Below are 922,746 nucleotides of genomic sequence, written 5' to 3' on the forward strand. Positions count from 1 at the left end.
CTAGTAATAGACTGTCTTTCTATATCAGATTGTTTCTTAGCTTGCTCTTTGTATTCGCCAACTAAAGCCTTATATTCATCTGTAGTGATTTTATCTACAAGATCGTTCTCAGGAGCAATAACTACATAAGTAACTCCCAATAAAGTATCAACTCTTGTAGTAAATACGTTAAATTCTAGATCAGAGTCTGCAACTTTAAAAGTTACCTCGGAACCAATAGATTTACCAATCCAGTGTTTTTGCATTGCCTTTGTCTTTTCAGGCCAATCTAAATCATCTAATTTTTCAAGCAGTTGTTCTGCATAGTCTGTAATCTTAAAGAACCATTGAGTTAAGTCCTTTTTAGTTACTTCAGTGCTGCATCTTTCACAAGCGCCATCTAGAACCTGTTCATTTGCAAGAACTGTATTACAGCTAGGGCACCAATTAACAGGTGCATTCTTTCTATAGGCCAAGCCATTTTCAAATAGTTTGACAAATATCCATTGTGTCCATTTGTAATACTCTGGTCTGCAAGTAACTACCTCGTTTTCCCAGTTAAACATTGTGCCCATGGCCTTAAGCTGTTGTTCCATAGTTTCAATATTTTTTTCTGTTGAATCTTTAGGATGAATTCCTGTCTTAATAGCAAAGTTTTCTGCAGGAAGACCAAAAGCGTCGAATCCCATTGGTTGAAATACATTATATCCCTGCATTCTTTTCATTCTTGCCCAAGAGTCAACTGGCCCATAGTTAAACCAATGACCTGCATGAAGCTTACTTCCTGATGGATAAGGGAACATTTCAAGCACATATAGCTTGTTATCTGAATTATTCTCATCAAATTTGTAAAGATTAGAATTTTCCCATTTTTTTTGCCACTTTTCATCAACCTTAGTATTGTAAAAGCTCATATTATCGCTCCTTTACTGTGTTTTATTATTATATAGTTGTTATTATTGCAAAAACTACATTAAATAATCAATTGCAGATACTATGCAATAATATTACAATAGTTTTAACTAATAAAAAAAGCCTTTTCATCTCCCTATAAAGAGACGAAAAGGCTGTATTCCGCGGTACCACTCTTATTAAACTAAAGACATTCTTTAGTTTCACTCAATAAAATAACGGCTTTACCCGTACCTGCTTTTCTGCAGATAAGCTCCAAGGCGAGTTCATAGATTATCAACACTGTTTTTCACCTGCCAACAGCTCTCTTATGAAGATAAGATATTACTATTCCTTTTCAAAGCGTATTATTAACTTTATTGTAAATTTTATAATATCAATAATTTTTTGTCAAGAGTTATATTAAAAGTAAGATAATAAAAGACTCTATAAAAGCTATAGAGTCTTTGAATTCAATGGCTGCCCATGAAGGATTCGAACCTCCGAATACCTGAGTCAGAGTCAGGTGCCTTACCGCTTGGCGAATGGGCAATATTGTAACACGAACAACATAAAATCTACACCAATTATTATATCATAATAAAATTTTACTTCAACCCTCTTGCTTAAAGAAGAGTTTTTGTTTTAAAATAGATACGATCTTATTAATTAGATTTTCTTATGAAGGTATCTATTTGTGTAACTTATGAATAGAGATAATGCATAATCATATATCAAAAATACTATTTCAGAGCCAGCTACCAATATATATAAAGGCATATTTACATTAATGATGTCTGGGAAAAAAGCTTTATAAGAACAAAATAGTATAAGTACAACAGAATTAAAGAAAGCTAATTTCAATATAAACTCAATATATATTTTTCTTATTCTTTCAATATAGTATTTTATTATTCCATATAACCCGAAGAATATTATATAAGAAATAACTGCAAATTTTGAACCAGAAACGAACAAAGAAATTACAGATGTAGCAAAGTAAACTATTATAGTGTTTTTCATATTAGTAGTAACAACGGATAAAGGAATAATGCTTGATGCTATACCTAATAAAAAGAGCTTATTCACGGGAATAATACTGCTTAGATATACAAAAATAACACCGAGTGCAGTAAAGATGCCACCTTTAGATAAGTTTGAAGTTTTATTAGTTCCTCTATCCAATATTAACACCTCCATTTTTAGCAGCAGCTAATGAAGTCTCCGCCACCACATTCACAACAACAGTCTAAGCAATACAAAGTAGCACAAATATTGCATAAATCAGGATCTCTTCTTCTATTATTATAGTAAGGTTCCCTATAAGATTGATTCATATTATTTAGCCTATTAAAAGCGTCTCTATATTTTCCATTGTGTGGTTCTATGTTACATGCTACGCTTAAATTATTGTAAGCTTCATTATACCAGCCTTTTCTTAGATTAAGCAGCCCCATAAGATAATTCCACTCAGCATCTCTAGTTGTAATTCTACTTAGATTTTCTTCTGCGTATCTGAGATTACCATTCTGGATAGCCATTTCAATAGAGCGATACATATCAGAGTTATTTTGATTATTATATGTATTATTTCCATAGCTAGAAGTAGAATAGGAATCATTAGAAGAATTTTTCATTAGATAATCATAAGCTTCATTAAGTTCTTTCATCTTATCTTCAGCCAATTCTCTTAATGGGTTGTTGCCATATTGATCTGGATGATATTTTTTAGCTAATTCTCTATAGGCTCTTTTTATTTCATCTTTTGAAGCATTTTTACTTACTTCAAGTACTTCATACGGATTTCTCATTATCGCAAACACTCCTTTTAAATACTTTATCCATTTTTTCCAAAAGGCCATACTGTAGAATATTATATAATAGCTCTTTATTTTTTTTCAAAGGCAACTTACTTAAAAAATATGCACATTGTGAAGCACAAGTACCTAGTATAAAGTCTATTCTGTTTTCTGCTTTCTTTGAAAACTCTTCAAAAGAAAGGTTATCTTCATTGAAGCAAGAATTTATGACATTAAATTTATTGTTTAACATATCTTTCTCTAAATCATCCCAAGCATCAATTATATATATCCATTTTCCAAGATTGTAGCCAAGCCAATATAAGGAATCTTTATTTTCACCATTTTTATAGGAAGATATAATAAAACCAGTAAGCTCAGCAAAGGGATGTGAGATGCTATCAATTGATTTACCTTTAGGATTTTTTTCTATGCTATATAGTGTATTTAACATGTTTTCTATATATAAAAGGTGTCGTTTTAAGTTAACAGGAATTTTTTTTAAATATCCTTTAAAGAATAAAGAAAAAAGTCTACTTTTAACAGAGTTATCATCATTTACATTATCTAAAAGCTTATAATAACTTAAAATTACATTGCAAAATGCAGCATAGCTTAAATAATCATTATCTTTAAGAATAATTTTTTTCTTAAGTGGATGTATGGCACATCTTTGTTTTGTATAAGTTGATTTGCTATTATCTAGAGAATCTAGTAGTATAGCCAGGAAAGTCATATCGTAATTAAGAGCTGCTCTAGGAATGTTTCCTATATTTGTTTTTATAGATTTACACAAACCGCAGTAGTAAGATTTAAATTTTTCATAGTCTTTAATTTTCAGCTCCATTTTACAGGGAGTAACGTAACCAAACATATAAATTCTCCATTTCTAATAAAGAAGCATTAGCTAAAGTCCAGGCTCGCAATTAATTGAATAATTGCCTTCTTTTAATATTTCAAATATGGTTTTAGAGGTAGTATCCTTAATTGTATATCCTAGCAAGTTAACTATCTCTTCAAGTTCAGTATCGTCACTAGTTTCAAATTCTATGTAAGGAAAAGGACAAAATGATTTCTCGTTTATATCAATTTCAATTAATGTATTTTTATATTTATAGCTTTCTCTATATTTTTTTACAGATTGCACAAGATTTAAGCCCAATGATCTAAATATATTTTCTCCAGCTTTAGAATCCAGTATTTCTGTTTCATTTTCCTCCATAATTTTGTATTTGTCTTGGCTTAGTAATTTTTTTGTAGTCATATAATAATGATTTCGACTATTAATTAAATCCTCTACCATTCTTATTCTGGCATATCCCTTATTGTTTAATAACCTTTTATCTTCAAAATCATATATATTGTTAATCTGATTTTCTTGTTTCACTTTAATCGCATTTATTTGCATAAGCTTAGCTCTTATTTGATCTACATTGATGTTAATTATTCTTGTTTCAAATTCTTTCAAGGTAACACCTCTTTTGTTGTAATATATCATTAATTTGAATTATATCATAAGTTATTTGGTATATGTATAAATTTCTCAATGGACATTGTACATTTAACTACTGTTTTACAAAGAAATCATATAAAGTAAATATAATCCTTCCTTTCTTGTAGAACCTTTGTTGAAATTTAAGGAATATTAAGGTAATATACATATATTATGGTATAATAGGGAGGATTTCTTGTGGTTAATATATTAGTAGTTGAGGATGATAGTAAGCAGCGAGAAAATATTGTAAAAATGATACAGGGAGTAGATGGAGATTTAAATGTATACGAAGCAGAATCTAAAGAGCAAGCTATAAAAACTTTACAGGAAACTTATATAAATTTCTTTTATATTGATATTTCATTAAAAAACTCTTCTGGTTTGGAGTTAGCCTTTGAAATTAGAAAAATGGGAAAATATAAGTTTAACTGGATAGTTTTTATAACTACCCATATTCAATATATGCTTCAAGCCTTTAAAGAAATTCACTGCTATGATTATATAATAAAGCCTTATGACAAAGACGAAGTAATAAAAATGACTAAAGAGCTTATTGAAGGAAGTCACATACATAGGGAACAAGAAAAAAAAGACAAGCATGTAATTTTTGATTTGAAAAATGGTATTAACATTAAGTTAAATGTGGATGAAATCATTTTTATTGAGATAAATCTTAGAATAATGACTGTTCATACCCAAAATGGTAATTATGAAGTGAAAAAGCTTTCACTAAACAAAGCCCTAAAAATTATTAATTGTGATAACATAGTTCAAAGTCATAAATCTTTTGTAATAAATACGAATCATATTAAGAAAATTGAAAGTATTTCTAGTAAGCTATGGAAAATTAATTTTAGTAATTGTAAAGAAAAGGCTTTTTTAAGTTATAAGTTTAAAGATGTTATAATGGAAAGATTTAAATAGAAGCTTAGGCTAATATGCTTTTAGCAAACTATAGGGGGAGATATGGTGGATATGCTAAAGAGCTTTAGTGTTACATTCATTGAGCTAAGTTCTTTTATGATTTTGTGGTCTAAATTCAGTTTGAAAAAAGAAAAAGTTATTATAAAAAATTTTGTTATAGTATTTATTACATCAGCTGTAGTAGCTGCTGCTTATTCTATAAATAATTATTACAGTATGATTTGTAATTATATAGTTATATTGTGTTTAATTTCATTTTTTCATGACAATAATTTTATTAAATCACTAATAGAAGTTTGCATAAATACATTATTACTAATGATTTCACAATTAATAACAATGTATCTAATAAAAATTTTTTTTCCTAACTGGGATATGGAATCCTTCACATTTAGCTTAAGTATAGCAGTTACGATATTTATTTTAGCTGTAATTATATATTACTTTGCACCAGACAAAAATATATATAGGACAATAGAATTGAATTCAAAAATACTATATTACATTGTAATAAACTTTATTGGATATATATTAATTTGCAAAATAATTTGGGAGTATAACGAAAAACTGATTTTAAATAATATAATTGTATTTATTGTAATGTTAATAGCAATATTTATTTTAAATTTATTTTTGTGTTATCACATTGTAAAAATAAATGAAGAGAAAAAACTTATAGAGTTACATAATAGATATAATCCTATTATTGAAAATATCATAGAAGAAATTAGAAGAAAGCAGCATGAATTCAAAAATCATCTAAATACTATAAATGGAATAGTACAGGTATCAAAAGAAGAAGAATTAAAAAATAGTTTAATAACTTATATAAGATCATTAAATAATTCTGTTAAAAGTATTGAGGATATTATATATATAGATAGCTTAGTATTAAGGGCTATAATATTTAGTAAATGTTATGAGGCAGAAATGAAAAATATAAAACTTTCATGGTCTATAAGTAATGATTTAGAAAAATGGAATGTAAAGGATTATGAACTCTCTGAAATATTAACTAACCTTTTAAATAATGCTTTTGAAGCAGCAAATAACAGCACAGATAGAATTGTAACATTAAACATATTTAAAGATGAAAATAAAAACATTATAGAAGTAAAAAATAGTGGGCAACTAATAAAGATAGAAAATATAAAAAAAATATTTAATAGAGGTTTTTCAACTAAAGAAGGGAAAAATAGAGGATATGGACTATATAATGTAAAAAAAATAGCTGAATCTAATGGTGGTAAAATTCAACTATTTTTTGATAATTCTTATATATGTTTTAAAGTATTAATCTAAAAAACTTTTTGGAGGTATTGGTTCGCCTATAAATACAAATGAATTAGTTTTAAGTAATAAGCTTGAAAAACTAATCAAGTATAATCCTAAGGTGTTTAAAAATAATTTTGAAGGCCTTTTAAGTCTCATACTGATACTCCTTTCCTAATATGTATTAATTGAAGTATTTGTAGCAAAATTGTTAGGAAACCACAGTTTAAGTATCCTGTATCGTTTGTAATAAATAATAAAATAGTTATCCAAAGTGTAATAAAGAAGGTGGAGATAAGTTTTAAATGCCATCTTCTTTTCTTATTTTTAATTGGTCGTTTTCTATTGGGGCAAGGTGTTCTAACGTAGATTATTATAATGCTTACAAAAGATGTAGCATAATAAATTAAAATATTTAGCCTAGGTAGTATAGGCGCTATCAGTGAAGTAATTAAAAAAAACAAGGTTGTCCACAACAAACACTTTATTGTAGTATCTGCATGATAACCACCTGAAAAAATTCTTATAGAAAATAAAATTATCATTGAAAACAAGAAGTAATTTATTTTACCAAGTAATAAAAATAGTATTGTTAACACTATTATCTTAAAGGTTTCATTTAAGATAGTCTGAAGAGAATAGTTTATTTTTTCTAAATCATTATTATTTTTAATATCACTATTATTTTCTATATAAGAGGTTAGTTTGTATGATAGGCTTTTTAACATGTTTAATCCACCTTACTTTGTAGTTTTCTAGTACGAAAAATATCACATAAAAGTAGAAATGTAAATATAAATGACATAAGAGGGAAAAAAATGAGCATGAAAAGAATCTATACACGAAAACATTCTTTTTATGCTCGAATTTTTTCCTCTTGTGCGTTTTGTGTTGAGTTTACTTTTTTAGGATATAAAATGTATATTGTAAGGATTATTCAAACTTAGATTTAGCTAGGTAATATTTAAGTTTAAAAAAGAACTAATGAGAGGTGGAATTTATTATGACAAGTAAAAAACTAATTCAGAACATTGCCCTCGCAATAACAATTACAACTGCAGGAAGTATTTTCTTGCCCAATTTAGTAAGTGCAAAGTCTTTGGACAACCCTAAGCAAGTAAAGATTGAAACTACATCAATAACAGATGTTATTAAAAACAATCAAAGTCTTGATAGTAAAATAAGTCAAGATTTAATAAATAAGGCGACACCATTTATTAAAACAACACAAAGCCAATTTTATCTTTCAGAAGAAGGTTATTCTTATCTTAATTTAACTGAAAGAAAAATTGTTTTAGATTACATTAATAACAGTAATATGGCTTTAAAAGATGCTTCTAAGACAGGAAATTTGAATAAAAAAGGAAATACTTTTGAGCAATCAATAAATGAACCTAATAGTTCTTCAAATACGAGAGCTATAGCTGTTAGAAGTATGTCAGCACAATATGCTAATGTGACTTATACTTGGTGGGGAGCTCAAATATATTTTTCACATCAGGCTGTAAGTGATTTAAATGATTTTTTTACAATTAGTGGAATTACAACTGGAGCTGCTGCTGCTTCTGGGATTGGAGAATTTTTAGCTAAACAAGGAATAAAAATATCTGGTAAGTTTTTAGGACCAATTTCTTTATATGGAACTGGAGTTGCTTGGGCAATGAGTAAAGTTGACAATGGTAATGGTGTTTATTTAGATTGTATTCTTTATGTACCATGTAAAATAACTGCAGCTTAAAAATAAACATGATTGTTGGTTTTGAGTGGAGTTAAATGCCTAAATAATTTGTGCAGTGATTATGGACAAACCTCATTTTAAACTTAGAAGCTATTATTCAGGGCCCTAGTGCCACTTATCTCAAACTTTAAGGAAAGCAGAGAGCCAAACTTTGTTTGGTGCGAATCGCTTTTACAGAGTGCGTTATGGTGTTAGTTATGGTAAATATTGAATAAAACATTATAAATAATGGGAGTAGAATTACTTGATTTTACTCCCATTATTGAAGAACAAAATTTGATTTCTAATTTATTAAATTATAATATAGTATTATCATGATTTATTAAATTAATTTGAAAAGGAGTTAAGTACTATGGCTTTTTATATAGCAGTTATTATTTTATCATTATTTATACCATGCAATTTAATAGGTCTTTATTATTTCTCAAAACAAGAATACAATAATTATTTTGTAAGTTTATTATTAAATAAAGATAAACTAGAATTACTTAAATCAGGAGAAATAAATCAAAAAAATTACAGAAAAATTAAGTTTATATTAAATGTTCAAACTATATTATTAATATTATTATCAATGATATTTATTTATATTTTTAAATCATACAATATAACTATTAGATATATTATAATTATTCTAGCATTTATGGACAGATTTATTTCAAATAAGCTTATTGAAAAAATACTATAAGCAAAGAGAAATTATAAAAATTTATAATGGCACCTATAGTTATCATAATAATCTCTCGTATTTTATAAAATTTGACTATGATATTTTTAGGGTTTTGATTCATATTTAAATCCTAGACAAAAAGCATAAGCTGTATTCAATACGACTTATGCTTTTTTTTCTTGCAGAAAGGCAATAATTTAGAATAGCAGTCCATATAAATAAGGTTGTTTGATAAATAGAATACAGGTTATAATTATAGCTAAGGTTTACTATGGATAAAGGAGAGAACAGAACTTGGAATATATAAAAGAAATATATATAAACGAAGCTATAATTCATATATTAGATAATAATGCTGATGAGCCTGTTCTAAATGAATATACTCTACAACTTAATGAGGAGATATATGGATTTTTATTAAAACATATAGAAAAATGTTTAAAAGATGAAGAGTTAAAATATGCAATCTTTAATGAAGAAAGAAATATAGTAAAAGAGGTATCGCAAGAATACTTAAATGGAGCGAATAGCATTGTAGAAGTGTCAAAGGAACTAGCAAGGCAGCTGTTTATCCTAATGAAAGCCGATGGCAATATACCTTGCTGCGATTTGGTCATAATATCTATATCTACAGAATATGGACCTATGCTAGCAATATTAAAGATGGATTACATAAAAAACTATACTCATTCCGTAGACTTTGTAGACAATAAAATAGGTATAAATATTGTACCAGAGTTGACGGGCCTTCCTATAAGTGCTCAAAAGATACAAAAATGTGCATTTATAAAATCTATAAGAGAAGATCAAGGATTTAATTTAATGGTAATAGATAAACAAAGCAAGAGCAAGGACAATGAAGAGTATGGATCAAACTACTTTATAGGAAAATATCTCGGATGCACAGTTATAGATAACGAAAGAGATATTACTAAAACCTTCGTTAAGGCTGCTGAAGAATGGACCAGAACTAGCTTTGAGGAAAATGCGGATACTGCAGAAATGATCAGAAGTTCTATAAAAAGAAAACTAAAAGAAGAAGATAGCATAGATATACAATCACTGTCAGAAGATATGTTTGGAGATAACGCTGAAATACAGCAGAGCTTTAAGGAATACATATCTTCAAAAGGGGTAGGGGATCAGATAGATATAGATAAACAATGGGTAGAAAAAAAGCTTAAGAGAGTCAGGCTTAAAATAGATAAAGATATTGATGTTTATATAAATGAAGAAGCATATCATGATAATAGTAAGTTTGAAATACAAAGAGTTGGAGATGGAAGCATTAACATTGTTATAAAGCATGTTAAAAATTATATTGAAAAGTAAAAAAATGTGGCATTAAAAGCCACATTTTTTCTATTGCATAGAGTTAGCTGAACCAAGAACGTTATCTATTTTACCTTCAACAACCTTTTGAACAGCATCTCTTCCTGCTCCACAGTATTTTCTTGGATCGAATTCCTTTGGATTGTCTCCAAAAGTTTTTCTTACAGCAGCAGTCATAGCTAATCTTAAGTCGGTATCCATGTTTATTTTACATACAGCCATTGATGAAGCTTTTCTTAACATTTCTAATGGAATACCTTTAGCACCAGCTATGTTTCCGCCGTACTTGTTACAAGTTTCAATTGCTTCTGGATCAACAGCAGAAGCTCCATGAAGAACTATTGGGAATCCAGGTAATTTATTTTGAATTTCTTCTAATATATCAAATCTTAATTGTGGTTTGAAATCTAATGGGAACTTAAATGCTCCGTGTGAAGTTCCTATAGCTATAGCTAATGAATCAATACCAGTTCTGTTAACAAAATCTACAGCTTGATCTGGATTAGTGTATATGTGCTCAGCAGCAACAACGTCATCTTCAACTCCAGCTAAAACTCCAAGTTCAGCTTCAACAACTACTCCACGAGCATGTGCATATTCAACAACTTCTTTTGTTTTTGCTACGTTTTCTTCGTAGTCAAAGTGTGAACCATCGAACATAACTGAAGTAAAGCCAGCATCGATAGCTTCTTTAACTGCTTCGAAACTTGGACCGTGGTCTAAGTGAAGAGCTACATCAACTCCTGTTTCTTCTATAGCAGCATCAACCATAGCTTTTAAGTATTTTGCACCAGCATACTTTAATGCTCCTGTTGAACATTGAAGAATAACAGCTGAATTTTTAGCCTTTGCTCCTCTGATAACACCTTGAATTATTTCCATATTGTTGATATTAAAAGCTCCTATAGCGTATTTGCCTTCATAAGCTTTTTTAAACATTTCCTTAGTAGTAACTAATGCCATTGTGTATTCCACCTTCCACATTAAAATATTTTAAATTATAACCAGTAATACTGATTATAGCAAGACAATCATTTAAATTTGTATAGGGACTTTTTTGAGCCCGCTGGGACAAAAATAATTACAACTATATTATAATTGATTAAGTTTATATTTTCTATAGTTTAATTATAAAATATTTTTGGAGTTTTTTAAAATATATTTTGGGGATTGACTTTCTCCATTTCAACTATATGCTTTAGAAGGAACTTTATTACATGAGCAGAGGCTAAAGATTCATCTTTATTTTTTTCCTTCGTATATTGAGTAAGCTTCCAAAGTTCATTATTAATATTATCTATTTCTGCATGATGTGTAAATACAGAAACTTTTTTCGAATACTTATCCCATTCATTTAAGAACTTTAATGAGTTATCATATGCCTTATTCCACTCATCGCTTTGTACATTATTCTCTATCTGCATGCTTAAACCCTCTAATTTTATGCAAACACTATTTAAATATCTTATTGAAAATAGTGCGCTTAACATTACCACAACAAAAATAGCAAAAGAAATTATAATATTCTTCATTCCACCACACTCCATCTATTTTTCTTCATTGTTTTCATAACATTGATAATAAAATTTACCTTTAGAATCCATAAGTGCTAGGAATACATCTTTTATGGATGAAATTTTATTTTTCTTTAATTGCTCCTTAACCCAGTTTTCATCTTTATTTATTATTTTTAAATTTTCCTTATTTATTCTCCCGTTTAAGATTAGGGTTGTAGGAAGAGAGTCTTGAGTAACTGTAAGTTTTAAATCAGACTTAGTAACATTGGAAAGTTCTGTTTTAGGTATGACAGAAAGCTGCCCGCTAGTTTCTAGTATAGCGTATTCAATGTCTTCTAAATTATAATAGCCTTGGAGTCTCAGCTCTTCCATTAAATCGTTTATATTAAATTTTTCTTTTTTTAATTCAATGATATCTATCTTACCTGATTTAACTAAAATACTTGGCTTTCCACTTAGAATAGCCCTCATTTTTTCACTTTTTAGCTGAATTAATGCTAATATTGTTTGAAGAACTAATAAGGTTACTATGGGAATAACACCATGCATTATAGGTATTCGAGTATCCTGCATAGGAAGTGATGCAAGCTCAGAAATCATTATGGCTATTGCAAGCTCAAAAGGCTCTAATTGACCTATTTGTTTTTTACCCATTAAGCGCATTGATAAGATTACTAACAAATATAAAATAACTGTTCTAATCAGTACAATAAACATAAGTCACCTCATAAAAAATTAATATTATATATCCTCTTAATATATTTTTACATTAATAAAAAAAAATATAAGTAAAATTTGAACATTTTTAGTAAATTTGACGTATAATAATAGTACACAAAAAATTCGGGGAGTGTTTAGAGTGAATAAACTAAAACTTAAAATAGGAAATAAAGAACTAGATATAGAAAAAGGCACAACTCTGTATAAGATAATTAAGGATAACAGGCTGGAAGGAAATATTCCGGTAGTACTCGCTAATATAAATGGAGTTTATTACGAACTTACACATGAATTGCAGGAAGAGGGAAAACTAGAGGTTGTTGATATAACAAATAACTTAGGAAGTAGGACTTATGTAAGAACTCTCCAATTTGTACTTATAAAATCTGTTTTGGATTTATTTCCAAGTGCTAAAATAACTATAGAGCACTCTTTGGGGAAAGGCCTATTCGGAGAAATCCATAAAGATGCGCCTTTAAGTGAAGATGACATATTAAAAATTAAGGCTAGAATGACGGAATTAATAAATAAAGATATCCATATTAAAAAAGTATGTATGAAAAGAGAAGATGCAATAAAAATTTTCTCAGATTACAATATGGATGATAAAGTCCGATTATTAAAACATGTAAGTAGTGATATTGTTAAGTTGTATGAATTAGATGGTAGGTATGATTACTTTTACGGTTCCATGGCATACTCAACAGGTATACTAAAAATTTTTGATCTTTGCTATAGAGAACCTGGATTTGTACTTAGATACCCTCTAGAATCAGATCCATCTAAATTACCTAACTTTGTAGAACATAAAAAACTTAGAAAAATATTTTATGAAACAGAGCAATGGGGAAACATACTAGATGTAGGTGATGTTGGGTCTCTAAATGATAAGGTGGAAAATGGTGAAATTGTAGATATAATCAGAGTAGCGGAGGCATTACATGAGAAAAAGATAGCCTATATAGCTGATATGATAAGTGAGAGAAAAGATACAAAGATAATTCTTATAGCTGGACCGTCTTCCTCTGGAAAAACAACTTTTGCAAGGAGGCTTGGAATTCAGCTAAGGGTAAACGGGTTAATTCCAATACCAATATCGCTAGACGATTATTTTGTAAATAGAGAACACACGCCTAAAGATGAGAATGGAAATTATGATTTTGAATCTATATATGCATTGGACTTAGAACTATTTAACCAAAATTTAGAGTCCATACTAAAAGGTGAGGATGTAGAAATTCCAACTTTTAATTTTAAAACTGGAAGTAGAGAATGGTTAGGACAAAAAATCAAGCTTCCTAAAAATGGGATACTTATAATTGAAGGAATTCATGGCTTAAATGAGATGTTAACATCAGCAATACCAATAGAAAACAAATTTAAAATATATATTAGTGCTCTTACACAACTAAATGTAGATGATCATAATAGAATAGCTACTACGGATGTTAGAATAATAAGAAGAGCAGTTAGAGACTATCTTTCAAGAGGATATGGAAGTGAAGATACGTTAAAAATGTGGCCGTCTATAAAAAGAGGGGAAGAGAAAAATATATTTGTATTTCAAGAAAATGCAGATGTTATGTTTAACTCTACCTTAGTATATGAACTCTGTGTACTGAAAAAATATGCGTTGAAAGAATTAGAAAAGATAAACGAGCAAAGCCCAGTATATTATGAAGCTTTAAGACTTAAAAGCTTTCTACATTTTTTTAAAGATGTAGATGTAAGCTTAGTGCCAGATAACTCAATATTAAGAGAATTTATAGGGGGAAGCTGCTTCTATAAATACTAAGAAAACAGTAAGGTACTACCAACCGGTGGTACCTTAATTTTATTTTAAACATTATATAGGGAAAACAACTAGAAAGTTAATTTATACAAAGGGATATGTTTCCGAAGCTGAAGGTAGATTTAAAAACTTTGTGTCAGTCTTAGTGAAGTGTTTTAAGACAACCTTAGAACCTTAGATGTGTTTGAGCATAGCGAGTTTATCGAAGGTTCTTAGGTCGTCTAAAACATAAGCTTTAGATTGACTAAAAGTTTTTAACGGACTGAAGCTTGAAAACATAGCCCGGGGTATAAGTTAACTTTCGGCCTTTGAGGCTCTAAATAATGTAAAAATAAAGAATTAAGCATGATTTTATTCAATATAAAAAAAAATGCAAGATTACAAGAAATTATTGAAAGCAATAGTTATAATTTTCAACAAAAAACTTTCAAAAAAAAAGTGACAATTTCTTTAAATTTATTGTATAATAAAATCGATATTAAGAGTCTTACAATACAATATGTAATGAATTGTATTAATATAAAAAAAGGAAGGTTGGTGCGTCAATATGAGAGAATACAGTGCATTTGATATTCTCGGCCCTATAATGATAGGACCATCAAGTTCACACACAGCAGGAGCGGCAAGATTAGGTAAAATTGCAAGAACTATAGCAGGTGACGGAATTAGAAAAGTGAAGTTTTTCCTTCATGGTTCTTTTGCAACAACTTATAAGGGACATGGTACAGATAAGGCATTAGTTGCAGGAATATTAGGAATGAACCCATGGGATGAAAACTTAAAGAATTCTATGGAATTAGCTAGAGAAAAAGATATAGAAATAGAATTCATTCCAACTGATCTTGGAGATGTACATCCTAATACAGTTAAAACAGTAATAACTAAGCCTGATGGAAAAGTTGTAGAAGTAACTGGGGCTTCAATAGGCGGAGGAAATATAGTTGTTACAGAAGTAGACGGAGATAAAATAGAGTTTACTGGAGCATATCCAACTATATTAATAAATCATATTGATGTACCAGGAATGGTTGCAAAAGTATGTGCGATACTATATGAGTATGAAATAAACATTGCATTTATGAGGGTGTATAGAACAAGTGGTAAGGGATCGGCTGCAGCAATGGTATTTGAGGTAGATGATATTATTTCAGAAGAAATAATAAATGCAATAGGCGAAATACCTAATATACACAAAGCTAGAGCAATAAACCCTGTAAGAGAGGAGGCATAAAAAATGATTAATCACGGATATGAACTTTTAGAAGTGTGTAAAGAAAGAAATATAAGTATATGGGAATATACTTTAGAAGAAGAAGCAAAAGCAACAGGACTTACTACTGAACAAGTTTTTGAAAAGATGAGAAGAAACTTGCAAGTAATGCAAGCTGCTGCAGAACGTGGATTAAACAATAAAATCTCATCAGTAAGTGGTTTAATAGGTGGAGATGCTTACAGATTAAATGAATATGCTAAGAATGGGAAAACGTTAACAGGCAGCTTTATGGTTATGGCTATGGCAAGAGCTCTTTCTTCTTCAGAAGTAAATGCTGCTATGGGTAAAATAGTGGCAGCTCCTACAGCAGGTTCTTGTGGTATAATGCCAGCAGTAATAATAAGTGCTGGAGAAAAGTTAAATTCAACAGAAGATGAAATGATAAAAGGATTATTCACAGCGACTGGTGTTGGTATAATAATAGCTAAGAATGCTACAATGGCAGGTGCAGAAGGCGGATGCCAAGCTGAATGTGGTTCAGCGGCAGCTATGGCCTCTGCTGGTGTAGTAGAAATGATGGGGGGAACACCAGAACAGGCTTTAAATGCAGCTGCTATAGTATTTAAAAATATATTAGGATTAGTATGCGATCCGATAGCAGGACTTGTTGAAGTTCCTTGTGCTAAGAGAAATGCAGCTGGTGCAGTTAGTGCATTAACTACAGCAGATATGGTTATGGCAGGTGTAATGAGTAAAATTCCTTTTGATGATACAGTTGAAGCAATGTACAAAATAGGAAAGCAAATGCCAGCGGAACTTAGAGAAACAGCGCTTGGTGGATTAGCTGTTACAGAAACAGGACTTAAACTACAAAGACAAGTTTTTGGAGAATAATTAGATTAATGAGTTATACGTAAATCCGTATAGCTCATTTTTTATATAAGATTAATACATAAGATAAAAAATATGCGACTATAAAGATTTTGCGAATCGCGGTTTAAACAATAAAATCCCTTTGTAACAAATAAATCTAAACATGAATAAACTAACTAAAGGAGAATAACTTTTGGAGGTTTATAAATGGAGCTAAAAGGAAGTAAGACTGAAAAAAATCTTTTAAGAACTTTTGCTGGTGAATCAAGAGCTAGAAATAAATATGATTTTTACGCAGAAAAAGCTAGAAGAGAAGGATATGAGTATATAGCGAGCATATTTGAAGAAACCGCACATAATGAAAAAGCTCATGCTAGAGAGGCTTTCGGTAGATACTTAGAGATGATAAAGAATACTGAACACAATTTAAAAGATGCAGCTGAGGGTGAGGCTTTAGAAAGTTCAAAGATTTATAAGGAATTTGAGAGAACAGCAAGAGAAGAGGGATTTATACAAATTGCAGATTTTTATAAGGAACTTGCAGAGGTTGAAGAAAATCATATGAAGAGGTTTATAGCTATACTCAAAAATTTAGAAAATGGCATGGAGTTTAGAAGAAATGAAGAAGTAAGATGGCAGTGTATGAATTGTGGATATATTCATATAGGAGAAGAAGCTCCTAACGTATGTCCTCTGTGCAAATATCCAAGAGCCTATTTTAAAATTGCCTGTGAAGATTATAAATAGGAGGGAGTAATTATGTTTGTAGTATATTCAAATCGTCAAATGCTCCCTATAGTAAGAGAAGTTGAATATGATAGTAGTTTCCCATATAGAGGATTCCAAGAAGATATTGATATAAGAAAGGCTAAAAATAATGAAGATTACTATACTAAAATTTTTGAAGAAATAGATGAAGAATATATAAAAGAGCGCACATCAGACTAATATTTTAAAATAAGTTATAAGGAATGATGGTGTTGCAATGAATAAGAAATATATTTACTTAGTTGTATCTATAGCACTAATATTTTTTCAGACCACCTATCCATTAGTAAATACCGTCCTTTACTCCATTGTTATAGTCCCTTTAGCTATTACACTAGGAGAACTTACATCCATAATGTCAGAGTATATAGGAGAAAAAAAAGGGGGACTGTTAACTGCGGCAATAGGAAATATACCAGAGCTTACAATGGGAATTTGGTTAATACAATTTGGAATGATTCCTATGGTCAAGGCATCTTTGATAGGTTCTATAATTAGTAATATGTTATTGGTACTTGGGGTATCAATTTTTGTAGGTGGTATTAAATATAAAGAACAAAAATTTAATAGAATAGTTGCGAGAACAAACTTTAGTATGCTTCTTTTGGCCATGTCCACCATTATAATAGTTGCATCTCTAAAACAGTATAATGAATCACTATCAAAAGTTGTACTTACATCTATAAGCATAAAGATTGCTGTTGTGTTAGTAATTGTATATGTGCTGGGGCTTATATTTTCACTTTATACTCACAGTAATTTATTTATTGTAAGTGAGCAAAGCTTTGAAAATAGATATATTAAAAACAGAAAATATGTAAGAATAGTCCTTGAACTAATTGTAATTTCCATTATATTGTATTTTATAAGTGAAAGACTAATATATAATATAAAAGAAACAGTAGAAAACTATGGGATTTCACAAGAATTTTTAGGTATAATATTGATACCTATACTAGGAAATGCTGGTGAAAACTTTTCAGCTATTGTATGTGCATCTAAGAATAAAGTCAACTTAAGCCTAGAGATAGCTATAGGCTCAAGTATTCAAATCGCTCTTTTTGTTACACCTATTTTAATGGTGCTTGCTTATTTTATAGGTGTAGAAATGACTTTGCTTTTTACTGGTTTTCAAATAATAATGGCTTTAATCGCAATAGTTATGGCTTTTATAGTTTTTCAAGATGGTAAAACTTATTGGTTTGAAGGCGCAATTTTGATAGCCATTTATATAATAGTTACCTTGGCTTATTACTATGTGGTATGAATTTATAAGAATAATAATATAAATAAATATGATATCAAGATTAACAAGGGGATAAACATGCCGCATAGAAATTTAGTAGAACAATATTATTCTGATATAAATAATTTAGCAGATCTATTAAATAAGCTTGTCAACTCTTATAGACTTTTAATAGGTGGTGTTGGAGAATTAAATACTATTGCACTAGCTCATAAGAAAGATGTAAAAGAAGCTTTACACAGGGTAAATGAATTAGGAGATGTAATAGATGATGTAATAGACGTTTTAGATAAATCTAAATATATATATTTAGACTATTGTAAGCTAAGAGCACAGGCTATAGAGTGTAAGATTCAAGCTCAATATATACAAACAGAAATAGATAGAGAATTAGAATTAGATAATGATAAAAAAAGTCATAGTTAATTATAAAAAAATAGGTGTGAATAACCACACCTATTTTTTAAACTTTCTTAAATCTATGTTTACAAACCATAAGATAAGATAAAGCAATTAGTATAATTACGGTAACTCCTTGAGGAGCAAGGTAATTCATAGTAATAAAACAATATAGGGCCATAAACATACCTGCAAAAGTTATAGGAATTCCGAAAAATGCTCCATCAAATTGAGTAACATTAAATCTAGCTAACCTATAAGCTCCTGCTATAGGGAATAATATAACTAACAGATATCCTAAAAGTCCTAAATTTGAGAATCCATAAACATTGAATGCAAGGATAGATGGAGCTACTCCAAAGGAGACTAAATCTGCAAGAGAATCTAGTTCCTTCCCCAAGTCACTAGATACATTTAAAAATCTAGCTACTCTTCCATCGTACCTGTCAGCTAGACATGCAAGTAAAATAAAAATAGCTGCCCACTTATAATTTTCTTGAAAAGTCATCATTAAAGACATAACACCGCACCCTAAATTAGCAAATGTAAAAACGTTAGGTACAGCGCTTTTAGCTATCTTAGCCATTAAAATCACTCCTAGTAATAATATTATTATATAAATATACCATTATATAGAAAAATATAGTATATAGAAAAATATAGAATATCATAAGTTTATTATAACTCATTTTAGAAAATTATTTAAGTAGTTATTATGCTTTTTTTATGGAAAAATTATAAATTTTTTGTTAAAATAGACTTGCTGTGTTATAAGAAAAAGTATAGAAAGTTGAGTGAGATATGAAGAAAGATAAAATAAAGTGGTTAAAGTGGTTAGTTGCTATAATTTTTGGTGCAGTATTTTTATATATTATGATTAGATATGGTAAAAGACTTTCACATTTAAGATTAGGTAAAATTAAAAGATTTATTTTAAGTTACGGTAATTTTTCATCAGTTATTTTTTTAATATTATATGCATTAAAACCTATAGTTCTATTTATACCAGTTTGGCCTTTATCGGTTATTGCCGGTAACATTTTTGGACCTTATAAAGCACTTATGCTAAGTATGACAGGTTGCTTTCTTTCTGGAACACTAGCTTTCTTCTTAGCTAAGTTCTTAGGTAGGTCTTTTGTTGACAAGATATTAAAGGGCAAAGCGATGACCTTAGATTCTAACATTGAAAAGCACGGATTGAAAATTATGGCTATAATGAGGCTAACCTTCATTTTTCCATATGATCCACTGAGTTATGCAGCAGGCCTTACTAAGATGAAATACAGAGATTTTATATTAGGAACTATGATTGGAGTATTTCCAGAGATGGTCTCCTATTCATTTATGGGAAAAAATTTAGAGGATCCACTTTCTATTAAGTTTGCTGCTCCTATTATATTAATAATAGCTGTAGCGGGAGTTGCTATTTATGCACATAAAGCGTTAAAAGGTAAAAAAATTAACGAATAATAACCATTCTATTAAGGGAATAATACTCCTAGTAGTCAAGTTTAAAGGAGGAGTATTGGTAATGAAGGTAAAGGATATAATGACAGGAGAAGTAGTTAGTTTGAATTCAACGGACTCGGTAGAAAGAGCAGCTGAACTTATGAAAGAACATAATATAGGTGCAGCACCTGTGTGTGAAGGAGATAAAGTTATAGGAATAATTACTGATAGGGACATAGCTTTAAGATCTGTAGCAGCAGGAAAGGATTCAAAGAGTCAAAGCGTAAGAGAAATAATGTCATCAAATCCTGTAACAGGAGCACCAGATATGGATATTCAAGATGCTTCTAGGATAATGAGTGAAAGACAAATAAGAAGACTTCCTATAGTAGATAGTGAAAACTTAGTAGGAATGGTGTCCTTAGGTGATATAGCTGTCAGACCTAAATTAAATGAAGAAGCAGAGCAGGCCTTAAGTAGTATATCAGAACCAAGTACACCTGAGTTTTAGAACTTAATAGTTATAAATAAATCCACAAGAGTTTTTATGAATCTTGTGGATTTGCTATATAAGGTGTTATAATATAGTAGTGAAATTTACATATGGAGGTAAATTTTATTTTAAATTAGGAGAGTTATATATGGATAAGGTAAGATTTATTTATAATCCATACTCTGGTGAAAATACTATAATAACTGATATTGATAAGGTTATTATGATACATCAGAAGTATGGCTACGAAGTGGTACCTTATAGGATTAGCTTTGAATTTGATATGAGTAAGGCCTTTGAAGGATTAGATGAAACCTACAAATACATACTAGTTGCAGGCGGAGATGGCACTATAGATACCGCCGTAAACCATATGAAAACACTAGGAATAAATCTTCCTATAGCGATACTTCCAGTAGGTACAGCCAATGATTTCGCTAAATTCATAGGTATCCCTGAGGATGTAGAAGCTGCCTGTGAGCAAATACTAAATAGTGTTCCGAAAAAAGTTGATATAGGCAAAATAAATGATAAGTATTTTATAAATGTTGCTAGCACAGGTCTTTTTACAGATGTGTCCCAGAAAACGGATGTAAACTTAAAAAATACCATGGGGAAACTAGCTTACTATGTAAAAGGGTTAGAGCAACTTCCAAGCTTTAGAAAATTAAAGATAAAAGTAAAATCTGAGAATGCCTATTTTGATGGACATATGTACTTAATGTTAGTATTTAATGGACAGACTGCAGGTAATTTAAAGTTTGCATATAAAGCTGAAGTTGACGATGGAATGCTAGATGTAATTATAATTAAGGCCGGAATGATAAAAGATATGATAGCTCTATTTATAAAAATGCTAAGAGGTGACCACTTGGAAGATGCAGCAGGGCTTGTATATTTTAAAGCTAATAGAATAGAAGTAGAGTGCTATGAAGATATTGTCACTGATATTGATGGTGAAAGAGGTCCAGATTTCCCACTTGTTATAGAGTGTATAAAGGAAGGTATCGAGGTTCTTGGAGTAATCGCTAAAAAATAAGATGCTAGTAAGCATCTTTTTTTATTATCCATGCAAAATAGTAATATTAGATAAATTTCAGTAATAAATATAAGTAGTATCAATATAAGGTGAGGGGAGTATGTTAGTTTTTTACGGTTATATTCTTATAGTATTTATTATATTTGTCCTTATGATAGAAGCACTATACATAAGTAAATTTTCGCCTAATAAAGTTAAAGCTGCTGCTATTATTGTAATTATGACAATGCTTTTAAGGGATATTTCATTGATTATTTTATCCTTGGCTCATAATATAAAACATCTTTATTTACTTAAGCCAATTTTCTTTTTGAATTTTATAAGTATACCACTATTAGCGCTAATTGCACTTTATATTTTTATAAGAAGGGACAATATAAATTTTTCGTATATATTTATAATAGCTGCTATATTGGTTGGATTATATGGAATAATGATATTTAAGTGTCCAACACTAGTGCAAGCGAATGAAATTTATGGATATACTATGATTTTAACAAAAGATTTATATTTATATTGGAGTTACGTGACTTTAAATACTATAATATTATTTCTAACTATAGCTTTATCAAAAAATAGAAATATAAATAAGTTAGGAATTAGCATGATAATCTTTGCAGCTCTTATAACGATAATTGAAATTATATTATGGATAATAGGTATAAAAATCTTACCTGAAAATGTGATAGGGGACATGCTGTGGTCTGCAACTATAGTATATGCATTAAGTAAAGTGAGGAAAAAATAAGTATAGGGTTGTAAACTAAAAAATTGACTTACACAAAGGACCATGTTTCCAAAGCTAAAAGTTTTATATGAAACTCCTCTTCCTTACGTAAGATGAGTACTCACTGAGTAAGCGACCATATCAAAATCGAAGATTTTGTATGCCTGCTTAACCGATTCGCACAAAATCACAGATTTTGGCTCTCTGTTTAACGGACTGAAGCTTGGAAACATAGCCCGGGGTGTAAGTCGATTTTTGCCTTTCAATTAATAAACTATCTTTTTACTTTCTTTTGATTGGCTCCTTTATTCCTAGGGGCTGCCTTGTGAGGCTTACCCTGTTTAGGTCTTTGTTTATATGGTGCTGAAGCGATTAAGCACCTTTTGTCTGTTCCAATTAAGTCCTCACGGCCAGCCTTAATTAATGCTTCTTTTACAAGCTTATGATTTTCAGGTACAGTGAATTGCATTAGAGCTCTCTGCATATTTTTTTCTTTCTGTTCTCTTGGCACATACACCTTCTCACCAGTTAGAGGATGTATACCTGTATAATATATGGTGGTAGACAAACTTCCAGGTGTAGGATAAAAATCCTGAACTTGCTCTGGAGTATATCCCATGCTCTTAATATATTGAGCAAGTTCTACAGATGCAGTCAAATCACTGCCAGGATGACTTGACATGAGATAAGGAACAAGAAATTGATTCTTTTTAATTTTTTTGTTTATTTCAAAATATTTCTTGGAAAATTTATCATAAACTTCTTTTTTAGGCTTACCCATCTGTTTAAGGACCTTATCACTTATATGTTCTGGAGCAACCTTAAGTTGGCCGCTTATATGATGTTTACAAAGCTCTTCGAAAAAATCAGCATTTTTATCATAGACAAGATAATCATATCTTATCCCAGAACGAATAAACACTTTTTTAATTCCAGGTATTTGTCTTATTTGTCTTAGCAAACTTAAGTATTCCCTGTGGTCTACTATAAGATTTTTGCAAGGTGTTGGTGATAGGCACTGTCTGTTTTTACATACACCAGCAGTTTCTTGGATTTTGCATGCCTTATGTCTAAAGTTTGCAGTAGGGCCTCCTACATCATGTATATATCCTTTAAAATCATCTATTGATGTTAAAAGAGTAGCTTCATCTATAATGGACTTTTGGCTTCTATTTTGAATTGTCCTTCCCTGATGAAAAGTAAGAGCACAGAATGAACAACCGCCAAAGCAGCCTCTATGACTCGTTATGGAGAATTTAACTTCTTTTATAGCAGGAATTCCACCTTTAGCCTCGTACATAGGGTGATAATTTCTGGTATAAGGTAAATTATAAACTACGTCCATTTCTTCTTCTGTTAGTGAAAACTGAGGAGGATTTTGAACGATATATTTATCAGAATGCTTTTGAACTACAGTTTTACCTCTAATAGCATCTTGTTCAAAATATTCTAGTTTATAGCTTTCTGCATAAGCCTCTTTATTTGTAGAAACTTCTTCAAATGAAGGGACTTCTACAAAGTCTCTTAACTGAGATAGATCATTAGAAAGATATACAGTTCCTCTTACATCAGTAACTTTTTGAATAGACATTCCATATTTTAAAAGGTTAGCTATCTGTACTACAGTTTTTTCGCCCATACCATATATTAAAAGATCTGCCTTAGAATCCAAAAGAATACTTCTCCTTACTTTATTATCCCAATAATCATAATGTGCAAATCTTCTTAAACTAGCTTCTATTCCACCAATTATAATAGGAACATCCTTATAAGCTTCTCTAACTCTATTAGAGTATACAATAACAGCCCTATCTGGTCTATGGCCTGATTCACCACCAGGCGAATATAAATCATCATGTCGCTTTTTTCTAGCTACAGTATAGTGATTCACCATGGAGTCAATATTGCCTGAATTAACTAAAAAACCTAGTTTAGGTTTTCCGAGCCTTCTAAAGTCATCTGCATTATTCCAGTTAGGTTGAGCAATTATACCTACGGTGAAACCTTCATTTTCAAGTACTCTAGATATTATGGCAGTACCAAAGGAAGGGTGATCCACGTAGGCATCGCCTGTAATTATGATAAAATCCAACTGATCTATGCCTTCTGCTTTTAAATCATTTTTACTTACAGGTAAAAATTTATTATTTAGTATCATTGATATTCTCCGTTCTTTAAAAATTTTGCGACATAAGTTCCTATATAGCGTATTAGGCTGAAGTTAGCTTATACGCCTAGATATGGCTCCAAACTTCAGCACGTTAAAATCATTAATATATTAACACAATGATAAAAAAATATGAATAAATAATTTGGTGTAATAGATAAATAAATAAAATTGCCTTAAAAATATTTACAAAAATTACAATAGAAGGTTTAATGAAAATTAAGAAAATGGACAAAATATTGCATGAATGCTAGCAATACTGAAAAAAATAAAAATAATATAATATAACAAGCAAATTTAAATAAATTTTATATTTATAGGTTGCATTTTAAGGAATTTGTACTATAATAAATAATGAAAGAAAGTTAATAATAAAAAAAGATATGTTTTACTTATGTTAGGTGAGGCTCCTATATAGATATACGCTACTGCCCGGAAACATCGAGAGATGCCAATGGGTCAACAGGTATTACCGAATCAAGGTTTTACTTAATGTAGCTGAACGATTTAAGTTCAAAGCTATATAGTGCTAAAACTCGGACTATAAAGTTTTAGTTTGCATGGAGCCTATAATTTTTATAGGCTCCTTTATTTTATTTTTTAGGTGGTGTTTTTAAATGGAGGTTGGCCCTTATAGTGGTCGATTTAGGTCAAAACAAAATTTAATATTGAATGTACAGAGGAACATTTACATTAACCGATAAAGAAATTTACTTCTAACGCTTAAGCATTTCTATAAATTCCTTATCAGTTTTGTAAATATTCCTCTGTGTATGAAGGAGGAATATTTATGAAAAAGCTATCTAATTTCTTCTTAAGTAAGGTTCTTTACAAAAAAATCTATGATGAGTTTAATGAACCCGTAGGTAAATTATGCGATATTTATGTAACTACTGAGGATGGGCTCCCAAGAGCTATTGGCTATATGGTAAAGAAAGACGGCGAAATTTTTAATTGCGAATTTAAGCGTATTTCCTTTTATGTAGAAGATGACAGGATACGTATTAAAGGTGAAGGAATGAGAGAGATTATTCTTCAAAGGTACTCTTATCTTTTATCGAAACATTTATTAGACAGACAAATTGTTGATATAGATGGAAAAAAGCTTGTAAGAGTTAATGATCTAAGAATTGCAGAAATAGCAGGAGAGTATAGGGTAGTGGCTGTTGACTCAGGTGTACTTGCTCTTGGAAGAAGACTTGGATTAGAGGGCTTAGTTAAAAGCTGTTACAAGATGCTTGATAAAAAACCATCCGATAGCCTAATCGTATGGGATAACGTTGAATCACTTGAGATGGTAAATAATAATTTGAAGCTATCTGTAACCTATAAAAAGCTTTCCAAATTGCATCCTGCAGATTTAGCGGATATTTTAGAGGATATGGATATAAACTATAGGAAAAGAGTATTTGAAAGTCTTGAACGGGATCTTGCTGCGGATACTTTAGAGGAAATTGAGCCAGACATGCAAGCTGATATATTGGAAAACTTAAGTCAGTCTAAAAGGGATGAGGTTTTAGACAATATGCCTAACGATGAAATTGCTGATATTTTAGAGGATATAGATGAAGAAACAGCAGAAGATATTCTTCTCAGCATGGAAAAAGAGGATGCTGATGAAGTAAGATCTTTAATGAGGTACAGTGAAGAAGCGGTTGGAAGCATAATGAATAAGGATTTCATATCCTTTAATATAAATATAACTGTTGAAGAAACCATTGAGCTTTTAAGGGAAATTAATCCAGATGATGAAGTTTCTCATTATATATATATTACTGATGAACAGGAAAGACTTCAAGGTGTAGTTTCATTGAAGAGTCTAATATTATCTAAACCACAAGAAAAATTAAAGGAAATAATGCTAAACGATATAACTAAAATAGAAGATCATGAGAATATAGATGAAGCTATAGAGCTTTGTGTTAAATACGACCTTCTTTCTCTTCCGGTAATAAATAGTCATCAGAAACTATGTGGTGTAGTAATTATGAGTGACATAGTGGAAGATATATTAGTTCCAACATGGAGAAGAAGACTTAAAAAGGTAGGTTAGAAAGAGGTAGATAAACATGAAGAGTAAAAATAGATTTCTAATGATATTAAGTATAATTGGGCCAGGAATTATAACAGCTAATGCGGGAAATGATGCTGGTGGAGTTACTACCTACTCCGTTGTTGGCGCCCATTATGGATATTCAATGCTATGGGGAATGTTTGCTATAGCTATAGGTCTTGCAGTAGTTCAAGAGATGAATGCAAGAATGGCAGTTGTCACAGGTAAAGGTCTTTCGGACCTTATTAGAGAAAGATTTGGTGTTAAATGGGCTTTTTTTGCTATGCTTGTACTTCTTGTGGCAAATCTCGGTGTATGCATAGGTGATTTTGCCGGTATAGCTGCAAGCTTAGAGTTATTTCATATAAGCAAATATATTTCTATACCAATACTTACAGCACTCATTTGGTTTATATTAACAAGAGGAAATTATTCAAAGGCAGAAAAAATATTTTTGTTTTTAACAATCACATTCTTTGGCTATTTTATAACAGCTTTTCTTGTAAAACCAAATTGGAGTCATGTTTTTGTAAGTATAGTAAAACCACAAGCTAAGTTTGACAAAAATTATTTTTTAGTACTCATAGGAATGGTAGGTACAACAATAACTCCTTATATGCAATTTTATTTGCAATCCTCAGTTGTAGATAAAGGTATATCTATTAAAGAATATAAATATGAAAAGGCTGATGTATATCTTGGAACGATCTGGGCTATATTAACTGCTTTAGTTATAACAGTTTGTACCGCTGAAACATTATATAAGGCTGGTATAAATATAGATACAGCGCAAGATGCAGCCTCAGCACTAAGACCACTCGCAGGAAATTATTCGTTTTTATTATTTGCAGTAGGGCTATTTGGAGCATCATTTTTAGCATGTTGTGTTATACCTTTATGTACTGCTTATGCTGTATGTGAAGCCTTTGGTTTTGAAAGTGGATTAGATAATAAAATAAAAGAGGCACCTGTATTCTTTGGATTATTTTTATTTATGATTTTAGTAAGTGCCATAATTATACTTATACCAAATATATCATTAATTAATATAATTCTGGTCACTCAGCAGCTGGCGGGTGTGTTATGTCCTGTAGTACTAATATTTATGATAATACTTGTAAATGATGTTGAAGTTATGGGAAGCTATGTTAATACAACACTTCAAAATTTTATAGCTAAAGGTACAGTTTTATTAATAATTGTGCTTACGATTTTAGCTTTCGGTGCAAATTTTATATAATTATAAACTCAGGCATCTTGAAAAAAATAACTAGTCCATCTCCTAGTCTATTTTGTGTCATACTGCGTCGAAAGAACCCTTAGATAGGGTCGGCTATCTGCGGAGCCTTTCTCCTTGTCTGACACAAAATATCCTTAGCATCTTTGGACTTGTTATTTTCTTTCAGATGCCTTAAGCCTTAGTTTTTACTAGGGCTTTTTTATTTTGGATAATCTTTACAACTCCTCTTTTAGCTATAAAATGTATTTTTTATGCCTTTATGTATAAACTAAATTATATCCTAAGACCTAAAATATACCGATATTACTAGCTTTATTGAATATTTAAGTTTATAGCAAGGAGTGAGCCTATGTATGTCTAAAAAAATTATGAAATTTAAAAAGGAAATAGCTTGTGCCCTTATCGTTATATTTACATACATTACTACTTCTATTTGTATGATTCCTTATACAAGTGCAGTTAAAGCAATAGCCTATTATTATGGGTCAACAGGAGATGTAGTTTCACAAATACAAAGAAGGCTTAAAGATTGGGGATATTATACTGGAGGTGTAGATGGAACATACGGCTATCTAACTTTTACTGCAGTGAAAAATTTCCAAGCTAAAAATGGTTTATCTGTAGATGGAATTGCGGGCAATAATACGTTGAATGCTATTGGAATTAATGTTGCAGGACTCGAAGCTAGTGCTTCTGGCAACAATAATAGTACAATTACAAGCAATCAGGACTTAATGCTTCTAGCAAGGCTTATTAATGGAGAGGCAAGAGGAGAACCATATGAAGGCCAGGTAGCAGTTGGCGCGGTAGTATTAAATAGAACAAGAGATCCAAGGTTCCCGTCATCCATAGCTGGAGTTATATATCAACCAGGGGCATTTACTGCTATAGACGATGGTCAGATAAATGCAAGCTTAGTCCAAAGTTCTATAAATGCTGCGCAAGACGCTTTAAATGGCTGGGATCCATCAGGCGGGTCTATTTACTACTTTAATCCGGCAACAGCTACAAGTGCATGGATATGGTCAAGACCATTAATCAAAATAATAGGTAAGCATAGATTCTGTAGTTAATGTAAATTTTCTATACTAATTCGGTAGAACTTAATTTCTTATTTCACATAGAATATACTATAATCTTTGGTTTATTATTTATTTTTATGTGTATAAAAAAGATATTGACAAAGAGAAAAATAGTTGTATAATAAGAAATATAGAATTCGTATCAAAATACTCGGAAATACTTTGAAAAAGGAAAGTAGCTTAAATTGAATTTTACAGAGAAGGAACTGTATGCTGAGAAGTTTCTGAATAAGGTTTAAGTGAAGTGCCCTTTGGAGTTATACACCGAATTAAGTAGGCTGTATCGGATCCACCCGTTATAGTGGTAGAGCATAGCGCTGTGCTTGAACTAAAGCTGAGGTCTTTAATTAAAGACCTAAGTAGAGTGGAACCGCGGATTTAACTCCGTCTCTATTATATATAGAGACGGAGTTTTTTGATATTTAAAATAAAAATACACTCAGATTAGGAAAATTTTTTAATTAATTAATGTAATTTTTAATCAAAAAGGGAGGAATTTAAAATGATATTTAATAACGTTATTGACATGATAGGCAATACACCTTTATTTAAGTTAAGCAATATAATAGGAGAAGACATGGCTGATATTTATGTGAAGCTTGAAAAATTTAATCCTGGTGGAAGCATTAAAGATAGAGCTGCGCTAGGAATGATAGAAAAGGCTGAAAGAGAAGGAATTATAAAGCCAGGATATACAATAGTTGAACCAACAAGCGGAAACACAGGAATAGCACTTGCTATGATAGGAAAGTTAAAGGGATATAAAGTAATAATTATAATGCCAGATACAATGAGTATAGAGAGAAGAAATATGATGAAGGCTTATGGAGCAGAACTTATATTAACTGAGGGTGCAAAAGGAATGAAGGGCGCTATAGAAAAGGCAGTAGAAATAGCAGAAGGTAAGGAAGGATATTATATACCACAACAATTTATAAATGAAGCAAATCCTGAAAAACACTATGAAACTACAGCAGATGAAATTATTAAGGATTTAAATGAATTTGATGTGTTTGTAGCTGGTGTTGGTACAGGAGGAACTATAGCAGGCGTTGGTAAAAAACTTAAACAGCATAATGGCAATATAAAGGTTGTAGCGGTAGAACCTGCAAAATCTCCAGTTATATCAGGCGGGCAGGCTGGAGCTCATAAGATACAAGGAATAGGAGCTGGTTTTGTACCAGATATATATAATAAAGAAATAGTAGATGAGGTTATGACAATAACTGATGAAGAAGCTTTTGAATATGCAAGACTTATGGGAAAAGAAGAAGGTGTACTAGTAGGAATATCTTCTGGTGCCAATTTAGCTGCAGCAGTGAAGATAGCAGAACAGCTAGGAAAAGGAAAAAAGGTTGTAACTGTAGCACCAGACGGTGGAGAAAAATATTTATCTATGGGGTTGTATGATTAATATTAATTAGAGAGGTATAGAGAGATGAGAAATCCATTTAAATCACTAATTTATGATATAAAAAGTGCTATGCAGAATGATCCAGCAGCAAGAAATCCATTAGAAGTGTTCCTTCTATATCCATGTATCCATGCACAAATTCATCATAGAATATCTAACCTTTTTTATAAAAAGAAATTTTTCTTTACAGCAAGATTAATATCACAATTATCAAGATTTTTTACCGGTATAGAAATACACCCAGGAGCTACAATAGGTAAGGGACTTTTTATTGATCACGGTATGGGAGTAGTTATAGGAGAAACAGCAGAAATCGGAGATAATGTAACACTGTATCACGGAGTAACTTTAGGTGGTACAGGAAAAGATAAAGGGAAAAGACACCCTACTGTAGGAAGCAATGTTATAATAGGATGTGGAACAAAGGTTTTAGGCCCTATAATAATTGGAGATAATGTAAAAATAGGAGCTAACTCTGTTGTTTTAGAAGATATGCCATCGGATTGTACAGCTGTAGGAATACCGGCAAAAATTGTTCGCAGAAAGCAAGCTGCAACACTAGCACCAATAATAGAAATAGAGGACTTTAAGGGAAGAAGAAGAAATATATACAACGAAATGGTTATTTAAAGTAGAGCACTAAAGAAGGTGATTAATTGGATTACAAAAGCAGTATATTAGAGTATTGTAACAAGCTTGGTCTAGATACAGTTGGCTTTTCAGAATGTAGGGTTTTTGATGAATTGAGGCAATGCTTTGAAAGCAGAAAAGATAAAGGATTAGAAAATGAATTTGAAGAGGAATGTATAGAGAAGAGGATAAATCCTTTTCTCTATATGGAAGACGGGAAAACAATAATATCTATTGCTTTCCCTTATTTATTTAGCTTAAATTGTAAAAATTCTATAGGATTTTCAAATTATACTTATGGGAGAGACTATCATGTTGTAGTAGCAAACTATTTAAAAAGCATATGTGATTATATAGAGCGTTTGGGAGGCAAGGCTATATATTTTGTAGATAGTAATTCTCTTCCTGAAAGATATATTGCACTGCAGAGCGGAATAGGATTTATAGGAAAAAATAATACTCTGATTACAGAAAGATATGGTTCTTATGTATTTTTAGGAGAAATAATAACTAACCTGTCTGTAGAAAAAGATAAGCCTTTAGGAGATAAATGTGGAAACTGTAATATATGCCAAAACGCATGCCCAACAGGTGCAATAAAAAATGAGAATAATCCTAACATATGTCTTTCGTATATAACTCAAAAAAAGGAAATAAATGATGAATGGTTTGGCAAATTAAATGGTAGAATATTTGGATGTGACACATGTCAAAAGGTCTGCCCATATAACAAAGGTGCTGAAATATCAAAAATAGAAGAATTTAGGCCTTATGACTTTATGGAAATGGTAAATTTAGATGAATTAGTGAGTTTAGATAAAGCAATATTTAAAGAGAAATATAGTCAAACATCTTGTGGATGGAGAGGTAAAAATGTACTTCAAAGAAATGCTCTAATTAATGTTATGTGTCTAGAGAAAAGTAGAAAACCTGTAAAGATTAGTTCACCATATGTACAAAATTATTATAATAGACTTTTAAAATATTTGAAACTATAATTTAATTATGTGATATAATATTTAGGAAGTAATTTTTATTTGTATAGCTTATATAATTTTTATTTTTAAACCATGTAAATGAAAGGTGGACTATGTTATGATTTCTCCTGGAGCAGCTAGGATAATAGGCTATCTTCCTGAAGATGTAGTTCGATTTTTTTCTGGAAAACTGATTAAGAAGTATCTAAAAACCTATGCAGATATAGAAGTTAAGGGAATGGAGAACTTAAAAGATGTAAAAAAGCCTATACTTTTTGTATGCAACCATTTAAGTAATTCTGATGGATTAGTAATAAATAATGTGCTAAGAGATCAGGATATAACCTTTGTAGCAGGAGCAAAACTATCCGACAATCCGTTGACTAGTTTGGGTGTATACATTACTAAAACTATAACTATTAAGCCCAATACTCCTGATAAGGAAGCTATATCAGGAATAGTGAAGACATTAAAAGAAGGAAAAAATATTCTTATATTCCCAGAAGGTACAAGAAGTAGAACTGGAAGTATGATTAAGGCTAAAAAAGGAATTATATTAATTCAAAGATTGACAAAAGCCTCAGTTATACCACTTGGGATCTATGGGAGTGAGAAACTTCTTCCTATTAATGAAAAAGATATGGGACAAGAAAAATTTCATCATGCAAAGGTAACACTCTCTATAGGAAAAGAGATAGAAATACCTGTTAAAGAGCGTGAAGAAGACAAACATGAATATGAAGAAAGAGCCATGAATTTCCTAATGGGAAAAATTGCAGTGCTCTTACCTGAAAAGTATAGAGGAGAATATAAGTAATACCCATTATTTTGAATGGGTATTTTTTTCTATTGAATATATAATATTAATATAGAGGTAAAAGACCGAAAGAAAACATATCCCTTTGTATAAGTTTACTTTCTAGTTTGAAACCCTATATATGTAAAGTAGGTGAACATTTTGAAAAAAGAAAATATAGAAAAAACATTAAAGACATTAAGTGAGACCTACCCTAATGCTAAATGTGCATTAGAGTTTAAATCACCTTATGAACTATTGATTTCAACAATACTATCTGCACAATGTACAGATGTAAGAGTTAACCAGGTTACTGAGGAATTATACAAAGAATATAATACACCGGAAAAGATGGTAAGCTTAACAGAAGAAGAGCTAGGAGAAAAGATCAGAAGCTGTGGATTTTATAAAAACAAAAGTAAAAATATATTAGGAGCTACAAGAGATATAATACAAAAATACGGTGGTGAAGTTCCAAAAACAATGGAAGAACTAATAGAACTTCCAGGGGTAGGAAGAAAAACAGCTAATGTAGTTTTATCTAATGCTTTTGGAGTGCCGGCCATTGCGGTAGATACTCATGTATTTAGAGTATCAAACAGATTGGGAATAGCTAAAGGTGATACTCCTGACCAAGTAGAAAAAGGTCTTATGGAAAATGTACCGAGAGAAATGTGGAGCGATACTCACCATTATCTTATATGGCATGGAAGGCAAATATGTAAAGCTAGAAAACCACAATGTGAAATATGCCCACTAGCACCTTACTGTGAGTATTTTAGTGAAGAAGTAAAGACCGAAAGTTAACTTTCGGTCTTTAAAAGCTCTCTTCTTACCCAGTCTAGTGCAGTTATAGTAGTTCTTCTTCTTATCATTTCTCTACTACCCGTAAATTCACATTTCTTAACCTTAGTTATTCCGTTAATATAAAGACCAATATAGACTAAGCCTACAGGCTTTTCCGAAGTACCGCCACCTGGTCCAGCAATACCAGTAGTTGATAGTCCTATGTTTGTTTCGGATGTTTTAGCAATGCCTTCTGCCATTTCTTTTGCAGTTTCTTCACTTACAGCACCAAACAGCTCTAAAGTTTCTTCCTTTACACCTAGACGTTTGATTTTCGCATCATTACTGTAAGTAACAGCGCCCTCCATAAACACTGAAGAGACACCTGGATAATCTACAAGTTTTGAAGCGATAAGTCCTCCTGTACAGGATTCAGCAGTAGATATAGTTAAGTTGTTTTTTATTAGCAATTCAGCTAAGACTGCCTCGAGGGAAGTTTCGCCTTCACCATATATATGTGTACCAAGTCTACTACGGATTTCATCTTCTACAGGAATGATAAGCCTCTTTGCATTCTCTTCTGTATCTGATTTTGAAGTAATTCTTAGAGTTACTTCCCAGTCTTTGGCATAAGGCGCTACAGTGGGATTTGTGCTGTTATTTATGATATCAGATATTTGTTCTGCCATAACACCTTCACCTATGCCGCAAATTCTTAAAACCTTCGATTGCAATATTTCATTACTATATTTTTTCAATAAAGGAACTACAGAGTTTTCAAACATAGGCTTCAATTCTCTAGGTGGTCCAGGTAAAACAATAAGTAATTTACCATTTTCCTCTATAGCACAACCTGGTGCAGTACCATGGTCATTTGGTAGAACTAATGAGTCCTTTGGAAAGTATGCTTGTTTTATATTGTTTCCTTTTAATTCGCCTTTTGGCGTGTTAATAAAATGTGCTTTCAGTTTATTTAATGTATCTTCATGTAGAATCATTTCTTTGTTAAAATATTCTGCACCGGTTTCCTTTGTTAAATCATCTGGCGTAGGTCCAAGTCCACCAGTAGTTATTACTATGTCAGCTCTATTAAAAGATTCTTCAAATTCTTTTTTCAATCTTTCGCTGTTATCCCCAACTACAGATTGATGATATACAGAGATACCTAGACCTGCTAATCTTTTTGATAAATATTGAGCATTTGTATTTACTATATCACCAAGTAAAAGTTCTGTTCCTACACAGAGTATCTCAGCTTTCATTCTGACAACCTCCTCGGCCTATATTATTTTAATACTGGCAGTATTTTAAAAGTAAATTTAGAGTAGCTATTACTCCATCCATATGGGTTCTCTCATATGCATGAGAAGCGAAAACGCCGGTTCCAATTAGAGCCGTTTTTACATCCCAACCCGCTTTTTGAGCTGCAGAAGCATCAGATCCATAATTAGGGTATATATCAATTTTATAAGAAATGTTATTTTCTTTACACATATTAATAAGGTTTTTTCGAAGTTCTAAGTCATAAGGACCAGAGGAATCTTTGGCACATATGCATACACTGTATTCGGATGAATTTTGTCCAGGGCCAGGGGCTCCCATATCTATAGATAAAAACTCTTTTGTTTTTTCTGGGATAAAAGAGGCACCATGACCTACTTCTTCGTAATTGCTTATTAAAAAGTTTATAGTATAAGGAAGAGAAATTTTATTTTCTACTATATATTTGATTGCATATAAAATTATACCAGCACTTGCTTTGTCATCTAGATGTCTGCTTTTTATAAAGCCGTTGTCTGTGAAAATAGTCCTAGTATCAAAGCATATAAAATCTCCAACATTTATTCCTAAATTCTCAACATCCTCTTTTGAAAATACTTTTTCATCTATAATAACTTCCATATTTTCTGGAACTCTTTTTAGTTCACGGGCCTCATTCCCGTGTATATGTACGGAAGGTTTTATAGTTTGAATAGTTCCTGTGTAAACTTTGTCATCTAAAGTGTGTATTGTACAGTTTTCACCATCTATAGAATTCATCATGAAGCCACCCACAGGAGCCAATACTAAAGCCCCATTAGATTTAATCTCTTTTACCATAGCACCTAATGTGTCTATGTGGGCTGAAATGGTCTTTTGATATTCAGAATTTTCACCATCTAAAGTTACTATAAGGCATCCTTTATTAGTAGTTGTATAGGACACTTTTAGCAGGTCTAGCTCATATTTCATATAATTCATAACTTTATTTGTGAATCCACTAGGACTTGGAGTTGTTAATAGATTCCTAATATAATGTTTTACTTTTTCTATGTCATATGGCATGTAAATGCACCTCGCTTTAAATTATTTTGAAATAAGTTACAGAATTGTATACTTAAATTTTATATCTTATAATTTATTAGTTCAATAAATATTTTACTGCAGCAAGAAAATAATTTAAATAAAATCACTTTTATAGTATAATGATTAGGTAAAATAAAGAGGTGATGCCTGTGACAAGAAAAAAGAGAATTACTAAAAAAAAGGTTTCAATTGGAGTACTTATTGCAGTAGGCTTTCTGGCAGTAGCTATTATAGGGGGTGGAATATACCAGTATAATACTGTTAAAGCTTGGTCAAACTTAATATATCCAGGTATAAAGGTATCAGAAGAAGATTTATCTGGAAAAACAAAAGATCAAGCAAAGAAAATTTTAGAGCAAAAATATACTAATTCAATAGGAAAGAAAAAAATAAATATAGTAACTCCTGATAGGACTTATACATTAGATTATTCAAAGTTAAATCCTAAATACAATTTAGACGAAGCTGTGAATCAAGCATTTTTATATGGTAAAGATTCTAATATCTTTAAAAAATATAAAATAGTAAAGGGTTTTGAGAAAAAACAATTTTCTTTAGGGTTTACTTATGATCAAAAGCCAGTAAATGAACTTATAAACAGTATTGAACAAGATGTAAATAAAGATCCTGTAGATGCAAAGCTAAAGGTAAGCGGAGGAGATTTTACAGTAATACCGGAACAGGGTGGAAGAAAACTTCAAAAAGATAAATTACAAAAAGAAATTTCATCAAAAATTGATGGAACAGTAGGTGCTGATATTAATATTAAGGCACCTATGGAAACAGTTGCAGCTAAGATTACTGCAGATAAGATATCCTCCATTAACTCAAGAATTGCAACTTTTAGCACAGAATATGGTTCTATATCTTCATCAGAGAGGGCTAATAATATAAGATTAGCTACAAGAAGCATAAATGGTAAAGTGCTTATGCCTGGAGATACCTTTGGTTTTAATGACGTGGTTGGAGAAAGAACTGCTGAAAAAGGATACCAAGCAGCTCCAGTTATAATAGGAAATCAAATAGATTCAGGACTTGGTGGAGGAATATGTCAGGTATCTACAACACTATACAATGCAATACTTAGAGCCAATATAAAATCTGTTGAAAGATCTCATCATACATTACCATCACATTATGTACCCCTTGGAATGGACGCTACAGTTGATTATGGTAATTTGGACTATAAATTTAAGAATACTTTAGACTATCCAATATATATTGAAGGAGATGCTTCTGGTGGAACTGTTACATTCAATATATATACGAACTCTTCTTTAGCTGATATAGTCACTGAGGTAAAATCACAAGTTTATGAAACTATACAACCGGGAGTAAAGTATGAAGATGACCCAACATTACCAGTTGGACAAACACAACAAGTACAAGCTCCTTATACAGGTTTTAAAGTAAAGGTTACAAAGAGAACTACAAAAAACGGAAATCTGGTAAGTGAAGATGTTATAGCTGATGATTTTTATAAACCAGTTGATGCAGTTATAAAAAGAGGCACTAAAAAGCCGGTTGAGCCGCCAAAAACGACTGAACCGCCAAAAACAAGTGAACCACCCAAAACAAGTGAACAGCCCAAAACAAGTGGAACAACTCCAAAAAGTTAGATAAAGTCTAATTAGGTATCTGAAAGAAAATAGACTAGCATACTGATTGGTTATTTTTTGAAGATGCCTTAAGCAACACTCAAGGACTAAATTCTGTATTACACAGGACTTAGTTCTTTTAAATTTCTATTCGTAATTGCTTTTTTACATAAAAACATTGTTATAATGGAACATTATGATATAATATAATTGTAAATTTATTCAAGTTTGCGGATATGGCGGAATTGGCAGACGCGCTAGATTCAGGTTCTAGTGAAGGAAACTTTGTGCAGGTTCAAATCCTGTTATCCGCACCAGGTTATTGTAGAGTAAAAACAAACGAGGACTTCATATATTTAGAATGAAGCCCTTGTTTGCTTTTCTATATAATTCGAGATTTAAGTTTGTAACCCAATACTATGTTTACAAATATGTAACTTATAAATATATTTAGTTATATTGAAAATATTCCATAATTTGTATATAATGTAATTATGTTTTACAATTAATTGAGTTTAGTTATTCTAAAATTTATTAAAAAGGGTAGTGAGAATATGAGAATCGGCAACAGGAAAAGGTTTTTATTTTCTTGTATTTTTTTTACTATGACAATGTTATTATTTGGAAAAGCAATAAATCCGGTCTATGAAAAGGTGTTAGGTGAGCCATATTCACCTATGGTTAAAGCTATAGATAAAAATAATAAATTTAAAAAGCCTATTAAAGAATATACCATAGTGTTAGATGCTGGACACGGTGGAATTGATAATGGTACGAGCTATAAAGATATGTATGAGAAGGATTTAACCCTTAAGATAGTAAAGTATGTAGAAGCCTGTTTAAAAGATAGAGGATGTAAAGTAGTTTTAACAAGAAATGAGGACAAGCTTATACCTCTAAAAAAAATAGGAGACAAAGTCAATGAGGCCAATGCAGATGCATTTATTTCAATTCATATAAATTCTATAAATGATATTACTTTTAAAGGAATAACTACATATTACTATGATGCAAATGGTTATCAAAAAGATGAACGAATGAAGTTTGCACAAATTATAGAAAAAGAGACTATAAAAGATGATGGATGGGAAAATAAGGGTATAAGAAGGGAAAACTTTGCAGTACTTAGGTATAGTAAAATACCTTGTGTCTTATTAGAGTGTGGATTTATAACTAATGAGGAGGATAGAGAAAGATTGTCAAAAGACGAGGTGCTAAAAAGATTAGCTGAAAATATATCAGATGGAGCTGTAGAATATCTTGAATCGGTAAAATAAAAAAATGCGTTGCAGTTTTTTTACACTATGAATTGCAGATGCGGTATATTGAAGTACTTTACTGTTATAATATTATAGAGTAATATATTCTTTATAATAACATACTGATTGGAGGAAAATAAATTGAATTTAAATATAGTATTATTTGAACCAGAAATACCACAAAATACAGGGAATATAGCAAGAACTTGTGTGCTTACAGGTTGTAAATTGCATTTAATAAAGCCATTAGGATTTAGTTTAGATGAAAAGCATCTTAAGAGAGCTGGGTTGGATTATTGGAAAGATTTAGACTTAACCATATATGATTCCTATGATGAGCTTAGAGAGAAGTATAAGGATTCAACTTTTTATTTCTCAACTACCCATGCTAAAAACTCATACCATGAAGTAAGCTTTAAGTCTGGTGATTTTGTCGTGTTTGGAAAAGAATCTGCAGGGTTACCTGATAGAATAAGAGAAAGTGATCCTGAAAGGGGCATAAGGGTTCCTATGATAAACACTACTACCCGTTCTTTAAATCTGTCAAATACTGTTGCTATAATTGCATATGAGGCATTAAGGCAGATGGATTTTCCAAATATGAAATAGGGTGGTATAAGCTTGATGGAAAAAATAAAGATAATAACGGATAGTACATCTGATTTACCTGAAGAAATAGTAAAAGAATATGATATAGAAGTGCTTCCGCTATTAATTAATTTTGGAGAAACAGCCTATAAGGATAGAGTAGATATAAATTTACAGGAACTTCTATTAAAAATGGAGCAAAGCGATGAATTTCCTGGAACAGCACAGGTTAATCCTCAAAGATTCCTAGAATGCTATAGGAGTTATAGCGAGAAAGGATACAAGATAGTTTCTATACATATTTCTTCTAAAATGAGTGGAACGTATCAGTCTGCATGTATTGCTAAGGAAATGCTGGGAACAGATGATATTGTGGTAATAGATAGTTTAAATGTTACATCAGGTCTTGGACTTCTGGTGCTTAAGGCGGCTAGGTTAAAAGAAGTGGGATTAGGAATTAAGGAGATAGAAAGCGAAATAAAAACTTTAATTCCACATGTAAAGAGTGTACTTGCTTTTGAGGCCTTAGATAATCTAGTTAAGGGTGGAAGGCTATCTAAAACCGCAGGGGTTATAGGTAATATATTAGGTATTAGACCAATTTTAGCAGTAGAAAATGGTGAGATGGTAGTTATTGATAAAGTAAGGGGCAACAAGAAATCTATAAAATATATCTTAGATTATATAGATAAGAAAGGAATAAAAGAGGGGGAAGCCTCTATACTTTTACATGTCGAAAATAAGGAGATATTAGATGCTTTAAGGGAAGCCTTAAAGTCAACAGATAAGGAATTTATAGAATGTGAAGTAGGATGTGTTGTAGGCATACATTCAGGCCCCAGAGCTGGTGGTGTATTCTTTATAGAGAATCATTAATAAATTAGATATATTGTTAAAAAAATATCTATAATTTATTAACAATATGGAATTAAAAAGACTTTGTTTGACAAATGTAATCTTGCAAACAAAGTTTTTTGTCGTATATTTAATTTTATTAAATGAAAATTAAGAAAAATATCAACGATTAGTGAACATTTCAATGAACAAATTGTAAATATATTGAAACACACCCAATATATATGGGAAAAGTGGTATTGAAAAAGCGGATAGATCTTATAATAAAATTGAATAATTAATATGTTCTAAATGTATAGAATTTTTCGTTTGACTATTATATAATTAAGTTGTCAATGAAAACGTTAAAAAATTAATAAAGTTGGATGAAATTTTCGGGAGATTAAGTAGAAAACTTAACAAATTTTACGTTGATAATCTACTTACTATATATTTAGAGTGTATAAGGTTCTAATATATGGTATCCTTAAATGGATAGCCGAAGGAATAAGTATTATTTTGCTTAAATAATATGAAGCTCTCAGGCAAAAGGACCGAAGATGGACAAGTCTCTGGAAAGCGATAAGCACCGAAGGAGTAAAACTCTCAGGTTAATAGACAGAGGTAGAAAAGCGAACGCTTTTTACCTCTGTTTTTTGTTAACTGAAAATGTCGCAATATATTTTGAACAGAAAATGTTTGAAATATTAATTGATTGCAATCTAATATACGATATAATTGGTGTTAAAGTTTCGTTTTAAAAAGGAGAATAAAAATGATAGAGCCAGTAATTATTGTAACTAATAATCCAATGAGCAGAGAAAAATTAAGCAATAGTCATGAAATCGATTACGTAGATGGAAATACAATGGATGTATTTAAAAAGGTAAGAGATTGCATACATAAAGGACATAAATTGCTCACACATCCTTTAATGAGTAGTATAAAGCCTAATGAAACTCCTTACAGAACAGTTGTTATATCAAAAGGCAAAAGTGAATCCGTAGATATACAATCTTTAAATTATATAGAGGAAGGTATATATTCTACTGAGAAATTCACTCAAAAGTTTGGTATCCCAAAATGGAGTAAGCAAGTGCTAGAAGACTTTCAGCTTATAGATTATGATTTAATCTATCATGCCTTTAATTAAGCAGAGAACTCAAATCTCTGATTTGGAGTGAGTCGCTTACTCATTCGACAGTATGGAGAAGGAGTTTCACAAGCAGGCATCCAAAATCTTTGATTTTGAGATGATCGCTTACTCATTCGACAGTATGGAGAAGGAGTTTCATAATAATGAATAATAGCATAAATGTATGCTTAAAATAGTACCATTGCAATTATATTTAGTAGTGAGTACTTAACATATAGATATTGAATCTAAAAGGTAATTAATATATTAAAAAGCGGGAGGGAACAAAAATGTCACAGATTTATGACACTATAATAATCGGTGGTGGTCCAGCAGGACTGTCAGCAGGCCTTTATGCTGCAAGATCAAGAATGAAAACTTTACTTATCGAGAGAGCGAAATACGGTGGTCAGGCAACAACTACAGATGAGCTTGAAAACTATCCTGGATCTATTGAAGATTGCACAGGTACAACATTAAGTGAAAGAATGAGAAAACAAGCAGAAGAATTCGGAACTGAGTTTGCTAAAGATGAAATAGTAGAAGTTGAATTGTCAGGAGATATAAAGGTAGTTAAAGGAAGAAAAGAAACATATCAAGCAAAAACAATAATAGTAGCTACTGGTGCGACTCCAAGACTTTCAGGATTCAAGAATGAATTAGAATTAAGAGGAAAAGGAGTTTCCTACTGTGCAACTTGTGATGCTGACTTCTTTACAGATCTAGATGTAGCTGTTATAGGGGGAGGAGACTCAGCTATAACTGAGGCTATATACCTTACAAAGTTTGCTGAGCATGTAACTGTAATACATAGAAGAGATGCATTAAGAGCAGCAAAATCACTACAAGAAAAAGCATTTGCAAATCCTAAAATAGACTTCATATGGAACTCAACCATTGAAGAAGCATTGGGAGATGAAATATTAGAAGGCCTTGTTTTGAAAAATAGAGAAACTGGAGAAACTAGCGAATTAAAGGTTGATGGATGCTTTGTGTTCGTTGGATATGATCCAATATCTAAGCTATTTGAAGGACAAATAGAAATGGAAAATCAATATATTGTAACTGATGATGACATGAAAACAAATATTCCAGGAGTATTTGCTGCTGGAGATATAAGAAAGAAACTATTAAGACAGGTTATAACAGCTGCGGCAGATGGAGCTATAGCTGCAACAGCTGCTGAACACTATATAGAAAATCATAAATAAAAGGAGGTTTTATCAATGATAGAATTAACTAAGGAAAATTTTGATGCTGAAATAGTAAATTATACTGAAAAACCAGTATTAGTAGATTTCTGGGGAGATAAGTGTGAAATATGTAAGCAACTTATGCCAGGAGTTCATGAGCTTGAACATAAGTATGGTGATAAGATTAAATTCACTAGCTTAAATACAAGTTCAGCAAGAAGACTTGCTATATCACAAAAAGTTTTAGGCTTACCAACAATGAAAATCTATAAAGATGGTGAAAACGTAAGCACAATTACAGCTGATAAAATAGCAACACTAGATGATATAGAAAACTTTATAAAAGCTTATTATGAAACACTATAATCATTTGAAATAAAAAGCTCAAAACTTTTTATTAAATAAATAATTAAGCACTCAAATCCCATTTTAGTATTAATTAATAATCGAATGAGAGTTGAATGTAAGTTCAACTCTCATCGAAATAAATTTGGAGGTGACTACTTTGCGTTTAGAAATTGGAAAAATTTATATTAAGGACGTTCAATTTGGAGCTGCAACAAAGGTGGAAAATGGAGTTCTTTATGTAAACAAAGAAGAGTTATTACAAGCAGTTGGTGGCGATGAAAGAGTTAAAAGTATAGAATTCGATATCGCAAAGCCAGGTGAAGAGACAAGAATAATTCCAGTAAAAGACGTTATTGAACCAAGAGTAAAAGTTGAGGGAAAAGGTGGAATATTTCCAGGCTTTATAAGCAAGGTTGACACAGTTGGTTCAGGAAGAACTCACGTGTTAAAAGGAGCTGCAGTAGTTACTACTGGTAAAATAGTTGGATTCCAAGAAGGAATTATAGACATGAGCGGAGAGGGAGCTAGATATACTCCATTCTCAAAGACAAATAACCTTGTAATTATTTGTGAACCAAAAGAAGGCGTTAAACAACATGAGCATGAAGAAGCTGTAAGAACAATTGGATTCAAAGCAGCAACATACCTTGGAGAAGCAGCTAGAAATGTTGAGCCAGATGAAGTAAAAACTTTTGAAACTCTACCATTACTAGAGCAAGTTAATCAATATCCAGACCTACCAAAGGTTGTATATGTATACATGCTTCAAACACAAGGATTATTACATGATACATACGTATACGGCGTAGATGCTAAGAAAATTATACCAACATTTATATATCCAACAGAAGTATTTGATGGAGCTATCGTTAGCGGAAACTGCGTATCAGCTTGCGATAAGAACCCAAGCTATGTTCATATGAATCATCCAGTAATTGAAGATTTATATGAAAGACACGGAAAAGATATCAACTTCTTAGGTTGTGTAATCACAAATGAAAACGTATATCTTGCAGATAAAGAAAGATCATCAAACTATACTGCTAAATTAGTTCACTTCTTAGGAGCAGATGCAGTTATAATTTCAGAAGAAGGCTTTGGTAACCCAGATGCTGACCTAGTTATGAACTGCAACAAGATAACTGATTTAGGAATAAAAACTGTATTAATTACAGACGAGTATGCAGGTCAAGACGGAAGTTCTCAATCACTTGCTGACTCAACACCAAAAGGTGATGCAGTAGTAACTGGTGGAAATGCTAACGAAGTTGTAATATTACCAGCAATGAAGAAGATAATAGGACATCCAGAAGCTGCTGATATAATAGCAGGTGGACACGTAGGAAGCTTAAGAGCAGATGGATCAATAGAAGCTGAGATTCAGGTTATAACTGGAGCTACAAGCGAAGTTGGATTCAACACTTTAACAGCAAAAGGATATTAATAGTTTAAATAAAATAGACTGAATCCTTAAATAATATTAGCGGGTTTTATGAAATAGCTGATATTAAAAAACAAAAGTTATAAATGTAATATTAAATTTGAAAGAGAGGATGATATAGATGTTACAAGGAAAAAAGGTAATAGCTGTAGGAGATAGAGATGGAATACCAGGACCAGCGATAGAAGCTTGCGTTAAGTCAGCTGGAGCAGAAATAATTTTTGCATCAACAGAATGCTTTGTTTGAACAGCCGCAGGAGCTATGGATCTGGAGATCCAACAAAGAGTAAAAGATTTAACTGAAAAACATGGTGCAGAAAATATAGTTGTAGTAATCGGAGGCGCAGAAGCAGAAGCTTCAGGACTTTCCGCAGAAACAGTAGCAGCTGGAGACCCAACTTTTGCAGGTCCACTTGCTGGAATAGCATTAGGTCTTGCAGTTTATCACGTTGTTGAGCCAGAAATAAAGGATGAATGTGATGCAGCTGTTTACGATGAACAGTGCGGAATGATGGAAATGGTTCTAGACGTAGATGCTATTATTGAAGAAGTTAAGAATGTTAGAACTCAATACTCAAAATATTAATCTTAAAATGAGTTTAAATTCCTAGGAAAAGGGGGAATTCTGAAATGATTAAAGTTGTTCATTATATAAACCAATTCTACGCTGGTATAGGCGGAGAAGAAAAAGCTGATATAAAACCAGAAGTTAGAGAAGGATTTGTTGGTCCTGGTATGGGATTAAACGGATTATTAAAAAATGGTGGTGCTGAAATAGTTGCTACAGTTATTTGTGGAGATTCCTACTTCAATGAGAATCTTGAAGAAGCAAAAGCTGAAGTTATTGAAATGGTGAAAAAATATAGCCCAGACTTATTTATAGCAGGACCTGCTTTCAACGCTGGAAGATATGGTGTAGCTTGCGGAACTATAGCAAAAGAAGTTGAAGAAAAGTTAGGAATACCTGTACTTTCAGCTATGTATATTGAAAACCCAGGTGCAGACCTATTCAAAAAACATATCTATGTTGTAGAAACTAAAAACAGTGCAGTAGGTATGAAAGATGCTCTTCCAAAGATTGCATCCTTAGCATTAAAGCTTGCTAAAAAAGAAGAAATAGGATCACCTGCAGAAGAGTCATACATCGAAAGAGGTATAAGAAAGAACTACTTTGCAACTGAAAGAGGTTCAAAAAGAGCTGTTGATATGCTTGTTAAAAAGATTAAGGGTGAAGAATTCGTTACAGAGTTTAAAATGCCTGTATTCGATAGAGTAGATCCAAATCCAGCAGTAAAAAATATATCAAAAGCTAAGATAGCATTAGTTACATCAGGTGGTATAGTTCCAAAAGGGAACCCAGACCACATTGAATCATCCAATGCTTCTAAGTTCGGAAAATATGATATAGAAGGCGTAATGGATTTAACAGCAGAAACTTATGAAACAGCACACGGTGGATATGACCCAACATATGCTAACACAGATTCAGATAGAGTACTTCCAGTTGATGTATTAAGACAAATGGAGAAGGAAGGAAAAATTGGATCACTTCATAGATATTTCTATACAACAGTTGGTAACGGAACAGCAGTTGCTTCCTCAAAGAAATTTGGTGAGCAAATTGTTAAAGAGTTAATTGCAGATGGAGTAGATGCAGTTATACTAACTTCCACCTGAGGAACTTGTACACGTTGCGGTGCAACACTTGTAAAAGAAATTGAACGTGGAGGTCTTCCAGTAGTTCATATGTGTACAGTAGTTCCAATATCATTAACAGTTGGTGCTAACAGAATAGTACCTACAATAGCAATACCTCATCCACTTGGAAATCCATCATTAGAAGCTAAGGATGAGTACGAATTAAGATATCACTTAGTAGAAAAAGCATTAGGCGCTCTTTCAACTGAAGTAGAGGGACAAAAAGTATTTGAAGAATAATTAATAGTAAGGGAATTGAAAATTGAAAATTATTTAATTTTCAATTCCCTGTTTTTGTAAATTTTTCGCTAAATATAGTAAGAGATACATATAAATTGAGAACTGAGAATTGAGATATTGAAGGTTCTCAATTCCTAATTCTCAATTCTCAATTAGATTAAGGGAGGTTTTACAATGAGTTTTCCAGTAATAAAAAAGGCTTCTTATATTTTAGTTAATGCACCTGATATGGTAATACATAATGGTACTACTCAAACTTTAGAAAGAGAAACAAATCCAGATTCAGCTTACTTAAAGGAATTAAAAAATCACTTAAGACCTTTTGATGAAGTTGTAGCTTACGCACCAAATCAAACTTATATAGGTAATATGACTCCAGATGAATTAGGAGAATTACCAAGGCCATGGTTTAATTCAAAGGTTGAAGGTGCTAATAGATTTGGTAATTTCGGAGAAATAATGCCACAAGATGAGTTTTATGGCTTATTAAAGATTTCAGATGTATTTGATTTAGTTATTCTTGAAAAGGATTTTACTGCATTAGTAAAAGAAAAGCTTAGCAGCCATCCTCTTTTAAAAGAAAAAGTAGAGGCGTTAAAAGAAGGAGAAGAGTTATCTGTAATCCAAAATTTAGTAGAAAATGGAGTAGCAGAAGGACTATATGAAGATGGAAAATTAGTTGGATGTATTAAAAGAGCACATGAATTTGACTTAAACTTATCATCACACATAATGGTAGAAAATCTTGTTGTTAAGGCATCAGGAGTTTTAGCACTAATGCACTTAATAAAGAGCTCAGGAATAGATGTAAATGAAGTTGACTATTTAATAGAGTGTTCAGAAGAAGCTATAGGCGATATGAATCAAAGAGGCGGCGGAAATACTGCTAAAGCTTGTGGAGAGGTAGCAGGTATTAAAGGTGCTACTGGAATGGACGTAAGGGGCTTCTGCGCAGGTCCAACTCACGCACTAGTTACAGCATCTGCTCTTGTTAAATCAGGAATACATAGAAATGTAATAGTATTTGCAGGTGGAAGTACTGCGAAGCTAGGCATGAATGGAAGAGACCATGTTAAGAAGGGATTGCCAGCTTTAGAAGACTGTGTAGGAGGTTTTGCTATACTAGTATCAGAAAATGATGGAGTAAGTCCAGTACTAAGAACTGATATAATAGGAAGACACACAATAGGACATGGAGCAGCACCACAAGCAGTTATAGAAGCTTTAGTACTAGAGCCTCTAACTAAAAATGGAATGAAAATTACTGATGTAGACAAATATGCACCAGAAATGCAGACACCAGACATTACTGAACCAGCAGGAGCTGGAGATGTTCCAACTCAAAACTACAAAATGATAGGTGCATTAGCTGTTAAGAGCGGACAATTAGATAGAAAAGAATTACCTAACTTTGTAAAAGATCATGGATATCCAGGATTTGCACCAACACAAGGACATATACCATCAGGAGTTCCAATAGTAGGCCATGGAATAGAGAATATAATGAATGGAAAATTAAATAACTTCATGGTAGTTGGTAAAGGAAGTCTTTTCCTAGGAAGAATGACAAATTTATTTGATGGTATCTCTATACTAGTTGAGAAAAACACTGGTGCAGGTGAAGAATCACTAGGTGTTTCAAAGGACGAAATAAAGAATATGATAGCTGAAGGAATGAAGAAATTCGCTGAAGAGCTTTTAAAATAATAAAGATTGAAGAATCTCTATTAAGTAAAAAAGGAGGGTGATTTTACGTGGATGCAACTAAAAAAATAGTAGCGGAAGTTTTTAATGAAATATCAGAAGGCATAAAAAGCGGAAGCTTCGGAAAAAAAGTTAGAATAGGTCTCACTACCTTTGGCTCTGAGCACGGCGTTGAAGAAATGGTAAAAGCAGCTGAAATGGCTAAAGGTAAATATGGTGATTTTGATATAGTTTTAATAGGGCCAAAAGTTGAAGGTGACTTTGAAATTGTGGAAGTGAAAGATGCAGAAGAAGGACACAAGAAAATGGTAGAGCTTTTGGAGAAAAAAGAGCTTGATGGATGTGTAACTCAGCATTTTGATTTCCCAATCGGTGTATCAACTGTTGGAAGGATAGTAACACCAGGTAAGGGAAAAGAATTAATTATTGCTACTACAACAGGAACTACATCTACTAACAGAGTAGAAGGTATGATTAAAAATGCTATATCTGGTATCTCTGTAGCTAAAGCAGTAGGAATAAAAAATCCAACAGTAGGTATCCTAAATCTTGATGGAGCTAGAGGAGTAGAGCGTGCACTAAAAGATTTACAAGCTAATGGATATGACTTTAGATTTGCTGATTCATTAAGAGCTGATGGCGGCGCTGTAATGAGAGGAAATGACATTCTAGCAGGTACTCCAGATGTAATGGTGTGTGATTCATTAACTGGAAATCTATTAATTAAAATATTTGCATCCTTCACAACTGGTGGAGACTACGAAACAGTTGGTTATGGATATGGGCCAGGTGTTGGAGAAGACTATGATAAGCTAGTTAACATAGTATCCCGTGCTTCAGGAGCTCCATTAATATGTGAGGCTTTAAGATATTGTTCACTATGTGCTAAAAATGATGTATTATCAAAAGCTAAGAGTGAATTCGGAAAAGCAAGAGAAGCTGGCTTAAATGATATAATAGGAAAATTGTTAGCTAAAGAAAAGCCAGTAGCAGAGGAAGAAGTAAAAATGCCTCCAAAGAAAGTAGTTACCTTCTCAATACCAGGAATTGATATATTAGAGCTTGAAAATGCTTGCAAAGCATTATGGAAAGAAGGCATTTATTCAGAAAGCGGTATGGGTTGTACTGGACCTATTGTACTTGTACCAGATGATGAAGGAGAAAAAGCAATAGAGGTGCTTGTAAAAGCAGGATACAAATAATAAAGGGGGATATATTCTCCCTTTTATTTTCAATTTGTAAAATAAAAAAATTAGTTTTCTGATGTAAGAAAGAAAACTCACCTTCACTGACAATTAATTAATGGAATAAATATCCTGTTTAATATATGAAATTAATCATAAAATAATAAAAGCATCATAATATAAACCATATGACTAAACATTTTTACTAAAATAATTGAGAATTAGATGTAGTAGAAAAAATTGTTTACATCAATTCTCAATTGTCGGACTTTTATATTTTATAATAAGACTTTTAACATACTTAAAAGTTCAAATCAATAAGTATTTGCAAAATTTTATTGAACTTCCAGGAGGAAAATTAATCCTGTTGTAGAATATTTTATTACAATATAAAAAATTCTAGCAATAAAATTAACTTTTTTAGGAGGGAATTATTAATGAATAAGAAGAGAGTGGTAGCTATCCTTGCTACTGCGATAATGACAGTATCATTATTTGCTGGCTGCGGACAAAAACAACAAAACCAACCAGCAGGGGAAGGCACTAAGCAGGGAGCTAAGGTTAAAATAGGCCTTTCAACAGATGAAGGTGGATTAAATGATAAGTCATTTAATCAATCAGCAGACACTGGGATAAAGAGAGCTGTAAAAGAGTTTGGAGTTGATTATAAGCCAGTAGAATCAGCTAAAAAAGAAGATTATGAATCAAATCTGGACGCATTAGTTAATGCTGGATCAAACTTAACCTTTGGAATTGGATTCCAAATGGAGCAGGCTATGAAAAATATAGCTGGAAAATACAAAGATAAGAATTTTGCTATAATAGATACAGTTGTTGATGCACCAAATGTTGAATCAATAACTTTCAAAGAGCAAGAAGGTTCATTCTTAATGGGAGTTATAGCTGGTAAAATGACTAAAACTAACAAAGTTGGTTTCATAGGCGGTAAGGACTTTGCAACAATAAATAAATTTGAAGTAGGTTTTGCTGCAGGTGTAAAAGCTGTAAATCCAGAAGCAGCTAAAGGATTAATAAGCTCAGATGGTAAGAGCCCAGGAACAATGGTTAAATATGCTGATAGCTTTGGTGACACAAACAAGGGCTATGAATTAGCTAAATCATTATATGGTGCTGGCTGTGATGTTATTTATCATGCAGCAGGCGGAGTTGGTATAGGAATGTTCAAAGCTACTAAGGAAATTAAAGATTCAGGAAAGCAAGTTTGGGCTATAGGTGTTGATATGGACCAGGCGGTTACAGTTCCTGAATATGCAAGCATAATTCTTTCAAGTATGGTTAAAAAGGTTGACGTAGCTACATATAGTGCAGTAAAAGATGTAGTTAACGGAAAGTTCCAAGGTGGAAAACATATAGAGTATGGATTAAAAGAGGATGGCGTAGGTATAGCTGGAACATCAGATAAGAATACTCCAAAAGATGTTTTAGATTTAGTTAACAAATATACAGAAGCTATAAAAGCTGGTAAATTTGTTGTACCTGCCACAAGAGAAGAAGCAGTTAAGTTTGCTGCTCCATCTATATAAATAATATAGCATTTAAAGCTAGGTGCATAATGCCTAGCTTTTTTGATGTTAATTTGCAAAATTATTATTAGTTAAAAGTTAAGTAAGTTTTTCTGACGATAGGAAGAAAATTATCCCAAACTCTTAATCTTTAACTCTTAACTTAAGAAAAATGCTCTGCATTTTTTTCTATTTTGTGAATTTTAAATTTATATAAAATACCTTTTCATGGTATAATAAAATAAGTAAATTTAAATGGTACAAAAGCGGGGTGAAAAAATGAATATGGATTTTGGCCTGAGTTTAACTCAAGAACAGAAATTAGTAATGACTCAAGAGATGCAGTTATCGGTTAAAATTCTTCAGATGTCAAGCTTTGAATTGCAAGAGCATGTAGAAAAGGAATTACAAGAAAATCCCGTACTTGATGCTAAAAGTATTGATGCAAACAATGAAGAAAAAAATAAAGTAGACTATAAAGAATTAATTAAGTACTTTGAATTTGATAACTACAGCCATCATAGCTATGAAAAAAATGAAGAAGATGATGTTTCTCCTTTTAACTTTATTTCTGAAAAAAAATCATTAAAAGAGTATTTAAAAGAACAAATAAGAGACCTAAATGAAAAAGGATATATAAAAGCTATATGCTTATATATCATTGAAAATTTGGATGAAAGAGGATACCTAGCAGTAAAAGATAAAGATATAAGTGATGAGTTAAAAATATCACTAGAGCTTACTGAACATTGTATACAAATAATACAATCTCTTGAGCCAGACGGAATAGGAGCAAGAGATTTAAAGGAATGTCTAAAAATACAGATATACAAGAAAGCTTTGGAAGATGATAATATATTTACTATAATAGATAAATATTTAGAAGCACTAGCTGATAATAAATACACTTTCATTGCAAAGGAATTAAATATAGATGTTAAACAAGCACAGGAATACGGGGATATGATAAAATCTCTTTATCCTAAACCATCAAGAGGTTTTTATACTGGAGAAGAGGTCAAATATATAACTCCAGATGCATATATAAAGAAAATAGATGATGAGTATTATATAATAATGAATGATGATATCCTTCCTAAACTAAGCATTAATGAAATTTATAAGGAAATAATAAGAAATGAAGATGATAAAAATGCTGTAGATTATGTTAAAGAAAAACTAAATAGTGCTTTATTTTTAATCAAAAGCATACAGCATAGAAAAAGCACTATATATAGAGTTCTGGAGAATATTTTAGAATTACAAAGGGATTACTTTGACTACGGTGAAGAATATTTAAAACCTATGACACTTAGGGAAGTAGCAGAAAGCTTGGAGATGCATGAGTCAACTATAAGTAGAGCTATTAGAGATAAATACATATATACAAGCAGAGGCACAGTAAAGATAAAAGACCTATTTACTACTGCTATATCATCTGCGGGAGCTGGAGAAGATGTTTCTGTAAGAATAATTAAAAAGGCTATAAAAGATTTAATAGATAAAGAAGACAAACAGAAACCTCTTTCAGATCAGGTTATATGTGATTTACTTAATAAAGAAGGCATGAATATTTCAAGAAGAACTGTAGCAAAATATAGAGAGGAACTGGGGATAAAGTCATCTAAGGGAAGAAAACGATTTTAGTCTCCTTCCCTTATTGTTCACAATTTATTCATATTTTTTTTGAAAATACTATTTAAAAAAATATATATTTGTCTTATAATATAAGTGGGACATAAAAGTTAGTAGTGGGACTATAAACGTCCAAAGAGGTGTTTTGTTTGGAAGAAGTTTTAAAATTACAACAGAAAATAGTTCCTGAAATAGTGGAATTATTTGAGAAAAGGTATAATATATTAAGAACTATATACTATAATCAACCAATAGGAAGAAGAGTACTTGCTAATAATTTAGGAATTGGTGAGAGAATAGTAAGAACAGAAATAAACTTTTTAAAGAGTCAAAACTTTATAGAGATAAGTACTCCAGGTATGACAATAACAGATGAGGGAGAAGAGATAATCGATAAGCTTAAAGATTTTATCCATCATCTAAGAGGTTTATCAGAAATAGAAAAATTCTTAAAAGAGAGTTTAAAACTGAGAAATGTAATAATTGTTCCTGGAGATTTAAATGAAGACAGCACAGTTATTAACGAGTTAGGTAGAGCTGCATCAAATTATTTAAAAAGTGTAGTGAAAGACAACAGTATTATTGCTATAACAGGAGGTTCCACCGTAAAAGAAGTTATTGACAATATGCCAAAAGTAGCAGGATTAAAAAATATACTAGTAGTACCTGCCAGAGGTGGAATGGGGAAAAATGTAGAAACTCAAGCAAATACCCTAGCTGCTAAACTTGCAAATAAGGTAGAAGGAAACTACAAATTACTGCATGTTCCAGATAACTTAAGTGACAAGGCTATGAGCACCATAATAAAAGAAACAGATATCCAAGATATATTAAGCAACATATATAATGCAAATATATTAATTTATGGCGTAGGAAGAGCTGAGTTAATGGCTGAGCGAAGAGGACTTTCAGAAGAAGAAATAGATGAGCTAAAGGATAAAGGTGCTGTTGGAGAAGCCTTCGGGTATTATTTCAACAAAGAAGGAAAAATAGTTCATTCTACACCAAGTATAGGAATAAGAAATGAAGAGATTGGAAAAATAGAAACATTGATAGCTGTAGCAGGAGGAAAAAGTAAAGCAAAGGCAATTATTGCTACACAATTAAACAATCCTAATGGAGTGTTAATTACAGATGAAGGCGCAGCTAGAGAACTAATAAATCTTTTCAAGTAGACAGTAAATTTAAAATCTATATATATAAATATATTTTTAGGAGGAATTACAATGGTTAAAGTAGCTATTAATGGTTTTGGAAGAATAGGAAGATTGGCATTAAGACTAATGATCAACAACCCAGAATTTGAAGTTGTTGCAATAAATGACTTAACAGATGCTAAAACATTAGCACATTTATTCAAATATGATTCAGCTCAAGGAAGATTTGATGGAGAAATCAAAGTTGAAGAAGGAGCTTTCGTAGTTAACGGAAAAGAAATAAAAGTAACTGCTGAAAGAAATCCAGCAAACTTACCATGGGGACAATTAGGAGTAGATGTAGTATTAGAATGTACTGGTTTCTTCACCTCAAAGGAAAAAGCAGAAGCTCATATACAAGCTGGTGCAAAGAAGGTTGTTATATCAGCACCTGCAACAGGAGATTTAAAGACAGTTGTATTTAACGTAAACCAAAATGTATTAGATGGAACAGAAACAGTTATATCTGGCGCATCATGTACAACAAACTGTTTAGCTCCAATGGCTAAAGTATTACAAGATAAATTTGGTTTAACAAAAGGATTTATGACTACAATCCATGCTTACACTAATGATCAAAACACTTTAGACGCTCCACACGGAAAAGGTGACTTAAGAAGAGCAAGAGCAGCTGCTGCAAACATCGTTCCAAACTCAACTGGTGCTGCTAAGGCTATTGGTTTAGTTATACCTGAATTAAAAGGCAAATTAGACGGAGGAGCTCAAAGAGTTCCAGTTATAACTGGTTCATTAACTGAATTAGTTTGTACTTTAGAAAAGAAAGTAACAGCTGATGAAATAAACGAAGCAATGAAAGCTGCTGCTAATGAGTCATTCGGATACACTGAAGAACCATTAGTATCTTCAGATATAATCGGAATCAGCTTTGGTTCATTATTCGATGGTACTCAAACTAAGGTTATGGAAGTAAATGGTGAGCAATTAGTTAAAGTTGCTTCATGGTATGACAATGAAATGTCATATACTTCACAATTAATCAGAACTTTAAAATATTTTGTTACTAAATAGTTAAAGTCTTAAAACGTAAATGTATCATATAGGTCTGGTTTTGTAGTTTTGGCTATAAGGCCAGACCTTTTCAAATAACTTGATTCCTGTTAATAATATTGTGATAAAAATATGGAAAATACTAAGTAATGGTATATAATATAGAATTGAGAGATGTGGGTTGTTTTTGTTCCAGTGTTAAAAAAGCAAGCTGCACTCCAAGTTTTCTAATTTAAAAAAGAGGGGTGTTTTTAATGGCTTTTAATAAAAAGACAATAGAAGATGTAGAAGTAAGAGGAAAAAGAGTTTTAGTAAGATGTGATTTTAACGTTCCACTAGCAGAAGGAAGAATAACTGATGAAAATAGATTAGTTGGAGCTATGCCAACTATAAAATACTTAATAGAAAATGGAGCAAAAGTTATACTTTGCTCACACCTTGGAAAAGCTAAAGGACCAGATGCAACAAAGACTTTAGCTCCAGTTGCTAAAAGACTATCAGAAATGTTAGGAAAAGAAGTAGTTTTTGCTGCTGATGACATTGTTGTTGGGGAAAATGCTAAAGCTGCTGTAGCTAATATGAAAGACGGAGATGTAGTTCTTCTTGAAAACACAAGATTCAGACCAGAAGAAGGAAAGAACGAAGAGTCATTCTCAAAAGACCTAGCTTCACTTGCTGATGTATTTGTAAATGATGCATTCGGAACAGCTCACAGAGCTCACTGCTCAACTGTTGGAGTTACTCAGTTCGTACCAGTGTCAGTATGTGGATACTTAATCCAAAAAGAATTAAAGTTCTTAGGAGAAGCTGTTGAAAGTCCAGTAAGACCATTCGTTGCAATACTTGGAGGAGCTAAAGTATCAGACAAAATCAATGTTATAAACAACTTACTAGAAAAAGTGGATACTTTAATAATCGGTGGAGGAATGGCTTATACATTCTTAAAAGCACAAGGATTCTCAATAGGAACATCACTTCTTGAAGCTGATAAAGTTGACTACGCAAAAGAAATGATGGATAAAGCAGAAGCTAAGGGAGTTAAATTATTACTTCCAGTAGATAACGTAGTTGGAGATAAATTCTCAGCAGATGCAACTCCAATTGTAACTGAAGATCAAAACATTCCAGAAGGACACATGGGTCTTGATATCGGACCAAAGACTGCTGAACTTTATGCTAATGCTGTTAAAGAAGCCAAAACAGTTATTTGGAACGGACCAATGGGAGTATTCGAATTCGAAAACTTTGCAAAAGGTACTATTGCAGTAGCAAAAGCTATGGCTGATTCAGATGCTACAACTGTTATCGGCGGAGGAGATAGCGCGGCTGCTGTTAACATATTAGGATTCGGAGATAAGATGACTCACATATCAACTGGTGGTGGAGCATCACTTGAGTTCTTAGAAGGAAAAGCATTACCAGGTATAGAAGCATTAAACAATAAGTAATAAGATTATTAAGTGTTTAAAATAAAATAAGAGAATCGAGGTAGTGAAAAGTGAGAAAAGCAATAATAGCTGGAAACTGGAAAATGAATAATACTATAGAAGAGGGATTAAAGTTAGTAGAAGAATTAAAGGCTCTTGCAAAGGATGCAGCATGTGATGTTGTTGTTTGTCCTCCATTTGTAGCTTTAGATGCGGTGTTAAAAGTTGTTAAAGGAACAAATATAAAAGTTGGAGCTCAAAATATGCACTTTGAAGAAAAAGGAGCATATACTGGAGAGGTTGCACCAGCGATGCTTGCAGCTATGGGCGTTGAATATGTAATAATTGGACATAGTGAAAGAAGACAATACTTTAACGAAACTGACGAAACTGTAAATAATAAGACTAAAAAGGCTTTTGAGCACAACTTAACTCCAATAGTTTGCTGTGGAGAAAGTTTAGAAGAAAGAGAAGCAAATATAACTGAAGAAGTTTTAGGAAGACAAATAAAATTAGATTTAGCAGGATTAACAAATGAGCAAGTTGAAAAGTTAGTTGTAGCTTATGAGCCAATTTGGGCCATAGGAACTGGCAAAACAGCCACTGATGAGCAAGCTAATGAAACAATAGCTTATATTAGAAACGTAATAGCTGGAATGTATGGAAAAGAAACTGCTGAAAAAACAAGAATTCAATATGGTGGTTCTGTAAAACCAAGCACAATAAAGGCTCAAATGGCACAATCAGATATAGATGGTGCATTAGTTGGAGGAGCTAGTCTAAAAGCAGAAGATTTTGCTGCAATAGTAAACTATTAATTTAGGTATGGGAGCTAGGCTGAAAGTTGACTTATGCTTCGGTCTATGTTTCCAAGCTTCAGTACGTTAAAAACTTTTAGTCAGTCTAAAGCTTGTGTTTTAGACGACCTAAGACTTAGATAAACTCGCTATGCTCAAACAGTATCTAAGTTCTAAGGTTGTCTTAAAACCCTTCGCTAAGACTGACAAAAAGTTTTTAAATCTACCTTCAGCTTTGGAAACATAGCCCTTCGCATAAGTTAACTTTCTAGTTAGTTTTCCTATATAGATAAATAAGAATATCTATAGAACCTAAAAACTTTTGGAGGGTAAAAATGAGTAAAAAACCAGTAATGCTAATGGTACTTGATGGATTCGGACTTTCAGATAGAGAAGATGGAAATGCAATTAGAGCAGCGCACAAGCCTAATTATGATAGATATTGGAATAACTATCCTCATACTCAAATAAAAGCAAGTGGATTAAGTGTTGGACTTCCAGAAGGGCAAATGGGAAACTCAGAAGTTGGACATCTAAATATTGGTGCTGGAAGAATAGTGTATCAAGCCCTTACAAGAATAACAAAATCCATTACTGACGGCGACTTTTTTGAAAATGAGGCACTAAATAATGCTGTAAACAATGCACTACAGAATAGCTCAGCTCTTCACTTAATGGGACTTCTATCAGATGGAGGGGTTCATTCACATATAGACCATTTAAAAGGACTTCTAAGATTAGCTAAACAAAAAGGCTTAAGTAAAGTATATCTTCATGCCTTTACAGATGGAAGAGATGTTCCGCCTTCATCAGCAATACAGTTTATTGAAGAGATTGAAAACTTCATGAGAGAGCTAGGGGTCGGAGAAATAGCAACTGTATCAGGAAGATACTATGCTATGGATAGAGATAAGAGATGGGAAAGAGTAAACTTGGCTTATAATGCTATGGTACTTGGAAAAGGTGAGGAATCACTAAGTGCAGTAGAAGCCATAAAAAAATCATACAATGACAATAAAACAGATGAGTTTGTAATTCCGACAGTAATAGTTAAGGAAGAAAGACCAACAGCTACGATAAGTAATAAAGACTCAGTAATATTCTTTAATTTCAGACCGGACAGAGCAAGAGAAATAACAAGGGCGATAAATGACAAAGTATTCGATGGATTTTCAAGAGAACCATTAAACCTTGTATTTGTAACAATGACAGAGTATGATGCTACACTTGAAAATGTGCAAATAGCATTTGGAGCTGAAAGTTACACAAATACTCTTGGCGAATATGTAAGCAAACTAGGTAAAAATCAACTAAGAATAGCTGAAACTGAAAAATATGCTCATGTAACCTTTTTCTTTAATGGAGGAGTAGAGGAGCCTAATGCAAATGAAGACAGAGCTTTAATACCTTCACCAAAGGTTGCAACCTATGACCTTCAACCAGAAATGAGTGCATATAAGGTTACAGAAGAGCTTATAAATAGAATAGACGAAGAGAAATATGATTTAATCATATTAAACTATGCAAATCCAGATATGGTTGGACATACAGGCGTATTTGAAGCTGCCAAAAAAGCAATAGAAGTTGTGGATGAATGTTTAGGCAGAGTTGTTGATAAAGTATTAGGGAAGAATGGAGCAGTATTTATAACCGCAGACCACGGAAATGCAGAGCAGATGATAGATTACTCAACAGGAGCGCCAATGACAGCGCATACAACAGACGATGTTCCATTTATATATGTAGCTGAAAATGCTAGTGAGTTAAGAGAAGGTGGAGTACTAGCAGATATAGCACCAACTATGCTTCAAGTTATGGGACTTGAAAAACCTCAAGAAATGACTGGAAGCAGCCTTATAAAATAAAACGTAGGGGTATTCAACCTAGGTGTTTGACTCATCAGCGGTATTCATAGGGGTACCTCTTCTGTACTGTTAATAATTTTAGTTATCTCTAAGGCTCACCGCTAAGAACCTTAACAATCTTAAATAAACTCGCTAAGCTCAAACAGTATTTAAGATTGTAAATGTTCTAAAGCAGTTTCGCCAAGAGCTAACATAAAACCATTAAATGTACTGCCAGATGTACTCCTATGAATACCTATGATCAAGTCAATTATTAAGGTTGTTTATCTATATAGAGAAACTAACCAGAAAGTTAATTTATATAAAGGGATATGTTTCTAAAGCTGAAGGTAGATTTAAAAACTTTGTGTCAGTCTTAGCGAAGGGTTTTAAGACAACCTTAGAAATTAGATAGTGTTTGAGCATGGCGAGTTTATCTAAGTCTTAGGTCGTCTAAAACACGAGCCTTAGACTGGCTAAAAGTTTTTAACGGACTGAAGATTTGGAAACATAGCCCGGGGTATAAATAACTTTCGGTCTAGTGCCCCTATATAATTTACTATCTATTTAATCCCGTTTCCTTTAAGTAGGAATCAAATCTCATTTGAATGGAATCATAAACTTTTTTATCTTTAAACATTTTGTCACTATAAGGTAAAGATAAAACAGCTTTTCTAGATTCCTTATTAAATCCATCTGTACAAAGAACCTGTGAACCATAGGTATTTGTTCTGCTGTTTGGTACGTAGATATCATCAGTTGTTGCATCTGATTCATATAATCCGCTGTATGCTTCTATCTCAGAGGATAACATTTCTACTACCTGCTGTAAGTTTATAATGTTTATATCTAAGTGTTGAGCAATCTTTGACAAGTTATTAAATAATGTATTAACATTTGCAACACGTACTGCTGGAGTAATTTTTTGTACTTTTCTATCTGATCTAGTCAACGTACCTTCAGATTCAGCAAAGCTTCCAATTGGAACAACAACATTTGAAATTAATGCTGTGTCAGTCATAAAGGTATCAAGAGTAGCTAAGAACTCAAGATTATTTAAAATTTCAGCTGTATCTTTATCATCACCTACAGGGTCTTCTCCAATGATAACAGCTGCTTTAACTTTTCCTTCTTTTATTTGTTCAAGTATCTCCATACCCTTCGCTTTTATACCAATGTCTATAAAGCCTTGAGCATTACTGCTGGAGCGTACAATTATAATTCCACTATGTGGTTTTCCTATTTTGCCTGTTACTATTGCAGCGTCTGAAAGTAATTTGCAAGTATCTTCAGTTGCTATATCGTCGTCAATGACGATTATTGATTTTTTAGCTTCTCCATACATCTTAGCAAGATTAGAGGCATCAGTACAATCCTTAGCATCTTTTACATAGTTCTTTAGGCTATCCAGATTTTCAGCTTTGTTTGAAACTTCACCTTCATTTACATATCCACCATCAAATAATGCTTTAATAAAGGACTTTAGGAATTCTATATTGTTATAAGGGTTAAATGAAATATTTGCATAATCCTCCATTCTTGTTTTGCTGCTGCTTACAGATACTAGTTTAGCTTTTTCTCTAGCAGCATACTTCATTTTTACTGCCATAACAGGGTGATTCTCATCTACATTTCCTATTGAAACTATTAAATCGGTGCTGTATAACTCACCATAACTATTTGTAGAAGCATTATACCCAAGAACACTTTCCATTCCTGAAGCCTCGCTGGCAGTTATTGAGCCTATAAGACTTGTATTTAGTCTATCTGCAATCTTTTTAATAATAAATGCCTCTTCATTAGTAAATCTTGGCGAAGCAAGAATAGCCACACTGTTATCACCATATTGACCTTTTACTAGCTGAAGATTTTTAGAGATAAGAGTTAGAGCTTCTTCTAAATCAACCTCAATACTTTCTCCCTTTCTTCTTACAACAGATGTTTTAATTCTATTTTCATCATTGATGAAGTTTATGCCAAATCTACCTTTAATACATAGTAGGCCTTCATCCTTGCTTCTATTTGGAATAGATTTGTACACAAGGTTTCCTTTGGATTGAAGTACTAAATTGCATCCTACACCGCAGTAGTTACATACGGAATTTATGTTGTCAAAATCTACAGGAACCTGTTTTTTAACAGCTTCTTTTTCTATGCATGCTCCAGTTGGGCAGACGTCTACACACTGACCGCAGGATATACATGAGCTCTCTTGAAGAGGCAAGTTAAACTCAGGAATTACCTTGGAGTCAAATCCTCTTTTTTCAAGTCCTATAGCTGTAATTCCTATAAATTCCTCGCAAGCTCTAACACACTGACCGCACAGTATACACTTATCCGCATTTCTTGTTATGAAAGGATGATTTTGTTCTTCTTGTCTCTTATGTTTTTCTCCACATATTTTTTCAGTGTCTATATTATACCTTCCAATATATTTTATAAGCCTACATTCAAAATAATCATGACATCCACACTCAAGACATCTTGAAGCCTCTCTTAAAGCTGCTTCCCTAGTAAAGGTTTCAGAGATTGGGCTAAAGCTGAGTTTTCTTTTTTCTGCAGGGACTACTACTTGAGGCTCTCTATTTTGTTTTTCTACATGTTCAAAGTCCTTTTTACATAAATCATTTTGAACTATATAGTTTGGATTAGCAACTGGAATTATAATACCATTTAAATAGCTATGGATAACTTTTGCAGCATTTTTCCCTTGAGCTATTGCCTCTATAGCTATCTTAGGTCCAGTTGAAGCTTCGCCTCCTGCAAATACGCCCTCAATGTTTGTTTCAAAGGTATTTTCATTAACTGCAATAGTGCCTTTTCTTGTTGTTGTAAGTTCTTTGACACAATCTGCATTTACTCTCTGCCCAATTGCTGATACGATAAGATCTGCTTCAAAGGTAATTTCTTCACCATCTATAGGTTCTGGTTTTCTTCTCCCAGATGCATCTGCTTCTCCAAGCTTCATTTTTTGACACCTTATAGTAGTAGCTCTTGTGCCATCACCTGTGATTTCTACAGGTGCTACAAGGAAATTAAATTCTACGCCTTCTTCTTCTGCTTCCTCTATTTCAATTCTTTCTGCAGGCATTTCGTCTCTGGTCCTTCTATATAGAAGTTTAACGCTTTCTGCTCCAAGTCTTACAGCAGTTCTGGCAACGTCCATAGCAGTGTTTCCACCGCCAATAACTATAACCTTGTTACCCATATATATTGGCTCTGATTGTGTAGCCATTCTTAAGAAGTCTATACCTCCAAGAACACCTTCCATATCTTGGCCTTTACATCCAATGTCTGAACTTGCCCAAGCGCCTATTGCTACGAAGACAGCATCATATGTTTTTTGAAGATATGGTAGACTTATATCTGCACCAAGTTTAACGTTACATTTAATCTCTACGTCCATTTTTCTTAAGGTATCTATTTCAGCATCTAATATTTCCTTAGGAAGACGATATTGTGGTATACCGTACCTGAGCATTCCGCCAGGTTTAGGCATACTTTCATAGATTACAACTTCATGACCTTCCATTGCAAGGAAGTATGCACAAGATATACCTGCTGGACCAGCACCAATTACTGCAATCTTTTTATTAGTTTCATCTTTAACATCTGGCACAAATGTACCATTACTTATATCTACATCTCCAAGGAATCTTTTAAGTTCAGCAATTGCTATCGGATCATCAGAATTTTGACGTCTGCAAGCTGTTTCACATGGATGAGGGCAAACTCTTCCTATACTTGCTGGTAGTGCTACAACATCTTTAACAAGCTTTATTGCTTCTTCATATTGTCCGTTAGCAATTAAACCAACATATCCTTGACAATCTGTATGTGCAGGACATGCATTTACGCATGGAGGTCTACAATCTCCTCTATGATCTGATGCTAAAAGCTCAAAAGCAGCTTTTCTTGCAGATATAGTTCTTGCTGTATCTGTTTTTACTACCATACCATCTGATGCTATTGTTGAACATGCTCTTTGAAGCTTTGGATTTCCTTCTATTTCAACAACACATACGCCGCATGCACCATAGGGTTTCATTCTGCTGTCATAACAAAGATTCGGAATGTCTATTCCATTATCAAGCGCTATTTTTAATATTGTAGTTCCTTCTTGTGCAGCCAACTCTCTATTATTTATATTCACTCTAATTGTTCCCATATATACCACCTCTCCTTCTACTCTACATTAATAGCATTAAATCTACATACTGTTATACAATTGCCGCATCTTATACACTTTTGTTGGTCTATTTCATGGACCTCTTTTAACTGACCCTTAATAGCCTCAGCTGGACATTCTTTGCACATAGGGTGCAGCTCTTACAAGCGTCAGCAGAAATTGTATAGGTTAAAAGACTCTTACACTGTTTAGCTGGACACTTTTTAGTTTCTATATGGGATAAATATTCATCTCTAAAATATCTTATCGTTGTAAGTACAGGGTTAGGTGCAGTTTGGCCAAGCCCGCATAAAGATCCATCTTTAATACTTACACATAATTCTTCTAATGTTTTAATGTCCTCATCTTTGCCATTCCCTGAGCATATCCTTTCAAGCATTTCAAGCATTCTTTTTGTTCCTATTCTACAATATATACATTTTCCGCAGGACTCTTTGCATGTAAAGTCAAGAAAGAATCTTGCCATATCTACCATGCATGTATTTTCATCCATTACGATCATGCCACCAGATCCCATGATGGCGCCGGTTTTGCTAATTGATTCATAGTCAACAGGAGTATCTAGTAATTCTTTTGGTATGCATCCACCAGAAGGGCCTCCCATTTGAACTGCTTTAAATTCTTTATCTTGTTTTATTCCTCCGCCTATTCCGTAGATAACGTCTCTGAGTTTCATTCCCATAGGAACTTCTACTAGCCCGCCATTTTTAATCTTACCTGCAAGAGCGAATACTTTTGTACCTTTGCTTTTTTCGGTACCAAAAGTAGCGAAGGATTGTCCGCCATTTACTAATATCCATGGAACGTTAGCATAGGTTTCTACATTATTTATATTTGTTGGTTTAGCAAAATATCCAGATTGCGCAGGGAATGGAGGTTTCAATCTTGGCATACCTCTTTCGCCCTCAAGAGATGCGATTAATGCAGTTTCTTCACCACATACAAATGCTCCAGCGCCTGTCTTAATTAATATATCAAATTCGAAGTTAGAGCCCAGTATATTTTTACCTAAATAACTTCTCTCTCTTGCTTGATTAATTGCTATTTTAAGTCTTTCTATTGCAAGTGGGTATTCGGCACGACAGTATATGAAACCTTTCTTTGCTCCCATTGCATAACCTGCTATTGCCATACCCTCAAGAACTGCATGAGGATCTCCTTCAAGTACACTTCTATCCATAAATGCACCTGGATCTCCTTCATCAGCGTTACATACTACATATTTATCCTGACCCTTAGATTTTTTAGCAGCATCCCATTTAAACCAAGTTGGAAAACCTGCGCCACCTCTACCCCTTAGTCCAGATATTTTTATTTCCTCAATAACCTCTTCAGGAGTCATTTCATTAATAACTCTACTGAGTGCCTTATATCCATTGTTTTCAATATATTCATCTATTTTTTCAGGATTGATTATTCCACAATTTTTAAGTACAATTCTAACTTGATTCTTTAACTGAGGATATGGTTCCTTATCAGTAGATACTATATACTGACCAAGTAGTTCTCCATTAATAATATGACTATCAACTATCTCTTCAATTAGGCTTGGTGTAACATTGGCATATGTAGACACAGTATCGCCATCAATAATATCAACTATCGGTTCATAAAAACACATACCTATGCAGCCAGTGATTGAAACGTCAATATTTAAGTTCTTTTCGTTAATTAATTCGTTCAATCTATCTTTAACTTTTTTAGCTCCTGCAGCTATACCACAGCTGCCAAATCCTATTCTAATTTTCATTTAAACAGCTTCCTCCTTTTCTTTAGCGTATATATCCTTAATAATCTTTCTTGCGCGATCAGGTGTCAAATTTCCATAGGCCTCTCCATTAATCATAATTACAGGTGCAAGACTGCAGCAACCAAGACATGCTACATCTTCAAGTGAAAACATTCCATCACTGCTTGTCTCTCCTGGCTCAATTCCAAGTTCGTCACAAATAGCATTCCCTATTGCTTCCGAACCGTTTACATGACAAGCTGTTCCTTGACATTGGAGTATCATATACTTACCGATAGGATTTAATCTAAATTGAGAATAGAATGTAGCAACTCCATATACCTTTGCTCTTTTATTACCTGTCTTATCAGCGATTAATTTTAGGACATCAAGAGGGAGGTAGCCATATACACCTTGCGCATCTTGCAATATGCTAATCAGGTTTCCATTTTCGTTGTAATATCTATCAAATACCTTATTCATTAGGGATAGATCAACCTGATTAGTGCTAAATTTTGACTCTAATTTCTTTTCACAGTCACAAGCCATCCTTTATCACTCCTTTAATATATTAAATAAATTGGCAAACTATAGATCTTCCACCAGTAACTTTAATTCGTAGTATAAAAAATATGTGACGTAATTTTATAGAGGACAATTGTCCTCTGTCCTCTATAAAAATTAACTATAAGCCTAATCCCATACGGCACTTATGAGCTTCTTCTTTTTTATACATAGCTTGTCTTCTTATAGCTTCTTCAAAATCAACTAAATGACCATCGAATTCTGGCCCGTCTATACAAGTAAATTTAGTCTCTCCACCTACAGTAACTCTGCAACCTCCGCATAAGCCTATTCCATCTATCATTATTTGTTTTAAGCTTACTATAGTTTTAATACCGAAACCTTTCGTAAATTCACATATGGATTTCATCATAGTCATTGGAGTCACAGCAATAATGTGGTCGTAACTTTTTCTTTCCTTTTCAATAAGCTCTCTTAATAGGTCCTCAGCAGAACCTTTATAACCATAGCTTCCATCATTAGTTGCTATATATGAATTAGCTGATATGGTTATCATTTCTTTCTCAAGCAACAAGTGCTCTTTTGATTCACAGCCAACTATTACATCAGCATCAATTCCGTTCTCGTGAAGCCATTTAACTTGAGGATATACATGCGCTGCACCGATGCCATCAGCTACAAATACTATGCTTTTATTTCTTAAAATCTCTAAGTCTTCATTTACTAAATCAGAAGGGTGTCCTAGTGGACCTACAAAATCTAAAAATGATTCGGCAACTTCGTAGGTAGATATCTTACGAGTAGAGATACCAAGTGTTTGGAACACAACAGTTACAGTTCCTCTATTAGTATCATAATCACAGATAGCCAAAGGGATTCTTTCGCTTTTTTCGTCACTTCTTACTATAACGAATTGTCCTGGTAAGCAAGATTTAGCAATTCTTGGAGCCTCAATATCCATTAAAAAAGTATTAGGAGCTAACATTTTCTTGTTTGTAATTTTATACATTTCATCCCCTCCATAATATATAATTTATGCTGTTACCATCTTTTTAAGCGCTGATGTATTTTTGTGCAATATTAAAATTAATATTGCTTTATAAAATTTATATTAATAAGAACAGAAAAATATATCATTTTAAATAAAAAAAATATCTATAAAATTTAAAAAGTTTTTCGCAATATTAATAAACTGTTGTTAGAACTACAACAATTTAAGACAAAAAATAACTATAAATAACCTTATACATATGGAGATAAATAGCAATTAAGTATGATGGTTTATTTTACATCATATTAACTTGTTATTTATTCGAATTTGCCTTATTCTAAAATTAGAAATATAAATTCATAATTTTCATTTTTTTAGGTATAATTAAAATGTTGAAAGAAAATTCATTTTTGAACTATGGTATTAAAATATGGAGGTGTTTTTATGAAAAATTACATTGAAATTGTAGATGTAGTTGCAAGACAAATACTTGATTCAAGGGCTTTCCCGAACAGTAGAAGTAGAGGTTGTGCTGGAGGATGGAACTGTTGGAAGGGCCGCTGTACCATCAGGAGCTTCCACAGGTATGTTTGAGGCAGTAGAGTTAAGAGATGATGATAAATCAAAATATAATGGAAAAGGCGTTTTAAAAGCTGTAGACAACGTAAATAATTACATAGCTGAAGAGCTTATCGGAATGAATGTATTTGATCAGGTTTTAATAGATAAAACTATGATAAAACTTGATGGTACAGAAAACAAAGGAAAGTTTGGTGCTAATGCAATACTTGGAGTATCACTTGCTTGTGCTAAAGCAGCTGCTGAATATTTAGGATTAAGTCTTTATCAATATATAGGAGGAGTAAATGCGAAAGTTCTTCCTGTGCCAATGATGAATATAATAAATGGAGGAAAGCATGCTGACAACAATGTAGATTTACAAGAATTTATGATTATGCCTGCAGGAGCATCAAGCTTCAGTGAAGCTTTGAGAATGAGTGCAGAAGTTTATCATACATTAAAATCATTATTGAAATCAAAAGGATATGATACTGGAGTTGGTGATGAAGGAGGCTTTGCTCCAAACTTAAAATCCAATGAGGAAGCTATACAGGTTATAGTTGAAGCCATAGAAAAAGCAGGATATACACCAGGCAAAGAAATATTTATAGCCCTAGACCCTGCTTCATCTGAAATATATGAAAATGGTAAATATAATTTAAAAGGCGAAGGAAAAGTATTAAGTTCAGAAGAAATGGCTGACTACTATGTGAGCCTCGCTAATAAGTATCCAATAATATCAATAGAGGATGGCATGGCAGAAGAAGATTGGGAAGGCTGGAGAATGCTTACTGAAAAGTTAGGTAATAAAATTCAGCTTGTAGGAGATGACTTATTTGTAACCAACACAAGTAGATTAAAAACTGGCATAGAAAAAGGTGTTGCAAATTCAATATTAATAAAACTAAACCAAATTGGAACTCTTACAGAAACCTTAAATGCTATAGAAATGGCAGAAAGAGCAGGATATACAGCTGTTGTTTCCCATAGATCAGGCGAAACAGAAGATACAACTATAGCAGATTTAGTTGTGGCAGTAAACTCAGGTCAAATAAAAACTGGTGCACCAGCAAGATCTGAAAGAGTAGCAAAATATAATCAGCTTCTTAGAATAGAAGAAGAATTAGGGGAAATGGCGGAATACAGAGGCTTAAATGCTTTCTATAATGTAAAAAAATAAGCTATTATCGATATAAGTGTAGCTAAAAATTAAAAAGAATGACTTAATTTCCTGAATATATAGGGAATTAAGTCATTCTTTGTTTTTTTTTATATTTAAATGGTATATAATGTTATTAAATTTGTCTATATTAAAGAAATAAGAGAGATGTATAACTATTAATAATATATATAGTCCTCTCTATATTATCAATAGAAACAATCTAATTTACAGAAAGGAGAGAATAAAAATTATTAAGAATAAAACTAAAGTTATAAAAGTAATTTATATTATTATTTTTTCTGTAACGTTACTAATTTCAAATATCCTACCTATAAAAAAATATATAGAAGAAAAGCCAAGTCAAAATGCGAAGGGCTATATAGATCTATCTAATTGGGACTTTAATAAAAAAGGTGTTGTCAGGCTTGATGGCAACTGGGAATTTTACTGGAATCAACTTCTATATCCTAAGGATTTCGAGGCAAATAGCAGCTCACCAATAAAACCTAAACTTTCAGGATATTATCCAGTTCCATCAAATTGGAATATATACAAGGTAAATGGAAGTTTGCTTCCTAGTCAAGGTTACGCTACTTATAGAGTTAGAGTTAAAATAAAAGAAATAGATAAAGCTTTATATGGCATTAAAACCACAAGAATAAGGGAATCAAACAGGATATTCATAAATGGAAAAGAGGTAGGACATAGTGGAATTCCAGGGAAAAGTTATGAAGAAACAATTCCTAAAATTCTTCCACAGACAGACCTTACAGAAATAAGTGGGAATACTGTTGAAATTATTATTCAAGTGTCAAATTTTAGGTATTCTAATGGAGGTATTTTTCATTCTATATATTTTGGAAATTATAGAGGAATTACTGCTTTTAGAGAATATAGCATTGCTATGGATGTTTTGATTTGTACAGGATATTTATTTATGGGAATTTATTTTATAGGATTTTACATACAAAGAAAGAAACAATCAGAATTTTTATCCTTTGCATTATATTGTATTTTTTCAGCTCTTTATTTATTATTTAATGGTGAAAAGCTAATTTTTGCTATTATACCTAATCTTCCCTATGAAATGTATCATAAGTTAATTACTTTATCAGGTAGCTTGAGTACATATTTTACTTATCTATATATATATAATCTTTATGAGGAACTATATTCTAAGAAAGTATTAAAGTTTTTTCAAATGTGTATTACTTTTGACATGATTTTAGTATTAACTACACCACTATATTTTTTTTCTAGCTTATATCCTATATTTGGTTTAGTTACTGCAATTGGAATAATCTATAATATTTTTGTTATGATAAGAGGAGTATTGAGAGCAGAAAAGGAGTATGTTTATGCAATAACAAGTACAATATGTTTTATAGAAATGCAACTTGTAGTGTTACTAGCAACCTTTTGGAAATTAGACATTAGTTTTATACCACCAGTAACAATTCCTCTTTTTATTCTTTCACAAGGTCTTTTGATGTCTCAAAGATTTACAATAACTTATGAAAAAGTAGAAGAACTTTCAGAAAAACTAACAATTATTGATAAGATGAAAGATGAGTTCATGGCTACTGTATCTCACGAACTAAGGACTCCTTTAAATGGAATTATAAATATATCTCAATCTTTAGTAAATGGAGGAGCTGGAAAAATAAATACAGAGCAGCAAGAGAATCTTACAATCATAGCACATATGGGAAGAAGACTCTCAAATTTGGTAAATGATATTTTAGATTATTCAAAAATGAAGAATGGCAATATAATACTGTATAAAAGCAGTGTTGATTTAGAAGCAGTGGTTTCTTTGGTGTTTAAAATATTAGGTTATACTATAAAAAATAAAAAATTAAGATTTGAAAGTAATATTGAATCTGGGAGTTTTTTAGTTTGGGCAGATGAAAATAGATTAAAGCAAATTATGTACAACCTTATTGAAAATGCGGTTAAGTTTACAAAAGAAGGTACAATAACTGTGTCAGCGTCAAAAGTTAAGGGGAATATACATATATCTGTAAGAGATACAGGTATAGGAATGCCTAAAGAGATGCATGAAGATATTTTTAAGTCTTTTGAACAGGTTAACCCAAAAGACACAAGTGAATATAGAGGTACAGGACTTGGCTTATCCATAACAAGACAGCTTGTAGAAATACATGGAGGAAAAATTTGGGTTGTATCTGAAGAAGGAGTAGGTTCTGAGTTTATCTTTACATTAAAAGAAAGTAAGAAAAAAAATGTTGATTTAAAAGAGGATAATCTTTATAAAGAACCTATTATCTTGGACAAGCTTATAATAGAGGAACAAACAATTTTTAAGCATAATATAGGAGGAGAATTTTCAATACTTGCAGTAGACGATGAGAAAGCAAATCTCAAAGTGCTTTTAAATGTATTGCTCATGGAAAAGTTTAATGTAACAGCTGTAACCAGTGGACAAGAAGCATTAAAAGAACTTGAAGGTGGACTAAAATATGACTTGTGCATTCTTGACCTTATGATGCCGAGGATTTCAGGTATAGAGGTGTGTAAAAAGATAAGACAAAAGTATTCAGCATTAGATTTGCCAGTATTGATGTTAACTGCAAAATCAGAGCCAAATGATTTACTTTTAGGATTTGAAGCTGGAGCTAATGATTTTTTGGTAAAGCCATATAATCTTGAAGAAATGAAGGCACGAGTAAATACATTGCTTCAATTAAGAAAATCTGTAGGGTCCGTCATTGCTTCAGAAACAGCCTTTTTACAGGCACAAATAAAACCTCATTTTCTTTACAACGCTCTTAGTGCTATCGCATCTCTTACAACTAGAGAACCACTTAAAGCAAAAGAGCTTATATTAGATTTAAGCGATTATTTAAGAGGAAGCTTTAATTTTGACAGAAAGGATGACTTTGTCTTGATATCTAAAGAACTTGCAACAGTAAATGCTTATCTTTCTATAGAAAAAGCAAGATTTAAAGATAGGCTTAAGATAGAAATTTATGCTGGAGAGGATACAAATATAAAGATACCACAGCTTATCATACAACCATTGGTTGAGAATGCAGTAAGACATGGTATTTTAGAAAAAACAGAGGGGGGAACAGTTAAACTTTCTATACAGCGAGATCAGAGTTATGTATATATAAAAATTGAGGATGACGGAATTGGGATTCCTCAAGATAGAATTTCTCAGATAATAAATGGCAAGGATAAAAAAGCTGGAGTAGGCCTTGCAAATATAAATAGGCGACTTATAAATTATTATGGATATGGGCTTGAAATAGAAAGTGCCATTGGAATAGGAACTAAAGCTTTTATGAAAATTCCGATAGAAAGAGTTTAGTGGGGGAGATATTATGATTAAAATTATGATTGTGGATGATGAAGAATTTAATCTTTTAGAAATAGAAGAGCTAATAAAAGATAAACATGACTTGAAAATCGTAGGCTCATTTTTAAATCCCTACAAAGCACTAGAAGCTTCAAAGTTGTTAAAGCCAGATATAGCTTTTCTTGATATTGACATGCCAGGAATAAATGGGCTAGAACTTTCAGAAAAGCTTCTTGGAATAAACCCTGTAATTAAAATTATTTTTATAACAGCATATAGTCAATATGCTGTGGAAGCTTTTGAAATGAATGCAGTAGATTATGTACTAAAACCAATTAGAAAAGAAAGATTTAATAAAGCACTAAAGAGAATTATAGATAGAAAGATCATAGAAGAAAGCACTGAAATAAAAGGAAGGTGGAAAATATTATGTTTTAATACTTTGGAAGTTTATTATGAAGAGAATAAATTAAAATGGAAAACGGAAAAAGAAAAAACTTTATTCGCTTATTTATTTGAAAATTTAGGGAAAAGTGTACATAAAGATAAAATCATTGAAAATTTATGGTTTGGATCTGACTATAAAAATAACCTTATTTATTTGCAAACAACTATAAGCAGACTTAGAAAGTCATTAAGGAATTTAGGTGGAAACTTTAAAATAGAGTATTCAAATAACAGTTATCAAATGAATATGGAAAATGTAGATTGTGATGTATTTGAATTTGAAAAACTTGTGGATGAATGTAAAATAGTTGATGAAAGTAAAATAGATGTCGTAGATAAAATTATAAATATATACACTGGAGATTATCTTGCTGAAAATTGCTATGTATGGTCAGTACTAAATGAAGAAAGGCTAAGAGAAAAATATTTAGATTTATTAATAAATTTCTCTAAGTATCTAATGAAAACTGAAAGATATAAAATTGCCTTAAAGTATTTAAATATTTTAGCAGAAAAAAAACCATATGATGATAAAATAAATGCTATGATCCTTTTAGCATATGATAAGCTGGAGGATATTTATTTAATTATAAAGCATTATCAAAACATTGAAGCAATTCTAAGGATGGAGTATGACATGGAAGTTCCCTTAGAAACAAAAAGATTATTCTTGAAAATTTGCAAAAATAAACATAAATAAAAATTTTTAATTGGTATCTTAGGGAATTGCTGTGTGGATAATAAATATACAAAAAACTAAAAAATGTGAATTTATACAAAAATAGCTGTATGTAATGAATTTTTATTTATTACATACAGCTGTTTTTGCCTTTTTATGAGTTTTTTGTAAGAGTTTTGTAAGAGATGGGTGATAAAATTAGAGATATTAATTATTTAATAAGAAACTTATAAAATTTTTTGAAAAATGTAAATACGACCAATATGTTGACTTGTCATAATTGACAAATTCTGAAACATCTTTTATTAAGACAAAACATGTTTGTTCTTCTCTTCTATGATTTATTAATATTTATTATTTCGTAGTGGAAGAAAAAATAAAAGTCTAACGGTTAAAAAGTTAGGCGAATCAATGCTTGTAGAATTCACAAGCGACTAAAAATTTATTTAATTAAGGAAGGGAGTATAGACTAATGAAAAACATTGTAACAAAAAAGTATGTGCAATTCTGCTAACATCTTGTATGCTGCTTAGCGGGCTATCAGTTGGGACAATTAATGTTAAGGCTGATGGAGTTGCACCAGCACCACCTGATCCTAATAATATAACAGTAAAGAACTATGTAGCAGGATTAGATGACAAAGTGATAGTAAAAGGTATTCAACCAGGAGATGTAGTAACAGTATATGATCAGACAACAGGCGCTGCTATCACTATGGGACAAGCAACTGCCGGTAGTGATGGAGTTACAGAGATAATTATACCTCAACTACAGACTGCACAGACAATAGCAAATAATGATGAAATATATGTAACAGTTACTAGAGGAGGCGCTGAAAGTGACAAGGTTGCAAAACAATTTACAGAAGAACCTATTCCGTGGCATGTGTATGACCATACTGGTAACTGGGGTGAAATGAACTATCCCAATGGAGATAATAATCCTTTAGGAAGTGCATATAACAAACATATTATTGTAGCAAATGGTGGAGGCAGAATAACTTTTTATGGTTATGGACAACCAGCATATAATGATTTTATATATTTGTCAAGTGACGACACAAATGAGAAGACATTTACTTTTGATATGGATATATCAACACTTAATTTCCATAGTATGCAAGGTGCAGGGGTTTTGTTTAATGCACAAATTACAAATGGCAAAATCTCAGGATATGCGTTACTTTATACAGAGGATAGTAAGTTTACATTATATGAGTTAAATAATGCAGATGTTAATTTGTTGCATGATGGAAATGTAAATATTGAAAATGTTTCTGGGGTAACACAAAAATCAAAATTTGCTCCTGATACAAAAAATCCCCATTCTTTAATAATAAAGACATTACCTGAAAAACTCAATGTATCGGATAATGGAAAGCAAATTGTAACAGATTTTGCGTTACCTAATGCATATGGAAATGGATTAGGATTAATTGCAGCTTACAAAGCACATGGATGTCCAATATTATCTTATTTTACAATTACTAATGTTAAAATTAAAGGAGTGACATATTCCTGGCCGATTTTAAATTTGACAGCTAAGAGAGGAAATCCTGGTGAGGGTATTTTGAACTTCTCAGCACCAGAAGGAGCTGAGAGTATATTGTTACAACAATCTACGGATGGGATTAACTTTGTTAACGCAACTACAACTAGTGCTATTACAGCGACCTCTACAACTGCAACTGTAACAGGTTTAGATGACCATCAAAGGTATTTCTTTAGACTATTAGTTGGAGGTGGAACTAGTGAAGGAGTTTCTAACGTAGCATATCTTTCAGCTCCAATAATAGACTTAGCAGCTACACCTGGAGATACTACGGCAAACTTAACCTTTACAGCACCTGAAGGAGCTAAGAGTGTAATTGTTCAACAATCTACAGATGGGGTGAACTATACCACATCACGAACAAACTTACCTGTAACACAGGGTTCGACAAGCACTACTGTTACTGGATTAACTAATGGAAAGCAATATAGTTTTAGACTGATAGTTACAGGAGGTGCTTATGATGGAACATCAAATGTAGCAACTGCAACACTTGGAGCAGCATACACAATAACATTTGATCCACAAGGTGGTAATGCTGTTACTACGAGCCAAAGCATAAGTGATGGCGGAAAAGTAGTAAAACCAGCAGATCCGACAAAAGAAGGAAAGATTTTTGGAGGATGGTACAAGGAAAATACTTGCACAAATCCATGGAATTTTGGAAATGACACAGTAACAGCAGACACAACTCTTTATGCAAAATGGAATATTAACAGCTACATTGTTAGTGGTATAGTTAATGATGATGTCACTCCTGCAAACCCTGTCTCAGGAGCTAAGGTACATATTGAGTTTGGTGGAAAGAACGTTTCAGGACCTGTTGATACAGATGCAGACGGTAACTTCACACTATATGATGTACCTGCTGGTATATACAATTTAGTAATTGAAACCACTGATGTTAACGGTAAACCTATTATTGTTACTCAAATAATTCAGGTTACTGGAAATACTCAATTAGGTGCTATAAAACTTCCAGTAGGTCGTAAAAGCAGTAAGTTTCTTCCTACAAATGGAGTTCCGGTAAATGCAGTAGGCAAGCTTGACGAAGTGTTTAACAATGTGAACAGTAACAGTGATGATAATTTAGGTGTAACCTTAAATGACCTTGATACTGTTAGAAATGGCGGAGAAGTCCTTGTACGACTTGAAGCAAAACCTGTTGACACAGTTAATCAAGCAAATCAAATATCCAATGTGAATTCTGCTATGTATGGTGACAGAAAACACTCTGGTTACTTAGTAGATATTTCAGCTTATAAGGATGTTACGCCGCTTAGTGGCTCTACAAATACCACACAGCTTAAACAATTGAACAACCTTGTAGATGTTTATATTACTTTACCGAGTGAAATACAGGGCAAAACAGGCTATGTAGTATACCGTCATCACGAGGGAGCTGTTAATAAAATTACAGAGACTCCTAATGGAGCAGGAGAGAAGTTTAGAATAATAAATGGTGATACGCTTATTCTTTCTGTACAGAAATTCTCAGTTTATGCAATTGCCTATGATGAACAGACTAGCGGAGGAAGCGGAGGCAGCCATGGCGGTTCAGGCGGCGGTTCGGCAGGATCAAGCACAGAAGGCAGTCCTGTAAATGGTACAGTACAAGATGGAAAAACAGAAGCAGCACAAATAAAAGCAACTGTAAAAACTGAAGGTGATGGTACAAAAACTGTCTCTATGAAGGAAGCAGAAAGCATACTTGTTAAACAAGCGGATGGTTCAACATTACCTCTTGGAAATATGCCTAAAGTTTCTGTCGTAGGCAGTAATGGAACATCAGTACCAGTAACGGGAGATGGAACCCTTACATTTAAGGGTCTGCAAAATGGAAGTGACAACAATTACAAGGTTTATTTTGATCTAGGAAATGGACAAAAGATTATTATTGGTAAAGTTAAGATTACTGTTTCATCAAATGGAACTGTAGGTGTAGCAAGCAACCTAATAGATCCATATGGATTAATTACAGACTCAGTGACAGGGCGTCCAGTTGCTGGTGCAGAGGTTAAGTTATATTATGCAAACACAGCTAGAAATATAGCAAATGGAAAGACACCGGATACATTAGTTAGTCTTCCTGCTATAGATGAACTTAAACTAAATAAGAACCAAAATCCACAAGGAAGCAATGCATTAGGAGCTTATGGCTGGATGGTATTCCCTAAATCAGACTACTATATAGCAGCAACAAAAGATGGATACTATAAATATATGAGTCAAACTTTATCAGTAGATGAAGAACTAGTTAAATGGGACTTTAAAATGAATCCACAAAATGCAAGCACTCAAATAAATGGGCTAAATAGATTTTGGGGACAAGATAGAATTGATACAGCTATAGCTATTGCAAAAGCAAACTTTACTGGAAAAGTTTCAAATGTAGTTTTAGCAGCATCATCAAATTTCCCAGATGCATTATCAGGAAGCCCGCTTGCATATAAATTGAATGCACCAATAATACTTGTAGGTGATACAGAGGCAGACCAAGCAAAAGTTATTAATTATATTAAAGAAAATGTGGATAGTACAGGTAAGATTTATATACTTGGAGGGTATGGTGTAGTAACTAAGGCATTCGAAGATAAAGTAACAGCTAGCGGCTACAGCAGCGTTAAGAGACTTGGCGGAGCAGACAGATATGAAACCTCAGCCAAAATAGCTAAAGAGCTTAGTGTAGCTGAAAATACACCAGTAATCATAGCTTCAGGAGAAAATTATCCAGATGCACTATCAATAAGCAGCATAGCAGCAGTAAATGGATATCCAATATTGTTAGTAAGTAAAGATTCAATTTCTGATTTAATAATAGAACAATTAAAAATTATAAAACCAGGAAAAGTATTCATAGTAGGATTACAAGGAGCAGTTGGAAGCGCAGTAGAAAGTCAAATTCCACAGTTACTTGGGAAAAATGCTGATATTATAACAAGAATAGGTGGGCAAAACAGATATGAAACATCAATTGAAATAGCTAAATATTTCAATCTAGCTGGAAACAATGTATGTATAGCAACAGGGAACAGTTTCCCAGATGCTGTAGCAGGAAGTATCTATGCAGCTAAACATAATTCACCAGTGATTCTTGTAGATAGAGCATTAACAGAAGCACAAAAACAATATATAATAGACAGAAAAACAACAGGAATAGCTATATTTGGTGGTGAAGGAGTAGTAAATAAGAATATTGAAAGTCAATTATCGCAAATAATAGCTAAATAATTTAAAATACAAAAAACGTTCAAAGCAAATTTGTTTTGAGCGTTTTTGTTGTAATAACTAGGAGCATATGTTAAAATGTAAGATGTGTTATAATACCAGGAGGTGGAGAAACATGCATATTGCTTTAACTGTTATACAGGCTATAGTAGCAGTAATACTAATAACAGTCGTGTTAATGCAGCCAAGTAAGACTAATGGCTTAAGTGGATTAGTAAGTGGCGGAACTACAGAGTCATTCTACTCCAGAAACAAATCGAGAACATCTGAAGCAAGACTATCAAGAATTACAGTTGTATGTTCAATAATATTTGCAATATTATGTGTATTACAAAATATAATAAAGTAGTATTTTAGATTTACATATGTAGAGCGGAATTTTAAGACCGCTCTATTTATTTTTCCCTAAATCAATTGACTGTTGGATAAATTTACTATAATATAAGAATAAAAATTCAGTAGTATTTCTAAAATTTAATATTAATGTATATATTGTTGAATATTTTTCTTTGATTATTATAAAGATAATAATAATTAATTCTAGGTAATATAGACCTACCTTTATTAAAATCTAAAATGTACGGGGTGAGAAAGATGAATATAAGAGAAGTGCTTTTGAGCTTTATGAGAGAACAAGCGTATAAGCCTATGGATATAATTGAGTTAGAAAGGGTCTTTGACATAAAGAAATCAGAAAGAAAAGATTTTGAAAAAATATTAAGTGATATGGAAAAGGACGGGCAAATAGTAAAAACTCGTACTGAGAACTATGGAGTGCCAGATAGAATGGGATTAGTAGTTGGACGTCTTCAAGGTCATCAAAAAGGCTTTGGTTTTGTAATAGCGGAAGAAGAAAGACCAGATGTATTTGTACCATCATCATATATGAATGGTGCTATGCATGGAGATAAAGTTGTTGTAAAGATAACCAGAGAAGAGAATAAAGGGAAAAAATGCGAAGGGGAAATAATAAGAATTCTTGAACGGGCACATAAGACTGCAATAGGAATTTTTGAAGATAGCAAAAACTTTGGATTTGTTGTCCCTGAGGAAAAAAGAATATACCAAGATATATTTATACCTAAGGAATGTAAAAATGGAGCAAAAACTGGAGATGTAGTAATTGTAGAAATAACTACATGGCCAGATAAGAGGAGAAATCCAGAAGGAAAAGTTAAGGAGATACTAGGTAAAAAAGGTGATAAAGGAATTGATATATTAACCATAATTAAAAAATATGGTTTGCCAGAGGAATTCCCTCCAAAGGTAGAGGCATATGCAGATGGAATACCAGATGAAATATCAGAAGAAGAATACAAAAAAGAAAAGATTTAAGGGACTTAACGATTGTAACTATAGATGGTGAGGATGCAAAAGATCTAGATGATGCAATATCAATTGAAAAATTGCCTAATGGTAATTACTCCCTTGGAGTTCATATAGCTGACGTATCTAACTATGTAAAGGAAAAGAATCCTTTAGATAAAGAGGCTTTAAATAGAGGAACTTCAGTTTATTTAATAGATAGAGTAATACCTATGCTCCCTAGAAAACTATCAAATGGTATATGCAGTCTTAATCCTAGAGTTGATAGACTCACTTTAAGTTGTTTTATGGAAATAGACAAAACTGGTAAGGTTGTTGACCATGAGATTGTAGAAAGCGTAATAAAAACTTGTGAAAGAATGACATATACAAATGTAACAAACATACTTACAGAGCAAGATCCTGAGCTTATGCAAAGATATGATTATTTAGTAGATACTTTTAAGCTTATGGAAGAACTATGTGGTGTTTTAAATAAAAAGAGGCTAGGCCGTGGAGCTATAGATTTTGATTTTGAAGAATGTAAAATAATTTTAGATGAAATGGGCAAGCCAGTAGATATTAAGCCATATGAAAGAGCTATAGCAAATAGAATAATTGAAGAATTTATGCTTGTATGTAATGAAACTATAGCAGAGCATATGTTTTGGGTTAATATGCCTTTTGTATACAGAATTCACGAGGATCCAGATGAAGAAAAGCTTGCTCATTTTAGTGAGTTTATACACAATTTAGGATATGCTGTTAGATTTGGTGAAGAAGTACGTCCTAAAATGCTACAGAGTATAATAGAAAAAGTAAAAGGTAAAAAGGAAGAAACAGTAGTAAGTACTTTATTGCTTCGTTCTATGAAGCAAGCAAGATATTCACCAGATTGTGTAGGTCACTTTGGTCTTGCGGCTAAATATTATTGTCATTTTACATCACCTATAAGAAGATATCCTGACCTTATAATTCATAGAATAATAAAGGAATTTATAAACGGCCAAATAGATGAAAAGAGATCTAAGAGATTACTTGCAGAAGTAGAGTATGCGTCAAAGCAATCTTCAGAAACAGAAAGAACAGCTCAAGATGCGGAAAGAGAAGTAGATGATCTGAAGAAGGCTGAATATATGAGTGAAAGAATAGGTGAGGAATACGAAGGTATAGTATCTTCGGTAACTAACTTTGGAATGTTTATTGAACTTCCAAATACCATAGAAGGTCTTGTGCATCTTAGCACTTTAGATGACGACTACTATATATATGATGAGAGACACTTAAGCTTAATTGGAGAAAGAACTAAGAAAATATATAAGCTTGGTGATGAAGTGAAAATAAAAGTAGCAAGAGTAGATATGTTTGCCCATGAAATATACTTTGAAATCGTTAAAGGAGAGGAAGAAGATATGGAAAAAGGTGAATATACAACAGATGGAATAGGAAATAGCGACTTAAACAGTGAAAATGCTAAAATGAATAGCCATTATGTTGATCAAACAGCAACTGGTAAAGACAAAGAAGAAAATACATTAAAGCAGGCATCAATGTCACCTATAGGTGAAGATGAATATACGACAGATGGGATAGGAAACAAGGATCTAAATGACGAAGAATCAGCAGTAGTATTGACAGAAGAATTTCAAAGAAAATTAAGATAAGAACTATAGGATGAATTGAAATAGTTTTTACGAAGTATTTTTTTAGTCAAGTATAATAATAAAAGGTTTAATACTGAAAAAATTAAACTCAGTATTAAACCTTTTTTATTTAAGTCTCTCAAAATTTTAGTGTAAATCTTTTATGAATTACAATTGTTGAGACAAGCATTTTTAACTGCTATATATTTGTTAGTTGTTATTGTTCTTCAATTTTTTGATAAGAGCATAAGTTCTTATATTAGATTTAAGCTTTGCTATAAATATATCAGTATCAATAGGTTTGTTAATATAATCATTTGCACCTGCATTAAGCATATTAGATAGAATCTTATTATTAGTAAGTGAAGAAAGAACTATTATGGAAGAATCGATATTATCTCTTCTTATTTTTAAGATAACATTTTTACCAAATTCTCTTTCAAGGACTATATCTATAAGATATAAATCATATTTTTTATTACTTTCCATTAAGCTTTTTCCAGAAGAATAAAAATCTATATTCGTTATAGCATACTCAGATAAAATGTTCTTTACTACAGCAAGATCAAATTTATTATCATCTACTATGGCTATACTGGCTTCCCTTAAGCTTTGCATTAACTTATCTTCTGCAAGCATAAACTGAACATGTTTTAACAGTTCATCTGATAAACAATCCTTAGTTATGTAATCTGAAACACCTAGATTTAAAACTCTTTTTTTACTTTCTTCTACATCACTACCAGTTACGACAAATACAGGTATATGGCTTTTAGCACTAGTGTTAATGGTTATCATAAAGTTTTCAATAGTATCGTCAGGTATGAGTAAAGATGTTATTATCAAATCTATCTTTTGATTAGACTCATGAAGTGTTTTATAAACTTCCCCAGCTGTACATACGGAAATGCAGTTAAACCCATTTTCCAGTAGTGTATTTCGAACTATTTTCTTAATAAAATCACTTTGTTCCATATGTAGTATAGTATACATAATTGTCTCCCACCCCTATTTTATTTGTTTGCTAAGATTATATCATAGATTTACTAAGTAATGGAAACAAGTTTTTAATGGACTAAAGCTTCAAATAACATAAGCTTGACATAAACTTACTTATATTATATAATTTAGTACTACGAATAAAATCTAAAGTAGGTGTTTTTATGGCTAAAAGTACATCAAATAATAAAACGCTAGCTGAAAACAGAAAAGCAAGGCATGATTATTTTATTGAAGAAAGTATGGAAACAGGTATTGAACTTGTTGGAACAGAAGTAAAATCTATAAGATTAGGCAAAGCAAATTTAAAAGATAGCTATGCAGAGATAAAAAATGGAGAAGTTTATGTTTGCAATATGCACATAAGCCCATATGAGAAGGGAAACATATATAATAGGGACCCCCTTAGGGACAGAAAACTACTTCTTCATAAAAGCGAGATTGCCAGGCTTTTAGGATTCACTACTCAAAAAGGTTATACATTAATTCCACTATCCTTATATCTTAAGAATGGAAGAGTAAAAGTTAATTTAGCAGTAGCTAGAGGTAAGAAGAATTATGACAAAAGAGATGCTATGCTTGAAAAGGCGGCTAAACGAGATATAGATAGGCAGATGAAGGAAAAATTAAAATATTAATACTGATTAGAACCATTAATGTTCTAAGACTTACAATTAGGTATTAATTATGTAACATTTACTATTGATTAATAATTAAATTTGATGTAATATAGTAATCGTCAGGTGATTATATCAATATGAATCATTGAAAATTTAATATAAGTTTGCGTAGCAACACACTGTTGCCATATATAACAGTTGAAAGTGTTATTTATAAGATGATACTTAGTTACTTTGACTAATAATCTATAGTATCAGCTGTCAACTTTTAATATGGGGGCGTACTTGGTTTCGACGGGGGTGCGTTGTATTTAGGAAGCGAGTCGAGGGAGCCTGTGGGCCCGCGTTAAAAAACTACGGGAATAAAGATAAACGCAAACGATAATTTTGCATTAGCAGCTTAGTCTGCTACGTCCTACCTTTGAGTCCCGCGGCTTAGGATAGGGCGTCGACAGCGGGGTACCGAGCTCTACAAAGCTTTGAGTAGAGAACGGAAATTATGAAGCTACTGAAGCCAGCAGCCTGTCCTTAGGCGTCTGGTGAAGGGAAGTTTAAACTAAGGACTGCACTCGGAGATGCCTAGGTATTACTGCTTTCGGACGTGGGTTCGACACCCACCGCCTCCACCATACATATCAAAAACCGTACTATTAGTTTAGTACGGTTTTTATTATATATTAAAATAAATCAAAATATCCACCTATACAATCATACTTTAGGTGGATTGCAAATCTTATAAATATCTGTACAGGGCATTGGTTATAGGATAAAATTAAAAATTTATTGAAGACTAGGCTTTTATTTTTTAAAATTATAATATAGATTAGTATTATAGAAGATAATTTATCCTATAAAAAGATTAAATATTGAAGGAGAGACATCAATGTCTAAAGTTATAGAAAGATTTATTAATTATGTAAAATATGACACTACATCTGATGAAAATTCCGCAACGATCCCTACTACACCGGGACAATTAGAACTAGCCAAAGATTTAGTAAAAGAGTTAGAAGAAATTGGAATGAGAGATGTTTGTTTAGACAAGAATAGCTATATAATGGCAACATTACCAGCCAATGTTGACAAAGACATTCCTATAGTAGGATTTATCGCACATATGGATACTAGTCCAGAAGTTTCAGGAGCAAATGTAAATCCTAAGTTTGTAGAAAACTATGGTGGCGAAGATATAATATTAAATGAGGAGCAAAATATAATTCTCTCTCCTAAAGATTTCCCGGAATTAAAAAACTACATTGGTAAGACATTAATTACAACAGATGGCACAACACTTCTTGGTGCAGACAACAAAGCAGGAATTGCTGAGATTATGACTGCTATGGAATTTTTGATACAGAACCCTCAGGTTAAGCATGGGACTATCAAAGTTGCCTTTACCGTTGATGAAGAGGTTGGAAAAATAGCAGAGTACTTTGATGTTGAAAAATTTAATGCTGATTTGGCTTATACCCTTGATGGAGAATCTATTGGCGGATTAGAATATGAGAATTTTAATGCAGCTAGCATAAAAATAACTATAAACGGGATAAGTTATCACACAGGAAAAGCCAAAGGAAGAATGATAAATTCTATAAGTATCGCATCGGAGTTAATGAGTATGTTTCCAAAAGAAGAAACTCCAGAAAATACAGATGAATATGATGGATTTTACCATATAGGCTCAATTAGCGGTAGAGTAGAAGAAACAAAGATTCAGTACTTTATAAGAGACTTTGATTCAAAAAATTTCGAGAAAAGAAAGCAGTTCATTATTGATTTAGTGCAAAATGTAAACAAAAAGTATGGTGAAGGAACGGCTGTAATTGAGATTACCGAACAGTATAAAAACATGAAAGAAAAAATAGAAGCTGTAAAGTATATTGTTGATATAGCTATTGAAGCTATGAAAGAAGTAAATGTTTTTCCAGATGTTCGACCAATAAGAGGGGGAACGGATGGTGGTAAGTTATCTCATATGGGACTTCCTACGCCAAATATATTTTCAGGTGGACATAATATACATAGCAAATATGAGTATATCCCGACATATGCCATGGAAAAGGCCGTAGAGGTAATACTTAAGATAGTTGAACTATTTGCGGAAATATAAAAATGTTTGGGAGATGTGAAAAATGAGATTAAACTATAAGCATATTAAAGCTAAATTTATGATCCCAAAAAAGAAATGTAAAGTCATTTACAGAGATGAATTGTTGAATAAGTTAGATAAAGCTTTAAACACAAAACTTACTATTATATCAGCTCCAGCAGGAAGTGGGAAAACTACTTCTGTTATTTCCTGGATAAGTTTGAGAAACTTATCTGATAATACAATATGGATTTCATTAGATGAAAGAGACGACAATCCAGAGGTATTTTGGAGCTGTTTTGTTGCAGTAATTGAGGAATTAAGGAATAACGGTTTTAAATGTGATGCAATAAACTTTTATGATCAAGATGTTTCTATTGAATCAATAATAGAAGCACTTTTAAATAGCATTTCATCGATAAACAAGGATTTAGTATTTGTAATGGATGATTTTCATTGTATAAAAAACAAAGATATACTTTTAGGGATCAAGAATTTTATCGATAGTATTCCCGATAATATTCATCTTATAATAACCAGCAGAACAAAGCCGAATATAAATATCTCAAAATTAAGATTAGATGGAGAAGTAACTGAAATAGACAGAAACGAATTGAGTTTTTCTTTAGATGAAACTTCGGAGTTTTTAAGTAATATGGGAGTACAAATACCAGAAGAAGGCGTAAAGATATTAAATGAACGCACAGAAGGCTGGATAGCAGGGCTACAGATTGCTGTATTATCTATGCAAGAAAAAAAGGACATTATGGAACTGGTTGAAGGCTTTTGTGGAAGCAATAAATATGTACAGGATTATTTTGATGAAGAAGTTTTTTGTAATCAATCAGAGGAAACGATAGAATTTTTATTAAATACATGTATTTTAGATGAGTTAACAGCAGATTTATGTAATGCAGTTAACTGTCAAAAAAATAGTCAACAAATTCTTGAGAAAATATATGAGGAAAATTTATTTATTGAAAAATTGGATTGTGACGGGAAATCCTTTAGGTATTATAGACTTTTTAAAGAGTTTTTGATTAATAAGGTAAGTGGATTAAATAAAGATAAAATTTATGAAGCTAGTAGCAAAGCTGCTGAATGGTATGAGGGAAATGGACTCATAAATAATGCTATCAATCAATATGTAAGAGTAGAAAATTTTCATCAGGTAGAAAAGCTATTAGAAGAAGAATGTATAAAAAAGATTTTAAGCAATGATTATTTCTATGTAATGTATTGGTTAGAAAATATGCCGCAGGATATTATCATAAAAAATCCAAGACTTTGTATAACTTATATGTATATACATATATACGATGATAGCAATTATAATAAATACTTAGAGCTTACTGAAAAGATAATCGAAAGCTATGGGGATGAAGAGTATAGGAATGAGTGTTTAGGAACATTATCTATTGTTAAGGGAGACAAAGGCCTCATAAGGTCAGAATATAAAAAAAGTATAAAATATTATGAAGACGCACTAGGTTATTTGAAAAATGACGTGTTTTGGAGTGCAATAATAAACTTAAAGCTAGGAATAGCATACTTTTATTCAAAGGATTTTGTTTCTGAGAGAAAAAGCTTTGATCAAGCAGCGCTTTTAAGCCAATCTTATCAAGATAATAGCCTAAGCTTAGTAATAAATAGAGCAATGATTTTTACAAAATTCTTAAGAGGTCAATTGATTGAGTGTGAAAATATATGTAATGAGTGTTTAAGTAACAATGTAAGTGACGAGTTGAAAAAGCCTTCGTTGATGGCAATTTTTTATATAATATTAGCATTGGTGTACTATGAGAAAAATGAAATTAGTAAGGCAGAAGAATATGTACTAAAAGGTATAAAATTTGCGGAGAAACAAGGAGATTTTTATACTCACTATTACACGTTATGCTTAGGATACTATGTTTATCAAGGAATACTTATGGAAAAAGGCAGTAAAGGTGAAATAGATAAAATTAATGAAAAAATAGAAGAATTGTCACAAAAATATGGTGATAATAAACTATTAGATAGGTATCACTTTCATAAGTTAAAGGATTATTTTGAGATATTTAAAATGGAAAGGTTTATGGAATACGATAAGATCAATCTTGTAGAAAAACGTGTTACAATAATGGACTTTAGACTTACAGAGGAAATCGTTGTCTTTGCAAAGATGCTTATATTTAAGGGTAAATTTGATGATGCATTAATGTTATTAAATAAGGTTTTAAATTTCGACAAAGAACAAGATAACAAATATTTAAGTATAAGAGCCCATATTTATAGAACAGAAATCTTTTGTCAGAAAGATCAATATGAAAATGCCACAAAGGATTTAAGAGAAGCTTTAAACATTGGATATGAGAATGGATTTGTTAGAGTATTTCTATTCAAGCATTTAAAAATGAGTAAAATATTATTAAAAACTATAAAAGCTATGAAATTTAACAAAGACTATCATAAGATGGGAGAATACCTAAATAGAATATTGGCTCTGTATTCAACTAAAGAAAATAACGAACTAATAAGCAAGAGAGAAAAAGAAGTTCTAATGCTTATAGAAAACGGTGCAAAAAACTCAGAAATAGCACAAAAACTATTTATCTCAGAAAGTACAGCTAAAAGTCATATACTGAATATATTCAGTAAACTAGGTGTTCGTAACAGAATACAAGCCGTAGCAAAAGCTAAAGAAATAGGAATCATTTAGAATATACTTTTAATTAAACACACTATAGGGAACTAAATAGAAAGTTAACTTTCGGTCAATTAGCCCCTATGGTGTGTTTTGTTAATTCAGCATTTTTCGATATTGATATTTATAATCAGCTAAAAGTATGAGTTAGCACAATGTGTATTTCAACCTATTAATTCATACTTTGAGATGATTTAGACAATTTAAAAAAATGTTATAGTTATAATACATTGACAATAAATTAACATGAGTAACGAGCCAAAATCTTAAGTAGATATCGCAAATCTATGATTTGGTGATAGTCACTTACACAGCGTGCTGATTTTGATATGGTCGCTTACTCAGCGAGTACTCCTCAGAGTTTACGAAGAGGAGCTTCATAATTAAAAAGTTCTGCAGAGCTTTGTGAACCAATATTTGACAATGAACAACAGGCATAATAAAATCTTACTAAAAATTAAAAAGAAATTGCAATAACCAAGGAGGATAAAATATGGCTTCAAATGCGAGTTCAACTAAAAAGTTAACGCTGATATCATTAGTATTAATGATCTTCACATCAGTTTATGGATTTAACAATATTCCAAGATCCTTTTATAAAATGGGATATGCTGCAATTCCATGGTACATTTTATCAGGAATAGCATTCTTTATTCCTTTTGCATTAATGATGGCTGAGTTTGGTGCGGCATTCAAAGATGAAAAAGGTGGAATTTACTCATGGATGGAGAAGTCTATAGGACCTAAATTCGCATTCATGGGAACATTCATGTGGTATGCTTCCTATGTAATTTGGATGGTAAACGTTGCATCAGGTTTATGGGTTCCAGTTTCAAATGCTATATTTGGACAAGACACAACAAAGAACTGGTCTTTACTTGGATTATCTGGACCAAAGACTCTGGGAGTATTAGGAATATTATGGATATTATTTGTAACATTCGTATCAAGTAAAGGTTTAGATAAAATTAAGAAGGTTACTTCATTAGGTGGTACTGCAGTTGCAGCACTAAATATAATTGTTTGGATTGGTGCTATAGCAGTACTTATAGGAAACCATGGACAATTAGCGCAACCAATCGAAGGATTAAAATCCTTTACACAATCACCAAATCCTAAATTTGTTGGAAATACAATAGTTTCATTAGCATTCGTAGTTTATGCAATATTTGCATATGGTGGTATAGAGGTTGTTGGTGGTCTTGTTGACCAAACTGAAAATGCAGAAAAAACATTCCCTAAGGGAGTTCTTATATCAGCAGCAATAATATCAATAGGATATTCAGCAGGTATATTCTTAGTTGGTATATTCACTAACTGGTCAAGCGTTATGAACACAGAAGGCGTTCACTTAGGAAACGCAAGTTATGTTGTTATGGCTAACCTAGGATACGCACTTGGGACTGCTTTCGGAGCAAGCCAAGCTACTGCAACTATGATGGCTCATGGTGTTGCTAGATTCGTTGGACTTTCAATGTTCTTAGCATTATCTGGTGCATTCTTTACACTAATGTTCTCTCCATTAAAACAATTAATTGAAGGAACTCCAGCTAAATTATGGCCTGGAAAAATGGGAGAAATCAAAGATGGAATGCCAATAAACGCTATGTGGATTCAAGCAATCATAGTTTGTGCAATGATATTCCTAGTAGCTTTCGGTGGAGACTCAATGTCTAAATTCTTTGACATACTTGTTGCTATGACTAACGTAGCTATGACTCTTCCATATATGTTCCTAGCTGGTGCTTTCCCAGCATTTAAGAAAAAGACAGAAATCAAAAAGCCATTTGAAGTATTTAAAACTCAAGGAAGTGCTAATTTATGGACTTTGGTAGTTATATTAACAGTAGGCTTTGCTAACATATTCTCAATAATGGAACCAGCTATAAATGGTGATATAAAAATTACGATTTGGAGTATAGCTGGACCAGTATTCTTCTCATTAGTTGCATGGATAATGTATAGCAGTTATCAAAAGAAAAATATTGGACAAAATAAAGATATAGATAGTGCAATATAATCATAATTTAAAGCATAAAGGGAGTTTTTACTCCCTTTATTTTTAAAAACTATTATTTTAGGGGGTAATTTGTATGAGCAAAGAGCTAACAAAAAAATATGAATATGCTTGGGATAAGTATTCTGATGATGAGTTAAAAAGTTTATTTGACCTATCTGAAGGATACAAAGAATTTATGTCAAAATGCAAAACTGAAAGAGAGTGTGTGCATGAATTTATAGCTAGAGCAGAAAAGGCTGGGTTTAAGAATTTAGAGGATATCATAAAGCAAAAGGGCTCATTGAAAGCTGGTGATAAAGTTTATGCTAACAACATGGATAAATCCTTAGCTATGTTTACTATTGGAACAAATGTTTTTAGCCAAGGAATGAGAATATTAGGAGCGCATGTGGACTCACCAAGGATGGATTTAAAACAAAATCCGTTGTATGAAGATACTGATTTAGCTTTATTTGAAACCCATTATTATGGCGGTATAAAAAAATACCAATGGGTAACTCTTCCTCTTGCTATACATGGAGTTGTTATTAGGAAAGATGGCACAAAAGTAAATATTGTTATTGGAGAAGATGAAAAAGATCCTGTTGTGGGAGTATCTGATTTATTAATACATTTAGCAGCAGATCAGATGGATAAAAAGGCCAACAAGGTAATTGAAGGCGAAGACTTAAATGTATTAGTTGGAAGTATGCCAATTAGCGATAAGAATGCAAAGGATAGAGTTAAGCAAAACATATTAAGATTGCTAAATGAAAAATATGACATAACAGAAGAAGATTTTGTATCTGCTGAACTTGAAATAGTTCCAGCAGGAAAAGCAAGGGACTTTGGACTAGATAAGAGCATGGTTATGGCATATGGACACGATGATAGAATATGTTCTTATACTTCTTTTGAAGCTATGTTAAAAATAGAAAATCCAGAAAAAACCTGTGTAACTTTGTTAGTTGACAAAGAAGAAATAGGTAGTGTTGGAGCTACAGGTATGCATTCAAGATTCTTTGAAAATACAGTAGCTGAAATTATGGAGTTATGTGGAGAATATAGCGACATAAAGCTAAGAAGAACATTAAGAGATTCTAAAATGCTTTCATCAGATGTAACTGCTGCTTATGATCCGAATTTCCCATCTGTTATGGAGAAAAAGAATACTGCATATTTGGGAAAAGGTATAGTATTTAATAAGTACACAGGATCAAGAGGTAAGTCGGGTTCAAATGATGCTAACCCAGAGTATATAGCAGAAATAAGAGCTATCTTAGATAAGCATAATGTAACATGGCAGACTTCAGAACTTGGAAAAGTTGATCAAGGAGGCGGTGGTACTATAGCTTATATATTAGCTGAGTACGGAATGAATGTTATAGACTGTGGTGTTGCTCTTCATAATATGCATGCTCCTTGGGAAATTGCAAGTAAAGCAGATATATATGAGGCTGCAAAAGGATATGAGGCTTTCCTAAAAGAAGCATAATAGATAGTTTAATAATGCATTTGTATAAGTGTATTTAAAATAGAAACGTGGTGTATCAAGTTTAAAAAATGAAGCACCACGTTTTTTATTTTTTTTCTATATTTAACATACGGCATATCTTCTCTAAAGTTCATTTAAAAGCATTTAGTATTACTTTCAGATTTTAAGCTCTACATGAATATTGCTGACATAGCAGAAGAATGTTAAACTAATATGGAGGTAGTATTAAGAAATGTTACAGAAAATTTGTTATAATAGATTAAATCATAGGTATTATATTTAGCTATAGATTGGAGATGCTTTTATGTACTTTGCAAATTATGACTCTATATCTTTTCCCAGCAATAAAAATAACGAAGATATAGTTTTTGCTTCTAGCTTTTATGGATGGGTAATTGATGGAGCAACTGGACTTGCTAAAAAGAATATTACAGGTTGTACTAGTGATGCAGCTTGGTTTGTTAAAGCCTGGGATGAGTACCTCAAGAAGAATATAGATAATATGTCTTTGACTTTAAAACAGATAATAAATAATGGAATGGAATTTGTTGAAAGGGAGTTTTATAAACTAGATAAGACAAATTCAATAGACAAACTTAGCATACCTTCTGCATCTATTGCTCTTATACGCATTAATAATAATAAAATTGAATATTTTTTACTCGGAGATTGTACACTAATAGCTGAAAATGTTGATGGTAAGCACATTAAAATAAAGGATAAAAGTGTAGAAAAGCTGGATGGTATTGCAATAGAAGAGTTAAAGGGATATATGAAAGAGGACGGGTTAAACTTTAATGAAGCTAGAAATAGAGTAAGTGATTTATTAATTAAACATAGACTATTAAAAAATACTCCTAAAGGTTATTGGGTTTTAGAGTTTAATAGGGAAGCCATTGATAATGCTATCGTGGGAGAGTTGGAATTTGAACAATATAAAAAAGTTCTATTAATGTCTGATGGCTTTGCAGCGATTGCGGATGTTTATAAACATATTGAACACTCAAGCATTATCGGAGCAGTAGAAAAATTAGGTTTAAACAGAGTGTATGAAATTATACGAGAGATTGAAAATGAAGATATTGATATGAAGAAATACCCTAGATTAAAAGTAGGGGACGATGCCTCGGCAATTATTTTTTGCTAATAATAAGGATGATTTCTATTTTTGTAGAAATCATCCTTATTTTGTATTATAGTTGTTTTCCTTGTGAGAAAATAGTGGTATAATTATAATAAAATTGAGTTTTAGGAAGGTATAATAATTTTATGCTTCAATTAACTTTTATGGAAATTTTTTTTAGGGTTATTCCTGAGTCATTTTTACTTATTCTATTAGTATATTTAATTTGTAATAAAAATATTCGCAACAAAGCCTATTTTATATCAGGTATCATTTTAGCAGTAAGTACATATTTAGTAAGAGCGCTGCCTATTCAATTTGGTATACATACCATTATCATTATTATGATTTTTATTGTAATAAATAATTCTATAAATAAAATACCTGTGAAAAAGTCTATAGCTTCTTCTATGGTAGCAATGATAACTTTATCTATATGTGAGTCAGCTAACTTTTTTATACTATCTTTTGCAAAAGTTAATATGGAAAAAATATATAGCAACGCTATGCTAAAGACAATTTACTTTACACCTTCTTTAATATTTTTTGCAATAATAGCCTATATGTTATACTTATTGAAAAATAAAGTAAAAAGAGGATTTAATGATGTATCTAATTGAAAAGATATCTAACAAGTTAGCCTATAATATATCTAATGCATTAAAATTAGATAAGGACCAAGAAGAGATTGTTGCCTATGGAGCATTTAATTTATTGCAAGTTTTATGGGCTATTTTATGGGTTGTAATATTTGGACTAGTTTTCAATACATTAATAGAAGCTATGATCGTCACTTTTACTATAGCGCTACTAAGAAAATATTCTGGTGGAGCTCATTTTAGTTCTCCTAATATATGTGCTGTAGTAGGAGGAATAATAAGTTCAGTTTTAGCACTTATGATAGTTAAAACCTTTCCTTCAGTTAATGCTAAATTAATAACTTTTATAGAGCTAATATTATTAATAATTTGCTATTATAATATTAGCAAGCTTGCTCCAGTAGATAGTCCTGCTAAGCCTATAACAAAGATTGAAAAAAGAAAACTTTTAAGAAGATACTCTATATTAATGTTTAATATAATGTCAACAATAATATTGTTGTTAACGTTCCTATATTTTAGATATAACAGTACTTTGTTTCTACAGTGGGGTGGATTGGTGTTTATAGGAATAGTATGGCAAACATTAACTCTCACATCTACAGGTCATCAATTTTTTAATAAAATAGATGAAACTTTTAAAATAAAAAAAGGGGGAATTTAAAGATGAAAAAGAGAATTATGAATGTTATCATGGGATTAGGAGCTAGCATTTTGACGCTTATTGCTTTTTCAACATCAGCATCAGCATGTGTACTAGCTGCATACCAGCCTAAAGAGCCAAAATGTCTTAGAGAAGAATAGCAAGATAATGGGATAATATAAGGATCATATTTTGATCCTTATATTATTATTTTAATATATAAAAATATATGGATGTGAAAGAGATGGATAACATTGAACATAGAAGGCAGAAAAATATAAATGATATAATAACTATCGTAAAATTAACATCGTTATTTTTTTGTGCAATAATATTCTGCAGCAACTTTTTAGCAAAAGATGAGGGGATAACTATTGGAAGAAATGGTTATTTTAATTCTCTAGCGTTTTTAATGATATCAGCTGTAACTGTAGGGGTATATTGGTTGTGGAGTTTGTTTTCAATAAATAGAATGGTATACGAATGCAATAAGAAGATTGCAATAGTTGAGAATTTCATTTTTATTTCGATATTTTCAATTCTTATAGTAAAATCTGATGCTCATTTAAGTCAATATAAGTTTTTATTTCTATTTATAATTATTACATCAACCCTACAACTAGGAATGAAGTACGGAATGCTTATGGCTGTAGTTTCCTCTGTAATAATATTAGCCATTGATTTAATATATGCTAATAATAGACCGGTAAATATGTATTTTCAAAATGATTTAATTCTGGTTGGCGTGTTTATTTTGACAGCTTGGCCTTTAGGATACTATGTAAAAATTGAAAATGAAAATATAAAGAGGAAAAATCAACAGCTTAAAGAACTAAATAAGGAGCTAAATAAAAAGGATAGACAACGTAAGTATATGGAAGGAGTACTTCTAAAAAACGAAGCTTGTTACAATTTGCTTATTCAGAATTCCAGAGATGCTATTTTTGTTCATCGTGATTATAAATTAATATTTTCAAATGAGGGTGCGGCAAGACTCATTGGTTTTATAAATGCAGAAGAGTTAATTGGAAAATCAATTTTAGATTTTATCCCTAATGATGAAAAAGATAGCATGAAACAAAAGCTTCTAAAGGTATATGATGAAAAAGCCACCATGTTAACTTTTGAAGATAAAATAGAAAAAAATAATGGGGAGATAGCTGTTGTACAAAACACATCTACCTATTTTATATATGAAGGTAAGCCAACAACACTAAGCATATTTCGTGACATTACACCAGAAAAGCAAGTAGAAAAACTACAAAAGGATGTAGAAAAAAATATAGAGTTATTAAAAGAAACTCGCGAATTTAATAAGTTTATTACAGAATTCTTCTCTAACATCTCTCATGAGTTGAAAACACCTTTGAATGTTATATTCGCTGCCGTACAGGTACTAAGCTTATACAATAATACTGGTGAAGAATTCAAAGATAAACAAGATAAGTATTTAGATGTTATGAGGCAAAACTGCTATAGGCTTATGAGATTAATTAATAATTTATTGGATATAACTAGAGCAGACTCGGGATTTCTTAAACTTAATGCTCAAAATTATAATATTGTAAGTGTTATAGAAGATATAACATTATCTGTTGCTTCATATGTAGAAGATAAAGGAATAAGTCTTATATTTGATACTAATGTAGAAGAAAAGGTAATGGCCTTCGATCCATATAAAATCGAACGAATCATTCTTAATCTACTTTCAAATGCAATTAAGTTTACTAACCCTGGAGGTGAAATATATGTAAACATAATTGATAGGGAGAGCATTGTTACTATTTCCGTAAAGGATACCGGTGTAGGAATACCAGAAGACAAGCTTCAAGAAATATTTGAAAGATTTGGGCAAGTAGACAAAACATTAAGTAGAAACCGTGAAGGAAGTGGTATTGGGTTGTCGCTTGTTAAGTCCTTTGTTGAAATGCACGGTGGAAAGATTCATGCTAAAAGTAAATTAGGCGAAGGAAGTGAGTTTATTATTGAGCTTCCTGCAGTAGTTTTAGAAGAAAATGAGGACGAAAGTTTCACACACGAAACAAATACTGAAAGAATTAATATCGAGTTTTCTGATATATATAAATAGTTGATAATTGACAGTGGACAGCTGTGGATGATTTTTTTACTTAAAACCTCACAATTATGTTTGACATCCTCGACAAATTCTGATAATTTCTTATAGGAATATATTATTAGAGGAGGTACTCATGAGTACGAGTCAAACACAAAACGTTAAAATTTTGAACTGTGACCCTTCGGCACTAGGTTTATTTGGACTAGCTATGGTAACCCTTGTAGCATCATCACAAAAGTTAGGATTAACACAAGGAACTTCTTTTGTATTACCTTGGGCAATCTTTCTTGGTGGTTTTGCACAACTATTTGCTTGCTTAAACGATTCAAAGAGACAAAATGTTTTTGGAACAACTGCCTTTGGAGCATATGCATTTTTTTGGTTTGCAGTAGGAGCTTCTTGGATGATTAAAGGTGGAGCTTTTGGACAAACTTTAGCATCTGCAGTAGATGCTAAACAACTAGGATTTGCTTATATAGGGTATTTAATATTTACTATATTTATGACTATAGGGGCAGCCGAAACAAATAAGGTATTATTTATAATATTTTTCCTTATAAACTTTTTATTCTTAGGTTTATCACTTAATGCATTTGGAATTATGCCTGAGTTTTCACACGAATTAGCTGCGTACTCAGAGTTATTTATATCAATTTTTTCTTTCTATGGTTCTGCAGCATCAGTTTTAAATCCACACTTTGGAAGAACGTTCTTACCAATAGGAAAACCTTTTGGAATATTTAAAAAGTAAAATAAATCACCACATTGAGTATTTTTCTTAATGTGGTGATTATTTTAACTATTTTAGTTTTGTTCCTTTTTCATCTTGAACTATTAAGTTTCTTTTCATAAGTCCACCTAAAGAGTTTTTAAAGTTATTTTTACTTACATGAAAAGTATCAGATATTTCTTCTGGTGAGCTTTTGTCATTAAAAGGCATAAAACCACCGTGCTCTTTTAGATATTCTAAAATAGTATCTTGAAGTTCAGTTCTTTGAATTTTTCCAGCTTTTCTTGGAGTAAGGCCTAGTTTTCCATCTTCATAAATTTTAATTATAGTTAGGTCAAGTACATCTCCATGTTTTATATCCCTATAATATTCATTTTTTAGAATAACACCCTTATACATATTATCAACAGCTACCATAACACTTTGATTAGTTTGGAAACCATAAACTGTTCCAGTAACAGAATCGCCTATGCTGTATTTATCTGTGTCCTCTAAATATCTATCTATATCGGTAGTAGCAGCTATTCTTCCAGTCTTATCTAAATAGATATAAAATAAATAAGATTTATTATCTAGTAATCCATAAAGCTTTTCTTTAAATGGTACTAATATATCTCTTTCTAGACCAAAGGCTACAAAGCTTCCTATTTTTGTAGTAGAAACTACTTTAAGATAAGCTAACTCCCCAACTGTAGCTAAAGGCTTCTTTAAAGTAGCAATTAATCTATCCTTTGAATCCCTGTATACGAAAGCTTCCACTTCATCATCTATATTAAGTTCGTTGCCTAGCGCACTCTTGTTTGGAAGCAAGATATCATCACTAGTACGTCCTGTACCTGCATCTAAGTAGTATCCAAAGTCTGCTTTTCTCACAACCTTTAATTTATTAAAATCACCTATGTTTATCAATAGTTATTACCTCACTTTGTTTATATTAATATTTTTCTCAGTACTTCTTATTTTAACACAATTTATCAAATTTATATTAATAATTTAAGATATTAGTAGGTAAAAATCAAGTTAATTGTTAAATTTTTGTATAGGCTTATAACCAGAGAATGTGTCTAAAGTATGACAATCTATTATTGAAATGTTGAAAAGATTAAAAATATATTAACAAATTGTAGTCTGGGATACAAAATTAATCTTAATATTATGGTATTTTATTATTAAATATTTAGTATTAAGAGGAGGAATAAAATGATAAAACTAATCGGTATCTTAATTATCATAGTAGGCTTTATTATAAAGTTAGATACTATTGCAGTAGTTGTTGTTGCTGGAGTAGTAACTGGACTTGTATCAGGTATGTCCTTTAATCAAATAATGGAGGTTTTAGGTAAGTCATTCGTAGTAAATAGATATATGTCATTATTTATTATATCCTTACCTGTAATAGGACTGTTGGAGAGATATGGTCTTCGTGAAAGAGCAGCTTATCTCGTTAGTAAGATAAAGTCAGCTACAGTTGGAAGACTAACAGCAAGCTATCTAGTAATAAGAACTCTTGCTTCAATGTTCGGTTTAAGACTTGGTGGACATGTTCAGTTTATAAGACCACTTATACTTCCAATGGCACAGGGAGCTGCAACTAATAGATATGGAGATATAGAGGAAGAGGATGAAGAAACTATAAAAGGACTTGAAGGTGCTGTTGAAAACTATGGAAACTTCTTTGGTCAAAATTTCTTTGTAGCATCAGGAGGAGTACTTTTAATAGTTGGTGTTATGAAGGAACAGGGATTTAATGTTGAAGCTATTGATATTGCTAAAGCGTCATTGCCAATCGCTCTTATCATAATGGTAATAGGCATAATACAGTTTTTATATTATGATAAAAAATTCGATAAGAAATATAAGTCATCAAATTCTAATAATTATAGTGAAAAGGTTTAGATTTAGGGAGGTGAAGCTATGTTAAAAGATATATTAACTGAATTATTATATGTTTTATGTGGACTTGTTTGTTTCTTTTCAGTATATGTAACTTTAAAGGATAAAAAGCATCCATCAAGAATTCCAACCGCACTTTTCTGGGGAATTTTAGGGTTTATTTTTACTTTTAGCCAAATAGGACTTCTATGGGGGAATAAGAACGTTTTTGTGAGCTATACTTTTATAGGATATCTTATATTAGTAATGGCAGTTCTTTCTGCTTGTAAGCTTGTTAAATTTAACAGCTTCAGTGAGTCATCAAAAGAATTTAAAGAGAAAATGTCTATGAAAATAGGAAATAAAATATTTATACCGGCTATATTGCTCGGAACAGTTGCATTTCTTGTTGCTCAGTTTTGGACAAAACAGCTTGGTTCTCTTGTGTCACTAGGTGTTGGAACTATTGTAGCTGCCGCATTTGCTTTTGGTATTACAAGAGGAAAATGTAGTGAGATGGCTGAAGATGGTAGAAGGCTTCTTGAACTTGTAGGACCTATGAATATTCTTCCCCAACTCTTAGCTGCACTAGGATCACTTTTTGCAGTGGCTGGAGTTGGAAACGTAATTGCTGGAGGAATTAAGACATTTATTCCTCAAGGTAATATACTTCTTGGAGTTATAGCTTACTGTGTTGGTATGGCATTATTTACAATGATTATGGGAAATGCTTTTGCAGCATTTGCAGTTATAACTGCAGGAATTGGTGTTCCTTTTGTTTTTGCACAAGGGGCTAACCCAGCTATAGCATCGGCTATAGCACTAACGGCAGGCTTCTGTGGAACCTTGTTGACACCTATGGCTGCAAATTTTAATATAGTTCCACTTGCTATCCTAGAGGTAAAGGATAAAAAATATGGAATTATTAAATATCAAGCTCCTGTAGCTATAGTAATGCTTGTTATTCATATAGCGTTAATGTATTTTTGGGCATTTTAAAATTATAAGAATATAAAATTAAAATATATTAGAGGTGTTTAGACATGAAGGTATTAATAACAGGATTTGAACCTTTTGGAGGAGAAAAAATAAACCCTTCCTTTGAAGCGGTAAAAAAACTTGAAAATAAAATTTGTGGTGCAGATATAGTTAAAGCTGAAATACCAACAGTATTTCATAGATCAATTAAAGAATTAGAAAAGTGCATAGATGGTGAGCAGCCAGATGTAGTTATCTGTGTTGGTCAAGCGGGTGGAAGATTTGACATAAGTATTGAAAGAGTTGCAATCAATGTTGATGATGCACGTATTGAAGACAACGATGGTAATAAACCTGTAGATGAACCAGTATTTAAAGATGGGAAAAATGGATATTTTGCAAATATCCCTATAAAAGCAATGGTGGAAGAAATAAAGAAGGCTAGTATCCCAGCATCCGTATCCAATACTGCAGGAACTTATGTATGTAACCACTTAATGTATGGATTGCTTTACTTAATTGATAAAAAATATCCTAATATGAGAGGTGGATTTATACATGTTCCTTTTATAGCTGAACAAATTATAAATAAACCTAATGTTCCATATATGGAAACAAGTAAAATTACAGAAGGATTAACTTTAGCAATTAAGGCTGCAGTTGAAAATGAAGAGGATCTAAAGATAAATAATGGTAAGATATGTTAGAAGGTGACTAATTTGAGCAATAAAATTTTTGTATATGGTAGTTTACTAGAGGATTTCTTTAATTATAATAAATATTTAAAAGGAAAAGTATTAAAAAGAAGTTATGCTAGAACCAAAGGGAAGCTTTTTCATCAAATTCATAAAGGATATCCAGCTATGATAGAGGGCGATGACTTTGTGTATGGTGAACTACTAGAAATAGATGACTGGGATAACACCGTTATCGAGTTAGATAAGCTTGAAAATTTTTATGATGAAGATAATGCAAATAATGAGTATAATAGGGTATTGCTGCAAATTGAACAACTAGAGGATAGCTCAGTAATATCAGCTTTTGTTTACATGTATAATTGTAAAGATAAACAAGCGTTAGAAAAAGAGAAATACATACCTTATGGTAATTGGAGAACATTTATGAAACGGTAATTAAAGATGAACCAAGCTGTATATAACAGAATTGGTTCATTTTTTATTTCCGCTAAAATCAAGCTGCTATTTTGAGATTTGGAAATGTGTCCCTTTGTATAAGTTAATTTCTCTATACTAGAATTTACAGCGCTAATTTGCTAAAATAGTCTAAGAATTTTACAAATTTCACTTCAATTTCACATATTTTTATGTTACAAGTATATGATATAATAACTTTTTGGGGATAAGCAGTAATACATATGTGATATTGAATTAATAAAGAGGGGATAACATGTATCAGAAGTTCTTTGATTCTAATAGGCAATCAGTAATGAGAAAATATTTTTTAAACGAAGCGAGTAAGCTTGGACAAGTTAGAAAATATAAAAAACATGAGTTGATAAATATTAACTTAGAAAGTTATGTGGCTATAGTAGTAAAAGGAGTAGTGACACAAAGTGTCATTAGTTTGAAGGGACATGAAAAAGCTCTCTATTTGATAAGGCCGGGTGAGATATTTGGGGAAATGGTATGTTTTTGTGGCGGATCAGATTCCATAATTGCAAGAGCAAAAGTAGATTCAGAGGTATCAATTATAAATAGAGATGTTTTAGAACAAGAGCTAGGCAAACATCCAGAGATCTATAGACATTTTATTCACAGTATAACAAGAAAGTTCAGAATTGTTATGCTCCAGCTTACAAATACTACTTTTAATGATTCTATTGGAAGAATTGCAGATACCTTATTGAGATTATCTTCTTGTGAGAATGATGATTCTAAAAAAGGTAAAATTTTAAATATGGTATTTACACATCAAGAGTTAGCCTACAATATTGGTTGTTCAAGAATAACAGTTACTAAGTGTTTAAATGAATTTGAGAAAAGAAATATTATAGGATATGAAAATAAAAAAATTATAATCAATAAACCTGAAGAACTAGAAAAATATATTGATATTATTGAGGAATAATTATAAATTTTACAAGAGGATACATATTATAAAGACAAAGCTAGTTAAAGGTGCTATAATATTTCCGTAAACAGAGAGGTGGGAATTTAAAATGAGTGATATAGCAGGAAAAGGTTGCGAAGTACTAGTTCCATACGAAGAGCGAAAACCACTTCAGGAAATAGAACGAAGTATTACTAAAAGATACAGAAAACATATATGGTCAAAATTTGTAAAAGCAGTTAAGGACTTTAAACTAGTAGAAGATGGTGATAAAGTTGCAGTAGCTGTCTCCGGTGGCAAGGATAGTATACTCATGGCTAAACTATTTCAAGAATTAAAACGCCATGGTCAGATGAACTTTGAGTTGGAGTTTATTGCCATGGATCCAGGCTACCATCCAGACATAAAAAAGCTATTAATTGATAATTGTGAGTATTTAAATATACCAATTCATATTTTTGAATCAGGAATTTTTGATGTAGTAGATAAAATTGCACAGGATTATCCATGTTACATGTGTGCAAGAATGCGTAGAGGATCCTTATACAATAAAGCTAAAGAACTAGGTTGTAACAAACTTGCGCTAGGTCATCATTTTAATGATGTTATTGAAACTACATTACTAAATGTGCTATATTCAGGAAACTTTAAAACTATGATGCCTAAGTTAAAGGCTACAAACTTTGAAGGAATAGAGCTTATTAGACCACTATACTATGTTCATGAGGATTATATTAAACGCTTTATTCAAAACAGCGGTATATGGCCATTAAACTGCGCATGTATGGTTGCTGCTGAAAAGATAGGAAACAAGAGATACGAAATTAAGGATCTAATTGAATCCTTAAAGAAGAACTTTAAAGATGTTGAAAAGTCTATATTTAGATCAGCTCAAAATGTAAACATGGACTCCATCTTAGGATGGGAAAAGGGTGGAAAAGACTATTCATTTCTAGACTTTTATGATGAGGAGTAGTATTGGAGGAACAGTATGCTAAGAATATGGGGAAAATTGATTAAAGACAGTAAGACTCTAAAAGATGATGTTGTTACAGCTGATATAGAAGGAAGCTATCAGGATAACTTAAAGTTCTGTATAACTGAGCTTTGCAACAAATTTGACATACCTAAGCCATACTGGCTGCCTAGCAACTTAGATGAATACAACAGAAGAAGCAAAACTAGTTTTAATCATCATAATTTTGTTGAAGAGCTGGATTTTGATAGATTCATAATAGAAGAATTAGATAATGAAGAGTAATAAGCCGCACCTATAGAAAGGGTGCGGTATATTTGATAGAAAATTATAAATTATCTATTGAATTATTGTAAAATAGTTGCTATACTAATTGTTAGTAGGATAATTAAAATAAATTATTAGGGGGAATTTAATATGTCAAAAAATCCAAGAGAAATACTAAATAAATTTGTTGGAGGATTAGAAGCTGTTGGAGCAACTAATAAGGAAAACGTAGATGCTTTCATGAATTTACTTGGTACAGCTTATAAGCCAGGGAAATTAGATACAAAAGCAAAAGAGTTAATAAGTGTTGCTATTGGAGTGTACAATCGTTGTGAATACTGCATAGTATTCCATGCATACAAAGCTTTAGAAGCAGGAGCAACTCGTGAAGAAATAATGGAAGCTGCTATGGTTTCAGTTGCATTTGGAGGCGGCCCTACTATGGCTTACAGTGTTACATTATTAAAAGACAGCATAGATGAATTTGAAGGAGACTTCAAATAATATAGTGGCAAAAAGACGAAAGTTAACTTATACTCCGAGCTATGTTTCCAAGCTTCAGTCCGTTAAAAACTTTTAGTCAGTCTAAAGCTTGTGTTTTAGACGACCTAAGAACTTAGATAAACTCGCTTCGCTCAAACAGTATCTAAGTTCTAGGGTTGTCTTAAAACCCTTTACTAAGACTGACACAAAGTTTTTAAATCTACCTTCAGCTTTGGAAACATAGCTCTTCGCATAAGTTAACTTTCTAGTTTTTATCCCTATAGATATTTAACTCTGATGCATGACTAAGGCATTTATAGGGAAGTATCTGATAGTACAGAAGAGGTACCCTTATGAATACCGTTACTTGTTAAGCAGCCATGTTGAATATCTATAATAATTATTTCAAAATAATCCACATAACCGGAGGTGTATTATGTTAGATATAGTATTAGATAAGTTAAATGGACACGCTAAGGATGGTAAAGTATGTAGAATATATATAAGTGTTGGAGACACAGTTAACGCTGACGATAATATTTGCGATGTAGAAAGTAAAAAGGGAAGTTCAACTTTTAAATCTAACTTTTCAGGTGTTATAAAAAGCATAGAGATTTCAGAGGGAGACACCATAAGCTTAGGAGCTGTAATAGCTAAAATAGAAGGAGAAGCTGTTGGGGCTATAGAGGATAACAAAAAGATAGATAATGCCTCTAGTGCTAAAGGTGCCTCATCCTTTAATTATTTCGCTGGACTAATGAAGCCTAAAAAAGAAGAAATAAGCTGTGATATAGCTGTAGTTGGGGGAGGACCTGGTGGATATGTAGCTGCTATTGAAGGTGCTATGCTAGGTGCAAATGTAGTATTAATCGAAAAAGAAAATCTAGGTGGAACTTGTCTTAATCGTGGATGTATTCCGACTAAAACCTTAGTAAGGTCAGCACAGGTATATGACAGCTTATGCAGAGCAGATGAATTTGGACTAATAGCAGAAAATGTATCTGTAAATATGAAAAAGATAATTCAGCGTAAAAACAACATAGTGGAAGAATTAAGAAATGGAATTCAATTTATACTTGAAAAACGTAATGTAAGAATTATAAAAGGCGAGGGTAAACTAGTAAAAGAAGACAGCCTATTTGTAAAAGAAAATAACACAGAAATAACTATTAACGCTAAAAATATAATATTGGCAACAGGTTCAAAAGCTATTAAACTTCCAATACCAGGTGCAGACCTTGAAAACGTTATAACAAGTAATGAAGCTTTAGATTTAGATAAGCTTCCTAAAAAATTAATAATAATAGGCGGCGGTATAATAGGTATGGAATTTGCCTTCATGTACTCCAAGCTAGGTGTAGATGTATATGTGGTAGAATACTTTGATTCAATACTTGCAACCTTAGATAAAGATATATGTGATGAAATGACTGCAATAGCAAAGGATAACAATATAAAACTATATACTGGTTGTAAGGTTGAGGAAATATTAGAAGGAGAAGACAAACAATCAATAGTAACCTTCACAAAAGATGATATTAAAAAATATCTATCAGCAGATAAAGTTTTAATGGCAGTAGGTAGAGCTCCTTCAATAGATGTTGAAGAATTAGAAAAGTTTAATATTGAGTTAACTGCTAACAAAAGAGCCATATTAGTAAATGATAAAATGCAAACTAGTTTAAATAATATATATGCTATAGGTGATTCAACTAATATAATTCAATTAGCCCATGTGGCATCCCATCAAGGAGTAGTAGCAGCAAGAAATATAATGGGAAAAGAATGCAGCATGAATTATGATGTAGTTCCAAGTGCTATATTCACTCATCCTGAAATTGCTGTTGTAGGAGTATCAGAAAAAGATGCAGAGAAAAAAGGACTTGAAATAGAGATAGGTAAATTCCCTTTTGCAGCTAATGGAAAAGCAATGACTTATGGAGAAAAGGAAGGATTTGTAAAAATCATAAAGAACAAGGCTACTGGAGTTGTTATAGGTGGTGCTGTAGTAGGACCTCATGCAACAGATTTAATAGCTGAATTAGCTCTAGCTGTAAAAAATAAGCTAACAGCGGAACAAATTACAGAAACTATACATGCACATCCTACTACAGCAGAAGCTATACACGAAGGAGCTCTTGCCTTAGAAGGAGGATCTCTACATTTTGTCAACTAAAGATATAAAAACAAAAATTGTTGTATCTACATCAGTTGATCCTTATTACAATTTATCCTTAGAAGAATACCTTTTAAACAATGTAGAAGAAGATGAGGTAATTCTTTATTTATGGCAAAATGCAAACACTGTAGTTATAGGTAGAAATCAAAATCCATGGAAAGAATGTAAATGTAAGGACCTAGAACTGAATGATGGGAAAATAGCTAGAAGACTTTCTGGCGGTGGCGCAGTGTACCATGACTTAGGAAACTTAAATTTTACATTTGTGGCTAGTGAAGCTTTGTATAATCTAGAAAAACAGTTGAAGGTTATATTAAAGGCAGCTCAAAAAGAAGGGATAAATGCAGAGTTTTCTGGAAGAAATGATATTGAGGTAAATGAGAAGAAGTTTTCTGGCAATGCTTTTTATTTTACGAAAACCTCAGCATATCATCATGGTGCTATACTTATTGATACCGATATAAGTAAATTAGGCAGCTATCTTCAGGTTTCAAAAGAGAAAATACAGTCTAAAGGTATAGATTCAGTGCAAGCTAGAGTTGTAAATTTAAGGAGCTTAAATAAAGATATAACTGTAGAGTCATTTAAAATGAGACTTAAAGAAAGTTTTAAAGATATATATGGAGAAAATTCTGAAGAATATATATTAAATGAAGAGATATTTAAACTACATGAACTATATAATAAATATTCTTCATGGGAATGGATTTATGGAGAATCACCCTCATTTGATATAAGCTTTAAAAATAGATTTACTTGGGGAGATATGGAAATTAGATTAACTTTAAAGAAGGCATATATACAAAAAGCAGTTATATATTCTGATGCCTTAAATAGCAGTCTTATTTTAAGACTAGGTGATGTACTGGAAGGAATAAATTTTAATATATCGACAATATGCGAAAAAATAAAATCCTTAAGTAATGAATTTGATGAAGATGAAATAATAAATGATATATATAATTGGATGGAAAGTAAAGTATTACAGTTTTAATAATTTGGATATTCATTGGATTTGAAGTACTAAATTTTTAATTTAATCTGGTATTTATATAAGTAGAATGTATATAAATATCCAAGTTGAGTTAAAATATAGTTAATAATTCTATGAATATCCAATTTTTTCATAGGTATAGTTATGGATTTTTATTAAAAAAATTCATAAAAAGTATTGTATAAACATGAAAGTGGATGTATAATAATACGAGAATTGATTTTGAATCATTAAGTCATAGAAATTTGGGGGGAATCAAAATGTTAAAAGGAAGTTTAAAGAAGATCATAGCAGTGTCTTTAGTCGTAGGTTCAATGTTTACTTTTGCTGCCTGTGGAAGCAATCAAAATACATCTAATAGTGGAACACAATCACAAACTATGGAAAGAATAAAGAAGAACGGAAAACTTGTTCTTGGTACAAGTGCGGACTATCCACCATATGAATTTCATAAAGCAGCAAATGGAAAAGATGAAATCGTAGGTTTTGACGTTGAGGTTGCAAAACAAATAGCAAAAGATATGGGAGTACAGCTTGAAATAAAAGACATGAAGTTTGATGGACTTCTTGCAGCTTTAGATCAAGGAAATGTTGACATTGTTGTTGCTGGAATGACTCCAACTGAAGAAAGAAAGAAAAATGTAGATTTTTCAAAAGTTTATTATACAGCAGTTCAAACTGTAATAGTAAAAGCTTCTGATAAAGATAAAATAAAATCAATAGATGATTTAAAAGGCAAAAAAGTAGGAGTTCAAAAAGGAGCAATACAAGAAGAAATAGCTAAGAAGCAAATGCCAAACTCTGAAGCTGTAGCTCTTGGAAAAATATCAGATTTAGTTTTAGCTCTTAAGAACAACAGAGTTGATGCAGTTATAGTAGAATTACCAGTTGCAACTTCAAATGTGAATGCTAATAAGGACCTAGTTATATCAAATATAAAGCTTCAAACTGAAGAATCAGGTTCTGCAGTTGCAATTAAAAAGGGAAGTGCAGATGTAGTTAGCGCTATAGATAAGACATTAGACAAACTAGTTCAAGACAAGAGTATTGACAAATACGTTACTGATGCAACTAACTCAGTAGAAGCAAAATAAAGTAAGACCTTTAAGTTCAGCAATAATTGTTAGGTAACTGCAGTTACCTAACAATTTATTTCTGTGTACGATATTTTTATCGCTTTAATTTGAGGCAGAAAAATATTTAGTTTAATATTTAATTTAATATAAGACGGGGAGGACGTAGTATTGGATTTCAGTTTTTTATCTAATTATTACATGTTTTTTATTAACGGAGCTAAGTTTACAATTTTCATAGCATTCTTTACAGTCCTAATTGGTGTAATGCTTGGAGTTATTTTAGCTCTTATGAAATTATCGAAGAAAAAGATTTTAAATTTAATAGCAACTGCTTATGTAGAATTTATAAGAGGAACCCCATTACTTGTACAGTTATATATTGTATTTTATGGTCTTCCGCATATAGGAATTAACTTACCAGAATTTGTTGCTGGTATTATAGCATTGTCAGTTAACAGCGCTGCTTATGTAGCAGAAATAATACGTGCAGGTATACAGGCCGTAGATAAAGGACAAATGGAAGCTGCAAGATCATTAGGTATGCCTCCAGGAATGGCTATGAGATATATAATAATACCTCAAGCTATTAAAAATATCTTACCTGCATTAGGCAATGAATTTATAGTCGTTATAAAAGAGTCTTCTATAGCATCTATAATAGGTATACATGAGCTAATGTATAACGCAGATACTGTAAGAGGCAATACATTCCAGCCTTTTGCCCCTTTAATTGTAGCGGCAATAATATACTTCTTAATGACATTTACACTTTCAAAAATTGTAGGTACCTTTGAGAGGAGAATGAAGACAAGTGATTAAAGTAAATGGTTTGCATAAAAAATTTGATAAATTACATGTTCTTAAAGGAATAAATATAGAAATAAATCAAGGTGAAGTTGTTGTTGTTATAGGCCCAAGTGGCTCTGGTAAAAGTACTTTTTTAAGATGTCTTAATTTACTAGAGGAGCCTACTGAAGGCGAAATCATTTTTGAAGGAATATCTATAACAGAAAAAGGTACAGATATAAATAAACTAAGACAAAAGATGGGAATGGTGTTTCAGCAATTCAACTTATTCCCGCATCTAACTGTTTTAGAAAACATAACTATATCACCTAAAAAGTTGAAGGGTATGTCAAATGAGGAAGCCAAGAAAATAGCCTTTGATTTGTTAAAGAGAATAGGTCTTGACGATAAAGCGAATAGCTATCCAGGACAGTTATCCGGTGGACAAAAGCAGAGAATAGCTATAGCAAGAGCACTCGCTATGTCACCAGATGTTATGTTATTTGATGAGCCAACTTCAGCTCTTGACCCAGAAATGGTAGGAGAAGTTTTAGATGTTATGAAAGAGCTTGCAGCAGAGGGTATGACAATGGTTGTTGTTACTCATGAAATGGGCTTTGCAAAAGAAGTTGGAGATAGAGTTATATTTATGGATCAAGGGAATATAATCGAAGAAAATGTACCAGAAGAATTATTTGGAAATCCACAGCATTCAAGAACTAAGGATTTCTTAGGAAAAGTACTATAGGGTTATAAGTCCGAAAGTTAACTTATACCCCGAGCTATGTTTCCAAGCTTCAGTCCGTTAAAAACTTTTAGTCAGTCTAAAGCTTGTGTTTTAGACGACCTAACCACCTTCGAGAAACTCGCTATGCTCAGACAACTCGAAGGTGCTAAGGTTGTCTTAAAACCCTTCACTAATACTGACACAAAGTTTTTAAATCTACCTTCAGCTTTGGAAACATATCCCTTTGTATAAGTTAACTTTCTGGCTAGTTTCCCTATGTAATAGTAAAAAGTAAAAATTTAATTTTATGGTTAGTTTTCCTGTATATAAAAAAGCACAGTTTTGTATGAAGCTGTGCTTTTTTTGTATATATTACAGATTTATTCAAATACTATTACTAGGAGGGATGATTATGGAAGAAAAATCAAAAGTAATAAAAGTTAGAAAAAATAATGACGGAGACATAACAGATGTGATGCTGGAAAACGGTAATGTATATTCTATAGATGAAGCGATAATGATGACAAAAGATAACTTGATTCAAGGAGTAAACGTTGGTACAGCTAGAAATGGAAGACATTATTTAAGAAGCAATCCTAATGATAAAGACAATGATAATTTAGACAATATGCCAAGCTTTTAGATTATAATACGAACACCTCCCTCTCTGATAATTTGACAAAACAAGTTATTTAGAATATAAATTAGGTATGATAAATCGCTAAAAAGCATTAGATGGACATATGTGGATATTTATAGACGTTAAAATCTAGATTTAACTTTAGGATAAAAAGAGAGGGAGTAAAAATGCAAGATGTAGTGCAATCAGTAGAAAGATCACTTTCTATATTAGAAGCCTTATCTGACTATGAAGATGGTCTTGGTATTACTGAAATTAGTGAAAAGGTAGGGCTACATAAAAGTACTGTACATAGATTATTATCAACACTAATACAAAAGGGTTATGTAGAGCAAAGTGAAGAGACTAATAAATATAAACTGACTTTAAAGTTATTTGAGCTTGGAAGCAAAAAGATAGGGAAAATAGATGTTGTTAACGTTGCAAAGCCTTATTTAAGAGACTTAATGAAAATGACTAATGAAGTGGTACATCTAGTAATAAGAGATGGAAACGAAATAGTTTATGTGGACAAGGTTGAATCAGAAAGTACTATAAGAATGTACTCAAGAATAGGTAAGAGAAGCCCAATATATTGCACAGCTGTAGGAAAAGCAATGCTTTCTTATATGACAGATGAGCAAGTAGAACAAATATGGAATCAAAGTGATATTAAAAAATTTACGGAAAAGACTATTACAAATTTAGAAGAATTCAAAGAGCACTTAAAGATAGTAAGGGAAAAGGGATACGCTATAGATGAACAAGAAAATGAAATAGGAATAAGATGTGTAGGTGCTGCTATATTAAATTATAAAGGTGAAGTATGCGGCGCCATAAGTATATCTGGTTCTACTATTAGCTTCACAGAAGATAAAATAGATAATTTTGCAAAGGTACTAATTGAATATGTAAGTAAAATTTCTAAAGAACTTGGTTACAGAGCGTAATCAGGTTTTTTTTATTCAACTCGAATATAGAGATCAAAGATCGACAGTTAACTTATACCCCGGGATATGTTTCCAAGCTTTAGATAGAGTAATATAATGAGAAACTTGGAGGATGGGCTAATTAATCGAGGCTAGTTTATGCTGAATATAAAATATAATAAATATTTGTTTTGTAATACGAAACTTAATTTTGTATAATGAAATATAATGAGATTAAAACTAATTGAGCTATAAATAGATAATCATAGGAGGATGTAGTTATGATTGGAAAGATAGAAACTCTAAGAAGAATTTCTGAGGTTGGAGTAGTTGCTGTAGTAAGGGCCGAAAATGCTGATACAGCAGAAAAAATATCAAAAGCCTGTATAGAAGGTGGAATACCAGCTATTGAAGTTACTTTCACAGTACCGGGAGCTGATAAGGTAATTAGTGCATTAAAGGAAAAATTCTCAAAAGATGAGCTTATAGTAGGGGCAGGAACAGTACTTGATAGTGAAACTGCTAGAATAGCTATACTTGCTGGTGCTCAGTATATTGTAAGCCCAGGATTTGACCTAGAAACTGCAAAGCTTTGTAATAGATATCAAATTCCATATATGGCAGGTTGTATGACTGTTACAGAAATGATAAGAGCATTAGAAGCTGGCACAGATGTTATAAAGTTATTCCCAGGAAGTGCATATGGTCCTGGAATAGTAAAAGATATAAAAGCGCCATTACCTCAAATGCCTATTATGCCAACTGGTGGAGTAAGTTTAGATAACGTTCATGAATGGATAAAAAATGGATGTATTGCAGTAGGAGTAGGCGGCAAGTTAACTGAAGGAGCAAAAACTGGAGACTATCAGTCAATAACAAATACAGCTAGAGCTTTTGTAGAGAAAGTAAGAGAAGCTAGAAGCAATTAGAATAGGAAGGATATTATTATGAGAAAAAAAGTAGTAACTATGGGAGAACTATTAATGAGGCTATCCACACCAGGATATCAAAGATTTACACAAGCTCAGTCTTTTGATATAGTATACGGTGGCGCAGAGGCGAATGTGGCAGTATCTTTAGCAAACTATGGATTAGATTCTCATTTCGTTACTCAATTGCCGGACAATCCTATAGGACAAAGTGCAGAAAACCATTTGAAAAAATATGGAGTGAATACAGACTATATTGTTAAAGGCGGAGACAGAGTAGGAATAGATTTTTTGAAAAAGGAACTTCTGTTAGACCTTCTAAAGTAGTATATGATAGAGCTAATTCTTCAATTACAAAAGCGGATATAGAAAAGTTTGATTTCGATGAGATATTCAAAGATGCTGATTGGTTTCATTTTTCAGGAATCACTCCAGCTCTAGGAGAAAACTGTATAAGATTAGTGGAAAAAGCTGTAGAATCTGCTAAAAAGCATTCTGTGCCTATTAGTGTAGATTTAAATTATAGAAAACAACTTTGGAGCATAGAGCAGTTTGAAACTGTAATGTCTAAGTTAATTGAGAATGCAGATGTATGTATAGGTTGGTTAAGCAGCGTAGAAGAAAAACAACATGAATACAAACTAGCAGACTTTGCAAAGGATAGTTTTGATGAGAATAGATTTAAAGAAATCTTTAGAAGGATGAAAGAAAAGTTTAATTTAAAATATGTTGTAACTACATTAAGGGAAAATTACTCTGCTTCACATAATGGTCTATCAGCTATTATATATGATGGACAAGAACTTTATAAATCAGAGAAGTATGATTTTAATATACAAGACAGGGTAGGAGCAGGAGATGCTTTTGCTGCGAGCTTAATATATCAACTGGTTTCAGAAAAAAGCCATAGAGAGGCTTTAGAATTTGCTGTTGCAGCAGCGGTACTAAAACATACTATTGATGGAGATCTCAATATTGTTACAGAAGATGAAGTAATGCAGTTAGTGGATGGGAATACTTCGGGAAGTGTACAAAGATAAATCGATAGCTATAAAGAAATATATAAAAATAGAGCAAGGATCAAAGCCTTGCTCTGTTTTTATGTAAGCAATATATTTTTTTTATTAATAGTGTTAATATATAAGATAAATGTTTGCTATATATCAAAACGGAGGATAAAAGATGTCAAATATAAGAACAAGTGATAAGGTTTTTAAAATAATTGAAGAAAAGATTTTTAGTGGCGAGTGGAAACCTGGTACAAAGATAATGTCTGAGCCTCAACTGGCTAAAGAATTAAATGTAAGCAGAGTATCAGTAAGAGAAGCTATAGAGAAAATGTCGGCCTTAAATCTTATCATTAAAAGGCAGGGAGAGGGAACTTTTGTAAATGACTTAACTCCATCAGTTTATTTGAATAGCCTAATACCTATGATTACTTTAGATAAAGATAACTATATAGATATTCTGGAATTTAGATTAATCACTGAAGTAGAAACTGCAAAGCTTTGCGCACAGAAGTGTACACCAGAATTAATAGAGGAACTAGAGCAGTGTTATGAAAGAATGGTTGAGCATCAAAAGGATATGAATAAATTTACTGAAGAAGATTTGAATTTTCATATGAGCATTGCTAAGGGGAGTAATAACCCTCTTATTATAAAGATAAATGAAATACTGAGAAACCTTATGGAGTACCACCAGGTGTCGTTGTATAAAACACTTGGACCCTCTGGAGGAATAAAGGAGCATAGGCTAATACTAGATGCAATAAAAAATAGAGATTCAGAGCTGGTAGCTATATTTATTAGAAGACATATACAAAGAACCATAAATGATTTGAAAAATAAATAGATGTAATACAACCTCCTATAAAATGACCTAACATCCTTTGATGTAAGTTTTTTATAGGAGGTTGTTTCGTTTTGTGAAACTAATTTTTATATTGTGAAAAAACTATTGACTTAGTAACGTTTACAAGGTAGTATATAAATATAGTTGTCCTACAAGTAAAAAGGTTAAATATATATAAATTGCTATTTTACGCATTCGAATAGACATAAAGCAATGAAAAGATAAAAATGTGTCATACAAGTATAAAATGAGGTGAATTAAAATGTTAAAAAGCCAAGAGATTAGATCAAAAGCGCCAGAACTTGATTCTTTAAGATTAGGTTCCGGTTGGAAGGTAGAGGACCTATCAAAACCTCAAATTATAATAGAAAGTAGTTTTGGACACAGTCATCCAGGAAGCGCCCATTTAGATACTTTAGTAGAAGAAGCCTATAAAGGTGTATTTGAAAAGGGTGGAAGACCTGCTAAGTTTTTTGTAACGGATATCTGTGATGGAGAAGCACAAGGTCATGATGGAATGAACTATTCACTTCCTTCAAGAGAAATGATGGCTAACATGATTGAAATACATGTACAAGCTACTCCTTATGATGCAGGGGTTTTCATTACAAGTTGCGATAAATCAGTGCCAGCACATCTTATGGCTATAGCAAGACTAGACATGCCAGCAGTACTTGTACCTGGAGGAATTATGAATGCTGGGCCAGATATGCTTACGCTAGAGCAAATAGGAAAATATAATGCACAGTTTGAAAGAGGAGAAATAACAGAAGAACAATATACCTACTATAAACACAATGCATGTCCAAGCTGTGGAGCATGTTCGTTTATGGGGACAGCCTCAACAATGCAGGTAATGGCAGAAGCTTTAGGATTAGCATTACCAGGGACTGCGTTAATTCCTGCAACCTTAGAAGAACTAAGAGCTACAGCAAAGCGTGCAGGAGAGCATGCCTTAAAGCTTGTAGAAATGAACATAAAACCATCTGATATTATGACAAAAAAAGCCTTTGAAAATGCTATTATGGTACATGCAGCTATAGCAGGTTCAAGTAACACATTACTCCATATTCCGGCTATTGCTCATGAATTAGAGATGGAAATAGAACCAGAATTATTTGATATTATACACAGGAAAATTCCGTATATCTTAAATATTAGACCAAGCGGATTCTACCCTGGTTCATATTTTTGGTATGCTGGAGGCGTTCCGGCAATAATGGAGGAAATTAAAGAATACTTACATTTAGATGTACTTACTGTTACAGGTAAGACATTGGGTGAAAACTTAGAAGAATTAAAAAGCACTGGATATTATGAAAGATGCAATAAAAATCTTCAGATGTTAGGTGTAAATAAAGAGGACATAATAAGGCCGAAGAGTAATCCAATTCAAGAGCAAGGTGCTATAGCAATACTTAAAGGAAATCTAGCGCCAGAAGGAGCAGTTGTAAAACACTCAGCAGTATCTAAAAAGCTAATGCAGGTAGTTCTAAAAGCTAGAGTTTTCAACTGTGAAGAAGATGCTCTTAAAGCAGTGCTTACAAAAGAAGTTAAGCCAGGAGATGCGGTGTTTATAAGATATGAAGGTCCTAAGGGCTCAGGTATGCCAGAAATGTTCTATACTACAGAGGCAATAGCATCTGATGCAGAACTGGTTGAATCTATAGCATTAATAACTGATGGAAGATTCTCTGGTGCAACTAGAGGACCAGCTATCGGACACGTTTCACCAGAAGCAAGCGAGGGAGGACCTATAGCTCTAGTTGAAGAGGGAGACCTTATAAAAGTAGATATACCAGCAAGAAGGCTTGATATCATAGGAATCAATAGTGAAGAAAAGTCGGAAAAAGAAATAGAAGAAATTCTAAAATCAAGAAAAGAAAAGTGGGTAAAACCAGCTCCAAGATATACAAAAGGTGTATTAGGAGTTTATACAAGACTTGCAGCATCGCCAATGAAGGGCGGATATATTAAATAAAATACTAAGAAATTTAGAAGAGTTATTGGAGGGGAAAATATGCCTTTATTAATTGTAGCTATTGGAGTTATATTACTTCTAGGACTTATGATAGGACTAAAAGTAAATGGTTTTATATCACTAATTCTTGTTTCACTTGTTGTAGGTATAGCAGAAGGTATGCCAGCTATAAAGGTAGTAAAATCCATTCAAAATGGAGTTGGAGGTACACTTGGTTATCTAGCATTAGTACTTGGCTTTGGAGCGATGCTTGGAAAACTTATTGCAGACACAGGAGCTGCTCAAAGAATTGCAACCACACTAATTAACAAGTTTGGAAAGAAGAGAATTCAATGGGCAGTTGTAATTACAGGGTTTGTCGTGGGGATTGCAATGTTCTATGAAGTTGGATTTGTTCTATTGATTCCTCTAGTATTCACAATATCAGCATCTGCTGAATTGCCACTCTTATATATAGGGGTACCTATGGCAGCGGCATTATCTGTTACCCACGGATTTTTGCCACCACATCCAGGCCCAACGGCAATAGCAGTAGTATATGGCGCAAACATAAGTATGACTTTAATTTACGGAATCATCATAGCAATACCTACAGTAATTGTAGCAGGACCGGTTTTGTCAAAGTTTTTAAAAAGATTTGAAAAAGAACCACCAAAGGGATTATTCAACCCTAAAATATTTACTGAAGAAGAGATGCCAAGCTTCGGAATAAGTGTTTTCACTGCAGTTGTGCCCGTTATATTAATGGCCCTTGCAGCTATTGCAGAAATGACCTTTCCAAAGACATCATCACTTAGACAACTACTTGAATTTGTTGGAGATCCTGTTATGGCAATGCTTATATCTGTTATAATTGCAGTTTATACATTAGGAATAAGCAAAGGACAAAAAATGCAGGATGTTATGAAGATATTAGCTGAATCAATAAGTGGAATTGCCATGATTCTTTTAATCATCGGTGGTGGTGGAGCATTAAAGCAGGTGCTTATTGACAGCGGAGTAGGCAAGTATATATCAACTATAATGTCAGGAACCCATATTTCACCCTTAGTTTTAGCATGGCTTATAGCAGCAATATTAAGACTATCATTAGGTTCAGCAACGGTTGCAGCTATGACGACATCCGGAATTATACTTCCTCTTATAGCTTCAACTCATGTGAATCCAGCATTAATGGTACTTGCAACAGGAGCAGGAAGTCTTATATTCTCACATGTAAATGATCCAGGATTCTGGATATTCAAAGAGTACTTCAATTTAAGTATTGGAGAGACTTTATGTTCATGGTCAGTTTTAGAAACCATAATTTCAGTTATGGGCTTAATAGGGGTATTGGTATTAAATGCAATTGTGTAGAAAGGTCAGCCTTGAAGGCTGGCCTTTAAATCATTAAAATAGACAAAGTAAGATTAGCAAAAGCTAACCTTACTTTATATTATTAATCTGATAAGCATATTTTTAAGCTGTCCCTGGGGTTGTAACAGGAGCTGATGGGAATATATCTACAAATTTAATAGAATATATGTCTCCCAGTACATTAGTGCCAGTATCAGGTTCTTTTATAATTACATAGCTTATACCTACATCTTGTAAAATTCCCACACGGTCTTGTAATGTATTTGTTCCAAGCAAGAAGGTTATTCTTACCCTTTTACCTATCTGAGTTCTTAAGTAACCTTGAGTATAGTTAGTGTCTAATACCACAGGTGCACCGGGTGCTGTTACAAAAGGAGAAGATGGAGTTGTTACTCCTACAGACCCAGGTCCAGCTATTCCTGTAGGTGCATTACCAGGTGTGCCTCCTGGTGTAGGTGCACCAGCACTAGTGTTCCCAGGAATTACTTTCACACCCTCCATATCATGATCTTGCATAGTACCTCCAAAGCTAGTATCTTCTGGACTCATTCCGCCTGGGAACATAGATGGACTAGGCATTGGCGGCATGGTTCTATATCCTGAGTTCATGTGATTTAAGTAACAGTTTGGAAACATAAGTATACCTCCAAAAAATATTTATGAATTATTAGGTTTCAAAATAAAGTGCCGTAGGATTATAGAAGCAGTGCTTTACTACTGCTACCTGGAAACTGCCACTACCATTATATGGGAAGGTATAAGGACATGGTCCGAAAGGGTTAAAGTACCATAACGAAGCACCAACAGTAAATAGCTTGTGGCCAGAAAGGGCCCAATCAGCTATATCATAATGTATCTGCTCTGGTGGGTTAGCCCAAATAGTTTGAGGATTAGCTACGCCTCCAAGCACTGGGCGAACACAGTCAAACTGTCCTTCTTGATAGATTATCTTTCTTAAGTCACCTTGGCCTATCCTTTGATATTCACCAGATGAGACATTTACTCTATTCATAACAACAGTGGCAACTGCTTTCATGCCGTTATCGCCTTCACCACCAGCCTCACACTTGATAATTCTAGCCAGAAGTTCTCTGTCATCCATATAATTCACCTCAATAATTAGTTACAATATTATTTTATTTATTAAAAGTATAAAAGGTTCTAGTTATTTAAGCTTTTGTATTAAAAATAAATCTTTTTAACAGAGTACATAATAGCCTTCAATGGACACCTAAATGGTATAATAACCATATTCGTCACCTGCTAAAGTAACAGTACTTTATCCTTAAGATTAATCCATCCCATTAACTATAATATGATAGATATATATATAAGGTTACACATTAATTCTATGTTTTGTAGGATTATATCCAGGAAATTTTACCTTCAAAAAAATTCTACATTATATAGTATTCAACTATTATAAAATCGTTACAAAAAAATAAGCTTTTGCATACAAAAATATAAATATGCAAAAGCTCTGTTCTTAAATATTTATTTTAATTCATTCATCATCTGAGCTGCTTGATTTTTTAACAGCATAACTTCATTATCTTGAGCGTCCTTAGTTGTATACCATCCCTTTTGTTTCATAGCATCAAATACCTTAAATTGAACGTCTTGAACACCTTTAAAGTTGTTAACTAATACATTTCTAAGATTTTCGCAGGAAGTTTCAGTAATTCCTGTACTATAGGCTGATATAACTTGTTTTTCGCTAGCAAGTAAATCGTTCATTAATTCTTTTTCATTCATAATAAATACCTCCGTACATACTCAATTATTGATGAGAATCAAGATATGTTTTTAGTGAGTTAAAATTTTGCTTGTGAACCTGACTAGCCTGATTACATAAGTTTTTTAATTGAGTATCGCTGCACATAGACGAATACTCATTAAATTTCTTATTCATAAGTGATTCATAATTTAGTTGATCTTCGATTACCTTTAAATTATTAGCTTCTATTTGTTTGTTTTGAGCGGCCATAAAATGTAGCCTCCTTCTTTTTGAATTTGTTACAAGGTTATTATTCTCATTGAAACCCATAAATATTAGTTTGATTATTATATAGAGCTCAAAGGCCGAAAATTGACTTACACAAAGTTTTTAAATCTACCTTCAGCTTTGGAAACACACCCCTTTATGTAAGTCAATTTTCTAGTTTGAAGCTTTATATAGAGATAAAGATGCAAATTCCGTAACATACTTCAACATGTCCATATTTTTAGAATGCTAAGGTCGCAAATAAGATAGGCATACATATTATAAGGTGAAACTCCTTCTCCTATCGTCGAATGAGTAAGCGATCATATCAAAATCATAGATTTTGTATGCCTGCTTAAGTGAAACTTGGACCAAATGGGGGAAAGTCAATCTGATTCTTAGATGAGGAGATAAGGCACATAAAAATAAATAACAAACCAGTATGATAGTATATTTTGCATCATACTGCGTCAGCAGAACCCACCGATAGGGGGCACACTATCGGCGGAACCTACTTCCTTGTCTGACACAAAATATACTATAATCTTTGACTTGCTGTTTATTTTCATGTGCCTAAGCAGAAATTCTAATGAAAAGGTGGTTAGGGAAGAGATGACATTAATGATTTTGATTGCATTTACCATAATATTTATATGTATTTTAAGAAATAAAGTGCTTCTTCCAAGTATTCAGAAAAAGCAGATGGAAGGAAAATTTTATCAAATGGCTTATTATGATCAGCTTACAAATTTGCCTAACAGAGCACTATTTTTTAAAAGCATGGAAGAGTTCATAATAGATGCAAAGACTGCTGATTATATCATAGTCCTTCTATATCTAGATTTTGATAGGTTTAAACTCATAAATGATATAGTAGGTCATGATGCTGGAGATCAGTTTCTAAAAGAAATATCTGAAAAGATAAAATTAAGTTTTAATGAGGATACAATTATTGCAAGATTAGGTGGGGATGAGTTTGGAATAATTCTGACAGATGTAAAAGACGATAATGAGATAAAAGATAATTGTAGAAAGATATTAAAAATCATAAGCAGTAGATGGACATATGCCAATAATGTATTTAAAATCACCGCAAGTATAGGTATTGCTGCATATCCAAGAGATGGAAGAGATGCAGCTACACTACTAAAAAATGCTGATATTGCCATGTACCGAGCAAAGGAACTTGGACAAAACAGGTATGAATTTTATAGCCCTAATTTAAGTGAAAAGGCTCGTGAGCAAATATCTATGGAAAACCTATTGATGAAGGCAATAGATAATGATGAATTTATACTATACTATCAGCCTCAATTTAATATAATCACAAGGGAATGTACAGGTATAGAGGCTCTTATAAGGTGGAACAGTCCTCAGCGGGGAATGATACCGCCAGGAAAATTTATTCCTTTTGCAGAGCAGAATAGCTTAATTATGGAGATCGATAAATGGGTATTAAAAGCCGTATGTAAGCAGTGCAGAATATGGGAAGATTTAGATATAAGGCCTAAAAGAGTTGCTATAAATATATCTTCCAAGCAGTTTGAAAATACAAAATTTTTAAGTTTTGTAAAGAAAACATTAGAAGAAACAAAGGCAGATGCAAGCTGGTTAGAATTTGAAATTACCGAAGGATCAATTATGCAAAATCCAGATAAGACAATTGAAACTCTAACTAGACTTAGAGAGCTTGGAATAAGAATAGCACTAGATGACTTTGGAACAGGCTATTCTTCACTAGGGTATTTAAGTAAATTTCCAATCGATAAAATAAAAATAGACAAAACCTTTGTAAAGGACATTCCAGAAAACAAAGAAGACATTGCTATAGTAAAAACTATTATTGATCTGTGCAAAAATATAGGATCATTGGCTATGGCAGAAGGTGTAGAGAAAGAAGAACAGTTGAAAGTATTGAGTAACTATGGATGCGATGAAGTACAGGGATATTTGTTTGGCAGACCTGTGCCACTTGAAGAGATAGAAAAAATGCTTAAATATAGTTCAAAGGCCGAAAGTTAGCTTTCGGTCTTTAAACCCTGTAGAATTAGTTTTAAATAAAAATGGAAATGTGTGTAAAAGTATAATAAAATGTACATATGGACAAATATATATAATATGGATATAATGGTAACTCATATTAGAAGTTGTTTTACTAAAAGTAATTTTGCTGGGAGGGACTTAAAAATGGGTACAGTAATATTGATCGATTCCTGTAGTGATCTACCACTTAAATATATAGAGGAGAATAATATTCCTTACCTGCCATTTACTTATGAACTTAAAGGCGTTGAGCGTAGGGATGACTTTTGGAAAACTGCAAGTTATAAAGAATTTTATGATGCATTAAGAGCTGGAGAGATGTCTACTACATCACAAGTAAACTTTAAATTATATTATGATGCATTTAAAAAGTATGTGGAACAAGGAAAAACAGTGATATATATAGGGTTTTCTTCGGCATTAAGTGGCTCCACAAGCAGTGCTGAGTTAGCAAGAGAACAAATAATAGAAGAATATAAAAATGCTGATATAACAGTAATAGATAGCAAAAGTGCATCTTTAGGATTAGGACTTTTAGTGTATTATGCTTATGAGATGCTTAAAAAAGGAGCTTCAAAAGATGAAATTATAAATTGGATAGAGAAAAACAAGCTAAAGGTAAATCACTGGTTTACGCCGGAAGATTTAAATCATTTAAAAAGGGGAGGAAGAATATCTGGTACTGCAGCCATGGTTGGAACCTTACTTCATATAAAACCAATATTATTCGTAGATAACCAGGGAAGACTTATTCCTGTTGAAAAGGTAAAGGGGAGAAAGAAAGCCTTAAAGACTCTTGTAGAAAAACTAAGTAAGAAAATAGTTAATCCAGAAGAACAGGTAATAGCCATAAGCCACGGAGATTGTATTGAGGATGCTGAGTATGTAAGAGATTTAATTCTTGAAGAATATAAAGTTAAAGATGTAATTATAAATAACATTGGCCCTGTAATAGGCTCTCATACCGGAGCAGGCTTAGTTGCGCTATTTTTTATGGGAGACTGTAGAGAATAAAGTTTAGTTGAGAGCGAAGAAAGATTTTATAAATCTTCTCATTCTAGAAATAGAAAAAATAACTGAATAAAACTTAGTATAAAAAAATTTTTTAATTTTTGAAGCGAAAAAGAATGTTTAATCGTCTATATTTATGAAGACTTGAAAGTTAAATCTAGGACACCTAAACATGAATATGAAAAATATATTAATATTGGGGTTAATGACTTTTGTTTACACGATGGAACAATTTGCATTTTAAGGATGCATTATCATTATGAGTATATATAAACTTTTTTGTTAAAACTACGAAAAACTAAATAGAAGCATATAAATTTTGGACTAGTTTTATAGCAAAATGCCGATATATGGTGTATAATATGAAGAAAATACTACAAAGTGAAAAATTTTCTTTAAATTGTAAGTATATTTAAGAATGGGAGGTAAACTTAATGGTTAAAGGAAGAAGATTTTTAAGCACTATGCTTACAGCATTAGTTCTTTCTATATCATTATGCGCAGTGAATGTACAAGCTGCTACAGTTACAAGAACTGATGGGGGATCAGGTGGAAGAATAGGTACAGCAAATAAAGTTGCTACAGATTTATTTGGAAAAGCATCAAATGTAATATTAGTAAATGGATATGGGTATGCAGATGCTGTAAGTGCTACACCTCTTGCAAAACAACTTAATGCACCAATACTTTTAACAGCAGGTGGAAGTACTCTAGAGTCAGAAGTGGAATCTACAATTCAAAATCTTGGAGCATCAAAAGTTTACATAGTAGGGGGAACTGGTGTAGTATCTCCATCAATAGAAACTAAGCTAAAAGCAAGCTATCAAGTTGAGCGTATAGCTGGAATAACAGATACTTCAAGAATGGGAACAAATGCAGAAGTTGCTAAGAGAGTATTAAGTCTTAGCGGCAAAAAGGGTGCTGTACTAGTTAATGGACAAGATGGATATGCAGATGCATTATCTGTAGCATCAATTGCATCACAAAAAGGATATCCAGTATTATTTGGAACTTCAAAAGCAATAGCATCTGGAGTAAAAGATGTTGTAACTTCAAATGGTTTAAGTGTACTAGCTGTTGGAGGAGAAGGGGTTTTACCACAAGCAGTAGTAAGTTCTGTTGGTGGAACAAAAATAACTCAAAATACTCCCGATAGATTTGCTACAAATTTAGCTGTATTAGACTACTTTAAAGGTACTGACGGTTTAGATTTCAGCAATGTTTATGTAGCAGCAGGTGGTGCTACAAATGATCAGTTCGCTGATGCTCTTGTTGCTTCTGCAGCAGCAGCAAAAACAGGTTCACCACTTATACTAAGCGGAGTTGGAGCAAATGCAAGTCAAATAGCTTTAGCTCAACAGTATATTTTATCTAATGTAACAGATACTTCTAAAGTTGTAATAGTAGGTGGTACTGCATCTATTTCAGACAGTATTAAAGATAGCTTACAAACAGGAGATAGTCTTGAAGTTATATCTATAGAGTAGCTTGAAAATAAAAAATGCACAATAAAGTATTGGTAAGGATAGTATTATAATAAAAATTTCACTATCCTGCCGAATTTTTTTCCTTACAAGGAGGAAATTTTCAATTATGTGTAGAATATATTAGACAACAAAATTATACATAAGCAGACATTTGAATTTTGCTGCATCCTGGTAATAAGTAAATGGATATTGTGGTTAAAATTACTAGAGGCCAGGGTATAGAAAAACTAGAAATGATGTTGTATAATAGAACCATAGTAAAGATATCCTATAACATGAATAAATTAATAAATTGTGAATATAGTAGAAATGACATTTAAGTTATGATATAATTAAGAGTGAGTTTTGGAAATCTTATCTATGAAAGGTTTTTTTGATAAAAATTAAATAAATTTATACATAATTACTGGAATGTGTAATATAAATGTGTTATAATTAATCCTGTTTTAAAAATATAACTGAGCCACAATGCTTTACATAAGGCTTGGGAGTATTTTAATAAAGTATATATTTAAAAATATATATATATATTAAGAATTTTAATTAAAATTCACTTAATCGAGGAGGGTATTACAGTATGAGTAAAAAAGGTACAAAAGCACTTGCAAGTGCTACACTTATGTCCTTAGTTTTAACAACAGCTTTATCAGCTGGCCCAGTTAAAGCAGCAGCAGGACAAGTAACAAGAACAAGTGGTGCAGACAGATATGCAACAGCAGCACAAGTTGCTACAACAAACTGGACAACTAGCGACAATGTAGTATTAGTATCAGGTGAAGGATATGCAGACGCAGTAAGTGCATCAGCATTAGCTAAAAAATTAAATGCACCAATACTTTTAACTACAGCAGGATCATTAAGCTCAGATACTAAAGCAGCATTAAGCACATTAAAAGCTAAGAAATTATATGTTGTTGGTGGAAATGCTTCAGTATCAGCTTCAGTAAGAGCTGAATTAAAAGCTAACTATAGCTTAGTAGAATTAGGTGGAGCTAACAGATACGAAACTAACGCAGCTGTAGCTCAACAATTAGTTGACTTAGGAGTAGATCCAAGCAACGCAATCATGGTTGGAGGAGAAGGATTCTCAGATGCTCTATCAGTAGCTCCAATCGCAGCAGCAAAAGGACAAATTCTTTTATTAGGAATGAACGATGCTAACTACATGCAACCTGTAATTAACTTTGTTAAGAAGAACAAGACACAAGTTACTGTAGTTGGAACTAAAAATGTTATAAATGAAACTATATACAGCGCTGTTAACGCAGTAAAAAGAGTTGACGGTGGACAAGATAGATTCGATACAAACTTAAAAGTTTTAGCTGCATTCAAAGATACAGTTAAAATGGATCACGTATTTGTTGCTAATGCATCAGGAAACGGATATGCAGATGCTCTAGTAGCTTCAGCTATAGCTGGAAAAACTGCTGCTCCATTAGTGTTAGTTGACAAAGATGGAACAACTGCTACAAGCAATGCTGTAAATTACATCCAAAATAATGCTACAAAAACTACTGATTTAAATGTTGTAGGTGGAACAGGTGTTGTTTCAGAATCTACTGTTACTAATATAAACAATGCTGTTAACGGAACAACTCCAATTGGAGATGGATCTGTTAGTTCAATAACTGCTTCAAGTGCTACTACATTCCAAGTTAAATTCAACGGAGCAGTAGATACTTCAAAAATCACAGCTGATGTAACAAGAGGTGGTACTGCAGTTGCATTAACTTCATCTTGGGATTCAAGCAACTCAGTTCTTACTTTAACTTATTCATCAAACTTACCAGAAGATACTTATACAGTAACTGTTAAGAAGGGTGACACTGAGTTATCTAAGAAAGATGTAGCAATAACTTCACAAAAAATAGGTAAAATGGAAATAACTTCAACTACATTAGGTGTTACAACACCAACTACTAATGCAACTGGAACTGCTATAGGCGGTAACGGATATGCTGTTTACAAAGTATATGACCAATATGGAAATGATATAACAACTTCAGGTATAGCTCAAGGTATTACTTGGACTTGTGGATTAGGAACTGTTACTGGACAAAATGGATTATTAGAAGTTGTACCATTCACTGGAGCTACTAACTTCTTAACTCAATACAGCACATGCACAATAAACGGAGTTGACCAAACAACAGGTATAACTGTAACTTCTAACTTAACAGTAACTCCAACAACAGGAACACTAAGCGATATAAAATTAAATAAATTATATTGCTCAAATGATGAAAAAGCTATATTTGCAAATGGAGATACTACAGATTCATTCTACATTGATTACACAGCTAAAGATTTAAGTGGAAATGATACTAAGAATAAGAAGTTAATCGAAGCTGGTTTAATGCGTGATGGAAATGGAAAAATCACTGGATTAGTTTCATCAAATGAAAGCTTAGTTAAGGTTTCATTAGTTGCAGATCCAACAAACAGCGATAATGGATTAATAAAGGTTGAGCCACAATCAGGAAAAACTGTTGTTGCAGACCAACCAGTTGTTATAACTATGTTCACAAGCAACGGAAAATCATCTACTATAACTTTAACATTAAAGAAAGATTCACAAGTAGATAAATTTACATTAATGGCACCAAGTGAAACAGTGTGCGCTGGAGATAAGGCTGTATTAATACCATTTACAGCATATGATCAAAATGGAAAACAATTAACTAAATACTCTGACATAGCTGATGCTGTTACTATCACAAGTGGATTTAATACTGGATTAAGCTTAATATCTAACCCAGACGGTACTGCTTCACTTCAACTTAATGTAGATGACAACGCAGTTTCAGGTGGATTAAGCTCACAATCATATACAATCCAAGCTGTTACAAACAACACTGGTAAATTCAGCAGCTTAAATATAGTAGTACAAGCAAAAGCTAAGCCAAATACACTAAGTGTTACAACTAAAGTAGCTGTTCCAAGCATGGAAAGCGGAGCTGTACAAAACTTAGACTTTGGTGCTAACTTCAGCGACTTAACAATGAAAGATCAATATGGCAGAGTATTTGATATGTCAAACCAAGATACAAACAAAGATTACTATTATGTAAAAGCTGTATCAAGCAATACTGGAGCTGTAAGAGTAAATCAAGACATAGCTTACAATGCACGAAATATTCAAATACAAGCTGTAGGTGGTCCAAAATCAGGAAGTTCTACTGTAACTTATACAGTTTATAAAGCAACAGGAGGACAACTGCCATCAAGCACAGATCCAGTATTAAATACTGTAACTTCAATTGCACAAACTTATGCAGTTGTAGATACAAAAGATATTAAAGATTACACAATCGATAAGATTGCAACATTATATAACGTAGCTCCTGTAACGGCTAGTGGTGTAATAGTACCTACTGTAACTACTTCAAGTGCTATTGGTACTACATTTGCTACAGGTGCAACTGATACTATTCCAGCAAAACAAAACTGGATTAAAACAAGCAACGTAAGTAAGTTCAGAACTGAAGCTTTTGTATATGGATTAACTTCTGGTGGTGGAAAGGTTGCTTTAGCTAATACTGACATATTATCAGTAGCTGTAGACAATAGTGAAGACTTTACACCAGACTTAGTAGATAACTACTTTACAACAGCTACAGTTGGAGTATATGCTAAGGCAACATTAAGCTCAACTAAACCAACTGCAACAGGTACTTTAACAGTTACAATTAAGAGTGCTGATGATTTAGTTCATACTGCATACACTACAGTAACTTCAAAGGATGAAATACCAGTTGCTAAATCAGTTGGAATAAATGTAACTAAAGGCGATGCTGATGAAGATGGTACAAATAAATATAATAAAAATATAGTTTACAACGACTTCACAGTTGCTGGAAACAATATAACAATGTCAAAAACCTTATTTAACAAAGTTAACAATCAAATAATGTCAAAATACAGCCCAACAGGAGCTAAATCAGCTTCACCAGTATACATGTTTGCTGTAGATCAATATGGTACAAAAACTGCTCCATTCTTAACTTATAATGCAAAAGTAACTAGTTCTAGAAAGGATGCAACAGCACCATCAGTAAGTATAGATGGTCAAGGTAAATTAACAGCATCAAACATTGACGCTGGTGATACAATTACAATTACTGGAACAACTGCTACAGGTTTAGTACAGTCAATGAACCTTAAAATTACTAACTAATTAAATTACTTAATTGCATAAAATAACTTAATTAAGAGAGGGAAGGAGCATACAGCCTTCCTTCTCATATTTAAAAAGGTATCGGACAAAACTGTGCAGCATATCTATATATCAAAAAGTAGTCAGGTCCTACTCTGACATAATAAAAAATTAATCTAATCAATACAAAGAGTATCACCTTAGATACTCTTTTATTCTTTTTGACAATGTAATAAAAGTGAGTTTTTAAGAATAATATATTCAAGTCAGTTTAAATATCTTACATTTTGTGCTAATATTAGATATCATAGAGAAATTTATACATAGGGGTGAATTTTATGAGAAAAAAATATTACATTCTAAATATCATTTTTATAATGATGTTTTTATTAATGTCTATGAATGCAAATGTATTGGCGGATCCAACTGTAAAAGTAGTGTCGATAAGCTTAAATAAAACATCAGATACCCTTTCTGTAGGAGGGACAGACAATTTAACTGTTACTATAAATCCGTCAAATGCAACAGAGCAATCTGTAAGATGGGCATCATCCAATACTAATGTGGCAACTGTATTTAATGGAGTTGTAATGGCTATAGCACCAGGAACTGCTGTTATTACAGCAACTTCTGAGGATGGTTTTAAAAGTGCAGCATGTATGGTTACTGTTACTAATCCTATAATTACAGTTAGCTTAGATAAAACTAGTGAAATATTTACAGTAGGTGAAACGGGTATGCTTAAAGCTACTGTAACAAAGACTAATATGGATCGAAGTACGGTTGTCAATCAAATGGTCACCTTCAAATCCTCAAATAATGATGTAATGCAAGTTGGAGGTAATGGTTTTGTATATGCAGCAGGTCCAGGAACAGCAACTATTACAGCCTCTACTGAAGGTGGAAGCAACGTTGCTGCTTGTTTTGTAACTGTTAATGCTAAAAATAATACAAGCTCCTTAGTTTTAAGTAAAAAAGCTGCTTTTATAGTAGTTGGGGGAACAGATAAATTAACGGCAAGTGTAGTATCAACAGGTACAGTAAATCCAGTAGTAAATTGGACTTCCTCTGATCCTAATGTAGTAAAAGTATTGGAAGGTATATTGCTAGGTATGAACCCAGGAACTGCAGTTATTACCGCAACTACAGCTGATGGTACTTCTACTGCAACCTGTAGTGTAACAGTATACACTGCAGGAACAGTGCCTATTTCATTACAATCAATAAGCTTAAACAAAACCAGTACTAAATTAACAGTAGGAGCATCTGAAACTCTTACGGCTGCGTTAAATCCAGCAAATGCAACAAATTACTCATTAGTTTGGAAGTCTTCAAATCCAAATGTAGCATCGGTGAATGGCAACGGAGTAGTAAGTGCACTTAGTGCTGGAAGTACACTGATAACAGTAAGCACTTCGGATGGAACCATAAGCTCCTCTTGCACCGTTACAGTTGCTGATAAAAGTATTCCAGCAAGTACTATAAATACAACAAGACTTGGTGGAAGCGATAGATATGAAACTTCAGTTGCTATTTCAAAATCGAATTGGAAGGGAACTTCAACCTATGCCGTTCTTGCATCTGGTAACGGTTTCGCTGACGGTTTAAGTTCAGCGGCTTTAGCAAAAAAATATAATGCACCAATTTTACTTACAGAAAAGGACTCTATACCTGATAGTGTGTTAGCGGAAATCACAAGGCTTCATGTAACTAATGTTCTTATAACAGGTGGAGTTGGAGTTGTATCACAGTCTGTTGAAAAGAAGCTAAATTCACTTGGAATAACTACAGAAAGAATTGGCGGAAAAGATAGGTATGAAACCTCAATAAAAGTTGCTGAAAAGGTAGGCAGCACAAATGGAGAAGTAATCATTGCTAATGGCTATCAGTGGACAGATGCGTTGTCCATATCTTCAATAGCTGCAAAAAGGGAACTCCTATAATATTGGCAGATAAAAACACCTTACCAGATTCAGTAAAGACATATATCAATAACAACAAAATTACTAAAGCCTATGTTTTAGGTGATACTGATATAATAAGCGATAAGGTTGCAAATAAGCTTCCTAATATCACAAGAATAACAGGAAACAATGAGTACGAAAGAAACATCAATATTATTAAAAACTTTCAAAATGATATAGATTTCAGCAATATATGTATAGCCTCAGGAAAGGACTTCCCAGATTCATTATCAGGTTCTGCATTAGCAGCAATGAATTCTTCAGCAATAGTACTTGTAGATGATAAAAATTCACAAGGGGTAACTACAGAGTTCATAAAAGGAAAGTTATCCAAAGTCAGCAATGTGTATATATTTGGATTACAGGGAGCAGTAAATGATAGTGTAATTCAAAGTCTATTTAATAAGTAAAATAGTAAATGAGACTATTCAAATATTATTATAGTATTTGAATAGTCTCATTTAACGTAATGAAGCTTGGAAACATATCCGGTTGTATAAGTTAACTGACCGTCTAGTAACCCTACATATTGTATGTAAATTCTTTGATGTTATTTAGAGATAATAACTAAAATTAGATCCTTTCCTGCCTTTTGAAATAAAAAGTTTGCCATATGCTTGTCTTTTTTAGCTGAAATTGCAAAGTACTGTTGACCTTGTGCGATGGTCCATCCATCCTTTTTAAGCATTTTTTCGTAATCTTTATAAACCTTCTCATCAGTAGTATCTTTAATTGTATATCTTGCAGTAGTAAAAGGAGACTTATCAGTAGGAGTGGTAACCTGAGTTGCCTTTGTCTGATTGTATGAAGGAACATATTTTATTTCCTCAGTATAAGTTATTTTAGGAGTAAAACCTAAGCTAATGTTATTATTTGATTTCAGCAAACTATATGAAACCAAACCAACAGCAAGAATAGCTATAACTAAAATTACAATATTACGGGTATTTTTTTTCATAAGAATCACCTCAAATTATTTTAATTAATCTTTATTATTTTATCCAACAGAAAATATTCTAATATATTTTAGAAAGTATATCAAGTACATTGATGCAAAGTATACAAACTGTTAAAAATATAATTAGGCAGAAAAAATTATAATAAGCCTAGCATTTTTTTACTCTTCAATGCTAAGAAGATATATGATATAATATAGTTTGAATTCAATTTTTAAACAATTTATACATTTTAGAAAGGAAAAGTATTTTATGAGTTATAATGATCAAGAGAAATTCGATGGTACCATTATTATAGATGACAGTTTAGGCGAGTCGATAACGATTAGCGCAAGAGGACAATATTTAGATGATAATCATATACATAAGCTTTCACCGAATGGTAAAGTAATTATTAGTATACCAAAAGATATAAATGATGAAACTTCAAGGGAAGTATTAATTAGCGAATTATTAAAGCTTGGATTTGAAAATATACCAGAAGAATTAAATGAAGAGGAACTTAAAGATATTATAGGCTTTGCAATAAGTAAAATGGATAAAGAAGCATCATATGGACAGATATATCCTTTTATAGTAAAAAAATGTGAAAATGATGATTTATCAATTATACTATTGATGAACAATAAAAATACTTTTCCATTTGAATTAGCACAGCTTCCAATTACATTGAAAGATGCAGAAGAAAAAGTTGTTTTTGCTGATTTTGTAAAGTTAAATAAAGCAATTTGTGCTGAAAAAACAGGGATATACTATATAAAAGTCAATAAGGAAGATGTAAAAGAAAAAGACATGGACTTATCAACCTGGTCAATAATATTTCAAGTGTAGAATGTAAAATTTACAGTATTATTTTTGAAAAAATTATTTAATGAGCTTATAATAAAAATATAGTACATTAGAAAAATAGAGGTGTAAAATGGCAAAGGAAATAAAAAATATGGAAAATAACGAAATCCAAAATAAAGAAGACAATAGAGAATATGTACCAACCATCCTTTCACTTTTGGAGTTTGATGAGAATGTAATGTCTGATGTTCAAAAAGAAATTTTAGAAGAAGAATTATCAGAGTTTCAGCAAATAAAAGAAGGAGAAGTTAACATAGCTGGTGTTTATGTTTACGATTCAGGAAATAAAGAAGATAAGATAGAAGTTAAGGCTTATATTAGAAATGGCTTGACAAAAAGTATAGATCTTGAGAGTATACCACTTTTTATATCAAACTCAAAAAACAAATACTAGCATATCAAGTATTTAATTTGAAAAGTTTAGGAACTATTCCTGCTCATTCAGCAAGACCTGTAAAGCTTTATTTTGAGAGAAAAAATGTAAATGCGGACAGCATTGATACAAATGACTGGAATATAGCTTTTGATGCTAAGCTTAATGTTGCTAGAAGAGTTAAAGTACAATATGAAGATTTACCAGAAGGAATTAGTTTAGAAGATAAACTTGTTTATGATAATTTCTTAAAGGAACTGCCAGAGCTGCAAGAGGGTCAATTTACGATATCTACTTTTAGTATAGGTATGCAAAAAGAAGGCAATATAATAGTTTCATTAGTTATGAGAAATGCTGCTGATAAACCATTTGGAATAGGTAGATTACCTGTGACTTTAAGAGATGGAAATGGAGTAGTAATATTCTCAGAAGAATTTGAGCTAACTAATTTTAAAGTTAATCCTATTAGAGCAAAGATATGTAATATCATGTTCCCAACTTCAGTAAAAATAGAAGAAGATATGGAATTAAAGAATTGGTCAGTATCTTTTAACTTAGAGCAAGTAGGAACAAAAAGATAGTTAATTAAAAGTAAATAATTTAGTAAAGCTATAACTTTTGTAATAATTAAGGTTATAGCTTTTATCTTAAGAGACGTAAATGCTGGAAAGTTATGAGTTATGGGAATATATATCTAACAATGAAAATAATGTATGTGTAAATTAATTAAAAACTTAATATTTCAATATTGAACCAATATTGTATATATGCTATCATAATTATCATAGAATACAATTATTGAAACATATAGCTTTATAGCTAAATTAAGTAAATGATAGTACATATGGTTAGATAAAGGGAAACAAGTTTAAAGGTCTAAGAAGGGAGAAATTAAATGAATAGGAAGAAGATACTGTCTATTTTCATTATTGGATTAACACTTATTTGCAGCAGTACAGCTATAGCGGCTCAAACCACTGCAGACAATTCATTAGACATCGAGAAGGTTGCCATAAAGGCTATAGACAATTCTATACCAGTTAAAACCTATGAAAGGAATACTGATAATGCCAATAAGCTATACAACTATACAGTAGCTGGTGCGCAGAAAGCAATATATTATGGTAAAGCAAGTGTACAAGCAATTATAATTGCTCCTTGGGAGGCAAAGAACAACTTTAATCAATTTGTAATTAATAAAGGGGTTGTAAAAAATGCTGTAAGAATAAATGCTTATTCAAGTTACATAAATCTTTTAAAAGCAAATTATGCAGTAAATATTCAGCAGCAATTAGCTGATAGTATGTATAAAGAGAATCAAAAAGCTCAATCACAGTTAGCAAATGGTCAAATATCAAGAAGCGATGCAAGATTAGCACAAATAAATTATGAAAAAGCTGTCCTTGATCTAAACAAATATAAAAATAGTTTTGATTCAGCATCTATGGCTGTAAATTTAGCGATGGGTGAAGATATAAATAAGAGATATACCACTTTAGTTGATAAAAATATAGTGCCTTCAAATAAGCTTAGAACATTAGATAACTATGTAAAAGGTGCACTGCAAAATAGAGCAGAAATTGTAAATGACCAGAACACAGTAGATACAAAGAAGAAGGAACTTGAGTATACGCAGTATGAGAGGTATTCAGATTATGAGTTTTATTTACAACAAATTCAAACTGATATAGATAATTCTCAAAATACCTTAGATGAAGATAAAATAAAGGTTCAATTGGATATTAACAATGGTTATAAGCTTCTTGAAACCAATAAAAAGACAATGGAAAGTAAACAAGCTGCTTGTGACCTTGCACAATCAAATTATGAAGCAGGAAAGGTTCAATATGATAATGGAATGATTACATTAAAACAATATCAGGACATTCAAATTGCTTTAGCTAAAGCACAGATGGACCTTAAAAATGCACAGTTAGATACATGGCTGCAGCAGACAATGATGAGCTATGCAAGTGACGTTGGATATGTAGCAAAAAAATAGAAGAGGTGATATTATGAAAAAGAAATTTATAATTCCAATGGTATTGACAATGACAGTGGCAATTTCGATGCCAATATATGTATCTGCAGACACTGCTGCAACAAGTGCAGCTTCAAATACTAATGTAACAGTTAGTGATACTTCAACAAATGCTCCAGCAGCACCTACCAAGTTAAGCCTTTCATTAGAAGATGCATTGAATCGTGTAGAAAAAGGCTATAATCAAATAGTACTTGATGATAAATATATTGAAATTTTAGACAGGCAGCACCAAAATGAAATAGGTCGTAAAGATTCTTTGAAGAAAACTTCTGGTAGTGCCCCATCTGAGGACGAAGCGAAAATATTAAACTATAATGTACCTGTCGCACTATATAACTTAAATGATAAAAAGCATCAGAGGGAAGTTGATTTAAAAAGTGCAAAGGTTACAATAACAACAGAATATCAAAATATACTTGCTGCCCAATTGAAAGTAGAGTTGATAAATAAACAAATTGCAAACCTGCAAAAACAAATTGATTTAACAAAGGAGAAGATTAAGGTAGGAATGGCTAAAGACTCTGACCTTGATACATATAAAGCTTCAATGGCAACCTTACAAGCAAATCTTAGCTCAGTAAAGATTGCAATAGATTCATCTATGATTACTTTAAAAAATGATTTAGGACTTGACCTAGATACTGAATTGACTCTTACTTCAAAACCAATGGAGTATGTAAAGTATGATGGATCAAAGGTTGATGCCCAAATACAAGGGGCTATAGACAATAGCTATAGTTTGAAAGCATTACAACAGCAAATTGATAATGAAAACATACTAATTGATCTTTACAATAGATATGGAGATACTAAGAAAAGTACTGAAGATATAACACTTCAAGGCTTAAAGGATCAGCTAGATTTAAAACCAAATGCTATAAAGGTTCAATTAAAGGTTCAGTATAACAGTTTGAAATCCTTAGAAGATGGTGTAGAAGCTGATAAATTTGCTATAGAAGCTGCGCAAATAAGCTTAGACCTTATACAGCAAAAATATAACTTAGGACAAGCGATTTATTTAGAAGTATTTAACGCACAGCTACAACTTGACAGTGCAAAGAATACTTTACAACAGGATATAATTTCATATATGACTGCAGTAACAAGCTTCCAAAATAGTTTAGAATTACAATAACAATTAAAGATCCCCTTATATTATATGCATGTTAATATAAGGGGATTATATTTTAATGTTTTATAGATAAACCAACTAAAAAACAGCCTTATGGAGAGAGATATTTTTTTTAAAACGAACTTAAGTTTTAAAATATATCTCGACACATAAGGCTATTTTTAACTATGATTATTTATATTAATTAGTAACAGAAGCTTCAATACCGGAACTTATTGAATTAGTATCTCCTAAGATTATTACATTCTTATAATTGTTATTTTTGATGTAACTTTTAACATTAGAAGCATCATTGCCTACAAGAATAATTGGAGCACCATATTTTGCAGCTACTGAGCTTCCAGTAAGAGCATTTTTAAAGTCAGTTCCAGTAGCTAGTACTATTGTTGAATTGTTACTAGAACTAAAGGCTTTACATATATTCATTGAAGTTTCATATCTGTCTGCACCAAAAATTCTAGATACATCATTAGAATAACCCTTTAATGAACTATAGACATTTTCAGAAACCACTCCAGAACCACCTATAACATAAATTTTTGAAGGCTTAATCTTTGTAAGTTGATCAATTGTCTCCTGTGGAATACTATTTTGCTCAGTCAATAATATTGGATAACCTTTAGCTGCTGCTATACTGCTGATACTTAAAGCATCAGGATAGTTCTCGCCGTTCACAATAACAACAGGAGTATTTTCTGCTATATTTAATTTGTCATTGATTTGACTACAGGTACCATATCTGTTATCCCCACCAAGTCTAATTACAATGAAGCCGTTTTTCTTGAAAGTATTTTCAATATCAGAATTTATTGCTCCTTCTTTTCCTAATATGTATACGGAGCCGCCTTTCTTAAGGTTAGTATTTACATAGTCATACACTTTGGAATCTTCACTTGTATTCATAAAAAATACTGGAGCTTTAAGCTTTGAAGCTAGTACTGTGCCTGATAATGCATCAGCAAAGCTTGTACCAGAAGTTATTATTACATTATCAAGTGGTGAGTTATTTAATTCAGCAGCCATATCAAACATAGAGTTCAATCTTTTATGTGCTAATGTATTTACTGATGGTTTATTATTTACCTCTGAAGTATTGCCTGCATCAGGTATTATACTTCCTGATGGAATATATGGAAGTCCGCCAGTTAATTGTTTATATAGAGCCTCATCTATTACATTTTCTGAAGTTACACCACTATATTGTAAATCACCATCTTTAAATTCCCAACAATATGAGTTGTATTTAACTAAAGGATATCTACTTGGCTCTACATTTAAAAATTTATAAAAGGTTGTATTTAATTTAGTTATAGGATCCTCGTAGGTTACAGTATTGGGGTCTATAATATTATTAGTTATATAGTATATATTTTCATCCTGTGGAATGAATTGCTGGCCTTTTAATGTGGAAGTAGAGGTATCAAGGATCTTTCTTACTATAACTGAATCCTCAGGCATTGATTTGGCAGCTTTAATAAGCTCATCATAGCCCATTTTACTAAGTGAAGAAACATCAGAAGCAGCTGAAGTAGTAACTGTTGTATCTTCTGAAGCAGCCTTTATAGGTTGAATTGACCATGCTGTAGTTATACAAAGTGATAAAGTAAGGGTAGAAATAAGTTTCAAATATTTACGTGAATTCATCAAAATAACATCTCCTGACATAATTTCTATTGTTAATAATTTTATATGTAGGTTAATTATATCAAATAGTATTAGACAGTTAAATAGTTTAACAAAAAATTGACAATTATAGCGGCATACAGATATTATTAAGGCATAAGGGGCTTAAATGAAGAAATCAGAATGATATTATTTATTTGCACATAAAGTAATTTGTTAAATTTTTTGCAAAAATTTCATGAGAAAAAGTTGTATATACTGGCAAAATACATTAATATTAAATATGTGTAGTATTTTGTAATTTATAAGCTGTATATTGGAGGTAAAAAAATGCGTGACGATTTGTATAGAGATATGTATGGAGAAACTGGCAGTGACAAGTGGTACTATGCAGTACCATTAGCATTTTTGGTGTCTGTAGTACCATTAATAGTTTATGCTAAGGTAATGAATCTACAAGGAGATTATTTTAAATATTGGGGTGGTGCTAGTCAAAGTCTGGATTTTTTCTCATATTATAAAGCGGTATGGATTATAATATCACTCGCTTTTGTGCTTATAGCATTTTTAATAAGCTTATTTTCTAAAAATATAAAAATCAATAAAATGGCAATTTATATACCGATAGCTGTATATAGTATTATGGTTATTCTCTCAACAGTTTTTTCAGATTATAAGCAAATAGCTTTATTTGGATTTGTTGAAAGATATGAAGGTATGTTAGTTATTTTAAGCTATATAATCATTTTGTTCATAACTATTAATTTAGTTAAAGATGAAGAAAGTATTAAGGTTATACTGATTTCACTTATATGTTCAGCAATTGTTATAGGAACAATTGGTATTCTTCAATATTTTGGACATGACTTTTACAAAACACTTGAGGGTAGAAAGTTAATTCTTCCTAGATCACTTCAAGATATGGTACAAACCTTAAAGTTTCAATTTGGTGATAAAATAATCTATTCTACGTTGTACCATTATAATTACGTAGGAAGCTATATGGCGATGCTATTTCCATTGACTTTTACAATGTTCTTATTGATTAAAAATAAATTTTATAAGATACTTGTTGGAATAGTTTCTGTACTTATGTTTTTAAATTTAATACTATGTCATTCTCGTGCTGGCATAGTTGGCGGCGCTGTTTCAATGATAGTTTTAATTATAGTAATGAGAAATTTCTTTATTAAAAATTGGAAGGTTACAGTAGGTGCTGTATTAGTGGCAATTGTTGCCCTTGTTGGATTTAATGCATATTCTAAAGGAGAGCTGGCTAATAGAATAGGCTCTTTATTTAAGGATGCTGAAACTTTAAGAAAAGATAATCAAGCTGCAGTTGTCTTAAAGGATATAAAAATACAAAATGATATAGTAGAAATAGTATATTCTAATCAAACTTTAAAAATAAAAAACACAGCTGACAGTTTAGTTTTTGAAGATGCTTCAAATAATATAATAAATTCAAATGTGGATAAAGTTAGTGGAAAAGTAATCCTTTTAAATGATAAATATAAGGATTGCAATATAATTTTTAAAGATTATTCTAATGGTAATAAAAAATATGTTGTTCAGGTTACTAGAAATGGGGTTGCCCTATCATTTTGGTTTGAAAATGACAAATTTAGCTACTTAAATTATAAAGGTGATCCAGTTGCTATTAAAAATGTAGAGAAGTGGGGTTTTGAAGGTAAAGAAAAATTAGGATCTGCTAGAGGATACATTTGGTCTAGAAGCATTCCATTATTGAAGCATACTTTTATATTAGGATACGGCCCAGATACATTTGCTGCAGTTTTTCCACAGGATGATTATGTAGGAAAGCTTATTGCCTATGATACTGATAATATGTTGGTAGACAAGGCTCATAATATATATCTTGAAAATGCAATTAATATAGGAATTATTGGAACAATAGCTTTCTTGGCGATTTTTGTGATGTATTTTATATCAAGTATTAAGATGTATATAAAGAGAGACTATGATGATTTTTATTCTATAGCTGGACTAGCTATATTCGTATCTGTTATGGGATATTTGGGAGCAGGATTCTTCAATGACAGCGTTGTTTCTGTAGCTCCAGTGTTCTGGGTGTTACTTGGAATAGGTATTAGTATAAACTATAAATTAAAAAATGATATGATTACCGATAAGAGTAAAGCATAAGAATATAAAGGTGAGAATGTAGAGATAATGCTATGCTCTCTTTGTAATGGGTAGTTGAAATAAAAATGTCCGTTATAAAGAGAGTGTAGCATTTTTCATTTATTGGGAATTTAAAAGTAGAAGGTCATAGACATATTTTATCGAAATCCCTATATAATAGCATCTATTACGAGCCTGTGAAAAAAAGTCTGTAAAAACAGCTTTCTATGATAAAATATAAAATCATAGGAGGCTGTTTTTGTTATGGTAAAAAGAAGAAAACCAATGAATGAAGGAAAGAAAAACATTATAGCTGCACTTCTGCAAGAGTATGACATTCAAACTGCTGAAGACATACAAGATACATTAAAAGATCTTTTAGGTGGAAACATTCAATCAATGCTGGAATCAGAAATGGATGAGCATTTAGGCTATGCGCCATATGAGCGCACATACAGCTCAAATGCGAGGAATGGAAAGAAGAGCAAAACAATTCGAAGCAAGTATGGTGAGATGGAAATTGACGTCCCACAAGATAGAGAAAGCTCTTTTGAACCGAAGGTTGTACAAAAACGGCAGAAGAATATTTCAGCTATAGAAGATAAAATTATAACCATGTATGCTAAAGGACTTACTACAAGACAAATTTCTGAGCAGATTGAAGATATTTATGGATTTGAAGTGAGCGCAGGCCTGGTATCTGATATCACAAATAAACTTCTTCCTGAAATTGAGATATGGCAGCACAGACCGCTATCTAGTGTGTATCCAATTGTTCTTATAGATGCAGTTCATTTTTCCGTCAGGGATAATAACGTTATACGCAAGCTGGCTGCTTACACCATTCTTGGCATAAATGAAGAAGGAAGAAAAGATGTTCTTTCCATCCAAATTGGGGAGAATGAAAGTAGCAAATATTGGCTAAGTGTTCTGAATGAGTTAAAAAATAGAGGAGTAAATGATATTATCATAGTTTGCGCAGATGGTTTAACAGGCATAAAAGAATCTATAGCAGTAGCATTCCCTAATACTGAATATCAGCGTTGCTTAGTTCATCAGGTAAGAAGTACCTTGAAGTATGTAGCTGATAAGCATAAGAAGGAGTTTGCAGCTGACCTTAAAACTATATACCACGACCTTCGGAAGAAGTTGGGCATCAACATATGGAGAAAATAACTGAGAAATGGCAAGATCAATATCCAAATGCTATGAAGAGCTGGAAAACAAACTGGGATGTCATTAGCCCAATCTTTAAGTTTTCTGCTGAGGTAAGAAAGGTTATATATACTACTAATGCAATTGAAAGCCTAAATAGTACCTATCGACGCCTTAACAGGCAAAGAAGCGTATTCCCAAGCGATACAGCTCTTCTCAAGGCTCTGTATCTCGCTACCTTTGAGGCGACTAAGAAATGGTCTCTACCTCTAAGAAACTGGGGAAGAGTGTATGGAGAGTTGTCTATAATGTATGAAGGAAGGCTTAAATAGCTAAGAAAAATACCTTTAAAAAAACATCCTACGAAGGATGTCCTTGACATGCAATTAATTTATAACTATATTGTAATAAAGGCATGAAAGCCTCTCGAAGACCTTCATGCCTAAAAAATACTTATCATAGAAAGCTATTTACAGAGAAAATTTCACACTCTCTATTACCAACACCTCTGTGTCTCCGGCTTCCACCTAGGCCTTACCGTACCCACTCCGCCGTTTCTATTTCTAGATACAATACATTCAATAATTCTCTTACTCTCACTTCCCTTATTATAATATTCATCTCTATACAAAAACATGACTATATCAGCCTCTTGTTCTATACTGCTTGAATCTCTCAAATCCGAAAGCATATGCCTGTGCTCGCATCTACTCTCTGGTGCCCTAGAAAGCCGAGAAACCAAAAGTACAGCTACCTCCAATTCCTTAGCCATAAGCTTTAAATCCCTTGTTATTTTGGCAATCTCCATGTTTCTATTCTCCGCAAACTTTACACCTTCAATAAGCTGAAGGTGATCTATAACAACAAAATCTAGTCCCTCTTCTATTTTAAGTTTTCTGCATTCGCTTTTTATTAGACTGAGCTTAAAGATTTTGTTGTATATCTTTAAATTGCTTTCTGAAAAGGTTGATGCAGCATTGGCCCCATCTCAAGATTGAAAAAAGCTGTTTTCACATTTTCTTTTAAAACGGAATGTATAATCAAGTTAAGTGCTACAGCAGTTTTTCTCATAGAAGGTCTTGCAGCAAGAATAATTAAATCTTCCTTTTGAAGTCCTCCAATAAGCTTGTCAAGTGACTTATGTCCAGTTTTTAACCCCTGTATCTCTCCGCCTTTTTCATATCTAGTCTGCAGTGTATCCATGTATTTGTCCATAAGACATAACATTTCTCCGCTTTCCTTAGCATCGGTGGAGTCAAGCTGCATTAGAGAATTTTGAGCATATTCAATAACCTCTGCTGTGGAGGCTTCTTCCTTTTCAAGTTTGCTCTTTGAGGTTTCTAGTATTTTCAAAAGCTCTCTGTAGCTGGATTTTTCTTTTACTATCTGAGCATAGCTTTTGATATTTTGAACTGTAACAGCTGCAGCTATAATGTTACTTATGTAGGACATTCCTCCAATGTCCTTAAGTCCTTCTCCTGTGCTGCTGCAGAAGGTAATAATGTCTATTGGAGCTCTATTTTTCATACATTTGCAGTAAGTTTTTATATATGGCTTTATTCCGTGAGCTGTAAAAATTATTGGGAGTAACAATTCCCATAACTTCACATATACTGTCATTGTTCATGAATATTGATGACAGCACATTTTTCTCTGCGTCAAGATTGTACATTTTTTCTGTATTCACAATAAACTACCCCTTTCTAATCTACATACCTGTAAGCATCTTCGTTAATTCTGCTTCTAGTTTTATTTAGTTTTTTATTAAGAGTTTCCAGGGTTGTTATACCTTCTGTCTTGTAATTCCTTAAAATGCTGTCAATTATACCCAATATGCTTGACATTATATTTAGCTGCTTGTTCTATAGTTTTTATTATGACTTTTTCTTCAAAGCCTTTTGTCCAAAACCTAAACTTTTCTATTTCAAGAATTGACGGCTGTTTTCTAGCTGTTGTTTCTTTTCACATGAAGCTTTCTCTTTTCCATTTAAAAGTGCACTTTCATCATCGTCATTCTTTAATGGCATTTTAACTTCTTTAAAATCAGTATTAACTTTCCTTGATTCTATGCCGCTGAAAATAATTTTTAAATCATAGTTTCTCTCAATGCATATTTGATGAAATTTCTTTACAAATTCTTTATTTTTAATCTGTTTAAGCTCTTTATTTATACAAAGCAATGTATTTTTGCTATTTATATAGTTATACTTTATCTAGTTTATTATCATAGGTTCGTTGGTTTTAGAACAGAGTAAAATTTTGCCGTAATCAATAAACTTTTTAATAGGCTTATTTACTGTTTCTACATCATAGCCTAATTCTAAAGAAATTAGCTTTTTTACCACTTTAAATATGCCACATTGCTTGGTTTTTGAATTTGTCATAATATAAACGTAAAAATATCTTTCCTCTGGAGTAAGCTCCATTACAAAATCATCCTGCCAGAATTCTGTTTGTAATTGTCTATATGATGCCATAATAACTCATCTCCCCTAAATATTTTTTAAGTTTTAAAAATGCATTCTTTTTTCTCATAACTGCAGTTTTATAGCAGACTTCTTTGGCTCTTGCATAAGCCCTCAGGCTTTTATTTTCATAGAAAAACCAGTATATGATTTCTTTTTCCTCAACACTTAGCTTCCTTAAAGCTTTAGCCCTAATAATTAAACATAAAATATCCTCATTATTAATAATAAAACCCCCTTTTACTCAACATCAATAAAGCAGATAGCTGTCTTTTAAAGTTGCAATACCTAAAGAATTTGCAATTTCTTTAATTTTATATAGTGTTCTATTTAAAGTTTTCATGGCACTTTTGTATTTAATACCCTTATTGCAGGCAAATACTCGTAAGTCTCCAACTTCAATAAATTCCTTCAGTATTTCGATATCATATTCTGTTATTTTTTTATAACCGTATGTGCTGTAATATGCTTCTAAGGTAAGCATACTTAAAATATTCTGCACATTGCATTTAGCTTTAGTGTTTTCAGCATTTAATAAATTATCATTTAAATCTACTGCTGCATTTATATAGGAATATTTGCTGTACTTTTTCAATAAAGATATTGATTGATAATTTATTGATTTTTTAATGTATCTAAACAAAAAGTATGCACTATCACCTTCAAAGCCTAAAAAACATTTCATGATAATTAAATTGCATTCTGATTTAAAATCATTTAAGGATAATGAGTATTCTTTTTTGTAACTATAATAATAGATAAATGACAGTTTATGATAATATAATGCTTCATAACACAAAATTTTCTTTTTAAACCTGTCGATAAGTTTTTAGAGATTTCTTAAATAAATATGATTTTTTTATTGCAAATATCTTATAGCAATTAATTTTGAAATGATAAAAAAATAGCAGGTACAAGAATATTTTAATTCTTGTACCTGCTATTTTAAGCAGAGGTGGACTTGTTAATAACATTGGATAGATTATTTATACTCTGTGTCAGCACTTCCAGTTTAGCTTCCAATCTTACCAGCAGATATACTGAAACTACAATTGGAAAGCCGACGTTTCCAATCATGTTTAACAGCTCATTACTCATAATAATTTACCCTATGTGCTTATTTCACTGATAAATCAGTGCTGCTCTTATCAATTAACTCTGCTGAGTCTATGGCTTTTAGATCTCCGCCAGAGGTTGCAAATATGTTTTTAGCCAATATTACCTCCATTGCAGCTTTTGCTTCTGAATCTGTAATATCTTCCTTAACATTGTTAATTCTTACCGCTGTCTTTTTGCCAGCTTCATTTAAAAAGTTCATTACTAAAGGTGTACTCATCTACCTTTCCCCCTTACGCATTCATTATTCCACTTTGGTCTTCTCTGACGATTTCGTTTAAAGGTTTACCGATCAGCTTTCCTAGTTCTACAGAGACATCATATATATCCTGATCTGAAGCAGTGGTTTTTACCTTTGAAAACCTCTGTGTTTTTATTATTTCTTTCCCTTTGGCATCTACACCATCCTTGTATTTTAGTAGTAGTGTAGTCTGAAGTTTTGTTGCTGTTGCAGCCATTTTATCATCCCCTTGTTTTGCTTAATATTTGATTAAAGTAACTGTTACAGGCAATATAGAATTATATAAAATATTAGAAGTGATATGATAATTGACTTGTATTTTGCCAATTAATCTTAACTCTGTGTAAAGGGGATTGATGTAATTTAATTTATCAAAGTAAAATTTTAGATACAATTATATGTAAAGTCATGTAGTAATATTTTAGATATTGAATTTAAAATGCTTAAATGTTATAATTTTGGAGAATAAAGTAGTTTTAAGGAGGTGTTTATGCAGCACTTAGTTTCTATTATTATGCCTTGTTATAACTCCGAAAATTATATTGAAGAAGCTATTAAATCGGTTATAGGACAAACATATGAAAATTGGGAACTTATTATAATTGACGATTGTTCTAATGATAATAGTATAAGTATAGTTAAAAAATACTGTATGCAGGATAAACGAATTTTGTTTTATCAAAACGAGAAAAATATTGGAACCGCAAAAACAAGGAACAAAGGAGTTGAATTTGCTAAGGGACAGTATATAGCATTTCTAGACTCTGATGATATATGGTATAAGGAAAAACTCAATAAACAGGTGTTTTTTTGAACCAAAATCCAAACTATGATTTGTCTTCCTCCTCGTATGAGATTATTGATGAAAATTCGAATAAGATAAAAGATTATACAGTGAAGGAAAGAGAATTAAAATATACTGATTTGTTAAAAGAGAATGTTATTGGGTGTTCCACAGTAATTGGAAAGAGCGAATTATTGAAACACAATCAGTTTAAAAGTGATTTTAGTCATGAGGACTTTGTTTTGTGGCTTAGCTTGCTCGGTAAAGGCAAAAAAATTTATACCATGAACAAGATTCTTGTAAGATATAGATATAATAAAGGTTCAAGGTCATTTAATAAAGTAAAGGCTGCACATGATAGATGGAAAGTCTTAAGAGAAAGTGAGAAATTTAATGTTTTTAAAGCATTTTACTATATGTGCTTTTATTTTTTTAACGGATTAAAAAAATATAAATAAAAATATAAGATAGGTTAAGGTGTAATATGAAATACATTAATAATTTTATTAGATACAGGTATTTACTATCATATCTTGTATTTAGAGATATAACGGTAAAATATAAGCGTTCGATCTTGGGGATTGCTTGGAGTATATTAAATCCTTTGTTGATGATGTCAGTTATAGTAACTGTTTTCCAAGGCTTTTTTAAGATGAATATTGATAATTATCCAGTATACTTTCTTACTGGTTCACTGATTTACAACTTTTTTTCAGAGGCAACGACCTCTTCTTTAACGGCCATCTTGGGAAATGCTAGTTTAGTAAAAAAAGTTTATATACCAAAATATATATTTGTGCTTGAAAAATGCTTGTTTGCATTTGTTAATGCTCTTTTTTATTTTGTAGCACTTATTATTGTAATGATTGTATTAAAGACCCCAATAAAACCACCACTATTTTTGTCCTTTATACCATTAACATATTGTCTTGTTTTTAGCATAGGATTTGGCATGATAATTACAACATTAAACACATTTTTTAGAGATACAGGTCATTTATATAGTGTTTTTATAATGGCTATGATGTATTTAACGCCAATTATTTATCCTATTGATGCTATTCCAAAAGAAATAGCTGATATGCTAAAATTTAATCCACTATTTTATTATGTACAATATTTTAGAGATTTGATTTTGTATAACAAGGTACCTGATTTACAGTTAAATTTAATCTGTATATCAATTTCTTTAAGTTTTTTAATAGTAGGAATGATTGTTTTTAAAAAATATCAAGATAAATTTATATTATATATGTAAAATAAATTTATACTAATTAGATAATTGGAGATGCTTTATGAGTGTTATTATAGATGTTAAAAATGTTTCTATGAGTTTTAATATGTCTAAAGAGCGTATAGAAAGCTTAAAAGAATACTTTATAAAAATGGCAAAAGGACAGCTTCATTTTACAGAGTTTGTAGCTTTGAATGATGTAAGTTTTAGTGTGAATAAGGGAGAAACTGTAGGTATAGTAGGACTTAACGGTAGTGGAAAAAGTACAATATTAAAAATAATATCTGGAATAATGAAACCAACAAAAGGTAGTGTTTCAGTTAGTGGTACAATTGCTCCACTAATAGAGCTTGGAGCAGGATTTGACATGGAACTTACTGCAAGAGAGAATGTATTTTTAAATGGATATGTTCTTGGTTATTCTAAAAAACAGATAGAAGATAAATTTGATGAGATTATTGAGTTTTCAGAACTTGGGGAGTTTACTGATGTAGCTGTTAAAAACTTTTCTTCCGGTATGTATGCTAGATTAGGATTTTCTATAGCTACTGCAATAAATCCTGAAATTTTAATTGTAGATGAAATATTGGGCGTTGGTGACTTTTTATTTCAGGAAAAATGTGAGAAACGTATAAAGGAAATGATGTCAAAAAACACTACAGTTTTGTTGGTGTCCCATAACATTGATAAAGTTAAAAAAATGTGTAGCAAAGTAGTTTGGCTTGAAAAAGGTAAATTAAGAATGTTTGGTGATACCGATGAAGTTTGTGCTGCATATCAAAGTGCAGAGAGACATTAAAAATGAACGGAAAATAAGTTGTTTATATGTTTTGGAAATACTTAGGGCTCAGCTTTGGCAAGAGAAAAGATTAAATTTACCTTAATAAAAGGTAACTCAGAAAACAAACTTTCTATGTAAAGTTTGTTTTCCTTCTATTTGGAAGAAATCAGAATGAAAGAGAAAGATAAAATAGTTTTTGATGGAGATGCAGAACAAAGGTAAGACTACACAACAAAAAATCAAAAACTGATTAATTATAAAGAGGTTAAATATGTCTAAAATAAAAATATTTTCAACTCAAAGAAGAGATATGAATGACGTCGCAGTAAAAAATGATATTTTTGTGCCAATTGCTAGTGGGGCTTGTTTGGGTAATAATACACAGCATGATGGTGATAATACTGCCGATAATATTTCTCATAAAAATCCTACATTTTGCGAGCTAACAACGCAATATTATGCTTGGAAAAATGTTCAAGCAGATTATTATGGTTTTTCTCATTATAGAAGATATTTTTCATTTTCTGATGAGCTATTTAAAACTAAAGATTGGAATATAGTTGAAAAAGATAAATTAGATGAAAGTTCGATAAATGATTTGAAATTAAACGATATAGATAAGATAAAATCGATAGTTGAAAGTCATGACATTATTGTTCCATATCCTGAAATTCTTTCAAATAATGGATTCAAAAATGTATATGAACAATACAAATCTAATAAATTTTTAAATTGTTTAGACTTAGATTTAATGTTACAAATTATAAAAGATATATATCCAGATGATTTTGATGTAGCTAAAGAATATATTTATGGGGATAAGGCTTTTTTTTGTAATATGTTTATTATGAAAAAGGAATTGTTTTTCGAATATAGTAAATGGCTCTTTGATATTTTGTTTGAATTTGAAAAAAGATGTGATATGAGTAATTATTCGCAGCAAGGACTACGTACACCAGGGCACATTTCAGAAAGACTATTTGGTATTTACTTATTAAAGTTAACTAAATTAAATAAATATAAAATTAAAAATGTTCAATACGTTATTTTTAAAGATGTAAGTAAGCATGAAGATTTATTACCCGCTTTTAATGAGAATGCTGTGACAATTGCTTTAGCTTGCAGTGATTATTATATGCCATACTGTGGCACAACTATATATTCATTTTTGAAAAATGCAAATAAAAAATATAATTATGATATTGTGTTGCTTGAACATGATTTGAAGCCATTTAGTAAAAATCTATTAATTAATATGGTTAAACAATTTTCAGATATTAAAGTGTCATTGCGATTCGAAAATGTGAAATATTATCTAGATTACAATAATATTAATGACTATCAAATATTTGGTTATTATTGTCTATTGATACCGAATATTTTTAAAAACTTTAAACGGGTACTATATTTGGATTCTGATATGATTGTAAATGATGATATTTCTGAATTGTGGTTTGAAGATTTTGAGAATAAAAGCATTGTGGCAGCTTATGATTTGTTCAAAATTGCCGACGCTAATGGATTGAATAAAGAAAATAAATTTTATCATACTAAGATGGCTTGGATGAAAGAAGCTAATCTTTTAAATCAAATAGATTCAGGTGTTTTGTTATTTAATATAGAAAAAATTAATGAATCAAAAAACAAAGATATGATAAACTATGCAAATATAAATAAATTTGAGGTTCCTGCAAAAACTGTGATGAATCTCTTATTTCAAGAGGATATAAAACATATTTCTTTCCAATGGAATTATGTGCCGACAAAGTTTACTAATTTTGAAGAAGAGGTAAAATGCTTGCCTTATAATTTGTTTCAAGACTATAATGAGGCGTCGAAAAAACCTAAGATTATACATTTTTCAAGTTGTGATAAACCTTGGAATAACGTATATCTGGAATATGCTGATAAATATTTTCAAATTTTAAAGGAAACATATTTTTATGAAATAGTAACAGAGAGAAGAATGAATGATATGCTTAATGGTTCTATAAAGCATAAGTTTAGAGTTGAGCGCGATGATGATAATTTTAACAATTTAAGAGAGATGCTTTTACCGTATGGTAGCAGGCGAAGAAATTTCGTAAAAAAAGTGTATTATATAATTAAGAAGAGATAATTGGATAATGTTTTATTGCAAAGTAAGTTTATTATGCCATTTTAAAGAAAAAAGGTGAGATAATGTCAAACATAGTTCCTGTGATATTAAATTGTACTAATGAATACTTTCCTTTCACGTCAGTAGCATTATATTCCTTAATACAAAATAGTTCAAATGACTATCAATATGAAATAACTATAATGAATACGAATATATCACTTGAATATCAAAAGAAGTTTTTAGAATTTGTTAAAAATAGAGAAAATGTAAAAATTAATTTCTTTGATGTTGAAGACTTAATAAAAGGCTATAAACTACCGACACGTTATTTCTACACTATTGAAACTTACTTCAGATTTCTAGTTCCTGATATTTTAAAAAATCATTCAAAAGCTTTATATTTAGATTGTGATATAGTTGTTAATGGTGATGTTTCGGATTTATATAACATTGATATTGAAAATTACTATTTAGCTGCTTGTAAGGATGCTGATGCTATTGGGGGATATGAATCTACCTTGTTTTTAAAAAATTATATTGATAATGAACTAAAATTAAAAGATCCACATGATTATTTTCAAGCTGGTGTGTTATTGCTAAATTTAGATAAAATAAGGAAAGATTTTAGTACACAAAGCTTATTAAATGCTGTTTCAAAGAAACTTTATCATTATCTAGATCAAGATTATTTGAATATAATTTTTGAAGACAATGTTCTGTTTTTAAACCAAAAATGGAATGTACTTATAAATTGGAGGGTTGATGAAAAAAATCAACGTTTAAATATTATAAAAAAAGCTCCAAAAGAGTTGGCTGATGAATATTTTAATGCTAGAAAAAATCCATGTATAATACATTATGCCGGGCATCATAAGCCTTGGAATACAAAAGATTGTGATTATTATGAGGAGTTTTGGAAATACGCTGTTGATACTCCTTTTTATGATATTATAAAAAGTATAGAGAATAAAAGTAATAGAAAAAATATAAAAAATATAATAAAGAGAGTTGTAATGACTTTATTACCTTATGGAAGTAAACGTCGTGAAATAATTAAAAGTATTCATTACAATTTGAAGTATAGAGGTAAGTATGAGAAAGAAAATTAAAACTTGTATTTTGCATATAGGTACTTGTAAAACAGGCACTTCATATATTCAATCAAATTTATATAATAATCATAATTACTTACTAACACGTAAAATTTATTATCCAAAGATTGTATCAATAGGGCATTTTCTAAGTTTTACACCAATATTTGTTGATAAGCCACGAAATTACTATGCTTTTATAGATGGTGGTATTGTTGATGATGAATTAATAGCAAGTGAAATAAATAAATTGAAAGATATATGGATAAACGAATTTAAGGCATGTTCAGAACGAGAATGTGATACATTTATTGTTAGTGCAGAAAATTTAGCAGAATTAAACGAAAACGAGATAAATAATATTAGAATGTTTTTAAAGCCTTACTTTGAAGAAATTAAAATAATAATTTATGTAAGACCATATAAAAAGTTTATCCAAAGTTTTTATCAGCAGATTATAAAATCATGTGTAGGTAGCTTAGATATAACTGCTAGAAAATGTAGCAACCCCAATATTATAGAGACCTTTATGCAAACTAATGATTTATACTATTCAAATAACATTAAACACTGGATTAAAAAATTTGATATTGAAAATGTAACAATTAAACCTTTTGATAAAAATAACTTTTTAAATAATAACTTGTTAGATGATTTTTTATCAATTTTAAATATGGATTCATCGGAATTCGAAATAACGAAAGATGATGAAAATGCATCGTTAAATAATATGTCTGTATGTTTTTTATTAAATTATAATAAATACTATCCAAGATATCACGACAACAATAAAAATACTGATAGGTTTTTTTTCGATCTTCCACTTGATATTTTCAATACTACACTTGTAGATGACTTTAGTATTAAACTACATTTTACTAAAGAACAAGCTGATATTTTAAATAATGAAATAGAGTTTATTAACCAATACTTCAAAGATGGATATAAATTTGAATATATAACACCTAGCGATGAGTCAAGTGTTTACCCTAAGTCAGAAAAAATACCTAGTGAATTTTATGTTGAACTGTTTAATAATTTTTGTAAGCATTATGCGAAAAATTCTTCTGTTTTATATAAAGAAATAGATAGAATAAATACAGAATGGGGTAAGCAAAGGGATTATATAATAGAACAACAAAAAGAAATAGATAGAGTAAATATGGAATGGGGTAAACAAAGAGATTATATTGAACAATTGAAAAAAGAGTTGAATGACAAAGATATAAAAGTCAAAAACTATGAAACAAATGTAAGTAATTTAAATACTATAATTAACCAAAATAAAGAAGAAATAGTTAAACAACATAATTATATTAAGTTAATACATAATAAATTTATTTTTAAAATGTATTTTAAACTAAAAAGGCTTTTAAAAAAAATAATAAGGTCACTTAATTAGGGATTGCTCAGCAATCCCTATAATTTTTCAAAAATCATTACAAAAATTAAACATTCAACATAATTTTAAGCAAATAAATATAAAATGTTCCTTGATTTTACATTGAAATTTATCACTAATAAGAGAATAGATACATCAGTGACAAAAAGAGTATATTTATGTTATAATTCATCTTGTAATTTATGAAATAAGTTATTGAAAGGTAATTTTTATGTTGAAAAATAAGAAAAACAATCATTCTCATTATAAGTGTCTTGACGGATTACGTGGGGTTGCAGCACTTCTTGTAGTATTGGCACATATGGAACCGTTTTTTGGAACATTGACTTCGACCTCTAATGGGTATAGTCAAACATCATTTCTATGGAAGTGCTATAACATTCTATGTAATGGACATTTTGCTGTATCTATTTTTTTCGTATTAAGTGGGTTTGTACTATTAATAGCGTATTCTGAAAGGCTTGAGCAAGACTATTTAGCTATTAGTGTAGTTAAGAGATATTTTCGTCTGACACCTGTAATTCTATGTTCTTTAATATTGACATACTTATTTTATATTATTTTTGGATATTGGAGTAAATCAGCAGGTATTGCAATCGGTGGCTATGAGTGGTTAATGAATGAAGGAGGTATTCCCAATCTAAAGGGAGTAATTGCTGAGGGACTTTGGAGAGCATATCTTGGTAAAATAAATTATAATGGTGTATTGTGGACTATATCTATTGAATTATGGGGATCAATATTTGCATTTGCTTTTGCAGCTCTTTTTTTTAAGTATAAAAGGTACCCAACTATTGTAATTTTAGCTTCTGGTATACTAGTGTTTACATTGGGACAAAAGGGTTTTTATTTTTCGCTATTCTTGTTTGGATCACTGCTTTTATATAAACAAACATGGCGGTTAAGCTGGCATTGGTTCTTTATAGGGATTTTTTTAGGAACTCAAAGTCCATGGACTCCTTTTGTTGTATTTTTCAATAAATTGAACATACCGTTTAATGTGCCGATATATGTCATATTTAATGGTATGGGTGCAATAATTTTAGTATCCACTATTTTAAGAAATGGTTTTTTAAAACGCATATTCGAATCTCCATTTACAACATGGCTTGGCCGAATTTCATTTAGTTTATATACTTGTCACCTTATTATCCTTAAGACTATTGGAAGTAAAGCCTTAGTGGTTTTTTTTCAAAAAGGTCACCTAAGATTAGGTGCTGGTATGGCAATGATTTTGACACTTTTAATTTCTTTCGTTGTTGCTGAGCTTATGACAAGATTTATTGATGCTCCTAGTCAAAGGTTTGCTAGTATTGTTTCAAATAAAATTCTTTTAAAAAATAATAAACTTACCGCAACTAAGATCGAAGGAAGCGCACAATAGGAACAACTTTTTAATTAATCACCCCTATATATAGTTTTAAAATAACTCCATGTTAGAGTATAAAATTAAAGATGTAGTACTAAAATGAACTCCAGTAATAAAGCTATATTGGCTATTACTGGAGTTGCTTTAATATGGCAGCCTATTATATTAAAGATTAAATTTGATATAGTATTACATATTTATGTTGTTTTTTACAACATACTATTATTTTCTTACTTTTTATGCTAAAATTTAATGGGAACTCTGTTAATATGACTCCTTTCTTTTTAGATTTAGATCATTTATAGAATAGATTATTTTTCATCAGAGGAGTACCATTGTTAAAAAACTTTCAACTATTAAGTAAGGAGTATGATGAATTTTACAAAAAATCTTATTTATAAAACAGAGGAGAAATGATTTATGAGTTTTGTCAAAATACTTGTTTGTTGTCATAAAGAAACAGCATATTTGGAAAATGATATTTTTAAACCTATATTACTTGGAACTAATAATGCAGATGAAAAGTTATTAGGTTTTTTTGATAACAATTTTAAGGATAATCAAGGCATAAACATATCAGATAAACATCCATATTATGCTGAGTTAACCTCTATTTATTGGGCATGGAAAAACTATGAGCAATTAGGAAATCCAGAATATATTGGACTTTTTCATTATAGACGTTTCTTCAATTTTAAGGGAAAAATTAATGGAAATGATCCTTGGCAATATGCTTTTTTAAACTTTAATAAAAGTTCTCAAAAAGATTTGGCTGGGATGAAGGAACTATCAAAGAAGTTTGTGAAGGTACTGATATTGTAGTAACAGAAGCCGAGAAAATTCTGCATCCACGTGATTGGGTTTCTCCTGCTACTTTAGAAGAGCACTATAAATTTGCACATTATCCAGAGGATTTTGATATATTAAAAGAAGCTATGGAGAAATTATATCCGAGCTATAAAGATGTTGTTAAAGACGTATCTAATGGGAATTATGGACATTTTTGCAATATGTTTGTTATGAGTCGTAAAACATTTTTCGAATATGCAGAATGGCTTTTTAACATTTTATTTTATGTAGAAGATAAGCTTGATTTTTCAACAGGAAAATATAAAAATGAACAAAAAAGAGTTTTAGGTTTTCTTGGAGAAAGACTTTTAAGTTATTTTGTAGAGTATCAGAGAAGAAACGGTGCAAAAATCAAGGAATACCAAAGACTTATAGGGTATCTTACAATACAAGACAAACAGCTTTTCTTAAAGAGATTTGGTGTTAAAGCTATTAAAAATATACTATTCAAACAAGACTCTAGTGACTATACTGAAAAAAAGTTTTCAACAGAAGTAAGTGAAAATAAAGATAGTGATATAGAAAAGACCGAAGTAGTGTTAAATGAAAATGAAAATTTACATATCAAGATACCGAGTGTGTCTATTGTTGTAGCTATGTATAAGGTTGAACAATATTTACGAGAATGTATTGATAGTTTAGTAAATCAAACACTGGAAGATATTGAAATTATTTTTGTTGACAATGGTTCACCAGACAATTCTGCTGACATTGTTAAAGAATATATGCTTATAGATTCTCGTATACGCCTTATTAGGCTTAGCGAAAATTGCCTGCTTCCTGGTGCTAGAAACGCAGGTCAGCAAGTCGCAAGAGGTAAGTATGTTGCACATGTAGATGGAGATGATGTTTGTAAACAGGATATGTATGAAAAGTTATATTTAAAAGCAGAAGAACTTGGTGCTGATATTGTTGCTTGCAGTGCTTACTGCTTTAGTGAAAATGTTGACAATTATTATTTGCATAGACCATTAGAATGGTTTAGAAATAGTGATGTTATATTACCAGTTACACAGCGTCCTGAAATGTTTTTGGAACCTGCTGCATGGAATAAGTTGTTTCGAAGAACATACATTGAATCAATAGGTATGAAATTTACAGAAGGTAGTTCATTTGGTGATGAAATACCTGGTATGACAAAAGCATTTATAGAAACAGATAAAATAGCTGTTGTTCAAGAAGCTTTATATTTCTATAGAATTAAACGAGAGGGTAGTATAACCTCTAAAATGCGTAAGGAATATATTGATTCTATAATTTACGCATTGTCGGAACAGAAACGCATATTAATGGAACACAATTTTTCTGACGTAAATACAATGACTTTTATAGTTGAATTTAAAATACTTGTTATGTGTTATGTATTAAGCGGATTATCTTCAAAAGATAAAAAATACTTTTTGAAAATGCATGCCATGTATTTGATAGTGATGATAAAAAATATCTTGACAGATTTTTTTCTACCTTTCCTCGAAAAAAATATCTATATGATTTAATTGTAGAAAGAAGCTACTATACATACTATATTTTAAAGCTTTTAATGAATGCTTGCTGTAATACAAAAAATATTACGAAAAGAATTGGGAAAAAGGTTTTAAAACCTAGTTATTCTAATTTTCATCGTATGTATAATGTTCTAGGAATTTTTAAGCTAAGTTTTTTTGATAAAAAACATTTGGTAGATGCTATTAATATGGAAATCTACGAATTAAAAAGATCGATGAATGATATAAACCATAAGAATGATAATTTAACTCAATTATTAACTGAAGCTATTAAAAATAATGAAAAGTTAATAATTGAATCAAATGAACAGATAAAAGAAAAATTAGAACATATATCTTTAATTGATAAACTTTTTGCTGAAAATAGAGAGCTAAGTAAATTATCAGATAGACTTACAAAAGAGAACAATACTCTATCAGAATCTATAACTGAGCTTCATAAATCTTGTGATTACTTAGGAAGTATAGTAGAAAGTAAGAAAAATTATTATAATTCAGTATGGTATACAGGTTGGATTGATTATTGGAAAAAATACTATATGGATAATTATGAAAATATAAATAATTTGACAAAACGTTTAAAAAGAAATCTTGATTTTGAAAGCTGCAAATTAATTGATCTAATTACTGAAAGAAACTTTTTAATATTACCAGAACAAAAATATACTAATTTATTTTTGTATGATCACATGGAATTATATACAGAAGAGGAAAAGGCTTTTGCAAAAAAAGAAATAGATTTTGAGATTGATAAGAATATATTTAAAAGCCCAGAAGATGTTATTATAGAGCCGTCAGTTTTCTACTATCATTGTGGATTAAAACTGATGCCACCATCTATAACAGAATATATTAAAGGTAAAGATATTATTGATGGTGGAGCGTACTGGGGAGACTCTGCAGTAATATTTAATTTATATGGACCAAAGTCAATACATTGTTTTGAGCCATATGACAAAAACTTTAATAAGCTTAAAGAAACTATTGAGCTAAATAACTTAAAAAATGTTATACCTTGCTTTATGGGATTAGGAGAAACAAGTAAAAGCAGCGTATTGTATCACTATGGTTTAGATAGTGGCGCTAATATGTTTAAAACGACTTTGGATATGGAAGAAAGTGAAAATGAAGAGAAATCAGATATCAAAATTATTGATATTGACAGCTATGTTGAAGAAAATAAATTAAATGTTGGTTATATAAAATTGGATATAGAAGGCAATGAATATGCTGCTATTCAAGGAGCAAAACAAACCATCGAAAGATACAAGCCTATTTTATCTATATCAATATATCATCAACCTACTGATTTTTTTGAAATTAAGCCATTGATAGAAAGCTGGAATTTAGATTATGAATTTACAATTCGTAAACTTGTAGGACACGATTTACTTACAGAAGTTATGCTTTTAGGATTCCCTAAGTCATTATCTTAGAAGCTTAATTTAAAAACTATAAAACTTACAAAAAGGAGATAAAATTATGAAAGTTGTAATATTAGCAGGTGGCTTTGGTACAAGAATTAATGAAGAATCTCATTTAAGACCAAAACCAATGATAGAAATTGATAATATGCCTATACTATGGCATATTATGAAATCATATTCGTATTATGGATTCAATGATTTTATTATTTGTTGTGGTTACAAAGCTTATGTGATTAAAGAATATTTTGCTCAATACTATTTACATCGTTCTGACATCACATACGATTTTGCAAATAATAATCAAACTGAAATACACAGCAATGTTGCTGAGCCTTGGAAAGTAACATTAGTCGATACAGGACTAAATACAATGACTGGTGGCCGTATTAAACGTATTAAAGATTATATTGGAGACGAGCCTTTTATGTTAACTTATGGTGATGGTGTATGTGACATTAATATAAAAGAGTTAGTAGAATATCATAAGCAACACGGAAGTCTTGCAACTATAACTGCAATTCAACCAGGTGGAAGATTTGGAGCATTGGAAATAGATGAAAAGAACAATATACGTGCTTTTGCTGAGAAAAGAAAAGAAGATGGTGGTTGGATAAATGGTGGCTTTATGGTTTTACAACCTGAGGTTATTGATTTAATTAAAGATGATACTACTGTATTTGAAAAAGAACCACTAGAAACCTTGGCAAAAACTAATCAATTAAAAGCATATTACCATAATGGTTTTTGGCAATGTATGGATACATTGAGAGATAAAATGTATCTAGAGGAGCTAATAGCAAATGATAAAGCCCCTTGGAAAGTTTGGGAAAAATAATTAATATAAGAAAGTTGGAATACTAATGGATTTATCTTTTTATAAAGGAAAAACTGTTTTTATTACAGGTCATACTGGGTTTAAAGGTTCTTGGATGTGTAAAGTATTAAATCAGCTTGGTGCAAAGGTTGTTGGATATTCATTAGAACCAAATACAACTCCAAGTTTATTTGATCTAATTAATTTGGATAAAGAGATTACATCTATAATAGGTGACATACGTGATTTAGAAAAGCTAAAAGAGAGTATGATTAAGTGCAAACCTGATATTGCAATACATATGGCAGCACAACCTCTTGTAAGAGAATCATATATAGATCCCGTATACACTTATGAAGTAAATGTAATGGGAACCGTTAATTTTTTAGAAGCAGTTAGACATTGTAATAGTATAAAATCGGTGGTTAATGTAACTACAGATAAGGTATACAAAAACAATGAGTGGGAATGGGGTTATAGAGAAAATGAAGTGTTAGATGGACACGATCCATACTCAAACTCTAAATCTTGTTCAGAACTTGTAACGAACTCTTATGTAAAATCATTTTTCTTACCGAATAATAATATCGCGATATCAACATGTAGAGCAGGTAATGTAATTGGTGGTGGAGATTTTTCAAAAGATAGAATTATACCAGATGCTGTTAGAGCAATGGAAAATAATACAGAAATCATAGTGAGAAATCCGTATTCAACTAGACCATATCAACATGTTTTAGAACCAGTTTTTGCTTACTTAATGATTGCACAAAGACAATATGAGGATAAATCATTAGGTAGTGCATATAACGTAGGTCCTGACTACTGTGATTGTGTAACAACAGGTGAGCTAATGACACTGTTTTGTGAAAAGTGGGGCGGAACAGCAAATTGGAAAAACATCAGTGATTCTAACGCGCCACATGAGGCAGGCTTGTTAAAATTAGATTGCTCAAAAATAAAGCATGTGTTTAAGTGGGAGCCGCGTTGGAACATTGAGGATGCCATTGAAAAAACAGTTGTTTGGAGTAAAGCGTATATAAATGGTGAAGATCTAAATAATGTAATGAAACAACAAATAAATGAGTTTTTATCATAATAAGAGGTGCATAATGAAACAAGCAATAGTTACAGGGGCTAATGGTTTCATAGGAAGCGAAGTAGTAAAAGAACTGATAAATAATAATATTTCTGTTATAGCATTACATAGACCTAATTCATTTGATAAAATACCAAAATCTGATTTAGTTCAATTGGTGGAATTAGATATAAATAATATTTTAAAATTGAAGGATATTATAAAGGAACATAAACCAGATGTATTTTATCACTTTGCTTGGGAAGGTGTAACTGAGCCAGGCCGCAGTAATGCAGAAGTGCAATTAAGAAACATACAAAACACTGTAAACTGTGTTAAAGTAGCAAAAGAATTAGGATGTAAAAGGTTTATATGTTCTGGAAGCATAATGGAGAGAGAAACAATTGCCAGTACTTATGCGCAAGAAAGTAGACCAGGGATGGGATATATATATGGAGCAGGTAAATTTGCAGCACATTCAATAAGCAAATCTATTGCAGCTAACATTGGTATAGAGCATGTGTGGGGAGTAGTAACAAATACATATGGTGTAGGAGAGTTATCTTCACGATTTATTAATACAACTCTTCGTAAAATAATAAAAAACGAACCTCTAAAATTTACAGCTGCAACACAAAACTATGATTTTATATATATTACAGACGTTGCCAAAGCTTTTTATTTGATTGGAGAAAAGGGATTGCCGTTTTGTGAGTATATTATAGGTAGTGGTGATGCAAAACCACTAAGGAAATTTATTGAAGAGCTTCAAGAAGAGTTATGTCCAAATGAAGATTTATATTTTGGTGATATACCTTTTACTGGCGAAAATATACCTCTCTCAAGTTTTGATACTAGTGAATTAATTAAAGATACTGGTTTTATTCCTAATATTAGTTTTTCAGAAGGCGTGAGAAAGACTATGGATTGGTTAAAGTCTATTGACGATAACAAACTTTAAAATATATTTTATTGTATATATAATAGTATAGAAAATAGAAGATGCTATAATATGTAGAAAGGTGAGTTATGGAAGTTTTAGTTGTTGGTTGTGGTTTTGCAGGTAGTGTAATAGCTAGATTTTTAGCAGAAGAATGTAACAAGAAAGTCTTAATAGTAGATAAACGTGATCATATAGCAGGAAATATGTATGATTTTGTAGATGAAAATGGAATACTTGTTCAAAAATATGGACCTCATATTTTTCATACTAATCAAAAGCACCTATATGATTATGTTATAAAATATGGTGAATGGAATGAGTACTATTTAAATTGCATGGCATATATGGAGGAACAATTCACCCCTTCGCCATTCAATTTTGCAACAATTGATCAGTATTATACTGAAGACAATGCTGCTGAACTAAAGGAAAGAATTCTGAAATACTATAACAATGCCGAGAAGGCTACTATATTAGAGCTTTTAGAGTGTAAAGATGAGATGATTAAGGAATATGCACAATTTTTATACGATAAAGATTATAGCCTATATACAGCAAAACAGTGGGGTATTTCACCAGATGAAATTGATAAAGAAGTATTAAGAAGAGTTCCGGTAGTATTCTCATATAAAACTGGATATTTTGATGATAAATATCAGTGTATGCCTAAAAATGGTTTCACGTCATTTTTTAGCAAAATTCTTGAACATAAGAATATAGAAGTTAGGTTAAATACAAATGCTAAATCAATTATAGATATCAAAAATGATAAAATATATATAGATGGTAAAGAGACTACAGTGCCTGTTATATACAGTGGAGCTTTAGACGAACTTTTGGATTACGAATTTGGATTGCTACCATATCGTTCATTACGTTTTGAATATATAACAAAGGACGTGGATAGCCATCAGCCAGCCCCAGTAGTTGCATACCCACAAGTATCTGACTTCACTCGAATAACAGAGTATAAAAAATTAAATGTACAAAATCAACCAAAGGATAAGACTACAATTGCAGTAGAATATCCATTGAAATATACATTAGATTCTGAGTCAGAACCATATTATCCAATTCTTACAGAAGAAAATGTAAGACAATATAATTTATACTGGGAACAATTAAGCAAGATTGAAAACCTGTTTATATGTGGTAGATTAGCAGATTTTAAATACTATAATATGGATCAAATTCTAGATAGATCATTACAGGTATGTGAAGAGATTAAATCATATTTACAAAGAGTATAATGAAAAAGTTATTTTTATAGTTTAGTATGCTAACGGTGGTGGAGACGCATATGTAGCAAGAAAAATAATTATGGTAAAAAGGACTAAAATAAAAATCCAGTAGGAAAGCTATCTTATTGCTTCCTACTGGATTTGTTTTATCAAAAAGTTTTATTTAGTTGAAATAATAATTAAAATAAATTAAAATTAAATGTGAATATGAAATGTGTAAAAAATAATCTTACTTTGTAGGAATATGTAGCATAATGAATTGTAATTAGATAAATTTGTATTTTTAAAACCACCAAGAAATTGTTAATGGAATGTTAATATTTGTGACACTAAACTGTAACAATGAGAAATTAAAGTTATATTGTGAATGTTATATAGAGTAAAAGATGACATATATGGAGTCTACAATAAAAATTTTTTGAATATTAGAAATAAAACAATTAAGAAGAATCTTGACGAAAACCACTGTAGAATGGAGGTTTTTTATGACGCTGAATATTTTTTGGCATAATAATAAAGTTACTTTCGAAGATAGGTGCAAAACTTATAAACAAAAAGGGATTGTACTATGGTTTACTGGTTTATCGGGAGCAGGGAAATCAACTATAGCAGCAGAACTTGAAAATAAGCTTGTGAGCTTGGGGAAAATAACATATATGATTGATGGAGACAATCTTCGCATGGGTCTTAATAAAGATCTTGGATTCTCTGAAGAAAGTAGATATGAGAATATAAGGCGTACTGCTGAAGTTGCGTCTTTGTTTAAGAATGCAGCAGTTATTACTTTAGTATCAGTTATATCTCCATATAGAAAAATGCGTGAAATGGCAAAGGAGATTATAGGAGATGCTGCTTTTGTTGATATATATGTAAAAGCTGATATCGAAACCTGCATAAATCGGGATCCGAAAGGATTATATAAGAAGGCTATAAATGGAGAGATAGTTTCATTTACAGGAATTTCAGATAGATATGAAGAGCCAGAAAATCCTAAAGTTATAATTGATACAAATGAATTAGATTTGGGAAACTCAGTAAATGTTATAATGGAATACTTAGCAAATAATAAATATATATAATTTGTAGTTTGAAAGGCGGATAACATGGATTACCTTGACAAGTTAGAAAATAAAAGTATCTATATTTTACGAGAAGCATATAGCGAATTTAAGAGCTTAAGTATGTTATGGTCTATTGGAAAGGATAGTACAGTCTTATTATGGCTTGCAAGAAAAGCTTTTTTGGACATGTTCCTTTTCCGCTTGTACATATAGATACTCATTATAAAATTTCAGAGATGATAGAATATAGAGATAGATTAGCTAAAGAATGGAAGCTTAATATGATTGTTGGATGTAACGAAGAAGCTTTAAAAAAGAAACTTACGTATCCTGATGGAAACGCTAATCGTATTGAGTGCTGCAGGGAATTAAAAACTGATGCATTGAAAAATACTTTAAACGGAACATGGCCTAGATATAGACTTAATCATGATACGGGTAAATATGAGATTGATAAAAATAATGAGGCTTATACAGGAGTAATTGTAGGAGTTCGTGCTGATGAGGAAGGAAGCCGTTCAAAGGAGAGATATTTTTCACCAAGAGATAGAAATAATGACTGGGATGTAGGGGATCAACCTCCTGAGTTTTGGAATCAATATAAAACAGAAGTTGCACCAGGAACTCATGTGCGTATTCATCCTCTCCTTGATTGGACAGAGCTGAATATATGGGAATACATATATAGGGAAAATATACCTACAGTTTCCTTATACTATAATCAAGGCGATGGAATTAGATATCGTTCACTAGGATGTGCCCCTTGTACAGCACCAATAAAATCTGATTCAAGAAATGTAAAGGAAATAATTGAAGAACTTAGAGTAGGAAAGCTTGCCAATATAGCAGAAAGATCAGGGAGAGCACAGGATAAAGAAGATGGCGGTGGTCTAGAATCTTTAAGACGAGATGGCTACATGTAGATTGGAAGGTGATATAGAATGAGTAACAGCAATAACATTCAGCGAATGCCTGTTGTAATAGTTGGTCACGTTGACCATGGGAAAAGCACGATAATTGGCAGATTGATGGCAGATACTAATTCACTTCCTGAAGGGAAGCTAGATCAAGTAAAGGAAACCTGCAAGAGAAATTCTAAACCTTTCGAATATGCATTTCTCCTTGATGCTTTAAAGGATGAACAGGCACAGGGAATCACTATAGATACAGCAAGATGCTTTTTTAAGTCGGAAAAAAGGCAGTATATAATTATTGATGCTCCTGGACATGTTGAGTTCTTAAAGAATATGGTTACTGGTGCATCAAATGCAGAGGCTGCACTATTAGTTGTTGATGCAAACGAAGGAATTCAGGAGAATACAAGAAGACATGGATTTTTATTATCTATGCTAGGTATCAAGCAGATAGCTATTGTAATTAATAAGATGGATCTTGTAAATTATGATAAAACTGTATATGACACTTTAGTTGAACAGTATAAAGCTTTTTTATCAAAAATTAATCTTGAGGCTGAGAGCTTTATTCCTGTAAGTGGTTTTAATGGGGATAATGTAGCTTTTAAAAGCAGCAATATGCCTTGGTACGATGGAAAAACGGTTTTAGAGACACTTGATGAATTTGATACAATAGGGCAGCTAGAGGATAAACCTTTTCGTATGTATGTTCAAGATGTGTATAAATTTACGGCTAATGGTGATGATAGAAGAATTGTTGCAGGTACAGTGGAGACAGGTGAATTACATATAGATGATGAAATAGAATTTTATCCTTCAGGTAAAAGGAGCAGGGTAAAGTCTTTTGAAAATCTTAATCTAGATTATATGGAGGAGGTTAAAGCTGGATATGCTATAGGATTTACCCTTGAAGAACAAATTTATATAAAGCGTGGGGAAATTGTGACTAAAGCAGATGAACTAAAACCTTTTGTTTCAACTCATTTTAGAGCGAATATATTCTGGTTAGGTAAATCACCACTGGAAAAAAATAAAAAATATTTATTGAAAATTGGCACTACTAAAGTTGGTGTATATTTAGAAGAAATTTTAAAAGTAATGGATGCATCAGAATTATCAGTTTCAAAGAAAGATATAGTAGAAAGACATGAAGTATCTGAATGTATATTTAGAGCTGATAAGGCTATTTCTTTTGACTTAGTTCACGATATTCCAGAAACCTCAAGATTTATTATTGTAGACAATTATGATATTTCAGGTGGAGGAATAATATTAGAGTCATTGAACGACGAGCAAGAGTGGATTAGAAGTACTGTAAGAATAAGAAACAGAAAATGGATTGCAAGCAGTATTACCTCAGAAGAAAGAACTGAGCGATATAATCAAAAGCCCTGTGTTGTATTTATAACAGGAGAAAGTAGTGCTCCAAGAAAGGAATATGCAAAGGCTTTGGAGAGAAAGCTCTTTGAAGAAGGTAAGTTTGTTTACTATTTAGGTATGGGAAATATACGATATGGAATGGATGCTGATGTTGTTGAAAATTCACATAATCCTCATGAACATATAAGAAGACTAGCGGAAACCTGTAATCTTTTAATGGATGCTGGACTTGTTGTTATTGTAAGTGCTAAAGAATTATGCAAAACTGAGTTGGAAGTAATAAATGCATCTATAGACAGCGAAAGAATAATATCAGTCTGGATTGGTGAGCAGCTAGCAAAAGATGTTAGATATGACTTAGTGTTTAAGGAGGATGTGACTAAAAGTGAATTTTTATCAAGCATAAAAAATGTATTGCAGCAGCGCAATATAATTTACAAAACTTATTAGAATTTTATGTTATTTAAAAATACTATTATTAGTTTTTGGAGGATAAATATTTATGAAGTTATCGAGAAAAACTGAATATGCATGCCTAGCACTAATAGACCTTGCTAGAAATTATAAGCAAGATCCTGTTAAAATTATGGACATATCTGTAAGAAATAATATTCCGAAAAAATATCTTGAGCAAATACTTTTAATATTAAAAGGAAGCGGCTATGTTAAAAGTTTAAGAGGGGCAGATGGAGGGTATAAATTAGCAAAACATCCATCTCAGATAACTATGGCAGAAATAATAAGGCTGATAGATGGACTATTGGCTCCTGTTGAATCTGTCAGCACATATTTTTATGAACATACCCCAATTGAACAAAACGAAAAGCTTATAGAGGTTTTTAAAGATATAAGAGATTACATATCAAGAAAGCTTGAAAGCATAAACTTTGATGAACTAAAATAAGTGGTTAACATTGGTCAATGTATACTAAGTTTATAGGCAATATATAGATTGATATGGAGGAATGGTAAAATTGAAGAGAAGAATAGGTGTCTTATTTTTATGTTTAATGATGTTTTCTATGATAGGCTGCTCAAAAAGAGAGCACTAAGTTAGATGTGAAGGTTGGATTTTTTCCAAATATGACACATACTCAGGTATTAATGGGTAAAGAAAACAAATTTCAGAATGCTCTTGGAGATGATTGTAATATTCAATGGAAGCAATTTAATGCAGGTTCCTCTGAGATAGAGGCATTGTTAGCTGGCGAAATTGATATGGGATACATAGGACCAGGTCCAGCAATAAACGGTTATATAAAGTCAAATGGAGGACTACAAATAATTGCTGGAGCATGTGAAGGCGGAGCTATTCTCATTTCAAGAAGTGATGTAAATATAAAGGATGTTAAAGAGTTAAGTGGAAAAAAAGTCGCAATTCCTCAGTTTGGAAATACTCAGCATGTAGTTTTAAAGGAATTACTAGAATTAAATGGCCTTAAAGAAACCACTAAAGGTGGTACTGTAGAGATAGTACAAGCAGATACCCCAGATATAAAAACATTATTTGATAAAAAGGCTATAGATGCAGCTTTAGTTCCAGAACCATGGGGAGCTAGATTAATAGAAGAAAGCAAGGCAAATATGGTTTTAGATTATAATAAAGTCTGGAGAGAAGGAAAATATCCAGTTACTGTAGTAATAGCAAGAACAGATTTTATAAAACAGCATCCTGAGGTTGTAGAGAAGTTTTTAAAAACTCATGTTGAATTAACTGAACAAGCAAATAGAAATACAGAAGAAGCAAAGAAAACGATAAACGGGCAGATTAAAGCTTTGACTGGAAAAGAACTTACACCAAATATAGTGAATTCTTCATTTAATAGATTGTTAATAACTAATAATCCTGATAAGGATGCAGTGAAGGATATGGCTGATATCATGAAAAGCTTAGGAATCACTAAAGGTAATCAGAATATAGATGGGATTTTTAACTTAAGTATTTTAAATAAAATACTACAGGAAAAAGGAGAACAGCCAATAAAATAGATAGGTTAGTGAGATATATTTAATAGTATCTATAGTAAGCTAAGGAGAATTTAGCTATAAGGAAGGAAGTATAGCTATGACATTAGAGCTAAAAAACATAAATAAAACCTATAAGTCAAAATCAAGGGTTATAAAAGTTTTAGATAACATAAACCTAAAAGTTGAAAATGGTAAATTCATATGTTTTATTGGAACTTCTGGCTGTGGAAAAACCACCTTATTGAATGTAGTAGCAGGGTTTGAAAAGAAAACCTCTGGTGAAATAATTCTAAATGGCAAGGAAATTAAAAGCATAGGAACAGATAGAGTTATGATGTTTCAAGAATCAGCTCTATTTCCTTGGTTAAAGGTTAGTGACAATGTGGAGTTTGGAATGAAGATGCTAGGCATAAATAAAGAAGAAAAAAAGAAAGAGCGTTAAGATATTTAGAAATGGTTCACTTAGCTCAATTTAAAGATTCATATATTCATGAGCTATCTGGAGGTATGAGACAACGGGTTGCACTTGCCAGGGCTTTAGCACTTGATTCTGAACTATTGCTAATGGACGAACCCTTTGCTGCATTGGATGCTTATACAAAAACTGTAATGCGCTCTGAGTTATTAAAGATATGGGAGGAATCGAAAAAAACTATACTATTTGTAACCCATGATGTTGAGGAAGCTGTACTACTTGCTGATACTATAGTAGTTATGTCGTCAAACCCAGGAAGTATAAAAAAAATAGTCGATATACCTTATGAAAGAGATAAGAGATTAGGCGAAGAAAGCTTAAATATACTTATAGATGAAATCAAGGAAGACTTAAAGCTGGAGGTTCAAAAAAATGCAGAAGACAAAGCTATTTAAAAATGTACTAGTATATTCGGCATTAATTATTTTATGGCAGCTAATTTATGTTATTAATGTAGATGTCTTAAGCATATGGAAACCATATAACTTTCCATCACCGATTGAAGTAATTAAGAGTTTTTATAGTCTTGTTATAGACAATACCATGGTAACGGCCTTTGCAGTCAGCATGAAAAGATTATTAATAGGTTATTCAATTTCCTTAGTTATAGGAACAATTATTGGCTTCTTATTAGCACATTTTAAAATCATTGGAGAATCCTTAAATGGTATTATATTAGGATTTCAAACCTTGCCAAGCATATGTTGGATTCCATTTTCAATATTGTGGTTTGGATTGGATGAAAGTTCAATATTATTTGTAATAGCTGTTGGTTCAGTTTTTGCTATAGCTATGGCAATAGAAGCAGGGATTAAAAGTGTTAACCCACTGTATTTAAAAGCGGGAAAGAATATGGGGGCCGATGGTATAAAGCTATATAGGAATGTAATAATCCCTGCAGCGCTGCCTTCAATTATTCAAGGTATGAAGCAAGGTTGGTCTTTTTCATGGAGAGGACTAATGGCGGGAGAAATGATATCTGCTAGCAAGGGACTTGGACAGGTTCTAATGGCAGGTAGGGAGCTCGCAGATGTTAATCAAGTTACAGTTATTATGCTTATAATAGTCATAATTGGATTATGTATTGATAAGCTTATATTTGGTAGAATTGAAGAAAAAGTAAGGTATATATGGGGATTAAAGTAAGTATAGGGTTCCTAGCTAACAAATTAACTTATACGTTGGTCAAAACCTAGTAATTTCAAGGTTTTGGTTCTATGTATAAGTTATTTTTAGAGTTAGAAACTCTATATAAATTTTCGAGGTAATATGTTATATTATACTAAAAGGTGTCTTTAGGCATAGCAGGTTTAATAAAAAATGATAAAGATAATATAGACGATATAGTTAAAAAATGATTTTGGTTTTATAAAAAAGAATTATTCTTGAAGTAGAAATGTATCAATAATTGAGAACATATGGATTTATAAAGTGGTGAAAGAACGTTAAAGTATTAATTGACATAAGAGATATATCTAATAGACTAAAAAGAATAGTTACATAGATATTTTAAATTTTATTAAGTAAGCAAAGAAGCAAATAATATTATTATGTATTTAAATTTATTTAGGAGAATAGTAAATGAATATACTATTATATTTTATTGATAACTTTATATTGTTATTAATTGCATTTATCGTTGACTCTTTTTATAATGAGAATTCCATGCTGAGAATAGTAAACATTTTAATAATATACATTATTGAAATGTTTACTATAATAATCACCTTGGGAATTGTTATTAATAAACTGAATTTAATAAGTATAACAGCATTTTGTGTTTTTTTGTTAGCTTTAATTTTTGCTATAATAAATCTTAATAAAGTAAAGATAAAGTGTTTTGCTAAAAGAGTGAAAAAGACAAACTTTGAGTTTTGTAATTTGGACAAGTACACAAAAATTATATACTTTTTAATATGTATAACATTAATATTTAAATTAGTTAATATATTTTTATTGATTCCTTACACTTGTGACAGTACACTTTATCATTTGCCTAATATAGTAGATTATATACAAAATCAAAAAATATATTTAACGGATAAATCTATATGGAGCAACTGTTATCCTAAAAATATTGAAATTTTAAATCTTTGGCAGTTAATTTTTTTTAGAAGTGGTTTAACTTTAAGTATAGTTCAATATGTTATTACTATTATAGGCGGTATAGGGGTTTATTCAATCTTAGAAGAACAAAATATTAAAGAGAAATATTGTGTTTTAGGTATAGCTTTATATATATGTACACCTGTCATATTAGCACAAATGGCTACTACATATGTAGATACAAGTTTATGTACTTTTTTTATAATTTCAATATTATATTTAGATAAGTTTATTGAAAGCGATAAAAGATATTACTTAATATTGTTATCTTTAACATTAGGATTCCTATTAGGTATAAAGTATTCAAGTATAGGATACTATGGAGTATTTATTATATTTAGTTTTGCATATATGTTTAATAAATTAAAAAAAACATCAGATATAATAAAGAATCAAATTTGTTTAATATCTATAAGTTTAGCAATAGGATCAGTATGGTATATATTTAATTATATAAATTATAGTAATCCTATATATCCGTTTGAAGCTAAAATTCTTGGTGTAATATTTTTTAATGGAGCCGATGTTCATCAAACAATAATGGAGAATAATACACCATTAATGATTAGAGGGAAAAGCTTGTTATATCAGCTAACTATATCATGGACTGGAATTGGTACAAAAGAAGACAACATAACACTACTAAATATAATTAAAAATAATCTGGTGGTAATGTACGATCAAAGAATAGGTGGCTTAGGGATTCAGTGGATACTAATATTTTTACCGGCTGCTTTTGTATTATTATACAAAAGAATAAAAACTAAAGTTTTAATAAAATTTGAGTTAATAAGTTTTTTAATAGTTATGATATCTTTTATAATTACTCCAAGTAATTGGTGGAGCAGATATACATGTTTTATAATCTTAATTGGGATATATTCGTTTATAACAATATTAAACAACTATGAACAACTGTGGAGTAGGGTGAAGTTTTTATTAATCTTGTGTGTAACCATTAGTTGTATTCAATCAAGCATGCTTGACTTAAGGTATGATTTAATAAGTATTAAGAATTATATTTCAAATAATAGGAATTACCAGCTAAGAAGTGCTTATATACAAGTACAATATTCAAGTAAAGAAGAAAATTTAAATGAAATATTAGGGTACATAAATGGTAGTAACAATAGTAAAAAAGTATTATGTATGAATGGCAGAAATGTGTATTATTATCAAGGTTATTATACTCAAAATATAGTAAGAACCTTTGATGATATAAACTTATATTCTAAGTTTGATGAATTGATAAATAACTTTAGTCCTGATTTTATCATAATAGACAAAAGAAATAATTTGAAAATATATGATTATTTTGTTAGACATAATCATGATTCAAGTGTGAAATATTTAATAAAATCTATAGGAAATGATCTTATGCTATATGAAAAACAACTATAATGTTTGCCACTAAAAATATAGGAATATTAACAAGCAAGTGATATAGTAATAAAGAATTAACATGTCAACGTCTTGAAAATATATGTATAGATAAATTAGTGAAAAGAGCATTTAAGTTATTAATTGATATAATTAATATACAATGCAATAAATGAATTTACAGATAATTATTTATAATAAAAATACATGAAAGGAAAGTTATAATGAATTTTGATGTGCCTTTATTATACAGGGTGAAATAATGGATACACGTAAGAAAAATGAAAAAGAGTTTCATAATTAAACATTTGGGAAAAATAAAAGAGAAAAAATTAGTAGTTATTACTCAGTTCAGGAAAAAAGCAATTCAGCTTACGTTAATACATTAATCGATAATTGCAGAAATAAAAAGGTACTTGAATATGGCTGTGGAACTGGAAGTATGGCATTTTTAATTTCTCAAAATGGTGGACATGTAACTGGTATAGATATATCGGATGTAGGAATAGAGGTAGCTAAAAAAATAGCAGTGGATTCGAAGCTTGATATAGATTTTCATGTCATGGATGCTGAGGAGTTGAATTTTGATAATAATACCTTTCATTTAATATGTGGTTCAGCTATACTCCATCATCTTCATTTAGAGAAGGCATACTCCCAATTAAATAGAGTTGTTAATAAAGATGGACTTATAGTTTTTGTTGAACCTCTTGGGCATAATCCGCTTTTAAACTTGTATAGGCAACTAACTCCTTCAATAAGAACCAGTGATGAACATCCATTTAAAGTAAAAGATATTAAACTTTTAAACAAACATTTTAAAAAAGTAAATGTAATAAAATTTTGTTAGAGTACAAAGGAATAGGTAAATGGAGGCGTAGAATGTATGATAAGACAGAATCAAAAATACTTTAATGTAATATTAGTAATTATAGATGCCTTAACTTTACTTATTGCTATAAAAATTGCTTGGTATATTAGATTTAATTTAAATATTTTATCAAAAGCTGAAGGAAACTATCCTTTAGAGAGATATTTTGTTCCTTTAGCTTGTATGATACCAGTTTATTTAGGTTTATATAGTCTTTTTAAGCTATACACACCTCATCGATATAAAGGAATCATAAAAGAAGTAATAAATTTAATAAAAGCTAATATATTAGGAATATTATTATTTATTATGATGTTATATCTTTTTAAGGAAATAAATTATTCTAGATATATGATTGCAACTTTTTTAGTAGTAGGTACAATGCTTTCGTGTTTAGAGAGATGTTTTTTGAGAGGCTTTTTAAGACTACTAAGGAAAAAAGGATACAATTTAAAACACGTAATATTTGTAGGGGTAAATGACTGTACCTTTGATTTCATGAATAAAATTAAATCAAATAAGCATTGGGGATACAATGTAGTTGGAGTATTCAGTGATATACTTGAAGAAAAAAAATTCCTTGAACAGCAAGAGGTATATTCTGAAGTGGCAGCTGTATTAGAAAGTAATATGAATATTTTAGGGAGTATAAAAAGTATAGAAGAGTACTTAGGCAGTTATCCTATAGATGAAGTATTCATAACTCTTCCCTTCAGTCACTATAAAAAGCTGAATTGGGTTATTGCAATATGTGAAAAGAATGGAATTAAAGCACAGATAATACCAGAGTTTTCAAAGTTTCTTTCCTCAAGACCATACATAGAAGATATAGATGGCACAGCCATTATAAGTATGAGATACATACCACTAGACAGTGTACTTAACAAAGCTATCAAAAGAGCCTTTGACATAATATGTTCTTCCTTGAGCATTATAATATTTTCTCCAGTAATGCTTTTATGTACAGTAATCATAAAAATAACTTCGCCAGGACCAATAATATTTAAACAAGAAAGAGTTGGATTAAATAAGAAAAATTTTAATATGTACAAATTTAGATCAATGCATATACAAAGAGATGAAGAAGAGAAAGTTCAATGGACCACAGTTGATGATCCGAGAAAAACAAAATTCGGTTCCTTTATTAGAAAGACAAGCATTGATGAGTTACCGCAGCTTTTTAATGTGTTAAAAGGAGATATGAGTTTGGTTGGCCCAAGACCAGAAAGACCGTATTTTGTGGACAAGTTTAAAGAAGAAATTCCAAAGTATATGGTAAAGCACCAGGTTCGCCCAGGAATAACAGGTTGGGCTCAAGTTAATGGCTGGAGAGGGGACACCTCAATAGAAAAAAGAATTGAATGCGATATTTATTATATAGAAAATTGGAATTTGTGGCTGGATATTAAGATACTGTTTTTAACTGTGTTTAAAGGTTTTGTAAATAGAAATGCATACTAAATAATAGAATCCAAGACTATAAAAAGTCCTGGATTTTTTTTCTTTAGATTTTATTGACAATTATAGATAAGTTTTATATAATCAACATATAAATAGTAAATATATTAACTATTTATATGTTGATAGTAAATTAGGAGGCGATTTGGTGACAGTGAACAATAATTCTCCGGAAACTGATCAGATGAGATTAATTGAGATAATTATTAGACTAGGAAGCTTAATACAGCAATTATTTGACGAATTTTATAAAACCTTTAAGCTTACTAAAACTCAATTTACTGCACTTTATAAAATATCTTTAGCTGGAGAAGAAGGAATAGCTCTATCCGTACTAGGTGAGCAGATGTCTGTAACAAGAGCGAATATAACCTCTTTAGTGGATAGAATGGTTGCAAGAGGAATTATAGTTAGAAGCATGAACGAAAATGATAGAAGAAGTATAAAAGCAGTAATAACAAAAGAGGGAAAAGAAATCTTAGAGAGAGTAATGCCTAATAGTGAAGTATTTAGTTCAGAAGTATTAAGCTTTTTAACTGAAAATGAGAAAGAAAACTTTTATGAGCTGCTTAATAAAGTTGAAAAGTATGTAATTGCCAATTATTTTGAAAAGTAAAATGCATTTCTCTATGTTTAAAATTTTTATTAATATATAGTATCAATATATTACAGGAGGGTTTCTTATGAAACGCAAAAATATTATTCTAGGAACATCAATACTCGCGATGGTAAGTCTTTTTACAGGATGCAGTAATGCTGCTGCATTAACAGGAGATAAGCTAATAAAGCAAAATAATGGACACTTGACTGTTCAAGGGAATATAGAAACTAAAGAGATAAACATAAATTCCAAAACATCAGGCAAGATAAAAGAAATAAAAATTGTTGAAGGTGACAGTATCAAAGGTGGACAAGTTTTAATAACAATCGACAATAGTACATTACAGGCAAAAGGTGCTCAAACTCAAGCTAAAATTGAAGCAGCTACAGGACAAAAGAAAGTTGCAGAGGCAGATAGACAGGCTGCTCAAGCAGTACTTCAAAAGGCTCAGAATGGAGCTAGACCAGAAGAGATTGCGCAGACTAAAGCAAACTATGATTTAGCACAAACAAGTTATGATAGGGTAAAGGCATTATATGATCAAGGCTATGCACCGAAAGCGACTTTAGATGAAGCACAAAATAAGCTAGACTTAACAAAAAATCAATATGAAATTGTAAAACAGGGCGCAAGAGCAGAGGATGTAGCTGCAGCTCAAGCTCAAGTGGCTAAGGCAGAATCTGCTATTCAGGCATATGATGCGCAGATTAAGGAAGCTCAAGGTGGACTAAGCGAAGTACAGACATATATTGATGATACTACAATAACTGCGCCGGCAGATGGAATAATAACTCAATTGAATGTTGAAGTAGGTGAATTGGTAACTCCAGGAATGCCACTTCTTGTAATAACAAATACAGAGAAACCATGGATTGAATGTAATGTAAAAGAAACAGACCTTGGGAAAGTAAAATTAAACGGAGAAGTATCAGTAAAGCTTTCAGCATATCCTAAGGAACAATTTAAGGGTAAAATAGTCAGAATAAACGAAAAGCCTGATTTTGCAGTTAAAAGAGCGACAAACGATAATGGTGAGTTTGATGTATTATCTTATGGAGTAAAGGTTGAGTTAACTAATATAGATAAGCCACTTCATCCTGGAATGACAGCTATTGTTGACTTTGGAAAGTGATGTGAGATGCAATAATGAATGAAAAAGTATTAAAGTTCATACGTTTAGGTAAAAAAGCTAAAAATTTATTTTTTTCATTTTTATTTGTACTTGGAATTCCTATTATTTGTAGTTTTGTACTGGGTTATCAAATGAAACAGCATCAAGTTCAACATATTCCAACTATTGTTGTAGATCATGACAACTCACAGTTTAGCAAAATGTTAATTAATGAAATAAAGACAAATGAAATATTTAATGTAACTAATTATAGCGATAGGGATGAAGATGTTAAAGATCTAATGGGGCAAGAAAAAGTAAGAGTAGGTGTAATTATTCCTAAAGATTTTTCAAAAGATCTAGTTAATGGAAATGCACCTAAAGTTCTTATATTTTATGATGGCTCACAAATGGCTGTTTCTAGTGCAGCAAAAGCAAGAATGAGTGAAATTCTTCTTAGTATTAAAACTGGATACTTAGAAAAGTTAGTTCAAGGTAAATTAGGTAAAATGCCTGAGGTCTCTAGAGATTATGTTCTTCCAATGTATTTTAACTATAGAGTTTTAAATAATCCTACTAGAAACTATATAAATTTTCTAATACCTGGGATGATTATTTCTCTTATTCAAGTTAGTCTTGTTATGATGGGTGTAGATATAGTTAAAGAAGATGAGAAAAACTACCTGTGGCTATGGATAAAGGGTATTTTAGGTGGACTTCTAGGGGTAATTTCCATTGGAATAAGTCTAGCAATTCAATTTAAATATTTTGCTGTGCCTTTTAGAGGAACTTTTAATGGAGCTGCTATATTGACAGTTTTATATTCCATAGGGCTAGTGAATTACGGGGTACTTATAAGACTTATTTTGCCAGAAAAAGTACTTGCATTACAGGTGGCTTCTATACCTATTCTTCTTACAACTATTTTGGCTGGCTTTACCTTCCCCTTACTAGCAATGCCTAGTTATTTTCACAAACTTGCCGAGTTTCTACCTTTCCTTCATTATGGTGAGGTTATAAGGGATTTATGTCTTAAGGATATAGGAATATCATATATTTTGCCTCAAATAAATTGGATGATTAAGTTTGTATTATATATGTGGATAGCTTCCTTTGGAGTTTTCATGTTAAAGAAAATTGTTAAAAAGAAATATACGAGTATAAAAAGTAAAAAAGATCACCAGCAGAAAACTGAAGAGGTGGTTCAAGTATGATTATTAAAAAGAAATTTAAGATTAGGCCAGTAACTATAAAGAACATTTTGTTACTTGTTTTAGGACCTATGATTATTGCTATTATTTTCGGATTGGTATTTAGTAAGGTTTTTGTAGAGAACATTCCTATGGGTATTTTAGATATGGATAATTCATCTATATCAAGAGACATTACAAAGCAATTTAAGGAAACTTCAAAATTTAATGTTTGTTATTTTCCTCAATCTGAAGAGGAGCTTAATGAGGCAATAAAGACAAAAAAAATTAATGTAGGTCTTATTATTCCAAAGAATTTTAGTAATGATGCTGTAATGACTAAGGCGCCTAAAACTTTGCTTTTAGTAGATGAAACGAACTTAGTAATAGGAAATACAGCCATAGGATATGGCAGTCAAATATTAAATACTATTAATGCAGGAGTTCAACTTAAGGTTTTAGAGGCAAATAATGTAGCGCCTTATTCTGCGCAAAAGTCTATTGCTTCTTTGTCCTTTACAGAACGTATGCTATATGAGCCCCAATTGAGTTATATGAGATATCTTTTATATGCACTTATTGGGTTAGCTATTCAGCAAATATATATTGGAGCTTTAGCGCCAGCTTTAATTGAAGAGAAATTGAACATGGTAAAGATTAAACTTCGTTCAAAAGAAGGAGTCAAAAAGTTAATTAAAATTTGTTCAAAAATCTTAGTTTTTTCTTTGATGGCTTATGCAGGATTTTTGGAGGCTTTTATATATCAGGAAAATATTTTGATCTTCCTTTAAAAGGTACTATATTGAATTCCTCCATACTTCTTGCTCTTTTCCTTATTAATCTTACAGCAGTATCCTTTATTTTAGCTTTCATTTTTGATGCTATAGATCAGTGTGTACGTTTTAGTATGTTTTTATCCGTTCCTACAATGCTTACAGCAGGATATATATGGCCAGAATATATGATGCCGCCAGGTTTTTTCAATGTTGTAAAAAAAGCATGGCCTCTAGTATATTTTATTAATCCTTTAAAAACTATAAACATAAAAGGTGTGGATTTAAATGCTATAGCACCTTATGTACATGGTGGAATATATTACGCCTTGTTCTGGTTACCTGTAGGAATCGGATTATATTTATTTAAAATCTTTGGATTTAAGATTATACAGAGAAAATTTTTAAAACCAAAGGAACACGCAGCTTAAAAAATTATGAGACCAATAGTGAATGAACTGTCTACCTTAATGGGAGCATATCGGAGCTATTGGTCTTTTTATATTTGCGTTGAGCAAATAATCCTGCTGTGGTATATTAAATTTATGGTAATAAGCTAAAAGGTAGGTGAAAAGTAAATATGAACAAGAAAAACGGTATTAAAAAATTCGGAATAGTTAAAATTCAATTTTTAGCTATTTTAATGTTATTATTATTTTATTCTACTACTGGACATGCTCAGGAGGCTTATAAAGTTTTCCCAGCAGTGCAGAATGTGACTACAGATAAAGTATGGAATGTTAAGTTTTCACAAGAACTGGACCCAGCTACAATAACTGATAAGAATGTAAGGGTCTTAGATGAAAGTGGCAATGCAGTAAAGGTGAATTTAAGTTGTGCTGGAAGCACTGTAACAATCAAGCCTCCCAATAATTATGGAGAAGGCAAAAAATATACTGTACTTATAGATAATGTAAAATCTAAAAAAGGTAGTTTGATAAAATCACCTTTGAAAATGGATTTTACAACTAAAGAAAATGTACAAACTAATAATGAAGTTGGAGTAGGTTCTTATTCACTTACAGATACACATAAATATAAGATTACTGATACTTTTACTGTGACTGCTAAGGCAAATACAAAATTAGAGTTGAATTATAATATAGGAACTGACAGTAATTCACCTTATCAAAAGGAATTAAATCTACAAGTTTTAGGACCAGATGCCAAAATAACCTCAAAAGACTCCATTCACAAACAACTTACTGTGAACACCAATATAAAGGCTGGAGACAAAATTCAATACCAGGTTATTAGAACAGTAGAGAACAGTGGAATAAAGTACATAAAGGATTTATCAAAAACTTTAGGGAATTATAAAAACTATAGTGATTATAATAAATATACTTCTCCTAGTGATAAAATAGAAAGTGATAACAAAGAGATAATAAGTAAGGCTGAGGAGTTATTTAAGAACACCCCGAATCCATATTATAAATCTAAGACTGCATATGAATTTGTTAATACGTATATGGCATATGATGTAAACAGCGGCAATAAGGGAGCGTTAAATGCTTTAAATACAGCTAAGGGAGTTTGTGAGGATTATGCTGAATTGTATGTTGCATTATTGAGAGCCTCAAAGGTTCCTGCTAGAGTGACTACAGGTTTTTGGGTTGATACAAATGCATTTAACAGTAGTAAAGTAGTTGATGGTAATGCGTCCAGTCATGCTTGGGTAGAATACTACCTTCCAGAATACGGATGGATTCCAGCAGAGCCTACAAATATATATTATAGAAATGGTCAACAAACTATAGACTTTGACTTTTTTTCAAATTTGAGTTCTTCGGGACACATTGTTACTGGGTACGATCCAACGGGAGATTTTAGGGATAGCAATCTTTCATATTCATTTTCTCAAGGCAGTGGAGTATATGTTGATAAGAAGACAACTATTGAAAAATTAAATTAAATATGAAATATAGTATAGAGATTTGAACAGTTAGTAGTTTCTCATAAAGGTTGAGTAATAAAGAGAAGCTGCTAACTGTTCTTTTTTTATTTACAAGATTTTTATTAGAAATGTACTTCAATATATGGTAAAATTATTTCATAATTGAAATATTTAGTTGTGAGAGGAAATATTATGAGTAAGGAAAAAGCATATGATATTGCCCATGAATTGATAAAAGTGATAAAGCTGCTTAGACGTAAGACCTTTGACAGTTCTAATAACAATAATAATAACATAAATCTATCTTCGCATATGATATTACATTTATTAAAGGATGAATCAAAAAAACATTAACTAAAATTAGTGAGAAATTAGGATTACCTAATAGTACTGCATCGGTTTTAGTAGAAAAACTTGTGAAGGAGGGTCTTGTAAGCAGGGTAAGAGATAGTGAAGATAGAAGACGAGTAATTATATGTTTAACAGACAAGGCTGAAAAATTTGTTGAAGAGATGAGAGAATCGCATATAGTAGCTTTTGGGAAGCTTATGAAAAATGCTACTGAAAAAGAGATAGAGGATATTTTAAATGGATTTAGAACTTTGTCAAATATTATAGAAAGAGATAATGAAGCACCACAAACATAGAAGTAAGAGACTTTATTAAATATAGCAAATTTAAAAGCACTCTTGAGAATAAATTTATTGTAGGTAGTAGGGACAGTTCACAATTTTTCATCAAAAACTTATTAATGATTGATGAAAAATTGTGAACTGTCCCCATTTCTTTACGAAATCTTAAGATTTAGTTTATAAAAAATTTAGAAATATGACGTATAATTGTAAATGTAGAAATATATTTAAACTTGTGACAAAAAATAGGTGACAAGCCAATATGAACATGTATTTGACTTGTTGTTTATTTTCGTGTGTCTAAGCGAAAGCTAATGGTAATTAGATACATTGCAAGAAATATAAGTTATGTAAGAGGGGAAAGAGTATGGGAGAAAAGGCGAAGTTAAGGAAAATTAAGCTTAATAAAAAAATAATTATTATAAGTATTGTTGTACTAGCTATTGTTGGTATAGGTGTATCATCGTATACTAAGGCACAGAAATCTAAAGTTAAGCAGGTAACTATGGCTAAGATTACAAAGAAGAAAGTACTACAATCTGTATCTGCAACTGGAAATGTAGAAGCAAAGAATAGGAATGAGATAGTTTTAAATCCAGCACAGAAGGTTGTGAAGGTCTTAGTTAGTGAAGGACAGCAGGTAAAAAAGGGTGATGTATTAGCAGAGTTAGATGTTTCTGAGTATGAAAATCAGCTTGAAAAAGCAAAACTAAATGTGGATAATGCACAATCTACTTTAAATCAACTTCTTGGTTCAGGTTTAGAAACAGATAGAAGTAACGCTCAAAATGGCTTATCACAAGCACAAATAACTCTTGAAAATGCACAAAGAAATTATGATGATTTAAATAAAAAACATCAACAAAATCAAGGATTGCTTAGTCAAGGATACATATCACAAAGTGATTTTGATGCTTCTAAAAAAGCCTTAGACGATGCAGCTAGTGCTATTAAAGGAGCACAATCTGCTTTAACAAATTCAAAGAATGTACTTAACAATGTTAATTCTTCTAATAGTGACAAGGTAACAGCGCAAAGAACTCAAGTTGCATTGGCGCAGGCAGATATAAAGAATTTTACTAAAAAAATAGAGGATAGCAAAATAAAGGCAAATATTGATGGGATAGTTATAAAAATGGATGCTAAGGAAGATTTATTTCCAAAAACAGGAGATATGATTATAGTAGATGATAATTCAGCACTTAAAGTATCTATTGACATGACTCAGTATGATGCCATAAAGCTTACTAAGGGACAAAAAGTAAATGTAAAAGTAAAAGGATTAGATAATAAATATACTGGAGAAGTGACTGAGATAGGTGAAATGGCACAAATCAAAGCTAATTCTACAGATAAAGATTATAAGATTAATGTTAAGATAACTATAAATAACTCAGATGGCAAAATAAAGGCTGGATACGAGGCAGATGCAGAAATCATAATAAATCAAAAAGATGGTGCGCTTGCAGTTGGATTTGATGGTATTAAGGAAGAGAAATCTACAGGTAAAAAGTATGTTTATATAGTAAATAATAAAAATAAAGTTGAGAAAAAATATATAAAAACTGGTACTGAAACAGATTATGATGTAGAAATTATAGATGGGCTTAAAGATGGAGATAGATATATTGTAAGCCCTCCTGATACTATTCATGAAGGTGATGAAGTGGCAGAAGCAGCAAACAAAAATGGGGGGACTAAAAAGTGATAATTAAGCTTGAAAATCTTGTAAAAGTGTACGACACTGGTGCAATTCAGCTAAAGGCATTAAAGGAAGTCAACCTTGAGATAGAAGAAAAGGAATATGTAGCTATAATGGGAGCATCAGGTTCAGGTAAATCTACTCTAATGAATGTACTAGGATGTTTGGACAAGCTTACAGATGGTAAGTATTATTTAGATGGAGTGGATATTTCTTCTCTTGATGATAACAGCCTTGCTGCGATAAGAAACAAAAAAATAGGTTTTGTATTTCAAGCTTTTAATCTTCTTCCAAAGCTTACTGCTTTGGCTAATGTTGAGCTACCAATGATGTATGCAGGAGTGCCAAAGTCTGAGAGAGAAAGAAGAGCTAAAATTGCCTTAGATAGGGTAGGCCTCGGGGATAGAGTACACCATAAACCAAATGAATTGTCAGGGGGACAAAAGCAAAGGGTAGCTATAGCAAGAGCGCTCGTAAATGATCCCGCAATAATACTTGCGGATGAGCCTACAGGAAATTTGGATAGTCAATCTAGTGAAGAAATAATGGGTATATTTCAAGAATTAAATGATGAAGGAGTAACTATAGTTATGGTTACCCACGAGCCAGATATAGCTCAGCATACTAAAAGGAATATTGTGTTTAGAGATGGGAATATAATCTCAGATGGTTTAGTTACTGAAAGAACTATAATAAGGGAGGAATAACTGATGAATATAGGAGAAAGCTTTCAATCTGCAATGCAGAGTGTAAGAACAAACAAGTTAAGATCCTTCCTGACAATGCTTGGAATAATCATAGGAATATCCTCAGTAATAACTATAGTATCTATAGGAGATGGAGCAAAACTTTATGTGAAAAATCAATTCCAAGACATCGGTACTAATGTAATTAATTTTAAAATGAATTCTAATACAGATGAAGGTATAAAGGAAAGAGACTATTATACTTTAGAGGATATTAAGCTTTTAAAGGAAAAGGTATCTGAAATTACATCCATTGAAGCATCCATTGGAGATATTGGTTCTGTAAAGAATGGAAACAATAAATCAAAGCGTATGTATGTTTCAGGGACAAATGCTGGCTCTACGAGGCTTAATGGTATTGAAGTAGTAGCAGGGCGATATATTAGTGAAGCGGATGTCGAAGCAATAAGAAACGTTGCAGTAATAGATAATAAGACTGCAGAAAAGTTTTTTGGAGGTGCTGATGCAGTAGGAAAATCTGCAAAGTTAAATGTTCAAGATAAGACTATTAGTGTAACTATTATAGGAGTATTTAAGGAAAAAGGCTCTGAGATTGGAGAAGCATTGAATGAAAATATGCCTGGATCTGCAATAATTCCTATAACTATAGGAGATAGAATATTTAAAGACACTTATATATCATTTTTAACTGTAAATGTTTCAGACATGAAGAATGCAGACCAAATAACTGCTAAAATATTAAAAATTCTTGAAAACAAGCATCAGAATAAAAATAAATATATTGCTGAACAGGGCTTTAAGGAATTGGCTACTGTAGATAAAATGTTAAGCATGTTGACCTTAGGACTTGGAGCTATAGCAGCTATATCACTTGTTGTTGGTGGTATAGGGGTTATGAATATAATGCTTGTATCTGTTACAGAAAGAACTAGAGAGATAGGTATAAGGAAAGCCATAGGAGCAAAGACCAAGGACATTAAATTACAATTTTTAATGGAATCTGTAATACTTTGCTTAATTGGAGGGGCTATTGGAACTGTATTTGGTATATCCTTAGGTAAGGTTGCCAGCATATTCATACATATAGAGATCCCAGTATCTATTAAGGTAATATTACTTGCCTTTGGTTTCTCATCTGCAGTTGGTATTTTCTTTGGATTATATCCTGCAGGTAAGGCGGCGAAACTTGACCCTATTGAAGCCTTAAGATATGAGTAATATTATAGCAAAAAATTGGTTTTAAAAAGATAATATATGCCTACATGGTAGCTGCGGATCACTTTAAAACAGGTATCTCAGAAATTTTAGACAGCTAATAGCTTGGTAAAACCAGTTATTAGCTGTTATTATTTGAATTTGCAAGTTTATAAATTCGATAATATTAACTAAAAATAATTTAAGAAGTTGGTTTTTTATTAGCCATTTGCATGATACTATATTTATAAAGATTTTAGATATCTGCTTAAGGAGGATGTAATGAGAAAGACAGGAAATAAAAAGGCAAAGAAGCTATTACTGATTGTAATTGTAGGAATAATCATTGCTTGTGGTGTATTCTTTAAGCTATTAACATGGAATTCAGAATATACTGCTCCAAGTGCAAAGTTATCTCACGAATTTATATCTAATGTGGTAAAATCTCAGAGTACTGGAATATTAGAATTAAATAATGAAGACTTAAATTCCATAATAAAGATTTATATTGATAAGAAAAACTACGGGAATTTAAATATAAAAGCTGTTCATGGAGAAATAGCAGACAAGGAATTAAATTTTTACATTCCCTCTAGTTATAAGGGAGTAGAATTTCTTTTTTCATCTAAAGGTACTATGACCTTTGAGGGCAACAAGGTGAAATATAACCCAGAAAAATTTTATGTCGGCAAGGTACCTTTACCAAGAGGTTATGTTCTAAGTAGGATCAGCGGTTTATTTCATGGAGGCATTTCTATAGAAAATAATAGTGTATGTCTAGATGCAAGTTTGATACCTCTAAAAGTAAATAACGTATATTTAAAAGATAGCAAAATTGTTCTTGAGGTTAAAAAATTCAATGATACCTATAATAGCAAGTTGAAATTTCTAGAGGAGTTGCTTAAGTATATTCATTAATATATTGATTGGTTAAATTCAAATAACATACAGCCTAAAGGCTGTTTTTGTTTTAGCTTTAATATGCTAAAATATAAATAGTAAATTTTAGCATATATTCAATTTTAAACTTATGGGGGAACTATGGGAAAGATTATAGAATTAGAGAATATAAATAAGATATACGGTAAATCTATTAAAACTCAAGTGCTTTATGATATAAATTTATCCTTTGAAGAAGGGTCATTTAATTCTATAATAGGAGCCTCAGGTAGTGGAAAAACTACTTTGTTAAATATAATGGGTACTTTAGATAAGCCTACTAATGGACAAGTGTATATTGATAATGAAAGGATAAATGGTATGAGTAGAGCCGCATTAGCTTCTCTTAGAAATAGAAAAATAGGATTCATATTTCAATTTCACTATCTACTGCCAGAGTTTAATGCGATAGAAAATGTGCTTATGCCTCATACAATAAAGAGATTCTTTTGTGGTAAAAAAATTCGTAAAAAAGGTGAAGAACTTTTGGATTTGGTAGGATTATCTGAATTTAAGCATAAAAAAGTTTACGATCTATCAGGAGGACAACAGCAAAGAGTTGCAATTGCAAGAGCCCTTATGAACGAACCTAAAATTATATTGGCAGATGAACCAACAGGGAATTTAGATTCCAAATCGGCTAAGGCAGTATACGATGTGTTTAGAGAGATAAACAAAAGATTTAGAACTACTTTTATAATTATAACTCATGATGATAGGATAGCTAAAGAAGCAGATAGAATAATAAAAATAAGAGATGGTATGGTTTCTGACATAAATTATGCTAATGAAAGGAAATGGATAATGTTTGCATCACTAAGGATAGCATGGAGGTTCTTAAAAGATAGTAAGGCGCAAACCCTGATTATAATACTAGGAATAGCTATAGGAGTATCTGTTCAAATATTTATTGGACTTCTAAGCAAAGGGCTTGAAATTACATTATTGAATAAGTTTATAGGTAATTCCCCGCATATAACAGTATATTTTTCTAAGGGGGGAATGGAAGACTGGCAAAATAGAAAGACCAAAATAAACGCTGTGAGTAAAGATATAGATGTAGTGGCTCCCGTAGCTGAACAACAAGCTTTTATAAAGCTCACAGACATAAAAGAACCTACTAGAATAAGAGGATTTATACCTGAGGATCTTAATAAGTTATACGATATTAAAAGCAAAGTCTATGAAGGCAAAATGATAGAAAATAACGGACAAGCATTAATTGGTAGAGAACTTAAAGAAAGACTTGATTTAAGACTAGGAGATAAACTTAATATAGTAACAATAGATAAAAGAAATATTGAGCTTACAATAGTGGGTTTTTATGATCTGGAATCTGCAGGGCTAAATAGATTCTGGATTTTTACAGATTTAAAAACTGCTCAAGATTTAATAGGCTTTGGCGATAAAGTTACCTCTATAGAGATTGGCGTTGTAAACCCATATTTAGCGGATAGTCTATCGAAAAAGGTTAGTAGCTCTCTTAATGATAAGGATTTAAAAGTACAAAATTGGAAAGATGAGAATAAGCTTTTACTTAGCGGAATAATAGGGCAAAAGATATGTACTGTAATAATTCAGTTTTTTGTTCTTCTGGCGGCTGTACTGAGTATAGTAAGTGTACTTGGCATAACTGTAACTCAAAAGTATAAGCAAATAGGTATATTAAAGGCTATGGGAATAAGAGATAGTTCTGCTGCATTTATATTTTTAATGCAGGCCTTTATTTTAGGGATTGTAGGAACTGCACTAGGAGCAGAACTTGCAATGATGTACATAAAAGGTTTCAATACATATATAGTAACAACAGAAGGAAAGCCAGTAGTAGACATTGTTATAAATAATAAGTTTATAATTGTTTCTGCTTTAATTGATATAGCAGCTTCAACTTTGGCTGCATTCTTACCTGCTGTAAAAACTTATAGATTAAGCCCTGTTGAGATAATAAAAAATGGGAATTAGAATTGATTAAAGAAATAAGAAAATAAAACCTAAAAGGTAGAACAGCAAAGGTGATGAAGTATGATAGATTTACATAGTCATATATTACCGGGTATAGATGACGGAGCAAAAGAAATGGCCGTGACCATGGAAATGCTGGAAATTGCAGTTAAAGATGGTACAAAGAAGATTGTAGCTACTCCTCATTTTTATACAGGTTGCTACGAAAATATCTATGAAGATGTGTACAAACTTGTAAAGGAAATTAATGTTAAAGCTAAAGAAAAAGGAATAGATATTGATGTGGTTTCAGGACAAGAAGTATTCTTAGACAAACATACATTGGAGTTTTACAAACGTGGAGTTATAAAGGGTATAGGTGAAACAAGATATATACTAATAGAACTTTCAATGGAGAGAATGCCTAAAGATGCCTTAGATATTATATATGAGCTTAGAATAGAAGGAGTAGTTCCTATAATTGCTCATCCAGAAAGATATAATTATATAATAGAAAAACCTTCTAGGATAAATGAGTTCATAGAAGAAGGGTGTCTTTTTCAAATAAATTCGGGAAGTATTAGCGGCATGTTTGGTAAGAGAATACAAAAATCTCTCAAATGTTTATTCAGCATGGAGTATGTGATTTTATAGCCTCAGATGCTCATTCTACTGGCATGAGATCACCAAAAATGAAAGAAGCTTTGAAACAGGTGGAGAGCTTAAATCATGTTTTATATGAAAATGTCATAAATAATGCTGAGAAGCTTTTGAATAACTCTAAAATATATTCAAGAGCGGAAAAAATTAAAGAAAAAAAAGGATTATTTAGCTTTTTCAAGAGATAGAGAATTGAAGCAAGATCTTAATTCAGAGGGGGATTCTTTTACCCCATCTGAATTTTAGAGCTGCGAATGCATGACTTACTTGGCGTTGAACTCCCACTTGAAGAAGTGGGAGACTTACGGCAAGTTGGTTAGGTTAAAAACAGTTGAAATAATTAGTGAAGGAAGTAGAAGTACATTTGAAAGTTAAAGAACTTTCAAATGTACTTTTTTGTAAAATTTATATTAATTATAAAGAATTTTTTGAAAACAATAATATAATATTGTAAAAGAAATTTACAATATTATTAGAAAAAATTATAATGTTATTAAGAGTTAAACGTTATCAGATTTACTAATTAAGAGATGAAAGCTAAAAGGACGATATGAGATATTTGCTGACAACATAAGGGGTGTGACAATAGAATTAAAGAAATGTCATTATATACCTTAATTTGCAAAGGCTACATAGCGAATACATATTAAGTAGCTTTAAAGTGAGGTGGTAATGATGTTTTTATTTAAGAGATCTCTTGAAGAACGAGTAGAAAAAGCTAAAAAAAATAAAGAAGAGTTAAATAAATTAATTGAAACATATAAGCCTTTTATAGCGAGTACTATGCAGAAAAAAACAGGAAGGTTTCTGCAATACGGATATGATGATGAACTCACTATTGGTATGATGGCATTTAAAGAAGCTGTAGATTCATATGATAAAAGTAAAGGGAAATTTTTAAACTTTGCAAAAATGGTTATTAATCTTAGATGTATAGATTATTATAGGAAAAATGGAAAACATAAAGAAATGATATGTTTGCAAGGGCTTTATGAATCGGAAAATGAAGTAGCATGTAGCCAGATAGAAAATAAGGCAATTGAAGAGTATCAAAATCAAGAAGAAAACAAAATGAGAAAATTGGAAATTCAAGAATACGAGAAAGAATTAAAAAAATGGGGAATCGAATTTTGCGAGTTGGTACAAGCTTCTCCAAAACAACAAAAGCTTAAAAATCTTTATAAAGAAGTTGCTCAATTTATTGTACGTGAATCAGATATATTAGATAACTTAGTAAGTACAAAACGATTACCGATAAAAGAAATACAGAAAAATATTCCTATTCATCGTAAAAAAATAGAGAGAGGACGAATTTATATTATAGCACTGGTAGTTGTGTTAATCGGGGATTATAAATTTATACGAGAGTACATAGAGTGAAGGTGAAAGTATGAAAGGAATAGTATTACAACGGTTAGATGATAAAATTATTGTATTGACAAAAGATGGAGATTTTGTAGAAGTAGATAAGCCTAATGATTTTGTAGATATTGGAGAAGAAATTGTAATTAATAGGCCAGAAAAAGATAAAAAACTAATTTTTAGACATTTCATCTATGCTGCAGCTGTATTTTTAATGTTTTTTGTAGGAGGTTATAGCGCATATGCTTACTATACACCTAAAGGATATGTAAATGTAGATATAAATCCAAGTATTGAAATTGCTTATAATTTATATGGAAAACCTATAAAACTGCGGGCCTTGAATGAGGATGGAAATAAGGTTATTAAAAAGATAGATAAGTCTCATCTTAAATCCGTAGATATTGTAATTAATGAAATTATTAAAATATCTGAAGAAGAGAGGTTTATTTCAAAGGAAAAGGAAAATACAATTATAATAACTGTAACGGAATTGGATAAGAAAATTGATGATCAAAGTTTAGAAAAAGCAGTAGATAATTATATTAAAGAAAGTAAAATAGCGGCGAAAACAATTTTTTTAAAAGGAAACAAAACAATATATGAAAAGGCTAAGGAACAGAACATATCTCCTTGTAAACTTATTTTAATAGATCAGGCAATAGAAAAAAGTTCAGGACATGAATTAAATGACATTGATAAAAAATCTGTAAAAGAGATTATAAATATAATCAATGAAGAAGAAGGATATAAATCTAATGAATTGCAAAAGAAAAAACAGATAAAATAAAATCAAATGCAGATCAAAAAATAAGTATAGAAGAAGATAAGTCTAAGAATACACAATATGCAAATAAAGAAAATGATACATCAAAAGAGAAAACAAAAGAATATAAAAATCAGCAAAAAGAAATAAAATTCAATAAACATAAAGAAGATAAAGAAAATGAAGAAAAAGACAAAGAAAATAAAGAAAAATCAAAAGAACAAGAAAAAGAAAATAAAGAAAAAGCAAAAGAACAAGAAAAAGAAAATAAGGAAAAAGCAAAAGAACGAGACAAAGAAAATAAAGAAAAAGATAAAGAAAAGAATAAAGAAAAGAATAAAGATAAAGAAAAGGATAAAGAACAAAAAAGAACAACATAAAAAATAAAAAAGATTTCACATAGAATTTTGTGAAACTGAATTAACGCTAAACTACTCTAAGTCTTATGTCTGATATAAATTATTTATCATACATAAGGCTTGGAGTTTTTTTTATATTACCCCCACTAATTTAACATTAATATACGAATTTATATAATAAATGGTAATGTAATTTAGTTCAATGACAAAAATCACCTATAATCTTGCACTTTTTAAGTTCACCCATAACAGAAAAAACAAAGAAATATTAGCTGCTTTGTGCGTAAAAATAGCCATGATAAGGGGCTTTGTACCTTATACGTTAATATAAATTGGAGGAAAAAAGATGAAAAGAAACACATTAAAGGTTTTATTAGCATGTACTGTAGCTTCAGTATTGATAATAAGCTCAGTAGCAGCAACAACTGTAAAAGCAGCAGGGGTGGCACCACCAGAAAATACTAATGAACATGAAACAGCAGCTAAAGTTTCTCAGGGGAAGGAGACAAGCAACTCCTATTATACAGTAAAATTAAATGGAAAAGAATTGAAGATGAGCAAAAACTTAAGTAGTAAAAAGGCCGATAAAAAGGATGATAAAAAGGAGAACAAAAAGAACGATAAAAATGAGGATAAAAAGGACAATAAAAAGGATGACAAAAATGAGGATAAAAAGAATGGTAACAAGGGTGAACAAAATTTAAGATTACTTGACACTCAAGTTAGCAATTGGGTGAAGTATGTTGAACAAAAGCACCCACAAGGGTTACATGCAATTGCTGATGTTTCTCAGTCAAATCATAAGCTAACTATAAAATTAGCTAATCCTAATGATACATTATATGGAGCTTATAGTAAATTTGTTAATAAGTACAATTTACAACATGCTTTAGGCCAGGCTCAAAATATTCTGTTTGATGAAAAGAATGGATATGCTGTGACTAAGGTAGTTAAAGTAGGTCACGGCAATAAAACTGTTTATGATGCTAATTCTCAAGATAAAACAGTTAGTACCTTATTAGAGAGTGCATTATCATTAAATGATTTACAAGATGCAGAAGCATTTAAGTCCATAAAATATAAAGACCTAAAAGGTAATTATAAAGTTTATCTAAAGTATAAGGGTGAAAACATAAGTACGCCTTATATGGTACAAGTTGATTAAAAAGCACATAATTAATTTCTGTAATACCCACATATAAATATGAAAGCCAACAGCATCAGGTCCTGTTGGCTTTTAAAGATAATAAACTTAAAAGATTATATAAAACTTACTGAAAGGAAGAGTATTTATGTTAAAAAGAAATAAAAAATTTATCTCATATGTTCTTAGTGTATTTGTTATTACAAATTTTATAGCATTTAATACATCAAAAGTTTCAGCGGCTTCAAATAGATTATGGGGACAAGATAGATATCAAACATCAGCAGCAATATCCAAAGCAGGTTGGACAAATTCTGAATATGTAGTGATAGCAAGTGGTGAAGATTATGCTGATGCACTATGTGCTGCTCCACTAGCAAAAAAATATAATGCACCAATACTTCTAACTGAAAGTGCTACTTTAAATGACAATGTAAAACAAGAAATAAAAAGATTAAATGCTAAACATGTTTTTATAATAGGGAAATATGCTTCAGTTTCACAAAACACTGAAAATGAAATAAAATCCTTAGTAGGTGATATAAAGCGTCTTGGTGGGAATGATAGATACGAAACTTCAGTTATAGTTGCAAAGGAACTTGAAAATATAAATGGAATTACAGTTGCATCAGGATATGGATTTGCTGATGCACTTTCTATAGCCTCTATAGCTGCACAAAAAGGTATGCCTATACTTTTAACTGATAAAGATCAGTTGCCAGAAGTAGTAAAAAATTATATACAAGAAAATAGTGTAAATATAAAAAATTCATATATAATAGGTGGACAGGGAGTTATAAGCGATAACACCGCACAACAAGTATCTAAAACATCAGTAAGACTTTATGGTCAAGATAGATTTGAAACAAATTTAAATATAATGAAATATTTTAAACAAGATCTTCAATTCGATAATTTATATGTTGTTCAGGCAGATGGACCAACCGGAAAGGAATTTGCAGATGCTCTATCAGGCTCAGCTTTATCAGCAAAAAATTCCTCGCCAATAATATTAACTTATGAAACGATTCCGCCTGCAGCAGAAAGCTTTATAAAAGAAAATATAGAAACAAAATCTAATATAATTGCATTAGGCGGAGCTGCAGCAGTACCAGAAAGCATTGTAAAAACCCTTGAAAATTATATTGATTCAAGCAACTTATCTCAGACTTCTGATGGTTCTGATGGAGATATACAATTTGTTTTTGCAGATGCTTCCGAATCTTCATTTAATGTTTATCAACAAGATGGACAGACTATTGACATAGTAGATAAAATATCAAAAAGTAATTTAACCCAAATAAGAATTTACTCAGCAACCGCAAAAACTTTAACACTTTCAATAAATGGATACAAGGCTGATGAAAATGTATCAAGTGGATGGACAGATTTTGAAGTTCCAACAGCATTTATAGGATTCGATAACGGAGCCCCTGGTGTATCTCAAGTAGGTCTTGACGGGTTAGAGGCTGAAAATAACAAGGATGGAAGGCTTGATTTGATAGTAGGAGATAATACGGATGCTAAAAGTTTAGTTATAAAGTATAGATAACTAAATTACAATATAAGGAGGATGCACATTCTATGGGTGGCGAAATGGCATTAGATTTAAAGGATCTTTTCTACATAATTAAAAATAGGACAAAGCTAATACTTATAATAACTATTGCATGTACACTTATATCAGGGATTTTAAACTTTTTCATTATTAAACCTACATATGAAGCAAGTGCAAGTATTGTTGTAGGAAAATCTGATAATGATCCAAATAATAAGTCTTCTCAGTATAATTATAATGATATTATGATGTTCCAAAAACTTGTAAAGACTTATGCTGAAATAGGAAGGTCTAGAGCTGTTGCTGAAAATGCTTCGGCAAAATTGAAAAATATATCAGCAGATAAACTTGAAAGTATAATTAATGTAACACCACAAAACGATACTCAAATAGTTGAATTTAAAGTAAAAAATAACAGTCCACAAGAAGCATATCTTATAATGAATGCTGTTACTGATGCTTTTATACAAGAATCAAAAAGAATATATCCAACTGGAAGTATACAAGTAATGGATGGAGCTAAGATTCCACAAAAACCTATTAAACCAAATAAGACTTTAAACGTAGCTATAGCATTTTTCATTGGGCTTGTGGCATCTGTAGGGCTTACATTTGTACTTGAATATATGGACAGTACTATAAAAACAGAAGAGAATATAAATAGATATTTAGGTATTCCTGTTATAGGCATAATACCAAGGGACAACAATTAATTAACTAATAAACGGAGTGAATGATATGGAAAACAAAAGCATTGTAACAGTAAAAGATCCCCAATCCTCCATTGCAGAGGCATATAGGACCTTGAGAACAAATATTCAGTTTTCATCCTTTGATAATAAGGTTCAAATAATAGTTGTAACAAGTTCAGAGCCAGGAGAAGGAAAGTCTACCACTGCTGCAAATCTTGCGGTGGTTATGGCTGAAAGTGGAGCTAAAACTATATTGATAGATTGTGACCAAAGAAAGCCATCATTACATAAGATATTTTCATTATCTAATCAAACTGGTATATCAGATTTACTTGTAGGCAATGTAGAATTTCAAGAAGCAGTTAAAAGTACTGAGATTCAGAATCTTGATGTTCTGACTTCTGGTACAAGACCTCCAAATCCAGCTGAACTTCTAGCTTCATCAAAAATGAAGCAATTTTTAGAAGGATTAAGACAAAACTATGAATATATTATAATAGACACGCCTCCAATAATAGCTGTAACAGATGCTCAGCTTCTTTCAAGCTATGCTGATGGCTGCCTTTTAGTAGTTGCTTCATCACAAGTAGACAGGAAGGCGGCAGAAAAAGCTAAAGAGCTTTTACAAAAGGTTAATGCTAAGATATTAGGAGCGGTGCTTAATAAGTTAGAAATGAACGAAAAGAGATATTACTATAATTATTATTATGGAAATGACGGTTATAAATTTAGAAAGAAAAAAGAAAAGCGGAAAAGTAATACATAATTCGTTTTTTATATTTGAATATGGCATTCTAAAATAACAATCTATATGTGATTAGAGAAAACACATATAGATTGTTATTTTTTTGATTTTTTTTAATTATACCCCATTAATAGAAAAAAGTTTACGTATGTATATAATAAAGGGAGGAGAGGTATAAAATGGTAGAGATCAGAGGGGAAAGTTTTAAGTACATTGTTGGACATTTGAAAGCTTATGAAAAAAGTACAAGCTATTACATTACAAAAAGGGTTGTGGATTTTTTAGGAGCATTATTTGGAATTATTGCATTAAGTCCTTTAATAATTATAACGGCTATAGCTGTAAAGTTGGACTCCAAGGGACCTATATTCTTTGCGCAGAAAAGAGTAGGGCAAAACGGAAGAATATTTTATATGTATAAGTTTAGATCTATGGTAACTAATGCAGAAGAACTTTTACACAAGCTTAAAGATAAGAATGAAATGACAGGTCCTATGTTTAAGATGAAGAATGACCCAAGAATAACTAGAGTAGGAAAATTTATAAGAAAGACAAGTATAGATGAGCTTCCTCAATTATTTAATGTGCTAAAGGGTGAAATGTCATTAGTGGGGCCAAGACCTAATCTATCAAGGGAAGTAGAAAAATTTACAGAACGTCAGAAAATTAAACTTTTAGCTAAGCCAGGGTTAACTTGTTATTGGCAGGTTATGGGTAGGAATGATATAGATTTTGAAGAATGGATGGAACTAGATGTAAAGTATGTAAAAGAAAGAAACATTTGGATTGACATAGCTCTTATATTGAAAACGGTGAGGGTGTTGTTTGGAGATGAAGGAGCAAGGTAGCATTTTAAGTTGCATGATAAATTAATTAGGAGTGATTAATATTGAAAATTGTAGTGGCAGGAACAGGATATGTTGGATTAGTTACAGGTGCATGTTTAGCACATTTAGGACATAGTGTAACTTGCGTGGATACTAACGAAGAAAAAATAGAACTAATGAAACAAGGTATATCGCCAATATATGAACCTGGATTAGATGAAATACTTAAAAAAAATTATGAAGAAGGTAGATTAGATTTTACAATTGATTATAAATCAGCATATAAAGATGCAGATGTAATTTTTATAGGTGTAGGTACTCCAGAAAGAGAAGATGGTTCCGCTAACCTGGATTATGTATATAAAGCTTCCGAGCAAATAGCTGAAAATGTAGAAAAAGATTGTTTGGTTGTTGTTAAATCAACAGTTCCAATAGGAACTAATGATAAAGTAGAAGAATTTCTAAAGGAACATTTAAAAAATGATGTTCAAATAGAAGTGGCTTCAAATCCAGAATTCTTATCTCAAGGAACAGCAGTTAAAGACACTTTGTATTCTAGTAGAATAGTAATAGGTATTAAATCGGATAGAGCTAGAGATACTTTGAGAGAAGTGTATGAAAGATTTAATCAACCAATAGTTGTAACTAATAGAAGAAGTGCTGAGATGATAAAATATGCATCTAATGATTTTTTGGCATTAAAGATATCATTTATTAATGAAATTGCTAACTTTTGCGAAATTGTTGGAGCGGATGTTGAAGATGTGGCAAATGGAATGTCTTATGATCCAAGAATAGGAGACAAGTTCTTAAAAGCAGGCATAGGATATGGAGGATCTTGTTTCCCTAAAGATACTAAGGCACTTCATTGGCTTGCTAATGATAATGGATATGAGTTAAAAACTATAAAAGCAACAATAGAGGTAAATGAAAATCAAAAATATAAATTATTTAGAAAAGCTAAACAGAGATTTAAAAGTTTAAAAGGAATGAAAGTGGCAATTTTAGGATTAACATTTAAACCAGGAACAGATGATTTGAGAGATGCACCTTCAATACCAAATGTTAGAAGACTGTTAGATGAAGGAGCAGAAATCGTGGCATATGATCCAGTAGGAGAAGAAAACTTTAAAAAACTATTTCCAACTGAAATCACATATGTAAAAACTCCAGAAGAAACTTTAAAAGGTGCAGATGCAGCATTTATATTTACAGAATGGAATGAAATTAAATCTTTACACTTAAATATATACGAAGAATTAATGAATACTCCTGTTATATTTGATGGAAGAAATTGTTATGAAATTAACGATGTAGAAGAAAAAGCAATAGAATATTATTCTGTCGGAAGAAAGGCTATTTTAAACTTAAAAGAAGATGCTAAAAGTGAAGCAGCTATGGCAATAGCATAGGATAATGCATAAGGGGATTGGAAAATGAAGCATGTATTTATTATAGGCTCTAAAGGAATACCCGCAAAATATGGCGGATTTGAAACCTTTGTTGAAAAACTAACAGAAGGACAGAAAAGTAAACAAATAAAATATCATGTTTCTTGCTTAGCAGAGGATTATAAGAACTTTAAACATAATGGAGCTAGATGCTTCAACATAAAAGTACCGAATATTGGACCTGCAAAAGCAGTTTATTATGATATAGCAGCACTAAAAGAAAGTATTAAATGTATAGAAGATAATAAAATAAAAAATTCAATTGTATATATTTTAGCATGTAGAATAGGACCATTTGTCGGATATTATAAAAATAAATTAAAAAAGTTAGGTGGGACTTTAATTGTTAATCCAGATGGTCATGAATGGAAGAGAGCTAAATGGAATAAAGCTATAAGACAATATTGGAAAGTTTCAGAAAAATACATGGTTAAACATGCAGATTTATTAATATGTGATTCAAAAAATATAGAGAAATATATAAAAGAAGATTATAAACAATATGATCCAAAGACGACTTTTATAGCTTATGGAGCTGATGCTGAAAAATCAAAATTAACAGATGAGGATAGTACTTTACTTCAATGGTATAAAGAAAAAAATGTTAAGAAGAAAGAATACTATTTAGTAGTTGGTAGATTTGTTCCAGAAAATAACTATGAAACTATGATAACTGAATTTATGAAATCAAAGACCAAAAAGAATTTTATATTAATAACTAATGTAGAGAAAAATAAATTCTATGAGCAATTAAGAGAAAAGACAAACTTTGATAAAGATAACAGAATAAAGTTTGTTGGAACAGTTTATAACCAAGAATTATTAAAAAAGATTAGAGAAAATGCATATGGATATTTTCATGGACATGAAGTAGGTGGTACTAATCCCTCTTTATTAGAAGCACTAGCTACAACCGATTTAAATATATTATTAGATGTTGGATTTAATAGAGAAGTAGGAATGGATGGTGCTTTATATTTTAATAAGAAAAATAGAAATTTAGCTAATCTTATAGATAAACTAGATAATATTGATGAAGAATATATAAAAACTTTGGGCTCTAAAGCTAAAAGTAGAATAAAAAAGGAATATACATGGAGTTATATTATAGACAAATATGAAGATCTATTAGTTAATAAAATATTCCATGGTTTTGTAAATGAAGAAAAGAGGAAATATGTTTAAAAGAATAGATAAGAATAATATAAGTACACTGGATTTAATTTCAATATTAAGTTCTACTTTATTAAAAATAATAAGGGATTTCTTGCTAAGGCTTTTTTTGCTAAGTCTGATGGATTAATATTTATAGGGAAAAGAACTAAAATATCTAATAAGAATAAGATAATAATAGGTAAAAATATGAAATTCGAAATGCACTGCGAAGTACAAGGGCTAAGTAAACGAGGACTAGTATTTGGAGATAATGTGACCATAGGAAATTCAGCTATGATAAGACCATCTAGTTACTATGGAGTGGAGGTAGGAGAAGGACTGAAAATGGGTAATAACTCTTCAATTGGTCCTATGAGTTATATTGGATGCGCTGGATATATAAACATTGGATCGAATGTTATGATTGGTCCTAGAGTAAGCTTTTTGCAGAGAATCATAATTTTAATGATACCTCAAGCACAATTAAATCACAGGGAGTTATTAGAAAAGGAATAATCGTTGAAGATGATTGTTGGATAGGAAGTGGAGTTATAGTACTTGATGGGGTGACTATTGGTAGAGGGAGTATTATAGGTGCAGGAACAATTGTTACAAAAGATATTCCGCCCTATAGTATTGTTGTTGATAAAAGAGAAAAAATAGTGAAATCAAGGATGGAAAATTAGTATGAAAAATATATTATATTTACATGCAGGAGCTGAATTGTATGGGGCAGATATTGTTTTATTACAATTATTGAAGAATATTGATAAGAAAAGTTTTAAACCGTATATTGTACTTCCATGTGATGGACCACTAGTTAAAAAGTTTAAAGAAAATAATATAGAAGTTGAGATTGTAGAATACCCAATATTAAGAAGGAAATTTTTTACTCCAATTGGAATGTTGAGATATTTCAAAGATTATATAAAGTATTCTCGAGAAATAAAGAGAATAGCATCTGAGAAAAATATAGATATAATTCATACAAATACAGCAGCTGTATTGGAAGGAATATATATAAAGAAAAAACTTAAAATACCTCAGGTTTGGCATATACATGAAATTATAGTAAAACCTAAAGTTGTACATAAATTTATAAGTTTTCTTTTATCTAAATATGCTGATGAAGTAGTAACAGTGTCTCAGGCTGTAAAAGAACATTTAAAGAGCACAGGATATTTTAGGAAAGATATTAAAGTAATCTATAACGGTGTAGATAACAATATATTTAACCCTAATAATGAAAAGGAATATATAAAAAAAGAGTTTAATATACCAGATGATGCAGTTATTGTTGGCATGATAGGAAGAGTAAATGCATGGAAAGGACAAGCTGATTTTCTTAAAGCAATAGATATAGTATTAAAGAAAAATAGTCATGTCTATGCAATGATGGTTGGTGGAGTATTTGAAGGCGAAGAATGGCGGAAAGATGAATTAGAAAAACAAATTAAGACTATGGGAAATAAAGATAGAGTAATCTTTTCTGATTATAGAAGTGATAGTAAAAATATTCATTCTCTATATGATATCTTTGTTCTTCCAAGTACTAATCCTGACCCTTTACCTACAGTTGTTTTAGAAGCAATGGCAAGTGGAACACCTATTGTTGGATATAGACATGGTGGAGTGTGCGAAATGGTAAAAGAAAATTATAATGGATTTCTTTCAAAAGTTGGAGATATTAATGATCTGGCAGCGAAAATAGAGTATCTAGTAAAAGATGAAAGTAAAAGAAAGGAATTTCAGAATAATTCACTTAATAGACAAAAATTAAGTTTTTCATTGGAAAATTATATATCTAAGTTTGATGAATTATACCAAAAATTATAGGAGGAGAAAAAATGAAATCGGCAAATAGTAATGAGTTAGTTAGCGTAGTAATACCAACTTTTAATAGAGCAAATAGAATTATAAAAACTATAGAAAGTGTACTAAGCCAAACTTATGATAATTTGGAAATAATTATAATTGATGATAATTCAAAAGATAATACTTATGAAGTTATTCAACCTTATTTATCAGAAGATATAAGATATTATAAAAATGAGATCAATGTAGGAGGAGCTAAATCAAGAAATATAGGAGTCACACACTGTAGAGGTGATTTGGTTGCATTTTTAGATAGTGATGATGAATGGTTACCAGAAAAGATAGAATTACAAGTAAATAAATTTAACACCAATAATAATATTGACATGGTTTATACAGAGTATTATTTAGTTAATGAAAATAATAATAAAAAGCATATTTTTAAAGAAAATGAAGAATTGGATAATGAATTGCTATCAATATTATGTAAAAATTTTATTGGAACAACATCTACTATATGCATAAAGAAAGATGTTTTTAATAAAATAAAAGGATTTGATGAACAACTTCCAAGTTGCCAAGATTGGGACTTATATATGAGAGTATTAAGTAATGGATATAATATAGCGAGGATAGATACACCTTGTTTGAATTATTATTATCATAATAACAGTATAACTGGAAATGTTAATAATGTTATTAAAGGTCATGAGATAGTATTAGAAAAAATAAAAAAATTAATTAAGAGTAAAAATATTGATAATAGAAGCTATAAAATAATAATGTCATCTAATTATGAACGATTAGCCCATATATATATGAAAAATAAAAAAATAAGGGAAGGAAGAAAATATTTCATAAAGGCCATAAATAGTAATTTTAAGAATGTGAAAGCTGTAAATCACTTGATATTAAGCGTAGCTAACGAAAGTATTTATTATAAATTGAAAAAGATCTAATAAAGGTAAAAAGTAGAGGTGAAGCTAATGAAAGGTATAGTATTAGCAGGAGGTTCAGGAACAAGACTCTATCCTGTGACAAAAGCGATGTCAAAGCAAATGGTGTCAATATATGATAAACCAATGATTTATTATCCAATGTCAGTTTTAATGCTTACAGGGATTAAAGATATATTAATTATTTCAACACCAAGAGATATAGTTAATTTTAAAGAACTTTTTAAAGATGGACAAGAGCTAGGCTTGAATATTCAATATGCAGTTCAAGAAAAGCCTAATGGACTTGCAGAAGCCTTCATCATTGGAGAGGAATTTATAGGTGATGATAATGTAGCTATGATTTTAGGTGACAATATATTCTATGGACAAAGTTTTTCAAATCATCTAAAAGAAGCAGCAACCTTGGAAGATGGAGCATATGTATTTGGGTATTACGTACAAAATCCAAAAGCTTTTGGGGTGGTTGAATTTGACGATAATGGTAAAGTCATTTCTTTAGAAGAAAAACCTGAAAAACCAAAGTCAAAATATGCAGTTCCGGGGCTTTATTTTTATGATAATTCAGTAGTTAAAAAAGCTAAAGAATTAAAGCCATCTGAAAGAGGAGAACTTGAAATAACTGATTTAAATAAAGCTTACATGGAAGAAGGAACCTTAAAGGTTCAACTATTAGGTAGAGGTATGGCTTGGCTTGATACAGGAACTCATGCATCTATGCTTCAAGCATCTAATTTCGTTGAAGCAGTTCAAAATACTCAAGGAACATATATAGCATGCCTTGAAGAAATTGCTTATAGACAAGGCTGGATAAGCTCACAAGAAGTTATTGAACTTGCAAAATCATTAATTAAAACTGGATATGGTAAATATTTAGTAAGCATAGTAGAAGAAATTGAAACAAAAAAGGCGAGAGGAGAAGTTGCAGCGACAGCGAAATAGGTGAATAAAAAATGAAGATTTGCTTTGTTATGACTAACATATTTAGTTTGGGTGGAGTACAAAGAGTTGTATCAGTCTTATCTAATGAATTAATTAAAGAACATGAAATAGATATATTATGCATTTCAGAAAAACTAAAAGGCAATAATGATTTATATAATTTAAACCATAAAATAAATGTAGAATTTAATAATAGCTTAAACAAAACAAATATATTAAGCAAAATTTTTAGAAAAATAATTAAAGATGTTAATAGAAAAACTGGCATACTAAATAAGGAAACTCATTATAAAAAATTAATCAATACATATTTTCCTAATAAAGCTAGAAAAAAGTTTGCGGAATACTTAAATAAAAAGCAATATGATGTAATTATAGGTGTTGAAGGATTATATAGTATCTTGTTGGGGTCTATCAAAGAAAATTTAAATTCAAAAGTTTTAGGTTGGCAACATAACTCTTATAATGCATATTTAAAAAATCCAAATAGATACTATTGGAATTTAGATATCTTATTTAATAAATATATATACAAATTAGATAAATATGTTGTTCTAACCAATCATGATAAAATTATCTATAAAAATGAAAAAAATATAGATTGTGATGTAATATATAATCCACTTAGTTTTGAGTCTAATGAAAAATCTACTTGTAGTAAAAAAAATATTCTATTTGTTGGAAGATTAGAAGGACAGCAAAAAGGATTAGATTTGCTTGTACAAGCATTTAGCAAAGTTTGTTCAAAAAATAAAGATTGGATATTGAAGATAGTTGGAGATGGATCTGATAAAGAAAAATTAGAACAATTAATTGAAGGTTTAAAGTTAACTGAAAGAGTTAAGATTGAACCATCTACAAATAATATAAAAGAATATTATTTAGATTCCTCAATATTTGTTTCCTCATCAAGATGGGAAGGGTTTGGACTTGTAATAACTGAAGCTATGGAATGTGGATTGCCAGTAGTGGCATTTGCTAATTCGGGTCCAAGAGAAATAATAAGTAAGAATTATGAAAATGGAATATTAGTACCCTGTGAAGATGTTGATTCATTAGCCAATGCAATGCTTGATTTAATAAATAATGAAGAAAAAAGAAAAGAGATATCTGAAGAATCTATAAAGAGGGCCGAAGATTTCAATATAGAAAATATTGTAAAAAAATGGAATGAAGTTTTATATTAAAGATAAAAATATTTGAGAAAATAAGGAATTAAAAAGATGTATATAAACAAAAATGAGATACAGATTAATAATAAAAAATCCATTGTATTTTTACTAATATCACTCTTTGTTTTTTCGCAGGAATTAAGGGTGGGAATTATAGGAAATAAATTTTCTAATATTAATATTTTAGCTCTAGTTAGTTTAGGGGTATTAGTAATAAAGAATTTTAGAAAAATTAATAAAAAAAAATTAATGCTTCTACAATTAACTATACTAATTTACATATCTACATCGATGATTTATGAAAATAAGATTATTACTATAATAAATTTTATTGTAGCATTTATTATTCCACTGATATTAGTAATTGTAGAAGTAGATAATAATACAATAGAATATGCATTCAAAATAACTATAATTATTTTAAATTTGATAATACTTATTATAACTATTATAGGAATATTAGAAATGATATTTCATATTAACATAAATCCTATTATTAGCAATTTTATGAGTGAGAGGACCAGAGAACAAATAATAGAAAGTAGTATGTCAACACAAGATAAAAGATTATATTCATTTATGGGACATCCTTTATTTAATACAGAATTGTATTTAATGTTTTTTATATTAAATAACCTGTATAGTAAGTATATAAAAAAACAACAATGTCCATTATGGATACTAGCTGTAGCTGTTGTTGGAATAGCCTTTACTGGAAGTAAGACTGGGATTATTCTTCTATGTGTAAGTACTATTACTTTATTTAAATGTAGTAATAAATTAAAAAAGCTTCTTACAATTATCTGTGGATCATTTATTGCATTAGAAAGTGGACTTCTTGATACATTAATGTCTAGATTTACATCAGGAAGTTTGACTACTGGAAGAAGTGAAATGTGGGATGAAATACAATCACTAAATTTATATCCAATAAAATTTTTTACTGGATATGGATTGGGATTTACCTTTACATTTAATTCTTATTTAACGTACGCATCAGCAGCATATGAATATCCTATACGAATGTTTTCTTTAGAGATTGGGATGTTAACGGCTATTATGATTTATATATTTCTTTTTGCCATACCGACTATAGTTTTGATAAGAAGAAAACATATATATATATATATATGTTATTTAGTAATTTTTTTAGACGTTAATACTTTTAATGGTTTATCTACAAGTGGAGATAAAATGCTTATATTTAGTTTCTTTATATTTTTAATATTAAATTTATCCAAACTACTAAAAGAAGAGCAACTAGCAAAGAAAAGCAATTAGATTCTAAAGTAAATCTTTATAAAGAAATTAAGATAAATTATTTCTTTATTATGAACTAGTCATAATCATAATAATAAAAAATATAAAAGAAAATATAATAAATTTAGGAGAATATTATGATTGAAGTTAGTATAATAATTCCAATATATAATTCTGAAAAATATTTAAGAACATGCCTAGATTCTCTAATAAATCAAACGTTTGAAAAGATAGAAATAATATTAGTAAACGATGGATCTAAAGATGAATCACTTAAAATAATGAATGAATACAAAGCCAAAGATAAAAGGATAAAAATTATCAGTCAAGAGAACCAAGGCCAAGGTGAAGCGAGAAATAATGGTATTAAAATTGCATGTGGAAAGTATATAACATTTGTCGATAGTGATGATTGGATAGCTGAAGATCATATAGAAAATCTTTATGAAATGGCAGTTAATAACAATGCGGATATTTCAGTCTGTAATATGGTTATGGTTAGAGAAAAAGATTTGAAGAATATAAAATTAGAAATGTTTACAATTAAAGAAATGATTGGGGAGGATGCAGTAAAAGAACTACTCCTGGACAAGCAATTAAAAAGTTATCCTTGCGGGAAATTATATAAAAAAATTATTTTTATTGAAAACAATATATTCTTTCCTCAAAAAATGTTTTATGAGGATTTAGCAATTATATTACAAGCTTTCTTTTTTTCAAACAAAGTAGTTTTTTCAAATAACTATAGTTATTTCTATTTACAAAATAGTAACAGTAGCACAAGAAACCCAAATATCAACAATTTATGGGATAGATTAAAGGCCTTAAATATGATTAAAACATTTTTTATTGAAAAAAATGTTTTTGATAAATATAAATATAATTATAAACATTTATGCTTATTCCATTTGTACTTACTAGTAAATCAAATAGATAATTGGAATTTAAATATAAAATTTAATGAAGTAATACGACCTATTTTAATATTAATAGAGGAAGAAACTTTAAGCGCTAAAATAATTAACAATACTCAACTAGATAATAAGATTAAGAAAGATTTAATTTTATTATGTAAAAATCAATGCTTATATAAATGTTACTGGCTAGTAAGGAAATTTATGAGAAATATAAAAAATAATATTAAATAAAAATTAAGAAATGAGGGTATTATGGTTTCGCTTAGTATAATAGTTCCTATTTATAACGTAGAAAAATATCTTGAAAAGTGTATTAAATCAATATTATCTCAAACATATAAGGATTTTGAATTAATTTTAGTAGATGATGGTTCTCCAGATAAATGTGGAGTAATATGTGATGAGTATTTGAAAATGGATAATAGAATACGAGTAGTTCACAAAAAAAATGGAGGATTAAGCTCTGCAAGAAACGCAGGATTAAAAATTGCTATAGGCGAATATGTAGCTTTTGTAGATAGTGATGATTGGATAGAAAAAAATATGTATGAAAAACTGTATGGAGAAGCTAAGAAGAATAATGGGGATATAGTACAATGTAAATTTTTGAAAGTAAATGAAGAATATACACAAATTAACAATAGTAAAATTGGCAATATAAATATTATAAACAATTTAGAGGCATTAAATAACCTATATAATGAAAGATATATTGAAACAGTAGTAACTTGGAACAAAATATATAGACGCTGTTTATTTGATAATATAATTTTCCCAGAAGGTAAAATACATGAAGATGAATTTACTACGCATAAATTATTATATAAGGCAAACAAAGTAGTATTAATAGATGAAGAATTATATTATTATAGGCAAACTCCTAATAGTATAATGAATAGTGGATTTAATATAAAAAGATTAGATGGTTTAGAAGCAATAAGTCAAAGAATGGAATTTTTTAAACAAATAAGAAATAAGGATCTGTTTGAGAAGACATTAAGAAAATATGAGTATATTTTAAAAAAGAATTATTTTATGTGTGAGTCTTCATTACATAATAAAAATATTTTGAAAAAAATAAGAACTATGTATAAAGATGTATTTAGCAAATATATTCTTAGTAATAAAACGAAAATTAAAGAAAAGATAATGTCTATAATCTTTTTTATAAGTCCACGTGCTTATAAAAATATACAAACCTTAAGAGGAAAAGAAATATATTAATAATTATATTTTGAAAATTTAGGAGTAAACAAGATGAAAAATAAACAATTAACAATAAACATGGCAGCCAATATGTTTGCGTTTATTGTAAATATAGGCATTAATTTCTTTTTCACACCATATTTGATTAGAACTATAGGAAAAGAAGCATATAGCTTTTTCCCGCTAGCAAATAACTTTATAGGTTATGTGAACATAATTGCAGTTGCATTAAATTCGATGGCAAGTAGATTTATAACAATTAAAATTCATGAAAGTGATAATAAAGGAGCAAATACATATTTTAATTCTGTATTAATGAGCAATACAATACTTGCATTACTTTTGATTTTTCCATCGCTAATATTTGTACTGTTTATTAATAATATTTTGCAAGTGCCAAGTGAGATATTACGTGATGTACAATATTTATTTGGTTTAGTATTTGCTGGAATGATTTTAAATATACTAACGTCTGTTTTTGGAGTTGCAACATTCGCAAAAAACAGATTAGATTTAGCTTCAAAAAGAAATATAGAATCAAATATTATTAGAGTATTTGTTTTAATTTTAATGTTTGGCCTATTAAAACCCAATGTATCTTATATTGGAGTAGCAAATTTAGCAGTCATTATATTTATATTAGGTACGAACATCTATTATACAAAAAAGTTACTACCTGAAGTTATTGTAAATAAAAAATATTTTGATTTTAAGGCAGTTAAAGAATTACTTTCATCTGGAGTATGGAATTCAGTAAATCAGTTAAGTATTGTGCTATTAACAGGATTAGATTTACTAATAGCAAATATGTTTATAGGGGTAACAGCAGCAGGAGAATATTCTATAGTTAAAACTGTTCCTAATTTTATTCAACAATTAGTGGGAATGTTAGTAGGAGTTTTTATCCCACAGTTTACGATATTATATGCACAAAAAAAACACGAAGAGCTTTTAGATAGTATAAATAAGTCAATTAAATTTATGGGGTTAATTATAACAATACCTATAGCTTTCTTAATTGTATTTGGAGATACTTTTTTTAGTTTATGGATTCCAGGAGAAAATTCTAGTAAATTATATTTATTATCAAATTTAACTATTATTCCAATGCTAGTTACTGGTAGTATTAATACCATATTTAATGTCTATACAGTAACAAATAAATTGAAAATTCCAGCTTTAGTTTTACTTATTACAGGTATTATAAATACATTAGTGGTTTTTATATTAATTAAAACAACTAGTTTAGGGATTTTAGCAATTCCAATAACTTCATTTATCATAGGATTATTGAGAAACTTGATTTTTACGCCAATATATGCTGCAAGATGTTTAGGCGTAAAATGGAATACATTCTATAAAGCAATAACTAGAGGATGTATTTGTGCATTAACAATGATGGTATGTTGCTATATTTTTAAGCTTAGTTTTACCATAAATTCATGGATTACACTTATAGTAATAGGTGGTATATGTTTAATAATTTCTTTAATTATTAATATGTTTATTGTATTTAAAAAAGAAGATAGAAATGAAATTATGAAAAATATTTTTACATTACTGCATATAAAAAAGATAAAATTAAAAAGTGATAAGAGTGCATAAGTTATTATTATACACTAGAGTAGAATTAATTTAAAATGCTTAAATTAATAAAAATGGAGGGAATAAGTTTGGGATTAAAAGAAAAGGTAAAAAATATAGTTAAAATTATATCTAGCATAAGAACAATAAATAAATATAAAAAATATAAACACCAAAAAAGATTATATATTTGCTATCACCTTTATATGGTAATATGGGAGATCAAGCTATTGCTTATGCAAGTTTAAAATTTTATAAGGAAAATTTTAAAGACTATAAAATTTTAGAATTAGATAGGTTTCAAATATATCGGGAATATTTTTCAATAAAAGGTTGCTTGAATAAAGATGATATTATAGTTCTACAGGGTGGAGGAAATATGGGAAATCTTTACATGCACGAAGAAGAACCAAGACGTTTTGTTATAAAACACTTTAAAGATAATATGATAATATCTATGACTCAAACAATAAGTTTTACGAATGACGAATTTGGTAGAAAAGAGAAAGAAAAAACTCAAAAAATTTATAACAAGAATAAGAAATTAATTTTATTAGCTAGAGAAGATACTTCATATAATGAAATGACTAAATTATTTAGTGCAAATGTAATTAAGGTTCCTGATATAGTATTTTACCTTGCAGATACAATGGATAGTGATAAAAAGAGAACTCTTATTACTACATGTTTAAGAAACGATAAAGAGTCTATTTGGAAAAATAAAAAGGATAAATTTATAGGTATGTTGAAAGAAGAATATAATGATGTATTTATCTATGATACTGTAATAAATAGACAAGTTACTTTTAAATCTAGGATGCTTGAGTTAAATACTATGTGGGATAATTTTAAAAAGTCAAAAGTAGTAGTAACAGATAGATTACATGGGATGATATTTTGTGTAATTACTAAAACGCCATGTATAGCGTTAAAATCTCTTGATCATAAAGTAGTAGAAAGTTATAAGTGGATTAAAGACTTAGACTATATAGAATTAGTTGATGATTTAGATTATGACAAAATAAAACCTATTATTGAGAAATTTAAATCGAAACAAGTTACTGAGAAATTAGGATTTAATAATAAATATTATAATAAATTGGTTAGAACATTAAAATAGTATAAAGGGAGAACAATTTTATGAGTATTTTAGTTTGTGGAGGAGCAGGCTACATAGGAAGCCACATGATAGCTGAACTCTTAGAAAAAGGTGAAGATGTTGTAATAATAGATAATTTTCAAAAAGGCCACAGAGATGCCATACTTGGTGGTAAAGTTTATAAAGGAGATTTAAGAGATAAAAAAATATTAGATAAAGTTTTTACTGAAAATAACATAGAAGCAGTTATTGATTTTGCTGCAGATTCTTTAGTAGGTGAAAGTGTAATTGAACCATTAAAATATTTTAATAATAATGTTGGTGGTACTATAAATTTATTAGAAGCAATGAGAGATTATAATGTTAAAAATATAGTTTTTTCATCCACAGCCGCTACTTATGGAGAACCGGATAGAGTACCTATAGAAGAGGAGGATAAAACTTTTCCAACTAACCCTTATGGTGAATCAAAACTAACAGTAGAGAAAATATTAAAATGGTGCGATAAAGCATATGGAATTAAATATACTGCTTTAAGATATTTCAATGCTGCTGGAGCGCACGTAAGTGGTAAAATTGGAGAAGATCATAAACCAGAATCTCACCTAATTCCAATCATACTTCAAGTTGCTTTAGGACAAAGGGATAAAATAATGATTTATGGTAATGATTATAGTACAGAAGATGGAACTTGCATAAGAGATTATATACATGTAACTGATTTAGCTAATGCTCATTTGCTTGCAGTAAATAGATTAAAAAACGGTGGACAAAGTATTATTTGTAATCTAGGTAATGGAACTGGATTCTCAGTAAAACAGGTCATAGAAGTATGTAGGAAAGTTACAGAATGTAATATTGAGGCTGAGGTTGCACCAAGAAGAGAAGGTGACCCAGCTATTCTTATTGCTTCAAGTGATAAAGCTAAGAAACAATTAGGTTGGAATCCTAAGTATAATTCAATTGAGACTATTGTAGAAACAGCGTGGAATTGGCATAAGAATCATCCTTATGGATATGAAAAATAATCATTCATTAAACTTATTTTACAAATAATTATATTTATTAATAAATTATAAGCTTACTTTTAACTAAAAATTGGATGTTAGGCATATATATATGAATTAGGTAAGTAATTATATATATTTAAGATTTAGAATAACTCTAATAAACCTAAATTTACACTATATTAATGTAAATTTAGGTTTTATTTCATAATGCCAATTCACCATTTTTAAATGATATTCTTTACTCATTATATACAACTCATATGTTGTATTTGAAACTTTGGAGGTATAGTAATTATAATTATGAAGAAAAATCGCTTTAAACTAATTAGTTTACAACTCATCTGTACAGTTCTTTTAATGATATCTTCTGATTCAATTGGAAGCGTTAATAGTTTTAATTATATCCAAAGCAGTAATACTAATGTAGTTATTAAAAGTATTAAAGAACATCCAAGAATTATTGCCAGTAAAAATGATTTTAATAATCTAAGGAGAATCATAAATACTGATGATCATGAAAAACTATGGGATAAAAAATTGAAAGTTTCTGCAGACAAAATACTTAGTGATTCAACAGTTAAGTATGAGTTAGAAGATGACATAAGACTTTTGCCTATAAGTAGACAGGTACTAGAAAGAGTGTATACTTTGGCAATTATGTATAAATTGCATGGAGATAGTAAATATAAAGATAGATTGTGGAAAGAAATTGAAGCGGTAAGTAAATTTAAAGATTTTAATCCTAAACATTTTCTTGATACAGCAGAAATGATTAATGCACTAGCTATTGCATATGATTGGCTTTACTATGATTGGAGCTATAAACAAAAAGAAATTATAAGAAATATGATAATACAAAAAGGTTTAAATCCTGCTCTAAAGTTATATATGAGTAACTCTAATGATAGTTGGTGGAAAAATAGTAATGCCAATTGGAATCTTGTTTGTAATGCTGGTGTTGGTATAGCAGCCTTGGCCATAGCAGAGGAAGAGCCAGTAATATGTAATGCCATTTTAGAATATGTGATAAAATCTATTCCAAATGGTATTAAGGGTTATGCGCCAGATGGAGCATGGAATGAGGGTACAGATTATTGGCAATATGGGACCGTATACTTAAGCTCGCTAATTTCATCAATGGAAATTGCATTAGGAACAGATTTTAATTTATTAAGTAGTTCAGGACTAGAAAAAACGGGAGACTTTATAATTCATGCATCTGGACAAGAAAAATATAGTTTTGGATATGGAGATAGTAGTGGAAGGAAAGTTTTAGGGCCGGAATTGATGTGGTTAGGTAAAGTATATAATAAGCCTTATTATATATGGCAGAGAATCATAGATGCAGATAGAAATCCAACAGCATTAGATATGTTGTGGTATGCTAGCAAAAGTTATAGTAATGCTAAAAAAACTGAAATGCCTTTAGATGATTATTTTAGGAGATCAGAAATAACAACTTTTAGAAGCTCATGGAATGATCCAATGGGAATATTTGCAGCAATTAAAGGGTTTAACTCTGAAGACAGAAGTCATACTGATCTTGATAGTGGAGATTTTGTACTAGAGTCTGATGGGGTACAGTGGGCTGAGGAACTAGGAGGCGATAACTATAATTTACCAGGATATTTCAATATGAGTAAAAATAATTTAAATCGTTGGAGTTATTATAGAAAAAGAGCAGAGGGGCAAAATACAATAGTTATAAATCCAAATAAAGGAGCAGATCAAAATCCTAATGGAATAACTAAAGTAGTTTCTTTTAAGAGCATGATTGATAAAGCATTTTCTATAATTAATACAACTTCAGCATATAATGATGCTGTTAAGACTTTAAGAGGATTAATGATATTTGATAATAGAAAGAAAGTTTTATTGCAGGATGAAATAGAGCTTAAAGATTTTGGAGATGTTTGGTGGTTTATGCATACCAGTAAGAATATATCCATAGAAGATAATGGACAGACAGCCGTATTAAGTGATGGAAATAAGAAGCTTTGGATTCATATTATATCTCCAGATAAAAATTTAAGATTTACTGAAATGGATGCAAAACCTCTTAGTTCCTCACCAAATCCAATGGGCCAGAATAAAAATGAGGGAATAAGAAAGCTTACTATTCATGTAAATCATGTAAAGAAATTAAATATTGCTATAGTATTTGTTCCTGAAGACAACAATACCATTATTGGTAATATTCCTAAATTTACACCTTTAAACTTATGGGGGGATTGGCAAGCCTTCTCGAGCTAAGGTGATATTTGTCAGAGAAATATTGGAATTTTGACTACGTGTTGACAAGTATGGATAAATGAAAATAATACTATTTCAATGTTATGATATTATGGATCTAGTCTTTTTATTAATTTAGCAGGAACTCCACCGTATATACAATTTGGTTCACAATCTTTGTTTACCAAAGAATTGGCTGCAATAATAGTGCCTTTACCGATAGTTACATTTCCCAAAATGGTAACTCTAGCACCAATCCAGCAACCATCCTCTATATGAATAGGTGGGAATATAGACCTTCCAGCTCTTTTGTTGCTATCGCCTATTTCATGAGTATCTGATATTAACAAAACTTCTGGAGCAATATCAACATTATTGCCTATTGTTACATTAGGACGAATTATACATTTTTGATTTATAAAAGTATTGTTACCTATTATTATTGGTAAGTTTGAGTTTCCGCATAATTCTGTGTGTCTTAAAATAATAACATTATGCCCTATTTTAAGACCTTTTTTATCTGCATAAATTTTTATATTTTGGAAAGAACAACTTTTACCTATATTATATTTAAATGAATATAATTTTGTTCTAGTACGTTTAATAACAGCATTAATAATTTTTTTTAACATTACAGAACCCCCTATATCGTGGCTATTGTAGTATTTATATTATACTATAATTATTTATAAGATGGACAATAAGAATATAAAATCTAAAATATTAATTTACAATAGAAAAATATTCTAATGCAATATATAAATTTGAACATACCCAGATTGATACAAAGCCCCATATTTTTAAATATGGGGCTTTGCAGTTTTTACTACTATAATCCTTATATGTATTAAAGAAAATACCTATGAGGATTGTTATTTTTTGATTTTTTTATCCTACCGCAGTAATTGAAATTAATATACGTATATATATAATATAGGAATAGGTGGCTATATTTGGTACAAGTTAGAGGTGAAGATTTATTTAGTTACAGGTGGAGCAGGTTTGATTTTATAGGTTCAAATTTTGTTATATATGTTGAGTAAATATAGTGAAAGTAAAAAATGATATAACGTGAAAACAATGTAAAATATATAAACATTTTAATTATTATATATAACTTACTAGGGGGATTATAATGAATCTAAAAGAATTAAAGTATTATATATATGCGGATTTGTATAGGATTGGTGTAGTAAGTAAGAAAAGAATCATAAGAACTTTGGTTTTTGCTGAATCAACAGGAACAAAATATATTATGTTAATGAGATTATGTAGATATTTATATGAAAATAAAAGAAAATTTTTATTTAAGATTTTATCATTTAAGTTAAATAAATATAAAATTAGATATGGTATTCAAATTAATCCTACTTGTGATATAGGTGAAGGTTTAACAATACCTCATTGTGGGACAATCGTATTAGCAGGAAAAGTTACAATAGGGAAAAACTGTACTTTGCTACAAGGAGTTACGATTGGTTCAAATTTATTTAAAAGTAGATTTGATGTAGCTACTATAGGCGATAATGTTTTAATTGGAGCTGGTTCTAAAATAGTAGGGCCTATCAAAATAGGTGATAATGTAACTATAGGAGCAAATTCAGTTGTTACGAAGGATATTCCATCGGGAACAGTTGTTGCTGGAAACCCAGCGAAAATCATTTCACATAAAGATTCAATTGTAATATATGGAGATTATTGCAGCAAAGAGGAATTTATGAAAAGGTAGTAAAAATCATCATGTTTATCCCAAATTTCTTCTAATGGTGGCATTTTACTATTACAATCCTTATATGTATTAGAGAAAATACCTATAAGGATTTTTATTTTTTAATTTTTTTATCCTACCGCAGTAATTAGAATTAATATACGTATATATATAATATAGGAATAGGTGGTGATATTTGGTATAAACTAAAAAATCAGTTCTTGAAGCAAATAATTAATTGTCCGGAGGATTAAAGATGAAGACTTATTTGGTTACAGGTGGAGCAGGTTTTATAGGTTCAAATTTTGTTATATACATGTTAAATAAATATGATGATATAAAAATAATCAATTTGGACAAGCTTACCTATGCAGGAAATTTGGAAAATTTTAAAAATATAGAAAATAGTCCCAATTACATATTTGTTCAAGGAGATATATGTGATAAAGAACTAATAGAGGCATTATTTGAAAGATATGATATAGATTACGTAGTAAATTTTGCAGCTGAATCACATGTAGATAGAAGTATAAGAGAGCCGGAAGTATTTGTAAAGACTAATGTATTAGGAACAGTTACATTACTAAATGCAGCAAAAAAGGCATGGGAACTACAGGATGGTTTTAAAGAAGGTAAGAAATATCTTCAGGTTTCTACAGATGAAGTATATGGCTCACTTGAAGAAACAGGCTTTTTTATGGAAACAACACCATTAGATCCACATAGTCCGTATTCATCAAGTAAAGCAGGTGCAGATTTAATGGTAAAGGCTTATGCTGATACATATAAGATGCCAATAAATATAACAAGATGTTCAAATAATTATGGTCCATATCAATTTCCTGAAAAGCTAATACCATTAATAATAAATAATTGTTTAAATCACAAGTCTTTACCTATATATGGTGATGGATCCAATATAAGAGACTGGTTATATGTAAAAGATCATTGTAAGGCAATAGATATGGTTATAAATAAAGGAAGATTAGGAGAGGTTTATAACGTAGGTGGACATAATGAAAGAACCAATATTCAATTAGTTAAGACAGTTATAAAGTACTTAAGTGAAAATGTAGATAAGAAAATAACAGAGAGTCTAATTAAATATGTAGAGGACAGAAAAGGTCATGACAGGAGATATGGAATAGATCCAACTAAGATAAAAGAAGAACTAGGATGGTATCCTGAAACTACTTTTGAAATCGGAATCAACAAAGCTATAATGTGGTATTTAGATAACAAGGATTGGATGAATAATATAACCTCAGGAGAATATCAAAAGTATTATGAAAAAATGTATGAAGAAAAGTAGGAGGTATATTCATGGGACAATTTAAATTTACAGTAACTCCTATTCAGGGATTGTATATTATTGAGCCTAAGGTATTTGGAGATAGTAGAGGTTACTTTATGGAAACATATAATTACGAGGATTTTAAAGCTCAAGGCTTAGATATGGTTTTTGTTCAAGATAACCAATCAAAGTCGAGAAAAGGAGTACTTAGAGGAATGCATTTTCAAACTAAATATCCTCAAGGAAAGCTTGTTAGGGTAATAAAAGGTGAGGTTTTTGACGTAGCAATAGATTTAAGAAAAAAATCTAAAACCTATGGACAGTGGTATGGAGTGCTTTTAACTGAAGAAAATAAAAAACGGTTTTATGTCCCAGAAGGCTTTGCACATGGCTTTCTAGTAACTTCTAATGAAGCAGAATTTGTGTATAAGTGTACAAACCTATATCATCCTGAGTATGAAGGCGGTATTGCTTGGAATGATCCAGATATAAATATACAATGGCCTTTAGAGGGAATAGAAGAAGTTTTATTGTCTGAAAAAGATAAAAATGCTCCAACTTTAGAGAAAAGCAAAATAGAATTTTAGTTTCTAGGAGAGTAGTAAAATGAAAATATTAATTACAGGCTGTAGAGGACAATTAGGTAGTCAAATTATTAATATATTAAAAGAAGGAGCATCGGAATTAGGTACTATACCACAGGATTATAGAAACGCTGAGATTATAGGAGTAGATATAGAAGAATTAGATATATCAAATTTAGAAGTAGTAAAAAGTTTCATAAATAAAGTTAAACCTAATATTGTTATAAATTCGGCAGCTTATACTAACGTAGATGGCTGTGAGAATAATCGGGATTTAGCTTTAAAAGTGAATTCGCTAGGACCGAGAAACTTAGCTATTGCTTGTGAACAAGTAGATGCAAAACTTATACACATATCAACAGATTATGTGTTTCGAGGTAATGGAACTATTCCATATAGAGAATATGATGTAACCAATCCAGTAAGTGTGTATGGGGAAACAAAGCTGCTTGGAGAGAACTACGTTAGAGAGTGCTGCCTAAGATATTTTATAGTAAGAACTGCATGGCTTTATGGATATAATGGGAATAACTTTGTAAAGACAATTTTGAAAGCTGCAAAGGAAAAAGGACATTTGGAGGTAGTGAATGATCAGAGGGGGAATCCGACTAATGCAGAGGATTTAGCACATCATATTTTAAAAATTGCTTTGACTGATGAGTATGGAATATATCATTGCACAGGTACTGGTGAGTGTACATGGTATGATTTTGCAAAGGATATAGTTGAGCTTGAGGGAATAGAGTGTACTGTTAGTCCAACTACGTCTAATAAGATCAATAGGGCTGCTAAGAGGCCGGCTTTTCGTCGTTAGATAATATGATGTTGAGATGTAGCGTTGGAGATGAGATGAGAGATTGGAGAGAGGCGTTAAAAGTATTTCTTGAAAAAGTAAAAATATAATATATGACAATTTTTTAGAACGATACTAAAGTTGAAAGGGTGTAATATTAATGAAAGTAAGAAAGGCAATAATTCCTGCGGCGGGATTAGGTACAAGATTTCTACCAGTAACAAAAGCTCAACCAAAAGAAATGCTGCCAATAGTAGATAAGCCAACAATTCAATATATAATTGAAGAAGCTGTAGCTTCAGGTATTGAAGAAATACTAATTATAACAGGAAGAAACAAAAGGGCTATAGAAGATCACTTTGATAAATCTGTTGAACTAGAAGACGAGCTTCAAAATAATAATAAAGAAAAGTTACTTGAATTAGTACAAAATATATCTAATATGGTTGATATCCATTATATAAGACAAAAGGAACCTAAAGGCTTAGGACATGCTATATGTCGTGCTAAAGCCTTCGTAGGGGATGAACCCTTTGCTGTTATGTTAGGTGATGATATAGTTGATAGTGAAGTACCATGCTTAAAACAATTAATAAATTCTTATAATGAATACAAAACTTCTATATTAGGAGTACAGCCAGTTGATAAAACACAAGTATCTAAGTATGGTATTGTAAAAGGCGTAAAAATTGAAGACAAAGTTTATAAGGTGAAAGATTTAGTAGAGAAACCAAAAATAGAAGAATCACCATCAAACATCGCTATTTTGGGAAGATATATAATAACTCCTAAAATATTTGAAATACTTGAAAAAACTAAGCCTGGAAAAGGTGGAGAAATACAGCTAACTGATGCATTAAAGGAGTTAGCAAAACAAGAAGCTATGTACTCCTATTGTTTTGAAGGAATAAGATATGATGTAGGGGATAAGCTTGGATTTTTACAGGCTAATATAGAATATGCTTTAAAACGCAATGATTTAAGAGAAGAAGCTTATGGCCTATCTTTCAAATGTTAAGATGAGTGCCAATTTTAAAAGGAAAGAGATTTATAACAAAAAAAATTTAACAAAAGAAGAAGTGGCAGCATCTATAATTAAGGAATAAAAATTTAGGAGAGCTCATTAACAAATTGTAAATAAAAACAGGAGTATGAATGACTTCTGTTTTCATTCTTTTAGTATAAAACTAAATACTATAAGATTTAATTGAAATACTATATAAAATAGAGGTTGTTTTGCAATTTAAAAGGCTGGGAAAATTAATGCCAGCCTTTTAAATTAGGAGGAAAAAATCTATAACCTAGATTTAAAAATTAATATTATATTTGGAGAATTTAAAGCAATAGACGGAACCAAACAAGCACAATACTGCATTAGAGAATATTTAGTTAAATTCAGACTATATACTTATGCTTAAAAAAGATAACGCTATAAGGAATCATCTCAATTCCTCTGTTAGAAGTCTTCTATTTATTTTTCCATTTATGGTCATAGGAAGATGTTTTTTTATAATAATTTTTCTAGGTATCATATAATTAGGTAATAAATTCTTTAAATTTTCTTTGATCATAAGCCCTACTTCAAAATTTTTTTGGGAAGAACTTTATTTAATGTAACTACTGCAGCTAAGTATTGAAGTTTATTTTCTTTTTTTACGGGCAATACTACAGCATTTTTTATAAATTCAATTTCTCTTAGGCTATTCGCTATATTCTCAAGCCCAATTCTCAAGCCATTAAGCTTTATCTGAAAATCTATTCTACCGCAATAGTATAACAGATTATTTTTTATATACCCTTCGTCTTCTGTTTTGTAATATCTATTTTCTATACCATCTATTATTCTTTTAGAAAATACATTTTTAGAAGTTTCATCATTATTAAAGTAACCAGGACTAACGCTTTTCCCAGATATAATAATTTCCCCTTTTTCTCCCTCAGGAAGTATACGATAACTTACTCCGTTGAATTCTAAGCAATCCTCATCATTATTTAGAACGTTATTATTTTTTTCAACAATAAAAAGCTTACAATCATTTTTTATATAACCTACGGGTAGAGGATTAACATTATTAGAAAGCTCTGTATCTATTTTTATCGCTGTAACTGCTACAGTTGCCTCTGTGGGACCATAAAGATTTATAATACTTATGTCTTTGAGCCTACTTTTTAGTTTTTGTACACAATTATTTGTTAATACTTCTCCGCAAAATAACATCACTTTTAATCTAGGTAAAAGATTATTGTTAAAATTGCTATTAGCGAGGCACATTTCTGCAAAAGAAGGAGTTGACACCCATATATTAATATCTGATGATTTTAAATAACTAAATAACTCTTTCATATTACTTATCATTTGATTGTCAATACTGAATAATGTGGAGCCTGTATATAATGAGAGATATAAATCCATTACAGATAAGTCAAAAGAAAAAGGTGCCTGATTCATAAATACGTAGTGTGTTCCTTCTGAATAATCCCATAACGTTAATGCCCAATTAACAAAACTTTTAAGGCAGTTGGAGGTTATTTTTACACCCTTAGGCTTTCCTGTACTTCCTGATGTACATATGATGTAGTGAATGTCTTCATCCTGAACTCTATATATTTTGTCAGGAATCATTGTTGCATGACTATTTATTATTGTCTCTATTTCCTCACAATTTTTAATATCTATGTTATCTAAATGTAGCTTATTATCTGATATATTAAAAATTAATTGTGAATTTGATTTTTCAACTATATACTTAATTCTTTCCTTAGGCATAGAACTGTCTATTGGTATATAAGCATGTCCGGATTTAGTACAGGAAAGAAAACAAACGAGCATTAAATGTTCCTTATGTCCACAAACAACAATAGGCATCTTATTATTATCAAATCGTTTAATTATATATGATGCTAGTGCATCAGATTTTTTATTTAATTCTTCATAACTTAGAAAGCTATTTTTATACTTATGAGCAATTAAATTTGTTTTTGAATATTTGTCTACTAAATCACATACGTCCATTTTAATCTCCTCCAGAGACCTTACTTTGCTAATTATACTGGTTTGATTTATAAGTTATATATAGTAAGTAGCAAAGAAGTAAAGAAGTTTTAAGCTTCTTTATTTATATCAAATTTAACTCTATATCTTCTATTAGAAATTATTTTTATATTACTATTTATTATTATTTTTATGTCTTCACAGTTTTTGACGTCTACGTTATCTAAATGTAGATTATTTTTTGATACATTGAAAATCATTTGAGCATTTGAATTCTTGGCTATATCCTTAATCCTTTCCTTAGGCGTAGAACTGTCTATTGGTAGATAGATATGTCCGGATTTATTACAAGCACGAAAGCAAACAAGCATTAAGTGCTCCTTATGTCCGCAAATAATAATAGGTAACTTATTGCCGATAGAATGATTAATTATATATGATGCTAGTGCATCAGATTTTCTAATTAATTCTTCATACTTCATAGAGCTATCTCTATATTTATGAAGAATTAAATTTGTTTTTGAATATTTGTCCACTAAATTACATACATTCATATTAATTTCCCCCGAAAACCTTATTTTACAAAATGATACTTCTCAAAAATATATAACTCTTTTTGTCGTATAATAGCTTGTACTTTTGTATATACCCAAATATTTAATAGCATGCTTCAAGTTGTTATATTTAGATTTCTACCAAATTAAGACATATATTCCTTTATAATATATATACGTGCGCTAATTTCAATAAATAGGGTGGTATGGAAAAATTAAGACCCATTGAAAATGTTTTAATGTCGTTTTTGGAATTATTTTGACTTTCAAACAAGAAAAATTTTAAATTTGAAATTACTGGAGATATTATAGAACATTTACGTAATAGTATCTATTTAGGTGAACTCCATACGATTAGATTTCAACTTGTTATAGAATATAGACTTTATTACCTTTTGTTCGATCAAGGTTTTTTAGACTTATTGTAAAACTAACCCATTAATTGAAATTAATATACGTATGTATATAGTATTAGATATAAAATCCTAATTCAAAATAATTAATTTCTCAAGCATTTATTTTATATATGATAAGAAGAAGTCATGAATAAGATTTTAAAAAGTTAGGTGTGAAATACCTACTGCAAAATTTGGAGGGATGAATGTGTTTACACCGTTTAAAATAGCAGGACGATTTCTAAGACACAATAAAATACAAACACTTGTAATAATATTAGGGATAGCTATAGGAGTATCTGTTCAGATATTTATAGGACTATTAAGTAAAGGTCTTGAATCTACGTTGTTAAATAAGGTTATAGGGAGTTCTGCTCATATAACTGTATATTCAACGAAGGGAGGCATAGCGGATTGGCAGGACAAAAAGAATAAGATTATAAAAGCAGATAAAGGCATAAAAGCAACAGCCCCTGTGGTGGATTATCAAGCCTTTATAAAATTAAGTGATATGACAGAGCCCGTGCAAATAAGAGGATTTATTTATAGTGACGTTAATTTACTTTACAACATGAAGGATAGAATTTATGAAGGAAAGATGCTAGAAGATAGTGGTCAAGCTTTAATCGGTAGAGATTTAAAGGAAAGGTTAGGAGTTAATGTTGGAGACAAGATAACCATAATAACTATAGACAAGAAAAAAATTGAACTTACTTTGGTAGGTTTTTACGATTTAGGTGCGGTTAAGGTAAATAGAACTTGGCTTATTACAGATCTAAAAACGGCACAAGACTTATTGGGCTTTGGTGATAAGGTTACATCCATAGAAATAGGTGTAAATGATGTATACAATGCTGATATTACGGGGAAACACATAGAAAAAAGTTTAAATGATAAAAAGTTAAAGGTAGAAAACTGGAAGGATCAAAATAAGCTTTTATTTAGTGGACTAGTTGGACAGAAAATATGCACTATCATAATTGAATTTTTTGTGTTGCTTGCAGCTGTTTTGAGTATTATAAGTATACTCGGTATAAGTGTGGTTCAAAAATATAAGCAAATTGGCATTTTAAAGGCTATGGGAATTAAGGACCTTTCCGCTGCTTATATATTCTTTATACAAGCTTTTATACTTGGTGTATTAGGTACTGCTTTAGGCATTTGGCTTACATATACATATATAAAGTGTTTTAATACATACATAATCACTCCAGAAGGAACGCCAGTAATAAACATTATTGTTAGCCATAGGTTTATAGGTAAATCTGCTTTAATAGATATAGCCGCAGCAACTTTAGCAGCTTTTTTCCCAGCTGTAAATTCCTTTAGATTAAGTCCTGTGGAGGTAATAAAAAATGGGTAATGTTATAGAGTTAAAGGGTGTAGATAAGATTTATGGAGGTAGAGTTAAAACTCAAGTTCTTCGTAATGTGAACATGACTATAGAGAGAGGTTCCTTTACGTCTATTATCGGTGCTTCTGGAAGTGGAAAAACTACACTTTTAAATATAATTGGCACATTAGATAAACCGACTAATGGAGAAGTTTATATAGATGGTAGTAGAATAGATGAAATGAGCAGAGTAGCTCTAGCGGCTCTTAGAAACAGGAAAATAGGCTTTGTGTTTCAGTTTCATTATCTTCTACCCGAATTTAATGCGTTAGAAAATGTACTTTTGCCTCATAGAATTAAGAGATTTTTCTATGGAAGGAAAACACGTGAAAGAGCAGAACTATTGCTTGAATTAGTTGGTTTATCTAGCGTAATGAAAAATAAGATATATAATTTATCTGGAGGGCAGCAGCAGAGAGTAGCTATCGCTAGAGCTCTTATGAATAAACCTGAGATTATATTAGCTGATGAACCAACAGGTAACTTAGATTCTAATTCTGCTGAAGATATATATAGAATATTCAGAGATATAAACAAGAATTTCGGTACAACTTTTGTAGTTATTACTCATGATGATAGAATAGCCAAGAAGGCGGATAGGATAATAGAGATAAAAGATGGCATAATAATTTAAGATATTAAATTTCTTATTAAGCTTTTTAATTAAGGAGTGGCGCATTTGAAGAAAGTATTATTGGTTATATTATGCATCCTTTGGATGGGATTTATATTTTATAACTCCTCAAATATTGGTGAGGTTTCAGAAGAGAGAAGTCACCGTGTACTGAATGATATAAAAAATAAGTATCATCAGATTAAGAAAGAAGAAAAAATTGTAGTAAATAATTCTAATGAAAAGCCTGTAGGAAACAATATAGTAGATAATGAATATTTGAATAAAAGAGAGGGAAATTTAAATATAATTTTAAGAAAGAATGCACATGCCTTTGAATATCTAGTTCTTGCTATGATAGTAACTGCTGTGCTATTTTCATTTAATATAAAAGGAAAATCAGCATTAAATTATATAATGTTTGTATGTTTATTTTATGCAGTTACAGATGAGTTTCATCAAGTGTTTGTACCTGGGAGAACATCTTTAGTAAGTGATGTATTAATAGATTTTGCTGGAAGTCTAATAGGTATGTCTATTTACTATTTATTTTACTATAAGTTTTTTAGACGAAATCAAGTTTACTAAAAGATATAGTTAAGTGTAGTAACTTTTATTTTTGATCGAGTTATAAGCTTATTTTTGCTACTATTTCCTGTTATCTTTGCCTGCAGCTTTACATAGTGCTAATGTTATTATAGTTGTAAGAATTATAAACAGTGCTATTAAAGAAGTCACTAACATATTATCACCTTTTCATTATATCAATTCATTTTTGCATCACTTTACAAGTAATTTAGATTAAGTTAGTTAATTTTCTTGTAAAGTGGTCATATTTTAATATTATCGTCATTGTTAAAATAAACTTTAAAATGTTTTAGGGTAAGACTTGTAGAAGTAGTAAAAAGACAGTAAATGCAATACAGCACTTACTGCTTTAAACTTTACCTTATTTTAACTTGATTTAAGAATTTTATTGTTCTTGGATTTTCTGGATTATTAAATAATTTTTCAGGAGTGCCTTCTTCTATGATATTTCCTCCATCCATAAATATTACTCTATCCGCAGCATCTTTAGCAAATCTCATTTCGTGAGTTACTATAATCATTGTTTTATGCTGCTTTGCCAAATTCCTTATAACATCTAATACCTCGCCAACTAATTCTGGATCTAATGCAGAAGTTGGTTCATCAAACAGCATAATCTTAGGATTTACTGCTAATGCTCGTCCTATTCCTACTCTTTGTTGCTGTCCTCCAGAGAGTTTAGAAGGATAGAAGTCTTTTTTATCTTCTAAGCCGACTTGTTTTAGTATACCCATGCCAATTTTATTTGCCTCAGCTTTGCTTATATTTTTAACTACAATTAGAGGTTCAGTAATGTTTTCTAGAGCTGTTTTGTTTTTATACAGATTATAACTTTGAAACACCATAGACGTATTCATTCTCAATTGATGTATTTCAGTTTTACTAGCTTTTTCAGCGTCTATCTTAAGCTTATCTAGCTCGAATATTCCTTTATCTGGCCGTTCAAGATAGTTAATACATCTGAGAAGAGTAGATTTTCCCGTACCAGAAGGACCTATTATAACAATAACCTCTCCCTGTTTTATATCTAGGTTAATTCCATTTAAAACCTTTAAATTATTAAAGCTTTTGTGTAGATTCTTTATTCTAATCATATTGCTACTCCTAATATGCTTCATTCATTTTCTTTTCAAGTATCTTTTGTAGGTATCCGAAAGCAGTGATTATAATCCAGTATAAAAGAACTACAGCTGTAAAGGATTCTAAAAATTTATAACTTGAAGCTCCTTCACTTTGAGCAACTGCCATTATTTCTGTAACTCCTAAAGTAAATGCCAACGCAGACCCCTTCACAATATCAACAAAACTGTTGGAAAGCGCAGGAATTGCCACTCTTGCAGCCTGTGGTAATATTATTCTTCTCATAGCCTGTATATATGTCATTCCAACAGATAGACAGGCTTCGATTTGCCCTTTATCAACAGAAGATATAGCACCTCTTAAGGTTTCAGACATATAGGCAGAGGAGTTGAGACCTATACCTAGCACTGCAGCTGTAAAGGCATTCATACCTTTTAGAGAAGGTATTAGCTGAACAATTCCGAAGTATAAGAAGAACAATTGAGCAATTAATGGAGTACCTCTAAAAAAGGATATATATATCTTTGTTAAAGGATACAATACTTTTACTTTTGCCTGCACAATTAATGCTATTATTAGTGCTATAACCAAGCCTAGAAGTAAAGCAAGTATGGATATTCCAAAAGTTATCTGTAGCGATTTTACCATTAAGGGAATTAAGTTAGTAAAGTAATGAAAATCAAACTTAGGCATTATACATCACACCTTATTGTTTTTTAGTTGTATCTAATCCAAACCATTTTTGTGATAGCCTACTTAAAGTTCCGTCTTCATGCATTGATTTAATTGCTTTGTTTATAGCTTCAATTTTTTCCTTGCTGCTATCTCCTTTTTTAAATGGATATTGATTTATCTCATAAACATAATTACTGTCAATTAATTTTAAGTTCATTTTTTCTTTGTCTATAGTGCTTTTAGCCTTTACTGTTCCTAGAAAGCTGGCATCTACTCTTCCTATTTCTACGTCTTTTTCAACAGCAACAGTATCATAAGTGACTATATTTAAGTTAAGTGCAAATTTTTCATTCATTTCCTTTAAGGATTTTTCACCATTTCCTCCCAAAGAAACTCCTACCTTTTTTCCTTTTAAGTCCTCTATTTTATTAAAATTGCTATCTTTTTTTACTGCAAAGCTATATCCGCTGTAGGCATAGGTTTCTGAGAAATCGTATTTTTCTCTTCTTTGGGGAGTAGTTGAAATTTGATGGGCTATTGTATCTATTTGTCCAGCATCAAGCATACCAAAAAGTCCGCTGAATTTAGAGGTTTTAAATTCAACTTTATAACCAGCTCTCTTACCTATTTCATTCCAAGCATCAATTTCAAAGCCTTTTAAATCTCCATTTTCCTTAAAAGTCCATGGATAGTACTCGCCTGAGGTTCCTACCTTTATAACTTTTTCTGGCTTTGGACTTTCAGCAGTTGTTGTAGCTGCTTTGTTACCACAGCCTGAAAATATTAATGTTCCCATAACTATAGATAGAGCTAAAGTAACTAATTTTTTTCCTTTTAACATATTTTTATCCCCCTACAAACTTAATTATAATTCTTATAAGTTATTTATAGCCTTTTCGATTCTTTCTAAAGCTTCTTTTAGAATAACTCTTGGACATGCTATATTAATCCTTTCAAAGCCATCTCCACCTTGTCCGAAGATATATCCCTCATCAAAGACTACTCCAGCTTTTTCAAGTATAAACTTTTGAAGCTCTTCATTGCTCATATTTAACTCTTTACAATCCATCCAAACAAGGTAAGTTCCTTCTGATTCCAAAACTTTAATTTTAGGAATTCTTTCTTTAATAAAAGTCTTAAAATATTTTTTATTTTCCTCTAAATAATCTATAAGCTCTTCTAGCCACTGCTCACCATATCTATAAGCGGCTTCGCAAGCTACAATTGCAAAAAGATTGAGACGTTTTATTCCGTGGCTCATCATAGTTTCTTTGAATTTTTTTCTTAGGTTTACATTTGAAATTATTACATTTGATGCTTGAAGGCCTGCAAGATTAAAGGTTTTACTAGGAGCTGTACAAGTTATTGAGTTATCTCTAAATTTATCAGAGATAGATGCAAAAGCTGTATGTTTGTAGTTTTTGTATATTAAATCAGAATGAATTTCGTCTGAAATTACTATAACGTTATTTTCAATACATATATCTCCTAGCTTAGTTAAGTCATCTTTTGACCAAACCTTACCTATAGGATTATGAGGATTACAAAGTATTAGCATTTTTACATCTTTATCTTTAACCTTTTCTTTTAAATCATCAAAATCCATATAATATTTTTTGCCATCGAATTTTAATGGATTATTTAAGATCTCACAGTCATTATGTAAAATAGAATCATAAAAAGGATAGTATACAGGTGGTTGTACAATTATCTTATCACCAGGTTTAGTAAAAGACTTAATGATAAAATGTAGAGCAGGGACTATTCCAGGGCATGTACAAATCCAGTCGCTTTTTATTTTAAAGTTGTGCCTTTTTTTCATCCAGTTTATAACTGAATCATAGTAGGAATTCATTCCTTCGGAATAGCCATATATCCCATGCTTAGCTCTTTCAATTATTGCTTCAGTAACTTCTGGAACAGTTTTAAAATCCATATCTGCAATCCACATTGGTATTACATCTTCGTATCCCAGCAGTTCTTTATTAAAGTTCCATTTCACGGAATTTGTATTTGTTCTGTTGATTATTTCGTCAAAATTATATTTCATAGTTACTTCTCCTCTCTAATGAAATATATAAATTTTACTTGATTTAAACGATTACAAAAGCGATTAAATAATGATATTATTTACAAATTGATAGATTCTTACAAAATATTATAGCATTTGGGTCATAATGTGTTAAATAATGTTTTATTATGGAAGTAACGGGTAAGATTACAGATTTGAATAGAATTATTTGATTAAAGCGAAATGCTATGAAATTTCCAATTTTTATAAAGCCTTATTAGAAAACATTTAACTTGGAGATTAGCATATGTTTGAATTATATCAATATAGATAATTTAATAGAGTATTTTAACGATATAATAGATTTATACATACAAGAACCAAATTGCTCTTAAACATGTTGAAGTATAATTTTGCCAGTGTTATAATAGCATTAGCAATGTAAAGGGGGATATTTACTATGAACATGAAAAAGATAGCTTGTTTGTTATCAATAAGCTTGTGTTTAGGTATAGGTGTTACTACTAGGGCTAAGGCCGCAGTTAACCCAGAGCGAATAGGAGGAGCAAATAGATATGATACATCTATTGCTGTTTCAAAAAATGGATGGAATACTACATCTGATTATGTTGTAATTACTAGTGGTGAGGATTTCGGTGATGCTCTTAGCGCAGCACCTTTAGCTAAAAAATATAATGCTCCAATTTTATTAGTTTCAAAAGATAATTTGGACAATCAGTCTGATTCAGCTTCCAATTTAACTAATGAACTATCTAGATTGAAAGCAAAAAAAGCCTTTATAATTGGTGGAACAGGAGCTGTTTCTTCAAAGGTTGAAGAGGCAATTAAAAATAAAGGGATAGAAATAGAAAGAATTTCTGGAAATGACAGATATGATACATCTATTGAGATAGCTAAAAAAGTGGGAGCAACCAATGGTGTGGTTATAGCTGCAGGAGATGATTTTGCAGATGCTCTTAGTGCAGCACCTATTGCAGCTTCAAAGGAAATGCCTATAATACTTTTGCAAAAAGATAAAGTTACTGATACATTACAAAATTATTTAAAGGACAACAATATATCAAAAGCATATGTTATAGGTGATAAAGACGTTATCAATGATGATGTAGTAAAACAGTTTTCAAATGTAGAAAGAATCACGGGAAACAATGAATATGAAAGAAACATAAATATTATAAATAAATTCTCTAAGGACTTTAAATATGATACAGTTTATTTTGCAAGCAGAAAAGGCTTTGCTGATTCCTTATCAGGCTCTGCATTAGCTGCATTAACCTCTTCGCCGATAATTTTAGTTGATGAAAATTCTGAAGCAAAGGTTAAGGAATACATTGATAACAAAATAAAAGATGTTGGACAAGTTAATGTATTAGGCGGGGAAGGTGTAATAAATACATCATTACTAGAAAAGATACTTCCAATGAACAAAAATCAAGGTATAAACAGTGGATTATTAAAGGCAACTTTAAATCAAAATAACATTAACTCCATGGAGAGTGACAGTACTATAGGAATAAATGCTAGTGTTAAAGACTTACCAAAAGAAGAACAAAATCAGGCAGATAAAATAATTCCTATAATAAATAATTCTAAAATGACTTTTGATATAAAGATGAATGGAAATAGTGATAAAACATTATCAAATGTTCAAGAAGATATAAATATTCAAGTAGCAGGAATGAACATACAAACAACAGCTTGGGTAAGCTTAGATATGACAGGAAGTCAGCCTAAGATTAAGGAGATTGTAAAGATTCCTGAGGCTGCAGCGCCATATCTTCCACCAAAGTTTGCAGGAAAACAATATATGGTTATGGATCCTATTGCAGTAAATTCTAAAGTCATGCCTGGAACAAACAATATTACAGGTTTAATGGATTTTAGCAAGAACTTTCAACCACAATTTCAAAGCTTTATGGAAAAATATTTAGAGAACTGGAATCCAGGGGTTAAATTTATTGATTATAAAGGGTTAATGAGAATTAATAATAAAGACGGAATTAAGTATGCACAAACATATGAGTTAAAGCTTAATGATACGACATTTAAATCTTTATTAAATTATACGGCAACTGATGCAGTGCAAAATAAAGAGTTCATTAGCTTTATGAAGCAATTTATGTTGTCCTGTGTTGATCTTTCAGGAGTACCAAATAAAGAACAGCAAAAGCAGGATATAGAAAAGGTATTTGCTAATATGGCTTCAAATCCTCAAGAATCTATAAAGCAGATAAATATATTTATGGATGCAATAAAAGATTTAAAGGTAATTGGCGATAAAGGAATAGACATAACTTATAATATCTGCGATGGGTATATCATTGGAGAAAATGGTATTGTTGATTTACAATTAGACATTCATAAGTTTGTTGAGGTTATGAATAAATTGAGTAATACTCAGGGTGCGACAGCTGAAGATGTAAAAGGTATTCTTGGACTTGGATTTAATTATAATACTCAAAACTATAACATTAATAAAGACGTGAAAATAACTATTCCTCAACTCACGAAGGAAAATTCGTTTGATTATATGGATCTTGTTAATTTAGAAGGCAATAAGTAAAGTGATGGGGACAGTTCACAATTTTTCATCATATTATTGATGAAAAATTGTGAACTGTCCCTTAGCTTTGGAATAAAGTGTCGTAAGGTTTTTGCAAATAATTAGATTTTATTAATAGGAAAAATGATGTATAATTTTTATAATATACAAATTAAGAGTATTGGAGGATTAGAAAAAACATGAAGAATAAACTTTCTACAGTAAAGAATGAGATTAGAAGCAAGTCATTATATGGTAAAATACAAAGTACAATTTCACTCCTAGCGTTAACAATATTTCTAATTGCTAGTTCTTCCTTTAAGGTACAAGCATCCAGCCAAACATTGGATGAAGCTAGAGCCATTATTAAAGGTAATTATGTGACTCCAGTATCTGATAGTGTGCTAAATGCACCAACTATAGAGGAGATTATAGAGGGATTAAAGGATCCTTACTCTCAATATTTTTCGAAGCAACAGGAGCAGGATTTTATAAATAGTATAGATAATAAAACGTATGGTATAGGCATATCAGTAGAAATGGTTACTGAGGGAGTTAAAGTAAAAACAGTTATAGATAATTCACCAGCGATGGAATCAGGAATTCATGAAGGAGATATAATAATTTCTGCTAACGACAAATCATTAGCAGGGTTGAAATTAGAGGAAGCAACATCCTGTATAAAAGGAGAAGCAGGTACAACTGTAAATCTTCATGTAAAAAGAGCAGATACTATGTTGAACTTCAGCATAATGAGAAGAGAGATAAGTCTTCCAACGGTAACAGGAAAAATATTAAATGATCATACTGCCTATATCAACATTGTATCTTTTGGTGAGGACACTTCACAATTATTCAGCAAAGAATTGCAGGAATTAAATATGAAAAATCCCGATAGTTACATAATAGACTTAAGAAATAATGGCGGCGGATATATGAGGACAGCGCTTGAGATAGCTGGAAACTTTATCGGATCTAATCCTTCAATTACAGTAGAAGATAGACAAGGAAATAAGGTAAGATATTTAGCAGGAGGTAAGGGAATCACCATAGATAAACCTATAATTTTTCTTATAAATGAATATACAGCAAGTGCTTCGGAAATTTTATCTGCTGCAGTAAAGGATTATAAGAAGGCATTTTTCGTTGGTATGACTACTTATGGAAAAGGAGTTGCTCAGAAGATGTTTCCTTTATCAGATGGAAGCGCTCTTAAGATAACTACAGAAAAGTTTTACTCACCTCTAGGTAATGCAATTCAGAAAGTTGGAGTAACACCTGATTTTGAAGCAAAAGATGTTAATTCTTTGGCAGTTGCTGAATTATTTTCCGGGAAATGTATGAATGATGTAGATAAAAGAGGTTATGTAAAAGTAAATTATGCAGGAAAAGATTTTGAGATCAACTTAAACTTAGCTAAAGACGAAAAACACTGGGCTGCATTTAAGTATATATTGAATAAAGCTTCTAAAGATAGCGTATATGTAGGGACTGATAATGGCTGGATTAAAGCACCTACAGACTATTTAGATAATGCTTATAAATTTTTGTATGGTAATTATAAATATTTAGATACTCTAAAGGACATTGCACAGAATAAAGTATTTACTATAAGTTTTAATAAAGAGATAAATGCTGATACAGTTAAAGATTATACTAACATGGAATTTATTGATGGAGAGACTGGACAACGTGTGGCTTTTGATGTGAAAAAGGTTGATGATAAAAAAATAAGCCTAGCGCCTAAAGAAAATTTAAAAAGTGGAAAGACTTATTATATAAAGATTAAAGACGTAATAAAACCTGTTACAGTGAAATAGGAGAATGTAATGGGGACACAATACAATTTTTCAACAATTAACTATAAAATTATCAGAAAACGTAGAAAAACTATTGGAATTAAGATTACAGATAAGGGAGAAGTCATAATTACTTCTCCTTTTGGTGTGAGCGAAGAAACTATTAAAAATATTATAAAGAAGAAGCAAAAATGGATAACTGATAAGGTTAAAATCATTGAAGAAGCCAATTTTGCCTATAACAGAGCTTTTAAGGATGGAAAAAGATTTCTATTTTTGGGGAAAGAGTTGGAATTAGAGATTATTAAAGTTAATAAGCCTATATGTCATGTTAAAATAGAGGATGAGAAAGTTAGGGTTTTTATGGATTCAAGTAGTATGGCGAGTGATGATATAATATCTAGTGCTGTTATAAACTTATATAGAAAAGAGGCTGCTAGATTATTCAAAGAGAGAACAGATATATATAGCAGGATTCTTGGTGTAGGACCTAAAAGAATATTTATCAAGGACCAAAAAACTTTATGGGGAAGCTGCTCGTCGAAGGGAAACATAAATTATAATTATAGGATTATAATGGCGCCAATTAGCATTATTGATTATATAGTTGTACACGAATTATGTCATTTAGTACACATGAATCATTCTAAGGAATATTGGAATACAGTGAAGTCTGTTTTATCTGATTATGAAAAAAGAAGAAAGTGGTTAAAAGATAATGGGCATGTATTGAGAATTTGGTGATACATAGTTTTAGTTCAGCATCTGGGACGGGTTACAATTATTATTTACTAAAAGTTGTAACCCGTCCCCAAGTAACAAGTAAGATAAAATTAGCGCATATAGTACATAATTACTATAGTTTTATCAATAAGTTAACTTATTTTAAATGCTTGTACAATTGTTTGTAAGCAAAAATTTAATTTAGATTCACAAATTTTTAAATTATGCGGACCTACTATAATTTATAAAGTCATTTACTATATTTCTATATTTTTCAGAGGTATTAATCAACGAGATCCCTTTTTCACACAGCCTTCCAATGTTAGAATAGGTTAAATTCCCTATAGTTTTTGAAATGTCACTAAATTTAAAGTCACACAAAGATCTCATTAGAACTACACAAATTGATTTGGATTCTATGTTTCTATGATTATATTTTGCATGAATGCAAAGAGACTCTTTATTGTAATGAGAAACAAAAGCTATTATATCTGCAGGATTAAAATTCCTCACAAGTATATGTTTCATAGGAGTATAAAAACTTTCAGAGCTGTTAAATTCTAGTTCATCTTTAATTTTTAAGCCATCAAATTTGCACACAAATTCTAAATAAGATTTACGTGCCAATCTTTTATTAGTATTAAAATATTTTAATATAAAATCTATATCTAAAATATCAGAATATTTTGAGGGCATACCAGCATAAACTTTAAGGCTTGAGTATTTATATTTGTGAACACAACTTTTGTAGTTTTGAATATCCTTAGGATTATTATGTATATAGGCAGAAGCTGCAACAACATAACTATCCTTTTCTATAGGCTTACTTTTAAATCTATCAGAAAATAAGTGGCCGTGTCTTGAATACTTTCTATTATAGTATTGGGCGTAGCTTTGATTTATGGACTTCATAAATTTAGATATATCAGCACCATTGTCATTAACTTGTAAATGATAGTGAGTATCCATAAGAACGTATGAATATATAGTAAACATATAAATTTTCTGATATTTTCTAACTATATTTAGAAATTTATCTTTATCTTTAAAATCTACAAATAGTTGAAGTTCACTAATGCTTCTGCTCATAATGTGATGAATATTACTTAAGCCTTTTTTGCGCGGAGTTCTACTCAACGATTACCACTCCTTTCATGTTTTATTAAAATTATTGACAAATGATAACAATTTAATCCTTTATAGATTAATAAATAGAATTAGATTTAATAGTTATTTAAACAGAATATCGGTACAAAAATTGTAAACTGTCCCTTAACTTAAATCTGACTGAATAAAAATTGCGAACCGTCCCTAAGCAAAATATTTTATAAAAACTTCTTTATATAGACAATATAATAGATATAAAGTAAAATATTATTGTTAAAATAAAGTAAAAATAAGGAGAAATAGTATGGACTTTTATTCATTATTACTGATAGCCATAGCCTTATCGTTAGATGCATTTGGTGTGGCACTATGCATAGGATTAAATAGTGGAGTAAGAATAAAAGGCAAAGTTTTATTTTCAGCCTGCAGTGGATTTTTTCAATTTCTATTCGCTTTTATTGGTGCATATGCAGGAGTGTTATTTAATACATACATAGCATCCGTTCCTAAAGTTATAGGAGGAGCTCTTATATCAATTGTAGGGATTTTAATGTTAAAAGAAGGATTTCAAAATAAAGGAGAGTGTCCTGTTATAAAGCCAGGCACATATTTTATTCTTGGTATATCAGTGAGTATAGATGCCATGGTTATAGGGTTCACTATACTTAATAACATAAATAACAATCTCATTATACTTAAAGATACATTATTTATAGGAGTGGTGACATTAATAATATCATCGCTTGCATTTGCAATAGCAAAGTACCTAAAAAAAATAGAGCTTTTAGGCAAATATGCAGATTATATAGGCGGAGTAATACTTGTTATCTTCGGAATAAAGATGATATTTTTCTAAAGAAAGCTTGGGGTGAAAGCATTGGAAATAGAAAAATACTTAAGACAGCATGGAATAAAAGTTACAAAAGGAAGAATAAATGTACTGGATATTTTAAATAAATCAGACCATGCCGTAAATGCTGAGTATATTTTTAAGGAATGTAAGAAAAGAAATTTAAATATTGATTTATCCACTGTATACAGATCATTAGACTTATTTGAAAGTAAGGAATTAATAAAAAAGTTTGATCTAGGGCAGGGTAAAAATAATTATAGGCTTAGAAAAGAAGATCATAAACATATACTTCAATGTAAATTATGTCATAAAGAGGTTGAAATAGATTGTCCAATGCAACAGGTTAAAGAGTTAATAAAGGATAAAACAGGATTTACGTTTATGGATAAGGAATTAGATTTAAAGCTTGAAGGAATCTGTGAAGAATGTACAGACAATGTAAAAAAATAAGAATAGATTGTATATCTATTCATAAAAGCTTTATTGGCTTTTTAAAGTGACTTGAGCAGAGTAGATTTTTTTTACTTTCCATATTCCTTGGCTATTTCTTTCTAGGAAAACGCTGTAAGCTACCTGACGGTGCGGGGATTTTTTCTCCATTCCATCAATTTTTACTACAGCTATATTGCCATTAGAGAAAGAAAGATCTAGAGTGCCTATGTTATACATTTTATAACGATTTAATATTCCTGACGTAAAGTAATGTTGAACAGCATAGTCAATATTTTTACATTTATTAGATGTATAAGTAAACTTTATAAATCCACCAACGATAACCACAATTAAACAAATTGCTAAAAACTTTTTCATAAGTTTCCCTCACTTTTGGAAATTAATTACAATAATATAATAACTAAAATTTGTAAATAAGTAAATACTAATATTATAAAAATTATTAAAGTTGTATGTAAGGCGGTGTTAATGTATGGATTTTTCTTCATTAGTTTTAATGGAAAGAGATAAAGATACAGGTTTTATGACTAAGGAGTTAGGAAGCTATGAAGTAGGTGAAGGCGCAGAGTACATAAAGAAGATGTTTTATGATGGTGACAAAATAAATGTATATTTTGATACCAATAGAGATGTTGAGGATTGGGAATACTCTGCTGTATTTGATTTGTTTAATGAAGATAAGTTTATAGAACAAGAATATAATATAGAGCAGATTGACGATGAGTATAATCCAACATGGATAGTAAAGTTTGATTATAATGAGGAACATTCCATTGTGTTAGCAAGATTAAATAACTTATGCTCTCTAATTAAGACACATATAGGTGAAGCCTTTGAAAATGTTAAAGGAAAAGAAGAGGAGTACAAATAACTGTAAGCAGTTGTTTAAAAATATAGGATTTTAAACTAGAAAGTTAGTTTCACGTCAGTGAATCCTATGCTTAAACAGCTGCTTACAATTATCTGAAAATACAGTAATTTTTTTATAATTAATATTTAAACAGTATTATTAATAATTATTAAAAATTGGTATAATAACTGTATATAGCTATTTTATTTTCTTAAATAATATGATATGATTTCATAAGTGGTAGTATTTTGACTTATTTTAGAATAATGTGTAAATCAAGGTATGAAATATATATGTATGATAGCAAGATTTATTTGAGGTGGAGAAATGAGGCTAGAGTTCATTAATAGAGTTAGTGAAAATGATGTATTAGGTAAAAGCATATTAACAAATGAGGGACAAGTTTTGCTAAGATCTGGAGTAAAGTTAAATAGTGTTTACATAGAAAAACTAAAAGAATTAGGCGTCTTCTATATATATGTGGAAGATGATAGATTAGATGACGTGGATGTAGAAGATGAAAAGCTTTCAGAGCTAAAGCAGGTTACAATGAGAAGCATGTGCAATGTTATGAAAAATGTACATGATTGTAATGGAAAAAAGCTTAAGGAATCACTTGGTGCTGTTGAAGATATGATTAATTATATTGTAGATCTTGGAGATGTTAATAAAAGTCTCTATGACATACAAACCTATGATAACTATACATATGTACACTCTTTAGATACTTGCATTATGACGACTTTTCTAGGTATGTCCTCAAAATTTAATGAATGGGACCTAAAAGATCTTGGGATTGGAGCGATACTTCACGATGTAGGAAAGACGCAAGTTCCAATTACTATACTAAATAAGCAGGGACGTTTAACAGATGAAGAGTTTAATGAAATTAAAAAGCATACATTGTACGGAGCTAAAATGCTAAAAAAGAACATTTCAATGCCTGACTCCATAATTAAAATAGTCGAACAGCATCATGAAAGAGTTGATGGTAGGGGATATCCTTATGGACTAAATGGGAAACAAATCTCTAAATTTGCAAAGATTGTATGCATTTGTGATGTATATGATGCTATAAGCAATGATAGATGTTACAGAAAGAAGTTTAGCCCTAATGATGCATATGAACTCATTCTTTCAGGAAGTGGGACTAGTTTTGATGAAGAATTAGTTAGAAATTTTAAAAATACATTTGCTATCTACCCTTTAGGATGTTGTGTTAAACTATCAAATGGAAATGAGGGATTTGTTATAAGGCAAAACAAAGGATTTCCAGACAGACCAGTAGTCAGAGTGTTATATGATAGTGGAACTAAAAATCCAATACCTTTTTATGAAATAGACTTATTAAATAATCCTAGCATTGTAATAGAAAGTATTGCACAATAAGTGATGGTTAGTTGCGGGATAAAATTGAATGCACAGCACACAATAAACTAGTAAGAAGGGTTTATTTGTTGCGGTGCTTTTATTTTTAAAGTTTTATATGATTTGAAGGAGAATTTTATGGAAGCATATATTAAGAAATTAATACAAAATTTATATGAACATTACGGTTATAGTATTGTGGAGCTTGGAGAAATAAGTGGGCTTTACACTAATTGGGGAGTTTATAAAAAGACAGAAAGCAGAATTGATGTGATGTTTTTTTGTAATTTAGAGGATAGCTATCAACTCAATATTCATGAAATAGAAACATTAACAAGAAAACACTTACAAACTGATAACATAAGATTAATTCAGGCTATAATTGATGATAGATTAAAAATCGAATCTAATGAGAATGGAGAATTGCGTATAAGTCAGGAAATTTATCCACAATGTGAATTAATTTTAATCAACGATGTGGATAATAAAGTGTTATATTTTAGCGAGGGTATAAAAGATAAGGCTGAAGAATTAGCGACCATCATGAATTATATGAGCGCATCACAGAACAGGTCCACAAAAGCAGAAAGACCAATTATAACATATGTTTTAATTGGTGTAAATGTATTGGCTTATATACTCACTGCTTATTTATCAGGAAACATTGTTGATAGCAATATAAATGTACTAATATTCTTAGGCGCAAAGGTTAATCAGCTTATAAACCAAGGAGAATACTACAGATTTATTACATGTATGTTTTTACACGGTGGAATTATACATCTTGCTCTTAATATGTATGCATTAAATTCTTTAGGGCCGCTAATTGAGGATATATACGGAAGAGCTAAGTATGTTTTTATATACTTTTTAGCAGGTATAATTTCATCTATCTTTAGCTATATATTTTCAACTGGGGTATCTATCGGGGCATCAGGAGCTATATTTGGTCTTTTAGGAGCGGCATTAATCTTTGCAGTTAAAATGAAAAATAGTGTTGGTAAAGGATTTATGATGAACATAGTATCCGTTATTGCTATAAATTTAGTTATAGGATTTTCTATACCTAATGTAGACAACTTTGGACATATGGGTGGACTTCTTGGCGGCGTTATAGCTTCATTATTTTTGTTTCGAAGATAGGGACACATTACAATTTTTACTCATTGCTTTACTTTATAGGGGACAGTCTACAATTTTTCTTCATGTATCGAAAAGTTGTAGACTATCCTCAAATAAAAAGAAAGACGGTACACAATTTTTCAAGATGAAAAGTTGTGTACCGTTCCTTATGACTACCACTATAGATTTAAGTCCTCTGAATACAACGTTTCTTTTTCTAAAAGTAAATTAGTTAGCTTTTCTAGATTATGTCTTTCCTTTAAAAGCAGCGTCTTAACATCTTCATACATAGAATCAATCATGTCTTTACACTCTTTAATAACTTCATCTTGATTTAGATTTAGCTCTAGCAACTCTTGCATGTTTAATAATCCAAAAGTGTCACCCATACCATATTGAGTTATCATATTAAATGATATTTTTGTACTTTGTTTTAAGTCATTATGTGCTCCAGTTGTAATGTAATCAGCTCCAAATATGATTTCTTCTGCAGCTCTTCCACCAAGTAGAACCATAATTCTCTTCTTCAAATAGTTTTTATTTTGATATAAGTTGTCTTTAGGTATACTTAAAGTGTATCCACCAGCACCTTTAGTACTTGGTATAATTGTAACCTTTGATACCTTTTCTTCCGGTAGAACCTTTAAAGATACAAGGGCATGTCCAATTTCGTGATAAGCCGTAATCTTTTTATCTATATCCTTTATATGATCTCTATTTTTCTTTTCGTATCCAGCAAGAACAATTGAAAATGCTTGATCAAGATGTATATCTTCTATATTTTCACTATTATCTTTACAAGCCAGTATAGCAGCTTCATTTACTAAACTTTCAAGTTTTGCTCCTGAGAAGTAAGAAGTCTTATGAGCCCATTCTTTTACGTTTATACTTCCTACAGGCTTGTTCTTTAGATGAAGATTTAAAATTTTCTCTCTAGCGCTCACGTCTGGAAGATTGACTTCAATGTGTCTATCAAATCTACCAGGTCTTAAAAGAGCAGGATCTAGCATGTCTAATCTGTTTGTAGCGGCCATAACTATAATGCCTTCTTTTTCGTTAAAGCCTGACATTTCGGTAAGCAATGCATTTAGAGTTTGATCTCTTTCATCAGAACCACCAGTATTTTTTCCGCCATCTCTTTTCTTACCGATAGCATCTATTTCGTCGATAAATATAACAGCTTTGCCGTTACTTCTTGCTTTTTTAAATAATTGTCTTATACGGCTGGCACCAACCCCTACGTATACCTGAATAAAATCTGAACCAGATACAGCGTAGAATGGAACTCCAGCTTCTCCTGCTACAGCCTTTGCTAGAAGTGTCTTACCTGTTCCAGGTTCACCATAAAGTATTACTCCTTTTGGCATTCTTGCGCCATATTGAGTATATTTTTCAGGATTTTTTAAAAAGTCAACTAAGTCATTCATACTTTCCTTAGCTTCCTCATTTCCAGCTACGTTCTTAAAGTTATATTTTATATCTGCCACAGCACTTGCATCCAAGGCATCCACTGAACGCATTCTTTTTGAAGCAATAGATGATGATTTTATACCCATAAATGCAATAGTTGCAATGGAAAGAATCAAAGTTGTCATAGGAAGTACTTGTCCGATATCCAGTGGTAGATCTTCAGACACTGTAACTCCATCCTTTAACATTACTTCTTTAAAATCATTTGTTCTAGGATTATCTGTTTCATATATTTTTCCGTCACTTAACTTAACTCTTATCTTAGAAGTATTAGTTAAGTATACAGTTGAAACCTTTTTACTAGAGACATCATTTAAAAAAATAACATAAGATTTGTAATCAGTAGATCTATGTGAGTAATTAAGAAATATCAACGCTACTAGAGAAAGTACGGCAGTTAAAACAGGTATCAGCATAAATTTGTTTTTAATTTTATTCTTCATTAAATACCTCACCTTCCTAAAATGATTATATATTTGAATTTTTAGTTGAAATCTTGATGAAAAACTGTGAACTATCAATGATAAAAAGTTACTAAAAGTTGTGAACTGTCCCTGATGATATATCTATGAACTACTTAAGAAAATCATATGTTGATTAGGTCACATCTGAATATGATATTATAATATTTTTGATATTAAGTCTAATGAAAATCATAAATTTTACTAAAGTAATTTATGGAACAGCTGGTGATGAAATTACGAACTACATTGAAAATGTTATTGCAGAAATTTTAGTTTACTGTATACTTTACTTATAAAGAAAAACTTGGGTTTTATAGTTACTAAACTTATATGCTAGCTATTTATTGCTTATAGAAACAATAGTTTTAGTGATGGTTAGTTGTTATTAGATAAACGAAAGAGGGGAGAATTTTACATGAAGATTTCAGCTGCAAAAGCTATTTTAACAGAGCAGGATATATTAAGCATAATTGAAGATTATGTTCATATTGAAGGGCTTGAAATAAACTCTATAGAAATTAAAGAGTTAATAACAGTTAGAGGTAGCTATAAAAAAAGAATAAAGATTCCCTTTGAAGTTAAATTAGGACTAGGAAATATAAAAGGTAATATAATAAATGTTAAGATATTGAAAATTAATGTATCCAAAATAGGAATAATAAAGAGCATTAGAAATATTGCATTAAAAAAGTTACTAAGTGATTTTGCTGATTTAGGTGTGGATGTGGACAAGGATAATGTGGCTGTTAACCTAGAAGAAGTGTCCAAGCTAGTGCCATATTTCTACTTTACATTAAATCGAATAAATATTATTGAAGGTGGAATAGAAGTAGAAGCAGAAAATGTTATCTATGCTGAAACTAAAAAAATGATACCAATGAAGAAAAGTTGCGAACTGTCCCCAATAAGAACCCAGGGGGAATACTCAAGAGTTAGGAATAGAATAGTGGAAAAGGTTCCCGAAAAATATGAAAAGGCTGTTCAGTATGCAATGCTTATACCAGATATAACAGTGCTTTTATGTAGATTATTTAAAGATAAAAGGGTTAAAATAAAGGTAAAGATGATGGTTGGTGGAGTGATAATGTATTTAGCTAGCCCAATAGACATACTTCCGGATTTCATACCTCTTATAGGTAGAATTGATGATGTAGCTATAGCTTTCTTTGGACTAAATGCTATTATAAATGAGGTTCCAGAAGAAATCATCCTTGAAAATTGGCAGGGAGAGGAAAATGTAATTTTATTGACTAAAGAAGCCGTTAATTATATATCTAACCTAGTTGGCACTTACAATGTAAGCAAATTTATTGAAGTTATAAAAAGCATTTTTAAAAAAGGACATGAAAATTATAAGTTAGCTGCAAAGAAACAGCAGTTAGAATCTAATATGTATAATCTTGAACTTGAGGAGGCAATAACTTTAAATGAAGATAATCACCATATACACTGATGGAGCATGTAGAGGAAATGGAAAAGAGAATACAATTGGAGGATTTGGAATAGTCCTTATGTATAACGGTATGAAAAAGGAAATAAAAAAAGGATATAGAAATACCACAAATAATATAATGGAGCTTTCAGCGGTAATTGAAGCATTGTCTATGCTAAAAGAACCCTGTGAAGTTAAGCTTCATAGTGATTCAGCTTATGTAATAAATGCAATAAATCAAAATTGGATTAAAAACTGGCAAAAAAATGGTTGGAAGACAGCTTCTAAAGAACCAGTGAAAAATAGAGAACTTTGGGAGAAGCTTATAGAGTTAGTTAATATTCACAAAGTTGAGTTTATAAAAGTAAAAGGACACAGTGATAACGAATTTAACAATAGATGTGATAAACTTGCAAATGAAGCAATGGATGAATTAATTTAAGTTTTCTGTTTAATAAATAAAAAAATGCATATTCTATATATATACCTATTTAAAATAAAAGGAGAGTGTAGATTATGCGTGGTAAATTTCTTGCAGGAGCTTTGATCGGAGCAGCAGTTGGCATGATGATGATGCCTGAACTTGATAGAAATACAAGAAGAAGAATAAAGAGAACAGCTAAGGTTGTTAGACATACAGCAGGAGATATGTACGAAAATGTATTAGATAGAGTTAAATAATTAAACATATATAAGGCATATTCAAAATTGCGTACTTTGAAATTAATTTTTGCAGTACGCAATTTTTTTGAATGCAAGAAATTGGTAAAAAATAGTATATAGTTGAATTTAAGGTCAATAAAAGTGAAAAGTATTACTATTTTATTAAAAATTTTTATATTAGGATTAAAAATATGTTATAATAAGGTGAGACTTTGCAGAATTTTTAATAAAATAATTTATATATATTAATATCGTAGGTAGTAAAGGAAGAGTGATTTATGGAAATACTGTCTTTAGGAGAAAAAATTAAGAGAAGAAGAAAAGAGCTCAACATGACATTAAAGGATTTGGCAGGAGACAGAATTACTCCAGGACAAATAAGTCTTGTAGAATCCGGGAAATCTAATCCAAGTATGGACCTGCTCGAATACTTAGCAGAGGCACTAAACACTTCAATCGAATATCTCATGGAATCAGAAGAGACCCAGGCAGAAAAAATTTGTACTTATTTTGAAAACATAGCAGAATCATATATAATTAATGAAGACTTAACTCAGGGAGAGCAGTATATTGAGAAGTCTTTATACTATGCAGAAAAATACAACTTGGAGTATAGAAAAGCTAAAAACTTATATCTAAGAGGCATAATTTACATGACAAAAAATGAAAATGCTGTAGCACAGCAATTTTTTCTTTCAGCTAATGTTATTTTTATAAAAAATAATAACTATGAAGAAACAATAAAAGCATTTGTCAACTTAGGGAAAATTACAATGGAGTTAAAAGCTTATCATTCTTCATGCAGTTATTTTCAACAGGCAGAAAATGTTTACACTGAAAATGAAATAGGAAATGACTTCTTGCTTGGACAAATATATTATTATTTGGCTTGTGTGTATTTTAAGTTAGAGAGTACAGAAAAAGCCATAAATTATTCTTATCTTGCTAAGGAAAAATTTAAACAATTGGATAATAAAAGGGAGTATGCAAGAACTCTTTTGCTTCTATCAGAAGAATATAATAAGAAAGGCGACGTAGACAATGCAATAAAATATTCCAAGAAGACATTAGAGGTATACAAAGAAATAAATGATCTTATGCATATTGCTAAGATAGAAAATAATTTAGGAAAATTATTCTGTGATTTTGATAATTTAGAGGAATCTTTCATACACTTAAGTAAAGCTAAAGAACTTAGAGTTAGAATTAATGATTCAGATTTAGTTGAAACCTTAGTAAATATTTGTGAAAATTATATAAAATTAAAGAATGTAGAAAAGGCTAAAAAAACACTTGAAGAAATAATGGACACCATTAGCGATGGTAGTGATAAAGCTCTTATACAGTATTATCTGCTTAAGTTCAGAGTGGACATGTTAGAATCGGATATAAAAGAGGCAGAAAATACATTAATTATGGCCTTGAATTTTGTTAGAAATATGGATTACACTAAAGAAATTGCAGAAATAGCTATCATGCTTGGAAAGTTTTATATAGATTATGGTAGAGATAAAGATGCAGCCCAATATTTAAATGAGGGTGTTGAAACCTTTAAGAAACTTGGAATATTGAAAGAGTCTTAATGAGAATAGGTGAGGATTATGGAGATACTTTCTACAGGAGAAAAGATAAAAAGAGCTAGAATATATAAAGGTTATACATTAAAGGATTTATGTGGGGACAAAATATCTGTTTCTAAAATGAGCTGCATCGAAAATGATAAAATAAAGCCAGAAGAATGGATATTGGACTTCATTGCAGCAAAGTTAGAAATAGATCCAATGTACTTAAAACAAGATATAAAGTCACAGGTGATTGAAAATATTCAGGACATAGAGAGAACAGGATATTCTGAGTGGTATGAGAAGGAGTTAGAATATAATTTAAAGTTTGCTGAAGAGTTATCATATTTTGATATTGCATTTAGGATAATGCATTTGCTATTCAATTATTATCTAGATGAGAATAAGATAGAAAAAGTACAGCTTATAGTTTCGAAATACTATGATTACTGGCAAAAATACTTTTCGGAAGAAAGTGGAGCTGTATACTATATGGATATAGCAAGATACTTCTACAATACCAAGGAATTTTCACAAGCTGCTAATTATTACAGTAATGTTAGACAGATTTCTAAGGAAAAAAGAAATCCTATATTGCTGGCGAGAGCTACCTATAATGAAGCTGCTTGCTATGTAATGCTGGAAAACTATGAAAAGGCTTACGAAATAGCAATAGAACTTATTGATTTGATGGATTATATTGAGAAGGATACAAAAAAAGCAGAAGCATATCATATGTTGGCGATACTTTCACTTAGGAGAAATATGGATAAGTTCCATGAGTATGAGCAAAAATCCTACGAATTGTATAAAAATAATCTAGCGCATATGGCACAGGCTATATATAACTATGCCGTAGTTATGTTTGGACAGGGACTCGTGGATATTGCTATAGCCTATACAAATAAAGCTTTAGAGTGTTTCCCAAAGGACAATAAGGAAACTCTAGTAAATTTTATGTTAATGTGTACTAGCAAGTTAATTGAAAGTAATGTTTTAGATAAAGCTAAAAGTGTATGCGATGAGGCATTAAACTACTCAATAGATCTCAATAATATAGTTTTTATTGAAAAATCCTATTATTATAAGGCTCTGATTCTGGAAAAGGAAGGCAATATGATTTCTGCGGAGATGTATATGAATTTAGCATTGGATGCACTGCTTAAATTTGCAACTAAAAATGAAATATACAAAAGATACATGGAGATGGGAAACATGTACCACAGAATGGAAAGCGTTAATGAATCTATAAAATATTTTAATTTTGCTATTCAACTAGAAAAGAAAATGTAAGCATATAAATATAGAACTATTTGTTAATTTAACAAATAGTTCTGTTTTTTGTAAAATTAAAGATATTTAATTAAATAATGCTTTAAAAATTTTCTGTAATACCCCCTTTAAAAGTAAATATTATCCGTAAATATTTGTGAAAAGAATATAAAGGGAGGAACAAATATGAAAAAGATAGCATTATTTATAACAGCTTTAACAGTGTCATTAAGTTTAGGAGGAAAGGCATTAGCCGATACTAATACGGCAACATTTGCAGATAAGGCTGGGATAACACCGGATAACGTAATATTATATCCTATTGACAAAGCGTTAGATAATTTAAAGATTAATACGGCAAGCAGCGATGATAAAAAAGCAGAGGCTCTAGCAGAAGTAGCAGAGGAAAGGCTTGGAGAAAGCGAAGTAATGGCTGACAAAGAAAAGACAGATCTTTCAAATCAGACATTAAAGGAATATAGTGATAAAATGACTGAAGCTCAAGAAAAGGTAGAAGATGCTATCGACAAAGCAACTGATAGCACAACTACTGATAGTGCTATAAAATTAGATGAATTAAAAAAGGAAGAAACGTCAATATCTGATAGGCAAATGAAGTCCATTGAGGTTTTAAAGAATATAGAAAGTAAGGTTTCTGGCAATGCTAAGGAAACTATAGCAAAGGTTATAGAAATGCAAACTGCTAAAAAAGAGGCAATAATTGCAGTAAATAAAGAAAGAGAAGCATTGATAAAAGACAAACAGGCAGTAAAAGATGCTGAAAAGAAAATAGAGCAAGCTAAAAAATCAGGAAATGAACAAGATATAAAAACAGCAGAAGATAAATTAAAGCAAAGTCAAGAAGCTTTAAATATTCAAAAAGAGAAATTTAATCAGGTAGTAGCTGCGAAGAAGGAAGTAATGAAGATTGGAGTAGGCCAATTAAAGAAACAGCTAAAGAATGAATTAAAAGAGGAAGTTAAGAACGGCAACATAACAAAAGAAGAGGCTAAAGATGCTTTAAAAGCAGTAAATAATAAAAAGGAAGAAACAAATAGCAATGTTTCTAATAGCACTGCTAATGTAGTTGAGACAAAAACTAGTAATGATGCAGATGATAACAGTTCAAGTATTTCTAAACATGGAAAGTCAGAAAAAGAGAATAAAGGCGAAGAGATGAAGGCCAATAAAGAAAAGAAAGCAGAAAAAGAGAATAAGTCTAGACATGAAAATTAATTATTATATTAAGTCTTAGAGTAGTGTAGAAGGTAATCATTAAGGTAAAATACTAAAATGATTACCTTTTATTATTTAGTTTATTTTATAATAGGGTATTTACAATAATAGAATATGGTGGTAATATATCATTGTAAATGATAATGAGAATCAATTTCAAATAAAATAATATGTTTTTTAAATATCAAAGGACAATGAATATCAGTATTATTATGGAGGAATGAATTATGTCAAAATTATTAGGACTGCATGAATTAGAAATTAAATCTAGGGCTAGAGTTGTACAAATTGCTTCAGAAAGTAGAATGCGAAGAAGGATAATGGATATGGGAATAGTTAAGGGAACAGAAATATTAGTTGAAGGAAAAGCACCTATGGGAGACCCTATAGAAATTCAAGTGAGGGGATATAATTTAAGCCTTAGAAAAAGTGAAGCGAAGGATATTATTGTGGAGATTGTGTAGATTATACACTTAATAATATTTATTAGAAAGGAGGACTATAGAGTGATCAATATATGTATTCCTTTGAATTCTATTGGAATTGGCAGTTACGCAGAAGTAAACAACATAGAAGGCGGTGAACTTATGTGTAAAAAGCTTATGGAAATGGGAGTTAACAAAGGAGCAATAATTGAAGTTATGAGAAATGATGCAGGTCCTTTGATAATAAAAATTGGAGAGACACGATTGGTACTGGGAAGAGGAATGGCACAAAAGGTTATGGTAAGAGAGGTATAGAATTGTCTTGTACAGTATAAAGAATACAAGAGGCGCAACAATTAAGATGACTGTTGTGAGCATAATAAGGAATACATGAGACGAAACGATTAACAATTATTTTGCACAGGATGAGGAATACAGGAGGGTAAGATGGATAAAGAATTAGTAATAGCTTTGGCTGGTAATCCTAATTGTGGTAAAACCAGTTTATTTAATGCTTTAACAGGGTCAAGACAACATGTAGGTAATTGGCCTGGTGTCACAGTTGAGAAAAAGGAAGGTAAACTTAAGTTCGAAGATAAAAACATAACGGTAGTGGATCTACCAGGGACATACAGCCTTGGAGCTTATTCGGAGGATGAGGTTGTAGCTCGTAATTTTATATTAAGAGACAAGCCAGATGTAGTTGTCAATGTAATTGATGCTAGTAATATTGAAAGAAATTTATATTTAACAATTCAGCTTTTAGAAACAGGTGCTAAAGTAGTCTTAGCGCTTAATATGATGGATGAAGCTAAGAATAAAAATATAGAAATAAATATAGATAAATTATCAAAGCTTTTAAATGTGCCAGTGGTTTCTACAGTAGCTACTAAAGGTGAAGGTATAAAAGAGCTTATAAAGGAAGCTGTAAAGCGAGGCAACTCAGAAGAAATCAATGTATTTGGGATTGACTACGGCAGTGATATACAAAAGGAAGTCGACTTATTAGAAGATTCTTTTCTAGAATGTGCTGCAGCTTTAGAATATCCTGCTAAGTGGACAGCAATAAAGCTTTTAGAAAACGATGAGTATATAAAAAGATACATAGAGGAGAAAAAAGATTTTGAGAACATAAATGACAAAGTACAGAAAAGCGTAGAAAATTTAATAGCAATAATAGGATATGAGCCAGATACTTTCATAATAGATAAAAGATATGAAATAATAAGTGATGTGATACAACATACAGTAAAAAAAGAGGCCATCAGAGTAGAAAGTATGTCTGATAAAATTGATAAGTGGATTACACATAAATGGTTAGGAATACCAGTATTTGCAGTAATAATGTTTACTATGTATCAAGTAAGTATGACCTTTGGTAACGAATTTTTAGGTGGAAAAGTGGATGATGCTTTCAGTACACTCGGTGAGTGGGTAGGTAATATTTTAACGAATGTGGGCGCTCCAGAGCTACTAAAATCTTTTATAACAGATGGGCTTATAGGAGGACTTGGAGCAGTACTTGTATTTATACCTATGATTTTTACTATGTATTTCTTTATATCCATACTTGAAGATAGTGGCTATATGGCTAGGGCTGCTTATGTAATGGATAGACTTATGAATTCTATAGGTCTTCACGGAAAAACAGCAGTGTCACTCATAATATCTGGCGGGTGTAACGTAGCAGGTATAATGTCTACAAGAACATTAGATAGTAAAAAGGATAGAATGGTAGCTATACTTATAAATCCATTCGTGTCTTGTTCGGCAAGATTGCCAGTTTATGCATTATTTGCAGGGGCATTCTTCTCTGGAAAAAAGATGGGAATTTTTGATCAAGGTGGAATTGTGATATTTTCTCTTTATGCACTTGGGATTATAGTTGCAATACTAGTAGGTAAATTTTTCAGTGAAAAAGTATTTAAAGGAGAAGAATCTTATTTTATATTGGAACTTCCTCCTTATCGTATACCAACGGCTAAAAGTATATTTATTCATATGTGGGAAAAGTCTTCTCATTTTATAAAAAAGATGAGTACAGTTATATTAGGATTAGTTGTAATTGTTTGGGTTCTTTCAAACTTGCCAGGAGGGGTAGAGCCTGGAAGTAAAGATAGTTTAATTGGAATAATAGGATCAGTTCTAGCTCCAATATTTAAACCAGCGGGTTTTGGAACATGGCAAGCATCAGTATCACTTATAACCGGCATTGGAGCCAAGGAAGCAGTGGTAAGTACTTTAGGAACAGTATATGGAGTAGGAGATGAAAATCTTACAGCAGTTATTCAACAAGTGTTTACACCTCTTTCAGCTTTAGCCTTTATGGTAATGTCTCTTTTATATTGCCCTTGTGCAGCTACTATAGGAGCAATAAAGAGAGAGACAAATTCAAGCAAATGGGCTCTAGGAGCAGTAGTATATACCTGTGTAATTGGCTGGGTAGCAGGAGTTTTAGTGTATCAAATAGGAAAGTTTTTAGGATTTAGTTAATAAAAAAGATTAAAAAGAATAAGTCTGCTCTTTAAATGATAATGATTATCAATATTAATATTAATATTAATAAAAGAGCGGACTTCTATAAGAATCAAGAAGAACATACAGGATGCATTAAGGAGATATCAGATGTTAGGAAGGGTTTTATTTAGACTTAGAGAAAAGGAAATTTATCATGATATAATTGAAAGTTTGGTAACAGCTCTTGAAGCTAAGGATTACTATACAAGAGGTCATTCTGAAAGAGTTGCCTCTATGACTTATGAGCTGTCTAAAAATCTTGGGATAAAAGGAATAGAATTGGAAAATATTCATATAGCAGCTCACCTTCATGATATAGGGAAAATAGGAGTGCCTGATAAGATTCTAAATAAAAAAGGAAAACTCCTAACACATGAATGGGAATATATAAAAACCCACCCTAAAATAGGATTTGATATTTTAAGTAAGTCTAATAGATTAAAACATATAAGTAAAATAGTTCTTTATCACCATGAAAAATGGGATGGAAAAGGCTACCCTATGGGATTGTCTCAAATGGATATACCATTAGGTTCTAGAATAATTGCAGTATGTGATTCTATTGATGCAATGACATCAAATAGACCCTATAGAGAAGCTATGAGTTTTGAAGAGTGCATAAATGAGATATTAATTAACAAGGGGTTAATGTTTGATCCTGTGATTGTTGAACATATTGAAGGTAACTTAGAGTTTATGAGAAATATAATTACAAAAGGGTGTTGATAAATAGTGATTAGTGAAGTCAACGACATCAGTAGTATGCAAAGATTGTGAAATGAAGTTGAAAATGGGCCAATATATTCTTAAATAGAGGTGAGTTTATTGAAAGATCTTATAAATCACATCAGTAAGAAGATAAATAAGATTATATTTAAAAGTAATAGAGAAAAAATTGATGAAAATTTTATTAAAACTAAAAATAAATTTGACAATAATCCTATATTAAATACTGTGGATGAAGTCAAGAAAGTTTCAGTTAATATTACCAATAACACTTTGTTTATAAAGGATTTAATTGATGAAATACAAAATTCAGGAAATAATAATTTAACTATATCAGAAAAATTGACAGAGGAAATGTCTACAGTATCTGCAAAAGGAGAAGAGATATACTCTTCTATTAAGGAAATTGAAAAATCCACATCTTTGATAGCTGAAAAAGCTTTAGAGACCTCAGAGCATACTGAGTTAGTCAGTAAGAAATCAAATGAATTTAAAAGTGAGGTTTTACAGTCTATAAACAACTCAAAACTTATGTTAGATCAGATCAAGTTAGAATTAAATACTGCTATAGAAGATTCTAAAGAAGTAGAAAAAATATATGGATTCTCGGAAGATATAATAAAAATAACAAAGCAGACTAACCTTTTAGCACTTAATGCATCTATTGAAGCAGCAAGAGCAGGAGAGGCTGGCAGAGGTTTTACTGTTGTAGCAGGAGAAGTTAGAAAATTAGCAGAGGAATCTGAAAAAATAGTAAAAAATATGAATGTTATCATAAACAGTGTAAGTTCTTCTGTTAAGAAACTAAATCAATGTTCATATGAAACACTTAATCATTTAGCTGAAATTATTAATAAAGATTATGATAAATTTATAAAGGTATGTGAAGAATACAATAAAGATGCTGTAAGCTTTAATAATATTATGAATAAAGTAAGTACTTCTACAGAGGAAATAAGCGAATCTGTAGAGGAATTGACAAAGGTAACAGATGATGTTTCAAAAACTATAAATAAATCCTCTAATAACATTACAGAAATGTCCTTTGATATTTTATCTACTGTAGACAAGGTTTATGAGATTAAGGAAAAAATTGAACAAAACACAAAAGATGTTGAAAGATTACACTGTTTAATTGAAGAATTTTAATAATAGAAAGGGTGTTTAAATTGTTAATGAAAATATTAAGAAGATTAGCTCAAGGTGGAATATATTCAAATAAATTAGTTGCAAAAGAGTTAGGAGTAGATGAAGGTTTGATAGAACAAATGATAACTCAACTTCAACGTCTAGGATATATAGAAAAAGATGATATGAAAAATCTTTCATCATCATGTAACTGTGGCCATGGTAGTTGTTCCGAAAAAGGCAATTGCTGTTGTAATAACCATAATATTGACATAAGTATATGGAAGATCACTCCAAAAGGAAGACAGGCTTTATAGAAGAAAATAACATAGGATCTCTCTTATGCTTGTTAGAAGCAAAAATACCTCCAAGTTGATATTCATTTGAACATCAATTTGGAGGTTAACGAGCTATAAAATAGATTTCTTCGTTGAAATTCTACAGACTTTTAATATCAAGCGTTCATTAATCATGAAAGGCTTCCCATACGATAATGTAGTTACTCTATTGCTTTTTTGCGCCCAAAAGCTTTCCAAAAATAAGTCCGTCATAATACTTGCCTTCAATATAGTAATGGTCACTCAATCTACCTTCTAAGTCAAAGCCATTTTTCTCCAGAACACGTGCTGAACCCATATTGCCGCCCACAACCCTGGCATGAAGCCTATGAAGTTTCAGGTTGTTTATAGCAAAGTTATTAATCATTGCCACAGCTTCCGTACAATACCCTTTACCCCAGAAATCCTGATGTAGAACATACCCTACTTCTGCTTGTTTTGCTTCATGATCGAATCCAAACAACATAACAGTCCCAATCACTTCATTTGAATCCTTTTTCACAACAGTGGCATATAAATGCGTTCCAGCAACCTCTCTTCTAAGCATTTCTTCTATATATGAATGAGTATCTTTCAAATCATTTTTTAGCTGCCACCCAATAAATCGAGAAACGTCTGGATTAGAGGCATAACTATGAATTGCTACGACATCCTCCAAACTTAATGGAGTGAAATAGATTTTTTCTCCCTGCAATGTATGAAATATATTTTTATCCATAAAATCCTCCTAGTTATTTAATATTTATTTAATCACAAATGGAAAATTAATTTTTTAGTTTTGAACATGCTGATTAATCAGAATCTTTAAAATTATTATAATGCAGTAAAAAATACAAGTCAATAGAAAAATTATAGTAATACTGAAAAAATTACTGTATTAGTGAAATTAAAAAGAATATGTTTAATAAATAAAAATTTATTTCCATAAGTGCTTTTATTTACTATAATTATTTGCGGAATAAAGGTTAACCTATATTATAGAAGTAAATTTACTTTGGCTATAATAAGGCATCTTCAAAAAAATAATTAGTCAGTATGCTAGTTTATTTTGCGCCATACTGCGTCTGCAGAACCCTTAGATAGTACTGACTATCTGCGGAATCTGCCTCCTTGTCTGGCACAAAATATCCGTCGCATCTTTGACTTGTTATTTTCCTTCAGATGCCTAGTTTAACAAAAGAGGGTGTTGCTATGAAAAAGTTCAGTTCTATTATATGTGTTACATTTATTGCCGCAATATTTACTTTAATTCAATTTTTTCTGCCCTTGAATGTAGAAAAGAAATTAAGTACTCAGCTAGATAATAGTATTAACAATGTTAAAGCTAATGAGTACAATCTAAATACTACTTTTAGTAATGTGCAAAACCCTAAAGAGGTATTTTTAACCTTTGATGATGGACCTTGTATAAATAATACTAGAAAAACACTGAAAATATTAAAGGATAACAATGTTAAGGCTACTTTTTTTGTAGTTGGAATGAAGGGAGAAGAAAATCCTCAAATATTAAAAGAAATAAGCAATAGCGGTATGAGTATAGGAGTCCATACATATTCTCATGATTATAGACAAATGTACAAGAATACAGATGCATATTTTAAAGATTATAATGATTGCCAAAGTGTTATAAAAAAAATAACAGGAAGAAACCCTATAGTATATGTAAGAATGCCTGGAGGATCTGACAACCTAGTTACAAGTAAGAGCAATTTAGAAAGCATAAAAAAGAGATTAAATGAAAAAGGCATAAAATATGTAGATTGGAATGTAAGTGCTGGGGATGCAGAAAGTCGCGAGGTATCTGCAGATAAGATAAAACAAAACATTATTACTCAGTGCAAAGATAAAAGCATTGCTGTTATTTTAATGCATGACACTTACTATAATAGCTCTACAGTGGAAGCACTGCCGGATGTTATAAAATATCTAAAGAAAGAAGGTTTTGTATTTAAGACCTTGGATGGGTTAACAACAAATGAAGAAAATCGAATGGTTAACACAAGAGTAATGAATAGATTATAAACAATTTTATAAGTTGATTTGCAATATGATAATATTTGATTTATTATAATACTATTATGCAAATTATTTGTTGAAATCTATGTGTTTATTAGGGGAAGGTTGAAGAATGAAAGCTGATTTAAGTAAAATAGTTAATAATAAAAAAATTACAGCTTTAGAAGAACAAGTACTTGAGTATATAATTAACAATATTGATAGTGTGATGGATATTGGTGTCAGAGGAGTTGCAGCTGAAAATTATACATCTACATCTACAATTATGAGGCTTTCAAAAAAGTTAGGTTTTATGGGATTTATTGATATGATCTATAATATAATTCCTCTAGTAAATAGTAAAAACACAGGAGTTACAGAAAAATCAGAAGCCTTAATAGGTACAGATATTAATTTTTTATGTAAGTATATAGATGAAGAGTATGTAAGAAAATTTATAGAATTATTATCAAATGGAACGAGAAAGTATATTTTTATTTATGCAAGAGGTTATTCTAAGATAGCTGGAGAATATTTTAATAAAAAGATGTTAGGTATAGGAATAAAAAGTATATTGATAGATTCTATAGGTAGTTTTGAAAATAATATAGAAGATATGGAAATGCTAATAGTAATATCAAAGTCTGGTGAGACTAAAGAAGTATTAGATAAGGTTCAAGTAGCAAAAAGAAAAATAAACTAGTTGTTTCTTTTACTAAAGAAGTTGAAAACAGTATTTCAGCTCTTTCAGATATTTCTTTTAAGATATTTGATATGTACAAATTAGATGATAGCAATGTATTGCCTAATTCATTTTTTGCTAATATGCTTATGTTTATGGAGTACTTAATTTATAGATATTATCAAGAAACAAAAGAGGAATAATAACAAATAAATAGTCTAATCAAGAAACCTGTTATCTTTTATGCTAACAGGTTTCTTACTGTTTAGAATCCATTTAAAAAAAATGAAAACGTATATATAATAGTCACTATAAAATACAAAAAATAATTTAGGGGGTAGAAACTATGAAGGATAAGATTATGAATTCCATGCAAAGATTTTCGAAAGCTATGTTCATTCCAGTATTGATACTTCCAATTGTAGGTATATTGATAGCAGTTGGTAATGTATTAACAAATGCCAAATTAGCTGCATATGCACCATTTCTAAAAAATAATTTAATATTTGGATTTGGCAAACTACTTTCTGGATCTTTGGTACCTATATTATCAAACCTTGGAATAATATTTTGTGTGGGTTTAGCAGTAGGGTTAGCAAAAGAGAAAAAAGCAGAATCAGGTTTTACATCAGTTTTGGTTTATTTAATATTTAATAATGCTATGAATATATTCCTTAGTTTATCAGGTAAATTGGTAGCGGCTGATAAATTAAGAGGTTCTGGTCAAGCTGTTGTACTTGGAACTCAAGTTTTGGACATGGGAGTTTTCTTAGGAATAATTTTAGGTATAGTTGTAGCTTATGTTCATAACAAGTATTGCAAAAAAGAATTTAATGGAGCTTTTCAAATATATGGTGGTTCAAGATTAGTATTTTTAATATTAATTCCAGTAGTAGTTATATTAGCAGTTATACTTTCTTATGTTTGGCCATCAGTACAATGGGGAATATCAAGTTTAGGATATTATATACAGAAAAGTGGTAACTTCGGAGTATTTATGTATGGAATGTTAGAAAGACTTTTAATTCCAACAGGGCTACACCATTTAATTTATACACCATTTTTATATAGTCAGCTTGGTGGAGTAGAAACAGTAGGAGGCAAAGTAATAGAAGGAGCAAGAAATATTTACTTTGCACAAATAGCAGATCCTTCAGTTAAGGTGTTATCTAGCACAGTTATATGGGATGCTAGGGGATTATCAAAAATGTTTGGTCTAGTTGGAGCGTGTTTAGCACTTTATCATACAGCTGATGCCGATAAGAAAATGAAAGCTAAGGCAATACTAATACCAGCAGCAGTAACATCAATACTAGCAGGTGTAACAGAACCTATTGAGTTCTCATTTCTGTTTACAGCACCAATATTGTTTGGAGTGCATGCAGTATTAAGCGGACTTGGAATGGTAGCTTTAAATATGTTAAATGTAAGAGCAATAGGACCTAATGGACTTATAGATTTCTTGCTATACAATCTACCACTAGGTATAGAAAAAACGGGATGGCCTATGTTCGTTTTAGTAGGTATTGTGCAATTTGCAATTTACTACCTAGTATTTAGATTTTTAATAGTTAAACTTAACCTAAAAACTACTGGAAGAGAGGACAGTACTGGAGAAGTTAAACTTTACAGCAAAAATGATTATAAAAATAAAACAGTAGCAGAAAAAGGAACAGAAACAAAAGATTCAAGTAATGAAGCCCTTGTAATAATAGAAGCACTAGGTGGAAAAGAAAATATTAAAAAAGTGGATAACTGTTATACAAGATTAAGATTGATTCTTGAAGATACATCAAAGGTTGATGAAGGTACATTAAAAGGTACAGGAGCAGCAGGAGTAATTAAAAAAGGCGAAAATGTTCAAGTAATTTATGGGTTACAGGTAACTAGAATTAGATCTATGGTGGATGAGGCCTTAGGAATCGTAGGAGAGTAATATTAATTTAGATAAAGTATTGGGGTAATTGGGGAATAAAACAAATTAGAGGAAAGAGGTAATATATATGAAAAAACATTCTATTGTTATTGCAGGAGGAGGAAGTACTTTTACTCCAGGAATAGTTATGATGCTATTAGATAATGTACACCGTTTTCCAATTAGAAAATTAAAATTATATGATAATGATGAAGAACGCCAAAGCGTTATTGGTGAGGCTTTAGATATAGTGTTAAGAGAAAATGCACCGGATATTGAATTTTCTTATACTACAGATCCAGAAGAAGCATTTACAGATGTAGATTTTTGCATGGCTCATATCCGTGTGGGAAAATATGAAATGCGTGAAAAGGATGAAAAGATTCCTCTAAAATACGGAGTAGTTGGTCAAGAAACCTGTGGACCAGGAGGAATTGCTTATGGAATGAGAAGCATAGGAGGTATGCTAGAGTTAATAGATCTAATGGAAAAGTACTCACCAGACTGTTGGATGCTTAATTATTCTAACCCAGCCTCTATTGTCGCAGAGGCTTGCCGTAGATTAAAGCCAAATTCAAAGGTTTTAAATATTTGTGATATGCCAGTAGGAACTCTTCGTCGTATGGCTGGTATTGTGGATATGGAACCAAGTGATTTAGAAGTTAAATACTTTGGATTAAATCATTTTGGGTGGTGGACTAGCGTTAAGGATAAACAAGGAAACGATTTGACAGATAGAATTAAAGAGTATGTTGCAGAAAATGGATACTTAACAGTAAAGGAAGTAGAAACTCAGCATACGGATCCAAGCTGGCAGGAGACTCACAAAAAGGCAAAGGATTTATTAGCAGTAGATCCACAATTTTTACCTAACACTTATTTAAAGTATTATCTATACCCAGATTATGTTGTAGAGCATTCTAACGCAGAATATTCTAGAGCAAATGAGGTAATGGACGGAAGAGAGAAAGACGTATTTAGTGCAGCACGAGCTATTGTAAAAGCTAAAACAGCCAAAGGTGGAGAATTTCATATTGATTCACATGCAACCTTCATCGTGGATCTAGCTAGAGCAATCGCTTATAATACACATGAAAGAATGTTATGTATAGTGGAGAATAAGGGAGCAATTGCTAATTTTGATCCAACTGCTATGGTTGAAGTACCATGTATTGTTGGAAGTGATGGACCAGAACCTTTAGCACAAGGAGAAATTCCACAATTTCAAAAGGGGTTAATGGAGCAACAGGTATCAGTAGAAAAGTTAGTTGTTGAAGCATGGATAGAAAAAAGCTACCAAAAATTGTGGCAAGCATTTACTTTGTCTAAAACTGTACCAAGTGCTAGAGTTGCTAAATTATTATTAGATGATCTTATAGAAGCTAATAAGGGCTATTGGCCGGAATTGAAGTAGAGGTTTATTATGTTTAAGAATTTATTTAAGAAAAACAAGAATAAGATATTTTATGCTTTTTCAGAGGGTGTAAGTGTTGATTTAGGCGATGTTAATGATGAAGTATTCTCACAAAAGATGATGGGAGAAGGAATTGCTATTAAGCCAAGTGATAATAAAATATATTCTCCTTGTGACGGAACTATTGTCGCAGTTATGAAAGAAAGTAAACACGCAGTTGGCATTAGAACAGAAGATGGAGTAGAATTTCTTATACATGTAGGGATTGACACTGTAACTTTAAAGGGTGAAGGCTTTGAACTACACTGTGAGGAAGGAAAAACTGTGAAAAAGGGGGATCTTCTTTTAACTTTTGATAGAGAGTTCCTTAAACAAAAAGAATTAGATGATACTACTATGCTAGTAATTTCAGAACCTAATAATCATAAAATTGTAAGTCTCCATACTAAAAATAGTATGAAAGCTAAAGAAAGTATTTTAATAGAGTATATATAGGGGTTCTAGTTAGGAACCCCTATATAACTATGTTGGTAATAGTACAATTATTAATAAAACAAGCTTTACTTTTGTGTGAAGCTTGTTTTTTATATTATAGTAGATACTAGGTTCTAATATTTACAGGTGTTTTGACATAAAGAATTAGTAAAAAATACCGAAAATTAAATAAGTTAGGTTAATTATGTTTTGAGGAGGTTAAAGTCCTAAATGGACTTTAACGGGTAATTTTGCTAGGTAAAAGTTCTAAATGAACTTTTACGGGTAACTTGTGAGCGGAAGCGAAAATCTTAAGTTACCCAGTGCCCGAAGGGAAACAAGCAAAATTACCCAGTGTTCCGAGTAAAAGGAGGAATAATTGCTAATGAAAAAACAAATAAGAAAGACTGAGGGATTAGCAATCAGAACAAAGCTCATTTTGATAGCAGGTTTATTACTTATTATACCTGTGTTGACACTTGGACTGATTAGTTATGAGGTTGCAAAGCAAGAACTAGAAAATAGCGGTAAAACCTTGCTGAAAAACAGCGTAGAAATGACCTTGCAGGTAATTGACCAAAATCAAAAGCTTGTAGATCAGGGAAAGATAACTCTTGGTGAAGCACAGGAAAATGTTAGGCAATACATGTTAGGTAGAAAGAATCCAGATGGTACGAGAAGTATTAATAAAAATTTGAGCTTAGGACAAAACGGCTACTTATTGGCTTACACCAAAGATGGAACTGAAGCAGCTCATCCTACACTAGAAGGTAAAAATGTGCTAGAGACAACGGATAAGAAGGATGGGTCATACCTTGTCAAAGAGCAAATAAAAGTAGGAAATAGTGGTGGGGGATATCTAACTTATTGGTGGACACTTCCTAATTCAGATAAAATAGCACAAAAGATAACTTATCAAAAGGCGGACCCACATTGGGGTTGGATTGTAAGTGCAGGGACATACATGCAGGATTTTAATAATGGATCCAATAAAATTCTTTCAACTTTGAGTATTGTACTTTTAGTTCTGCTTATTTTGGGTTCGACTGTGATTATATTACTAGCTAAACATATATCTGTTCCAATAAAAAATATTGCTGAAGCTGTAGATGTTGTTGCATCGGGGAATTTAAGTATTCCAGAATTGCACATAAAAAATAGAGATGAAATTGGTAGGCTGAATCAATCTTTTAGTACTATGATCAAAAATATCAGTGAATTAATAAGTTCAGTTAAGGATTCAGCAAATGTTGTATTTAACTCTTCACAGTCTTTAGAAAATATTGTAGATGAAAACAACTCTACTATTAATGAAGTTGCAGTGTCAATAGAAGAGATTGCACGGGGGTCTAGTGAACAAGCCAAAGAAACTGAAAATGGAGTACTGCGAATAAGAAATCTTGCTGAAAAAATTGAATCGGTTTTAGAGCTTACTGTGAAAACTAACGAAGCTGCAGTTAAAACCGCTGAAATCAGTGACAAAGGCTTAGATTCAATTAAATTACTAGCTCAAAAATCAGAGGAGAACAGTAAATCAGTTGAAAAGGCTAGTGATGTAATACAAGAAGTGGACAGAAGTTCTGTAGAGATTGGTTCTATAACTGAAGCAATCGGACAAATTTCGGAGCAAACAAATCTATTAGCACTTAATGCTGCTATAGAAGCGGCTAGAGCAGGGGAGCAAGGAAGAGGTTTTGCTGTAGTTGCTGAGGAGGTTAGAAAACTAGCTTCACAATCAGCGGGCGCTGCGGCTCAGGTAAGAGAGCTAATAAATGGAATACAGGATAAGTCAAAATTAGCTGTAAGGGCTATGGAGGAAGGAAAAACAATAGCTAGAGATCAAAGCAAAGCTGTAATTGAAACTAAGAATATCTTCGATGAGATTCTAAAAGCTGTAGAAAATATTACTGAGGATATAAAAGGTATTAAAGCTTACAGTCTTGAAATGGAAAATGAAAAGAATGAACTAATTGGAAGCTTAGAAACTCTTTCAGCTTCTACTGAAGAAAATTCTGCAGCAACTGAACAGGTTTCAGCTACTACAGAGGAGCAATTAGCAAGTATTCAACGGATTTCCGCGCATACTCAAGACTTGAACAACCTTGCTAAAAAGCTCAGAGAAGCTGTTGATAGGTTTCAAGTTTAAACAATAAATATCTCAAAACTAAAGAACTGGAGCAGTATTTTGCTCCAGTTCTCTATTTATTTCTACTTTCTCTTCTTACAATAAACTCCTTAGCCTTAAGCTCTATGGTATCATCTAAAGGAGCCAGTTCTATTTCTCCGTATTTATTTGATAAAGCAGTAGATATAAGTCTATCTGCAAACTCTGGATTCTTGGAAAGTAGTGATCCATGGAAGTATGTACAGAAGCAATTTTTATATATGCATCCTTCATATCCATCTTCACCATTATTTCCGTATCCAGCAATTACCTTACCAAAAGGTTTCAAGTTTCCAATATAAGTTCTTCCTGAATGATTTTCAAAACCAACGTAGGTTTCATTAAATTCCTCGTTGTGTATAACTGTATTTCCTATAAACCTTACATCGCCACCATCTGTGTAGATATCCAAAAGTCCAAGACCATCAAGTTTTTCTCCATCAGGAGTAGTATAGCGTTTACCAAGAAGTTGGAATCCTCCGCATATACATAAAAATACTTTTCCGCTTTCTATATATTCTATTAGACCAGACTTCTTAGCTTGATTTAAATCTTCAGAAACTATAGATTGCTCATAATCCTGACCGCCACCAAAAAAGCTATATCATATATGGAAGGATCAAAGGGATCTCCTAAGGATATGTTGTGAATATTAACTTGTATTCCTCTTTGTTCAGCTCTATATTTTAAAATTAAGATATTACCTAAATCTCCATATACATTTAATAAATCAGGATATAAGTGACATATATTAAGTTCCAAATTATTCACACCCTTTCAGATTTTTACCAAAGCTTTTTAATGTAGCCTTTACTGTTTAAGAATTTTCTAAAATTAATCATAGCAGTATAAGTAGCAAGTATATATACAGTATCATGCTTACAGTTCTTTATTTCATCAAGAAGCTTTATATAATTTTCACACATAACAAACTTTTCAGTAGGTAGTCCGGCGATCTTAAGTCGTACTGCCATATCATAAAGCCTTATCCCTGATATCATTATTTTATCTATGTCTAATGAAGATAATTTTTCAAAGTTAACGTCCCATATCCACGATACGTCTCTGCCATCTGCATAGTTATCATTTAGCAGTACTGCTAAATTAAATACTCTTTTATCTAAGCTAATAGTGTTTATTGCTTGATCGTAGCCCGCAGGATTTTTAACTAGAACTATTTTTACATCCTTACCTTCAATATCAAGTACTTCCTGCCTACCAAAGCTGCTCTGTATATTCTTAAGGGAATTAATTATTGTTTCAGTATCAACTCCGCAAACCCTTGCCACTGAATAGGCGCAAAGAGCATTGTATATATTATATGTTCCAGGTTGGTTTATGTAACACTCATGACCATTTATAACAACGTGGGAGCCTTCAGGTGTCTGTTCTTTAATTTCATCTACAGTATAATCGAGTTCAGGTCTTTTATAACCACAGTTTTCACAATAAAAGTCTCCCAAATGATTATATGTAAGGTAGTTATACTTATATGGACTCTTACACTTTTTGCAGAATTTAGCATCGGCATTTATATCAACTATCTTGTTGTTGTCTAATGAACAATTAAAGCCATAGTAAATAGTCCTATTTGGAAGTTCTAAATCTCCTAGCAAAGACTCATCACCATTTAAAACTAGATTAGCTAAAGGAACCTTCTCGATTCCATCAAGAACTTTTTTCAGAGTAGTATATACTTCACCGTATCTATCAAGCTGATCTCTAAATAGATTTGTAACAGTGATAACTTCTGGAGTTACATACTGTGTAAAAAGCGGAACATTTGCTTCATCACACTCAATAACAGCATATTTTGTAGAAGAACATTTCGCAAAAGAAAAATTTTCAACAAAGCATGAAATTATGCCTGGAAGCATATTTGCGCCTGTATTATTAGTAATTACGCATTTTCCTGATTCTTTTAGCATATTATAAATCATGCTTGTAGTTGTAGTTTTTCCATTAGTACCTGTTATAAGTACAACCTTATAGTCTTTACAAATGGTTTTAAGTATATTCTTATCTAATTTTAAAGCAACCCTTCCCGGGAAATTACTTCCTCCTTTAAATAGAGTCTTGGACAATTTTATTACTATTTTAGAAACTACAATACTAACAAAAGACTTTATATTAATTTTTCACACCACCCTTGTTTTAATAGAAATCATTGTACAAAGTTAAACTGACTCTTAAATATTATAATACAATATTAGTTTTTTTACATCAACAAATATAAAAAAGGAGACCTGTGTATAGAAATAAATGCTCCGGTAATATATACTAATTAATGTAAGAATTTATAGGGGTACTAGGATGAGAGTTAACTTATAATGGAGCTACATCAAAATGGAGGTGGTACTTTGAAGAGAACTCTAAATATAGCCCATAGGGGATTTAGTGGCATTTATCCTGAAAATACAATGTTAGCCTTCAAAAAAGCTGTAGAAGTACAATGTAATGGTATTGAGACAGATGTTCAACTTACTAAAGATGGAGTTGCGGTCATATGCCATAATGAAAAATTAGATAGAACTACTGATGGAAGTGGATTTATAAAAAACTACACCTATTTAGAACTATCCAAATTAGATGCAGGTGTGAAAAAAGATCATAAATTTTCAGGATGCAAAATACCCACATTAGATGAGTTTTTAGATTATATAAAAGATAAAAATATAGATATAAATGTATATACTGTTAATGAAGAGGAAGATATGATGAATATGATTAATTTAGGAGTAGATGGGATAATAACTAATTATCCTGACAGATTGAAAGATATACTTTTAAAGACTAATATCTGAAATTTTTACCAATACAATTTAGTAAGGACGTGATTAGACTGAAAAAAGGACATATCTATGCTGCGACATCAGCAATACTATTTGGTACTGCTGGAATATTTGTAAAGCTTGCCTACAGAACAGGATTAGATTCTGTAAGTTTGCTTATTGTCCAATATATAATTGCAGTATCCCTAATGTTTTTAATAGCTCTTTTACAAGATATAAAAAAGCTTTATGTTAGTAAAAGAGAGCTATTTAGTATGGCTGTTCTTGGTGTAGTGGGAAACACCTTGATGACAGTATTTTATTATAAGGCATTTGAACACCTTCAGGTAGCAATGGTTACTATGCTTTTATTTACATATCCTATAATAGTGTTCATTTATTCTTCTATATTTCAAAAGCAAAAAATTGAGCCAAAAAAAATAATGGCTATATTTATGGCTTTTGTAGGGTGTACTCTTACCTTAAATATTTTCTCAGCAGGAGGAGGATACTCAATCAAAGGATTAATTTTTGGACTTTTAAGTGCAGTATTCTATGCTTTTATGAATTTATATACAGAAAAGAGGTTGGATAATGCGGATGCATTATCAATAAATGCCTATTCTACACTATTTTCATTAATAACCTTATTTTTCATGAGAAAGCCTGGGTTTTTACTTGAAAGCAATATAAAATTTGAAAGTCTTGCATACATAATAATTCTTGCAGTTTTGTGTGAGATAATACCACTTACGTTATTATATACATCCATACAGCATATTGGAGCGTTAAAGGTTTCAGTAATAGGTAACCTAGAGATACCAACCGCTATGATAGTATCCTTTGTATTCTTAAGGGAGACTATTTCAATTACACAAGTTATAGGAGCAAGTTTAATAGTATATGCTGTATATCTTATTAAAGAACAAAAATAGGGTATGGCGCTAAGGACGCCATACCCTATTGTACTGTAAGAGCTCTATTTTTAAAGTTTCCTAAGATGTTATTCACTGGTGATATAGTTACAAATGAGGTAGGATCTATCTCACTTACAATTTCTTTTAGTGTACTTAATTGATTTCTTTGTATAACTAGATATATAAACTTCTTATTAATGCTTGAGTACCCTCCAACAGCGTCAAGCACAGTTACCCCTCTTGCCAATCTAGTTTGTATTTCATTAATTATAGAATCTGATTCTTCACAGATTATTACGCATTGTCTTGAAGAAGCAAGACTTTCTTGTATAGTATCCATAGTTTTTGATCTAACAAAGCTCATAATAATAGCATACATTACTGAGCGAGGACCCATTACAACTCCAACTAGTATATATACAACAATATCTTGAAGTAAAAGCAGTGTTGAGAGCTGAATTGACTTAAAATTATTATTTATAATTTTTGCAGATATATCTAGTCCACCAGTAGAGCCATAGGCTATAAATATAAAGGACATTCCAACGCCAAAAAGTGCGCCACAAAATATAGATGCAAGTAATGTGTCATTAAATTGATTGATTGTAATGAATTTATTCATATTGTCTATTAAGACAGAGGTAATAACTACCACAAAGATGCTTCTTATTGTGAATTTTTTGCCTAATAGCTTGTATCCAAAAATAAATAAAGGTGCATTTATTAACATAGTTGTTAATCCAACCTTAGCTCCAAATATTTTATTTAAGGAAAGTGCTATACCAGTGACCCCGCCGCTTCCGATATTACAAGGTATCATAAAGACAGCAGTTGTAAAAGCTAATATTATACTTCCTATTATTAACAATAAGTATTCCATTATTATGCTATTCTTATCAAAAAAGTTCTTTAAGTTGTTCATTATGTAACCCTCCTTTAAGTAAAAAAATATTAAATTTGCAATTTATAATTCACGCATAGATGATATTAGCATAAAATGCTTTATTAGACAACATATATTATATTAATAATTTGTTACCTTTTAGTTTTGTATAAAATTTGCAAGTACAGGTTGTGAAAAACTTCATATATAGTATAGCACATTTTAATTAGTATAGCATTTTAGAGGGTTTATATATTTAGTAGAATATAGTATTGCAATTTATTTATCAAAAACAAAGCAAAAAGGCAAAAATATAATTTTTTTCTTGCATTTTTCTGTTCTTGGTGTAATATAATAATATATAGTATTTTGGAGGTTACGAAATGAGCATGAATATAAATTTAGATTGTTTAAATATTAATGGATGTAAAAATATATATAGTAATTTATCTGTATCTGAGTTAGTAGAATTTGCAGTTAAAAGAGGAGAGGGCGTTTTATCAGATAAAGGAGCTCTTGTTGTAAATACGGGAAAATATACAGGAAGATCACCTAAAGACAGATTTATAGTTAAACAAAGTAGTATCACAGATAAAATCAATTGGGGTGAAGTTAATCAGCCTATAGATGAAAATGTATTCGATAGAATGTATGATAAGGTTGTTGAGTATTTAAAAGGAAAAGACATTTTTGTATTTGACGGATTTGTAGGTGCTGATAAAGAATATACCCTTCCTATAAGAACAGTTTGTGAATGTGCTTATGAGGCTATGTTTGCAAATCAATTATTTAGAAGACCAACAGTATCCGAGTTAGTAGACTTTGAAGCTAAGTTTAATATAATTGCTGCTCCAGGATTTAAGGCTAATGGAAAAGAAGATGGATTGAATTCCGAAGCCTTTATATTGGTAAACTTTGATAAGAAGATTATATTGATAGGCGGAACTCAATATTCAGGAGAGATAAAGAAATCAGTATTTTCTGTTATGAACTTCTTATTACCTGAAAAAAGAGTAATGCCAATGCATTGCTCAGCAAATATAGGAAATGACGGAAGAACGGCTATATTCTTTGGATTATCTGGTACTGGAAAAACTACATTATCAACTGATCCAGAAAGAAGATTAATTGGTGATGATGAGCATGGTTGGTCCGATAAAGGTGTGTTTAACTTTGAAGGAGGATGCTATGCAAAAGCTATAAAGCTGGACAAGGATAAGGAAAAAGAGATATACAATGCTATAAAATTTGGTACAGTACTTGAAAACGTAGTTCTTTACTCAAATGGTAAGCCAGATTATGATAGCAACAAGTATACTGAAAATACAAGAGCTGCTTATCCAATTGAATATATTGATAATATAGAAAAGAGTGGAATGGGTGGAAATCCAGATACTATAATATTCCTAACTGCAGATGCTTTTGGTGTAATGCCTCCAATAGCTAAATTATCTAAGGAAGCAGCTATGTATCACTTTATGTCTGGTTATACAAGTAAGGTTGCAGGAACTGAGAGAGGAATAACTGAGCCAAAAGCTACTTTCTCATCATGCTTTGGAGAACCATTTATGCTTATGAATCCAGCTGTATATGCTGAACTTCTTGGTGAAAAAATAGATAAATATGGTACAGATGTTTATCTTGTAAACACTGGATGGTTAAGTGGCGGATATGGTAAGGGAGATAGAATAAAGCTTTCTTATACAAGAACGATGGTAAAGGCAGCATTAGAAGGAAAACTAAAAGATGTGCAATTTATCGAACATCCTATATTTAAGATTTCTATGCCTGTGGAGTGTCCGGGGGTTCCATCAGAAATATTAAATCCTAAGAATACTTGGGAAGATAAGGGAGCATATGGCACTAAAGCACTAGAACTTGCTGAAAAGTTTGAAGAAAACTTTAAGAAGTTTAAAAATGTACCTGAAAGTATAGTTGCGGCAGGCCCTGTAACAAAAGAAGCCTCATGTGTATAATTAAAAAACAGTAGATAATAGTTATACTTTTAATATATAATAGATAATAAAACTTCGTTTCTATAGAGATAATTTAGAAACGAAGTTTTTGACTTAAGGCAAGTGAATTATAGTATTTGATGTAAGGGAGGTTGAAGCATGAAGACTAAGAGAATAGGGATGAGAAATATAAAAACAGCATTATCTGTAGCTTTATGTATAGCATTATCGCAGATATTAAATAGACAGGATATATTCTATGCAGCAATTGCGGCGGTTATGGCTATGCAAAGTTCGGTTTCAGATTCATTTAAAGCAGGGAAAAATAGAATGCTTGGGACTATGGTTGGCGCCTTCATAGGGCTTATATTTGCTTTAATTCACCCAGAGAATGTATTGCTTTGTGGTATTGGAGTTGTTCTTGTAATATATATATGTGATTTACTTGATTGGAATAAGTCAATAACTATATCTTGTACGGTTTTTTTAGTTATAATGTTAAATTTAAAGGGAAGAAGTCCTATTTCCTATAGTATAAGTAGAATAATAGATACATTCATAGGTATATCTATAGCTGTACTTGTCAATTATTTTATATCACCTCCCAAACACTTAGATAAGATATATACAGAATGTATATCAGCAATAGACAAAGTATTTGATATTGTTAGAGACAAGTTCTGCAATAATAATGAATTAGATTTAAAGATATTGGAAAAAGAAATCTCAACCCTTGAAGAGGCATTAAACATATATTTATCGGAATTTAGGATAAAACAGATAGATGAACAAATAAACAAGTTAAATGAAATACTGGATATTTGCAAGAACATACATATGCACTTAAAGATAATCCAGTCCTTAGAGAATGACTATAGCTTAAATTATGAGAACTACCTAAGCGTTAAAGATTTGTTTAGATGTGATTTTGGTCATGAAGAAAAAAGTAGTGAAGCTGGAATGGTATATAATTATCATGTTAACAAAACCTTAAAAGGCCTTTATATGCTAAAGGATTTAAATAAGGATATACTGTATTAGTAGCTTCCAATATTAATTACGATGTATTTCTATTTCAAGTGTTTAACCTATTTGTAACTATATTGTAATAATTTATTTTTAAAGTTTTGGTGTACGGATATTAGCAATGATAGTATAATTATAATGTTGTATAAAACTAAATGAGAGAGTGAGTGTGAGAAATGGATTTTTTGCTTATATTTAAGGCTGTTATTATTGGTATTGTAGAAGGTATTACGGAGTTCTTACCTATATCATCTACAGGACACATGATTATTGTTGGAAATTTAATTAACTTTCAAGCACCAGCATATCAAAAAGCTTATATAGATATGTTTGAAGTAGTAATTCAGCTTGGTGCTATATTGGCTATTGTGGTATTGTATTGGAAGAAGATAAGAAACTCATTAGAAAATCTTGCTCCAGGAAAGTCAGGATTTAAGCTATGGTTTAATATAATAGTAGCATTTATACCATCTGCAGTTATCGGACTTCTTCTACATAAAACCATAGAAGAAAAGTTATTTAATGCTGTTACTGTTTCACTTGCACTAGTAATAGGTGGATTGCTAATGATATTTATGGAGAATAAATATAGAAGAGGAAATGCTACAAGAAGTATAGATGATGTAAATGTGGTACAAGCATTTAAAATAGGGTGTTTTCAGTGTCTTGCATTATGGCCAGGTATGTCAAGATCAGCTTCTACTATAATGGGAGCATGGGTAAGTGGGTTGAATACATTCGCTGCAGCTGAATTCTCATTTTTCTTAGCTATACCTACAATGGTGGCTGCTAGTGGACTTTCTTTAATTAAGCTTAAAATATCAATGAATAGCACCGAGATTGTAGCTCTTATAGTAGGCTTTGTAGTGTCATTTGTTGTTGCATTGGTAGTAGTAGAGAAGTTTATTAAATTCCTACAAAGAAAGCCTATGAGAATCTTTGCGCTGTATAGAATATTGGTTGGAATTATAATACTTGTATTAGCATTTACAAAGGTTATAACTGTTTAGATAAAATAAAAAACCTAGGATTAATTTCCTGGGTTTTTACTTTTTATGAAACTCTAGTTCTAACTGTAGTCTATTAAAATATTCATCCATAAATTATTGAAATAAATTGCCATGTGATGTATAATAAATTGACTTTATAAGAATATTTTACCATTAGGCTGACATATAGTGGTTATCTATACTTACTCTACAAAAAATGAAACAAGTTAATGAGCTGTTCTATAAATATAAATTCTTGTACAATGAAAATATGTTTGGTTCATTGATAATTTGTTTAAAGAAGGTGTAATATGAAATTATTGTTTAGGAGACTCCTAGTACTATTACTAGGAATAATGATAATGTTAAGTACTGGAGTAGTAAGTGCTAAAACATTAGAAACTACAGATATGCAAACGACAACTATAGGTGAAAAAACTTATTATATAGTTAAGACAGAGGAACAACTTCGTGCAATTGGAAAAGGTAAATATGCAATGTCATATAACTATATCTTGGATGCAAATATTTCGCTAACACAAGAATGGGTGGCTATTGGCGATGAAGACAACCCTTTCACTGGTTCCTTTAATGGTAATGGATTTACAATTAGTAATTTGAAGATTACTGATAAAACAGCAAAATATATCGGTTTATTTGGATATGTTGAAGAGGGGACTATTTACAATGTAACTCTCAAGAATGCTGATATTACTTCTGCTGGTGGTAAAGGGAAACACGTTGGTGCTGTCGTAGCTTTATGCTTAGATGGAAAAGTATACGATAATGCTGTAATTAAATAAATTTATTATATTTCAAGGGTAAGTGGCTAATGGGGAATAGATGACATACATGTAAAAATAGATCATGTGCTGGAGGCAATATCCAGTACGTTTTTTAATTGGATATAATTATTTAGTTTAAGAGAGGCAAATAAAAAAAGACGAGTTTTAAAACTCGTCTTGGTGCTGAAGACCGGAATCGAACCGGTACGGGTTTTAAAGCCCGCAGGATTTTAAGTCCTGTGCGTCTGCCAGTTCCGCCACTCCAGCATGCTGCTGTTGACAAGGTTTATTATATGATAAATAAGGTGCTTTGTCAACGTTATTGTAAAAATATTTTTTACCTGTTTTAAAATTGTATCGTTGTAAGTTTAAATCTAGGACCAAAAATGCCATCCTTATGGGTAATCAATGCACTAGTAAAGAAAAAAGAAAAGCTTTTATCAGCGGCAATTTTTATACCGTTATCTACTGCAACGTCATCATTAGGTTTTTGTTCATCCAGAACAATTTCAAGTTGAAGACCACCTCAGCCAACTCCTCGTTTTGCTATTCTAACAGCCTCCTTATTTTGTTCTTTTAACATCTCTTTTATTAAGCCAACTGATTTTTTATCAATAGATACTCTCATATTCATACACCATCCTTTTTAATTAAGTTATTTAATAAACTATAGAGCTGAGGAGTTCCTCAGCTCTATAGTTTATTAATTTTTCTTTATTTCTTTAGTTACAGCAGCTTCTTTAACTGTTTCAACTTTATCGAAAACATTTATATACATTTGTTTAATTTCGCCTATTAATGGATATCTTGGGTTAGCTCCTGTACATTGATCGTCAAAAGCTTGTTCTGACATATCATCTAAGCTAGCAAAGAATTTCTCTTTTGTAACCCCAGCTTCATGTATAGTCATTGGTATATTTATTTTAGATTTTAGTTCGTCTATGGCTTTTATTAATAATTCAACCTTTTCATCTTCGCTGTTTCCACCTAATTGTAGGTAGTCAGCAATTTTAGCATATCTCCACTTAGCATTTGGATACTTATATTGTGGGAATGCAGCTTGCTTTCTTGGGCTATCTACTGCGTTGAATTTAATAACTTCATTGATTAACAATCCGTTAGCAACTCCGTGTGGTATGTGGTGAGCAGCTCCTAGTTTGTGTGCCATTGAGTGACATACTCCTAAGAATGCATTAGCAAATGCCATACCAGCCATAGTTGAAGCATGAGCCATTTTTTCTCTTGCTTTTACGCTAGTTGTACCTTCAGTATAAGCTTGTGGTAAGTATTTGAATATTAATCTCATTGCTTCTAGCGCTAGCCCATTTGTAAATTCTGAAGCAAGAACTGAAACATAAGCTTCTATAGCATGAGTTAAAGCATCTATACCTGATGCAGCAGTTAATCCTCTTGGCATACCCATCATTAATTCAGCATCAACGATAGCCATATCTGGAGTTAATTCGTAGTCGGCAAGTGGGTATTTAACACCTGTTTTTTCGTCAGTTATAACTGCAAATGGAGTAACTTCTGAACCAGTACCAGCTGATGTTGCCACTGATATCATCATAGCTTTATCACCTAAGTGAGGGAAAGCGTATACTCTCTTTCTTATATCCATAAATCTCATAGCTAGATCTTCAAATCTTACTTCTGGGTGTTCATACATTACCCACATAATCTTAGCAGCGTCCATAGCTGAACCACCACCAAGAGCTATAATGGTATCTGGACTGTAGCTCATCATTTCAGTAGCACCTTTTTTAGCTGTAGCTAGAGTTGGATCTGGTTCTACATCCATAAATATCTTGAAGTCAACTCCGATTTCCTCAAGAACTTTTGTAACCTTATCGCAGTATCCTAACTCATAAAGAACCTTATCAGTTACTATAAATGCTTTCTTTTTATTCATATCCTTTAATTCTCTCAATGCAACTCCAAGTGAACCATATTTAAAGTAAACTTTTTCTGGAACTCTAAACCAAAGCATATTTTCTCTCCTCTCAGCTACACTCTTAATGTTTAATAGGTGTTTAGGACCAACGTTTTCTGATATAGAGTTTCCACCCCATGATCCACAACCTAATGTTAGAGAAGGAGCTAATTTAAAGTTATACAAATCTCCTATAGCACCTTGCGCTGAAGGCATATTTATTATCGTTCTTCCAGTCTTCATAGTAGCGCCGAATTTTTCTACTTTATCTTTTGCAGTCATAGTATTAGCATATAATACTGATGTATGACCAAACCCACCTAACTCAACAAGTCTTTCTGCTTTAGCAAGTGCTTCATCAAAGCTCTTTGCTCTATATAAAGCAAGAACAGGGGATAGTTTTTCGTGTGAGAATGGTTCTTCAAGCTCAACTGATTCTACTTCTCCAATAAGAACTTTTGCAGTCTCAGGAACTTTTACTCCAGCCATTTCAGCTATCTTGTAAGCTGACTGGCCTACTATTTTAGCATTTAAAGAACCATTTATTAATATTGTATTACTAACCTTACTTATCTCATCTTTTTTGAGGATGTAAGCACCTCTTTCTGCAAACTCTTTTCTCACTTCATCATATACTGAGTCTAGAGCTATTACTGATTGCTCAGAAGCACAGATAACACCATTGTCGAAAGTCTTTGAAAGAAGTATTGAGTTTACAGCCATTTTTATATGAGCAGTTTCGTCGATTATAGCTGGTGTATTACCTGCACCAACACCGATTGCTGGTTTACCTGATGAGTAAGCAGCCTTAACCATTCCTGGACCACCTGTTGCAAGAGTTATATCTGCTTGGCTCATAACAACCTGAGAAAGTTCAACTGACGGCTCATCTATCCATGCAACTATTCCTTCTGGAGCACCAGCTGCAACTGCTGCATCTAGAATTATTTTAGCTGCAGCTATAGTTGATTTTTTTGCTCTTGGGTGAGGGGAGAAGATTATAGCGTTTCTAGTTTTTAAAGCTATTAGTGCTTTAAAAATAGCAGTCGATGTCGGATTAGTTGTTGGAACAACAGCAGCAATTACTCCTATTGGTTCTGCAACTTTCTTTATACCAAAGGATGCATCCTCTTCTATAATTCCGCAAGTTCTATCATCTTTATATTTATTGTATATATATTCTGAAGCAAAGTGGTTTTTAATAACCTTGTCTTCCACAATTCCCATTCCAGATTCTTCTACAGCCATTTTAGCAAGCTTTATTCTTGCATTATTTGCTGCCATTGCTGCTTGTCTAAAAATTTCATCAACCTGTTCTTGTGTGTAGGTAGAAAACTTTTTCTGAGCAGCCCTTACCTCTTCTAATTTTTTCATTAATTCGTCAATATTTGTTACTTTCATTGATTAGCACCTCTTTCTCAGTTTTTATTAATGAACACACTAAAGAGTTTTTAATACCCTAAATTATCGTTAAGTAAGTTAGTATTTACCGTTTTTGTTTACCACTCTTGTGATTTATAATACTATTATGTATCATTGTTTGTTAAATGTCAATCATACTTTGAGAAATTTTTATCAATATTTTTGTTAAAAATTAGTGTAAACGTTATCTAATATTAACAATATGCATAAAAATCTAATAAAATTATATGAAACAGCAAAGATAACATTGTTAAATACTTAACTTTCGTAGAGTGAAACAGTTGAATAAAAAGTATGTAACAGATTTTAACAAAAATAAATTGTTAATAAATATATTTTTGTTTAGTAAACAAATTACTTCTATATAGATAAATAAATTCGAAGCTTAACTTATATGTAGTAGTTTCAGTAGAATATCATGAGATTAAATTTTATTACTTTCTAAATTAGGGGAGACTACTATGGATAAGCTAATCAGGAAATTTGTCTACTTATATAGATATCTAATTTAAATGCTTAACTTATTATCTGTATTTATAGTTGTATCTCTTTTGTACATTTAAGCAGGCATACAAAATCTTAAGTAGATATCCCAAATCTATGATTTGGTGATAGTCACTTACACAGAGTGCTGATTTGAGGTGAATCGCTTATTCAGCGAGTACTCATTCGACAATAGGAGAAGGAGTTTCATATAAGCAGACATACAAAATCTGTGATTTTAATATGGTCGCTTACTCATTCGACGATAGGAGAAGGAGTTTCATATAATAATATTACTTATCTATAGAGCTTGCTGATCAAGCAGAGAGCTAAAATCTTGAATAGAAATCTCTAATTAATGATTTAGATAAAGTTATTTGCCTACAAGTTAATAAAATATTGTGTTCCTATAGATCACAAGTGAAGATAAATACATATAAAGTAGTGAATAGATGAATTTTAAGGTACTATATAGATGTAGGAAAAAATGAAGTAATCTAAAATTTACAATATAGATAAAAAAGCTCGTTGGCAGAATAATAAAAGTGTCTAAAATGAGATTTTACAAAATTTAATAGCAAACTTATCCTAGTGTATCAGTATATGAAAAATCAAAAAAATAGTAGATATTATTAGAATAAAAAAGATAAAGTCGAATAAATAAGAACATATTAGATTTATGATTAGTGTTTTGTGATAAAATAACACATGTCGTCGAGAGATGATAAAAACTTAATGAAAAATCAACAAAAGAAAGATGTTGACAAGAATTAAGTTGTATGATATTCTAATAAAACCAAAATGTTTGGTCTTTGAAAATTAAACAGAGGTTAAAAATCAAGATGATTTTTATTAAGTAAACTAAACCAGCAATTCTTTTGAACTACTTGTTAGTAGTCAAAAACAACAGTAATGAGCATTCAAACTTTTAAATTGAGAGTTTGATCCTGGCTCAGGACGAACGCTGGCGGCGTGCCTAACACATGCAAGTCGAGCGATGAAACCCTTCGGGGTGGATTAGCGGCGGACGGGTGAGTAACACGTGGGTAACCTGCCTCAAAGAGGGGGATAGCCTCCCGAAAGGGAGATTAATACCGCATGACATTAGTTTTTCGCATGGAGAACTAATTAAAGGAGTAATCCGCTTTGAGATGGACCCGCGGCGCATTAGCTAGTTGGTGAGGTAAAGGCTCACCAAGGCGACGATGCGTAGCCGACCTGAGAGGGTGATCGGCCACATTGGAACTGAGACACGGTCCAGACTCCTACGGGAGGCAGCAGTGGGGAATATTGCACAATGGGCGAAAGCCTGATGCAGCAACGCCGCGTGAGTGATGAAGGCCTTCGGGTTGTAAAGCTCTGTCTTTTGGGACGATAATGACGGTACCAAAGGAGGAAGCCACGGCTAACTACGTGCCAGCAGCCGCGGTAATACGTAGGTGGCGAGCGTTGTCCGGATTTACTGGGCGTAAAGGATGCGTAGGCGGATTTTTAAGTGAGATGTGAAATACCCGGGCTTAACTTGGGTGCTGCATTTCAAACTGGAAGTCTAGAGTGCGGGAGAGGAGAGTGGAATTCCTAGTGTAGCGGTGAAATGCGTAGAGATTAGGAAGAACACCAGTGGCGAAGGCGACTCTCTGGACCGTAACTGACGCTGAGGCATGAAAGCGTGGGTAGCAAACAGGATTAGATACCCTGGTAGTCCACGCCGTAAACGATGAGTACTAGGTGTAGGAGGTATCGACTCCTTCTGTGCCGCAGTTAACACAATAAGTACTCCGCCTGGGAAGTACGATCGCAAGATTAAAACTCAAAGGAATTGACGGGGGCCCGCACAAGCAGCGGAGCATGTGGTTTAATTCGAAGCAACGCGAAGAACCTTACCTAGACTTGACATCTCCTGAATTACTCGTAATGGAGGAAGCCCTTCGGGGCAGGAAGACAGGTGGTGCATGGTTGTCGTCAGCTCGTGTCGTGAGATGTTAGGTTAAGTCCTGCAACGAGCGCAACCCTTATCATTAGTTGCTACCATTAAGTTGAGCACTCTAGTGAGACTGCCCGGGTTAACCGGGAGGAAGGTGGGGATGACGTCAAATCATCATGCCCCTTATGTCTAGGGCTACACACGTGCTACAATGGGTAATACAAAGAGAAGCAATACAGTGATGTGGAGCAAAACTATAAAATTACCCTCAGTTCGGATTGTAGGCTGAAACTCGCCTACATGAAGCTGGAGTTGCTAGTAATCGCGAATCAGCATGTCGCGGTGAATACGTTCCCGGGCCTTGTACACACCGCCCGTCACACCATGAGAGCTGGCAACACCCGAAGTCCGTAGTCTAACCGTAAGGAAGACGCGGCCGAAGGTGGGGTTAGTGATTGGGGTGAAGTCGTAACAAGGTAGCCGTAGGAGAACCTGCGGCTGGATCACCTCCTTTCTAAGGAGTCGACAAGATAGGTAATTCTATCTTGAAGGTTTGTTTACACTCTGTTTAATTTTGAGAGACTAAATGTTTCTTAAGTATGGGGGTATAGCTCAGCTGGGAGAGCACCTGCCTTGCACGCAGGGGGTCAAGGGTTCGAATCCCTTTATCTCCACCATACGGGCTTATAGCTCAGCTGGTTAGAGCGCACGCCTGATAAGCGTGAGGTCGATGGTTCGAGTCCATTTAAGCCCACCAATTGTTCTTTGAAAATTGCACAGTGATATTAAATAAAAGTAAAGCTGAAGGTAAAACTACTTATTATATAAGTAAGTAACCTTTGTAGATTTAAGAATTAATATAAATTAATAGTAGCGAGCAGAACAAGGAAGCAACCGAATGAGGAGCGGGGTTTACTTTAAGGTAAATGAGCACCGCAGTGAGGGAAGCTGACGCAGTAATGCGAAGGTAATATTAATTTAGATGGTCAAGCTACAAAGGGCGCATGGTGAATGCCTTGGCACCAGTAGTCGAAGAAGGACGTGATAAGCTGCGATAAGCTTCGGGTAGGCGCAAATAGCCTGTGATCCGAAGATTTCCGAATGGGGCAACCCACACTACTAACGTAGTGTACTGTAAACTGAATTCATAGGTTTATAGAGATATACCCGGGGAACTGAAACATCTAAGTACCCGGAGGAAGAGAAAGAAAAATCGATTTCCTAAGTAGCGGCGAGCGAAAGGGAAAGAGCCCAAACCAGGAACTTGTTCCTGGGGTTGCGGACAGATCATAAACGGAGAGGTATCTTAATTGAAGAGAGCTGGAAGGCTCCGCCGTAGAAGGTAACAGCCCTGTAAGTGAAAAGAGAAGACTCTAGATCTGCTCCAGAGTACCACGAGACACGTGAAACCTTGTGGGAAGCAGGGAGGACCACCTCCCAAGGCTAAATACTAACTGGTGACCGATAGTGAAGCAGTACCGTGAGGGAAAGGTGAAAAGAACCCCGGGAGGGGAGTGAAATAGAACCTGAAACCGTGTGTCCACAACCGGTCAAAGCACTTTTACGTGCGATGACGTGCTTTTTGTAGAACGAGCCAGCGAGTTACGATATGTAGCAAGGTTAAGCACTTAAGGTGCGCAGCCGAAGGGAAACCGAGTCTGAATAGGGCAATAAGTTGCATGTCGTAGACCCGAAACCGGGTGACCTATCCATGGACAGGTTGAAGCGGAAGTAAAATTCCGTGGAGGACCGAACCACGTTGGTGTTGAAAAACCATGGGATGAGCTGTGGATAGCGGAGAAATTCCAATCGAACTCGGAGATAGCTGGTTCTCCTCGAAATAGCTTTAGGGCTAGCGTTGAGAATGAGTAATGGAGGTAGAGCACTGAATGGGCTAGGGGCTGACAACAGTTACTGAACCCTATCAAACTCCGAATGCCATATACTTGAATCTCAGCAGTCAGACTACGAATGATAAGATCCGTGGTCAAAAGGGAAACAGCCCAGATCATCAGCTAAGGTCCCAAAGTGTAAGTTAAGTGGAAAAGGATGTGGGATTTCTAAGACAACTAGGATGTTGGCTTAGAAGCAGCCACTCATTCAAAGAGTGCGTAATAGCTCACTAGTCGAGAGATCCTGCGCCGAAGATGTCCGGGGCTAAAACTTACCACCGAAGCTATGGGCTCGAAAGAGCGGTAGAGGAGCTTCCTGTATGGATTGAAGTCGTACCGAAAGGAGCGGTGGACTGTACAGGAGTGAGTATGCTGGCATAAGTAGCGAGAAATAAGTGAGAATCTTATTGGTCGAAAACCTAAGGTTTCCTGAGGAAGGCTCGTCCGCTCAGGGTTAGTCGGGACCTAAGCCGAGGCCGAAAGGCGTAGGTGATGGACAATCGGTTGATATTCCGATACCGCCAACTGACGTTATTACAAATGGGATGACGCAGGAGGATAAGATGTGCGCACTATTGGATGTGCGTCTAAGCGTTTAGGTATACAGGATAGGCAAATCCGCCTGTATTAGCTGAGGCGTGATGGGGAGCCCTTTCGGGCGAAGTATCTGATTCCACGCTGTCAAGAAAAGTCTCTATGGAGGAAGTTGGTGCCCGTACCGCAAACCGACACAGGTAGGTGAGGAGAGAATCCTAAGACCAGCGGAAGAATTGTTGTCAAGGAACTCGGCAAATTGACCCCGTAAGTTAGCGATAAGGGGTGCCTACGCAAGTAGGTCGCAGAGAATAGGCCCAAGCAACTGTTTAGCAAAAACACAGGTCTCTGCTAAAGCGAAAGCTGATGTATAGGGGCTGACGCCTGCCCGGTGCTGGAAGGTTAAGGGGAACACTTAGCGCAAGCGAAGGTGTGAACTTAAGCCCCAGTAAACGGCGGCCGTAACTATAACGGTCCTAAGGTAGCGAAATTCCTTGTCGGGTAAGTTCCGACCCGCACGAATGGCGTAATGACTTGGGCACTGTCTCGACAACAAATCCGGCGAAATTGTAGTGCAAGTGAAGATGCTTGCTACCCGCGATTGGACGGAAAGACCCCGTAGAGCTTTACTGTAGCTTAGCATTGAGTTTCGGTATTGTCTGTACAGGATAGGTGGGAGACTGAGAAGTAAGGGCGTCAGCTCTTATGGAGTCATCCTTGGGATACCACCCTGACAGTACTGGGATTCTAACCGGCGGCCATGAATCTGGTCACGGGACATTGTTAGGTGGGCAGTTTGACTGGGGCGGTCGCCTCCTAAAAAGTAACGGAGGCGCCCAAAGGTTCCCTCAGAACGGTTGGAAATCGTTCGTAGAGTGCAAAGGCAGAAGGGAGCCTGACTGCGACACATACAAGTGGAGCAGGGACGAAAGTCGGGCTTAGTGATCCGGTGGTTCCTCGTGGGAGGGCCATCGCTCAACGGATAAAAGCTACCTCGGGGATAACAGGCTGATCTCCCCCAAGAGTCCACATCGACGGGGAGGTTTGGCACCTCGATGTCGGCTCGTCGCATCCTGGGGCTGAAGTAGGTCCCAAGGGTTGGGCTGTTCGCCCATTAAAGCGGCACGCGAGCTGGGTTCAGAACGTCGTGAGACAGTTCGGTCCCTATCCGTCGCGGGCGTAGGAAATTTGAGAGGAGCTGTCCTTAGTACGAGAGGACCGGGATGGACTGACCTCTGGTGCACCAGTTGTTCCGCCAGGAGCACAGCTGGGTAGCTATGTCGGGACGGGATAAACGCTGAAAGCATCTAAGCGTGAAGCCCACCTCAAGATTAGATTTCCCATAGCGTAAGCTAGTAAGACCCCTTGAAGAACACAAGGTTGATAGGTCAGAGGTGTAAGCATGGTAACATGTTCAGCTGACTGATACTAATAGGTCGAGGGCTTGACCAAATATAATTCACTGTGCAATTTTCAGAGAATAAATAATCTGGTGATTATGACGTGAAGGTAACACCCGTTCCCATTCCGAACACGACGGTTAAGCTTCATAGTGCCGATGGTACTGCAGGGGAGACCCTGTGGAAGAGTAGGTCGTCGCCAGGTAAATAATTTGGCTAGATAGCTCAGTCGGTAGAGCAGAGGACTGAAAATCCTCGTGTCCCTGGTTCGATTCCTGGTCTGGCCACCAATTAAGCACTTCAATATATTTTGAAGTGTTTTTTTATTATTATCTAGAAATAATTTCAAATTTTATGAATTTTAATGAATCTCTTAAAAAGTTAAAAATATAACGTCCAGATTGTTATATTTTGTATTCTGGGCTTCTTGTAAACTTATGATTTAAATGTTATAATTTATGATAATATTGTGAAATATTTGTTTAATTCACAAAAGATAAAATTTTGCTTAATGTACTGCAAAGAATCTTTCGATATGAGAGGAGGATTATTGAACATTTATTATATAATAAGTTCAATAAAGAATTATGATAGACGAAAATAAAATTAAAGCTGCCGTTAAAATGATTATAGAAGCTATAGGTGAAGATCCAAAAAGCGAGGGATTAGCAGAAACTCCTGATAGAATTGCTAGAATGTACAAAGAAATCTTTTCTGGAATGAATGAAAACCCATCTGAGCATTTAAAGAAAACTTTTACCGTAGAAAGTGATGGTATAATTTTAGAAAAGGATATACAATTCTATTCTATGTGTGAACATCATTTCGTTCCTTTTTACGGAAAAGCGCATATAGCGTATATACCTAATGGCAAAGTTGCTGGATTAAGCAAATTGGCAAGAACTGTAGAAGTTTTTGCTAAAAGACCTCAACTACAAGAAAGAATGAATCTGCAGATTGCTGAAGCTATAATGGAACATTTAGATGCCTTAGGTGTTATGGTTGTAATAGAGGCTGAGCATATGTGCATGACAATGAGGGGAGTAAAAAAGCCTGGAAGTAAAACTGTAACTTCAATTACAAGAGGGAAGTTTGCTGAGGATCAGAAACTTAGAGATGAAGTATATAGAATGATTAAAATTTAACAAGGGGATGTAATTTATTGGATAAAGTGAATTCTATATTAAGTAATAATAGATTTAACGAATATTTAATGAAGAATCAAGAACGGGAAATTGACAGAAGATTTTGCTGTCACGACTTGCAGCATTTTATAGATGTTGCTAGAATAGCATATATAATGGTATTAGAAAACAAAATTAACATAGATAAGGAAATAGTATATGGCGCAGCATTGCTTCATGACATAGGTAGATGGATGCAGTATCAAGATGGGACCCCCCATGAAATTGCCAGTTATAAACTAGCAGATGACATATTAAATGAGTGTAATTATAAGCAAGAGGAAAAAACAATAATTTTAAATGCTATTTTAAATCATAGAAATGAAAAAAATGAAAAAGGTACTTTTAATTATATTTTCTATCTAAGTGACAAGCTATCTAGAAGGTGTTTTAGTTGTACAGCTTTAGATGAATGTAAATGGCCAAAAGAAAAGAAAAATCTTAAAATACTCTATTAGAACGCTTTAGCTTAAATTACTTAGGGTACAATTATAGACTCCTGCTTGTATAAGTAAGAGTCTTTTTATTATTATTAGATTATAAGGTTACTATATATTTAACCTTTTTTTTATAAGACAAAAAGATTAATTGAGGAGAACAAAAATATGGATAAAATTTATGTAAAAGATTTAGAGGTTTATGCTTTTCATGGTGTTAATCAGCAAGAAAAGGATATGGGGCAAAGATTTTTGATATCACTTGAGCTTTTTACAGATTTAAGTGAAGCTGGAGAAAGTGATGACTTAACCAAAACGGTCAATTATGCGCAGCTCTGTCTTAATATTGAGGAAAAATTTAAACAAGAAAAGTTTGATTTAATTGAGAAAGCTGCGGAAGAATTAGCAAAATTTATATTAGTAAACTATCAAATAATTAGTAGAGTAAAGGTTAAGATAAAAAAGCCATGGGCTCCTATAGGAAAACCTTTAGACTATGCCGCAGTGGAGATTGATAGACAGTGGCATACAGCATATATTGCTATTGGATCCAATATGGGAAATAAAGAGGATAACTTAAACTCTGCCATAGAGCTTATAAATAGTTCAGAGGCAGTAATGGTAACAAAGACCTCTAAATTTTATGAAACAAAGCCAGTGGGATACTTAGAGCAAGATACTTTTCTAAATGGTGCATTAGAAGTAAAAACGCTTTTAACGCCTAAAAAGTTGATAAACTTTTTATTAGATAAAGAAAAAAACTTAAAACGCGAAAGAATAATAAAATGGGGACCAAGAACTATAGACTTAGATGTATTACTCTATGATAACTTAATAACATCGGATGAAAATATTATTGTCCCACATCCAAGAATGCATGAAAGGTTATTTGTCTTAAAACCTTTATCTGATATAGCGCCATATATCATACATCCTGTGTTAAATGAAAGAATTATTGATTTAATGAATAAAATTTCTAAAGAACAGGAATTATAGTATTGTAATATAGCAAAGTAAGTAAACTTATCCTAGAGTGTCTATAATAAAAAAAGCGAGAAATAACGAATAATAAATAAGTAAAGTAAAGATAAACTTAAATTAAGGCATTTTGTTATAGACACTAAGTTTTATTAAGTGATATGATAATACATGTCGCTTGAAGAAACGACGAAGCTTAACAAAAATAACTTTAAAAAAAGTTGTTGACAAGGTTAAGCAGCTGTGATAGACTACAATAGTCGCTGCGAGAGAGCGACATGATCCTTGAAAATTAAACAGAGGTTAAAAATCAAGATGATTTTTATTAAGTAAACTAAACCAGCAATTCTTTTGAACTACTTGTTAGTAGTCAAAAACAACAGTAATGAGCATTCAAACTTTTAAATTGAGAGTTTGATCCTGGCTCAGGACGAACGCTGGCGGCGTGCCTAACACATGCAAGTCGAGCGATGAAACCCTTCGGGGTGGATTAGCGGCGGACGGGTGAGTAACACGTGGGTAACCTGCCTCAAAGAGGGGGATAGCCTCCCGAAAGGGAGATTAATACCGCATAACACTAGTTTTTCGCATGGAGAACTAATTAAAGGAGTAATCCGCTTTGAGATGGACCCGCGGCGCATTAGCTAGTTGGTGAGGTAAAGGCTCACCAAGGCGACGATGCGTAGCCGACCTGAGAGGGTGATCGGCCACATTGGAACTGAGACACGGTCCAGACTCCTACGGGAGGCAGCAGTGGGGAATATTGCACAATGGGCGAAAGCCTGATGCAGCAACGCCGCGTGAGTGATGAAGGCCTTCGGGTTGTAAAGCTCTGTCTTTTGGGACGATAATGACGGTACCAAAGGAGGAAGCCACGGCTAACTACGTGCCAGCAGCCGCGGTAATACGTAGGTGGCGAGCGTTGTCCGGATTTACTGGGCGTAAAGGATGCGTAGGCGGATTTTTAAGTGAGATGTGAAATACCCGGGCTTAACTTGGGTGCTGCATTTCAAACTGGAAGTCTAGAGTGCGGGAGAGGAGAGTGGAATTCCTAGTGTAGCGGTGAAATGCGTAGAGATTAGGAAGAACACCAGTGGCGAAGGCGACTCTCTGGACCGTAACTGACGCTGAGGCATGAAAGCGTGGGTAGCAAACAGGATTAGATACCCTGGTAGTCCACGCCGTAAACGATGAGTACTAGGTGTAGGAGGTATCGACTCCTTCTGTGCCGCAGTTAACACAATAAGTACTCCGCCTGGGAAGTACGATCGCAAGATTAAAACTCAAAGGAATTGACGGGGGCCCGCACAAGCAGCGGAGCATGTGGTTTAATTCGAAGCAACGCGAAGAACCTTACCTAGACTTGACATCTCCTGAATTACTCGTAATGGAGGAAGCCCTTCGGGGCAGGAAGACAGGTGGTGCATGGTTGTCGTCAGCTCGTGTCGTGAGATGTTAGGTTAAGTCCTGCAACGAGCGCAACCCTTATCATTAGTTGCTACCATTAAGTTGAGCACTCTAGTGAGACTGCCCGGGTTAACCGGGAGGAAGGTGGGGATGACGTCAAATCATCATGCCCCTTATGTCTAGGGCTACACACGTGCTACAATGGGTAATACAAAGAGAAGCAATACAGTGATGTGGAGCAAAACTATAAAATTACCCTCAGTTCGGATTGTAGGCTGAAACTCGCCTACATGAAGCTGGAGTTGCTAGTAATCGCGAATCAGCATGTCGCGGTGAATACGTTCCCGGGCCTTGTACACACCGCCCGTCACACCATGAGAGCTGGCAACACCCGAAGTCCGTAGTCTAACCGTAAGGAAGACGCGGCCGAAGGTGGGGTTAGTGATTGGGGTGAAGTCGTAACAAGGTAGCCGTAGGAGAACCTGCGGCTGGATCACCTCCTTTCTAAGGAGTCGACAAGATAGGTAATTCTATCTTGAAGGTTTGTTTACACTCTGTTTAATTTTGAAGGATCATAGTATTCTTCAATTGTTCTTTGAAAATTGCACAGTGATATATAAATAAAAGTAAAGCTGAAGGTAAAACTACTTATTATATAAGTAAGTAACCTTTGTAGATTTAAGAATTAATATAAATTAATAGTAGCGAGCAGAACAAGGAAGCAACCGAATGAGGAGCGGAGTTTACTTTAAGGTAAATGAGCACCGCAGTGAGGGAAGCTGACGCAGTAATGCGAAGGTAATATTAATTTAGATGGTCAAGCTACAAAGGGCGCATGGTGAATGCCTTGGCACCAGTAGTCGAAGAAGGACGTGATAAGCTGCGATAAGCTTCGGGTAGGCGCAAATAGCCTGTGATCCGAAGATTTCCGAATGGGGCAACCCACACTACTAACGTAGTGTACTATAAACTGAATTCATAGGTTTATAGGGATATACCCGGGGAACTGAAACATCTAAGTACCCGGAGGAAGAGAAAGAAAAATCGATTTCCTGAGTAGCGGCGAGCGAAAGGGAAAGAGCCCAAACCAGGAACTTGTTCCTGGGGTTGCGGACAGATCATAAACGGAGAGGTATCTTAATTGAAGAGAGCTGGAAGGCTCCGCCGTAGAAGGTAACAGCCCTGTAAGTGAAAAGAGAAGACTCTAGATCTGCTCCAGAGTACCACGAGACACGTGAAACCTTGTGGGAAGCAGGGAGGACCACCTCCCAAGGCTAAATACTAACTGGTGACCGATAGTGAAGCAGTACCGTGAGGGAAAGGTGAAAAGAACCCCGGGAGGGGAGTGAAATAGAACCTGAAACCGTGTGTCCACAACCGGTCAAAGCACTTTTACGTGCGATGACGTGCTTTTTGTAGAACGAGCCAGCGAGTTACGATATGTAGCAAGGTTAAGCACTTAAGGTGCGCAGCCGAAGGGAAACCGAGTCTGAATAGGGCAATAAGTTGCATGTCGTAGACCCGAAACCGGGTGACCTATCCATGGACAGGTTGAAGCGGAAGTAAAATTCCGTGGAGGACCGAACCACGTTGGTGTTGAAAAACCATGGGATGAGCTGTGGATAGCGGAGAAATTCCAATCGAACTCGGAGATAGCTGGTTCTCCTCGAAATAGCTTTAGGGCTAGCGTTGAGAATGAGTAATGGAGGTAGAGCACTGAATGGGCTAGGGGCTGACAACAGTTACTGAACCCTATCAAACTCCGAATGCCATATACTTGAATCTCAGCAGTCAGACTACGAATGATAAGATCCGTGGTCAAAAGGGAAACAGCCCAGATCATCAGCTAAGGTCCCAAAGTGTAAGTTAAGTGGAAAAGGATGTGGGATTTCTAAGACAACTAGGATGTTGGCTTAGAAGCAGCCACTCATTCAAAGAGTGCGTAATAGCTCACTAGTCGAGAGATCCTGCGCCGAAGATGTCCGGGGCTAAAACTTACCACCGAAGCTATGGGCTCGAAAGAGCGGTAGAGGAGCTTCCTGTATGGATTGAAGTCGTACCGAAAGGAGCGGTGGACTGTACAGGAGTGAGTATGCTGGCATAAGTAGCGAGAAATAAGTGAGAATCTTATTGGTCGAAAACCTAAGGTTTCCTGAGGAAGGCTCGTCCGCTCAGGGTTAGTCGGGACCTAAGCCGAGGCCGAAAGGCGTAGGTGATGGACAATCGGTTGATATTCCGATACCGCCAACTGACGTTATTACAAATGGGATGACGCAGGAGGATAAGATGTGCGCACTATTGGATGTGCGTCTAAGCGTTTAGGTATACAGGATAGGCAAATCCGCCTGTATTAGCTGAGGCGTGATGGGGAGCCCTTTCGGGCGAAGTATCTGATTCCACGCTGTCAAGAAAAGTCTCTATGGAGGAAGTTGGTGCCCGTACCGCAAACCGACACAGGTAGGTGAGGAGAGAATCCTAAGACCAGCGGAAGAATTGTTGTCAAGGAACTCGGCAAATTGACCCCGTAAGTTAGCGATAAGGGGTGCCTACGCAAGTAGGTCGCAGAGAATAGGCCCAAGCAACTGTTTAGCAAAAACACAGGTCTCTGCTAAAGCGAAAGCTGATGTATAGGGGCTGACGCCTGCCCGGTGCTGGAAGGTTAAGGGGAACACTTAGCGCAAGCGAAGGTGTGAACTTAAGCCCCAGTAAACGGCGGCCGTAACTATAACGGTCCTAAGGTAGCGAAATTCCTTGTCGGGTAAGTTCCGACCCGCACGAATGGCGTAATGACTTGGGCACTGTCTCGACAACAAATCCGGCGAAATTGTAGTGCAAGTGAAGATGCTTGCTACCCGCGATTGGACGGAAAGACCCCGTAGAGCTTTACTGTAGCTTAGCATTGAGTTTCGGTATTGTCTGTACAGGATAGGTGGGAGACTGAGAAGTAAGGGCGTCAGCTCTTATGGAGTCATCCTTGGGATACCACCCTGACAGTACTGGGATTCTAACCGGCGGCCATGAATCTGGTCACGGGACATTGTTAGGTGGGCAGTTTGACTGGGGCGGTCGCCTCCTAAAAAGTAACGGAGGCGCCCAAAGGTTCCCTCAGAACGGTTGGAAATCGTTCGTAGAGTGCAAAGGCAGAAGGGAGCCTGACTGCGACACATACAAGTGGAGCAGGGACGAAAGTCGGGCTTAGTGATCCGGTGGTTCCTCGTGGGAGGGCCATCGCTCAACGGATAAAAGCTACCTCGGGGATAACAGGCTGATCTCCCCCAAGAGTCCACATCGACGGGGAGGTTTGGCACCTCGATGTCGGCTCGTCGCATCCTGGGGCTGAAGTAGGTCCCAAGGGTTGGGCTGTTCGCCCATTAAAGCGGCACGCGAGCTGGGTTCAGAACGTCGTGAGACAGTTCGGTCCCTATCCGTCGCGGGCGTAGGAAATTTGAGAGGAGCTGTCCTTAGTACGAGAGGACCGGGATGGACTGACCTCTGGTGCACCAGTTGTTCCGCCAGGAGCACAGCTGGGTAGCTATGTCGGGACGGGATAAACGCTGAAAGCATCTAAGCGTGAAGCCCACCTCAAGATTAGATTTCCCATAGCGTAAGCTAGTAAGACCCCTTGAAGAACACAAGGTTGATAGGTCAGAGGTGTAAGCATGGCAACATGTTCAGCTGACTGATACTAATAGGTCGAGGGCTTGACCAAATATAATTCACTGTGCAATTTTCAGAGAACAAATAATCTGGTGATTATGACGTGAAGGTAACACCCGTTCCCATTCCGAACACGAAGGTTAAGCTTCATAGTGCCGATGGTACTGCAGGGGAGACCCTGTGGAAGAGTAGGTCGTCGCCAGGTAAAGCGTTCCGTGGTAGCTCAATGGTGGAGCATTCGGCTGTTAACCGAAGGGTTGGAGGTTCGAATCCTCTCCACGGAGCCATTTTTATTTTTTGATGTTTTATAAGTCTAAAATGGTAGACTGTTTAAAGACAGTTTTTTATAAGTTAAAAACATATATATAATAAAGTTATAATAAAAGGAAAGTCACAATTGACCTTCCTTTTATTTTTTATTGTTTTATTGTTTTATTATTTTATTTCCATCACTTCTTAATACAATAGTTCCATCTACATCCGTTCTATATATTTGAATTTTTCTTTTGGTTAGTTCATTCATTGTTTCACGATGAGGATGTCCATAATCATTATTTTTACCACAGCTTATTATAGCTATTTTAGGTGCAACCTTATCTAAAAATGGTTTTGATGAGGATGAGGAACTTCCATGATGGCCTACCTTAAGAACATCAGCGGAGATATCATAATTTTTGTTTAATATTTCTTTTTCACTTAACTTTTCAGCATCTCCTGTAAATAGAAATTTTGAATTACCATAGGTTATTTTAATGACAGCAGAATAATTGTTAAGATTTTCATAGTCATTGCTATTAGGGGCTACCATTTCACATCTAACATTTTTACCTAAATCCAAATTAATTCCGGCCTTGGCCACATTTATTTTTAAGTTTTTGGACTTTAGTGCACTCATCATACTCTCGAAGGTTTTAGTATTTGTTAGCTTCTTTGGGGCATAAAATTCTCCAATATCATATTTTTTTATTACAGTATCCATTCCACCTATATGATCTTCATGAGGATGAGTAGCAACCACATAGTCGAGCTTCTTTATGTTTTGCTTATCTAGGTAAGAGATCAGCTTATTAGTGCTTTCGTTTGTTCCAGCATCAATAAGCAAATTCTTGCCATTAACTTGTATTAAAGCACTATCTCCTTGTCCAACATCTATGTAACTTATTTTTATAGAATTTTTAGTATCTGCATTTGAAGTACCCCCAGTTGGATTAGAACTACTACATGCAGCGAATATAAATACTGATAATAAAAGCGCAATCATGATTTTTAAATGGGATTTAAAACGCTTCAAACTAATACATCTCCTTTCATAAATTTGTAGTACAAACATAAGTTTATCATTTTGTATCAATAAGTAAAGAGAAAGTCTTGATTATAAGCTTACCTATTGAGTAATTGGCTATCGTGCCAACAATGTGTTATAATATAACACTAGATAGATATGGAAAGATTTTAACTGAAGAGGAGAAATTTTATTAATGGAAACATTTTTATTTTATTTAGATTTTTCAATTCATATGGGCAAGACACTAATACAAAAGTTTAAATTAGAAAAGTTAAAAAAACATGGTACTGAAGATGAGGTCAAGCAGTTTATAAATGAAACTGTTGAAGAGTGGAGCAATCATGTATTAAATAAAGTACATGCTAATATTGAAGTAGTAGGAAAAGAAAACATTACTAAAGAAACATGTCTTTATGTATCAAACCATCAAGGGAATTTTGATATACCAATTTTTTTAAATATACTTGACAGACCAGTAGGTTTTATTGCTAAAAAGGAACTCCTTAAATTTAAAACTTTTAGTTACTGGATGAAACAGATAAACTGTATATTCATAGATAGAAACAACATAAGGGAATCAATGAAGTCCATGAATGAAGGAGTAGAAATACTTAAAAGAGGACATAGTATGGTTATCTTTCCAGAGGGCACTAGAAGTAAAGGACCAACAGTAGGTGAATTTAAAAAGGGAAGCATGAAACTAGCCTTAAAGGCGGGGATTCCTGTAGTACCGGTAACTATTGATGGAAGCTATAAGCTACTAGAAAGAAATAGTGAATATGATAAGAGTAAAAGAAAAGTTAGAATTACTATAGGAAAACCTATATATCCAAAAGAAATGTCAAAAGAACAGCAAAATAGCCTTGCTGAAGATGTAAGAAAAATTATTGTAAATAATATTAAATCATCTACTTAGATTAGTAGATGATTTAAACTCAAAAATTTCTTTAAAGTTTTCTATGAAAACTCATGAATGTTAAGTACAATAACTTTTTTTCTACTCATGGCTTCAATACTATATCTTATTCCCTGAGTACCCATACCAGAAGCTTTAACACCTAAGAATGGAAAGTGGTCAGGTCCTCTTTCAGTCTTATCATTAATTTGGACAGTACCAACTTCTAACTTACTTGCAACGTGAAAAGCATAATCTATGTTTTTAGTGAAAACAGAAGATTGTAGACCATACTGAGACTTATTAGCAATTTCTATGGCCTCTTCAACGCTCTGTACCCGTAATATCGGCAAAACCGGACCAAAAGGTTCTTCCCAAGCAATACGCATATCTGTAGTAACATTGTCAAGTAGAGTAGGATACATTAAATTTTTTTCTCGTTTATTGCCGATAACTAATTTTGCGCCTTTATCTAAAGCGTCATCTATTAATTCTTGAACAAAATCTGCAGCAGAATTATTAATAAGAGGAGTTACTTCACAGTCGTCTTCTGGCATTCCAACTTTAAGCTTTTTTATTTCTTCTAGCATAAGCGCCGCAAGCTCATCAGATATATTATTTATAGCGAGAACTCGCTTAATAGCTGTACATCTTTGACCAGAATATATATAAGCACCTGCAACTATATCCTTTGCGGAATCTCTTAGGTCTGAATCCTCAAGTACAATGGCAGCATCTTTCCCACCAAGTTCCATGAGCATAGGTACCATACCTGCAATTACTGCTATATGCTTACCTACATCTGTACTTCCTGTAAAATTTATAAAGTCAATTTCAGGATGGGTAACAATATAGTCTCCTATTTCAGAGCCCTTACCTGTTACTGTGTTTAGTACACCTTTTGGTATTCCAGCTTTATTAAATATTTCAGCAACGTACAAAGCACTTATAGAACCCTGACTAGGAGGTTTTAGTATTACACTGTTTCCTGCTGCCAAGGCAGGGGCAATTTTTGATACAGAAAGATTTATTGGGTAGTTAAATGGGGAAATAGCCAATACTGTTCCCAAAGGCACCCTATGAACAACGGATATTTTATTTTTTTTAAACCCAGGAAAATTATCTCCTGTTATAGTTTCGCCTTCCATGTGTTTTGCCTCGTCTGCAGTAAATCTTATAAAGCTTGAAGTTCTTTTCACTTCAGATATTGCAGAACTTTTATTCTTTGCAATCTCTTTCTGAAGAAAATCAGATAATACAGATATGTTCTCTTCTAAAAGGTTTGCACACTTATGCAATATAGCAGCCCTTTCATTTATAGGTTTTTCTGCCCAGTTTTTTTGTGATCTTTTAGAGTTTTCTATGGTTTTATCAATTTCATCTTTTGTCATAGACTGCACTTTCCCAATAACATCACCGTTAACCGGAGAGTACACATCTATTGTTGATTCACTTATAGATTTAATCCATTCCCCATTGAAAAGATTTTTATAGACTATACCTTCTTTTATATTTTCAAACATAAATCTCATCTCCATATATTAAATAAATGATAAATATATCTTTTAGTTTAAACTTAAATTGAAAAAATATTACAATTTATATCCTTTTACGATTGAAGATTTTTTGATTTTCAAGACTTATTTTTAATAATAATGATAAAAAATTAAAAAATATGAAAGTTTTTTGAAGTATATTGTAGGAAAAGCTTAATAGTAATGATATATGAAAATAAGTCAACAACAATACATAGTGCCAATTTCAAAGTAAAAAGGTCCTATTCTTAACTAAAAAAGCTAAATGTGAAAAAATGACGAATTAAAATTACAAAAATATAAAAATTTTTATTTGCCAATATAAAATGGAAATGTTACAATATAGGCATAAATATGCTAATAGTTATTGATGTTACTAGATAAAATTAATAAATATACAAATATACAGAATAATTAATAACAAAAACTAAAATATTCACAGATAGCATTAATGCAATTTTTGAATAAAAATCATTCAAAATAGGATTTTTCGATATTAGGCCAATGTGTTTAAGATTAAGGAGGATAAAAATGAGTATTATAAAAAAATCTTCATATGAGCATTATTTACAGGATGTAGATGTTCCAAATCTTTATAAGGATATATTCCCTTATTCTAATGTTCCTAAAGTAACGTTCAATCAAATACAGGTTCCTATGGATTTACCTAAGAATATATGGATCACAGACACTACCTTTAGAGATGGACAACAATCTATGCCGCCATATGCTGCTGAACAGATTATAAGAATATTTGATTATCTTCATGAGTTAGATAATAATTCAGGAATAATTAAACAAACTGAGTTTTTCTTATATACAGAAAAAGATAGAAGAGCAGCACAAGTTTGTATGGAAAGAGGATATAAATTCCCAGAAGTAACGTCATGGATAAGAGCTAATAAGGAAGATTTTAAACTAGTAAAAGAAATGGGCATAAAGGAAACGGGAATGCTTATGTCTTGCTCAGATTATCATATATTTAAAAAGCTAAATGTATCAAGACAAAAGGCTATGGATATGTATTTGTCTATAGTTGAAGAAGCATTAAAAAATGGTATACGTCCAAGATGTCATTTAGAAGATATAACTAGGGCTGATTTTTATGGATTTGTAGTGCCTTTTGTAAATAGGCTTATGGAACTTTCAAAAGAAGCAAATGTTCCTATAAAAGTAAGAGTTTGTGATACTTTAGGGCTTGGTGTTCCATATGGCGGAACAGCACTTCCAAGAAGTGTACAAGGACTTATTCATGGACTTAGAACAAACTGTGCTGTTCCTTCAGAGTGTATAGAATGGCATGGTCATAACGATTTTAATGCAGTAGTAAGTAATTCAACTACGGCATGGCTTTATGGCGCATCCTCAATAAATACATCACTTTTAGGAATAGGGGAAAGAACAGGAAATTGTCCACTAGAATCTATGATATTTGAATATGCACAGTTAAAAGGTACAACTGGAAATATGAAGCTTCATGTTATAACAGAATTAGCAGAGTACTTTGCAAAAGAAATGAAATATGATATACCACCAAGAACTCCTTTTATTGGAAGTCAGTTTAATGTAACAAGAGCTGGTATACATGCAGATGGAATACTCAAAGATGAAGAAATATATAACATTTTTGATACAGATAAGATACTTGGAAGACCAGTAGTAGTTGCAGTTAATCAATATTCAGGACTTGCGGGAATTGCTGCTTGGATTAATACTTATTATAGATTAAAAGATGGAGATAAGATTGATAAGAAAGATCCAAGAGTAGCTGAGATGAAGGAATGGGTAGATGAGCAATATGCAGAGGGTAGAACAACTATTATTGGTAACAATGAATTAGAGTTATTAGTTGATAGAATAATGCCTGAAATAAATGAAAAGAATAGAGCAAGCTAATACTATATGGTTACTCAGGATGTAAAAATTGAAGATGTAGTAACAAACTTTGGATGGAGGTGTAGTAATGGGATTAAATGTTGCTCAAAAAATAATTAAAAATCACCTAGTAAAGGGTGAAATGGTTGTTGGTAAAGAAATCGCCATAAAAATAGATCAAACCTTAACTCAAGATTCAACTGGAACAATGGCATACCTACAATTTGAGGCTTTGGGAATAGACAAGGTAAAAACGAAGAGATCAGTTGCTTATATTGATCATAATGTACTTCAATCAGGTCCAGAAAATGCAGATGACCACTTATATATTCAAACTGTAGCTAAAAAGCACGGAATATATTTTTCAAAGCCTGGCAATGGAATATGTCATCAAGTAAATTTAGAGAGATTTGGTGTTCCAGGGTATACTCTTTTAGGTTCAGATAGCCACACACCTACAGGTGGTGGAATAGGAATGCTTGCCATGGGAGCAGGCGGACTTGATGTTGCCGTTGCTATGGGCGGCGGAGAATATTACATTAGTATGCCTAAAGTAGTTAAGGTAAATCTAATAGGAGAGTTAAGAGATTGGGTATCCGCTAAGGATATTATATTAGAGCTTTTAAGAGGACTTACTGTTAAAGGTGGAGTAGGAAAAGTATTCGAATACTGTGGAGATGGAGTTAAAACTCTATCTGTACCACAAAGAGCTACTATAACCAATATGGGTGCTGAGCTTGGAGCAACAACATCACTATTCCCAAGTGATGTTGTAACATATGAGTTTTTAAAAGCACAGGGCAGAGAGAAAGATTTCATAGAATTAAATGCTGATGAAGATGCAGTATATGATGAAGAAGTAACAATAGATTTATCAGAATTAGCTCCCCTGATAGCATGTCCTCATAGCCCTGATAATATTGCAACAGCAGCTTCATTAAAAGATATAAAAGTAGATCAGGTATGTATAGGAAGTTGTACAAACTCATCCTATGCGGATATGATGAGGGTAGCTAAAATATTAGAAGGAAAGACTGTAAGTGAAAAGGTGTCATTAGTCATTGCACCAGGATCAAAGCAAGTTTTAAATATGCTTGCTAAAAATGGGGCTTTGGCTACAATGATTGATGCAGGAGCAAGAATTTTAGAGTCAGCTTGTGGCTTCTGTATAGGTATGGGACAATCACCTGCTACAAATGGAGTATCTCTTAGAACTTCTAATAGAAATTTTGAAGGAAGATCTGGTACAACATCTGCTAATGTTTATCTAGTTAGCCCTGAAATTGCAGCTGTTTCTGCGTTAAAAGGTTATATAGCAGATCCAAGAGAACTGGGAGAAGCTTTTGATATAGAAATGCCAAAGGAATTCATTATAAATGATAATTTAATAGTTCCTCCAGCAGTAGAAGGTGAAGACGTAGAAGTAGTTAGAGGACCTAATATAAAGCCATTCCCTAAAGCAAAAGCGTTAGAAAGTATAGTAGAAGGAAAGGTATTAACTAAGGTTGGAGATAATATAACTACAGATCATATTATGCCTTCAAATGCTAAGCTTTTACCTTATAGATCAAATGTTCCTTATCTTTCAGAGTATTGTTTAACACCATGTGATAAAGAGTTTCCAAGTAAAGCTAAACAATATGGTGGTGGCTTTATAGTTGGTGGAGATAACTATGGTCAGGGGTCAAGTAGAGAGCACGCGGCCTTGGCGCCATTATATCTTGGAGTAAAGTCCGTACTTGCTAAGTCTTTTGCTAGAATACACATGGCTAACCTTATAAACAATGGTATTATGCCGCTTATATTTGAAAATGAGGAAGACTACAATAAAATAGATACTTTGGATGAACTTTTGATCGAAGATACTATTGACCAAGTAGATAAAGGAATAATTATTGTTAAGAATAATAGTAAAAATGAAGAGTATAGAATGCTATTAAATGTTACAGATAAACAAAAGAAAATGATAAAGGCAGGTGGATTGCTTAACTTAGTTAAGGCCAGTCATTAAATTTTTGGAGGCGATTTTATGGATCATAAAGTTACACTTATACCAGGAGATGGAATAGGTCCAGAGGTAATAGGGGCGGCAAGAAAAATTATTGATGCTTCTGGAGTAAATATAGAGTGGGATGTGGTAAAAGCTGGAGAAGAAGTTATAGAAGAGTTTGGAACACCTCTTCCTGAATATGTTTTAGAAAGTATAAAAAGAAATAAGGTGGCACTAAAAGGTCCGGTAACTACTCCTGTTGGAAAAGGTTTTAAAAGCGTAAATGTTACATTAAGACAAACATTAAATCTTTATTCCAATATAAGACCTATAAAGACTTATGATGGAATAAAATCAAGATATGAGAATGTAGACTTAGTTATTTTTAGAGAAAATACAGAGGATTTATATGCAGGAATAGAGCATATGGTAAATGATGAAATAGCGGAAAGTATAAAAATTATTTCTAAGAAAGCAAGTGATAGAATAGTAAGAGCGGCATTTCAATATGCTAGAAAGAACAATAGAAAAAAGGTTTCAGCTGTTCATAAGGCTAATATAATGAAGTTGTCCGATGGTCTTTTTCTAAAGTGCGCAAGAAACATAGCTAAGGAATATAGTGACATAGAATTTGAAGATGTTATTGTAGATGCAATGAGTATGAAGCTTGTTTTAGATCCGGAAAAATATGATGTACTTGTGATGCCTAATCTATACGGCGATATACTTTCTGACATGGCGGCAGGGCTTGTTGGAGGGTTAGGAATGGTTCCAGGAGCAAATATAGGGGAAAATGGTGCAGTGTTTGAACCGGCACACGGCTCTGCTCCAGACATTGCAGGGATGAACAAATCCAACCCAATAGCTGCAGTTTTATCAGGCATAATGATGCTTAAGCATATAGGAGAATTTGATGCAGCGGCGAAAATAGAAAAAGCTATTAAGAAAGTTGTAAGAGACGGTATGCATGTAACCCCAGACCTTGGAGGAAATGCAGGGACATCAGAATTTACTGAGGCAATTATAAAAGAAATGAAATAAGAAAAGAGTCTTATCTTAGAATTCGTTATCCATCGGATAAAATTAAGATAAGGCTCTTTTGTAGCTTTTTATAAAGCAACTTATGAGCAAGCTCACAGAGTAAATTGGAATTTATAATTTTATGGATTAGGTTCCATAAAGTTATAAATTAATATATAATATTGAATATAATCGATAGTGGTAACTTTAATTATAGAAGGTGGAGTGTCTGTATTGAAAATTAATAATAAAGTACGTGTAATTTTACTGATACTTTTGGTGTTATTGATATCTGGAGCTTGTGCAGCATCTTACCATTATATTTTGGGTAATATAAGACATCAAGAAAAAGAAAGCGTTCTGCAGGATATAAAACGTGTACGATATCTAATTAGTGATAGTAGAGATAGTCTAAATGTTGTATCTGCAGACTTTTCCGCATGGGACGATACATTAAAGTTTGTAAAAAATCCATCTAGAAAATATGTATTAGAAAACCTTAATTATAATTCACTAGAAAACTCAAGAATTAATATGTTTGCAGTTTTAGATAGCTCTGATAAATTAAAATATATAAAGGTTTACGATTCAAAACAGAGAAAGGATATAGAAACTCCAAAAGAAGTAGTAGATTTTATTAATAAGAATAGTAGAGAATTAAGTCAGCATATAAACGTGTATAGTGTGGGCTCAGGAATAATTTCTGTAAATGGACAACCTATGATTATATCCTTTAGACCTATAACTGATTCAAAGTATGAAGCTCCTATAGGAGGTACCTTAATTATTGGAAGATTCATGGTAGATAGCTTCATAGACAAGGGAGAACATATAATTGATGCAAATTTATCAGTAGAAGAAGCAAGAAGCAGTAGTGATCATTATGGTGTATTCATAGGTAATGATTCAAGGGTAAGAATATTAGATCAAGATGATACTTTAATAGAGATTAATGATAAAAATAATATAACTGGATACTCTATAATAAGAGGAACTAATAATGATCCTATATTTGTAATAAAGATACATGAAAATAGAACACTTTATAATGAGGGAATAAAGTCATTATATTTTTATATTTTATTAGTTGTAATCTTCGCGATTCTAGTTTTTGTTATATGTTTAACTCTTTTAAGAGTACATATTATTAAGCCTATTGAAAGCATGAGCAGAGAAGTAAGTAATATTGAGCTTAATGATGATAAAATATCTAAAATTAGAGTTAAAGGAAATGATGAGCTAACTCAGCTATCTATAGAAATAAATAATATGATTAAAAGAATTGAATATAGTAATAAAAAGATACAGGATAGCGAAAAGCAACTAAAGCTAGTTTTAGAAGGAGCAAATGCAGGCTTTTGGGATTGGGATATAGAAAATAATTATATATACTTTGATGAAAGATTTCTAACTATTCTTGGATATTCTCAGGGTGAACTACCTAACTCAAGTGAGGTATGGAGCAAGATAGTTCATGAGGATGATTTAGATTATTCTTTAAAGTGTTTTCAAAATAGCATGGGAAAGGGTGTTAATATACAAATTATAGAACAAAGGGTGAGAACTAAATCAGATGACTATAAGTGGATTCTAAGCCAGTGTAAAGTTGTAAGATATGATAAAGATAACAATCCTAAGAGAATGACAGGAATAATAACTGACATTACTGATAAAAAGAAGCAAGAAGAGGAATTAAGATATCTAAATTATTATGATAAATTGACTGGTTTATTCAATAGGGGATATTATGAATACATTATTGAAAAAGTAAGTAAAAGCAGCAGCTTACCTGTTTCTATAATAATGGGTGATTTAAATGGACTAAAAATAGCAAATGATACTTTTGGACATGCTCAAGGAGACAAATTATTAGCGGAAGCTGCAAATATTCTCAAGGATATTTCAGGTCCTAACGCTTTAATCTCACGTTATGGTGGAGATGAATTTGTAGTAATTTTAGAAAATGTAGATAGTATAAAGGCTAATGAAATATGTTTAGCTATAAAAAATGAATGTTCAAATAGAAAGATAGGTTCCATGTATGTTAATATTGCCTTGGGATGTTTTACTAAATATGATGCAAACCAAGACATAAATGAAATAATTAAAGAAGCTGAAGAGAGAATGTATAGAAATAAACTATTAGAAGATGGAAGTGCTAGAAACAGTATAATAGCTTCTTTAACTAGAACTTTAGAAGAAAAAAGCCATGAAACAGAGGAACATGCTTACCGTATATATAATTTGTGTGTAAAAATAGGTGGAATTTTAGGCTTAAGTGCTGATAAGTTAGATGAACTCTATTTACTGGCTAGATTACATGATATAGGGAAAATAGGGATAGATAGCAAAATATTAAATAAGCCAGGAAAACTAAATGATGAAGAGTGGGAAATTATGAGAAACCATTCTGAAATAGGATATAGAATAGCAGCATCAACGCCAGATCTAATGCATATAGCATATGGAATATTGACACACCATGAAAGGTATGATGGTACGGGGTATCCAAAAGAACTTAAGGGAGAACAAATACCATTACTTTCAAGGTTATTAGCTATAGTTGATGCTTTTGACGTAATGACTCATGATAGGCCGTATAAGGTAAGAATGACAGTTGCTGAAGCTATTGAGGAGCTAAAAAGATGTTCAGGAAAACAGTTCGATCCTAATTTAGTTGAAATATGTATAATGGCTTTTAAAAGCTAACACAAAAACACAACTGTTCATATAGCAGTTGTGTTTTGTTATTTTGATCTATGGCCTATATCTGAGTTTCGTAATCTATAGGCTTTTTCTAATAAATCTTTTTCAATATTTCTTTCAATAGTAGAAAATAAATCTTGTTGAATATGTGTAGGAAAATATAATTGAAGCAACCTTTTTTCTAATTCTTGTTGAGTCTCTAGAGTGCCATCTGGGAGTATATGATTTACCATAAATTCATTTTTTACTAGCTCTGGAGCGATCATTATGCTTCTGTGGCAATCTAAAGGATCTTTTTCTGTACACATTAGACAAATTACAAATTGTTTATCTATTCCGGCATTGAGCCTTACTATGCCATCTTTAAAGCTCTTTGTATGTTTTATTATTTCAAAATCTAAGTATCCTTTTTGATTGAATAGATTTTTATCCTCACGAATTGCTCCGAATTCATCCGCCATATATACATAATTAATATTATTAGAATTTAAGAATTTTTTTATTACATTTTTGTTAAAATGAGGAACATATTTTGAGAAAGGAACACTTCTAATATCAACTATACAATTTATATTATATTTTTTAAGAAGCCCAAGAAAATATATATTATCCTGTGATGAGTGTCCTATAGTATAAATTAGTTTCATTTTTATAACTCACTTCCTCTTTAAGAAAATAAAAAATAGTTAAGTTTCTTAATGCTTTAAAGCAGTTTAGCCAAGAGTTAACGTAAAATCATTAAATGTACTTTTAATACTTAAATTTGAAGTAAATATTTTTAGTTAATAGTTGAGAATTGACAATTGACAGTGAAGAAGGATTTTTCTACAAAAAATCTTTAAATTATAGATTTTCTGAAGGGTAGAGTAAAAAATCATTCATAGCTGTCCGCTTTCTACTGTCAATTCTTAACTATTTATTTGTGTTATTTTCTATAAAATTATCAACTTAGATTATAGTATAAGTTAATTGATCGCCTAGTAACCTTATATAAGATTTATATGAAGATTAAAACTTTGTTTATAATATCATAAATTTTTTGATTTTAGTGATATAAGATTCTTTAAAAAGTTTTTCGAATGTTGAATCTAAGGTAAACTCGGGTTCAGCATGAATTATTGCTGTCACTTCATCGGATTGAGTAACACTTGAGGTATATATGTGACAATTTCTGAAGTTCTCAGATAGATTACATATAGTATTTAACCTATCATTAGTTTTCATTCGTACAAGCCAATCAGATTTCTCACTCCAATATTTCTCGATATAAGCTTCTTTGTCATTAAATTTTATATTTTTCTTATTTCTATTCTGAATTATATCTGCTATATCACCAAATACTGAGCTAGCTGTTGGAAGCATTCCAGCACCTTTGCCAGAGAAAAATACGTTTCCTACTGCATCACCTTCAATAACTATTCCGTTAAGTTCATTATCTATCTTGCTTAAATAAGAATCGGACTTTATCATAACTGGTTTTACAAAACCATAAATTTTATCATCTTTATTTTTGCTGATAGCTAATAGTTTTATAGTATACCCATTTAATTTTGCGTACTCAAAGTCTATTTCATCGATATCTGTAATACCTTCTATATTTATATCCACCCAGTTGACTTTCACACCATATGCAATGGTTGAAAGAATAGATAGTTTTCTTGCAGCATCATATCCTAATACATCAGAATCTGGATTAGCTTCAGCAAATCCTAGATCTTGTGCTAATTTAAGAGCATCTTTATAACTCATGTTTTCTGCGTACATTTTCGAAAGAATAAAATTTGTAGTTCCATTTAAAATAGCTTTAATCTCGAAAATTTTATTACCAGATAAGGATTCCATGAGGGGTTTTAATATAGGAATACCTCCGCCAACACTTGCTTCAAAATTTAAAGTTACGCCATTATCTGAAGCTAGGTCTAATAACTCTTCACCATATTCTGCAATTAAATCTTTATTTGCAGTTACTACATGTTTTTTTAGTTTGAGAGCTCTTTTTACATATTCGTAAGCGGGATGAAGTCCACCCATAACTTCTACCACTATATCTACAGGATTATTGAATATTTTTTCTATACTATCTGTTACAAGGTGATAATTTTGTTTTCGTTCATGTTTGTTCTTATCTTTTACAAGTATACTAGATATATTCAATTCTTCACCGGTAATAGATTTAAATCTCTCTCTATTCTTATTTATAAGATCAGCTATACCAGTCCCTACAACTCCATAGCCAAGCACTGCTATTGATGCCATTAGAAATACCTCCTTATTTTATAAATTGTAATAGAATATCGTATAAATTAAATATTACCGGTAGAATACTCAAATTCTTTCCGGGTTTCTCTATAGTTTATTTCGTCATGCAGTGTGTCAAGAAAATTTAGTATACAATCTTTATATTTATCTACTTCTACTAAAAAAGAATCATGACCATAATCGGATTGAATTTCATTGTATTCAAGGTCTACACTGCTTAATTTTAGTATATCTTTTGCTTTTCTAAGTTCACTTATATTAAAAAGAGTATCGGAATTTATAGCTACAAGTAAAAACTTAGCTTTAATGCGGCTTAGTGCTTTGGCATAAGATCCATATTCGTATCTAAGATCAAATAAATCCATTGCACGGGTAAAATATAAGTAGGTATTTGCGTCAAATCTTTGTACAAGTTTTTCTCCTTGATAACTCAAATAACTATCTATTTCAAATTCAGCATCAAAGTTTTTAAAAAAATCATCTATATTATTTTTGATTTTTCTTCCAAACTTTTTATCTATCAAGTCTCTAGTCTGATAAGTTAACATAGCAATCATTCTTGCTATAGATAAACCATTGGCAGGGAAATCTGAATCATAGTAATTTCCATTATTCCAGTTAGGGTCCCACATAATGGACTTTCTCATAATATGATTAATTCCTACTGCTTCTGTACTTAAATTAAGTGGGGCAGCTAAATTTATAATTCCATCCATAAAATCAGGATAAGAAACTGACCACTGAAGAGACTGCATGCCTCCCATTGAACCGCCAACTACTGCTAGAATATGATCAATGTTCAAAAAATCAAAGATTTTTCTTTGAGCATTAACTATATCTTTAACCGTAATTATGGGGAAATTTATACCATAAGGTTCATCAGTTTCAGGATTTATAGATGAAGGTCCAGTGGAGCCGCAGCACCCACCAAGTACATTTGAACATACTATAAAGTATTTAGTAGTATCAAATATTTTGCCAGGTCCAACAAAATCCTCCCACCAACCAGAACTGTCCAATTCATCATGACTGGATACATGAGAATCTCCAGTTAAAGCATGAGTTATAAGTATACAGTTATTCTTATCTCTATTTAATTTACCATGAGTTTCAAAGCATATAGTTATAGGACCAAGGCTCTTCCCGCTTTCCAGAAGGAAGCTTTTGTCTTGACTAAAAGTTAAATATTCCTTAAAACCATCCTTCTTATAAGTAAACTTACTCAAGGTATATACCTCCAATTTAAACAATCTAAGTGCATAAAAATAGAATGTTTAAATTAAATAATTGTATGCAGCGACGGAGCTGTGATGATAAGTCTTACAAGATTTTGATTTTATCACTGCATACATAGATATTTAATTAAAACATCTTTGGTTTTAGAACTATAGATGAACTATAAGTCTATTAAATTTGATTTAGTGCATTTTCAAGATCAGCAATTAAATCATCTGCATCTTCAATACCTATGGAAATTCTTATAAGTTCAGGCTTAACTCCTGCTTGTAGTAGTTGATCTTCATCGAGCTGAGAGTGGGTAGTAGAAGCAGGGTGAATTATTAGTGATTTAGCATCTCCAACATTAGCTAGATGTGAGAATATTTCTACTAGGCTTATTACTTTTTTGCCTGCCTCGGCTCCACCTTTTACTCCAAAGGTGAATATAGAACCAGGTCCTTTTGGAAGATATTTTTTAGCTAAATCATAATATTTATTTCCTTCTAATCCAGGATAGTTTACCCATTCTACCTTAGGGTGATTGTTTAAAAATTCTGCAATTTTTTTAGCGTTATCTACGTGTCTTTGAACTCTTAATGATAAAGTTTCAAGGCCAAGTGTTAATAAGAATGAGTTAAATGGAGAGATAGCTGCTCCTAAGTCTCTTAAAAGAGCTGTTCTAACTTTTAGGATATATGCTAGATTGCCAAAGGTTTCTACATATTTAAGTCCGTGATAGCTTTCATCTGGTTCTACAAGACCAGGGAATTTTCCATTATCCCAGTTAAATTTTCCTGAATCTACAACTACCCCACCTATTGATGTACCATGACCACCGATGAACTTGGTAGCAGAATGTACAACAATGTCAGCACCAAATTCGATTGGTTTTAAAAGATATGGTGATGCAAAAGTATTATCAACAATTAGAGGAATACCATTCTTATGAGCAATATCAGCAACAGCTTCAATGTCAATTATGTTGATTCCTGGATTTCCAATACTTTCTATATAAACAGTTTTTGTTTTTTCATTTATAGCTTTTTCAAGTTCTTCTAGGTTATCTGGATCTACAAGATTAACCTTAATTCCAAAATTCTTAAAAGTATGAACGAATAGAGAATAAGTGCCACCATAAAGAGTTGCAGCAGCAACTATTTCATCTCCTGAACCAGCGATATTTAATATTGAATAAGTGATTGCTGCCATTCCTGAAGCAGTAGCTACGGCACCAACTCCACCCTCGAGTAAGGCAACTCTTTGTTCAAAAACATCATTCGTCGGGTTACCTAAACGTGTATATATATTTCCGAACTTTTTTAAACCAAATAAGTCTGCAGCATCTTGTGCATCATCGAAAACATAAGAAGTTGTTTGATATATTGGTAATGCTCTTGATTTGGTAGCGCTATCTACCTGTTGGCCTCCATGTATTTGAAGAGTGTCAAATGATAGTTTCTTTGTCATTATTAATTCCTCCTAAAAAATAATTTGTTTTAAAATTAATTTTGGACGGAACTTCTATATTAAAGTTTTGTAATTTATAAAGGGATGAAGCTAGATTTAGCTTAATTGTAAATTTAAAATAAAAAAATCTTCTCGCAGATGAGACTGCAAGAAGATACACTTTCTCCCCAGCTCCTCATCTTTCAGGTATTTAACCTGCTGGAATTAGCACCGTTGAATAATAAATATTCAGGTTGCCGGGCGTCATAGGGCCAGTCCCTCAGCCTCTCTTGATAAGAAGTTCCGTATTCAATTGATGAAATCATAACAGGAATTACTACACTTTGTCAATACTATTTTTGAAAAATAATTGAAACGAGGAAATTCAAAACTTGCATAAGGCTTTGATTTAATTGGAATTTTTATACTAAAAAAATATTTAGTTACTTAAAAATTTATGCATACGCTATTTAGTCAATTGTATAATTTAGTGGGAAAGTGCAAAACTTCAATTAGCATTTTATTAAGAATCCGTAGCTTATTAAGAACAACTAATACCTTATTTAGCACTTGTTTAATAATTTAAAATAAGTTATAGAAAAAATATATTGACAACCAAACTAATAAGTATTATTATTAGCGTTAAATGGAATTAAATAAAGAGTTCTTATCAAGAGCGGTGGAGGGACTGGCCCTGTGAAACCCGACAACCGGCATTAGTTTTGAATGTATCGGTGTCAATTCCTGCAGAATATTTTTTATTCTGATAGATAAGAAAATGGCTTGAATTTTTGAAAAAGATATTTAGGGCTACTTTTCTTATAGGAAAGTAGCCTTTTTATTATAAGCAGGCATCCAAAATCTTAAGTAGATATCCCAAATCTATGATTTGGTGATAGTCACTTACACAGCGTGTTGATTTTGTGATGATCGCTTACTCATTCGACGAAAGGAGAAGGAGTTTCATTTTATTTAATCATTATAAGTAAAGGAGAATTACGTATGTTTATTAAAGATATATTTTTGAATAAAAGATTGACCATTTCTTTTGAACTATTTCCACCTAAGGATGATAAAAATTTTGAGGTTATTAATAGCACTATTGAAGAATTAAAAAAGTTAAACCCTGATTTCATTAGTGTAACCTATGGTGCAGGAGGAAGCAGCAGAAGTAGAACAATCGAGCTAGCTTCGATTATAAAAAATAAATACGATATAGAAACTTTAGCGCATCTAACATGCATAACTTCCTCAAAAGAAGAGATTAATAATATTTTAGCTGAGTTAAAATCAAATAATATCAATAATGTACTTGCTTTAAGAGGAGATATTCCCAAGGACTTTAAAATTAAAGAAAGTTTTAAGTATGCGAAGGATTTAATTTATGAGATATCGCGAAGAAAAGACTTCAGCATATCTGCAGCAGCTTATCCAGAGGGACATGTGGAATGTGCTGATATAGGAAAGAATATAGAATATCTTAATGAAAAAGTAGAAAAAGGCGCAGATTTTTTAATTACTCAGCTTTTCTTTGATAATGATAACTTTTATAATTTTAGAGAAGAATTATATAAAAACAATATAAATGTTCCAATTGTTACAGGCATTATACCTGTATTAGATAAAAAACAAATAGAGCGTATAGCAACTCTATCTGGTGCAGCTATTCCTAAAAAAATTAAAAGAATTATGGATAAATATGAGCATAGCCCTGAGGCGTTAAAGGAGGCAGGAATAGCATATACTTCCGAGCAAATTGTTGATTTAATAAGTAATGATGTTCAAGGAATTCATTTGTATACCATGAATAAACATAATGCTGCAAAAGAAATTATGAAAAACATACAGGAGCTTCGCAAGATAGTTAATTCTTGAAGATGCCTAATATAGAAAAAGTAAAAGAGGGAGAGGTTTTTTATGACATTTAAAACTTTATTAAGAGATAGATTTGACAATAAATTTGTGTTTTTTGATGGAGCTATGGGAACTATGCTTCAGAAAGAGGGGCTTAAGGTTGGGGAGCTGCCAGAGACTCTTAATATAACAAATCCAGAAATTATAAAGAAAATACACAAGCTGTATATTGATGTAGGCTCAGATATAGTTATCACAAATACTTTTGGAGCAAATGAATTAAAGTACAGTTCCTCTGAATATTCTATTGAACAGGTAATTACTGCAGCAGTGAATATTGCAAGGGAAGCAGCTGGTGACAAACTAGTAGCGCTAGATATAGGACCAACTGGATTAATTATGGAACCTACAGGTACCTTAAGTTTTGAAGCAGCTTATGAGTTATTTAAAAAGCAGGTGGTAATCGGAGAACAAGCAGGGGCGGATTTAATTTTAATAGAAACTATGTCTGATTTATATGAGGTTAAGGCTGCTGTACTTGCAGCAAAAGAGAACAGTTCACTTCCTGTATTTTGTACAATGACTTTTCAACAGGATGGTAGAACTTTAATGGGTACAGACCCAAAGACTATGGTATTTGTACTAGAGGGGTTAGGGGTTGATGTACTAGGATTAAACTGTTCCTTAGGACCTAGAGAGCTTATGCCTATTATAGATGAAATTTTACTATATGCGTCTATCCCAGTGATGGTTCAGCCAAACGCTGGCCTTCCAAGATATGATGGAGAAAAAACTGTTTATGATATAGAACCTAGTGAATTTGCTAGATATATAAGAATTATGGCACAGAAGGGTGTACAAATTTTTGGTGGATGCTGCGGTACAAATCCTGAGTTTATAAAGGAATCATTAAAGGCTGTAGAAGGACTACTACCTTTAGAAAGGGAGATTAAGAACTTTACTGCAATTTGTTCTGGTACTGAAACTATAATCTTAGATGGCAAGATAAATATTATTGGTGAAAGAATAAACCCTACAGGAAAGAAACGCTATAAACAAGAGCTTAAAGAGGAAAGTGTCAGCTATATACAAGCTGAGGCTGTAAAACAGAAAGAAGAAGGAGCGGCTATTATAGATTTAAACGTAGGTTTGCCAGAAATTGATGAAAGAAAAATGATGATTAAAGCTATAAAAGCTATTCAAAAGGTGGTGCAGCTTCCTATTGATATTGATAGCCCCAATTCAGAAGTTTTAGAGGCCGGTGCTAGAGTTTATAATGGTAGACCGATTATAAATTCTGTAAATGGAAAAGAAGAGATCATGAAAAAAGTATTTCCTATAGTTAAAAAATATGGTGGATGCGTCATAGCTCTTACTATAGACGAGAATGGTATTCCAGATACCGCTGAAGGAAGAGTAGCGATAGCAGAAAAAATAGTTAACGAGGCCAGAAATTATGGAATAGATAAAAAAGACATAATTATCGACTGTCTTGCGCTAACTGTTTCAGCACAACAGAAAGAAGTTTTGGAAACTATAAAAGCCATAAAGTTGGTCAAAGAAAAACTCGGAGTTAAAACTGTCCTTGGAGTAAGCAATATATCCTATGGTATGCCAAGAAGAGATATATTGAATAGAACATTTCTAGCACTGGCACTTCAAGCAGGACTTGACCTGCCAATTATAAATAGTGCTGATGAGGAAATTAAGGGAACAATATATGCCTTTGAAGCACTTGCAAACATAGATAAGGAAGGTAAGAATTATATTAATAAATATTCAGCCAAAGAACTTGAGACAAAAAGTGAAAAACAAATAAAAACTATTTCCGGGGGAAGTACTAAGGATTTAAAACAGATAATAGTGGATGGAATGGAAGAGGAAGCGGTATTAAGTACTGAAGAGCTTTTAAAAACGAAAGATCCTATGGAGATAGTAAATGGATATATTATACCTGCTCTAGACTATGTAGGTGAACAGTATGATGAAAAGGAAATATTCTTGCCACAGCTTATTCAGTCCGCGGAAACTGTTAAAAAATCCTTTGAAGTCATCAAAGAAAACGTGATTAAAAGCGGGAAAAACAATATAGAAAAAGGCAAGATAGTTTTAGCAACAGTTAAAGGGGATATACATGATATTGGGAAAAATATTGTTAAGGTCCTTTTAGAAAACTACGGATTTAAAGTCATAGATTTGGGAAAAGATGTACCAATAGAGAAAGTAGTTGAAGCTGTAAAAGAACATAATATAAAGCTTGTAGGATTAAGTGCGCTTATGACTACTACAGTTATAAATATGAAAAAAACCATAGAGGCACTAAGAGAAAATAATCTTGATTGCAAAGTCTTTGTAGGAGGAGCAGTATTAAATGAGGAATATGCTCAGATGATTGGAGCAGATTTTTATGCAAGGGATGCAAGAGAAAGTGTAAAAATTGCAGAGAAAATTTTTATAGAATAATTTCTCCACTTAGGATAAAATTATATAATAATAAGGTTTTGTGGAGGATGAAGATGAACCAAAAAATAAGCAAGTTTGTGCCAGAGATAAAGGGAACCCTTAGAAGTAAAATGATAGACGTTCCTCAATTAATAAGATCTGCTAGCGGTATAAAGGTATTTGGTAAAAGGTTAAAATCATTTATATTTACAACAGACATAGCTGTCATAAAAAATAATAATGCTGATGCAATAATGGCAGTTTACCCATTTACTCCTCAGCCTGTAATAACAGAAGTACTAGTATCAGCATCTGATGTACCAGTATTTTGTGGTGTTGGTGGTGGACTTACTATGGGAAAAAGGGTAGTCAATCTAGCACTTGATGCGGAATTTAAAGGTGCTATGGGTGTAGTTGTAAATAGCCCTACATCTAATGAAGTAATACAAGCAATGAGAGACTCGGTAGATATTCCTATTATAGTTACTGTAGTGTCAGAAAATGATGATATAAAAGGCAGAATAGAATCTGGAACAACTATATTTAATGTAGCTGCAGGTAGTAGAACGGCGGAGGTAGTTAGAAAGATAAGAGAAAGCTATGCTGACTTTCCTATAATAGCTACAGGCGGGAAAAATGAAGAAAGCATGAGAGAAACGATAGAAGCTGGTGCTAATGCAATTTCCTACACTCCACCAAGCACAGGTGAATTATTCAAAGATACAATGACCAAATATAGAGATATGGCTAGATAAACAGGATTCTTAGTGTCTTTAGCACTTAGAAGGCGTTATCCAGGGGCGTAGCCGCTCTTTACTCCCTAGGGAGTATTAGAGCGGGTAGTCATCGGATAAAAAAATGTCCTTAGAGAAATTCTAAGGACATTTTTATTTTTTGTGTGTAGTTTTTGTAGTGGCAAAAAGTCGAAAGTTAACTTATATCCCTTTATATAAGTTAACTTTCTAGTTAATAACCCTATAAGTAAATTTACCCTAATTTTACCTGTAATTTAATTGTAGCTATCAACATGTCGACAGCTTTTAAAAATAAAATCTATCAATGGGGAATATATCATCATATTTATGCAATTAATATATAACTTATTTATAGAAAAAACATACAGATAAAAGCTTAAATATACATACAATTCGTATCGATATATTAGAAATTGCAGAGTTTAACTCATAAATCATAGAAAATAAGCAGTTGATGTAAAATTATGCTTAAATTATATTTGCATAAAAAATAAATAAAATATAAAAAAGGTATTGCATAATTATTATATTATATGTATAATTATAATATAAATAAGGAGTTAAAAAATTAAGTTAGAGTGGAGTGAGGGCAGTGGACATATTGGCAATTAAAAATACATTACCGATTTTGCTGAAGGGGAGCATAATGACGGTAGAGCTTACAGTTATTACTTTAATATTTGGAACGATACTAGGGGTGTTGTTAGCGCTTTTAAAACTATCAAAGAATGTTGCACTTAGGACAATCTCTGGCTTTTATACATGGATATTTAGAGGAACTCCATTACTTTTGCAATTATTTTTCTTTTACTATGGACTACCTTTTATAGGTATTACACTAACGCCTTTTTCAGCAGCTGTACTTGGTCTTGGACTAAATTGTGCTGCGTATATGGCAGAGATAATAAGAGGTGGAATACAATCAATAGATAAAGGACAGTTTGAAGCTGCAAAAGCATTAGGGTTTACTTATGCAGATACAATGAGAAGAATAATATTACCACAAACTTTTAAAGTAATAATACCACCTGTGGGTAATCAATTTATTGCGATGCTAAAGGATACATCGTTGGTATCAACAATAGCAATGGTAGAGCTTATGAGATCAGCTCAGCAAATGTATGCTACTACTTTTAAACCAATAGAAGTGTTTTTAACAGCAGGTATCTTATATCTTTTAATGACAACTATATTTACAGGAGCATTTTCACTAATGGAGAAAAAGTTAGAAGTTTATGGATAGATAACCCGTGAATTAGATATCTTTAGGAGATTAGAGGGGGAAAATAATATGGAAAGTGCAGTATTAAATAATTATATAGAGTTTAGCCCAAAGGAGTATATGATAGAGGCTACAAACTTGACTAAAAAGTTTAATGACCTTGTAGTATTTAAAGACTTAAATGTGAAAGTTAAAAAAGGAGAAGTTTTAGTTGTTATAGGACCATCGGGTTCAGGGAAAAGTACTTTTTTAAGATGCCTTAACCACCTTGAAGAAATTGATGGTGGAAAGGTAGTTATTGAAGGTGAGGAGTTAAATCCCAAAAATAAAAAGCTGCTTCGAATGATAACTACAAAGATGGGAATGGTTTTTCAAAACTTTAATTTGTTTCCTCATATGACAGCGTTACAAAATGTTATGGAAGCACCAGTTGCAGTAAAAAAAGAAGAGAAAAATGAAGTGTTAGAGAGAGCAAAAAAGCTTTTGAAAAGGTTGGCTTAGCTGATAAAATGAACTATTATCCATCAAAGCTTTCTGGTGGACAAAAGCAAAGGGTTGCAATTGCAAGAGCCTTGGCTATGAATCCGGATATAATGTTATTTGATGAACCAACTTCAGCACTAGATCCTGAGCTCGTAGGAGAAGTTTTAAATGTTATGAAGGACTTGGCAAAAGAAGGAATGACAATGGTTGTTGTAACTCATGAAATGGGCTTCGCAAAAGAAGTTGCTGATAGAGTAATATTTATGGATGGAGGAAAAATTGTAGAACAAGGGACACCTGAACAGATATTTTCACATCCAAGAGAACTAAGAACCAAATCTTTCTTAGAAAAAGTATTGTAAATTAAAAATAAATAAGATATTAAATCGGATTGGGGATGAAAATAAATTCTCATTCTCAATTCCTTGTTAAAAAAGGGGAGGAATTATCATGAAAGATAAAGTTGTTTTAGCATATTCAGGAGGATTGGACACATCAATAATAATTCCATGGCTTAAGGAGAACTATGATTTAGAAGTCATAGCAGCCTGCGTAAATGTAGGTCAAGAAGATAACATGGAAGAGGTTAGAGCAAAAGCTTTAAGAACTGGAGCTTCAAAAATATATATAGAAGATGTGGTAGAAGAATTTGTAACAGATTATATATTTAAAGGTATAAAAGCAGGAGCTGTATACGAAGAAAAATACTTACTTGGAACTTCTTTTGCAAGACCATTAATTGCGAAAAAATTAGTTGAAATAGCACATGCTGAAGGAGCAAAATATATAGCTCACGGAGCTACAGGAAAAGGAAATGACCAGGTGCGTTTTGAGCTTGGTATAGCAGCTTTTGATCCTACAATAAAGGTAATTGCGCCTTGGAGAATATGGGATATAGAGTCAAGAGAAGATGCTATAGATTATGCTAAATCTAAGGGAGTAGAGATACCTGTAACTAAGGCAAAGATATACTCAAGAGACCAAAATTTATGGCACTTAAGCCATGAAGGCGGAGAACTTGAAAAGCCACAAAATGAGCACAATCAAGGTATGTATCTTATGACAACTCCTCCTGAAAAGGCAAAGGATGAAGTAACTTATGTAGAAGTATACTTTGAGCAAGGAATACCTACAAAATTAAATGGAGAGGACATAGCACCAGTAGCGTTAATAGAAATATTAAATAAAATAGGCGGAGAAAACGGAATAGGAATAATTGATATAATTGAAAATAGACTAGTCGGAATGAAATCAAGAGGAGTTTATGAAACTCCAGGTGGAACAATTCTTTATGCAGCACATAAGGAACTTGAAAGATTAACTCTTGATAAACAAACTTTCCACTATAAACAAATGGTATCACAAAAATATGGAGAATTAGTTTATGATGGATTGTGGTTTACACCATTAAAAGATGCATTAGATGCTTTTGTAGATTCTACTCAGAAAAATGTAACAGGTTCAGTAAAATTAAAGTTATATAAAGGTAATGTAATGGTAGCAGGTATAGATACACCATATGCTCTTTATGATGAAAGTATATCTTCCTTCGGTGCAAGTTCATATAGCCACAAAGATGCAGAAGGTTTTATAAATCTATTTGGTCTTCCGCTAAAGATTAAAGCTATGATGGAAAAAAATAAGGAAGTATAATCATGAAGCTTTGGGGTGGAAGATTTAAGAAGGCTGAAAATAAGCTTATGGAGGACTTTAACAGTTCTCTAAGCTTTGACAGAACACTTTATTATGAAGATATACAAGGAAGTACTGCACATGTTAAGATGCTTACTAAATGTGGAATTTTAACAGAGGAAGAATGTAAAAGCATATTAGAAGGATTAAATTCAATACTTTTAGACATAGAAAATGGAAATCTTGAAATAGAGGGTGACTACGAAGATATTCACAGTTTTGTTGAAATGAATCTTATACAAAGAATAGGTCAGGTTGGTAAAAAACTGCATACATCTAGAAGCAGAAATGATCAGGTAGCAGTAGACTTAAGGCTGTATGCAAAAGGAAAAGCTTTTGAAGTGATCGAAAATATAGAAGCGCTTCAAGATACAATAGTAAAGCTAGGCCAAGAAAATAACTGTATAATGCCAGGATATACTCATCTTCAAAGGGCGCAGGTAGTAACTTTTAAGCATCACATTATGGCTTATTACAATATGCTTATGAGAGATAAAAAGAGAGTACTAAATGCCATTGAGATATTAGATGAAAGTCCATTAGGATGCTGTGCATTAGCTGGAACAACTTATAATATAGATAGAAGTTTTACTGCTAAAGAATTAGGTTTCAAAAAGCCAGTAGATAATTTTTTAGATGGGGTAAGTGATAGAGATTATGTTATAGAGTTGTTGTCATGTTTTTCTATAATGATGATGCATTTAAGTCGCTTAAGTGAAGAATTAATATTGTGGAGTAGTAAAGAGTTTGACTTTATTGAAATAGATGATGAATTCTCAACTGGAAGCAGCATTATGCCTCAGAAAAAGAACCCAGATGCTGCAGAACTCATAAGAGGTAAAACCGGGAGAGTATACGGATCACTCATAGCACTGCTTACCACTATGAAAGGCATTCCCCTTGCCTATAACAAGGATATGCAGGAAGATAAAGAACAGTTTTTTAACTCCTTAGATACGATATTAAGCTGTTTAAAAATTATGAGAGGTATGCTCTCCTCATTAAAAGTAAAAAAAGAAAATACTTTTAATGCAGTTAAAAAAGGGTTCCTTAATGCTACAGAAGCAGCAGACTATCTTGTAAATAAAGGAATGCCTTTCAGAGATGCACATAAAGTAATAGGGGAAATAGTACTTTATTGTGAAGGAAAAAACAAAGCTATAGAGGACATATCCTTGGATGAGCTGAATAAATTTAGCGAATTATTTGGTGAGGATGTATATGGATTTATAGACTACAGCAATACTTTAAATAGAGGCATTAAAGTGGAGCTTAAATAATATTGCCCCAAATTTTTATTAAATTAAATATAGAAAGAGGAAAGGCTTTTATGAGACTTTCCTCTTTCGCTTTTAGAGATATTTTAAATTTAAATGATTATTTAACTTCTCCTGGATCTCTAGTTCTGTCTCTATCTCTCCCGAAAAATGAAAGAGCATATAATCCTGCTATGCCAACAAGTGCGTATACTATTCTGCTAAATGAAGACATTGTGCCGAATAATGAATCTACTAAGTTAAACTGGAAGAATCCTATTAATCCCCAGTTTATAGCACCTATAACAACTAATATTAGTGCAATAACATCTAGTGCTCTCATATTCACATCTCCTTTATAATTTTGTACAACAATAGTATTCGCAAATTTTTAAAAAATATAAGTAAAGAATAAAAAAAGGGAAAAAATTTCCCTAAAATTATAATTTATTTATCTAATATATTAAGTTCCATATTTCTATCAATTGGTTGAACTAAAGATATGAATGTATCTGTGCTTTGAATACCTTCTACTGACTGAATTTTATTCATTAACAAGTTTTGAAGATCAGTAATGTTTTTACAGATAACCTTTACAAAGATTGAATATTGTCCGGTAGTATAATGAAGCTCAACAATTTCTTTTACTAATTTCAATTGATCTAGCACAAAATTGAAGGATCTAGCCTTGTCGAGATAAATTCCAATGAAGCAGCAGACATCGTAACCTAGTTTTGAGTTATCCACTATAAGTTTTGTGCCTTTTATAATACCCATATCCTCCATTTTTTTCATTCTAACATGAATAGTTCCTCCACTTACATGGCATTGTCTTGCTATTTCTAAAAATGGTGTTCTTGAGTCTTTAATAAGTATATCCAAAATTTGAAGATCTAAATCGTCTAATCCGTTAACCTTTAAATTCATTTATTACCACTCCTCATTTATTATATTACATGATTTCCATAATTGGCATAATATTAACAAAGTAAGCAATTTTATTATAGCAGAAATCCTTGTTAATTTTATGAACTAAATATTATTGTATTAATAAAAAATATTTTTTGTTAATATTTATTTTAAAGACAAATATAATATTTAGTATAGTCGTTTAATAATATTTTAATATACTATAAAAATATTTCAATATTATTATAACGTAATTATGAAAAAATTACAGTAATACTTAACAAGCTATTAATAAAGGTATTGCTATAAATTTAAAAGTGTATAATAATAGAAGTAATATATACTAACTCAAAGGGGGAAGAATAAAATGCCATTATGGTTAAAAGTGACCTTTCAAATTTTATTTTTTGTAATTATATTTTTAGTAGTTTATAATCAATTAAAAATTCATGTGTTATCAAAATTACATCCAAATAAGTGGCTGATTTTGGGATTAGCTATAGCGGCATTCTTTGTACCAACTATGATTGCTGCATATTTTAAATATAATATAAATGGCACTGTATGGCAGTATGTTCAATCAGCGATATTCATAGTACTGTTTTTATGGTTTGTAGATTTGAGAAGTGGAGCTATATATAATACAGCTAATAGAGGAGCAAGAAATACAAAAAATAATAAAAGCAATGTTGTTATAAAGCCTAAAGCTAAACCAAATAGAGTAAAAAATAATCAACAGAAGTAATTGTAAGAGGTTTCTAGTATTTACTAGGAACTTTTTATTTTTATACAGGGCTAAAAGGCGGTCAGTTAACTTATACCCCGAGCTATGTTTCCAAGCTTCAGTCCGTTAAGCAGAGAGCCAAAATCTATGATTTTGTGCGAATCGGTTAAGCAGACATACAAAATCTTCGATTTTGATATGGTCGCTTACTCAGTGAGTACTCCTCTGACGTAAGGAAGAGGAGTTTCATATAACACTAAAGCGCTCCGCTCAGTCGGACCAACTTATCAATTAGCATTGATAAGTCGCTCGTGAAAAGCCATTTAGGCTTTTCACCAGTATCTAAGATTCTAAGGTTGTCTTAAGACCCTTCGCTAAGACTGACACAAAGTTTTTAAATCTACCTTCAGCTTTGGAAACATATCCCTTTGTATAAGTTAACTTTCTAGTTAGTCTCCCTATATAAAAATGTTGACTTGCATAGGAGTATATAGTGCATCTAGTTACTTAGTTAAATGCTTTTAAATGAATATAAGCATTAAATTTTATAGGAGATAAGAATTCTAGATAATTTCAAGATGAGATATGTCGAATAATGCTTGATATAATGTCGAAAAAAATGTTTTTTAAAAATATATTGACTGATTATGCAATTAATGTTATTATAATATTGTAAATGAAGTCGAAAAACATCAATAGGACACCGGGTTTTATTGATGTTAATAAGCTTTTCATTAAACAATATCCCCTATTTAGCCGCATGCTCCCCCATGTAGGCTTTTTTTTATTTAAATATAGTGATTTTGTATTTTAAATACAAAATCACTATATTTTTTTCTAGGCTAGCTAGCTTCGATTCATATTCTATTCATGAATAATAAGTTCAAATACATCTGGCCTTGAGTAATGACCAACTACATCAAAATCTATTCTGCTTTGTACAACTTCATCTAATTCCAAGTCAGCAATTAAAATTTCTTCTCTATTATAAACAGGCTCGACTACATATTTTCCAAAAGGATTAACTATACAGCTGCCGCCAGGACACATAACTTCTGGCTGAGATTCTAATTCATGATAGTAGTTTAAATCTGTTGGATACATGTTTTTTTCAACATATTGATTACATCCAATTACAAAACATCTACCCTCTAAGGCTATATGTCTCATAGTACACTGCCATTCTTCTCTTGAATCTGCTGTAGGAGCAATATAAATGGTTACGCCTTTAGAGTATAAGGCCATGCGAGCTAATGGCATATAGTTTTCCCAACATATTAAGGAACCCATTTTACCATAAGGCGTGTCTAATACTGTAAGAGTACTTCCATCCCCCTCTCCCCAAATGCAACGTTCTGTGCCTGTAGGTTTTAGTTTTCTATGCTTCCCTAAAAGTTTCCCATCAGGTCCAAAGAACAGGTTTGTGCAGTAAAGAGTATTATTTAGTCCTTCACCATCTTTTTCTATAACTCCTATAGATAAGTATACACCAGCTTCTTGAGCTGCTTTTCCGAGAATGTCTGTAACATCACTAGGTACTGTTACAGAATTTTCGTAGTAACGCTGCCAATCTTTACGTCCCTCCATTGTTCTGCTCCCGACAACAAATCCAAAGGAAAGTCCTCTTGGATAAGCGGAAATGAATGCTTCAGGAAAAACAACTATATTTGCACCTTTTTTTCCTGCTTCTTTAATTAAATTCAAAGTCTTTTCAACAGTAGCGTCAAGATCCATAATAACTGGTGCTGCTTGAACTGCTGCAACTCTTACAGTTTTAATAGTATTTTTCATATTAACATCCCCTTTAAATTTAATAAACATTTATTATAAGCTCATATTATTATAGTATAATTGAAGTATCAACAAACAAAATTCATAACTGTTATAGTACAGAATTAAGGGAGCTGTTTAAATTGCTAAAATATCAGCTAATTGTTCAATATATTAAAAATGAGATCTTAAATGGAAATCTTACAGCAAAGAAAAAATTACCTTCTCTAAGAAGTATATCTCAGTTATTTGAATGTAGTATCGGTACTGTTTTAAAAGCATATAATGAGCTCGAAAAGGAACATATCATTTATTCATTATCTAAAAGCGGATATTATGTATTAGAAAGTGATTTCTCTAGCGATAATTCTTTTGAAAATCCTCTAATTGACTTTTCGTCAGGAGCTCCTGATATTGATACTCTGCCTTATAAAAAATTTCAACACTGTTTAAATAATGCTATAGAACTTTATAAAGAAACGCTATTTACTTATTGTGATCCTCGGGGGTTAAATTCATTAATTCTAGTTTTGGCTGATCATCTTAAAGAGTATCAAATATTCACCAAGCCAGATAATATTGTTATAACTACAGGATCTCAACAAGCTTTAAATATTTTAGCAACCATGCCATTTCCAAATGGGAGTTCTAATGTTCTTGTTGAACAACCAACTTATTACGGAATAATTAAATCTCTAGAATTAAACAATGTTTCTGCTTTAGGAATTGAGAGAGGATTTAATGGTATTAATCTTCATGAATTAGAAAAGTTATTTAAATACGGTAATATTAAGTTTTTTTATACTATTCCTAGGTTTCATAACCCAACAGGAAATTCATACACTAGAGAAGAAAAGGAAGCAATAGTTAAAATGGCGGAAAAATATAATGTATATATTGTTGAGGATGATATCATGGCAGATTTAGAAATAGATAAAAAATCAGACCCCATGTTTGCCTATGACACTTCTTCAAAGGTTATTTATCTAAAAAGCTATTCAAAAATTCTTGTGCCTGGTTTAAGGATTGCAGCAGTTATACTACCTAGGTTACTAATGAATACTTTCTTAGAATATAAAAAATGGGTAGATATGAATAGCCCAATCTTATCTCAAGGTGCTTTAGAAATCTATTTAAAAAGCGGTATGTTTACTAAACATAGAAAAAAAATTAGTAAATTATATTCCGATAGAATGAGCTGTTTAAGAGATACGATTTTACAATTTCAACATCCTAAAATAAAATGGAATATACCTAAATCAGGATATTTTGCATGTATATACGTAGATAATGAGCTTAGGTATGACAAGATAATAAGTACATTATCTAATAAGAATATACAGTTATTAGATACAAGTACATGCTTTTTAAGAGAATATAAAACTAATAATTATTTTAGGATTAGTATAAGTAAAGTTAATGAGGATAAAATTAAAATAGGTATTCCTATAGTGTTAGATACTATACAGAAATATTTAACGGATAAACAGGATTCCTAAAATATAGCTTTATATGTAAATTAAACTTAACACAGAAAAGCTGCATATTTTATTGACAAACTAAATAAAAAAATCTATACTTACAAAGTACAAGAAATTTAGACAAAAATTAAATAATATATTGTTAGGTGAGGCTCCTATATTAGATATACGCTACTGCCCAAAAATATCGAAAGATGCCAATGGGTCAACAGGTACTGCCGGATTAAGGTTTTACTTAATGTAGCTGAGTTTAACTCAAAGCTATATAGTGCTAAAGCTCAACGAAGGATATTTGTAAGAATGTTTATTTATTCGTATTTAGAGTTTTAGAGCCTTTTTTAGGGCTCTTTTATTTTTACTATTAAGGCATATGAAAGAAAATAACTAGTAAGTAAGCTAGTGTATTTTCCGTCATAAGTCTAAATCAATGAAAGGTGGCGGTGGTTACGGATACTGAGGATGGTGATAATTATTGATTAAATAAGAAGGAGAGTGAGTAAAATGAAAGTAGAAAAGACAATAGTTAACAGAAAATTTGGAGTGCTTGATATAATTATATTTTTAGCAATTGCAGCAGTACTATATTTAGCGATTTCTCCAGGAATAAGAGGAAACGTAAGTACTAGTGGAATACAGGTTTCAACGGATATAAGAAATCTTCCAATGTATGTTCTAAAGTCAGTTGGTAGAATGACAGGAGCATATATTTTATCCTTGATATTTACGCTTGTATATGGATATGTTGCTGCACATAACGAAAGAGCTGAAAAGATAATGGTACCAGTATTAGATATACTTCAATCTATACCAGTACTATCATTTCTGCCAGCAGTAGTTTTAGGCCTGATAGCATTATTTCCTAATAATAATATAGGTTTGGAATTATCTTGTATCATATTGATATTTACAGGTCAGGCTTGGAATATGACTTTTAGTTTTTATCATTCTATAAAAATATTACCTAAGGATTTAAAAGAAGCTTCTAGCGTATTTGGGTTAAATAAGTGGCAGAATTTTAAAAAGCTAGAGGTTCCATTTTCAATTATTGGATTGGTCTGGAATAGTATGATGTCCTGGGCAGGTGGATGGTTCTTTCTTATGGCTTGTGAGATGTTTACATTAAAGGGTAAGGACTTTAGACTGCCAGGTATCGGTTCTTTTTTACAAACTGCAGCAAGCCAAGGAAATACTAGAGCATTAACATGGGGAATCGCTGCATTAATACTTGTTATTGTCCTTTTAGATCAATTGTTCTGGAAACCAGTAACTGTTTGGGCGGATAAGTTTAAAATAGAACTTACTGAATCAAGTGAAGCACCTCGATCCTTTGTTCTCACTCTTTTAAGAAGATCTGTAATTGTTGAGTTTTTTATTGAAAAAATATTTGAACCTTTTGCAGAAAAATTAAATAATTTTATAGATAAATTTGTAGTAAAACTTTCAAATAGAGAGGAAACTAAAGGAAAAGGTATAGGTTTTACAGTTAAATGGATTTTTAGAATATTAATTTGCGGATTACTTTTATATTCAGGATTCAATGCTTTTAAGCTATTAATGCAGCTTTCAAAAGATGAGTGGGGAAGGATACTACCTGCTGTAGGTTACTCCTTTCTAAGAGTTATTGCAGCTCAAATTATAGCATTAATATGGACAGTACCAGCAGGAGTGGCTATAGGTATGAATAAAAAAGTTGCCAATATTCTGCAACCAATTATTCAGGTTGTAGCGTCAATTCCCGCAACAGCACTTTTCCCTGTTATATTAGTATTTTTTATGAATGAACTTGGCGGCTTGAATGTTGCTTCTGTACTTTTGATGCTTATGGGAACTCAGTGGTATATATTATTTAATGTAATTGCTGGAGCAATGGCTATTCCTGAAGATTTAAAAGCGGCGGCAAAGACTTTTGGAGTAACTGGATGGAAAAAATGGAAGATACTTATTCTTCCTTCAATATTCCCTTATCTTTTAACTGGTATGGTAACGGCTACAGGTGGATGTTGGAATGCAAGTATTGTGTCGGAGTATGTTAACTTCGGAGGAAAAACTGTATCAACAATAGGTCTTGGAGCTCTTATATCAGAGGCGACAGAAAAAGGGAATTATTCCTTGCTTCTAATAGGAACTTTAGTTATGTGTATTGTGGTAGTTGGGGTTAATAAAACTCTATGGAAAAGATTATATACCTTATCAGAAGAAAAATTTAAAATAGAACTATAAAGGGGTGGGAAATATGAAGAATGCAAAAGAGTTTATAAAGGTTAAAGAAATTACAAAATATTTTGGTGGCTCAGATAAGCCTACTTTAGAAGATATAAATTTAACTATAAATGAAGGTGAATTTATAGCTATACTAGGTCCTTCTGGATCAGGTAAATCAACACTTTTAAGAACTATAACTGGTTTGGTAAAACCCGATAGTGGTGAAGTAATTTTTGATGGACAAAAAGTAACTGGAGTAAATCCATATGCTTCTATCGTTTTTCAGACCTTTGCACTTTACCCATGGCTTACTGTTCGTGAAAATGTCGAGCTAGGGCTTAAGGCTAAAGGATTCCCAAAGGATTATATGAGAAGAAAGGCTGAAGAGCTTATAAGTCTTATAGGTCTTGATGGATTTGAGGAAGCTTATCCTAAAGAGCTTTCTGGTGGAATGAGGCAAAGAGTAGGTTTTGCTAGAGCATTAGCAGTAGAGCCAAAGCTTTTATGTTTAGATGAACCTTTTTCAGCATTAGATTTTTTAACTGCAGAGAACTTAAGAACGGAACTGGTTGAATTATGGCAGGAAAAAAGAATGCCTATAAAAAGTATAATAATGATTACTCATGGTATTGAAGAAGCAGTGCTTATGGCAGATAAGATTGTAATGCTTAGTAGAAATCCTGCACATATAGTTGCAGAGATAAAGATAGATCTTCCACATCCGAGAAATAGAAAATCACCAGAGTTTGAAAAGCTAGTAGATAGTGTGTATAAGTTATTAATTAAGGGCAAAATTGAGGATAACGAAGATGAAAAATTAAGCAAAAGTATAAACTCAAATAAGGAAAAAGAAGCTGGGGAAAAGCCAGTTCAGATTCCAAATGCTCATGTAGGTGTGATGTCAGGTCTTCTTGAACTTATAGATGATAATGGGGGTAAGATGGACATATATCAATTAGGAGGAGATTTAATGATGGAAATAGATGACCTTCTTCCTAATATAGAAGGTATTTCTATGCTTAACTTTGCAGAGGTAAGAGAGGGAGATATTTTTATAACAGAACTTGGAAGAGAATTTGTAGAATTAGAAAAAGATGAAAGTAAAGAACTGTTCAAAGAACAGCTAGAAAATATATCTACGTTCCGACTTATAATGAATGTTTTAAATAATAAGAGAAATCATACCATGAAGGAAGAGTTTTTTAAGGAGTTATTTAAGAAGCACTTTCCACAGCATGAAATGGAAGGAATAATGGACATTATAATAGACTGGGGTAGATATGCTGAACTTTTTAATTATGATCGTGATTCTGAAGAGCTTTATTTAGACAATGAAGAAAGTGAAGAAATTTAAGTAAAAAAATATAAAATAGATTAATTGATACATTAGCATTATTTAAAACTGTATGAATAGGCCTTGAACTTTTAAATGTTCAAGGCCTATTTATATTCTATGAATTTACTATTTAAGATATTGGTAAAACCTCTTTAGGAAAATTTAAGAATTAGTTAATGTGAATTTAATGATAGAATACTATGATTGATTCATAGAAGGTTATATATACTTTCTAAATTTTATTATGACTTGGAGGATAAAGTATGAATAAAAAACTTGTTGCAATGGTAACTAGTTTGGTTATAGGTGGAACTGTACTTTTTGGAACTGCCTATGCAAATGCTTCACAATTATCTGGTTATGAAGCTTATAAAGCAGCTATAAAGGATACTAAAAACTTAAAGAATGAAACTGCAAATTTAAAGGTATCTGTATCTGATAATGGTAGCAATATAATTGACATGAATACTGATGCTAAAATTAATTTAGCTTCTAATGCCATGAGTCAAGTAACTACAGTAAAATCAGGTAATGGAAGTCAAACTTTTAGCACATACAGACAGGATGGGAAAAATATATCTAAATCAAGTACTAGTGATGTGTATAACGTAAGAGAAAACAAACAAAAAAATATCAATAAAAAAGACAAGGCTGAAAATCCTGAAATAGCTAAAAGTGTAGAAACTGTAGTTGATACTTTAGTAGGTAACATGAAAAATAATGTATCAATAGCTGATAGCAATGACGGTAGTAAAAAAGTATCTATAAATTTAAATGAAAATGATGTAACACCATTAGTAAATGCTTTAGCATCAATGGCTATGGTTAAAAACAGTGATGAACCAATTCATAATAATAAAGCTGGAGATGCTAATTTAAGAAACATACTTCCACAACTTCAAAGCAATATAAAAATCAAGTCTGTAGAAGTAACTGGAGACATTAATAAGAACGATATACTTGATAATCAAATTGCTAAGGTAGTTTTAACTGGCACAGATGCTCAGGGAAAAACACATGAAATTACTATAGATGCTACTTTAGATTTATCAAATATAAACAGTACAACTCCAGATACCGTTGATTTAACTGGAAAACAAGTAAAAACTATAACTCAACAATTTAGAGGAAGAGATTAATAATTAGATTTCTGCAAAACCTAATAAGAGAAAAATTAATGCTGTAAAGATTGAGCAGATTTATATCTTGCTCAATTTTTACTATATATATTGTAGAGAGGAAATAGTATGGAAAAGGTTTTAGAAGTAAAAAATTTAACTAAGCTCTATAAGAATGGTAGAGGTGTAAAGGATGTAAGCTTCGATGTTTATAAAGGTGATGTTTTTGGTTTTCTTGGACCAAATGGTGCAGGTAAAACTACGGTAATGAAGTCAATTATGGGATTAAATATGTTTGAGAGTGGAGAAGTTAAAATCTTAGGCTTTAATATAAAGACTCAATTTGAAAAAGCTCTAGAGAAAGTAGGAGCAATTATTGAAACAGCGGATGCCTATGAATATATGAGTGCATATAACAATTTAAAAATAGCTTCTAGGTTCTATAGTAACATTAAGGAATCTGATATAGATGAAATACTTGAAATGGTTGAACTTAAGGAATTTAAAAATGAGAAAGTATCTAAATTTTCTTTAGGGATGAAACAAAGGTTAGCCTTAGCTTCAGCGCTTTTGTCTAAACCCGAATTGGTAATTTTAGACGAACCTACTAATGGATTAGATATAGAAGGTACAGTTCAAATGAGAAACTTAATAATCCAATTAGCTAGTGAGAAAAAAATAACATTTTTTATATCAAGTCACCTTGTACACGAAATAGAACTTATGTGCAGTAAAGTGGCTATAATTCATAAAGGTAAATTAATAAATTCAGGAGAAGAAATAAATAATATAAAAGAAAAGTATGCCTCCTTAGAGGATTTCTATATGAATGAGATAAATAAAAGGAGGAGTCAAGCTAATGAATAGCCTTAAAGCAAATATAATAAATGAAATTCAAAAACTTTTCCTAAAGAAAAAGATAACAGCATTCTTAGCAATTACAGCTATTATATGTTTTCTATCAGCTTTTTTTATTTCCAGTATTCAAGCAAAGATTGTATTTATTGCTTTAGATTCATTGAGTTTTCCATTGATGATATTAAGCATATTTACTAATATATTTTTACCTTTGTTTATATTTATGGTAGTATCAGAATTATTTTCAGGCGAGATTGGAGATAGATCCTTGAAATTAGTCCTTATAAGGCCTATAAATAGATTAAAAATTTTTACTTCTAAGAATGCGGCAGTAGCTATATATATTATTATAAACTTACTAGTTGTTCTTATTGTGTCTATGATTTCTACAATGTTTTTACATCAAGGTCTTATGATACAAAGTATTTCTCAGATTATTTTTGCATATTTTATTGATATAATTCCAGCAGTAGTTTTGTCCATATTTGCAGCTTTTATAGCACAGTTTTTTAAAAGTAGTAGTGGAGCATTAATTACATGTATTTTATCTTTTATTAGTATTAAAGCATTATCATTATTTATAAAAGGACTTAATAATATTATTTTTACATCCTATTTAAACTGGTATTCAATTTGGTCAGTAGGGAATACTAGTTTCTTAAGAAACATTAACACTCTATTTATGATGTTATCCTATGCAGCAATCTTTTTTACAATGGGTTATTATGTGTTTGACAAAAAAGAGGTATAATTTTTAAAATTTAAAGGGGATATATATGAAAATAGGGAAATTAGCAAGAAAAGTGATAATAATCCTGGCAATTGTTATCACTACTTGTGCTATTATATTTTTTTCTAGAGAATTCATTTCTAATTATTTTGTAAGACTTAATATGAATAATATACAATTACCTGAGAAAGGGTCAAGAGTATTAATATTTTCTCCACATAATGATGATGAAGTATTAGGAACTGGAGAATTTATAAAGAAATCTATTGAAAATGGTGCTAAAGTAAAGGTTGTATTAATTACTAATGGCGATGGTTTTAAGAGTGCCATACAGCTAGATTATCTTAATCCATTTCCTAAGCAAAGCGATTTTGTGAAGTTTGGTTATACAAGACAACAAGAAAGTATAGATGCATTAAAAAAACTTGGCTTATCTAAAGAAGATATAATATTCTTAGGATATCCAGATGGTGGAATAGCATATCTTTGGAATTATAATTGGGATAAAAGTAATCCTTATACTAGTAGCTTTACTCAATCGAATAAGTCTCCTTATTCTAATAGTTATACAAAGGGTGCTGCTTATGCTGGTGAAAGTGTAGTTAATGACATGACAAAAATAATTAGAGATTATAAACCAAACTATATAGCTATGCCACATCCAAATGATAGACATCCAGATCATTGGGCAGTTAACGCTTTTGTTGAATATACTCTAACAGCTATGAATTATACACCTGAAAAATTATGGTTGTACCTTGTGCATAGAGGTGATTGGCCAACACCACTTGAGAGAAATACATCTCTTTATTTAGTGCCACCCAAAAAACTAATAAATATAGGTACTAATTGGTATGCTTTAGATATGGATAGCAATGATATAGAAGAAAAAGCTCAAGCTATTCAAAATTACAAAACTCAATTTAGGGCATTAAAGCCGCTTATAACTGCTTTTGAGAGAAAAAATGAGCTTTTAGGCGAATACCCAGATCTCAAGAGTATAAAAAATATGAGAAATGATAATGAGATAAAGCCTGAAGGGAGAAATAAAGTAATTACTGATCCATTGCAAGATACATTAACTTTGCAGATTAGTAGAAATGCAGATATTACAGGAGTGTACGCAGAAGTTTCTAAAGAAAATAATTTACACATTTTTTTAGAAGCAGATTCAGAAATCGAAGAGCTAACTACCTATAATGTAAATGCGGTACTATTTAATAAAGACAAAACATCTAGACTTAGTCTTAAGATAAAAGATAATAATATGATAGCAGAAAATAATTCGAGTATTTCAATAACAAATATAGAGGGAGCAAATCATTCGATATCAGGAAAGTTTATACACATCATTATTCCAAGTAAAAGTTTAGGAGAATTTAATCATATGTTTATAAACGCTACAACATCTGTAGGAGAGCATATGCTGGATAAAACTGCATGGAGGATGGTAGACGTAAAATAGTATATTAAATAAAAAAGAGAGTTTGTTTATTTTCATATCGGAATTTTTAGGGCCTTTTTTAAGGCTCTTTTATTTTTTCTGCATAATTTAGATAAGCAAAATTAAGTATTATTAAAAAATCATTAAATGTATACTGCACATGAGTATACCTAAATATCGCAACACTTAATGTACAAATCTAAGTAATAATTCATATGACAGAAAAACAGTAGAAAATTAGATACTTCCATACAAGCTGTCGATATAATGGCAAGTTTGCCCTTTGATTTAAGAACAATATTCTATAATAGCTTAATTTAAGAATTTTACTATGAAAATAATTATATTTTAAGCTATGAAATAAAAAATGTGTTTGGACTGGGATTTATTAATTTATAATTTAATAAGTAGACATGATTTTAAATATGGAAAAGTAATATTATAAATGCTCTAAACTCTAGACTGAGATTAGAGCGTTTAATTTTATAGAAATTTTATTTATTAGTATTTAAATTCCTATGTTTTGGAGGATATTAAAGATTTTTGTAGAATAATAAATTATGGTAGTATAGGTCTAATATTGTAAATGTGACTATAATAGGATTATGGAATATAGGTTTTTTAGAAAATTTAAAATGCTATTTAAATTAAATAATATTATGTAATAAAAATAATATTATACAACAATAAGTTTAATTAATTAAATATACAAAATGATTAAGGTTAATGTATGTTAAAGAATTATTTATAATGTAGTGATTATTTAGGCATGTTTAGAAGATAATAGGTTAGCATTTTCGTATCAAATTACATCGAAATTTGCACTTAATAGATAAAAATATACATCTTATTTTTAACTTGTTATTTTCTTTCATATGCTTTGTTAGTGAGGAATAAAAATGAAATATTTTAATTATTTTAATCAAGAAGAAAAAAAGTTATTTTATAAATTGCCAGAGTATTTTGATAAAACCTATGATATAAATATATTGAAATATGCAATAGGTGCACTTTTATATATTCCAGCAATAAATAAAGAGATGCTTTACAAAGCTATTGACAGAAAAAATTATGGAATAGCTTCTATGGCAATATGTTTAGAAGATTCAATTGGTGTACATGGAGAACTTGAAAGTATAGATAACATAAAAAACCTATTTAATTATTTAAAGAATAGACAAAAAACCAAAGAAGAACTTCCATTAGTCTTCATTAGATTCAGAAATGCTGAGCAAATGGTAAGGTTTAGTGAAGTGTTAGAAGAAAACCTAGATTTATTAACTGGAGTTATAATACCTAAAGCTAATAATGAAGTGATAAGTGAATTCTTAGACAGAATTGATGATTTAAAATGTAACAGTTTGTACATAATGCCAATAATAGAGACTACAGAGTTTGTAAATATTAAAACAAAAGATAGAGCCTTTCAAGAGTTATACAAGGTAGTTAAAGAAAATAAACATAGAATACTAAATATAAGAATTGGTGTTACGGATATGTTAGGGGCTTATGGACTTCGTAGAAATAAAAAATTAACCATTTATGATAATATAATTTTTAATGAATTTTGCACAAATTTAATAAGTACTATAGGTGGGAACGATGATATAGATATACCTATTAGTGGAGGGGTATCTGAATTTTACGATTTAAAGAATAAAGATATTTTAGATTCATATATGAAAGAGATTTATTTAGATAAGCTAAATACCTTTATAGGAAAGACTGTAATACATCCTCTTCAACTTAAAGTTGTACAAGCTATGCATATAATAAGCTATGAAGATTATGTAGATGCAAAAGACATAATTAAAAAGGTTGATTATAAATGTGGTGTTAGTTCTAGTTTTTCATCTGAACGAATGAACGAAGTAAATACTCATTTAAAATGGGCAAAAAAGATTATGATTCTAGCAGAAATTTACGGAGTATTCAATGAAGGGAAGTCAGCTAATGAGTTGTTTGAATTTTAATTGTAACATTAATATAGAAGATAATCCTTTAAATTTAAAAATAGAAGATTATTTAGAATTAGCAATTAGAGATAATAATAAGAGAAAGTTTTTATTTGTTTCAAAAAATTGGGCAAGCATTTACCAGTAGAACCAAATCAAGTTGATGAACTTGGATATTTATTGTCACAAGCTTATAAACTTAAATATAAAGATTATAAAAAACAAAATCAAATGGTTATTGGTTTTGCAGAAACGGCAACAGCATTAGCACATTCATTTTTTTCATATTTAGAAAGTGCAAATTTTTTTATTCATACAACTAGAGAGAAAATAAATAATATGAAAAAGATAGAGTTTAAAGAAGAACATTCACATGCAATAGAGCAAAACTTATATAGTGAAAATTTAAATGTAATAGATAATATAGATACTATTATTCTAGTTGATGATGAGATTACAACTGCAAAAACTTGTATTAATATAATAGAACAATTTCAAAAGGCATGTAATTGTAATAAATATATAATTGTTTCTATATTAAATTGGATTAGTAAAAAGAAAAAGGAAGAGATAGATAAAAAGGCAAAAGAACTAAATTGTGAAATAGAATTTATTTATCTTTTTAATGGAAATTTTAAGTTTGAACTTGATGAAGAAAATCAATTAGAGGATAAAATTGAAAGTGATTTCAAAAATGATGGAAATATAGAAATAAATAAGATTAACCTAGATTTTGAAGAATACCAAGGGGATAAAAACTACTTAAAATACACAGGAAGATTTGGAATTAGTAGAAGTGATCAGAAAAAATTAGAAAAAATTATATCAAGAGAAAGATTAAAGCTCAAACCTAAATATGATAAGGAAAAAATTTTGGCTCTAGGTATAGAGGAATTTATGTATATTCCAATGATGTTAAGTAAGGGAATAAAAGGTCAGGTGTATTATCAATCAATAACTAGGAGCCCAATAATACCTAATGAAAAGGATGGATATCCAATAAGAAAAAAGTATAAATTAGAAAGCTTTTATAATGAAAACATTAATTATATATATAATCTAAGTACTAATAATTATAAAGAATGTTTTTTATTTATGGAAATAGAGAAATGTGAAGAAAAAGTAGATGATTTTATCAATATATTAAAAAGCATAGGAATTAAAAGAATTAATATAGTTAGATGTTAGCTATCAAGCACATGAAGAAAAGTGACAAGCTAAATATCTAAAATATTGCTTTGTTATTGTATGAAATAGATAAAATATGAGAGGAGTCGTCATTATATGGGATTAAATAATAGGGAATTTAGTACATATTCTAAAGACGATGTAATATTTTTACTAAAGGATATCACAGATACTTCTTTAGAACAAAATAATGAGGAACGAGAAAAGGCTATACAAAGTGGTAAGCATTATTCAGAAATGTTACCAATTGAGTATCAGGTAAGTGATAGATATTTAAATTTATATAGAGAAAAATTAGATTTGTATAAAGAAAAATTAGCATATTGTGTTGGGGTAATGGCTGAGAAGATTTTGGAGCAAAAGGGCAAAAATGTAGTTATAGTTTCTTTAGCTAGAGCAGGAACACCTATAGGAATATTGACAAAAAGATACATCAAGAAAAGATACAATTTAAGCTTACCGCATTATACTATTTCTATAATTAGAGATAAAGGAATAGATGAAAATGCTATAAAATATATACTCAAAAATCACAAAGGTATGAAAATACAATTTATAGATGGATGGACAGGAAAAGGAACAATTTGTGATGTTTTAAAAACTGCATGTGATACTTTCTTTGAAAAATATAATATAAAGCTAGATAGAAACCTAGCTGTTTTAGCAGATCCAGCTGGATATTCTAATGCTTTTGGTGTAAGAGAGGACTTTTTGATTCCAAGTGCTTGTTTAAACTCTACAGTATCTGGTCTAGTAAGTAGAACTGTACTCAGAAGTGATTTAATTCAAGAAAATGACTTTCATGGAGCAAAGTATTATAAAGAATTAAAGATGTTTGACGAATCGAATGATTATTTAGATAAAATCTCTCAAAAATTTGAAAATGTTTATGAAGGAATAGATAAGTATATGGAAGCTTGGACTAAAGATGAGATAACTAAATTAGGATATAAAGATGTTGAAAATATAATAAAAGAATTAAAGATTAAAGACGTCAATTATGTTAAACCTGGAATAGGAGAAACAACAAGAGTTTTACTTAGAAGAATACCTTATAAAATATTAGTTAAGGATTTGAACGATACAGAATTAAATCATATTTTTGTACTAGCCAATGAAAAAAATATACCAATTGAAGAATATCCTTTAAAAGCATATAGATGCTGCGGAATAATAAAAAATATTAAGGACATATAAATATGATTTATTTTAGTGATTTAGATAGAACATTAATATATTCTAATAAGTTTATAGGAAAAGAAAAAAACGAAATTTGTATTGAAACTTTAAATGGAGAAGAAATTTCATATATGTCGCCTAAATCTATAGAATATTTAAAGGAGATTTTAAAATATAAAAAATTCATTCCAACAACTACTCGAAGTGTTGAACAGTTTAAAAGAATTAACTTCAAAAAGCAAGGCATAGATTTTGAATGGAGTATTGTGTCAAATGGTGCGAATATTTTTTATAAAGGACAAGTAGTAAAACAATGGAACCAAATACTTAATGTAAAATTGAAAACTTGTGGAAGTTTAAAATGTGTTATGGAGAGTTTTAAGAAGGAATATAATTACATAAACGGCATAAGTAAGATAAGAGATGTTGATGATGTATTCTTTTATATAGTGATGAATAAAGAGAGTTTTGATGAAAGCAATATTGAAAGATTTAGAAAATTTTTGTTAATATTCAAATGGAATTTGTATGTAAATGGTCACAAAATATATTTTTTGCCAAAGGTAGTTAGTAAAGAGTCTGCAGTTGAATTTGTATCAAGTCATTTAAATGAAAAAAGATTTGGAGTAATAGGAGATTCTATAATGGATTTAAATATGCTCAAACTTGCACATAAAGCATATATACCTAAAGGATCTTATATAGAGAATTATGAATTTAATTGGAATAGATTTATTAGTCTAAAAAGTGGTTTTTCTGGCACTGAAGAGATATTAAAGGAGATATTGGTGGAAAAATATTAAAATATATCGAAATTACATTTAATATAGATATTTTTGAAATATATGTTAAAATAAATATATACATATAAATACTGGTAAAAGGATGTTTAAAATAATATTAAAAAAGCTATGAGGAGGAATAAATATGGGAATTGTACTTAAAAAAGGTCAAAAAATTGATTTAACAAAAGGAAATGCATCATTAAAAAAAATGCTAATAGGACTGGGTTGGGATACCAATAAATATGATGGAAATAATGATTTTGACTTGGATGCAGCTGCTTTCTGTTGTGGAGATGATGGAAAGGTTCATAATGATTTAGATTTTGTATTCTATAATAATTTAAAGCATAGTTCAGGAGCTATAGAACATTTAGGAGATAATTTAACAGGCGATGGAGATGGTGATGATGAACAAATATCAATTGATTTATCATTAATACCCCAAAATATAAGTAAAATTAATTTTACTGTTACAATTCATGAAGCAGAAGAAAGAAAGCAAAATTTTGGACAAGTTTCTAATGCCTTTGTTAGAGTAGTTAATTCAGATAATGATCAGGAACTTATAAGATATGATTTAGGGGAAGATTTTTCAGTAGAAACTGCTATAGTTGTTGCTGAAATTTACAGACATAATGGTGAGTGGAAATTTAATGCAATAGGTAGTGGATTCCAAGGTGGATTAGCAGCATTATGCAGAAATTTTGGTTTAAATGTTTAGAATTCTATAATTATATGAAATAAGTATATAAAGCAGGAGGCATATGATGGCTATAAATTTAGTAAAAGGTCAAAAAATAGATTTAACTAAAAATAATAGCGGTTTAAAAAAGCTATTAGTGGGCCTCGGATGGGACCCTATAAAGCAAGAGAAAAAAGGATTTTTGGGCTTTGGCTCTTCACAAGCGGATATGGATATTGATGCATCAGTAATCATGTTGAGAAATGATAAGCTAGTAGATAAAGGTGACATTATATATTTCGGAAATTTAAGAAGTAGATGTGGAGGAGTTGCTCATATGGGTGATAACTTAACAGGTGGTGGAGATGGAGATGATGAACAAATATTAATTGATTTGTCTAAGATTCCACAGGATGTAAATAAGTTAATGTTTGTAACTAATATATATAATTGCATAAAAAGAAAGCAACATTTTGGAATGGTTAAAAACGCATTTATAAGAATAGCTGATAGTAGTAATAATCAAAATATTGCAATGTTTAATCTAACAGAAGATTATACTGATAAAACAGCTTTAGTAGTTGGATCAGTTTACAGACATAGCGGTGAATGGAAATTTGCTGCATTAGGAGAAGGTACACAGGATCCAAGCTTAAGTGACATGGCAAGTAAATATTTATAAAATAATTTTATATTTTTTAGGAGGTAATTTTATGGGAATTGTACTATCAAAAGGACAAAAAGTAGATTTAACAAAAGGTAATGCTTCACTAAAAAAACTATTAGTAGGTCTTGGATGGGATATTAATAAATATGATGGAGGAACTGATTTTGATTTAGATGCAACTGTTTTTTGTTGTGGAGAAGATGGAAAAGTTCATAATGATGGAGATATGATATTCTATAATAATTTAAAACATAGTTCAGGAGCTATAGAACATTTAGGAGATAATCTAACAGGTGCTGGAGATGGAGATGATGAACAAATACTAATCGATTTATCATTAGTACCAGAAAACATAAGCAAAATTAATTTTACCGTAACAATTCACCAAGCAGAAGAGAGAAAGCAAAATTTTGGACAAGTTTCTAATGCATTTGTCAGAGTAGCTAATTCAGAAACTAAGGAAGAACTTGTGAAATACGATTTAGGGGAAGATTTTTCAATAGAAACTGCAATAGTTACAGCTGAAATTTATAGACACGGTTCAGAGTGGAAGTTTAATGCAATAGGTAGTGGTTTCCAAGGCGGATTAGAAGCTTTATGTAAAAACTTTGGTTTAAATGTTTAATAAAGTGCTAATAAAAGTTATATATTTTAGGCTATAAAGGAAAATAACAAGTCAAAATAGATTTAAATGCTGACTTGTTATTTTTTTCGATACTCTTAAGCATTTAACTAATCTTAACCAAAGTATTATATGATAATATCTTAAATTTGTAATATGAGGTAAAACAAATGAAATATTTTAATGAAAGTGTCCAATCTTTATTAGATGAATTAAATGTTAATAAAGAAACAGGACTAGAAGAGTTGAGTATAAAAGAACGTTCTGAAAAATATGGTAAAAATGAATTTACTCATAAAGATGAAGATAGCGTATTTGATGATATTAAAGATGCTATATTAGAACCAATGATGCTTATTCTTTTAGTAGCAGCGTTAATTAGCGGAGTTATTGGAGAATATTATGATGCCATTGGTATTGTATGTGCAGTGGCAATAGGAATAGCAATTGGAATTATTACTGAAGGGAAATCTAAAAAAGCTGCTGAAGCTTTGGCTGAAATTACGGAAAATATAGCTGTAAAGGTGCTTAGAAATGGTAATGTAACAGAAGTTAATAAAAGCGAATTAGTACCAGGTGACATAGTTTACCTTGAAACAGGAGATATGATACCAGCAGATGGAAGATTCATTGAAACAATAGACCTAAGGGTTAGAGAAGACATGTTAACTGGAGAGTCAGAAGATGTAGAGAAGAATGCTAATTGTATAGTTAACATGGAGGAGATAGAAGTAAATGGTATTAAGAAAGTTCAGGATCCAATTCCAGCCAAACAAATTAATATGGGATTTGGAGGAACTTTAATTGCTTATGGTAAAGCTATTATGGTTGTAACTGGTATTGGTGATACTACTGAAATGGGCAAAATAGCTGAAACACTTCAAATGGAGGAAGAAGAAACTCCTCTTCAAATAAAGCTGGGCAATTTAGGAGGAGCAATTGCAAAAGTATCTAGTGCCATAGCTGCATTACTATTTATATTTATGACAGTAAAAATGATTCTATCCAATACACTAAAGGTAGATACATCAGGGATATTACCATTCTTAGATTCAATAGATCCTGTAAAGACAGCCTTTGTTGTATGCATTGCTTTAATAGTTGCAGCTGTACCTGAGGGATTACCAACTATGATCAATATGACACTTGCAATTACAATGCAAAAAATGGCTAAAATTAATGCTTTAGTAACTAAAAAAGAGGCTTGTGAAACTATAGGTTCTGTTAGTGTAATTTGTTCAGATAAAACTGGAACTCTAACACAAAACAGAATGAATGTAGAGAGTCTTTATTTGAATGGAAAATTTTTGACAGATAAAGAGTCTATTGATGATTACTTTATAAAAAACTGTCTTATAAATTCAACAGCTCATATTAGCTTGGAAGATGGTATTTGGAATTATTTAGGTAATTCAACAGAGTGTGCATTACTTTCATATTTGAAGGACTATGATTACAAAAAAGAAAGAACAGAAAGCGATATTATCCATCAGATTCCTTTTAATTCTAAAAACAAGTTTATGGCAACAATTATGAAAATTAAAGGCAGTAATGTGATGCTTATAAAGGGTGCTCCAGAAATAGTATTATCAAGTTCAGTTAATGAAATTGTAGATGGAAAAATTATTAAATTAACAGAAGAGAGAAAAAAAGAAATAAAACAGGAAATGCAAAGATTACAGAGCAAATCTATGAGAATATTAGGCTTTGGATTTAGAATTTTAGAAGAGGCAGAAGCAGAGGTTGCTGTTACAAGTGAATTAAGTGTTCTAACACCAGAATTATCAAATGACAATAATGAATTGATGTTTAGCGGCTTTGTTGCTATAAGAGATCCGTTAAGATCAGATGTAATTGAAGCTATTATAACAGCTGAAAATGCTGGTGTCGAAACTAAGATGTTAACTGGTGATAATATAAACACAGCAATTGCAATAGGAGAAGAGCTAGGGTTGCTTAAGGACGGTAAAAAAGCTGTAGAAGCAACATATATTGATACATTAAGTGATGAAGAATTAAAAAATGAAATTAAAAACATAGCAATAGTGGCTAGAAGTAAACCAGAAACAAAGATGAGAATTGTAGGAGCTCTTCAAGATAACGGAGAAGTGGTTGGAGTAACAGGAGATGGAATAAATGATGCACCAGCTTTAACAAAAGCAGATGTTGGAATAGCAATGGGAATCTCAGGTTCAGAGGTTTCTAAAAATGCTGCTGACATTATTTTAACAGATGACAATTTTGCTACAATTATTAATGGTATAAAGTGGGGAAGAGGAGTATATCAAAACTTTCAAAGATTTATACAATTCCAAATAACAGTGAATATAATTGCATTTTTAATAGCAATTATATCACAGGTTTTAAATATGGATATGCCATTTACTACAATTCAGTTATTGTGGGTTAATATAATAATGGATGGGCCACCAGCATTAGCTTTAGGATTAGAGCCTATTAGAAATAATGTGTTTAATAAAAAACCTGTAAATAGAAATTCAAGTATAATCACAAAATCTATGATTACTTCAATAGTTTTAAATGCTTTATATGTGACAGCGATTCTACTTATACAAATGAAATTTAATATTTTAGGTGCTTCAGTAGATAAAAATGGAAATGTTAGTGAGATGGGAACTGTTTTATTTGGATTGTTTGCATTTAGTGCATTATTCAATGCATTTAACTGCAGGGAATTTGGAACAGATAGTATAATCTCTAACTTCATTAAAAATACAATAGCATTAAAAATAATAACAGCTACAGCAGTAGCTCAAGTAATATTTACTCAAGTATTTACTGGCTTCTTTAATTCAGTAGCACTATCAGCATCAATGTGGTTCAAGATGATAGGATTAGCCTTTATGATAATAGTAGTAAATGAAGTTGTAAAATTTGCTTTACGAGCAATAAGAAAATAAATAAAAAATTATTTAAAAAATACATTAGGGAAACCTCTCAGGTTTTCCTAGGATATTTTTTATGAGGAGGAGTATTGTATGTCAATAGTATTAGAAAAAGGTTCAAAAATAAACTTATCAAAGGGAAATAAGAATCTAGGAAAAATTAATGTAAATTTAAATTGGAATACAGGTTCAAAAAAGGAGTATTGTCATCATTATTTGGTGCTAAATCTAAATCTATTGATTTAGATTTAGGATGTCTTTTTGAACTAAAAGATGGGAGAATTGGAGCTGTGCAAGCCTTAGGAGATTCTTTTGGCAGTTATAATAATGCACCTTATGTGTACTTAGATGGTGATGACAGAACAGGAACAAATCTTAGTGGAGAAAATTTGTTTATAAACGGAGATAAAATTAAAGAAATAGAGAGAATACTAGTTTATACATTTATATATGAAGGTGCTACAAATTGGAGAGAAGCAGATGGAAAGATTCGTATTAATGTACCGGAACAAGAAGAAGTTTTAATTAATATGGATGATTACAATAATAACTATGGGATGTGTGCATTAGCAATGATTGAAAACATAAATGATAGCAATTTTTCTGTAGAAAAATTAGTAAGATTTTTTGATGGGCATCAATCGATGGATGAAGCTTATAGTTGGGGATTAAACTGGGTTGCAGGTAGAAAGTAGATATATATGGTTTAGGATTTAGAAAAAATGTAAATATAACATATGTAATAGAGGATTATAGGGGCTGTCATATTAAGAATAATTCTCACAATATATTGTGTTTACAATTGATTTTTAAACCAATATATTGTATGTAAATTTCCTAGTGTGACAGTCCCTAATCATGCCTGATAAAAGAGGTTTGTATTTATGTTTAGTAGAATATTATTAAAAAATTGAAGGTTTAAGAGAAGAAAAAGATTTTTTAAGAAGTGAGGACAAGGGAATATGGAGTTTATAAAGGGACAAAAAATAAAGTTAGAACAATTAGTGCCAAACTTCAAATTAACTTTAAAATCAGATATTAATTTTATTAAAAGTAATATAGATATAGATATGTGTTGCTTTGGGGTAGATAAAGAAGACAAGCTATCAGATGATAGATATTTTATTTTTTATAATCAACTAAATTCGCCAGAAAAATCAATAAAAAAGGTTCAAGATAGAAATATATTTGATATAGATTTTAAATCACTTCCACATACAATAAAGAAAATTGTTTTATGCTTAACTATAGATGGTGAGTGTACTATGAAAGATGTGCAAAATGGAAGTTTAAAATTTATAGATGGAACAAAAGAGGTAGGAGAATTTAAAATTAAAGGTATAGATTATGCTAATGAAAAGTCCATTATTCTTTCTGAGATTTATGAAAAAGATGGAATTTGGAGAGTAAGTATAGTTGCGAGTGGATTTAATGGCGATTTAGGAGACATATTAAGAAACTATGGTGGAAAAGAAAGTGATGAATCGGAGTCAAAAGAAACAATTGATTCAGAGCAATCAACAAAAATCAGCAAATCTACAGAGATAATTGGAACAAATAAAGAAGAAAATTTAGGTGAAAAGATTTATTTAAAAAAGAAAGATAGGATTCAAAACTTAGTATTACAAAAGGCACCTCATTTAATTGATTTAACTAAGAAAGTTACTATAACATTGGAAAAGAAAAAATTAGAAAATATTACTGCTAGAGTGGTTGTGGTTTTGGACAAGTCTGGGTCCATGAATCATCAATATCGTAATGGAGATGTTCAGAGAGCTATGGATAAACTATTACCTATAGCACTGATGTTTGATGATGATTCAGAATTAGATACGTGGGCATTTGCAGAAAGACCAAAACATTTAACACCAATATCATTAGATAATATAAATGATTATTTAGTTAAAGAGGCCGGTGGATGGAAGAAATGGAATATAGGTGGTACAAACAATGAACCATGTATTATTCAAGAAATAATTGATATGTATAATGATAGTAATTTACCAACTTATATTATTTTTATAAGTGATGGTGGTATTTATAAGCAAGGGCCAATTAAAAAATTGATGATAGAAAGCTCTAGGTATCCTATTTTTTGGCAGTTTGTTGGCCTTGGGGGAAGCAATTATGGAGTACTTGAAAAATTAGATAATTTAAGTGGAAGAGTTGTAGATAATGCTAATTTCTTTTCTATTGATAATATTAATTCTTTATCAGATGAAGCATTATATGAAAAACTATTGAATGAGTTTCCAATGTGGTTAAAAGAAGCTTCTTCGAAAGGGATAATTTAAAAATTGCTATTCAAGTATACTTTATTTGTAAATTTAATTTAATGAAGTGAAAAGAGGGATATATAATATGGCAGCTATAGTAGGAATTGATTTGGGAACTACAAATTCGGCCGTTGCATGTTTAAGAAGGGGAAAGGTTCAAATTGTTCCTATTGATGGAAAGAATACAATACCATCAGTAGTTTCAGTTAGAGATGACGAAATAATTGTAGGACATCAAGCAAAGTCTAGGCTTTTAATTGATCCAAAAAATTCGATGGCCTCAACTAAGAGAGAAATTGGAAAAGACGTACACTATAATTTAGGTGGAAATATTTTTACACCTGAAGATATAGCGTTTAATATATTAAAAACAATTAAAATGAAGGCAAGTGAAGCCTTAGGAGAAGAAATAGAAGAGGCAGTAGTAACAGTTCCTGCTTATTTTACTTCAGAACAAAGAAAAATTACTAAATCTGCAGCAGAAAGGGCGGGGCTAAAGGTTTTAAGATTAATGCCAGAACCAACAGCAGCGGCGTTAGATTATGGTATTGATCAAAATAAAAATCAAACATTAATGGTATATGATTTAGGTGGAGGAACCTTCGATATATCAATAATGAAAGTAAAAGGAAATGATTTTGAAATATTGGCTGTTGACGGTGATGCTAGACTTGGTGGAGATGATTTTGATAAAATAATTTGTAATTTATTGCTTAAACAAATAAATAGGGATTTGAACCTTGTTATTACTTTAGAAAAAGAAAGAAAATATATAGCAGCTACAACCAAAATAAAAGAAGCAGCTGAAAAAGCGAAAATAGATTTATCAGATATGGAGGAAGTAGAAATAATAATACCTAATTTAATTGATGACTATTGTTTAGAGAGAACAATAACAAGAAGTGAATTCAATGAATCATCAAAGCCTTTGATAGACAGAACTATAGATAAGATGAATAATGCTATGAAGAGTATAAATTATACTGAAGATGATATTGATAGGGTAATTTTAGTGGGTGGTTCAACTAAGATGCCAATAGTTAGGGAAAGTGTTAAAAGAAGAATAAAAGAACCTTATATGGCACCTAATGTAGATGAAGTAGTTGCAAGAGGAGCAGCACTTATGGCAACTTCACTTGCTACCCCTGATTATAAGAGAAAAGTTGAGGTAGATTTATCTAAAAAAATTGTTGTAAAAGAAAGAACAGTTTTTACATATGGCGTTGATATGCTAGATAGCCATAACAATTTGATATTTAAGCCAATAGTTAGAAAAGGAACTCTTCTCCCAGCATCAGATGGTATTATTGGAGCTACATCAAGATCATATCAAACAAGCGTTTTAATAAATGTATATAGAGGAGATAATCCAATCCCTAACAATAATGAATATCTAGGAGAATTGTCTCTTGATATAATCAATCCAGTAAAGGAGCCCATACCAATATTAGCTTTATTTGAAATTGATGAAAATATGATAATTAGATTTAGAAGTGTTCAAATTCCTATGCGTCAAGAATTTATGGAGCTTGTAGAAACCAACAATATAAAAAAATTAAAGTTCTATTTAGATATGGGGAGACTTTATGCAAAAGAAGTTGTTATTGATACTCAGGATAAGGGGAGATAAAAATGAGTGAGGTATTATCAAAAAGTTCATATGTTATAGGGATAGATTTAGGCACATCAACAAGCATAGCATCAATTTTCACAAAGGGTAAGAGTAGACTAATTAAGATAGAAGGCAATGATTATATACCATCAGTAGTTTCGTTTTTAGATAAGGATACTAAGCTAGTAGGCGTGGAAGCAAAGGGAAGAATGATGATAGATCCTGCCAATACAGTTGCTTCCATTAAAAGGCATATGGGTGAAGATGGATATAAAGTTAAGATAAATGATATAGAGTATACGCCAGAAGAAATATCTGCAGAAATATTACGTAAAATAGTTCAAGCTGCTAAGGAACAGGAAAATTTTGAAACGTTAGGTGAGATTACTAATGCGGTAATTTGTATACCTGCGAATTTTACTGATAATGCAAAGCAAGCAACCTTAAAGGCAGCTGAAATGGCAAATTTGAATGTACTTTACTTGTTAGAAGAACCAGTTGCAGCAGCTATCATGTATGGATTTAATATAACTAGAAGTCAAAAAATACTAGTCTATGATTTAGGCGGAGGAACTTTTGATGTTTGTATATTAGATGCTAATACAAATGAAAGTGGAAATGCAAATTATGATATTTTAGCTAAAGAGGGAATAAATCAACTTGGAGGAGATGATTTTGACCAAAAGCTAATGGGAATAATTAATGATAAATTTTTAAAAGAAAATAATATTGATATTTTAGATACGACGAAAGATCAAGGTATAAGCAAAAAGAAAATAAAACAAGCTACTCAAAAGCTAAAAGAAGCGGCTGAAAAGGCTAAAATAGAACTAAGTGAAAATGATACTACTAACGTATTAATCCCTAATATTATTCAAGATGAAAAGGGTGAATTATTAAGTGTTGATGTAGAGATTACAAAAGAAGAATTTAACACTGCAATAGATCAATTAATTAATAAAACAGAAGAAGCTGTAAGTCGTGCTTTAGAAAATTCTAAGTTAACAGTTGAAGATATTGATAAGATTATTTTAGTTGGAGGGTCAACTCTAGTTCCTAGAATTAAAGAAAAGGTAAAAGATATTTTTGGTATTGAACCTTACAGTAACTTTAATCCAAGAACCATAGTATCAGAAGGGGCTGCTATATTTGGAGCTACTTTATCAGTTCCATCAGATTGTGTGAAAAATGATGAAGTTAAACCAGAAGGAGATATAAATATATCTCAAATAGTAACTCATAATTTAGGTATTATGATTTCTGGGATGAGATTTTCAAAACTGATAGAAAAAAGCACAGAAATACCTAAAGGAAAAGTAATAAGTGAGGAAAAGGAATATTCAACTCAATCTGATAATCAAACAGAATTAAATCTGCTAATTTATCAATGTGATGAGGATGTAGAATTTATTAATGAAAAGAATATGGATGGTGATGATAAGGCTGTTTGTATAGGAGAGTTTAAATTAACTAATATTCCATCTAAACCAAAAGGCGAAGAAAAAATAATTGTAAAATTTGAAGTTAATGAAGAAAACATAGTTAATGTAATAGCAACGTGTATTAGTAACGGAAGTGAGAATAATGTTACATTAGATGTAAAAAGACTTTAAAGTGAGGTGAATTTAGTGAGTGATAATAAAGAGAATGATATTAATAAAAATAAATCAAACGAGAACAATATAGAAAATAGTAATGATTTAGAGAATAATGTTAATTGGGATAGTGATGCCAATTTAGAAAATGACATTAAGGAACAATTTGAAGAAAATGATGAAATATTAATAAATGATAAAGAAGATTTGTATAAAGATAAAGTAGAACAAGAGGATTTAAATTGTGAAATATCAAAAAGTGAAGATAATATAATAGATAAATATCAAATTCAAAAAGATAATTTGATTTATGAAAGAAACCTATTAGAGTATAAGGATTGGTTTCTAAAAGGAAAAGAAATGTTATTAAAGTCAATGAAAACTTTTGATAATATAAATTTTATAGTTGAGAAGTTTAATCAAGAAATATCAAAAAAATTAGAGATATTAAGTGATGAAGAAAAAAGGCTCATTGAAAATAGAACAAAAGGGATTAATATGATTAATAAAATGAGCAAGAATTCTATAAACAATAGTTTAAGCAAATTATTAGACGAGGGAGAACTGGATTTTAGTAATATAAAGATTGTCAACGAATTGGATAATAAAAATGAAGAAGAAATAAGGATGATTTTAAATCAAAACTACAGTAATATATCACGGGTAGAATCAGAAAAATTAAATTTAATAAACAAATACTTTAATTTTATAGAAGGTAATTTGTTATCCATCATAGATGGAATTGAGTCTGGAATTAGTTTTGTTAAAAGTTCAACTAATGAAATTATAGAAAATGTAATATTACCAACATATATGGAACTGAAAAAATGCTTTGATGAATTATTAACTAGTATAAATGTAAATAAAATAGAAATTGCGATTAAAACAAAAATAAATTTTTCTTATACTGAAGTGTTAGATATTCAAGAAACGGAAGATGGTAATTTAGATGAAACAATTGAAAGCGTAGTTAGAGATGGTTACGAATATTCAAAAGATATTTATGAGATAGGTCATAATCATATTATACGTCAGGCTCAAATTGTAGCATATAAATCATATTCAAAGAACTAAAAATTTAATAGTATATTCTTAGAGAGTAAATATGAAAACAGGTGGGGATAAAATGAAATATGATGCTCAAAATTCACCAGTAATAGGTATCGATTTAGGTACAACTTATAGTTCAGTTGCAAGATGGACAGGCAAAGATGCCGATGTTTATAGTCCCAAAGGTGAAAGATGTTTAAGATCAGTAGTTTATTATGATGAAAAAAATGATAAATATATATATGGGAATGCTGCTTTTATGAGTGGAATTTTAAATCCAGACAATGTAATTGTTGGTGTTAAGAGATTAATGGATGATAATAGTATTAGGATAAAGTTAGGCCCAAAGGAACATTCTCCAGTAGAAATATCATCAATGATATTGAAGAATATTTATGATAGTATACAGGATATGTTTCCAAGCGGAGTATATAATGCATCAGGAATCGTAGTAACTGTACCATATTATTTTAAGGCACATCAATTTCAAAATACAGAAGAAGCTGCTAAAATGGCAGGACTAAATCTAACAGGAATTATACAAGAGCCAATAGCAGCAGCTTTAGCATATGGTCTTCATCATTCTGAAGCGGACAAGGTTAGGAATGAGAATATCTTAGTTTTTGATTTAGGTGGAGGAACTTTCGATTTAACAATTATTAATATAAAGGAAACAAAAACTGACCTTTTATTTAATGTGATTGGAATTGGCGGAGATGATAGATTAGGCGGATTAGATTTTGACAAGGCATTTATGGATTATATAATTGAAAAAGAAGGAATTGATTTTGAAAGTGTAAAATTAGAAAAGCTTAGAAAAGTAGGAAAACGAAAATTATTAGATACGGTAATAAAGAGTAAAGAAATGCTAAGTGCTACAGATAGTGTATACATAGCTGTTCCTGATGTTATCCCAGGGGTTCATATAGATACAGAATATACAAGAGAAGATTTTGAAAAGTCAATTAAAGATTACTTGAAAAAAATAAGAAAGATAACAAAAGATACTATGGTCAATGCGGGAGTTAAAGCTAGTGATATTAATAAGGTAATAAAGGTTGGTGGCTCAAGCAAAATTTCTATTATGAATGATATAATAAAAGAAGAATGTGGGGAAGGAAAAACTTATTCAGATATAGATCCAAGTCTTTGTGTTGCACAAGGTGCAGCTATATATGCAGCTTATTTAGCTAAGCAATTAGATTTTAATAAAAATATTAAGATAGACACAGTTGTAGCTCATTCATTAGGTGTTGAAGATGGAGACGGAAAATTTATTGTATTAATTGAACAAAATCAGAAAACACCAGCTAAAGAAACTTTGACATTTACAACTGATAAAGATAATCAAACAGAAATTGACGTAGAAGTTTATCAAGGAACTGAAGTTAATGCAAGGGATAATGCGCATGTTGGAACTGTTAGAGTATCAGGATTAAAGCCATTTCCTAAGTACCAGCTAGAAATTATGATAACATTTGAAGTTGGCAGTTCCCAAGAAGTCAAAGTTACAATTCAAGAAGAGCTTAGTAGAATAAATAAAACAGAAGTGTTAAAATTATTCTAATATTAATGTTTATAATGATAGTTCAAGAGGAAAGTAAGAGAGTGTAAAATTCCAGAAAAAGTTTTTTTCAAGAAAGTGATTTGATAGAAACAGATTTTAAAATTGTTATCTACAACAAGAGTTATTTTTATTTGAATATTAATGAATAAACGATCTCTTTTTAGTAAACCTCATAATTGTATTTCTACTTATAGAGTAGAAGTACAATTATGTTGTATACTGCATTTCTTTATAAACGTCGTTTTTGCGTAGCCTAATAAATGTAAAAAATACAACTTTCAGTGTACTAAGTATACTGGGAGTTTTTTATTAGATACAACTTTGATGTGTACTGAAAATATATAATATACATAAAAATGCATATATACTTGCATATATGCATATTTTTATCAACTAACTTATTTTAAAAATGAGTCACCAAAAAGAGATTTCTCCATATAATATTAATGTAGTTAAAAATTTTTTATGAGGTGTATGAATGGAAAAATATTCAATGTCTCAACCAACTGAAATGGCTCCTATGAGTGCAATGCAACCTATGCATGCAATGTGTCCTATGCACGGAATGCAACCTATGCATGCAATGTGCCCTATGCACGGAATGCATCCTATGCATGCAATGCAACCTATGCATGGAATGTATGCTATGCAGCCAATGAGTGCGATGAATGCTATGAACGCGATGAATGCCATGAACGCAATGAACGCGATGAATGCCATGAACGCAATGAACGCAATGAATGGCATGAACGCAATGAATGCTATGAATGCAATGTCTGGAATGTCTGGAATGTATGCTATGACTCCTATGACTCCTATGAGACCAATGTCAGATTAATAAAATTTAAGAAGATAATATTCAAACAAATATTAACAAATGTTATAGAGCTAAATACTGTTGTTCTAAACTTAGTAGTTAGCTCTAATTTTTTATTTTCAATTTTAAAAATTATAAATCTAATAAATTTTTCATATGATATTGATTTATTTTAGTTAAAGAATAATTATATTTTAAAATTTTATATACATTTTCTACTTTATCATAAGAGCAACTAGCTTTAACATCACATTTATTACAATTCCAGCATTTTAGCTGTCCAAATATAGTAAACATATTTTCTTCATTTTTAAAATAAGACATTATCTGTTTAATCATATTTAATGGATAAAAGGCACCTAAAATATTTATACATTCTTCTTCACTTAAGTTATCTGCACGAGTTCCAATATAATCTCTAACACATTTATAGAATTTATATAAATCTTTATTAAGAGGATTAATTTGAATATTTTTCAAAAACTTATCAAAAGATTTATAAGCATTTGCAAAATCACCTGTTTTATAATAGGCAGCAGTAATAAATAGATCAATAGTTACATAGTACCAAGGAAATGTATTTTTTGTTTGTATATTTAAAAATTGTGGTATAGAAGCTGCGCCACTGATATTGCGTTTCTTCATAAGCTGGAGGAGTTCTTCTATTTCTACATTTGATACATGCTCTAAATTTCTTATAGTCTTCTTTATTCTAACAAAATCAGCATACTCTTCTAAGGAATCTATATCATCAATTTTTTCAATTTCACTGAAGCCTGGAATAACTATATGATAACTTGGAAACCCTAAGTAAGATGCATCTCTTACAAAAATATCATGTCCTTCATTTTTTAATAAGTTTATTAAATAGGTAAGCATTGATCTATTGCTCCAGCCTTTAATATCTTTAAATTCCTTAAATTCATAGCTGAACTTTTCTCCAAAAAGTTCAGTAGGGTAGAAGCCTGAGCCATTTACAAGAATTCCTATTAAGTTATTAACTTCATTATCAATTGGATTTTTATAAGAAAATTCCTTTACGCCCTTCATATTTCTAATATCTTGCCCTTGTAGAAGTTCAGTTAATGTTCTTTCAAGTGCCAATTCAAATATTGGATGTGATCCAAATTTAATGAAATATGTTTGATCACTTTGATTAATAAAAATTACACCAACTACAGGATAGTTTTTACCTAATGAACAATCTTTAACGATTACCTTGTAATTTCCACTAGATTCTATTTCTCTAATCATAGCTTCTATTCTAGGGAATTTTGTTATATAATTATGAGGAATAGTTGGAGGTATGATTTTATTAAGGACAATCGCTCTGTTTACAACTCTTTCAAATACTTCTGATAATCCTTGCACTAATGCCTCTTCTATAGTATTTCCAGCGCACATTCCATTAGACATATACATTTTTGAAATCATTTTGATAGGTATATAAGACAAGTTATTATTTGTTAGATTAAGATATGGCAAAGCTACAAAATCACAGTGAGTATCTTCATAAGCAATAGCCATCCATTTTCTTAACAGTTCAACCCTATCGATGTTAGGTCTTACTCTAGACATTTGTATTTGTATCCAATCATCGTTACTATTTAGAACATCATTAATGCTCATGTGCTTTTCATCAGGGGCATAGTAAAATCTTCTATATTGCAGTACCTGTGGACTTAAATCAATAGAAAGCTTAAAAAAAGACTGATTTTGTAATCTTTCCATCAGCTCTCCATAAGCACTTGCCAATGCATATAAAGGTGTAGTGCCTTTACCGTTAGTAGATAAATTGGTATCTTTAATTACTACACTAACTGAGTAAAAGTTTTTTGCTGAATTCTTCCAATTTACTTCTGTGGGGTAAATTCCTATCTTGTAAAGGATATTTTTAATTTTAGTTATTGTATTTATAGGCAATTCGTCTTTACATTTTGTCGTATCTAATGAATTCATTTTATCACCTCATATCAAATATTTATGTTTTTTAGACAATTAGTGAAATTATAAAACACAATTAAATTATATTTATTAAATATACTACTTATGAAATAAATATAATTTTATATGACATGTCTTAGCGTTATTAAGTATAACTATTTATATTCAATTTAAGGCTTAACGTTGCAAATCATTTCTTGATTAGCTGGACATAGGAAAAACCCCCTTTGATAGATTAAGTTTAATTCTACCATAGGGGGTTTTTAAGTTTATTATCTGTTTTTGGGGATTAAGATTAGCTTTTAGCTGCAGCCTGTAGTTGAACCACAGTCAAGACAAACCATGCAGGTGCCGTTTCGTACCATTCTAGTGCTTGCGCAAGTTGGACAGCTAAAACCATAAAGTCTTTCTCCATCTACTTTTTTTGTTTTAAAGTTATTTTCACATGTTTCAGATGAAGCTACAGCTGTTTCAAAATTAGTAGATAAACTATCTTCACCATAATTTTCAGGCTTAACCTGACATCTTGAGAAATCCCCAAGTTCAATATCAATTACCTTACTAATTAAATCAGATATAGAAGTAACATATTTTATGTAAGGATGCTTTTGTACAAAACCATATGGTTCATACTTTTGAGCTCTAAGCATTCTTGCTATATCTTGAGGAGGTACATGATATTGAAGCATTACAGAGATTGATTTAGATAATGAGTTTAATAATCCTGTAATTATAGTTCCTTCTCTATCTGTAGTTATATATATTTCAGAGATTTCACCATTTTCACGTCTATTAACTGTAGTATATACTTTAACATCATCTATTTGAGCTGGATGCGTAGTGCCACGACGTATGCCTACAGGTTTATCACGTCTTGAATATCTAACCCCTTTTTGAAGTTCTTTAGCACGCGCGAGAAGCTGATTATAAGTTAAGTTTTCAAGCTTTGAATCGGAGACATCAGTTAAACTCGTATTTAATGGCTGTGATGCCTTTGAGGAATCTCTGTATAACGTAATTCCTTTAACTCCTAACTTCCAGGAGGATAAAATAACATTTTTAAAATCATCTACTGTTGCTGTTTTAGGTAAATTAACAGTTTTTGATATTGCCCCGGATATAAGCGGGGTTATACAGGATACCATAAGTACATGGCCCGTTGGAGCTATATATCTTTCACCACTTCCGCAGCGATTAGATGTATCAAATATAGCTAGGTGTTCATCTTTTAGATGAGGTGCTCCTTCAATTTTACCATCTAATATTTTTTCATAAGTAAATCCATTCTCTGTTACAGTTTCTTTTTGTACTACGTAATCTAAAATATCGCTAATTTGATCCTTAGTATAACCAAGCTTTTTTAATGCAGCGGTTATAACTGGGTTTATTATTGTCAAGAATCCTCCGCCAGAAAGCTTTTTATAAACGATATGGCTAAAGAATGGTTCTATTGATGTAGCACTGCAATCCATAGCAAAAGATATAGTACCAGTAGGTGCTATAACTGAAACCTGTGCATTTCTATAGCCGAATTTTGACCCAAAGTCTAGTGCTTTAACCCAAGCATTTTTAAGGCTGTAGCTAATATATTTTAGACCTTCTTTTTCTAAAATTTCATGATTTACTTTTAGTGGATCATAGTTTAATCCTTCAAATTCATCTGAAAAATCTATGTTTATACCTTGATTAACTAAAAACTTAGAATTTACTCCAGCAGCTCTAGAGTGATTCCTAATAACTCTCATCATATAAGGCTTATTGATTTCAAATTTTTCAAAAGGACCTACTTCCTTTGCCATAATTGAGGATACATAATAAGAATATCCTGTTAAAGTACCAATTAAGGATGAAGTTAAGGCTCTAGCTTCTTTGGAATCATAAGGGTATCCCATCACCATAAAAAGCGATGCAATGTTAGATATACCCAAGCCTGTTGGTCTGAACATGTATGTTTTTCTTGCTATATCTTCTGTAGGATATTGGCCCCATTGTATTGAAGCTTCAAGTATTAGTTGTGTAAGTCCTATTATATGTAAATATCCGTCTATATCAAATTTACCTGTATTTATATTATAAAATTTATATATATTTATTGAAGCTAAATTACAGGAGGAGTCATCTAAAAATGCATATTCTCCACAAGGATTTGTAGAATTAATTTTGTTATAAGGAGCATTTAGAATTCCGTCCTCTCCGGCAGGACATGTATGCCAAGCGTTAAAGGTATCGCTGAACTGAGGTGCAGGATCTGCACATTGCCAAGCGGAAAAATTAAATGATTCCCATAGCTCTGAAACCTTTGTCACTTTATTAAATTTTGAATCCACTCTGCCCTTAAGTTCGATAGTTGCATCAGGTTCTTTATCCAGACTATCAACTTTTTTCATAAAGAAATCAGAAAGTCTTATAGAATTATTGCTGTTTTGACCTGAAACTGTTTCATATGCTTCGCCATCAATATCTATGTCATAATCCATCTTTCCAAGAGCTCTAACTTTATTCTCTTCTTTTGCTTTCCATGTAATGAAATCCATGATTTCTGGATGGTCTATATCAAGGCATACCATTTTTGCAGCTCTTCTAGTAGTTCCGCCAGATTTTATAGCCCCAGCGTTTCTATCTAAACCCTTTAAAAAGCTCATAAGCCCTGAGGATACTCCGCCACCTGATAGCTTTTCACCTTTTGCCCTTATACATGAAAAGTTTGTGCCTGTTCCTGAGCCACCCTTAAAAAGCTTAGTTTCTGTAACATATTGTTCAGAAATTGAATGATGTCCTAAAAGTTTATCTTCAATGGACAATATAAAGCAAGCAGATGCCTGTGTTCTTGAATAGTTGTCTGGACTTTCAACGACTTTGCCTTCTTTTTCATCAAAGTAATAATTCGACTGTTTATTGCCCTTTATTCCGTAAGACTGAGCCAGACCTGTGTTAAACCACTGAGGAGAATTAGGTGCATACATCTGATTTAATAGACCATAGACACATTCATCATAAAAGATAGAAGCCTCTTCATCCGTTTTTATGATACCTTCATCTTTTAGTGCTTCACACCAGAAGTTAACCATTCTATGTGCTACAGCTCTCATGCTGTTTTCATAGCCAATTTCATTAGGTATTCCTGCTTTTCTAAAGTACTTTGAAGCTATAATATCGCAGGCTGTTTGAGAATAATGCTCAGGAAACTCTAAGTCTTTCATATCAACTAATACTTTGCCAGTTTTATGATCTTTTAAAAATACGTCAACTTTTTTCCATTTAAATAAATCAAAAACTGTTTTACTGTTATCCTTTGACAAATCCTTTGTGTAATATCTTTTTAGTAAATCCTTTATGTAACTCAACAAAAGCTACCTCCTTGTAAATGTTAATATAACTAGTTTATCCGATGACTACCCGCTCTAATACTCCCTCGCACTCTGTGAAAGTGATTCACACAAAATCATAGACTTTGGCTCTCTGCTTTTCTTAAAGATGGAGTAAAGGGCGGCTACGTCCCTGGATTCGTTCAACTAAGAATCAGGTGAGGTTTGAGACCCCATCTGATTCAAGTTTCCACTTCATAGATAGATTGCATATAGTAAAAACTTAATATACAGGTATATATATGTAAAGTTACTATATGTAGTGTTATTATAAAAAAATAACCACTATATGTAGTGATGATATTATTATAGACTACATGGATATTAAATTCAACAATAACAATTTTACATAATCGAGCAAATTTCACGGTTAATAGTTATTAATCGCAAGTATTTATTAATTTGTAGAATATATTAAATATAATTTTACCCATGGATATTTTGTTTAATCATTTAACTAATTTGAAAAATTAGGTATAATTTATATAATAGAATAAGTATTTCAGACAAGATTTTACTTTATCTGAATTTTATAGATTAGGAGATGAGTATATGATTAGAAATTTTAAGGAGTATACTCCTAAAGTACACGAAAGTTGTTTTGTGGCTGATACTGCTGAAGTCATTGGAAAAGTAACTTTAGATGAAAAGGCAAGCGTATGGTTTGGAGCAGTAATTAGGGGTGATAGTAATACTATTCATATTGGGAAAGGCTCAAATATCCAAGACAATTGCACTGTTCACGCTAATATTAGTGGTACACCTACTGAAGTGGGAGACTACGTAACTGTTGGACATAACGTAGTTTTACATGGATGTAAAATTGGAAGCTATTCATTAATTGGTATGGGATCAATTATACTAGATGGTGTGGAAATAGGAGAAGGAACAATGATTGGTGCAGGAAGCCTTGTACCTCCTAATAAAAAAATACCTTCTGGAGTTTTATGCATGGGGTCACCAGCAAAGGTTGTTAGAGAGCTTACAGAAGAAGAAAAGGAATATGTTAGAGGAGCAGCAGAGCATTATTTAGAAGAAGCTGAAGCATATAAATAGGATTCTGAAAATACCAAGGGGGATAAAATATTTATTCCTTGGTATTTTAATTTTTTGTTCACCTAATTAAAAGTATAATTATAAAATAATATTAGTAATCAATATTAGGTGAATAAGTATGGAGATATTAAAATTAGGTTCTAGAGGAACTGAGGTAATGAAAATACAGGCAGTCCTAAAGAAAATAGGGTATAATCCTGGTCCGGTAGATGGTGTATACGGAAGAATGACAGAAGAAGCTGTAAGAGCCTTTCAAAGGGATAATGGCTTGACTTCAGATGGAATCATAGGACCAGCTACTTATAATGCACTGGAAAAGTTTATAGTTGGTTATGATACTTACACTATAAAAAGTGGTGATACACTTTATAGTATTGCATCAAAATATTATACACAGCCCTATAAAATAATAGTGGCTAATCCAGGAATTGACCCTTATAATTTAAAACCTGGAGCAAAGATTATAGTACCCTATGGAATTGATGTTGTTGATACTAATGTTAATTATACTTACGATATATTAAAGCGTGATCTACAGGGATTAAAGGCTAGGTATCCATTTATAGAATTAGGTTCTGCAGGAAATAGTGTACTTGGAAGAGAGCTATACTATGTTAGACTTGGTGAGGGGCCTAATCAGGTCTTTTATAACGGGGCTCATCATGCATTAGAGTGGATTACTGCACCGCTTCTAATGAAATTCATAGAAAATATGGCGAAAGCTTATACAGAAGCTAAAACTATAAAAGGCTATGATATAAGTGAAATATGGAGTAGAAGCACTATATTTATAATGCCTATGGTAAATCCAGATGGAGTTGATTTAGTAATTAACGGTCTTAGTAGAAATAACCCATATTATAATGATTTGATAAAATGGAACAATGGAAGCACTGATTTTTCGAAAAATTGGGAAGCTAATATAAGAGGTGTAGATTTAAATCATAATTATAATGCATCATGGGAGTTATCAAAAGAAGCAGAGGCAGCCTATGGTGTATATGGGCCTGGTCCAACAAGATACTCAGGACCTTATCCAGAATCAGAGCCAGAAACTAAGGCTGTTGCTAACTTTACAAGAGCACATAATTTTAGATTAGTTTTAGCTTATCATTCTCAAGGAGAGGTTATCTATTGGCAATATGATGGAATGACTCCTCCTGAATCTAGAAAAATAGGAACACTATTTTCACAAGTAAGTGGTTATTCCTTAGAGAGCACCACTGGAATAACTTCTTACGCAGGGTATAAGGATTGGTTTATTCAAGAATATAGAAGGCCTGGGTTTACTATAGAAGTAGGCAAAGGAAAAAATCCTCTGCCATTAACTCAGTTTGATAAGATATATAGAGATAATGAAGAGTTACTAATATTAGCATCAGTAGTTTAAATATATGAAAAAATTATATAATTGAAAAATAATAAAAAAGAATTATAGTATGTTTAAAGAATGGTTGAAATATTTTGCAAGAAAACACCTTATATAGCTAAAGCTTGGCTATGTAGGGCGTTTTTATTTTATAAAGTTTTGGGATAAATTTTTATAAACATAAAAAACTATATAATAAAATATTCTCCACGAGGGTGATTAGATGAAAAAAAGAATAGTTATATTTATTCTAACGATTATAGTCCTGATTAGCGGCACTGTGTATGCTAAGCAGGATAAATATGAGGTTCACTTTTTAGATGTAGGGCAGAGTGATTGTATTTTAATTAAAGCGTGGAACAAAAATTATATAATAGATACAGGAGCAGCATACTATTTTAATAGAATTTTAAAATACCTAGAATCGAACTCTATAGATAAAGTAGATATGATTATACTTACTCACTATCATGATGATCATTATGGTGGACTTTTAAGATTAGTTCAAAGTAAAAAAGTAAAAAATGTGCTAATACCTAATCATTATAATGAAGTAAAAGTTGATTTATATAAAGACTTAGCACAAAGTGGAGTAAAAGTAAAAAATATAGGTCAGGGTTGGAAACTAAAAAAAGGGAAGGTAGAACTAGAAGCAGTAGCTCCTTTGAAAGAAGATGACATCATAGAAAATAATAATTCAATAGTAATAAAGGGAGAAATAGATGGAATAAAGTATTTATTTGCTGCTGATTGTGAAAAAAATGAGGAAGAAGATATGTTAAAAAAAGGTGTTATTGAAAAATGTGATATTCTAAAGGTACCACATCACTCACTAGATACTAGTAGTACAGAAAACTTCATGAACGTTGTAAAACCTAAGGTTGCTATTGTGACCTCCGATGGTATAGGAACACCAGATGATAAGATAATAGAAAGAATACATAACAAGGGAGCGCTAGTATTAAGAAGTGACTTACATGGAAATATAGTAATTAAAAATGATTTTATAAGGTGCGATAAAAATGGAATCAGTATTAGGATAAATAAAAATTAGAAGTATGCTGATATATACAGCAACTTCTTTTATATTTTATTTATAAACTAATATACCTGCAATACCTGAAATAGCTATTATTAGGATTGGATGAAGCTTTTTGGATAATAGTAAAGCCATAATAAAAATTCCTATAAAAACACTTTTTAGATCATGATAAGATTCTTTTGCTAGAGATAAAAAAGCAGATATTATAAGGCCTATAAGAGCAGGGCGCATTCCAAGAAGTACGGCTTTCATTGCTTTGGATTCTTTAAATTTCATTATATAATGGGTTGCTATGGAAACAAGAAGAAAAGAAAAGGTTACAACACCTATAGTTCCAGCAACACTTCCGTAAAAACCATAAACTTTATATCCCACAAAGGTAGCAGAGTTTATGGCAATAGGACCGGGAGTCATCTGAGAGATACCTATTATATCTATAAAATCTTTATAATTGATCCAATGATCATTGGAAACAATTTCCCTTTCAATTAAAGGCAGCATTGCATATCCTCCGCCAAAGCTAAAGGCTCCTATTTTCAAAAATGCCCAAAATAATTGTAGTGTTACATGCATATTTATTCAACTCTCTTTCTGAGAAATAGATAACCATATATACCAGCTATAATTATAGTAAGTACTGGATGGATTTTAAAAACATTGATGCAAATAACTGTGGCTATTATTATAAATAAATTTATATAGTCTTTTTTCAATGATTTGGAAAGACTAACTACGGCAATTAGTACCAACATTGGTACTGCAGCTCCTATGCCTTTAAATATTAAGTCTACATAATAGTAATTTCTAAATTGCATAAAAAAAGCAGCTATAAAAAGTATAATTAAGAAAGATGGAAGAATAGTCCCAAGAAGCGCAAGTATTGCTCCAAGTATGCCACTAATTTTATAACCTATAAATATAGAGGTATTAACAGCAAGAGCTCCAGGGAAGGATTGCGATATTATTAGTATATCTAAAAATTCATTTTTATTGACCCATTCTTTGTTTTTAACAACTTCAGTTTCTATCAATGGAATCATTGCATAACCACCACCAAAAGTAAATGCTCCTATTTTAAAGAAACTCCAAAATATTATAAAGTATTTTTTCATGAAATTCACTCCTAAAGTGTATTAGAATATTGTTAAAGATTTAAAATAATTTTTAAGCAATCCATTTAATACCACTTTATATTAAAGTTTATAAAAAGTAAAGAAGGCTGAAAATAATCAGCCTTCCCTATCTGAAGGTAAAAACTAAATAATTTTAATAACTATTTATGATCACCAAGACTATTTTCATATTTATCTGTTGGGTATAGATCCTTTGTAAAGTGTAAATTTAGCATCATATTCTTCTTTTTGTCTATATAGTTCTTCCGCAGACATTCCGCTTATAGGAGAGCCTAATTGAGAGACATTTTGCTCAGTAACAGGATTTTGATTGTTTGCGTTATGATTTTTTTCCATAAATATTCACCTCAGTTTTTAGGATATGCAGGTTAGAGAAAAAGTATAAGAGTAATTTTTAGGATATAAAAATAAACAATTACATTTTTACATGCAATTAAATAGAGTATAAATTTAAAAACTGTACAAACTTTTAATATAAAGTTAAAACTTAACTTTATATTAAAAATCTAATTAATTTAATGAGGAGGAAATAACTATGGCACGTAGAGGAAATAGAGCATTAATACCAGAAGCTAGACAGGGATTAGATAAATTTAAAATGGAAGCAGCAAGAGAAGTTGGAGTAAACTTAACACAAGGATATAATGGTGATCTTACTTCAAGAGAAAATGGTTCTGTTGGAGGACAAATGGTTAAGAAAATGGTAGAGGCTTATGAAAAAGGGCTATAATATAAACTAATTACGGTGAGGATGATTCAAAGTTAAAATGAGTCGTCCTCATTTTTTTCTAGTTAGTTTCCCTGTAAAAAAATATTCATGAAATTTATATAAATATCAGATATAATATTTATATAATTAAGGTATCTGTCGATATACATATTAGTATAAAAACATGGAGGTAAGAATATGGAAATATCAAGAGTAGGAAGAACGACCAGCGTTCCTGCTGAGAAGAAATCCATAACTGTTAAAAAAGATTTTTCTCAAAGCTTTAACTCACAAATGGAAAAAAGATCAGAACAACAACTTAAGGAAATGTTTGATAATATAAAGAAAAAAGGAAACAGGCTTGCGATAACTAAATGTTATTCAGATGTTAAGTCCTATAAAAAAATGATAAAAGATTATCTTGAATCTGTATTAAATTACATGTACAAAGTAAAAAAGGATATAAGCTTTTGGCAAACACAATATTTCATAACAGTAGATACTATCGATCAAAAGCTTGAAGAGCTTACACAAAAGCTTGTCGATGACCAAAAAGAAAACTTAAGTGTAGCAGCGACTATTGATGACATAGCAGGTCTTTTAGTTGATATTTATAAATAAAGATGTAGAGATTCATGTAATACTTAATGATTTTTAGAAAGTGGTAACAAAAGCAGGGTACCACTTTCTATCTAAAATTAGTTGTATCTGTGGAACCTTCTACAAATACATGTGGTTCAACTATTAATTCTGTTTTATACATTATATTACCTTCAAGTTTTTCGCGAGGATATGCTTTATGAAAAGTATCTGCTACATCAAATATGTCCAGACCTTTCTTTTTATATTCATCAAATAGCTGTAAAGAAAACTTTTTTATATTTGATTCTGCATTCTTTTGAATATCATCAATTGTACCCTGATCAAATGTTAAACTCTTCTGAGCTTCAGTCACAATTGCTCGTGTATTTATTATTTTTCTTAAGGTAACTGCTTTACCATCATAATATATTTTTGTATCTGTTTTATTTTTCAAAATTTCTAAAGTTACAAAATCATTAGAAGAATTAGGGTTAGATACCTCTAAAGTGCCTCCTTTTATATTATCTATTAGGAAGTTATAACTTTCAGTTTCAGCTTCTGGAAGTTTTCCTATCATTTTGAAATCCTTTATTATAGCACCATCAGTTATTGTAACCTTATCTTCCAACTGGTTTTTTTTCAGTTCTACCATTGGTACAACACAAACATTATTTTCGGAGTAACTTTTATTTAAAAAGTCATTTAAACTTAATATGGTTCCTCGGGATGATGAAGGCGTATTATAAATAAGATCATGTATGAATAAACCTATATAATCTTGCTCTTTAAGTTTGGCATTAATCAATGCCTGAGGATCCCCTTTATAAATTACAATATCAGATCGTATGACGAACTGTTGGCCTCTATCAAATACATCTATAAAGCGGTCTAGTCCTTTTTCAGCAGCTTTTTCTGTAAATATAATACCTCTGCATTGAGTATAATTAAGCTTATAGCTTGAAGATAAATTTAGATTTCTAAATGTTTCGAAGAGAGTTTTTCCAGTACCTTGGAATAATACCCTCGAACCCTTTCCAGAGGAAGCCTTTCCACCTCTTGAGGGCTTAAAAGCTTCTTCATATACTACTGGCATACCTTCTTCGTCTACATCAACTATTACAGAAGTTGTAAATATTACTTTATCTATATCTGTATAGTTAAAACAACCATTAAAAAGAAATGTACTTAAAATAAGAAAATATAAAAGAATTTTTTTCATTTTCTTTCATCCTCATCTGCTTGTAACATATTTTTAGAAATAACTTTAAGATTATCTCTTGCTGCTAAATCTCTATAATCAAATTGTTCTGATGTAGTAAATGGCATAAAATAAGGATAACCGCAGCTATTTAGTGAGCCGACATGTGCACAGAATATAAAAATTGCCATAAAAAATCCCATAAGCCCAAGTAATGATGATAAAATTATGACGATAAATTCCCAGAATACCATTGCAGTGTTGAGCTTAGGAGTTAAAAAGGAGGTTATAGCTGATAGTGCAACAATTATTACTGTACTTTGTGAAGCTAAACCAGCACCAACTGCTGCATCACCTAATATTAATGCTCCTACTATACTAATTGCCTGCCCTATGGGTTGAGGCAATCTTATACCAGCTTCTCTTAAAAATATGAAGAAAAAAGTCATTATTACTACTTCAACTGCAAGAGGAAGAGGAACATCAGCTCTAGATGCAGCAAGTCTAAATATAAACTCTAAAGGAACTAGCGAAAAATGATGTGTAGTTAATGCTATGTATATACCAGGTAAAAACAAGGATATCATAAAGGCCAATATTCTTAATACTCTTGTAAAATTTGAGTAATATTTATTTAAATAATAATCATCAGCGGTTTGAAAGTTTTCTATAAAAAAATATGGTGCAATTAATGCAAAAGGAGTTCCGTCCACTAAGACTACAACTTTTCCCTCTAATATTTTAGATGAAGCTATATCTGGCTTTTCGGTATATCCTATAGTATCAAAAAAGGTATATTTGCATTGTAACTGCTCTTGTATATAATTTATATCTAATAAAAAATCTAGATTAATATTTGATAGCTTTTTCTTTATATAATCTACTAAGTTATTAGGAGCAGAGCCTCTGAGATATACTAAAGCTATAATAGTGTTAGATTTTTCACCTAAAAGCTGAGTTTCAACGGTTAAGTTCGCATTTTTAATTTTTCTTCTTATTAATGAAATATTATCTACTATAACTTCATTAAAACCCTCTCTAGGACCCTTTAATACCGCTTCTGCTATTGGTATTGAAATGCTTCTTTTACTAAATCCTTTAGCCTCACAATATATTGCTGAAGTTATAAAATCAAAAACTATAACTACATCACCAGATAAAATATGAATGACTGCATCTTCTTTTGTTTTAATATCTCCCACAGAATTACTATAGAGAACATTCTTTTTTATGTCCTCTACATTTGCCTGTATATTATCATCTTTAATAAATGGAGCAATAATATATTCACTTATGAATTTGGAGTCACAAAGATTATCTATAAAAAATAAATTAATAGTGCCAAGGTTGCATTTCAATTCCCTATGCTTAAAGTCTGAGTTAGGTTTTAGTTTTAAATATATGTATTGTAAGTATTCATTCATAAACATCACCATTTTTATTATTTGTTTTTTTTAGGATAACATTCATTGTTTAGTAAATAATATTTTTGTAGCAATATTTACAATAAAGAACGGAGAATGGTAATGGATAAGTTAAACTTTAAACATTTATTTTTTATAATATGTGCTACAACAATACCAGCCCTTAAAACCTATCCACAAATATTTATGAGGTATGCTAAAAAAGAGAGTTGGATTTCTGTTATAATTGCGGGAATAATTATAATACTTTACTTTAACTACATAATAAAGATATGTGTAAAAAATAACTGTTTTAGCTTACATGAGATATATACCAATGCCTTAGGAAAATTATTGGGAAACCTATTTCTAATTTTATTTTTATTTACATTATTTCTATCTTTATTGGGAAGTGCTTCACTTGAAACAAGTGTTGTACATTTTAATTTATTTGTTGAAAGTCCTAATTGGTACATTGCACTTTTTATTATTCTTCCAGGATTATATACAGTTTTAAAAGGAAAAAACGCCGTAATTATAGTAATAATGGTTAGTATAATTATTTCAGTAATAAATGGAATAAATCTGTATATGCTCACTTATCATTTTAAAGAATACAAAAGATTATTTCCGGTTTTTGAAAAAGGAATAAATTTAGATTTTTTTATAGGTACAGCCAAGGCTCTAGGGCTCTATGCATCTGCATCAATTGCATTACCATACATAGCTCAAATCAAAGATAAAGAAAGAGTACGTAGATGTGCAGTATTCACTCTTATATTTGTTGTACAAATGATAATTGTTTCAATAGATGGTATTTTAGTTACTTTTTCCGTTGAAAGAGCAAATGTTATAATTTTCCCTAAGCTTATACAAACACAATTAATATCTTATTTTGGTTTTATTGCTAGCGGAGAATTTTATGTAATATTTCAAGTTATATCAGGCTGGTTTGCAAAGTATGTAGCAACCTTTTTTGTATACTGCTTATTCTAAAGGAGCTTAAAATAGAAAAGGTATGCAATGTAAGAGTTTTACCCTACACAATATCTGCACTTATATATATAGGTGCTTTATGTACTACTAATAGCTTATTAGGATTATTTAAGTTTTTAAACTTTTATGATTTTATGGCTCTTATAAATTTTTTCATTATGCCTACTATTATTTTTATGATATATAGTTTTAGAGTTAAGGCATCTGAAAGAAAAACTAAGCAAACACAAAATTAACCTAGGACTAAAGTTATAAAAATTGTTATAAAGTAATAACCTCAATACTATTGTGTTGAGGTTATTACTTTAGCTATAACTATATAAAATTTATCCTAGAAGTTGACCTTCTACTTTTTCTATCTATAAAAACTATTTTTCCAAAGACTATAGCTTGCATCTGATGGCATTCGGAAGTCACCTCTAGGAGAAAGACTAACTGTACCAACCTTTGGTCCATCAGGCATTGCTGAACGTTTAAATTGTTGAGTAAAAAATCTTCTTATAAACGTATCTAGCCATTTTTTTATAATTGCTTCATCATAATCTCCTTTAAAGGCATGTTTAGCTAAGAATAATATCCTTTCAGGAGTAGAACCATGCCTTATAAAGTTATATAAGAAGAAATCATGTAATTCATAAGGACCAACAATATCTTCTGTCTTTTGAGCTATATTTCCTTCGCTATCTTTAGGTAAAAGCTCGGGACTTACAGGAGTATCAAGTATATCCATTAGTATATTTGATACTTCTTCTCGTACTTCCTTTTGAGCTACGTATTTAACTAAATATCTAACTAGCGTTTTAGGAATAGAAGCGTTTACCCCATACATAGACATGTGATCACCATTATAGGTGCACCAGCCTAGTGCTAACTCGGATAGATCGCCGGTTCCGATTAAAAGACCACCTTCTTTATTAGCTATATCCATAAGTATTTGAGTTCTTTCTCTTGCCTGAACATTTTCATAGGTAACATCATGTTTTTGAGCAGGGTGGTTTATATCATTAAAATGCTGAAGACAAGCAGGAACTATATTTACCTCTCTAAGTTCTGTACCAAGATTTTTACACAGATTAATAGCATTATTATATGTTCTATCCGTAGTTCCAAAACCAGGCATAGTCACTGTTATTATATTCTCACTTGGAATATTTAGCATTTTAAAGGTCTTTACTATAACTAAAAGAGCTAATGTAGAGTCTAATCCGCCAGATATACCAACTACTGCATTTCTTAGTCCTGTGTGTGTCATTCGTTTTGCTAGAGCTGAGGTTTGTATATTAAATATTTCCTTGCAACGCAGTTCCCTTTCGGCTTCATTTGAAGGCACAAATGGATGCTTATCAATATATCTATTGAATATGCCATAATTAGTGCTTTTAAATTTGAACTCTATATTTAGGGGTTCAAAAGGGAGTAATTTAACACTGTCTCTAAAGCTTACGTTTTTGAGTCTTTCACTATTTAATTTATTAATATCTATAATAGATGTTATAACTTGATTTTCTCTTTGAAATCTATCATTATAGCTTGATAGAACTCCATTTTCACCTATGAGTAAATCTCCACTAAAAACTAAGTCTGTAGAAGATTCAAAGACTCCACTGGAAGCATAAATGTATGAGCTTATACATCTTCCACTTTGAGACTTAACTAGTTCTTTTCTATACTCTGATTTACTAACCACTTCATTTGATGCTGATAAGTTACCTATAATATTAGCACCCATTAAAGTAAGATAGCTGCTAGGAGGAATAACAGTCCATAAATCCTCGCATATTTCAAAACCAAATCTAAAATCTCCACAAGTAAAAATTAGATTAGTACCAAAGGGAATATTTTTTTGAAAGAATAAATCTATCTCTTCGTCTACAAGTCCTACCCCTTCAGTAAACCATCTTTTCTCATAAAACTCTGTATAATTTGGTATAAAACTTTTAGGTACTATTCCAAGAATTTTACCTTCAAAAATTACATATGCACAATTATATAAGCAATAATTATATGTAAGAGGCGCTCCTACTGTTATAAGTATATCTTTTCCCTTAGAGTAGTTACATAAATACTGCAATCCCTCTATGGCTTTAGTAAGCAATAGTTTTTGTTCAAATAGATCGCCACAGGTATAGGATGTTATGCACAGTTCAGGAAAAACTATAAGTTTAGAATTTTGTTCTACAGCTGTATCTATGCATTTTTTAATATTTTCTAAATTAAACTCTATATCAGCTACATTTGTTATTGGACATGCAGCTGCTACTCTTATAAAGTCAGCCATTGGCATTATATCATCTCCTTATTAAATGATGTATGCTATATTAAGTAATATCTTTGACTTAATATTTTAGATTCCTTACTTAAATAATGTTATCAGATTATTTCAATACAATTATCAAATACAAAAGATAAATTGTCAAATTATATTAATTCACTTAAATAAGAGTATTGACATAATATGATAAGTGATATATAAAATGCAATTACATCTAAATTGTAAATATTTCAAGAGAATGTAAGAGAGCTTGTCCAGAACTGCGATTTATAGGATAAAACAGTATTTAATATCATATTTTAATATTAAACAAAACTTTATTTAATTTATAATATACTGTATTATGAAAACATAAGTTATATAAGATGAGGCATATATATTATAAAGATTATGTAATAAGAAAGGGGGAGTTTGATATGACAGGTACTATTATTTTGTGGGTAGTCATTGGTTCGATAGCTCTGCTTATAGATATTATAACTAGCGCTTTTATATTTGTTTGGTTTACAATTGGAGCTATTGCAGCAATTATAGCGCAAATACTAGGTTGTTCTTTGGCAGTTCAGTCTATTATATTTGTAGCAATAAGTGCTATATTAATGGCAGTTGGGTATCCAATGGCTAAAAAGAGTATTAAAATGTCTGTAAAGCCTACACCAACTAGAGAACAGACCTATTTAGGAAAAGAAATTGTTGTGGATGAAGACATAGTAAGTAATGGATCTGTAAAAATAGATGGGGTATATTGGGCTGCTAAAAATGAAGGTGAGATGGTTAAAAAGGGAGACAAGGCAAAAATTATAGGCGTTGAAGGAAATAAGATAATTATTGAAAAGATTTAGGAGGATGAGAGATGTTTGGAAAAATTTTGTTTTTAATTATTCTGGTTTTCATAATTGTTACTATTATATCTTCTATTAAAATTGTTAACACTGGATATGTGTATGTAGTTGAAAGATTTGGTCAATTTCATAGGATATTAGAACCAGGTTGGCATTTAGTAATTCCATTTGCAGATTTTGTTAGACAGAAGGTTTCAACAAAGCAACAAATACTTGATATTGAACCTCAAAATGTTATTACAAAGGATAATGTAAAGATATCAGTAGACAATGTTATATTTTATAAAGTGATGAATCCTAAAGATGCAATTTATAACATAGAGAGTTACAAATCAGGTATAATTTATTCAACTATAACAAACATGAGAAATATAGTGGGAAATATGGCACTTGATGAAGTTTTATCAGGAAGAGATATTATAAATTCTGAGCTTTTAAAAGTTGTTGACGATATTACAGATGCTTATGGAATAAAAATTCTATCTGTTGAAATTAAAAACATAATACCACCAGGAGAAATTCAACAGGCTATGGAAAAGCAGATGAAAGCAGAAAGAGATAAGAGAGCTGTAATTCTTGAAGCAGAAGGTGCTAGACAAAGTGCTATAGCAAGAGCAGAAGGTGAGAAACAATCAAAAATACTACAGGCAGAAGCAGAGAAAGAAGCAAACATTAGACGTGCAGAAGGATTAAGAGAATCTCAGCTACTTGAAGCAGAAGGTAAGGCAAAAGCAATCGAAGCAGTTGCAGAAGCACAAGCAAAGGCTATTGAAATGGTAAACAAGTCTATAATAGATTCCGGTACAAATGAAACAGTTATTGCTCTTAAGCAGGTAGAAGCTCTCCAAGAAATGGCTAAAAATCCTGCGAATAAGCTTATACTTCCAAATGAAACTCTATCTTCTTTTGGAAACATTGCGGCTGTAGCAGAAATAATTAAAGGCACTAAATAGAATAAGGTTTCAATTTAGAAAGTTAACTTAAACTACTGGAGATATTAAAATAGTAAATAATTTTTAATAGGTAGAGCTTTTGTATAAACAAAGGCTCTACCTATTTGTGCATCTATAAAAAGAAAATTAAATATAAATAGAGTGTGGCTATAGCTACTGTTAAAATAGTCATTGGAAAAGCAACTTTAAAATATTTCTTAAAAGTAATTTTATGGCCTCTCTCTCCTGCCATGCTAATGGCAAGAACATTTGCACTAGATCCGATTATTGTACCGTTTCCTCCAAAACATGCACCAAGAGAAAGTGCCCACCATAAAGGTGTAAGATTAATTCCAGAGAGCTCTCCCATATCTTTAATCATTGGTATCATTGTTGCAACGAAAGGAATGTTATCAACAAAGGCTGATGCAATGGCTGAGACCCATAATATTGACATAGTTGTTAGAACTAAATTTCCATGAGTTATATTTAATACCCACTCCGCTAGAAGCTTTATTGCACCAACTTCCTGAAGACCACCTACAAGCATAAATAGTCCGCTAAAGAAAATAATAGTGCTCCACTCAACCTCATGTAGTATTTTTTCAGGATTTAGTTTTGATATAGATAGAAGGATAACTGCACCTGTAATTGCGATGGTTGCAGATTCATAATGAAGCACTCCATGAAGTATAAAGCCAATAAAGGTTAATGCGAGTACTACTATACTTTTAATGAGAAGTTTCTTATCTTTTATTGCTGATTTTTCATCCATTCTTAAAACTTTTTCTTTTGCCTCTTCTGTTGTAGTTAACATATTTTTATATATTAAAGCAAAAATGAAAGTTGTTAAAAATAATAGTGGCATAGCAATAGTAGCATCAACTTTTATAAAATCAATAAATTTTAGACCTACTGAACTTCCTATCATAATATTTGGCGGATCGCCTACCATAGTTGCCGTTCCACCTACGTTAGATGCAAAAATTTCAGTTATTATAAAAGGAATAGGAGATATATGCAAATCTTTTGCTATATCAAATGTTATTGGGATTATCAACAATATAGTTGTGACATTATCAAGTACAGCTGAAAGAACACCTGTTACTATAGATAAGAATATAAGCAATATTTTTGGATCACCCTTTGCTATTTTTGCAGCTTTAATTGCCATATATTCAAATAATCCAGTTCTTTTAACAACCATAACTATAATCATCATACCAATTAAAAGTCCAATAGTATTATAATCAATATGACCGAAGGCATGCTCCTGGCTTATTATTCCTGTAAGTATCATTAAAGAAGCTCCAATAAAAGCAATCAATGTTCTATCAAGTTTCTCAAATATGATAAATACATAAGCTATAAGAAATATAGAGCAGGCTAAAATAATTTTAATTGAGTTATTATCCATAATTAGATCCTCCTAGTTAAATTATTATTTGAGTTTTATCTTAAAATATTTACGCACGCAAAAAAGGCGGAAAAGTCCATAAAATGGACTTCCCACCCTAGAAGTCAGATGCTTGAAAACGAATATAATTCGATCAACCGTACTTAAATATTAAGTTAATTTAATAGTAACATAATATTTAAGGATAATCAACTATGTGTTATATGGTTAAGTATATCACATAGGGCATTGATCGTTGTGCAATGATCAATGCCCTATATTGTAGTTTTATTAAGTTTTGAAAATAGTGGATAACTTTTCTCGACAATTATAATTTTAATATTTTTATGTATTTATTTGGTAACAAAAGTATTAAAATTAGTTACAAATAAGTTACAGTTATATGATATCGATAATTTTCAAAAGATAAGTATGATATAATTACAACACAATCATATTAAATATGAGGAGGATTTTATGGAAAGAAAGGTTCTATTAGTAGAGGACGAAAGCTCTATAAGAGGCTTTTTAAAGATAAACTTTAAAAGAAATAATTTTATTGTAATAGAAGCGGAGAGTGGAGAGGAAGCAATTGAAAAAGCAAGGCGGGAGAAACCTATTATAACGATATTAGATATAATGCTTCCTGGAATGGATGGATTTAAAGTTTGTGAGCTTTTAAGAAAGGAATTCCCCAATATGGGGATTATAATGCTTACGGCTCGAAGTCAAGATATGGACAAGATAATGGGCTTAGAGTTTGGAGCAGATGATTATATGATAAAACCTTTCAATCCACAAGAGTTGATTGCCAGAGTAAATGCGCTTTTAAGACGTATAGGAAATAGTGTAGATACCTCAATTAAGGTACTAACGTCCGGCTATTTTAATATAGATGAAACTGCAATGAAAGCTTATAAAGGAGGCAAAGAGTTAGATTTGACTCCAAAGGAGTATTCACTTATTAAGATATTCATAGAAAATGAAAATAAGGCTTTAAGTCGTGATGAATTATTAGATTTGGTCTGGGGGTACAGTTATTTAGGAGACACAAAAATAGTAGATGTAAATATAAGAAGATTGAGAGAAAAAATAGAAGATAACTCCTCAGAGCCCAAGTATATAGAAACAGTTTGGGGTGTAGGGTATAGGTGGAGAAAGGATTGATATATTGAAGGGAATAAAAGGGAGATTAATAGGGAGCTATATATTTATAGTTGCTATAACTGTTGCTATACTTGAGATCTTTCTTGTGGCAGCAATAAGAGGATATTACTATAAAAATATAGAAAATATGTTATCAAATCAAATTAAAGTTTCTGTAGATTTTTACAATAGCTACCTATCGTCTTCAAATTTGAAAAAGAATATACAAGATAACACAGATATATTTTGGAAAAATACCTCAGCTGAAGTGCAGATTATTGATACTTCTGGAGATATGCTTATGGATTCTATAGGAAATTTTATTCCGGGAAAGGTGCCAGGAAATGATATAGAAGATGCATTAAGGGGAGAAATGAGCACATATACTGGGAAAGATGTGAATACAAAGGAAAAAATTATGTGTGTATCTTATCCATTAAAGTCATCAGGTAAAATTGAGGGAGTACTCAGGTTTGTTACTTCTCTTTCAGAAGTAGATAAAGTAATAACAAAGATAACACTTATTTTAATATTGATAGGAATAACAGTTACTATAATAAGCAGTGCTGTAGGTATATTCTTATCAAATACTATTGTAAAGCCTTTAGATGGATTAACAGATATGGCGAGAAAGATTGCATCAGGAAGATTTAATGAAAGAATAGTTAATAAAAGAAATGATGAGATTGGGCAACTGTCTGATACGTTAAACTTTATGGCTGATGAAATAGGAAAAAATGATAAGCTAAAAAATGAATTTGTAGCGTCTATATCTCATGAACTTAGAACACCTCTTACATCCATAAAAGGTTGGGCATCAACTATTCGTACTGGAAGTTTAGAGGATAAGCAGGAAATAATAGATGGACTGGAAATAATAGAAAAAGAAAGTGATAGGTTATCTAAATTAGTTGAGGAACTTTTGGACTTCTCAAAGTTTGTATCAGGTAAGATTGTGATGCAGAAAGATTTTGTCGATATGAAGAACACTATATCACATATACAAAAACAGATGATGCCTAGAGCTCAAAGGCAAAAGATTACTTTTGATATTAATTTGGAAGAGTTACCGTTAATGTTAATAGATGAGAATAGAATAAAGCAAGTCCTTATAAATATACTTGATAATGCTTTCAATTTTACTCCTGAAGGTGGATACATAAGTCTCAACCTAAGAAAGAGTAACCAAGCGTTGTTTATTACTGTGAAGGATTCAGGAATTGGAATAAGACAAGAAGATTTACCTAAAGTAACTGAAAAGTTTTTTAAAGGAAAGAACAGTAAAACAGGAAACGGAATTGGATTGTCAATTTGCAGCGAAATAGTTAGTATGCATAATGGACAAATTGCAATTAATAGCGAAGAGGGGAAAGGAACTATAGTACAGATAATATTACCAATAGAAGATAAATTTTAATTATAGGGTTATAAGTCCGAAAGTTAACTTATACTCTAGGATATTTTTCGAGATTCAGTCTGTTAAAATCTTTTAGTCAATCTAAAAGATGTATTTCAGAGAAATTAAGAACTTAGATAAATTATAAAAAGAAAAGGTGATCTTTCTTGAAAAAAATTGTTGTAATGACAGTTACTTTGCTAGTTATTTTAATAGTTATATTTCATAAATATATTAATATGTCTTTTAGTACACAGGTATTGCCAGTGGCGGTAAAGAACTTTCCTATCGAAGGGAGATGGGTTGTTACTAGGTGTGTTTTGACAGATAATTCAGCAGCATCGGAGAGTAATACTAAAGAGTTTTGGAATAAAGAAGCTATCTTCAGCGGGGAAGAGGTATATTTTAACAATGAATCCTGTAAGAACCCTAATTTTAAAATTAAGATTGTAGATACAAAAAGTTATTTTTGGGACAGTTTTAAAGTAAGACCTGTTGATCTTGGTATATCAGAGAAAAAGGTTAAGGTAGTTACAATATCTTCTGGCAATACCTTCTTTGATGAGTATGTACAGACAAATAATAATCAAATAATAAAAAATAGTAATGGTATGCTTTTATTTTTTACTAGACAGGGAACTGAAGTTAGCAAGCTTCCAGGTGTGTATGAGCCCAAAAGTAGCAAAGTACTTATGACTAAATTTCAAAAGGATATAGTTTCTAAGAGCGGGATTCTTCTTGGTATAAAGCACAAAGAAGAAAATGGATATAGTTATAAAACATTATGGATAAGTTCAAAATACAAAAATTTAGATGAAATAAAGGAAGTTAAAAATCTTTTAGTGCCAAGAAAGAATGGATTTTGGGAAATAGGTATGGATGATAATATTCTTTGGGGAAAATCCTTAAATAGCAACAATTCCAAATACAAAAGTAGAACATTAATTAATAGCGAGATTACTTTTGTGGGAAATGAGTATATATCTTTGGATAACAAAGATTCGGGATTAGAGGTTGCTGCTATAGACAATTTAAATGGAGATAACATAGCATTTTCAAAAGCCTTTGGAAGTGATGCAGGAGAAGCATTAAAAAAGAGTGCGGAGTTATTTCTAAAGAGGTTAAATAAAAAAACTTTTAATCAAGAAGATATGAAATATATGGAGAAAAATTGGGCTGTTATCAGGCGTAGTGGGAGGTGGATTTTAAGAGGAAGAACTGAAAGTGGAGACTTTGATATTGCTTATGCTACACCAAGTATCTTAACGACATATGATGATTTATATATACCATTTAATTCGATAAAAAGGGTAGTGCCAGATGCAGTAGATGCATACGCTTCCCCTAATAGAGACATTTTAGTTGTAGTTACAAATACAAATATAAAAGTATTCTCTATAAACAATAAGGATATAGGTAAAATTAAAGCAGATATAAAACTAAAAGATAATGAAAGTGTGGTTATGGGACAGTGGGCAACTGGAGAGTATGTAGAAGAATGGGGAAAAGTAGTTAGTAAAGTATCCTCCCTTAGTGCTAGTTCACAATCTCCTGCAAAGCAGTTACCTGAAAAATAGTGTATGTGTATTTAAAATAATAAAATAGACTGGATATGAATATGTTTTTCGTATCCAGTCTATTTGTTATATCTATAAAAAAGATTATAATTTAATATTCCGATAATTGAAGGCTTTGTATAAATAAGTGTTAGCGAGCACTTAGGTTATGCAACGTTTACAGGATGAAATTCATCATTTTGTGTCATTATAGAACACTAAATAGTACAGAAAAAGGTCATGTTTTGTAAATATAAATCAATGAAAGTTAGAGCAATTTAGAGAAATATGAAGTAAATAAAATAAAACAAAGCATATTTTTATTTTAATGTAAATTTTGATTAAAATTATCGTTAAAAAGGTTGATTTTATAAAAAAACTGTTTATAATAGTTTATATGACTAGAATTAATTGGTAAAAATGATGAGTTGTGGAAATAGAAGGGGATGTTTGAATGATGCAAAATGGCAATCCTAATGTTGCATATTTTAGTATGGAATTTGGTCTAGACTCAAGTTTTAAAATTTATGCTGGAGGACTTGGAATACTGGCCGGTGATTTTTTGAAGTCAGCTAAAGATAATAAGTTTCCTGTTGTTGGCATAGGTATAAAGTGGAAACAAGGATATGTGGAACAGCATATAGATAGCCAAGGTAGAATAGTTGACTCATTTTATAATAATGAATATGATTTTTTAAAAGATACTAACGTCAAAGTTAACGTAAAAATTAGAGGTAGAGATGTTTTTTGTAAGGTATGGAAAGTGGAGTGCTTTGGAAACTCAGAATTATATTTACTTGATACTGACATTCCAGAAAACAATGATAGATGGATTACGGGTCAATTATATGGATGGTTTGAAGAGGAAAGAATAGCTCAAGAGATGGTTCTTGGTATTGGAGGAGTAAGAGCACTTAGAGCCTTAAATAAAAATATTGATGTATATCATTTCAATGAAGGTCATGCAGTATTTGCTGGCTTTGAGCTTATAAAAGAAAAGAGAGACAGAGGATATAATCCTTATGATGCATGGAATGAGTCTAGAAAGGAAATCGTATTTACAACCCATACACCAATCTTCGAAGGTAACGAATTTCATGGACTAGATATTTTAGAATATATGGGAGCTTTTAATGGCTTAGATAGATATCTAGTTAAGGAAATAGGTGGGGAGCCTTTTAACATGACAGCAGCAGGTCTTAGATTATCAAGAAAATCTAATGCGGTTTCTGCTTTGCATGGCAGAATTGCCAATGATATGTGGAAGTCTATTGATAAAAGAAGTGAAATAATAAGTATAACAAATGGAGTACATGTTCCTACTTGGGGAGATATGGACTTAATTGGTGCTTGCAAAAGAAAAGAAGATATATATGGTTATCATAGGAAGAACAAACAAAAACTTATAGATTTCATTTATCAGGAAACAGATATTAAATTAAATGAAGATAAGCTATTAATTGGCTTTGCCAGAAGGGCAGCGCCTTATAAAAGAGGAGATTTGATATTTACAGATGAAAGCAAAATAGGTACACTTCTCAAAAATAGAGATGTTCAAATAATAATATCTACTAAAGCTCATCCACTAGATTTTAGTGGGAAAGAAATAATTAAGCATATTTTAAGCATACAGAAGCAATACCCTCAATCTGTTGTATTTTTAGATAACTATAATATGGAGAAAGCTATGCTCCTTACAAAAGGTGTAGATGTATGGTTAAATAATCCAAGGGTAACCAAAGAAGCTTGTGGTACTTCTGGCATGAAGGCAGCTATCAATGGAGTATTAAATTTAAGTACTTTAGACGGGTGGTGGCCTGAAGCTTGCTGGGATGAAGTAACGGGGTGGCAGATAGGCGGAGGATTTGTTTCAGAAGATACAAATATACAGGATAAACATGATGCAGATAGTTTATATGACGTTCTCATAAATAAAGTAGTTAAAATTTATTATAATGATCCTAAAAGGTGGCAAGAAATGATGAGTGCCAGTATAAATGGAATGATAGATAGATATTCAGCAGATAGAATGATAAAAGAGTATTATGATAGACTATATAGATAAATATTAGGGGGAGAGAAATAAATGAAAATATTAATGCTTTCATGGGAGTACCCACCCAAAAATATAGGTGGGTTGTCAAATCATGTTTTTTATTTGTCACAGTCCTTAAATAAGATGGGCCACGAAATACATGTGATAACCTGTGAAGAAGGTACGGCTCCTATTGAGGAAAATAATAACGGAGTTTTTGTACACAGGGTATCACCATGCAAAATAGACACTAATGATTTTGCAAAATGGGTTATGCAACTTAATTTTTCTATGGTAGAAGAAGCGATAAGAATTATAACAACAAAAGGAAAGTTTGATCTGATACATGCTCATGACTGGCTTTCAGCATTTAGTGCTAAAACATTAAAATGTTCTTTTAAAATACCTACTGTAGCTACTATTCATGCAACAGAGTATGGTAGAAATGGTGGAATAAGAACGGACATGCAAAGATATATATCCTCTACGGAATGGTTTTTAGCTTACGAATCATGGAAGGTTGTTGCATGTAGTAATTATATGAGACAGCAAATAAGTGATGTATTTTCCGTGCCTTGGGATAAAATTTGGGTAATACCTAATGGAGTATGTCTAGAGACATTTAACTTTGAATTCGATTGGTTAAATTTTAGAAGAAAGTATGCTAGAGACGATGAAAAAGTTGTATTTTATGTTGGAAGACATGTGTTTGAAAAAGGAATTCATCTTCTTGTAGAGGCAGCTCATAGAATAGTTGAAAATTATAATAGCACAAAGATTATTATAGCTGGTACAGGTCCAATGACAGAAGAACTAAAATCTAGAGTAAGACAGATGGGACTAGAATCAAAAGTGCAATTCACAGGTTATATGAGTGACCAGGATAGAAACAAAATGTACAGAGTTGCCAATGCTGCTGTATTTCCTTCACTATATGAACCTTTTGGAATTGTTGCTCTTGAGGCGATGGCAGCAGGATGTCCGGTAATAGTTTCTGATACAGGTGGACTTGGAGAGATAGTTGAGCATAAGATTAATGGGTTAAAAGCTATAAATGGATGTGTAGATAGTTTAGTAGACAATATTAGTGAAATTTTATATGATGAAAACTTGGCAAATTTTTTAAAGAAAAATGCTTTAAGTTCAGTATATGAGAGATATACCTGGGATAAAGTTGCTGAAATTACAATGGATATGTATAAAATGGTGAAAGAAGAATCAAAGGGAACTGAATGGGAAATTAGAGGAAAAGATGAATCAGAAATAAGAGAAAAGCTAAATAGAGATGAGGAAAAGGGATTAGGTATTGAGAAATTAAATATAAAAGAACCTGAGTTTATAGAGAAAGAACCAGGCAAAAAGAAAAGGGTCAACAAATAAAGAATATATAAATTTCAAAAGAGGGGATGAGGTTTATGAAAGCTATAATTATGGCAGGTGGAGAAGGAACAAGATTAAGGCCTTTAACTTGTAATATACCTAAGCCTATGATGCCAATAATGGATAAGCCAGTAATGGAGTATACAGTGGAACTTTTAAAGAAGAATGGAATAACTGATATAGGAGTTACATTACAATATTTGCCTGATGAGATCACTAACTATTTTGGAGATGGCAGGGAATTTGGAGTTAATATGAGATATTTCATAGAAGAGACTCCTTTAGGTACTGCTGGTAGTGTTAAGAATGCAGAAGGTTTTTTAGATGATAGTTTTATTGTTATAAGTGGGGATGCATTAACAGATATAAATTTATCAACAGCTATTGCTTATCATAAAAAGAAAAAATCTATAGCAACTTTAGTATTGAAAGAAGTTCCTGTCCCGCTGGAATTTGGAGTTGTTGTGACAGACAATGACGGACGGGTTACAGGATTCTTAGAAAAGCCAAGTTGGAGCGAGGTTTTTAGTGACAAGGTAAACACAGGAATATATATACTTGAACCGGAAATATTCTCATATTACGAGAAAAATCAAAAGTTTGATTTTAGTAATGATCTATTCCCTATACTTTTAAATGATCAGAGACCTATGTATGGGTATGTAGCAGAAGGATACTGGTGTGATATCGGAAATATAGAGCAGTATATTAGATGCCATTTTGATATATTGAAGAGCCTAGTAGATGTCAATATAAAAGGTGAAAAATATAAGGATGGTATATGGGTTGGTGAAAGTTGCGAAATAAGCACTGGGGCCAAGATATCTAGCCCTGTTTATATTGGAAGTGGTACAAAAGTTTATGAAAAATCAGAAATTGGACCCTATACTATATTAGGGAAAAACAATATAATTTCCAATGGAGCTACAATAAAAAGAAGCGTTCTTTTTGATAACTGCTATATAGGAGATAACACAGAAGTTAGAGGAGCGGTTTTGTGTAAAAAGGTTCAACTTGAGTCAAAAGTTTCTGTATTTGAAGAGGCAGCAATTGGTGATGATACTCTTATAAGAGAAAAGGCCATCGTAAAGCCTGGAGTTAAGATATGGCCAAATAAAATTATAGATTCCAGTACTGTAGTAAAGTCTAATGTAATATGGAGAGGAAAATTTTCTAAATCCTTATTTGGAAAAAAAGGTATAACTGGAGAAGTTAATGTTGATATTACTCCAGAATTCGTTTCAAAGTTAGGCTCAGCATATGGTTCACAATTAAAGTCAGATTCAAAGGTTGCTATTGCCTGTTGCGATAGTGGAGCAGCTCAGATGTTTAAATATTCATTAGCGACAGGGCTTCTTTCTATGGGAATCGAAGTTTTAGATTTGGGAAGATTACCGAGATCAATAACAAGGCAATCAACATTATTCTTTGGAGTACAAGGAAGTGTCCATGTTTCAGTAGATATTGATGACCCTCAAAAGGTGAACATAGTATTTATGGATAAGAACGGACTTGATATAGATAAAGGATTAGAAAGAAAAATAGAAAATAGCTTTATAAGAGAAGAATTTAGAAGAGTTAAAACAGATACTTTTAAAAAGATTGATCACATGCGCGATTGTATCGATTATTATGTAAGACAAATTGTAAATCAGCTTGGTGTTAACAATATAAGAAGCCAAAATTATAAAGTAATTTTAAGCGTAAAAAATCCTATGGTTCTAAATATAGTTAGAGCTATATTCCAAGAACTTAAAGTAAATGTTAAGATCTATGAAGAATTCAATGATATTTTAGGCTTAAGAAAAGAAGTAGTAGAAAATAATGCTAGCTTAGGCGTTAGAATTGATGATGAGTGTGAAGGGGCTTTAATTATTGATGAAAAAGGAAATATAATAAGAGATGATTTATATGATGCATTAAATGCACTTGTTATGTTGAAATCCACTAACATTAGAACACTAGTGGTTCCTGTAACAGCTTCATCTACCATGGAGCAAATAGCGGACATGTGCGGATGTAAGTTTATAAGAACTAAAACATCACAAAAATTTATATTGGATGCTTACTTAAAAAATGAAAATAGAATAGGTAAAAGGGAAATGATTAATGCTTATTTAATGACACTCGATTCAATAAGTGTATGTATGCTAGCAATTAATCTTATGGCTGTGTGCAACTTGCCTCTTTCCAGGATACTTACTCAAGTTCCTAAATATTATATAACAAAAAGGAAGTAAAGTGCCCTTGGAATATGAAAGGTAAGGTAATGAGGAATCTTATTGAGGAGAACGATTCAAATTCTGTAGACTTAATTGAAGGAGTTAAATTAAACTTTGATGACTCATGGGCTTTAGTTTTGCCAGATGCAGAAGAACCTCTATGCAGGGTTTATGCAGAATCGAAGGATTCAGACGAATTGAAGAAACTTACAGATAATCTTTTAAAAAGAATTGAAACAATAACATTAGAAGAGTAAGTTAACTCTAGCAGAGCACTTAGGTGTGTTCTGCTTTTTTTCTACTTTAATGTTATAATAGACTTATTAAATATTGCTTATGTGAGGTAATAATATGAGTTTAAGGTTTATATTTGGGAGAGCAGGTAGCGGTAAAAGTTATTACTGTTTAAATGATATAAAGAAAAAAATAGAAGAAGGATGTTCTCATCCCCTTGTACTTTTAGTACCAGAGCAATTTTCATTCCAGGCAGAAAAAAATCTCATAAAAGCTGTAGGGGAAGAAGGAATGCTAAAAGCTCAGGTATTGAGTTTTAAAAGAATGGCCTATACAGTTTGTAGTGAAGTAGGCGGATTAAGTAGACAACATATTAATAGCTCAGGAAGAAGTATGCTCGTTTATAAAATAATGTCTGAGAATAAAGATAAGTTAAAGGTTTTCGGAAAAACCGCAAAAAACAGGGTTTTGTTACAACTGTATGTGATATTATTACTGAGTTTAAGAGATATAATATTACTATTGAGCTTTTAAATAGTGCCTTAGATAGAGTAGAAAGCGAAAACTTAAAAAATAAAATTCAAGACTTAATTTTGATTTTTTCAAAATTTGAAGAAAGATTACATAAGAATTACATAGACACAGACGATGATCTTACTATACTTGCAGAAAAAATCGACAAGTGTCATTTATTTGATGGAGCAGAAATTTGGATAGATGAATTTTCAAGTTTTACTCCACAGCAATATATCGTTATTGAAAAGTTAATGAGTAAGGCAAAAAGAGTAAATATGACCTTGTGTACTGATTGTCTTAATGGAGATTGTAAGGTTGAAAATACAGATATATTTTCAACAACAAAGAATACAGAACAAAAGCTTTTAGAAATTATACAAAGAAATAATATAAAATATGATAAGCCTATAGCCTTAAAGTGCAGTCCGTGTTATAGATTTAAAGATAGTGAAGAGCTTCAGCATCTTCAGCATTACTTATTTTCTTACCCTTATAAGACATATAGAGGAAAAGTTTCTGACTTACATATTATTAAAACCCTGAACAAATATGTAGAAATAGAGGAAACAGCTAGGGATATTATAAGAATATGTAGGGATAAAGGGTTTAGGTTTAGAGATATAGCAGTGGTAAGTGGAGACTTAGACGGGTACGAAAACTTAGTTAGAGCAATTTTTTCAGAGTATAATATACCATATTTTGTAGACAAAAAAGAGAAATAGTAAACAATCCAATAATCGTGTTAATAGTTTCAGCAGCTGAAATTCTTGCTAGGAATTGGTCTTACGAATGTGTATTTAGATATTTAAAAACAGGACTGCTGGATCTGAGCAATGAAGAAATAGATATATTGGAGAATTATGTATTAGCAAATGGCATAAGGGGTAAGAGGTGGATAGATGAGAATCCATGGGATTATAGAATAAACTATGATTTTGAGAATGAAGAAATATCGGATGAGGAAAAAGAGCTTCTAAATAAAATAAATGATATTCGGTATAAAGTAATAAAACCATTGCTAATTCTTTCAGAAAATATAAAAGGAAGAAAAAAAGGAATAGAAATGTGTGAGGGATTATATCAATTCCTTTGCGAAATTCAAGTTCCAGAAAAATTAGAGCATTGGATAAATGCTTTCAAAGAACTAGGAGAGCTAGATAAATCAAATGAATATGCACAAATATGGGATATTGTAGTAGAGGTGTTAGACCAAATAGTAGAAGTTGTAGGTGATAATATCTTAAATATGGATGAGTTTGCAAGGATTTTAACTACTGGATTTGGAGAGTATGAGATAGGTGTAATTCCACCAGCGCTAGATCAAGTACTTATAGGTAGTGTTACTAGATTAAAAAGTCATGATGTAAGTGCATTGTACATAGTTGGAGTTAATGATGGTGTTTTCCCTGCAGCAGTTCCTAGCGAAGGCATACTAACGGATGTTGATAGGGAAGGACTTAGGGAAGGAGGTCTGGAACTTGCAAAGGATACAAGAAGCAGGGCTTTTGAAGAACAATTCTTAGTATATACTACATTAACTATTGTTAGTAAATATTTAAGATTAAGTTATGCTATGTCAGATGAAGGAGGAAAAGCTAAAAGACCATCTATAATTATATCCAGAATAAAGAAGGTTTTTCCAGGTATTTTAGAACAAAGTTGTTTAGCAGAAGAAAGATACGACGATGAAAGTCTTAAAGCTATAACAGGGCCTAATGCTACTTTTAATGAGCTTGTAGGCAACATAAAAAAAGATTCTCAAGGAAAATATATTAGTCCCCTATGGCTAGATGTATATAGATGGTATAAAAATAATAGTGAATGGAGCGAAAAGCTCAGCTCAGTATTGAATGGTTTTAGTTATACAAATAAAGCTCAAATTTTAGATACATCAAAGGTAAGAAAGCTTTATGGAAGGCATATGAGCATAAGTGTATCGCGTTTGGAAAAGTATGTAGAATGCCCTTTTGCATACTTCATGCAATATGGACTTAAAGCTAAAAGTAGAAAAATCTATAATTTTAGTTCACCAGACTTGGGAAGTTTTATGCATAATATATTACAAAGCTTTTCTGTTATGCTGAAAGAAAACAACCTGAGCTGGAAGGATATAGATAGACAGTGGTGTGAGAATAGTATAAATGATATTGTAAATTCAACAATATCCAAAATTCCAGGATCTATACTTAGCAGTTCAAAAAGATATGGTCATGTGACCAAAGGATTAAAACGGGTATTAACTAGAGCTGTATGGCTTATTGCAGAGCACATGAAAAGAGGTGGATTTGCACCTAAAGGATATGAACTTAGCTTTAGTAATTCTGGAGATTATCCTCCGATAACCGTAGAACTTCATTCAGGTGAAACTGTTAGTCTTATAGGAAGAGTAGATAGAATTGATAGTATAGATGAGGAAGAAGCAACATACTTAAGAATAGTAGACTATAAATCTGGAACTAGAGAGTTTAAGTTGTCAGATGTTTATTATGGTCTTCAAATGCAGCTTTTAATATATTTAGATGCAATGCTTACAGAATTAGAGGAGAGAATAAACAAAGATGCTCTTCCAGGGGGAATTCTCTATTTTAAGCTTGATGATCCTATAATAAAAGGGAAAGGTGAGCTGTCTGATAGTGAAATAGAAAAAAGAATAATGAAGAGCTTAAAAATGAATGGACTCTTACTTGATAATCTCGATGTTATAAAAGGGATGGATAGTGAGATAGAAAAAAGTTCTGATATTATCCCTATAACTATTAAAAAAGATGGAGAAATATCGAAATCTCAATCATCTGTTGCAACTTTAGAGCAATTTCAGCTTCTAAGAAAGTATGTAAAGGATACTATATCTCAATTATGTGAACATATATTAGAAGGAGATATTGATATAAATCCATGTAAGAAGAAAAATAAGAATTCTTGTGAATATTGCATTTATCCAGCAATATGTCAATTCGATACAACAATAAAGGATAACAAGTATAGGATTTTAGAAGATAAATCTGATGAAGAGATTTGGCTAGCTATTGAAGAAAAATTAAAGAATTAATGAGAAAGTGCTTTAAGAGTAATGTATTGCTCTTGAGGCACTTTTATGTAAAATAACCTAACCTGTATTTGCAGTGAAGTACAGGTTAGGCGGCTAAATAGGGTTTTAAGTACTTGTAGTACTTAAAATTTGGAGGTGATAGGGAAAAATTGTAAAAATTAAGTGGGGGTAATATATCTAAATAATTGAAAATTTCATAAAAAATAAAGCAACAATGTAATTATCTATATATTTATTATATGTAAAAAGGTATTTTGTGTGCTAAAAATAATAATAAAACCATTAAAAGTATTTTAATTAATACCTTTAATGGTTTTATTGTTTCATCCACGTAAGCCCTATAAGCATAGAAGGGACTTATAAAATTATTTTTTACTTACATAATTTTTTGAATTCATCCGATACAAATTGTACTTTTGTACCTACAATAACTTGTAAACTTGTTTTACCTGGTCTAATTACACCTGAAACACCTGCAGATTTAATAATTTTCTCATCAACTACTGACTGATCCTTGATTTCTAAACGTAATCTAGTTACACAGTTATCAACAGATACCACGTTTTCTTTTCCGCCAACACCTCTTAAGATTGTAGATGCAATTTGTGTAAAATCATTATTTGCAAGTTTTACATTAAGTTCGCCCTCTTCATTGTCATCTTCTCTACCAGGTGTTTTTAAATTGAATTTTGTAATTACAAAACGGAATACTACATAATAAATAATTGCAAATGCTATACCAATTGGAATCAACATAATTGGATTTTTAGCCATAGGAGCCTTAAAACTTAAGAACCAATCTACGAAACCAGCACTGAAGTTAAATCCAGCTCTTACTGGTAACATTGCACATACAGTAGCAGAAATACCTGTTAAAACTGCATGAACAAAATATAAAGTTGGAGCTAAGAACATAAATGAGAATTCTAATGGCTCTGTAACACCAGTAAAGAAAGAAGATATTGCTGCTGCTAATAATAAACCATAAACAACTTTTTTCTTTTTATCTTTAGCTGTATGATACATAGCCAAAGCACCAGCTGGCAAACCAAACATCATTACTGGGAAGAATCCAGTCATATACATACCAGTTACGCCTAGTGTTCCTTTACCTGACCAGAAGTTGCCAAGGTCGTTGATTCCAGCTACATCAAACCAGAATACAGAGTTAAGTGCATGATGAAGACCAAATGGTATTAACAATCTATTTAAGAACGCATATATACCAGCACCAATAGCACCTGTAGATATAATTGATTTACCGAAAGCTACTAATCCCCCATAAACAAAAGGCCATGCAAAGAATAAGATTAAAGATGCAACAATTGAAGCTGCAGCTGTTACAATAGCAACACTTCTTTTTCCACTAAAAAAGCCTAAAGCATCTGGCAATTTAGTACCCTTAAATCTGTTATAGCAAGCGGCACCAATTAAACCTGCTAAAATACCAATAAATTGAGTTTCAGTCTTACCAAAGGCTGCTGGTACTGCTTCAACTTTAACTCCACTAAACATTGCTACAGCCTTTGGAGCCAATAAAGTTGTAATCATAAGCCATGAGACAAGACCTGCTAATCCAGCTGTACCATCATTATCATCTGACATTCCAACAGCGACACCAATTGCAAATAAAATTCCCATATGATCGATTAATGCCCCACCTGCTTTTAGCAAGAAAGCTGCAATTACACTGTTTGCTCCCCAGCCAGTAGGATCGATCCAATAACCAGCACCCATTAAAATACTTGCAACAGGCAAACAAGCTACTGGAAGCATTAGAGATTTGCCTAATCTTTGTAGATACTTCATCATAATTAAAGTTCCCCCCTAAGTGTTTTTTAAATTTATTTTAAGAATTTTTACATTCTTAAAAACGTTATGAGTTTGTTAAGATATTTATAGTTAATTATTAAAAATAAAAAAAGCCGAAAAGGAATTAACCTTCTCAGCTTTTGCCCACAATGGTTACACGCTCAGAAAACGTTTGTAAATATTAATTTAATTTAATTATACTAGGTTTAGCATATATGTCAATATATTATTTTTAAAATTATTAAAGTTTAAAACATTGACAAATGTAATTTAACAATATATACTTAATAGCAAAACGTGTAACTGTTTAATCAGGCATAAGTTTTACAACTTATGTCTTTTCTTTTTGTAAATATTATCTCTAGGAGGCGTAAAGTTATGTTTGATTTTTTTAAAAAAAGTTTAGAGTTAATTGCTCCAGTTTCTGGGAAAGTTATAGATTTATCTGAGGTTCCAGACCAGGTTTTTGCACAAAAAATGGCTGGAGATGGTGTGGCAATTGATACAACCGGGAATATTGTAGTATCACCAGTAGATGGTGTAGTGTCATTTATATTTAAGACTAATCATGCCTTTGGTATGATATTAGATAATGAAATAGAGTTGCTTGTGCATGTAGGAATTGATACTGTGGAGCTTAATGGAGCAGGCTTTGAAAGATTAATTGAAGAAGGAACTAAGGTAAAAGTAGGAACACCCATATTAAAGATAGATAGAGAATTTATAAAAGAAAAAGGATATTCCCTAATAACACCAGTGTTGATTGCAAATCCAGATAAATTAAAAGAAATAAAATATAACACTGGAATAGAAGTTGAAGCCGGAAAAGAAGCTGTTATTAGCTATAAAGTAAAATAAAGAATAAAAATATAGAATTTAAATGACTAAAGGTGACTTGTGCAAAGGGGTATTCCTCTGTGCAAGTCACCTTTATAATTTGAAACTCTATAAAAATTTAAGATAAAGAAGATTTAAATCTCTGTATATGAACTGCTAAATAAGCTATCTCATCCTCTATAACTTTTAAGCCAAGTGCATTCTCTATAATTTTCGCTGACTTCTTAGCAAGCTTATAGGAAGTAGAATAACGTTTTTTTATCACATCTAATAACTCGTTTTTTATAGGGGTGTTATTCAAAATTCTCTCTATGGCAAAACGAATGTGTGTAAGAAAACGAGCATAATCTAAAGACTGCCTATCTATTTCGATATTCAAAGTATCCTCTAAAAATTCTACTATGGTGCTAGATAAGAAGGCATATTTTAATGTATTAGACAGTTTGCCTTGATTTCTTGCTGAATGTATATGAAGTGTTATAAATCCTATTTCACCATCAGGTATTGATATCTTTAATCTGTCTTCTAACATACTGACAGCTTTACGAGCAACTTCAAACTCGTTTCTGTAAAGGGTCTCTGTTTCTACCAAAAATGGATTCTCGATTTCATCATTTTCTTTAAGTCTTTTCAAGGTAAAGGTAATGTGATCTATTAAAGATATATGGATTTTTTCGTTAAGCACTTCATTTAATTCATTAGATATCATACAAATAACTTCTTCGCACAAGCCCATGAGATCACTATCTATGTTATCAACTAATTCATTAAATGCTTTTGTATTAGATTTATCTTCAATAGTAAAGATCTTATCTACAGCAATAGTACTAGGAACGACGTCCCCAGTATGTTTTCCAAAGCCGATACCTTTTCCAAAAAGTATTTTTTCATTATTATCCTGCGAAGCTAAGATAACATTGTTGTTAAATATCTTTATAACCCTATAGTCAGAAGGCGATGAGTTTTTCATAAGATATACCTCCAAAGGTAAAGTTAGTAGTAAAGTATATAAATCATTAATTTAGTTTATTCTAAAAAATAAGCTTAGTAAATATAAAAATAAAATTGGTATATACAACATATCAACATAATGTTATAATAACATATATACCATATATTTGTACAGAGCTAATTAATCAAATTGATTATTAAAACTAAAAGAAGCAATATTCTTTTAGTATTTGCTAATAAAATATTTTTAATTACTTGCAAAGCAGAAACAAAGGGAGGAAAAGAATTTGAGAATAGTTTCGAAAGATAATCCGCTACCATTACATTATCAAATAAAGCAAGTTATACAAGAAATGATAGAGAATGAGGAATTAAAACCAGGCGATGTCATTCCCACTGAAAGAGAGTTATGTGAAATTCAAGGGGTAAGCAGGATGACTGTTAATAAGGCTATTATGTCTTTAGTAAATGAAGGCATCTTATATAGAGAACAAGGAAAAGGTACTTTTGTTTCAGAACCAAAGGAAAAGCGTCAGTTATCACAATTGAGAGGGTTTACAGAAGAAATGGAGGAAAAAGGGCTAAAAACAAGTACAAAAATTTTATCCTTCGATATAAAAGATGCAACTAAACAAAGCAAAGCTATATTGAATATGCCTGAAAATGAAAATAAAGTTATAGAAATAAATAGATTAAGAATGCGAGAAAATGAGCCTATAGCTCTTGAAACTGTATGGCTACCTCACAATCTTTTCTCAGACATGACAAGGGACACTATAGAAGGAAAGTCCTTGTATAAGGTATTTAAGGAAAAATATAAGTATGATCTGAAAAAAGCTAAGCAAACAATTGAACCTATATTATTAAATGAATATGAAAGCGATTTGTTAGGATTGGAAGAAGATGCTTTAGCTCTTATGTTTAGAAGAACTACCTATATGGAAAATGACATTCCGATAGAATATACAAAAGCTATCTACAGGAGTGATAGGTATAAGTATGAAATAATACTTACTTAAGCAGAGAGCCAAAACCTGTGATTTTGTGCGAATCGGTTAAGCAGACATACAAAATCTTTGATTTTGACATGGTCGCTTACTCAGTGAGTACTCCTCAGACATAAGGAAGAGGAGTTTCATATCTTAGATTTAGGAGGAATAGAAGTGAGTGGACGAAACCCAAATACAAAGGATATAGATAATCTAAGTGCTCTAGAAATACTTAGAAAGATAAATGAAGAAGATAAAAAGGTGGCAACTGCTGTAGAAGAGCAGCTAGATAACATAGCTGGTGCTGTAGATATAATAGTAAATTCTTTTCAAAAGGGTGGAAGATTATTTTATATAGGCAGTGGAACAAGTGGAAAGTTAGGTGTTATAGATGCTTCGGAATGTCCACCAACCTTTGGAGTAGACGATGAAATGGTTCAAGGAGTTATTTCCGGAGGGAAGGAAGCTATAAGTGGATGGTTGGAACATACTGAAGATGATGAAGAACTAGCGATAAAAGATCTTCAAAAGAAAAATATTACTAATAAGGATGTTCTGGTTGGAGTTACTGCTAGTGGAAACACTCCTTATGTTAAAAGCGCCATGGAATATGGTAAAAGAATTGGCTGTAAAACCATTGGAATTATATGTAGGGCTCACGGAAAGTTAAGTGAAATATGCGATTTAACTATAGCAGTAGATGTGGGAGCAGAAGTTATAATGGGATCCACAAGAATGAAAGCCGGAACAGCACAAAAAATGGTTTTAAATATGCTAAGCACTACAGCCATGATAAGGATGGGGAAAACTTATTCAAATTTGATGGTAAGTGTAAAGCCAATAAATAAAAAGTTAAAGGAAAGAGTAAAAGAGATAGTTAATTTAGCTACTGGGGCTGATATTAATACAGTTGAGGTAGTGTTAGAAAAATGTAATTTTGATGCTAAGGTTGCTATAGTCGCTATTAAATCCGGAATAAGTATTGAAGAAGCTATAAAGGCGCTTGAAGCGGCTAATGGCAAAGTAGCAGAGGCTTTAAGTAATAAAAAATGATTACGTTAAGAGAGGGTGAAAAAAGTGAGAGCAATTATTAATGGAAGAGTTGTACTAGAGAATTGCATATTAGAAGATAAAGTAGTTCTATTTGACACTCAAATAAAAGGACTAATTAATAGGATTGAGTTTGAAAAGAATGTTAATGGAGGCAGTTATGATGAAATTGATATAATTGATGCCAAAGGTTCATATGTTTCTCCAGGATTTATAGATTTGCATATACATGGTTCAGGTGGAAGAGATGCTATGGACGGTGAGCTTGAAGATTTAAAAATAATAAGTCAAAGTATAGCTCAAAATGGTGTTACAGGCTTTCTCCCAACCACTATGACAATGAGTAAGGAGAAAATATATAAAGCGCTTGACAATATTAGAGAAGGAATGAAGCTGGATTTAGGAGGAGCAAAGGTTTTAGGTGCCCATATGGAAGGTCCTTTTATAAATCCAAAATATAAAGGAGCTCAGAAGGAAGATTATATAATAGAGCCTAATTATAATTTTATAAATGGCTATGAGGATGTAATAAAAATTATAACTTTAGCGCCAGAAAAGGATAATAATTCTCAATTTATAAGATCTGTAAAGGAAAATACAAACATAGTACTATCCATAGGCCATTCTGATGCTACTTATGAAGAGGCGATGGAATCTATAGAAAAAGGTGTAAGTCATGCTACTCATCTTTTTAACGCTATGAGTCCACTTAATCATAGAAAGCCGGGAGTTATTGGTGCGGTTTTTAATAGTAATATAAATTGTGAGCTTATAGCCGATAAAATACATGTTCACCCTGGCGTTTTTCAAACTGTGGTTAATATAAAAGGAGTGGATAAGGTTCTCCTTATAACTGATTCAATGAGGGCAGGGTGTATGAAGGATGGAGTTTCGGAACTTGGAGGCCAAAAGGTTATAGTTAAGGATAACTCTGCAAGACTAGAGGATGGAACTTTAGCTGGCAGTATTTTAACTTTAAATAAGGCTGTAAAAAATATGGTTGAAAATACAAACCTGAATATTTATCAAGCTATATCAATGGTATCATTAAATTCTGCAAAAGATATAGGGATTAGTGATAGGAAGGGAAGTATAGAAGAAGGAAAAGATGCTGATATAGTTATATTTGATGAGGAATATAATGTAAGCCATACAATCGTTGAAGGTAAGACTGTCTTTACTAAAATATAAAATAGGAAGGTGCTAAGTATGAGAATAATTGTTGTAGAAAACTATGAAGAAATGAGTAAAAAAGCGGCGGCTATGATGGCAAGCCAGATAATTCTAAAACCAGAGAGTGTACTTGGTCTAGCAACAGGAGATACACCCTTAGGAATGTATAGAGAGTTAATAAGAATGTATAATGAAAATATGATAGATTTTTCAAAAGTTAAAACTTTTAATTTAGATGAATACTACGGCTTAGGTAAGGATAGTAATCAAAGCTATAACTACTATATGACAAATAATCTATTTAAGCACATAAATATTGATAAAGAAAACATAAATATACCTAATGGTATGGCAAAAAATATAGAAGAAGAATGTATAAGCTATGAAAAAAGAATAAAAGAAGCGGGAGGAATAGATATACAAGTACTTGGAATAGGAGTAAATGGACATATAGGATTCAATGAACCAGATGTCAATTTTGAAGCAGAAACACATCTTGTAAATTTGGATGAAAAAACTATTGAATCCAACTCAAGATTTTTCAAGTGTATAGAAGAAGTTCCTACTAAGGCTATCAGTATGGGGATAAAAACAATAATGCATTCTAAAAAAATAGTTCTTTTAGCAAATGGAGCATCAAAAGCGGATGCAATCGCTAAAACAGTAAATGGAAAAATATCTCCTGAAGTGCCAGCATCAATATTACAACTGCATCAAGATGTTGCTATAATCGTAGACAAGGAAGCAGCAAGTAAGCTATAGGGTTACTAGGCCAAAAGTTGACTTATACGCCGGGATATGTTTCCAAGCTTCAGCACGTTAAAAATTTTTAGCCAGTCTAAAGCTTGTGTTTTAAGCAGAGAACCAAAATCTATGATTTTGTGTGAATCGCTTACTCCTCTGACGTAAGGAAGAGGAGCGTCATATAGAATTCTCTTAAAGCCCTTCACTAAGACTGGCACAAAGTTTTTAAATCTACTTCAGCTTTGGAAACATATCCATCTGTATAAGTCAACTTTCTAGTTAGTTTCTCTATATTTTTAAATTATTTATGTGATAATTGAGTGTCAATAATATTAAAAACCAAATTTGTAAGAATGAGTTTAGCAGTTGTTGGTTAGCATAATATATGTAATTTTATAAAATCTTAAATTAGTATTGAGATGGTAACTTATGTTACAGAAAAATACCAAATATTACATTATACTTATGTTATAGAAAATAAATTTGGGAGGTTGGTATTATGGCACAACATTTTATAAAGAATATAGATTTTTCCAAGGTTTTAGACATGGAAGGACTTGTTGAATATCAAGAAGGTCAAGTTGTTAGTAGAACTCTATCTCAGGGAAAAAACTTAAGTGTTACTTTATTCGCATTTGATAAGGGAGAAGAAATAAGTTCACATTCCTCAGGTGGAGATGCTATGGTTTATTTACTGGATGGTAGTGCTGAGATAACAATTGCAGAAGAGAAGTTTAATCTTAAAAAAGGTGAAACAATAGTAATGCCTGCTGGAATTCCACATGCGTTATATGCTTCTGAAAAATTTAAAATGTTATTAGTTGTTGTTTTTAACGCATAAAAATATTAGTTGCTAAAAATGCCTGTGTCTACTACAAGTAGTTGTAGTAGACACAGGCATTTTGCATAGGACTTAAATATGTTAATTGTATTTACAAATATAATTAAGTGATATATAATTTAGTTAAGTAATTGCTTAATCAGATGGAGGGTTAAATGGATCAAATAGTAAAAGTATTTAAGGCATTAGGAGATGAGACCAGATTAAAGATACTAATTATAATTTCAAAAAGAAATATTTGTGCTAAAGGACTTTCAAAACATTTAAATATTTCAGAGGCTGCAGTATCTCAACATTTAAGAATTCTTAAGGATGCAGGAGTAATTATCGGTGAGAAAATGAGCTATTACGTAAATTATAAACTTCAAAGTCCTATACTTTTAGATACAATTAATTTCATCAACGAACTTAACGAAGACCTTCCTTTGAGTTGTTGTAACTTTGATTTACATACATCCGACATTTGTAATAAGGCATGTGAAGGCAGGAAAAATAGATGTTGCCAAAAAAATAAAGTTTGAGAGGAGAATAAATTATGAAAGTATGTGTTCCAGTAAAAGAAAACCAAGGATTAGAAAGTATACCATATAATCATTTTGGTTCAGCTCCAATATTTCTAATTTATAATTTAGAGAATGGAGAATTAAAAGCAATTAACAACAATGATTTACATCATCAACATGGGATGTGTCAACCTCTAAAAGCGTTATCTGGGGAACAAGTTGATGTAATATTAGTAGCTGGAATTGGAGCTGGCGCGTTAATGAAATTACAAAGCCAAGGAATAAAGGTATATAAGGTTGGAGATGGATCTATTTCAGATAACATTCAGTTATTAAAAGAAAATCAGCTAGTGGAGTTTTCTTCACAAAATAGCTGTAATCATCACGGCTGCGGACATTAATATGATCAAGCAGCATTATCTAAAAATAATTTTGTAATATAATTTATATTAATAAAACAAGCATATAGAGTATGTATCGTATATGCTTGTTTTTATTTATCCTTTATTTTCAGTATTATTGGTTGGTTCTTTTTGATCTAATTTTCCTTCTTCCTCTTTTCCGATAGCAGATAACTTTTGAATTAATGCTTCTGCTTGTTCATAAGTTAAGTGAGAAAGTGGGACATCAAATTCTTTCATAGTATATTGCTTTAGATTATCGATAGACATATCCTTTAATCTTGCTAATTCCCATATTGCTGTTTTTTGATCTTTTTCCATCATACGGACTTTGGAATTCAAGCTGCCAGAATCCTGCTGGGACGATAGGTCGCCTATCTCTTCTTTAGTTATTAATCCATTAATTCCAAAGGCTCTTTTTAAAACAAATACCTCTGCTACCTTTTGAATCATAGCACTAGGATATTTTCTCCATATAGAATTATTTTGATTATATTCCTCAAAAGATACATAACTTATAAAAGGTTTTTTACCTTTTCTGTCACATCTAGCCCATGCTCCTATAATTTTTCCTCTTTTAGTGCCAAATCTATGAGATATCTTATACTCTCCAGCATCTATTTCGAAAGCATCTCCTTCGTGGACTACGAAACTTATTAATCCTCCAAATTCATGGCTAGCTTGTGCAAATTTTAAATATCCGTCTCTGCTTGTCATAATATTAGTTTGATTCCCATACTTGGTAAACCAAATTTCCCGTTTAAAGGGATCTAAGTTATATTGATTAGCTAAGTATAAAAATATTCTTAACTCATCTTCTGTAGCACCCTTAGCAACATTATTCTTTATCAAGTTAATTTGATCTTCGTTAAAGTTTAATGTTGGTTGCTGAGGGTTTTGAATTGTACTTTCTACCATTTAACACACCTCCTTATTGGTGCGTATAAATTATTTATTTGTTTCTTCAACTAGATTCTTTTCATATTGTTCTATTGCTGACTTCACCATATTGCCACCGATAGCGCCTCCAACTGTACCACATAATCTTGATGGTATATCGCCCCAGTATCCATCCTTTGGGATATTAATGCCTAATTCCTTTGCCAATTCTGTTTTTGTTTTAGATGTCTCCATTTTTTCAATATAATTCTGATGTTTTTTCATATTATTCATATTAATGTCCTCCGCCTTTCGAAACAAGATTTTTCTCGAAGCTTTCTATCATCTTCTTTACCATAGATCCACCTACTGCACCACAGGTAGCTGCAGGAATATATCCCCAGTGTCCATCTTCGAAAGCGTGAGGAACTTCTTTTATGCCAAGTTCATTAGATACCTCTTCTTTAAGAGAATCAAGTGTATCTTGAGATTTTGGAATTAAAGTTCCACGTTTATTACTCATAAAAATTCCCTCCTAGATATCGTATCATGAATAGTTTTTGTACAATTTGTTTTCGTATTCTATAATGATTTTTACAAATACTAAGTAATAATGAATTAAAGTAATGTTTTTCAAAGTTAGGAATTTTATATTTATATGAGTTGATTTTAGTTTTCTATTTTTTCTATATGGCTAAATTGTTAATTTTTGAATTAAAATTTGTAAAAGATAGAAAATTAGCATAAATTAACGATATAATAAAACCATATTTATTTTATTAGACTATGGAGGATTAATTTATGAGATTATTGCTGACAAATGACGATGGAGTTAATGCAAAAGGTTTAATAACATTGGCAAAAGAACTTGAAAAATATCATGATATTGTTATTGCAGCGCCAAGCAGTCAAAGAAGTGCATGCGGCCATTCAATAACCATAACAGAGCCACTTATTGTTAAAGAAGTGGAACTTGATGGGATAAAATCAAAGATATATAGTGTTAGCGGTACGCCAGCAGACTGCGTAAGAATAGCATTAGATAAACTTATTGATGAAAAAGTAGACATGGTTTTATCTGGAATCAATAATGGCGCTAATGTAGGCACAGATGTACTATATTCTGGAACGGTATCAGCAGCAATTGAAGCCGCTATGTATAAAATACCTTCAATAGCATTATCGTCATACATTAAAGATGGCGATGATAACTATGAAGTTGCTGCAAAGTATGCATTAAAAATACTATCTCAAATCGAAAATTTAGGCATGAAAAATGATGTTGTATTAAATATTAATGTTCCATTGGAATCAGAAGAGAATATAAAAGGAATAAAAGTCTGCAAGATAGGAAATAGATTGTATGATAATTACTTTATAGAAGGAATTTCGGAAGACAATCATAAAACTTACAGCTTAGGCGGCAAAATAAATGATTATGATTATGAAGATACTGATATATACTATTTAAAAAGAGGATATGTTACTTTAACACCTCTTCATTATGATTTAACAAATTTTAAAATTTTAAGTGATGTAAGAAGTATATTCAGTACTGAACATTAATAATCATAGGAAGTGATGAATAGTGAATGAAAAAATAGTTATTGTAGGAGATGGGATAACCGCTATAAGTGCTATAAAAGCAGTAAGAGAAAATGACAGAGAAAGTGAAATAAAGTTATATGGAGAGGAAAAGTTTTATCCATATAATCGTGTAAGGTTAACAAAGGGAGCATTAGATTTACTAGATGAAGGTAAAATACTTCTTCAAAAAAAGAATGGTATGAAGAAAACAAAGTTACGCTATACAAAGATTTAAAGGCTACTTCAATCAATACTGAAAAAAGAGAAGTAGAACTTTCAAATGGTACTAAAGAGGTCTACTCAAAGTTACTATTAGCAAATGGAGCAAAAAGTTTTACTCCTGATATAAATGGAATAAACAAAGAAGGTGTTTTAACTTTAAGGACACTTGAAGATGCAAGAAATATAGTTGATAAAGCCAAGAAAAGCAGTACAGTACTAATAATAGGCGGAGGAATATTAGGATTAGAATTAGCCTGGATACTAAATCAAATGGGAAAAAAGGTCATTATTTCTGAAATTGCTCCAAGGCTTATGTCAAAGCAATTAGATGAAAAAGCATCTTTAATGCTTTATAATTTCATTATTAGTAATGGAATAGATGTGATGCTTAATAACAATATAAGTGAAATATCTGCTAATGATAATGGTGTAGAAGGCATTATAATAGGTGAAGGAAAGTTTATTAATTGTGACTTAGTTATTTATTCAGTAGGTATAAAACCTAACATTGATATTTTAACGGGAACAAATATCAAAGTTAATAAAGGAATAGTAGTGAATGAGAAGATGGAAACCAGTATACCAGATATATATGCAGCTGGAGATGTTGCAGAACTTGATAATAAAATATATGGATTATGGAATATAGCCATTGCTCAAGGAAGCGCTGCAGGATATAACATGTTAGGAAAGGATGTTATTTATAAACCAGCAGCACCAGTAACTACATTAAGTGCATTTAATATTTCTCTATTTTCTATGGGAGATATATATGAAGGTAATGCTAGTAATATAGTAATAAATGAAGACGAGGGATCTTATAGCAAAATTTTAATAAGTAATAATAAAATTATAGGAGCTATAGTAGTTGGAAGTATTAAAAATTCACCTATATTAAAAAAAGCTATAGAGGAAAAAATAGACCTAGGGGATATTAATTTTAGTGATGTATATGTAAATGATTTAATTGAAATAATAAAAAATAAGAAGTAGGTAAATATACATTACAGGAGGTAATAGCATATGGCTCAAATAAAATTTTGTGAAAATAATTTTAACCATGGAACTGATATGTTAGTTGATAGAATAAAAAATGAAATTCAACATGCTACTGTAGAGGTAGAACCATGTTTAGGTTATTGTGGAGATTGTGCAGTAGGCCCTTTTGCGCTATTTGATGATGAACTCATCCAAGCAGATACACCAGATGAGTTATTTGAAAAGATAAAGGAAAAAACATTATAATAAAAATCAAGCTTTGAAATCTTATATAAAATAAATATATAAGGTTTCTTCTTTTTGATATACCTCCTTAATTTATAAATTTAATACGTATATTAATATACGACTAAGAATTTTTTGGATTAGAATTAAATTCTTATATACTATATATAGTGTTTAAGACAGGAGGTGAGGCTATGCTAAACAGTGGATATATTCTAGATAAAAAATATGAAGTTATAAAAACTCTTGGTCAAGGGGGTATGAGCACTGTTTACCTATGTAAAAATATAAGGTTAGGAAATTTGTGGGCAATTAAAGAAGTTAGTAAAGAACTAAAAGGTCAAATGGACTTTTTAGCAGAACCTAATATTTTAAAGAACTTAAGTCACCCTGGGATTCCAAGGGTAGTAGATATATTTTATGAGCAAGATAACTTATATATGGTTGAAGACTATATTGAGGGTGAAACTTTAGAAAGCTATATTGATAGAAATCGACCTATAGATGACCAGAAAATATGTAGAATAGTAATTAGTATAGGCGACATAGTAGCCTATTTACACAGTTTTGATCCACCTATTATATACAGAGACTTGAAACCATCCAATATTATGATTACCTCAAGTGGTAAAATTGTTTTAATAGACTTTGGTATTTCAAGAGTATATAAGCAAGATGGAAATAAAGATACTATCTATATGGGATCTAGGGGTTATGCAGCTCCTGAACAGTATGGCAGTGAACAAACATGCAAGCAAACGGACATATATGGTCTCGGAGCAGTAATGTATTTTATTATTAAAGGAAAAGCTCCATCCACTTTATTTGAAGCATTAAAAGATGAAAGCTATGATGAAAAAGTTGATGATAGACTAAAAGCAGTGATACAGAAGGCAATGCAAATTGACAAAGATACAAGATATATTTCAATAGAAGAACTTCAGAGTGATATTAGTAATTTTTTATCAGGGAATGATGCTAAAACAGTACTAATAAATAATAGAGATATAAGTAATTATACTAAAACATTATTAATTGACGGCGAAAATATAAAAAATAATATTGATGATTCTTTTGGAACTAAAGTTGTAGGAAAGAAAGCAACCATAAGCTCTAGTGAAACAAAAGTAACAGGGATCAAAAACACTTTTAATAATGAATTTAAAAATAAACCAGATATAGATAAATCTCAAGAAACTAAAAATGTAGATAAATTAAAAGGTGATAAAATAAGAGAAAATAAGCTCTTTAAAGGTAAGTCTCTGCAAAGCTTAAGGTTTAAAGGTATGCTCAAAACTAAGGGACTTTTAAAATTCATCCTAAAAAAACGTAAAAATAAGCAGAAGAAAAATGAAAAGACTCCTGATGAAGGTAATAATAAAGCTAGTAAAAAGCTGGTAAAGAGAATAATGTTACCTATTATAGGAATTTTTATTGTAGCAGCAGCAATTTATTTAGTGACTGATCATGGGAAAAAATATGATTATGTAGCTAATGTTGATAAAGATAATAATCAAGAAAATATTTCAAATAGCAACACTCAACCTAGTAAAAGCGATGCTTCACAAAATAAGAATATTAATGTTCAAAAATCAGTACCTAAAGATACTATTGTTGAAGGTATTATAAATAAAAATTCACCTATAACTTTAGGAAATAGTTCTAATGGGAAAGATGATGAAAAGTCTAAAGGAAATGGAAAGGCTAAGGGAAAGTACAAGCAGGACAATAAGGGCAATAATAAAGACAAGGAAGCCAAGGATATAGCATATCAGGTTGACCCTGCAGCTTTATGTGGAAAGAATAGTAATAGGCTTATTATGAAACTACAATATGTAGAGTTTAGGGGAAATGAGACTATAGTATATTGCTACTTGGAGAATAATACAGATAAAAAGATATCAATCAAACATGATGGAAATACTTACTTAGTAAATGATAAAAATCAGTACGTACAGGCAACGACAGCATCATCTACAGACTTATCTAACATTGCCCCGGGAGCGAAGGTAGATAATATAAAAATCAGTTTTACTAACTTTAATTCTGATACAAAAAAAATTACATTAAAAACAAATATTAATTCGGACAGTACTCTAGAGTTTTCCAAGGAAATAAATCTTATTATCAATGTGAAATAAAACCTTTAATAAATTGGTTATGAAGAATTAATTGTTATTTTTAGAAAAACAAGAGCCTGGTTTGAGACTAAGGTATAATGCCTTATCTAAAACTAGGCTCTTACTATAATGAGGGAATACTTTATGGGAATTAATGAACTTTCTATATACTTAAGGCATCTTCAAAGAAATAACCAGTCAGTATGCTAGTCTATTTTGTGTCATACTGCGTCTGCAGAACCCTTAGATAGTGCTGATTATCTGCGGAACCTGCCTCCTTGTCTGACACAGAATATCCGTCGCATCTTTGACTTGTTATTCTCTTTCAGATCCCTAAAAGCTTTTACTTTAATTGATTATATATTATTTTAAGAAATCTGGTTTTGGCATTACAAATAAATGTGGTTCTTGTAAGTGGTCTTGAACTATTCTAAGAGCTTCAACGTTTCGGTAAAATGAAAGTGAGTCGTAAGCCTTGAAAATAAAGGGTTCAAAAAGACCCGTAGAAGGTTTTATTAGCCTTCTACAAGTCTTTATTATTTAGCCATTCTTCAAAAGCTTGTACTGCACTAGCGACGCTGTATACATTACACCTTAGATAGCATATGTTGTCTAAGTGATACAACGCCCAACTATCGGGTAAATCGTCGAATATATTCTTAGATACATCCTCAGCAAGAACTATGGTTACTTTAGTTTTGTGAGTAGTACAATATTTTAAATCTGTATCTGACACCTTTATACCCATTTTAATAAGCATTTCAACAGCTTTTAGCAAGGGTTCATATACAAAAATAGGTTCACAAGTAGTACCACATCCACTGCAACAGTCCTCGTTTTTATCGGCTGGTGTAGTACATATAGGGCACAACATTTCGTAGTCCATAGATTAGTACCTCCAAATTATAATAGGCCTCCCAAATTACATATAGCGAACCATCCATCATTAGTAGCCTCATCGACCCAAGCGTCTAAATCTTTGAGTTTTTGTCTTAATACAGCCCTTGCCTCAGTACGGTCAAGGTATGGTATTTCATATCTAATCATACCATACGTGCGAACAGGGTATAGCAAGTTTCCTTTTGGTATATGGTCCATGTACTCGTAGTTGTGAGGTAAAACATAGCCAACGCCGTCAGGTAGACGACGAAAGACTACAGGTTGGTAATACTTAGCAAGGCCGATACTGATATTTGTAGTGTGTATAGCGTAGTTATTATAGCTGTAAACCTCAGCTGTTGCGTAACTAACACTTAGGCCTGTCTTGTGCAGTTTAATTACTGTACTCTTAGCTGGTGCTTCTACATATTTTAAGTACGAGCCACAGTTGGGACAGGTGTCAGATTTGAAGCGATTAGGCCGTTGTTCACCACAGGCTAAACAAAGCATCATAAGGCAGCACCTCGGTTCTCGTTATATTTTTTACTACTATTATATATGTTAATATATTTATACACGGTGCTACGGCTAAGACCAAGCATTTTAGCAAAGCCTACAATGCTTAACTTACCGTAAGCACCCGATAAGAAAGCTTCATACTTCTTAATGAAGTCAGCTGGTAAATCCTGTTTTATCGGCCGTCCGAGTTTAATCCCGTTTGCACGACAAACAGCTAGTCCTTGATTAATTCTGGAGACTGTCTTCTCACGCTCCTGTTGTGCTATATGTGCTTTTATAGTGACTACGATGTCAATAATCATTCTGGACATACTGTCATCACGCATACTGTTCCAGTCTGACATATAAGGTATATCTAGTGATACTATGCGTATACCACGCTGTTGCAGGTCTTTTATCTCTAAAATAGTGTCTGTTGCATCACGCCCGAGGCGGTCTAGGTCTGAGAGAAGTAAAATATCGTTTTCGGATAGCATAGACTTTAAGTATTGATAGTTAGGCCTGCTTTCCGCACTGGTTTTACCTGTAATGGTATCCTTACACCACATACTTATTTCAAAGCCGTGTTTTCGGGCATAGTCAGCTAATGCCTTCTCTTGTCGGTCGTGTTTTTGCGTTTCCTTATTTGTAGAAATTCTTGTATAGGCTGCTATCATCATAATACCTCCAGTTCATTGAATAGAATTGTTCACGAAATCTATTACTTGTAAACGGACAGGTTTAGGTGTGGTTTTTAATTGTTTTATTAGGGGTAAACTAGCTGTTTAAACTGTCCGTGAAATCAACTGATTATTTGTACACATCCTACAGTGCACTATCTATCAGCTATAGTCAATAGACTTTAACAAACTTTGGTTTAAAAAACCAAAAATAAGTCTAAACAAACTACTTTTGGATTTATTTTATAGAGTTTGCGTAGTTGGTTTACAGTATGCCCTATTAGGACGTTTGCCTTAGCTGATTATAAATGGCACGGGAACTGGATGCTAAGTCTCCTTTTGGAAACTTTTATAGTGCCTGAGGGAGTATATCTGCACCAAACATAATAAAACAATAAAAAATGCGACCAGAAAGTTATTAACCACTCAGATATACGAAAGAACATTCTTGTTATTGTAAAGATTTTATATGCAATAAGTAGATTAAAGTGGTATAATGTTCTTATTTAAGCAGAGGTGAGAAAAATGGCTGAGATTAGCTATAAGAAACTATGGAAGTTACTTATAGACCGAGATATGAAAAAGCAAGACTTACAGAGGCTATCAAAAATAAGCTCGGCATCTATAACTAAACTTGGTAAGAATCAACACGTTAGCACAGAAACCCTACAAAAGATATGTGTAGCTTTAGAGTGCGACATTAGTGATATTATGGAAATGATACAATAGTTGTGCTGTCAATAAGTATTAGAACTGCAATAGAGCAAGTTTATTATTAGGTAAATCCCAAGGAGGTATTAAGTAATGTTTAACTTTGGTAATGCCAACGAGAATCAACGGTTAGCTATTGAAACTTCAGATGGGCCTGTGCTTATAACCGCTGGTCCGGGAACAGGTAAAACCTATACCCTAGTTCAACGTGCTATTTATTTGATTCAGGAACGAGGAGTTATGCCTGAACGTATTATGATGGCTACTTTTACGGAAAAAGCGGCAAAGGAACTCATAACAAGAATTACAAATGAGCTTGATGCTAGAGGAATCCAAGTAAACATAAATGAAATGTATATAGGAACGTTCCATTCACTTTGCTTGCGGATTATAAAAGAAAACCTTGAATATACTCGACTTAAAAAGAATTATCGTACTCTGGACGCTTTTGACCAGAGCTATACTGTATTCCAGAACATTAAACGGTTCAACAGCATTGACGGTATAGACTTGGTACTATCAAATGGAGGCGCTTGGCGCAACGCAGGCGAGATATGTGGCTTAGTCAACAACCTATCTGAGGAGATGATAGAGCCTTCTGATTTAAAAGCAGACCCAGACAAACAAATTTCAGCTCTCGGGAGTATTTTAGAAACATATAAATCGGTATTAGCTGAAAACAATCTTATGGATTTCTCGGCTATTCAGGTTGAAGCTTATTGGTTGCTAATAAACAATCCGTCCGTTTTATCAGAGATACAAAGTAAAATCAGATACATAATGGTTGATGAGTACCAGGATACAAACTTTATTCAAGAACAAATAGTATTTCTTCTTGGTAATAATCATCAGAACATCTGCGTTGTTGGTGACGATGACCAAGGGCTGTATCGCTTTAGAGGTGCAACCATCCGTAATATACTTGAGTTCCCTTCGAAGTTTGACAAAGGTGTCTGCAAAGTTATACCTCTTGATGTGAATTACCGTTCAAATAGCAACATAGTTGACTTCTACAACACTTGGATGTCAACCACTGATGGTGCTCGTTTCCGCTTTCGCTGGAGAGGGTTTCGCTTTGACAAAACAATTAAACCTCACGTCAAGTCTAATTTAAAAAGTCCTGCAGTAGTTAAGTTATCGAGCGTAGAAGATGTTGAAGAGTGGTATGAAAAGATTTTAGGTTTTATAACCGAACTAAAACACTCAGGGAAGCTGACTGATTACAACCAACTCGCATTTCTATTTAACTCAGTAAAGCACGAACGTGTTGTAGGGCTTGCTAACTTCTTAGAGAAGAATGGAATACAGGTTTACTCTCCACGTTCTGATATGTTCTTTCAGCGTGAAGAGATTAAACTCTTAATAGGCTGTCTTATGCTAATGTTTCCTACCTATGTACTGGGGTTGGAACAAGGGAAGTATGATTTTATCCGCCCAGAACACTATAATTACTTCCGAAGCTGTATTGTAAGGGCGAATGAATACCTAGTTAAGCCTGAGTCTGCGGATTTTCGTAATTGGATACGGCACCGAGGGAAGATACACACTAACCTTAAAGGAACAACTGATTACGCTTACTCAGGGTTGATTTATCAGATGTTTGAGTTTGCACCGTTTTCAGGGATTATTGATACTGATATGACGGCCGGTGTTGTTGATGTGCGGCCAGCACGCAATATCGCATTATTTACTCAGGTTGTAGGCAAGTTTGAGTACCTGCACCGCATAGACGTTTTAAGTGAGAAGCACATAAACAATAACACAGAGTGGTTTTTTAACCTTTATTTGAAGCTATTATTCGATGGTGGTATATCAGAGTATGAGGATGATGCTGAGTACGCTCCAAGCGGTTGTGTTTCGTTTATGACAATACACCAGTCAAAGGGGATGGAGTTTCCTATTGTATTCGTTGACTCTCTAAGCAATATACCTAGGAAATCTTACAAAGATTTATTAAGAACTGTTGAGGAAAAGTATTTTAAGCGGCCTGCATTTGAACCTCACGACGATACAAAGTTCTTTGACTTTTGGAGACTGTACTATACAGCATTTTCACGTGCGCAAGATTTGTTAATTCTTACCTGTAATGAGGATAAGCGTACTCCGAGTATGTACTTTAGCGAGATATATGGCGACTTACCTAGCATAGATAGCGAAGAGTTTGATTTATCCGAGTTTAATTTTAAAGTAGTTAAAGATGTTAATCTCAAGGACGCATTTTCATTTACATCACATATTTCTGTATATGAAACGTGTTCAATACAATACAAGCTATTCAAAGAGTTAGGGTTCGCACCTGTGCGTGTAAGTGCTATGTTATTCGGTATGCTTGTACACCAGACGATTGAGGATGTACATCGTGCGGCTCTTCGTAGTGAAGAACATCTAATAACACCTGATAATATAACTGTATGGTTCGATTCAAACTATACTTCGCTAACTAAGAGTGAACGCACATATCTTGCTGAGCCTCAGAGAAATGCGGCACTCAAGCAAGTCTTACGTTATGCTGAACGACAAGCTACACATTGGAATACGATAAAAGAGGCCGAGGTCAATGTTAGTCTTGTAAAGCCAGACTACATAATTGAAGGCACTATCGACCTTATTAAAGGTGAAGGGGATACTGTTGAACTTGTAGACTTTAAGTCTGAAAAGAAGCCAGATATGATTAAAGATGTAGAGAGGTTGGAACACTATCGAGGCCAATTACAGGTATACGCACACCTTGTAGAGAAGCGCACGGGGCAAAAGGTAAGTAAAATGCATCTTTACTATACAGGTGAAGAAACAGGGGTTCCGACTATTACATATCCTTATCAGAAATCATCTGTCGATGCAACTATTGCAGCGTTTGATGATACAGTTCATAAGATTTTACGTAAAGAATATAAACAGAAAGCGGCTTCCTTAAAGACCTGTAATGAATGTGACTTTAGGTTTTATTGTGGAAAATAAAATAAGTTTGGAGGAAAGACAACAATGAATGAACAAATCACTTTTGAATTTAACGAGCGTCCGACAATTAAAGGATTCCCTGAGTTACGTTGGACAGGAAAGCGCCCTTATCGTTCGACACAGTATTTCCCTGCTCAACTTAGGGAACGCTATGGCGAGGAGCAAGACGGTTGGATAAATAAGATATTTTGGGGCGATAACCTACAAGTAATGAGCCATCTATTAAGGGAGTTCAGGGGTAAAGTTGACCTCATCTATATTGACCCACCTTTTGATTCTAAAGCTAACTACAAGAAGAAGATTGCACTGAGAGGACAGACGGTAACAAATGATAGCACCTCTTTTGAAGAGAAACAGTATGGAGATATTTGGACAAACGACGAGTACCTGCAGTTTATGTATGAAAGACTTATTCTTATGAGGGAATTGTTATCAGATACCGGTTGTATATATTTACATTGTGATTATCACAAAGCACATTACCTAAGAGCTATAATGGATGAAGTATTTGGTGCCGATAACCATTTAAACTCGCTTGTTTGGATGTATAATACAAGAAGTGCAATTAAAAGCAGTTGGAAAAGAACCCACGATGATATTCTGTTTTATAAAAAACTAGGTATGCCTGTGTTCAACTGGAATGACGAAATGGTTATTGAACCGCTTTCTGAGAACACTATAAAGAAATATAAATATGAAGATGAAATAGGACGCTATCGTTTGAGCGGCAGAAATATCAAAGGAAGTCCAATAAAAAGTGCAAAAGATGTCAGCCCTGAATACGAGATTACAAACCCTGAATGGGTAGTTAGAGATTACCTTCGTGAAGGCAAGTCTGCAAGTGACTATTTCTTTATAGATATTGAAAATCAAGCATCATCTGTTCGTACAAACTATCCTACCCAAAAACCTGAGGAGTTGCTATATAAATTGATTAGTGCATCAACTAATAAAGGTGACATTGTTTTCGACTGTTTTATGGGCAGCGGCACGGCCCAAGCCGTGGCAATGAAATTAGGGCGCCGCTTTATTGGTGCGGACATAAACCTCGGAGCTATTCAAACGACTACAAAGCGTTTGCTTTCGGTTGCCTCAGAAGCTGAGTCAAGTGATGAAACAAGATACACAAGTTTTGAAGTTTACAATGTAAATAACTATGATTTCTTCCGAAACCCACTAGAAGCACGCGAACTCCTAATTGAAGCACTCGAGGTTCAGCCATTCTCACAGAGTGATATATGGGACGGTGAACTTGACGGCAGAATGGTAAAGATTATGCCAGTTAACCGTATAGCTACAAAGGCTGATTTAGAAGAACTAAAAGCTAATTTACCTTATAAGGTTTACGAAAAGAGGAAAGAGGAGAACCCGAGTCAACCCGTAGAGAGGATTACGATTATCTGTATGGGACACGAAGCTGATTTAAAAGCCTCACTTGAACAAGAACTCCCTGAGTATAAACTTGATATTCAAATCGTTGACATACTTCGTGACAAGGCCGAGTTACAGTTGAAGCGTGAAGCCGAAGCGGACATTGCTATCGAAGGTAACAAACTTGTAGTTCGAGCTTTTTATCCGTTAAACTTGATGCAGAAGCTTTCTTTACAGAAGGAATATGTAGAGGACTGGAAGCAACTTGTTGAGTCGATAATGATTGATTGGAATTACGACGGGGCCGTTATGCAGCCGACTGTAACGGACGTTCCGGGTAAAAAAGAAGTAGTGACAGGAGTTTATGACATTCCTGACGGAGTTGGAACAATTAAAGTCAAGATAACTGACCTGCTATCTGAGTCTCTGGAAGTGGAGGTGCGATAATGGCAACTGAAACTACTGAAAACTTTGCCTTCTATGAACAATTATTATTATTTTATCAGAACAACCGTAAGAAGATTCGTTCTCGATATAATGATTTAACAAAAAAGTTTCTAGCTTATAACGATAGAGAAGAGAATCCTGATGCGTTCCTGCGTCTGCCACAGTTTGAAGCTCTTGAAATGTATGTGTTTATTAAAGAGTTTATGGGCAATGCACAGGTTTACGAAATGTTTGATGACTGGCGCAATCACAGAGATAGGTTTTCAGATGCGTCGTACTATTCAATAAATAAAAATGGTCAAGTTTCTTTATTTGATTATAGAGCGAGTGCTGAAGGTAAAAGTATATACCTACCTAAAGCAGTTGAAAAGCAGACTGATATACTATTTAAGCAAATGAAGAAATATAAAGAAGATTATCCCAACTATATTTATGCTCTAACTATGGGACTTGGTAAAACCATCCTAATGGCTACCTGTATATTTTATGAGTTCTTGCTTGCTAACAAATACCCCAAAGACAAGCGGTTCTGCCACAATGCTCTTGTCTTTGCACCAGATAAAACAGTTCTGCAGTCTTTAAGAGAGATAATTACTTTTGATAAAACAAAGGTAGTTCCTCCAGAGTATGCAAAGGTGCTTGACGCTAACATAAAGTTTCACTTCTTAGAAGAGAGTGGTACAACATTACATACTTTAGACGACTCAGACTTTAACATAGTTATCTCAAATACACAGAAGATTATTGTAAAGAAGAAACGCAAGGAGGAGAAACCAGCTAATGTTCTATTCCAAAGTGGTTCGCTTCTATCGTCTGTCTATGGTGATGAGGACGATGATGATGTAAATGATGATTCCTCTTTAATGGATAATCAGCGATTCAAAAAACTTTGTCGTCTTAAACAACTTGGAGTATATGTGGACGAAGCTCATCACCTTTTTGGTGCCGACCTTGAAAAACAGATACGTGCTACTAGCGAGAAGAAAACAAGTCTAAGAGATACAATAAATATGCTTGCAAACAGCACTTCTATTGTTGCTTGTTATAACTATACTGGAACACCATATGTAAATAAGCAACTTCTTCCAGAGGTTGTATATGCTTATGGGCTAAAAGAGTCCATTGTGAATGGATTTCTTAAAGATGCTGATTTAAAAGCGTTTGAGAACGTAAAGAGCGAGGAGTTCCTACGAGCAGCTATCACTATGTTTTGGAAGACCTACGGTGAGAAATCCTATGAGGGTTTATTGGCAAAGCTCGCAATATTTGCTACTACCATTGATGAGGCTAATAACGAAGTTAGACCTGTAGTTGAAAAAATCCTTGCCGACTTGGGTATCTCTTCATCAAAGATATTAGTTAATGTAGGTGATGCGAAGGTAACTAAAGATGATGACATTAGAGATTTTAACAATCTTGATATAGTCGGTACTGAAGGTAGTAAGAAACAAATCATTATCCTCGTAGGTAAAGGCCGAGAAGGTTGGAATTGTCGTTCTTTATTTGGTGTTGCTATGTTTCGTAGTCCACAGTCTAAAATCTTTGTTCTACAAGCAACAATGCGTTGCTTAAGGAAAATTACAACTGAACAACTTACCGCTACCGTGTTCTTATCCAAAGACAACTACGATATTCTTGACGCAGAACTTAACAAGAACTTCAATATGGAGATAAAAGACTTATCTAAGGCTCCTTCTGAGAAGTCTGAACGCTATAAGGTAAGAGTTGTACCTCCAGAACGTGTTATTAAGCTAAAACGTATATGGCGTGAGTATGGACTTCTAGAGAAGAATTATACTTCCCCTATTAACTTCGAGTTAAATAATGTTGATTTCCCTAAGTACGCCTCCACAATGTATGAAAAGGATAGCATTTCACACGAAATGAGTGTCAAGGAAACCAATATCGACCAGTTAAAAGAGCAGATAAAGTATAGTTCCTTTACTCTTGTGGGCGAGATTGCACGCTACCTTAACATATCTTGCTTACTCGCAGCTAGAATATTAAGAGACTCAATAGACGGCGAGGAATACATCCTAGAATGTCTAAACAAGTATAATGAACTTCTGGACGACATTATCGTACCCAAGATATTCCACGCTCTATTTGAAGTTACAAGTGAAATTAGAACTGAGGACAGAGACATTGTCTTACTCAGAGAACCTAAAACGGCTGGTTACTATGAGTTTTCAGCAAAACCAGAACTGGTAACAACTAAACAAGACACTCAGTTCCGACCTGCTGAAGTTGAAAAGAGCTTTCACGCAGATACGTATTGCTTCGATTCAAAACCAGAGAAAGAATGTTTCTTGCAATATATAACCAATAGCAAGGTTAAAAAAATATACTTTACTGGTATGTTTACAAGTAACCAAGGTGACCTTTCTATACAGTATTATGACCCGGAATCTCGAAGAATAAGGCATTACTACCCTGATTTCTTTGCAGAGATGTCAGATGGTTCATACCAACTCATTGAGGTAAAAGGCGATGACAAGATTGATGATGAGGTAGTAAAGGCAAAAGCAGAGGCTGCTACTCTGATAGCAACTCATAGCGGAGTCACATATAAGATGTACGCTGGAAGTGCAATAATGAAGACTAGGATTTTAGAAGTACCTACTGAAGATAGTTACCAAAGAACTCTTGTAGATATATGATTTAACTTGAGTATATTTACTGTTGGACTAAGGTCACAATTAGGCCTTTGTAGTTTCCTTTTAGAGTTCAGTTTTGTGTGGGTTAGGTATGTTAGTACAAGTAAGGGCAAAAGAGTTTGAGAATGTGGCTGGAATGGCTGTGTTGCAAGTACTTTATTTGGTAGCATAAGGCCGATGTGTCTTTGGTAGGTCATTCTTCAATAAGCTTCAAACCCAGTATTTACAGGCTTAGTAAGTAAAATCACTTCCTGCAATAAGCGAATGATGGATAGACTACACTAAGTAAGTATGACTGAAACCCGCTCAGAAACAGCTCTATTATGATACACCATAATACAGTCGGGAGCATAACATTTTGACCATATACAGCCACCTGCTACACAGCAGGTGGTTTTTATTTTGGGGCCTTTGCTCCTATCTCCTATCCCACTAACTCCGACAGGCTTGTGGTTCGTGGCGTGTAATCCAGCAGTAACCTTTGAAATTGATAAAATTTTTACTCAAGTCTTCTAAAATACAACAAGCCTATCTAATTATAGTATATAAAATGACAATAGGTGTAACTACGCACTTATAGTGGTAAGTACAGACAGCTCAGGAATTGGCGTGTTTTATCGGACTAATTTTAGGAGGTTATATCTTATGAGTATACAGTTCACTAAAAATAGTAATAAAAGTGTAAACAATGTACTTAAAGACAAGATAGTATCTACTGCAAAGGATTATTGTGAGAATGGTCTTCTGAATATCGGATACACTCTACACTCCAGTGACAGACGATATAGCTATTATACACCTGACAACGAACTTCCTGCACTTGTGATATGCTCCGTGAATAACGATATTGTAGATACATACGACATATATCAAGATGCTGAACATACTAAATAGGCTGGTCTTTATTCGCACCATATTTTAAAGGCTCTAAAACGACCCACAGCGTATTTCAAGTTTAAGGACATATAAATACTCAAGGATTATCACTGAAATTCAATGAAGGCTATTCTGGGGGGTTTAGAATATGATGCAGGACAAGTTGAACACCAAAGAAGAAATCCAATCAGGTAAGAATGTAGGTTTTCGGCTATTAGGCGGGTTACAGGATACCTTACAGACGATGTTAAGATGATGAACAACGCCAAGCAGTCAGAAGTTGCTGAGCGTGTTAAGCACTCATCAGTAACCAAGTAAGGTTTTATTTATTGACTCCTCCATTTTTTATATACATCCTTTTTCAAAGAACGCTCTCTTACACATTGAGGGCGTTCTTTATTTGCCCTAAAAATTAGCATTAGGCCGACCTATTATATAAAATATCACAATAATCACATTTAGCACATTTATAACAGTTGTGTGCTAAATGTGATTATTGTGATATTTGTTAAAAAGGAGTGATTACTTATGAATTTACAAGAGTATAATCTTCGTGTAGGCGATGTAGCCTATCAGCTAAAAGTGACACCAATGACTGTCATTCGATGGGCCGATAAAGGTGACTTGTACTGCGTAAAGGTAGGTGCATCTAGGCGATTTAGACAAGAAGATATTGACGACTTCTTGAAGTCTAAGCAGAACCCGCAGAAGCCTAAAGAACCTGAACCTGTTTACAATGGTCCGCCAGCTGAGGAGTGCGGGTTTGGTGATGATATAGACGCATGGAAAACTGAGATGCGAGAGCTTCGTGCAAAAGCAACGGCTGAAATCGAGGCCGATAGAGCTATGAAAGCAAGTTTAGTAAAAGTTCCTGAACCTGTATCAAATATAACCAATAAGTATTATAGAGGTCCATTTCCAAGCGAGCTTGCCGAACTACTTGATGTCTACGATGATGATTATGATGGAGAAAAAGAAGAATAACAAAAACAACGCAGTAGCAAGGTTTTGACTACTGCGTTGTTTCTATTTTAACTGTCTCCGGGGCCGACATATAACATTTCTCCACTAACACCCGTAGTAGGTGGGATTACAAGCTCATTTACAGTATAGAACCCTAACTCAACTACTAATCAGGCCTTGGCACAATACTTAATAATTACACAACTGGGTGCAGGTAACTATAAGTATGCAAGTAAAGGGGTCAGCTGAGCTGTTCCCTCCGTTCCAACAGGTGTTTCAGCTTCACTTTTGTAACATAATTGAAGGCCTTTGAAGAACTATGTTTATGTTAGGTTTTCCTTATAACAGTAAGGTTTTATTGGCAATCATATAGTTATTATGTGGGACCTTTGTAAGTATTAATCATACATTAACAGCATAGCAGTTCTGATTCCTTCTGCATTTCTTGCTTTCAGATATTTTTCTAGTTCGATTATAGCTTGATTGCTTAATTGCTGTGTAAGCTTAGAACCTATTTCATTACGCTTAATTTCAACTGTATAAACGAGTGAAGAAGGTGCAATTGTATTAACTTCCCAGCACCATCCTTCGGGTAGCTCTGCCAAAAGTGAATCAGAATAAGCTAGCTTAAAGTTTACTTCGATGCGGGTTCTGTAAAAGTCTGAATTATTACTATTAAAGTCCATATCGGGTATTATATTTGTACTTAATACCTTAAAACCTAAATATTGCAATCTGTCTACTATACGCCTTGTAGTTCTCCTAATGTATATAAACACAGGTGTATCACATTTATGTTTATATGTATAATACCTATTGCAATTAGTACAATAGCGACGATATTTGTCCATAGTTTTATATCTCCTTTTTATTTGGTGTATCCAAAGAGCTGTCTAACACGCTTAATAGTAGTGTTGACAGCTTTTTCATTAATGTCTGAACCGTAATACTTACGCCCTAGCTTGACTGCACATACAGCGGAACAACCTCCCCCTGTGGTGAAATCGGCTACATAGTCACCCGGATTGCTATAGCGTGTAATCAACTCCGAAATCAGTTCCTCAGGAGCTCCCCAAATATGGTGGGTTTTACTGGCATCATTTCCGAGTGTAGGCCGGTTTATCCAGTCCGAGTATATTTCTCCATTGTACTTTCCTTTGGTGTACCATAGCACCAACCTTACTTTACTCTGCACCTTTAACCAGCTTGTAGAGGCAGGAGCACCTTGTGGGAGTGGACATACAAGCAACCAGTGGTACTTGATGGTTTTATTGGAGCTAAGGGACGTTATAACCTCGTCTAAATGTGAACTCCCCGTTAATACTAGCAAACTCGCTCCATCTTTGAGTTTAGCTGAGGCGGCATTTGCAATCCCTGCACAGACCTCAGCGGAGGTGCTATCCCAAGGCGGGTCACATATGCACAAATCAACGCCACAATCAGGCACAAAGGACAGTTCTTCGATGTTGCATACATTTGCCTTCCTAATAACTATATCAGCCTCTGTAAGCGTTACAGGGGCTGTTTTACGCCTTATAATAGCCTCTTTAGCGAGTTTAGCCTGTGCAACGCAAGGTGATTTTATTTGCGGGTTAGCCATCATGTAATCCAAAACGTCTATTCTTTTTATAGCTCTAAGATTACGAGGGTTTAAAGTTTCAATTAGGCCTTTGTTCTCATCTAACTGCAAATATGGGTGATTTTTCCAACTATCACCCTTATCTGTGGTGTACAGGTGGCTAAATCGTCCAGATTGAATCATTTCATCACGTACACTTTTGACTGTGGTGTGATGTATACCTAAGGCACGCCCAACGCTACGATTACTGGCTTGCCAGTTTATTTTAAGATGTAGTTTTATTTGTTGGCGCTTCTCGTTTTGTGTTAAGTGTTTTTTCATAAGTAGCTGTACTCCTTGCCTTTACTGGTTTTAATTATAACACAGTAGGCCGAAGGCTTATAGAACGTTTTAGTAAAAGTATAGTATAAGTGGTTAAAAATATATTTTTTAGCTACTCCATGCAAATTCAGACCCTGTTCAAAGTAGGGTATAAATCGCAACAGAAGCGATTAGTAAAATATTTGGAGGAATGAAATTATGAAAAAGGTAAAAACAATGAAAAACTGTTTAGGTACAGGAAAGGTATGTTGTAAGATACGCAGTAAATACAATATGTTGGCAGAACTACTTTCAAAAATTGAACAACTTGAGACTGAAGAACATGATGGTGATAGAGTTGCTGAAGTACTGCTTGATGTTTTTGCAACTGAGCAAGCTAAGCTTGCTCAGAGCATACGAAAAACTTGTTTAAAGTGTGAAAGAGCAGAAAAAGTTAAAATAGCAAAGGCAAAGGCTGAGAGTGATGTAAAAGTAGCAAAACAACTACTTTCGGTAGCTGAAGAAAATCTTAAAAATAAAATGGAAGTGCTTGAAGGGTTTTATTTGTAATATCATGACTTGCTAAATGTATAGTAAAATCAATCAAAAATAATAAATATTTGGAGGTAAACAAATTATGAAAAAGTCAGTAAAGAGATGCAAAGAAGAAGGGGTTGTTTGTAAAAAACTGCATAGCTCCATAGCAGAGCTTGAGTTGGTTTTGGATAAAATGCGGGAGCACCACAAGATAGCTCAAAAATCTATATATGGTTATATGGCAGAGTTTGCGGGGCTTGATGTTGAGGGATGTGCGTGTGAACTTAAAAATAAATTGAAGCAACTCCGCATCGAGCTTGCGAATACCTGCTATAAGTGTAAGGGTTACAATGATTATATACATGAGCTACTGATTGAAGCTGAGATGTTTGTAGCTAGGCAAGCCTTTGCAGAAGCAGAGGCGAGATTTGAAGAATCTGTCGGAGTAGACAAGTACATGGAAATGTTCTATGAGTAAGAGGATTAAATAAATCACTACCTATTATATAGGACGATAATACTGCATCGCAGTATTATCACTTATACTATAAAATTTTATAAAAAAAATGGAGGAACATGAATATGCAAAAGAAAGAAATTGACTTAGTGAAATTTTTTAAGGAGCAGAACGAGTACCTACACAAAACTTATGGTGACTGGGTTAGTGTGATGAAAACACCTGACGGATTTGCGATGAAAGTAACTCTTAAGGGTGTTGATGTTGTAGCAACCCTCGAAAAGATGGACAATGACCATAGTGCACCAACAAATGATAAGCCAATTGTTGATATATTGCTTAAGCTTAGATACAGTCTCGAAACTGGTACTTTCGTCCCTAAGGTTGCTGCTGTGTCAGAAGAAGAATAAGTATATGTAAAACTTAATATAAGCAAATGAGACCACCTACTGTTACACAATAGATGGTCTTTTATTTGCTCATAACCTATTAGGCCGATGATGTAGCAGTAAAAATTATTATGTTTTATTCGCTGCATTTCTAGGCCTCGCTAAATATAGCCCATAAAAATCATTTTATGGGGGAATTAATTATGAAAAGAGTAACAAGACAAGGAACACAATCATACATTACAACTATGGGGGGTGTATGTATGGATTCAAGAGGTCAACAAGTACAAGTTATACATACAACACCAAAGATGACAGCGACAGAAAGAAAAACAGCTGAGAAGCGAGTTTCTAACGATTTATTTAATATACTATCTAGCATACACAAAAAACTTAAAACTGAAAGTGAATAAAACGAAGCGTTGAAAATGAGTGCCTACGTTGGTATAATGCCAATATAGGCACTTTTTATCTGCCTTAATAAGGGGGTTACATAAATGATAGCAATATATGCACGTCAATCAGTAGACAAAAAGGACTCAATTAGTATAGAAACACAAATAGATGAGTGTATGTTAGAAGCTAGGATACTGAAGAAGAAAGTAGAAGTATATAAGGACAAAGGGTTTTCAGGTAAGAACCTTGACAGAGACGACTTTAAGAGAATGATGAAAGATATAAAAGCCGGTAAAATAAGTACCGTAATCGTATATAAGATGGACCGTATAAGCCGTTCAGTTGTTGATTTTGTAAACACCTACGATGTATTTAAGGCTAAAGATGTGAAATTTATATCCTGCACAGAGAAATTTGATACAACGACAGACGCAGGCGAAGCTATGTTAAAAATAGTGATGGTATTTGCGGAGCTTGAGCGTAAAACTATTCAGCAACGTGTAGTTGATGCTTACACCAACCGTAGTCGTAAGGGGTTTTATATGGGAGGTCGTGTTCCATACGGGTTTAAGCGTGTACCTTTTACAATAGACGGAAAAAAGTCATCGCAGTATGCACCAGAACCCGAAGAAGTTAGGCAGTTAAAGATTTTATTTGATTTATACTCGAGGCCGGGCACTTCAATTGGTGAAGTTGTAAAATATTTGCGTGAAAATAATATAAAAAAAGCTCGTGGTATTGAGTGGTCAACTCCGAGAATAACAGAGATACTGCGTAATCCAATATATGTACGAGCTGACGCTGACGTATATGCGTTTTATTCGTCACGAGGTACTGAGATAGTTGACCCACCAGAGCGTTTTATCGGCACGAATGGATGTTATTTATACACAAAACCTAAGCCTAAACTTAAACCTAATGATAGTAAAGATAGTAAAGATGTAGAGAATATAAAGGAAACAAAGGACACTAAAAGCAGTAAGAATATGGCTCATTACAAAGATATGCTGCTTGTATTAGCTCCACACGAGGGCATAATAGATTCAGGTACATGGATTAAATGTCGACTAAAGGCCGAACAGAATATTCAAATTCCAAGGTCAAAACGTGTTGAGGCCACTTGGCTCTCAGGAAAGCTGAAATGTGCTAAGTGTGGGTATGCACTACGCTATAACAAATGGCAAGGAAAAACAACATTTAATGAGTATTTTCTATGTTCAGAGGTATGTGGTAACCGTAGGTGTACAGGTTTTGGAGTAGTTAAAAAGGACTTTTTAGAAGGAGTTATACTCGAACAACTGAAAGCAAAGGTTCTAAGCCTAAAAGTAGAGCAAGACCAGCCAAACCCTAACACTTCGGAGATAAACCGAATTAAGGCAGAGATAGCAACTAAAAACAAAGAAATAGACGAAATTGTAGATACATTTGTCGCTGCAAGTTCTACTATTAAAGAGCGTTTAAACAAAACAGTAGATAAGCTTAATGATGAGATTGAGAAACTTAATGACAAGATTGTAAGACTTGAAAGTAGTTCTATTAGTAGGGATAGCCTCGACCCTGAACAAATAGAAGAAATCTTTGACGAGTGGGACGAAGTATCACGAGAGGATAAGCAAACCGTGGTCGATATACTTATTCAGAAGGTGCTAGTTTGTAAGGAAAGCGTTGAGATTGTGTGGCGTGTATAATTCAATAAAAAAACTGCTGAGAACCTAGTGTTTCAGCAGTTTTTTATTCACTTTCATTCTTACGAAATACTTCACCAAATCTCTGATAATGTACAACTTCTCTTTCTCTTAAGAATTTTAAAGGTTCTATTACATCTGGGTCGTCAGCTAGATTTATGAGATACTCATAGGTTGCTCTTGCTTTTTGTTCAGCAGCTAAATTTTCAGTTAAGTCCACTATAGGATCACCTTTTGATTGGAGAACTGAAGCAGTAAATGGAACGCCTGAAGCACTTACTGGGTACACTCCTCTACCATGGTCTGCATAATAAGACTCAGCACCTGCTGCTTTGATTTCTTCAATGCTTGCACCTTTTAATAATTGATGAACCATTGAACCAACCATTTCTAAGTGAGCTAATTCTTCAGTACCTACATCATTTAATGTTGCTATGGCTTGAGGTGTAATCATAGAGAATCTTTGACTTAAATATCTTAATGATGCACCCAGCTCTCCATCAGGACCGCCATATTGTGTAATGATTATAGTTGCCATTTTGGGATTAGGGTTTTTTATTTTTACAGGGTACTCAAGAAACTTTTCGTATGTCCACATATACTACCTCTCCTCTCCACTAAGTCTAAAGTTAGCCTCACATTCCCATGGCCAAGGCTCATTTATCCATTGCCATGGACAATGACTATAGGATCCATAAGACAATGGTCCGTAGCATTTCTCATACTCCTGTCTTAACATACGAGACTGTGTTACAAGTGAATTATGTGCTGCAAGGGCATTCTGATCAGTTGGATGGGTATTAAGATATAAATGGAGGTCTATTAGTGAAAAAGTCACAGCGGTAATTTGTTTTAAAAGTTCTTTTTTATTCATATCATGCTTCATAATAGTACCTCCTTCTAACAGTCAGAGACTGGCCTGCATTTTTTATCTTTTCCTTCATAAGGACTATAAAGCTCTGGGAAAACAGTTCCATGTTTAAGAGCTTCTATAGGAGAGAGAAGAGTACAAAGTCTTTGATAAGGTACATATGCAGCTGCTAATCTTACATTTCTTATTACTAGTTCTTGCGGAATACATTGTTGCTTTGGTGGACAGTTTGTAGTATACATATTAACTCTTGAATTTGTGTCTTTTGCCATAGTTGTGTTTATCCTCCTTGTTTATGTTGCTTACACAATAACATCATATGATGCTAAATATAAACTTGTTACAATTAATATAGATTTCTTATCATAAATTACATTTATTCTTAATATACTTATAGATTAGGACATAATAAGAAGGAACAAAGCGCTAATTCAATATAATGACGCATGATATATAGATATGTTTAATACACTAATTCAGTGAATAAGATATTTAAAAGCGTTAAAAATTTACAAGTGCAGTATTAGAAGGTAAAATTATTATAAACAGGTTTAAACTATATACGTTTTTTTTATTTATATCTTTGAAATATGCGAATGAGGTGATTTTAGTATAATGGAGAACAATTTAATAAGCTCATGCCACTGTGAAAAATGCACTGGAAAGTATTGCGCTAAAAAAGTATATATTTTTTCAACGTTACATGAAAATCAACTAGCGGAAATTGCTAATACTGTTATAAATAGAAGATATAAAAAGGGTCAAATGATATTCTTTGAAGGAGACGTATCAGATAAGCTATATATTGTTAATAAGGGAAAGATTAAGATATTTAAATACACAAAAGAAGGAAAGGAACAGATATTATACATACTTACTGATGGAGACTTTATCGGAGAATTGAGTTTGTTAAAGAGAAGTAAGGTTGAATTTAATGCGGAAGCTTTGGAAGATACAGCTATATGTGCATTAACTAAGGAAAACTTTGATAGAATAATAGAAAAAAATCCTGAAATAACTTTTAAGATATTAGAAGTAGTACATGATAGATTAATGAACCTTGAGAGTCTAGTACAGAGATTAAGCACAAAGGATGTAGAATCTAGAATAGTAGGAGTTCTATTAAGCCTTGCAAAAGATTTTGGAAGAGAAGAAGGAAATACAGTAATATTAGATTTGCCTTTAAACAGAGAAGAAATAGGAAGTTATGCTGGCCTTACGAGAGAAACAGTAAGTAGAACCTTAACAAGTATGCAAGAAGAGGGAATAATTGAGCTTCAGGGTAATAAAAAAATAATTATAAAGGATATAGAATATCTTAAAAGCATTGATTAGAATCTCTTTATAGGGAAACAAACTAGAAAATTGACTTACACAAAGGGATATGTTTCCAAAGCTGAAGGTAGATTTAAAAACTTTGTGACAGTCTTAGTAAAGGGTTCTAAGGTTATCTTGGAACACAAGCTTTATACCGGCTAAAAGTTATTAACGGACTGAAGCTTGGAAACATAGCCCGGGGTGTAAGTCAATTTTCTAGTTTTATATTTATATAGGGAGTATCTATTAGTTGCTTTGTTTTAGGATTAATTCTCCAATTTCTTTTCCAGCATCAACACATAATTTTGCTGATGTGTCTTCGTCAAAATAGTTAATTTTTAAAGGTAGTTTTATGTGGTTAGCACCAGTGCTTTTAACAATATAAGAAGTATCCACTAAAGTCATATTGCTTTGTTTGATATAATCATTTATTATTTCTATCGCTTCACCACTCCAACCGAAGGATCCAAATGCTACGCCAAGTTTGTTAGATAAATCTAAAGTTATTAAGTCTTTAATTGTATCTTCTAGGTTGCCTATCATATCGCCATATTTTGTAGAACTTCCTATAAGTATAGCATCTGATTTCAAGGCTGATTCTTTTAAATCATCTATATTGGCGCTTTTAATATTAAATATTTCAGTCCTAATGTGTGTGGAGTTTAAGCCTTCAGCTAGAGACTTAGCTATTTTTCCTGTATTTCCTGTCACGCTACTAAATAATATAAGAGCTTTTTTATCCGTTTTATTAAGATCAACGGTGCTCATTTCATCGTAAAGGTCGATATATTTTTTGGCATCGCTTCTTAATATATATCCATGAGAAGGAGCTATTATATTAATATCAAGTTCTTTAACTTTATCAATCATGTTTCTGATATAAGTTCTGTGTGGGCTCATTATTAAGCTATAATATACTTTAAAATCTTCAATTATATCTTCTTTAGCTAAATCATTAAATAATTCATTGTTAGCAATATGAGTACTAAAAATATCGCATGGGTAAAGTATTTTATCCTCAATGCAATAAGTAATCATAGTTTCTTCAGTGTGCAGATATGGTGTTTCAAAGAATTTTAATGTTTTTTCACCGATATTAAGAGTATTTCCATCCTTAACTATTAAGTACTCTTGATTATTAAGTTTAAACATTCCATTTAATAACTCTCTTGCTTTTTCTGTAGTTACTATAACTGCATTTTTAGCTTTATTTAATAATATAGGTAATGCACCAGCATGATCTGGCTCAACGTGGTTAATTACAACATACTGAATTTTGTTTAAATCTATTATTTCTTCAAGATTTTTAACAAATTCTCTTCCGTACATAATATCAACTGTGTCTATAATAGTGGGCTTTTCTGTATTTAATAAATATGAATTATAAGTTGTTCCCTTTTCTAATATTAATCTGTGAAAAGGTACTTTCCTATCATCTACTTTTCCAATCCAGTAAGTTTTTTCAACTAATTTATTATTTATCATATAAAACATCTCCTTTTGAATTTTTAATTGATGACTTCATTATAGGTTTAGTAAGAATTGAGTGCAGTGATTAAAATCAACTAAAAATTTGATTACAGTCACAGATTAATAGATAAACTTTTTATATAATTGACTCATAAACACGAGATACTGCTGATAAGTAAGCAGAGTAAAGTAGGATTTATAAATTGAGTTTATACTCTACTTACAAACCAGTATAAATTATATGTACAAAAAAATATTTGGAGGGATAAATGATGAATAAATTTATATTTAAAAGTTCAGATAGTATAGGCTATATTGCAGCAAATTTTCCCAAAGCTATGGACATATTTAAAGACTACAATATTGATTTTTGCTGCGGAGGAAATAGACCATTAATAGATGCAATAAAAGAAGGAGGGATAAAGGAAGAAGAGATAATGAGCAAGCTTGAAGAAGCATATAACAACTTACTAATAATAAAAGATAAAAATATAGATTTTAATGTAATGTCTTACAGCGATTTGGTTGATTATATAGTAAATACTCACCATGCATATTTACAAATTGAACTTCCTAAAATCTATGAACTTACAACAAAGATACTAAGAGTACATGGTGCTAATCATAAGGAGCTAACAAGAGTGCATAGATTATTTGCAAGTCTTAAAACAGAGTTAGAGGAACATCTTATTAAAGAGGAAGAAATTGAATTTCCGTTAATAAAGAAGTATGAGTCAGATCCATCGAATGAGTCATTAGAGAAGGTAGTTTCAATAATGGAGGAGTTAGAAAATGAACATGAGGGGGCAGGAGATATACTTAAGGAGCTAAGAAAAATTACAAATGGATATGAAATACCTGCAGATGTGTGTAACACTTTTAAATTGACTTATCAAAAGCTTCAAGAGTTAGAAGCAGATACTTTTCAACACATACATTTAGAAAACAATATTTTGTTTCCAAAGCTTAAAGAAAAAAATAATAGTAAATAAGCAAAAAATCTTTTATATTCGTAACAATTGTTACGGAATAAGTTTATAGATGAAGTTATAATTAAATCATCAAGTGAACAACAACAATCTAGCACATATCAGCTGCAGAGCCGTTGATTAATGAGACTCTGCAGTGGTAATGTGTACTTTAATGGTAAAGTTTTAGAAAGTATATAATCAAAATGAAATAAATTAATATTATGGAGGTTAGAATTAAATGAGTATGTTTTGTTATCAATGTCAAGAGGCAGCAAATTGCAAAGGATGTACAATAAAAGGTGTATGTGGAAAGACAGAAGACCTAGCAAAAGCACAAGACTTATTAATATATATAACAAAAGGAATTTCTATATTTAGCACAAAGGCCAGAGAATTAGGAGTAGAAAATAAGGAAGCAAATAAATTTGTAGTAGAGAGTTTATTTGCAACTATAACTAATGCAAACTTTGACAGAAACGTATTTATAGAAAGAATAAAAAGAGGATTACAATTAAGAGAAGAAGTTAAACAACAGTATATAAAAGCTGGTGGAAAACTTACTGAATCAAAAGAAAATACTTCATGGCTTAAAAAAATCTTTGGATTTGGTGGAGCACAAAAAGAAGAAGAACTTAGCCTGCCAGAAGCAGCAATATGGTTTGCTGATAACGTAAATGATTTTGATTTAAAAGCAGAGTCAGTAGGCGTACTAGCTACTAAAGATGAAGATATAAGATCATTAAGAGAGCTTTTAATTTATGGATTAAAAGGTATGGCAGCATACATTAAGCATGCTAATAACTTAGGATATGATGATAAAAATCTTCATGGATTTATGCAAAAGGCATTAGCTGCAACTTTGGATGACAGTATAGCAGTAGATGGATTAATAGATCTAGTACTTGAAGCAGGTAAATATGGGGTAGATGCTATGGCTTTACTTGATAAGGCTAATACTGAATCTTATGGAAATCCTGAGATAACAAAAGTTAATATAGGTGTTGGAAATAGACCTGGTATCTTAATAAGCGGACATGACTTAAAAGACATGGAAGAATTGTTAAAACAAACAGAAGGAACAGGAATAGATGTATACACTCACAGTGAAATGCTTCCAGCAAACTACTATCCAGCATTTAAGAAATATAAGCACTTTGTAGGAAACTACGGAAATGCATGGTGGAAGCAAACAGAAGAATTTGAAAGCTTCAATGGACCAATTTTAATGACTACAAATTGCGTAGTTCCTCCTAAGAATTCATATAAAGATAGAATGTATACTACTGGCGCAACAGGTGTTCCAGGGGTTAAGCATATAGCAGATGGAAAAAATGGTCAACCAAAAGACTTTTCAGCTATAATTGCACATGCTAAAAAGTGTCAGGCACCAAAGGAAATCGAAAAAGGAGAAATAGTTGGTGGATTTGCACACAACCAAGTTTTAGCTTTAGCTGATAAAGTTGTAGAAGCAGTTAAAACAGGAGCTATAAAGAGATTCTTCGTTATGGCTGGTTGTGATGGAAGAGCTAAGAGCAGAAATTACTATACAGACTTTGCTAAGAAACTTCCAAAGGATACAGTTATCCTTACAGCTGGATGTGCTAAATATAAATACAATAAGCTTGACTTAGGTGATATTGGAGGAATTCCAAGAGTGTTAGATGCTGGACAATGTAACGACTCATATTCACTAGCAGTAATAGCACTTAAATTAAAAGAAGTATTTGGATTAGAGGATATTAATGAACTTCCTATATCATATAATATAGCTTGGTATGAGCAAAAAGCAGTTATAGTTTTACTTGCATTACTTCACTTAGGAGTTAAAAATATTCACCTAGGACCAACTTTACCAGCATTCCTTTCACCAAATGTAGCTAAGGTTCTAGTAGAGAACTTTGGAATAGGTGGAATAACAAATGTTGATGATGATATGAAGATGTTCTTAGGATAATATAAAGTTAAATACTATCATTAAATATCCCCATCCGTGAAGTTGATGGTAGTTTACTTAAATTTAAATAAACTTACACTAATAAAAGAGCTTGTGACTTATTTTGGCACAAGCTCTTTTTCATATTATTTTGTATAAATATTTCCTAATCTATGCAAAATATATTTGGAGGTGTTTTTATGAAAGTAAATTTATCACAAAAAGAAAGAATGTTACTTGAAGATCAAAAAAGTCATGAGGAAGCTTGCATAGTAAAGTATACTAATTATGCAAATCAGGCTACGGACAGTCAATTAAAAGCAATATTTAATGCTAGTTTGCAGTCCGAGAGAACACATTTAGACAGTATAAACCAATTATTAAGCGGAAATATTCCTCAGATGAATCAACAAGGTAATCAGCAAAATAATAATCAAAGTACAAACCAGAATATGACTTCAGGAGTACATAATTTATCTGACTATGACATGTGTACAGATATTTTAATGACAGAAAAATATGTTTCTGGAGCTTACGATACTGCAATCTTTGAATTTAGAGATACAAATGTTCGCGATGTTTTAAACCATATACAAAAAGAAGAACAAAAGCATGGAGAATCTGTATTTCAGTATATGGAAAGCAAAGGTATGTATAAAGTTCAATAGTTTTACATTAGGCTGTTGATAACTACTTAGTTATCAACAGCCTTTAAAGTTTAGATGTTTATAATATTTACAAATCAGTTAAATTAAAAGTAGATATTTCATCTATTGGTTTTCTATTTTTATTTCTTACATTAGCTGATTTAGGATAACCTACAGCAATTAATAGTGCAACCATTTGATCTTTGCTTATATTTAGGTGCTTTTTTATTTTCTTTTCATTAAACCATCCTATCATACAAGTACCTAAACCTTCTTCAGCAGCTTGAAGACAAAAGTGTTCTGCTGCAATTCCAATATCAATTAAATAATAAGGAATACTAGTAATCATTTGTCCAACTTTTGTTTTTAGGTTTCCTTTTGTTGCAGTGATTACTACTAGGACAGGTGCATTTAATGAAAACTTATTAAAAGACACAAGCTCATTAAAAGTTGATCTTGCGATTTTATCTTTTAGCTCTGGAGTATCTATAATGATAAAACTCCATGGCTGAGAATTGCAAGCAGATGGAGAGAGACGAGCTGCCTCGAGACATCTATCTATCTTTTCCTTTTCGATGGAGATATTAGAATATTCACGAACACTTTGACGGACTTTAACTAATTCTAAAAAATTCATAGGTACACCTCGTTATATATTAAATCTTCATATAAATAATATTATAGCCTATTTAATTGAGAAGAAAATCTATAAGTTGTTATCATTCGGAGATTAATTCGAATTTAAGCAGTAAACTAAATCTGGCGTGTCAATATGCTTAATATCTAGTATTATATTGAGATATGCAGAATTAATGAGCTAATTTAACCTCAGACAAACTATAAAATATAATCTATTAATAAAAAGGTGGTAAGATAACATTCGTCGCTTGAGTGAGCGGCAAACAAGTTAAAAAAGTTAGTCAAAAATATGTTGACAACAAGTTAGCTTGTGTGATACTATAATGAAGCTGTCAAGGGCAGCTAAGCTTAACAAAAAGAATTCAAAAAAGGTTCTTGACAAAGTTAAGTAAGTATGAGAAACTTTATAAGCTGTCTTGAACGACAGATGATCCTTGAAAATTAAACAGAGGTTAAAAATCAAGATGATTTTTATTAAGTAAACTAAACCAGCAATTCTTTTGAACTACTTGTTAGTAGTCAAAAACAACAGTAATGAGCATTCAAACTTTTAAATTGAGAGTTTGATCCTGGCTCAGGACGAACGCTGGCGGCGTGCCTAACACATGCAAGTCGAGCGATGAAACCCTTCGGGGTGGATTAGCGGCGGACGGGTGAGTAACACGTGGGTAACCTGCCTCAAAGAGGGGGATAGCCTCCCGAAAGGGAGATTAATACCGCATAACACTAGTTTTTCGCATGGAGAACTAATTAAAGGAGTAATCCGCTTTGAGATGGACCCGCGGCGCATTAGCTAGTTGGTGAGGTAAAGGCTCACCAAGGCGACGATGCGTAGCCGACCTGAGAGGGTGATCGGCCACATTGGAACTGAGACACGGTCCAGACTCCTACGGGAGGCAGCAGTGGGGAATATTGCACAATGGGCGAAAGCCTGATGCAGCAACGCCGCGTGAGTGATGAAGGCCTTCGGGTTGTAAAGCTCTGTCTTTTGGGACGATAATGACGGTACCAAAGGAGGAAGCCACGGCTAACTACGTGCCAGCAGCCGCGGTAATACGTAGGTGGCGAGCGTTGTCCGGATTTACTGGGCGTAAAGGATGCGTAGGCGGATTTTTAAGTGAGATGTGAAATACCCGGGCTTAACTTGGGTGCTGCATTTCAAACTGGAAGTCTAGAGTGCGGGAGAGGAGAGTGGAATTCCTAGTGTAGCGGTGAAATGCGTAGAGATTAGGAAGAACACCAGTGGCGAAGGCGACTCTCTGGACCGTAACTGACGCTGAGGCATGAAAGCGTGGGTAGCAAACAGGATTAGATACCCTGGTAGTCCACGCCGTAAACGATGAGTACTAGGTGTAGGAGGTATCGACCCCTTCTGTGCCGCAGTTAACACAATAAGTACTCCGCCTGGGAAGTACGATCGCAAGATTAAAACTCAAAGGAATTGACGGGGGCCCGCACAAGCAGCGGAGCATGTGGTTTAATTCGAAGCAACGCGAAGAACCTTACCTAGACTTGACATCTCCTGAATTACTCGTAATGGAGGAAGCCCTTCGGGGCAGGAAGACAGGTGGTGCATGGTTGTCGTCAGCTCGTGTCGTGAGATGTTAGGTTAAGTCCTGCAACGAGCGCAACCCTTATCATTAGTTGCTACCATTAAGTTGAGCACTCTAGTGAGACTGCCCGGGTTAACCGGGAGGAAGGTGGGGATGACGTCAAATCATCATGCCCCTTATGTCTAGGGCTACACACGTGCTACAATGGGTAATACAAAGAGAAGCAATACAGTGATGTGGAGCAAAACTATAAAATTACCCTCAGTTCGGATTGTAGGCTGAAACTCGCCTACATGAAGCTGGAGTTGCTAGTAATCGCGAATCAGCATGTCGCGGTGAATACGTTCCCGGGCCTTGTACACACCGCCCGTCACACCATGAGAGCTGGCAACACCCGAAGTCCGTAGTCTAACCGTAAGGAAGACGCGGCCGAAGGTGGGGTTAGTGATTGGGGTGAAGTCGTAACAAGGTAGCCGTAGGAGAACCTGCGGCTGGATCACCTCCTTTCTAAGGAGTCGACAAGATAGGTAATTCTATCTTGAAGGTTTGTTTACACTCTGTTTAATTTTGAAGGATCATAGTATTCTTCAATTGTTCTTTGAAAATTGCACAGTGATATATAAATAAAAGTAAAGCTGAAGGTAAAACTACTTATTATATAAGTAAGTAACCTTTGTAGATTTAAGAATTAATATAAATTAATAGTAGCGAGCAGAACAAGGAAGCAACCGAATGAGGAGCGGAGTTTACTTTAAGGTAAATGAGCACCGCAGTGAGGGAAGCTGACGCAGTAATGCGAAGGTAATATTAATTTAGATGGTCAAGCTACAAAGGGCGCATGGTGAATGCCTTGGCACCAGTAGTCGAAGAAGGACGTGATAAGCTGCGATAAGCTTCGGGTAGGCGCAAATAGCCTGTGATCCGAAGATTTCCGAATGGGGCAACCCACACTACTAACGTAGTGTACTATAAACTGAATTCATAGGTTTATAGAGATATACCCGGGGAACTGAAACATCTAAGTACCCGGAGGAAGAGAAAGAAAAATCGATTTCCTAAGTAGCGGCGAGCGAAAGGGAAAGAGCCCAAACCAGGAACTTGTTCCTGGGGTTGCGGACAGATCATAAACGGAGAGGTATCTTAATTGAAGAGAGCTGGAAGGCTCCGCCGTAGAAGGTAACAGCCCTGTAAGTGAAAAGAGAAGACTCTAGATCTGCTCCAGAGTACCACGAGACACGTGAAACCTTGTGGGAAGCAGGGAGGACCACCTCCCAAGGCTAAATACTAACTGGTGACCGATAGTGAAGCAGTACCGTGAGGGAAAGGTGAAAAGAACCCCGGGAGGGGAGTGAAATAGAACCTGAAACCGTGTGTCCACAACCGGTCAAAGCACTTTTACGTGCGATGACGTGCTTTTTGTAGAACGAGCCAGCGAGTTACGATATGTAGCAAGGTTAAGCACTTAAGGTGCGCAGCCGAAGGGAAACCGAGTCTGAATAGGGCAATAAGTTGCATGTCGTAGACCCGAAACCGGGTGACCTATCCATGGACAGGTTGAAGCGGAAGTAAAATTCCGTGGAGGACCGAACCACGTTGGTGTTGAAAAACCATGGGATGAGCTGTGGATAGCGGAGAAATTCCAATCGAACTCGGAGATAGCTGGTTCTCCTCGAAATAGCTTTAGGGCTAGCGTTGAGAATGAGTAATGGAGGTAGAGCACTGAATGGGCTAGGGGCTGACAACAGTTACTGAACCCTATCAAACTCCGAATGCCATATACTTGAATCTCAGCAGTCAGACTACGAATGATAAGATCCGTGGTCAAAAGGGAAACAGCCCAGATCATCAGCTAAGGTCCCAAAGTGTAAGTTAAGTGGAAAAGGATGTGGGATTTCTAAGACAACTAGGATGTTGGCTTAGAAGCAGCCACTCATTCAAAGAGTGCGTAATAGCTCACTAGTCGAGAGATCCTGCGCCGAAGATGTCCGGGGCTAAAACTTACCACCGAAGCTATGGGCTCGAAAGAGCGGTAGAGGAGCTTCCTGTATGGATTGAAGTCGTACCGAAAGGAGCGGTGGACTGTACAGGAGTGAGTATGCTGGCATAAGTAGCGAGAAATAAGTGAGAATCTTATTGGTCGAAAACCTAAGGTTTCCTGAGGAAGGCTCGTCCGCTCAGGGTTAGTCGGGACCTAAGCCGAGGCCGAAAGGCGTAGGTGATGGACAATCGGTTGATATTCCGATACCGCCAACTGACGTTATTACAAATGGGATGACGCAGGAGGATAAGATGTGCGCACTATTGGATGTGCGTCTAAGCGTTTAGGTATACAGGATAGGCAAATCCGCCTGTATTAGCTGAGGCGTGATGGGGAGCCCTTTCGGGCGAAGTATCTGATTCCACGCTGTCAAGAAAAGTCTCTATGGAGGAAGTTGGTGCCCGTACCGCAAACCGACACAGGTAGGTGAGGAGAGAATCCTAAGACCAGCGGAAGAATTGTTGTCAAGGAACTCGGCAAATTGACCCCGTAAGTTAGCGATAAGGGGTGCCTACGCAAGTAGGTCGCAGAGAATAGGCCCAAGCAACTGTTTAGCAAAAACACAGGTCTCTGCTAAAGCGAAAGCTGATGTATAGGGGCTGACGCCTGCCCGGTGCTGGAAGGTTAAGGGGAACACTTAGCGCAAGCGAAGGTGTGAACTTAAGCCCCAGTAAACGGCGGCCGTAACTATAACGGTCCTAAGGTAGCGAAATTCCTTGTCGGGTAAGTTCCGACCCGCACGAATGGCGTAATGACTTGGGCACTGTCTCGACAACAAATCCGGCGAAATTGTAGTGCAAGTGAAGATGCTTGCTACCCGCGATTGGACGGAAAGACCCCGTAGAGCTTTACTGTAGCTTAGCATTGAGTTTCGGTATTGTCTGTACAGGATAGGTGGGAGACTGAGAAGTAAGGGCGTCAGCTCTTATGGAGTCATCCTTGGGATACCACCCTGACAGTACTGGGATTCTAACCGGCGGCCATGAATCTGGTCACGGGACATTGTTAGGTGGGCAGTTTGACTGGGGCGGTCGCCTCCTAAAAAGTAACGGAGGCGCCCAAAGGTTCCCTCAGAACGGTTGGAAATCGTTCGTAGAGTGCAAAGGCAGAAGGGAGCCTGACTGCGACACATACAAGTGGAGCAGGGACGAAAGTCGGGCTTAGTGATCCGGTGGTTCCTCGTGGGAGGGCCATCGCTCAACGGATAAAAGCTACCTCGGGGATAACAGGCTGATCTCCCCCAAGAGTCCACATCGACGGGGAGGTTTGGCACCTCGATGTCGGCTCGTCGCATCCTGGGGCTGAAGTAGGTCCCAAGGGTTGGGCTGTTCGCCCATTAAAGCGGCACGCGAGCTGGGTTCAGAACGTCGTGAGACAGTTCGGTCCCTATCCGTCGCGGGCGTAGGAAATTTGAGAGGAGCTGTCCTTAGTACGAGAGGACCGGGATGGACTGACCTCTGGTGCACCAGTTGTTCCGCCAGGAGCACAGCTGGGTAGCTATGTCGGGACGGGATAAACGCTGAAAGCATCTAAGCGTGAAGCCCACCTCAAGATTAGATTTCCCATAGCGTAAGCTAGTAAGACCCCTTGAAGAACACAAGGTTGATAGGTCAGAGGTGTAAGCATGGTAACATGTTCAGCTGACTGATACTAATAGGTCGAGGGCTTGACCAAATATTATATAACACTGTGCAATTTTCAGAGAACAAGTATTTCTGAAAGCAAAAAGTAATAACTAAAAATTGATAGAAGCGAGTAGTACAAGGAAGCGACTGAACGAGGAACAGAGTTTACTGATCTGTAAATGAGTACCGCAGGGAGGGAGCTGACGCAGTAATACGAAGCTTACAGCAATTTTTGCAGATCTGGTGGTAATGACGTGAAGGTAACACCCGTTCCCATTCCGAACACGACGGTTAAGCTTCATAGTGCCGATGGTACTGCACGGGAGACTGTGTGGAAGAGTAGGTCGTCGCCAGGTAATAATAGAAACACTGAGCATATGCTTGGTGTTTTTTATTTATGTAAAAAAGTAAGTAACATACCCATTCCTAACAGGTTGGTTAAGCTTGATAGTGCCGATGGTACTGCAGGGGAGACCCTGTGGAAGAGTAGGTCGTCGCCAGGTAATATGAAAGACACTAAGCAAATGCTTGGTGTTTTTTTATTTATGCAAATAATTGAGTAACATACTCATCCCTAACAGGTCGGTTAAGCTTTACAGTATCGATGCAATGCAGAAGAGACTTGTAAAAGAGGAGTCCATCGCTAGATAATAGAAAAGACACCAAGCAAATGCTTGGTGTTACTTATTTATATAAAGAAATAAGTGACATATCCAGAGGAATTATAAAGGATACTAAAAATAATCTTAGTGTTTTTTATAATTATAAGATATTTGATAATATGAACAATCAGGCCGTTATTAGCGAATGCATTAGGCTTACTTAATATAACTATTTATTTTTATCATAAATTATGAAAACGTATTGACTAGCATGTACGTACAAGTTATAATTTATTTATAACATAACTTGTACGTATAGGTTTCGAGAGACGGTAATAATATGTTCATGAGTAATAAAATAAAAATATAGTGGGGGTTTTGGTATGGGTAAGTTCTCAAGTGAAGCAAAACAGTTGCTAGAGTATATTGGTGGAAAAGAAAACATTGCTGCAGTAACTCATTGCGCAACACGTATGCGTTTTGTATTAAACGATGCTAAAAAGGCAGATGTTAAAAAAATCGAAGGTATCAAGGCTGTAAAAGGTACCTTTACGCAGGCGGGGCAATTCCAAGTTATTATAGGTAATGAAGTGTCCATATTTTATAATGACTTTGTAGAAATTACTGGTGTAGATGGTGTTAGTAAGGAGCAGGCCAAGATTGCTGCCAAAAGCAATATGAGCTTTATTCAGAAATTACTTGCTAATTTAGCAGAAATATTTACACCACTTATTCCTGCTCTTGTAGTTGGAGGTTTAATACTAGGTTTTCGTAATATAATTGGAGATATTAAGTTACTTGAAGGTGGAACTAAAACAATAGTACAGCAGTATCAGTTTTGGGCTGGTGTTCACTCATTCTTATGGTTAATTGGAGAAGCAATTTTCTTCTTCTTGCCAGTAGGAATAACGTGGTCTATTTCTAAAAAAATGGGTACAACTCAGATATTAGGGATTATATTAGGTATAACGCTAGTATCACCACAGCTACTGAATGCTTATGCCGTTGCAGGCACTCCTGTTGATAAAATACCTTTCTGGGACTTTGGCTTTGCAAAAATTCAAATGATAGGGTATCAAGCTCAAGTTATTCCAGCAATGCTTGCAGGATTTCTTTTGGCAATGTTGGAAAAAAGCGTGCGTAAAATTGTTCCTGAATATATATCTATGATAGTAGTGCCGTTTTTAGCATTAGTTCCTACTGTATTAATAGCACATACCATTTTAGGACCAATAGGTTGGGCGATAGGGAAATTTATTTCAGGCGTTGTATATTCAAGTTTGACTTCATCATTTGGATGGCTATTTGCAGCTATATTTGGATTTACTTATGCACCATTAGTTATTACTGGATTGCACCATATGACGAATGCTATAGATTTGCAATTAATGGCTCAATTTGGAGGAACAAATTTATGGCCGATGATTGCATTATCAAATATTGCCCAGGGTTCAGCAGTTTTAGCAATAATATATTTAAATAGAGGTGATAAAGAAGAGGAACAGGTATCTATTCCTGCTGCAATATCATGCTATTTAGGTGTAACTGAGCCAGCTATGTTTGGTATTAATTTGAAATATGCATTCCCATTCTTAGCTGCTATGATAGGTTCAGCAATTGCAGCTGTTATCTCAGTAGGTTCAGGAGTTATGGCGAATTCAATTGGAGTTGGAGGTTTACCAGGTATTTTATCAATAAAGCCTCAGTACATGTTAATTTTCGCGTTAGCAATGCTTGTAGCCATTGTCATACCATTTATATTGACAATTATATTTGCTAAAAAGAAAATTGCACAGAAGAAATAAAAGTAAACAAAAGATATTAATATTGTAGTGCGTATAAGAGAAGAATTATTAAATCCTTCGTTTATACGCATTGTATATTTAGGATAAAGGAGTGAATTTCATGAAAGATTTTAAAAAGAGTGTAGTCTATCAGATATATCCTAAATCATTCAATGATTCCAATGGAGATGGAATTGGTGATTTGAAAGGCATAACCAAAAAGTTAGATTATCTAAAAATATTAGGTGTAGACTATATATGGGTAACTCCTTTTTATCTTTCTCCTCAAAAAGATAATGGATATGATATAGAGGATTATTGTAATATTGACCCAAGGTTTGGAACTATGGATGATTTTGAGGAAATGGTTTCAGAGGCTAAGAAGTTAGGTATCAGTGTTATGTTAGATATGGTATTTAATCATACATCTACAGAACATCAGTGGTTTAAAAATGCTATAAAAGGTGATAAAAAATACAAGAATTATTATATTTTTAAGGAAGCAAAGGGTGACAGAGAGCCAACGAATTGGGTATCGAAATTTGGTGGTTCATCCTGGGAATATGTAAAAGAATTTGAAGAATACTATTTGCATTTATTTGATATAACTCAAGCTGACCTCAACTGGGAAAACGAAGATGTGAAGAAAGAAGTTTTTGATATTGTGAATTTTTGGATTGAAAAAGGAGTTAAAGGATTTCGTTTTGATGTTATTAATTTAATTTCAAAACCAGATGACTATGAGGATGACTATGAAGGCGATGGTCGACGATTTTATACAGACGGACCACATATTCATCAATATTTAAAGGAGCTGAATAAAGAAACCTATGGTAAACATGAAGATATCGTAACTGTTGGCGAAATGTCATCTACAACAATAGATAATTGTGTTAAATATTCAAATCCGAAAGAAAAAGAGTTGTCAATGGTATTCAACTTTCACCATCTTAAGGTTGATTATAAAGATGGAGATAAGTGGACGCTGATGGATTTTGATTTTATAAAGCTTAAATCAATTTTTAATTCATGGCAACTTGGAATTCAAAACGGAAATGGATGGAGTGCAGTATTTTGGTGTAATCATGATCAACCTCGTATTGTATCTCGTTTTGGAGATGATCAAAAGTACCATAGAGAGTCAGCAAAGATGCTAGCAACGTCAATACACATGATGCGTGGAACCCCATATATTTATCAGGGCGAAGAGATTGGAATGACAAATTCGTATTATGATAATATTAATTTATATAAGGATATAGAATCCATCAATTACTATGATATATTAAAACAACAAGGTAAAGATGAGAGAGAAATAATTAAGGTACTACAGTCAAAGTCACGAGATAATTCACGTACTCCGATGCATTGGAATAAATGTAGTCAAGCTGGTTTTACCACTGGAGCTCCGTGGTTATCGGTAAGTAAGAATTATAAGGAAATTAATGTTGAAAATTCATTAGAAGATAGTAATTCAATTTTTTATCATTACCAAAAGTTAATCAAACTAAGGAAAGAATATGATATTGTTGCATATGGAGATTTTGAATTAATATTAGAAGACCATAAAGATATATTGGCTTATATAAGAAATTATAATAACGAAAAGTTACTGGTAGTAAACAACTTTTATGGAAGAGAAACTGTATTTCAATTGCCCTCTCAATTTAATTTTGATCATCATAAAAGTAATATTCTAATATCGAATTATAAAGACTCAAGTGAGGATTTTAAGAAAGTCAATTTAAGATCATATGAATCAATAGTTTATCATCTTGAGAAATAATAAAAGAGGTGTTAAAATATCATTGGTGATAGAAAATGGATAGTAAATACTTAATTATATATAACGAATTAGTAAATAAAATAGAAAATGGCAAAGTTGATGCTAACTCAAAGCTTCCATCAGAAAATGAGTTAATGCAAATGTATACTGTATCTAGAGATACAGTGAGAAAGGCCTTAAACTTACTAGAAGGAAACGGATATATTCAAAAAGTAAAAGGAAAAGGATCTTTTGTAATTGATATTAATAGATTTGATTTTCCTGTATCAGGTTTAACAAGTTTTAAAGAGTTATCTGAGAAAATGGGCATAAAATCAAGCACAATTTTACAAGAACTGGAGCTAGTTAAACCAGATAAATTCCTAAAAAAGCAATTAAATGTTTCAGAAGAGGATGACATTTGGAAAGTTATAAGGGTAAGAGAAATAGGTAATAAAAAGATTATCTTAGATAAAGATTTTTTAAACAAAAAGTATGTACCATTGTTGACTAAGGAAATTTGCGAGAATTCAATATATGAATATCTTGAAAAGGAATTAAGTCTGAAAATCAGTTTTGCTAAAAAGGAAATTACAGTACAACAAGTTACAGAGGAAGATAAAAAATACTTAGATTTTGAAAATTATAATATGATAGTAGTGGTAAAAAACTATATATATTTAGATGATATGAGTCTGTTTCAATATACCGAATCTAGACATAGACCAGATAAGTTTAGATTTGTGGACTTTGCTAGGAGAAAATAAAAAACAAGTAATAAAATAAGAAGAGAATGCGAAATTCCCTTCTTATTTTATTATTTATATATGGAGAGATATTTTATGCATCAATTTTAGTAGACTGATCTTTATTCTTGCTTTTGCAATAGTAATACACTGGTAATCCTAATAAAGTAAGACCTATTCCAAATAGAGCACTAGTAGGTGAATCTTTAAGTGTAGAAACCATTAAATAAACTCCTCCTGCTATGCCTATGATAGGAACTATAGGATATAGTGGGACATGATAAAGCTTTGGATTACGAGGCATTCTTTTTCTAAGTATAAATATACTTATAACACCCAAAGTATAGAAAATCCACAAAGCGAATACAATTAAATCTGTTATTGAGTTAAATGTGCCTGATAATATGTATAATATTGCAACTACACCTTGGAATATTAATGCGTTAATAGGAGTACCTAATTTAGGGTGTATAGCAGAAAATGTTTTAGCTGCTGGAAGATGGTTACGTTGTCCCATTGCAAAAGTGTATCTTGAACCACAAGTTAACATTCCATTTAAAGCTCCAAATACAGAAAGCATCATTCCAATTGTTATAAAAGTTGCACCGCTAGGACCAAAAAGCTTCTGACATGTATCTACACCTATTCTTTCAGAAATAGCTGCAGTAGACCCTGGTAATACATTAAAGATAGCTATATTAAATGCAACATATACTAGCATAACAAATGATATTCCTATTATTATAGCTCTAGGTATATTTTTTTCAGGATCTTTCATATCAGCGGCTAGTGTACAACAGCTAAGCCATCCATCATATGCCCATAATACACCAAGCAATGCAACACCAGCACCAGCGCTTTTTATATGCCCTACTGATGCAAAACTTATATCATGGGCAGTTCCATTAATTAAACCAAAAATAGCTATGACTGCGATTGGAACAAGTTTACCTATTGTTGCTATCGTTTGCAACCAAACACCATATTTAGTTGAAATTATTTGTGCTACAACTAGTAATATTACTAGAGATATAGCAAAGCATTTTTGTTGTATAGTGCTCATTGGCACAAAGAATGTTGCAAAGGTCGCACAAGCTATTGCAAGTGCAGCAGAAGATCCAGGGCAATTTATTAAATTTCCTACCCAACCAAATAAATAACCAATAGTATCATTATATAATTCCGATAGATAGGTATACATTCCACCAACCTTAGGTATGTATCCAGCAATTTCCGCAACAGTAAGCGCAGCTGCTATTGTAATTACACCTCCAAAAACCCACATGAAAATTGCTCCACCAGTAGAATCCATGTTTCTTAATACCACTGCTGGCTTTAAGAAAACTCCAGAACCAATTACCAAACCGATTACATACATTATACCTTGAAATGCATTCATACTTTTTGCCAGTTGCTGTTTCTGAGTTTCACTCATGTAAACTTCCTCCTATAATTAAATGATTTTTATTTTATACTGTTTAAACTATTATTTCATAATTTCAATTAAGTCCCCAATGAATATAATACTTTTATAATTTGTCTATAGCTGTTTTTAGCCTTTCTAAAGCTTGTTCAACTATTGATCTTGGACATGCAATATTCATTCTTACATATCCTTCGCCCATGGAGCCAAACCAGAAGCCATCATCCATGGCAACTCCTACTTCCTCAATCATAAATTTGCTTAATTCTTCACTATTCATTCCAAGTTCTCTACAATCAAACCAGACAAGGTATGTTCCTTGCGGTTTATTAGGTTTTATTTTAGGTATATTTAACTTACAGTAATCATGTATATAATCAATATTTGCCTCTAAATATTCTAAAAGCTGCTCAAGCCACTCCTCTCCATGTCTATATGCTGCTTCAGTTGCTACAACACTAAAAGGACTATTTCTTTTTATATCAAGTGCACCTAATATATTATCAAACTTCTCTCTTTCCTCTTTTCTAGGGAAAATTACAAGTGAAGCTTGTAGACCTGCGAGATTGAATGTCTTACTTGGAGCTACACATGTTATAGTATTTTTACAAAATTCTTCTGAAATCATTGCAAAAGGAATATGTTTGTTGTTTTTATATATAAGATCTGAATGTATTTCATCAGAAATAACTCTGATACCGTATCTTAAACAAATATCTCCAAGCTTTACTAATTCCTCTCTAGTCCATACACGTCCTACAGGGTTATGAGGATTACATAAAATAAGCATCTTTGCTCCTGCTTTAGCTGCTTCTTCAAGTCCCTCATAATCCATTACATAATTTCCATCTACTAGTTTCAATGTATTAAGTACTAATTCTCTGCCATTGTTTCTCACCACATCAAAGAACGGATAATATACAGGATCTTGAATTATTACTTTATCTCCAGGCTCTGTAAATTCTTTAACTAATATGCTTAATGTTGGAACTACTCCTGGGCTGTGAATCATCCACGTACTATCAGCATTCCAACCATGTTTTTTGTTCAACCATTCACTAACTGATTCATAATAAGAATTTGGTCTTGATGTATATCCATATATTCCTTGTTCTACTCTGTCTTTAATTGCATCAATAATAGGTTGTGCTGTTTTAAAATCCATATCAGCAACCCACATAGGTATTAAGTCATCTTTTCCAAATTTAAGTTTTAATTCATCATACTTTGCAGAATAGTTATTTTTTCTGTCAATGATCTCATCAAAGTTATACTTCATTTTTGTTCCTCCCTAAATGTTCTTTTTATTTTTAATAATATAATTTGATGTATTTGCAAATACATTAATAGTATAAGCAATTAATATGCCAAAGTATTTTGTACGGAAAATGTAATCATTTACGTGAAAAAGTAATATAATTATTAAAATAAATGGGTCAAGTGGAGAAATTAATACTCCACTTGACCCAATTTAATTTTATCTAAAAAGCTAAGGCCTAATTCTGTTATTTTACTTCCACATCTACCTTTTAAAACTCTAGCTAGCTTAAATTTTTCGAGATTTGTGAGGATATTTCTAACTTCCTGTTCAGTTAAAAAAATGTTTGCATTTTCAGAAGCTTTTGAAATAGCTTTTCTACCTATTGTAGTTCTATTTGCATGATTTATAGATAATTGATTAAGTACAAATAAATATTCATCAGATCTATTTTTAGTAAATCTCTTAAAGCTCTCAAAATGAGTATCTTCACTTTCAATAGTTTTATAACTATTATTTTTGCTAGTTTGCAATTTAAAAGGTAAATCATTTACACAAATTTTATCATCGCCTAAATATGTTAGGTACTCAACATAGTTATTTAGCTCTCTTATGTTTCCGTCCCAAGAGTAGTTTAAAAAAGCGTCAACCGCTTCAGGTGTTAATGTAAAGTGACTATTTAAATCCTTTTTGAATTTTTCAATAAGAAGCAAAATATCTTCACCTCTATGACTTAGAGGTGGGATAGTTAAAGGAAGAACATTAAGTCTATAATAAAGGTCTTTTCTAAAGGTACCTTCTTGCACCAGTTGCTTTAAGTCTCTGTTAGTAGCAGCAATCACTCTAACATCAACTTTTATAACACTATTTCCGCTAATACGTACAAGTTCTTTTTCTTGTAAGATTCTTAGTAATTTTGCTTGGAGGCTTAAACTCATTTCACCTATTTCATCTAAAAATAGAGTTCCCATGTGTGCAAATTCAAATAGACCTAGTTTTCCCCCTTTTTTAGCTCCAGTAAAAGCGCCATCTTCATATCCAAAAAGTTCGCTCTCAAGAAGAGTTTCAGGTATGGCAGCGCAGTTAACTGCAACAAATGGATATTCCTTTCTATTTGAATTGTTGTGTATTGCCTGGGCAAAAAGTTCTTTTCCCGTACCGCTCTCACCCGTAATTAAAACAGAGGAATCAGCTTTGGACATTTTTTTAGCAATTTCTTTTGCTTTAACTATTGTAGAACTTTTCCCTATTATATTGTCGAAAGTATATTTTGCTATATGGCCTTTATTTAAAAGCTGCAGTCTGAGTTTATGTTGTTGATGTTCTGTTTCTTTAAATTTTTGAAGAATGACAAAAGCACCAATATATTTATTAGAACATATCACTGGCTGAATATTAAGATTTATATATGTATCATTTATTTTTATTAGCTTTGATTTTATCGATTCAAAAGTATTTGATATATAATCAAAAGGGACTTCAGGAATTATAGTCTTGAGCATTTTGCCTATTACAGCATCTTTTCTCATATTAATAATTTTTTCAGCGCTGTTATTGCATGCAAAAATTAATCCTTGAGCGTTTATTCCTATTATTCCTCTATCTAATACTTCAAGAAGTATATCAAATTGACTTTCAAGCCTATTTGTTTTACCTGTTAATTCTTCTAAGCTATAACAATTTGTTGATATACTATTGAAATAGTTTTTAAAATTATTATTTTGAAGCAAATGTTCAAGTTTAAGCTTTAAAGCAATTTCAATTATCGTGGATGTATCCAACAACCTATGGCCTATATCTAGTATTGTGCTTACATTACTAGGGACGTATCTTGCTTCACCAGGAGTTATTGCCAAATTAAGATTTGGTGTATCCTTCATGCCTGGATAGAATGGGACTAATTCAATATGATTAGCGCCTAACTGATAGATTAGTGATATTGTTTCAATACACATTTCTACATTTAAATTAACTAACATAGCCTTAGTTTTATGGGGAATGTTCATTATTTGACTGAGCCCTTCTTTTGACAAGGTTATATTTGTTATCACAACTTCACTTTCGCTAGAAATATTTTTTTTATTGCTTGATAAATAGAATAGGTAGATATTAGAAACATATCGGCATGTACAATTTTATCTATATTGTTATCCTCAAAGGAATAAGTTTTGACCTTAATAAGTTCACCGAATAATTCATTTAATTGTTTGCAATAAAATTTTACAACTTCGGATGCAAATGCGACTATTGCAATTACCTTTGGCATAAGTTTTTCCTCCTAATCACAATTTAATAATATTTTACTTAGATAGTCTTGTTCTGTCTACTGGTTTATACTACTATAATAAGCTTTATGCTGGAATTTATAAAATAGATAATAGTACATTCTATATTTTTGGTATGGGTTTAGCGGAGGGGATTGGGTATTATGTATACTAAGAAACTTTTAATGGGTTATTTAATTTATAAAGTGGATATAATCCAGATATGATACAATATATAATAAAGCAAAGAATAAATAGCTTTAGGCAATTATCTAAAACTATTTATTCTTGATTATGTATCTTTAACTAAGTAACAAGGGAGTATATATAAAATGTTGCAAAAATCAAGAGAGATTTTAAAAAAATATTATGGATACTCTGAATTTAGAGTTGCTCAAGAACAAATAGTAGAAAGTATATTAAAAGGCAAGGATACTTTAGCTATTATGCCTACAGGAGCAGGAAAATCTATATGTTTTCAGATACCAGCATTGTTAATGGAAGGCATAACTATAGTAATATCACCTTTAATATCTCTTATGAAGGATCAAGTTGATTATCTAAGGCAAATAGGAATAGAGGCAGCTTATATAAATAGTTCATTAGATAATCTAGAACTTCAAGAAACTCTATTTTATGCTAGAAGCGGAAAGTATAAGCTTATTTATATTGCACCAGAAAGATTAGAATCAGAAAGTTTTTGTAATCTTTTAAAGGAGTTGAACATTCCACTTGTAGCGGTAGATGAAGCACATTGTGTATCTCAGTGGGGTCATGATTTTAGACCAAGCTATAAAAGAATTAGTTCATTTATAAACAAACTTTCCAAGAGACCAGTAATAGCAGCCTTCACGGCTACAGCTACCGAGGTGGTAAGGAAGGATATGTTAGAACTTTTAGATTTATCAAATCCCAAGGTATTTGTAACTGGCTTTGATAGAAAAAATTTGAGTTTTACAGTTATAAAGGGTGAAGATAAAGATAACTTTTTAAAGGAATATATAGCAAACAATAAAAGTAAAATTGGAATCATATATACCTCTACAAGAAAAGAGGCAGAAAGTCTATATAGTAAGCTGCATCAAAAAGGATATAAAGTAGGAGTATATCATGCTGGTTTAAGTGAAAATCAAAGGAATCAAGTTCAAGAGGACTTTTCCTTTGATGATATAGATATTATTGTTGCAACTAATGCATTTGGTATGGGAATAGACAAGTCAAATGTCAGATACGTTATACATTACAATATTCCTAAAAATATGGAGGCATATTATCAAGAAGCAGGACGTGCAGGAAGAGATGGCGAGGACAGTGAATGTATTATTCTATTTTCGCCAAAAGATATCCAAGTCCAGAAATATTTTATAGATGAGAGCAATATGTCTGAGGAAAGAAAAAACTATGAATATAATAAACTCAGAGTTATGGTAGATTATTGTTATACTTCAAAGTGCCTTAGAGCTTATATTCTTCAGTATTTTGGTGAAATAGAAGTGATGGAAAACTGCGGAAACTGCAGTAACTGCAATGATACTAGAGAAGAAAAAGACATTACTTTAGAGGCTCAGAAAATTTTTTCTTGTGTTTATAGAATGAAAGAACGATTTGGAGTAAATATGATAGCGGATGTGCTTAAGGGCTCAGAGAATAAAAAGGTTTTATCAGCTTCTTTAGATAGGCTTTCTACTTATGGAATAATGAAGGAATTTACTCAAAAACAAATATCATCATTAATAAATAAACTAATAGCTGATGAATATTTATCCATTACAGATGAGGCATATCCAGTAGTAAAATTAAAGCCTAACTCCTATGCAGTATTAAAGAACCAAGAAAAAGTATTTATGAAGATAAGTAAGGTTCAAAAATCTGCAAAGATAGATAACGAATTATTCGCTGTCTTATCAGTATTAAGAAAAGAAATTTCATTAAAAGAAAGTATTCCACCTTTTATGATTTTTCATGATTCGACCCTTAAGGAAATGAGTGAATATTTGCCATCAGATTTAGATTCTTTACTTTTAATTAAGGGAGTAGGAGAGAGAAAAGCAGAGGTATATGGAAAATATTTTTTAGAAGCTATATGTAAATATATGAAGGAAAATAATTTAAAATCGAATATTAAAGAAGAAAAAGAGCTTCCAGAAAAAATAGAAAAGATAAAAACTCATATGGTAACATACAATTTGTATAAAGAGGGAAAAAGTTTAAAGGATATATCAAAGGAAAGAGGGCTAGGTATTACTACTATACAAGAACACATATTTAAATGTTTAATGGACGGTATGGAAATAAATATAGATGATTTTATACAAAAACCTTATGAGAATTTGATATTAGAGGCTATAAAAAATATAGGAGGAAACAAGCTAAAGCCAATAAAGGATGCCCTTCCACAGGAAGTAGATTATATGTCTATAAAAGCAGTTTGGTATAAAGCAAATTTGTGATGATTCTAATATAATATAGGCATTCTCCTAAGGTTCTAGAAGAGGTGAAAGAAAAATCAAGAGACATAATAAAGCTTGGTGGAATGAAAACTTCAGATGGTAGAGATAGAATAAATAGATTATGTGAGGAATTTATAAAAAGAAATATAAGTCCGGGGGGAAGTGCAGATCTACTAGGAGTGCCAGTATTTTTTATATCTTGTAGAAGAATACATAAATAAATACAGATAATTAATTAGGATTAGCATATGATAAGTATTAAGTATTTTAGTAAATTTGTATATTTCAATATTCACGAATGCAGGGTTTAATGGTATAATTATCTAAAGTGTAAAATATTTAGTACATTTTATAATATGAGGTAAGCTATGTTGAAATTATCTATAATAGAAGTTTTTTGAGAACTTTACCAGAGTCATTTATGATCACTTTAGCAGCATATGCATTTTGTAAAAAAAATATAAATATAAAACCTTTTTTTATATCTACTGTTTTATTCTCAATAGTTACTCATTTAGTAAGAATATTGCCGATACACTTTGGTGTACACACTATAATACTTCTTATAGTTTATATTCTATTAATGTATTTTATTAATGATCTCGATATGATTAAATCTGCATCATCAGGGCTAATTTCAATGATTATGCTTTTTGCAGCTGAATGGCTGAATGTATACATATTAACCAATATACTAAATTTGGATATTAATATTATATTTAAAAATCCATTGAAAAAATTATTATACGGTATTCCTTCTTTGTTATTGTTTTCTATTATTATAGTTACAATAGCCTATAAAAATTTGTATTTAGGAAGAACAACTAAAAATATTTCTAGTAGAAAATATATTAAATAATATAAAAAATCGGTATATGAAAAATATTATTTTCAATTGGAGGGGGAAAAATGAAAAACGTTCAAAATAAAATACTTAAAGGGGTTCTAATGTTAGCAACTTCTTTCTTTACGTTCTTTGCACTTTCAACATCAGCTTCAGCTTGTATATGGAGCTTATATCAGCCAAAAGAGCCAAAATGTTTAAGAGACGAATAATATAAAGGTCGATTTTTCGACCTTTACGCTATTCTTAACTCAAAATATAATAGGTGAAAAATATGAATAAAATCATAAATAATAGGCAAAAAAAGTACATGAAATTATATCTATTGTAAAGCTAATCTCTTTACTTTTTTGTGGTATTATAATTTTTAAAAATTTTTTTGATAAAGAAAGTACAATAGCTAAAGTAGGTTGGGGATTTTTAGAAGATGGAATTTCAATAGGATTAACAATTTCTGTATTAATAATGATATATGTCATATGGCTAACTTTTTCTATAAACAAAATAGATGTAAAATATATTAGAATTATACAGATGTTTGAAAATTTTATGTTTATTTTAATATTTACAGCTTTGGTAATTTCATCTGGTGCCCATATAAGTCAATATAAGTTTTTATTTTTATTTATTATAATAACATCAACGATACAATCTGGAATAAAACATGGAATTATAATAGCTTGTATAGCATCAACTATAGTTTTAGACATAGACTTAATTTATGTACCCAATGTAGATATTAATCAATATTTTGAGAATGATTTAATTCTATGTGGAATTTTTATTTTAACCGCTTGGTTACTAGGGTATTATGTGAAAATTGAAAATGAATACGTTGAAGGCTTGTCTAATTTAGCTAATATAGATGGATTAACTGAAATTTATAATCATCGATTTTTTCATGATGCTTTAAAGGAAATAATTGTACAAGCAGAACAGTCAAAACTACCAGTCTCATTAATTATAGCTGATATTGACTATTTTAAGCATTACAATGATATTCATGGACACCAAAAAGGTGATGAAGTTTTAAAAAAGATAGGTTATATATTAAAGAATAATGTAAGAGAAAGTGATATTGTTGCTAGATATGGGGGAGAAGAATTTTCTATTATATTACCAGGCACAGATGAAAATGCTGCATTGGTAGTTGCTGAACGAATTAGAGCAGCAGTAGAAATGTGGGAATTCGAAGGTGAAAAAGATCAGCCTAAAGGAAAAATTACAATATCAGTAGGTGTGTCTACTTTTCCAATTAAAGCAAAAAATGAAATGGAACTAATAAACAGTGCAGATGATGCACTTTATAGGGCGAAGTTTTTTAATAAAAATAGAGTTGAAACCTATTATTCTGTAATTGAAGAGTTGAAAGAGGATATTGAAGCAGAACATATAGATTTAATTACATCCATAAAGACATTAATAAGTGTAATAAATGCAAAAGATAGATATACGTATGGTCATATTGAAAGAGTTGTTATGTTTGCTAAGTTACTAGCAAATAGACTAGAACTTACTGACGAAGAGAAAAAAACCTTAAAATATGGAGCATATTTACATGATATAGGAAAGATAAATATTTCTAAAGAGATCCTTAATAAAAAAATGACGTTGAATAAAGATGAATGGGAGATACTAAAACAGCATCCTGCAAACGGAGTAGAACTTATTGAGTCTGTTGAATCTTTAAAAGATGTAGTACCTTTAATTTTACACCATCATGAACGCTATGATGGAACAGGATATCCAATGCAGTTAAAGAAAAAAGCAATACCATATCTTGCAAGAGTACTAACAGTAGTAGACAGCTTTGATGCAATGACTTCAAATAGACCATATGGTATAAGAAAAACTTATGATGATGCTATTTTAGAACTTAAAAAATGCAGTGGAAGCCAATTTGATCCTGATATTTCAGAGATATTTATTAAAGTGGTTGAAGAGAATAAAGATAAATTTGACAATTTAACTTTATTTAGCGAAAAGTAAAGTTAAAATTGATAAACTTCATCTAATTAATAATGAAATGTTAATATATACAAAAAATTATTATATAAAACTATTGCTTATTGTTTGTATGTATGTTAAACTAAAATAGTTGTGAGTTTAGTAATTACAACATAAAGGATTTAATATTGTTGACAACATCTCCTCTTTTTTAGGAAGTTATGTGAATCAGCTTTAAATCTTAATCTTAAATTATAAGGAGGAATGTTGAAATGGCAGATAAGACTTTAGTTTGTAAAGATTGCGAAAAAGAGTTTGTTTTCACTGAAGGCGAGCAAGCTTTCTACAAAGAAAAAGGTTTCGAAAATGAACCACAAAGATGTCCAGATTGTAGAAGAGCTAGAAAACAACAAAACAACAACAGAGGATTTAGAAGATAATTGAATTTGTTGGTAAACCCTATAAGAGATATCTCTTATAGGGTTTTTGTCCTGTAAATATATAGTTCATTAATAATATAAATAGAATTGCAAGGTATTGTAAAAAATTATTATATAAAAAATATAAAACTAAAGACTTTAGATAAAATTAATGAACAATACATAATGAATTTTTACTAATATGCAAATACTATTAGTACAGTAATGGTAGATTGAAGGAGTGAAATTAATGGGAGATAAAAAGTTTTCTGATTTAGGACTTAGAGAAGATGTACTTAAATCAATAGACGATATGGGCTTTGAGGAACCATCTAAGATTCAAGCAGAAGTAATACCTGTTCTCTTAGAAGGATTTGATGTTATTGGCCAGGCGCAGACTGGAACTGGCAAAACACTTGCCTTTGGAGCTCCAATACTAAGCAATATAGTTAAATCAGAAGGTAAGATAAATACAATTATATTAACACCTACGAGAGAATTGGCGATTCAGGTAAATGATGAATTGAATCGTATAGCTAAATATGTAAAAGTAAAATTATTGCCGGTTTACGGTGGTCAGCCGATTGAAAGACAAATTAAGGCTTTGAGAAGAGGAATAGATATAGTAGTTGGTACTCCTGGAAGGGTATTAGACCTAATGAGAAGGAGAGTCATAGACCTTAGCAATATTGAATTTTTTGTACTTGATGAGGCTGACGAAATGCTCAACATGGGTTTTATTGATGATATAGAAGAAGTAATCAAGAATTGCAGTAAAGAGAGGCAGACGATGTTATTTTCTGCTACAATGCCGAGTGAAATTAAAAAGCTGGCTCAAAGGTATATGAAAAAGGATACTAAGCATATATCCATTGTAAAGAATGAAATGACTGTGTCTACTGTTCATCAGTATTATTATGAAATTAAACAAAAGGATAGATTTGAGTCTCTTTGTAGAATACTAGATGTTGAAGAACCTTCTACTGCAATAATTTTTTGTAAAACTAAAAGAGGTGTAGATGAATTGGTAGAATCTATGCAGGCAAGAGGTTATAACGTAGAAGGTATGCATGGAGATATGAATCAAAATCAAAGATTGAATACTTTAAAGAAGTTTAAGGAAGGTAATCTTGATTTCTTGGTAGCTACAGATGTTGCTGCTAGGGGAATAGACGTTGAAAATGTAACACATGTCATTAACTATGACCTTCCACAGGATACAGAGTCCTATGTTCATAGAATCGGCAGAACTGGAAGAGCTAAAAGGGAGGGAGTAGCATATACTCTTGTTACCGCTAGAGAATATATGGCTCTTAAGCAAATTGAAAAAGCTACAAAAGGCAAGATAAAAAGAAAGGATATTCCAACAGTTGATGAAATATTTGAATCAAAGTATAAAAGCATGTTGGTAAAGGTGAAAGAAACACTAGAAGAAGAAGAGTATAAAAGGTTTGTTCCGTTAGCTACTGAACTCGATGATGACTTTAATCTTGTTGATGTAGCAGCAGCCTTGCTGAATATTATTTATGATAGAGAAGTAAGTTACGATTATACAAAAAATGATATAGGTTCAGCCTCTAACTACACTAGATTGTTTCTAACAGTAGGACGTATGGATAGGCTTAATCCTAAACAATTAGTCCAATTTCTTAGCGAGACTGCTAAAGTAAATAAAGAAGACATTGGCGATATAGACATTCTTGAAAAGTTTTCATTTGTTAATGTAAATGAAGGAGCAGTAGATTCTATAATTAAATACTGTACTGGCAAAAATCTATCTGGGAGAAGAGTTAAAATTGAGGTTTCTAAGAAGAGATAACATATTTTAAAAATTAATCAAGAAAATATTGTTAAGTACCAATAAATAGAGAGAAATTCATAGCATTATACGGAAATTTGCAGAAATATAATTAGAAAATATAAATATTCAATAATATATATATTTGACCAAGAATAAAGACCGAGTTAAAATATAGGGTATGATATTAACAAGTTTCATGGCATAATAATATTTAAGATGCAAGGAAATGTTATGAACAAACTGTAGTTAAGATATATATTGGTTTTATGATTACAGATGAATTACTATATAATACATTTTGAAATAGGATAACTAATTAAATTGAGGTTTTATTATGTCCGATGAAAAGTTCCAATTGCAAGAAAATATACGAAAATTAGCAACTAAAATCATAAAGCATTATAGAGGAAAAGGGCCAGAATGTGTTAAAGTTAAAATAGAGAATAATACGATAACTATACATATAAATGGTATTCTTTCAAATTTATCAGAAATCCTAGTTAAGGAAGGTGCTGTTGATATAGTAAAAGATTATTGGAAGATAATGAAGCCTCATCTTGAGAAGCAGTTTCTAGAGGAAGCTTATGAAGTAGTTGGAAAAAGATTTGAGTATAGTTGGCAAATACGTGATTTAGAAAATAACAATAGAACAATAATTATATTTTTAAAGTTAATAAATGATGGTTCGATTGAAAAGAAGAATGTTTAGTTTTAAATATTTTAGCTTTTAATAAGCCAGTACATGTGTGACGACGCACTTTGTACCGGCTTTTTTATTTTGTATAAATTCTGTAAATTTAATTGTTAAGGAGTGCAATAGAAATGGAAGAAAAAGTGTTAACGGTTTGTCCTTATTGCGGTACTGGATGCAAAATGTATCTAGTTGTTGAAGATGGACAGATAATAAGAGCTGAAGCAGCAGATGGAAGAACTAATGAAGGAAACTTATGCTTAAAGGGATATTATGGCTGGGATTTCTTAAATGACCCTCAGATTTTAACTGCTAGACTAAAAAAACCTATGATAAGAAAGAATGGAGAATTAGAAGAGGTTTCATGGGATGAAGCTATTAGATTTGTCGCAGATAGATTAATTGCTATAAAAGAAAAATATGGTCCAGATGCTATTATGGGAACTGGTTCTGCAAGAGGACCAGGAAATGAAGCAAATTATGTGATGCAAAAATTTATGAGAGCAGTAATCGGAACTAATAATATAGACCACTGTGCTAGAGTTTGACATGCTCCTTCAGTAGCCGGTCTGGCTTACTCATTAGGAAATGGTGCAATGTCTAATTCTATCCCTGAAATAGAAAATACAGATTTATTATTTATATTTGGATATAATGGTGCCGATTCTCACCCAATTGTTGCAAGAAGAATAATTAAGGCTAAAGAAAAAGGTGCTAAAATTATTGTAACTGACCCTAGAATAACTGAATCAGTGAGAATTGCTGATTTATGGTTGCCTTTAAAAGGTGGTACAAATATGGCATTAGTAAATGCTTTTGGTAACGTCTTAATAAATGAAGGCCTTTATGATAAAGAATATGTTGAAAAGTATGTTGAAGGCTTTGAAAATTATAAGGCTTCTGTGGAAAAATATACACCTGAATATGCTGAAAAAATAACTGGAGTTAGTGCAGACGATATTAAAAAGGCTATGAGAGAATATGCAAGTGCTGAGAATGCTATGATTTTATATGGAATGGGTGTTTGTCAATTTTCTCAAGCAGTTGATGTAGTAAAAGGATTGGCTTCCTTAGCATTGTTAACAGGTAATTTTGGAAGACCTAACGTAGGTATTGGACCAGTGCGTGGCCAAAATAATGTACAAGGTACTTGTGATATGGGGACACTTCCTAATGTATTCCCAGGATATCAAGATGTTACAGATGATAAAGCAAGAGAAAAATTTGAGAAAGCATGGGGAGTTAAGCTTCCAAGTAAACTAGGATATAAGCTAACGGAGGTACCTCATTTAGCGTTACATGAAGATAAAATTAAGGCTTACTACATTTTTGGAGAAGATCCTGTTCAGAGTGATCCTAATGCTGGTGAAGTAAGAGAAGTTCTAGATCATTTAGAATTAGTAATAGTTCAGGATATCTTCATGAACAAGACAGCACTTCATGCTGATGTAATATTACCTGCTACTGCATGGGGAGAACATGAGGGAGTATATTCATCTGCTGACCGTGGATTCCAAAGATTTAGAAAAGCAATAGAGGCAAAAGGAGATGTAAAACCTGACTGGCAGATTATATGTGAAGTGGCTACTGCCATGGGTTATCCGATGAGTTATAAAAATACAGAGGAAATTTGGGACGAAATGAGAAGCCTGTGTCCAAGTTTTGCTGGGGCAAGTTATAAGAAAATCGATGAATTAGGAAGTATTCAATGGCCTTGTCCTACTGAAGAACATAAAGGTACTCCATACTTATATGAAGGTAACGACTTTACTACGCCTAGTGGTAAAGGACAATTATTTGCCTCTGAGTGGAGACCGCCTATGGAATTACCTGATGAGGAGTATCCATTAAGTTTATCAACTGTAAGAGAAGTAGGACACTACTCTGTAAGGACTATGACCGGAAACTGCCGTGCACTGCAACAGCTAGCAGATGAACCTGGATATATTCAAGTGAGCCTAGAAGATGGAAAAGAACTCGGAATCGGAGATCAAGAGCTGGTAAGAATAAGCTCACGTAGAGGAAGCATAATAGCAAGGGCGCTAATTACTGACAGAGTAAAAAAAGGTGCTACCTACATGACATATCAATGGTGGATTGGAGCTTGTAATGAGTTAACAAGTGATCATATGGACCCTATTTCCAAAACCCCTGAGTATAAGTATTGTGCGATAAAAGTGGAAAAAATCCAAGATCAAGCATGGGCTGAACAATATGTAAGAGATGAATATGATAAGCTTAGAAAACAAATGCATGTAAAAAGATAAATAAATTTATGTAATATATCATATTGAAATGTTATACTAATATAAGTGGATAATAATTGTAAAAATTAAATATTTTAGATATGTAGACTAAAAATAGAAGAGTAATAATAAAGCACAATATTAAAACTTACATATAAAATTAAGAAAGGTGGAGTGAAGATGAAAACAACTTCTAATTCATTTGTTGTAGCTAATTCAAACAAATGTATAGGGTGTAAAGCTTGTGAAGTAGCATGCTTTACGGTTCATAATGGAAATAACAATGTTGTTGCTACCGTTGGAACTGTTACAACTCCTATTATTCCAAGATTAAATGTTATTAGAGGCGAAGGATATGCTATGCCAGTTCAATGCAGACAGTGCGAGGATGCACCTTGTGCTAATGTATGTCCTGTAGGAGCAATTAAGCAAGAAAACAACATAATTGTAGTTGATGAAAAAGCTTGCATAGGTTGCAAGACATGCCTAATGGCTTGTCCTGTTGGAGCGATAGATTTACTGCCTCAATACAATAAAGGAGAAGAAGTAATTCAGATCAACTTAATGGAAGATGGAGAAGATGGTCTAAAGGAGAAAGTAAAAAGCGTTGCTTATAAATGCGATTTGTGTAGGGAAAACGGAAAGCCAGCTTGTGTAAATGCTTGTCCTCAGAAAGTTCTAACTCTAGTAACACCTGAAAAAGAGAAAAAAGCTCGTAATAAAGCGGCTGCATTGAGTTTATTGGAAACAGTAAAAAACTACAAATAGAATATTACTTCAATTGTAAGGAGAGGAAAGTTAAATATGTCAATAAATATAATTAATATTGATAAGGGGCTATGTACAGGATGCAGACGTTGTGCGGAAGTTTGCCCTGTTAATGCTATAGAAGGTGAAGATGGAAAACCTCAAATTATAAATTCAGATCGTTGTGTTGTTTGTGGACAATGTGTGCAAATCTGCAATGTATATGCTTCAAGTTTTGAAGAGGATATAGAGTCTAGAAATAAAAAACTTGAACAAAGAGGAGCACTAGAAAGCGTTAGAGAGCCACTTTTTGCTGCATACAATGTAGGACATGCTAAGTTAGTTAAGGAAGCACTATCTAATCCTAGATTGTATAAACTTGTACAATGTGCTCCTGCTGTAAGAGTTGCTTTAGCAGAAGAATTTGGAATGCCACTTGGAACTTTAACTCCTGGAAAGATGGCAGCAGCACTTCGTCGTTTGAATTTTGATAAAGTATATGATACTAACTTTGCGGCAGATCTGACTATAATGGAAGAAGGCAGTGAATTAATACAAAGAGTAACTAATGGTAAAAATTTACCGATGTTTACTTCCTGCTGTCCTGCTTGGGTAAAATTTGCTGAGCAAGAGTATCCAGAGCTCTTAAATCATCTTTCAAGCTGCAAATCGCCACAGCAGATGGGTGGAGTACTTTTTAAAACTTATGGAGCTAAAATAGATGATATAGATCCAGCTAAAATTTTTAGTGTAGCTATTATGCCGTGCACATGCAAGCAATTTGAATGCGATAGACCAGAAATGAATGATAGTGGATATAAAGATGTGGATGTAGTTTTAACTACAAGAGAGTTAGCTCAGTTAATTAAAGATATGGAAATTGATTTTAATAATTTACCGAATGAAGAATTTGATTCAGCATTAGGAAACTATTCTGGTGCTGGCACTATTTTTGGTGTTACAGGCGGCGTTATGGAAGCTGCATTAAGAACGGGGTACGAGCTAATTACTAAAGAAACCATTCCTAACATAGACTTAGAGTTTGTCAGGGGAGGTAATGGAGTAAGAAAGGCTACTGTCGAAGTAGGAAGTTTGGAGTTAAAGGTTGCCGTAGTTTCAGGATTAAAAAATGTAGTGCCATTATTGGAAGATGTGAAAAAAGGAAAATGTGACTTCCATTTCATAGAAGTAATGACTTGTCCAGAAGGCTGTATCAGTGGTGGAGGACAACCAAAGCTTCTTTTAGAAGAATATAGAGAAGTTGCATATGAGCAAAGAAAAGCTGCTACTTATAACCATGACTCTAAATTAGAAATAAGAAAATCTCATGAAAATCCTGATATTATAAAATTATATGATGAGTTCTTAGGTGAGCCATTAGGTCACCAATCTCACCATCTTTTACACACTAAGTATACGTCAAGAAAGGAGTAAGGGTAATGAATACTTTTGTAGTTGCAGATCCTAATAAATGTATAGGGTGCAGAACCTGTGAAATTGCTTGTGTTGTAGCTCACTCCGATACAAATATATTTACATCACAAAGCTCTGAGATTGAATTTTATCCACGTTTAAGTGTTGTAAAAACCGCCCAGGTAAGTGCGCCAATTCAGTGTAGACAATGTGAGGATGCACCTTGTGCCAATGCATGCCCAAATGGCTCTATTACAAATAAGAATGGAGTTGTTTATATTAATAGAACAACTTGCGTAGGTTGCAAGACCTGTCTTGTAGCATGCCCTCTAGGAGCTATTGAGTTGGTCTCAGAGTATAATAAGGGAGAAAAAGTATTGCAGCAAGGACTAAAGGTTATTGATTCTGGAAAGCTATGCTTTAAAGAAAAAATAGTAGCTAATAAATGTGATTTATGTATAGGAAGAGAAAAAGGGCCAGCTTGTGTAGAAGTTTGTCCTACTAATGCATTTAATATAATTAAATCTGATAAGCTTACTCAATCAGTTAAGGATAAGAGAAAAAAGAGCGCATTAGAATTATCTCATATTACAGCAAAATAATAATCGAGATTAAGAATTATAATATGAAAACTCCGGCGTGCCAGCTGGAGTTTTTAAAATACAATCGATTCTGAGCAGTAAACTGAATCAGGTGTATCAACAACTTAAATATTGAGTATATGTGAGTATAATAAAGAATTACTATATTAATCTTACAAAATGATAGCTATAATAAATGTTCTATATAGTAAATCATGATAAGATAACATTCGTCGCTTGAGTGAGCGGCAAACAAGTTAAAAAAGTTAGTCAAAAATATGTTGACAACAAGTTAGCTTGTGTGATACTATAATGAAGCTGTCAAGAGTAGCTAAGCTTAACAAAAAGAATTCAAAAAAAGTTCTTGACAAAGTTAAGTAAGTATGAGAAAATGTATAAGCTGTCTTGAACGACAGATGATCCTTGAAAATTAAACAGAGGTTAAAAATCAAGATGATTTTTATTAAGTAAACTAAACCAGCAATTCTTTTGAACTACTTGTTAGTAGTCAAAAACAACAGTAATGAGCATTCAAACTTTTAAATTGAGAGTTTGATCCTGGCTCAGGACGAACGCTGGCGGCGTGCCTAACACATGCAAGTCGAGCGATGAAACCCTTCGGGGTGGATTAGCGGCGGACGGGTGAGTAACACGTGGGTAACCTGCCTCAAAGAGGGGGATAGCCTCCCGAAAGGGAGATTAATACCGCATAACATTAGTTTTTCGCATGGAGAACTAATTAAAGGAGTAATCCGCTTTGAGATGGACCCGCGGCGCATTAGCTAGTTGGTGAGGTAAAGGCTCACCAAGGCGACGATGCGTAGCCGACCTGAGAGGGTGATCGGCCACATTGGAACTGAGACACGGTCCAGACTCCTACGGGAGGCAGCAGTGGGGAATATTGCACAATGGGCGAAAGCCTGATGCAGCAACGCCGCGTGAGTGATGAAGGCCTTCGGGTTGTAAAGCTCTGTCTTTTGGGACGATAATGACGGTACCAAAGGAGGAAGCCACGGCTAACTACGTGCCAGCAGCCGCGGTAATACGTAGGTGGCGAGCGTTGTCCGGATTTACTGGGCGTAAAGGATGCGTAGGCGGATTTTTAAGTGAGATGTGAAATACCCGGGCTTAACTTGGGTGCTGCATTTCAAACTGGAAGTCTAGAGTGCGGGAGAGGAGAGTGGAATTCCTAGTGTAGCGGTGAAATGCGTAGAGATTAGGAAGAACACCAGTGGCGAAGGCGACTCTCTGGACCGTAACTGACGCTGAGGCATGAAAGCGTGGGTAGCAAACAGGATTAGATACCCTGGTAGTCCACGCCGTAAACGATGAGTACTAGGTGTAGGAGGTATCGACTCCTTCTGTGCCGCAGTTAACACAATAAGTACTCCGCCTGGGAAGTACGATCGCAAGATTAAAACTCAAAGGAATTGACGGGGGCCCGCACAAGCAGCGGAGCATGTGGTTTAATTCGAAGCAACGCGAAGAACCTTACCTAGACTTGACATCTCCTGAATTACTCGTAATGGAGGAAGCCCTTCGGGGCAGGAAGACAGGTGGTGCATGGTTGTCGTCAGCTCGTGTCGTGAGATGTTAGGTTAAGTCCTGCAACGAGCGCAACCCTTATCATTAGTTGCTACCATTAAGTTGAGCACTCTAGTGAGACTGCCCGGGTTAACCGGGAGGAAGGTGGGGATGACGTCAAATCATCATGCCCCTTATGTCTAGGGCTACACACGTGCTACAATGGGTAATACAAAGAGAAGCAATACAGTGATGTGGAGCAAAACTATAAAATTACCCTCAGTTCGGATTGTAGGCTGAAACTCGCCTACATGAAGCTGGAGTTGCTAGTAATCGCGAATCAGCATGTCGCGGTGAATACGTTCCCGGGCCTTGTACACACCGCCCGTCACACCATGAGAGCTGGCAACACCCGAAGTCCGTAGTCTAACCGTAAGGAAGACGCGGCCGAAGGTGGGGTTAGTGATTGGGGTGAAGTCGTAACAAGGTAGCCGTAGGAGAACCTGCGGCTGGATCACCTCCTTTCTAAGGAGTCGACAAGATAGGTAATTCTATCTTGAAGGTTTGTTTACACTCTGTTTAATTTTGAAGGATCATAGTATTCTTCAATTGTTCTTTGAAAATTGCACAGTGATATATAAATAAAAGTAAAGCTGAAGGTAAAACTACTTATTATATAAGTAAGTAACCTTTGTAGATTTAAGAATTAATATAAATTAATAGTAGCGAGCAGAACAAGGAAGCAACCGAATGAGGAGCGGAGTTTACTTTAAGGTAAATGAGCACCGCAGTGAGGGAAGCTGACGCAGTAATGCGAAGGTAATATTAATTTAGATGGTCAAGCTACAAAGGGCGCATGGTGAATGCCTTGGCACCAGTAGTCGAAGAAGGACGTGATAAGCTGCGATAAGCTTCGGGTAGGCGCAAATAGCCTGTGATCCGAAGATTTCCGAATGGGGCAACCCACACTACTAACGTAGTGTACTGTAAACTGAATTCATAGGTTTATAGGGATATACCCGGGGAACTGAAACATCTAAGTACCCGGAGGAAGAGAAAGAAAAATCGATTTCCTGAGTAGCGGCGAGCGAAAGGGAAAGAGCCCAAACCAGGAACTTGTTCCTGGGGTTGCGGACAGATCATAAACGGAGAGGTATCTTAATTGAAGAGAGCTGGAAGGCTCCGCCGTAGAAGGTAACAGCCCTGTAAGTGAAAAGAGAAGACTCTAGATCTGCTCCAGAGTACCACGAGACACGTGAAACCTTGTGGGAAGCAGGGAGGACCACCTCCCAAGGCTAAATACTAACTGGTGACCGATAGTGAAGCAGTACCGTGAGGGAAAGGTGAAAAGAACCCCGGGAGGGGAGTGAAATAGAACCTGAAACCGTGTGTCCACAACCGGTCAAAGCACTTTTACGTGCGATGACGTGCTTTTTGTAGAACGAGCCAGCGAGTTACGATATGTAGCAAGGTTAAGCACTTAAGGTGCGCAGCCGAAGGGAAACCGAGTCTGAATAGGGCAATAAGTTGCATGTCGTAGACCCGAAACCGGGTGACCTATCCATGGACAGGTTGAAGCGGAAGTAAAATTCCGTGGAGGACCGAACCACGTTGGTGTTGAAAAACCATGGGATGAGCTGTGGATAGCGGAGAAATTCCAATCGAACTCGGAGATAGCTGGTTCTCCTCGAAATAGCTTTAGGGCTAGCGTTGAGAATGAGTAATGGAGGTAGAGCACTGAATGGGCTAGGGGCTGACAACAGTTACTGAACCCTATCAAACTCCGAATGCCATATACTTGAATCTCAGCAGTCAGACTACGAATGATAAGATCCGTGGTCAAAAGGGAAACAGCCCAGATCATCAGCTAAGGTCCCAAAGTGTAAGTTAAGTGGAAAAGGATGTGGGATTTCTAAGACAACTAGGATGTTGGCTTAGAAGCAGCCACTCATTCAAAGAGTGCGTAATAGCTCACTAGTCGAGAGATCCTGCGCCGAAGATGTCCGGGGCTAAAACTTACCACCGAAGCTATGGGCTCGAAAGAGCGGTAGAGGAGCTTCCTGTATGGATTGAAGTCGTACCGAAAGGAGCGGTGGACTGTACAGGAGTGAGTATGCTGGCATAAGTAGCGAGAAATAAGTGAGAATCTTATTGGTCGAAAACCTAAGGTTTCCTGAGGAAGGCTCGTCCGCTCAGGGTTAGTCGGGACCTAAGCCGAGGCCGAAAGGCGTAGGTGATGGACAATCGGTTGATATTCCGATACCGCCAACTGACGTTATTACAAATGGGATGACGCAGGAGGATAAGATGTGCGCACTATTGGATGTGCGTCTAAGCGTTTAGGTATACAGGATAGGCAAATCCGCCTGTATTAGCTGAGGCGTGATGGGGAGCCCTTTCGGGCGAAGTATCTGATTCCACGCTGTCAAGAAAAGTCTCTATGGAGGAAGTTGGTGCCCGTACCGCAAACCGACACAGGTAGGTGAGGAGAGAATCCTAAGACCAGCGGAAGAATTGTTGTCAAGGAACTCGGCAAATTGACCCCGTAAGTTAGCGATAAGGGGTGCCTACGCAAGTAGGTCGCAGAGAATAGGCCCAAGCAACTGTTTAGCAAAAACACAGGTCTCTGCTAAAGCGAAAGCTGATGTATAGGGGCTGACGCCTGCCCGGTGCTGGAAGGTTAAGGGGAACACTTAGCGCAAGCGAAGGTGTGAACTTAAGCCCCAGTAAACGGCGGCCGTAACTATAACGGTCCTAAGGTAGCGAAATTCCTTGTCGGGTAAGTTCCGACCCGCACGAATGGCGTAATGACTTGGGCACTGTCTCGACAACAAATCCGGCGAAATTGTAGTGCAAGTGAAGATGCTTGCTACCCGCGATTGGACGGAAAGACCCCGTAGAGCTTTACTGTAGCTTAGCATTGAGTTTCGGTATTGTCTGTACAGGATAGGTGGGAGACTGAGAAGTAAGGGCGTCAGCTCTTATGGAGTCATCCTTGGGATACCACCCTGACAGTACTGGGATTCTAACCGGCGGCCATGAATCTGGTCACGGGACATTGTTAGGTGGGCAGTTTGACTGGGGCGGTCGCCTCCTAAAAAGTAACGGAGGCGCCCAAAGGTTCCCTCAGAACGGTTGGAAATCGTTCGTAGAGTGCAAAGGCAGAAGGGAGCCTGACTGCGACACATACAAGTGGAGCAGGGACGAAAGTCGGGCTTAGTGATCCGGTGGTTCCTCGTGGGAGGGCCATCGCTCAACGGATAAAAGCTACCTCGGGGATAACAGGCTGATCTCCCCCAAGAGTCCACATCGACGGGGAGGTTTGGCACCTCGATGTCGGCTCGTCGCATCCTGGGGCTGAAGTAGGTCCCAAGGGTTGGGCTGTTCGCCCATTAAAGCGGCACGCGAGCTGGGTTCAGAACGTCGTGAGACAGTTCGGTCCCTATCCGTCGCGGGCGTAGGAAATTTGAGAGGAGCTGTCCTTAGTACGAGAGGACCGGGATGGACTGACCTCTGGTGCACCAGTTGTTCCGCCAGGAGCACAGCTGGGTAGCTATGTCGGGACGGGATAAACGCTGAAAGCATCTAAGCGTGAAGCCCACCTCAAGATTAGATTTCCCATAGCGTAAGCTAGTAAGACCCCTTGAAGAACACAAGGTTGATAGGTCAGAGGTGTAAGCATGGTAACATGTTCAGCTGACTGATACTAATAGGTCGAGGGCTTGACCAAATATAATTCACTGTGCAATTTTCAGAGAACAAATATTTGAAAATTTGTTGTTGCAAAAAGTAGCAACAAAATTGATAGAAGCGAGTAGATCGAGGAAAAGTATGAGTGAGGAGCGGAGTTTACTGGTAAGTAAATGAGCACCGCAGTGAATGCTTTGACGAAGAGATGCGAAGCTTATAGCAATTTTCCTAAATCTGGTGGTAATGACGTGAAGGATACACCCGTTCCCATTCCGAACACGAAGGTTAAGCTTCATAGTGCCGATGGTACTGCAGGGGAGACCCTGTGGAAGAGTAGGTCGTCGCCAGGTAATATGAAAGACACTAAGCAAATGCTTGGTGTTTTTTTATTTGCATGGAAATAAATATAGGCATAATCTATAATAGAACTTTATAATTTGCAAAATTAATATAGAAGTATATCTAACAAATTATATTTACATATATCACTATATACTTAGGAGCACAATTTAATATATCAGTAAGAATTAATTGTATCAAACCAATTCTAACTTAGTTTTAAATTGAATTTATGAAATTTTATAGATTTAGCCTTATTAAAAGATTAATGCATAAATTAGAATTGGTATATGTTGGTTAAAATTATATCCGATATAATGAATATAAAAAATAATTAACTTTAAGTTCATATATTATAAGCAAGGAATTTAATAACTAAGTTCAGATAACTTAAAACATGTAAAGGTAGGTGAAAATGTGGATAAAAGAAAAAAGATTAAATTAAAAAAGAAAAAAACATAATCTTTGTAGCTACAGTGGGCTTATTCTCAGCTATCATACTAGCTTTTAGTACAGTTAAGTTTATGAACTTCATAAGTGATAAAGCAAACTCAGCCTCTTTTTTAATACTCTTTCGGAGCATGGGACCAATTTGTTGTATATCATCTCGAATATCATATAAAAGTTCTAAAGCTGCAGTTGCCTCTAATTTTTCGCTTGGTATTTCTACCATATTTGCAAAAATAGAGGTTTCAGTTCTGGATGCGACCAAAGGTGATTCTACGTTATCAACGTATACAAGAGTTCTTCTTCCAGGACCGCACTCGTCTTCAATGCGCTCTAAACTGATAATTTTGTTATTCTACATCTTAATTTTAGTTATAAAGAGAGAGGCATAGAGGGGGAGATCTACTGATCTTAGCTTGGATATTATTGTCTATAATCAAATATTTTCATATAAACTGAGTCAGGCGTATCACTATATTAAATAATGAGCATACTAAAGAATGAATGAGAATTGTGATGATCATTTGAAATGAAGATATGTATCACTGGTTTTTTATATCTACATACATGATAAAATATCACTTGTCGCTTGAAGGAGCGGCAACACAAACAAGAAATAGTCACAATACAATATCGCGGGGTGGAGCAGCTGGTAGCTCGTTGGGCTCATAACCCAAAGGTCGTAGGTTCAAGTCCTGCCCCCGCAACCAAAAAGTATTGACAACAAATTAGGTTGTATGATACTATCTAAAAGCTGTCTAATGCATAGCTTAAAATTAAGCTCAGTAATTGTTAATTTGGGAATAAATTGCTAATTGACAGATAGAGACAAGCATGATAAGATGTAAATCCAATCGCAAATCAGCGATAACTTGGTGAAGTTGAATTGGTAATAAATTACTAGTTGACGAACTGAGGTAAACATGATAAGATATAAATCCAGTCGCAAATGAGCGACATGATCCTTGAAAATTAAACAGAGTTTAGAAGTCAAAATGACTTTTATTAAGTAAACTAAACCAGCAATTCTTTTGAACTACTTGTTAGTAGTCAAAAACAACAGTAATGAGCATTCAAACTTTTAAATTGAGAGTTTGATCCTGGCTCAGGACGAACGCTGGCGGCGTGCCTAACACATGCAAGTCGAGCGATGAAGCCCTTCGGGGTGGATTAGCGGCGGACGGGTGAGTAACACGTGGGTAACCTGCCTCAAAGAGGGGGATAGCCTCCCGAAAGGGAGATTAATACCGCATAACATTAGTTTTTCGCATGGAGAACTAATTAAAGGAGTAATCCGCTTTGAGATGGACCCGCGGCGCATTAGCTAGTTGGTGAGGTAAAGGCTCACCAAGGCGACGATGCGTAGCCGACCTGAGAGGGTGATCGGCCACATTGGAACTGAGACACGGTCCAGACTCCTACGGGAGGCAGCAGTGGGGAATATTGCACAATGGGCGAAAGCCTGATGCAGCAACGCCGCGTGAGTGATGAAGGCCTTCGGGTTGTAAAGCTCTGTCTTTTGGGACGATAATGACGGTACCAAAGGAGGAAGCCACGGCTAACTACGTGCCAGCAGCCGCGGTAATACGTAGGTGGCGAGCGTTGTCCGGATTTACTGGGCGTAAAGGATGCGTAGGCGGATTTTTAAGTGAGATGTGAAATACCCGGGCTTAACTTGGGTGCTGCATTTCAAACTGGAAGTCTAGAGTGCGGGAGAGGAGAGTGGAATTCCTAGTGTAGCGGTGAAATGCGTAGAGATTAGGAAGAACACCAGTGGCGAAGGCGACTCTCTGGACCGTAACTGACGCTGAGGCATGAAAGCGTGGGTAGCAAACAGGATTAGATACCCTGGTAGTCCACGCCGTAAACGATGAGTACTAGGTGTAGGAGGTATCGACCCCTTCTGTGCCGCAGTTAACACAATAAGTACTCCGCCTGGGAAGTACGATCGCAAGATTAAAACTCAAAGGAATTGACGGGGGCCCGCACAAGCAGCGGAGCATGTGGTTTAATTCGAAGCAACGCGAAGAACCTTACCTAGACTTGACATCTCCTGAATTACTCGTAATGGAGGAAGCCCTTCGGGGCAGGAAGACAGGTGGTGCATGGTTGTCGTCAGCTCGTGTCGTGAGATGTTAGGTTAAGTCCTGCAACGAGCGCAACCCTTATCATTAGTTGCTACCATTAAGTTGAGCACTCTAGTGAGACTGCCCGGGTTAACCGGGAGGAAGGTGGGGATGACGTCAAATCATCATGCCCCTTATGTCTAGGGCTACACACGTGCTACAATGGGTAATACAAAGAGAAGCAATACAGTGATGTGGAGCAAAACTATAAAATTACCCTCAGTTCGGATTGTAGGCTGAAACTCGCCTACATGAAGCTGGAGTTGCTAGTAATCGCGAATCAGCATGTCGCGGTGAATACGTTCCCGGGCCTTGTACACACCGCCCGTCACACCATGAGAGCTGGCAACACCCGAAGTCCGTAGTCTAACCGTAAGGAAGACGCGGCCGAAGGTGGGGTTAGTGATTGGGGTGAAGTCGTAACAAGGTAGCCGTAGGAGAACCTGCGGCTGGATCACCTCCTTTCTAAGGAGTCGACAAGATAGGTAATTCTATCTTGAAGGTTTGTTTACACTCTGTTTAATTTTGAAGGATCATAGTATTCTTCAATTGTTCTTTGAAAATTGCACAGTGATATATAAATAAAAGTAAAGCTAAAGGTAAAACTACTTATTATATAAGTAATGAACTTTTGTAGATTTTTAAGTTTCATGAGTAGAACTAGATTTTATGAATGAAACCAAGAAAATTGATAGAAGCGAGCAAATCGAGGAAAGACCCGAGCGAGGAGCGGAGTTTACTGACTGGTAAATGAGCACCACAGGGAGGGACTTGACGAAGGGCTGCGAAGCTTATAGCAATTTTCGATTAAATGGTCAAGCTACAAAGGGCGCATGGTGAATGCCTTGGCACCAGTAGTCGAAGAAGGACGTGATAAGCTGCGATAAGCTTCGGGTAGGCGCAAATAGCCTGTGATCCGAAGATTTCCGAATGGGGCAACCCACACTACTAACGTAGTGTACTGTAAACTGAATTCATAGGTTTATAGGGATATACCCGGGGAACTGAAACATCTAAGTACCCGGAGGAAGAGAAAGAAAAATCGATTTCCTGAGTAGCGGCGAGCGAAAGGGAAAGAGCCCAAACCAGGAACTTGTTCCTGGGGTTGCGGACAGATCATAAACGGAGAGGTATCTTAATTGAAGAGAGCTGGAAGGCTCCGCCGTAGAAGGTAACAGCCCTGTAAGTGAAAAGAGAAGACTCTAGATCTGCTCCAGAGTACCACGAGACACGTGAAACCTTGTGGGAAGCAGGGAGGACCACCTCCCAAGGCTAAATACTAACTGGTGACCGATAGTGAAGCAGTACCGTGAGGGAAAGGTGAAAAGAACCCCGGGAGGGGAGTGAAATAGAACCTGAAACCGTGTGTCCACAACCGGTCAAAGCACTTTTACGTGCGATGACGTGCTTTTTGTAGAACGAGCCAGCGAGTTACGATATGTAGCAAGGTTAAGCACTTAAGGTGCGCAGCCGAAGGGAAACCGAGTCTGAATAGGGCAATAAGTTGCATGTCGTAGACCCGAAACCGGGTGACCTATCCATGGACAGGTTGAAGCGGAAGTAAAATTCCGTGGAGGACCGAACCACGTTGGTGTTGAAAAACCATGGGATGAGCTGTGGATAGCGGAGAAATTCCAATCGAACTCGGAGATAGCTGGTTCTCCTCGAAATAGCTTTAGGGCTAGCGTTGAGAATGAGTAATGGAGGTAGAGCACTGAATGGGCTAGGGGCTGACAACAGTTACTGAACCCTATCAAACTCCGAATGCCATATACTTGAATCTCAGCAGTCAGACTACGAATGATAAGATCCGTGGTCAAAAGGGAAACAGCCCAGATCATCAGCTAAGGTCCCAAAGTGTAAGTTAAGTGGAAAAGGATGTGGGATTTCTAAGACAACTAGGATGTTGGCTTAGAAGCAGCCACTCATTCAAAGAGTGCGTAATAGCTCACTAGTCGAGAGATCCTGCGCCGAAGATGTCCGGGGCTAAAACTTACCACCGAAGCTATGGGCTCGAAAGAGCGGTAGAGGAGCTTCCTGTATGGATTGAAGTCGTACCGAAAGGAGCGGTGGACTGTACAGGAGTGAGTATGCTGGCATAAGTAGCGAGAAATAAGTGAGAATCTTATTGGTCGAAAACCTAAGGTTTCCTGAGGAAGGCTCGTCCGCTCAGGGTTAGTCGGGACCTAAGCCGAGGCCGAAAGGCGTAGGTGATGGACAATCGGTTGATATTCCGATACCGCCAACTGACGTTATTACAAATGGGATGACGCAGGAGGATAAGATGTGCGCACTATTGGATGTGCGTCTAAGCACTTAGACAGACTAGACAGGCAAATCCGTTTAGTCAATGTTGAGGTGTGATGGGGAGCCCTTTCGGGCGAAGTATCTGATTCCACGCTGCCAAGAAAAGTCTCTATGGAGGAAGTTGGTGCCCGTACCGCAAACCGACACAGGTAGGTGAGGAGAGAATCCTAAGACCAGCGGAAGAATTGTTGTCAAGGAACTCGGCAAATTGACCCCGTAAGTTAGCGATAAGGGGTGCCTACGCAAGTAGGTCGCAGAGAATAGGCCCAAGCAACTGTTTAGCAAAAACACAGGTCTCTGCTAAAGCGAAAGCTGATGTATAGGGGCTGACGCCTGCCCGGTGCTGGAAGGTTAAGGGGAACACTTAGCGCAAGCGAAGGTGTGAACTTAAGCCCCAGTAAACGGCGGCCGTAACTATAACGGTCCTAAGGTAGCGAAATTCCTTGTCGGGTAAGTTCCGACCCGCACGAATGGCGTAATGACTTGGGCACTGTCTCGACAACAAATCCGGCGAAATTGTAGTGCAAGTGAAGATGCTTGCTACCCGCGATTGGACGGAAAGACCCCGTAGAGCTTTACTGTAGCTTAGCATTGAGTTTCGGTATTGTCTGTACAGGATAGGTGGGAGACTGAGAAGTAAGGGCGTCAGCTCTTATGGAGTCATCCTTGGGATACCACCCTGACAGTACTGGGATTCTAACCGGCGGCCATGAATCTGGTCACGGGACATTGTTAGGTGGGCAGTTTGACTGGGGCGGTCGCCTCCTAAAAAGTAACGGAGGCGCCCAAAGGTTCCCTCAGAACGGTTGGAAATCGTTCGTAGAGTGCAAAGGCAGAAGGGAGCCTGACTGCGACACATACAAGTGGAGCAGGGACGAAAGTCGGGCTTAGTGATCCGGTGGTTCCTCGTGGGAGGGCCATCGCTCAACGGATAAAAGCTACCTCGGGGATAACAGGCTGATCTCCCCCAAGAGTCCACATCGACGGGGAGGTTTGGCACCTCGATGTCGGCTCGTCGCATCCTGGGGCTGAAGTAGGTCCCAAGGGTTGGGCTGTTCGCCCATTAAAGCGGCACGCGAGCTGGGTTCAGAACGTCGTGAGACAGTTCGGTCCCTATCCGTCGCGGGCGTAGGAAATTTGAGAGGAGCTGTCCTTAGTACGAGAGGACCGGGATGGACTGACCTCTGGTGCACCAGTTGTTCCGCCAGGAGCACAGCTGGGTAGCTATGTCGGGACGGGATAAACGCTGAAAGCATCTAAGCGTGAAGCCCACCTCAAGATTAGATTTCCCATAGCGTAAGCTAGTAAGACCCCTTGAAGAACACAAGGTTGATAGGTCAGAGGTGTAAGCATGGTAACATGTTCAGCTGACTGATACTAATAGGTCGAGGGCTTGACCAAATATAATTCACTGTGCAATTTTCAGAGAACAAGTATTTCTGAAAGCAAAAAGTAATAACTAAAAATTGATAGAAGCGAGTAGTACAAGGAAGCGACTGAACGAGGAACAGAGTTTACTGATCTGTAAATGAGTACCGCAGGGAGGGAGCTGACGCAGTAATACGAAGCTTACAGCAATTTTTGAAGATCTGGTGGTAATGACGTGAAGGTAACACCCGTTCCCATTCCGAACACGACGGTTAAGCTTCATAGTGCCAATGGTACTGCAGGGGAGACCCTGTGGAAGAGTAGGTCGTCGCCAGGTAATATGAAAGACACTAAGCAAATGCTTGGTGTTTTTTTATTTTTGTATAAAGCCCAGAGCTGTGGTTCTCACACTTATTCTTAAGCTTTCTTCAATATAGTTGAGGAATTTAAAATGAATTTAGAAGCTTTATGTAGTGATCCTTTAGAGGTAGATGAAAAATACCCTGCAACATTAGAATGTTTTACTTTTAGTAGTAACGAATATAACGTAAATAGTATGTTGTATATTGCACAAGGTGAAGGGCCTCATGCGACAATAATACTGCTTCATGGATTTCCTGGACATGAAAAAAACATTGATCTTGCTCAAATTTTCAGAAGAGCTGGGTATAATGTAATGATTTTTCATTATAGAGGAAGTTGGGGGAGTGAAGGTACATATTCTATAAGCAATGTTCTTGAGGATGCAGAAGCTGCTATTGATTTCTTGAGATCTGAAAAATGTAAAAAATCATATAGGGTTGATTCAGAAGAAATAATTTTGATCGGCCACAGTGTTGGTGGATTTACAGCATTAATGACCGCCGCAAATCATCCTGAAATAAGAGTAGTAGCTTCTCTTGCAGGTTTTAATATTGGAGTTTATGGCGATATGATTTTCGGAAGCAATAAGTTAATAAAAGATGCTGCTGCGCAGTGGGAGGATTCAATTCCACCACTTAAAGGGATCACAGCAGAAGAATTTTTAGTAGATGTAGTAGAGAATAGAAAAAGGTGGAATCTAAGAAATATAGCAGAAAAATTAAAATCCCATTCAATTTTAATGGTTGCTGGAAGCAGAGATGATGTGTCAACTATAAATGAACATCATGGATCATTAGTAGATACTCTTCAAAAACATGAGATCAATGATTTAAAAAACATAGTTTTGAACGCGGATCATTCTTTTTCAGATAAGAGAATAGGTCTTGGGAAAATAGTATTAAGCTGGCTTTTAGAGCAAAGGGGAAAAAAGTGCTAATCTAAGATATATGCGACATATTCACCTGACCTAGTTTTTTACATATTAGTAAAGTTAAATATTTTTAGTGTTTATTAACGAGTTATTGTAGATGTTTGGTAAAGCCATATCTGATATAATGAATACAAGAAATAATTAACTTTAAATTTATATTTTGTAAACAAGAAGTTTAATAACTAAGTTCAAATGACTTAAAGCATGTAAAAGGCGGTGAAAGTATGGATAAAAGGAAAAAGATTAGATTAAAAGAGAGAAAAGGCATAACTTTTATAGCTATAGTATGCTTATTTTCAACCATCATAGTAGCTTTTAGTACAGTTAAGTTCATGAACTTTATGAAGGATAAAGAAAAAGCAGAGTATTCTAATACTAAAGCACAAGAAGCTAAAAACGTAAGTACTGAGGGTAATAAGGAAAGCAAGAATCTTAAAGAATCTAATTCTAGTATAGAGATTTTATTAAGTAGTGCTGGAGATTGCACCATTGGAACTGATCCGAGATTTGATGAGGATACATCTCTTCCAACCATGGTTAGAAGACATAATAATGATTACTCATATTTATTTAAAAACGCTGTTCCAATCTTCGAAAAAGATGACATAACTATAGTAAATTTAGAAACTACTTTTACTAATGCCAAAACTAGAGCTGACAAAACATTTACCTTTAAAGCTCAGCCAGAGTTTGCAAAAGCTTTAAATTTGGGATCTATTGAAGGCGTAAATATATCCAATAATCATATATATGATTTTTTAGACAAAGGTTTTGACGATACCATAGAAACTCTTAAGCAATACAATATTAACTATTTTGGTGAGGGTAATAAGTGGATAAAAGAAGTAAAAGGAGTTAAGTTTGGATTTTTAGGCTACCAAGGCTGGAATAATAGTAATAAGTTTATGAATAAATTAAAACAAGATATAGAAGAACTGAAAAGTCAGGGGTGCATTGTAGTGATTAATTTCCATTGGGGGGAAGAAGGCAGATACTATCCTAATTCTATTCAAAAAAGTATTGCTTATTACGCTGTTGATCAAGGAGCAGATTTAATAATTGGTCATCACCCACATGTTGTTCAGGGATTAGAGAAGTATAAAGATAAAATTATATGTTATAGTCTAGGTAATTTTTGTTTTGGAGGAAATTCTAATCCTTCAGATAAAGATACCTTTGTGCTTCAAGCTAAATTTTCTTTTAATAATAATAAATTTATAAAATATGATGTAAGAGCTATTCCATTTAGTGTTTCCTCAGTAAAATATACCAATGATTATTGCCCAACGCCTCTAAGTGGGGATGATAAAGAAAGAGTATTAAAGAAAATTAATAATATATCCACAGATTTAGGATTTAAGATAACGGATTCATTTAACTAAAGGTACACGGTATAATATTTATAGGCAATAAGATAAGAGTGGAGTTCAAAACGACAAATGTAAGTTCCAGAAATTAAAATACGTAAGAATCAAAAGAATGAGAATCCTGATATGGTGGGGATTCTCATTTTATTGCTTAAATTACACCTTAAACCCAGAAGTTATTTTACTTAATGTTTTTGCCATTTCTGATAGGCTCTCTGTAGTTTTTTCTATTTCGATCATAGTACCTGTAAGTGGTGCTGTACATGAGAAAAAAGCATGAGGACCTTAAAAAATGTGCCTCATGCTTCTTTTTTATTATAAATTTATGTTTACTTACTATTCTTAAAGTAATTCATTTCACACTGAAAATCTAAAAGTTGAAGATTCTGTTCCTGAATAATATCAATTACTAGCTCTGAATAAATTTGTTGTCCATCGCTATTTTCTACAGTGCTGTATCCGGCTTTTTCTATAGCATTTGCCTGATCTATATAATGTGTGGCTTGAAAAACTCCACTTTGTTTATATCTTTTATTATTTTTTAGGAACTCTCCGTAATCCTTTATGGAATCCTGTTTGCTATTATATACGCGAAATTCATCTACAATCTTTTGATTATAATACTCTGAGGTATTCATTTTGATTTTTTTTCCCTTCCAACTAGTATCTGCCTTTATTCCAAACAAATTGTTTGCTTTTGTGCTTAATTCTGACTTTCCCCATCCACTTTCTAAAATAGCTTGGGCAATTGTCACAGAAGGAAGAACCCCATACTTATTGTATATTTCAGCAGCCTCAGGATATAGCTCCTGGATAAATTGCTGCATGGAAGCATTCTTTAAATTGTTCTTTAGAGTTCCCGTATATTTTAAATCTTCTATATAGGTATATACTCTTTCTTTTTGCTTTTTATCAAAAGATAATTTCTCCAGTACGACATCTAGATCAACTAATCTGTAGTTACTATTTCTAACCTTATTGCTTGTACTATTTTTTTCTAAAAACATAGCAGCTAATTCATTTGTATTGCTGTTAGTTATCTTGGAAAAATCATTCTTATATCTAATTCCATCAATAGCTGCTAGGTACTTCCAATTAACTTGAAGTTTCCCTTTGCTTGTGCTATCAGCAACTTGTATATAAAATTTTGTATTTAATCCGCTTAAATTAATATGCTTGTTTTTTGATGTGAGATGTATAAAAGTTCCTAGGATAATAGGTAAACTAAGTAATAAAACTATCATAATTGTAATTTTTTTCTTTAAATTAATCATTTTTTCTTCTGTTCATCTCCTAATCTAGAAGACACTCCATTCATATTATTTTTAGTAATCATCTTTTATTTTTCAATCTTAATTATACATCAAATAATTTTTTCTTTCAGCTTTAATTTTTTAGAAATTAATAAAAAATATTTTGTATTATTTGCTAAAAACGCTATTGATTTCTATAGAAGATGATACTATAATTTAATACATGTTAATATTTAATATATATTAAATATTAACATGTATTAATATTAAATTTGTACGAAATATTTAATTATGAATAAACACTATTGTGAGGAGGATAAAGATGAAAATAACTGAAATATCAGTAAGAAGGCCAGCAGCAATGTGGATGGTAGTAATCTTACTAATTGCACTTGGTGTTTTTGGTTATACAAAAATGGGTGCAAACTTACTACCTTCTATGAATAATCCCATTATAACAGTAAGCACAGTATATAGTGGTGCTAGTGCTGAAGACATTAAAAAGGATATAGTAAAACCCATTGAAGATGCAGTATCAGGAATAAGTGGTCTTGACACTATTAATTCTTCAGCAAAAGAAGGTTATGGTACTGTTACAATAACCTTTAAATCCACAGCCAATTTGGACACTGCATATCTGGATGTTCAAAAAGCAATTGAAAATGCTTCAGCAAAACTTCCTAAAGATGCTAATAAGCCTACTATATTTAAGATGGATACCAATGCTATACCAGTTTTGGCAGTTTCTCTAAATGGAAATGTCAGCTATGATGAACTCTATAATGAATCTGACATTTTAAAACAGAAACTAGAGAAACTACCTGGCGTTGGAAAAATAGACTTAATGGGTGCTGATAAAAAGGAACTAACAATAAAGCTTGATAAAACTGCTATGGAGTATTATGGCATAAGTATTAATACTGTAATGGGCAAATTAAACTCAGTTAACCTAAATGTACCTGCTGGTGAAATTAAGCAGGACAATCTAGATCAATCCGTCAGGGTTATTGGGCAATTTCACAGCATAGATGATGCTAAAAATATGTTAGTACCTACATCAAACGGTGGTGCCGTACGTTTAGATGAAATCTCCAAAATAAGTTTAGAGGCTCCTACAGCAACTACACAGATAAGATTTAATGGTAATAAAACTATGGCAGTTATTGTTGGAAAACAAAGTGATGCAAATGTAGTAGAAGTAGCAAATAGTGTAAAAAAGGAATTAGAATCAATTAAAAAGAATATTCCAAGTGAAATTAAAGTTGATATCGCTTTTGATACTACTACCTTTATTACTTCTTCATTAAAACAAGTACAACATAATCTTATAGAAGGAATTATAACTACTGCAGTTGTGCTTTACTTATTTTTCCGTAGTTTCCGTTCTTCTTTAGTTGTTTTAGTTGCTATACCTACATCCCTTATAGCTACTTTCTTTATGATGTATAAACTTAACTTTACGCTTAATATGTTGTCTCTTATGGGACTATCTTTAGTTGTAGGTACACTGGTAGACGATTCTATCGTTGTAATAGAAAGTATTCAAAGGCACTTAGGTTTGGGTAAGAATCCTATAACTGCAGCAATTGATGGCCGTGATGAAGTTGGAATGGCTGCTGTAGCTATAAGTCTTTGTGACATAGTTGTATTTGCTCCTATTTCTCTTATGTCTGGTATGATAGGACAGTTATTTAAAGAATTTGGACTTACAATAGTTGTAGCTACAGTATTTTCGCTTTTAGTATCATTTACAATTACACCAATGCTTTCATCACGTATACTAAAGAGAGAAAATAAAGAAAAGGAAGTTAAAAAAGATGGCTTTTTTAGCAAAGTTCTAGAAAAATATAAAAGCGTTCTCCTATGGTCTTTAGAACATAGAAAAAAAGTTTTATCCGCTGTTATTATCTGTATTATACTTAGTGTCGCTCTTATTCCAATGGGAATATTAAAATCTGAGTTTATACCTACAGCTGACCAGAACAGTTTTACCATTGACCTTTCACTTACTCCAGGTTCGACGCTAAAGCAAACAGATGAAAAAATTACTCAAGTTGAAAAATATTTAAAGGATATGAAAGAAGTAAAAAGTTACTTTTCAATGGTTGGATCAAACGGTCAAGGAAGTGCGGATAAGGCTACAGGCGAAATTATGGTTAATTTAGTTCCTAAAAATGAACGTAAAAAAAGTCAATCTCAGCTTGCAGCACAAGTTCGTGACTTTGGTAAAAAGATGACTGGAGTGGATTTTACTGTAACAGAATCTCAATCTGGCGGTGGAAGCAGTAAACCTGTTTCTATTAGTATTAAAGGAGATAACTATGAGACCTTAGAAGCTTTATCAAAAGAAGTTGAGAAGGTAGTAAGAACAGTTCCAGGGGTCATTGATGTAAGCAACTCTTCTAATATAAAAAGCAGTGAACTAAGAGTAAACATAGATAGTCTAGCAGCTGCGCAATATGGTATTGCTACATCTGATATAGGAAGCTCCGTCAGAACTGCTTTAGCAGGCACTAAAACGGGAGTGTATAGGGCAAATAATGAAGAAAATGATATAACACTTAAGTTTATGGATGGTCAGATAAGAAGTGCTGAAGATATTAAAGCTATGAAAATTTCAAATCAATCCGGGCAACAGATACCGTTAAGCCAAGTTGCCACAGTTGTAAAAGCAGACAGTCAACCATCACTATCTAGAGAAGATAAACAGGATGTTGTCACTATAGGAGCAAATCTACAAGGTAGAGTTCTTGGAGAAGTAACTAATGATATAAAATCTAAATTAAAATCTCTATCTTTACCTACAGGCTATAGCATAAGCTATGGTGGGACTCAAAAGAATATGGCAGAATCCTTTAATTCTCTTGGATTAGCCTTAGGAGCTTCATTATGTCTTGTTTATATGATCCTAGTAATACTTTATGAATCCTTCTTAACTCCAGCTATAAGAATGGTATCTCTGCCTTGTGCTTTAATAGGTGCCTTTGGTTTACTAGCATTAACAGGACAAACTTTAAACCTAATGTCAATGATTGGCTTAATAATGCTTGAAGGATTATCATCTAAAAATGGTACTTTATTAATAGACTATACAAATACATTAATGAAAAGAGGAATGAATTTAAAAGATGCCCTTATTGAGTCTGGTGTCACTAGATTAAGGCCTATAATTATGACAAGTGCAACGATGATAGTTTCAATGCTTCCTGTTGCATTATCTATGGGTGAAGGAAGTGAAATGAAACAAAGTATGGCTATAGTAATAATTGGTGGTATGGTAGCATCAACTATACTTTCGCCAATAGTAATACCTGTAGTTTATACGTTGATGGATGACCTAACTAGATTTGTATTTAAGAAAAAAAGAAATGCCAAGGGGGTTACGCAGTATGAAGGTTAACGTTTTAAATAAAAAGAACTTAATAATCGGTGTAGTCTTAATACTTATTGTCATTGGCTGTGCTTCTATTTTTGGCAAAAACAAAAAAGTAGAGGGAAAGCAAGAAGTTAAAAATGTAAAAGTGGAAAAAGTAGCTGTTGGTTCAATATCTACTGAAGTAGAATATGCTAGTAAATTAAGTCCTGTACAGGAGATACAAATTTTTCCTAAGTTAGGTGGAAAAGTCGCTGGCGTAAATGTAGATATAGGAGATAAGGTTACAGCAGGACAAACATTATTTACACTGGACACAGCGGAGTTACAAGCGCAGCTGCAGGCTCAACAAGCAGCTTTAGATGCATCAAACGCTAACCTAGAGAGAACAAGTGATTCGGGGCTAGCACAACAAATATCTCAAGCTGAGCAAGCAGTAAGTAAAATAAGAATTCAATATAATAACATAAAAGATAATTATGAAAAACTTCAGAAGCTATATGCAGCAGGAGCTATATCTAAAAAAGAGTTAGATGATATGAAAGCACAATATGATTCAGCTTCCGTAGATTTAAATACGGCTGAGGAAAATTTAAATCTTTTACAAGGGAAAATAGGGCCACAATCTACAAAAGCTGCAGCAGCTCAGGTATCTCAAGCACAGGCAGGAGTAAATGCTGCACAAGTTCAATTAAATAATGCTACTGTTACCTCACCTATTTCTGGAGTAGTGTCTGCTAAGGATGTTAAAGTAGGCCAACTTGCTAGTGGTCAATCTGGGTCAGTTACCATAATTGATTCAAGTAGCTTTGTAGCAGACATAAATGTGCCAGATAAAATTATTGGAAAGATTCAAATTGGGCAATCAGTACAAGTAAGTATAAATGCATTAGGGGATAAAAAAGTATCTGGAGTAATAGATAAAATTAGCCCAAATTCTAATTCCAAAGACAATTCTTATCTTGTAAAAGTAAAAATTGATAACTCAAATGATGAGTTAAAAGCTGGTATGTTTGCTAAAGTATCTTTACCAGCTGAAAGTAAGGATAATATTTTAACGGTTCCAAATGAGGCAATTAAGATGGAGAATAACGTGAACTATCTTTATGTAGCTGATAACGGGAAGGTTAAAAAAGTATCTATTAACATTGGTATTTCTAATAACAAGGTTACAGAGGTAGCTGGGAACATAAAAGAAGGCATAGATGTAATTATCGAGGGACAGAATCTATTAAGTAATGGAGATAAGATTAACGTAATTAAATAACCTTTCAATTATTAAAATAAAGATATGATGTTTTTTAATAAAATGCGTTGGTCCTACTTTTGAAGAATCAGCGCATTTTAAACTAAAACTTTAGGAGGAAAGCATATGTGCAAGAACCCTGTGGATATGTTAGCCGAAAAACTACTTACTTTTATTCCAATAATGACTAAAAAAATTATAAGACTTGATATGCAAGCTAATAAAATACTACCTGTAAATCAATTAGTTGTGCTAGGAATCCTCGATGATGAAGGAATACTATCTATTTCGGAAATATGTAAGAAGGTTTATGTTTCTAAACCTCAAATGACAATTATTATAGATAATTTAGTAAAGAAAGGTCTTGTTTATAGGGTTTATGGCAAAGAGGATAGACGGATAATAAATATTGATCTTACTGAAGAAGGTAAGGAGTATCTTAGAAGCTTATTAGAAATGTTTAAGGAAAATTTGAGTCATAAGCTAATAGCGCTATCAAGGGGAGATCTTGTAAAATTGTTAAATTCGATAGAGATTATGGAAAGCATATTAAGGCAACTTGAATAAGAGTATACATTTTTTAATAACTGTAAAATAATAAATTGGTATAACAGTTATCTTACAACTATGTATCTATAATCTTATATATCAATGTTGCCTAGTTTTTCATAAATGGAAGCTAAAGATTCTAACTCATTAGGTTCTAAATGAGTTAGATATTTTCTTAATGTTTCACGACATTTTTTATCAAATCTATCTATTAATTCTTGCCCTTCATTAGTTATATCTACCAGTACAGCTCTTCGATCATTATCATCATGGCGGCGATATACTAATCCGTTGTTAGCTAATCTATCAATCATTGTAGTGATAGCACTTGGTTTAACTCCCATTATTTCAGCTAAATATGTAACCTTGCATGATCCTTTTCTATAAAGTAACTCTAATACATGAAATTGAGCTTCAGTTACACCGAACTCTGATAGATCCCTAAGGCTATCAGCAATTTTTATAGTAGTATTCCATAATGCATTTTGTGCACGAGAAACGTAATCATCTTTACTTGTCATAGGTATTTCCCCCTTTTGGGTACATAGTATCATTTACTTTGAATAATATAATGAAGTGGATAAAAAGTCAAATTATTTTCTAATATATTTATCTGATTCTTGAAGTTATGCTATTAAAATAGTACAGAAAAGCATGCAGCTTATAATTAGAATATTATTAAAGCCGCATGCTTTTAAAATTTATATCTATTTTTCAAGTATATCCTTAAGCTCCATCAAATTAGAAATCTCATAAGTAGGTTTTATTTCAGTCTTATTTACAATTTTATTAGGATTAAACCAGCAGGTATCTATGCCAGAATTTATTCCGCCTTGTATATCAGAGGTTAAACTATCTCCTACTATCAGCACCTTGCTTTTGTCAGTATGCTTTATATTGTTTAAGGCATGTTCAAATATTTTAGGATCTGGCTTTGCCACATCAACCTCCTCAGATACTACTACATCCTCAAAATATTTTGCTATAATAGATTTTCTTATTCTCTTATCCTGAACTTCCTTAAGGCCATTAGTAACTATAAGTAAGCCTATAATCTTTATGAAGGCTTTCTACAAGGTCTATACTATCATCATATAAAAAGGAAGCATTAGCTAAATGCTTCATATATGATTTTGCAAATTCTACCTCATCAAAGCCAGCATTTAAGCTATCTGATAATCTTTTAAATCTTTCAACCTTTAATTTTTCTTGAGTAATAAGTCCTTCCTCAAATTCTTTCCATATAGCTGTATTTATACCTTGATATATTTTTAAATGATGATTTTCATCATATTCGATATCGAATTCAAGTATAGCATTTTTAAACGCATCTCTTTCAGATTTCTTAAAATCAAATAAAGTCTCATCTGCATCAAATATTATAATCTCGTATTTCATAATAATTCCTCCCAATATAGTTAACTTTCCTAATTATAACATACATACTTTTTAGGAAAAAATCTTAGACTGTTGAATAATTCAACGCTCTTAAACATTCTCACTTAATTTAAGCTTTTCTTGTGAATACCTAGCATCAACTTTTGCATTTATTATAAGTCCTATAAGAAATAGTACCCCTCCAATCATCTTACCTTTAGAAAAAATACCTAAGTATATATAATCTATAATTGCACTTGTAAGCATTTGACCTATAAAGCGGAGTATAACTACATATACTGCTGGTACTTTAGGAACTATAATGTTAAACAAATAAGTTGTTAAAACTCCTATAATACCTCCTAAAAAATACGGTAGGGGAACAGCCACCATAGATGAATAAGACGGTATAGATCTCATCATAAAAGCACACAGCATAATAGAAGATATGGTAGCCATTAAATAGTTTATAAAAACCCCATTTATCATACCTTCATTTTGAGCAAGCTTTCCATTTAACATCATATTTATAACTATTGTTATTCCAGTTAGAAATGATAAGAATATATACAACATTTTTTCTCCTTTCATTCGGGAAACTGGGTAGGCTAGGCGATTCCCATGGGCTAGTTTACCCGTTAAAGTCCATTTAAGACTTTAATCTCCTTACATAGCAATCATAAATATTATTCCAAGTGAAATTATTGAAAGCCCTAACATTTTTTCTTTCTTTATCTTATTGGCCGGCATCCCAAACAATCCCCAATGTTCTACAAAACTAGACATTACTAGTTGTCCAAACAACCCTACTCCTACAGCAAGTGTTACACCTATTTTAGGTATAGATATATTGTTTAAAAGTATAGTTATAACACTTAGTATGCCTGGCATTAAAAATATAAGTGGTATTTCTTTTAAATTTGAAAGCCTATTTTTCTTCATTATTGATATAAATGTGATCAATAATAATCCTAGTACGTGATATATTAACGTGCTCATATAAGGCCCAGTTATACTGGCTAACATTCCGTTAAAAAAAACCATTATGGCAAGTATAACACCATTTATGAGAGCTAAATTTTTATACATATATTAATTCCTCCTAAGATTTACAATGCTATATAAATAAAATATAATATTTATATAAGTTTGCACATGACATATGTCATGTGAAGGAGGATTTATGAAGAAAATTTCAGACAATAATCTTTTAAACCATTATATTGTTAAGCATAATATAGGAAATATACTTGATAAAGATATATTAAGGCATGCACAACTTCATTTTTATGAAAAAGAGGAATATATATTAGAAGCAGAGTCTAATCTTGAGTACTACTATTTGCTTGTAGATGGGAAAATCAAAATTTCATACCTTTTTGAAAACGGTAAATCAATGCTTTTAAAGTTCTATAAAGATTTTAATACTATAGGAGACTTGGAGCTTTTAAAGAACATTCCTATACTCTGCAACATTGATGCTGTAGAAGATAGTTATTTAATAGCATTACCTTCAGATATACTTAGAAAAAAATATTTAGATAATATAAAGTTTTTACACCATTTAATAGACTCTTTAAGCGAAAAACTTTATGCAACTATTAATAATAGTTCATACAACTTCGTATATCCGCTTATAAATAGATTATCTAGCTATTTAGTTGAGCATATAACAGATAAAAACTACATAGTTTTAAATTCATCATTCCTAGAAATAGCTCAATTCTTAGGAACAACCTATAGGCACTTAAATAGAACTTTTAAAGAGCTTGAATCAAAGTCAATTATAAAATGCAAGGATAAAATAATATACATATTAGACGAGGGTCGACTTCGAGAACTATCTAAAAACGTATATATAAAATCCCTGTAGTAGAAATATAGCAAAGCATGTGGTTTATAACAAAATGTTATATAAGTATCACATGCTTTTTTATATTACAAGTTTATATTAACTTATTTGAGTTAAGTATATAGTAAAGGATGTGCCTTTTCCCAATTCACTATTTACTTCAATTCTCCCGTTATGGGCATCTATTATAGATTTAACTATGGAAAGGCCTAATCCATAACCTCCATACTTACGAGACCTGTGAGCTTCGCTTCTGAAAAATCTATCAAATATTTCATTTAGATGTTCCTTAGGGATACCCGTTCCGTTATCCTCTATCTTTAGAACTGTAAAGTTATCTGAATTAATTTTTATAGAATTTGTACTAATGATAATGACTCCACTTTTTTCATCAGTATGATGTACAGCATTTTGCACCAAGTTAAGAATCACTTGTTTTATCTGATTTCTATTAGCATTGACTAATAAATTGTTTTCTAACTGTAAATCAATCTTTCTATCAGAGGCAAGTATTTGAAGTTGAGGATAAACTTCTTCAATAATATTTTCAATATCTTCTACATCCATTTCAATAGGAACTTTTTTTTCTAATTTAACTAAAAATAATAAATCATTAACTAACTTAGTGAGACGCTCACTCTCAATCAAAATACTATTTAGTGCTAAGTTTAGCTGCTTTTCGTTTTTGGCAGCACCACGTAGCAAGACTTCTACAAAGCCATGAATTGAAGTAAGAGGTGTTCTTAATTCATGAGAAGCATCAGAAATAAATTGCCTCATTTTTTCTTTAATATATTGTTCTTTTTCAAAAGAAGTTTCTATTCGTCCAAGCATGGTATTAAAGGCTGTTGATAATCTATCAATTTCTAGCTGGCCAGTTTCTAACGGTAACCGCATATTTAATTGTTCCACATCAATCTTAGCAACCGTATTAGTGACATTATGCAGCGGCTTTAGGGTATACTTAAAAACAGTTCCGCCAACAATAATACCTACAATTAATACTAAAATTGAAGCTCCAATAAATATATATATTTGACGGAAAAGTATGTCTTGTACAGGTTTTGCTGAAATACTAATTTGAATTAAGCCTGAGGGTGAATTAAGGTCTCCAATTTTACGCCAAGCAACTATTTGCAAATTTTTATTTTCATCTCTAACCAATCTATATCCCTCTAATGTTCCATGCTGATGAAGTAGTTTCATATAATCATTTTGAGATAACTGAGGGATAGGCAGAGGGAGAGGAATAGGAAGAGGAGCAGGAACTCCAATTTCCCCTGTATTTTCATGAGCTCCGACACCACCATGTTTCTTCAAATTTTCCACTTTAGTAGTGCCTGCTATACGATTTCCATGCCTATCTATAATTGCTACACTCATATTGACATCAATCATCTTTTCTATGATGTCAGGCGCATTTTTCACAACAGCTTCTGGTGTTTGTATTTGTTGTAAGTTAGGTATTTCAACATTATGAAAGCGAGCGTCTAATACCTGCTCCTTACTATTATATAAATACTGTTTTAAAGTCATATATTGATATGTTTCCATTATTACTAATAAAAGCATTAATATTAAAAAAAATCGAGATAATAGCTTCCATTGCAGACTCCTAGTGTTCGGGAAGATTTGTTTTTTCATTATACTACCACCTTATAGCCAACTCCACGTACAGTGCGGATAATATTATGGTCTTTATCTCTAATTTTATCCCGTAAATATCTTATATATACCTCAACGATATTAACATCACCATTAAAATCGAAGCCCCAAACCTTTTCAAGAATTGTAGACTTGCTTAAAACTAATCCATTATTAATCAGCAAATATTTGAGTAGGTTATACTCGGTAGGGGTAAGCTCTAAATGTTTTCCTTGAAAAGAGATCTCATGAGCACCATCATCTATATTAAAGCCTCCAACATTAATAATGGTAGTTAGGTCAGGAAAACTATTACGTAATCTAGCATTGATTCGAGCTAATAATTCCTTGAAACTAAAAGGTTTTACCATATAATCATCTGCACCTAAGTTTAAGCCCTTTACACGATCATCTATGTCATCTCGGGCTGTAAGCATAATAATTGATGTCTTTATAGATCTTTTTATCTCGGAGCACACCTCATAGCCGTTAATTCCTGGCAGCATAATATCTAGTATAACTATGTGTGGGTTTAATTCTCTTGCAAGAGAAATAGCTTCATTTCCATCAAATGCAGTATGCACAGTAAATCCTTCTGCTTCTAATCCCATTTTAATAAATTCAACTATACTTTCTTCATCATCAACAATAAGAATATTAATTTGTTTCTCAATTAATGAGGCCATAAAACTATCTCCTTTTTATATCTATTATATACTTCGATATACTTATTTATTTTAATTGTTTTAATTACAAACAATTAAAACATAAAGAGATGTTGAAAATCAACAAGAATTTTTATATTCAAAGCTTTTAAAAGAGGATTCATTTAAACTTCCAAAGGCGCAAATTTATTTTAAATTGACACTAGTTATATAAGACAAATAAAAAAACTATTTGACAAAATGATACGATTAAGGTTATTATGGATACATTAAGTCCTTAATTGAAGATGATTCAAACATTATGAAATTTTCAAGAGCTACAAATTATGCTCTTCACACGATGCTTTTTCTTGCAATGGACACGCCAAATAAGCTTGTTGGTGTACAAGAGTTAGCAGAAAAACAAAAAATATCTGCAACGTACTTGTCCAAAATATTGACTAAGTTGGTTAAGGAAGGAATGATTAACTCTTCTTCAGGTGCCAACGGAGGTTATTCGCTTAGTCAAAATTGCGAAGATATTTCATTCTTGGACATCATACATGCTATTGAAGGTAAATCATCTTTATTTGATTGCTGTTTAGATTCTCCTTCAGAATGTGTTATAAAAAAAATAATGCTTTCGGCAGAGAAAAAAATGGAGGAAGAGTTAAAGAATCAGAGAATATCAGATCTTGTTAAGAAAATACCTGTGGATTTATAATCCACTCTTATTTTTAAATAAATTAGAGATATAAAGAGTCTTTTAAGTCTTTCAATCATAGTTTTAAATTGATATGGATAATTATCAAATTTAATTGGGCTAAATATTTTCCATCAATTCTAAATATAAAACAGTATTATAGAAAAAGTCTATTCATCTGTCTCTATTGTGATAGGTGGAATTGAAAGACTGATTCTTGATTGTTATTTTAGAAAATAATTTTAATCCTAATCATTACAATTAAAAAGTAAACGGAGGTAAATTTATGCAAATTACACTTTATTTAATTATGGGAATAATTATAGGAATGTTTTTCCCTATTCAGGCATCTATAAGTGCTCGTTTAAGCTCTTATTCAAAAACACCTTTAACAGCTTCATTCATCGCATTTTCTTTAGGAACGGTGATACTACTCATTATAAATTTAATAGTAGATCCTAGAGGAATCAGTGTTGGGATTGATTTTTCATATCCATTGTATGTTTTTATCGGTGGAGCAATAGCTGGTATTGGCTTTCATGTGACTAATATCATTCTTTTTTCAAAACTTGGTGCTTCAGTTACAACGATAGTAACTGTAACTGGGCAAATGATTCTAGGAATTCTAATCGATAACTTTGGATGGTTTGGTGTACCAGCTAATCCTATTAGTATTACTAGAACAATAGGGACTATCATTATGATTTTAGCTATTTCATTGGTTCAACCTAAAAAGAAAAAAGATTTAGCTATGCCGTCAGAAGAAGTGAAAAAGGATAGTAAAATTAGTTGGATAATTTTGGGTGTTTTAGCTGGTTTTTTACCACCATTGCAAACCGCTATTAATGGAAAACTTCGCGTTGCAACGGGCTCTCTTTTAGGAGCTACTTTTATTTCTTTTTTGTTGGCGCGATTATCTTGCTTATTTTGATATTGATTACTCAACGTCGCTTAGAGTTTCCTTTGTATGACACTCAAAAAAATCGTATTCCTGTTTGGGTATATATGGCAGGTATATTTGGCATATTTATTGTAACAGGTAACATTGTCTTGTTACCTGTACTTGGATCGGTTCTAACTACTATGATTTTTCTATTGGGACAAATGGTTATGGCATTAACAATTGATCAGTTTGGAATGTTTAATTTACCAAAAAGAAAAATTGATCGTAGAAGAATTGCTGCTATAGTATTGACGATTATTGGAATAACATTTGTTAAGTTCTTGTAATCTTCTATGTCAGATTAGGCGCGTATTCAATATATTTCAAAAAACTACAAAAGCATAAGTTTTATCGTATGAATAAAACTTCCTTTTCACCTCTAGCTCCTACCATTATTAGCCTTTGTAGAAAGTCAGGATAGATTTTTTGCTAAAAGTAGACAAGTGAAAGAAATAAGTGGTGTTGTTGATATAAAATATAATTTAATTATAAATTAACGCTTGAGGTATTCAGCAAGCGATTAATAATACTAAATTTTAAAGGAGTGTAAATCATAATGGGTGATTTCGAAAAAATGAGTGTTCCTGAATTGGAAAAAAAACTTGCAAAACTTAAAGAATATCTTGAGGATATAGAAGAAGAAAGAAGACTTGTACTAGGTCAGAAAGGTATTCATTTATCTAGTTGTACAGTAAGAAAATATGAAGCAGAGATAGAAGAAATAAATCAACGCATTAATGAGTTAGAAGAATTATTACAGAAAAAACACTAATTACTATTTTATATCAAATACTAACATTCTAGTTATAAAAACATCGTATTATTTAAAATTAAATTTTACGGTGTTTTTGCGTCGCATTTCAAATAAGAAGTTCATTTTAATCCTATAATCAAACTTTGTGCAGCCATAATAAGCTTGTCCAAAGCAAAATATAATGGGTGCCATCCCAAACCCCTGGAGTATTCCGCTAGTTCCGCTCCTGCACAAGAGTGGACATGATTCCAACTATTGGCTTTAAGTATAAGTCATAAAGTGACTTGTCCTTATAGCCAAGGTTACAAGGCAAGTCCACCCTGGTTTGTGTATGTGTTATTTTATAGGAATATAAATTTGTTTGTAAATAAAAATACTAATATGGTTTAATATGGTATAATTAAATGAGAAAAATTTTGTCGCTTTTAATATAATTTAAGAGAAGTAGATTATGTCTAAAATAGGAAGTTCAATACCTTATTTATTGTGATTCAAAAAGTGTCGTAATAGTAAGATAAAACGTGAAAACTGTATAATTTATAGTGACACATTTTTACTATAAAAAATTAGGAGGGTTAAATATGCAAAATTTGATATTAACATCTACTGGATTTGCTAATAAAAACATTAAAGAAAAGTTTTTAGAATTAGTAAATATGCCTAATGATAAAATTAGAGTTATTTTTATTCCAACTGCTGCAATAACAGAGGATGCAAAGGTGTGGATTCCAGTGTGTAAAAATGACCTTTTAGATACTGGTATTTTAGAAGATAACATAGTTACATATGATTTAGATAGAATTATGAGTTGTGATGAAATTTGTAATTTTAATGTGATATACGTTTGCGGTGGAACTACACAACATTTATTGAACAAAATGAACGAAACTAATTTTAATATTCCATTGAAAAAATTTTTACACAACGGTGGGGTATATGTAGGAGTAAGTGCAGGTAGTGTTGTTTTATCACAAAATTTACCTAACAATTTAGGTTATATCAATTGTACGCTCAATGTTCACGCAGAAGAAGGTATAGAATGTGGATATTTAAATACAAGTGATTGTCCTAATATTAAATTAACGGACAATCAAGCCATAATAATTACAGATAATGATATTGCTATAATTGAGTAAAAAATCAAAAATTCGTAATTTCCCTATTTTCTGTTAAAAGGGCAATTAATTAAGATATAGCTTGTTGTAGGTAGTGAAATTAAGAAGGCTTGGTGTAACTTATAATTGTACGTAAAATTGGACATATGTGATGTATGCTAATTAGACTAATAATCAGAAGTTAATACTTTAATGGTAGAGTGGTCAAATTGTAAATTAATTTAGGATGTTAATTCATAGGAGGGATTCATGGCTTGGAGCAAAATGAAGCAAAGTCTAGAGAGTTTTCTTTGCCCTGCATTATATGGCAGGGTAGAATATAGTGCTACTAGCTACCGATATTTATCTGATAAAGCGGGGCAATGCTATATTAAAGTAGATAAAAAGAACATATTCAATATGAGTGATACAAGCACCTTAATCAGATGGTATCAGACAGAGCAGGAAATAAAGAATGATTCGGATATTCAAATTCCTATCAATAGTGAGGAAATTGAAACGGTCAGAAGAGATACAAATGGGGCAGTCCCAGAGGATCGGTTAAAAGTAATTGCAAGAAATAGAAAAATATCAGAATATGCAAAGGAAATGCTATCCGCACAGTCAGCATTAAGCAAATCAAATTTTAATGTTGTAGCAAATAGATTTTTAACTATTTCTATAGAGGAAAGTCTAGAGAGTAATGATATATTATTGAATATTCTGGCCTTGGTGGACAGACGAGTGGGAAAAAAGCGACTTTTAAACATGGCCGAGAAAATGAAGTTGAAGCACCCAATTGTACAGTATTTTTATGAATTGCGGATTAGTACTCTTGATAGGGGGAACTGATTAGAGCATGGATACTGATTCCTGATCTATGTTCAGTAAAAGGTAGTATAAATTTAATTTATCAGCTTCCTATTATCTATATAATTGGACGTGCCGTGGTGGTACCAATTAAGCTAATAATGCGAAGGTAAGATGGAGATAGAAAAATAGCTAAATGTGAAAAAATTTTAGCATATGATATGGTGAAGCGTATCTATGGAGAGCCAAAATTAAAAGAAGTACTTGAAATATTAAGCATTGACATAGATACAAGCTATGATATACTCATATTTATTAATTCAGAAATTTTGGAGGTGGTAGGTATGTTTATAAATCTGAAATTTGGAAATAATTTTGATAGTGTTTATACCCATGCAGAATAGTAGAAATGCAACAAACTGCGTGGGATAAAAAGTTGCATTAGCTGCTGATTCTGCACTTTATTTAATTAATTAAGTAAAGGAGTATGAATATGAAATATATTAATGCAGCAGATGTGCTTCCAAAGGAATTATTGAAGGAAATTTTGAATTATGTAGATGGAGAACTATTATATATTCCTGCATTAGGTGAGAGGCAAAAATGGGGACAACTTAGTGGTTCAAGAGAATACTATAGAAAACGTAATAGCGAAATAATCAATCAATATAAAAGTGGAGCAACAATAAGCAATATTGCTAAGGTTTATTGTTTATCATATGATTCAGTAAGAAAAATAGTAAATAAATAAATTTAGAGATATTTTACCATTTTGGTAGGATATCTTTTTTAGATAGGAAAAAACAATTATAGCTATTCTTAAGGGCATGATTATAGCATTTTAAATTGTAAAATAAAAGCATAATCTTAAATAACTTTAAAACACTATTAAATGCTAAGATCAATATGTTTGTGATTGGAATGTAAAAATATATTCTGCTACCTTGAAGTATTGTGTAGTGGAGATTTGGAAAATAAGAAAAAGTTTTTAGAATAGTTAAAATTACATGAATTGAGGTGTGTTGATGTCGGTTATTAGATAAAATAATGCTTAGCTATTATATTGAAATTTATCTCTTACTGTACTTATGTACTGCATAGATAGATGAAACAGGAAAATAAGAATTTTTAGGAGGATTGAAATGAAAATTAAAATGGAATTAGAAACAGAACGTCTCCTATTGAGACCATGGAGAATTGAAGATGCACCTGCCCTATATAAGTATGCCAGCGATCCTAAAGTTGGTCCAATAGCTGGGTGGCCGGTTCATACCAGCATTGAGAATAGCAGAGAAACCATCAGGGAGGTGTTTTCTAACGAAGGGATCTACGCAATTGTTCCAAAAGGGCAGGAAGAACCTGTTGGATGTATCGGACTTTTAATAGGAGGAGCAAGCGATTTCGGCATCGGACCGGACGAAGGAGAAATCGCATATTGGATTGGTGTTCCTTACTGGGGGAAAGGGCTTATACCAGAGGCGATTAGAGAATTGATGCACTATTGTTTTGAAGACCTTGGGCTTAAGACACTTTGGTGCGGGTACTTTGAGGGAAATGAGAAATCGATTCGTGCTCAAGAGAAATGTGGATTTAAGTACCACCGTACCAATCATGAGAAGCCTTGGCCTTTGATGGGTGATGTAAGAACGGAAATTATTACCTGTATCACCAAGGCGCAATGGTTGAATAATATATCTCCTTGCGAATAGTTGCACAAATTCCAATTTATATAAAGAATATTATTTAACATAGTGTTATAGAAAGATTAATAGAAGCTTGAATTTAAAATAGTCTTAATTATATTGTATTAGGGAATTCTAAGCTCTCTTACTTAGGGGAAGGGTATCTATCTATCCTTAAAGGTTTCCTTGATAAAGTTATGTTGAAAAATTTTGCATATACAGAATCAAGTACAGGTTTAAAGGGGCAATTAACCAATATTAAATCTGCAAAAGTTAACGAATTCAGTATAAGAATAGTTTGATGCTTTATATAAATAAAGTATAAAAATATATTAAATATTCCAATTTACTTTTTTACTTTTGTATAAGCTAATACATATAATATGCACCTTTATATTCAAAATATAGATATATATAGCTTGAAAGAAAGTGGTGAAATTTTGAATAACAAAAATAAATATTATAGAAACGTAACAGCTGCTGCGGCATTGCTTCATGATTTGGGAAAATTTATTAGAAGAACAGTGTGGTGATTTTAAATTAACAACACTTTCTGTATAATAAATCTTGATTATACAGAAGGGGGAAACTAACTTGAAATACAACGAGGTTTGGATGATGTACATAGATATAAAACACATGAAATATTCAAGATGGATTAACACGGAGGAAATGTCCTTTTATGTTTTACGATATTGTGATGTAAGGTGAAATCATGGAATACTATACCAGATAATATAAAAGAGCTGGCAATATTGAACTATTGAAAAAAATAGGAGTTGTATGTCCCGAATTAAGTAAAATGCATAAGGTGGTAGCTGATAATATAATTTGCAAAGGCTATAACAAAAGGGAATGTAATAACTCTTATGAAGAGATTATTTATATAATATGTATTGCAGGAGGTGAGGAATATAAATGACATTTTTATGTGGGGACGAAATTTTGGTGCTGTAACTAATATGGTTAAAGCAGATGTGCATAAGCATTGGATGATGCAATTGTTTGTTGGTAATGGTGAGAATTTGGAGATTGATGTAAATGATCAAAAAATACATTGTCGCGCCATTGTTGTTAATATGAATGCAAAGCATATGTTTTATTCTGGAAACCTAATTCACTTTACGATGCTAATCAATCCAACTACTCAATTAGGAAGAACAATGCGAGAACATTATTTAAATGAAAAACCCTATTATATTTTATGCGAAGACATAGCAGTCGAATTGCAAAAGCAGCTTACAAGCGCTGTTAGTATGGGTGAAAACACCCACTATTCAGAGATTATAAGAAATGTTGTCTATTGTTTTAAAAATGATAACCTCAAAGGATATGATGAAAGAACTGAGATAATATTAAGAAAGATAGACACCTGCGCTTGCGAAGAGGAAAAGCATCAGGTGAAACAAATAGCAAAAGAAATGGCTATATCTGAAAGTAGACTATCTCATCTTTTCAAAGAAGAAACCGGCATTCCACTGAAAAGTTATATTGTTCTTCACAAGTTGCTAAGAGCGTATGAAGAGATACTTGGCGGAGAAAGTATTACAGCTGCAGCAATAGCGGCAGGATTTGATTCCGCTGCACATTTGGCATTTACTAGTAAAAAAGTGACTGGAATGTCAGCAAGGGGAATTATGAAGGAAAGCAGATTTTTGAAAGTAATTCTATAAATGAATTGCTATAATATGACTATACTAAAAAGCAGGAGGTCATATTATGAAAAAGTATTTACAGACAACACATATGTTGGATTATAATTGCAATGAGATACAGCAGTTGGTGGAGAACAGAAAGTGGAAAGAAAAAGATGAATTTCAAAAAGTTCTTGAAATATATAACTTTGTCAGAGATGAAATAAAATTCGGCTATAATATTGATGATACATTACCTGCGAGCAGGGTTCTAAAAGACGGCTATGGACAATGTAATACTAAAGGCACTTTGTTTATGGCTTTACTTCGAGCCGTTGATATACCATGTCGAATTCACGGCTTCACAATCAACAAAGAACTGCAGGAGGGAGCTATGACAGGCTTAATGTATAAGATTGCTCCACAAAATGTTGTGCATAGCTGGGTGGAAATTTTATTTGATGGAAATTGGTTCAATTTAGAGGGGTTCATTCTTGATGCTTCATATCTGAGTAAACTTCAAGATAAGTTTTCTGAATGTAAAGGAAGCTTTTGCGGATATGGTGTAGCAACTGATAATTTCAAAAATCCTCAAATTGATTGGAATAAAAATGATACATATATACAAAAAGAAGGCATCAATCTAGATTTTGGCGTATTTGATTCGCCGGATGAATTCTTTAGCAAGCACAGTCAGGAACTATCGTCGCTGAAAAAATGGTTTTATCAGCATATTGGGCGTAAACTTATGAATCAAAATGTATCAAAGATTAGAGAGGCAGCAAGATAATGAGAAAGCAGGAGACAGAAAACGTTTGTTTTGCTGTAAGGTTTTATATATATCAAGGAAATTAAGCAATGACAAAAGGGCAAAAGAAAACGGCAAATTAGTCCAATCATTACTAAAGGATAATCTGATTCAATCTTCAAAACGGCATTTAGGAGCTTTTTTAGAAAGATACCCTGCCGCCAAGGAACAACTTGTCTTGACGATATCTTTTTTGAACATTCAAGGCACGTTGGTAGTAAAAAAAGAGAAATTATTGAGCATTGCTTCAAAACTGTTTATTTAAAAATGCTATGAAATACTGAATCATAGAAAAATTTACATTTAATGGAGGTTAATACATATGGCGTTAGAAGTTAAGCTATATCCGTTGAAATATAACATGGTCGATAAGTGTGTTGATTTATTTATTAACACTTTCTCAAAAGAACCATGGAATGATGTATATGAGTCAAGAGAACAAGTTGTAAAGTTCTTTGAGAATTACATAAATAGCAATTATTTTATCGGTTACATTATAAAGATAGGAGATGAACTTGCTGGATTAAGCATAGGCGCAAAAACGCCGTGTTTAAGAGGAATGGAATATTTCATTGATCAATTTTGCATAAGTGAAAAATTCCAAGGACAAGGGGTAGGTAGTAAGTTTCTACAACTTATCGAATCAGACATTAAAAAGCAGAACATAAATACTATAATATTAACAACTACTAAGGGTTTTCCATCAGAAAAATTTTATATTAAAAATGGATTCAAAAAGTTTGATAGAACGATTTTTCTTGCCAAATAAGCCTCAACAAAGCAATTAAAAGTATATGCTATATTGACAAGGGATTGGTATGCACATGCTAAATATTTAAAAGATGAGCGTAAAATATTATTTAAAAATAAAGATATAGAAGCTAAAATGGATAAATTAGGAGAAGAAAACTTACAAAGTACATTTTATAATGTCATAGATTAGAATTTCAATTATTAATATACAGAAAAGTTAAATTAGTAATCTGGAAAGGTGATAAAGATGAAAGTATTGGTTAGTGCATGCATTACAGGATGTAACTGTAAATATAATGGTGGGAACAATTTAAATCCCAAAGTTGTAGAATTTCTAAAGGATAAAGAAATAATTGAAATTTGTCCTGAAATGTTAGTAGGAATGAGTATTCCAAGGGCCTCTGCTGAAATAGTAGATGGATGTGTTACTGAATGTAATGGTAGAAATGTTCATAGAGAATATGAAAAAGGTGTTGAATTAGCATTGGAGAAGATAAAAGATGAAAATATTGATTTAGCAATTCTACAGTCAAGAAGTCCTACTTGTGGAGTTAATAAAATATATGATGGAAGTTTTAATGGAAAATTAATTAAAGGCAATGGAATATTTGCTAAAGCATTGATTGAGAAGGGCTATAAAGTAATTGATTCAGAAGATGTTTGATAAATTCCAATTTGTAGAGTTGATATAACATAATTTTAGATTAAGTTATGTCGTATCTTTCTTAAAATCCGACATAACTTAATTATTTAGAATGCTGAATGACCTTGCTTATTAATTTCGACACTAATTAAACAGAGCCAAATAAAAAAAGACCTCACATATTCAAGGATTTAAAATCATGAATTGTGAGGTTTTTATAATACCATTCTAAATATGTATTTATATCATGTCTTGGATATATATTAGTGTTTCTTATTATGTTATTAACATTTTGTTTGCTATTTTCTAAGCAACATCTCAGCTAATTCTCAGCAAGTTATCATTTTTGTACTTTACAATATAAAGTACAAAAATGATAACTTTAAGGAGAATAATATGAGTGGAAAAATCGGAAATAAAGACTTGATAGTAAGTAACGAGTTTTATATATTAGGAACTACAAACATACTTAAAGCGTATGGAGAAAAAGCTGATATAGCGATAATTGAAGCTATGAAAAAGCTTTTGGATATTGATAATAAAATGTCTGTGTTTAAAGGTACAAGTGAGTTTTCTTTAATAAATAATCATGCTGGTGAATCGGCGGTGGCTGTAAGTGATGACACCTATTATGTAATAAAAAAATCTATGCAATATGCACAAATGTCAAATGGGGCTTTTAATCCTACAATTAGACCTGTTGTTGAGTTGTGGAATATAGGAAGAAATAACTCGCAAGTTCCAAAAGAAGAGAGCATTAAAGAAAAACTTCAACTTGTTAATTATAGAGATATCATTTTAAATGATGAAAAAAACTCAATAAAATTAGCACATAAACAACAACGCATTGATGGTGGAGCTATAGTTAAAGGCTTTGCAGCAGATAAGGTTAAAGAAATATTAATTAAAAATGGGGTTGAAAGCGCAATGATTGACCTCGGTGGGAACATATACGCAATGGGGGTTAACGCTGGTGCTGATATGCCTTGGAGGATTGGTATACAGAATCCACTAGGTATAAGAGATGAATTTGTTGGAGTTTTAAGTATTGTAGATAAGTCTATTGTTACTTCGGGGGATTATGAAAGATATTTTATTAAGGATAATAAAAAGTATCATCACATTATCGACCCTAGAACAGGCTACCCTTGTAACAATGGAGTAATAAGTGCAACTATTGTTTCAGACTCGTCTCTTGATGCAGATGCATTATGTACTTGTATTTATGTCATGGGAGTTGAAGAGGGAATGAAATTAGTGGATTCTATGGAAGGTGTAGATGCTATTATCATAACAGATGATAAAAAAATACACGTTAGTTCAGGTATTAAAGAAAACTTTATTCTAACAAACTTGGATTTTAAAATAGAAGATTAATAGTAGCAATTTAAAATGTTACTAAAGTAATTCCTGGAAGTGACTAAGGATTTTACTTATATTAACTAATAATTTGATAAAAAAGTATAACAAGAATTAACAATTTTTGTAGTAATCTAAGAAATACAGGAGGATAAGGATGGCTAATTTAAACAGAAAGATATCTAAAATTCAAATAATAAGAAGCGTTGTACAACTTTTAGGATTAATACTATTCCCAGGAACATTTATATTAGCATTTAGTGAAATAAGAGATATATATTTAGCAATATTATCAGGAAAACTTAACTTTTATCAAGTTATTCCTAAATCAGTAGAGTTAATTACCATAATCCCCATTACTATTATACTTGGAAGATTTTTTTGTGGGTGGTTATGTGCTTTTGGAACTTTTAATGATTTTATTTATATAATTTCAACTAAGGTATTTAAAATAAAGTTTAAAGTGAATGAAAAGTTGGATTCAATTTTAAAATCCTTGAAATATATTTTACTATTATTTATAATCTATTTTATTTGGACTAAAGGCAGTACCTTGTTTGAAACTTCTAGTCCATGGGATGCCTTTGCACAAATACCTAATTTTAGTGATGCAGTATCTCAATATACCATAGGCTTAATTTTTCTAGTATTTATACTAATAGGAGCAACTTTTATAGAGAGATTTTTCTGTAGATACCTATGTCCATTAGGAGCAGTTTTTGCAGTAACATCTAAAATTAGAATTTTTGATATTTTAAAGAAAAAGGATAAGTGCGGAAATTGCAGATTATGTACTAATAATTGTTCTATGGGTATACAAATGTATAAGCATGACAAGATAAAGAGTGGAGAATGTATAAATTGTTTTAAATGTATAGATGCATGTCCAAGAAAAAATACTAAAGCAGAAATATGTGGAGAACATGTTAGTCCAATGCTAGCAACCTGTGTTGCTATTGGAGGATTTACTGTATTGTATTCCGGAACTAATTTTGCAAGTAAGGACATACCTACTGCATCAATATCTAAGAATATACAACGTCAAACTGTGGATAATTTACAGACAAATAATAATGTAAGTAACTCAAGTGGCAATAGTGTAGCAGCTAAAAATAGTTCATCTACAAATAATCAACAGCAAAAATATAAGGACGGAGTTTATACCGGCATTGGTAGAGGATATAGACCTAATCTTGAAGTAGAAGTTACAATAAAAGATGGTAAAATAGCAGATATTCAAATAGCTTCAAATAATGAAACACCAAGATTTGCAGAGGAACCATTTTCTATAGTACCAAATGAAATAATTCAAGCTCAATCTACAAAGGTAGATGGGGTTTCTGGAGCTACTAGAAGTAGTAATGGAATTAAACAGGCAGTAGAGGATGCACTTAGCAAAGCTAGGATGTAGTAAATAGAGAAAGCATGTGATACAAGGATGTTAAAGTCCTTGTATCACATGCTTTTTATTTTTCAATAAAGAGTACCACTGTTATGAAAATATTTATAAATTGTTTGGTAAAATTTTAGTAAAAATTAGTTGAATGTTTAGTAAAAAGATGATAAACTGAAGTTGAATATGGAAAAATTTTGATTTTTAATATTTAATTTTAGAATTATAAAGTTATGCATATTAAATCAGCGTGTATAGGGCAAGTTTTCAGTTATATATTTCTATGAAAATTGGGGGATGTGTATAATGAAGGACAAATTAATAATTGATTTTGGAAAAATTTTTGGCAATAGGTCAGGAACGGCAGTATATTTTGCACCGGGAAGAGTAAATCTTATAGGAGAACATACTGATTACAATGGTGGGCATGTTTTCCCATGTGCATTAACTATTGGCACTTATGCTGTTGCAAGGAAGAGGGAAGATAAACTAATTCGTGTATATTCAAAAAACTTTGATGATATAGGCATAATAGAGTTTAACGTAGATGAACTAACAAACATAGGAGAACATAATTGGGCGAACTATTCTAAAGGAGTAGTTTGGGCATTTAGTCAAAAAGGTTTTTGTATAGACAAAGGTTTTGAAATATTATTTTATGGCAATATTCCAAATGGGGCTGGATTATCATCTTCAGCTTCTATAGAATTAGTTACTTCAGTAATAATTAAGGATTTATACAAGTTTGATTTAGATATGATTGAAATGGTTAAATTAAGTAAGCTTGCTGAGAATAAATTTATTGGAGTAAACTGTGGAATAATGGATCAATTTGCTATAGGCATGGGTAAAGAAGATTGTGCAATTTTACTAGATACTAACAATTTAAATTATACTTATGCTGGAATTCATTTAAAGGATGCATCTATAGTTATAGCTAATACCAATAAAATTCGAGGTCTTGCTGATTCAAAATACAATGAAAGAAGAAGTCAGTGTGAAGAGGCTTTAAAGGACTTGCAGCAGAAATTGGAAATAAATTCATTAGGAGAGTTAACAGAAGAAGAATTTGATAAACATAAGCATTTAATAAAGAATAGTATAAATATAAAACGTGCAAAACATGCAGTATGTGAGAACCAAAGGACTATAAAAGCTGTTAAGGCTTTGCAGGAAGAGGACATAGAAACCTTCGGTGTATTAATGAATGACTCGCATGTTTCCTTAAGAGATGATTATGAGGTTACAGGTGTAGAGTTAGATACATTAGTAGAGATTGCTTGGAATCAAAGGGGAGTTGTAGGTTCACGTATGACAGGTGCTGGTTTTGGAGGATGTACAGTTAGCATAGTTAAAAATGACTATATAGATGATTTTATTAAAAATGTTGGAGAAGCTTATGCTGAAAAAATAGGTTATGAAGCAAGCTTCTATGTTGTAAACATTGGAGATGGAGCAAGAAAATTAAATTAAAGAAGAGAGGTTGAATTAAAATGAGTGTTTTAGTTTGTGGAGGAGCAGGTTATATAGGATCACATTGTGTTTATGAATTAATTTCTAGGGGCGAAGAGGTTGTTTTAGTTGATAACTTACAAACGGGCCACAAGAAGGCAATTCATCCAGAAGCAAAGTTTTATGAAGGAGATATAAGAGATTTTGATTTTTTAAATAATGTATTTAAGGAGAACCAAATAGATGCAGTAATACACTTTGCTGCTAATTCACTAGTGGGTGAGAGTATGCAACTGCCACTTAAATATTACAGCAATAATGTTCATGGTACTCAAATACTTTTGGAAGCTATGGTGGCAAATGACGTTAAGAAAATAGTTTTTTCATCAACAGCAGCTGTATATGGAGAACCAGAAAGTATTCCAATATTAGAAACAGATAGAACTAACCCTACAAATACCTACGGAGAAACAAAGCTTGCTATGGAGAAAATGATGAAATGGACAGATATTGCCCATGGAATAAAATATATATCTCTTCGTTATTTTAATGTAGCAGGTGCCCATGAAAATGGACTAATTGGAGAAGATCATAATCCTGAGACACATATAATGCCGCTTATTTTACAAGTTCCATTAGGAAAACGTGAAAAAATAATGGTATATGGTGATAACTATCCAACAAAGGATGGCACATGCATAAGGGATTATATACATGTAATGGACTTAATAGATGCGCACGTATTGGCACTTGAAAAGCTAAGAGAGGGATATAACAGCGATGTATTTAACTTAGGAAGTGGCAGCGGTTTTACTGTTAAAGAAATGATTGATGCAGCAAGAAAGGTAACTGGACATGAAATCCCAGCTGAGATTGCAGAAAGACGTGCAGGTGACCCGGCAGTATTAATAGCATCCAGCGAAAAGGCTAGAAAGATTCTTGGGTGGGTGCCTAGATTTACAGATGTTGAGGAAATAATCAAATCAGCATGGAATTTCCATAGTACTCATAAGAATGGCTTTGAAGAATAAAGGAGAGCAAGAACAGGGAAGAGGGGATTGTTCATGGATATAAACATTTCTTATGAAATAGAGAGATTACTCCAATATGGTTTATATAAAAATTTAATTAATGAAGAAGATATGATTTATACAAGAAATAGAATATTAGAAGTTTTGGGGATTGATGATGTAGAGAAGGTACAAGTAAAAGAACAAATCCACGAATCCCCTGCCCCAATACTTAATAATATATTGAGCTGGTGCTTTGAAAAAGGTATTCTAGAGAGTGATGGAGTAGTTTATGAAGATTTGCTAGATACAAAGATTATGGGGTGCTTAATTCCGAGACCCTCTGAGGTCATAGATATCTTTAACAGACTATATTGCGAAGACAAAAAGAAAGCCACAGATTACTACTATAATTTAAGTAAAAACTCTAATTATATTAGGACTGACAGGGTAAAAAAAGATTTAAAATGGAAAACAACAACTGAATATGGAGATTTAGATATAACTATTAATTTATCAAAACCTGAGAATGACCCTAAAGCTATTGCAGCTGCAAGAAATATGGTTTCCAGTTCATACCCCAAATGTTTATTGTGCAAGGAAAATGAGGGGTATGCAGGAAGAGTAAATCATCCTGCAAGACAAAATCATAGGATAATTCCTATAACTTTAAATAATGAAAAATGGTTCCTCCAGTACTCTCCTTATCTATACTATAATGAACACTGTATAATACTTAAAGACAACCATCATCCTATGAAAATTTCAAAAGAAACCTTTATAAGACTATTGGACTTTGTAGAAAGATTTCCTCACTACTTTATTGGGTCAAATGCGGACTTGCCAATAGTAGGAGGATCAATCTTATCTCATGATCATTTTCAGGGAGGTAACTATGAATTTGCTATGGCAAAAGCACAAGTTGATAAAGAATTTAGTATAGAAAAATTTAAAGACATAAAGGTTGGAAAGGTTAAATGGCCTATGTCAGTTATTAGACTGGAGGCACAAGATAAAGAACAGGTAATCGAAGCGGCATATCATATATATAAAAAGTGGACAGATTATTCAGATGAGACAGTTGAAATATTGTCTAATACAGAGGGAATACCACATAACACAGTGACTCCTATTGCAAGAATAAAGGATGGAAGTTTTCAATTAGATTTAGTATTAAGGAACAATAGAGTATCAGAAGAGTATCCTGAAGGAATTTTCCATCCTCATAAGGAATTACATCACATAAAGAAAGAAAACATAGGTCTTATAGAGGTTATGGGATTGGCAATCTTACCAGCTAGGTTAAAGTCTGAGCTTAAAGAGTTATCAAATTATCTAGTAAAGAAAAATGAGCTTGAACAAATCAGTGGCAAAGAAGAATTGTTAAAGCATAAAGAATGGTGTAAGGAGCTAATTAGTAAATACGGTAGTATAAATGATGAACAGGCTGAGAAAATACTTCAAAGAGAAGTAGGTCTTAAATTTTTAAAGGTACTTGAACATGCTGGGGTTTTTAAAAGAACAGAACAAGGGCAAAAGGCATTTGATAAATTTATTAACCTGTTATAATTAATTTGTCTAATTTTTAAACTTGATAAGAAAGTAGGTCATGTAAATGGCAACCATAAGGGATATTGCAGCAAAAGCAGGAGTTTCTATAGCTACTGTCTCAAGAGTTTTAAATTTCGATGAAACTATAAATGTTTCAGATAGTACAAAAAAGAAAATTTTTGAGATTGCTGAGCAATTAGACTATGTAACACTTCGTGAAAGAAAAAGTAAAAAACAAGATTTTTTAAATATTGGAATTGTATATTGGTACTCAGATAAAGAGGAATTAGAAGACCCTTATTATCTATCTATAAGAATGGGAATAGAAAAGCGTTGCATAGATGAACATATCTATTTTACAAGAGTTAACAAAGGTGATAAATATGATAAGCTGGAGAACTTAGATGGCATAATTGCTATAGGAAAATTTGCAAGCTGCGATATAGAAGAATTTAATGTATCAACTAAAAATATAGTTTTTGTAGATTCATCTCCTAATGAGGATTTATACGATTCTGTAGTTATAGACTTTCGAAAAGCTGTAACAAGTGCGTTAGATTATTTGGCTTCTCTCGGACATAAAGAGATTTTCTATATAGGTGGAGAAGAATATATAAATGATGGCAGGGATAAGGTAAAAGATTACAGGGAAGAAACTTATATAGATTATATGAAAAATATCGGTAACTATAACAGCAGCAATATGTTATTAGGAAACTATACTCCTGCTGATGGGTATAGACTAATGAAAGAGGCACTATCAAAAAGGAATCCATCAAAGGCCTTTTTCATAGCAAGTGATTCTATGGCTATAGGTGCATATAAGGCAGTAATTGAGTCTGGGCTTAGCATTCCTAATGATATAAGTATTATTGGATTTAATGATATATCTACAGCTAAGTATATGATACCTGCATTAAGTACTGTTAAGGTTTATACAGACTTCATGGGGGAAACAGCAGTTGATTTGATATTGGAAAGATTAAAAAGTGAAAGAGTAATTAGTAAAAAGGTAGTAATACCTACAAAGCTTATAATACGAGAAAGTTGCTAGTGTGTGGTATAACAATTAATATAAAATGAAATTTTTTATTAAGAATATATACATATGGACTGGGGGAATTATATTATGGCAATTACAAGGAGGCTTTTCGGTAATTTAGCAGATGGAACTGAAATACACATTTTTACTTTATCTAACAGTAAGGGAACAGAAGTCAAAATAATAAATTATGGTGGAATAGTGGTTTCCATTGTTGTTCCTGATAGAAATGGTAGGTTTGATGATGTTGTGCTAGGCTATGATAAGTTAGAGGGCTATTTAAGGAATAGAGCATATTTCGGTGCAATTATAGGACGTCATGCCAACAGAATCGAAAATGCAGGTTTTGAAATTAATGGTGTAGCTTATAGTGTAACAAAAAATGAAGGAGAAAACCAGCTGCATGGTGGACTTATAGGCTTTGATAAAGTTTTATGGCAGACAGAGATAATAACAAAAGAACAGAATGAATCTCTTGAACTTTCTTATACTAGCAAGGATGGCGAGGAAGGCTATCCAGGAAATCTTGATGTTAAGGTTACATATACATTAACTAATGATAATGCCCTTAAAATTGATTATTATGGAATTTCGGATAAGGATACGATAGCAAATCTGACAAACCATTCATATTTCAATCTGTCCGGTCACAAAGCTGGAAATATTCTAAAACATGAAGTAATGATTAATTCAGATAAATTTACAGCTAATGATAGGCATAGTATTCCTACAGGAGAAATAAGAGATGTTAAGGACACTCCTATGGACTTTACAAAGCTAACTACAGTAGAAGCAGGGATATTTGTTGATTATGAACAGTTAGTATTTGGTAATGGTTATGATCATAACTGGGTATTAAACTCAACTGGAGAAAAGGCAGCAGAAGTGTTTGATCCAGCTAGTGGAAGAGTGATGGAGGTTTACACAACTAAGCCAGGTGTACAGTTTTATACTGGAAACTATATTGATGAATCTGAATATTGCAAAGAGGGTGCTAAATACGCTAAAAATAGCGCACTATGTCTTGAGACGCAATATTTTCCTAATGCTTTAAAACACAAACATTTTCCTTCACCAATACTAAAAGCTGGAGAACAATATAATCATAGAACTATTTATAAATTTTCTATAAGATAGTGTAAAATAATAAAGCTAACATAGGAGGCATTTGAAGATCTTCATGCCACCTATGTTATAATTAAAGGCAAATATATATTTATAATAGTTCCAATATCTATTTTACTATCAGTGAATATCAACTTTTATAATTTTCTTCTTCTAATCCATACGACAACTCCTGTTATCAAAATTACTGCAGGAATAACAAGTACTACAAAAGCTGAAGTTGTTAGTCTACTTAATCCGCTTACTTGTAGTGTATAGTTATCTAAATTTTTTGGTCTAACGGATATACTATCTTTTTTACCTTGAGCCCAGCTAACTGAATTCATAAAGAAGTCTAAATTAGCATTATTACTTAAAGATATTACTTGAGAACTGGTGAAAGTTGAATTAGAAACTACAACTATTCTTGTATCGCTAACTTTAGGATCATTGGATTTATCCGTTACTGCTACAGCTATATTAAAGGGTCCATTCAAATCACCAGTTTGTTTTTCTAGAGTGTCAGTTTTTAAATTAGTTTTTCCCCAAGAATCATTAGAAGTTGTTAACAATGGTTCAATTGTTAAGGAACTTCTTTTATTTTGTGATATTCTTATGCTTTGAGCACCAGGGATAAGTACACGTAAATTATTATTAATTAATGAATTTAAAATATCATGATTCTTTTGATTAGGTAACAGAGATATAGGGTTTTGAGAAACATAAGCACTATTACCCTCAACTGTAATGGCTCTTTGTAAAGATAAACCATAGTTGTTTAACACTGATTGAAAGTTTGGTAAATCATTTTCTGTCAAATCCATTAAAAATAGTGCTTTACCACCTTTTGAAAGATAGTTTTTTATAGTATCTGCCTCTGGTTGAGATAAATCTCTTTGTGGAGAGCTTACAAGTAAAATGGAATCCTCTTTCAAACTAGCATCTTTTAGTGATAAGTTAATAGGTGCTACAGTGTAATTTTCTAAAGACAACTGATTTGCTACTTGTGGAGAAATTTCACTTTCTCCTTGTCCTTGTAAAGTATATATAGTAGTGCTCTTATCAGAAGTTACATATACTATACCAGAGGTTATATTTTGTTCTACTGCAAGAGATTGAGCAGATGGAGCAGAAGGATTACTGTAGTCGGCATTTATAAAAGAATTTTGATCTAGAACTTTGAATTTAGAACCATTTTCTACTACTATAGAACCAACATCTACTTTACTGTTATCCTTGTTAAATTTCTGAGCTAGTTGAGGATATTTTGCTGGATCCTTATATTCAACCTTAATATGCTTTGAACGTGCTGCATATTGGTCCAAAACGGTCTTTATGGTATAGTTTTCTTGTCCAGACTGATAAAATCCATATATTGTTACATCTTGTTTTAAGTTATCTAAAACTTTATAGGTTTGATCGGATAAGGTGAATATTTTATTTTTAGTTAGGTCCTTATTCCAATTCAATTTTCCGATACCTAAATTTAGTGCTATCAAAATGGCTAAAGATAATGCTATTGTTATTGTAGCTAATCCACCTTTTTTTAATTTCTTTTCATTAAAAAAGCTTTTTATATCTATATTTTTCATTCAGTATTTCACCTCCCTAGTTCCATCTTCTTCTATTAATAATGTTTATAGTTAAAAGTATAAAAAATACGGAAAATGATATATAGTAAGCTATTGAACTAGCACTAAGCATACCCATATTAAAAGGTTCATAACGTTTCATTAATGAGAACCAACCAACAAATTTTGCTATAAATCCGTCATATAAATTTTTGTTTTTTAGATAAATTATAAGAACTATCAAAGAACCTAGAATTCCTGTGGAAATACTAACAACTACATTTTGAGTATTATAATACAAAAATAAGCTTATCAGAACTACTAAAACTCCTGCAAAAATTACTCCAGATGTAATAGTTGTAGGTAGCCCACTGCCAATCCAATCAAGTATCCATATGATAAACAAGGCACCAAAGGTACCCATTGCAGCAGTAACCTGATTCTCTGTTAAGGCTGAAACGAAAATACCTATGGAAATAAAACATAGTCCTATTAGAATAAAACCTATATATGCACCAATAGTTTCACCTAATGGTATAGCTCCAAAGCTTTTTAATATTATTGGGTAAATAAAAGTTACTACCACAGCAAGCAAGAAAACAGCAGCCGCAGCTAAAAACTTACCTAAAACTATTTCCCATATTTTCAAAGGTGTCGTTAATAATAATTGATCTGTTTTTTCATGAGTTTCACTGGCAATTGTTTTCATAGTTAAAATAGGTACAAGAAATAAGAAAACAAAAATCATAGCGTAAAGTAGGTTAGGGTAAAGTCCACTGCCAGGTATTAAGTTTGATAAAGTAAAAAATATTCCTGATATTAATAGAAAAACAAATAGAAAAATATAAGATGCAGAAGAGTGAAAATATGATTTCAATTCTTTATTTAGTATTTCCAGCATCTAAAGACACCTCCTTGGTTTGTTCAGTTACTTCTAAGAATATCTCTTCCAGAGTTAGATTTAATGGTTTTATCATAAGTAGAGGTATATTTGCTTTACTGAAAGCATTAAATAAATCCTCACGTATATCTCGATCATTTTTGGATTCTACTATTAAATCTATACTATTAGGTTCTTTAACACCATCATTTTCTATGGAATTTATATTAGGTATTTCGTTTATGACTTCTTTCGCCTGATCTATTGATCCTTTTACTCTTAGACTTATTTTGGTTCCATAACTTAAGTTTTTGGATAAATCCTCCGGAGTACCTTCTGCAACAATTGAACCTTTATTTATAATTACAACTCTATCGCATATAGCACTAATTTCTGAGAGTATGTGTGAACTTAAAATAATCGTATGCTCTTTACCAAGCTCAGTAATTAAATTTCTAATTTCAATAATTTGTTTAGGATCTAATCCTACCGTTGGCTCATCTAATATAAGGACCTCAGGGTTTCCCACAATAGCTTGTGCTAATCCAACTCTTTGTTTATAGCCTTTAGAGAGATTTTTTATAAGTCTTTTTCTCACATCATTTAGCTTGATAGAATTCATAATTGTATCTATGTGTTCTTTTCTTTTACTTTTTTCAACTTTTTTCAATTTACTTACAAAATTTAGATACTCTTCAACTGTCATATCTGTGTATAAAGGAGGAATCTCTGGTAAATAGCCTATTTTCTTCTTAGCTTGAATTGGATTTTTAAATATATCAAATCCATCTATCATTACGGAGCCGTCTGTAGCGGAGAGGTAGCCAGTTACTATATTCATTGTGGTAGATTTTCCAGCTCCATTTGGTCCTAAAAGACCTAGAATTTCGCCTTTTTTTATTTCTAAGTTAATATTTTTTATGGCTACATGATTTCCATAGGATTTTGTTAAGTTTTCAATTTTAATCAACCTTATCACCTCTAGTCTATTTTTATCTTACTTGAAATTTATAACAAATGAATATGACAGTTGTGTGACATATTTATGACTAGTGTGTAAAATTATTGTTATAAATTTTAAATGTCTTTTAAGTATGTTGAAAAATTAGGAAGGACAATTTACACTACTATTAATGAAATATTAATAAAGCCGCCATAAAACTGTCACAAATAGCTTTTAAACTAAATACACATGGTGGAAGTTTATAACAGGAATCATAAATATACTGTATTAAAATTTATCATAAAGGCGGGTAAAATAAATGGATTGGTTTAAAAATATGAAAATTGGAACTAAATTAATTTCAGGTTTTATTATTGTAGCTCTATTTATAGGACTAGTAGGATCAATTGGAATATTAAGTATGAAAAAAATAAATACAGGAGCTGAAGAGCTTTATGGGAATAATATGGTATCTTTAAATAACTTACATTCTATTCATGAAAATACATTAAAAGCTCAAGTTAGTCTTATGTCACTTATATATACGCGAGATATAAGTAAGAAGCAATCGCTAGAAGACAAAATCACTCAAATTGGCAATGAAAATGACAAACTGATAGCTGAATATGAAAAGATTGGCGTTTCAGAAGGAGAAGAAAGGAATATCTATAATCAGTATAAAACTGATTTAGAAGACTATAAAAATCACCGTACTGATATTATAAATCTAATAAATGATGGTAAGTATGATGAAGCTCAATTAGCGATGAATGATTTGACAAATCGTGAGAATAAATTATTTAATGATATTAATAATTTAATAACTTTAAATGATAAGCAAGCAAAAGATACTAGTATTCAAAATAGTGCCATTTATAATAAATCTGCTATTACCATGACATCAATAATGATTTTTACATTAGCAGTTGCACTTGCATTTGGCATTATTATAACCAAAATCATAACTGGAAATATTAAAAAGATTTTATCTTTCGCAGAAAGAATGAAAAGTGGAGATTTGACTACAAATATAAATATAGTAGATAAAGATGAAATAGGAATTTTGGCACAAGATATGAATATTGCTTCAGAAAATACAAAAAAACTTATAGGAGATATTTTAAGTGATTCATGTGAGGTTAATGCATCTAGTGAAGAACTTTCTGCAACAGTAGAAGAAATAACATCCCAACTGGAGAATATAAATGAGGCAACGAAGCAAATTACTAAATTAATAGAAGAAAATAGTGCTTCTGCAGAAGAAATAAATTCATCCGAACAAGGAATAATGTCAATTATACTTATGTTAAAGAACAATGCCTATCAAGCAAGTAGTTCTTCTAAAGAGATTAAGCAAAGAGCTTTAGAAATAAAAGAAAGAGCCGAAAAATCAAGTGAAGAAGCTGAACTGCTTTACAAAGAAAAACAAAAACAAATAATAGATGCAATTGAACATGGAAAAGTTGTTCAAGATGTAAAGCAAATGGCAGAAGTTATTCAGGGAATTTCTAAGCAAACAAATTTATTAGCATTAAATGCGGCGATAGAAGCAGCGCGTGCTGGAGAACAAGGAAAAGGGTTCTCAGTAGTAGCGGAAGAAATAAGAAAACTTGCAGAGCAGTCATCTAGCACTGTATCCAGCATTGAAAATATTATAGACCAAGTTCAAGTAGCTTTTAAGAACCTTTCCATAGGTTCAGAAGATATTTTAAAATTTGTAGATGAAAAAGTTTCACCTGATTACCAAATGCTTGTTAATGTAGGAGTTCAATATGAAAAAGATGCTCTATTTGTAAATACTCTTGCAGATAATTTAGCTGAGGGTACTAAACAGATTGCCGAATCTATAGAACAAACTAATAAAGCAATAGAATATATGTCTACTTCCTCAGAAGAAACATCATCAAGTTCTCAAGATATATTAAATAATATAAATGGTATTACAAAAGCTATGGAAGAAGTTGCAAATACAGCTGAAAGTCAGGCAAAATTAGCCGAAAGACTTAATGTTAAAGTTCAAAGGTTTAAAATATAGGAGAAAGAATTTTATGGAGAGATATTATGAAAAATAAAAAAAACTTTACATTAAATGAAATTTCATTAAGAATTAGTAGCTTTGCGATACAAGCGATGCTTTATGAAGTTGCTTGTTATCCGTCACCGGGATTAGTATCTCCAGTATCCAACGGAGCACATAGGGATATGAATTATTTTACTTTTATTGATAGTACATCCACATTAAGTAATTACTTAGCTCTATTCGTACAAGAGGGCTATACAGATAGATGCTGTAAAGATATATTTAATAGTGTAAGATTCATTGGAGTGGAAGCTGAAAAAGACATGTTTAAAAAAACAAAAGGAATAAATACGCACAAAGGTATGTTATTTTTAATTGGTGTAGCTTGTGCAGCAGTTGGTAAAACCATTTATGAGGAAAAGGCTTTTAAGGAAGTACAAAATATTATAAAAGAAATGACATCAGGTATAGTAGAGAAGGAGCTTTCTAATTTGAAGGATTACTGCAATTTATCTCATGGCGAAAGGTTGTATTTAAAATATAAAAATGAGGGTGTACGAGGTGAAATTGAGAGAGGAATTCCTACAGTTTTTAATTTTTCCTTGGATTTCTATAAGCAAAGTGAAGATTTAAATATCAATGATAGATTAGTTCATACTTTAATTGGAATAATGCAAATTTGTAACGATTCTACTATAATTCATAGACATAATCCTCAAGTACTAGAGGAGGTAAAAGAAAAGGCTAAGGAGATAGTTAAGCTTGGAGGAATGAAAACTGCTTATGGTAGGGGAAAAATAAATAGCTTATGTGAAGAGTTTATAGAAAAAAACATAAGTCCTGGTGGAAGTGCTGATTTGCTTGGAGTAACAGTATTTTTGTATTTAGTAGAGCAATATATGAACAATACTAAGGTATATGTTTAGTTACCTAAATTTAGATAATTAAATACTTTTAATGTAAATTCTAAAATAAATATTAAAGTAAGAAATGCAATCTTTTAGTGATATAGAATATCTATATGTATTAAAAGGTTGCATTTTTAATGAAGAAATATAATTTATTACAAGCTATCTTAATCCTATCCATGTAGCAAGATTAAATATTGAATGAACTGTTATAGGTACCCATAAAGAATCATATTCTTTAAATAAATATCCCAAAACAAAGCTAACCAATGAAATAGATATAATAGATCCCATCAGATCAGTTTGAGATGACAACCATATTGGCATATGAATTGCTATAAATAACGTAGTAGTTAATAAATTTGCTATCCAAAAGTGAAAATGTTTTAATAACTTTTGTAGAATAAAGCCTCTAAATGGTATTTCCTCAAGTATTCCTACCAATAGTCCGCTTATCCATAGTATGCCGATATTTAAATTTATGGACCTTCCTTGTATTACAATATTCTTAATTATAAGCAATATTATAAATATAATACTTATGAAAAAACCAGATAATATACTTTTTAGTAAATTATCTTTAAGTTTTAAGTATTCAAAAGGATTAACTTTATCTCTTAATTTAAGATACAAGATAATTGGAATTATAAATATAAATAAATATAATGATAAATCAGTTATAAATAAACCTATATTAGCTGATATTTTACACCACCATCCCGTTAACTCATATATAAATTCTATATTTCAATGCTAAATATAGAATTCTGTTGTTTGAATACATTACAACAATCTAAATTAAAATAAAAGATAAATATAATTGTTATAAACAAGATTTATTTGCTAAAGCGTGATTTTAATTGTAAGCCGTATAATTGTAATTATACCAAAAAATAGTTAAAATACAAATTATGTTATTTGAATAAGAGTAAAATAGTGTAATAAATGTGTTTTAGTATAAATGTTAGTTTAGTATAAATGTTAGTTTATTATAAATATAACATATTTAAACATAAAAATATAACAAATTTTAATTATATTTAAACACTAGAATAATTAAATGTTTAGTGGTATAATATTTGGAGAAATTTATCAAATTGAGGAAAAAATGTTATAGTATTAAATGGGGAGGGAATATTATGGATATTGCTGAAAAACTTAGCGAAAAGTGTACTAGTTTTATTAAAGACAACACAAATAAAACTGAAACAGAATTAGAAAAAATTCAATATGGCATACATGTAATTTTAATCAATATATTCAAGTTACTGCTGCTTTTTATTACTGCATATTTTTTAGGTATATTAAATTACACTATTGTAGCATATTTAAGTTTTGCTACTCTTAGATCTTTTGCAAATGGAATTCATGCGAATTCTAGTATAAAATGTACTATTACTAATTATATAATTTTTTTTGGAAATGTGTATTTAAGCTTAAATTTTTCTTTAAATAAAATATATGTAGCAAGTATATTTTTAATAAGTCTTATATTGATTATATTATATGCGCCAGCAGACACAGAAGAACGCCCACTTATAAGTAAGAACCTAAGAGGTAAATTAAAGATTAAATCTATTTTAATCGTTTTGGGATTTGGTATTATAACCCTATTATTGCCAGGTAGTGTATATACGAATTTAATTGTCTATTCTACCTTACAAGAGGCTATACTAATTACTCCGATGATTTATATTATATTTGGGAAAAAATATAAAAATTATGAAAGAATTAAAATTTAGATAACCTATTTTTGTAAAACTTATAGTGTTATTACTACGAGATTATTATTTTATTAATTTGTAGCAATTGACATAATACCTATAGCAGAAGTAGATTGAAATAGAAAAGATATTATTAGTGAGAGGAGATGTAAAGATGCTTAATGTTATACTTTGTGAAGATAATAGTTATCAAAGAGAACAGATTGAAACTATTATTAGAGATGAACTGAAAAAATTAAATTTAAATATGAGTATTGTCTTATCTACTAATACCCCAGAGAATGTAATTACATACTTAGAGAAATATAAAACGAATACATTTTTATACTTCTTAGATGTTGATTTAAGATCTAAAGTAAATGGAATAGAACTTGCGAAAATAATTAGAAAAAGTGATCCTATGGGTTATATCGTATTTGTAACATCTCATGCAGAACTCACATTACTTACGTTTCAATACAAGGTACAAGCCATGGATTATATAGTTAAAAATAATTTGAGTAGTATAAAAGATAAAATTAGTGAATGCATTAACGAAGCCTATAATGATTATAAAAATTCCAATACTATTAAAACAAATTCCATACAAATAAATGCTGGAAATAAAGTTATTTATTTTAATCTTGATGATATTTTATTCTTTGAGACAACCAGTAAGGATCACAAGATAAGAATACATACTTGTGATGAACAGCTGGAGTTTTACGGAACATTAAAAGAAATTGAAAAAATGGTATCTTCCAATTATTACAAACCTCATAGATCCTATTTAGTAAACACCAAGAAAATAAAAGCAATTGATAAAGACAATTCTATTATATATATGATAAATGGTGAATCTTGTTATGTAGCTGCAAGATATTTGAAAGGATTGTTGAATAAATGTTCAATTTGATTTTCAAAATATTGTACCCATTAATTTTAGTGCTTAGCATTACAAGCATTATGGTCAATATTTCACCGGATAAACTAGAAAAAAGAAGCATAGGTATATTTATTGTAATAAACTATTTTATCACTATACTTATACACGCTTATATGAAAGATACTATATTAGCAATAGTAGTAATTTTTAGTATGTTTTTGTATTTATATATAGTTTCTGGACATATATGGAGATCTATAGTTATAGCTCTATGTGTAAACATTATTTTTGCTGCAAGTGATGCTATAGTAGGATTTATTGATATTAATATTTTAAATTTTACCTATTCCCAAGTAATTAGTAATTTAAAAATATATTTTGCTACAGGATTGCTTATCCTTTTAATTTCTCATTTTCTCAGCAAAATAATGAGAATAATTTACAATAGAATATATACTGAAGGTAGCAATATCAAGGAATATTTAAAGGAGAACTTAATAGCGATTTTGTATATAGTGTCAGGGTTAGTTATTGTAAATGTTCACTTGGTAATGTATAAAAATTTAGTTAAATCTATAGGCAGGATTAACACTTTTTTAAACATGATATTCTTAATAGAGTTTATTGGTATGTCAGTTTTACTGATACACTCAAGTATTAAAAATATTAAAAATAAGCTTCTACAAGAATATAAAGAAAAGGAGTACCAGCAACTTAAAGAGTATACAGATAAAATTGAGTATATGGATAGTGATTTGAGAAGATTTAAGCATGACTATATAAATATACTTCAAACATTAGGTGGATACATAGAAACAGGAGATATTGAAGGATTAAAGGAATTTTATCATAACGATTTACTGAAAGAAAGTAACAAAATAATAGATAAAGATAGACATCTATCTTTACTAAAACACATCAAAATAGATGCACTAAAGGCATTGATATCTTCAAAAATTATTAATGCATACTCATGTAGCATAGAAATACAAATAGAAATTATTGATGATATACATGAGTTATCTATGAACACCATAGATATATGTAGGATTACTGGAATATTTATTGATAACGCTATAGAGGCAGCAATTCTATGTGACAAAAAAGATGTTAAAATTGCTATAGTAAGAAATGATGATTCTACAGTATTTATTATAAGTAATTCATGCTTAGAAGACACTCCACCAATTTATAAAATATACGAAGAAAATTTTTCTACGAAAGGTGATAACAGAGGAATTGGACTGAAAACAGTTAGATTCATTGTCAATGAAAAATATGATAATGTAATTCTAAATACTAAAATTAAAGATTGTGTATTCAAACAAGAATTAATAATATATGATTTAAAGGCATGATAACTTAAAAAGTTTCATGCCTTTTGTTATGCAGTTAGTCCATTTTGTATAAAGACTTTGGCATCTTAGGCTCTCCAAATGTGTGTACCCAGCACATTGAGGAGGAGGTTGTTGCAACAAGCATTGCAATTGTACTTGCAAACAATGCTATAAGTCTTTTTGTAGTTCTTTTTTCCATATTCTCTACAATCCCTTCTAAATTTAAATTGATATAATAGTTAGATTATAACATTTAATTTACAAGTTGTTCCATAAAATATCGTGAAATACATGTATTTATATCGTAAAATATACCTATTATATTCTGCAGCGTAAAAAGCTACAGAAGTTACCTTTTCAATGTAACAAATTGAATATTATAACAGCTATCAGAATAAAGGTAAATATAAATGTCGTAAATTTATATTATTATGCCGCAAGTGTGCTTTTATGTAAATTAAGTCATTTTATGACGTTATAAGTTGATCTCATGGTATTTGTATTTAAGTATTTTCCATATGTAGATATAATTAGATTAAACTAATTATTGACTATAAATTTTATAGTTTTTAGTTAGTAAATAAATGAATATAGGGGGAATATTCTTATGAAAAAAATCAAATATCTTGTTGCTACTATTATGATAAGCACCTTCATGATTACAGGTCCAGCTGTAAAAGCTGCACCAAACGATGGGCATAATTTTACTAAAGGCAAGTTATCAGAAAAATTAACAAAAGATATGAGCGGTGTTCAAAAGTTCTTTAATGATAACAAAGGTAAATTTGAAGTAGAAAATGTAGAAAATGATCTTACAAAAATTGATGAGAAAAACGATAGCCTAAATTTTAAACATATAAAGCTCCAACAAATCGTACAAGGTATTCCTGTCTACGGAAATCAATATATTGTTCACTTTAATAAAAATGGCGAAATATACGCAGTAAATGGAAAATTCGACTCATCAGCAAAAAATATTAAAATTAATAAAGAAAAATTTATTAGTGAAAATAAAGCAATAGAAACAGCAAAATCTCAAGTCAAATTTGATACTCTTGAAATAACTCCTAAGGCAAAGTCTTATATATATAAAGTAAACAATGAATACATTCCAGTTTATGAAGTAAGAATTAATTTTATAAGTCCTGAACCAGGAGATTGGCATTTCTTTATAAATGCTTACAATGGACAAGTTGTTGATAAATATAATTCCATTACTAAAGTAGCAACTACTGGTACTGGAGCCGGAGTGCTAGGGGACACAAAAACATTGAATTTGGACAAAGTCACAGTTGGATCAAAAACTCAATATCAAATGAAAGATACAACCCGTGGCGCTCAAATTACTACTTATAATTCTAAAAATACCTCTGCAGAGCCTGGAACTTTAATTTATTCAACTACAAATGTAATTAGTGACAAGGCTGCAGTAGATGCACATTATTACGCAGGAGTTGTATATGATTACTTCAAAAATAAATTTAACAGAAGCGGAATAGATGGGAATAATATGGCTATGAAATCAAGTGTTCACTATTTAAGAAATTGGGTTAACGCACAATGGACTGGTACTCAAATGATGTATGGTGATGGTGATGGAGTTAAAGCTACAGCATTATCAGGAAGTCTTGATGTAGTTGGCCATGAAATGACTCATGGTGTTGATCAATATGAAGCTAATCTTACCTACAGGGATCAATCTGGTGCATTAAATGAATCTCTTTCGGATTCCTTTGGAACATTTATTGAGTTCTATGCTCAACCATCAAAAGCAGATTGGCTTTTAGGAGAAGATGTATGGACTCCTAATACACCAGGAGATGCACTTAGAAGTATGGCAAATCCTACTCTTTATGGTCAGCCAGATAATATGAAAAATTATGTATATACCTCTGATGATAATGGAGGCGTTCATACTAATAGTGGAATACCTAATAAGGCATGTTATCTAACTGCTACAAATCCAAGTGTCGGAGTTCAAAAGGCAGAACAAATTTATTACAGAGCATTATGTAACTATTTAACATCAAGTTCTACATTCCATGATGCTAGATCAGCACTTGCACAATCTGCAGAAGATCTTTATGGAGCAAATAGTCCAGAATATAACGCTGTAATCAGTGCGTGGGATAGTGTAGGAGTTAACTAATAACTTCAGTTATTTAAAATAAAAATCTAAGTTGGTAATACTACCCGAAAGTGAATATAGCATACCTTATTATAAAAAGCATGTGGCTTATAATTGAAATATTATAAGTACCACATGCTTTATTTATATTATAATTTTATCTTAACAGTATACTTCTAATATTATAGTTACCATAAGTAATATATCACAACAGACTAATTTGCTTTCACTTAATGCTTCTATTGAAGCTGCCAGAGCTGGTGAATATGGTAGAGGGTTTACAGTAGTTGCTGATGAAATTAGGGCATTATCTGATGAAACAAAATCAGCTACTGATAATATTCAAAATATAATTAAGGATATTACTACTGTGGCTAATCTTACAAATGAATCCTTAGATCAAACCAGTAAAATAACAGAGAATCAAATGTTTGCATTTAAAGAGGTGCAAGAAGCCTTTAATGGGATGAACAGCTTTCTGCAAAAGATGATAGCTATAACCCATGATATAACAAAAGAAGTTAATAAGTGTTTTCAAGATTAAGTAAGAGAATTTTCTTTTCAGAACCCATTATGATTATATAAAGTTTCTATTCTTGCCGTACATAGGAGCAACCGCCTGAAGCAGCTTAAATAGCTGTTTACAGGCGGCTATGTTTTAGGTAGATATTATATTATGCTTTGATTGCAAAGCGTAGTTTAGCACAAATTGCACGACTATTGGCATGGCATTCTTCTGCTGATGGGCGAATAGGCTCTGTTGCTATTTCTGAATAAATGCCTTCACGGAAAAAGTGTTGGAAAGATTTTTTTACGCGGCGATCTTCTCCTGAGTGAAAGGTAAGTATGGCAACACGACCGCCCTTAGCTAAGACATTGGGAAGTTTTTCTAAAAACTCATCTAACACTTCAAACTCTTTATTCACATTAATTCTGAGAGCTTGAAAGGTTCGCTGACAGGACTTTTTAATATCAGAGTCTTTAATCTTTGGAACATATTTTAGAGCATCTTTTATTATATTTCTAAGTTGTGTTGTTGATGTTATGTCAATTCCCTTTTTTATGCTAGAAAGAATGGCGCGAGAGATTACTGCAGCATGAGGCTCGTCAGCATTTTCTATTAACATATCTTCTATTTCAAATAATGTCATTTCTTTTAAAAGTTCTGCTGCAGAGATACCCGCATTTGGATTAAGTCTTAAGTCCAATGGCCCTTCAGCCTTAAAGGTAAACCCTCTATCAGGGTTGTCTATTTGCATAGAAGAAACCCCTAAGTCTGCTAGTATAAAATCAAAGGACTCTAGTTCGGAGGTAACTTGATCTATTTGAGAAAAATTCATTTGCTTAATTTCTAAAATTTCAGAACCATAACCCAAATGTTCTAAACGTTCTTTGGTTTTTGGCAATTCAATAGGATCTACATCAAGTGCATACATGCGGCCCTTTGAATCTAAACATTTAAGCATTTCTAAAGTATGGCCACCATAACCTAGTGTTGCATCTAAACCAGTTTGACCTGGTTTAATTTGCAGTATTTCCAATATCTCTTTAACGCAAATTGAAATATGCATACCAGCAGGTGTGTTACCCTTCTGAATAATCTTTGCAATATCCTCAGCATATTTCTCAGGATTCAATTCCTTGTATTTTTCTTTAAAATTCTTAGGGTGAGTGCCTTTATATCGAGGCCGTCTCTTATGTTTTACTGGATCTTTTTCATCCAATGTGTTATCTAGGCTCATTTTCTTACCTCATTTTTATAATATATTTTTGTTTTTTTGTTACAAATTTTATGATAGCAGATGCAGTTTGTTAAAGCAACACCAATAGCTTAGCTTTTAATTTGACTGTTCAATATAGCACATACATCGTGAAGTTTTAAGAAAGTATTTACAATATTTCTTAAATTGTGAAGTAATGGAGGAAATAGTTCTAAACAACAAGGAACGCTAAGAGTTGAGAAATATATTAATATGTGATAATTATTATTACCACGGAGAAAATAAAACCATCTTAAATTTGAAGATGGGGTAGAGGATATGAGCAAAAATAAAAATAATCTTAGTATGTGCAATTTGTTTAATTGGTGTATTTGTACTAGCAACAGCGTCTGGATATAAATACTACAATTACACTAAACAATTGGATAAAGGAATAAAATGTAAGTGGATTTATGATAAAATTTATATAAAAACTATATAGAGTGATGAGAAAATGGTAGGAATTATAAAAAATATATTTGTAGATAATTGGGGTGTGTTTGAAGAATTGAATAGAGGTAACATAAGAAGCGTTGTTTATAAGCATGTGGTTTAAATAAAATATTAAGAACCACATGCTTATTTATATTATAATTCTATCTTAACATTATACTCCTTAAGCCAAGTATTAACCTGTATCAAGTAAGCTAGTAGCTGAGGCCCCCTCATAAGCTGACCAAACCAAGGCTCTTTAAAAGAGGAACCACCTGTCTCAATCAAAGTTTTTACTGAATTCTTATCTATCAAATCAAGAATAGGTGATGATTTATCACTTATTATATCTGTCATCCAGTTTTGAACTATCTTTGTATATTCAGGATTATGAGTTTTAGGATATGGGCTCTTCTTTCTATCTATAACATCGCTAGGAAGAATTCCTCTTAAGGCTTTTCTGAGTATGCCCTTTTCTCTATTATTGCAGAACTTAATTTCGGAAGGAATATTAAATGCATACTCAACTAACCTGTGGTCTGCAAAAGGTACTCTTACTTCTAGACTGTTCGACATACTCATCCTATCTTTTCTATTTAATAGTGTAATCATAAACCATTTCATATTTAGATAGAACAATTCTCTCATTCTATGCTCAAGCTTGGACTCACCATCTAAGTGGGGAACCTGTTTTATAGATTTTTGATATTCTTCGTTTAGATAACCTTCTAAATCCAAAGATTTAAGTTGATCAGACAAGAGCTGTTTTCTGGCACTTACTGATTTAGACCAAGGGAATGTATCTGCATAAACATCTTCAGGTCTTCTAAACCAAGGATATCCTCCAAAGATTTCATCTGCACACTCACCTGATAATGCAACAGTAGCATGTTTTCTTATTTCTTTACAGAAAAGATACAGGGATGAATCTATATCAGCCATACCGGGCAAATCACTGGCCTTTACTGAGTCTACAAGAGCTTGAGCTAAATCTTTACTGCTGTTAACTATATTGTAGTGATTACTGCCAATATATTTTGACATTTTTAAAGCCCACTCTTTATCAGAGGTAGGTTCAAATTCATTAGATTCAAAGAATGCATCGTTGTTTTCATAATCTATAGAATAGGTATCTAAAGTTAAACCTTTCTTTTTAAATTCAAAAGCTGCCACTGCTGAAATAATACTGGAATCTAAGCCACCAGATAAGAAAGTACAAACAGGAACATCGGCAACCAGCTGTCTTTTCACTGCATCAATTAAAAGACTTTTTACATGGTCAGCAGTAGTATTCTCATCTTCGGTGTGAATATTACATTTTAACTTCCAGTATTCTTTCAGTTTTAGACCATCCTTATCATAAATCATATAGTAAGCAGGAGGCAGTTCATGAATATCCTTGAATATTCCGCTTCCTAAGCCGCGGGCAGGTCCCAAAGCAAAAATTTCAGTTAGGCCTTCTTTAGTTACTATAGGTTCAACATAAGGATGGGCAAGTAGGGTCTTGATTTCCGATCCGAATATAAGAGAATTACCCTTAATAGTATAGAAGAGAGGCTTAACTCCTAAAGGGTCTCTTGCCATAAACACTTTGTTATCAGAATCATTCCACACTGCAAAAGCATATATACCATTGATATATTTTACACAATTTAATCCCCAGTGAATGTAAGATACCAAAAGTACTTCAGTATCAGAATAAGATTCAAAAGAATAACCTTCGCCTATGAGAATTCTTCTCAAGTCTTCTGTGTTATAAAGTTCGCCATTATATACAATAACGTATTTGTTTCCGGCAATTGTTTTAATCATTGGTTGAGCGCCACCTTTTGGATCTACAACCACAAGTCTTCTATGTCCTAAAGATGCATGCCTTGAAAAAAAGTAGCCTTCATCATCTGGTCCCCTTTTGCTTAAGGTTTTTGTCATGTTTTGAACTATTATTTTCTCTTTGGAAATATCTCTGTTAAAATTAATCCAGCCAGCAATTCCGCACATTTTCGTTCCTCCAATTTTTATTTCTAATGTACTATATTTGTTATAATTTATAGTTTATGCTTCAAAAATTTATATGTTACTTTTGCAAGTGTACTAATAGGAGAATTGAATTTTTATAAGTTTTCTTAAGAAAGTATATTTGATGATATATATAAATGCGCCAATATGGAACAATTTACGTTTGTGTTCATATTTATCGCAACAAAATGGAACAAATTATATTGAATATTCCATTTTTTTGGAGTATTATAATAATTGAAGATAGCTATTAATTATTTTAAGGGGGACATTAAGTTATGAAAAGATTTTCCTTACTATTCGCGGGGTTAGCTGTTGTGTTATCTCTAGCAGGATGTGGAAGTAAACAAGCTCAATCAACACAGGCAGAACAAAAACAAGAAAGGACAATGATTCTAGCAACTACAACAAGTACTCAAGATTCAGGATTATTAGATAATATACTTCCTGTTTTTGAGAAAGAAAGTGGTATAAAAGTTAAAGTTGTAGCAAAGGGAACTGGAGAAGCAATGAAGATGGGGGAAAGAGGAGATGCTGATTGCTTACTTGTTCACGCAAAAGCACAAGAAGAAAAGTTTGTAAAAGATGGGTTTGGGGTAAAAAGATATGACGTCATGTATAATGATTTTATAATAGTAGGACCTAAAAATGACCCTGCTAAGATTAAAGAGCAAGCAGCAAGTGATCCTATAAAGGCGTTAAAACTTATAAGTGAAAGTAAATCACCTTTTATATCAAGAGGAGATGAATCTGGAACACACTCAAAAGAAAAAGAACTTTGGAAGGCTGCGGGAATAACCCCAAGCGGAAGTTTTTATATTTCAGCAGGAAAGGGAATGGGAGCAGTACTTCAAATGGCAAAAGAAAAGAATGCATATACTCTAACAGATAGAGCTACATATCTATCAATGAAGGACAAGCTTGATTTAATAATTGTGACAGAGAAAAATGACAAGTTATACAATCAGTATGGTGTAATAAAATTAAACCCTGAGAAACATAAAATAAAGGAAAAAGAAGCAGATGAATTTATAACATGGATACTATCAGATAAAACTCAAAAGCTTATTAGCGAGTTCGGAAAAGATAAATTTAATCAATCATTATTTATTCCAAACGCTAAAAAGTAGTTATAGTTGAACCTGTGGCATTATCAAAGGTATGCCCAGGTTCAATTTAAGTAGATATACAAAATCTTAGGTAGATATCCCAAATCTATGATTTGGTGATAGTCACTTACATAGAGTGCTGATTTTGATATGATCACTTACACAGAGTGCTGATTTGAAGTGAATCGCTTACTCAGCGAGTACTCATTCGACAATAGGAGAAGGAGTTTGATTTTAAAATATAGATAAATAATATAAAAGTTAGGAGTGATGAAGGTGGATTTATTTAATGTGGTTTCTGTTAACGAGGCGCAGGATATTTTGAATAAGAAATTTTATTATAAATTAGAAAAAGAAGAAATTGATTTAGAAAAGGCTATTGGAAGAATACTTTATGAGGACATTATATCAAAAGTAAATGTTCCTGAATTTAGAAGATCAACAGTGGATGGTTATGCAGTAAATTGCAAGGATGTAGCTGGAGCTAGCGAATCCATACCGGCTATGCTTAATTTAAAGGGAGAAGTTTTAATGGGTGAATTAGCTGGCTACAGCATAGATTTGCCAGGGGAGTGTGTTTATGTTCCAACGGGAGGTATGATTCCTGACGGGGCAGATGCGGTAGTTATGATAGAATATACAGAAAAATTAGATGAGGAAACAATACTCATAAATTCAACTTGTGCTAATGGTGATAATGTGGTACAAATCGGTGATGACGTATCTATTAATGAAGTTGTCATAAAAAAAGGGACAAAGTTAAGACCCTATGAAATAGGGGTTTTATCCAGCTTAGGATTTACAGAAATCCCTGTATTTAAAAAACCAAAGGTAGGTATAATTTCAACTGGAGATGAAATTGTTGGTATAAGCGAAAGACCAAAGCTAGGACAAGTAAGAGACATAAATACCTATTTACTTTACTCATCTATATTGAAAGATGAAGCAGAGCCAATAAATTATGGTGTAGTTAAAGATGAATATGAATTGTTAAAAAATACGGTGGATAAGGCTTTAAAGCAATGTGATTTAGTTTTGATCTCAGGGGGAAGTTCTGTAGGAGTAAAAGATCAAACTATAAAGGTAATAGGTTCATTTGAAGAATCTGAAGTGTTAGTTCATGGAATTGCCATTAAGCCAGGTAAACCAACAATAATTTCAAAGGTATGCGGAAAGGCTGTTTTTGGTCTTCCAGGACATCCGCTTTCTTGTGCTATTATATATCAGATTATCGTAAAAAACTTTATTAACAAATTGCAAAACAATAGAGATGAAGAATATCCAGTTCAGTGCAGATTTTCAATAAACTATCATAAAGCCAAAGGAAGAGAAGAATATCTACCGGTAGTGTTAAAAAATGTGGATAATGAATTTATAGCTGAGCCTATATTTTCAAAGTCAGGTCTTATTACAGGATTTTCAAAAGCCTACGGGTATATAAAAATAGATAAAAATATAGAGGGATTAAGAGAAGGAGAAGAGGTTTTAGTTTATAGATTTAGCTAAGACATCTGAAAGAAAATAGCAGGTCAAAGATGCTGTGGATATTTTAAATCAGATGTCTCAATAAGAATGGGGGATTACAGTGGGTCAAAATTTATATTTATCAAATTATGAGCTTAATGAAGCGATAAAAATATTATTTGAAAAAATCGAAGAAAAAGGTTATTACGAAGAAATAGATACGGAGAAAGCTTGTGAAAGAATCACATGGGAACCAATATACTCTGTAATATCATCACCTTTTTATAATTGCTCAGCTATGGATGGTATTGCCTTAAAGTCAGAAAGCACATATGGAGCCTCTGAAAAAAATCAAATTGAATTCAAAGAGGGAAAAGACTATATTGTTGTCGATACGGGAGATCCAATACCTAAAGAGTATGATTGTGTGATTATGGTAGAAGACTTAATTGGAAATAAGGAGGATAGCGTAAAAATATATAAAAGTTCAGTAGCATGGCAAAATATAAGGCCTTTAGGAGAAGATATAGTTGAAAATCAACTTATAGTTCCTTCCAATCACAAAATTCGTCCCGTAGATATAGGTGCAATGCTTGCAGGCGGAGTAAATAAGGTTAAGGTGTACAAAAGTCCAGTTGTAGGTATTATTCCTACCGGTACGGAACTAGTAGAACCAGGTAGTGACCTGAAAGTGGGAGATATTATAGATTTCAATTCAAGGGTATTTTCTGCACAAGTTTTAGAGTTTGGAGGAGTTCCAAAAGGTATGGAATATTAAAAGATGATTATGAGCTTATAAAGAATACTTTAATAAAAGCAGTAGAGGAATGCGATATAGTGCTTATAAATGCTGGTTCTTCAGCTGGAAGGGAGGACTATACAGCAGATGTAATTAGAGAATTAGGTGAAGTTTTTATACATGGTGTGGCAATTAAACCAGGTAAGCCTGTAATAATGGGAAAAGTTGGAGGTAAGCCTGTAATTGGAATACCTGGATATCCTGTGTCAGCTTATTTTGTTATGGAGTCTGTAGTAAAAAAACTCATTGAACAGTATATTGGTTTTGAAGGGAAAGAGTTAAAAAAGGTAAATGCAACAATATCAAGGAGAGTGATGTCTTCTTTAAAATATCATGAATTTGTAAGAATAAAATTAGGATATGTAGGAAATAAGCTTATAGCAACCCCATTAACTAGAGGAGCAGGTGCTACCATGTCATTGGTTAGAGCTGATGGAATCCTTGAAATTCCGCAAAGTGTAGAAGGTATTGAAGCTGGTAAACAAGTAGAAGTTAAGCTATTAAAAGAGGAACAAGACATTAGAAACACTATCGTATGTATAGGAAGTCATGACCCAATAATAGATATATTGGCTGATTTAATACATGTTAAGAAAAAAGATTATTATTTATCGTCAGCACATGTTGGAAGTATGGGCGGAATAATGGCATTAAGAAGTGGGGAAACACACATAGCACCTATTCATTTGTTAGATATGGAAAATGGAGAGTATAATACATCCTATATAAGAAAATATTTATCAGACAAAAATATAAAATTAATAAAGTGTGTAAAGAGAATTCAAGGATTGATGGTTCAAAAGGGAAATCCTTTGAATATAAATTCAATTAGGGATATATCAGAAAAAAGTTATAGATTTGTAAATAGACAAAGAGGAGCTGGTACAAGATTATTATTTGATTACAACTTAAAAAAGTTAAATATAAGTCCTAAGGAGATTACAGGATATGAGAGAGAGGAATATACTCACTTAGCAGTAGCTGCGGCGGTTGGAAGTGGTGATGCAGACTGCGGACTTGGAGTTTACTCAGCAGCTAAGATGATGAATTTAGATTTTATACCTATTTGTAATGAGGAGTATGATTTAGCTATCCCAAACGAATATTTAGAACTAGGTATAATTAAAGGGTTATTAGAGGTTATGAAAAGCAGAGAGTTTTTAAAGGAACTAGAAAAATTAGGGGGATATGAATATTCGGATATTGGTACTATAATATAATTAAATAACAGAAGGGAGTTTGAAAATGAATGATAGATACGGGAGAAGCATAGATTATCTTAGGGTTTCTCTTACAGATAGGTGCAATTTAAGGTGTATATACTGCATGCCTGAAGAAGGGGTATATAAAAAATCACATGAAGAAATATTGCGATTTGAGGAAATTTTAAAGATTGTAAATGCTGCTGCTCTTCTTGACGTAAAAAAGATAAGATATACAGGGGGAGAGCCCTTAATATTAAAGGGAATAGAAGAGCTCATTGAAAAAACTTCAAAAATATCTGGAGTTAAAGATATAGCTATAACTACTAATGGAATCTTACTTGAGGATTTAGCGGATAAGTTAAAAGCGTCAGGTTTAAATAGAGTGAATATAAGTCTTGATACTTTAAAGGAAGATAAATTTAAGGAGATCACTAGAGGTGGAGATATAAATAAAGTTTTAAGAGCTATACAAAAATGTATAAACATTGGACTCACACCTGTAAAAATAAATACAGTACTTATAAAAGGAATTAATGACGATGAAATTTCTGACTTTATTAATCTTACAAGAGAGCTTCCAGTAGAAATTAGATTTATAGAGCTTATGCCAATTGGACAAGGTGAAAAGCTTTATGAAAAAGGATTTATGTCATCAGATGAAGTTATAGCTAGATTTTCAGAGCTAAAGCCTCTAGAAACAAATAAAAATAGTACAGCCTCTTTATATGAAATGAAAAACTCGAAAGGAAAGGTTGGGTTTATAAGCCCTTTAAGTTGTAAGTTCTGCGCAAGTTGTAATAGAATACGACTTACATCTACGGGTACTATAAAGCCTTGTCTTCATTCAGCCAATGAGTTGAATATAAAAGATTATTTGAATAATGAAGTTTTACTCACATCATCATTGAAAGATGCTATATACAATAAGCCTTCACAGCATAACTTAGAATGTGATAAAAAAAGCAGTAGCAGTAAAATGATGTATCAAATAGGAGGATAACTGTATCTTAAGGGGAGGATTATATTGGAAGTAAGAGAAGAAAGTCAAAAACCCTATGTTTATGAATCTCACAAAAGATGTACTAGCAAGGGAATAGATTCTAATATTATATTTAGCAGAAAAATACTGCATGGAAAAGATTTTGAGGATAAGTTAAATCATAATAAGGAACTAATACTAAATGCTACTCCTTTTATAGATGAGTTATATAATTTTGTTAAGGGATCAAATTTTTTTGCTATATTAACTGACGGAGAAGGATGTATATTAAATGTTATTGGTGATGAAGGAATATTATCTGATGCCTTTAAATTTAAAATGATACCCGGTGCATATATGAATGAGGAGAATATTGGTACCAACGCTATGAGTCTGGTTTTAACTGAAAAAATGCCAGTACAGGTATCATCAAATGAGCATTATATAAAGGCTTACCACAAGTGGACTTGCTCTGCTGCTCCTATAAAAGATGATATTGGAAATATTATGGGAGTATTGAACTTAACTGGCTACAGTGAATTTGTTCATTCTCATACATTGGGTATGGTAGTTGCAGCTGCAAAAGCTATTGAGAGAATGATTGAAAATAACAAGAAAGCAGCACATAAAAAATCCAGAAGACTTGCAGATAGAATACTTTCCTGTAAGGCTATATATACTTTCAATAAGATTATTGGTCAGAATGAGAAATTTATTCAAATAATTGAATATGCTAAGAAGATTTCAGATAGTAAATCTACTATTTTAATAACTGGAGAAAGCGGAACTGGGAAGGAAGTTTTTGCTCAATCTATTCACAATCACAGCGATAGGCATGATGAAACCTTTGTGGCAGTAAATTGCGGAGCGATTCCTAGAAATTTAATAGAATCTGAACTCTTTGGTTATGAAGAAGGAGCTTTTACTGGAGCTAAAAGAGGTGGGTACGCAGGTAAGTTTGAAATTGCTGACGGGGGAACTATCTTTTTAGATGAAATTGGCGAGATGCCTCTTGATATGCAAATTAAGCTTTTGAGAGTAATTGAAGAAGGTATAATAAATAAAATTGGAAGTTCAAAACAGATTCCTGTGAATGTTAGAATTATTGCAGCTACAAATAAGGATTTAAGAAGTGAAGCGGAAAAAGGAAGCTTTAGAAAAGATTTATATTATAGACTAAATGTTCTTCCAGTACATCTTCCGCCTTTGAGGGAAAGAAGAGATGATATACCACTATTAATTAATTATTTTATGAAAAAGGCATCAAGACACTTAGATAAGAATATAGTTGAAATAACTGATAGTCAATTAGAGTATTTTATTAATTATAATTGGCCGGGAAATATAAGAGAGTTGGAAAATATAGTTGAATTAATTATCAACACAGAAGCTGTGCCAATAGAACTTTTAGCAAAGGATACTTCAGCAGAAATATTTGAGAGCAATATACCGGATGAGTACTTAAGATTAGAATATATGGAAAGACAGCATATTATAAAAGTATTAAAAAGATATAATGGAAATATAGCCGCTGCCGCCAAATCACTAGGCATTGGAAGAAATACCTTATATAGAAAAATGAATAATTATTCTATAGATTGTTCTGTTTTAGGACGTAATTCCAAAATGGAACAATAAAAATCGCTTTATATGCTCTGTTTTGGAACAAAGCCTCTGGATTTTATAGAGGCTTTGTTTTTTTATTTAGATTATTATTTAAATAATTCAAGCATAGGCTTAAATATAGGCTAAATATAAGGAAAAGCTTGTTGCAATTTAATCTTGGCATAGTAATTGCTTATATATAAATATGAAATATCTATATATGAGGGGGATGTATAATATGTTCGGTTATAACGGAAAAGTTTTAAGAATTAATTTAAATGACAAAACTTTTAAATTTGAGGTTTTAGACATTGATAAAGCAAAAAAATACTTAGGTTCCAGAGGGTTAGGTGTAAAAACATTATTTGATGAAGTAGATCCTAAAATAGATCCACTTTCACCAGATAACAAATTTATTATTGCTACAGGTCCACTTACAGGAACACCAGTACCAACAAGTGGAAGATTTATGGTAGTAACTAAATCACCTTTAACAGGAACTATAGCCATAGCTAACTCGGGAGGAAAATGGGGAGCAGAACTTAAGGCAGCTGGTTATGACATGCTTATAGTAGAAGGAAAGTCAGACACTCCAGTATATGTAAATATAGTGGATGATAAAGTTGAGTTTAAGGATGCTTCAAAGGCTTGGGGAAAACTTGTTTTAGAAACTACCACTATGCTTCAGAACGAAACTGATGCTAAGGCCAAAGTTTTATGCATAGGACCTGCTGGAGAAAAATTATCACCTATGGCAGCAGTTATGAATGACGTTGATAGAGCCGCTGGTCGTGGTGGAGTTGGAGCAGTTATGGGTTCTAAGAACCTAAAGGCTATAGTTGTAAAAGGAAGTGGAAAAGTTAAATTATTTGATGAGGAAGTGGTTAAGAAAGTTGCTTCTGAAAAAATAGCAATCTTAAGAAAAGACCCTGTAGCAGGTACCGGTCTTCCAACATACGGAAGTGCAGTATTGGTTAATATTATTAATGAGAATGGAATACACCCAGTTAGAAACTTCCAAGAAGCATATACAGAAAATGCAGATATGATTAGTGGAGAAACTCTAACTAAAGATTGTTTAGTTAGAAAAAATCCTTGTTATAGATGCCCAATAGCATGCGGAAGATGGGTAAAACTTGATGATGGAACTGAATGTGGAGGACCTGAGTATGAAACACTATGGTCATTTGGATCAGATTGTGATGTATATGATATAAATGCTGTTAACAGAGCAAATATGTTATGTAATGAATATGGATTAGATACAATTTCAGCAGGAGCAACTATTGCAGCAGCAATGGAACTTTATCAAAGAGGATATATCAAAGATGATGAACTATCTGCAGATGGTGTATCACTAAAATGGGGAGATGCTAATGCTATAGTAGAATGGACTAAAAAGATGGGAGAAAGAGAAGGTTTTGGCGATAAGTTAGCTGAAGGTTCATATAGATTATGTTTAAGCTACGGAGCTCCTGAGCTTTCAATGACAGTTAAGAAGCAAGAGCTTCCAGCTTATGACCCTAGAGGTTGTCAAGGACACGGAATAACTTATGCTGTCAATAATAGAGGTGGCTGTCATATTAAAGGTTACATGATAAGCCCTGAAATACTAGGATACCCAGAAAAACTTGATAGATTCTCATTAGAAGGAAAAGCAGCTTACGCTAGAGTATTCCATGACTTGACAGCAGTTATAGATGCGCTTGGATTATGTATATTTACAACTTTTGGACTTGGTGCTCAAGACTTCGTAGATATGTATAATGCTGTAGTGGGAGGAGAGCTTCATGATGTTAACTCATTAATGATGGCAGGAGATAGAATTTGGACACTAGAAAAATTATATAATCTAGCTGCCGGAATAGATAGTAAGCAGGATACTTTGCCTAAGAGATTATTAGAAGAGGAAGTTCCAGACGGACCTTCAAAGGGACATGTTCACAAACTAGATGTTCTTCTTCCTGAATACTACTCAGTAAGAGGATGGGACGAAAATGGTATTCCTACAGCAGAAACTCTTAAAAAGCTTGGGCTTGATGAATATATAGGAAAATAGTAAATACCAATTTAATGAATACTCTCACGCTTAGGAGTGGGAGTATTCAAAAGCATAAGTTGAGCTAGTCTATAAAAATAGCTCTTTATAATGAATGGAGTGGGAGCCTTACATTTGGTTGTTATTGAACAAAATAAAAGTGATTTAGGAGGTGATAAGATGAAAATTGAAGTAAGATTATTTGCAACATTTAGAGAAGGAAGAGAGAAAAAATACTTTTTAGAACTTCAAGAAAATATAACTCCAAAAGATATTTTAGATATACTTAAAATAAATTCAGAAGAGGTTGCTATATTATTAATTAATGGAATTGATGGACAATTAAATAAACCTCTTAAAGATAATGATGTCTTATCATTATTTCCGCCAGTAGGAGGGGGCTAATTTGGAGAGATATAGTAGAAATATGCAAACTCTATCTTTAGAGGAAAACGACAAGCTAAAAAATCATAAAGTATGTGTGATAGGGTGTGGAGGACTAGGTGGATATATAATTGAAATGTTAGGTAGAATTGGAGTAGGTCTTATTACTGCGGTAGATGGTGATGTATTTCAAGAATCCAACCTGAATAGGCAAATCTTATCGGATGTTCATTCATTATGCAAAAGTAAATCTATTGCTGCTAAGGAGAGGATGATGAATGTTAATCCACTAATAGAAGTTAACTGCGTAAATGAACTTCTTACCAAAGAGAACTCTACTGAAATTCTAAAAGGACATGATGTTATAGTTGATGCATTAGATAGTATAGATGCAAGACTTATACTGCAAGATGCCTGTGAAGAATTGAGTATTCCATTAGTATCTGGAGCCATAGCTGGTTGGTATGGCCATGTAACCACAGTATATCCAGGAGACAAAACCTTAGATATTATATATGGAAATAAAATAGGGAAAGGTGTTGAAGCAAAATTAGGCAATCCATCTTTTACACCAGCTCTCGTAGCTTCGATTGAAGTCAGTGAAGTTATAAAAGTTTTAATAGGAAGAGGGGAATTACTTAGAAAAAGAATACTATTTATAGACACATTGAATCAAGATTATGAAGTAATTGAATATCAAAGGTAAGGCATCTGAAAGAAAATAACAAGTCCAAAGATGCTAAGGATATTTTGTGTCAGACAAGGAGAAAGGTTCCACAGATAGCCAACCCTATCTAAGGGTTCTGACAACGCAGTATGACACAAAATAGACTAGCAGATGGACTAGTTATTTTTTGAAGATGCCTTAATGCATAGATGAGCAATTCATCTATGCATTTATTAAATTTCCGTAAAATAACAAATGAAAAAATATCACACTTTCTTGTAAATGTCAGTATAGTAATAAATGAGTACGCTTTAGTATCAAATTTTTAGATCATATACTAAAAAGGTTACAAGTAATGGTAGATATAAAAAAGGGGGACATTCATGAGCAAACCTAATATATATGGAAAGATAGATCTTAATGAATGTAAATACTTAGGAAGAGGCAGAAATGGAAAGGTGTATTTACTGACTGATGGGAAAACAGTGATTAAAATATGTAGGATAGAGAAAAGTTGTATTGATGAATACAAGGTTTTAAAAGCAGCGGAAGGGAATAGATATTTCCCTAAAGTCTACGGAAGACTTGGGAAAATTATGTTTAGAGAATATGTTGGAGGGGAAAAACTTCCTGTATATTTGAGAAAAAATAAGCTAAGCAGAGAACTAGCAATAAGTTTAATTGGGCTTATTGAGGAATTTAAAAGGCTTGGCTTTAGAAGATTAGACATAAGAGGAGAACATATCTATGTACAAAAGGATGAGAGTGTAATAGTAATAGATCCATCTGGGCAAATAATAAGATCAGCTCGCTATCCCAAATCTATGATTAAAGAGCTTAAAAGACAAAAATGTGAAAAGAGCTTTTTTGAAATATTAAAAGAAGTAAGGCCAGATTTGTATAAACAGTGGAAAAGATAGAAGTAAAGTTAGCAGCACAAATAACTAGTTATTTGTGCTGCTAAAAATAGCTTTAGATTTATTGTAAACTAAGGCCTAAGGACATAAATTCCCTTATAACTTGTATTTGGTCTTTAGGTACATTAGCAACCTGAAAAGATTTGCTGTCATCAGTTTTGCACCAAACTACAAAATCCTCGCAGTTATTTTGGAGAAGATCGTAACTTTTTTCTCCTAACCTTTCCTTTGATCTTTTAACGGTTTCTTCAGTGCTAAACTTAGAATATCCTTTTAGGTCCAGTACAAAATATTTACCGTCAGCAAAATACTTGTCCATATCTGTTTCCATGATTTCAGTATCTTCTGCCTTACCAGTATTGCTCCAATAGTGGATTACTTTGTTGTTGCCTAAATATAAACCGTAGTGATCATATTTATACCCCATAAATTCTCCAGAAACGCCTACAATATCTCCAATTTGGGCCTTCCTTTTTGCTTTTGCAGGCGTCTGTTTAACATCTTTTGTAGATTTAAATTTTATAACTTTTTTATTTTTAAGTTCAAAGTTTTCAAAATGAATCTTAGGAGAAACGGTGATGGAATAATTCTCATTAGGAGAATATCCATCAATAGGCGGATTTATAATAATACTCTTTTTATCGGCACTTAAAAATATATAGGAGTCAACAGAATTACCATCCTTATCTTTTATAATAATATTTTCTTTTGTAGTATTATCAAAGACTATAGGGTAATCAAATGTTATTTTAAATTGTTTATATTGAGATACCTCCAATGGTTTTATATCAGCAGGATAAAATTTATAAATACAATAAAAAGTTATTATTAGCATTAATAAAAATAGAATTACTTTAAAAGGTTTCTTTACCATTCTAACCTCCCCGCATAGTTATAAGTTATAAAATAGTTTAACATAGTAATTATAATAAAGACAATAAACAGCTATTTGTAATTTTTCAAATAGCTGTTTTAAAATCTATTAATTTAAATATTTGTCAAGTATATCATAGAGATATTGAAAATCAATTGGTTTAGCTAAATAGTCATCCATCCCTGCAGATATAAACTTTTCTTTATCCCCAAACATAGCATAAGCAGTCATGGCGATAATCGGAGTATGTTTTTCTGATGAATCTTCGTTATCACGGATTATTCTTGTAGCATTTAGTCCATTTAACTTTGGCATTTGAATATCCATAAGTATTAAATCAACCTTATTTTCATTAAATAATTTTATAGCTTCATTTCCATCAGAAGCGATTAGATAATTATAACCTTTTTTATATAATAAAGTTGAAATAAATCGCTGGTTTACTTCATTGTCATCTGCTATTAAAATAGTTTTACCATATAGGTTTTTTAATCCAAAACCTGAGGTGTTTTCTGATTGGTTAAAAGTGTTAGCAGATGTATCAGCATTTTTAGAGCAACTAGCTTGTTTAGAATCATCAACAGGCAAAAACTCTGCGGTAAAGTAAAAGCAGCTTCCATGGTCCTCTTTACTAGTGACCCATATATCTCCATTCATCATCCCTGCTAGGTGTTTGCATATAGCTAGTCCAAGACCCGTTCCTCCATATTTTTTTGTATATGAATCATCCACTTGGCTAAAGGTTTTAAAGAGTCTATCCATTTTATCATCAGGTATTCCTATGCCTGTATCAGATACGGAAAATTGTACCTTTACTTTTCCAGTAGGACTAGGAATATGCTTAGCACAAACAATAATGCTTCCTCTTTCAGTAAACTTAAGAGCATTGGTCAGAAGATTCATTAAAATCTGATTTAGCCTCAATGGATCACCGATTAGAGAGCCTTTTGTTAAAGTTGGCTCTACAAAATATATAAATTCTAGATATTTTTTATTTGCAAGAATTGAGAAGTTTTTAACTAATTTATTTATAGTTTCTTCAAGATTAAAAGGAACCAAATCTAATTTAAATTTTCCAGACTCTATTTTAGAAATATCCAGTACATCATTAATTATGTCTAACAAATGCTGAGATGAAGTTTTAACTACATTTAAATATTCTGTTTGCTCTTCTGTAAGATCAGTCATTAAAGATAACTCTGTCATTCCCATGATACCATTTATAGGAGTTCTTATTTCATGGCTCATATTTGCAAGAAATCTACTTTTTGCAATACTAGCTTCTTCAGCTGCAATTTTTGCTTTTCTTAGCTCCTCTTCATTTTCCATTCGCTTGGTAATATCTCTTCCGATAGAGTAAACCACTTTATCTTCCTTTACTATAAAAGAGCTCCACTCTATCCATTTATAGTTACCATCTTTACAGGTATATCTATTTCTATATGTGATTCTGCCAGTTTCTAACAGTGAATTAATAGCGTTAAAGGTGGAATCAAAATCATCTATATGTAGAAAGTTAGCAAAGTTCTTGTGTGAAAACTCCTCTACACTCCAACCTAAAATCTTTTCTACAGCTGCACTAACTTCTAAAAAATTACCTTTAAAATCTAAAATACAGAAAACATCGTCAGATAAACTAGTGAAATTTCCAACCATTTTTTCTATAGTTTTGACTTTTGTAATGTCCTGAACCTGAGCTAGTATAGATGTTATATCTCCATACTCGTTTAGAATAGGAGTAATCAGCATATCAAAATAACATATTTCATTCTCAGAATCTAAATAAGTTTTATTTGACTTAAGATTATATCTACAGGCTATTCTTGATATTTTCTTACTTCTTACCTTATCTTTTATCCTATTTGGAATATATGGTGATTCAAAAAAATTATCGTATTTAAAGTCGGAAATAGTGTTTATTTTAAACATGTTGCAAAAAGACTTATTTGCAGAAAGTGTATTCCCACTAGAGTCGAATATTTCTATACCTATAGGAGATTGCTCATATATATTTCTAAACCTTTTTTCACTATCGTACAACTTTTCCGTAAGCATCTTATTTTCCGTTATATCTCTGGATATAGTACAGGAACCTATTACTTCTCCTTTATAATTTTTTAATGGAGATACATTTACAGACAAAAATATTTCTTCACCGTTTTTACATAACCTTTTTACTTCATAATTTTTAATTTCTTTACCGGACTTAAGTGTATCTAACATTTCTCTGATATTTTTTCCACTTCTATCGTTATCGAGTATTGATAAATTTTTACCTATTATTTCACTTTGGGTATATCCATAAATTTTTTCAGCAGCTCTATTCCAACTTATCACAACACCATCTACATCTTGGCCAATTATGGCGTTTTCAGAAGAATCCTCAATAGCTGTTAATAATAGAGCCTTTTTAATATATTCATCTTTTTCAAGGTGATAATTTAACAATAAAATTACATCATCTTTTGTTCTTATAAACTCACCATTAAACTTCCATTTTATATTTTTAATTTTTATTTCATTTTGAAATGCATAATTAGATATATTGTGTTTTTGGAAATGATTAAAATTATCCTCGATAAACCACAAGATATCATTAAATTTGCGACCAACAATCGATAAACTTTCATCCATGTATATGCTAGTAAACATTTCAACTGCTGGAGGAGTAACGGCCTTAATCTGATTGTTAGTATCAATTAGAATAAATGGTACTCCAACATTAGAAAGAAAATGTAAGCATTTGTATATATTTTCACTACTCTTAAATAAGTTTTCCATAGCTTAATATAAAATAGCTTTTGCTATTTTAATAACTCACCTCTTTTCCGAAAAGGATTATTAGTTAAAATAATAACTATAATTACCCATCTTAAGTATATTACTTTAAAAATCTTTATTCAATAATAAGTTACTTATAACAAAAAAAGCAGTATATGTAATAAGCTTACATATGCTGCTTTTTGTTATTTTAAATCTTCTAATAGCTGCTCAATTTTGGGAGTACAACGTCTTCCACAGCAAGAACCAGAGCCAGCTCCAGTAGCTTTTCTAACTTCCTCTATAGTTTTGGCTCCATTTAATATAGATTTTTTTATTGATGCTCTTGATATACCTTTACAAAGACAAACTTTTGTAAGCTTATCAAGAATTTCAGCATTTATATTTTGTTCCATTAATATCACTCCAATTATAAATTTTTATATAATAACTAATTATATTAATATCCTATTATACATTATCTTATTAAAAAAATGGGGGGGGCTCAGATTTAATTTATATATAAATTAAATCTGAGTGGGATTCATCAGATTATAATAAATAAGGGAATAAGTGAATCAATATTTATATAATAACAAATGTTTTATAATATTTATTATTATATAAATATTATAAAATTATTTTTCAAAAAAGTAAAGAAAAATTTAATTTACAAAAATGATATTATATTTTATTATTGTAGAATCAATTATTTTAGAAGTAGAAGTTATCGGTGAGTACTAATTGATTTCTTGTTTTGGAGGGAGCATATTACGATGAAAAATATTGTAAATAAAATTCTTATAATAATTTGTTTATTTTTATTAAGTTCCTGTAATAACAAATTAAGTACAGAGAGCAAAAATTCCAGCACTATTCAGAATACAAATCAAAGCACTAAAAGTACTTTGCAAAATGAGAAACAAAATAGTGAAAAAATTATATATGAGATACTTGGGAAATCAAATAAGCTTACAGAAAAAGAAAAAGCTAGTGCTAAGAAGTGGATGGAAGATATTATTAGAGTAGCAAGAGAAAATCCTAATTATGTATTTGTGAATGGAGATACCGCTAAGAAACAAGTTGCATTGACTTTTGATGATGGGCCTGATGGAAGAATTACCCCAAAGGTTTTGGAAATATTAAAGCAAAACAATGTGAAAGGAAACTTTTTCTTTATAGGAGAAAATGTTGCTAAATATCCTAGTGTAGTAAAAAAAGCATATCAACAAGGAAATTTAGTATTAAATCATAGTTATAACCATCCAGATTTTAATAAAGAAAATAATGATACAGTTAAAAATCAAATTCTTAGAACTGAGAATGAAATATTTAAGATAATTGGGAAAAGGCCTGCAATTATACGTCCACCTTATGGAGATATAGATGAGCGTATAGTAAAAGATATGTTGCAAACAGATAATAAAGCAGTTATATGGTCTATAGATACTTTAGATTGGTCACAAAAGGAGAGAGATAATATAATAAAAAATGTACTTGATAATTTGCGTCCTGGAGATATAATCCTTATGCACAGCAATGGTGATAAATCAGAAACAGCAGCTGCATTACCTAAAATAATATCAGGTATAAAAGAAAAAGGATATGAAATAGTGACTTTAGATAAATTATTGGATATAAAGGCATATAAATAATTGAGAATTGTACTTAAGTATAGAGTTTCAAACTAGAAAATTGACTTACACATCTCGGGGTGTAAGTCAATTTTTTATCTTTTCCCATTATCTCTAAGAAAGGAGTTAAAGCTATTCCTATTCTTGATTGAACAATAGGTGTTATAAACTTAATAAGAGTCAGATATATAGAGGGTAAAGTAATTACTATAAAAATAGAGGCAACTCTTAATAATCTAAATAGTGAACCAGACACAGTTTTAAAATTATAATCCTCAACAGTTTGAAAAAATTCTATAAAAACTTCAGGAACTGTAATGACAAAAGGAGTACCAGATACAATGATTGCAATTTTGACTTCAAGTATATTTGATGTCGCCACATCTGGTCTTTCTGGTGCATAGGATTGAGGAAAATGATAGATTTTCTATAAAGCCTTCTCTTGGACCTTTAATAGTTGTTTCATTTTCAGGATCTCCTATAGAACGATATTGGCCTCCTTTAGTATCTAAAATTATTGCTTCACTCATTTGGTTTATTAAAATAGCAGAGTTGCCTCTCTTTATCTCGTAAACAACATCACTTAGGTTATTTTTAATATATGTATTACTCATAGAGATATATTTTTTAGAAATATAATCTGCCAGGTTTTCTTTTCCAGGCAAATTTTCTTCAATTTTAAACATTAATGGATTTAAAATATCTCTGTCTATAATTGTTTTATCAGCAAGTCCGTTAACATATACTACGGCAGCATCTAGAGGTTGAGTATTTCCAATATAGAATTTCTTTATTATTAAAAGATTTTTTTGTCCGACTTCTTCACTTATCATGTCTATATTTTGCTGAAGATCCAAAGATATCATTATATCAACCTCCTTTTAAGTTTGATTTTATGAGCCATACTATTAGTATTTAAAAGAATACAGTTCATAGCTAAAGGTAATATAAGATTTGTAATTTATAATACTATAGTATTTGAAGGAAACTATGGTTATATACGTACAAGCAATATAATTTTTTATTAAATAGAATATTATTGGGAAACATACTAAGGAGTATATTAAGTATTAAAAAGTAATGTTGCATAATTTGTTCATATTTTATTCAAAATATTGTCACTTAATTGTCATTTTATAAAATTAGAATTAACGATGCAGTAAAAATTTCAAAAGAAAGGAAGATATACTATGTTAAATTTAAAAAAGCTAGTATTACCAACTATGCTAGCTGCATCAATATTAATCCCTGGTGCAGCTTTTGCAAGTCCTGCACAGAATACTGCAAAAAATGTGACAACAAATACAGTATCACAAAAAATGGAACATAAAAAATATAAAAATTTAATGGTTGATTTAAATACTCTAGAAAATTATGTTCCAGGCTCTAAAACTCAGCTTCAGCAAGTCTTTGCAGAGAGAAGAGAGCTTATGAAACAGTTTAGAGAATTGTATTACGGCAAACTTGGAGTAGATACTTCTTTTATGAATGATTTTAAGAAGATAGTTGAAGATACCTACAAAAAAGTTGAAAGTGGAAATATGACAAAAGAAGATGCCCAAAAATATATTAAAGAACAGAAAAAAGAATTCAATAAAGAGCATGCAGAGGAAATTAAAAAGTTAAAGGCAGCTAAGAAAGATTATGAAGAAAAGCACAAAGATGAAATTGTTGCTATCAAACAAATGAAAAAGCAAAGTGTAGATGTAACAAATACTCTAAACGATGCTCTTAAATCAGGAGATGAAACAAAGATAAAAGAAGCATATAATAATTATTTAAGCAATATGAAAGCTTCAAATGAATTCTTGAAAAATCAAATAAACTCATTAAAATCAGGAAAATAGTATAAAGTTAATAAAAGGTGTTAGATACAATAAGGTTTATAGTATCTAATACCTTATTTATGATTAATAGAATATTTTTTGTATTAAACACAAACTATATATAGTGAAAAATTTAAAGAGTAATTATTTTGAATATTTATACATGTCAATTGTCTAAATGCAAAATTAAGAGTTAGAAAATTAAGTATCTTGAATAATTATTCATCATTTTCTAAATTTAATATCTATTAAACCTTTAAAAATATCCCGATAATTAAATTATACAGAAAAAATTAGAGTGAGGGTAAAATTTAAGGTAGTTGAATTGATACACTAAAAAATCCGACTTTGCAAGTCTTGATTTTTGTCTAACTTTATGGTGAAATATAATCAGTCAAATATAATAATTTTTATTTCGGTACTAATGTAAACGACTGCTATTAAAAGAAAGGATGATAATAATGACAAAGGAAGTATTAAAAAATTTGCAACCAGTTGAAGTATTTAGATATTTTGAAGAACTTTCACAAATTCCAAGAGGATCAGGAAATGAAAAAGAGGTTAGTGATTATTTAGTAGCTTTTGCTAAAGAGCATAATTTAGAGGTAATTCAAGACGAAGCTTTAAATGTTATCATAAAGAAAAAAGCAACATCAGGATACGAAAATAGTCCTGCGATTGTTATACAAGGTCATATGGACATGGTATGCGAAAAAAATGTAGCTACAAAACATGACTTCACAAAGGATCCACTACAATTAAGAATTGTTGATGATATGGTTTATGCAACTGGAACAACACTTGGAGCAGATAATGGAATAGCTATTGCTATGGGATTAGCTGTTTTAGCTTCAAATGAAATAGCTCACCCTGATATGGAGTTAGTTTGCACAACTGAAGAAGAAACTGGAATGGATGGAGCAACTAAATTAGATCCTAAAAATATAGATGGAAGAATACTTATCAACATAGACTCAGAAGAAGAAGGAACATTCCTTGTAAGTTGTGCTGGCGGACTTACAGCAAAAACAATTATACCTGTAACATTAGAAGATGCAGATAAAAGCCTTAGTACATATACAGTAAAAATCAGAGGATTAAAAGGCGGTCACTCTGGAATGGAAATTGACAAAGGAAGAGCAAACTCAAATAAATTGATGGGACGTATCCTTATGGAACTTAGCTCATTAGTAGACTTTAGAGTGGCTTCAATAAATGGAGGATCAAAACATAATGCTATTCCACGTGAAATGGATACTATTATATTAATAAAAGCTGAAGATAAAGCTAAAGTACAAGAAAAACTTGCTGAATTAGAGAGAACATTTAAAAATGAATTTAGAACACCAGATCCAGATGTAAAAATAGAATTTGAAGAAATGACTCCAGGAGTCGCTAGAGTATTCTCAGTACAAAGTCAAAGTAACGTGATCAACTACCTATACCTTGTTCAAAATGCAATCAATTCCATGAGCATGGATATTAAAGGATTAGTAGAAAGCTCATTAAATTTAGGTGTAGTAACAACTAAAGAAAATGAAGTAGAGTTTATTAGTGCTGTTAGAAGTTCTGTAAGAAGCTTGAAAATGGAAGTGTTTAACAGAATAGTTGCGTTAGCTAAGATTGTAGGAGGAGAAGTTTCTGCAGAGTCAAATTATCCTGAATGGGCTTATAATCCAGATTCAAAAATTAGAACAGTTTTTGAGGAGACTTATAGAAAAATAAATGGAAAAGATGCTAAAATAGATGCAATCCATGCAGGACTTGAATGTGGATTATTTGGAGAAAAGTTCAATGGAGAAATGGATATGATATCCTTTGGACCGAATTTATATGATGTGCACACTCCAGATGAACACATGAGCATTTCATCTGTTCAAAGATCATGGGAATTTTTACTTGAAGCATTAAAAGCTATAAAGTAATATAATAAAGACCTGTTGTCAAATGCGGTTTGACAACAGGTCTTCTTTTTAAGCAGATATCCAAAATCTTCAGTAGGCATCCAAAATCTATGATTTTGAGATGATCACTTACACAGAGTGCTGATTTGGTGATAGTCGCTTACTCAGCGAGTACTCATTCGACGATAGGAGAAGGAGTTTCATATTAATTATTAAGCAACTTATATTTATTAATTTTGTGTTAATTGTTTAGGCACATTTAATGGGATGTGTTAAAATAGAAATAGTATATAAAACCTGAGGGGTCATTCGTAGTAATATATATAAAATAAAATGAGGAATGATAACTATGGAAACATCAACAAACAAAAGAACAAAAAGAGAGTAAAGAAACCTAAGAAAAAGAAACCAATTTCTAAGGCTTTATTAATTTTAACGTGGATAATTTTACTTATAACAGTTTTTAGTTTTAGCAAAATAAAAGGTGTATTTTCCTTATATATGGATGCAAGTACTAAAGTTAAATCAATTTCAGCAGCTACTTTTAATAGTAGAGGTACTGTGTATATCTATGACAATAAGAAAGAAGTTATTGACAAGCTTTATGATTCAAAAGATGTAGAGTATGTAAACTATGGACAGATTCCACAAGCAGTAATGCAATCCTTTGTAGCTATAGAGGATAAGGATTTCTTTAACCATCATGGAGTTAGTCTTAAGGCTATTACAAGAGCAGCATACTCTATGGTTAAAAACAAGGGAGAAATTACCCAAGGCGGAAGTACTATAACTCAACAACTAGCTAAAAATGTTTTTTTGACACAGCAACAATCTATGAAGAGAAAAGTTGAAGAGATGTTTATAGCACTAAAGTTAGAGAGAATGTATACTAAAGAACAAATACTTGAGTTTTATGTAAATAATATTTATTTTGCAAATGGAGCATACGGTATACAAGCTGCATCTAAAAAATATTTTAGCAAGGAAGTTAAAGAATTAGATTTATCTCAAATAGCTTTTCTTGCAGCTATACCAAATAATCCAGAATATTATGATCCCCTAAAGAATGAAGGCAATACAATACAAAGAAGAAATTTAATATTATCTAAAATGCAGGAATGTAATTTTATTACTCAAGGTCAGTATGATGAGGCTGTAAATGAAAAAATAGCTTTAAATCCAGAAAAAACATATACAAAACAGAGCTATATTAGCTCATATGCAGTAGACTGTGCTGCAAAAGCATTAATGGAACAAAAGGGCTTTGAGTTTAGAAATAATTTTAAAAATGATAATGATAGGGAAACTTATAATAAGAGCTACTCAGATTTATATACGGAATGTGTAAATGAAATATACAGAAATGGGTATAAAATCTATACATCAATAGATATGGAGAAACAAAAGTTGCTTCAGCAATCTATTGATAATAAACTATCTGATTTTACAAAACAGCAGAATGGCATATATTTACTGCAGGGTTCAGCTGTAACTATTGACAACAAAACAGGCACAGTAGTTGCTATAGTTGGAGGTAGAACTTCAGATAAGAAGGATTACTTAAACAGAGCATTTCAATCTTTTAGACAACCAGGCTCAACTTTAAAGCCTCTTGTTGTCTATACTCCTTCTTTTGAGAAGGGGTTCTCACCTTCTAGTGTAATAGATGATAAGTACACTGAGGGAGGACCGCATAACAGTGGAGATGCTTACTATGGTAATGTGACTTTAAGTTACGCTGTACAGCTATCTTTAAATACAGTTGCAAACCAAATTTTTAAACAAATAACTCCTGAGTATGGTATTTCGTTTTTAAAGTCAATGAATTTTAGTAAAATAGTTAAAAAGGATTACACTTTATCAACAGCATTAGGAGGACTAACAAATGGGGCTAGTACATTAGAAATGGCATCCGGTTACTCTACTCTTGCGAGGACAGGGCAATATATTAATCCTACATGTATACAAGAAATAGTTGATTCTTCAGGCAATAAAATATACAAAAACAGTTATAAAACAAAAGAAGTTTATACAAAGCAAGCAAGTACGTGGATGACAGATATACTAAAAGGAAGTATAGAGAATCCATGGGGAACGGCACACAAATTAAAACTATCTAATATGACAGCTGCAGGAAAGACTGGAACAACAGACAACTCAAAGGATGGATGGTTTTGTGGGTATACTCCATACTACACTACTGCAGTATGGGTAGGTTATGATAATCCAAAAGAGTTGGACAATCTATATGGTGCTACATACCCTGGAGGTATATGGAAAGACTATATGGATAAAATACATCAAGGTTTAGATAATATAGACTTTGAAAGACCAAATGGTGTTCAAGAGTACAACGACGATGCTTTAAACAATGTACCTGTTGATAGTGAAACTCAAACAAATGAACAAGGTTCTGCACAAGATGCAGTAAAGAAGTATGAAAGTTGTAAACTGGATACGTTAGAAGATATTAAATTAGCGGAGCAGCTTGAAAATGGAGCGACTACTAGTGTTCAACAGCTAAAAGACTTAAATGCTAGAGAGCAGCTCTTAAGAAAAATATTAAACAGGAAAGCGGTAGTAACGCAAAGAAAAATTGAATTGCAGCAGGGTGGCAAGCAGACTGATGATAGTACAAATAATGGTACAAATAATGGTGTAAATAATAGTGCAACGCCTCCATCCAACACAGATACGCCTAATGGAGATACAAATAATAATAACAATGATGGCAGCGCTAATGGTGGGCAAAAAACAAGTACCAATAAGAATTCTAAGCAAAATTAAATAATTTTTATTAATTAAAAATAAAGAGCATTTCTAATCAGAAAAATTCTGAGGAGGATGCTCTTTGTTTATTGTAAATAATGTAAAAATTTATAATTTATAATTTATAATCAAAATGCATAAAATAAGAAAAATCGGAGGTGGTATATATGAAAAAGAAGATTATAAAGGTTTTTTTGTTATTTTTTTGTGTTACTAGTATATTCAATAGTATGACATTCACAGTACATGCATACGACAATAAAAGTATATGTTATTTAAATACTGAAGAGAGTAAAGAGAAATTATATGAAGACTTATTATCCGCATTACTATTTCAGCATATAGACTATGCAATAGAAAATTATTATGGGAAGCCAAAACAATTTTCAAATCCTAAAATTTTAGAAATAAAAAGATTGGAAAAAGATTCATATTATTTTGAAGCAACAATTCAAGTGGAAACTTTTGATGGATCAAAGAAATCAAATCCTTCTACTGATGTAATTACAATAAGAAATGATGATGGAGATATAGAAGTTACTAAATTTGAGCATAAAGATGCAGTTATTAAAAGTTGATAACAGAGTTACAATTAATAATCCCCCGATGAATTAGTTGGGGGATTATTTTTGAATTACTTTACATTATCTTATAATATTTAGGTTGCCTTACTATGCTTTGACCTGTCTTTACAAAATAACCTCCTATAATTAGTGTTGTTAAAATTATCAATCCATTAATTATATATCTTCTAGCATCAAGAATATATATGTTTTGACTCCTGTTAACACTAATAATTAATAAAATAATAAATATAAACCCAACTAGGATGAACATTTTCCCAACTGTACGTTTCCAAACTTTTAAGTTATTTTTAGCTAGACTAGTCATACCAATAAAACTTATGAATGATAGAATTATATATTTTATGAATAAATTTGATTTATTTAAGGAAAATGTGGTTAGTAGTAAAAATGAAACACCAGCAACAAAGAAAAGGCACATAAATATAACTGCTAGAATAACTTGTGAACGTCTCAATAATATCACTCCTTTTATTAGACTAACATATTATTTTATTCTGTATATATAAAATATAATACTACATTTACAATTATTTGTTAATATATGGAAATAAAAATATGCTATTTATATAATAGATATTTAAATTAGTATAATAAGTTTTTATAATATGAAAATTGTAAAAATTATCATAATAGTGTATTATGATTATGAGTGTTTTACTATTAATAAATATAAAGGTTAAATGCTTTGGGAGGCATTAATATGATTTTTATTAAAAATGAAAATACCAATCCGTATATAAACCATGCTATTGAAGAATATGTATTAAAAAATTTTAATGAGGATTGTTTCATGCTTTGGAGAAATGACCCATGTATACTAATTGGAAAGCATCAAAACACTCTTTCGGAAATAAACATTGACTATGTAAATAATCATAAACTTCCTGTAGTTAGAAGGGTCACTGGAGGAGGCGCTATTTTCAATGATTTGGGTAATCTAAATTTTACTTTTATATCCAACAACGGTAAGAATCAATTTGCGGACTTTAAAAAGTTTACATATCCTATAATACAAGCTTTAAAAAAGCTATCTATAAATGCAGAGTTATCTGGCAGAAATGACCTAACTATTGATGGGAAAAAGTTTTCAGGAAATGCTCAGTACAGTTATAAAAATAAAATACTTCATCACGGAAGCATTTTATTTTCAGCAGATATGAGTAATTTAGTACAAGCATTGAAAGTAAAAGATATAAAATTTCAAGATAAAGCAGTAAAATCAGTTGGAAGCAGAGTTGCCAATATAAAAGAACACCTTAAGAAAGATATGAGTGTCATAGAGTTTAAAAATTTTATAATAGAATCTGTTATGAATGACCAGAAAAATGCAAGGCTTCATGAATTCACAGAAGAAGAATGGAATGAAATCCAAAAGATATCAGATGAAAAATATGCTACCTGGCAATGGAATTATGGAAATTCGCCCCAATTTAATTATTCTAATGAAAAGAAATTCAAAGGTGGAATTGTTCAAGTAAATATAAATGTACATAAAGGATTAATAAAAGATATAAAAATATATGGAGATTTTTTCAGTGAAAAGGAAATAAATGAACTTGAAGAACTTTTAAAAGATGTAAAATATTTGAGAGGTGAAGTGATTAATGTTTTAGACATAGTTGATATAGAAAAGTATATGATCAACGTCTCTAAAGAAAATTTATTGGAAATTATATTTGGTTAAATATAACTAAAGGATTTGAGGTGTATATTATGTATGAGAGAAAACCTGAATGGCTAAGAGTTAGAATTAGAGGGGGAGAAATGTCTGAAGATGTACATGAGGTATTAAAAAAATATTCTCTTAATACTGTTTGTACAGAAGCAAATTGTCCTAATAGAATGGAATGTTATAATAAAAGAACTGCTACATTTATGATTTTAGGGAAAAATTGTACACGTAATTGTACTTTTTGTAATGTTACAAAAAAAGAGCCAGAGGCAGTTGATGTAAATGAACCAGTTCACGTAGCTAAAGCTGTAGAAAAGTTGAATTTAAAGCATGCGGTAATAACATCTGTTACTAGAGATGACCTTGAAGATGGTGGATCAGCTCATTTTGCAGAAGTGATAAAAGAGATAAGAAAACTAAATAAGGGTGTAACTATAGAAGTTTTAATACCAGATTTTAATGGTGATGAACAGGCCTTGAAAAATGTAGTAGTTGCAAAGCCAGACGTTATAAACCATAATGTAGAGACAGCGCCGTCTTTATATAAAAAGGTCAGACCTATGGCTATTTATAAGCGATCCTTAGAGTTATTAGCTAATGTAAAAAACATAGATAATTCCATTTTAACTAAATCAGGATTTATGTTAGGGTTAGGTGAAACAGAGGAAGACGTAATAGGTATATTGAAGGATTTAAGAGATGTTAAGTGTGATATTGTAACAATTGGGCAGTACTTAGCACCTTCATCAAAGCATCATCCTATTATAGAATATGTTCATCCAGATATATTTAAAAAATATGAAACTATAGGCTTGGAAATGGGTTTTAAACATGTAGCTTCAGCACCATTAGTTAGAAGCTCATATCACGCTGAAGAGGTTTTTAAATAGTTTCATAATGAAATAAAAAGATGAATTTTCTCAAAATGATACTGATTTTGTATCGTTTTGAGAAAATTTTTATTCTAAAGCACTGAAAAACTCATTAATGCACTTGGTATAAAACTTGCTTCATATAGATAATAAAGAAAATTAGAAGAGGGTTTTAGGGGGTTTTTATTATGCACATTCCAGATAATTATTTGAGTCCATCAACTTGCGCAGTTATAGGAACAGTAATGCTGCCAGTATGGGCTAGAGCAGTAAAGAAAGTAAAGGCAGAAGTAAGTAAGAGAAAAATGCCTATATTAGGTGTTTGTGCAGCAGTATCTTTTTTAGCTATGATGTTTAATATTCCAGTACCAGGAGGAACTACTGCCCACGCAGTTGGTGCAGTTTTAATAGCTATATTAGTAGGACCTTATGCAGCATGCATATCTGTTACAATAGCACTGCTAATCCAAGCCTTATTCTTTGGCGATGGAGGTATACTAGCACTTGGTGCTAACTGTTTTAACATGGCTTTTGTTATGCCATTCTTAGGATATTATATATATAATTTTATAAAAACTAGAGTAAAAAGTGATAAGGGAGATTATATAGCAGCCTTTGTTGCAGGTTATGTTGGAATATTGGCAGCAGCGTTTTTTACAGCTATTGAATTTGGTATACAACCACTTTTATTCAAGGATGCAGCAGGTGCAGCTATTTACTGTCCTTATGGACTAAATATATCTATACCGGCTATGGTGCTGCCTCATTTACTTGTTGGAGTTTTAGAAGGAGCAGTTACTGCAGGCGTTTACTCATACGTTAAGAAGATGTCACCAGGAGTTATATATGAAGGCAAAGCTACAAATAAAAAATCTCTATATGGGTTACTTGCTGCAATGATAATTCTCTCTCCTATAGGTTTATTAGCTACAGGAACTGCTTGGGGAGAATGGGGCGCAGATGAGATAAAAGGGCTGGTAGGATATGTACCAAAGGCGTTTGAAAATGGATTTAGTTTTAATGCTATAGCACCGGATTATGCTATAGGTGGCATAAATGAAGTAATAGGTTATATTATATCTGCAGCCGCTGGTGTTGCTATTCTTCTAATAATATTTAAGATACTAAGCTCAACTAAGAAAGAGCAAATTGCTAGCAGCAATAAAGCAGAAAATATTTCATAGATTAAAATAAAAAATAGTATGATGCTATATAGTTATAGCACCATACTATTTTTTAATATTTGCTTTAATTAAGCCTTAAAGCCGGAGACCTTATCGTATAGTTGCTGAGCGAGTTCCGATAATTGTGATACACTAGCTGCAACCTGTTGTACAGAGGCTGTTTGTTCCTCTACTGCTGCTGCCATGCTTTGAGTATCTTCTGAATTCTTACCAGCTATATTAGAAATACTTGAGGCTGTTGATTTTATATTATTAAATTCGTCAGTGATTTCCTTATTTATTTTGGTTACATTTTGAACACCTGAATAAGTATCATTGGCTTTTTGAACAATAGAGTTCAAGGAATCACTACATTTTTTCATAAGTTCTACTTCTTTTTGAACCTCCTCAACACTACTTTTCATGTTATTTTTAGTTGTATAGGTTTCGCTTTGTATATTTTTAATAATAGGTATTATCTGCTTTGTAGCATTAGCAGTTTGGTCTGCTAGTTTTCTCACCTCATCAGCAACAACAGCAAATCCTTTTCCAAGTTCACCAGCTCTTGCAGCTTCAATTGATGCATTGAGAGCTAATAAGTTTGTTTGATCTGATATGTCCGTAATGAGCTCTATTATTCTGCCTATTTCCTTGGAACTCTCTTCTAAAGAGCTTAATCTTTCAGAAACTTCATTTGAGGTACTTGATATTATATTTAGTTGAACAACAGAAGCTTCTAAATCCTTGTTTCCAGATAAAGCTTCCTTTTCTGTTTGTAAAGAATGTTTAAGAACATCATCAATTATTAAGGCAATATTATCTATTTTGCCTGAGAGAATATTTACTTTATCAAGTAAATTGTTAACTTGATTTGTTTGGTGCATACTACCTTCTGAGACCTCTTGTGCAGATACCGCTATAGTCTCAGTAGCTTGGCTGTTCTGGTAACTAATGTCGGATATTTGTTCTGACGTATCCTTAACGCTTCTTGATGCAGAACTGACAGATAATATAATTTGATGTATATTTTCTATAAATATATTAAACCATTTTGCTAATTGACCGATTTCATCTGCTGAATTTATACTTATTCTTTTAGTTAAATCGCCGTTGCCACCAGCTATGTCTTTCATTCTGTCTGTTAAATTCTGAAGTGGATTTATTATAGTTTTTCTTACAGTAAAAATAGAGGATATAATAATAATTAATGCTATTACGAGAAATGCACTGCTTAATTCCTTTGACAACATAACTTTCATGTTAGAATTATTATCTAACATGAAAACAGCTTCATTAATATTATTTACAATATTATTTATATTTTCATTTATATAGGTTAAAGAGCTTTGCTGTGAAGATAAGTCAGGGGAGTTAATTATGTTTGCATATTCTTTTTTGAAATTTTGCCAGTCGCCATTAATTTTTTTTATTTTTTCTAGAATAGCGGCATCATTACAGGCTGTAAGTTTAAGATCCTTGTCCCCTTTTTCAAGTCCTACTAATATTTTTTCGAATTGCGCAATTTCCTTCTGCATATCTGACTTTATCTTATCTTTTTTAGTGATATCCTTCTCGCTTATAAATTGATTAGCCATATAAGCTAGCTTATAGCTTCTCATCCTTTCACTTCCAGAAAGGTTTATAGCTGAAGCATCACCTTTTAAATTATTAAAGGTAACAAAATTAGTGGTAACAATAGAAATTATAAGCAATGAAAGAAAAAATAATATTAAATTTAATTTCGTGTTTATTTTCAAGTAATATACCTCCTAATATATCTTATTACTGTATAATCATTATTATAAAATTACTCTTACAGTATATAAATATTATATTATTAATTGTTAAATATAAAAAGCATTTTGTAATAATAAAAATATAAAATAATATTTTTATTAGAAAATGTAATAATGGATTATTAAGGTTTATGTTATTATATTAATTGTAGAATAATATTAAGTTTATATAATGGTGAAGCTAAAGGAGGAAAAGATATGAATAACTATAAATCAGTGCTACAAGCAATAACGGCGGCGTTACTATTTGGAGCCAGTGCGCCCATATCAAAACTGCTTTTAGGATCAATAGATCCTGTGCCTTTAGCTGCATTTTTATATATTGGCAGTGGAATAGGATTAATAATTTTTAAAATTATAGAGAGATGTATAAATAAGAGTGAGAATAGAGAAGCACCACTTAGTAAAAAGGATATACCTTGGCTAATAACAGCAGTATTTTTGGGAGGCGTGGTTGCACCAATAATTCTCATGAACAGTCTTAAGGTAACGCCAGCATCTACAGCATCATTACTTTTAAATTTTGAAGGTGTTGCTACTACACTAATAGCAGCTTGTTTTTTTAAGGAAAGTGTAGGGAAAAGAATTTGGATTGCAATTATAATGATTACATTATCTACTGTAATATTGTCATGGGATTTTAGCAATCAGTGGGGATTTTCCTTAGGAGCAATAGGAGTAGTAATTGCGTGCCTTTGTTGGGGAATAGATAATAATTTTACAGGAAAGATATCATTAAAGGATCCTTTTTCAATTGTTATCATAAAAGGCATTGGAGCAGGTTCTTTTTCGTTAATCTTATCATTATTGTTGAAAAGCAATTTTCCAAGTATAAAAATAATAGCAGGATCTATGATTCTCGGGTGTTTTAGCTATGGCTTTAGCATTGTACTTTTTGTATTAGCTTTGAGAGGATTAGGAAGTGCTAGAACTAGTGCTTTATTTGGGACGGCACCATTCATTGGTGCGATATTATCATTTATATTATTTAATGAAAGGATAAGTATAACCTTCATTGCAGCTTTACCTCTAATGATTATTGGTGCAATTTTGCTTCTGAGAGAAAAGCATGATCATGAGCACTTGCATAGAGCTGTTATGCATGAGCACAGACACTGTCATGGTGATGGACATCATGAGCATCTACATAAAGAAGAAATTGCTGATGACTTTTATCATTCCCACATCCATACTCACGAATCAATAATGCATAATCATTCTCATACCCCAGATATTCATCATAAACACGACCATGATAATTGTAACTAAAAATACTTAAAAGTGTAGATAATTTATTATATAATTTAATTACAGTGTTAAATTCATAAAAAGAAAGTTAACTATGAATAAGATTCATAATATAAATTAAGTATAGTAAAATTATTTGATAATATTAATACCAAAAACAGATAAAAGTAAACTTTATATTAATGCTTATATTGAGAAATGGGGACATTATTATGAGATTTATACTTGTAAGAAATTTAAAGGGGAATGAAATATTAGCTCAGACATTATTTGATGGTTACGGTAAGATATTGCTTCCAGCAGGGACCAAACTGAATGTATCTTATGTAAATAGGATAAGACAAAGTGGTTTTTATTATATCTACATAAAGGATGAAGCATTGGATGATATTAAATATGATAGGACTATAAGTAAATTTAAAACAGAGAACTGTGGAAAGGCTTCCGTCGCTTTTTAAAAATATACTTAACAAGGATCAAAAGAATATAAAGGAATCTCTATACATGGTAAATGAGCTTGTTAGTTATATAATTAAAGAAGGCGATATTAATACTAATTTGTATGAAATAAATAAGTATGATAACTATACCTATGTACATTGTGTTGATACTGGAATAATGTCAATATTTTTAGGCCGTTTTTTAGGATTAGGTGTAGATGATTTGAGCAATTTAGGTACAGCTGCTATATTACATGATATAGGGAAAATACAAGTTCCTGAGAAAATTATAAATAAGATTGGAGTCTTAGGAGAAAGTGAATTTGATGAAATAAAAAGACATACTATATATGGGTATAATGCTTTAAAGAACGCAGGAATAACAGAAATCAATACTTTAGCTGGTGTACTTGAGCATCATGAAAAAGTTAATGGAACAGGTTATCCTTTAGGGTTAACTGGCGATAAAATAAATATTTTTGCTAAAATTATAAGTGTATGTGATGTATTTACTGCGTTAAGCGCTAATCGATCTTACAGAGAACGATTTAATCCAAATGAAGCTTATGAATTTATATTGTCAAATATAAATAGTTCTTTTGATAAGGAGGTAGTAGAGAAGTTTAAGCAAAATTTCTCCATTTATCCGTTAGGAGCTTGTGTAAAACTTTCTAATGGTATAGAAGGATTTGTTATAAAGCAAAATAAGTTTTTCCCAGATAGACCTATAATACGGGTAAGCTATGATCATATTACAAGAAAAAAAATATGTCCATATGAACTAGATTTGTTAGCAGCCTTGGATATAACGATAAACTCTATTGTAGGGTAATTCAACGATTCTTTTGATAAAGCATATTATAGAAGTAGACTAAGATATTTCTATACTTATGCTCTTTTTATTATAAACAGGATTCTTGGCTTCAGATGGAGGTTAAATGCCTAAATGGCATTTAACGGGCAGACGCCCAGTGATCGTAGACAAACTCCGTCTGAAGCTTATTAGAGATCCCAAATGTTAAGCAGATATCCCAAATCTCTGATTTGGCGATAGTCGCTTACACAGAGTGCTGATTTGGTTCGAATCGCTTTCACAGAATACGTTGAGGTGTTAGTGGCGGTAGACATCGGATAAAAAACTTTTTGGCGTAATATTTTATAGTAATATTATGGAAATTAAATGGTTAATTATGGTATTCTATAATTATGATTATAAATAATTTACAAAAAAGTAAGTTGTTTAACCATTCGAAATGAATAGAGGAGAGGAATATGTTGTGGTTGCTAGAAAAATATGATCAGCTAAAAAACGACTATGAAAGTTATCAAAAAATGGCAGAAGAAATAATACAAAAGCAAAACTTTAAAATCATAGAATTAGATAAAAAACTGGACATGTTATCCCTAATAGTAGAAATTAGCGAATATATTAATAAATGCTTAGGAAGTGATGACATAATTTTCATGATTAATGACATAATGATAGGCATTCTAGGAGTAACTTATTCAAGCATATATCTAGCTGAAAATAACATATTAAGATTAAAGTCCACAAACTTAAAAAGTACAGATCACCATCATAAAATACATGATTTTAATAGTAATAATTGTAGATTAAGTACAGATTTAATAAATTCACAGACTAATATATCAAAAGATGAAGCTACTGAAATTCATTCCTCTATATATATGCCTATATATTTAAAAGATAACCTATTAGGAGTAATTATTGTCGAACATAATATTTATGAATACTTAAATGATAACCACATAAAACTTTTAACTGCTCTTAGTAATCAGTTAGCAATATGTATAGAAAATAATAGACTCTATAACAGGATAAAAGAAAGCTCTCAAATAGATGATCTTACGGGATTATATAATAGAAATTATTTCTTTTCAATTGTCGAAAGAAATAGTAGAAATACTGAAAAGCCTTATGCAATAATTATGATAGATTTAGACAATTTTAAAAGGTGTAATGATACTTACGGGCATCAATGTGGAGATATTGTACTTAAGAAAATTAGCGATATAATAAAATGTAATCTTAGAAAAGAGGATATTGTGGCTAGGTATGGAGGAGAAGAAATAATAGTATTTATGTATGATGTTGATAAGCCTAGTTATGTTTATTATAGAATGGAGAATATAAGAAGAATAATTGAAAAGACAATAATTTATTATAAAAATAGTCATCCAAGTATAACAGTTTCAATGGGTATAAGTATCTTAAAGGATAATTCTGAGAATATGGAACAAGTTATAAGAAGAGCAGATATTAACCTATATAAAGCAAAAAATTCAGGAAAAAATAAGATTGTTTGTTAACATTATTTTAAATCATCCATATCTAGTAGCTTGATAAACTAAAATACTAGATATGGATGATTTTTATGTATAGAATTATGATAAAATAAAAGTGGGTGATATTATGAGTACAAAGTGGACAAAAGAACAAAAGGACGCTATTTTTACAAGAAACTGCAATTTATTGGTAGCTGCAGGTGCTGGCGCTGGAAAAACTGCAGTTCTGGTAGAAAGAATAATAAAAAGAATAACTGATGAAAAAGAAGATATAGATATTGATAGACTATTAGTTGTTACATTTACTAATGCTGCAGCAGCTGAAATGAGAGAGAGAATTGGAGATGCTATAGCAAAAGAACTGGAAATAAATCCAGATTCTAAAAAGCTGCAAAAACAACTTACGCTGTTAAATCAAGCAAATATAATGACTATACATTCATTTTGTTTAAAGGTTATAAAGAATAATTTTCATCTCATAGATTTGGATCCGAGTTTTAGAGTTTGTGATAATACAGAGTCTATACTTTTAAAACAAGAAAGCTTAGAGGAATTGTTTGAAGAAAACTATGAAGATAGTAATAATGAAATTTTCCTAGAACTAGTAGATGCATATGGTGGGAAAAATGATTTTCAAGTTCAAAATATGGTGATTAGTCTATATGAATTTGCTAAAAGTTCGCCATGGCCCGAAAAGTGGCTAATGGAAATGGCCGAAAGATTTAACCTAGAAGATGAATATAACTTTGGAGAGTCAGATTGGGCAAGTATATTACTAGACTATTTAAAAGTAGAGACTTATGGATGTAAAAGTAAAATGGAAAAAGCTATAGAAATAGTAGAAAATGCTGAAGGAATAGACTATTACTTAGAACCATTTAAAAATGATTTGAATAATATTAATGAAATATGTAATTGCAATTCATGGGATGAATTTAAAGAAAGGTTCTTGCTGCTGAGTTTTGAAAAACTTCCTATAAAAAAGAACAAGGATGCAGATAAGATAGCAAAAGAAAGAACAAAAAAAATTAGAGATGAAGTTAAAAAGAAACTTAATGATATAAAAGAGGATATTTTTGATGGCAATGATAACATTGAAAGAAATTTGAAAGAATTATATCCGATGATGAAATGCTTAGTAAATTTAGCAATAAATTTCGATAAAAAGTATGGTAACAAAAAAGAGAAAGAGGTATGGTAGATTTTAATGATATTGAACATTTCTGTTTAAATATTCTTACTACAGAAGATGATAATGGTAATATAGTACCTTCAGAAATTGCATTAGAGTATAAACAGCAATTTGAGGAAATCCTTATTGATGAATATCAAGATAGTAATGAAGTTCAAGAGGTAATAATGAACATGATAGGAAACAAGAATGATATTCCTAATATGTTCATGGTAGGTGACGTTAAACAAAGTATTTATAGATTTAGACAGGCGAAACCTGAATTGTTCTTAAGCAAATATAATACTTATTCAGAGAAAGCTGAAGAAAGGAACAGAAAAATAAAATTATTTAAAAATTTTAGAAGTAGATTAGAGATAATATATGGTGTTAACTATTTGTTCAAACAAATAATGTCCGTAAATGTTGGGGAGTTAGATTATAACGAAGAAGAGGCGCTTAAAAGTGGGGCAACTTATCCGGAAACAGACCAGATTTGTGGAGGGAATATAGAACTACATCTTATAGACAAAAGCAGTGATAGTTTAAGTGAAGAATATGAATCTGAAGCTATAGATATTAATAATGATTCAGAGGAAGTGTTAGACAATATACAAATAGAAGCTAGACTAGTAGCTAGAAGAATTAATGAACTTGTTAACTCTGTTGATGAACAGAAATTTCATGTATACGACAAAAATATTAATGGATATAGACCTGTAAGGTACCAAGATATAGTAATACTTATGCGAGCCACTGCTAATTGGGCACCAACATTTGTAGAAGAGCTTACCAATATGGGGATACCTGTTTTTGCAGATACAGCTACAGGGTATTTTGAAACGATTGAAATTAGAACAATAATGTCATTACTGCAAATAATAGATAATCCAATGCAAGATATACCATTAATTGCGGTTTTACGTTCGCCTTTGGAGTATTTTACCTCGGAAGATTTAATGGATATTAGAATGATAAATAAGAATGTGTCATTTTATGAAGTCTTAAAATTCATATGTAAGTGTAATAAAGAATCTGAAAGTGATAATGATGAATTAGCTAACTTAAGTCATATAACAGAGGAACTTAGAAGGAAAGTATGTAACTTTGTAGAAAAAGTTAATATATGGAGAGATAAAGTAATTCATATGCCTATCGATGAATTCATATGGTATCTTTACAAATCAACAGGATACTATGGGTTTGTGGGTGCTATGCCAGGGGGAAAGCAAAGACAGGCAAATTTGAGAGTTCTATTTGAAAGAGCAAGACAATATGAAAGAACAAGCTATAAAGGACTTTTTAATTTTATTAATTTTATAAATAAGCTTAAAAATAGCAGTGGCGATATGGGAAGTGCAAAGATTCTTGGTGAAAATGAAGATGTAGTAAGAATAATGAGTATACATAAAAGTAAGGGGTTAGAGTTTCCGGTAGTAATACTTGCAGGGTGCGGTAAAAACTTTAATTTAATGGATATGAATAGAAGTGTATTATTTCATGGAGAATTAGGACTTGGACCAGATTATGTTAATATCAGCAGGAGGATATCATATCCAACTATTGTAAAACAAGTACTAAAGAAAAAATTAAAGTTAGAAACATTATCTGAGGAGATGAGGATTCTTTATGTTGCTTTTACAAGAGCCAAAGAAAAGCTTATACTAACAGGTATGGTAAATGGTATTGAAAAGGTTGCTGATAAGTGGTGCAGTGCATTAGATTTTAATAATATTAAAATACCCGAATATGCTGTCATGAATGCTAAAAGCTATTTGGACTGGATAGGACCTTCAGTAGCAAAGCACATAAATGGAAGACGGATTAGAGAATGTGCAGGTAGTAATTATAATTTACAAAATCAAATAGATGATGCATCTAAATGGAGTGTTGAGGTTTGGAGTAAAGAGGAGTTTAGAGGAGATTCTAGTGAAAATTTAGAAGAAATAGATATAATAAAGGAAATAGAAAGTATTAACTTAGATAACCAAATAAGTGAATATAATTCAGAAATAAATAGAAGGCTTAGCTGGGAATATAAATATAAAGAAGCATGCAGTATACCAGCCAAGTATTCTGTATCTGAGTTAAAAAGAAAATTTTCTATGATAGAAGAAGAAGACAGCAGAATATTAATAACTTCATCTACTTTAAAAAAGCCGTTCTTCCTTCAGAAAAATAAATCTATGTCTTCGACGGAAAAGGGAACTCTAATACACCTTATTATGCAACATATAAATCTAGATAAAACATCTTGCATTGAAGATATAAAAGAGCAAATACGCAGCTTAGTAATAAGAGAATTTATTACAGAAGAAGAAGCAAAAGTTATACCTATAGAAAAAATATTAGCATTTTTTAAGTCTAGTATAGGGGAGAGAATGAAAAAGGCTTTGAATGTCTATAGGGAGGTTCCATTTTTTATAGAATTATCCTGCACTGATATCTACAATGAACTGCAGAAGGATATATATGAAAAGGAAAAAATAATACTTCAAGGAATAATAGATTGTTATTTTGAAGAAGATGAGGAATTAGTAATTTTAGACTATAAAACAGATTATATAAAGGATATAAACGAAACAAAAGATAAATATAAGATGCAGATATATTATTATACAAGAGCTTTGGAGAGGATGACAGGTAAACCTGTTAAAAATAAATATCTATATTTATTTTCTACAAACCAACTATTAGAACTGTAATGACTAGGGGGGATATTATGAAAAGCAAAGTAGTAGCTTTAACTACGATATTATTCTTAGGAGTATTTTTAATAGCAGGCATAGGGATATCATACATAGGTAAGATAATCCTTCAAAATGTTCTTATGGAAACTTTAAGTAAGCAGGATGAAATAAGCAATATTGTATCAAGGTTTAACCAGCAAAATATTAAAGTAATATTAATAACAGTATTTATTTGTGGAATATTATCATTTGTTACATTTATTGTATACTTTAATAGAGTATTTAAAGGTTTGGAAGATTTTAAAGGTGACCTCACAAAGATATCAGAAGGTCAGTTAGCTGTAAGGGTTAAAAGCAATGGCTTTTTAGGTGAATTAGCTCAAAGTGCAAATACAATAGTTAATAATACTAAGAAAATTCTAAGTGAAATAGCAGAAGTATCACAAAAAAATAGAGATTTAACATTAATATTGCAAAAAAATACGAAGCAGACAGAAGTAGCTGCTGGTGAAATAGCTAACTCTGTTTTAGCCATAGCGGAATCTGTATCAAAACAGTCACAGGATGCATCCTCTACCGGTGAAAGTACTAAATTAATGGCTGAAAATGCAGGAGAAATAGCAAAACACGCAAGTGATACACAAAGTATTGCTGAAGAAATGATAAAAGTAATTAAAGAAAATGGTGAAGTTTTTAATAATATAATATCAAAAATGAAAGGCACAGGCGCTATTAGCAATAAATTAGCTAATAGCGTTAAAGAACTTCAGAATGAAGCAGATCAAATAAACAATATAGCAAAAGTCGTAACAGAAATAAGTGATAGAACTAATTTATTGGCATTGAATGCAGCTATTGAGGCTGCTCGTGCTGGAGAACATGGCAAAGGTTTTTCAGTAGTAGCTGAAGAGGTTAGAAAGTTAGCGGAGCAGTCTTCTAGTTCAGCAGGAGAAATAAGAAAGCTTATTGAAGATATAACTAATAAAATTACAACAATAACACAAGAAGCTGATGCGCAGGTTAAAGGTATAAATGAAGACATATTATTTGCTGATAAATCCAAAGATTCTTTTGGTAAAATAATAGAGTCTACTCAGTCAACCTATAAAGCTGTAAATGCTATACAACAACTGGCAAAAGATACATATACTATGTCAGATAATGTCAATGATTTGGTATATGATATGATTTCTAGTACTCAAGAATCCTTAGCATTTACACAAGAGGTCTCTGCTTCAGCAGAAGAACAAACAGTTTCTATGCAGGAGCTTACTGAGTTAATTGATAAGATAAATGAATCTGCGGATGGTATTGACCTAAAGCTTAAAGAATTCATTAATAACATAAAGATAGGAGAAAAAGAAGAGAAAATTATCAAAGGAGGGTTTGTTAAATTAAAAGATATTTTAAAAGAATTAGATAACAGGTCCTTAGAATTAGATAATTCCTCAAAATATCTAAAAGAACTATTAGATATCAATAAGGAATTTGAATATATAGGTATAATTGATAGCAAGGGAATAATGAAGTCTGCAAGCCATCAAATATCGGAAGATAACAATGATTTTTCATTTCGTCCATATTTTAGAGAATCAATAAGTGGTAATGAATATAGCACTGAACCATATATATCTAATGTGAGCTTTAACTACTGTATAGCTATATCAATGCCTATAAAGGATTCAAGTGGAAATATAAATGGAGTAATTATGGCAGATATTTGCATTGAACAATAGGGTATATATAAACAAAATAGCAACAATTGCACTATTGACTTATAAAACTGATATTAATTTATTGCGCTAAATGATTTTATTCAATGTTCTTAATATGGAAAATATCAGATTCACATTTAAAGGTAAATTGCCATTTCACATGAATAGTGATATAATTTTTAAGCGAGGATAACAAAAAGAATAAGCATAGGAGGCATAAAAATGTCAAAAGTTGTTGAGAGATTTTTAAATTATGTTAAATTTGATACTAGATCAGACGAAGAATCCACTACTGTTCCAAGTACTTCAAAACAATTAGCTTTAGCGGAAGAATTAGTAAAAGAGCTAAAGGAAATGGGAATGAAGGATGTATCATTAGATAGTAATGGATATATAATGGCTACTTTGCCAGGAAATATAGATAAAAACGTTCCTGTAATCGGTTTTATAGCTCATATGGATACAAGTCCAGAGATGCCAGGTCATGGCATAAAGACTAAAATTGTTGAAAATTATGATGGTAATGATATCGTTTTAAATGAAGAGCAAAACCTGGTTCTTCGTGTAGAGGAATCTCCAGAAGTAAAAGACTATATAGGAAATACATTAATTACTACAGATGGAACAACTTTACTTGGAGCTGATGATAAAGCTGGTATAGCTGAGATAATAGCAGCTATGGAATACTTAATCCAACATCCAGAAATTAAGCATGGAGATATTCGTGTTGGGTTTACTCCAGATGAAGAAGTTGGACGCGGAGCTGACCACTTCGATGTTGAAAAGTTTAATGCAGATTTTGCTTATACTATGGATGGTGGAGCAATCGGAGAATTAGAGTATGAAAATTTCAACGCAGCATCTGCTAAAATAGTTATATCAGGAAGAAATGTTCACCCAGGATATGCTAAGAATAAAATGATAAATTCTATGCTTATAGCTAAAGAAATTATGAGCATGATGCCTGAAAATGAAACTCCAGGTACAACAGAAGGATATGAAGGATTCTATCATCTTGTTTCAATGAGTGGTGGAGTAGAGGAAACACAATTAAGTTACATAATAAGAGATTTTGATGCAGAGAAATTTGAAGCAAGAAAGACTTTTGTGCAAGACGTAGTTAACAAAGTTAATGAAAAATATAGCTCAGGCACTGTAGCTGTAGAGATAAAAGAGCAATATAGAAATATGAAAGAAAAAGTAGAGCCTGTGAAATACATAGTTGATATTGCATTTGAGGCTATGGAATCAGTAGGTGTAAAACCATTAGTTAGACCTATAAGAGGTGGTACAGATGGGGCAAGACTTTCTTTCATGGGACTTCCTACACCAAACATATTTACTGGTGGACACAACTTCCACGGTAGATTTGAATATATTCCAGTTCAATCAATGGAGAAAGCAGTTGAAGTTATATTAAAGATAGTTGAATTATCTTCAAAAATAGAAAAATAATAAGATTAAAAAAGACCGAAGGTTAACTTTCGGTCTTTTAATTCTATATTCTGCTACTTAGCTTAGGAATTATCAGTATTAGCATTAATACATCTATAGCTCCTAACATAGTCTTCAAAACACCATTTAGAGTGAAATTTTGCTGCACTTCTGTAACCAGACTTAAAAAGTCTCAGTGCTTTATTTGCATATATGTTAAATTCAGTAGGACTTACCCCTTCAGTTGGAATAAGTACAGTTCTAACTAAATTCTCGTCTTTTAACCATTCTCTATTTTTTTCAACTGAAAGAGTATTTGCTATATCTAAAAGAAAAGATAATGGGTCTGTTTTTCCAAGACGGGTATTGCTAATTTCGGGAGTATCAAATTTAAAGCCGATAGTTGGCCATCTTGGAGTTCCATGAATATCAAAGATGCTTATAGGAAAGTTACAGCATACAGCACCGTCTACTATATAGCTTTTTCCATGGGCATGAATAAATTTTACAGGCTTAAAGTAAAAGGGGATACTTATACTCATTCTTATCGCTTTTGCAATGGGAAAATTCATGGGATCAATGCCGTATTCCACTAAACTATCTGGCAAAATTAATGTTTTTCTCAAAGTTATATCCGATGCTATTATTTTAAGTCTGCTTTCTCCATTTAAACTCACATCTTTAAATTTTCTTACACCTTTAGCTTTTAATAATTTACTAATCCAATCTTCAAAATAATCACCAGAATAAATTCCTTTTTGAAGCACAAAACCCAAGGCTTTTCCGAGTAAAGGTAGTTTTTGAATTCCGTCTTTATCTAAAAAGTCCTTAAAGTTCATTTCTATTAGAATTTTTTTTAATTCTTTGGCATTATATCCTGCTGCCAATAGTGAGGCTATAACGGCCCCAGCTGAAGTTCCGGCTAATCTCTGCCATTCATATTCTTGTGTCTCAAAGTATGTTAAAGCGCCGACAATACCAATGGCTCTCATACCTCCACCTTCAAAAACAGCATCAGCTTTCATAGTATAATACACCTCTTTAAATTTTTTTATTTAATAGCACTATTTTTATAAATTATGAATATATATATATATTATTAAAACATATAGTGAAAGGTTATCCAAATATTTGAAAATATTAAATAAACTTTTTAAATTTATAGTCCAAAAACAATAAAAAGTGTGATATTATATAGTTATATTTTTACATATATGTATTTATATTAAAAATAAAATTATATATAAATATTAAATTTTGGACAAAATAAAGGAGGTAAAAGTTCTAAATGAACTTTTACGGGTAACTTGTGAGCGGAAGCGAACATCTTAAGTTACCCAGTTCCCGGAGGGAAACAAGCAAAATCACCCGGTGTGACCACTGAAAGGAGGAAAGACTTATGAAGGATGGTAATATTTTTAAAATACCAATGGATGTAATTGAGGAGTGCTTAAAGGAATGTTTAGATGATCCTAATAATAAGGAAAATAAGAAAGAAAAAACAAGCTTTGCTAGCAATAAGTAACAATAACTTGTTTTTCTAATAAGTTTGAAGATTGATTATTAATAAGAGTCTACTATTAATAATAAGAATATTTCTTTTCAAGTGTTCTAAACATTATAACTAAAACTGAAGTGATTAATAAGTATATGGCAGCAGCTATCATAAATGGTGTTATGGTGAAGTCTCTGGTTACAATCTCTTTTGCAGCCCTTAGAAGATCACCTATACCAATAGCTGCAACCAATGCCGTATCCTTAATAAGGTTTATACTTTCACTACAAATAGGAGGAATAACATTTTTAACTGCTTGCGGAATTATTATATATATCATAGTTTGTCTATAATTCATACCTAAGGCTTTTGATGCCTCAAATTGACCTTTATCTACGGATTCAATACCAGCCCTGAATATTTCAGCTAAATATGCTCCATAGTTTATGCTAAAGGCAATACTAGCAGCAGTTAACGGCTCTAATCTTATACCTATTACAGGAAGACCAAAGTAAGTAAAAAACAGCTGTAGTAGCAAAGGAGTTCCTCTAAAGACCCATGTATATAAGCTTAATATGGTTTTTAAGGGTTTTATCTTTGAGGCTTTTCCTATAGCAACTAGGATTCCTAAAGGCACTGAGAATATAGATACTATTATGAAAAGTTTTAAAGATATTAAGCTTCCCTTTAGAATAAACCCTGTAATATCCGTAAGATTAGCCATTCAAACCACATCCTATCTTTCTATTTTGCAATAATATTCTTGCCAAACCACTTTTGGGATATCTTATCAGCAGTTCCATCAGCTTTCATAGCCTCTAAAGTTTTATCTAATTCTTCTTTAAAGCTTGCATCTGATTTTCTTATACCTACACCATAATCTTCTTTTCCAAAGTCCTCATCAAGAGTTTTGTACATTCCAGGCTTTTTAGCTAAATAATATCTTCCAACAACTTCGTCCACAACAACTGCGTCTAAACGTCCTTGGTTTAGATCCATTAAAGCTTCAGTGTTGTCTGAGTACTTCTTAACTTCTTTTAAAGACTTGGATATATTTATATCTGCAGCTAATGCAGTTTCACTGCTGCTTCCAAGTTGTAAACCAACCACCTTGCCTGCTAAATCTTTTTTAGAACTAATTTTTGAATCATTTCTTACTACAATAATTTGTTTGTTTTGAAGATAAACTTTTGAAAATGCTATCTGCTCTTTTCTTTTATCTGTAATAGTTAATCCATTCCAAATTGCATCTATATCTTTATTATTTAAGCTAAGTATAATTCCATCCCATTGAACTGGCTTAAACACTACTTTAACACCCATTCTTTTTGCTGCTTCTTTAGCTAAATCAATGTCAAAACCAACAATTTCCCCTTTGTCATCTTTAAATCCCATAGGAGGAAAGCTATCATCTAATCCAACTACAAATTGTCCTTTTTGCTTAATATCATTCCAAGAGTTATCACTAGACTGCTTGGCTTGTCCACAACCTGATAAGAATATTCCTAATGTAAATATAACTATAGTCAATAATATTAATCTTTTTTTCATTTTTATTAACCCCCAAACAATTTTAGATTAATTACAGTACTTATTATACTTTAGCATACTAAATTTGTAAAGTAGTAAAATAAAAAATATTATTAATATGTCTATAAAAATATATACAAAAGCATAAAATTATTGTATGATTCAGAAAATAAACATTTTAGGGGGAATTAAAATGAGTAAGTCAGGCAAAAAATTCGGATTTATAGGTGGAGGCCAGATGGGTGAGGCCATAATTAAAGGGATGATTAATGCTGGGTTATGTAGTGCTGAAGATATCTATGTAATGGATATCTTAAATTCAAGATTGGAATATCTAAAAGAAAATCTTTATATAGCCAATTCTAGCAGTGATAGAAGTACAGGATATGATTACTTAATAAATAATTGTGATATTATAATATTAGCTGTAAAGCCTCAATCCCTAAAGGAGGTTTTAAAGAGTATAAACAATTGTAAATGGGATGAAAGACATATGATAATATCAATAGTAGGAGGCGCTAAGACTTCTACTATTGAAAAATACTTAGAACATGTTCCAGTAGTGAGAGTCATTCCTAACACTCCGATGCTGGTTAATATAGGTGCATCCGGATTGGCTTTAGGGAAAAATGCAGTTCAGCAGCATGGAGAGATAGCCTTATACATATTTAAGACATTAGGTGTTGCTTACTTAGTTCCAGAAGCTTTAATTGATCCTATAACCTCAGTAAGTGGATGTGGACCTGCGTACATTTATATGCTAATTGAAGCTATGGCTGATGGCGGCGTAGAAATGGGACTTACACGTGATATGGCCCAAACTTTGGCAGCACAAACTGTTATGGGGGCTGCTAAAATGGTACTTGAAACTGGTGATCATCCAGGAAAATTGAAAGATAAGGTTTGTTCACCTGGAGGTTCTACTATTGCAGGAGTAAGAGCGTTAGAACAAGGAGGATTTAGAGGAATTGTAATGAACGCAATCGAGGCAGGTAAAGCACGTATGGAAGAAGTGGGGAAAAAAGCAGATTAACTAAATAGAAAAACATAAAGAATAATTTAAATTATATTTATATGAAATTTTTAATTCTGTATAATTTTGGGTTAATTTACCTGATAAAATGGTTTAAGGAGGATTTAAAATGAGCAAAATAAGAAGTACTGATGAACCAGTTGGAATAATGGCTAAACTCATGGCAGAACTTTATTATTTCATGGCTAAAGAGATGATTAATAGGTTAGGTGAGGAGAAGGGAAAAGAAGCTGTAAGAGCATCGGTAAGTAAATTTGCAGAAGCAAGGATAAATTCAATGTATGAAGAGGCTAGAGAAAAAGGATTGGGAATAAATCTTGAAACATACGGAAAAGTAAGAGACATGCCAGGCATTTCCTGGGAAAGAGATCCGAATAATCCTGAGGATATAACATATTGTCCAATGCATGATATGTGGAAAGAATTAGGTGTGGAAGATATAGGAGCTATATATTGTGAAATAGACGATATATTGTATAAAGCTTTTAATGCAGAGTTTGAAAGACCTTTATGTAAAACCAGTGGAGACAACTGCTGCAGATTTATTGTTAGACCAAAAGATAAGTAATATAAGTTACAAATATTCAATAAGGATATCGACTTATTAGCGGTATTCATAGGGCTACCTCAGACTATGGAGCCGCAAACAAGAAAATTGACTTATACAAAGGGCTATGTTTCCAAAGTTAAAAGCTTTTAACTTTGGAAACATAGCCCGGGTGTAAGTCAATTTTCTAGCTTGAAACCCTATAGCTTTAATGCTTTAGCAGCAGTTTTAATATCCTTCTTATCAAGAATTGCTGATATTACAGAAATCCCATCAACACCTGTTGATAGTACTTCTCTAAAGTTTGATTCGTTTATACCACCTATAGCTACAGCGGGTATATTTATTTTATTATAAATTTCTCTTAAGCCGTCAATTCCTATAGGAACATCTATATCTTTTTTAGTTCCTGTAAAGAATATAGCACCGATGCCTAAGTAATCTGCTCCGTTTTGCTGTGCTTCTAATGCCTCTTCTAAGTTACCTGCAGATATGCCAATGATTTTGTTTTTACCAAGTATTTTTCTTGCAATAGATAAATGCATATCATCTTGCCCTAAGTGGACTCCATCTGCATCAATTGCTTGTGCAATATCTATTCTGTCATTAATTATTAGAGGAACTTTATAATAGTTAGTTACTTCTTTTACTTCTAATGCTACTCTGTAAAACTCTCTTGTAGATATATTTTTTTCTCTTACTTGAACAATAGAGGAGCCTCCTAGAATTGCTTCTTCTACAACGGTTTTTAGGCTTCTTCCTTTTAAAAAATCTCTATCAGTAATAAGATATAAGCTATAGTCTACTGCCATATTATTCTACCTCCCTTCCTAATTTTTTCCTCAGATAAAGTATAGATACAGTCAATTAATTTTACTCTGAAGCTTCCAGGAAGTCTGCATATTTCATATGCTTCTTCTCCAGCTAAATTCATTGAAAGAATTGCACATACAGTAGATATAAGCTTGTCTCCATATACTCCAGCTGTTGCAGCGCAAAGGGCACCAACCATACAACCAGCACCAGTTATTTTTGTAAGCATCCCTGTACCGTTCTGGATAATAGCGCTGCGATTTCCATCTGTTATAAAATCATCTTTTCCTGTAGCTGCAACAACACAATTATATTTTTGTGCTAATGCTACACAAGATTCTAGAGCTCCTTCACCACTATCAAGAGAATCTACTCCACGAACCTCACAGGCATCTCCCGCCAAGAATTTTATTTCTCCGATATTTCCTTTGATAATATCTACTCTGCCAAGTTCCAAGATTCTCTTGATTACTGAATTTTTTCTTGGAATAGCAGCACAAGCTACTGGATCTAATACTACAGGAGTATTGTTAACTTTAGCAGATATGGCTGCAAGTACAGCAGCTTCTTCTTGTTCTTTAGTTAATGTTCCAACGTTTATATAAAGGGATGATGAAATTTTTGTAAAATCAAAGACCTCATCATAGGCTTCACACATAGCAGGGGAAGCACCATAGGCTAAAAGTATATTAGCACAATCATTTATAGTTACATAGTTAGTTATACACTGTACTAGAGGAACCTTTTTCCTTAAATCATTTAAAACCTCACAGACTTTATTGGTATAACTTGAATTATCTGAATTAGTAATCATATTTAACTCCTCCTAAATATAAAAATATTTAATTCTATTTATAAGAAATATCAGCTTTTTTATAAACTTCTACAAAATGTCCAACAGGTCCAACACCGTGACCAATAGAGAAAGAATTTTCTATCGCCCTTGTTATATATTCTTTTGATAATTTTATAGCTTCTTTTATACTGTAATCTTTTGATAGATGAGACGCTATTGCAGAGGATAAAGTGCAACCAGTTCCATGAGTATTTTTAGTATTTATTCTATAACCTTCTAATGTTAAAAAATCAGTTCCGCAGAGTAGTATATCATTGGCATCATTACATCTATGTCCGCCTTTCATAAGTACATTTTTAGCACCTAATCTTTTAATTATTAATGCCGCTTCCTTCATAGCATCAGAATCTTCTATTTTCATGCCTGTTAAGACCTCAGCTTCAGGAATATTTGGAGTCACAACATCTGCTATAGATATTAAATCTTTTATGGCCTCCTGTGCTTCAGGTTTGAGTAAGAAATATCCACTTTTTGAAACCATTACAGGATCTACAACTACATTTTTTGCATTATATTCTATGAGCAAATCTTTTATTGTTTTTATAATCTCTATATTTGAGACCATTCCTATTTTCACAGCATCTACTTCTATGTCATCAAATATTGATCTTATTTGGGCTTCTATAAGTTCTTTAGACACCTCCATCACATTTTGAACACCTATAGTATTTTGAGCTGTTATTGCTGTAATTACACTCATTCCATAAACACCAAGGGCACTCATAGTTTTTAAATCTGCTTGTATACCTGCACCACCGCAGCTATCAGAGCCTGCAATTGTTAATACCTTTTTCATATAAACACCTCTAATTCCAAAATAGTACTTAAGTATAATATAGTTTTAATTAAATGAAACTCCTTCTCCTATTGTCGAATGAGTACTCGCTGAGTAAGCGATCATCACAAAATCAACACGCTGTGTAAGTGACTATTACCAAATCAGCACCCTGTGTAAGTGATCATCTCAAAATCATAGATTTTGGATGCCTACTTAAGATTTGGGATATCTACTTAAGATTTTGGATGCCTGCTTAATAGATAAAATAAGACTTTTAAAGCGTAATTTTGTAATATAAAATCGTGATCTAAATCCATGTAATAATTTATTAGATTAATAAATTAAAAAAAGTGTATTGCAGAAAAGCAATACACTAGGTTTGTTTAATTATATTATTATAGCTGCTTCCCTACGCCAGTTCTGACTGGATCAGGTTCAAAGGGTTAGAGTAAAACTCCTCTCAGCCTATTTTTAGGCACCCCCACAAAAATATTTAGTTTTATACTAAATATTTTACTACAATAAATAAAATTATCAATAGGGAACCTCACATGTAGAAAACCACTTACACCATAAAAAGTATAATGAGTGGTACTTTCATTATTTTATTAAATGTATAGAATATAATTAAGAAGAGCAAAAATAATTGATGGAGGAATAAAAAATGAAGATAGGAGTTATTATGGGAGGTATATCTTCCGAGAGAGAAGTGTCTTTAAATTCAGGAAGGGAAATAGTGAACTATTTTGATAAGAATAAATATGAGGTTGTTCCTATTGTTATAGATAGAAAAGATGACATAATAGCTAAAGCTAAAGATATAGATGTTGCATTTATTGCACTTCATGGTAAGTTTGGAGAAGACGGAATAATTCAAGCTGTACTTGAAACAATGGATGTTCCATACACAGGTTGTGGACCTTTGACCAGTGGTGTATGTATGAATAAGGATATAACTAAAAAGGTATTAAGATCAACAGGAATTAACACTGCAGATTGGGCATGTGTAAAAAGTGTTGAAGAAATAGATTATGATTATATAGATAAAATGGGATATCCTGTGTTTGTGAAGCCTAATAGTGGTGGCTCAAGTGTAGCAACAAATTTAATTAAGAAAAAAGAAGACATAGAAAGCGCAGTAAGACTGGCATTAGATTATGATACAGAGGTTATGATAGAAAAATATATAAAAGGTGATGAAATAACTTGCTGTATACTAGGTGGAAAAATGATGCCTATAATTGCTATAAAGCCAAAGGCAGAGTTCTTTGATTACACAGCTAAGTATGCTGATGGTGGTTCAGATGAAATTATAGTTCAATTCGAAGAAGGGCTTCAAAAGAAAATAGAGGAGATGGCATTAGATTGCTGGAAGGTTCTAAAGTGCAGTGTATATGTAAGAGTTGATATGATAATAAAAGATGGAGTACCGTATATACTTGAACTTAATACTCTTCCAGGAATGACTAAAAATAGTCTTTTCCCTAAGAGTGCTAAGGCTGTAAATATGTCATTTACTGAATTATTAGATCAAATAACAGAAATTTCATTAAAAGAAGTGAGATAATTAAAACTTAATTTAAGTAGATAGTGATGATTACAATATCAAGACTCTCCTCAGAATATGGGGAGATTTTTTTATATTAAAATGTTTAGCACTCTTAGGGCTTAATAGCCAATATTTAAGGAATATTTAATAATTAATTTAGGTAAAGTTTATATTTTATCTTTATAATAGAACTATAGCATTTAGATTAAAAACAGCAGTTAATCATAGGAGAGGTAAAGGTTGTCATTGATGATTATATAACGAAAAAATTAGTTTTTTATATATTTAATGTCTTAATTTAATAAAGGTTCATTTTTATATCACGATAAGTAAAAGTGGTATTACAAATAATTATAATTATTATAATTATTTCATATAGAAGGGGATAATTCTATGAACAAAATTTTAAAAAAATTCAAAATATCTACAATAATAATGTCAATGTCGGTTTTAGCTATTGTTTTTTCTTTAACGATAGGTTGTTTAGGTTATTTTGATATGAAAGTAGTCAACGATAACACAAATGATATGTATCACAATATGACTATGCCAATGTCCTATATAGGTTCACTAAGAGCAGACTTTTTTGGTGTTAGAGTTAGTGTTAATAAATTAAACAATAACTACAGTAATGATTATGACTCAAAGATTAATGAATATGATAGCAAGATTCAAACCACATTAAAAAGCTATTTAGCCACTGAATTAGATACTCCTGATAAGGAAGGTCTTGCTAAATTTCAAAAAGACTATTCTGATTATATGAATTTGTGGAAAAAAGTTGAGCCTTCATTAGCTAAAGGAGAAAAGCTTTCAGCTGAGGATACTAAAAAACTTGAGAGCATAGGTGAATCAATTGAAACTACTCTTAAAGGATTAAGAGATTATAATGTTGATTTGGCAGCAAAAACTGATACAAATAATGATCAAGTTTATGCTAGAAGTGTAAGAAGTTTTATTATTATGAACATAGCTGTTATAATAACATTTTTACTAATTTCAGTTTTAGTAATTTCATTTATCAGACGTTCCTCAAAAGAAATAATTGATTATCTGGAACTAGTTTCTACTGGGGATTTTACTGAGAGGATAGAAGGGAACTCAAAAAGCGAATTTGGAATTATGAAGGCTTCCTTATCTAAAACAATTCAAAGTATTTCATTATTAATAAAAAGTATTCATGAAAAATCTCAAATTATTGAAGAGAGATCTATTTCGCTATCGGTGGTATCGGAAGAAATGGCCAGTTCATCAGAAAATGTTTCTGCTGCGATACAGCAGACTTCTGCTGGAGTGGTATCTCAAGCTGATGATTTGTTAGAGATTACAAATGTATTAAATAAATTTAGTTCAGAGATCGAAACTATGGTTAAATCTATAGAAGATATAAATTCTAATTCTAATGATATAAATTCTATGGCTAATGAAAATCATAAAGAGTTACAAAGCCTTGTAGAATCTATAACAAGAATAAATAATTCTTTCAAGGATTTTGCCATAAAAATCTCACATATGAGTAAAAATATTATTCAAATAAATCAGATAACAAATGTTATAAATGGTATTGCAGAGCAAACTAACTTACTTGCTTTAAATGCTGCTATTGAAGCTGCAAGAGCAGGAGAGTCAGGAAGAGGCTTCTCTGTAGTTGCTGAAGAGATTAGAAAGCTTGCAGAAGAATCTCAAGTTTCATCTAAAAATATAACTAATCTTATATCCAATATTTCACAAGAATCAAGTGATATGTTAAAAAGTACGGATATTATGAGCGGTGAATTAAACGGTCAAGTTGCCATTATAAATACATCTATAGAATCCTTTAAAAAGATTATAGATGCAGTAGAAAAGGTTATTCCTAAAATACAGGTTATTAATTTCTCTGCATCAAATATAAATAACGATAAAGATGTCATTTTACAGAAAATGCATAGTTCATCCTCTGTAGCAGAGGAAGTATCTACTTCAACAGAAGAAATTGTTGCTTCAACAGAAGAAGTGAATGCTGCTTCACAACAGGTAGCTGATTCAGCATGCTCACTTAATACTTTAACTAAAGAAATGATGAAAGATGTTGATAACTTTAAGTTATAATTGCATAAGTCTAAACAAAGCTGTATGACTGATGTTACACAGCTTTTATTATAGGTTTTAGCCTATTTAGCTCCAGTAAGATACGGATAAAAAAGTATTGACATGTAGCTTTTAGATTATTATAATGTAAATTAGTAAATTGAATAACAATTCTTACTTATCAAGAGAGGCGGAGGGACTGGCCCTATGAAGCCCGGCAACCAGTATTATTTTATATAATACATTGGTGCCAATTCCAGCAGCGGAGGCTGAGAGATGAGGATAACGATGAGTTTTAAGCTCGAGGTTTTCCTCGGGCTTTTAATTTTGCACTTTATAAGAATATGGCGGCCGAAAAAATATTTATATTCTTATAATTGCTAGTAAGTCCACCTTAGCCGTTAAAGATAGCTGTGTCTACCTTTTAAGGTAGAGATTTTGTAAAACTATATAAATTAAAATTTGATTTATTAGAACTAAAATACTAGGAGGTAATTTAATTATGAAAAAGATTATATCAATTGTTATATCATTAATTTTTGTTTTTGCATTAGTAGGATGTGGAGAGAAAAAAGAGGAATCATCCAATAAGGACACTAAAAAAGTGATAAAAATAGGTGCAACGCCTGTACCACATAAAGAGATACTTGAACAAGTAAAATCAATACTTCAAAAAGAAGGCTACGATCTTCAAATCGTTGAATTTACTGATTATGTAACACCAAATACAGCTTTAAATGATGGAGAACTTGATGCAAACTTCTTTCAGCATATACCTTATTTAACTAAGTTTAATGAAGAAAAACATACTGAATTAGACTATACAGTTAAAGTTCATATAGAGCCAATGGGAGTATATTCAAAGAAGGTTAAGAAACTAGAAGAGCTTAAAGATGGCGCTGAAATAGCTATACCAAACGATCCAACTAATGGAGCAAGAGCATTAAAAGTATTACAAAGTGCTGGACTTATAAAATTAAAGGATGGAGAGTTAATATCTAAATTAGATATAACTGAAAACAAAAATAATATTAAAATTAAAGAACTTGATGCACCACAACTTCCAAGAGTTTTAGATGATGTAGATGCTGCAGTTATCAATACGAACTATGCAATTCAAGCAAACCTAAATCCTACTAAGGATGCTATTGCAATAGAATCAAAGGATTCACCATATGCTAATATAATTGCAGTTAGAAAGAAAGATAAAGATAAACCATATATTCAAGCTTTATCTAAAGCATTAAACTCACCAGATGTTAAAAAGTTTATAGAAGATAAATATAAAGGAAGTATAATACCAGCATTTTAATATAGGAGTTCTAGGTCGAAAATCAACATATACCTCTATATAAGTTAACTTTCTAAGATAGAAATCTTTATTTATCACCTCATTTATGTGAAAATATAATTGAGGTGAAAATTTATGTTTATTGATATAAAATTAGATAAAAATACACCTGTGTATATACAGTTGAAAGACCATATAAGTGAGTTAATACTTAGAGGAATGTTAAGAAGCGGAGAAAAGCTTCCATCAACAAGGGAGTTAGCTTCAATTCTAAATGTCAGCAGAAATACTGTTATTAATGCTTATGAGTTTCTCCAAGAGGAAGGTTTTATATATATGGAAAAAGGAAAGGGAGCTTTTGTATCCGATGTAAAGGTAAACTTTCAGGAGAAATGGACCGTAGATTGGAGCAGCCATATAAATAGCTATGCAAAAGCTTCAGAAGAGCTGGATATAATAAAACATGAAACAAAGTGGAAAAAAGGCATGATATCCTTTAAAAGTATAGCGCCTGATGAAAGTCTTTTTGATGTGGAGGAGTTTAAAAAATCTTTTCTAAATAGAATTTCAATAGAAGGAGAGAAGATATTAAACTATGGTTATGCTCAGGGATATAAGCCTTTAATTGAATACTTATTCAAATATATGAGTAATAAAGGTGCCAATATCGAAGGGAAAGACATACTTATTACAAATGGTTTTACGGAGGGTTTCAATTTAATATTATCAAGCCTAACTAAAAAAGGAGATAAAATATTATGCGAAAATCCTACTCATAATACTGCTATAAAAATTATGAAACTTCATGGCTTGGAAGTCATAGGGGTAGACATGGAAGATGATGGTGTCAGTATAGATAAATTAAAAGAAAAGCTTTCAAAAAACAAAATTAAATTGTCTTATTTTATACCATCATATCATAATCCTACTGGTGTAGTAATGTCGGTAGAAAAGAGGGTTCAGGTATATAAAGCACTAAAAGTCCATAATGTACCTATAATTGAGGATGGATTTAATGAGGAACTTAGATATTCAGGTGCACATGTTTCACCTATTGCATCATTAAGTGGTGAGGGAAATAGTGTAATATACATAGGAAGCTTTTCAAAAATACTTTTTCCAGGAATAAGAGTGGGATGGATTTTAGCTGATAAAAAGCTTATAGATTATTTGGAGAGTGTAAAAAGAAGCAGAAACATTCATACATCCTCGCTAGATCAGGCTATTTTTTATGATTACCTTTGTGGGGGAAACTTTGAAAAGTATATTAAAAAAGCTAGAAAAGTTTATAAGGAGAAATATGAATTTGCAGTAGAATGTGCCCGAAAATATATTCCATTTAATAAGATTTTTGGAGAAGGTGGGCTTCACATTTTTATAGAATTGAATAATATTAAATCTAGAGAAGTTCTAGAGAAATGCTATGAGAATGGTATTATTTTTACACCAGGGGATATTTTTTACACAGATAATAGAGGATATAATACTCTAAGGCTAGGGTTTTCAAGGGTAAGCAAAGAAGACATAGAGAAAGGCTTTAAAATAATTGGTGAAGTTATCAAAAATAAGATTTAACAAATATCTATGTTTTGATAAACATAAATACAGAAAGTGAAAATTTAAATATATTCTTATCAAGAGAGGTGGAGGGGCTGGCCCTTTGAAACCTCGGCAGCGGGTTCTTTTTAGAATACTGTGCCAAATCCAACAAGATTATTTTTGAGAGATAAGAAGAGTAGCTTGTATAGGCCATTAAACCTCTTCTTTCGTAGAAGAGGTTTTTTATTATGATGCAGCATGTAGAGGATAGTAATAAAATCTACAAACAACTAACAGAAAGAATGAAGAATTCTGCATCTTCAAATTTAGAATTGGCACTTCAGATAAAGAATTTGAGTGAAAAAGCTTATAAGATACAGAGCATTGCAGATGCTGTAAATGGAATAAGTAGAAATACAAATTTACTTTCATTGAATGCATCAATAGAAGCTGCTAAAGCAGGTGAAAGCGGATCAGGATTTGCTGTAGTAGCAAATGAAATACGAAAATTAGCAGGAATTTCATCCCTTCAAGCCAAGGAAATTGAAAATATAATAAATGATGTTAAAGTTATGATAACTGATATAAGCAACAAAATGAATAGAGAGACAGAAGTTATAGGACAAAATATAAACTTCTCAAATTTAACTAAAGAAAATTTAGATAAAATATTCATAGAAAGTGAAGATACTTTAAAATCCATAAAAAACATAAATAAAACTATCTATATTCAAAAAGAAAAGGTGTTGTCTATAAAAAGTGTAATTGGGGAAACTACTAAACTGTCAGAAAATATTACTGCAGCAACACAGGAAGTAGCTGCAGCTTCAGATGAGCAATTAACATATATGAAAAATGTATTTGATTCAGTATCTAGTCTGACAGGCATGAATAAAAATTTAAAGGATCGTATAGATTCTTTTGCTAAAAGTTATAAAATAGATGAGGAAGCTTGAAAACATATTGAAAAAGCATGGAAATACTAAGAGAAGTAGCAAAGACTGAGGGCTTGGCAACTATGGATTATAATATATGCACTAAAATACTTAAAGAAAATATAGATAAATGTCAGTATTTTGAACTTTTTGGATTGTGTCAAAAGGATGGGTTAAGAAAAGCAATAACTTTAGATTATACAGAAGAAGAAGTTTATACAAACTTTTCGCATAGACCATTCTTTAAGGAAGCCATAAAAGGAAATGAATATAAATCTGAACCATATATATCTGTAGACACTAATAATTATTGTATAGCAATGTCAGTACCGGTAAAGGATAAAAAGGGAGAAATTGTAGGTATGCTAGTAGGAGATTTATTATTAGGATAGGCTTTATTAATTAAATATTAGAGCAAAATCTCTAAATAATTAATTTTTAGGTCTATTTAAAGTATTAATAAAAAATTACAATGGGGCTTTGAAAGATAAAAGGAGGATATTAAAGTGAGCGTAGAAAATGTAAGAAATTTTTTTAAGGAAAGAAATCTGGAAGATCCAGTATTTGAATTAGAAGATAGTGGTGCTACAGTGGAGCTGGCTGCTCAAGTTATAGGAGTAGAAGCTAAGCTTATTGCTAAAACTCTGGCATTTAAATTAAAGGAGAAGGATATATTAGTTGTAACTCGTGGTGATGCTAGAATAGACAATAAAAAGTTTAGAACTTTCTTTAAAACAAAAGCTAAGATGCTTGATTTAAATGAAGTAGAAGAGATAACTGGACATCCAGTAGGCGGAGTATGTCCATTTGGTTTAAAAAATCCTTTGGAAGTTTATGTAGATATATCCATAAAAGATTTTGATTTTGTATATCCGGCTGCGGGTTCACGAACAACTGCATTGAAGATATCCCCAGAAAATATTCAAGATCTTACTAATGCTGAATGGATAGATGTATGTCAGAAAGAATTAGCTTAAATAAATACTAATTTTTCTATTGACATATTAATCAATAGTGCATATAATAATATTATCAAATAAAACATATAGGAATAGTATGAAAGGCAAAGATGAGAAGAAGTAAGTTGATGGAAGTTGACAGAGAGAAATCTCCATTGGGTGTAAGAGATTTTGAATGGAAATTAACTGAAATGCGTCTCGGAGCTCTGAATCGAAATTTAGTAGACTTCAGTGGGTACGCCCTTTAAAGCGTTGAGGCATTATTGTGCCAATATTTATGAGTTGTTATGTATTTTATTTCTAATACGTAATAAACAGAGTGGAACCGTGGAAGTTAACTTCTGCCTCTGTACTGAGGTAGAAGTTTTTTGTTTTTTATAAGTTTTAATACAACAATATATTAAAATTATTTAAATTTAGGAGGTTCATCATGGATTCTGTAGAGTATTTTAATTCAATAGCAAATCAATGGAACGTGATAAGAGAGGAGTATTTTGAAGAAAAGCTAAAATATATAGCACTTTCCCAATTTGATATAAAAGATAAGATATGTGCAGATTTAGGTTGTGGTACAGGTTTTATATCACTGGCATTACTACAGGAAGCTAAAATTGTTTTTTCAATAGATAATTCTAGAAATATGCTTAAAGAGTTGCATACCATAGCTTCAAGGAAAGGTTTAAAAAATATATACCCTATTAAGGGTTCGATGGAAGACTTGCCGCTATTTGATAATTCAATAGATAGAGTTTATATAAATATGGCGTTGCATCATATTTTCGATGCTAAAAAAGCAATAGAAGAAATGTATAGAGTGCTTAAAAAAGATGGAACAGTAGTTATAACAGATGTGGAAGAACACAATGGAGAGTGGGCTAGAACAGAAATGCATGATGAATGGCTTGGATTTTCACACAAGCAGATGAAAAGTTGGTTAGAAGAGGTTGGCTTTAATCAAGTACAAGTAAAAATCACAGAACTTAAATGCAAAGGCTATTCAAGTAAAGGTGAATATACAGAAACAGGAATATTTGTAGTAAAAGGAATTAAGGAGGAGTAAAAGATGAACATTCAATCATTGTTAATACACGGAGGAATAGATGGAGATAAAACTACAGGCGCTGTAAATGTACCTATTTATCAAACGTCTACCTACAGACAGTCAGAACTAGGAGTAAATAGTGGATATGAGTATTCAAGAACAGGTAACCCAACAAGACATGCGTTAGAAAAACTTATTTCAGATTTAGAGGGAGGTCATGCAGGCTTTGCATTTGCCTCTGGAATGGCAGCTACAACAGCAGCTTTAATGTTATTTAAGAGTGGAGACAAAGTTTTAATATCAAGTAATGTGTACGGAGGAAGCTTTAGGGTATTAGACAAGGTGTTTAAAAATTTTAATCTTGATTATGAGCTTGTAGATACAAGTGATGAAAAACTTGTGGAGAAAAAAATTACTGATAATGTTAAAGCTATATTTATAGAGACACCAACAAATCCGCTTATGACAGTAACGGATATAGAAAAGATATCTAATATAGCAAAACATCATGGAATATTAACTATTGTAGATAATACTTTTATGACTCCATATCTTCAAAGACCAATAGAACTAGGAGCTGATATAGTTGTTCATAGTGCTACAAAATATTTAGGAGGTCACAGTGATTTAATAGCTGGACTTGCAGTGGTAAATAGTAAGGAATTAGCGGAAAAGCTTCACTTTATTCAAAATTCTACAGGGGGAGTATTAAATCCATTTGATTCCTGGCTTTTAATAAGAGGTATAAAGACATTATCAGTAAGAATGGATAGACATATTGAAAATGCCAATTATTTAGCACACTTTTTAAAGAATCATCAAGCTGTAGAAAAGGTTTATTATCCAGGCTTTGAAGATCATCCAGGTTATGAAATTCATAAAAAGCAAGCAAATGGAGCAGGAGCTATAATATCTTTCGTGCTAAAGGAAGGACGCAACATTAATGAATTCTTTAAAGGTGTAAAACTTATAACTTTAGGAGAGAGCTTAGGGGGAGTAGAATCCTTAATATCTCATCCTGCTACTATGACACATGCTTCTATACCTGTTGAAATAAGACAAGAGATAGGAATAGTAGATAACTTAATTAGATTATCTGTAGGAATTGAAAGTAAAAAGGATTTAGCAGAGGATATAGAAAAGGCATTAAATAAATCGAAAAATATACTTTAGGGGGCAGAAATGGAAATGGGTATGTATGTTAATGACATAAGGGAATTAGTAGGAAATACTCCTGTATTAAAAATAAACAATTTTGATATAAAAAGTGGAGTTAATATATTTGCTAAATTAGAATACTTTAATCCAGCAGGTAGTGTAAAAGATAGAATTGGTGTATATATGATAGAAAAGGCTGAAGAAGAAGGAATTCTTAAAAAAGGGTATACTATAATAGAAGCAACTGCAGGCAATACTGGATTAGGAGTAGCTTTAGGAGCTTTAAATAAGGGATATAAAGTTATATTTGTTGTGCCTGAAAAATTTTCAATAGAAAAACAACTGCTTATGAAAGCTTTAGGTGCAGAGATTATAAGTACTCCAAGAGAACTTGGAATGCAAGGGGCTATTGAAAAATCTGATGAACTTCTAAAAGAAATTCCAAATTCAATTTCACTTAAACAATTTGAAAATAAAGCTAATCCAGAGGTTCATTACTTGACCACTGGTCCCGAAATATATTTATCCATTGGAAAAGAGATAGATTACTTTGTAGCAGGAGCAGGCAGTGGTGGCACATTTACAGGCATTTCAAAGTATTTAAAGGGAAAAAATCCAAATATAAAGACAATACTAGCTGACCCAATTGGATCTACAATGGGTGGTGGTGAAGAAAGATGCTATTCTATAGAAGGTATAGGAAACAATTTTGTACCAGGAACTATGGATATAGAATTAGTAGACGATACAATAAAAATTAGTGATGAAGAGTCCTTTGAGATGGTTAAAGAGTTAGCAAGAAGAGAAGGTGTAATAGTAGGTTCTTCTTCTGGAGCAGCTATGGCAGCAGCTTTAAAGCTAGCAGAAACTATAGATGAAGGTAATATAATTACGGTATTTCCAGATAGAGGAGATAGATATTTCAGCAAAAATATTTATGATTAATCTGTAAGATAACGTTATTAATATAAATATACTAGACTGTTGGTAAATAGATTTTATCAGCAGTCTTTAGCTTTTTAAATTAATTAGTATAAAAAGTGTGCTTTTATTTTACCTCTAGAGTATTTTAGAATATGTTTTGTTAATATTAAATTTAAAATTGATTTTTGAAAGCTCTATTTATATAATAGTATTGGTATATAATAATACTATTATATAAATAGGTTTAATAAGAAAGGTGATTATGTGAAAATTTCAACTAAAGGTAGATATGGGTTAAAAGCACTTATTGATATAGCTATGTATTCTAACTCTGAGGTAGTTACATTAAAAAGTATTTCAGAAAGGCAAAGTATTTCAGAAGGATATTTAGAGCAAATTTTTTCAGCTTTAAGGAAAAGTGGTTTAGTTATAGGAAGAAAAGGAGCTCAAGGAGGATATACCTTATCAAAGAGTATAAATGAAATAACTATTGGGGAAATATTAAGAACTTTAGAAGGTGATTTGTCTTTAGTAGATGTTAGCAATACAAATACTGCAGATAATTTAGAAAAGTGTATAAATGAAAATTTGTGGAATATAATAAATAAAAATATTAATGATTATTTTGATAGTATTACATTAGAAGATTTAGTTAATAAATATAAAAGTGAAGTAAATAATTTTATGTACTTTATTTAGAGTAACATGTTTTATAATGATTAATGTAGTATAGCCTTTTTTGTCATTTATAGTGGTGATAAAAGAGGTTTTATTTTTTACTAAAATATAAAAGCCTTAACTAGACTTAAAAGACCACTTAGCTAAAGCTGATATTTTTGGAGAATATCAATTTTAACTAGGTGGTTTTTATGTTATATTTGTATTATTTTTTATTTAGTATATTTATTTAAAAAATCCTTAAAATAAATATACTAATATCCTAAAATGGGGGTGAAATAAATGAATAAAGGGCTAAAAGTGCTCTTGATTATTTTAGGTATACTTTTGATTATATTTTTACCTTTAATAGGTAGTTATAATTCTTTAGTAGGACTTGAGCAAAGAGTGAATGCAGCACAATCTAATATAGATACACAACTTCAAAGAAGATCTGATTTAATTCCTAATTTGGTGCAAACTGTTAAAGGATATGCTTCACAGGAACAAAAAATATTTACCGATGTTGCTGATGCAAGGTCTAGACTAGCAGGAGCACAAAATATTTCTGACAAAGCAAATGCAGATGCTCAGCTATCAACAGCCCTTTCAAGATTGCTAGTTGTAGTCGAAAGATATCCAGATTTAAAGTCTAGTCAAAATTTTAAAGATTTATCTGTAGCTTTGGAAGGAACCGAGAATAGAATAGCTATTGCTAGACAGGATTATAACACTACTGTAAATAACTATAATACATCAATAAAAAGATTTCCCAACTCTATAATATCAGGTATGTATGGTTTTGCTCCAAGACCATACTATAAGGCGAGTGAAGGGGCACAGGAAGTCCCAAAGGTGGACTTTACAAAATAGCTTGATTTTACAGCTTAGAATCAAAGAGAGATTTAAGCTATAATCTTGCTAGTGTAAGGTACATAAAAGGTAAACATACATGAAAAAAATAAAAAATAATTTTAAAATAACTAAATTGTTTTTTATCTTTATATTAATTTTAAATTTATCTTCGCCTAATATTATAAAGGGAGCTTCAAATATACCTGATCCAACGAATTTAAAATATATAAATGATTATGTTGGAATTGTTGATGATAATACCAAAAACTATATTGTATCACTTGGCAGTGAATTAGAAAGTAAAACTGGTGCGCAAATGGCCATAGCTATAATAAACTCATTAGAGGGAAGAGATATAGAATCTTATTCCAATGAACTTTTTAGAACTTGGGGTATAGGACAAAAAGGTAAGGATAATGGTCTTTTAATATTATTATCAGTAAATGATAGAAAATGGAGAGTAGAAGTAGGCAGAGAACTGGAAGGAGCAATAACTGACATATATTCTGCTAGAGTTATGAATAATACAGCAGTGCCATTTTTTAAGGAAAACAAATATAGCGAGGGATTAAGCAATGCTTATTCAATTTTTGCAAAAGATATAGCTAAAGAATACAATATTACCTTACAAGGAAATAGAGAAGTTAATGATGTTACCCAGCAGCAAAAAGTGAAAGTTATAAATCCTATTATTATATATATTATTTTAGGAATCTTTGCTTTAGATGTTATATTAAATAGAGCTAGAATAACTAGATTTCTACTTTATGCAATGTTCTGGAATTCTTTTTGGGGCGGAGGCCCAAGAGGAAGAGGTGGAGGAGGTCCCGGTGGGGGAGGCTACGGTGGATTTGGCGGCGGGAGCTCTGGTGGTGGAGGTTCTTCAGGAAATTGGTAAAATACTGTTCCGAAAAAATTAGTTTTCGGAACAGTATTTTTTTATTGCATCTGTCCATTCTTTGATTTCTTTTCCGCTAGCCCACTGAGCCATAATCATAGTTTCATTTTTACTCAATTCTAGCTCTAGAGCTGGGTTACCAAAAGAACCATTAGAATATGGATATATAGTTAGCTTATTAGGTGTAAATATTCCAATCATGTCCTTGTTCGGTGATGAAATTACATCTTCTATATCAGGAAATGTTTTTATGATAGACTTATAGCTTGTACATAATTCGTTATTTGAAGATACATTTTGTGGTAAATAGAGCTCTGTGTTGTATAAAATATAATTATTATACGTAGTGCATTTAAAGGTTTTTGCTATTTGAGGCAGCCATCTACCGTCTTTTCTTCCGATATTCCAAAATTCACCGGATGTAGTGTTTACAGTGTTTTTTTCGGAACATTCTCCTAAGTTTATATTTTGATTCCTATATTTGTTTATAATAGGTATAGACTTTTCGCTAAATATATCTTTCATAGTGACCTTATTTTCTGTATTTCTGTAGTTTGTTAGATTCTCTAAATCTACTACAGCGCAAGTGTTATCATGGTAATATTTATTATCATTATGTGAAATTGTATATGTAGAAACTCCAACGTAATTCTTATCGACAAAAGTTAGTTTACTTCTATAGGTGCTGAACTTATACTGAAAGGTTTCAGGAGTGTATACATCTCCAAAATCATGAGCTACAAGATATTCAATATAGTCCTCTGTATTTGTGAAGTTATATCTAACAGGTTCAATTTTCCAAAGGCTATTCTTATGAGGAACAACGACAAAGTTTATTTCATTTATAATTTTTAAATTGTTATTACTATCAGGTGTAATCCATAGGGTTCTATAAGTGCTTGTATCCTTATCCAAGTCATTCCTGAAACTAATTAGTAGCCCCGAGTTAAATCCTGAAGACAGATTAGGATTAAAATAACATGGGTTCTCATTAATAAGCTTATAAGAATATATTTTAACGCTAAAAATGAATAATACAGACATAAAAAATACTGACATGTATAAAGAATAATTTTTTTCTCTTTGTGAAAAATTCATATCCTACCTCCATAATAGGAAACCTATTTTGCTAATATAAAGTAACTTGAGTAACTTTAATAATTATCTCTCCATAATTAAACATATGATTGTAAAATCACTTTTAATATAAAAATAGATTTGAAATTATTTTGAGAATTTTGAAGGTTTGTTTTTATGAAATTTCATTTATGCAAATTTTTTTGCTGAAAACTATTGAACTATAATTGTATTTGTGGTTAATTGTAATAAATGGGGTAATTTCTCATGATGATACAATATGTATTTAGGAAAATAAGGTATAAGCACATATTGTATAAGTTTGCTAAAAACAAAAAATAGAAAGGGGAATTTTACATGGGGGAAAAAGCAAAGAAAGGTGATTGGGTTCAAATCCACAGCATAGTATTAAAGGCTGAAGAAAGGACGGGGAAGATTCCAGAGGACACGAAGAGGGTTCCACTTGAAATGTGGGTAAAGGGATTTTTAAATTATGACTCTAATCTTGGAGATATAGTTGCTGTAACAACTTTAACTGGAAGACAAGTGAAAGGAGAACTTGTTGAAGTTAATCCTAAATATATCCATAGCTTTGGAGATGAATATGTTCCAGAACTTTTAAGAGTTGGCATACAAGTTAGAAGTATTTTGAAGGAAGGTGAAGACTAATGGTTAAGGATAATAGTTATTCAGCTGTTATTGGAAGAAATACAGAAATAATAAAAAGTGCAACAGGCGTTGATTATTCAAAATACGAATCTGGCGGAATTGCTTTCGATTATGAAAAAATGATGAATGATATTGGATATACGTTAGACGATATAATAAAAATACAGAGAGAGGTAGGCGTTGGAAATACACCTCTTTTGGAGTTGAAAAATCTAACTGCGCTAGTGAGAAAGACTGCTGAAAAAGGTAAGGGAGCAAGAATATTTGTAAAAGATGAACAATGTAATCCATCGGGAAGTTTCAAAGACAGAAGGGCATCAATTTCGGCATATCAAGCTAAAAAGCTTGGATATAAAGGTATTGCTGCTTCAACCAGTGGAAACTATGGTGCGGCTGTTGCATCTCAAGCAGCAATGAGAAATTTAAAATGTATAATTGTGCAAGAATGTTATGATTCAAAAAAAGTTGGACAACCAGAGATATTGGAAAAGCAGAGAAAGTGTGAATCTTTAGGAGCAGAGGTAATTCAGCTATCTGTGGGACCAGAGCTTTTTTATACTTATTTAAGAGTGCTAGAAGAAACAGGATACTTTAATGCATCTCTTTACTCCAACTATGGAATAGCAGGTGTTGAGTCTCTTGGTTATGAAATAGCAATGCAGTGTAGGGAAATGTTAGGAAGGGATCCAGACTACGTTATTGCGACTCAAGCAGGTGGTGGGAACCTAACTGGAACTGCTAGAGGACTTATAAAAGCAGGAGCAATAAATACAAGAGTTTATGGAGCAAGTGTTGATTTATCAGGACTACATATGGCTTCTGATAAAGATTTTAATAGAAAATCATTTACAACTGGTCATACTGGATTTGGCGTTCCTTATGCAACTAACCCAGATCATTCTGACGTTCCAAGAAGTGCAGCAAGAACATTAAGATACATGGAAGAGTTTTTAAATGTTAAACAAGGGGAAGTATTCTATATGACAGAGGTTCTAGCTAATTTGGAGGGAATAGAAAGAGGACCAGCAGGAAATACATCATTAACAGCAGCTTTTGCTTTAGCTAGAGAATTAGATGAAGATAAAGTCATAGTAGTCCAGGAAACTGAATATACTGGAGCAGGAAAACACCCATTACCACAACTAGCATTTGCTAAAGCAAATGGAATAGAAATCAAATTTGGTAATAGTGATGAGGAAAAAGCGGGGATAAATATAATTCTTCCAGAGCATCCATCACATATTAAAACTAGGTTTGCAGATATGGATAAATTAAGAAGATCATATATTAAAAATGCTGCAAAACATGTAGGAGCAATAAGTGCAAATGAAGAGGATATACAGTTTTTAATGGATGATACAAGATCAAGCAGAGAATTTGTCATTGAAACTTTAAAAGAATTGGGGATAGAACTTCAAACATCTTATACCACAAGATTCATATAAAAAGGAATTTCAATGTAAACAGAAATAAAGCTATAGAATCCTGTTTAGTTTCTTTATAGAAGCTAAACAGGTTTTTTTGTTTACAAAATGTTAATAAATTTGACACTAAGATGTCAAGCAATAGATATATATTTAAGAGTATGTTTAAAAAATTTTAAAAAAATGTTTACTTAATATTTAAATATAAAATGCTCATAAGGGAAGGGATGAATTTATGCAAGCTACCAAAATAAAAAAAATCTTAGTAGCTCTACTTGCAATAACTGCAGTTGGATCAGCATCATATTACGGTTATAAAAAGTATACAAGCAGTAAAACAACTACTACAGCTAAATTTGCAACAGCTAAGGTTAAAAGGGCAGATATAGCAGTAACTGTTGAAGGAACAGGAACGGTTACTTCAGCTGAAGAAACAGATATTTATTCTTCTAATGGCGGTATTGTACAACAATTACCTTTTAAACTAGGGGATACTGTTAAAAGTGGTGATTTGTTTTGTAGAATCGACGATACGACTTCACAGAAAAACATAGATACAGACAAAAACAATATAGCTCAAAAAACTCTAGACTTGAAAAATCTTGAAATTACTTTAGATAATTTGTACATAAAAGCTCCTATTGACGGAACCGTAAAATCAGTATTTGCTGCTTCTGGAGATGATGTAGCTTCTCTCAAACCAGCATATGGTGGCTTAGCTGTAATTACTGCAGGTAGTGATGGATCACTAGAAATACCTATACCTTTTCCACAGTCAGGAAAAATCTCACAAGTATATGTATCAGCAGGTAGCACTGTAAAAAAAGGGGATACTCTATTTAAACTGGATGATTCAACTATAAAAAATAATATGGAAGCAATAAAATTGCAAATACAACAGCTTCAAAATGATTTAACTACTCAACAAAATAATTTAGCAAAAACCTCAATAATATGTCCAAAGGATGGAATTATATCAACATTAAACATAAAGCAAGGTGATTATGTTGATAACACTAAACTTATAGCTGCTATTATAAACCCATCCAATTTACAAATAGTAGTACCAATAGATGAAATGGACATAGATAAAGTAAAAGTAGGAGAAGATGCAACTATAAAGGTAGATGATATAAAAGATAAAACATATACAGGACATGTAGAAAAGGTTTCTCAAGTTGGAAAGACAACTAATAATGTTACTACTTATGATGTTACATTATCATTAGATGACTCAGAACGATTAAAGGTGGGAATGAATGTCAATGTAACCATTGCTGTTGATAAGAAAACAAATGTACTAGCTGTACCAACAGAGGCTGTTACAGAAAGAAATGGGAAAAAATATGTAATGGTTCAAAGTAACACTTCAAGTAATGGCAGTACTAGCAAGGGAACTAATAATATTCAACGTAATAATGATACTAATAATAGTGAAAATAATAATTCTCAATCTAAAAGTGGTAATTCTAGCACAGGAAACAGTAATCAATCAAGAAATAATTCGTCAGGCCAGAATAGTATAAATAGAAATTCAACAAGCATTCCAGGGAAACCTGTTGTTGTACAAACTGGAATACAAAATCAGAATATGGTTGAAATAATTAGCGGACTTTCTGAGAATGAAACAGTAATAATACAATTTCCACAGTCAAATAACAGTAACCAAAATACGATGAGAAACGGAATGAATGGAATGAATGGCGGATTCGGAGGAAATGGAAATGGAGCAGCTAGAACTTCAGGTGGTGGTGGTAGAAACTAATATAGGTAACTACAGTTAAACTACTAGGTAAGTTGAAAGATGCAGTTGTTTATATCCATATTTAGAAATGAGGGATAAATTTGAGTTGTGCTGTAATTGAAATGAAAAATATCAGTAAAGTGTACAAGGCAGGAAGTAATGAATTTAAAGCACTTTATGATGTTAATTTAACTATAAATAAAGGTGAGTTTGTATCTATTGTAGGGCCTTCAGGTGCAGGTAAATCTACATTAATGAATATAATAGGATGTCTTGATAAGGCATCTTCAGGACAATATATGTTAGATGGAATAGATACTAATTGTAGCGATGGTAAATTAGCAGAAATAAGAAATAAAAAAATAGGTTTCATATTTCAAAACTATAACCTTCTACCTAAGCTGAGTATATTGGATAATGTACAGTTACCGTTAATATACCAAGGAATTAATGATAAAGAAGCAAAACAAAGATCAATTGAGAGATTGCAGAAAATTGGACTCGGAAACCATATAAAACATAAGCCTTCCGAACTTTCCGGTGGTCAAATGCAAAGAGTTGCCATAGCAAGAGCATTGGTTACTAGGCCAGAAATGATACTAGCTGATGAGCCTACAGGAGCATTAGATAGTAAAACTGGTAAAGAGGTTTTAGAAATTCTTAAACAATTAAATAATGAAGGTAATACAACAGTTCTTATAACTCATGATAAGGATATTGCAGCACAAGCCAAAAGAGTAATAACAATAAGTGACGGAACTGTAGCATCAGACGAGGTAAAGATTGATTCAGATGTAGCTTATACCTTATCCAAATCATAGTTGAACTTATAAATGATATGAATACAATAAGAATTATTAAAAATCCTTAAAGGAGAGAATAATAGAGATGAAATTCACGAGTATAATGAAGATGGCGTTTTTTTCTATACTATCAAATAAGATGAGGTCTCTTTTGACTATGCTTGGGATAATAATAGGAATTTCTTCTGTTATAGTTTTAGTGGGTATGGGAGAAGGTACTAAGCAAAAGGTTGCTTCGCAAATAGAAAAATTGGGAACTAATCTTATAACAGTAAATATAGTAGGTAACAGAAATAAAGCTGTATCTACTAGTGAACTAGAAGAATTAAAGAAAAAGCCAGGAATAAAAGATATAGCACCAGTGTTAAATCAAGGTAACATAAACATTAAAGGCGGTGATAAAACCGCAACCACCACTATGGAAGCTAGTACTCCTAATTATTCTGCAATAAGAAAGCTCAGTGTAGATAGTGGAAGATTTATTGAGCAAAATGATTTAGACAACAGATTCAAAGTAGCCGTAATAGGTGTTACTGTAGCAGATGAAATTTTTGGTAGTAGAAACGTTGTAGGAGAAACTATAAACATAAATGGATACAATTTTAATATAATTGGAGTCTTACAGGTACAAGGAGGAAGCGGCGGAAATTCGGGAGATGACAGGATAATAGTACCACTAACAACAGCGCAAAGAATATTGAAAAGCAGAGATATTAGAACTTTTTATATTGAAGCATCAGACAAGGATAGTGTAAGTGAAGCAATGGGATATTTACAATTATTCTTAAACAAAAAGTATAATAATGATACGAAAAGTTATAGAATATTTGACCAAACGAGCTTATTGGAAACATCTAATCAAGCAAATGATAGTATGACAGCAATGTTGTCTGGAATAGCAGGAATTTCACTAGTTGTAGGTGGCATTGGTATAATGAATATAATGCTAGTATCTGTTATTGAAAGAACAAAAGAAATTGGTATTAGAAAAGCGATAGGAGCTAAAAGAGAAAATATACTTATGCAATTTTTAATTGAAGCAGGAAGTATAAGTGGCATAGGTGGAATGCTTGGTGTGCTATTTGGGTATGCCTTTGCGTACATTGGAAACAACTACTTAAAAATGAATATTACGATATCAAATAATGTTGTTGCCATTGCTTTCTTATTTTCTGTAATTGTTGGAATAGTATTTGGTATGTATCCTGCGAATAAAGCTTCTAAGTTAAATCCAATTGAGGCTTTAAGGTTTGAATAGACTTTATAGGTTGAAGCTCTATAGAAGTGAGAATTATATATCTTCAACTATGGGTAAAATTATTTTAGGGTAGAATGCTGTTAAAACTAATAAAATTAGTTTTAACAGCATTTTTTTACTCAAGTAACGAATTTAACTAAATATATACTTAGTATTATGCTATAATTTTAGTAAATACTAAATAGGCGAATTTTTAAATAACTGCTAAGGATTAAAATAGTTTTTTACTCATAGGTATGATAACTAATGGAGGTATGCATATGAAAAGTATTGAAGAAAAAATTTTATATAAAGGTAAATGGATAGCTTTAAAGGAAACTGCATATACAGCTAAAAATGGAGAAAAAATAAAATGGGAAAGCATAGAAAGAACTAATACCAATAAAACTGCAGTAATAATAGCTAAATTAGTCCCATCTAACAGATATGTATTTATAAAGCAATATAGACCAGCTATAAATAATTATATTTTGGGTTTTCCAGCTGGGTTGATAGAAGGAGAAAGTTTAGAAGAAGAGGCGTTAAGAGAGTTAAAAGAGGAAACAGGTTATTTTGGAACTGTAAAAAGTATAAGCCCTATTTTATACTCTAATGCTGCATTATTAGCTGATACCGTTCGATTAGTGACTATAGAAGTTGATGAAAACTTAAAAGAAAATAGGCATCCAGTTCAGCATTTGGAGGCAGAAGAGGAGATAGAAGTCATATTAGTTTCCCAAAGTAATGTGAAAGATTTTCTAATAGAAGAGCAAAAAAAGGAACAGCAGTAGGAATCGGACCATGGTATGTATTTGGCGGTATAGATTGTTTTTAAACTTTTATTTTGGAGATGATTTAAATGATAAAATTATTAATAATAATGTGCAGCATAATTGCAATACTGTTAACTTTAGTGGTGATATTGGTATTCATATTTTTGGCTTCTGGAAATAAAAACAAAAAGTAGAATGTATATAGTTTGCAAGTAAGAGTAAAGCTATATACATTCTAATAGTTTTATGAATATATATCAGAAAACTCTATATTTATTCTTTCAACATAATTTTTTGGTATATATACATTTTTGCTGCTCATATCATCGTCTTTTGTAAGAATTGCAGGCAACTTTATTATAAATTCTGTACCTTGTCCATAAGTACTTTTGACGAAAATTTCACCACCATGAAGTTCAACTAATGATTTCACTAAAGATAAACCTATGCCACTACCTTCGTGGTTTCTTGTTAGTGATTTATCTACCTGTCTAAACCTTTCAAATATTATAGATAGTTTATTTTCAGGTATGCCAATACCAGTATCCTTTACGGAAATTACTATGTTATCTACAGCATCATGTACTGTTACAAGTATTTGTCCTCCAGCTTCTGTGAATTTTACGGAATTGGATATGAGGTTTAAAATAATTCTTTCTATTTTATCGGGGTCACATGCAATAAGTTTCTCTTCTACGTCAGTGTCAAAGATAAGTGTTATAGATTTATGTTCAGTATATTTAGCAACTGATAAGGTAATATCTTCTACTATATTTACAATGTTATAATTAGAAGGATGTATTTCGAAGTATCCAGAATCCATTTTAGTTATATCAATCAGGTTGTTAACAAGTCTCAGTAATCTAAAACAATTCTGTTTCATTGTATTAAGGTATATTACTGATTTTTCTTTTGAGAGGCTTATATTACTAGCTGGATTCAATACTTGAAGAGCACTTAAAATAACATTTAAAGGAGTTCTTAACTCGTGTGAAATATTTGCAAAGAATTCAGTTTTTATTTTGTCAAATTCTCTTGCTTCTCGAAGCAGCCTGGCATTTTCTTTAAATTTTTCCTGTAACTCTGCAGCTTTTTTATTTTGGCTTATATCTTGAGCAACTACAAGAGATGCTATAGTTCCTTTATATGGGAAAAGGCCGCTAACTACTTGAACATTTATAATAGAGCCATCTTTTTTTATGAATTCTTCTTCAATTAAAGGAGCAAATTGTTTATAAGCTTGTACAATGTTAGTTCTTTCTCTAGCCAATTCATGAAAATCCTTACTAATAAAATCAAATATCTCTTTTCCTATAAGTTCAGTAGGGGAAGCTAGACCTAACATTTTTGCAGTAGCGTTATTTGCAAAAACTACTCTGTTATCTATATGTAATAATATGCTGGCAGGAAGAAACTCTATAAGCTTCCTATAGTAGTTTTCACTTTCTCTTAATAATTTTTCATCTAGCTTTTGTTTTGTTACATCACGAAAACTGTATAGTCTTCCAATTAGTATATTGTTCTTTATTAATGGACTAGAAAAGCTTTCAAATACTCTTCCATCTTTTAGTTCAAATAAAGTAAAGAATTCTCTTTTAGTGTTAAATACTTTTTTAATTTTATATTTTATATCTTCTGTGTTTTTAACTTTATTTATAATAAACTTAAGAATATCATTTTTGCTTATAGGATTGTCGTAGATTTCCAAGATGTTTTTTATATATTTATTATAATTAATTACTTTCCCGGTTCGATCTAGTATTAAAATCCCTTCAGCAGTGGAATCAAATATAGCTTTTACTGTCTCTTTATTCTCATACAATTTATCTTCTACATTTTCTAATCTTGTGCAATCCTCCGTTGAAAACATCACTCCATTAAAACCATCTACATTATTTATAACATTAATTTTTATATTTAAATATTTAATCAGTAAGTTTTTATTATCAGTATAGAAAAGAAAGCGGTTTAGCAGTATTGCTTCCTTGGAAGAAAAAATATTCTTTAATCTATTTGCTATACTATTAAATAAATAGGAAAACTCATCAAAAAAATTTTTTCCAATAATATCTTTACGATGAATATTAGTTATAGATTCTTGAACAGAATTCCAAAGAATGATATCAAAGTTGCTGTTTAAGACCACAACACCAACAGGGATGTTTTCTATAATATCTTTAAGCATATCGCTAGGATAACTTATATTATTGTTTTTCATAAAAGAGGAATAATATGGATTAAACATTTCAACCTCCTCATTAAGTAAAAATTTATATTGTTATATATTCTACAAAATGATGTAAAATCCTTTCAAATTATTTAAGTTTAGGATATACTTAAATGTGAGATTATTTTTTCACTTATATTTAAATACATAGAATGTGTAGGTGTGATTTATGGAAGAATGGCTTTTTAAAAAAGATGACTATGTACCGCAAAATGATAAGGACAAGTTTATAGATAAAAGTATATTTTCTATACTTCATGTGTTATCCTTAATAAAGAGAAGCTCTAAGACTAATAATGGCTTTATATATAATATTAATAGTGTTGTAAAGGTTTTATTTACAGTTTTAAATGTATTATTTTTATCAATGTCAAAAAACTTTACGTACATACTTTTAGTAGATGTATATTTTCTACTAATTTTAAGCTTATTAGACGTAGAAGATATAAAGAAGATTTTATCCATAAGTTTAGTTGTCCCTTTATTTACACTAGTGATGCTTACACCTTCAATAATGATGGGAAATGTAAAAAATAGTATTTTATTAATTACAAAGGTAATTGGCACTATAGTCATTGTTAATATACTATCTTATACTACTAAATGGCATGACATAACAAAGGCACTAAAGCTTTTCTTTATACCAGATGTATTTATATTAGTTTTTGATATTACTATAAAGTATATATATATTCTAGGTGAATTTTCATTAGAAATGTTTTATGCATTAAGGTTAAGATCTATTGGAAAAAATGATAATAAATATTCATCTGTAACAAGAATTATGGGTAATCTTTTTTTAAAGTCAAAAGAAATGGGCGATGAAATGTATTCAGCTATGGAATGTAGAGGATTTACAGGAGAATATTCATCTTATACAAATTCAAAAATTGGTGTCAAAGAATTGATATATAGTTCTATCAATATGCTTGTTATATTGTTGTATTTTTATTTTGCTAGGATGTGATATTATGATTCAAATTAAAGATATTGTTTTTAAGTACAAAGATGCAGAAGTGTTAAAAAATATAAATTTGGATATTAAAGAAGGAGAGTCAATCGCTTTAATAGGTCCAAATGGAAGTGGAAAATCAACTTTTCTAAAGTTATTAAATGGAATAATATTTGCGACAAAAGGAAAGTATTATTTTAATAGTGAAGAAATAGATAAGAAGAAAATGGAGAATAGTAATTTTAGTAAGCTTTTTCATAAAAAAGTTGGATTTGTATTTCAAAATTCTGATGCGCAACTTTTTTGTTCAAATGTTTACGATGAAATAGCCTTTGGACCAAGACAAATGGGAATGGATGATAAGGAAGTAGACAGAAGAGTTTGTGATTGCATGAGGCTTCTTGATATTGAAGATCTAAAAGATAGAGAACCATATAACTTAAGCGGCGGCGAGAAAAAGAGAGTTGCGATAGCTGCTGTGCTTGCTTTAAATCCAGAAGTCTTAATTTTAGATGAACCTATGAATGCGATTGATCCAAAGGGGAAAAAATTTCTAAGAGAACTTATGATTAAACTAAATAATAGTGGAAAAACGATAATTTGTTCCACTCATGATTTTGAATATGTACAAGGTATTTTTAAGAGAGTATTAGTATTTGCAGAGGATCATAGTATTATAAGAGATGACGATTATAATATTGTAATTAATGATAATAGCTTTTTAATAGAAAATAACATAAAGTGAGAAAAAAGGCATTAGAGATTGCTGAGGTTATTTTTATAAGTTATTATGGCTACATATTATAAGCAGATATTATTGACATATGTGTTAGGCTATAATAAACTAAAATTGAAAAATAAATATTACGAGTTTAGGTGCCTTTTAAAAGGTGAAAAGGGAATGCGGTTGAAGTCCGCAGCAGCCCCCGCTACTGTAATTGATGACGAACCTTCAGCATGCCACTCTTCATAAGAGGAAGGTGAAGGCGAGAATGATTCATGAGCCAGGAGACCTGCCTAGATGTGAGTAGTACAAGCTTTCGGAGGGAAAGTACTTTTAATATGATCACTTCCGGCTTAAGCCGGTTTTTTTATGTTAAAAGCAGCAAACTTTGGAAGTTTGCTGCTTAAATTTTTTAAAAAATGCTTATATGTAATTAAATGTAGAAAATAAGAAGTAACGTATAATTAGTAAAGCGGAGTTTACATATATAAGAGGGGGATATATATTTATGGCAAAAATAATGATTCAAGGAACTGGATCTTCTGTAGGGAAAAGTATACTAGTGACGGCGTTATGCAGAATTTTTAAACAGGACGGATATTCTGTTTGCCCGTTTAAATCTCAAAATATGTCGTTAAATTCATACATAACTTTAGATGGTAAAGAAATGGGACGTGCTCAAGTACTTCAAGCATATGCTGCAGGTCTTCAACCAGAAGCATATATGAATCCTATACTTTTGAAGCCTACATCAGACAAAAAGTGTCAAATTATAGTTAACGGTAAAGTTTACGGAAACAGCACAGCTATGGAATATCATAATATGAAACTAGAATTTAGAGATATGTTAAAAGACCAATTTGACAGTATGGAACAAAAATTCGATATAATAGTAATGGAAGGTGCAGGAAGTCCTGCGGAAATAAACTTAAGAGACAGAGATATAGTAAATATGGGTATGGCAGAAATAGTTGATGCACCTGTAATTATAGCTGGTGACATAGATAAGGGAGGGGTTTTTGCATCACTTGCTGGTACAATGCTTCTATTTACTGAAGAGGAAAGAGCTAGAGTTAAGGGAACTATAATTAATAAATTTAGAGGAGATGTGGAAATATTAAAACCAGGCCTTACTATGCTAGAAGATATTATAAAAGTTCCATGCATAGGGGTAGTTCCACATTTTACTCTGGCACTAGAAGATGAAGATGGAGCAATAGAATTTAATACTAAAATTACAGGAGCTATTGATATTGCCGTAATTAAGTTACCTCACATTTCTAATTTTACTGACTTAGATTCTTTAAAAAGTGAGGAAGATGTTTCGGTAAGATTTGTAACTTCTGTAGAAGAACTAGGACATCCTGATCTTATTATTATTCCAGGAAGCAAGAATACTATTGAAGATTTACTTAAATTGAGAGAATGTGGATTGGAAAAAGCTATAAAAGATTATAGTAAAACTGGATTGCTTATTGGCATATGTGGTGGCTATCAAATACTTGGAAAAGTTCTAAAGGATCCTTATGGTGTAGAAACAGATGTAAAAGAAACAGAAGGTATGGGAGTATTAGATGTAGAAACTGTATTTGAAGAAGAAAAAGTAACTACAAGAGTAAATGCTGAAAGTATAGAAAAGTTTAGTGTGTATAAGAATAATGAGTCAAAAGAAAATAGAAAACTAAATATTTATGGCTATGAAATTCATATGGGAATATGCAATTACGGTAAAGATGCAAAACCTTTATTTAAGATTATGGATAAAAATGGTGAGAAGGTTGAGTTTAATGATGGAGCTATAAATGAAGAAGGAAATATTATGGGAACTTATATACATGGAATCTTTGATGGAATAGATTTTAGAGAATATATTCTAAATAAGATAAGGGTATCAAAGGGCTTAGAGGTTAAAAAGTCAAGTACCTATGAAAGCCTTAGGGAAAAAGAGTTAGATAAGCTTGCTGACATTGTTAGAAAAAGCTTGAATATTAATAAAATTTACGAAGTAATGGGAGTGAGGCATCTAAAAGAAAATAACTAGTCAGTATTCTAGTCTATTTTCTCTCAGATGCCTGAATAAATAAATTTTTGAGGTGAGAAATTTTGATTACATCTTTCCTTATGACAAATGTTTTAGACATATTGTTAGCCATACTAATAGATTGGGTAATTGGGGACCCTCATTGGTTTCCACATCCAGTTATTTACATAGGCAAACTCATAGCTTATTTAGAAAAAAAGGGAAGAAAGCTGTGCAAAACTGACGCTGGTATTAAAGCTTTTGGAGGCCTTATTGTAGTAGTAGTAGCACTCGTAAGTTTTATCATTCCATTTTTTATACTTACTATAACAAAACATATTTTATGGTTATATCATGTTTTAAATATAATGATAATATGGACTACCCTTGCGGCTAAGTGCTTGAGCAGTGAAGCTAAAAAAGTATATTATGCATTAAGGAACAATGACTTAGAAGATGCCAGAATCAAACTTTCATATATAGTTGGAAGAGATACTAAAAGTCTTGGTGATAAAGAAATAATAAGAGCAGATGTAGAGACGGTAGCAGAAAATGCAGCAGATGGAGTAATTGCTCCGTTATTCTATGCCATAATTGGCGGAGCTCCTTTAGCAATGATGTATAAAGGAATTAATACAATGGACTCAATGCTTGGATATATGAATGAAAAGTATAAACACATTGGATTCTTTCCAGCAAAGATAGATGATGTATTTAACTTTATACCTGCTAGGCTTACAGGGATACTTATCTGTATAGTTGCTTTTATTGTAAAGGGAAATCCAATTGAAAGTTTTAAAATAATGATGAGAGATAGAAAAAATCATAAAAGTCCTAATTGTGCTTATCCAGAAGGAGCTGCTGCAGGAGCCATGAGAGTACAACTTGGAGGTACAAATATTTATTTTGGAGAAGTTGTATACAAACCAACTATTGGAGACAAGAAGCTCGACCTAAGTTTTGAGCATATAAATGACTGTATAAAACTTATGTATGGTGCAGAAGCACTTATGGCTGCAATGTATATACTAGGAATGCTAATGATTAAAGTTTAGTTATCAATAAATAAATATCTGTTAATTATAGTAAAACGTATAATACTAAAATAAACATACAGGAAGTGATTACATTGGAACATGGAGGAGATGTTTATACAGAAGGTCTGCTTAAAGGAAAAAAACTAATTGATTTTAGTTCGAATATAAATCCTCTTGGGGTGCCAAAAAGCTTTAAAAATCACATTGAAGAAGCTTTGGCCTCTGTGGAGAGATATCCGGACATACAGTATAGGAAGCTGAAAGGTTATATTGTAGATTATATAAAATTTAGCAAAGATTATTTTGGAAATGAGTTAACTCATATAGGAACGGTAGACTCAAAATTATATGAAGATAGTATAGTACTAGGAAACGGAGCAGCAGAGATTATAGATTTGTCAATAAGCTGCTTCAAAAGTGTATGTTTGACGGTGCCATCCTTTGTAGAGTATGAAAAAAGCGCTCTAAAATGGGGATGTGATATAAAGTACTCCTTTTTAACAAAGGATTTAGAGTATGATTATGATGATATATATTTAAAGCTTAAGGAAACAGAGGCTTTAGTTATAGGAAATCCTAATAATCCCAATGGTTCAGTAATAGACAGGAATAAATTTAAAGAAATTATGGATTATTGTGAGAAGAATAATAAAAAAATTATTATTGATGAGGCTTTTATTGAATTCACAGGAAAAAGAGGATTTAGTTTTTTAAAAGAAGCGGAAAGTTATAGTTGTATATTTATAATAAAGGCTTTAACAAAATTTTATGCTATGCCTGGAATAAGGCTAGGTTATGGAATATCAGCAGATAAGGAAATGATAAAAAAAATAGAAAGTAAACAAAACCCATGGAATGTAAATTGCTTTGCTGAAATTGCAGCAAAATATTCTTTGAGTGACAAGGAATATATAGAAAAGTCATTGGAGTGGGTTGAAGTAGAAAGAGAATTCATCACTGAAGAGCTGAAAAGTATGGATTTTATTGAAAGGGTATACAATACATATAGTAATTTTATTTTGTGTAAGCTTCAAGAATTAGATTGTAATAGTTTATATAATCTATGCTTAAACAAAGGAGTCGTTATAAGAAAATGTGATAACTTCATGGGATTGGACAAAGATTATGTAAGGTTTGCTATAAAAGATAGAGCATGTAATGAACTGCTTATAAAAACCTTAAGATCATTAAAAATTTAAATTAATTATCAAAAATATGGGGGAATATAAATGAAGAAAAAATATACGATACTTATGACCCTAGCATTAATTATAAGCTTAACGACTAGCGTATATGCAATGCATATATCAGAAGGATTTTTACCACCGTTATGGTGTGGTGTATATTTTGTTTTATCTATACCTTTTATTATTGTGGGATTAAAGCACATAAAAAAGAAAACTGCCAAAAACAAGGATATAAAGATGCTTCTAGGACTTGTAGCTGCTTACGCTTTTATACTATCAGCCATGAAGATACCATCTGTTACAGGAAGTTGTTCACATCCTACAGGAACAGGTCTTGGAGCAATATTGTTCGGACCTTTTGTAATGTCAGTTATAGGGCTTTTGGTTCTTATATTTCAGGCTCTGCTCTTAGCACATGGAGGAATAACTACGTTAGGATCCAATGTATTCTCAATGGGAATTATAGGACCAATAGTATCTTATTTAATTTTTAAGGCTGTTAAAGGAAAAAATAAAAAAATAGCTGTATTTTTAGCAGCAATGTTTGGAGATTTAGCAACTTATCTAACTACATCTATACAATTAGGCTTAGCTTTTCCTGCTAAGACTGGAGGAATTTTAATATCCTTTGTAAAGTTTTTCTCTATATTTGCAATAACTCAAATACCACTTGCTATAATTGAAGGTATTTTAACAGTAGTAATATTCGAATTCATAGAAAATTACTCATCTAAAGAATTAAAGGATCTAAGTGAGGTGTAGTGTATTGAAGAAAAAAAATATTTTACTAATCCTTTTATGTATAGTTTTAATGAGTTTATCATTTCTTATTGGAAGCATGAGAGGCGGAAGCTTTGGAGGAGCAGATGAAAAAATAGAAACTACTATAAATGAGGTAAACAAAGATTATAAACCTTGGGCTAGCAGCGTGTGGCAGCCGCCGTCAGGTGAAATAGAAAGTTTTCTTTTTGCACTTCAAGCTGCTATAGGTGCAGGTTTTATAGGATATTACATAGGAAGGAAGAAAAATGCTAAAGCTGATAATGGCACTGTCAAAAATCAATAGGCTTTCAGATATACATCCTGCTGAAAAAGTATTGCTCAGTATATTTCCTATTGTAGCAATAGGTTTTTCACACAGCGCTGCTCCGATAATATTAAACATAATAGTTTTCATAATATTACATGCATATAGTAAAAATAATAGAAAGATAGTAACAAAGTTTACGCTGGAAATAGGGGCTTTTGCTGCTTTTTCTTCTATAACTTTTATATTTGATTATGGATTAAGCTATTGTGGTATTATTTTGCTTAAAAGCTTATCAGCAGGCTTGTGTTTATCCTTTTTTTCTTTAACCACCCCAATAGATGATGTTTTATTAATATTATCTAAGCATAATTGGCTAAAAGATTTATGTGATATAACGAAGAGTATGGAAAGATTTTTAGTAGTAATAGATGAAGAATACTATATACTTTATAATTCAATAAAATCTAGAGGTGGATTTGATGGATTTAAATTAAGGATTAGAAATACAGGAAAAATGGCAGGTTTGTTATTTATAAATACAATGAATAGATGGAAAAGTATAAAAGATGGAATCGATAGTAGAGGATATAGAGGATATACTCCATACTTAGCAAAGGAATTTAATTTTTCATTTTTTAGATTAGGAGCTGTATGTTTATATACTGTAGCACTGACACTAGCGATTTATACATTTAATAATAGTCTTATATTGTTTAAGTAGATATATTACAAGTTTAACTAGGTTAGGCATCTTCAAAAAATAACTAGTCGGTATACTAGTATATTTGACTTGTTATTTTATTTCAGATGCCTTATAAGAGCTTTTAATTATAGTAGATTTAATGGAGATGGTGAAATGATACAACTTATAGGCTTGAAAAGTGATGTTAAATTGGAAGTGAGAGAGAAATTTTCAATAATACAAAAACGTTGTGAAGATTATGTAAGAAGATTAAATGAGGTTTGTAATGAGGTTGTAATAATAAGCACCTGCAATAGAACAGAGATATATTTTAATTCTGATAGAGACGATGAGAGTATAGTAAATGATATTTTTGAAGTATTGAATTGGAATAAAGATTTAGTTAGCTACACTTTTCATTACAAGGGAAAAGAAGTTGTAAGGCATATCATGGATGTGGTATGTGGATTTCAATCTCTAATTTTAGGTGAAGATCAAATTTTAGGCCAGGTCAAAGATGCTTATGAAACAGCTTTGCAGGCTAAGTCTATCAATAAGGAATTACAGAGACTTTTTCAATCTGCTGTAACCTGTGGAAAAGAATTCAGAACTGAATCAAGTCTTTATAAAATACCTGTTTCCTCTTCATCAATAGCGGTGGCTGAAAGTCGAAAACATGGTGCAAAAAAATTTATGATATTAGGTTTTGGTGAAGTTGGTCAACTAACAGCTAAATATATTTTATCTGGTTCTTTTGAAGTGCTTTATATAGCTGTTAGAAATCCTAATGTTGTTAACATAGAAGATAAAAGAGTAAAAGTTATTTCTTTTGAAGATAGAATAAAGTATTACGAAGAGGTTGATTCAATAATATCCTGTACTTCAGCGCCTCACTGTGTAATAAAGAAAGATAACTTACCACAAAAACCGTTACTTATCTTCGATTTAGCCGTTCCAAGAGATGTAGAGATAGAGGTTCAGTGTTTAGATAATATAATATTATATGATATTGATAAGGTTAGCTCTATTGATGATGAGAACAGAAGAAAAAGAAAAGAAATAATGGAGAATAATAGGTCTATTTTAGATAAATACATTAATGAGTTTATCCAATGGCAAAAAATACAGGATATTTCTCCGGAAATAGTTAAGCTTAAAAAGTGCGGAGAAAGAGTTTACAAAGAAAGATTTAAAACTTTTAAAAACAAAAGAAATACAAAAGATGCTGATAAGCTTGCAGAAATACTTCTGAAAAGTACGTCAGATGCTTTTATTAACAGGGCAATAGATGTATTGAAAGAAGAGCAGTTAAAGGGGCGTGTAGACGATTGTATGAGAATAATAAAGAAGATATTTTACGTGGTAGAATAGACTATACAATGGTATCATTAATATCCCCAAAAATAAACGTGCTTATCATAGGAGGCGGAAGAGCAGCGTTAACTAAGGCTAGAACTTTTGTTAAAAAAGGCTGCAGAGTATGGGTAATTTCAAAAGAGTTTACTCAGGAATTTAATGAACTAAGCTGTTACCCAAATTTAAAATGTATTAAGGGCGAATATAGTAAGCAATACATAAGCGATAAGCATATAGTAATAATTGCTACTAACTGCGAAGAGACAAACCAAAATATAAGAAATCACTGTGAAGAATTTTATAAAATATATATAGATTGCAGCATGCCCAAAAGGGGCTATGTATCACAACTTGTCAAAGAAGTACTAAAAATATTACCTTTGGAATTAATATAAATGACTTCAGTCCTAAAACTTCAGTTTTTTTAGCTGATAAGATAAAAAATCAATTAGAAAAATATGATGATTTTGTGACATTTACAGCTTTTATAAGAAACAGTATAAAGGATTTTGAAAATAAGAATGAAATAATGAATTTTATATGCTCTGAGGATTTCCTATTCTTTTACAACAAGGGGATGGCAAAGAGTGTATTTCAAATGTTTTACCCAAATACTCAATTGTTTAAGGACTAACAAATAAAAAGGTGGGATTAATTTTGAAGCTAAGAATTGCAACCCGTAGAAGTAGGTTGGCCCAGGTTCAAACAGAAAGCATAATGAAGCTTTTAAAAGAAAACTATAATATAGATAGTGAAAAACTTCTTATAGAGACTATTGGGGATAAAAGACTTGATGTAGCATTGAACAAGATAGGTGGAAAAGGCCTTTTTGTTAAAGAAATTGAAATGGCTCTTTTTGAAGAAGAAGCGGACGCAGCAGTTCACAGTATGAAAGATGTACCATTTGAAGTGCCTGAGATGTTTGAAATAGCTGCGATACCTGTAAGAGAAGATGTAAGAGATGTATTTGTTTCTATGAATGGAGTATATTTTACAGAATTACGAAAAGGAGCAAGAGTAGGTACAAGTAGTAATAGGAGAGCTGCTCAACTTAAGCTTTTAAGACCAGACTTGGAGATAGTGCCTATAAGAGGAAATGTTCAAACTAGAATAGATAAGATAGAAAGAGAAAATCTTGATGGAATAATACTAGCAGCTGCAGGTCTTAAGAGGTTGAATATGGAAAATATAATTACTGATTATTTTGCAGTAGATGGGATAATTCCAGCAGTAGGTCAGGGAGCTCTAGGAATTGAAGTTAAGAAAAATAGCATAAATGGAGAAGTGTTTAAAAAGCTCGAATGTAAAGAAGCTAGAATATGTGTAGAGGCAGAAAGAAGTTTTATGAGAACCTTAGGTGGAGATTGCCATGCGACTATAGGGGCCTATGCAGAATTAGAAGGAAATATAATGAATATAATAGGTATATTTCAAGTGGGACAGAAACTGATTAAGAAAGATATAAGCGGAAACAAAGAAAATTATATAGATCTAGGTAAACAATTGGCCGAAAAAATATTGAATGCATAGGAGGAACTAAAAATGGGAAAGGTTTATCTTATTGGAGCTGGACCTGGGGACGAAGAGCTTATAACCTTAAAAGCAATTAGAAAATTGGAAGAATGTACTGCAGTAATGTATGATAGATTGTCAGGTACAGGTGTTTTAAAATATTTAAATGAAAAGTGTAAGATATATTATTGTGGAAAAGAACCAGGATGTCATTATAAAACTCAAGATGAAATAAATGAAATGTTAGTTCAATTGGCTATAGAAGGCCATATTGTTGGAAGAATTAAGGGTGGGGACCCGTACATATTTGGCAGAGGCGGAGAAGAAGCCTTAAGACTTATAGAAGAAAACATAGAGTTTGAAGTTGTACCTGGAATTACTTCTCCAATATCCGTACTAAACTATGGAGGAATACCTGTAACTCATAGAAAAATAGCGCAAAGTTTTCATGTATTCACAGGAAAGAGCGCTGCAAAATTAAATATAAATTGGGATGCAGCGGCACATATAGGGGGAACTCTTATATTTTTAATGGGCTTTGAAAGTCTAGGAGTAATTTCTGAAAATCTAATAAAATGTGGAATGAATGAAAATACACCATGTGCAGTAGTAATGAGAGGAACTACTGCTAGACAGAGAAAAGTAGTTAGTACTTTAAAGGACATACAGGAAAGAGCTGTAGAAGCAGGATTATATTCACCATGTATCATAGTTGTAGGTGAAGTGGTTAAGTTTAATAATGAATTAAATTGGTATGAGAAAAAACCTCTATTTGGAAGAAATATATGCATCACACGCTCAAAGGAGCAATCTGGCGAGATAAGAGAAAGATTAATAGATTTAGGTGCACAGGTTACAGAAATAAATTCAATAAAAATAAAGTTTACTTCAGAAAATATGAATGAGTATTTAGATAAACTTCCAAATTATGATTACATAGTTTTTACAAGTGTTAATGGAGTAAACAGCTTCTTTGATCAGTTAGTTGACAAAGACTACGATATAAGAAGAATAAATGTAACTTTTGCGGCTATAGGTCCTGCTACAGAAAAGGCTATTAAGGCAAGAGGAATCATTCCTAAAATTGTAGCAGAAAAGTTTGTAGCTGAAAGCTTATTTGATAAAATGAAAAATTTTGTAAAGCCAGGTGACAAGGTATTTCTACCAAGATCAAAACAAGCAAGACCTTATCTAGCAGATGTATTAAAAGAAGCTGGATGTATAGTAGATGAATGCTACACATATGAAACGGTAATAGGTGATTTGATTGATAAAAGCTGTTTTGAAGATGTAGACACAGTGGTATTTACTAGTCCTACTACAGTAAGAAATATGATTGAACTTGTAGGATTAGACTCTATAAAAGAAAGAAATGTTATTTCTATAGGGCCTATAACAGGTAATGAGTTAGAGAAACATGGAATAAGTTATTCAGTTTGTAGTGAGTATACAACTGATGGAGTTATTAATGAGCTAATCAAAAAATAAAATTTAAATGATTAAAAAAATAGAAAAGAGGTAATTTATTATGTTTAGAAGACACAGAAGACTTAGACAAAACGAAGTTGTAAGATCTATGGTGAGAGAAACTATAGTTGATCCATCAGATTTTATATATCCTTTATTTGCAGTAGAAGGAACAAATATTAAAAGAGAAATTTCATCTCTACCAGGAAACTATCATCTCTCTGTAGACAGATTACAAGAAGTAGTAGAAGAAATGAAAGAAGTAGGAGTTAAAAGTGTAATATTATTTGGAATTCCTGAGCATAAAGATGAATGTGGAAGCGGAGCTTATGATGAGAATGGAATAATACAAAAGGCTATAAGAAAAATAAAAGAAATTGATAAGAATATCTATATTATTACAGATGTTTGCATGTGTGAATACACAAGTCACGGACATTGTGGAATAATTCATGGTGAAGATGTAGATAATGATGAAACTTTAGAATACATAGCTAAAATATCATTATCTCATGCTAAGGCAGGAGCAGATATGATAGCACCTTCTGATATGATGGATGGAAGAATAGATGCTATAAGAACAATTTTAGATGAGAATGGATATAAGAACATTCCTATTATGGCTTATAGTGCTAAGTATTGTTCAGCTTTCTATGGTCCTTTTAGAGAAGCAGCAGATTCAGCTCCTCAATTTGGAGACAGAAAAACTTATCAAATGGACCCAGCTAATTCAAGAGAGGCTATGCTTGAGATTGAGGATGACATAGATGAGGGAGCAGATATTATAATGGTTAAGCCAGCAATGCCTTATTTAGATGTAATAAGAATGGCTAGAGATAGATTTGATGTACCAATAGCTGCTTATAATGTAAGTGGTGAATATGCTATGGTTAAAGCTGCAGCTAAAGCAGGCCTTATAGATGAAAAGAGAGTTGCTTTAGAGATGTTAACATCAATAAAGAGAGCAGGAGCAAAAATGATTATAACTTATTATGCTATAGAAGCAGCTAGATGGATTAGAGAGCAAATGTAATTTACGGAGGCGAAAATAATGTCAAGTTTAGATATATTTAATGAGTCCAATATATATATGCCAGGTGGAGTTAACAGTCCAGTTAGAGCATACGTAGGATTAGAGACAAAACCACCTGTAATTAAAAAAGGAGTAGGAGCTCACATATTCGATGAAGATGGAAAAGAATATGTAGATTTCATTGGTGCATGGGGTCCTATGATACTTGGACACTGTGATGAAGATGTAGTAAAAGCAATAAAAGACACAGCAGAAAATGCTATAGCTTTTGGAGCACCTACAGAGCTTGAATTAAAATTAGCTAAACATATCTGTACTACAATAGACAATGTAGACATGATAAGAATGGTAAACTCAGGTACAGAAGCTACTATGAGTGCTATAAAGCTTGCAAGAGGATGTACTAAGAGAGATAAAATCATAAAATTCGCAGGTTGTTACCATGGACACTTTGATGGATTCTTAGTAGAAGCTGGTTCAGGAGTGCTTACAGCAAACATACCAGGTTCACCAGGAGTACCAAAGGGAAGTATAGCAAATACACTAATAGCTCAATACAATGACATTGAAAGCGTAAAAGAGCTTTTTGAAAAATACGGTGACGATATAGCAGCAGTTATTATTGAGCCAATAGCAGGGAACATGGGTGTTGTGCCAGCTCATAAGAAATTCCTAGAAGATTTAAGAGAAATCTGTACAAAATATGGAACTATCTTAATATTCGATGAGGTTATGACTGGATTTAGAGTTGCTTACAAAGGAGCACAAAGCTTATATGGAGTAAAGCCTGATTTATCAACTTTCGCTAAGATTATGGGCGGCGGACTTCCATCAGGTGCTTACGGTGGAAGAAGAGACTTAATGGAACAGCTAGCACCTATGGGACCGGTTTATCAGGCAGGAACTATGTCTGGAAACCCACTAGTTATGGCAGCTGGATATGCAACACTTACAAAGCTTCACAGCAATCCACACTACTATGAGTACATGGATAAAATAGCTGAAAAACTTCAAAAGGAGCAGAAGAAGTAGCTAAGGAAAAAGGCCTTCCATTAATTATAAACAGACGTGTAAACATGATGACAATGTTTATTAACGAAGGCGGAGAGGTTGCTAACTTCAAACAAGCAAAAGCTAGTGATACTAAATTATACGGAAGATTCTTCGAACACATGCTAAAAGGTGGAATGTTTATGTCACCAGCACAGTTTGAAGCTATGTTCATAGGTGTAAAACACACTGAAGAAGACATAGAGAAATTTGTAGACCTAATGAGAAAATTTTAGTTTAGGCATCTGAAAGAAAATAGACTAGTATACTGACTAGTTATTTTCTTAAAGATGCCACAGAAAAATACTGCGGAAAGAGGCGATTTGGTTTGAAAAGCTTAGTCATATCCTCGAATAGCAGTGGTGGAGGAAAAACTACAATAACACTAGGACTTATGAAAGCTTTGATGAAGAAAGGCTTTGATGTTCAAGGATACAAAGTAGGACCAGATTATATTGATCCAGCTTTCCACAGTTATATAACAGGAAAACCTTCAAGAAACTTAGACTTGTACCTTATGGGAGAAGAGGGGGTAAAGGCCTCCTTTTCTAGAGGTACAGGAGACATTGGAGTAGTAGAAGGAGTTATGGGTTTTTATGATGGCAAGGGAATAGACTCGATGTATTCTACTGCACATGTATCCAAGGTTTTAAACCTTCCAGTACTGCTTATCATAACACCAAAAGCACAGAGTACTACACTGTGTGCTGAAATTAATGGAATATTAAGTTTTGAAAAAAATAATATTGTTGGAGTTGTATTTAATAGTATTAGTGAAAGCTACTACAAGTTATTAAAGGCTGCAGTTGAAAAAAATTGCAACACTAAGGTTTTTGGGTATGTGCCTAAAGATGAAAAGCTTGCATTAAAGAGCAGACATTTAGGCCTTGTTCAAAGCAGCGAAATAGAGGATTTAAATGAGAAAATAGAGTTATGCAGTGAATTAATATTAAAACATGTTAATGTAGAAGAATTATTAAAATATTTTAAGGAAACAGAAAAGTACAGGGATAACTTTCATATTGAAAATAAAAGTATACGAATAGCGGTACCTTATGACAAAGCATTTAGCTTTTATTATAGGGAAAATATTGAGCTTTTAGAAGAAGCAGGAGAAGTTATCTATTTTAGTCCACTAAAGGATAGAGAATTACCGGAAAATATAGACTTTTTGTACATAGGTGGAGGCTATCCTGAAGTATTTATAAAAGAATTAAGCAACAATAAATCTATGCTTAGAAGCATAAGAGAAAGATTGGAAAATGGACTAGGTTGTTATGCTGAATGTGGTGGATTAATGTATCTTACCAGTGGCATAGAAGACACAGATAGTAAAAATGTATTTGAAGCAGTAGGTTTTTTAACAGGACATGCTTATATGACTAAAAAACTTCAGAACTTTGGATATGCAAAGCTGAAGGTTGAAAAAGAAAATGGTGTTTTGCCTACTGGGTTAGAAATAAACTGTCACGAGTTTCATAAGTCCTATGTAAGTTTAGAAGAAGAAAAAATTTACGGTTTAATAAAAGAGGCTTATGATGGCTCCCTAAAAACATGGAATTGTGGATATATAAAAAATAACACATTAGGGGCCTATGGACATGTTCATTTCTTTGGAAATATGAAAATGATTAAAAGTTTATTAGATAGATTTTAGAATTGGCACTTATTGTTGTGTTAGGATAAGCAAAGGGGGAGAAGCATGGGAATGCTACTTGAAGAAACCTTGAAACATATAGAATCAGCAGATAAAGAGGCTATTGAAAAAGCATGGAATAGATTGGACAACCTTACTAAGCCTATAGGAAGCTTAGGTGAATTAGAAGAAATAGCTGCAAAAATGGCTGGTATTACAGGAAAAATTCATAATAAAATAAATAAGAAAACTGTAGTAATAATGTGTGCCGATAATGGTGTTTATGAAGAAGGAGTGAGCAACAATACACAAGATACAACAGTAACAGTTACTAATAACTTTACTAAAGGTATAACTGGTGTATGTGTTTTAGCTAAACATGTAAATGCGGATATTACTGTTGTAGATATTGGGGTAAAGGAAGACTTTAATCATCCTAAAATAATAAATAAAAAAGTAATGTATGGTACTAACAATATCGCTAAAGAGCCTGCAATGACAAGAGAACAAGCAATTCAAGCAATAGAGGTCGGAATAGAAATTGTAGATAACTTAGTAAAGGATGGTTACAATCTTTTAGGTACAGGTGAAATGGGAGTTGGTAACACTACTACCAGTGCAGCAGTTTTTAGTGTGTTATCAGGAATTTCCCCAGAGGTTGTAGTAGGAAAAGGTTCGGGACTTACAGAAGAACAATTAATAAGAAAAAAAAGTGTAGTTCAAAGAGCAATAGAAACAAACAGTCCTGATAGAGATGATATTATAGATATTTTATCGAAGGTTGGAGGGTTAGATATTGCCGGCCTTTGTGGATGTTTTTTAGGAGCAGCTAAAAATAGGATCCCAATTGTAATTGATGGATTTATATCTTCAGCTGCAGCGCTATGTGCACATAAATTAAATAATAATGTCAGAGATTTTATATTCCCTTCCCATCTTTCAGCAGAACCGGGAGCTGCATATATGATGCAGGAACTTGAATTAAATCCAATGCTTAATTTACGAATGAGACTTGGAGAGGGAAGTGGATGTCCTCTAGCATTTAATATTATTGAAGCTGCATTATGTGCTATGGACAACATGGCAACTTTTGAAGAGGCGGCTTTAAACAAAGAATGTTATGTAGATATTAGGGAAAAGAAGTAGTGATAAAAGGGAGAAAGATATGATGGATTACATAAAGGTTCCTATGGATATAGAAAAAAAGAGCTTTGAGATAATTGGAGAAGAAATGGGTGAGCATAATTTCTCTGAGGAAGAGCTTCTTATAATTAAAAGAGTTATACATACTACTGCAGATTTTGAATTAAAGAATTTAACATATATCAGAGATGGAGCTATAGCTAATGCCTTGGAGCTTCTAAGAAAAGGAGTAACTATATACACAGATACTAATATGGCTGCATCAGGAATAAACAAAGGGGCATTAAACAAATTAAATTGTAAAGTAGAGTGCTTTGTATCTAGAGAAGACATAGCACAAATAGCTAAAGAAAAAGGAATAACTCGCTCTATGGCAGCTGTAGAAAAAGCTGTAGAGGAAGGTGTAGAATTCTTTGTATTTGGAAATGCACCTACAGCATTATTTAAGCTTAAAGAGTTAACCTTAGAAGGGAAAGCTAATCCTAAGTTTATAATTGGTGCGCCAGTTGGATTTGTAGGAGCAGCTGAGTCAAAAGAGGAAATAGAGAAGTTAGAAATTCCTATGATTACTGTAAGAGGAAGAAAAGGTGGAAGCAATATAGCTGCCGCAATTGTAAATGCTCTTATGTATATGATCACTAGATAGTATAGGGAGCAAGACCGAAAGGTAACTTACGCTTCGGTCTATGTTTCCAAGCTTCAGTACGTTAAAAACTTTTAGTCAGTCTAATGCTCGAATTTTAGAAAACCTAAGAACCTTCGATAAACTCGCTATGCTCAAACACATCTAAGGTTCTAAGATTTTCTTAAAATTCTCCGCTAAGACTGACGCAAAGTTTTTAAATCTACCTTCAGCTTTGGAAACATATCCCTTCGCATAAGTTACCTTTCTAGTTAGTTTCCTTATATCTAGTATATTTACTTAATATTTTAGATACATAGGAAAAAAATCTCTTGGAGATAGAAGGTGAAAATATGCTAGATATGTATGTAAATTGTGATGGAAAAAGATTAAGATGCGGATATACGACAGGCTCTTGTGCAGCAGGAGCAGCTAAGGCGGCTACTTCTATGCTATATTTTGGTGAAAACTTAAAGGAAATAAATATAGATACTCCAAAAGGAATAAAACTTACACTTCCAATAGAGAAGATTGAAAAGGGACAGAACTATGTGGAATGTTGTGTCATAAAAGATGGTGGAGATGATCCAGATGCTACTCATGGGTTAGAGATATGGGCAAGAGCGGAAAAAAAAGATTCTGGTTATAGCCTAAAAGGTGGTAAAGGAGTAGGAGTAGTTTGTAGTGAGGGTCTTTATGTAAAAAAAGGAGAACCTGCTATAAATCCAGTGCCAAGGTCTATGATTGAGAAGGAAGTAAAAGAAGTTCTGCCAAAGGAAATGGGTATTGAAATAACTATATTTGTACCCAAAGGCGAAGATATAGCTAAGAAGACCTTTAATCCGAGACTTAATATACAAGGTGGAATATCTATCCTTGGAACTACAGGGATAGTAATGCCTATGTCTGAAGAGGCACTAATAAAATCTGTAGAGCTTGAGGTGAATCAGAAAATAGCTCAAGGATGTGAGGATCTCATACTCTTATTTGGTAATATGGGAGAAAACATGGCAAATAAGCTGGAGCTAGATAAGAGTAAAATGGTCATAATGTCTAACTATGTTGGATTTACTTTAAATTGCTGCATGGATAAAAAAATTAATAAAATATTGATGGTAGGGCATATAGGTAAGCTTTGTAAAATCGCTTCAGGATGTTTCAATACTCACAGTAGGGTTTGTGACGTAAGATTGGAAACTTTAGCTTTAGAGTTGGCTTTGATGGGGGCTAATAAGGAACTTGTGCGAAAGGTATACAATGAAGAAACTACTGAAGGAGCTGTAAAACTTCTTGGAGATGGGTATGAGGAGCTATACAGAAATATAGGAGTTAAGGTTAAACAGAGAATTGAACAGTTTACATATAACACTATAAAGGCAGATGTAATTATGTACTCAATGGAACGAGGAGTACTTTATAGTAGTGTGTAGAGGTAAAAGGCCGAAAGTTAACTTATACCCCGGGCTATGTTTCCAAGCTTCAGTCCGTTAAAAACTTTTAGTCAGTCTAAAGCTTGTGTTTTAGACGACCTAAGAACTTAGATAAACTCGCTTAGCTCAAACACTATCTAAGGTTCTAAGGTTGTCTTAAAACCCTTCACTAAGACTGACACAAAGTTTTTAAATCTACCTTCAGCTTTGTAAACATATCCCTTTGTATAAGTTAACTTTCTGGTTAGAAACTTTATAAATAAACAAATAAGGGGTTATAAGGTAATATGAATGGGAAAGTTTATGTTGTTGGAATAGGACCTGGTAGTAAAGAGTATATACTGCCTAAGGCAATAGATACTCTTAGCAAATGTGATTTAATTGTAGGTTTTAAAAGAGCTGTTGAAAGCTTAGAGTTCATAGATGTAAATAAGATTATTGTAAGTAAGATTGCTGAGGTAATTGACATTATTAATTGTGATAAATACAAAAGTATAGGTATTGCAGCTTCAGGAGATCCACTTTTTTATGGAATAACAGATTATATAAAGAAAAATTATTCGCAAGATATAGAAGTAATTCCAGGACTAAGTTCTTTTCAGTATATGATGGCTAAGCTAGAGAAGAGTTGGCATGGAGGTTTTTTAGGAAGCCTTCACGGTAGAGAACAAAATTTTTATCAAATTGTAGAAGAAAATAAAATTTCCATATGGCTAACTGACAGCAAGCATTCACCGTCTTATATGTGTAGCGTGCTAAAAGAAAAAAATATTAGAGCAAACATACATGTAGGGCAAAATCTTTCTTATGAGGATGAGAAAATTATTGTTGGAAGCATAGAAGAAATAGAGAAAATGGAATTTGACGGTTTATGTGTAGCTGTTATTGAAAATTTAAATATAGAATAAAAATTAAATTAAATATCTGTATTTAAAATATAGAGGAGAATAGGTTTATGAACTATATAAAGGATGAGGAATTTATAAGAGGGAACTGTCCTATGACTAAGGAGGAAGTTAGAGTCTTAAGCGCTGCAAAGCTTCAGCTTGAAGACTATTATAGAGTTCTGGACATTGGAGCAGGAACCGGTTCAGTAAGTATACAAATAGCTAATATATGTTCAAATGGTGAAGTAGTTGCTATAGAAAAAGATGAAGAAGCATTAGAGATTATAGAAAAAAATAAGAATAAGTTTAATGCAGGTAATCTAGAAGTAGTTAGAGGAGAAGCACTAGCTGTTGAAGAAAATATATATGGTATGTTTGATGCCATATTCATTGGAGGCAGCGGCGGCAATATAGAAGATATAATTATGCGTTACCATTTAAAATTAAAAAATGGGTGTAACATGGTTCTGAATTTTATTACTCTAGATAACTTACATAAAGCTATGAATACATTAAAAGACTTAAATTATGAAATTGAGTGTGTTCAAGTTTCAGTTAATAAAATCAAAGGCAAAAGCTATATGATGGTTGCAAACAATAGTATATTTATTTTAACTGGAAAAAAGATGTAGAATAAAAAGTACGTAGAAGGATGTGAAATGTTTGGATAGTAATTCTGTTAAATTAGGGACTTTATACGGTATAGGAGTTGGTCCAGGAGATGAAGAACTACTGACTTTAAAAGCTGTAAATGTTATAAAAAAGTGCGATGTAGTAGTTGCTCCATCTGCCAAAGAAGGTGGAAGTAGTATAGCTCTAGAGACAGCTAAAAATTTTATAAGCGAAGATAAAGAAGTTATTGTAAAGCACTTTCCAATGGGTGGAGCAGAGCAGGAAGAGAAAATATATAAGGCATTTAAAACTATAGAGGAAAAACTTAAAGATGGAAAAGATGTAGCTTTTTTAACTATAGGAGATCCATTTGTATACAGTACGTACATATATCTTTTAAAATACATAAAAGAACAAGGATATAGCACAGAGACAGTACCAGGGATTACATCCTTTTGTGCAAGTGCAAGCTTAGCTGGAGAAAACATCGTTATAGGTGATGAAAGAGTATTAATAATGCCAGCAACACAAGTTGATGAAATAAAGGATGAAAAGTTTGTAGTTATAATGAAATTATATAAACTTGAAGAGAAGGTATTAAATACTCTTGAAGAAAAAGGTTTTAGATATGTATATGTAAAAAGAGCATATAGAGAAGGTCAGCAGGTAATTAGGGATAGAGAAGAGATATTAAAAAATAGAGATTATATGTCACTTATCCTAGCACAAAGGGATTAAAGCATCTTAAATTATAAAAAGGAGAGACTTATATGGAGAATATAGTATATTTCATAGGAGCAGGGCCAGGAGATCCAGACTTAATAACAGTTAAAGGTAGAAAGATATTATCCGAAGCAGATGTAATAATATATGCAGGTTCACTGGTAAGCAAAGAACATTTCGAATATTGTAAAGGAAATGTAGAGATACATAATTCAGCGTCAATGACATTACAAGAGGTTATTGATGTGATAGTAAAATCTCACAATGAAAATAAAAAAATAGTAAGACTTCATACAGGAGACCCAGCTATATACGGAGCTATAAAAGAGCAAATGGATGAGCTTGAAAAGTTTAACATACCATATGAGGTTGTTCCAGGAGTAAGTTCATTTACAGCTGCTGCAGCGGCAATTAAAAAAGAATTCACACTTCCAAATGTAAGTCAAACAATTATACTTACAAGAATGGAAGGAAGAACTCCAGTACCTGAAAAGGAAGACTTGGAAAGATTAGCAGGCATAGGAGCTTCTATGGCTTTATTCCTATCAGTTGGTATGATAGATAAGGTTGTAGAAAAGCTAAGAAAAGGTTATGGAAGAAATGTTCCTGTAGCAGTTATACAAAGAGCAACTTGGGGAGATGAAAAGTATGTTATAGGAACTCTTGATGACATTGCGGAAAAAGTTAAAGAAGAAAACATAACTAAAACTGCTCAAATACTTGTGGGAGATTTCATAAACTGTGAGTATGATAAGAGCTTATTATATCATGAAAATTTCACTCATATGTTCAGAAAGGGAAAAGATGAAAATAGCAGTAATTAGTGTTACGAAATCTGGAGATGTTATTGCGGAAAAGCTTAAAAGTTCTTTGGATATAGAACTGTATTCTAAAGAACTAATAAAGAACTTCAGCCTTAAAGAAATTACTGAAAAACTTATGAAAGAATATAAAGCAATAATATTTATAAGTTCTACAGGCATAGCTGTAAGAGCAATAGCAGAATACATAAAATCAAAGGATAAGGATCCAGCTATAGTAGTTGTAGATAGTTCCAGCAACTTTGCGATAAGTCTTTTAAGTGGGCACTTAGGTGGTGCCAATGAATTGACTTTGCAGGTAGCAAAAATCTTAAATAGCATACCTGTTATTACAACTGCTACGGATAACTTAGGAGTTGAAGCTCCAGATATAATCGCTAAAAATAATGATTTAATAATCGATAACCTAAAAGATGCGAAACAAATTGCTGCATTACTTGTTAATAAAGAAAAAGTAGGATTTATAGATTTAAAATCAAAAATTTCTTTACCGAAAGGATATACAGAAAATTTTGACGGGGTAAAGGGATTGGTTTATGTCACACATAATCTAAATGAAGATGTTTATGAATTGAATAATATAGAGAAAAATAACAAGCTTAATGAAAAAGTAAAAGGAATTGATGCTCTTAAACTTATAAGAAAAGATATTGTACTTGGTATAGGCTGTAGAAAGAATTTTGAGCCTGAAAAAATGAGAGATACAGTTGAAAAACTGCTAAAGGAAAAGAATATAGATAAAAGAGCAGTGAAATTCATTGGAACTGTAGAAATAAAAAAGGATGAAGAAGCTATACTAAAGCTTAGTGAGCATCTAGGCTGTAAAGTAAAAATATTTTCTATAGAAGAATTAAAAGAGACTCAACATAAATATGAAGGTAGTAATTTTGTAGAAAAAACAATAGGGGTACGCGCAGTATGTGAACCCTGTGTTGAGTTAATGGGAGCAAGATTAGTTTCAGAAAAAATAAAAGCTAATGGAATGACTGTGTGTATAGGAGAGTTAGATACTTTCTAAATGTATGTAGAAAAGGATGTGTTAATATTGGGTAAGCTTTATGTTATAGGAATTGGTCCTGGAGGACTTGATCATATGACCTTAAAAGCAGTAAAAGCGCTTGAGGAAAGTGATGTTATAGTAGGATATACAAAATATATAGAGTTTATAAAACCTTTAGTTAAAGATAAGCCTGTAGTTTCTACAGGAATGCGTGGAGAAGTAGAAAGATGTAAGCAAGCATTAGAATTAGCTAAGGATAAAATAGTATCAATAGTAAGCACTGGAGATGCTGGAATATATGGTATGGCTGGACTTATTTTAGAGATGAGAAAAGATGAAGATGTAGAAGTTATTCCAGGGGTTACAGCATCTTCAGCGGCAGCTTCAGTAGTTGGAGCACCTCTTATGCATGATAATTGCAATATAAGTTTAAGTGACCTTATGACGCCATATGAACTTATAAAGAAAAGAGTGGAATTAGCTGCAGAAGGAGACTTTATAATTTCTCTTTATAACCCTAAAAGTCACGGAAGACCTTTATATTTGCAAGAGTGCATGGATATTATAAAAAAGTACAGACAAGGGAATACTCCAGTGGCAGTAGTTAAAAATGCATTAAGGGATGGACAGGAAACTACATTATTTACAATGGATTCTTTTGATGATAGCGAAGTAGATATGTTTTCAATAGTAATAATAGGAAACAGCAAAAGCTTTATAAAAGACGGAAAATTCATAACGCCTAGAGGATATAGCGTATAGAGAATCCTAGGACCACTACATAAAAAGTTCAAGTAATTATGAGGTGAAATTGATGAGTAAAGCAAAAAAGGTATATTGGTAGCAAGTTTTGGAACAAGTATTATGGAAACCTTTAAGGCGTGTATCGAATCTACAGAAAATAGAATAAAAGAGTGTTTTCCTGAATACGAGATAAGAAGAGCATTTACTTCTGGCATGATTATGAAAAAGCTAAAGGAAGAAATGGATCTTCATATAGATAATGTTGAAGAAGCTTTAGAAAAAATGAAAAATGATGGTTTTACAGAGGTATATGTACAGCCTCTACACATTATGCCTGGGGACGAGTATGATAAGGTAGTACGCCAGGTCAATAAATATATAGATTCCTTTGATAGGCTAGTTTTAGGAAGACCTATATTGTATAGAGAGAAAGACTATAGGGTAGCTATAGATGCTTTAAAAACTCAGTTTCCAGAAATGAGAGAAAACACTGCTGTAGTGCTTATGGGGCACGGTTCTACACATCATGCTAATTCATGTTATGCACAACTGCAATGTATGTTGAATGATGCTGAATTGGGAACTATATATGTTGCAACGGTTGAGGGATATCCTACATTAGAAAGCATAATTCCAAAGCTTAAAGAAGAAAACATTAAAGAAGTTACTTTGATGCCATATATGCTTGTTGCAGGAGATCATGCTATTAATGATATGGCTGGAGATGAAGAGGATTCATGGAAAAGTCAATTGGAAGAACAGGACATAAATCCGCATGTATACCTTCATGGATTAGGTGAAAATAAAGCATACCAAGATATATATGTACAGCATATTAGAGATTGTATAGATGGCAATCCTTTAATGGCTGAATAACAAGTTGGTGGTTAAGAAATGATAGGATTAATTCTTGGAACTTCAGAGGGAAGAAAAATTCTTTCCTTATTAAACAATTATACAGAAGATATTTTAGTGTCCACAGCAACAGAATATGGTGGTGAAATTTTAAAAGACTACAAATATTCATATTTAAATACTAATCCGTTAGATTCAGAAGGGCTAGTAAAGTTGTTTAAGGAGAAAAATGTAAATTTATTAGTAGATGCTTCTCATCCTTATGCTTTAGAAATTAGTAAAAATGCTATGAAGGCTTGCGAAGTTCTTGGTATAGAATATTTGAGGTATGAAAGACCTTCATGTATTGATAAATTTAGAAAAGAAGAGAAAATTATAGAATTAAAAGATTATGAAGAACTTTATGATAAGCTAAAAAATATTAAAGGAAATATTTTAAATACCACAGGAAGTAGAAATTTAGACAAGATCCTTTCTATGAATCTGAAAAATAGAATTATTCATAGAGTTTTACCATCAGCAAAGGTTATGCAGGAATGCATTAATAAGGGCTTAGATGCAGGAGATATAATTGCAATGAAGGGTCCTGTAAGCTATGAACTAAATTGTGCTTTTATTAAGGAATACAAAGCACAGGCAATTATTCTTAAAGATAGTGGTATTCAAGGTGGTACTGAAGAAAAGCTTAGAGCTTGTGTTGATAATAATATTTATGGATTTATTATAGGAAGACAAACAACAAAATATAATAATATCTTTTATGATACAGAAGATTTGGTTAACTACTTATTAGATAGAGTGAAACTAAAGTAAGATTAGTCATCTGATATGATTAGTACTATTTTAATAAGCTTAAGATACTTAAAAACTTAAGCTATCAAAGAGTAAAGGGTGTTAGATTTTATGGAGTTTACAATAAGTTATCCAGGAAGTTTTGGGGAAGTACTACAAGGAAAAGTGAAGGATAAAGATCTTCTATTGTCTTGCCCTGTAGATATATATACAAAAGTAAAGGTTTTTGAGTGTAACAATATACAAAAAAAATATAATAACAAAAAATCCGCAGACTTTCTTAAAAATATTTTAGAGTTATGGGGTTATGGCCAGTATTATAATACTATAGATATAGAAATAAACTCTAAAATACCTTATGGAAAAGGACTTGCTAGTAGCACTGCAGATTTATGTGGAGTATATTATTGTCTGCTCAAAATGTTTAATAAAGAGTTTAACGAAACAGAGCTTATAGAACAGTGTATAAAAATAGAGCCAACAGACAGCATAATATTTAAAGAGATGACTTTATTTGATTATAAAAAAGGCTTATATAAAAAACAGATGGGAGAATACATCCCTTATAATATACTAGCCTTTGAAGGAAATAAGATTGTAGATACCGTAGAATTTAATAGCAAAAAGCTTCCGACCTTAAGTGATGTAGATGATTTAATTCCAGTCTTAGAAGAGGCTATAAGAGAAAAAAACTTAAAAAAGCTGGCCTATGTTTCTACGGAAAGTATAATAAGAAATCAAAAAAGACTTTATTATGATTTTTTAGAGCAAATTATTGATATAAAAGATAAAACCCATGGTTTAGGTATAATAGGAGCTCACAGCGGAAATGTGTTGGGCATTATATATGAAGATAAAGAAAAACTCAATTATGCAAAGGAATTTACTCAAAATGTACCAAACTGTAAAGTATATTCAGTCAATACTTTAAATTCTATTGAAATATAAATTTTGCTATTATTAATAAGGAGGGCATTATTATGGAAAAAGGATATATTCAAGTTTATACTGGTAACGGAAAAGGAAAAACCACTTGTGCTTTAGGGTTATCTCTTAGAGCAGTTTGCGCAGGGAAAAAGGTTTTTTTGGACAATTTACTAAGGGAATGAAGTATAGCGAATTAAATGCACCTGATTATTTACCAAACTTTACATTAGAACAGTTTGGTAGAGATGTATTTATACTTGGAAACCCAACAAAAGCAGATAAAGAAGTTGCAAGGAAAGGTTTGCAAAAAGCAGAAGAAGTTTTAACTTCTGGTGAGTATGATGTTGTAGTTTTAGATGAAATAAATATTGCATTGTTTTATGAGCTTTTTTCAGTAGACGAAGTTATAGAAATTTTAGATAGAAAAGCTGAAAAAACAGAAGTAATTCTCACAGGAAGATATGCAAATGAGAGAATTATAGAGAAGGCAGATTTAGTTACAGAAATGAAAGAAATTAAGCACTACTATACTCAAGGTGTCCCAGCAAGAAAAGGAATAGAAGACTAAAAAAAGAGGGTTTTGAACCCTCTTTTATTCTATTTCGTGTAAGTTAAACGGAGTTTCCTGGTAAACGTAATAGTTAAGCCAATTTGAGAATAGCAGGTTAGCGTGGGATCTCCATTTTACTACTGGATGTTTTGTAGGATCATCTTGAGGATAATAATTCTTAGGAACCTTTATATCAAGGCCTTTTGCTATATCTCGGTCATATTCTGATTTTAGAGTTAGAGGATCATATTCTGAGTGTCCGCTGACAAAGATCTGCCTTCCTCCCTTTGCCGAAATTATGTAAACCCCTGATTCTTCTGATTCAGCTAATAAAGTTAGTTCTTTATTCTTTTCTATATCCTCTTTTCTTACCTCTGTATGCCTTGAGTGAGGTACAAAAAATTCATCATCAAAACCTCTTAATAATTTTACATTGTTTTTAGTAGCTGAATGAGAAAACACTCCAAATATTTTTTCATTTAGTTCGTATTTTGGTATATTATAATGATAATATAAAGCAGATTGCGCACTCCAACATATGTGTAAGGTTGAATATACGTTATGTATGCTCCATTCCATTATTTCTTTAAGCTCATTCCAATAATCTACTTCTTCAAACTTCATATGCTCTACAGGAGCACCTGTAATGATTAAACCATCAAATTTTTGATCCTTTACTTCATCAAAGCTTTTATAAAATGTCATTAAATGCTCTTCTGAAGTATTTTTAGATATATGAGTCTTAGGATTTAATAGTTCAACTTCAACTTGCAATGGAGTATTTCCAAGAAGTCTTAATAATTGAGTTTCTGTAGTAATTTTAGTAGGCATAAGATTCAATATAGCAATCTTCAAAGGCCTTATATCTTGATGAAAAGCTCTATTTTCTGTCATTACAAATATATTTTCGTTATTTAAAATCTTAACTGCCGGTAAATTATCTTGTATTTTTATAGGCATAAAGTTCACCCCCCAAGTACTTAGTGTCATTTTACTTTAAAGTTTTAAGGTTGATTATACCATAAGGAAGTTAAAATTTAAATAACACTTGATTAAATATTCAGAAAAGGAAAGATATAGAACACTAAGCATAAAGAGCACAATGGTTTTACTTTTTTGTGTAACATTTTAGCTATTTCTGCTTATTATGTAACAAAGAATATTTAAAAATTTTTAAACTAGGGGGTGAAAAAATGGTTACTACTATGATTATTGCTTTTAGGGAAAGTTTTGAAATGCTGCTGGTTATTGTTCCGCTCTTAGTATATCTTTCTAAGATAAATAGAGAAGACTTGAAGAAGTATTTGTATGCTGGTTCAGGTAGTGGAGTTGCTTTAAGTGTATTAACTGGGGTAATTATATTCAATCAAGCTAAGTCTATAGATGCAGCAGTACAGCATATATTCCAAGGAGCTATGATGCTATTTTTGGCAGCTTTGATATTATACAGCATAGTTCTTTTAAGAAAGCAAAGTAAAGCTATACCAACTAAAGAAGAAGATAATGTGAATGTAAAGATTACAGCTGTAAGTTTATTTACACTTGCATTTTTGACAATATTTAGAGAAAGCTTGGAAATAACTATTTTTACTTTACCTTTTATAAATGAAGCAGCTACAAATATAGCAATTGGTATAATATTAGGAGCTTTGATTTCAATTGTTTTAATGTATCTTGTGTACAAGCAAACTCTAAAACTTAGCATAGAATTAATATTTAATGCACTAACAATAATTTTAATACTAATAGGTGCTTTGATGTTTGGAGAAGGGCTTGCAGAGTTAATGCCTTCTATGGGAGAGTCAATTGAAAGAGCAGGAGAGCTAATCTATGCTATTCCAACTCTTTATATATTTTTGAAGGATATGATGAAAAAGTATATTAAAAAGTTATAATTAACTGTAGAAAATATAAAAGCATAGTATATCTTGTACAAGTATATGCTATGCTTTAATTTTTTTGTGGATTACTGTTAATTCGTGGAAATTATCTGTAAAATATGAATTTTCTATAATAAGGAAGTAGAGAATTCATTAGAAATAGGGCATATATTAAAGAGATAATATGTTTAATTAATAAATATCAACAAATGGACTTTTAAATGATTGGATACATGGATTAGTCCAATTATGAGTCCATTGACTATTTGAAGGGAATATTATAGAATTTATATAGTAGCTAGAAGGAGTAACAACTACATAATTGTTTATAAAATGGATTAATATATTGTTTTTATTAAGGAGGCATCATTAGATGTTAATTAAAAAGGAAAATCTATTAAGAGTTGCGATGATAGTTATCGGCAGTTTAATATATTCTATCGGAGTTAATATATTTATAATACCACATAAATTTTTGAGTGGAGGGGTAGCTGGTATAGCAATAATTTTACAGTATTTAACTACAATGCCCTCAGGTTATTATGTAATTCTTGTAAATATACCCATATTTTTAATAGGAATAAGAGCTATAGATAAGGAATTTGGTATTTTCAGCTTTATTGGAATGGTAGCAATGTCTCTATCCCTAATATTTACAAGAAATCTTCATAATCTTTATTATATGCCCGATCCCTTACTTTCAGCTTTATGTGGAGGAATCTTAACAGGTCTTGGTGCAGGAATCATATTTAAAAATAGAGCCTCACAAGGAGGAACAGATATTATAGCGGTAGTAGTTAAGAAAAAGTATGGTATGTCCATAGGAAGAATAGCATTTATGATTAATGTAGTAATAGTAACTATGGGAGTATTTATAGGAAGCTTGGAAACAGCTATATATACTTTAATTTCAATGTATATGAGTACTGCAGTAATAGATAAAATAATTCAAGGCTTTGATAAGGAAAAGGTAGTGCTAGTAGTAACACAAAATAGTGATAAAATAAAACAGGTTATACTAGATAAGCTAGGCAGAGGTGTAACTTATCTTTATGGCGAAGGTGCTTATACTGGTGATAAAAAGAAAGTTATATACTGTATCTTAACACCAAAAGAAATTGAACAAGCTAAAAACTTAATTGAAGATATAGATTCAAGTGCAGTAGTATCAATAATGGATACTGCTGAAGTAAAAGGAAAAGGCTTTAAGGCCGCAGCATTTTAAAATATAAATAGCTAAGATTTATCATTCCCCAGATGGTAGTTTGCGCTCCCTAGTTTTAAAGCTAGGGAGCAATTTTTATATAGAGTTATTGACTTAGTGAGATTTTATCCATGTATTGTTATCTATATTTTTCTCTGCATAGGGAAAAATAAAAAACAATATTAGAAGGTAGATGATTATTATGAACAAATCACCACTAGAACAATATATGGATAAGTTGAAGAACATGAATGATAAAGAGTATCTATTTGGCATTATTCTCTATCATGTAGCGCCTACATTACTAAGCGATAAGCCATCCTGTATAATTACATTAGGTAAGAATAAGAGAAACCTGAACTTATTGTGGGAGAGATATAGAGAAGATTTTTTATCTATAAGTAAACTAGAGATATACGAAATAAAGAAAAGATTTGAAAGTAAAACTCTATTTATCTATGATAGAGATATGCTCTCTAAAATTATTTATCAGGATGAAAATATAAAGTTTTTAAAGAAATTTGGTTATGACAAAAATTTAAGTGTAGATGATATGTTGCAATTACTGAAGGAAAGATTTAAATGCTTCTGCCCACATGAAATGGGAATATTTCTAGGTTTTCCATTGAAGGATGTAATTTGTTTTATGGAGCATCCTGATAAAAAGAGTCTGTTATCTGGGTATTGGAAGGTTTATAACAATGTCCATTATGCTGAGAAAAAATTTATCAATTATGATAATGCAAAATATACTATAGTTAAGTCTGTACTACAAGGTATGCCGCCATCTTTAATTGTAAAAAATAAGGAGAGAGAAGTAATAATGTATTAAAAGAGCAGAGATAGTTTAATATCAATCTGCTCTTTTTTAGTAAAGCATTCTTTTATTTATTAGTAAGCCTCTCCTTAATTGCATTTCAATTTAACTTATGGTTTTTTTGCTTAATAGTACTATGAGAAGTAGCGCTACAGATGTTAAAGCTATAGTTCCTCCCGGAGCACTATTAATAAAATAAGACAGAAATAATCCAACAACAATATCTATGAATCCAAAAATTATAGAAAATATTAACGTGGTTTTAAATCCTTTGTGTAATTGTAGAGCTGCAGCAACAGGCATTGCTATCATAGATGATATGACTAAGATACCCATTATTCTTATAGATACGGAGACTGTTGCACCAACAAGTAGAGCAAAGAGATAATTTATAAGCCTAACTTTTACTCCAGCAATTTTTGCCCCATTTTCATCAAAAGTTATATAAAGAAGATGATTGTAAAGTAATGAAAGAGCTATAACTGAGATAATGCTCAGTGCAAAAACTGTATAAAGCTCATTTTTTGAAACTGTTAATATACTTCCAAACAAGTAAGAGTTAACATTAGCATTAGTTTTACCAGTACTTATTAATGTAATGGCTATACCTATAGATAAGGTCATTACAATTACAAGTATTAATTCCGCGTATTTTTTATAATAATCTCTCAAAAGCTCAATTAAAAGACCACATATGGAGGTAAATATAAAAGCACAAATTATCGGATTATATCCAAGAATTAGCCCTAAAGCGACTCCTGCAAAAGAAGCATGAGATAAAGCATCCCCCATCATAGAATATCTCTTAAGTACAAGAAAAACACCTACTGCAGGACATAAAATAGATATAAACACTCCTGCAATAATTGCATTCTGCATAAAACCATACTGTAACATTTTTTCCTCCTTTTAGTCGGAACACTGGATAATTTTGCTTGTTTCCCTTCGGGCACTGGGTAACTTAAGATTTTCGCTTTCGCTCACAAGTTACCCATAAAAGTTCATTTAGAACTTTTACCTAGCAAAATTATCCGTTAAAGTCCAATTAGGACTTTAACCTCCAAAATAATTTTTGTTTTGATAATTTGTTATATTACCTAGGAAACTCTTATAATTCTTTTATATTCTTCTATTGTGTATAAACTTGCAGAACCGCTGTCCATAATGCAAATATGTGTGGAACAATCTAAAGCAGCTTTAAGATTATGTTCTACAGCCAATACTGTTATACCTAAATGTACATTCAAATGTTTAATTATGCTATATATCTCTTTTTGACTTTGTATATCAATACCAGTAGATGGCTCATCAAGTATCAGTAATTTGGGATTACCCATTAAAGCTCGAGCAATGAATATTTTTTGTTGCTGTCCACCAGACATATCTCCTATTAAAGTATTCTGAAAACTTTCCATTCCTACAGCATCTAAACTTCTATGAATTGTTTTTGAATTTCTCAGCCTCAAAATTTTCATATGACAGCTTAACATTTCAGTAACCGTGATAGGAAATTGAGAGTTAAAACTTTCAACTCTTTGAGGAACATATCCAATTCTATCAGTATGTAAAGCTATATTTCCACTAGAAGGATTAAGTAAATTTAATACAAGCTTTAAAAGAGTAGTTTTTGCACTGCCATTTTCACCAAGTATAGATACATAACTTCCATCCCGTATATTTAAATTTACATTATCAAGTATGTATGGTTCATTTCCTGTATATGAAAAATTTAAATTTTTAATTTCAACCATAAATAAGTTTCCTCCTGTTTTATATTTTTCAAAATTTGTAAATAATAACTATTATATTACATAATGTATTCAATAAACAACAATAGTATTAAATATCATTGACAAAAAAAGCATACAATATTATTATATATCCAGATGCAAATTATTTGCAACAACACTTAAAAATTATTTATTATTTAATATAAATAATAAAAATAAGGAGGCTAATATATTATGATAAAAAAAATGGGGCTGCTAGTAATAACACTATTTCTGATGGTTAGCTTAACAGCCTGTGGGAATAAGAGTGGAGATGCCTCTGCAAAAGATAAAAATACTTTTGAAAGTAATGATAAAAAAATTAAAGTAATGACAAGTTTTAATGCTTTATCACAGTTTGCAAAAGCAGTGGGAAAGGATAAGGTTGATGTTCAAGTAATCGTGCCTAATGGAACAGAACCTCATGATTTTGAACCAAAACCTAAAGATTTGGCAAGCTTAAGCAAGGCTCAAATATTTATATATAATGGATTTGGAATGGAAGGATGGGTGGAGAAATCTTTAAATGCAGTAAATAATAAGGATCTAGTGGTAGTTGAAGCATCTAAAGGTTGTGATCCAATAAAAAATACAGATGAAGATTCCATAAAGGAGCATGGGCAATATGACCCACACACATGGATAAGTTTAAGTATGGCTAAAATAGAGTCAAAGAACATAGAAGAAGCGCTAATTAAAGTTGATCCATCAAATAAAGACTACTATGAAAAAAATTATAATGAGTTTGCATCTAAGCTTGATGCTATGCTAAATGAATATAAACAGAAATTTAGTGGAGTTAAAAATAGAAACTTTGTGACTGGTCATGCGGCATTTGCATATTTCTGTAGGGACTTTAATCTAAATCAAAATAGTGTTGAAAATGTGTTTGCAGAAGGAGAGCCAACTCCGAAAAGAATGCAGGAGCTTATAGACTACTGCAAAAAGAATAATGTTAAGACTATATTTATGGAGGATATGGCTAGCCCAAAAGTATCACAAACTTTAGCTAAAGAGGTTAATGCAAAAGTTGAAAAAATATATACCACAGAAAGCCAAGAGGATGGAAAAGATTATTTGCAAAGTATGAAAGAAAACTTAGAAAAAGTTTATGAAAGTCTGAAATAACAGGTTATATACCTGTTATTTTTTTACGGCAAATGTATTAATTTATTAAAAATTAATACATTTATTACATTAGCTGAATATAATAGTAGTAATGGAAGAGGGGAGGTTAAAGTCCTAAATGGGCTTTAACGAGCAATTAGCGAGCGGAAGCGAGTAATCTTAATTGCTCAGTGTTCCGACTAAAAGGAGGAATGATTTTGAAGAAGACCTATGTTTTAGATACCAATGTTATTCTGTACTCACCAGGAGCAATTTTTACCTTTGGAGATAATGATGTAGTTATACCTGAGGTTGTGCTTGAGGAGTTAGACAGTTTTAAGAAAGACAAAAATGACCTTGGAGCTAACGCGAGACATGCTGCAAGGTTGATAGACAGTCTTAGAAAGGAAGGTAAGCTCAATAAGGGGGTAGAACTCCCAGGTGGTGGAAAGCTTAGAGTTGAAATGAATCATTATGATACACAAATTCCACCATCTTGGGACAAAGATAAGCCCGATAACAGAATAATACAGGTATGCAAAGGTCTAAAGGAGCAAGGGAAAAATGTTTGCTTAATTACAAAAGATACTTTTGAAAGAATTAAAGCTGATACAGTTGACATAGATGTAGAGGACTTTCATGAAAAAGTTGTTCCAGAGCATGAAAGCCAATATACGGGACGTATGGATGTTTATGCAACATCTGAGGAAATATCGAAATTTTACCGTAAAAAATTTATGAATGTAGATGATTTGTTATATTATTCAGTTGAACTTGATAAATACTTGAAACCTGATTTAGATAATAATCAATTTATTATAATCCACTGCCTCCATAATCCAAAACAAACAGCATTGGGAAGATTTGATGGAAATAAAGTAGTGCAGCTATATTATAAAGATAATACACCACTGGGAGTTAATGCTAGAAATGTAGGACAAAGATTTATACTAGAAGCATTATATACGGATGCAGAAAAAGCTCCCTTAGTGATAATAAAAGGCCCAGCTGGCACAGCTAAGACGCTTTTCTCACTCGCAGTAGGTTTAGATAAGATTATGGGAGAAGGAAAAGAGCAATTTAGAAGAATTTTAGTTTGCAGACCTAATATTACCATGGATGAAGATATAGGATTTTTACCTGGAACAGAACAGGAAAAAATATCGCCTTTTATGAGACCAGTATTGGATAATTTAGAGATATTAGTGGATTCAGACGAGAAAGAAAGATATAAAAATGAAAAAGAATTATCAGATAAAATAAAAGAGTTATTTGATAGAAGAATTATAACTACAGAAGCAGTTGCGTATTTAAGAGGAAGGTCTATAGTTAAAAACTGGGTTATTATAGATGAAGCACAAAATCTTACACCAAAGCAGGTAAAATCTATTATAACTAGAGTTGGAGTCGGCACAAAACTTATTTTAATAGGAGATACAGAGCAGATAGATCATCCATTTTTAGATTCCAGATCAAATGGGCTCTGTTATGCATCAGAAAAAATGAAAGGAAGTGCTCTGTGTTATCAAGTAACTTTAAAATATGACGAATGTGAAAGGTCTCCATTAGCTTATGAAGCTTCAAAAATGCTTTAAGCATAGTAATCTTGATAAATTTAGCAAGATAAGCGATAAATTTATAAAACAATTAAAAATATATGAGAAATTAAACATCCAAAAAGCATTAAGAAGGTTTTAACCAGAATTATGTCTTTTTGGATGTTTAATTTTTAAATAACAAAGTTTTTGCTATATTTATAACTATTTCTATTTAAAAAATATATCATTTATTGTACAATGTTGTAAGGTATTAAATTTAGAAAGGGTAGGTTTAACGAATGAATAAGAGAAAAACCGAAGGAACTAAGAAAAAGTCAATTTGGAAATTGATCTTAGGTTTTTTGATTTTTGAAATGATATTTACAGGTGCTACTGCGCCTCTAATAGTATTTCATGGACCATTTGAAAATGTAAAGAAGACAATAGTAGGTGCTGCTATGACAACACTTAGCCATCAATATATAGCTAAATTATTTTTATCAGAGCAAGAAATAAATAAAATTTTAGGTGAAAATGTTGTTGAAACCATACAACAGGATAATAAACCTATAGATTTTAAAAATACTCATGATAGTAATATTGAAAGAGAAGATATTAGTGATGGAAGAAAGTTTAAAGGATACATGTTAATTGTACATGATCCTACTAGAGTTAAAGTAGGCTCTAGTAAAAAATTAGGTGTTGAGGGAGAATTAACAAGTCAGATAGCTAGAGACAACGGGGCAGTAGCTGCAGTTAATGGTGGAGGCTTCACAGATAGCTCATCTGGAGATAGTAAATGGACAGGAACCGGTGGAAAGCCTGTTGGAATACTTATGAGTAATGGGAAAATACTTTACAATGATTTAAAGGAAGACGAAGAAAGAGATGTAATGGCTATTACTAAAAATGGAGCACTATTAGTTGGACCCCATACCTTAGGAGAGCTTAAGGAACTTGGCGCTACAGAAGCTATTTCTTTTGGACCTGCAATAGTAGTAAATAATAGAGGGACTATAAAATCCGGTGACGGAGGTTGGGGAATAGCTCCTAGAACAGCTATTGGGCAAAGAAAAGATGGAGCTATACTTTTATTGGTTATTGATGGAAGGCAAACTAAGAGTGTAGGGGCTACACTGAAAGATGTTGAAAATATAATGCTTCAATATGGTGCTGTTAATGCAACAAACTTAGATGGAGGATCATCTTCAACAATGTATTATGAAGGTGATGTAATAAATAATCCTTGCGATCCTTTAGGAGAAAGATCAGTTCCATCAGCTGTATTTGTTAAATAACTGTTGAAGTAAACAAGATAATTATTAGAAGGAGAGTAGGGAATGAAGATTTTTAAAAGGATTTTTTTATGGATTCTTATATCTTTAACCATACAGTTTGCAGGCCTTTTCTACGCTGACAAATATTTATTAGCTACAGATACATCTATCAAGACTAAAAAAGTAGTAAAGAGTGAAATCAAAAAGCAAGATGCAGAGGTGAAGATACCTGATAATGCGACTCATGTTAATGCATCTTTTAACGCAAGATATTTAGCTTACTATGATGGAGATGTTTTAAAAGTAATAAATACAAAAACTGGAGAGGAAAAGAAAGTAGATTTCGAGGACGGAGTGCAAGTTTCATTTTATAAATGGCTTCCAGATAGAAACAGAATGCTTATAGCAGAAAAAGAAACAGGCAAAAAAGGCTCCAGTTTCAAATTAGCATACTATGATGTAGATAAAGATGTTAAGGAAGATATTAAGGAATTAGATTGGGCAGATAAAAAATCAGAGGTAGAAGATATTCAGGCTTCACCTTTGACAAATATAATATATGTTAAAGTAGCAAACAGTGGAAGAAGAAGTAACATATATTGGATTAATATAATGAAAGAAATGAAAAAAGTAGATACAATGGCTTATATGATAGGAAAGATAAAAGTAGTTCCTCATGAAGATAAGCTTATATATGAGGATCTTACTCATCATAGAATATATATAACAGGACAGGATGAACCTCTTGCTATAAATGGAGTAAACACTCCTTCACTAATAGCGGTTGATGATGAAGACAGAGTTTATATTGGTGAAACTCAAGATGATAAGGTTAGCAAAATTTATTATGGCAGTATAAAAGAAGGAAAAAATTCTCTGCAAACCATTGATTTAGGTACTGCAGTAGATAAAGATGCAATATTTGTAAGTTCCCAAGGAAAGGTGTATATAAATGATAATCTTAAGGGAGTTGTCAGAGAGGTTGCTTCGGGAAAAGAATACATTTATCAAGGAAAATTTATTCAAATGTATACTGATGGGATAATATCAGTAAGTGACGGGAAAATGGTAAAAACTTTATTTAACTAAAGATATTTGTAATTATTAGGGGATGTTAGGATGAAATTCTGTTCTAGCATCCCCTGTAAGTTTCACTTTATTGAGTATTGTCAATACTTTTGTTATAATTAAAGTAATTTTGCTTAAGGTATCTGAAAGAAAATAGACTAGCGTACTTACTAGTTATTTTTGAATATGCCTAAATATAGTAACAATGTGAGAAAGGATGATTTTATTTTGAATAACTGGTTACTTGAGAAAATACTTATAATACCAGCTATACTTATAGGTTTTGCATTTCACGAATATGCACATGCATTAGTAGCTGACAGACTTGGAGATAAAACTCCAAAATTTCAAGGAAGGCTTACATTAAATCCGTTTGTTCATATAGATTTAATGGGATTTTTGATGATATTAGTTGCAGGCTTTGGGTGGGCGAGACCTGTGGAAACCAATCCTAGTGCTTTTAAAAATAGATATAGAGATGATTTAAAAGTTTCCATAGCAGGACCAATTGCTAATTTAATTGTGGCATTTTTAGGCGCTGTATTAGCAGTACTTCTATCTAAATTCGGGTTTTTAGGTATGAAAGGCATACCTCTATTATATGGAGTTGTTGGTAGCATACTGGCTGCAATAATACAAATAAATTGCATGCTTTTTATATTTAATCTAATACCACTTCCTGGCTTAGATGGCTTTCATGTACTGAGGGATTTGTTTCCATCGACTTACTATAAGATATCAGATTCCATATATAAATATCAGATGATTATACTAATACTTTTTATAGCAACTCCAATTTCAACTTATATTGTTGGAATTCCGTCACGTCTCTTATTTAGTACATTTATAAGACTTGCTAGTGCAATGATTTAAGACACATGAATTTTTCTACAAAAGAAGGAGGTTTCAGATGAGACTTAGAAAGAAATGGTGGGCAAGACCAGAAATGGAGGCGAGCCCTTTAGTAGTAATAAATCCCAAAGAACTTAAAGGAAAATGGAAGCAAGAGTTTAAAAATAATAATGATATATACTTGGAATTAGGTTGTGGAAGAGGAAGATTTATAACTACTAGAGCACAACAAAATTCTAATATAAACTTTATAGGTGTAGACCTTAAAGATGAAGTTTTAATATATGCATTGAAAAAATTAGAAGAGACTGAATTACAAAATGCAAAGCTTATTCCTATGAACATAGCTGGAATCGCCGAAGTTTTTGAGAAAGATGAAATAAGCAGGATATATATTAATTTTTGCAATCCTTGGCCAAAGGATAGACATAATAAAAGAAGGCTTACCCATCCAAAGTTCTTGACAGAGTATAAGAAATTTTTAAAGCCTAACAGTGAGATATGGTTTAAAACAGATGATACAGAACTATTTGAAGATTCACAGGAATATTTTAAGACAAGTGGATTTTCGATAGAATATCTAACTTATGATTTACACAACAGTGAGTTCAATGAAAATGTAGTTACTGAATATGAGGAGAAGTTTACCTCACTTGGAATGAAAACTATGTTTTTAATAGCCAAGTTAATGTAATCACAAAAAGTAGTTCTGATAAAAAATGAAATATATGATTTAGAGAGAATCTCCTGTTTTGATTTAAAACTAAATCAAAAATGGGGGATTTTTTTGCTTCTTAGTACATTACAATTGACGGAGGGTAAAAACATATGATGACATTTATGATCGAATTGTTAATCAGAACTTGTATAGAAACAGTATATTTTACAGGAATGATTGTTTTAGTCGGATTATTTCTTGGAGCGTTACGAAATAATTCTATAAGAAATTTTCAGAGACATTTTGGAAGTAAGGCATTAATGATAACAGGGCTTATTGGTGTTCCGATTCACGAATTGAGTCACGCCATCGTTGCTTTGTTATTTGGACATAAAATTACTAAGATAAAATTACTTCAAAAACCAGATGAAAATGGAGTAATGGGATACGTACAACACAGCTATAATCAAGGTAGCGTTTATCAGCAGATAGGGAACTTTTTTATAGGCATAGCACCTATATTTGGAGGGATTTTTTCTATATTAGCTTTAATGAGATATATAATACCACAAGCTTATAACAGGTTTATCAATATATTGGTTAAAAGTTTACATGTTACAGTGTTAAGCAAAAGTACAATTGAAGGAATAATTAATTCTTATTCTGGGTTGGTAAAAGTTATATTCTCCTTGAAGAACTTTGAAAATCCATACTTTTATATATTTTTATTTATATCTATATGTATATCCTCTCACATATCTCTAAGTTCTGCCGATATAAAGGGAGCTTTCAGAGGACTGTCGATTATATTTTTAATATTATTTATAGTGAACATTTTAAATTTATCAAAGTATATATTAAATCTTGATTTAATAAGGTATAACATTTTAATAACGGGAGTGCTAATGATAGCTGTAATACTTTCTACAATAACCTTTTTAATAAGTTTAGTTTTTATTCGTATAAGTTAGGAATAAGGATAGAGTCTATATAAATATGAAAGTTTTATTCAGTAAAAAGTTTTTTTCTAAGAATGAAGTAAATTCGATAATTTTGTATTTATTCATGCTTTATTTAATAATTTGAGAGTTAAAAGTTGATAAATAAGTAAAAATCCTATAAGTATATAAATTTTGTTTATCCTAAAGATACAATATAAGAGTTTATATATTCTTATAGGAGATTTATAGAGTGGATAAGAAGCTATATAAAATATTTTTTCTTAATTTAATTATTTTTTTATTAGTGTTAAGTCCTTTAAATGTATATGCACTATCTAAAGATAGAATAAGCAATTCTTTAGATTTAATTAAATTAATGAATGAATCTATTAAGGAGAAAGATAACAAGATAATATATTTTCAAGATAAGAATTTAGAGAAAGCAATTAGAGATAAGATAAATAAACCTAAAGGTGAAATTTATGAGAGTGATGTTAAAGACATTCAGGAGCTAGTCATTCAACATCAAAAAATCTCCAATTTGGAAGGAATACAATATTTAACTAGTCTAAAAAAATTGGATTTATGGTTTGATGAAGTGATTGATATTAAACAGCTAAGTAGTTTAACTAATTTAGAGTATTTACGATTAGGTTATAATAAAATAGTTGATATTAGTCCATTGAGCAACTTAGTTAATTTAACAGAATTAAACTTAGAAAGTAATAAAATCATTGATATAAATCCATTGGCTAATTTGAGTAGGTTAAAAACTTTGAGCTTATATAATAATAAGGTGAGTGATTTAAAGGGTTTAAGTGAATTGAAATATTTAGAAAGCTTAAACTTATATATTAATAATATTGAAAATATAGAGCCTTTAAGCAAGTTGACTAATTTAACAGATTTATCATTAGGAATGAACAAAATATCTGATATTGATTTTTTAAAAAACTTAACCAAGTTAACAACATTAGAGTTAGCTCAAAATTCTATTATTGATATCAAACCTTTAACTTACTTAACTAATTTAAAGTATTTGTATTTATATGGAAATCAAATAACAGATATTAGCCCTCTAAAATCCTTGAAAAATTTACAATACTTACAGTTATCTAATAATAAAATATCTGATATAAGAAAACTAAGTTCACTTACTAGTTTAAAACATTTAGATTTAGATTATAATAAAATAAAAAATATTAAAGGATTAGGAATTCTTACAGGATTAGAAGCATTAACTTTATCACATAATCAAATTGTAGATATAAGTGGATTAAGCCCATTATCTAAGTTGAATCGACTATTTGTTGATAATAATAAAGTTGATAATCTTAAAGGATTTGATAAATTAGAGAATTTAAGAAGTTTGGATATATCTCAAAATAAAATTACGGATATTAGTCTATTAAGGGGGCTGAAAAATTTATCACTGACCAATATACACCTTGAAGGCAATCATTTACCTGAGTATGTATTTAAAGATAAATTAAATCAGCAATTTATTCTGTCTATGTTATCTCCATATATTGATAAGGCTGTTAAGAATTATTATGGTGAGTTTAGACAATATATGAATGCAGGAATTTTAGACATTGAACAAATTGATAGGGGATATAGATTAAAAATTAGAATAGAAACATTTGTAGGACCACATAATCCTCCATATGGAATAGATACTTTAACTATAACCAAAAATAATAGTGAGATAAAAGTAGAAGAATTTAAACATGAAAATGTAAGTGAAAACTAAGATTTTTAACATAAAAGAAATCCCGAAGGGGGAATGTGAGAGGTAAATTTCTTGAAAGTAAAATATTATAAATATAAGTATAATAATATGTGTAAAAAGGGTTAGATAGAAAGTATTCGTGTCAATATTAAAATTGAACTATTAAAAAATAGCGTGCCGATAATAGCAAACTCGTCGAAAGGCGGGGACGCAAAGCTCTGGGTCTAAGGGATATATAATCCTATGATTGCTAGGTTGCCGAAGTATGTAATTATAAAATACCAAAGACAACTCATAATCATAGTCTTCTTTGGTATTTTTTCAGTCTTTTTGGGGTTTCATGAAATACTCGGCACTCCCTAAATTTAGATCTTGTTTTCGAGCCAGTTTACTATCTCATCATAAACTGATATTCCGATATTATTATTTGTATCTCTATCGAAGTCATGAACTTCGCCATAGACTGTTATAAGATGAGACTCTGGAATCATCCTGCTAAGCAGCTTAGATGTTTTAAATGGTACATCAGGGTCAAGGGTTGATGCTGCTAATATTGTTGGTGGAAAATGTTTAAGACTTTCATCCTCTATTGAATATTTTGTTGGATTTTCTTCGTTGCAAAGATATTTTACCCAGGTTCCTTCTTGCCTTGCTTTTATATAGAGTGAAAATCTAAGATTTATCGGACCGTATGTTACTGGAGCTGCTGAGAGAATCTTTTTTATGCTTTCTTCAGGTACTTGAGCTAATTTGTTATAATGTTTACTTGGAATATTGAATTGCATTTCATCAATCCTTGTGTATCCATAAAGGCTTATAATTGCCTTTGGCATTAATATATTATTATTAATCAACATACTACACATCATGAAGGATAGATATGAGCCTGCAGAACGTCCAAATAGTATGTAATTATTATTCTCCAATCCAAATATTTTTTGCTTATTATCTAAATAGTAGAGAATTTCCTCATAAGCTGATTTTAATATTAAACTAAGCTTCGCTTCTGGAGCTAGAGGATAATCAAATGACAAAAAGTCGTATCCCGAATCTAAAAATTTATTTATATAAATTTCTGGCAAATCATCACTAACTCCATAAAGCAGTCCACCACCGTGGAAATATATTATAGTTACATTCTTTCTATTATCTTTAGCTCGATATAAATTCATAGTTAGTTGAATCTTGTCTTCTGTTATAAGGCTAAAGGTATTCGGATTATTCATTTATGCTCCTCCTGTTCAATAAGTTTAAACAGCCTTGAGGCCACTTGGATTTGCAATATTTCCTCTGGGTCTGTTAACTCTATTTTTAATATAGTTTTTGTCTTATCTATCCTATACCTAACTGTCTTAGGATGAAGAAATAGCTTTTCTGATGTAATAATATAGCTTTGGTTTGAATCAAGGAATATTTTTAAGGTTTCAAATAGCTGAGAATAATCAAGTATAAATTTACTAATTTTAGGTGGAATAAATTTTTGAAGTTCGTTTAAACTATTTGACTCTAAGAATAATTTATAGATTCCAAGCTCTTCATAAGACAATATTTTATTAGAATTATGAAATGATCTTAATATCTTTTGAGTATCTAGAACTTCTTTATTAGCTTTAGGTATATCTGACTTCTCTACTTTTGAACTTATACTTATACGGTAATAATAGTCTTTAAACAAGTTGGTTTCAACTAGCGCTTGCATTATTTTTTCAATATTATCTATATTAATACTATCCTTATCATCATTAAAGTTAAATATAAACACAATTCTGTCTGACTTTTCTAGGAAAGCCATATCTTTAAACATCAACTTAAACTTATTTCTTATTTTACCTAAAATTGGAAGCATAAGATTTTTGTCTAGGTTTTTATTCTCATCTACTTGATATAGCTTTATAAGAATTAACTGATAAAACTTGTAACTGCTAATTTCCAAAGATTCTAAGACATCATCAATGTCCTTTCTATCATAGAGTCTGTCGTTTAATAAATCACTAATAATATTATTCTTTTGTTGAAATAAGCTCTGTGATATTACATATTTTTTCAAAAGCTCCATCTGTAAAAATTTTACTGCATTTTCTATTACCATGAAGTCTTCAGAATCAATTGGCTCTGATTCTTCGTGGATAATAAGTTCATAATCATTAAATTCTAGATAAGATATATGAACTCTAATTTGTGTTCCAGCCTTCTTCTGATTGGAAGTATTATAAATTACTTCATAGCGTTCATAGTTAAATTGCATATATTTTTCATTTAAGACTTCGCTTTTACCTAGTATTGTTATATCAGAAAGTTTAGGGTTTGTGCTAATTTCAGTACCTTTTGCAGAATTGATAAAGCTTACATCCCGAAGTATCATTTTTTTGAATTCATAAAGCATCTCTTCAATTGAAGGAATTTTCAGTGCAAGACTTGTAAGTTCACTATGCACTTCATAGTATTTATTTAATAGATACACATTTTTATCTATTATGGGTTCCAGGATATCTAGAATTATAGATTCATATTTTACTTCCTTGTTTATTTGAATTAGAGGAATTGAATGCTTATTACATAATTCAATTATTTTGCTTGGTATTTGATGCACTAGTCTATCTAGTTTAATTATTATTGCACTAATACCGATTGTATGTATTTTTTCAAAAACGAATCTAATTCACTATCGCTCAAATTATGAAGAGCAAAGTAACTTGTAAGAATAACCTCTCCAAATCTTCCCCAATTTTCTATATCAAGAGCTTCCAATACATTTACACCAGATATTTCATTTAATATTCCATCCTTACCTGCGATTACCTTTGAACCGTTAAGAGACTGTGTCTTTAGTACAGCTTTGATATTCAAACTATCACTCCTTTATCCTTAAGAGATAAAAAACATCGCTTTTTTTAGTGTTATGTGCCAATGAAAAGGAAAACAAATGATGATATATTTATATTAACACAATAAAGGAGGATTTCAAATGTTATACACAGTCATTAAGAAAAATAGTTATCAAGATTCTATTAATCTTATGTTGCTTACTAATTCAATTAATACTCTTCACGGTGTAACAAAATGTTCAATCATGATGGGTACTAATGCAAATAAAGATATATTTAAAAATAGTGGACTTCTTACAGTTGAAGCTGAAAGTGCTGCTCCAAGTGATATGGTAATCGTAGTTGAAACAGAGGATGAGAAGGTTGTAGAAAATGTTCTTACTGAAGCTGATAAGTTCTTAAGCGACTTAGCAGTTAAGAAAAAGAAAAATAATGTTGAAAGTGCAACTAGCTTAGAGGCTGCATTAGAACAGATGCCTGATGCAAACTTAGCTCTATTTTCAATACCAGGGGAATACGCAGCAGATGAAATAGAAAAGGCTCTTGACAAAGGATTAAATGTATTTTCATTTTCCGATAACGTTTCATTAGAAGATGAAGTAAGGCTTAAGAAGAAAGCACATGAAAAAGGATTATTATTAATGGGACCTGATTGTGGTACAGGAATTATATCCAGTATTCCAATAGCCTTTACAAACGTAGTAAGACCTGGAAATATCGGTATAGTTGGAGCTTCCGGAACTGGTATACAAGAAGTCACTACTATAATTGACAGACTAGGAAGCGGAGTTGTACATGCAATAGGAACAGGCGGACGTGATTTAAGCGAAGCTGTTAATGCTACAACAGTTAGAGACGCTATACTAGGACTTGAAAATCATGATCCTACAGATGTAATTGTAGTAATTTCAAAACCACCAGCAAAAAAAGTTAGAGATGAAATTGTAGAATTATTACACAGTTTATCAAAGCCTGTAGTTGCAATATTCTTAGGGGAAAAGCCAGATCACCACGAAGGCAATGTATATTTGGCGCATACTCTTGAAGAAACTGCAAGAATTGCAGTAGACCTTGCAAATAACAGAGCTGTAAAGCCAAATTATCTAGAAGAAATAGAATACGAAGTAAAGACTCCATTATCAGCAGATAAGACAGTAAAAGGACTTTACTCCGGTGGTACACTTGGTGCTGAAGCAGGAATGCTTATCTCTGAGGCATTAGAACTTGGAGGATTAACTAAAAAAGAGGGATATATTCTAAATACAAATGGATACGAAGTAATAGACTTGGGAGATGACATGTACACACAAGGAAAACCGCACCCAATGATCGATCCAGAAGTTAGAATTAATAAGATAAAGGAATACGCAAAGGACAAAAACACAGGAGTAATACTTCTAGATTGCGTATTAGGATATGGTTCACATCCAGATATGGCAGGTGTATTGTCAGATGCAATTAAAGAAGCAATACAAACAGCCAAAGAAGATGGAAGAGAACTATACTTCGTAGGTACTGTTTGTGGTACAGAGCAGGATCCACAAAGCTATGAAGCAGCAGTAAAAACATTAAAAGAATGTGGAGTATTAGTAGAGGAAAGCAATGCAAAGGCAGTAAGACTTGCACTTAAATTAAAGGGAATAGAATTCAAAGAAGCTGATAAATACGTAGCAGAAACAAAGGCTGAAAAGAAAGAATTACCAGAAGTTAGCGAAAATGTAATGGAGCTTTTAAATTCTAAGCCACGTATAGTAAATATCGGACTTACAAGTTTCACAGAATCTATCACAGCTTACGGCGGAAGTACAGTACAATACGATTGGAAACCAGTAGCAGGTGGTAACAAAACACTTATAAAAATATTAAATAAACTTTCAAAAATTCAAGAAATAGATAAATTCAATAATGAAGTAATTGAGATGATGAAGAATTCTCAACCTTTCTTAGTTGATGTAGTACCTGCAAAATCAGTAATAGAAATCTTAAATGACAAAGTTATACTTCATGCAGGACCACCAATAGAATACAAAGATATGACTGGCCCAATGCAAGGTTCATGTATCGGAGCAGTATTATTTGAAGGCTGGGCAGAGGATGAAAAGAGCGCAAGAGCATTACTAGAAAGCGGAGAGGTAAAATTCTCACCATGTCATCACGTAAATGCAGTTGGTCCTATGGGAGGAATTACATCTGGTAACATGCCAGTGGTAGTAGTAGAAAATAAACTAGATGGATCAGTTGCATATTGTACAATGAACGAAGGTATAGGAAAAGTTCTTAGATTTGGAGCATTCTCTGAAGAAGTTATAAACAGATTAAGATGGATGAGAGATGTATTAGGTCCAGTATTATCTAAGGCGCTAAAGAAGAAAGAGGAAGGATTAAACCTAAACGTAATTATTGCAAAGGCAATTACTATGGGTGATGAATTCCATCAAAGAAACATAGCTGCCTCACTTAATTTCTTAAAAGAAATTACACCATTAATTACTGAACTTGACATTGACCAAAATGAAAAGTACAGCGTAATAAAATTCTTGGCAGATACAGATCAATTCTTCTTAAATATAATGATGGCAACAGGTAAGTCTATAGTAGATTGTGCAAGAAAAATTATAAGCGGTACAGTAGTTACAACAATGGCTAGAAACGGAAAAGATTTCGGAGTAAGAATAAGTGGAATGGGCGATGAATGGTTCACAGCACCAGTTAACACTCCAAACGGACTATACTTCACAGGATACTCAGAAGATCAAGCAAATCCAGATATCGGAGACAGTGCGATCACAGAGACAGTTGGAGTGGGAGGAATGGCAATGGTAGCAGCACCTGGAGTTACAAGATTCGTAGGTGCAGGCGGATTTGATGATGCGTTAAGAGTATCAAATGAAATGGATGAAATCTGTATTTCAAACAATTCAAACTGGAGCATTCCAACATGGGATTTCAAGGGAACATGCCTTGGAATAGATGCTAGAAAAGTAGTAGCAACTGGTATTACACCATTAATAAATACAGGAATAGCACATAAAAATCCAGGAGTAGGTCAAATAGGAGCAGGAACAGTCCGTGCACCACTAGCTTGTTTTGAAAAAGCAATAATTGCATATGCAAAAAAATTGGGAATAGAAGCCGACTAGAAATGAAAAGAGATCAAAATAGAGAGGCACAGAGTAATTTGCTTCCTCTCTATTTGAAAAATCATAGTGTTGGTGAAGTGCACAGTAAATTTAATAGCGGTCTCAATGTACAATTTGATAATTCTTTAATTTATATAGGTTCTATAGGTAAACCTTTGTCAGCATTTGGACTAAATATTAAAGAAGAAAAGCTGAAGCAAATACTTAATTCTGTAAGCACTCATGATATTGTTGTAAACAAAGATAATAAGCTGTTTTTTTATAGTATTTATGAAATTATAAGCATTGATTATAAAGAAATAGAAAAAGTAAATTTAAAGCTTCCTCAAATAAGGTGCAAGCTTAGTGAGATACCTAATACCAAGCTATATAGCTATTTGAAAAAAATTGAATTTGGTACGCTTATAGGTATTGAATTAGAAGATAAAACTTGCAAATATGTAGATTTATTAATGAACTCTGACAAATGGGATTTAAATACAAACTTAGAGATAATGAATTTTTTTTCTGGCAGAGGTAAAGGGCTAACGCCTAGCGGAGATGACATTCTTATAGGCTTTACACTAGCACTTATGATGTTTGATAAAATCTACAATTGGTTAGAAGCTCTTGGATCAGTAATTACTATAAATACAACTACAATGATTAGTGTTTCATATCTTAAAGCTTTAATAGACGGATACACAAGTGAGTATTTTATAGAACTTATAAAATTAATAGACGAAGAAAACATAGACGTAATAGAAAAAATAATAAAAAGGATTCAATCCTTTGGGCATACTTCAGGAAATGATACTTTGTTTGGATTTTTTTTAGGATTAAAATCTTTGACAAAAGAATAGGGGTAATAGTATGGAAAATACAAAAAACCTACCTTAAGTGTCAGATATAAAGCAATGCCTGTATCAGAGAGATATTGGTGGAGAGTTGTAACACTATGCTTTCTCGGATGGATTTTAATGTATGCCGACAGAACAATTTTAAATCCTGTAATGGGTAAAATAGGTAAGGAATTTGGCTTAACTAATGCACAATTAGGATTAGCAAGCAGTGTATTTTTCTTAACATATGCTGTAGTACAAATACCTTTTGGTATGATAGGAGATAAAATTGGAAGAAAGTTAGTAATATCGCTAGGACTTATTGGATTTGGTATTACAACTTATTTTAGTGGTATAGCATCAGCATTTGGAGTATTCATGTTATTCAGAGCTTTAACAGGTATGGCCGAAGGTAGTTTCTATGGCCCATCATATGCTATAGCAACAGAGTCCATTCCAACTAAGAAATTGACACTTGGAACAGCAATCATCAATAGTGGTATGGCATTTGGTACCTCTGGTGGATTTTTAATATCTAGTAAACTAGTTCTTCAAAACGGAGAGCACTGGAGCAAACCATTCTTATTAATGACAATACCAACAATCATAGTAGGCATTTTATTCTATGTTCTATTAAAAGAAAAAGTAATAAGACCAGAAGACCAAGTACAAGGAAAAGCTGTACAAGCTAAGGAAACTGATGTAGTAAAAGAGAAGGTTACTCTTGGTTCAATCTTCTCTAATAAGAACTTAATGTGTACTTTTGTTTTATGTTTCTGTTCAATTTATGCAAACTTTGTAATTATTACTTGGTTACCTAACTTCCTTCAAGTAGAAAGAGGATTTTCAGGTACTAGTGTTGGATTTATTGCTTCCTTAGTTCCATGGGCATCAATCCCAGGTGCATTAATAGTTGCGACTCTATCAGATAAATATAAAATAACAAAGAAATTCGTATATTTCCTTGTGCCACTAGCATTGATTTCTACTTTTGGAATAGCATTTGTTACAAACAGAACATTATTAATAGTAATGCTAATAGTTTACGGATTAACAGGAAAATTAGCATTAGACCCAATATTAGTAGCGTTCGTTACTAAAAATGCAAAAAAGGTGTGTTATCAACAACACTAAGTGTATATAACTTCATAGGTATGTCAGGATCAATCCTTGCACCTTACATTACTGGTTCTATAGCAGATACAATGGGATCAATGAAGGTTGGTTTCTATCTAGCATCAGTACTATTATTGATTGGTATGATAGCATTTAGTTTTGCAAATGAAAAAGAAGTACAAGTAATTAAATAACATCTAAGAAATGAGGATTTATAAAATGGAAAATAAAAGAATTGTAGTCGCACTTGGAGGAAACGCAATTTTATCAGAGGATGCTTCAGAAAAAGCTCAGAAAATTGCCATTAGATCTACTTGTGAAAAACTTATGAAACTTATCACTAGCGGAAATCAGCTTATAATATCACATGGTAATGGACCACAGGTTGGGAATTTACTTTTACAACAACAGGTAGCAGACTCTATAAAAAATCCTGCTATGCCTCTTGATACTTGTGGTGCTATGACTCAAGGAAGCATAGGATACTGGATGCAAAATGAGATGGGTAAAATGCTCCATGAAAATGGTATAAATAGAACAGTAGTATCACTTGTAACTCAAGTATGTGTTGACGAAAAGGATGCTGCATTTTCAAATCCATCTAAGCCTATTGGTCCTTTTTTAACTAAGGAAGAAGCAGACCTTGCAAGTGAAAAGGATTCTTGCATATATAAAGAAGATTCAGGACGCGGATATAGAAAGGTAGTTCCATCTCCTAAACCTGTAGGAATTGTTGAATGCGACGCTGTTGTAAAACTAATTGAAAATGATATCATCACAATTTCATGCGGTGGCGGCGGAATTCCCGTTATATTAACTGAAAATGGATATAAGGGCGTTGAGGCTGTGATAGATAAGGACCTTGCATCTGAAAAACTTGCAGAGCTGGTTGAGGCAGATGAATTAATAATTCTCACAGGTGTAGATAATGTATATATTAACTTCAACAAGCCAAACCAAGAAAAACTTACAAAGGTAACTGTAAATGAACTTAAAAAGTATATTGCTGAGGGACAATTTGCAAAGGGAAGTATGCTTCCAAAAATAGAAGCGGCTATTGCATTTGTTGAAGCATCAAAGTCAGGCGTTGCAATAATTACATCCCTTGAAAAATTAGGCGAAATTAATGAGGGTGCTGGAACTGTTATATCTAAAAATTAGTAACTTTATATTAAATTATAAGGAGGAAAATTATGATTAAGAAAAAAAATATATGGACAAGTCTTTTAGTATTTACATTTACATTTTTATTATGCAGTGCACAAGTATTTGCAGCAGATGAAACAATGGCTGTTAAAGCACCACAAGGGTTTAAGGCAGTAATAGCTATAATTCCTCTAATTGTTATATTAGTCCTTTTATTTAAAAGAGTTAATATGTTAGTTGCAGGCTTTATTGGTGGAGTAATGGCGATGATAATAGGAGGAATTACATTAGCACAAGCTAATGATTTCTTTCTAAAGGCTATACCATCTATGCTTTCAAATACTGCACCAATTGTAAACTCAGCTATAGCTATGGCGGTTTTTCAATCTGGTGGATATACTGCAGCACTTACTCTTGTAAAACGTGGAATTAAAGGAAGAGTAGAATACTTAGCAGCATTTATAGTGATACTACAGGCAGCAGCAACTTATATGTCTGGTATAGGTGGAGGAAGTGCAATGGTTATAGCACCACTTGCATTTGCAGCAGTAGGAGCAATTCCAGAACTTATAGCTGCAATGTCTATAGCAGCAGCGGTATCATTTACAACTTCCCCAGCATCTCTTGAGTCTAGTATAGTTTCAAAGCTTGGAAATATACAAGTGGCACAATATGTAGATACAATGAGAGTTTACTGGTTAGTATTTGTAGCAATAGCAATAGTTATAGGCTTCTACGGAGCTAAAAAGAGAAAAGTTTTATTCCAAGGTGAAGAGAGTGAAGAATATAAAAATAAAACAAATGGGCAATTATTTAAAAATACAATACCAGCAATAGTTTTATTATTTTCAGTAATTTTTGGACCACTTGTAAATAAGGCATTAGGTTTCCCACTACTTTCACCATTGACATATACTATAATCACTCTTGTATTAATATTTGTATGCACTGAATTTAGTTTAAATAAATCTGTTGATGCCATGATTGATGGTTCCACATATATACTTGTAAGATTATTTCAAGTTGGTATATTCTTAACTTTTATCAATATGATAGGAAAAACTGGAGCTTTTGCCGCTATAGTTAGTGTAACAAAAGCAGCACCTGCAGCTTTTGTTGTTCCAGCTGCAGTATTTGCTGGATTCTTAGTTGGAGTACCAGCAGGAGCATACGTAGCATCTATATTAGCATTAGTTCTTCCTGTAATAGCATCACTAGGTTTCTCACCAGTTGCACTAGGATTTGTAGCTATGGGTGTTGGTTTAGGAAGTCAGTTAAGTTTCGTAAATATTACAATGCAAGCTCTTTCATCAGGATTCCAACTTCCTATTATTGACGTAGTTAAAGGTAATGGAAAATGGGTTGGAGGATCTGTACTATTACTACTAATAATATCATTTTTAGTTCATTAAAATGTAAATTAAAAATAGAAAGGGGTATGTTAAATGGACATTATTTTAAGAAAAGTTAGAATTAAAGATGGAGAAGACTTAAAGGATGTTGCTATAAAGGATGGAAAAATAACTGCTATTGAAAACAGTATTGAGGGAAGCGCTGCAAGAGAAATAGATGCAGAAGGCAGAGTTTTAATTCCTGGACTTATAGAAAGTCACATTCACTTAGATAAGGCATTAATTGCAGATAGACTTCCAAATAAATCTGGTACCTTGGCAGAAGCTATTGAGGTTACTGGAAAGCTTAAACCAACCTTTACAAAGGAAGATGTTGAGGAAAGAGCAAGAAAAGCCCTTATGATGCTTGTAAAAAATGGTACTACTCATATTAGAACTCATTCAGAATTTGATCCATCACAAGGATTTACTGGATTTGAAACAGTTATGAAACTTAAAGAAGAATTTAAGAATTTAATAGATATGCAGGTAGTCGCTTTTCCTCAAGAAGGAATACTCAAGGCACCAGGTACAGAAGAAATGATGTACAAGGCAATGGACATGGGTGCAGATGTTGTAGGAGGAATTCCATATAACGATTCACCAGCAAAAGAACACATAGATTTAGTTTTTGAAATAGCTAAAAAGTACGATAAGCCTATAGATTTTCACCAGGATTTTAAGGATGATGCAGATGGAATTACCATACAGTATGTCTGCGAAAAGACTATAAAGGAAGGCTTTGAAGGAAGAGTATCAGTAGGACACCTTACAAGCTTAGGCGCATTGCCAAAGGAAAAACTAAATCCAATCATTGAGCTTATGGCTAAAGCTAAAATAAGCGTTATGAGTTTGCCAGCTACAGATTTACATCTTGGTGGAAGAAAAGACGAATATAATGTAAGACGTGCAGTTACTCCAGTAAGAGCTTTACGTGATGGCGGAGTTAATATGTGTTTAGCAACCAACAATATTAGAAATGCCTTTACTCCTTATGGAAATGGTGATTTATTACAGATAGCAATGCTTGCAATACCAGTATCACACTTAGGAGGGGCAGATGATTTGCCAACTGTTTTACCAATGATAACAACCAATCCTGCAAAAGCTTTAGGATTAAAGGATTATGGTATTGAAGTAGGCAAAAAAGCAGACTTAGTTCTATTGGATACAAAGATAGTTAACAACGCTATAATTGATATTCCAGACAGATTATATGTAATTAAAAATGGCAAGATAACTGTAGAAACAGAAAAGAAGATAAAATTAAATTTTTAATAAATGAAATATATTTTTAATAAAGTTATGTAGCCCCAAAAAATAGTTCTGACAATGAAAAAAAGTTCTGACAAAAAACGGGATAGATATAAGAAAATAATCCACATTTATGGAATAAATTGAGCCAGAGATGTGGATTTTTTAATGAGATTTATTCATTACCTTTTTCCATTCAAGCCATAAAAGATTGATAGAAGGATTGTAAAATAGATTGGCTTAAAGCTTGACGACAAACTGCTGGAAAGATTGAGACTTAGGATTATTAAAGCAGTCTTGAACTACTGCTAGAATTATACTATAATCAGGCTAAATAAATTTTAGCTGCTCAAAAGCATTATTAGGAAGGAATATTGTAACTAGTTAGGGGAAAAAGGCGAACAGATACTACAAGTAGGATTTTTTGCTCGTTTGAAAGATATGGAGGTAGAATATTAATGAGTTGGATTAAGAATGTATTATTAGAAATAGGCAGAGAAGAAATTGCAAAAAACACCATTATAACAAAAACAAAGAAAGTGTGTTTGTTTGTTCAAGATGGGATTATAAAAGAAATTGCAGATGATGTTCCAGCTTCTGAAGAAGATGTTGTAGATGCGAAAGGATATTTAGCTTTACCTTCTTTGATAGATAATCATATTCATTTGGATAAAGGTCATTACGGCGGAAAATGGCATGCAGTTGTTCCTATGAATAGTGTAGCGGAAAGAATTGTGGAAGAACATGGATTTCTACATGACTTTTTAGCAGATACGCCAAAAAAGGCACAGGCATTAATTGATTTAATTTCAGCCAACGGGGCAACTTTTTTACGTGTGCAAACCAATGTGGACCCTGTTATTGGATTAGATAATGTAGCTGTTATCAAGGAAGTTCTCGAAAAAAATAAACATAAAATAGACTACGAAATCGCAGTTTTTCCACAGCATGGTACAGTGCTTACTGAAGAACAAGGTTTATTAAGCAAGGCATTAGAGGATGATGCTGTTACTGTTTTGGGAGGTTTAGATCCAGCTACTATTGACGGTGATATTGAAAAATCTTTAAAAATCACCTTTGATTTAGCAGTTAAATATAAGAAAGAGATTGATATACATTTACATGACGGAGGAAGCTTAGGAATTTATGAAATAAACCGCATAATTGATTATACCCTAGCTTCAAAGTTACAGGGCAAAGTTCAAATAAGTCATGCATTGGCACTAGGAGATATTTCGGGTGTGGAATTAGAAAATATTGCAAAACGCTTAAAAGAGGCGGACATAGCCATTAATACAACAGTTCCAATTGATATAAAAGCGTTATCTATTCCAGTACTAAGAGATCATGGTATAAGAGTAAATGTTATTAATGACAATATCAATGATCACTGGAGTCCATTTGGTACAGGAGATTTAATTGAACGTGCTAGTCGTGCTGCAGAAGTGTTTTCTATGGTTGATGAAGTTTCATTATCAAATGCTTTAGGTCTTGTAACAAAAGGTGTCACTCCTCTTGATTGTGAAGGTAATCAAGTATGGCCAAAGGTTGGTGACAAAGCAAATATTTTATTTGTAAAGGCAGAATCCTCTGCTCACTTAATAGGAAGGGTTTGCAGGGAAAGAGTGGTTTTATTTAAAGGCACCTTTGTTTCTGGAGAATTTAAATAATAACAACAAAAAAGAAATATAAACTGAAAAGGCTGTGGAAGCTATTATTCCACAGCCTTTGCTTCTTCTTTTTACAAAAAGTGCCATAAAATTAGGTGAACTTATTCAGGAATTTAATTTGAGATAAAATGTATTAAATAATAAAAAATTTGGGAAAATAAGCAGTAAAAAACTCTATATTTAGCTCAATTAGCTAAATATAGAGCTTTTTTATACTCTTTTATTCTAAACATTATTAGGAATAAGTAATGGTTAATGAATTCTACTCTGTGGATAACAGAAAATTTCCTTCTGAATATAAGATGTAAAACTTATTGACATGTATAGTTTATAGACAACTCGCAGATATTTAATTATTGCGGGAAATGCTAGTATTAATAAAAAATGTGTATAAATAATATACATAAAGTCAAATAAATTAGCTTATAAGAAATACAGTAAGATCATGTATTTTAAAGGGATTAACACAGATAAATAATATGGCATGGTTTTTGCTAAATACATTAATGAGGGGGGATTACTTTGAAATATGAAAACGTTGTTCTAGATAAACAAAATCATATTGCTACATTAAGTTTTAACAGGCCATCGGTATTGAATGCATTAAATAGTGATGTTTTAAAAGAATTTAATCAAGTATTAGATGAAATAAAAAATGATGAAGAAATCTATGTTCTAATAATAACTGGATACGGTAAAGCTTTTATTGCTGGGGCGGATATATCAGAAATGAAGGATAAAACTCCGGAGCAGGCTAGAAAATTTGCGGAATTAGGGTTAGGAGTATTTAGAAAAATGGAACTTATGGAAAAGCCAATTATAGCAGCTATAAATGGTTTTGCATTAGGTGGTGGATGTGAATTAGCTATGAGCTGTGATATAAGAATAGCTTCACAGAAAGCAAAGTTTGGACAACCAGAAGTTGGATTAGGAATCATCCCAGGTTTTGCAGGAACTCAAAGACTATCACGTTTAGTTGGAGTGGCTAAGGCAAAGGAACTAATTTTCACTGGCGATATAATTGATGCAGTTGAAGCAGAAAAATTAGGATTAGTAAATAAAATTGTACCTCATGATGAATTAATGGTTGAAGCTTTAACTTTAGCTGAAAAGATTGTTTCTAAAGCACAGGCAGCAGTAAGATATTCAAAGACTGCTATAAATAGAGGTGCGGAAAGTGATATAGAAACAGGAATGCTAATAGAAAAAGATTTATTTGGGTTATGTTTCTCAACTAAGGATCAAAAAGAGGGTATGGAAGCATTTTTAGAAAAAAGAAAAGCAAATTTTATAAATAAGTAAACTTAAGCAGGTATCCAAAATCTTAAGCAGACATCCAAAATCTATGATTTTGTGATGATTGCTTATGTAGAGTGCTGATTTGAAGTGAATCGCTTACTCAGCGAGTACTCATCCGACAGTAGGAGGAGGAGTTTCATATAAAAATATGGTGTGTTTTTAGGAGGAATTGGAATGAAAATATTCGTTTTAGGAGCAGGAACAATGGGCTCAGGAATTGTGCAGGCTTTTGCACAATCCGGATATGAAGTAGTAATGAGAGATATTGAAGAAAGTTTTGTTCAAAGAGGATTTGGCATAATTTCTAAAAATCTTGAAAAAAGCGTTCAAAAAGGAAAAATTACTGAAGAAGAAAAGAAAGATATAGTTAGCAGAATAACGCCTACAACAGACATGAGTTTAGCTAAAGATGCAGATTTGGTTGTGGAAGCAGCAGTTGAAAATATGTCAATTAAGAAAAAGATATTTGCAGAGTTAGATGGATTATGTAAGCCAGAAGCTATACTTGCTACAAATACATCATCATTATCTATAACTGACGTAGCAAGCGCAACTAAGAGACCAGATAAGGTTATAGGTATGCATTTCTTTAATCCTGTTCCAGTTATGAAACTAGTAGAAGTTATAAAAGGAATTGCAACTTCAGAAGAAACTAAAAATATTGTGGTTGAGATCTCTAAGAAACTTGGAAAAGATCCAGTAGAAGTTGAAGAGGCGCCAGGATTTGTTGTTAACAGAATACTTATACCTATGATAAATGAAGCGGTAGGGATTTTAGCAGATAATGTTGCAAGCGCTGAAGATATTGATTTAGCTATGAAGCTAGGGGCTAACCATCCAATGGGACCATTAGCATTGGCTGATTTAATAGGAATTGATGTATGCTTGGCTATTATGGAAGTACTACATACAGAATTTGGAGATTCAAAATATAGACCACATCCATTACTAAGGAAGATGTCAAGAGCTGGATATTTAGGAAAAAAGTCAGGAAAAGGATTCTTCGATTATAACAAATAAATAATAAAGTTTTATAAGAACATAAGCAGACATCCAAAATCTGTAATTTTGAGATGGTCGCTTACTCATTCGGCGAAGGAGAAGGAGTTTCATATAAAAATTAATTGGAGGGTAAAATATGAGAGAAGTAGTTATAGCAAGTGCTGTTAGAACAGCTGTAGGATCTTTCGGTGGAAGCTTAAAGGATGTTCCTGCCGTTGATTTAGGAGCTATTGTAATTAAAGAAGCATTAAATAGAGCTGGTGTAAAACCTGAGTTAGTAGACGAAGTAATTATGGGCAATGTTCTTCAAGCAGGAATTGGCCAAAATCCAGCAAGACAATCAGCTGTTAAAGCTGGAGTTCCAGTTGAGGTATCATCCTTTACTTTAAATAAAGTTTGTGGATCTGGATTAAGGGCAGTTAGTTTAGCATTTCAGATGATTTTATCTGGATATAACGATATTGTAGTTGCTGGCGGAATGGAAAACATGTCAAGAGCTCCTTATCTTTTAAACAATGCAAGATGGGGTCAAAGAATGAATGATGGAAAGCTAGTAGATGAAATGGTATTTGACGGCCTTACAGATGCTTTCAATGGATATCATATGGGAATTACAGCGGAAAACATAGCAGAACAATGGGGAATAACTAGAGAAATGCAGGATGAATTTGCCCTTAAATCCCAGTTAAAAGCAGAAAATGCTATTAAGGAAGGAAAATTTAAGGATGAGATAGTACCAGTTGCAATACCTCAAAGAAAAGGAGAGCCAAAGATATTTGATACTGATGAATTTCCGAGGTTTGGAGCTACTATTGAAGGATTAGCAAAATTGAAACCAGCATTTAAGAAAGATGGAACAGTAACTGCCGGAAATGCTTCAGGAATAAATGACGGAGCTGCAGCTTTAGTTATAATGAGTGGAGAAAAAGCTGAGGAATTGGGAATAAAACCATTAGCTAAAATTGTGTCCTTTGGTTCTAAGGGATTAGATCCTTCAATTATGGGATATGGTCCAGTTCCATCAACTAGAGAAGCTTTAGAAAGGGCAAACTTAACTGTAAAAGACTTAGATTTAATAGAAGCAAATGAGGCTTTTGCGGCACAAAGTTTATCTGTAGCTAAAGATTTAGAATTTAACATGGATATCGTGAACGTAAATGGTGGAGCTATAGCTCTTGGACATCCAGTTGGAGCTTCAGGTGCTAGAATTCTAGTTACACTAATTCATGAGATGATTAAAAGAGATGCTAAAAAAGGTCTTGCAACCTTATGTATAGGTGGGGGACAAGGAACAGCAGCTATTATAGAAAGATAGTTAATAACTATTATAAAGTTAGAATGTAAAGAGCGTCTAAGGCTGTGGACCATTTTGGCTGTGGACCTTAAGCTCTTAACAGAATATATATCATAGTAGAAGTTGGACAAGTATATGATTTGACTAACTGTTATTCTAAAATATACAGCCATCTTGAATAATTAAACAAAGGTATACGTTATCTTTCTTCTACTATGTATTAAAACTTAGGAGGTAAAATCATGCAAGGTTTAACAATTGATCAAATAAAAGTTGGAGATAAGGTTTCTGTTGAAAAGACTATATCCGAAACAGATGTATATTTATTTGCGGGAATTACTGGAGACTTAAATCCAGCACACGTAAATCAAGCTGCATCAGAAAAAACAATGTTTAAGAGCAGAATTGCACATGGAATATTAGTTTCTGGTTTTATTTCAGCTTGTCTTGGTATGCACCTTCCTGGACCAGGAACAATTTATATGGGACAACAACTTAAGTTTACTGCACCAGTTTATATTGGAGATACAATTAAAGCAGAAGTAGAAGTTATAGAAATGAATATAGAGAAAAATAGAGTTAAACTAAGAACTGTTTGTACTAATCAAAATGGAAAAGTTGTTGTAGATGGAGAAGCATTAGTTATGCCTCCTAAAAAAGTTTCTGAATAGCTATTCTTAAATAAAATTTAAATAGATTAGTTAATTATATTTTACCTATATAAGATTGAACCCTTCCAAATAGACATCGCTAAAGTCAATCTGATATAGGTAAAATATAAAATAAAGCAAAATTAATATATAAAAATCGTTTGATTATTAACAAACAATTAAATATCTATCTAAAAATCAAGAGGAGGACCAATTATGGATTTTACATTGTCAAAGGAACAACAATTAGTGCAACAAATGGTAAGAGAGTTTGCTGAGAATGAAGTTAAGCCGTTAGCAGCAGAAATTGATGAAACTGAAAGGTTCCCTATGGAAACAGTGAAAAAGATGGCTAAATACGGAATGATGGGTATACCATTTTCTAGAGAATATGGCGGAGCCGGTGGAGACACTCTTTCATATATATTAGCAGTTGAAGAGTTATCAAAGATTTGTGGTACTACTGGAGTTATTCTTTCAGCTCACACTTCACTATGTGCTTCAGTAATTGATAAATATGGTACTGAAGAGCATAAGCAAAAATACTTAATACCTCTTGCAAAGGGTGAAAAGTTAGGAGCCTTTGGTTTAACGGAGCCAAACGCAGGAACAGATGCTTCAGGGCAGCAAACTACAGCAGTACTTGATGGAGATAACTATATAATCAATGGCCAAAAAATATTCATAACAAACGGTGGAGCAGCTGATATTTTCATAGTATTTGCTATGACAGACAGAAGTAAGGGCACAAAGGGAATTTCAGCATTTATAGTTGAGAAAGGGTTTAAAGGTTTCTCAATAGGTAAATTAGAAGAAAAGATGGGAATTAGAGCATCTTCAACTACTGAGCTTATATTTGAAGACTGTATAGTACCAAAGGAAAACTTATTAAGCAAGGAAGGAAAAGGCTTTGGTGTTGCTATGGGCACTCTTGATGGAGGAAGAATTGGTATAGCAGCTCAAGCGTTAGGAATAGCAGAAGGTGCCTTCAATGAAGCGGTAGCTTATATGAAAGAAAGAAAACAGTTCGGCAGATCCTTAGATAAATTCCAAGGACTATCTTGGATAGTGGCTGAATTGGATACAAAGATCGAAGCAGCAAAACACTTAGTATACAAAGCAGCATGTAAGAAAGATGCTGGACTTCCGTATTCTGTAGATGCAGCAAGAGCTAAATTATTTGCAGCAGATATTGCTATGGAAGTAACAACTAAGGCTGTCCAGTTATTTGGTGGATATGGATATACAAAAGAATATCCAGTTGAAAGAATGATGAGAGATGCTAAGATAACTGAAATCTACGAAGGAACTTCACAGGTTCAGAAAATGGTTATCTCAGGAAGCATATTTAGATAAGAATAGACAAGGAGGACAACATTAATGAATATAGTAGTTTGTTTAAAACAAGTTCCAGATACAACAGAAGTTAAAATAGATCCAAAGACAGGAACCCTTATAAGAGAAGGAGTTCCATCAATAATAAACCCAGATGATAAAAATGCTTTAGAAGAAGCACTTGTATTAAAAGAAAAGGTAGGAGCCAAAGTTACTATAATAAGTATGGGGCCACCACAGGCAGAAGCAGCTTTAAGAGAAGCAATAGCTATGGGAGCAGATGAAGCGATACTTATATCAGACAGAGCCTTTGCAGGAGCAGATACATTGGCAACATCAAATGCACTAGCAGGAGCACTAAAAAAACTAGACTATGACATAGTATTTGCAGGAAGACAGGCTATAGATGGAGATACAGCACAGGTTGGTCCAGAAATAGCTGAGCATTTAAACATCCCGCAAATCACTTATGTAGAAAAAGTAGAGGTTGAGGGAGATTCCTTAAAAGTACAAAGAGCATGGGAAGATGGGTACGAAGTAATAAAGGTTAAAACTCCAGTGCTTTTAACAGCTATAAAAGAATTAAATGAACCAAGATATATGCATATGGCAAATATATTTGATGCATACAAGAAAGAAATAAAAGTATGGAGTGCAGCTGATATAGATGTAGACAGATCTCTTCTTGGATTAGCTGGATCACCAACAAAGGTTAAGAAGTCAATGACTAAGGAAGCAAAGGGACAAGGTGAATTAGTGAACCTACCAGCAAAAGAAGCAGCAGCATATGCAGTTTCAAAATTAAAAGAAAAACACTATATCTAGGAGGTAGTTACAATGAATATAGCAGATTATAAAGGCGTATGGGTATTTGCTGAGCAAAGAGAAGGAAAGCTTCAAAAGGTATCCTTAGAGTTATTAGGAAAAGGTAGAGAATTAGCAAATAAGTTAGGAGTTGAACTAACAGCTCTTTTACTTGGAAGTGATATAGATGATATAGCAAAAGAGTTAGTAGCATATGGAGCAGACAAGGTAATATATGCAGACAGCCCGCTTTTAAAGCACTTTACTACAGATGGATACACAAAAATTATATGTGATTTAGCAAAGGATATAAAACCAGAAGCAATATTAGTTGGTGCTACCTTCATGGGAAGAGATTTAGCTCCAAGAGTGGCAGCAAGACTTGCTACAGGACTAACAGCAGACTGTACATCTCTTGATATAGATCCAGAAAACAAAAACTTACTTATGACAAGACCTGCCTTTGGTGGAAACCTAATGGCTACAATAGTTTGTGGAGACCACAGACCACAGATGTCTACAGTAAGACCTGGGGTATTTGAAAAGTTAGCTAAGGATACATCAAGAACTGGAGAAATCCAAAAGGTAGCTGCAGGATTAACTGAAGCAGACATAAGAACTGAAATGTTAGAAGTAGTTAAAGCTTGTAAGGATTGCATGGATATTGGAGAAGCTAAGATAATAGTTGCTGGTGGAAGAGGAATAGGAAATAAAGAAGGCTTTGAAGTACTAAAAGACCTTGCTGATGCTTTAGGTGGAATAGTAGCTGGATCAAGAGCGGCTATAGACAACGGATGGTTAGATAAAGCATATCAAGTTGGACAAACAGGTAAGACAGTTAGACCAAATCTTTATATAGCTTGTGGTATATCAGGAGCAATACAGCATTTAGCTGGAATGCAGGATAGTGATTACATTATAGCTATAAATAAAGATGCAGATGCTTCTATAATGAAGGTAGCTGATCTTGCATTAGTTGGAGATTATAAGAAGGTTATTCCTGAACTTGTAGCTCAAATTAAAGAAATGAATTAATTAAAAAAGTTATAAAATCTCTTTGTAGAATAAATGCAGAGAGATTTTTGCTATTTTAGCTTTCTTTAGATATTGCAAAAAATATAGTATAATTATGTAAAAGAGGTGGTAACTATGGAATGTAAAGGTAGATATGTTAAAAACATATCTATAGTAGAAAATTTATTAAACAATGAATGCTCTGAGAATCATTTTCAGGGATTGTTAGCTATAGATATAAGAGGAGAGGTGTTCTTTTGCAACTCATTCTTTTTAAATATATTTGGACTTTCAGAAGAGCAAATTATTGGCAAGAAGATCAATGATGTAATTCCAAACTGCAGACTTTACGATACTATAGTTCAAGACTCCTCTCAATGGGGGGAGATATTAAGGTTAAATAATAAAGAGTTTGTTATAGGCAGATATCCTTTAAAGGAACATGGTAAAACCATTGGAGCAGTTTTGAAAACTCTATTTCCTAATATGATTATAGCAAAAGAAGTTAGTAAAAAAATAGCTGGTATAAATTACTGTAACAGTAATAGTACTCAATTGCATACTTGTATGGATATAATCGGAGAGTCAAGCGAAATGCTATTTACTAAAAAACTTGCAAGGAGAGCTGCAAGGTCTACTTCAAATCTTTTGATTACAGGGGAAAGCGGTACTGGTAAGAGTCTAATTGCAGAGGCTATACACAGTAGATCTATAAGAAGAGATGCGCCATTTGTAAAAATAAACTGTGCAGCTATTCCGGATGCTTTATTAGAATCAGAGCTTTTTGGTTATGAGGAAGGAGCTTTTACTGGAGCAAGAAGGTCAGGCAAAGCGGGTAAATTTGAATTAGCTAGAGGTGGAACTATATTCTTAGATGAAATTGGTGATATGCCGTTGTATATGCAGGCAAAGTTACTACAGGCAATTCAAGATAAACAAATCGAAAGAATAGGCGGAACAAAGATCATTTCTGTAGATATTAGAATTATTTCCGCCACTAATAAAAGTCTAGAGAACTTAGTTAAGGAAAATAAATTTAGAGAAGATTTATATTATAGACTTAAAGTATTAGAAATAAGAATGCCAGCTCTAAGAGAAATAAAAGGGGATATACCTCTATATGTTAAGGCCCTCTTAGCGAAAATAAATAAAAAACTGAGTTCAGATGCAATAGGAATAACAAATAAGTCTATGGAACTATTAAAAAGTTATAATTGGCCGGGAAACGTAAGAGAATTGGAAAATTTTTTAGAACTAGCGATTAACTATAGTGATGAGGAGATTATAGATGTAACGAAGTTACCTGAAAAACCATGGGATAAAGAGGATAGTATGGTAGATAAGAAAAATGCAAATAAGATTTCGCTAAAAGACTATAATGAAATTATTGATAAAACAGAAACTGAGATTATAATTGAAGCTATAGAAAAATGTAATGGAAATAAATCAAAGACTGCTAAGATGCTGAACATGCATAGATCTGTACTATATAAAAAACTAAAAAGATTGAATATAAATTTGTAGCTATTGTCCCTAATGTCCCCAAAGTGTACATTGTTATGTACATTTTGGGGACATTTTTATCGTCAATAAGAATAAATAACTATTATTAAAAATTCTTAACCAAGTAAAAATTGATCAAAGTTGAGCTTGCAGGGCTTGTAAGCTGCGCTGCATGTACTATGAAGATTATGGCATGTTAATTGCTAAAGTTATAAGAGAAAATGTTTTCAAGAGGGGGTTTTAAAGTGAAATCAAAAATAATGTCAATTGATGAAGCTCTAAGTATTGTCAAAGATGGTACAAGATTAATGATGGGAGGATTCCTTGATGTAGGATCACCATTAAAATGTATTGAAAAATTAATTGAAATAGGTGTAAAGGATTTAACCTTAATTGCTGTTGCACCCGGATTAGATGGCTTTGGGAAAGCTATGTTATATAAAAATAAAATGGTAAAAGAGCTTATTTCAAGTCATGTAGGAACAACTTCAGAATCTACAAAAGAGTATCTAGAAGGTAATTTAATAGTAGAGGAATTCTATCCTATGGGTACATGGATGGAAAAAGTCCGCGCTGGAGCAGTGGGACTTCCGGGAGTGCTAGTGCCAGTTGGCGTTGGTATATTAGATGACCCAGAGTTGTTTCCTCTCCGAAAAGAACCTAAGAAGGTTGTTAATGTAGACGGAGTAGATTGCTTTGTAGAACCTGCTCTTACAGCTGAAGTGTCAATAGTAAAAGCATGGAGGGCAGACGAGCTTGGAAATCTCCAGTACAGATATACTGGTTTAAATAATAATCCAGAGATTGCAATGGCAGGAAAATACACAATTGCTGAAGTTAATGAAATAGTTCCAGTTGGAACGATACCAGCAGAATGTGTTGGAACTCCTGGAGTATTTGTAAATGCAGTAGTGCAAGGACATTCTTTAGAAGAACAGCAAGATGTTTATAGAAAAATGTGGCTTTCCAAAGGTAAATTAAGCAAGAATGAATAATAAAGGGGGAGTAATCATGGATGTTAGAGAAATAATTGCAAGAAGAGCAGCACAAGAATTTAAAAATGGAGAGGTTGTAAATTTAGGTTTTGGAATACCAACGCAAGCTGTTAACTATCTTCCAGATGGGGTAGAAATAATACTTCATTCAGAAAATGGTATTTTTGGTTTTGGACCTAAACCAAGTTATGACAATGCAGATTCTGATATGGCAAATGCAGGGTCAGAACCAATAACTCTACCAAAAGGCGCAGCAATAATGCCTCTAAATGTATCATTAGGTGCTATGAGGAAGGGATATGTAGATACAACGGTTTTAGGTGCACTAGAGGTAGATCAATATGGAAATGTAGCTAATTGGGCAACCAAAAGAAATGATTTATGGTGGCCAGGTATCGGTGGAGCTATGGAATTAACCTATGGAACTAAAAAAATTGTAGCAGCTCTTGTTCATACTGATAAAAAAGGAAATTCAAAGATAGTAAAAAAATGCACATTGCCTTTAACAGGGAAGAATTGTGTAAAAACAATTATTACAGATAAGGCTGTATTTGATGTAGAGGATAACAGGTTAATTTTAAGAGAAGTATTTCCAGGATTGACAGTAGATGATATAAAATCGATAACTGAAGCAGATTTTATTGTTTCTGAAAATTTGAAGGAAATGAATTTGAAATAAGAATTAGGATGTGGTGTTATGGATATAAACAAGGAAATGTTATTTCTAGATGTTAGAGAGTTTTGTGAAAAGTACATTAAGCCTATAGCAAAACAATTGGATGAGGTTAGTGAATTTCCAAAGAAAATCTTAAAACCTATGAGAGAGCTCAAACTATTTTCAATGCATTATCCAAAAGAATATGGAGGGCTAGAATTAGATTATGAAACTTCCTTTGGAATTATAAGAGAAATTTCAAAATACAGTGCTGGTATTGGGTTGTTATATGCAGTTCATTGGATGGCAGCAGATGTATTACTAAAATACGGAACAGAAAGACAAAAGGGAAAATATTTAAAAGACCTTGTAGAAGGAAATAAAATTGCAGCTTATGCAATAAGTGAACCAACTGCTGGTTCAGATGCAGCGGGCATAAGAGCAACTGCATTAAAGGATGAAGGTTTCTATATATTAAATGGAAAGAAATATTTCTGTACTAATGGTAGCTTGGCGGATATTTATATTATAGCTTGCAAAACTGATGAAGAAAAAGGAGCTAAGGGTATAAGCCTATTTATTCTCGAAAAAGGCACAAAGGGAATGGAAATAACAAATGTTATTGACAAAATGGGATGCAGAAGTTCAATAACTACAGATCTTGTATTAAAGGAATGCAGGATACCCTCCGAAAATATGCTAGGAGAAGAAAACAAGGGATTTAAAATTGCCATGGATGGATTAGTTGGTGGAAGATTAGGTATGTGTGCAATTGGAATAGGAATAAGTGAAGCTGCGCTTAATAAGGCAATTCAACATTCTAATAATCGTATAGCTTTTGGTAAACCAATAAGTAGCTTATATTCTATTCAGAGCAAGATTTCAAACATGTATATAAAGCTAGAAGCCTCTAAAGCACTTTTCAAAAAGACCTGTGAAGTAAGAAACAGTCATAAGGATTATTCTATGGAGGCTTCTGTTGCAAAAGTATTTATTGGTGAAACTGTAAATATAATTTGTTATGAAGCTATTCAGATAATGGGCGGACATGGATATGTAAGGAATAATGAAGTAGAGAGATTTTATAGAGATGGTAGACTTATAGATATAGGTGTAGGAACTAGTGAAGTTTTAAACATGGTTATAGGTAGTACTATATTAAAAATGAATTCTGCAGACTAACATATATTACGTTAGAATTTAGTACTTATAACTTATAGTGGTAGAAGTAAGTTATAAAAAAATAAATGGAGATGACAGTAATGTATAAAAACCTTAGAGAAATTATAGACAATATAAAAATAATTGATGATCATGGACATCCAGGTTTTGCAGAATTTTTTGAAGGGATACCACAAGAAAAAAGAGTAGCTTTTGCTGTAGATACTTTTAAAACACCAAAGGAGATCAGCAATGGGTTTCCTTATTTAGAACAACTTCATTATGAGGCTTATGAAAAGTTTTATGGTTTTAGCAAAGAAGATATTGATAATACAGAGAATATGGAGAAATTACAAATAAAATACGATGAAAGAAGAAAAGATTTAAATAAGTTAATGGATAAAGTAATGGAAGAGGCTGGAGTGGAAGCTCTCATAGCTAATTATGTTATTCCTGATAAAATAAAAAATAAAGATAGCATTAAATTTATACCTTCTATAGATGGATTGGTGTTCCCTTTTGATAACACTTATTTAAAAGAAAGAACTTTAGGTAAATCTTTTATAGGTTCCTATGAATATTTGCTTGAGAAATTAAAACAAAAATATGGGTATGAAGAAAAAGGATATGAAAACTATATTAAATTCATCCATAGAGTACTGGAAGGTTATGTAAAAGAAGGGGTAGTTGGATTTAAATTCAGCATAGCTTATGCTAGAAGCACTTACTTTGAAAATATTAACCTAAAATGTGGAGAAGAATTATATCAAAAAGCTAAAGCCGGGAACATAAGTGCTTACAATAAATTACAGGATTTAATGGTTTGGACTATTATGAGAAAAATACTAGAATTAGATATGCCTGTACAATTTCACTTTGCTATAACAGATAACTATGTTAACTATTTTGATCCACTAAATCTATCAAATATCTTAGAAGATGAGGAGCTAAAGAATTCTAAAATAGTAATTCTACATGGAGGATATCCTAGGTTTACAAACGCCGAAACTTTGGCACTAGGAGGACTTACTCCAAATAATGTATATATAGATTTCTCAGGGAGAATAATGTTCGCAAATCATCCTAAAATTATAGCAAAAATGCTTAGAACTTGGCTGGAAAAACCGGTTTTATGGAATAAGTTGTTATATGGATCAGATTTGCTTTGGGGTGAAAGATATCTATATACCTGCGCTAAAGCTGCTAGGTACGCAGTTTATTTAGCGCTTGAAAGTATGATTGATGATGAAATAATAAATGAAGAAACAGCTATAGTTATAGCTAAGAAAATACTTAGAGAAAATTCTAAACAACTTTATAAATTATAAGATATAAATTGGGGCTATGTTGAAAATATAGTCCCAATTTTTATTTAATGATATAATATTAGTATGAATTTTTCTTGCTTAGAGGATTTATTACAATATCTATTACAACAGTACTAAGAATTACAAATTAAATGACGTAGCTATAATTAAATCTATAGAATGTGGTTTAAGAGAGGGATGTTTTATGTTTTTCAAGGAATGCTTTCAGTCTATTGTAGAGAATATAAATGAGGCTGTGATAGGGGTTGATAATACAGGAATTATATTTGTCATTAACAAAATGGCGGAAAAGTTGTTAGGAATCGATGCTGAAAACAGTATGGGGTTACATATTGAGGAAATTATACCTGAAACAAATTTACCTAGAGTGTTAGAAAATCGTAAAAATGAAATTAATCAGAAATTTATAACTAATGGAAGAGAATTTATAACAAATAGAATTAGCATAATGTCAGAGGAGGAGCCAAAAGGAGCTATAGCTATTTTTTATGATATTACTAATCATAAAAAAATGCAGGAAGAGTTAAATGCAGATAAATCATATATTGATATTTTAGATACTATAATAAATACCTTTAACGAATGGATAGTAGTAACAGATGAAAAAGGCATTATTACTATGATGAGTAAAGCCTATAAAGAGTTTGTAGGTTGTAGTAATCCTGAAGGAAAGCTAGTAGACGAAGTAATAGAAAATACAAGGATGAGTGAAGTTATAAAATCAGGTGTAGCAGAAATAGGAGAAGTTCAGGAGATAAAAGGAAATAAAATGATTGCTATGCGTGTTCCACTAAAGAAAGATGATAAAGTTATTGGTGCGATAGGAAAGGTAGTATTTAAAGATATTAGTGATTTTCATTCTCTTAGTAAAAAATTAAATAATTTAGAAAAAGAAGTTGAATTTTACAAGAATGAACTTGACAAAGAAAGAAAAGCTAAGTATTCAATTGAAAATATAATAGGAGATTCACCTAAAACAAAGGAAGTAAAATCTTTAGTAAAAAAGGTTGCAAATACTAATTCAAATGTTCTAATAATTGGAGAAAGTGGAACAGGGAAAGAACTATTTGCTCATTCCATTCATAATGCAAGTAAAAGGTATTTAGCACCATTTGTAAAGATAAATTGTGCAGCGATACCTTCAGAACTACTAGAAGCAGAGTTATTTGGTTATGAAGAGGGAGCCTTTACGGGGGCAAAAAAGGCGGCAAAAAGGGTAAATTCGAATTAGCTGACGGCGGAACTATATTTTTAGATGAAATAGGTGACATGCCTATGGATATGCAGGTAAAACTATTAAGAGTCATTCAAGAAAAAGAGATTGAAAGAGTGGGTGGCAATACGCTAAAGTCGATCAATGTTAGAATAATAGCTGCTACTAATAAAGATCTTGAAAACAGCATTAAAGAAGGAAAATTTAGAGAGGATTTATATTATAGACTTAATGTAATGAAAATTTCAGTACCTCCTTTAAGAGAAAGAAAAGAGGATATACCTAAGCTAGTTAATGCACTTAGAATTAAGGTTGCAAGTAGATTAGGGGTATATGTAGAGGGAATATCTAAGGAGGCATTAGACTGTCTAATTAACTATGATTGGCCTGGAAACATCAGAGAGCTCGAAAATGTTATTGAAAGAGCAATAAATTTATTAGACTCAGATATAGTTATTAAATTAGAACACCTATCTGAAAGGCTGACAAAAAATAAATTCAAACGGTATAGTAATAAAAGTAAGTATTTGAAAGTCATTGTTGAAGAGGTAGAAAAAGAAGTTATTCTTGAGTGTCTTAAGGAGACTAATTGGAATAAGAATAAAGCAGCTAAAATATTAGGTATAAGTAGAGCTGGGTTATATAAGAAAATAGAAGAATATAAACTAGAAAATTTAGTCTAAAATAAATTTTAAAGGTGTTAAAAACTATGTATAAAAAAAATACATGTAAATAAAATAGCCGATCATAAAGCTTGCAAAATAAAAGCAATATGGAAACAACAAATAATTAGTGTATATAAAATATACACTAATTATTTGTTTATTTTTTGCGTGTTAAATTAATTGAATAATAAATATTCTAAAAACATTGATATTTAAGAGTTTTGTTAACTTACAAATAATTCTATAGTTCATAGAGGTTTTGGCATGATAATTGCTGTATAAAGTAGTACTATATAACTATAACATGGAGGGAGAAAAATGAAATCTAAAGTTATATCAAAAGAACAAGCAGTCGCTCTAATAAAAAATGATGATACTGTTGCTGTAGGTGGCTTCATTGGATGTGGACATCCAGAAGAAATTACTATAGAAATAGAGAGGAAATTTTTAAACACACAAACTCCTAAAAACTTAACATTAGTTTATGCAGCAGGGCAAGGTGACAGTAAGGAGAGAGGGTTAAACCATCTTGGACATGAAGGGTTGTTAGGCAAAGTAATAGGAGGACATTGGGGATTAGCACCAAAGCTTCAAAAATTAGCTTTAGAAAACAAGATAAAAGCGTATAACTTGCCACAAGGCACTATATCACATATGTTTAGAGATATTGCCGCTGGAAAACCAGGAACATTAACTCACGTTGGTTTGAAAACGTTTGTTGATCCTAGAATTGAGGGTGGAAAGTTAAATGAGATTACTACTGAGGATATAGTAAAGGTAGTTAAAATTGAAGATAAAGAGTATTTATTGTACAAAGCTTTTCCTATCAATGTCGTACTTTTAAGAGCTACATATGCAGATGAAGATGGGAATGCAACTTTGGAAAAAGAGGCTGCAACACTTGATGCAACAGCAATGGCGCAAGCAGCTAAAAACTCAGGTGGATTAGTTATTTTACAAGTCGAAAAGATTGTAGCAAAAGGAACGCTAGATCCAAGAAAAGTAAAAATACCAGGGATATATGTAGATGCAATAGTTGTTGGAACACCAGAAAACCACATGCAGACTTTTGGTGAGAGTTATAATCCATGCTATGTTGGAGAAGTTAAAGTTCCTGTAGATTCATTAGACCCATTACCGCTTAATGAAAGAAAAATAATAGCTAGAAGAGCAGCTATGGAACTTATGCCGAATTCAGTTACAAACTTAGGAATTGGTGTACCAGAGGGAGTAGCAATAGTAGCCAATGAAGAGGGAATTGGAGATGAGATGACTTTAACTGTAGAGGCAGGAGGAATTGGTGGCGTACCTGCAGGAGGTTTAAGTTTTGGAGCATCTACAAATCCAGAATCTATATTAGATCAAGCTAGCCAATTTGATTTTTATGATGGAGGCGGCCTTGATGTAGCCTTTTTAGGATTAGCACAATGTGATAAAGTTGGAAATGTAAACGTTAGTAAGTTTGGACCTAAAATTGCAGGCTGCGGTGGTTTTATTAATATAACTCAAAATGCTAAAAAAGTTGTATATTGTGGAACCTTCACTGCAGGTGGATTAAAGATAAGTGTTGCAGATGGTGAATTAGTAATTGAAAAAGAAGGAAAATCAAATAAGTTCGTAAATACTGTTGAACAGATTACATTTAGCGGAGAATATGCAGCGAACATTGGACAACCCGTCCTTTATATTACTGAAAGAGCAGTATTTAGATTAACTAAAGATGGATTAGTTTTAGAAGAGATTGCTCCAGGAATCGATTTAGAGAAAGATATACTAAATCACATGGAATTTAAGCCAATAATATCTTCTAATTTAAAAGGTATGGATGAGAGAATCTTTAAGGAAGAATTAATGGGAATAAAAATTAGATAAGCAGGCATCCAAAATCTTAAGCAGAGAACTCAAATCTCTGATTTGAAGTGAATCGCTTACACAGCGTGTACTCATTCGACGAAGGAGAAGGAGTTTCATAAAAGATATACACAAGAGTATAAATTAAATGGAGGTTTTATTAATGGGCGTTATAGGAATTATTTTAGCTCTAGGATTATTAATCTTTTTAGCCTATAGGGGATTCTCGGTTATAGTATTTGCCCCTATTTTCGCATTACTAGCGGCACTTTTATCTGGAATGGCTCTTATGCCAACATACACGGAAATATTTCTGCCTAACTTGGGAAACTATGTAAAAATATACTTCCCGTTCTTCTTATTGGGAGCAATATTTGGCAAAGCTATGGAACAATCTGGAGCAGCTAAATCTATAGCTAAAGCTATTGTAGGAAAGTTAGGAAAAGATAGAGCAATGGTTGCAGTAATTTTATCAGCAGCTATTCTTACTTACGGTGGAGTAAGTCTTTTCGTTGTAGCTTTTGCTGTTTATCCTTTTGCAGCTTCTATATTCAAAGAAGCAGACATACCAAAAAGGCTTTTACCAGCAACGATAGCTGTAGGAGCTTTCACATTTACAATGGATGCCATTCCAGGAACACCACAAATTCAGAACTCAATTCCAATGAAATTTTTTAACACAGACCTTTATGCCGCACCTGTTTTTGGAATATTAGGATCCATCCTAGTTTTATTTGGTGGTATAGCTTACTTAGAGTGGCGTAAACGTAAAGCTCAAGCAGCTGGAGAAGGTTATGGAGAAAATCACATTAATGAACCAGTGCTTGTTGAAGATACAAATTTACCAAATCCTTTAATATCAGGTTTACCATTAGTTTCAGTACTTGTTATAACTTTAATATTACAAAAGATGGTTTTCCCTAAATGGGACATTATGGCTTGGGTAACCAAGGCTCCTTATGGTATTGCTAGTACAGGTGTTGTTGGTACAATGAATAACTGGGCGCTTATAATAGCACTTGTTGTTGGTATTATACTTGCTTTTTCTATCAATCCAAAAGGTATAAAAGGCAATTTAGCAAAAGCTATTAATGCTGGAGCTATAGGTTCTCTATTAGCAGTTATGAATACTGCATCTGAAGTTGGTTTTGGAAATGTTATAAAATCTCTTCCAGGATTTAAATCTATTGCTCATGCTTTAATAAATATTAATCCTAATGGTAGTCCGTTATTGTCTGAAGCAGTTAGTGTCAATGTTCTAGCAGGTGTGACAGGTTCAGCTTCAGGTGGTATGAGTATTGTTTTAGACATGTTCGGCAAACAATACATGGATTGGGCTGCTAGAACTGGTTTAAGCCCTCAGTTGCTTCACCGTGTTGCTTCTATGGCTTCAGGTGGAATGGACACATTACCACATAACGGTGCAGTTATTACTCTTTTAGGAATTGCAGGCTTAACTCATAAACAGTCATATAAAGATATTTTTGCAATTACTCTGTTAAAATCAGGAACATGCTTTATCCTTATATTGTTACAAAGTATATTCCACTTCGTATAATCAGCTAGATTTACTATTTTAATTGTATAAAATAGCTTTTGTTTAGAAAGTTTCTAAGTTAATTAAAACAAAGAGCTAAGCTCTGATATTCAAGGCTTAGCTCTTTGTTTATAAACTTTTTTGTACATGTAGTCAAAATTTTTTATGATAGTTTATATTAAATTATTATACCGAGGAGATTAAATAATGAATGATAAATTTAACTCAAATGATGATAAAGAACTATATGTTACTGTAATAGATAGTGCAAAATATATATATGAGCTTTTTGATGGCAATAGCACCGTAACGGTATATGACGTGGAAAAAGTAATAGCATATTACGAATCAAAGGACATGAAGCTTGGAATTAAAGTAGGAGATTTAATCAAATCAAAAACTATTATTAATGAGGTATTGAGAAGTAAAAAACGTGTTTTTCATCAATTTAGTAAGGAAATCTCTCCTTTTGGAGCTCCTTACATAGGCATGGGAATCCCAATAAAAAGCGGAAATGTAATTATAGGAGGAATAACAATTACATCTCCTATAGTTAAGCAGGAAATATTAAGAGAAACTTCATCACAGCTTAGTGAAACATCTGCTCAAACTAAAGAAGCTTCTGAAGGGATTGCAATGAACGCCAGTAATATAGCTACAGCAATGGATCAGCTTTCTATAAATTCAGTTCAAGCTCAAAATGAATTAAATGCTATAAGTGATGTGATTGCATTAATTAAAGGAATAGCTGATCAAACTAGATTATTAGCATTAAATGCAGCTATAGAAGCAGCTAGAGCTGGAGATGCCGGGCGTGGCTTTGCTGTAGTCGCCAATGAAGTTCGTAAATTGGCTCAAGATACTAGTGGAAACGTTCAGGAAATATCTAAAAAACTTTTATCAATATCTTATATAGTTAACATAGTAATAAAAAAAATAGGAGAGCTTGATACACTTTCACAAAATCAAGCAGCAGCTACAGAAGAAATTACAGCGTCAATGAATGGCTTAGATGATAGTGTAAAGAAGATTATGGAGATTGCAAACAACTTGACTAATTAACTTGGTGAATTATAACACTTAAAATAAACAAAATAGCCTGTGTAAACTCCTGCCAAAATATGCTTCTAAATATATATCCAAGGAAGTACACAGACTATTATTCAAAAACTAATATACAATTAATTTAATAACTTAAATAAGTTTAATTATATACAAAATGCAGTCTTCACCTCTTGTTTACTTCTTATTTCAATAAAGATTACTGTACAATAAATTTTTTTGCTAGCTTTATTGGAATATAGGATTCCTTTGCACTTCTTAGACCTTCAATCCCAAGATCCTGCTCTCTATTTATAAAAGGCACATCGCTAAAATAAGTATCAACAAATGCTTTATTTATAAAATTATATAATCCTCTAATGTCCGAATCTGCCTTTTCTATATGAATTATTGCCATATCTTTGTTAACTTTTTCTCCTATAGTAAAAGCAGAAACTTTGTTATCAATAAATACGACCATACCTTCAAAATTTAATATGGAATTATTTTTTAAAAGTTCTTCTATTGCCCTTAATTCATATAGCAAATATCCTTTGCAAATATGTTTATGACACCATTCACGGGCAGCTTTTATACAAGGTTGTATTAACTCTGCTGTTATAGGAGATGTTTCATAACTATAATTTTTAATAAAATGATTATAATTATTTTTTTTCTTATGGAGTTTTTTGCCTGACAAGCTTATAAGTTTGCTGCTCTCATATATATAATCAAAGCTGTCTCGGTCGTCTAATATAGTGAAAGTGTTTTTACCATATATATCTATAAAGTCATTGATAAACCATTCCTCTGCATCTTTAAAAAGATACTCAAGTTGAAACTCACGTTTATTTTCAACTAAAAAGTCTATTATATCCTTCAAGTTTTCTTTTTTATATCCTATAGGTTGCATAAAATGATAACTTCCATTGAAATCCGTTTTCTTTATAATCAAAACATCATTATGAATGGCGTACTGTATGTCACATGCTTTTCTCCAAATAAAAAGATTAGTAAATGAATACTCACTAGTCTCATATATATATGGTTCTAAGTATTTATCAAAAATTTTTTTATCTTCAATTGTAAGAGGTTTAAAATGTAGCATATTAAATACTTCCTTTCTTTGAAAATAAATACTAAATGATACTAAATATTACCTAATTTTATATAAAGATTATATTATAAAACTGCTATTTAATAAAGTGAAATTTAAATAGATTCAGTTTTTTTTATGTAATTATATTATATATTTTATATATTACTTAGCATTCCAAGTAAAAATAAATTTACATATGTTAAGTACAGTTAACCTTGTGTTAAATTATGGTTATCATAGTATGAGATGGAATATAGAGATGCTAAAATGAATCTAGAATTAACATCTATAATAGATTGTTTAATATTTAGATTTAGGGGGATCAGCTGTGAAAAAAAAAATAAAGTTTAAGAAGACTATTTCGGATATTTACGAAAAGTTAAAACTTTTAAAGCCTATAAAAGAAAAGAAAAATAATAAAGAATTAGAAAAATTTACCAGTAGGGTAAGAATATTAAGACCTGAGATTATAAATAGTGTTTCAGTAAAAATAACTCTTCAAATAGGAATTCTTATTATAGCTATATGCAGCATCCTAGGTACAGTATCTTATAATAGTTCTTATAAAGCATTAGGTGATACCATTGAATCATCTCTTAAGTCCAAAGCCTCAGAATCAGCTAAGCTAATAAGCTCTACACTGGAGCAAGACATAAAGGTAATGAGTGTACTAGCAGAAAGGCCTGAAATTAAATCTATGAATGTTCAAAGCCAAATACCAGTGCTTTTAGCAGAGGCACAGAGATTAAATTATGTGAATTTAAATGTCATGGATTTAAATGGAATAATATACTTTTCAAATGGAGAAAAAACAAGGATAGATATTGAAAATATTTCGAGAGACAATGAATATCTAAAAAAAGCATTAAGCGGTATACCAGCAGTTTCAGACCCCGTAGCAAACACTGAAGGAGAACAAATTATTGCAGTAGCTGTGCCTATAAAAGATAAAGATGATAAGGTTTCAGGAGTATTATTTTCAAATATATCAACGAAAAAACTTAATGAAATAGTTCAAAAGATGAAAGTAGGAGACAACGGATTCTGTTTTATAATAAATAAAGATGGAACTAAAGTAGCACATAAAAATATGAAACTGGTTCTGAATAAAGATAATACACTTAAAAATGTGAAAAAGGATTTAACATTAAAGCAATTAGCTGAGTTAGAAACCAAAATGATTGAAGGAGAAACAGGATCAGGATTTTACAGCGAAAATAGTGTAGAAATGTTCATGGCATATGCGCCTATTCCCAATACTAGTTGGTTTCTAGCATTAAGTATGCCTAAAAATGAAATATTCAAACAGGCGAACATACTTAAGTATGATATAGCAGCTATTACACTGATATTTATTCTTATAGGAGTTGGCGTAGGGCTGTTAATATCAAAATATATAAAAGTTCCTCTTTTAAAAATAAGAAAATATGCAAAAGAACTATCAGAGTGTAATTTATCACATAGGATAGAGATATTAAGAAGTGATGAGTTTGGACAAACTGCATCAGCATTAAATAATGCTATTGATAACATAGAAAATATAATAAATTGTGTTAAACTAGAAAGCAAGAATACTCTTGATTCAGTACAGAACATAAATGATATGTTTATAAGTGTACATAGAAATGTACAAAGGGTTTCTGAGACTGCAGATGAGATAACAGCAAATATGCAGGAGTCCTCAGCATTTATAGAAGAAATAACTTCAAAAACTGTATCTGCTAAGGAGGAAATAAATAGGACTGTAGTTGAAGCTCAACAGGGACTTAAATTAGCAAATGAAATAAAAGATAGAGCAACTATTATGAGAAAAGAAACAAATCAATCTAAGGTCAAAATGCAAGAAAGTTATGTAATGTCTAAAGAAAAATTGAGTGATGCATTACAGGATATTAAGGTTGTTGAGAATATTTCCGTTATGACGGAGCAAATAAGAGAAATATCTAAAAAAACAAACATATTAGCTTTAAATGCTGCTATTGAAGCTGCAAGAGCTGGCGAAAATGGAAAAGGATTCGGAGTTGTTGCAGGTGAGGTAAGGAAGTTAGCTGAGCAGTCTGCTGTTGTCGTGTCAGATATTCAAAAAAATATACGAGGAGTTTTAGCCGCAGTTTGCCACTTGTCAGATTCTGCAGAATTTATACTAGATATTATGAAAAATACAGTACTTGATGATTATGAAAAAGTGATAAATATAAGTGAAGATTATAAAAATGATGGAGAAACCATACAAAATATAGTAGAAAGGTTTTCAATTCTATCAGAAGAAATGTATCAATCTATAGAAAACATAACTGAAAATATGGAGTCATTAACAGTTACAGTAGGGGAATGTGCAGGAGCTTCTGGACTTATATCTGAAAACATAAATAAAATTAGCAGCAGAACTGATCATATTGCAGCTCAGTCTTCAAAAAATGCAGAAGGTGCTGAGGAGCTTCTTAAACTTGTAAGTGAGTTTCAAGTATGTGAAAGTAAGAAAGAAGAAAATGTAATTACAATTGAAGAGAATATGAAAGATGAAATAAGTAAAAGTGCCTAATAATATTTAGGTATAATTTAGTATTTTATTATAGTATAATAGATTTAGTTAATATAAACTAAAACATTAAAAACTCCTACTTAATTAAGTAGGAGTTTTTAATGCTAATTAAGTAACATAAGGAGTGAACATTATAAGTGAAAAATTTAAAAGGTAAGGTTGCAATAGTAACGGGAGCATCAAGAGGCATAGGTAGAAGTATTGTTTTAGAGCTTGTAAAAGCTGGAGTAAATGTAGTGGTAAATTATAAATCTAATGAAGAAGAGGCAAATAAAACTTTAGAATATATAAAAGATTTAAAAGGAATTGGAATAGCAGTTAAGGCAGATGTAAGTATTTATGAAGAGGCAAGAATGCTTGTTAATAAGGCACTAGAACAATTTGGAAAAGTAGATATTTTAGTCAATAACGCAGGAGTATCTAAAGTTGCACTTTTTATGGATATGAATGAAGAAGAGTGGAACCAAATAATAGATATAAATCTTAAAGGAACAATTAATTGTTCTCATAATTTAGTTAAACATATGATTTCAAGGAAATGTGGCTGCATAATAAATATATCTTCAATGTGGGGGAATATTGGAGCATCTTGTGAAACAATCTATTCTGCAACAAAAGGAGCAGTAAATCTGTTCACTAAGGCGTTAGCCAAGGAATTAGCACCTTCTAATATAAGGGTAAATGCCATAGCTCCAGGTGTTATTGATACAGAAATGAATAATTGGCTAAGTGAAGATGAAAAAAAAGAACTAGAAGATGAAATACCTATGGGCAAGTTTGGAAGCGGACAGGATGTTGGAAAAACAGTGCTATTTTTATGCGGAGAAGGATCGAAATACATAACCGGACAAATATTAACTGTAGATGGAGGTATGACATAAAATTTAAGATTTAAAGAAAAGTTTGGATTGCATGGTCATACATAGACACTATGTAAGTTTTTATTTTACTTAGAATTTAAATCATTTTATAAAAAATACTAAATAATAAACAAGATATATACAAATTATGTACAAGTTATTCACAGACTTATCCACAAGCTGTGAATAAAATATAGAAAAGTATAAAATTTTAATATATATAGAGTATTCTAAAAAATACACAATAAGCAAACTAATATATAATTAGAAAAGTTAGCGTATCAATATTATTTTATTAATAGATATTTATTAAATTTGTTAAAGCATAATATATCCAGGTTTACAATAAAATAATTGCGAATATAGACTAGATTTTTTCTTGAATTTGTTTTATTATAGTGACATAATTATCTGATTAATAAGATTTTTTAGAAAAGGGGTTGAGGGTATAGTGATATATTCATTAATTTTCGGATTAGTAACATTAGGATTTGGAATAATACCTAAAATAGTAAGACCTAAAAAAATAAATTCATGGTATGGTTACCGCACAGCTTTATCAATGAAGAATCAGGAGACTTGGGATGAAGGGAATAAATATTCTACTAATCAATATATAATAGCTGGAGTTATACTAATTATTTTAGGGAAAGTAGGATTTGCATTATTTCAAAGTAAAGGATATTTAGTTTCTTTAGTTGCGTTCATCCCAGTATTAATGTTAACTGTATTTACAACAGAAAAACATTTAAAGAAAGTTTTTGATAGTAATGGCATGAGAATTAACAGACCTATGAAGTTAAAAGAAAAAAGAGCAGATTAGTTAAATTGAAGGGTTAGCAGGAAGCATTTGCTAACTTCTTTATTTTTTGCTTATATTAAAAATAAGATTAATGTTACGAAAATAATATTAATAACAATTTGTAATTTTAGTTTTAGGAGGTGACCTATTTGTTTTGCAGTAAAAAACATATGACAACCTTTATAGCCACTTTTGTACTTTCTATATTTTTTATTTTTGGTAGAGTTTGTCATGCACAAGAAGACTATAAGATAATGCAATCAAAAGAAGCAGTAGATTCAAAAAAAGTTTGGACAATCAAATTTAATAATGCTGTTGATTATACTAAAATGAGTGATTATATTCAGGTTTATGAATATGGAACGAATCACAAAGTACAATTTACTTTAAGTTATAATTCAGAGAATAAATTAATAAATGTAACTCCTTTAAGTAGCTATGAAAACAACAAGACTTATACCTTAGAAATTGATAGTGGACTTAAATCCTCAATAGGAAAAGAGTTAAAGACACCTGTTAAGTTTAATTTTACTATTAAAGATAGCACTATTACGCAAGCTCAGAATTCTAACAACATTAATATTGATGATAAGGAAAAACTTCTACAAGAAAAGACCAATCAGATAGTAGCACAAGTTATAAAGCCTAATATGAAAGATTATGAGAAAGAGTTAGCTCTTCATGATTATTTGGTAACACATTCTACATATGATAAGAGACTTTTCACTGGAAATATGCCAGATGAATCTTATACTGATTATGGTGTGCTTATTAAGGGTACTGGGGTCTGTGAAGGATATGCTAAGGCAATGAAGCGTTTGTTAGACGCTGTAGGCATAGAGACTATAGTAGCCATTGGTGAGGCGAAAGATGGGGAAGAATGGATTGGACATGCTTGGAATATCATTAAAATAGAGGAACAATATTATCAACTAGATCCAACTTGGGATGATCCAATAACAAGTGACGGGAAGGATGTTCTTAGACATTCTTATTTTAATATTACAGATAAGCAAATATCTAAAGATCATAGATGGGATGGAAATTATCCAACTTGCAATAGCACAACTTATAACTACTACAATTTGAGTGTTCCAGAAAAGGATGATGATGGACAAGATATTACAACAGTAAGAAGTTACTATCAATTCTATGGTCTAATTAAAAGCTCTATGGAGAATAGTGTTTCTAGCATAAGTATGAAAATACTAAATTATAATGAAACTACCTATGATGTGAGTGCTGCTTTAAATAAAATAATGAAAAGCAATCCGCAAATAGATTATAGAGGATGTAGTATAAAATCATATTATGACGACGTAAATAATGTGGAGTATGTAAAAATAATTTTTGAAAAGTAGGGATATAGGGTTTCTAGGCGGTCAGTTAACTTTCTATTTAGGAACCCTATAATTTTCGTTAGTAAAAAATTACTTGTAAATTCGGTTGAAGATTCACTATAGATAAAGCTATAATTAAAATTGAAATACAATTAGGAAAGCAAAGAAAAAAGGGCTTATTACAAGTTATTTAAGTAGTAACGCTTAGCAAAATATATTTGGCGAAGATTGATATTTTATTATATTTGTTCTATTATTTATATAACAAATATAATAAAGGAGGATTAATTATGGTAAGTAATTTATCAATAACTTTTATGATTGTATCCATGCTTTTATCTTTCGTACTGCCACTTGTATTAGTAATCTATTTCTATAGAAAATATAAAATATCAATAAAAGCAGTATTGGTAGGTGTTTTAATATTTGTAATGTTTTCGCAGATACTGGAGAAAATGCTTCATTGGTATGTTCTTGTTAGAAATCCGCAAACTGCTGCAATGCTTACAAATCCTTGGGTATATATGGTGTATGGAGGTTTAGCAGCAGGAGTCTTTGAAGAAGTAGGTAGATTTATCGGATTTAAGTTTTTGTTAAAAGGCAGAACTCAATGGAAAGATGGTATGGCGTATGGCATTGGGCATGGTGGTATTGAATCCATATTAATAGGCGGAATGATGAGTTTGCAGTATATTGTATATTCAAATTTAATAAATTCGGGAATATTTGAAAAAACTCTTGGAGCAAAAGTACCTATTAACTCATTAGAATTATTAAAAAAGGTTTTAACCAGTTCCTCTCCATATTACTTTGGAGTTATAGGAGTGGAAAGAATTTTAGCAGTAACATTTCATATAGCACTATCACTGTTAGTATTATATGGAGTAAAGAATAGAAAAAATATTTATCTTTTATATGCAATAGTAATACATGCACTATTTGATTTTCCAGCAGCGCTATTTCAAACTGGACAAATAAAAAATGTATGGATAGTTGAATCTATTATATTAGTAGCGGCTTTAATTAGTCTAATATTTATAATAAAATCCAAATATATGTTTAGTAAATCGAAAGATTAGAATAGTTAAGTGATTTTTGAGGCAAAGTTATAGTTTAGGAGGGTGCAAATGTTATTGAAAATAAATTTTGAATCGGATGTACCAATATATGCCCAACTTGAGAATCAAATTATACGAGGTATAGCGAAAGGAGAATTGGATGAAGGTGAGAGTCTGCCCTCTGTAAGGCAGATGGCAGAAGACATAGGTATTAATATGCATACTGTAAACAAAGCATATAATCTTCTAAAAGGCGATGGATTTATAACAATAGATAGGAGAAAGGGAGCGATAGTAAATAAAATCCCTATTCCTTCTTCAGGGGAGTACGATGATATACTAAAAGAAGAATTGGAGTCTATTATATCGGAAGCGTACTGTAGAGGAGTTAGTGAAGAAGACTTTGTTGAAGCTTGTAAAGAAATATATAGTGTTTATAAAAGAAAATAACTGTATAATGCAATATTAAAAGCTATTCTATGGAGGAATATATCTATGAGTGATAAAGTTATGGCTCTAATAACAACAGTTCCAATTGTTATAATAATGCTTATAATGCAAATAATTACACCTAAACTTACAAGAAGAGATATTTACTTTGGTGTTAGAGTGCCAGCGGAAGAGGTGGCAAGAGAAGAATTAACCAGTATATATAAAGAGTATATTAAAAATAACCTTGTGATATCTGTGATTTATATATTAGTTTTTTCTGTTCTTGTATACACATCAGAAAAGTTTTGGGTTATTATTCCAATACTAGGTATATGTTTATATTTAATAATATCATTTTTAATTTATTATAGATCAAATAAAAAAGTAAAAGAGATTAAAGATAAGAGTGGTTGGTATAAAACTAAGAAGTCAGCAACAGTTATAGATACTAATTTTACTAAAGACAAGAGAAAAAGTGTTTTAGTATCACCTTGGTGGTTTATAATACCTGGAATTATCATAATAGTGAATATAATTATAGGTATAAATGTTTATGATAGACTTCCAGATTTAATACCTACTCACTGGAATGCATTAGGACAGGTAGATGGATGGACTAAAAAATCCTATAAGGCTATGCTGCAAATGCCTTTTATACAGTTTTTTATGACTTTGGTATTATTCTTCTCATACAAGATTATAGGATGGTCAAAGCAGCAGATAAATGCATCTAATCCAGAAGAATCAAGAGAGAGGAATATAATTTTTAGGCGTAGATGGTCTGGATACATGGTAATTATGGTTATACTGATTAATCTACTTTTTACCTATACAAATTTAAACATACTTCAAGTCATAAATACTAGTGGAAAAGGTATGATGGCAGTTATAATTTCATTTACAGGTCTAGTTCTTATTTTGTCTATATATATGAGTTTAACAACAGGGCAAGGTGGAAGTAGAATAAAATTAAAAAGAGAGACTAATACTCCAAGTGATTTAGTAGATAGAGATGATGATAAGTATTGGAAACTAGGAAATAGTATATATGTTAACAAAGATGATCCATCGCTTTTTGTTGAAAAAAGATTTGGTATAGGTTGGACTATGAATTATGGAAGAATAGAAAGCATAATAATAACAATTGTATTGTTAGTTTTAATTATAGCAATGCCACTATTTTTTAGGTAAAGATATCAAAAGACCGAAAGTTAACTTTCGGTCTTTTGACTCTATATTTATCTCATATGAGAAATAGCACCAGATAAGAATGGAATTAACCATATTAACCAAACAGCTATGCTGAACTTATGAAACTTTGCAATCATTGCTTCGTTCTTTTTAACTAAAACATAAGTTGCCCATAGAGCATGAATGATCATTAAAATTATAGCAATTAAACCTGTAATTCCGTGAATAAAACTTCCCGTTGAGGAAGTCTTTGCCATAGACTCCATAACTAATGTACCTGTTGTATCACATGCTAAACCAATAAAAAACATTATTAAATGCCAAGGTTTAAGTTTCCCACCAAGTTTTTCTGCCCATACACCTACTGTATAAAATAAAAGTGCTAAATTCATAAAAACAACTGCATAAATTAACATATTCATTTCTCCTTTTAAACTAAATTTTTTAGATTAAATTCATTTAAATAATATTTGTTTTTATATGAACTAAGTTCATATGATTTTAAAAAAAATCTCATATTTCAATGTGAGAAATGGAGCTTCTAAATTAATAGATTTTTTCTTACATTTTCAATGAGTTTCGATATATTATTTTTATGAACTATGTTCATATTATAACATCGATATATTGAAATATCAACACATAAATAAATTTTAGTTTTACATCATATAGTGGAAATTAAAGGGAACCTAAATTTAGGTTCCCTTTACTAAAGTGCTTTTTATTAAATTACAAATCTATAACTGAATTTTTCGTATGGAATTATTGCATAACAATATGCATTTATAGTTTAATATAGTCAGAGTGTACATATCCAACTTCAGAACCAGCCTTCACTTTATACCAGCGTCCACTATTATCCAGAATTTCTACTTTGCTTCCGTAAGGTAAAGTTGATAATACTCGCCCTGTCCATGGGGTATTCCTTAGATTTAATGTTGATGATGTATCACTAAGATTTACAGTACCGATTTTACTAGCTGAAGAAGTTGCAGCAGATGACGATTCAGCAGCAGTCCCTTGAGTTTGAGACACCGATACATAATTAGCAGATATATAACCAACAGTTCCATTTATATTCACTTTATACCAGCTGCCACTAGTTTCTAGAATTCCTACTTTTGTGCCATGTGGTAAAGAACCTATAACTTGTCCACCAGGAGTGCTTCTAAATTTTAGCGCAGAGGACTTATCGCTCAAGTTTACAGTGCCAGATTTTAAAGTAGGTACTGTAACCGTTGATGTTGATGAATTACTAGTATTTGGAGGCACACTAGATGAAGCATCCGATGTAGATGTACTTATATATTTAGAACTTACATATCCATAAGACGAATTAAATTTAATTTTATACCAATCTCCATAAGTAGCAACAATGCTTACTGTATCTCCTTTTCTCAATGTACCAAGGATACCTGATGAAGTATTATTGCTATTTCTAACATTCAATGATGAACTTGTGTTAGATAAATTTACAACACCTTTTTTGAATTAGTTTCGCTAGGGGTAGATGGTGGTGTAGAATTGCTTGGAATTTTATCAGCATCAGATGAAGAATCTTTTTCGTTAAGGTAAATATATCCTTTTAGGTGTAAGTTACCTCTATCTTTTATTTCTTCTTTTGACAAAGATTTTACAGTTCCATCATAATCGCCTCTTACACTAAAGTTTCCTTCATTAAAATATATAGTATTTCCTTCGACACTTTCAACAAAAGCTACGTGGCCATAACCGTAGTTCCCGCCAGACCACACTACTATAGAATTAGGCTTTGGCTCAGTGCCGTATTTATATACATGATCTTTTTCATTAGCATACCACCAGTCTACTGCATTGCCATAAAATTCAGAAGGAAGTGATATTTCAAGCTTTTCAAGAGCTCTTCCGTATGTAAACCAAGTACATTGACCTTTATAACCATACTTAGTAAAAATATTTGTATTACTAGTGTAAGCACTACTTTGTGGATTAGGTGAAAATCCAGCAGCATGTACATTATTATGTAATAGACTTTTACTGTTCATGATGGCTGCGGAAATAAAGAAAGCAAAAACTAGCTTTTTAGATCTATTCATGCTGTACCCCCTGTTTTTTGATTTTAATATATAAATTATATTTAAAATTTCATTAAAATTTAAATTCAAAGCTATTATCGTTTGCAAATTTAAATAATTAATAGTTTATAGTAATATCCTGCATATATTTATCATACATTAATATTTTATCATAAATTTTAGTGGATTTGGTGCAAAGATGCACATAAATACTGTAAAATTTCAATTGTAAATAAAACATAAATTATATAAAATATTATAATAAGGTTTTGGCTTTGTTAATGTGAAATGATTAAGAATGAGAAAAGAGTTGATTTTATGCAAATCAATGAGATAAAAATTTCCGTAAGAAATTTAGTAGAATTTGTTTTAAGAAGTGGAGATTTGGATAGCAGATTTACGGGAAGTAGTAGGGCACTAGAGGGAACAAAAGCCCATCAAAAAATCCAAAAAGAATACAAAGATAAATTTTCTAAAGAAAAACAAATTCCTATAGATGAACTTGTAAATAATAAAAGTATAAAAAAGGAATATTTTGCTGAGGTAGTATTAAAGCATAATATTGAATATAAGGATTTTTTATTTATAGTTGAAGGTCGTGCAGATGGAATAATAATAGAAGGAGATAATTTTATTATAGATGAAATTAAAACTGTAACAAGACCTTTGGAAACTGTAGATGAGGATTACAACTATCTCCATTGGGCTCAAGCCAAATGTTATGCTTACATATATGCCCTGCAAAATGGTTTGCCAAATATAGATGTACAGATCACTTACTATAACATAAATGATAATGAAACTAAAAAGCTGATACAAAATTTTAATATTAATGATTTAGAAAGTTTTTTTAATGATTTATTAGAAAAATATTATTTCTGGGCTAATTTAATAAAAGACTGGAACATAAAAAGAACTAATTCAATAAAAAATATAGATTTTCCATTTAATAGTTATAGAAAAGGACAAAGAGAATTAGCTGTAGCAGTATATGGAACTATAAAAGAAGGAAAAAATATTTTTGCACAGGCACCAACAGGAATAGGTAAAACCATATCTACATTGTTTCCTTCTATAAAAGCTATGGGTGAAAATTTAACTTCGAAGGTCTTTTATTTAACTGCTAAAACAATAACAAGAAGTGTAGCAGAAGAAGCTATAAAGCTAATGCAAGATAAAGGGCTAGAGTTGAAATCAGTTACTTTAACTGCTAAAGATAAAATATGTTTTAAAGAAAAATCATCCTGTAATCCAGAAGAATGTGAATTTGCCAAAGGACATTTTGATAGAGTAAATAATGCATTAAAGGAAGTTTTATCAAAAGAGAATATTATGGATAGAGAAACAATAATAGGATACTCTCGTGAATTTAATGTTTGTCCTTTCGAATTTTCTCTAGATTTAGCTCTATTAGCGGATTGTATCATATGTGATTACAACTATGCTTTTGATCCTAGGGTATATTTAAGGAGATTTTTTGATAATGATGAGAATTATGTTTTTTTGATAGATGAGGCCCACAATTTGGTAGATAGAGCTAGAGATATGTTTTCAGCAGAGCTTTATAAGAGTAAATTTTTAGAACTAAAGAAGGTAATGAAGAATAAGGAACCTAAAATATATAAAGCTTTAGATAAAGTTAACTCTTATATGTTAAAATTAAAGAAATTATATAAAAATCCTCATATTCAAAAGAATGGCTTAGAAGATATTTATCCTTTACTAAGAAAGCTTGTTTCAGAATCAGAACAGTGGCTTACTCAAAATAATAAAATAGAAGGACATGAACAGTTGTTAGAATTATATTTTAATATATTGACCTTTATAAGAATATCAGAGTTTTATAACGATGCATATGTTACTTATATAGAAGAACAAGATAACGATATTAAAATAAAAATGTTTTGTTTAGATCCATCGTCATTACTATATGATAGAGTAAGGCAAGCAAAAGCCTCAATATTTTTTTCAGCAACGCTGACTCCTATAAGTTATTTTAAGGATATGTTAGGTGGATGTGATAATGATTATATTTTGAGGTTACAATCCCCGTTTTCGACAGATAATAGAGCAATATTAATTGGAGATAGAGTACCGACAAGATATAAATATAGAGAAAAAAGTTACTCAACAATTGTTCAGTATATTAAAGCAATTGTAAGTAGTAAAAAAGGGAATTATATAGTGTTTTTTCCTTCTTACAAGTATATGAAAGATGTTTACAGAGAATTAAAAGAACAGTATCCGAATATTAAGACTTTAATTCAAGATAGCTCTATGAAAGAAGAAGAAAGAGAGTTATTTTTAAGTGAATTTAAGGAAAATAATGAAGAAACTATGATAGCTTTTGCAGTACTTGGAGGAATATTTTCAGAAGGTATAGATTTAAAATATGATAGGTTAATTGGGGCTATTATTGTAAGTGTTGGAATTCCTCAAGTATGCTTGGAAAGAGACATAATTATGGATTATTTTAATAAAGAAAATGATAAAGGATTTAAATATGCTTATATGTATCCTGGAATGAACAAAGTTTTACAAGCGGCAGGTAGAGTTATTAGAACAGAAACTGATAAAGGTGTTATAATTCTTGTTGATGATAGATTTTCAGATTCAGAATATAAAAAGCTTTTCCCTAAAGAATGGTATCCTAATTTAGGCGTTAGAAGTGTTAAAGATATAGAAAATAATCTTAAAGGTTTTTGGGGAAAATACTAAACACCAAAACATTTAATAAAGGAGGATACATCATCGTGGATAATTTAAATGAAATATTTGATGAAATTGATAGACATTTAATGAATGATGACAAACCCTCAGTATATCTTAATGATTTGGTTAAAAGTGGAGTGTTCTCAGATTTATATCCGTTCACATTATTAGGAGAGTTAATTGAAACACCTCAATCGCCTATATATCATCCAGAAGGAAGTGTATGGGATCACACTATGATGGTTGTCGATGAAGCTGCTAAAAGAAAGAAACAAAGTGAGGATTCAAGAGCATTTATGTGGGCGGCACTTCTTCATGATATAGGAAAACCTCCTACTACTAAGTTGAGAAAAGGAAGAATTACTTCTTATGATCATGATAAAGTAGGTAGAAAAATAGCTATAGACTTTTTGAAAGAATTTAAATGTAGTGATGAGTTTATCAGAAGGGTATCTTCACTAGTAAGATGGCACATGCATACGCTTTTTATAGTTAAAAAGCTACCTTTTGCAGATATAAAGAGTATGCTTTCAGAGGTAAATGCTGATGAAATAGCCCTATTCTCCACCTGTGATAGATTAGGTAGAGGAAATATGACAAAAGAAAAAGTACAAGAAGTCGAGAAAAATATGAAATACTTCATTAATGAATGTAAGAATTATATGGGCGTAGGTGTATAACAACTAAATATGATTTCAAAAAGTAAAAAGAAAATTTATTAGTAGCAAGCAGATTAAGGAAAAACACGAAATTAGATAAAGAGAGATGTTGCGTTAGCAATATCTCTCTTTATTTTTTAAATAAAATTAGTAAAAATTAGTGATATTTTTCCATTGATGTTCATATTGTAAAAGTAGGTTGTCATATAATTAACAGAAAAAATGTTACTATACTTTAAATTTAAAGGAGAGGACATAATGGAAAGATTCAAATCATTTATATTAGAGATATCCATGATTATATTAGTTTTTTTTATAGTATGTATAGCTGGTTTAGTTGATATAAAAGCTGGAGAATTTCCTAAAGATGAGCAGAGAATTAAAGAAATAAACGTTGTACTAGAAAGTGATAAAAAAAATATTGAGGAAATGAGCATAAAAATAGAAAAACAGCACCAGGAGTTAGAGAAAATAAAAAATCAAATGGAAACCTTTAAGGGAAAAGGTAATAGTGAAGAGTGGAATAATATAGTTATAAATTATAATAATAAATTAATTCAATATAATAAGGATTTATCTGAATATAAACAGAAGTTAGATGAATATAGCAAAAGATATAATAATTTCAAATCTGAAGGTGAAAATAGTGAGAATATAATGAAATGGGTTAAATCCGTACTAGGAGTTTAATTTAATGAGTCAAGTATTGATTTTAATTATCGATACATGACTCATTTTAATTTTGTATTTATTTTATATGATTTTTGTTTTGATATATTCGAGTACTACCCAAATGTATCCATATTTTGTATAATAAAGATAAGATATAAGTGAAGAAAAAATAAAATATAACGAGAATATTAAAAAGTAAGTTAATTAACAAAAGTATAGAATGAGGTGATAGCATGAAAAATAAACATAAAACTTTTCCTTTTATATTTTTGATATTTGGAATAGTATTAATATCAGGGATTTCTGGTTTATCTATCAGAAAATATGTAAAAAGCGACAACAGCATTAAAGAAAAATCCCAACAAGCTTCTATAGAAAGCGATAAAGAAAAAAATAAGAATAGTTCAGAAACTTTTTTGATAAACCTAAAGACATGCCATCACAAAATTCAATTAAGGTATATAAAGAGAAAAGAATATTAGAACTTTATGGTGATGAAAAGCTTATTGGAAGGTTTAAAATGGGACTTGGAAGAGATCCATGGAAAGATAAAGAAAAAGAGGGAGATAACAGGACCCCAGAGGGAAGCTACTATATTTGCTACGGAACTAGCGAAACTAAATATACATACTTTATGGGTTTGAGTTATCCTAATATCAAGGATGCTCAAAGGGGATTAGAAAAAGGTCTTATTGATAAGAATACATATAATAGAATTAAACAGGCTATAGATGAGAAAAGGCAGCCGCCATGGAACACCTCTCTAGGTGGAGCAGTGGGTATTCACGGAGGAGGCAGTAAGTATGATTGGACTTATGGGTGTATTGCCCTCACAAATGAAGATATAAACATTATCAAACAATATGCGCCTATTGGGACTTTGGTAGAAATTTATAAATAAAAATAGGTAAAAATGCAGGCAATAACTTACCTGCATTTCTTATTTACTTTTTACTTATACTTTTTAATGCTTTAACTAGAACATCTATATGCTTTCTAGTATTAAAATAACCTATGCCGATTCTAACTGCTCCTTTTTTTAGTGTTCCCATTAGCGTATGCGCTGTTGGTGCACAATGAAGTCCTACCCTAACCATTATATCGTATTTAGCATCTAGTTCATGGGCAACATCTTCAGCAGGAATATCACCTAAATTAAAAGCTATAACTCCAACTATTTTTGTTGAATCTTTAGGTCCATATATTTCTATATCTTTAACTTCAGAAAGTCTTTTTAGAGCATAATTTATAAGAGATTCTTCTTTTTCTCTTATTTTATCTACTCCAATTGTATGGACATACTTAAGAGATTCACCAAGTCCTACAATTCCAGCAACATTTGGTGTACCAGCCTCATATCTATTTGGTGAATAATCTGGCTGGAATTCAAGTGTTGAGTCTCCACCAGTTCCTCCAGCTTTTAAAGGATCAATGCATATATCACAGTTTATTAAAAAGCCACCAGTACCAGTTGGCCCAAGAAGACTTTTATGTCCGGTAAATGCTAAAATATCTATGTTATCTTTTACTACATCAATTGGATATGCTCCTGCGGTTTGAGCCGAATCTACAAGTAATCTTATATTATGTCTTTTAGCAATTTTACCAATTTCACTTATTGGCTGAATTGTTCCTAATACATTTGAGGCATGTGTAAAAACTATAAGTCTAGTATTTGGTTTAATAAGCTTTTCAACATCTTCTGCATTAGTAATTCCTTCTTTAGTACATGGAACCGTTGAAATTTCTAGACACTTATCCCTTTCTAACGTTTTTAATGGTCTCCATACAGCATTATGTTCTATGCCGCTTGTTATAACATGATCACCTTTTACTAAAAAGCCATTAATTACAGTATTCAATGATTCAGTAATATTTGAAGTAAATATGACTTTAGCAGGATCACTTCCGTTAAATAACTTGCAAATCATTTCTCTACAAAAGTAAACTAGTCTATCAGCTTCAACAGCAGCTTTATATCCGCCTCTTCCAGCAGTAGCGCCAATATTTTTCATATAATCTGTCATTTTATTAATCATTACATCAGGTTTTGGATAAGATGTAGCAGCATTATCAAGATATATTCCCAATACAAACACTCCTTCATACAAAGTACCATAGATTATAATATGGTACTATTTTTGAAAGTGTTACTGAATATGGATATCTAACCCAAATGTTTGACTTATCAGCGGCATTCAGAGAGATACATCTTCTGTACTATAACTAATCTTTATCCATCTTTTTTAATACTAAAGATACAACTAGAGAAATAACACTGCTGAAGGATAAAATTTGATAGAGAACAAATACATTTGAATACTGAAGAAGAAAACCTCCGCCCATATTCCCGACAAAGCTGCCTAGTCCAGCCCCAATAGCGGAATATAAGGTTATTCCAGAAGTCCGCATTCTTTCAGGTACAATTCTGTTAATATAGTTTAATGCTGCAACTAAGTACAAGGGGAAAGTTATTCCTTGCATTAGTTGTATCAATATTACGGTATTATAATTTTGGCATATAGAGTCTAAAAAATATCTAAGAACGTATAGAATAAAGCAAATTATATAGAGATTCATATCTCCAACTTTCTTTAATAGTTTGTTTCCAAAGAAAAAAGCGGGAAGTTCACTTATTGCAACAACAAACCATAGAAGCCCAAGATTAGATACATCTCCACCAGTTTTTTGTATAAGTATTGTAATATAATTGCTATTTGCACCCATGGATATGTTTATGAAAAAAACTGTTACTATAAATATGAAAAATTTTTTGTTTTTGGTCAGCATTAATAAATCCTTTGGATTTATTTTGTAAGCAGCAGGTCTTCCTTTAAACGGTATAGTTTTTAATAAAAAAAATCCAATTATAGATAAAATAAAATAGATATAAAATGTACTGTTTATATTGGTTTTTTTTATAATAATTCCCATAGCAAGAGCGATAACAGCATAACCTGCAGATCCCATTAACCTTACCTTGCCATATTGTATGGCTTTATCTTTTTCCATTAAATCATAACAATAGGAATCTGCTAAAGAGGCTATAGGGCTTAAAAAAATCATGAATATCATAAGTACTGTTAATATTGATATCCAACTTTTAACTAGCGAAAATAACAATACAACAATACAGCTTATTACTATTGATATAAGTAGAGATGACCTCTTGTCCAAATATTTATCTGTTATGTATCCCCAAACCGGTTGAACTATAACTCCAACTAAAGAGTTAACAGCGAGAGCTATACCGATTTGTGAATAACTCAAGCTTTTGGTCGTAAAATAAAGAGTAATAAAAGGATAATAACATGCCATAAATCCATAAATTATAAAATAAAAGGAGTTAAGCTTAAAAAGTAAGTTTTTGTTTTTCATACACACCTCATTTAAGGCATCTGAAAGAAAATAACAAGTAAAAGATGCCTAAATTAAAAACTAGAATACTATAATATTATAAGGTAAATTTAATATTATTACTAACATAACTAATAAAAATAATGTGTACAAGCTATTGACGGAAAATAATTATATTTATATAATGAATATATGAACAATTATTCATATGAAACATATAATGAATTATAAAGTTAAAGTCGGTATAGATTAAGAGGAGGTTAAAGTCCTAAATGGACTTTAACGGGTAACTTGTGAGCGGAAGCGAACATCTTAAGTTACCCAGTTCCCGAAGGGAAAGGAGCAGAATTACCCAGTGTTCCGACTAAAAGGAGGAAAATGAGTTTGATGGAGCAAAAGAATATTATTGAAAGTTGTAATTGTACAATAATACATGAAGATTTGGTGACTAAAGTAAGAGAATGTATTCCAAAGGAAGAAACACTATACGATTTAGCAGAACTGTTTAAGGTATTTGGAGATACCACAAGAATTAAAATATTATGTGCTCTATTTCAATCAGAAATGTGTGTATGCGATATGGCTGCATTACTTGGAATGACTCAGTCAGCAATATCACATCAGTTGAGAGTGTTAAAGCAGACTAGACTAGTTAAATTTAGAAAAGAAGGTAAGGTTGTATACTATTCTCTAGATGATGAGCACGTAAAACAAATATTTGATCAGGGGCTAATACATATAAATGAAAAATAGCCCAAAGTATTCTTATTATTAAAGGGGGGAGATAAAAATGATCACTAAATCCAAGAGCTTAAAACAGCCTAAAGGTAATGTGAGAATATCAAAGCCAAGAATGGTAAGTATTAATAATGTAAGAAAGGTAAATAACTCCAATAAAAAATATGCCTTGAAGAAAGAATACACCTCAGAAGCAAAAAAACAGCGGGCCTTATAGCTGCTGGAAAAGATAATGTAAATGCTGCAAAATCCAATGATAAGATAAATGAAATGAATACGTCCGATTCTTATAAAAAGAAACTAATACTTGAAGGATTATGTTGTGCCAATTGTGCAGCTAAAATAGAAAGAGAATCTAGAAATATATCTGGCGTGAAAGAAGCTTCTATAAACTTTATTTCAAAAGAGCTAACTATAGAGGTTATAAATAGAGAGAATGAAAAAAGAATAGTTGAAGATATAGAAAGAATTGTTGATAGAATTGAACCGGATGTAAAAGTGATAAGCGATATCAAAAATAAAAAGCACTCGCATGGACATAGCCATGGAGGAGCCGAGGAAGAGCTAGACAAAAATGAGTTGTTTAGACTAGGAATAGGAGCAGCAATTTTTGGAATAGCCTGTGCATTTAAATTCTCATCAACAGTTGAGTTTATATTATATTTTGTTAGCTATATACTGATAGGTGGAGAAGTTATTTTAAGGGCACTAAAAAATATTTCTAAGGGACAAGTGTTTGATGAAAATTTTTTAATGGGTATTGCAACTATAGGAGCTTTTGCTATTAGGCAGTATCCAGAAGCTGTAGCGGTTATGTTATTTTATCAGGTTGGAGAGTTTTTCCAAGATGTTGCAGTTAACCACTCAAGAAAGTCAATTTCTGAGCTAATGAATATTAGACCTGATTTCGCAAATGTGAAGAATGGAATACTTATAAAAAAGGTATCTCCGGAAGACGTAAATATAGGAGACATAATTGTTGTTAAACCGGGAGAGAAAGTTCCGCTAGATGGAAAGATAATTGACGGAAAATCTATGGTAGATACTTCGGCTTTAACTGGAGAATCTGTACCAAGAGAAGTGCGGAGTGGAGACAGTGTTCTAGCTGGATTTATAAATAAAAATGGTCTTTTAAATATTAAGGTGACAAAAGAATTTAGTGAATCTACAGTAGCTAAAATACTAGATTTAGTTCAGAATGCAAGCAGTAAAAAAGCACCTACGGAAAACTTTATAACAAAGTTTGCAAGATATTATACTCCTTTCGTAGTTATAGCCGCTGCTGCGTTAGCTTTTATTCCGCCACTAGTTATAAGTGGAGCAAGTTTTTCAGAGTGGATATACAGAGCCTTAGTATTTTTAGTTGTATCATGTCCTTGTGCTCTGGTAATATCTATACCTTTAAGTTTCTTCGGAGGAATAGGAGGAGCATCTAGAAATGGTATATTAGTTAAGGGTGGTAACTATTTAGAAGCTTTAAATGATGTTGATATAGTAGTGTTTGATAAAACAGGTACACTAACAAAGGGGATATTTGGGGTTACTGAAATAAAACCTAAAAATAACTTAACAAAGGATCAGCTATTACAATACGCAGCTTTTGCAGAAAGTTACTCAAATCATCCAATTGCAACTTCAATTTTGAGAGCCTATGGTAAAGAAATAAATAAGAGCGAAGTAAAAAGTTATGAGGAAATACCGGGACAGGGACTCAAAGTAAGATTTAAGGATAAAGAAATACTTGCAGGCAACATTAAGATGATGGAGAAACAGAATATCCCTTATGATAAGATGCAATCAATTGGCACCATTGTCTATGTAGTCGTTGATAGACAATATGCTGGATATATTATAATATCTGATGAAGTTAAAGAGGATTCAGCTAAAGCTATAAAAGCATTAAAATCAGTAGGAATAAAAAAGACAGTGATGCTCACAGGAGATAACAAGGTTGTAGCTGCAAAAGTAGGAGAAGATTTAGGGCTAGATGAAATATATTCAGAACTTCTTCCTGATCAAAAGGTTGAAAGAGTTGAAGCTTTAGATAAGCAAAAATCATCAAAAGGAAAATTGGTATTTGTTGGTGATGGAATTAATGATGCACCGGTACTTGCAAGAGCAGATATAGGGATAGCTATGGGGGGAGTAGGTTCAGATGCAGCTATTGAGGCGGCTGATGTAGTTATTATGACAGATGAGCCATCTAAAATAGTTTCTGCAATAAAGATAGCTAAAAGAACAAAAAGCATAGTAATGCAAAATATAGTATTTGCATTAGGAGTCAAAATAGTTATTTTGATATTAGGTGCGTTAGGAATAGCTACAATGTGGGAAGCAGTATTTGGTGATGTTGGAGTTGCATTGATAGCAGTATTAAATGCTATGAGGGCAATGAAACTAGAAAAAATATAAAGTATTACTAAGTTTTCGTAGAAATTTTGCAAAGAAATAGATGAGGCTATGTTCTCATCTATTTCTTTATTTCTAATACTTCTTTTAATCCTTCTGAAGTTAGAGACGTTCCAGCGCGGCCCTTTTGAATTCGAATGAGTCCTTTATTAGATAAATCATCAAGTGTTTTTCTTACATCGCTTTCTGTTATAAAGACACCTGCCTCACGAGCTCTATCTAATATATTGCGTCGTCCAATACCTTTTAACTCCTTTCTAGAATCATATAAACATTTAAGAATAAAAGTTCTGCAATCCATTAAATTAACATCTTCTAAACTATTTGTTATGTTATGATCAGTACTATCATTACTTATAAGGAACTTATTTAAATCATTTACTTCAATTGTTTCTTTTTCAAGATATGCTAGATATTCAATGCAATTTCTTAGCTCTCTTAGATTACCTTCCCAATTATATCTTAATAAAAAGTTTTTTGATTCTTCGGATAGTTTATAAGTTGCACCTATTTGATTTTTTATATGTTCAAAGAATATTAATACATCATTTCCTCTTTCTCGTAAAGGTGGAATTGTTAGGGGTAACACATTTAAGCGATAGTATAAATCACTTCTGAATGTACCTTCTTTTGCTAATTGCTTCAAATTTTTATTTGTAGCAGCTATAATTCTTATGTTTACATGGATAATGTTTTCTCCACCAATACGCATAACTTCTCTTTCTTGAATTACTCTTAATAAACGACTTTGTAATTGCAAAGGCATCTCACCAATTTCATCAAGAAATAATGTTCCATTATGGGCTATTTCAAACATTCCCATCTTTCCACCTTTTTTGCTCCAGTAAAAGCACCCTCTTCATAACCAAAAAGTTCACTTTCAAGAAGATTGTCAGGAATGGCAGCACAATTAATCGCTACAAATTGATAATTCTTTCGATTTGAAGCGTTATGAATAGCTTGAGCAAAAAATTCTTTTCCAACTCCGGATTCTCCAGTTATTAGTATGGATGAATTTGATTTAGCCATTCTTTTAGCCATATTCTTAGTATCTTCAATAATATCACTAATTCCAATAATATTCTCAAATGTATATCGTGCTTTGTGTCCTTTGCTGAGCAGTTGGGTTCTCAATTTATGCTGACTTTTTTCCTTTTCCTCAAATATATTTGAAATAATTAAAAATCCAGTTATATCGCCTGCTGTTTTAACAGACACAACTTGGAGGGAAATGTAATTACCATTAATATTTATCAATTCCTGATCAATTAATGTCTTTTTTTCAATTGCTTTTTTTATTGAAGAATGGCGGATAGCACTTAGAACGTTCATTCCAATATTCTTTGAATTTAGCTTAAATATTTCAGAAGCTTTTTTATTTAAGGCAAAAATAATTCCGTTTACGTCAGTAGCAATAATACCTTCATCAATTACATTAAGTAATTCAAAGAACCTACTCTCTAGAATAGTTGCTCTATCTAATAATGTAGAAATGCTGCTTGATGCCTTCTTTAAATTTTTAAAGTACTTTAAAAATTTATCACTTCTTAACAAGTCTTCACGATCTATTTTGATAGCTACATCACTTAAAGTTGAAATATCTAGAGTTCTATGTCCTATATCAATAATTTGTTTAACAAAGGATGGAACTTTATCTGCTTCACCAGGTGTTAAGGCAATATCAAGCTTTGGAATATTTTTTTTACCAGGATAAACAGGAATAAAATCATATTGGGTTAAACCAATTTGTCTGAATAAGGACAATGTTTCCATAGTCATTTCTGGGCTATAATTTACTAGCAGTATCTGTGAGGTAGGTGGAATTTTAATAATCTTTTCATATTGTTCTTGTGTAATTGTGGTTGTTAGAATAATTACTTTTGCATTTGCAGGTATATATTTTTTTATTTCTACGTATATAGAATAGAGAGATATTAGTAGTACATCTGCATCTATTATATGGTTAATAGGATCGTTATCAAAGGAGTAGGTATCCACAGTTATAACATCTAAAAATAAATTTTTTAATACTTTTTTATGTAGTTCTGCCACAGTTGAAAAGTTTGTAATAACGGCTATTTTTTTCATGTTACCTCCATTAATTTTAGCGCAATTTATTTTAAGGGATAGCAGGTTAATTATAATAAATTTTAATATTAATTTTATTATATTACAAATGTGTTTTAATAAAAATTAATATTAAAATGGGATAAATGGGGTAAATAGATTTTAAATAACCCGTTTATCCTATTTATTTTGCGAATTGCTAATGAACTATTCGATAAATCAAATGAAATTTGTTATATTGCATATTGGCATCATAATTGCTTATATAAATAATGTATTTGCAAATACATTAAAATTAATTATTAAGAAAATAAAAATTACCATACAAGGAGGAGTAAAAATGAAATATAATTTTGATGAAATTATAGACAGAAAAAGTAATTTTGCGGCTAAATACGATGAGTTAAAACTTAAATATGGAAAGGAAGACTTAATACCAATGTGGGTTGCGGATATGGATTTTAAAGCACCACAACCTGTAATTGATGTAATGAGAGAAAGATTAGAACAGGGTATATTCGGATATACATCAAGACCAGATTCTTATTATGAGTCAATTAGTCAATGGTTAGAAAAAAGACATGGTTGGAAGGTTGACCCTAAACATATCATTCATAGCCCATTGGTTATTCCTTCAATAAATGTAATAATCAAAGAATTTACTCAGCCAGGAGATAAAATAATAATTCAAACACCTGTTTATTCTCCATTCTTTGATGTTGTAAAAAACAATGACAGAGAGTTAGTAATTAATCCATTAAAATTAGTTGATGGGAATTATGTAATGGATTACGAGAACTTAGAAGAAGCAGCTAAATCAGGAGCTAAAATGCTTCTATTATGTAATCCTCATAATCCAGTAGGTCGTGTATGGACTAGAGAAGAGTTGGTAAAACTTGGAGATATCTGCTTAAAATATGGCGTTAAAGTTGTTTCTGATGAAATACATTCTGATCTTATATACAAAGGTAATAAACATGTACCATTTGGTATGATTTCAGAAGACTTTTTCAAAAATTCTATAACTTGTAGTGCACCAAGTAAGACATTTAATATTGCAGGCTTACAGGCTTCATATGTAATCTTCCCAACTGAAGAAGAAAAACAAATATTTGATCATGCATGGACTTTAATTGATATTAAAAGAAATAACTGTTTTAGCCTTGTTTCAACTGAAGCTGCATATAGACATGGAGAAGAGTGGCTTGAGCAGCTGTTAGAATACTTACAAGGAAATGTTGATTTAGTAAAGGATTACTGTGATAAATATATACCTAAGATAAAGGCGAATAGACCAGAAGGAACTTATTTAATATGGATTGACTGTAGGGAGCTTGGAATGGATAAAGACCAGTTAACTAAATTTATGATAGATGAAGTGAAGGTAGCATTTAATGCTGGACACGCATTTGGTGTTGAAGGTGAAGGTTATATTAGAATGAATATTGCATGTCCAAGATCAATAGTTCAAGAGGTTTTAAATAGATTAAAAACAGCTATAGATAAATTATAAGAATCAAAAGATAAATATAAAAATATACTCATTAGGGGGAAAATTACATGAGCCAAGATCAGAAACAACAACTGAAAAAGACGATGAATGTATTCCAAGGTATTATGTATGTAATAGGACTAGTAATTGGTTCCGGAGTATTTCTAAAACCTGCAGTAGTATTAAGAAATACTGGTTCCACAGGTGCAGCCCTTTTAATGTGGGTTTTTGGTGGAGTAATTACTATAGCTGCTGCTCTTACTGTTGCAGAACTTGCCGCTTATATACCTAAGATTGGTGGATTATACACTTATTTAGTAGAACTATATGGTGAAGCTATTGGTTTCCTATTTGGTTGGGTATCAGCATTAGTAAATGCGCCAGGAACATGTGGTGCAGTTGCAATAGCCTGTGCTACATTTGCAACCTTCTTTTTACCAATGACTGCTGTGCAGCAGAAGATCTTCGCTATATCTCTTGTTATAATATTGGTTATAGCGCAGATAATTTCAACTAAATATGGAGTATGGCTGCAAACAGCAGCAACAATAGGAAAGCTTTTACCGATTGGCGCTATTATAGTTTTTGGTTTAATTAGCGGAAGCGCACATGATATTAGTTTTGCAACAATAGGAAATGTGAAAAGCGCTGGTACTGGAGTTGCATTACTTGGTGTATTATGGGCATATGATGGTTGGGTTACTACCTGTACACTAGCTGCTGATATGAAAGAACCTGAAAAAAATATACCAAAAGCTGTAGTTATAGGTATACTAACTGTTATGGGAGTATACGTTGCATTTAATGCAGCTATATTCAATGTATTACCAGGTGCTGTTGCAGCAAATTCACAAAAAATAGGAGTAGATGTGTGTACAAAACTCTTTGGATCAGCAGGCGCTGCATTTATAACAGCTGGAATGATGATTTCTGTATTTGGAACTTTAAATGGAATGTTAACCTGTGGTGCTAGATACACTCTTGCAATGGGTGAACGTGGACATCTGCCAGCAGCTAATGTTCTAGGTGCTCTACATCCTAAATTAGGTACTCCTATTAATGCGTTAATATTCCAAGCAATAGTTTCAATAATATATATACTAACAGGTACATTTAACTCAATAACTGACTTAATTGTATTCGTTTTATGGATTTTCTTTAACTTAGGTATTGGTGGTGTATTTATTCTTAGAAAGAGAGTAACTCGTAATCCAAAACTTTATCATGTTCCATTATTCCCTATATTACCGATAGTAGGTTTTGGTGGAGGTTGCTACTTATTATTTGCTACATTCAAAGATTCACCTTCTAGTGCTTTGTTAGGACTAGCAATAACTTTAATAGGATTACCTGTATATTTTTATTGTAAAAAGAATAAAGCAATAAAAGAATAAAAAACGGTAGATTAGAATATGAATTAGGCAGGCAAATAAAATTAGCTATTGAAGATTCTGGATATAAAGGAATAAATATTTGATAGGTATATAAATAAACCCGGTAATTTTTACCGGGTTTATTTGTTGAGATCTTTCGTATGGACCTTCATTTCATCGAGGGTCATAGCACCTGTTTTCTTATAAATTATGTTTCCATTTTTATCAATAAAAAATGAAGCAGGTATTCCTGTTATGCTGTATTCGGATGCTGTACTCTGATCAGAATCTAGTAATATTTGAAATTTATAACCATTTGAATCTATAAATGATTTAACTGTATCTTTATCTTCTCCTATATTTACAGCGATAATTATAAAATCACTATCTTTGTTTTCCTCATATAGCTTCTGAATATCAGGCATTTCAGCTCTACAAGGAGGACACCATGTTGCCCAAAAATTCAAGAATACATTTTTCCCTTTTAAGTCGGACAAAGACACTTCTTTGCCATTTAAGTCTTTAAGCTTAAAATTTGGAGCTTTTACTTTTACAGAAGTAGGATTAATCACTACTGAAGGATCTGTTTGATTTGTAGTAGAACCGCTTGGATTTTCAGGCTTTTGCTTAGTAGATAAATTACTGCTTATATTGCTATTAAAATTTTTTACTTCGTATACAGCTACACCTAAGATTAAAACAATCAATAGTGCTAATATACCCTTTTTCATTTCTTTCTCTCCATTCATTTAAAAATTAAAAAAATATAAGTAACGACTTAGTATATTAATGGTGTTAGTAAGAATGAGAATACCCATCAATATCATTAATATTCCACTAATAGCAGATAATATAGGTATGTATTTTAATAATTTTACCCTATACTTTAGAAAGTTTTCAATAAGTAGTGCAGTTAAAACAAAGGGGATTGCCAATCCTAGAGAGTAAATAATAAGAAGAAAAATACCTTTGCTTATAGTTGCAGTACTAGCAGCATAAATTAATATTGACGACAGTATAGGACCTATACAGGGAGTCCAGCCTGCAGCAAAGGCCATCCCCATAAATATTGAGCTAAAATTATTTGGAGTATTGGTGGTAGATAAAAACTTTTTTTCATAGTAAAATGTCTTTATTTTAATCAATCCTAAAGTATGTAATCCAAATAATATTATTAGAACTCCTCCACCCTTTCTTAAAAGCCATTGATATCTAATCAGAATCTTTCCTAAAGTGGTAGCTGAAGCCCCCATAATGATAAATATGATAGAAAAACCTATTACAAAACCTAATGATTTATATAATGCATTTAATTTTGAACCTTTGTTTAGCTCAGATATAGAAGTACCTGTTAAATAACCTATATATGCTGGTACAAGCGGTAGAACACAGGGAGAAAGAAAGGAAAGCAGCCCAGCAGAAAAAGCTAATATAGCGGATATGTTTTCCAAGATTAAAGTCACTCCTAACTTATTTAAAATTAAAGTATGCTTAATATTATAACTAAATAATGTGGATAAATTATGAAGATGAATAAGATATATCAAAGCAATGAGTAAATTGAACAATTATTTTTGAAAGTCTAATATTAATTAAATTTACGAACCTTTATATATTTAGGTATTAAGAATATATTAAATAGATACAGTTAAAAATTTTAGGGTATTTTGTAGAATGGCATAGAAATGAAAGAAATTAGTACAGTAAAAACATCTGTATCAATCTATTTTGAAAATTCGCCTAAAATCAAAAGAAAAAAGGTATTGATACAGTTGAAAATAAATTGTATAATAGACTCATAAATAAAACAACAGATTTTAAATTTTAAAATTATTGCAATTTAATTCTGCTACATAGTTAAAATATAGATTTAAATCAAGGAGAGATGTAAAATGATGAAACAATGGCAAGGATTCCAATTAGGAAAATGGACAGAAACAATAGACGTGAGAGACTTCATACAAAAGAACTATACAATGTATGATGGAGATAAAAGTTTCCTAGCAGCGACCACTGAAAAGACTAAGAGTTTATGGGACAAGGCAGAAGCTCTTATTATAGAAGAAATTAAAAAAGGCGTTATGGACGTTGAGACTAAGGAATTCTCTGGTATAAACAACTTTAAACCAGGATATTTAGATAAAGAAAATGAAGTAATCGTTGGATATCAAACAGATGCTCCATTAAAGAGGATAATGAACCCATTCGGTGGAATGAGAATGGTTGAGCAATCCCTTGAAGAATACGGCTTCAAAATGGATGAAGAATTAAACAAGAACTTTAAGAAATACAGAAAAACTCACAACGAAGGAGTTTTCGATGCTTATACAGAAGAAACAAGAAAAGCAAGAACAGTAGGTCTTTTAACTGGACTACCTGATGCTTATGGAAGAGGAAGAATAATAGGTGACTACAGAAGAATAGCTCTATACGGAATGGACTTCCTAATAGCACAAAAGAAGAAGGATTTAAACGAATTAAAAGGATCCTGTGATGAAACTATAAGACTTAGAGAAGAAGTTTCAATGCAACTTCGTGCTATGCAAGAATTAAAAGCAATGGCTTTATCATATGGAATAGATATATCAGCACCAGCTTCAAATGCTGTGGAAGCAGTTCAATTCGTATACTTTGGATACTTAGCTGCAGTAAAAGAAAATAACGGAGCAGCAATGTCACTAGGAAGAAACACTACTTTCTTAGATATATTCATAGAAAGAGATCTTCAAAGTGGAGCTATAACAGAAGCAGAAGCTCAAGAAATAATCGACCAGTTTGTTATAAAACTAAGAATGGTAAGACACTTAAGAACTCCTGAATACAATGACTTATTTGCAGGAGACCCTAACTGGATAACTGAATCAATCGGTGGAGTTGGAGTTAACGGAAAGTCATTGGTTACTAAAACAGCTTTCAGATTCTTACACACACTAACAAACTTAGGACCAGCACCAGAACCAAACATGACAGTACTTTGGTCAGAAAAGCTTCCTGAAGGCTTCAAGAAGTATTGTGCAGAGATGTCAATAAAGACAGACTCAATTCAATATGAAAATGATGATATAATGAGACCAATATATGGAGATGACTACGCTATAGCTTGCTGCGTATCTGCTATGGAAGTAGGTAAGAGAATGCAGTTCTTCGGAGCAAGAACAAACTTAGCAAAAGCATTACTTTACGCTATAAACGGTGGAGTAGATGAAAAGAAAAAAGCTAAGGATGGCAGCTTAATAGAAGTAGTACCTGGAATAGAAAGAATAACTGATGAAGTTCTTGATTTCGATAAGGTAATGGCAAACTACAACAAAGTATTAGACTATGTAGCTGAGCTATATGTTGATACAATGAACACAATACACTATATGCACGATAAATATGCTTATGAAGCAGGACAAATGGCTCTTCACGATACAAAGGTTAAGAGATTCATGGCATTTGGTGTAGCAGGATTATCAGTTGCAGCTGACTCCTTAAGTGCAATAAAATTTGCTAAAGTTAGACCAATAAGAAATGAAGAAGGAATAGCAGTTGACTTTGAAATAGAAGGTAACTTCCCTAAATACGGAAATGACGATGATAGAGTAGATGATATAGCAGTAGAATTAACAAAGAAATTCTCAACTGAGCTTAAGAAGCATAAGACATACAGAAATGCAGATCATTCACTATCAGTGTTAACTATAACATCAAACGTTGTTTATGGTAAGAAAACAGGATCAACTCCTGACGGAAGAAAAGCTGGAGAAGCTTTTGCACCAGGAGCAAACCCAATGCACGGAAGAGATGAGAATGGAGCTTTAGCATCACTAAACTCAGTAGCTAAAATACCATACAGAGAATACTGCCAAGACGGTGTATCAAATACATTCTCAATAATACCAGATGCACTTGGAAAAGATGAAGAAAGCAGAATAAATAACCTTGTAAACTTAATGGATGGATACTTCGCACAAAGTGCATTCCACTTAAATGTAAATGTACTTAGAAGAGAAACTCTAGTAGATGCTATGGAAAATCCAGAAAAGTATCCAACTTTAACAATAAGAGTTTCAGGATATGCTGTTCACTTCAACAGATTAACTAAAGAACAACAAAAAGAAGTTATAAGCAGAACATTCCACGGAAAAATGTAATAAATAACACTATTACTATAGATAGAGTTGTTATAAAAGGAAGGGGCTTAATAAAAGCTCCTTACCTTCCCCCTCATATTATAGTATAATAAGATAAATAAATATTAAAGATAATACTAATGTTATCCAATCCCTATAATTGAATATATAATTGAAATGACCCGTTGTTTTAATGACAACGGGTATATTTGCAAATAATACTTATAAATAAAAAGGTGGAGATAAATATGACAATAGGAAGAATTCATTCCTTTGAAAGTATGGGGCTAGTTGATGGTCCAGGAATCAGATGTATAGTATTTATGCAGGGATGTGCCTTAAGATGCGCATATTGTCATAATCCTGATACATGGGCCTTTGGCCAGGGAAACGAGATGACACCTCAAGAAGTACTTAAAAAGTTAATTAGATTTAAACCTTACTTTAAAAATGATGGTGGTGTTACTTTTTCAGGCGGAGAACCACTGATGCAGCCGGAGTTTCTTATAGAAGCATTAAAATTATGTAAAGAAGCTGGAATTCATACAGTTATCGATACGGCAGGATATGGAATTCCAAAATATTATGATGAAATACTAAAATATACAGATTTAGTTCTTCTTGATATTAAACATGTAGATGATGATGGCTATAAAAACCTTGTAGGGCAGGGCAAAAACGGCTTTGATGAGTTTTTAGCTGCAGTGCAGAAGGCTAATACTAAGCTATGGATAAGACATGTAGTTGTACCAGGTTTAACAGATTCTGAAGAACATATAAAAAAGCTGGCAAAGATAATAAAAAATATAAGCAACGTAGAAAAAATAGAACTTCTTCCATATCATACACTAGGAGTAGATAAATATACTAAGCTGGGATTAGAGTATAAGCTAGCCGATGTAGACTCTATGGACATGGAAGACATTGAAAAACTAGAAAAAATATTAAAAGAAGAATTGAAATAATATTTGTCATAGTTTTACATGAGTATTTTCTAAAGAAAATACTCTTTTTATGTTTAAATTATAGAGTGTTTTAAGCATTATATAAAACCTCATAATAATATAAGCTAAATTAATAGTGATTTTTAGTAAAAGATGTGATATTATCTAATTGCTTCAAGTGTAAAAGCGAAATTTGCAACAGAGTTAAATGGTGTTATACAACAACTTAATGAGGAAACAAATAAGTTTAAAATATAAATCATAAAAAGTTTCCAGTATATTGAACTGGAAACTTTTTTATAGACAAAAATAATTCCAATGCAACCTTTGAAAAAAGAAAATTCAAGTACTTGAAAAGTCGCATCAGAATTTTAATAACATTAAGAAAAAACATAATATATTTTAGGGGGAGAGTCCTAAAATAAATGAATTAAAGTTAGTGAAAACAACATTAACTTAACCCTATATTAATTATAACATAACAAGATAGAAAATCAATAATTAATTGGAAATATTTAGAAAATTATAATAATAGCATAAAATGTCATTTAAATCTTTTAACGAGTGTGCTTTTTTATATATTATACTAAATATTTTAAATTTTAGCTGGTTAGTATAATAAATATTTTTATATTAATCTCATATACTTTGTAGAAGTACTGGCATAAAATATAAAAAAGTATTCTATGTTACATCATACAAAAAATGGATAAATCTTTAATAAAATTGAGAACTAAGCTTAAAGGTTGGGGTTTATAAGTCAAAATGCAAATTGTTTTATTATGCACAAATATGTTATACTAATTATATAATAAATATTATAATACATATCATTCGCCGAAAAAAATCAATATAGTATATCATTAATATTAAATATATCAATGTTTTAAAGGAGTAAAGTTAAGATGATTTTCTATGATGAAAACAACTTAGATATAATAGAAAAAGATTTAAGATATATTCAATTATTGGCCAAGCAATACCCTACAATATCAAGTGCAAGTACAGAAATAATAAATTTACAAGCTATTTTAAATTTACCTAAGGGAACGGAACATTTTATAAGCGACGTACACGGAGAAAATGAATCCTTTACACATATGCTGAAAAATGCCTCAGGAGTGATTAAAAGAAAAATAGATGATGTATTTGGAAATTCTTTAAGGGAAGAGCAGAAGGCAGCCCTTGCTACGCTGATTTATTACCCAGAGCAGAAATTGGACCTAATTAGACAAACGGAGAATAATTTAGAGGACTGGTATAAGATAACTCTTTATCAACTTATAGAGTTGTGCAAGAATGTATGTTCAAAATATACACGATCTAAGGTTAGAAAGGTTCTCCCGGAGGATTTTGAGTATATAATAGAGGAATTACTTCATGAGCAGGATGATAGAGTTGATAAACAAGCATATTATAATGGAATTATAAAAACTATAATAGATATAGATCGTTCAGGAGACTTTATTATAGCTATAGCCAGTGTGATTCAAGGACTTGTTGTTGATAGACTTCATATTATTGGTGATATTTACGACAGAGGCCCTGGTGCGGATATAATTATGGATGCTTTAATGAAACATCATTCTGTAGATATTCAGTGGGGCAATCATGATCTTTTATGGATGGGAGCAGCTGCGGGATGTGAGGCTTGTATATGTAATGTGCTCAGAATATCATTACGATATGCAAATTTGAGAACTATAGAAGATGGTTATGGAATTAACTTATTGCCATTAGCTACTTTTGCTATGGAATTTTATGGTGAAGATGAATGTAAAGGTTTTGTTCCTAAAACATTAGATAAAAATATCAGTGCAGGAGAGATGGATCTGCTTGCTAAAATGCATAAAGCTATATCCGTTCTTCAATTTAAAGTTGAGGGACATATTATAAAAAGACATCCAGAATATCAAATGGATGATAGACTTGTGTTAGAGCATATAGACATAGAAAAAGGGGAGATTAGCTTATATGAAAAAACTTATAAGCTAAACGATACAAGCTTCCCAACTATTGACTGGAATGATCCTTATAAACTCAGCGATAGAGAAGTAGATTTGTTGGAAAAGTTAACAAGATCATTTATCAATAGTGAAAAACTTCAAAGACACATTAAATTTTTGTATAGCAAAGGAAGTATGTATTTAATATATAATTCTAATGTTTTATTCCATGGCTGTATTCCGTTAAATGAGGATGGAAGCCTTAAAGAAGTTAAAATAGGAAATATAAAATACAGCGGTAAAGACTTACTAGACAGAATAGATCGTGTAGCTAGGGATTCATATTTCTTTAAAGAGGACATTCAAGGAAAGAAATATGGAATGGATATGATGTGGTATTTATGGTGTGGTCCAGATTCTCCGGTATTTGGTAAAGCTAGAATGACTACCTTTGAGAGATATTTCATTGATGATAAATGTACACATCGTGAGCAAAAGGATTACTACTACAGTTATAGAGATAATGAGCAAGTATGCAAAAATATATTAGTTGAATTTAATCTTGATCCAAAGGCTTCACACATTATTAATGGTCATATTCCTGTGAAGACAAAAGAAGGAGAAAGCCCAATAAAAGCTAATGGAAAACTTCTGGTAATTGATGGGGGTTTTTGCAAAGCATATCAACCAGAGACTGGAATTGCAGGATATACTTTAATCTATAATTCATATGGGTTATTACTTACTTCTCATGAGCCTTTTGCAGCTATTAAAAATGCAGTAAAAGAAGATAAGGATATAATTTCATCAACAATGATATTGGAGCATGTAGTAAGTAGAAAGAGAGTAGCAGATACAGATGTAGGTAAAGAGTTAACAGAGCAGATAGCAGATTTAGAAAAGCTTCTCATTGCCTATAGAAAGGGTTTAATCAAAGAAGGAAGTAAAGAAAAGATAGTATAAAAATAAATTTAGCGAAGAACAGATGGGAAATATGACCTCTGTTCTTTATTTTTATAAAAATAAAAACATCAGCACAAGATGGCTGATGTTCGGTTTAATGCCTATTTATAAACAGGATATTTATTACATAGTTCTATTACTTCTGTTTTTATTTTTGATAAATCACTATCTCTATTTTCTATAGCATAGTTTATAAAGTATGCTATTTTCTTCATTTCTTCTTCTTTAAAGCCTCTTGTAGTTACTGATGGAGTACCTAGCCTTATGCCACTTGTAACAAAAGGACTTAGTTTTTCGAATGGTACAGTATTCTTATTTACAGTGATACCTATGTTATCTAATAGCTTTTCTGCATCTTTTCCTGTGATATTCTTATTTGTTAAGTCTACTAAAACTAAATGATTATCTGTACCACCCGATACTAATCTAAATCCATATTTCAAAAGTTCCTCTGCTAGAACACTACAATTTTTAACTACGTGATCTATATACTCAGTATATTCATTTGTCAATGCTTCACCAAAACATACTGCTTTCGCGGCAATAATATGCATTAAAGGACCACTTTGAACTCCAGGAAAAACAGACTTGTCTATGTCTTTTGCATATTTCTCCTTACATATAATAGCTCCACCTCTTGGCCCTCTTAAGGTTTTGTGAGTTGTAGTTGTTACGAAATCAGCATATGGTACAGGAGATATATGTTTTCCGGCAGCAATAATTCCAGCTATGTGAGCCATGTCTACCATCATATAGGCATTGACCTCATCACAAATTTCCTTTATTCTCTTAAAGTCTATCTCTCTAGGATAGGCGCTGGCTCCAGAAACTATCATTTTAGGTTTATGTTTTAACGCAAGTTCTCTTAATTCATTATAATCTATTCTTTCTGTCTCTCTGTTTACTCCGTAAGAAACAAAATTATAAAGCTTTCCTGAAAAGCTAGCATTACTTCCATGGGTTAGATGTCCGCCATGGGTTAGATCCATACCAAGCACTGTATCTCCTGGCTGAAGAACAGCCATATACACAGCCATGTTCGCCTGAGAGCCTGAGTGTGGTTGTACATTTACATACTCAGCATTAAACAACTTTTTCATTCTGTCTCTAGCTAAATCTTCTACTACATCAACGACATTGCATCCCCCATAATATCTTTTCCCAGGTAAGCCTTCTGCGTACTTGTTTGTTAAAAAAGAACCCATAGCTTCCATAACGGATTTACTTGCAAAGTTTTCTGAAGCAATAAGTTCTATTCCTTCCTCTTGTCTCGACTTTTCTTGTTCAATAGCAACAAATATTTTTTCATCTGTATTTTTCAGATTTTCAAAATTCACTTTTGTAGCCCCCTTTTGCTTTTTATGATTCTATTTATGAATTGCCCCATAGTAGGATTATAAATTAATTCTCAAAAATTATCAAGTTAATTAAAAATAATAGTTTTTATTATAAATATTTTAAAAAATCATAACTATATTTATTATATTGTAATTAAAGGTGTTTACTTAGCATAAATAAGTTCTTACAATCTGTTTATAACAAAATGTTATGGATTACATAAAATACAGAATAAATACATTCAAACATAACCAAAATAATATTACTTAAATGATTCCAGTTTAATGTTGGAGGGGATAAATATTATTAAGAATAGATGGATTACTACGCTTATAACTATAAACCTAATATTACTTTCAATTATGCTTTTAGGAAAGATTAATTTTATCCATAGACTTGCAACTGCATTAACTAAAGCTTGTTTAATTCCATTACTTGTTTCCTCTCTTTTATTTTATATAATCAGACCTCTTAATAATAACTTTATTAGAAAAGGTATTAGTAGAGGAAAATCAAGTTTAATTACTCTTAGTATATTTATCTTTGTGTTGAGTGGAATTTTATCATATTTTAGTAAATATGCATATTATCAATTTGATCAGATAATTAGGCAGCTTATGACTATTGTTAACGATAGAAATCAAGTTGATGGATTGATAAATTGGATTAATCAATTTATCAATATTAATGAGATATATACTCTATTAGTGGGCGTAGTTAAAATATATATTATTAGAATAGGTAAAAGTTTTAAAACTCTTTTAGGCTATTTTATGAATACCTTCTCAGTGGTATTTCTGATATTAGTTATATTATTTTATATGTTGAAGGATGGAGATAAATTTAAAGATAAAGTAATTTCTTTTATACCTAAAAAATATAGAAAGCTTTCAAATGAACTACTATCTGAAAGTGATTCTATACTTAGTCATTATGTTAGTGGTCAGGCAAAAGTAGCACTTGCTTTAAGTTTGATGATATTTTTTGGATATAAAATTATCGGAATACCAAGTGCACTACTACTCTCTGCAATAACTTTTATTCTTGCGTTTATACCTTTTGTAGGCTTTTTTATTTCAATGATAATTCCTGTAGTCATTGCTTTCAGTATAGGATGGAAGCTGGTTTTAAAGCTTGCATTGGTATTCATTATTGTGCAGACCTTAAAAGGAAGGGTTGTAGTACCAGCAATAATGGCTAAAAGCATGAATATACATCCTTTAACAGATATTTTTTTGGTAATAATAGCTATAGCTGTAGGGGGACCCTTTGCAGCTTTTGCTGTAGTGCCTATATATGCAATTTTAAAAAATCTATGTATAGCTCTAAAATTATTTGATAGGTAGTATATTAACAGGCTTCTTAGTGTCTTTAGCACTTAGAAGGCGTTATCCAGGGCCGTACCGCCACTTATCCCTGTTAGTGGCGGTAGACATCGGGTAAATAATTTGTTAATAGTTAACTTAAATATTCTTTAAATGTAAAAAAAGGTGTATAATCACATTGGGCTTTAGTATAGACAAGCAGCTTTGAAAAAGAGTTAATCGCTTACTCGGTGAGTACTCATTCGACAGTGTGGAGAAGGAGTTTCATATTATTATGAAAGAGAGAAAAATTATGAGTTGGACTGATTTAATAAAAACATATAAACCCTATAATGAACAAGAGAGAAAGGATAAAGAAATTATTTTGCATTGCATAAATACATTTGATGATGTGCTAACTAGAAATAATGAGATTATACATATAACAAGTTCAGCATTTATATTAAATAAAACAAAAGATAAAACATTAATGATACATCATAATATATATAATTCATGGTCATGGACAGGAGGACATGCAGATGGAGAAGAAAATTTATTAGCTGTTGCTATTAAAGAGGCAAAAGAGGAAACAGGTGTAAAAAATGTTCTACCTATTGTTCCAGGCATATTCTCACTGGATATTTTGCCTGTATTGGGTCATGTGAAAAATGGAAAATATGTATCTGCACATTTACATTTGTCCGTTGCTTACCTAGTTGAAGTCGATGAAGATGAACTGCTTATTGTTAAAGCCGATGAAAATAGTGATGTTAAGTGGATTCCGATAGAAAAAATAAATGAATATAGCAATGAACCTCATATGCAGAAGATATATAATAAATTAATATTAAAAATTAAGGAATCAAATATTTAGATTTACAAAAAGGAGCGGCATTTATGAATAAAACGAGACTAAAAGAAATTGACATTTTGAGAGCTATTGCATTTATTTTTGTTGTGGCACAACACACAGTGGGTGGTTTTTCTAATGTTGAGGGCATTAATTTTTTTGATTACACAACATTAAAGTTTCTATATGTTATGGCCAAAACAGCAGTTCCAATCTTTCTTTTTATAAGTGGAATATCTCTTTTTTATGTTTACTCAAATAAGTTTGATTGGAAAAAGTACTATATTAAGAGAGTTAAATATATTTTTATACCCTATATAATATGGTCAGCAATTAATATGATTAAACTTGGCAATACGGAGCGGTTTAAAGATTTTATAGTACAAGTTATAGCAGGTAATGGTGGATACCACTTATGGTATATGGGGATGATTATGAGAGTGTATTTATTTTTCCCAATAATACTTTTTATAGCAAAAAAAATTCATTTGATGAGTACTAAGGTTAGAAAAGCGGTTTTTATAGGATTAGTTATTCTATATTATTTAATATCAAAGTATCAAAACATTGTAGCCGATAATATTAGTTTTCTTATATTTAGGAATCCATCTGAAATACAGCATAGAATTGTAAACATATCTATACTATTCTGGTTTTTATATTTTGTCTTAGGAATTTATTTTGCTTTAAATTATAGTTATTTTAAAAAGAAAGTTTTAGAGTATAAAGGTATAATACTAATAGGTTATTTTTTACTGTTTATATATGCCTATTTAAATGAAGTAAACATTATAGGATTTGTTAGAGTACTATCTTTGTTATACACAGTATTTTCAATATTGGCATTTTATATAATATGTGTCTTTTTATCAGATAAAAATAGAATTTATAATGCAATGAACTTTATAGGCAAATACTCCTTTGTATCTTATATGGCACATATTATAGTCATAAATTATGTTGTTAATGAAATAAGAATTAATTTACATACTAAAGATTATTTAGTTTTAGGAGTTTTAGCGTGGATTACAACGGCAATAATAACACCAATTTTGTTCAGTATAATTAGTTATATTCCATACTCAGAATATTTAACTGGTGTTAAAAATAAAAAAAGTATATTGAATATAAGGAATCTCCTCAACAATGAATACAAAGAATCTGCTTAACAATTTTGACGATCATATAAGTAATTAGGTATAAGGATAATTAGGAATTAAATTAATAAAATAGAGCCTATGATTTAAGTTATAGGCTCTAATAAGTTAGCTTATTTATGAATTTAATTAAAGAAACAATATATAAAGTTACATTTTTATACTTCTTCAACATTTCTAAACTGGTTAAAGTACATACTATTATATATTCCTTTTTTATCAATAAGGGTATTATGGTTACCTTTTTCTAGTATTTTACCGCCATCTATTACCATAATTGTATCTGCATCACGAATAGTGCTTAGTCTATGAGCTATTATAAAGCTTGTTCGTCCATTCATAAGCTTCAACATAGCTTCCTGTATACGAAGTTCCGTGCGTGTATCAACACTACTTGTAGCTTCATCTAAAATCAATATAGAAGGGTTTGCCAAAATGGCTCTGGCGATAGCTAAAAGTTGCCTTTGTCCTTGACTTAAATTTGAACCACTTTCAGATAGTACTGTATCATATCCATTAGGAAGTCTTTTGATAAATGAATCAGCGTTAGCCATAGCAGCAGCAGCCTCTATTTCCTCATCAGTAGCACCTAACTTTCCATATTGAATATTTTCTTTTATTGTTCCAGAAAAAAGATAAGTATCTTGTAACACTATACCGAAGCATTGCCTTAGGCTATCCCTAGTATATTCTCTTATATCGGCGCCATCAATTAGAATTCTCCCGTCAGTCACATCATAAAAACGAGCCAGTAGATTTACAATAGTAGTTTTTCCAGCACCTGTTGGGCCAACAAGAGCGGTAGTACTTCCTGATGGAGCATCAAAGTTAATGTTCTTCAATATAGGAACATCTGCACGGTATCCAAAGTTAACATTTTCAAAGACTACATGTCCAGTAGGACTTTTAAGTACTTTAGACTCTGATATATCCTTTGGTTCTTCCACTTCGTCAAGTATTTCAAACACTCTCTCGGCTCCTGCAATGGCAGATTGCAATGAGTTGAATATATTTGCCAAATCATTTAAAGGTCTTGAAAACTGTCTAGAATAGCTTAGAAAGCTAGCTATTACACCTACAGTTATTAAGCTTCTAACCGCTAGGGCGCCACCTACTCCAGCAACTACTGCAAAACCTATATTATTTATTACATTCATAAGAGGCATTATAAATCCCGACCATATTTGAGCTCTTATACTTATTTCACATAATTTAGAGTTAATCTCATCATATTGTTGAATTATCTTATCTTCATGATTGAAGGACTTAACAATTTGAATACCAGATATAGCTTCTTCAATATGTCCATTGAGTTTTCCAAGTTTATCTTGTTGATTCTTAAAAAGTACACTAGTCTTTTTAGATATAGTGCGTGTAAGAAGATATACCATAGGCACAGTTATAATGCTGGCTAGGGTAAGCAGAGGACTTAGGATAATCATCATTATAAAAGAACCTGCCAGTGTTATTAATCCAGACATTAGCTGTGTTGTTGATTGAGATATAGTACTACTTACATTTTCAATATCATTAGAGAGTCTGCTCATAATATCTCCATGGGTATGAGTATCAAAAAACGAAATTGGCAAGTTTTGAAGCTTAGTAGAAAGCGAATTTCGTAAACTTTTAACTATTTTCTGAGAGATACCTGCCATAAGCCACCCCTGAAGAAAGCTGATGATAGCATCTGTAATATAGGCTATTATAAGAACTAGTACCAGTATTTCGAGGGAACTAAAGTCAACAAAGCCGCTTTTTGCAGACATTGCATCTATTGAATGGCCTATTAGATAAGGTGCTGTTAGACTCAGCATAGAATCTACTATAATAAAAGTAAAAACAATGATTAGAAGCTTACGCTCCTTACCGAAATATCTCCACAACCTTGATAATGTACCCTTGAAATTTTTGGCTTAACAACAGGTGCCATTCTATGGACGCCTCTAAAACTACTGATACCTTTAGGACCGTTCAAAGTATTTTTGTCAGAGGCACTAGAATAACCTTTAGCGCTATCTTTTCCATTTCCCATGTTATATCACCTCTTTCCCAACTTGAGAGCGAAATATTTCCTGATAAACATTACAATTTTGAATAAGATCTTCATGTTTACCAATATCAACTATACTACCATTGTCTAACACAACTATCTTATTACACCACATGATAGAGGTAATACGTTGTGACACTATTAGGCAGGTGATATCTGAAGAGTAGTTCTTTAGAGCCTCTCTGATTTTTCCTTCCGTAGTTACATCTACAGCACTGGTGCAATCATCAAGTATAAGAATGTCAGGTTTCTTGATTAATGCACGTGCAATAGAAATACGCTGCTTTTGTCCACCAGAAAAGTTTACCCCACCTTGTCCTAGCTGTGTATTGTATTCTTCTGGTAGGGTTGAAATGAAGCTATGAGCTTGAGCCACTTCCGATGCCCTTATTACTTCCTCCAGAGTGGCATCCTCCTTTCCCCATCTAATATTATCTATTACAGTACCAGTAAATAACATAGCATTTTGAGGAACAACTGCTATTCTATCTCTTAAATTCTTAGGGTCTATATTGTTTATATCAATTCCATCAATTTTTATAGTACCACTGGTAATATTATAGAAATGAGGTACTAGGCTGACAAGAGTGCTTTTCCCAGAGCCTGTAGAACCGATAATTCCTAATGTATCATTAGGCATGCATGTAAGCGTTATGTCCTTTAGTATAGATTCTCCAGAGGCATTAGGATAAGAGAAATAAACGTGCTCGAAATCTATTCTACCTTTTATATTAGATATTTTTACTGGATTTTCCTTTACATAAACATTATTTTCAAGCATAAAAACTTCACCTATGCGAGATGCAGAAGCTCTTGCTCTAACAAGCATTGTGAAGACAAAAGATACCATCATAAGAGAAAAAAGAATTTGTGTCATATAATTAATAAAAGCAATTATTTGTCCTACATGTATATTTCCATTATTTACACGAAGTCCACCAAACCAAATGACTGCAACTATGCCGAGATTTACCGTAAGAGCTATACTTGGAGAAAAAACAGACATTAAACGCATAGCATTAGTGGATACTGATGCTAATTCGTCGTTAGCTTCTTCAAATCTTTTTACTTCGTAGTCAAAACGATTGAAGGCTTTTACTACTCTAACACCGGTCAAGTATTCTCTTATTACACTATTTACTTTATCTAGAGCATTTTGAACTCTAATAAAGAAAGGATATCCAACCCTCATGTTAATAAATATGAGAACAGCTACTATTGGTATTACTGCTACTAAGATAAGAGACATTTGTGGATTAAGACGTATGGCCATAAAAAGACTTCCTATACACAGAATAGGAGCCTTGACAAAAATTCGCATCAATCCATTTGCAAAGTTTTGTACTTGAGTTACATCATTGGTTAATCTTGTAATTAATGATGCTCTCTCAAACTTATCTATGTTGTCGAAGGAAAAAGTTTGTATTTTCTTGAAAAGATCAGATCTAAGTTCTGTTCCGAACTTTTGAGATACATTACTTGATAGAATATTGCGGCCGGTAGCCGCCACAGCCCCCACTACAGTAACCATAAGCATTAGAAATGTCATATGCATTACATACGACATTTGCTTATTAGCAACACCTATATCTACAATCTTAGACATTATAGTAGGCTGTATCAAGTCGCATATAGCTTCAAGTACTAGACAGAATATGGCGGCGCTAAAAGGCTTCCAGTATTTTTTTACGTACTTAGTTAAAAATTCCACTCTTGTTTCACCTCTTTATTATGAATGATACTAATTTGCTACGAGTTTGTCACAGAATCGTCACAAAGCAATTATATAATTATAAAAGCTAACACATAAGATTTATCGTTATAAGTATAATACATCTAGTATTAATAAACTAGATGCTTAGAATCCTATTTATAAAGTTGATAGTGGATGAAGGGAGATAGAAAATGAAAAAAAGTAAATTTTTTAGAAAAACATTGATATCATTAACAGTCATTATTATGTCTGTAAGCTTGTTTGCGGGGTGTCAGAATAAAAGTAGTAGCAGCGGAACAGAACAAACAGCTAATAATAACACACAAAATAGCAAAAGGCCTGATCCAGAGCAAATGAAAAAACGAATGCAGGATAATATAAAACCGCTTGTGTCTGATGGTACTATAACTCAAGCTCAAGCGGATAAGATTATAGAGGCTATGACAACAAATAATCGTAAAAAGAGTTCACAAGGAAATCAACAAAATAGTAATTCCAATAATAGTCAAAATAGTAATCAGAACAACAACCAAAACAGACCTAGAAACAATGCTTTAAGTGAGTTAGTATCAAATGGAACCATAACACAAGCTCAGGCAGATGCTGTTATGCAGAAAATTAGAGGAAACTCAGCACATAAAAATAATGGACAGGGTACTCAGAATAATGGACAAAGTTCTCAAAGCAATGAACAGAAATCTAATTAATAAATTTTAGAAATAAAAAACTTTGAACATCACCTTAACTTGTGATATTCAAAGTTTTTACTTCATTATAATAGTGATGAAAACACTCTGCAAAAGGCTTCAAATGCTTTGACTAATGGGGAAAGGTTATTAAAATAGTCTTCTGTTATCCGCTTACTTACTTTTAAATCTTGAAAAAATAGATTTTCAAGTTGTTCGGTGATTTCCTCATCATAAATTACAGCATTTATTTCATAGTTCAATACATAGCTTCTAATATCCATATTTGCAGTACCAATAGTACATATTTTGCCATCAACAGAGGTTGTTTTTGCGTGTATAAAACCCTTGGGGTCATAGAAGTGAACCGCTACTCCAGTTCCAATTAAGTCTTCAAGATAAGTTCTCGAGGCAAAATAAACTAAAATATGATCATACCTTGCTGGGAAAAGTATATGAACATCAACTCCACTTAGTGCAGCAATTTTTAATGAATTAATTATACTTTCACTAGGAATAAAATAGGGAGTTGTTATGTAAACGTGATCTTTTGCCATATTTATCATTTTTATAACAGCCTGCTCTATGGCAGGAAACTCTGAGTCAGGGCCACTTTTTACAAGCTGCATTAACTTACCTTCTCCACCTTCTGTTTCGGGAAAGAACTCATCAAAGTCATCTCCGTAGTAAAAAAATTCTTCGTTAGCTTCTTTTATAGTAGCAAAGTCGTCTAAAAATACTGCTTGAAGACCATATACAAAGTCTCCTTTAACCATAATATGCGTGTCTCGCCAGTAACCGAATTTACTTCGACCTACATATTCATCACCTATATTTATTCCTCCTGTAAAGCCAACCTTACCATCAATTACAACTATTTTTCTATGGTTACGATAATTAATTTGAGTATTAATCTTTCTAAGGATTGGAGCTAAAAAGTAAGAGTATTGTACTATGTCTACTCCCGCAGCCTTTAATTCCTTAATATATTTTTTTCTTAGTCTTATACATCCTACTCTATCCAGTATTAATCTGATTTTAACTCCTTCTAGAGATTTTTTTATAAGTATGTCCTTTATTTCATTACCAATTTCATCACTTTTTACTATATAGTATTCCATATGAATATGACTTTTAGCTTTTAACAATTCCTCTTTTAAGGATGCAAACTTTTCGATACCGTCCTTATAAATTTTAATGCTATTACTGTTAAAAAGAGGAGACTCGCTATTTTTGGATAATAATTCTATTAAGGGAGCATAAGTATGATCCTTTATATTTTTCATCGCTTCATATATTAATCTTTCAATATTTATTCTTGTTTCATCATGAAGCTTATGTTTCTTCCAGTTACGTCCCAAAAAAATATATAAAAATAACCCTATTGGTGGAAATAATATAAAAACTAGCAGCCAGGCTATAGTTTTCTCAGGATTTTTCCTTTCTAGCACTATTACAAATATAGATATAATGGCGTTAAAGGCAATTATCCAGTATAAAGCTGATTTCATGTTGCGCCACACCTCCCATTATAAGAATGTTTATAACTTACAGCTAAAAATGTGCCTTATTAGGATATAATAAAAATAATACACTTATTATCCAAGGAAATAAAGGATTTTACAGTGAAACATAGAATATTTTATATTTATAGAATACACCTATGATAATAAATTTAAACATAATTATTTGAGAGGATGAAGAATTGTGGAATTTGATAAAATAATATATTATGGATCAACACCAATTTTTGTATTACTATTTATATTTTTAGTTGTTCTTCTTGTTAAACAAATAAAGAAAAATAGATAAGATATTCTAGTTTTTGTTAGCATCTTTTAATTAAGATGCTCTTTTTATTTTTACTCCTTATTCTTTCAAAAGGAATAGACTACAGCTTTAAAACACAAAATAACTTGTAATATAAAATTTAAGGAAGTGATTAATATTATGCCAATGACAACTGTAAAAGCAACAACTAGAAAATTTGAGCAAGGTAATGCTGTAAGATGCGAATGTAATGGATTTAGCATTATACTAGAGCCAACTTCAACAACACAAGGTACAAACGCTAATATGAATCCTATGGAAGCAGTTCTTTGTGCATTAGGTGGTTGTGAAGCACTTGTTTCGATGAATTATGCTAAAAGCAATAATATCAATTTAAAGGATGTTTATGTTGAAGTAGAAGGAAACTTAGATTCAGACGGTATGTCAGCACAAAATGTTAAGCCTGGTTTTAATGATATAAAATGTAAAGTATATTTAGATACCGATGCAAATGATGAGCAAGTAAGAGCATTAACAGATTTCATAAAAAATAAGGGACCAGTAGTTGATACTATTAAAAATCCAGTTCAATTAGATATAAAAAGTGAGGTAAGAACAACGGTATCATAGGCAAATATTTTAAAACATTACGAAAATGCAGGAAAGCGTTAAATTTTAATATTTTCCTGCATTTTCATAATGTGTATTTTATGTTTCTATGTTACAATTCTATTAATAAGTTTACAAGGGGGACACATAAATGAAAAAAATAGTAAGTATAGTTGCAGCTGCTGCTATTACATTAGGAATTTCAAATGTAGCGTATGCAAAAAGTGGGTACAATATTAATAGGCTTTATGGTGCTGATAGATATAAAACATCTATTAGTATTTCAAACAACTTCAACAGTGGAACAGTTCAAAATGTTATAATTGCAAGTGGAAAGGATTTTCCAGATGCTTTAGCTGGAAGTGTACTTTCTAAAAAATTAAATGCGCCAATAGTGTTGGCTGGTGGAACTGTAAATGATAGCGCAGATAGTATACAGTACATAAAAGACCATTTGGACAAGAATGGAACTATATATTTATTAGGTGGAACAGCATCTATTAGCAATGAATTTGTAGATTATATGAAAAATCAGGGCTATAGCAACTTTGTTAGATTAGGTGGAAAAGACAGATTTGATACCAATAAGTATATTGTAAACTCAATGAATGTAGAAAAGGGAACTCCTGTAGTTATAGCAAATGCTTATGGATTTGCTGATGCATTAAGTGTTTCAAGTATTGCAGCACAAAAAGGATATCCAATAATAATGACTTCAACATCAAGTTTATCTGATGAAGCTACGGATATGATTAAAAATATCCAACCTAGTGAAGTATATATAATTGGTGGCTATGCTTCAGTTGGAGATAATGTTGTAAATCAAATAAAAGGTATGCTTCCATCATTAGCAAATGATAAGATAATAAAATTAGCAGGACAAGATAGATATGAGACTTCATTAAGTGTATGTAAACACTTTAACCTAGATACTGATACAGCTGTTATTGCAAATGGAGAGAATTTCCCAGATGCATTATCAGGTAGTGCATTAGCATCAAAGCTTAATGCTCCAATAGTACTTATTGATGGACAAGATATAACTAAACAGAAGGACTTTATATATGGAGGCAATTTTAAAAATATAGTTCTACTTGGAGGATATGGTTCAGTAGATTTTCCAGTTGAGTATTTATTAAAAGGTTCAGAATATATAACTCAAGAAGAAAGAGATTATATAAATAAACTAACAGAATACTGTGACGGTTATAAGACTGAGAGTACAAATGCTGAAAATTATTTTAGTGATGTTGTGAATAAGGTTACATCAGAAGACATGCTAGCAAGTTTTGAAAATCCTGATACAATGATGAGCACATTAGATAAGTTTATTGAACTATATAAAGGTTGTAACTCTGCTATTGACACATATAAGCAAAATTTAGTTAGCTTAAGAGATAAAGCATCTGCTCTTCAAACTCCAAATGGAATTGAAGCTCTTAAACAATCTTATATAAATAATATAAACCTTGATATACAGTCTGCAGATAAAGCTAGTGCTTTATTAAACTCTTATGTGAATGCCTTTAGTTCCTTTAGAGATGCTGTTAACTCTGGTGATGAAAGCAAAATTGAAGAAGCCGTTAAAAATTTACAAAGTGTTGGATCAAGCAGTCTTGAAGAACTTAATAGTTTAAAGGGTGGAGACCAAGGTATTAATACATTGAAAGAAAAACTAGTGAAAATAAAATCTAATATGGATTAATATAAAGAACCAAGACCGAAAATTAACTTATACGCCGGGCTATGTTTCCAAGCTTCAGCACGTTAAAAACTTTTAGCCAGTCTAAATCTTGTGTTTCAAGACAACCTAAGAACTTTCGAGAACTCGCTGTGCTCAAACAACTCTAAAGTTCTAAGGTTCTCTTAAAGCCCTTCACTAAGACTGGCACAAAGTTTTTAAATCTACTTCAGCTTTGGAAACATATCCCTCTGTATAAGTTAACTTTCTGGTTTTGTTTTCTATACTTTTTTCAGTAAAATTATAAAATTACATTTCATCTATTTCGGATACAACTTCAACATTTTCCTTTTCTTTATTACCAAAAAAGGTTGAAAGCAAAATAAATGCTCCTCCTATGATTTGAAGCAAGGTTAAGCTTTCATTCAAAAATATAGTGCTAAAAATAACAGCAGAAATTGGGTCTATATAGCTTACTACGGCTACTGTCTGAGCTTTCACATCTTTTATTGCAGAGAAGTACACAACATAAGGTATTCCTGTATGAACTATTCCCACAATCAATATAAACATTGCTGTTCTCATGCTAGATATATGAAGGTTATTTCTATAGAGTATGATAGGAAGAAGAAGTAATGCTGCAGTAGAAATTTGAATAACTGTCATTTCATATCCGGATAGACCTTTAATATATTTATTCAGTAAAACCACTGAAGCATAAAATATAGCTGCAATAAGTCCAAACATAACACCTTTAGTATGATTAAACGAAATATTTGCAGTTGTTGCTTGATTACTCATTATTAAAAAGAGACCAGCCATAGCTCCTATAACGGCGAATAACTTTGACTTGGTGAAATTTTCTTTTAGTACAAAAGGAGATAGTAGTATTACAAATACAGGAGCACAATAATAACTTAAAGTAGCATTAGAGACGGTAGTATATTTATAGGATTGAAAAAGAAATATCCAATTTAATCCCATAGCTATGCCTGAAGCAATAAGAAAACAAATGTTTTTCTTTCTACTTTTCCTTTGCAACTCATCTAATTCTATTTTTTTATTATTTTCTTTACCAAATTTAAGTGCTGCACCATATAATATAAGTACAGCACTAGCGATAATTGCGCGTAAAAAAACTGTCTCCATTGAAGGTAAGTCGATGTTTTTTACAAAGAGCCCAACACTTCCCCATATAATCATAGAAATAATAATTTTAAACAATGAATTCAAGAATAAAACCCCCCATAGAACATTAGTTAAACATACAATAATATTCGTTATAGAATATCATAGCAATAGTTGTAAGTTAATTCAATGACAATTTTAAATATTGTAAATTAAACAATTTTCATAATTTTTAACAAGTGTAATCATAATGAAGCTGTGATATAATTATAATATAAATGTGAATTAATTTAATCTATTAGTGGGAGGGGAAAATTTGCTTAAATGTGAAGTCTGTGGTAAGCAAGCGGATAAACATCATATAGTATATAGAAGCCAAGGAGGCGTGGATTTTCCGCTTAACTTTAAATATCTTTGTTCTGAACACCATAGGGGGAAGAACGGACCGCATAAAAGCAGAAAGCTTGATTTAGAATACAAACTCGAATTGCAGCAGAGGTTAAATGATTTGTTATATAGAGACTACTATAAAATAGATGAATTAGTATATCTTCTTCAAATAAATAAGGGTATGTTGAAGAGGCTTTTAAAAGATTATAAGTTATATAAAGAAGGGTATAAAAAAGCAGATATAATATATAGACTAATGGGTAGAAAAATATACACAGAAGACATGCTAGAAGAATATTATGATTTTATAGCAAACTTTTAATTTTTATCTATTAGTATCAAATTAAATATTATGAAACAAAATTGGCAATATAGAATCTTAAAGCATAAAAATATACAGATGAAAAATGACAAGTGATAAAATTATAAAAGTCACTTGTCATTTTCTATAATCTGTGGTACATATAAATTATCAACAAATTAATTTTCTCAATAATTTGTAAATTGAAATAAAATAAAAATAAAATTTTATTTTGTTCAATATAACTATGCGTGTTAGGTCTCAAACTGAAAATTTTAGATATGTTTCTAAAAGTTTATGGGAGAAGGGGGCAACAAAAATGAGAGAGGACATATTGATGCTTTTAAGTTTGGAAGAAATTGAAAACACGATTAAGGGTTTAAAAATAGCATTAGAGCACATTAATAAGAATAAAGTGGACATAGATGAAAATATGGAGGAACGCATAACTGATATGTTAAGAAAACTTCTATATGTTAAAACCGAATACTCAAACAAAGCTGACTAAAGATGCCTAAATGCCTTACAGTATGGTAACTTCAATTGTAAGGCATTTAGATTAAACTTTACAGTTGTATAGAAAAATTTATATAAGGCAAAATATATATAGTCAAATATACATATAATTAATTAAGTAATTAATAAAGGAATGAGAAGGATATGAACATAGCATTTTTTCTCACACCAAAGAGTGATGTAATTTATGCAACCTTAAGTACAACGATGGGACAAGTATTAGAATTGATGGAGAAAGAAAGATATACAGCGATTCCAATTATTGATGATAAAGGTAAATATGTAGGGACTTTAACAGAAGGAGATTTACTTTGGAAGCTAAAAAATACTCCTGGATTAAATTTTAATAATGCATATGATGTGCTGCTTAAGGAAGTATCAAGACGTAGGTGTAATAAGTCTGTTTTTATCGATTCAAACATAGAAGATCTATTAAGGCTTTCGGTAAATCAAAATTTTGTTCCAGTGGTAGATGACAATAGAACTTTCATAGGAATAATAAAAAGAAGTGAAATTATTAATTATTTTTATGATACTTTATTTAATAAAGATAAAAGCATAGTATAGGTATGAAGTAAAGAGCGTATTACGCCTCTAGATTCGTTCAAGCAGACTTCAGATGGGGTTAAATGCCTAAATGGCATTTAACGGGCGGAATCGCCCAGGGGCGTAGACTAAAACCTCATCTGAAGTAAGTTTCGCTTTATCCGATGACTACCCGCTCTAATGCTCCCGCTTCTCCAAGCGGGAGTAAAGAGCGGCTACGTCCCTGGATAACGATTTCTAAGCATCAGGTGGAGTTAAAACTCCATCTGATGCCAAGAACTCTGTTTATCAAGAGACTATAATTATGATAAAGCTAAATAAGTTGTTTTAAAAGTGTGAACCGTTATCATTGTTGCGCATAACTCTTCCTTTTGCCTGATAAATAGAGTCATTACCGTGGTCCATATATCCAGTTGTTGAATCTAAACTATTTTCATTATGATCTTTCATAGATTGTGCTACGGAATTTAGGATGCTATTTGAACTATCTTTTTTAAATACCTTTTTCTTACTCATAATTTCATCTCACCTTTATAATTTTATTTAATAAATAAATCTTTTAATTCATATCAAAAGATTACTTTGCTGAAAATTTTCCTGATAGTCCAGGTGTTTCTTTAGCAGCTCTTCGTGTTTCTTGATTTTTATCTTTGTATTTATATTCCTTGTCTTTTGTAAATATCTCAACTTTTTTCTTAACCATTTATAACTCCCCTTTCAAAGATTATTTTCTCCTTGTGTGATATGTTTTATTCTATTTATAACAATTCATTGATTTAGAAAAAATTCAATTATTTACAGAAAATGAAATGATTTAACAGAAAACTTTTGTTACAGATGGAACATAATAAGTATATCTATGAGTTAACATCTGGAGGTGATTTTTTGTATCCAAGTATAGCAGACATATTAAAAATAAATGACACAAGCATATTAATTTCAAAAATGAATCATCAATCGAATATAGTAATAGGTGCGCCGCATCATACTCCAGTAGGAACTTTTATTATGCCTTGTGAGGAGCATATATATGGAGATCAAAACACAGGGTATATTGGATATAACATAGCAGAAAGCTTAAATTGCAACTTTTTATGTGCATGTAATTATTTTATAGACCCAAATAAAAATAAGAACAATAATTATAGTGATTATTACGTGGCATTAAAGAAATGTAATCCAAAATATTTGGTTGAAATTCATGGTCATGGAGTAGAACATTGTGGCAATGATATTGAAATATCTTCAGGAAGTAAAGAAGATGAGTTTCATGCAATAAAGTTAAAAGATGAAATAAGAAGAATTATTGGTGCTCAATTAGAAGAAGATGAGAATAATGAGGATTTACGAAATCTTGAAAAAATAAATATAAATGCAGACTTTAATAAAATATACTACAAGGCCAGTAAGTCAGCAACAATAGTTGATAAAAGATGGATTAGCTATCATATAGAGCTTCCACTTATATTAAGAATAGAGGATAATAATAGGTATTTACCAAAGACAGGTTTGGAATTTGTTAACATATTATGCAAATCGATAAAAAATATTTGTTTATATTGACAATAATAGATTAATAGTATTATAATGTTGTTAAATTAATAAATGGCAATCCTTTGACGAGGAAGAGTAGCTATTATGTTTAATCACAGAGAGCTGAGGGTGGTGGGATCTCAGTATAACAACAAGTAGTGAATGGACCTTAGAGGAGTAAATCGAAATTCAAGATTATTGAAGAGTAGTGGTTACCGTTAGCCGTACGTTATAATGGTTAGAGCATGTTAGTGCTTGAAGATGAGAGGTGTTTAATTATATATATATTTTTAAATACAATTTAGGTGGTACCGCGGATAACTCCGTCCTAATTTTTAGGATGGAGTTTTTTATTTTTTATAAAAACTAAGCTTATTTAAATAGGTTGTCTATTTTATGCTTTATTGAAAGTTTTAAGAGCGCTCATAAACAGGATTCTTAGTTTCAGATGGAGTTTCATTAAATATAAATATATAGAAAGTTATTATTTAAAGGAGAGATTTTTTATGAATTCAAGAATAAATTTAAAAAGAATTATTATAAATTCACTATTTTTAGGAATAGGTGCAGTTATTCACCAAGTTGCTCCACCTATATTATTAGGAATGAAGCCAGATTTTTCTCTTGTGATGCTATTTATCATATTAATTTTAAATGATGATTATAAAACTTGTTTAAGTGCTGGAATTGTAGCAGGCTTATTATCAGCTGCCACAACAACTTTTCCTGGAGGTCAGTTAGCTAATATAGTAGATAAACTAATAACTATGAATGTAATATTCTGTTTATTGATACCTTTAAGAAATATACCGAGTAATCAAGTAAAAATTATTTTAACTGCAGTAATAGGTACTATAGTAAGCGGATCATCATTTCTGTTTACAGCTTTAATAACAGTAGGATTGCCTGCAAGTTTTAAGGTATTGTTTATATCAGTGATACTGCCTGCAACTTTAATAAATACTATAGCTGCTTTTGTATTATTTAATGCCTTGAATGCCGCTACAAAAAGAACGGCTAGAGAAATATAATTTATATTATATTTAAAATAATAACTACCTTAGATAGAATACAATTTTATCTAAGGTAGTTAATCAATACTTTAATCAAATCTTAATTGATCGTAAGCCTCTTCTCTATTTTCTTGTTTTTCTTTTATATTTTTAAGAGTTTGATCATCCATTTTTGAACCAAAATGATCTACATATTCTTTTGTATCTTCTATATTTTCTTTAAGATTTTCAAGTGGATGATCGTCATAAGTATCGCCATATATTATAGTATTTTTTAAATGTTGAATTTCAGCTTTTCTAGCTGCTTGAATATCTCTTGCATGAGCTTTTCCTTTAGGATCGCCTATTTCTGAATATTGCTCAAGATGTCTTTCAGTTCTAGTGTAATTTTCCACAGTAGTAATTAATTCATCTAAACGATGTTCAGTTTTTTCTTCAAGTCTTCTTTTTTCTATTAAGGAATTTTTTTCTCTGTCTTGTTCATTTCCCATTGTGAAAGCCCTCCTTATAAACTATCTATTACACACTTATTTTGAGTTTTATAAGAGGGTTTAATACTATAGAAAGTTTTCTAAAATTACAATATCTTATTAGAAAAAATATTGAAATTTAATATTATATTATTTAATTTTAATCTTTTTATAAATGCATATTTATTCTTGCCATTATATTGTTATTATATATATCTTAAGTTTTTCATGCTTATGTCTAGCACTTTAAAAGAATGAGTAAGTGCTCCAGTAGATATAAAATTTACTCCAGTTTTAGCTATAGAATCTATTGTGTTTAATGTAACATTTCCTGAAGCTTCAATTTCAGCTTTGCCGTTTATAATTTCTACTGAAGTTTTTAACGTTTCTATATTCATATTATCAAGCATAATTATATCAGCACCACACTCTAAGGCTTCTTTCAGTTGAGTTAAGGTTTCAACCTCCACCTCTATTTTTCTAACAAAAGGAGCATTTTTTTTTACTAAATCAATAGCGTTTTTAATTCCACCAGCAGCATCTATATGATTATCTTTTATTAAAACTCCATCATTTAATCCAAATCTATGATTAGTTCCGCCGCCAATTTTCACTGCATATTTTTCAAAAACTCTCATATTTGGAGTGGTTTTTCTTGTATCTAAAAGTTTAACATTAGTTCCTTCAAGTTTTTTTACAAATTTTTTTGTAAGCGTAGCTATTCCGCTCATTCTTTGAAGAAAATTCAAGGCAACTCTTTCTCCACTAAGTAAAGTTTTAGTATTTCCTAAGATTTCCCCAAGCTTATCACCTTTTTTAACTTCTTCTCCATCCTGTATATATAACTTTACCTCTGCATCTCCAAGGATATGAAAAACTCTTTTAAAGACGTCAATTCCAGCTATTATACCATCTTCTTTAGCAATTAGATCTACAGCTGCTTTTTGGCCGCTGCTCACTATAGATTCAGTTGTTACATCTCCATATTGTATATCTTCCTCTAAAGCCTTCTTTATAAGATCATCAGCAAGTAACCAATTCATTACTTATGTCTCCTCTCAATTTACATAATGCATTAATTAAAACATTTTTATTTAAATTTTTATAATTTTCTAAAGTGCACTTAATCTTTTCTGGTTTTGTCATCTCAACTTTTATATTTTGTATTTCCTTATTTATCTTCTCCGCACCTCTTCTCGAGAATACCAGACCTTCCAATAGAGAATTACTAGCTAATCTATTTGCACCATGGACACCTGTACAGCTAACCTCACCAAAGGCATATAAATTATTCATGGAGGTTTGTCCGTATAAATTTACATCTATTCCCCCCATAAAATAATGTTGTGCAGGAGAAACTGGAATTGGTTCCTTGCATATATCTACACAATTTTTTAAACACTCTTCATATATATTGGGAAATCTTTTTAATAAAAAATCTTTACTCATAAAACTAACATCAAGATAAACATTTTTAGAATTAGTTCTTATCTTTTCCTCACATATATGTTTTGTAACTATGTCTCTTGGAAGTAATTCATCTACAAATCTTTCGCCTTTGTTATTTATAAGTTTTCCTCCTTCACCCCGTACTGATTCTGAAATTAGAAATTTTCTACTATTTAAACTCTCATCAAAGAATGCTGTAGGATGAAATTGTATATAGTCTAGATTTTTAACTTTTATATTATTTCGTATAGCTATAGATATGCCATCACCTGTAATTATTCTTTGATTTGTAGAATTTTTAAAGATTCCTCCTATACCACCTGTTGCTAATATGGTGACCTTAGCATGAATGTTTATTTGTTCATTATCTTTTATACAAATTGCTCCAGTACATATATTATTGTTTTTTAATATATCTACTAGCTCACAATTTTCATATATAGTAATATTACTTTTTGATTTTACTTTGATTAAAAGAATTTCTTCAACTCTTCTTCCAGTTATGTCTTTATAATAAACAATTCTATTGATGCTATGAGCACCTTCACGTGTAAAACATAAACCTTCCTTATCTTTTTCAAAATCTATTCCAAGTTTGCAAAGAATATCTATATTATTTATAGATTCGTTTACTAGAACCTTGACAGCATCAATATCATTTTCGTATTTGCCAGCTTTTAAAGTATCTTCTGTAAAAAGATCTATGTCTGTATATCCTCTTGCTACAGATATTCCGCCTTGAGCTAAAGCAGTATTACATTCATCTTTTCTTCCTTTAGAAATCATAACTACATTAAGATTATCGCTCAAGTTTAGAGCCGAATATAACCCAGCAACACCAGTACCAATAATCAAAATATCAGTAATTATATCCATATATTTTAACCTCCAAGCTTGTGCATGTTTGATAAAGCATTGTAAGCTTTTTGTCGTAGGTCCTCGTTTAACTCTATATTATATTCCATGTTTAAAAGACAATTATATACATCTTTTAAATAGGTTTTTTTCATGTTGATACAGCTCATTCCGCCACCAGGAATGTAAAATTCCTTATCAGGGTCATTCAATTTCATTTGATGAAGAACACCTTCCTCGGTAACTATAAGAAATTTTTTGTTAGAACTTTTGTTAACATAATTTATAATTTCTCCAGTACTTCCAATGAAATTAGCAGCATCTCTAACAGGCTTTTCACATTCAGGATGAGCTGCAATTAGTATGTCTGGATGTAAGTTTTTAGCTTTAGCTAATTCTTCAGGTCTAACTTTTTTGTGAGTTATACAAAATCCATTCCATAAAATAAATTTTTTCTCAGGAATTTGTTCTTGAATATAACTTCCCAAGTTTTTGTCAGGTAAAAATATTATTTCCTCTTCTTTTAAATTTCTTATTATTTTGAGAGCGTTGGAAGAAGTACAGCATACATCGGATACAGCCTTCACTTCTGCAGAAGAATTTATATAACATACAACCTTTGCATTTGGATGCTTTTTCTTTAATTCTTGAACACCCTCAGCATCGGTCATATCTGCCATAGGACATCCAGCATCTATTACTGGAAGTAAAACAGTTTTTTCAGGAGAAAGTATTTTAGCGCTTTCAGCCATAAATTTTACACCACAGAATACTATTACTTTTTCCTCACAATCTTTGGCTATTTTACTTAGATAATAAGAGTCGCCAATTGCATCTGCTATATCTTGAATATCATATCTTTGATAATAATGGGCTAAAATTATAGCATTTCTTTCTTTTTTTAATTTTAATATTTCATTTTTAAAATTAATCTCCATACAAGTTCCTCCAATGATACATATTTATTTTACAAGTGTATATACATTTGTAAAATAAATATACCACTAAAAGTATATTATATCAACTCAGCTTATTAATATTTTAGGTTAGTAAATTAAAGTATTTGAAAAAATAAATGTAAAATTCTTGTCAAATAATTTATAAATATGTCTTATGAAATTCTATAAAACTATATCACATAATATAGTAGTTTACATTATTATATAGTATAATAGTACTTAATAATATAAAGTAGTTTGTATAATAAAATGAATTTATTAAGGAGGTTTACTCATTGGAATTTGATAAAGAAATACTGAAAGGTTATATTGACACAATCATATTATGTGTTTTACAAGATGATGATATGTACGGATATGAAATTGCTAAAAGAATAAAGGAAAAATCAAAAGAAAAATTTGAAATAAAGGAAGCTACTTTATATGTATCCTTAAAAAGGTTAGAAAAAAAGAATTATTTAGAAGGATATTGGAATGATGATGAAAAAACCGGAGGTGGAAGAAGAAGGTACTACAGAATTACTGAAGAAGGCAGGAAGTATTTTTCGGAAAAGGTAGAAGAATGGGCGCTTTTAAAATCATTGTTAAATAATTTTATGGAGGTTATATTAGATGAAGAAAATTGAGCAATATATTGATAAGGTCGAGATATATATTGATAATATTTATGGGAATTTTGATAATGCAGATGAAGATACAAAAATATTGAAGGAGGAAATGAGAAATCATCTGTATGAAGAAGTAGAAGAATTAAAAAAGCAAGGACTAAGTGAAGAAGAGAGTATAGACAAGGCATTGGAGCGTTTTGGACAAGAGAATTCTGTAGTTACTGAAATGAACTATATATTAAAGAATCGTAGTATATTTACAAAAATGCTTATTAAAGCAGGTGTTGTTGTTTTTATTATAGGATGTTTGCTTCAAATCATTGGAATATTCCACAGTGGTGAAGATATTCAGTATTTTAGTGGAGGTTTAATTAAAAATGGATTTAAAAACATTTCATATCTATTATTTATGATTTCACTAGCTATTTTGGATATAGCTTTTTATTATTATTACTTTATTAAAAAACAAGGACTAGTTTTATTGGCGTTTATACTTTGTGATTTTGTCATATGTGTACCTTTCTATTTTGTATGGATTTATTTTCCGAATCATATGATAGAAAGTATGGCTTTTATATTAGCAACTACTTTTATAATAACGTTATTTTTAAGAATGTATTATGTTAAAAGCAAAAGATGGCATTAATATATAGAATTTCTAACTGATCGTCAAGTAACCTAGATAGCTTGTCAAAGCTTAGGCATAGGTAATATGTACAAGTATAATAATTATTACTATAGGATATTATAAATAACAAGAATAATAAGTTAATTAAAAAGGTATAAAAACTAAGCAAAAACTTTTTATAAATTAGTAAATAATGGAGGGGTTTTATATATGAAGATAGGTGATAAAAGAAACTATAAACAAAAAGGGTTCAGAGAAGGAACTAGATTTTCAAAAAATCAGATAAAACAAACTATAGAAAAGAGAGCTTATAATGAAAGTGGATGGAATAATAAAGATGGAGAACAATATGAATAAATAATATTAAAGTAAATTTTAAATTATTAGATTTGATTATTAACAAATATAGTGATAAAATTATAATTAACCAAGTTATTTATGAATTCAGATAATTTTGGAAAGTTTCTGAAATATTTGACACATAAATAACACTATCTATACTTTTTACCTAACAGAGAGGAATGCTCTAATCTGGAGGGATTGTAGATTTATAAGTAGGTAGTCGGTATATATTTTATATATCTATAATTTGCGAATAATCTAACTTTCCCTAAGAATACAATGAATTTCCGATTTAAGAAACAATTCTATTCTTAAAAGAAGAAATTCTGACTAGTCAATGGTTTAAATTTTTGAATTTAAGCTTATTTGACAGATAGAGTATTTTAGGGAAAGTTTTTATTTTTTGTAGTGATTTTTAAAACTAAGAGAAGGTATACTTCACTTGTTTTTAAAATAAAATTATAATTTTTTATTGAAATAAAATGTTTTTAAAAGAATAATATTTTGAAAAATTATAGGAGGAATAAAAATGAGAGAGTATTTAGCAGAGGAGTTTATTATAGACTCGGAGATAAGAGAGTCTATAGAAGAGGGAAAGAAAAAGGCCAATGACAGAGAATATGTGATGAATCTTATTGAAAAGGCAAAAAGCTGCAAAGGACTTACGCACAGAGAAGCAGCAGTATTATTAAATATTGAGGATAAAGAAATATTAGAGGAAATGTTTAGTGCTGCAAGAAAGATAAAAGAAACTATTTATGGTAACAGAATAGTGCTATTTGCGCCACTTTATGTAAGTGACTATTGTGTTAACGGATGTAAGTATTGTGGATATAAGTGTTCAAATGAAGATTTCCCAAGAAGGAAATTAACTATGGATGAGATAAAAGAAGAAATAGAACATATTGAAGCTCTAGGTCACAAAAGAATTGTGCTTGAAGCAGGAGAAGATCCTAAAAATTGCTCTTTAGATTATATAATCGACTGCATTAAAACTATTTATTCAATGAAATTTAAAAACGGAAGTATTAGACGTATAAATATTAATATAGCAGCAACTACTGTAGAGGATTATAAAAGATTAAACGATGCAGAAATAGGAACATATACACTTTTCCAAGAAACTTACCATAAACCAACTTATGAACAATTGCACCCTACTGGCCCAAAACATAACTACAATTGGCATACTACAGCTATGCACAGAGCAAGAGCTGCAGGTATTGATGACGTAGGAATAGGTGTACTTTATGGTCTATATGATCATCAATACGACACAGTGGCCATGCTTATGCATGCTGAACATCTTGAAGAAGCAACAGGAGTTGGTCCGCATACTATATCTATGCCAAGATTAAGAGCCGCTGATGGAGTAGATATTAAAGAGTTCCCATACTTAATTACTGATGAGCAATTTATAAAAATAGTTGCAGTTTTGAGATTGGCAGTTCCGTATACTGGAATGATTCTTTCTACTAGAGAAGAATCAAACTTTAGAGATAAGGTTATATCAGTTGGAATATCACAAATAAGTGCAGGCTCCTGTGTAGGGGTTGGAAGTTATTCAGAGAAGAATGCACTTAAGCATTCTGATGAAAAACCTCAATTTGAAGTAGCTGATCATCGTACGCCATCTGAAATTCTTAAAAATCTTTGTAAATCTGGTTACATTCCAAGTTATTGTACTGCATGCTATAGAGCTGGAAGAACTGGCGATAGATTTATGGAGTTTGCAAAGAGTGGTACAATACACAATTTCTGTTTACCTAATGCAATACTAACATTTAAAGAATATTTAATAGATTATGCTGATGAAGAATTACGTGTTGTTGGAGCAGAAACTATAGAAAAGAATTTATTAGATATTCCAGATGAAAGAGTTCGCAAGGAAACAATAGAAAAGCTTGCAAGGATAGAAAAAGGTGAAAGAGATTTAAGATTTTAAAACTTATAATGTAATAAAAACACTATGAGATTCATTTGATTTAGATGAGTTTCATAGTGTTTTTTTATTACAAATTTAATACATAGAATAATATATTATACATTTTTGAAAAATAATTATTAATAATGATTATATATCCATAGTGGTAATCATACTTTAGTCTAATCAATTAATTACATTTTAGGAAAAATGAATCAAATTTTAATGTTATTAAAATTTATGTGCGATATTTAATTAGAAGAAACGGTCAATTGCGAAAAAATAGACAGATGAAAGAAATTAAAATTCTTTTTGCATGATAAATTTTTTATTTTTGTATTTATATGACTTATTTTTTAATATTTTTATGGGAAAATAAGCTATTTTTTGAAGTTGAATTATAATTATACTAAAGTATGGTTTGCAAAAATGAATATTTCAACCTATTCACTCATACTTTCAGATGGTTATGTAGGTTTTAAACGATGATATATTATATAAAGAATTATCTTTAAATTTCGCAAATTTTGACGATTAAAAGGGGGATGTCTTATGAAAAGCAAAAAATTATTGACGTTAATGCTTACAACGGTAATAGTTTCCACCACTATGTTTGTAGGCTGTGGAGGAGGAAGCACAGCAACCAGTGGAACGAGTGGAAAGGTGGATAAGGAACAGTATATGAATTTAGTTTTACAGATGGAGCCAAAGACAATAGACCCATCAAGATCTACAGATAGGTACAGTAACATAGTAATAACTGATACTCAAGAGGCTTTAACAAGATGTGAAAAGGAAAATGGAAAAGATGCAGTTAAGCCAGCAGGAGCTGAAAGCTGGAAAACTTCAGAAGATGGATTGACTTGGACCTTTAAATTGAGAAGCAATAAGTGGTCCGATGGACAAGAAGTAAAAGCTAAGGATTATGAATATGCTATGAAAAGAACATTGAATCCTGCTACAGCATCAGAATACTCTTATATGTTATATACTATAAAAGGTGCAAAAGAATATAACAAAGGTAAAGGTAGTGCAGAGGATGTAGGAATAAAGGCTTTGGATGATAAGACTTTAGAAATAAAATTAGCTCAACCTTGTGCTTATTTCCTAAATACAACTTACTTTAGAGTATTTACACCTCAAAGACAAGATATAGTAGAGAAGAGTGGAGAAAAATATGGTTCGGAATCCGATACGGTAATTTCTTCAGGGCCATTTATAGTTAAAAGCTGGGTTCATAAAAATAAAATGGAGTTAGAAAAGAATCCAAATTATTGGGATAAAGATAAAGTTAAATTAAGCAAGGTTACATTAAAAATTATAGAAGATACTCAATCAAGAATGAATGAACTATACAACGGATCCATAGATTCAGCGGATGTTGAGAAGAAAGAATGGATAGATAAATTAGAAACTACTAAGAAATTTGAGCATGTAGCAGGAGTAGATCCATCATCAGATTATATGTTCTTCAATACTAAAGATAAGCTATTCTCAAATGCTAAGGTAAGAAAGGCGTTTACACTAGCTTTTGATAGAGAAGATGCTGAAAAGACATTATATCCACTTACTAGAAAAGCCTTCTATGGATGGGTTCCACCAGGAATGCAAATTGGAGGAGAAGATTTTAGAACTAAGGCTGCAGAAGAGCCTCTTAAGAAGTTAAAAGAAGAAGTAAAAGATCCTAAGGCATTACTTGTTGAAGGGTTAAAAGAATTAGGTATGGATTCAGATCCAGCAAACTTAACTGTCACTGTAACAGCTGCAGGCACAGATGCAAGAGCAAGACAAATGGAAGAGTACAGGCAACAGGCCTTCCAGAAAGCTTTAGGATGTAAGGTTAAGATTGATTACATGGATTGGGGAATATTCCAGGATAAGACAAAGAAAGGGAAAGACTTTCAATTGGCTGCAATGGCTTGGACTGGAGACTATAATGATCCTATGACAATGCTAGATATGTGGACAACTAATTCGGATATGAATAGAACTTCTTGGTCAAATGCAAAGTATGATGAATTAATAGATAAGGCATCAAAAACTATGGACCAAAAGGTGAGATTTGAAGCATTTAAAGAAGCGGAACAAATCCTATTACATGATGATCTTCCTATAGCTCCAATAGATTATAGAATTAAGACAAATTATAGAAGAACTTATGTTAAAGGAATGAGCGACACATTATTTGGATCAACACTAGAATTTAAATATGCTTATACTGAAGGAAGAGATTCAAAGTAAAGGTTTTCTTGGCTACAGCAGTGTATTTTAATACTCTGCTGTAGTATTTATGAAGATAGATTCAAATAAATGTTTTCAAAACAACAGAGTTGTTTTAATGCTTAATATGTAATTGAATTGGGGGAATCATCATGCTTAAATTTATTCTAAAAAGAATAGGGTATATGATAGTAACTTTGTGGGTTATTATAACTATAACTTTTGGGCTAATGCATGCTATACCAGGGGATCCGCTATCAGGTCTTGCCAGAGATCTGCCTGCTGAAATAAAGGCTAATTATTATGCTAAATACGGACTTGATAAACCTGTTTCACAGCAATATGTAATTTACTTAAAAAACCTAGTTAAAGGAGATTTAGGTGAATCTCTTACTAATCCTGGTAGAGACGTTAAAAATACTATAAAGCAGCAAATACCAGTAACAGCACAAATAGGATTGCAAGCTATAGCCTTTGGTTTTGTTGTAGGTATAGTGTTAGGAATTATTGCCGCATTCAATAGAAATAAAAAACCGGATTTTCTTGTCATATTTATAGCTCTTTTGGGAGTATCCATACCGAGTTTCGTTGTAGCTGCTCTACTTCAATATTCTTTAACGGTGAAAGTGACATTATTCCCTACAACTGGATGGGGAAGTTTCAAATATTCAGTACTTCCTGCACTTGCCTTAAGCTTTGCATCAATTGCTACCTATGCAAGATATATGAGGACAAGTTGTTTGGAAGTAATAGGTCAAGATTATATACTTACGGCAAAGGCTAAAGGAGTTTCAGGATTTAATTTGGTATGGAAACATATTGTAAGAAATGCTATACTTCCTGCTATAACTATATTAGGACCACAGATAGCTGGAATAATGGTAGGATCCTTTATAATAGAAACTATTTTTTCAATACCGGGCTTAGGTTCAAACTTTGTAACTAGTATAACTAATAGAGATTTTTCTATGATTATGGGAATGACGGTTTTCTATGCCGCTCTATATGTTGTGGCTTTATTAGTAGTAGATATTCTTTATGCTCTAATAGACCCAAGAATAAGACTAGATGGTGCAAAGAGATAGGGGGTATAGTGTGATGGCTGAATTAGTAGAAAATAAAATTCAATCGAGAAAAGAAAAATTTAATATTATAGGTTGTAACGATTTTACTGGAAATGAAATAGTAAGACCTAATATAACATATTGGGAAGATGCATGGAGAAGGTTAAAACAAAACAAAGTTGCTATAGCTTCGTTGATAACATTAGCAATAATAACTTTATTATGTATTATAGGGCCTTATCTTACTCCTTATAAGTTTATGGTTAATGACTCTTCGGCAATAAACTTAGGGCCAAGTGGAAAACATTATTTTGGTACAGATGATTTAGGAAGAGATATGTTCGCGAGAGTGTGTATTGGTGGAAGAGTATCTCTTATAATAGGATTAATAGGTGCGCTTATTGATACTGTTGTTGGTGTACTATACGGTGGAATTGCTGGTTACTTTGGTGGAAAAGTAGATGATATTATGATGAGAATTGTAGAGGTTTTAATTAGTATACCATATTTAATAGTAGTAGTTTTAATGTCACTTATCTTAGGTAAGGGAATAATGTCAATTATAATTGCTATGACAATTACAGGATGGGTTGGCATGGCAAGACTTATTAGAGGACAAGTTATGCAGATAAAAGAGCAGGAGTATGTATTAGCTGCGAGAGCTCTTGGTGCAAGTCCGATGAGAATTATACTTAAACATTTACTTCCAAATACAATAGGAATTATGATTGTTGCAATAACTTTTGATGTACCTATATTTATATTTGGCGAGGCTTTTTTAAGCTTCATAGGACTTGGAATACAGTCTCCAAATACAAGTTGGGGAGCAATAGCGGCTACAGCACAGCAATATCTAATGTTTTACCCAACACAACTATTTTTCCCATCATTATTTATAAGTTTGACTATGCTTTCTTTTAACCTCTTAGGAGATGGCTTAAGAGATGCACTAGACCCAAGATTACGTCAATAGTAGAGGAGGACTAAAAGATGGAAAAGGTTTTAGAGGTTAAAAATTTAAGAGTATCTTATCATACTTATGCAGGGGAAGTCCAATCCGTTAGAGGCGTGGATTTTTACCTAAATAAAGGAGAGACTTTAGCTATAGTTGGAGAATCTGGTTGTGGAAAAACAGTAACAGCAAAATCATTGATGAGACTAATACAGACTCCTCCAGGAGAAATAAAAAAAGAATCAAAAATATTATTCAATGGGAAAAATATTTTAGATATGCCTGAAAAGGAATTAAAGAAGCTTAGAGGAGAGGAAATAAGCATGATTTTCCAGGATCCTATGACTTCATTAAATCCTACAGCTAAGGTTGGAGATCAAATTGCAGAAAGTTTAATTATTCATAGAGGAATGAGCAAAGCAGAGGCCTTAAAAGAAGCAGAAAAAATGCTTAAATTAGTTAATATACCTAATGCAGAAAAGAGAATAAAGCAATACCCACATGAATTTTCAGGTGGCATGAGACAGAGAGTTATGATAGCTATTGCACTTGCTTGTAATCCTAAAATATTAGTTGCAGATGAGCCAACTACAGCTCTTGATGTTACAATACAAGCTCAAATAATAGATCTTATAAAAGAACTTCAAGAAAGACTTGGAACAGCAGTAGTTATGATTACTCATGACTTAGGTGTAGTGGCAGATATAGCTCATAGAATTCAGGTAATGTACGCAGGGAAGGTAATAGAAAGAGGAACTACTGATGAAATATTCTATAATGCTCAACATCCATATACTTGGGCTTTATTGCAGTCTGTTCCGAGACTAGATACTCAACATAAAGGAGAGCTGTATTCAATACAAGGAACACCGCCCGACCTGCTTAAACCTCCTATTGGATGTGCATTTGCTTCAAGATGTAAATATTGTATGCCTATATGCAGAGAGGAAATGCCAGAACCTACAAAGTTAAGTGAAAATCATGAAGTATCATGTTGGTTAAAGGATCCAGAAGCTCCACTGGTTGAAAGTCCAATAATACTTAGTGGAGGTGCGAGATAATATGAGCGAAAACTTAATAGAAGTAAAAAATTTAAAGAAATATTTTAATGTTGGAAATGGGTCAATGCTTAAGGCCGTTGATGGTGTAAGTTTTAACATAAAAAAAGGAGAAACGTTAGGTCTTGTTGGTGAATCTGGATGTGGAAAAACAACCTGTGGAAGAAGTGTTTTAGGTCTTTATTCTGCAACTGATGGTGAGGTATTATTTGAAGGAGTAAATATTCATAAATTAAACAAGAAAGATAGAATTAAGTTTACTAGACAAGCTCAAATTATATTTCAAGATCCATATGCATCCTTAAATCCAAGAATGACAGTAGGCGACATAATAGGAGAAGGAATAGATATACATAATTTATATACTGGTGAAAAAAGAATAGATAAAATATATGAAGTTCTTGAATTAGTTGGTTTAAATAGAGAACATGCTTCTAGATTTCCACATGAATTCTCAGGAGGACAAAGACAGAGAGTAGGTATAGCGAGAGCACTTGCTATAGAACCTAAGTTTATTGTTTGTGATGAGCCTATATCAGCATTAGATGTTTCAATACAAGCTCAGGTAGTTAATCTTTTAATTAAATTGCAAAGAGAATTAGGATTAACCTATCTATTTATTGCACATGATCTTTCTATGGTTAAGCATATATCTGATAGAGTTGGAGTTATGTACTTGGGATCAATGGTAGAATTAGCTTCTAGTAAAGAGCTATACGATAATCCAGTTCATCCTTATACAAAAGCATTGCTTTCATCAATTCCAATTCCAGATCCTGAAGTTGAGAAAAGGAGAAGAAGAATAATGCTTGAAGGAGAAGTGCCAAGTCCAATTGATACAAAACCAGGTTGCAAATTTGCGGCTAGATGTGCATATGCTAAGCCGGAGTGTATGGAAAAGACTCCAGAATTTAAAGAAATAGAGAAGGAGCATTTTGTAGCATGTCATTCCCTTTAAAAATAAATATCCTTTAATTAAAAAATGACAGATGAAATTTCACCTGTCATTTTTTAATGCTATTTTATAAGCAGAATTATTAGTAAAATGCAATATACAATTATATTGTGAGTAAAAGAGTGTAAACTTTCAATAACATAATTTGTAATAAAATGATATAATGTAGATAGATAACATTTTCACAAATAGCGTAATTTAATATCGAGGAGGAAAATCATGTTTCTGATGATTGACAACTATGATTCATTTGTGTACAACTTGGTAAGATATTTAGAAGAACTAAAAGAAGACGTTAAAATCTGTAGAAACGATAAGTTAACTTTAGAAGATATAGAGAGAATGCAGCCAGAAGGAATTATAATTTCACCAGGACCTAAATCACCTGAACAATCCGGTATTTGTGTAGACGTAATTAAAAAATTTAGTGGTAAGATTCCTATTCTAGGAATATGTCTTGGACATCAAAGTATAGGATATGCTTTTAATGCAAATATAGTTAAAGGTGAGGAACCTGTACATGGAAAGGTGTTTGAAGTTTATCATAAAAATATTGGAGTATTTAAAAAAATTAAAAACCCAGTAAAAGTCACAAGATATCATTCCTTGATAATAGATAGAAAGACCATACCGGAATGCCTTGAAGTAACTTGCGAAACTTCCGATGGAGTGGTAATGGGAGTTAGACATAAAAAATACCTTGTTGAAGGTGTGCAGTTTCATCCTGAAGCAGAGCTTACAGAGTGTGGACATCAAATGCTTAAAAGCTTTCTAGAAGAAGCAAGAGAATTTAATAAGTTTAGGCATCTTTAAAAAATAAATAGTTAGTATGCTAGTATATTTTTGAAGATATCTTAGGTAAAAATAAATAAACTGGGGGATAGCTATATGCAGGTTTTAGTTGAAGAAATAAAAACAGAGCTTGATGCTTTTGATATATATTCATTATTTAAAGAGGATAAAACAGCTGCAATTTTAGATAGTGCTATGGCATACGAAAATTTAGGAAGATACTCCTTTGTAGGTTTAAATCCTTTTACTACATTTAAATATGAAGAACAAACATGCACTATAAATGGAGAAAAGGTTAGTGGAGAACCTTTTGAAGAACTTAAAAATCTCATTAATACATATAAAGTAGAGAATAATACGGAACTCCCATATATAGCAGGAGCTATTGGATACTTCTCATATGATCTAGGAAGAACTATAGAAGAGCTTCCTATTATGGCTTTAGAAGAGATAAAAATACCTGATTGCTATTTTCAGTTCTATGATAATGCTATTGTAGTTGATAATCTAGAAAAGAAAGCCTATATTACTGGTTTAGGGATATTAAAGTCAAGTGAAAATAGTGTTGGAGAAATAAGAGGCAGAATATTAAAAGGGAATAGGGTTAAATATGATGAATTAAATAAAAGCGATACAGAATTTATATCAAACTTTGGTAAAGATGAGTACACAGATACTGTAGAAAAGGTTAGACAATACATAAGAAATGGAGATATATACATCACTAATTTAACTCAAAGATTTTGTTGTGATACAATAAAAGATCCTTATGAGGTTTATAAAAATTTAAGGCACATAAATCCAGCGCCTTTTGCAGCATTTATGAATATTGAGGACTTCAGCATTGTATCATCTTCACCAGAGAGATTCTTAGAGATAAAAAATAATGTTGTTGAGACAAGACCTATTAAAGGCACAAGGCCTAGAGGGCGCAGTCATGAAGAAGATTTAAAAAACAAGCTGGAGCTTATAAATAGTGAAAAGGATAAATCAGAGCTATTGATGATTGTAGACTTAGAAAGAAATGATTTGAGTAAAGTTTGTAAGCCTTTTTCTGTAAAAGTTACGGAATTATTCAAATTAGAAGAATACAGCACAGTATTCCACCTAGTGTCTACTGTAGTAGGAGAACTTAAAGATGAATATACGGCAGTAGATTGTCTAAAAGCTTGTTTTCCAGGGGGGTCTATAACTGGAGCACCTAAAGTTAGAGCTATGGAGGTTATAGAAGAATTAGAGCCTACAAGAAGAAACATATATACGGGATGTATAGGATATTTCGGATTTGACGGAAATGCTGACTTCAACATAGTTATAAGAACTATACTTATGAAAGACAAAAAGGCTTATCTTGGAGTTGGCGGAGGAATTACATGGGAATCTCTAAAAGAAGCGGAATACCAAGAAACTCTAGATAAGGCTAAAGCTTTAATGAGAGTGTTATAACTATAATTTGTAAAATAAAAATTATGTGGTTCTAGTATAAATTAAAAGGTGTGATAATACTTTATGATAGTTTTAAATGGGGAACTGATAGACGGACAAAAAGTTTTCTTAGATCAAGGTCTTTATTTTGGAAGAGGACTTTTTGAAACTATATTAGTTAAGAATAAGCCAGTGTTTCTTAAAGAGCATTTGAATAGAATAAATAATGACCTTAAAGTTATAGGGATTAACAGATGTATAGAAGAAGATGATATAATAGATGCGATAGATAAACTAAAATGCACAGATTGTGTTTTAAAATTAGTGGCTACAGAGAAAAATGTTATTTTTACTGATAGAAAAAGCAGTTATTCAAAAGAACAATATGCAAAAGGCTTTAGTGTGAAAATAAGTTCTACAAGAAGGAATCAGTATTCAACAATGACGTATTTAAAATCACTAAATTACCTTGAAAATATTTTGGAACATGACAAAGGCATTAATGAAGGTTATAACGAAGTATTATTTTTAAACACGGAAGACAAGTTGGCAGAGGGTAGCATTTCAAATGTATATTTTATTGAAAACGACAAGATATATACACCATCTGTTGATTGTGGGTTGCTTAATGGAACAGTAAGAAAATTCATTATAAACAATTTTGAAGTAGTAGAGGGAAAATTTCAAAAAGAAGATTTAATAACTTCTGATGGCATTTTTTTAACTAATAGCGTTATGGGAATTATGAAGGTATCAACTTTGTGTAATAAGGAGTTTCAAGATAATATTATCGTAGAAAATATAAGACAATACTATGAGAATTATATAAAAGAAAAATATTAACAAGGAGGGAATCTGGAGTATTAGTTGAGGGTTATAGGGTCACTTAGTGGTAAATTAACTTATACCTCATTTGCTTCCCTATATATAAAGCCACAGCTAGCCAGGAGTGCTATGACAAAAATAATGAGAATAGGAAAAAAAGACTTTGAACTTGGAAAAAGAACGTACATAATGGGGATACTTAATGTTACCCCAGATTCATTTTCTGATGGTGGAAGATTTAACGATATAGAAAGAGCAATAAATCACGCTAAGGAAATGGTAGCTGAAGGTGCAGATATAATAGATATAGGTGGAGAGTCTACAAGACCTAATCATGAGCCTGTATCAGAAGAAGAGGAATTAGAAAGAGTTATTCCTATAATTAGAGCACTGTCCAAGGAAATAGATATACCAATATCAATTGATACCTATAAAGGTAAAGTTGCAGAGATGGCAATAAAAGAAGGAGCCGCACTAATAAATGATGTTTGGGGATTTAAGAAAGATCCATATATTGTAGAAGTAGCTGCGAAGTACAATACGCCATGTTGCTTAATGCATAATAGAGACAATAGGAATTATAGCAACCTTATGGAAGATGTTTTAAAGGATTTGGAGGAAAGTGTAAACATAGCGTTAAAGGCTGGAGTAAAGCCAGAAAATATAATACTAGATCCAGGCATAGGATTTGCAAAGGATTATGAAGAAAATTTAATTGTAATGGATCATTTAGAAGAACTAAATAAATTGGGATATCCATTGCTTTTGGCAACTTCCAGAAAATCGATGATTGGAAATGCTTTGAACCTACCATCAGATGAAAGAGTTGAAGGTACGGTTGCCACTACTGTTATAGGAATTATGAAGGGATATGATTTTGTTAGGGTACACGATATAAAAGAAAATAAGAGAGCTGCAGTTATGACTGATGCTATAGTTAGAAGAAAGTAGTATTCAAACTAAGAAAAGGAGGGGGCACCCTCCTTTTAAATTACAAAATTTTAATACTGAAAATTAATTTATATACTTATAAATTAAAAGAATAAATAAGACCTATTTTGAATATAAAATATTGATAACTATTTCCACTATGAAAATTAGTACATAAATATCACAAATTAGCTGCATTATAAATAAATTAAATAATAATCTAAAATTATTTTTTAAATGGTAAAGGGGGTATTGATGTATGGACATACTTCAAGAGATAAATGGGCATGATCTTAGGAGAAAAGCTATTGATGAATTAATTGAAGTCCAAAATAAAATAATAAATGACTGCTTAGATAGATATAATTTTTATAAAGTTGAGCTTGAAAAAATAAATATATTGGAAAGTTTAGCAGGCAATATTATTGAGGGTGGAGAAAAAAGAAACAAATATACTTCAGAAATTGATGGTGCTCTAAAAGAGGCAAAACAAGCCATCAGTTTAAAAATAAAACTTGAAAATCTTAAATAGGTAATTAAGATTCTATAAAAAAACAAAACAACTCTTATGAGAGTTGTTTTGTATATGATATATTTAAATGGGGAGTCAAATAATTATAACAGTATAATACTGTTATTTTAATTTTAACCAAATTATAAAATATTATACATTATGTTATGTAATTAAGTAAAAAAGTCAGATAGAATAGTATAATATCTGACTTTTTATTTTAAATTTTTCAATAAGTAGAGAGTTATACTCTTCAAAATTGTATGGTATAAGCGAAATAGATAATATATAATTTTAAATAGTCTAGTTTTATAAATGAAAATAATTTTAAATGGTATGAAATAGTAATGAGAGGTACATAATGATACGTGAACAGTTAGAAGAAATTTTAAATTCCTTTATAGGCAAAAAAATTGTGATTAAAATGAATTCAGATTATTGTAGTTGTATAACTTGTATGCAGCTAAAGTCCATTGAATTCTCAGAAGGAGTTAAAAAGAGTAGAGTTAGCAGCAGTTTCATTAAATACAGCAATGTAAGCATATCAGATGAAAAGGGGAGATTTGTAATTGAATATGAAGATGTTGAAAATATTAAATATAAGGATACTGATAGAGGTCAATTTTATGAATTTCAATTAATATATAGAGATGGGACAAAGATTCAATTTTATTCTGAAGAAGTATTCTAAAAATATTAAGAGATAACTGAGGTATAAAACTCAATTATCTCTATGTAAAATTAGACATTGTTAATCAAGTTTATAATTATCCATGAGATTAATAGAATGGGTATGACATAAAAAATGGGAGATATGGATAATTATAATAACATGGACGATGGTGACAATAAGGATAATTGCGATAATAAGGACGATTATGATATTGTCTGAATTCGTCATCATCATCACTGTCATCATAATGTCTATACTTCATATGATCCTCACACTTACCTTTTTCTTTATAGTCCATTTCCATTGGCATCATATGAGCAGGAGAAACTTGTGATGGCATCATTTGCTGACTGTACATCATAGGACAACAATGCATCATAGGACAACACATTTCGTAATCATGTTTGCTGTTGTGATGATGTTTGTGACGAGTATCCTCTAAATTTTGATTGATTTCCTGATTAACATTTTGATTAGGGTCTTGGTTTTCATTTCGATACATGAATATACCTCCAGATAAGTAAACTACATTACTATAATATTCAGGAAGTTAAAAAAAGATTATAGGTTTCAAAAAATTTATTAAAAAAATATGAAGGATTATCAATAAATCCTTCATAAGAGTATGTTTTGATATGATTTTTTTAGTAATTTTCTACAAACACTTCAAAATATCCTTGTGGATGTGCACAAGCAGGGCATGCCAAAGGAGCACCTTCACCTTCATGGATGTATCCACAGTTATTACATTTCCATAAAACAGTTTCATTTTTTGTAAATGCTGTATTATTATTTAAATTATCAAGTAGCTTTCTATATCTAGCTTCGTGGTGCTTCTCTACTTCAGCTATTTTATTAAAAACCGCTACTACAGCTGGAAAACCTTCTTCTTCAGCAATCTTTGCAAATTCAGGGTAAAGGTCTGTCCATTCTTCATTTTCACCATTTGCGGCTGCAAGAAGATTTGTTTTAGTGTCTCCTAGAGAAACAGGGAATGTTGCATTTATTTCTACCGTTTCTCCTTTTAAGTCTTCGTTTAAAAACTTAAAGAATCTTTTTGCGTGCTCTTTTTCATTTTCAGCTGTTTCTATAAATAAATTAGAAATTTGTATATATCCTTCTTTTTTGCAACAGATGCGTAATATGAATATCTGTTTCTTGCTTGTGATTCTCCCGCAAATGCCTTCATTAAGTTTTCAGCAGTTTTTGTGCCTTTCAATGATTTCATAAAAATTCCTCCTTAAAATAGTATATATTTATTACATTCTACAAATATCTTATTTATACCTCTTAGTTTTCAGAAAATTAATAAAATAACGCATGAAAAGTACATTACATACACCATTTCTACAGCACTGAGATGGACGTAGGTGTTCGCTATTTTTCGAAGAAAATAGTAAAAAAATTATAACTGCAGCTTAAGCTGCAGTTATGTTTAGTTAATCTAGTGCGTACTAGATTAAATTTTTTATTAACGATGATGGTGGTAGTGGTGATATGGATAATATGGCTAATAAGGAGAATATGGATAATAAGGGTAATATGAATAATAGTAAGGGCGATGATGATATTGTCTGAAACCATCCTCATCATCTCTATATTTCATATGGTCCATACATTTACATTTTTCTTTATGATCCATGCTATATGGCATTGTTTGAGTAGGCATCATTTGAGCAGGGGAAACCTGTGATGGCATCATATGATGAGGCATCATTTGATGACCATACATCATAGGACAACAGCACATCATAGGACAACACATTTCGAAGTGCTGATATTTATGGTGACCATGATGGTGATGATGACGACGAGTTTCATCAAGATTTGGGCTAATTACTTCATTAAAATCTTGATTAGAATCTAAATCTTCGTTTCTGTACATTAATGTACCTCCATAAAATTCTTACACACAGTATTATAGTATGGATATAGATGAAAAATGTTACGGATTTATAAAAATTCTTTTGATATAATCTATATAAAAATTTTGATAGCCTCTCTGAAAAAGTGTTTGTTAATTTCAGATGTTTATTTATTTTACAAAAGATTAATAAAGTAAATAGTTATTTAACTTAGACGACACAAGAATGTAACAATTACCATTTATAATAATAATTGTCCTAAGTTAATAAATACTTAGAGGAAATAGCTGTCCCCTTATAATTAAATATATATTTGACAAAGGCACTAGTAAAAACACTGGTGCTTATTTTTTTTAAAGCAGGAAGGGTAGCCATTTGACAAACTTATGGAGGTATATTAAAATATACTAAGGTTTATAAAACTAAATAAGACAGTTCGTAACCATCCTGTCTATAAACAAAACTATGGAATTAACTATTAAGACTAGTAGATTGTTTGTATATGAGGGGCGGAGTGCCCCCTTTTATTTTTTGTTGGTCCTTTTAGTTTAATTTCGTATTTTTAGGGCGGGCTAAGCCCTTTTTTTATTGGTTAAATATGAACAATATCCCAATGAGGTGAACTATGAAAAAGATTGGAATAACTACTACAGTACCTATAGAAGTCTTAATCGCTGCTGGCTATGAAGTTATTGATCTAAATAATATTTTTGTTACATCAGAAAATTACTCTAAATATATTGATATAGCTGAAAGAGAAGGATTTCCTAAAAGCTGTTGTGCTTGGAAAAAAGGTATGTATGGAGTATGTGTTGAGCATGAAATAAAAGAACTGGTGGGAGTTACAGAAGGCGACTGCTCTAATACAAAGGCGCTGGAGGAAGTGTTAGATATGCAGGATGTTAAAATTTATCCTTTTGCATACCCTCATGGACGTAAACTAGAGGATGTTAACAGATCACTAGATAACTTCATGGATATGTTTGATGTAAATTTAAGTGATGTTGAGAAGGTAAGAAAAAGAGTAAATAATGCAAGAGCTAAGGCAAGAAAATTAGATGAGCTTACCTTTATTAATAACAAGGTGTCTGGTTTTGAAAACCACTTATATCAAGTAAGCTGCAGTGATTTTAATAGCAATGTGGATAAATTCGAAGAGGAACTTGGTAAAAAAATCGAAGAAATAGAGAAAAGAAGACCTATTGATAAAAAAATAAGACTTGGATATATAGGTGTTCCACCAATGACTTGTGATATATATGATTATGTTGAAAATTTCGATGCTCATTTTGTATACAATGAAGTTCAAAGAGAATTTGCTTTTCCAAGAGCTGATAAAGCGGAAAATATATATGAACAGTATTATGATTATACTTACCCTTATGATATTAAATTTAGATTAAAGGACATAAAAAAGCAAATAGAAGAAAGAAAAATAGATGGAATAATACATTATACTCAGGCTTTTTGCTACAGACAAATAGAAGACATAGTGATGAAAAAACAGCTAGATATTCCTGTACTTAATGTAGAAGGAGATAAGCTGAATTTTTTGGATGCGAGAACAAAGCTTAGGCTCGAGGCATTTTTAGATATGTTGTTAGACTTGAAAAAATTTCAAAAATAGATTAATGCAAATAATAAAGAAGGTGAAGATGTGAGAAGACTTGGTATAGATTTAGGAAGTAGAGAAGTAAAGTTGGTATTGTTAGAGGATAAAAAAGTGGTGAAAAAGTTTAAGATAAGTACTATGTCTTTTTATAGAGACTACTGCAGTTTCGATGAAAAAATAATAGTTAATCTTGACAAACTAGATGTAGGGCAAATAGATTCCGCAGTATCCACTGGTTATGGAAGAAATAATACAGATTTAAGTTTTTTTAATCCTATAAATGAGATAAAAGCCCATGTCTATGGAGTACTATTTCAAACAGAGCTTAAGGATTTTATTCTTCTAGATGTAGGTGGACAGGATGTAAAGGTAGTTAAGGTTGAGAAAGGAATCATAACAGATTTGGAGTTAAACGAAAAATGCGCTGCGTCCTGTGGAAGATATTTAGAAAATATGGCAAACCTTCTTGAAATGTCATTAGATGATATGTTTGAATACTATGAAAATCCAGTAGAACTGAACTCAACTTGTGCAGTTTTTTCGGAATCGGAGCTTATAGGAAAAATTGCTGAAGGAATTAGTATGGATAGGCTCTGCGCAGGTGTAAATTATTCCTTATATAAAAGATTAGAACCTTTGCTTAAAAAGTTTTATGGTAAGACGTTAGTTTTATCAGGTGGAGTAGCAAGAAATAATGCTTTAAAAACATATTTGAAAAAGGATTATGATGAAATAATAAATTTACAAGATGCTCAATTTAATGGAGCTTTAGGATGTTGTTATTATGCTGAAAGGATGGGATTGTAATGAAAAAAGCAGTAGTTTTGTTGTCTGGAGGCTTAGATTCCAGTACAGCAGTTTATTTAGCTAAAAAAGAAGGTTTTGAGGTTTATGCGATATCCTTCGATTATGGACAAAGGCACGATAAAGAGCTTAACTGTGCTAAAAATGTAGCTGAAAAAGCAGGAGTTAAAGAACATGTAATTGTTACTACTAACATGAATGTTTGGGGAGGTTCTGCCTTAACTGATAAAAATATAGAGATTTCTGAAGGAAAAGAGGATAGTAAAGACATACCAGTCACCTATGTTCCAGCAAGAAATATGATATTTTTAGCTTATGCTGCATCCTATGCAGAAGCTATAGGCGCTCAGGATATATTTATAGGTGTAAGCGAGGTTGACTACTCTGGGTATGTGGACTGTAGAGAAGAATTTATAAATGCTATGGAAAATGCAATCAATCATGGAACTGTTTGTGCGGTAGAACAGGGAAGAAAAATAAAAATACATGCCCCTTTTCTTAATATGACAAAGGCTGAGGAAATAAAGATCGGTATAGAGCTTGGAGTAGACTATAGTTTAACATGGTCCTGTTATAAGGGGGAAGCTTTAGCTTGTGGAACTTGTGATAGCTGCATGTTAAGATTAAAGGCTTTTAAAGAAGCAGGATATAAAGATCCTGTAGAATATAATTTATAGGGTTGCTAGACGGTCAGTTAAAAACCCTATATAAGGTTTCTAGGTTGAAAGTTAGTTTTTATGTAATTAAAAGGAGAAAGAATATGCAAATTAATGTTACGAAAGATAAAAATATATCTTCTATAAAAAAATTAGTTATTTCTGGACTTGTTATCGGAATGTATGTAATAGTTATGTGCTTAACTCAAAGTTTTGCCTTTGGACAATATCAAATTAGAATTGCCACTTCATTATATGCCTTAAGTGGAATATTTCCATTTTTAATTGTACCAATGGGAATAGCAAACCTTATTAGCAACACACTAATGGGGGGACTTGGAATTTTTGATATGGTTGGTGGAGCTGCAGTTGGAATGATGGCTTCAGGACTTGCTTATTTAATTAAGAAACTTAATCTAAATGACTGGTTCGTAACACTTCCTATAGTTTTTATACCAGGACTTGTAGTTCCAATTTGGCTATCACTTTTAATACATGTACCATATAAGGTACTAGCTATAAGTATATGTATAGGGCAAATTATTCCTGCAATAGTAGGGGTATTATTATTAAAACAATTAAGAAAAGTTTTATAAGATGATAGGTATTTAAAGTCTGTAGACAAGATTTGTTGTTTACAGGCTTTAATTATTTGAGAGTAAATTTATTCTTATGTTTGTTTACTACTTGGCACCAATTGGAATATAATTAACTTAAATATTATACAAGGTAGGTGACATGGTGGCAGGAAGAGTAAAAAATTTTATATTTAAAAATAGAATGAGATATGCAAAGGGAGCAATGGCTCTACTTTTAATAAATATTCTACAAGTTTCTATTCCAAGAATTACCGGGGAAATTATAGACGGTATTCAAATTGGGAATATAAATGCTAACAATGTTGGCATGTACTCATCTGTAATAGTAATTATTGCAATATCTATTTTTGCATTAAACTACTTGAGCAGACTACAGATAACTGGTGCATCTATGCTGTTTCAATACGAAACTACAAATTCAATATTTAAACATTTAGAAAAGTTATCTATGAGTTTCTTTAATAAAAGCAGTGTTGGAGAATTGATGGCACTTTCAGTAAACGATGTTAATGCAGTACGTTTAGCTTTAGGTAGAGGGGTTAACCTAATTATAGATACATTTTTCCTTATGCTTCTAAGTATAATAGCCATGGGAAAAACTATAAATATGAAGCTTACTATTATAGCTTTTTGCCTATACCAATTTTAATAGTTATAGTAGCAAAGTTTGGCGTTTTAATAAATAAAAGATTTAAAAAAGTTCAAGAATCTTTTGCTAGTTTAACAGAAAAAGTCCAGGAAAATATCGCAGGTATTAGAGTTATAAAAACCTTTGTACAGGAAAAAGATGAAATTGGAAATTTCAAGATAATAAATGAAAAAAATTATGAGACAAACTTACAATTGGTTAAGGTTTGGGGGATATTTTATCCTTTAATTGAATTTTTAAGTGCTATTTCTTATTTGATTGTATTGGTTTATGGCTCTTCTTTAGTGTTAAAAAAACAGATAACTATAGGAGACTTTATTGCGATAAACAGTTATATAGGAGTTTTAATAAGACCTATAAGATTTATAGGAAGTATTGTTAACATAATTCAAAGAGGGAAGGCATCAAAAGATAGAATAGAAAAATTGTTTAATGAAAAACCTGAAGTACAGGATAAATCAGATTTTAAAAGTGAGTTTGATAACCTTAAACTTAGCGGAAAGGTAGTTTTTAAAAACTTAAATTTTTCATATAGTAAGGAGTCTAAACCTGTACTAAAAAATATAGACTTAACTTTAGAACCTGGGAAAACTATAGCTATTGTTGGAAAGGTGGGAAGTGGGAAGTCCACCTTGGCAAATTTAATCTTAAGATTGTACAATCCTCAAGAGAAAGGACAGCTTACAATAGACAATATGGACATTACAGAAATACCTGTTAAGGTTCTCCGTGATAACATAGGATATGTACCGCAGGATAATTTCTTATTCTCTGAGTCAATAAAATATAATATAGCTTTTTCTCAAAGAGATTATACTATAAAACAAATAGAGGATGCAGCAAAGATAAGTCAGGTATATGATAATATAATGGACTTTCCAGATAAATTTGATACTATGCTTGATGAAAGAGGTGTGAATATATCTGGTGGTCAAAAACAGAGGATATCCATTGCTAGGGCTATAATAAAAAAACCTTCTATACTTGTATTAGATGATTGTTTATCAGCAGTTGATACAGAGACAGAAAAAAATATATTGGATGGATTAAAATATATTATAAAAGATTGTTCATGCCTGATTATATCTCACAGAGTTTCTAGTATAAAACATGCAGATGAGATTATTGTACTAGACAAAGGAAGCATAGTAGAAAGAGGTGCTCATGCAGATCTTATGAAAATAGGTGGGTTATATTACAGAATGTATGAAAAACAGATATCGCAGGAGAGATCTGAAAATTACTAAGGAGGATGTTTATGCCTAGAGGTTTTGGCGGTGGGGGATTTTCACAAGGTTCTTCGGGAAAAAGATTTAGAACTGACGAAAATAATCATAAAAAAGGTGATAGAGAAGCAACAAAAAAGCTAATAAAATATGTAGGTCCTTATTGGAAGTATTTTTTGCTGTCGCTTACGTTAATTCTTGTAGTATCAGCTGCTCAGTTAGCAAGACCTTATATTGTAAAAATAGTAATTGATGATTATATAAGAAAAGGCTTATCAGGTGCTTTAACAGTAAATCAATGTGAAGCAGGAATAAAATTCTTAGGCTTAATTTATCTTGTACTTATGCTTATAGAATTTATTTTAAGTTACTTTCAAATTTATATTTTGGAGCGTACGGCTAAAAAAATTATTATGAATTTGAGACAACAAGTTTTTAGCCATATACAAAAGCTTCCCATATCATATTTTGATAAAAATCCAATTGGGAAAATAGTGACAAGAGTTACCAATGATACAGATTCACTAAATGACATGTTTACAGATGTAGTAATAGGTTTTTTGCAGAATGTATTTATTATGATAGGGATAGTATTAGTCATGATAAGTTTGGACTTAAAGCTTACTGTAATATGTCTTTTGGTTACGCCGTTAATGTTTGGAGTTACACTTTTGTTTAAAAAAAGGGCAAGAAGAATTTTTGGTGAAATAAGAAATAAATTATCCTCTATAAATGGCTTTTTATCAGAGCATATATCTGGTATGAAAATTATTCAGATATTTAACATGGAGGACAAAAAATACAATGAGTTTCAAAATATAAATGAAGAATATTACGATGCAAACTTAAAGCAAATCATACTTTTTGGTGTCTTTAGACCCTTCATGGATGTAGTAAAAACCTTATCATTAGCACTTATATTATTTTATGGAGGTACAAGGCTCATTAAAGGAACCATAGAAGTAGGAACTCTTTATGCTTTCATTAATTACATAAATAGATTGTTTCAGCCTATTATTGAGCTTACGGATCAATATAACACATATCAGAGCTCCATGGTTTCTTCTGAAAGAATATTTGGTATACTAAATGAGAAAATTGAGGATGAGCATAGTGATGGATGTAATTTAAATAAGGCAAAAGGAGAAATTGAATTTAAAAATGTGTGGTTTGCTTATGAATCTGAAAACTGGATTTTAAAGAATCTTTCTTTTAAAATATTACCTGGACAATCTGTTTCTTTTGTAGGTGCTACAGGAGCGGGGAAAACAAGTATTATAAACTTGCTTTGCGGTTTTTATGAAAATCAGAAAGGTGAAATACTTATTGATGGCATAAATATAAAAAATATAAAAACTGAGGAGCTGAGAAGAAATATAGGATTAGTACTTCAAGATGTATTTTTATTTGCAGGAGACATTGAAACTAATATAAAGTTATTTAATAAAGAAATATCATTAGAAGATGTGAAAAAAGCCGCTCAATATGTAAATGCAGATTATTTTATAGAAAACTTTAATGATGGATATAAACATAAGATTAATGAAAAAGGAACAACTCTTTCAATGGGACAAAGACAGCTTATTTCTTTTGCTAGAGCATTGGTTTTTAATCCGTCAATTTTAGTTATGGATGAGGCTACTTCAAATATTGACACAGAAACAGAGGCAATAATTCAAGAGGCTTTAGAAAAGCTTATGAAAAACAGAACCACTATTGCAGTAGCACATAGACTATCAACTATAAAGAAGTCTGATAATGTTATTGTTTTGCATAAAGGAGAAATAAAAGAAATAGGAAAACATAAGGAACTTATGGCCAAAAAGGTTTTTATTATAGTCTTTACAAACTGCAGTATGAGAACTTATAATAAACCAGGTGTTAATTTAAATATATTTAATCTTTTATTCTTGCACTTACTTTCTAGTAGGTGTATTTTTTTATATATAAGGTACTTACCAAGTTTTAGCATATTTGCCTTAAAGGAGGAATGAGGTTTGATATCAGCACTAAAAAAATATGAAAAGAGAAAAGCTCAGTATAATCTATTACTTAAAAAGCAACAGAAACGTATAGATAAGATAAGCACCTTACGACTAGTTATTTTTGTACTAGGGCTTGCAATTTTAATAGGAGCATATATCTTGAGAAGGTATTACTTATTTGATTTATTGGTTCTAGTAGTAATTGTTCTATTTTGTTATTTAGCCTATTTACATAAAAGTATAGAAAATAAAAATAAGTATATAGCTGCATTATATGAAGTAAATGAAAGCTCAATAAAACGATTAAAGGGAGATTGGAAACTTTTTGAAGATACTGGCGGAGAGTTTATAGATGAAAATCATAATTATTCATATGATCTTGATATTTTTGGTAGAGGTTCTTTATTTCAATGGATAAATGTAGCTCGTACTTATATGGGAAGACAAAAGCTTAAAGAGATGTTAACAGAAAAACCTCAAAACGAACAGAACATATATTATAGGCAATCTGCAGTTAAAGAACTTGAGAAAAAAATATATTTTAGACAGAGACTTGAGGCAGAAGGAAAAATAATCAACAACAGTCAGAATCTTAAAGAGCTTTTTTTATGGATAAAAGAAAGAAGTAACTATATATTAAAAAAGCAAGTAATTTGGAGCTTAAGAATTTTTTCAATGGTAACTGCGATAACTACCTTAACCTTGGTGATTAGAATAATTGATTATGTACTGGCTGCTCTATTAGATATTGATAGAAGTGCTCCAAAAATATTTTATTTAATTCCTTATTATATTCCTATTCTTCTTATTTTGATTCAATGCTTTATTTTAAGAATAAAAAGAGAAGATAGAATAAAAAATTTAATTATTGCTGAAAAATATAACGATAACATAAAAACATATAGAAATATGATTAGACATATAGAAAAGCATAAATTTAAATCAGAGTATATTTTAAGTTTATGTGAAAAACTTTACGATAATGATGGCCTAAGTGCGTCTAAACAGATAGATGTTTTTTCTAAAATCTGTGAATCTATAGCAAACAGACGTAATATGCTATATCCTATTTTAAATTCCATTCTCATGATAGAATATCACTGGGCTATTTCTATTGAAGAATGGAAGATAAAATCAGGGAATGATTTTGAAAATTGGCTTAATACAATAGCTGAATTAGAAGCTTTATGTAGTATTGCGGTTATCAAATACGATAATCCCAATTGGAGTATGCCTAAGATTGTAACTGGACCCTCAAAGATTATAGCTAAAAATATGGGACATCCACTTTTAGGGGAAGAACGGGTATGTAATAACTTAAAGCTAGAGGAGCCCTATCAAGTTATGCTTATAACAGGTTCCAATATGTCTGGAAAGAGTACATTTATGAGAACTGTGGGAATTAATATTGTATTAGCATATGCAGGAGCTCCTGTATGTGCAGATGAATTTTATTGTACTATTATGGATCTATATAGTTGTATGAAGGTAAGTGATGATTTAGGTCAAAGTATATCTTCCTTTTATGCAGAGATATTAAAAATTAAAAATATTGTTAAGGCTTCAAAAGAAGGAAAGCAAGTACTATTTTTATTAGATGAAATTTTTAAAGGAACTAATTCAAGAGATAGGCACACTGGAGCTATGATTTTGGTAAAACAATTAAGTAAAACTGGAAATCTAGGCTTTGTATCCACTCATGATTTAGAGTTAGGTGAGTTGGAGAATTATAAAAATTCAAAAGTTAAGAACTATCATTTTTCTGAATACTATAGAGAGAATAAAATTTATTTTGATTATAAATTGAAAGTCGGAGTTTCACCTACAAGAAATGCTGTATACTTAATGAAGTTAGCTGGCATTGAAATATAAGAAAACAATGAGGCGAAGTAATATTTTTTATTAAGGTTAATGAAGAACAGAAGTCTGTCAATAGAGTTTATACAAACTTGTTGACAGACTTCTGTTTTATGCTCTATTAAAATACTCATCTGTGCCTACTTCCAACCCTAAATTCTCTATCATTTTTATATCCTCTGCAATTTTATTCCCCGAAGTAGTTAGATAATTTCCGGTGATAGTAGCATTGGCACCTACTTTAAAGCAGTTTTCTCCAAAGCCCTCTAAAAGATTTCTTCCCCCAGCTAATCTAATATAAGCCTTAGGATTTATAAATCTAAAAATAGCTATGGTTTTTAATATTTCCTCCTGGGACAATGGAGGAGTGTTTTCTAAAGGTGTGCCTTTTATAGGATTTAGCACGTTAACAGGAATAGATCGTATTTCTAACTTTTGAAGCTCTAAAGCTAGTTTTATCCTGTCCTCCATGGTTTCACCCATGCCTATAATTCCACCAGAACAGATCTTTAAGCCTGCTTTTTTGCATTATTTATAGTCTCTATTCTTTCGTCATAAGTATGGGTTGTACATATTTTTTCATAGTACTCTCTGCTGCTTTCTAGATTATGATGGTACATTGAGATTCCTGTCTTTTTTAATTCTACAAGTTCTTCGTAACCTATTATTCCTAAAGAGGCACAAAGCTTTATCTTTACATTTTTTCTAAGGTATTTATATATGTTTAAGGCTTTTTTTAAGTCCTCCCACTGTAGCCCTCTGCCGCTAGTTACAAGTGAAAATCTATTTACTCCTTCTTTTTCATTTTCTATTGCCAACTTTAAAGCCTCTTTTTCATCTACCATGCTGTATTCTGCTACATTGGTATGGTAGTGGGCTGACTGAGCACAATATTTGCAGTCCTCAGAACATCTTCCTGACTTTGCATTCATAATGGAGCATAAATCCACTTTTCTTCCATTAAATTTATTACGGATTCTATCTGCTGCTTTAAATAGTTCTTCTATATTTTCTATCTTAGAAAGCATAAGGGCTTCTTCAAAATTAATTTTTTCACCTTCAGTTATCTTCTTTTCTAATTTTAAAATTAAATTTTCCATGCTATTCTCTCCTAATTAAGCTTTATTTAGTTTCAAACTGGTAAAGTAGCTAAGATAAGCTTTGCTAAAATAATCTCGGTTACTTTACTTTTAACTATTGTTAACTGATTAAAGTAATTTTAGTTAACAATTAAATGATACAAAACCTATTAAATTTTGTCAATTAAATATTGGTCTAGTATAAATTTTAGTCAAGCCATTAATTAAAAAAAATAAAATTAGAATTTAGAGAAGAATTTGCATCAGTAGAAATGAAAAGATCAATATAGGATGATTTTTAAAGTTATATTTGAAATAAGAAAGAATATGTAATAATTGTGAGGAATTTAAGGAAAAATATAAGTAAGGGTATGGAAAATATATACACATTACTTTGATGATACAGAAGGAGGAAGCCATGAGGAAGAAAATTAGAAAACTATTGTGCATTTCTATTTGTCCTATAGTATTAATAGCTTTAATTGGTTGTGCAATAAAACCCGATACTACAATAAATAATTTCTTTGATGCACTTAAAAAATCTGATATTCAAACAGCCTCGAAGTATTTATCAAGAAATGATTTAGCAAGTGTGGGAGGTTTAAAGTTTGATAGACCTGAATATGAGAGACTTGCTAAACTAATATTTTCAAAATTAAGTTATCAAGTAATATCATCAAATACTTCTGGGGATACAGCCATAGCTAAAACAAAGATTACCTCACCAGATTTGAATAAAATCAGTGGGAAAATGGTAACGGATATATTCCCAGGCTTGTATAGCAAAGCGTTAAATGGTGAGCAATTGACGCAAGACAAGATAAACCAGTTAATAGAGCAGTACTACACTAAGAATCTCAACGAATCTTCAGTTCCCACTTTTACCAATGATGTGGATATAAAACTTGTTAAAAATAAAGATAAAAATATGTGGCTTATAGAGCCAAATGAAAATTTAGCAAATGCAATGACAGGAAACCTATTTAAAGCATTTAATCCTATGACAATAAATAATAGTACTAGTATCAGCAAGAATTCAGAAGGAAAAATATATGGAATTAATGAGGAGGCTAGAATAGGCAGTACTTCTATTACAATAACTAACTTTCAAAAGTCTTTTGGAGATGATTATATAAAAGCAGGGCAGGGGAATGAATTTATAATAGTTACCTTAAAGGAAAAAAACATTGGAAGTGGTAATATAGACTATAATGAAGCATTTTATCAGCTTCAAAATTCAAAAGGACAGATAAAAAGTCCAGCTCCAAAGGGTTTTAATAGAAGACTAGACTCGGGAAGTTTGGTGCCTGGAGGAGAGGTAGATGGTACAGTAACCTTTGAAGTACCTAAGGATGATCCTCAATTAAGCCTTATATACAATCAAGCTTCAAAGCCTGTATTAAAATTTAGATTAAACTATTAAAAATAAAGATTTCTTCAGAGAATTGTACTCTGGAGAAATCTTATTCACTTAATATTTTGGAAAATAAAGACTTTGCAAAAATACGATAATAATTATAAAATAATAATAAGTAAAAAATAATTTTAGTTGGAGTTGAAATAATATGGAAAATACTTTAAATGTAATAAAAGATAAAACGTTAACATACGAGCAAAAAGTTTTAACTCTTGCTCGAGAGGCTGAAGCCAGCCTAAATGTACTGAATATAAGTAAAGAGGTGCAGGGCTTAAGAGATGAGGGTATAATTTGTGACTTAAATGAAGGAAATGCCCCATACAGACCAAGATATATAGTTCCTGATTATGAAAAGTTTATGAAGCAGGGTAGTGAATTTCTAGGTTTAGAGCCTGCAAAGGATATATGGGAAGCAACTAATAATTTATTGATATTGTACAAGCATGTTCCTTCAATTACTGCTATGCCTGTATATATAGGAAATATTGATACGTTGCTTGATCCATTTATAGATAATGAAGAAGAAGCATACAAGGCAATAAAATTATTTTTATTGCACATAGATAGAACTATAACTGATTCCTTTTGTCATGCTAATATCGGACCTATAGAAACTAAAGCTGGAAGAATAATATTAAAAGTTCAAAGAGAACTTCAAACAGCTATACCTAATATAACTTTAAAGTACAGCAAAGATACTTCCGATGATTTTGCAGCAGACGCAGTAAGTACAGCATTAGTTACAGCAAAGCCAAGCTTTGCAAATCATGAGATGTTTTCTGAAGAATTTAATAAGTATGGTGATTACGGTATTGCAAGTTGTTACAATGGATTATATATAGGGGGAGGAAGTTATACATTAGTTAGATTAAATTTGGCTGGATTATCTAAAAAAGCTAACAGCGTAGAAGAATTTATAAATAATACGCTCCCAGATGCTATGTCAAAAATGTCAGATTATATTGATGAGAGAATAAAGTTTATTGTAGAGGAAAGCTCATTTTTTGAAAGCAGCTTCTTGGTAAAGGAAGGCTTAATAAGTCAAGATAGATTTTCAGCTATGTTTGGGATGTTTGGATTAGCTGAGTGTGTAAATACTTTACTAAAAGCAGAAGAAAAGAAGGATAGATTTGGACATAGCGAATGTGCTAATAAATTAGGAATTTCAATTATTGATAAAATGTATGAAATAGTGAACAACAGAATAAATCCATACTGTGGTGCAACTGACAATCACTTTTTATTACATGCTCAGGTAGGAATTGAAACAGATAAAGGCACAAGTCCTGGATGTAGAATACCTATTGGTGAGGAGCCAGAACTACCTGTTCATTTATTGCAAAGTGCTAAATTCCATAAATACTTCCCATCGGGCATAGGCGATATATTCCCTTTTGAAATAACAGCGAAAAATAATCCTAAAGCTGTATTGGATATAATAAAAGGTGCCTTTAGAGAAGGAATGAGATATTTCTCATTATACTCATCAAATAGCGATGTAATAAGAATAACAGGATATCTAGTAAAAAAATCTGATATAGAAAAGTTAAATAGAGGAGAACAGGTACTTCAGGACACAGTAGCCCTTGGACTTGGAGCTGTGAAAAACTCAAGGATACTTGAAAGAAAGGTAAGAGATAATGTCTAAAGGACTAGTAAATAAAATTATTCCTTTTAGTATGGTAGATGGACCAGGAAATAGGATGGCTATATTTTTTCAAGGATGTAATTTTGACTGTCTATATTGCCATAATCCTGAAACAATAAAAAGATGTGCTCAGTGTGGAACCTGCTTATTCAGCTGCAAATTTGACGCTATATCTATGGTAGGTGACTCAGTGATATGGCAGGAAGAAAAATGTAAGGATTGTGGAGAATGTATTAAGGTATGTAAGAATAGTTGCGGCCCTAAGACAAAAGCAATGAGTGTAGGTGAAATATTACAAGAAGTTATAAAAGTTAAGCCATTTATTTCAGGGATAACCGTATCAGGAGGAGAATGCACTCTTCAAAGTAAGTTTTTAGTAGATTTATTTGAAAAGGTAAAAAAGTTAGATCTTACAGTATTCGTGGATACAAATGGATCTACAGATTTTAGTAAGAATAAAGATCTTGTAGATCTAATGGATATGGCAATGTTAGATATAAAATCCTTTGATAGGGATGAACACATAAAGCTAACAGGAAGAGACAATGATATAGTATTAAAAAATGCAGAGTATCTTGCTGGCATAAATAAGTTATACGAGGTTAGAACTGTAATAGTGCCAGGTGTTTTAGATAATTTTAATAATGTAAATGAAATAAGCAAACTTATAGCATCATTAAATCCTGAAATAAGATATAAGCTTATAAAATATAGACCTATTGGTGTACGTACGGATAAAATAGAAGCTGTTCAACCTAATGATGAAATGATGGAAGAGCTTAAGGTTATAGCTATCAAGAACGGATGTAAAAATATAATTATAGTGTAATATAAGAGGCTGCTGGAAAAAGTAATCCAGCAGCTTTAACTTTATATTGAATATGAGTAGTAAATAAAACATTTAAGAGATAAAATATATATAATAAAGTTATTTTGAAGCGGAGGAAAGAAAATGTTAAGTTTTGTTGTTGCAATATCAAATAATAATGTTATAGGATTGGATAACAAAATACCTTGGTATTTACCAGATGATCTAAAGAAATTTAAAGAAATTACAACAGGTAAAACTAAGACAATGATTATGGGAAGAAAAACCTTTGAATCTCTTCCGCAGATATTACCAGACAGACAACACGTGGTACTTACAAGAGATAAAAATTATAAGTTGGATGATAACAGAGTTACTATAGTTAATAATGAAGAGGATTTAGAAAAATATATTAAGGATGAAAAAGAATATTTTGTAATAGGTGGAGAAGAAATTTTCTCATTATTATTTCCATATACAAATAAGATGTACATAACTGAAATAGATGCAGACATATCGGGAGATACCTTTTTTCCTAAATACGATGAAAAGGAATGGAAGGTTGTTGAACTGAAAGAAGGTAAAATTGACGAAGATAATAAATATGTACACTTGTTTAAAGTTTTAGAGAGAAAGTAGAAAATATATATAAGGAACCCAACCAGAAAGTTAACTTATATCCCGGAGTATAGGTTAACTTCCGGCCTAGTATCTCTATATTTCAAGATTTATTTTGTATTTTCAGAAGTTATATCATAACCAGTGTGTCTTATGCAGTGTTCTATTTGTCCAGGGCTAGCTGGCTCATTGTATTGTATTTCAATAGTTCCCCTAGCGAGATCTACAGCCACATCTTGAACACCTTCAACTTCATCCAAGGCGTTTTTTACTTTAGTTTTACTTTGGGTTCCTGCTAAGCCAGATACATTATAATGTAGTGTTTTCATAAAAATTCTCCCTTCAAGCATAATAGTATATTTCAAATATAGTATTACAATAAAGAAAAATTTTATCCGGTGACTTACCTGCTCTAATATTCAAAATGAAATTCAAATAAAAATTTTTGAATTCTAAATATAAATTATAGATAAAGGTTAATATACATTTGTAAATATTATATACACAAGTTAATTCTAATCTTCTAATAAATTTTAATAGGAGTGATAAAATGCCGGAGAGATACTGGCCTGAAACAGTAATTTTATGGGGTGCGGGAGCTACTAAATCACTTGGATTATATGCAACAAAGGAATTAATACAGCTAGTAATAAAGATTAATAAAAATGACTTTTCATTCTTAGAAAATAAAAACGAAAAATTAAAAAATGCTTTTAAAAAACTGATAATGGAGGATTTAACTAAAGACTCTAAGCTATCAAAAATATATGATTTAAAGGCATTAGCAACTATTATAAATACTAATACTAAATTAAATATGCATGAGCTTTTTACAATGCTGGATCAGCTAATAGACAATGGTATGGGGTTCAATGCATTTTGTAATGGCAAAACAGAGTTTTTAAGGGTTGAGAGAATTATTGGTGCTAAAAGATGCTTAATTCTGCTTATTGAAGAACTAGAAAGACTTAGCGTACAAAGTCGCCCAGGTTACATGGACGAAGAACTTGTAAATCCATACTATCAATTTTCAAAAATTTTGACAGAACTTATGAAAGAAGAGGCTAAGTGCTTTGAAGATAGGGGGTACAGAAGAGATACAAGAAGATTCTATCTTTACTCCTATGCAATAGTATCCTTTAACTGGGATCCAATACTTCTTTGGAATATTTTTAATGCTCATAAAGAAGAAAATGACAATCCTATGAACATGAAGGATGGATTAAAACTTAGACTATTTGATGACTTCGGCACTAGAATAGCATCAACAGAAATTGGAAAGGACGAATCGGAAATATGGTATACCTCTGATGAGTCTCAATGCAAAAGAGTTAATGATTATAAATATCCATCCAGAATAGTAAGGATAGGAAAAATATTATTCCCTCATGGTGTATTTGGTTCAAGGATATGTCCTGAGTGTGGAAAATATATAACTACCTTTGGTGCTAAATGGGATAGGCTGTCTACTGAAGTTTTTGGACCATCAGTATTTGGAGGACTTCAGAAAAACTGGAAGTATAAAACTAAGAAAGAATGTGAATATAGAAGAGGAGCAATTGAATGTCCTTACTGTGGTCAAGTAACTTATCCATATGATATGCCTTTAATAATGCAGACTTTAGCTAAAAAAAGAAGTATACCTCCTTTAGAAGAAATAAAAACTGAAATGGGACTGTTGATGAAAAATGCAAAGCATATTATCTTTGCTGGATATAGTTTACCTTTTGATGATATTATGGTAAAAACCTTTTTTATGTCTTCTATTTCTGGAAATGATAAAAGTAAATTAAAATGCACTGTAGTAAACTTCGATGAAAATTATTCAAGTGACGTAGAGTGGCTAAAAGATGAAGAAATAGAGAAGTATATAAAATCAAATAAAGATAAGTCAGTGGTGGAATGCATAGAAAATGTTTGTGATATATTTAATATTCAAAATGTAAGAATATCTCTTAAGGGTATACCAGATGTATTTATGGAAAATGGAAAATGTAGTAAAGCTAAGATTATTGAATTATTATATCCTAAAGAGTATTTTCAAGAAGGTTTTCCTGTTGAAAGGGATTAAGAAGATAAATTAGGAGTAACCTTATAGAAACTATAAAACTAAAAAGTACTGTATTGAAAGGATTTTTTCACAGAAATATAATTAATATAATAAATAAACAAAAGGAGAAATGCGAAAATGTTAAACTTTAATTATGATATTCCAACAAAGATTTTCTTCGGAAAAGACCAAATAAATGTTTTAGGAGAGCAAGTAAAGAAATATGGCTCTAAAGTTTTATTAGTATATGGAGGAGGAAGTATAAAAAAGAGTGGGCTATACGATAGGGTAGTAGAAATACTTAACAATGCAAATATACAATTTTTAGAGCTATCAGGGGTAGAGCCTAACCCTAGAATTACAAGTGTAAGAAAAGGAGCAGAGCTTTGTAAGGGAAATAACATAGATTTTATTTTAGCTGTAGGCGCAGGAAGTGTAATTGACTGTGCAAAGGTTATTGCTGCAGCTAATTACTATGATGGAGATCCATGGGATTTCTTAACTAGAAAAGCACAAATACAGAAGGTGCTGCCTATTGGTACAATACTTACTCTTGCAGCAACAGGTTCAGAAATGGACCCATTTGCAGTAATAAGTAATTTAGATACAAATGAAAAACTAGCAACAGCACATCCAGATATGTCGCCAAAATTTTCAATCCTAGATCCAACATATACTTTTACTGTTCCAGCTAGTCAAACGGCAGCAGGAACAGCGGATATAATGAGCCATATTTATGAAAACTATTTTAGTAATACTAAATCTGCTTACCTTCAAAGCAGAATGGCAGAAGCAATGCTTAAGACTTGTATAAAATATGGCCCTATAGCATATAAGGAACCTGAGAACTATGAGGCAAGAGCAAATTTAATGTGGACTTCAAGTTTGGCAATCAATGGATTGATAAGTTATGGCAAAGAAACTGAATGGTCTGTGCATGCTATGGAGCATGAATTAAGTGCATTCTACGATATAACTCATGGTGTTGGTTTGGCATTGTTAACTCCTCACTGGATGAAATACATCTTAAATGATGATACAGTAGATGGCTTTGTTGAGTACGGAGTTAACGTTTGGGGACTTGATCAAGAAAGAGATAAATTTGAACTAGCTAACAAGGCCATTGATATGACAAGAGAATTTTTTGTTTCCTTAGGTTTACCAACAAAGCTCCAAGAGATTGGGATAGATAGAGAAAATCTAGAAACAATGGCTAAAGGTGCAGTAAGATATGGTGAGATAGGAAACTTTGGAAAGCTAAACGCTGAGGACGTGTTAAAAATATTTGAATCAGCACTATAAAAATAAGGCTGAAGAAACTTTAAAGTTGAGTGATTGAATAACATAGCTGGCTTACAGGAAAACTAACTATGAAATTGCTCTGATAAGTTTTTTCAGCTTTTTATTTTTTATGGTTGCAAAATATATCACACTATGTTAATATAAACATAAGTTAAGTTAATAAGCAAAAGTTAAGAAAATGAATAAGATATTTAACATTGAGGGGATTTTTATGACTAATAGAGAAGAAGAAATTTTAAGGCTAATTAAACAAAATCCAATGATAGCACAGAAAGAGCTTTCTGATGCTTTAGGTATTACCCGTTCTTCTGCTGCAGTGCATATAACAAACTTGATGAAGAAGGGATATATCAAAGGCAAAGGCTATATATTGAATGAAGAACCCTATGTTTGTATTGTAGGTGGTGCGAACATTGATATTCAAGGCTTTCCTAATCAGAAGCTGATTACCAAGGATTCTAATCCTGGAGTAGTTAAAATATCTCTCGGTGGTGTAGGTAGAAATATAGGTGAAAATCTTAAAAAGCTTGGGTCAGAAGTTAAACTCATTACGGCTTTGGGAGATGATGTATACGGAAGTAAGATACTAGATGAAGCAAGATATATAGGAATGGATATGCAGCACTCTCTAATACTTGAAGGACAATCTACTTCTACTTATTTATGTATACTCGATGAAGAGGGAGATATGCATGCAGCTATTGCATATATGGATATCTTTGAAGGCATGACAGCGGAGTTTATACAAAAGAAGAAACATGTAATAGAAAATTCCAGCATATGTGTTGTTGATACAAATATTCCTGAAGAAACTATAGAATATATTGTTACAAGCAATAGAGATACAGAATTTTTTCTAGATACAGTATCTACGTCAAAAGCAAAAAAGGTAAAAAATATTATTGGCAATTTCCATACTATTAAGCCAAATAAAATTGAAGCTGAAATTCTTTCAGGTATAGAAATAAAAAGCAACGATGATTTAAAAAGATGTGGAGAGTATTTTTTAAACCAAGGCATAAAAAGAGTATTTATTACTTTAGGAGAAGAAGGGGTTTACTATAATGACGGCATAGATGAAAATATAGTAAAGACACCAAAAATTAAGGTAGTAAATGCAACAGGTGCAGGGGATGCATTTGTAGCAGGACTTGTTTATGGTAAAACTAAAGATTTTACAATAGATTATTCAGTAAGATTTGCTATGAGCGCTTCTATATTAGCTTTGTCTCATAGCAATACTATAAATCCTAATATGTCACATGAAAATGTAATTAAAAAAATGGAGGAGTTAAAATTATGTTAGAAAAATACTTAGATATAAAACCAGAGGTAAAAAAGGCATTGGAAGAAGGAAAGCCAGTAGTAGCATTAGAGTCTACAATAATATCACATGGTATGCCATATCCTAAAAATGTTGAAACAGCAAAGAAAGTTGAACAAATACTAAGAGATAAAGGCGTTATGCCAGCAACAATTGCTATACTAAATGGAAAATTAAAAGTAGGAATAAATGATGAAGAGCTAGAACACTTAGGAAAGAGCCAAAATGTGCTTAAGACAAGTAGAAGAGATATACCATTTATAGTTGCTAAGAAATTAGATGGAGCAACTACAGTAGCAACTACAATGATAATAGCTGCACTTGCGGGAATAAAAGTGTTTGCTACAGGTGGTATTGGAGGAGTGCACAGAGGAGCGCAAGAAACTTTTGATATATCAGCTGACCTTCAAGAGTTAGCTCATACAAATGTGGCAGTAGTTTGTGCTGGTGCAAAATCAATATTAGATTTAGGTTTAACTTTAGAATATCTAGAAACTAACGGGGTACCTGTAATAGGATTCGGCACAGAAGAATTGCCAGCATTCTATACTAGAAAAAGTGGTTTTAAAGTAGACTATAGAGTTGATTCTGCAAAAGAGATAGCTGATACAATAAAAGCAAAATGGGATTTAGGTCTAAATGGAGGACTTGTAATTACAAATCCAATTCCAGAAGAAGATGAAATGGATTATGATACAATAACTAAAGCAATTGAAGATGCAGTAAAGGAAGCTGAAGAAAAAGGAATAAAAGGTAAAGAATCAACACCTTTCTTACTTGCTAAAATAAAAGAAATAACAGGTGGAAATAGCTTAGAATCAAATATTAAGCTTGTTTACAATAATGCAAAACTTGCTGCTGATGTAGCCTTAGAATTATCTAAATAATGACGGTGATTGTGCTTTAAAAAACAATTAAAGCACAATCATTTTTTATTTTTATAATTATTAAAATTGACATTCAATTTAGTATTTTTATGTAATTTAGATTAATTGTTTACATATTGAAATTTTTATTTTAAGTGATAAAATGAAAATGTCGGTATTCGTATGAAACTGAACATCTATTTTATTAAAACTATTCCGAATTATATCCAAAGTAGGAATAAGAACGGAGGAAACTATGGAAAGAGGATTAAGAACGACAGCAAGATTTAACACAAGACAAATCACTACAATTGGAATGCTATCAGCAATATCAATTGTACTAGGAGTAACTGGATTAGGGTTTATACCTATTCCACCGGTAAAGGCTACTATAATGCATATTCCTGTTATTATAGGAGCTATTTTAGAGGGGCCTGTAGTAGGGGCTATGGTTGGCTTGATATTTGGTATTTTTAGTATTGTACAAGCCATAACTACGCCAACACCAGTATCATTTGTATTTTTGAACCCTTTAGTATCAGTACTTCCTAGAGTACTTATAGCATTAACGTCTTATTATACGTATAAGGCTATAAAAACTAACTTCAAGGTACTAAACATGTCTGTTGCAGCAGCAATAGGTTCACTAACTAATACTTGTGGAGTTCTAGGAATGATTTATCTATTGTACTTAGAACCATATGCAAAAACACTGCATTTAAGTACTAGTGCTGCTCAAAAAGGTATAATTACAATTGCTGCAGCTAATGGTATTCCAGAAGCAATAATATCTACAATAATAGCAGTTTCAGTTGTAACCGCTGTTAATAAAATTAGACGTAAATAAGAAAATAACCCTATAAATTTAGCTTTAGTCTAAATTTATAGGGTTTTTATAATTAACACAATATGGAAAAATATGTATAAAACATGATATAATTAATTAAAACTTTGTGCTTTGGAGGACGCTGTAGTGGGAAGTATGGAAAATGATAATTTAAAACAGAGCTATCATATAAATTCTTTAATTAAATCTTTTGGCGTGCTAGAAATTTTATCTGAATATGATGAAATGAGTATTTTAGAATTAAGCAAGGCTTCGGGTTTAGGAAAGAGTTCGATTCACAGAATATTGGGCACCTTTAAACATATCGGATATGTGAATCAAAATGATATAAATGGAAAATATTATACAACGATAAAACTATTTGAGCTGGGAAATAAAGTGGCAAATAGAATGCCTTTAAGAAAAGTAGCACGACCTTTTTTAGAAGAGCTATTCCAGATCTGTCACGAGACTGTAAACATAGGAATATTGGACAAGCAAGAGGTTGTATATTTAGATAAAATAATTACAAAGGAGCCTCTAAGAATAGAATTAGATATAGGTAGAAGAGTACCTGCCTTTTGTAGTGCTATGGGAAAAGTTATATTAGCCTTTAACGACAGCATTTCTATATCAGAACTACAACTTAAAAAAATTACAGATACTACTATAGACACCTATGAGGAACTAGAAAATCAGTTAAAACAAATAAGAAATCAAGGCTATGCAATAGACAATGAAGAGTATATTAAAGGACTCACTTGTATATCTGTGCCGCTGAAGGTTGATGATAATATGTCTTATGTTGCGCTAAGTATAGCATCGCCAAGTGCTAGAATAACTGAAGAAAAAAAACAGGTATATATACAGCTATTACGAAATACTGCTGATAAGATAACAAATGCACTAGGAGCTTGGGGTAAACACTGCATTTAAATATAAAGCTTAAGAACTGTTGATAAATTATATATCAGCAGTTTTTTTATTTTGTATTAATTAGTAATTTTTGTATTATTAAAAGCATATTAATATACCAATGTGAAATTAATTCTGCTATACAGAATTTTATTCCATAATATGGAATTCAGGGAGGGAAGAAAATGACAAAACAAAAAGTAGCTATACCAAGCTTTAAGGATATGAAAAAAGAGGGTAAGAAGATAAGGATGGTCACAGCCTACGACTACCATACTGCGGCATTAGTAGACCAGGCAGATATTGAAATGATACTGGTTGGTGATTCATTGGCTATGGTTATGTTAGGATATGATTCTACCGTTGGGGTTACAATGGAAGATATGATTCATCATATTAAACCCGTAGTTAAAGGTGCACCTAATACTATAATAATTGGTGACATGCCTTTTGGTTCATATAATGTTAGCTGTGAACAAGCGGTTATAAATGCTACCCGTCTTATGAAAGAGGGTGGTTGTGACTGTATAAAGTTAGAAGGTGGGTTAGCTGTAACTGATAAGGTTGAAGCTATTGTTAATGCTGGCATTCCTGTTATAGGACATATAGGTCTTACCCCTCAGACTAGTTCACAGTTAGGTGGATTTAAAGTTCAAGGAAAAAATGTTGAAGATGCTAAAAGAATAGTAGAAGAAGCAAAGGCATTAGAGAAAGCTGGAGCATTTATGATAGTAATAGAATGTGTTCCATCTGCTATAGGAAAACTAATATCTGAAAACATAGACATACCAACAATTGGTATAGGCGCAGGACCAGATTGTGACGGTCAAGTGCTTGTAACTCATGACATGATGGGGATGTATGGAAAGTTTACACCTAAATTTGTAAAAAAATATGCTAATTTGAGTGAAATAATTATTAATGCATTCAATCAATATTCTAAAGAGGTACAAAGTGGAAGTTTTCCAGATGAAAAGTATAGTTTTGGAATGAAAGAAGAAGTTTTAAAGAAGTTATATTAAATAACACTTTAGCGATATAAAGCTAAATTATTGTGCTGATATATCAGCACAATAATTTAAAATCGGAGGGGTATCATTTATGAAAATAGCCATAATAGGTGCTGGTGCTATGGGAAGTTTATATGGTGGATATCTTTCAAGAGCCGGAGAAGATGTATACTTAGTAGATATTTGGCAATCGCATATAGATGAAATAAATCGTAATGGTTTGATAATAAAAGAAAGAGAAGATGAAATCGTAGTATATCCTAAAGCTTTTTCTAAGGCAGAAGAAATAGGATCTGTTGATTTGGCAATCATTTTTGTGAAATCTATATTAACAGAAAAGGCGCTAGCAAATAATAAAGTAATTTTGGGAAGCAACACTTTAGTGATGAGTTTACAAAATGGTTATGGCAATATTGAACAAATAGAAAAGTATGTTAAAAGTGAAAATATAATAGCAGGAACTACTGCACATGGGGCTACTATGCTTGGACCTGGCAATATCAAGCATGCAGGAAATGGAGTTACACATATAGGATGGTTGAAGAATAATAAAAATAATAGCATAGAGCAAATTGCTGCAGCTTTAAAAAGAGCTGGTTTTGATACTAATATTTCAGATAATGTAATGGAGCTTATATGGTCAAAGCTTATAGTTAATGTAGGAATTAACGCCCTCACTGCCATACTAGAAATAGAGAATGGAAGGTTATTAGATATTGGTGAAACCAAATATCTTATGAAATTAGCTATAGAAGAAGCAATAGATGTGGCGGAAGCTTTAGGAATTAAATTTAATAAAGAAGAAACTATAGAGAAAGTTATGCAAGTTGCTTATAATACATCAGGAAATAAATCCTCAATGCTTCAAGATATTTTAAATAAAAGAAAGACTGAAATAGAAACGATAAATGGTGCAATTGTTAGGGAGGGGATGAAACATTTTGTAAAAACTCCAGTAAATACTGTGCTACTTAACCTTATAAAAGCAAAAGAAGTTATTTAAATTATGAAAGTTTAAGGACGGATTAGTATATTAAAAAAATTTAAAGATTATAGAAAGGAGTTTTTGTATGAACGGATATATTGTAGCAATTGCATTATACTGTATAGCATTGATACTAATAAGTGTAGCTGTTTCTAAACATGTAAAGGGTGGAAATGATTTTATAGTAGCTGGAAGAAAGCTTAATTCTGGACTATTATTTGCTACATTAATAGGAGGAAATATTGGAGCAGGATCTACAGTTGGTATTACTGGGTTGGCATATACGTCGGGTATATCGGCAGTTTGGTGGATGATAATGTCTGCTTTAGGGAGTATGGTTCTTGCATTTATAGTAGGCCCTAAAATTTGGGAATTATCTACGAAATATAATTTGCTTACAGCTGGAGATTTTTTAGACAGAAGATATTCAAAAAAATTTAAAGGTGTTTTCTCTACTATGATGGCAATAGGAACTCTAGCTTTATTTGCTGGTCAACTTATGGGAGTTGCGTGGATATTAAATGTCACTGCTGGTGTACCTAAGATCACTGGAATAATTATTGGTGCTCTAGTTGTTACCGTATACTTTGCATTTGGAGGGCTAGTATCAGCTGCATATGTAGGGATATTGAAATTAGTAGTAGTTTTAACAGGATTCATAATCGCTGTACCTTTTGCACTAATTCATGTTGGAGGATTAGGCGGATTACACACATTGGTGGCAGCAAACTTAGGAAATGTTGCTAAAACAAATAGTTATTTTAGCTTCTTTGGATTAGGTGCAACTGTTATAATAGGGTACTTTTTTATGTTAACTCCTTCATTTTTTATATCACCTGGCTTAATTGGAATAGTATTTGGATCTAAAGACACAGCAACTGTAAGAAAGGGTACAACATATAATGCAATAGTTCAATTCATTTTTGCTTTCATTCCTGCAATACTTGGTATGTGTACCTTTGCATTGTTTCCACATTTAACTGTTCAGGATTTGGCATTACCTACAGCGATGAAAGAATTACTGCCTTTCTGGGTATCGGCAATAGCTTTGGCAGCGGTTTTTGCCGCTGAAATAAGTACGGCGGATACAGTTTTATATATGCTAACTACATCTTTTACGAATGACATATATAAGACCTTTATAAAACCTGAGACTACCGATACTGAATTATTAAGAATGAGTAGATATGTTACTTTTGTCTCTGGGATTCTTGGAGTTGGGATGGCATTACTACTTCCTAATATTATAACAGCACTTTCAATTTTCTATACATTAATGTCTGTATCTCTTACTGCACCGTTACTTTTCGGTATATTTTCAAATCGTCCTACAGTGGCAGCAGCTTCGGTTTCAGCGATATCAGGTGTAGCACTTACAATAATATTGACATTTGGATATAAGGTAAAGCTTTTTGGAATTCTAAATGCCCAAAGTACCGGAATTCTCTTATCAATAGTAATTATGATTATAATAATGTATGTATTACCAGCAAAAGCATTTAAGGATGGCAAAAAAGAAATAGAGATGAATGTATCAAAATAAAAATATTTACTGGGAGGTTTAATAATGATTTTTGATTATTCGTATGCTGATTATGCTTTTAAGAATGGAAGAGTAATAACAGTGAACGAAAGAGACGAAATTGTTGAAGCAGTGGCTGTAAAAGGCAATAAAATAGTATATGTAGGAGATAACGCAGGATTAGAAAAAATTATTGACAGTACTACTGGGGTTATTGATCTCAAAGGACGTGCTTTGACTCCTGGATTTATTGATACACATTATCATCCTATTTTAAACGGATTCTTTGGAAATACAGAAGATGCTGCAATTATAAATACGGGATATCCTAATTGTAAATCCATTAAGGATATTGTTGAGTTAATTAAAAAAGCTGCTGCAAAGAGAAAGCCTGGCGAATGGATTTCTATGATGGGCTATGATCAAAATAGAGTTGAAGAAAAGCGACACATAACAATAGAGGAAATGGATGAAGCCGCTCCAAATAACCCAGTGCAGTGCATGAGAATGTGCGGGCATATTTGTATGTATAACACACTTGCTCTTACTCAAGCTGGAATATATACTTTCGAGGATGCAAAAAAATTTGCACAGGACGAGGTTGTGGTTGAAAATGGTAAACTAACTGGTATGGTTAAAGATCATTCACATTTTTATATTTGGAGTAAGGTAGTGTACACTGATGAACAACAAAGGGCCGCTGCAATGAAATCAAACGATTTGCTCCTTAGAAATGGAATAACTTCCGTGCATGATGCAGGGGAATGTGATAAGCCTTCTTATCATATTATGCAGAGCCTTTGTAGATCCAGAGAATTTAGGATTAGAGAGTATATGATGCTTCACAGTATCTTTGGAAAGCCTGTTTCTCTTGAGGACAACGAACACTTCCTTTCACTAGGGCTTCAAAGTGGACTAGGAGACGAACATTTTAAAATTGGTACTTGTAAATTCATGATAGATGGAGGAACAAGCGGACCTTCCTGTGCAACAAGAGAACCTTACTGTCATGATCCTGATATGCCTGGTATTCTTGGGTGGGAAAGAGAAGAAGTGGCTGAATATATAAAAAGTATAAATGACGCTGGGTGTCAGGCATCGGCACATGCCGTTGGTGATTTGGCTATCGAATTTATGTTGGAAGGTTATGAAAAAGCATTTGAAACAAATCCGAGGACTGAAGCTAGACATAGAATTGAACACTGTGCTATTGTAGACCAGGACCTTATCAATAGAATGGCTAAGTTAAACATTTGTCCTAGCACAAACCCTGGAATGATAGCTTGGAATGGGAGAAATTATACTAGGTTCTACGGTAATAGAATAAAATATTTTATAGCATTAAGAAGTATGATTGATATAGGTGTTATGGTTTCAATCGGAAGCGATGCACCGTCAGGCCCTGTAGAATCAATGTCTATATTAGATGCATGTGTAAATAGAACTGACAGAGTAACAAATGAGCCAGTGGACCAGACTCAGAAGATTACTATGATGGAAGCAATTAGACTTTATACTTACAATGGAGCTTATTCCAGCTATGAAGAAAAGATTAAGGGTAGTATTGAAGTTGGCAAATTAGCCGATATGGTTGTTCTTTCTGAGGATATTCTATCATACCCTCAGGATAAGATACTTGATATTAAAGTTGATATGACTATGATTGACGGAAAAATTGAGTATGAAAGAAAATAGATTTTAATTATAACAAGTGAATTAAATGGCAAATTAATACTTAATGCATAGAATAACATTATAATTAAAATTTTACATGGAGGATTTATATGTGCCAATGTCCTTACTTTAATATGTTAAGAAATTCTATGTACTATATTCCTTATATGCTAGTGCCATTTATGAGAGGTTATGAAGATAGTTTAAGAGAACTTTCGTATAAGAAAAGCTTTACTACTGAAGAAGCTTTATGGATTGCTAAACATCTTAATATAAAGTTTGATAAATTTGACCTAGAGCAGTTTAGAATTGGATTGAATGTTGAATTAGAACATGGAAGGATAAATCCATTTACTAATATTACTAATGACGACTTCATTTTGACTGGTAAAATTACACTTGCTCATTTGAATGAATTCCCTGACTATTATAAAAGGCTCACAAAGATGGAAGAGGAAGCAGAAAAGTATTGGGGATATGAAGATTAAAGAATTTAATCATATAACAGTTAGAAACCTCGTAAATGTTTGTGGGGTTTTTTATTTATCTAATTTAGAAGCAACTTATTGTATTTATTAGGCAAAAGGTAATATTTGAAATGCTCAAATCATATAAATATATATGCATAAATATATTCTGCTATAGTAAATTAGGTTCTACCATACAGAATGATTCAGGAGGTGTGCATAGGTATAGAAATTACTTTATCAATTCTTATGGAGGGAGTAATGTGAAAGAAAGTAAAGGCCAAAATATAGGATATGCACAGAGTTATAAAGAGCAGCTTACAGTAAGAAGTTTAATAATTGGAGCACTAGGAGCATTTATAATCACATTGAGTTCAATGTATGTAGCATTGAGAATGGGAGCACTTCCTTGGCCTACTATTTTTGTTGCAATTTTATCTATGGCAGTTTTAAAAGGGTTAGGTAAGACAAATTTAAATGAAATAAATGTAGCAGCAACAGCTATGTCAGCAGGTGGGCTTGTTGCAGGTGGCTTAGCTTTTACAATTCCAGGTATATGGATGATAAATAAAAATGCAGCTGTGAGCGTTGTGTCTCTATTAATGGTAACCTTGTCTGGAACAATATTAGCATTGATATTTACACTTCTCATAAGAAAATATTTTATAGAAAAGGAACAACTTCCTTTTCCAATGGGAATAGCTGCTTCACAAACTCTAATTGCAGGAGATGAGGGCGGAAACAAAGCTAAAACCTTGTTTATAACCTTAGGGATCACTGCAATATTTACAGCTATAAGGGATTATTTTGGTAAAATTCCAGCAGCTATAACATCAACTTCTCTTGCAGCTAAGAATATATTTTTCGGAGTATGGGTGTCGCCAATGGCAGTGGGTATAGGATATATAATTGGTCCATTGTACATGGGAACATGGTTTTTAGGTGCAATATTAAGCTATTTTGTTATAATCCCAGTAGGTGTTGCCCAGGGAATATTCAAAGATGTAGCCGCTGCTACTGCGTTTAAAGATAGCTTAGGAATAGGCTTTATTGTAGGCGCAGGTATAGGCGTTCTATTAAAAGGAATTCTTCCTAAAGCTAAAGAAATATTTGGACCAATGCTTAAAGGGAAGGCTGGCGATAATAACATAAATTTAAAATGGGCTCCTATAGCTTTCGCTGTAATAGCATTTATGTTGACCGTATTTACTGAAATGAAGCTTGTTCCAAGTATTATAACTATATTTGGTGTATGGATTACTACATCGATGGCTGCAACGATAACAGGCCAGACTGGCATCAATCCTATGGAGATATTTGGAATACTAGTATTACTGTTGGTAAAAGCTATAGTAAATGTTGGACCTATTGAAGCATTTTTAGTAGCTGGTGTTATAGCAGTAGCTTGTGGTCTTGCGGGAGATGCTCTTCAGGACTATAAAGCTGGATATATCTTAAAAACTGATCCAAAGGCACAATTAATTGCTCAGACAGTAGGAGGTTTGGTTGGTGCTGTGGTGTCGGTTGCTGTTCTATTTGTTATGCATAGAGCTTATGGAAATATGGGACCAGGAACGGAATTAGTAGCACCTCAGGCTTATGCAGTTTCTACTATGGTTTCTGGATTACCAAACTTTAATGCGTTTATTGCAGGCCTTATTATAGGGACAATACTATTTATGTTAGGAGTTCCTGTAATGACTGTTGGGATAGGAATATATTTACCTATGTTTATATCAACAGCTGCCTTCATAGGAGGATTGTTAAAGTTTATAGTACAGAAAATAAAACCGGAGGCAGATGACAATGGACTTCTTATATCATCGGGTCTTCTTGGAGGAGAAGGAATTACAGGGGTAATTATAGCATTAATTAAAGTATTTACTTTAGGATAGCACTAAGCGTAAAATATTAATTAACAGAGTTCGTGTTATTTACAATAGGAGGTAAAAATGCAAGAAATATTATTCAATCAAATAGACGGAATAAAGATTGGTAACGCACAAAACTTAAATGGTCCTACTGGGTGTACTGTAGTAATATGTGAAGAAGGAGCTTCTGCTGGTGTAGATGTAAGAGGAGGATCACCGGGTACTCGAGAAACAGATTTACTTGATCCAGTAAATTTAGTAGATAAAATTCACGCTGTAGTTCTATCTGGAGGTAGTGCATTTGGTTTGGATGCTGCCGGTGGTGTAATGCAGTACTTAGAAGAAAGAAATATAGGGTTTGATGTTACTGTTACAAAGGTTCCTATAGTGTGTTCAGCAGTGCTCTTTGATTTAGTTATAGGAGATTATAAAATAAGGCCAGACAAAAATATGGGATATGAAGCATGTGTAAATGCAGAGTTAAATCAGTGCAAGGAAGGGAATATAGGGGCTGGAACAGGAGCAACGGTAGGCAAGATACTTGGTCCTGAGTATTCGATGAAAGGTGGACTTGGATGCTATGCCCTTCAGGTTGGAGATCTTAAAGTAGGTGCAGTTATTGCAGTTAATTGTCTTGGAGATGTAATTGATCCAGCTACAGGAAAAATTATTGCAGGAGTTTTAGATAAGGATAAAAAGAATTTTGCAAGCACAGAAAAGATAATGATAGATAATTACAGCGAAAAGAAAAATTTATTTAGCGGAAACACTACTATAGGAGTAGTTGTAACAAATGCGAAATTTTCAAAGTCAGAAATGAACAAAATAGCATCTATGGCACACAATGGATATGGAAGATCTATGAGGCCCGCTCATTCTATATTTGATGGAGACACTATTTTCACCATGGCGACTGGAAAAACAGATGCAGATATAAATGTTGTGGGACTTCTAGCTGCAAATGTTGTTGAGCAGGCTGTAGTAAGAGCAGTTAAAAACGCTGAAGGTATTTTAGGATATAAAGCTTATCAAAATATGATTTAAGTAATAATGAAAATCAGACTTATGCAGGGAAAAGTGAGCTATTGTGTGATGAATGAAATTATCATACAATAGCTTTTCTTTATTATCCAAAAGTTATTATTTATGGTAGAATAAAAATAAATGAACAGCAAATCTTATATATATGAATGTGTAAGGAGATGAGTTATATGTCAGTTAATAATAATGAAATAAACTCAATGAATGAGATTATAAGTGACATTGAGTCTTCAATGAAAAAAGTGAGAAGTGGAGAGGTTATAAAAGGAAAGGTTATTTCAGTAACAGATAATGAAGCTATAATAAATTTAGGCTATATGTCAGATGGGATATTGCCTAGAAGCGAAATAAGCGAAGATTCAGAAATAAGCCCTAAAGACGTCTTAAAGGAAAATGATGAAATTTATGTTTATGTATCAAATATGAACGATGGAGAGGGAAATATCCTTTTATCGAAAAAAGTAGCAGATAAAATAAAGGTATGGGATGAACTTGAAGATTCTCTTAAAAATAATAACACTTTTGAAGTGACTGCTAAAGAAGTTGTTAAAGGTGGAGTTGTTACATATATAAAGGGGATTAGAGCCTTTATACCTGCTTCACAACTTTCAGTATCATATGTAAAGGATTTAAATGAGTTTATAGGAAAAACATTAAAAGTAAAAGTAATTGAGCTCGATAGAGTTAAAGAAAGAATAGTTTTATCAAGAAGAGAAGTAGAAAGTGCTGAGTTAGAAGTTAAAAAGAAAGGTTTGTGGAGTGAAATTAAACCTGGAGAAAAAAGAAATGGTGTAATAAGTAGGTTAACTAAATTTGGAGCATTTGTTGACTTAGGTGGAGTAGATGGATTAATTCATCTTTCTGAACTATCATGGAAAAGAGTTAAAAATCCTTCTGAGGTAGTTTCAATCGGAGACAAAGTTGAAGTTTATGTTTTAGATGTAGATAAAGAAAATAATAGAATTTCCTTAGCATTAAAAGATGTAAGCGAAGATCCTTGGAATAATGTTCAGGATAAATATAAAGTTGGAAGTGTGGTAGATGGAACTGTATCTAAATTTTTAAACTTTGGTGCTTTTGTAGAGATAGAACCAGGAGTAGAAGGACTAGTGCACATTTCAGAAATATCTGAGGAACGTATCTTAAAGCCTTCAGACGTATTAAATATAGGAAATAAGGTTAGAGTGAAAATATTAGACATTGATCCAAAGGCAAAAAGAATGAGTTTAAGTATTAAGGATTCAGCTGAAAAGCCAAAAGAGGATTTTGAAAAATATGTTGATACACAAGAATCTGGAGTAAGCTTGGGAGAATTATTTGGAGATAAATTCAAAGATTTAAAATTTGACTAGTATATACAAGGTTATTACTATAATGGGTTACTTATAAGGAAGGGTTTTTAATGCCCCTCTGTATAAGTAACCTTTTTATTTGGAATAATATTTACATAAGAACATATGTTTGGTATAATTATGCTTATATGGTATGGAGGCGTGTATATGGATATATTGAAAAAGTTAAGAATACTATCATCAGCTGCTAAATATGATGTATCCTGTTCTTCAAGTGGAAGTAACAGAAAGAATACTAAAGGTGGATTGGGGAATGGGTATGAAAGTGGTATATGCCATAGTTTTACAGCAGATGGAAGGTGTATTTCTCTTTTAAAAATCTTATTAACAAATCAGTGTAGTTTTGACTGTGTCTATTGTGTCAACAGAGTATCTAATGATATAGAAAGAGCTTTCTTTACTCCAAAGGAAATAGCAGACTTAACCTTAAATTTTTATAGGAGAAATTACATAGAAGGATTATTTCTAAGCTCTGCAGTTTTTAAAAACGCCAACTATACAATGGAGTTGCTTACAGAGGTAGCAGATATTCTTAGAAATGAATATAGATTTAATGGATATATTCATTTAAAAGCTATACCAGGTGCTGATGAAGCTCTAATAAAAAAGGCTGGTATGTTAGCAGATAGAATGAGTGTAAATATTGAACTTCCTTCGAATAACAGTTTGAAGCTTTTAGCACCACAAAAAAATAAGGAAAAAATACTTAAACCTATGTCTTTTATAGGAAGGGAAATTTCTATCTTACAAGAAGAGAGAAAGATCTATAAAAAAGCACCTAAGTTTATTCCAGCGGGGCAAAGCAGTCAATTAATAGTTGGAGCAACACCAGAGAGTGACTTGCAAATTATGAGATTATCCGAAAACTTATATAATCATTACAATCTTAAGAGAGTTTATTATTCAGCTTATGTTCCAGTTGTGAAAAGTGCAAAATTACCTGATATAAAGAATCCTCCATTAATAAGAGAACACAGGCTATATCAAGCAGATTGGCTTTTAAGATTTTATGGTTTTTCAGCAAAAGAGCTTTTAGATGATACTAATCCTAATTTTGATATAAAACTAGATCCAAAAACCGATTGGGCACTTAGACACTTAGAGAACTTTCCTATAGAAATAAATTTAGCACACTATAATACACTGCTTCGAGTGCCTGGTATAGGGGTAAGATCAGCTATGAGGATAATAAAGATAAGAAAAGTACAATTTTTAAGTTTTGAAGATTTAAGAAAACTAGGTGTAGTTTTAAAAAGAGCGAAATATTTTATAACCTGCAAAGGAAAGTACTATGGAGAGACTTCTTTTAAAGAAGAGACAATACGAGAAAAAATTGAAGATAAAATAATAAGTAAAGAAAAGCTTAATTACAAACAGTTATCATTTTTTTCAGAAACTCCAGCCTTATATAAACCACAAGATGCTTTAACTAGTTTTACCGGAGAAATTTAATATATGTGGTTGTTGACTTTGCGATGAATCTTTTACTCACTTGAACTATCTAATAATGAACAAGGAGGGCTTCAATGATTTGTTATATATATGATGGAAGCTTTGATGGCTTACTTACGGCAGTTTATGAATCCTATTATATGCAGGAAAAGCCTGAACAGATTTTAAGGAAAGAGCATTTTTTACCAGACTTTTTTATAGAGCCAATATACATTAATACAAATAAAGAAAAAGCATATAAGGTATATAACGCTATAAAAGATAAGCTTTCTCATGAAGTGTTAAAATATGTTTTTTATGTTTTTTTATCTGAATTAAAAGAGTCTAGCACTCTAATTTATAGGTATTTAAAACTAGCATTTAAAATAGGAAAAGATATAAATTTGCATATGCATAACAATATAGTTTTATCTGTACATAAAATAAGCAATAAGGTTACAAATGAAGCTCATAGAATGTTAGGTTTTATAAGGTTTAAGTTCCTAGCTAGTAATGTATATTACGCAGCTATGGAGCCTGATCATAATATACTTCAGTTAATTATGCCTCATTTTTCTAAAAGATTTTCTTCTCAGAATTTTATTATTCATGATAAGAAGAGGGAAATAGCTGCCTTATATAATAAGGAAAAATGGGTAATAGTCGATATGTTAAAAGCTGATGGTGAAAATTTATTTTTAAATAGCAATGATGTAGTCTATGAGAAATTGTGGAAACAGTATTTTAATTCAGTTACAATAGAAAACAGAAAAAATAGAAAACTTCAAAAAAGTTATATGCCAGAAAGGTACTGGAAATTCTTAACTGAGATGCTTTAAGGTAATAATTATATGTACTATAATATATATAATTATTACCTTTAAATTTTGACAAAAAATAACCTGATTTTAATATGCAAACATAATATAGTATGGTAAAATATACATAAATGCATATTTATATTAAATTATTTTGAATTTTTTGGAGTAAAATACATTTGATTCAAAAAATTTATTATAAAATTTAAAATTTTAGAGTATAATTAATAAATCAGGAGTTTTTACACAAAATGGAACAAATAAAGGCTGGTGTTTATGTGGAATACAAATTTTCTGAGCTTGTGGATATAAATCATTTAAATAGCTTAATTGAAAGTTTTCGCTCAATAACCGGAATCGGATATACCATAAAAGAAATTAAAAATGATGATTTTACAAGTATTACTAGCAGCAAAATATGCTGCGATTTTTATAGGGTAAATGAAATAACAAAGATGAGATGCAGGGAATCTCAAGATGCTATAATTAAGGAACTTAATGAGGGAAAAGACTATGTAATCCATAAATGTAAGAATGGGTTAGTGCAAATAGTAGTTCCAATAATAATTAATGAAGTTCCTGTTGCCATTATTTCTACAAGTCAGATGTTTTTTGAAGAGCCTAATATGGAATATTTTAAAAATGAAGCATTGGAATTAGGTTTTAATGAAGAGGAATATCTAAAGACAATCAAGGAGATTCCAGTAGTTTCAAAAAAAGAAATCAAACCAATTACAGACTTTATTTTGAAAATTAGTAAGTTGCTAGAAGAAATGGGATGCAGGCACTTAAATGAATTAGAAGCAAACAAGAAATTAAGCGAAAGTTATTTAGAGCTTTCAGGAGTTTATCAGCAACTGAGAGCAGCGGAGCAACAGCTTAGAAACCAATATGATGAATTAGAAAAAATGGCATATTATGATCCACTAACCGGTTTGCCAAATTGGAATTATATACAGAAAGAAATAATTCAATATTCCGACGAAAATGACTCGTCAAAACTAGCTATTATGTATATAGACTTAGATAACTTTAGAAATATAAATAATGGTTTTGGTCATCATTATGGTGATAAATTATTGCAGGAAATAGGAAGGTCGCTGCAGATGCTTCTAAAAAAGAACTGCATAGTTTCAAGGGCTAGTGGAGATGAGTTTTTGATTGTTCAATATGGTGTGGAAAATAGAAAAGAAGTTTTGAAAACAGTCAGTAAAATGTCCGAATTGCTTAATAGCACATGGCAATTAGATGAAAAAGAGTTTTTTGTATCGGCTAGTATAGGAATAGCAGTTTTTCCAGAGGATGGACAAGACTTTGATAAGATTTTAAGAAGTGCAGAGATAGCAGTTAATAAGGCTAAAGAGCTTGGTAAAAATTCTTATATGTTTTTTGAAAAGTCGCTGTATGATGAAATATCAAGAAAAACAGAGATGGAGAAAGAACTGAGAACTGCTATAAAAAATGACGAGCTTACTTTGCATTACCAGCCTCAAGTAGATATCAAAACGGGAAAGATAGTAAGTTTAGAAGCACTGTTAAGGTGGAATAGCAAAAAGTTTGGATGGGTATCTCCTTATGAGTTTATTAAGCTAGCTGAAGAAACAGGATTGATTATTCCAATAGGACAATGGGTATTAAAAACAGCATGCTTACAAAATAAGAATTGGAAAAGTAAAGGGTACGATTATGAATTTATCTCAGTAAATGTTTCGGTTACACAGATACAAAATAGAAATTTTCTTGACAATGTAAAAGAAATTCTAAGTGAAACAGGAACTAGACCAGAATATTTAGAGCTGGAAATAACAGAAAGCGTAATGATGGAAACTATTGAATCTAATTTGAGAATACTTAATGAATTGAGAAGCATGGGAATAAGAATTGCTCTTGATGATTTTGGAACAGGATATTCTTCCTTAAATTATCTAAAGAGTTTGCCTATTAATACATTAAAGCTTGATAAAAGCTTTATAGATGGTTTATGCAAAAATTCTTATGAAGAACTTATCACATATGAGATAATAAAGCTTGCTCACAGAATGGATTTAGATGTTACCGCGGAAGGTGTAGAGTTTGAAGATCAATTAAAATCTCTTATGGAGAAAGAATGTAATAGAATTCAAGGATATTATTTTAGCAAGCCTTTTCCGCCAATAGAAATAGAATCAGTATTAGAGAGAGGTTCTTTTAATATTGATAGAATGTAATAAAATACTATAAACAGGCTTCTTAAGGCTTCTTAGTGTCTTTAGCACTTAGAAGGCGTTATCCAGAGTCGTAGACATCGGATAAAGATATAGGTGAAGGAAAATAGTGTCCTTCATCTATATTTTTTATAATTAGTTATATTTCAAAATCTTTATAATATCTTCCCTTTTCAAAAGAAGCTTGAATAAAGGGTAGCCTATACAGGTTACAACTACAAACTCTCCTAAAGCCACATATAGTGTAGACAACCAAAATGGTTGGTTTAGGACAAAAAATAGTTCAGCTCCTACAATTAAACCATTCATAATGGTTGGCCAAAGTGTAGATATAAGTAAATTCTTAGTTTTACTAATCATATATACGCTTACAAGTGTCGCACTTGTACCTATTATTACATCAACTATACCTAATGGACTATAAAGGTTCGATATAGCACATCCTAATCCAAGACCAACGATATAAACTGGATCTATAAATGCAAGTAGAGTCATAACTTCAGACAATCTAAATTGAATAGCCCCATAGCTTAAAGGAGCAATTGCTAATGTTGCAACAGTGTAAACAGCGGCAGTTATAGCTATTTTAACAAGTTTTTTTACTTTCACTACAGTTTCCTCCTTTCAGTCGGAACACGGGGTAATTAATCCCATTCGCTCCGCTCATAAATTACCCGTTAAAGTCCATTTAGGACTTTAACCTCCTATTTTCAAAATTAAGCCTCATACCAAGTGGTATGAGGCAATGCTCAATTCTATAGTATATCACAACTATATAGCATAAATAAAGTGAAACTTAAATCAGATGGGGGGTAACCTCATCTAATTCTTAGTTGAACGAATCCAGGGATGTAGCCGCTCTTTACTCCTAATTAAAAAAATGGGAGTATTAGAGCGGATAGTCATCGGATAAGTAATTTTAGATTTATTTTTATTTAGAATTACAAGATTCAGCAGGTCTTCTCCTTCGATTTTTTAGATATCCAAAGGCACCTCCACACAAACCGCCTATTATATGAGCGGAATGAGAAATATTATCTACAGCAAAAATAGCATCTAATACTTCTCTACCTAGGAAAAAAATTGTTACTAAAATAAGTGTTAATGGAATTTTGTCGGATTCAGTGTTAGCAAAAGAGCTTAATAATATTAACATAAAAACAATTCCACTAGCACCAAGGAGGGCAGTTGGAAAGAATAAAGTATTAATAATTCCGGTTATAAGCGCCGTGAAAACCATCATTTCTATTAAGTTGTTAGAGCCGTATTTTTCCTCAACCATAGGACCAACAAGAAGTACAATTAAAAAGTTTCCAGAAAAGTGACTCCAATTGGCATGACCAAATACATAGCTGAATAAACGTATATATTGCAGTGGATCAGTTATAGAAGTTTTATAGTTTGTGAAGAGATATCTCGTTGAAGCTCCAGCTGTAGCTTTGCCTAAAAGGTATGCTACAAAAGCTAAGAATGTAAATGTTAGTATTACAGGAGAATTATATTGAATTTTTTTAAACATATGAATCACCTTCTTTTGTTTATAAAATTTATTATCCTTAATATAAGTTATATTATCCAAATTTCTTTATTTTAAAATATGTGGTTAAAGGTTTTCTTAATCTTATAAGTTGAAAAGCTACATCTATGGTTGGAAATCCTATAAGTTGAAAGAAACTAATAATATCACTGTATAATTTTATAAGTTCATTTGATGAAGTGGAAGTCTTTATTGAGAAAAACATGTCGTTCTCCAATAAAATTGTTCATATAATCAATATATGAATAAAAGTAGAAAAAGTGCTTAAGCTAAGAGTAAATATATGTTTATAAAAAAAATGAAAAAAATTATCAAAAGTTGTTGACAATATTACCATAACGTATTATAATCTATAAATGTGTGGTAAACAAATTAAACATTGGGATATCGCCAAGCGGTAAGGCACCAGACTTTGACTCTGGTATTCGTAGGTTCGAATCCTGCTATCCCAGCCATTTTGGTTTACTAGCTCAGTCGGTAGAGCACATGACTTTTAATCATGGTGTCCGGGGTTCGATTCCCCGGTAAGCCACCAATAAGTAGACATGCAAAATCCTAAGCAGGCATCCAAAATCTATGATTTTGAGATGATCGCTTACACAGCGTGCTGATTTTGTAATAGTCACTTAATTAACTACATTTAAATAATTTGCAGGTGTGGCGGAATTGGCAGACGCACTAGACTTAGGATCTAGCGCCAACGGCGTGGGGGTTCGACTCCCTTCACCTGCACCACTAAAAAAACATGATTGATATTCCAGTCATGTTTTTTTAGTATTTCTGAAAATAGCTAATATAATGAAAATAATAATATATTTTGTTGCATGAATAAGTATCATTTTATTATATATAAATAGAATATTAATGTTGTAATATTGTAAAAATATATGTAATGACCTGTGTGTTAAGGAGGGCTATAAATGTCCAGTATTACAATAGAATTGCTTTTAATACTTATATTAATTTTCATCAATGCTTTTTTTTCAGCCTCTGAGATGGCCATTGTATCTTTAAATAGAACTAGAATAAATCATCTAGCAGAGGAAGGAAATGAGAAAGCTCAACAGATTTTAAGGCTGCTGAATGAACCTAGTAAATTTCTAGCCACAATACAGGTAGGAATTACATTAGCAGGATTTTTGCCAGTGCTTCTGCAGCAACTACAATTTCCGAAAGATTTTCATTTGTATTAAAATCATATGGTATACCATATAGCAATAAAATATCAATTATTTTGATTACTATTTTTTTAGCATATATTACGCTTGTTTTAGGGGAATTATTTCCTAAAAGAGTTGCGTTACAGAATTCAGAAGAAATTGCTATGTTTTCTGTAAGACCAATCCTATTTGTGCTAAAAATAATGCTTCCATTTGTAAAGTTATTATCTAGCTCTACAAATTCATTAATTAAAATTTCAGGTATAACACTAGAAAATCTAGAAGAACAGGTATCTGAAGAAGAAATAAGAACAATGATAGATCTAGGCCAAGAAAATGGTGTTTTTAATGAAACAGAGAAAGAAATGATAAATGGAATATTTGAGTTTGATGATACTTTAGCAAAAGAAGTGATGACGCCAAGAACAGATGTATTTGCTGTAGATATCAATGAGCCAAATAGCTCAATAATAAGTGAAATATTAGAAGAAAAGTATTCAAGGGTTCCTGTATATGAAGAGGATATTGACAATATAATAGGAATCTTATTTATAAAAGATCTGTTTGGCCAGTTACTGAAAACATCAACGGACAAAATTGACATTAGAAAATTATTAAGGCCTGCTTATTTTGTGCCAGAAAATAAAAATATAGATATATTATTTAAAGAACTACAAAATTCAAAAAATCATATGGCGATTCTTATAGATGAGTATGGAGGATTTTCTGGAATTACAACAATAGAAGATCTTATAGAAGAGATAATGGGGAATATATTTGATGAATATGACGAATACGAGCAAGATTTTAGAAAGATAGATAGTGGAACTTATATAGTTAGTGGTTCGCTATCTATAGATGAAGTAAATGAATTTTTAAAACTAAACCTTCAATCTGAAAATTCTGATACAATTGGAGGTTTTGTGGTAGATCTTCTTGGTAGTATCCCTAGAGACGATGAGGAGAATACCATAGAATATGAAAACATAACATTTAAAATTGAGAAAGTAAATGAAAAAAGAATAGAAAAACTTAAAATATATATAAATGAATGAAAGTCCCTTATTTTAGCTTAAGGGATTTCATTCATTTACATATATCAGATGAGTTTTTGTAAAAAATTAAATTTTTCTATTAAAACATTGAAAAATGAAGAAGTATATATTAAGATTATGTTAATGGAAAATATTGATAAACATGAATATTGTTTTTAATATGATACTGAATTTAGTAAGATGTATTATTAGTTTTCATATTTATATATGAAACTTAATGGCTATGAAAAATACATCGAGGAGGAGAACATAATGGCTAATTTAAAAATAAAAGGGAAAATACTTATGATGTTTATAAGCATTATATCTATCTTGAGTTTATTAATTCTTATAATTACATTTTTCCAAACTTCTAAATTAGTAAAAACTAATTTAGAAGTACAATTAAATTCAACAGAAAACCTAGTGCTAAGTTTAATTGATAAAACTTATCCAGGTCAGTGGAAAGAAGAAGACGGAAAGTTGTATAAAGGCAATCATCTAATAAATAATGATACTGAATTTGTAGATAAAGTGAGAGAATATACCGGAAATCATATAACTATATTTTTAAAGGATACTAGAGTAACCACTACTGTTACTAGTGAAGGAAAGAGAGCTATAGGTACAAAAGCTAGTAAGGAAGTATCAGATAAGGTGCTAACTGAAGGTAAAGAGTATATAGGTCAAGCTCAGGTCTTAAACCTTCCTTATGATGTTAAATATGTTCCGATTAAAGATAATAATGGAAGCAATATAGGAATGTTCTTTTTAGGAATTGAAAAGAGTAAATCTGACAAACAGATAAATTTATTATTAATTACCATAGCACTAATTACACTAGTAATAGTTACACTGGCAATATTAATTGTTATAAAGATTACTAAAGGTATGATAGATCCGCTTAAATACTCAATTGGCTATTTTGAAAATGTATCTAATGGGGATTTATCAGTAACATTGCCAGATAAAGAACTAAAAAGATATGATGAAATAGGTGATTTATCCAGAGCAATAGAGAATATGAAGAAATCAGTTAAGGATATTGTTGTAAGTATTAAATATGTGTCAGAGGAAGTTAACAACCAAGCCGAGACTTTATCTTCAGTTTCAGAAGAAATGACATCTGCTGTTCAAAATGTATCTGTTGCGGTTTCGGATATGGCAAAAGGAACAGATAATCAATCGCAGGATTTACATAATATCTCTAAGGCGCTAAACGTGTTTGGAAATAATTTAGAAAAAATGGGACAAACTATAAAAGATATAGATAACACATCAAAAAATATCAACTTAACAGCAAAAGATAGTAGCGGCAAAATAAAAAACTTGATTGAAATAGTTGAAAGAGTAAACGAGTCTTTTAGTGATTTTACATCTAAGATAAAAAATCTTGGAGATGATATAAAAAAAATTAATGAGATAACTTCATTTATAAATAATATAGCAGATCAAACTAATTTATTGGCATTAAATGCAGCCATTGAGGCAGCAAGAGCTGGTGAATCAGGAAAAGGCTTTGCAATTGTTGCAGAAGAAATAAGAAAGTTAGCTGAACAAAGTAAAAATTCTTCTGAGAATATTAATAAATTGATAGGAAATATATCAATAGAAACATCCTCTATAATAAATGGCTCAAATGTTATAAATAAAGATTTAAGCGAACAAGTTCAAGTTATTAATACAGCTGTTTATTCTTTTGAAAAAATTGTTCAGGAAGTGGATGAAATTATACCAAAAATTAATCTAGTAAGTGATTTTTCTATATCTATAAACAGTGAAAAAAACACGGTTATAAAAAATGTAGAAGAAGCTGTATCTATAGCACAACAAACTGCTTCTTTAAATGAAGAAATAGCAGCTGCATCCCAAGAAATAAATGAATCTTCAGAAGAAGTAGCGAATACATCAGAAAATCTTGTCTGTGAAATAAAAGTAATGATGGAGAAAGTAAATAAATTTAAGATATAAGATTTCTTGTTTTCAAGCTTCAGATAGAGATTATAGTTCTATCTGAAGCTTATTTTATAAATATATCTTCTTCTCCTTAATAGAATTAATTTCAATATAATGTATGTAAATTATAGATATCAGTATAAAACATTATAGTTGGTATGGCGATAAAGCACAGCAAGTTAACTTTCAGACTTTTACACTCTAAATTCTAATTAATATGTTAAAATAAAGGGAAATGAATATTCATTGATGAGGTGAAAAAGTGAGATACTCAGAAGTAAAAAGAAAATTATTTGACAATCTCTTCAGTGAGAAATCCATAATAGTAAGTGGAAAGTCTGGAAGTGGGAAAACCATATTAGCTATAGAAAAATATAAACATATGGTCGAAGAAGAAAAAATAAATAGTGAGGATATCCTAGTCTTAGTAATGAACAGACATCAAGCTATGACTTGGAAAAAAGAGATTTGTTTAAGAACAGCAGGTGAACTTAAGATATATACTTATCAAAATTTTGTAAGTAGAGAGTTAACAAAATTTTGGCCAATAATAGAAAATAAATGCAGTAAAATAGAAAAGAGATCCCTAAGACCTGAATTTATATCAACAGATTTAGCAAATTATATGATGGAGCTTCTAGTTAACTATTATAGAAGAAAAGGATATCTTTTAGACATAACTTCGCACTCAAGCAATATAGCTTCGGACCTAGTTTCTAATATAAACAAGGCTGCTATGGCATTAGTTGATTTTAAAGAAATAGGAACTAGACTATATAATTCTCTTCAAATTAAGGAAAGTATAAGTAGAGAAAACTATGAACATATAGATTCTATCATAGAGCATTATGTCAACAGCTTCTTAAAACAGGGTGTTGTGGACTATGGTATTGGTACCTATTTATATAATAATTATTTAGTTAATGACGATACATATACTGAAAAATTAAATAATATAAAATACATTATAATTGATGACTTTAATGAAATACCACCGGTACAATTGGCGCTTATAAATAAACTTATGTGCACTGTAGAAAAAGGATATATGTTTTATAATCAAGATGGTGGATTTTGTACATATTATGGAGCTGATAAGCAATACTTAATGAACAACACAGACTTTTGTTACCATCAATTAGAATTAGAAGAAAGTTTTTTATGCGGGAAATACTTTATGGAGTTTTCTGAGGAAATTGGTGTAGATAACTTAAGAAGCATTTCAGCTCAAAACAAAAAAGTACCTATTTACTTTGATATAGCATCTCAATTACGTAGCGAAATGCTAGAAAAAATATCCAATAAAATCAAGGAGCTTATTAGAAATGGGAAAAGGCCAGAAGATATAGTAATAATATCTCCTTCTAATGATGTTGTTTTAAGCTCTGAGATAGAATATAATTTGCGAGATTTTGGAATAGAAATTATAAATACTTCTAAGAAATCCAGGCTTATAGATAATCCGTATGTACACAGCTTAATAGTGATAGCTTGTCTTTGTAATAAATATACTGGAATCAATTTAACTAAAGATGATTACAAAAGATTTTTTTCTATAGTTTTGGATATAGATATGGTTAAGGCTTCTATAATATCAAAGTCAATAATAAATTATGGAGAGTTACAACAATTGCCTTCAGAGATTGCTGAAAGAATAGGTATGGATATTGAAAATAGGTATAATAATTTAAAAGAATGTATCCAGCAATATAGGCATTATATAGAGGAAAAGAGTATGTCCTTAGGCGAGTTATTTAGAAGGGGTTTTTTAGAACTTCTTATAACTCTTCCTCGTGCCAAAGATAATATACAAATTTGCAAAAATTTGAGTGAAACTGCTGAAAAGTTTATAGATATGTTAACACAACTTAATACAAAAAATAATCCGGAAGAAAAGTTTATTATGTTTGTAAAAAGTGAAGCAGCAGACTTTTCTCTCTAAGGGAATTAGAAGAACTTTTCATGGATAATAAAGGTATAGTTATAACAAATCCTTATAATTTTCTAACTTGCAATTTAAAGAGTAAGATTCAGATATGGGCAGATATAAGCAGTAATATGTGGACACCAAGAAATGTAAAAGAACTAATCAATACATATGTGCTGAGAAGTACATGGAATGCAAATGATATTTATAGTTCAGATATTGAAGAAAGCAATAGGCTAAGTAATTTAGTTTCGATAATGAAGTGCCTTATGAGAAAATGCAATGAACAAATTTACTTTTACGGAAGTGAATATTCCTTAAGTGGTTATGAACAGCAGGGATACTTTTCAGATATTATTTTAAACATCTTTAGCGAAGGAGGTGCCTCTGATGCAGTTTAGGGAGGATCAAAAACCTATAATGGAATACAGAGGAGGTACCATGGCAGTACCTGCAGTACCAGGAGCAGGAAAAACCTTTATCGTAGCTCATTTGGCAGCTAAAATCATTGAAGAAAAGCTACATAAACCGGGGAAAGTGCTTGTAGTAACTTATATGAATAGTGCAGTAAATAATTTTAAAAGCAGAATATCCTCTGTATTAGAAAACAAAGGCATAGCTGTGAATGGCGATTATGAGGTCATGACTATTCATAGTTTAGCAATGAAAATACTAAAAGAAAGACCGGATGTAGTCGGAGTTAATGAAGAATTTCAAATAATTGATGATATGAAAAAAATTGCTTTTTTAAACGAATGTATTGAAAATTGGAGAAGAAAAAATGGGGAAAGGATATTTAGATTTCTCTTATCAGATAGCGGGAACAGAAAATACAATGAAAAAAGTGAGTACTATTGGAGAGATTTTTTCAACATAGCTGATAGCTTAATTAGTGAACTTAAGCTTAACAGTATTTCCCCAGAATTACTGTTAGAAAAGTTAGAGAATGTTGAAGAAATTAGTATTGTAAAAAGTATTTTTGAGGTTTACGATGCTTATGTTAAGAAGATTAGAATGGAAGGATATATAGATTATAACGATTTATTATTGCTCGCATATAAGGCCTTATTACTGGATGGTAAACTAAGGGAAAAGTTCAAGAATAAATATAGTTTTATTTTTGAAGATGAATGTCAAGACTCTAATTTAGTGCAGAGTAATATACTACTGCTGCTTTCGGAAAATAACAATAATCTTGTGAGAGTTGGGGATTTAAATCAGAGTATAATGGGAACTTTTACTTCATCAGATCCTAAGTTTTTTGCGAATTTTTGTAGTCAAGCTGAAAGAAAGCATATTATGAATGTGGCAGGAAGAAGTTCAATGGAAATTATAAGCTTAGCTAACTACCTAGTAAGTTATGTAAGGACAGAACATCTTGAGGAAAAGTGTAGAGGTGCTCTTGAGGAGCAATACATAAAAATGATGGCAGGTATGGAGGGATTTAAGAATCCTGAGCCAGAGGATTATGGTATTTATAGTTATTGTTACAGTTCTTGGGATAAGGTGAAGGAGACAACATTAAAAGCAGTTAAAAACTTTAAAATTAAGAATCCAGATAAGACTATAGGGATTTTAGTACCATATAATAATCAAGTAACGGAGCTTGCAAAAGAACTGAGAAGAATTGGAATTGAATGTGATGAGTTATCCACTACTTCAGAAAAAAGAATTAAGATTACTAATATACTAGGATATATGCTTCGTTTTTTATCTGAACCAGATGACATTATAAGATTTAAAGAATTAATGAACTGCTTGATAGATGAAAATCTCCCAGGAAAGGAATTATTAATAGGTAGGATAACAAGCTATGAAATTGAGGATTTATTGGAAAACAAAATAAAAGATTTGTATGAAAATCAATTTAGCAATGGAGAAAAGCTAATAAGTAAAGAATTAATAGAGTTATTTAAGAAATACTTAGATATTATGAAAGAGTTACTTATACATAATGAAATGTCTATGGGAAGATTAATTTTATATATAGGGAATCTGTTAAATCTAAATATAAATGATAAGGCTATGGTTGAAACTGTTGCTTCCTACGTGCAATATGAACAAAAATATAAAGTAGATTTAACCTTAGAGGAAGTTTCTCAAAGACTTTTAGATGTAAAGAATTCAGTATTTAAGCAAATAGCAGATGTTATTTATGAAATTCAAGGATATGAACCTACACCAGAGAGGGTAACTATATCAACCTGTCATAAATCAAAAGGGCTAGAGTGGGATTGTGTATTTTTACTTTCTTTAACTGATTATAATTTTCCTTCTTCACTAAGGGTCAAAATTAGATCTGATCATTATTATTTTAAAGAGGAATTTAAAAATCCTATTGCTTTAGGAAAAGCAGAAATGCAAAAATACTAGGGCAGTCTATATGTAATAATCCCTTTATTCAAGCACGAGCAGATGTAGTTAACGAAAAAATAAGACTTCTATATGTTGGAATAACAAGAGCAAAAGAATATTTAGTATTAATGGCCCATTATGATGAAAGCAAAAAGGATTGTCCATCAAAATATTTTGATGTATTAAAGAAGTTTATAGAAGATAGAAGAAGGAAGTGAAAACAGTGATGGACGTCAGAAAGTTGAATTATTTTTATTATAGTCAAAACTCGCTAAATACTTTTAATAAGTGTCCTTTTAAATTTAAATTAAAATATTTTGATAATATGTCCTGGAAAAATGATTCAGAAGAAGATATAGAGTATTATGAAGGAATGAAAATAGGTTTAGATTTTCATTTAATTTGTGAAAGATATTTTTCAGGCATTCTTTTGGGAAACAAAAATTGTAATGAAGATATTGATAGGTGGACTGATGCGCTTTTAAAATTAATGCCTATAGAAAAGCAAAATGTATATTTACCTGAGTATGAAATAAAAATGATAAAAGATCATGTAAGACTTCAAGCAAAATATGATTTAATTATAATAAAACCTAACAATGATGTTGAAATATGGGATTGGAAAACCGAAAACAGGAAACTATCTCATAAGGAATTAGAAGATAGATTTCAAACCATAGTATATATGTATGCTGCAGGAGAAAAACTTGGTGAGATCTTAGGTAAAGAAATAAAATTAAATCAAATAAAAATGATTTATTGGCAACCGCAATATGCAGAGCACATAATAACTATTTCTTATTCAGAAAGCAAACATGAAAAAAATGAAAATAATATAAGCAGACTTATAAAGAATATTAATGAATATGATTTTATAAAGGATTTTAATAAAATTTTATATATAAATCAGTGCAAATTCTGTGAGTTTAATTATTTCTGTAATAATGAAAAAACTATATTCTAAATCCGTTATCCAGGGTCGTAGCGCCACTTATCTCCTGAGGTGTTAGTGTCGGTAGACATCGAACAAATTAAAGGCTAAAAATAAGCTTAAATATAATATATGCTTGTTTAGGCCTTTTTTTCTATTTTCATAATTTTTTGTAAAAAAACAAAATGCGACTTATTTCGATTATAATAGGATAAGATATAGTATAAGAGAGGAGAAATATTATGGAGATAAACAACTTTATTTTACCTAATTATTCTAAGGATGATAACTTTGAATATGGGATAAAGATTGTACCAAAAAGAATACCTGATAGATTAACGGATAGTATAATTGTGTCTATAGAAAAAAACATTAAAGGTAAAAATAGGTACAACCTATGTTTTAAAAGGAAAAGAGAACTTGAAGTTGTTAATAATAGCTATAGCTTATCAAAAGAAGTTTTTGAGGAGTATATAAGTTTTCTTGTTAAGTTTGCAAATGAGTTAAATGAAGAAAATAAAAATAATAAAGAATTTAATATTAAAAATCAGGGTAAAATAATAATATCCTCCCTTAATAAAGAATATATAAAAATATCCTCCATCAGGATAAATAATAATTCGTCGATAAGAGTATTTTTTACCTTATCGAAAAAAGAATTATTAACCTATATTAATGTGTTAAAAGATATATATCTTGAAAAATACATTAATAGTTATTTAAGCTACCAAATGGATTATTTGATTAATCCTTTGACTAAAGAAGAAAGAAAAAGTCTCTATATTGGCGCATTATATGCTTTTGCTGATAGCGCATTAGATAACAAGGATAAAAAGAGATTTGATATGCTATCAAAAGAAATTGGGAAAATATTAGGTAGCTAAGTGAAACAGGTATCTAAACCGATAATTTAGATGCCTGTTTTTTTATGCAGAAAAATATATATAGACAAGGATAAAAAAATTATGGTAAAATAAATTGTTCGTATGAGAACATTAAGGAAGCTAACAATTATATACCAAGTGATTACTAATCTAGAACTACAATTTTCTCAAAAAATGAGTAGAGAGTGGCTATGCTACTAGATTTGTTCGCTAAAAATCAGATGGAATTAAAGTTCCATCTAATTTAAGTTTATTTTATATATACTAAGGAGGATTAATATGAAAAAAATAGTACCTTTATTAATAGCTACAGCCATGATTTTTGGTGGATGTGGTTCTACTAAAAATGCTTCAAATGAGAACGCTAAGACTTCCCAAGCACCTCAAGAAATATACATTTTTGCAGGTAAAGTACAAGCAGATAACTCTGTAAATCTAATGACAAAACTTCCTGCAAAAGTTGCAGAAGTGAAAGCAGATGTTGGCAGTAAGGTTAATGCAGGAGATCCTATTATTGTGTTAGATACTCAGGATATCCAAGCACAAGTAAGTCAAGCACAGGCAGCGGTAGAAACAGCTCAGGCTGGTTTAGATAAAGTTAAAACTGGTTCAAGGCCAGAGCAGATTGCTTCAACTGAGGCTTTATTACAAGGAGCACAAAAGGCATACGAACTTGCGCAGACTGCTTATGATCGTCAAAAACAATTATATGATGGCGGATTTGCTTCAAAGCAAGACTTAGAGAAATTAGAGGGCCCAGTTGCATCAGCTAAGTCTCAATATGAATCAGTACAACATCAGTTAGAGCTGTTAAAGAATGGTGCAACTCCGCAGGATGTAAATGCTGCTGCAACAGCTGTGAAACAAGCTCAAGCGGCTGTTGAAACAGCAAAGACTAATTTAAATTATGGAACTATTACATCACCTATATCAGGAACTGTTACTGCTAAAAATATAAATGTAGGTGAAATGGCAATAACAGGACAAAACCTTGTTACTATAGTTAATAATGAACAGCTTCATGTAGATGGTTATGTGCCTTCAGATTTAGTAACACAATTAAAAGTTGGACAACCTGTTATAGTAAAAGTATCTGACGTATCGGATAAAAAGTTTCAGGGGGAAATATCTGTAATAGATCCTCAAATCGATACACGCAATAAGCAGGTGCTAGTTAAGGTAACGCTTAAGGATGGTAATGATGCTTTAAAACCAGGAATGTTTGCAGAAATAGGATTAAATAAGTAAGGGTAGGTGAAGCAGGTATGAAAATCAAAAAGAAAAACATTAATAACAGCAGTACTAGCATTAATGATAATAGCCATGGCGGGAGTCGGAACATATTACTGGTATAATAATACGTACTTCGTTTCTACTGAAGATGCAACGGTTAGCTCTGATTTAGTTAAAGCAGGTCCACAAATTTCAGGAAAGCTGTTAGAACTTTATGTAGATGAAGGCCAGCATGTTGAAAAGGGACAGATAATAGCTAGACAGGACATGGGAACCCTATCTGATACAAGTGTAGAGATGTCAATTGTTAGAGCACCAATTACTGGTACTGTAATTAAAAAACAAGGAACAGTAGGTGAAATAGTTTCGCCAGGGCAATCACTAGCTATAATGATAGATCCATCTGCTATTTATATAAATGCTAATGTAGAGGAAACAAAATTAGAAAAATTAAAAATAGGACAACCAGTAGATATTGCAGTAGATGAGTATGGTGGTAATAAGCTAACTGGAAAGGTTCAATCTATAGGAGAAGCGACAGCAGCAACCTTCTCATTACTTCCTACTTCTTCAGGAGGAACCTTTACGAAAGTTACACAAAAAGTTCCTGTAAAAATTAAGCTTGATAAATATAATGTGAAATTGCAACCAGGAATAAGTGTAGTTGTTAAAATACATGTTAAATAAATATTACTGCATATAAAGGCAGGTGATTTTGATGGAAAATGAGAAGGAAGCTTCTTTTTATAAATGGTTAGCGCTTAGTGTAGTAGTTATAGGTACCTTCATGTCAATATTAGACAGTAGTATTGTAAATATAGCTATACCTAAGATGATGGCAGTTTATGGGGTATCGATAGATCAAATAAACTGGGTATTAACTTCTTATATGCTAACACTAGGAGCTGTAATACCTCTAACAGGATATTTAGGGGATACTTTTGGAACTAAAAAAATTTATATTTTTGCTTTGGCTCTATTCACTGTAGGTTCTTTTTTATGTGGATTTGCATGGAATGTTACATCTATGATAATAGCCAGGGTTATACAGGGTATAGGCGGCGGAATGATCATGCCAGTAGGTATGTCTATAATATATGAGATATTTCCACTAGAGAAAAGAGGGATGGCCTTAGGTTTCTGGGGAATTGCTGCAATGGCAGCTCCTGCTATTGGACCAACCCTTGGTGGATATATAATACAGTATTTAGATTGGAGATTAATATTCTATATAAATGTCCCAATAGGTATAGTAGGGGTAATCTTTGCAGGTTTAATACTAAAGGATCGTCCACTTAATTTGGGAAAAAAGCTGGATTATATAGGAGTGATTACTTCTGTAATTGGTATGGTATCGCTTCTTTACGTTCTCGGAGAAGGTTCAAGTATAGATTGGTCTGATGTAAAGTATCCTATATTGATTGTACTAGGTACTTTCAGTTTGGTACTATTTGTTATAAATGAGCTTACAATTGATGAACCTTTATTAGATTTAAGAGTACTTAAAATATTTCCTTTCTCCTTAAGTATCATTATATCAGCAGTATTAAATATGGCGTTATATGGTGGAATTATGCTGATACCTCTATATTTACAAAATATAAGAGGATATTCTGCAATGCAAACAGGTATGCTTATGTTTCCTAGTGCCATAGTAACAGGGATAATGATGCCTATTAGTGGAAAGCTGTTTGATAAAATTGGGGCTAGACCTCTAGTTATAAGTGGAGTAGGTATATTAGCATATGTCTCTTATGAGTTATCTAAAATTACATTAACCACTGATCCAAACATTATTAAGTGGCTTTTAATGGCTAGAGGTTTTGGAATTGGACTTGCTATGATGCCATCATCGACAGAGGGAATGAATCAAGTTCCAAAGCAGTTAGTTGGTCGTGCATCTGCGTTATCCAATACCATTAGACAGGTTGCAGGTTCTTTGAGTGTAACTATACTTACAACCATTTTAAAAAATAGGCAAACTTCTAATTACTATGGATTAGTAGAGAGATTTACAAGCTTCAATCCTTTTAATACAGATTATCTAAAAGGACTTCAGGGATATTTTATGGGAATTGGAATGCCACAGGGGAGTGCTCAGGGAGTAGCTCAAACAGTTGCTTATGGACAGATACAGAAAATGGCCTTTTTATATGCAATGAATGATACATTGTTAGTTACAGTTTTTGCGGCTATAGTGGTAATTCCTCTAGGAATGTTGATTAAAAGAAAGAAATTTGGGAAAGTTGTAGGTAATGACAAAGTATTAGTTAAAGGAGATGTGTCAGGTGAACCAGCAACTAACTAATTATGCGGAAGAATTTGTTAATATCTTTAGATCTTTGCATAAAAGTTTTAGATCACATATTATAAAAGAAGCTTGTAATTACGGCTTTACAGTTCCACAGGTATTACTTATGCATGAGTTATATCATAATCCAGGGATTACTTTAAATGAATTGAGTAAAAAACTCAGTTTATCTAAAAGTACTGTTTCTGGAATTATTGATAGGTTGGAAAAGAGCGAATATATAGTGAAAGAGACTCCTGAAGAGAATCGTAGAATAGTTAAAATATCATTATCGGAAAAAGCATTAAAGCATCAAGAGTGGATTAATAATATTAAAACTCAACACTTATCAGAACTTTTTAATAAGTTAGGTTTGGAGGAGACAGAAAAGATTATTAATGCTTTTAGAAAACTAAATGATGTTGTCACAATCTATGATGAGAACAATTAAAATAATTAGTGAAACCCTTTGAATAAGGAAAGTTATCCTTATTCAAAGGGTTTCATGCCAATAGCATTGTAAAATTCTTTGTCTATGTCATGTGTAATCGAAAGCTTGTTATCTTTCCTAAATTTAATTATACAACTTTTCATACCTTCACCGTAAATACCATCTAATGCTCCGGTATAATAGCCTCTATGTTTTAACCTTCTTTGAACTTCATACACATCTCCACCTGTATCACCTGGCAATAAAGTTCTAAATTTGTTCCAATACAATCCATAAGGGCCTCCATAAATCACTACAGTTGTTCCACAATCAACATATTTATAAAGGTTTTCTACATCTTCATTAAACATTCTAATACACCCAAGAGATTCAGCTCCTCCAATGGTTAAAGGCTTGTTAGTACCATGTATTCCATATCTTCCCCAAGGAACGCCAAGTTGCATCCATCTTGTTCCAAACCCTTTTCCCCAGCCTGATTCTTTATTTATTATAGTCCATGTACCTATTGGAGAAGGGGTAGATTCTTTACCTCCTGCCACGGGATACTCTTTTACTATTGCATGAGTACTATTGTCTATTAAATATAACCTGAGTTCTGTTAAATCTACCAATATGGCATATTTATTATTTGTGGCTGTATTTATTTTTGTTGTATAGGCTTTTGCAGTTATTAGTGGGAAATAAGTCAAAAATATTGCTAGTATTAATATTGATAATATAATTTTATGTTTTTTCATTTTAACACCTCAGCACAAATAAATATTAAAATCTTACCCTAATATTTTTTTACTATTTGCGCTTATTTACTCTTGTAAATTTTACCTTGACACTCTAAAGTGATATTCTGGAGTATCTGCTGTAATAGTCTTAAATTCATATCCCATACTTTTGTAGTATTTTATTATTTTAGGAAGAGCTTCGCAGGTTGTTTTGTTTGGTTGATCACAGTGAGCTAATAAAAATATTCTATCTGGATTAATACATTTTTGAGTAGCTTCCCTAAATAGCTTATCTGGCGGGGTATTATAATCTATTCCATCTGATAAACTTAGGTTCCAATCATATATTTTATAATTTTTCGAGTGCAACTTTTCTAAAGATCTTTGCTTAGGTGTTTTTTACTACCAGATGGAAATCTTATTACTACCGGTGAAAAACCAACAACTTTTTCAACTTCAGAAGCTGTTTTATCCATTTCATCTATAAAAGCCTTATCATTTGCATATATTTGCCTATATTTATGAGTATAAGTATGAAGTCCTATACTGTGACCTTCTTCATGCATTCTTTTCAGTGTTTGCTCTCTTCCATTAATTTTATAACCTACCACGAAGAAAGTGGCTTTTACTTTTTCTTCTTTTAAAATATCTAAAATTTTATTACTAACTACTGTACTGGGCCCGTCATCAAAGGTTAAATATATAACCTTTGTATTCTCAGCAGTAACTATACTGCTGTTTACTGTATAGATATTAAAGACAATAATAGAAAGTAAAAATACTGAAACAAACACCATAAACTTGCTTTTTTTAAGCATAATACATTCACCTCCATATATAGATATCCAGTTTTGGTAATTGATTTAATCAAGGTATTCATAGGGATACATCTAGCAGGACATTTTAATGATTTTATGTTAGCTCTTGGCGAAGCTGATTTAGAACCTCAACAATCTTAAATACTGTTTGAGCACAGCAAGTTTATTTAAGATTGTTGAGGTTCTTAGCAGCAAGCAATAGAGATAACTAAAATTATTAACAGTACAGAAGATGTACTCCTATGAATACCGCTAATAAATCAAATACTCAGTTTGGATATCTATAGTTCATCATCCATTTATGTGTATTAAGAAAAATCTTATTTGGTTATCTCCCCAGCCTAAATCCCATGGTACATGGTATCTATCAGTAGTATGAGAATTAATTAAAGGATATCCATGAGAATCCCAGCCTGTGACTACTCCAAAGTGATCAATATTTCCTTTCTTCTCGTAGCTTACAAGATCTGCTAACTGTAACTTCCCAACTGTTCCTGTTGGTAAATCTGGTAAAGGAGCTGTTAATTCCTTAAAGGTACCTCTTTTAATAACACTGCCTTTACCACTGTATACTAAGTAGTTTTTTAATCCGTCTGCATTTACCCAAGCAGAAGTTCCTTGACTATTTCCCCATCTTGAATATTCGCAACGCCAGGTATAATCCATAGGAATACCGCCAGCTTCTTTATCCCCAAGAACTTGAGAGGCAAAATTTGTGCAGTCTCCACCAATGCCATTAAAGTCCATGTATTTTTTATTATATTTAAAATTGTTACTACTTCCCCAAGCAGCACCACAATATTTGTCAGCATATGCAGCAGCCTTATCTCTATCATAATAAAGTTTTTTATATGTTTGACTTGAGCTTTGAGAAGGTAGTATATGTTTTATATTCATAGTAGGTGAATTTGGCGGTGTAGGGGACTCTATATTACTCTTTATATCTCCTGTATAAGCTTGAAGTGCGTCTTCAAAGCAGTCTGTATACCAATCATTATATATTAACCATTTATCATCTTTTTTTATTAGACTTAAAGTGTGTCTTATTCCAACTCCAAAAGAATTCATAACAGGAGTTTCATCTTTAGGATAAGTGTAATCGAACTTATAGCTTTCTTCTAAAGCTATCTTAACTAATTTGGTTCCAGGATAGACTTTTTTTATTCTTACTGTAGATTGAACATTTGCAAATTTCATTCCCCGTTGGCTAGACCAATCATGCAAATATTTAACACGTTTAACCTCATGTTCTAATGCCCATACACCATATTTTTGAGATGTGTCAAAGTATTGTTTTAAAGATAATAAGTCACCGGTAATGAAGGCGGATGAACGCTTATTATAAATATCTTCTACAGTTGCCTTTAATTCATTTTCATCATACCCGAAAGCTAATATGAATTTTGATAAACTTCTAGTGCTATTTGAAATATTGCTTTTCTCATCTTTTGGGTAAGGACTTTCTGCTACAGAAGTGCTATCACGCTTGCTAGAAGTAGCAGAGGCTATATACTTTCTTTGCAAGGAAAAAAATGCAATATTAATTGTGAGAATTACGATTACATATATAATGAAGCTCTTTTTATAATTTAGTTTTCCATTCAAGATAGACCCTCCTTATGCTAAATTGTGTTAATAATCGCTTGGTTATATAGGCTTATTTTAGTATTTACCTTTTTAGTCGTTTTAATATGGACATTATATAAAATGTACTCTTTAATTTCTTCCACAACATTAGTTATTTGGCACATATAGTTTTTTTGCATATTACATATTTTGATATATAATATTTACATATAATTTGAATTTAATTTGTGTTATGAGAATAATAAATCTACAAATGCTCAAAGACATTTAAGAAGCCTGTGTTATAGATTTGAAGCAGTAAACAAATAATAGTATTAATATTTTGAGGGAGTGATAAATGTGGAAGTTTACTTTGATAATAGTGCAACAACCAAGCCATACGATGAAGTAATGGAAGTTATGATAGATACAATGAAAAACTATTATGGAAATCCATCTTCAGCCCATACATTAGGACTAAAAGCAGAAGGAAAAATGAATGAAAGTAGGAAGATAGTCGCAGATACTTTGGGATGTAGTAGAGAAGAGATTGTATTTACATCAGGTGGCAGTGAAAGCAATAATTTTTTAATAAGAGGATTTATAAAAGAAGGCGCTCATGTAATAACAACTAAAATAGAGCATCCTAGTATAATAGGCACTTGCAGGCAGTTGGAAAGTGAAGGTATTAGGGTTACATATCTGAATGTAGACAACAATGGTAGAATAGATTTAGATGAACTAGATAAAAGTATAAACAAAGATACTCAAATGATAAGCATTATGCATGTAAATAATGAAATTGGCACAGTTCAGGATATCGAAAAAATAGGTAAACTTATAAAAGAAAAAAGTAGCAAGATTAAGTTTCATGTAGATGCTGTACAAAGCTATGGAAAATATAAAATTAATGCACAAAAATATAATATAGATTTATTATCTGCTAGTGGACATAAAATTCATGGTCCAAGAGGAATTGGAATAGCTTACGTTAGAAAAGGTCTTATGCCTAAACCTTTAATATTTGGTGGTGGGCAAGAAAGAAGCCTTAGGTCCGGTACGGAAAACCTTGCAGCAATGGTTGGTTTTGCAAAGGCTGCAGAAAAAATATATAAAAACTTGGAAGAAAACTATGAAAAAGTATCTGAAGTTAAGAATTATTTTATAGGCAAGCTACAAAGTATATCAGATGTAAAAATTAATAGTAGTGGTGAAGAATATTCTCCTTATGTATTAAGTGTTTCTTTTAGAGGTGTCAGAGGTGAAGTATTGCTTCATTCGCTGGAAGCAAGGGGAATATATGTGTCAACTGGCTCTGCGTGCTCAGCTAGAGGTAATAAGGAAAGTCATGTATTACATGCAATAATGCTAAAACCTGAAGAAATTCAAGGAACTATAAGGTTTAGTTTCTCAGAATATAACACAAAAGAAGAGGTTGACTATGCTGTAGAAAACTTAGATAAATCATTAAAATTTTTGAGGAGAGTTAGCAAATGAAGAAACTTTTATTAGTAAAATATGCACCAGAAATATTTTTAAAAGGATTAAACAAAGGTAAGTTTGAAAGAAAGTTAATTGATAATATTAAGAGTGTATTGAAGGATTTAAAATATGACTTTGTTAATGATACAGGAAGATGGTTTTTAGAATTTGAAGATATAGAGGAAGGGTTAGAGAGAGTAAAAAGAGTATTTGGAGTTTCGGAAGTATGTATTGTAACAGAAGTAGAAGCTGATATGGAAGAAATAAAAAAACAAGCATTAAAAGAGGCAGTAGATATTAATGCGGACACATTTAAAGTTCAAACAAACAGAGCTAACAAAAGCTTTCCTGGAACTTCTATGGATATAAGCAGGGAAATAGGAGCTTATATTCTAATGAATAGTGAAGAGCTGAAGGTTGATGTAAATAATCCTAAAAGTGTTATAAATATAGAGATAAGAGAAAAAGCATATGTATATTCTAAAAGAGTAAAAGCCGTAGGAGGAATGCCTTATGGTACCAACGGAAGCACAATGCTTATGCTCTCCGGTGGTATTGATTCACCAGTTGCAGGATATATGATGGCTAGACGTGGAGTTCAGTTAAATTGTGTTTATTTCCACAGTCACCCTTACACCAGTGATAGGGCAAAGGAAAAAGTTAAGGAGTTAGCAAATATACTAAAGGGTTATACTGGAGATATTAAATTATATGTAGCACCTTTTACAGAAATACAAATGCAGATAATTGAAAAGTGTAGAGAAGATGAGCTTACTATAATAATGAGAAGATTTATGATGAGAGTAGCTTGTAGACTTGCGGAGCTAAAAGGAATAAATTCTGTAACTACCGGTGAGAGCATAGGTCAGGTAGCAAGCCAGACGATGGAAGGGCTTGTTGTAAGTAATGATGTAGCTGACAGACCAGTATTCAGACCGTTAATTGCTATGGATAAGGTTGATATAATGGATAAGGCGAGAGAAATAGACACCTATGAAACCTCTATATTGCCTTATGAAGATTGCTGCACTATTTTTGTGCCTAAACATCCAAAAACAAAGCCAAGATTAGAGGAGATAAGAAAGTCTGAAAGTGTTTTAGATATAGAAAAGCTTGTAGAAGATTCCGTTGCAAATTGTGAAGTTTATTAATGATATAGGGTTCAAAGCTTAATGGCTTTGAACCCTATATTATTTAATAAGAAAATTATATATTAAAGAAAACACGTACATAAACATATAATTTAATGCTCAGAATTTTAAATAGGTACAATATGGCTTTAAATTGAATATTATGATAAAAGAATTAATAAATCTTAGGAGGCAAATAAATGCATGGTTATAGAGATCATTGCATAAGAAAAGCTTACCCATCGACGCAATTTTACTGCCCTTACTCTATGTATCAGCCTCTATGTCCATATTGGGGATATAGACAGAAGGCAGAAGAATATCCAGCTCATCATCACAAACGTCCCCAAAAACCACCGCCAAACTATATACCTAAGTTGCCAGCTTCAGTTGGCTCCGTTGAATTTGGCAAAATGTCCCCTTGTGCTCATAAATACACATATTTATGGCTAAGGAATGGCGAATCTTTTTGGGCTTATATTATATATGTAGGTAAAAGAGCAGTTTTTGGCTGGAGATATAAAGGAGGTCGCTGGGTGCAGTTTCACTCCCGTTTAAGACAAATTAAAAACTTTACGTGCCCTTAATTCTATTATTTTCAGTACTTTACAATTATAATTTTCTTTAATAAATAAAAGAAGCCTCCATATAGATAATACATTTATATGGAGATCTCCTTTATTATTATAATTTAAGTAGCTAAATTATACTTATTATGAAGGTCTTGCCCCTTCTAAAAGCTGCTCTGTGCTTAATCCAAAAGTATATTGAAAATGGGGCGGATCTACGAGAGTGATGTCATAAGAGGTCCAATTGCCTCCCCATTCTAACCCTACTTGCTGTCCTAGAGCACCCATTTTATTAAAGGTATCTATATCATCCCAAGCAATTGCGCCATTTTCTAATGGTGCACAATCAAATGCTAATCCCCAGTTATGATATGAGTCTCCCCCTTCTGCATCAGTTACTATATCTCCTGCAGTAGTTCTCCCTTGAGCATACAGTGCATCCTGCTCATCCCAACTTCTAAAGGCCTCTACTACAGTAACATTTAGTCCATTAGCATTACATAAATCGAGAAATTGTTGCGCTAATGATGCTACGTATGAATTTAATGAGCTTAAGGCTAATGAGCTAGGACGTTGGCTATAATCATCTGAAGGATTAGGATTAAAGAGTTGCTGTCTTGTTCTTGGATCTACAACACCATTCATCGCAAGCCCATTGACACTTTGAAATCTAGTTACAGCATTTGTAGTTTTTGGGCCAAATATGCCATCTGGAGTTCCAGCGATGAAATATACGGAATTTAGTTGATTTTGTATCCTCTTAACCGCTGCTAATAAAGCACTCCAAGTAATTGGCCCCACAATACCATCTGATGTTAACTTGTGTTCAACCTGAAAGTCTCTTACTACCTCATCAGTTAATGAATCGAATACACCTGTAACTTGAAGACCATTATATCTATAATTTAATCCGTACAAATTCATCTGAAGCACTCTCACCGACGGTCCTTCATAATATAATCTTAGAGTTGGAAATGTAGCCATCGAATTTCTCCTAAAAATATTTCAATAACTATATTATGTTATTGATAAATATTTTGTGCAAAAGTTCACTTGATAAATACCAGCGTAAATGCTTATATATATGGTATTCATAATATAAAAAATTCACTTATATATAAGAGTATCCTACTAGTGTTAAAAACATGTATTGCAATAAAGCACTAGCAGAATATCACGGATATAAGTGAATTTTCCTGTTTGAAGCATTGATAGAGGACTATTACTGATCTACCTGGATGAATGTTAGCTGTCCACCAGGATAAATTCCGTTGTTAGTCACCGTATAGTTATTATTGTTATGCATAGGATAAAAATGAGGAAGGTTACGTTTGTCATGGTTTGCATTAGTTTGATCACATAGTTGCAGGAAATTAACAAAATCAGCATTTGGATGTTTTAATGGTTCTAGTGGAATAGTTGCAATTGAATTTTGACTTTTAGCTAGTAAATCTTTTAGCTGACTGCGTAAATAGGGAATTGTAGATAGACCTTTCGATATATAGTTTTCATAGTTTTCTGTTTTATTGTCAGCAGATATAATTACGTCGTAGGTTTCACCAGAGGATAAAGAAGCAGTACAGCCCATTTCTTGAACGTGATTACCATGCTTTTCAAGATTAAGTATAGCACTTAATTTCAAAAATTGGTTTAACTCCGCGTCCTTTCCTACTATTGAAAAGTTCCATCCGTGTACATGCCAAGGGACCATTTGATATCCCATATTAATAATTCTAAGAAGGACTTTCTGTCCATACTTTATATGAACATAGGACTCATAGTTTATTGGGTTAGTATTATTCTGTATTTTATCCTTTTCAGTCTGAGGATGAGGATATAGAGTATGTGGAAAGGCTCTTCCATTAACAAGCCAGTAATCTGGCTTATAGTCCACTGGATTATAAAATTTACTATTTAATATATTGTTATGCCAACTTGAATCTATATTAGATAAGAGAATAATGTATTCCTTATCAAAATAGGTATATGGGTTAGCATAAGCAAAATTATAATTTGTGGAATTTAAAGGAACATTGTTGATAAGTTGCTTTTCAAAATACCATTTATTAGATCTGCTTTGGTGTATTCCAGAATCCTCTAAATATTTAAGTGATGGGTATATAACAACAGCACCATACATACCCATTTGGACATGCTGATAAGCAGCTGCATGGTTACTATATACATAGGTTCCACTACGTTCAGGTTTAAAGTAGTAGGTTGCAACAGGAGGAGAATCTTTATAATTTGTCCATGTGGGAATGCCAAAAGAGGTTTCAGGAAAACCATCTATTTCAGCAGGTAGATTTGCTCCATGGATATGAAGTGTATGAAGCTCCATAAGATCGCTTCTATACTTCATACCAAGATTTATAAGCGTTATAAATATGTCATCATCTACTTCACCACATATAATTGGAGATGGGATTGTAGCTGTTCCTTTCATGTCAAGATATTCATTCCAGTTTAAAGGGTTTTGCCAGTTAAGAGAAGGATTAATTATATCGTTATCAATTCTAAAGAGACCACCTACGAATCCGAATATATAAATATCCTTTGCGTTCTTTGAATTGTATAATATATCTGATGTAGTAGGAACTTTTAAAAAACCATCAGTGGAAAATAGAACATAATGTCGTACAGACACTATAAACACTATAAACACCTCACTTTTGATTTGTTTTATTTCATAATATTCATATGTAGGTATTAAGGTACATATAAAAAGCAGCTATTGAAGTTGTCAATAGCTGCTATAGTGTTACTTGGTCGAAAGTTAACTTTCGGTCTTATTTACCTATAAATTACAATAGAATCAACTTTTGATATGTCTATCTCGAAGTTATCCCAAGCGAATCCATTCCATCGCCAGCCTCCAATTCGTTCTCCAACAGCGAAGGTTATCCAAGTCCAAAATTGTGCTCTATATTTGAGCCAAACATAAGCATATTTATTTATAATATCCTTTGCTGGCAGTTCCATTTTATTTAATGATTGAGCTTTAGTTGGAAAAAAGTTTGGTGGAGGACTTATTGGAGGAGGAGAATTTAATAATCCGATTACATCTCCTACTGGAGGTGAACAGGAATGGCCTCATCTAAAAGCTAGAAACATTGAAAGCTTTCTATTTGTCTTAAATCCATTCCGAAGAAAACCCATCTACGTCCATCCCATCTCCAGCCAGAAACGGATCTTCTATCGACACGGATAAGCCATGCCCAAAAACCTCTTCCTCTTCTAGGCCATATAAACGTAAATCTGAAGAGACATGGTCTAATTGAACCAGGGCTAACAGCAAAGGTTTGGACTTGAGACTTTTGTGGAGCAAAGGATGGTGGTGGTGAGCTAGGAGGTCTTGAGCCTGCACCTGGGCCACCAGGTCCTCCGAAAGGTGGTCCACCAGGTCCACCAGGTCCACCACCAGGTCCTCCGAAAGGTGGCCCACTAGGGAATTGTTGACGGAATAAATGCATCATTGGGCAATCAAAATAGTCACAATACATATTGTTTAAACTCTCCTTTTACACGATACACTACATACTATGTAATAAAGAAGAAAAGTGTTATTGATTTGTTTCAAATATTTTTGAAATTATTTAAGATCATTATATCTAAAACAGTTCACAATATGGTCATTTATAATACCTGTTGCTTGTAAATGAGAATAAATTATAGTAGAGCCTAAAAATTTAAAACCTCGTTTTTTTAGATCTTTACTTACTTCATCTGAAAGAGTAGAGGTCGCAGGTACATCAGATATACTTTCCCATGAATTTATTACAGGTCTATAATTAACAAATTTCCATATGTAGTTATCAAAGCTTCCAAATTCTTTTTGGATATCTAAGAACATTTTTGCATTATTTATTGAAGCTTCAATTTTTCTTCTATTCCTTACTATGCCACTATTTTGAAGAAGTTCATTTATCTTTTCCTCAGAGTAATTTGCTACTTTATCAGGATCAAAGTTGTCATAAGCAATACGATAGTTTTCTCTCTTTCTAAGTATAGTAATCCAACTAAGACCAGCTTGAGCAGATTCTAATACAAGGAATTCAAAATGTTTTCTTTCATCATGAACAGGAACACCCCATTCTTCATCATGATATTTAGTATATAAAGGGTCATCTCCACACCAAGAGCATCTCTCCAATATTTTCACCTCATTTTTCATAATGGATTCAAAGGACGAAAGATAACTTTCGAGTTTGAATCATTATAATTTTTATTTTAAATTATACCTTAAATTGCACATAAATAGTAGTGCAAGCATAATATATATTTCATACTTAATTATTAAGTAAGAGATGGTGGAATATATGATAATTGATTTTTCTTATATAAAAAAGAAAATAGATTTTGTCAAAGGTTATATATTGAAGGGAAGCTTCTATAGGTGCAGCTATATTAGGTATAAAAGCCTATATAGAAACCCTGCGCCGGGAACGGAAAACGTAGAATTATATAACTTTGAGCCTAGAGGGAAAACACAAGCTTCCGTGCTTATATTGCACGGTTTAGGCAGCAGAAATATTAAATTTATGCTGTGGCTTGGTACACATTTAGCTTCTGTAGGAGTTAACTCTACAATAATAATTCTTCCAGGAAACTACACCCGAGTGGAGGATAAATCCGTTAGTGGACGAAGCTATATATGGCCTGATATTAAGGTTATGTATCAATTCTGGGAGCATGCGGTAGTCGATGTACGTTCAACTATAGATTTGCTTCAGCAGGAAAAACTTTGGAATGAGAATAATTGCGTAGTTGGTTATTGTCTTGGAGGGATGATTTCTTCTATTGTAGCGTCAATGGATAAAAGAATTAATCAAACTATTTTCATGACTACAGGAGGAAATATACCTAAAATAATGCATGAATCTCATGTTACAGCCTTTGCACGAAGACTTTTTGAAAAGGGATATGGCGAAGAATATTATATAAATAACAAAGAAAAATTATATGAAATATATAATAATCAATTTGATAGTGTAAAAAATATGAGTTTACTAGAAATACTAAGATGTAAGGATTTACATCCCTTTTTTAGGATAGATCCTATATCGTATGCTCATCTTCTTGAAAAGAAAAGAGTAACTTTTATAGATGCACTATTCGATGAAACCTTACCTTTTAAAAGCAGGATTCAACTCTTTAAAGAAATGAAGGGCTCAACCAGATATATAATACCAACTACTCATATTAATTGGCTTCCTTTTGAGTCGTTACTTGCACAATATATTCTGATTAAAGTAAATATTAATGATAAAAAAGCTGCAAATTTAGTTGTAAAAAAACAAAAAGTTTTTGATTATATAACATATAAGCTTTTAGGAAAGCTTTAAAGTATATAGAATTTCAAAACCACAAATTGATTTATGCCTCGGAATTTATTTGCAAAATTCGGCAAGTTAAAAACCTTTATTAGATGTGTAATTTTATGCAATTAAAATGTATTTTTATTAGAGATTAAACACTATATAAGTAAAATATAATGAAAGGATTAATAGTTTAAGTTGAAATTAATAATGAATCATAATAAATAATATTAATATTTATTATTTTATCTATAATATTTATGAAAATACAAAAAAATATTCCAAAAAAATATTTTATATAATTTTTGGATTTTTTGAATATTTTATATTGACATGTATTATTATAAATAATATAATGATTAACAACGAAGGAACTATACAAAATGATAACATAAATACAATGATAAGGAAGAGTAAGTAGAAAACTGTTCTAAGAGAGAGGAACTCATTGGCTGAAAGGTTTCTCGTTCAAGATCTATTGAAAACCACCTTGAAGTTGAGTGCTGAAATTACAGTAGGTATATCCGTTTGCCAGCGTTAAAGGTACAAAGATAACAGTTCATATAATCTATTATTTTATGATTATATTGAATGTTAATTTGGGTGGAACCGTGATTAATACTCGCCCCATGTTTTTGGGGGAGTTTTTTTATTTTATTATAGTATATTATTTGCATAAGTTAGTTACCATATAGAATTAATACGAATAAAGACAATGAAAAGGAAGAGTAGGTAGCAATCTGTTCAAAGAGAAGGAAACTCATCGGCTGAAAGGTTTCCCGTTCAAGAGCTGCTGAAAACCACCTTCGAGTTAAGTATTGAAGTGAGGCATCTTCAAAAAAATAAGTTATTTTCTTTCAGATGCCTAATAGTAAGTATTTTCGCTTGCTAGCGTTAAAAGCACAAAGTGATAGTATCTGTAAATGAACGCTTATTCTGTTGCTTTTATTATGTTAGAGAGGATAGCAACTAATAGAGCTGATAATTGCACACTATAATTTGGGTGGAACCGCGAATATAACTCGTCCCATTTTTGTGGGATGAGTTTTTTATTTATATAAAAATACAAAAATACACAAAAAAGTAATTTGAAGGAGGAAAAATTATGAAAACCATAACCAGTTACACTATTAACAGTTCTATGAAAATATTAAAAGGTAGGAGGGATAAATATGGCTTGCATAGCTATGCTTGGCTATGGCACTGTAGGTAGTGGTGTAGCAGAACTTATATATAAAAATAGAGATAGATTCAAAAAAAACCTAAATGAGGAATTAGTTTTATCAAAAATTCTTGTAAGAGATATAAATAAACACAAAGAAAAAAACAAGGATTATAATATTTTAACTAATGATATAGACGAAATTTTTAATGAAAATGTTGATATAGTAATTGAAGCGATGGGAGGAGTTAACCCATCTTACGAATATGTCAAAAGGGCATTACTATTAAAAAAACATGTTGTTACAGCTAATAAAGATTTAATTGCGGAGTATGGGGCAGAACTTTTAGATATAGCCAATAAAAATGGAGTTGAGTTGCGTTTTGAAGCTAGTGTAGGAGGAGGAATACCTATACTGAAGTCATTAAGTGAGTGTCTTGTTGGAAATAGAATAAAAAGCATTAAAGCGATTTTAAATGGAACTACAAACTTTATCCTTTCTAAAATGAGCAAAGAAAATATGAATTATAATGATGCCTTAAAGCTTGCTCAAAAACTTGGATTTGCAGAAGCAAATCCTGAAAGCGATGTAATGGGGTATGACGCTGCGAGAAAGCTTTCAATATTATCTACTATAGCCTTTGAAAAGAGAGTGAATTGGAGAAATATAAAAATAAGTGGAATAACAAATATAGATACTGAAGATTTTAAGTATGCTCAAAGAGAAGGTTGTGAAATAAAGCTTGTAGCTATGAGTGAGTTGCAGAATGAGGAGCTATATGCTACAGTGTCGCCAGTTATGGTAAGAAAAAATTCTACTTTAGGAAGAACTGAAAATGAATACAATGCTATTTTGGTAGATGGAGATGCAGTAGGAGATGTCGTGTTTACAGGTAAAGGAGCTGGAATGTTTCCTACAGCCAGTGCAGTATTCTCAGACATAGCAGATATTATTCAAAGTAAAAAGGAAAGCACAATGATTTTTAATTATGATAAAGCAGATGTTAATATTCTTTGGAAGAGAGAAAGTAAGTGGCTTCTTAGAATAAAAACAGAGGAAAGAATAAAGGCAATGGAAGCTCTATCTGAATATTTTTCAAGCTGTAGTATTATTAGCAAAGAACTTTACAATTTAGATGGAGAGGTGGCAGCCTTTGTTAAATCACAAAATGAAGCCGTATTAGATAGATTTATAGATGATATAAAAGAAAGAATTAATACTAAAGAAATTAAAAAAATCTTAATATTGGAGGACTAGAATGATGAGATGGATGGGGTTAATAAATAAATATAATGAGTACTTGCCAATTAGTGATGATACGAAGATAGTTACGCTTTTCGAAGGTAATACACCTTTAATAAGAGCAGAGAATATAGAAAAACTTATGCCTGGTCTCGAGATATATTTAAAGTACGAAGGGTTGAATCCAACAGGATCTTTTAAAGATAGAGGAATGACTATGGCAGTTACAAAAGCCGTGGAAGAAGGCTCGAAAGCAATAATATGTGCCTCAACAGGCAACACTTCAGCAGCGGCCGCTGCATATGCAGCAAAGGCAGGAATAAAGTGTGTGGTACTAATACCAAATAAAAAAATAGCAATGGGAAAGCTTGCTCAGGCGATAGCTTATGGTGCAAAAGTCATAGCTATAGATGGTAACTTTGATGATGCATTAAATATGGTAAAGGAAATATCAAACAAATATCCTATTACTTTGGTAAACTCAATAAATCCTTTTAGAATAGAAGGTCAGAAAACAGCAGCTTTTGAAATTTGCGATCAGCTTGATGCTAACCCAGATTATTTATGTATACCTGTGGGTAATGCGGGAAACATAACTGCTTACTGGAAAGGCTTTAATGAATATAAGAATCGAGGAAAGATTAGTGAGATGCCTAAGCTTCTAGGTTTTCAAGCGGAGGGAGCAGCCCCTATAGTGAATAATAGAATTATTGAGAATCCAGAAACAATTGCAACTGCTATAAGAATTGGTAATCCTGCAAGCTGGAGCAAAGCTGTGTCTGCTCTAGTAGAATCAAAAGGAATTATAGATAAGATAAGTGACGAGAAAATATTAGAGACTTATAAAATACTTGCGGAGTCAGAGGGAATATTTGCAGAACCAGCATCATGCATCTCAATTGCAGGTTTATATAAATTATATAAAGAGGGAAGGCTACAGCATGATAAAAAAGTTGTTTGTATATTGACTGGTAACGGACTTAAAGATCCCGATATTGCTGTAAATATTGGCGGAGACATAAAAACTCTACCATGTGATTTCGGCATTATTGAAAAAGAAATAACACAGTAGACCTATATGGTATTTCTAAATTTAAGATTGATAAAATAAAAAGGTGGGGTAATGATGATAAAAGTAAGAATACCAGCTACAACAGCAAATATGGGGCCAGGCTTTGATTCTTTTGGTATGGCACTTAAGCTTTATAATGAAATTGAAATTGAAGAGAGAAAAGGTGAAACTATAATATTAAATAATGGTATAAAAAGTGAAGAGAATTATAAAGATAATTTAATATATAAAAGTTTAATAAATACTCTTGGTATATTTAACTATAAATATGATGGATTTATCATAAATGTTTCAAAATGTGATATTCCAATTTGCAGAGGTCTTGGAAGCAGCGCGGCATGCATAGTAGGCGGAGTAGCAGCAGCTAGTTCATTAATGGAAAATAGATTATCACTTGATGAAATAATAGAAATAGCAACAGAAATAGAAGGTCATCCTGATAATGTAGTGCCTGCAGCAGTAGGGGGAATGGTAGTTTCTATTAAGGATGGTGAAAAAGTAAATTATTCAAAGATAAGGGTTCCAAATGAACTAAAATTTGCTGCAATGATACCGGATTTTCAGGTAAGCACAGCGCTATCAAGACAAATACTACCTCAGGCATATGTAAAAGAAGATTGCATTTTTAATATATCAAGATCTGCTATGTTAATAAGTGCTCTCTATAATGGAGAATTTGATAAGCTTAGAACATGTTTCAATGATAAAATTCATGAACCATATAGAAAAAAACTAATAAAGAATGCTGAAGAAATACTGGAAAAGGCAAGAGAAACAGGTGCTGTTGGAGAATTTGTAAGTGGTTCAGGATCAACTCTTATGGCAGTAGTTGATAAGGATACAGAAAAATTTGAAAAAGAGGTTAAAAATTTTTTAGGAAAGCTTGAGGATAACTGGAGATTAATTTTATTAGAACCTGATATAGAAGGGATTAAGGTTGCTAGCTGTTAGAAGTGCTGCTTGCGAAAGATTCTTGATCCATAGAGAAATGCATTAAAGATGTAAAAAATCTTAAAAATTATAAAGATAGTGGAAAATGTTGTTCCGACTTAAAAGAATGTCAAACAAATAAATGCAATTATTAACAAGAGCAGAAATGCTCTTGTTTTGTTTTTGAAAAAAGTATGATAAATGGTTTTTTATTAAAAATTATTTTTAAACATAGATAGCCAAATTGAAAATTTGTCATAAATCTCTTTTACCCAATATTCTTAATTATTTCAGCTACCCATCTGCATAAATCTGTTGAAGCCTTTTTAGCAGTTGCAACTACTCTTTCATGAGAGTGCTTTTCCTTTTGTATTCCCGTAGCCATATTTGTTATACAAGCAATACCTAGTACATCCATTCCTAAATAATTTCCTACTATAGTTTCTGGGACAGTGGACATACCTACTGCATCTGCTCCTTGTCCTCCGATTGATCTAATTTCTGCTGCAGTTTCATAATAAGGTCCCATAAACCCAGCATAAACACCTTGTTGACATTCAATGCCAAGTTCATTAGCTATTTTCTTTGCTTTATTTATCAATTCTATTTTATATGGCTCTGACATATCTGGGAATCTCTTTCCAAATCTTTCGTCATTTACTCCTATTAATGGATTTGTTCCAAAAAGATTTATAAAATCTGTAATAAGCATTAAATCTCCTGGTTTAAAGCTTATATTTATTCCTCCACACGCATTTGTTACAACTAGATTTTTAATTCCTAATTGCTGCATAACATATACAGGATAAGTAACTTCTTTCATTGTATATCCTTCATAATAGTGGAATCTTCCCTGCATTAATAATACTTCTACACCATTTATATTCCCAAAGACCAATCTTCCTTCATGACCTTCAACTGTAACCTTAGGGAAGTTAGGAATGTCTTTATAATCTATATATTGTTTATCTTCTACTGCATTAACTAAGTCACCAAGTCCAGAACCTAGTATTACTGCAATTTTAGGCTTGCTGCTTACTCTTTCACTAATGTATTTTGCTGATTCTACAACTTTTTTGTACATTTTAAGCCCTCCATTATTTATAATTTAGTAAAAATATATTATCATTTTTTCAATAATTGTAATATGACATATGTCATATTAATGGAAAATTGGAATAAAATTAAGGTATATTTTCATATAACTAGTTCTAAAAATAAAGCAGCAGATGTTTGAGATAATAATCTTGATACTTGCTGTTTTATTTTATGGAAAAGTATATATGTTTATAACTTAATAATAAAAAAGGTTAAGTTTTATAAGTTCCAGAATATAATATATGTAAAATACTGTTCATGGAAGTGGTAAGAATGAAAGGAAATTTAAAAAAATCTCTTGTAATAACTATAGCATTGATAGAATTAATTATCTATATATCCTTTATATATATAGATTTTACCAATGGGTACAGTAATAGTTGTTCGACAGTACTAAAGTATATTGGCATATTGTTAAGTTTAACATTAAGTTTACTAATTGGAGATAATGGCTATAATAAGAAGGATACTAGACTTCTACAATTAGCACTATGTTTTACTGCGGCAGCAGATTTATGTTTGTTAATACTGGATTATTTTACTGTAGGAGTTCTTCTATTTTGTTTTGTACAAATCACTTATATAATCCGCCATTCAGGTATTTTAAAGAAAAATATGAAAAATTTTAGTATATTAATATTTGTTATTTTAGTATTTGTAATGATATTAGACATAAATATAATACATATAAATAATATAAGTAGAGAGCTTTTAGTTATAGGCTGTATTTATGCAATTTTACTTATTTCCAGTGTATATAGTGCATGGAAAGTTTTTAATAGAGGCTCTTACACATCCTTAAGTTGCTATCTAATTTGTATAGGTATGACCTTGTTCTTCCTTTGTGATATTAATGTTGCTATATCTGCGCTAATTAATAATGTTTTTATATTTGGAGTCAACTTAAAAGGTATTTCAAGGTTCTTAGTCTGGATATATTATCTTCCAGCGCAGGTTTTACTTGCCCTTAGTGGATATAGAACTTATAGCATGGATGAAAAAATAACTTGAAAATTATAAGTTTATTTAAAACAAATCAATTTTAAGGGGGTATTGTATATGCATTTATGCGCAAACTGCGGGGAAAAAGTTAATGATGAATGCAGATTCTGCCCAGAATGTGGAGCTCTTCAAAGCGGCAGAAATCATATGAATAGGGTAAAACATAAAAGGATGCATCGGAAAAATACATCTAGAGTGTTTTATAAATCTAAAACTATACCCTTTAATGCAGGTATGAGACAGCCAAACATAAAAAAAGCTATTAAAAATCCTATAATTATAGGTGCTCTTATTGGACTACTTATTATAATTATAGCTTTAGGAGGAAGTTACCTTTGATTTTTTAATAGATAGGGTTTCTAAGCTGAGTTTTTACTTGGAAACCCTATCTATTAATTATATATAGTATAGTCTTTAGGATCATCATAGGTTACTAACGATTTTAATTGATCATCAACAGTTCCTTTTGCAATAAATTCTGCTCTTCTACAGTTTGCACAATAGTGCCAAGGATACCACGTAGGTATTTCTTTCCAATTAGTGCTTCCGCATATGGGACATACTATTTCCTTTTCAAATATCGAGATTATACAAATAAGTATTGCACCTATCAGCGAAATGCCGAAGAAACCATACATGATTCTTGTCCATAATGGCAGACTAGTTGAGTATGCTGATTGAAAAAGTCTATAAGCCGCTCCTCCAAAAATCAGTAGGATTAAAGCGTTATAAAATTTAGGCTTCATAAATTGCTCCCCCAAAACATTAATTTTTAAAATTGTATAATCTCATGAATAGAAGTATTTCTTATTCTCTATTTTATTTCTTTTAACTTACAATAATGACTTATATTTATTTAAATAATAATTATTTAATGTACACATAATATTAAAACAGAAATAGAATTAAGGAGGCATTTGTATGTCAGAAAGAAGTCATATAGATCCATCAAAACTTGAGAAAGTGCCAGAAAGGCAGCCTTTTGTGTATAAAGACGTTGTCAGTGATGAGTTTCCAGTGGAGAAGCATACTATAGATGGCCGAAGATTTAAAGATGAAGTTGAACAAGGAAAGTACAATTCAATAGTAGTCGCTAAGGATGATGATGAACATAGAGTACTTTATAAAAAAATAAAATAACCTATTAAATTTAGAGAGTCCCGTAGATTAGTGACTCTCTTTTGATATATAATAATTTAATGAAAGTCTACATTGATATATAAAGAGAGGTATTTGATATGAATAAAAAAGATTTAGCTGATTTAAGAAAAGAATTTAAACTAAGCAGTTATATGATGCCTATTAAAGAGATATATAGTGTATATTTAAAAAAGGATAATGGAGAAATTATAACAAGAGAACTTAATTATTTTGAAATGATGGACATAGAGAAAAAGGAGCTTTATCTAGACAATTTTAAAAAAGTACTAACTGGAACTATAGACACAAAAGTTTTCGAGTTAGACTTTATAATGAAAACTGCTGATGAAAACATTACTGAGGAGGCTTCACCAGAGGAAAGTACACAAATTATTCTTTATAATGCTTTAACTTCAGGAAATAGTATTACAGAATGTGCTGACAAAATAGTAGATAAAATATCCAAACATTATACATATGATACAGATATTGTTATAAATTTTGTTAAGGCAGAATACTATAAAGGCAATAAAAAAAGAAATGAAGAAGCAGATGAGGCAATTGATGATTATGTACAAGCTATTGAATTTATATTATGCAGCATAAATAAGGTAGATGTGCCTAAGAAGGTTTTAAAATTTGATTACTCTGAAATGAAGTTTAAGCCTACATCCGCATTGGATATTACTGTAAACTTAAGCTCACCATTGGATGGATTTATGTTTCCAAGCTTTAGTAGTGAGTATGTAGATGTAAATAAAGTAATTTATTATTCTTCAAAATCTAAACAAATGAACACTACTTTTGTTGAAGAGGTTTTAGAAAGCGGTGTTAAGCCTACCGCAATAGAAGAAAAAGAAAGTTTTAATATTATACTAAATACTGTTGTTGGAGATAAGATAAAACCTGAAACTATGCAGGAGATATATGAGCAAATCCATGAAAAAATTGAAGATAGTGAAGATATGGAGGAAGAGCCAACTGTTGATATGAAGGAGATCCAGAAGGTTTTAGAAAACAGTGGTATAGAAAATACAGAGGTTGTAAAGAGTGCCTTCGAACAGGTTTGCGGAGGAGACTACGATTTTAAAGTAAAAAATATAGTTCCTGACTTTAGCAGCAAATCAGTTAAAATTGAAAATGAAGCTACAAGTATAATTATAAATCCAAATGAATTAAGTGGAATCAGACAGGTTAGAGACAAAAACGGGAAAAAATACTTGATGATTGAGATCACTGAAGATGTAGAGATAAATGGATTTAAACTAGAAACAGAAGAAATGGAATTAATATAAGCTGTGGTAAATCATGTTATTTATTAAAGGAGCAGAAAATCTGCTCCTTTAATTATTACTGCTGATACTTTACATAATCTATATTACAAAGTAATAAGCTTGCATTATTGAATCTGTAATTATTTTTGCCATATTCATTACAAAGCCAAGTCTTACTTTATTCAATAAAATAAAATCATTGATATCATTTAAGCCTGTGATTCCCATTATTGCACAACCACCAACACAGGGAAGAGATTTACCTACTCCTTCGCCTGGGCAAATAGAATAGTTTCTAGCTTCAATTTCACCTATGGTTTTTTCGCTACCTAAACATGCATCAACTGCCAAAATATTTGATTCCAAATATTTTGATTTGATTTCATTTAACTTTTTATCTATATTTAAAGCATTTATAGGATCATCTAGTGTCCCATATACAGGTAAAGGGAAATTTTTATCTTTAAGGATAGTTCCAACTAACGGTCCCAAAGAGTCAACTATATTGCTATCAGTTCCTATACAAATTACAACAAAATTTTTATTAATATAATCCTTTAAAAAACAAGCAATTTCATAGTATGCTGATGGATTTTTGTAATTTACTCTTAACCTAATTAGATTATTCATTTATCCCATATCTCCCTTGTTATCTAAAAGTTTTTTGTTTGTTTCATCTCTGTAATCTTTGCTTATAACATATGTTGCTAGTCCTTAATAGTTACCGTATAAGAAGTTACTTTTTCTTAATCTTCTCAAGTTAACTTATTTAGAAGCCTGTTTATATGAATATAATAAAAATACTTATTAGAAGGTTATATTTTTCTTGTAACGTAAAGTCATAATTCTGAATAGTATATATTAGAAACTGAGACAACTAAGATTTACAATATTTTTATAAGATAAAAAGGAGGACCACATTATTTATGAGTAATAACAATGAATTAAATCAAAACAACGAAATATTTACAAATAACAATTCTGATAGTTCAGCTTGTTGCAATGAACAACCTCAACAAGCTTGTGCTGCCGTTGCTTCTACACCTGAATCAATGTGTGAGCAACTTTCTATAACTCCTAGTGTTATTGGAGCAGGTCCTGTATTTGTTAAGATTCCTGTTGTATTAGCAGAGACAAATATAACAATTCCTACTGAAGCTACTATAACATTAGACCAAAGAGCTATGGAAATTAAACGTATTAAAAAGAATGTGTTTTTAAACCAATGCCGTCTTATTCCATTTTCTCAAGACAATAGACCTGGTACTGGTATATTATTTGTAGCAGGTTTTGTTAGAAAAAATATTGAGTATGCAACTCAAACTTGTCCGAGTGGTACAGCTGTAAATGTATGTGGAGATATAAGACACTGCACAGTTGAAGTTCCTTTTAATTGTACTGTTAGAGTTACTTTCCTTAGACAACCTATTTTCGCTGAAAACACTACTTCAAGTGAGCTAGAATTCTTCACAGATACTCTTAGAAGCTGCGATATTTGTGCAGATCCTGTGGTTGGACGTAATCCTTGTGATCAGAATTTCTCCTTCACAGAATTCTTTAATGAAAAACCTTTCTGTGAGCTAGTAAGAGCAGATATCACTGAAATTGATATTCATCAAAATCCAACAGCAAGTTGTCAAACACCTACAGAACAAATGTTCACAAAAATTACAGAAAAAATGGTAGTTAATTTAACTTTAAAAGTATTACAAAATCAGCAAGTAAGAATTACTTCATTAGGAAGAGACTGCTAAAATTAGAAATTAATATAATAATGGTTATATTAGATATTCACTAATTAATATGCTGAGGGCCCAAAGCTTACTTAGGAGAGGTTTTGGGCCCGTTTTTAGGAGGAGATAAATATTGGAACATAAGAAAGCACGAACTAGAATTATTACTGGAAAAATAGAAAATGAACATATGAATATAACTTATCCTCAGTTAAAATTAAAACGTAAAAAAGTACAACATAAAATTAACAAGGTAATTGTAGATATGATGCAAAGTTTTATAGAAAAAGAAACTAATAAATTTTTAGAGCAAAGAGATATATATGGAGAATATAAGATTACACTTGATAAAAGAAATTTGTTAAGTCTAGTTATTGAGTTTTACTCCTGTCTACCAGGGCAGAACATAGCTTTTAACTTATTAAAATCTCTAACTATAAACACAAGAGAAGCATATATATACAATTTTAATGATTTATTTTATGAAGGAAGTAATTATGAATATATAATTAACAAAATAATTTTAGAAGATATAAAAGAAAATAGCATTCCTATAATTGAGGAATTTGCAAATATAAATAAAAATAGAAGATTTTATCTTACAGAAGATTGCTTGGTAATCTACTATGAACTTAACAAAAATTCTAAGTATGCTTATATATATTCTGCTCCTCAATTTATTATACCATTTAATTCCATAAAAGATATTATTAATACTAAAGGACCTATTGTTAAGTTACTTTATGGAGAGTAGTATCTTTCAGCTACTTTGATTTATCCGATGACTTACCCGCTCTAATAATCCCGTCGCACTCTGTGAAAGCGATTCACACAAAATCCACCCGAAGCGAAGAATTCTGTTTATAGCAATTTTGAAAGGAGAGTAAATTATGAGTAGGAGACATCATTCAGGAGAGCATTATAAGGATTCTCATAAAAGAGAATCCGATGAAAAGAATCTCAAAAGAAAGCATGATAAAAGAGAAGATAAAGAAGATGATTATAAAAAAGATGATTATAAAAAAAATGATTATAAACATGACAGTAAAAGAAAGCATGGCGAAAAGCATCACAAAAGAAAGGATGATGAAGATCAGTATAAAACTGAACACGATAAAAAACATCATAAAAAACATCATAAAAGATATAACAAAAGAGATGATTCAGAAAAACACCATGTTAAAGAACTAGTATCAGAAGAATATAGAGAAACTGTAGAATATAATGACCTAAATGAAAATTTCGATTCTTTTAAAACTGATAGCATAGAAAATAATAACCATGATTTCTTTGAAGCTAATAGTGAAGAAAACAATAGTTATGATATATTAGAAGATAATATAGAAGATGATGACTATAATTCTTCTGAAAGTAATAATGAAGAAGTCAATAGTTATAATATATCAGAGAATGATATAGAAGATGATGACTATAATTCTTCTGAGGCTAATAGTGAAGAAAACAATAGTTATGATATATCAGAGAATGATATAGAAGATGACGACTATAATTCTTCTGAAAGTAATAGTGAAGAAAACAATAGTTATGATATATCAAAGAACGATATAGAAGATGATAGCTATAATTCTTCTGAAGCTAATAGTGAAGAAAACAATAACGATGAAACCTTAGAAAGTAATAACCATGATTCCTTTAGAAATAACGACTCAGAAAATAATTATAATGGTTCTAAAGATCAATCACCAGAATATAAACCTTATATGTCTACAAATATAGATTCACTAATAGAAAGTTATAAAAAAGTTTTATTAAAAGACTTAGAAATACCTGCAGACAAGAAATCTTTAACAGAAAACTATATTATACCTAATGAAGAGTTTATAAAAAAAAACTATAAAAACGATACAAATGGAGAATTCTTAGAAGAAGACTATAATACCTCTGCAAATGAAAAAGCTTTAATAGAAGACTGTAAAAAATCCTTACCAGAAGTTAAAACTATACCATTAGTTCAACAAAATCAAGAGGATAATTATAGTAAGAATATATATAAGACAAATATAAGAAAAAAACATAGTAAAGATAAAAAAGGTAAAGATAAAAAAGAAAAACCTACAAAAGAAATTCATCATAAACTTGTGAAGGAAATGGATAAAAAAAATAAATATAATGAAGCTAATAATAAAATTCATGTAGATAAGATTACTAGTGAGGATTGTAAAGTAACTGTTATCTCAGAAATACTACCTCTTTGTGAGAATGTTTCTCATACTTCTGATGTTACTAAAGAATCTGTAACAGTAAAAATTCCAGTGGTGTTAACAGAATGTAAGGTAGCTATTACTATTGAATCTTTTCTAAAATTAGAGGATACTATTTCAGGAAATTAAACGTATTAGGAAAAATGTATATTTAAACCAGTGCAAACTTATTCCTAGTTCTGAAGATGGTAAGCCTAATACTGGGATACTATTCATAGATGGTTTTATTAGAAAGAACATTGAATATATCACTGAAGAATGTACTCGTAAAGGAGTATCAAATAGAAAAGTAAAACATTCTACAGTTAAGGTACCTTTTAAATGTACTACCAGAGTTAAATTCAAAACTCAACCTAAGTTTACACCAACTACTCCTCAAGATGAAGTAGAACTATTAGAAACTAATATTAGAGTTTGTGGCCCTTGCGAAGAAAGTGTAATTGGACGAGATGTTTGCGAGCAAAGCTTTAAGTTCACAGAATTTTTTAATGAAAAAGTATTCTGTGAATTAATTAGTGCTGAAATTGTTGAGGTGGACATTCTTGAAAATTCAACAAATAAAGACTACAAATCATCTGCAGAACAAACCTTTCATAACATTACTGAAAAAGCAGTACTATTTCTAACAATAAAATTATTACAAAATCAACATGTAGAAATTCCTTAAACAGCATAGCTTCTAAATTTAATTTAAGTGAAACTTAATTCAGATGGATGTTAAATTCCATTTAGGCATTTAACATCCATCTGAATATTAATTTATAATATAATTTAAAGTTAACACATATCTAACATTATATCTATTCTCTTCTTTAAAACCTTATACACATCTTCACATTTTTCATTTATATGATAAATTAGATGAGTAGTATCTCTAAGTTGTGAAGTTTTAGAATGAACTACTGGGGAAGTAGCTAAAAAGTTAACAGATGTAGCTAAAGTAGCAGAAGATGCACTAAGTTCATATAGAGTAGTAAGTAAAGGAACTACACAATTTTCATAATAAATTCGTTGTGATGGATCTATATTCAATCTTGCTAATTGCTCTCTAATATTGTTGATATTTTGAAGCAATGTAGAAGTTTGACTAATATTTTGAAAAATATTTTCACAGGGATTAGCTGTAGGGGGTACACTTGTAGTAGGAGGTGCACTTGTAGTAGAAGGTGTACCAGCTTCGCTAGGAGCAGTAGTGGTTTCAGTGACATTAATGCTGCTAGTACTTAAAGGTTTAATATAAGTTACTCTGTTTTGTGACAAGTTAAATTGAATATTTTGTGCTGTTTCGATTCCAGTTTGAATAATATGATTCAGGTTCTCGTTAGGGTCATTAGTGATAATACGGCTATTACTGGAAGTACAGTTGTTAATAGAATCATTATTTTGTGATGTATTAGTAGTATTATTAGTGGTATTATTGGCATTATTAGTAGTATTATTTATAGTGTTATTGTTAGTAGTATTTTTATTAGAAGCTTGTGATGAATTAGTTTGTTTATCAATATTATTCCCCATAATTTATCACCCTAATTATATTTTATGTATTTAACTTTTAAAATTTTGCTATTGAAATAAACAGGCATGGTGATTGAAAAATATGTATCATAAAAATTACGACACATAATTCTAGATATAATAATATATATTGCTGTAAAAATATATTATTACAGTCAGTATGTAAGTATATAAACTATCTGATTAATTTATGAATTAGATTAATAAAAAAGGTTGTTGATAAGTGTATTATCAACAACTGTTTACTGCATTTTAAAAATATATGATATCTCTTATAAGAAAACATTAAGCACTTAGTTCCAACTCATCAACTTCATTGTTATTAAAACTCTCTCTATCAAACTCATTTTCAGAGTTAGCTACTAAAAGTGACACTACAGATGCCCCAGTTACATTAGTTGCTGTTCTTGCCATATCTAATATAGTATCAATTCCAAGAACCATAGCAATTCCTTCGATTGGCAAACCTAAAGCTGCAAGAACAACAGTCGCCATGATAGAAGCAGTTCCAGGTACACCAGCAGTACCTACAGAAGCTATTGTAGTTACCACTATCAGAAGAATATAGCTTGATAATGACATAGGAACATTAAACACTCTAGCTACAAAAATTGCAACGATAGCAGGGTATAGGCCTCCACATCCGTTCATACCCATTGTAGCACCCATTGGAGCAACGAAGCTTGCAACGTTATCTGAGATTTTTACATTGTTAGTTAATGATTTTAATGTTACAGGTAAGGTTCCGTAACTACTTCTAGTTGTAAATGCAACAACCTGTGCAGGGTAAATCTTTTTAAAGAAGCGTATAGGATTAACTTTAGCAACAAAGGCTAGTAAACTTCCATGTACTAATACTACCTGTAGTATGCATGCAACATAAACTGCTACAATTACCTTAGTAAGAGGAAGCAAAGTAGATAGTCCATATTGTGATGATACTGAGGTCATTAATCCAAACACTCCGTATGGCGTAATCTTTAATACTATTTTTGTTATTCTAAACATTATTATAGAAAATGATTTAAAGAAATCTTTTACCGGCTTTACTAACTCAGGATTCTTTGAATTTTCTATAGTAATAGCAACACCAACAAATATAGCAAAAATAATAACTGGAATTATTTTACCATTAGACATTTCAGATACAGTATTAGATGGGACCATATCTAACAATACCTTTGTAAATGTAGGAATTTCTCTAGCTTTAAAGTTGGCACTTTTGGTAAATTGCATGCCAGCTCCTAAATCTAACAATAAAGATACAACTACTCCGATAACACAAGCAATAGCTGTGGTAAGTAAAAGCCAACCGATAGTTTTAGTACCTACCTTTTTTAGTTTATCAGGGCTTTCTAAGGAAGCAATACTTGATATAACAGTAGCAGTTACAAGTGGTATAACGAGCATTTTAATAAGACTTACATATATTTGTCCCAAAGGCTCAATAAACTGAACATTTTTCTTAAGAACTACTCCAGCAGCAACACCTATTAACATGGCAATTAATACTCTATTTCCAAAGCTTACTTTTTTCTTTTTTAAAAAATATAAAAATGCTAATGCTATGATTGCAATTAATATACTCATATAATTTGAATTCATAGTTATCCTCCTAAAATTTTATTTATAATATATTTTGTATAAGCATATAATACATATCACTTGCGCGCATAAGTGTATGCAAATAAAAAAACCTTCTGCCTCTGTTAATAACAGAGGCAGAAGGTTACTTCCGCGGTTCCACTCTGATTAGACATTACTGTCCATCTCTAATCTGGTACAATCAATACCATATCTCTATAACGGGAGAACCCGTAAAAACCTACTATAGTTCGGTTCTATGCTCACAGGGGCACTTCAACTATAATCTTCATAAAGCTTTCTCAACCTAGAAGCTTCTCTCTGTAAGTTTCATACAGTTTACTTTTCCTGATCAAAGCATTTAAATATAGAATTCATATTGAATTACTAAGAATTTATATTTATGATTATAAATCCTTATTTTACAAAAAGCAAGTGTTTTAATAAAATAATATAAAATTAAATTATTCCAATTTGCATTGTGAAATAATAACTGTATAATAATATGTTAGATATATAGTGTTAAATAAAGGAGTAAAGCTATGATTGTTGAAGGCTATAAGATAAACAATTATAAAATAATAGCAAAGAATTTTTATAGAGAACGCTTGTTAGATAAGGCTCTAAATTTTTATGAAAAGGCATATAACTGCGATGGAGGTAAGAGAGATATCGAACTTTTACTGGATATGGCATTGATCTACGATGAATTAGGAGAATACGATTTAGCTGAACAAAAGTATAGGGAAATATTGAAGATAAACCCTGAAGATGAAAGAGCATATTATGGCATAGCAATAATATATGACAATATGAAAGAATATAACAAAGCTGCAGAATACTATAAAGAAGCAATTAGAATTAACCCTCAATATAATAGAGCGTATTTCTTTCTTGCAGGGGCCTATGACGAATTAGGAGAAACCAATAAAGCTATTGAATGTTACGAAAAGGTTCTAGAAATGAATAATAAGGACTTTTGGGCACATACAAACCTAAGTGCTATATATGAAGAGTTAGGAGATTATGAAAGAGCACTTAAAAACATAAATGAAAGCTTAGAAATAGATACTAATCACTATTTAGCTTTATTTAATAAGGCTGTAATTTTAGGAAGAACAGGACAGTTAGAAGAGGCAGAAGAATATTATAAGCTTTCTATAGAAGAAAATGAGAATTATTCATATAGCTATCTGAACTTAGCCGTTATATATAAAAACAAGCAACTATATGAAAAAGCCATTAAAATCATAAGTGAGGGAATTAAGAATAACCCTGATGCTGAATTTCTATATTATAATAGAGCTTGTTTCTATGTGAAACTTAATAGCTTTAACAAGGCAATAGAGGATTTAAATAAGGCTATTGAACTTTATCCTAACTTTAAAAAATACATAGAAGAAGATGAAGAATTAAATCCTATAAAGAATTTTTTGAATTAGTTATTAAATGTGGCTAAATTAGTATAAAACCCCATAAGGTACATAAAACATGAAAGATTCATATAATACTATTAAATAATGTGAGAGAGAACAAGGAAAAGATTTAAAATGTGGAGTAAATACATCCTAGAATTTATTTTTTTTACCTTTATTTTAATTACACCACCTGCTCTTGCAATTTTAGTAGTATATGATTCAAGAGAAATTGCTAATAAGATAAGAAATTTAAAATAATAGTATTGTATAAGTTATTAGCTGATTTAGAAATTTACAACTCATAAAATAAAAATAATACTAAGTATTATTTTTTAGAGGACAGTTGACAGAGGACAATTGACAGTGAAGGTGAGTTTTCTTCCACTGTCCTCTGTCAATTGTCCTCTAATAGAATGTAATCATTTGGAATAAGAAAGTAAATCTCTGTTTCTGAATTGGGTATACTTGTAACGCCGTAGGAAAAATTATGCTTTTTTAAAATCTCAGCACATATTGCCAGACCAATGCCCATGCCGCCTCTTTCTGAATGTTTATAATATCTATTCCAAACGTCATCTAGCATGCTTTCAGAAATTCCGATTCCGTAGTTCTTAACAGATATTTTAACTCCTTCCTCAATCAATGATGTGGTAATTTCTATATTGCTCGAATCAAAGCTAAATTTTATAGCATTATCTATAAAGTTATATAAAACTCTATACATATACCTTGAGTCAGCATTCACTTCAATATTGGGAGAAGAAACAATCAGATTGATATTTTTATTTGATGCAATAGGCTTAAAGGTATGGAGAAATCCTGTTAAGAATTCATTTAAGTTAAAATAATCTTTCTTTAGAGTATAACTATCTCCTTGAAGTTTAGAAAGTTCGATTAAATCTAGAACTAACCCGTTTAGTCTGTCTACTTCTTCTATTATATCTTTAGCATAAGATTTTTTTTCTTTCTCATCAATAATATCATCATAGATTGCTTCACTATAGTTTCTTATTATACTTAAAGGTGTTTTAAAATCATGAGATACATTAGCTATAAAATCTTTTTGTAAATCATGTTTTTTCTTAAGGCTTAAAGCCATAGTCTTGATGCTGTGACAGAGATTTTCTATCTCATCTTTTGTGCTTATATTTATATCAAAATCAAAATTTCCTTCAGAGATATCTAAGGAAGCTTTCTGCAGTTTCAATATTGGCTTTGTGAAGTTTTTGCCTAGTATAGATATAAGCGGTATTGATAAAATAAGTGCAAGTAAAAATACAGAACTTAAAATGATATAAACTACATTAAGATAGTTAGAAGAAAATTTATTGTTTTGAAGAACAACTATATTTCCAATATCGCTTTGATAGTTATAATATAAAAATTCCTCATTCATTGGGTTTAAAAACTTACCTTTTTCCTGCAAATTGTTGATATCAATTGTTTTAAGAAAAGGCATCATGCCCATCCTACTTTGAGTTAAAGGAGTAATAGAATTATCCTTTATAAGAATAACACCTGAGACCTGAGTGCTAAAAGAAATATTTGAAATTTGAGAATTAGATTTAAGTGAATTGTATATATTTTCAGCAGTATTTCTAAGCTCTTTATACTGCATATTTATATAAAATTTAGATAGAAATATGCTAGTAAAAATAAAGCATATAGATATTACTATTGTGATAATAGACATAAAATATTTAATTAATTTGGCTGTTATCTTTTCCATTCTATCTCCTTAGTTTTATTATACTTCAACCTTATAGCCCACACCCCATATAGTTTTCAGATGCTTCTCGCAAAATAGAAGTTTACTCCTCAAACTTTTCACATGAGTATCAATAGTTCTTGTATCTCCAACAAAATCATAACCCCAGACATTATCTAACAATTGATCTCTTTTAAATACTTGATTGGTATTTTTGCAGAAGAATATTAATAAATCAAATTCTTTTGGGGTCAAAGTTATTGTTTCACCATTTTCAGTAACAGTTCTCTCATTTTCTATTATTGATAGACTTTCAAAGGTTAAATAGTTTGTTAAAGGTTTTTTTGTATTTATTCTAAGATTTACTCTAAGAACCAACTCTCTCATACTAATAGGTTTTACCATGTAATCATCGGCACCAAGTTCTAAGCCGAAGATTCTATCCTCTTCTTCTCCACGAGCAGTAGTTAAAATAACCGGTATATTGCTATTTGACTTAATTTTTCTAAGTAATGACCAACCATCTTTTTTAGGCATCATTACATCTAAAATTATCAAATCAAAATCGTTGTTCTCTAACAGGATTTCTCCATCATCACCATTATAGGAACATGTAACTTCATAGCCATCTTTTTTTAAATATAAAGACATGACGTCCGCCAGCTTTTTTTCATCATCTACTATTAATATGTTTCCTTTCATAGGCATACCTCTCAGCGAATATTTTATACCTAAATTTTAACTTATAAGCACCCCTAATTCAATAAAGTGATAAAAATTGAATGCTTTTATATAGGGAAACTAACTAGAAAGTTAACTTATACAAAGGGGTATTTTTCCAAAGCTGAAGGTAGATTTAAAAACTTTGTGTTAGTCTTAGCGAAGGGTTTTAAGACAACCTTAGAACTTAGATAGTGTTTGAGCAGAGCGAGTTTATCTAAGTCTTAGGTCGTCTAAAACACAAGCTTTAGACTAACTAAAAGTTTTTAACGGACTGAAGCTTGGAAATATATTTCGGAGTATAAGTTAACTTTCGGTCTTAGCTCTCTATACTTTTTAGTTACTTCCAGAGTAAAATCCATTTCCTCTGCATGATCCACCGCCTCTTTTACCATTTACAGGTCCTTTACCAGGAGTACAGTTAGATGAATTTTCTTTAATGTTAGATTTTATATTCTCACCTTGTTCTTTAGTAACACTGCCGTTTTTTACAGCCTCATCAACAGCTTTAGTTCTTTCCTCTACCATAGCTGACTTAAATTGATCTTCCGTTATACCTTTATCCTTTGCAATATCATACATAGTTTTTCCTGAGTTTCTTGCAGTAGATATATCAGAATCGCTGATGCCAAATTTATTTTTTAGTATATTTGTCATGAAATCATAGCCTCGTATACCTGTTACTTTACCAAAGCCATATCCGGAACATGTTACACCACTGCTAGTAGTTGTCGGTGTTTTAGAGTCTGCATAAGCAGTAACTCCCACCCCTAATGATAATACTAATGTTAAAGCAATAATTAAATTTTTCTTTTTCATTTTCATTACCTCCACACAAAGCTTATTGCAAATATCTACTATAAGAGATATCCTGCAATAGAGAATTTTAATATTTGACTATATATTACACTAGGCATATGATTAAAATGTGTAACAATTGTGATGGATTTGTGAAAGTTAATTTTATTTAGTAACAAATTAGGATGGGGGAAGTAAAATGAATAAGGAAAAAATAGCTGAATTAAAACTTCAAGGATTTATTAATCAAAGGGATACCCGTTATTTTTCTCTAAGAATTATAGCGGAGGCTGGAAATATGTCATCCAATCAAATGGAGAATGTTTTAAAGCTTGCAAATAAATATGGTAGAGGATATATAGGCTTTACAACCCGTTTAGGGATTGAAATTCCATGGATAAAAGAAGAAGATATAGAAAGTGTTAAAAAGGATTTAGAAACATTTGGATTAAGAGCAGGTGGAACTGGGAAAAAAGTAAGACCTCTTGTTGCTTGCAAGGGAACAGTATGTACTCATGGACTAGTAGATACACAGCAACTATGCAGTAAGTTGCATGAAAAGTATTTTGCATATAAATTACCTGCTAAATTTAAAATTGGAATAGTAGGATGTCCAAATAACTGCGCTAAAGCCTCTTTAAATGACCTTGGATTTATGGGACAGAGAGTACCAAGATTAGAAAAAGATAATTGCAAAGCATGTGGACTTTGTGCATCAGTATGTAAAGCTGGAGCCATTGAGAAAACAGACAAAGTAGTGAAGTTAAATTCTGAAAAGTGTTTAGGATGTGGAAAATGCATCAGTGCATGTAAGTTTAATGCTATGATAACTGATAAAGAGGGCGTTGCAGTATTTATTGGAGGAAAGTTTTGGTAGAAAGTATAGATTAGGAGATAGACTTGATAATATTTTTTCATTGGAAGAGTTAGATGGACTTACACAAAAAATATTAGATTATTACAGTGAGAACGCAACTACTGGCGAAAGATTTGCAGATATGATTGATAGAATAGGATTTGAAAAGGTAAAACAAGCACTATAAGTTTTACCATAGAAGTTCATTTAGTACCTTATATATAGATAAACTAATTAGAAAGTTAACTTATACAAAGTGATATGTTTCAAAAGCTGAAGGTCGTCTAAAACACGAGATTTAGGCTGGCTAAAAGTTCTTAACGTACTGAAGCTTGAAAGCATATCTTGGCGTATAAGTTAACTTTTTGTCTTTACATCAAAAATAAGCTTTTTAATATATTGACAGATTTGAAATACGTTATATAATATTATTGAGATACCCCTATAGGGTATATAAAGTTTTGGAGGGATTTTAATGAATAAATTTTTAAAATTGTGGAAGAAATATTCATTTATTTTATTGATAGCTTTTATCATATTAGGGCTATTTGACTTGAGACTAGCTAGTATAGCTATTATATGTATGATTGCTCCAATTATTGTATCTATTTTCAAAGGAAGGTTTTGGTGTGGAAACTTATGTCCTAGAGGAAATTTTTACGATAATATTGTTTCTAAATTTAGCAATAAGAAAAAGGTTCCAAAGTTTTTAAAATCTAAATACTTTAGAAGTTTAATAATAGTAAGTATGTTTACAATATTTACTTTGGGGATTAAAAAGAACTGGGGGAACCTTTATGGAATTGGATTAGTGTTCTATAGAATGATCGTTGTTACTACCTTAGTTGGAATAGTCTTATCATTTTTCTATAATCAAAGAACATGGTGCCACTTTTGTCCAATGGGAAGCATAGCTGCATTTATATCCAAATTTAGAAAAAGTAAAAATGTTCTTCAGGTTTCATCAACATGTGTTTCATGCAAGATATGTAAAAAGAAATGCTCATTAGGAATAGTGCCTTACGAATATAAAGGAGACTTGCTAAGTCATCCAGATTGTATACAATGTGGAAAATGTGTAACATCCTGTCCTAGAAAATCAATTGGATATAAGAAACAATCATAATCTATATATTAGATAAGCAAAATGATGTCTATTATGATAAGAATTATATATATAATTTAATAGTATTTAATATTTCGTTAAATATATATAAAGTCAAAAAAATAAGGTTCGATAACATAGTAGAAATAATTCAGGAGAATCATAGGGGGTACTATATACATGAAAAAGAAAAACTTAAAATTAGTAATTTTAACTCTTACAGTAGCTTCATTTCTTTCTTCAAATATTACCGCGTTTGCCAAACCAACCAATGTGGAGAAAAGTCACGGTAATTCCAATCAACAAGTAAATAATATTGATAAAAATGTAAAAAGTTACAGTAAAAAGGCAGAAAAAGAGGCTGGTATAATATCCCACAGATTAGATAGTATTGAAGCATCATTAAACAGCATTCTTAAAAAAATGGATGCATATCTTAATAGTACAACAACATCCTCTGCTATAGGCATTAGTGATACAACTAGCAGTGCAATACAGGGAGATACAAGCAGTGATGAGGGTAACGTTGGTATTTCAATTCAAACTAGTCTGGTATCGACCCAAGATATAAAAAGTAATGTGGAAACTCAGAATTTAAGCGATGATTTTGAAAAGGAATATGAAGAAGAGGATGGTGGAAGATATAACAGTTTCTACGGTAAGCTAAATGCCATTAATAATAGACTTAATACTGTAGAAAGACAACTTAGCAGAATCAGTGATTCTGGTAATCCTGAGTTGGCTAAGTTAAATAGTAGAGTAGCTAGTTTAAGAGATAAAGTAAAAACTTCTATGGATAGTTTGTCAAAGCTGCAAAAGCAAAGTATAGGCAAGATAAAGACAAAGTCCGATAAAAAACAAATGGAAGAACAAAAAATAAGTCAGGATAAAAAGATCTGGAAAATTCATTTTAGTAAAGAATTAAAGGGAGAAACTATTAATTCAAAAAATATTATGATAGTTGACTCAAATAATAACCTTGTTGATGCTGGGATATCATATGATAAAAATAACAAGAGTGTAATGATTGAGACTAAGGATGGCTTTAATAAAGGTGAAACATATTTTATTTTAATTGGAGATCAGGTTCAATCTAGTGAAGGAGAAAAACTAGTTAAACCTGTAGAGCAGAAATTTACTGTAAATTAATTATTTAAAAACAGCTGTTATGAAATATATAGAAATTACAGCTGTTTTTTATATAAATATCCTTCAAATAGTCTTCATAAAATCTTCATAACAAAATGATATGATTTCCATAAATTAATATCTCAGGAGGGAATCATTATGAGTATGACACATTACATGTCACTTTTGGCAGAAAATCAGCCGTGGAATCTTATAATTTTTATGGCTATACCGGTTATAATGGCTGAGACACTTACAATTACAGAGTTTTTTATTATATTCAATAAGACTAGAACTGGAGGAGTCAGAACTCTAAATAAAGTAATAGGAATTTTAGATGGATTTTATTTTACAGGTATTTTTATTTACTTACTTATAACTGCTGTTATACCATTAACTAAAACTGGTGGTTGGCATACATGGGTAGATGTTGTTGCTGTAGGGTTCTATTTAAGTGGAGCTTTATTTCTTCTTCCAATTGCACTTATGGAACTAGGCATTATATTTAGAAATAAGAGTTTTGAGGAAAAGCTAAAAATTCACTTTATTTTGGTAGGCGGATTTCTTGTTGTTGCCCATATTGCGATGATTTTTGGAATGGTAAATCCTGAAATTATAAGTAATATGCCAGGTATGAATCACAATATGTAGAAGACAAATTTAATATAAAGGTACTTACTAACAATGGCTTAGTAAGTACCTTTTTACACATAGTTTACATTACCTTCACATAAGATTCATATCTTATTTTTATAATTTGCATTGAGCTGTATTTTTATAGGGTTCCAAAGTTGAAGGCTAACCTAATGGGCCCTATAAAGTATCGGAAGGAGGAAATAAAAATGAGACGAACTATATCTTTACTAATTACTGCAGCAATTACCAGCTCTACATTTTCTTATGCTTATGCAGAAGGAATTGATGACAAGCAAAATAAATTAAATGAAGTGAATAATTCTATTCAACAAAAAAAGGACAAGCTAAAAAATATCAATGAAGACAAAGGAAATGTACAAAAAGAATTAGAAAGTTTGGATAAGGATATGTCGCAAGCATCTGCAACACTTCAGACTTTAAATGGTAAAATTTTGGATTTGAGTTCTAAGATAAAAGTGAACGAAAAAGAAATTCAATCGAAAAAACAAGAGTATATTAATGAAAATGAATTGTTCAAGCAAAGAGTTAGAGCACTATATAAATCAGGGAATAGTGCATATTTAGATATTATACTGAATTCAAAGGATTTTTCTGATCTTATAGGTAGAATAGATATAATTAAAAAGATTATTGATTACGATAAGAATCTTATATCTGACATAAAAGAAAAACAGGAAAGCCTAGAAAAAAAGCAGTCAGAACTTGAAAAAAACAAGAAAAGTGTATTGAGCTTAAAAAGTGACGCAGATGAGAAATACAAGATATTGAAGTCAAAGTCTACTGAAAAGAAGCAATTAGTTGAAAAACTAGATAAAGACAAAAAATATTATGAAAATATGATAGCTCAAGAACAGTCAGAATCTCAGGAACTTACAAAAACTATTCAAAAGATGAAAGAATCATCATCTTCAACGCAAATTAATTCTAATGGAAAGCTATTTTGCGTTACAGGCAAACCATATGCTATAACATCTCCTTTTGGTATGAGATATCACCCTGTACTTGGATATAGCAGGTTGCACGCAGGAATGGATATAGGGGTGCCAATAGGTACACCAGTCTATGCGCTTGAGGATGGGGTAGTAATTGCAGCTCAGTCTATGTCAGGATATGGAAATGTGGTTATGATTAATCATGGGAATATAACTTCCGTTTATGGACATAACTCCTCTTTAGCAGTATCTCCGGGACAAGTTGTAAAAGGAGGACAATTAATTTCTTATTCTGGTAATACTGGTGTCTCGTCAGGACCACACCTTCATTTTGAAATCAGGAACTCTAGTGGACAACCAATAGAACCTAGCGGGTACTATGTACATTAAATTCTAAAGTTTACATAATGATACGATTTTTAAAGAACTCTAAACCTATGGTTTAGGGTTCTTTAAACTTAACTACAACTTTAGCGTCTTGGGAAATACATAATAATTAAAACTCCAACAAGAGCAATAACTCCTCCAATAATGTCAGCCTTATCAGGAACAATTTTATCAACCTTCCAACCCCATAAAATTGAAAGAACTATAAAAATACCCCCGTAGGCGGCATATACTCTTCCAAAACCAGCATTAAAGGATTGAAAAGTAGGTATAATCCCATATATAGCTAGACCTAAAGCTCCAAAGAATCCATACCAAGGGCTTCTACCATCCCTAATCCATAACCAAACTAGATATCCTCCTCCTATTTCAAATAATCCTGCCAAGATAAAATAAAACAACGATTTTATAACATCCATTTTAAATGCACCTTTCGCCAAGAATGTGATAGACATTAGTCACGATAGAATTTCTTATGTTTTCAAGATCTATGTTAGATTCCTCCTTATGAACATATTGAATTAGGTTAATTAAAAACAATATAAGTTCATATGTCTCTTTTCATAGTATATAGTAATGTATTCGATTTGCAAGAAAAAAACTGTTGTTGATAATTATTTTAAATTGCTAATGGTAATCAATATCATTAATAATTTAATTATATATTAAGCTTTTTAGAATATCAATGGTTTTATTTCTTGGCATAATAAAGTTTTAATGTATAACTCAAAAGTCTCATAAAGTTTATAATTTTCTATAATTACAAAAACAAAAAAGGCCGCATATACAAAGCATAAGCAGCCTGAGGGTTGTATTATTTATACATTAGAAACTTTACTAAAATTTTTTAGAAGTCTGATATAACGATTTGCCTCTCTAAGTACATGATCGCCAAGTAATGGAACTATTATAGATTTAATGTTGCAATGAAGTAGACCTTCTGTACCTTGCTTCTTAAAATCTCTAATACCAATAGTAGATTTAAGAGTTTCCCGTGTAACTTCAGGTAGGGAACCAAGATTTGCTGTTAGGCTTTGGGCCTCAGCAGTTAATTCATCAAATTTCTTACCGTAGTCATTAGCTGTATCAAATAATTTAACTTCTGTTGGATCCAATAATCCTCTAATAAATTTTGCGTGTTCAGCCATAATTCTACTCCAGAACATTTCCTGATATACTGCATCTTGTGCAAAGTTAACTTCCTGTCTATTTTGCAACATAATCAGTGTATTTAGATATAACTTTGCCTCTCTAAGTATATGATCAATAAGTAATGGATAATTAGTAGTAAATACTTTGCATGCTAAGACATCTCTTAGCAATCTGCTTTTAAATAAAATAATTTGGTTAGCTGCGACCATAGCTCTCTGATTTAATTCAGTTACACTTCTAACAATATCAAAAGATTGTCTAGCATTGGTGGATTTAATTAGATTTGCTTCCATTTTAGTGATATTGCAATCGATCGGGATTGAGGTATAATATTGAGTTTTGCATTCGGCATCAATGGTCATGTCAGTAATTAACTCTCCTGAGTTTGCTACTTCTGGACTTATAATTCCGTAAGAAAGCTGAATAGTTTCTACTAAGAGTTGACTAAACTCGTTTTTTATCATATTTGCTTGTTGTGCTAAGTCAGGATTCTTTGGAGTAAAACCTGCCTCAAGAAAAGGAATGTTCTTTAACAATTCTCATAAAGAATAGATTTAATTCTAGGGATTGCCTAACAAACTCTCTATTAGATAACATTATAAACTCCTTTTAATTTGATACATTCTATTATATGAATTGAATTCTTAAATTGTTACTGTTAACATAATTAAATTTTGCTTAAATATCTATATTCTCAAAGTTTGTTGCAAATTTACATAAAAAATCTTCGATATAATGAGGTTCTAAATTCTGTAGTTCTTCTGGAAGTGAATTTATAGGAATATAAGGGAAGGATTTATCACCATTATAATATTTTACGATATTATTATATTTATCTTTAAATAAGTTTTTAGCACCAGTAATTGATCCGCAGTGAACATATACTCTGCTTGGATAAATGTTGTAATGTGCTCCAATTCTCAGTGAACAATCATATAAATTTAAAGGCCCGAAATACTTGATAATATTATTTCTTCGCAAGCTATAAACGGTATCTAGTATATCAGCAAAGCATAGACTATTTGATATTTTTTCTTTTATTAAATCATCTTTTAAACACTGATACATATTGTTGGCCATATTAAATCTTAGTATATTGTCTTGCACAAGTACCTTATCATCAGAGCCTATTTTAAATACAGAATGATAAATTAACTCATCATAATCTTCTATCTCTTTAAATTTTTCTAGTTGTTCTTCAAATTTTTTCATAAATTTTTCTTTATAGTTTTTAACTAATTCATTTAAAGGAGTAGACATGATATTTTACCTCCGGAGTAATAGATTATACATATAATTTTATGAATTGTTATAGCAGATGATGAGTAATAATTATAGAAAAGTTTAAATTAAAAACTGATTAAATGGAGGCAAGGCATGAGATAAACAAGAATTAAAAGGATCTGAAGATTTTCAGACCCTTTTTTAATAAGTATAAGCTTGTATAAACTAAAAATGCGTTAAGTACATTATAATACCGTATATTGAGCAAAGCCCAAGGAAAAATGGAGTAATACTAATCCTAAACCTTTCCTTTTTATAAGCTACTATATTTAATAATAAAGATAAAATACTGAAAATAAGTATTAAAATAAATAGGTAATATGCATAGCTCATTAAATCCATATTCCATGTTTTACGAACAGGTAAATCTTTAACCCTATTAAGAAAGGTTTCAAAAGGAGGCCTAGCTCTATCTATTAAAAATATGGAAACAAGGCTAATTATCCAAATTAGTATATTTACATATACAACAATTTTAGTATAGATTTTTTTTATGTTTTTCATAGACACCACTTATTAAATCAAAATTTAACTAAGTGGATTTCACCTCACTTTCTTTTAAGATTTAATATATTCTATTCGAGGAAAGTATAAAAAATTACATGGATAAGCTTTTATAGATATATGAAAAATATGGTATAACTTCATTATAAATGATTTTAAGTATAAGTCTAGATACATATTATAAATTAGTGTTACAAAATCTCCATGTATCTTACATGCTTCATATTGCATCTTGAAAGAAATCTATAGTTTCAATTTGTAAAATTCAATAGAATAGAATTAGGAAAAAACAGGAGGTGTTGATTTTGAAAATAATAATTTTAAATGGAAGTCCAAAGTCAGAAAAAAGTGTTACAGTACAATCGATGAAGTATTTAGAGCAGAATTATGAAAATCATGAATTTGAATATATACAGGTTATAAAAGAAATAAAAAAATATGAAGAAAATGTGGAAGAGTTAGAGGCTTTATGCACAAAAGTTAAGGAAGCAGATGCTGTTATATGGGCATTTCCACTATATCATGCTTTAGTACCTTCCTATTATAAAAGACTAATTGAATTAATATTTAAAAATAATTTAGAAGGTTATTTCTCAGGAAAATATACTAGTGTGTTTTCTACCTCTATTCATTATGCAGATATTCATGCTCATAACTATATGAGGGCAATTTGTGAAGATTTAGGCATGAAATATGTAGAATACTTGTCACATGATATGAATGATTTAGTAAAAGAAAAGAGGAGAAGAGAACTTAAATTATTCTTTGAAAACTTACAGACATATATTAATGAAGGTTTAACTACTAATAAACTATTTAGTACACTAAGTAAAAGTACCTTTGAGTATAAGGCTGGTGAAACAGATAAGTTTATCACTACAACTAAGAAAATAATTATTATAACGGATGTAGAAAAAGGAGATAGCAATCTTAAGGGAATGATCGATAAATATGAAAGCTATATAAAAGGCTCCGTAGAAGTTCTTAATCTTCATGATGTAGACATAAAAGGGCCTTGTCTAGGCTGTTGTAAGTGTGCTGCAGAGAATATATGCGTTTATCATGATAAGGATGGTTATAGAAAATTTTTAGATTATATTATTGATAATGCAGATATAGTTATTTTTGCAGGAACTATAAAAGATAGATATTTATCCTCCCGTTTTAAATTGTATTACGATAGAAGCTTTTGCTACACACATATTCCATTCCTAAGAGGCAAGCAGATAGGATATATGATTTCGGGTAAATTAAGTGAACATCAGAATTTAAGACAAATACTAGAATTATACACTGGAGAGGATAGGAATTTAATTGGATTTGTTACCGATGAAAGTGAAGATAGCGATACTATAGACAAACAAATATATGTTTTTGCTAAAATGGGTATAAGCTATTGTGAAAGAAACTATTTTAAGCCAGAAACCTTTTTAGCTGTAGCTTCAAGAAAGTTGTTTGCTGATGCTATAGAAGGGGAGTTAGGAGCTATCTTTGCAGCGGACTATAAATACTATAAGGAAAATGGAATGATGAAAAAAATATCCTTTAAGCAGAAAATGCAGGGAAAAGTTATGAGATATTTTATGGGAAAAGAAAGATTCAGAAAAGAAGTACAGAAAAATGCAATTAATTATATGATTACTGCCCATAAAAAAGTTCTTGAAAAGGATAAGGTGAAAGGCAATGGTAAGTAGTTTAAAAGCATGCTTTAACGTAACATTTGGGTTTATTCCTTTAATATTTCTTTGGAGTATATCAAATAAATGGGGGATTGTTTTAGGCCTAGTGTCTATTTCAATATTGTTCATAAGAAACCTTATGAACAAGAATATAGGAATTATGTCTGTTGTGTTATTAGCTTACTTTGCTATTTCTAATGTACTATACTTTTATTTTAAAATAGACGTTGTTATTCAGTACAGATATTTAACTTCATATGTAGTGCTGGCACTTATGGGATTTATCTCTACTAGACTAGGAAAACCATATACTATGTATGAAGCTAAAAGTGGATATGGAGAAGATTTTGGAGAGTCACCATTATTTATAGAAGTTAACAGTCTTATAACTAAAATATGGGCAACAATTTATTTAGTTAATGCTATTATAGAATTATTAGGGCATAACACTAATACTGTTATAGTTATGAATATATTAGTGTCTGTAGGGGTTGCACTATCAATTATAATCCCCGGGTTACTTCCGGAAGCTTAAAGTAAAAGAGGGTTTTATATGGAAATAGATTTAATTTGTTGTGAAAATATGAGAAGAATATTAGAAGAGATCCTTACTAATCGTAAAATGAGGATTAGTAAGGATGCTAAAGTATGTATTATTGAAAAAGGCTTTGATTTAGAAGAAGGCAAAATAGGTATATATTTTGATATGACAACTGTAAATGTTTTAATAGGCTATTTAGATCAAGTATCAATGAATAAAGAAGAGCTTAAAAATATAATTACAGGAAAATGTGAAGAGGACGAGCTTAAAGTGCTGACTTATGATAACATTTATTATTTTGAGGCTATGGGTAATGACGTTTTTTGTAGGACAAGAGATAAAAGATATAAAGTCAAAGAAAAGCTTTATGAATTAGAAGAAAGGCTTGAAAATAAAGGATTTATAAGAGTAAGTAAATGCTTTATTGTAAATATAGTAAAAGTAGATCGCATTATCTCATGGTTTAACAGTAAGCTTATATTAAAAATCATAGATATAGAGGAAGAAGTTTATGTTACACGAAAATATTTAAATGATTTTAAAAAATTTCTTGGGTTTTGAGGAGTTTAAAGTATGAAAGAGAATTTAAAGGATTTTTTATTTAACTTGATAATATCTGTATTTATTGGACTATTTGTTGGTATGGCCGCAGTTACTGCCATAAATATGAATAGTCAAGCTGTAGTTACTCTGACTATTAGTTCAATAATTGGAGGAGTTATTGGAACAGTTTCTAGACTTGTTTTCATGTATATATTTGATATAAAACAAAAGGATGTAAAGTTGGCCTTTATATCAGTATTTATAATAATTGGGGTTATTTCCTGTATGCCATCTTTTTATATGCATTTGATTAAAAACAGTACTTTTTCTATAGCAGAATTAGTATCAATTTTAGTATCAGCGGAGTGTCTTGGAATGAGCTTTTGTTATTATTCTTATAAAAGATGCTTGAAATTTAACTTAAAGCTTATGAGTAAGAAAAAGCAGCTAACAAAAAAATATTAGAACAATGGATTTGAAGGTTCAAACCGCATACTTAAAATTAATTAGTATGCGGTTATTCAAGTTTCTAGCTGTTAGAACTCAATGATATTACATAATCTCTAAATTTTTTTGACATAGGAGACATATAAGAATCTTTAAGCCAGCCCATATAAGTGGTTTTATATCCAATGTCTTCTTTTATTTTAATAATGGAAAGTGTGTTTGTATTAATAAGAGGAGTGTTAGGAACTATGGTAATACCAGCACCAGCAGCAACCAATCCTCCCAACATGCTAACCTCATTAGGTTGTATAGAAATCTTAGGGGTATAGCCTATGAATTCAGAATAAGAAAGCATCATATCTTTATTTCCTTCAGAAAATACAATGAAGGATTCATCTTTTAAGTCCTTTAAAGAAACTTCTGTTTGGCTTGAAAGATGATGGTTTTTGGAACAATCAAAACATACTCTTCTTTTTTTACAGGTATTGATTTAATTTCAACATGCTTATGAAGATCATCAATATTATCATAAAACCCTAAATCTATTTTACCATCTTTTAAATCATTTAATATTTCGCTTGTAGACTCATGATTAAATTGAAATTTAGTATGAGGACAGCTTTTTAAGAAATCACTAATTATATAAGGCATAAAATAAGTACCAATACAATAGGTAGATGCAATAGAAATAGTTCCTTTATCAGGGTTTACCATATCATGCAATTCACGAATTCCTTTTTCGATTTCCAATAGAGCTAGATTTGCATGCTTTAAAAATGCTTCGCCAAAAGAGGTAAGTTTAACATTACGACCATTTCTTTCAAATAAAGGTACATTTAATTCAGCTTCTAGCTTAGAAATTGCTTTGCTTAAGGCAGGTTGAGTTACTGATGCCAAATTTGCAGCAGTAGTGAAGTTTTCAGTTTCTGCTATTTTTCTAAAATACTCTAATTGCTGTAGATTCATATATATACTCCTTATTATTTATTAAAAAGCAAAATGATATGACTTATAACTTTAAGTTATAGTTATGTGAATAATATTAATTAGACACACTCAATTATTTGATGGTATAATCCTAATAGAGTTAGGATTATATATATAATTTCATAAATTTATTATAAATTTTATTTATATATAAGTCAAAAGAATATTAAATAGAAAAGCCTATAAGGAGTGAGTTGTTATATGATGAATGTAAATACTGAAAAGTGTATTGGATGTGGACTATGTGTTAAGGACTGCTTTCCAAGAGACATAGAAATAGTTGATGGTAAAGCTAAGATTAATAATATAACCTGTGTTAAATGTGGACATTGTATTGCTGTATGTCCTAAAGATGCAGTGTCAACAGATGAGTACAACATGGAGGATGTGAAGAATTATAATAAAGATGAGTTTTTAGTTGATGCTGATAATCTATTAAACTTCATTAAATTTAGAAGAACTATAAGACAATTTATAGATAAAGAAGTAGAAGAACAAAAGATTTCTAAAATTATAGAAGCAGGTAGATTTACTCAAACTGGCAGTAATATGCAAGATGTTTCATTTACAGTAGTAAGGGAAGGTATGCAAGAACTAAGAGCTTTAGCACTAGAAAGCTTAAAAGAAAAGGGAGAGGTTATGTTAGCCAACCTGACTCCACAGACTATGAGATTTAAAAGATACGCAGAGATGTGGATAAGTATGTATAAAGAATTTAAAGCAAATCCTGATGAAAAATATAATGAAAGTGATAGACTATTCTTTAATGCTCCAGCGGTAATAGTAGTTACGGCTAATTCAGATGTAAATGGCGCATTAGCTTCTTCAAATATGGAACTTATGGCTAATGCTCTAGGTCTTGGAACTTTCTTCAGCGGATTTTTTGTATTAGCTGCGCAAGATAATAAAAAGATTATGGATTTCCTTGGAGTTAAGGAAGGCAAAAAAGTCGTAACATGCATGGTACTAGGCTATCCTGATGTAAAATATTTTAGAACTGCACCAAGAAAAGAAGCAGATATAATTTGGAAATAAAACTATTAAGAGACACCATTAATTAATAAAATATTTTAAAGATGCTAGATTAAGTAGCAATTTATAAAGAGAGTTTAAACGAAAGCTCTCTTTATTTTTGTATATTTCCTTAGTATTTTCTACTGGTCAACTATAATCTATGTACTTTAAGATGTAATAATAATTTAAGTATGTGAAAAGCTATTAGGGTATTAATTAAAAGGAGGAGTGTTTTATGAGAGTTACAAATAAAGAAGAACTTCTTCAAAAAATTAAAGAAGTTAGAGAAGCACAGAAAGTTTTTGCTACATATACTCAAGAAACTGTAGATGAAATTTTCAGGCAAGCAGCTATAGCTGCCAATAATGCACGAGTTCATCTTGCTAAAATGGCTACAGAAGAAACAGGCATGGGCATTGTGGAGGATAAAGTTATTAAGAATCACTTTGCCGCTGAGTATATTTATAATAAATATAAAGATGAAAAGACTTGTGGAATAATTGAAAGAGACCCTTCCTTCGGAATTATCAAGATAGCTGAACCTTTTGGAGTGATCGCAGCTGTTATACCTACAACTAATCCAACATCTACAGCAATTTTCAAGTCACTTATTGCATTAAAAACTCGTAATGGAATTATATTTGCCCCGCACCCTAGAGCAAAGGAAAGTACTATAGAAGCTGCAAGAATTATACTTGACGCCGCTGTAAAAGCAGGAGCTCCTGCTGGAATAATCGGTTGGATAGATGAGCCAAATGTGGATCTCACTCAATTGCTCATGGGAGAATCAGATATAGTTTTGGCTACTGGCGGGCCTGGCATGGTTAAAGCTGCATATTCCTCAGGTAAACCAGCCATAGGTGTAGGATCAGGAAACACTCCAGCAGTTATTGATGAAACTGCACATATAAAAATGGCTGTAAGCTCAATAATACTTTCAAAAACCTTTGATAATGGGGTAATATGTGCTTCAGAACAATCTGCAATAGTAGTTGAAAAAGTCTATGATGAAGTAAAATCAGAATTTGCAGAGAGAGGGGCTTACTTCTTAAATGAAGAGGAAAGAGATAAAATAAGAAGAACCATAGTAAAGGAAAATGGAGCCCTTAACGCAGATACAGTAGGTCAGGATGCAAGAAAAATTGCTGCTATGGCTGGAATTGAAGTGTCTGATTCAGTAAAGGTACTTATCGGTGAAGTAGAGTCTGTAGAATTTGAAGAACCTTTCTCACATGAAAAATTATCTCCGGTATTGGCCATGTATAAGGTAAAAGATTTTACAGAAGCTCTACATAAGGCGGCAAGGCTTATTGAACTTGGTGGTTTTGGCCACACATCAGTACTCTATACAGATCAGACTAAATGTAAGGATAGAATTGAAAAGTTCGGTGCAGTTATGAAGACTGGAAGAACCATTATTAATATGCCTTCTTCCCAGGGTGCTATAGGAGATATATACAATTTTAGACTTGCGCCATCCTTGACATTGGGGTGTGGATCTTGGGGAGGAAATTCTGTATCAGAGAATGTAGGAGTAAAACATCTAGTAAATGTAAAACACGTGGCAGAGAGAAGGGAGAATATGCTGTGGTTCAGAGTACCTGAGAAAATCTATTTTAAGTATGGATGTATGGGAGTTGCTCTTGAAGAGCTTAGAGACATGAAGAAAAAGAGAGCTTTTATAGTTACAGACAGAGTTCTATATGATTTAGGTTTTGTAAATCATGTAGTAAGTATCCTTGAACATACAGGTATAGACTGTAGAGTGTTTTCTGATGTAGAACCGGATCCTACCTTGGCAACTGCCCGCAAAGGTGCTGCTGAAATGAACAACTTTAATCCTGATGTCATAATAGCTTTAGGAGGAGGTTCTCCTATGGATGCAGCAAAAATCATGTGGGTGATTTATGAACATCCTGATGTAAGATTTGAAGACCTTGCTATGAGATTTATGGATATAAGAAAGAGAGTATACAGATTCCCTGACCTTGGCAGGAAAGCTATGATGGTTGCTATTCCAACTTCAGCAGGAACAGGATCTGAGGTAACTCCTTTTGCAGTTATTACAGATGAAGTAACGGGAGTAAAATATCCTTTAGCAGATTATGAGTTAACTCCAGATATAGCTATAATTGATGCGGAGCTAATGATGAATATGCCAAAAGGTCTTACTGCAGCCTCAGGTATAGATGCTCTTACCCATGCCATTGAGGCTATGGTATCCGTATTGGCTTCGGAGTACACAAATGGGTTGGCTTTAGAAGCTATTAGACTTATATTTAAGTACCTACCTTTGGCCTATACAGAAGGTGCAACTAACGAAAAAGCAAGAGAAAAAATGGCCCATGCAGCCACTATGGCAGGTATGGCATTTGCTAATGCTTTTCTTGGAGTATGTCATTCTATGGCTCATAAGTTAGGAGCAATGCATCACATACCTCATGGAATAGCAAATGCACTGCTTATTAATGAAACAATTAAGTTCAATGCAGTTGATAATCCAAGAAAACAGACCGCTTTTCCTCAATATAAGTATCCTAATGTAAGATGGAGATATTCAAGAATTGCTGACTACCTTAATTTGGGTGGAATCACCGAGGATGAGAAAATACAACGTTTGATTAGCGCAATAGATGAATTAAAGGCTAAGATCAACATACCAAAAACCATAGAGGAAGCAGGAGTAACTAGTCAGCGCTTTTATGCAACTCTTGATGTGATGAGTGAGCAGGCTTTTGATGACCAGTGTACTGGTGCAAACCCAAGATACCCTCTAATTGGTGAGATAAAACAAATGTATATAAATGCTTTTGAAGGAGCTGCTGATGAAAATGATCAGTAAATGTAGACTTTATTAAAATTTAATATAGAAAAATAGTAACACAGACTCTAATAGTGATGTGTTACTATTTTTTTATAATAAAAAATACCTATACTTACAGGATTATCTTGTAGATGAATAATTTTTAGGAAAATAAAAATATAGAAACGTTAAAATCTTTAGTATATACTGTAAAATATATATTGATATTTAATTGAGGGTGATTTTTATGAAAACAGGAAAAGTATTAATAGTAGATGATGAAATTAATATAACAGAACTTATTTCTGTAAATCTTGAAGAAAATTTTAATGTAGTGTGTTGTCATGATGGCTTGGATGCAGTAGAACTTGCAAAAAAGAGATTCCAGATATTATACTGTTAGATATTATGATACCGGGAATTGATGGATTTGAGGTTTGTAGAAGAATACGAAATGATGAAAGTACTAGAAAAATACCCATAATAATGCTTACAGTAAAAAGGGAAGAAAATGATAAAGTCAGAGGATTGAAACTAGGTGCAGATGATTACATAACCAAGCCTTTTGGTATAAATGAATTATTAGCTAGAATAGATGCTGTACTTAGAAGAGTAGATACGGTGTCTGTCGCTAATAACACAAATAACAACATTGTACAAATAGGAGATATAGAGATTGATAATAATAAATACGAAGTTAAAAAGAAAGGTGTTGTCATAGAACTTACTTTAAGGGAATTTAAGCTATTACAAACCTTAGCTAAAAATAAAGGAGAATTAGTTTCAAGAGAAGTTTTACTGAGTGAAGTATGGGGATATGGTAACCTGGGAGATTCAAGAACACTAGATGTGCATATAAGAAAATTGAGAAAAAAATTAGAAGATAACGATAAATTTCCTAAATATATAGAGACAGTAAGAGGCCTTGGATACATGATTAAATAAAAGCTGATAATAGTAGTTTAAAGTAAATATTATATTAGAAATAGGTGATTTAATGAGAAGAAAATTATTCATTACTTATATCATTTTAGTAATGGTAGGTTCTTTAATCACAGGAGCATTGTGCTTAAGTTTTGTAAGAACCTACTATGTAAAAAATCTTCAGGATAAGCTTATCAGTAATGGAAAATTGATTACTAATACTCTTTTAAATTTAGTGGATGAAAAAGCTGAAGTCAATTATCTTGTTATGGCACAAAAATTTTCTTCTCAAACTGATGCACAAATATCTTTTATAGATGATAAGGGGAATGTTTTGGCGGATTCCAGTAGCAGCTTAATACTTGAAAATCAGCTTGATAAACCAGAGATACAAAATTGTCTACACAACAAATCTGCAGTCAGTGATAGATACGATAGAATTAAAGGTGAGAGGTTCCTTTATGTAGCATTAAGTCCAATAAAAATATATGATAATGCAATTATAGTAAGGCTTGGGGTGTCTCTTAAGGGTTTTGATAACCTTAATAAAGTATTTTTAAGCTGTACTTTAATTTCCATACTTATAGGTGTTATTGTAGCGGTAGTCATTGGATGCTTTTTTTTAGATAATATGATGAATCCATTACAGAAGTTAAATAATGCGGCTAAAAGGATATCTAAAGGAAATTTTAATTATAAAGTAAGGATTAATACAAAAGATGAACTTGAAGAACTTGCAGATAGTTTTAACCATATGTCTTCTACAATAAATAATGTAGTATCACAGCTAAATTATAGAAATTTAGAACTAAATTCAATCTTAAATAGTATAACTTATGGAATATTAGTAATTGATATCAACTGGAATGTAATACTTTCAAACCCTGCAATAATAAAAATACTAAAGTTAGATAAAAACTTTAATATAGGACATAATTTAAAGTCTAGTATAAAATCACAAGAACTCTATAATTTAATTGAAGAAACATTTAATAATAACATACATAAAGAAAGAGAACTAAAGCTAACGGATAGTGATGATAAAATATATAAAGTATATACTAATTTAATAGATTATGATATTAAAAACTTGGCACATGAAAAAGGTATAGTTATTATTTTACAGGATATTTCAGGAAATGAAGCATCTTGAAAAAATGAGAAGTGAATTTGTTGCTAATGTTTCTCATGAATTAAAGACACCACTAACTACTATAATTGGTTTTGTAGATACTTTAAAAAGAAAGGCAGGAGAGGATAGGGAAAAGAGACAAAGGTTTTTAGGGATTATAACAGAGGAAGTAGAAAGATTAAAAAGGCTTATAGAGGACATACTTTTGTTGTCTCATTTAGAAAATCAATCTTCCTTAAACAATCTAGAGGAAGTAAATATATATAAAGAGTTAGATAATATTGTATATATGTTGACTCCTTCAGCAAGTAAAAAGAGTATATGTATCGATCTAATCATAAAGAAAAATTTTATATTGTATGTGAAAAATAAGGATTGGTTCAAGCAGGCTGTAATCAACCTTATAGATAATGCAATAAAATATACACAGCCAGGAGGAAGCATTAAAGTTTTATCATATGTAAAAGAAGATAAGGCTTTTGTTAGTGTAAAAGATAATGGCGCTGGTATACCAAAAGAAGATGTAGTAAGAGTTTTTGAGAGATTTTATAGGGTAGATAAATCTAGAAGTCGTAATCAAGGAGGAACAGGACTTGGTTTAGCTATTGTAAAGCATATAATATCTGAATTAGAAGGCAGTATATATTTAAATAGTGAGCTAAATAAAGGCAGTGAATTTATTATACAGCTTCCCTTAAATAGGCAAATTAGAAACTAACTAAAATTAACTAATAAGTCTTATTATTAAAAAATGGCAATTTCAGAAAACGTTGACAATGGGTATCAAATTATATATAATGTTAATAATGTTAAAATTGTTAATAATGTTAATAATGTTAATATTGTTATATGAATATTATATATGGTTTTAAATATTAAAATATTATTGATTTGGAGTTAATTAAAGATGATTAATTTTTTAAAACCATCAGCTGCTAAAACTTATTTATCTGAAGAAAATATAGACAAGGAATACAGAAAAGTACGGTTTCAAGTACTTACAACTATATTTATTGGATATGCAGCTTATTATCTTGTAAGAAAAAATTTTATACTAGCAATTCCTTATTTAGCAAAGGGAGGCTTAGATACGGCAAAAATAGGTTTTGCTGCCTCAGTTTTACCTTTCAGCTATGGATTAAGTAAATTTTTTATGGGAATTGTTTCTGATAGGAGTAATGCTAGAATATTTTTGCCTTTAGGTCTTATACTATCCAGCATTATTAGTATTTTACTAGGAATTACATCAAATATAGATTTAATAATAATTCTCATGTTTATTAATGGTTGGTTTCAAGGAATGGGATGGCCAGCTTGTGGACGAGTAATGTCTCATTGGTTTTCAGATAGAGAAAGAGGCATGAAAATGTCTATATGGAATGTATCTCATAATTTGGGAGGGGGAGTTTTAGCTACAATATCAGGTATTGGAATAATTATTTTTGGTACTTGGAAAAGCCTATTTTATTTCCCAGCAATAATTTCTATATGTGTAGGTATAGCCTGTCTTATATTTTTAAGGGACACGCCTCAATCATGTGGATTGCCTCCAATTGAAGAATATAAAAATGATTATCCAGAAGTAAATGTAGATGACAGAGAAAGAGAATTAAGTACAAATGAAATATTGTTTAAGTATGTATTAAATAACAAGTTTTTGTGGTATTTAGCTATAGCTAATATATTTGTGTACATGGTTCGCTATGGAGTTCTAGACTGGTGTACTCTTTACCTTACTACGGTAAAGGGAGCTCCTCAATGGCTTTCACAAAGGTGTTATTCTTTATATGAATATGCTGGCATACCAGGAATATTAGTTTCAGGTTGGTTAAGTGATAAATACTTTAAAGGTAGAAGGGGACCAATTTCAGCCATTTGCATGACTTTTGTGACATTGGCTATATTACTTTATTGGATGAATCCAGCAGATAATTATAGTGTTGATGTAATAGCTTTAATGCTTATAGGTTGCTTGATCTATGTTCCTGTAGTTCTCGTTGGAATTGCAGCTATAGATATAGTGCCTAAAAAAGCCGCTGGGACAGCTGCAGGTTTTACAGGGTTGTTTGGATATTTATTTGGAACGGCTTTGGGAGATTGGCTGATAGGTGTAATCCTTAAATTCAATGGCTGGAACTTAGTTTTTATGATGCTTGTTTGTGCTTGTGTTTTAGGAACATTATTTCTTGCGTTAACTTGGAATCTTCATGATAGAGAAAAAACTAATGAAGAAGAGGAATACCTTGTTTAATTCATATTTATATCATAAAAAAGTGAAAAGCTCTAAAATTAGAGTTTAAATATATTAAAATACAAGGGGGGACTTTTTAAATGTTTGGAATTTTTAAGCCTGCACCTCATATCAGTAGGTTGCCAGAAGAAAAAATCGATTCAGCCTATAAAAGATACAGAATACAGGTGTTTTTAAGTATCTATATAGGATATCTTATCTATTACTTTGTTAGAAGTAACTTTTCTTTAGCTAAAGCCTATTTAATAACTCAAGGTTTTACTAAAACACAATTGGGATTTGTTGCTTCAGCTCTTGGATTATCTTATGGAATAAGTAAATTTGTTATGGGTAATCTATCAGACAGGTCAAATCCAAGATACTTTTTAGCAGCAGGTTTAATACTTTCGGGAGTTGTAAATTTATTTTTCCCAATTACATCAAGTATTACTGCTATGTTTATATTAATGCTTCTAAATGGTTGGTTTCAAGGAATGGGATGGCCTCCATGCGGAAGAACGATGACTCACTGGTTTTCTGATGGGGAACGTGGAGTTAAAATGTCCATATGGAATACTGCCCATAATGTCGGTGGTGGATTTATAGCTGTTATTGCTTTAATTGGTGTTTCAATGTTTGGAAGTTGGAAGGGTTTGTTTTATTTACCGGCTATAATAGCTATTGTTGGCGGTATATTATTTATTATATTTGCTAAGGATACACCACAATCTGTTGGACTTCCTCCAATAGAAGAATATAAAAATGATTATCCAGAAGTAAATATAGATGATAGAGAAAGAGAACTGACAGGTAAAGAAATACTATTTAAGTATGTATTAAATAATAAGTATTTATGGTTTATTGCTATTGCAAACGTTTTTGTATACTTAGTTAGATATGGAGTTATAAATTGGGTTCCAACATATTTACAAGAAGCAAAACATTTTACTAGTAAAGATACAGCTATCGCTTTTCAGATATATGAATATGCAGCAATTCCGGGGACTATAATAGTTGGATGGATAAGTGATAAATTATTTAACGGTCGTCGTGCACCAATGGGGATAATTTGTATGATTGGCGTTACATTAGGTGTATTTGTTTATTGGAACAGCAGTAGTCTCATAGTTATAAATATTACACTAGCAATTATAGGTGCATTAATATATGGACCAGTAATGCTTATAGGTGTAAGCGCATTAGATATGGTTCCTAAAAAAGCAGGCGGTACAGCAGCTGGTTTTACAGGCCTCTTTGGATATATGGGAGGACAGGTTGTAGCTGAAATAGTAATGGGGATAATTGTAGATGGGTTTGGTTGGAACGGCGGATTTATGCTACTTTTAGTATCTTGTGTACTTGCTATAGTATTTTTATCCTTCACTTGGAATGTTCATGATAGATCTAAATATAATGAGAATACAGAGGTAACTGTATAGGGTTTCATTTTGAAACCCTATTTTTATGAGTTAAAATTGAATTTATTTTTGTTAACCTAAGGCGCTTTCTAAAGTATTAATATATCCATACAATATTTTTTTAAGGTCCAATATATCTTTCATTTCATAATATCCAGATTTTTTATAAATATAATTTACTGCATTAACAGCTCCTAGTGCAAAAGCTTTTCTTGAAAAAGATTCATGGCTTATCTCTATTTTATCATTTTCTCCAATTATAAGAACCTCATGCTTTCCTACCACGCCACCAGCCCGTACAGCATGAATAGGTATATCTTTATTATATACTCCTGCTGTTTCAAGTCCATTTTCTATTTCATGGGATAGCTTTAAAGCAGTACCTGAAGGTGCGTCTTTTTTATTCTTATGATGGATCTCTGTAATTTGAAAATCGTAGTTATTTAATATATTGGCTGCAATATTACTTAAAAGCATTACTACATTTACACCTAAGGTAATATTAGGTGCGTACACTATGCCGTTGTTAAACTTATGTGCTATATTTTGAAGCTTATCAATATCTTCTTTAGTAAAACCTGTAGTACCTATAACCAAGTTGACCTTCATTTTAGATAGTGTTATAACATTTTCCATAGTTGCATTAGGACTTGAAAAGTCTATAACTACATCAGGTTTAGTTTTAAAAATAATAGATTCTAGCTCATCAGAAGTGCTTATTTTTACTCCTATTTCGTGTTTTCCAAGTAATTCTCCTAAGTCCATTCCTTTTTTGAACTCCCCATACTGCAGATTGCTGCCACAATTTCCATGTTAGCTTGTTCTAAAATTCCCTCTGCTATATGTTGTCCTGTTTTACCTAAACCTATTAAGCCTACTTTAATCATATAAAATACCTCCTCTTTTGACGCTTACGAGGTTAGCTGACGGACTCGGACAAGAGGGTTATTCCTACCCAACCTCAATTGAGATTCGCCCCGAAGTATTGGTTCCCCCGTTCTTTTTAGGATTCAGCGTTCTTTCAAAATATAGTAACAACTTTATTGTAACATATAAGTTGTTACTTGTCATTAATAGCCAATACGTCTATTTCAATTTTAAGTATCAGTTTACATTTTGTACAAAACTTCAAATGCGTATGTTTTAATGTAAATCAATATTAGATAAAGTTAATGATTATAAGCTTAAGTAAATTGTTAAATTATTATTTACATAATAGAAAGAATAACCTATACTATTTATGGATTTAATTAATCCAACATATTGGAAGGGGGGAATTGTTTTAAGATTAAGTACATCTTAAAACAAAACTTAAAATGTCAGAAGAGTATGTGACGAAACCTGTATATCAAAAGATTGCAATTGATATAGCAAATAGAATAGTAGGTGGAGATTTTTCTATAGGTGACAAGCTTTATGGAAGATCATCTCTTGCAAGTCATTATAACGTCTCACCGGAAACTATTAGAAGAGCGATTATTCTTTTGCATGAAATGGATATAGTAGAAGTAGCAAAAGGTAGTGGAATTACTGTTAAATCCGTAGATAACTGTTTAAGGTTTATAGATAAATTTAAAGATATAGGTTCTGTGAATTCATTAAGAAAAGAAGTATTAGATTTGCTAGAGGAGAAAAATGTATTAGAAAGAAAAATAGAAGGAGCAATTAAAGAACTTATAGATTATTCCAATAGATTTGCAAGTACTAATCCTTTTGTACCTTTTGAGTTTGAAATAGACAAAGGTCTCAATATTATTGGAAAGACTATATCGGAAAGTAAGTTTTGGCAAAATACAAGTGCTACCATAATAGGCATAAGACGGGAAGGGAATTTGATACTTTCTCCAGGACCTCATGCTACATTTGAAGAAGGTGACATTTTCGTAGCAATAGGTGATGAATATAGTTATTATAGAATTAAAAAGTTTCTTTATGAAGAGAATAAGTAATTAAATTTAATATAGGTAACATCCGTAGATTTATATAAATGAAATCTGCGGATGCTTTTTTATCTATATAAATATCTTCTACTTAAAGTGTTTAATGTAATAACTCTCATCATAATTTCTTTCTCTTAAAGGACAGACATTAGCATTACACATATAGCAATTTTTATAATCAGTTTCATTGTGAAAATAAATTCCGGAGTAGGTTTTTTCAGGAGTCATAAAGAAATTACTATCAAGGACAACTCCTGTAGGGATAACCTTATCCTGTAGAATATTAAAAATATTTTCTTGTTCTTTAATATCCCAATCTACAGTGGAACCTGGATTTACTCTTGCTAAACTTCCCGTATTAAAGTTTTTTTCTATGTAATTTTTAAGTAGAGTATGACATTGAATTAAGATTTCTTGAGTTATAAATTCAGCAATTTTTTTTTCAAATTTATTATTATTAGAATCACACCAATGTTTGAGTTCAGTACCACAAGTAACTATATAGGGGAAAGCTTTGTTTTCTGAGCTTAAGTTCACACTAATAACTCTACTATTGAATTTTATTCCATCTAACACTACAAAGTTATCTCCTCTTTCGCATATAAAACATTCCTTAAAAACAGCTTTAGGAACTGCTATTTTTTCAGCTTCTTTTGCCAAGTTTTCTATAATCTCAATATTTTCATCCTGAGAAAGATTTAATTTTTTTGATATTTCATAAGGTTTTATAGAAAAATTAAAATCTTTCATTAGTATACAATTATTCATTTCAATATCCTCCGTTTAAACTATTTGTTATAAATAATTTTAAAGCTTTTGGTAATGGCTGTAAACCCTAGTTAGAAAGTAAAGTATTTAGTCTCATTTATCCGATGACTACCCGCTCTAATACTCCCTCTTCTAAAAGAGGGAGTAAAGAGCGGCTACATCCCTGGATTCGTTCAGCTAAGAATCAGATCGGGTTAAAACACTACCTGATTCAAGTTTCACTTTATTTGAAAGTATAGTTTCTATTACAGGTTTTATTAAAGAAATTAATGAAAAAAATGCAGTAATTAAGCTTTTGTGATAAAATATATCCCAAGATAAAACAAGATATAATATTGTGCATTAAATATTAACTATAAGGACGGGATATAATGGATTTGATAGAAATTGTTAAAGCTTTGCCTAAAACAGAATTGCATTGTCATTTAGATGGCAGTATAAGGACAAAAACTATACTTGATATCGCTGAAAAGGAAAATATTGAAATTCCAACAAAAGAATTAGTAGACTTTGAAAAATACGTAAAAATTCTTGGAGAGTGTAATTCGTTAAAAGAGTATTTAGACAAATTTGACTTACCAATAAAAGTTATGCAAAAGCATGAACATATATATAGAATAACTTGTGAATTATTAGAAGATCTTTCAAAACAAAATGTCAGATATATTGAAATAAGATTTGCACCATTTTTTCATATCAAACAAGGGCTATCAGTAGAAGAGGTTATAGAGACAGTTTTAAAGGGAATGAAAGATAGCAAGAAAAAGTATGGAATAATGTCCAATTTAATAGTATGTGCTATGAGACATGAGAGTATTGAAACAAGTAAGCAATTAGTAGAAATATCTAAAAATTATCTTAATAAAGGGATAGTCGCGGTAGACCTAGCAGGTAATGAACATGATTTTCCGCCAGAACTTCATAAAGAAGCTTTCGATTTAGCTAATAGTTATGGATTTCACTGTACTATACATGCAGGTGAAACTGGCATACATGAGAACATAATAAAGTCTATTGAATTGCTACATGCAGAAAGAATTGGTCATGGTGTATATGCCTTTAAGGATGAAAATACAGTTAAATATCTAAGGGATAAGAAGATTCCCTTGGAAGTTTGCATAACCAGTAATGTAAACACAAAGGCTGTCGAGTCTTATAATGAACATCCGGTAAAGACTTATTTGAATGAAGGGTTAGTTGTAACAATAAATACAGATAATATTACTGTTTCAAACGTATCTATAATTGACGAATATAATTATCTAATAAAAGAACAAGGATTTACTTTGCGGGATATATTAAAGGTAATAAAAAATGGAATAGAAGCTTCCTTTGCGTCTAGAGAAGAAAAAAGTATTTTAATAAAAGAATATGAGAATACTTTACGAAAACTTAAACTCGTTTAAACATTATATAAAAACTGTTGACGATATTATAAAACATAATATCGTAAACAGTTTTATTTGCTATGAAAAGAAAATCTTCACTTAAAAATAAAACATTAATTTCAGTATATATAAGTATAGTATATTATAAGTAATTTTGCTAAAGTGGTATATTATTTTAACAAAAAATAAAAAAGCATCATATAATATTAATAAGTAAGTAAAGGGAGGTAATATATGACAGAAATGCATAATAAGCATTTACGATTAATAAGTAGAATTTTCTTTATGATGCTAGGAGCTACTTTAGTATCAATTGGCTTAGAAGTGTTTCTCATACCTAATAATATAATTGATGGAGGAATAACGGGAATTTCGATTATTTTAAATTATTTAACCAAAATTCCTCTAGGAGTATATATTTTCATACTGAATGCCCCCTTCTTGTTAATAGGATATAAACAAATCGGAAAAACATTTGCACTTTCCACATTATTTTCAGTAACCATGCTATCAATTGGAGTAACAGTTTTTCAACCTATAGATAGTATAACTCAAGATGTATTATTAGCCTCTGTTTTTGGAGGGATAATAGTAGGAGCTGGTGTTGGGCTGATAATACGAAATGGTGGTTCATTAGATGGAACAGAAATCGTAGCTATTATAATGGATAAAAGCTCGTCGTTTTCCATTGGAGAAATAGTAATGTCTTTCAACTTATTTATACTAAGTAGTGCGGGTTTTGTTTTTGGATGGGATAGAGCCATGTATTCATTGATAGCATACTTTATTGCATTTAAGGTTATTGATATTACTGTTGAAGGGTTAGATGAATCAAAGGCTGTTTTTATTGTATCAGAAAAATATAATGATATAACTGAGGCTATAATGGCCAGGCTTGGTAGAGGCGTAACTCTGCTTAAAGGCAAAGGAGCATATATGGGGAGGCCGACAAACGTAATATATGTTGTAGTAACACGTTTAGAGATATCTAAATTGAAATCAATTGTGCATGGCTTTGATGAAAATGCTCTTGTTACTATTGGTAGTGTAGAAGTATCGGGAAAAATACACAGAAAGCGAGCTATTCATTAACGAAAAGCACGATATAGGAAAGGGAATATAAATAAACTTCAGTTTTATTATTATATTTACATCCCCTTTTCTATATAATAATTACTAAAATTTAAATGGTTAATTATGACAAAAATTGATTAGTATAATTTAATCTTATTACTAAATCTTCAAAGTTGTTACATTATATGTTAATATTATGTTAATTAATATCTATGCATAAGAATATATAATTAACTAAGGGGGATAGAAATGCTTAAAAACTATATGGAGGTTGTTGTTGATCATTTAATACCAGATATTTTGAAACGATACAACAATATATGCAAATGTGAATTGTGTGTTGAAGATATAAAGGCTGTGGCGTTAAATAATTTAAAGCCCATGTATATTGTAACTGAGAAAGGAAATATATATGCTAAAGTCAACGAACTTAAATCACAGTTTATGACCGATGCAATTACAGAATTGGTGAGAGCAATAGAAATAGTTTCAAAAAAACCAAGACATAGTGTATAAGACTAAAAGTTCAAAAATTAATTTATTCAATTATTACACATTGGAGAGGAATTATCCAAGATTCAGATAAGGTGCAGAGCCAAATCTGAATCTAAGAAATTCTTTATAAAATAAAAACTTAGTGTGTTCATTTATATATTGAGCAACTTTTGTGCCAACTGTAAAAGTGGTATTTTACGTTAAGTTATTTGCTTGTATTTATCATAATGATAAACAGACTTCTTCTAAGCTTCAGGTGGAGTTTGTCTTCGACCACTGGGCAATTTTGCCCGTTAAATGCCATTTAGGCATTTAACCTCTATCTGAAGCTTATTAACAGTGCTTTCTATAATATATCATAGAGCAACAATTTATGTTACTTATCAAAGTGATAAGTCTTTATCACTTTGATAAATAGCTTTAAGGCATCAAATAAAGTGAAGTGTAGAATTAGATATTTATTTGAATAAAATTATTATTTGTTTAGTCTTAAAGCAATGGTTGACCAGAAATCGCTATTTTCTAGACCTAACCTCCACATTGCTGCCCCAGATAAATCACAATTATTCACAATATCTAATTTGTAGCCTATGCTCGTACTATTCTCAAACCAAACTGTATGATAGACACCTGAGCTATCGGTGTAGTTAAAGTAAGGACTTTTAGAAGTTGAGTCCCATTTTACTGTAGAGTTATATTTTGCAGCTGTATTATATGCCTGTTGTATGCTATATGCATCTGCTTTTTTTCCTGTGGATGTCCAATCATATGCATAGGAAGCTATACCAACCATTATTTTATCCTTTGGAACAACGGTAAGGGTATAGTTTACTACATTCTGCACCCAATCTATAGATGCTATGGGGCCAGGTGTTCCACCAGACCAATGTTCATCATATGTCATAAGTATAATCTTATCCGAACTCTTAGCAATTTCAGCATAATCAAAAGGACCAGCCCAGTTATCGGTAGTATTGTCCATAGTTTTAGCTGGAACAGCTATTGTTACTTCAAAGCCCTGAGGATGAAGAACATTATAAAGTTCTTTCATAAAAGTAGAAAGATAGGCCCTGTCATCATAATAAACTCCCTCTAGGTCTATGTTAACGCCTTTATAATTATTTGCAACTAACACGTTAAGTATGTTATTAATTAACTTACTTCTATTACTGCTGTTTTCAAGCGCACTTTTTGCTATATCTCCATCAAAATTATTAGTTATCATAGCTAAAGTTGAGATTTTATTTTTAGAAGCATAATTTAATTGATCTACCGGTATATCGCCGCTTATGTTTCCATATCCATCAGTATGAAAGGTATCTGTTGCTATTTCATCTATTAGGTCAGAATTACTTATCAGTGAATTATAGGAAGCGTTATCTCCAGAATAATAATATGTACTATAGCCTAAAAAAGTTTTAGATGGTTTAAGTATTCTTTGTACTAAGGAATCAGGTATAATGGAGGTTCCACCAAGCAGTTTAACGAAGGAAATAGACTCACTATTAGACTCAATTGTGGATTTAGCTCTATAGTAGGAACCATCCGTTAATACGATTGGTGCAGAATTTTTTGAAGCTGCAGAGGATCCACTTAATGCATCAGGAAAATTCTCACCACTTGCAAAATAAATATTATTAAAATTTATGTCATTTGAAAATTCATTTAAAATTGCTGCATTAGTGCTATATCTGTCAATTCCACTTAATCGTTTTACATTTTCAAGTCCATTAACAGCATTGTCGCTTACAGCTCCTGTTCCTCCGATTACGTAGAAATTGTTTATACTATTGGCATTTATGTACTTCTTAACATTAGATGGAAGAAATTTTGAAGTAGAAAACAATATAGGCATTTGCTTTGAAGCAGCTATAGATGCTGCTGACAACGCATCAGGAAAGTTTTCCCCAGAACAAATAAATGCTCCATTGTTTGAACCAACAATTTCGGCTACTTTAATACTAGTTTCGTATCGATCTTGTCCATATAATCTAGTACAAGATATGTTAAGAGAGGTAAGTGTATCTTCAATATTTTTAGATATTACCCCTGGGCCACCAATTATAAAAACATTTTTTGTTTGTAGACGCTTTATTTCTTGTAGTATTTCATTATTTAAGTTTTCCTTTTCTGTCAGCAAAATCGGAGCATTATATTTTTTAGCTAAAGGTGCAGCGCTAAGTCCATCAGGAAAATTTTCTCCAGAAACTAATACTACATAGTCTGATTGACTCCAGCTATCTTGAGATATCTTTACGGAAGTCCCATATCTGTCAATACCAGCTAGTCTCACATTTGAAGCTGCAGCAGATGCTTTTGATGATATTAATGACAGTGCAATGAAAAAAGAACAGGTTAGCGATAGATATTTCTTCGTATTTAACATTAATTGCCTCCTTAATTAGTGTACAAATTATTGTATTGATTTTAGAAACTTGTTCATTATTTAAGTACGGTAAGATTATTTATTTTATATAGGTACAAGCGGTATATAATCTATTATCGTAGAAAATTATATGAAGTACAAAAGCATATGTATCCATGATTGTAATCATATTCCAAGTGGGATGAGAGTGTTAGAGCCAGTAAGTCATAGGATAAAAAAGTTAAGACTCAAAAGAAATAGCTCAGCTTGTTGCTGAGCTATTTCTTTAGGGTTTGATTGTTAAATTATATGGGGTTTAAAAATGGTTTTAAGTACTTACATATATTCTATTAAGCATTTTTCATGCCAATAGAGTAAATGGCTATTTTATGTGGAAATATGTTGAGAAGTTTATCATAATGAGAAGTTTATCTTTGTTAAAAGAAAAAGATTAAAGTTAGTATTTATCAAAAAATAGTATAATTTGTTTTTATCAAAGTGATAATAAACTGTTTTATCAAAATGATAAAAGTTATCAAAGTGATAAAATGTTAAAGTTATTAGTTGCTTTTTAAATCAATATGGAATTTTAAGTACTTTATGGAATGTATTGTAGAAATAACGAAGTAGCAATATGCATTTGTAGTAAATTACGTGAAACAAAAAGATTTGTTATTATGGTATAATAAAGCTACATAAATGTTAAATTTACATATAGATTTTATTTATTGGAGGAATAAAAATGCAAATAGGTTTTTTTGATTCTGGTATTGGAGGTATTACTGTATTGCATGACACGCTAAAAATGTTACCTCATGAAGATTATATATATTACGCAGATACATTAAATGTTCCATATGGACCAAAACCGAAAGATGAAGTGAAAAAACATATTTTTAATTCTATAGAATTCATTATCCAACAGAAGGTTAAGGCGATAGTTATTGCTTGTAATACTGCCACAAGTGTAGCAATTGAAGATTTAAGGTCTAAATATAGCATTCCAATTATAGGGATGGAACCAGCTGTAAAACCTGCTGTTGAAAAAAATAAAAATACAGATAAACGAGTTCTAGTAACTGCTACTGCTTTGACTTTAAAAGAAGAAAAACTACAAAATCTTATTACTAAATTAGATAATGAACATATTGTTGATTTATTACCGCTTCCAGGATTGGTTCAATTCTCGGAAAGATTTGAGTTCAATGAACAAATAGTATTGCCTTATCTTAAAGAACAGTTATTTAAATATGACTTAAATAAGTACGAAACCGTTGTTTTAGGGTGTACTCATTTTTCTTTCTATAAGGATATGTTTAGAAAATTACTTCCATCACATACGAATATAATTGATGGAAACATTGGTACTGTAAAAAATCTAAAAAGAATTTTAGAAGGAACAAACTCTTTAAATGAAGGTAGTGGCAATATTATTTTTTATAATTCAGGATACAAGGTTGAGGATAAAGCAAAATTAGATAAGTACAGTGAATTATTTAAAAGATTAGATGATATTAACGTATGAAATTTACTACCATAGAACACTATTCAATATGATTTAAGATTAAAATATAAAGTTTTATAACTTATCTTTCTTATACTATGTATTAAAGGAGGGCGAGCTGCCGTCCTTTAATTTTTTATATTATCTATCATTAGGCTTTCCTAATACATACATATTGATTTGATCACTAGCATCATAAGAGAAGCTACCTGTGTAAACATTGAGAAGTTTCCAGCCTTGTTCAAGTAAATCATTTACTTCATTTTGACTGTGAGTTTCTTGTACCTTAACGATATTTAATAAATTCTCATTTATCATATATTCACCATCTCCTTTGATGTTGTTAACATTAGTTAACAGGTATGGGCATTTTATCAATTAATTGCTATAATATAATTATATAATTTAGTTGAAAAATTCATAGGTACAATCATTAAATAACTTTGATATTTAATTTAGCTATAGACACAGCTATTAACAGTTTTAATAAATCAAGTATCTAGATTGGGTATCTATAGATAAATTTAGATTGTGTAATTAAGTAAAATATATGTTTTGAGAGGTGAATTTTATAATGAAAAAGCTGGTAGTATTTTATTCCTTTGAGGGAAACACGAGGTATATTGCTCAAAGTATTGCGAAGGCTATTAATGCGGATTTATTAGAGCTAAAGCCAAAAAAGATGTTAAAAGCAAAAGTTTTATGAAGTACCTTTGGGGTGGAAAACAGGTTGTACTTGGACAAAAACCTGAGCTTGAAAGATTGGATAAAGATCCTAATGAATATGACTTTATAATTTTTGGCACACCAGTTTGGGCTTTTAGTTACGCACCAGCATTTAAAACCTTATTTTCTCAAATAAAAATAAATGGGAAAAAGGTTGCTTTATTTTGTTGTAATGGCGGTAATAAAGGTAAGACATTTACAAATATGAGAGATGAATTAAAAGAAAATGACATATTAGGAGAAATTGAATTTATTGATCCAACTAAAGGTGATGAAAAGAAAGCAGAGGAAGCTGCTGGTTGGGCTAAAAAGATTTTTAGTGATATAGAAGAAGGTTAAGGATACCTTCTTCCTACCCTTTTAATTTAAATACAATTAAACCAAGTATCATTAAGAATAGTCCTGCTATCTTAGTAAAATCAAACTTGACTTGAGTTACTCCAAACCATCCAAAGGTATCAATCAGAGTGCAGATTAGTAACTGACTAATTATAAGCAATGATACAGATAATGTTGGACCTAGTAGAGATATTCCTTTCATAACACAGAAAACTATAATAACACCAAAGACGCCTCCGAATAAATATATCTTGTTTACCTCGCCTATTTTGCTAATATTGCCTTTAGCAAAAATAGCTATTACTAGCAAAGAAAAAAGAAATCCAACAGCATGTACAACAGCTGTCGTTTCCCATAATCCTATTTTATCACTTAAACGTGTATTAAAAATTCCTTGTATACCTATTAAAATTCCAGCAAGTATTGAAAGAATTGCTCCAATCATAAAATATCCTCCTTTAAACATCGTAATTTACGCTTATTTCGTACAGATGTAGATGTAGGGTAAATAATTAATTGATACAAATGTTGTTTTACAGGCAATGTAATTATTCATACATGTTACCATCAGATAACTCTTTTAACTTATCTATATCTTTTATAACAATTATGCTGCCTTTTTTTTCTATAATGCCTTTAGAAATAAAATCATTAATAATTCTGTACAGGTGTCTGTAACTAGTTCCAAGTAAAGTAGCTAAATCAGTAAATTTTGAAGTCTTAATTTCACTAATATTAGTAGAATTATTTTCATCAAAGCTTATTGATAAAAGATAGCTAGCTAGCCTACTTTCAAGAGGATATAAAAGGTTTATTGAAGCTGAATTTGAAACGGCATATAGCTTTTGGCTGAGATTCTTTATTATAAATCTCAAAAATTTGGAGTCATTATATGCATGACTTAAAAGATCATTTGTTTTTATGCCTATAATTATAGATTCATTAACAGATTCTACATTACACTGAGTTTTAAAATCTGTTAAAAACTCAATATCTCCTAGTATATTTAGAGGTTTGTTAAATCTGAGTAGTATAGATTTGCCATTATCATGTAATGTATATAGCTTAAGTTTACCTTTTACAAGAAAATACATATAGTTCATTTCACTACTTTTGGAACAAACTAATTCACCTTTGCTAAAGCTAAAGAGTTCCATATATTGAACCATATCTTTTTCAAATATAGAATTTAAGTTATATTTTTCTATATAGGAAAGGAGCATATTTAGATTGTTAATTCGCCTCATTATTACCTCCATCTTTAAGCATTATGATGTATACTAGTACATATTCTAAGATATTATATATTTAAAACGATAAAATTATCTAACATAATTAGTATAAATGAGGGATTAGAATAAAAAAAGGACATATGTCATATTAGTCTTATTATATATGCATATATCCAGATAATGGTACTATAAGATTAAATAAATATGATTTGAAAAAAGAATTTCATAAGGCCATAGAGAAGGTTGGAGCTATTGTTGAGGTGCCAAAATTTCATTCTTATTTATCTGGACGCAAAAATCTTGAACTTATGGCAAATCTAATACCAGATATACCTGAAGGAAAAGTAGATGAAGTTTTAGAGGAGTTGGTATGTTAAATAGAGCTAATGATAAGGTAAAGGGAATATTATTTTATATTTTAAGTATAAGTATTTTTAAAAAGAGAGATATTTTAATTTAATAAATTTTAGTGAGGATAACTTTATGGAAATATTAAATTCAGTAGAAGAAATTAAAAATTTTATAAAAGACAATAGAATAGCTATGCTTTATTTTTCATCAAACAGCTGCAGTGTTTGTGTTGATCTTTTGCCAAAGCTTCAAGAGTTGCCTAAACAGTATCCTAAAGTTAAATTTGCAAAAATAGAAATTGATAGTATTCCAGCTGCTGCTGGAACTTTTAGTGTATTTACTTTACCTTGTATTCTTATGTTTATAGATGAGAAAGAAACTATAAGAGGGGCAAGGTTTATTAGTATTATGGAGCTAAAAGAAAAAATTGAAAGGTATTATAGTCTTATGTAGGGCTTAAGGCCGAAGGTTAGCTTATGAGAAGATTAAATTATATATGAATATAATAAACGGCGGAGACGTTGTGCTATAATATTTTATGTAAATGCTGCAATAGATTAAGACACTATAGAATGGAGGGACAAACATGATTGAATTAAAAGTTAAAAGAATAAATGAGGAAGCTAAGATGCCAGAGTATGCTCACGCAGGGGATGCTGGATTAGATCTATTTTCAGTAGATAACTTGATGATATTACCTGGGGAATCTAAACTTATTAAAACAGGAATACAGATAGAACTTCCTAAGGGAACTGAAGCTCAGATAAGACCAAGAAGTGGATTAGCCTTAAAAAATCAAATAACAGTGTTAAATACACCTGGAACAATAGATGAAGGTTATAGAGGTGAAATAGGCATAATATTAATTAACCATGGTAAGCAGGAGTTCTATGTAGAAAAAGGGATGAAGATTGCACAAATGGTTGTTAAACCTGTGTTCACTGTTACTATAAAGGAAATAAAAGAGCTTACAGACACATCAAGAGGAGAAGGTGGCTTTGGTTCTACAGGAGTTAGGTAAGGTTAACTTCTATTGTTGAAACCCATGAACGTATATAACTGTATTGGAGAAATCCAATATGGTTTTTTTATTTTTAATTTTACAATGCAAAGTACGGAGATATAATTGCTGAACATAACTTTGAAGAAGCAAAACCAACTCTTTTATGGTCTGTAAGCAAGACATTTACATCTATGGGAATCGGTATTGCAGAAAGTGAAGGATATTTTAGCTTAAATGACAAAATTGATAAATCTGAATTCAATGAGTATTTTGCAACAATGGATCATAAACAAGGATATGGTTATCAAATATGGATGAATTCATATCCTAATTCCTATCGAATGGATGGATTGTATGGACAATATGTAGTAATATTGCCAGAGAAAAATGCAGTTATTACATACGTTTCAAATGAGCAATCAAATATGACAGGAGTTTTAGAATTAACATGGAACACAATAGTTAATAAACTATAATTTAAAGATTATAGAAGGGAAAAGTTATTAGATAAATATTGAGTCATCATTCGCTTGAGGGCGAGGTTATGTCTGCTTGAAACTTCAAGCCAATGCTTAGTATTATTAATCAAAACTTGTATTTTCAAGGTTTAAAGATTACAAGATAAATAGTATAATTGTTCTGAGAAAATAATACCAGATTGGCAAAATAGTACATGGTATTTTGAAGTTCTTTATAAGATGCTAAATTAGGGAGAAATCAATATGAAATACAAAATATATATTATAGAAGATGATTTATCAATAAGCAATTTGCTACAACAATATATATCTAAATATGATTTTGAGGTAAGAGCAGAGGATAATTTTGAAGATATAATGATAGGCTTTAATGAATATAAACCAGACTTAGTATTGCTAGATGTTAATTTACCTAAATTTGATGGGTTCTACTGGTGCAGAAAGATAAGACAGCAATCGAAGATACCTATAATATTTATATCTGCAAGAGACAGCGGAATGGATCAGGTTATAGCTTTGGAGAGTGGAGCAGATGATTACATATTGAAACCATTTTATTTTGATGTTGTTATTGCAAAGATAAAAAGTCATATAAGAAGAGCCTTTGGAGATTATGCACATAAATCAGAGGAAAGAATAGTAGAAGTTGATAGTTTAAAGTTCTATCCAGAAAGATTAGAAGTGGAGTTTAATGGTGAAAAATTAATCATCACTAAAAGGGAAGGGATACTCCTAGAATGCCTTATAGAAAAGTACCCTAGGGTAGTTAGTAGAGATTTTCTTTTAGAAAAGATATGGGATGATATTGAATTTGTAGAGGAAAATACCTTGAGTGTAAATATCAGCAGAATAAGAAAAAGGCTTCAGGCTATAGGTATAGACAATGGCATAGAGACTATAAGAGGGGTAGGTTACAGGTTAAATAAAACCTGGTAGCATTAAATGATATGAAATTATTTTTAAAGGATAATAGAGGTTATATTTTTATATATTTATTAAGTTTAGCTCTAACAATCATGTATTGTAATGTCATGGGGTTTATAAAGTTTAGTGAGATTATTTATATAATGATATTTAATACATTTATTTTAGTGTGCTTTTTAGCTTATAAATATTATCAAAATAGACAGTTGTACAAATTGCTTCAAAATAAGATAACTTGTTTAAATGATGCTTTTTTAGAACTTGGCAGTTCGGACTTAAGTCGAAATATTTCTGATATATTAAAGGAGCAGCATAATTTATATGAAGCTGAAATACAACAGTGTAATAAAATTCATAATGAGCATTTAACTTTTATTAATCAGTGGGTACATCAAATGAAAACACCTCTCTCCGTAATACAACTGCAGCTTCAAGAGTATCAAGGAGAAGAAAAGACTTTAAGCATAGAAGAAGAGATTAGTAAATTAAATAAAGGTTTAAATATGGCAATGCATTATGCAAGAATAGATTCTTTTAAAAAAGACTTTCTAGCAGAGCAGATTTCTTTAAAGAAGTTAGTTCTTGACACAGTAAATGATGAAAAGAAGGTTTTTATAAAAAGCAGAATAATTCCTAAAGTAGAAATAGATGAAGGTATTGAAGTATATAGTGATAAAAAGTGGTTAAAGTTTGCATTAGGGCAACTTATTATTAATGCCATAAAGTATTCAAAGGATAAGGGAAAAGAATTAATTATAAAAGCCTGTGAAGATGAAAAAGAAATTAAATTAAGTGTTATTGATTATGGAGTAGGAATCCCAAGTAAAGATATTAAAAGAGTATTTGATCCATTCTTTACTGGAGAGAATGGACGTAAGTTTGGGGAGTCTACGGGTATGGGATTATATATAACTAAAGAGGTTTGTAGGAATTTAGGGCATGAATTAGAAATAGAGTCTAATATTAATGAAGGAACAAAGGTTACAATAATATTTGAAATAGCAGTGTAAGACATATTAAAGATATCTAATAATATTCTGGTCTATTTTTGAAGATGTATATTAAATAGCAAATGGATAGTTTAACTATTTATTTGCTATTTTTGCTTGAATAATAGAATCTTACATACATGTCACATTCCTGTAAGCTTTGGAGATAGCAGCTTACACACTATTATTATAAACTATACACAAGTAATAAATAGTTTGTAAGGAGTGTTAAGGAATGGATATGATATTTATGTTTAAAGCAATTATAATTGCTATAGTAGAGGGATTAACTGAATTTATACCTGTATCTTCTACAGGGCATATGATATTAGTTGGATGGGCAATTGGTTTTAATGGAGAATTTGCTAAGATGTTTGAAGTTGTAATTCAGCTTGGAGCTATAATGGCAGTGGTTGTTTTGTATTGGGAAAAAATCAAAGAAAGTATTGTAGAATTTTTTAGGTTTATATTTACTAAAGGAAAAAAAGGAAAGACAGGATTTAGATTTGGAATAAATGTTATTGCAGCATCTATCCCAATGGCGGCTGTAGGAGTATTATTTTACGATAAAATAAAAGCAAGGTTTATACCAGAAGCTGTTATAATTGGGTTTATAGTTGGAGGAGTATTGTTAATAATAATAGAAAATATATACAGAAATAAGGCTCACAAGATTGAAAATATAGACAAAATAACACCTATGCAAGCATTCGTAGTAGGGTTATTACAGCTTCTTGCTGTGTGGCCGGGAATGTCAAGAAGTGCATCTACAATAATGGGTGGATGGATAGCAGGATTATCAACACCAATAGCAGCAGAATTTTCATTTTTTATAGCTATTCCAGCAATGATAGGATCATCAGGAAAAGACTTATTTGAATTTGACTATTCTATAATGACACCAACGTTATGGATTGCATTAATAGTAGGATTTATTGTGGCTTTTTTAGTAGCTATAATTGTTATGAATAAATTTGTTAATTATTTAAAAAAGAAGCCAATGAAAGTTTTTGCAGTATATAGAGTTGCAGCAGGTGTTTTACTTGGAGTATTAGTATTAACCAAGGTTATTACTTTATCAGCATAGAAGGAGGTCATGAAAATGAAAATTTTAGAGGTTTCGAACTTAAGTAAGGTATATGGCAAGAAAGTAATATTTAGTGCCTTGGACAATATAAGTTTTAATATAGAAGAAGGAGAATTTGTAGGAATAATGGGGCCATCAGGAAGTGGAAAAACAACCCTATTAAATATGATTTCAACAGTAGATAAACCAACCTCCGGAGAAATAAGAATAAAGGATAAAAATCCTTTAAGACTTAAGGGAGATGATTTGGCGTTATTTAGAAGAAGGGAACTAGGCTTTGTATTTCAAGATTTCAACTTATTAGATACCTTAACTGTTGGTGAAAATATAGTGCTTCCACTTACATTAGATGGAGTGCCAGTTAAAGATCAAGATAATGAACTTGATAGAATAGCGAAGATACTTGGAATAGAGAATATAGTTAACAAGAGAACTTTTGAAATATCAGGGGGACAATCTCAAAGAACAGCTGTTGCAAGAGCATTAATACATAAGCCTACTTTGCTACTAGCAGATGAGCCAACTGGTAATTTGGATTCCAAAGCAGCAAAAACTGTAATGGAGCTATTTGAAAAAATCAATAAAGAAGAAAAAGTAACTACAATGATGGTAACTCATGATCCACTGTCGGCAAGTTATTGCAGTAGAATTCTATTTATAAAAGATGGAACTATATATAATGAAATTTATAAAGGAGACAGCAGACAGCAGTTTTATCAAGAAATTATTGATGTGCTTGCATTACTTGGAGGTGGAAACTAATGAATTTTAGAGAGTTTGCCACTAAAAATGTATATAGAAATGCAAAAGCATATTTTGCCTACTTTTTAAGCAGCGGCATATCAGCAGCACTATTATTCTCTTTTACTATGATCATTTTTCACCCTAAATTCGTGGTGATTAAATTACCTGGGTATTTACGGAATTCGCTTTATATGACAACAGTTATTTCATACTTATTTTTATGTTTCTTTGTTTTCTATTCAGTAAGTACATTTTTAAAAAGTAGATATAAAGAATTTGGAGTACTTTATATTATAGGCTCGTCGAAAAAACAAATACAGAGAATGATAAGCATTGAAAATATAATTATTACTTCAGTATCAGGAGTAGTAGGTATAGTATTAGGAGTGATTTTTTCCAAAATACTTTTAGCAGTCAGTGGTAAATTATTAGGATTTAATGCATTAGAATTCTATATTCCAGTTAGAGCTATGAGTATTACCTTTATCGGATTTATAATGATAGGAGTAGTAATTTCAATATTTTGTTCTTTCATTATAAGAGAAGATATGGTCTTAAAATTACTTAAAGGCACTAAAAAGCCAAAATCTGAACCAAAATCCTCTATTATTCTTGTTATTATATGTCTAGTATTATTAATAGTGGGATATTATATGTCAATTACATCAAGTGAAAAAACAATAGCCAATAGAATAATACCTGTAACAACAATGGTTATTGTGGCAACTTATCTTTTATTTTCTCAATTAAGTACATTTGTAATTAAATTGATTAAAAAGAACAGAAATTTATATATGAAGAAGACTACAGTATTATGGGTATCAAATTTATTATATAGAATAAAAGATAATACAAGAATGTTTTTCTTAATTACAATAACTTCAACAGTTGCACTTTCAGCGATAGGATCAGTATATGCCTACTGGAGAGATAAAGAGACACAGATAAATAGAGATTTTCCACAGGCATTTTTCTGTTCTGATACTTATAAAAATAAAAGCAAAGTTCATTTGAAAGCTGATTTCATAGAAAATTCATTAAAAGATCAAGGTATGGATTATACTAAAGTTAATGACGAAATGAAGGTTATTATTTCTAAGAGTGAAAAAGATAAGATAGCTGTAATTAAAGAAACCACTTATAAAAAACTAGCATCAACATTAGCTTTAAATATTATTTCTTTTAATAGAAATGAGACGATAATAGCGGTACCTTTAGCCGAATATGAAAGAAAAAATATTATTCTAGATAATATAGAATTACAAGTTGCTAAAAAGAGTGATAAACGAGTAATTCCAACATTTTATGGAGATGTATATATAGTTAAAGATGATGTATATGAAAAGATAAATGGTGTTAAGTGTTACTTTGGAGCATTAAATGTAGAGAATTATAAGGATACATTGAATATATGTAATAGCTATTATAATAATTTTGGAGACGATGAAGGAGATAATATTTATAAAAATTTTCTCAAAGCTCATATATTAGAAAGTACTAAAATAGCTTATGGTGTAATTTTGTTCAGTGTGATATTCATAGGACTTATCTTCTTTGTGACAACGGCAAGCTTCTTGTATAACAAGTGCTACATGGATATTATAGAGGATAAAAATAAATATAGACAGTTAAATAAGATAGGATTAACCTATAAAGAAATAAAAAAAGTATTAAATATCGAGATAGGGGTATTATTTTTACTGCCTTATATAATTGCTGTAATACATTTTTTCTTTGCTATGAGTGCATTAAAATATGCTTTTGCAATTGAAATAGCTGTGCCAGTATTTCAGATAATAGGAATTGTGTTGATTATTCAAATTATGTATTTCCTTATTATAAGAAAAAACTATTTACTAGAGATTAAAAAGAATTTGCTATAGATAGATGAGATATACGAATAAGATTTGATAAGTAGTGAACTTTATAGGTAAGGTCTCATTTCCGTTATTGAAACCTATGAATATATAACGACCGTATTAGAGAAATCTGTAGATTATATTGAAAAAATATATTTAAAGAAATATCCTTGAATATAATTTCAAAGGAATTTTTCAGGTAAGTTTACAATATAATTATAAAAAAATATATGTCATAGGTAGTAGTAGAAAAAAATATATAAAGTGGGGAACAATGAAGCATGTTCTATATTTGGGCACCTAGATCATGCTAAGTTAGTGGTGCAGCCGACCTAATCTACATTAATTTTAATGTAGATTATTTTTATACATATTACAAAATTTTAACTGTTCTTCGCGGTTAATGTATTAGTAAATAAAATGGGGAGGGGAGTATCATTAAAATAGTTATTGTAGATAATCATCCTAGAAAAGCTATACAAAGCTTTTTTCAAGAAAGAAATTTTAGCGAACTTGTTTATAGATAGTTTTTTAAATTACAGATAAAAATTTAACGGGATAAGTGCGCACTTTTGGGTTGCGGGCGAGGCCCTTTAGGAATAAAATTTTCAACTGAATTTATAATGGAGAAATTTTTAAAATAGAATTACCCACTAGAACTTGACACAAATAAAGCAATCCAAACATATTTTCATTTTTATGATATAATATGGATATTCTAGTAAACTAATTTATGGGAGTGAATAATATGAAAATTAAAATACTTGACAAATTAGATCCCATTTGTGAGATATTTGGATTAATTTATATGAGTCATAACTATGAAGAAATTATTAATGATTTAATAAAAGAACTTAATAATAATGGAGTTAATGGAGAATTATTTCTAAGAAAAAATTTTAAGGTAGTTGATAAATATATAAAAACTTTTGATAAATATAAGGTTATTAATGAAAATGAGATACTATTCTTTGATGAAGATGATGCATATATTTTTATGTCAATTGCTTTTGTTCTAATTAACAATAAAGAGTTAATATATTCTTTAGATAATGTAACAAATGATCAGCTTAAATCTATAATTTTAGATGTTTACAATGAGGCATTTGAGGATGAAAAGACTATAGATTCTATTAATACATTAAATAATATAGTAGAATTCTTAAAAGGACTAGACCTTAAAGAAAATACTAAATGGAAGTTAATGGTCATTTTAAATGACCCTAAAAAGTATTACAAATCTTTGATTAATATAATAGAAGATAATAGAAATGCATATAACGAGGCTTATAAAGTTGTTGAAAAACCATTATCTAAACTAATAGGTGATTACATTAAATATGTTAATTCGGATAAATGTGAGGTATTAAATAATATCATAAAAAATAGTGATAATAAGATTACTATAATTCCTACATTATCATTTGGTACTATATTATTTGAGTTTAAGAATACGTACTTCATGGGTCTATTATATGACCTTATATGCAAAGAGTATATTTATTCTATGGGGAATAGGGGAGAACTTATTTTAAAATTAAAGGCCTTAAGTGATAAAAGTAAATTAGAAATAATAGCACTTTTAAAAGCTGGCCCTAAATATAGTTTAGAGATAGCTGAAGCTTTAAAGCTTACTCCAGCTACAGTTTCATATCATATGGGATCATTATTAGAGTGTAGCATGGTTGTTGTAGAAAAGAAACAAGGTAAGGTATATTATAATTTAAATAAAGCCGGATTAAAAAATCTTATAGATGAACTTAATAATGTATTATTATAAAAAACTCTCATTTAACTGAGAGTTTTTTTATTTAAATATATTAGAAACTTATAAAATTTGTTTGACAAGTATCTAATTAAATAATATTATAAAAATATAAGTTTTATTATTATCTAATTAATTAGATGAATATATAATTATATTAATTTGAATTAGGAGAATTGCTATGAAAGAATGTATTAAGAAAAATAAACTACTATTATTATTAACAGTTATATTTAGCGTAATATCATCAGCAGCTATGGTGGGGCTATCACTATTCATACAAACAACTATAGACTATGTTACTGCTGGAAATATGTATGGTTTCAAGAAGATATTAATATATTCCGCAGGATATGGTGTTCTTATAGGATTACTATATTTTATATATGATATTTTAAGCAAAATGTTCATCAGAAATTTATTGAAAATGCTAAGAGATAAAGTGTTTTTAGGTATACTTAGAAGAAATTATAAGGATTTTAATTCAAAAAATACAGCTGATTATATTTCAGTGTTAACAAATGATATGAAATTAATAGAAGAAAACTATGTTGTTCCATTGCTATTAATTCTCCAATGTAGTGTTATGTTTATGGTAACAGTTATTCTTCTATTATATTTAAGTCCATTAGTTACATTAGGAATTTTTATAAGTATGTTATTAATTTTTATAGTACCAAATATATTTGGTAAAGCTTTAGAAAATAAACAATTAGAACTTTCAAATAGACTATCATTTTTTACTTCTAAACTCAAAGACATATTCTCTGGTTATGATGTTATCAGGTCATACAATTTAAGGAGTAATATAACTAAAGAGTTTCAGGAGGAAAATAATAATTTAGCGAATGCAAAATTCACAGCGGATAAGATATTTGTAATAAATGAATCACTATCTCAAGTGCTAGGAATGGGAACGCAATTTGTAGCTATATTTTTATCAGCATATTTGGTTATAAAAGGTAGTTTGACTATGGGAATGCTTATTGCTATTGTTCAACTTTCTGCTACTTTTGTACAGCCTATAATAATGATAATGAGCAATGTTCCTAAACTCAATAGCGTTAAACCTATAATTAAAAGAATTGACGATTTTTCTAATTACAAAGATACTGATTTTATAGGTAAGGATAAACCCTGTTTTAATAATGACTTAGAGGTGTTAAATTTATCTTTTAATTATGGCAGTGAAAGACCTATTATTGATAATATAAGTTTAAAGATAGATAAAAACAAAAAATATGCAATATTAGGGGAAAGTGGATGTGGTAAATCTACTTTAATAAAGTTAATGCTAGGGTATTATTCCAACTTTAGCGGAGATGTAAAATTTGATGGAAACAATATTAAGAATTTAGATATAGAACAGTTAAACAAAATGATTTCTATCATACATCAAAATGTATATATGTTTGACAAAACTATAAAAGATAATATATGTTTATACAAGGAGCTCTCAAAAGAACAGATAAATAACGCTTTAAACTTAAGTGGCGCAAATAAATTTATAGAAGAGATAGACAGTGGGTTAAATTATTTAGTTGGAGAAAATGGTAGTAATCTTTCAGGAGGCCAAAGACAAAGGATCGCGATAGCTAGAGCTCTAGTTCAAAAAACACCGATACTTGTACTGGATGAAAGTACATCCGCTATAGATATGCAGACAGCCTATGATATAGAAAGCAAACTATTAAGTATAGAAAACTTAACTTTAATTACAATTACTCATAAAATGAGTGAAGAATTATTAAGTTTATATGATGAGATAATATATATGGAAAATGGACACATAGTTGAAAAAGGAAATTTCAAAGATTTGTTAGAGAAGAGGGAAAAATTTTTTAGCTTCTATACAGTATAAAGTTATAATATAGCTATTTAATTGTAAAAATTTTTCTAAAACAATATAATGAAACAAATATTTAAAAGTAGTTTTGGACAGAAGAAAATGATAATATTTCAGTAATAAATGCTTAGTGATGGTATCACTAAGCATTTATTATAATATTTTATATAAGCTACTCTAATTTTGTACTCCAGTACAACCTATTCAAAGGACTCTCTTTATCTATAATTAATCTCTTAACTAGCGAAACCTGATTTTCAGTAAATTCTACAGATATTTTTTAAAGTTCTTTAAAAAATTTACAACTTTTGTTAACTCGTCTTTGTTCTCATTAAACATGAAACTTTTTTTATATAGTATTTATGACTGTCATCAGAAACGTGCTATTTTTATAAAGTATAAGAGACTCACACTAATTTAAATAAAAACTATTAAATTAAGCTAGAATTAAGGTTGGCTGAATAATAACTTAAACTACCTTAGTTATTATAAATACATAAGGCAGTTGAGAGGAGAAATGAAAAAGTTATTTAAAGCTTTAATAATAGTAATATTAATGGGGACAGTGACATCTACAATAGGTAGATTTACAGGAATTAATTTAGATGGTTTATATAGATCAGGGGTACTAATGTATATTTTATATTTGGCTTCAAGTAAATTTAACGCTAAGGAAGCAAAAGCTAAATAATAAGAAGGGTGTGAGGTAGAGCGCTATGGATAATTATATTGTAGAAACTAAGAACTTAACAAAAATTTTTAAGGATTTTAAAGCGGTAAAAAATATAGACTTAAAGGTTAAAGCAGAAAGTATTTATGGATTTTTAGGACCAAATGGAGCAGGAAAATCTACTACTATAAGAATGTTATTAGGCCTAATTAAACCAACTTCTGGTGAGGTAAAGGTTTTTGGGAAAAGTATTGAGGATCAGAGAGAGGAAATATTGAAAAATGTTGGTGCTTTAGTTGAATCACCTTCATATTATGGACATTTAACTGCTTATGAAAACTTAGAAATAACTAGAAAGGTTTTAAAGCTTAATAAGTCGGAGATTGATAGAGTACTAGACTTTGTAGGGTTATCTGAAGTTAAGGATAAGAATGTAAAAGAATTTTCCTTAGGTATGAAGCAGAGATTAGGTATAGCGCAGGCTTTAATGGGAGATCCCAAATTAATAATCTTAGATGAACCAACTAATGGATTAGATCCTGCTGGTATTCAAGAGATTAGAGAGCTGATTAAATCATTGCCGAGGGAAAAAGGTATTACAGTAATAGTATCAAGCCATATTTTAAGTGAAATAGAGCTGATGTCGGATGAGGTTGGAATAATTAAAAAGGGTGAGCTTTTATATCAAGGCACTATAGAAAGCTTAAGAGAAAATAACAACTCAAAAATACTTGTAGGAGTTTCAAATAGACCAGGTACGTTAGAGTTGCTTCGTAAGAGAGGATATAGAGTGAAAGAAGAAAAAGGTAAGTTATGTGTTACTGCCGAAGGCTTATCAGCATCAAAGTTGTGTAAAGAGCTTGTATTATCAGGGGTTGAAGTTAATCACTTATCAGAAGATAAAAAGTCCTTAGAGGATATATTTTTATCATTAACAATGGAGGGAGAGGTATGTTAGGGGATTTAATAATCAATGATATGTATAAACAAAAGAGAAGTATGCTAATTTTTATTATTATAGCTATACCAGTATTTACTTCACTGTTATTATTAATTGATTTTGGTATAAGGTATGAAAATTATCTTTACCCACTTGCAGTCCAAAAAGGCATTACATCCTGGCAAATGCTATTGTTAGAACAAAAGATGGTTTTCTTTAAGGAATATTTACCTTTGTTTGGAGCCATAATAATTTCTTCTTTGTTTGACAATGAATATAAAAATAATGGATGGACACTGTCTTTAGCTCATCCCGTTTCAAGGGAAAAAGTTATCATATCAAAATTCATAACAAGCTTAAGTTTTATGGCAATTATGCTGCTTGTAAATATTTTATCATTAATCCTAGTAGGAAAAATCATGGATTTTCCAGAAGCTATTAATGGAATGTATTTTGTAAAAATGTTTTTTATACAGCTTATATCAGTGGCATCAGTAATGACAATACATTTATTTATTACAATAAAAAATAAAAATACCTTAAAATCAATATGGATAGCTGCTATTTTATCCGTTGTTTCTTCCCAGATATTTTATCGAGGAGAAACTTTAAGTAAATATAACCCTTATTCCTTTTCATCTTTTTCAGATGGATTAGTGACAACAAACTTAAGACTACAAATTATAATGTCAGTAGTTTTGATTATTATAGGATTATTGAGTACATTGATATATTTTAATAAAAAAGAAAGTTATTGATAGGAGGGGCATTATGGAATTATTAAAAGGTGAGTTATTAAAGTTAAAGAGGCTTTCAATTTTTCAAATGGCAATTTTGGCACCAGCATTGGTTCTTCTATTAGGTATAAAATTCTACAGCTTTATAAAGGTAAAGGCACCTCAAGTTACCCCTTGGGATGGACTAGCAGTAGGTTCTGACACTATATTTGTAGGAGCGATTTTACCTATTCTAATAATGTACGTGATAATAATGATGAGCAGGATAGAAAACTTAAATAATGGTTGGAAGCAGCTTTTAGTTATGCCTGTTAAAAGAGAAAAAATATATTTAACAAAATATTTAGTGGTACTCTTAGTTTTAGCAGCAACTTTAGCTGCATATTTAGTAGAGTATACAATAACTGCATATTTGCTTGGAGCTAAGGGAATTATTCCAGTAGAAATGTTTGTAAATATAATATTTATCTTCATAGCGCTACAGCCTTTTATAGCAATACTATTCTTTTTATCAAATAGATTTAGCTCATTTGTTTTATCTCTAGGAGTGGGAATGGTATTTATTCTTTCATCAATGTTAATAGTTCAATCAAGCTATTGGAAATATGATCCATGGACTTATCCTTTAGCCTTAATACAAGGTGGTCTTAGTATAGTAACAGAAGTATTGCCTTTTCTTCTTATAAGTGCCTTAATATTTATATCTATTTTTTTCTTAGATATGTATAACTTTAGGAGAAGGGATATTATATAAGTTTATATATGGTATAATATGAAAAACTGGCTGATAGAGAGGTGTCCATTTTGATAAGAGAAGATGAATTGTTAGATAAAAAAATATTACTTGTAGATGATGAAGAGCAATTATTAAGCTTGCTGGAGGAAGTTTTAAAAAGAGAGGGATTTAATAATATTTATAAAGCTTCTACAGGAATAGATGGTATATTAACTGCAAAGGAAATAGAGCCAGATTTAATACTTCTTGACGTTAATTTGCCAGACATTGAAGGTTATATGGTATGTGATAAAATAAGAAAATTTTCCTTTTGCCCTATAATATTTCTAACAGCAAAAGGAGAAGATGAGGATAAGCTTAGCGGGTTAGAAGCTGGTGGTGATGACTATGTTACTAAACCTTTTAATATAAAAGAAGTTGTTTTAAGAATAAAAGCGCAATTAAGAAGAAATAACTATGTACCTATAGAAGTAAAAGAGAAGAAATTGCAGTTTGGAAACATTACTATAAATGAAGAAAATGGAGAAGTACTAAAGGGGAAAGAGATAATAACTTTAACAGCCAAGGAATATCAACTATTATTATTTTTAGCTAAAAATCCAAATAAAATTTTTAGCAAAAATAGTTTATGCACTAATGTATGGGGTTTTGATTATGATGGTTATGATAATACCATAATGGTGCATATAAGACATCTAAGAGAAAAGATTGAGAAAGACCCAAGCAGTCCAGAATATATAAAGACTTTAAAAGGGTTAGGGTATAAGTTGGTGGTTGAATAGTATGAAAAAAAAATTGACAATGCAATTTTTATTTTGGAATGTAATTATTTTATTTTTAATACAATTTGTGTTTTTTGCTGTGAATATATTGAGTATTCATAAGGGGATGGCTTTTTCAAAGAACTTTTATAATTTCACATTTAGTACAACTGAGTTTTCACAAAAGTACAGAGACAAGTTGATAAATGGAGCTCAAAGCTTTAATTTAAATGAGGATGATATAAAAGTGTTAACAGAAAATAATATTTGGATTCAAGTCTTAGATAGTTATAGTAGAGAGGTTTATAATGTGAATAAGCCCAAAGAGATACCAACAGAGTATTTAGCAGGAGAACTCGTGGATTATACCGTCAATGGATGGAAAATGCCTAAACCTTCTACTATACATACAGAGGTATTTAATAAGGGTGGACAGAAATACAGCTTGATATTAGGATTTCCAATAGAAAAGATATCACAGCGTGTACTGGTCTTTAACGAGGAAACTATAAAGTTTTATTTTGCACTAATAATTTTAGCTTTTGTTTTGACAATATTAATGGGGTATTTATTTAGCAGAAAGCTTGCGACACCTATAGCAGATATTATAGACAATATTAAGATATTATCACAAGGGAAATTTAAGATTAAAAGTATCAAAAAAATAGGAGTTTACACTGAGGTAAATGAAAATATTAATAAATTGGCTAAGAAGTTAGAGGAAAATGAGGAGGAAAGAAAAAGCGTTGATAAGCTAAAGGAAGAATGGATTGCAAATATTGCTCACGATTTAAAGACTCCTTTATCATCAGTTAATGGATATGCTCAGCTTTTATTAAATGATGACTATCATTTAGAGGAGAGAGATATTAAAAGATACGGAGAAATTATTATAAATAAAACAGAGTATATTCAAGAATTAATTAATGATCTTTCCTTAATATATAAATTTAAAAATAAAGTAATTCCACTTAAGCTGGAAAGAGAGAATATAGTTGATATTGCACGAGAAACAGTAATTGATATTCTGAATAATCCAGTTTATTCAGATATAAATATTAACATTAATTATGATTCTGAGGAAATATATATATGTTGCGATAAAAAATATATAAAGAGAGCTTTATGCAACTTTTTATTCAATGCAATAGTTCATAATCCAAAGGATACAATAGTGGATATTAATATAAGTGAAAACAGCGGTGTTATAATAGAAATTACGGATAATGGAAATGGAATTAAGGAAGAAGAGTTAAAATCTCTATTTCATAGATATTATAGAGCTACAAACACAGGTGAAAGTCATAAGGGTTCAGGTCTTGGAATGGCTATAAGTAAGGAAATTATAGAAGTGCATAATGGAGAAATAGAGGTATTTAGCAAGGTTTCAGAAGGAACAAAGATAGTGATAAAATTATAAGTGGATTGTTTACACTGCTAAATTTATGTGTGATTGCCATTTATTATTTGAGAAAGAATAGAAAACTATCTTAGAACTTGGCATAAAGAAAAGCCTGTAATAATATTGACACCCTAGATTTATTTATATAAAATTATGGTATATGAAAACGGTTGAACACTATTATAATAAGGAATAGGGTGTGAATTGAATGAGTGTCACAATAAAAGATGTGGCGAGAGAGGCAAATGTTTCTCCATCAACGGTATCAAGAGTTATTGCTGAAAATCCTAGAATAAGCGATGAGACAAAGAAAAGGGTTAAGGAGGCAATAAAAAAATTAAATTATCATCCTAATATAATAGCTAGAAGCTTGACCAATAAGGCGACTAAAGTTATAGGCATAGTTTTGCCAAGTGAAGCAGAGGACTTATCTAAGAATCCATTTTTTATACAGGTTATGACAGGCATAAGTGCTTATGCCAAAAAATCAGGATATTATATAATGTATACTTTTTGTAAGACAGAAGAGGAGGAAGAGGAATCTATAAAGAATTATATAAATAGTAATCTAGTTGATGGAATAATTCTTACTGTAGCTCGTTTTAAAGATAGATGCATAAAATATCTTCAGGAAATAAGTTTCCCTTTTGTAGTGATTGGAAGACCTGAAGATACAAAAAATGTGCTTTGGGTAGATAATGATAATTTTCATGCTATGTATGATGCAGTTAGTAAATTGTTGCGTAGAGGACATAGGGAAATTGCTTTTATTGGAGCTAATAGCGAGCTAAATGTTTCTAAAGACAGATTAAGTGGATATAAACAAGCGCATAAAATCCACGGGATTGATGTTGATGAAAGCATTATTATAGAGGTTGATACTTTTAAAAAAGATTTAGGTTATGAAGCGGTGAAAACAATATTAGATATAAAGATTCCTACAGCAATAGTAACTACAGATGATCTTCTCGCTTTTGGAGTTAATTCCTATTTAGTGGAAAGTAATATTAAAGGTGTAAGTATAGTAGGTTTTAATAACAATCCATTGGCAGAATATCAAAAGCCATCTTTAACTTCGGTGGATATTAATTCGGGAGAAATAGGATATTATGCTGCAAAATTATTGATTGATAGACTTCAGAATAGAGTAAGAGAAACACATTACATCATAGAAACTAATTTAATAGAACGGGAATCAACTGTAAAAAAATAAAAATTGTCTGTACAATATAGTACAGACAATTTTTATTTTATCAGAATGTATTGACAACCTTTTCATTAAAAAATATAATTTAACCATAAGACAAACGTTTGCACAAATAATATAAAAATAATAAGTATCGTTTGCATGAATTGGAGGTTCCTGGGCTAAGGAACGTGCTGGTGGTGCTTTTGCATCTTCAATGGCTTTTATACTTATTAATCGTATTACAGGAGTAATATTTAACGGTATTAATAATATGGTTGTGTCAGATCATTATGGAGTAGAGGTAGAAATAAGGAGTGATTATTGTAGAAAGTAAATATATCATAGGAATTGATTTAGGTGGAACAAAGATAAGTGGAGTTCTTGCAAATTTTAATGGAGATATAGTTGAAAAGTATACACTTCCTACAAAAGCAGAAGAGGGAGAAGAGGCAGTATTAGAGAGAATAATAGCTGTAGGGGAAAGGGTATTAGGGGAATCTAAGGTTAATAAGGATGATGTTTTAGCTATAGGAATAGGATGTCCAGGGATTTTAAACGTAAAAGAAGGAAAAATTATTACTGCTCCAAATCTTCCTTTTAGGAATTTTAATGTGGTTAAGTCTTTAAAAGATAAATTCAATATTCCAGTTTACTTAGACAATGATGCTAATGTAGCAGCTATTGGTGAGTATGTTTTCGGAGCTGGAAAAGGTACAAATAATATGGTGTTTATAACAGTTTCCACTGGTATAGGTGGAGGCGCTGTATTAAATGGAAAAATCTATAGAGGAAACACTTGCAATGCCTTAGAAATAGGACATATGACTTTAGAAAAAGAGGGTCCTCGCTGTAATTGCGGAAACTATGGCTGTGCAGAGGCATTAGCGTCAGGTACAGCTATAGGTAGAGCTGCAAATGAAGCGATAAAAAATGGAGAAAAAACTTCCTTAGCTCGTTATGAGAAGGTAACATCCTTTGAAGTATTTAAGGAAGCAGAAAAAGGAGATGAATTAGCACAAAATGTACTTAACAAAGCTTTAAATTATCTTGGAATATGTGTTGCTAATGTAATCATCTCCTTTGATCCAGAGGTAGTTATAATTGGTGGTGGAGTTTCAAAGGGAGGGCAAATAGTCTTTGATAAGATAAATGAAGTAGTCAAGGCTAGATGCTTTGAAGCTATGTGGAAAAGTACAAATATAGTGCCTGCGGCATTAGGAACTGATGCAGGGGTCATAGGAGCTGTTGCTCTTGCTGTAATGGAAAGGAAAGATACTATATGAAGAAAGTTTGGTGGAAAGAAGCCATTGCCTATCAAATATATCCCGCAAGTTTTATGGATTCTAATGGCGATGGAATAGGTGATTTACAAGGTATAGTTTCTAAGCTAGATTATTTAAAAGATTTAGGAATTGATGTAATATGGATCTGCCCAATGTATAAGTCGCCAAATGATGATAATGGCTATGATATTAGCGATTATCAAGATATTATGCAAGAATTTGGTACAATGAATGATTTTGATAAACTAATGAAAGAAGTCCATGGACGTGGTATGAAACTTATAATTGACCTGGTTATAAATCATACTAGTGACGAGCATCCATGGTTTATTGAGTCTTGTTCTTCAAGAGATAATCCAAAACGTGATTGGTATATATGGCGTGATGGTAAATATGGAAATGAGCCAAATAACTGGGAAAGTATTTTTGGCGGCTCTGCCTGGGAATATGATGGAACATCAGAGCAATACTATCTGCATTTGTTCTCAGCAAAACAACCAGATTTAAACTGGGAAAATAGAGAAATGCGTGAATCTATCTATAGTATGATTAACTGGTGGTTAGATAAGGGTATTGATGGCTTTCGTGTTGATGCAATAAGTCATATTAAAAAGAAGATGGCTTGCAAAATATGACTAATCCAGAGGGACTAGATTATGTACCATCCTTTGAAAAACATATGAATGTAAAGGGGATTCATAAATATCTTAAAGAGCTAAAAGAAAGCACTTTTGATAAGTATGATATTATGACTGTTGGTGAAGCTAATGGTGTAAAAGTTGAGGATGCAGAGCTTTGGGTTGGAGATAAAAATGGAAAGTTTAATATGATATTTCAGTTTGAACATTTAGATTTATGGGAGGATGGAACAACTAATAAACTTAATCTTGTAAACTTAAAAAAGATTTTATCAAAATGGCAAAAGGGATTAGAAAATAAAGGGTGGAATGCATTGTACATTGAAAATCACGATATACCTCGTGCTGTATCTACTCTGGGGGATGATAGACAATACTGGCGTGAAAGTGCCACTGCATTAGCGGTAATGTATTTTATGATGCAGGGTACGCCATTTATATATCAAGGTCAAGAGATTGGTATGACTAATGTTAAATTTGAGAGTGTTGAGGAGTACAATGATGTAAAAACTCAGAATATGTATACTATTAAAAGAGAGCAGGGAATGAGTCATGAAGATATAATGGAAATTATATGGTCATCATCAAGAGATAACTCCCGTACTCCTATGCAATGGGATAAATCATTGAACGCAGGATTCTCAACGGTTAAGCCCTGGATTGGAGTTAACCAAAATTGCAAAGAAATTAATGTAGAAAAACAATTACAAGATTCAAATTCTATATTAAATTTTTATAAAAAAATGATTTCTATTAAAAAGCAAAATGATATATTCACTTATGGCAGCTATAATTTGATTTTAGAGGAGAATGAGCAAATTTATGCATACACTCGTATTTTAGGTGGAGAAAAAGCTATAGTTATATGTAATTTATCAGCCTTGGAATCTGTATATTATCATAAAGATATAAAGTTATCATATGATAATTTATTATTGTGCAACTATGATGTATATGAGCATGATTATATAACAAGTTTTGTATTAAAACCATATGAAGCAAGGGTCTATAGAGTGCTGTAACTAAAACAAAGCTGTATCTAAAAGTAAAATAATATGCTTTTAGATACAGCTTTTAGTTTGTAATGAAAGATTATATACTGGATAAATTTTTGCAAAAAAACTAATAATATTAATAGATTTGTCGACTATGGTATTATATACTAAATTTCAATATTAATTTACTAAGTGGAGGAGATAATATGGGTGGAGGAGATAGCATAGTAAAAAAGTTTCTAGATGTTTTAATTGGCGAACCTCTAGCAAATGAACAACAGGCACACGAAAAATATAATGTCCCTTTTGGACTTGCAATCATGGCTAGCGATGCAATATCATCAGTAGCATATGCAGCGGAAGAAATTCTTTATGTATTGATAGCTGTAATAGGTTTAATGTCCTATGTCTGGCTTGGATGGGTTTCTCTAATGATTATAGGGCTTTTGATTATACTTACAGTTTCTTATATTCAAATTATAAGGGCATATCCACAGGGTGGAGGAGCTTATGTAGTAGCAAAGGAAAATTTAGGAGTAAGAGCAGGGTTGATTGCTGGTGCATCACTTCTAATTGACTATATTCTTACAGTGGCCGTTAGTGCCAGCTCTGGAGTTGCTGCAATTGTATCCGCATTTCCAAGCTTAGGAAGGCATACAGTTGCTTTAGTTGTAGGATTAATAGCCATATTGACCATTTTAAATTTAAGAGGTGTAAGTGAATCATCGAAAATTTTTAGTATTCCAACCTACTTATTTATATTAAGTATGATTTTTATGATTATATATGGTATGATAAAATTTTCAATATATGGAGCTCCAACTCCTATGGTAAATGAACAGATCAAGGCATCTGGAGCCGTAAGTATATTTTTAATTTTAAGAGCCTTTTCATCAGGTTGTTCAGCTTTAACAGGCTTAGAAGCAGTTAGCAACTCTGTTCCTAATTTTAAGGAACCTAGACAAAAAAGTGCAATAACCGTTATGGTTTTTCTATCTGCATTAATATTATTTATATTTGGTGGTACTTCATTACTTGCAAGATTTTATCATGCAGTTCCAGTAGGATATCCTACGGTAATTGCACAAATTGCATATGGCGTTTTTGGTAAAACTTTTATGTTTTATGTTGTACAATTTACCACTGCTGTAATATTACTTATGGCATGTAATACTGCCTTTACGGGATTTCCAATGCTTATGTATGTAGTAGGAAAGGATGGTTTTGCTCCTAGACAATTTACAATGAGAGGAAAAAGACTAAGCTTTTCTACAGGGATAGTAGCACTATCTTTCGTAGCATGTGTGCTTGTTATTATATTTAATGCAACAACGCATAGATTAATACCACTATACTCAGTTGGCGTTTTCCTATCTTTTACCTTAGCACAAACAGGTATGGTCCTTCACTGGAGAAGTGTAAAAGAACCAGGATGGAAAAAGCGCGCATTTATTAATGGATTTGGTGCATTTATAACAATTATCACAACACTAATAATTACTTTTGAAAAATTTGCTGAAGGTGCTTGGATAGTTGCAATACTTATTCCTTTAATTGTAATTGGAATGGTAAGAGTTAAGAAACATTATAATCATGTGGCAGACTTTTTGAGGACTAATCCTGAGGAGCTAGCAGAATCTCACTTAGACAAAAAATTTACCCATATAATGATAGTACCTATAGAAAGCATAAACAAGGCTGCATTAAATGCATTGCAATATGCAAGAAGTATTACACCAGATGTAATAGCCTTAAATGTCTCTACAAGTAAAGAAGCAATGGAGAAACTACAGACTAGGTGGAAGGAATTGAATACAGATATACTTTTAGTTTCAAAGTACTCACCATACAGAGCTGTAGTTACACCATTAATCAAGTATATAAGTGACATAGTAAGAGCAGCAGGAGAAAATGAAAAAATAACAGTTGTGCTACCTGAATTTATAGTTCACGAATGGTGGGGAGAAATTCTGCACAATCATACTAGTTTCTTTATTAGAGAAACCTTATTGAGAAACGAGAATGTCATAATTGCAACCCATCCTTATCATTTAGGTGAAGATGAAGAATAACCATGATATTGCTAATATTCTTCTTATGAAAGATATGCAAAAAAGATATTTTGCATATCTTTTTATATTTAACAAATATAAATTTATGTTTAAAAGATCAAATAAGTAATTCAAGCAATTTTGATTATTACAAAATGTTAAGATAAGTATTAAAATTTTAACAAATTATCATTTATTTGGAGAAAAATTTAAAAAATCTTCAAATAAAGCAGGTTTTTTTGTATGCTGTAGAATATTATAGTAAAAATGTATTCGGGAGGTGTATTATGGAATCTGCTTCGAGAAAATCTTATGATATTTTTAATTTAACTAAACCTATAAGGAAACTAAATTTTCATAAAGTCATAATTCTTATTAGCACTGTTTTACTCGCTCTTTATGCAGAAAAGAAAAACTATATCTTTTTTCATAGTACTATAGAAACGCTGAATACAGCTATTTGCTTTGGGTTAAGCATTATTGCGGTTAACACCTATAGAATATCTTGTAATAATTATTTTACATATTTAGGAATTATGTATGGTTTCGCATCTTCCTTTAACTTTCTTCATGGCGCAGCTTTTGCCGGCATATTTAGCGGCTCAAAAGATTCAATCAACATATCTTTACAGTTTAATATAATATATAGACTTATGGAAGGCTTTTCGCTTATTATATCGTTTATATTTTTACATAAAAAAATAAAGCCTTATTTAGTATTTTACTGTTATGCATTGAGTTCTATATTTCTGGTATACATAATTGTTAATACAAATTTACTACCAGATTTTTTGTATATGGCTCAGGACTAACTAGCCTTGAAAATAAGTGCGAATATATAATTATTTTTAATATGATAGTATTTATTTATTTATTGATAAAAAGCAAAAATTATTTTAGCGCTAAAATTACTACTTATATGATCATATATGCACTTATAACAATATTAATAAGATCCATAACTATTTATAGCGACTCCGTTTACAATGATTTTAGTTTAATAGCACATATCTTAAAGTTTATATCATATTATTTTTTATACAAAGCTTTAGTAGCAGAAGTATTGAATACTCCTTTTGATATGTTGTTTCGTAAAGTAAATATGAGAAATTTAGAGTTAAAATTAAAAGCTTTTGATTTAGAAAAGGCAATTAATAAGCTAAATGAAGAAAAATTTAGGTTAGAAGAAATAAAGAAGGAACTTGAGATTAGCAAAGATATGTATAAGAGGCTTTTAGAGTTTTTGCCAGACGCAGTTATATTAAGAGTTGATAACAGAATAATTTTTGCTAATAACTCAGCTATTGAATTATTTGGAGCAGAAAGCCAAGAAGAATTGGTAGGGAAATCACCAGCTGATTTGACGCATAAAGAACACTTAGAAGATTTAAATGATAGATTAGATAGACAAAGAAGGGGAGTCAAAAATAGTTTTGATTTTGTTGAATATAGATTAACCACATTAGATGGTAGAATTATTGATGTTGAGCTAAAAAGTTGCTCAATTATGATTAAAGAGGAGAATCTATTTATAACAGTTATATATGATGTTTCTGAAAGAAAAAAAGCTGAGAAAACTGCTAGATTATTAAATGAAGCTCGTGAAAATGAAAGACTTAGAACAGAGTTTTTTGCAAACCTATCTCATGAGTTTAGAACTCCCTTAAATGTAATATACAGTGCTCTACAAGTTATAAACATAAAGTCTAAAGATGAAACTATAGAAAAGTATAATTTTATAATAAAACAAAATTGTTATAGGCTATCAAGGTTAATAAATAATATAATTGATTCAACGAAAATTAGTTCTGGATTTTTAAAGTTGAATTTATCCTATAGTAATATTGTTTCTGCTGTTGAAGATATTTCATTATCTGTTTCTTCATATATAGAATCAAAGAATATGACATTGATATTTGACACAGAAGTTGAGGAGAAATATTTGGATTTTGATCCAGAAGCAATAGAAAAGGTTATTTTAAATCTCCTATCAAATTCGGTTAAGTTTGGAAGAGAAAATGGAACAATATTTGTTAATGTTTTTGATAGAAAAGAGGCTGTAATTATATCTATAAAGGATAATGGAATAGGGGTTCCAAAGGATCAACAGCCTTTTGTATTTGATAGATTTAAACAAGTGGATAAGTCCTTTACTCGCAATAGAGAAGGGAGTGGTATTGGATTAGGATTAGTAAAGTCTCTTATTGAGCTTCACGAAGGAACTATTACACTAATAAGTGAAGAAGGATTTGGAAGTGAATTTATTATAGAGCTGCCTGCAACAGAATTTTGTAAAGATTATTCTAGTAGCATGTCAGTTTTAGAGTATAATTTAAATGAGAAAGTAAGTATTGAATTTTCCGATATATATTCATAAGTTTAATATCATATCTTTCATAGATGAATAGTTGTATATCATATAAGATATACTAATAATAATTTATAATTATATTTTAAACTATTGATTTTAGTGTATAATTATGGTAAAATGTTTAAAACTAAATTATTCAAAGCTACGAAGAGAAGAAGTAAGATATATATGTCTTTTACAGAGAGTTCCTGGCGCTGAGAGGGAGCAAAGAAAAATATTCTGAATACATCTCTGAGCATCACACCAAACCTTTCATTTTTGAAAGAAGTAGGCTGTTGACGGATCCTTTCCACCGTTAAAAGGATAGAGTATCATGTGATTAAGCAGACATACAAAATCTGTGATTTTGATATGGTCGCTTAAGCAGAGAACTCAAATCTATGATTTGAAGTGAATCGCTTACTCAGTGAGTACTCATTCGACGATAGGAGAAGGAGTTTCATATATTATTGCATTGTATTCGAAAAGGTTAATACTGTGAGGTATTAATAAATAAAGGTGGTACCACGGGAATAAACTCTCGTCCTTATATGTTTATAAGGATGGGAGTTTTTTTATTTTTAAATATATTTTCTTTAAAACTTAAGACGCTGTAAAACTAAATTTTATATATCATCGATTTAAATAAAGGAGGAGTTTATATGATGAGTATTAAGGAACAAATTAAAATTATACGAAAAGGAGCAGCTGAAATAATAAATATTGAGGAATTGGAACAAAAATTAGTTAAATCACAAAAAGAAAATAAACCTTTAGTAGTTAAATTAGGACTTGATCCAAGTGCACCGGATATACACCTTGGGCATGCAGTAGTTCTAAGAAAAATTAAGCAGCTTCAAGATTTGGGTCACAAGGCAGTCATAATAATAGGGGACTTTACAGGAATGATAGGTGATCCTACAGGAAAGTCTAAGGCAAGAAAACAATTAACTAAAGAACAAGTAATTGAAAATGCTAAGACTTATGAAAAACAAATATTCAAAGTTTTAGATAGGGAAAAAACTGAAGTAAGATTTAATAGTGAATGGTTAGGTAGGCTAAATTTTAGAGATGTAATCGAACTTGCTTCAAAACTAACAGTAGCGAGAATGCTTGAAAGAGAAGATTTTAAAAATAGATTTAACAATCAAATTAGTATCGGAATACATGAGTTTTTTTATCCTTTAATGCAAGCTTATGATTCAATAGAGTTAAAGGCAGATATTGAATTAGGAGGAACTGATCAAAGATTCAATATTTTGATGGGAAGAACTATGCAAAAAGAATACAATCAAGAAAGTCAAATAGCTATGTTTATGCCAATATTGGAAGGAATAGATGGAAAAGAAAAAATGAGTAAAAGTCTTGGAAATTACATTGGAATAAATGAAAGCGCAGAAGAAATTTATTCCAAAGTTATGCAAATTCCTGATGAATTAATAATAAAATACTTTGAATTAGCTACAGACATACATCCAGATGAAATTGATAAAATAAAAGCTATGCTTGAAAATAATGAAGATAATCCAAGAGATGTTAAGATGAAATTGGCAAAGGAAATTGTAATATTATATCATGGTGATAAAGCAGCATCAGCAGCAGAAGCTCATTTTAAAAGTGTTTTTCAAAATAATGAAATTCCTGAAGACATACCTAGTGTAGATATAGTGAAGGGGGAAAATATAATAGATATTATTACTAAATCGAAGCTTGCACCTTCGAGGAGTGAGGCAAAGAGATTAATGCTTCAAGGAGGAATAAAGGTGAATGGAGAAAAGGTTTCGGATTTTGAGAATACACCCCTGAAAAATAAAGACATAATTCAAGTAGGAAAGCGAAAGTTTGTCAAAGTATTAAAAGAATCATAAATTATATGATTTATTATAAAAATTGATGAAGTAAAATGGAGCAAAAATTAAATAGAAATATAGTGTATAATGAATTGAAATAACCTCTAATTTAATTAAATATTAAAATTAGAGGTTATTTCGTTGCTACATGGTAGTAACAACATATAAATTACTTAATACCACTTATTTTACCTTTTAATGCTTTTAAGCGTCCATTTACATAGTTAAGAAGCTCAGATTTATTATCTTTTATATCATTTGGAGCATTGGAAACTATAGTAATAATATCTAGTTTATTTGCTTTTACTTCATCACCAACCTCAAAAGCTAAGCACCTGTTTTTCACTTTCCAATAAGTATTGTTAAATTCAACTGCTTGCCTCTTGTTGTAGTATCCTTTTTCAACACCAAATTGAAATAAGTCTGCTGCTGCTTCTAATTCTTCTAAATCCTCAGCTTCTAAAGTTTCATTAATAAGAGTCTGAAATGTTTTCATTTTAGCCCCCCTCTTTTTATTGTAGTAATAATATTTTAAGCTTATAATATGGTTCATATACTGGAGTATATTGGTCTTAATACCATTAGTACAGACAGTAACATTTATACCTTTTTTATTTGTTTTTGTCAATATGTATTTCTAAAAGGAGGCTCAATATGATGGTTAGGGAATATTTGCTAGATGCTAATATAGTTATAACAATTTGGAGTAGATATCCAGAGTTATTTGATATTATTGAAAAAGATAGTTGGGTGAATTTCAATATTTCTCAAAGCATAGCTAAGGAATTATGTAAAAAAGAATTTAAAGAAGTAAATGGAACGCCTGTGCTTTCAAATAAATTTTTAAAACTATTAAATCATATAATCAATGATGAAGTCCATGATATAAATAAAAATAATAAGAATCATATTAAAATAAAATATAATTCTAAAAATAAATTCTATTTTATAAACGGCAGTAAGATATCTAGCAATGACTACAATCTTATATGTATTTGTGAAAAAAATGAAAAGTATACTTTGGTAACAGGAGATAAAAATATACTTAAAAGTGCGGTGAGCATATTAGGGCCTTCCAAGGTAATGAACTTTGAAAATTTTATTGAGGATTTAAAGCAGAATGAAGTTTTATAGGGTTTCGAGGCCGAAAATTGACTTACACCTTGAACTATGTTTCCAAATTTCAATCCGTCAAAAACTTTTAGTCAGTCTAAAGTTTGGAAACATAGCTCTTTTGCAAGTCAATTTTTTAGTTTGAAACCTTAAATATACCTATTTGAAAGTTATAGTAATATATTCAGAGTTGTTTAATTCATCGGTATAGTAGGTCCAACTATAACTTCCTCCTTTTGACAATGAATCATAAGCTTTATTTACTACTGAAGCTACATCATATACATTGGCGTCGTAATTCAAGACTCTGAGACTTAATACAGAATCACCATCGGCAAGAGAAGTTCTTATAGATTTATAAAAATCGCTGTAGCTTTTTATTGGTATTATCACGTTCTCATTTTTATCTTTTTCAACAATATTTAAATTTTGAAAGTTATAGGTTGTAATAGAACATTGAGGATATTTGCTTTTGTCCCATTTATGATTTTTGCTTATTTGCTCATCAGTGAGGTTGAAGTAAGTATATCTTGAATCGTTAGACCCGTCTTCAGTTACGGGGTCATCCCAGGTTGTATCTAAATGATAATACTGTCCGCCTATTTTAACAATATTCCAAGCATGAGCCACCCAACTTTTGCCGTCATTAGCATCTCCTGATACCACAGTGGATTCAATACCAACAGCTTTTAAGAGCTTGTACATTGCTTCTGAATATCCTTGACAAGCCCCAATGCCATTAATCAATACACCATAAGCGGTGTTAGAATCATTTGGCATGTCTTTGGTGAAAAATCTTTTATCATATTTAGTGTTATTTACTAAATAATCATGGAGTGCTACCTCTTTTTCATAATCTTTCATATCTGGTTTAATTACTTTTTCTACAATTTCTTGAACCTTTTTCTGAACCGCTTTTTCCTTATTTTTTAGAGTTTCCCTACTATCACTGTATTTAAAGTCAATTGTTACCTTAAAGGGTATTGATGGTTGTACAGAGCTCTTGGCTTCTGTACAAATACCTTGAAGTTCAGGATTATCCTTTAGGACTTTTTTAAACACATCTAAATTATACACATTTTTATCGTAATGCCATATCCTAAGAATTACACTGCTATCATAGTTGAGCATAGCTTTTTTTATAGCATTATAGTACTCATCATAGTTGTTGACTTTCACACTAGATTGAGAGCTAGTACTACTAAAAGCGCCTTTAGATGATTGAGAAATAAAAATAGTAATTAAAGCTATCAAGAAAAATACAAAGAATTTAAATAGAATCTTAGACTGAGTCTTTTTTAACATAATTATCTCCTTTTATATAAGAACAATTATTATTGATACTATATTCTATTCATATAAGTACCATGATTTTATTTTTAGAACAACAAGAATATAAATACATCATTGGGAATTAATTGGAAAAAATAGAACAAATAATTAACAGAATATTAAAGCATTTGATTTTACACATAATTAAACTATATTTTTTGTCGATATAATGATAAAATATAGATTAATTATGAAAGAAACTACTTTATGAAGGTTCAATATAGGGAGGGTTTTCTTTATGACAGATGAATTATTATACAAATATGATGAGAATAAATATAATTTAGGAGTTTTATCAGATGAAGCGGAGAAAGCCCTAATAGAAGGAAATAAAAGATTCGTGACTGGGAGATTTTTGAAAAAAGGTTTTTCAGAAAAGATCCGCTTAAGGCTTTCTACAGACCTACAAAGACCAATGGCGGTGGTGCTCACTTGTGCTGATTCGAGAGTTGCTCCAGAAGTAATATTTGATCAGGGGCTAGGAGATATTTTTGTTGTACGTAATGCTGGAAATGTAGTTGATAGCGTTGTACTTGGCAGTATTGAATATGCGGTAGATCAATTTAAGATACCATTAATTCTTGTATTAGGCCATGAAAACTGTGGTGCAGTTAGATGTGCAGTAGATGGAACTGAAACTTCACAAAATATAAGGACAATCATGGATAAAATTATGCCTACTGTGAAATCAGTAAAATCTTCTAATATGAATGATGGTGTAGAGGAAATCGCCTCAAAAGTTGAATATGAAAATGCAAGACAATCTGCTAAAAGAATTTTAGAGAGCTCCATAATTAGTCGTTTTGTAGAGGAGAAAAAGGTTAAAATAATTACAGCCAAGTATCATTTAAAAACAGGAAAAGTAGAGATGCTAAAATAATAAGTATAATTTTATCGGTTATATTTGGACAAAGCACAGGGGCTAAATTCTCCCTTATGGAATATATTAAAGAAAAAGCTATATACAAGGGGGGAGGAATGGTTTGCTATGGATGTAGAAGAGTTAAATATACTTGGAGCTCAGTTAACTTTTTTAGGCGATGGCTTACTGCTTTTAGCTGCAGAAAAAGAAGCAAGTTTAGATAAAATAAAAGATAAAAAGAAAAAAGAGGAGCAAAGTCAGTTAGCTACTAATTTAAATATATGTGGAAATTTTATTGTTTTATTAGGTGATACAATTGCCCTTATAGCAACTCAGCAAGAAGCAGAAAAAACTTTTCAAAATGAAAAAAAGGTTGATCCTATTACTTTGGAGGCCACTCGTGAAGAATTAATAGGAGCACAGTTAAATGTTATTGGTGATGTCTTTAGTTATAGAGCAGCAGTTTTAGCAGCCAGCGTTCGTTAAAAATTATAATAGTAAAACAAATTAGTTTATTTTAAAGGAGTGCCTCGATTTATAGGCACTCTTTCGTTTTGCACTAAATGCGAAATTTTAATACTTTTTTATATTTTGGGTAAAATATAAAAAAGTATATTAAAAAGATTTCTAACCTCAGTATTTACAGTATTTTTTTATATTGTCAAATTAACACTTGATAATATAAGTAGATTATATTATAATGAATTGATTTATACGGAAAGAAGGAATGTAAATGAAAGAAATGAAGTTTAGTGATTTAGGACTTAATGACGATATACTTAAAGCCATTGATGGAATGGGATTTGAGGAGCCTTCTAATATACAGGCTGAAGTTATACCTGTTATTTTAGAAGGTTTTGATGTTATTGGCCAGGCTCAAACTGGTACGGGAAAAACACTTGCTTTTGGTGCGCCAGTTTTGAGTAAATCTAATGGATCACAAGGAAAAATATCAAGTATTATATTAACTCCTACAAGAGAATTAGCTATACAGGTAAATGATGAATTAGTGCGTGTGTCTAAATATTCTAGAATAAAACTTTTACCTGTTTATGGCGGTCAACCTATTGAAAGACAGATTAAAGCTCTAAGAAAAGGAATAGATATGGTGGTTGGTACTCCTGGTAGAGTTTTAGATCTTATAAGAAGAAATGTAATTGATTTAAGTGGTGTTAAGTTCCTTGTGCTTGATGAAGCTGATGAGATGCTTAACATGGGCTTTATTGACGATATAGAAAGCATTATACAAGAGTGCGGAAGTGATAGACAGACATTATTGTTTTCAGCTACTATGCCTAATGAAATTAAAAAACTAGCAAAAAGATATATGAAGTCTGATGCTAAACATATATCAATAGTAAAAAATGCTATGACAGTATCTACTATTAATCAGTACTACTATGAAATTAAACAAAAAGATAGATTTGAATCTTTATGCAGAATTCTTGATGTAGATGAGCCTGCTACAGCAATTATTTTCTGTAAGACTAAAAGAGGTGTAGATGAATTAGTAGAATCTATGCAAGCTAGAGGATATAACGTAGAAGGTATGCATGGAGATATGAGCCAGAATCAAAGAATGAATACACTTAGAAAGTTTAAAGAAGGAAATCTAGAATTCCTTGTGGCAACAGATGTTGCAGCAAGAGGTATTGATGTTGAGAATGTAACACATGTTATCAACTATGAATTACCACAAGATATAGAATCATATGTACACAGAATTGGTAGAACAGGAAGAGCTAATAAAGAAGGAATAGCATATACTCTTGTTACTGCTAGAGAATATATGACTCTTAAGCAAATAGAAAAGGTTACAAAGAGCAAGATAAAGAGAAAAGAAATACCATCAATTGATGATATATTCCATTCAAAATATAAAAATATATTAAATAGAGTAAAAGAAACTCTAGAGCAAGAGGATTATAAGAAGTTTGTTCCTCTAGCCGCAGAACTTGATGAGGAATTTAATCTTGTTGATGTAGCTGCAGCTTTAATGAATATAGTTTACGGTAAGGAAATAAGCTTTGATTATACAGAAGATCGTATAGGTGGAGAATCAAATTATGTTAGATTATTCCTAACTGTTGGACGTATGGATAGGGTTAATCCAAAGGAAATGCTTAGATTCTTCGGTGATAATGCAGATGTACACAAAGAAGATATCGGAAATATAGATATACTTGAAAAGTTCTCTTTTGTTGATGTAGCTGAAGGCGCAGTTAACTCATTGATAAAGAACTGCTCAGGTAAAAAGTTATGTGGAAGAAAATTAAAGATGGAAGTATCTACAGGAAGAAGATAATTTTCACTATAATATAAAAAGGTCCTAATTGCTTTTGCAATCAGGACCTTTTTATATTGACTAAAATACTTTTATAGATGTTTTCTTTGGAAGTGTTCCTAGAAATTTTGCATTTTCATTTGCAATTCTTAAACCGTATCCGCTGTCATCTGCGGATGAATAAAAGACTTTTAATCCATCTATTTGTGTAAAGTTGTCCATAGGAATTCCGTTAAAATTTAAATGATTACCTTGAAGTCCTAAGGAATAAATCCCTTTATTAACTTCACCAGAAAAAACATCAAAACATCTAATTTGTTCCCATGAATTACTTACTTTCTGATATACTTTACAGATATGACCTGAAGTATTTACCATTACATAATAATCTGTGGTTGATTTAAAGTTCTTAGTTTCGTCTGATATATAATTAATATTTTCATTTATTTTATCTATCAATTTGGTATCTATTTTATCGGTAATAGGTAAATTATTTTTTTTCTGAAAGTCCTTTATAGCTGCAACTGTATCAGAACTTTTTAAGTTTCCTGTTAGCTGTATTTTATATCCTAAGTATATAAGTTTTTTTGAATATCTGTAGATACAGGGCTAAATCCATCGCTATCGTCTATAGAATAATTGGAAGAGTATTTTAACAAGGCTTTAGCTGTCTGTGGTCCAAATATTCCATCAGCTTTTAAACAAAATTTCTTTTGAATTTCCAACACCGCCTCCTTAGTATATTGTCCATACACACCATCTTCAGCTAGCCCAGCACCACAATATAGGTTTAAAGCGCTTTGTATAGTTTTAACTACAGCGCCCTTATCACCAGACTTTACAACTTTGTTAGAGCATATATTATAATTATATGCTGGCTGTTTTGCGATGTCATTTGGTGCTGGCTGTTGTGCATGTACGGATTTGTTTGGAATAGATATCCCAGCAGCAATAGATGCTATAACCAATAGTTGTTTTGTATTTTTCAAGTTAGGTTCCTCCTTTGTGAAAAATAAATCTAAATGTGTAACTATAATGAATTTAATGAAAATTCATGTCGAATAATAAGTTTTATATATGTTAAATACGAGTATAGTCTCGATTATTGGGGGGTATTATGTAAAAAAATATAAAAAAAAGCATGTTGTAGTTAACATGCTTTTTTTCAAAATATTTCAGTTTGAGTTAGTGCATTTATGATAAGATTTAAAGGAAATCCCAGAAAATAGCAAGTTCCAATAGCAGCCAATGTATCATAAACATTAGAGTTATTAAAACTATTTATTTTAACTTTTTTTTCTGACCCATTAAAATCTAATATAAAATTTATACCAGATTGAGAGTACCGTATATCTTTTGCCATAAAATCTGCAGTTGTATTTATGCCATAAGTGATTGCATCAAAAGGAACGTTTTTACTTATTTTATTTAAAAGCGGATCATCTACATTAATCAATCCAAGTCCACATACTTTAAAAAGTTTCATCATCGAATTTTTACAGCTGTTTTCGTTTTTTACATTAGACAAATCTTTGTTTAAATCTGTAAAAATCCTAATATCAAAATCATACAAATTAGCTCTGTGATAGGTTAAAGATGAATAACTGTATTCTTTTACAGATATATTTTTAGCAGTATCTACAATTTTTGAGCTTCTACCTAAGTACTTAAGTATTGCTCTTATTAAACGAGTAACTGGCTTTCTATCTTCATTACCAGTAATTCCAATAAAATTAAATTTTTCTGATAGTTTATCATTAACTTGAATTACATCATAGGAAATCTCATTGAATATCTGACGATGTTCCATTTATATTCCTCCTCCATTATTTCAACTAAGCTTCAAGTGAGATTTTAAAACTTTATTTAAAGCAAATTTTACTTTATATCTTATACTATTATTATAATAATAATTTTTGCTATGTTTATTGCTAAAAATGCTTAATATATTGCAAAAGTTGTTTTATTATATAATAGAGAGAAAAATATATAGAGGAGTAAGTTATGAATAGTAACAATCATGTCCTAAATATAAAAAGAGGATATCTAAAGGAAGATTTTATTTTCTTTCACTTAAAAGATAAAAAACAAATAGAATTTGAGTTTCATTACCATGACTTTAATAAAATTGTAATATTTATATCAGGCAAAGTTACGTATTTAATTGAAGGTAAAGCTTATGAGTTAAAACCCTGGGATATACTTTTTGTAAGTAGCAATGAAGTTCATAAACCGCTTATTGATCCAGAGGAAACTTATGAACGTATAGTTATATGGATTAATTCAAAATTTTTAGAGAAGCATAATGCGGAAGATAACAATTTAATGACATGCTTTGAATTGGCTTCTAGCCAAAAGTGCAGCCTTTTGAGATTAAGTCCTGAATTATTAATAAGTATAAAGAATACAATGACTCAACTTGAAGCAGCATACAAAGATAATGAATTTGGTAATTATGTATTAAAAAACGCTTTGTTTTTACAAGTAATGGTATATTTAAATAGACTGGCATTAAAAAGTGAAAATAATACTAGAAATAGTGATATCAAGTATGATGAAAATATAGATAATATTTTAAATTATATAAATACCAACCTTAATAGTGATTTATCTCTAGATAAGCTTTCAGATAAGTTTTTCATGAGTAAATATTATTTAATGCATAAGTTTAAGAAATATACAGGATACACAATCTATAATTATATAATGCAAAAAAGGATTATAATGGCCAATAATTTAATAAAAGGTGGGAAACCAATAACAGAAGCTTGTTTTGAATGTGGATTTGGTGATTATTCAAGTTTCTTAAAAGCTTTTAAGAAAATTTTCGGAATATCTCCGAAGCAGTATTATAAAGCTTTAAAAGAGCTTGAATAATCACAATAAGAACTTCCTCGATCATTATTTAGACGTAGATTATTTTAAATCAGCTTCAAAAATTATAAAATTTATAAGTATAGTACGTATTTAAACATAAGCCAGTAATGGCAGAAGCTTCCTGCCAAAACAAATATGTGGAATATTTCATGAAAACCGAAGTATTTTAAATTAATTTTAGGCCATTTGGTTGCATAAATTACGCCTCCTACAGTATAGGCAATTCCACCTGCAAATAGCCATGACATTGCTCCAGGAGAAAAAACTTTATTTAGAGGATATATAGCTATAATCACTAACCAACCCATAAAAATATAGAAAAGAGTAGATAGCCATCTTGGAGCGTTAAACCAAAAGTTTTTTATTATTATGCCTATAATTGTAAGACCCCATATAGTACCAAAAATACTCCATCCCCAGGCACCCCTTAGAGCAATTAGGCAAATAGGAGTATAACTTCCAGCAATTAAAAGATAAATCATAGAATGATCGACTCTTCTAAGTATATTAATTGCTTTTTGAGAAACAGATGCCAGATGATATATTGAACTAGCAGAATAAAGTAATATTAAACTGGCTCCAAAGATAGAAAAGGTTACAATATGCCAGACACTACTCTGTGTAGCAGAATATACAATCAAAATAACTAATCCTACAATTGAGGCAAAGACACCAAATAAATGTGTTAATCCGCTGACCGGTTCACGAAGCTTTGCAAACATAACATCCTTCCTTTCAAATTATCAATAATTATATTTCAACATGTAGTTTTTAAAACTACATGTTGTTATGTTAAGATCATATATCTATATTAGCTATATATCAAGTTAAATTTTAGTTATAATTCCTGAGTTATGGATGATCTACAAGATATAACTCTTCATACATATGTCTTTCACGGTTTTTTACAACTATATATTATTAGTAGATAAAATAGATTTTATGACAATAATAGCTACAATATTATATATTTATATTTGTATTTTACTACAAATGATAACTAAAATACACCAAGAAATGAAAAAGATTTCAATATGGAATAAATACTGTAAGCTTAAAATGATAGTGCTTTCTTCATAAAATCTACACAGATATTTGTTATTCTGATAATATAGGTGTTATTGAGGTGAACGATATGAACAATATATTAATTATAGAAGATGAGAAAAAAATATATGATGTATTAAAGGCATACTTGGAAAAGGAAGGATATAAGGTTTATTGTACAGATAGTGGAACGGAAGGTTTAAAGCTTTTTGATTCAATTAAATTTAAGCTGGTTATATTAGATTTAATGCTTCCAGATATTCAGGGAGAAGAAATATGTGAAATTATGAGAGCTAAATCAGATGTATACATTTATATGTTAACAGCTAAGTCTTCTTTAGAAGACAAAATAGAGGGGCTTAATATAGGAGCAGATGAATACTTAGTAAAGCCATTTAGCCCAAGAGAACTTACTGCTCGTGTAAACGCATTATTTAGAAGAATAGATATAGAAGACTCTAATGCTTTATCTTTTAATAATAATGAATTAGAAATATATAAAGACAGCAGAATAGTAAAGTTAAAAGGAGAGGAAGTAGCATTAACCCCTAATGAATTTGATATACTATATCTACTTGCAGTAAATAAAGGTAGAGCATTTAGTAGAGAGCAATTAATAGAAAAAGTATTTGGAATAGATTTCGAAGGATTCGATAGAACAGTAGATGTTCATATAAAAAATATAAGAAAGAAAATAGAGGCTGATAGTAAAAATTCTAAATATATTTTGACTGTTACAAGAGTGGGATATAAGTTTGGTGGTGAAAGCTAATGTATAGCATAAGCAAAAAACTGAGTATTATATTACTAGTGTGCTCAGTACTCGCAACAGTACTTACTGCTATTTTTGTAAATTTCACCATAAACAATAAGTTTAATCAGTACATGGTTGATATTCAAAATAAAAGAAACGAAAGAATAGTACAATACTTTCAGGAGGTCTATAAAAGAGATAAACAGTGGACGAAAGAATCAGGAAGAGAAATGGAACATGAGGCCTTTATGAGTAATTACTGTTTAACTTTATTAGATGCAAATAAAAAGCTAGTTTGGACAATGGATCCAAATGATATTAGAGAAAAAAATCATCTGACAATGATTAATGATAAAGAAAAGGGAGTGTATAATACAATTAATCTTCCTATTAGATACAATGGGAAGATTGTGGGATATGTGGGCATAGGTCAATATTCTTCGGTTTTATTATCTTCAGAAGATATAAATTTCAAACTGTCAATAAATAAAGGAATCGCAGCAAGTATTATACTCACTTTAATTATTGTTATTTTTACAAGCTTATATTTTTCAAAGCAATTTTCCGTGCCTATTAGAGAAGTATCTGATATATCAGTTAATCTTTCACGTGGTGATTACAATACTAGGTCAAATGCTAAAACTGATATACTAGAGCTTGAAAATCTTAAAGATAGCATAAACACATTAGGAGAGAAGCTTAAACAACAGGATTTATTAAGAAGAAGATTGGTATCTGATATTTCTCATGAAATTAGAACTCCTTTAAATATACTTCAAAATAATTTAGAAGCTATGATTGATGGTATTTTCCCTGTGAATACTGAACAGTTAACAGCTCTTAATGACGAAGTTATTAGGTTTGGAAAGCTTTTAAATAACCTAAATGTTTTAAAAGAGTCTGAAGCAGAAGGCATTTTACTAAACAAAGAAAAAGTTTCGATAGACGAGCTTATAGCATCTGTATGTGATGATTTTACAATTGTATTAAAAGAAAAAAATATAGAGTTAACTTATAATCTTAAATATAATGAGAATTATATAATTTTAGGTGATAGAGATAAACTAAAACAAGTGTTTATAAATATCTTATCTAATGCAGTAAAATTTACAAATGAGAATGGTAAGATATGGGTTAATCTTACAAAAAATAAGAATGAGATTATTGTTAGTATAAGAGATACTGGTATAGGAATTAGTAAAAAAGATTTGCCATTTATATTTGAAAGACTCTATAGAGGAGATAAAAGTAGAAATAAGATTGATGGAAGCGGTATAGGCTTAACTATAGTAAAAAATATATTGACTTTTCATTCTGCCTCTATTAATGTAGAAAGTGAAGTCAATAAAGGTTCTACATTTACTATACATTTTAAATCTTTATCTTCATAATTTCTTCATAAAATTAATGTATTATGTATATAAAGGCAAGAGAATTGAAAAACTTAATTATATATTTAGTTGCTATTGAATAATTGATTCAATAGCAATTAAAAAAATTTATCATCACCCCACAGGGGTGAGGGAGGCGCTACATGAACGAGGAAAGAAAAAAAGCTTTACAAGCATTAAAAACTTCAAAAGGACAAATTGAAGGAATAATAAAAATGATTGAGGAAGGCAGATACTGCATTGATATATCCAACCAAATAGCTGCATCACAGTCATTGTTAAAAAAGGCTAATTTATTGATTTTAAAACAACATTTAAATCATTGTGTAAAAGATGCTTTTATGAACAATAGTGGAGATAAAAAAGTAGATGAGGTAATAGATTTACTTTCAAAATTATTAAAAGATTAAACAAAGGGGGATGAGGTAATGACAAGTAGAACCTTAAAAATAGAAGGCATGACCTGTGTAGCTTGTGCTAAAGCTGTAGAAAGAGTGTCAAAAAAGCTAGATGGTGTTACTGAGGCTAGTGTAAATCTTGCAACAGAAAAGTTAAGTGTTGATTTTGATGAATCAAAGCTTAATGTTCAAGATATACAAGCAGCAATAGAAAAAGCAGGCTATAAAGCTTTAATGGAAGCTACAAATAAAACCCTAAAAATAGAGGGGATGACCTGCGCAGCTTGTGCTAAGGCTGTAGAAAGGGCATCGAAAAAATTAGATGGAGTGTATGAAGCTAATGTGAATTTTGCAACAGAAAAGCTGAATGTAAGCTTTGATACTTCAAAAGTAAGTGTTGCAGACATACGAAAAGCAATAGAGAAAGCAGGATACAAAGCTCAAGCAGAGGCGGTAAACAAAACCTTAAAAATAGAAGGCATGACTTGTGCTGCTTGCTCTAAAGCTGTAGAAAGAGTTACTAAAAAATTAGATGGTGTTTTAGAGGCAAATGTAAACCTTGCTACAGAAAAACTAAATGTAAGTTTTGAACCTTCTAAAGTGAAATTATCAGATATAAAAAAGGCAATTGAAAAGTCAGGCTATAAAGCATTAGAAGAAGAGACCACTGTAGATACAGATAAAGAAAAGAAAGAAAAAGAGATAAAAGCACTATGGAACAGATTTCTAGTGTCTGCTATATTTGCAGTTCCACTGCTTATAATAGCAATGGGACCGATGATTGGTGAGAAATTAGGATACATGCCGCCGCCAGCTATCGACCCTATGATGCATCCTAAAGGATATTCTTTACTGCAATTATTGCTAGTGTTACCTATAATGATTGCAGGTAAAAAGTACTTTACCGTAGGTTTTAGGTCATTATTTAAAAAGAGTCCTAACATGGATTCTCTTATAGCTATAGGTTCATCAGCTGCCTTTATTTATAGTGTTTTTGCAGTATATCAGATTCTTCTAGGTAATTTGAATTACCATTTATATTTTGAGTCAGCAGGTACAATACTTGCTCTTATTACCTTAGGTAAATATCTAGAGTCTGTTGCTAAGGGAAAAACCTCAGAAGCTATAAAGAAGCTTATGGGACTTGCACCAAAGACTGCAACAGTAATTAGAGAAGATAAAGAACTAGAAATACCTATAGATGAAGTTGAAGTTGGAGACATAATTGTAGTAAAACCTGGCGAAAAAATACCTGTAGACGGAGAGGTAACAGAAGGAATTACCGCAGTAGATGAATCCATGCTTACAGGTGAAAGTATACCTGTAGAAAAAAATGTTGGAGACAAAGTCATTGGAGCAAGTATAAATAAAAATGGTTCTATCAGATATAAAGCTACTAGAGTTGGTAAAGATACAGCATTGGCTCAAATTATTAGATTAGTAGAAGATGCTCAAGGATCTAAAGCTCCAATTGCTAAATTAGCAGACGTTATATCAGGATATTTTGTACCGGTAGTAATAGCATTGGCGGCAGTATCTGCAATAGCTTGGTATCTATACGGTGAAACTGGAGTATTTTCACTTACAATATTTATATCGGTATTAGTAATTGCTTGCCCTTGTGCTTTAGGATTAGCAACACCAACTGCTATTATGGTAGGTACCGGGAAAGGTGCTGAGTACGGTGTACTTATAAAAAGTGGTACTGCACTAGAAACAGCACATAGAATTCAAACTATAGTATTTGATAAAACTGGAACTATAACTGAAGGCAAGCCTAAGGTTACAGATATAATTACAACTGAAGGCATAGATGAAAGCTACTTGCTTCAATTGGCAGCTTCAGCAGAAAAGGGATCAGAACATCCATTAGGAGAAGCAATAGTTAAAGAGGCTGAAAATAGGAAGGTTGAACTGAAAAAATTAGAGTTATTTAATGCTATACCAGGACATGGAATAGAAGTTACTATAGATGGCAATAGAATTTTACTTGGAAACAAAAAACTTATGGATGAAAGTAATGTTTCATTAGAAAACTTAGAAGAGAAATCACAGGTCTTAGCTGGAGAAGGCAAAACTCCTATGTATATAGCAGTTGAAGGAAAGCTCATTGGTATAATTGCCGTAGCAGACACAGTTAAGGAACACAGTAAGAGAGCCATAGAGAAACTTCACTCTATGGGAATTGAAGTAGCAATGATAACTGGAGATAACAAGAAAACCGCAGAAGCAATAGCAAAGCAGGTTGGAATAGATAGAATACTTGCAGAGGTTTTACCTCAGGATAAGGCAAAGGAAGTTAAGAAGCTTCAGAGTGAAAGCAAAAAAGTTGCTATGGTTGGAGACGGTATAAATGATGCACCAGCATTAGCACAAGCTGATATAGGTATAGCTATAGGATCTGGTACAGATGTAGCAATGGAATCTGCAGATATAGTTTTAATGAGAAGTGACTTAATGGATGTAGTTACAGCTATAGATTTAAGTAAGAAAACTATAAAAAATATAAAACAAAATCTATTTTGGGCTTTTGGCTATAACACCTTAGGCATCCCAGTAGCTATGGGTATACTATATGCATTCGGAGGACCTCTTTTGAATCCAATGATAGCAGCTTTAGCTATGAGCTTAAGCTCAGTATCAGTTTTGAGTAATGCTTTAAGATTGAAAGGCTTTAAGCCATCAATATAAACAGACATTTGTATAATGAAAGGAGAAATAATTATGAAGAAAAAAATAATAGTTGAAGGCATGAGTTGTGGACACTGCGTTAATCATGTTAAAACAGCCTTAGAAGATATTAATGGAGTAACTAATGTATCCGTTGATTTAGATTCTAAAACAGCTGTAGTTGAAGCTGGCAGTGATATTCAAGATGCTGACATTAAATTTGCTATTGAAGATGCAGGCTATGAAGTAATAAGTATAGAAGAAGCATAGTAAATAGGAGTTTGTAATGAATAGGGTGTCCTAAAAGGTAACTTTTAGGATACTCTTTTCTTATTTAATTATTTGTTTCTTTGAAGGTATAAGTTCTATATACCTTCAGATTCAATATCTCAGTGATGTCGAATCTAGTTACGTTTTTGCTGGGGTAGGGTTAACCTTAAATATTATGTTATTAGAAGTATTTCGCATTTTATCTAAAATTAAAACATTTATGAATTAAATAATATATATTGGTCTTCCACTCTCAACATTATGGGTAGTAATAGCATATTAAGGATGTTGTTACTACCTATGATAATAAAAATGATCTTGAGTAAATTTATTTAAATTACATATAATACTTTAAGACATAATACGAGAACATGTAGAAAGGAATATGATTAACGGATAATGAAAAATAAAAGTATTGTAAGCGTAATTATTGTTTTAATATTAGCCATGGTTCCTGTTTTTAAGCTCACAAATGGAAAGAATAATAATCAAGTACAGATAGATAATGCTTCGAAGGCAAGGTCTATGGAATCAGATAAATTAGAAAATGATAAAAAGAGTACGGTTAAAGAAGAAACTGATAAAAAAGATTTTAGTGATAAAAATGCAGTTAACAAAAATACAAAGGATACTAATAGAAATGAAGTTATTGCCAAAGAACAGGATAGTATTAACATATCTTCTAGTACAGTAACATCAGTTCCATGGGAGAATGATGAGAATTTCAAAAAGGCTCAAGAGAGATATGGAACACATATAATGATGTCTGCATATTGTGCTGTATTAAATGACCCTCTTCCTGGAGAAGAAGAGAATGTACATGTTGGAGCTAAATTATTATGTGGAACCTTGGTTGAGTCAAGTAAAGTGTTTTCACAGAATAAAACTATAGGACCGTACATACAATCAAATGGATATAAGAAAGGGCCTACCTACGAGGGTCCACATTTAACAGAAACCATTGGAGGAGGGGTGTGCAAGATTGCATCCACACTTTATAACGTAGCTATAATGAGCAATTTACCAATTGTCGAAAGACATGCACATTGTATGCCAGTCTCTTATGTACCATATGGACAGGATGCTACGGTTTGCTATGGTAACATGGATTTTAGGTTTAAGAATAATACTAGTTCTTCTATACTTATATGGTCTCAAAGTATAGATAACAAACTCTATATTGGTTTTTATGGTAACAGAAAACCTCCCAAAGTAGAATGGCACCACCAAGTACTAAGTTCAAAAAAGCTTCAAAAGTCTATAAAGCAAATAAATCTTTGTCATCAGATGAAGAAAAACTTGCTGTAGCAGGAATGGACGGTGCAACTATAAGATCATGGATAACAATAGAAAATTCAAATGGAACCGTAGAAACTAAACAATTAGGTGAAAGTAAGTATTTACCATTACCGTATATTTATGAAAGACGGAGCTAATGTATAAATCTACTAATTACAAAGGTCTAATGACAAAGTTGATTATAAATGAGCAGCGATATATTTCTTTTAAAAATAAGATAAATTGAATATAAATTTTTGATTAAGTCAATAATTAATGTTGTATTAATTACAAGGGAAGGTGAAAATATGGAAAAGACTGTTCTACATAGGTTTTGCCAAAAAATTAAGGATTATCCTTTTTCCATTGATTACTGGGATGGATCAAGTGAAAATTATGGTCAAGGTGATCCTGCATTTAAAGTTATATTTAAAGATAAAATTTCTGGAATAAAGATATTAAAAGATCCTTCATTAGCTTTTGGAGAAGCTTATATGGATGGGATTATTGATTTTAAAGGCAATCTTCAGCAAATTGTTGAAACAGCTTACAAAATTAATATTCCTTTTTTGAAAAGAAGAGTTTTGGAAGATTAAAAAAGTTTTTCTACAGTGAAAATAGATCCACTTCTTTAATAAAACAGCGAAAAGATATTGAGCACCATTATGATTTAGGAAACGATTTTTATGAACTGTGGCTGGATGAAACTATGAGCTATTCCTGTGCTTATTTTTGTTCACCAGAGGATTCTCTTTATCAAGCCCAATTACAAAAAATTGATTACATATTAAAAAAGCTGCAGCTTCATCCAGGAGAATCCTTACTAGACATAGGATGTGGATGGGGTTGGTTAATTATTCGTGCTGCACAGCAATATGGAGTAAAAGCTTTAGGTGTAACTTTGAGTGAGGAGCAACATACCAAAACAAAGCAGCGTATTGCAGAACTTGGGTTAGTAGGGCAGGTAGATGTAAAATTAATGGATTATAGAACTCTTGCAGAAAGTCATGGTGGTAAATTTAATAAAGTGGTCAGTGTTGGAATGGTAGAGCACGTGGGAAAAGCAAACTTACCTAAGTATATGCAGACGGTAGATAAACTTCTTACTCCTGGAGGTATATCTGTTTTGCATTGTATTACGGGGCAAATTGAAGGACCTTGCAATCGATGGATTCGTAAATACATCTTTCCAGGGGGATATATCCCTTCAATTCGTGAGCTGATGTGGCTTTTACCTGAAAACGACTTTCACTTACTAGATGCGGAAAGTCTGCGATTACATTATGCAAAGACTTTAGATCATTGGGCAAAAAATTTTGAAAAGAACATAGATCTTGTTCGAGAAAAATATGGTGAACGTTTTATCAAAATGTGGAGATTATACCTAAATTCTTGTGCTGCATCCTTCCGTGCTAGTGATTTAGATATTCACCAAGTTATTTTCTCTAAAGGACTTAATAATAATTTGTCAATGACGAGGCATCATTTGTATCGATAAATTATGATATTATATTTAAGTTCTCAAGAAACCTCCTTGTGTTTTTATGGATTTTGAGAGAAACCATACACAAGGAGGCTTTTATATAAACAGGATTCTTGGCTTCAGGTGGAGTTTTAAACTCCATCTGAAGCTTAGAAGCCGTTATCCAGGGTCGTAGCGCCACTTATCCCCAACTTTAAGAAAAGCAGAGAACCCAAATCTTTGATTTGGTGTGAATCGCTTTCACAGAGTGCAAGCAGAGAACCCAAATGTTAAGCAGGCATCCAAAATCTATGATTTTGAGATGATCGCTTACACAGCGTGCTGATTTGGTGTGAATCGCTTTCACAGAGTGCGTCGGGGTGTTAGTGGCGCTAGACATCGGATAAATAATAAATTAGTTTTTCATAAATTAATAGCGAAAATCTTAAAGGTTATAGTATATATTGCATTATTTATAAAATAAATACTTTTTGTTGAATAAGATAGTTTTAGCAATCATATATGAATTAAGATATCCTAAAGCTACTGAATATATCGCTGTCTGATTTTTTCTAAATCAGCAGTCTTAATATCATCAACTACCTCAACAATGCCAATAACTGAGTTGTTCTTAATAACTCCGTATCCTCCTACTTTATCAAAGTTAATATTTAAATCAACAATAGCTTTTTTGCCATCAAAGGATTTAAAGACATCTCCAGTTGCTGCATCAACTAATTCAAATTTTCCGTTTGGATTATCAAATGAAGTTAGATCAAATGTTAATTTGGTATTTAAACCTTTAGTTACAACAACTATAAGTGGTTCAAACTCATAGCCTACTCCCTTAATTGTAACACTTTGATTTTTGCCAGCAGTAATTGCAGTTTTGATTATGGTTTCAGTTGGAACTTTGCTCAAATCATTGCCATATATACTAGGAGCCTGTGAGGGGCTAGATGAACTACCACTAGGTGGAACAGCACCTCCGCAGCAACCTCCACCTCCAGCAGGAGGTAATGATGGATCAGACTTAGAGGTATCTACAGTATCTAAGTTATCTACTACTTTAACGACACCTCTTATCATACCCATCCAACAACTAAAATTTAGATCTTTGTCTGTTGGGGTAAACTCTATTACATTTTCGCCACTATTTAATTGTTGTTTTATGTTTAAGGATGGCACTACTAGTGCGTTATTACAGGAGGTTATTTGCTTTCCATCTATAATCCATTTAACAGGTACTCCTTTTTTTACATATAGGACATTAGGGGTATAGCCTCTTCCATCTGCAGTCATATTTATTGTTTGAACACCGTCTTTTAAGGTAGCTTTACTAATATTGGCACTAGAGGAACCTACAGCCTGACTATTACCAGGCAAAAGAGAAGCTATAGAAGGAACAAAATTTACTCCTGCTAAAGATAAACCTCTATTACCCATTATAAGTCCTAAGATAATTACAAGAACTCCACTAAATTTCAAAATCTTTTTTGTATACCCTTTGCTTAAAAGACCAGATACTACGCCAAAGACAAGCATCAAGGGAACTGTACCTAGAGCAAATGTAAACATTGAAAAAGCACCTTTAGCAGCACTCCCTGTACCAAGAGCGTATAGCTGCATTGTCTGAAGAGGTCCACAGGGCATTAAACCATTTAAAATGCCCACCATAAAAGGTGTTTTAGGCTTATTTTTTACTGAACAAAAAGACCAAGGAAGCTTTATTTGAAGCTTTCTAAATAGGCCGAAACCTGCCATATTGAATCCCATAATAATCATAAATAAGCCAGCAAAAATCTGAAGAGCAGCCTGAGTCTTTATAGATAATGAAAGTATTGAACCTAGTGCACCTACAACTCCACCGAGAACAGTATATGATATTACTCTTCCAATATTGTATAATAAGGCGGGTTTAATAGCTTGAAACTTACTTCTGCTTTCATTGGATAAACTTTGTGAAAGCATTATGCCACCACACATACCTACACAGTGTATGGAAGTAAGAATTCCTACAATAAAGAGAACAAAATAAGTTGCTCCTTTAAGCATGTTGTTCATGTCAAAGCCGCCTGTAGAATTCCCTATAAGAATAATGGCCAGAGCTACTATTAATATACCTGCAAAACTAAAATTAGAATCTTTTTCAGTACTATAACCAGCAGTTTTTATAGTATTTTTTATTTCTTTTAAACTGCAGATATCTGAATCAAATTCTACTTCTACAAGCTGTTTACTATAGTTGGCTGTAACATTAAAAACACCTACCAGCCCTTTTAGCGATCTTTCAATAGTTTTTTCACATGATGTACAAGTCATATCGTATACTTCTATTTTTACGATTTTAACATTCATAAATTCACCTCACAAGTTTTAGTTACTAGTTAATAATAATCTATGTTTACAATAGTATATAAAAAAGTTGTGTAGAATTTATGAAGAACTCATGGTTTTTTCAAATATATTCCAATAAATGAACGAAGCTTTTGACTAAAAACTCTATATGAAAATCAAAAAACTGCATATAAGCAAATGCCTATATGCAGTTAATTTAATATAAATATTTAATATTCTTATTCACAAGAGTATTCCATTAAAGTACAGTTAATTTTATTGAGTTCAACATTCTGTTTTGGGTAAATACTAAAAACCAACTTCTTTTCAGGAAAGTTTAACAGCTCTCTATCTTTTATATATAGCAGAAAAATCTTGTCAAACACCTGGTTATGGTAAACTACACTTATCTCACCATAGTTAAAAGAAATTGAAAAGTATTTCTCATCTTTAGGAATTAAAATAATTCTCCTATTTGTTACTGCGAAAATACATTCAACCTTACCAATATGTGGAGCATCAATAAAGTAATCAGAAATAGAAGCTTGACTCATGCGGTATATAATTTCTCTTCCGATTGGCAGTCTAATAATTCCCTCTAATCCATAGATAAATTGTTCATTACATCCTTTGTAATTCTCTAAGCTAATACTCTTAATTAAAGAAGAAATCATAATATCAGCTCCCAAAAGGATTTTATATCTAATTTTATTATAGCATTTTCAGAAAATAGTTTCAACAGAATATTCGGAATGTTACTAAATTACTGGAAATTATGAAAAAAACAACTTTAAATTTTAGAAAAAATATATGGAATAATATTCTTGAATGTGAAAAAAAAACATAGTATAATAACAAATGTTAACATACGAACAATATCTGTAGGAATGATATGAATAAAAATAATTCAAATGTGGAGGGTTAAAATGAAAAAAACTTTATTTTGTCTAATCGCAGCAGTATTTTTAAGCGGCTGTGGCTCTACTGTTGGTACAAGCGTAAATAGTAGTGTACAAGCGAATAAAAATACTCAAAAAAGTACTAATAATCAATATTTAATGGGCGGAAAAATTCAGGCAAATGAGGAAGCTAACATAGGTTCCAAAATCCCAGCTAAGGTTGCTGAAGTAACAGTTGATGTAGGCTCTAATGTAAAACAAGGAGATGTTCTTATTAAATTAGATACACAGGATTTACAAGCTCAAGTAGATCAAGCTCAAGCAGCAGTAAATACTGCAAGAGCGAATTTAGCTAACGCTAAAAACAGCACACGTCCTGAACAGCTAGCTTCAGCTCAGGCGAGTTTAGATAGCGCAGCTCAAAGTTATGAGGTTACTAAAAAGAATTATGATCGTACAAAAGCATTAGTTGATTCAGGAGCATTAGCATTACAACAACTAGATTTAGCACAGCAGCAACTTGCAGCTTCAGAAGCAGCATACAAGTCAGCACAAGAACAGGTTAAAATGCTAAATAATGGTCCTACACAGACTTCTATAGATGTTTATCAAGCACAAGTAAATCAGCAAGAAGCTGCGCTAAAGGTAGTTCAGGCATCATTAGCAAATGCTACTATTACAGCTCCTATATCAGGAACAGTAAATGCGAAAAATATCAATGTTGGTGAAATGGCATCTACAAGTGCAACACTTTTATCAATAGTTAATCCTAGTGCTTTATATGTCAATGCATATGCACCTATAGATATTGCAGAAAAGTTAAAAGAAGGACAGGATGTAGTGGTTAAAGTATCTGAAGTACCAGATAAACAATTTGAAGGAAAAGTAGCTATTATAAATTCAAAGTTGAATTCTCAAAGCAGAAACATATTAGTTAAAGTAACTTTATCAGATCCAGATTCACTGCTTAAACCAGGTATGTTTGCAGAAATTGGATTGAAGAAATAAGGAAAGAAGGTGCCTTCAATATGAATGAGAAGCGTAAAAAATTAATTATTGGTATATTATCAGCCATTGTTATTGCATTAGGAAGCATAGTATTTTACTATTGGTATGAAAATACTTATTATGTTTCAACGGATGACGCGAGAGTTAGTGCAGATTTAGTTAATGTAACTCCACAAATTTCAGGAAAACTATTAGAGCTTAATGTGGAAGAGGGAGATGTAGTTACAAAAGATCAGATATTAGCTCGTCAAGAAATGAATAATCTCCCAGATTCAAGTATAGATCAGTCATTAGTAAGATCACCTATTAATGGTATCGTCATTAAGAAGCAAGGTACAATAGGAGAACTTTGGTCACCAGGTCAAAGCTTAGCTACTTTGGTAGACCCAAATAAGTTTTACATAACTGCAGATATAGAGGAAACAAAATTAGGAAAAGTAAGAGTTGGACAGCCTGTTGATATTACTATAGACCAATTCGATTCTCAAAAGTTTACAGGTAAGGTTAGATCTGTAGGAGAAGCTGCAAACTCTGCTTTATCAATTCTTCCAGCATCTACTAGTGGTACATTTACAAAAGTAGTTCAGAGAATACCAGTAAAAATCGAAATTAATAAGTTTAATAATAAAATACTTCCAGGAACGAACGCGGTTGTTAAGATCCACGTTAAATAATGAGGTGATATATAATGGAAGAGAATAAGAGTGATTTACTGGGCAGCTGGTTAGCCTTAGGTGTAGTTATAATAGGTACTTTTATGTCTATACTGGATAGTAGTATAGTTAATATTGCTCTTCCTAAGATGATGGCGGTCTTTGGTATAGCATTAGATGATGCAAAATGGATTTTGACCTCTTATACATTGGCACTTGGTGCGATTATACCTTTAACTGGATATTTGCAAGAAATTTTTGGTGCTAAAAGAATATATGTATTTGCACTAGCAATGTTTACAGCAGGTTCTTTACTATGTGGATTTGCTTGGAGTAATACATCTATGATAGTGTTCCGTGTAATACAAGCTATCGGCGGTGGAATGATAATGCCTGTTGGAATGTCTATAATATATCAAGTATTTCCTAGGGAAAAAATAGGTCTAGCACTTGGATTCTGGGGAATAGCAGCAATGGCAGCACCAGCAACAGGACCGACTTTAGGTGGATATATTATTCAAAAGATGGACTGGAGACTTATCTTTAATGTCAATGTTCCTATAGGTATAGTAGGGGTAATACTAGCTATCATATTGCTAAAGGATGAACCTATGAAACCATTTAAGTCCTTTGATATAATAGGATTCATATCCTCAACAGTTGGTATTGTAAGTGTACTGTATGTTCTTGGAGAAGGCTCCACAATTGATTGGGGAAAGATAGAAAATCCAATTTTAATGACCTTAGGATGTTTAAGTCTTTTATTATTTGTAGTAAACGAACTGATGCATCCAGAACCATTACTGGATTTACGTATTTTCAAATTATTTGATTTTAGTATAAGTCAAATTATAACCTGTGTTTTAAATTTCGCACTAATGGGTGGGGTATATATTTTACCTTTGTTCCTGCAAAGTGTAAGAGGTTATACAGCAATGGAAACAGGATTGATTATGCTGCCTGGTGCAGTGGTAATGGGAATTATGATGCCGATAAGCGGTAGCCTCTTTGATAAATTAGGGGCAAAGACAATAGTTATACCAGGACTTGTAATATTGGCTATAAGTTCATATAAACTTGGGACTGCCATTAATATGAATTCTAGCAAGGAAATGATAATACTTATTAACTGTATAAGATCAGTTGGAATAGGACTAAGCATGATGCCAATTAGTACTCTTGGAATGAATTGCGTGCCAACTCATCTTGTTGGAAAGGCATCGGCTCTTTCAAATACTATAAGGCAAATAGCAGGATCACTTAGTATCACTGTAGTATCTACAATCATGCAAGAAAAAACTAATTATAATTATTTAAAACTAGCAGAACAAATAAATGTGTATAATAACACATCCAATAATACGATAAGCACACTGACAAAAGCATATATGGGCGCAGGGCTGCCTCAGGGAACAGCTAAAGCGATGTCACTGTCTAAGATAGTTCAGATGGTTCAAGGACAAGCAACTATAGATGCTATGGCATATTCTGTTAGCGTTACTGCTTTGATAGTGTTCTTAGCAATAATTTTAACTCTACTTATGAAGAACAAACCAACACCAAAAAAACAAAACAAGGAAGGTGAAAAGGATGGCCCTAAAGAGGGATTCGTCACGGCTGAATGATGAATTAATATCACAACAGGCAGAAGAGATAATTGAAATTGTTAGAAATATTCAAAGGGTCCTTAGATGTAAATTTGAGAAAATAGCAAAACAATATGGCTTTACTGCTCCTCAGCTTGGTGTAATATTTCATTTGTATAAAATGCCATCTATTACACTTAATGAGTTGAGTGAGCATATGATGTTAACTAAAAGCACAGTTTCAGGTATAGTAGACCGTTTAGCTAAACAAGGAGTTGTGGTTAGGGAAATACCTAAGGATAACAGAAGAACTGTAAAGCTATCAATTTCTGAGAATTTTAAAAAAAATAATAATATATGTGATATGAAAAAGTTTTTTATTTCTGATTTAGTATCTAATGGTATAAAAAATATGGAAGTATCAGATATAGAAAAAATGGTATACGGACTAAAGCAGTTTGGTTCATTAATAAAAAATGGTGAATTGTAAATAATGTTCTCAAAATCATAGACGAAAAAGGCCGAGGGTTAAACTTCGGCCTTTTGATCTTCTAAAAACTTAGAGTTTTCCACAGAATTTGAAACAGCTTTTACTTTTGATGTTTGTACTAAAATTACTCCACCTAAAATTGTTATTGTGGCTAAAATTATTTTTATGGATATAACTTCTCCTAGAAAAATAGCGCCTAGCATTACTGCTACCGGTGGATTTACATATGCATATGTGCCAGCTTTTGCAGCAGGCCATTTTTGTAGAATATAAATATAGCAGCTGTAGCCAATCATAGAACCAAACACTACCAGATATAGCAATGCACCTAATCCTTTAGCAGTAAAGTGCATTCTTGAGAATTCTCCTAAAAAAGCTCCAATTATTGATAAGCATATTCCTCCTGAAAGCATTTGTATGGCGATATTCGATATTGTTGATGCAGAAGAAGTAAAGCTTTTAGAATACACTGAACCTGATGCCCAAGACAATGATGATACAATCAGTAGTGACATACCTATTATGTCTACAGAAGTTTTATTCCAATCTGAAAGTACCAAAAAAGATACTCCTATAAAACCAATGAATAGTCCTAACCATCCTTTTCCGTTGAGCTTTGTTTTGGAAGGTAATAAGGATTCTATAATTGCCATAAAAAGGGGCACTGTTGCTACCATTAAAGCTGCTATACCTGAACTAACTCTAGTCTCGGCCCACACAACTCCACCGTTTCCTCCAACTAAAAGGAATATACCTACAATAGAAATTTTAAATACTTCAGATAAATTTTTAGGCATAGATAAGCCTTTTAATGCAGCATATCCAAACATCAAGGTACCTGCAATTATAAACCTAATACCTGCAAAAATTGTTGGTGGTAACTCACCTACGCCAACTCTTATTGCAAGGTAGGTTGAACCCCAAAAAATACAAACTGCAATATATGCTAATATTACTTTTTTATTTTCTTTCTTAATAGTCAATTCCATTTCCATTCCTCCGTTCAATACTTATATATTTACTCTCTGCGTATTCCATTCTCCAATATGGTAGATAAAACGAGAGTTGTTGATGTTTCCTTAATACCTTGTATTTTCCATAAGGTATCAATAAAATTAGAAATATCCATTGGAGTGCTTGCTCTTATTTTTAGCACTATGCACCATTCACCAGCTAATCTGTGGCATTCTTCAATAAATACGTTAGTGACCTTCAATGATAAAATTTGATTTATAGTTTCCTTAAAATCTTCACAACTAATTTTGAGATATAGAAGAGTTTTTATTGGTTCTCCAAGCATCTCCCAATCAACTATAGCTTTATAACCTTTTATAACGCCATCTGCTTCTAATTTATTTACTCTTTGATGGATTGCAGGTCTTGAAATATGGAGTGACTTACTAATCTCTTCATGAGATATCCTCCCGCTATTTTCCAGTGATTTTATAATACTTTTATCAATGTCATCTATCTTATTCATAATATCCCTCCTAATTACTAAGTATAATTTAAAGTCTTTATATGTCAACTATTAGTAATATAAAAGTAGAAAAATATTACTAATAGTATGTTGTTAAAATTTAAAATTAAGAATTTAATAGTTTAATAAATTATAAAAAATCAGTATTAATTACTATTCGTAATTAACTTAACTTTAGATTGAACAATGGTTAAGTTAAAAATTCCAAAAATTGAAAAACAAAAAAGATAAATAATTACTTGATTAAATTTTATTTATGTAGTAATATAATCACATAAAACATAGTGGATTACTAATAAATGCAATGACGAGAAGAGTAAGTTAAAGGAAACTGGCAGAGAGAAGTCTCCATTGGGTGTAAGAGACTTTGAGTTGAAATTAACAGAAGTGCATCTCTGAGCACTGAATTGAAGCTTAGTAGACTTCAGCGGGTACGCCCGTTAAAGCGTTGAGGTATTGTTGTACTAAAAAAGAGTTGTTATGTACTTATGATTACTTATTTGTACATAATAAACAGAGTGGAACCGTGGAAGTTATACTTCTGCCTCTGTAATAGAGGCAGAAGTTTCTTGTTTTTGTAATCCGGATATAAAAAACAAGAATTATAACTTAATAATTTAGCATTTATATAAATTTTTCACTATTAATAGTTTTTAGTAATAGTTTAATAAAATCAATGGAGGTAGTAATTATGATGAAAAATAAAAAAATGAAAACAATAATAGCTTTAGGAATATTAGCAGTTATAGCCTTTACAGGCTGTTCATCAGCAACTTCTAGCCAATCACAAAAGAGTGAACAAGCTAAGGTTATAAAAATAGGTATGTCTGGTGGATATTATCCTTATACCTTTAAAAATAAAGATAACAAAATTGATGGGTTTGAAGTAGATGTTTGGAATGAAATAGGTAAGAGAACAGGATATAAAGCAGAATTTGTAACTTCATCTTTCAGTGGACTATTTGGAATGCTCGATGCTGGAAAAATAGACACTATAGCAAACGAAATAACAATAACAGATAAAAGAAAAGATAAATATTTATTTACTAATGCATATGTATATTCTGGTGCACAAATGGTGGTCAAAAAAGGCAACGATTCAATTAAAACTCTTGAAGACTTAAAAGGCAAAAAAATAGGCGTAAGTTTGGGAAGTAACTATGAACAGATAATAAAGGACTTTGATAAAAATAACGAAATTAAGGTAGTAACCTATGACAATGACGGCGGAATGAGACAAGATGTTGTATTAGGAAGAACTGATGCCATGATGGATGATAAGGTATCAGCACTAGCTGTAGTTCAAGAAAATAAGTTGCCACTTCAATTAGCTGGTAAAGATGTTCAGCCATTAGAAAATGCTTTTCCTTTTGTAAAAAATGATGAGAATAAAGCTGTAGTTGAAAAAGTTAACAAAGCTCTTGCTGACATGAGAGCTGATGGAACTTTAGAGAAGTTATCTAAAAAGTGGGTTAACTTAGATATAACTAAAAAATAATGTTAGGTGGTTATGCTAATGAAACCAGATTTTGATGTAAATTATATGATGCAATCATTTCCAGTGCTGGCTAAGTATATTTATCTAACAGTTAGCTTGGCAGTAATATCAATGATAATTGGATTAATCATAGCTTTAGTATTAGTAGCTATTGGAACTTATAAAATAAAGGTTCTAGATCCTTTATCTAAAATATATATATCATTCTTCAGAGGAACGCCTTTGCTAGTACAACTTTTTCTGTTGTATTATGGTTTACCTCAGATTATACCTGTATTCAAAAGTCTTGATGCTTATACTGCAACTGTAATTGGTTTAAGTATGAATGCTTCAGCTTATATGGTAGAGACACTACGGGGAGCTATAAGCTCTGTAGATAAAGGGCAAATGGAAGCAGCTTTGTCAATAGGAATGTCTCATTGGCAGGGAATGAAAAGAGTAGTACTTCCACAGGCAGCTAGGGTAGCTATACCTTCCTTAGGAAATACTTTTGTAGATTTGTTAAAGAGTTCTTCTTTAGCATTTACCCTTGGAGTGGCAGAAATTTTAGCACAAGCTCAGATGTCTGCAGCAGCCACATATAAGTTTTTTGAAAATTATTTAGCGGTGGCATTAATTTATTGGGGTATTATAATATTTTTTAATTATATTCAGAGGATATTAGAAAATAAAATGAATCATGCATACTGATAGGAAGTGATAAAGTGATAGATATAAAGAATGTGAAAAAGAGCTTTAATAATTTAGAGGTATTAAGGGGTATAAATTTGAGTGTAGAAAAAGGAGAGGTCGTAGTAATTATAGGACCTTCCGGATCAGGCAAATCAACATTTTTGAGGTGTATAAATTATTTAGAGACACCTGATGAGGGAATCATTCAAATTGGAGAAGTCTCTGTCAATGCTTCAGCAGCTAAAAAAGAAGATATAAAGAACTTAAGGAAATCAACTGCTATGGTTTTTCAAAGCTATAATTTATTTAAAAATAAAACAGCACTTGAAAATATAGCAGAGCCTTTAATTATAAATAAGAAAATAAACAAAAATGAAGCAATAGAAAAGGCAGAAGAATTATTAAAGATAGTTGGCTTACATGATAAGAGAAGTAATTATCCATCTACATTATCAGGAGGACAACAACAGAGAGTAGGCATTGCTAGAGCTATGGCTGTAAATCCAGAAGTTATACTATTTGATGAGCCAACTTCTGCATTAGATCCAGAATTAGTAGGAGAAGTGCTAAATGTCATAAGAGATTTAGCTAAAAAGCATATGACTATGATTATAGTCACTCACGAAATGGCTTTTGCAAGAGAGGTAGCAGATAGAGTTATATTTATGGACAAAGGAGATATCATTGAAGAAGGTACTCCACAAGATATTTTTACAAGTCCTAAAGAAGAAAGAACAAAAAAATTCTTAAATCAAATAATAGGCAAATAATAAATAGAAAGCAAGTAATTTTTACAAGAGTAAAATTACTTGTTTTTTATTTATTCTCTAAGTGCTTTATTGAATGTAAACTTTCGGTTTTTTAGCAGTATAGTGCTTAGATTTGTACCATCAACTTAGAAATAGAACAATTTGAAAATTTTTAGTATTATGTTTTTAAATTGTAAATTAAAAAAGTTTAAAAAAATACTTTTTTTAGAAACTTTAACGTAGATCTATGTGTATATATTTATATATACTATCTTATAAATAGTATATAGGGATAATATGATTTTTAATTATAATTGGTGGGGCGGTATATGATAAATGTAGATAAAAATTTAATAGTAAGATGCAAAAAGCATGAGAAAACTGCTCTTACTGAATTGTTTAAGAGGTATGAAAAGTATTTATATAGGATTTGCTATACTTATTCGCAAAACCAGCAGGATGCTTTAGATTTAATCCAAGAAATTTATATAAAAATATTTAATAACATAGATAAATTTAATGAAGATATGCCTTTCCATCCATGGGTGAGGAAATTATCAGTAAATACCTGCTTGAATTTTAGAAGAACTATAAAAAATAATGTTATATCTTTAAACGAAGGATACAATGAAGACAGTAATGTAGAAGATATTATTGCTTCTGATTTTAATGTTGAAAGCGAAATTGAAAGGTTAGATATTAGAAAAATTATAATAGAAAATATTAAAGCTTTACCAGAAAATTATAGATTAATTATAATGTTAAGATATTATGAGGACTTAAGTTATAATGAAATTTCTGAATTATTATCTAAGCCACTTGGTACTGTTAAAACAGAACTTTATAGAGCAAAAGCCATACTGAAAAAACAACTAGAAAACACATGGGAGGTGTAATATGGACTGTAAACTTGATAAGAATTTACTTTATACTTATGCAGATAAAACTATAGATCCTTTGGAAAAGATTTTTGTAGAGGAACATTTAAAGTATTGTGATTCTTGCAAAAAAGATTTAGATATTATTTATCTTATAGATAAAAATTTAAACAACATTCAGGAGGATTTAATTCTACCTGAAAGATTAAGTATGATTTCAAAATTAGTAGTTGAAAATTGCTTAGCGCAAACTGATCAAGAAGATTTTAAATCTAAAGTTGAAAATCTCTATAGTTCCTATAAAGAAATTAATAAAACTATAAAAGATTCTCAAAATCTTTATAAATTGAATCCCTTCAATAAATTTATTTATAAGAGTGTTAATAAGTCTATAGATTATATGAAAAAGCCTGTAAAAAAATATGTTAAGAAGAAAGTAGCTAAAATAAGTCTTTTCAATCTATTTAACGCAGGATAAGTATTTAATTATATAGATATTTTGAAAGGATGTAATTTAAATGGTTATAATGACTATAGTACTAAAAATATTAGCTATATTAATATATATTTTATTAAGCTTATTAATAGCTTTGATATTTATTCCTTTTGAATACAGTTTAAATTCCCAAATTAAAGAAAGTATAAGTTTTGAAGCAAAAGCATTGTGGATGTTTCATTTGCTAAAAGCTAACTTTTTAAAAGAAGAATCTGGATTAAAAATAAACTTTTTTATTGGAAATAGGCGTATTTTTTCTATAGATCCTACAAAAAGTCCAATCGCAATAAAAAAGAAAAAAAACATAATAAAAAATCAAATAAGAATAATAAGAAGTTTTTTAAACAAAATTTCTTAAGTTATGCAATTTCTTATTTTAAAGATATATTGAAAATAATAAAACCTAAAGGGATAGAAATAAAAGGAGAATATGGTTTTTATGATCCTTCTATCACGGGCCTTTTATGTGGCTTTGTTCCAATACTTGAACAGATAATACCTTCTAGTGATATAAAGCTCGAACCGATATTTGATGATGAATTTATAGATATAAAGGCTAATATATGGGGAAAAATAATTTTATTTTCCATAATTTATAGAACTCTTAAATTTATACTAAAAAAAGAAGTTAGAAAAACTTTGTTTAAAAAATCAAAAACTGTTGAAACTTAATTAATACTTTATGTGTATTGATTAATGAAGACAAAATTAAAAATAAGTAATATTAAATAATTGTAATAAATATAGGGAGGAATTAATTATGCAAGCAGGATCATCTATTCCAGAAAATTTAGAGGTGCTATTTACCAAGCTAGAGAAATTCTTAAAAACTGAAACTGTAGTTGGAGAACCTATTGTAATTGGTGAAACAACTTTAGTACCTATTATATCTGTAATGTTTGGATGTGGTACAGGTTCAGGCGGTGGCACTGATGAAAAAGGAACTAATGGTACAGGTTCAGGTCTTGGATTGGGAGCTAGAGTTGTTCCTAATGCAATACTTGTAATTAAAAAAGATGAAGTTACAATGCTTCCTGTAAAGGGTAAGAACAACCTAGGAAATCTTGTAGAAATGGTTCCAGAAATAATATCTAAGATTGATTTAAGCAAGTTTGGTAAGAAAAACTCTGAAAACAGCAATGAAGCTAAAAGTGAAGAGGAAAACAAATAAAATTAAATTTCAATTATGAACCCTATGTTTAAGCATGGGGTTTTGTTGTTTATAAAGCATTATTAATATTTAAGTCATTTAGAGTTTTTAAATCACCATTTCTATATAATGTCAAAGTACAAAATATGGTGATTTTGAAAGCTATAATTCGCAACATTAAGATATGAATATGCAGAATAAAAATAACATATGCCATGCTATAGATTATGCCTTTTTATGTCAAATAATTAATTTGAGTTTTTTATATATGAGTAGTATAATATTACATAAAGTAAAGTTGATTACTACTTAATACATAACTTATAAGAGTAATAATTATTTATCCAAAATATACATTAACATATTAACGGTTTTGGGGTAGGTTATAAATTATTTGAAATGTGGTAAAGACTTCTATTTAAATATTAAAAAAGGAGTATATGATATGGAATTTTTAAAGACTATTATTAATTCATCTGCATTTATGATAATAGGAGGAATTCTTTTCATCTTACTTTCAGGTTATGTGATGATTAATTATAACGATGCCTATTGGGGAAACAAAGATAGTAATGGAAATTATAAGAAAAGTGATAAGGTTACAAATAAAGAATAGCAAAGTTTTATTTGCAATTGAAAAAATAAAAAATGAAGTAGTATATTTATGATTATATAAATATACTACTTCATTTTTTCTACCTGTACAGAAATTTTTGAAAGATATTTATCTGGATTTTTAGTAATTATTTCATCTGATATATTTTCTACATAAATATTACCACAAGCACAAAGATTATTTTTCTTTATAAAGCTATCTAATCTATTAAAAATTTCTATATCATCAGCTAAATAAGTATTATCATATCCTATAACATAAAGACCAGATGGTTTTATGGTTTTTTCTATTAACTCTATATTTTGAGGGACTTTGTAAAAATAATTATAAGTATTAACTTTGTCAGAAAGCGTATTATTATAATCTATATAAATCCCTAAGGGATAACCATACATTAATTTTTTACTTTTACAATAATCTAAAAAACTAAAAAAGTCCTCTTCAATATTGTTAATATCAAATTTCATGTCAGGTCCTAAGATGAGTAGTTCTTCCTTACAATTTTCAAGAAATATTTTGCTGCAATCAATATTAGATATTATAGGAACGTTTTTAGCTCGCTGTTCTATAATATAATTTATTTGATTTAGTCTATTAAGTTCTTCTAATATTTTCTGCTTTTGAGCACTAATTAAATTAATCAGATTATCAGGAGATACGTTTTTAAGATAATTTCGTATTTCCTTTAATGGTATATCTAAACCCTTTAAAGCAATAATTATGCTTACTTCGTCTAATTGACTATAGGAATAATATCTATATCCATTTTCCTTTACAAATATAGGTTTCAATATTTCTACATTATCATAATATATTAAATTTTTTCTGCTTATACCAGATAATTTAGAAAAAGAACTTATAGATAAATATTTCTTTGAACTTATGAACTCATTCATAAACTACACCTTCTATAATTATAAAATGTTTAGAAATAATTTCCCTCTTTAAAATATTCTATTTGGAAAAGTATTGACTGTCAAGTTACTGTACAGTTTATGATGTTATCTGTAAATAAAAATTACAGATGAAGGAGAATATCATGTTAAAGTTATTTAAACACTTTAAAGTTAACAAAGTGCTTTTAGTTTCATTATTCATAATCATAGTACTTAAAACTATAGGTACATTATATATTCCAACACTAACTGCAGACATAATAAATAATGGAGTAATAAAAGGTGATATATATTATGTATTAAAAACTGGCGGAGCAATGATAGGTACTGCTGTATTTACTGGCGTACTCGCCATACTTTCTACCTATTTCACTGCAAATTTATCATCAACCTTTTCTAGAGATATTAGAGGCAAAATATTTTCACATGCACAAAAACTATCCATACATGATTTTAAGGAGTTTTCCACTTCATCCTTAATTACAAGATGTACAAGTGATGTGAATCAAATTGAAAATACATTAAATATGTTTTTTGAAATGATTATTCCAGTCCCATTTATAACCTTAATAGGAATGCTTTTAGCCTTTTCTAAAGATAGATATATGGCTTTCATAATCTTTATAACGGGAGTAATTTTTATAATATTTATTATGCTTATAAGTAAAAAAGTAATAAATCTATCAGTTAGAATTCAAGTTGAGTTAGATAAAATAAATTCTAAAGTTAGGCAATATATTTCAGGAATAAGAATTATACGTGCTTTTAACCGTGAAAAACATGAAAAGAAATTAATGAATAATACATTCACAAGTTATGCAGATATTAATATAAAATTGAATAAGATATTTGCTGCAGTTATGCCATCGATAATGGCTATAATGAATGTTTGTGCTGTTGCTATTTTATGGTTTGGATCAATCAGAATAAGCAAAGGGAATATGCTAGTAGGCGATATTATGGCTGTTATTGAATATGCAATATTAATATTGGTCTACCTAGTAATGGCTGTAATTGTACTAATTAATGTACCACGTGCTAGTGCCTGCTCAAGGCGTATATTAGAAGTATTAGAATACGAACCCGAAATAGTAGATGAAAAAATAACTGAAGTTATTCCAAGTGGTAGAAAAACCTTAGAATTTAGGAATGTTACATTCTTCTATAGAGATTCTAAAAAACCTGTTTTAAAAAATCTTAGCTTTGTATGCGAAAGCGGTAAAACTACTGCAATTATAGGAGCTACCGGTTCAGGGAAAAGTACCATTGGTAAACTAATACCAAGATTGCATGAAATACAAGGTGGCGAAATTTTAATTAATGGTATTAATATAAAGGATTTTTCTCAAAAGAATTTGAGAGATACGATAAGTTTTTCACCTCAAAAAGCATTCCTCTTTAGTGGAACCATAGCTGATAATATACGGCATGGGAAAAAGGATGCGACTATAGATGAGATAAAGAGTGCTGCTAAGATAGCTCAAGCGGATAAATTTATTTCGGAGCTAAACCTTAGCTATGATTCCTTTGTAGCACAGGGAGGCAGTAATTTTTCAGGAGGGCAAAGACAAAGATTATGTATAGCAAGAGCCTTAGTTAAGAAAAGTGATATATATGTATTTGATGACAGTTTTTCTGCTCTAGACTATAAAACAGATGCAAATCTTAGAGAAGCTATAAAACCAAGAATAAAAGATTCAATTGTTATGACCATTGCCCAAAGAATAAGTACAATTATGGAGGCAGATCAGATTATAGTCTTAGAAGAAGGAAAAATAGCAGGAATAGGAACTCATAAGGAACTTCTTAAAAATTGCCCTATTTACATGCAAATAGCAGAATCACAATTAAGTAAGGAGGAATTAGCATGATGTATGAAGAAAACACAAAAGACACGATCTCTTTTGATACTGAAATGTCAGTAGAAAAAGCTAAAGATACGAAGAAGACTGTAAAAAGATTAATAAAATTGCTCCTTAATCAAAAATGGAAAATAATTATTGTAATATTCTTTGCTATTATCAGTTTAACATTTACAATGACTGCTCCATTAATTTTTAGTAAAGCTATTAATACTATTTATGAAGGAATAAAAAATATATCTTCTACTGGTTCCTTCAATATAAATTTTGATGTTATAAAAAAGCTTTCACTGCTGCTGCTTGCTGTATATTTACTATCTTCATTGGCTAATTATATACAACAGTATGTAATGTCCACTGTATCTCAAACCTTAATAGTATCCATAAGAAAAGAAATAAGTGAAAAACTTTCAAAAGTTCCTTTAAAATATTATGATACATACAAAAAGGGGAAATTCTAAGCAGGATATCAAATGACTTGGAAAAAGTATCCGAAACCTTGCAGTCAGGAATGATGCAGTTTATTACGGCAATACTCACAATCATAGGAGCTGTTGCTCTCATGCTTTCAATAAACTGGATACTAACACTAATTACCATTTTCACTATTACTATGGGGGTTATTGCTACTTCTACAATTGGAAAGAAGAGTATTAATTATTTTGCAAACAGACAAGAATCCTTAGGTAGATTTAACGGACAAATAGAAGAATATTTTACTGGTCAGACGGTGGTAAAGACCTTTAACATGGAAGAGGAAATAATTAATAATGTTGAAATATCTAATAATAAATTATATCTTGATGAGAAAAAAGCCCAATTCATTACCTATGCTATAAATCCTTTAATTCGTTTGATGAATCAAATAGGATATGTACTAATAGCATCTCTTGGTGCTATATTTGTTATTCAAGGAAAATTATCAATAGGACTAATACAAGCCTTTTTCCAATATGTAGATCAAGCATCAGAACCACTAACTGAGGCAGCTTACATTTTAAACTCAATGCAGGCAGCTATTGCTTCAGCAGAACGTGTATTTGAGATTTTAGATGAAGAAGAGGAGCAGGTAGATACTATAAATTATAAAACAATATTAAATCCAAAAGGTAATATAACATTTGAAGGTGTAAAATTTGGATATGGAAAAGAGCTTATAATTACAGGAATAGACTTAGAGGTAAGAGCAGGACAAAAAGTTGCTATAGTTGGGCCAACTGGCGCCGGAAAAACTACTTTAATAAACTTGCTTATGAGATTCTATGAATTGAATGGTGGAAAAATTAAAATTGATGGCATTGATATAACTGAATTAAAAAGAGGTCATTTACGCTCTTTATTTGGAATGGTGTTACAGGACTCCTGGCTCTTTGATGGAAGTATAAAAGACAATATCTCATACAGCAGAGATAGAGCAACAATTTCAGAAATTAAAGAAACTGCAAGGCTTGCCAGAGCTGACTATTTTATAAGAACACTTTCCCATGGCTATGATACAGTTTTAAATGATGAAAACTCTTCAATATCTCAAGGACAAAAACAACTTTTATGTATTGCTCGTGCTATTTTAGCTAATCCGTATATTTTAATACTTGATGAAGCAACTTCAAGTGTAGATACACGCACAGAATTAGAAATACAAAATGCCATGGATAATCTAATGAAAGGAAGAACAAGTTTTATAATAGCACACAGATTATCTACAATTAAAAATGCAGATAAGATATTGGTTATGGATAAGGGAAATATTATTGAACAAGGAAGTCATGATGAATTATTAGCTAAAAATGGTTTATACAGCGATATATATAACAGTCAATTTGCATATAGAAAGAATTCTGAAAAAGTTTTATAGTACATTTTTTATCGACTAATACAATAAACTTATTTTATATATACTCTCTGCTTATGTAAAGTTAATGCATAAGCAGAAGGGTTTTTTAAGATATCTTAAGATTTATCATAGGATAATCTTAAGATATTTTTATTAAATTAATAAATGAAATAAATTTGACTTACTCAATATTGGATGATGTTAAATTTAAATAATTATTGTTACTAAAGAGGAGGAATTTTTGTGGAAATAAATAAAGAAATACTAAAAAAACACATATTAAAAAATGTAGTTGAATTTATGCTTTTAGGATTGATTATTTATCTTATGCGGGATTTATTCAATTTATTTCTTTTCACTTTTTTATTTTCTTACCTAATTTATAATTTACAAAAATTTATAGTTAATAAAACTCACTTACATAAGACTATAGTAACAATTCTTTTATATTTTATTATAATTGGATTAATAGGATTTTTTATATGTAAGTATATTCCTGAAATTATAAAGGAAGTTCAAATAATATTTGAAGAAATATCAAAGATAAATGTACCAGATAAATGGGTAAAATACATAAACTCTTTAACCGAACAAATTGATATAGAAAAGTCTTATGATAAATTTATGAATACTATGCTAAGCATTGGTAAAAGCGTAGTACAAGGTAGTTTAAATGTATTTATTTCTCTAGTGCTGAGCATGTTTTTTGTTTTAGATAAAGAAAAGATAACAAAATTTATATACAAATTCAAAACAAGTAAAATATCTTGTATTTACAATCATTTTGAGTATTTTGGAACAAATTTTTTAAATTCCTTTGGTAAAGTAATACAAGCTCAATTTTTAATAGCTTTAGCCAATAGTTTTCTTTCCATAATAGCTCTATATTTTATGGGATTCCCTCAGTTAATGGGTTTAGGATTTATGATATTTATATTAAGTTTTATACCTGTTGCAGGAACTATAATATCTTTAATACCACTTTCTTTGATAGCATTTAATATTGGTGGATTAATTAAAGTAATATCTGTAATTATAATGATTGCTTTAATCCATTGTTTTGAGAGCTATGTACTGAACCCAAAGCTAATGTCAGACAAAACATCACTGCCTATATTTTTTATATTTATTATATTAATTGCTGGAAAATACTTCATGGGAGTATGGGGATTATTACTTGGTATACCTTTATTTATTTTCATTTTAGATATTTTAAATGTTAAGGTATCAGATTAATAAGAAAATTGCTTTTAATATTTTAGTAGCTCCAGCAATAAATTGGATAGATCAGGGGCGGTACAATACTTTAAAAGAACTCGAGAAAAAAGGTGCAACTAAAGAAGAAATAAGTAATAAAGAAAAAGAATTTACACGGGATTTAGAATTACTTAAACATGGTGCCAGCTACGAGGAATATGTGAAGGCTGTGGAGAAAAAGAAGCGGTTACAGCTGATATTTGAGCAAATATTTTCAAGCTTAAAACAATGAAGAAAATAGCAAAGAAACTCATTTCAAAGTTATAGTAACAAATTAAGGATATAAGATATAATTAATTATCTTATATCTTTTTTGAATTTTAAGATAAATAAAATTTTTTAATATCATATGATTAAAAACATTAATACAAAGATAAATCGACCTAATACATTATTGAATTAAGATAAAAACCATAAGTATAGAGATTTTATAGTCTTTAAATCTTAAAAACCAATTCAATTTTGTATTAAAAAATTTTTGTGAGTTATCAAACGTTTTCATTAAGGTAATTTTGAAATTCTTGTTAAAAAATTTTTCCTACCAAAATCAATGCCTTAGGACATTTAAAAAAAATATAAATAAAATTTTGTGAGTTTTTTAACATTTTGGCACGTCACTTGCTAAATATATTTGTGTAAAAAACAAAATTAGAATATAGATATTAAATTTAAGGGGGAGGAAAATAAAATGAAAAAAGTTGAATTAAAGGATGTAGCTCCATATAATGCGCCATTACATTTTGATATGAAAGCTATGAAATTACACGGAAAACAAGAAACAGGTGCAACAAAGTTCTGGATGGGAATGTCATACTTTTTACCAGGTGGTGGTGCTGAATATGCGTATGAAGATTCACCAACTGAAAAAATATACTTTGTATTAGATGGAGAAATCACTGTAAAAACAAAGACTGAGAAATTCGTACTTAAAAAGAATGATTCTATCTTTATAGGACCAAATGAAGGAAGAGAAATGATTAATGAAACAAATCAAGTAGCTACAGTTTTAGTAGTCATCAGTAATGAGTAAGATTACTTATATAAATTAAGTAGTAGAAGGAGAAAATAAAATGGTTGATAAACAATTTGTAAACAACTTATTCGATGTTAAAGGAAAAGTTGCTCTTATAACAGGAGCCACAGGTGCTTTCGGAAAAGCAATTGCTTTTGGTTATGGACATGCAGGCATGAAGGTTTTCGTTACAGGACGCAGCGATGCAAAATGTAAAGCACTTTGTGATGAATTAGAAGAAGCAGGAATCCAATGTGGATATTCAACAGGAGATCCAGCGGTAGAAGCAGATGTAATAAAGGTTGTTAAAGATGCAATTGCAAAATTTGGAGAAATTAACGTATTAGTAACAGCAGCAGGATATAATAATCCACAACCAATCGTAGAACAAGAGTTAACTGAATGGAAAAAGATTATGGATTCTGATGTACAAGGTACATGGTTGTTCTGTAAATATGTTGGACAACAAATGATAGCTCAAGGAAAAGGTGGAAAAGTTATCATGGTATCTTCTGCTCGTTCAAAGATGGGTATGGCTAACTACACAGGTTACTGTACAGCAAAAGCTGGTATAGATCTTATGGCTCAATCACTTGCATGTGAATGGACTGCTAAATATAAAATCAATGTTAACACAGTTAATCCAACAGTGTTCCGTTCAGATTTAACTGAATGGATGTTCGATCCAGAAAGTGCTGTTTACAAGAACTTCTTAAAACGTCTTCCAATCGGTCGTCTTGGAGAATCAGAAGACTTTGTAGGACCATGTATCTTCCTTGCTTCAAGCGCAAGTGACTTTATGACAGGTGCAAATGTTGCTACTGAAGGTGGATATTGGGCTAACTAATTCATATTTTAATAAGCAAGATTTTACGATTTAGACTTTGATATGAAAATTATTCTAATTTAATATATAAAAGATTAATTATGAAATTCTAGGAGGAATATAAAAATGGGAAAGAAAGTATTCGTAGATTTAACTCATCCGTTCAGTGCAGATATACCACGCTGGCCTTATTTTGTAAAGCCAGTAATCGATTCTATGCACACCATGGCAAAAGGTGGTGTTCTTACACAGAGAATCGATTGTGTTCAGCACACTGGTACACATTGCGACGCACCACGTCACGTTATGGAAATTGAATTCGATGGTAAGAGAGCTCGTTATACTCATGAAATGCCAATTGATGCATACATGGGTGATGCAGTTTGCCTCGAAATTAAAGTTGAACGTTGGAGATTAATCACAGCAGAACATCTTGAAGATGCTTGCAAACGTGCAAATATCAAACCAGAAGAATTAGAAGGAATGGTTGTTTGCCTAAATACAGGAATGCATCGTAAGTTTGATGATTCAAAAGAATACTATCATTACTCTTGCGGTACAGGCGTTGAAGCAGGAAAATGGTTTGTAAAACACAAAGTTAAATGTGTAGCTATGGATATGCAGGCTCTTGATCATCCACTTCATACAGCTATGGGCAATAACGGTGCTACCCGTTTGAATTTACTCGGTGCTTCAGGAAAACCAATCACAGAAGAATACAAAGAGCAGTTTGGTGAAGAAGCATATGCTGAATTTGATAAAGATGAATACATCAGAATTCATGGTAAAGAAGCATATGATGCTAAATTCGGTGATTTAGAAGCAATCGGATGCTGGGGAACATGGGAACCTTGTCATAAACAAATGTTAGGACATGGTATCGTTGGTGTTGAAAACCTTGGTGGAGACTTAGATAAAGTATCTGGAAAACGCTTCAGATTCTTATGCTTACCAATCAGATGGTACATGGGTGATGGTTCTATGGTTCGCTGCGTTGCGGAAATAGATGAAGATGATATAAATAAGGATGTACCAGATAGAGTTTACACATACGGTGGATTTTAATTTTAAATTCATTAAGCAGTATTTAAACACTAAGTCAGGAAATAAGTAGTAACTTACTGACTTAATAATTTAAAATTCTTTAAATGTCCTAAGGCTTGTCTATAATAATTTCAATATTATAAATTTATTATAGACAAGTTTAATTAATTGTATCTTATAAAAGGCCATACATATCATATTCTATTTTTATAATAACAACCATTGGAGAATATTTCTAAGATGTAGGAATTTTATTATAGTATTACTTAGCGGGATTTTATATTATTGATTGTTAACAAAATATCAAGGAGGTTGCTATGAATAATTCAAAATTAACAAAATTTAATGTTTTTACAATTCTATTAATACCCTTTGTATGGATATATGAACTTTCTGTAGTTGCTCCAATTTTAGGTGAAGTAGCAAAAGCATTTCCTAATGCATCAACTTTTCAATTGCAGCTAATTGTTATTATGCCGTTTTTTACATCCATTCCATTTAGTATGATTGCAGGAAAATTAGCTAAAAAATATGATAAAAAGAATCTGATTGTAATAGGGTTACTTATTTATGGTCTCGCAGGTATGTTACCATTCTTCTGTCAAACTCTGAATCAAGTGTTGATTTTTAGATTAATTACCGGTATTGGAGTTGGAATAGTATTACCTTTACCGAATGCTATGATTGCAGAAAACTTTACAGGAACTCAAAGGGAAAAAATGCTTGGTGCAGCAACTGGTGTAGCTAACGTTGCCAATGTGCTTGATAGTATCGCAGTAGGATTCATTTTACTTCTTGGATGGAAATATCCATTCTTATGCTTTAGCGTCTGTATTCTTATCATGTTTGTTGCAATGATTGGCTTACCAAAGTCTCCTCCAATTAAGGATGCTGATGTAGGTGAGGATCATTTACCAAGTAAAGGTATTCCTAAGATTGCATATGCATTAGTTTTTTTCATGGCAGTTAACTGGATGTTCTTTGCGTTTAATATCAATAACACCGCATTATTTATGGTTACAGAAAAAATTGGATTACCTTGGATGATAGGTATAGCAATCTCCTTGCCAGGAGGAATCAGCATTATATCTGGACTAGTTTTCTCAAGCTTTTATCACAAAACAAAAAATTATTTAGTTCCTATATCTATAGCTATTTTTGCTGTTGGATATGTAGTAATGTATTTCACTCACAATTTTGAAACTCAATGCGTTGCTAATATTTTGATCGGATTTGGTTCCGGAATGCTTCCACCTTATATTTTGAACTTAACATCACAAAAAGTTGAAAAATCTCAAAGAGATGCTGCATATGGTCTTGTAACTAGCGGTATTCATATTGGATTTTTATCATCACCATTTGTTCAACTACTTATAACAACAATAACAGGAATTGAAGCTTTTAGATCTTTATATGGAATGTGTGCTATTGGATTAATTATCTGTACAGTTATATCTTTCTTTGTAGCAGCAAAAACGTCAAATTACGCAATAGAAGAAATAGCAGCAGAAACAATAAAATAAATTGTTATTATATTAGAGAAAAATAAAAGCGAGAATTACGTTAAATAATGGCTGACATTTGCAGTAAAGCAGTGTCAGCTTTTACATTGTAGCCTTTCAAGTAGGTAATTAGTATAAATATAGAAACTTAAGTGGAATGATACTAAAATGTATTGTTTTAATACATTTTAGTATTAAAACAAATAACAACAGATGGGCACTTTAAATTTTGTTTTAAAGGAATTAATACAAATATGAATTAAAAAATTTAAAAAATAGAATAGCATTCTCATTGATATTATATTGTCAATGAATTAGAAGCAAAATTTTAAAAAATATGTTTTAGGTAAAGGCAGTGTTTTCAATGCCTAAATACATTGCTACAAAATAAAATTTCAACAGACTATTATTTTGGCATATAAATTGCTGTATACAATTATGACAAAATGCAAATTAAAGTGAAGGTGATGAATATGGGTAAAGTTAAAAGTATTGATGAAGTAATGGAGCATATAAAAGATGGAATGACTATTATGATAGGTGGTTTTATGGGAACAGGAACTCCAGAAGCTATTATTGATGCAATGGTTAAAAAAGGAGTAAAAGATTTAACAATAATAGCAAATGATACAGGATTTCCAGACAAAGGTATTGGGAAATTGATAGTAAATAAACAAGCTAAAAAAGTTATCGCATCTCATATTGGTTTAAACCCTGAAACTGGAAGACAAATGAATGCAGGAGAATTGATAGTAGAATTAGTGCCTCAAGGTACTCTTGCAGAACAAATAAGATGTGGTGGCTCAGGTATAGGTGGTTTTTTAACAGAAACTGGAGTTGGAACAATCGTAGAAGAGGGAAAACAAAAAATAAAAATTGGAGATAAGGAATATCTTTTAGAATTACCACTAAGAGCAGAGTTAGCCTTAATAGGTGGATCTATAGTAGACAAGCAAGGGAATGTTTTTTATAATGCGTCTACAAAAAACTTTAATCCATTAATTGCAACAGCTGCAGACTTGGTTATAGCAGGGACTGAAAAGATTGTTGAAGTTGGAGAATTAGATCCAAATCATGTAATGACACCAGGTATATTTGTAGATCATATAGTTGGAGGTGAAAACTAATGGATAGTAAAATAGCTAAACAAATTATTGCTAAAAGAATAGCAAAGGAATTAAAGGATGGAGATGTAGTAAACTTAGGAATAGGTCTTCCTACAATGGTTGCTAACTATATACCTGAAGGTATCAATGTAATATTGCAATCAGAAAATGGTTTTGTAGGTTTAGGTTCAGTGCCTGAAGAGGGGAAGGAAGATAAGGATATCGTAAATGCTGGTGGACAACCTGTTACTATAAAAAAGGGAGGAGCATTTTTTGATAGTGCTACATCCTTTGGGATTATTAGAGGAGGACATATAGATGCTACTGTTTTAGGGGCTTTAGAAGTAGATCAAAAAGGTAATTTAGCAAATTTTATGGTTCCAGGAAAAATGGTTCCAGGTATGGGTGGTGCAATGGATTTAGTAAGTGGAGCAAAAAAGTTATTATTGCAATGATTCATACAGCTAAAGGAGAACCCAAAATACTAAAACAATGTAAACTGCCACTTACAGCTGCGGGAAAAGTTAGTCTTATTGTTACGGAAATGGGAGTTATGGAAGTAACAGAAGACGGTTTTATATTAAAAGAAATTGCTCCAGGGATAACGATTGAAGATATATTAGCAGCTACTGAGGCTGATTTAGTAATTGATGAAAATTTAAAGGTTATGGAAGCGTAGAAATAAAGTCAAGAAGATAATAAGATGATAATTTTAAAAAATATTTTCAAAAATAAATATAAATAATGATATTTACAGGAGGTTCAGAATGAAAGAGGTAGTCATTGTAAGTGCTGTCAGAACTGCTGTTGGAAAATTTGGTGGAACTTTAAAGGATGTTTCAGCGGCAGAATTAGGAGCTGTAGTTATTAAAGAAGCACTTAATAAAGCAAAAGTTAAACCAGAATTGGTTGACGAAGTTATAATGGGGAATGTTATACAAGCTGGTTTAGGTCAAAATGTAACTAGACAGGCTATAGTAAAAGCTGATCTACCAGAAGAAGTTCCAGGATTTACATTAAATAAAGTTTGTGGTTCAGGATTAAGAGCAGTTAGCCTAGCAGCTCAAATGATAAAAGCAGGAGATGCAGATATTGTAATAGCTGGTGGTATGGAAAACATGTCAGCAGCACCATATATACTTCCAACTACAAGATGGGGACAAAGAATGGGTAATGGAACTATTGTAGATACAATGGTAAATGATGCTCTTACAGACGCATTCCAAGGATATCAAATGGGAGCCACTGCAGAGAATATAGCTGAGAGATGGAATTTAACAAGAGAAATGCAGGATGAATTTGCAGCGGCATCTCAACAAAAGGCAGAAGCAGCTATAAAAGAAGGAAGATTTAAAGATGAAATAGTTCCGGTAGTTATAAAAACTAAAAAAGGTGAAGTAATATTTGATACAGATGAATTCCCTAGATTTGGAACAACTGCGGAATCTTTAGCTAAATTGAAATCAGCCTTTAAGAAAGATGGAACTGTTACCGCTGGAAATGCTTCAGGAATAAACGATGGTGCAGCAGCTATGGTTATTATGAGTGCTGAAAAAGCAGAAGAGCTTGGTTTAAAGCCAATGGCTAAAATAGTATCTTATGGATCAAAAGGCTTAGATCCAGCTATCATGGGTTATGGACCATTTCATGCAACAAAAAAGGCTTTGGAGAAGGCAAATTTAACAATAGAGGATATGGACTTAATAGAGGCAAATGAAGCTTTTGCATCTCAAAGCTTAGCAGTAGCAAAAGATTTTAAATTTGATATGAGTAAAGTTAATGTAAATGGGGGTGCTATTGCAATAGGACATCCAGTTGGATGCTCAGGAGCAAGAATACTTACTTCATTACTTTATGAAATGGAAAAAAGAGACTCAAAATATGGATTAGCGACCTTATGTATAGGTGGCGGTATGGGTACTGCCATTATTGTAGAAAGATGTTAAAAATAAAATAAGAAATGAGGTATTAAAATGTCAACAAAAAAAACAATTATTACAGTCGCAACAACTGGTGCATGGCCAAAGAAAAAAGATAACCCAAATATTCCAACGACTCCACAGGAGATTGCAGCTGATGTATATGAATGTTATAAAGCTGGTGCGGCGATCTGCCATCTTCATATGAGGGATGATGAAGGAAATGGTACAATGGATCGTGCAAAATTTGAAGAAACAGTTGATCTAATTAAGAAAAAATGTGATATTGTTATAAACTGCACAACATCTGGTGATTTAAATGCAACTGATGAAACACGTCAAGCTCATTTAAGAAGTATCAAACCAGAACTTGCTTCTTATGATTGTGGTTCTATGAATTGGATGCATAACAGCCTATTCTTAAATCATCCAAAGTTCCTAGAAGAATTAGGAATGACTATGCAGGAGGTAGGAGTAAAACCAGAAATTGAAATTTTTGATGCGGGTATGATTTACAACTCTCTATATTACTTAAAGAAAGGTGTATTAAAAGCACCACTTCATTATCAATTAGTATTGGGAGCAGCAGGTGGTTCAGCTGCTACAGTAGAAAACTTAGTATACTTAAAGAATTTATTGCCAGAAGGCTGTACCTGGGGAGCACTCGGTATAGGTAAACAGCATGTACCAATAATGCTAGCTGCTGTTGCTATGGGAGGACATCTAAGAGTCGGTATGGAAGATAACGTAATGTGGAGTGCAGGCGTGCTAGCAGAATCTAATACGCAATTAGTGAAACGTGCTGCTGACATCGTTAGAATAGCAGGAAATGAAGTAGCAACACCAGATGAAGCAAGACAAATTTTAGGTATCGATAGAGTATGTACTTTTTCTAAATAATACTTTTTAGAATTATAAATTTTAGATAAGGCACTTCTTTTGATGTTCTTCATAAAAGCAACTATCAAAGGAAGTGCTTTTATTGGTATAAAGAGTTATCGAAAAGCTAATTACTGATAAAATTTAAATTTAATATAGGCTATGATATGCATTTAAAACTACACAACTACTCGACAATTTTACTTTTTATTTTACTAAACTAAAGTTATAATGGTATATAGTACTATGAACTAATGGTTAGGGGTAGATTAATGAATAAGCACTTATTTAAAATCGATGATAAACTAAAATCTCAACTAGAAAAACTAAAAGATTTAAGTTTTATAGAAGTAGATGATATGGCTTTTGAAATTTTAAATTTTTATAAAGATTTAGTTACCAAGCAGGGAGAAACTTTAGATAGCCTTAGTAAGTATAAAGAAAGAGAGCTTAGTGCATTTACAATAGGAGATGCTGTATCTGATGGAATTTGTTCGGTTGATAGTAACGGGGATGTAGTAGCAATAAACAAAGGCTATACTGAGATAACAGGAATAAAGGAAGAAGAAATAGTTGGAAGAAACATAAGTGAGTTATTAGATGAAGAATATTTTAGTGAGGCTGTATCATTAAAAGTTTTACAACAAAAAAAGAAAATCAGCTCGCTATCTACTATAAATAAAAATAATAAAAAGGTATTGATAACTGGAAATCCCTTCTTTAATGAAAAGGGTGAAGTCGTTCAGGTTTTAACTGTTATGAGAGATTTAACGGAGTTAATAAAGTTAAAACAAGATTTGGAGAAAACAGAAGAAAAGAATCAAAAGTATTTAAACGAATTAAATTACTTTAGACATAAATATTGGCAAAAAGAAAATTTAGTCGGAAAAGATATTAAGATGAGAGAAATAAAAGAGCTTATAAGCCACGTTGCCAAGACAGATGCTACAATTTTAATAACTGGTGAAACTGGAAGTGGTAAAGAAGTTGTTTCGAAAGAAGTACATGATAAAAGCAATAGAAAAAATTTGCCCTACATAAAAGTAAATTGTGCTGCTATACCTGATAGTCTTATGGAATCTGAATTATTTGGATATGAAAAAGGAGCCTTTACAGGAGCACAAAATAAGGAAAAGTTGGGGATGTTTGAAATTGCTAATGGTGGAACTATACTCTTAGATGAAATTGGCGAGATGCCTTTAAATCTACAATCAAAACTTCTCAGAGTTCTTCAAGAGAAAGAAATAATGAGGTTAGGAGGCACAAAAAGTATTAAAATAGATGTAAGAGTTATTGCAGCTACAAATCAAAAGCTGCAGGAATTAATAGAAAAAGGAAAGTTTCGAGAAGACTTATTTTATCGCTTGAATGTTGTACCGATAAAAATTCCACCGATCAGGGAAAGAAAAGATGATATTCCTATTTTAGTACACATGTTTATGGAAAAATTTAACAATAAATATGGTAAAAATAAAAGTTTTGACAGTATGGCTATGCAAGCCTTAGAGAACTATGATTGGCCGGGAAACGTAAGAGAACTTCAAAATGTTATTGAAAGGTTATTAGTTATTGATGATGAAAGTTATATAACCTATAGCAATATAGCAAATATAATTGGAAAGAATAAGATGGAGATAAAACTTGAGGATAGTAACTTAAGCCTAAGAGAAGCTGTAGACAGACTAGAAAAAGAAATGATAGAGAAGGCTCTAAGGGAATACGGTAGTACCTATAAAGCCGCAAAAGTACTTGGTGTTACGCAACCTACGGTATTTAGAAAGGCAAAGGCATTAGGAATAAAACTTAATAATGCATAAAATTTAAAAGCATAATAAAGGAGCTGTCTTAGACTAGAAAAGACAGCTCCTTGCTTTTTTAAATAACTGTTCATCTGATTTGATATGTGATTAACATTCGTTTAATAAAATTTCTCATAGCTTCTCTGACATTATATCCACCATCATGAAGGCACCAATCATATACAACACCTCTTGCTACTACAAATAATTGTTTGGTAATTTCTGCAGCAGGTATATCTAGACAGAGATACCCATTTTTCTGAGCATCTATTATTATTTCATTCAAAAGACCTTGCATATGTCTTCCCTCAGTAATAAACATCTTATTATCAAAAGTATACAGTTGTTTCGCCATATCAATACCTAAAGATTCATCATATTTCGCATAATAGTCAAAGTAGTCTATAATTTTATCGAACACAGATTTGTTTCCTAAAGACTTTGAAACTTCCTCTCTAAAGTAGTCATCAGCTCGTTTAAATATCTCAACTAAAATATCATTCTTTGAGTTAAAGTGAGTATAAAATGAGCCTACAGAAACCCCAGCTTTCTTACAGATATCCTCTATTCTAATATTTTGATACCCGTTGTTTTCTAATAATTCAGCTGCGGCATTATATATATTATTTTTCGTATTCATTGCTTGTATTTGCCTATTAGTTAACTTTTCTTCCATTCCAATCATTCTCCTAATAATTATAAATAATTCATATTTAAGTATGTACTGATCTTAAATTATATATAAAAGAATGATCTATTGTCAATTATACACTATTATTTTCAAAATTCTTAAGACACCATTGACAATAAAATAACAAAACTATATAATGAATGTGTTCGATGAATGCATTCATTGAATGAATTCGTTATATAAATTTACAAATAAAAATAATCTATAATAAACTTACGGAGGGTTTTATATGAAAACAAAATATCAAAATCTCTTTGAACCAATAAAGATTGGAAAATTAGAAATTAAAAATCGATTTGTTATGGCACCAATGGGACCAGGTGGCCTTTGTGATGCGGATGGAACCTTCAATGAGCGTGGAGTAGAATATTATGTAGAAAGAGCAAAAGGTGGTACTGGGCTTATTATGACCGGTGTTACCATGGTAGAAAATGATATTGAAAAATGTAATTTGCCATCAATGCCATGCCCAACACTTAATCCTTTAAACTTTATTGCGACAGGGAAAAAGATGACGGAGAGAATTCATGCTTATGGGGCAAAAATACTTCTTCAACTTTCAGCTGGATTTGGAAGAGTTAGTATACCTTCAATAGTGGGAAGAACAGCTGTAGCGCCGTCACCTATACCACACAGATGGCTCTCAGATGTGACTTGCAGGGAGCTAACTGTTGAAGAGATAAAAACTTATGTTAAAAAGTTTGCAGAATCAGCACTTATAGCAAAAAAGCAGGCTTTGATGGTATTGAAATACATGCTGTACATGAAGGTTACCTTTTAGACCAATTTGCAATTTCATTCTTTAATAATAGAACAGATGAGTATGGTGGAAGTTTAAGAAATAGATTAAGATTTGCTATAGAAATAGTACAAGCTATCAAAGAAGCTTGTGGACAAGACTATCCTGTTTCGCTTCGTTATAGCATTAAGAGCTTTATTAAGGATTGGAAAGAGGGAGGGCTTCCAGGAGAAGAATTTGTTGAAAAAGGAAGAGACATTGAGGAAGGTATTGAAGCAGCAAAAATTTTAGAAGAAGCTGGTTATGATGCCTTCAATGGAGATGTAGGTTCTTACGATTCATGGTACTGGAGTCACCCACCTATGTACCAAGAAAAAGGTTTATATCTTTCTTATAATGAAATATTAAAAAAGGTGCTTAAAGTACCAGTAATTACGGCAGGAAGAATGGAAGACCCAGAGCTTGCAAGTGAGGCAATAGCACAAGGAAAAACAGACATGATTGCGCTAGGCAGACCATTACTTGCAGATTCTGAAATACCTAATAAGATAATGATGGATAAATACGACAAAGTGCGTCCTTGTCTTTCTTGTCAAGAAGGTTGTATGGGTAGATTACAAAATTATGCTAATATCTCTTGTGCAGTAAACCCTGCTTGCGGAAGGGAAACGGAGTATGGATTAGAGCCTGCTAGAAAAACTAAGAATGTAATGATAATCGGCGGTGGTGTAGCAGGACTAGAAGCTGCAAGAGTAGCTGCAATAAGAGGACACAAAGTTACTCTATTTGAAAAATCAGATAGGCTTGGAGGAAACCTTATTCCTGGTGGTGCTCCTGATTTTAAAGAAGATGATATAGCACTTGCTAATTGGTATGCTAATGAACTTAAGGATTTAAATGTAGAAGTTAACTATAATACAATAGTTACAAAAGAAATGGTTAAAGACTTTAACGCAGATGAAGTTATAGTCGCAACAGGCTCAAAACCAAGAAAATTAGCTATTCCAGGCTCTGATAAAGTATATGCAGCAGAAGAAGTTCTTCTTGGTAAAAAAGATGCAGGAGGCTCAACTATTATTATTGGCGGCGGATTAGTTGGTTGTGAAACTGCTTTATGGCTTGTTGATCAAGGTAAAAAAGTTACTCTTGTTGAATTACAAGATGGCATATTAAAAGTTGGTGGACCACTTTGTCATGCTAATGAAGATATGCTTAAGGATTTAGTTAAGTTCAAGAAGATAGAACTTAAAGTAAATACTTCTGTAATTTCTGCTTCAGAAGATGGTTTTATTCTAAAGTCTGGCGATAAAGAAGAAGTTATTGCTGCTGATTCTGCAATTGTAGCAATTGGCTACACTTCAGAAAAATCTTTATATGATGAAATAAAATTTGAGATACCAAATGTTCATTTATTAGGTGATGCGAATCAAGTTTCAAATATAATGTATGCAATATGGAATGCTTATGAAGTTGCTAGGAATATTTAATTTAGATATATAATTGAAGAAGTTAAGATTACAAATAAATCTAAATAAAAAAACAGGTACAAGAATTAAATGATCCTTGTGCCTGTTTTTTATTTAGATTTAGTATAAAAAGTTTATGACAAATACATTAATTAGAAAATGTAATACAAGAACTTATCAAGTCGATGCATTATTGTATTAAGATAAAAAGTATAAATTCAACAGGTTTCGTATTTTTATAAAAAATAATACGATTTTGTATTAAAAAGCATTATTTTAATGAAGATAACTTCTTCATTAGTAAGATTTTATCAACGAATTTTAGAGCTTATTTGAAAAAAATTTAAATAGAGGGTAAGTGTTATCAGCCTTCAACAAATTTGATGAAAAAAGTTAAAGTTTTTACTGTAAGGTTGGCATGTAAATTGCTCTATATAATGCTGATAATTACATTAAATAAAAAAGTATCTTAGGAGGAATTGTTCTATGGGAAATATAATTAAAAATATCACAGTATTTGGTCCAGGAATGATGGGCAGTGGAATAGCTCAAGTATTTGCTGGCTGTAAGGGTTTAAATGTAACCATTTTTATAAGAGAAAAGTTTGAATATGAATGTATGGATAAAATAAAAGGTAATCTTCAGGTTATAAAAGAAAAGGGTATTGTAACAGAAGGAGATATTAAAGACATTTTAAGCAGAATTACTTTAACTGAAGACATGAAAGTTGCTACTAAAGATGCAGATTTTGTTATTGAATGTATCCCCGAGAATATGGAATTAAAGCAAAATTTATTTATGAATTTAGAAGCACTTTGTAGACAAGATACTATATTTGCAACAAATACATCAGTAATGAGTATTACAGAAATATCTGAAAAGGCTAAGAACAAGGCAAGAATAGTTGGAACTCATTTTTGGAATCCACCTTATTTAATTCCTCTTGTTGAAGTTGTTAAATCAGACTATACTTCTGATGAAGTTATGGAAAAAACTATGGAATTGCTTAAAGAAGTAAACAAGCATCCTATAAGAGTAAATAAAGATGTTCCAGGATTTGTTGCGAATAGATTACAACATGCTTTATGGAGAGAAGCAATATCAATAGTAGAGAATGGCATTGCTGATGCTGCAACAGTTGATGAGGCAGTTAAATATAGCTTTGGATTAAGATTACCTCATTTAGGACCTATAGAAAATGCAGATATGGTTGGAACAGATTTAACTCTGTCAATACACAGCTATATATTAAAGCATTTGGAGAACTCCACTGAACCATCACCTCTTTTAAAGCAAAAGGTTGAAGAGGGAAACTTAGGCTTTAAGAGTGGTAAGGGATTCCAAGAGTGGACTGTAGAGCAAGCTAATAAATCAAATGAAGGTTTAAGAGAATATTTACTTAAAATATTATATAACAAATAGTAATTAATACAAAGCAGCAGTGAAATATATTTAAAAGAAGTCTAAATCTAAAGTGAATAAGGCTAGATAAAGTTTTGCAATTAAGCATTAACAGTAAAGAAGGGTTTAAAAAGTTTTAAACCCTTCGCTATCTAATATTAATTTTGAACTACTTGTCTAGAAACTTATTTATTTAATAAACTAACTAATTGAAGATTTTTACTACATAAGGAGAAAATATATTATGAATTATATTCAAATCATTAATTCAATTTTAGTACTTACGGTAATTATTTTTATCGGATTTATTATCTCAAAGTTAAATATAATCAATGAAGCAGGTGCATCAGTTATAAGCGGCGTTATTATGAAAGTTACATTTCCCGCTATTATTTTAACATCTATGCAGAAAAGTTTTTCACAAGAGCTTTTTAGAAATAGTATAGGTTTGATAGCTTTATCCGTTGTCATATATGCAGTGTTAATTGTTTTTGTGACTATTTTGGGTAAAGCTTCTTTTGCCTATCGATAAACTTAAAGTTATGCAGTTTTTGATAGTTTTTGGAACTGTAAGTTTTATTGGATTTCCTGTAGTAATTATGGCTACTCAAGCACCATTAACAGCGGGAGTATTTGCAAAGACCTATGGTGGTGATGAGTTGCTTGCTAATAAAAGTATAGTACTATCTAACCTCTTAGCAATTATTACAGTTCCTTTAATAATTTTACTTATTGGTGTGTAATATGGATTTTTATTGTAAAGTGATGTTTATTTCAATAGATTCAGCTAAGATTATTTAAAGATCTTAAATGTTTTAAATAAGAAACTTAAAGGAGTTGTCCAATTATTAGACAGATCCTTTAATATATAATTATTTTTATAGATAGCTATGTTGTTGTATTCCTAAAGAATGGATTCTATTCATTGAAGGATTTAGCCCAATTATTACCTAAAGCTAATTTACAAAATAAAACGTTTACCTTTACAAGTATAAATGAAAGTGCAATTCCATATCCAAAAAACATAATTAATTGAATTGACCCTACTGATGATACATTCGAAGGTTTTATTAAAAAAGTGAAAAGTGATTCAATGAATCCTATCAGTACACAAGGGACAATTCCAAATGGAGTTTTGCCTAGTAAAATTGGGTGAATAGCTAATATACCAAAGATTATAACTGTAGTTAAAACACCAAAGACTATATCCATAGATAAACCAGCCATTAAACCCACGAAGAAAAAGAATACAACTCCCCATAGAGTTCCAGATAGAAAACTCAGAAACATCGCTGGTAGTAATTTAGGCTCACCTCCTAAAGAGAAAAACAATACTAACGGTATAAATATCATCCAAGTATATGGAGCATATGGAGTTAAAGCTTGAAAAGGTATTAATAGTACAGTAATTAATATTGCTCCGATTACAGCTTGAATTAAAAGAGCTTTATTTTTTATTGAATTCATCATTATCCCTTCCTTCATTTTCTCTTAAAACCAATTGTTCTTTTCTTCTCTATACACATCAGGCAGAATGCGTGCTAGATTTGAAAATTCCTTAACATTGTGGTTTAGCAGACAAACTGGTCCAGCAGCAGGAATCTTAAAGCCATCTGGAATGCACTTAACTGGGTTACCATCAATGATTTGCCAACCAAACCAAAAGCGTGAACGAAGTTCAGAGCCTCCTTTTACAGGGCGTAGAAAGTGAGTCATTACCACAGGTATATCTGGCATGTCTCCACTACCAATAACTTGTACATTTGCACAGATTAGTGAATTGCAAGCTTCTGTACCAATTTTGCTCATATTGTATCCAAGGTCAGATGGTTTTTTAAAGTTAATGCGAAGCAAATCAATATTACCTGTACCGATATCTTCCCAAATATTATGAATGCTGTCCCAGTGACGTTCCTGCATAGATAAGTTCATATTTCTTGAACGAGCTGGATCTTCTAAATATACATCATAGTGATCTTCGTTATCCCAAATTGCATATCTTAAACGATCTAGAGGATGCCAAGCAAACCACCAATCGAACATTTCTCCGTCTACATTTGGGAAAAATGTTTGATTCGCTATTACTGCTGTACCATCCTCTAGCTGCCACCAGCCAAATTCTCCTGGTAAATCTCCTGAGTTAAACAAATCGTTTCTGTCATGAATGCGCAAGGCTGTTGCGTTATCATAAGGTTCAGAAGTAATTAGATCATATTTTTTCTTTGGACCTATAAAACAGTCTTGTTTGTAGTACTTAAAATAGTTTTTTTCGCGGTCGCTGTTTTTTACTGGAACTTTTTTTGTCATATAAAATACACTCCTCTTAAAATTATTTTATTAAAGAATATTTCAATGATTTTAAATAGCAAAAACTATGCCAAAAATGATAACATTTCCTCAATGTCGTAACGGCCTATTATTGCTATAAATAAGAAGTATTTGTCAGTGTATGTTAATTAAACAATTGTATAGACATATGTATAAAATATTGTACATGTTTATTGACTGGAAAGAACTCCTATAATACACTTATAGTAGGTAGGAGGTGTATACGATGCATTTCGACTTTACATTAGAGGAACTTAATATGCGAGGCGGAATTCTAGACAGACTCATAGATATAGCCTTTGATGCTGCTATTATAATAGACAAGGAAGGACGTATCCTTCACTGCAGTAAAGGTTCTATAGAACTCATAAACTTGCCGAGAGAGACTGTAATAGGTCAGCATATTAATAATATTGATTCTAAATCACCTTTTGAAAGAGTTTTAAAGACTGGAAAACATGAGACAGGGGTTATGGTTATCATTAACGGAAGGAAATGTATGACTAATCTGATTCCTATTATATCAAAAGGGGAAGTCATTGGAGTACTTGGGATGGTACTTTTTCAGAGCCTTACTAATTTAAAAAGTGTCTTGATTAGTATGACTAAATATACTGAATCTGAATTCAAAAATATATACGATATAATAGCGCGAGTAGACTCTAATTATACTTTTAATGATTATATTGGTAAAAGTAGTATCATTAAGGATATGTTGGAGCAATGCAGGAGAGCATCTAAAACATTTTATCCAGTTTTGATTATTGGTGAAACAGGAACTGGAAAAGAGATTTTGGCAAATGGA

General features: G+C 31.6%; 796 protein-coding genes, 11 tRNA genes, 15 rRNA genes, 1 other RNA gene, 37 pseudogenes, 12 riboswitches and 9 other annotated features (2 of these 881 running past the window's edge). Of the genes and pseudogenes, 662 read left to right on the forward strand and 198 right to left on the reverse strand.

Features of this window, described 5'->3' with window-relative positions; translation table 11 throughout:
- From leuS to RCG18_RS08415, 6 genes are all read right to left on the reverse strand, one after another.
- On the reverse strand, window positions 1–893 hold the beginning of the coding sequence (leuS, locus tag RCG18_RS08390) for a leucine--tRNA ligase (protein WP_308040853.1). Its footprint begins 1,546 nt before the window's first position; 893 of the gene's 2,439 nt are visible here — the first part of the coding sequence; its start codon is at window positions 891–893; the stop codon falls past the left edge of the window.
- Window positions 894–1,030: 137 nt separating this feature from the next.
- Window positions 1,031–1,241, reverse strand: a binding site (T-box leader).
- Window positions 1,242–1,347: 106 nt separating this feature from the next.
- Window positions 1,348–1,422: transfer RNA gene (locus RCG18_RS08395), tRNA-Gln, on the reverse strand.
- A 117-nt stretch (window positions 1,423–1,539) separates the two neighbouring features.
- Window positions 1,540–2,070, reverse strand: a complete 531-nt coding sequence (locus tag RCG18_RS08400; protein ID WP_308040854.1) for a hypothetical protein — start codon at window positions 2,068–2,070, stop codon at window positions 1,540–1,542.
- A gap of 2 nt (window positions 2,071–2,072) precedes the next feature.
- Window positions 2,073–2,681 carry a DnaJ domain-containing protein gene (locus RCG18_RS08405; protein WP_308040855.1) on the reverse strand — a complete coding sequence of 203 codons (609 nt, stop codon included), beginning with the start codon at window positions 2,679–2,681 and terminating at the stop codon, window positions 2,073–2,075.
- Window positions 2,665–3,543: a DUF5685 family protein gene (locus RCG18_RS08410; RefSeq protein ID WP_308040856.1), complete on the reverse strand. Its 879-nt coding sequence runs from the start codon at window positions 3,541–3,543 to the stop codon at window positions 2,665–2,667. Before RCG18_RS08410 ends, RCG18_RS08405 begins: the two co-directional genes overlap by 17 nt.
- 33 nt (window positions 3,544–3,576) lie before the next feature.
- Entirely contained in the window at window positions 3,577–4,137 is a 561-nt protein-coding gene (locus RCG18_RS08415; protein WP_308040857.1) for a CYTH domain-containing protein, read from the reverse strand.
- A 222-nt stretch (window positions 4,138–4,359) separates the two neighbouring features.
- Between RCG18_RS08415 and RCG18_RS08420 the strand changes: the two genes are divergently transcribed.
- On the forward strand, window positions 4,360–5,088 hold the full coding sequence (locus tag RCG18_RS08420) for a LytTR family DNA-binding domain-containing protein (protein ID WP_308040859.1): 729 nt from the start codon (window positions 4,360–4,362) through the stop codon (window positions 5,086–5,088).
- 42 nt (window positions 5,089–5,130) lie between these two features.
- Window positions 5,131–6,390, forward strand: coding sequence for an ATP-binding protein (locus tag RCG18_RS08425; RefSeq protein ID WP_308040860.1), 1,260 nt, complete (start codon window positions 5,131–5,133; stop codon window positions 6,388–6,390).
- A gap of 125 nt (window positions 6,391–6,515) precedes the next feature.
- Here the strand turns inward: RCG18_RS08425 and RCG18_RS08430 are convergent, their stop codons facing one another.
- Complete coding sequence (locus RCG18_RS08430) at window positions 6,516–7,088, reverse strand: accessory gene regulator B family protein (protein ID WP_308040861.1); 573 nt, start codon at window positions 7,086–7,088, stop codon at window positions 6,516–6,518.
- A gap of 275 nt (window positions 7,089–7,363) precedes the next feature.
- On the opposite strand from RCG18_RS08430, the gene RCG18_RS08435 reads away from it, so the two are divergent.
- From RCG18_RS08435 to RCG18_RS08445, 3 genes are all read left to right on the forward strand, one after another.
- Window positions 7,364–8,098: a hypothetical protein gene (locus RCG18_RS08435; RefSeq protein ID WP_308040862.1), complete on the forward strand. Its 735-nt coding sequence runs from the start codon at window positions 7,364–7,366 to the stop codon at window positions 8,096–8,098.
- A 352-nt stretch (window positions 8,099–8,450) separates the two neighbouring features.
- Window positions 8,451–8,786, forward strand: a complete 336-nt coding sequence (locus RCG18_RS08440; protein ID WP_308040863.1) for a hypothetical protein — start codon at window positions 8,451–8,453, stop codon at window positions 8,784–8,786.
- A gap of 276 nt (window positions 8,787–9,062) precedes the next feature.
- The gene (locus RCG18_RS08445; protein WP_308040864.1) at window positions 9,063–10,100 is read left to right on the forward strand and encodes a nucleoid-associated protein; all 1,038 of its coding nucleotides are present in this window, start codon (window positions 9,063–9,065) and stop codon (window positions 10,098–10,100) included.
- A 30-nt stretch (window positions 10,101–10,130) separates the two neighbouring features.
- Here RCG18_RS08445 and fba read toward each other — a convergent pair whose 3' ends face one another.
- From fba to RCG18_RS08460, 3 genes are all read right to left on the reverse strand, one after another.
- Entirely contained in the window at window positions 10,131–11,063 is a 933-nt protein-coding gene (gene fba, locus RCG18_RS08450; protein WP_308040865.1) for a class II fructose-1,6-bisphosphate aldolase, read from the reverse strand.
- Between the two features lie 188 nt (window positions 11,064–11,251).
- Window positions 11,252–11,632 (reverse strand): DUF4363 family protein, encoded by a 381-nt coding sequence (locus RCG18_RS08455; RefSeq protein ID WP_308040866.1) that lies wholly within the window; start codon window positions 11,630–11,632, stop codon window positions 11,252–11,254.
- 15 nt (window positions 11,633–11,647) lie between these two features.
- Window positions 11,648–12,334, reverse strand: a complete 687-nt coding sequence (locus RCG18_RS08460; RefSeq protein WP_308040867.1) for a DUF421 domain-containing protein — start codon at window positions 12,332–12,334, stop codon at window positions 11,648–11,650.
- A gap of 142 nt (window positions 12,335–12,476) precedes the next feature.
- On the opposite strand from RCG18_RS08460, the gene RCG18_RS08465 reads away from it, so the two are divergent.
- The 7 genes from RCG18_RS08465 (at window position 12,477) to RCG18_RS08495 (ending at window position 18,655) form a co-directional block, all read left to right on the forward strand.
- Window positions 12,477–14,132, forward strand: a complete 1,656-nt coding sequence (locus tag RCG18_RS08465; protein ID WP_308040868.1) for a nucleoside kinase — start codon at window positions 12,477–12,479, stop codon at window positions 14,130–14,132.
- 544 nt (window positions 14,133–14,676) lie between these two features.
- The gene (gene sdaAB, locus RCG18_RS08470) at window positions 14,677–15,360 is read left to right on the forward strand and encodes an L-serine ammonia-lyase, iron-sulfur-dependent subunit beta (protein WP_308040869.1); all 684 of its coding nucleotides are present in this window, start codon (window positions 14,677–14,679) and stop codon (window positions 15,358–15,360) included.
- Window positions 15,361–15,363: 3 nt separating this feature from the next.
- Window positions 15,364–16,236 (forward strand): L-serine ammonia-lyase, iron-sulfur-dependent, subunit alpha, encoded by an 873-nt coding sequence (sdaAA, locus tag RCG18_RS08475; protein WP_308040870.1) that lies wholly within the window; start codon window positions 15,364–15,366, stop codon window positions 16,234–16,236.
- Between the two features lie 186 nt (window positions 16,237–16,422).
- Window positions 16,423–16,962 carry a rubrerythrin gene (gene rbr / locus RCG18_RS08480; RefSeq protein ID WP_308040871.1) on the forward strand — a complete coding sequence of 180 codons (540 nt, stop codon included), beginning with the start codon at window positions 16,423–16,425 and terminating at the stop codon, window positions 16,960–16,962.
- Between the two features lie 12 nt (window positions 16,963–16,974).
- Window positions 16,975–17,163, forward strand: a complete 189-nt coding sequence (locus RCG18_RS08485; protein ID WP_308040872.1) for a hypothetical protein — start codon at window positions 16,975–16,977, stop codon at window positions 17,161–17,163.
- 37 nt (window positions 17,164–17,200) lie between these two features.
- A complete protein-coding gene (cax, locus tag RCG18_RS08490) occupies window positions 17,201–18,250 on the forward strand; it encodes a calcium/proton exchanger (protein WP_308040873.1) in 1,050 nt (349 codons plus the stop codon).
- 57 nt (window positions 18,251–18,307) lie between these two features.
- Window positions 18,308–18,655, forward strand: coding sequence for a hypothetical protein (locus RCG18_RS08495; RefSeq protein ID WP_308040874.1), 348 nt, complete (start codon window positions 18,308–18,310; stop codon window positions 18,653–18,655).
- A 37-nt stretch (window positions 18,656–18,692) separates the two neighbouring features.
- Here RCG18_RS08495 and pssA read toward each other — a convergent pair whose 3' ends face one another.
- A complete protein-coding gene (gene pssA, locus RCG18_RS08500) occupies window positions 18,693–19,214 on the reverse strand; it encodes a CDP-diacylglycerol--serine O-phosphatidyltransferase (RefSeq protein WP_308040876.1) in 522 nt (173 codons plus the stop codon).
- Between the two features lie 215 nt (window positions 19,215–19,429).
- Between pssA and RCG18_RS08505 the strand changes: the two genes are divergently transcribed.
- From RCG18_RS08505 to RCG18_RS08520, 4 genes are all read left to right on the forward strand, one after another.
- Window positions 19,430–20,098 (forward strand): TVP38/TMEM64 family protein, encoded by a 669-nt coding sequence (locus RCG18_RS08505; protein WP_308040877.1) that lies wholly within the window; start codon window positions 19,430–19,432, stop codon window positions 20,096–20,098.
- 61 nt (window positions 20,099–20,159) lie between these two features.
- The gene (locus RCG18_RS08510; protein ID WP_308040878.1) at window positions 20,160–20,588 is read left to right on the forward strand and encodes a CBS domain-containing protein; all 429 of its coding nucleotides are present in this window, start codon (window positions 20,160–20,162) and stop codon (window positions 20,586–20,588) included.
- A gap of 130 nt (window positions 20,589–20,718) precedes the next feature.
- Window positions 20,719–21,609: a YegS/Rv2252/BmrU family lipid kinase gene (locus tag RCG18_RS08515; RefSeq protein WP_308040879.1), complete on the forward strand. Its 891-nt coding sequence runs from the start codon at window positions 20,719–20,721 to the stop codon at window positions 21,607–21,609.
- A 100-nt stretch (window positions 21,610–21,709) separates the two neighbouring features.
- On the forward strand, window positions 21,710–22,357 hold the full coding sequence (locus tag RCG18_RS08520; protein WP_308040880.1) for a hypothetical protein: 648 nt from the start codon (window positions 21,710–21,712) through the stop codon (window positions 22,355–22,357).
- A 253-nt stretch (window positions 22,358–22,610) separates the two neighbouring features.
- On the opposite strand, the gene RCG18_RS08525 is transcribed toward RCG18_RS08520, so the two are convergent.
- Window positions 22,611–24,491: a YgiQ family radical SAM protein gene (locus tag RCG18_RS08525; protein ID WP_308041983.1), complete on the reverse strand. Its 1,881-nt coding sequence runs from the start codon at window positions 24,489–24,491 to the stop codon at window positions 22,611–22,613.
- A gap of 398 nt (window positions 24,492–24,889) precedes the next feature.
- Window positions 24,890–25,057, forward strand: a riboswitch (M-box (ykoK) riboswitch).
- A gap of 236 nt (window positions 25,058–25,293) precedes the next feature.
- On the opposite strand from RCG18_RS08525, the gene RCG18_RS08530 reads away from it, so the two are divergent.
- The 8 genes from RCG18_RS08530 (at window position 25,294) to nth (ending at window position 33,502) form a co-directional block, all read left to right on the forward strand.
- Window positions 25,294–26,556, forward strand: coding sequence for a magnesium transporter MgtE N-terminal domain-containing protein (locus tag RCG18_RS08530; protein ID WP_308040881.1), 1,263 nt, complete (start codon window positions 25,294–25,296; stop codon window positions 26,554–26,556).
- A gap of 16 nt (window positions 26,557–26,572) precedes the next feature.
- Window positions 26,573–27,796 carry a divalent metal cation transporter gene (locus RCG18_RS08535; protein WP_308040882.1) on the forward strand — a complete coding sequence of 408 codons (1,224 nt, stop codon included), beginning with the start codon at window positions 26,573–26,575 and terminating at the stop codon, window positions 27,794–27,796.
- Between the two features lie 353 nt (window positions 27,797–28,149).
- Window positions 28,150–28,869, forward strand: coding sequence for a spore cortex-lytic enzyme (gene sleB / locus RCG18_RS08540; protein ID WP_308040883.1), 720 nt, complete (start codon window positions 28,150–28,152; stop codon window positions 28,867–28,869).
- 162 nt (window positions 28,870–29,031) lie between these two features.
- Window positions 29,032–29,273 (forward strand) — a binding site (T-box leader).
- A 107-nt stretch (window positions 29,274–29,380) separates the two neighbouring features.
- Complete coding sequence (gene cysK / locus RCG18_RS08545; protein WP_308040884.1) at window positions 29,381–30,292, forward strand: cysteine synthase A; 912 nt, start codon at window positions 29,381–29,383, stop codon at window positions 30,290–30,292.
- Between the two features lie 24 nt (window positions 30,293–30,316).
- Window positions 30,317–30,922, forward strand: coding sequence for a serine O-acetyltransferase EpsC (gene epsC / locus RCG18_RS08550; protein WP_308040885.1), 606 nt, complete (start codon window positions 30,317–30,319; stop codon window positions 30,920–30,922).
- Window positions 30,923–30,948: 26 nt separating this feature from the next.
- On the forward strand, window positions 30,949–31,920 hold the full coding sequence (gene queG / locus RCG18_RS08555) for a tRNA epoxyqueuosine(34) reductase QueG (RefSeq protein ID WP_308040886.1): 972 nt from the start codon (window positions 30,949–30,951) through the stop codon (window positions 31,918–31,920).
- A gap of 97 nt (window positions 31,921–32,017) precedes the next feature.
- Window positions 32,018–32,716, forward strand: coding sequence for a lysophospholipid acyltransferase family protein (locus tag RCG18_RS08560; protein WP_308040887.1), 699 nt, complete (start codon window positions 32,018–32,020; stop codon window positions 32,714–32,716).
- Window positions 32,717–32,857: 141 nt separating this feature from the next.
- Complete coding sequence (gene nth, locus RCG18_RS08565; protein WP_308040888.1) at window positions 32,858–33,502, forward strand: endonuclease III; 645 nt, start codon at window positions 32,858–32,860, stop codon at window positions 33,500–33,502.
- Here nth and RCG18_RS08570 read toward each other — a convergent pair.
- Together RCG18_RS08570 and RCG18_RS08575 are read right to left on the reverse strand one after the other, a co-directional pair.
- Window positions 33,499–34,743, reverse strand: a complete 1,245-nt coding sequence (locus RCG18_RS08570) for a competence/damage-inducible protein A (RefSeq protein ID WP_308040889.1) — start codon at window positions 34,741–34,743, stop codon at window positions 33,499–33,501. The genes nth and RCG18_RS08570 overlap by 4 nt on opposite strands.
- Window positions 34,744–34,771: 28 nt before the next feature.
- Window positions 34,772–35,806: a M42 family metallopeptidase gene (locus RCG18_RS08575; protein WP_308040890.1), complete on the reverse strand. Its 1,035-nt coding sequence runs from the start codon at window positions 35,804–35,806 to the stop codon at window positions 34,772–34,774.
- Window positions 35,807–35,976: 170 nt separating this feature from the next.
- Between RCG18_RS08575 and RCG18_RS08580 the strand changes: the two genes are divergently transcribed.
- The 20 genes from RCG18_RS08580 (at window position 35,977) to gpmI (ending at window position 58,500) form a co-directional block, all read left to right on the forward strand.
- Window positions 35,977–37,446, forward strand: a complete 1,470-nt coding sequence (locus RCG18_RS08580; RefSeq protein ID WP_308040891.1) for a VanW family protein — start codon at window positions 35,977–35,979, stop codon at window positions 37,444–37,446.
- 209 nt (window positions 37,447–37,655) lie between these two features.
- A tRNA-Leu gene (locus RCG18_RS08585) sits at window positions 37,656–37,742 on the forward strand.
- Between the two features lie 288 nt (window positions 37,743–38,030).
- Window positions 38,031–38,702 carry an N-acetylmuramoyl-L-alanine amidase gene (locus RCG18_RS08590; RefSeq protein ID WP_308040892.1) on the forward strand — a complete coding sequence of 224 codons (672 nt, stop codon included), beginning with the start codon at window positions 38,031–38,033 and terminating at the stop codon, window positions 38,700–38,702.
- A 123-nt stretch (window positions 38,703–38,825) separates the two neighbouring features.
- Entirely contained in the window at window positions 38,826–39,293 is a 468-nt protein-coding gene (locus tag RCG18_RS08595; RefSeq protein ID WP_308040893.1) for a tRNA (cytidine(34)-2'-O)-methyltransferase, read from the forward strand.
- 15 nt (window positions 39,294–39,308) lie between these two features.
- Window positions 39,309–40,148 (forward strand): DegV family protein, encoded by an 840-nt coding sequence (locus RCG18_RS08600; protein WP_308041984.1) that lies wholly within the window; start codon window positions 39,309–39,311, stop codon window positions 40,146–40,148.
- Between the two features lie 520 nt (window positions 40,149–40,668).
- A riboswitch (glycine riboswitch) is annotated at window positions 40,669–40,738 on the forward strand.
- A gap of 143 nt (window positions 40,739–40,881) precedes the next feature.
- Entirely contained in the window at window positions 40,882–41,259 is a 378-nt protein-coding gene (locus RCG18_RS08605; RefSeq protein ID WP_308040894.1) for a GrdX family protein, read from the forward strand.
- A 272-nt stretch (window positions 41,260–41,531) separates the two neighbouring features.
- A complete protein-coding gene (gene trxB, locus RCG18_RS08610; protein WP_308040896.1) occupies window positions 41,532–42,452 on the forward strand; it encodes a thioredoxin-disulfide reductase in 921 nt (306 codons plus the stop codon).
- Window positions 42,453–42,467: 15 nt separating this feature from the next.
- A complete protein-coding gene (locus RCG18_RS08615) occupies window positions 42,468–42,800 on the forward strand; it encodes a thioredoxin domain-containing protein (RefSeq protein ID WP_308040897.1) in 333 nt (110 codons plus the stop codon).
- A 139-nt stretch (window positions 42,801–42,939) separates the two neighbouring features.
- Entirely contained in the window at window positions 42,940–44,226 is a 1,287-nt protein-coding gene (locus tag RCG18_RS08620; protein WP_308040899.1) for a glycine/sarcosine/betaine reductase component B subunit, read from the forward strand.
- Between the two features lie 118 nt (window positions 44,227–44,344).
- Window positions 44,345–44,809, forward strand: coding sequence for a glycine/sarcosine/betaine reductase complex selenoprotein A (gene grdA, locus RCG18_RS08625; RefSeq protein ID WP_308040900.1), 465 nt, complete (start codon window positions 44,345–44,347; stop codon window positions 44,807–44,809).
- Between the two features lie 44 nt (window positions 44,810–44,853).
- Window positions 44,854–46,161 carry a glycine reductase complex selenoprotein B gene (gene grdB / locus RCG18_RS08630; protein WP_308040901.1) on the forward strand — a complete coding sequence of 436 codons (1,308 nt, stop codon included), beginning with the start codon at window positions 44,854–44,856 and terminating at the stop codon, window positions 46,159–46,161.
- 174 nt (window positions 46,162–46,335) lie between these two features.
- Window positions 46,336–47,868 carry a glycine/sarcosine/betaine reductase complex component C subunit beta gene (gene grdC, locus RCG18_RS08635; protein WP_308040902.1) on the forward strand — a complete coding sequence of 511 codons (1,533 nt, stop codon included), beginning with the start codon at window positions 46,336–46,338 and terminating at the stop codon, window positions 47,866–47,868.
- Window positions 47,869–47,915: 47 nt separating this feature from the next.
- Complete coding sequence (grdD, locus tag RCG18_RS08640) at window positions 47,916–49,067, forward strand: glycine/sarcosine/betaine reductase complex component C subunit alpha (RefSeq protein WP_308040903.1); 1,152 nt, start codon at window positions 47,916–47,918, stop codon at window positions 49,065–49,067.
- Between the two features lie 419 nt (window positions 49,068–49,486).
- Complete coding sequence (locus RCG18_RS08645) at window positions 49,487–50,593, forward strand: BMP family ABC transporter substrate-binding protein (protein WP_308040904.1); 1,107 nt, start codon at window positions 49,487–49,489, stop codon at window positions 50,591–50,593.
- A gap of 264 nt (window positions 50,594–50,857) precedes the next feature.
- Entirely contained in the window at window positions 50,858–52,219 is a 1,362-nt protein-coding gene (gene rpoN, locus RCG18_RS08650; RefSeq protein ID WP_308041985.1) for an RNA polymerase factor sigma-54, read from the forward strand.
- Window positions 52,220–52,356: 137 nt separating this feature from the next.
- Complete coding sequence (locus tag RCG18_RS08655) at window positions 52,357–53,382, forward strand: sugar-binding domain-containing protein (RefSeq protein ID WP_308040905.1); 1,026 nt, start codon at window positions 52,357–52,359, stop codon at window positions 53,380–53,382.
- A gap of 51 nt (window positions 53,383–53,433) precedes the next feature.
- A complete protein-coding gene (gene gap, locus RCG18_RS08660) occupies window positions 53,434–54,432 on the forward strand; it encodes a type I glyceraldehyde-3-phosphate dehydrogenase (RefSeq protein ID WP_308040906.1) in 999 nt (332 codons plus the stop codon).
- Between the two features lie 233 nt (window positions 54,433–54,665).
- Window positions 54,666–55,859: a phosphoglycerate kinase gene (gene pgk / locus RCG18_RS08665; protein ID WP_308040907.1), complete on the forward strand. Its 1,194-nt coding sequence runs from the start codon at window positions 54,666–54,668 to the stop codon at window positions 55,857–55,859.
- Between the two features lie 50 nt (window positions 55,860–55,909).
- The gene (tpiA, locus tag RCG18_RS08670) at window positions 55,910–56,656 is read left to right on the forward strand and encodes a triose-phosphate isomerase (RefSeq protein WP_308040908.1); all 747 of its coding nucleotides are present in this window, start codon (window positions 55,910–55,912) and stop codon (window positions 56,654–56,656) included.
- Between the two features lie 314 nt (window positions 56,657–56,970).
- On the forward strand, window positions 56,971–58,500 hold the full coding sequence (gene gpmI / locus RCG18_RS08675) for a 2,3-bisphosphoglycerate-independent phosphoglycerate mutase (protein ID WP_308040909.1): 1,530 nt from the start codon (window positions 56,971–56,973) through the stop codon (window positions 58,498–58,500).
- 538 nt (window positions 58,501–59,038) lie between these two features.
- On the opposite strand, the gene RCG18_RS08680 is transcribed toward gpmI, so the two are convergent.
- From RCG18_RS08680 to RCG18_RS08695, 4 genes and pseudogenes are all read right to left on the reverse strand, one after another.
- Window positions 59,039–62,647, reverse strand: a complete 3,609-nt coding sequence (locus tag RCG18_RS08680) for an FAD-dependent oxidoreductase (RefSeq protein ID WP_308040910.1) — start codon at window positions 62,645–62,647, stop codon at window positions 59,039–59,041.
- Window positions 62,648–62,664: 17 nt separating this feature from the next.
- A pseudogene (locus tag RCG18_RS08685) lies at window positions 62,665–64,418 on the reverse strand (NADH-ubiquinone oxidoreductase-F iron-sulfur binding region domain-containing protein).
- Window positions 64,419–64,946, reverse strand: a complete 528-nt coding sequence (nuoE, locus tag RCG18_RS08690) for an NADH-quinone oxidoreductase subunit NuoE (protein ID WP_308040911.1) — start codon at window positions 64,944–64,946, stop codon at window positions 64,419–64,421.
- Window positions 64,947–65,082: 136 nt separating this feature from the next.
- Window positions 65,083–65,931, reverse strand: a complete 849-nt coding sequence (locus RCG18_RS08695) for a sulfide/dihydroorotate dehydrogenase-like FAD/NAD-binding protein (RefSeq protein ID WP_308040913.1) — start codon at window positions 65,929–65,931, stop codon at window positions 65,083–65,085.
- A 426-nt stretch (window positions 65,932–66,357) separates the two neighbouring features.
- On the opposite strand from RCG18_RS08695, the pseudogene eno reads away from it, so the two are divergent.
- The 6 genes and pseudogenes from eno to rnr all read left to right on the forward strand — a co-directional run.
- Window positions 66,358–67,654: pseudogene (gene eno, locus RCG18_RS08700) on the forward strand (phosphopyruvate hydratase).
- Window positions 67,655–68,204: 550 nt separating this feature from the next.
- Window positions 68,205–70,973 (forward strand): ATP-binding protein, encoded by a 2,769-nt coding sequence (locus tag RCG18_RS08705; RefSeq protein ID WP_308040914.1) that lies wholly within the window; start codon window positions 68,205–68,207, stop codon window positions 70,971–70,973.
- A gap of 13 nt (window positions 70,974–70,986) precedes the next feature.
- Complete coding sequence (locus RCG18_RS08710; RefSeq protein ID WP_308040915.1) at window positions 70,987–72,108, forward strand: response regulator; 1,122 nt, start codon at window positions 70,987–70,989, stop codon at window positions 72,106–72,108.
- 501 nt (window positions 72,109–72,609) lie between these two features.
- On the forward strand, window positions 72,610–76,869 hold the full coding sequence (locus tag RCG18_RS08715; RefSeq protein WP_308040916.1) for a cell wall-binding repeat-containing protein: 4,260 nt from the start codon (window positions 72,610–72,612) through the stop codon (window positions 76,867–76,869).
- A gap of 112 nt (window positions 76,870–76,981) precedes the next feature.
- Window positions 76,982–77,215: a preprotein translocase subunit SecG gene (gene secG, locus RCG18_RS08720; RefSeq protein WP_308040917.1), complete on the forward strand. Its 234-nt coding sequence runs from the start codon at window positions 76,982–76,984 to the stop codon at window positions 77,213–77,215.
- Between the two features lie 245 nt (window positions 77,216–77,460).
- Window positions 77,461–79,601 (forward strand): annotated as a pseudogene (gene rnr / locus RCG18_RS08725) (ribonuclease R); the annotation flags it as partial.
- Window positions 79,602–80,024: 423 nt separating this feature from the next.
- Here rnr and RCG18_RS08730 read toward each other — a convergent pair.
- A complete protein-coding gene (locus tag RCG18_RS08730; RefSeq protein ID WP_308040918.1) occupies window positions 80,025–80,807 on the reverse strand; it encodes a response regulator in 783 nt (260 codons plus the stop codon).
- Window positions 80,808–80,977: 170 nt separating this feature from the next.
- Here RCG18_RS08730 and smpB point away from each other — a divergent pair, with 170 nt between their 5' ends.
- From smpB to RCG18_RS08790, 12 genes are all read left to right on the forward strand, one after another.
- On the forward strand, window positions 80,978–81,451 hold the full coding sequence (smpB, locus tag RCG18_RS08735; RefSeq protein WP_308040919.1) for an SsrA-binding protein SmpB: 474 nt from the start codon (window positions 80,978–80,980) through the stop codon (window positions 81,449–81,451).
- Between the two features lie 257 nt (window positions 81,452–81,708).
- Window positions 81,709–82,062, forward strand: a transfer-messenger RNA (tmRNA) gene (gene ssrA / locus RCG18_RS08740).
- A 254-nt stretch (window positions 82,063–82,316) separates the two neighbouring features.
- A complete protein-coding gene (gene pepT, locus RCG18_RS08745) occupies window positions 82,317–83,543 on the forward strand; it encodes a peptidase T (protein ID WP_308040920.1) in 1,227 nt (408 codons plus the stop codon).
- Between the two features lie 22 nt (window positions 83,544–83,565).
- Window positions 83,566–86,223, forward strand: a complete 2,658-nt coding sequence (locus RCG18_RS08750) for a LuxR C-terminal-related transcriptional regulator (RefSeq protein WP_308040921.1) — start codon at window positions 83,566–83,568, stop codon at window positions 86,221–86,223.
- A gap of 478 nt (window positions 86,224–86,701) precedes the next feature.
- Window positions 86,702–88,228: a glutamate/gamma-aminobutyrate family transporter YjeM gene (yjeM, locus tag RCG18_RS08755; RefSeq protein WP_308040922.1), complete on the forward strand. Its 1,527-nt coding sequence runs from the start codon at window positions 86,702–86,704 to the stop codon at window positions 88,226–88,228.
- Window positions 88,229–88,301: 73 nt separating this feature from the next.
- Window positions 88,302–89,702 carry an aminopeptidase gene (locus tag RCG18_RS08760; protein ID WP_308040923.1) on the forward strand — a complete coding sequence of 467 codons (1,401 nt, stop codon included), beginning with the start codon at window positions 88,302–88,304 and terminating at the stop codon, window positions 89,700–89,702.
- Between the two features lie 304 nt (window positions 89,703–90,006).
- Window positions 90,007–90,849, forward strand: coding sequence for a protein phosphatase 2C domain-containing protein (locus RCG18_RS08765; RefSeq protein ID WP_308040924.1), 843 nt, complete (start codon window positions 90,007–90,009; stop codon window positions 90,847–90,849).
- Between the two features lie 140 nt (window positions 90,850–90,989).
- Complete coding sequence (locus RCG18_RS08770) at window positions 90,990–91,445, forward strand: hypothetical protein (RefSeq protein WP_308040925.1); 456 nt, start codon at window positions 90,990–90,992, stop codon at window positions 91,443–91,445.
- Entirely contained in the window at window positions 91,429–92,088 is a 660-nt protein-coding gene (locus RCG18_RS08775) for an accessory gene regulator B family protein (protein ID WP_308040926.1), read from the forward strand. The genes RCG18_RS08770 and RCG18_RS08775 overlap by 17 nt, the downstream gene beginning before the upstream one ends.
- Window positions 92,089–92,090: 2 nt before the next feature.
- Window positions 92,091–92,228 (forward strand): cyclic lactone autoinducer peptide, encoded by a 138-nt coding sequence (locus RCG18_RS08780; RefSeq protein WP_308040927.1) that lies wholly within the window; start codon window positions 92,091–92,093, stop codon window positions 92,226–92,228.
- An 83-nt stretch (window positions 92,229–92,311) separates the two neighbouring features.
- Window positions 92,312–94,156 carry a PAS domain-containing sensor histidine kinase gene (locus RCG18_RS08785; protein ID WP_308040928.1) on the forward strand — a complete coding sequence of 615 codons (1,845 nt, stop codon included), beginning with the start codon at window positions 92,312–92,314 and terminating at the stop codon, window positions 94,154–94,156.
- A 121-nt stretch (window positions 94,157–94,277) separates the two neighbouring features.
- Complete coding sequence (locus RCG18_RS08790; RefSeq protein ID WP_308040929.1) at window positions 94,278–94,895, forward strand: acetate uptake transporter; 618 nt, start codon at window positions 94,278–94,280, stop codon at window positions 94,893–94,895.
- A gap of 48 nt (window positions 94,896–94,943) precedes the next feature.
- Here the strand turns inward: RCG18_RS08790 and RCG18_RS08795 are convergent, their stop codons facing one another.
- Window positions 94,944–95,783 carry a S1-like domain-containing RNA-binding protein gene (locus RCG18_RS08795; RefSeq protein WP_308040930.1) on the reverse strand — a complete coding sequence of 280 codons (840 nt, stop codon included), beginning with the start codon at window positions 95,781–95,783 and terminating at the stop codon, window positions 94,944–94,946.
- A 294-nt stretch (window positions 95,784–96,077) separates the two neighbouring features.
- Between RCG18_RS08795 and RCG18_RS08800 the strand changes: the two genes are divergently transcribed.
- From RCG18_RS08800 to RCG18_RS08895, 20 genes and pseudogenes are all read left to right on the forward strand, one after another.
- Entirely contained in the window at window positions 96,078–96,770 is a 693-nt protein-coding gene (locus RCG18_RS08800) for a DUF969 domain-containing protein (protein ID WP_374119125.1), read from the forward strand.
- Window positions 96,771–96,788: 18 nt separating this feature from the next.
- Window positions 96,789–97,745, forward strand: a complete 957-nt coding sequence (locus tag RCG18_RS08805; protein WP_308040932.1) for a DUF979 domain-containing protein — start codon at window positions 96,789–96,791, stop codon at window positions 97,743–97,745.
- Window positions 97,746–97,789: 44 nt separating this feature from the next.
- Window positions 97,790–98,431 carry a pyroglutamyl-peptidase I gene (pcp, locus tag RCG18_RS08810; protein WP_308040933.1) on the forward strand — a complete coding sequence of 214 codons (642 nt, stop codon included), beginning with the start codon at window positions 97,790–97,792 and terminating at the stop codon, window positions 98,429–98,431.
- Between the two features lie 12 nt (window positions 98,432–98,443).
- The gene (locus RCG18_RS08815; protein ID WP_308040934.1) at window positions 98,444–98,857 is read left to right on the forward strand and encodes a gamma-glutamylcyclotransferase family protein; all 414 of its coding nucleotides are present in this window, start codon (window positions 98,444–98,446) and stop codon (window positions 98,855–98,857) included.
- Window positions 98,858–99,131: 274 nt separating this feature from the next.
- On the forward strand, window positions 99,132–99,812 hold the full coding sequence (locus tag RCG18_RS08820) for a Crp/Fnr family transcriptional regulator (RefSeq protein ID WP_308040935.1): 681 nt from the start codon (window positions 99,132–99,134) through the stop codon (window positions 99,810–99,812).
- Between the two features lie 91 nt (window positions 99,813–99,903).
- Window positions 99,904–100,770: an ATP-binding protein gene (locus RCG18_RS08825; protein WP_308040936.1), complete on the forward strand. Its 867-nt coding sequence runs from the start codon at window positions 99,904–99,906 to the stop codon at window positions 100,768–100,770.
- 15 nt (window positions 100,771–100,785) lie between these two features.
- Entirely contained in the window at window positions 100,786–101,055 is a 270-nt protein-coding gene (locus RCG18_RS08830) for a hypothetical protein (RefSeq protein ID WP_308040937.1), read from the forward strand.
- 132 nt (window positions 101,056–101,187) lie between these two features.
- Window positions 101,188–101,541: a carboxymuconolactone decarboxylase family protein gene (locus tag RCG18_RS08835; protein ID WP_308040938.1), complete on the forward strand. Its 354-nt coding sequence runs from the start codon at window positions 101,188–101,190 to the stop codon at window positions 101,539–101,541.
- A gap of 415 nt (window positions 101,542–101,956) precedes the next feature.
- Window positions 101,957–103,696 (forward strand): dihydrolipoyl dehydrogenase, encoded by a 1,740-nt coding sequence (gene lpdA, locus RCG18_RS08840; protein ID WP_308040939.1) that lies wholly within the window; start codon window positions 101,957–101,959, stop codon window positions 103,694–103,696.
- Window positions 103,686–104,693 (forward strand): lipoate--protein ligase, encoded by a 1,008-nt coding sequence (locus RCG18_RS08845; protein ID WP_308040940.1) that lies wholly within the window; start codon window positions 103,686–103,688, stop codon window positions 104,691–104,693. Before lpdA ends, RCG18_RS08845 begins: the two co-directional genes overlap by 11 nt.
- A gap of 260 nt (window positions 104,694–104,953) precedes the next feature.
- Window positions 104,954–105,787 carry an ABC transporter substrate-binding protein gene (locus RCG18_RS08850; RefSeq protein WP_308040941.1) on the forward strand — a complete coding sequence of 278 codons (834 nt, stop codon included), beginning with the start codon at window positions 104,954–104,956 and terminating at the stop codon, window positions 105,785–105,787.
- A gap of 150 nt (window positions 105,788–105,937) precedes the next feature.
- Window positions 105,938–106,588: an amino acid ABC transporter permease gene (locus RCG18_RS08855; RefSeq protein ID WP_308040942.1), complete on the forward strand. Its 651-nt coding sequence runs from the start codon at window positions 105,938–105,940 to the stop codon at window positions 106,586–106,588.
- On the forward strand, window positions 106,581–107,303 hold the full coding sequence (locus tag RCG18_RS08860; protein WP_308040943.1) for an amino acid ABC transporter ATP-binding protein: 723 nt from the start codon (window positions 106,581–106,583) through the stop codon (window positions 107,301–107,303). Before RCG18_RS08855 ends, RCG18_RS08860 begins: the two co-directional genes overlap by 8 nt.
- 391 nt (window positions 107,304–107,694) lie before the next feature.
- On the forward strand, window positions 107,695–107,925 hold the full coding sequence (locus RCG18_RS08865; protein ID WP_308040944.1) for a DUF3892 domain-containing protein: 231 nt from the start codon (window positions 107,695–107,697) through the stop codon (window positions 107,923–107,925).
- Between the two features lie 164 nt (window positions 107,926–108,089).
- Entirely contained in the window at window positions 108,090–108,851 is a 762-nt protein-coding gene (locus RCG18_RS08870; protein ID WP_308040945.1) for an IclR family transcriptional regulator, read from the forward strand.
- A gap of 260 nt (window positions 108,852–109,111) precedes the next feature.
- Entirely contained in the window at window positions 109,112–109,759 is a 648-nt protein-coding gene (locus tag RCG18_RS08875; protein WP_308040946.1) for a bifunctional 4-hydroxy-2-oxoglutarate aldolase/2-dehydro-3-deoxy-phosphogluconate aldolase, read from the forward strand.
- Window positions 109,760–109,777: 18 nt separating this feature from the next.
- Window positions 109,778–110,799 (forward strand): annotated as a pseudogene (locus RCG18_RS08880) (PfkB family carbohydrate kinase).
- Window positions 110,800–110,941: 142 nt separating this feature from the next.
- Window positions 110,942–111,613 (forward strand): FadR/GntR family transcriptional regulator, encoded by a 672-nt coding sequence (locus RCG18_RS08885; RefSeq protein WP_308040947.1) that lies wholly within the window; start codon window positions 110,942–110,944, stop codon window positions 111,611–111,613.
- A 262-nt stretch (window positions 111,614–111,875) separates the two neighbouring features.
- Complete coding sequence (gene ilvD / locus RCG18_RS08890; RefSeq protein WP_308040948.1) at window positions 111,876–113,594, forward strand: dihydroxy-acid dehydratase; 1,719 nt, start codon at window positions 111,876–111,878, stop codon at window positions 113,592–113,594.
- 39 nt (window positions 113,595–113,633) lie between these two features.
- Entirely contained in the window at window positions 113,634–114,950 is a 1,317-nt protein-coding gene (locus RCG18_RS08895; protein WP_308040949.1) for a gluconate:H+ symporter, read from the forward strand.
- Window positions 114,951–115,052: 102 nt separating this feature from the next.
- Here the strand turns inward: RCG18_RS08895 and RCG18_RS08900 are convergent, their stop codons facing one another.
- From RCG18_RS08900 to RCG18_RS08915, 4 genes are all read right to left on the reverse strand, one after another.
- On the reverse strand, window positions 115,053–115,586 hold the full coding sequence (locus RCG18_RS08900; protein ID WP_308040950.1) for a hypothetical protein: 534 nt from the start codon (window positions 115,584–115,586) through the stop codon (window positions 115,053–115,055).
- Between the two features lie 31 nt (window positions 115,587–115,617).
- On the reverse strand, window positions 115,618–116,052 hold the full coding sequence (locus tag RCG18_RS08905; protein ID WP_308040951.1) for a cell wall hydrolase: 435 nt from the start codon (window positions 116,050–116,052) through the stop codon (window positions 115,618–115,620).
- A gap of 392 nt (window positions 116,053–116,444) precedes the next feature.
- Window positions 116,445–116,705, reverse strand: a complete 261-nt coding sequence (locus RCG18_RS08910; protein WP_308040952.1) for a spore coat protein — start codon at window positions 116,703–116,705, stop codon at window positions 116,445–116,447.
- A gap of 25 nt (window positions 116,706–116,730) precedes the next feature.
- Window positions 116,731–116,937 carry a hypothetical protein gene (locus RCG18_RS08915; protein ID WP_308040953.1) on the reverse strand — a complete coding sequence of 69 codons (207 nt, stop codon included), beginning with the start codon at window positions 116,935–116,937 and terminating at the stop codon, window positions 116,731–116,733.
- Window positions 116,938–117,546: 609 nt separating this feature from the next.
- On the opposite strand from RCG18_RS08915, the gene RCG18_RS08920 reads away from it, so the two are divergent.
- The 7 genes from RCG18_RS08920 to RCG18_RS08950 all read left to right on the forward strand — a co-directional run bounded on the left by RCG18_RS08920 (window position 117,547) and on the right by RCG18_RS08950 (window position 128,005).
- The gene (locus RCG18_RS08920; RefSeq protein ID WP_308040954.1) at window positions 117,547–118,956 is read left to right on the forward strand and encodes a bifunctional diguanylate cyclase/phosphodiesterase; all 1,410 of its coding nucleotides are present in this window, start codon (window positions 117,547–117,549) and stop codon (window positions 118,954–118,956) included.
- Window positions 118,957–119,121: 165 nt separating this feature from the next.
- The gene (locus RCG18_RS08925) at window positions 119,122–119,991 is read left to right on the forward strand and encodes a DegV family protein (protein WP_308040955.1); all 870 of its coding nucleotides are present in this window, start codon (window positions 119,122–119,124) and stop codon (window positions 119,989–119,991) included.
- A 431-nt stretch (window positions 119,992–120,422) separates the two neighbouring features.
- On the forward strand, window positions 120,423–121,475 hold the full coding sequence (locus RCG18_RS08930) for a cell wall-binding repeat-containing protein (RefSeq protein WP_308040956.1): 1,053 nt from the start codon (window positions 120,423–120,425) through the stop codon (window positions 121,473–121,475).
- Between the two features lie 182 nt (window positions 121,476–121,657).
- Window positions 121,658–121,795, forward strand: coding sequence for a hypothetical protein (locus tag RCG18_RS08935; protein WP_308040957.1), 138 nt, complete (start codon window positions 121,658–121,660; stop codon window positions 121,793–121,795).
- Window positions 121,796–122,052: 257 nt separating this feature from the next.
- Entirely contained in the window at window positions 122,053–125,652 is a 3,600-nt protein-coding gene (locus tag RCG18_RS08940; RefSeq protein ID WP_308040958.1) for a cell wall-binding repeat-containing protein, read from the forward strand.
- Window positions 125,653–125,969: 317 nt separating this feature from the next.
- Window positions 125,970–127,574 carry an Ig-like domain-containing protein gene (locus RCG18_RS08945; RefSeq protein ID WP_308040959.1) on the forward strand — a complete coding sequence of 535 codons (1,605 nt, stop codon included), beginning with the start codon at window positions 125,970–125,972 and terminating at the stop codon, window positions 127,572–127,574.
- 2 nt (window positions 127,575–127,576) lie between these two features.
- Window positions 127,577–128,005 (forward strand): cell wall-binding repeat-containing protein, encoded by a 429-nt coding sequence (locus RCG18_RS08950; RefSeq protein WP_308040960.1) that lies wholly within the window; start codon window positions 127,577–127,579, stop codon window positions 128,003–128,005.
- A gap of 140 nt (window positions 128,006–128,145) precedes the next feature.
- Here the strand turns inward: RCG18_RS08950 and RCG18_RS08955 are convergent, their stop codons facing one another.
- The gene (locus RCG18_RS08955) at window positions 128,146–128,553 is read right to left on the reverse strand and encodes a hypothetical protein (protein ID WP_308040961.1); all 408 of its coding nucleotides are present in this window, start codon (window positions 128,551–128,553) and stop codon (window positions 128,146–128,148) included.
- Between the two features lie 250 nt (window positions 128,554–128,803).
- On the opposite strand from RCG18_RS08955, the gene RCG18_RS08960 reads away from it, so the two are divergent.
- The 5 genes from RCG18_RS08960 (at window position 128,804) to RCG18_RS08980 (ending at window position 132,952) form a co-directional block, all read left to right on the forward strand.
- Window positions 128,804–129,382, forward strand: a complete 579-nt coding sequence (locus RCG18_RS08960; RefSeq protein WP_308040962.1) for an SLAP domain-containing protein — start codon at window positions 128,804–128,806, stop codon at window positions 129,380–129,382.
- An 88-nt stretch (window positions 129,383–129,470) separates the two neighbouring features.
- Window positions 129,471–129,794: an SLAP domain-containing protein gene (locus RCG18_RS08965; RefSeq protein WP_308040963.1), complete on the forward strand. Its 324-nt coding sequence runs from the start codon at window positions 129,471–129,473 to the stop codon at window positions 129,792–129,794.
- Window positions 129,795–129,811: 17 nt separating this feature from the next.
- Complete coding sequence (locus RCG18_RS08970) at window positions 129,812–130,354, forward strand: SLAP domain-containing protein (protein WP_308040964.1); 543 nt, start codon at window positions 129,812–129,814, stop codon at window positions 130,352–130,354.
- A gap of 314 nt (window positions 130,355–130,668) precedes the next feature.
- Window positions 130,669–131,775: a TolC family protein gene (locus tag RCG18_RS08975; protein ID WP_308040965.1), complete on the forward strand. Its 1,107-nt coding sequence runs from the start codon at window positions 130,669–130,671 to the stop codon at window positions 131,773–131,775.
- 13 nt (window positions 131,776–131,788) lie between these two features.
- Window positions 131,789–132,952 (forward strand): TolC family protein, encoded by a 1,164-nt coding sequence (locus RCG18_RS08980; RefSeq protein ID WP_308040966.1) that lies wholly within the window; start codon window positions 131,789–131,791, stop codon window positions 132,950–132,952.
- Window positions 132,953–133,129: 177 nt separating this feature from the next.
- Here RCG18_RS08980 and RCG18_RS08985 read toward each other — a convergent pair whose 3' ends face one another.
- Window positions 133,130–134,593 carry a cell wall-binding repeat-containing protein gene (locus RCG18_RS08985; protein ID WP_308040967.1) on the reverse strand — a complete coding sequence of 488 codons (1,464 nt, stop codon included), beginning with the start codon at window positions 134,591–134,593 and terminating at the stop codon, window positions 133,130–133,132.
- A gap of 309 nt (window positions 134,594–134,902) precedes the next feature.
- Here RCG18_RS08985 and RCG18_RS08990 point away from each other — a divergent pair, with 309 nt between their 5' ends.
- Both RCG18_RS08990 and RCG18_RS08995 read left to right on the forward strand, forming a co-directional pair.
- Window positions 134,903–136,738 (forward strand): O-antigen ligase family protein, encoded by a 1,836-nt coding sequence (locus tag RCG18_RS08990; protein ID WP_308040968.1) that lies wholly within the window; start codon window positions 134,903–134,905, stop codon window positions 136,736–136,738.
- A gap of 243 nt (window positions 136,739–136,981) precedes the next feature.
- Window positions 136,982–138,204 (forward strand): annotated as a pseudogene (locus RCG18_RS08995) (IS256 family transposase).
- A gap of 164 nt (window positions 138,205–138,368) precedes the next feature.
- Here RCG18_RS08995 and RCG18_RS09000 read toward each other — a convergent pair.
- The 10 genes from RCG18_RS09000 to RCG18_RS09045 form a co-directional block, all read right to left on the reverse strand.
- The gene (locus tag RCG18_RS09000) at window positions 138,369–138,815 is read right to left on the reverse strand and encodes a DnaB-like helicase C-terminal domain-containing protein (protein ID WP_308041986.1); all 447 of its coding nucleotides are present in this window, start codon (window positions 138,813–138,815) and stop codon (window positions 138,369–138,371) included.
- 2 nt (window positions 138,816–138,817) lie between these two features.
- Entirely contained in the window at window positions 138,818–139,399 is a 582-nt protein-coding gene (locus RCG18_RS09005) for a DnaB-like helicase C-terminal domain-containing protein (protein WP_308040969.1), read from the reverse strand.
- A complete protein-coding gene (locus RCG18_RS09010; protein ID WP_308040970.1) occupies window positions 139,389–139,559 on the reverse strand; it encodes a DnaB-like helicase N-terminal domain-containing protein in 171 nt (56 codons plus the stop codon). Before RCG18_RS09010 ends, RCG18_RS09005 begins: the two co-directional genes overlap by 11 nt.
- Before the next feature lie 16 nt (window positions 139,560–139,575).
- Window positions 139,576–139,716 carry a hypothetical protein gene (locus tag RCG18_RS09015; protein WP_308040971.1) on the reverse strand — a complete coding sequence of 47 codons (141 nt, stop codon included), beginning with the start codon at window positions 139,714–139,716 and terminating at the stop codon, window positions 139,576–139,578.
- Between the two features lie 75 nt (window positions 139,717–139,791).
- Window positions 139,792–140,052 (reverse strand): hypothetical protein, encoded by a 261-nt coding sequence (locus RCG18_RS09020; protein WP_308040972.1) that lies wholly within the window; start codon window positions 140,050–140,052, stop codon window positions 139,792–139,794.
- A gap of 33 nt (window positions 140,053–140,085) precedes the next feature.
- Window positions 140,086–140,349, reverse strand: coding sequence for a hypothetical protein (locus tag RCG18_RS09025; RefSeq protein WP_308040973.1), 264 nt, complete (start codon window positions 140,347–140,349; stop codon window positions 140,086–140,088).
- 238 nt (window positions 140,350–140,587) lie between these two features.
- On the reverse strand, window positions 140,588–141,022 hold the full coding sequence (locus tag RCG18_RS09030) for a hypothetical protein (RefSeq protein ID WP_308040974.1): 435 nt from the start codon (window positions 141,020–141,022) through the stop codon (window positions 140,588–140,590).
- A 260-nt stretch (window positions 141,023–141,282) separates the two neighbouring features.
- Window positions 141,283–141,435 carry a YvrJ family protein gene (locus RCG18_RS09035; RefSeq protein WP_308040976.1) on the reverse strand — a complete coding sequence of 51 codons (153 nt, stop codon included), beginning with the start codon at window positions 141,433–141,435 and terminating at the stop codon, window positions 141,283–141,285.
- A gap of 19 nt (window positions 141,436–141,454) precedes the next feature.
- Entirely contained in the window at window positions 141,455–141,673 is a 219-nt protein-coding gene (locus RCG18_RS09040; RefSeq protein ID WP_308040977.1) for a DUF2922 domain-containing protein, read from the reverse strand.
- Window positions 141,674–141,686: 13 nt separating this feature from the next.
- A complete protein-coding gene (locus tag RCG18_RS09045) occupies window positions 141,687–141,911 on the reverse strand; it encodes a DUF1659 domain-containing protein (RefSeq protein WP_308040978.1) in 225 nt (74 codons plus the stop codon).
- Window positions 141,912–142,184: 273 nt separating this feature from the next.
- On the opposite strand from RCG18_RS09045, the gene RCG18_RS09050 reads away from it, so the two are divergent.
- The 65 genes and pseudogenes from RCG18_RS09050 to RCG18_RS09365 all read left to right on the forward strand — a co-directional run bounded on the left by RCG18_RS09050 (window position 142,185) and on the right by RCG18_RS09365 (window position 207,546).
- The gene (locus RCG18_RS09050) at window positions 142,185–142,508 is read left to right on the forward strand and encodes a glycosyltransferase family 2 protein (RefSeq protein WP_308040979.1); all 324 of its coding nucleotides are present in this window, start codon (window positions 142,185–142,187) and stop codon (window positions 142,506–142,508) included.
- The gene (locus RCG18_RS09055) at window positions 142,505–142,936 is read left to right on the forward strand and encodes a hypothetical protein (protein ID WP_308040980.1); all 432 of its coding nucleotides are present in this window, start codon (window positions 142,505–142,507) and stop codon (window positions 142,934–142,936) included. The genes RCG18_RS09050 and RCG18_RS09055 overlap by 4 nt, the downstream gene beginning before the upstream one ends.
- 26 nt (window positions 142,937–142,962) lie before the next feature.
- Complete coding sequence (locus tag RCG18_RS09060; protein ID WP_308040981.1) at window positions 142,963–143,736, forward strand: ABC transporter permease; 774 nt, start codon at window positions 142,963–142,965, stop codon at window positions 143,734–143,736.
- A 37-nt stretch (window positions 143,737–143,773) separates the two neighbouring features.
- Window positions 143,774–144,511 (forward strand): ABC transporter ATP-binding protein, encoded by a 738-nt coding sequence (locus RCG18_RS09065; RefSeq protein ID WP_308040982.1) that lies wholly within the window; start codon window positions 143,774–143,776, stop codon window positions 144,509–144,511.
- 253 nt (window positions 144,512–144,764) lie between these two features.
- Window positions 144,765–146,612, forward strand: a complete 1,848-nt coding sequence (locus RCG18_RS09070; protein ID WP_308040983.1) for a DUF4422 domain-containing protein — start codon at window positions 144,765–144,767, stop codon at window positions 146,610–146,612.
- 62 nt (window positions 146,613–146,674) lie between these two features.
- Window positions 146,675–147,703 (forward strand): glycosyltransferase family 8 protein, encoded by a 1,029-nt coding sequence (locus RCG18_RS09075; RefSeq protein ID WP_308040984.1) that lies wholly within the window; start codon window positions 146,675–146,677, stop codon window positions 147,701–147,703.
- Window positions 147,687–149,087, forward strand: a complete 1,401-nt coding sequence (locus RCG18_RS09080) for a hypothetical protein (protein WP_308040985.1) — start codon at window positions 147,687–147,689, stop codon at window positions 149,085–149,087. Before RCG18_RS09075 ends, RCG18_RS09080 begins: the two co-directional genes overlap by 17 nt.
- Before the next feature lie 211 nt (window positions 149,088–149,298).
- A complete protein-coding gene (locus tag RCG18_RS09085; RefSeq protein WP_308040986.1) occupies window positions 149,299–150,471 on the forward strand; it encodes an acyltransferase in 1,173 nt (390 codons plus the stop codon).
- Window positions 150,472–150,876: 405 nt separating this feature from the next.
- Entirely contained in the window at window positions 150,877–151,278 is a 402-nt protein-coding gene (locus RCG18_RS09090; protein WP_308040987.1) for a DUF4422 domain-containing protein, read from the forward strand.
- Window positions 151,272–152,801 carry a glycosyltransferase gene (locus tag RCG18_RS09095; protein WP_308041987.1) on the forward strand — a complete coding sequence of 510 codons (1,530 nt, stop codon included), beginning with the start codon at window positions 151,272–151,274 and terminating at the stop codon, window positions 152,799–152,801. Before RCG18_RS09090 ends, RCG18_RS09095 begins: the two co-directional genes overlap by 7 nt.
- A 44-nt stretch (window positions 152,802–152,845) precedes the next feature.
- Window positions 152,846–154,246 (forward strand): FkbM family methyltransferase, encoded by a 1,401-nt coding sequence (locus tag RCG18_RS09100; RefSeq protein ID WP_308040988.1) that lies wholly within the window; start codon window positions 152,846–152,848, stop codon window positions 154,244–154,246.
- A gap of 46 nt (window positions 154,247–154,292) precedes the next feature.
- Window positions 154,293–155,072 carry a glucose-1-phosphate cytidylyltransferase gene (gene rfbF / locus RCG18_RS09105; RefSeq protein ID WP_308040989.1) on the forward strand — a complete coding sequence of 260 codons (780 nt, stop codon included), beginning with the start codon at window positions 154,293–154,295 and terminating at the stop codon, window positions 155,070–155,072.
- 25 nt (window positions 155,073–155,097) lie between these two features.
- A complete protein-coding gene (gene rfbG, locus RCG18_RS09110) occupies window positions 155,098–156,150 on the forward strand; it encodes a CDP-glucose 4,6-dehydratase (RefSeq protein WP_308040990.1) in 1,053 nt (350 codons plus the stop codon).
- A 13-nt stretch (window positions 156,151–156,163) separates the two neighbouring features.
- A complete protein-coding gene (locus tag RCG18_RS09115) occupies window positions 156,164–157,090 on the forward strand; it encodes an NAD-dependent epimerase/dehydratase family protein (RefSeq protein ID WP_308040991.1) in 927 nt (308 codons plus the stop codon).
- A gap of 68 nt (window positions 157,091–157,158) precedes the next feature.
- Window positions 157,159–158,322 carry a UDP-galactopyranose mutase gene (glf, locus tag RCG18_RS09120; RefSeq protein WP_308040992.1) on the forward strand — a complete coding sequence of 388 codons (1,164 nt, stop codon included), beginning with the start codon at window positions 157,159–157,161 and terminating at the stop codon, window positions 158,320–158,322.
- A gap of 476 nt (window positions 158,323–158,798) precedes the next feature.
- Window positions 158,799–159,392 carry an adenylyl-sulfate kinase gene (gene cysC, locus RCG18_RS09125; protein ID WP_308040993.1) on the forward strand — a complete coding sequence of 198 codons (594 nt, stop codon included), beginning with the start codon at window positions 158,799–158,801 and terminating at the stop codon, window positions 159,390–159,392.
- Between the two features lie 24 nt (window positions 159,393–159,416).
- A pseudogene (cysD, locus tag RCG18_RS09130) lies at window positions 159,417–160,297 on the forward strand (sulfate adenylyltransferase subunit CysD).
- Between the two features lie 18 nt (window positions 160,298–160,315).
- On the forward strand, window positions 160,316–162,118 hold the full coding sequence (locus tag RCG18_RS09135; protein WP_308040994.1) for a GTP-binding protein: 1,803 nt from the start codon (window positions 160,316–160,318) through the stop codon (window positions 162,116–162,118).
- A 52-nt stretch (window positions 162,119–162,170) separates the two neighbouring features.
- Window positions 162,171–162,572, forward strand: coding sequence for an Rrf2 family transcriptional regulator (locus tag RCG18_RS09140; RefSeq protein WP_308040995.1), 402 nt, complete (start codon window positions 162,171–162,173; stop codon window positions 162,570–162,572).
- Between the two features lie 155 nt (window positions 162,573–162,727).
- Window positions 162,728–163,657: an aliphatic sulfonate ABC transporter substrate-binding protein gene (locus RCG18_RS09145; protein ID WP_308040996.1), complete on the forward strand. Its 930-nt coding sequence runs from the start codon at window positions 162,728–162,730 to the stop codon at window positions 163,655–163,657.
- 76 nt (window positions 163,658–163,733) lie between these two features.
- Window positions 163,734–164,078: an ATP-binding cassette domain-containing protein gene (locus RCG18_RS09150; protein WP_308040998.1), complete on the forward strand. Its 345-nt coding sequence runs from the start codon at window positions 163,734–163,736 to the stop codon at window positions 164,076–164,078.
- A gap of 11 nt (window positions 164,079–164,089) precedes the next feature.
- Complete coding sequence (locus RCG18_RS09155) at window positions 164,090–164,506, forward strand: ATP-binding cassette domain-containing protein (protein ID WP_308040999.1); 417 nt, start codon at window positions 164,090–164,092, stop codon at window positions 164,504–164,506.
- A complete protein-coding gene (locus tag RCG18_RS09160; protein WP_308041000.1) occupies window positions 164,484–165,257 on the forward strand; it encodes an ABC transporter permease in 774 nt (257 codons plus the stop codon). Before RCG18_RS09155 ends, RCG18_RS09160 begins: the two co-directional genes overlap by 23 nt.
- A gap of 435 nt (window positions 165,258–165,692) precedes the next feature.
- The gene (locus tag RCG18_RS09165; protein ID WP_308041001.1) at window positions 165,693–167,618 is read left to right on the forward strand and encodes a glycosyltransferase family 39 protein; all 1,926 of its coding nucleotides are present in this window, start codon (window positions 165,693–165,695) and stop codon (window positions 167,616–167,618) included.
- A gap of 310 nt (window positions 167,619–167,928) precedes the next feature.
- Window positions 167,929–168,447, forward strand: a complete 519-nt coding sequence (locus RCG18_RS09170) for a class I SAM-dependent methyltransferase (RefSeq protein WP_308041988.1) — start codon at window positions 167,929–167,931, stop codon at window positions 168,445–168,447.
- Window positions 168,448–168,483: 36 nt separating this feature from the next.
- Window positions 168,484–169,929 (forward strand): undecaprenyl-phosphate glucose phosphotransferase, encoded by a 1,446-nt coding sequence (locus RCG18_RS09175; RefSeq protein WP_308041002.1) that lies wholly within the window; start codon window positions 168,484–168,486, stop codon window positions 169,927–169,929.
- A gap of 145 nt (window positions 169,930–170,074) precedes the next feature.
- Complete coding sequence (locus RCG18_RS09180; RefSeq protein WP_308041004.1) at window positions 170,075–170,542, forward strand: MarR family transcriptional regulator; 468 nt, start codon at window positions 170,075–170,077, stop codon at window positions 170,540–170,542.
- A gap of 67 nt (window positions 170,543–170,609) precedes the next feature.
- Window positions 170,610–171,659: an efflux RND transporter periplasmic adaptor subunit gene (locus tag RCG18_RS09185; protein ID WP_308041005.1), complete on the forward strand. Its 1,050-nt coding sequence runs from the start codon at window positions 170,610–170,612 to the stop codon at window positions 171,657–171,659.
- Between the two features lie 14 nt (window positions 171,660–171,673).
- Window positions 171,674–172,852 carry an ABC transporter permease gene (locus RCG18_RS09190; protein WP_308041006.1) on the forward strand — a complete coding sequence of 393 codons (1,179 nt, stop codon included), beginning with the start codon at window positions 171,674–171,676 and terminating at the stop codon, window positions 172,850–172,852.
- A complete protein-coding gene (locus tag RCG18_RS09195; RefSeq protein WP_308041007.1) occupies window positions 172,849–173,619 on the forward strand; it encodes an ABC transporter permease in 771 nt (256 codons plus the stop codon). The genes RCG18_RS09190 and RCG18_RS09195 overlap by 4 nt, the downstream gene beginning before the upstream one ends.
- 11 nt (window positions 173,620–173,630) lie before the next feature.
- On the forward strand, window positions 173,631–174,032 hold the full coding sequence (locus tag RCG18_RS09200; protein ID WP_308041008.1) for an ABC transporter permease: 402 nt from the start codon (window positions 173,631–173,633) through the stop codon (window positions 174,030–174,032).
- A 149-nt stretch (window positions 174,033–174,181) separates the two neighbouring features.
- A complete protein-coding gene (locus tag RCG18_RS09205; protein WP_308041009.1) occupies window positions 174,182–175,516 on the forward strand; it encodes a transglutaminase domain-containing protein in 1,335 nt (444 codons plus the stop codon).
- A 174-nt stretch (window positions 175,517–175,690) separates the two neighbouring features.
- Entirely contained in the window at window positions 175,691–175,852 is a 162-nt protein-coding gene (locus tag RCG18_RS09210; protein ID WP_308041011.1) for a hypothetical protein, read from the forward strand.
- A 5-nt stretch (window positions 175,853–175,857) separates the two neighbouring features.
- Window positions 175,858–176,145 carry a MarR family transcriptional regulator gene (locus RCG18_RS09215; RefSeq protein WP_308041989.1) on the forward strand — a complete coding sequence of 96 codons (288 nt, stop codon included), beginning with the start codon at window positions 175,858–175,860 and terminating at the stop codon, window positions 176,143–176,145.
- 352 nt (window positions 176,146–176,497) lie between these two features.
- Window positions 176,498–177,838, forward strand: coding sequence for a biotin/lipoyl-binding protein (locus tag RCG18_RS09220; protein WP_308041012.1), 1,341 nt, complete (start codon window positions 176,498–176,500; stop codon window positions 177,836–177,838).
- Window positions 177,835–178,539 (forward strand): ABC transporter ATP-binding protein, encoded by a 705-nt coding sequence (locus RCG18_RS09225; RefSeq protein ID WP_308041013.1) that lies wholly within the window; start codon window positions 177,835–177,837, stop codon window positions 178,537–178,539. The genes RCG18_RS09220 and RCG18_RS09225 overlap by 4 nt, the downstream gene beginning before the upstream one ends.
- A gap of 3 nt (window positions 178,540–178,542) precedes the next feature.
- Window positions 178,543–179,757, forward strand: coding sequence for an ABC transporter permease (locus RCG18_RS09230; protein WP_308041014.1), 1,215 nt, complete (start codon window positions 178,543–178,545; stop codon window positions 179,755–179,757).
- A 258-nt stretch (window positions 179,758–180,015) separates the two neighbouring features.
- Window positions 180,016–180,651 (forward strand): hypothetical protein, encoded by a 636-nt coding sequence (locus tag RCG18_RS09235; protein ID WP_308041015.1) that lies wholly within the window; start codon window positions 180,016–180,018, stop codon window positions 180,649–180,651.
- A 123-nt stretch (window positions 180,652–180,774) separates the two neighbouring features.
- Window positions 180,775–181,443 (forward strand): annotated as a pseudogene (locus RCG18_RS09240) (ABC transporter ATP-binding protein); the annotation flags it as partial.
- Window positions 181,444–181,542: 99 nt separating this feature from the next.
- A pseudogene (locus RCG18_RS28990) lies at window positions 181,543–182,103 on the forward strand (ABC transporter permease); the annotation flags it as partial.
- A gap of 144 nt (window positions 182,104–182,247) precedes the next feature.
- Entirely contained in the window at window positions 182,248–182,634 is a 387-nt protein-coding gene (locus tag RCG18_RS28995) for an ABC transporter permease (RefSeq protein WP_374119126.1), read from the forward strand.
- Between the two features lie 114 nt (window positions 182,635–182,748).
- Window positions 182,749–183,461 (forward strand): annotated as a pseudogene (locus tag RCG18_RS09250) (tyrosine-protein phosphatase).
- Between the two features lie 484 nt (window positions 183,462–183,945).
- Window positions 183,946–184,653, forward strand: a complete 708-nt coding sequence (sigI, locus tag RCG18_RS09255; RefSeq protein ID WP_308041016.1) for an RNA polymerase sigma-I factor — start codon at window positions 183,946–183,948, stop codon at window positions 184,651–184,653.
- 10 nt (window positions 184,654–184,663) lie between these two features.
- Entirely contained in the window at window positions 184,664–185,425 is a 762-nt protein-coding gene (locus RCG18_RS09260) for an anti-sigma factor domain-containing protein (protein WP_308041017.1), read from the forward strand.
- A gap of 156 nt (window positions 185,426–185,581) precedes the next feature.
- Window positions 185,582–185,788 carry a hypothetical protein gene (locus RCG18_RS09265; protein ID WP_308041018.1) on the forward strand — a complete coding sequence of 69 codons (207 nt, stop codon included), beginning with the start codon at window positions 185,582–185,584 and terminating at the stop codon, window positions 185,786–185,788.
- A gap of 318 nt (window positions 185,789–186,106) precedes the next feature.
- A complete protein-coding gene (locus tag RCG18_RS09270; protein WP_308041019.1) occupies window positions 186,107–186,925 on the forward strand; it encodes a hypothetical protein in 819 nt (272 codons plus the stop codon).
- 127 nt (window positions 186,926–187,052) lie between these two features.
- Window positions 187,053–188,456, forward strand: coding sequence for a cell wall-binding repeat-containing protein (locus tag RCG18_RS09275; protein WP_308041020.1), 1,404 nt, complete (start codon window positions 187,053–187,055; stop codon window positions 188,454–188,456).
- A 32-nt stretch (window positions 188,457–188,488) separates the two neighbouring features.
- Window positions 188,489–189,175: a Wzz/FepE/Etk N-terminal domain-containing protein gene (locus tag RCG18_RS09280; RefSeq protein ID WP_308041021.1), complete on the forward strand. Its 687-nt coding sequence runs from the start codon at window positions 188,489–188,491 to the stop codon at window positions 189,173–189,175.
- Window positions 189,176–189,200: 25 nt separating this feature from the next.
- Window positions 189,201–189,920: a CpsD/CapB family tyrosine-protein kinase gene (locus RCG18_RS09285; protein ID WP_308041022.1), complete on the forward strand. Its 720-nt coding sequence runs from the start codon at window positions 189,201–189,203 to the stop codon at window positions 189,918–189,920.
- A 158-nt stretch (window positions 189,921–190,078) separates the two neighbouring features.
- Entirely contained in the window at window positions 190,079–190,747 is a 669-nt protein-coding gene (locus tag RCG18_RS09290) for a sugar transferase (RefSeq protein ID WP_308041023.1), read from the forward strand.
- A 41-nt stretch (window positions 190,748–190,788) separates the two neighbouring features.
- Window positions 190,789–192,138 (forward strand): UDP-glucose/GDP-mannose dehydrogenase family protein, encoded by a 1,350-nt coding sequence (locus RCG18_RS09295; RefSeq protein ID WP_308041024.1) that lies wholly within the window; start codon window positions 190,789–190,791, stop codon window positions 192,136–192,138.
- 24 nt (window positions 192,139–192,162) lie between these two features.
- On the forward strand, window positions 192,163–193,362 hold the full coding sequence (gene cps2T, locus RCG18_RS09300) for a beta 1-4 rhamnosyltransferase Cps2T (protein WP_308041025.1): 1,200 nt from the start codon (window positions 192,163–192,165) through the stop codon (window positions 193,360–193,362).
- A gap of 177 nt (window positions 193,363–193,539) precedes the next feature.
- A complete protein-coding gene (locus tag RCG18_RS09305) occupies window positions 193,540–193,848 on the forward strand; it encodes a hypothetical protein (protein WP_308041026.1) in 309 nt (102 codons plus the stop codon).
- Window positions 193,849–193,883: 35 nt separating this feature from the next.
- Window positions 193,884–194,018 carry a hypothetical protein gene (locus RCG18_RS09310; RefSeq protein ID WP_308041991.1) on the forward strand — a complete coding sequence of 45 codons (135 nt, stop codon included), beginning with the start codon at window positions 193,884–193,886 and terminating at the stop codon, window positions 194,016–194,018.
- Between the two features lies 1 nt (window position 194,019).
- Window positions 194,020–195,168, forward strand: a complete 1,149-nt coding sequence (locus RCG18_RS09315) for a glycosyltransferase family 4 protein (protein WP_308041027.1) — start codon at window positions 194,020–194,022, stop codon at window positions 195,166–195,168.
- An 11-nt stretch (window positions 195,169–195,179) separates the two neighbouring features.
- Window positions 195,180–196,106 (forward strand): glycosyltransferase, encoded by a 927-nt coding sequence (locus RCG18_RS09320; RefSeq protein WP_308041028.1) that lies wholly within the window; start codon window positions 195,180–195,182, stop codon window positions 196,104–196,106.
- 27 nt (window positions 196,107–196,133) lie between these two features.
- A complete protein-coding gene (gene rfbA / locus RCG18_RS09325; RefSeq protein WP_308041029.1) occupies window positions 196,134–197,045 on the forward strand; it encodes a glucose-1-phosphate thymidylyltransferase RfbA in 912 nt (303 codons plus the stop codon).
- A gap of 11 nt (window positions 197,046–197,056) precedes the next feature.
- Window positions 197,057–198,232: a glycosyltransferase family 4 protein gene (locus RCG18_RS09330; RefSeq protein WP_308041030.1), complete on the forward strand. Its 1,176-nt coding sequence runs from the start codon at window positions 197,057–197,059 to the stop codon at window positions 198,230–198,232.
- A gap of 36 nt (window positions 198,233–198,268) precedes the next feature.
- A complete protein-coding gene (locus tag RCG18_RS09335) occupies window positions 198,269–199,498 on the forward strand; it encodes a hypothetical protein (RefSeq protein WP_308041031.1) in 1,230 nt (409 codons plus the stop codon).
- 116 nt (window positions 199,499–199,614) lie between these two features.
- Window positions 199,615–200,625 (forward strand): glycosyltransferase family 2 protein, encoded by a 1,011-nt coding sequence (locus RCG18_RS09340; protein WP_308041032.1) that lies wholly within the window; start codon window positions 199,615–199,617, stop codon window positions 200,623–200,625.
- A 21-nt stretch (window positions 200,626–200,646) separates the two neighbouring features.
- Window positions 200,647–201,618 (forward strand): glycosyltransferase, encoded by a 972-nt coding sequence (locus RCG18_RS09345; protein WP_308041033.1) that lies wholly within the window; start codon window positions 200,647–200,649, stop codon window positions 201,616–201,618.
- A gap of 33 nt (window positions 201,619–201,651) precedes the next feature.
- A complete protein-coding gene (locus RCG18_RS09350) occupies window positions 201,652–203,205 on the forward strand; it encodes an oligosaccharide flippase family protein (RefSeq protein ID WP_308041034.1) in 1,554 nt (517 codons plus the stop codon).
- A gap of 193 nt (window positions 203,206–203,398) precedes the next feature.
- Window positions 203,399–204,304 carry a polysaccharide pyruvyl transferase family protein gene (locus RCG18_RS09355; protein WP_308041035.1) on the forward strand — a complete coding sequence of 302 codons (906 nt, stop codon included), beginning with the start codon at window positions 203,399–203,401 and terminating at the stop codon, window positions 204,302–204,304.
- Between the two features lie 20 nt (window positions 204,305–204,324).
- On the forward strand, window positions 204,325–205,311 hold the full coding sequence (gene galE, locus RCG18_RS09360; protein WP_308041036.1) for a UDP-glucose 4-epimerase GalE: 987 nt from the start codon (window positions 204,325–204,327) through the stop codon (window positions 205,309–205,311).
- Between the two features lie 282 nt (window positions 205,312–205,593).
- Entirely contained in the window at window positions 205,594–207,546 is a 1,953-nt protein-coding gene (locus RCG18_RS09365; RefSeq protein WP_308041037.1) for a DUF4962 domain-containing protein, read from the forward strand.
- Between the two features lie 89 nt (window positions 207,547–207,635).
- Here the strand turns inward: RCG18_RS09365 and RCG18_RS09370 are convergent, their stop codons facing one another.
- Window positions 207,636–208,157, reverse strand: coding sequence for an acyltransferase (locus RCG18_RS09370; RefSeq protein WP_308041038.1), 522 nt, complete (start codon window positions 208,155–208,157; stop codon window positions 207,636–207,638).
- Window positions 208,158–208,660: 503 nt separating this feature from the next.
- Between RCG18_RS09370 and RCG18_RS09375 the strand changes: the two genes are divergently transcribed.
- From RCG18_RS09375 to galU, 5 genes and pseudogenes are all read left to right on the forward strand, one after another.
- The gene (locus RCG18_RS09375) at window positions 208,661–209,254 is read left to right on the forward strand and encodes a serine O-acetyltransferase (RefSeq protein ID WP_308041039.1); all 594 of its coding nucleotides are present in this window, start codon (window positions 208,661–208,663) and stop codon (window positions 209,252–209,254) included.
- Between the two features lie 235 nt (window positions 209,255–209,489).
- Window positions 209,490–210,545 (forward strand): dTDP-glucose 4,6-dehydratase, encoded by a 1,056-nt coding sequence (rfbB, locus tag RCG18_RS09380; RefSeq protein ID WP_308041040.1) that lies wholly within the window; start codon window positions 209,490–209,492, stop codon window positions 210,543–210,545.
- A gap of 11 nt (window positions 210,546–210,556) precedes the next feature.
- A complete protein-coding gene (rfbC, locus tag RCG18_RS09385; RefSeq protein ID WP_308041041.1) occupies window positions 210,557–211,114 on the forward strand; it encodes a dTDP-4-dehydrorhamnose 3,5-epimerase in 558 nt (185 codons plus the stop codon).
- 19 nt (window positions 211,115–211,133) lie between these two features.
- A pseudogene (gene rfbD, locus RCG18_RS09390) lies at window positions 211,134–212,014 on the forward strand (dTDP-4-dehydrorhamnose reductase).
- 50 nt (window positions 212,015–212,064) lie between these two features.
- Window positions 212,065–212,922, forward strand: coding sequence for a UTP--glucose-1-phosphate uridylyltransferase GalU (gene galU, locus RCG18_RS09395; protein ID WP_374119056.1), 858 nt, complete (start codon window positions 212,065–212,067; stop codon window positions 212,920–212,922).
- A gap of 421 nt (window positions 212,923–213,343) precedes the next feature.
- On the opposite strand, the gene RCG18_RS09400 is transcribed toward galU, so the two are convergent.
- From RCG18_RS09400 to RCG18_RS09410, 3 genes are all read right to left on the reverse strand, one after another.
- The gene (locus RCG18_RS09400; protein WP_308041042.1) at window positions 213,344–213,475 is read right to left on the reverse strand and encodes a hypothetical protein; all 132 of its coding nucleotides are present in this window, start codon (window positions 213,473–213,475) and stop codon (window positions 213,344–213,346) included.
- Between the two features lie 5 nt (window positions 213,476–213,480).
- Window positions 213,481–214,917 (reverse strand): D-alanine--poly(phosphoribitol) ligase subunit DltA, encoded by a 1,437-nt coding sequence (gene dltA, locus RCG18_RS09405; RefSeq protein ID WP_308041043.1) that lies wholly within the window; start codon window positions 214,915–214,917, stop codon window positions 213,481–213,483.
- An 89-nt stretch (window positions 214,918–215,006) separates the two neighbouring features.
- A complete protein-coding gene (locus RCG18_RS09410; RefSeq protein ID WP_308041044.1) occupies window positions 215,007–215,450 on the reverse strand; it encodes an AMP-binding protein in 444 nt (147 codons plus the stop codon).
- Between the two features lie 597 nt (window positions 215,451–216,047).
- Here RCG18_RS09410 and RCG18_RS09415 point away from each other — a divergent pair.
- The 3 genes from RCG18_RS09415 to RCG18_RS09425 are packed head-to-tail and all read left to right on the forward strand — an operon-like array spanning window position 216,048 to window position 218,439.
- A complete protein-coding gene (locus tag RCG18_RS09415) occupies window positions 216,048–217,208 on the forward strand; it encodes an ABC transporter permease (RefSeq protein ID WP_308041045.1) in 1,161 nt (386 codons plus the stop codon).
- The gene (locus tag RCG18_RS09420) at window positions 217,201–217,872 is read left to right on the forward strand and encodes an ABC transporter ATP-binding protein (RefSeq protein WP_308041046.1); all 672 of its coding nucleotides are present in this window, start codon (window positions 217,201–217,203) and stop codon (window positions 217,870–217,872) included. The genes RCG18_RS09415 and RCG18_RS09420 overlap by 8 nt, the downstream gene beginning before the upstream one ends.
- Window positions 217,873–217,908: 36 nt before the next feature.
- Complete coding sequence (locus tag RCG18_RS09425; RefSeq protein ID WP_308041047.1) at window positions 217,909–218,439, forward strand: VanZ family protein; 531 nt, start codon at window positions 217,909–217,911, stop codon at window positions 218,437–218,439.
- 356 nt (window positions 218,440–218,795) lie between these two features.
- Here the strand turns inward: RCG18_RS09425 and RCG18_RS09430 are convergent, their stop codons facing one another.
- Genes RCG18_RS09430 through RCG18_RS09445 form a run of 4 tightly spaced genes read right to left on the reverse strand, consistent with a single transcriptional unit; the run spans window position 218,796 to window position 222,244 of the window.
- A complete protein-coding gene (locus RCG18_RS09430; RefSeq protein WP_308041048.1) occupies window positions 218,796–219,533 on the reverse strand; it encodes an amino acid ABC transporter ATP-binding protein in 738 nt (245 codons plus the stop codon).
- Between the two features lie 10 nt (window positions 219,534–219,543).
- The gene (locus RCG18_RS09435) at window positions 219,544–220,212 is read right to left on the reverse strand and encodes an amino acid ABC transporter permease (RefSeq protein WP_308041049.1); all 669 of its coding nucleotides are present in this window, start codon (window positions 220,210–220,212) and stop codon (window positions 219,544–219,546) included.
- A 13-nt stretch (window positions 220,213–220,225) separates the two neighbouring features.
- Complete coding sequence (locus RCG18_RS09440; protein WP_308041050.1) at window positions 220,226–221,035, reverse strand: transporter substrate-binding domain-containing protein; 810 nt, start codon at window positions 221,033–221,035, stop codon at window positions 220,226–220,228.
- 33 nt (window positions 221,036–221,068) lie between these two features.
- On the reverse strand, window positions 221,069–222,244 hold the full coding sequence (locus tag RCG18_RS09445; RefSeq protein ID WP_308041051.1) for a MalY/PatB family protein: 1,176 nt from the start codon (window positions 222,242–222,244) through the stop codon (window positions 221,069–221,071).
- 421 nt (window positions 222,245–222,665) lie between these two features.
- Here RCG18_RS09445 and RCG18_RS09450 point away from each other — a divergent pair, with 421 nt between their 5' ends.
- The 3 genes from RCG18_RS09450 (at window position 222,666) to RCG18_RS09460 (ending at window position 227,311) form a co-directional block, all read left to right on the forward strand.
- On the forward strand, window positions 222,666–224,789 hold the full coding sequence (locus tag RCG18_RS09450; protein WP_308041052.1) for a cell wall-binding repeat-containing protein: 2,124 nt from the start codon (window positions 222,666–222,668) through the stop codon (window positions 224,787–224,789).
- 179 nt (window positions 224,790–224,968) lie between these two features.
- On the forward strand, window positions 224,969–226,588 hold the full coding sequence (locus tag RCG18_RS09455) for a S41 family peptidase (RefSeq protein WP_308041053.1): 1,620 nt from the start codon (window positions 224,969–224,971) through the stop codon (window positions 226,586–226,588).
- Window positions 226,589–226,597: 9 nt separating this feature from the next.
- Window positions 226,598–227,311, forward strand: a complete 714-nt coding sequence (locus RCG18_RS09460; protein ID WP_308041054.1) for a SprT family zinc-dependent metalloprotease — start codon at window positions 226,598–226,600, stop codon at window positions 227,309–227,311.
- A gap of 201 nt (window positions 227,312–227,512) precedes the next feature.
- Here RCG18_RS09460 and RCG18_RS09465 read toward each other — a convergent pair whose 3' ends face one another.
- Window positions 227,513–228,427, reverse strand: coding sequence for a transposase (locus RCG18_RS09465; protein ID WP_308041055.1), 915 nt, complete (start codon window positions 228,425–228,427; stop codon window positions 227,513–227,515).
- A gap of 274 nt (window positions 228,428–228,701) precedes the next feature.
- Here RCG18_RS09465 and RCG18_RS09470 point away from each other — a divergent pair, with 274 nt between their 5' ends.
- On the forward strand, window positions 228,702–229,253 hold the full coding sequence (locus RCG18_RS09470) for a manganese efflux pump (protein ID WP_308041056.1): 552 nt from the start codon (window positions 228,702–228,704) through the stop codon (window positions 229,251–229,253).
- Between the two features lie 21 nt (window positions 229,254–229,274).
- A complete protein-coding gene (locus RCG18_RS09475; RefSeq protein WP_308041057.1) occupies window positions 229,275–229,700 on the forward strand; it encodes a Fur family transcriptional regulator in 426 nt (141 codons plus the stop codon).
- A gap of 30 nt (window positions 229,701–229,730) precedes the next feature.
- On the opposite strand, the gene RCG18_RS09480 is transcribed toward RCG18_RS09475, so the two are convergent.
- On the reverse strand, window positions 229,731–230,060 hold the full coding sequence (locus RCG18_RS09480) for a hypothetical protein (protein WP_308041058.1): 330 nt from the start codon (window positions 230,058–230,060) through the stop codon (window positions 229,731–229,733).
- A gap of 115 nt (window positions 230,061–230,175) precedes the next feature.
- On the opposite strand from RCG18_RS09480, the gene RCG18_RS09485 reads away from it, so the two are divergent.
- From RCG18_RS09485 to RCG18_RS09495, 3 genes are all read left to right on the forward strand, one after another.
- Window positions 230,176–230,574, forward strand: coding sequence for a DUF6762 family protein (locus tag RCG18_RS09485; protein ID WP_308041059.1), 399 nt, complete (start codon window positions 230,176–230,178; stop codon window positions 230,572–230,574).
- A gap of 306 nt (window positions 230,575–230,880) precedes the next feature.
- The gene (locus tag RCG18_RS09490) at window positions 230,881–231,942 is read left to right on the forward strand and encodes an HD-GYP domain-containing protein (RefSeq protein WP_308041060.1); all 1,062 of its coding nucleotides are present in this window, start codon (window positions 230,881–230,883) and stop codon (window positions 231,940–231,942) included.
- 117 nt (window positions 231,943–232,059) lie between these two features.
- Window positions 232,060–233,064, forward strand: coding sequence for a rhomboid family intramembrane serine protease (locus RCG18_RS09495; protein WP_308041061.1), 1,005 nt, complete (start codon window positions 232,060–232,062; stop codon window positions 233,062–233,064).
- A 158-nt stretch (window positions 233,065–233,222) separates the two neighbouring features.
- Here RCG18_RS09495 and RCG18_RS09500 read toward each other — a convergent pair whose 3' ends face one another.
- Entirely contained in the window at window positions 233,223–234,956 is a 1,734-nt protein-coding gene (locus RCG18_RS09500) for an ATP-dependent metallopeptidase FtsH/Yme1/Tma family protein (protein WP_308041062.1), read from the reverse strand.
- Window positions 234,957–235,392: 436 nt separating this feature from the next.
- Here RCG18_RS09500 and RCG18_RS09505 point away from each other — a divergent pair, with 436 nt between their 5' ends.
- The 12 genes from RCG18_RS09505 to RCG18_RS09560 all read left to right on the forward strand — a co-directional run bounded on the left by RCG18_RS09505 (window position 235,393) and on the right by RCG18_RS09560 (window position 246,255).
- On the forward strand, window positions 235,393–236,430 hold the full coding sequence (locus RCG18_RS09505) for a YkvA family protein (protein WP_308041063.1): 1,038 nt from the start codon (window positions 235,393–235,395) through the stop codon (window positions 236,428–236,430).
- Window positions 236,405–236,851 (forward strand): ribonuclease HI, encoded by a 447-nt coding sequence (gene rnhA, locus RCG18_RS09510; protein WP_308041064.1) that lies wholly within the window; start codon window positions 236,405–236,407, stop codon window positions 236,849–236,851. Before RCG18_RS09505 ends, rnhA begins: the two co-directional genes overlap by 26 nt.
- Before the next feature lie 74 nt (window positions 236,852–236,925).
- On the forward strand, window positions 236,926–237,090 hold the full coding sequence (locus tag RCG18_RS09515) for a YtxH domain-containing protein (RefSeq protein WP_308041065.1): 165 nt from the start codon (window positions 236,926–236,928) through the stop codon (window positions 237,088–237,090).
- A gap of 260 nt (window positions 237,091–237,350) precedes the next feature.
- A complete protein-coding gene (locus tag RCG18_RS09520) occupies window positions 237,351–238,655 on the forward strand; it encodes a helix-turn-helix transcriptional regulator (RefSeq protein WP_308041066.1) in 1,305 nt (434 codons plus the stop codon).
- A gap of 18 nt (window positions 238,656–238,673) precedes the next feature.
- Complete coding sequence (locus RCG18_RS09525; protein WP_308041067.1) at window positions 238,674–239,927, forward strand: helix-turn-helix transcriptional regulator; 1,254 nt, start codon at window positions 238,674–238,676, stop codon at window positions 239,925–239,927.
- A gap of 165 nt (window positions 239,928–240,092) precedes the next feature.
- The gene (locus RCG18_RS09530) at window positions 240,093–241,142 is read left to right on the forward strand and encodes a DUF5667 domain-containing protein (RefSeq protein WP_308041068.1); all 1,050 of its coding nucleotides are present in this window, start codon (window positions 240,093–240,095) and stop codon (window positions 241,140–241,142) included.
- A gap of 227 nt (window positions 241,143–241,369) precedes the next feature.
- A complete protein-coding gene (locus RCG18_RS09535) occupies window positions 241,370–241,606 on the forward strand; it encodes a ferrous iron transport protein A (RefSeq protein WP_308041069.1) in 237 nt (78 codons plus the stop codon).
- Between the two features lie 42 nt (window positions 241,607–241,648).
- Window positions 241,649–241,882, forward strand: coding sequence for a FeoA domain-containing protein (locus RCG18_RS09540; RefSeq protein ID WP_308041071.1), 234 nt, complete (start codon window positions 241,649–241,651; stop codon window positions 241,880–241,882).
- Window positions 241,883–242,014: 132 nt separating this feature from the next.
- A complete protein-coding gene (gene feoB, locus RCG18_RS09545; RefSeq protein ID WP_308041072.1) occupies window positions 242,015–244,060 on the forward strand; it encodes a ferrous iron transport protein B in 2,046 nt (681 codons plus the stop codon).
- Window positions 244,061–244,192: 132 nt separating this feature from the next.
- Window positions 244,193–244,810 carry an HD-GYP domain-containing protein gene (locus RCG18_RS09550; RefSeq protein WP_308041073.1) on the forward strand — a complete coding sequence of 206 codons (618 nt, stop codon included), beginning with the start codon at window positions 244,193–244,195 and terminating at the stop codon, window positions 244,808–244,810.
- Window positions 244,811–244,900: 90 nt separating this feature from the next.
- Window positions 244,901–245,959, forward strand: a complete 1,059-nt coding sequence (locus RCG18_RS09555) for a methyl-accepting chemotaxis protein (RefSeq protein WP_308041075.1) — start codon at window positions 244,901–244,903, stop codon at window positions 245,957–245,959.
- 26 nt (window positions 245,960–245,985) lie between these two features.
- A complete protein-coding gene (locus RCG18_RS09560; RefSeq protein ID WP_308041076.1) occupies window positions 245,986–246,255 on the forward strand; it encodes a FeoC-like transcriptional regulator in 270 nt (89 codons plus the stop codon).
- 187 nt (window positions 246,256–246,442) lie between these two features.
- Here RCG18_RS09560 and RCG18_RS09565 read toward each other — a convergent pair whose 3' ends face one another.
- On the reverse strand, window positions 246,443–246,994 hold the full coding sequence (locus RCG18_RS09565) for a GNAT family N-acetyltransferase (protein WP_308041077.1): 552 nt from the start codon (window positions 246,992–246,994) through the stop codon (window positions 246,443–246,445).
- 473 nt (window positions 246,995–247,467) lie between these two features.
- Between RCG18_RS09565 and RCG18_RS09570 the strand changes: the two genes are divergently transcribed.
- The 6 genes from RCG18_RS09570 to RCG18_RS09595 all read left to right on the forward strand — a co-directional run bounded on the left by RCG18_RS09570 (window position 247,468) and on the right by RCG18_RS09595 (window position 254,902).
- The gene (locus tag RCG18_RS09570; RefSeq protein ID WP_308041078.1) at window positions 247,468–248,298 is read left to right on the forward strand and encodes a polysaccharide deacetylase family protein; all 831 of its coding nucleotides are present in this window, start codon (window positions 247,468–247,470) and stop codon (window positions 248,296–248,298) included.
- Between the two features lie 106 nt (window positions 248,299–248,404).
- Window positions 248,405–248,974: a MurR/RpiR family transcriptional regulator gene (locus RCG18_RS09575; protein WP_308041079.1), complete on the forward strand. Its 570-nt coding sequence runs from the start codon at window positions 248,405–248,407 to the stop codon at window positions 248,972–248,974.
- A 325-nt stretch (window positions 248,975–249,299) separates the two neighbouring features.
- Complete coding sequence (locus RCG18_RS09580) at window positions 249,300–250,889, forward strand: PTS transporter subunit EIIC (RefSeq protein WP_308041080.1); 1,590 nt, start codon at window positions 249,300–249,302, stop codon at window positions 250,887–250,889.
- 67 nt (window positions 250,890–250,956) lie between these two features.
- The gene (locus tag RCG18_RS09585) at window positions 250,957–252,282 is read left to right on the forward strand and encodes a 6-phospho-alpha-glucosidase (protein WP_308041081.1); all 1,326 of its coding nucleotides are present in this window, start codon (window positions 250,957–250,959) and stop codon (window positions 252,280–252,282) included.
- A gap of 9 nt (window positions 252,283–252,291) precedes the next feature.
- Complete coding sequence (locus RCG18_RS09590; RefSeq protein ID WP_308041083.1) at window positions 252,292–252,777, forward strand: PTS glucose transporter subunit IIA; 486 nt, start codon at window positions 252,292–252,294, stop codon at window positions 252,775–252,777.
- A gap of 364 nt (window positions 252,778–253,141) precedes the next feature.
- A complete protein-coding gene (locus tag RCG18_RS09595; RefSeq protein WP_308041084.1) occupies window positions 253,142–254,902 on the forward strand; it encodes a methyl-accepting chemotaxis protein in 1,761 nt (586 codons plus the stop codon).
- A 52-nt stretch (window positions 254,903–254,954) separates the two neighbouring features.
- Here the strand turns inward: RCG18_RS09595 and RCG18_RS09600 are convergent.
- Together RCG18_RS09600 and RCG18_RS09605 are read right to left on the reverse strand one after the other, a co-directional pair.
- Window positions 254,955–255,682: pseudogene (locus tag RCG18_RS09600) on the reverse strand (type 1 glutamine amidotransferase).
- 23 nt (window positions 255,683–255,705) lie between these two features.
- Window positions 255,706–257,004, reverse strand: a complete 1,299-nt coding sequence (locus tag RCG18_RS09605; RefSeq protein WP_374119057.1) for a MurT ligase domain-containing protein — start codon at window positions 257,002–257,004, stop codon at window positions 255,706–255,708.
- A gap of 276 nt (window positions 257,005–257,280) precedes the next feature.
- Between RCG18_RS09605 and RCG18_RS09610 the strand changes: the two genes are divergently transcribed.
- Complete coding sequence (locus tag RCG18_RS09610) at window positions 257,281–257,724, forward strand: glycerophosphodiester phosphodiesterase family protein (protein ID WP_308041085.1); 444 nt, start codon at window positions 257,281–257,283, stop codon at window positions 257,722–257,724.
- A gap of 29 nt (window positions 257,725–257,753) precedes the next feature.
- On the forward strand, window positions 257,754–258,626 hold the full coding sequence (locus RCG18_RS09615; RefSeq protein ID WP_308041086.1) for a DMT family transporter: 873 nt from the start codon (window positions 257,754–257,756) through the stop codon (window positions 258,624–258,626).
- Between the two features lie 25 nt (window positions 258,627–258,651).
- Here the strand turns inward: RCG18_RS09615 and RCG18_RS09620 are convergent, their stop codons facing one another.
- Window positions 258,652–259,530: a YitT family protein gene (locus RCG18_RS09620; protein WP_308041087.1), complete on the reverse strand. Its 879-nt coding sequence runs from the start codon at window positions 259,528–259,530 to the stop codon at window positions 258,652–258,654.
- Between the two features lie 350 nt (window positions 259,531–259,880).
- On the opposite strand from RCG18_RS09620, the gene pckA reads away from it, so the two are divergent.
- The 4 genes from pckA (at window position 259,881) to RCG18_RS09640 (ending at window position 264,264) form a co-directional block, all read left to right on the forward strand.
- On the forward strand, window positions 259,881–261,467 hold the full coding sequence (gene pckA / locus RCG18_RS09625; RefSeq protein ID WP_308041993.1) for a phosphoenolpyruvate carboxykinase (ATP): 1,587 nt from the start codon (window positions 259,881–259,883) through the stop codon (window positions 261,465–261,467).
- A gap of 138 nt (window positions 261,468–261,605) precedes the next feature.
- On the forward strand, window positions 261,606–262,487 hold the full coding sequence (locus RCG18_RS09630) for an aromatic acid exporter family protein (protein ID WP_308041088.1): 882 nt from the start codon (window positions 261,606–261,608) through the stop codon (window positions 262,485–262,487).
- A gap of 161 nt (window positions 262,488–262,648) precedes the next feature.
- On the forward strand, window positions 262,649–263,482 hold the full coding sequence (locus RCG18_RS09635; RefSeq protein ID WP_308041089.1) for an undecaprenyl-diphosphate phosphatase: 834 nt from the start codon (window positions 262,649–262,651) through the stop codon (window positions 263,480–263,482).
- Between the two features lie 290 nt (window positions 263,483–263,772).
- A complete protein-coding gene (locus RCG18_RS09640; RefSeq protein WP_308041090.1) occupies window positions 263,773–264,264 on the forward strand; it encodes a hypothetical protein in 492 nt (163 codons plus the stop codon).
- Window positions 264,265–264,424: 160 nt separating this feature from the next.
- Here RCG18_RS09640 and RCG18_RS09645 read toward each other — a convergent pair.
- Window positions 264,425–264,513 (reverse strand) — tRNA-Leu (locus RCG18_RS09645).
- 436 nt (window positions 264,514–264,949) lie between these two features.
- On the reverse strand, window positions 264,950–267,580 hold the full coding sequence (gene adhE, locus RCG18_RS09650; protein WP_308041091.1) for a bifunctional acetaldehyde-CoA/alcohol dehydrogenase: 2,631 nt from the start codon (window positions 267,578–267,580) through the stop codon (window positions 264,950–264,952).
- A gap of 1,433 nt (window positions 267,581–269,013) precedes the next feature.
- Between adhE (RCG18_RS09650) and RCG18_RS09655 the strand changes: the two genes are divergently transcribed.
- The 13 genes from RCG18_RS09655 (at window position 269,014) to RCG18_RS09715 (ending at window position 281,784) form a co-directional block, all read left to right on the forward strand.
- Window positions 269,014–270,522 (forward strand): 16S ribosomal RNA (locus tag RCG18_RS09655).
- Between the two features lie 87 nt (window positions 270,523–270,609).
- Window positions 270,610–270,685, forward strand: a tRNA-Ala gene (locus RCG18_RS09660).
- 3 nt (window positions 270,686–270,688) lie between these two features.
- A tRNA-Ile gene (locus RCG18_RS09665) sits at window positions 270,689–270,765 on the forward strand.
- 227 nt (window positions 270,766–270,992) lie between these two features.
- Window positions 270,993–273,886, forward strand: a 23S ribosomal RNA gene (locus RCG18_RS09670).
- 36 nt (window positions 273,887–273,922) lie between these two features.
- Window positions 273,923–274,039, forward strand: a 5S ribosomal RNA gene (rrf, locus tag RCG18_RS09675).
- Together the 16S, 23S and 5S rRNA genes with 3 tRNA genes alongside form the textbook arrangement of a ribosomal RNA operon.
- Before the next feature lie 9 nt (window positions 274,040–274,048).
- Window positions 274,049–274,124 (forward strand) — tRNA-Phe (locus RCG18_RS09680).
- Window positions 274,125–274,424: 300 nt separating this feature from the next.
- On the forward strand, window positions 274,425–274,979 hold the full coding sequence (gene folE, locus RCG18_RS09685) for a GTP cyclohydrolase I FolE (protein WP_308041994.1): 555 nt from the start codon (window positions 274,425–274,427) through the stop codon (window positions 274,977–274,979).
- Window positions 274,980–274,996: 17 nt separating this feature from the next.
- Window positions 274,997–275,476 carry an HD domain-containing protein gene (locus RCG18_RS09690; RefSeq protein WP_308041092.1) on the forward strand — a complete coding sequence of 160 codons (480 nt, stop codon included), beginning with the start codon at window positions 274,997–274,999 and terminating at the stop codon, window positions 275,474–275,476.
- 147 nt (window positions 275,477–275,623) lie between these two features.
- Window positions 275,624–276,451, forward strand: coding sequence for a 2-amino-4-hydroxy-6-hydroxymethyldihydropteridine diphosphokinase (gene folK / locus RCG18_RS09695; RefSeq protein ID WP_308041093.1), 828 nt, complete (start codon window positions 275,624–275,626; stop codon window positions 276,449–276,451).
- Between the two features lie 384 nt (window positions 276,452–276,835).
- A 16S ribosomal RNA gene (locus RCG18_RS09700) occupies window positions 276,836–278,344 on the forward strand.
- A 311-nt stretch (window positions 278,345–278,655) separates the two neighbouring features.
- Window positions 278,656–281,549, forward strand: a 23S ribosomal RNA gene (locus RCG18_RS09705).
- A gap of 36 nt (window positions 281,550–281,585) precedes the next feature.
- Window positions 281,586–281,702: ribosomal RNA gene (rrf, locus tag RCG18_RS09710) — 5S ribosomal RNA — on the forward strand.
- 7 nt (window positions 281,703–281,709) lie between these two features.
- A tRNA-Asn gene (locus RCG18_RS09715) sits at window positions 281,710–281,784 on the forward strand.
- Window positions 281,785–281,921: 137 nt separating this feature from the next.
- On the opposite strand, the gene RCG18_RS09720 is transcribed toward RCG18_RS09715, so the two are convergent.
- Window positions 281,922–282,788, reverse strand: a complete 867-nt coding sequence (locus RCG18_RS09720) for a ComEC/Rec2 family competence protein (protein ID WP_374119059.1) — start codon at window positions 282,786–282,788, stop codon at window positions 281,922–281,924.
- 187 nt (window positions 282,789–282,975) lie between these two features.
- On the opposite strand from RCG18_RS09720, the gene RCG18_RS09725 reads away from it, so the two are divergent.
- Window positions 282,976–283,698 carry a lysophospholipid acyltransferase family protein gene (locus RCG18_RS09725; RefSeq protein WP_308041094.1) on the forward strand — a complete coding sequence of 241 codons (723 nt, stop codon included), beginning with the start codon at window positions 282,976–282,978 and terminating at the stop codon, window positions 283,696–283,698.
- A 41-nt stretch (window positions 283,699–283,739) separates the two neighbouring features.
- On the opposite strand, the gene RCG18_RS09730 is transcribed toward RCG18_RS09725, so the two are convergent.
- Window positions 283,740–285,200: an NADP-dependent glyceraldehyde-3-phosphate dehydrogenase gene (locus RCG18_RS09730; protein ID WP_308041096.1), complete on the reverse strand. Its 1,461-nt coding sequence runs from the start codon at window positions 285,198–285,200 to the stop codon at window positions 283,740–283,742.
- Between the two features lie 543 nt (window positions 285,201–285,743).
- Between RCG18_RS09730 and RCG18_RS09735 the strand changes: the two genes are divergently transcribed.
- The 4 genes from RCG18_RS09735 to RCG18_RS09750 all read left to right on the forward strand — a co-directional run bounded on the left by RCG18_RS09735 (window position 285,744) and on the right by RCG18_RS09750 (window position 292,806).
- Window positions 285,744–287,108: a 2-isopropylmalate synthase gene (locus RCG18_RS09735; RefSeq protein WP_308041097.1), complete on the forward strand. Its 1,365-nt coding sequence runs from the start codon at window positions 285,744–285,746 to the stop codon at window positions 287,106–287,108.
- Window positions 287,109–287,175: 67 nt separating this feature from the next.
- A complete protein-coding gene (locus RCG18_RS09740; RefSeq protein WP_308041098.1) occupies window positions 287,176–289,098 on the forward strand; it encodes an aconitate hydratase in 1,923 nt (640 codons plus the stop codon).
- A gap of 18 nt (window positions 289,099–289,116) precedes the next feature.
- Window positions 289,117–290,118, forward strand: a complete 1,002-nt coding sequence (locus tag RCG18_RS09745; protein ID WP_308041099.1) for an isocitrate/isopropylmalate dehydrogenase family protein — start codon at window positions 289,117–289,119, stop codon at window positions 290,116–290,118.
- Between the two features lie 213 nt (window positions 290,119–290,331).
- A complete protein-coding gene (locus tag RCG18_RS09750) occupies window positions 290,332–292,806 on the forward strand; it encodes an HD domain-containing phosphohydrolase (protein WP_308041100.1) in 2,475 nt (824 codons plus the stop codon).
- Between the two features lie 38 nt (window positions 292,807–292,844).
- Here the strand turns inward: RCG18_RS09750 and RCG18_RS09755 are convergent, their stop codons facing one another.
- From RCG18_RS09755 to RCG18_RS09770, 4 genes are all read right to left on the reverse strand, one after another.
- Window positions 292,845–293,450 (reverse strand): DUF488 domain-containing protein, encoded by a 606-nt coding sequence (locus RCG18_RS09755; protein WP_308041102.1) that lies wholly within the window; start codon window positions 293,448–293,450, stop codon window positions 292,845–292,847.
- 373 nt (window positions 293,451–293,823) lie between these two features.
- Window positions 293,824–295,059, reverse strand: a complete 1,236-nt coding sequence (locus RCG18_RS09760) for a homoserine dehydrogenase (protein ID WP_308041103.1) — start codon at window positions 295,057–295,059, stop codon at window positions 293,824–293,826.
- Window positions 295,060–295,106: 47 nt separating this feature from the next.
- Entirely contained in the window at window positions 295,107–296,288 is a 1,182-nt protein-coding gene (locus RCG18_RS09765; RefSeq protein ID WP_308041104.1) for a homoserine O-acetyltransferase, read from the reverse strand.
- A gap of 181 nt (window positions 296,289–296,469) precedes the next feature.
- On the reverse strand, window positions 296,470–297,747 hold the full coding sequence (locus RCG18_RS09770; protein WP_374119062.1) for an O-acetylhomoserine aminocarboxypropyltransferase/cysteine synthase family protein: 1,278 nt from the start codon (window positions 297,745–297,747) through the stop codon (window positions 296,470–296,472).
- Window positions 297,748–297,919: 172 nt separating this feature from the next.
- Window positions 297,920–298,026, reverse strand: a riboswitch (SAM riboswitch).
- A gap of 364 nt (window positions 298,027–298,390) precedes the next feature.
- Window positions 298,391–298,503, forward strand: a riboswitch (SAM riboswitch).
- A 225-nt stretch (window positions 298,504–298,728) separates the two neighbouring features.
- Here RCG18_RS09770 and metF point away from each other — a divergent pair.
- The 7 genes and pseudogenes from metF to argH all read left to right on the forward strand — a co-directional run bounded on the left by metF (window position 298,729) and on the right by argH (window position 307,454).
- Window positions 298,729–299,601, forward strand: a complete 873-nt coding sequence (metF, locus tag RCG18_RS09775) for a methylenetetrahydrofolate reductase [NAD(P)H] (protein ID WP_308041105.1) — start codon at window positions 298,729–298,731, stop codon at window positions 299,599–299,601.
- A 42-nt stretch (window positions 299,602–299,643) separates the two neighbouring features.
- Window positions 299,644–302,043 carry a homocysteine S-methyltransferase family protein gene (locus tag RCG18_RS09780; protein WP_308041106.1) on the forward strand — a complete coding sequence of 800 codons (2,400 nt, stop codon included), beginning with the start codon at window positions 299,644–299,646 and terminating at the stop codon, window positions 302,041–302,043.
- Window positions 302,044–302,090: 47 nt separating this feature from the next.
- The gene (locus RCG18_RS09785) at window positions 302,091–302,777 is read left to right on the forward strand and encodes a hydrolase (protein WP_374119063.1); all 687 of its coding nucleotides are present in this window, start codon (window positions 302,091–302,093) and stop codon (window positions 302,775–302,777) included.
- A 592-nt stretch (window positions 302,778–303,369) separates the two neighbouring features.
- Entirely contained in the window at window positions 303,370–304,020 is a 651-nt protein-coding gene (locus RCG18_RS09790; protein WP_308041108.1) for an amino acid ABC transporter permease, read from the forward strand.
- Between the two features lie 48 nt (window positions 304,021–304,068).
- Window positions 304,069–304,844 (forward strand): annotated as a pseudogene (locus RCG18_RS09795) (amino acid ABC transporter ATP-binding protein).
- Window positions 304,845–304,932: 88 nt separating this feature from the next.
- On the forward strand, window positions 304,933–306,135 hold the full coding sequence (locus tag RCG18_RS09800; RefSeq protein ID WP_308041109.1) for an argininosuccinate synthase: 1,203 nt from the start codon (window positions 304,933–304,935) through the stop codon (window positions 306,133–306,135).
- 2 nt (window positions 306,136–306,137) lie between these two features.
- The gene (argH, locus tag RCG18_RS09805; RefSeq protein ID WP_308041110.1) at window positions 306,138–307,454 is read left to right on the forward strand and encodes an argininosuccinate lyase; all 1,317 of its coding nucleotides are present in this window, start codon (window positions 306,138–306,140) and stop codon (window positions 307,452–307,454) included.
- A gap of 97 nt (window positions 307,455–307,551) precedes the next feature.
- Here the strand turns inward: argH and RCG18_RS09810 are convergent, their stop codons facing one another.
- Window positions 307,552–307,773, reverse strand: coding sequence for a DUF378 domain-containing protein (locus tag RCG18_RS09810; protein ID WP_308041111.1), 222 nt, complete (start codon window positions 307,771–307,773; stop codon window positions 307,552–307,554).
- Window positions 307,774–307,877: 104 nt separating this feature from the next.
- On the reverse strand, window positions 307,878–308,357 hold the full coding sequence (locus tag RCG18_RS09815) for an Lrp/AsnC ligand binding domain-containing protein (RefSeq protein WP_308041112.1): 480 nt from the start codon (window positions 308,355–308,357) through the stop codon (window positions 307,878–307,880).
- 349 nt (window positions 308,358–308,706) lie between these two features.
- Here RCG18_RS09815 and RCG18_RS09820 point away from each other — a divergent pair, with 349 nt between their 5' ends.
- Entirely contained in the window at window positions 308,707–309,084 is a 378-nt protein-coding gene (locus tag RCG18_RS09820; RefSeq protein ID WP_308041113.1) for a hypothetical protein, read from the forward strand.
- Between the two features lie 843 nt (window positions 309,085–309,927).
- On the opposite strand, the gene RCG18_RS09825 is transcribed toward RCG18_RS09820, so the two are convergent.
- Window positions 309,928–310,854, reverse strand: coding sequence for a carbon-nitrogen hydrolase family protein (locus RCG18_RS09825; RefSeq protein ID WP_308041114.1), 927 nt, complete (start codon window positions 310,852–310,854; stop codon window positions 309,928–309,930).
- Between the two features lie 122 nt (window positions 310,855–310,976).
- Between RCG18_RS09825 and RCG18_RS09830 the strand changes: the two genes are divergently transcribed.
- The 24 genes from RCG18_RS09830 (at window position 310,977) to RCG18_RS09945 (ending at window position 338,924) form a co-directional block, all read left to right on the forward strand.
- Window positions 310,977–312,332: a PLP-dependent aminotransferase family protein gene (locus tag RCG18_RS09830; protein ID WP_308041115.1), complete on the forward strand. Its 1,356-nt coding sequence runs from the start codon at window positions 310,977–310,979 to the stop codon at window positions 312,330–312,332.
- 113 nt (window positions 312,333–312,445) lie between these two features.
- Window positions 312,446–312,611, forward strand: a riboswitch (M-box (ykoK) riboswitch).
- Window positions 312,612–312,815: 204 nt separating this feature from the next.
- Window positions 312,816–314,534, forward strand: a complete 1,719-nt coding sequence (locus tag RCG18_RS09835) for an ABC transporter permease subunit (protein WP_308041116.1) — start codon at window positions 312,816–312,818, stop codon at window positions 314,532–314,534.
- A 13-nt stretch (window positions 314,535–314,547) separates the two neighbouring features.
- A complete protein-coding gene (locus RCG18_RS09840) occupies window positions 314,548–315,870 on the forward strand; it encodes a nitrate/sulfonate/bicarbonate ABC transporter ATP-binding protein (RefSeq protein WP_308041117.1) in 1,323 nt (440 codons plus the stop codon).
- A 245-nt stretch (window positions 315,871–316,115) separates the two neighbouring features.
- A complete protein-coding gene (locus RCG18_RS09845) occupies window positions 316,116–316,991 on the forward strand; it encodes a hypothetical protein (protein WP_308041118.1) in 876 nt (291 codons plus the stop codon).
- A 108-nt stretch (window positions 316,992–317,099) separates the two neighbouring features.
- Entirely contained in the window at window positions 317,100–317,837 is a 738-nt protein-coding gene (locus RCG18_RS09850) for an ATP-binding cassette domain-containing protein (RefSeq protein WP_308041119.1), read from the forward strand.
- Window positions 317,830–318,579, forward strand: a complete 750-nt coding sequence (locus RCG18_RS09855) for an ABC transporter permease (protein ID WP_308041120.1) — start codon at window positions 317,830–317,832, stop codon at window positions 318,577–318,579. The genes RCG18_RS09850 and RCG18_RS09855 overlap by 8 nt, the downstream gene beginning before the upstream one ends.
- Window positions 318,580–318,604: 25 nt before the next feature.
- On the forward strand, window positions 318,605–320,023 hold the full coding sequence (locus tag RCG18_RS09860) for a PIG-L family deacetylase (protein ID WP_308041121.1): 1,419 nt from the start codon (window positions 318,605–318,607) through the stop codon (window positions 320,021–320,023).
- An 878-nt stretch (window positions 320,024–320,901) separates the two neighbouring features.
- Complete coding sequence (locus RCG18_RS09865) at window positions 320,902–321,975, forward strand: HpcH/HpaI aldolase/citrate lyase family protein (RefSeq protein WP_308041123.1); 1,074 nt, start codon at window positions 320,902–320,904, stop codon at window positions 321,973–321,975.
- On the forward strand, window positions 321,956–322,105 hold the full coding sequence (locus RCG18_RS09870) for a hypothetical protein (RefSeq protein ID WP_308041124.1): 150 nt from the start codon (window positions 321,956–321,958) through the stop codon (window positions 322,103–322,105). The genes RCG18_RS09865 and RCG18_RS09870 overlap by 20 nt, the downstream gene beginning before the upstream one ends.
- Complete coding sequence (locus RCG18_RS09875; RefSeq protein WP_308041125.1) at window positions 322,084–323,145, forward strand: phosphoribosyltransferase domain-containing protein; 1,062 nt, start codon at window positions 322,084–322,086, stop codon at window positions 323,143–323,145. Before RCG18_RS09870 ends, RCG18_RS09875 begins: the two co-directional genes overlap by 22 nt.
- Window positions 323,146–323,241: 96 nt before the next feature.
- Window positions 323,242–324,342: a cysteine protease StiP family protein gene (locus RCG18_RS09880; RefSeq protein ID WP_308041126.1), complete on the forward strand. Its 1,101-nt coding sequence runs from the start codon at window positions 323,242–323,244 to the stop codon at window positions 324,340–324,342.
- 2 nt (window positions 324,343–324,344) lie between these two features.
- On the forward strand, window positions 324,345–325,127 hold the full coding sequence (locus RCG18_RS09885) for an HAD-IIB family hydrolase (protein ID WP_308041128.1): 783 nt from the start codon (window positions 324,345–324,347) through the stop codon (window positions 325,125–325,127).
- A gap of 124 nt (window positions 325,128–325,251) precedes the next feature.
- Window positions 325,252–325,830, forward strand: a complete 579-nt coding sequence (locus RCG18_RS09890) for a TerD family protein (RefSeq protein WP_308041129.1) — start codon at window positions 325,252–325,254, stop codon at window positions 325,828–325,830.
- 46 nt (window positions 325,831–325,876) lie between these two features.
- Complete coding sequence (locus tag RCG18_RS09895; RefSeq protein ID WP_308041130.1) at window positions 325,877–326,473, forward strand: TerD family protein; 597 nt, start codon at window positions 325,877–325,879, stop codon at window positions 326,471–326,473.
- A 31-nt stretch (window positions 326,474–326,504) separates the two neighbouring features.
- Entirely contained in the window at window positions 326,505–327,083 is a 579-nt protein-coding gene (locus tag RCG18_RS09900; protein ID WP_308041131.1) for a TerD family protein, read from the forward strand.
- 167 nt (window positions 327,084–327,250) lie between these two features.
- The gene (locus tag RCG18_RS09905) at window positions 327,251–330,001 is read left to right on the forward strand and encodes a calcium-translocating P-type ATPase, PMCA-type (protein ID WP_308041132.1); all 2,751 of its coding nucleotides are present in this window, start codon (window positions 327,251–327,253) and stop codon (window positions 329,999–330,001) included.
- A gap of 78 nt (window positions 330,002–330,079) precedes the next feature.
- A complete protein-coding gene (locus tag RCG18_RS09910) occupies window positions 330,080–330,232 on the forward strand; it encodes a TerD family protein (RefSeq protein ID WP_308041133.1) in 153 nt (50 codons plus the stop codon).
- Window positions 330,190–330,681, forward strand: coding sequence for a Tellurium resistance (locus RCG18_RS09915; RefSeq protein WP_308041134.1), 492 nt, complete (start codon window positions 330,190–330,192; stop codon window positions 330,679–330,681). The genes RCG18_RS09910 and RCG18_RS09915 overlap by 43 nt, the downstream gene beginning before the upstream one ends.
- 267 nt (window positions 330,682–330,948) lie before the next feature.
- Window positions 330,949–332,280: a VWA domain-containing protein gene (locus RCG18_RS09920; protein ID WP_308041135.1), complete on the forward strand. Its 1,332-nt coding sequence runs from the start codon at window positions 330,949–330,951 to the stop codon at window positions 332,278–332,280.
- A gap of 67 nt (window positions 332,281–332,347) precedes the next feature.
- Window positions 332,348–333,892, forward strand: a complete 1,545-nt coding sequence (locus RCG18_RS09925) for an Hsp70 family protein (protein ID WP_308041136.1) — start codon at window positions 332,348–332,350, stop codon at window positions 333,890–333,892.
- 2 nt (window positions 333,893–333,894) lie between these two features.
- Window positions 333,895–335,487 (forward strand): Hsp70 family protein, encoded by a 1,593-nt coding sequence (locus tag RCG18_RS09930; RefSeq protein WP_308041137.1) that lies wholly within the window; start codon window positions 333,895–333,897, stop codon window positions 335,485–335,487.
- A gap of 15 nt (window positions 335,488–335,502) precedes the next feature.
- Window positions 335,503–336,543, forward strand: a complete 1,041-nt coding sequence (locus tag RCG18_RS09935; RefSeq protein WP_308041138.1) for a hypothetical protein — start codon at window positions 335,503–335,505, stop codon at window positions 336,541–336,543.
- A gap of 52 nt (window positions 336,544–336,595) precedes the next feature.
- Window positions 336,596–338,086, forward strand: a complete 1,491-nt coding sequence (locus tag RCG18_RS09940; RefSeq protein ID WP_308041139.1) for an Hsp70 family protein — start codon at window positions 336,596–336,598, stop codon at window positions 338,084–338,086.
- A gap of 478 nt (window positions 338,087–338,564) precedes the next feature.
- Window positions 338,565–338,924, forward strand: coding sequence for a hypothetical protein (locus RCG18_RS09945; RefSeq protein ID WP_308041140.1), 360 nt, complete (start codon window positions 338,565–338,567; stop codon window positions 338,922–338,924).
- Window positions 338,925–339,035: 111 nt separating this feature from the next.
- On the opposite strand, the gene RCG18_RS09950 is transcribed toward RCG18_RS09945, so the two are convergent.
- On the reverse strand, window positions 339,036–340,862 hold the full coding sequence (locus tag RCG18_RS09950) for a YcaO-like family protein (protein WP_308041141.1): 1,827 nt from the start codon (window positions 340,860–340,862) through the stop codon (window positions 339,036–339,038).
- A 287-nt stretch (window positions 340,863–341,149) separates the two neighbouring features.
- Window positions 341,150–344,191: a vitamin B12-dependent ribonucleotide reductase gene (locus tag RCG18_RS09955; RefSeq protein ID WP_308041142.1), complete on the reverse strand. Its 3,042-nt coding sequence runs from the start codon at window positions 344,189–344,191 to the stop codon at window positions 341,150–341,152.
- Between the two features lie 573 nt (window positions 344,192–344,764).
- Here RCG18_RS09955 and RCG18_RS09960 point away from each other — a divergent pair.
- The 3 genes from RCG18_RS09960 to RCG18_RS09970 all read left to right on the forward strand — a co-directional run bounded on the left by RCG18_RS09960 (window position 344,765) and on the right by RCG18_RS09970 (window position 347,691).
- Window positions 344,765–345,268 (forward strand): gamma carbonic anhydrase family protein, encoded by a 504-nt coding sequence (locus tag RCG18_RS09960; protein ID WP_308041143.1) that lies wholly within the window; start codon window positions 344,765–344,767, stop codon window positions 345,266–345,268.
- Between the two features lie 118 nt (window positions 345,269–345,386).
- Complete coding sequence (locus RCG18_RS09965; protein WP_308041144.1) at window positions 345,387–346,658, forward strand: M14 family metallopeptidase; 1,272 nt, start codon at window positions 345,387–345,389, stop codon at window positions 346,656–346,658.
- A 202-nt stretch (window positions 346,659–346,860) separates the two neighbouring features.
- The gene (locus tag RCG18_RS09970) at window positions 346,861–347,691 is read left to right on the forward strand and encodes an MBL fold metallo-hydrolase (RefSeq protein WP_308041145.1); all 831 of its coding nucleotides are present in this window, start codon (window positions 346,861–346,863) and stop codon (window positions 347,689–347,691) included.
- 36 nt (window positions 347,692–347,727) lie between these two features.
- On the opposite strand, the gene RCG18_RS09975 is transcribed toward RCG18_RS09970, so the two are convergent.
- The 3 genes from RCG18_RS09975 to RCG18_RS09985 all read right to left on the reverse strand — a co-directional run bounded on the left by RCG18_RS09975 (window position 347,728) and on the right by RCG18_RS09985 (window position 349,148).
- The gene (locus RCG18_RS09975; RefSeq protein ID WP_308041146.1) at window positions 347,728–348,252 is read right to left on the reverse strand and encodes a chromate transporter; all 525 of its coding nucleotides are present in this window, start codon (window positions 348,250–348,252) and stop codon (window positions 347,728–347,730) included.
- Between the two features lie 2 nt (window positions 348,253–348,254).
- Window positions 348,255–348,791 carry a chromate transporter gene (locus RCG18_RS09980; protein ID WP_308041147.1) on the reverse strand — a complete coding sequence of 179 codons (537 nt, stop codon included), beginning with the start codon at window positions 348,789–348,791 and terminating at the stop codon, window positions 348,255–348,257.
- 192 nt (window positions 348,792–348,983) lie between these two features.
- Entirely contained in the window at window positions 348,984–349,148 is a 165-nt protein-coding gene (locus tag RCG18_RS09985) for a hypothetical protein (RefSeq protein ID WP_308041148.1), read from the reverse strand.
- A 199-nt stretch (window positions 349,149–349,347) separates the two neighbouring features.
- On the opposite strand from RCG18_RS09985, the gene RCG18_RS09990 reads away from it, so the two are divergent.
- The gene (locus RCG18_RS09990) at window positions 349,348–349,542 is read left to right on the forward strand and encodes an alpha/beta-type small acid-soluble spore protein (protein WP_308041149.1); all 195 of its coding nucleotides are present in this window, start codon (window positions 349,348–349,350) and stop codon (window positions 349,540–349,542) included.
- Between the two features lie 177 nt (window positions 349,543–349,719).
- A complete protein-coding gene (locus RCG18_RS09995; protein ID WP_308041150.1) occupies window positions 349,720–350,142 on the forward strand; it encodes a YaaR family protein in 423 nt (140 codons plus the stop codon).
- Between the two features lie 67 nt (window positions 350,143–350,209).
- Here RCG18_RS09995 and RCG18_RS10000 read toward each other — a convergent pair whose 3' ends face one another.
- Entirely contained in the window at window positions 350,210–351,322 is a 1,113-nt protein-coding gene (locus RCG18_RS10000) for a Ger(x)C family spore germination protein (RefSeq protein ID WP_308041151.1), read from the reverse strand.
- Window positions 351,319–352,725: a spore germination protein gene (locus RCG18_RS10005; RefSeq protein WP_308041152.1), complete on the reverse strand. Its 1,407-nt coding sequence runs from the start codon at window positions 352,723–352,725 to the stop codon at window positions 351,319–351,321. Before RCG18_RS10005 ends, RCG18_RS10000 begins: the two co-directional genes overlap by 4 nt.
- Before the next feature lie 102 nt (window positions 352,726–352,827).
- Here RCG18_RS10005 and RCG18_RS10010 point away from each other — a divergent pair, with 102 nt between their 5' ends.
- Entirely contained in the window at window positions 352,828–353,700 is an 873-nt protein-coding gene (locus RCG18_RS10010) for an endospore germination permease (protein ID WP_308041153.1), read from the forward strand.
- A gap of 355 nt (window positions 353,701–354,055) precedes the next feature.
- Here RCG18_RS10010 and RCG18_RS10015 read toward each other — a convergent pair whose 3' ends face one another.
- Entirely contained in the window at window positions 354,056–355,984 is a 1,929-nt protein-coding gene (locus RCG18_RS10015) for an NAD(+) synthase (RefSeq protein WP_308041154.1), read from the reverse strand.
- A gap of 404 nt (window positions 355,985–356,388) precedes the next feature.
- Here RCG18_RS10015 and RCG18_RS10020 point away from each other — a divergent pair, with 404 nt between their 5' ends.
- Entirely contained in the window at window positions 356,389–356,814 is a 426-nt protein-coding gene (locus RCG18_RS10020; protein ID WP_308041155.1) for an NfeD family protein, read from the forward strand.
- Window positions 356,815–356,825: 11 nt separating this feature from the next.
- Window positions 356,826–357,767: an SPFH domain-containing protein gene (locus RCG18_RS10025; protein ID WP_308041157.1), complete on the forward strand. Its 942-nt coding sequence runs from the start codon at window positions 356,826–356,828 to the stop codon at window positions 357,765–357,767.
- Between the two features lie 112 nt (window positions 357,768–357,879).
- On the opposite strand, the gene RCG18_RS10030 is transcribed toward RCG18_RS10025, so the two are convergent.
- Window positions 357,880–359,163, reverse strand: a complete 1,284-nt coding sequence (locus RCG18_RS10030; RefSeq protein ID WP_308041158.1) for an ArsB/NhaD family transporter — start codon at window positions 359,161–359,163, stop codon at window positions 357,880–357,882.
- Between the two features lie 86 nt (window positions 359,164–359,249).
- Window positions 359,250–359,302, reverse strand: a sequence feature (sodium ion sensor (DUF1646 type); this cis-regulatory element may regulate processes involved in with the transportation of sodium ions).
- Between the two features lie 317 nt (window positions 359,303–359,619).
- On the opposite strand from RCG18_RS10030, the gene RCG18_RS10035 reads away from it, so the two are divergent.
- The 7 genes and pseudogenes from RCG18_RS10035 to addB all read left to right on the forward strand — a co-directional run bounded on the left by RCG18_RS10035 (window position 359,620) and on the right by addB (window position 372,676).
- A complete protein-coding gene (locus RCG18_RS10035; protein WP_308041159.1) occupies window positions 359,620–360,309 on the forward strand; it encodes a response regulator transcription factor in 690 nt (229 codons plus the stop codon).
- A gap of 4 nt (window positions 360,310–360,313) precedes the next feature.
- Complete coding sequence (locus RCG18_RS10040; RefSeq protein ID WP_308041161.1) at window positions 360,314–361,705, forward strand: HAMP domain-containing sensor histidine kinase; 1,392 nt, start codon at window positions 360,314–360,316, stop codon at window positions 361,703–361,705.
- Window positions 361,706–361,851: 146 nt separating this feature from the next.
- The gene (locus RCG18_RS10045; RefSeq protein ID WP_308041162.1) at window positions 361,852–363,261 is read left to right on the forward strand and encodes a hypothetical protein; all 1,410 of its coding nucleotides are present in this window, start codon (window positions 361,852–361,854) and stop codon (window positions 363,259–363,261) included.
- A 436-nt stretch (window positions 363,262–363,697) separates the two neighbouring features.
- The gene (gene glgP / locus RCG18_RS10050; RefSeq protein ID WP_374119128.1) at window positions 363,698–365,305 is read left to right on the forward strand and encodes an alpha-glucan family phosphorylase; all 1,608 of its coding nucleotides are present in this window, start codon (window positions 363,698–363,700) and stop codon (window positions 365,303–365,305) included.
- A gap of 21 nt (window positions 365,306–365,326) precedes the next feature.
- A complete protein-coding gene (locus tag RCG18_RS10055) occupies window positions 365,327–366,655 on the forward strand; it encodes a glycosyltransferase family 4 protein (protein WP_308041164.1) in 1,329 nt (442 codons plus the stop codon).
- Between the two features lie 35 nt (window positions 366,656–366,690).
- A pseudogene (locus tag RCG18_RS10060) lies at window positions 366,691–369,134 on the forward strand (sugar phosphate nucleotidyltransferase).
- 94 nt (window positions 369,135–369,228) lie between these two features.
- Window positions 369,229–372,676, forward strand: a pseudogene (gene addB / locus RCG18_RS10065) (helicase-exonuclease AddAB subunit AddB).
- A gap of 372 nt (window positions 372,677–373,048) precedes the next feature.
- Here addB and nagE read toward each other — a convergent pair.
- Entirely contained in the window at window positions 373,049–374,488 is a 1,440-nt protein-coding gene (gene nagE / locus RCG18_RS10070; protein WP_308041165.1) for an N-acetylglucosamine-specific PTS transporter subunit IIBC, read from the reverse strand.
- Between the two features lie 378 nt (window positions 374,489–374,866).
- On the opposite strand from nagE, the gene RCG18_RS10075 reads away from it, so the two are divergent.
- Complete coding sequence (locus RCG18_RS10075) at window positions 374,867–375,346, forward strand: PTS glucose transporter subunit IIA (protein WP_308041166.1); 480 nt, start codon at window positions 374,867–374,869, stop codon at window positions 375,344–375,346.
- Window positions 375,347–375,443: 97 nt separating this feature from the next.
- Here RCG18_RS10075 and glcT read toward each other — a convergent pair whose 3' ends face one another.
- Entirely contained in the window at window positions 375,444–376,295 is an 852-nt protein-coding gene (gene glcT / locus RCG18_RS10080) for a glucose PTS transporter transcription antiterminator GlcT (protein WP_308041167.1), read from the reverse strand.
- Window positions 376,296–376,563: 268 nt separating this feature from the next.
- On the opposite strand from glcT, the gene RCG18_RS10085 reads away from it, so the two are divergent.
- The 7 genes from RCG18_RS10085 to RCG18_RS10115 all read left to right on the forward strand — a co-directional run bounded on the left by RCG18_RS10085 (window position 376,564) and on the right by RCG18_RS10115 (window position 381,977).
- Entirely contained in the window at window positions 376,564–377,295 is a 732-nt protein-coding gene (locus RCG18_RS10085; RefSeq protein ID WP_308041168.1) for a GntR family transcriptional regulator, read from the forward strand.
- A gap of 120 nt (window positions 377,296–377,415) precedes the next feature.
- Window positions 377,416–378,318 (forward strand): N-acetylmuramic acid 6-phosphate etherase, encoded by a 903-nt coding sequence (murQ, locus tag RCG18_RS10090; RefSeq protein ID WP_308041997.1) that lies wholly within the window; start codon window positions 377,416–377,418, stop codon window positions 378,316–378,318.
- Between the two features lie 24 nt (window positions 378,319–378,342).
- Complete coding sequence (gene nagA, locus RCG18_RS10095) at window positions 378,343–379,506, forward strand: N-acetylglucosamine-6-phosphate deacetylase (protein ID WP_308041169.1); 1,164 nt, start codon at window positions 378,343–378,345, stop codon at window positions 379,504–379,506.
- Between the two features lie 18 nt (window positions 379,507–379,524).
- On the forward strand, window positions 379,525–380,250 hold the full coding sequence (gene nagB / locus RCG18_RS10100; RefSeq protein ID WP_308041170.1) for a glucosamine-6-phosphate deaminase: 726 nt from the start codon (window positions 379,525–379,527) through the stop codon (window positions 380,248–380,250).
- Window positions 380,251–380,731: 481 nt separating this feature from the next.
- Window positions 380,732–381,073 carry a cupin domain-containing protein gene (locus tag RCG18_RS10105; protein ID WP_308041172.1) on the forward strand — a complete coding sequence of 114 codons (342 nt, stop codon included), beginning with the start codon at window positions 380,732–380,734 and terminating at the stop codon, window positions 381,071–381,073.
- Window positions 381,074–381,228: 155 nt separating this feature from the next.
- Window positions 381,229–381,594 carry a metalloregulator ArsR/SmtB family transcription factor gene (locus RCG18_RS10110; RefSeq protein ID WP_308041173.1) on the forward strand — a complete coding sequence of 122 codons (366 nt, stop codon included), beginning with the start codon at window positions 381,229–381,231 and terminating at the stop codon, window positions 381,592–381,594.
- Between the two features lie 14 nt (window positions 381,595–381,608).
- Window positions 381,609–381,977 carry a NifB/NifX family molybdenum-iron cluster-binding protein gene (locus tag RCG18_RS10115; protein ID WP_308041174.1) on the forward strand — a complete coding sequence of 123 codons (369 nt, stop codon included), beginning with the start codon at window positions 381,609–381,611 and terminating at the stop codon, window positions 381,975–381,977.
- A gap of 96 nt (window positions 381,978–382,073) precedes the next feature.
- On the opposite strand, the gene RCG18_RS10120 is transcribed toward RCG18_RS10115, so the two are convergent.
- Genes RCG18_RS10120 through RCG18_RS10130 form a run of 3 tightly spaced genes read right to left on the reverse strand, consistent with a single transcriptional unit; the run spans window position 382,074 to window position 383,379 of the window.
- Window positions 382,074–382,895, reverse strand: a complete 822-nt coding sequence (locus tag RCG18_RS10120; RefSeq protein ID WP_308041176.1) for a RecT family recombinase — start codon at window positions 382,893–382,895, stop codon at window positions 382,074–382,076.
- A 30-nt stretch (window positions 382,896–382,925) separates the two neighbouring features.
- A complete protein-coding gene (locus RCG18_RS10125; protein WP_308041177.1) occupies window positions 382,926–383,150 on the reverse strand; it encodes an alpha/beta-type small acid-soluble spore protein in 225 nt (74 codons plus the stop codon).
- Window position 383,151: 1 nt separating this feature from the next.
- Complete coding sequence (locus RCG18_RS10130) at window positions 383,152–383,379, reverse strand: alpha/beta-type small acid-soluble spore protein (protein ID WP_308041179.1); 228 nt, start codon at window positions 383,377–383,379, stop codon at window positions 383,152–383,154.
- Window positions 383,380–383,657: 278 nt separating this feature from the next.
- Between RCG18_RS10130 and surE the strand changes: the two genes are divergently transcribed.
- From surE to RCG18_RS10155, 5 genes are all read left to right on the forward strand, one after another.
- Window positions 383,658–384,422: a 5'/3'-nucleotidase SurE gene (gene surE / locus RCG18_RS10135; protein ID WP_308041180.1), complete on the forward strand. Its 765-nt coding sequence runs from the start codon at window positions 383,658–383,660 to the stop codon at window positions 384,420–384,422.
- Window positions 384,423–384,444: 22 nt separating this feature from the next.
- Entirely contained in the window at window positions 384,445–384,678 is a 234-nt protein-coding gene (locus RCG18_RS10140) for a hypothetical protein (protein ID WP_308041181.1), read from the forward strand.
- Window positions 384,679–384,689: 11 nt separating this feature from the next.
- Window positions 384,690–385,658 (forward strand): FAD-dependent oxidoreductase, encoded by a 969-nt coding sequence (locus RCG18_RS10145; protein WP_308041998.1) that lies wholly within the window; start codon window positions 384,690–384,692, stop codon window positions 385,656–385,658.
- A gap of 30 nt (window positions 385,659–385,688) precedes the next feature.
- Window positions 385,689–385,910 carry a DUF1450 domain-containing protein gene (locus RCG18_RS10150; protein WP_308041183.1) on the forward strand — a complete coding sequence of 74 codons (222 nt, stop codon included), beginning with the start codon at window positions 385,689–385,691 and terminating at the stop codon, window positions 385,908–385,910.
- Between the two features lie 173 nt (window positions 385,911–386,083).
- Window positions 386,084–388,030, forward strand: coding sequence for a serine/threonine-protein kinase (locus RCG18_RS10155; protein WP_308041185.1), 1,947 nt, complete (start codon window positions 386,084–386,086; stop codon window positions 388,028–388,030).
- A 502-nt stretch (window positions 388,031–388,532) separates the two neighbouring features.
- On the opposite strand, the gene RCG18_RS10160 is transcribed toward RCG18_RS10155, so the two are convergent.
- From RCG18_RS10160 to RCG18_RS10170, 3 genes are all read right to left on the reverse strand, one after another.
- Window positions 388,533–388,895, reverse strand: coding sequence for a hypothetical protein (locus RCG18_RS10160; RefSeq protein WP_308041186.1), 363 nt, complete (start codon window positions 388,893–388,895; stop codon window positions 388,533–388,535).
- Window positions 388,896–388,912: 17 nt separating this feature from the next.
- On the reverse strand, window positions 388,913–389,107 hold the full coding sequence (locus RCG18_RS10165) for a hypothetical protein (protein ID WP_308041187.1): 195 nt from the start codon (window positions 389,105–389,107) through the stop codon (window positions 388,913–388,915).
- A gap of 290 nt (window positions 389,108–389,397) precedes the next feature.
- Window positions 389,398–390,066 carry a recombinase family protein gene (locus RCG18_RS10170; protein ID WP_308041188.1) on the reverse strand — a complete coding sequence of 223 codons (669 nt, stop codon included), beginning with the start codon at window positions 390,064–390,066 and terminating at the stop codon, window positions 389,398–389,400.
- Between the two features lie 525 nt (window positions 390,067–390,591).
- Between RCG18_RS10170 and RCG18_RS10175 the strand changes: the two genes are divergently transcribed.
- From RCG18_RS10175 to RCG18_RS10200, 7 genes are all read left to right on the forward strand, one after another.
- Window positions 390,592–390,795, forward strand: coding sequence for a helix-turn-helix transcriptional regulator (locus RCG18_RS10175; RefSeq protein ID WP_308041189.1), 204 nt, complete (start codon window positions 390,592–390,594; stop codon window positions 390,793–390,795).
- Between the two features lie 75 nt (window positions 390,796–390,870).
- Window positions 390,871–393,735 carry an ATP-dependent DNA helicase gene (locus RCG18_RS10180; protein ID WP_308041190.1) on the forward strand — a complete coding sequence of 955 codons (2,865 nt, stop codon included), beginning with the start codon at window positions 390,871–390,873 and terminating at the stop codon, window positions 393,733–393,735.
- A gap of 24 nt (window positions 393,736–393,759) precedes the next feature.
- On the forward strand, window positions 393,760–395,553 hold the full coding sequence (locus RCG18_RS10185; RefSeq protein WP_308041191.1) for a site-specific DNA-methyltransferase: 1,794 nt from the start codon (window positions 393,760–393,762) through the stop codon (window positions 395,551–395,553).
- Complete coding sequence (locus RCG18_RS10190; protein ID WP_308041192.1) at window positions 395,553–398,213, forward strand: TnsA endonuclease N-terminal domain-containing protein; 2,661 nt, start codon at window positions 395,553–395,555, stop codon at window positions 398,211–398,213. The genes RCG18_RS10185 and RCG18_RS10190 overlap by 1 nt, the downstream gene beginning before the upstream one ends.
- 642 nt (window positions 398,214–398,855) lie before the next feature.
- Window positions 398,856–399,104, forward strand: a complete 249-nt coding sequence (locus RCG18_RS10195) for a hypothetical protein (RefSeq protein WP_308041193.1) — start codon at window positions 398,856–398,858, stop codon at window positions 399,102–399,104.
- Between the two features lie 195 nt (window positions 399,105–399,299).
- Complete coding sequence (locus RCG18_RS29000) at window positions 399,300–399,404, forward strand: hypothetical protein (RefSeq protein ID WP_374119129.1); 105 nt, start codon at window positions 399,300–399,302, stop codon at window positions 399,402–399,404.
- Window positions 399,405–399,614: 210 nt separating this feature from the next.
- Window positions 399,615–400,070: a helix-turn-helix domain-containing protein gene (locus RCG18_RS10200; protein WP_308041194.1), complete on the forward strand. Its 456-nt coding sequence runs from the start codon at window positions 399,615–399,617 to the stop codon at window positions 400,068–400,070.
- 377 nt (window positions 400,071–400,447) lie between these two features.
- Here the strand turns inward: RCG18_RS10200 and RCG18_RS10205 are convergent, their stop codons facing one another.
- Together RCG18_RS10205 and RCG18_RS10210 are read right to left on the reverse strand one after the other, a co-directional pair.
- Window positions 400,448–400,900: a hypothetical protein gene (locus tag RCG18_RS10205; protein ID WP_308041195.1), complete on the reverse strand. Its 453-nt coding sequence runs from the start codon at window positions 400,898–400,900 to the stop codon at window positions 400,448–400,450.
- Window positions 400,901–400,917: 17 nt separating this feature from the next.
- The gene (locus tag RCG18_RS10210) at window positions 400,918–401,949 is read right to left on the reverse strand and encodes a DNA methyltransferase (protein ID WP_308041196.1); all 1,032 of its coding nucleotides are present in this window, start codon (window positions 401,947–401,949) and stop codon (window positions 400,918–400,920) included.
- Between the two features lie 198 nt (window positions 401,950–402,147).
- Between RCG18_RS10210 and RCG18_RS10215 the strand changes: the two genes are divergently transcribed.
- The 5 genes from RCG18_RS10215 (at window position 402,148) to RCG18_RS10235 (ending at window position 405,395) form a co-directional block, all read left to right on the forward strand.
- Window positions 402,148–402,498: a hypothetical protein gene (locus RCG18_RS10215; RefSeq protein WP_308041197.1), complete on the forward strand. Its 351-nt coding sequence runs from the start codon at window positions 402,148–402,150 to the stop codon at window positions 402,496–402,498.
- A 67-nt stretch (window positions 402,499–402,565) separates the two neighbouring features.
- The gene (locus RCG18_RS10220) at window positions 402,566–402,943 is read left to right on the forward strand and encodes a hypothetical protein (RefSeq protein WP_308041198.1); all 378 of its coding nucleotides are present in this window, start codon (window positions 402,566–402,568) and stop codon (window positions 402,941–402,943) included.
- Between the two features lie 104 nt (window positions 402,944–403,047).
- Window positions 403,048–403,332, forward strand: a complete 285-nt coding sequence (locus RCG18_RS10225) for a hypothetical protein (RefSeq protein ID WP_308041199.1) — start codon at window positions 403,048–403,050, stop codon at window positions 403,330–403,332.
- A 182-nt stretch (window positions 403,333–403,514) separates the two neighbouring features.
- Window positions 403,515–403,724, forward strand: a complete 210-nt coding sequence (locus tag RCG18_RS10230; RefSeq protein WP_308041200.1) for a hypothetical protein — start codon at window positions 403,515–403,517, stop codon at window positions 403,722–403,724.
- 84 nt (window positions 403,725–403,808) lie between these two features.
- The gene (locus RCG18_RS10235) at window positions 403,809–405,395 is read left to right on the forward strand and encodes a recombinase family protein (protein ID WP_308041201.1); all 1,587 of its coding nucleotides are present in this window, start codon (window positions 403,809–403,811) and stop codon (window positions 405,393–405,395) included.
- A gap of 43 nt (window positions 405,396–405,438) precedes the next feature.
- Here RCG18_RS10235 and RCG18_RS10240 read toward each other — a convergent pair whose 3' ends face one another.
- Genes RCG18_RS10240 through RCG18_RS10250 form a run of 3 tightly spaced genes read right to left on the reverse strand, consistent with a single transcriptional unit; the run spans window position 405,439 to window position 406,535 of the window.
- Window positions 405,439–405,990: a manganese catalase family protein gene (locus RCG18_RS10240; RefSeq protein ID WP_308041202.1), complete on the reverse strand. Its 552-nt coding sequence runs from the start codon at window positions 405,988–405,990 to the stop codon at window positions 405,439–405,441.
- A gap of 3 nt (window positions 405,991–405,993) precedes the next feature.
- Window positions 405,994–406,278, reverse strand: a complete 285-nt coding sequence (locus tag RCG18_RS10245; protein WP_178909148.1) for a spore coat protein CotJB — start codon at window positions 406,276–406,278, stop codon at window positions 405,994–405,996.
- 14 nt (window positions 406,279–406,292) lie between these two features.
- A complete protein-coding gene (locus RCG18_RS10250) occupies window positions 406,293–406,535 on the reverse strand; it encodes a spore coat associated protein CotJA (RefSeq protein ID WP_308041203.1) in 243 nt (80 codons plus the stop codon).
- A 343-nt stretch (window positions 406,536–406,878) separates the two neighbouring features.
- On the opposite strand from RCG18_RS10250, the gene RCG18_RS10255 reads away from it, so the two are divergent.
- Window positions 406,879–407,598, forward strand: a complete 720-nt coding sequence (locus RCG18_RS10255) for a Crp/Fnr family transcriptional regulator (protein ID WP_308041205.1) — start codon at window positions 406,879–406,881, stop codon at window positions 407,596–407,598.
- Window positions 407,599–407,826: 228 nt separating this feature from the next.
- On the opposite strand, the gene RCG18_RS10260 is transcribed toward RCG18_RS10255, so the two are convergent.
- A complete protein-coding gene (locus RCG18_RS10260; protein ID WP_308041206.1) occupies window positions 407,827–409,065 on the reverse strand; it encodes an FprA family A-type flavoprotein in 1,239 nt (412 codons plus the stop codon).
- A 257-nt stretch (window positions 409,066–409,322) separates the two neighbouring features.
- Here RCG18_RS10260 and ric point away from each other — a divergent pair, with 257 nt between their 5' ends.
- The 3 genes from ric to RCG18_RS10275 all read left to right on the forward strand — a co-directional run bounded on the left by ric (window position 409,323) and on the right by RCG18_RS10275 (window position 412,622).
- Window positions 409,323–410,042 (forward strand): iron-sulfur cluster repair di-iron protein, encoded by a 720-nt coding sequence (ric, locus tag RCG18_RS10265; protein ID WP_308041999.1) that lies wholly within the window; start codon window positions 409,323–409,325, stop codon window positions 410,040–410,042.
- Window positions 410,043–410,259: 217 nt separating this feature from the next.
- Window positions 410,260–411,975 (forward strand): hydroxylamine reductase, encoded by a 1,716-nt coding sequence (gene hcp, locus RCG18_RS10270; RefSeq protein ID WP_308041207.1) that lies wholly within the window; start codon window positions 410,260–410,262, stop codon window positions 411,973–411,975.
- Window positions 411,976–412,154: 179 nt separating this feature from the next.
- A complete protein-coding gene (locus RCG18_RS10275) occupies window positions 412,155–412,622 on the forward strand; it encodes a spore coat protein (RefSeq protein ID WP_308041208.1) in 468 nt (155 codons plus the stop codon).
- A 67-nt stretch (window positions 412,623–412,689) separates the two neighbouring features.
- Here the strand turns inward: RCG18_RS10275 and RCG18_RS10280 are convergent, their stop codons facing one another.
- On the reverse strand, window positions 412,690–413,238 hold the full coding sequence (locus RCG18_RS10280) for a nitroreductase family protein (RefSeq protein WP_308041209.1): 549 nt from the start codon (window positions 413,236–413,238) through the stop codon (window positions 412,690–412,692).
- Window positions 413,239–413,791: 553 nt separating this feature from the next.
- Between RCG18_RS10280 and RCG18_RS10285 the strand changes: the two genes are divergently transcribed.
- The 7 genes from RCG18_RS10285 to treR all read left to right on the forward strand — a co-directional run bounded on the left by RCG18_RS10285 (window position 413,792) and on the right by treR (window position 423,374).
- A 16S ribosomal RNA gene (locus tag RCG18_RS10285) occupies window positions 413,792–415,300 on the forward strand.
- A gap of 311 nt (window positions 415,301–415,611) precedes the next feature.
- Window positions 415,612–418,505 (forward strand): 23S ribosomal RNA (locus tag RCG18_RS10290).
- 190 nt (window positions 418,506–418,695) lie between these two features.
- Window positions 418,696–418,812, forward strand: a 5S ribosomal RNA gene (gene rrf / locus RCG18_RS10295).
- Window positions 418,813–418,833: 21 nt separating this feature from the next.
- Complete coding sequence (locus RCG18_RS10300) at window positions 418,834–419,019, forward strand: hypothetical protein (RefSeq protein ID WP_308041210.1); 186 nt, start codon at window positions 418,834–418,836, stop codon at window positions 419,017–419,019.
- 422 nt (window positions 419,020–419,441) lie between these two features.
- A complete protein-coding gene (gene treP / locus RCG18_RS10305) occupies window positions 419,442–420,863 on the forward strand; it encodes a PTS system trehalose-specific EIIBC component (protein WP_308041211.1) in 1,422 nt (473 codons plus the stop codon).
- Window positions 420,864–420,963: 100 nt separating this feature from the next.
- On the forward strand, window positions 420,964–422,628 hold the full coding sequence (gene treC / locus RCG18_RS10310; protein ID WP_308041212.1) for an alpha,alpha-phosphotrehalase: 1,665 nt from the start codon (window positions 420,964–420,966) through the stop codon (window positions 422,626–422,628).
- Between the two features lie 35 nt (window positions 422,629–422,663).
- Window positions 422,664–423,374: a trehalose operon repressor gene (gene treR, locus RCG18_RS10315; protein ID WP_308041213.1), complete on the forward strand. Its 711-nt coding sequence runs from the start codon at window positions 422,664–422,666 to the stop codon at window positions 423,372–423,374.
- Window positions 423,375–423,447: 73 nt separating this feature from the next.
- On the opposite strand, the gene RCG18_RS10320 is transcribed toward treR, so the two are convergent.
- The 4 genes from RCG18_RS10320 to RCG18_RS10335 form a co-directional block, all read right to left on the reverse strand.
- Complete coding sequence (locus RCG18_RS10320; RefSeq protein WP_308041214.1) at window positions 423,448–424,788, reverse strand: amino acid permease; 1,341 nt, start codon at window positions 424,786–424,788, stop codon at window positions 423,448–423,450.
- Window positions 424,789–424,882: 94 nt separating this feature from the next.
- Window positions 424,883–426,055 (reverse strand): MalY/PatB family protein, encoded by a 1,173-nt coding sequence (locus tag RCG18_RS10325; protein ID WP_308041215.1) that lies wholly within the window; start codon window positions 426,053–426,055, stop codon window positions 424,883–424,885.
- A 170-nt stretch (window positions 426,056–426,225) separates the two neighbouring features.
- On the reverse strand, window positions 426,226–428,040 hold the full coding sequence (locus RCG18_RS10330; RefSeq protein WP_308041216.1) for a sigma 54-interacting transcriptional regulator: 1,815 nt from the start codon (window positions 428,038–428,040) through the stop codon (window positions 426,226–426,228).
- Between the two features lie 41 nt (window positions 428,041–428,081).
- On the reverse strand, window positions 428,082–428,300 hold the full coding sequence (locus RCG18_RS10335) for a hypothetical protein (RefSeq protein ID WP_308041217.1): 219 nt from the start codon (window positions 428,298–428,300) through the stop codon (window positions 428,082–428,084).
- A 330-nt stretch (window positions 428,301–428,630) separates the two neighbouring features.
- Between RCG18_RS10335 and recQ the strand changes: the two genes are divergently transcribed.
- From recQ to rrf (RCG18_RS10410), 15 genes are all read left to right on the forward strand, one after another.
- Entirely contained in the window at window positions 428,631–430,748 is a 2,118-nt protein-coding gene (gene recQ, locus RCG18_RS10340; protein WP_308041218.1) for a DNA helicase RecQ, read from the forward strand.
- Between the two features lie 44 nt (window positions 430,749–430,792).
- The gene (locus RCG18_RS10345) at window positions 430,793–430,969 is read left to right on the forward strand and encodes a triphosphoribosyl-dephospho-CoA synthase (RefSeq protein ID WP_308041219.1); all 177 of its coding nucleotides are present in this window, start codon (window positions 430,793–430,795) and stop codon (window positions 430,967–430,969) included.
- 176 nt (window positions 430,970–431,145) lie between these two features.
- Window positions 431,146–431,607: a hypothetical protein gene (locus RCG18_RS10350; protein WP_308041220.1), complete on the forward strand. Its 462-nt coding sequence runs from the start codon at window positions 431,146–431,148 to the stop codon at window positions 431,605–431,607.
- 50 nt (window positions 431,608–431,657) lie between these two features.
- Window positions 431,658–431,804, forward strand: coding sequence for a cyclic lactone autoinducer peptide (locus tag RCG18_RS10355; protein ID WP_308041221.1), 147 nt, complete (start codon window positions 431,658–431,660; stop codon window positions 431,802–431,804).
- A gap of 253 nt (window positions 431,805–432,057) precedes the next feature.
- The gene (locus tag RCG18_RS10360) at window positions 432,058–433,581 is read left to right on the forward strand and encodes a diguanylate cyclase (RefSeq protein ID WP_308041222.1); all 1,524 of its coding nucleotides are present in this window, start codon (window positions 432,058–432,060) and stop codon (window positions 433,579–433,581) included.
- 230 nt (window positions 433,582–433,811) lie between these two features.
- Window positions 433,812–433,979, forward strand: a complete 168-nt coding sequence (locus RCG18_RS10365; protein WP_178908889.1) for a zinc-ribbon domain-containing protein — start codon at window positions 433,812–433,814, stop codon at window positions 433,977–433,979.
- 229 nt (window positions 433,980–434,208) lie between these two features.
- On the forward strand, window positions 434,209–435,777 hold the full coding sequence (locus RCG18_RS10370) for a DEAD/DEAH box helicase (RefSeq protein ID WP_308041223.1): 1,569 nt from the start codon (window positions 434,209–434,211) through the stop codon (window positions 435,775–435,777).
- 316 nt (window positions 435,778–436,093) lie between these two features.
- Entirely contained in the window at window positions 436,094–436,468 is a 375-nt protein-coding gene (locus RCG18_RS10375) for a Na-translocating system protein MpsC family protein (protein ID WP_308041224.1), read from the forward strand.
- A gap of 113 nt (window positions 436,469–436,581) precedes the next feature.
- Window positions 436,582–438,717, forward strand: coding sequence for a formate dehydrogenase subunit alpha (fdhF, locus tag RCG18_RS10380; protein ID WP_308041225.1), 2,136 nt, complete (start codon window positions 436,582–436,584; stop codon window positions 438,715–438,717).
- A 159-nt stretch (window positions 438,718–438,876) separates the two neighbouring features.
- Window positions 438,877–439,464: a 4Fe-4S dicluster domain-containing protein gene (locus RCG18_RS10385; RefSeq protein ID WP_308041226.1), complete on the forward strand. Its 588-nt coding sequence runs from the start codon at window positions 438,877–438,879 to the stop codon at window positions 439,462–439,464.
- 36 nt (window positions 439,465–439,500) lie between these two features.
- Window positions 439,501–440,877: a [FeFe] hydrogenase, group A gene (locus RCG18_RS10390; protein ID WP_308041227.1), complete on the forward strand. Its 1,377-nt coding sequence runs from the start codon at window positions 439,501–439,503 to the stop codon at window positions 440,875–440,877.
- A gap of 5 nt (window positions 440,878–440,882) precedes the next feature.
- Window positions 440,883–441,458 (forward strand): 4Fe-4S dicluster domain-containing protein, encoded by a 576-nt coding sequence (locus RCG18_RS10395; RefSeq protein WP_308041229.1) that lies wholly within the window; start codon window positions 440,883–440,885, stop codon window positions 441,456–441,458.
- Window positions 441,459–441,977: 519 nt separating this feature from the next.
- Window positions 441,978–443,486: ribosomal RNA gene (locus RCG18_RS10400) — 16S ribosomal RNA — on the forward strand.
- 311 nt (window positions 443,487–443,797) lie between these two features.
- A 23S ribosomal RNA gene (locus tag RCG18_RS10405) occupies window positions 443,798–446,691 on the forward strand.
- A gap of 193 nt (window positions 446,692–446,884) precedes the next feature.
- Window positions 446,885–447,001: ribosomal RNA gene (gene rrf, locus RCG18_RS10410) — 5S ribosomal RNA — on the forward strand.
- A 425-nt stretch (window positions 447,002–447,426) separates the two neighbouring features.
- Here the strand turns inward: rrf (RCG18_RS10410) and RCG18_RS10415 are convergent.
- A complete protein-coding gene (locus RCG18_RS10415; protein ID WP_308041230.1) occupies window positions 447,427–447,663 on the reverse strand; it encodes a hypothetical protein in 237 nt (78 codons plus the stop codon).
- A gap of 408 nt (window positions 447,664–448,071) precedes the next feature.
- Here RCG18_RS10415 and RCG18_RS10420 point away from each other — a divergent pair.
- The 6 genes from RCG18_RS10420 (at window position 448,072) to RCG18_RS10445 (ending at window position 455,914) form a co-directional block, all read left to right on the forward strand.
- Window positions 448,072–448,147 (forward strand) — tRNA-Met (locus RCG18_RS10420).
- Window positions 448,148–448,519: 372 nt separating this feature from the next.
- Window positions 448,520–450,028: ribosomal RNA gene (locus tag RCG18_RS10425) — 16S ribosomal RNA — on the forward strand.
- 348 nt (window positions 450,029–450,376) lie between these two features.
- A 23S ribosomal RNA gene (locus tag RCG18_RS10430) occupies window positions 450,377–453,271 on the forward strand.
- Window positions 453,272–453,458: 187 nt separating this feature from the next.
- A 5S ribosomal RNA gene (gene rrf, locus RCG18_RS10435) occupies window positions 453,459–453,575 on the forward strand.
- Window positions 453,576–453,689: 114 nt separating this feature from the next.
- Window positions 453,690–454,538, forward strand: a complete 849-nt coding sequence (locus tag RCG18_RS10440; protein ID WP_308041231.1) for an alpha/beta fold hydrolase — start codon at window positions 453,690–453,692, stop codon at window positions 454,536–454,538.
- 218 nt (window positions 454,539–454,756) lie between these two features.
- Complete coding sequence (locus tag RCG18_RS10445) at window positions 454,757–455,914, forward strand: CapA family protein (RefSeq protein WP_308041232.1); 1,158 nt, start codon at window positions 454,757–454,759, stop codon at window positions 455,912–455,914.
- A gap of 314 nt (window positions 455,915–456,228) precedes the next feature.
- On the opposite strand, the gene RCG18_RS10450 is transcribed toward RCG18_RS10445, so the two are convergent.
- Window positions 456,229–457,143 carry a glucosaminidase domain-containing protein gene (locus tag RCG18_RS10450; protein ID WP_308041233.1) on the reverse strand — a complete coding sequence of 305 codons (915 nt, stop codon included), beginning with the start codon at window positions 457,141–457,143 and terminating at the stop codon, window positions 456,229–456,231.
- Window positions 457,144–457,474: 331 nt separating this feature from the next.
- Here RCG18_RS10450 and RCG18_RS10455 point away from each other — a divergent pair, with 331 nt between their 5' ends.
- The 3 genes from RCG18_RS10455 (at window position 457,475) to RCG18_RS10465 (ending at window position 462,338) form a co-directional block, all read left to right on the forward strand.
- Window positions 457,475–460,552 carry an efflux RND transporter permease subunit gene (locus RCG18_RS10455; protein WP_308041234.1) on the forward strand — a complete coding sequence of 1,026 codons (3,078 nt, stop codon included), beginning with the start codon at window positions 457,475–457,477 and terminating at the stop codon, window positions 460,550–460,552.
- Window positions 460,542–461,792: an efflux RND transporter periplasmic adaptor subunit gene (locus RCG18_RS10460; RefSeq protein WP_308041235.1), complete on the forward strand. Its 1,251-nt coding sequence runs from the start codon at window positions 460,542–460,544 to the stop codon at window positions 461,790–461,792. Before RCG18_RS10455 ends, RCG18_RS10460 begins: the two co-directional genes overlap by 11 nt.
- A gap of 105 nt (window positions 461,793–461,897) precedes the next feature.
- Window positions 461,898–462,338: a MarR family transcriptional regulator gene (locus RCG18_RS10465; protein ID WP_308041236.1), complete on the forward strand. Its 441-nt coding sequence runs from the start codon at window positions 461,898–461,900 to the stop codon at window positions 462,336–462,338.
- Window positions 462,339–462,412: 74 nt separating this feature from the next.
- Here the strand turns inward: RCG18_RS10465 and RCG18_RS10470 are convergent, their stop codons facing one another.
- The 4 genes and pseudogenes from RCG18_RS10470 to RCG18_RS10485 form a co-directional block, all read right to left on the reverse strand.
- Window positions 462,413–462,841 carry a MarR family transcriptional regulator gene (locus tag RCG18_RS10470; RefSeq protein ID WP_308041237.1) on the reverse strand — a complete coding sequence of 143 codons (429 nt, stop codon included), beginning with the start codon at window positions 462,839–462,841 and terminating at the stop codon, window positions 462,413–462,415.
- Between the two features lie 186 nt (window positions 462,842–463,027).
- Window positions 463,028–463,718 (reverse strand): annotated as a pseudogene (locus RCG18_RS10475) (YjjG family noncanonical pyrimidine nucleotidase).
- 90 nt (window positions 463,719–463,808) lie between these two features.
- Window positions 463,809–464,273 (reverse strand): DMT family transporter, encoded by a 465-nt coding sequence (locus RCG18_RS10480; protein WP_308041238.1) that lies wholly within the window; start codon window positions 464,271–464,273, stop codon window positions 463,809–463,811.
- 90 nt (window positions 464,274–464,363) lie between these two features.
- On the reverse strand, window positions 464,364–464,786 hold the full coding sequence (locus RCG18_RS10485; RefSeq protein ID WP_308041239.1) for a DMT family transporter: 423 nt from the start codon (window positions 464,784–464,786) through the stop codon (window positions 464,364–464,366).
- A 94-nt stretch (window positions 464,787–464,880) separates the two neighbouring features.
- Here RCG18_RS10485 and RCG18_RS10490 point away from each other — a divergent pair, with 94 nt between their 5' ends.
- Window positions 464,881–465,570: a cyclic nucleotide-binding domain-containing protein gene (locus RCG18_RS10490; protein WP_308041240.1), complete on the forward strand. Its 690-nt coding sequence runs from the start codon at window positions 464,881–464,883 to the stop codon at window positions 465,568–465,570.
- 78 nt (window positions 465,571–465,648) lie between these two features.
- Here the strand turns inward: RCG18_RS10490 and RCG18_RS10495 are convergent, their stop codons facing one another.
- A complete protein-coding gene (locus tag RCG18_RS10495) occupies window positions 465,649–467,193 on the reverse strand; it encodes a HAMP domain-containing sensor histidine kinase (protein ID WP_308041241.1) in 1,545 nt (514 codons plus the stop codon).
- Entirely contained in the window at window positions 467,193–467,879 is a 687-nt protein-coding gene (locus tag RCG18_RS10500) for a response regulator transcription factor (RefSeq protein WP_308041242.1), read from the reverse strand. Before RCG18_RS10500 ends, RCG18_RS10495 begins: the two co-directional genes overlap by 1 nt.
- A 280-nt stretch (window positions 467,880–468,159) precedes the next feature.
- On the opposite strand from RCG18_RS10500, the gene RCG18_RS10505 reads away from it, so the two are divergent.
- From RCG18_RS10505 to RCG18_RS10610, 22 genes and pseudogenes are all read left to right on the forward strand, one after another.
- Window positions 468,160–468,561, forward strand: a complete 402-nt coding sequence (locus RCG18_RS10505) for an RrF2 family transcriptional regulator (protein WP_308041243.1) — start codon at window positions 468,160–468,162, stop codon at window positions 468,559–468,561.
- A gap of 307 nt (window positions 468,562–468,868) precedes the next feature.
- A pseudogene (locus RCG18_RS10510) lies at window positions 468,869–469,770 on the forward strand (DMT family transporter).
- Window positions 469,771–470,039: 269 nt separating this feature from the next.
- Complete coding sequence (locus RCG18_RS10515; protein ID WP_308041244.1) at window positions 470,040–470,255, forward strand: hypothetical protein; 216 nt, start codon at window positions 470,040–470,042, stop codon at window positions 470,253–470,255.
- 563 nt (window positions 470,256–470,818) lie between these two features.
- Window positions 470,819–471,373: a Type 1 glutamine amidotransferase-like domain-containing protein gene (locus RCG18_RS10520; protein ID WP_308041245.1), complete on the forward strand. Its 555-nt coding sequence runs from the start codon at window positions 470,819–470,821 to the stop codon at window positions 471,371–471,373.
- 228 nt (window positions 471,374–471,601) lie between these two features.
- A complete protein-coding gene (locus RCG18_RS10525; protein WP_308041246.1) occupies window positions 471,602–472,183 on the forward strand; it encodes a hypothetical protein in 582 nt (193 codons plus the stop codon).
- A 179-nt stretch (window positions 472,184–472,362) separates the two neighbouring features.
- Window positions 472,363–472,545 (forward strand): hypothetical protein, encoded by a 183-nt coding sequence (locus RCG18_RS10530; protein ID WP_308041247.1) that lies wholly within the window; start codon window positions 472,363–472,365, stop codon window positions 472,543–472,545.
- Window positions 472,546–472,634: 89 nt separating this feature from the next.
- The gene (locus tag RCG18_RS10535; RefSeq protein ID WP_308041248.1) at window positions 472,635–472,892 is read left to right on the forward strand and encodes a CD3324 family protein; all 258 of its coding nucleotides are present in this window, start codon (window positions 472,635–472,637) and stop codon (window positions 472,890–472,892) included.
- A 391-nt stretch (window positions 472,893–473,283) separates the two neighbouring features.
- Window positions 473,284–473,850: a GNAT family N-acetyltransferase gene (locus RCG18_RS10540; RefSeq protein ID WP_308041249.1), complete on the forward strand. Its 567-nt coding sequence runs from the start codon at window positions 473,284–473,286 to the stop codon at window positions 473,848–473,850.
- Window positions 473,851–474,586: 736 nt separating this feature from the next.
- Window positions 474,587–474,745 (forward strand): hypothetical protein, encoded by a 159-nt coding sequence (locus tag RCG18_RS10545; RefSeq protein WP_308041250.1) that lies wholly within the window; start codon window positions 474,587–474,589, stop codon window positions 474,743–474,745.
- A 7-nt stretch (window positions 474,746–474,752) separates the two neighbouring features.
- Window positions 474,753–475,496, forward strand: coding sequence for a helix-turn-helix domain-containing protein (locus RCG18_RS10550; protein WP_308041251.1), 744 nt, complete (start codon window positions 474,753–474,755; stop codon window positions 475,494–475,496).
- 46 nt (window positions 475,497–475,542) lie between these two features.
- Window positions 475,543–476,247, forward strand: a complete 705-nt coding sequence (locus RCG18_RS10555; protein ID WP_308041252.1) for a transglutaminase-like domain-containing protein — start codon at window positions 475,543–475,545, stop codon at window positions 476,245–476,247.
- Window positions 476,216–476,530 carry a hypothetical protein gene (locus tag RCG18_RS10560; protein WP_308041253.1) on the forward strand — a complete coding sequence of 105 codons (315 nt, stop codon included), beginning with the start codon at window positions 476,216–476,218 and terminating at the stop codon, window positions 476,528–476,530. Before RCG18_RS10555 ends, RCG18_RS10560 begins: the two co-directional genes overlap by 32 nt.
- A gap of 57 nt (window positions 476,531–476,587) precedes the next feature.
- Window positions 476,588–477,034: a GNAT family N-acetyltransferase gene (locus RCG18_RS10565; RefSeq protein WP_308041254.1), complete on the forward strand. Its 447-nt coding sequence runs from the start codon at window positions 476,588–476,590 to the stop codon at window positions 477,032–477,034.
- A 33-nt stretch (window positions 477,035–477,067) separates the two neighbouring features.
- The gene (locus tag RCG18_RS10570) at window positions 477,068–477,208 is read left to right on the forward strand and encodes a hypothetical protein (RefSeq protein ID WP_308041255.1); all 141 of its coding nucleotides are present in this window, start codon (window positions 477,068–477,070) and stop codon (window positions 477,206–477,208) included.
- Window positions 477,209–477,265: 57 nt separating this feature from the next.
- A complete protein-coding gene (locus RCG18_RS10575) occupies window positions 477,266–477,682 on the forward strand; it encodes a DUF523 domain-containing protein (RefSeq protein ID WP_308041256.1) in 417 nt (138 codons plus the stop codon).
- Between the two features lie 375 nt (window positions 477,683–478,057).
- Complete coding sequence (locus tag RCG18_RS10580; RefSeq protein WP_308041257.1) at window positions 478,058–479,038, forward strand: FAD:protein FMN transferase; 981 nt, start codon at window positions 478,058–478,060, stop codon at window positions 479,036–479,038.
- Window positions 479,039–479,177: 139 nt separating this feature from the next.
- A complete protein-coding gene (locus tag RCG18_RS10585; RefSeq protein ID WP_308041258.1) occupies window positions 479,178–480,431 on the forward strand; it encodes an FMN-binding protein in 1,254 nt (417 codons plus the stop codon).
- A gap of 288 nt (window positions 480,432–480,719) precedes the next feature.
- On the forward strand, window positions 480,720–481,886 hold the full coding sequence (locus RCG18_RS10590; protein WP_308041259.1) for a galactokinase: 1,167 nt from the start codon (window positions 480,720–480,722) through the stop codon (window positions 481,884–481,886).
- 20 nt (window positions 481,887–481,906) lie between these two features.
- Entirely contained in the window at window positions 481,907–482,896 is a 990-nt protein-coding gene (gene galE, locus RCG18_RS10595; RefSeq protein WP_308041260.1) for a UDP-glucose 4-epimerase GalE, read from the forward strand.
- 33 nt (window positions 482,897–482,929) lie between these two features.
- The gene (gene galT, locus RCG18_RS10600; protein WP_308041261.1) at window positions 482,930–484,444 is read left to right on the forward strand and encodes a UDP-glucose--hexose-1-phosphate uridylyltransferase; all 1,515 of its coding nucleotides are present in this window, start codon (window positions 482,930–482,932) and stop codon (window positions 484,442–484,444) included.
- 46 nt (window positions 484,445–484,490) lie between these two features.
- On the forward strand, window positions 484,491–485,480 hold the full coding sequence (locus RCG18_RS10605; protein ID WP_308041262.1) for a LacI family DNA-binding transcriptional regulator: 990 nt from the start codon (window positions 484,491–484,493) through the stop codon (window positions 485,478–485,480).
- A gap of 75 nt (window positions 485,481–485,555) precedes the next feature.
- Entirely contained in the window at window positions 485,556–486,605 is a 1,050-nt protein-coding gene (locus RCG18_RS10610) for an aldose epimerase family protein (RefSeq protein ID WP_308041263.1), read from the forward strand.
- 125 nt (window positions 486,606–486,730) lie between these two features.
- On the opposite strand, the gene RCG18_RS10615 is transcribed toward RCG18_RS10610, so the two are convergent.
- The 3 genes from RCG18_RS10615 to RCG18_RS10625 are packed head-to-tail and all read right to left on the reverse strand — an operon-like array spanning window position 486,731 to window position 489,993.
- Window positions 486,731–488,164 (reverse strand): GldG family protein, encoded by a 1,434-nt coding sequence (locus tag RCG18_RS10615; protein WP_308041264.1) that lies wholly within the window; start codon window positions 488,162–488,164, stop codon window positions 486,731–486,733.
- Window positions 488,165–488,180: 16 nt separating this feature from the next.
- Complete coding sequence (locus tag RCG18_RS10620) at window positions 488,181–489,044, reverse strand: ABC transporter permease subunit (protein ID WP_308041265.1); 864 nt, start codon at window positions 489,042–489,044, stop codon at window positions 488,181–488,183.
- Window positions 489,025–489,993 (reverse strand): ABC transporter ATP-binding protein, encoded by a 969-nt coding sequence (locus RCG18_RS10625; protein WP_308041266.1) that lies wholly within the window; start codon window positions 489,991–489,993, stop codon window positions 489,025–489,027. Before RCG18_RS10625 ends, RCG18_RS10620 begins: the two co-directional genes overlap by 20 nt.
- 292 nt (window positions 489,994–490,285) lie before the next feature.
- Here RCG18_RS10625 and RCG18_RS10630 point away from each other — a divergent pair, with 292 nt between their 5' ends.
- Entirely contained in the window at window positions 490,286–492,001 is a 1,716-nt protein-coding gene (locus RCG18_RS10630) for a methyl-accepting chemotaxis protein (RefSeq protein WP_308041267.1), read from the forward strand.
- A gap of 26 nt (window positions 492,002–492,027) precedes the next feature.
- Window positions 492,028–492,912: a triphosphoribosyl-dephospho-CoA synthase CitG gene (gene citG / locus RCG18_RS10635; RefSeq protein ID WP_308041268.1), complete on the forward strand. Its 885-nt coding sequence runs from the start codon at window positions 492,028–492,030 to the stop codon at window positions 492,910–492,912.
- Window positions 492,913–493,056: 144 nt separating this feature from the next.
- Here citG and RCG18_RS10640 read toward each other — a convergent pair whose 3' ends face one another.
- Window positions 493,057–493,527 carry a CPBP family intramembrane glutamic endopeptidase gene (locus tag RCG18_RS10640; RefSeq protein WP_308041269.1) on the reverse strand — a complete coding sequence of 157 codons (471 nt, stop codon included), beginning with the start codon at window positions 493,525–493,527 and terminating at the stop codon, window positions 493,057–493,059.
- A 506-nt stretch (window positions 493,528–494,033) separates the two neighbouring features.
- Here RCG18_RS10640 and RCG18_RS10645 point away from each other — a divergent pair.
- The 3 genes from RCG18_RS10645 to RCG18_RS10655 all read left to right on the forward strand — a co-directional run bounded on the left by RCG18_RS10645 (window position 494,034) and on the right by RCG18_RS10655 (window position 496,841).
- A complete protein-coding gene (locus tag RCG18_RS10645; RefSeq protein ID WP_308041270.1) occupies window positions 494,034–494,636 on the forward strand; it encodes an accessory gene regulator B family protein in 603 nt (200 codons plus the stop codon).
- A 136-nt stretch (window positions 494,637–494,772) separates the two neighbouring features.
- Window positions 494,773–495,513 (forward strand): LytTR family DNA-binding domain-containing protein, encoded by a 741-nt coding sequence (locus RCG18_RS10650; protein ID WP_308041271.1) that lies wholly within the window; start codon window positions 494,773–494,775, stop codon window positions 495,511–495,513.
- Window positions 495,501–496,841: a GHKL domain-containing protein gene (locus RCG18_RS10655; protein ID WP_308041272.1), complete on the forward strand. Its 1,341-nt coding sequence runs from the start codon at window positions 495,501–495,503 to the stop codon at window positions 496,839–496,841. Before RCG18_RS10650 ends, RCG18_RS10655 begins: the two co-directional genes overlap by 13 nt.
- A 34-nt stretch (window positions 496,842–496,875) precedes the next feature.
- Here the strand turns inward: RCG18_RS10655 and RCG18_RS10660 are convergent, their stop codons facing one another.
- A complete protein-coding gene (locus RCG18_RS10660) occupies window positions 496,876–497,019 on the reverse strand; it encodes a cyclic lactone autoinducer peptide (RefSeq protein ID WP_308041273.1) in 144 nt (47 codons plus the stop codon).
- 408 nt (window positions 497,020–497,427) lie between these two features.
- Here RCG18_RS10660 and RCG18_RS10665 point away from each other — a divergent pair, with 408 nt between their 5' ends.
- Window positions 497,428–498,969: a M4 family metallopeptidase gene (locus tag RCG18_RS10665; RefSeq protein WP_308041274.1), complete on the forward strand. Its 1,542-nt coding sequence runs from the start codon at window positions 497,428–497,430 to the stop codon at window positions 498,967–498,969.
- A 163-nt stretch (window positions 498,970–499,132) separates the two neighbouring features.
- A complete protein-coding gene (locus RCG18_RS10670; RefSeq protein WP_308042000.1) occupies window positions 499,133–499,492 on the forward strand; it encodes a methyl-accepting chemotaxis protein in 360 nt (119 codons plus the stop codon).
- 130 nt (window positions 499,493–499,622) lie between these two features.
- On the opposite strand, the gene rsmH is transcribed toward RCG18_RS10670, so the two are convergent.
- Together rsmH and asnB are read right to left on the reverse strand one after the other, a co-directional pair.
- Complete coding sequence (gene rsmH / locus RCG18_RS10675) at window positions 499,623–500,690, reverse strand: 16S rRNA (cytosine(1402)-N(4))-methyltransferase RsmH (protein ID WP_308041275.1); 1,068 nt, start codon at window positions 500,688–500,690, stop codon at window positions 499,623–499,625.
- Between the two features lie 606 nt (window positions 500,691–501,296).
- Window positions 501,297–503,138 carry an asparagine synthase (glutamine-hydrolyzing) gene (gene asnB, locus RCG18_RS10680; protein ID WP_308041276.1) on the reverse strand — a complete coding sequence of 614 codons (1,842 nt, stop codon included), beginning with the start codon at window positions 503,136–503,138 and terminating at the stop codon, window positions 501,297–501,299.
- 296 nt (window positions 503,139–503,434) lie between these two features.
- Here asnB and RCG18_RS10685 point away from each other — a divergent pair, with 296 nt between their 5' ends.
- The 9 genes and pseudogenes from RCG18_RS10685 to RCG18_RS10725 all read left to right on the forward strand — a co-directional run bounded on the left by RCG18_RS10685 (window position 503,435) and on the right by RCG18_RS10725 (window position 514,326).
- Window positions 503,435–504,286, forward strand: a complete 852-nt coding sequence (locus RCG18_RS10685) for a substrate-binding domain-containing protein (protein ID WP_308041277.1) — start codon at window positions 503,435–503,437, stop codon at window positions 504,284–504,286.
- A gap of 255 nt (window positions 504,287–504,541) precedes the next feature.
- The gene (locus tag RCG18_RS10690) at window positions 504,542–505,771 is read left to right on the forward strand and encodes a molybdopterin molybdotransferase MoeA (RefSeq protein WP_308041278.1); all 1,230 of its coding nucleotides are present in this window, start codon (window positions 504,542–504,544) and stop codon (window positions 505,769–505,771) included.
- Between the two features lie 79 nt (window positions 505,772–505,850).
- Window positions 505,851–507,748: pseudogene (locus tag RCG18_RS10695) on the forward strand (molybdopterin biosynthesis protein).
- Between the two features lie 25 nt (window positions 507,749–507,773).
- A complete protein-coding gene (gene moaA, locus RCG18_RS10700) occupies window positions 507,774–508,733 on the forward strand; it encodes a GTP 3',8-cyclase MoaA (RefSeq protein WP_308041279.1) in 960 nt (319 codons plus the stop codon).
- A gap of 93 nt (window positions 508,734–508,826) precedes the next feature.
- On the forward strand, window positions 508,827–510,350 hold the full coding sequence (locus RCG18_RS10705) for a sigma-54-dependent Fis family transcriptional regulator (RefSeq protein WP_374119131.1): 1,524 nt from the start codon (window positions 508,827–508,829) through the stop codon (window positions 510,348–510,350).
- 205 nt (window positions 510,351–510,555) lie between these two features.
- Complete coding sequence (locus RCG18_RS10710; RefSeq protein ID WP_308041281.1) at window positions 510,556–512,376, forward strand: aldehyde ferredoxin oxidoreductase family protein; 1,821 nt, start codon at window positions 510,556–510,558, stop codon at window positions 512,374–512,376.
- Between the two features lie 159 nt (window positions 512,377–512,535).
- The gene (locus tag RCG18_RS10715; protein WP_308041282.1) at window positions 512,536–512,760 is read left to right on the forward strand and encodes a MoaD/ThiS family protein; all 225 of its coding nucleotides are present in this window, start codon (window positions 512,536–512,538) and stop codon (window positions 512,758–512,760) included.
- Window position 512,761: 1 nt separating this feature from the next.
- Window positions 512,762–513,445, forward strand: a complete 684-nt coding sequence (locus RCG18_RS10720) for a HesA/MoeB/ThiF family protein (protein ID WP_308041283.1) — start codon at window positions 512,762–512,764, stop codon at window positions 513,443–513,445.
- A gap of 344 nt (window positions 513,446–513,789) precedes the next feature.
- The gene (locus RCG18_RS10725; RefSeq protein ID WP_308041284.1) at window positions 513,790–514,326 is read left to right on the forward strand and encodes a serine/threonine protein kinase; all 537 of its coding nucleotides are present in this window, start codon (window positions 513,790–513,792) and stop codon (window positions 514,324–514,326) included.
- 58 nt (window positions 514,327–514,384) lie between these two features.
- On the opposite strand, the gene RCG18_RS10730 is transcribed toward RCG18_RS10725, so the two are convergent.
- The 3 genes from RCG18_RS10730 to RCG18_RS10740 form a co-directional block, all read right to left on the reverse strand.
- Complete coding sequence (locus tag RCG18_RS10730) at window positions 514,385–515,197, reverse strand: lecithin retinol acyltransferase family protein (RefSeq protein WP_308041285.1); 813 nt, start codon at window positions 515,195–515,197, stop codon at window positions 514,385–514,387.
- Between the two features lie 108 nt (window positions 515,198–515,305).
- Window positions 515,306–517,978, reverse strand: coding sequence for a PAS domain S-box protein (locus tag RCG18_RS10735; protein WP_308041286.1), 2,673 nt, complete (start codon window positions 517,976–517,978; stop codon window positions 515,306–515,308).
- Between the two features lie 185 nt (window positions 517,979–518,163).
- Entirely contained in the window at window positions 518,164–518,373 is a 210-nt protein-coding gene (locus RCG18_RS10740) for a (2Fe-2S)-binding protein (RefSeq protein ID WP_308041287.1), read from the reverse strand.
- A 360-nt stretch (window positions 518,374–518,733) separates the two neighbouring features.
- Between RCG18_RS10740 and RCG18_RS10745 the strand changes: the two genes are divergently transcribed.
- Window positions 518,734–519,612 (forward strand): polysaccharide deacetylase family protein, encoded by an 879-nt coding sequence (locus RCG18_RS10745; RefSeq protein ID WP_308041288.1) that lies wholly within the window; start codon window positions 518,734–518,736, stop codon window positions 519,610–519,612.
- A gap of 13 nt (window positions 519,613–519,625) precedes the next feature.
- Here the strand turns inward: RCG18_RS10745 and RCG18_RS10750 are convergent, their stop codons facing one another.
- Both RCG18_RS10750 and RCG18_RS10755 read right to left on the reverse strand, forming a co-directional pair.
- Complete coding sequence (locus RCG18_RS10750) at window positions 519,626–519,973, reverse strand: spore germination protein (protein WP_308041289.1); 348 nt, start codon at window positions 519,971–519,973, stop codon at window positions 519,626–519,628.
- Window positions 519,951–520,457 carry a spore germination protein gene (locus tag RCG18_RS10755; protein ID WP_308041290.1) on the reverse strand — a complete coding sequence of 169 codons (507 nt, stop codon included), beginning with the start codon at window positions 520,455–520,457 and terminating at the stop codon, window positions 519,951–519,953. The genes RCG18_RS10750 and RCG18_RS10755 overlap by 23 nt, the downstream gene beginning before the upstream one ends.
- 324 nt (window positions 520,458–520,781) lie before the next feature.
- Between RCG18_RS10755 and RCG18_RS10760 the strand changes: the two genes are divergently transcribed.
- The 4 genes from RCG18_RS10760 to RCG18_RS10775 all read left to right on the forward strand — a co-directional run bounded on the left by RCG18_RS10760 (window position 520,782) and on the right by RCG18_RS10775 (window position 526,668).
- Complete coding sequence (locus RCG18_RS10760) at window positions 520,782–521,438, forward strand: hypothetical protein (protein ID WP_308041291.1); 657 nt, start codon at window positions 520,782–520,784, stop codon at window positions 521,436–521,438.
- 440 nt (window positions 521,439–521,878) lie between these two features.
- Window positions 521,879–523,342, forward strand: coding sequence for an aminoacyl-histidine dipeptidase (locus RCG18_RS10765; RefSeq protein WP_308041292.1), 1,464 nt, complete (start codon window positions 521,879–521,881; stop codon window positions 523,340–523,342).
- A gap of 312 nt (window positions 523,343–523,654) precedes the next feature.
- Window positions 523,655–526,108, forward strand: coding sequence for a transglycosylase domain-containing protein (locus tag RCG18_RS10770; RefSeq protein WP_308041293.1), 2,454 nt, complete (start codon window positions 523,655–523,657; stop codon window positions 526,106–526,108).
- A gap of 149 nt (window positions 526,109–526,257) precedes the next feature.
- Window positions 526,258–526,668, forward strand: coding sequence for a DUF3888 domain-containing protein (locus RCG18_RS10775; RefSeq protein ID WP_308041294.1), 411 nt, complete (start codon window positions 526,258–526,260; stop codon window positions 526,666–526,668).
- Window positions 526,669–526,729: 61 nt separating this feature from the next.
- Here the strand turns inward: RCG18_RS10775 and RCG18_RS10780 are convergent, their stop codons facing one another.
- Entirely contained in the window at window positions 526,730–527,131 is a 402-nt protein-coding gene (locus tag RCG18_RS10780) for a hypothetical protein (RefSeq protein ID WP_308041295.1), read from the reverse strand.
- A 246-nt stretch (window positions 527,132–527,377) separates the two neighbouring features.
- On the opposite strand from RCG18_RS10780, the gene RCG18_RS10785 reads away from it, so the two are divergent.
- The 3 genes from RCG18_RS10785 (at window position 527,378) to cbiM (ending at window position 530,405) form a co-directional block, all read left to right on the forward strand.
- Window positions 527,378–528,361, forward strand: a complete 984-nt coding sequence (locus RCG18_RS10785) for a lipoate--protein ligase (RefSeq protein ID WP_308041296.1) — start codon at window positions 527,378–527,380, stop codon at window positions 528,359–528,361.
- 29 nt (window positions 528,362–528,390) lie between these two features.
- Window positions 528,391–529,239: a lipoyl synthase gene (lipA, locus tag RCG18_RS10790; protein ID WP_308041297.1), complete on the forward strand. Its 849-nt coding sequence runs from the start codon at window positions 528,391–528,393 to the stop codon at window positions 529,237–529,239.
- 170 nt (window positions 529,240–529,409) lie between these two features.
- Window positions 529,410–530,405, forward strand: a complete 996-nt coding sequence (gene cbiM / locus RCG18_RS10795; protein WP_308041299.1) for a cobalt transporter CbiM — start codon at window positions 529,410–529,412, stop codon at window positions 530,403–530,405.
- Window positions 530,406–530,473: 68 nt separating this feature from the next.
- Here the strand turns inward: cbiM and RCG18_RS10800 are convergent, their stop codons facing one another.
- Window positions 530,474–532,141: a methyl-accepting chemotaxis protein gene (locus tag RCG18_RS10800; protein ID WP_308041300.1), complete on the reverse strand. Its 1,668-nt coding sequence runs from the start codon at window positions 532,139–532,141 to the stop codon at window positions 530,474–530,476.
- Between the two features lie 237 nt (window positions 532,142–532,378).
- On the opposite strand from RCG18_RS10800, the gene RCG18_RS10805 reads away from it, so the two are divergent.
- The 7 genes and pseudogenes from RCG18_RS10805 (at window position 532,379) to pepT (RCG18_RS10835) (ending at window position 543,206) form a co-directional block, all read left to right on the forward strand.
- On the forward strand, window positions 532,379–533,449 hold the full coding sequence (locus RCG18_RS10805) for an EamA family transporter (protein ID WP_308041301.1): 1,071 nt from the start codon (window positions 532,379–532,381) through the stop codon (window positions 533,447–533,449).
- Window positions 533,450–533,640: 191 nt separating this feature from the next.
- Window positions 533,641–533,886, forward strand: coding sequence for a hypothetical protein (locus RCG18_RS10810; protein WP_308041302.1), 246 nt, complete (start codon window positions 533,641–533,643; stop codon window positions 533,884–533,886).
- 46 nt (window positions 533,887–533,932) lie between these two features.
- The gene (locus tag RCG18_RS10815; RefSeq protein WP_308041303.1) at window positions 533,933–534,700 is read left to right on the forward strand and encodes an HD-GYP domain-containing protein; all 768 of its coding nucleotides are present in this window, start codon (window positions 533,933–533,935) and stop codon (window positions 534,698–534,700) included.
- A 440-nt stretch (window positions 534,701–535,140) separates the two neighbouring features.
- Entirely contained in the window at window positions 535,141–536,199 is a 1,059-nt protein-coding gene (locus tag RCG18_RS10820; RefSeq protein WP_308041304.1) for a diguanylate cyclase, read from the forward strand.
- Window positions 536,200–536,299: 100 nt separating this feature from the next.
- A pseudogene (gene addA, locus RCG18_RS10825) lies at window positions 536,300–540,051 on the forward strand (helicase-exonuclease AddAB subunit AddA).
- A gap of 17 nt (window positions 540,052–540,068) precedes the next feature.
- Window positions 540,069–541,772, forward strand: coding sequence for a methyl-accepting chemotaxis protein (locus RCG18_RS10830; protein ID WP_308041305.1), 1,704 nt, complete (start codon window positions 540,069–540,071; stop codon window positions 541,770–541,772).
- 201 nt (window positions 541,773–541,973) lie between these two features.
- On the forward strand, window positions 541,974–543,206 hold the full coding sequence (gene pepT / locus RCG18_RS10835) for a peptidase T (RefSeq protein WP_308041306.1): 1,233 nt from the start codon (window positions 541,974–541,976) through the stop codon (window positions 543,204–543,206).
- A gap of 62 nt (window positions 543,207–543,268) precedes the next feature.
- On the opposite strand, the gene RCG18_RS10840 is transcribed toward pepT (RCG18_RS10835), so the two are convergent.
- Window positions 543,269–544,210 (reverse strand): patatin-like phospholipase family protein, encoded by a 942-nt coding sequence (locus RCG18_RS10840; protein WP_308041307.1) that lies wholly within the window; start codon window positions 544,208–544,210, stop codon window positions 543,269–543,271.
- Window positions 544,211–544,584: 374 nt separating this feature from the next.
- On the opposite strand from RCG18_RS10840, the gene RCG18_RS10845 reads away from it, so the two are divergent.
- Complete coding sequence (locus RCG18_RS10845; protein ID WP_308041308.1) at window positions 544,585–544,710, forward strand: hypothetical protein; 126 nt, start codon at window positions 544,585–544,587, stop codon at window positions 544,708–544,710.
- Between the two features lie 55 nt (window positions 544,711–544,765).
- On the opposite strand, the gene RCG18_RS10850 is transcribed toward RCG18_RS10845, so the two are convergent.
- Together RCG18_RS10850 and RCG18_RS10855 are read right to left on the reverse strand one after the other, a co-directional pair.
- The gene (locus RCG18_RS10850; protein ID WP_308041309.1) at window positions 544,766–545,404 is read right to left on the reverse strand and encodes an amino acid ABC transporter permease; all 639 of its coding nucleotides are present in this window, start codon (window positions 545,402–545,404) and stop codon (window positions 544,766–544,768) included.
- Window positions 545,405–545,424: 20 nt separating this feature from the next.
- Window positions 545,425–546,231 (reverse strand): amino acid ABC transporter substrate-binding protein, encoded by an 807-nt coding sequence (locus tag RCG18_RS10855; RefSeq protein ID WP_308041310.1) that lies wholly within the window; start codon window positions 546,229–546,231, stop codon window positions 545,425–545,427.
- Window positions 546,232–546,403: 172 nt separating this feature from the next.
- On the opposite strand from RCG18_RS10855, the gene proC reads away from it, so the two are divergent.
- The gene (gene proC, locus RCG18_RS10860; RefSeq protein WP_308041311.1) at window positions 546,404–547,243 is read left to right on the forward strand and encodes a pyrroline-5-carboxylate reductase; all 840 of its coding nucleotides are present in this window, start codon (window positions 546,404–546,406) and stop codon (window positions 547,241–547,243) included.
- A gap of 109 nt (window positions 547,244–547,352) precedes the next feature.
- Window positions 547,353–547,811 (forward strand): L-2-amino-thiazoline-4-carboxylic acid hydrolase, encoded by a 459-nt coding sequence (locus RCG18_RS10865; RefSeq protein ID WP_308041312.1) that lies wholly within the window; start codon window positions 547,353–547,355, stop codon window positions 547,809–547,811.
- 179 nt (window positions 547,812–547,990) lie between these two features.
- Here RCG18_RS10865 and thiE read toward each other — a convergent pair whose 3' ends face one another.
- Genes thiE through thiD form a run of 3 tightly spaced genes read right to left on the reverse strand, consistent with a single transcriptional unit; the run spans window position 547,991 to window position 550,255 of the window.
- On the reverse strand, window positions 547,991–548,602 hold the full coding sequence (thiE, locus tag RCG18_RS10870; RefSeq protein WP_308041313.1) for a thiamine phosphate synthase: 612 nt from the start codon (window positions 548,600–548,602) through the stop codon (window positions 547,991–547,993).
- Window positions 548,593–549,417, reverse strand: a complete 825-nt coding sequence (gene thiM / locus RCG18_RS10875) for a hydroxyethylthiazole kinase (protein ID WP_308041314.1) — start codon at window positions 549,415–549,417, stop codon at window positions 548,593–548,595. Before thiM ends, thiE begins: the two co-directional genes overlap by 10 nt.
- Window positions 549,418–549,451: 34 nt before the next feature.
- On the reverse strand, window positions 549,452–550,255 hold the full coding sequence (gene thiD / locus RCG18_RS10880) for a bifunctional hydroxymethylpyrimidine kinase/phosphomethylpyrimidine kinase (protein ID WP_308041315.1): 804 nt from the start codon (window positions 550,253–550,255) through the stop codon (window positions 549,452–549,454).
- 370 nt (window positions 550,256–550,625) lie between these two features.
- A riboswitch (TPP riboswitch) is annotated at window positions 550,626–550,730 on the reverse strand.
- 171 nt (window positions 550,731–550,901) lie between these two features.
- Here thiD and RCG18_RS10885 point away from each other — a divergent pair.
- The 13 genes from RCG18_RS10885 to RCG18_RS10945 all read left to right on the forward strand — a co-directional run bounded on the left by RCG18_RS10885 (window position 550,902) and on the right by RCG18_RS10945 (window position 564,114).
- Complete coding sequence (locus RCG18_RS10885; RefSeq protein WP_308041316.1) at window positions 550,902–551,804, forward strand: D-alanine--D-alanine ligase; 903 nt, start codon at window positions 550,902–550,904, stop codon at window positions 551,802–551,804.
- 375 nt (window positions 551,805–552,179) lie between these two features.
- Window positions 552,180–553,877 (forward strand): methyl-accepting chemotaxis protein, encoded by a 1,698-nt coding sequence (locus tag RCG18_RS10890; protein WP_308041317.1) that lies wholly within the window; start codon window positions 552,180–552,182, stop codon window positions 553,875–553,877.
- A gap of 154 nt (window positions 553,878–554,031) precedes the next feature.
- A riboswitch (SAM riboswitch) is annotated at window positions 554,032–554,139 on the forward strand.
- 216 nt (window positions 554,140–554,355) lie between these two features.
- Entirely contained in the window at window positions 554,356–555,168 is an 813-nt protein-coding gene (locus RCG18_RS10895) for a MetQ/NlpA family ABC transporter substrate-binding protein (protein WP_308042001.1), read from the forward strand.
- A gap of 114 nt (window positions 555,169–555,282) precedes the next feature.
- Entirely contained in the window at window positions 555,283–556,722 is a 1,440-nt protein-coding gene (locus RCG18_RS10900) for a PLP-dependent aminotransferase family protein (RefSeq protein WP_308041318.1), read from the forward strand.
- A 53-nt stretch (window positions 556,723–556,775) separates the two neighbouring features.
- Window positions 556,776–556,880: riboswitch (SAM riboswitch) on the forward strand.
- 54 nt (window positions 556,881–556,934) lie between these two features.
- Window positions 556,935–557,642: a methyl-accepting chemotaxis protein gene (locus tag RCG18_RS10905; protein ID WP_308041319.1), complete on the forward strand. Its 708-nt coding sequence runs from the start codon at window positions 556,935–556,937 to the stop codon at window positions 557,640–557,642.
- A 17-nt stretch (window positions 557,643–557,659) separates the two neighbouring features.
- Window positions 557,660–558,013 carry a PDC sensor domain-containing protein gene (locus RCG18_RS10910; protein WP_308041320.1) on the forward strand — a complete coding sequence of 118 codons (354 nt, stop codon included), beginning with the start codon at window positions 557,660–557,662 and terminating at the stop codon, window positions 558,011–558,013.
- 114 nt (window positions 558,014–558,127) lie between these two features.
- On the forward strand, window positions 558,128–558,598 hold the full coding sequence (locus RCG18_RS10915; RefSeq protein WP_308041321.1) for a YbaK/EbsC family protein: 471 nt from the start codon (window positions 558,128–558,130) through the stop codon (window positions 558,596–558,598).
- Window positions 558,599–559,010: 412 nt separating this feature from the next.
- A complete protein-coding gene (locus RCG18_RS10920; protein WP_308041322.1) occupies window positions 559,011–559,640 on the forward strand; it encodes a class I SAM-dependent methyltransferase in 630 nt (209 codons plus the stop codon).
- Window positions 559,641–559,643: 3 nt separating this feature from the next.
- Entirely contained in the window at window positions 559,644–560,795 is a 1,152-nt protein-coding gene (locus tag RCG18_RS10925) for an aminotransferase class V-fold PLP-dependent enzyme (RefSeq protein WP_308041323.1), read from the forward strand.
- Between the two features lie 15 nt (window positions 560,796–560,810).
- Window positions 560,811–561,725 carry a cysteine synthase family protein gene (locus RCG18_RS10930; RefSeq protein WP_308042002.1) on the forward strand — a complete coding sequence of 305 codons (915 nt, stop codon included), beginning with the start codon at window positions 560,811–560,813 and terminating at the stop codon, window positions 561,723–561,725.
- A 243-nt stretch (window positions 561,726–561,968) separates the two neighbouring features.
- Window positions 561,969–562,403 carry an Rrf2 family transcriptional regulator gene (locus RCG18_RS10935; protein WP_308041324.1) on the forward strand — a complete coding sequence of 145 codons (435 nt, stop codon included), beginning with the start codon at window positions 561,969–561,971 and terminating at the stop codon, window positions 562,401–562,403.
- A 261-nt stretch (window positions 562,404–562,664) separates the two neighbouring features.
- Window positions 562,665–563,234 (forward strand): LemA family protein, encoded by a 570-nt coding sequence (locus RCG18_RS10940; RefSeq protein ID WP_308041325.1) that lies wholly within the window; start codon window positions 562,665–562,667, stop codon window positions 563,232–563,234.
- A gap of 79 nt (window positions 563,235–563,313) precedes the next feature.
- The gene (locus tag RCG18_RS10945; RefSeq protein ID WP_308041326.1) at window positions 563,314–564,114 is read left to right on the forward strand and encodes a TPM domain-containing protein; all 801 of its coding nucleotides are present in this window, start codon (window positions 563,314–563,316) and stop codon (window positions 564,112–564,114) included.
- 18 nt (window positions 564,115–564,132) lie between these two features.
- Here the strand turns inward: RCG18_RS10945 and RCG18_RS10950 are convergent, their stop codons facing one another.
- Window positions 564,133–565,212 (reverse strand): hypothetical protein, encoded by a 1,080-nt coding sequence (locus RCG18_RS10950; protein ID WP_308041327.1) that lies wholly within the window; start codon window positions 565,210–565,212, stop codon window positions 564,133–564,135.
- 336 nt (window positions 565,213–565,548) lie between these two features.
- Between RCG18_RS10950 and ortA the strand changes: the two genes are divergently transcribed.
- From ortA to RCG18_RS10980, 6 genes are all read left to right on the forward strand, one after another.
- Window positions 565,549–565,860, forward strand: coding sequence for a 2-amino-4-oxopentanoate thiolase subunit OrtA (gene ortA / locus RCG18_RS10955; RefSeq protein ID WP_308041328.1), 312 nt, complete (start codon window positions 565,549–565,551; stop codon window positions 565,858–565,860).
- Window positions 565,860–567,305, forward strand: a complete 1,446-nt coding sequence (gene ortB, locus RCG18_RS10960; RefSeq protein WP_308041329.1) for a 2-amino-4-oxopentanoate thiolase subunit OrtB — start codon at window positions 565,860–565,862, stop codon at window positions 567,303–567,305. Before ortA ends, ortB begins: the two co-directional genes overlap by 1 nt.
- Before the next feature lie 214 nt (window positions 567,306–567,519).
- Window positions 567,520–569,049, forward strand: coding sequence for an HlyD family efflux transporter periplasmic adaptor subunit (locus tag RCG18_RS10965; protein ID WP_308041330.1), 1,530 nt, complete (start codon window positions 567,520–567,522; stop codon window positions 569,047–569,049).
- Window positions 569,050–569,150: 101 nt separating this feature from the next.
- Window positions 569,151–569,849 (forward strand): ABC transporter ATP-binding protein, encoded by a 699-nt coding sequence (locus RCG18_RS10970; RefSeq protein WP_308042003.1) that lies wholly within the window; start codon window positions 569,151–569,153, stop codon window positions 569,847–569,849.
- A 67-nt stretch (window positions 569,850–569,916) separates the two neighbouring features.
- The gene (locus RCG18_RS10975) at window positions 569,917–571,089 is read left to right on the forward strand and encodes an ABC transporter permease (protein ID WP_308041331.1); all 1,173 of its coding nucleotides are present in this window, start codon (window positions 569,917–569,919) and stop codon (window positions 571,087–571,089) included.
- A 260-nt stretch (window positions 571,090–571,349) separates the two neighbouring features.
- Window positions 571,350–571,859 (forward strand): NUDIX hydrolase, encoded by a 510-nt coding sequence (locus RCG18_RS10980; protein WP_308041332.1) that lies wholly within the window; start codon window positions 571,350–571,352, stop codon window positions 571,857–571,859.
- 226 nt (window positions 571,860–572,085) lie between these two features.
- Here RCG18_RS10980 and RCG18_RS10985 read toward each other — a convergent pair whose 3' ends face one another.
- Window positions 572,086–574,059: a PAS domain-containing sensor histidine kinase gene (locus RCG18_RS10985; RefSeq protein ID WP_308041333.1), complete on the reverse strand. Its 1,974-nt coding sequence runs from the start codon at window positions 574,057–574,059 to the stop codon at window positions 572,086–572,088.
- 178 nt (window positions 574,060–574,237) lie between these two features.
- Between RCG18_RS10985 and RCG18_RS10990 the strand changes: the two genes are divergently transcribed.
- The 28 genes and pseudogenes from RCG18_RS10990 to RCG18_RS11125 all read left to right on the forward strand — a co-directional run bounded on the left by RCG18_RS10990 (window position 574,238) and on the right by RCG18_RS11125 (window position 600,878).
- Window positions 574,238–575,035: an energy-coupling factor transporter transmembrane component T gene (locus RCG18_RS10990; protein ID WP_308041334.1), complete on the forward strand. Its 798-nt coding sequence runs from the start codon at window positions 574,238–574,240 to the stop codon at window positions 575,033–575,035.
- A gap of 4 nt (window positions 575,036–575,039) precedes the next feature.
- Window positions 575,040–575,765 carry an ABC transporter ATP-binding protein gene (locus RCG18_RS10995; protein ID WP_308041335.1) on the forward strand — a complete coding sequence of 242 codons (726 nt, stop codon included), beginning with the start codon at window positions 575,040–575,042 and terminating at the stop codon, window positions 575,763–575,765.
- Window positions 575,766–575,877: 112 nt separating this feature from the next.
- A riboswitch (cobalamin riboswitch) is annotated at window positions 575,878–576,056 on the forward strand.
- A gap of 196 nt (window positions 576,057–576,252) precedes the next feature.
- On the forward strand, window positions 576,253–577,785 hold the full coding sequence (locus RCG18_RS11000; RefSeq protein WP_308041336.1) for a cobyric acid synthase: 1,533 nt from the start codon (window positions 576,253–576,255) through the stop codon (window positions 577,783–577,785).
- An 80-nt stretch (window positions 577,786–577,865) separates the two neighbouring features.
- Window positions 577,866–578,819: an adenosylcobinamide-phosphate synthase CbiB gene (gene cbiB, locus RCG18_RS11005; RefSeq protein ID WP_308042004.1), complete on the forward strand. Its 954-nt coding sequence runs from the start codon at window positions 577,866–577,868 to the stop codon at window positions 578,817–578,819.
- A 74-nt stretch (window positions 578,820–578,893) separates the two neighbouring features.
- Window positions 578,894–580,000, forward strand: a complete 1,107-nt coding sequence (locus RCG18_RS11010) for a histidinol-phosphate transaminase (RefSeq protein WP_308041337.1) — start codon at window positions 578,894–578,896, stop codon at window positions 579,998–580,000.
- Between the two features lie 30 nt (window positions 580,001–580,030).
- Window positions 580,031–580,750, forward strand: a complete 720-nt coding sequence (locus tag RCG18_RS11015; RefSeq protein ID WP_308041338.1) for an energy-coupling factor ABC transporter permease — start codon at window positions 580,031–580,033, stop codon at window positions 580,748–580,750.
- Between the two features lie 4 nt (window positions 580,751–580,754).
- Window positions 580,755–581,054, forward strand: coding sequence for an energy-coupling factor ABC transporter substrate-binding protein (locus RCG18_RS11020; protein ID WP_308041339.1), 300 nt, complete (start codon window positions 580,755–580,757; stop codon window positions 581,052–581,054).
- Complete coding sequence (gene cbiQ, locus RCG18_RS11025; RefSeq protein WP_374119075.1) at window positions 581,017–581,739, forward strand: cobalt ECF transporter T component CbiQ; 723 nt, start codon at window positions 581,017–581,019, stop codon at window positions 581,737–581,739. Before RCG18_RS11020 ends, cbiQ begins: the two co-directional genes overlap by 38 nt.
- 135 nt (window positions 581,740–581,874) lie before the next feature.
- Complete coding sequence (gene hemA / locus RCG18_RS11030) at window positions 581,875–583,071, forward strand: glutamyl-tRNA reductase (RefSeq protein WP_308041340.1); 1,197 nt, start codon at window positions 581,875–581,877, stop codon at window positions 583,069–583,071.
- Entirely contained in the window at window positions 583,029–583,451 is a 423-nt protein-coding gene (locus RCG18_RS11035) for an NAD(P)-dependent oxidoreductase (protein WP_308041341.1), read from the forward strand. Before hemA ends, RCG18_RS11035 begins: the two co-directional genes overlap by 43 nt.
- A gap of 262 nt (window positions 583,452–583,713) precedes the next feature.
- Window positions 583,714–584,586: a hydroxymethylbilane synthase gene (gene hemC / locus RCG18_RS11040; RefSeq protein WP_308041342.1), complete on the forward strand. Its 873-nt coding sequence runs from the start codon at window positions 583,714–583,716 to the stop codon at window positions 584,584–584,586.
- A 12-nt stretch (window positions 584,587–584,598) separates the two neighbouring features.
- Window positions 584,599–586,056: a uroporphyrinogen-III C-methyltransferase gene (gene cobA, locus RCG18_RS11045; protein ID WP_308041343.1), complete on the forward strand. Its 1,458-nt coding sequence runs from the start codon at window positions 584,599–584,601 to the stop codon at window positions 586,054–586,056.
- Window positions 586,057–586,096: 40 nt separating this feature from the next.
- Window positions 586,097–587,068: a porphobilinogen synthase gene (gene hemB / locus RCG18_RS11050; RefSeq protein ID WP_308041344.1), complete on the forward strand. Its 972-nt coding sequence runs from the start codon at window positions 586,097–586,099 to the stop codon at window positions 587,066–587,068.
- An 18-nt stretch (window positions 587,069–587,086) separates the two neighbouring features.
- Window positions 587,087–588,354: pseudogene (hemL, locus tag RCG18_RS11055) on the forward strand (glutamate-1-semialdehyde 2,1-aminomutase).
- Window positions 588,355–588,446: 92 nt separating this feature from the next.
- Window positions 588,447–589,775, forward strand: a complete 1,329-nt coding sequence (locus tag RCG18_RS11060) for a cobyrinate a,c-diamide synthase (RefSeq protein WP_308041345.1) — start codon at window positions 588,447–588,449, stop codon at window positions 589,773–589,775.
- 45 nt (window positions 589,776–589,820) lie between these two features.
- Window positions 589,821–590,900 (forward strand): nicotinate-nucleotide--dimethylbenzimidazole phosphoribosyltransferase, encoded by a 1,080-nt coding sequence (gene cobT, locus RCG18_RS11065; protein ID WP_308041346.1) that lies wholly within the window; start codon window positions 589,821–589,823, stop codon window positions 590,898–590,900.
- A 19-nt stretch (window positions 590,901–590,919) separates the two neighbouring features.
- Window positions 590,920–591,543, forward strand: coding sequence for a precorrin-8X methylmutase (locus tag RCG18_RS11070; RefSeq protein WP_308041347.1), 624 nt, complete (start codon window positions 590,920–590,922; stop codon window positions 591,541–591,543).
- Between the two features lie 329 nt (window positions 591,544–591,872).
- Window positions 591,873–592,949 (forward strand): cobalt-precorrin-5B (C(1))-methyltransferase CbiD, encoded by a 1,077-nt coding sequence (cbiD, locus tag RCG18_RS11075; RefSeq protein WP_308041348.1) that lies wholly within the window; start codon window positions 591,873–591,875, stop codon window positions 592,947–592,949.
- Window positions 592,950–593,236: 287 nt separating this feature from the next.
- Entirely contained in the window at window positions 593,237–593,857 is a 621-nt protein-coding gene (gene cbiE / locus RCG18_RS11080) for a precorrin-6y C5,15-methyltransferase (decarboxylating) subunit CbiE (RefSeq protein ID WP_308041349.1), read from the forward strand.
- 47 nt (window positions 593,858–593,904) lie between these two features.
- The gene (gene cbiT, locus RCG18_RS11085; RefSeq protein WP_308041350.1) at window positions 593,905–594,468 is read left to right on the forward strand and encodes a precorrin-6Y C5,15-methyltransferase (decarboxylating) subunit CbiT; all 564 of its coding nucleotides are present in this window, start codon (window positions 593,905–593,907) and stop codon (window positions 594,466–594,468) included.
- Between the two features lie 31 nt (window positions 594,469–594,499).
- The gene (locus RCG18_RS11090; protein ID WP_308041351.1) at window positions 594,500–595,186 is read left to right on the forward strand and encodes a cobalt-factor II C(20)-methyltransferase; all 687 of its coding nucleotides are present in this window, start codon (window positions 594,500–594,502) and stop codon (window positions 595,184–595,186) included.
- 32 nt (window positions 595,187–595,218) lie between these two features.
- The gene (gene cobM, locus RCG18_RS11095) at window positions 595,219–595,995 is read left to right on the forward strand and encodes a precorrin-4 C(11)-methyltransferase (protein WP_308041352.1); all 777 of its coding nucleotides are present in this window, start codon (window positions 595,219–595,221) and stop codon (window positions 595,993–595,995) included.
- Window positions 595,976–597,010, forward strand: a complete 1,035-nt coding sequence (gene cbiG, locus RCG18_RS11100; RefSeq protein ID WP_308041353.1) for a cobalt-precorrin 5A hydrolase — start codon at window positions 595,976–595,978, stop codon at window positions 597,008–597,010. The genes cobM and cbiG overlap by 20 nt, the downstream gene beginning before the upstream one ends.
- A 27-nt stretch (window positions 597,011–597,037) precedes the next feature.
- A complete protein-coding gene (gene cobJ, locus RCG18_RS11105) occupies window positions 597,038–597,754 on the forward strand; it encodes a precorrin-3B C(17)-methyltransferase (protein ID WP_308042006.1) in 717 nt (238 codons plus the stop codon).
- Between the two features lie 75 nt (window positions 597,755–597,829).
- The gene (locus tag RCG18_RS11110; protein ID WP_308041354.1) at window positions 597,830–598,612 is read left to right on the forward strand and encodes a sirohydrochlorin cobaltochelatase; all 783 of its coding nucleotides are present in this window, start codon (window positions 597,830–597,832) and stop codon (window positions 598,610–598,612) included.
- Between the two features lie 18 nt (window positions 598,613–598,630).
- Window positions 598,631–599,404: a cobalt-precorrin-6A reductase gene (locus RCG18_RS11115; RefSeq protein WP_308041355.1), complete on the forward strand. Its 774-nt coding sequence runs from the start codon at window positions 598,631–598,633 to the stop codon at window positions 599,402–599,404.
- Between the two features lie 90 nt (window positions 599,405–599,494).
- Window positions 599,495–600,331, forward strand: coding sequence for a kinase (locus RCG18_RS11120; protein ID WP_308041356.1), 837 nt, complete (start codon window positions 599,495–599,497; stop codon window positions 600,329–600,331).
- A 26-nt stretch (window positions 600,332–600,357) separates the two neighbouring features.
- Window positions 600,358–600,878 (forward strand): annotated as a pseudogene (locus RCG18_RS11125) (cob(I)yrinic acid a,c-diamide adenosyltransferase).
- 24 nt (window positions 600,879–600,902) lie between these two features.
- On the opposite strand, the gene metA reads toward RCG18_RS11125, so the two are convergent.
- Window positions 600,903–601,820 (reverse strand): homoserine O-succinyltransferase, encoded by a 918-nt coding sequence (gene metA / locus RCG18_RS11130; protein ID WP_308041357.1) that lies wholly within the window; start codon window positions 601,818–601,820, stop codon window positions 600,903–600,905.
- 233 nt (window positions 601,821–602,053) lie between these two features.
- On the opposite strand from metA, the gene RCG18_RS11135 reads away from it, so the two are divergent.
- From RCG18_RS11135 to RCG18_RS11145, 3 genes are all read left to right on the forward strand, one after another.
- A complete protein-coding gene (locus RCG18_RS11135) occupies window positions 602,054–602,755 on the forward strand; it encodes an FTR1 family protein (RefSeq protein WP_308041358.1) in 702 nt (233 codons plus the stop codon).
- A 358-nt stretch (window positions 602,756–603,113) separates the two neighbouring features.
- Window positions 603,114–603,965 (forward strand): YitT family protein, encoded by an 852-nt coding sequence (locus RCG18_RS11140; protein WP_308041359.1) that lies wholly within the window; start codon window positions 603,114–603,116, stop codon window positions 603,963–603,965.
- Between the two features lie 181 nt (window positions 603,966–604,146).
- A complete protein-coding gene (locus tag RCG18_RS11145) occupies window positions 604,147–604,776 on the forward strand; it encodes a DUF3793 family protein (protein WP_308041360.1) in 630 nt (209 codons plus the stop codon).
- 90 nt (window positions 604,777–604,866) lie between these two features.
- Here RCG18_RS11145 and RCG18_RS11150 read toward each other — a convergent pair whose 3' ends face one another.
- Window positions 604,867–605,658 (reverse strand): metal ABC transporter permease, encoded by a 792-nt coding sequence (locus RCG18_RS11150; protein ID WP_308041361.1) that lies wholly within the window; start codon window positions 605,656–605,658, stop codon window positions 604,867–604,869.
- Window positions 605,659–605,858: 200 nt separating this feature from the next.
- The gene (locus RCG18_RS11155; protein WP_308041362.1) at window positions 605,859–606,512 is read right to left on the reverse strand and encodes a metal ABC transporter ATP-binding protein; all 654 of its coding nucleotides are present in this window, start codon (window positions 606,510–606,512) and stop codon (window positions 605,859–605,861) included.
- 213 nt (window positions 606,513–606,725) lie between these two features.
- Here RCG18_RS11155 and RCG18_RS11160 point away from each other — a divergent pair, with 213 nt between their 5' ends.
- The 8 genes from RCG18_RS11160 (at window position 606,726) to RCG18_RS11195 (ending at window position 615,724) form a co-directional block, all read left to right on the forward strand.
- On the forward strand, window positions 606,726–607,658 hold the full coding sequence (locus RCG18_RS11160) for a metal ABC transporter substrate-binding protein (protein WP_308041363.1): 933 nt from the start codon (window positions 606,726–606,728) through the stop codon (window positions 607,656–607,658).
- Between the two features lie 197 nt (window positions 607,659–607,855).
- Entirely contained in the window at window positions 607,856–609,232 is a 1,377-nt protein-coding gene (locus tag RCG18_RS11165; protein WP_308041364.1) for a PhoH family protein, read from the forward strand.
- A 242-nt stretch (window positions 609,233–609,474) separates the two neighbouring features.
- Entirely contained in the window at window positions 609,475–610,473 is a 999-nt protein-coding gene (locus RCG18_RS11170) for a phosphodiester glycosidase family protein (protein WP_308041365.1), read from the forward strand.
- Between the two features lie 42 nt (window positions 610,474–610,515).
- Entirely contained in the window at window positions 610,516–611,541 is a 1,026-nt protein-coding gene (locus tag RCG18_RS11175; RefSeq protein ID WP_308041366.1) for a hypothetical protein, read from the forward strand.
- A gap of 165 nt (window positions 611,542–611,706) precedes the next feature.
- Window positions 611,707–612,393 carry a site-2 protease family protein gene (locus RCG18_RS11180; protein WP_308041367.1) on the forward strand — a complete coding sequence of 229 codons (687 nt, stop codon included), beginning with the start codon at window positions 611,707–611,709 and terminating at the stop codon, window positions 612,391–612,393.
- A gap of 37 nt (window positions 612,394–612,430) precedes the next feature.
- A complete protein-coding gene (gene trmB, locus RCG18_RS11185) occupies window positions 612,431–613,066 on the forward strand; it encodes a tRNA (guanosine(46)-N7)-methyltransferase TrmB (RefSeq protein WP_308041368.1) in 636 nt (211 codons plus the stop codon).
- 137 nt (window positions 613,067–613,203) lie between these two features.
- Window positions 613,204–614,001 carry a M50 family metallopeptidase gene (locus RCG18_RS11190; RefSeq protein ID WP_308042007.1) on the forward strand — a complete coding sequence of 266 codons (798 nt, stop codon included), beginning with the start codon at window positions 613,204–613,206 and terminating at the stop codon, window positions 613,999–614,001.
- 220 nt (window positions 614,002–614,221) lie between these two features.
- Complete coding sequence (locus RCG18_RS11195; protein ID WP_308041369.1) at window positions 614,222–615,724, forward strand: leucine-rich repeat domain-containing protein; 1,503 nt, start codon at window positions 614,222–614,224, stop codon at window positions 615,722–615,724.
- 154 nt (window positions 615,725–615,878) lie between these two features.
- Window positions 615,879–615,966: riboswitch (cyclic di-GMP riboswitch) on the forward strand.
- Between the two features lie 102 nt (window positions 615,967–616,068).
- On the opposite strand, the gene RCG18_RS11200 is transcribed toward RCG18_RS11195, so the two are convergent.
- From RCG18_RS11200 to RCG18_RS11210, 3 genes and pseudogenes are all read right to left on the reverse strand, one after another.
- On the reverse strand, window positions 616,069–616,929 hold the full coding sequence (locus RCG18_RS11200) for an alpha/beta hydrolase (protein ID WP_308041370.1): 861 nt from the start codon (window positions 616,927–616,929) through the stop codon (window positions 616,069–616,071).
- Entirely contained in the window at window positions 616,926–618,086 is a 1,161-nt protein-coding gene (locus RCG18_RS11205) for a PucR family transcriptional regulator (RefSeq protein WP_374119132.1), read from the reverse strand. The genes RCG18_RS11200 and RCG18_RS11205 overlap by 4 nt, the downstream gene beginning before the upstream one ends.
- A gap of 150 nt (window positions 618,087–618,236) precedes the next feature.
- Window positions 618,237–618,550, reverse strand: a pseudogene (locus RCG18_RS11210) (PucR family transcriptional regulator ligand-binding domain-containing protein); the annotation flags it as partial.
- A 118-nt stretch (window positions 618,551–618,668) separates the two neighbouring features.
- On the opposite strand from RCG18_RS11210, the gene fdrA reads away from it, so the two are divergent.
- The 24 genes and pseudogenes from fdrA to RCG18_RS11330 all read left to right on the forward strand — a co-directional run bounded on the left by fdrA (window position 618,669) and on the right by RCG18_RS11330 (window position 648,434).
- Window positions 618,669–621,668: an acyl-CoA synthetase FdrA gene (gene fdrA / locus RCG18_RS11215; RefSeq protein WP_308041373.1), complete on the forward strand. Its 3,000-nt coding sequence runs from the start codon at window positions 618,669–618,671 to the stop codon at window positions 621,666–621,668.
- A gap of 2 nt (window positions 621,669–621,670) precedes the next feature.
- A complete protein-coding gene (locus tag RCG18_RS11220; protein WP_308041374.1) occupies window positions 621,671–622,510 on the forward strand; it encodes a DUF2877 domain-containing protein in 840 nt (279 codons plus the stop codon).
- Window positions 622,511–622,564: 54 nt separating this feature from the next.
- Window positions 622,565–623,623, forward strand: a complete 1,059-nt coding sequence (locus tag RCG18_RS11225; RefSeq protein WP_308041375.1) for an MFS transporter — start codon at window positions 622,565–622,567, stop codon at window positions 623,621–623,623.
- Entirely contained in the window at window positions 623,605–623,799 is a 195-nt protein-coding gene (locus RCG18_RS11230) for an MFS transporter (RefSeq protein ID WP_308041376.1), read from the forward strand. The genes RCG18_RS11225 and RCG18_RS11230 overlap by 19 nt, the downstream gene beginning before the upstream one ends.
- A gap of 25 nt (window positions 623,800–623,824) precedes the next feature.
- Entirely contained in the window at window positions 623,825–624,766 is a 942-nt protein-coding gene (arcC, locus tag RCG18_RS11235) for a carbamate kinase (protein WP_308041377.1), read from the forward strand.
- Window positions 624,767–624,798: 32 nt separating this feature from the next.
- Window positions 624,799–626,163 (forward strand): hypothetical protein, encoded by a 1,365-nt coding sequence (locus RCG18_RS11240; protein ID WP_308041378.1) that lies wholly within the window; start codon window positions 624,799–624,801, stop codon window positions 626,161–626,163.
- A gap of 33 nt (window positions 626,164–626,196) precedes the next feature.
- Window positions 626,197–627,420, forward strand: a complete 1,224-nt coding sequence (locus RCG18_RS11245) for an amidohydrolase family protein (protein ID WP_308041379.1) — start codon at window positions 626,197–626,199, stop codon at window positions 627,418–627,420.
- Window positions 627,421–627,854: 434 nt separating this feature from the next.
- On the forward strand, window positions 627,855–629,066 hold the full coding sequence (locus tag RCG18_RS11250) for an amidohydrolase (RefSeq protein ID WP_308041380.1): 1,212 nt from the start codon (window positions 627,855–627,857) through the stop codon (window positions 629,064–629,066).
- Window positions 629,067–629,588: 522 nt separating this feature from the next.
- Window positions 629,589–630,368 carry a short-chain-enoyl-CoA hydratase gene (locus tag RCG18_RS11255; RefSeq protein WP_308041381.1) on the forward strand — a complete coding sequence of 260 codons (780 nt, stop codon included), beginning with the start codon at window positions 629,589–629,591 and terminating at the stop codon, window positions 630,366–630,368.
- A gap of 171 nt (window positions 630,369–630,539) precedes the next feature.
- Window positions 630,540–631,385 (forward strand): 3-hydroxybutyryl-CoA dehydrogenase, encoded by an 846-nt coding sequence (locus tag RCG18_RS11260; protein ID WP_308041382.1) that lies wholly within the window; start codon window positions 630,540–630,542, stop codon window positions 631,383–631,385.
- Window positions 631,386–631,503: 118 nt separating this feature from the next.
- The gene (locus tag RCG18_RS11265) at window positions 631,504–632,682 is read left to right on the forward strand and encodes an acetyl-CoA C-acetyltransferase (RefSeq protein WP_308041383.1); all 1,179 of its coding nucleotides are present in this window, start codon (window positions 631,504–631,506) and stop codon (window positions 632,680–632,682) included.
- Window positions 632,683–632,903: 221 nt separating this feature from the next.
- Window positions 632,904–633,332: a MaoC family dehydratase gene (locus tag RCG18_RS11270; protein ID WP_308041384.1), complete on the forward strand. Its 429-nt coding sequence runs from the start codon at window positions 632,904–632,906 to the stop codon at window positions 633,330–633,332.
- Window positions 633,333–633,527: 195 nt separating this feature from the next.
- Window positions 633,528–634,667: an acyl-CoA dehydrogenase gene (locus RCG18_RS11275; RefSeq protein WP_308041385.1), complete on the forward strand. Its 1,140-nt coding sequence runs from the start codon at window positions 633,528–633,530 to the stop codon at window positions 634,665–634,667.
- 24 nt (window positions 634,668–634,691) lie between these two features.
- Window positions 634,692–635,471, forward strand: coding sequence for an electron transfer flavoprotein subunit beta/FixA family protein (locus RCG18_RS11280; RefSeq protein ID WP_308041386.1), 780 nt, complete (start codon window positions 634,692–634,694; stop codon window positions 635,469–635,471).
- Between the two features lie 12 nt (window positions 635,472–635,483).
- Window positions 635,484–636,485, forward strand: a complete 1,002-nt coding sequence (locus RCG18_RS11285) for an electron transfer flavoprotein subunit alpha/FixB family protein (protein ID WP_308041387.1) — start codon at window positions 635,484–635,486, stop codon at window positions 636,483–636,485.
- A gap of 114 nt (window positions 636,486–636,599) precedes the next feature.
- Window positions 636,600–637,988 (forward strand): sigma 54-interacting transcriptional regulator, encoded by a 1,389-nt coding sequence (locus RCG18_RS11290; protein WP_308041388.1) that lies wholly within the window; start codon window positions 636,600–636,602, stop codon window positions 637,986–637,988.
- A 224-nt stretch (window positions 637,989–638,212) separates the two neighbouring features.
- Window positions 638,213–638,962 (forward strand): 3-oxoacid CoA-transferase subunit A, encoded by a 750-nt coding sequence (locus tag RCG18_RS11295; RefSeq protein ID WP_308041389.1) that lies wholly within the window; start codon window positions 638,213–638,215, stop codon window positions 638,960–638,962.
- A gap of 16 nt (window positions 638,963–638,978) precedes the next feature.
- Window positions 638,979–639,641: a 3-oxoacid CoA-transferase subunit B gene (locus RCG18_RS11300; RefSeq protein ID WP_308041390.1), complete on the forward strand. Its 663-nt coding sequence runs from the start codon at window positions 638,979–638,981 to the stop codon at window positions 639,639–639,641.
- 18 nt (window positions 639,642–639,659) lie between these two features.
- Complete coding sequence (locus tag RCG18_RS11305) at window positions 639,660–640,799, forward strand: acyl-CoA dehydrogenase family protein (RefSeq protein WP_308041391.1); 1,140 nt, start codon at window positions 639,660–639,662, stop codon at window positions 640,797–640,799.
- Between the two features lie 80 nt (window positions 640,800–640,879).
- A complete protein-coding gene (locus RCG18_RS11310; RefSeq protein WP_308041392.1) occupies window positions 640,880–642,106 on the forward strand; it encodes an amidohydrolase family protein in 1,227 nt (408 codons plus the stop codon).
- A 184-nt stretch (window positions 642,107–642,290) separates the two neighbouring features.
- Window positions 642,291–644,002: pseudogene (locus RCG18_RS11315) on the forward strand (sigma 54-interacting transcriptional regulator).
- Between the two features lie 300 nt (window positions 644,003–644,302).
- Entirely contained in the window at window positions 644,303–645,856 is a 1,554-nt protein-coding gene (locus tag RCG18_RS11320; RefSeq protein WP_308041393.1) for an acyl CoA:acetate/3-ketoacid CoA transferase, read from the forward strand.
- A gap of 142 nt (window positions 645,857–645,998) precedes the next feature.
- Entirely contained in the window at window positions 645,999–647,393 is a 1,395-nt protein-coding gene (locus RCG18_RS11325) for a GntP family permease (protein WP_308041394.1), read from the forward strand.
- 186 nt (window positions 647,394–647,579) lie between these two features.
- Entirely contained in the window at window positions 647,580–648,434 is an 855-nt protein-coding gene (locus RCG18_RS11330; protein ID WP_308041395.1) for a methyl-accepting chemotaxis protein, read from the forward strand.
- A 199-nt stretch (window positions 648,435–648,633) separates the two neighbouring features.
- Here the strand turns inward: RCG18_RS11330 and RCG18_RS11335 are convergent, their stop codons facing one another.
- The gene (locus RCG18_RS11335; RefSeq protein WP_308041396.1) at window positions 648,634–649,521 is read right to left on the reverse strand and encodes a phosphatidylglycerol lysyltransferase domain-containing protein; all 888 of its coding nucleotides are present in this window, start codon (window positions 649,519–649,521) and stop codon (window positions 648,634–648,636) included.
- A gap of 319 nt (window positions 649,522–649,840) precedes the next feature.
- On the opposite strand from RCG18_RS11335, the gene RCG18_RS11340 reads away from it, so the two are divergent.
- From RCG18_RS11340 to RCG18_RS11370, 7 genes are all read left to right on the forward strand, one after another.
- Complete coding sequence (locus tag RCG18_RS11340) at window positions 649,841–652,054, forward strand: methyl-accepting chemotaxis protein (RefSeq protein WP_308041397.1); 2,214 nt, start codon at window positions 649,841–649,843, stop codon at window positions 652,052–652,054.
- Window positions 652,055–652,191: 137 nt separating this feature from the next.
- The gene (gene ymfI, locus RCG18_RS11345; protein ID WP_308041398.1) at window positions 652,192–652,935 is read left to right on the forward strand and encodes an elongation factor P 5-aminopentanone reductase; all 744 of its coding nucleotides are present in this window, start codon (window positions 652,192–652,194) and stop codon (window positions 652,933–652,935) included.
- Window positions 652,936–653,365: 430 nt separating this feature from the next.
- The gene (locus tag RCG18_RS11350) at window positions 653,366–653,737 is read left to right on the forward strand and encodes an SdpI family protein (RefSeq protein ID WP_308041399.1); all 372 of its coding nucleotides are present in this window, start codon (window positions 653,366–653,368) and stop codon (window positions 653,735–653,737) included.
- 128 nt (window positions 653,738–653,865) lie between these two features.
- Window positions 653,866–655,077 (forward strand): transglutaminase domain-containing protein, encoded by a 1,212-nt coding sequence (locus RCG18_RS11355; protein ID WP_308041400.1) that lies wholly within the window; start codon window positions 653,866–653,868, stop codon window positions 655,075–655,077.
- Between the two features lie 269 nt (window positions 655,078–655,346).
- The gene (locus tag RCG18_RS11360; RefSeq protein WP_308041401.1) at window positions 655,347–656,135 is read left to right on the forward strand and encodes a YhfC family intramembrane metalloprotease; all 789 of its coding nucleotides are present in this window, start codon (window positions 655,347–655,349) and stop codon (window positions 656,133–656,135) included.
- Between the two features lie 48 nt (window positions 656,136–656,183).
- Window positions 656,184–656,564 (forward strand): GntR family transcriptional regulator, encoded by a 381-nt coding sequence (locus tag RCG18_RS11365; RefSeq protein WP_308041402.1) that lies wholly within the window; start codon window positions 656,184–656,186, stop codon window positions 656,562–656,564.
- 45 nt (window positions 656,565–656,609) lie between these two features.
- Window positions 656,610–657,737 (forward strand): DUF1648 domain-containing protein, encoded by a 1,128-nt coding sequence (locus tag RCG18_RS11370; protein ID WP_308041403.1) that lies wholly within the window; start codon window positions 656,610–656,612, stop codon window positions 657,735–657,737.
- 47 nt (window positions 657,738–657,784) lie between these two features.
- Here RCG18_RS11370 and RCG18_RS11375 read toward each other — a convergent pair whose 3' ends face one another.
- The 3 genes from RCG18_RS11375 to RCG18_RS11385 form a co-directional block, all read right to left on the reverse strand.
- Entirely contained in the window at window positions 657,785–658,153 is a 369-nt protein-coding gene (locus RCG18_RS11375) for an HsmA family protein (RefSeq protein ID WP_308041404.1), read from the reverse strand.
- A gap of 367 nt (window positions 658,154–658,520) precedes the next feature.
- Entirely contained in the window at window positions 658,521–659,186 is a 666-nt protein-coding gene (locus RCG18_RS11380; protein WP_308041405.1) for an SH3 domain-containing protein, read from the reverse strand.
- A gap of 23 nt (window positions 659,187–659,209) precedes the next feature.
- The gene (locus tag RCG18_RS11385; protein WP_308041406.1) at window positions 659,210–659,812 is read right to left on the reverse strand and encodes a CHAP domain-containing protein; all 603 of its coding nucleotides are present in this window, start codon (window positions 659,810–659,812) and stop codon (window positions 659,210–659,212) included.
- A gap of 267 nt (window positions 659,813–660,079) precedes the next feature.
- Here RCG18_RS11385 and RCG18_RS11390 point away from each other — a divergent pair, with 267 nt between their 5' ends.
- The 5 genes from RCG18_RS11390 (at window position 660,080) to RCG18_RS11410 (ending at window position 664,735) form a co-directional block, all read left to right on the forward strand.
- Entirely contained in the window at window positions 660,080–662,509 is a 2,430-nt protein-coding gene (locus RCG18_RS11390; RefSeq protein WP_308041407.1) for an ATP-dependent DNA helicase, read from the forward strand.
- An 80-nt stretch (window positions 662,510–662,589) separates the two neighbouring features.
- A complete protein-coding gene (locus RCG18_RS11395) occupies window positions 662,590–663,183 on the forward strand; it encodes an HDIG domain-containing metalloprotein (protein ID WP_308042008.1) in 594 nt (197 codons plus the stop codon).
- Window positions 663,184–663,420: 237 nt separating this feature from the next.
- Window positions 663,421–663,852: a hypothetical protein gene (locus RCG18_RS11400; protein WP_308041408.1), complete on the forward strand. Its 432-nt coding sequence runs from the start codon at window positions 663,421–663,423 to the stop codon at window positions 663,850–663,852.
- A gap of 215 nt (window positions 663,853–664,067) precedes the next feature.
- On the forward strand, window positions 664,068–664,316 hold the full coding sequence (locus RCG18_RS11405; protein WP_308041409.1) for a hypothetical protein: 249 nt from the start codon (window positions 664,068–664,070) through the stop codon (window positions 664,314–664,316).
- A complete protein-coding gene (locus tag RCG18_RS11410; protein ID WP_308041410.1) occupies window positions 664,268–664,735 on the forward strand; it encodes a L,D-transpeptidase in 468 nt (155 codons plus the stop codon). Before RCG18_RS11405 ends, RCG18_RS11410 begins: the two co-directional genes overlap by 49 nt.
- Before the next feature lie 43 nt (window positions 664,736–664,778).
- Here RCG18_RS11410 and RCG18_RS11415 read toward each other — a convergent pair whose 3' ends face one another.
- Window positions 664,779–665,933 carry an aminotransferase class V-fold PLP-dependent enzyme gene (locus RCG18_RS11415; RefSeq protein ID WP_374119079.1) on the reverse strand — a complete coding sequence of 385 codons (1,155 nt, stop codon included), beginning with the start codon at window positions 665,931–665,933 and terminating at the stop codon, window positions 664,779–664,781.
- Window positions 665,934–666,060: 127 nt separating this feature from the next.
- Window positions 666,061–667,212, reverse strand: coding sequence for an MFS transporter (locus RCG18_RS11420; protein ID WP_308041412.1), 1,152 nt, complete (start codon window positions 667,210–667,212; stop codon window positions 666,061–666,063).
- 366 nt (window positions 667,213–667,578) lie between these two features.
- Between RCG18_RS11420 and RCG18_RS11425 the strand changes: the two genes are divergently transcribed.
- Genes RCG18_RS11425 through RCG18_RS11435 form a run of 3 tightly spaced genes read left to right on the forward strand, consistent with a single transcriptional unit; the run spans window position 667,579 to window position 670,341 of the window.
- Window positions 667,579–667,944: a metalloregulator ArsR/SmtB family transcription factor gene (locus tag RCG18_RS11425; RefSeq protein WP_308042009.1), complete on the forward strand. Its 366-nt coding sequence runs from the start codon at window positions 667,579–667,581 to the stop codon at window positions 667,942–667,944.
- Window positions 667,945–667,981: 37 nt separating this feature from the next.
- Window positions 667,982–668,146, forward strand: a complete 165-nt coding sequence (locus RCG18_RS11430) for a hypothetical protein (protein ID WP_308041413.1) — start codon at window positions 667,982–667,984, stop codon at window positions 668,144–668,146.
- Complete coding sequence (locus tag RCG18_RS11435) at window positions 668,092–670,341, forward strand: heavy metal translocating P-type ATPase (RefSeq protein WP_374119133.1); 2,250 nt, start codon at window positions 668,092–668,094, stop codon at window positions 670,339–670,341. The genes RCG18_RS11430 and RCG18_RS11435 overlap by 55 nt, the downstream gene beginning before the upstream one ends.
- A 58-nt stretch (window positions 670,342–670,399) precedes the next feature.
- On the opposite strand, the gene RCG18_RS11440 is transcribed toward RCG18_RS11435, so the two are convergent.
- On the reverse strand, window positions 670,400–671,155 hold the full coding sequence (locus RCG18_RS11440; RefSeq protein ID WP_308041414.1) for a sigma 54-interacting transcriptional regulator: 756 nt from the start codon (window positions 671,153–671,155) through the stop codon (window positions 670,400–670,402).
- Window positions 671,143–672,426 carry a sigma 54-interacting transcriptional regulator gene (locus tag RCG18_RS11445; RefSeq protein WP_308041415.1) on the reverse strand — a complete coding sequence of 428 codons (1,284 nt, stop codon included), beginning with the start codon at window positions 672,424–672,426 and terminating at the stop codon, window positions 671,143–671,145. Before RCG18_RS11445 ends, RCG18_RS11440 begins: the two co-directional genes overlap by 13 nt.
- 319 nt (window positions 672,427–672,745) lie before the next feature.
- Here RCG18_RS11445 and RCG18_RS11450 point away from each other — a divergent pair, with 319 nt between their 5' ends.
- Both RCG18_RS11450 and RCG18_RS11455 read left to right on the forward strand, forming a co-directional pair.
- On the forward strand, window positions 672,746–673,918 hold the full coding sequence (locus RCG18_RS11450) for a MalY/PatB family protein (RefSeq protein WP_308041416.1): 1,173 nt from the start codon (window positions 672,746–672,748) through the stop codon (window positions 673,916–673,918).
- Between the two features lie 47 nt (window positions 673,919–673,965).
- The gene (locus tag RCG18_RS11455; protein ID WP_308041417.1) at window positions 673,966–675,291 is read left to right on the forward strand and encodes an amino acid permease; all 1,326 of its coding nucleotides are present in this window, start codon (window positions 673,966–673,968) and stop codon (window positions 675,289–675,291) included.
- A gap of 119 nt (window positions 675,292–675,410) precedes the next feature.
- Here the strand turns inward: RCG18_RS11455 and RCG18_RS11460 are convergent, their stop codons facing one another.
- Complete coding sequence (locus RCG18_RS11460; RefSeq protein WP_308041418.1) at window positions 675,411–676,001, reverse strand: TlpA disulfide reductase family protein; 591 nt, start codon at window positions 675,999–676,001, stop codon at window positions 675,411–675,413.
- Between the two features lie 18 nt (window positions 676,002–676,019).
- Window positions 676,020–676,721, reverse strand: coding sequence for a cytochrome c biogenesis protein CcdA (locus RCG18_RS11465; protein WP_308041419.1), 702 nt, complete (start codon window positions 676,719–676,721; stop codon window positions 676,020–676,022).
- Between the two features lie 441 nt (window positions 676,722–677,162).
- Between RCG18_RS11465 and pflB the strand changes: the two genes are divergently transcribed.
- From pflB to RCG18_RS11480, 3 genes are all read left to right on the forward strand, one after another.
- A complete protein-coding gene (pflB, locus tag RCG18_RS11470) occupies window positions 677,163–679,406 on the forward strand; it encodes a formate C-acetyltransferase (protein ID WP_308041420.1) in 2,244 nt (747 codons plus the stop codon).
- A gap of 227 nt (window positions 679,407–679,633) precedes the next feature.
- Window positions 679,634–680,350: a pyruvate formate-lyase-activating protein gene (pflA, locus tag RCG18_RS11475; RefSeq protein WP_308041421.1), complete on the forward strand. Its 717-nt coding sequence runs from the start codon at window positions 679,634–679,636 to the stop codon at window positions 680,348–680,350.
- Window positions 680,351–681,234: 884 nt separating this feature from the next.
- Window positions 681,235–683,238 carry a fructose-1,6-bisphosphatase gene (locus RCG18_RS11480; protein ID WP_308041422.1) on the forward strand — a complete coding sequence of 668 codons (2,004 nt, stop codon included), beginning with the start codon at window positions 681,235–681,237 and terminating at the stop codon, window positions 683,236–683,238.
- Between the two features lie 101 nt (window positions 683,239–683,339).
- Here the strand turns inward: RCG18_RS11480 and glyA are convergent, their stop codons facing one another.
- A complete protein-coding gene (glyA, locus tag RCG18_RS11485; RefSeq protein WP_308041423.1) occupies window positions 683,340–684,575 on the reverse strand; it encodes a serine hydroxymethyltransferase in 1,236 nt (411 codons plus the stop codon).
- Between the two features lie 285 nt (window positions 684,576–684,860).
- Between glyA and RCG18_RS11490 the strand changes: the two genes are divergently transcribed.
- The 3 genes from RCG18_RS11490 to RCG18_RS11500 all read left to right on the forward strand — a co-directional run bounded on the left by RCG18_RS11490 (window position 684,861) and on the right by RCG18_RS11500 (window position 687,902).
- The gene (locus tag RCG18_RS11490; protein WP_308041424.1) at window positions 684,861–685,922 is read left to right on the forward strand and encodes an AI-2E family transporter; all 1,062 of its coding nucleotides are present in this window, start codon (window positions 684,861–684,863) and stop codon (window positions 685,920–685,922) included.
- A gap of 271 nt (window positions 685,923–686,193) precedes the next feature.
- Entirely contained in the window at window positions 686,194–686,757 is a 564-nt protein-coding gene (locus RCG18_RS11495) for an NUDIX hydrolase (protein ID WP_308042011.1), read from the forward strand.
- A 23-nt stretch (window positions 686,758–686,780) separates the two neighbouring features.
- On the forward strand, window positions 686,781–687,902 hold the full coding sequence (locus RCG18_RS11500) for an acyltransferase (RefSeq protein WP_308041425.1): 1,122 nt from the start codon (window positions 686,781–686,783) through the stop codon (window positions 687,900–687,902).
- A gap of 146 nt (window positions 687,903–688,048) precedes the next feature.
- Here the strand turns inward: RCG18_RS11500 and RCG18_RS11505 are convergent, their stop codons facing one another.
- From RCG18_RS11505 to RCG18_RS11510, 3 genes are read right to left on the reverse strand one after another with little or no spacing between them, the layout of a single operon-like run.
- Entirely contained in the window at window positions 688,049–689,704 is a 1,656-nt protein-coding gene (locus RCG18_RS11505) for an ABC transporter ATP-binding protein (RefSeq protein ID WP_374119081.1), read from the reverse strand.
- A gap of 32 nt (window positions 689,705–689,736) precedes the next feature.
- On the reverse strand, window positions 689,737–689,922 hold the full coding sequence (locus RCG18_RS29005; RefSeq protein WP_374119082.1) for a hypothetical protein: 186 nt from the start codon (window positions 689,920–689,922) through the stop codon (window positions 689,737–689,739).
- Window position 689,923: 1 nt separating this feature from the next.
- Window positions 689,924–691,651, reverse strand: coding sequence for an ABC transporter ATP-binding protein (locus RCG18_RS11510; protein WP_308041426.1), 1,728 nt, complete (start codon window positions 691,649–691,651; stop codon window positions 689,924–689,926).
- A gap of 194 nt (window positions 691,652–691,845) precedes the next feature.
- Between RCG18_RS11510 and RCG18_RS11515 the strand changes: the two genes are divergently transcribed.
- The gene (locus RCG18_RS11515) at window positions 691,846–692,361 is read left to right on the forward strand and encodes a hypothetical protein (RefSeq protein ID WP_308041427.1); all 516 of its coding nucleotides are present in this window, start codon (window positions 691,846–691,848) and stop codon (window positions 692,359–692,361) included.
- Window positions 692,362–692,426: 65 nt separating this feature from the next.
- Here RCG18_RS11515 and cls read toward each other — a convergent pair whose 3' ends face one another.
- On the reverse strand, window positions 692,427–693,851 hold the full coding sequence (gene cls / locus RCG18_RS11520) for a cardiolipin synthase (RefSeq protein WP_308041428.1): 1,425 nt from the start codon (window positions 693,849–693,851) through the stop codon (window positions 692,427–692,429).
- A gap of 439 nt (window positions 693,852–694,290) precedes the next feature.
- Between cls and RCG18_RS11525 the strand changes: the two genes are divergently transcribed.
- Both RCG18_RS11525 and RCG18_RS11530 read left to right on the forward strand, forming a co-directional pair.
- Window positions 694,291–694,740: an OsmC family protein gene (locus RCG18_RS11525; RefSeq protein WP_308041429.1), complete on the forward strand. Its 450-nt coding sequence runs from the start codon at window positions 694,291–694,293 to the stop codon at window positions 694,738–694,740.
- Between the two features lie 130 nt (window positions 694,741–694,870).
- Window positions 694,871–696,424 (forward strand): cell wall-binding repeat-containing protein, encoded by a 1,554-nt coding sequence (locus tag RCG18_RS11530; RefSeq protein ID WP_308041430.1) that lies wholly within the window; start codon window positions 694,871–694,873, stop codon window positions 696,422–696,424.
- A gap of 285 nt (window positions 696,425–696,709) precedes the next feature.
- Here RCG18_RS11530 and RCG18_RS11535 read toward each other — a convergent pair whose 3' ends face one another.
- Complete coding sequence (locus RCG18_RS11535) at window positions 696,710–697,633, reverse strand: DMT family transporter (RefSeq protein ID WP_308041431.1); 924 nt, start codon at window positions 697,631–697,633, stop codon at window positions 696,710–696,712.
- Between the two features lie 211 nt (window positions 697,634–697,844).
- Here RCG18_RS11535 and RCG18_RS11540 point away from each other — a divergent pair, with 211 nt between their 5' ends.
- The 3 genes from RCG18_RS11540 to RCG18_RS11550 all read left to right on the forward strand — a co-directional run bounded on the left by RCG18_RS11540 (window position 697,845) and on the right by RCG18_RS11550 (window position 699,302).
- Window positions 697,845–698,240, forward strand: coding sequence for an HNH endonuclease (locus RCG18_RS11540; RefSeq protein WP_308041432.1), 396 nt, complete (start codon window positions 697,845–697,847; stop codon window positions 698,238–698,240).
- Window positions 698,241–698,538: 298 nt separating this feature from the next.
- On the forward strand, window positions 698,539–698,727 hold the full coding sequence (locus RCG18_RS11545; RefSeq protein ID WP_308041433.1) for a hypothetical protein: 189 nt from the start codon (window positions 698,539–698,541) through the stop codon (window positions 698,725–698,727).
- A gap of 152 nt (window positions 698,728–698,879) precedes the next feature.
- The gene (locus tag RCG18_RS11550) at window positions 698,880–699,302 is read left to right on the forward strand and encodes a CBS domain-containing protein (RefSeq protein WP_308041434.1); all 423 of its coding nucleotides are present in this window, start codon (window positions 698,880–698,882) and stop codon (window positions 699,300–699,302) included.
- A 306-nt stretch (window positions 699,303–699,608) separates the two neighbouring features.
- Here RCG18_RS11550 and RCG18_RS11555 read toward each other — a convergent pair whose 3' ends face one another.
- Window positions 699,609–699,797, reverse strand: coding sequence for a hypothetical protein (locus tag RCG18_RS11555; RefSeq protein WP_308041435.1), 189 nt, complete (start codon window positions 699,795–699,797; stop codon window positions 699,609–699,611).
- Window positions 699,798–699,858: 61 nt separating this feature from the next.
- On the reverse strand, window positions 699,859–699,984 hold the full coding sequence (locus tag RCG18_RS11560; protein ID WP_308041436.1) for a hypothetical protein: 126 nt from the start codon (window positions 699,982–699,984) through the stop codon (window positions 699,859–699,861).
- Window positions 699,985–700,166: 182 nt separating this feature from the next.
- On the opposite strand from RCG18_RS11560, the gene RCG18_RS11565 reads away from it, so the two are divergent.
- Window positions 700,167–700,844 carry a hypothetical protein gene (locus RCG18_RS11565; RefSeq protein ID WP_308041437.1) on the forward strand — a complete coding sequence of 226 codons (678 nt, stop codon included), beginning with the start codon at window positions 700,167–700,169 and terminating at the stop codon, window positions 700,842–700,844.
- A 44-nt stretch (window positions 700,845–700,888) separates the two neighbouring features.
- Window positions 700,889–701,148, forward strand: a binding site (T-box leader).
- A gap of 172 nt (window positions 701,149–701,320) precedes the next feature.
- Window positions 701,321–701,845, forward strand: coding sequence for a tryptophan transporter (locus tag RCG18_RS11570; protein ID WP_308041438.1), 525 nt, complete (start codon window positions 701,321–701,323; stop codon window positions 701,843–701,845).
- A gap of 71 nt (window positions 701,846–701,916) precedes the next feature.
- On the opposite strand, the gene RCG18_RS11575 is transcribed toward RCG18_RS11570, so the two are convergent.
- From RCG18_RS11575 to nadA, 4 genes are all read right to left on the reverse strand, one after another.
- Window positions 701,917–702,318: a hypothetical protein gene (locus tag RCG18_RS11575; protein ID WP_308041439.1), complete on the reverse strand. Its 402-nt coding sequence runs from the start codon at window positions 702,316–702,318 to the stop codon at window positions 701,917–701,919.
- 185 nt (window positions 702,319–702,503) lie between these two features.
- On the reverse strand, window positions 702,504–703,340 hold the full coding sequence (gene nadC, locus RCG18_RS11580) for a carboxylating nicotinate-nucleotide diphosphorylase (protein ID WP_308041440.1): 837 nt from the start codon (window positions 703,338–703,340) through the stop codon (window positions 702,504–702,506).
- The gene (locus RCG18_RS11585) at window positions 703,321–704,622 is read right to left on the reverse strand and encodes an L-aspartate oxidase (RefSeq protein ID WP_308041441.1); all 1,302 of its coding nucleotides are present in this window, start codon (window positions 704,620–704,622) and stop codon (window positions 703,321–703,323) included. Before RCG18_RS11585 ends, nadC begins: the two co-directional genes overlap by 20 nt.
- Before the next feature lie 5 nt (window positions 704,623–704,627).
- A complete protein-coding gene (gene nadA / locus RCG18_RS11590; protein ID WP_308041442.1) occupies window positions 704,628–705,539 on the reverse strand; it encodes a quinolinate synthase NadA in 912 nt (303 codons plus the stop codon).
- A gap of 296 nt (window positions 705,540–705,835) precedes the next feature.
- Between nadA and RCG18_RS11595 the strand changes: the two genes are divergently transcribed.
- The 15 genes from RCG18_RS11595 (at window position 705,836) to RCG18_RS11665 (ending at window position 720,485) form a co-directional block, all read left to right on the forward strand.
- Complete coding sequence (locus RCG18_RS11595; RefSeq protein ID WP_308041443.1) at window positions 705,836–706,186, forward strand: PadR family transcriptional regulator; 351 nt, start codon at window positions 705,836–705,838, stop codon at window positions 706,184–706,186.
- Complete coding sequence (locus RCG18_RS11600) at window positions 706,173–706,814, forward strand: permease prefix domain 1-containing protein (RefSeq protein ID WP_308041444.1); 642 nt, start codon at window positions 706,173–706,175, stop codon at window positions 706,812–706,814. Before RCG18_RS11595 ends, RCG18_RS11600 begins: the two co-directional genes overlap by 14 nt.
- A gap of 192 nt (window positions 706,815–707,006) precedes the next feature.
- The gene (locus RCG18_RS11605; protein WP_178907044.1) at window positions 707,007–707,153 is read left to right on the forward strand and encodes a hypothetical protein; all 147 of its coding nucleotides are present in this window, start codon (window positions 707,007–707,009) and stop codon (window positions 707,151–707,153) included.
- Between the two features lie 514 nt (window positions 707,154–707,667).
- Window positions 707,668–709,083, forward strand: a complete 1,416-nt coding sequence (hydG, locus tag RCG18_RS11610) for a [FeFe] hydrogenase H-cluster radical SAM maturase HydG (RefSeq protein WP_308041445.1) — start codon at window positions 707,668–707,670, stop codon at window positions 709,081–709,083.
- Window positions 709,084–709,614: 531 nt separating this feature from the next.
- On the forward strand, window positions 709,615–711,303 hold the full coding sequence (locus RCG18_RS11615) for a peptide ABC transporter substrate-binding protein (protein WP_308041446.1): 1,689 nt from the start codon (window positions 709,615–709,617) through the stop codon (window positions 711,301–711,303).
- 131 nt (window positions 711,304–711,434) lie between these two features.
- Window positions 711,435–712,367: an ABC transporter permease gene (locus tag RCG18_RS11620; RefSeq protein WP_308041447.1), complete on the forward strand. Its 933-nt coding sequence runs from the start codon at window positions 711,435–711,437 to the stop codon at window positions 712,365–712,367.
- A 13-nt stretch (window positions 712,368–712,380) separates the two neighbouring features.
- Window positions 712,381–713,319: an ABC transporter permease gene (locus RCG18_RS11625; protein WP_308041448.1), complete on the forward strand. Its 939-nt coding sequence runs from the start codon at window positions 712,381–712,383 to the stop codon at window positions 713,317–713,319.
- 17 nt (window positions 713,320–713,336) lie between these two features.
- Window positions 713,337–714,359: an ABC transporter ATP-binding protein gene (locus RCG18_RS11630; RefSeq protein WP_308041449.1), complete on the forward strand. Its 1,023-nt coding sequence runs from the start codon at window positions 713,337–713,339 to the stop codon at window positions 714,357–714,359.
- A 1-nt stretch (window position 714,360) separates the two neighbouring features.
- Entirely contained in the window at window positions 714,361–715,314 is a 954-nt protein-coding gene (locus RCG18_RS11635; RefSeq protein ID WP_308041450.1) for an oligopeptide/dipeptide ABC transporter ATP-binding protein, read from the forward strand.
- 216 nt (window positions 715,315–715,530) lie between these two features.
- Window positions 715,531–716,124, forward strand: a complete 594-nt coding sequence (locus RCG18_RS11640) for an aminodeoxychorismate/anthranilate synthase component II (RefSeq protein ID WP_308041451.1) — start codon at window positions 715,531–715,533, stop codon at window positions 716,122–716,124.
- 75 nt (window positions 716,125–716,199) lie between these two features.
- Window positions 716,200–717,549: an aminodeoxychorismate synthase component I gene (gene pabB, locus RCG18_RS11645; protein ID WP_308041452.1), complete on the forward strand. Its 1,350-nt coding sequence runs from the start codon at window positions 716,200–716,202 to the stop codon at window positions 717,547–717,549.
- A gap of 63 nt (window positions 717,550–717,612) precedes the next feature.
- Window positions 717,613–718,371: an aminotransferase class IV gene (locus RCG18_RS11650; protein ID WP_308041453.1), complete on the forward strand. Its 759-nt coding sequence runs from the start codon at window positions 717,613–717,615 to the stop codon at window positions 718,369–718,371.
- A gap of 123 nt (window positions 718,372–718,494) precedes the next feature.
- The gene (gene folP / locus RCG18_RS11655) at window positions 718,495–719,304 is read left to right on the forward strand and encodes a dihydropteroate synthase (protein WP_308042012.1); all 810 of its coding nucleotides are present in this window, start codon (window positions 718,495–718,497) and stop codon (window positions 719,302–719,304) included.
- Window positions 719,305–719,542: 238 nt separating this feature from the next.
- Entirely contained in the window at window positions 719,543–719,815 is a 273-nt protein-coding gene (locus tag RCG18_RS11660) for a hypothetical protein (RefSeq protein ID WP_308041454.1), read from the forward strand.
- Window positions 719,816–720,155: 340 nt separating this feature from the next.
- Entirely contained in the window at window positions 720,156–720,485 is a 330-nt protein-coding gene (locus tag RCG18_RS11665; protein WP_308041455.1) for a hypothetical protein, read from the forward strand.
- Window positions 720,486–720,573: 88 nt separating this feature from the next.
- On the opposite strand, the gene RCG18_RS11670 is transcribed toward RCG18_RS11665, so the two are convergent.
- From RCG18_RS11670 to RCG18_RS11680, 4 genes are all read right to left on the reverse strand, one after another.
- Window positions 720,574–720,846: a hypothetical protein gene (locus RCG18_RS11670; RefSeq protein WP_308041456.1), complete on the reverse strand. Its 273-nt coding sequence runs from the start codon at window positions 720,844–720,846 to the stop codon at window positions 720,574–720,576.
- 265 nt (window positions 720,847–721,111) lie between these two features.
- Window positions 721,112–721,618, reverse strand: coding sequence for a rubrerythrin (gene rbr / locus RCG18_RS11675; protein ID WP_374119134.1), 507 nt, complete (start codon window positions 721,616–721,618; stop codon window positions 721,112–721,114).
- Window positions 721,555–721,695, reverse strand: coding sequence for a ferritin family protein (locus tag RCG18_RS29010; RefSeq protein ID WP_374119085.1), 141 nt, complete (start codon window positions 721,693–721,695; stop codon window positions 721,555–721,557). The genes rbr (RCG18_RS11675) and RCG18_RS29010 overlap by 64 nt, the downstream gene beginning before the upstream one ends.
- A gap of 282 nt (window positions 721,696–721,977) precedes the next feature.
- Window positions 721,978–722,352: a hypothetical protein gene (locus RCG18_RS11680; protein WP_308041457.1), complete on the reverse strand. Its 375-nt coding sequence runs from the start codon at window positions 722,350–722,352 to the stop codon at window positions 721,978–721,980.
- Window positions 722,353–722,957: 605 nt separating this feature from the next.
- On the opposite strand from RCG18_RS11680, the gene RCG18_RS11685 reads away from it, so the two are divergent.
- The 8 genes and pseudogenes from RCG18_RS11685 to RCG18_RS11720 all read left to right on the forward strand — a co-directional run bounded on the left by RCG18_RS11685 (window position 722,958) and on the right by RCG18_RS11720 (window position 731,735).
- Window positions 722,958–723,959: a 2-hydroxyacyl-CoA dehydratase gene (locus RCG18_RS11685; RefSeq protein ID WP_308041458.1), complete on the forward strand. Its 1,002-nt coding sequence runs from the start codon at window positions 722,958–722,960 to the stop codon at window positions 723,957–723,959.
- A gap of 30 nt (window positions 723,960–723,989) precedes the next feature.
- Window positions 723,990–724,751: an acyl-CoA dehydratase activase gene (locus RCG18_RS11690; protein ID WP_308041459.1), complete on the forward strand. Its 762-nt coding sequence runs from the start codon at window positions 723,990–723,992 to the stop codon at window positions 724,749–724,751.
- The gene (gene queC, locus RCG18_RS11695; protein WP_308041460.1) at window positions 724,751–725,425 is read left to right on the forward strand and encodes a 7-cyano-7-deazaguanine synthase QueC; all 675 of its coding nucleotides are present in this window, start codon (window positions 724,751–724,753) and stop codon (window positions 725,423–725,425) included. The genes RCG18_RS11690 and queC overlap by 1 nt, the downstream gene beginning before the upstream one ends.
- Window positions 725,426–725,508: 83 nt before the next feature.
- Complete coding sequence (locus tag RCG18_RS11700; protein ID WP_308041461.1) at window positions 725,509–726,000, forward strand: QueT transporter family protein; 492 nt, start codon at window positions 725,509–725,511, stop codon at window positions 725,998–726,000.
- 205 nt (window positions 726,001–726,205) lie between these two features.
- Window positions 726,206–726,948, forward strand: a pseudogene (locus tag RCG18_RS29015) (ABC transporter transmembrane domain-containing protein); the annotation flags it as partial.
- On the forward strand, window positions 726,937–727,899 hold the full coding sequence (locus tag RCG18_RS11710) for an ABC transporter ATP-binding protein (protein ID WP_374119135.1): 963 nt from the start codon (window positions 726,937–726,939) through the stop codon (window positions 727,897–727,899). The pseudogene RCG18_RS29015 and the gene RCG18_RS11710, both read left to right, overlap by 12 nt.
- A gap of 11 nt (window positions 727,900–727,910) precedes the next feature.
- Entirely contained in the window at window positions 727,911–729,872 is a 1,962-nt protein-coding gene (locus RCG18_RS11715; protein WP_308041464.1) for an ABC transporter ATP-binding protein, read from the forward strand.
- 3 nt (window positions 729,873–729,875) lie between these two features.
- Window positions 729,876–731,735, forward strand: a complete 1,860-nt coding sequence (locus RCG18_RS11720) for a DNA mismatch repair protein (RefSeq protein ID WP_308041465.1) — start codon at window positions 729,876–729,878, stop codon at window positions 731,733–731,735.
- Between the two features lie 96 nt (window positions 731,736–731,831).
- Here RCG18_RS11720 and bioB read toward each other — a convergent pair.
- Window positions 731,832–732,820 (reverse strand): annotated as a pseudogene (gene bioB, locus RCG18_RS11725) (biotin synthase BioB).
- A 397-nt stretch (window positions 732,821–733,217) separates the two neighbouring features.
- Here bioB and RCG18_RS11730 point away from each other — a divergent pair.
- The 4 genes from RCG18_RS11730 (at window position 733,218) to RCG18_RS11745 (ending at window position 737,311) form a co-directional block, all read left to right on the forward strand.
- Window positions 733,218–734,222, forward strand: coding sequence for a DUF4352 domain-containing protein (locus RCG18_RS11730; RefSeq protein WP_308041466.1), 1,005 nt, complete (start codon window positions 733,218–733,220; stop codon window positions 734,220–734,222).
- A gap of 142 nt (window positions 734,223–734,364) precedes the next feature.
- Window positions 734,365–735,864, forward strand: a complete 1,500-nt coding sequence (locus RCG18_RS11735) for a YjjI family glycine radical enzyme (RefSeq protein WP_308041467.1) — start codon at window positions 734,365–734,367, stop codon at window positions 735,862–735,864.
- A complete protein-coding gene (locus RCG18_RS11740; protein ID WP_308041468.1) occupies window positions 735,857–736,693 on the forward strand; it encodes a YjjW family glycine radical enzyme activase in 837 nt (278 codons plus the stop codon). Before RCG18_RS11735 ends, RCG18_RS11740 begins: the two co-directional genes overlap by 8 nt.
- 123 nt (window positions 736,694–736,816) lie before the next feature.
- Complete coding sequence (locus RCG18_RS11745) at window positions 736,817–737,311, forward strand: dihydrofolate reductase (RefSeq protein ID WP_308041469.1); 495 nt, start codon at window positions 736,817–736,819, stop codon at window positions 737,309–737,311.
- 89 nt (window positions 737,312–737,400) lie between these two features.
- On the opposite strand, the gene RCG18_RS11750 is transcribed toward RCG18_RS11745, so the two are convergent.
- Window positions 737,401–737,619, reverse strand: coding sequence for a heavy metal-associated domain-containing protein (locus RCG18_RS11750; RefSeq protein WP_308041470.1), 219 nt, complete (start codon window positions 737,617–737,619; stop codon window positions 737,401–737,403).
- 221 nt (window positions 737,620–737,840) lie between these two features.
- Between RCG18_RS11750 and RCG18_RS11755 the strand changes: the two genes are divergently transcribed.
- From RCG18_RS11755 to RCG18_RS11835, 17 genes are all read left to right on the forward strand, one after another.
- Window positions 737,841–739,361 (forward strand): hypothetical protein, encoded by a 1,521-nt coding sequence (locus RCG18_RS11755; RefSeq protein WP_308041471.1) that lies wholly within the window; start codon window positions 737,841–737,843, stop codon window positions 739,359–739,361.
- A gap of 117 nt (window positions 739,362–739,478) precedes the next feature.
- Window positions 739,479–740,642 carry an iron-containing alcohol dehydrogenase gene (locus RCG18_RS11760; RefSeq protein ID WP_308041472.1) on the forward strand — a complete coding sequence of 388 codons (1,164 nt, stop codon included), beginning with the start codon at window positions 739,479–739,481 and terminating at the stop codon, window positions 740,640–740,642.
- Between the two features lie 211 nt (window positions 740,643–740,853).
- Window positions 740,854–741,948 carry a PfkB family carbohydrate kinase gene (locus tag RCG18_RS11765; RefSeq protein WP_308042013.1) on the forward strand — a complete coding sequence of 365 codons (1,095 nt, stop codon included), beginning with the start codon at window positions 740,854–740,856 and terminating at the stop codon, window positions 741,946–741,948.
- Complete coding sequence (locus RCG18_RS11770; RefSeq protein ID WP_308041473.1) at window positions 741,942–742,853, forward strand: pseudouridine-5'-phosphate glycosidase; 912 nt, start codon at window positions 741,942–741,944, stop codon at window positions 742,851–742,853. Before RCG18_RS11765 ends, RCG18_RS11770 begins: the two co-directional genes overlap by 7 nt.
- A 235-nt stretch (window positions 742,854–743,088) precedes the next feature.
- Complete coding sequence (locus RCG18_RS11775; protein ID WP_308041474.1) at window positions 743,089–743,679, forward strand: ECF transporter S component; 591 nt, start codon at window positions 743,089–743,091, stop codon at window positions 743,677–743,679.
- A 135-nt stretch (window positions 743,680–743,814) separates the two neighbouring features.
- Window positions 743,815–744,594, forward strand: a complete 780-nt coding sequence (locus tag RCG18_RS11780) for an IclR family transcriptional regulator (protein WP_308042014.1) — start codon at window positions 743,815–743,817, stop codon at window positions 744,592–744,594.
- 164 nt (window positions 744,595–744,758) lie between these two features.
- Window positions 744,759–745,595 (forward strand): 3-methyl-2-oxobutanoate hydroxymethyltransferase, encoded by an 837-nt coding sequence (gene panB / locus RCG18_RS11785; protein ID WP_308041475.1) that lies wholly within the window; start codon window positions 744,759–744,761, stop codon window positions 745,593–745,595.
- Between the two features lie 79 nt (window positions 745,596–745,674).
- Complete coding sequence (locus RCG18_RS11790) at window positions 745,675–746,586, forward strand: 2-dehydropantoate 2-reductase (protein WP_308041476.1); 912 nt, start codon at window positions 745,675–745,677, stop codon at window positions 746,584–746,586.
- Window positions 746,587–746,653: 67 nt separating this feature from the next.
- Window positions 746,654–748,111, forward strand: coding sequence for a sodium:solute symporter family protein (locus RCG18_RS11795; RefSeq protein ID WP_308041477.1), 1,458 nt, complete (start codon window positions 746,654–746,656; stop codon window positions 748,109–748,111).
- A gap of 24 nt (window positions 748,112–748,135) precedes the next feature.
- Window positions 748,136–749,785: an amidohydrolase gene (locus RCG18_RS11800; protein WP_308041478.1), complete on the forward strand. Its 1,650-nt coding sequence runs from the start codon at window positions 748,136–748,138 to the stop codon at window positions 749,783–749,785.
- Between the two features lie 89 nt (window positions 749,786–749,874).
- Entirely contained in the window at window positions 749,875–750,252 is a 378-nt protein-coding gene (locus tag RCG18_RS11805) for a DUF5661 family protein (RefSeq protein WP_308041479.1), read from the forward strand.
- Window positions 750,253–750,494: 242 nt separating this feature from the next.
- Complete coding sequence (locus RCG18_RS11810; protein WP_308041480.1) at window positions 750,495–752,126, forward strand: OPT/YSL family transporter; 1,632 nt, start codon at window positions 750,495–750,497, stop codon at window positions 752,124–752,126.
- Window positions 752,127–752,183: 57 nt separating this feature from the next.
- Window positions 752,184–753,146, forward strand: a complete 963-nt coding sequence (locus RCG18_RS11815) for a P1 family peptidase (protein WP_308041481.1) — start codon at window positions 752,184–752,186, stop codon at window positions 753,144–753,146.
- Between the two features lie 167 nt (window positions 753,147–753,313).
- A complete protein-coding gene (gene rpsA, locus RCG18_RS11820) occupies window positions 753,314–754,495 on the forward strand; it encodes a 30S ribosomal protein S1 (protein ID WP_308041482.1) in 1,182 nt (393 codons plus the stop codon).
- A gap of 147 nt (window positions 754,496–754,642) precedes the next feature.
- On the forward strand, window positions 754,643–755,947 hold the full coding sequence (locus RCG18_RS11825; RefSeq protein WP_308041483.1) for a putative DNA modification/repair radical SAM protein: 1,305 nt from the start codon (window positions 754,643–754,645) through the stop codon (window positions 755,945–755,947).
- Window positions 755,948–756,021: 74 nt separating this feature from the next.
- Entirely contained in the window at window positions 756,022–756,765 is a 744-nt protein-coding gene (locus tag RCG18_RS11830; RefSeq protein ID WP_308041484.1) for a TIGR03915 family putative DNA repair protein, read from the forward strand.
- Between the two features lie 230 nt (window positions 756,766–756,995).
- A complete protein-coding gene (locus tag RCG18_RS11835; protein WP_308041485.1) occupies window positions 756,996–758,951 on the forward strand; it encodes an EAL domain-containing protein in 1,956 nt (651 codons plus the stop codon).
- Between the two features lie 132 nt (window positions 758,952–759,083).
- On the opposite strand, the gene RCG18_RS11840 is transcribed toward RCG18_RS11835, so the two are convergent.
- From RCG18_RS11840 to RCG18_RS11850, 3 genes are all read right to left on the reverse strand, one after another.
- Window positions 759,084–759,557, reverse strand: a complete 474-nt coding sequence (locus RCG18_RS11840) for a QueT transporter family protein (protein WP_308041486.1) — start codon at window positions 759,555–759,557, stop codon at window positions 759,084–759,086.
- A gap of 322 nt (window positions 759,558–759,879) precedes the next feature.
- Window positions 759,880–760,467, reverse strand: coding sequence for a rhomboid family intramembrane serine protease (locus RCG18_RS11845; protein WP_308041487.1), 588 nt, complete (start codon window positions 760,465–760,467; stop codon window positions 759,880–759,882).
- Window positions 760,468–760,519: 52 nt separating this feature from the next.
- Window positions 760,520–760,690 (reverse strand): hypothetical protein, encoded by a 171-nt coding sequence (locus RCG18_RS11850; protein ID WP_308041488.1) that lies wholly within the window; start codon window positions 760,688–760,690, stop codon window positions 760,520–760,522.
- A gap of 175 nt (window positions 760,691–760,865) precedes the next feature.
- On the opposite strand from RCG18_RS11850, the gene RCG18_RS11855 reads away from it, so the two are divergent.
- The 14 genes and pseudogenes from RCG18_RS11855 (at window position 760,866) to RCG18_RS11920 (ending at window position 774,706) form a co-directional block, all read left to right on the forward strand.
- Window positions 760,866–760,940: transfer RNA gene (locus tag RCG18_RS11855), tRNA-Gln, on the forward strand.
- A gap of 4 nt (window positions 760,941–760,944) precedes the next feature.
- Window positions 760,945–761,020, forward strand: a tRNA-Lys gene (locus RCG18_RS11860).
- Between the two features lie 116 nt (window positions 761,021–761,136).
- A tRNA-Leu gene (locus RCG18_RS11865) sits at window positions 761,137–761,220 on the forward strand.
- Between the two features lie 185 nt (window positions 761,221–761,405).
- Window positions 761,406–762,700: pseudogene (locus tag RCG18_RS11870) on the forward strand (hemolysin family protein).
- Between the two features lie 252 nt (window positions 762,701–762,952).
- Entirely contained in the window at window positions 762,953–764,650 is a 1,698-nt protein-coding gene (locus RCG18_RS11875; RefSeq protein ID WP_308041489.1) for a methyl-accepting chemotaxis protein, read from the forward strand.
- A gap of 247 nt (window positions 764,651–764,897) precedes the next feature.
- Window positions 764,898–766,577: a UvrD-helicase domain-containing protein gene (locus RCG18_RS11880; RefSeq protein WP_308041490.1), complete on the forward strand. Its 1,680-nt coding sequence runs from the start codon at window positions 764,898–764,900 to the stop codon at window positions 766,575–766,577.
- Between the two features lie 20 nt (window positions 766,578–766,597).
- Window positions 766,598–766,963, forward strand: a complete 366-nt coding sequence (locus RCG18_RS11885; protein WP_308041491.1) for a hypothetical protein — start codon at window positions 766,598–766,600, stop codon at window positions 766,961–766,963.
- Window positions 766,953–768,935: an ATP-dependent helicase gene (locus RCG18_RS11890; RefSeq protein ID WP_308041492.1), complete on the forward strand. Its 1,983-nt coding sequence runs from the start codon at window positions 766,953–766,955 to the stop codon at window positions 768,933–768,935. The genes RCG18_RS11885 and RCG18_RS11890 overlap by 11 nt, the downstream gene beginning before the upstream one ends.
- 208 nt (window positions 768,936–769,143) lie before the next feature.
- On the forward strand, window positions 769,144–769,881 hold the full coding sequence (locus RCG18_RS11895; RefSeq protein ID WP_308041493.1) for a PD-(D/E)XK nuclease family protein: 738 nt from the start codon (window positions 769,144–769,146) through the stop codon (window positions 769,879–769,881).
- A gap of 209 nt (window positions 769,882–770,090) precedes the next feature.
- Window positions 770,091–770,732, forward strand: a complete 642-nt coding sequence (locus RCG18_RS11900; protein WP_308041494.1) for a hypothetical protein — start codon at window positions 770,091–770,093, stop codon at window positions 770,730–770,732.
- Between the two features lie 279 nt (window positions 770,733–771,011).
- Complete coding sequence (locus tag RCG18_RS11905; protein ID WP_308041495.1) at window positions 771,012–771,980, forward strand: efflux RND transporter periplasmic adaptor subunit; 969 nt, start codon at window positions 771,012–771,014, stop codon at window positions 771,978–771,980.
- A 63-nt stretch (window positions 771,981–772,043) separates the two neighbouring features.
- Window positions 772,044–772,652, forward strand: a complete 609-nt coding sequence (locus RCG18_RS11910) for an HlyD family efflux transporter periplasmic adaptor subunit (RefSeq protein ID WP_308041496.1) — start codon at window positions 772,044–772,046, stop codon at window positions 772,650–772,652.
- A gap of 31 nt (window positions 772,653–772,683) precedes the next feature.
- Complete coding sequence (locus tag RCG18_RS11915) at window positions 772,684–774,273, forward strand: DHA2 family efflux MFS transporter permease subunit (protein WP_308041497.1); 1,590 nt, start codon at window positions 772,684–772,686, stop codon at window positions 774,271–774,273.
- Window positions 774,254–774,706, forward strand: a complete 453-nt coding sequence (locus tag RCG18_RS11920; protein WP_308041498.1) for a MarR family winged helix-turn-helix transcriptional regulator — start codon at window positions 774,254–774,256, stop codon at window positions 774,704–774,706. The genes RCG18_RS11915 and RCG18_RS11920 overlap by 20 nt, the downstream gene beginning before the upstream one ends.
- Before the next feature lie 38 nt (window positions 774,707–774,744).
- On the opposite strand, the gene RCG18_RS11925 is transcribed toward RCG18_RS11920, so the two are convergent.
- The 3 genes and pseudogenes from RCG18_RS11925 to RCG18_RS11935 form a co-directional block, all read right to left on the reverse strand.
- Window positions 774,745–775,443, reverse strand: coding sequence for a L,D-transpeptidase family protein (locus tag RCG18_RS11925; protein ID WP_308041499.1), 699 nt, complete (start codon window positions 775,441–775,443; stop codon window positions 774,745–774,747).
- 81 nt (window positions 775,444–775,524) lie between these two features.
- A pseudogene (locus tag RCG18_RS11930) lies at window positions 775,525–776,243 on the reverse strand (polysaccharide deacetylase family protein).
- 291 nt (window positions 776,244–776,534) lie between these two features.
- Window positions 776,535–777,848: an amidase domain-containing protein gene (locus RCG18_RS11935; protein WP_308041500.1), complete on the reverse strand. Its 1,314-nt coding sequence runs from the start codon at window positions 777,846–777,848 to the stop codon at window positions 776,535–776,537.
- 321 nt (window positions 777,849–778,169) lie between these two features.
- Here RCG18_RS11935 and RCG18_RS11940 point away from each other — a divergent pair, with 321 nt between their 5' ends.
- The 3 genes from RCG18_RS11940 (at window position 778,170) to RCG18_RS11950 (ending at window position 781,008) form a co-directional block, all read left to right on the forward strand.
- Window positions 778,170–779,306, forward strand: a complete 1,137-nt coding sequence (locus tag RCG18_RS11940) for a cysteine desulfurase family protein (RefSeq protein ID WP_308041501.1) — start codon at window positions 778,170–778,172, stop codon at window positions 779,304–779,306.
- A complete protein-coding gene (gene thiI / locus RCG18_RS11945) occupies window positions 779,303–780,442 on the forward strand; it encodes a tRNA uracil 4-sulfurtransferase ThiI (protein ID WP_308041502.1) in 1,140 nt (379 codons plus the stop codon). Before RCG18_RS11940 ends, thiI begins: the two co-directional genes overlap by 4 nt.
- A 179-nt stretch (window positions 780,443–780,621) precedes the next feature.
- Complete coding sequence (locus tag RCG18_RS11950) at window positions 780,622–781,008, forward strand: hypothetical protein (RefSeq protein ID WP_308041503.1); 387 nt, start codon at window positions 780,622–780,624, stop codon at window positions 781,006–781,008.
- Window positions 781,009–781,134: 126 nt separating this feature from the next.
- On the opposite strand, the gene RCG18_RS11955 is transcribed toward RCG18_RS11950, so the two are convergent.
- The 5 genes from RCG18_RS11955 to RCG18_RS11975 all read right to left on the reverse strand — a co-directional run bounded on the left by RCG18_RS11955 (window position 781,135) and on the right by RCG18_RS11975 (window position 785,164).
- Window positions 781,135–781,974: a peptidoglycan-binding protein gene (locus tag RCG18_RS11955; RefSeq protein ID WP_308041504.1), complete on the reverse strand. Its 840-nt coding sequence runs from the start codon at window positions 781,972–781,974 to the stop codon at window positions 781,135–781,137.
- 238 nt (window positions 781,975–782,212) lie between these two features.
- Window positions 782,213–783,646 (reverse strand): multicopper oxidase domain-containing protein, encoded by a 1,434-nt coding sequence (locus tag RCG18_RS11960; RefSeq protein WP_308041505.1) that lies wholly within the window; start codon window positions 783,644–783,646, stop codon window positions 782,213–782,215.
- Between the two features lie 137 nt (window positions 783,647–783,783).
- Window positions 783,784–783,972, reverse strand: coding sequence for a hypothetical protein (locus RCG18_RS11965; protein WP_308041506.1), 189 nt, complete (start codon window positions 783,970–783,972; stop codon window positions 783,784–783,786).
- A gap of 122 nt (window positions 783,973–784,094) precedes the next feature.
- Window positions 784,095–784,493 (reverse strand): hypothetical protein, encoded by a 399-nt coding sequence (locus RCG18_RS11970; RefSeq protein WP_308041507.1) that lies wholly within the window; start codon window positions 784,491–784,493, stop codon window positions 784,095–784,097.
- Between the two features lie 89 nt (window positions 784,494–784,582).
- On the reverse strand, window positions 784,583–785,164 hold the full coding sequence (locus RCG18_RS11975) for a DNA-3-methyladenine glycosylase I (protein ID WP_308041508.1): 582 nt from the start codon (window positions 785,162–785,164) through the stop codon (window positions 784,583–784,585).
- 145 nt (window positions 785,165–785,309) lie between these two features.
- Here RCG18_RS11975 and RCG18_RS11980 point away from each other — a divergent pair, with 145 nt between their 5' ends.
- The 4 genes from RCG18_RS11980 to thrB all read left to right on the forward strand — a co-directional run bounded on the left by RCG18_RS11980 (window position 785,310) and on the right by thrB (window position 790,736).
- Window positions 785,310–786,335, forward strand: coding sequence for an alpha/beta hydrolase (locus tag RCG18_RS11980; RefSeq protein ID WP_308041509.1), 1,026 nt, complete (start codon window positions 785,310–785,312; stop codon window positions 786,333–786,335).
- A 364-nt stretch (window positions 786,336–786,699) separates the two neighbouring features.
- Window positions 786,700–786,941 (forward strand) — a binding site (T-box leader).
- Between the two features lie 73 nt (window positions 786,942–787,014).
- Window positions 787,015–787,341 (forward strand) — a binding site (T-box leader).
- Window positions 787,342–787,480: 139 nt separating this feature from the next.
- A complete protein-coding gene (locus RCG18_RS11985) occupies window positions 787,481–788,728 on the forward strand; it encodes a homoserine dehydrogenase (RefSeq protein ID WP_308041510.1) in 1,248 nt (415 codons plus the stop codon).
- Window position 788,729: 1 nt separating this feature from the next.
- Complete coding sequence (gene thrC / locus RCG18_RS11990; RefSeq protein ID WP_374119089.1) at window positions 788,730–789,785, forward strand: threonine synthase; 1,056 nt, start codon at window positions 788,730–788,732, stop codon at window positions 789,783–789,785.
- 54 nt (window positions 789,786–789,839) lie between these two features.
- Window positions 789,840–790,736: a homoserine kinase gene (thrB, locus tag RCG18_RS11995; RefSeq protein WP_308042016.1), complete on the forward strand. Its 897-nt coding sequence runs from the start codon at window positions 789,840–789,842 to the stop codon at window positions 790,734–790,736.
- 247 nt (window positions 790,737–790,983) lie between these two features.
- Here the strand turns inward: thrB and RCG18_RS12000 are convergent, their stop codons facing one another.
- The gene (locus tag RCG18_RS12000) at window positions 790,984–791,799 is read right to left on the reverse strand and encodes a purine-nucleoside phosphorylase (protein WP_308041511.1); all 816 of its coding nucleotides are present in this window, start codon (window positions 791,797–791,799) and stop codon (window positions 790,984–790,986) included.
- 287 nt (window positions 791,800–792,086) lie between these two features.
- Here RCG18_RS12000 and RCG18_RS12005 point away from each other — a divergent pair, with 287 nt between their 5' ends.
- Both RCG18_RS12005 and RCG18_RS12010 read left to right on the forward strand, forming a co-directional pair.
- Window positions 792,087–792,824 (forward strand): lysoplasmalogenase family protein, encoded by a 738-nt coding sequence (locus tag RCG18_RS12005; protein WP_308041512.1) that lies wholly within the window; start codon window positions 792,087–792,089, stop codon window positions 792,822–792,824.
- A gap of 48 nt (window positions 792,825–792,872) precedes the next feature.
- Window positions 792,873–793,154, forward strand: coding sequence for a zinc-ribbon domain-containing protein (locus tag RCG18_RS12010; protein ID WP_308041513.1), 282 nt, complete (start codon window positions 792,873–792,875; stop codon window positions 793,152–793,154).
- A gap of 53 nt (window positions 793,155–793,207) precedes the next feature.
- Here RCG18_RS12010 and RCG18_RS12015 read toward each other — a convergent pair whose 3' ends face one another.
- Window positions 793,208–793,561: a hypothetical protein gene (locus RCG18_RS12015; RefSeq protein ID WP_308041514.1), complete on the reverse strand. Its 354-nt coding sequence runs from the start codon at window positions 793,559–793,561 to the stop codon at window positions 793,208–793,210.
- Window positions 793,562–793,736: 175 nt separating this feature from the next.
- On the opposite strand from RCG18_RS12015, the gene RCG18_RS12020 reads away from it, so the two are divergent.
- Both RCG18_RS12020 and RCG18_RS12025 read left to right on the forward strand, forming a co-directional pair.
- Window positions 793,737–793,955 (forward strand): hypothetical protein, encoded by a 219-nt coding sequence (locus RCG18_RS12020; RefSeq protein WP_308041515.1) that lies wholly within the window; start codon window positions 793,737–793,739, stop codon window positions 793,953–793,955.
- Window positions 793,956–794,053: 98 nt separating this feature from the next.
- Entirely contained in the window at window positions 794,054–795,250 is a 1,197-nt protein-coding gene (locus RCG18_RS12025) for a DUF4317 domain-containing protein (protein ID WP_308041516.1), read from the forward strand.
- 78 nt (window positions 795,251–795,328) lie between these two features.
- On the opposite strand, the gene yyaC is transcribed toward RCG18_RS12025, so the two are convergent.
- On the reverse strand, window positions 795,329–795,859 hold the full coding sequence (gene yyaC, locus RCG18_RS12030) for a spore protease YyaC (RefSeq protein WP_308041517.1): 531 nt from the start codon (window positions 795,857–795,859) through the stop codon (window positions 795,329–795,331).
- A 296-nt stretch (window positions 795,860–796,155) separates the two neighbouring features.
- Here yyaC and RCG18_RS12035 point away from each other — a divergent pair, with 296 nt between their 5' ends.
- From RCG18_RS12035 to RCG18_RS29020, 4 genes are all read left to right on the forward strand, one after another.
- The gene (locus RCG18_RS12035; RefSeq protein ID WP_308041518.1) at window positions 796,156–796,983 is read left to right on the forward strand and encodes a CsxC family protein; all 828 of its coding nucleotides are present in this window, start codon (window positions 796,156–796,158) and stop codon (window positions 796,981–796,983) included.
- Between the two features lie 112 nt (window positions 796,984–797,095).
- Window positions 797,096–797,716 (forward strand): RsiV family protein, encoded by a 621-nt coding sequence (locus RCG18_RS12040; RefSeq protein ID WP_308041519.1) that lies wholly within the window; start codon window positions 797,096–797,098, stop codon window positions 797,714–797,716.
- Window positions 797,717–797,852: 136 nt separating this feature from the next.
- Window positions 797,853–799,313 (forward strand): hypothetical protein, encoded by a 1,461-nt coding sequence (locus tag RCG18_RS12045; protein WP_308041520.1) that lies wholly within the window; start codon window positions 797,853–797,855, stop codon window positions 799,311–799,313.
- Between the two features lie 40 nt (window positions 799,314–799,353).
- Window positions 799,354–799,851, forward strand: coding sequence for a CsxC family protein (locus RCG18_RS29020; RefSeq protein ID WP_374119136.1), 498 nt, complete (start codon window positions 799,354–799,356; stop codon window positions 799,849–799,851).
- Between the two features lie 110 nt (window positions 799,852–799,961).
- Here RCG18_RS29020 and RCG18_RS12055 read toward each other — a convergent pair whose 3' ends face one another.
- Entirely contained in the window at window positions 799,962–800,699 is a 738-nt protein-coding gene (locus tag RCG18_RS12055) for a hypothetical protein (protein ID WP_308041522.1), read from the reverse strand.
- A 285-nt stretch (window positions 800,700–800,984) separates the two neighbouring features.
- Complete coding sequence (locus RCG18_RS12060) at window positions 800,985–802,304, reverse strand: dicarboxylate/amino acid:cation symporter (RefSeq protein WP_308041523.1); 1,320 nt, start codon at window positions 802,302–802,304, stop codon at window positions 800,985–800,987.
- Between the two features lie 109 nt (window positions 802,305–802,413).
- Window positions 802,414–802,648 (reverse strand) — a binding site (T-box leader).
- A gap of 177 nt (window positions 802,649–802,825) precedes the next feature.
- Between RCG18_RS12060 and RCG18_RS12065 the strand changes: the two genes are divergently transcribed.
- Entirely contained in the window at window positions 802,826–803,725 is a 900-nt protein-coding gene (locus RCG18_RS12065; RefSeq protein WP_308041524.1) for a tetratricopeptide repeat protein, read from the forward strand.
- A gap of 370 nt (window positions 803,726–804,095) precedes the next feature.
- On the opposite strand, the gene RCG18_RS12070 is transcribed toward RCG18_RS12065, so the two are convergent.
- The 3 genes from RCG18_RS12070 to RCG18_RS12080 all read right to left on the reverse strand — a co-directional run bounded on the left by RCG18_RS12070 (window position 804,096) and on the right by RCG18_RS12080 (window position 806,948).
- Window positions 804,096–805,430: a HAMP domain-containing sensor histidine kinase gene (locus RCG18_RS12070; protein ID WP_308041525.1), complete on the reverse strand. Its 1,335-nt coding sequence runs from the start codon at window positions 805,428–805,430 to the stop codon at window positions 804,096–804,098.
- An 18-nt stretch (window positions 805,431–805,448) separates the two neighbouring features.
- Window positions 805,449–806,111 (reverse strand): response regulator transcription factor, encoded by a 663-nt coding sequence (locus RCG18_RS12075; RefSeq protein WP_308041526.1) that lies wholly within the window; start codon window positions 806,109–806,111, stop codon window positions 805,449–805,451.
- A gap of 354 nt (window positions 806,112–806,465) precedes the next feature.
- The gene (locus RCG18_RS12080; protein ID WP_308041527.1) at window positions 806,466–806,948 is read right to left on the reverse strand and encodes a DUF2680 domain-containing protein; all 483 of its coding nucleotides are present in this window, start codon (window positions 806,946–806,948) and stop codon (window positions 806,466–806,468) included.
- Between the two features lie 178 nt (window positions 806,949–807,126).
- Here RCG18_RS12080 and RCG18_RS12085 point away from each other — a divergent pair, with 178 nt between their 5' ends.
- From RCG18_RS12085 to RCG18_RS12110, 6 genes are all read left to right on the forward strand, one after another.
- Window positions 807,127–807,804 (forward strand): 4Fe-4S binding protein, encoded by a 678-nt coding sequence (locus RCG18_RS12085; RefSeq protein WP_308041528.1) that lies wholly within the window; start codon window positions 807,127–807,129, stop codon window positions 807,802–807,804.
- Window positions 807,785–807,970 carry a hypothetical protein gene (locus tag RCG18_RS12090; RefSeq protein ID WP_308041529.1) on the forward strand — a complete coding sequence of 62 codons (186 nt, stop codon included), beginning with the start codon at window positions 807,785–807,787 and terminating at the stop codon, window positions 807,968–807,970. The genes RCG18_RS12085 and RCG18_RS12090 overlap by 20 nt, the downstream gene beginning before the upstream one ends.
- A 288-nt stretch (window positions 807,971–808,258) precedes the next feature.
- Window positions 808,259–808,909: a 4Fe-4S binding protein gene (locus tag RCG18_RS12095; RefSeq protein ID WP_308041530.1), complete on the forward strand. Its 651-nt coding sequence runs from the start codon at window positions 808,259–808,261 to the stop codon at window positions 808,907–808,909.
- A gap of 159 nt (window positions 808,910–809,068) precedes the next feature.
- Window positions 809,069–810,037: an Ig-like domain-containing protein gene (locus RCG18_RS12100; protein WP_308041531.1), complete on the forward strand. Its 969-nt coding sequence runs from the start codon at window positions 809,069–809,071 to the stop codon at window positions 810,035–810,037.
- Window positions 810,038–810,175: 138 nt separating this feature from the next.
- Window positions 810,176–810,667: a DUF6803 family protein gene (locus RCG18_RS12105; RefSeq protein WP_308041532.1), complete on the forward strand. Its 492-nt coding sequence runs from the start codon at window positions 810,176–810,178 to the stop codon at window positions 810,665–810,667.
- Window positions 810,668–810,858: 191 nt separating this feature from the next.
- Window positions 810,859–811,995: a peptidoglycan DD-metalloendopeptidase family protein gene (locus tag RCG18_RS12110; protein ID WP_308041533.1), complete on the forward strand. Its 1,137-nt coding sequence runs from the start codon at window positions 810,859–810,861 to the stop codon at window positions 811,993–811,995.
- An 80-nt stretch (window positions 811,996–812,075) separates the two neighbouring features.
- Here the strand turns inward: RCG18_RS12110 and RCG18_RS12115 are convergent, their stop codons facing one another.
- From RCG18_RS12115 to RCG18_RS12125, 3 genes and pseudogenes are all read right to left on the reverse strand, one after another.
- Entirely contained in the window at window positions 812,076–812,411 is a 336-nt protein-coding gene (locus tag RCG18_RS12115; RefSeq protein ID WP_308041534.1) for a YnfA family protein, read from the reverse strand.
- A gap of 399 nt (window positions 812,412–812,810) precedes the next feature.
- Window positions 812,811–813,741, reverse strand: a pseudogene (locus tag RCG18_RS12120) (DUF2935 domain-containing protein).
- Window positions 813,742–813,822: 81 nt separating this feature from the next.
- Window positions 813,823–814,404: a hypothetical protein gene (locus tag RCG18_RS12125; RefSeq protein WP_308041536.1), complete on the reverse strand. Its 582-nt coding sequence runs from the start codon at window positions 814,402–814,404 to the stop codon at window positions 813,823–813,825.
- A gap of 824 nt (window positions 814,405–815,228) precedes the next feature.
- Here RCG18_RS12125 and RCG18_RS12130 point away from each other — a divergent pair.
- The 4 genes from RCG18_RS12130 to RCG18_RS12145 are packed head-to-tail and all read left to right on the forward strand — an operon-like array spanning window position 815,229 to window position 818,160.
- The gene (locus RCG18_RS12130; protein ID WP_308041537.1) at window positions 815,229–816,626 is read left to right on the forward strand and encodes an NAD(P)H-dependent oxidoreductase; all 1,398 of its coding nucleotides are present in this window, start codon (window positions 815,229–815,231) and stop codon (window positions 816,624–816,626) included.
- A complete protein-coding gene (locus tag RCG18_RS12135) occupies window positions 816,616–817,146 on the forward strand; it encodes a hypothetical protein (protein ID WP_308041538.1) in 531 nt (176 codons plus the stop codon). The genes RCG18_RS12130 and RCG18_RS12135 overlap by 11 nt, the downstream gene beginning before the upstream one ends.
- An 18-nt stretch (window positions 817,147–817,164) precedes the next feature.
- Complete coding sequence (locus RCG18_RS12140; RefSeq protein ID WP_308041539.1) at window positions 817,165–817,713, forward strand: LytTR family DNA-binding domain-containing protein; 549 nt, start codon at window positions 817,165–817,167, stop codon at window positions 817,711–817,713.
- A 12-nt stretch (window positions 817,714–817,725) separates the two neighbouring features.
- A complete protein-coding gene (locus tag RCG18_RS12145; protein ID WP_308041540.1) occupies window positions 817,726–818,160 on the forward strand; it encodes a hypothetical protein in 435 nt (144 codons plus the stop codon).
- 64 nt (window positions 818,161–818,224) lie between these two features.
- Here RCG18_RS12145 and RCG18_RS12150 read toward each other — a convergent pair.
- Window positions 818,225–819,108, reverse strand: a pseudogene (locus RCG18_RS12150) (LysR family transcriptional regulator).
- Between the two features lie 222 nt (window positions 819,109–819,330).
- On the opposite strand from RCG18_RS12150, the gene RCG18_RS12155 reads away from it, so the two are divergent.
- From RCG18_RS12155 to glpT, 7 genes and pseudogenes are all read left to right on the forward strand, one after another.
- On the forward strand, window positions 819,331–820,164 hold the full coding sequence (locus RCG18_RS12155) for a nitroreductase family protein (RefSeq protein WP_308041541.1): 834 nt from the start codon (window positions 819,331–819,333) through the stop codon (window positions 820,162–820,164).
- A gap of 214 nt (window positions 820,165–820,378) precedes the next feature.
- Complete coding sequence (adhE, locus tag RCG18_RS12160) at window positions 820,379–822,985, forward strand: bifunctional acetaldehyde-CoA/alcohol dehydrogenase (protein WP_308041542.1); 2,607 nt, start codon at window positions 820,379–820,381, stop codon at window positions 822,983–822,985.
- Window positions 822,986–823,193: 208 nt separating this feature from the next.
- Window positions 823,194–823,891: pseudogene (locus tag RCG18_RS12165) on the forward strand (response regulator).
- Between the two features lie 52 nt (window positions 823,892–823,943).
- Entirely contained in the window at window positions 823,944–825,023 is a 1,080-nt protein-coding gene (locus tag RCG18_RS12170; RefSeq protein ID WP_308041543.1) for a HAMP domain-containing protein, read from the forward strand.
- The gene (locus RCG18_RS12175) at window positions 825,010–825,720 is read left to right on the forward strand and encodes an ATP-binding protein (protein WP_308041544.1); all 711 of its coding nucleotides are present in this window, start codon (window positions 825,010–825,012) and stop codon (window positions 825,718–825,720) included. Before RCG18_RS12170 ends, RCG18_RS12175 begins: the two co-directional genes overlap by 14 nt.
- Before the next feature lie 189 nt (window positions 825,721–825,909).
- On the forward strand, window positions 825,910–827,253 hold the full coding sequence (pgtP, locus tag RCG18_RS12180) for a phosphoglycerate transporter protein PgtP (RefSeq protein ID WP_308041545.1): 1,344 nt from the start codon (window positions 825,910–825,912) through the stop codon (window positions 827,251–827,253).
- Between the two features lie 80 nt (window positions 827,254–827,333).
- Window positions 827,334–828,671 (forward strand): glycerol-3-phosphate transporter, encoded by a 1,338-nt coding sequence (glpT, locus tag RCG18_RS12185; protein WP_308041546.1) that lies wholly within the window; start codon window positions 827,334–827,336, stop codon window positions 828,669–828,671.
- A gap of 51 nt (window positions 828,672–828,722) precedes the next feature.
- Here glpT and dapB read toward each other — a convergent pair.
- Window positions 828,723–829,537: pseudogene (dapB, locus tag RCG18_RS12190) on the reverse strand (4-hydroxy-tetrahydrodipicolinate reductase).
- A 5-nt stretch (window positions 829,538–829,542) separates the two neighbouring features.
- Window positions 829,543–829,676, reverse strand: a riboswitch (cyclic di-AMP (ydaO/yuaA leader).
- Window positions 829,677–829,966: 290 nt separating this feature from the next.
- Between dapB and RCG18_RS12195 the strand changes: the two are divergent.
- Window positions 829,967–830,599, forward strand: a complete 633-nt coding sequence (locus RCG18_RS12195; protein WP_308041547.1) for a TrkA C-terminal domain-containing protein — start codon at window positions 829,967–829,969, stop codon at window positions 830,597–830,599.
- 78 nt (window positions 830,600–830,677) lie between these two features.
- Here RCG18_RS12195 and RCG18_RS12200 read toward each other — a convergent pair whose 3' ends face one another.
- Entirely contained in the window at window positions 830,678–831,358 is a 681-nt protein-coding gene (locus RCG18_RS12200) for a hypothetical protein (protein WP_308041548.1), read from the reverse strand.
- Window positions 831,359–831,729: 371 nt separating this feature from the next.
- Here RCG18_RS12200 and add point away from each other — a divergent pair, with 371 nt between their 5' ends.
- The 3 genes from add (at window position 831,730) to RCG18_RS12215 (ending at window position 834,336) form a co-directional block, all read left to right on the forward strand.
- The gene (add, locus tag RCG18_RS12205; RefSeq protein WP_308041549.1) at window positions 831,730–832,764 is read left to right on the forward strand and encodes an adenosine deaminase; all 1,035 of its coding nucleotides are present in this window, start codon (window positions 831,730–831,732) and stop codon (window positions 832,762–832,764) included.
- A gap of 216 nt (window positions 832,765–832,980) precedes the next feature.
- Window positions 832,981–833,838, forward strand: a complete 858-nt coding sequence (locus RCG18_RS12210; RefSeq protein WP_374119091.1) for a YitT family protein — start codon at window positions 832,981–832,983, stop codon at window positions 833,836–833,838.
- A gap of 231 nt (window positions 833,839–834,069) precedes the next feature.
- Window positions 834,070–834,336: a late competence development ComFB family protein gene (locus tag RCG18_RS12215; protein WP_308041550.1), complete on the forward strand. Its 267-nt coding sequence runs from the start codon at window positions 834,070–834,072 to the stop codon at window positions 834,334–834,336.
- A gap of 454 nt (window positions 834,337–834,790) precedes the next feature.
- Here RCG18_RS12215 and RCG18_RS12220 read toward each other — a convergent pair whose 3' ends face one another.
- Window positions 834,791–836,701, reverse strand: a complete 1,911-nt coding sequence (locus RCG18_RS12220) for a cell wall-binding repeat-containing protein (RefSeq protein WP_308041551.1) — start codon at window positions 836,699–836,701, stop codon at window positions 834,791–834,793.
- Between the two features lie 721 nt (window positions 836,702–837,422).
- Here RCG18_RS12220 and murI point away from each other — a divergent pair.
- A complete protein-coding gene (gene murI / locus RCG18_RS12225; RefSeq protein WP_308041552.1) occupies window positions 837,423–838,205 on the forward strand; it encodes a glutamate racemase in 783 nt (260 codons plus the stop codon).
- A gap of 120 nt (window positions 838,206–838,325) precedes the next feature.
- On the opposite strand, the gene RCG18_RS12230 is transcribed toward murI, so the two are convergent.
- Window positions 838,326–838,562 carry a hypothetical protein gene (locus RCG18_RS12230; RefSeq protein WP_308041553.1) on the reverse strand — a complete coding sequence of 79 codons (237 nt, stop codon included), beginning with the start codon at window positions 838,560–838,562 and terminating at the stop codon, window positions 838,326–838,328.
- Between the two features lie 196 nt (window positions 838,563–838,758).
- On the opposite strand from RCG18_RS12230, the gene RCG18_RS12235 reads away from it, so the two are divergent.
- Both RCG18_RS12235 and RCG18_RS12240 read left to right on the forward strand, forming a co-directional pair.
- Window positions 838,759–838,890 carry a flavodoxin gene (locus RCG18_RS12235; protein WP_308041554.1) on the forward strand — a complete coding sequence of 44 codons (132 nt, stop codon included), beginning with the start codon at window positions 838,759–838,761 and terminating at the stop codon, window positions 838,888–838,890.
- The gene (locus RCG18_RS12240; protein WP_308041555.1) at window positions 838,887–839,249 is read left to right on the forward strand and encodes a flavodoxin; all 363 of its coding nucleotides are present in this window, start codon (window positions 838,887–838,889) and stop codon (window positions 839,247–839,249) included. The genes RCG18_RS12235 and RCG18_RS12240 overlap by 4 nt, the downstream gene beginning before the upstream one ends.
- Before the next feature lie 13 nt (window positions 839,250–839,262).
- Here the strand turns inward: RCG18_RS12240 and RCG18_RS12245 are convergent, their stop codons facing one another.
- On the reverse strand, window positions 839,263–839,694 hold the full coding sequence (locus RCG18_RS12245; protein ID WP_308041556.1) for a DMT family transporter: 432 nt from the start codon (window positions 839,692–839,694) through the stop codon (window positions 839,263–839,265).
- A 103-nt stretch (window positions 839,695–839,797) separates the two neighbouring features.
- Window positions 839,798–840,496, reverse strand: coding sequence for a cyclic nucleotide-binding domain-containing protein (locus RCG18_RS12250; protein WP_308041557.1), 699 nt, complete (start codon window positions 840,494–840,496; stop codon window positions 839,798–839,800).
- 194 nt (window positions 840,497–840,690) lie between these two features.
- Here RCG18_RS12250 and RCG18_RS12255 point away from each other — a divergent pair, with 194 nt between their 5' ends.
- The 24 genes and pseudogenes from RCG18_RS12255 to tyrS all read left to right on the forward strand — a co-directional run bounded on the left by RCG18_RS12255 (window position 840,691) and on the right by tyrS (window position 867,148).
- Entirely contained in the window at window positions 840,691–840,858 is a 168-nt protein-coding gene (locus RCG18_RS12255; RefSeq protein WP_308041558.1) for a hypothetical protein, read from the forward strand.
- Between the two features lie 106 nt (window positions 840,859–840,964).
- On the forward strand, window positions 840,965–841,285 hold the full coding sequence (locus RCG18_RS12260; RefSeq protein ID WP_308041559.1) for a thioredoxin family protein: 321 nt from the start codon (window positions 840,965–840,967) through the stop codon (window positions 841,283–841,285).
- Window positions 841,286–841,418: 133 nt separating this feature from the next.
- Window positions 841,419–841,853, forward strand: coding sequence for a dUTP diphosphatase (gene dut, locus RCG18_RS12265; RefSeq protein ID WP_308041560.1), 435 nt, complete (start codon window positions 841,419–841,421; stop codon window positions 841,851–841,853).
- 173 nt (window positions 841,854–842,026) lie between these two features.
- Window positions 842,027–842,311: a serine hydrolase gene (locus RCG18_RS12270; RefSeq protein WP_308041561.1), complete on the forward strand. Its 285-nt coding sequence runs from the start codon at window positions 842,027–842,029 to the stop codon at window positions 842,309–842,311.
- A 246-nt stretch (window positions 842,312–842,557) separates the two neighbouring features.
- Window positions 842,558–843,250: a response regulator transcription factor gene (locus tag RCG18_RS12275; protein ID WP_308041562.1), complete on the forward strand. Its 693-nt coding sequence runs from the start codon at window positions 842,558–842,560 to the stop codon at window positions 843,248–843,250.
- An 11-nt stretch (window positions 843,251–843,261) separates the two neighbouring features.
- Window positions 843,262–844,248: a sensor histidine kinase gene (locus RCG18_RS12280; protein ID WP_308041563.1), complete on the forward strand. Its 987-nt coding sequence runs from the start codon at window positions 843,262–843,264 to the stop codon at window positions 844,246–844,248.
- Between the two features lie 214 nt (window positions 844,249–844,462).
- A complete protein-coding gene (locus tag RCG18_RS12285; protein WP_308041564.1) occupies window positions 844,463–845,314 on the forward strand; it encodes an undecaprenyl-diphosphate phosphatase in 852 nt (283 codons plus the stop codon).
- 15 nt (window positions 845,315–845,329) lie between these two features.
- Entirely contained in the window at window positions 845,330–846,076 is a 747-nt protein-coding gene (locus tag RCG18_RS12290; RefSeq protein ID WP_308041565.1) for an ABC transporter ATP-binding protein, read from the forward strand.
- Window positions 846,076–847,941, forward strand: coding sequence for an ABC transporter permease (locus RCG18_RS12295; RefSeq protein ID WP_308041566.1), 1,866 nt, complete (start codon window positions 846,076–846,078; stop codon window positions 847,939–847,941). Before RCG18_RS12290 ends, RCG18_RS12295 begins: the two co-directional genes overlap by 1 nt.
- A 234-nt stretch (window positions 847,942–848,175) precedes the next feature.
- Window positions 848,176–848,259: riboswitch (cyclic di-GMP riboswitch) on the forward strand.
- A gap of 406 nt (window positions 848,260–848,665) precedes the next feature.
- A complete protein-coding gene (locus RCG18_RS12300) occupies window positions 848,666–849,697 on the forward strand; it encodes a winged helix-turn-helix domain-containing protein (RefSeq protein WP_308041567.1) in 1,032 nt (343 codons plus the stop codon).
- A gap of 166 nt (window positions 849,698–849,863) precedes the next feature.
- Window positions 849,864–851,543 carry an ABC transporter ATP-binding protein gene (locus RCG18_RS12305; protein WP_308041568.1) on the forward strand — a complete coding sequence of 560 codons (1,680 nt, stop codon included), beginning with the start codon at window positions 849,864–849,866 and terminating at the stop codon, window positions 851,541–851,543.
- A gap of 502 nt (window positions 851,544–852,045) precedes the next feature.
- Entirely contained in the window at window positions 852,046–852,219 is a 174-nt protein-coding gene (locus tag RCG18_RS12310) for a hypothetical protein (RefSeq protein WP_308041569.1), read from the forward strand.
- Between the two features lie 25 nt (window positions 852,220–852,244).
- Window positions 852,245–853,156 carry an ABC transporter ATP-binding protein gene (locus RCG18_RS12315; RefSeq protein WP_308041570.1) on the forward strand — a complete coding sequence of 304 codons (912 nt, stop codon included), beginning with the start codon at window positions 852,245–852,247 and terminating at the stop codon, window positions 853,154–853,156.
- The gene (locus RCG18_RS12320; protein WP_308041571.1) at window positions 853,150–853,896 is read left to right on the forward strand and encodes an ABC transporter permease; all 747 of its coding nucleotides are present in this window, start codon (window positions 853,150–853,152) and stop codon (window positions 853,894–853,896) included. The genes RCG18_RS12315 and RCG18_RS12320 overlap by 7 nt, the downstream gene beginning before the upstream one ends.
- A gap of 13 nt (window positions 853,897–853,909) precedes the next feature.
- Entirely contained in the window at window positions 853,910–854,629 is a 720-nt protein-coding gene (locus RCG18_RS12325) for an ABC transporter permease (RefSeq protein WP_308041572.1), read from the forward strand.
- A 50-nt stretch (window positions 854,630–854,679) separates the two neighbouring features.
- Window positions 854,680–855,393 carry a response regulator transcription factor gene (locus tag RCG18_RS12330; RefSeq protein WP_374119092.1) on the forward strand — a complete coding sequence of 238 codons (714 nt, stop codon included), beginning with the start codon at window positions 854,680–854,682 and terminating at the stop codon, window positions 855,391–855,393.
- Between the two features lies 1 nt (window position 855,394).
- Entirely contained in the window at window positions 855,395–856,792 is a 1,398-nt protein-coding gene (locus RCG18_RS12335) for a HAMP domain-containing sensor histidine kinase (protein WP_308041573.1), read from the forward strand.
- A gap of 190 nt (window positions 856,793–856,982) precedes the next feature.
- Complete coding sequence (locus RCG18_RS12340; RefSeq protein WP_308041574.1) at window positions 856,983–857,987, forward strand: LacI family DNA-binding transcriptional regulator; 1,005 nt, start codon at window positions 856,983–856,985, stop codon at window positions 857,985–857,987.
- 290 nt (window positions 857,988–858,277) lie between these two features.
- Window positions 858,278–859,246, forward strand: coding sequence for an ROK family protein (locus RCG18_RS12345; protein WP_308041575.1), 969 nt, complete (start codon window positions 858,278–858,280; stop codon window positions 859,244–859,246).
- Window positions 859,243–860,906: pseudogene (locus tag RCG18_RS12350) on the forward strand (alpha-glucosidase). The gene RCG18_RS12345 and the pseudogene RCG18_RS12350 overlap by 4 nt, the downstream one beginning before the upstream one ends.
- A gap of 197 nt (window positions 860,907–861,103) precedes the next feature.
- A complete protein-coding gene (locus RCG18_RS12355) occupies window positions 861,104–862,951 on the forward strand; it encodes an APC family permease (RefSeq protein WP_308042019.1) in 1,848 nt (615 codons plus the stop codon).
- A 266-nt stretch (window positions 862,952–863,217) separates the two neighbouring features.
- Window positions 863,218–863,945 (forward strand): annotated as a pseudogene (locus tag RCG18_RS29025) (MASE3 domain-containing protein); the annotation flags it as partial.
- A 204-nt stretch (window positions 863,946–864,149) separates the two neighbouring features.
- On the forward strand, window positions 864,150–865,307 hold the full coding sequence (locus RCG18_RS29030; protein ID WP_374119137.1) for an ATP-binding protein: 1,158 nt from the start codon (window positions 864,150–864,152) through the stop codon (window positions 865,305–865,307).
- Window positions 865,308–865,436: 129 nt separating this feature from the next.
- Window positions 865,437–865,832 (forward strand) — a binding site (T-box leader).
- Between the two features lie 110 nt (window positions 865,833–865,942).
- A complete protein-coding gene (tyrS, locus tag RCG18_RS12370) occupies window positions 865,943–867,148 on the forward strand; it encodes a tyrosine--tRNA ligase (RefSeq protein WP_308041576.1) in 1,206 nt (401 codons plus the stop codon).
- 151 nt (window positions 867,149–867,299) lie between these two features.
- Here tyrS and RCG18_RS12375 read toward each other — a convergent pair whose 3' ends face one another.
- Window positions 867,300–867,626 (reverse strand): hypothetical protein, encoded by a 327-nt coding sequence (locus RCG18_RS12375; protein WP_308041577.1) that lies wholly within the window; start codon window positions 867,624–867,626, stop codon window positions 867,300–867,302.
- 158 nt (window positions 867,627–867,784) lie between these two features.
- Here RCG18_RS12375 and RCG18_RS12380 point away from each other — a divergent pair, with 158 nt between their 5' ends.
- Window positions 867,785–868,264, forward strand: a complete 480-nt coding sequence (locus RCG18_RS12380) for a hypothetical protein (protein ID WP_308041578.1) — start codon at window positions 867,785–867,787, stop codon at window positions 868,262–868,264.
- A 138-nt stretch (window positions 868,265–868,402) separates the two neighbouring features.
- Here the strand turns inward: RCG18_RS12380 and RCG18_RS12385 are convergent, their stop codons facing one another.
- Window positions 868,403–869,548, reverse strand: coding sequence for a transglutaminase domain-containing protein (locus RCG18_RS12385; RefSeq protein ID WP_308041579.1), 1,146 nt, complete (start codon window positions 869,546–869,548; stop codon window positions 868,403–868,405).
- Between the two features lie 265 nt (window positions 869,549–869,813).
- On the opposite strand from RCG18_RS12385, the gene RCG18_RS12390 reads away from it, so the two are divergent.
- The 3 genes from RCG18_RS12390 (at window position 869,814) to RCG18_RS12400 (ending at window position 872,742) form a co-directional block, all read left to right on the forward strand.
- Window positions 869,814–870,455 carry a carbonic anhydrase gene (locus tag RCG18_RS12390; protein ID WP_308041580.1) on the forward strand — a complete coding sequence of 214 codons (642 nt, stop codon included), beginning with the start codon at window positions 869,814–869,816 and terminating at the stop codon, window positions 870,453–870,455.
- 108 nt (window positions 870,456–870,563) lie between these two features.
- Window positions 870,564–870,923 (forward strand): hypothetical protein, encoded by a 360-nt coding sequence (locus tag RCG18_RS12395; RefSeq protein WP_308041581.1) that lies wholly within the window; start codon window positions 870,564–870,566, stop codon window positions 870,921–870,923.
- Window positions 870,924–871,170: 247 nt separating this feature from the next.
- Window positions 871,171–872,742, forward strand: coding sequence for a DEAD/DEAH box helicase (locus tag RCG18_RS12400; protein ID WP_308041582.1), 1,572 nt, complete (start codon window positions 871,171–871,173; stop codon window positions 872,740–872,742).
- A gap of 60 nt (window positions 872,743–872,802) precedes the next feature.
- On the opposite strand, the gene RCG18_RS12405 is transcribed toward RCG18_RS12400, so the two are convergent.
- The 4 genes and pseudogenes from RCG18_RS12405 to RCG18_RS12415 all read right to left on the reverse strand — a co-directional run bounded on the left by RCG18_RS12405 (window position 872,803) and on the right by RCG18_RS12415 (window position 874,531).
- Window positions 872,803–873,180: a hypothetical protein gene (locus RCG18_RS12405; protein ID WP_308041583.1), complete on the reverse strand. Its 378-nt coding sequence runs from the start codon at window positions 873,178–873,180 to the stop codon at window positions 872,803–872,805.
- Between the two features lie 51 nt (window positions 873,181–873,231).
- A pseudogene (locus tag RCG18_RS29035) lies at window positions 873,232–873,324 on the reverse strand (hypothetical protein); the annotation flags it as partial.
- The gene (locus RCG18_RS12410; RefSeq protein ID WP_308041584.1) at window positions 873,291–873,710 is read right to left on the reverse strand and encodes a peptidoglycan-binding domain-containing protein; all 420 of its coding nucleotides are present in this window, start codon (window positions 873,708–873,710) and stop codon (window positions 873,291–873,293) included. The pseudogene RCG18_RS29035 and the gene RCG18_RS12410, both read right to left, overlap by 34 nt.
- A 176-nt stretch (window positions 873,711–873,886) precedes the next feature.
- A complete protein-coding gene (locus RCG18_RS12415; RefSeq protein WP_308041585.1) occupies window positions 873,887–874,531 on the reverse strand; it encodes a Mur ligase family protein in 645 nt (214 codons plus the stop codon).
- Window positions 874,532–874,725: 194 nt separating this feature from the next.
- Here RCG18_RS12415 and RCG18_RS12420 point away from each other — a divergent pair, with 194 nt between their 5' ends.
- Window positions 874,726–875,598, forward strand: a complete 873-nt coding sequence (locus RCG18_RS12420) for an AraC family transcriptional regulator (RefSeq protein ID WP_308041586.1) — start codon at window positions 874,726–874,728, stop codon at window positions 875,596–875,598.
- 71 nt (window positions 875,599–875,669) lie between these two features.
- On the opposite strand, the gene RCG18_RS12425 is transcribed toward RCG18_RS12420, so the two are convergent.
- Entirely contained in the window at window positions 875,670–876,320 is a 651-nt protein-coding gene (locus RCG18_RS12425) for a hemolysin III family protein (protein WP_308041587.1), read from the reverse strand.
- Window positions 876,321–876,733: 413 nt separating this feature from the next.
- On the opposite strand from RCG18_RS12425, the gene RCG18_RS12430 reads away from it, so the two are divergent.
- The 8 genes and pseudogenes from RCG18_RS12430 to RCG18_RS12470 all read left to right on the forward strand — a co-directional run bounded on the left by RCG18_RS12430 (window position 876,734) and on the right by RCG18_RS12470 (window position 884,904).
- Window positions 876,734–877,417: a response regulator transcription factor gene (locus RCG18_RS12430; RefSeq protein ID WP_308041588.1), complete on the forward strand. Its 684-nt coding sequence runs from the start codon at window positions 876,734–876,736 to the stop codon at window positions 877,415–877,417.
- Window positions 877,417–878,790 carry an ATP-binding protein gene (locus RCG18_RS12435; RefSeq protein WP_308041589.1) on the forward strand — a complete coding sequence of 458 codons (1,374 nt, stop codon included), beginning with the start codon at window positions 877,417–877,419 and terminating at the stop codon, window positions 878,788–878,790. The genes RCG18_RS12430 and RCG18_RS12435 overlap by 1 nt, the downstream gene beginning before the upstream one ends.
- A 143-nt stretch (window positions 878,791–878,933) precedes the next feature.
- Entirely contained in the window at window positions 878,934–879,200 is a 267-nt protein-coding gene (locus RCG18_RS12440; RefSeq protein ID WP_178908605.1) for a metal-sensing transcriptional repressor, read from the forward strand.
- Between the two features lie 18 nt (window positions 879,201–879,218).
- The gene (locus RCG18_RS12445) at window positions 879,219–881,879 is read left to right on the forward strand and encodes a heavy metal translocating P-type ATPase (protein WP_308041590.1); all 2,661 of its coding nucleotides are present in this window, start codon (window positions 879,219–879,221) and stop codon (window positions 881,877–881,879) included.
- 33 nt (window positions 881,880–881,912) lie between these two features.
- The gene (locus tag RCG18_RS12450; RefSeq protein ID WP_308041591.1) at window positions 881,913–882,128 is read left to right on the forward strand and encodes a copper ion binding protein; all 216 of its coding nucleotides are present in this window, start codon (window positions 881,913–881,915) and stop codon (window positions 882,126–882,128) included.
- A 399-nt stretch (window positions 882,129–882,527) separates the two neighbouring features.
- Window positions 882,528–883,436: a VanW family protein gene (locus tag RCG18_RS12455; RefSeq protein ID WP_308041592.1), complete on the forward strand. Its 909-nt coding sequence runs from the start codon at window positions 882,528–882,530 to the stop codon at window positions 883,434–883,436.
- Window positions 883,406–883,564: a hypothetical protein gene (locus RCG18_RS12460; RefSeq protein ID WP_308041593.1), complete on the forward strand. Its 159-nt coding sequence runs from the start codon at window positions 883,406–883,408 to the stop codon at window positions 883,562–883,564. Before RCG18_RS12455 ends, RCG18_RS12460 begins: the two co-directional genes overlap by 31 nt.
- Window positions 883,565–883,714: 150 nt before the next feature.
- Window positions 883,715–884,904, forward strand: a pseudogene (locus tag RCG18_RS12470) (class I SAM-dependent methyltransferase).
- Window positions 884,905–885,411: 507 nt separating this feature from the next.
- Here the strand turns inward: RCG18_RS12470 and RCG18_RS12475 are convergent.
- Together RCG18_RS12475 and RCG18_RS12480 are read right to left on the reverse strand one after the other, a co-directional pair.
- Window positions 885,412–887,226: a sulfite exporter TauE/SafE family protein gene (locus RCG18_RS12475; RefSeq protein WP_308041595.1), complete on the reverse strand. Its 1,815-nt coding sequence runs from the start codon at window positions 887,224–887,226 to the stop codon at window positions 885,412–885,414.
- 218 nt (window positions 887,227–887,444) lie between these two features.
- A complete protein-coding gene (locus RCG18_RS12480; protein ID WP_308041596.1) occupies window positions 887,445–887,879 on the reverse strand; it encodes a PH domain-containing protein in 435 nt (144 codons plus the stop codon).
- A 252-nt stretch (window positions 887,880–888,131) separates the two neighbouring features.
- On the opposite strand from RCG18_RS12480, the gene RCG18_RS12485 reads away from it, so the two are divergent.
- Genes RCG18_RS12485 through RCG18_RS12500 form a run of 4 tightly spaced genes read left to right on the forward strand, consistent with a single transcriptional unit; the run spans window position 888,132 to window position 891,841 of the window.
- Window positions 888,132–889,112 carry an efflux RND transporter periplasmic adaptor subunit gene (locus tag RCG18_RS12485; protein ID WP_308041597.1) on the forward strand — a complete coding sequence of 327 codons (981 nt, stop codon included), beginning with the start codon at window positions 888,132–888,134 and terminating at the stop codon, window positions 889,110–889,112.
- Window positions 889,113–889,132: 20 nt separating this feature from the next.
- Window positions 889,133–889,786, forward strand: a complete 654-nt coding sequence (locus tag RCG18_RS12490; protein ID WP_308041598.1) for an efflux RND transporter periplasmic adaptor subunit — start codon at window positions 889,133–889,135, stop codon at window positions 889,784–889,786.
- Between the two features lie 14 nt (window positions 889,787–889,800).
- Window positions 889,801–891,390 (forward strand): DHA2 family efflux MFS transporter permease subunit, encoded by a 1,590-nt coding sequence (locus RCG18_RS12495; RefSeq protein ID WP_308041599.1) that lies wholly within the window; start codon window positions 889,801–889,803, stop codon window positions 891,388–891,390.
- Window positions 891,356–891,841 (forward strand): MarR family winged helix-turn-helix transcriptional regulator, encoded by a 486-nt coding sequence (locus RCG18_RS12500; protein ID WP_308041600.1) that lies wholly within the window; start codon window positions 891,356–891,358, stop codon window positions 891,839–891,841. The genes RCG18_RS12495 and RCG18_RS12500 overlap by 35 nt, the downstream gene beginning before the upstream one ends.
- A gap of 38 nt (window positions 891,842–891,879) precedes the next feature.
- On the opposite strand, the gene RCG18_RS12505 is transcribed toward RCG18_RS12500, so the two are convergent.
- Together RCG18_RS12505 and RCG18_RS12510 are read right to left on the reverse strand one after the other, a co-directional pair.
- On the reverse strand, window positions 891,880–892,830 hold the full coding sequence (locus RCG18_RS12505) for an EamA family transporter (RefSeq protein WP_308041601.1): 951 nt from the start codon (window positions 892,828–892,830) through the stop codon (window positions 891,880–891,882).
- A gap of 29 nt (window positions 892,831–892,859) precedes the next feature.
- Window positions 892,860–893,321, reverse strand: a complete 462-nt coding sequence (locus tag RCG18_RS12510; protein ID WP_308041602.1) for an Lrp/AsnC family transcriptional regulator — start codon at window positions 893,319–893,321, stop codon at window positions 892,860–892,862.
- Between the two features lie 295 nt (window positions 893,322–893,616).
- Window positions 893,617–893,873 (forward strand) — a binding site (T-box leader).
- Between the two features lie 139 nt (window positions 893,874–894,012).
- On the opposite strand from RCG18_RS12510, the gene RCG18_RS12515 reads away from it, so the two are divergent.
- The 9 genes from RCG18_RS12515 (at window position 894,013) to RCG18_RS12555 (ending at window position 899,380) form a co-directional block, all read left to right on the forward strand.
- Window positions 894,013–894,819, forward strand: coding sequence for an amino acid ABC transporter substrate-binding protein (locus RCG18_RS12515; protein WP_308041603.1), 807 nt, complete (start codon window positions 894,013–894,015; stop codon window positions 894,817–894,819).
- Window positions 894,820–894,837: 18 nt separating this feature from the next.
- On the forward strand, window positions 894,838–895,509 hold the full coding sequence (locus RCG18_RS12520; RefSeq protein ID WP_308041604.1) for an amino acid ABC transporter permease: 672 nt from the start codon (window positions 894,838–894,840) through the stop codon (window positions 895,507–895,509).
- Window positions 895,510–895,523: 14 nt separating this feature from the next.
- Complete coding sequence (locus RCG18_RS12525) at window positions 895,524–896,261, forward strand: amino acid ABC transporter ATP-binding protein (RefSeq protein ID WP_308041605.1); 738 nt, start codon at window positions 895,524–895,526, stop codon at window positions 896,259–896,261.
- Between the two features lie 308 nt (window positions 896,262–896,569).
- A complete protein-coding gene (locus RCG18_RS12530) occupies window positions 896,570–897,136 on the forward strand; it encodes an RNA polymerase sigma factor (RefSeq protein WP_308041606.1) in 567 nt (188 codons plus the stop codon).
- 1 nt (window position 897,137) lies between these two features.
- The gene (locus tag RCG18_RS12535) at window positions 897,138–897,596 is read left to right on the forward strand and encodes a zf-HC2 domain-containing protein (protein ID WP_308041607.1); all 459 of its coding nucleotides are present in this window, start codon (window positions 897,138–897,140) and stop codon (window positions 897,594–897,596) included.
- A gap of 40 nt (window positions 897,597–897,636) precedes the next feature.
- Entirely contained in the window at window positions 897,637–897,972 is a 336-nt protein-coding gene (locus RCG18_RS12540) for a hypothetical protein (protein ID WP_308041608.1), read from the forward strand.
- A gap of 29 nt (window positions 897,973–898,001) precedes the next feature.
- Window positions 898,002–898,286, forward strand: coding sequence for a DUF2953 domain-containing protein (locus RCG18_RS12545; protein WP_308041609.1), 285 nt, complete (start codon window positions 898,002–898,004; stop codon window positions 898,284–898,286).
- 88 nt (window positions 898,287–898,374) lie between these two features.
- Window positions 898,375–898,785 carry a spore germination protein GerW family protein gene (locus tag RCG18_RS12550; RefSeq protein ID WP_308041610.1) on the forward strand — a complete coding sequence of 137 codons (411 nt, stop codon included), beginning with the start codon at window positions 898,375–898,377 and terminating at the stop codon, window positions 898,783–898,785.
- A 424-nt stretch (window positions 898,786–899,209) separates the two neighbouring features.
- Window positions 899,210–899,380, forward strand: coding sequence for a hypothetical protein (locus RCG18_RS12555; protein ID WP_308041611.1), 171 nt, complete (start codon window positions 899,210–899,212; stop codon window positions 899,378–899,380).
- Window positions 899,381–899,445: 65 nt separating this feature from the next.
- Here the strand turns inward: RCG18_RS12555 and RCG18_RS12560 are convergent, their stop codons facing one another.
- Window positions 899,446–900,276 carry a MerR family transcriptional regulator gene (locus RCG18_RS12560; protein ID WP_308041612.1) on the reverse strand — a complete coding sequence of 277 codons (831 nt, stop codon included), beginning with the start codon at window positions 900,274–900,276 and terminating at the stop codon, window positions 899,446–899,448.
- A 143-nt stretch (window positions 900,277–900,419) separates the two neighbouring features.
- On the opposite strand from RCG18_RS12560, the gene RCG18_RS12565 reads away from it, so the two are divergent.
- The 13 genes and pseudogenes from RCG18_RS12565 to RCG18_RS12625 all read left to right on the forward strand — a co-directional run bounded on the left by RCG18_RS12565 (window position 900,420) and on the right by RCG18_RS12625 (window position 915,334).
- Window positions 900,420–902,147 carry an ABC transporter ATP-binding protein gene (locus tag RCG18_RS12565; RefSeq protein WP_308041613.1) on the forward strand — a complete coding sequence of 576 codons (1,728 nt, stop codon included), beginning with the start codon at window positions 900,420–900,422 and terminating at the stop codon, window positions 902,145–902,147.
- Window positions 902,147–903,993 (forward strand): annotated as a pseudogene (locus RCG18_RS12570) (ABC transporter ATP-binding protein). The gene RCG18_RS12565 and the pseudogene RCG18_RS12570 overlap by 1 nt, the downstream one beginning before the upstream one ends.
- A 222-nt stretch (window positions 903,994–904,215) precedes the next feature.
- Complete coding sequence (locus RCG18_RS12575; RefSeq protein WP_308041614.1) at window positions 904,216–905,208, forward strand: AI-2E family transporter; 993 nt, start codon at window positions 904,216–904,218, stop codon at window positions 905,206–905,208.
- The gene (locus RCG18_RS12580; protein ID WP_308041615.1) at window positions 905,189–905,461 is read left to right on the forward strand and encodes a hypothetical protein; all 273 of its coding nucleotides are present in this window, start codon (window positions 905,189–905,191) and stop codon (window positions 905,459–905,461) included. Before RCG18_RS12575 ends, RCG18_RS12580 begins: the two co-directional genes overlap by 20 nt.
- Window positions 905,462–905,917: 456 nt before the next feature.
- Window positions 905,918–906,259, forward strand: a complete 342-nt coding sequence (locus tag RCG18_RS12585) for a cupin domain-containing protein (protein WP_308041616.1) — start codon at window positions 905,918–905,920, stop codon at window positions 906,257–906,259.
- A gap of 40 nt (window positions 906,260–906,299) precedes the next feature.
- Window positions 906,300–907,088: an SDR family oxidoreductase gene (locus tag RCG18_RS12590; RefSeq protein ID WP_308041617.1), complete on the forward strand. Its 789-nt coding sequence runs from the start codon at window positions 906,300–906,302 to the stop codon at window positions 907,086–907,088.
- 105 nt (window positions 907,089–907,193) lie between these two features.
- Window positions 907,194–908,132: a cyclase family protein gene (locus RCG18_RS12595; RefSeq protein WP_308041618.1), complete on the forward strand. Its 939-nt coding sequence runs from the start codon at window positions 907,194–907,196 to the stop codon at window positions 908,130–908,132.
- Between the two features lie 296 nt (window positions 908,133–908,428).
- Window positions 908,429–909,634, forward strand: coding sequence for an MFS transporter (locus tag RCG18_RS12600; protein ID WP_308041619.1), 1,206 nt, complete (start codon window positions 908,429–908,431; stop codon window positions 909,632–909,634).
- Between the two features lie 452 nt (window positions 909,635–910,086).
- The gene (gene atoD, locus RCG18_RS12605; RefSeq protein ID WP_308041620.1) at window positions 910,087–910,740 is read left to right on the forward strand and encodes an acetate CoA-transferase subunit alpha; all 654 of its coding nucleotides are present in this window, start codon (window positions 910,087–910,089) and stop codon (window positions 910,738–910,740) included.
- Window positions 910,740–911,398 (forward strand): annotated as a pseudogene (locus RCG18_RS12610) (3-oxoacid CoA-transferase subunit B). Before atoD ends, RCG18_RS12610 begins: the two are co-directional and overlap by 1 nt.
- 88 nt (window positions 911,399–911,486) lie before the next feature.
- On the forward strand, window positions 911,487–912,665 hold the full coding sequence (locus RCG18_RS12615) for an acetyl-CoA C-acetyltransferase (protein ID WP_308041621.1): 1,179 nt from the start codon (window positions 911,487–911,489) through the stop codon (window positions 912,663–912,665).
- A 27-nt stretch (window positions 912,666–912,692) separates the two neighbouring features.
- Window positions 912,693–913,538, forward strand: coding sequence for a 3-keto-5-aminohexanoate cleavage protein (locus RCG18_RS12620; RefSeq protein ID WP_308041622.1), 846 nt, complete (start codon window positions 912,693–912,695; stop codon window positions 913,536–913,538).
- Window positions 913,539–913,789: 251 nt separating this feature from the next.
- Window positions 913,790–915,334 carry a sigma 54-interacting transcriptional regulator gene (locus RCG18_RS12625; protein WP_308041623.1) on the forward strand — a complete coding sequence of 515 codons (1,545 nt, stop codon included), beginning with the start codon at window positions 913,790–913,792 and terminating at the stop codon, window positions 915,332–915,334.
- Between the two features lie 70 nt (window positions 915,335–915,404).
- On the opposite strand, the gene RCG18_RS12630 is transcribed toward RCG18_RS12625, so the two are convergent.
- On the reverse strand, window positions 915,405–915,992 hold the full coding sequence (locus RCG18_RS12630; RefSeq protein ID WP_308041624.1) for a TetR/AcrR family transcriptional regulator: 588 nt from the start codon (window positions 915,990–915,992) through the stop codon (window positions 915,405–915,407).
- A 244-nt stretch (window positions 915,993–916,236) separates the two neighbouring features.
- On the opposite strand from RCG18_RS12630, the pseudogene RCG18_RS12635 reads away from it, so the two are divergent.
- The 4 genes and pseudogenes from RCG18_RS12635 to RCG18_RS12650 all read left to right on the forward strand — a co-directional run bounded on the left by RCG18_RS12635 (window position 916,237) and on the right by RCG18_RS12650 (window position 920,356).
- Window positions 916,237–918,233, forward strand: a pseudogene (locus RCG18_RS12635) (FAD-dependent oxidoreductase).
- Between the two features lie 465 nt (window positions 918,234–918,698).
- Window positions 918,699–919,634, forward strand: a complete 936-nt coding sequence (locus RCG18_RS12640; RefSeq protein ID WP_308041625.1) for a 3-hydroxyacyl-CoA dehydrogenase NAD-binding domain-containing protein — start codon at window positions 918,699–918,701, stop codon at window positions 919,632–919,634.
- 223 nt (window positions 919,635–919,857) lie between these two features.
- Entirely contained in the window at window positions 919,858–920,145 is a 288-nt protein-coding gene (locus RCG18_RS12645; protein WP_308041626.1) for an AEC family transporter, read from the forward strand.
- The gene (locus tag RCG18_RS12650; RefSeq protein ID WP_308041627.1) at window positions 920,132–920,356 is read left to right on the forward strand and encodes a hypothetical protein; all 225 of its coding nucleotides are present in this window, start codon (window positions 920,132–920,134) and stop codon (window positions 920,354–920,356) included. Before RCG18_RS12645 ends, RCG18_RS12650 begins: the two co-directional genes overlap by 14 nt.
- A 175-nt stretch (window positions 920,357–920,531) precedes the next feature.
- Here RCG18_RS12650 and RCG18_RS12655 read toward each other — a convergent pair whose 3' ends face one another.
- On the reverse strand, window positions 920,532–921,098 hold the full coding sequence (locus RCG18_RS12655) for a DUF1097 domain-containing protein (RefSeq protein WP_308041628.1): 567 nt from the start codon (window positions 921,096–921,098) through the stop codon (window positions 920,532–920,534).
- A 6-nt stretch (window positions 921,099–921,104) separates the two neighbouring features.
- Complete coding sequence (locus RCG18_RS12660; protein WP_308041629.1) at window positions 921,105–921,785, reverse strand: DAPG hydrolase family protein; 681 nt, start codon at window positions 921,783–921,785, stop codon at window positions 921,105–921,107.
- A gap of 382 nt (window positions 921,786–922,167) precedes the next feature.
- Here RCG18_RS12660 and RCG18_RS12665 point away from each other — a divergent pair, with 382 nt between their 5' ends.
- Window positions 922,168–922,746, forward strand: partial view of a sigma 54-interacting transcriptional regulator gene (locus tag RCG18_RS12665; RefSeq protein ID WP_308041630.1) — the beginning only. Its footprint extends 843 nt past the window's final position; the window shows 579 of its 1,422 coding nt (coding positions 1–579); its start codon is at window positions 922,168–922,170; its stop codon lies beyond the right edge, outside the window.

The sequence above is a fragment of the Clostridium sp. OS1-26 genome (assembly GCF_030915445.1).
In the GTDB taxonomy this organism is placed as follows: Bacteria; Bacillota; Clostridia; order Clostridiales; family Clostridiaceae; genus Clostridium_AM.

Excerpts from the sequence above, each read along its gene's own strand:
- RCG18_RS10365 (WP_178908889.1), top strand. The coding sequence starts at position 433,812 with ATGGCAGATAAGACTTTAGTTTGTAAAGATTGCGAAAAAGAGTTTGTT.
- RCG18_RS11765 (WP_308042013.1), top strand. The coding sequence starts at position 740,854 with ATGACTAATAGAGAAGAAGAAATTTTAAGGCTAATTAAACAAAATCCA.
- tyrS (WP_308041576.1), top strand. The coding sequence starts at position 865,943 with ATGATGAGTATTAAGGAACAAATTAAAATTATACGAAAAGGAGCAGCT.
- RCG18_RS10775 (WP_308041294.1), top strand. The coding sequence starts at position 526,258 with ATGAAAAAGAAGATTATAAAGGTTTTTTTGTTATTTTTTTGTGTTACT.
- RCG18_RS09960 (WP_308041143.1), top strand. The coding sequence starts at position 344,765 with ATGATTAGAAATTTTAAGGAGTATACTCCTAAAGTACACGAAAGTTGT.
- RCG18_RS09070 (WP_308040983.1), top strand. The coding sequence starts at position 144,765 with ATGTCTAAAATAAAAATATTTTCAACTCAAAGAAGAGATATGAATGAC.
- RCG18_RS08870 (WP_308040945.1), top strand. The coding sequence starts at position 108,090 with ATGCAAGATGTAGTGCAATCAGTAGAAAGATCACTTTCTATATTAGAA.
- RCG18_RS10925 (WP_308041323.1), top strand. The coding sequence starts at position 559,644 with ATGAACATTCAATCATTGTTAATACACGGAGGAATAGATGGAGATAAA.
- RCG18_RS09115 (WP_308040991.1), top strand. The coding sequence starts at position 156,164 with ATGAAACAAGCAATAGTTACAGGGGCTAATGGTTTCATAGGAAGCGAA.
- RCG18_RS11685 (WP_308041458.1), top strand. The coding sequence starts at position 722,958 with ATGAAAAAGATTGGAATAACTACTACAGTACCTATAGAAGTCTTAATC.
- RCG18_RS10205 (WP_308041195.1), bottom strand. The coding sequence starts at position 400,900 with ATGGACAAATATCGTCGCTATTGTACTAATTGCAATAGGTATTATACA.
- RCG18_RS09485 (WP_308041059.1), top strand. The coding sequence starts at position 230,176 with ATGGATTTTTCTTCATTAGTTTTAATGGAAAGAGATAAAGATACAGGT.
- RCG18_RS10665 (WP_308041274.1), top strand. The coding sequence starts at position 497,428 with ATGAAAAAAATCAAATATCTTGTTGCTACTATTATGATAAGCACCTTC.
- RCG18_RS09275 (WP_308041020.1), top strand. The coding sequence starts at position 187,053 with ATGTTAAAAAGAAATAAAAAATTTATCTCATATGTTCTTAGTGTATTT.
- RCG18_RS09080 (WP_308040985.1), top strand. The coding sequence starts at position 147,687 with ATGAGAAAGAAAATTAAAACTTGTATTTTGCATATAGGTACTTGTAAA.
- RCG18_RS10685 (WP_308041277.1), top strand. The coding sequence starts at position 503,435 with ATGAAAAGATTTTCCTTACTATTCGCGGGGTTAGCTGTTGTGTTATCT.
- RCG18_RS10575 (WP_308041256.1), top strand. The coding sequence starts at position 477,266 with ATGAAAGTATTGGTTAGTGCATGCATTACAGGATGTAACTGTAAATAT.
- RCG18_RS11300 (WP_308041390.1), top strand. The coding sequence starts at position 638,979 with ATGGATGTTAGAGAAATAATTGCAAGAAGAGCAGCACAAGAATTTAAA.
- RCG18_RS11955 (WP_308041504.1), bottom strand. The coding sequence starts at position 781,974 with ATGGCTACATTTCCAACTCTAAGATTATATTATGAAGGACCGTCGGTG.
- RCG18_RS09450 (WP_308041052.1), top strand. The coding sequence starts at position 222,666 with ATGAACATGAAAAAGATAGCTTGTTTGTTATCAATAAGCTTGTGTTTA.
- RCG18_RS12245 (WP_308041556.1), bottom strand. The coding sequence starts at position 839,694 with ATGATTGGAGCAATTCTTTCAATACTTGCTGGAATTTTAATAGGTATA.
- RCG18_RS08455 (WP_308040866.1), bottom strand. The coding sequence starts at position 11,632 with ATGAAGAATATTATAATTTCTTTTGCTATTTTTGTTGTGGTAATGTTA.
- pgk (WP_308040907.1), top strand. The coding sequence starts at position 54,666 with ATGGCTTTTAATAAAAAGACAATAGAAGATGTAGAAGTAAGAGGAAAA.
- RCG18_RS10550 (WP_308041251.1), top strand. The coding sequence starts at position 474,753 with ATGTGGGGACGAAATTTTGGTGCTGTAACTAATATGGTTAAAGCAGAT.
- secG (WP_308040917.1), top strand. The coding sequence starts at position 76,982 with ATGCATATTGCTTTAACTGTTATACAGGCTATAGTAGCAGTAATACTA.
- RCG18_RS09820 (WP_308041113.1), top strand. The coding sequence starts at position 308,707 with ATGCCATTATGGTTAAAAGTGACCTTTCAAATTTTATTTTTTGTAATT.
- RCG18_RS10000 (WP_308041151.1), bottom strand. The coding sequence starts at position 351,322 with ATGAAAAAAATTCTTTTATATTTTCTTATTTTAAGTACATTTCTTTTT.
- RCG18_RS09065 (WP_308040982.1), top strand. The coding sequence starts at position 143,774 with ATGAGTGTTATTATAGATGTTAAAAATGTTTCTATGAGTTTTAATATG.
- RCG18_RS09575 (WP_308041079.1), top strand. The coding sequence starts at position 248,405 with ATGAAAGCTGATTTAAGTAAAATAGTTAATAATAAAAAAATTACAGCT.
- RCG18_RS11455 (WP_308041417.1), top strand. The coding sequence starts at position 673,966 with ATGAGCCAAGATCAGAAACAACAACTGAAAAAGACGATGAATGTATTC.
- RCG18_RS12315 (WP_308041570.1), top strand. The coding sequence starts at position 852,245 with ATGGATAATTATATTGTAGAAACTAAGAACTTAACAAAAATTTTTAAG.
- RCG18_RS12590 (WP_308041617.1), top strand. The coding sequence starts at position 906,300 with ATGGTTGATAAACAATTTGTAAACAACTTATTCGATGTTAAAGGAAAA.
- RCG18_RS10970 (WP_308042003.1), top strand. The coding sequence starts at position 569,151 with ATGAAAAATATCAGTAAAGTGTACAAGGCAGGAAGTAATGAATTTAAA.
- queC (WP_308041460.1), top strand. The coding sequence starts at position 724,751 with ATGAAAAAAGCAGTAGTTTTGTTGTCTGGAGGCTTAGATTCCAGTACA.
- pcp (WP_308040933.1), top strand. The coding sequence starts at position 97,790 with ATGAAGGTATTAATAACAGGATTTGAACCTTTTGGAGGAGAAAAAATA.
- RCG18_RS11555 (WP_308041435.1), bottom strand. The coding sequence starts at position 699,797 with ATGAGTAAGAAAAAGGTATTTAAAAAAGATAGTTCAAATAGCATCCTA.
- RCG18_RS09515 (WP_308041065.1), top strand. The coding sequence starts at position 236,926 with ATGCGTGGTAAATTTCTTGCAGGAGCTTTGATCGGAGCAGCAGTTGGC.
- RCG18_RS09430 (WP_308041048.1), bottom strand. The coding sequence starts at position 219,533 with ATGATTAGAATAAAGAATCTACACAAAAGCTTTAATAATTTAAAGGTT.
- RCG18_RS10910 (WP_308041320.1), top strand. The coding sequence starts at position 557,660 with ATGGAAATACTAAGAGAAGTAGCAAAGACTGAGGGCTTGGCAACTATG.
- RCG18_RS12645 (WP_308041626.1), top strand. The coding sequence starts at position 919,858 with ATGAATTATATTCAAATCATTAATTCAATTTTAGTACTTACGGTAATT.
- RCG18_RS10760 (WP_308041291.1), top strand. The coding sequence starts at position 520,782 with ATGTTAAATTTAAAAAAGCTAGTATTACCAACTATGCTAGCTGCATCA.
- cobA (WP_308041343.1), top strand. The coding sequence starts at position 584,599 with ATGGGAAAGGTTTATCTTATTGGAGCTGGACCTGGGGACGAAGAGCTT.
- RCG18_RS08900 (WP_308040950.1), bottom strand. The coding sequence starts at position 115,586 with ATGTTTCCAAACTGTTACTTAAATCACATGAACTCAGGATATAGAACC.
- hemB (WP_308041344.1), top strand. The coding sequence starts at position 586,097 with ATGTTTAGAAGACACAGAAGACTTAGACAAAACGAAGTTGTAAGATCT.
- RCG18_RS11175 (WP_308041366.1), top strand. The coding sequence starts at position 610,516 with ATGAAGATTTTTAAAAGGATTTTTTTATGGATTCTTATATCTTTAACC.
- RCG18_RS11275 (WP_308041385.1), top strand. The coding sequence starts at position 633,528 with ATGGATTTTACATTGTCAAAGGAACAACAATTAGTGCAACAAATGGTA.
- RCG18_RS12640 (WP_308041625.1), top strand. The coding sequence starts at position 918,699 with ATGGGAAATATAATTAAAAATATCACAGTATTTGGTCCAGGAATGATG.
- RCG18_RS08940 (WP_308040958.1), top strand. The coding sequence starts at position 122,053 with ATGAGTAAAAAAGGTACAAAAGCACTTGCAAGTGCTACACTTATGTCC.
- RCG18_RS10515 (WP_308041244.1), top strand. The coding sequence starts at position 470,040 with ATGGGTGATTTCGAAAAAATGAGTGTTCCTGAATTGGAAAAAAAACTT.
- RCG18_RS11770 (WP_308041473.1), top strand. The coding sequence starts at position 741,942 with ATGTTAGAAAAATACTTAGATATAAAACCAGAGGTAAAAAAGGCATTG.
- RCG18_RS10830 (WP_308041305.1), top strand. The coding sequence starts at position 540,069 with ATGAAAAGCAAAGTAGTAGCTTTAACTACGATATTATTCTTAGGAGTA.
- RCG18_RS09885 (WP_308041128.1), top strand. The coding sequence starts at position 324,345 with ATGATTTATTTTAGTGATTTAGATAGAACATTAATATATTCTAATAAG.
- RCG18_RS10190 (WP_308041192.1), top strand. The coding sequence starts at position 395,553 with ATGGCAACTGAAACTACTGAAAACTTTGCCTTCTATGAACAATTATTA.
- lipA (WP_308041297.1), top strand. The coding sequence starts at position 528,391 with ATGTATGAGAGAAAACCTGAATGGCTAAGAGTTAGAATTAGAGGGGGA.
- RCG18_RS12425 (WP_308041587.1), bottom strand. The coding sequence starts at position 876,320 with ATGTTTGCAAAGCTTCGTGAACCGGTCAGCGGATTAACACATTTATTT.
- RCG18_RS12320 (WP_308041571.1), top strand. The coding sequence starts at position 853,150 with ATGTTAGGGGATTTAATAATCAATGATATGTATAAACAAAAGAGAAGT.
- nagB (WP_308041170.1), top strand. The coding sequence starts at position 379,525 with ATGAGAATAATTGTTGTAGAAAACTATGAAGAAATGAGTAAAAAAGCG.
- RCG18_RS10440 (WP_308041231.1), top strand. The coding sequence starts at position 453,690 with ATGAATTTAGAAGCTTTATGTAGTGATCCTTTAGAGGTAGATGAAAAA.
- RCG18_RS09500 (WP_308041062.1), bottom strand. The coding sequence starts at position 234,956 with ATGAAGAATAAAATTAAAAACAAATTTATGCTGATACCTGTTTTAACT.
- RCG18_RS11070 (WP_308041347.1), top strand. The coding sequence starts at position 590,920 with ATGATGGATTACATAAAGGTTCCTATGGATATAGAAAAAAAGAGCTTT.
- RCG18_RS08485 (WP_308040872.1), top strand. The coding sequence starts at position 16,975 with ATGTTTGTAGTATATTCAAATCGTCAAATGCTCCCTATAGTAAGAGAA.
- RCG18_RS10280 (WP_308041209.1), bottom strand. The coding sequence starts at position 413,238 with ATGAATTTTTTAGAATTAGTTAAAGTCCGTCAAAGTGTTCGTGAATAT.
- RCG18_RS11740 (WP_308041468.1), top strand. The coding sequence starts at position 735,857 with ATGTCTAAAGGACTAGTAAATAAAATTATTCCTTTTAGTATGGTAGAT.
- RCG18_RS10375 (WP_308041224.1), top strand. The coding sequence starts at position 436,094 with ATGTCCGATGAAAAGTTCCAATTGCAAGAAAATATACGAAAATTAGCA.
- adhE (WP_308041091.1), bottom strand. The coding sequence starts at position 267,580 with ATGAAAGTAACAAATATTGACGAATTAATGAAAAAATTAGAAGAGGTA.
- cps2T (WP_308041025.1), top strand. The coding sequence starts at position 192,163 with ATGAAGCATGTATTTATTATAGGCTCTAAAGGAATACCCGCAAAATAT.
- RCG18_RS12325 (WP_308041572.1), top strand. The coding sequence starts at position 853,910 with ATGGAATTATTAAAAGGTGAGTTATTAAAGTTAAAGAGGCTTTCAATT.
- RCG18_RS09620 (WP_308041087.1), bottom strand. The coding sequence starts at position 259,530 with ATGAACAACTTAAAGAACTTTTTTGATAAGAATAGCATAATAATGGAA.
- RCG18_RS08830 (WP_308040937.1), top strand. The coding sequence starts at position 100,786 with ATGCTAAGAATATGGGGAAAATTGATTAAAGACAGTAAGACTCTAAAA.
- RCG18_RS09965 (WP_308041144.1), top strand. The coding sequence starts at position 345,387 with ATGGAGATATTAAAATTAGGTTCTAGAGGAACTGAGGTAATGAAAATA.
- RCG18_RS09800 (WP_308041109.1), top strand. The coding sequence starts at position 304,933 with ATGAAAGATAAAGTTGTTTTAGCATATTCAGGAGGATTGGACACATCA.
- RCG18_RS12215 (WP_308041550.1), top strand. The coding sequence starts at position 834,070 with ATGCTTAAAAACTATATGGAGGTTGTTGTTGATCATTTAATACCAGAT.
- thrC (WP_374119089.1), top strand. The coding sequence starts at position 788,730 with ATGATGAGATGGATGGGGTTAATAAATAAATATAATGAGTACTTGCCA.
- rsmH (WP_308041275.1), bottom strand. The coding sequence starts at position 500,690 with ATGAGCCTAGATAACACATTGGATGAAAAAGATCCAGTAAAACATAAG.
- thiI (WP_308041502.1), top strand. The coding sequence starts at position 779,303 with ATGAAGAAACTTTTATTAGTAAAATATGCACCAGAAATATTTTTAAAA.
- RCG18_RS12520 (WP_308041604.1), top strand. The coding sequence starts at position 894,838 with ATGAAACCAGATTTTGATGTAAATTATATGATGCAATCATTTCCAGTG.
- RCG18_RS09585 (WP_308041081.1), top strand. The coding sequence starts at position 250,957 with ATGAAAAAACATTCTATTGTTATTGCAGGAGGAGGAAGTACTTTTACT.
- RCG18_RS12075 (WP_308041526.1), bottom strand. The coding sequence starts at position 806,111 with ATGAAAGGAAACATATTAATAGTAGATGATGAAAAAAAGCTGGCGGAC.
- RCG18_RS10120 (WP_308041176.1), bottom strand. The coding sequence starts at position 382,895 with ATGGTAGAAAGTACAATTCAAAACCCTCAGCAACCAACATTAAACTTT.
- RCG18_RS11410 (WP_308041410.1), top strand. The coding sequence starts at position 664,268 with ATGCCATCACAAAATTCAATTAAGGTATATAAAGAGAAAAGAATATTA.
- RCG18_RS10480 (WP_308041238.1), bottom strand. The coding sequence starts at position 464,273 with ATGTTGTATATATTCTTATCATTTCTAACTGGAATAACAATAGTTATA.
- RCG18_RS08575 (WP_308040890.1), bottom strand. The coding sequence starts at position 35,806 with ATGCCATATGACATAGAAAAAGTAAAACATTATATTAGGAATCTATTA.
- RCG18_RS08645 (WP_308040904.1), top strand. The coding sequence starts at position 49,487 with ATGAATAAGAAGAGAGTGGTAGCTATCCTTGCTACTGCGATAATGACA.
- RCG18_RS12455 (WP_308041592.1), top strand. The coding sequence starts at position 882,528 with ATGAAAAATAAAAGTATTGTAAGCGTAATTATTGTTTTAATATTAGCC.
- RCG18_RS11310 (WP_308041392.1), top strand. The coding sequence starts at position 640,880 with ATGTATAAAAACCTTAGAGAAATTATAGACAATATAAAAATAATTGAT.
- RCG18_RS12020 (WP_308041515.1), top strand. The coding sequence starts at position 793,737 with ATGTCAGAAAGAAGTCATATAGATCCATCAAAACTTGAGAAAGTGCCA.
- RCG18_RS11460 (WP_308041418.1), bottom strand. The coding sequence starts at position 676,001 with ATGAAAAAGGGTATATTAGCACTATTGATTGTTTTAATCTTAGGTGTA.
- RCG18_RS09845 (WP_308041118.1), top strand. The coding sequence starts at position 316,116 with ATGAATAAAAAACTTGTTGCAATGGTAACTAGTTTGGTTATAGGTGGA.
- RCG18_RS10235 (WP_308041201.1), top strand. The coding sequence starts at position 403,809 with ATGATAGCAATATATGCACGTCAATCAGTAGACAAAAAGGACTCAATT.
- RCG18_RS08510 (WP_308040878.1), top strand. The coding sequence starts at position 20,160 with ATGAAGGTAAAGGATATAATGACAGGAGAAGTAGTTAGTTTGAATTCA.
- RCG18_RS09265 (WP_308041018.1), top strand. The coding sequence starts at position 185,582 with ATGAAGAAAAAGACAAAGAAAATAAAGAAAAATCAAAAGAACAAGAAA.
- RCG18_RS10965 (WP_308041330.1), top strand. The coding sequence starts at position 567,520 with ATGCAAGCTACCAAAATAAAAAAAATCTTAGTAGCTCTACTTGCAATA.
- RCG18_RS08945 (WP_308040959.1), top strand. The coding sequence starts at position 125,970 with ATGAGAAAAAAATATTACATTCTAAATATCATTTTTATAATGATGTTT.
- RCG18_RS08750 (WP_308040921.1), top strand. The coding sequence starts at position 83,566 with ATGAGATTAAACTATAAGCATATTAAAGCTAAATTTATGATCCCAAAA.
- RCG18_RS11895 (WP_308041493.1), top strand. The coding sequence starts at position 769,144 with ATGGACGTCAGAAAGTTGAATTATTTTTATTATAGTCAAAACTCGCTA.
- pckA (WP_308041993.1), top strand. The coding sequence starts at position 259,881 with ATGAATATAAATTTAGATTGTTTAAATATTAATGGATGTAAAAATATA.
- RCG18_RS09980 (WP_308041147.1), bottom strand. The coding sequence starts at position 348,791 with ATGAAAAAATACTTTATAATATTTTGGAGTTTCTTTAAAATAGGAGCA.
- RCG18_RS10520 (WP_308041245.1), top strand. The coding sequence starts at position 470,819 with ATGCAAAATTTGATATTAACATCTACTGGATTTGCTAATAAAAACATT.
- RCG18_RS09975 (WP_308041146.1), bottom strand. The coding sequence starts at position 348,252 with ATGCATGTAACACTACAATTATTTTGGGCATTTTTGAAAATAGGAGCC.
- adhE (WP_308041542.1), top strand. The coding sequence starts at position 820,379 with ATGAGAGTTACAAATAAAGAAGAACTTCTTCAAAAAATTAAAGAAGTT.
- RCG18_RS09880 (WP_308041126.1), top strand. The coding sequence starts at position 323,242 with ATGGGATTAAATAATAGGGAATTTAGTACATATTCTAAAGACGATGTA.
- RCG18_RS11420 (WP_308041412.1), bottom strand. The coding sequence starts at position 667,212 with ATGAAAAACAAAAACTTACTTTTTAAGCTTAACTCCTTTTATTTTATA.
- rnhA (WP_308041064.1), top strand. The coding sequence starts at position 236,405 with ATGAAGATAATCACCATATACACTGATGGAGCATGTAGAGGAAATGGA.
- folK (WP_308041093.1), top strand. The coding sequence starts at position 275,624 with ATGGATAAAATTTATGTAAAAGATTTAGAGGTTTATGCTTTTCATGGT.
- RCG18_RS09135 (WP_308040994.1), top strand. The coding sequence starts at position 160,316 with ATGAGTAACAGCAATAACATTCAGCGAATGCCTGTTGTAATAGTTGGT.
- RCG18_RS09460 (WP_308041054.1), top strand. The coding sequence starts at position 226,598 with ATGGGGACACAATACAATTTTTCAACAATTAACTATAAAATTATCAGA.
- epsC (WP_308040885.1), top strand. The coding sequence starts at position 30,317 with ATGAGAAATCCATTTAAATCACTAATTTATGATATAAAAAGTGCTATG.
- RCG18_RS11550 (WP_308041434.1), top strand. The coding sequence starts at position 698,880 with ATGAACATAGCATTTTTTCTCACACCAAAGAGTGATGTAATTTATGCA.
- RCG18_RS09860 (WP_308041121.1), top strand. The coding sequence starts at position 318,605 with ATGAAAATAGGGAAATTAGCAAGAAAAGTGATAATAATCCTGGCAATT.
- RCG18_RS11155 (WP_308041362.1), bottom strand. The coding sequence starts at position 606,512 with ATGGTTGAAATTAAAAATTTAAATTTTTCATATACAGGAAATGAACCA.
- RCG18_RS09985 (WP_308041148.1), bottom strand. The coding sequence starts at position 349,148 with ATGGAAAAAAATCATAACGCAAACAATCAAAATCCTGTTACTGAGCAA.
- hydG (WP_308041445.1), top strand. The coding sequence starts at position 707,668 with ATGAGAGAGTATTTAGCAGAGGAGTTTATTATAGACTCGGAGATAAGA.
- RCG18_RS12035 (WP_308041518.1), top strand. The coding sequence starts at position 796,156 with ATGAGTAATAACAATGAATTAAATCAAAACAACGAAATATTTACAAAT.
- RCG18_RS09925 (WP_308041136.1), top strand. The coding sequence starts at position 332,348 with ATGGCAGCTATAGTAGGAATTGATTTGGGAACTACAAATTCGGCCGTT.
- galT (WP_308041261.1), top strand. The coding sequence starts at position 482,930 with ATGGATATAAACATTTCTTATGAAATAGAGAGATTACTCCAATATGGT.
- RCG18_RS09150 (WP_308040998.1), top strand. The coding sequence starts at position 163,734 with ATGACATTAGAGCTAAAAAACATAAATAAAACCTATAAGTCAAAATCA.
- RCG18_RS11205 (WP_374119132.1), bottom strand. The coding sequence starts at position 618,086 with ATGCTTTATGAATTCAAAAAAATGATACTTCGGGATGTAAGCTTTATC.
- RCG18_RS09890 (WP_308041129.1), top strand. The coding sequence starts at position 325,252 with ATGGGAATTGTACTTAAAAAAGGTCAAAAAATTGATTTAACAAAAGGA.
- RCG18_RS08895 (WP_308040949.1), top strand. The coding sequence starts at position 113,634 with ATGCCTTTATTAATTGTAGCTATTGGAGTTATATTACTTCTAGGACTT.
- RCG18_RS12530 (WP_308041606.1), top strand. The coding sequence starts at position 896,570 with ATGATAAATGTAGATAAAAATTTAATAGTAAGATGCAAAAAGCATGAG.
- RCG18_RS12010 (WP_308041513.1), top strand. The coding sequence starts at position 792,873 with ATGCATTTATGCGCAAACTGCGGGGAAAAAGTTAATGATGAATGCAGA.
- RCG18_RS10130 (WP_308041179.1), bottom strand. The coding sequence starts at position 383,379 with ATGAGTAATAAACGTGGAACTTTAATTCCAAAATCTCAAGATACACTT.
- RCG18_RS10330 (WP_308041216.1), bottom strand. The coding sequence starts at position 428,040 with ATGAACATTCCCCATAAAACTAAGGCTATGTTAGTTAATTTAAATGTA.
- gap (WP_308040906.1), top strand. The coding sequence starts at position 53,434 with ATGGTTAAAGTAGCTATTAATGGTTTTGGAAGAATAGGAAGATTGGCA.
- RCG18_RS10865 (WP_308041312.1), top strand. The coding sequence starts at position 547,353 with ATGAGCAAAATAAGAAGTACTGATGAACCAGTTGGAATAATGGCTAAA.
- RCG18_RS09905 (WP_308041132.1), top strand. The coding sequence starts at position 327,251 with ATGAAATATTTTAATGAAAGTGTCCAATCTTTATTAGATGAATTAAAT.
- RCG18_RS08990 (WP_308040968.1), top strand. The coding sequence starts at position 134,903 with ATGCGTGACGATTTGTATAGAGATATGTATGGAGAAACTGGCAGTGAC.
- RCG18_RS09895 (WP_308041130.1), top strand. The coding sequence starts at position 325,877 with ATGGCTATAAATTTAGTAAAAGGTCAAAAAATAGATTTAACTAAAAAT.
- RCG18_RS12630 (WP_308041624.1), bottom strand. The coding sequence starts at position 915,992 with ATGGAAGAAAAGTTAACTAATAGGCAAATACAAGCAATGAATACGAAA.
- moaA (WP_308041279.1), top strand. The coding sequence starts at position 507,774 with ATGAATGATAGATACGGGAGAAGCATAGATTATCTTAGGGTTTCTCTT.
- RCG18_RS09190 (WP_308041006.1), top strand. The coding sequence starts at position 171,674 with ATGAATGAAAAAGTATTAAAGTTCATACGTTTAGGTAAAAAAGCTAAA.
- RCG18_RS11200 (WP_308041370.1), bottom strand. The coding sequence starts at position 616,929 with ATGAATAATCCGAATACCTTTAGCCTTATAACAGAAGACAAGATTCAA.
- RCG18_RS11885 (WP_308041491.1), top strand. The coding sequence starts at position 766,598 with ATGGATAATAAAGGTATAGTTATAACAAATCCTTATAATTTTCTAACT.
- RCG18_RS09530 (WP_308041068.1), top strand. The coding sequence starts at position 240,093 with ATGAAAAAGATAGCATTATTTATAACAGCTTTAACAGTGTCATTAAGT.
- RCG18_RS08435 (WP_308040862.1), top strand. The coding sequence starts at position 7,364 with ATGACAAGTAAAAAACTAATTCAGAACATTGCCCTCGCAATAACAATT.
- RCG18_RS11670 (WP_308041456.1), bottom strand. The coding sequence starts at position 720,846 with ATGATGCATTGTTGTCCTATGATGTACAGTCAGCAAATGATGCCATCA.
- RCG18_RS10945 (WP_308041326.1), top strand. The coding sequence starts at position 563,314 with ATGAAAAAAATAAAAAATAATTTTAAAATAACTAAATTGTTTTTTATC.
- ortA (WP_308041328.1), top strand. The coding sequence starts at position 565,549 with ATGGGGGAAAAAGCAAAGAAAGGTGATTGGGTTCAAATCCACAGCATA.
- RCG18_RS12655 (WP_308041628.1), bottom strand. The coding sequence starts at position 921,098 with ATGAAGGAAGGGATAATGATGAATTCAATAAAAAATAAAGCTCTTTTA.
- RCG18_RS11220 (WP_308041374.1), top strand. The coding sequence starts at position 621,671 with ATGAAAAGAGATCAAAATAGAGAGGCACAGAGTAATTTGCTTCCTCTC.
- RCG18_RS08805 (WP_308040932.1), top strand. The coding sequence starts at position 96,789 with ATGTTAAAAGATATATTAACTGAATTATTATATGTTTTATGTGGACTT.
- RCG18_RS11735 (WP_308041467.1), top strand. The coding sequence starts at position 734,365 with ATGGAAAATACTTTAAATGTAATAAAAGATAAAACGTTAACATACGAG.
- RCG18_RS11545 (WP_308041433.1), top strand. The coding sequence starts at position 698,539 with ATGAGAGAGGACATATTGATGCTTTTAAGTTTGGAAGAAATTGAAAAC.
- RCG18_RS10260 (WP_308041206.1), bottom strand. The coding sequence starts at position 409,065 with ATGATAAATAATAAATTAGTTGAAAAAACTTACTGGATTGGAAAAGTA.
- RCG18_RS12380 (WP_308041578.1), top strand. The coding sequence starts at position 867,785 with ATGATGGTTAGGGAATATTTGCTAGATGCTAATATAGTTATAACAATT.
- lpdA (WP_308040939.1), top strand. The coding sequence starts at position 101,957 with ATGTTAGATATAGTATTAGATAAGTTAAATGGACACGCTAAGGATGGT.
- RCG18_RS09755 (WP_308041102.1), bottom strand. The coding sequence starts at position 293,450 with ATGAAACTAATTTATACTATAGGACACTCATCACAGGATAATATATAT.
- RCG18_RS10230 (WP_308041200.1), top strand. The coding sequence starts at position 403,515 with ATGAAAAGAGTAACAAGACAAGGAACACAATCATACATTACAACTATG.
- RCG18_RS09280 (WP_308041021.1), top strand. The coding sequence starts at position 188,489 with ATGGGTGGCGAAATGGCATTAGATTTAAAGGATCTTTTCTACATAATT.
- RCG18_RS12015 (WP_308041514.1), bottom strand. The coding sequence starts at position 793,561 with ATGAAGCCTAAATTTTATAACGCTTTAATCCTACTGATTTTTGGAGGA.
- RCG18_RS12510 (WP_308041602.1), bottom strand. The coding sequence starts at position 893,321 with ATGAATAAGATAGATGACATTGATAAAAGTATTATAAAATCACTGGAA.
- RCG18_RS12555 (WP_308041611.1), top strand. The coding sequence starts at position 899,210 with ATGGAATTTTTAAAGACTATTATTAATTCATCTGCATTTATGATAATA.
- RCG18_RS11850 (WP_308041488.1), bottom strand. The coding sequence starts at position 760,690 with ATGTTTTTCTCAATAAAGACTTCCACTTCATCAAATGAACTTATAAAA.
- RCG18_RS08885 (WP_308040947.1), top strand. The coding sequence starts at position 110,942 with ATGTCAAATATAAGAACAAGTGATAAGGTTTTTAAAATAATTGAAGAA.
- RCG18_RS11630 (WP_308041449.1), top strand. The coding sequence starts at position 713,337 with ATGGAAAAGGTTTTAGAGGTTAAAAATTTAAGAGTATCTTATCATACT.
- RCG18_RS08965 (WP_308040963.1), top strand. The coding sequence starts at position 129,471 with ATGGCAAAGGAAATAAAAAATATGGAAAATAACGAAATCCAAAATAAA.
- RCG18_RS12105 (WP_308041532.1), top strand. The coding sequence starts at position 810,176 with ATGAGTATGACACATTACATGTCACTTTTGGCAGAAAATCAGCCGTGG.
- RCG18_RS08905 (WP_308040951.1), bottom strand. The coding sequence starts at position 116,052 with ATGGATGACAGAGAACTTCTGGCTAGAATTATCAAGTGTGAGGCTGGT.
- RCG18_RS10175 (WP_308041189.1), top strand. The coding sequence starts at position 390,592 with ATGGCTGAGATTAGCTATAAGAAACTATGGAAGTTACTTATAGACCGA.
- RCG18_RS12100 (WP_308041531.1), top strand. The coding sequence starts at position 809,069 with ATGAAAAAGAAAAACTTAAAATTAGTAATTTTAACTCTTACAGTAGCT.
- RCG18_RS09595 (WP_308041084.1), top strand. The coding sequence starts at position 253,142 with ATGAAAAAACAAATAAGAAAGACTGAGGGATTAGCAATCAGAACAAAG.
- RCG18_RS11425 (WP_308042009.1), top strand. The coding sequence starts at position 667,579 with ATGGAGCAAAAGAATATTATTGAAAGTTGTAATTGTACAATAATACAT.
- RCG18_RS10005 (WP_308041152.1), bottom strand. The coding sequence starts at position 352,725 with ATGAATGAATACTTACAATACATATATTTAAAACTAAAACCTAACTCA.
- RCG18_RS09445 (WP_308041051.1), bottom strand. The coding sequence starts at position 222,244 with ATGAAATATAATTTTGACGAAATAATCAACAGAACAAATACAAATTCC.
- RCG18_RS10655 (WP_308041272.1), top strand. The coding sequence starts at position 495,501 with ATGTTCAATTTGATTTTCAAAATATTGTACCCATTAATTTTAGTGCTT.
- RCG18_RS11625 (WP_308041448.1), top strand. The coding sequence starts at position 712,381 with ATGGCTGAATTAGTAGAAAATAAAATTCAATCGAGAAAAGAAAAATTT.
- RCG18_RS11980 (WP_308041509.1), top strand. The coding sequence starts at position 785,310 with ATGATAATTGATTTTTCTTATATAAAAAAGAAAATAGATTTTGTCAAA.
- RCG18_RS10035 (WP_308041159.1), top strand. The coding sequence starts at position 359,620 with ATGGAAAGAAAGGTTCTATTAGTAGAGGACGAAAGCTCTATAAGAGGC.
- RCG18_RS10950 (WP_308041327.1), bottom strand. The coding sequence starts at position 565,212 with ATGAATTTTTCACAAAGAGAAAAAAATTATTCTTTATACATGTCAGTA.
- RCG18_RS10710 (WP_308041281.1), top strand. The coding sequence starts at position 510,556 with ATGTTCGGTTATAACGGAAAAGTTTTAAGAATTAATTTAAATGACAAA.
- RCG18_RS09290 (WP_308041023.1), top strand. The coding sequence starts at position 190,079 with ATGGTAGAGATCAGAGGGGAAAGTTTTAAGTACATTGTTGGACATTTG.
- RCG18_RS11120 (WP_308041356.1), top strand. The coding sequence starts at position 599,495 with ATGGAGTTTACAATAAGTTATCCAGGAAGTTTTGGGGAAGTACTACAA.
- add (WP_308041549.1), top strand. The coding sequence starts at position 831,730 with ATGGATTTGATAGAAATTGTTAAAGCTTTGCCTAAAACAGAATTGCAT.
- RCG18_RS08790 (WP_308040929.1), top strand. The coding sequence starts at position 94,278 with ATGAGTACGAGTCAAACACAAAACGTTAAAATTTTGAACTGTGACCCT.
- RCG18_RS12280 (WP_308041563.1), top strand. The coding sequence starts at position 843,262 with ATGAAATTATTTTTAAAGGATAATAGAGGTTATATTTTTATATATTTA.
- RCG18_RS11660 (WP_308041454.1), top strand. The coding sequence starts at position 719,543 with ATGGACATACTTCAAGAGATAAATGGGCATGATCTTAGGAGAAAAGCT.
- cbiB (WP_308042004.1), top strand. The coding sequence starts at position 577,866 with ATGACAAATGTTTTAGACATATTGTTAGCCATACTAATAGATTGGGTA.
- RCG18_RS10725 (WP_308041284.1), top strand. The coding sequence starts at position 513,790 with ATGAGCAAACCTAATATATATGGAAAGATAGATCTTAATGAATGTAAA.
- RCG18_RS11015 (WP_308041338.1), top strand. The coding sequence starts at position 580,031 with ATGAAGAAAAAATATACGATACTTATGACCCTAGCATTAATTATAAGC.
- RCG18_RS10900 (WP_308041318.1), top strand. The coding sequence starts at position 555,283 with ATGTTTATTGATATAAAATTAGATAAAAATACACCTGTGTATATACAG.
- RCG18_RS09520 (WP_308041066.1), top strand. The coding sequence starts at position 237,351 with ATGGAAATACTGTCTTTAGGAGAAAAAATTAAGAGAAGAAGAAAAGAG.
- RCG18_RS10250 (WP_308041203.1), bottom strand. The coding sequence starts at position 406,535 with ATGGCAAAAGACACAAATTCAAGAGTTAATATGTATACTACAAACTGT.
- arcC (WP_308041377.1), top strand. The coding sequence starts at position 623,825 with ATGGAAAATAAAAGAATTGTAGTCGCACTTGGAGGAAACGCAATTTTA.
- RCG18_RS09570 (WP_308041078.1), top strand. The coding sequence starts at position 247,468 with ATGAAAAAGTTCAGTTCTATTATATGTGTTACATTTATTGCCGCAATA.
- RCG18_RS08680 (WP_308040910.1), bottom strand. The coding sequence starts at position 62,647 with ATGGGAACAATTAGAGTGAATATAAATAATAGAGAGTTGGCTGCACAA.
- RCG18_RS11715 (WP_308041464.1), top strand. The coding sequence starts at position 727,911 with ATGCCTAGAGGTTTTGGCGGTGGGGGATTTTCACAAGGTTCTTCGGGA.
- RCG18_RS12055 (WP_308041522.1), bottom strand. The coding sequence starts at position 800,699 with ATGGGGAATAATATTGATAAACAAACTAATTCATCACAAGCTTCTAAT.
- RCG18_RS09440 (WP_308041050.1), bottom strand. The coding sequence starts at position 221,035 with ATGTTAAAAGGAAAAAAATTAGTTACTTTAGCTCTATCTATAGTTATG.
- RCG18_RS12480 (WP_308041596.1), bottom strand. The coding sequence starts at position 887,879 with ATGATTTCTTCTTTAATTAAGAGTATTAGCTTAGAGAATTACAAAGGA.
- RCG18_RS10555 (WP_308041252.1), top strand. The coding sequence starts at position 475,543 with ATGAAAAAGTATTTACAGACAACACATATGTTGGATTATAATTGCAAT.
- RCG18_RS09730 (WP_308041096.1), bottom strand. The coding sequence starts at position 285,200 with ATGTTTGAAAATATAAAAGAAGGTATAGTCTATAAAAATCTTTTCAAT.
- thiD (WP_308041315.1), bottom strand. The coding sequence starts at position 550,255 with ATGAAAAAGGTATTAACAATTGCAGGCTCTGATAGCTGCGGTGGTGCA.
- RCG18_RS09990 (WP_308041149.1), top strand. The coding sequence starts at position 349,348 with ATGGCACGTAGAGGAAATAGAGCATTAATACCAGAAGCTAGACAGGGA.
- RCG18_RS09365 (WP_308041037.1), top strand. The coding sequence starts at position 205,594 with ATGAAGAAAAATCGCTTTAAACTAATTAGTTTACAACTCATCTGTACA.
- RCG18_RS10525 (WP_308041246.1), top strand. The coding sequence starts at position 471,602 with ATGGCTTGGAGCAAAATGAAGCAAAGTCTAGAGAGTTTTCTTTGCCCT.
- RCG18_RS12395 (WP_308041581.1), top strand. The coding sequence starts at position 870,564 with ATGGATGTAGAAGAGTTAAATATACTTGGAGCTCAGTTAACTTTTTTA.
- RCG18_RS08975 (WP_308040965.1), top strand. The coding sequence starts at position 130,669 with ATGAATAGGAAGAAGATACTGTCTATTTTCATTATTGGATTAACACTT.
- RCG18_RS08925 (WP_308040955.1), top strand. The coding sequence starts at position 119,122 with ATGGGTACAGTAATATTGATCGATTCCTGTAGTGATCTACCACTTAAA.
- RCG18_RS08730 (WP_308040918.1), bottom strand. The coding sequence starts at position 80,807 with ATGTATACTATACTACATATGGAACAAAGTGATTTTATTAAGAAAATA.
- RCG18_RS29005 (WP_374119082.1), bottom strand. The coding sequence starts at position 689,922 with ATGGGAAATGGAAAAGATAGCGCTAAAGGTTATTCTAGTGCCTCTGAC.
- RCG18_RS10195 (WP_308041193.1), top strand. The coding sequence starts at position 398,856 with ATGAGTATACAGTTCACTAAAAATAGTAATAAAAGTGTAAACAATGTA.
- RCG18_RS09235 (WP_308041015.1), top strand. The coding sequence starts at position 180,016 with ATGAGAAAGACAGGAAATAAAAAGGCAAAGAAGCTATTACTGATTGTA.
- RCG18_RS09630 (WP_308041088.1), top strand. The coding sequence starts at position 261,606 with ATGAAGACTAAGAGAATAGGGATGAGAAATATAAAAACAGCATTATCT.
- RCG18_RS11805 (WP_308041479.1), top strand. The coding sequence starts at position 749,875 with ATGTGCCAATGTCCTTACTTTAATATGTTAAGAAATTCTATGTACTAT.
- RCG18_RS10580 (WP_308041257.1), top strand. The coding sequence starts at position 478,058 with ATGAGTGGAAAAATCGGAAATAAAGACTTGATAGTAAGTAACGAGTTT.
- RCG18_RS11480 (WP_308041422.1), top strand. The coding sequence starts at position 681,235 with ATGATTTTCTATGATGAAAACAACTTAGATATAATAGAAAAAGATTTA.
- RCG18_RS10455 (WP_308041234.1), top strand. The coding sequence starts at position 457,475 with ATGAAAATAACTGAAATATCAGTAAGAAGGCCAGCAGCAATGTGGATG.
- RCG18_RS11875 (WP_308041489.1), top strand. The coding sequence starts at position 762,953 with ATGGCTAATTTAAAAATAAAAGGGAAAATACTTATGATGTTTATAAGC.
- RCG18_RS11260 (WP_308041382.1), top strand. The coding sequence starts at position 630,540 with ATGAAAATATTCGTTTTAGGAGCAGGAACAATGGGCTCAGGAATTGTG.
- RCG18_RS12475 (WP_308041595.1), bottom strand. The coding sequence starts at position 887,226 with ATGAATGTTAAAATCGTAAAAATAGAAGTATACGATATGACTTGTACA.
- RCG18_RS09940 (WP_308041139.1), top strand. The coding sequence starts at position 336,596 with ATGAAATATGATGCTCAAAATTCACCAGTAATAGGTATCGATTTAGGT.
- RCG18_RS11730 (WP_308041466.1), top strand. The coding sequence starts at position 733,218 with ATGAGGAAGAAAATTAGAAAACTATTGTGCATTTCTATTTGTCCTATA.
- RCG18_RS11245 (WP_308041379.1), top strand. The coding sequence starts at position 626,197 with ATGGACATTATTTTAAGAAAAGTTAGAATTAAAGATGGAGAAGACTTA.
- RCG18_RS11700 (WP_308041461.1), top strand. The coding sequence starts at position 725,509 with ATGCAAATTAATGTTACGAAAGATAAAAATATATCTTCTATAAAAAAA.
- RCG18_RS09185 (WP_308041005.1), top strand. The coding sequence starts at position 170,610 with ATGAAACGCAAAAATATTATTCTAGGAACATCAATACTCGCGATGGTA.
- cbiD (WP_308041348.1), top strand. The coding sequence starts at position 591,873 with ATGCTAGATATGTATGTAAATTGTGATGGAAAAAGATTAAGATGCGGA.
- RCG18_RS11375 (WP_308041404.1), bottom strand. The coding sequence starts at position 658,153 with ATGTTAATTTATGCAGTTGTTTTTATGAATTTAGCACTTTTATTTTAT.
- feoB (WP_308041072.1), top strand. The coding sequence starts at position 242,015 with ATGGATAAAGAATTAGTAATAGCTTTGGCTGGTAATCCTAATTGTGGT.
- RCG18_RS12615 (WP_308041621.1), top strand. The coding sequence starts at position 911,487 with ATGAAAGAGGTAGTCATTGTAAGTGCTGTCAGAACTGCTGTTGGAAAA.
- RCG18_RS09735 (WP_308041097.1), top strand. The coding sequence starts at position 285,744 with ATGAGTATTATAAAAAAATCTTCATATGAGCATTATTTACAGGATGTA.
- RCG18_RS10920 (WP_308041322.1), top strand. The coding sequence starts at position 559,011 with ATGGATTCTGTAGAGTATTTTAATTCAATAGCAAATCAATGGAACGTG.
- RCG18_RS10745 (WP_308041288.1), top strand. The coding sequence starts at position 518,734 with ATGAAAAATATTGTAAATAAAATTCTTATAATAATTTGTTTATTTTTA.
- RCG18_RS11385 (WP_308041406.1), bottom strand. The coding sequence starts at position 659,812 with ATGAATAGATCTAAAAAGCTAGTTTTTGCTTTCTTTATTTCCGCAGCC.
- RCG18_RS09810 (WP_308041111.1), bottom strand. The coding sequence starts at position 307,773 with ATGAGAGCACTAGATGTTATTGCACTAATATTAGTTGTTATAGGTGCT.
- RCG18_RS12200 (WP_308041548.1), bottom strand. The coding sequence starts at position 831,358 with ATGAATAATTGTATACTAATGAAAGATTTTAATTTTTCTATAAAACCT.
- RCG18_RS12025 (WP_308041516.1), top strand. The coding sequence starts at position 794,054 with ATGAATAAAAAAGATTTAGCTGATTTAAGAAAAGAATTTAAACTAAGC.
- RCG18_RS11365 (WP_308041402.1), top strand. The coding sequence starts at position 656,184 with ATGTTATTGAAAATAAATTTTGAATCGGATGTACCAATATATGCCCAA.
- RCG18_RS11915 (WP_308041497.1), top strand. The coding sequence starts at position 772,684 with ATGGAAAATGAGAAGGAAGCTTCTTTTTATAAATGGTTAGCGCTTAGT.
- RCG18_RS11290 (WP_308041388.1), top strand. The coding sequence starts at position 636,600 with ATGGAATGTAAAGGTAGATATGTTAAAAACATATCTATAGTAGAAAAT.
- RCG18_RS12210 (WP_374119091.1), top strand. The coding sequence starts at position 832,981 with ATGACAGAAATGCATAATAAGCATTTACGATTAATAAGTAGAATTTTC.
- RCG18_RS11680 (WP_308041457.1), bottom strand. The coding sequence starts at position 722,352 with ATGTACAGAAACGAAGATTTAGATTCTAATCAAGATTTTAATGAAGTA.
- RCG18_RS08515 (WP_308040879.1), top strand. The coding sequence starts at position 20,719 with ATGGATAAGGTAAGATTTATTTATAATCCATACTCTGGTGAAAATACT.
- RCG18_RS10170 (WP_308041188.1), bottom strand. The coding sequence starts at position 390,066 with ATGATGATAGCAGCCTATACAAGAATTTCTACAAATAAGGAAACGCAA.
- RCG18_RS09090 (WP_308040987.1), top strand. The coding sequence starts at position 150,877 with ATGAGTTTTGTCAAAATACTTGTTTGTTGTCATAAAGAAACAGCATAT.
- RCG18_RS10320 (WP_308041214.1), bottom strand. The coding sequence starts at position 424,788 with ATGAGTGAAACTCAGAAACAGCAACTGGCAAAAAGTATGAATGCATTT.
- RCG18_RS10755 (WP_308041290.1), bottom strand. The coding sequence starts at position 520,457 with ATGATATCTTTGGATCTTCAGCAAAATATAGACATGATAAGTGAAGAA.
- RCG18_RS09345 (WP_308041033.1), top strand. The coding sequence starts at position 200,647 with ATGGTTTCGCTTAGTATAATAGTTCCTATTTATAACGTAGAAAAATAT.
- RCG18_RS10075 (WP_308041166.1), top strand. The coding sequence starts at position 374,867 with ATGTTTGATTTTTTTAAAAAAAGTTTAGAGTTAATTGCTCCAGTTTCT.
- RCG18_RS10355 (WP_308041221.1), top strand. The coding sequence starts at position 431,658 with ATGAAAAACGTTCAAAATAAAATACTTAAAGGGGTTCTAATGTTAGCA.
- RCG18_RS11330 (WP_308041395.1), top strand. The coding sequence starts at position 647,580 with ATGAATGATAAATTTAACTCAAATGATGATAAAGAACTATATGTTACT.
- treC (WP_308041212.1), top strand. The coding sequence starts at position 420,964 with ATGAAAGATTTTAAAAAGAGTGTAGTCTATCAGATATATCCTAAATCA.
- RCG18_RS10735 (WP_308041286.1), bottom strand. The coding sequence starts at position 517,978 with ATGGAAAACTTATTTAAGAGTAGTGAAAATATATACAAATGCTTACAT.
- RCG18_RS12490 (WP_308041598.1), top strand. The coding sequence starts at position 889,133 with ATGAATGAGAAGCGTAAAAAATTAATTATTGGTATATTATCAGCCATT.
- RCG18_RS10820 (WP_308041304.1), top strand. The coding sequence starts at position 535,141 with ATGTTGTGGTTGCTAGAAAAATATGATCAGCTAAAAAACGACTATGAA.
- RCG18_RS11570 (WP_308041438.1), top strand. The coding sequence starts at position 701,321 with ATGAATTCAAGAATAAATTTAAAAAGAATTATTATAAATTCACTATTT.
- RCG18_RS10585 (WP_308041258.1), top strand. The coding sequence starts at position 479,178 with ATGGCTAATTTAAACAGAAAGATATCTAAAATTCAAATAATAAGAAGC.
- RCG18_RS09920 (WP_308041135.1), top strand. The coding sequence starts at position 330,949 with ATGGAGTTTATAAAGGGACAAAAAATAAAGTTAGAACAATTAGTGCCA.
- galU (WP_374119056.1), top strand. The coding sequence starts at position 212,065 with ATGAAAGTAAGAAAGGCAATAATTCCTGCGGCGGGATTAGGTACAAGA.
- RCG18_RS09005 (WP_308040969.1), bottom strand. The coding sequence starts at position 139,399 with ATGAAAAATAGAGCTCCAATAGACATTATTACCTTCTGCAGCAGCACA.
- RCG18_RS11335 (WP_308041396.1), bottom strand. The coding sequence starts at position 649,521 with ATGCTACATTTTAAACCTCTTACAATTGAAGATAAAAAAATTTTTGAT.
- RCG18_RS12540 (WP_308041608.1), top strand. The coding sequence starts at position 897,637 with ATGGTTATAATGACTATAGTACTAAAAATATTAGCTATATTAATATAT.
- RCG18_RS08980 (WP_308040966.1), top strand. The coding sequence starts at position 131,789 with ATGAAAAAGAAATTTATAATTCCAATGGTATTGACAATGACAGTGGCA.
- RCG18_RS10660 (WP_308041273.1), bottom strand. The coding sequence starts at position 497,019 with ATGGAAAAAAGAACTACAAAAAGACTTATAGCATTGTTTGCAAGTACA.
- RCG18_RS08770 (WP_308040925.1), top strand. The coding sequence starts at position 90,990 with ATGGAAATTTTTTTTAGGGTTATTCCTGAGTCATTTTTACTTATTCTA.
- rbr (WP_308040871.1), top strand. The coding sequence starts at position 16,423 with ATGGAGCTAAAAGGAAGTAAGACTGAAAAAAATCTTTTAAGAACTTTT.
- RCG18_RS09740 (WP_308041098.1), top strand. The coding sequence starts at position 287,176 with ATGGGATTAAATGTTGCTCAAAAAATAATTAAAAATCACCTAGTAAAG.
- RCG18_RS08875 (WP_308040946.1), top strand. The coding sequence starts at position 109,112 with ATGATTGGAAAGATAGAAACTCTAAGAAGAATTTCTGAGGTTGGAGTA.
- RCG18_RS11905 (WP_308041495.1), top strand. The coding sequence starts at position 771,012 with ATGAAAAAAATAGTACCTTTATTAATAGCTACAGCCATGATTTTTGGT.
- RCG18_RS10615 (WP_308041264.1), bottom strand. The coding sequence starts at position 488,164 with ATGAAAAATATAGATATAAAAAGCTTTTTTAATGAAAAGAAATTAAAA.
- RCG18_RS12080 (WP_308041527.1), bottom strand. The coding sequence starts at position 806,948 with ATGAAAAAGAAAAATTTAATTATTGCTTTAACATTAGTATTATCATTA.
- RCG18_RS08920 (WP_308040954.1), top strand. The coding sequence starts at position 117,547 with ATGACATTAATGATTTTGATTGCATTTACCATAATATTTATATGTATT.
- pgtP (WP_308041545.1), top strand. The coding sequence starts at position 825,910 with ATGATTAATTTTTTAAAACCATCAGCTGCTAAAACTTATTTATCTGAA.
- RCG18_RS11325 (WP_308041394.1), top strand. The coding sequence starts at position 645,999 with ATGGGCGTTATAGGAATTATTTTAGCTCTAGGATTATTAATCTTTTTA.
- RCG18_RS11665 (WP_308041455.1), top strand. The coding sequence starts at position 720,156 with ATGATACGTGAACAGTTAGAAGAAATTTTAAATTCCTTTATAGGCAAA.
- recQ (WP_308041218.1), top strand. The coding sequence starts at position 428,631 with ATGTTGCAAAAATCAAGAGAGATTTTAAAAAAATATTATGGATACTCT.
- RCG18_RS10990 (WP_308041334.1), top strand. The coding sequence starts at position 574,238 with ATGGAAGAATGGCTTTTTAAAAAAGATGACTATGTACCGCAAAATGAT.
- rfbB (WP_308041040.1), top strand. The coding sequence starts at position 209,490 with ATGAAGACTTATTTGGTTACAGGTGGAGCAGGTTTTATAGGTTCAAAT.
- RCG18_RS12375 (WP_308041577.1), bottom strand. The coding sequence starts at position 867,626 with ATGAAAACATTTCAGACTCTTATTAATGAAACTTTAGAAGCTGAGGAT.
- cbiE (WP_308041349.1), top strand. The coding sequence starts at position 593,237 with ATGAATGGGAAAGTTTATGTTGTTGGAATAGGACCTGGTAGTAAAGAG.
- RCG18_RS08825 (WP_308040936.1), top strand. The coding sequence starts at position 99,904 with ATGAGTGATATAGCAGGAAAAGGTTGCGAAGTACTAGTTCCATACGAA.
- RCG18_RS08520 (WP_308040880.1), top strand. The coding sequence starts at position 21,710 with ATGTTAGTTTTTTACGGTTATATTCTTATAGTATTTATTATATTTGTC.
- RCG18_RS10180 (WP_308041190.1), top strand. The coding sequence starts at position 390,871 with ATGTTTAACTTTGGTAATGCCAACGAGAATCAACGGTTAGCTATTGAA.
- RCG18_RS12440 (WP_178908605.1), top strand. The coding sequence starts at position 878,934 with ATGAACGAGGAAAGAAAAAAAGCTTTACAAGCATTAAAAACTTCAAAA.
- RCG18_RS11115 (WP_308041355.1), top strand. The coding sequence starts at position 598,631 with ATGATAGGATTAATTCTTGGAACTTCAGAGGGAAGAAAAATTCTTTCC.
- RCG18_RS10275 (WP_308041208.1), top strand. The coding sequence starts at position 412,155 with ATGAAAGTAAATTTATCACAAAAAGAAAGAATGTTACTTGAAGATCAA.
- RCG18_RS09535 (WP_308041069.1), top strand. The coding sequence starts at position 241,370 with ATGTCAAAATTATTAGGACTGCATGAATTAGAAATTAAATCTAGGGCT.
- RCG18_RS08780 (WP_308040927.1), top strand. The coding sequence starts at position 92,091 with ATGAAAAAGAGAATTATGAATGTTATCATGGGATTAGGAGCTAGCATT.
- RCG18_RS11490 (WP_308041424.1), top strand. The coding sequence starts at position 684,861 with ATGTTGGAGGGGATAAATATTATTAAGAATAGATGGATTACTACGCTT.
- RCG18_RS11575 (WP_308041439.1), bottom strand. The coding sequence starts at position 702,318 with ATGGGAAATGAACAAGACAGAGAAAAAAATTCCTTAATAGAAAAAAGA.
- RCG18_RS10110 (WP_308041173.1), top strand. The coding sequence starts at position 381,229 with ATGGATCAAATAGTAAAAGTATTTAAGGCATTAGGAGATGAGACCAGA.
- RCG18_RS10055 (WP_308041164.1), top strand. The coding sequence starts at position 365,327 with ATGAAAATATTAATGCTTTCATGGGAGTACCCACCCAAAAATATAGGT.
- RCG18_RS10535 (WP_308041248.1), top strand. The coding sequence starts at position 472,635 with ATGAAATATATTAATGCAGCAGATGTGCTTCCAAAGGAATTATTGAAG.
- RCG18_RS12515 (WP_308041603.1), top strand. The coding sequence starts at position 894,013 with ATGATGAAAAATAAAAAAATGAAAACAATAATAGCTTTAGGAATATTA.
- RCG18_RS08560 (WP_308040887.1), top strand. The coding sequence starts at position 32,018 with ATGATTTCTCCTGGAGCAGCTAGGATAATAGGCTATCTTCCTGAAGAT.
- RCG18_RS12070 (WP_308041525.1), bottom strand. The coding sequence starts at position 805,430 with ATGGAAAAGATAACAGCCAAATTAATTAAATATTTTATGTCTATTATC.
- RCG18_RS12305 (WP_308041568.1), top strand. The coding sequence starts at position 849,864 with ATGAAAGAATGTATTAAGAAAAATAAACTACTATTATTATTAACAGTT.
- RCG18_RS09015 (WP_308040971.1), bottom strand. The coding sequence starts at position 139,716 with ATGTCAAGCATATTGGGTATAATTGACAGCATTTTAAGGAATTACAAG.
- glgP (WP_374119128.1), top strand. The coding sequence starts at position 363,698 with ATGCAAAATGGCAATCCTAATGTTGCATATTTTAGTATGGAATTTGGT.
- RCG18_RS09835 (WP_308041116.1), top strand. The coding sequence starts at position 312,816 with ATGAAAGTAGAAAAGACAATAGTTAACAGAAAATTTGGAGTGCTTGAT.
- RCG18_RS09745 (WP_308041099.1), top strand. The coding sequence starts at position 289,117 with ATGGATCATAAAGTTACACTTATACCAGGAGATGGAATAGGTCCAGAG.
- RCG18_RS09865 (WP_308041123.1), top strand. The coding sequence starts at position 320,902 with ATGAAATATTTTAATTATTTTAATCAAGAAGAAAAAAAGTTATTTTAT.
- dltA (WP_308041043.1), bottom strand. The coding sequence starts at position 214,917 with ATGGACGTATGTGATTTAGTAGACAAATATTCAAAAACAAATTTAATT.
- cysK (WP_308040884.1), top strand. The coding sequence starts at position 29,381 with ATGATATTTAATAACGTTATTGACATGATAGGCAATACACCTTTATTT.
- RCG18_RS08530 (WP_308040881.1), top strand. The coding sequence starts at position 25,294 with ATGAAAAAGCTATCTAATTTCTTCTTAAGTAAGGTTCTTTACAAAAAA.
- RCG18_RS09970 (WP_308041145.1), top strand. The coding sequence starts at position 346,861 with ATGAAAAAAAGAATAGTTATATTTATTCTAACGATTATAGTCCTGATT.
- RCG18_RS11135 (WP_308041358.1), top strand. The coding sequence starts at position 602,054 with ATGGTTACTACTATGATTATTGCTTTTAGGGAAAGTTTTGAAATGCTG.
- pabB (WP_308041452.1), top strand. The coding sequence starts at position 716,200 with ATGCAGGTTTTAGTTGAAGAAATAAAAACAGAGCTTGATGCTTTTGAT.
- RCG18_RS10730 (WP_308041285.1), bottom strand. The coding sequence starts at position 515,197 with ATGGTAAAGAAACCTTTTAAAGTAATTCTATTTTTATTAATGCTAATA.
- RCG18_RS12310 (WP_308041569.1), top strand. The coding sequence starts at position 852,046 with ATGAAAAAGTTATTTAAAGCTTTAATAATAGTAATATTAATGGGGACA.
- RCG18_RS09760 (WP_308041103.1), bottom strand. The coding sequence starts at position 295,059 with ATGGCATCAATAGCAGTGCTTGGCTATGGAGTTGTAGGGACTGGTATA.
- surE (WP_308041180.1), top strand. The coding sequence starts at position 383,658 with ATGAGATTATTGCTGACAAATGACGATGGAGTTAATGCAAAAGGTTTA.
- RCG18_RS08425 (WP_308040860.1), top strand. The coding sequence starts at position 5,131 with ATGGTGGATATGCTAAAGAGCTTTAGTGTTACATTCATTGAGCTAAGT.
- RCG18_RS11775 (WP_308041474.1), top strand. The coding sequence starts at position 743,089 with ATGGAAAGAGGATTAAGAACGACAGCAAGATTTAACACAAGACAAATC.
- RCG18_RS10325 (WP_308041215.1), bottom strand. The coding sequence starts at position 426,055 with ATGAAGTATAACTTTGATGAGATCATTGACAGAAAAAATAACTATTCT.
- RCG18_RS11450 (WP_308041416.1), top strand. The coding sequence starts at position 672,746 with ATGAAATATAATTTTGATGAAATTATAGACAGAAAAAGTAATTTTGCG.
- RCG18_RS11600 (WP_308041444.1), top strand. The coding sequence starts at position 706,173 with ATGAAGAAAATTGAGCAATATATTGATAAGGTCGAGATATATATTGAT.
- RCG18_RS08930 (WP_308040956.1), top strand. The coding sequence starts at position 120,423 with ATGGTTAAAGGAAGAAGATTTTTAAGCACTATGCTTACAGCATTAGTT.
- RCG18_RS08955 (WP_308040961.1), bottom strand. The coding sequence starts at position 128,553 with ATGAAAAAAAATACCCGTAATATTGTAATTTTAGTTATAGCTATTCTT.
- RCG18_RS12060 (WP_308041523.1), bottom strand. The coding sequence starts at position 802,304 with ATGAATTCAAATTATATGAGTATATTAATTGCAATCATAGCATTAGCA.
- nuoE (WP_308040911.1), bottom strand. The coding sequence starts at position 64,946 with ATGGCTTGTGACTGTGAAAAGAAATTAGAGTCAAAATTTAGCACTAAT.
- RCG18_RS10465 (WP_308041236.1), top strand. The coding sequence starts at position 461,898 with ATGTGCAAGAACCCTGTGGATATGTTAGCCGAAAAACTACTTACTTTT.
- RCG18_RS10770 (WP_308041293.1), top strand. The coding sequence starts at position 523,655 with ATGAGGAATGATAACTATGGAAACATCAACAAACAAAAGAACAAAAAG.
- RCG18_RS08590 (WP_308040892.1), top strand. The coding sequence starts at position 38,031 with ATGACAATGTTATTATTTGGAAAAGCAATAAATCCGGTCTATGAAAAG.
- RCG18_RS10505 (WP_308041243.1), top strand. The coding sequence starts at position 468,160 with ATGAAATTTTCAAGAGCTACAAATTATGCTCTTCACACGATGCTTTTT.
- RCG18_RS12170 (WP_308041543.1), top strand. The coding sequence starts at position 823,944 with ATGAGAAGAAAATTATTCATTACTTATATCATTTTAGTAATGGTAGGT.
- RCG18_RS10885 (WP_308041316.1), top strand. The coding sequence starts at position 550,902 with ATGAAGATAGGAGTTATTATGGGAGGTATATCTTCCGAGAGAGAAGTG.
- RCG18_RS09035 (WP_308040976.1), bottom strand. The coding sequence starts at position 141,435 with ATGAGTAATGAGCTGTTAAACATGATTGGAAACGTCGGCTTTCCAATT.
- RCG18_RS11390 (WP_308041407.1), top strand. The coding sequence starts at position 660,080 with ATGATTAAGAATGAGAAAAGAGTTGATTTTATGCAAATCAATGAGATA.
- RCG18_RS08715 (WP_308040916.1), top strand. The coding sequence starts at position 72,610 with ATGCTGCTTAGCGGGCTATCAGTTGGGACAATTAATGTTAAGGCTGAT.
- RCG18_RS09850 (WP_308041119.1), top strand. The coding sequence starts at position 317,100 with ATGGAAAAGGTTTTAGAAGTAAAAAATTTAACTAAGCTCTATAAGAAT.
- RCG18_RS10360 (WP_308041222.1), top strand. The coding sequence starts at position 432,058 with ATGATATATGTCATATGGCTAACTTTTTCTATAAACAAAATAGATGTA.
- RCG18_RS09210 (WP_308041011.1), top strand. The coding sequence starts at position 175,691 with ATGAGTAAGGAAAAAGCATATGATATTGCCCATGAATTGATAAAAGTG.
- RCG18_RS09480 (WP_308041058.1), bottom strand. The coding sequence starts at position 230,060 with ATGAAAAAGTTTTTAGCAATTTGTTTAATTGTGGTTATCGTTGGTGGA.
- RCG18_RS08865 (WP_308040944.1), top strand. The coding sequence starts at position 107,695 with ATGGAAGAAAAATCAAAAGTAATAAAAGTTAGAAAAAATAATGACGGA.
- RCG18_RS09175 (WP_308041002.1), top strand. The coding sequence starts at position 168,484 with ATGATAAGACAGAATCAAAAATACTTTAATGTAATATTAGTAATTATA.
- RCG18_RS10020 (WP_308041155.1), top strand. The coding sequence starts at position 356,389 with ATGACAGGTACTATTATTTTGTGGGTAGTCATTGGTTCGATAGCTCTG.
- RCG18_RS11975 (WP_308041508.1), bottom strand. The coding sequence starts at position 785,164 with ATGAAAAATGAGGTGAAAATATTGGAGAGATGCTCTTGGTGTGGAGAT.
- argH (WP_308041110.1), top strand. The coding sequence starts at position 306,138 with ATGAAGCTTTGGGGTGGAAGATTTAAGAAGGCTGAAAATAAGCTTATG.
- RCG18_RS11430 (WP_308041413.1), top strand. The coding sequence starts at position 667,982 with ATGATCACTAAATCCAAGAGCTTAAAACAGCCTAAAGGTAATGTGAGA.
- RCG18_RS10500 (WP_308041242.1), bottom strand. The coding sequence starts at position 467,879 with ATGGCCTCATTAATTGAGAAACAAATTAATATTCTTATTGTTGATGAT.
- RCG18_RS10240 (WP_308041202.1), bottom strand. The coding sequence starts at position 405,990 with ATGTGGACATACGAAAAGTTTCTTGAGTACCCTGTAAAAATAAAAAAC.
- RCG18_RS11160 (WP_308041363.1), top strand. The coding sequence starts at position 606,726 with ATGATAAAAAAAATGGGGCTGCTAGTAATAACACTATTTCTGATGGTT.
- RCG18_RS08710 (WP_308040915.1), top strand. The coding sequence starts at position 70,987 with ATGATTAAAATTATGATTGTGGATGATGAAGAATTTAATCTTTTAGAA.
- RCG18_RS09840 (WP_308041117.1), top strand. The coding sequence starts at position 314,548 with ATGAAGAATGCAAAAGAGTTTATAAAGGTTAAAGAAATTACAAAATAT.
- RCG18_RS12625 (WP_308041623.1), top strand. The coding sequence starts at position 913,790 with ATGAATAAGCACTTATTTAAAATCGATGATAAACTAAAATCTCAACTA.
- RCG18_RS09030 (WP_308040974.1), bottom strand. The coding sequence starts at position 141,022 with ATGAAATGTTTTTTAGGCTTTGAAGGTGATAGTGCATACTTTTTGTTT.
- RCG18_RS10560 (WP_308041253.1), top strand. The coding sequence starts at position 476,216 with ATGTATCAAAGATTAGAGAGGCAGCAAGATAATGAGAAAGCAGGAGAC.
- RCG18_RS09370 (WP_308041038.1), bottom strand. The coding sequence starts at position 208,157 with ATGTTAAAAAAAATTATTAATGCTGTTATTAAACGTACTAGAACAAAA.
- RCG18_RS09950 (WP_308041141.1), bottom strand. The coding sequence starts at position 340,862 with ATGAATTCATTAGATACGACAAAATGTAAAGACGAATTGCCTATAAAT.
- fba (WP_308040865.1), bottom strand. The coding sequence starts at position 11,063 with ATGGCATTAGTTACTACTAAGGAAATGTTTAAAAAAGCTTATGAAGGC.
- RCG18_RS09525 (WP_308041067.1), top strand. The coding sequence starts at position 238,674 with ATGGAGATACTTTCTACAGGAGAAAAGATAAAAAGAGCTAGAATATAT.
- RCG18_RS08600 (WP_308041984.1), top strand. The coding sequence starts at position 39,309 with ATGGAAAAAATAAAGATAATAACGGATAGTACATCTGATTTACCTGAA.
- RCG18_RS09040 (WP_308040977.1), bottom strand. The coding sequence starts at position 141,673 with ATGAGTACACCTTTAGTAATGAACTTTTTAAATGAAGCTGGCAAAAAG.
- RCG18_RS09470 (WP_308041056.1), top strand. The coding sequence starts at position 228,702 with ATGGACTTTTATTCATTATTACTGATAGCCATAGCCTTATCGTTAGAT.
- RCG18_RS12175 (WP_308041544.1), top strand. The coding sequence starts at position 825,010 with ATGAAGCATCTTGAAAAAATGAGAAGTGAATTTGTTGCTAATGTTTCT.
- RCG18_RS12260 (WP_308041559.1), top strand. The coding sequence starts at position 840,965 with ATGGAAATATTAAATTCAGTAGAAGAAATTAAAAATTTTATAAAAGAC.
- RCG18_RS09220 (WP_308041012.1), top strand. The coding sequence starts at position 176,498 with ATGGGAGAAAAGGCGAAGTTAAGGAAAATTAAGCTTAATAAAAAAATA.
- RCG18_RS11910 (WP_308041496.1), top strand. The coding sequence starts at position 772,044 with ATGATAATAGCCATGGCGGGAGTCGGAACATATTACTGGTATAATAAT.
- RCG18_RS10415 (WP_308041230.1), bottom strand. The coding sequence starts at position 447,663 with ATGGTAGAAATACCAAGCGAAAAATTAGAGGCAACTGCAGCTTTAGAA.
- thiE (WP_308041313.1), bottom strand. The coding sequence starts at position 548,602 with ATGGCAGTAGACTATAGCTTATATCTTATTACTGATAGAGATTTTTTA.
- sdaAA (WP_308040870.1), top strand. The coding sequence starts at position 15,364 with ATGATTAATCACGGATATGAACTTTTAGAAGTGTGTAAAGAAAGAAAT.
- RCG18_RS12155 (WP_308041541.1), top strand. The coding sequence starts at position 819,331 with ATGATGAATGTAAATACTGAAAAGTGTATTGGATGTGGACTATGTGTT.
- treP (WP_308041211.1), top strand. The coding sequence starts at position 419,442 with ATGGGTAAGTTCTCAAGTGAAGCAAAACAGTTGCTAGAGTATATTGGT.
- RCG18_RS11145 (WP_308041360.1), top strand. The coding sequence starts at position 604,147 with ATGAACAAATCACCACTAGAACAATATATGGATAAGTTGAAGAACATG.
- sdaAB (WP_308040869.1), top strand. The coding sequence starts at position 14,677 with ATGAGAGAATACAGTGCATTTGATATTCTCGGCCCTATAATGATAGGA.
- RCG18_RS10485 (WP_308041239.1), bottom strand. The coding sequence starts at position 464,786 with ATGTATAAAAATTTAGCTCTCATAAATGGTGTTATACTTGCCATAATG.
- RCG18_RS12385 (WP_308041579.1), bottom strand. The coding sequence starts at position 869,548 with ATGTTAAAAAAGACTCAGTCTAAGATTCTATTTAAATTCTTTGTATTT.
- RCG18_RS08430 (WP_308040861.1), bottom strand. The coding sequence starts at position 7,088 with ATGTTAAAAAGCCTATCATACAAACTAACCTCTTATATAGAAAATAAT.
- RCG18_RS12565 (WP_308041613.1), top strand. The coding sequence starts at position 900,420 with ATGTTAAAGTTATTTAAACACTTTAAAGTTAACAAAGTGCTTTTAGTT.
- RCG18_RS11755 (WP_308041471.1), top strand. The coding sequence starts at position 737,841 with ATGCCGGAGAGATACTGGCCTGAAACAGTAATTTTATGGGGTGCGGGA.
- RCG18_RS10985 (WP_308041333.1), bottom strand. The coding sequence starts at position 574,059 with ATGAAAAACAATAATATAAGTTATCCTAGCGATATGCTTAAAGATATT.
- RCG18_RS08775 (WP_308040926.1), top strand. The coding sequence starts at position 91,429 with ATGATGTATCTAATTGAAAAGATATCTAACAAGTTAGCCTATAATATA.
- metF (WP_308041105.1), top strand. The coding sequence starts at position 298,729 with ATGTTTATTAAAGATATATTTTTGAATAAAAGATTGACCATTTCTTTT.
- RCG18_RS11000 (WP_308041336.1), top strand. The coding sequence starts at position 576,253 with ATGGCAAAAATAATGATTCAAGGAACTGGATCTTCTGTAGGGAAAAGT.
- atoD (WP_308041620.1), top strand. The coding sequence starts at position 910,087 with ATGGGTAAAGTTAAAAGTATTGATGAAGTAATGGAGCATATAAAAGAT.
- RCG18_RS11650 (WP_308041453.1), top strand. The coding sequence starts at position 717,613 with ATGATAGTTTTAAATGGGGAACTGATAGACGGACAAAAAGTTTTCTTA.
- RCG18_RS08405 (WP_308040855.1), bottom strand. The coding sequence starts at position 2,681 with ATGAGAAATCCGTATGAAGTACTTGAAGTAAGTAAAAATGCTTCAAAA.
- RCG18_RS12335 (WP_308041573.1), top strand. The coding sequence starts at position 855,395 with ATGAAAAAAAAATTGACAATGCAATTTTTATTTTGGAATGTAATTATT.
- RCG18_RS11795 (WP_308041477.1), top strand. The coding sequence starts at position 746,654 with ATGAACGGATATATTGTAGCAATTGCATTATACTGTATAGCATTGATA.
- RCG18_RS12620 (WP_308041622.1), top strand. The coding sequence starts at position 912,693 with ATGTCAACAAAAAAAACAATTATTACAGTCGCAACAACTGGTGCATGG.
- cbiT (WP_308041350.1), top strand. The coding sequence starts at position 593,905 with ATGAACTATATAAAGGATGAGGAATTTATAAGAGGGAACTGTCCTATG.
- RCG18_RS12600 (WP_308041619.1), top strand. The coding sequence starts at position 908,429 with ATGAATAATTCAAAATTAACAAAATTTAATGTTTTTACAATTCTATTA.
- RCG18_RS09415 (WP_308041045.1), top strand. The coding sequence starts at position 216,048 with ATGAATGTGTTTACACCGTTTAAAATAGCAGGACGATTTCTAAGACAC.
- RCG18_RS09335 (WP_308041031.1), top strand. The coding sequence starts at position 198,269 with ATGTATATAAACAAAAATGAGATACAGATTAATAATAAAAAATCCATT.
- RCG18_RS10155 (WP_308041185.1), top strand. The coding sequence starts at position 386,084 with ATGCTAAACAGTGGATATATTCTAGATAAAAAATATGAAGTTATAAAA.
- RCG18_RS10300 (WP_308041210.1), top strand. The coding sequence starts at position 418,834 with ATGCTTGGTGTTTTTTATTTATGTAAAAAAGTAAGTAACATACCCATT.
- RCG18_RS11965 (WP_308041506.1), bottom strand. The coding sequence starts at position 783,972 with ATGGAACTGCCAGCAAAGGATATTATAAATAAATATGCTTATGTTTGG.
- cbiQ (WP_374119075.1), top strand. The coding sequence starts at position 581,017 with ATGCTAAAGCTGATAATGGCACTGTCAAAAATCAATAGGCTTTCAGAT.
- RCG18_RS12300 (WP_308041567.1), top strand. The coding sequence starts at position 848,666 with ATGAAAATTAAAATACTTGACAAATTAGATCCCATTTGTGAGATATTT.
- RCG18_RS12095 (WP_308041530.1), top strand. The coding sequence starts at position 808,259 with ATGAATAAATTTTTAAAATTGTGGAAGAAATATTCATTTATTTTATTG.
- RCG18_RS12270 (WP_308041561.1), top strand. The coding sequence starts at position 842,027 with ATGGGAATCGGTATTGCAGAAAGTGAAGGATATTTTAGCTTAAATGAC.
- RCG18_RS10245 (WP_178909148.1), bottom strand. The coding sequence starts at position 406,278 with ATGAAGCATGATATGAATAAAAAAGAACTTTTAAAACAAATTACCGCT.
- RCG18_RS12505 (WP_308041601.1), bottom strand. The coding sequence starts at position 892,830 with ATGGAATTGACTATTAAGAAAGAAAATAAAAAAGTAATATTAGCATAT.
- thrB (WP_308042016.1), top strand. The coding sequence starts at position 789,840 with ATGATAAAAGTAAGAATACCAGCTACAACAGCAAATATGGGGCCAGGC.
- RCG18_RS11985 (WP_308041510.1), top strand. The coding sequence starts at position 787,481 with ATGGCTTGCATAGCTATGCTTGGCTATGGCACTGTAGGTAGTGGTGTA.
- pflA (WP_308041421.1), top strand. The coding sequence starts at position 679,634 with ATGACAATAGGAAGAATTCATTCCTTTGAAAGTATGGGGCTAGTTGAT.
- pflB (WP_308041420.1), top strand. The coding sequence starts at position 677,163 with ATGATGAAACAATGGCAAGGATTCCAATTAGGAAAATGGACAGAAACA.
- RCG18_RS10650 (WP_308041271.1), top strand. The coding sequence starts at position 494,773 with ATGCTTAATGTTATACTTTGTGAAGATAATAGTTATCAAAGAGAACAG.
- RCG18_RS12430 (WP_308041588.1), top strand. The coding sequence starts at position 876,734 with ATGAACAATATATTAATTATAGAAGATGAGAAAAAAATATATGATGTA.
- RCG18_RS09780 (WP_308041106.1), top strand. The coding sequence starts at position 299,644 with ATGACATTTAAAACTTTATTAAGAGATAGATTTGACAATAAATTTGTG.
- nagE (WP_308041165.1), bottom strand. The coding sequence starts at position 374,488 with ATGATGAAGTATCTACAAAGATTAGGCAAATCTCTAATGCTTCCAGTA.
- RCG18_RS09060 (WP_308040981.1), top strand. The coding sequence starts at position 142,963 with ATGAAATACATTAATAATTTTATTAGATACAGGTATTTACTATCATAT.
- RCG18_RS08935 (WP_308040957.1), top strand. The coding sequence starts at position 121,658 with ATGGATATTGTGGTTAAAATTACTAGAGGCCAGGGTATAGAAAAACTA.
- RCG18_RS10995 (WP_308041335.1), top strand. The coding sequence starts at position 575,040 with ATGATTCAAATTAAAGATATTGTTTTTAAGTACAAAGATGCAGAAGTG.
- RCG18_RS10905 (WP_308041319.1), top strand. The coding sequence starts at position 556,935 with ATGATGCAGCATGTAGAGGATAGTAATAAAATCTACAAACAACTAACA.
- ilvD (WP_308040948.1), top strand. The coding sequence starts at position 111,876 with ATGTTAAAAAGCCAAGAGATTAGATCAAAAGCGCCAGAACTTGATTCT.
- RCG18_RS10165 (WP_308041187.1), bottom strand. The coding sequence starts at position 389,107 with ATGGACCATATACCAAAAGGAAACTTGCTATACCCTGTTCGCACGTAT.
- RCG18_RS11745 (WP_308041469.1), top strand. The coding sequence starts at position 736,817 with ATGTTAAGTTTTGTTGTTGCAATATCAAATAATAATGTTATAGGATTG.
- RCG18_RS09995 (WP_308041150.1), top strand. The coding sequence starts at position 349,720 with ATGGAAATATCAAGAGTAGGAAGAACGACCAGCGTTCCTGCTGAGAAG.
- RCG18_RS12145 (WP_308041540.1), top strand. The coding sequence starts at position 817,726 with ATGAAAGAGAATTTAAAGGATTTTTTATTTAACTTGATAATATCTGTA.
- asnB (WP_308041276.1), bottom strand. The coding sequence starts at position 503,138 with ATGTGCGGAATTGCTGGCTGGATTAATTTTAACAGAGATATTTCCAAA.
- RCG18_RS11285 (WP_308041387.1), top strand. The coding sequence starts at position 635,484 with ATGAATATAGCAGATTATAAAGGCGTATGGGTATTTGCTGAGCAAAGA.
- RCG18_RS12285 (WP_308041564.1), top strand. The coding sequence starts at position 844,463 with ATGGATATGATATTTATGTTTAAAGCAATTATAATTGCTATAGTAGAG.
- RCG18_RS12500 (WP_308041600.1), top strand. The coding sequence starts at position 891,356 with ATGGCCCTAAAGAGGGATTCGTCACGGCTGAATGATGAATTAATATCA.
- RCG18_RS09230 (WP_308041014.1), top strand. The coding sequence starts at position 178,543 with ATGAATATAGGAGAAAGCTTTCAATCTGCAATGCAGAGTGTAAGAACA.
- RCG18_RS12420 (WP_308041586.1), top strand. The coding sequence starts at position 874,726 with ATGAATAGTAACAATCATGTCCTAAATATAAAAAGAGGATATCTAAAG.
- cobM (WP_308041352.1), top strand. The coding sequence starts at position 595,219 with ATGGAGAATATAGTATATTTCATAGGAGCAGGGCCAGGAGATCCAGAC.
- RCG18_RS09900 (WP_308041131.1), top strand. The coding sequence starts at position 326,505 with ATGGGAATTGTACTATCAAAAGGACAAAAAGTAGATTTAACAAAAGGT.
- RCG18_RS11900 (WP_308041494.1), top strand. The coding sequence starts at position 770,091 with ATGGAGATAAACAACTTTATTTTACCTAATTATTCTAAGGATGATAAC.
- RCG18_RS12240 (WP_308041555.1), top strand. The coding sequence starts at position 838,887 with ATGAAGTACCTTTGGGGTGGAAAACAGGTTGTACTTGGACAAAAACCT.
- RCG18_RS11505 (WP_374119081.1), bottom strand. The coding sequence starts at position 689,704 with ATGCTGAGTCTAACAGCACCTTATCTAATAGGCCATTCAATAGATGCA.
- RCG18_RS12220 (WP_308041551.1), bottom strand. The coding sequence starts at position 836,701 with ATGTTAAATACGAAGAAATATCTATCGCTAACCTGTTCTTTTTTCATT.
- RCG18_RS10390 (WP_308041227.1), top strand. The coding sequence starts at position 439,501 with ATGTCAATAAATATAATTAATATTGATAAGGGGCTATGTACAGGATGC.
- RCG18_RS11950 (WP_308041503.1), top strand. The coding sequence starts at position 780,622 with ATGCATGGTTATAGAGATCATTGCATAAGAAAAGCTTACCCATCGACG.
- RCG18_RS09375 (WP_308041039.1), top strand. The coding sequence starts at position 208,661 with ATGAATCTAAAAGAATTAAAGTATTATATATATGCGGATTTGTATAGG.
- RCG18_RS10740 (WP_308041287.1), bottom strand. The coding sequence starts at position 518,373 with ATGGAACAAAATATAAATGCTGAAATTCTTGATAAGCTTACAAAAGTT.
- cbiG (WP_308041353.1), top strand. The coding sequence starts at position 595,976 with ATGAAAATAGCAGTAATTAGTGTTACGAAATCTGGAGATGTTATTGCG.
- cls (WP_308041428.1), bottom strand. The coding sequence starts at position 693,851 with ATGAAATCAGCTTTATACTGGATAATTGCCTTTAACGCCATTATATCT.
- RCG18_RS10785 (WP_308041296.1), top strand. The coding sequence starts at position 527,378 with ATGATTTTTATTAAAAATGAAAATACCAATCCGTATATAAACCATGCT.
- ortB (WP_308041329.1), top strand. The coding sequence starts at position 565,860 with ATGGTTAAGGATAATAGTTATTCAGCTGTTATTGGAAGAAATACAGAA.
- RCG18_RS10015 (WP_308041154.1), bottom strand. The coding sequence starts at position 355,984 with ATGCCAATGGCTGACTTTATAAGAGTAGCAGCTGCATGTCCAATAACA.
- RCG18_RS10445 (WP_308041232.1), top strand. The coding sequence starts at position 454,757 with ATGGATAAAAGGAAAAAGATTAGATTAAAAGAGAGAAAAGGCATAACT.
- RCG18_RS12340 (WP_308041574.1), top strand. The coding sequence starts at position 856,983 with ATGAGTGTCACAATAAAAGATGTGGCGAGAGAGGCAAATGTTTCTCCA.
- RCG18_RS09025 (WP_308040973.1), bottom strand. The coding sequence starts at position 140,349 with ATGGCATCATATAGACAATTACAAACAGAATTCTGGCAGGATGATTTT.
- RCG18_RS09410 (WP_308041044.1), bottom strand. The coding sequence starts at position 215,450 with ATGAATGTATGTAATTTAGTGGACAAATATTCAAAAACAAATTTAATT.
- RCG18_RS29010 (WP_374119085.1), bottom strand. The coding sequence starts at position 721,695 with ATGAAATCATTGAAAGGCACAAAAACTGCTGAAAACTTAATGAAGGCA.
- RCG18_RS09590 (WP_308041083.1), top strand. The coding sequence starts at position 252,292 with ATGTTTAAGAATTTATTTAAGAAAAACAAGAATAAGATATTTTATGCT.
- RCG18_RS08605 (WP_308040894.1), top strand. The coding sequence starts at position 40,882 with ATGATAGAGCCAGTAATTATTGTAACTAATAATCCAATGAGCAGAGAA.
- RCG18_RS10470 (WP_308041237.1), bottom strand. The coding sequence starts at position 462,841 with ATGACAAGTAAAGATGATTACGTTTCTCGTGCACAAAATGCATTATGG.
- fdrA (WP_308041373.1), top strand. The coding sequence starts at position 618,669 with ATGTTATACACAGTCATTAAGAAAAATAGTTATCAAGATTCTATTAAT.
- RCG18_RS09825 (WP_308041114.1), bottom strand. The coding sequence starts at position 310,854 with ATGAAAAATACTATTAAAACTGTAAGAGTTGCAGCAGTTCAAGCAGCA.
- RCG18_RS09400 (WP_308041042.1), bottom strand. The coding sequence starts at position 213,475 with ATGATCAAAGAAAATTTAAAGAATTTATTACCTAATTATATGATACCT.
- RCG18_RS09160 (WP_308041000.1), top strand. The coding sequence starts at position 164,484 with ATGCAGAAGACAAAGCTATTTAAAAATGTACTAGTATATTCGGCATTA.
- cbiM (WP_308041299.1), top strand. The coding sequence starts at position 529,410 with ATGCACATTCCAGATAATTATTTGAGTCCATCAACTTGCGCAGTTATA.
- RCG18_RS08460 (WP_308040867.1), bottom strand. The coding sequence starts at position 12,334 with ATGTTTATTGTACTGATTAGAACAGTTATTTTATATTTGTTAGTAATC.
- RCG18_RS09085 (WP_308040986.1), top strand. The coding sequence starts at position 149,299 with ATGTTGAAAAATAAGAAAAACAATCATTCTCATTATAAGTGTCTTGAC.
- rfbA (WP_308041029.1), top strand. The coding sequence starts at position 196,134 with ATGAAAGGTATAGTATTAGCAGGAGGTTCAGGAACAAGACTCTATCCT.
- RCG18_RS10115 (WP_308041174.1), top strand. The coding sequence starts at position 381,609 with ATGAAAGTATGTGTTCCAGTAAAAGAAAACCAAGGATTAGAAAGTATA.
- RCG18_RS10160 (WP_308041186.1), bottom strand. The coding sequence starts at position 388,895 with ATGGACTACGAAATGTTGTGCCCTATATGTACTACACCAGCCGATAAA.
- RCG18_RS12560 (WP_308041612.1), bottom strand. The coding sequence starts at position 900,276 with ATGAATGAGTTCATAAGTTCAAAGAAATATTTATCTATAAGTTCTTTT.
- RCG18_RS09930 (WP_308041137.1), top strand. The coding sequence starts at position 333,895 with ATGAGTGAGGTATTATCAAAAAGTTCATATGTTATAGGGATAGATTTA.
- RCG18_RS10185 (WP_308041191.1), top strand. The coding sequence starts at position 393,760 with ATGAATGAACAAATCACTTTTGAATTTAACGAGCGTCCGACAATTAAA.
- RCG18_RS09340 (WP_308041032.1), top strand. The coding sequence starts at position 199,615 with ATGATTGAAGTTAGTATAATAATTCCAATATATAATTCTGAAAAATAT.
- RCG18_RS11495 (WP_308042011.1), top strand. The coding sequence starts at position 686,194 with ATGAGTTGGACTGATTTAATAAAAACATATAAACCCTATAATGAACAA.
- RCG18_RS09260 (WP_308041017.1), top strand. The coding sequence starts at position 184,664 with ATGAAAGGAATAGTATTACAACGGTTAGATGATAAAATTATTGTATTG.
- RCG18_RS10335 (WP_308041217.1), bottom strand. The coding sequence starts at position 428,300 with ATGCCAAAGGTAATTGCAATAGTCGCATTTGCATCCGAAGTTGTAAAA.
- rpsA (WP_308041482.1), top strand. The coding sequence starts at position 753,314 with ATGTCAGTTAATAATAATGAAATAAACTCAATGAATGAGATTATAAGT.
- RCG18_RS11925 (WP_308041499.1), bottom strand. The coding sequence starts at position 775,443 with ATGAAAAAACATAAAATTATATTATCAATATTAATACTAGCAATATTT.
- pepT (WP_308040920.1), top strand. The coding sequence starts at position 82,317 with ATGTCTAAAGTTATAGAAAGATTTATTAATTATGTAAAATATGACACT.
- RCG18_RS09855 (WP_308041120.1), top strand. The coding sequence starts at position 317,830 with ATGAATAGCCTTAAAGCAAATATAATAAATGAAATTCAAAAACTTTTC.
- RCG18_RS12445 (WP_308041590.1), top strand. The coding sequence starts at position 879,219 with ATGACAAGTAGAACCTTAAAAATAGAAGGCATGACCTGTGTAGCTTGT.
- RCG18_RS12535 (WP_308041607.1), top strand. The coding sequence starts at position 897,138 with ATGGACTGTAAACTTGATAAGAATTTACTTTATACTTATGCAGATAAA.
- RCG18_RS10540 (WP_308041249.1), top strand. The coding sequence starts at position 473,284 with ATGAAAATTAAAATGGAATTAGAAACAGAACGTCTCCTATTGAGACCA.
- RCG18_RS08915 (WP_308040953.1), bottom strand. The coding sequence starts at position 116,937 with ATGGCCGCTCAAAACAAACAAATAGAAGCTAATAATTTAAAGGTAATC.
- RCG18_RS12085 (WP_308041528.1), top strand. The coding sequence starts at position 807,127 with ATGAATAAGGAAAAAATAGCTGAATTAAAACTTCAAGGATTTATTAAT.
- RCG18_RS10460 (WP_308041235.1), top strand. The coding sequence starts at position 460,542 with ATGAAGGTTAACGTTTTAAATAAAAAGAACTTAATAATCGGTGTAGTC.
- RCG18_RS10450 (WP_308041233.1), bottom strand. The coding sequence starts at position 457,143 with ATGATAGTTTTATTACTTAGTTTACCTATTATCCTAGGAACTTTTATA.
- yyaC (WP_308041517.1), bottom strand. The coding sequence starts at position 795,859 with ATGAATAATCTAATTAGGTTAAGAGTAAATTACAAAAATCCATCAGCA.
- RCG18_RS08910 (WP_308040952.1), bottom strand. The coding sequence starts at position 116,705 with ATGAATGAAAAAGAATTAATGAACGATTTACTTGCTAGCGAAAAACAA.
- RCG18_RS11240 (WP_308041378.1), top strand. The coding sequence starts at position 624,799 with ATGATTAAGAAAAAAAATATATGGACAAGTCTTTTAGTATTTACATTT.
- RCG18_RS12005 (WP_308041512.1), top strand. The coding sequence starts at position 792,087 with ATGAAAGGAAATTTAAAAAAATCTCTTGTAATAACTATAGCATTGATA.
- ric (WP_308041999.1), top strand. The coding sequence starts at position 409,323 with ATGAATAAATTTATATTTAAAAGTTCAGATAGTATAGGCTATATTGCA.
- RCG18_RS09165 (WP_308041001.1), top strand. The coding sequence starts at position 165,693 with ATGAATATACTATTATATTTTATTGATAACTTTATATTGTTATTAATT.
- RCG18_RS10620 (WP_308041265.1), bottom strand. The coding sequence starts at position 489,044 with ATGCTGGAAATACTAAATAAAGAATTGAAATCATATTTTCACTCTTCT.
- RCG18_RS09725 (WP_308041094.1), top strand. The coding sequence starts at position 282,976 with ATGGAAACATTTTTATTTTATTTAGATTTTTCAATTCATATGGGCAAG.
- RCG18_RS12140 (WP_308041539.1), top strand. The coding sequence starts at position 817,165 with ATGGAAATAGATTTAATTTGTTGTGAAAATATGAGAAGAATATTAGAA.
- cobT (WP_308041346.1), top strand. The coding sequence starts at position 589,821 with ATGGGAATGCTACTTGAAGAAACCTTGAAACATATAGAATCAGCAGAT.
- RCG18_RS11150 (WP_308041361.1), bottom strand. The coding sequence starts at position 605,658 with ATGTTACAGTATGGTTTTATGCAGAATGCAATTATTGCAGGAGTGTTT.
- smpB (WP_308040919.1), top strand. The coding sequence starts at position 80,978 with ATGGCTAAAAGTACATCAAATAATAAAACGCTAGCTGAAAACAGAAAA.
- RCG18_RS09100 (WP_308040988.1), top strand. The coding sequence starts at position 152,846 with ATGAATGCTTGCTGTAATACAAAAAATATTACGAAAAGAATTGGGAAA.
- nadC (WP_308041440.1), bottom strand. The coding sequence starts at position 703,340 with ATGAATTGGTTACTTGCTGATGATCTTATAAAGAAGGCTTTAGAGGAA.
- RCG18_RS08960 (WP_308040962.1), top strand. The coding sequence starts at position 128,804 with ATGAGTTATAATGATCAAGAGAAATTCGATGGTACCATTATTATAGAT.
- RCG18_RS10940 (WP_308041325.1), top strand. The coding sequence starts at position 562,665 with ATGAATAAAGGGCTAAAAGTGCTCTTGATTATTTTAGGTATACTTTTG.
- RCG18_RS09580 (WP_308041080.1), top strand. The coding sequence starts at position 249,300 with ATGAAGGATAAGATTATGAATTCCATGCAAAGATTTTCGAAAGCTATG.
- RCG18_RS08765 (WP_308040924.1), top strand. The coding sequence starts at position 90,007 with ATGTACTTTGCAAATTATGACTCTATATCTTTTCCCAGCAATAAAAAT.
- glcT (WP_308041167.1), bottom strand. The coding sequence starts at position 376,295 with ATGAAAAACTCATCGCCTTCTGACTATAGGGTTATAAAGATATTTAAC.
- RCG18_RS08850 (WP_308040941.1), top strand. The coding sequence starts at position 104,954 with ATGTTAAAAGGAAGTTTAAAGAAGATCATAGCAGTGTCTTTAGTCGTA.
- rpoN (WP_308041985.1), top strand. The coding sequence starts at position 50,858 with ATGGATTTTGGCCTGAGTTTAACTCAAGAACAGAAATTAGTAATGACT.
- glpT (WP_308041546.1), top strand. The coding sequence starts at position 827,334 with ATGTTTGGAATTTTTAAGCCTGCACCTCATATCAGTAGGTTGCCAGAA.
- RCG18_RS10255 (WP_308041205.1), top strand. The coding sequence starts at position 406,879 with ATGGAGAACAATTTAATAAGCTCATGCCACTGTGAAAAATGCACTGGA.
- RCG18_RS09435 (WP_308041049.1), bottom strand. The coding sequence starts at position 220,212 with ATGCCTAAGTTTGATTTTCATTACTTTACTAACTTAATTCCCTTAATG.
- RCG18_RS11560 (WP_308041436.1), bottom strand. The coding sequence starts at position 699,984 with ATGGTTAAGAAAAAAGTTGAGATATTTACAAAAGACAAGGAATATAAA.
- RCG18_RS11270 (WP_308041384.1), top strand. The coding sequence starts at position 632,904 with ATGCAAGGTTTAACAATTGATCAAATAAAAGTTGGAGATAAGGTTTCT.
- RCG18_RS09910 (WP_308041133.1), top strand. The coding sequence starts at position 330,080 with ATGTCAATAGTATTAGAAAAAGGTTCAAAAATAAACTTATCAAAGGGA.
- RCG18_RS09205 (WP_308041009.1), top strand. The coding sequence starts at position 174,182 with ATGAACAAGAAAAACGGTATTAAAAAATTCGGAATAGTTAAAATTCAA.
- RCG18_RS10105 (WP_308041172.1), top strand. The coding sequence starts at position 380,732 with ATGGCACAACATTTTATAAAGAATATAGATTTTTCCAAGGTTTTAGAC.
- RCG18_RS12390 (WP_308041580.1), top strand. The coding sequence starts at position 869,814 with ATGACAGATGAATTATTATACAAATATGATGAGAATAAATATAATTTA.
- RCG18_RS08495 (WP_308040874.1), top strand. The coding sequence starts at position 18,308 with ATGCCGCATAGAAATTTAGTAGAACAATATTATTCTGATATAAATAAT.
- RCG18_RS11970 (WP_308041507.1), bottom strand. The coding sequence starts at position 784,493 with ATGTATTGTGACTATTTTGATTGCCCAATGATGCATTTATTCCGTCAA.
- RCG18_RS11225 (WP_308041375.1), top strand. The coding sequence starts at position 622,565 with ATGCCTGTATCAGAGAGATATTGGTGGAGAGTTGTAACACTATGCTTT.
- RCG18_RS10030 (WP_308041158.1), bottom strand. The coding sequence starts at position 359,163 with ATGGATAATAACTCAATTAAAATTATTTTAGCCTGCTCTATATTTCTT.
- RCG18_RS12125 (WP_308041536.1), bottom strand. The coding sequence starts at position 814,404 with ATGTCTACTCCTTTAAATGAATTAGTTAAAAACTATAAAGAAAAATTT.
- RCG18_RS11835 (WP_308041485.1), top strand. The coding sequence starts at position 756,996 with ATGGAACAAATAAAGGCTGGTGTTTATGTGGAATACAAATTTTCTGAG.
- RCG18_RS11250 (WP_308041380.1), top strand. The coding sequence starts at position 627,855 with ATGAGTTGGATTAAGAATGTATTATTAGAAATAGGCAGAGAAGAAATT.
- galE (WP_308041036.1), top strand. The coding sequence starts at position 204,325 with ATGAGTATTTTAGTTTGTGGAGGAGCAGGCTACATAGGAAGCCACATG.
- gpmI (WP_308040909.1), top strand. The coding sequence starts at position 56,971 with ATGAGTAAAAAACCAGTAATGCTAATGGTACTTGATGGATTCGGACTT.
- trxB (WP_308040896.1), top strand. The coding sequence starts at position 41,532 with ATGTCACAGATTTATGACACTATAATAATCGGTGGTGGTCCAGCAGGA.
- RCG18_RS11320 (WP_308041393.1), top strand. The coding sequence starts at position 644,303 with ATGAAATCTAAAGTTATATCAAAAGAACAAGCAGTCGCTCTAATAAAA.
- RCG18_RS09560 (WP_308041076.1), top strand. The coding sequence starts at position 245,986 with ATGAAAATATTAAGAAGATTAGCTCAAGGTGGAATATATTCAAATAAA.
- RCG18_RS10645 (WP_308041270.1), top strand. The coding sequence starts at position 494,034 with ATGGATATTGCTGAAAAACTTAGCGAAAAGTGTACTAGTTTTATTAAA.
- hcp (WP_308041207.1), top strand. The coding sequence starts at position 410,260 with ATGAGTATGTTTTGTTATCAATGTCAAGAGGCAGCAAATTGCAAAGGA.
- RCG18_RS08410 (WP_308040856.1), bottom strand. The coding sequence starts at position 3,543 with ATGTTTGGTTACGTTACTCCCTGTAAAATGGAGCTGAAAATTAAAGAC.
- proC (WP_308041311.1), top strand. The coding sequence starts at position 546,404 with ATGAGTAAGTCAGGCAAAAAATTCGGATTTATAGGTGGAGGCCAGATG.
- RCG18_RS10845 (WP_308041308.1), top strand. The coding sequence starts at position 544,585 with ATGAAGGATGGTAATATTTTTAAAATACCAATGGATGTAATTGAGGAG.
- RCG18_RS09315 (WP_308041027.1), top strand. The coding sequence starts at position 194,020 with ATGAAAAATATATTATATTTACATGCAGGAGCTGAATTGTATGGGGCA.
- sigI (WP_308041016.1), top strand. The coding sequence starts at position 183,946 with ATGATGTTTTTATTTAAGAGATCTCTTGAAGAACGAGTAGAAAAAGCT.
- RCG18_RS12400 (WP_308041582.1), top strand. The coding sequence starts at position 871,171 with ATGAAAGAAATGAAGTTTAGTGATTTAGGACTTAATGACGATATACTT.
- RCG18_RS10805 (WP_308041301.1), top strand. The coding sequence starts at position 532,379 with ATGAATAACTATAAATCAGTGCTACAAGCAATAACGGCGGCGTTACTA.
- RCG18_RS12295 (WP_308041566.1), top strand. The coding sequence starts at position 846,076 with ATGAATTTTAGAGAGTTTGCCACTAAAAATGTATATAGAAATGCAAAA.
- RCG18_RS08570 (WP_308040889.1), bottom strand. The coding sequence starts at position 34,743 with ATGAAAGCTGAGATACTCTGTGTAGGAACAGAACTTTTACTTGGTGAT.
- RCG18_RS10840 (WP_308041307.1), bottom strand. The coding sequence starts at position 544,210 with ATGAAAGCTGATGCTGTTTTTGAAGGTGGAGGTATGAGAGCCATTGGT.
- pssA (WP_308040876.1), bottom strand. The coding sequence starts at position 19,214 with ATGGCTAAGATAGCTAAAAGCGCTGTACCTAACGTTTTTACATTTGCT.
- RCG18_RS10025 (WP_308041157.1), top strand. The coding sequence starts at position 356,826 with ATGTTTGGAAAAATTTTGTTTTTAATTATTCTGGTTTTCATAATTGTT.
- RCG18_RS10630 (WP_308041267.1), top strand. The coding sequence starts at position 490,286 with ATGGATTGGTTTAAAAATATGAAAATTGGAACTAAATTAATTTCAGGT.
- RCG18_RS10810 (WP_308041302.1), top strand. The coding sequence starts at position 533,641 with ATGAGATTTATACTTGTAAGAAATTTAAAGGGGAATGAAATATTAGCT.
- RCG18_RS12195 (WP_308041547.1), top strand. The coding sequence starts at position 829,967 with ATGTCAGAAGAGTATGTGACGAAACCTGTATATCAAAAGATTGCAATT.
- RCG18_RS09285 (WP_308041022.1), top strand. The coding sequence starts at position 189,201 with ATGGAAAACAAAAGCATTGTAACAGTAAAAGATCCCCAATCCTCCATT.
- RCG18_RS08440 (WP_308040863.1), top strand. The coding sequence starts at position 8,451 with ATGGCTTTTTATATAGCAGTTATTATTTTATCATTATTTATACCATGC.
- RCG18_RS09550 (WP_308041073.1), top strand. The coding sequence starts at position 244,193 with ATGTTAGGAAGGGTTTTATTTAGACTTAGAGAAAAGGAAATTTATCAT.
- RCG18_RS10495 (WP_308041241.1), bottom strand. The coding sequence starts at position 467,193 with ATGAAAAAACAAATCTTCCCGAACACTAGGAGTCTGCAATGGAAGCTA.
- RCG18_RS12450 (WP_308041591.1), top strand. The coding sequence starts at position 881,913 with ATGAAGAAAAAAATAATAGTTGAAGGCATGAGTTGTGGACACTGCGTT.
- RCG18_RS10850 (WP_308041309.1), bottom strand. The coding sequence starts at position 545,404 with ATGGCTAATCTTACGGATATTACAGGGTTTATTCTAAAGGGAAGCTTA.
- RCG18_RS11830 (WP_308041484.1), top strand. The coding sequence starts at position 756,022 with ATGATTTGTTATATATATGATGGAAGCTTTGATGGCTTACTTACGGCA.
- RCG18_RS08535 (WP_308040882.1), top strand. The coding sequence starts at position 26,573 with ATGAAGAGTAAAAATAGATTTCTAATGATATTAAGTATAATTGGGCCA.
- rfbG (WP_308040990.1), top strand. The coding sequence starts at position 155,098 with ATGGATTTATCTTTTTATAAAGGAAAAACTGTTTTTATTACAGGTCAT.
- RCG18_RS10565 (WP_308041254.1), top strand. The coding sequence starts at position 476,588 with ATGGCGTTAGAAGTTAAGCTATATCCGTTGAAATATAACATGGTCGAT.
- cax (WP_308040873.1), top strand. The coding sequence starts at position 17,201 with ATGAATAAGAAATATATTTACTTAGTTGTATCTATAGCACTAATATTT.
- RCG18_RS09270 (WP_308041019.1), top strand. The coding sequence starts at position 186,107 with ATGAAAAGAAACACATTAAAGGTTTTATTAGCATGTACTGTAGCTTCA.
- RCG18_RS12065 (WP_308041524.1), top strand. The coding sequence starts at position 802,826 with ATGATTGTTGAAGGCTATAAGATAAACAATTATAAAATAATAGCAAAG.
- RCG18_RS11445 (WP_308041415.1), bottom strand. The coding sequence starts at position 672,426 with ATGAAAAAAATAGCCGTTATTACAAACTTTTCAACTGTGGCAGAACTA.
- RCG18_RS09045 (WP_308040978.1), bottom strand. The coding sequence starts at position 141,911 with ATGGCTGCAACAGCAACAAAACTTCAGACTACACTACTACTAAAATAC.
- RCG18_RS09785 (WP_374119063.1), top strand. The coding sequence starts at position 302,091 with ATGAAGATGAACCAAAAAATAAGCAAGTTTGTGCCAGAGATAAAGGGA.
- panB (WP_308041475.1), top strand. The coding sequence starts at position 744,759 with ATGACAAAACAAAAAGTAGCTATACCAAGCTTTAAGGATATGAAAAAA.
- RCG18_RS11780 (WP_308042014.1), top strand. The coding sequence starts at position 743,815 with ATGGAAAATGATAATTTAAAACAGAGCTATCATATAAATTCTTTAATT.
- RCG18_RS11800 (WP_308041478.1), top strand. The coding sequence starts at position 748,136 with ATGATTTTTGATTATTCGTATGCTGATTATGCTTTTAAGAATGGAAGA.
- RCG18_RS11305 (WP_308041391.1), top strand. The coding sequence starts at position 639,660 with ATGGATATAAACAAGGAAATGTTATTTCTAGATGTTAGAGAGTTTTGT.
- RCG18_RS12415 (WP_308041585.1), bottom strand. The coding sequence starts at position 874,531 with ATGGAACATCGTCAGATATTCAATGAGATTTCCTATGATGTAATTCAA.
- RCG18_RS10150 (WP_308041183.1), top strand. The coding sequence starts at position 385,689 with ATGGCTCAAATAAAATTTTGTGAAAATAATTTTAACCATGGAACTGAT.
- RCG18_RS10220 (WP_308041198.1), top strand. The coding sequence starts at position 402,566 with ATGAAAAAGTCAGTAAAGAGATGCAAAGAAGAAGGGGTTGTTTGTAAA.
- RCG18_RS10605 (WP_308041262.1), top strand. The coding sequence starts at position 484,491 with ATGGCAACCATAAGGGATATTGCAGCAAAAGCAGGAGTTTCTATAGCT.
- trmB (WP_308041368.1), top strand. The coding sequence starts at position 612,431 with ATGAGACTTAGAAAGAAATGGTGGGCAAGACCAGAAATGGAGGCGAGC.
- RCG18_RS11170 (WP_308041365.1), top strand. The coding sequence starts at position 609,475 with ATGAATAAGAGAAAAACCGAAGGAACTAAGAAAAAGTCAATTTGGAAA.
- RCG18_RS09490 (WP_308041060.1), top strand. The coding sequence starts at position 230,881 with ATGAGGCTAGAGTTCATTAATAGAGTTAGTGAAAATGATGTATTAGGT.
- RCG18_RS12550 (WP_308041610.1), top strand. The coding sequence starts at position 898,375 with ATGCAAGCAGGATCATCTATTCCAGAAAATTTAGAGGTGCTATTTACC.
- RCG18_RS09355 (WP_308041035.1), top strand. The coding sequence starts at position 203,399 with ATGGGAGATCAAGCTATTGCTTATGCAAGTTTAAAATTTTATAAGGAA.
- folP (WP_308042012.1), top strand. The coding sequence starts at position 718,495 with ATGAGAATAGGAAAAAAAGACTTTGAACTTGGAAAAAGAACGTACATA.
- RCG18_RS11360 (WP_308041401.1), top strand. The coding sequence starts at position 655,347 with ATGGTAAGTAATTTATCAATAACTTTTATGATTGTATCCATGCTTTTA.
- RCG18_RS10395 (WP_308041229.1), top strand. The coding sequence starts at position 440,883 with ATGAATACTTTTGTAGTTGCAGATCCTAATAAATGTATAGGGTGCAGA.
- RCG18_RS09815 (WP_308041112.1), bottom strand. The coding sequence starts at position 308,357 with ATGAATTTAAAGGTTAACGGATTAGACGATTTAGATCTTCAAATTTTG.
- rfbC (WP_308041041.1), top strand. The coding sequence starts at position 210,557 with ATGGGACAATTTAAATTTACAGTAACTCCTATTCAGGGATTGTATATT.
- RCG18_RS11180 (WP_308041367.1), top strand. The coding sequence starts at position 611,707 with ATGCCTAAATATAGTAACAATGTGAGAAAGGATGATTTTATTTTGAAT.
- RCG18_RS12485 (WP_308041597.1), top strand. The coding sequence starts at position 888,132 with ATGAAAAAAACTTTATTTTGTCTAATCGCAGCAGTATTTTTAAGCGGC.
- galE (WP_308041260.1), top strand. The coding sequence starts at position 481,907 with ATGAGTGTTTTAGTTTGTGGAGGAGCAGGTTATATAGGATCACATTGT.
- RCG18_RS08785 (WP_308040928.1), top strand. The coding sequence starts at position 92,312 with ATGGATAACATTGAACATAGAAGGCAGAAAAATATAAATGATATAATA.
- RCG18_RS11825 (WP_308041483.1), top strand. The coding sequence starts at position 754,643 with ATGGATATATTGAAAAAGTTAAGAATACTATCATCAGCTGCTAAATAT.
- RCG18_RS09505 (WP_308041063.1), top strand. The coding sequence starts at position 235,393 with ATGAAGATTTCAGCTGCAAAAGCTATTTTAACAGAGCAGGATATATTA.
- RCG18_RS08400 (WP_308040854.1), bottom strand. The coding sequence starts at position 2,070 with ATGGAGGTGTTAATATTGGATAGAGGAACTAATAAAACTTCAAACTTA.
- RCG18_RS10125 (WP_308041177.1), bottom strand. The coding sequence starts at position 383,150 with ATGAATAATATGAAAAAACATCAGAATTATATTGAAAAAATGGAGACA.
- RCG18_RS12585 (WP_308041616.1), top strand. The coding sequence starts at position 905,918 with ATGAAAAAAGTTGAATTAAAGGATGTAGCTCCATATAATGCGCCATTA.
- RCG18_RS12435 (WP_308041589.1), top strand. The coding sequence starts at position 877,417 with ATGTATAGCATAAGCAAAAAACTGAGTATTATATTACTAGTGTGCTCA.
- RCG18_RS10490 (WP_308041240.1), top strand. The coding sequence starts at position 464,881 with ATGAAGAAAATTTCAGACAATAATCTTTTAAACCATTATATTGTTAAG.
- murI (WP_308041552.1), top strand. The coding sequence starts at position 837,423 with ATGCAAATAGGTTTTTTTGATTCTGGTATTGGAGGTATTACTGTATTG.
- RCG18_RS11640 (WP_308041451.1), top strand. The coding sequence starts at position 715,531 with ATGTTTCTGATGATTGACAACTATGATTCATTTGTGTACAACTTGGTA.
- RCG18_RS09050 (WP_308040979.1), top strand. The coding sequence starts at position 142,185 with ATGCAGCACTTAGTTTCTATTATTATGCCTTGTTATAACTCCGAAAAT.
- RCG18_RS11370 (WP_308041403.1), top strand. The coding sequence starts at position 656,610 with ATGAGTGATAAAGTTATGGCTCTAATAACAACAGTTCCAATTGTTATA.
- RCG18_RS12580 (WP_308041615.1), top strand. The coding sequence starts at position 905,189 with ATGTTAAGGTATCAGATTAATAAGAAAATTGCTTTTAATATTTTAGTA.
- RCG18_RS11140 (WP_308041359.1), top strand. The coding sequence starts at position 603,114 with ATGTTAATTAAAAAGGAAAATCTATTAAGAGTTGCGATGATAGTTATC.
- RCG18_RS11750 (WP_308041470.1), bottom strand. The coding sequence starts at position 737,619 with ATGAAAACACTACATTATAATGTATCTGGCTTAGCAGGAACCCAAAGT.
- RCG18_RS11500 (WP_308041425.1), top strand. The coding sequence starts at position 686,781 with ATGAATAAAACGAGACTAAAAGAAATTGACATTTTGAGAGCTATTGCA.
- RCG18_RS11605 (WP_178907044.1), top strand. The coding sequence starts at position 707,007 with ATGAAGATAGGTGATAAAAGAAACTATAAACAAAAAGGGTTCAGAGAA.
- RCG18_RS10385 (WP_308041226.1), top strand. The coding sequence starts at position 438,877 with ATGAAAACAACTTCTAATTCATTTGTTGTAGCTAATTCAAACAAATGT.
- RCG18_RS09565 (WP_308041077.1), bottom strand. The coding sequence starts at position 246,994 with ATGGATAAAAATATATTTCATACATTGCAGGGAGAAAAAATCTATTTC.
- RCG18_RS09455 (WP_308041053.1), top strand. The coding sequence starts at position 224,969 with ATGAAGAATAAACTTTCTACAGTAAAGAATGAGATTAGAAGCAAGTCA.
- RCG18_RS09140 (WP_308040995.1), top strand. The coding sequence starts at position 162,171 with ATGAAGTTATCGAGAAAAACTGAATATGCATGCCTAGCACTAATAGAC.
- RCG18_RS08760 (WP_308040923.1), top strand. The coding sequence starts at position 88,302 with ATGAGCAAAGAGCTAACAAAAAAATATGAATATGCTTGGGATAAGTAT.
- RCG18_RS10855 (WP_308041310.1), bottom strand. The coding sequence starts at position 546,231 with ATGAAAAAAAGATTAATATTATTGACTATAGTTATATTTACATTAGGA.
- RCG18_RS11190 (WP_308042007.1), top strand. The coding sequence starts at position 613,204 with ATGACATTTATGATCGAATTGTTAATCAGAACTTGTATAGAAACAGTA.
- yjeM (WP_308040922.1), top strand. The coding sequence starts at position 86,702 with ATGGCTTCAAATGCGAGTTCAACTAAAAAGTTAACGCTGATATCATTA.
- RCG18_RS09320 (WP_308041028.1), top strand. The coding sequence starts at position 195,180 with ATGAAATCGGCAAATAGTAATGAGTTAGTTAGCGTAGTAATACCAACT.
- hemA (WP_308041340.1), top strand. The coding sequence starts at position 581,875 with ATGATACAACTTATAGGCTTGAAAAGTGATGTTAAATTGGAAGTGAGA.
- RCG18_RS08695 (WP_308040913.1), bottom strand. The coding sequence starts at position 65,931 with ATGTATAAAATTACAAACAAGAAAATGTTAGCTCCTAATACTTTTTTA.
- RCG18_RS10010 (WP_308041153.1), top strand. The coding sequence starts at position 352,828 with ATGGATAAGTTAAACTTTAAACATTTATTTTTTATAATATGTGCTACA.
- RCG18_RS08615 (WP_308040897.1), top strand. The coding sequence starts at position 42,468 with ATGATAGAATTAACTAAGGAAAATTTTGATGCTGAAATAGTAAATTAT.
- RCG18_RS11400 (WP_308041408.1), top strand. The coding sequence starts at position 663,421 with ATGGAAAGATTCAAATCATTTATATTAGAGATATCCATGATTATATTA.
- RCG18_RS10765 (WP_308041292.1), top strand. The coding sequence starts at position 521,879 with ATGACAAAGGAAGTATTAAAAAATTTGCAACCAGTTGAAGTATTTAGA.
- RCG18_RS10890 (WP_308041317.1), top strand. The coding sequence starts at position 552,180 with ATGAACAAAATTTTAAAAAAATTCAAAATATCTACAATAATAATGTCA.
- RCG18_RS09075 (WP_308040984.1), top strand. The coding sequence starts at position 146,675 with ATGTCAAACATAGTTCCTGTGATATTAAATTGTACTAATGAATACTTT.
- RCG18_RS09770 (WP_374119062.1), bottom strand. The coding sequence starts at position 297,747 with ATGACAAAGAAACTATCATTTGACACTCTTCAAATACATGGAGGCCAA.
- RCG18_RS11635 (WP_308041450.1), top strand. The coding sequence starts at position 714,361 with ATGAGCGAAAACTTAATAGAAGTAAAAAATTTAAAGAAATATTTTAAT.
- RCG18_RS12135 (WP_308041538.1), top strand. The coding sequence starts at position 816,616 with ATGGTAAGTAGTTTAAAAGCATGCTTTAACGTAACATTTGGGTTTATT.
- RCG18_RS08835 (WP_308040938.1), top strand. The coding sequence starts at position 101,188 with ATGTCAAAAAATCCAAGAGAAATACTAAATAAATTTGTTGGAGGATTA.
- RCG18_RS10370 (WP_308041223.1), top strand. The coding sequence starts at position 434,209 with ATGGGAGATAAAAAGTTTTCTGATTTAGGACTTAGAGAAGATGTACTT.
- RCG18_RS12595 (WP_308041618.1), top strand. The coding sequence starts at position 907,194 with ATGGGAAAGAAAGTATTCGTAGATTTAACTCATCCGTTCAGTGCAGAT.
- RCG18_RS11265 (WP_308041383.1), top strand. The coding sequence starts at position 631,504 with ATGAGAGAAGTAGTTATAGCAAGTGCTGTTAGAACAGCTGTAGGATCT.
- RCG18_RS09195 (WP_308041007.1), top strand. The coding sequence starts at position 172,849 with ATGATTATTAAAAAGAAATTTAAGATTAGGCCAGTAACTATAAAGAAC.
- RCG18_RS09945 (WP_308041140.1), top strand. The coding sequence starts at position 338,565 with ATGGAAAAATATTCAATGTCTCAACCAACTGAAATGGCTCCTATGAGT.
- nadA (WP_308041442.1), bottom strand. The coding sequence starts at position 705,539 with ATGGAGATTAATTTTAAAAATGAAATATTAAAATTAAAAAAAGAAAGA.
- RCG18_RS09420 (WP_308041046.1), top strand. The coding sequence starts at position 217,201 with ATGGGTAATGTTATAGAGTTAAAGGGTGTAGATAAGATTTATGGAGGT.
- RCG18_RS11440 (WP_308041414.1), bottom strand. The coding sequence starts at position 671,155 with ATGTTTGAAATAGCCCATAATGGAACATTATTTCTTGATGAAATTGGT.
- RCG18_RS11615 (WP_308041446.1), top strand. The coding sequence starts at position 709,615 with ATGAAAAGCAAAAAATTATTGACGTTAATGCTTACAACGGTAATAGTT.
- RCG18_RS12045 (WP_308041520.1), top strand. The coding sequence starts at position 797,853 with ATGAGTAGGAGACATCATTCAGGAGAGCATTATAAGGATTCTCATAAA.
- RCG18_RS10930 (WP_308042002.1), top strand. The coding sequence starts at position 560,811 with ATGGGTATGTATGTTAATGACATAAGGGAATTAGTAGGAAATACTCCT.
- RCG18_RS09635 (WP_308041089.1), top strand. The coding sequence starts at position 262,649 with ATGGATTTTTTGCTTATATTTAAGGCTGTTATTATTGGTATTGTAGAA.
- RCG18_RS11530 (WP_308041430.1), top strand. The coding sequence starts at position 694,871 with ATGAAAAAAATAGTAAGTATAGTTGCAGCTGCTGCTATTACATTAGGA.
- RCG18_RS09330 (WP_308041030.1), top strand. The coding sequence starts at position 197,057 with ATGAAGATTTGCTTTGTTATGACTAACATATTTAGTTTGGGTGGAGTA.
- thiM (WP_308041314.1), bottom strand. The coding sequence starts at position 549,417 with ATGATTACTAATTCAGATAATTCAAGTTATACCAATAAAGTCTGTGAG.
- pepT (WP_308041306.1), top strand. The coding sequence starts at position 541,974 with ATGTCAAAAGTTGTTGAGAGATTTTTAAATTATGTTAAATTTGATACT.
- RCG18_RS29030 (WP_374119137.1), top strand. The coding sequence starts at position 864,150 with ATGTATAAGAGGCTTTTAGAGTTTTTGCCAGACGCAGTTATATTAAGA.
- RCG18_RS08820 (WP_308040935.1), top strand. The coding sequence starts at position 99,132 with ATGTATCAGAAGTTCTTTGATTCTAATAGGCAATCAGTAATGAGAAAA.
- metA (WP_308041357.1), bottom strand. The coding sequence starts at position 601,820 with ATGCCTATAAAAATACAAGATAATTTACCGGCAGTTAAGATTTTAAAT.
- RCG18_RS09305 (WP_308041026.1), top strand. The coding sequence starts at position 193,540 with ATGAAATTCGAAATGCACTGCGAAGTACAAGGGCTAAGTAAACGAGGA.
- RCG18_RS11760 (WP_308041472.1), top strand. The coding sequence starts at position 739,479 with ATGTTAAACTTTAATTATGATATTCCAACAAAGATTTTCTTCGGAAAA.
- RCG18_RS12235 (WP_308041554.1), top strand. The coding sequence starts at position 838,759 with ATGAAAAAGCTGGTAGTATTTTATTCCTTTGAGGGAAACACGAGGTAT.
- RCG18_RS09350 (WP_308041034.1), top strand. The coding sequence starts at position 201,652 with ATGAAAAATAAACAATTAACAATAAACATGGCAGCCAATATGTTTGCG.
- RCG18_RS11620 (WP_308041447.1), top strand. The coding sequence starts at position 711,435 with ATGCTTAAATTTATTCTAAAAAGAATAGGGTATATGATAGTAACTTTG.
- rfbF (WP_308040989.1), top strand. The coding sequence starts at position 154,293 with ATGAAAGTTGTAATATTAGCAGGTGGCTTTGGTACAAGAATTAATGAA.
- RCG18_RS12275 (WP_308041562.1), top strand. The coding sequence starts at position 842,558 with ATGAAATACAAAATATATATTATAGAAGATGATTTATCAATAAGCAAT.
- sleB (WP_308040883.1), top strand. The coding sequence starts at position 28,150 with ATGTCTAAAAAAATTATGAAATTTAAAAAGGAAATAGCTTGTGCCCTT.
- RCG18_RS09155 (WP_308040999.1), top strand. The coding sequence starts at position 164,090 with ATGGTTCACTTAGCTCAATTTAAAGATTCATATATTCATGAGCTATCT.
- RCG18_RS11890 (WP_308041492.1), top strand. The coding sequence starts at position 766,953 with ATGCAGTTTAGGGAGGATCAAAAACCTATAATGGAATACAGAGGAGGT.
- RCG18_RS11815 (WP_308041481.1), top strand. The coding sequence starts at position 752,184 with ATGCAAGAAATATTATTCAATCAAATAGACGGAATAAAGATTGGTAAC.
- RCG18_RS10980 (WP_308041332.1), top strand. The coding sequence starts at position 571,350 with ATGAAAAGTATTGAAGAAAAAATTTTATATAAAGGTAAATGGATAGCT.
- RCG18_RS10225 (WP_308041199.1), top strand. The coding sequence starts at position 403,048 with ATGCAAAAGAAAGAAATTGACTTAGTGAAATTTTTTAAGGAGCAGAAC.
- RCG18_RS11280 (WP_308041386.1), top strand. The coding sequence starts at position 634,692 with ATGAATATAGTAGTTTGTTTAAAACAAGTTCCAGATACAACAGAAGTT.
- RCG18_RS08985 (WP_308040967.1), bottom strand. The coding sequence starts at position 134,593 with ATGAATTCACGTAAATATTTGAAACTTATTTCTACCCTTACTTTATCA.
- RCG18_RS10610 (WP_308041263.1), top strand. The coding sequence starts at position 485,556 with ATGGCAATTACAAGGAGGCTTTTCGGTAATTTAGCAGATGGAACTGAA.
- RCG18_RS12495 (WP_308041599.1), top strand. The coding sequence starts at position 889,801 with ATGGAAGAGAATAAGAGTGATTTACTGGGCAGCTGGTTAGCCTTAGGT.
- RCG18_RS10210 (WP_308041196.1), bottom strand. The coding sequence starts at position 401,949 with ATGAAAAAACACTTAACACAAAACGAGAAGCGCCAACAAATAAAACTA.
- RCG18_RS11790 (WP_308041476.1), top strand. The coding sequence starts at position 745,675 with ATGAAAATAGCCATAATAGGTGCTGGTGCTATGGGAAGTTTATATGGT.
- RCG18_RS11405 (WP_308041409.1), top strand. The coding sequence starts at position 664,068 with ATGAAAAATAAACATAAAACTTTTCCTTTTATATTTTTGATATTTGGA.
- grdC (WP_308040902.1), top strand. The coding sequence starts at position 46,336 with ATGAGTTTTCCAGTAATAAAAAAGGCTTCTTATATTTTAGTTAATGCA.
- RCG18_RS12115 (WP_308041534.1), bottom strand. The coding sequence starts at position 812,411 with ATGGATGTTATAAAATCGTTGTTTTATTTTATCTTGGCAGGATTATTT.
- RCG18_RS10715 (WP_308041282.1), top strand. The coding sequence starts at position 512,536 with ATGAAAATTGAAGTAAGATTATTTGCAACATTTAGAGAAGGAAGAGAG.
- RCG18_RS11525 (WP_308041429.1), top strand. The coding sequence starts at position 694,291 with ATGCCAATGACAACTGTAAAAGCAACAACTAGAAAATTTGAGCAAGGT.
- glf (WP_308040992.1), top strand. The coding sequence starts at position 157,159 with ATGGAAGTTTTAGTTGTTGGTTGTGGTTTTGCAGGTAGTGTAATAGCT.
- RCG18_RS09870 (WP_308041124.1), top strand. The coding sequence starts at position 321,956 with ATGAGTTGTTTGAATTTTAATTGTAACATTAATATAGAAGATAATCCT.
- RCG18_RS11515 (WP_308041427.1), top strand. The coding sequence starts at position 691,846 with ATGAAAAAAAGTAAATTTTTTAGAAAAACATTGATATCATTAACAGTC.
- RCG18_RS10590 (WP_308041259.1), top strand. The coding sequence starts at position 480,720 with ATGAAGGACAAATTAATAATTGATTTTGGAAAAATTTTTGGCAATAGG.
- dut (WP_308041560.1), top strand. The coding sequence starts at position 841,419 with ATGATTGAATTAAAAGTTAAAAGAATAAATGAGGAAGCTAAGATGCCA.
- citG (WP_308041268.1), top strand. The coding sequence starts at position 492,028 with ATGAAAAATAAAAAAAACTTTACATTAAATGAAATTTCATTAAGAATT.
- treR (WP_308041213.1), top strand. The coding sequence starts at position 422,664 with ATGGATAGTAAATACTTAATTATATATAACGAATTAGTAAATAAAATA.
- RCG18_RS10975 (WP_308041331.1), top strand. The coding sequence starts at position 569,917 with ATGAAATTCACGAGTATAATGAAGATGGCGTTTTTTTCTATACTATCA.
- RCG18_RS10815 (WP_308041303.1), top strand. The coding sequence starts at position 533,933 with ATGGTAAATGAGCTTGTTAGTTATATAATTAAAGAAGGCGATATTAAT.
- RCG18_RS12110 (WP_308041533.1), top strand. The coding sequence starts at position 810,859 with ATGAGACGAACTATATCTTTACTAATTACTGCAGCAATTACCAGCTCT.
- RCG18_RS11845 (WP_308041487.1), bottom strand. The coding sequence starts at position 760,467 with ATGTTTAAAAAAATTCAATATAATTCTCCTGTAATACTAACATTTACA.
- RCG18_RS12250 (WP_308041557.1), bottom strand. The coding sequence starts at position 840,496 with ATGAGGCGAATTAACAATCTAAATATGCTCCTTTCCTATATAGAAAAA.
- RCG18_RS10530 (WP_308041247.1), top strand. The coding sequence starts at position 472,363 with ATGGTGAAGCGTATCTATGGAGAGCCAAAATTAAAAGAAGTACTTGAA.
- RCG18_RS11395 (WP_308042008.1), top strand. The coding sequence starts at position 662,590 with ATGAATGATGACAAACCCTCAGTATATCTTAATGATTTGGTTAAAAGT.
- RCG18_RS08505 (WP_308040877.1), top strand. The coding sequence starts at position 19,430 with ATGAAGAAAGATAAAATAAAGTGGTTAAAGTGGTTAGTTGCTATAATT.
- RCG18_RS11585 (WP_308041441.1), bottom strand. The coding sequence starts at position 704,622 with ATGGATATAATTACTGATATTTTGATTATTGGTACTGGTGTTGCTGGG.
- RCG18_RS10200 (WP_308041194.1), top strand. The coding sequence starts at position 399,615 with ATGAATTTACAAGAGTATAATCTTCGTGTAGGCGATGTAGCCTATCAG.
- RCG18_RS12000 (WP_308041511.1), bottom strand. The coding sequence starts at position 791,799 with ATGTACAAAAAAGTTGTAGAATCAGCAAAATACATTAGTGAAAGAGTA.
- RCG18_RS09640 (WP_308041090.1), top strand. The coding sequence starts at position 263,773 with ATGAAATTATTGTTTAGGAGACTCCTAGTACTATTACTAGGAATAATG.
- RCG18_RS09495 (WP_308041061.1), top strand. The coding sequence starts at position 232,060 with ATGGAAGCATATATTAAGAAATTAATACAAAATTTATATGAACATTAC.
- RCG18_RS10215 (WP_308041197.1), top strand. The coding sequence starts at position 402,148 with ATGAAAAAGGTAAAAACAATGAAAAACTGTTTAGGTACAGGAAAGGTA.
- cysC (WP_308040993.1), top strand. The coding sequence starts at position 158,799 with ATGACGCTGAATATTTTTTGGCATAATAATAAAGTTACTTTCGAAGAT.
- RCG18_RS12290 (WP_308041565.1), top strand. The coding sequence starts at position 845,330 with ATGAAAATTTTAGAGGTTTCGAACTTAAGTAAGGTATATGGCAAGAAA.